Origin of the sequence: Neobacillus oceani (assembly GCF_046237595.1) — a bacterium.
GTDB classification, from domain to species: domain Bacteria; phylum Bacillota; class Bacilli; order Bacillales; family Cytobacillaceae; genus Bacillus_D; species Bacillus_D oceani.
Window position 1 is genome coordinate 2591067 of record NZ_CP143543.1, and the last position, 922746, is coordinate 3513812.

942 protein-coding genes, 26 tRNA genes, 3 rRNA genes, 3 other RNA genes, 11 pseudogenes, 9 riboswitches and 9 other annotated features (2 of these 1003 running past the window's edge) are annotated in these 922746 nt (G+C 46.5%); of the genes and pseudogenes, 191 read left to right on the forward strand and 794 right to left on the reverse strand.

Features of this window, described 5'->3' with window-relative positions:
* Positions 1–22: the start of a DUF6501 family protein gene (locus V1499_RS12935; RefSeq protein ID WP_409270324.1), read on the reverse strand. Its footprint begins 182 nt before the window's first position; only the first 22 of its 204 coding nucleotides appear in the window; it begins with the start codon at positions 20–22; its stop codon lies off the left edge, out of view.
* A 31-nt stretch (positions 23–53) separates the two neighbouring features.
* Complete coding sequence (locus V1499_RS12940; RefSeq protein WP_409270325.1) at positions 54–299, reverse strand: hypothetical protein; 246 nt, start codon at positions 297–299, stop codon at positions 54–56.
* A gap of 247 nt (positions 300–546) precedes the next feature.
* Here V1499_RS12940 and sda point away from each other — a divergent pair, with 247 nt between their 5' ends.
* The gene (gene sda, locus V1499_RS12945; RefSeq protein WP_048825127.1) at positions 547–678 is read left to right on the forward strand and encodes a sporulation histidine kinase inhibitor Sda; all 132 of its coding nucleotides are present in this window, start codon (positions 547–549) and stop codon (positions 676–678) included.
* 148 nt (positions 679–826) lie between these two features.
* Here the strand turns inward: sda and mnmH are convergent, their stop codons facing one another.
* Together mnmH and V1499_RS12955 are read right to left on the reverse strand one after the other, a co-directional pair.
* Entirely contained in the window at positions 827–1900 is a 1074-nt protein-coding gene (mnmH, locus tag V1499_RS12950) for a tRNA 2-selenouridine(34) synthase MnmH (protein ID WP_409270326.1), read from the reverse strand.
* A gap of 265 nt (positions 1901–2165) precedes the next feature.
* Positions 2166–2738 carry a hypothetical protein gene (locus tag V1499_RS12955; protein ID WP_409270327.1) on the reverse strand — a complete coding sequence of 191 codons (573 nt, stop codon included), beginning with the start codon at positions 2736–2738 and terminating at the stop codon, positions 2166–2168.
* A gap of 161 nt (positions 2739–2899) precedes the next feature.
* Between V1499_RS12955 and V1499_RS12960 the strand changes: the two genes are divergently transcribed.
* Positions 2900–3505 carry a class I SAM-dependent methyltransferase gene (locus V1499_RS12960; RefSeq protein ID WP_409270328.1) on the forward strand — a complete coding sequence of 202 codons (606 nt, stop codon included), beginning with the start codon at positions 2900–2902 and terminating at the stop codon, positions 3503–3505.
* Between the two features lie 39 nt (positions 3506–3544).
* On the opposite strand, the gene trpA is transcribed toward V1499_RS12960, so the two are convergent.
* From trpA to V1499_RS13000, 8 genes are all read right to left on the reverse strand, one after another.
* Complete coding sequence (gene trpA / locus V1499_RS12965) at positions 3545–4333, reverse strand: tryptophan synthase subunit alpha (protein ID WP_409270329.1); 789 nt, start codon at positions 4331–4333, stop codon at positions 3545–3547.
* A complete protein-coding gene (trpB, locus tag V1499_RS12970; protein ID WP_409276295.1) occupies positions 4326–5519 on the reverse strand; it encodes a tryptophan synthase subunit beta in 1194 nt (397 codons plus the stop codon). The genes trpA and trpB overlap by 8 nt, the downstream gene beginning before the upstream one ends.
* Before the next feature lie 29 nt (positions 5520–5548).
* Positions 5549–6151 carry a phosphoribosylanthranilate isomerase gene (locus V1499_RS12975; RefSeq protein WP_409270330.1) on the reverse strand — a complete coding sequence of 201 codons (603 nt, stop codon included), beginning with the start codon at positions 6149–6151 and terminating at the stop codon, positions 5549–5551.
* Positions 6148–6939 carry an indole-3-glycerol phosphate synthase TrpC gene (trpC, locus tag V1499_RS12980; protein WP_409270331.1) on the reverse strand — a complete coding sequence of 264 codons (792 nt, stop codon included), beginning with the start codon at positions 6937–6939 and terminating at the stop codon, positions 6148–6150. The genes V1499_RS12975 and trpC overlap by 4 nt, the downstream gene beginning before the upstream one ends.
* On the reverse strand, positions 6940–7965 hold the full coding sequence (gene trpD, locus V1499_RS12985; RefSeq protein ID WP_409270332.1) for an anthranilate phosphoribosyltransferase: 1026 nt from the start codon (positions 7963–7965) through the stop codon (positions 6940–6942).
* Positions 7937–8548 (reverse strand): anthranilate synthase component II, encoded by a 612-nt coding sequence (locus V1499_RS12990; RefSeq protein WP_409270333.1) that lies wholly within the window; start codon positions 8546–8548, stop codon positions 7937–7939. Before V1499_RS12990 ends, trpD begins: the two co-directional genes overlap by 29 nt.
* A complete protein-coding gene (gene trpE, locus V1499_RS12995) occupies positions 8545–9948 on the reverse strand; it encodes an anthranilate synthase component I (protein ID WP_409270334.1) in 1404 nt (467 codons plus the stop codon). Before trpE ends, V1499_RS12990 begins: the two co-directional genes overlap by 4 nt.
* 64 nt (positions 9949–10012) lie before the next feature.
* Positions 10013–10256 (reverse strand) — a binding site (T-box leader).
* 88 nt (positions 10257–10344) lie between these two features.
* Positions 10345–10593, reverse strand: a binding site (T-box leader).
* A gap of 51 nt (positions 10594–10644) precedes the next feature.
* Positions 10645–11301 carry an MOSC domain-containing protein gene (locus V1499_RS13000; RefSeq protein WP_409270335.1) on the reverse strand — a complete coding sequence of 219 codons (657 nt, stop codon included), beginning with the start codon at positions 11299–11301 and terminating at the stop codon, positions 10645–10647.
* Between the two features lie 138 nt (positions 11302–11439).
* On the opposite strand from V1499_RS13000, the gene V1499_RS13005 reads away from it, so the two are divergent.
* From V1499_RS13005 to V1499_RS13015, 3 genes are all read left to right on the forward strand, one after another.
* The gene (locus V1499_RS13005; RefSeq protein ID WP_409270336.1) at positions 11440–12711 is read left to right on the forward strand and encodes an MFS transporter; all 1272 of its coding nucleotides are present in this window, start codon (positions 11440–11442) and stop codon (positions 12709–12711) included.
* A gap of 95 nt (positions 12712–12806) precedes the next feature.
* Positions 12807–12890 (forward strand) — tRNA-Leu (locus V1499_RS13010).
* A 132-nt stretch (positions 12891–13022) separates the two neighbouring features.
* Positions 13023–13490 (forward strand): cupin domain-containing protein, encoded by a 468-nt coding sequence (locus V1499_RS13015; protein ID WP_409270337.1) that lies wholly within the window; start codon positions 13023–13025, stop codon positions 13488–13490.
* A 146-nt stretch (positions 13491–13636) separates the two neighbouring features.
* On the opposite strand, the gene V1499_RS13020 is transcribed toward V1499_RS13015, so the two are convergent.
* Genes V1499_RS13020 through V1499_RS13030 form a run of 3 tightly spaced genes read right to left on the reverse strand, consistent with a single transcriptional unit; the run spans position 13637 to position 17263 of the window.
* The gene (locus tag V1499_RS13020) at positions 13637–14206 is read right to left on the reverse strand and encodes a DMSO/selenate family reductase complex B subunit (RefSeq protein ID WP_409270338.1); all 570 of its coding nucleotides are present in this window, start codon (positions 14204–14206) and stop codon (positions 13637–13639) included.
* Between the two features lie 17 nt (positions 14207–14223).
* Positions 14224–16614, reverse strand: a complete 2391-nt coding sequence (locus V1499_RS13025; RefSeq protein WP_409270339.1) for a DMSO/selenate family reductase complex A subunit — start codon at positions 16612–16614, stop codon at positions 14224–14226.
* Entirely contained in the window at positions 16604–17263 is a 660-nt protein-coding gene (locus V1499_RS13030) for a molecular chaperone (RefSeq protein ID WP_409270340.1), read from the reverse strand. The genes V1499_RS13025 and V1499_RS13030 overlap by 11 nt, the downstream gene beginning before the upstream one ends.
* Positions 17264–17536: 273 nt before the next feature.
* Here V1499_RS13030 and V1499_RS13035 point away from each other — a divergent pair, with 273 nt between their 5' ends.
* On the forward strand, positions 17537–17818 hold the full coding sequence (locus tag V1499_RS13035) for a DUF6509 family protein (protein WP_409270341.1): 282 nt from the start codon (positions 17537–17539) through the stop codon (positions 17816–17818).
* Between the two features lie 39 nt (positions 17819–17857).
* Here V1499_RS13035 and V1499_RS13040 read toward each other — a convergent pair whose 3' ends face one another.
* The 6 genes from V1499_RS13040 to V1499_RS13065 all read right to left on the reverse strand — a co-directional run bounded on the left by V1499_RS13040 (position 17858) and on the right by V1499_RS13065 (position 21251).
* Complete coding sequence (locus tag V1499_RS13040; protein ID WP_409270342.1) at positions 17858–18748, reverse strand: GNAT family N-acetyltransferase; 891 nt, start codon at positions 18746–18748, stop codon at positions 17858–17860.
* 18 nt (positions 18749–18766) lie between these two features.
* The gene (locus tag V1499_RS13045) at positions 18767–18970 is read right to left on the reverse strand and encodes a cold-shock protein (protein WP_409270343.1); all 204 of its coding nucleotides are present in this window, start codon (positions 18968–18970) and stop codon (positions 18767–18769) included.
* A 214-nt stretch (positions 18971–19184) separates the two neighbouring features.
* Complete coding sequence (locus V1499_RS13050; protein ID WP_409270344.1) at positions 19185–19502, reverse strand: metallophosphoesterase family protein; 318 nt, start codon at positions 19500–19502, stop codon at positions 19185–19187.
* On the reverse strand, positions 19492–19686 hold the full coding sequence (locus tag V1499_RS13055; protein ID WP_409270345.1) for a metallophosphoesterase family protein: 195 nt from the start codon (positions 19684–19686) through the stop codon (positions 19492–19494). The genes V1499_RS13050 and V1499_RS13055 overlap by 11 nt, the downstream gene beginning before the upstream one ends.
* Before the next feature lie 2 nt (positions 19687–19688).
* The gene (locus tag V1499_RS13060) at positions 19689–20360 is read right to left on the reverse strand and encodes a phosphatase PAP2 family protein (RefSeq protein WP_409270346.1); all 672 of its coding nucleotides are present in this window, start codon (positions 20358–20360) and stop codon (positions 19689–19691) included.
* A gap of 60 nt (positions 20361–20420) precedes the next feature.
* Positions 20421–21251 (reverse strand): Ku protein, encoded by an 831-nt coding sequence (locus V1499_RS13065; protein ID WP_409270347.1) that lies wholly within the window; start codon positions 21249–21251, stop codon positions 20421–20423.
* Between the two features lie 133 nt (positions 21252–21384).
* On the opposite strand from V1499_RS13065, the gene V1499_RS13070 reads away from it, so the two are divergent.
* Positions 21385–23226 (forward strand): DNA ligase D, encoded by a 1842-nt coding sequence (locus V1499_RS13070; RefSeq protein ID WP_409270348.1) that lies wholly within the window; start codon positions 21385–21387, stop codon positions 23224–23226.
* Between the two features lie 508 nt (positions 23227–23734).
* On the opposite strand, the gene dapF is transcribed toward V1499_RS13070, so the two are convergent.
* A complete protein-coding gene (gene dapF, locus V1499_RS13075; RefSeq protein WP_409270349.1) occupies positions 23735–24712 on the reverse strand; it encodes a diaminopimelate epimerase in 978 nt (325 codons plus the stop codon).
* A 63-nt stretch (positions 24713–24775) separates the two neighbouring features.
* Entirely contained in the window at positions 24776–25516 is a 741-nt protein-coding gene (locus tag V1499_RS13080; RefSeq protein WP_409270350.1) for a hypothetical protein, read from the reverse strand.
* Between the two features lie 214 nt (positions 25517–25730).
* Between V1499_RS13080 and V1499_RS13085 the strand changes: the two genes are divergently transcribed.
* Both V1499_RS13085 and V1499_RS13090 read left to right on the forward strand, forming a co-directional pair.
* Positions 25731–26852 carry an amidohydrolase gene (locus V1499_RS13085; protein ID WP_409270351.1) on the forward strand — a complete coding sequence of 374 codons (1122 nt, stop codon included), beginning with the start codon at positions 25731–25733 and terminating at the stop codon, positions 26850–26852.
* 301 nt (positions 26853–27153) lie between these two features.
* The gene (locus V1499_RS13090; RefSeq protein WP_409270352.1) at positions 27154–27714 is read left to right on the forward strand and encodes a GNAT family N-acetyltransferase; all 561 of its coding nucleotides are present in this window, start codon (positions 27154–27156) and stop codon (positions 27712–27714) included.
* Between the two features lie 137 nt (positions 27715–27851).
* On the opposite strand, the gene V1499_RS13095 is transcribed toward V1499_RS13090, so the two are convergent.
* Entirely contained in the window at positions 27852–28625 is a 774-nt protein-coding gene (locus V1499_RS13095; RefSeq protein ID WP_409270353.1) for an SDR family oxidoreductase, read from the reverse strand.
* A gap of 190 nt (positions 28626–28815) precedes the next feature.
* On the opposite strand from V1499_RS13095, the gene V1499_RS13100 reads away from it, so the two are divergent.
* Entirely contained in the window at positions 28816–29226 is a 411-nt protein-coding gene (locus tag V1499_RS13100) for an Hsp20/alpha crystallin family protein (RefSeq protein ID WP_409270354.1), read from the forward strand.
* 57 nt (positions 29227–29283) lie between these two features.
* Here V1499_RS13100 and V1499_RS13105 read toward each other — a convergent pair whose 3' ends face one another.
* Complete coding sequence (locus tag V1499_RS13105; RefSeq protein ID WP_409270355.1) at positions 29284–29556, reverse strand: hypothetical protein; 273 nt, start codon at positions 29554–29556, stop codon at positions 29284–29286.
* Positions 29557–29658: 102 nt separating this feature from the next.
* Here V1499_RS13105 and V1499_RS13110 point away from each other — a divergent pair, with 102 nt between their 5' ends.
* Positions 29659–29904 carry a DNA alkylation repair protein gene (locus tag V1499_RS13110; protein ID WP_409270356.1) on the forward strand — a complete coding sequence of 82 codons (246 nt, stop codon included), beginning with the start codon at positions 29659–29661 and terminating at the stop codon, positions 29902–29904.
* 51 nt (positions 29905–29955) lie between these two features.
* Here V1499_RS13110 and V1499_RS13115 read toward each other — a convergent pair whose 3' ends face one another.
* The 7 genes from V1499_RS13115 to deoD form a co-directional block, all read right to left on the reverse strand.
* Positions 29956–30795 (reverse strand): hypothetical protein, encoded by an 840-nt coding sequence (locus tag V1499_RS13115; RefSeq protein WP_409270357.1) that lies wholly within the window; start codon positions 30793–30795, stop codon positions 29956–29958.
* A gap of 97 nt (positions 30796–30892) precedes the next feature.
* A complete protein-coding gene (locus V1499_RS13120; RefSeq protein WP_409270358.1) occupies positions 30893–31072 on the reverse strand; it encodes a hypothetical protein in 180 nt (59 codons plus the stop codon).
* Positions 31073–31098: 26 nt separating this feature from the next.
* Complete coding sequence (locus V1499_RS13125; protein ID WP_409270359.1) at positions 31099–32052, reverse strand: CobW family GTP-binding protein; 954 nt, start codon at positions 32050–32052, stop codon at positions 31099–31101.
* Positions 32053–32063: 11 nt separating this feature from the next.
* Positions 32064–32450, reverse strand: coding sequence for a hypothetical protein (locus tag V1499_RS13130; protein WP_409270360.1), 387 nt, complete (start codon positions 32448–32450; stop codon positions 32064–32066).
* Positions 32451–32931: 481 nt separating this feature from the next.
* Positions 32932–34434 carry a S41 family peptidase gene (locus V1499_RS13135; protein ID WP_409270361.1) on the reverse strand — a complete coding sequence of 501 codons (1503 nt, stop codon included), beginning with the start codon at positions 34432–34434 and terminating at the stop codon, positions 32932–32934.
* Between the two features lie 340 nt (positions 34435–34774).
* On the reverse strand, positions 34775–35608 hold the full coding sequence (locus V1499_RS13140) for a D-alanyl-D-alanine carboxypeptidase family protein (RefSeq protein WP_409270362.1): 834 nt from the start codon (positions 35606–35608) through the stop codon (positions 34775–34777).
* Between the two features lie 249 nt (positions 35609–35857).
* Positions 35858–36562: a purine-nucleoside phosphorylase gene (gene deoD, locus V1499_RS13145; RefSeq protein ID WP_409270363.1), complete on the reverse strand. Its 705-nt coding sequence runs from the start codon at positions 36560–36562 to the stop codon at positions 35858–35860.
* A 182-nt stretch (positions 36563–36744) separates the two neighbouring features.
* Here deoD and V1499_RS13150 point away from each other — a divergent pair, with 182 nt between their 5' ends.
* Complete coding sequence (locus V1499_RS13150; RefSeq protein ID WP_409270364.1) at positions 36745–36873, forward strand: hypothetical protein; 129 nt, start codon at positions 36745–36747, stop codon at positions 36871–36873.
* Positions 36874–36909: 36 nt separating this feature from the next.
* On the opposite strand, the gene V1499_RS13155 is transcribed toward V1499_RS13150, so the two are convergent.
* From V1499_RS13155 to V1499_RS13190, 8 genes are all read right to left on the reverse strand, one after another.
* Positions 36910–37680, reverse strand: coding sequence for a sporulation protein (locus V1499_RS13155; protein ID WP_409270365.1), 771 nt, complete (start codon positions 37678–37680; stop codon positions 36910–36912).
* Positions 37667–38488, reverse strand: coding sequence for a serine/threonine-protein kinase (locus V1499_RS13160; RefSeq protein WP_409270366.1), 822 nt, complete (start codon positions 38486–38488; stop codon positions 37667–37669). Before V1499_RS13160 ends, V1499_RS13155 begins: the two co-directional genes overlap by 14 nt.
* Before the next feature lie 26 nt (positions 38489–38514).
* A complete protein-coding gene (locus V1499_RS13165; RefSeq protein ID WP_409270367.1) occupies positions 38515–38685 on the reverse strand; it encodes a hypothetical protein in 171 nt (56 codons plus the stop codon).
* Between the two features lie 124 nt (positions 38686–38809).
* On the reverse strand, positions 38810–38974 hold the full coding sequence (locus tag V1499_RS13170) for a YozD family protein (RefSeq protein ID WP_316569898.1): 165 nt from the start codon (positions 38972–38974) through the stop codon (positions 38810–38812).
* Positions 38975–39107: 133 nt separating this feature from the next.
* The gene (locus V1499_RS13175; RefSeq protein WP_409270368.1) at positions 39108–39803 is read right to left on the reverse strand and encodes a hypothetical protein; all 696 of its coding nucleotides are present in this window, start codon (positions 39801–39803) and stop codon (positions 39108–39110) included.
* Between the two features lie 112 nt (positions 39804–39915).
* A complete protein-coding gene (locus tag V1499_RS13180; RefSeq protein WP_409270369.1) occupies positions 39916–40140 on the reverse strand; it encodes a YozE family protein in 225 nt (74 codons plus the stop codon).
* A 15-nt stretch (positions 40141–40155) separates the two neighbouring features.
* On the reverse strand, positions 40156–41145 hold the full coding sequence (locus V1499_RS13185) for a S66 peptidase family protein (protein ID WP_409270370.1): 990 nt from the start codon (positions 41143–41145) through the stop codon (positions 40156–40158).
* A 222-nt stretch (positions 41146–41367) separates the two neighbouring features.
* Positions 41368–41517 carry a YjcZ family sporulation protein gene (locus V1499_RS13190; RefSeq protein ID WP_409270371.1) on the reverse strand — a complete coding sequence of 50 codons (150 nt, stop codon included), beginning with the start codon at positions 41515–41517 and terminating at the stop codon, positions 41368–41370.
* Between the two features lie 216 nt (positions 41518–41733).
* On the opposite strand from V1499_RS13190, the gene V1499_RS13195 reads away from it, so the two are divergent.
* Both V1499_RS13195 and V1499_RS13200 read left to right on the forward strand, forming a co-directional pair.
* Positions 41734–42837, forward strand: coding sequence for a GDSL-type esterase/lipase family protein (locus V1499_RS13195; protein ID WP_409270372.1), 1104 nt, complete (start codon positions 41734–41736; stop codon positions 42835–42837).
* A gap of 54 nt (positions 42838–42891) precedes the next feature.
* Entirely contained in the window at positions 42892–43491 is a 600-nt protein-coding gene (locus tag V1499_RS13200; protein ID WP_409270373.1) for a DUF502 domain-containing protein, read from the forward strand.
* A 22-nt stretch (positions 43492–43513) separates the two neighbouring features.
* Here V1499_RS13200 and V1499_RS13205 read toward each other — a convergent pair whose 3' ends face one another.
* Positions 43514–44008, reverse strand: a complete 495-nt coding sequence (locus V1499_RS13205; RefSeq protein ID WP_409270374.1) for a PTS glucose transporter subunit IIA — start codon at positions 44006–44008, stop codon at positions 43514–43516.
* Between the two features lie 333 nt (positions 44009–44341).
* Positions 44342–45400 carry a ribosome small subunit-dependent GTPase A gene (gene rsgA / locus V1499_RS13210; RefSeq protein ID WP_409270375.1) on the reverse strand — a complete coding sequence of 353 codons (1059 nt, stop codon included), beginning with the start codon at positions 45398–45400 and terminating at the stop codon, positions 44342–44344.
* 292 nt (positions 45401–45692) lie between these two features.
* Between rsgA and V1499_RS13215 the strand changes: the two genes are divergently transcribed.
* Positions 45693–46295, forward strand: a complete 603-nt coding sequence (locus V1499_RS13215; protein WP_409270376.1) for a DUF4397 domain-containing protein — start codon at positions 45693–45695, stop codon at positions 46293–46295.
* A gap of 25 nt (positions 46296–46320) precedes the next feature.
* Here the strand turns inward: V1499_RS13215 and V1499_RS13220 are convergent, their stop codons facing one another.
* From V1499_RS13220 to V1499_RS13280, 13 genes are all read right to left on the reverse strand, one after another.
* Positions 46321–46899 (reverse strand): YpmS family protein, encoded by a 579-nt coding sequence (locus V1499_RS13220; protein ID WP_409270377.1) that lies wholly within the window; start codon positions 46897–46899, stop codon positions 46321–46323.
* The gene (locus V1499_RS13225; RefSeq protein WP_409270378.1) at positions 46899–47726 is read right to left on the reverse strand and encodes an SGNH/GDSL hydrolase family protein; all 828 of its coding nucleotides are present in this window, start codon (positions 47724–47726) and stop codon (positions 46899–46901) included. Before V1499_RS13225 ends, V1499_RS13220 begins: the two co-directional genes overlap by 1 nt.
* Positions 47727–47813: 87 nt before the next feature.
* Positions 47814–48404, reverse strand: a complete 591-nt coding sequence (locus V1499_RS13230; protein WP_409276296.1) for an SCO family protein — start codon at positions 48402–48404, stop codon at positions 47814–47816.
* Between the two features lie 68 nt (positions 48405–48472).
* Positions 48473–49315, reverse strand: a complete 843-nt coding sequence (locus tag V1499_RS13235; protein WP_409270379.1) for a DegV family protein — start codon at positions 49313–49315, stop codon at positions 48473–48475.
* A 96-nt stretch (positions 49316–49411) separates the two neighbouring features.
* A complete protein-coding gene (locus tag V1499_RS13240; protein WP_409270380.1) occupies positions 49412–49663 on the reverse strand; it encodes a DUF2535 family protein in 252 nt (83 codons plus the stop codon).
* Between the two features lie 113 nt (positions 49664–49776).
* Entirely contained in the window at positions 49777–49983 is a 207-nt protein-coding gene (locus V1499_RS13245; RefSeq protein ID WP_409270381.1) for a hypothetical protein, read from the reverse strand.
* A 113-nt stretch (positions 49984–50096) separates the two neighbouring features.
* Complete coding sequence (locus V1499_RS13250) at positions 50097–50984, reverse strand: hypothetical protein (protein ID WP_409270382.1); 888 nt, start codon at positions 50982–50984, stop codon at positions 50097–50099.
* Positions 50985–51035: 51 nt separating this feature from the next.
* Positions 51036–51680 carry a TVP38/TMEM64 family protein gene (locus V1499_RS13255; protein ID WP_409270383.1) on the reverse strand — a complete coding sequence of 215 codons (645 nt, stop codon included), beginning with the start codon at positions 51678–51680 and terminating at the stop codon, positions 51036–51038.
* Positions 51681–51836: 156 nt separating this feature from the next.
* Positions 51837–54446 (reverse strand): hypothetical protein, encoded by a 2610-nt coding sequence (locus V1499_RS13260; RefSeq protein WP_409270384.1) that lies wholly within the window; start codon positions 54444–54446, stop codon positions 51837–51839.
* A gap of 94 nt (positions 54447–54540) precedes the next feature.
* Complete coding sequence (locus V1499_RS13265) at positions 54541–55428, reverse strand: TasA family protein (RefSeq protein ID WP_409270385.1); 888 nt, start codon at positions 55426–55428, stop codon at positions 54541–54543.
* Between the two features lie 72 nt (positions 55429–55500).
* Complete coding sequence (locus V1499_RS13270; protein WP_409270386.1) at positions 55501–56007, reverse strand: TasA family protein; 507 nt, start codon at positions 56005–56007, stop codon at positions 55501–55503.
* An 81-nt stretch (positions 56008–56088) separates the two neighbouring features.
* Positions 56089–56670: a signal peptidase I SipW gene (gene sipW, locus V1499_RS13275; protein ID WP_409270387.1), complete on the reverse strand. Its 582-nt coding sequence runs from the start codon at positions 56668–56670 to the stop codon at positions 56089–56091.
* Positions 56671–56782: 112 nt separating this feature from the next.
* The gene (locus V1499_RS13280; RefSeq protein WP_409270388.1) at positions 56783–57250 is read right to left on the reverse strand and encodes a hypothetical protein; all 468 of its coding nucleotides are present in this window, start codon (positions 57248–57250) and stop codon (positions 56783–56785) included.
* A 257-nt stretch (positions 57251–57507) separates the two neighbouring features.
* Here V1499_RS13280 and V1499_RS13285 point away from each other — a divergent pair, with 257 nt between their 5' ends.
* The gene (locus V1499_RS13285; RefSeq protein ID WP_409270389.1) at positions 57508–57873 is read left to right on the forward strand and encodes a helix-turn-helix domain-containing protein; all 366 of its coding nucleotides are present in this window, start codon (positions 57508–57510) and stop codon (positions 57871–57873) included.
* A 92-nt stretch (positions 57874–57965) separates the two neighbouring features.
* On the opposite strand, the gene tatC is transcribed toward V1499_RS13285, so the two are convergent.
* Entirely contained in the window at positions 57966–58709 is a 744-nt protein-coding gene (gene tatC, locus V1499_RS13290; RefSeq protein ID WP_409270390.1) for a twin-arginine translocase subunit TatC, read from the reverse strand.
* 173 nt (positions 58710–58882) lie between these two features.
* The gene (gene tatA, locus V1499_RS13295; protein ID WP_118919925.1) at positions 58883–59077 is read right to left on the reverse strand and encodes a twin-arginine translocase TatA/TatE family subunit; all 195 of its coding nucleotides are present in this window, start codon (positions 59075–59077) and stop codon (positions 58883–58885) included.
* A gap of 309 nt (positions 59078–59386) precedes the next feature.
* Between tatA and V1499_RS13300 the strand changes: the two genes are divergently transcribed.
* Positions 59387–59626, forward strand: a complete 240-nt coding sequence (locus V1499_RS13300; protein WP_409270391.1) for a hypothetical protein — start codon at positions 59387–59389, stop codon at positions 59624–59626.
* 63 nt (positions 59627–59689) lie between these two features.
* Here V1499_RS13300 and V1499_RS13305 read toward each other — a convergent pair whose 3' ends face one another.
* The 9 genes from V1499_RS13305 to V1499_RS13345 form a co-directional block, all read right to left on the reverse strand.
* Positions 59690–60190 carry a dihydrofolate reductase gene (locus V1499_RS13305; protein ID WP_409270392.1) on the reverse strand — a complete coding sequence of 167 codons (501 nt, stop codon included), beginning with the start codon at positions 60188–60190 and terminating at the stop codon, positions 59690–59692.
* Positions 60187–60981 (reverse strand): thymidylate synthase, encoded by a 795-nt coding sequence (locus V1499_RS13310; protein ID WP_409270393.1) that lies wholly within the window; start codon positions 60979–60981, stop codon positions 60187–60189. The genes V1499_RS13305 and V1499_RS13310 overlap by 4 nt, the downstream gene beginning before the upstream one ends.
* Positions 60982–61030: 49 nt before the next feature.
* Positions 61031–61735 (reverse strand): anthrax toxin lethal factor-related metalloendopeptidase, encoded by a 705-nt coding sequence (locus V1499_RS13315; RefSeq protein ID WP_409270394.1) that lies wholly within the window; start codon positions 61733–61735, stop codon positions 61031–61033.
* 485 nt (positions 61736–62220) lie between these two features.
* Positions 62221–62808, reverse strand: coding sequence for a YpjP family protein (locus V1499_RS13320; RefSeq protein WP_409270395.1), 588 nt, complete (start codon positions 62806–62808; stop codon positions 62221–62223).
* A 246-nt stretch (positions 62809–63054) separates the two neighbouring features.
* A complete protein-coding gene (locus tag V1499_RS13325; protein WP_409270396.1) occupies positions 63055–63831 on the reverse strand; it encodes a class I SAM-dependent methyltransferase in 777 nt (258 codons plus the stop codon).
* A 99-nt stretch (positions 63832–63930) separates the two neighbouring features.
* A complete protein-coding gene (locus V1499_RS13330) occupies positions 63931–64365 on the reverse strand; it encodes a BrxA/BrxB family bacilliredoxin (protein ID WP_409270397.1) in 435 nt (144 codons plus the stop codon).
* A 142-nt stretch (positions 64366–64507) separates the two neighbouring features.
* Positions 64508–65641 carry a conserved virulence factor C family protein gene (locus V1499_RS13335; RefSeq protein WP_409270398.1) on the reverse strand — a complete coding sequence of 378 codons (1134 nt, stop codon included), beginning with the start codon at positions 65639–65641 and terminating at the stop codon, positions 64508–64510.
* 190 nt (positions 65642–65831) lie between these two features.
* Entirely contained in the window at positions 65832–67709 is a 1878-nt protein-coding gene (locus tag V1499_RS13340) for an ABC-F family ATP-binding cassette domain-containing protein (protein ID WP_409270399.1), read from the reverse strand.
* Positions 67706–68368 carry an HD domain-containing protein gene (locus tag V1499_RS13345; protein WP_409270400.1) on the reverse strand — a complete coding sequence of 221 codons (663 nt, stop codon included), beginning with the start codon at positions 68366–68368 and terminating at the stop codon, positions 67706–67708. The genes V1499_RS13340 and V1499_RS13345 overlap by 4 nt, the downstream gene beginning before the upstream one ends.
* A 581-nt stretch (positions 68369–68949) precedes the next feature.
* Between V1499_RS13345 and V1499_RS13350 the strand changes: the two genes are divergently transcribed.
* The 4 genes from V1499_RS13350 to lepB all read left to right on the forward strand — a co-directional run bounded on the left by V1499_RS13350 (position 68950) and on the right by lepB (position 71276).
* Positions 68950–69366, forward strand: coding sequence for a hypothetical protein (locus V1499_RS13350; protein WP_409270401.1), 417 nt, complete (start codon positions 68950–68952; stop codon positions 69364–69366).
* 61 nt (positions 69367–69427) lie between these two features.
* Positions 69428–70198 (forward strand): hypothetical protein, encoded by a 771-nt coding sequence (locus V1499_RS13355; RefSeq protein ID WP_409270402.1) that lies wholly within the window; start codon positions 69428–69430, stop codon positions 70196–70198.
* Between the two features lie 64 nt (positions 70199–70262).
* Positions 70263–70715: a hypothetical protein gene (locus tag V1499_RS13360; protein ID WP_409270403.1), complete on the forward strand. Its 453-nt coding sequence runs from the start codon at positions 70263–70265 to the stop codon at positions 70713–70715.
* An 18-nt stretch (positions 70716–70733) separates the two neighbouring features.
* Positions 70734–71276, forward strand: a complete 543-nt coding sequence (lepB, locus tag V1499_RS13365) for a signal peptidase I (RefSeq protein WP_409270404.1) — start codon at positions 70734–70736, stop codon at positions 71274–71276.
* 116 nt (positions 71277–71392) lie between these two features.
* Here the strand turns inward: lepB and V1499_RS13370 are convergent, their stop codons facing one another.
* The 6 genes from V1499_RS13370 to V1499_RS13395 form a co-directional block, all read right to left on the reverse strand.
* Positions 71393–72241 carry a DegV family protein gene (locus tag V1499_RS13370; protein WP_409270405.1) on the reverse strand — a complete coding sequence of 283 codons (849 nt, stop codon included), beginning with the start codon at positions 72239–72241 and terminating at the stop codon, positions 71393–71395.
* 247 nt (positions 72242–72488) lie between these two features.
* Positions 72489–72965 (reverse strand): glutathione peroxidase, encoded by a 477-nt coding sequence (locus V1499_RS13375; RefSeq protein ID WP_409270406.1) that lies wholly within the window; start codon positions 72963–72965, stop codon positions 72489–72491.
* A gap of 26 nt (positions 72966–72991) precedes the next feature.
* Positions 72992–73522 (reverse strand): hypothetical protein, encoded by a 531-nt coding sequence (locus V1499_RS13380; protein ID WP_409270407.1) that lies wholly within the window; start codon positions 73520–73522, stop codon positions 72992–72994.
* A gap of 122 nt (positions 73523–73644) precedes the next feature.
* Positions 73645–75330, reverse strand: coding sequence for a formate--tetrahydrofolate ligase (locus V1499_RS13385; protein ID WP_409270408.1), 1686 nt, complete (start codon positions 75328–75330; stop codon positions 73645–73647).
* 148 nt (positions 75331–75478) lie between these two features.
* Complete coding sequence (locus V1499_RS13390) at positions 75479–77665, reverse strand: DNA topoisomerase (protein ID WP_409270409.1); 2187 nt, start codon at positions 77663–77665, stop codon at positions 75479–75481.
* 109 nt (positions 77666–77774) lie between these two features.
* Positions 77775–78140 (reverse strand): hypothetical protein, encoded by a 366-nt coding sequence (locus V1499_RS13395; protein WP_409270410.1) that lies wholly within the window; start codon positions 78138–78140, stop codon positions 77775–77777.
* 144 nt (positions 78141–78284) lie between these two features.
* Between V1499_RS13395 and cspD the strand changes: the two genes are divergently transcribed.
* Complete coding sequence (gene cspD / locus V1499_RS13400) at positions 78285–78485, forward strand: cold-shock protein CspD (RefSeq protein WP_043933662.1); 201 nt, start codon at positions 78285–78287, stop codon at positions 78483–78485.
* 3 nt (positions 78486–78488) lie between these two features.
* Here cspD and V1499_RS13405 read toward each other — a convergent pair whose 3' ends face one another.
* Together V1499_RS13405 and V1499_RS13410 are read right to left on the reverse strand one after the other, a co-directional pair.
* Positions 78489–78737 (reverse strand): zinc-finger domain-containing protein, encoded by a 249-nt coding sequence (locus V1499_RS13405; RefSeq protein WP_409270411.1) that lies wholly within the window; start codon positions 78735–78737, stop codon positions 78489–78491.
* 15 nt (positions 78738–78752) lie between these two features.
* On the reverse strand, positions 78753–79409 hold the full coding sequence (locus V1499_RS13410) for a reverse transcriptase-like protein (RefSeq protein ID WP_409270412.1): 657 nt from the start codon (positions 79407–79409) through the stop codon (positions 78753–78755).
* A 177-nt stretch (positions 79410–79586) separates the two neighbouring features.
* Here V1499_RS13410 and V1499_RS13415 point away from each other — a divergent pair, with 177 nt between their 5' ends.
* Positions 79587–79976, forward strand: a complete 390-nt coding sequence (locus V1499_RS13415; protein WP_409270413.1) for a reverse transcriptase-like protein — start codon at positions 79587–79589, stop codon at positions 79974–79976.
* Positions 79969–80904 (forward strand): DMT family transporter, encoded by a 936-nt coding sequence (locus V1499_RS13420; RefSeq protein ID WP_409270414.1) that lies wholly within the window; start codon positions 79969–79971, stop codon positions 80902–80904. The genes V1499_RS13415 and V1499_RS13420 overlap by 8 nt, the downstream gene beginning before the upstream one ends.
* Positions 80905–80920: 16 nt before the next feature.
* Here V1499_RS13420 and V1499_RS13425 read toward each other — a convergent pair whose 3' ends face one another.
* Both V1499_RS13425 and V1499_RS13430 read right to left on the reverse strand, forming a co-directional pair.
* The gene (locus tag V1499_RS13425) at positions 80921–81190 is read right to left on the reverse strand and encodes a DUF6123 family protein (RefSeq protein WP_409270415.1); all 270 of its coding nucleotides are present in this window, start codon (positions 81188–81190) and stop codon (positions 80921–80923) included.
* Positions 81191–81235: 45 nt separating this feature from the next.
* Entirely contained in the window at positions 81236–81727 is a 492-nt protein-coding gene (locus tag V1499_RS13430; protein WP_409270416.1) for a divergent PAP2 family protein, read from the reverse strand.
* An 80-nt stretch (positions 81728–81807) separates the two neighbouring features.
* Here V1499_RS13430 and sspL point away from each other — a divergent pair, with 80 nt between their 5' ends.
* The gene (sspL, locus tag V1499_RS13435; RefSeq protein ID WP_409270417.1) at positions 81808–81945 is read left to right on the forward strand and encodes a small, acid-soluble spore protein L; all 138 of its coding nucleotides are present in this window, start codon (positions 81808–81810) and stop codon (positions 81943–81945) included.
* 232 nt (positions 81946–82177) lie between these two features.
* Here the strand turns inward: sspL and V1499_RS13440 are convergent, their stop codons facing one another.
* The 6 genes from V1499_RS13440 to V1499_RS13465 all read right to left on the reverse strand — a co-directional run bounded on the left by V1499_RS13440 (position 82178) and on the right by V1499_RS13465 (position 90167).
* Positions 82178–83074 carry a 5'-3' exonuclease H3TH domain-containing protein gene (locus tag V1499_RS13440; RefSeq protein ID WP_409270418.1) on the reverse strand — a complete coding sequence of 299 codons (897 nt, stop codon included), beginning with the start codon at positions 83072–83074 and terminating at the stop codon, positions 82178–82180.
* A gap of 210 nt (positions 83075–83284) precedes the next feature.
* Positions 83285–86935 carry a dynamin family protein gene (locus V1499_RS13445; RefSeq protein ID WP_409270419.1) on the reverse strand — a complete coding sequence of 1217 codons (3651 nt, stop codon included), beginning with the start codon at positions 86933–86935 and terminating at the stop codon, positions 83285–83287.
* A gap of 319 nt (positions 86936–87254) precedes the next feature.
* Positions 87255–87827: an isoprenylcysteine carboxyl methyltransferase family protein gene (locus V1499_RS13450; protein ID WP_409270420.1), complete on the reverse strand. Its 573-nt coding sequence runs from the start codon at positions 87825–87827 to the stop codon at positions 87255–87257.
* A complete protein-coding gene (locus V1499_RS13455) occupies positions 87824–88906 on the reverse strand; it encodes a type III polyketide synthase (protein ID WP_409276297.1) in 1083 nt (360 codons plus the stop codon). The genes V1499_RS13450 and V1499_RS13455 overlap by 4 nt, the downstream gene beginning before the upstream one ends.
* A 239-nt stretch (positions 88907–89145) precedes the next feature.
* Entirely contained in the window at positions 89146–89919 is a 774-nt protein-coding gene (locus V1499_RS13460) for an SDR family NAD(P)-dependent oxidoreductase (RefSeq protein WP_409270421.1), read from the reverse strand.
* A 125-nt stretch (positions 89920–90044) separates the two neighbouring features.
* Complete coding sequence (locus V1499_RS13465; RefSeq protein ID WP_409270422.1) at positions 90045–90167, reverse strand: hypothetical protein; 123 nt, start codon at positions 90165–90167, stop codon at positions 90045–90047.
* Between the two features lie 324 nt (positions 90168–90491).
* Here V1499_RS13465 and V1499_RS13470 point away from each other — a divergent pair, with 324 nt between their 5' ends.
* The 3 genes from V1499_RS13470 to V1499_RS13480 are packed head-to-tail and all read left to right on the forward strand — an operon-like array spanning position 90492 to position 92816.
* Positions 90492–90653, forward strand: coding sequence for a cytochrome c oxidase subunit 2A (locus V1499_RS13470; protein ID WP_409270423.1), 162 nt, complete (start codon positions 90492–90494; stop codon positions 90651–90653).
* 22 nt (positions 90654–90675) lie between these two features.
* Positions 90676–91152 (forward strand): cytochrome c oxidase subunit II, encoded by a 477-nt coding sequence (locus V1499_RS13475; RefSeq protein ID WP_409270424.1) that lies wholly within the window; start codon positions 90676–90678, stop codon positions 91150–91152.
* Positions 91152–92816 carry a b(o/a)3-type cytochrome-c oxidase subunit 1 gene (locus V1499_RS13480; RefSeq protein ID WP_409270425.1) on the forward strand — a complete coding sequence of 555 codons (1665 nt, stop codon included), beginning with the start codon at positions 91152–91154 and terminating at the stop codon, positions 92814–92816. The genes V1499_RS13475 and V1499_RS13480 overlap by 1 nt, the downstream gene beginning before the upstream one ends.
* A 35-nt stretch (positions 92817–92851) precedes the next feature.
* Here V1499_RS13480 and V1499_RS13485 read toward each other — a convergent pair whose 3' ends face one another.
* From V1499_RS13485 to V1499_RS13495, 3 genes and pseudogenes are all read right to left on the reverse strand, one after another.
* Complete coding sequence (locus V1499_RS13485) at positions 92852–93760, reverse strand: DMT family transporter (protein ID WP_409270426.1); 909 nt, start codon at positions 93758–93760, stop codon at positions 92852–92854.
* 39 nt (positions 93761–93799) lie between these two features.
* A complete protein-coding gene (locus V1499_RS13490) occupies positions 93800–95317 on the reverse strand; it encodes a carboxypeptidase M32 (protein WP_409270427.1) in 1518 nt (505 codons plus the stop codon).
* Between the two features lie 466 nt (positions 95318–95783).
* Positions 95784–95927, reverse strand: a pseudogene (locus V1499_RS13495) (DUF2249 domain-containing protein); the annotation flags it as partial.
* A gap of 137 nt (positions 95928–96064) precedes the next feature.
* On the opposite strand from V1499_RS13495, the gene V1499_RS13500 reads away from it, so the two are divergent.
* A complete protein-coding gene (locus tag V1499_RS13500; RefSeq protein WP_409270428.1) occupies positions 96065–96364 on the forward strand; it encodes a metal-sulfur cluster assembly factor in 300 nt (99 codons plus the stop codon).
* Between the two features lie 65 nt (positions 96365–96429).
* On the opposite strand, the gene V1499_RS13505 is transcribed toward V1499_RS13500, so the two are convergent.
* From V1499_RS13505 to V1499_RS13545, 9 genes are all read right to left on the reverse strand, one after another.
* The gene (locus tag V1499_RS13505) at positions 96430–96591 is read right to left on the reverse strand and encodes a hypothetical protein (protein WP_409270429.1); all 162 of its coding nucleotides are present in this window, start codon (positions 96589–96591) and stop codon (positions 96430–96432) included.
* An 88-nt stretch (positions 96592–96679) separates the two neighbouring features.
* Complete coding sequence (locus V1499_RS13510) at positions 96680–97819, reverse strand: class I SAM-dependent RNA methyltransferase (RefSeq protein ID WP_409270430.1); 1140 nt, start codon at positions 97817–97819, stop codon at positions 96680–96682.
* A gap of 541 nt (positions 97820–98360) precedes the next feature.
* Complete coding sequence (locus V1499_RS13515; RefSeq protein WP_409270431.1) at positions 98361–98597, reverse strand: hypothetical protein; 237 nt, start codon at positions 98595–98597, stop codon at positions 98361–98363.
* A gap of 182 nt (positions 98598–98779) precedes the next feature.
* An RNA gene (gene rnpB, locus V1499_RS13520) (RNase P RNA component class B) lies at positions 98780–99158 on the reverse strand.
* Between the two features lie 78 nt (positions 99159–99236).
* Positions 99237–99545 (reverse strand): cell division regulator GpsB, encoded by a 309-nt coding sequence (gene gpsB / locus V1499_RS13525; protein ID WP_316569833.1) that lies wholly within the window; start codon positions 99543–99545, stop codon positions 99237–99239.
* A gap of 115 nt (positions 99546–99660) precedes the next feature.
* A complete protein-coding gene (locus V1499_RS13530; RefSeq protein WP_409276298.1) occupies positions 99661–100212 on the reverse strand; it encodes a DUF1273 domain-containing protein in 552 nt (183 codons plus the stop codon).
* Between the two features lie 113 nt (positions 100213–100325).
* The gene (locus V1499_RS13535) at positions 100326–100562 is read right to left on the reverse strand and encodes a CotD family spore coat protein (protein WP_409270432.1); all 237 of its coding nucleotides are present in this window, start codon (positions 100560–100562) and stop codon (positions 100326–100328) included.
* Positions 100563–100924: 362 nt separating this feature from the next.
* Entirely contained in the window at positions 100925–102199 is a 1275-nt protein-coding gene (locus tag V1499_RS13540) for a ribonuclease H-like domain-containing protein (RefSeq protein ID WP_409270433.1), read from the reverse strand.
* A gap of 4 nt (positions 102200–102203) precedes the next feature.
* Positions 102204–104492: a DEAD/DEAH box helicase gene (locus V1499_RS13545; RefSeq protein WP_409270434.1), complete on the reverse strand. Its 2289-nt coding sequence runs from the start codon at positions 104490–104492 to the stop codon at positions 102204–102206.
* Between the two features lie 183 nt (positions 104493–104675).
* Here V1499_RS13545 and V1499_RS13550 point away from each other — a divergent pair, with 183 nt between their 5' ends.
* Positions 104676–105368: a Crp/Fnr family transcriptional regulator gene (locus tag V1499_RS13550; protein ID WP_409270435.1), complete on the forward strand. Its 693-nt coding sequence runs from the start codon at positions 104676–104678 to the stop codon at positions 105366–105368.
* Positions 105369–105585: 217 nt separating this feature from the next.
* Here V1499_RS13550 and hcp read toward each other — a convergent pair whose 3' ends face one another.
* Positions 105586–106887, reverse strand: coding sequence for a hydroxylamine reductase (gene hcp, locus V1499_RS13555; RefSeq protein ID WP_409270436.1), 1302 nt, complete (start codon positions 106885–106887; stop codon positions 105586–105588).
* 187 nt (positions 106888–107074) lie between these two features.
* Between hcp and V1499_RS13560 the strand changes: the two genes are divergently transcribed.
* A complete protein-coding gene (locus V1499_RS13560) occupies positions 107075–107563 on the forward strand; it encodes an Hsp20/alpha crystallin family protein (protein WP_409270437.1) in 489 nt (162 codons plus the stop codon).
* 33 nt (positions 107564–107596) lie between these two features.
* Here the strand turns inward: V1499_RS13560 and V1499_RS13565 are convergent, their stop codons facing one another.
* The 3 genes from V1499_RS13565 to V1499_RS13575 form a co-directional block, all read right to left on the reverse strand.
* The gene (locus V1499_RS13565) at positions 107597–109999 is read right to left on the reverse strand and encodes an ABC transporter permease subunit (protein WP_409270438.1); all 2403 of its coding nucleotides are present in this window, start codon (positions 109997–109999) and stop codon (positions 107597–107599) included.
* Positions 109992–110855 (reverse strand): ABC transporter permease subunit, encoded by an 864-nt coding sequence (locus V1499_RS13570; RefSeq protein WP_409270439.1) that lies wholly within the window; start codon positions 110853–110855, stop codon positions 109992–109994. Before V1499_RS13570 ends, V1499_RS13565 begins: the two co-directional genes overlap by 8 nt.
* Before the next feature lie 149 nt (positions 110856–111004).
* On the reverse strand, positions 111005–111490 hold the full coding sequence (locus V1499_RS13575; RefSeq protein WP_409270440.1) for a YppG family protein: 486 nt from the start codon (positions 111488–111490) through the stop codon (positions 111005–111007).
* A gap of 180 nt (positions 111491–111670) precedes the next feature.
* On the opposite strand from V1499_RS13575, the gene yppF reads away from it, so the two are divergent.
* Positions 111671–111871, forward strand: coding sequence for a YppF family protein (gene yppF / locus V1499_RS13580; RefSeq protein ID WP_409270441.1), 201 nt, complete (start codon positions 111671–111673; stop codon positions 111869–111871).
* Here the strand turns inward: yppF and V1499_RS13585 are convergent.
* The 3 genes from V1499_RS13585 to V1499_RS13595 all read right to left on the reverse strand — a co-directional run bounded on the left by V1499_RS13585 (position 111863) and on the right by V1499_RS13595 (position 113948).
* Positions 111863–112264, reverse strand: coding sequence for a DUF1798 family protein (locus V1499_RS13585; protein WP_409270442.1), 402 nt, complete (start codon positions 112262–112264; stop codon positions 111863–111865). The genes yppF and V1499_RS13585 overlap by 9 nt on opposite strands.
* Before the next feature lie 65 nt (positions 112265–112329).
* Positions 112330–112578, reverse strand: coding sequence for a hypothetical protein (locus V1499_RS13590; protein WP_409270443.1), 249 nt, complete (start codon positions 112576–112578; stop codon positions 112330–112332).
* A 404-nt stretch (positions 112579–112982) separates the two neighbouring features.
* The gene (locus V1499_RS13595; protein ID WP_409270444.1) at positions 112983–113948 is read right to left on the reverse strand and encodes a DUF2515 domain-containing protein; all 966 of its coding nucleotides are present in this window, start codon (positions 113946–113948) and stop codon (positions 112983–112985) included.
* Positions 113949–114089: 141 nt separating this feature from the next.
* Here V1499_RS13595 and recU point away from each other — a divergent pair, with 141 nt between their 5' ends.
* On the forward strand, positions 114090–114704 hold the full coding sequence (gene recU, locus V1499_RS13600; RefSeq protein WP_409270445.1) for a Holliday junction resolvase RecU: 615 nt from the start codon (positions 114090–114092) through the stop codon (positions 114702–114704).
* Between the two features lie 30 nt (positions 114705–114734).
* A complete protein-coding gene (locus V1499_RS13605; RefSeq protein WP_409270446.1) occupies positions 114735–117470 on the forward strand; it encodes a PBP1A family penicillin-binding protein in 2736 nt (911 codons plus the stop codon).
* Positions 117471–117757: 287 nt separating this feature from the next.
* On the opposite strand, the gene V1499_RS13610 is transcribed toward V1499_RS13605, so the two are convergent.
* The 18 genes from V1499_RS13610 to V1499_RS13695 form a co-directional block, all read right to left on the reverse strand.
* The gene (locus tag V1499_RS13610; RefSeq protein ID WP_409270447.1) at positions 117758–118249 is read right to left on the reverse strand and encodes a YpoC family protein; all 492 of its coding nucleotides are present in this window, start codon (positions 118247–118249) and stop codon (positions 117758–117760) included.
* Positions 118250–118900, reverse strand: coding sequence for an endonuclease III (nth, locus tag V1499_RS13615; RefSeq protein ID WP_409270448.1), 651 nt, complete (start codon positions 118898–118900; stop codon positions 118250–118252).
* Between the two features lie 93 nt (positions 118901–118993).
* Positions 118994–119698 carry a DnaD domain-containing protein gene (locus tag V1499_RS13620; RefSeq protein WP_409270449.1) on the reverse strand — a complete coding sequence of 235 codons (705 nt, stop codon included), beginning with the start codon at positions 119696–119698 and terminating at the stop codon, positions 118994–118996.
* Positions 119699–119898: 200 nt separating this feature from the next.
* A complete protein-coding gene (gene asnS / locus V1499_RS13625) occupies positions 119899–121191 on the reverse strand; it encodes an asparagine--tRNA ligase (protein ID WP_409276299.1) in 1293 nt (430 codons plus the stop codon).
* Positions 121192–121299: 108 nt separating this feature from the next.
* Positions 121300–122493, reverse strand: a complete 1194-nt coding sequence (locus tag V1499_RS13630) for a pyridoxal phosphate-dependent aminotransferase (RefSeq protein ID WP_409270450.1) — start codon at positions 122491–122493, stop codon at positions 121300–121302.
* 19 nt (positions 122494–122512) lie between these two features.
* Positions 122513–122995: a DUF5590 domain-containing protein gene (locus tag V1499_RS13635; protein ID WP_409270451.1), complete on the reverse strand. Its 483-nt coding sequence runs from the start codon at positions 122993–122995 to the stop codon at positions 122513–122515.
* Between the two features lie 12 nt (positions 122996–123007).
* Positions 123008–123178: a YpmA family protein gene (locus V1499_RS13640; protein ID WP_115452367.1), complete on the reverse strand. Its 171-nt coding sequence runs from the start codon at positions 123176–123178 to the stop codon at positions 123008–123010.
* Between the two features lie 130 nt (positions 123179–123308).
* Complete coding sequence (gene dinG, locus V1499_RS13645) at positions 123309–126086, reverse strand: ATP-dependent DNA helicase DinG (RefSeq protein WP_409270452.1); 2778 nt, start codon at positions 126084–126086, stop codon at positions 123309–123311.
* 219 nt (positions 126087–126305) lie between these two features.
* A complete protein-coding gene (gene panD, locus V1499_RS13650) occupies positions 126306–126689 on the reverse strand; it encodes an aspartate 1-decarboxylase (RefSeq protein ID WP_409270453.1) in 384 nt (127 codons plus the stop codon).
* Positions 126690–126740: 51 nt separating this feature from the next.
* The gene (gene panC, locus V1499_RS13655) at positions 126741–127586 is read right to left on the reverse strand and encodes a pantoate--beta-alanine ligase (RefSeq protein ID WP_409270454.1); all 846 of its coding nucleotides are present in this window, start codon (positions 127584–127586) and stop codon (positions 126741–126743) included.
* Positions 127583–128419 (reverse strand): 3-methyl-2-oxobutanoate hydroxymethyltransferase, encoded by an 837-nt coding sequence (gene panB / locus V1499_RS13660; RefSeq protein WP_409270455.1) that lies wholly within the window; start codon positions 128417–128419, stop codon positions 127583–127585. Before panB ends, panC begins: the two co-directional genes overlap by 4 nt.
* 236 nt (positions 128420–128655) lie before the next feature.
* A complete protein-coding gene (locus V1499_RS13665; protein WP_409270456.1) occupies positions 128656–129654 on the reverse strand; it encodes a biotin--[acetyl-CoA-carboxylase] ligase in 999 nt (332 codons plus the stop codon).
* A complete protein-coding gene (locus tag V1499_RS13670; protein ID WP_409270457.1) occupies positions 129627–130826 on the reverse strand; it encodes a CCA tRNA nucleotidyltransferase in 1200 nt (399 codons plus the stop codon). Before V1499_RS13670 ends, V1499_RS13665 begins: the two co-directional genes overlap by 28 nt.
* Before the next feature lie 10 nt (positions 130827–130836).
* Complete coding sequence (gene bshA, locus V1499_RS13675; RefSeq protein WP_409270458.1) at positions 130837–131964, reverse strand: N-acetyl-alpha-D-glucosaminyl L-malate synthase BshA; 1128 nt, start codon at positions 131962–131964, stop codon at positions 130837–130839.
* A 2-nt stretch (positions 131965–131966) separates the two neighbouring features.
* Positions 131967–132683, reverse strand: a complete 717-nt coding sequence (gene bshB1, locus V1499_RS13680; RefSeq protein WP_409270459.1) for a bacillithiol biosynthesis deacetylase BshB1 — start codon at positions 132681–132683, stop codon at positions 131967–131969.
* Complete coding sequence (gene mgsA, locus V1499_RS13685) at positions 132667–133086, reverse strand: methylglyoxal synthase (RefSeq protein WP_409270460.1); 420 nt, start codon at positions 133084–133086, stop codon at positions 132667–132669. The genes bshB1 and mgsA overlap by 17 nt, the downstream gene beginning before the upstream one ends.
* A gap of 11 nt (positions 133087–133097) precedes the next feature.
* Positions 133098–133898: a 4-hydroxy-tetrahydrodipicolinate reductase gene (gene dapB / locus V1499_RS13690; protein ID WP_409270461.1), complete on the reverse strand. Its 801-nt coding sequence runs from the start codon at positions 133896–133898 to the stop codon at positions 133098–133100.
* 3 nt (positions 133899–133901) lie between these two features.
* On the reverse strand, positions 133902–134243 hold the full coding sequence (locus tag V1499_RS13695; RefSeq protein ID WP_316569803.1) for a nucleotide pyrophosphohydrolase: 342 nt from the start codon (positions 134241–134243) through the stop codon (positions 133902–133904).
* 198 nt (positions 134244–134441) lie between these two features.
* Here V1499_RS13695 and V1499_RS13700 point away from each other — a divergent pair, with 198 nt between their 5' ends.
* Positions 134442–135314: a YitT family protein gene (locus V1499_RS13700; RefSeq protein WP_409270462.1), complete on the forward strand. Its 873-nt coding sequence runs from the start codon at positions 134442–134444 to the stop codon at positions 135312–135314.
* Between the two features lie 55 nt (positions 135315–135369).
* Here the strand turns inward: V1499_RS13700 and V1499_RS13705 are convergent, their stop codons facing one another.
* The 30 genes and pseudogenes from V1499_RS13705 to V1499_RS13850 all read right to left on the reverse strand — a co-directional run bounded on the left by V1499_RS13705 (position 135370) and on the right by V1499_RS13850 (position 162665).
* Positions 135370–136434: an IS3 family transposase gene (locus V1499_RS13705; protein ID WP_409276251.1), complete on the reverse strand. Its 1065-nt coding sequence runs from the start codon at positions 136432–136434 to the stop codon at positions 135370–135372.
* Positions 136435–136478: 44 nt separating this feature from the next.
* Positions 136479–136772 (reverse strand): annotated as a pseudogene (locus V1499_RS13710) (helix-turn-helix domain-containing protein); the annotation flags it as partial.
* A gap of 81 nt (positions 136773–136853) precedes the next feature.
* A complete protein-coding gene (locus tag V1499_RS13715; protein WP_409270463.1) occupies positions 136854–137528 on the reverse strand; it encodes a zinc metallopeptidase in 675 nt (224 codons plus the stop codon).
* 58 nt (positions 137529–137586) lie between these two features.
* Positions 137587–138381: a sporulation protein YpjB gene (gene ypjB, locus V1499_RS13720; protein WP_409270464.1), complete on the reverse strand. Its 795-nt coding sequence runs from the start codon at positions 138379–138381 to the stop codon at positions 137587–137589.
* A gap of 112 nt (positions 138382–138493) precedes the next feature.
* Positions 138494–139084, reverse strand: a complete 591-nt coding sequence (locus V1499_RS13725) for a DUF1405 domain-containing protein (protein ID WP_409276300.1) — start codon at positions 139082–139084, stop codon at positions 138494–138496.
* Positions 139085–139179: 95 nt separating this feature from the next.
* Entirely contained in the window at positions 139180–139947 is a 768-nt protein-coding gene (locus V1499_RS13730; RefSeq protein ID WP_409270465.1) for a c-type cytochrome, read from the reverse strand.
* 564 nt (positions 139948–140511) lie between these two features.
* Positions 140512–141186, reverse strand: a complete 675-nt coding sequence (qcrB, locus tag V1499_RS13735) for a menaquinol-cytochrome c reductase cytochrome b subunit (protein WP_316569798.1) — start codon at positions 141184–141186, stop codon at positions 140512–140514.
* Between the two features lie 16 nt (positions 141187–141202).
* Positions 141203–141706, reverse strand: a complete 504-nt coding sequence (locus V1499_RS13740) for a ubiquinol-cytochrome c reductase iron-sulfur subunit (RefSeq protein ID WP_409270466.1) — start codon at positions 141704–141706, stop codon at positions 141203–141205.
* A 146-nt stretch (positions 141707–141852) separates the two neighbouring features.
* On the reverse strand, positions 141853–142314 hold the full coding sequence (locus V1499_RS13745; RefSeq protein WP_409270467.1) for a YpiF family protein: 462 nt from the start codon (positions 142312–142314) through the stop codon (positions 141853–141855).
* Positions 142315–142423: 109 nt separating this feature from the next.
* Positions 142424–142990, reverse strand: coding sequence for a ReoY family proteolytic degradation factor (locus tag V1499_RS13750; protein WP_409270468.1), 567 nt, complete (start codon positions 142988–142990; stop codon positions 142424–142426).
* Between the two features lie 33 nt (positions 142991–143023).
* Entirely contained in the window at positions 143024–144283 is a 1260-nt protein-coding gene (locus V1499_RS13755; RefSeq protein ID WP_409270469.1) for a tetratricopeptide repeat protein, read from the reverse strand.
* A 21-nt stretch (positions 144284–144304) separates the two neighbouring features.
* Positions 144305–145201, reverse strand: a complete 897-nt coding sequence (locus V1499_RS13760; RefSeq protein ID WP_409270470.1) for a hypothetical protein — start codon at positions 145199–145201, stop codon at positions 144305–144307.
* A 175-nt stretch (positions 145202–145376) separates the two neighbouring features.
* Complete coding sequence (gene aroA, locus V1499_RS13765) at positions 145377–146648, reverse strand: 3-phosphoshikimate 1-carboxyvinyltransferase (RefSeq protein ID WP_409276301.1); 1272 nt, start codon at positions 146646–146648, stop codon at positions 145377–145379.
* Positions 146649–146689: 41 nt separating this feature from the next.
* Complete coding sequence (locus tag V1499_RS13770; RefSeq protein WP_409270471.1) at positions 146690–147796, reverse strand: prephenate dehydrogenase; 1107 nt, start codon at positions 147794–147796, stop codon at positions 146690–146692.
* Between the two features lie 13 nt (positions 147797–147809).
* Complete coding sequence (hisC, locus tag V1499_RS13775) at positions 147810–148913, reverse strand: histidinol-phosphate transaminase (RefSeq protein WP_409270472.1); 1104 nt, start codon at positions 148911–148913, stop codon at positions 147810–147812.
* Between the two features lie 106 nt (positions 148914–149019).
* A complete protein-coding gene (gene aroB / locus V1499_RS13780; RefSeq protein WP_409270473.1) occupies positions 149020–150105 on the reverse strand; it encodes a 3-dehydroquinate synthase in 1086 nt (361 codons plus the stop codon).
* Entirely contained in the window at positions 150105–151274 is a 1170-nt protein-coding gene (gene aroC, locus V1499_RS13785) for a chorismate synthase (protein ID WP_409270474.1), read from the reverse strand. Before aroC ends, aroB begins: the two co-directional genes overlap by 1 nt.
* Before the next feature lie 179 nt (positions 151275–151453).
* Positions 151454–151900, reverse strand: coding sequence for a nucleoside-diphosphate kinase (gene ndk / locus V1499_RS13790; protein ID WP_409270475.1), 447 nt, complete (start codon positions 151898–151900; stop codon positions 151454–151456).
* Positions 151901–152019: 119 nt separating this feature from the next.
* Positions 152020–152982 (reverse strand): heptaprenyl diphosphate synthase component II, encoded by a 963-nt coding sequence (hepT, locus tag V1499_RS13795; protein WP_409270476.1) that lies wholly within the window; start codon positions 152980–152982, stop codon positions 152020–152022.
* A gap of 41 nt (positions 152983–153023) precedes the next feature.
* A complete protein-coding gene (locus V1499_RS13800) occupies positions 153024–153728 on the reverse strand; it encodes a demethylmenaquinone methyltransferase (RefSeq protein ID WP_409270477.1) in 705 nt (234 codons plus the stop codon).
* 5 nt (positions 153729–153733) lie between these two features.
* Complete coding sequence (locus tag V1499_RS13805; protein ID WP_409276302.1) at positions 153734–154519, reverse strand: heptaprenyl diphosphate synthase component 1; 786 nt, start codon at positions 154517–154519, stop codon at positions 153734–153736.
* A 226-nt stretch (positions 154520–154745) separates the two neighbouring features.
* On the reverse strand, positions 154746–154982 hold the full coding sequence (gene mtrB / locus V1499_RS13810) for a trp RNA-binding attenuation protein MtrB (RefSeq protein ID WP_409270478.1): 237 nt from the start codon (positions 154980–154982) through the stop codon (positions 154746–154748).
* A gap of 31 nt (positions 154983–155013) precedes the next feature.
* The gene (gene folE, locus V1499_RS13815; RefSeq protein ID WP_409270479.1) at positions 155014–155580 is read right to left on the reverse strand and encodes a GTP cyclohydrolase I FolE; all 567 of its coding nucleotides are present in this window, start codon (positions 155578–155580) and stop codon (positions 155014–155016) included.
* A gap of 254 nt (positions 155581–155834) precedes the next feature.
* Positions 155835–156107, reverse strand: a complete 273-nt coding sequence (locus V1499_RS13820; RefSeq protein WP_316569784.1) for an HU family DNA-binding protein — start codon at positions 156105–156107, stop codon at positions 155835–155837.
* Between the two features lie 471 nt (positions 156108–156578).
* Positions 156579–158057, reverse strand: a complete 1479-nt coding sequence (gene spoIVA / locus V1499_RS13825) for a stage IV sporulation protein A (protein ID WP_409270480.1) — start codon at positions 158055–158057, stop codon at positions 156579–156581.
* A gap of 266 nt (positions 158058–158323) precedes the next feature.
* Entirely contained in the window at positions 158324–159055 is a 732-nt protein-coding gene (locus tag V1499_RS13830; RefSeq protein ID WP_409270481.1) for a hypothetical protein, read from the reverse strand.
* A gap of 5 nt (positions 159056–159060) precedes the next feature.
* Complete coding sequence (locus V1499_RS13835) at positions 159061–159261, reverse strand: DUF2768 domain-containing protein (protein ID WP_409270482.1); 201 nt, start codon at positions 159259–159261, stop codon at positions 159061–159063.
* Between the two features lie 212 nt (positions 159262–159473).
* The gene (locus V1499_RS13840; protein WP_409270483.1) at positions 159474–160517 is read right to left on the reverse strand and encodes an NAD(P)H-dependent glycerol-3-phosphate dehydrogenase; all 1044 of its coding nucleotides are present in this window, start codon (positions 160515–160517) and stop codon (positions 159474–159476) included.
* 19 nt (positions 160518–160536) lie between these two features.
* The gene (gene der, locus V1499_RS13845; RefSeq protein ID WP_409270484.1) at positions 160537–161847 is read right to left on the reverse strand and encodes a ribosome biogenesis GTPase Der; all 1311 of its coding nucleotides are present in this window, start codon (positions 161845–161847) and stop codon (positions 160537–160539) included.
* A gap of 206 nt (positions 161848–162053) precedes the next feature.
* Positions 162054–162665, reverse strand: coding sequence for a hypothetical protein (locus V1499_RS13850; RefSeq protein ID WP_409270485.1), 612 nt, complete (start codon positions 162663–162665; stop codon positions 162054–162056).
* Positions 162666–162768: 103 nt separating this feature from the next.
* Here V1499_RS13850 and V1499_RS13855 point away from each other — a divergent pair, with 103 nt between their 5' ends.
* A complete protein-coding gene (locus tag V1499_RS13855; RefSeq protein ID WP_409270486.1) occupies positions 162769–162912 on the forward strand; it encodes a YpzI family protein in 144 nt (47 codons plus the stop codon).
* A gap of 65 nt (positions 162913–162977) precedes the next feature.
* On the opposite strand, the gene rpsA is transcribed toward V1499_RS13855, so the two are convergent.
* From rpsA to V1499_RS13955, 20 genes are all read right to left on the reverse strand, one after another.
* Complete coding sequence (gene rpsA / locus V1499_RS13860; RefSeq protein ID WP_409270487.1) at positions 162978–164117, reverse strand: 30S ribosomal protein S1; 1140 nt, start codon at positions 164115–164117, stop codon at positions 162978–162980.
* A 152-nt stretch (positions 164118–164269) separates the two neighbouring features.
* Positions 164270–164863, reverse strand: a complete 594-nt coding sequence (locus tag V1499_RS13865) for a lysophospholipid acyltransferase family protein (protein ID WP_409270488.1) — start codon at positions 164861–164863, stop codon at positions 164270–164272.
* Positions 164860–165540: a (d)CMP kinase gene (gene cmk / locus V1499_RS13870; RefSeq protein WP_409270489.1), complete on the reverse strand. Its 681-nt coding sequence runs from the start codon at positions 165538–165540 to the stop codon at positions 164860–164862. The genes V1499_RS13865 and cmk overlap by 4 nt, the downstream gene beginning before the upstream one ends.
* Positions 165541–165955: 415 nt before the next feature.
* Positions 165956–166135 (reverse strand): YpfB family protein, encoded by a 180-nt coding sequence (locus tag V1499_RS13875; RefSeq protein WP_409270490.1) that lies wholly within the window; start codon positions 166133–166135, stop codon positions 165956–165958.
* A gap of 49 nt (positions 166136–166184) precedes the next feature.
* Positions 166185–167534, reverse strand: coding sequence for a germination protein YpeB (gene ypeB / locus V1499_RS13880; RefSeq protein WP_409270491.1), 1350 nt, complete (start codon positions 167532–167534; stop codon positions 166185–166187).
* A 14-nt stretch (positions 167535–167548) separates the two neighbouring features.
* Complete coding sequence (gene sleB / locus V1499_RS13885) at positions 167549–168250, reverse strand: spore cortex-lytic enzyme (RefSeq protein WP_409276303.1); 702 nt, start codon at positions 168248–168250, stop codon at positions 167549–167551.
* 195 nt (positions 168251–168445) lie between these two features.
* A complete protein-coding gene (gene prsW / locus V1499_RS13890) occupies positions 168446–169138 on the reverse strand; it encodes a glutamic-type intramembrane protease PrsW (RefSeq protein WP_409270492.1) in 693 nt (230 codons plus the stop codon).
* A gap of 109 nt (positions 169139–169247) precedes the next feature.
* Entirely contained in the window at positions 169248–170204 is a 957-nt protein-coding gene (locus V1499_RS13895; RefSeq protein ID WP_409270493.1) for an asparaginase, read from the reverse strand.
* Between the two features lie 50 nt (positions 170205–170254).
* Complete coding sequence (locus V1499_RS13900) at positions 170255–171223, reverse strand: YpdA family putative bacillithiol disulfide reductase (protein ID WP_409270494.1); 969 nt, start codon at positions 171221–171223, stop codon at positions 170255–170257.
* A 107-nt stretch (positions 171224–171330) separates the two neighbouring features.
* The gene (locus V1499_RS13905; RefSeq protein WP_409270495.1) at positions 171331–172605 is read right to left on the reverse strand and encodes a Glu/Leu/Phe/Val family dehydrogenase; all 1275 of its coding nucleotides are present in this window, start codon (positions 172603–172605) and stop codon (positions 171331–171333) included.
* Between the two features lie 311 nt (positions 172606–172916).
* Positions 172917–173495 (reverse strand): adaptor protein MecA, encoded by a 579-nt coding sequence (locus tag V1499_RS13910; protein WP_409270496.1) that lies wholly within the window; start codon positions 173493–173495, stop codon positions 172917–172919.
* Positions 173496–173596: 101 nt separating this feature from the next.
* Positions 173597–174523, reverse strand: a complete 927-nt coding sequence (locus V1499_RS13915; RefSeq protein ID WP_409270497.1) for a MerR family transcriptional regulator — start codon at positions 174521–174523, stop codon at positions 173597–173599.
* Between the two features lie 61 nt (positions 174524–174584).
* Complete coding sequence (locus V1499_RS13920) at positions 174585–175316, reverse strand: metallophosphoesterase (protein ID WP_409276304.1); 732 nt, start codon at positions 175314–175316, stop codon at positions 174585–174587.
* Positions 175317–175398: 82 nt separating this feature from the next.
* Entirely contained in the window at positions 175399–175764 is a 366-nt protein-coding gene (locus V1499_RS13925; RefSeq protein WP_409270498.1) for a hypothetical protein, read from the reverse strand.
* A gap of 53 nt (positions 175765–175817) precedes the next feature.
* On the reverse strand, positions 175818–176453 hold the full coding sequence (locus V1499_RS13930; protein WP_409270499.1) for a CBS domain-containing protein: 636 nt from the start codon (positions 176451–176453) through the stop codon (positions 175818–175820).
* A gap of 263 nt (positions 176454–176716) precedes the next feature.
* Positions 176717–177175: a YpbF family protein gene (locus tag V1499_RS13935; RefSeq protein ID WP_409270500.1), complete on the reverse strand. Its 459-nt coding sequence runs from the start codon at positions 177173–177175 to the stop codon at positions 176717–176719.
* Positions 177176–177361: 186 nt separating this feature from the next.
* Positions 177362–178072: a LysM peptidoglycan-binding domain-containing protein gene (locus V1499_RS13940; RefSeq protein WP_409270501.1), complete on the reverse strand. Its 711-nt coding sequence runs from the start codon at positions 178070–178072 to the stop codon at positions 177362–177364.
* Position 178073: 1 nt separating this feature from the next.
* Positions 178074–178658, reverse strand: a complete 585-nt coding sequence (locus tag V1499_RS13945) for a lysostaphin resistance A-like protein (RefSeq protein ID WP_409270502.1) — start codon at positions 178656–178658, stop codon at positions 178074–178076.
* A complete protein-coding gene (locus V1499_RS13950) occupies positions 178648–180147 on the reverse strand; it encodes a RecQ family ATP-dependent DNA helicase (protein WP_409270503.1) in 1500 nt (499 codons plus the stop codon). The genes V1499_RS13945 and V1499_RS13950 overlap by 11 nt, the downstream gene beginning before the upstream one ends.
* Positions 180144–181226 carry a helix-turn-helix domain-containing protein gene (locus V1499_RS13955; protein ID WP_409270504.1) on the reverse strand — a complete coding sequence of 361 codons (1083 nt, stop codon included), beginning with the start codon at positions 181224–181226 and terminating at the stop codon, positions 180144–180146. Before V1499_RS13955 ends, V1499_RS13950 begins: the two co-directional genes overlap by 4 nt.
* Positions 181227–181470: 244 nt before the next feature.
* Here V1499_RS13955 and V1499_RS13960 point away from each other — a divergent pair, with 244 nt between their 5' ends.
* On the forward strand, positions 181471–181719 hold the full coding sequence (locus V1499_RS13960; protein ID WP_053366992.1) for a ferredoxin: 249 nt from the start codon (positions 181471–181473) through the stop codon (positions 181717–181719).
* Positions 181720–181825: 106 nt separating this feature from the next.
* Here the strand turns inward: V1499_RS13960 and V1499_RS13965 are convergent, their stop codons facing one another.
* From V1499_RS13965 to V1499_RS14040, 16 genes are all read right to left on the reverse strand, one after another.
* Positions 181826–182398: an ECF transporter S component gene (locus V1499_RS13965; protein ID WP_409270505.1), complete on the reverse strand. Its 573-nt coding sequence runs from the start codon at positions 182396–182398 to the stop codon at positions 181826–181828.
* A gap of 157 nt (positions 182399–182555) precedes the next feature.
* Positions 182556–182690, reverse strand: a riboswitch (FMN riboswitch).
* A gap of 138 nt (positions 182691–182828) precedes the next feature.
* Positions 182829–183617: a peptidoglycan DD-metalloendopeptidase family protein gene (locus V1499_RS13970; RefSeq protein ID WP_409270506.1), complete on the reverse strand. Its 789-nt coding sequence runs from the start codon at positions 183615–183617 to the stop codon at positions 182829–182831.
* Between the two features lie 273 nt (positions 183618–183890).
* A complete protein-coding gene (locus tag V1499_RS13975; protein ID WP_409270507.1) occupies positions 183891–185084 on the reverse strand; it encodes a GerMN domain-containing protein in 1194 nt (397 codons plus the stop codon).
* A complete protein-coding gene (gene sigX, locus V1499_RS13980) occupies positions 185059–185610 on the reverse strand; it encodes an RNA polymerase sigma factor SigX (RefSeq protein WP_409270508.1) in 552 nt (183 codons plus the stop codon). The genes V1499_RS13975 and sigX overlap by 26 nt, the downstream gene beginning before the upstream one ends.
* 239 nt (positions 185611–185849) lie before the next feature.
* Positions 185850–187631 (reverse strand): ATP-binding protein, encoded by a 1782-nt coding sequence (locus tag V1499_RS13985; protein ID WP_409270509.1) that lies wholly within the window; start codon positions 187629–187631, stop codon positions 185850–185852.
* Complete coding sequence (locus V1499_RS13990; protein WP_409270510.1) at positions 187628–188344, reverse strand: response regulator transcription factor; 717 nt, start codon at positions 188342–188344, stop codon at positions 187628–187630. The genes V1499_RS13985 and V1499_RS13990 overlap by 4 nt, the downstream gene beginning before the upstream one ends.
* A 189-nt stretch (positions 188345–188533) precedes the next feature.
* Positions 188534–189700 carry a c-type cytochrome biogenesis protein CcsB gene (ccsB, locus tag V1499_RS13995; protein ID WP_409270511.1) on the reverse strand — a complete coding sequence of 389 codons (1167 nt, stop codon included), beginning with the start codon at positions 189698–189700 and terminating at the stop codon, positions 188534–188536.
* Positions 189681–191336, reverse strand: a complete 1656-nt coding sequence (locus V1499_RS14000; RefSeq protein ID WP_409270512.1) for a cytochrome c biogenesis protein ResB — start codon at positions 191334–191336, stop codon at positions 189681–189683. Before V1499_RS14000 ends, ccsB begins: the two co-directional genes overlap by 20 nt.
* 21 nt (positions 191337–191357) lie before the next feature.
* Positions 191358–191882 carry a thiol-disulfide oxidoreductase ResA gene (resA, locus tag V1499_RS14005; RefSeq protein ID WP_409270513.1) on the reverse strand — a complete coding sequence of 175 codons (525 nt, stop codon included), beginning with the start codon at positions 191880–191882 and terminating at the stop codon, positions 191358–191360.
* An 89-nt stretch (positions 191883–191971) separates the two neighbouring features.
* Positions 191972–192709, reverse strand: a complete 738-nt coding sequence (rluB, locus tag V1499_RS14010; RefSeq protein WP_409270514.1) for a 23S rRNA pseudouridine(2605) synthase RluB — start codon at positions 192707–192709, stop codon at positions 191972–191974.
* 201 nt (positions 192710–192910) lie between these two features.
* Positions 192911–193438: a spore maturation protein gene (locus V1499_RS14015; RefSeq protein WP_409270515.1), complete on the reverse strand. Its 528-nt coding sequence runs from the start codon at positions 193436–193438 to the stop codon at positions 192911–192913.
* Position 193439: 1 nt separating this feature from the next.
* Positions 193440–194030 (reverse strand): nucleoside recognition domain-containing protein, encoded by a 591-nt coding sequence (locus V1499_RS14020; protein WP_409270516.1) that lies wholly within the window; start codon positions 194028–194030, stop codon positions 193440–193442.
* Positions 194023–195174 carry a D-alanyl-D-alanine carboxypeptidase family protein gene (locus V1499_RS14025; protein WP_409270517.1) on the reverse strand — a complete coding sequence of 384 codons (1152 nt, stop codon included), beginning with the start codon at positions 195172–195174 and terminating at the stop codon, positions 194023–194025. Before V1499_RS14025 ends, V1499_RS14020 begins: the two co-directional genes overlap by 8 nt.
* Positions 195175–195590: 416 nt before the next feature.
* Positions 195591–196010 (reverse strand): hypothetical protein, encoded by a 420-nt coding sequence (locus V1499_RS14030; RefSeq protein WP_409270518.1) that lies wholly within the window; start codon positions 196008–196010, stop codon positions 195591–195593.
* Between the two features lie 118 nt (positions 196011–196128).
* A complete protein-coding gene (scpB, locus tag V1499_RS14035) occupies positions 196129–196710 on the reverse strand; it encodes an SMC-Scp complex subunit ScpB (protein ID WP_409270519.1) in 582 nt (193 codons plus the stop codon).
* The gene (locus tag V1499_RS14040; RefSeq protein WP_409270520.1) at positions 196697–197470 is read right to left on the reverse strand and encodes a segregation/condensation protein A; all 774 of its coding nucleotides are present in this window, start codon (positions 197468–197470) and stop codon (positions 196697–196699) included. The genes scpB and V1499_RS14040 overlap by 14 nt, the downstream gene beginning before the upstream one ends.
* A gap of 218 nt (positions 197471–197688) precedes the next feature.
* On the opposite strand from V1499_RS14040, the gene V1499_RS14045 reads away from it, so the two are divergent.
* Entirely contained in the window at positions 197689–197784 is a 96-nt protein-coding gene (locus V1499_RS14045) for a YjcZ family sporulation protein (protein WP_409270521.1), read from the forward strand.
* Positions 197785–197891: 107 nt separating this feature from the next.
* Complete coding sequence (locus tag V1499_RS14050) at positions 197892–198422, forward strand: DUF309 domain-containing protein (protein WP_409270522.1); 531 nt, start codon at positions 197892–197894, stop codon at positions 198420–198422.
* Here the strand turns inward: V1499_RS14050 and V1499_RS14055 are convergent.
* Positions 198419–198787 (reverse strand): GNAT family N-acetyltransferase, encoded by a 369-nt coding sequence (locus V1499_RS14055; RefSeq protein ID WP_409270523.1) that lies wholly within the window; start codon positions 198785–198787, stop codon positions 198419–198421. The genes V1499_RS14050 and V1499_RS14055 overlap by 4 nt on opposite strands.
* Before the next feature lie 433 nt (positions 198788–199220).
* Here V1499_RS14055 and V1499_RS14060 point away from each other — a divergent pair, with 433 nt between their 5' ends.
* Positions 199221–200084, forward strand: a complete 864-nt coding sequence (locus tag V1499_RS14060; protein ID WP_409270524.1) for a DUF1002 domain-containing protein — start codon at positions 199221–199223, stop codon at positions 200082–200084.
* 114 nt (positions 200085–200198) lie between these two features.
* On the opposite strand, the gene lysA is transcribed toward V1499_RS14060, so the two are convergent.
* From lysA to V1499_RS14145, 17 genes are all read right to left on the reverse strand, one after another.
* Complete coding sequence (lysA, locus tag V1499_RS14065) at positions 200199–201533, reverse strand: diaminopimelate decarboxylase (RefSeq protein WP_409270525.1); 1335 nt, start codon at positions 201531–201533, stop codon at positions 200199–200201.
* Between the two features lie 163 nt (positions 201534–201696).
* Complete coding sequence (locus tag V1499_RS14070) at positions 201697–203175, reverse strand: spore germination protein (protein ID WP_409270526.1); 1479 nt, start codon at positions 203173–203175, stop codon at positions 201697–201699.
* Positions 203159–203731, reverse strand: coding sequence for a stage V sporulation protein AE (locus V1499_RS14075; RefSeq protein WP_409270527.1), 573 nt, complete (start codon positions 203729–203731; stop codon positions 203159–203161). The genes V1499_RS14070 and V1499_RS14075 overlap by 17 nt, the downstream gene beginning before the upstream one ends.
* Before the next feature lie 27 nt (positions 203732–203758).
* On the reverse strand, positions 203759–204184 hold the full coding sequence (locus tag V1499_RS14080) for a stage V sporulation protein AB (protein ID WP_409270528.1): 426 nt from the start codon (positions 204182–204184) through the stop codon (positions 203759–203761).
* On the reverse strand, positions 204171–204803 hold the full coding sequence (locus V1499_RS14085; RefSeq protein ID WP_409270529.1) for a stage V sporulation protein AA: 633 nt from the start codon (positions 204801–204803) through the stop codon (positions 204171–204173). The genes V1499_RS14080 and V1499_RS14085 overlap by 14 nt, the downstream gene beginning before the upstream one ends.
* 120 nt (positions 204804–204923) lie before the next feature.
* Positions 204924–205682, reverse strand: a complete 759-nt coding sequence (gene sigF / locus V1499_RS14090) for an RNA polymerase sporulation sigma factor SigF (RefSeq protein WP_409270530.1) — start codon at positions 205680–205682, stop codon at positions 204924–204926.
* Positions 205683–205693: 11 nt separating this feature from the next.
* On the reverse strand, positions 205694–206134 hold the full coding sequence (gene spoIIAB / locus V1499_RS14095) for an anti-sigma F factor (RefSeq protein ID WP_409270531.1): 441 nt from the start codon (positions 206132–206134) through the stop codon (positions 205694–205696).
* On the reverse strand, positions 206134–206484 hold the full coding sequence (gene spoIIAA / locus V1499_RS14100; RefSeq protein WP_409270532.1) for an anti-sigma F factor antagonist: 351 nt from the start codon (positions 206482–206484) through the stop codon (positions 206134–206136). The genes spoIIAB and spoIIAA overlap by 1 nt, the downstream gene beginning before the upstream one ends.
* 190 nt (positions 206485–206674) lie before the next feature.
* Positions 206675–207844 (reverse strand): D-alanyl-D-alanine carboxypeptidase family protein, encoded by a 1170-nt coding sequence (locus tag V1499_RS14105; protein WP_409270533.1) that lies wholly within the window; start codon positions 207842–207844, stop codon positions 206675–206677.
* A gap of 187 nt (positions 207845–208031) precedes the next feature.
* Entirely contained in the window at positions 208032–209336 is a 1305-nt protein-coding gene (locus V1499_RS14110; RefSeq protein WP_409270534.1) for a pyrimidine-nucleoside phosphorylase, read from the reverse strand.
* A gap of 98 nt (positions 209337–209434) precedes the next feature.
* On the reverse strand, positions 209435–210622 hold the full coding sequence (deoB, locus tag V1499_RS14115; RefSeq protein ID WP_409270535.1) for a phosphopentomutase: 1188 nt from the start codon (positions 210620–210622) through the stop codon (positions 209435–209437).
* Positions 210623–210827: 205 nt separating this feature from the next.
* Complete coding sequence (gene xerD, locus V1499_RS14120; RefSeq protein ID WP_409276305.1) at positions 210828–211721, reverse strand: site-specific tyrosine recombinase XerD; 894 nt, start codon at positions 211719–211721, stop codon at positions 210828–210830.
* 9 nt (positions 211722–211730) lie between these two features.
* Positions 211731–211958, reverse strand: a complete 228-nt coding sequence (locus tag V1499_RS14125; RefSeq protein WP_409270536.1) for a YqzK family protein — start codon at positions 211956–211958, stop codon at positions 211731–211733.
* A 610-nt stretch (positions 211959–212568) separates the two neighbouring features.
* Positions 212569–213027, reverse strand: coding sequence for a Fur family transcriptional regulator (locus V1499_RS14130; RefSeq protein ID WP_409270537.1), 459 nt, complete (start codon positions 213025–213027; stop codon positions 212569–212571).
* A gap of 118 nt (positions 213028–213145) precedes the next feature.
* Positions 213146–213781 carry a stage II sporulation protein M gene (spoIIM, locus tag V1499_RS14135; RefSeq protein WP_409270538.1) on the reverse strand — a complete coding sequence of 212 codons (636 nt, stop codon included), beginning with the start codon at positions 213779–213781 and terminating at the stop codon, positions 213146–213148.
* An 85-nt stretch (positions 213782–213866) separates the two neighbouring features.
* Positions 213867–215030 (reverse strand): endonuclease Q family protein, encoded by a 1164-nt coding sequence (locus V1499_RS14140; RefSeq protein WP_409270539.1) that lies wholly within the window; start codon positions 215028–215030, stop codon positions 213867–213869.
* Entirely contained in the window at positions 215030–215581 is a 552-nt protein-coding gene (locus V1499_RS14145) for an NUDIX hydrolase (RefSeq protein WP_409270540.1), read from the reverse strand. Before V1499_RS14145 ends, V1499_RS14140 begins: the two co-directional genes overlap by 1 nt.
* A gap of 73 nt (positions 215582–215654) precedes the next feature.
* Here V1499_RS14145 and mciZ point away from each other — a divergent pair, with 73 nt between their 5' ends.
* Together mciZ and V1499_RS14155 are read left to right on the forward strand one after the other, a co-directional pair.
* Positions 215655–215804 (forward strand): Z-ring formation inhibitor MciZ, encoded by a 150-nt coding sequence (mciZ, locus tag V1499_RS14150; protein WP_409270541.1) that lies wholly within the window; start codon positions 215655–215657, stop codon positions 215802–215804.
* 168 nt (positions 215805–215972) lie between these two features.
* Positions 215973–216881, forward strand: coding sequence for an aldo/keto reductase (locus V1499_RS14155; protein ID WP_409270542.1), 909 nt, complete (start codon positions 215973–215975; stop codon positions 216879–216881).
* 162 nt (positions 216882–217043) lie between these two features.
* Here V1499_RS14155 and V1499_RS14160 read toward each other — a convergent pair whose 3' ends face one another.
* The 5 genes from V1499_RS14160 to V1499_RS14180 all read right to left on the reverse strand — a co-directional run bounded on the left by V1499_RS14160 (position 217044) and on the right by V1499_RS14180 (position 220511).
* Positions 217044–217577 (reverse strand): GrpB family protein, encoded by a 534-nt coding sequence (locus V1499_RS14160; RefSeq protein WP_409270543.1) that lies wholly within the window; start codon positions 217575–217577, stop codon positions 217044–217046.
* On the reverse strand, positions 217577–217828 hold the full coding sequence (locus V1499_RS14165) for a YqkE family protein (RefSeq protein ID WP_409270544.1): 252 nt from the start codon (positions 217826–217828) through the stop codon (positions 217577–217579). Before V1499_RS14165 ends, V1499_RS14160 begins: the two co-directional genes overlap by 1 nt.
* Positions 217829–217919: 91 nt before the next feature.
* Entirely contained in the window at positions 217920–218588 is a 669-nt protein-coding gene (locus V1499_RS14170) for a CoA transferase subunit B (RefSeq protein WP_409270545.1), read from the reverse strand.
* Between the two features lie 18 nt (positions 218589–218606).
* On the reverse strand, positions 218607–219296 hold the full coding sequence (locus V1499_RS14175) for a CoA transferase subunit A (RefSeq protein ID WP_409270546.1): 690 nt from the start codon (positions 219294–219296) through the stop codon (positions 218607–218609).
* 27 nt (positions 219297–219323) lie between these two features.
* Positions 219324–220511, reverse strand: a complete 1188-nt coding sequence (locus V1499_RS14180; RefSeq protein ID WP_409270547.1) for an acetyl-CoA C-acetyltransferase — start codon at positions 220509–220511, stop codon at positions 219324–219326.
* Between the two features lie 141 nt (positions 220512–220652).
* Between V1499_RS14180 and V1499_RS14185 the strand changes: the two genes are divergently transcribed.
* The 5 genes from V1499_RS14185 to V1499_RS14205 all read left to right on the forward strand — a co-directional run bounded on the left by V1499_RS14185 (position 220653) and on the right by V1499_RS14205 (position 223699).
* The gene (locus V1499_RS14185; protein WP_409270548.1) at positions 220653–221561 is read left to right on the forward strand and encodes a hydroxymethylglutaryl-CoA lyase; all 909 of its coding nucleotides are present in this window, start codon (positions 220653–220655) and stop codon (positions 221559–221561) included.
* 54 nt (positions 221562–221615) lie between these two features.
* The gene (locus V1499_RS14190) at positions 221616–221747 is read left to right on the forward strand and encodes a hypothetical protein (RefSeq protein ID WP_409270549.1); all 132 of its coding nucleotides are present in this window, start codon (positions 221616–221618) and stop codon (positions 221745–221747) included.
* 108 nt (positions 221748–221855) lie between these two features.
* The gene (locus V1499_RS14195; protein WP_409270550.1) at positions 221856–222794 is read left to right on the forward strand and encodes an alpha/beta hydrolase; all 939 of its coding nucleotides are present in this window, start codon (positions 221856–221858) and stop codon (positions 222792–222794) included.
* A gap of 83 nt (positions 222795–222877) precedes the next feature.
* Positions 222878–223093 (forward strand): CDGSH iron-sulfur domain-containing protein, encoded by a 216-nt coding sequence (locus tag V1499_RS14200; protein WP_409270551.1) that lies wholly within the window; start codon positions 222878–222880, stop codon positions 223091–223093.
* 126 nt (positions 223094–223219) lie between these two features.
* A complete protein-coding gene (locus V1499_RS14205; protein WP_409270552.1) occupies positions 223220–223699 on the forward strand; it encodes a hypothetical protein in 480 nt (159 codons plus the stop codon).
* Between the two features lie 108 nt (positions 223700–223807).
* Here the strand turns inward: V1499_RS14205 and V1499_RS14210 are convergent, their stop codons facing one another.
* From V1499_RS14210 to V1499_RS14240, 7 genes are all read right to left on the reverse strand, one after another.
* On the reverse strand, positions 223808–224065 hold the full coding sequence (locus V1499_RS14210) for a hypothetical protein (protein ID WP_409270553.1): 258 nt from the start codon (positions 224063–224065) through the stop codon (positions 223808–223810).
* 14 nt (positions 224066–224079) lie between these two features.
* Entirely contained in the window at positions 224080–224538 is a 459-nt protein-coding gene (locus tag V1499_RS14215) for a GNAT family N-acetyltransferase (RefSeq protein WP_409270554.1), read from the reverse strand.
* A 13-nt stretch (positions 224539–224551) separates the two neighbouring features.
* Entirely contained in the window at positions 224552–225145 is a 594-nt protein-coding gene (locus tag V1499_RS14220; RefSeq protein WP_409270555.1) for a GNAT family N-acetyltransferase, read from the reverse strand.
* 101 nt (positions 225146–225246) lie between these two features.
* The gene (locus V1499_RS14225; protein WP_409270556.1) at positions 225247–225657 is read right to left on the reverse strand and encodes a hypothetical protein; all 411 of its coding nucleotides are present in this window, start codon (positions 225655–225657) and stop codon (positions 225247–225249) included.
* Positions 225658–225704: 47 nt separating this feature from the next.
* A complete protein-coding gene (locus tag V1499_RS14230; RefSeq protein ID WP_409270557.1) occupies positions 225705–226406 on the reverse strand; it encodes a hypothetical protein in 702 nt (233 codons plus the stop codon).
* Positions 226407–226569: 163 nt separating this feature from the next.
* Complete coding sequence (locus tag V1499_RS14235; RefSeq protein WP_409270558.1) at positions 226570–226905, reverse strand: YolD-like family protein; 336 nt, start codon at positions 226903–226905, stop codon at positions 226570–226572.
* Positions 226906–226925: 20 nt separating this feature from the next.
* Positions 226926–228185: a DNA polymerase thumb domain-containing protein gene (locus tag V1499_RS14240; RefSeq protein WP_409270559.1), complete on the reverse strand. Its 1260-nt coding sequence runs from the start codon at positions 228183–228185 to the stop codon at positions 226926–226928.
* 181 nt (positions 228186–228366) lie between these two features.
* On the opposite strand from V1499_RS14240, the gene V1499_RS14245 reads away from it, so the two are divergent.
* The 3 genes from V1499_RS14245 (at position 228367) to V1499_RS14255 (ending at position 230613) form a co-directional block, all read left to right on the forward strand.
* Complete coding sequence (locus V1499_RS14245; RefSeq protein ID WP_409270560.1) at positions 228367–228558, forward strand: YqzH family protein; 192 nt, start codon at positions 228367–228369, stop codon at positions 228556–228558.
* A gap of 47 nt (positions 228559–228605) precedes the next feature.
* Positions 228606–229493, forward strand: a complete 888-nt coding sequence (locus tag V1499_RS14250) for a proline iminopeptidase-family hydrolase (RefSeq protein ID WP_409270561.1) — start codon at positions 228606–228608, stop codon at positions 229491–229493.
* Between the two features lie 64 nt (positions 229494–229557).
* The gene (locus V1499_RS14255; RefSeq protein ID WP_409270562.1) at positions 229558–230613 is read left to right on the forward strand and encodes a DUF2332 domain-containing protein; all 1056 of its coding nucleotides are present in this window, start codon (positions 229558–229560) and stop codon (positions 230611–230613) included.
* Positions 230614–230697: 84 nt separating this feature from the next.
* On the opposite strand, the gene V1499_RS14260 is transcribed toward V1499_RS14255, so the two are convergent.
* Together V1499_RS14260 and V1499_RS14265 are read right to left on the reverse strand one after the other, a co-directional pair.
* The gene (locus V1499_RS14260; RefSeq protein WP_409270563.1) at positions 230698–231489 is read right to left on the reverse strand and encodes an SDR family NAD(P)-dependent oxidoreductase; all 792 of its coding nucleotides are present in this window, start codon (positions 231487–231489) and stop codon (positions 230698–230700) included.
* A gap of 11 nt (positions 231490–231500) precedes the next feature.
* Positions 231501–232463, reverse strand: a complete 963-nt coding sequence (locus V1499_RS14265; protein WP_409270564.1) for an MBL fold metallo-hydrolase — start codon at positions 232461–232463, stop codon at positions 231501–231503.
* A 305-nt stretch (positions 232464–232768) separates the two neighbouring features.
* Between V1499_RS14265 and V1499_RS14270 the strand changes: the two genes are divergently transcribed.
* Positions 232769–233905 (forward strand): glycosyltransferase, encoded by a 1137-nt coding sequence (locus tag V1499_RS14270; RefSeq protein WP_409270565.1) that lies wholly within the window; start codon positions 232769–232771, stop codon positions 233903–233905.
* A 119-nt stretch (positions 233906–234024) separates the two neighbouring features.
* On the forward strand, positions 234025–235044 hold the full coding sequence (gene namA, locus V1499_RS14275) for an NADPH dehydrogenase NamA (RefSeq protein WP_409270566.1): 1020 nt from the start codon (positions 234025–234027) through the stop codon (positions 235042–235044).
* Between the two features lie 51 nt (positions 235045–235095).
* Here the strand turns inward: namA and V1499_RS14280 are convergent, their stop codons facing one another.
* Positions 235096–235383, reverse strand: a complete 288-nt coding sequence (locus V1499_RS14280; RefSeq protein ID WP_409270567.1) for a hypothetical protein — start codon at positions 235381–235383, stop codon at positions 235096–235098.
* 188 nt (positions 235384–235571) lie between these two features.
* Between V1499_RS14280 and V1499_RS14285 the strand changes: the two genes are divergently transcribed.
* Positions 235572–235847, forward strand: coding sequence for a hypothetical protein (locus V1499_RS14285; RefSeq protein ID WP_409270568.1), 276 nt, complete (start codon positions 235572–235574; stop codon positions 235845–235847).
* Positions 235848–235925: 78 nt separating this feature from the next.
* Here the strand turns inward: V1499_RS14285 and rnz are convergent, their stop codons facing one another.
* A complete protein-coding gene (gene rnz, locus V1499_RS14290; RefSeq protein WP_409270569.1) occupies positions 235926–236855 on the reverse strand; it encodes a ribonuclease Z in 930 nt (309 codons plus the stop codon).
* Positions 236856–237094: 239 nt separating this feature from the next.
* Between rnz and zwf the strand changes: the two genes are divergently transcribed.
* The gene (gene zwf / locus V1499_RS14295; protein WP_409270570.1) at positions 237095–238597 is read left to right on the forward strand and encodes a glucose-6-phosphate dehydrogenase; all 1503 of its coding nucleotides are present in this window, start codon (positions 237095–237097) and stop codon (positions 238595–238597) included.
* A gap of 16 nt (positions 238598–238613) precedes the next feature.
* Positions 238614–239231: a cyclase family protein gene (locus tag V1499_RS14300; RefSeq protein WP_409270571.1), complete on the forward strand. Its 618-nt coding sequence runs from the start codon at positions 238614–238616 to the stop codon at positions 239229–239231.
* A 434-nt stretch (positions 239232–239665) separates the two neighbouring features.
* Here V1499_RS14300 and V1499_RS14305 read toward each other — a convergent pair whose 3' ends face one another.
* Positions 239666–240949, reverse strand: coding sequence for a DNA polymerase IV (locus tag V1499_RS14305; protein WP_409270572.1), 1284 nt, complete (start codon positions 240947–240949; stop codon positions 239666–239668).
* A gap of 189 nt (positions 240950–241138) precedes the next feature.
* On the opposite strand from V1499_RS14305, the gene V1499_RS14310 reads away from it, so the two are divergent.
* The gene (locus V1499_RS14310) at positions 241139–241894 is read left to right on the forward strand and encodes a hypothetical protein (protein ID WP_409270573.1); all 756 of its coding nucleotides are present in this window, start codon (positions 241139–241141) and stop codon (positions 241892–241894) included.
* A gap of 132 nt (positions 241895–242026) precedes the next feature.
* On the opposite strand, the gene V1499_RS14315 is transcribed toward V1499_RS14310, so the two are convergent.
* The 3 genes from V1499_RS14315 to mce form a co-directional block, all read right to left on the reverse strand.
* Positions 242027–243148, reverse strand: a complete 1122-nt coding sequence (locus V1499_RS14315; RefSeq protein WP_409270574.1) for a M20/M25/M40 family metallo-hydrolase — start codon at positions 243146–243148, stop codon at positions 242027–242029.
* 79 nt (positions 243149–243227) lie between these two features.
* Positions 243228–244781, reverse strand: coding sequence for an acyl-CoA carboxylase subunit beta (locus tag V1499_RS14320; protein WP_409270575.1), 1554 nt, complete (start codon positions 244779–244781; stop codon positions 243228–243230).
* Positions 244782–245195 carry a methylmalonyl-CoA epimerase gene (mce, locus tag V1499_RS14325; RefSeq protein WP_409270576.1) on the reverse strand — a complete coding sequence of 138 codons (414 nt, stop codon included), beginning with the start codon at positions 245193–245195 and terminating at the stop codon, positions 244782–244784. It lies immediately after the preceding gene.
* A gap of 188 nt (positions 245196–245383) precedes the next feature.
* On the opposite strand from mce, the gene prli42 reads away from it, so the two are divergent.
* Positions 245384–245479 carry a stressosome-associated protein Prli42 gene (gene prli42, locus V1499_RS14330; RefSeq protein ID WP_409270577.1) on the forward strand — a complete coding sequence of 32 codons (96 nt, stop codon included), beginning with the start codon at positions 245384–245386 and terminating at the stop codon, positions 245477–245479.
* Between the two features lie 121 nt (positions 245480–245600).
* Here prli42 and V1499_RS14335 read toward each other — a convergent pair whose 3' ends face one another.
* The 19 genes and pseudogenes from V1499_RS14335 to V1499_RS14425 all read right to left on the reverse strand — a co-directional run bounded on the left by V1499_RS14335 (position 245601) and on the right by V1499_RS14425 (position 268043).
* Complete coding sequence (locus V1499_RS14335; protein WP_409270578.1) at positions 245601–246113, reverse strand: L,D-transpeptidase; 513 nt, start codon at positions 246111–246113, stop codon at positions 245601–245603.
* Between the two features lie 24 nt (positions 246114–246137).
* The gene (locus tag V1499_RS14340) at positions 246138–247133 is read right to left on the reverse strand and encodes an aromatic acid exporter family protein (RefSeq protein ID WP_409270579.1); all 996 of its coding nucleotides are present in this window, start codon (positions 247131–247133) and stop codon (positions 246138–246140) included.
* Between the two features lie 75 nt (positions 247134–247208).
* Entirely contained in the window at positions 247209–247931 is a 723-nt protein-coding gene (locus tag V1499_RS14345; protein WP_409270580.1) for an amino acid ABC transporter ATP-binding protein, read from the reverse strand.
* On the reverse strand, positions 247924–248583 hold the full coding sequence (locus tag V1499_RS14350) for an amino acid ABC transporter permease (RefSeq protein WP_409270581.1): 660 nt from the start codon (positions 248581–248583) through the stop codon (positions 247924–247926). The genes V1499_RS14345 and V1499_RS14350 overlap by 8 nt, the downstream gene beginning before the upstream one ends.
* Positions 248584–248663: 80 nt before the next feature.
* Positions 248664–249455, reverse strand: a complete 792-nt coding sequence (locus tag V1499_RS14355) for a transporter substrate-binding domain-containing protein (protein WP_409270582.1) — start codon at positions 249453–249455, stop codon at positions 248664–248666.
* 534 nt (positions 249456–249989) lie between these two features.
* Positions 249990–250427, reverse strand: coding sequence for a BrxA/BrxB family bacilliredoxin (locus V1499_RS14360; protein ID WP_409270583.1), 438 nt, complete (start codon positions 250425–250427; stop codon positions 249990–249992).
* A gap of 824 nt (positions 250428–251251) precedes the next feature.
* Positions 251252–252019, reverse strand: a complete 768-nt coding sequence (locus V1499_RS14365; protein ID WP_409270584.1) for a nuclease-related domain-containing protein — start codon at positions 252017–252019, stop codon at positions 251252–251254.
* A 248-nt stretch (positions 252020–252267) separates the two neighbouring features.
* Positions 252268–253311, reverse strand: coding sequence for a methylmalonyl Co-A mutase-associated GTPase MeaB (gene meaB, locus V1499_RS14370; protein WP_409276306.1), 1044 nt, complete (start codon positions 253309–253311; stop codon positions 252268–252270).
* Positions 253311–255506, reverse strand: coding sequence for a methylmalonyl-CoA mutase (gene scpA / locus V1499_RS14375; protein WP_409270585.1), 2196 nt, complete (start codon positions 255504–255506; stop codon positions 253311–253313). The genes meaB and scpA overlap by 1 nt, the downstream gene beginning before the upstream one ends.
* The gene (locus V1499_RS14380) at positions 255499–257304 is read right to left on the reverse strand and encodes a methylmalonyl-CoA mutase family protein (RefSeq protein WP_409270586.1); all 1806 of its coding nucleotides are present in this window, start codon (positions 257302–257304) and stop codon (positions 255499–255501) included. The genes scpA and V1499_RS14380 overlap by 8 nt, the downstream gene beginning before the upstream one ends.
* 248 nt (positions 257305–257552) lie before the next feature.
* Positions 257553–258518, reverse strand: a pseudogene (locus V1499_RS14385) (dihydrolipoamide acetyltransferase family protein); the annotation flags it as partial.
* A gap of 177 nt (positions 258519–258695) precedes the next feature.
* Positions 258696–258845 (reverse strand): annotated as a pseudogene (locus tag V1499_RS14390) (biotin/lipoyl-containing protein); the annotation flags it as partial.
* A 58-nt stretch (positions 258846–258903) separates the two neighbouring features.
* Entirely contained in the window at positions 258904–259887 is a 984-nt protein-coding gene (locus V1499_RS14395) for an alpha-ketoacid dehydrogenase subunit beta (RefSeq protein ID WP_409270587.1), read from the reverse strand.
* Positions 259888–260895: a thiamine pyrophosphate-dependent dehydrogenase E1 component subunit alpha gene (locus V1499_RS14400; protein WP_409270588.1), complete on the reverse strand. Its 1008-nt coding sequence runs from the start codon at positions 260893–260895 to the stop codon at positions 259888–259890.
* 69 nt (positions 260896–260964) lie between these two features.
* Positions 260965–262386: a dihydrolipoyl dehydrogenase gene (gene lpdA, locus V1499_RS14405; RefSeq protein ID WP_409270589.1), complete on the reverse strand. Its 1422-nt coding sequence runs from the start codon at positions 262384–262386 to the stop codon at positions 260965–260967.
* Positions 262387–262400: 14 nt separating this feature from the next.
* Entirely contained in the window at positions 262401–263513 is a 1113-nt protein-coding gene (gene buk / locus V1499_RS14410) for a butyrate kinase (RefSeq protein WP_409270590.1), read from the reverse strand.
* Positions 263514–263736: 223 nt separating this feature from the next.
* Positions 263737–264831, reverse strand: coding sequence for a branched-chain amino acid dehydrogenase (gene bcd, locus V1499_RS14415; RefSeq protein WP_409270591.1), 1095 nt, complete (start codon positions 264829–264831; stop codon positions 263737–263739).
* A gap of 20 nt (positions 264832–264851) precedes the next feature.
* Positions 264852–265748, reverse strand: coding sequence for a phosphate butyryltransferase (gene yqiS, locus V1499_RS14420; protein ID WP_409270592.1), 897 nt, complete (start codon positions 265746–265748; stop codon positions 264852–264854).
* A 213-nt stretch (positions 265749–265961) separates the two neighbouring features.
* On the reverse strand, positions 265962–268043 hold the full coding sequence (locus V1499_RS14425; protein WP_409270593.1) for a sigma 54-interacting transcriptional regulator: 2082 nt from the start codon (positions 268041–268043) through the stop codon (positions 265962–265964).
* 180 nt (positions 268044–268223) lie between these two features.
* Here V1499_RS14425 and V1499_RS14430 point away from each other — a divergent pair, with 180 nt between their 5' ends.
* Positions 268224–268460, forward strand: coding sequence for a DUF2627 domain-containing protein (locus V1499_RS14430; RefSeq protein WP_409270594.1), 237 nt, complete (start codon positions 268224–268226; stop codon positions 268458–268460).
* 98 nt (positions 268461–268558) lie between these two features.
* On the opposite strand, the gene spo0A is transcribed toward V1499_RS14430, so the two are convergent.
* From spo0A to spoIIIAA, 22 genes are all read right to left on the reverse strand, one after another.
* Positions 268559–269347, reverse strand: coding sequence for a sporulation transcription factor Spo0A (gene spo0A, locus V1499_RS14435; protein ID WP_409270595.1), 789 nt, complete (start codon positions 269345–269347; stop codon positions 268559–268561).
* 269 nt (positions 269348–269616) lie between these two features.
* Entirely contained in the window at positions 269617–270894 is a 1278-nt protein-coding gene (spoIVB, locus tag V1499_RS14440) for a SpoIVB peptidase (protein ID WP_409276307.1), read from the reverse strand.
* 135 nt (positions 270895–271029) lie between these two features.
* Positions 271030–272718 (reverse strand): DNA repair protein RecN, encoded by a 1689-nt coding sequence (gene recN / locus V1499_RS14445; RefSeq protein WP_409270596.1) that lies wholly within the window; start codon positions 272716–272718, stop codon positions 271030–271032.
* A gap of 15 nt (positions 272719–272733) precedes the next feature.
* Positions 272734–273183, reverse strand: a complete 450-nt coding sequence (ahrC, locus tag V1499_RS14450) for a transcriptional regulator AhrC/ArgR (RefSeq protein WP_316569673.1) — start codon at positions 273181–273183, stop codon at positions 272734–272736.
* Between the two features lie 154 nt (positions 273184–273337).
* Positions 273338–274183 carry a TlyA family RNA methyltransferase gene (locus tag V1499_RS14455; RefSeq protein ID WP_409270597.1) on the reverse strand — a complete coding sequence of 282 codons (846 nt, stop codon included), beginning with the start codon at positions 274181–274183 and terminating at the stop codon, positions 273338–273340.
* 3 nt (positions 274184–274186) lie between these two features.
* Positions 274187–276079 (reverse strand): 1-deoxy-D-xylulose-5-phosphate synthase, encoded by a 1893-nt coding sequence (dxs, locus tag V1499_RS14460; protein ID WP_409270598.1) that lies wholly within the window; start codon positions 276077–276079, stop codon positions 274187–274189.
* Positions 276080–276384: 305 nt separating this feature from the next.
* Complete coding sequence (locus V1499_RS14465) at positions 276385–277269, reverse strand: polyprenyl synthetase family protein (RefSeq protein WP_409270599.1); 885 nt, start codon at positions 277267–277269, stop codon at positions 276385–276387.
* A gap of 2 nt (positions 277270–277271) precedes the next feature.
* Complete coding sequence (locus V1499_RS14470; protein WP_316569669.1) at positions 277272–277505, reverse strand: exodeoxyribonuclease VII small subunit; 234 nt, start codon at positions 277503–277505, stop codon at positions 277272–277274.
* Entirely contained in the window at positions 277498–278856 is a 1359-nt protein-coding gene (xseA, locus tag V1499_RS14475; RefSeq protein WP_409270600.1) for an exodeoxyribonuclease VII large subunit, read from the reverse strand. The genes V1499_RS14470 and xseA overlap by 8 nt, the downstream gene beginning before the upstream one ends.
* A gap of 591 nt (positions 278857–279447) precedes the next feature.
* A complete protein-coding gene (folD, locus tag V1499_RS14480) occupies positions 279448–280308 on the reverse strand; it encodes a bifunctional methylenetetrahydrofolate dehydrogenase/methenyltetrahydrofolate cyclohydrolase FolD (RefSeq protein ID WP_409270601.1) in 861 nt (286 codons plus the stop codon).
* Between the two features lie 44 nt (positions 280309–280352).
* Positions 280353–280745 carry a transcription antitermination factor NusB gene (nusB, locus tag V1499_RS14485; protein WP_409270602.1) on the reverse strand — a complete coding sequence of 131 codons (393 nt, stop codon included), beginning with the start codon at positions 280743–280745 and terminating at the stop codon, positions 280353–280355.
* Between the two features lie 228 nt (positions 280746–280973).
* A complete protein-coding gene (locus V1499_RS14490; RefSeq protein ID WP_316569665.1) occupies positions 280974–281384 on the reverse strand; it encodes an Asp23/Gls24 family envelope stress response protein in 411 nt (136 codons plus the stop codon).
* Between the two features lie 21 nt (positions 281385–281405).
* Positions 281406–282758 carry an acetyl-CoA carboxylase biotin carboxylase subunit gene (accC, locus tag V1499_RS14495; RefSeq protein ID WP_409270603.1) on the reverse strand — a complete coding sequence of 451 codons (1353 nt, stop codon included), beginning with the start codon at positions 282756–282758 and terminating at the stop codon, positions 281406–281408.
* A gap of 5 nt (positions 282759–282763) precedes the next feature.
* Entirely contained in the window at positions 282764–283285 is a 522-nt protein-coding gene (gene accB / locus V1499_RS14500; RefSeq protein ID WP_409270604.1) for an acetyl-CoA carboxylase biotin carboxyl carrier protein, read from the reverse strand.
* Between the two features lie 282 nt (positions 283286–283567).
* Positions 283568–284128: a SpoIIIAH-like family protein gene (locus V1499_RS14505; RefSeq protein WP_409270605.1), complete on the reverse strand. Its 561-nt coding sequence runs from the start codon at positions 284126–284128 to the stop codon at positions 283568–283570.
* 15 nt (positions 284129–284143) lie between these two features.
* A complete protein-coding gene (gene spoIIIAG / locus V1499_RS14510) occupies positions 284144–284803 on the reverse strand; it encodes a stage III sporulation protein AG (RefSeq protein ID WP_409270606.1) in 660 nt (219 codons plus the stop codon).
* Positions 284800–285414, reverse strand: a complete 615-nt coding sequence (gene spoIIIAF, locus V1499_RS14515) for a stage III sporulation protein AF (RefSeq protein WP_409270607.1) — start codon at positions 285412–285414, stop codon at positions 284800–284802. Before spoIIIAF ends, spoIIIAG begins: the two co-directional genes overlap by 4 nt.
* 14 nt (positions 285415–285428) lie before the next feature.
* Positions 285429–286616, reverse strand: a complete 1188-nt coding sequence (gene spoIIIAE / locus V1499_RS14520) for a stage III sporulation protein AE (protein ID WP_409270608.1) — start codon at positions 286614–286616, stop codon at positions 285429–285431.
* 30 nt (positions 286617–286646) lie between these two features.
* On the reverse strand, positions 286647–287036 hold the full coding sequence (spoIIIAD, locus tag V1499_RS14525) for a stage III sporulation protein AD (protein ID WP_409276308.1): 390 nt from the start codon (positions 287034–287036) through the stop codon (positions 286647–286649).
* 17 nt (positions 287037–287053) lie between these two features.
* Positions 287054–287257 (reverse strand): stage III sporulation protein AC, encoded by a 204-nt coding sequence (spoIIIAC, locus tag V1499_RS14530; RefSeq protein WP_053367087.1) that lies wholly within the window; start codon positions 287255–287257, stop codon positions 287054–287056.
* A gap of 11 nt (positions 287258–287268) precedes the next feature.
* Entirely contained in the window at positions 287269–287784 is a 516-nt protein-coding gene (gene spoIIIAB, locus V1499_RS14535; RefSeq protein ID WP_409270609.1) for a stage III sporulation protein SpoIIIAB, read from the reverse strand.
* On the reverse strand, positions 287785–288711 hold the full coding sequence (gene spoIIIAA / locus V1499_RS14540; protein ID WP_409270610.1) for a stage III sporulation protein AA: 927 nt from the start codon (positions 288709–288711) through the stop codon (positions 287785–287787).
* A gap of 159 nt (positions 288712–288870) precedes the next feature.
* Here spoIIIAA and V1499_RS14545 point away from each other — a divergent pair, with 159 nt between their 5' ends.
* A complete protein-coding gene (locus V1499_RS14545; RefSeq protein WP_409270611.1) occupies positions 288871–289521 on the forward strand; it encodes an SIMPL domain-containing protein in 651 nt (216 codons plus the stop codon).
* 42 nt (positions 289522–289563) lie between these two features.
* On the opposite strand, the gene V1499_RS14550 is transcribed toward V1499_RS14545, so the two are convergent.
* From V1499_RS14550 to V1499_RS14600, 11 genes are all read right to left on the reverse strand, one after another.
* Positions 289564–290142 (reverse strand): TlpA family protein disulfide reductase, encoded by a 579-nt coding sequence (locus V1499_RS14550; protein WP_409270612.1) that lies wholly within the window; start codon positions 290140–290142, stop codon positions 289564–289566.
* A 92-nt stretch (positions 290143–290234) separates the two neighbouring features.
* Positions 290235–290360: a CcmD family protein gene (locus V1499_RS14555; RefSeq protein WP_409270613.1), complete on the reverse strand. Its 126-nt coding sequence runs from the start codon at positions 290358–290360 to the stop codon at positions 290235–290237.
* 12 nt (positions 290361–290372) lie between these two features.
* Positions 290373–291134: a cytochrome c biogenesis protein gene (locus V1499_RS14560; protein WP_409270614.1), complete on the reverse strand. Its 762-nt coding sequence runs from the start codon at positions 291132–291134 to the stop codon at positions 290373–290375.
* Positions 291135–291137: 3 nt separating this feature from the next.
* On the reverse strand, positions 291138–291818 hold the full coding sequence (locus tag V1499_RS14565) for a heme exporter protein CcmB (RefSeq protein ID WP_409270615.1): 681 nt from the start codon (positions 291816–291818) through the stop codon (positions 291138–291140).
* Complete coding sequence (ccmA, locus tag V1499_RS14570) at positions 291815–292519, reverse strand: heme ABC exporter ATP-binding protein CcmA (protein ID WP_409270616.1); 705 nt, start codon at positions 292517–292519, stop codon at positions 291815–291817. The genes V1499_RS14565 and ccmA overlap by 4 nt, the downstream gene beginning before the upstream one ends.
* Positions 292520–292542: 23 nt before the next feature.
* Complete coding sequence (locus V1499_RS14575) at positions 292543–293532, reverse strand: hypothetical protein (RefSeq protein ID WP_409270617.1); 990 nt, start codon at positions 293530–293532, stop codon at positions 292543–292545.
* Positions 293529–293900 (reverse strand): hypothetical protein, encoded by a 372-nt coding sequence (locus tag V1499_RS14580; RefSeq protein WP_409270618.1) that lies wholly within the window; start codon positions 293898–293900, stop codon positions 293529–293531. The genes V1499_RS14575 and V1499_RS14580 overlap by 4 nt, the downstream gene beginning before the upstream one ends.
* A 12-nt stretch (positions 293901–293912) precedes the next feature.
* Entirely contained in the window at positions 293913–294416 is a 504-nt protein-coding gene (locus V1499_RS14585) for a cytochrome c-type biogenesis protein (RefSeq protein WP_409270619.1), read from the reverse strand.
* Positions 294417–296399: a heme lyase CcmF/NrfE family subunit gene (locus V1499_RS14590; RefSeq protein WP_409270620.1), complete on the reverse strand. Its 1983-nt coding sequence runs from the start codon at positions 296397–296399 to the stop codon at positions 294417–294419. It lies immediately after the preceding gene.
* Positions 296400–296427: 28 nt separating this feature from the next.
* The gene (locus V1499_RS14595; RefSeq protein ID WP_409270621.1) at positions 296428–296883 is read right to left on the reverse strand and encodes a cytochrome c maturation protein CcmE; all 456 of its coding nucleotides are present in this window, start codon (positions 296881–296883) and stop codon (positions 296428–296430) included.
* 13 nt (positions 296884–296896) lie between these two features.
* A complete protein-coding gene (locus V1499_RS14600; RefSeq protein ID WP_409270622.1) occupies positions 296897–297943 on the reverse strand; it encodes a hypothetical protein in 1047 nt (348 codons plus the stop codon).
* A 494-nt stretch (positions 297944–298437) separates the two neighbouring features.
* Here V1499_RS14600 and V1499_RS14605 point away from each other — a divergent pair, with 494 nt between their 5' ends.
* On the forward strand, positions 298438–298794 hold the full coding sequence (locus V1499_RS14605) for a rhodanese-like domain-containing protein (protein WP_409270623.1): 357 nt from the start codon (positions 298438–298440) through the stop codon (positions 298792–298794).
* Positions 298795–298832: 38 nt separating this feature from the next.
* Here the strand turns inward: V1499_RS14605 and V1499_RS14610 are convergent, their stop codons facing one another.
* From V1499_RS14610 to V1499_RS14635, 6 genes are all read right to left on the reverse strand, one after another.
* Positions 298833–299495, reverse strand: coding sequence for a c-type cytochrome (locus tag V1499_RS14610; RefSeq protein ID WP_409270624.1), 663 nt, complete (start codon positions 299493–299495; stop codon positions 298833–298835).
* A 102-nt stretch (positions 299496–299597) separates the two neighbouring features.
* Entirely contained in the window at positions 299598–300266 is a 669-nt protein-coding gene (locus V1499_RS14615) for a LuxR C-terminal-related transcriptional regulator (protein ID WP_409270625.1), read from the reverse strand.
* A 295-nt stretch (positions 300267–300561) separates the two neighbouring features.
* On the reverse strand, positions 300562–301119 hold the full coding sequence (efp, locus tag V1499_RS14620; protein ID WP_409270626.1) for an elongation factor P: 558 nt from the start codon (positions 301117–301119) through the stop codon (positions 300562–300564).
* A gap of 19 nt (positions 301120–301138) precedes the next feature.
* On the reverse strand, positions 301139–302200 hold the full coding sequence (locus tag V1499_RS14625; RefSeq protein ID WP_409270627.1) for a M24 family metallopeptidase: 1062 nt from the start codon (positions 302198–302200) through the stop codon (positions 301139–301141).
* Positions 302200–302649, reverse strand: a complete 450-nt coding sequence (aroQ, locus tag V1499_RS14630; protein WP_409270628.1) for a type II 3-dehydroquinate dehydratase — start codon at positions 302647–302649, stop codon at positions 302200–302202. Before aroQ ends, V1499_RS14625 begins: the two co-directional genes overlap by 1 nt.
* 100 nt (positions 302650–302749) lie before the next feature.
* Positions 302750–303235: a YqhR family membrane protein gene (locus V1499_RS14635; RefSeq protein WP_409270629.1), complete on the reverse strand. Its 486-nt coding sequence runs from the start codon at positions 303233–303235 to the stop codon at positions 302750–302752.
* A gap of 195 nt (positions 303236–303430) precedes the next feature.
* On the opposite strand from V1499_RS14635, the gene V1499_RS14640 reads away from it, so the two are divergent.
* Both V1499_RS14640 and V1499_RS14645 read left to right on the forward strand, forming a co-directional pair.
* Positions 303431–304375 carry a DUF1385 domain-containing protein gene (locus tag V1499_RS14640; RefSeq protein WP_409270630.1) on the forward strand — a complete coding sequence of 315 codons (945 nt, stop codon included), beginning with the start codon at positions 303431–303433 and terminating at the stop codon, positions 304373–304375.
* A 57-nt stretch (positions 304376–304432) separates the two neighbouring features.
* On the forward strand, positions 304433–304819 hold the full coding sequence (locus tag V1499_RS14645) for an SA1362 family protein (RefSeq protein ID WP_409270631.1): 387 nt from the start codon (positions 304433–304435) through the stop codon (positions 304817–304819).
* Between the two features lie 25 nt (positions 304820–304844).
* Here the strand turns inward: V1499_RS14645 and V1499_RS14650 are convergent, their stop codons facing one another.
* From V1499_RS14650 to V1499_RS14670, 5 genes and pseudogenes are all read right to left on the reverse strand, one after another.
* Complete coding sequence (locus tag V1499_RS14650; protein WP_409270632.1) at positions 304845–305729, reverse strand: patatin-like phospholipase family protein; 885 nt, start codon at positions 305727–305729, stop codon at positions 304845–304847.
* A gap of 109 nt (positions 305730–305838) precedes the next feature.
* A complete protein-coding gene (splB, locus tag V1499_RS14655) occupies positions 305839–306864 on the reverse strand; it encodes a spore photoproduct lyase (protein WP_409270633.1) in 1026 nt (341 codons plus the stop codon).
* A 109-nt stretch (positions 306865–306973) separates the two neighbouring features.
* A pseudogene (locus V1499_RS14660) lies at positions 306974–308737 on the reverse strand (vitamin B12-dependent ribonucleotide reductase); the annotation flags it as partial.
* A 323-nt stretch (positions 308738–309060) separates the two neighbouring features.
* Positions 309061–309855: pseudogene (locus V1499_RS14665) on the reverse strand (ribonucleotide reductase N-terminal alpha domain-containing protein); the annotation flags it as partial.
* Positions 309856–310210: 355 nt separating this feature from the next.
* Entirely contained in the window at positions 310211–311044 is an 834-nt protein-coding gene (locus V1499_RS14670) for a biotin/lipoate A/B protein ligase family protein (RefSeq protein WP_409270634.1), read from the reverse strand.
* Between the two features lie 196 nt (positions 311045–311240).
* Between V1499_RS14670 and V1499_RS14675 the strand changes: the two genes are divergently transcribed.
* A complete protein-coding gene (locus tag V1499_RS14675) occupies positions 311241–311624 on the forward strand; it encodes a rhodanese-like domain-containing protein (protein WP_316569631.1) in 384 nt (127 codons plus the stop codon).
* A 189-nt stretch (positions 311625–311813) separates the two neighbouring features.
* On the opposite strand, the gene gcvPB is transcribed toward V1499_RS14675, so the two are convergent.
* Genes gcvPB through gcvT form a run of 3 tightly spaced genes read right to left on the reverse strand, consistent with a single transcriptional unit; the run spans position 311814 to position 315736 of the window.
* A complete protein-coding gene (gene gcvPB, locus V1499_RS14680; protein ID WP_409270635.1) occupies positions 311814–313274 on the reverse strand; it encodes an aminomethyl-transferring glycine dehydrogenase subunit GcvPB in 1461 nt (486 codons plus the stop codon).
* Complete coding sequence (gcvPA, locus tag V1499_RS14685) at positions 313267–314613, reverse strand: aminomethyl-transferring glycine dehydrogenase subunit GcvPA (RefSeq protein ID WP_409270636.1); 1347 nt, start codon at positions 314611–314613, stop codon at positions 313267–313269. Before gcvPA ends, gcvPB begins: the two co-directional genes overlap by 8 nt.
* A 16-nt stretch (positions 314614–314629) precedes the next feature.
* On the reverse strand, positions 314630–315736 hold the full coding sequence (gene gcvT, locus V1499_RS14690) for a glycine cleavage system aminomethyltransferase GcvT (RefSeq protein ID WP_409270637.1): 1107 nt from the start codon (positions 315734–315736) through the stop codon (positions 314630–314632).
* 245 nt (positions 315737–315981) lie between these two features.
* Positions 315982–316069: riboswitch (glycine riboswitch) on the reverse strand.
* Between the two features lie 331 nt (positions 316070–316400).
* Here gcvT and V1499_RS14695 point away from each other — a divergent pair.
* Positions 316401–318089, forward strand: coding sequence for a DEAD/DEAH box helicase (locus V1499_RS14695; RefSeq protein ID WP_409270638.1), 1689 nt, complete (start codon positions 316401–316403; stop codon positions 318087–318089).
* On the forward strand, positions 318067–318858 hold the full coding sequence (locus tag V1499_RS14700) for a YqhG family protein (RefSeq protein ID WP_409270639.1): 792 nt from the start codon (positions 318067–318069) through the stop codon (positions 318856–318858). The genes V1499_RS14695 and V1499_RS14700 overlap by 23 nt, the downstream gene beginning before the upstream one ends.
* A gap of 42 nt (positions 318859–318900) precedes the next feature.
* Here the strand turns inward: V1499_RS14700 and V1499_RS14705 are convergent, their stop codons facing one another.
* From V1499_RS14705 to comGA, 9 genes are read right to left on the reverse strand one after another with little or no spacing between them, the layout of a single operon-like run.
* Positions 318901–319083 (reverse strand): YqzE family protein, encoded by a 183-nt coding sequence (locus V1499_RS14705; RefSeq protein ID WP_316569625.1) that lies wholly within the window; start codon positions 319081–319083, stop codon positions 318901–318903.
* Positions 319084–319109: 26 nt separating this feature from the next.
* Positions 319110–319631: a shikimate kinase gene (locus V1499_RS14710; protein ID WP_409270640.1), complete on the reverse strand. Its 522-nt coding sequence runs from the start codon at positions 319629–319631 to the stop codon at positions 319110–319112.
* A gap of 11 nt (positions 319632–319642) precedes the next feature.
* Entirely contained in the window at positions 319643–320026 is a 384-nt protein-coding gene (comGG, locus tag V1499_RS14715) for a competence type IV pilus minor pilin ComGG (protein WP_409270641.1), read from the reverse strand.
* Positions 320026–320499, reverse strand: coding sequence for a competence type IV pilus minor pilin ComGF (comGF, locus tag V1499_RS14720; protein WP_409270642.1), 474 nt, complete (start codon positions 320497–320499; stop codon positions 320026–320028). The genes comGG and comGF overlap by 1 nt, the downstream gene beginning before the upstream one ends.
* Positions 320450–320782 carry a type II secretion system protein gene (locus tag V1499_RS14725; RefSeq protein WP_409270643.1) on the reverse strand — a complete coding sequence of 111 codons (333 nt, stop codon included), beginning with the start codon at positions 320780–320782 and terminating at the stop codon, positions 320450–320452. Before V1499_RS14725 ends, comGF begins: the two co-directional genes overlap by 50 nt.
* Positions 320766–321203: a competence type IV pilus minor pilin ComGD gene (gene comGD / locus V1499_RS14730; RefSeq protein WP_409270644.1), complete on the reverse strand. Its 438-nt coding sequence runs from the start codon at positions 321201–321203 to the stop codon at positions 320766–320768. Before comGD ends, V1499_RS14725 begins: the two co-directional genes overlap by 17 nt.
* Complete coding sequence (gene comGC, locus V1499_RS14735) at positions 321203–321541, reverse strand: competence type IV pilus major pilin ComGC (RefSeq protein WP_409270645.1); 339 nt, start codon at positions 321539–321541, stop codon at positions 321203–321205. Before comGC ends, comGD begins: the two co-directional genes overlap by 1 nt.
* Before the next feature lie 13 nt (positions 321542–321554).
* Positions 321555–322586 carry a competence type IV pilus assembly protein ComGB gene (gene comGB / locus V1499_RS14740; protein WP_409270646.1) on the reverse strand — a complete coding sequence of 344 codons (1032 nt, stop codon included), beginning with the start codon at positions 322584–322586 and terminating at the stop codon, positions 321555–321557.
* On the reverse strand, positions 322573–323658 hold the full coding sequence (gene comGA / locus V1499_RS14745; protein ID WP_409270647.1) for a competence type IV pilus ATPase ComGA: 1086 nt from the start codon (positions 323656–323658) through the stop codon (positions 322573–322575). Before comGA ends, comGB begins: the two co-directional genes overlap by 14 nt.
* 344 nt (positions 323659–324002) lie before the next feature.
* Between comGA and V1499_RS14750 the strand changes: the two genes are divergently transcribed.
* Positions 324003–324704: a helix-turn-helix transcriptional regulator gene (locus tag V1499_RS14750; protein WP_409270648.1), complete on the forward strand. Its 702-nt coding sequence runs from the start codon at positions 324003–324005 to the stop codon at positions 324702–324704.
* 85 nt (positions 324705–324789) lie between these two features.
* Positions 324790–325032, forward strand: coding sequence for a DUF2626 domain-containing protein (locus tag V1499_RS14755; protein WP_316572034.1), 243 nt, complete (start codon positions 324790–324792; stop codon positions 325030–325032).
* 568 nt (positions 325033–325600) lie between these two features.
* Here the strand turns inward: V1499_RS14755 and V1499_RS14760 are convergent.
* Complete coding sequence (locus V1499_RS14760; protein ID WP_409270649.1) at positions 325601–326689, reverse strand: class I SAM-dependent methyltransferase; 1089 nt, start codon at positions 326687–326689, stop codon at positions 325601–325603.
* A gap of 36 nt (positions 326690–326725) precedes the next feature.
* Positions 326726–327367, reverse strand: a complete 642-nt coding sequence (locus tag V1499_RS14765) for an MBL fold metallo-hydrolase (protein ID WP_409270650.1) — start codon at positions 327365–327367, stop codon at positions 326726–326728.
* A gap of 160 nt (positions 327368–327527) precedes the next feature.
* Between V1499_RS14765 and V1499_RS14770 the strand changes: the two genes are divergently transcribed.
* Positions 327528–327710, forward strand: a complete 183-nt coding sequence (locus V1499_RS14770; protein ID WP_316572031.1) for a DUF2759 domain-containing protein — start codon at positions 327528–327530, stop codon at positions 327708–327710.
* Positions 327711–327774: 64 nt separating this feature from the next.
* On the opposite strand, the gene V1499_RS14775 is transcribed toward V1499_RS14770, so the two are convergent.
* The 21 genes and pseudogenes from V1499_RS14775 to V1499_RS14875 form a co-directional block, all read right to left on the reverse strand.
* Positions 327775–328839 (reverse strand): IS3 family transposase, encoded by a 1065-nt coding sequence (locus V1499_RS14775; protein ID WP_409276251.1) that lies wholly within the window; start codon positions 328837–328839, stop codon positions 327775–327777.
* Positions 328840–328883: 44 nt separating this feature from the next.
* Positions 328884–329177 (reverse strand): annotated as a pseudogene (locus V1499_RS14780) (helix-turn-helix domain-containing protein); the annotation flags it as partial.
* Between the two features lie 70 nt (positions 329178–329247).
* A complete protein-coding gene (locus V1499_RS14785; RefSeq protein WP_409270651.1) occupies positions 329248–330399 on the reverse strand; it encodes a hypothetical protein in 1152 nt (383 codons plus the stop codon).
* An 81-nt stretch (positions 330400–330480) separates the two neighbouring features.
* Complete coding sequence (locus tag V1499_RS14790) at positions 330481–331662, reverse strand: M14 family metallocarboxypeptidase (RefSeq protein ID WP_409270652.1); 1182 nt, start codon at positions 331660–331662, stop codon at positions 330481–330483.
* A gap of 125 nt (positions 331663–331787) precedes the next feature.
* Positions 331788–332756 (reverse strand): ROK family glucokinase, encoded by a 969-nt coding sequence (locus tag V1499_RS14795; protein WP_409270653.1) that lies wholly within the window; start codon positions 332754–332756, stop codon positions 331788–331790.
* Between the two features lie 2 nt (positions 332757–332758).
* A complete protein-coding gene (locus V1499_RS14800; RefSeq protein WP_409270654.1) occupies positions 332759–332977 on the reverse strand; it encodes a YqgQ family protein in 219 nt (72 codons plus the stop codon).
* Between the two features lie 51 nt (positions 332978–333028).
* Complete coding sequence (locus V1499_RS14805; RefSeq protein ID WP_409270655.1) at positions 333029–334591, reverse strand: rhomboid family intramembrane serine protease; 1563 nt, start codon at positions 334589–334591, stop codon at positions 333029–333031.
* A 288-nt stretch (positions 334592–334879) separates the two neighbouring features.
* Complete coding sequence (locus tag V1499_RS14810; protein ID WP_316572025.1) at positions 334880–335074, reverse strand: hypothetical protein; 195 nt, start codon at positions 335072–335074, stop codon at positions 334880–334882.
* 62 nt (positions 335075–335136) lie between these two features.
* Complete coding sequence (locus V1499_RS14815) at positions 335137–336087, reverse strand: L-lactate dehydrogenase (protein WP_409270656.1); 951 nt, start codon at positions 336085–336087, stop codon at positions 335137–335139.
* Between the two features lie 63 nt (positions 336088–336150).
* Positions 336151–336894: a DUF92 domain-containing protein gene (locus tag V1499_RS14820; protein WP_409270657.1), complete on the reverse strand. Its 744-nt coding sequence runs from the start codon at positions 336892–336894 to the stop codon at positions 336151–336153.
* Between the two features lie 35 nt (positions 336895–336929).
* Positions 336930–337493: a 5-formyltetrahydrofolate cyclo-ligase gene (locus V1499_RS14825; protein WP_409270658.1), complete on the reverse strand. Its 564-nt coding sequence runs from the start codon at positions 337491–337493 to the stop codon at positions 336930–336932.
* Between the two features lie 61 nt (positions 337494–337554).
* Complete coding sequence (gene rpmG / locus V1499_RS14830) at positions 337555–337704, reverse strand: 50S ribosomal protein L33 (RefSeq protein ID WP_082306913.1); 150 nt, start codon at positions 337702–337704, stop codon at positions 337555–337557.
* Between the two features lie 53 nt (positions 337705–337757).
* Positions 337758–338438 (reverse strand): hypothetical protein, encoded by a 681-nt coding sequence (locus tag V1499_RS14835; protein WP_409270659.1) that lies wholly within the window; start codon positions 338436–338438, stop codon positions 337758–337760.
* Positions 338439–338671: 233 nt separating this feature from the next.
* On the reverse strand, positions 338672–339331 hold the full coding sequence (gene phoU, locus V1499_RS14840) for a phosphate signaling complex protein PhoU (protein WP_409270660.1): 660 nt from the start codon (positions 339329–339331) through the stop codon (positions 338672–338674).
* Between the two features lie 35 nt (positions 339332–339366).
* Positions 339367–340176, reverse strand: coding sequence for a phosphate ABC transporter ATP-binding protein PstB (gene pstB, locus V1499_RS14845; RefSeq protein ID WP_409270661.1), 810 nt, complete (start codon positions 340174–340176; stop codon positions 339367–339369).
* Positions 340177–340194: 18 nt separating this feature from the next.
* Complete coding sequence (gene pstA / locus V1499_RS14850; protein WP_409270662.1) at positions 340195–341079, reverse strand: phosphate ABC transporter permease PstA; 885 nt, start codon at positions 341077–341079, stop codon at positions 340195–340197.
* 1 nt (position 341080) lies between these two features.
* Positions 341081–342028, reverse strand: coding sequence for a phosphate ABC transporter permease subunit PstC (gene pstC / locus V1499_RS14855; RefSeq protein ID WP_409270663.1), 948 nt, complete (start codon positions 342026–342028; stop codon positions 341081–341083).
* Between the two features lie 110 nt (positions 342029–342138).
* Positions 342139–343086 (reverse strand): PstS family phosphate ABC transporter substrate-binding protein, encoded by a 948-nt coding sequence (locus V1499_RS14860; RefSeq protein WP_409270664.1) that lies wholly within the window; start codon positions 343084–343086, stop codon positions 342139–342141.
* Positions 343087–343324: 238 nt separating this feature from the next.
* Positions 343325–345484 carry a peptidoglycan D,D-transpeptidase FtsI family protein gene (locus tag V1499_RS14865; protein WP_409270665.1) on the reverse strand — a complete coding sequence of 720 codons (2160 nt, stop codon included), beginning with the start codon at positions 345482–345484 and terminating at the stop codon, positions 343325–343327.
* Between the two features lie 140 nt (positions 345485–345624).
* Positions 345625–346842, reverse strand: coding sequence for an MFS transporter (locus V1499_RS14870; RefSeq protein ID WP_409270666.1), 1218 nt, complete (start codon positions 346840–346842; stop codon positions 345625–345627).
* A gap of 120 nt (positions 346843–346962) precedes the next feature.
* A complete protein-coding gene (locus V1499_RS14875) occupies positions 346963–347571 on the reverse strand; it encodes a superoxide dismutase (protein ID WP_409270667.1) in 609 nt (202 codons plus the stop codon).
* Positions 347572–347889: 318 nt separating this feature from the next.
* Between V1499_RS14875 and V1499_RS14880 the strand changes: the two genes are divergently transcribed.
* On the forward strand, positions 347890–348585 hold the full coding sequence (locus V1499_RS14880; RefSeq protein ID WP_409270668.1) for a Crp/Fnr family transcriptional regulator: 696 nt from the start codon (positions 347890–347892) through the stop codon (positions 348583–348585).
* Positions 348586–348949: 364 nt separating this feature from the next.
* Here V1499_RS14880 and V1499_RS14885 read toward each other — a convergent pair whose 3' ends face one another.
* Positions 348950–349432, reverse strand: a complete 483-nt coding sequence (locus tag V1499_RS14885) for a DUF456 domain-containing protein (protein WP_409270669.1) — start codon at positions 349430–349432, stop codon at positions 348950–348952.
* A gap of 144 nt (positions 349433–349576) precedes the next feature.
* On the opposite strand from V1499_RS14885, the gene V1499_RS14890 reads away from it, so the two are divergent.
* The 3 genes from V1499_RS14890 (at position 349577) to ispG (ending at position 352006) form a co-directional block, all read left to right on the forward strand.
* On the forward strand, positions 349577–350347 hold the full coding sequence (locus V1499_RS14890) for a DUF1189 domain-containing protein (protein WP_409270670.1): 771 nt from the start codon (positions 349577–349579) through the stop codon (positions 350345–350347).
* A gap of 115 nt (positions 350348–350462) precedes the next feature.
* Positions 350463–350783, forward strand: coding sequence for a hypothetical protein (locus tag V1499_RS14895; protein ID WP_409270671.1), 321 nt, complete (start codon positions 350463–350465; stop codon positions 350781–350783).
* 125 nt (positions 350784–350908) lie between these two features.
* Positions 350909–352006: a flavodoxin-dependent (E)-4-hydroxy-3-methylbut-2-enyl-diphosphate synthase gene (gene ispG / locus V1499_RS14900; protein ID WP_409276309.1), complete on the forward strand. Its 1098-nt coding sequence runs from the start codon at positions 350909–350911 to the stop codon at positions 352004–352006.
* A gap of 57 nt (positions 352007–352063) precedes the next feature.
* On the opposite strand, the gene V1499_RS14905 is transcribed toward ispG, so the two are convergent.
* Positions 352064–352525: a DUF308 domain-containing protein gene (locus V1499_RS14905; protein WP_409270672.1), complete on the reverse strand. Its 462-nt coding sequence runs from the start codon at positions 352523–352525 to the stop codon at positions 352064–352066.
* 164 nt (positions 352526–352689) lie between these two features.
* Here V1499_RS14905 and V1499_RS14910 point away from each other — a divergent pair, with 164 nt between their 5' ends.
* Positions 352690–353247, forward strand: a complete 558-nt coding sequence (locus V1499_RS14910) for a 5' nucleotidase, NT5C type (protein WP_409270673.1) — start codon at positions 352690–352692, stop codon at positions 353245–353247.
* A gap of 32 nt (positions 353248–353279) precedes the next feature.
* Here V1499_RS14910 and V1499_RS14915 read toward each other — a convergent pair whose 3' ends face one another.
* The 3 genes from V1499_RS14915 to V1499_RS14925 are packed head-to-tail and all read right to left on the reverse strand — an operon-like array spanning position 353280 to position 355317.
* On the reverse strand, positions 353280–353690 hold the full coding sequence (locus V1499_RS14915; protein ID WP_409270674.1) for a Fur family transcriptional regulator: 411 nt from the start codon (positions 353688–353690) through the stop codon (positions 353280–353282).
* Positions 353691–353695: 5 nt separating this feature from the next.
* Entirely contained in the window at positions 353696–354547 is an 852-nt protein-coding gene (locus tag V1499_RS14920; protein ID WP_409270675.1) for a metal ABC transporter permease, read from the reverse strand.
* Complete coding sequence (locus V1499_RS14925) at positions 354544–355317, reverse strand: metal ABC transporter ATP-binding protein (RefSeq protein ID WP_409270676.1); 774 nt, start codon at positions 355315–355317, stop codon at positions 354544–354546. The genes V1499_RS14920 and V1499_RS14925 overlap by 4 nt, the downstream gene beginning before the upstream one ends.
* A gap of 147 nt (positions 355318–355464) precedes the next feature.
* On the opposite strand from V1499_RS14925, the gene V1499_RS14930 reads away from it, so the two are divergent.
* Positions 355465–355719 (forward strand): DUF2624 domain-containing protein, encoded by a 255-nt coding sequence (locus V1499_RS14930; RefSeq protein ID WP_409270677.1) that lies wholly within the window; start codon positions 355465–355467, stop codon positions 355717–355719.
* A 115-nt stretch (positions 355720–355834) separates the two neighbouring features.
* Here V1499_RS14930 and V1499_RS14935 read toward each other — a convergent pair whose 3' ends face one another.
* The gene (locus V1499_RS14935) at positions 355835–356728 is read right to left on the reverse strand and encodes a deoxyribonuclease IV (RefSeq protein ID WP_409270678.1); all 894 of its coding nucleotides are present in this window, start codon (positions 356726–356728) and stop codon (positions 355835–355837) included.
* A 34-nt stretch (positions 356729–356762) separates the two neighbouring features.
* On the reverse strand, positions 356763–358076 hold the full coding sequence (locus V1499_RS14940; RefSeq protein WP_409270679.1) for a DEAD/DEAH box helicase: 1314 nt from the start codon (positions 358074–358076) through the stop codon (positions 356763–356765).
* A gap of 212 nt (positions 358077–358288) precedes the next feature.
* Between V1499_RS14940 and vrrA the strand changes: the two genes are divergently transcribed.
* Positions 358289–358909 (forward strand): VrrA/YqfQ family protein, encoded by a 621-nt coding sequence (vrrA, locus tag V1499_RS14945; protein WP_409270680.1) that lies wholly within the window; start codon positions 358289–358291, stop codon positions 358907–358909.
* Positions 358910–359121: 212 nt separating this feature from the next.
* Entirely contained in the window at positions 359122–360078 is a 957-nt protein-coding gene (locus V1499_RS14950) for a 4-hydroxy-3-methylbut-2-enyl diphosphate reductase (protein ID WP_409270681.1), read from the forward strand.
* A 38-nt stretch (positions 360079–360116) separates the two neighbouring features.
* On the opposite strand, the gene V1499_RS14955 is transcribed toward V1499_RS14950, so the two are convergent.
* From V1499_RS14955 to rpsU, 24 genes are all read right to left on the reverse strand, one after another.
* Positions 360117–361232 carry a Nif3-like dinuclear metal center hexameric protein gene (locus V1499_RS14955; RefSeq protein WP_409270682.1) on the reverse strand — a complete coding sequence of 372 codons (1116 nt, stop codon included), beginning with the start codon at positions 361230–361232 and terminating at the stop codon, positions 360117–360119.
* The gene (locus tag V1499_RS14960) at positions 361210–361938 is read right to left on the reverse strand and encodes a tRNA (adenine(22)-N(1))-methyltransferase (RefSeq protein ID WP_409270683.1); all 729 of its coding nucleotides are present in this window, start codon (positions 361936–361938) and stop codon (positions 361210–361212) included. The genes V1499_RS14955 and V1499_RS14960 overlap by 23 nt, the downstream gene beginning before the upstream one ends.
* Positions 361939–362065: 127 nt before the next feature.
* Positions 362066–362428, reverse strand: a complete 363-nt coding sequence (gene cccA / locus V1499_RS14965) for a cytochrome c550 (RefSeq protein WP_409270684.1) — start codon at positions 362426–362428, stop codon at positions 362066–362068.
* 248 nt (positions 362429–362676) lie between these two features.
* A complete protein-coding gene (locus V1499_RS14970) occupies positions 362677–363819 on the reverse strand; it encodes an acyl-CoA dehydrogenase (RefSeq protein WP_409270685.1) in 1143 nt (380 codons plus the stop codon).
* Between the two features lie 220 nt (positions 363820–364039).
* Positions 364040–365167, reverse strand: coding sequence for an RNA polymerase sigma factor RpoD (rpoD, locus tag V1499_RS14975; RefSeq protein WP_409270686.1), 1128 nt, complete (start codon positions 365165–365167; stop codon positions 364040–364042).
* A gap of 39 nt (positions 365168–365206) precedes the next feature.
* On the reverse strand, positions 365207–367012 hold the full coding sequence (gene dnaG, locus V1499_RS14980; protein ID WP_409270687.1) for a DNA primase: 1806 nt from the start codon (positions 367010–367012) through the stop codon (positions 365207–365209).
* A 14-nt stretch (positions 367013–367026) separates the two neighbouring features.
* The gene (locus V1499_RS14985) at positions 367027–367518 is read right to left on the reverse strand and encodes a DUF188 domain-containing protein (protein WP_409270688.1); all 492 of its coding nucleotides are present in this window, start codon (positions 367516–367518) and stop codon (positions 367027–367029) included.
* Between the two features lie 474 nt (positions 367519–367992).
* Positions 367993–368796, reverse strand: coding sequence for a pyruvate, water dikinase regulatory protein (locus tag V1499_RS14990; RefSeq protein WP_409270689.1), 804 nt, complete (start codon positions 368794–368796; stop codon positions 367993–367995).
* A 33-nt stretch (positions 368797–368829) separates the two neighbouring features.
* Positions 368830–369462, reverse strand: coding sequence for a helix-turn-helix transcriptional regulator (locus V1499_RS14995; protein ID WP_409270690.1), 633 nt, complete (start codon positions 369460–369462; stop codon positions 368830–368832).
* 30 nt (positions 369463–369492) lie between these two features.
* The gene (locus tag V1499_RS15000) at positions 369493–370875 is read right to left on the reverse strand and encodes a glycine--tRNA ligase (protein WP_409270691.1); all 1383 of its coding nucleotides are present in this window, start codon (positions 370873–370875) and stop codon (positions 369493–369495) included.
* 301 nt (positions 370876–371176) lie between these two features.
* Entirely contained in the window at positions 371177–371929 is a 753-nt protein-coding gene (gene recO / locus V1499_RS15005) for a DNA repair protein RecO (protein ID WP_409270692.1), read from the reverse strand.
* A 30-nt stretch (positions 371930–371959) separates the two neighbouring features.
* Positions 371960–372103: a YqzL family protein gene (locus V1499_RS15010; RefSeq protein ID WP_409270693.1), complete on the reverse strand. Its 144-nt coding sequence runs from the start codon at positions 372101–372103 to the stop codon at positions 371960–371962.
* A gap of 138 nt (positions 372104–372241) precedes the next feature.
* Positions 372242–373165 carry a GTPase Era gene (gene era / locus V1499_RS15015; RefSeq protein WP_409270694.1) on the reverse strand — a complete coding sequence of 308 codons (924 nt, stop codon included), beginning with the start codon at positions 373163–373165 and terminating at the stop codon, positions 372242–372244.
* Between the two features lie 326 nt (positions 373166–373491).
* A complete protein-coding gene (locus V1499_RS15020; RefSeq protein WP_409270695.1) occupies positions 373492–373890 on the reverse strand; it encodes a diacylglycerol kinase family protein in 399 nt (132 codons plus the stop codon).
* A complete protein-coding gene (gene ybeY, locus V1499_RS15025; protein ID WP_409270696.1) occupies positions 373868–374338 on the reverse strand; it encodes an rRNA maturation RNase YbeY in 471 nt (156 codons plus the stop codon). Before ybeY ends, V1499_RS15020 begins: the two co-directional genes overlap by 23 nt.
* A complete protein-coding gene (locus tag V1499_RS15030) occupies positions 374335–376521 on the reverse strand; it encodes an HD family phosphohydrolase (protein ID WP_409270697.1) in 2187 nt (728 codons plus the stop codon). The genes ybeY and V1499_RS15030 overlap by 4 nt, the downstream gene beginning before the upstream one ends.
* A 224-nt stretch (positions 376522–376745) precedes the next feature.
* Positions 376746–377705 carry a PhoH family protein gene (locus V1499_RS15035; protein WP_409270698.1) on the reverse strand — a complete coding sequence of 320 codons (960 nt, stop codon included), beginning with the start codon at positions 377703–377705 and terminating at the stop codon, positions 376746–376748.
* Entirely contained in the window at positions 377706–378896 is a 1191-nt protein-coding gene (gene yqfD / locus V1499_RS15040; RefSeq protein ID WP_409270699.1) for a sporulation protein YqfD, read from the reverse strand.
* Positions 378893–379195, reverse strand: coding sequence for a sporulation protein YqfC (yqfC, locus tag V1499_RS15045; protein WP_409270700.1), 303 nt, complete (start codon positions 379193–379195; stop codon positions 378893–378895). The genes yqfD and yqfC overlap by 4 nt, the downstream gene beginning before the upstream one ends.
* 96 nt (positions 379196–379291) lie before the next feature.
* Entirely contained in the window at positions 379292–379750 is a 459-nt protein-coding gene (locus V1499_RS15050; RefSeq protein WP_409270701.1) for a hypothetical protein, read from the reverse strand.
* 38 nt (positions 379751–379788) lie between these two features.
* Positions 379789–380775 (reverse strand): flotillin-like protein FloA, encoded by a 987-nt coding sequence (gene floA / locus V1499_RS15055; RefSeq protein WP_409270702.1) that lies wholly within the window; start codon positions 380773–380775, stop codon positions 379789–379791.
* Between the two features lie 78 nt (positions 380776–380853).
* Positions 380854–381489, reverse strand: coding sequence for an NfeD family protein (locus V1499_RS15060; protein ID WP_409270703.1), 636 nt, complete (start codon positions 381487–381489; stop codon positions 380854–380856).
* A 152-nt stretch (positions 381490–381641) separates the two neighbouring features.
* Complete coding sequence (locus V1499_RS15065; RefSeq protein WP_409270704.1) at positions 381642–382085, reverse strand: GatB/YqeY domain-containing protein; 444 nt, start codon at positions 382083–382085, stop codon at positions 381642–381644.
* Between the two features lie 14 nt (positions 382086–382099).
* A complete protein-coding gene (gene rpsU, locus V1499_RS15070) occupies positions 382100–382273 on the reverse strand; it encodes a 30S ribosomal protein S21 (protein WP_026692851.1) in 174 nt (57 codons plus the stop codon).
* Between the two features lie 236 nt (positions 382274–382509).
* Between rpsU and V1499_RS15075 the strand changes: the two genes are divergently transcribed.
* A complete protein-coding gene (locus V1499_RS15075; protein WP_409270705.1) occupies positions 382510–383430 on the forward strand; it encodes a Na/Pi symporter in 921 nt (306 codons plus the stop codon).
* A gap of 68 nt (positions 383431–383498) precedes the next feature.
* On the opposite strand, the gene mtaB is transcribed toward V1499_RS15075, so the two are convergent.
* From mtaB to gpr, 19 genes are all read right to left on the reverse strand, one after another.
* Positions 383499–384854 carry a tRNA (N(6)-L-threonylcarbamoyladenosine(37)-C(2))-methylthiotransferase MtaB gene (gene mtaB, locus V1499_RS15080; RefSeq protein ID WP_409270706.1) on the reverse strand — a complete coding sequence of 452 codons (1356 nt, stop codon included), beginning with the start codon at positions 384852–384854 and terminating at the stop codon, positions 383499–383501.
* A gap of 6 nt (positions 384855–384860) precedes the next feature.
* Positions 384861–385607 (reverse strand): 16S rRNA (uracil(1498)-N(3))-methyltransferase, encoded by a 747-nt coding sequence (locus tag V1499_RS15085; RefSeq protein WP_409270707.1) that lies wholly within the window; start codon positions 385605–385607, stop codon positions 384861–384863.
* A 430-nt stretch (positions 385608–386037) separates the two neighbouring features.
* The gene (gene prmA, locus V1499_RS15090; protein WP_409270708.1) at positions 386038–386979 is read right to left on the reverse strand and encodes a 50S ribosomal protein L11 methyltransferase; all 942 of its coding nucleotides are present in this window, start codon (positions 386977–386979) and stop codon (positions 386038–386040) included.
* Positions 386980–386995: 16 nt separating this feature from the next.
* Complete coding sequence (gene dnaJ / locus V1499_RS15095) at positions 386996–388132, reverse strand: molecular chaperone DnaJ (RefSeq protein WP_409270709.1); 1137 nt, start codon at positions 388130–388132, stop codon at positions 386996–386998.
* A 214-nt stretch (positions 388133–388346) separates the two neighbouring features.
* Positions 388347–390185, reverse strand: a complete 1839-nt coding sequence (gene dnaK, locus V1499_RS15100; RefSeq protein ID WP_409270710.1) for a molecular chaperone DnaK — start codon at positions 390183–390185, stop codon at positions 388347–388349.
* 40 nt (positions 390186–390225) lie between these two features.
* Positions 390226–390798 carry a nucleotide exchange factor GrpE gene (grpE, locus tag V1499_RS15105; protein ID WP_409270711.1) on the reverse strand — a complete coding sequence of 191 codons (573 nt, stop codon included), beginning with the start codon at positions 390796–390798 and terminating at the stop codon, positions 390226–390228.
* A gap of 153 nt (positions 390799–390951) precedes the next feature.
* Positions 390952–391983 carry a heat-inducible transcriptional repressor HrcA gene (gene hrcA / locus V1499_RS15110; RefSeq protein ID WP_409270712.1) on the reverse strand — a complete coding sequence of 344 codons (1032 nt, stop codon included), beginning with the start codon at positions 391981–391983 and terminating at the stop codon, positions 390952–390954.
* 108 nt (positions 391984–392091) lie between these two features.
* Positions 392092–393252, reverse strand: a complete 1161-nt coding sequence (gene hemW / locus V1499_RS15115) for a radical SAM family heme chaperone HemW (protein ID WP_409270713.1) — start codon at positions 393250–393252, stop codon at positions 392092–392094.
* Between the two features lie 99 nt (positions 393253–393351).
* Positions 393352–394611 (reverse strand): MFS transporter, encoded by a 1260-nt coding sequence (locus V1499_RS15120; RefSeq protein ID WP_409270714.1) that lies wholly within the window; start codon positions 394609–394611, stop codon positions 393352–393354.
* Between the two features lie 277 nt (positions 394612–394888).
* Complete coding sequence (locus V1499_RS15125) at positions 394889–395593, reverse strand: response regulator transcription factor (RefSeq protein ID WP_409270715.1); 705 nt, start codon at positions 395591–395593, stop codon at positions 394889–394891.
* Positions 395594–398236 (reverse strand): ATP-binding protein, encoded by a 2643-nt coding sequence (locus V1499_RS15130; protein ID WP_409270716.1) that lies wholly within the window; start codon positions 398234–398236, stop codon positions 395594–395596. It abuts the gene before it with no gap.
* Between the two features lie 95 nt (positions 398237–398331).
* Positions 398332–399270, reverse strand: coding sequence for a carbamate kinase (gene arcC / locus V1499_RS15135; protein ID WP_409270717.1), 939 nt, complete (start codon positions 399268–399270; stop codon positions 398332–398334).
* A 237-nt stretch (positions 399271–399507) separates the two neighbouring features.
* Positions 399508–400782, reverse strand: a complete 1275-nt coding sequence (locus tag V1499_RS15140; RefSeq protein ID WP_409270718.1) for a DUF1116 domain-containing protein — start codon at positions 400780–400782, stop codon at positions 399508–399510.
* Between the two features lie 110 nt (positions 400783–400892).
* A complete protein-coding gene (gene fdrA, locus V1499_RS15145; protein WP_409270719.1) occupies positions 400893–402653 on the reverse strand; it encodes an acyl-CoA synthetase FdrA in 1761 nt (586 codons plus the stop codon).
* A 287-nt stretch (positions 402654–402940) separates the two neighbouring features.
* A complete protein-coding gene (gene lepA / locus V1499_RS15150) occupies positions 402941–404770 on the reverse strand; it encodes a translation elongation factor 4 (RefSeq protein WP_409270720.1) in 1830 nt (609 codons plus the stop codon).
* A 226-nt stretch (positions 404771–404996) separates the two neighbouring features.
* Positions 404997–405320 carry a DUF3679 domain-containing protein gene (locus tag V1499_RS15155; protein WP_409270721.1) on the reverse strand — a complete coding sequence of 108 codons (324 nt, stop codon included), beginning with the start codon at positions 405318–405320 and terminating at the stop codon, positions 404997–404999.
* A 14-nt stretch (positions 405321–405334) separates the two neighbouring features.
* A complete protein-coding gene (spoIIP, locus tag V1499_RS15160) occupies positions 405335–406519 on the reverse strand; it encodes a stage II sporulation protein P (RefSeq protein WP_409270722.1) in 1185 nt (394 codons plus the stop codon).
* A gap of 171 nt (positions 406520–406690) precedes the next feature.
* Entirely contained in the window at positions 406691–406858 is a 168-nt protein-coding gene (locus tag V1499_RS15165) for a hypothetical protein (RefSeq protein ID WP_409270723.1), read from the reverse strand.
* 50 nt (positions 406859–406908) lie between these two features.
* A complete protein-coding gene (gene gpr / locus V1499_RS15170; RefSeq protein ID WP_409270724.1) occupies positions 406909–408033 on the reverse strand; it encodes a GPR endopeptidase in 1125 nt (374 codons plus the stop codon).
* Between the two features lie 235 nt (positions 408034–408268).
* On the opposite strand from gpr, the gene rpsT reads away from it, so the two are divergent.
* Positions 408269–408529, forward strand: coding sequence for a 30S ribosomal protein S20 (gene rpsT / locus V1499_RS15175; protein WP_316571951.1), 261 nt, complete (start codon positions 408269–408271; stop codon positions 408527–408529).
* A gap of 137 nt (positions 408530–408666) precedes the next feature.
* Here rpsT and holA read toward each other — a convergent pair whose 3' ends face one another.
* Complete coding sequence (gene holA, locus V1499_RS15180; RefSeq protein WP_409270725.1) at positions 408667–409686, reverse strand: DNA polymerase III subunit delta; 1020 nt, start codon at positions 409684–409686, stop codon at positions 408667–408669.
* A 298-nt stretch (positions 409687–409984) separates the two neighbouring features.
* On the opposite strand from holA, the gene V1499_RS15185 reads away from it, so the two are divergent.
* On the forward strand, positions 409985–410119 hold the full coding sequence (locus tag V1499_RS15185) for a YqzM family protein (protein ID WP_082686880.1): 135 nt from the start codon (positions 409985–409987) through the stop codon (positions 410117–410119).
* A gap of 34 nt (positions 410120–410153) precedes the next feature.
* On the opposite strand, the gene V1499_RS15190 is transcribed toward V1499_RS15185, so the two are convergent.
* From V1499_RS15190 to V1499_RS15200, 3 genes and pseudogenes are all read right to left on the reverse strand, one after another.
* Positions 410154–412523, reverse strand: a complete 2370-nt coding sequence (locus V1499_RS15190) for a DNA internalization-related competence protein ComEC/Rec2 (RefSeq protein ID WP_409270726.1) — start codon at positions 412521–412523, stop codon at positions 410154–410156.
* A gap of 116 nt (positions 412524–412639) precedes the next feature.
* Positions 412640–413113 (reverse strand): annotated as a pseudogene (locus tag V1499_RS15195) (ComE operon protein 2); the annotation flags it as partial.
* Between the two features lie 67 nt (positions 413114–413180).
* The gene (locus tag V1499_RS15200; RefSeq protein ID WP_409270727.1) at positions 413181–413786 is read right to left on the reverse strand and encodes a helix-hairpin-helix domain-containing protein; all 606 of its coding nucleotides are present in this window, start codon (positions 413784–413786) and stop codon (positions 413181–413183) included.
* An 85-nt stretch (positions 413787–413871) separates the two neighbouring features.
* Here V1499_RS15200 and comER point away from each other — a divergent pair, with 85 nt between their 5' ends.
* Positions 413872–414696 carry a late competence protein ComER gene (gene comER / locus V1499_RS15205; RefSeq protein ID WP_409270728.1) on the forward strand — a complete coding sequence of 275 codons (825 nt, stop codon included), beginning with the start codon at positions 413872–413874 and terminating at the stop codon, positions 414694–414696.
* 76 nt (positions 414697–414772) lie between these two features.
* Here the strand turns inward: comER and V1499_RS15210 are convergent, their stop codons facing one another.
* The 8 genes from V1499_RS15210 to V1499_RS15245 are packed head-to-tail and all read right to left on the reverse strand — an operon-like array spanning position 414773 to position 419791.
* Positions 414773–415522, reverse strand: a complete 750-nt coding sequence (locus tag V1499_RS15210; protein ID WP_409270729.1) for a class I SAM-dependent DNA methyltransferase — start codon at positions 415520–415522, stop codon at positions 414773–414775.
* On the reverse strand, positions 415519–415875 hold the full coding sequence (gene rsfS, locus V1499_RS15215; RefSeq protein WP_409270730.1) for a ribosome silencing factor: 357 nt from the start codon (positions 415873–415875) through the stop codon (positions 415519–415521). The genes V1499_RS15210 and rsfS overlap by 4 nt, the downstream gene beginning before the upstream one ends.
* A complete protein-coding gene (gene yqeK, locus V1499_RS15220) occupies positions 415872–416444 on the reverse strand; it encodes a bis(5'-nucleosyl)-tetraphosphatase (symmetrical) YqeK (RefSeq protein ID WP_409270731.1) in 573 nt (190 codons plus the stop codon). Before yqeK ends, rsfS begins: the two co-directional genes overlap by 4 nt.
* A complete protein-coding gene (locus tag V1499_RS15225) occupies positions 416434–417003 on the reverse strand; it encodes a nicotinate-nucleotide adenylyltransferase (RefSeq protein ID WP_409270732.1) in 570 nt (189 codons plus the stop codon). The genes yqeK and V1499_RS15225 overlap by 11 nt, the downstream gene beginning before the upstream one ends.
* A 22-nt stretch (positions 417004–417025) precedes the next feature.
* Positions 417026–417316 carry a ribosome assembly RNA-binding protein YhbY gene (gene yhbY / locus V1499_RS15230; protein WP_409270733.1) on the reverse strand — a complete coding sequence of 97 codons (291 nt, stop codon included), beginning with the start codon at positions 417314–417316 and terminating at the stop codon, positions 417026–417028.
* A complete protein-coding gene (aroE, locus tag V1499_RS15235; protein WP_409270734.1) occupies positions 417310–418149 on the reverse strand; it encodes a shikimate dehydrogenase in 840 nt (279 codons plus the stop codon). The genes yhbY and aroE overlap by 7 nt, the downstream gene beginning before the upstream one ends.
* A gap of 17 nt (positions 418150–418166) precedes the next feature.
* Positions 418167–419273, reverse strand: a complete 1107-nt coding sequence (gene yqeH / locus V1499_RS15240; RefSeq protein WP_409270735.1) for a ribosome biogenesis GTPase YqeH — start codon at positions 419271–419273, stop codon at positions 418167–418169.
* A 2-nt stretch (positions 419274–419275) separates the two neighbouring features.
* On the reverse strand, positions 419276–419791 hold the full coding sequence (locus tag V1499_RS15245; protein WP_409270736.1) for a YqeG family HAD IIIA-type phosphatase: 516 nt from the start codon (positions 419789–419791) through the stop codon (positions 419276–419278).
* A gap of 485 nt (positions 419792–420276) precedes the next feature.
* On the opposite strand from V1499_RS15245, the gene V1499_RS15250 reads away from it, so the two are divergent.
* Positions 420277–420417 carry a sporulation histidine kinase inhibitor Sda gene (locus V1499_RS15250; RefSeq protein ID WP_316571937.1) on the forward strand — a complete coding sequence of 47 codons (141 nt, stop codon included), beginning with the start codon at positions 420277–420279 and terminating at the stop codon, positions 420415–420417.
* Positions 420418–420474: 57 nt separating this feature from the next.
* Here the strand turns inward: V1499_RS15250 and V1499_RS15255 are convergent, their stop codons facing one another.
* A complete protein-coding gene (locus V1499_RS15255) occupies positions 420475–421263 on the reverse strand; it encodes a phosphatidylserine decarboxylase (protein ID WP_409270737.1) in 789 nt (262 codons plus the stop codon).
* Between the two features lie 197 nt (positions 421264–421460).
* Between V1499_RS15255 and pssA the strand changes: the two genes are divergently transcribed.
* On the forward strand, positions 421461–422000 hold the full coding sequence (gene pssA / locus V1499_RS15260) for a CDP-diacylglycerol--serine O-phosphatidyltransferase (RefSeq protein WP_409270738.1): 540 nt from the start codon (positions 421461–421463) through the stop codon (positions 421998–422000).
* Between the two features lie 108 nt (positions 422001–422108).
* Here pssA and V1499_RS15265 read toward each other — a convergent pair whose 3' ends face one another.
* Positions 422109–423908 carry a M3 family oligoendopeptidase gene (locus V1499_RS15265; protein ID WP_409270739.1) on the reverse strand — a complete coding sequence of 600 codons (1800 nt, stop codon included), beginning with the start codon at positions 423906–423908 and terminating at the stop codon, positions 422109–422111.
* A gap of 147 nt (positions 423909–424055) precedes the next feature.
* Complete coding sequence (locus tag V1499_RS15270; RefSeq protein ID WP_409270740.1) at positions 424056–424211, reverse strand: hypothetical protein; 156 nt, start codon at positions 424209–424211, stop codon at positions 424056–424058.
* Positions 424212–424345: 134 nt separating this feature from the next.
* On the opposite strand from V1499_RS15270, the gene V1499_RS15275 reads away from it, so the two are divergent.
* On the forward strand, positions 424346–425017 hold the full coding sequence (locus tag V1499_RS15275; protein ID WP_409270741.1) for a response regulator transcription factor: 672 nt from the start codon (positions 424346–424348) through the stop codon (positions 425015–425017).
* Positions 425018–425164: 147 nt separating this feature from the next.
* On the opposite strand, the gene sigK is transcribed toward V1499_RS15275, so the two are convergent.
* Complete coding sequence (sigK, locus tag V1499_RS15280; protein WP_409270742.1) at positions 425165–425890, reverse strand: RNA polymerase sporulation sigma factor SigK; 726 nt, start codon at positions 425888–425890, stop codon at positions 425165–425167.
* 211 nt (positions 425891–426101) lie between these two features.
* On the opposite strand from sigK, the gene V1499_RS15285 reads away from it, so the two are divergent.
* On the forward strand, positions 426102–426263 hold the full coding sequence (locus V1499_RS15285; protein ID WP_409270743.1) for a hypothetical protein: 162 nt from the start codon (positions 426102–426104) through the stop codon (positions 426261–426263).
* A gap of 802 nt (positions 426264–427065) precedes the next feature.
* Here the strand turns inward: V1499_RS15285 and V1499_RS15290 are convergent.
* The 7 genes from V1499_RS15290 to V1499_RS15320 form a co-directional block, all read right to left on the reverse strand.
* Complete coding sequence (locus V1499_RS15290; protein ID WP_409270744.1) at positions 427066–427206, reverse strand: YrzI family small protein; 141 nt, start codon at positions 427204–427206, stop codon at positions 427066–427068.
* Positions 427207–427225: 19 nt separating this feature from the next.
* A complete protein-coding gene (locus tag V1499_RS15295) occupies positions 427226–427366 on the reverse strand; it encodes a YrzI family small protein (RefSeq protein ID WP_409270745.1) in 141 nt (46 codons plus the stop codon).
* A 460-nt stretch (positions 427367–427826) separates the two neighbouring features.
* Positions 427827–428081: a YrhC family protein gene (locus tag V1499_RS15300; RefSeq protein ID WP_409270746.1), complete on the reverse strand. Its 255-nt coding sequence runs from the start codon at positions 428079–428081 to the stop codon at positions 427827–427829.
* Between the two features lie 260 nt (positions 428082–428341).
* Positions 428342–429475, reverse strand: coding sequence for a bifunctional cystathionine gamma-lyase/homocysteine desulfhydrase (locus V1499_RS15305; RefSeq protein ID WP_409270747.1), 1134 nt, complete (start codon positions 429473–429475; stop codon positions 428342–428344).
* 1 nt (position 429476) lies between these two features.
* Entirely contained in the window at positions 429477–430400 is a 924-nt protein-coding gene (locus V1499_RS15310; protein ID WP_409270748.1) for a PLP-dependent cysteine synthase family protein, read from the reverse strand.
* A gap of 23 nt (positions 430401–430423) precedes the next feature.
* Entirely contained in the window at positions 430424–431119 is a 696-nt protein-coding gene (gene mtnN, locus V1499_RS15315; RefSeq protein ID WP_409276310.1) for a 5'-methylthioadenosine/S-adenosylhomocysteine nucleosidase, read from the reverse strand.
* Between the two features lie 18 nt (positions 431120–431137).
* Complete coding sequence (locus tag V1499_RS15320) at positions 431138–431776, reverse strand: class I SAM-dependent DNA methyltransferase (protein ID WP_409270749.1); 639 nt, start codon at positions 431774–431776, stop codon at positions 431138–431140.
* Between the two features lie 178 nt (positions 431777–431954).
* Between V1499_RS15320 and V1499_RS15325 the strand changes: the two genes are divergently transcribed.
* A complete protein-coding gene (locus V1499_RS15325) occupies positions 431955–432161 on the forward strand; it encodes a DUF2536 family protein (protein WP_316571921.1) in 207 nt (68 codons plus the stop codon).
* Between the two features lie 28 nt (positions 432162–432189).
* On the opposite strand, the gene V1499_RS15330 is transcribed toward V1499_RS15325, so the two are convergent.
* The 22 genes from V1499_RS15330 to V1499_RS15435 form a co-directional block, all read right to left on the reverse strand.
* Positions 432190–432861 (reverse strand): YrrS family protein, encoded by a 672-nt coding sequence (locus V1499_RS15330; RefSeq protein ID WP_409270750.1) that lies wholly within the window; start codon positions 432859–432861, stop codon positions 432190–432192.
* A gap of 75 nt (positions 432862–432936) precedes the next feature.
* The gene (locus tag V1499_RS15335; RefSeq protein ID WP_409270751.1) at positions 432937–434694 is read right to left on the reverse strand and encodes a peptidoglycan D,D-transpeptidase FtsI family protein; all 1758 of its coding nucleotides are present in this window, start codon (positions 434692–434694) and stop codon (positions 432937–432939) included.
* A 61-nt stretch (positions 434695–434755) separates the two neighbouring features.
* A complete protein-coding gene (gene greA, locus V1499_RS15340; RefSeq protein ID WP_409270752.1) occupies positions 434756–435232 on the reverse strand; it encodes a transcription elongation factor GreA in 477 nt (158 codons plus the stop codon).
* A gap of 228 nt (positions 435233–435460) precedes the next feature.
* On the reverse strand, positions 435461–436096 hold the full coding sequence (gene udk / locus V1499_RS15345; protein ID WP_409270753.1) for a uridine kinase: 636 nt from the start codon (positions 436094–436096) through the stop codon (positions 435461–435463).
* A gap of 1 nt (position 436097) precedes the next feature.
* Positions 436098–437366 (reverse strand): peptidase U32 family protein, encoded by a 1269-nt coding sequence (locus V1499_RS15350; RefSeq protein ID WP_409270754.1) that lies wholly within the window; start codon positions 437364–437366, stop codon positions 436098–436100.
* Between the two features lie 16 nt (positions 437367–437382).
* Positions 437383–438312, reverse strand: coding sequence for a peptidase U32 family protein (locus V1499_RS15355; protein WP_409270755.1), 930 nt, complete (start codon positions 438310–438312; stop codon positions 437383–437385).
* Between the two features lie 5 nt (positions 438313–438317).
* Positions 438318–438959, reverse strand: coding sequence for an O-methyltransferase (locus V1499_RS15360; protein ID WP_409270756.1), 642 nt, complete (start codon positions 438957–438959; stop codon positions 438318–438320).
* A 258-nt stretch (positions 438960–439217) separates the two neighbouring features.
* Positions 439218–440354: an endolytic transglycosylase MltG gene (gene mltG / locus V1499_RS15365; RefSeq protein WP_409270757.1), complete on the reverse strand. Its 1137-nt coding sequence runs from the start codon at positions 440352–440354 to the stop codon at positions 439218–439220.
* A 253-nt stretch (positions 440355–440607) separates the two neighbouring features.
* Positions 440608–440901 (reverse strand): DUF1292 domain-containing protein, encoded by a 294-nt coding sequence (locus V1499_RS15370; protein ID WP_409270758.1) that lies wholly within the window; start codon positions 440899–440901, stop codon positions 440608–440610.
* Positions 440902–440913: 12 nt separating this feature from the next.
* Complete coding sequence (gene ruvX / locus V1499_RS15375; RefSeq protein ID WP_409270759.1) at positions 440914–441330, reverse strand: Holliday junction resolvase RuvX; 417 nt, start codon at positions 441328–441330, stop codon at positions 440914–440916.
* A 1-nt stretch (position 441331) separates the two neighbouring features.
* Complete coding sequence (locus V1499_RS15380; protein WP_048825694.1) at positions 441332–441598, reverse strand: IreB family regulatory phosphoprotein; 267 nt, start codon at positions 441596–441598, stop codon at positions 441332–441334.
* A 65-nt stretch (positions 441599–441663) separates the two neighbouring features.
* On the reverse strand, positions 441664–444297 hold the full coding sequence (gene alaS / locus V1499_RS15385; RefSeq protein WP_409270760.1) for an alanine--tRNA ligase: 2634 nt from the start codon (positions 444295–444297) through the stop codon (positions 441664–441666).
* 436 nt (positions 444298–444733) lie between these two features.
* Entirely contained in the window at positions 444734–445798 is a 1065-nt protein-coding gene (locus V1499_RS15390) for an AI-2E family transporter (protein WP_409276311.1), read from the reverse strand.
* A 127-nt stretch (positions 445799–445925) separates the two neighbouring features.
* The gene (locus tag V1499_RS15395; protein WP_409270761.1) at positions 445926–446291 is read right to left on the reverse strand and encodes a hypothetical protein; all 366 of its coding nucleotides are present in this window, start codon (positions 446289–446291) and stop codon (positions 445926–445928) included.
* A gap of 145 nt (positions 446292–446436) precedes the next feature.
* The gene (locus tag V1499_RS15400) at positions 446437–446628 is read right to left on the reverse strand and encodes a hypothetical protein (protein WP_409270762.1); all 192 of its coding nucleotides are present in this window, start codon (positions 446626–446628) and stop codon (positions 446437–446439) included.
* A 12-nt stretch (positions 446629–446640) separates the two neighbouring features.
* Complete coding sequence (locus V1499_RS15405; protein ID WP_409270763.1) at positions 446641–447117, reverse strand: PRC-barrel domain-containing protein; 477 nt, start codon at positions 447115–447117, stop codon at positions 446641–446643.
* A gap of 66 nt (positions 447118–447183) precedes the next feature.
* A complete protein-coding gene (locus tag V1499_RS15410; RefSeq protein WP_409270764.1) occupies positions 447184–449631 on the reverse strand; it encodes an ATP-dependent RecD-like DNA helicase in 2448 nt (815 codons plus the stop codon).
* A 39-nt stretch (positions 449632–449670) separates the two neighbouring features.
* A complete protein-coding gene (locus V1499_RS15415; RefSeq protein ID WP_409270765.1) occupies positions 449671–450336 on the reverse strand; it encodes a tetratricopeptide repeat protein in 666 nt (221 codons plus the stop codon).
* Between the two features lie 152 nt (positions 450337–450488).
* Positions 450489–451646, reverse strand: coding sequence for a tRNA 2-thiouridine(34) synthase MnmA (gene mnmA / locus V1499_RS15420; RefSeq protein WP_409270766.1), 1158 nt, complete (start codon positions 451644–451646; stop codon positions 450489–450491).
* A 108-nt stretch (positions 451647–451754) separates the two neighbouring features.
* Complete coding sequence (locus tag V1499_RS15425; protein WP_409276312.1) at positions 451755–452897, reverse strand: cysteine desulfurase family protein; 1143 nt, start codon at positions 452895–452897, stop codon at positions 451755–451757.
* 43 nt (positions 452898–452940) lie between these two features.
* On the reverse strand, positions 452941–453360 hold the full coding sequence (cymR, locus tag V1499_RS15430) for a cysteine metabolism transcriptional regulator CymR (protein ID WP_316571899.1): 420 nt from the start codon (positions 453358–453360) through the stop codon (positions 452941–452943).
* The gene (locus tag V1499_RS15435) at positions 453357–454037 is read right to left on the reverse strand and encodes a YczE/YyaS/YitT family protein (protein ID WP_409270767.1); all 681 of its coding nucleotides are present in this window, start codon (positions 454035–454037) and stop codon (positions 453357–453359) included. Before V1499_RS15435 ends, cymR begins: the two co-directional genes overlap by 4 nt.
* Before the next feature lie 188 nt (positions 454038–454225).
* Here V1499_RS15435 and V1499_RS15440 point away from each other — a divergent pair, with 188 nt between their 5' ends.
* Positions 454226–455497 carry a replication-associated recombination protein A gene (locus V1499_RS15440; protein ID WP_409276313.1) on the forward strand — a complete coding sequence of 424 codons (1272 nt, stop codon included), beginning with the start codon at positions 454226–454228 and terminating at the stop codon, positions 455495–455497.
* Between the two features lie 120 nt (positions 455498–455617).
* Here the strand turns inward: V1499_RS15440 and V1499_RS15445 are convergent, their stop codons facing one another.
* The 5 genes from V1499_RS15445 to V1499_RS15465 form a co-directional block, all read right to left on the reverse strand.
* Positions 455618–456391 carry a ThiF family adenylyltransferase gene (locus V1499_RS15445; protein ID WP_409270768.1) on the reverse strand — a complete coding sequence of 258 codons (774 nt, stop codon included), beginning with the start codon at positions 456389–456391 and terminating at the stop codon, positions 455618–455620.
* Positions 456392–456903: 512 nt separating this feature from the next.
* Positions 456904–457091: non-coding RNA, 6S RNA (gene ssrS, locus V1499_RS15450), on the reverse strand.
* 118 nt (positions 457092–457209) lie between these two features.
* Positions 457210–458985 (reverse strand): aspartate--tRNA ligase, encoded by a 1776-nt coding sequence (gene aspS, locus V1499_RS15455; RefSeq protein WP_409270769.1) that lies wholly within the window; start codon positions 458983–458985, stop codon positions 457210–457212.
* A 12-nt stretch (positions 458986–458997) separates the two neighbouring features.
* On the reverse strand, positions 458998–460269 hold the full coding sequence (gene hisS, locus V1499_RS15460) for a histidine--tRNA ligase (protein WP_409270770.1): 1272 nt from the start codon (positions 460267–460269) through the stop codon (positions 458998–459000).
* Positions 460270–460364: 95 nt separating this feature from the next.
* Positions 460365–460596, reverse strand: a binding site (T-box leader).
* Positions 460597–460677: 81 nt separating this feature from the next.
* Positions 460678–460854, reverse strand: a complete 177-nt coding sequence (locus V1499_RS15465) for a hypothetical protein (protein ID WP_409270771.1) — start codon at positions 460852–460854, stop codon at positions 460678–460680.
* A gap of 172 nt (positions 460855–461026) precedes the next feature.
* Here V1499_RS15465 and V1499_RS15470 point away from each other — a divergent pair, with 172 nt between their 5' ends.
* The gene (locus tag V1499_RS15470; protein ID WP_409270772.1) at positions 461027–462760 is read left to right on the forward strand and encodes an SH3 domain-containing protein; all 1734 of its coding nucleotides are present in this window, start codon (positions 461027–461029) and stop codon (positions 462758–462760) included.
* A gap of 308 nt (positions 462761–463068) precedes the next feature.
* Here the strand turns inward: V1499_RS15470 and dtd are convergent, their stop codons facing one another.
* The 7 genes from dtd to V1499_RS15505 form a co-directional block, all read right to left on the reverse strand.
* The gene (gene dtd / locus V1499_RS15475) at positions 463069–463512 is read right to left on the reverse strand and encodes a D-aminoacyl-tRNA deacylase (RefSeq protein WP_409270773.1); all 444 of its coding nucleotides are present in this window, start codon (positions 463510–463512) and stop codon (positions 463069–463071) included.
* A gap of 11 nt (positions 463513–463523) precedes the next feature.
* A complete protein-coding gene (locus tag V1499_RS15480) occupies positions 463524–465722 on the reverse strand; it encodes a RelA/SpoT family protein (RefSeq protein ID WP_409270774.1) in 2199 nt (732 codons plus the stop codon).
* 299 nt (positions 465723–466021) lie between these two features.
* Positions 466022–466534, reverse strand: coding sequence for an adenine phosphoribosyltransferase (locus tag V1499_RS15485; protein ID WP_409270775.1), 513 nt, complete (start codon positions 466532–466534; stop codon positions 466022–466024).
* A complete protein-coding gene (gene recJ, locus V1499_RS15490) occupies positions 466525–468891 on the reverse strand; it encodes a single-stranded-DNA-specific exonuclease RecJ (RefSeq protein WP_409270776.1) in 2367 nt (788 codons plus the stop codon). Before recJ ends, V1499_RS15485 begins: the two co-directional genes overlap by 10 nt.
* A gap of 690 nt (positions 468892–469581) precedes the next feature.
* Complete coding sequence (locus V1499_RS15495; RefSeq protein ID WP_409270777.1) at positions 469582–469890, reverse strand: hypothetical protein; 309 nt, start codon at positions 469888–469890, stop codon at positions 469582–469584.
* A 104-nt stretch (positions 469891–469994) separates the two neighbouring features.
* A complete protein-coding gene (secDF, locus tag V1499_RS15500; RefSeq protein ID WP_409270778.1) occupies positions 469995–472256 on the reverse strand; it encodes a protein translocase subunit SecDF in 2262 nt (753 codons plus the stop codon).
* Positions 472257–472444: 188 nt separating this feature from the next.
* Positions 472445–472780, reverse strand: a complete 336-nt coding sequence (locus V1499_RS15505; protein ID WP_409270779.1) for a post-transcriptional regulator — start codon at positions 472778–472780, stop codon at positions 472445–472447.
* Positions 472781–472858: 78 nt separating this feature from the next.
* Here V1499_RS15505 and spoVB point away from each other — a divergent pair, with 78 nt between their 5' ends.
* On the forward strand, positions 472859–474418 hold the full coding sequence (gene spoVB / locus V1499_RS15510) for a stage V sporulation protein B (protein ID WP_409270780.1): 1560 nt from the start codon (positions 472859–472861) through the stop codon (positions 474416–474418).
* A gap of 72 nt (positions 474419–474490) precedes the next feature.
* Here the strand turns inward: spoVB and V1499_RS15515 are convergent, their stop codons facing one another.
* Positions 474491–475156, reverse strand: a complete 666-nt coding sequence (locus tag V1499_RS15515; RefSeq protein ID WP_409270781.1) for a DUF421 domain-containing protein — start codon at positions 475154–475156, stop codon at positions 474491–474493.
* 165 nt (positions 475157–475321) lie between these two features.
* Here V1499_RS15515 and V1499_RS15520 point away from each other — a divergent pair, with 165 nt between their 5' ends.
* Positions 475322–475717, forward strand: coding sequence for a TIGR04086 family membrane protein (locus tag V1499_RS15520; RefSeq protein ID WP_409270782.1), 396 nt, complete (start codon positions 475322–475324; stop codon positions 475715–475717).
* A 58-nt stretch (positions 475718–475775) separates the two neighbouring features.
* Here V1499_RS15520 and yajC read toward each other — a convergent pair whose 3' ends face one another.
* The 6 genes from yajC to ruvA all read right to left on the reverse strand — a co-directional run bounded on the left by yajC (position 475776) and on the right by ruvA (position 480226).
* A complete protein-coding gene (gene yajC / locus V1499_RS15525) occupies positions 475776–476060 on the reverse strand; it encodes a preprotein translocase subunit YajC (protein ID WP_409270783.1) in 285 nt (94 codons plus the stop codon).
* A 30-nt stretch (positions 476061–476090) separates the two neighbouring features.
* Positions 476091–477230 carry a tRNA guanosine(34) transglycosylase Tgt gene (gene tgt, locus V1499_RS15530; protein WP_316571883.1) on the reverse strand — a complete coding sequence of 380 codons (1140 nt, stop codon included), beginning with the start codon at positions 477228–477230 and terminating at the stop codon, positions 476091–476093.
* A 100-nt stretch (positions 477231–477330) separates the two neighbouring features.
* Positions 477331–478359 (reverse strand): tRNA preQ1(34) S-adenosylmethionine ribosyltransferase-isomerase QueA, encoded by a 1029-nt coding sequence (queA, locus tag V1499_RS15535; RefSeq protein ID WP_409270784.1) that lies wholly within the window; start codon positions 478357–478359, stop codon positions 477331–477333.
* A gap of 40 nt (positions 478360–478399) precedes the next feature.
* The gene (locus V1499_RS15540; protein ID WP_316571881.1) at positions 478400–478606 is read right to left on the reverse strand and encodes a DUF2905 domain-containing protein; all 207 of its coding nucleotides are present in this window, start codon (positions 478604–478606) and stop codon (positions 478400–478402) included.
* Entirely contained in the window at positions 478603–479604 is a 1002-nt protein-coding gene (ruvB, locus tag V1499_RS15545; RefSeq protein ID WP_409270785.1) for a Holliday junction branch migration DNA helicase RuvB, read from the reverse strand. The genes V1499_RS15540 and ruvB overlap by 4 nt, the downstream gene beginning before the upstream one ends.
* Positions 479605–479614: 10 nt before the next feature.
* Entirely contained in the window at positions 479615–480226 is a 612-nt protein-coding gene (ruvA, locus tag V1499_RS15550) for a Holliday junction branch migration protein RuvA (protein WP_409270786.1), read from the reverse strand.
* A gap of 132 nt (positions 480227–480358) precedes the next feature.
* Here ruvA and V1499_RS15555 point away from each other — a divergent pair, with 132 nt between their 5' ends.
* Entirely contained in the window at positions 480359–480880 is a 522-nt protein-coding gene (locus V1499_RS15555) for an endonuclease (protein WP_409270787.1), read from the forward strand.
* Between the two features lie 101 nt (positions 480881–480981).
* On the opposite strand, the gene V1499_RS15560 is transcribed toward V1499_RS15555, so the two are convergent.
* The 3 genes and pseudogenes from V1499_RS15560 to safA form a co-directional block, all read right to left on the reverse strand.
* Positions 480982–481524 carry a BofC C-terminal domain-containing protein gene (locus tag V1499_RS15560; protein WP_409270788.1) on the reverse strand — a complete coding sequence of 181 codons (543 nt, stop codon included), beginning with the start codon at positions 481522–481524 and terminating at the stop codon, positions 480982–480984.
* Between the two features lie 248 nt (positions 481525–481772).
* A complete protein-coding gene (locus V1499_RS15565) occupies positions 481773–482762 on the reverse strand; it encodes a phosphotransferase (protein ID WP_409270789.1) in 990 nt (329 codons plus the stop codon).
* Positions 482763–484925: 2163 nt separating this feature from the next.
* Positions 484926–485076, reverse strand: a pseudogene (gene safA / locus V1499_RS15570) (SafA/ExsA family spore coat assembly protein); the annotation flags it as partial.
* A 187-nt stretch (positions 485077–485263) separates the two neighbouring features.
* Here safA and V1499_RS15575 point away from each other — a divergent pair.
* Positions 485264–485806 carry a transcription repressor NadR gene (locus V1499_RS15575; RefSeq protein ID WP_409270790.1) on the forward strand — a complete coding sequence of 181 codons (543 nt, stop codon included), beginning with the start codon at positions 485264–485266 and terminating at the stop codon, positions 485804–485806.
* Positions 485807–486127: 321 nt separating this feature from the next.
* On the opposite strand, the gene V1499_RS15580 is transcribed toward V1499_RS15575, so the two are convergent.
* From V1499_RS15580 to V1499_RS15710, 27 genes are all read right to left on the reverse strand, one after another.
* Complete coding sequence (locus V1499_RS15580; RefSeq protein WP_409270791.1) at positions 486128–486583, reverse strand: ACT domain-containing protein; 456 nt, start codon at positions 486581–486583, stop codon at positions 486128–486130.
* A 25-nt stretch (positions 486584–486608) separates the two neighbouring features.
* The gene (gene obgE / locus V1499_RS15585) at positions 486609–487901 is read right to left on the reverse strand and encodes a GTPase ObgE (RefSeq protein WP_409270792.1); all 1293 of its coding nucleotides are present in this window, start codon (positions 487899–487901) and stop codon (positions 486609–486611) included.
* Between the two features lie 45 nt (positions 487902–487946).
* The gene (locus tag V1499_RS15590; RefSeq protein ID WP_409270793.1) at positions 487947–488480 is read right to left on the reverse strand and encodes a Spo0B C-terminal domain-containing protein; all 534 of its coding nucleotides are present in this window, start codon (positions 488478–488480) and stop codon (positions 487947–487949) included.
* A gap of 170 nt (positions 488481–488650) precedes the next feature.
* On the reverse strand, positions 488651–488944 hold the full coding sequence (gene rpmA / locus V1499_RS15595; RefSeq protein ID WP_053367270.1) for a 50S ribosomal protein L27: 294 nt from the start codon (positions 488942–488944) through the stop codon (positions 488651–488653).
* Positions 488945–489286, reverse strand: coding sequence for a ribosomal-processing cysteine protease Prp (locus V1499_RS15600; RefSeq protein WP_409270794.1), 342 nt, complete (start codon positions 489284–489286; stop codon positions 488945–488947).
* 11 nt (positions 489287–489297) lie between these two features.
* Positions 489298–489606, reverse strand: a complete 309-nt coding sequence (gene rplU, locus V1499_RS15605) for a 50S ribosomal protein L21 (RefSeq protein ID WP_409270795.1) — start codon at positions 489604–489606, stop codon at positions 489298–489300.
* A 14-nt stretch (positions 489607–489620) separates the two neighbouring features.
* Positions 489621–489700 (reverse strand) — a sequence feature (ribosomal protein L21 leader region).
* A gap of 49 nt (positions 489701–489749) precedes the next feature.
* A complete protein-coding gene (locus tag V1499_RS15610) occupies positions 489750–491234 on the reverse strand; it encodes an Rne/Rng family ribonuclease (protein ID WP_409270796.1) in 1485 nt (494 codons plus the stop codon).
* A gap of 82 nt (positions 491235–491316) precedes the next feature.
* On the reverse strand, positions 491317–492186 hold the full coding sequence (locus V1499_RS15615; protein ID WP_409270797.1) for a M50 family metallopeptidase: 870 nt from the start codon (positions 492184–492186) through the stop codon (positions 491317–491319).
* Positions 492179–492943 carry a peptidoglycan DD-metalloendopeptidase family protein gene (locus tag V1499_RS15620; protein WP_409270798.1) on the reverse strand — a complete coding sequence of 255 codons (765 nt, stop codon included), beginning with the start codon at positions 492941–492943 and terminating at the stop codon, positions 492179–492181. The genes V1499_RS15615 and V1499_RS15620 overlap by 8 nt, the downstream gene beginning before the upstream one ends.
* A 321-nt stretch (positions 492944–493264) precedes the next feature.
* Positions 493265–494071 (reverse strand): septum site-determining protein MinD, encoded by an 807-nt coding sequence (gene minD, locus V1499_RS15625; RefSeq protein ID WP_409270799.1) that lies wholly within the window; start codon positions 494069–494071, stop codon positions 493265–493267.
* 1 nt (position 494072) lies between these two features.
* On the reverse strand, positions 494073–494753 hold the full coding sequence (gene minC, locus V1499_RS15630; protein ID WP_409270800.1) for a septum site-determining protein MinC: 681 nt from the start codon (positions 494751–494753) through the stop codon (positions 494073–494075).
* Positions 494754–494861: 108 nt separating this feature from the next.
* Positions 494862–495380, reverse strand: a complete 519-nt coding sequence (gene mreD, locus V1499_RS15635) for a rod shape-determining protein MreD (protein WP_409270801.1) — start codon at positions 495378–495380, stop codon at positions 494862–494864.
* A complete protein-coding gene (mreC, locus tag V1499_RS15640; protein WP_409270802.1) occupies positions 495377–496258 on the reverse strand; it encodes a rod shape-determining protein MreC in 882 nt (293 codons plus the stop codon). The genes mreD and mreC overlap by 4 nt, the downstream gene beginning before the upstream one ends.
* Before the next feature lie 26 nt (positions 496259–496284).
* A complete protein-coding gene (locus V1499_RS15645) occupies positions 496285–497307 on the reverse strand; it encodes a rod shape-determining protein (RefSeq protein WP_409270803.1) in 1023 nt (340 codons plus the stop codon).
* A gap of 159 nt (positions 497308–497466) precedes the next feature.
* Positions 497467–498138, reverse strand: a complete 672-nt coding sequence (gene radC / locus V1499_RS15650; protein ID WP_396954743.1) for a RadC family protein — start codon at positions 498136–498138, stop codon at positions 497467–497469.
* A gap of 136 nt (positions 498139–498274) precedes the next feature.
* Positions 498275–498847 carry a Maf family protein gene (locus V1499_RS15655; RefSeq protein WP_409270804.1) on the reverse strand — a complete coding sequence of 191 codons (573 nt, stop codon included), beginning with the start codon at positions 498845–498847 and terminating at the stop codon, positions 498275–498277.
* A gap of 205 nt (positions 498848–499052) precedes the next feature.
* Complete coding sequence (locus V1499_RS15660; RefSeq protein WP_409270805.1) at positions 499053–500099, reverse strand: SPOR domain-containing protein; 1047 nt, start codon at positions 500097–500099, stop codon at positions 499053–499055.
* A gap of 111 nt (positions 500100–500210) precedes the next feature.
* On the reverse strand, positions 500211–501032 hold the full coding sequence (locus V1499_RS15665; protein WP_409270806.1) for a hypothetical protein: 822 nt from the start codon (positions 501030–501032) through the stop codon (positions 500211–500213).
* On the reverse strand, positions 501029–501664 hold the full coding sequence (locus V1499_RS15670) for a PilN domain-containing protein (protein WP_409270807.1): 636 nt from the start codon (positions 501662–501664) through the stop codon (positions 501029–501031). Before V1499_RS15670 ends, V1499_RS15665 begins: the two co-directional genes overlap by 4 nt.
* On the reverse strand, positions 501664–502659 hold the full coding sequence (gene pilM / locus V1499_RS15675) for a type IV pilus biogenesis protein PilM (protein WP_409270808.1): 996 nt from the start codon (positions 502657–502659) through the stop codon (positions 501664–501666). Before pilM ends, V1499_RS15670 begins: the two co-directional genes overlap by 1 nt.
* A 77-nt stretch (positions 502660–502736) precedes the next feature.
* Positions 502737–503483 carry a prepilin peptidase gene (locus V1499_RS15680; RefSeq protein WP_409270809.1) on the reverse strand — a complete coding sequence of 249 codons (747 nt, stop codon included), beginning with the start codon at positions 503481–503483 and terminating at the stop codon, positions 502737–502739.
* A 4-nt stretch (positions 503484–503487) separates the two neighbouring features.
* Positions 503488–503982 carry a type II secretion system protein gene (locus V1499_RS15685; protein ID WP_409270810.1) on the reverse strand — a complete coding sequence of 165 codons (495 nt, stop codon included), beginning with the start codon at positions 503980–503982 and terminating at the stop codon, positions 503488–503490.
* A 113-nt stretch (positions 503983–504095) separates the two neighbouring features.
* The gene (locus V1499_RS15690; RefSeq protein WP_409270811.1) at positions 504096–505310 is read right to left on the reverse strand and encodes a type II secretion system F family protein; all 1215 of its coding nucleotides are present in this window, start codon (positions 505308–505310) and stop codon (positions 504096–504098) included.
* 2 nt (positions 505311–505312) lie between these two features.
* Positions 505313–506350, reverse strand: a complete 1038-nt coding sequence (locus V1499_RS15695; RefSeq protein WP_409270812.1) for a type IV pilus twitching motility protein PilT — start codon at positions 506348–506350, stop codon at positions 505313–505315.
* A 10-nt stretch (positions 506351–506360) separates the two neighbouring features.
* Positions 506361–508022 carry a GspE/PulE family protein gene (locus tag V1499_RS15700; protein ID WP_409270813.1) on the reverse strand — a complete coding sequence of 554 codons (1662 nt, stop codon included), beginning with the start codon at positions 508020–508022 and terminating at the stop codon, positions 506361–506363.
* A gap of 23 nt (positions 508023–508045) precedes the next feature.
* Positions 508046–509404, reverse strand: coding sequence for a VanW family protein (locus tag V1499_RS15705; protein ID WP_409270814.1), 1359 nt, complete (start codon positions 509402–509404; stop codon positions 508046–508048).
* A gap of 35 nt (positions 509405–509439) precedes the next feature.
* Entirely contained in the window at positions 509440–510246 is an 807-nt protein-coding gene (locus V1499_RS15710) for a hypothetical protein (protein WP_409270815.1), read from the reverse strand.
* Between the two features lie 146 nt (positions 510247–510392).
* On the opposite strand from V1499_RS15710, the gene V1499_RS15715 reads away from it, so the two are divergent.
* The 3 genes from V1499_RS15715 to V1499_RS15725 are packed head-to-tail and all read left to right on the forward strand — an operon-like array spanning position 510393 to position 512172.
* Positions 510393–510827, forward strand: coding sequence for a type II secretion system protein J (locus tag V1499_RS15715; RefSeq protein ID WP_409270816.1), 435 nt, complete (start codon positions 510393–510395; stop codon positions 510825–510827).
* A gap of 3 nt (positions 510828–510830) precedes the next feature.
* A complete protein-coding gene (locus tag V1499_RS15720; RefSeq protein WP_409270817.1) occupies positions 510831–511286 on the forward strand; it encodes a PilW family protein in 456 nt (151 codons plus the stop codon).
* Positions 511287–511299: 13 nt separating this feature from the next.
* Positions 511300–512172 (forward strand): hypothetical protein, encoded by an 873-nt coding sequence (locus V1499_RS15725; RefSeq protein ID WP_409270818.1) that lies wholly within the window; start codon positions 511300–511302, stop codon positions 512170–512172.
* An 85-nt stretch (positions 512173–512257) separates the two neighbouring features.
* On the opposite strand, the gene V1499_RS15730 is transcribed toward V1499_RS15725, so the two are convergent.
* From V1499_RS15730 to V1499_RS15740, 3 genes are all read right to left on the reverse strand, one after another.
* Positions 512258–513976 (reverse strand): diguanylate cyclase domain-containing protein, encoded by a 1719-nt coding sequence (locus tag V1499_RS15730; RefSeq protein WP_409270819.1) that lies wholly within the window; start codon positions 513974–513976, stop codon positions 512258–512260.
* Between the two features lie 85 nt (positions 513977–514061).
* Positions 514062–515366 (reverse strand): bifunctional folylpolyglutamate synthase/dihydrofolate synthase, encoded by a 1305-nt coding sequence (locus V1499_RS15735; RefSeq protein WP_409270820.1) that lies wholly within the window; start codon positions 515364–515366, stop codon positions 514062–514064.
* A gap of 273 nt (positions 515367–515639) precedes the next feature.
* Positions 515640–518282, reverse strand: a complete 2643-nt coding sequence (locus V1499_RS15740) for a valine--tRNA ligase (protein ID WP_409270821.1) — start codon at positions 518280–518282, stop codon at positions 515640–515642.
* Positions 518283–518602: 320 nt separating this feature from the next.
* Positions 518603–518836, reverse strand: a binding site (T-box leader).
* Between the two features lie 159 nt (positions 518837–518995).
* On the opposite strand from V1499_RS15740, the gene V1499_RS15745 reads away from it, so the two are divergent.
* Positions 518996–519184 (forward strand): hypothetical protein, encoded by a 189-nt coding sequence (locus V1499_RS15745; protein WP_409270822.1) that lies wholly within the window; start codon positions 518996–518998, stop codon positions 519182–519184.
* A 20-nt stretch (positions 519185–519204) separates the two neighbouring features.
* Here V1499_RS15745 and ysxE read toward each other — a convergent pair whose 3' ends face one another.
* The 11 genes from ysxE to hemA all read right to left on the reverse strand — a co-directional run bounded on the left by ysxE (position 519205) and on the right by hemA (position 532403).
* A complete protein-coding gene (gene ysxE, locus V1499_RS15750) occupies positions 519205–520236 on the reverse strand; it encodes a spore coat protein YsxE (protein WP_409270823.1) in 1032 nt (343 codons plus the stop codon).
* Positions 520237–520375: 139 nt separating this feature from the next.
* Entirely contained in the window at positions 520376–521494 is a 1119-nt protein-coding gene (spoVID, locus tag V1499_RS15755) for a stage VI sporulation protein D (RefSeq protein ID WP_409270824.1), read from the reverse strand.
* Between the two features lie 71 nt (positions 521495–521565).
* Positions 521566–522255: a hypothetical protein gene (locus V1499_RS15760; RefSeq protein WP_409270825.1), complete on the reverse strand. Its 690-nt coding sequence runs from the start codon at positions 522253–522255 to the stop codon at positions 521566–521568.
* A 272-nt stretch (positions 522256–522527) separates the two neighbouring features.
* A complete protein-coding gene (locus V1499_RS15765; RefSeq protein ID WP_409270826.1) occupies positions 522528–523919 on the reverse strand; it encodes a M48 family metallopeptidase in 1392 nt (463 codons plus the stop codon).
* 523 nt (positions 523920–524442) lie between these two features.
* The gene (gene hemL, locus V1499_RS15770; protein ID WP_409270827.1) at positions 524443–525729 is read right to left on the reverse strand and encodes a glutamate-1-semialdehyde 2,1-aminomutase; all 1287 of its coding nucleotides are present in this window, start codon (positions 525727–525729) and stop codon (positions 524443–524445) included.
* 84 nt (positions 525730–525813) lie between these two features.
* Entirely contained in the window at positions 525814–526794 is a 981-nt protein-coding gene (hemB, locus tag V1499_RS15775) for a porphobilinogen synthase (RefSeq protein WP_409270828.1), read from the reverse strand.
* Between the two features lie 47 nt (positions 526795–526841).
* Positions 526842–527639 carry a uroporphyrinogen-III synthase gene (locus tag V1499_RS15780; RefSeq protein ID WP_409270829.1) on the reverse strand — a complete coding sequence of 266 codons (798 nt, stop codon included), beginning with the start codon at positions 527637–527639 and terminating at the stop codon, positions 526842–526844.
* A complete protein-coding gene (gene hemC, locus V1499_RS15785) occupies positions 527636–528574 on the reverse strand; it encodes a hydroxymethylbilane synthase (protein WP_409270830.1) in 939 nt (312 codons plus the stop codon). The genes V1499_RS15780 and hemC overlap by 4 nt, the downstream gene beginning before the upstream one ends.
* Before the next feature lie 52 nt (positions 528575–528626).
* Positions 528627–529889 carry an RNA-guided endonuclease IscB gene (gene iscB, locus V1499_RS15790; RefSeq protein WP_409270831.1) on the reverse strand — a complete coding sequence of 421 codons (1263 nt, stop codon included), beginning with the start codon at positions 529887–529889 and terminating at the stop codon, positions 528627–528629.
* A 319-nt stretch (positions 529890–530208) separates the two neighbouring features.
* Positions 530209–531042 (reverse strand): cytochrome c biogenesis protein CcsA, encoded by an 834-nt coding sequence (ccsA, locus tag V1499_RS15795; protein ID WP_409270832.1) that lies wholly within the window; start codon positions 531040–531042, stop codon positions 530209–530211.
* 14 nt (positions 531043–531056) lie between these two features.
* Positions 531057–532403 carry a glutamyl-tRNA reductase gene (hemA, locus tag V1499_RS15800; protein WP_409270833.1) on the reverse strand — a complete coding sequence of 449 codons (1347 nt, stop codon included), beginning with the start codon at positions 532401–532403 and terminating at the stop codon, positions 531057–531059.
* A 259-nt stretch (positions 532404–532662) separates the two neighbouring features.
* Between hemA and V1499_RS15805 the strand changes: the two genes are divergently transcribed.
* Complete coding sequence (locus tag V1499_RS15805; protein ID WP_409270834.1) at positions 532663–533148, forward strand: LiaI-LiaF-like domain-containing protein; 486 nt, start codon at positions 532663–532665, stop codon at positions 533146–533148.
* Positions 533149–533272: 124 nt separating this feature from the next.
* On the opposite strand, the gene yihA is transcribed toward V1499_RS15805, so the two are convergent.
* The 20 genes from yihA to V1499_RS15905 form a co-directional block, all read right to left on the reverse strand.
* Positions 533273–533857, reverse strand: a complete 585-nt coding sequence (yihA, locus tag V1499_RS15810; RefSeq protein WP_409270835.1) for a ribosome biogenesis GTP-binding protein YihA/YsxC — start codon at positions 533855–533857, stop codon at positions 533273–533275.
* Positions 533854–536181: an endopeptidase La gene (gene lon / locus V1499_RS15815; RefSeq protein ID WP_409270836.1), complete on the reverse strand. Its 2328-nt coding sequence runs from the start codon at positions 536179–536181 to the stop codon at positions 533854–533856. The genes yihA and lon overlap by 4 nt, the downstream gene beginning before the upstream one ends.
* Positions 536182–536466: 285 nt before the next feature.
* A complete protein-coding gene (gene lonB, locus V1499_RS15820) occupies positions 536467–538185 on the reverse strand; it encodes an ATP-dependent protease LonB (protein ID WP_409270837.1) in 1719 nt (572 codons plus the stop codon).
* A 205-nt stretch (positions 538186–538390) separates the two neighbouring features.
* Positions 538391–539653 carry an ATP-dependent protease ATP-binding subunit ClpX gene (gene clpX, locus V1499_RS15825; RefSeq protein ID WP_409270838.1) on the reverse strand — a complete coding sequence of 421 codons (1263 nt, stop codon included), beginning with the start codon at positions 539651–539653 and terminating at the stop codon, positions 538391–538393.
* A 46-nt stretch (positions 539654–539699) separates the two neighbouring features.
* The gene (locus tag V1499_RS15830; RefSeq protein ID WP_409270839.1) at positions 539700–540020 is read right to left on the reverse strand and encodes a hypothetical protein; all 321 of its coding nucleotides are present in this window, start codon (positions 540018–540020) and stop codon (positions 539700–539702) included.
* 114 nt (positions 540021–540134) lie between these two features.
* On the reverse strand, positions 540135–541430 hold the full coding sequence (gene tig, locus V1499_RS15835; protein ID WP_409270840.1) for a trigger factor: 1296 nt from the start codon (positions 541428–541430) through the stop codon (positions 540135–540137).
* 132 nt (positions 541431–541562) lie between these two features.
* Complete coding sequence (locus V1499_RS15840; RefSeq protein WP_409270841.1) at positions 541563–542603, reverse strand: tetratricopeptide repeat protein; 1041 nt, start codon at positions 542601–542603, stop codon at positions 541563–541565.
* A complete protein-coding gene (locus V1499_RS15845) occupies positions 542530–542970 on the reverse strand; it encodes a hypothetical protein (RefSeq protein WP_409270842.1) in 441 nt (146 codons plus the stop codon). Before V1499_RS15845 ends, V1499_RS15840 begins: the two co-directional genes overlap by 74 nt.
* A 915-nt stretch (positions 542971–543885) precedes the next feature.
* Complete coding sequence (locus V1499_RS15850; RefSeq protein WP_409270843.1) at positions 543886–544401, reverse strand: metallophosphoesterase; 516 nt, start codon at positions 544399–544401, stop codon at positions 543886–543888.
* On the reverse strand, positions 544401–545006 hold the full coding sequence (locus tag V1499_RS15855) for an XTP/dITP diphosphatase (protein WP_409270844.1): 606 nt from the start codon (positions 545004–545006) through the stop codon (positions 544401–544403). The genes V1499_RS15850 and V1499_RS15855 overlap by 1 nt, the downstream gene beginning before the upstream one ends.
* Positions 545007–545023: 17 nt before the next feature.
* The gene (gene rph / locus V1499_RS15860) at positions 545024–545779 is read right to left on the reverse strand and encodes a ribonuclease PH (RefSeq protein WP_409276314.1); all 756 of its coding nucleotides are present in this window, start codon (positions 545777–545779) and stop codon (positions 545024–545026) included.
* Positions 545780–545884: 105 nt separating this feature from the next.
* Positions 545885–546937 (reverse strand): GerMN domain-containing protein, encoded by a 1053-nt coding sequence (locus V1499_RS15865; protein ID WP_409270845.1) that lies wholly within the window; start codon positions 546935–546937, stop codon positions 545885–545887.
* Between the two features lie 342 nt (positions 546938–547279).
* Positions 547280–548077 (reverse strand): glutamate racemase, encoded by a 798-nt coding sequence (racE, locus tag V1499_RS15870; protein ID WP_409270846.1) that lies wholly within the window; start codon positions 548075–548077, stop codon positions 547280–547282.
* Between the two features lie 10 nt (positions 548078–548087).
* Positions 548088–548543: a MarR family winged helix-turn-helix transcriptional regulator gene (locus V1499_RS15875; protein ID WP_409276315.1), complete on the reverse strand. Its 456-nt coding sequence runs from the start codon at positions 548541–548543 to the stop codon at positions 548088–548090.
* Between the two features lie 152 nt (positions 548544–548695).
* Positions 548696–548920 (reverse strand): helix-turn-helix domain-containing protein, encoded by a 225-nt coding sequence (locus V1499_RS15880; RefSeq protein WP_048825928.1) that lies wholly within the window; start codon positions 548918–548920, stop codon positions 548696–548698.
* Between the two features lie 111 nt (positions 548921–549031).
* Positions 549032–549496: an acyl-CoA thioesterase gene (locus V1499_RS15885; RefSeq protein WP_409270847.1), complete on the reverse strand. Its 465-nt coding sequence runs from the start codon at positions 549494–549496 to the stop codon at positions 549032–549034.
* Between the two features lie 103 nt (positions 549497–549599).
* Positions 549600–550205, reverse strand: coding sequence for a class D sortase (locus V1499_RS15890; RefSeq protein ID WP_409270848.1), 606 nt, complete (start codon positions 550203–550205; stop codon positions 549600–549602).
* Between the two features lie 158 nt (positions 550206–550363).
* Positions 550364–551155 (reverse strand): succinate dehydrogenase iron-sulfur subunit, encoded by a 792-nt coding sequence (gene sdhB / locus V1499_RS15895; RefSeq protein WP_409270849.1) that lies wholly within the window; start codon positions 551153–551155, stop codon positions 550364–550366.
* A gap of 6 nt (positions 551156–551161) precedes the next feature.
* Positions 551162–552919, reverse strand: coding sequence for a succinate dehydrogenase flavoprotein subunit (gene sdhA, locus V1499_RS15900; RefSeq protein WP_409270850.1), 1758 nt, complete (start codon positions 552917–552919; stop codon positions 551162–551164).
* Positions 552920–552966: 47 nt separating this feature from the next.
* Positions 552967–553575 carry a succinate dehydrogenase cytochrome b558 subunit gene (locus V1499_RS15905; RefSeq protein ID WP_409270851.1) on the reverse strand — a complete coding sequence of 203 codons (609 nt, stop codon included), beginning with the start codon at positions 553573–553575 and terminating at the stop codon, positions 552967–552969.
* Positions 553576–553924: 349 nt separating this feature from the next.
* Here V1499_RS15905 and V1499_RS15910 point away from each other — a divergent pair, with 349 nt between their 5' ends.
* A complete protein-coding gene (locus V1499_RS15910) occupies positions 553925–554365 on the forward strand; it encodes a YslB family protein (protein WP_409270852.1) in 441 nt (146 codons plus the stop codon).
* A gap of 323 nt (positions 554366–554688) precedes the next feature.
* Here V1499_RS15910 and V1499_RS15915 read toward each other — a convergent pair whose 3' ends face one another.
* The 13 genes from V1499_RS15915 to zapA all read right to left on the reverse strand — a co-directional run bounded on the left by V1499_RS15915 (position 554689) and on the right by zapA (position 570107).
* Entirely contained in the window at positions 554689–555918 is a 1230-nt protein-coding gene (locus V1499_RS15915) for an aspartate kinase (RefSeq protein WP_409270853.1), read from the reverse strand.
* Between the two features lie 113 nt (positions 555919–556031).
* A riboswitch (Lysine riboswitch) is annotated at positions 556032–556211 on the reverse strand.
* A gap of 69 nt (positions 556212–556280) precedes the next feature.
* On the reverse strand, positions 556281–558053 hold the full coding sequence (gene uvrC, locus V1499_RS15920; protein WP_409270854.1) for an excinuclease ABC subunit UvrC: 1773 nt from the start codon (positions 558051–558053) through the stop codon (positions 556281–556283).
* Between the two features lie 321 nt (positions 558054–558374).
* Positions 558375–558689, reverse strand: a complete 315-nt coding sequence (trxA, locus tag V1499_RS15925; RefSeq protein ID WP_316570900.1) for a thioredoxin — start codon at positions 558687–558689, stop codon at positions 558375–558377.
* A gap of 178 nt (positions 558690–558867) precedes the next feature.
* The gene (locus V1499_RS15930) at positions 558868–559845 is read right to left on the reverse strand and encodes an electron transfer flavoprotein subunit alpha/FixB family protein (protein WP_409270855.1); all 978 of its coding nucleotides are present in this window, start codon (positions 559843–559845) and stop codon (positions 558868–558870) included.
* A gap of 87 nt (positions 559846–559932) precedes the next feature.
* Entirely contained in the window at positions 559933–560706 is a 774-nt protein-coding gene (locus V1499_RS15935) for an electron transfer flavoprotein subunit beta/FixA family protein (RefSeq protein WP_409270856.1), read from the reverse strand.
* Between the two features lie 126 nt (positions 560707–560832).
* A complete protein-coding gene (locus tag V1499_RS15940; protein ID WP_409270857.1) occupies positions 560833–561606 on the reverse strand; it encodes an enoyl-CoA hydratase in 774 nt (257 codons plus the stop codon).
* A 12-nt stretch (positions 561607–561618) separates the two neighbouring features.
* Complete coding sequence (locus V1499_RS15945) at positions 561619–562233, reverse strand: TetR/AcrR family transcriptional regulator (RefSeq protein WP_409270858.1); 615 nt, start codon at positions 562231–562233, stop codon at positions 561619–561621.
* Between the two features lie 199 nt (positions 562234–562432).
* Complete coding sequence (locus V1499_RS15950; RefSeq protein ID WP_409270859.1) at positions 562433–564136, reverse strand: AMP-binding protein; 1704 nt, start codon at positions 564134–564136, stop codon at positions 562433–562435.
* Positions 564137–564400: 264 nt separating this feature from the next.
* On the reverse strand, positions 564401–564805 hold the full coding sequence (locus tag V1499_RS15955; RefSeq protein WP_409270860.1) for a DUF350 domain-containing protein: 405 nt from the start codon (positions 564803–564805) through the stop codon (positions 564401–564403).
* Between the two features lie 20 nt (positions 564806–564825).
* Positions 564826–567183: an endonuclease MutS2 gene (locus V1499_RS15960; protein WP_409270861.1), complete on the reverse strand. Its 2358-nt coding sequence runs from the start codon at positions 567181–567183 to the stop codon at positions 564826–564828.
* 33 nt (positions 567184–567216) lie between these two features.
* Positions 567217–568929, reverse strand: coding sequence for a DNA polymerase/3'-5' exonuclease PolX (polX, locus tag V1499_RS15965; protein WP_409270862.1), 1713 nt, complete (start codon positions 568927–568929; stop codon positions 567217–567219).
* Between the two features lie 372 nt (positions 568930–569301).
* Positions 569302–569844: a CvpA family protein gene (locus V1499_RS15970; RefSeq protein WP_409270863.1), complete on the reverse strand. Its 543-nt coding sequence runs from the start codon at positions 569842–569844 to the stop codon at positions 569302–569304.
* A gap of 2 nt (positions 569845–569846) precedes the next feature.
* Positions 569847–570107 carry a cell division protein ZapA gene (zapA, locus tag V1499_RS15975; RefSeq protein WP_316570910.1) on the reverse strand — a complete coding sequence of 87 codons (261 nt, stop codon included), beginning with the start codon at positions 570105–570107 and terminating at the stop codon, positions 569847–569849.
* Positions 570108–570296: 189 nt separating this feature from the next.
* Here zapA and rnhC point away from each other — a divergent pair, with 189 nt between their 5' ends.
* Entirely contained in the window at positions 570297–571256 is a 960-nt protein-coding gene (gene rnhC, locus V1499_RS15980; protein WP_409270864.1) for a ribonuclease HIII, read from the forward strand.
* 83 nt (positions 571257–571339) lie between these two features.
* Here the strand turns inward: rnhC and pheT are convergent, their stop codons facing one another.
* The 3 genes from pheT to V1499_RS15995 all read right to left on the reverse strand — a co-directional run bounded on the left by pheT (position 571340) and on the right by V1499_RS15995 (position 576001).
* The gene (pheT, locus tag V1499_RS15985; protein WP_409270865.1) at positions 571340–573751 is read right to left on the reverse strand and encodes a phenylalanine--tRNA ligase subunit beta; all 2412 of its coding nucleotides are present in this window, start codon (positions 573749–573751) and stop codon (positions 571340–571342) included.
* Between the two features lie 31 nt (positions 573752–573782).
* Positions 573783–574820, reverse strand: a complete 1038-nt coding sequence (gene pheS / locus V1499_RS15990; protein ID WP_409270866.1) for a phenylalanine--tRNA ligase subunit alpha — start codon at positions 574818–574820, stop codon at positions 573783–573785.
* A gap of 73 nt (positions 574821–574893) precedes the next feature.
* Positions 574894–575133 (reverse strand) — a binding site (T-box leader).
* A 100-nt stretch (positions 575134–575233) separates the two neighbouring features.
* Positions 575234–576001, reverse strand: coding sequence for a TrmH family RNA methyltransferase (locus V1499_RS15995; protein ID WP_409270867.1), 768 nt, complete (start codon positions 575999–576001; stop codon positions 575234–575236).
* Between the two features lie 116 nt (positions 576002–576117).
* Here V1499_RS15995 and sspI point away from each other — a divergent pair, with 116 nt between their 5' ends.
* Positions 576118–576330: a small acid-soluble spore protein SspI gene (gene sspI / locus V1499_RS16000; protein WP_409270868.1), complete on the forward strand. Its 213-nt coding sequence runs from the start codon at positions 576118–576120 to the stop codon at positions 576328–576330.
* 41 nt (positions 576331–576371) lie between these two features.
* Here sspI and V1499_RS16005 read toward each other — a convergent pair whose 3' ends face one another.
* Positions 576372–577457 (reverse strand): M42 family metallopeptidase, encoded by a 1086-nt coding sequence (locus tag V1499_RS16005; RefSeq protein ID WP_409270870.1) that lies wholly within the window; start codon positions 577455–577457, stop codon positions 576372–576374.
* A 74-nt stretch (positions 577458–577531) separates the two neighbouring features.
* Positions 577532–578017, reverse strand: a complete 486-nt coding sequence (locus tag V1499_RS16010; protein WP_409270871.1) for a dUTP diphosphatase — start codon at positions 578015–578017, stop codon at positions 577532–577534.
* 386 nt (positions 578018–578403) lie between these two features.
* Here V1499_RS16010 and V1499_RS16015 point away from each other — a divergent pair, with 386 nt between their 5' ends.
* The gene (locus V1499_RS16015) at positions 578404–578802 is read left to right on the forward strand and encodes a sigma-w pathway protein ysdB (protein ID WP_409270872.1); all 399 of its coding nucleotides are present in this window, start codon (positions 578404–578406) and stop codon (positions 578800–578802) included.
* On the opposite strand, the gene V1499_RS16020 is transcribed toward V1499_RS16015, so the two are convergent.
* From V1499_RS16020 to infC, 4 genes are all read right to left on the reverse strand, one after another.
* On the reverse strand, positions 578796–579062 hold the full coding sequence (locus tag V1499_RS16020; protein WP_409270873.1) for a DUF1294 domain-containing protein: 267 nt from the start codon (positions 579060–579062) through the stop codon (positions 578796–578798). The genes V1499_RS16015 and V1499_RS16020 overlap by 7 nt on opposite strands.
* Before the next feature lie 102 nt (positions 579063–579164).
* Positions 579165–579524, reverse strand: coding sequence for a 50S ribosomal protein L20 (gene rplT / locus V1499_RS16025; RefSeq protein ID WP_316570921.1), 360 nt, complete (start codon positions 579522–579524; stop codon positions 579165–579167).
* A 35-nt stretch (positions 579525–579559) separates the two neighbouring features.
* Positions 579560–579760: a 50S ribosomal protein L35 gene (gene rpmI / locus V1499_RS16030; protein WP_316570922.1), complete on the reverse strand. Its 201-nt coding sequence runs from the start codon at positions 579758–579760 to the stop codon at positions 579560–579562.
* Between the two features lie 16 nt (positions 579761–579776).
* The gene (gene infC / locus V1499_RS16035) at positions 579777–580280 is read right to left on the reverse strand and encodes a translation initiation factor IF-3 (RefSeq protein ID WP_409270874.1); all 504 of its coding nucleotides are present in this window, start codon (positions 580278–580280) and stop codon (positions 579777–579779) included.
* Positions 580281–580376: 96 nt separating this feature from the next.
* Positions 580377–580510 (reverse strand) — a sequence feature (ribosomal protein L20 leader region).
* Positions 580511–580773: 263 nt separating this feature from the next.
* Here infC and V1499_RS16040 point away from each other — a divergent pair.
* Entirely contained in the window at positions 580774–581649 is an 876-nt protein-coding gene (locus tag V1499_RS16040) for a YsnF/AvaK domain-containing protein (protein WP_409270875.1), read from the forward strand.
* A 42-nt stretch (positions 581650–581691) separates the two neighbouring features.
* Here V1499_RS16040 and thrS read toward each other — a convergent pair whose 3' ends face one another.
* From thrS to citZ, 18 genes are all read right to left on the reverse strand, one after another.
* A complete protein-coding gene (gene thrS / locus V1499_RS16045) occupies positions 581692–583620 on the reverse strand; it encodes a threonine--tRNA ligase (RefSeq protein WP_409270876.1) in 1929 nt (642 codons plus the stop codon).
* A 400-nt stretch (positions 583621–584020) separates the two neighbouring features.
* The gene (locus tag V1499_RS16050) at positions 584021–584860 is read right to left on the reverse strand and encodes a putative sporulation protein YtxC (protein WP_409270877.1); all 840 of its coding nucleotides are present in this window, start codon (positions 584858–584860) and stop codon (positions 584021–584023) included.
* Between the two features lie 129 nt (positions 584861–584989).
* Positions 584990–585928 (reverse strand): primosomal protein DnaI, encoded by a 939-nt coding sequence (dnaI, locus tag V1499_RS16055; protein ID WP_409270878.1) that lies wholly within the window; start codon positions 585926–585928, stop codon positions 584990–584992.
* Positions 585929–587347, reverse strand: a complete 1419-nt coding sequence (locus V1499_RS16060) for a replication initiation and membrane attachment family protein (protein ID WP_409270879.1) — start codon at positions 587345–587347, stop codon at positions 585929–585931.
* 531 nt (positions 587348–587878) lie between these two features.
* A complete protein-coding gene (gene nrdR / locus V1499_RS16065; protein WP_316570929.1) occupies positions 587879–588340 on the reverse strand; it encodes a transcriptional regulator NrdR in 462 nt (153 codons plus the stop codon).
* A gap of 103 nt (positions 588341–588443) precedes the next feature.
* Positions 588444–588839 carry a cytosolic protein gene (locus V1499_RS16070; protein ID WP_409270880.1) on the reverse strand — a complete coding sequence of 132 codons (396 nt, stop codon included), beginning with the start codon at positions 588837–588839 and terminating at the stop codon, positions 588444–588446.
* Positions 588840–589046: 207 nt separating this feature from the next.
* Positions 589047–589421, reverse strand: a complete 375-nt coding sequence (gene speD / locus V1499_RS16075) for an adenosylmethionine decarboxylase (RefSeq protein WP_316570931.1) — start codon at positions 589419–589421, stop codon at positions 589047–589049.
* 511 nt (positions 589422–589932) lie between these two features.
* Positions 589933–590064, reverse strand: a complete 132-nt coding sequence (locus V1499_RS16080) for a hypothetical protein (RefSeq protein ID WP_409270881.1) — start codon at positions 590062–590064, stop codon at positions 589933–589935.
* Between the two features lie 837 nt (positions 590065–590901).
* Positions 590902–591933: a glyceraldehyde-3-phosphate dehydrogenase gene (locus V1499_RS16085; RefSeq protein ID WP_409270882.1), complete on the reverse strand. Its 1032-nt coding sequence runs from the start codon at positions 591931–591933 to the stop codon at positions 590902–590904.
* A 187-nt stretch (positions 591934–592120) separates the two neighbouring features.
* On the reverse strand, positions 592121–592729 hold the full coding sequence (gene coaE / locus V1499_RS16090; protein ID WP_409270883.1) for a dephospho-CoA kinase: 609 nt from the start codon (positions 592727–592729) through the stop codon (positions 592121–592123).
* Positions 592730–592789: 60 nt separating this feature from the next.
* A complete protein-coding gene (gene mutM / locus V1499_RS16095) occupies positions 592790–593617 on the reverse strand; it encodes a DNA-formamidopyrimidine glycosylase (RefSeq protein WP_316570934.1) in 828 nt (275 codons plus the stop codon).
* Between the two features lie 33 nt (positions 593618–593650).
* Positions 593651–596290 (reverse strand): DNA polymerase I, encoded by a 2640-nt coding sequence (gene polA, locus V1499_RS16100; RefSeq protein ID WP_409270884.1) that lies wholly within the window; start codon positions 596288–596290, stop codon positions 593651–593653.
* A gap of 82 nt (positions 596291–596372) precedes the next feature.
* On the reverse strand, positions 596373–598133 hold the full coding sequence (gene pnpS / locus V1499_RS16105; RefSeq protein WP_409270885.1) for a two-component system histidine kinase PnpS: 1761 nt from the start codon (positions 598131–598133) through the stop codon (positions 596373–596375).
* On the reverse strand, positions 598130–598846 hold the full coding sequence (locus tag V1499_RS16110; protein WP_409270886.1) for a response regulator transcription factor: 717 nt from the start codon (positions 598844–598846) through the stop codon (positions 598130–598132). Before V1499_RS16110 ends, pnpS begins: the two co-directional genes overlap by 4 nt.
* Positions 598847–598959: 113 nt before the next feature.
* Positions 598960–599436 carry a MaoC/PaaZ C-terminal domain-containing protein gene (locus V1499_RS16115; protein ID WP_409276316.1) on the reverse strand — a complete coding sequence of 159 codons (477 nt, stop codon included), beginning with the start codon at positions 599434–599436 and terminating at the stop codon, positions 598960–598962.
* A gap of 136 nt (positions 599437–599572) precedes the next feature.
* On the reverse strand, positions 599573–600511 hold the full coding sequence (gene mdh / locus V1499_RS16120; RefSeq protein WP_409270888.1) for a malate dehydrogenase: 939 nt from the start codon (positions 600509–600511) through the stop codon (positions 599573–599575).
* Positions 600512–600614: 103 nt separating this feature from the next.
* On the reverse strand, positions 600615–601883 hold the full coding sequence (gene icd / locus V1499_RS16125; RefSeq protein WP_409276317.1) for an NADP-dependent isocitrate dehydrogenase: 1269 nt from the start codon (positions 601881–601883) through the stop codon (positions 600615–600617).
* A 172-nt stretch (positions 601884–602055) separates the two neighbouring features.
* Positions 602056–603171, reverse strand: a complete 1116-nt coding sequence (gene citZ / locus V1499_RS16130; protein ID WP_409270889.1) for a citrate synthase — start codon at positions 603169–603171, stop codon at positions 602056–602058.
* A 495-nt stretch (positions 603172–603666) separates the two neighbouring features.
* Here citZ and ytvI point away from each other — a divergent pair, with 495 nt between their 5' ends.
* Positions 603667–604788 (forward strand): sporulation integral membrane protein YtvI, encoded by a 1122-nt coding sequence (gene ytvI, locus V1499_RS16135; RefSeq protein ID WP_409270890.1) that lies wholly within the window; start codon positions 603667–603669, stop codon positions 604786–604788.
* Between the two features lie 34 nt (positions 604789–604822).
* On the opposite strand, the gene V1499_RS16140 is transcribed toward ytvI, so the two are convergent.
* The 8 genes from V1499_RS16140 to dnaE all read right to left on the reverse strand — a co-directional run bounded on the left by V1499_RS16140 (position 604823) and on the right by dnaE (position 615875).
* The gene (locus V1499_RS16140) at positions 604823–605215 is read right to left on the reverse strand and encodes an FxsA family protein (RefSeq protein ID WP_409270891.1); all 393 of its coding nucleotides are present in this window, start codon (positions 605213–605215) and stop codon (positions 604823–604825) included.
* Between the two features lie 145 nt (positions 605216–605360).
* Positions 605361–607121, reverse strand: coding sequence for a pyruvate kinase (pyk, locus tag V1499_RS16145; protein ID WP_409270892.1), 1761 nt, complete (start codon positions 607119–607121; stop codon positions 605361–605363).
* A 21-nt stretch (positions 607122–607142) separates the two neighbouring features.
* Positions 607143–608105, reverse strand: a complete 963-nt coding sequence (pfkA, locus tag V1499_RS16150; protein WP_409270893.1) for a 6-phosphofructokinase — start codon at positions 608103–608105, stop codon at positions 607143–607145.
* A 314-nt stretch (positions 608106–608419) separates the two neighbouring features.
* The gene (gene accA, locus V1499_RS16155; RefSeq protein WP_409270894.1) at positions 608420–609397 is read right to left on the reverse strand and encodes an acetyl-CoA carboxylase carboxyl transferase subunit alpha; all 978 of its coding nucleotides are present in this window, start codon (positions 609395–609397) and stop codon (positions 608420–608422) included.
* Complete coding sequence (gene accD, locus V1499_RS16160) at positions 609391–610263, reverse strand: acetyl-CoA carboxylase, carboxyltransferase subunit beta (RefSeq protein ID WP_409270895.1); 873 nt, start codon at positions 610261–610263, stop codon at positions 609391–609393. Before accD ends, accA begins: the two co-directional genes overlap by 7 nt.
* A 277-nt stretch (positions 610264–610540) precedes the next feature.
* Positions 610541–611104, reverse strand: a complete 564-nt coding sequence (locus V1499_RS16165) for a FadR/GntR family transcriptional regulator (RefSeq protein ID WP_409276318.1) — start codon at positions 611102–611104, stop codon at positions 610541–610543.
* A 68-nt stretch (positions 611105–611172) separates the two neighbouring features.
* Positions 611173–612411, reverse strand: coding sequence for an NADP-dependent malic enzyme (locus tag V1499_RS16170; protein WP_409270896.1), 1239 nt, complete (start codon positions 612409–612411; stop codon positions 611173–611175).
* Positions 612412–612524: 113 nt separating this feature from the next.
* Positions 612525–615875 carry a DNA polymerase III subunit alpha gene (gene dnaE, locus V1499_RS16175; protein WP_409270897.1) on the reverse strand — a complete coding sequence of 1117 codons (3351 nt, stop codon included), beginning with the start codon at positions 615873–615875 and terminating at the stop codon, positions 612525–612527.
* 179 nt (positions 615876–616054) lie between these two features.
* Between dnaE and V1499_RS16180 the strand changes: the two genes are divergently transcribed.
* Together V1499_RS16180 and ytrI are read left to right on the forward strand one after the other, a co-directional pair.
* Positions 616055–616411 (forward strand): YtrH family sporulation protein, encoded by a 357-nt coding sequence (locus tag V1499_RS16180; RefSeq protein WP_409270898.1) that lies wholly within the window; start codon positions 616055–616057, stop codon positions 616409–616411.
* The gene (gene ytrI / locus V1499_RS16185) at positions 616408–616911 is read left to right on the forward strand and encodes a sporulation membrane protein YtrI (protein ID WP_409270899.1); all 504 of its coding nucleotides are present in this window, start codon (positions 616408–616410) and stop codon (positions 616909–616911) included. Before V1499_RS16180 ends, ytrI begins: the two co-directional genes overlap by 4 nt.
* A gap of 69 nt (positions 616912–616980) precedes the next feature.
* Here ytrI and V1499_RS16190 read toward each other — a convergent pair whose 3' ends face one another.
* Entirely contained in the window at positions 616981–617928 is a 948-nt protein-coding gene (locus tag V1499_RS16190) for a DHH family phosphoesterase (RefSeq protein ID WP_409270900.1), read from the reverse strand.
* Positions 617929–618037: 109 nt separating this feature from the next.
* On the opposite strand from V1499_RS16190, the gene V1499_RS16195 reads away from it, so the two are divergent.
* Positions 618038–618337 (forward strand): YtpI family protein, encoded by a 300-nt coding sequence (locus V1499_RS16195; RefSeq protein ID WP_409270901.1) that lies wholly within the window; start codon positions 618038–618040, stop codon positions 618335–618337.
* A 300-nt stretch (positions 618338–618637) separates the two neighbouring features.
* On the opposite strand, the gene V1499_RS16200 is transcribed toward V1499_RS16195, so the two are convergent.
* The 3 genes from V1499_RS16200 to V1499_RS16210 form a co-directional block, all read right to left on the reverse strand.
* The gene (locus V1499_RS16200; RefSeq protein ID WP_409270903.1) at positions 618638–619957 is read right to left on the reverse strand and encodes a DRTGG domain-containing protein; all 1320 of its coding nucleotides are present in this window, start codon (positions 619955–619957) and stop codon (positions 618638–618640) included.
* A 184-nt stretch (positions 619958–620141) separates the two neighbouring features.
* Complete coding sequence (locus tag V1499_RS16205) at positions 620142–620381, reverse strand: hypothetical protein (protein WP_409270904.1); 240 nt, start codon at positions 620379–620381, stop codon at positions 620142–620144.
* Positions 620382–620459: 78 nt separating this feature from the next.
* A complete protein-coding gene (locus V1499_RS16210) occupies positions 620460–621140 on the reverse strand; it encodes a metal-dependent hydrolase (protein WP_409270905.1) in 681 nt (226 codons plus the stop codon).
* Between the two features lie 166 nt (positions 621141–621306).
* On the opposite strand from V1499_RS16210, the gene V1499_RS16215 reads away from it, so the two are divergent.
* Positions 621307–622407, forward strand: a complete 1101-nt coding sequence (locus tag V1499_RS16215; RefSeq protein ID WP_409270906.1) for a M24 family metallopeptidase — start codon at positions 621307–621309, stop codon at positions 622405–622407.
* 56 nt (positions 622408–622463) lie between these two features.
* Here the strand turns inward: V1499_RS16215 and ald are convergent, their stop codons facing one another.
* The 3 genes from ald to V1499_RS16230 form a co-directional block, all read right to left on the reverse strand.
* Positions 622464–623585: an alanine dehydrogenase gene (gene ald, locus V1499_RS16220; RefSeq protein ID WP_409270908.1), complete on the reverse strand. Its 1122-nt coding sequence runs from the start codon at positions 623583–623585 to the stop codon at positions 622464–622466.
* A gap of 255 nt (positions 623586–623840) precedes the next feature.
* Positions 623841–624068, reverse strand: coding sequence for a hypothetical protein (locus tag V1499_RS16225; RefSeq protein ID WP_409276371.1), 228 nt, complete (start codon positions 624066–624068; stop codon positions 623841–623843).
* A gap of 355 nt (positions 624069–624423) precedes the next feature.
* Positions 624424–624591 carry a hypothetical protein gene (locus tag V1499_RS16230; protein WP_409270909.1) on the reverse strand — a complete coding sequence of 56 codons (168 nt, stop codon included), beginning with the start codon at positions 624589–624591 and terminating at the stop codon, positions 624424–624426.
* A gap of 164 nt (positions 624592–624755) precedes the next feature.
* Between V1499_RS16230 and V1499_RS16235 the strand changes: the two genes are divergently transcribed.
* Complete coding sequence (locus tag V1499_RS16235; RefSeq protein ID WP_409270910.1) at positions 624756–625208, forward strand: universal stress protein; 453 nt, start codon at positions 624756–624758, stop codon at positions 625206–625208.
* A gap of 23 nt (positions 625209–625231) precedes the next feature.
* Positions 625232–625549, forward strand: coding sequence for a hypothetical protein (locus V1499_RS16240; protein ID WP_409270911.1), 318 nt, complete (start codon positions 625232–625234; stop codon positions 625547–625549).
* A gap of 105 nt (positions 625550–625654) precedes the next feature.
* On the opposite strand, the gene V1499_RS16245 is transcribed toward V1499_RS16240, so the two are convergent.
* The 6 genes from V1499_RS16245 to tpx form a co-directional block, all read right to left on the reverse strand.
* Complete coding sequence (locus V1499_RS16245; protein ID WP_409270912.1) at positions 625655–626170, reverse strand: molybdenum cofactor biosynthesis protein B; 516 nt, start codon at positions 626168–626170, stop codon at positions 625655–625657.
* Positions 626167–627006: an EcsC family protein gene (locus V1499_RS16250; RefSeq protein WP_409270913.1), complete on the reverse strand. Its 840-nt coding sequence runs from the start codon at positions 627004–627006 to the stop codon at positions 626167–626169. The genes V1499_RS16245 and V1499_RS16250 overlap by 4 nt, the downstream gene beginning before the upstream one ends.
* Positions 627007–627223: 217 nt before the next feature.
* Positions 627224–627394, reverse strand: coding sequence for a hypothetical protein (locus tag V1499_RS16255; RefSeq protein WP_409270914.1), 171 nt, complete (start codon positions 627392–627394; stop codon positions 627224–627226).
* A gap of 234 nt (positions 627395–627628) precedes the next feature.
* On the reverse strand, positions 627629–628822 hold the full coding sequence (locus V1499_RS16260; protein ID WP_409270915.1) for an acetate kinase: 1194 nt from the start codon (positions 628820–628822) through the stop codon (positions 627629–627631).
* A gap of 264 nt (positions 628823–629086) precedes the next feature.
* The gene (locus V1499_RS16265) at positions 629087–630070 is read right to left on the reverse strand and encodes a class I SAM-dependent methyltransferase (RefSeq protein WP_409270916.1); all 984 of its coding nucleotides are present in this window, start codon (positions 630068–630070) and stop codon (positions 629087–629089) included.
* Between the two features lie 137 nt (positions 630071–630207).
* A complete protein-coding gene (gene tpx, locus V1499_RS16270; protein ID WP_409270917.1) occupies positions 630208–630708 on the reverse strand; it encodes a thiol peroxidase in 501 nt (166 codons plus the stop codon).
* Positions 630709–630884: 176 nt separating this feature from the next.
* On the opposite strand from tpx, the gene V1499_RS16275 reads away from it, so the two are divergent.
* Positions 630885–631655 (forward strand): VOC family protein, encoded by a 771-nt coding sequence (locus V1499_RS16275; RefSeq protein WP_409270918.1) that lies wholly within the window; start codon positions 630885–630887, stop codon positions 631653–631655.
* Between the two features lie 40 nt (positions 631656–631695).
* Here the strand turns inward: V1499_RS16275 and ytfJ are convergent, their stop codons facing one another.
* The 4 genes from ytfJ to sppA form a co-directional block, all read right to left on the reverse strand.
* The gene (ytfJ, locus tag V1499_RS16280; protein WP_409270919.1) at positions 631696–632259 is read right to left on the reverse strand and encodes a GerW family sporulation protein; all 564 of its coding nucleotides are present in this window, start codon (positions 632257–632259) and stop codon (positions 631696–631698) included.
* Positions 632260–632294: 35 nt separating this feature from the next.
* Complete coding sequence (locus tag V1499_RS16285; protein WP_409270920.1) at positions 632295–632960, reverse strand: DUF2953 domain-containing protein; 666 nt, start codon at positions 632958–632960, stop codon at positions 632295–632297.
* A gap of 122 nt (positions 632961–633082) precedes the next feature.
* Positions 633083–633541, reverse strand: a complete 459-nt coding sequence (locus V1499_RS16290) for an RDD family protein (protein ID WP_409276319.1) — start codon at positions 633539–633541, stop codon at positions 633083–633085.
* Positions 633542–633613: 72 nt separating this feature from the next.
* Positions 633614–634624 carry a signal peptide peptidase SppA gene (gene sppA, locus V1499_RS16295; RefSeq protein ID WP_409270921.1) on the reverse strand — a complete coding sequence of 337 codons (1011 nt, stop codon included), beginning with the start codon at positions 634622–634624 and terminating at the stop codon, positions 633614–633616.
* Positions 634625–634774: 150 nt separating this feature from the next.
* Here sppA and V1499_RS16300 point away from each other — a divergent pair, with 150 nt between their 5' ends.
* Entirely contained in the window at positions 634775–635575 is an 801-nt protein-coding gene (locus V1499_RS16300; RefSeq protein ID WP_409270922.1) for an NAD kinase, read from the forward strand.
* A 42-nt stretch (positions 635576–635617) separates the two neighbouring features.
* Here V1499_RS16300 and rarD read toward each other — a convergent pair whose 3' ends face one another.
* The 8 genes from rarD to refZ all read right to left on the reverse strand — a co-directional run bounded on the left by rarD (position 635618) and on the right by refZ (position 645766).
* A complete protein-coding gene (gene rarD, locus V1499_RS16305) occupies positions 635618–636538 on the reverse strand; it encodes an EamA family transporter RarD (protein ID WP_409270923.1) in 921 nt (306 codons plus the stop codon).
* A gap of 108 nt (positions 636539–636646) precedes the next feature.
* Positions 636647–638239, reverse strand: coding sequence for an amidohydrolase (locus tag V1499_RS16310; RefSeq protein WP_409270924.1), 1593 nt, complete (start codon positions 638237–638239; stop codon positions 636647–636649).
* A gap of 64 nt (positions 638240–638303) precedes the next feature.
* Positions 638304–639887 (reverse strand): acyl-CoA synthetase MbcS, encoded by a 1584-nt coding sequence (gene mbcS / locus V1499_RS16315; protein WP_409276320.1) that lies wholly within the window; start codon positions 639885–639887, stop codon positions 638304–638306.
* A gap of 312 nt (positions 639888–640199) precedes the next feature.
* Positions 640200–640403: a small, acid-soluble spore protein, alpha/beta type gene (locus V1499_RS16320; RefSeq protein WP_409270925.1), complete on the reverse strand. Its 204-nt coding sequence runs from the start codon at positions 640401–640403 to the stop codon at positions 640200–640202.
* Positions 640404–640506: 103 nt separating this feature from the next.
* The gene (thiI, locus tag V1499_RS16325; protein ID WP_409270926.1) at positions 640507–641715 is read right to left on the reverse strand and encodes a tRNA uracil 4-sulfurtransferase ThiI; all 1209 of its coding nucleotides are present in this window, start codon (positions 641713–641715) and stop codon (positions 640507–640509) included.
* Positions 641716–642858 (reverse strand): cysteine desulfurase family protein, encoded by a 1143-nt coding sequence (locus tag V1499_RS16330; protein WP_409270927.1) that lies wholly within the window; start codon positions 642856–642858, stop codon positions 641716–641718.
* Between the two features lie 258 nt (positions 642859–643116).
* On the reverse strand, positions 643117–644805 hold the full coding sequence (gene ezrA / locus V1499_RS16335; protein WP_409270928.1) for a septation ring formation regulator EzrA: 1689 nt from the start codon (positions 644803–644805) through the stop codon (positions 643117–643119).
* Between the two features lie 340 nt (positions 644806–645145).
* Positions 645146–645766 (reverse strand): forespore capture DNA-binding protein RefZ, encoded by a 621-nt coding sequence (gene refZ / locus V1499_RS16340; RefSeq protein ID WP_409270929.1) that lies wholly within the window; start codon positions 645764–645766, stop codon positions 645146–645148.
* A gap of 166 nt (positions 645767–645932) precedes the next feature.
* On the opposite strand from refZ, the gene V1499_RS16345 reads away from it, so the two are divergent.
* Positions 645933–646415, forward strand: a complete 483-nt coding sequence (locus V1499_RS16345) for a GAF domain-containing protein (RefSeq protein ID WP_409270930.1) — start codon at positions 645933–645935, stop codon at positions 646413–646415.
* A gap of 133 nt (positions 646416–646548) precedes the next feature.
* Here the strand turns inward: V1499_RS16345 and megL are convergent, their stop codons facing one another.
* Complete coding sequence (gene megL / locus V1499_RS16350) at positions 646549–647733, reverse strand: methionine gamma-lyase (protein ID WP_409270931.1); 1185 nt, start codon at positions 647731–647733, stop codon at positions 646549–646551.
* A gap of 523 nt (positions 647734–648256) precedes the next feature.
* Between megL and rpsD the strand changes: the two genes are divergently transcribed.
* Complete coding sequence (rpsD, locus tag V1499_RS16355) at positions 648257–648859, forward strand: 30S ribosomal protein S4 (RefSeq protein WP_409270932.1); 603 nt, start codon at positions 648257–648259, stop codon at positions 648857–648859.
* Between the two features lie 26 nt (positions 648860–648885).
* On the opposite strand, the gene V1499_RS16360 is transcribed toward rpsD, so the two are convergent.
* Positions 648886–649083 carry a DUF6954 family protein gene (locus V1499_RS16360; protein ID WP_409270933.1) on the reverse strand — a complete coding sequence of 66 codons (198 nt, stop codon included), beginning with the start codon at positions 649081–649083 and terminating at the stop codon, positions 648886–648888.
* A 142-nt stretch (positions 649084–649225) separates the two neighbouring features.
* The gene (gene tyrS / locus V1499_RS16365) at positions 649226–650473 is read right to left on the reverse strand and encodes a tyrosine--tRNA ligase (RefSeq protein WP_409276321.1); all 1248 of its coding nucleotides are present in this window, start codon (positions 650471–650473) and stop codon (positions 649226–649228) included.
* Between the two features lie 46 nt (positions 650474–650519).
* Positions 650520–650733 (reverse strand) — a binding site (T-box leader).
* 143 nt (positions 650734–650876) lie between these two features.
* Here tyrS and V1499_RS16370 point away from each other — a divergent pair.
* The gene (locus tag V1499_RS16370) at positions 650877–653606 is read left to right on the forward strand and encodes a transglycosylase domain-containing protein (RefSeq protein WP_409270934.1); all 2730 of its coding nucleotides are present in this window, start codon (positions 650877–650879) and stop codon (positions 653604–653606) included.
* A gap of 138 nt (positions 653607–653744) precedes the next feature.
* Here V1499_RS16370 and acsA read toward each other — a convergent pair whose 3' ends face one another.
* Complete coding sequence (gene acsA, locus V1499_RS16375) at positions 653745–655460, reverse strand: acetate--CoA ligase (protein ID WP_409270935.1); 1716 nt, start codon at positions 655458–655460, stop codon at positions 653745–653747.
* A 179-nt stretch (positions 655461–655639) separates the two neighbouring features.
* Between acsA and V1499_RS16380 the strand changes: the two genes are divergently transcribed.
* From V1499_RS16380 to V1499_RS16390, 3 genes are read left to right on the forward strand one after another with little or no spacing between them, the layout of a single operon-like run.
* A complete protein-coding gene (locus V1499_RS16380) occupies positions 655640–656272 on the forward strand; it encodes an N-acetyltransferase (protein WP_409270936.1) in 633 nt (210 codons plus the stop codon).
* A 13-nt stretch (positions 656273–656285) separates the two neighbouring features.
* Positions 656286–656933: an acetoin utilization AcuB family protein gene (locus tag V1499_RS16385; protein WP_409270937.1), complete on the forward strand. Its 648-nt coding sequence runs from the start codon at positions 656286–656288 to the stop codon at positions 656931–656933.
* On the forward strand, positions 656930–658099 hold the full coding sequence (locus V1499_RS16390) for an acetoin utilization protein AcuC (protein WP_409270939.1): 1170 nt from the start codon (positions 656930–656932) through the stop codon (positions 658097–658099). The genes V1499_RS16385 and V1499_RS16390 overlap by 4 nt, the downstream gene beginning before the upstream one ends.
* Positions 658100–658222: 123 nt before the next feature.
* Here V1499_RS16390 and ccpA read toward each other — a convergent pair whose 3' ends face one another.
* The 5 genes from ccpA to V1499_RS16415 form a co-directional block, all read right to left on the reverse strand.
* The gene (gene ccpA / locus V1499_RS16395) at positions 658223–659221 is read right to left on the reverse strand and encodes a catabolite control protein A (RefSeq protein ID WP_409270940.1); all 999 of its coding nucleotides are present in this window, start codon (positions 659219–659221) and stop codon (positions 658223–658225) included.
* Between the two features lie 225 nt (positions 659222–659446).
* Entirely contained in the window at positions 659447–660523 is a 1077-nt protein-coding gene (locus tag V1499_RS16400) for a bifunctional 3-deoxy-7-phosphoheptulonate synthase/chorismate mutase (RefSeq protein WP_409276322.1), read from the reverse strand.
* A 257-nt stretch (positions 660524–660780) separates the two neighbouring features.
* Complete coding sequence (gene ytxJ / locus V1499_RS16405) at positions 660781–661110, reverse strand: bacillithiol system redox-active protein YtxJ (RefSeq protein WP_409270941.1); 330 nt, start codon at positions 661108–661110, stop codon at positions 660781–660783.
* 107 nt (positions 661111–661217) lie between these two features.
* On the reverse strand, positions 661218–661703 hold the full coding sequence (locus V1499_RS16410) for a YtxH domain-containing protein (RefSeq protein ID WP_409270942.1): 486 nt from the start codon (positions 661701–661703) through the stop codon (positions 661218–661220).
* Between the two features lie 16 nt (positions 661704–661719).
* Positions 661720–662196, reverse strand: a complete 477-nt coding sequence (locus V1499_RS16415) for a DUF948 domain-containing protein (RefSeq protein ID WP_409270943.1) — start codon at positions 662194–662196, stop codon at positions 661720–661722.
* A 206-nt stretch (positions 662197–662402) separates the two neighbouring features.
* Here V1499_RS16415 and V1499_RS16420 point away from each other — a divergent pair, with 206 nt between their 5' ends.
* Positions 662403–663518, forward strand: a complete 1116-nt coding sequence (locus V1499_RS16420; protein ID WP_409270945.1) for an aminopeptidase — start codon at positions 662403–662405, stop codon at positions 663516–663518.
* A 380-nt stretch (positions 663519–663898) separates the two neighbouring features.
* Here the strand turns inward: V1499_RS16420 and murC are convergent, their stop codons facing one another.
* The 7 genes from murC to V1499_RS16455 all read right to left on the reverse strand — a co-directional run bounded on the left by murC (position 663899) and on the right by V1499_RS16455 (position 672282).
* Positions 663899–665200, reverse strand: a complete 1302-nt coding sequence (gene murC, locus V1499_RS16425) for a UDP-N-acetylmuramate--L-alanine ligase (RefSeq protein ID WP_409270946.1) — start codon at positions 665198–665200, stop codon at positions 663899–663901.
* Positions 665201–665383: 183 nt separating this feature from the next.
* Positions 665384–668071: a DNA translocase FtsK gene (locus V1499_RS16430; protein ID WP_409270947.1), complete on the reverse strand. Its 2688-nt coding sequence runs from the start codon at positions 668069–668071 to the stop codon at positions 665384–665386.
* A 170-nt stretch (positions 668072–668241) separates the two neighbouring features.
* Positions 668242–669057 (reverse strand): DUF1444 domain-containing protein, encoded by an 816-nt coding sequence (locus tag V1499_RS16435; protein ID WP_409270948.1) that lies wholly within the window; start codon positions 669055–669057, stop codon positions 668242–668244.
* A gap of 218 nt (positions 669058–669275) precedes the next feature.
* Positions 669276–669590, reverse strand: coding sequence for a thioredoxin family protein (locus V1499_RS16440; RefSeq protein ID WP_409270949.1), 315 nt, complete (start codon positions 669588–669590; stop codon positions 669276–669278).
* A gap of 211 nt (positions 669591–669801) precedes the next feature.
* Positions 669802–670317 (reverse strand): hypothetical protein, encoded by a 516-nt coding sequence (locus V1499_RS16445; RefSeq protein ID WP_409270950.1) that lies wholly within the window; start codon positions 670315–670317, stop codon positions 669802–669804.
* A 170-nt stretch (positions 670318–670487) separates the two neighbouring features.
* Positions 670488–671012 carry a DUF84 family protein gene (locus V1499_RS16450; RefSeq protein ID WP_409270951.1) on the reverse strand — a complete coding sequence of 175 codons (525 nt, stop codon included), beginning with the start codon at positions 671010–671012 and terminating at the stop codon, positions 670488–670490.
* Positions 671013–671208: 196 nt separating this feature from the next.
* The gene (locus V1499_RS16455; protein ID WP_409270952.1) at positions 671209–672282 is read right to left on the reverse strand and encodes a M42 family metallopeptidase; all 1074 of its coding nucleotides are present in this window, start codon (positions 672280–672282) and stop codon (positions 671209–671211) included.
* Positions 672283–672459: 177 nt separating this feature from the next.
* Between V1499_RS16455 and V1499_RS16460 the strand changes: the two genes are divergently transcribed.
* A complete protein-coding gene (locus V1499_RS16460; protein WP_409270953.1) occupies positions 672460–672780 on the forward strand; it encodes a PepSY domain-containing protein in 321 nt (106 codons plus the stop codon).
* A gap of 89 nt (positions 672781–672869) precedes the next feature.
* Here the strand turns inward: V1499_RS16460 and V1499_RS16465 are convergent, their stop codons facing one another.
* Both V1499_RS16465 and trmB read right to left on the reverse strand, forming a co-directional pair.
* On the reverse strand, positions 672870–673715 hold the full coding sequence (locus V1499_RS16465; protein WP_409270954.1) for a YtnP family quorum-quenching lactonase: 846 nt from the start codon (positions 673713–673715) through the stop codon (positions 672870–672872).
* A gap of 152 nt (positions 673716–673867) precedes the next feature.
* The gene (gene trmB / locus V1499_RS16470) at positions 673868–674509 is read right to left on the reverse strand and encodes a tRNA (guanosine(46)-N7)-methyltransferase TrmB (protein WP_409270955.1); all 642 of its coding nucleotides are present in this window, start codon (positions 674507–674509) and stop codon (positions 673868–673870) included.
* Between the two features lie 273 nt (positions 674510–674782).
* On the opposite strand from trmB, the gene V1499_RS16475 reads away from it, so the two are divergent.
* Positions 674783–675070, forward strand: coding sequence for a YtzH-like family protein (locus V1499_RS16475; protein ID WP_316571005.1), 288 nt, complete (start codon positions 674783–674785; stop codon positions 675068–675070).
* Here the strand turns inward: V1499_RS16475 and V1499_RS16480 are convergent.
* The 6 genes from V1499_RS16480 to pepV form a co-directional block, all read right to left on the reverse strand.
* On the reverse strand, positions 675065–675838 hold the full coding sequence (locus V1499_RS16480; RefSeq protein WP_409270956.1) for a phosphotransferase: 774 nt from the start codon (positions 675836–675838) through the stop codon (positions 675065–675067). The two genes, V1499_RS16475 and V1499_RS16480, sit on opposite strands and share 6 nt — an antisense overlap.
* Before the next feature lie 287 nt (positions 675839–676125).
* The gene (gene pulA, locus V1499_RS16485; protein WP_409270957.1) at positions 676126–678267 is read right to left on the reverse strand and encodes a type I pullulanase; all 2142 of its coding nucleotides are present in this window, start codon (positions 678265–678267) and stop codon (positions 676126–676128) included.
* Complete coding sequence (locus V1499_RS16490) at positions 678254–679237, reverse strand: diacylglycerol/lipid kinase family protein (RefSeq protein ID WP_409270959.1); 984 nt, start codon at positions 679235–679237, stop codon at positions 678254–678256. The genes pulA and V1499_RS16490 overlap by 14 nt, the downstream gene beginning before the upstream one ends.
* A gap of 39 nt (positions 679238–679276) precedes the next feature.
* On the reverse strand, positions 679277–679837 hold the full coding sequence (gene thpR, locus V1499_RS16495) for an RNA 2',3'-cyclic phosphodiesterase (protein ID WP_409270960.1): 561 nt from the start codon (positions 679835–679837) through the stop codon (positions 679277–679279).
* Between the two features lie 198 nt (positions 679838–680035).
* Positions 680036–680902: a D-amino-acid transaminase gene (gene dat, locus V1499_RS16500; RefSeq protein ID WP_409270961.1), complete on the reverse strand. Its 867-nt coding sequence runs from the start codon at positions 680900–680902 to the stop codon at positions 680036–680038.
* A 14-nt stretch (positions 680903–680916) separates the two neighbouring features.
* On the reverse strand, positions 680917–682341 hold the full coding sequence (pepV, locus tag V1499_RS16505) for a dipeptidase PepV (protein ID WP_409270962.1): 1425 nt from the start codon (positions 682339–682341) through the stop codon (positions 680917–680919).
* A 428-nt stretch (positions 682342–682769) separates the two neighbouring features.
* On the opposite strand from pepV, the gene V1499_RS16510 reads away from it, so the two are divergent.
* Complete coding sequence (locus V1499_RS16510) at positions 682770–682991, forward strand: DeoR family transcriptional regulator (protein WP_409270964.1); 222 nt, start codon at positions 682770–682772, stop codon at positions 682989–682991.
* 156 nt (positions 682992–683147) lie between these two features.
* Here the strand turns inward: V1499_RS16510 and V1499_RS16515 are convergent, their stop codons facing one another.
* Complete coding sequence (locus V1499_RS16515) at positions 683148–684017, reverse strand: hypothetical protein (RefSeq protein WP_409270966.1); 870 nt, start codon at positions 684015–684017, stop codon at positions 683148–683150.
* A gap of 108 nt (positions 684018–684125) precedes the next feature.
* On the opposite strand from V1499_RS16515, the gene V1499_RS16520 reads away from it, so the two are divergent.
* Positions 684126–684341 (forward strand): hypothetical protein, encoded by a 216-nt coding sequence (locus tag V1499_RS16520; protein WP_316571014.1) that lies wholly within the window; start codon positions 684126–684128, stop codon positions 684339–684341.
* A gap of 589 nt (positions 684342–684930) precedes the next feature.
* On the opposite strand, the gene V1499_RS16525 is transcribed toward V1499_RS16520, so the two are convergent.
* Positions 684931–685647: a pseudouridine synthase gene (locus V1499_RS16525; RefSeq protein ID WP_409270967.1), complete on the reverse strand. Its 717-nt coding sequence runs from the start codon at positions 685645–685647 to the stop codon at positions 684931–684933.
* A 71-nt stretch (positions 685648–685718) separates the two neighbouring features.
* Positions 685719–687323 (reverse strand): oligosaccharide flippase family protein, encoded by a 1605-nt coding sequence (locus tag V1499_RS16530; RefSeq protein WP_409270968.1) that lies wholly within the window; start codon positions 687321–687323, stop codon positions 685719–685721.
* A gap of 256 nt (positions 687324–687579) precedes the next feature.
* Between V1499_RS16530 and V1499_RS16535 the strand changes: the two genes are divergently transcribed.
* The gene (locus V1499_RS16535) at positions 687580–688851 is read left to right on the forward strand and encodes an NAD(P)/FAD-dependent oxidoreductase (protein ID WP_409270969.1); all 1272 of its coding nucleotides are present in this window, start codon (positions 687580–687582) and stop codon (positions 688849–688851) included.
* Between the two features lie 153 nt (positions 688852–689004).
* Here the strand turns inward: V1499_RS16535 and V1499_RS16540 are convergent, their stop codons facing one another.
* Positions 689005–689187: a sporulation protein Cse60 gene (locus V1499_RS16540; protein ID WP_316571019.1), complete on the reverse strand. Its 183-nt coding sequence runs from the start codon at positions 689185–689187 to the stop codon at positions 689005–689007.
* A 115-nt stretch (positions 689188–689302) separates the two neighbouring features.
* Between V1499_RS16540 and V1499_RS16545 the strand changes: the two genes are divergently transcribed.
* Positions 689303–689554, forward strand: a complete 252-nt coding sequence (locus V1499_RS16545) for an alpha/beta-type small acid-soluble spore protein (protein ID WP_115452636.1) — start codon at positions 689303–689305, stop codon at positions 689552–689554.
* Between the two features lie 269 nt (positions 689555–689823).
* Here the strand turns inward: V1499_RS16545 and V1499_RS16550 are convergent, their stop codons facing one another.
* The 11 genes from V1499_RS16550 to V1499_RS16600 form a co-directional block, all read right to left on the reverse strand.
* Positions 689824–690138 carry a rhodanese-like domain-containing protein gene (locus V1499_RS16550; protein ID WP_316571020.1) on the reverse strand — a complete coding sequence of 105 codons (315 nt, stop codon included), beginning with the start codon at positions 690136–690138 and terminating at the stop codon, positions 689824–689826.
* 128 nt (positions 690139–690266) lie between these two features.
* Positions 690267–692678 (reverse strand): leucine--tRNA ligase, encoded by a 2412-nt coding sequence (gene leuS, locus V1499_RS16555; RefSeq protein WP_409276323.1) that lies wholly within the window; start codon positions 692676–692678, stop codon positions 690267–690269.
* 53 nt (positions 692679–692731) lie between these two features.
* Positions 692732–692950 (reverse strand) — a binding site (T-box leader).
* A gap of 190 nt (positions 692951–693140) precedes the next feature.
* The gene (locus V1499_RS16560) at positions 693141–694322 is read right to left on the reverse strand and encodes an MDR family MFS transporter (RefSeq protein ID WP_409270971.1); all 1182 of its coding nucleotides are present in this window, start codon (positions 694320–694322) and stop codon (positions 693141–693143) included.
* Between the two features lie 318 nt (positions 694323–694640).
* Entirely contained in the window at positions 694641–696083 is a 1443-nt protein-coding gene (locus tag V1499_RS16565) for an ammonia-forming cytochrome c nitrite reductase subunit c552 (protein ID WP_409270972.1), read from the reverse strand.
* A 2-nt stretch (positions 696084–696085) separates the two neighbouring features.
* A complete protein-coding gene (locus tag V1499_RS16570; protein ID WP_409270973.1) occupies positions 696086–696598 on the reverse strand; it encodes a NapC/NirT family cytochrome c in 513 nt (170 codons plus the stop codon).
* 97 nt (positions 696599–696695) lie between these two features.
* Positions 696696–697022 (reverse strand): hypothetical protein, encoded by a 327-nt coding sequence (locus tag V1499_RS16575; protein ID WP_409270974.1) that lies wholly within the window; start codon positions 697020–697022, stop codon positions 696696–696698.
* A gap of 16 nt (positions 697023–697038) precedes the next feature.
* On the reverse strand, positions 697039–697515 hold the full coding sequence (locus V1499_RS16580) for a cytochrome c-type biogenesis protein CcmH (RefSeq protein WP_409270975.1): 477 nt from the start codon (positions 697513–697515) through the stop codon (positions 697039–697041).
* Positions 697512–699491: a heme lyase CcmF/NrfE family subunit gene (locus V1499_RS16585; protein WP_409270976.1), complete on the reverse strand. Its 1980-nt coding sequence runs from the start codon at positions 699489–699491 to the stop codon at positions 697512–697514. The genes V1499_RS16580 and V1499_RS16585 overlap by 4 nt, the downstream gene beginning before the upstream one ends.
* A 21-nt stretch (positions 699492–699512) precedes the next feature.
* The gene (locus tag V1499_RS16590; RefSeq protein ID WP_409270977.1) at positions 699513–700466 is read right to left on the reverse strand and encodes a hypothetical protein; all 954 of its coding nucleotides are present in this window, start codon (positions 700464–700466) and stop codon (positions 699513–699515) included.
* Positions 700467–700829: 363 nt separating this feature from the next.
* Entirely contained in the window at positions 700830–701006 is a 177-nt protein-coding gene (locus V1499_RS16595; protein ID WP_115452627.1) for a glycogen biosynthesis protein GlgD, read from the reverse strand.
* Between the two features lie 14 nt (positions 701007–701020).
* Positions 701021–701284: a YtzC family protein gene (locus V1499_RS16600; protein WP_409270978.1), complete on the reverse strand. Its 264-nt coding sequence runs from the start codon at positions 701282–701284 to the stop codon at positions 701021–701023.
* Positions 701285–701545: 261 nt separating this feature from the next.
* On the opposite strand from V1499_RS16600, the gene V1499_RS16605 reads away from it, so the two are divergent.
* Both V1499_RS16605 and V1499_RS16610 read left to right on the forward strand, forming a co-directional pair.
* Positions 701546–702532, forward strand: a complete 987-nt coding sequence (locus V1499_RS16605) for a TIGR01212 family radical SAM protein (RefSeq protein WP_409270979.1) — start codon at positions 701546–701548, stop codon at positions 702530–702532.
* A gap of 1 nt (position 702533) precedes the next feature.
* Complete coding sequence (locus V1499_RS16610) at positions 702534–703106, forward strand: class I SAM-dependent methyltransferase (protein WP_409270980.1); 573 nt, start codon at positions 702534–702536, stop codon at positions 703104–703106.
* 44 nt (positions 703107–703150) lie between these two features.
* Here the strand turns inward: V1499_RS16610 and V1499_RS16615 are convergent, their stop codons facing one another.
* Complete coding sequence (locus V1499_RS16615) at positions 703151–704221, reverse strand: tetraprenyl-beta-curcumene synthase family protein (RefSeq protein ID WP_409270981.1); 1071 nt, start codon at positions 704219–704221, stop codon at positions 703151–703153.
* Between the two features lie 123 nt (positions 704222–704344).
* Positions 704345–705151 carry a lysophospholipase gene (locus V1499_RS16620; protein WP_409270982.1) on the reverse strand — a complete coding sequence of 269 codons (807 nt, stop codon included), beginning with the start codon at positions 705149–705151 and terminating at the stop codon, positions 704345–704347.
* A 143-nt stretch (positions 705152–705294) separates the two neighbouring features.
* Between V1499_RS16620 and V1499_RS16625 the strand changes: the two genes are divergently transcribed.
* Positions 705295–705819, forward strand: coding sequence for a gamma carbonic anhydrase family protein (locus V1499_RS16625; RefSeq protein ID WP_409270983.1), 525 nt, complete (start codon positions 705295–705297; stop codon positions 705817–705819).
* 92 nt (positions 705820–705911) lie between these two features.
* On the opposite strand, the gene asnB is transcribed toward V1499_RS16625, so the two are convergent.
* The 3 genes from asnB to V1499_RS16640 form a co-directional block, all read right to left on the reverse strand.
* Positions 705912–707801, reverse strand: coding sequence for an asparagine synthase (glutamine-hydrolyzing) (asnB, locus tag V1499_RS16630; protein WP_409270984.1), 1890 nt, complete (start codon positions 707799–707801; stop codon positions 705912–705914).
* Between the two features lie 341 nt (positions 707802–708142).
* Positions 708143–709342, reverse strand: coding sequence for a methionine adenosyltransferase (metK, locus tag V1499_RS16635; protein ID WP_409270985.1), 1200 nt, complete (start codon positions 709340–709342; stop codon positions 708143–708145).
* A 222-nt stretch (positions 709343–709564) separates the two neighbouring features.
* A riboswitch (SAM riboswitch) is annotated at positions 709565–709681 on the reverse strand.
* A gap of 116 nt (positions 709682–709797) precedes the next feature.
* Entirely contained in the window at positions 709798–710172 is a 375-nt protein-coding gene (locus tag V1499_RS16640) for a thiol-disulfide oxidoreductase DCC family protein (protein ID WP_409270986.1), read from the reverse strand.
* A 127-nt stretch (positions 710173–710299) separates the two neighbouring features.
* On the opposite strand from V1499_RS16640, the gene pckA reads away from it, so the two are divergent.
* Complete coding sequence (gene pckA / locus V1499_RS16645; protein ID WP_409270988.1) at positions 710300–711886, forward strand: phosphoenolpyruvate carboxykinase (ATP); 1587 nt, start codon at positions 710300–710302, stop codon at positions 711884–711886.
* Between the two features lie 251 nt (positions 711887–712137).
* Here pckA and V1499_RS16650 read toward each other — a convergent pair whose 3' ends face one another.
* Together V1499_RS16650 and V1499_RS16655 are read right to left on the reverse strand one after the other, a co-directional pair.
* On the reverse strand, positions 712138–712380 hold the full coding sequence (locus V1499_RS16650) for a DUF2584 domain-containing protein (protein WP_316571038.1): 243 nt from the start codon (positions 712378–712380) through the stop codon (positions 712138–712140).
* A gap of 37 nt (positions 712381–712417) precedes the next feature.
* Positions 712418–713209, reverse strand: coding sequence for an alpha/beta hydrolase family protein (locus V1499_RS16655; protein ID WP_409270989.1), 792 nt, complete (start codon positions 713207–713209; stop codon positions 712418–712420).
* Positions 713210–713368: 159 nt separating this feature from the next.
* On the opposite strand from V1499_RS16655, the gene V1499_RS16660 reads away from it, so the two are divergent.
* The 3 genes from V1499_RS16660 to V1499_RS16670 are packed head-to-tail and all read left to right on the forward strand — an operon-like array spanning position 713369 to position 715905.
* Positions 713369–714322 (forward strand): ABC transporter substrate-binding protein, encoded by a 954-nt coding sequence (locus tag V1499_RS16660; RefSeq protein ID WP_409276324.1) that lies wholly within the window; start codon positions 713369–713371, stop codon positions 714320–714322.
* Positions 714323–714344: 22 nt separating this feature from the next.
* The gene (locus V1499_RS16665; RefSeq protein ID WP_409270990.1) at positions 714345–715112 is read left to right on the forward strand and encodes an ABC transporter ATP-binding protein; all 768 of its coding nucleotides are present in this window, start codon (positions 714345–714347) and stop codon (positions 715110–715112) included.
* The gene (locus tag V1499_RS16670; RefSeq protein ID WP_409270991.1) at positions 715102–715905 is read left to right on the forward strand and encodes an ABC transporter permease; all 804 of its coding nucleotides are present in this window, start codon (positions 715102–715104) and stop codon (positions 715903–715905) included. Before V1499_RS16665 ends, V1499_RS16670 begins: the two co-directional genes overlap by 11 nt.
* 55 nt (positions 715906–715960) lie before the next feature.
* Here the strand turns inward: V1499_RS16670 and ytkD are convergent, their stop codons facing one another.
* Positions 715961–716440 carry an RNA deprotection pyrophosphohydrolase gene (ytkD, locus tag V1499_RS16675; protein WP_409270992.1) on the reverse strand — a complete coding sequence of 160 codons (480 nt, stop codon included), beginning with the start codon at positions 716438–716440 and terminating at the stop codon, positions 715961–715963.
* A 168-nt stretch (positions 716441–716608) separates the two neighbouring features.
* Between ytkD and V1499_RS16680 the strand changes: the two genes are divergently transcribed.
* Positions 716609–717427 carry a DUF6612 family protein gene (locus V1499_RS16680; protein WP_409270993.1) on the forward strand — a complete coding sequence of 273 codons (819 nt, stop codon included), beginning with the start codon at positions 716609–716611 and terminating at the stop codon, positions 717425–717427.
* 4 nt (positions 717428–717431) lie between these two features.
* On the opposite strand, the gene V1499_RS16685 is transcribed toward V1499_RS16680, so the two are convergent.
* The gene (locus V1499_RS16685; protein ID WP_409270994.1) at positions 717432–717761 is read right to left on the reverse strand and encodes a hydrolase; all 330 of its coding nucleotides are present in this window, start codon (positions 717759–717761) and stop codon (positions 717432–717434) included.
* Positions 717762–717913: 152 nt separating this feature from the next.
* On the opposite strand from V1499_RS16685, the gene V1499_RS16690 reads away from it, so the two are divergent.
* A complete protein-coding gene (locus V1499_RS16690; RefSeq protein WP_053367469.1) occupies positions 717914–718168 on the forward strand; it encodes a DUF6154 family protein in 255 nt (84 codons plus the stop codon).
* Positions 718169–718348: 180 nt separating this feature from the next.
* A complete protein-coding gene (gene ytzI, locus V1499_RS16695; protein ID WP_409270995.1) occupies positions 718349–718519 on the forward strand; it encodes a YtzI protein in 171 nt (56 codons plus the stop codon).
* Positions 718520–718596: 77 nt separating this feature from the next.
* On the opposite strand, the gene V1499_RS16700 is transcribed toward ytzI, so the two are convergent.
* The gene (locus V1499_RS16700; protein WP_316571046.1) at positions 718597–719070 is read right to left on the reverse strand and encodes an S-ribosylhomocysteine lyase; all 474 of its coding nucleotides are present in this window, start codon (positions 719068–719070) and stop codon (positions 718597–718599) included.
* 295 nt (positions 719071–719365) lie between these two features.
* Between V1499_RS16700 and yidD the strand changes: the two genes are divergently transcribed.
* On the forward strand, positions 719366–719608 hold the full coding sequence (gene yidD / locus V1499_RS16705; protein WP_409270996.1) for a membrane protein insertion efficiency factor YidD: 243 nt from the start codon (positions 719366–719368) through the stop codon (positions 719606–719608).
* A gap of 23 nt (positions 719609–719631) precedes the next feature.
* Here the strand turns inward: yidD and V1499_RS16710 are convergent, their stop codons facing one another.
* Positions 719632–720189, reverse strand: coding sequence for a beta-class carbonic anhydrase (locus tag V1499_RS16710; protein WP_409270997.1), 558 nt, complete (start codon positions 720187–720189; stop codon positions 719632–719634).
* Positions 720190–720408: 219 nt separating this feature from the next.
* On the opposite strand from V1499_RS16710, the gene V1499_RS16715 reads away from it, so the two are divergent.
* The 4 genes from V1499_RS16715 (at position 720409) to V1499_RS16730 (ending at position 724205) form a co-directional block, all read left to right on the forward strand.
* Positions 720409–721380, forward strand: a complete 972-nt coding sequence (locus V1499_RS16715) for a metal ABC transporter solute-binding protein, Zn/Mn family (protein WP_409270998.1) — start codon at positions 720409–720411, stop codon at positions 721378–721380.
* A gap of 145 nt (positions 721381–721525) precedes the next feature.
* Positions 721526–722887, forward strand: coding sequence for a cytochrome ubiquinol oxidase subunit I (locus tag V1499_RS16720; protein ID WP_409270999.1), 1362 nt, complete (start codon positions 721526–721528; stop codon positions 722885–722887).
* An 11-nt stretch (positions 722888–722898) separates the two neighbouring features.
* Entirely contained in the window at positions 722899–723954 is a 1056-nt protein-coding gene (locus V1499_RS16725; RefSeq protein WP_409271000.1) for a cytochrome d ubiquinol oxidase subunit II, read from the forward strand.
* 92 nt (positions 723955–724046) lie between these two features.
* Positions 724047–724205 carry a DUF1540 domain-containing protein gene (locus V1499_RS16730; RefSeq protein WP_409271001.1) on the forward strand — a complete coding sequence of 53 codons (159 nt, stop codon included), beginning with the start codon at positions 724047–724049 and terminating at the stop codon, positions 724203–724205.
* Between the two features lie 77 nt (positions 724206–724282).
* On the opposite strand, the gene abc-f is transcribed toward V1499_RS16730, so the two are convergent.
* From abc-f to V1499_RS16770, 8 genes are all read right to left on the reverse strand, one after another.
* Positions 724283–726178, reverse strand: a complete 1896-nt coding sequence (gene abc-f / locus V1499_RS16735) for a ribosomal protection-like ABC-F family protein (protein ID WP_409271002.1) — start codon at positions 726176–726178, stop codon at positions 724283–724285.
* A gap of 266 nt (positions 726179–726444) precedes the next feature.
* The gene (locus V1499_RS16740; protein ID WP_281272315.1) at positions 726445–726558 is read right to left on the reverse strand and encodes an RAxF-45 family protein; all 114 of its coding nucleotides are present in this window, start codon (positions 726556–726558) and stop codon (positions 726445–726447) included.
* A gap of 280 nt (positions 726559–726838) precedes the next feature.
* A complete protein-coding gene (menC, locus tag V1499_RS16745) occupies positions 726839–727945 on the reverse strand; it encodes an o-succinylbenzoate synthase (protein WP_409271003.1) in 1107 nt (368 codons plus the stop codon).
* A complete protein-coding gene (locus V1499_RS16750; RefSeq protein ID WP_409271004.1) occupies positions 727942–729432 on the reverse strand; it encodes an o-succinylbenzoate--CoA ligase in 1491 nt (496 codons plus the stop codon). Before V1499_RS16750 ends, menC begins: the two co-directional genes overlap by 4 nt.
* A gap of 97 nt (positions 729433–729529) precedes the next feature.
* Complete coding sequence (gene menB, locus V1499_RS16755) at positions 729530–730348, reverse strand: 1,4-dihydroxy-2-naphthoyl-CoA synthase (RefSeq protein ID WP_409271005.1); 819 nt, start codon at positions 730346–730348, stop codon at positions 729530–729532.
* 14 nt (positions 730349–730362) lie between these two features.
* A complete protein-coding gene (menH, locus tag V1499_RS16760) occupies positions 730363–731172 on the reverse strand; it encodes a 2-succinyl-6-hydroxy-2,4-cyclohexadiene-1-carboxylate synthase (protein ID WP_409271006.1) in 810 nt (269 codons plus the stop codon).
* Positions 731169–732920, reverse strand: coding sequence for a 2-succinyl-5-enolpyruvyl-6-hydroxy-3-cyclohexene-1-carboxylic-acid synthase (menD, locus tag V1499_RS16765; protein ID WP_409271007.1), 1752 nt, complete (start codon positions 732918–732920; stop codon positions 731169–731171). Before menD ends, menH begins: the two co-directional genes overlap by 4 nt.
* Complete coding sequence (locus tag V1499_RS16770) at positions 732917–734323, reverse strand: isochorismate synthase MenF (protein ID WP_409271008.1); 1407 nt, start codon at positions 734321–734323, stop codon at positions 732917–732919. Before V1499_RS16770 ends, menD begins: the two co-directional genes overlap by 4 nt.
* A gap of 420 nt (positions 734324–734743) precedes the next feature.
* On the opposite strand from V1499_RS16770, the gene V1499_RS16775 reads away from it, so the two are divergent.
* The gene (locus V1499_RS16775) at positions 734744–735679 is read left to right on the forward strand and encodes a 1,4-dihydroxy-2-naphthoate polyprenyltransferase (protein ID WP_409271009.1); all 936 of its coding nucleotides are present in this window, start codon (positions 734744–734746) and stop codon (positions 735677–735679) included.
* 75 nt (positions 735680–735754) lie between these two features.
* Here V1499_RS16775 and V1499_RS16780 read toward each other — a convergent pair whose 3' ends face one another.
* On the reverse strand, positions 735755–736300 hold the full coding sequence (locus V1499_RS16780) for a GNAT family N-acetyltransferase (protein WP_409276325.1): 546 nt from the start codon (positions 736298–736300) through the stop codon (positions 735755–735757).
* Positions 736301–736545: 245 nt separating this feature from the next.
* On the opposite strand from V1499_RS16780, the gene V1499_RS16785 reads away from it, so the two are divergent.
* A complete protein-coding gene (locus V1499_RS16785) occupies positions 736546–737304 on the forward strand; it encodes a TraR/DksA C4-type zinc finger protein (RefSeq protein ID WP_409271010.1) in 759 nt (252 codons plus the stop codon).
* Positions 737305–737385: 81 nt separating this feature from the next.
* On the opposite strand, the gene V1499_RS16790 is transcribed toward V1499_RS16785, so the two are convergent.
* The 27 genes from V1499_RS16790 to V1499_RS16920 form a co-directional block, all read right to left on the reverse strand.
* A complete protein-coding gene (locus V1499_RS16790; protein ID WP_409271011.1) occupies positions 737386–738438 on the reverse strand; it encodes a sugar phosphate nucleotidyltransferase in 1053 nt (350 codons plus the stop codon).
* 21 nt (positions 738439–738459) lie between these two features.
* Positions 738460–739605: a glucose-1-phosphate adenylyltransferase gene (locus tag V1499_RS16795; RefSeq protein WP_409271012.1), complete on the reverse strand. Its 1146-nt coding sequence runs from the start codon at positions 739603–739605 to the stop codon at positions 738460–738462.
* Between the two features lie 818 nt (positions 739606–740423).
* Positions 740424–740495 (reverse strand) — tRNA-Glu (locus tag V1499_RS16800).
* 5 nt (positions 740496–740500) lie between these two features.
* Positions 740501–740591 (reverse strand) — tRNA-Ser (locus tag V1499_RS16805).
* A 4-nt stretch (positions 740592–740595) separates the two neighbouring features.
* Positions 740596–740670 (reverse strand) — tRNA-Asn (locus tag V1499_RS16810).
* Between the two features lie 159 nt (positions 740671–740829).
* Positions 740830–740906: transfer RNA gene (locus V1499_RS16815), tRNA-Ile, on the reverse strand.
* A 5-nt stretch (positions 740907–740911) separates the two neighbouring features.
* Positions 740912–740985 (reverse strand) — tRNA-Gly (locus V1499_RS16820).
* A gap of 13 nt (positions 740986–740998) precedes the next feature.
* Positions 740999–741074: transfer RNA gene (locus tag V1499_RS16825), tRNA-His, on the reverse strand.
* A 20-nt stretch (positions 741075–741094) separates the two neighbouring features.
* Positions 741095–741170, reverse strand: a tRNA-Phe gene (locus tag V1499_RS16830).
* Between the two features lie 9 nt (positions 741171–741179).
* Positions 741180–741256: transfer RNA gene (locus tag V1499_RS16835), tRNA-Asp, on the reverse strand.
* Between the two features lie 3 nt (positions 741257–741259).
* A tRNA-Met gene (locus tag V1499_RS16840) sits at positions 741260–741333 on the reverse strand.
* A gap of 98 nt (positions 741334–741431) precedes the next feature.
* Positions 741432–741524, reverse strand: a tRNA-Ser gene (locus V1499_RS16845).
* Positions 741525–741545: 21 nt separating this feature from the next.
* Positions 741546–741619: transfer RNA gene (locus V1499_RS16850), tRNA-Ile, on the reverse strand.
* A gap of 58 nt (positions 741620–741677) precedes the next feature.
* A tRNA-Met gene (locus V1499_RS16855) sits at positions 741678–741754 on the reverse strand.
* Positions 741755–741778: 24 nt separating this feature from the next.
* Positions 741779–741854, reverse strand: a tRNA-Ala gene (locus V1499_RS16860).
* 11 nt (positions 741855–741865) lie between these two features.
* Positions 741866–741942, reverse strand: a tRNA-Pro gene (locus tag V1499_RS16865).
* A gap of 9 nt (positions 741943–741951) precedes the next feature.
* A tRNA-Arg gene (locus tag V1499_RS16870) sits at positions 741952–742028 on the reverse strand.
* 11 nt (positions 742029–742039) lie between these two features.
* A tRNA-Leu gene (locus V1499_RS16875) sits at positions 742040–742128 on the reverse strand.
* A gap of 6 nt (positions 742129–742134) precedes the next feature.
* Positions 742135–742209 (reverse strand) — tRNA-Gly (locus V1499_RS16880).
* Positions 742210–742219: 10 nt separating this feature from the next.
* Positions 742220–742301 (reverse strand) — tRNA-Leu (locus tag V1499_RS16885).
* Positions 742302–742310: 9 nt separating this feature from the next.
* Positions 742311–742386 (reverse strand) — tRNA-Lys (locus tag V1499_RS16890).
* Positions 742387–742520: 134 nt separating this feature from the next.
* Positions 742521–742596: transfer RNA gene (locus V1499_RS16895), tRNA-Thr, on the reverse strand.
* 23 nt (positions 742597–742619) lie between these two features.
* Positions 742620–742695, reverse strand: a tRNA-Val gene (locus V1499_RS16900).
* Positions 742696–742704: 9 nt separating this feature from the next.
* Positions 742705–742820 (reverse strand): 5S ribosomal RNA (rrf, locus tag V1499_RS16905).
* A 239-nt stretch (positions 742821–743059) separates the two neighbouring features.
* A 23S ribosomal RNA gene (locus tag V1499_RS16910) occupies positions 743060–745992 on the reverse strand.
* A 232-nt stretch (positions 745993–746224) separates the two neighbouring features.
* A 16S ribosomal RNA gene (locus tag V1499_RS16915) occupies positions 746225–747776 on the reverse strand.
* The 16S, 23S and 5S rRNA genes sit together here with 21 tRNA genes alongside, the layout of an rRNA operon.
* Before the next feature lie 401 nt (positions 747777–748177).
* Positions 748178–749077 carry a DMT family transporter gene (locus tag V1499_RS16920; RefSeq protein WP_409271013.1) on the reverse strand — a complete coding sequence of 300 codons (900 nt, stop codon included), beginning with the start codon at positions 749075–749077 and terminating at the stop codon, positions 748178–748180.
* 119 nt (positions 749078–749196) lie between these two features.
* Between V1499_RS16920 and V1499_RS16925 the strand changes: the two genes are divergently transcribed.
* Entirely contained in the window at positions 749197–749889 is a 693-nt protein-coding gene (locus tag V1499_RS16925) for an MgtC/SapB family protein (protein ID WP_409271014.1), read from the forward strand.
* Positions 749890–749924: 35 nt separating this feature from the next.
* On the opposite strand, the gene V1499_RS16930 is transcribed toward V1499_RS16925, so the two are convergent.
* The gene (locus tag V1499_RS16930) at positions 749925–750146 is read right to left on the reverse strand and encodes a hypothetical protein (protein ID WP_409271015.1); all 222 of its coding nucleotides are present in this window, start codon (positions 750144–750146) and stop codon (positions 749925–749927) included.
* A gap of 178 nt (positions 750147–750324) precedes the next feature.
* On the opposite strand from V1499_RS16930, the gene V1499_RS16935 reads away from it, so the two are divergent.
* The 3 genes from V1499_RS16935 (at position 750325) to V1499_RS16945 (ending at position 751851) form a co-directional block, all read left to right on the forward strand.
* Positions 750325–750397, forward strand: a tRNA-Ala gene (locus V1499_RS16935).
* Positions 750398–750507: 110 nt separating this feature from the next.
* Positions 750508–750837, forward strand: coding sequence for a lipopolysaccharide assembly LapA domain-containing protein (locus tag V1499_RS16940; protein WP_409271016.1), 330 nt, complete (start codon positions 750508–750510; stop codon positions 750835–750837).
* A gap of 453 nt (positions 750838–751290) precedes the next feature.
* On the forward strand, positions 751291–751851 hold the full coding sequence (locus tag V1499_RS16945; protein ID WP_409271017.1) for an isochorismatase family protein: 561 nt from the start codon (positions 751291–751293) through the stop codon (positions 751849–751851).
* A gap of 42 nt (positions 751852–751893) precedes the next feature.
* On the opposite strand, the gene V1499_RS16950 is transcribed toward V1499_RS16945, so the two are convergent.
* The 4 genes from V1499_RS16950 to V1499_RS16965 all read right to left on the reverse strand — a co-directional run bounded on the left by V1499_RS16950 (position 751894) and on the right by V1499_RS16965 (position 755435).
* The gene (locus V1499_RS16950; protein ID WP_409271018.1) at positions 751894–752496 is read right to left on the reverse strand and encodes a DedA family protein; all 603 of its coding nucleotides are present in this window, start codon (positions 752494–752496) and stop codon (positions 751894–751896) included.
* A gap of 77 nt (positions 752497–752573) precedes the next feature.
* A complete protein-coding gene (locus V1499_RS16955) occupies positions 752574–753986 on the reverse strand; it encodes a DEAD/DEAH box helicase (protein ID WP_409271019.1) in 1413 nt (470 codons plus the stop codon).
* 201 nt (positions 753987–754187) lie between these two features.
* Complete coding sequence (locus V1499_RS16960; RefSeq protein ID WP_409271020.1) at positions 754188–754616, reverse strand: ferritin-like domain-containing protein; 429 nt, start codon at positions 754614–754616, stop codon at positions 754188–754190.
* A 45-nt stretch (positions 754617–754661) separates the two neighbouring features.
* Positions 754662–755435 (reverse strand): 2-phosphosulfolactate phosphatase, encoded by a 774-nt coding sequence (locus V1499_RS16965; RefSeq protein WP_409271021.1) that lies wholly within the window; start codon positions 755433–755435, stop codon positions 754662–754664.
* 178 nt (positions 755436–755613) lie between these two features.
* On the opposite strand from V1499_RS16965, the gene V1499_RS16970 reads away from it, so the two are divergent.
* The 3 genes from V1499_RS16970 to V1499_RS16980 all read left to right on the forward strand — a co-directional run bounded on the left by V1499_RS16970 (position 755614) and on the right by V1499_RS16980 (position 759198).
* Positions 755614–757299 (forward strand): hypothetical protein, encoded by a 1686-nt coding sequence (locus V1499_RS16970; protein ID WP_409271022.1) that lies wholly within the window; start codon positions 755614–755616, stop codon positions 757297–757299.
* Between the two features lie 128 nt (positions 757300–757427).
* A complete protein-coding gene (locus V1499_RS16975) occupies positions 757428–758336 on the forward strand; it encodes a selenium metabolism-associated LysR family transcriptional regulator (protein WP_409271023.1) in 909 nt (302 codons plus the stop codon).
* A gap of 37 nt (positions 758337–758373) precedes the next feature.
* Positions 758374–759198 (forward strand): GNAT family N-acetyltransferase, encoded by an 825-nt coding sequence (locus V1499_RS16980; protein WP_409271024.1) that lies wholly within the window; start codon positions 758374–758376, stop codon positions 759196–759198.
* A 75-nt stretch (positions 759199–759273) separates the two neighbouring features.
* On the opposite strand, the gene V1499_RS16985 is transcribed toward V1499_RS16980, so the two are convergent.
* Positions 759274–759732: an SAM-dependent methyltransferase gene (locus V1499_RS16985; RefSeq protein ID WP_409271025.1), complete on the reverse strand. Its 459-nt coding sequence runs from the start codon at positions 759730–759732 to the stop codon at positions 759274–759276.
* A 73-nt stretch (positions 759733–759805) separates the two neighbouring features.
* Entirely contained in the window at positions 759806–760417 is a 612-nt protein-coding gene (locus tag V1499_RS16990) for a hypothetical protein (protein ID WP_409271026.1), read from the reverse strand.
* 164 nt (positions 760418–760581) lie between these two features.
* Between V1499_RS16990 and V1499_RS16995 the strand changes: the two genes are divergently transcribed.
* From V1499_RS16995 to V1499_RS17005, 3 genes are all read left to right on the forward strand, one after another.
* Positions 760582–760665 (forward strand) — tRNA-Leu (locus V1499_RS16995).
* 106 nt (positions 760666–760771) lie between these two features.
* Positions 760772–760845: transfer RNA gene (locus V1499_RS17000), tRNA-Gly, on the forward strand.
* Positions 760846–760855: 10 nt separating this feature from the next.
* Positions 760856–760943 (forward strand) — tRNA-Ser (locus tag V1499_RS17005).
* An 89-nt stretch (positions 760944–761032) separates the two neighbouring features.
* Here the strand turns inward: V1499_RS17005 and V1499_RS17010 are convergent.
* Positions 761033–761473 (reverse strand): Dps family protein, encoded by a 441-nt coding sequence (locus V1499_RS17010; protein WP_409271027.1) that lies wholly within the window; start codon positions 761471–761473, stop codon positions 761033–761035.
* Positions 761474–761725: 252 nt separating this feature from the next.
* On the opposite strand from V1499_RS17010, the gene V1499_RS17015 reads away from it, so the two are divergent.
* From V1499_RS17015 to katA, 3 genes are all read left to right on the forward strand, one after another.
* Complete coding sequence (locus tag V1499_RS17015; RefSeq protein WP_409271028.1) at positions 761726–762256, forward strand: YceI family protein; 531 nt, start codon at positions 761726–761728, stop codon at positions 762254–762256.
* Between the two features lie 172 nt (positions 762257–762428).
* Positions 762429–763235: a C39 family peptidase gene (locus tag V1499_RS17020; protein ID WP_409271029.1), complete on the forward strand. Its 807-nt coding sequence runs from the start codon at positions 762429–762431 to the stop codon at positions 763233–763235.
* 228 nt (positions 763236–763463) lie between these two features.
* Positions 763464–764918 carry a catalase KatA gene (gene katA / locus V1499_RS17025; RefSeq protein WP_409271030.1) on the forward strand — a complete coding sequence of 485 codons (1455 nt, stop codon included), beginning with the start codon at positions 763464–763466 and terminating at the stop codon, positions 764916–764918.
* A 48-nt stretch (positions 764919–764966) separates the two neighbouring features.
* Here the strand turns inward: katA and V1499_RS17030 are convergent, their stop codons facing one another.
* The 4 genes from V1499_RS17030 to V1499_RS17045 form a co-directional block, all read right to left on the reverse strand.
* A complete protein-coding gene (locus V1499_RS17030) occupies positions 764967–766193 on the reverse strand; it encodes a S1C family serine protease (RefSeq protein WP_409271031.1) in 1227 nt (408 codons plus the stop codon).
* A 311-nt stretch (positions 766194–766504) separates the two neighbouring features.
* Complete coding sequence (locus tag V1499_RS17035) at positions 766505–767938, reverse strand: sensor histidine kinase (RefSeq protein WP_409271032.1); 1434 nt, start codon at positions 767936–767938, stop codon at positions 766505–766507.
* A complete protein-coding gene (locus V1499_RS17040) occupies positions 767928–768635 on the reverse strand; it encodes a winged helix-turn-helix domain-containing protein (RefSeq protein ID WP_409271033.1) in 708 nt (235 codons plus the stop codon). Before V1499_RS17040 ends, V1499_RS17035 begins: the two co-directional genes overlap by 11 nt.
* A 312-nt stretch (positions 768636–768947) precedes the next feature.
* Positions 768948–770105: a hypothetical protein gene (locus tag V1499_RS17045; RefSeq protein WP_409271034.1), complete on the reverse strand. Its 1158-nt coding sequence runs from the start codon at positions 770103–770105 to the stop codon at positions 768948–768950.
* Positions 770106–770173: 68 nt separating this feature from the next.
* On the opposite strand from V1499_RS17045, the gene V1499_RS17050 reads away from it, so the two are divergent.
* The 3 genes from V1499_RS17050 (at position 770174) to ssrS (V1499_RS17060) (ending at position 771559) form a co-directional block, all read left to right on the forward strand.
* Positions 770174–770497: a hypothetical protein gene (locus V1499_RS17050; protein WP_409271035.1), complete on the forward strand. Its 324-nt coding sequence runs from the start codon at positions 770174–770176 to the stop codon at positions 770495–770497.
* A 32-nt stretch (positions 770498–770529) separates the two neighbouring features.
* Positions 770530–771306 carry a GDSL-type esterase/lipase family protein gene (locus V1499_RS17055; RefSeq protein ID WP_409271036.1) on the forward strand — a complete coding sequence of 259 codons (777 nt, stop codon included), beginning with the start codon at positions 770530–770532 and terminating at the stop codon, positions 771304–771306.
* A gap of 57 nt (positions 771307–771363) precedes the next feature.
* A non-coding RNA gene (ssrS, locus tag V1499_RS17060) (6S RNA) lies at positions 771364–771559 on the forward strand.
* 314 nt (positions 771560–771873) lie between these two features.
* On the opposite strand, the gene V1499_RS17065 is transcribed toward ssrS (V1499_RS17060), so the two are convergent.
* Both V1499_RS17065 and V1499_RS17070 read right to left on the reverse strand, forming a co-directional pair.
* The gene (locus V1499_RS17065; RefSeq protein ID WP_409271037.1) at positions 771874–773550 is read right to left on the reverse strand and encodes an ABC1 kinase family protein; all 1677 of its coding nucleotides are present in this window, start codon (positions 773548–773550) and stop codon (positions 771874–771876) included.
* A gap of 14 nt (positions 773551–773564) precedes the next feature.
* On the reverse strand, positions 773565–774092 hold the full coding sequence (locus tag V1499_RS17070) for a phasin family protein (protein ID WP_409271038.1): 528 nt from the start codon (positions 774090–774092) through the stop codon (positions 773565–773567).
* A 405-nt stretch (positions 774093–774497) separates the two neighbouring features.
* Between V1499_RS17070 and V1499_RS17075 the strand changes: the two genes are divergently transcribed.
* Positions 774498–775118 (forward strand): LysE family translocator, encoded by a 621-nt coding sequence (locus V1499_RS17075; RefSeq protein ID WP_409271039.1) that lies wholly within the window; start codon positions 774498–774500, stop codon positions 775116–775118.
* Between the two features lie 105 nt (positions 775119–775223).
* Here the strand turns inward: V1499_RS17075 and V1499_RS17080 are convergent.
* The 8 genes and pseudogenes from V1499_RS17080 to V1499_RS17115 form a co-directional block, all read right to left on the reverse strand.
* Positions 775224–776042, reverse strand: a pseudogene (locus V1499_RS17080) (formate/nitrite transporter family protein).
* A gap of 263 nt (positions 776043–776305) precedes the next feature.
* Complete coding sequence (locus V1499_RS17085; protein WP_409271040.1) at positions 776306–777010, reverse strand: ECF transporter S component; 705 nt, start codon at positions 777008–777010, stop codon at positions 776306–776308.
* Between the two features lie 29 nt (positions 777011–777039).
* On the reverse strand, positions 777040–778638 hold the full coding sequence (locus V1499_RS17090) for an ABC transporter ATP-binding protein (protein ID WP_409271041.1): 1599 nt from the start codon (positions 778636–778638) through the stop codon (positions 777040–777042).
* Positions 778620–779519, reverse strand: a complete 900-nt coding sequence (locus tag V1499_RS17095) for an energy-coupling factor transporter transmembrane component T (protein WP_409271042.1) — start codon at positions 779517–779519, stop codon at positions 778620–778622. Before V1499_RS17095 ends, V1499_RS17090 begins: the two co-directional genes overlap by 19 nt.
* Positions 779483–780379, reverse strand: coding sequence for a DUF4430 domain-containing protein (locus tag V1499_RS17100; protein ID WP_409271043.1), 897 nt, complete (start codon positions 780377–780379; stop codon positions 779483–779485). Before V1499_RS17100 ends, V1499_RS17095 begins: the two co-directional genes overlap by 37 nt.
* Positions 780380–780460: 81 nt before the next feature.
* Complete coding sequence (locus V1499_RS17105; protein WP_409271044.1) at positions 780461–782215, reverse strand: DUF4430 domain-containing protein; 1755 nt, start codon at positions 782213–782215, stop codon at positions 780461–780463.
* Positions 782216–782335: 120 nt separating this feature from the next.
* A riboswitch (cobalamin riboswitch) is annotated at positions 782336–782523 on the reverse strand.
* Between the two features lie 81 nt (positions 782524–782604).
* Positions 782605–783681: an AbrB family transcriptional regulator gene (locus tag V1499_RS17110; protein ID WP_409271045.1), complete on the reverse strand. Its 1077-nt coding sequence runs from the start codon at positions 783679–783681 to the stop codon at positions 782605–782607.
* Positions 783682–783733: 52 nt separating this feature from the next.
* Positions 783734–784936, reverse strand: coding sequence for an MFS transporter (locus tag V1499_RS17115; protein WP_409271046.1), 1203 nt, complete (start codon positions 784934–784936; stop codon positions 783734–783736).
* A gap of 264 nt (positions 784937–785200) precedes the next feature.
* Between V1499_RS17115 and V1499_RS17120 the strand changes: the two genes are divergently transcribed.
* From V1499_RS17120 to V1499_RS17130, 3 genes are all read left to right on the forward strand, one after another.
* A complete protein-coding gene (locus V1499_RS17120; RefSeq protein ID WP_409271047.1) occupies positions 785201–785431 on the forward strand; it encodes an excisionase family DNA-binding protein in 231 nt (76 codons plus the stop codon).
* Between the two features lie 90 nt (positions 785432–785521).
* Positions 785522–786016: a CotD family spore coat protein gene (locus tag V1499_RS17125; RefSeq protein ID WP_409271048.1), complete on the forward strand. Its 495-nt coding sequence runs from the start codon at positions 785522–785524 to the stop codon at positions 786014–786016.
* Between the two features lie 210 nt (positions 786017–786226).
* Positions 786227–786463, forward strand: coding sequence for a hypothetical protein (locus tag V1499_RS17130; RefSeq protein ID WP_409271049.1), 237 nt, complete (start codon positions 786227–786229; stop codon positions 786461–786463).
* A gap of 171 nt (positions 786464–786634) precedes the next feature.
* On the opposite strand, the gene V1499_RS17135 is transcribed toward V1499_RS17130, so the two are convergent.
* The 8 genes from V1499_RS17135 to rbsK form a co-directional block, all read right to left on the reverse strand.
* Complete coding sequence (locus tag V1499_RS17135; protein ID WP_409271050.1) at positions 786635–787177, reverse strand: DUF1641 domain-containing protein; 543 nt, start codon at positions 787175–787177, stop codon at positions 786635–786637.
* On the reverse strand, positions 787170–790127 hold the full coding sequence (gene fdhF, locus V1499_RS17140; RefSeq protein ID WP_409271051.1) for a formate dehydrogenase subunit alpha: 2958 nt from the start codon (positions 790125–790127) through the stop codon (positions 787170–787172). Before fdhF ends, V1499_RS17135 begins: the two co-directional genes overlap by 8 nt.
* Before the next feature lie 573 nt (positions 790128–790700).
* Positions 790701–791303, reverse strand: a complete 603-nt coding sequence (locus V1499_RS17145) for a histidine phosphatase family protein (RefSeq protein ID WP_409271052.1) — start codon at positions 791301–791303, stop codon at positions 790701–790703.
* Between the two features lie 382 nt (positions 791304–791685).
* Positions 791686–792183 carry a spore coat protein gene (locus tag V1499_RS17150; RefSeq protein ID WP_409271053.1) on the reverse strand — a complete coding sequence of 166 codons (498 nt, stop codon included), beginning with the start codon at positions 792181–792183 and terminating at the stop codon, positions 791686–791688.
* Between the two features lie 148 nt (positions 792184–792331).
* Positions 792332–793465: a trans-sulfuration enzyme family protein gene (locus V1499_RS17155; RefSeq protein WP_409276326.1), complete on the reverse strand. Its 1134-nt coding sequence runs from the start codon at positions 793463–793465 to the stop codon at positions 792332–792334.
* A complete protein-coding gene (locus V1499_RS17160; RefSeq protein ID WP_409271054.1) occupies positions 793348–794070 on the reverse strand; it encodes a hypothetical protein in 723 nt (240 codons plus the stop codon). Before V1499_RS17160 ends, V1499_RS17155 begins: the two co-directional genes overlap by 118 nt.
* Before the next feature lie 302 nt (positions 794071–794372).
* Complete coding sequence (locus V1499_RS17165; RefSeq protein ID WP_043932249.1) at positions 794373–794573, reverse strand: cold-shock protein; 201 nt, start codon at positions 794571–794573, stop codon at positions 794373–794375.
* A gap of 218 nt (positions 794574–794791) precedes the next feature.
* Entirely contained in the window at positions 794792–795673 is an 882-nt protein-coding gene (rbsK, locus tag V1499_RS17170) for a ribokinase (RefSeq protein WP_409271055.1), read from the reverse strand.
* 405 nt (positions 795674–796078) lie between these two features.
* On the opposite strand from rbsK, the gene V1499_RS17175 reads away from it, so the two are divergent.
* Positions 796079–797242: an FtsW/RodA/SpoVE family cell cycle protein gene (locus tag V1499_RS17175; protein ID WP_409271056.1), complete on the forward strand. Its 1164-nt coding sequence runs from the start codon at positions 796079–796081 to the stop codon at positions 797240–797242.
* An 84-nt stretch (positions 797243–797326) separates the two neighbouring features.
* Here the strand turns inward: V1499_RS17175 and V1499_RS17180 are convergent, their stop codons facing one another.
* The 3 genes from V1499_RS17180 to V1499_RS17190 all read right to left on the reverse strand — a co-directional run bounded on the left by V1499_RS17180 (position 797327) and on the right by V1499_RS17190 (position 800244).
* Positions 797327–797599 carry a hypothetical protein gene (locus V1499_RS17180; RefSeq protein ID WP_409271057.1) on the reverse strand — a complete coding sequence of 91 codons (273 nt, stop codon included), beginning with the start codon at positions 797597–797599 and terminating at the stop codon, positions 797327–797329.
* A 13-nt stretch (positions 797600–797612) separates the two neighbouring features.
* Positions 797613–798842, reverse strand: a complete 1230-nt coding sequence (locus V1499_RS17185; RefSeq protein WP_409271058.1) for a helix-turn-helix domain-containing protein — start codon at positions 798840–798842, stop codon at positions 797613–797615.
* Positions 798843–798981: 139 nt separating this feature from the next.
* Positions 798982–800244, reverse strand: a complete 1263-nt coding sequence (locus V1499_RS17190; RefSeq protein ID WP_409271059.1) for a S8 family peptidase — start codon at positions 800242–800244, stop codon at positions 798982–798984.
* Positions 800245–800489: 245 nt separating this feature from the next.
* On the opposite strand from V1499_RS17190, the gene V1499_RS17195 reads away from it, so the two are divergent.
* Positions 800490–800750, forward strand: a complete 261-nt coding sequence (locus tag V1499_RS17195) for a hypothetical protein (RefSeq protein ID WP_409271060.1) — start codon at positions 800490–800492, stop codon at positions 800748–800750.
* Positions 800751–800887: 137 nt separating this feature from the next.
* Here the strand turns inward: V1499_RS17195 and V1499_RS17200 are convergent, their stop codons facing one another.
* Positions 800888–801412: a GrpB family protein gene (locus V1499_RS17200; protein WP_409271062.1), complete on the reverse strand. Its 525-nt coding sequence runs from the start codon at positions 801410–801412 to the stop codon at positions 800888–800890.
* A 359-nt stretch (positions 801413–801771) separates the two neighbouring features.
* Between V1499_RS17200 and V1499_RS17205 the strand changes: the two genes are divergently transcribed.
* Both V1499_RS17205 and V1499_RS17210 read left to right on the forward strand, forming a co-directional pair.
* Positions 801772–802341 (forward strand): sigma-70 family RNA polymerase sigma factor, encoded by a 570-nt coding sequence (locus tag V1499_RS17205; RefSeq protein WP_409271063.1) that lies wholly within the window; start codon positions 801772–801774, stop codon positions 802339–802341.
* Positions 802328–803467, forward strand: a complete 1140-nt coding sequence (locus V1499_RS17210; RefSeq protein WP_409271065.1) for a hypothetical protein — start codon at positions 802328–802330, stop codon at positions 803465–803467. Before V1499_RS17205 ends, V1499_RS17210 begins: the two co-directional genes overlap by 14 nt.
* Positions 803468–803527: 60 nt before the next feature.
* Here V1499_RS17210 and V1499_RS17215 read toward each other — a convergent pair whose 3' ends face one another.
* Entirely contained in the window at positions 803528–803689 is a 162-nt protein-coding gene (locus V1499_RS17215; RefSeq protein WP_409271067.1) for a hypothetical protein, read from the reverse strand.
* A gap of 90 nt (positions 803690–803779) precedes the next feature.
* Here V1499_RS17215 and V1499_RS17220 point away from each other — a divergent pair, with 90 nt between their 5' ends.
* Positions 803780–803962, forward strand: coding sequence for a YozQ family protein (locus V1499_RS17220; protein ID WP_409271069.1), 183 nt, complete (start codon positions 803780–803782; stop codon positions 803960–803962).
* Positions 803963–804243: 281 nt separating this feature from the next.
* On the opposite strand, the gene V1499_RS17225 is transcribed toward V1499_RS17220, so the two are convergent.
* The gene (locus V1499_RS17225) at positions 804244–805050 is read right to left on the reverse strand and encodes a TraR/DksA C4-type zinc finger protein (RefSeq protein ID WP_409271071.1); all 807 of its coding nucleotides are present in this window, start codon (positions 805048–805050) and stop codon (positions 804244–804246) included.
* Between the two features lie 343 nt (positions 805051–805393).
* On the opposite strand from V1499_RS17225, the gene V1499_RS17230 reads away from it, so the two are divergent.
* Entirely contained in the window at positions 805394–805555 is a 162-nt protein-coding gene (locus tag V1499_RS17230; RefSeq protein ID WP_409271072.1) for a hypothetical protein, read from the forward strand.
* A gap of 91 nt (positions 805556–805646) precedes the next feature.
* Here V1499_RS17230 and V1499_RS17235 read toward each other — a convergent pair whose 3' ends face one another.
* The 4 genes from V1499_RS17235 to V1499_RS17250 form a co-directional block, all read right to left on the reverse strand.
* A complete protein-coding gene (locus tag V1499_RS17235; RefSeq protein ID WP_409271073.1) occupies positions 805647–806273 on the reverse strand; it encodes a LysE family transporter in 627 nt (208 codons plus the stop codon).
* A gap of 124 nt (positions 806274–806397) precedes the next feature.
* Entirely contained in the window at positions 806398–806829 is a 432-nt protein-coding gene (locus V1499_RS17240) for a GtrA family protein (protein ID WP_409271074.1), read from the reverse strand.
* Positions 806798–807829, reverse strand: a complete 1032-nt coding sequence (locus V1499_RS17245; protein WP_409271076.1) for a glycosyltransferase family 2 protein — start codon at positions 807827–807829, stop codon at positions 806798–806800. The genes V1499_RS17240 and V1499_RS17245 overlap by 32 nt, the downstream gene beginning before the upstream one ends.
* Before the next feature lie 59 nt (positions 807830–807888).
* Positions 807889–809559, reverse strand: coding sequence for a DUF6044 family protein (locus tag V1499_RS17250; protein WP_409271078.1), 1671 nt, complete (start codon positions 809557–809559; stop codon positions 807889–807891).
* A gap of 292 nt (positions 809560–809851) precedes the next feature.
* Between V1499_RS17250 and V1499_RS17255 the strand changes: the two genes are divergently transcribed.
* On the forward strand, positions 809852–810508 hold the full coding sequence (locus V1499_RS17255; RefSeq protein WP_409271080.1) for a transglutaminase domain-containing protein: 657 nt from the start codon (positions 809852–809854) through the stop codon (positions 810506–810508).
* 226 nt (positions 810509–810734) lie between these two features.
* Positions 810735–811721 (forward strand): potassium channel family protein, encoded by a 987-nt coding sequence (locus V1499_RS17260; RefSeq protein WP_409271082.1) that lies wholly within the window; start codon positions 810735–810737, stop codon positions 811719–811721.
* Positions 811722–812210: 489 nt separating this feature from the next.
* Here the strand turns inward: V1499_RS17260 and V1499_RS17265 are convergent, their stop codons facing one another.
* The 3 genes from V1499_RS17265 to V1499_RS17275 form a co-directional block, all read right to left on the reverse strand.
* On the reverse strand, positions 812211–812612 hold the full coding sequence (locus tag V1499_RS17265; protein WP_409271084.1) for a YugN-like family protein: 402 nt from the start codon (positions 812610–812612) through the stop codon (positions 812211–812213).
* A 101-nt stretch (positions 812613–812713) separates the two neighbouring features.
* Positions 812714–814063: a glucose-6-phosphate isomerase gene (locus tag V1499_RS17270; protein ID WP_409271086.1), complete on the reverse strand. Its 1350-nt coding sequence runs from the start codon at positions 814061–814063 to the stop codon at positions 812714–812716.
* A 192-nt stretch (positions 814064–814255) separates the two neighbouring features.
* The gene (locus tag V1499_RS17275; RefSeq protein ID WP_409271088.1) at positions 814256–815422 is read right to left on the reverse strand and encodes an iron-containing alcohol dehydrogenase; all 1167 of its coding nucleotides are present in this window, start codon (positions 815420–815422) and stop codon (positions 814256–814258) included.
* Positions 815423–815564: 142 nt separating this feature from the next.
* Between V1499_RS17275 and V1499_RS17280 the strand changes: the two genes are divergently transcribed.
* A complete protein-coding gene (locus V1499_RS17280) occupies positions 815565–815798 on the forward strand; it encodes a DUF378 domain-containing protein (RefSeq protein ID WP_409271089.1) in 234 nt (77 codons plus the stop codon).
* A gap of 102 nt (positions 815799–815900) precedes the next feature.
* On the opposite strand, the gene V1499_RS17285 is transcribed toward V1499_RS17280, so the two are convergent.
* The 3 genes from V1499_RS17285 to yugI form a co-directional block, all read right to left on the reverse strand.
* The gene (locus tag V1499_RS17285; protein ID WP_409271091.1) at positions 815901–817127 is read right to left on the reverse strand and encodes a Glu/Leu/Phe/Val family dehydrogenase; all 1227 of its coding nucleotides are present in this window, start codon (positions 817125–817127) and stop codon (positions 815901–815903) included.
* 115 nt (positions 817128–817242) lie between these two features.
* Positions 817243–818439 (reverse strand): ornithine--oxo-acid transaminase, encoded by a 1197-nt coding sequence (locus V1499_RS17290; protein ID WP_409276327.1) that lies wholly within the window; start codon positions 818437–818439, stop codon positions 817243–817245.
* Positions 818440–818676: 237 nt separating this feature from the next.
* Entirely contained in the window at positions 818677–819075 is a 399-nt protein-coding gene (gene yugI / locus V1499_RS17295; RefSeq protein WP_409271093.1) for a S1 domain-containing post-transcriptional regulator GSP13, read from the reverse strand.
* Positions 819076–819359: 284 nt separating this feature from the next.
* Here yugI and V1499_RS17300 point away from each other — a divergent pair, with 284 nt between their 5' ends.
* The gene (locus V1499_RS17300; RefSeq protein WP_409271095.1) at positions 819360–820196 is read left to right on the forward strand and encodes an alpha/beta fold hydrolase; all 837 of its coding nucleotides are present in this window, start codon (positions 819360–819362) and stop codon (positions 820194–820196) included.
* A gap of 198 nt (positions 820197–820394) precedes the next feature.
* Here the strand turns inward: V1499_RS17300 and V1499_RS17305 are convergent, their stop codons facing one another.
* Positions 820395–820655 carry a DUF1871 family protein gene (locus V1499_RS17305; RefSeq protein WP_409271097.1) on the reverse strand — a complete coding sequence of 87 codons (261 nt, stop codon included), beginning with the start codon at positions 820653–820655 and terminating at the stop codon, positions 820395–820397.
* A gap of 82 nt (positions 820656–820737) precedes the next feature.
* Here V1499_RS17305 and V1499_RS17310 point away from each other — a divergent pair, with 82 nt between their 5' ends.
* Complete coding sequence (locus V1499_RS17310; protein ID WP_409271099.1) at positions 820738–821898, forward strand: MalY/PatB family protein; 1161 nt, start codon at positions 820738–820740, stop codon at positions 821896–821898.
* A gap of 113 nt (positions 821899–822011) precedes the next feature.
* Here V1499_RS17310 and V1499_RS17315 read toward each other — a convergent pair whose 3' ends face one another.
* On the reverse strand, positions 822012–822950 hold the full coding sequence (locus V1499_RS17315) for a manganese-dependent inorganic pyrophosphatase (protein ID WP_409271101.1): 939 nt from the start codon (positions 822948–822950) through the stop codon (positions 822012–822014).
* Between the two features lie 254 nt (positions 822951–823204).
* On the opposite strand from V1499_RS17315, the gene V1499_RS17320 reads away from it, so the two are divergent.
* Entirely contained in the window at positions 823205–823357 is a 153-nt protein-coding gene (locus tag V1499_RS17320; RefSeq protein ID WP_409271102.1) for a hypothetical protein, read from the forward strand.
* A 239-nt stretch (positions 823358–823596) separates the two neighbouring features.
* On the opposite strand, the gene V1499_RS17325 is transcribed toward V1499_RS17320, so the two are convergent.
* Both V1499_RS17325 and V1499_RS17330 read right to left on the reverse strand, forming a co-directional pair.
* A complete protein-coding gene (locus V1499_RS17325; RefSeq protein ID WP_409271103.1) occupies positions 823597–823806 on the reverse strand; it encodes a hypothetical protein in 210 nt (69 codons plus the stop codon).
* Positions 823807–823895: 89 nt separating this feature from the next.
* Positions 823896–824645, reverse strand: a complete 750-nt coding sequence (locus V1499_RS17330) for a peptidylprolyl isomerase (protein WP_409271105.1) — start codon at positions 824643–824645, stop codon at positions 823896–823898.
* 121 nt (positions 824646–824766) lie between these two features.
* On the opposite strand from V1499_RS17330, the gene V1499_RS17335 reads away from it, so the two are divergent.
* Positions 824767–825150 (forward strand): kinase-associated lipoprotein B, encoded by a 384-nt coding sequence (locus V1499_RS17335; RefSeq protein ID WP_415926409.1) that lies wholly within the window; start codon positions 824767–824769, stop codon positions 825148–825150.
* A 39-nt stretch (positions 825151–825189) separates the two neighbouring features.
* Here V1499_RS17335 and kapD read toward each other — a convergent pair whose 3' ends face one another.
* Positions 825190–825810 (reverse strand): 3'-5' exonuclease KapD, encoded by a 621-nt coding sequence (gene kapD, locus V1499_RS17340; RefSeq protein WP_316571568.1) that lies wholly within the window; start codon positions 825808–825810, stop codon positions 825190–825192.
* Positions 825811–826123: 313 nt separating this feature from the next.
* Entirely contained in the window at positions 826124–826510 is a 387-nt protein-coding gene (locus V1499_RS17345; protein ID WP_409271109.1) for a hotdog fold thioesterase, read from the reverse strand.
* A 112-nt stretch (positions 826511–826622) separates the two neighbouring features.
* Between V1499_RS17345 and V1499_RS17350 the strand changes: the two genes are divergently transcribed.
* Positions 826623–826805: an asparagine synthase gene (locus V1499_RS17350; protein WP_409271110.1), complete on the forward strand. Its 183-nt coding sequence runs from the start codon at positions 826623–826625 to the stop codon at positions 826803–826805.
* A 27-nt stretch (positions 826806–826832) separates the two neighbouring features.
* Here V1499_RS17350 and V1499_RS17355 read toward each other — a convergent pair whose 3' ends face one another.
* A complete protein-coding gene (locus tag V1499_RS17355; RefSeq protein WP_409271112.1) occupies positions 826833–827480 on the reverse strand; it encodes a DedA family protein in 648 nt (215 codons plus the stop codon).
* Positions 827481–827656: 176 nt separating this feature from the next.
* On the opposite strand from V1499_RS17355, the gene V1499_RS17360 reads away from it, so the two are divergent.
* On the forward strand, positions 827657–828001 hold the full coding sequence (locus V1499_RS17360; protein ID WP_409271114.1) for a hypothetical protein: 345 nt from the start codon (positions 827657–827659) through the stop codon (positions 827999–828001).
* Between the two features lie 183 nt (positions 828002–828184).
* Here V1499_RS17360 and V1499_RS17365 read toward each other — a convergent pair whose 3' ends face one another.
* The 8 genes from V1499_RS17365 to V1499_RS17400 form a co-directional block, all read right to left on the reverse strand.
* Positions 828185–828385: a hypothetical protein gene (locus V1499_RS17365; protein WP_409271116.1), complete on the reverse strand. Its 201-nt coding sequence runs from the start codon at positions 828383–828385 to the stop codon at positions 828185–828187.
* A 157-nt stretch (positions 828386–828542) separates the two neighbouring features.
* Positions 828543–830051 (reverse strand): leucyl aminopeptidase, encoded by a 1509-nt coding sequence (locus tag V1499_RS17370; RefSeq protein ID WP_409271117.1) that lies wholly within the window; start codon positions 830049–830051, stop codon positions 828543–828545.
* A gap of 72 nt (positions 830052–830123) precedes the next feature.
* The gene (locus V1499_RS17375) at positions 830124–830501 is read right to left on the reverse strand and encodes a DUF309 domain-containing protein (RefSeq protein ID WP_409271119.1); all 378 of its coding nucleotides are present in this window, start codon (positions 830499–830501) and stop codon (positions 830124–830126) included.
* Between the two features lie 151 nt (positions 830502–830652).
* A complete protein-coding gene (locus V1499_RS17380; protein ID WP_409271121.1) occupies positions 830653–831372 on the reverse strand; it encodes a 3D domain-containing protein in 720 nt (239 codons plus the stop codon).
* 131 nt (positions 831373–831503) lie between these two features.
* Positions 831504–831821, reverse strand: a complete 318-nt coding sequence (locus V1499_RS17385) for a YuiB family protein (protein ID WP_409271123.1) — start codon at positions 831819–831821, stop codon at positions 831504–831506.
* Between the two features lie 102 nt (positions 831822–831923).
* A complete protein-coding gene (locus V1499_RS17390; RefSeq protein ID WP_409271125.1) occupies positions 831924–832049 on the reverse strand; it encodes a YuiA family protein in 126 nt (41 codons plus the stop codon).
* 231 nt (positions 832050–832280) lie between these two features.
* Positions 832281–832763: an NUDIX domain-containing protein gene (locus V1499_RS17395; protein WP_409276328.1), complete on the reverse strand. Its 483-nt coding sequence runs from the start codon at positions 832761–832763 to the stop codon at positions 832281–832283.
* 185 nt (positions 832764–832948) lie between these two features.
* The gene (locus tag V1499_RS17400; protein ID WP_409271127.1) at positions 832949–834166 is read right to left on the reverse strand and encodes an NAD(P)/FAD-dependent oxidoreductase; all 1218 of its coding nucleotides are present in this window, start codon (positions 834164–834166) and stop codon (positions 832949–832951) included.
* 453 nt (positions 834167–834619) lie between these two features.
* Here V1499_RS17400 and V1499_RS17405 point away from each other — a divergent pair, with 453 nt between their 5' ends.
* Positions 834620–835615, forward strand: a complete 996-nt coding sequence (locus tag V1499_RS17405) for an NAD(P)/FAD-dependent oxidoreductase (protein ID WP_409271129.1) — start codon at positions 834620–834622, stop codon at positions 835613–835615.
* A 475-nt stretch (positions 835616–836090) separates the two neighbouring features.
* Here V1499_RS17405 and V1499_RS17410 read toward each other — a convergent pair whose 3' ends face one another.
* Positions 836091–836453, reverse strand: coding sequence for a HesB/IscA family protein (locus V1499_RS17410; RefSeq protein ID WP_409271130.1), 363 nt, complete (start codon positions 836451–836453; stop codon positions 836091–836093).
* An 85-nt stretch (positions 836454–836538) separates the two neighbouring features.
* Positions 836539–836778 (reverse strand): YuzB family protein, encoded by a 240-nt coding sequence (locus V1499_RS17415; protein WP_409271132.1) that lies wholly within the window; start codon positions 836776–836778, stop codon positions 836539–836541.
* A 222-nt stretch (positions 836779–837000) separates the two neighbouring features.
* On the opposite strand from V1499_RS17415, the gene V1499_RS17420 reads away from it, so the two are divergent.
* On the forward strand, positions 837001–838068 hold the full coding sequence (locus V1499_RS17420) for an NAD(P)/FAD-dependent oxidoreductase (RefSeq protein WP_409271134.1): 1068 nt from the start codon (positions 837001–837003) through the stop codon (positions 838066–838068).
* Between the two features lie 226 nt (positions 838069–838294).
* On the opposite strand, the gene V1499_RS17425 is transcribed toward V1499_RS17420, so the two are convergent.
* Positions 838295–838621, reverse strand: a complete 327-nt coding sequence (locus tag V1499_RS17425) for a YuzD family protein (RefSeq protein ID WP_409271136.1) — start codon at positions 838619–838621, stop codon at positions 838295–838297.
* 144 nt (positions 838622–838765) lie between these two features.
* Here V1499_RS17425 and V1499_RS17430 point away from each other — a divergent pair, with 144 nt between their 5' ends.
* Positions 838766–839002 (forward strand): NifU family protein, encoded by a 237-nt coding sequence (locus tag V1499_RS17430; protein ID WP_059173595.1) that lies wholly within the window; start codon positions 838766–838768, stop codon positions 839000–839002.
* A gap of 63 nt (positions 839003–839065) precedes the next feature.
* Here the strand turns inward: V1499_RS17430 and V1499_RS17435 are convergent, their stop codons facing one another.
* Positions 839066–840043, reverse strand: coding sequence for a 2-hydroxyacid dehydrogenase (locus V1499_RS17435; RefSeq protein WP_409271139.1), 978 nt, complete (start codon positions 840041–840043; stop codon positions 839066–839068).
* Between the two features lie 180 nt (positions 840044–840223).
* Positions 840224–841231, reverse strand: a complete 1008-nt coding sequence (yutH, locus tag V1499_RS17440) for a spore coat putative kinase YutH (RefSeq protein WP_409271141.1) — start codon at positions 841229–841231, stop codon at positions 840224–840226.
* 212 nt (positions 841232–841443) lie between these two features.
* On the opposite strand from yutH, the gene V1499_RS17445 reads away from it, so the two are divergent.
* Positions 841444–841944 (forward strand): phosphatidylglycerophosphatase A, encoded by a 501-nt coding sequence (locus V1499_RS17445; RefSeq protein ID WP_316571550.1) that lies wholly within the window; start codon positions 841444–841446, stop codon positions 841942–841944.
* A 55-nt stretch (positions 841945–841999) separates the two neighbouring features.
* Here the strand turns inward: V1499_RS17445 and V1499_RS17450 are convergent, their stop codons facing one another.
* The 3 genes from V1499_RS17450 to V1499_RS17460 form a co-directional block, all read right to left on the reverse strand.
* On the reverse strand, positions 842000–842764 hold the full coding sequence (locus V1499_RS17450) for a TIGR01457 family HAD-type hydrolase (RefSeq protein ID WP_409271143.1): 765 nt from the start codon (positions 842762–842764) through the stop codon (positions 842000–842002).
* Positions 842765–842839: 75 nt separating this feature from the next.
* Complete coding sequence (locus V1499_RS17455; protein ID WP_409271145.1) at positions 842840–843277, reverse strand: DUF86 domain-containing protein; 438 nt, start codon at positions 843275–843277, stop codon at positions 842840–842842.
* Positions 843278–843289: 12 nt separating this feature from the next.
* The gene (locus V1499_RS17460; protein WP_409271147.1) at positions 843290–844591 is read right to left on the reverse strand and encodes an EAL domain-containing protein; all 1302 of its coding nucleotides are present in this window, start codon (positions 844589–844591) and stop codon (positions 843290–843292) included.
* A gap of 229 nt (positions 844592–844820) precedes the next feature.
* Between V1499_RS17460 and V1499_RS17465 the strand changes: the two genes are divergently transcribed.
* Complete coding sequence (locus V1499_RS17465) at positions 844821–845087, forward strand: DUF3055 domain-containing protein (RefSeq protein ID WP_409271149.1); 267 nt, start codon at positions 844821–844823, stop codon at positions 845085–845087.
* Positions 845088–845180: 93 nt separating this feature from the next.
* On the opposite strand, the gene V1499_RS17470 is transcribed toward V1499_RS17465, so the two are convergent.
* Positions 845181–845456: a YutD family protein gene (locus V1499_RS17470; protein WP_115452050.1), complete on the reverse strand. Its 276-nt coding sequence runs from the start codon at positions 845454–845456 to the stop codon at positions 845181–845183.
* A gap of 113 nt (positions 845457–845569) precedes the next feature.
* Between V1499_RS17470 and V1499_RS17475 the strand changes: the two genes are divergently transcribed.
* On the forward strand, positions 845570–846211 hold the full coding sequence (locus V1499_RS17475) for a YhcN/YlaJ family sporulation lipoprotein (protein ID WP_409271151.1): 642 nt from the start codon (positions 845570–845572) through the stop codon (positions 846209–846211).
* A gap of 156 nt (positions 846212–846367) precedes the next feature.
* Here V1499_RS17475 and lipA read toward each other — a convergent pair whose 3' ends face one another.
* Positions 846368–847294, reverse strand: coding sequence for a lipoyl synthase (lipA, locus tag V1499_RS17480; protein WP_409271152.1), 927 nt, complete (start codon positions 847292–847294; stop codon positions 846368–846370).
* A gap of 123 nt (positions 847295–847417) precedes the next feature.
* On the opposite strand from lipA, the gene V1499_RS17485 reads away from it, so the two are divergent.
* The gene (locus V1499_RS17485; RefSeq protein WP_409271154.1) at positions 847418–848452 is read left to right on the forward strand and encodes a M23 family metallopeptidase; all 1035 of its coding nucleotides are present in this window, start codon (positions 847418–847420) and stop codon (positions 848450–848452) included.
* A 279-nt stretch (positions 848453–848731) separates the two neighbouring features.
* Here the strand turns inward: V1499_RS17485 and V1499_RS17490 are convergent, their stop codons facing one another.
* From V1499_RS17490 to V1499_RS17620, 27 genes are all read right to left on the reverse strand, one after another.
* Positions 848732–849019, reverse strand: coding sequence for a hypothetical protein (locus V1499_RS17490; protein ID WP_409271155.1), 288 nt, complete (start codon positions 849017–849019; stop codon positions 848732–848734).
* Between the two features lie 565 nt (positions 849020–849584).
* Positions 849585–849692, reverse strand: coding sequence for a methionine/alanine import family NSS transporter small subunit (locus V1499_RS17495; protein WP_409271157.1), 108 nt, complete (start codon positions 849690–849692; stop codon positions 849585–849587).
* A gap of 4 nt (positions 849693–849696) precedes the next feature.
* Positions 849697–851202 carry a sodium-dependent transporter gene (locus V1499_RS17500; protein ID WP_409271159.1) on the reverse strand — a complete coding sequence of 502 codons (1506 nt, stop codon included), beginning with the start codon at positions 851200–851202 and terminating at the stop codon, positions 849697–849699.
* A 450-nt stretch (positions 851203–851652) separates the two neighbouring features.
* On the reverse strand, positions 851653–851955 hold the full coding sequence (locus V1499_RS17505; protein ID WP_409271160.1) for a YunC family protein: 303 nt from the start codon (positions 851953–851955) through the stop codon (positions 851653–851655).
* Positions 851956–852100: 145 nt separating this feature from the next.
* Positions 852101–853450 carry a bifunctional metallophosphatase/5'-nucleotidase gene (locus V1499_RS17510; protein ID WP_409271162.1) on the reverse strand — a complete coding sequence of 450 codons (1350 nt, stop codon included), beginning with the start codon at positions 853448–853450 and terminating at the stop codon, positions 852101–852103.
* Between the two features lie 63 nt (positions 853451–853513).
* On the reverse strand, positions 853514–853915 hold the full coding sequence (locus V1499_RS17515; RefSeq protein WP_409271164.1) for a DUF6157 family protein: 402 nt from the start codon (positions 853913–853915) through the stop codon (positions 853514–853516).
* A 27-nt stretch (positions 853916–853942) separates the two neighbouring features.
* Positions 853943–854764 (reverse strand): sulfite exporter TauE/SafE family protein, encoded by an 822-nt coding sequence (locus V1499_RS17520; RefSeq protein ID WP_409271166.1) that lies wholly within the window; start codon positions 854762–854764, stop codon positions 853943–853945.
* A 121-nt stretch (positions 854765–854885) separates the two neighbouring features.
* Positions 854886–855731, reverse strand: a complete 846-nt coding sequence (locus V1499_RS17525; protein WP_409271167.1) for a DUF72 domain-containing protein — start codon at positions 855729–855731, stop codon at positions 854886–854888.
* Positions 855732–856084: 353 nt separating this feature from the next.
* Positions 856085–856498, reverse strand: coding sequence for a hypothetical protein (locus V1499_RS17530; RefSeq protein WP_409271169.1), 414 nt, complete (start codon positions 856496–856498; stop codon positions 856085–856087).
* A 222-nt stretch (positions 856499–856720) separates the two neighbouring features.
* Entirely contained in the window at positions 856721–858118 is a 1398-nt protein-coding gene (gene sufB / locus V1499_RS17535) for a Fe-S cluster assembly protein SufB (protein WP_409271171.1), read from the reverse strand.
* Between the two features lie 126 nt (positions 858119–858244).
* Positions 858245–858685, reverse strand: a complete 441-nt coding sequence (gene sufU / locus V1499_RS17540) for a Fe-S cluster assembly sulfur transfer protein SufU (RefSeq protein ID WP_409271173.1) — start codon at positions 858683–858685, stop codon at positions 858245–858247.
* Positions 858675–859904, reverse strand: coding sequence for a cysteine desulfurase (locus V1499_RS17545; RefSeq protein ID WP_409276329.1), 1230 nt, complete (start codon positions 859902–859904; stop codon positions 858675–858677). Before V1499_RS17545 ends, sufU begins: the two co-directional genes overlap by 11 nt.
* Positions 859904–861208, reverse strand: a complete 1305-nt coding sequence (gene sufD, locus V1499_RS17550; protein WP_409271174.1) for a Fe-S cluster assembly protein SufD — start codon at positions 861206–861208, stop codon at positions 859904–859906. The genes V1499_RS17545 and sufD overlap by 1 nt, the downstream gene beginning before the upstream one ends.
* A gap of 18 nt (positions 861209–861226) precedes the next feature.
* Positions 861227–862012: a Fe-S cluster assembly ATPase SufC gene (gene sufC / locus V1499_RS17555; protein ID WP_409271176.1), complete on the reverse strand. Its 786-nt coding sequence runs from the start codon at positions 862010–862012 to the stop codon at positions 861227–861229.
* A gap of 366 nt (positions 862013–862378) precedes the next feature.
* On the reverse strand, positions 862379–862627 hold the full coding sequence (locus V1499_RS17560) for a hypothetical protein (protein WP_409271178.1): 249 nt from the start codon (positions 862625–862627) through the stop codon (positions 862379–862381).
* A gap of 206 nt (positions 862628–862833) precedes the next feature.
* Positions 862834–863205 carry a carboxymuconolactone decarboxylase family protein gene (locus V1499_RS17565; protein WP_409271180.1) on the reverse strand — a complete coding sequence of 124 codons (372 nt, stop codon included), beginning with the start codon at positions 863203–863205 and terminating at the stop codon, positions 862834–862836.
* A 177-nt stretch (positions 863206–863382) separates the two neighbouring features.
* On the reverse strand, positions 863383–864222 hold the full coding sequence (locus V1499_RS17570; protein ID WP_409271182.1) for a MetQ/NlpA family ABC transporter substrate-binding protein: 840 nt from the start codon (positions 864220–864222) through the stop codon (positions 863383–863385).
* Positions 864223–864274: 52 nt separating this feature from the next.
* Positions 864275–864943, reverse strand: a complete 669-nt coding sequence (locus V1499_RS17575) for a methionine ABC transporter permease (RefSeq protein WP_316571529.1) — start codon at positions 864941–864943, stop codon at positions 864275–864277.
* Entirely contained in the window at positions 864936–865961 is a 1026-nt protein-coding gene (locus V1499_RS17580; protein WP_409271185.1) for a methionine ABC transporter ATP-binding protein, read from the reverse strand. The genes V1499_RS17575 and V1499_RS17580 overlap by 8 nt, the downstream gene beginning before the upstream one ends.
* 160 nt (positions 865962–866121) lie before the next feature.
* A riboswitch (SAM riboswitch) is annotated at positions 866122–866234 on the reverse strand.
* Positions 866235–866405: 171 nt separating this feature from the next.
* A riboswitch (SAM riboswitch) is annotated at positions 866406–866505 on the reverse strand.
* Positions 866506–866568: 63 nt separating this feature from the next.
* The gene (locus tag V1499_RS17585; RefSeq protein ID WP_409271187.1) at positions 866569–866916 is read right to left on the reverse strand and encodes a hypothetical protein; all 348 of its coding nucleotides are present in this window, start codon (positions 866914–866916) and stop codon (positions 866569–866571) included.
* A 152-nt stretch (positions 866917–867068) separates the two neighbouring features.
* Entirely contained in the window at positions 867069–868343 is a 1275-nt protein-coding gene (locus tag V1499_RS17590) for an MFS transporter (RefSeq protein WP_409271189.1), read from the reverse strand.
* 547 nt (positions 868344–868890) lie between these two features.
* Positions 868891–869202 (reverse strand): thioredoxin family protein, encoded by a 312-nt coding sequence (locus V1499_RS17595; RefSeq protein WP_409271190.1) that lies wholly within the window; start codon positions 869200–869202, stop codon positions 868891–868893.
* Positions 869199–869567, reverse strand: a complete 369-nt coding sequence (locus V1499_RS17600) for a toprim domain-containing protein (protein WP_316571524.1) — start codon at positions 869565–869567, stop codon at positions 869199–869201. The genes V1499_RS17595 and V1499_RS17600 overlap by 4 nt, the downstream gene beginning before the upstream one ends.
* Before the next feature lie 209 nt (positions 869568–869776).
* A complete protein-coding gene (locus V1499_RS17605; protein ID WP_409271192.1) occupies positions 869777–870016 on the reverse strand; it encodes a YusG family protein in 240 nt (79 codons plus the stop codon).
* Between the two features lie 126 nt (positions 870017–870142).
* On the reverse strand, positions 870143–870523 hold the full coding sequence (gene gcvH, locus V1499_RS17610; RefSeq protein WP_409271194.1) for a glycine cleavage system protein GcvH: 381 nt from the start codon (positions 870521–870523) through the stop codon (positions 870143–870145).
* Between the two features lie 81 nt (positions 870524–870604).
* Positions 870605–870961, reverse strand: a complete 357-nt coding sequence (locus V1499_RS17615) for an arsenate reductase family protein (protein WP_409271196.1) — start codon at positions 870959–870961, stop codon at positions 870605–870607.
* Positions 870962–871265: 304 nt separating this feature from the next.
* A complete protein-coding gene (locus V1499_RS17620; protein ID WP_409271198.1) occupies positions 871266–872042 on the reverse strand; it encodes a Cof-type HAD-IIB family hydrolase in 777 nt (258 codons plus the stop codon).
* A gap of 163 nt (positions 872043–872205) precedes the next feature.
* Here V1499_RS17620 and V1499_RS17625 point away from each other — a divergent pair, with 163 nt between their 5' ends.
* Positions 872206–872499: a transporter suffix domain-containing protein gene (locus V1499_RS17625; protein ID WP_409271200.1), complete on the forward strand. Its 294-nt coding sequence runs from the start codon at positions 872206–872208 to the stop codon at positions 872497–872499.
* Positions 872500–872724: 225 nt separating this feature from the next.
* Here the strand turns inward: V1499_RS17625 and V1499_RS17630 are convergent, their stop codons facing one another.
* Positions 872725–873168: a DUF5946 family protein gene (locus tag V1499_RS17630; RefSeq protein ID WP_409271202.1), complete on the reverse strand. Its 444-nt coding sequence runs from the start codon at positions 873166–873168 to the stop codon at positions 872725–872727.
* A 392-nt stretch (positions 873169–873560) separates the two neighbouring features.
* On the opposite strand from V1499_RS17630, the gene V1499_RS17635 reads away from it, so the two are divergent.
* Positions 873561–874871: a polysaccharide deacetylase family protein gene (locus V1499_RS17635; protein WP_409271204.1), complete on the forward strand. Its 1311-nt coding sequence runs from the start codon at positions 873561–873563 to the stop codon at positions 874869–874871.
* 175 nt (positions 874872–875046) lie between these two features.
* On the opposite strand, the gene galT is transcribed toward V1499_RS17635, so the two are convergent.
* The 17 genes from galT to V1499_RS17720 all read right to left on the reverse strand — a co-directional run bounded on the left by galT (position 875047) and on the right by V1499_RS17720 (position 895346).
* Positions 875047–876540, reverse strand: a complete 1494-nt coding sequence (gene galT / locus V1499_RS17640) for a UDP-glucose--hexose-1-phosphate uridylyltransferase (RefSeq protein WP_409271206.1) — start codon at positions 876538–876540, stop codon at positions 875047–875049.
* A gap of 416 nt (positions 876541–876956) precedes the next feature.
* Positions 876957–877250, reverse strand: a complete 294-nt coding sequence (locus V1499_RS17645; RefSeq protein ID WP_409271208.1) for an HNH endonuclease — start codon at positions 877248–877250, stop codon at positions 876957–876959.
* Entirely contained in the window at positions 877187–877846 is a 660-nt protein-coding gene (gene iscB / locus V1499_RS17650) for an RNA-guided endonuclease IscB (RefSeq protein ID WP_409271210.1), read from the reverse strand. The genes V1499_RS17645 and iscB (V1499_RS17650) overlap by 64 nt, the downstream gene beginning before the upstream one ends.
* Positions 877847–878163: 317 nt before the next feature.
* A complete protein-coding gene (gene galE / locus V1499_RS17655; protein ID WP_409271212.1) occupies positions 878164–879153 on the reverse strand; it encodes a UDP-glucose 4-epimerase GalE in 990 nt (329 codons plus the stop codon).
* Complete coding sequence (locus V1499_RS17660; RefSeq protein ID WP_409271214.1) at positions 879153–880340, reverse strand: galactokinase; 1188 nt, start codon at positions 880338–880340, stop codon at positions 879153–879155. Before V1499_RS17660 ends, galE begins: the two co-directional genes overlap by 1 nt.
* Positions 880341–880400: 60 nt before the next feature.
* Positions 880401–881390, reverse strand: coding sequence for a LacI family DNA-binding transcriptional regulator (locus V1499_RS17665; RefSeq protein WP_409276330.1), 990 nt, complete (start codon positions 881388–881390; stop codon positions 880401–880403).
* A 114-nt stretch (positions 881391–881504) separates the two neighbouring features.
* Entirely contained in the window at positions 881505–883307 is a 1803-nt protein-coding gene (locus V1499_RS17670) for a glycoside hydrolase family 2 protein (protein WP_409271216.1), read from the reverse strand.
* A 139-nt stretch (positions 883308–883446) separates the two neighbouring features.
* Positions 883447–883872, reverse strand: coding sequence for a hypothetical protein (locus V1499_RS17675; protein WP_409271218.1), 426 nt, complete (start codon positions 883870–883872; stop codon positions 883447–883449).
* A 27-nt stretch (positions 883873–883899) separates the two neighbouring features.
* A complete protein-coding gene (locus V1499_RS17680; RefSeq protein ID WP_409271220.1) occupies positions 883900–884736 on the reverse strand; it encodes a carbohydrate ABC transporter permease in 837 nt (278 codons plus the stop codon).
* Between the two features lie 10 nt (positions 884737–884746).
* On the reverse strand, positions 884747–885667 hold the full coding sequence (locus V1499_RS17685; protein ID WP_409271222.1) for a carbohydrate ABC transporter permease: 921 nt from the start codon (positions 885665–885667) through the stop codon (positions 884747–884749).
* 172 nt (positions 885668–885839) lie between these two features.
* Positions 885840–887090, reverse strand: coding sequence for an ABC transporter substrate-binding protein (locus tag V1499_RS17690; RefSeq protein ID WP_409271224.1), 1251 nt, complete (start codon positions 887088–887090; stop codon positions 885840–885842).
* Entirely contained in the window at positions 887090–888139 is a 1050-nt protein-coding gene (locus V1499_RS17695; RefSeq protein ID WP_409271226.1) for a glycoside hydrolase family 43 protein, read from the reverse strand. The genes V1499_RS17690 and V1499_RS17695 overlap by 1 nt, the downstream gene beginning before the upstream one ends.
* 406 nt (positions 888140–888545) lie before the next feature.
* Positions 888546–889775: a hypothetical protein gene (locus V1499_RS17700; protein ID WP_409271227.1), complete on the reverse strand. Its 1230-nt coding sequence runs from the start codon at positions 889773–889775 to the stop codon at positions 888546–888548.
* Positions 889757–892579 (reverse strand): DEAD/DEAH box helicase, encoded by a 2823-nt coding sequence (locus V1499_RS17705; protein ID WP_409271229.1) that lies wholly within the window; start codon positions 892577–892579, stop codon positions 889757–889759. Before V1499_RS17705 ends, V1499_RS17700 begins: the two co-directional genes overlap by 19 nt.
* Positions 892576–893406: a serine/threonine protein kinase gene (locus tag V1499_RS17710; protein WP_409271231.1), complete on the reverse strand. Its 831-nt coding sequence runs from the start codon at positions 893404–893406 to the stop codon at positions 892576–892578. The genes V1499_RS17705 and V1499_RS17710 overlap by 4 nt, the downstream gene beginning before the upstream one ends.
* Complete coding sequence (locus tag V1499_RS17715) at positions 893406–894776, reverse strand: NERD domain-containing protein kinase family protein (RefSeq protein WP_409271232.1); 1371 nt, start codon at positions 894774–894776, stop codon at positions 893406–893408. The genes V1499_RS17710 and V1499_RS17715 overlap by 1 nt, the downstream gene beginning before the upstream one ends.
* Before the next feature lie 336 nt (positions 894777–895112).
* A complete protein-coding gene (locus V1499_RS17720; protein WP_409271234.1) occupies positions 895113–895346 on the reverse strand; it encodes a hypothetical protein in 234 nt (77 codons plus the stop codon).
* 515 nt (positions 895347–895861) lie between these two features.
* A riboswitch (SAM riboswitch) is annotated at positions 895862–895959 on the forward strand.
* Between the two features lie 80 nt (positions 895960–896039).
* Positions 896040–896144: riboswitch (SAM riboswitch) on the forward strand.
* Between the two features lie 166 nt (positions 896145–896310).
* Between V1499_RS17720 and V1499_RS17725 the strand changes: the two genes are divergently transcribed.
* The 5 genes from V1499_RS17725 (at position 896311) to V1499_RS17745 (ending at position 901309) form a co-directional block, all read left to right on the forward strand.
* Positions 896311–897345, forward strand: a complete 1035-nt coding sequence (locus V1499_RS17725) for a methionine ABC transporter ATP-binding protein (RefSeq protein ID WP_409271236.1) — start codon at positions 896311–896313, stop codon at positions 897343–897345.
* On the forward strand, positions 897335–897985 hold the full coding sequence (locus V1499_RS17730; protein WP_409271238.1) for a methionine ABC transporter permease: 651 nt from the start codon (positions 897335–897337) through the stop codon (positions 897983–897985). The genes V1499_RS17725 and V1499_RS17730 overlap by 11 nt, the downstream gene beginning before the upstream one ends.
* A gap of 17 nt (positions 897986–898002) precedes the next feature.
* Positions 898003–898836 carry a MetQ/NlpA family ABC transporter substrate-binding protein gene (locus V1499_RS17735; protein WP_409271239.1) on the forward strand — a complete coding sequence of 278 codons (834 nt, stop codon included), beginning with the start codon at positions 898003–898005 and terminating at the stop codon, positions 898834–898836.
* Positions 898837–898922: 86 nt separating this feature from the next.
* Positions 898923–900137, forward strand: coding sequence for a M20 family metallopeptidase (locus tag V1499_RS17740; RefSeq protein WP_409271241.1), 1215 nt, complete (start codon positions 898923–898925; stop codon positions 900135–900137).
* 389 nt (positions 900138–900526) lie between these two features.
* Positions 900527–901309, forward strand: a complete 783-nt coding sequence (locus tag V1499_RS17745; protein ID WP_409271242.1) for an alpha/beta fold hydrolase — start codon at positions 900527–900529, stop codon at positions 901307–901309.
* Positions 901310–901370: 61 nt separating this feature from the next.
* Here the strand turns inward: V1499_RS17745 and V1499_RS17750 are convergent, their stop codons facing one another.
* The gene (locus tag V1499_RS17750) at positions 901371–902228 is read right to left on the reverse strand and encodes a DUF6544 family protein (RefSeq protein WP_409271244.1); all 858 of its coding nucleotides are present in this window, start codon (positions 902226–902228) and stop codon (positions 901371–901373) included.
* 307 nt (positions 902229–902535) lie between these two features.
* Between V1499_RS17750 and V1499_RS17755 the strand changes: the two genes are divergently transcribed.
* Positions 902536–902691, forward strand: a complete 156-nt coding sequence (locus V1499_RS17755; RefSeq protein ID WP_409271246.1) for a hypothetical protein — start codon at positions 902536–902538, stop codon at positions 902689–902691.
* 109 nt (positions 902692–902800) lie between these two features.
* Here the strand turns inward: V1499_RS17755 and V1499_RS17760 are convergent, their stop codons facing one another.
* From V1499_RS17760 to V1499_RS17810, 11 genes are all read right to left on the reverse strand, one after another.
* Positions 902801–903520: a hypothetical protein gene (locus V1499_RS17760; RefSeq protein ID WP_409271247.1), complete on the reverse strand. Its 720-nt coding sequence runs from the start codon at positions 903518–903520 to the stop codon at positions 902801–902803.
* Positions 903521–903695: 175 nt separating this feature from the next.
* Positions 903696–904310: a nucleotidyltransferase family protein gene (locus V1499_RS17765; protein ID WP_409271249.1), complete on the reverse strand. Its 615-nt coding sequence runs from the start codon at positions 904308–904310 to the stop codon at positions 903696–903698.
* 57 nt (positions 904311–904367) lie between these two features.
* A complete protein-coding gene (locus V1499_RS17770) occupies positions 904368–904742 on the reverse strand; it encodes a hypothetical protein (RefSeq protein ID WP_409271251.1) in 375 nt (124 codons plus the stop codon).
* Positions 904743–904888: 146 nt separating this feature from the next.
* Positions 904889–906133 carry a GTPase family protein gene (locus V1499_RS17775; RefSeq protein ID WP_409271253.1) on the reverse strand — a complete coding sequence of 415 codons (1245 nt, stop codon included), beginning with the start codon at positions 906131–906133 and terminating at the stop codon, positions 904889–904891.
* Positions 906134–906534: 401 nt separating this feature from the next.
* Positions 906535–907092 (reverse strand): hypothetical protein, encoded by a 558-nt coding sequence (locus V1499_RS17780; RefSeq protein WP_409271255.1) that lies wholly within the window; start codon positions 907090–907092, stop codon positions 906535–906537.
* Positions 907089–907721 (reverse strand): SCO family protein, encoded by a 633-nt coding sequence (locus V1499_RS17785; protein ID WP_409276331.1) that lies wholly within the window; start codon positions 907719–907721, stop codon positions 907089–907091. Before V1499_RS17785 ends, V1499_RS17780 begins: the two co-directional genes overlap by 4 nt.
* Positions 907722–908098: 377 nt before the next feature.
* Positions 908099–909778, reverse strand: coding sequence for a cbb3-type cytochrome c oxidase subunit I (locus tag V1499_RS17790; RefSeq protein WP_409271257.1), 1680 nt, complete (start codon positions 909776–909778; stop codon positions 908099–908101).
* A gap of 15 nt (positions 909779–909793) precedes the next feature.
* Positions 909794–910255: a cytochrome c oxidase subunit II gene (locus tag V1499_RS17795; protein ID WP_409271259.1), complete on the reverse strand. Its 462-nt coding sequence runs from the start codon at positions 910253–910255 to the stop codon at positions 909794–909796.
* Positions 910256–910270: 15 nt separating this feature from the next.
* A complete protein-coding gene (locus V1499_RS17800) occupies positions 910271–910411 on the reverse strand; it encodes a cytochrome c oxidase subunit 2A (RefSeq protein WP_409271260.1) in 141 nt (46 codons plus the stop codon).
* Between the two features lie 466 nt (positions 910412–910877).
* Complete coding sequence (gene cyoE / locus V1499_RS17805; protein WP_409271262.1) at positions 910878–911774, reverse strand: heme o synthase; 897 nt, start codon at positions 911772–911774, stop codon at positions 910878–910880.
* Between the two features lie 167 nt (positions 911775–911941).
* Positions 911942–912118: a hypothetical protein gene (locus tag V1499_RS17810; RefSeq protein WP_409271264.1), complete on the reverse strand. Its 177-nt coding sequence runs from the start codon at positions 912116–912118 to the stop codon at positions 911942–911944.
* A 6-nt stretch (positions 912119–912124) separates the two neighbouring features.
* Here V1499_RS17810 and V1499_RS17815 point away from each other — a divergent pair, with 6 nt between their 5' ends.
* Positions 912125–912490: a hypothetical protein gene (locus V1499_RS17815; protein ID WP_409271266.1), complete on the forward strand. Its 366-nt coding sequence runs from the start codon at positions 912125–912127 to the stop codon at positions 912488–912490.
* A gap of 563 nt (positions 912491–913053) precedes the next feature.
* Here V1499_RS17815 and V1499_RS17820 read toward each other — a convergent pair.
* From V1499_RS17820 to V1499_RS17855, 8 genes and pseudogenes are all read right to left on the reverse strand, one after another.
* Entirely contained in the window at positions 913054–916749 is a 3696-nt protein-coding gene (locus V1499_RS17820) for a S8 family serine peptidase (RefSeq protein WP_409271267.1), read from the reverse strand.
* A gap of 661 nt (positions 916750–917410) precedes the next feature.
* Complete coding sequence (locus tag V1499_RS17825) at positions 917411–918085, reverse strand: hypothetical protein (RefSeq protein ID WP_409271269.1); 675 nt, start codon at positions 918083–918085, stop codon at positions 917411–917413.
* Positions 918086–918543: 458 nt separating this feature from the next.
* Positions 918544–919182, reverse strand: a complete 639-nt coding sequence (locus tag V1499_RS17830; protein WP_409271271.1) for a hypothetical protein — start codon at positions 919180–919182, stop codon at positions 918544–918546.
* Positions 919183–919503: 321 nt separating this feature from the next.
* Positions 919504–920373, reverse strand: coding sequence for a serine/threonine protein kinase (locus V1499_RS17835; RefSeq protein WP_409271273.1), 870 nt, complete (start codon positions 920371–920373; stop codon positions 919504–919506).
* Positions 920374–920478: 105 nt separating this feature from the next.
* Positions 920479–921024 carry a GNAT family N-acetyltransferase gene (locus V1499_RS17840; RefSeq protein WP_409271274.1) on the reverse strand — a complete coding sequence of 182 codons (546 nt, stop codon included), beginning with the start codon at positions 921022–921024 and terminating at the stop codon, positions 920479–920481.
* A gap of 51 nt (positions 921025–921075) precedes the next feature.
* Positions 921076–921345, reverse strand: coding sequence for a DUF4190 domain-containing protein (locus tag V1499_RS17845; protein WP_409271276.1), 270 nt, complete (start codon positions 921343–921345; stop codon positions 921076–921078).
* A 22-nt stretch (positions 921346–921367) separates the two neighbouring features.
* Positions 921368–921850, reverse strand: a pseudogene (locus tag V1499_RS17850) (GyrI-like domain-containing protein); the annotation flags it as partial.
* A 331-nt stretch (positions 921851–922181) separates the two neighbouring features.
* On the reverse strand, positions 922182–922746 hold the 3' end of the coding sequence (locus tag V1499_RS17855) for a phosphopentomutase (protein ID WP_409271278.1). The gene runs 626 nt beyond the window's last position; 565 of the gene's 1191 nt are visible here — the last part of the coding sequence; its start codon lies beyond the right edge, outside the window — the gene reads right to left on this strand; it ends in the stop codon at positions 922182–922184.

Sequence of the window (922746 nt, forward strand, 5' to 3'; positions counted from 1 at the left end):
CGTGCCAATTCAAATGAAGCATTTCATAGGACCCCCTTAAAAAGTATCTGACATCAGTATAATGAATGCGAGGCGTTATCCGCAAGGGGGGCTGTATACGTTGCCATCGGAATATCCAGTATCCGAGTAAATCGAAGCTCCCTAATCTTATCTGTCTCAAACGTGAAAACTTCCCCGTTAAGTGTATCCTTGAACGTCATATAGGAAGTATCGCAAATGTGGTCTTTTCGGATAAATTGCAAATTTGTATAATAGTCGTTACCGTAGCTGAGCCTATAAAACCCATTATTTTTTTTCATCTCTCTCTACCTCTTTCTTAAAGGGTGGCAATCTTTCTTTACCACGGGTAAGATTTGTCCGAAACATCTCAGAATATTTTTGGAATAAGATAAGTTAGCAACCTTTTAGTAATTAAGTTGGATTGCCCGTCCTTTTGTACTGTTTTTAATTATTTTTCAAAAAAGCCTTCCCAAAATCCGGTTAAAGCTTTACAATGTTAGAAACTGAATATTCAATCTACGTTTCCAAGGAGGGCATTACAAACCAATGAAAATTATGAGCAATGAGCAGCTTGTCGTTTCGTATCGTGATGCAATGAAGTCTGGAACGGAGAAAGAATGGATTAAAATCCTGAAGGATGAAATTCAGCGCAGGGGGCTCAGGCCTTTCAAAAAGTAAAGTAATTAAACCTTAACAACGCCAAGTGAACTCAGCCGCCGGCTCCATGCCGGCGGCTGTTTAAATTTCAAAGGATTGAATCAGGTTACATACCTTTTGCTTATTCGGGCAACAAAAAAGCATCCCTTAATTATGGATGCTTTATACCTTAGATTTGAACCGGTGTTACCGGGCCTAATGACAATTCCTTTAAATATTCTTCGATTTTTGCCGCGGCTTCCTCGAAGGTTTCTGCGTGAATGTCCTTGAAATCACCAGAGTATTCAAGCTGTTTATGCTCATACATCGGATCATAGTACGATTCTAGCAGTATTCTGATCATCCCGGAATAATTCTTTTCGGCTAGGCACTCTTCAAGCCTTGCTTTCGCTTCCTGGGACTTGATTCGCTTCATGATGCGAACCAACGCTTCTTTTACTTTTTCATAATACCATGGCTCGTCCTTGTACTGGGTAATGTATTCTTGTTCAATATGGCTGATCCGGACTTCAATCGGCAAATGGATTTGGATATGGATACCGTTCGTTTTTACATCCATCAATTCATCAGGCTGTACAATCCTCCCAATCCGTTTGCTTTCGGCTTCCATGATTGTATAAGGAGGTTTGTTCAATTCGGCAAGCCTCTCATATAATAGCGCGTCAAACATTTTTTGGGTATTCCCTTCCCCTAGCCCGATGGCGCCGAATATTGATCCCCTGTGGCCGGCCATGTGTTCAAGGTCAACAACGGGATAACCTTTTTGCGCGAGGATATGCAGCACTTCGGTCTTCCCGGTGCCAGTCATACCGTGGATCACAACTGACTTATCAGGGAGCAGCTCGGGAATTCTTTTCAAAATGTATTGCCTGTAAGCCTTATAGCCCCCTTGGAGCCTTCTTGCTGTAATGCCGGAAAATTCAAGGAAGGATGTAACCGCCTTACTCCGCATCCCTCCGCGCCAGCATTGGACGACAGGCATACCGGTTGGGCCTGCGTATTCACGGATTGACCGAAGCAATTGCGGGATTTTCGGAGATACGATCTCCATAGCGAGCCACTTGGCAGCATCGGATCCCTCTTTTTTGTAAAGGGTCCCGATTTTGGCCCTCTCCTCATCCGTGAACAATGGTACGTTCACAGCCCCGGGTATGGCCCCTTCTTGAAATTCTATTGGTGAACGGACATCGATTAAGACTGGATTTTTGGCTGAAGATAGTTCTTCTATTGTAATTTCTCTCAAAATTGGATTGGCACCTCTGTGTTTTATTCTTATTTTCTTATTTTAAAGGATTCAAGCGTAATTGCAAATGCCCTGGTTTTTGCAACTGATTTTTTATCTGTTTTGGCGCACCTTTTTCGGTCATATATACCTGAAAATATTACAATTACGGATATCCGGGTAAAATCCCAGATACATTTTTTAAAAATTGTTGAATCGATCCCCAATGATTTTCCAAAAGATTCGGTTAATCGAATCGATTCGCATATCCCTCAAACAAGACAGGCTACCCAAAAGGATAGCCCGTCAGCTCGCGGATTCCCCTGCTAAGGATTTTCCACTTAACCGGAAATTTATTGATGCCGCACTTTTCATAAACAGTGGTCGTCGTTTTGAGCTTAACCGACCAGCTTAAGCCATCGAGGATAATCCCATCTTCAGGATAATAGGTTTTATCCCAATTCCAAATTGCCGATTTGTATATCTTTGTTTTGAAAATCAAGATATCCCCGGGGTTCTTTGGTTCTGAAATACCAGGGAACCGCGGACAATCCCTGTCACGCCATTCAATGAATGTGAAATACCCTTTTGTAAAATCAACCTTTACCTGATAGGACCCCATACCGGGAAGCTCGGTATTAACGGTCAAACATAGAGGCTGTTTGCCTGGCTGTATGGAAACCATGCCGCCCTGAAGCGAGAACAGCTCTTTTTTTCTATTAAGAACCTTGTAGATATCTGACGGATCATGTGTGAAACCATCATTTTCAAAAAGCGTATTCGCTTCATTGCAAAGTTCTGCGAGCGGTAGCGGCCCTTTTTCATCAAGAATTATTAAAATTCCTTCATCCAGCCGCATAAAATTCCACCCTTTCATCCTTCTTATCTATTTCATGCCAACCTTCTTTCAGTATAGTAAATATTCTGTCAATCCTCTGTAACAATTCGCACGTTTTGATTGGACCATTTTGAATTGATTTGCTAGTTTCAGGGTAAAAGGCCACAAAGGGGGCATGGACGTTGAAGAAATTAGCCAAGCAATTCAGGTTGCCAAGGGGATTTCTGGGGAAAATTGCCGGTAAAGTCATGTATTTCGAAAATAAGAAAATCAATGATTGGACAATCAGCCAGCTCTCCATTTTAAATGGGCAACGGGTTCTTGAAATTGGCTTTGGTCCTGGATACGCAATCGGAACCATAGCCGAACGTTTTCCGGATTGTTTGATTGAAGGAATTGATTTTTCATTGAAAATGAAACAAGAAACGGAAAAGAAACACGACCATTTATTAAAAGCAGGAAAATTAAAGCTGTGGCGGGACGAAATTTCAAGCTTCGAATTTTCAAAAGAAAAATATGACCGGATTTTTTCGGTTAACAATTTTCCACTTTGGAAAAATCCACAGGAAACAATAAGCAAGATAGCCACTTCCCTCAAACCAGGGGGCAGAATTGCCATTACCGTACAGCCGAGGGAGAAGGGTGACACTGATGATACAGCGAGGGATTTGGAAAAAAAGCTTAAGAATGATTTAAAATCGGCGGGACTCCAAAGCATCAGCATATCCTATAAAAAAGTTCACCCAATTCTTTCCGTTTGCGCAACAGCCGAAAAACCACACCGTTGACGATGTGGTTTTTCTTTCGTTTGCTACACGGTGAATCCCTTAAAAGGCAGACTCTTTTTCTTTTTTAAAACAGGAAACTAACTCCTCTAACTCCGCCATTTTTCCCTCATGAAGAAGCTGAACAATCTTGCTTCCGGCAATGACTCCATCACAATAGTTGGCAAGTTCCCTCGCCTGTTCTCCGCTAGTAACACCAAATCCAGCGAAAACGGGAAGCCGGCTGGCGCTCTTCACCTCGGCGAGAAAAGTTGGGAGCCCTTCCTCGAAGCTGTCTCTCCCCCCAGTTACCCCTTTTACTGTGACAGCATAGACGAAACCGTTCCCTTTTTCAGAGATTGCCCTAATCCTTTCAACCGGGGTTGTCAGGGTGACTAGGCGAATCAATTCGATACCCGAATCTGTTAGGAATGGCTCAATCAATCCTTCTTCATCTAATGGGAGATCCGGAACGATAAGGCCGTCAATGCCAGCTTCCTTGCTGTCATGGAAAAAATCCGATAATCCGTATGCGAGGATAGGATTTAAATACGTCATGACAATAATTGGAATTGAAATCGAAGCCCGGGCGCCTGCTAAATGTTCAATGGTTCCCTTTAGTGTCGTTCCGCTTGCAAGCGACCTTACCCCTGCTTCCTGGATGACTGGGCCGTCCGCTACCGGATCGGAAAATGGGATGCCGACCTCGATTACGGAAGCACCCAGCCTTTCGAGCAGGTCAAGCCTTTCCGCCAGGCAACCGAGCCCTCCATCACCGGCCATAATATACGGTACAAAAGCCTTTTCATTGCTATCCTTTAATCGCTTAAGGCTTTCCGCCATTCTACTCATGTGCCTCCGCTCCTTTCATTTTCGATTTTACCGTTTCGACATCCTTATCCCCTCTCCCTGACAAGCAGACAACGACCGATTCCTCAGGATCCATTTTTGCGGCAAGCTTTAACGCAAAGGCAACGGCATGCGCGCTTTCAAGGGCCGGGATAATTCCCTCCTTGATAGCCAGCAGCTTGAATGAGGACAGCGCTTCTTCGTCCGTAATCGAATCATATTCTACCCTTCCGCTATCCTTCAGGTAGCTGTGCTCCGGACCTACGCCAGGATAGTCAAGTCCGGCCGAAATTGATTGTGCCTCCTGAATCTGGCCGTCTCTGTCCTGGAGAAGATACATGAAAGCTCCATGGAGAACACCGGGTTTTCCTTTTGTTAATGAAGTTGCATGGAATGGAGTGCCGATACCGCTCCCCGCAGCTTCAACGCCGAAAAGCTTCACCTCGTAATCTTCAATAAAATCGTAAAACATTCCCATCGCATTGCTCCCGCCGCCTATGCAGGCCACAACGGCATCAGGTAGTCCGCCTTCTTTATCGGCAAATTGCCTCTTCGTTTCCCTGCCGATCACACTCTGGAAATCGCGGACAACCATCGGAAATGGGTGCGGTCCCATAACCGATCCCAGCAAATAGTGAGTATCATCTACATTGGCAACCCAATACCGCAGGGCCTCATTCACTGCGTCCTTCAAAGTAGAGCTTCCTGAATGAACGCTCACAACTTTTGCTCCCAAAAGCTCCATCCTGAAAACGTTCAATGCTTGCCTTTTGACATCCTCCGCCCCCATAAAGACAATGCATTCGAGATTCAGCAAAGCGCAAACCGTCGCTGTTGCAACCCCATGCTGCCCCGCTCCAGTTTCCGCAACAATTTTCCGCTTTCCCATCCTCAACGCGAGCAAAGCTTGGCCAATCGTATTGTTGATTTTATGGGCGCCGGTATGGTTCAAATCCTCCCGCTTCAAATAAATTTTTGCACCACCCGCATGGCTTGTCAGATTTTCAGCAAAATAAAGCGGGGTTTCCCTGCCAACATACTCCTTTAAAAGCCTGTCCAGCTCGAGTTGAAATAACGGTTCGTTTTTCGCCTCTTTGTATGCTTCTTCCATTTGCAGAATGGCCTGCATCAATGTTTCCGGAACGTATCTTCCTCCAAATGTTCCGAAATGGCCCATTTCGTCTGGCATCGTGTATGTTTGCACTGCGCTTCTCCTCCTTATTGCTTTGCAGCAAAAATGAAATCTTTCATTTTATCCAAGTCCTTCATTCCGTCCGTTTCAACCCCGCTGCTGACGTCGACCATAAATGGATTTGCGGTACGTATGGCTATACCGACATTTTCACTGTTCAACCCGCCGGCAAGAATAATTCTTTTGCCGTCCAATATGGCACTTTGAAGGATTGTCCAGTCAAAAGATATTCCTGTTCCTCCCCTATAAGCTCCTTTTGGGCTGTCGAGTAAAAAGCCCTCGCATGCATATTCGGTAACCAGCTCTAGATCGGAATGGCTGCCAATATTGAATGCCTTTATGACTGGAAGGGTAAATTCTTTGCAAAAATTTGGCGATTCCTCCCCATGAAGCTGAATATGGGTGAGGCCGCAGTAGTCAGCAATTTCCTGGATTCTTTGTTTTGATTCGTTTACAAAAACGCCGAACTTGTGAATATCCTCAGGCAGTTGAGCAATAATTTCCCTTGCAAGCCTCGGCGAGACTTTTCTTCTGCTTTCGGCAAAAACGAAGCCAAGAGCGTCTGCTCCGAATTCTACTGCTTTCCTTGCTGTTTCTCCATTCATAATCCCGCATATTTTCACCTTCATCGTTGCGCCACCTCCATCTTTGGTACGATGAATTCCCGAAGGCTTGCCTCAAGGCTTCCGCTCTCCATCAGCGTCTGGCCAATCAGCAGCCCTTGTGCCCCAGCACCCGCTGCCAGCCTAGCATCCGCAGCCGTTTTCATGCCGCTCTCACTGATCAGGCAGGCTCCGGAAGCAGAGACCCTTGGCCCCAATTCTGTGGTTGTATTCAATGAAACTTCGAAAGTCCGTAAATCACGGTTATTGATCCCGATTAATTTTGCCCCGGCTTTCTTCGCTATCGACAGCTCCTCTTCATTATGGATCTCTACCAGAACCTCCAGCCCAAGCGATTCCGCATAAGTTTTAAGAGAATGTAATCTGGTTTCCGCGAGTGCCGCCACGATTAAAAGGATGATGTCGGCTCCAGCCTGATAGGCATGGTCGATTTGCAATTCATCAATGATGAAATCCTTGCAAAGGAGCGGCAAATCCACCGCACTCCGTACCTCCTTGAGGTCATCGAATGATCCATTAAAAAATTTCTGGTCGGTTAGGACAGAAATTGCCGTGGCCCCGGCCAGCTCATACAATTTCGCCTGCTCACCAGGCCGAATATTGCCGTTGATCAATCCTCTCGATGGGGATGCTCGTTTGTATTCAGCAATAATGGCAATGTCCTTGTCCTGCTTCAACTTTTGGATGAATGGCTTTCTTTTCGGCAGGCTCTCGTAAATGTTCACGCCTTTTTCCTTTAAAAGGGCAACTTCCTTTTCTTTTTCCGCTAGAATTTTATGTAAAATTGTCTCCACTTAAATTGCCTCCTTTTGCATCTTGGTAGAAAAGTCCCTTAATCCTTCAAGTTTTTTGTAGGCTGCTCCCGAATCAATACTTTTCCTAGCCATGTCAATTCCTTCGATGAGGCTTTCGGAATGCCTAGCCGCATAAATCCCCAGCCCTGCGTTCAGCAGCACTGTCTCCCTGAACGGCCCTTTTTTTCCAAGCAATACGTCCAAAAGGATTTTTGCGTTTTCCCCTGCGGAACCTCCTTTTATTTCGGAATTGTTGATCTGCTGTAGCCCGAGTTCTTCGGGGATAAACTTGAAATAGTTGATTTCTCCATACTCGATAATTGCTAGATTGTTTTCTCCTTCAAGGGAAGCCTCATCCAAGGAACCTTTCCCGTTGATGACAATTGCCCGCTTTCGGCCAAGAACTTTAAGCGTTTTTGCGAATAAAGGTATGAACTCTGGCTTATAGACCCCAACAAGCTGGTAATCCAAATCGATCGGATTTGATAGGGGGCCAATCAGGTTGAATGCTGTAGGGATCTTCAGCTGCCTCCGAACCGCCATAATTTTTTTCAATTTTGGATGGACATGCGGTGCAAACAGGAAGGAGATTCCCATCTCCTTAAGGATTTCCTCGGAAGCGGCGGCGGGTATATTAAGGTGAATGCCTAGGTGCTCCAGAACATCTGCGCTCCCGGTTTTACTGGAGACGCTTCTGTTTCCGTGCTTGGCTACCTTGACACCCGCACCCGCGATTACAAAGGCTGAGGTAGTACTCACATTGAATGTAGAAGCGCCATCTCCGCCTGTCCCACAGTTATCCATAGCATTGCGCAGGTTTTTCCCAAATCCTGACGCGTTTTCTTTTAACGCTTTCGCCATGCCCGCCAGTTCTTCTGGTTCTTCGCCTTTCATTTTCAAAGCCATCAGGAAGGCGGCGATTTCTGTTTCCTCTGCTTCCTCGTTCAGCATCTTACCTATTGCATCCTTCATTTCATCTTCGGTAAGGGAAATCCTTTCAGACAGTTGGAGTAAGTATTCTTTCATCTCTATCCTTCCTTTCAATCCTGTTTAGGAAATTTTCAATAATTCGTTTGCCAGACGAAGTCCCGATTGACTCTGGATGAAACTGGATTCCATATACCGGAAAGTCCCTGTGATGGACCGCCATGACCTCTCCGTCATCATCCGCAACCGCATCAAGGACCAAGGGCTGAGGAAGATTGGTTTTATCGGCTGCAAGTGAATGATAGCGCATCACGTCAATCTTCCCTGGCAGGTTCTTAAAAAGGGCGCCGCCGTTATGGGTAACCTGAGAAATCTTTCCGTGCCGGATTGACAGTGATTTTCTAACGGTCCCTCCAAACGCTTTTACGATTACCTGATGTCCGAGACATATGCCGAGGATGGGAATACTCCTATGTAATTCATGCACGATTTCCATACAAATCCCTGATTCCTCCGGCTTTCCTGGCCCTGGGGAGAGGACGATTGCCGTTGGGTTTACTTTCCGAATGTCCTGAATGGTAATTTTGTCATTTCTCAAGACCAGGATGGTTTCCCCAAGCTCGCCTAAATACTGATAAAGATTAAAGGTAAAAGAATCATAGTTATCGATAAGCAGGATCATTCCAACCCTCCCAAGAAAGCTTTCAGTTTATAGATTGTTTCCTCGTATTCAAGCTCTGGTATCGAATCATGGACGATTCCGGCACCCGCCTGGATAAAAGCTGTATCATCCTTAATGACCATTGTCCGGATTGCAAGCGCAAAATCCATTTGCCCTCCAGCAGAAATGTAGCCTATGGCTCCTGAATAGAGGCCTCGTTTCATCCCTTCAATCTCATTGATAATTTGCATAGCCCTAATTTTCGGTGCCCCCGAAACAGTTCCTGCTGGGAGGCAAGCCGCCAAAGCGTCGAGGGGTGAGAATTCAGGCCGAAGCTTTCCCTCCAATTCAGAAACGAGATGCATCACATGTCGGTATTTCTCAATTTGAAGGTATTTGCTAACCTGAACAGTTCCAAATTGGCAAATCCTTCCCAAATCATTTCTCCCCAGGTCGACCAGCATCCGATGTTCAGCAAGCTCCTTCTCGTCACGCTTCAACTCGTCAGAAAGTGCCAAATCCTCCTCCCGGCTTTTCCCCCTTGGCCTTGTGCCTGCAATTGGATTAGAGTAAACCATCCTTCCGCACATTTTTACCAGGCTCTCCGGGGAAACGCCCATCACGCTGTATGCCCCGAAGTCGAAATAAAACATGTACGGCGACGGATTATGCGTCCTAAGCCTACGGTAGCAGGAAAAAGAATCACCGCTGAACTTGGAGCTCATCCTCTGTGAAAGGACAGCCTGGAAAATATCTCCCTCTTCAATATGCCGTTTGACAGTGTTCACCTTATCAATGAATGTCTGTTTCGTTATCTCCGCGGTGAAAGTTCCGAGTAAAAATGACGCCGGATCAATTTCAAAATGTGGCTTTGCCAGTTCAATCCGCCTCTTTTCAAGTCTCGCAGCTAGGCTCTCATCTGACGTCACAGCGAGAAGTGGCACTCCAGCGATGTAAACCTTTTGTTCGAGATGGTCATAAACGATGACTTCTTCAAAGAACATGAAATGGCAATCCGGCAATCCAAGACTTGCGTCAGGTACGTGACCTATATCCTCGTACAGCCTGATCACATCGTAGCCCGCATACCCCGCCGCTCCCCCGAAGAAAGGGAATGGCACATCGGCTTCAATCTGTGGCAGCAGATTTTCTACAATCTTGAGCGGATTCCCTTCGATTGCCGTTTCCTCCGACCCGGCCATTATCAAGCGGTTATTAGTTCCCTCAGAAACCAATTCGAAAGCGGGACAAGCACCAATGAAGGAATAGCGGCCGACATCCGAATGCTTTAACGAACTCTCCAGGAGGAACTTTTTGGTCCCTTGCAGTTTTTGAAAAATGGATACCGGTGTCAGGGTGTCTCCTTGCATTTCAATGTACTGGACCTTTACTGCAGTCCGGGTTGCCTCTACCACTGCCATCACTCCTTGCTTTTCAAGTTTTTTAAAAACAAAAAAGTCCCCTATACACATAGGAATAATGTGTATAGAGGACGATTCTGCGACCGCGGTGCCACCTCAATTGGAACACCAAAACTGGCATTCCCTCTTTCAGGTACAGGAAATTATCCGATACCCTATCCTTTTAACGGTGGAATCCGTGCAGCCCTACTGTCATTCAGGCAGCCTCTCGCAAGCCCATTCAACCTTCCTGCCTGTACCGGTTCGCACCCTTCCCGGCTCTCTGTGACAGGCAATGAAAGCCTACTCCCCTTGCTCAACGATTTGCTCTATTCAATTTGATGGATCATAGTATTTTTGATGGTTAAGCTTAATAGCGTTACAATGTTCCTGAAAAACAAAAAGGGTCCCTGTCCAAAAAAGGACGGGAGACCCGTGGTGCCACCTTCATTGGCTGTATAAACAGCCCACTTCGACCGTATCAAGCCAGATTTGCTAATACGCGCCTATTGTAACGATTAGGCAATTCGCCTGAGCCTACACCTGATAAAAGGTTCGGTCAGGAAGCTCGGAAGTCCATTCGCCTACGCATCCACACTGATTCGCACCACCCATCAGCTCTCTTAAGTTTCCGCCTAAGCTACTACTCTTCGTCAATGCTTTTATGTATTGTTTATTATGATAATCACGAATTTTCAGAATGTCAACAAGAAAACATTATTTTTTCGCCAATTTTTCTTCTGAAATTTTGCGTGCCTTGTTCCGCCATTCTGTCGCAAGTTCAGAATGCGCCGCCAATTTTTCAAAAATGTCCGTGTCACCGCTCTTATGAAGAATAGCCATCGCCGCGGAAAAAACAGTGATTTCTTGATTGCTTCGCTGCTGGAGTACGATTTCCGAATCAGGGGTAATTGAACCTTCCTCAAGGACCCTGAAAAAATAACCTGTTAAACAAGTTTCGTATACCCTTTTTAAAAAAGGGTCGATTGAATTGAATTTAGAAATAATCGAACACGGTACCCTGCCTTGTGTAACCTGGACGACCGCTCCGCCGATTTTAAAAATGTCCCCAACAAAAACCTCGGATTCCCTCATGCCCGTTACGGTAATATTTTCTCCAAATACCGGCGGGCAGAGCTTAGTCCCAAACTCTTCCTCCCATTTCGGGTAATGCTCAAACGGGTAAAGGCATAGCGCCCTGTCAGGTCCTCCATGGAATTCCGGGTTGGCGATCCCGTCCCCGGCCAGCCCATCCCTGGAGAGAAATGCTTCCCTTACTGATTCTTTACCGATAGCCGATATGTATTCCTTCCCATTTCTTTCAAAGCTTTTTGGCTTCCCGACAGCCAGTTGAATGATTTTTGGTTTGTTCAATTTCTTCGCCTACTTTTCAAATAAAAGGTTATATTCTTTTTACTACAATATCGGCGATTGGTAAATAGTAAAGATACAGCGGGCTATTCTGTCCGTTTCCTGTTATGCTATTATGTCGCAAAGGCGGTTCAGCTTATCATGGATTACAGCGAAAAGCTATGCCAGCAAACAAGTACCGATAAACCCGGCAAGTCAGGGGAAGTGGCAAAGCAGAAGTGGGCGATCCTTTCCCTTTCGTCCATTCCTCTTGTGATGACACTTGGAAATTCCATGCTCATCCCCGTCCTTCCCGCCATGGAAGAGGAATTGTCAATCACGTCTTTCCAGACAAGCATGATTATTACCGTTTATTCAATCGTCGCGATTTTTTTAATTCCGGTTGCGGGGTATCTTTCAGACCATATCGGCCGAAAAAAAGTCATCATACCGAGCTTAATCATCACTGCCCTTGGCGGGGCCATTTCTGCGTGGGCTTCATGGAAAGTGGATGATGCTTACTGGATAATCCTTGTGGGCAGGGCTTTGCAGGGTGTCGGAGCTGCAGGGGCTGCTCCCATTGTCCTTCCGCTTGTTGGCGATATGTTCAAGCGCGATCATGATGTAAGCAGTACCCTGGGAGTAATTGAAACTTCAAATACGTTCGGAAAAGTTCTGAGCCCAGTCTTGGGCGCGTTCCTCGCTGGAATTGTCTGGTTCTTGCCATTCTTTTTAATTCCGGTCTTTTGCGCTATATCGATTTTAATGATGGCTTTTCTTGTAAAATGCCCAAAAACCAAGGAAAAGCCAATTCCGTTTAAAACTTTTTTTGCAAATGTCAAAGATACATTTACAAAGAAAGGACGCTGGCTAAATGCTATTTTTTTCATCGGTGGCATTTTGATGTTTGTCCTCTTCGGAATCTTGTTTTATTTATCAGAGGTTTTTGAAAAAGAGCTCGGAATCAAGGACCTAAAAAAGGGGCTGTTCCTCGCTTTGCCGCTAGGAGCTCTTTGCCTGTCCTCCTACATCACCGGAAAAGTGATAAAAAAGAATAAAGTGTTAATGAAATGGCTAATCCTCGCAGGGATATTAATGGCGGGGACCTCGATAGCAGTCCTTTATTTTTCAGTCAAGCTATGGTTTCTTCTTTCAATGTTTACGATTTGCGGTATTGGAATTGGCGTTTGCCTTCCGTCCCTTGATGCACTCATTACCGAGGGAATCGAAAAAGAGGAACGGGGCACTATCACCTCGATTTACAGTTCAATGCGATTTATCGGGGTAGCAGCCGGGCCACCTCTAGTTGCCCTTCTTTTGAAAAAATCGGATATTTGGATCTTCGTCCTTCTAAGCGGCGCATGTGTTTTATCCGCACTGGTCGCCTTCCTAAAGATCCGCCCTGGGAGAAAGGAAGAACCTGCTGGCGGCTAGGGCAGCCTGATTGTGGGCTGCCCTTTCATTTTGGCAGGGAAAAAATATCGTGCGGCATATTAAAAAATATGCTATAGTATAAAAGTATTTGTTTCGCGGGTGTGGCGGAATCGGCAGACGCGCTAGATTCAGGTTCTAGTGGGGGCAACCCCGTGGAGGTTCAAGTCCTCTCATCCGCATAGTTTAGTACGCGTAGAGCGTGAAACCGAAATGGTTTTTACGCTTTTTTTGATGTTTTTGTCGAAGGACTCCTGTTCAATTAACCCTGGATATACGGTAATATTAAGGTAAATGTGAACAGGAGGTTAGCGATGATAACCGCAAATCTTAACTCACTGCAATTGCTTGAAGGATGGTTTCGGAGCGATCCAGCAACAAGGCAAAAGACGGCTTTTCCGCTTTATAAGAGCACTGGGACCGAAAGCATGTCTGTCGTTTATTTTGAAATAGAGCCAGGAAACAGTCTGGGAACGCATTCAGACAGCGCTGAAGAAATCATTCTCATCCTGGAAGGCGAAGCCGAAGCATCGATTGAAGAAGAAATCGCGCTATTAAACAAAGGAGAAATGGCAGTCATTCCTAAAATGAAACTCCACAACATAAGAAATATTGGTTCAGGCCCCTTAAAAGTGGCCGGTTTTTTTGCAAGCGCTCTCGTAGAATCTACCTTTACCGAGCCTCTGATGCCAATCGTCCAACAAACAGTTGGCACTCCCCCCGTTAATAGCCCAAGCCCAATGGCCTGGAATGAAATTTTTAAAATAATAACAGGTTCTTGAACGTTTAAAATAGGGAATCGCAAATTTTTTTATAAAATGCACCTGAAAACTAGTATAGATTATAAATACACTTTCAATTAGCATTGAAAAATGCCTCGATATGAACGAGCCATTTTTTGCTTATTAGCTTAACGAATAACTATTTTTCACGCATCCCTATGAGGCGTAATTACCAGGTTAGGATTGGTGATTGCCGCGCTTGGCATTCCTTTCACTTCATCTATAGTTCCGTATTTTTGCCGTAGTTCCTCAATTGGCCCGCATTCAATCGCCCTCATGATGCAGGTCGAGACACAAACCGGATCCTCACCTTTCGCCTGAAGATCGAGGCAAAAATCGCATTTGTTCGTTTTAAATGTTTTTTCGTTGTATTGGGGAGCGCCATACGGGCAGGCGGATACGCAAAATTTGGTTCCGGCGCATTTATCCTGATCGATGACAGTAATCCCGTCTTCCTTCCTCTTGACAATTGCTCCAGTCGGGCAAATTGGTACACACGCCGGCTTCGTACAGTGGTTGCATGAAACCGAAAAGTAAAACGCTTTTATTTGTTGTACGATAGCGGCTCCCTTTTGGATGTATGCCCCTTCTTCATGGGCGTATACCCGACGGAAGTTCAATCCCACCTCTAAATCCTTTTTGTCCTTGCAGGCTACCGTGCATGCTTTACATCCCGAGCAAAGGCTTTGATTGATATAAAAACCCATTTGTGCCATCGTGGGCCACTCCCCCTCTATGCTTTCTTTACCTCGACGAGATTCGTTTGCTGCGGGTTTGATTTTGCTAGAGGAGTCGGCCTTTGGGCGGTCAGCACGTTTATGGAGCCCCTTTGGTCGATTCCATCCTTATCCGGCGTATACCAGGCACCCTGTGGAATCGCGGCGACCCCCGGCATGATGCGGCTTGTTACTTTCACTGGGATAATTAAAGCTCCCCTGGCATTGAATACCCTGGCCCGGTCACCATCCTTTAACCCCCTTGCCCCGGCATCCACTGGGTTCAGCCACATTTCCTGGGGAAAAGCTTCTTCAAGCCATGGATGGTTGTCATGGGTTGAATGGCAGCGTCTTTTATAATGCCAGCTAATCAACTGCAACGGATATGTTTCCTTCAGCGGGTCGGCCGGCCCTTCCCAAGCCGGTACATATTTCGCGAAAGGCGGTATGACATCATGCTTGTTCATATCCCACAGTGCCTTGGAAAATAGCTCGATTTTCCCTGAGGGCGTCTCAAATGGATTGTTTTCCGGGTCATCAATCTGTTTTTTGAAACCAATCAGCGGCTCGTCAAAAGTAAAATGGTGGATACCCTTTTTCCTGAACTCTTCGAATGTTGGGAATCCCGGGTCGATCTCGGCCCTTGTCCGTTCCACGCTAACCTTAACCCAGTCAAGCATCGTTTTTCCTTCGGTAAAGGCTTCCCTCAAACCGAAATGTTCGGCAATATCGGTAAACACATCATACTCATTCCGGCATTCATACAGAGGATCGATTGCTTTCTCTCCTAAAATGACATAATCTCCGAAGCACCATGGCACCCCAATATCCCACCGTTCAAAAAAGGATGTCCCCGGCAAAAGGATGTCTGCATATTTGGCGCTCGGCGTCATAAAAAGGTCGCCAACCACAATGAATTCCACCTTGCTTTCATCCTCTAGCAGCTTTGTCGTTTTATTAATGTCGGAGTGCTGGTTGACGAGCATATTTCCGCCAATATTGAAAATCAGTTTAATATTGCTTTTTAGTTTGTCCGTTCCCTGTAAGCCATCTTCGGCGGTAAGCTCCGTCCCTCGTTCAACCGCATCGGCCCAAAGGAAGCAAGGGATTGTGGCTTTCACCGGATTCTCGAATGTAATCGGATAGGCAATGCCTGACCTTGACCAGTAGCCTGTTCCAGCGGCCCATCCTCCGAGCTTGCCGACGTTCCCGGTCAGGCAGGCGAGCTGTGCCCCTCCGCGCATGATTTGCTCCCCATATGCATGGCGCTGTGGCCCCCAGCCCTGAAGTAGCGCGGCTGGTTTGATGGTGGCATAATCCCGCGCGATTTCCCTTATCTTAGAAGCAGGAACCTTGCAAATCTGTTCTGCCCATTCAGGTGTTTTCGGTATGCCGTCCGTTTTTCCAAGTAGGTAATTCCGCAAGTTTTCTTCCTTAGGTACCCCTTCCGGCATGTGCGCTTCATCAAACCCGATGCAGTATTTATCGACAAACTCTTTGTCATAAAGATTTTCGGTAACCATCACATACGCCATTGCATCCATCATCGCATTGTCGGTTGTTGGCAAAATCGGAATCCATTCGTCAGCGAAGGCGATGGCTGTATCCGTATACCGCGGATCAATGACAATAATTTTCGCTCCGTTTTTTTTCGCTTCTCGCAAATAGGTTGTATACGGAGTTGAGAAAATATTTTCCGATGGGTTATGTCCCCATAGAATAATATACTTTGAATGGAGGAATGAATCGAAACTTGATCCCGAGTTATTTGTCCCATACGTATACGGTGTCGCAACATTCCCGGCACCTGAACTGTAATCATTCCTGAACCCAAGGTAGCCGCCAGTCATTGCAAGCAACTTCCTGGCCATATACTCTCCGCCGAACAAGCCCCATGACTGTCCGGAAGCATAATTCACGTACCTTGATTCCGGTCCGTATGTTTCGCCGATTCTCTTCATCTCGTTCGCGATCGTTTCAACGGCTTCGGCCCAGGTGATCCGCTCGAATTTTCCTTCACCCCGTTTACCGACGCGTTTCATTGGATATTTGAGCCGGTCGGGATGGTAAAGCATTTTTTTATAGCCCCGCCCGCGGATGCAGGCCCGCATTTGCGGAGAAAGAATATCGTCCTCATTTGTGTCCGTACTGATTCGGACGACCTGGCCTTCCTTTACATGCGCTTTAATGACGCAACGGCCGCCGCAATTGTTTATGCTGCAAGTTGAAATGATTTTTTCCGGGATTTCTTCTTTTATGACATTTTCCGGCTCTTTCCTGCCGATCAGCTGATTTGCCCCGAATCCGCCGAACACGAGAGGGATTCCAATTCCTCCTGACCATTTTAAAAACGTACGCCTTTTCATTTGTTTTTCCAACAGCCCTTTTTCCATTTCCTTATTCTGCACGGGACGATCCCTCCACTAGTTCTTTAAGGAAATCCATATCATCGGCAATAAAATCCTTAGCCAATAATGCGGCACCTCTGTATAGTTTGCTGGTTGTGCTTTGAGCCAGCCTTTTTCCAAAATCGCCTATCCACTGTCCAAGGTGCTCATTCAAGAAGGCGCGCTGTTTCTTAAGAATATTGAAAAACTCGAGTTCTTCTTTTGCATGTATTCCTTTCAAAATGAGATGAAGCATAAATTCCAGTTCGAGGGTTATGTGGTCATCGGGCTCATTGTTTTCTTTTACAAATCGAAGGTCTTCATTATGGAATTGCTCCCTGACCTCATACATTACATCATCAAAAAGCATTTGCTCCCTGCTTCTATAAAACGATTCCCACGGAGGCGCAGGCAATGTCCCCGGTCCAATGAATAGCCTCGAAAACTCCACTGCTTCCCTATTTAAGCAAGGTTTACCTTTTAAAAAATCCTTCAGCTCCACACCGCCCAAGCCAAGTTCTCCAAGGCCGCAAACATCTCCTTGCTCCCTAAAAGCATCTATCCACACCTGATCAAGCGGAGAATGGAACACTCTGAGCAAAAAATGATATATATTGCCCCTCGCTTTCATTAGCGTAATCATTTGTGCTGTATCCTGCTGAGCCAACATTCGTTCCACCTCTTTATTTGTGAAAATATTCACATAAAATTGAACGTAAATTTCATCCGTTGCTTTTCCTTCCCGCAACTATACAAATCATTCTATCCAACTTTATTTTAGCAATTTTATCCTCCCCGTAAGTTATTTTGTTCAATTATTCACATATTGTTCGGAAATGGTCCGCTATGCCCTCCCCTCTCTCTCCTTTTAAAAAAAATACGTTTATGGTATTTTAAATGAAGGTAAAGTACCTGTCAGATGTTATTAGGAGGAAAAATCACGATGGAAATTACAGGCCACACAGTAGAATTTCTTGAAGATCCGTTTGGATTATTGGCAGGAGAGCGCTATGAATTTCTGCTTGATATAGCTGTTGATGAAGACGATGAATTGTATTCCGAATTAGGAACGGGCCTTAAGGTTATTTTTTCAGTTGAAGGCGACGAACATAAAATTGCCCAGTACAACTTTTTCGAGAAAGATTCAGGAAAAGTTTTTGATTTTGCTTTGGAAGACGATGAAGAAGAAATGGTCCTAAAGTACTGTATTGAACATTTTGAATAAAGAAAAAGGTATCCCGGCTGGCCGCCAAAGGATACCTTTTTAAATTTTATATTGATAGGAGATAAAGCATTCATCCGTTTCGAAGCCTTCGCTTGTATAAAGATGGACAGCTTGCTCGTTTTCAGCGTTTACGCTCAGGATTGCCTTGCCAAGGCCAAATTTTCTTCCAACCTGTAGCCCTGCCCGAAGCAACTTGCGTCCGAGCCCATTTTTTTGATGGGACGGCAGGAGCGCAATTGGTCCAATCAAAGCATAATAAATCCTATTATAGTATTCCCTTGCGACACGGACAAGGCCAACAGGCCTGCCCTCCTTGCACAGGAACAATATACCTCCCGGCAGGTAATCAGTCCGGGCGGCGATTTTTCCTGCTTCCTCTTCTGTGAGTGGAGTTTCCGATCCCGCCAGACCTGAAAAGGCTATATTCCGTATATGGCAGTAGTCCTTTTCGTCACGGCCTGGCACGAACTCCTTTAACGAATAGCCTTCTGGGAGAGAAACTTCGCCTGGAGGAAGGTCTTTTCTGGTTAAAAGATACGCATACCTTTCAATGGTAAAGCCCAGTCCAGCGATTTGCTCCCTTGCTTCCACTGCCGTTTCAGGGAGGAACAAGAATACTTTTTCCACTTTATCCATCTCCGGCCGAATCGCTGTAAAGAGGCGGTTATAGACGTCTGGTGCTGCTGGATTGGAATGAAATATCCGGAATCTAGCCCGGTTTCCCCTCAGAAGATAAGGATCCAGTTTCATAGAAACCGCGCCGATGACCTTCCCTCCTTCTAAAGCTATGAACGAAGGGTCTTCATCATCAGGCTTCATTTTTTCCAATTCCTCATCAACCAGAAAAGTGTCGTCAAGGCTTTTCCTATTTGCTATGCAATAATCGATAAACGCACCGATATTGCTTTTGTCCACCCGGATAATCTCCACACTTCCCCATCCTTGTCGTTAAATGTATCGTTTGCTTGTATTCGCTACAACCTGAAGCTCCCTGGTTGTCTTATGCATCGCGCTGCTGCAAATAGGGCATTCGGGCACATCCTCGCTCTTAAAATTGTCCCTTATCCACGCCTTGCATCCTTCCGCCGTGCATTCCCATATATCCGTCTCTTCCATAACTACTTCTTCCGTATTCCTTCGCCCAAACGCCATTCCAGGCACCTCCATGTTTTTTATTCAATCGGCCATGCTCCAACCCGCTTCAGGGCTTCAATCTGACCCGTCCGGATGTCCCTGAACTAAAAATCACCGATGCAAAAATGACTTGCAAGCCACTCTTTACATGCGGTGAAGTGAATCATTTAAAGTTTGTAACTAGTATTAGTATACCTTATTTTCGGGGTTTGGTCTAATGAATGGCTGAGCTTTAATTCGCCCCAAAAAAGACATGTTTTGCGGACAGTTCCTCACCCACCTCAAGAATGCCGTACGAAAATTGTTTCTGCCTGCGTTTGTCGGTAGCGGAACCAGGATTAAAAAGGAGGATTCCCTCTGTAAATTTGTGTACGGGAATATGGGAATGCCCATAAATGATGCAATCGACCTTTTCGCCAATGAAGGCTTCGATCGCCCGCTTTTCCGTCGTTTTTCCGATTCCGTGGCCATGGACAAGACCGATTCTGAATTTTCCTGCCTGAATGATTTTTTTATCCGGAAAAAGGCTCTTCACGTCGTTACCATCCACATTCCACATTCCCATGGACGCCATCAACTTTCGAAAAAGCCGACAGCATCGAATAAACTTCCGGAACCTGCCAATCCCCGGCATGGAGAATTAAGTCAGCAGATTCCAAATCAGGGATAATAGCCTTTGGCAAAGCTTTTGCCTTTTTTGGAATGTGGGTATCTGACAGGACAACAATTTTCATTGCTATTCCCTCCCTTCCTTCACTCTTCCCCTCTTTCCAAAATATAGGAAAAGGATGATGTAGACTGTCAGCCATGCACCTCCCGCTGTAAACCCGCCAATGATGTCACTTGGGTAATGCACGCCAAGATATATCCTGCTGATGCCGATCATGAAAATCATAAATAAGAAGATTCCACACCCGATTACCTTTGTGCTTGCGTTTTTTGCATAATGAAAAACCAGGAAAGCTGCAGCTCCATAGAAAATCATCGACCCCATGGAATGGCCGCTGGGAAAGCTGAAGCCCTGTTCAACAATTAAAGGCTCGATATCAGGACGCTGCCTTTTGAATAACTCCTTTAGGAATATGTTAAAGAGGGAGCCAACGCCCGAAGACAACCCGATATATAAGCCAACCCTCCACTTTCTTTTATAAAAAGAAACAACCATAACAACAATAACAGCGGCGATAATCCAAACGACCGAGCCTGCCATGGTAATAAATAGCATAAATTTAGTTAGGTAAGGAGAAACAGTTCCCTGGACAAAACCAATAATCATTCTATCAAACTTCTCTAATTCATGTTCTTTCATTTCTCCGGGAACCTCGACAAAAGCCATCAGGAAGCCAAAGAGAAAAATCATTGCTAAACCAATATACGAAAATGCTAATTTTATTAATCTGTTTACCATGAAATCCACCTTAATTTACATTGACCGGAAGGCCGACCCTAAAAGAATCGGCCTTTAGATTTACGCCTGCTTTTTTGTCCGTGTTCCGGTTTTTTTGCGTGGCGCGGCCTTTGTTTTCGGTTTCGTCCGGTCGATTGAAGCCTGTAACGCCGCCATTAAATCCGTAACATTGGATGGAGCCTCTTTCGCAGCCGGGGCGACAACTTCCCTGCCCGCGCGTTTTGCTTCTATTAACTCGAGCAACGCGGTCCGGTAATCATCGGTATACTTTTCCGGTACGAAATCTGTCGTCAACTGGTCGATTAGCAATATGGCGGTTGCCAATTCCTTATCTGTAACCTTATCGGCGTCAGGGACATTCGGTACATCGTTTGCCTTTCGGACTTCATCAGGGTAATGGATTGTTTCCATCACAAGCGTATTTTCATAAACCCGGAGGACGGCCAATTGCTCCTTGGAGCGGATTGCGATTTTTGCAATGCCAACCTTTCCTGAGTCCTGAAGCGCCCTTCTTAACAAGGAATACGCCTTGCTTCCCCCTTCATGCGGCGACATGAAATAACTCCGATCGTAATAGATGGGATCAATTTCTTCCATTTTGACAAAATCGATTATTTCTACCGCTTTTTCTTCATTTTCCCTTTTCAACTTTTCAAGATCCTCGTTATCCAATACCACAAACTTGCCCTTTGTATACTCATATGCCCGGACAATTTCCTCACTTTTTACTTCCCTGTCGCACACCGGGCACACTTTTTCGTATTTGATTGGCGAATTGCACTCCTTATGCAAGGTCCTTAGTTTCACGTCCCTGTCCTCCGTTGCCGCATGGAGTTTGATTGGAATATTGACAAGGCCGAAACTGATGCTGCCCTTCCAGATTGTATGCATAGTCACTTCTCCATTCTTTTTTGAGGTTAGTTTGTGTAGATTTTTACAGCAGCAATCAATAAAAGATTTGGAAAACATGATAGCCTGAGCAAATATATCATACACTAACCAAAAAACGATGGGATGAACACGTATGAAGCCGATGCTGCCTGTTTTGCAATTCGAGCCTCCTGAATTTCCGGGATGGTCTTATGAGGTAAAATACGATGGATTCCGGGCCATTCTTGACTGGGACGGTAACGGGCCAAGGCTCACGAGCCGTAACGATAAGCCCCTTTTGCCATTATTCCCGGAAATTGAGGATTTTCTTAAAGCGTACCTTGATCATTTCCGATTCTTCCTGCCTCTTAGGCTCGATTGCGAGCTTGTCATTCTTGAAAATGAGTATAAAGCAAATTTTTCAGCAATCCAGAAAAGGGGGCGGATGAAAGCGATAGGGAGGATTGCCGAAGCCGCAGAAAAACAGCCTGCCCGGCTCATGGCCTTTGACCTGCTCGTTGAACATGGCGAGAACATACACTCGTTGCCCTATCTGGAGAGAAAGCGCCGGCTTGCCTCATTATTTTCAAAAACTGGCATGGCAATGGAACCAAAAACGACTGGCGTTGAGCTTCTACAGCTGGTTCCCCCACATACCAAGTTCTCCGAGCTGTGGGAAGAAGTAGTCCTTCATGACGGTGAGGGAATCGTGGCCAAAGCCCCCGAAAGCCAATGGGAGGAAGGAAAACGGTCCACAAAATGGGTTAAATATAAAAATTGGAAACTGGTTGATTGCTTTATTACCGCGTATGAAAAGTCAAATGGTTATTATTACTGTGGGGTTTATAAGGATGGAGGAGTGTTTCAGATAGGCCATATCCTCTTTGGCCTTAAGCCCGATGAAAAGCAGGCATTGTTTACGGTTATTAAACAAAATAGCAAGTCGGAGGACAGCAGGTTTATCTATGTCGAGCCCGCCATCTGCTTTGAGGTGAAATACCTTGAATTATATGATAATGAACTTCGTGAACCGCACTTCAGCCGCTTTAGGTTGGATTTACGGCCAGAAGACTGCACGTTTGATAATTTTCTGTTTAACCAGAAAAATGTTACTGGCGATATTGAGTTGACTCACCCTGATAAACCGGTATGGGAAAGCCCTTCTATCCGTAAAATTGATCTTGTCCATTATCTAATGGAAGTGGCGCCCTCCATACTGCCTTTTTTACGAAAACGGTCATTGACCGTCATCCGGTATCCACATGGTATGTTTGGCGAAGCCTTTTATCAGAAAAACTGCCCGGATTACGCTCCGGACTTTATAGAAACTCATCTGGACGAAGGAATTAACTATATTGTATGCAATGACCTGAAATCACTTGTCTGGCTGGGGAACCAGCTTGCGATTGAGTATCACATTCCCTTTCATACGATTGAGTCGGCCAAAGCGTCTGAAATTGTCCTTGACCTCGATCCTCCGTCTCCTGCCGACTTTGGCCTTGCAGTAAAGGCCGCAGTTTATATAAAAGAGGTGATTGACGGGCTTGGGCTCATCGGGTTCGTAAAAACAAGCGGAAACAAAGGCCTTCAGGTGTACCTCCCTTTGCCTTATGATACATACACATTCGATGATACACGCCTGTTCACCGAATTCATCGCCAATTATCTTGTATCAAAGGAGCCAGGGCTTTTTACAATAGAACGGATGAAAAAAAACCGCGGCGGCCGGCTCTATGTTGATTATGTCCAGCATGCACCGGGAAAAACAATTATTGCCCCTTATTCACCAAGGGGGAACAAGCATGCGGGAGTGGCTGCTCCGTTATTTTGGGATGAAGTTGAGGAAGGGCTTGACCCGAAGGACTTCAATTTGCCAAGTGTTCTCCAACGGTACAGAAACTCCGGCGACCCGTTCAAGGACTACTTCAAAGCCGGGGAAAAACAGCCGTTTGGGCCTGTCCTTGAGTTTTTAAGATCAGGAGGGAACAAAAAATAATCGGGGTGGCGCTATCCGGTTAACCGGAGCGAGGAATGGCCTGTCAGACGGGTGGGGTTAATTTAAAACTAATTAGGTTTTTGGACATTTGTTGGTACAATAATGGAGTCTATCTTACAAGTAAACACGGGGTTGGTTCTCGGTTGTCAGAATAACGAGGTTTATCTGACAACCAAAAGAGATTTCGGCTCCTGGTTGTCATAATAACGAGGTTTATCTGACAACCAAACGAGATTTCAGCTATATGTTGTCACACAGCAACTTTTACAACCCCGAGCAACGAAAATACCACAGCCTAAATGACCGTGGTAGAACCAAAATTTAATTCTTTCTCACTAAAGGGAGCAGCACGACTGGCTCCTTGGTTAATTAGTTTCCTTCATCCAACAGCACAGGAATCGCAGGTCTAGGTGTTAAGCCACTCAACTAACGATCATCAGAAAAACGCCGCTATGCTCCCCAACTGGGCCTTAAATCTATCTGCTTAAAAACGCAAGCTAGCCTATCCTTATTTATGTGCAGCAATGAATTCCTTTGCCTTTTCCTGAAGACTGGCATACAGTTCTTGTTCACCAAAATCACGGACCTCGGTAAACGCGTTGGTTCCCAGGGAAAAATCCACTTTCCCTGTTGCCCTGTAAAGGAATGTTGCATTTCCAATCAGTTCAATTTTAAAGCTTCCATCCAAGTTCCTGACGATGCACTGAACCATCCCGCCATCATTGTAAACCGAGATAGGTTGATTAATATCATTCAATCCATTAAGGCAGGTTACAAGCGACGAAGCAGACATCGCGGTCCCGCACGCGTTTGTAAAGCCAACCCCGCGTTCAAACGTCCTTACATAAATATGGCCGTCCGCCAAAAGCTTTACGAAACTTACATTCACACCGTCCGGGAAAAGATTGTTTGGCTTGTTTACTTTTTCGCTTAACTCCTTTTGTAGGGTTCCTTGTAATTCGTTCTCCCCCACAATGGCGATTAAATGCGGATTGGGAACAGCGACTGCTGTAAATAGAAGATCATCCGACAACTCGGGAATTTTCCCATTCATTAGCGTTTCGTGTGGCAAATTCAGCGGCAAATCCCCAAGATTGAATAAAACGGGGGAAATTTCCACATTGTACGTCTTAATCCCTTCCCTAATGTCAGGATATTTTTGAACAAGAAGGTCTGCCTTCATTGTTTCAATTACGGCGCTATCTTTATCAAGTTTTTCACAAACATATCTTCCCGCGCAGCGTAGGCCATTTCCGCACATGGAAGCTTCCGACCCATCCGCGTTGAATACCCTCATAACCGCATCGGCATGTTGGCTACCAAGAATGAACAGGATTCCGTCAGCGCCTGGCCCATTATCCCTGTCGCATAAAAGGCGGGCCATTTTCGCTCTTTCCACTTCCGTAAACAATTCCGTTCCGGAAAGTTCGTCAATCAGCAAAAAATCGTTCCCTGAACCATGTACTTTAATAAATTCAAATTCCAAATTTGCTACCTCCCGGATCTTTCGTCAGTTAAAGAATCGCACAGTAGCAAAAAAATTACAATATTAGCGTTCAACAAAAAATTCCTTGATCAATACGGCCAAGAAGAGAAGCCTTTCCTCGTCAGCCAGCCGGGGGTCAAGGGTGAAAACCGGAGCATTGGGATCAGCTGAGAAAGCCGTCCACCCCAACGGCATCATTCCCCTTCTCAGCCTGCCCGCCTGCCCAAATTTTTCACCAACAATTTTCAAATCCATGAAAAGCCTTGACGAATCAATTGACGCGATGTTAGTCCCTTCCGCAGTGAATGTCCAGCCTTCACGGCTTTTACATAAGCCGCCTAAAGACAGGCCCACCGAATCATAAACATGGATACCTTTTTGAGTGAGGAAATACCTTGCGACCAGGCTGGACTGCCCATCCGTTAATTCGAGTTTTTTCCGAAAGAAAAAGATGCCCGGCGAAATCCTCCTCAGGTCTGCAATTTTTGTACCATTAGCGGAAAAAAGGATCAGGCCAGGGTTTAATTTCGCTTCGTAAAATACAAGAATATGATTTGCCTTCAGTATATGCTCCGGGTACCCTCCAAAATCGCGTGCGGAACTAACGGCTCTCTTTTGGTTCACCAAATGGATATTAAAGTAAACCATGCTCCCAATAATGAACGGGAGGATAAGCAGCATAGCCTGTTTGTTGTTCATAAAAAGGATATTGTAAGCGATCAGGAGAATTGCCGGAAAAAGAAACACAATGCTGGAATTTAAGGATGCCTTCGAAGTTTGGAAGTAATAGTCCGTAATTTTCATTGTAGCCCTCTTACACTCTTTTCTAATATTCTATTGCCAGCCTGTCCAAATCATTCCGCAACACTCCCCATGTGTTAAAAGCCCATTAAGTGTTGCCTTAAAAGAAATCAAAAAAGGGCTCTGGCATATACTTGTTTATGAAGAGATTGTTTAACGTAAAGGCAAGCTTAAATTGAGGACCAACCTTTTTAAATATGGACAACGAGGTAGGAAAATGGAGAAAATTTTACTAAAAAATGCGATGGTAATTCCGGTAACTCAACAACCGTTCGCACATGGCGATGTCCTGGTTGAGGACGGAAAAATAAAAAAAGTCGGCAGAAATCTGCCAGCGGACCCGGAAACGAAGCAAATCGAATGCAACAACTTGTTTCTGCTGCCAGGATTTATCGATGTCCATACCCATCTGGGCCTCTATGATGAAGGGACAGGCTGGGCGGGTAATGATGCGAACGATACGATTGAACCGATTACCCCCCACATCCGTGCGATGGATGGGGTATATCCTCTTGATTCTTCGTTCAAGGATGCCAGGGAAGCCGGCATTACCGCCGTCCATATTATGCCCGGCAGCGCGAATGTAATCGGGGGGACGACCTCGGTCATTAAAACGGCCGGCAGAAATGTCATCGATATGATTATAAAGCAGACCGCCGGGCTTAAAATAGCACTGGGAGAAAATCCGAAACGCGTCCACAGCAACGGGAAGAACCATTCTCTTACCCGGATGGGAATTATGGGGATGCTGCGGGAAGCATTCAATCATGCCGCCGGAACAAATACGGACGACTTGCGCACCCTGCCTTTGCGAAAAGCTTTAAATAGAGAGATTCCCATCCGAGTTCATGCCCACCGCGCGGATGATATTATGGCGGCTTTGCGTTTTGCGGATGAATTTGGCCTCGATGTCCGGATTGAGCATTGCACGGAAGGCCACCTGATTGCAAGCGAACTTACCGGCTTGGGGCTGAAGGTTTCGGTAGGCCCTACTTTAACAAGGCGCTCGAAGGTTGAATTAAAAAACAAAAGCTGGACTACGTATCAGGAACTTTCAAAGCATGGGATAGAGGTTTCCATTACGACAGACCACCCTTACACTCCCATTCAATATTTGAATGTTTGCGCCGCCATTGCTGTAAGGGAGGGCCTGTCCGAACAAAAGGCACTTGAAGGGATTACCATCCTCCCTGCCAGAAACCTCGGAGTCGACCATCGGATTGGAAGTATAGAGGAAGGGAAGGATGCCGATCTAGTGCTTTGGAACTTCCATCCCTTCCATTTTCTATCCAAACCACTATGGACAATGATAGACGGAATATTTGTTTTTCAAAAATAATGTAGAAATTTATCGGAAAAACAATTGATTTTTCCGCCAAAAAACCTATTTATTTTTTATTTATTTTTGTGTATTATACTCTAGTAAAAACTCTTTTACTTATGTTAAACTGAATTTCCCTGTCATCATGGCAGCCAACATTATATATATTGTGCATTGGGAAGGCAAATGGTGCGCCACCAGTCAAACTGGTCCTAGTGGGTTCGATTCCCACCCCGAAATTTTTTTCGCAACTTAAAAAAATTTCGAGGGTGGAGGTCCGGATCCATGGGACCCGTCTGCCCTGATTGGAGGGCTTCCTATGTTGAAAAAACGCGATCTCAACGATTGCCACGCACTATACGACCTGATTACCCATCCAGATGTGTTTCCATATGTACGCCATAAAGCGAATTCCTATGATGAGTTCCTATTTTTAACCAAACAAACAATAGAGGCGGAAGAGCGGGGGGAAATCATCTCCCGTACAATTCTTGACGAATGGGGAACGCCAATCGGGACAATTTCCCTATTCGATATCGAATCGAACGCAGGTTTCCTTGGAACCTGGCTCGGCAAGCCTTTTCACGGACTTGGCTACAACTCTCTTGCAAAGGAAGCCTTCTTTCAGGAAGTTTTCTATGAGCTCGGGATTGAAACGGTCTTTATGAGAATAAGAAAAGCGAATGTCAGGTCCATTAAAGCGGCTGAAAAACTCCCCTATTCGGTTAAAGCGAACGAAACAAGGCCGGCCTTGTACCGCGAATTGAATTCCGAAGGGAATATTTTCGATTTATATGAAGTCCCAAAAGACCAGTACACTTTCCATTTACTTCGAAACAATATTGCTTCCCAGGAGGAAAGCAAGCTTCTTGAAGCCTAAAAATACATTTCCAACAGTAGATCTCTATTTCTACCTGACCGTTATATAAGCCAATAGAAAAAAACCAAACCTCCTTTCCATGGCGGTTTGGTTTTTCGATTGCTGTTTACATAATAATATTATTGTATAAACAAGAATCATTGCCTATAAATTTTCCCTAGTACATCTAATCCGCCTGTTACAGGAATAATGCTGCCGGTGATAAAATCGGATTTTTCATCCGCGAGGAATCCAATCACCCTTGCGATATCTCCGCCAGTGCCTGGCCGGCCAACCGGAGCATTTTCAGCCTCATTGCCAGTAACGTCCCCTACGTCTTTTTCCTTCCACCCTGGGATGATATCCCCTGGGCACACCATATTGGCCGTAATTCCGTTTTCAGCTTCTTCAAGCGCGATTGTCCTAGTCAGGGATGCTAGGCCGGTTTTCGCGGCGGCGAACGCAGATCGGTATATCCACCCAGGAGCTGTTTCAACCCGGTCAAACCCTAAAGTGATGATTCTTCCCCATCCCTTTTCCCTCATCTGCGGGAGTAGAAGTTTCGCTAAATAGAAAGCTGATGAAAGGTTACCTGATACAATTGAATTCCATTCATCGAATGTGTAATCGGTCAAGCTTTTTCTGTCATGTATGTAAGGACCGGCGTTATGGATGAAAATATCGATTGAAGGAACTTCGGCAAGAGCCTTAGAGACGGCATTTTCACACTCTTCCCTGACTGAAACGTCTCCCTGTACGAGTACACATGTTGTTTTGAAGGTATTGGTTATATAATCCGCCAGTGCCTCTGCCTTTCTTCTGCTTGACCGGTAATTGATGACCAAATCATAGCCTTTTTCCGCGAGAAGGATGGCAGTCATTTTTCCTATGCCGGAAGCAGCCCCAGTAATGAATACAGTCCTTTTTACCATCCGAATCCCCCCTCTTATCTCTTAATTTCCATTATGAAGCGCCCATAGGGAAGTAAAGCATTCTGAACCTTTGGGCGTTTTTTTCATATTATGTTAGTGCAGAGATGCATCCGCTAAGCCCGTTTAGCAAGAAAGGATGGTTTGCATGTTCCCCTGGAGCTCGTTTCCATTCAATAAAGAGATGTCGACTATGATGAAGGGCATGAAACCTGACGCCATAGAAAAATATGTACGGGAGGCAATTGAAGCTTATTTGCCAAAAGGGACAGAAAATGCCTTTCATTTTTCCGATGAAGCACCTACCAGACAATCTCAGGCTACGGCCGCTTCAGCGAAAAGCCAGGCTTCCATTTTTTTAACCCACGATTATGTTTATGCAAGGCTACCGATTTCAGAAGACACGCAGGAAAATATTCGCCTCTATCATACATCGAACCAACTAATTATAGAAAACTTCCCGGTTCAGGGAGAAAAACAGGCCTTTGACCTCCCCGCCGTAGTCAAGAAAAAAGGAGCCACAGCAAGTGTGCAGGATGGCATACTTGAAATCAGGCTTATTCGGGCGATTGATGTCCAGCTGTCAGAAATCAATTTTATATAAGTTTATTTAGGCAGACATTCCGTACACCTTTTTCCGCTGTACGGATTTTGCATCTTTTCAAGACATTTTTTCCGCTAAAACTGTATGTAGTTCAATAAGTTCCAGCTTTGCTTCATTTGAAAGATCCGTTTCTAGAATCCTTTTTACGGCGCTATAATACTTTGAATGGATCGGCTTTCTTACCCTTGGATGGGAATTTTCATCCCTTAGTTCCCTGGCAATGGCTTCTTTCAGGATCGCTTCATTGCTTTCCCCTTCTTTTTCAAGAAGCCGGTTGTTCCAGATTTTACGATATTCGCCAAGCAGTCTGGCAAAATCCATTTCTTTCATGATATCGTTCAACTCCCAGCATCAAACCTTTATCACTAGAATTGTACATATTAACCGAATTGATTGCAAAAAATAGGAGAACAACTTCACAAGGAGGTTTCCATGGTGCATCCATACCGATGTCCAAATTGCAAAACGAATAGAAGCCGTTTTAATATCATTGAACAGGTGGCCCATTCTGTTAAAATGGACCCATTAACCGGTGAAATCACGAGCGAGTACGAAAAAAACAGCCCAGAACCATTCCATATTCCATATACAGGCCCGGATTGCCGTATCCAATGCGGTGTTTGCGGTCTAATTGAGGATGAAAAAACATTCATCAAATTCGGGCAGCTGCCTGTTTAGCAAACAACTTTGTAAGGGCCCAGGCAATTCCTTATCGGGCCCTTAAACCACCTAATCTGATTGATCATTTGCCAGTAAACCATTCTCTTTTAAAAATTGCATGGAATCAATTTTCCATGGGGAAAAAGGGGAAGGACGAAAACAAATGATCTCTACCTTTGCCACATGTCTTCCCATTCCTTTTAGATGCCATTCGATTTCCACCGGTACAACCGCAATCAAGTCTTCTTCCAAATCTTCCGGCGGCAGCATAGGAAGCCGGATAATTTTCACGCCTTCAACATTTTCAACAATCTTCCCCCAGTTCATGTTTTTCGTAGACAACATGCCGACAATGCGGCTATCCTGCTCTTTGAAGCCAGCAACATAATAACGGACAGCTTCGTAAGGATTGTCCGTAGCCAGCAGTGCACCAAGGCTCCCCGCGGCTTTATGGACCATCATCATATGGGAGAGATCCATTTCCTTTCTTCTATGCGTCGTACTTTTATAAAAATGGATGCAGAAATGGCCAGGAAAATTGTTTTTAAGCGCTCCGGCCCCATGAGGCATCCCGTTCATCGAAGCCGCTATCTTTTGATTGCCGTGAATCGCATAAATCGCTCTTCTTTTCCAGCTCCATTCCCCGTTGTAAATTTTTTTCATAATCGCGGTATCCTTTGGGGTCAAGGGCTGGACATCGGCATGCTTGCTTCCAGCTCGTCTTTGGACACGGAACTTCTTGCCTGTTTCCACATCAACCACGGTGAAGATCGCATACTTCGGGAAAAGCTTGTCCGCTTCTTGCCAGGGAGCCATCTTTGCGTCTTGTAGTTTGGCGAATGCCGGGAAGGAGGACAGGAAAAGAAGCGATAAAGCCAATATTAAAACAGGAATTCTCTTGTTCCCCAATTAAGCCACCCTTTCCTCATGTTGCATGTAAGGAAAGTTTCCCTCTTGGCATGATAATTCATGCAATGAAAAAGCCTCCATCAAATAATGGAGACCCTCATGAATCTTTTCCATGGTTATGGATATATTCCCTTGCCTTATCAATTCCAATTGCGATTGATTTTCCTTCATCATTACCATCTTCGAGAAGGGCATTTGCTATTTCAATTGCTTTTTCCCTGACATCCGGGTCAAGATTCTTCATTGAGGCCGGATAATCATCTTTAGACCAAGGCATGAACCGACCACTCCTTTTTGTAAACGTTACGGTTCAATACCCTTTTCATAAGAAGCAAAACCTGCTTCCAGGCTTCGAAGCTGCCCGGCAATTTTTCCCCAATCAATATTTTCGCCAATCATGACAATATTCAGCGGCATATTCATATCTTCTTTTATATACGAAGGCATACCATATGAAAACTGAAACAAATCAGGGTAGGAGGAGCCTTCAAATTTAACATATCCTTTTATACGGTAAACCGTATCTGGCATTCCCCTTAGGAACTCATCGAAACGTTCCCTCTTGACGGGGTTCTTGAACGTATGGACAAACGATGAAAGCCCAAGGTCCTTCGTTTGCAAACGCGTAACGTGTGAGTTTTCTTTCTCCCCCGCGTGCGACAGGCCCCGCAAATCCCGAAGTGGGACTTTTGAAAAATTGGTCAGTACACATTTCGCATGAGGATTCAATCCTTGAAGGCTAATCGAAACATCTGCCTGCTCCCTGTCGGACAAGTCGCCAGCTTTGTTTACAATCAAGTAATCAGCGTGCCGAACTTGTTCAATCAATAGCTGCTGCAATTGCGGCCCCATCGCCCCCTTATCAAGCCACCTTCTCCCGTCGACAGTGGAGATAATGCCTTTTACATGAAGCATGTTGGCGAAAAGCGGCGACAGGACCGAATCGAGTACCTCGACAGGGTGCGCGGCGCCGGTCGTTTCAATATAAATCGCATCCGGCTTTTCCAGTTGAAGCAAACCTTGAAGTTGGGCCTCCACCTGTCCGCTCATCGTGCAGCAAATACATCCGCCCAATAATTCCTTTAAGGCAACATCGTCCCCTACTTCATCGGAATCGATCGAAACATTACCGAGTTCATTCATCATGACAGCCACTTTCCTGCCACTGTCCCGCTCATCCTCCAGAAGCCTTTTTAAAAGTGTCGTCTTTCCGCTACCAAGGAAACCTGCAAGGATATAAACCTCTGTCCTTTTCATATTAATCCCCTTCATACACTCATCTCTTCAAGCATTTCTTTGACCATCTCTTCCAGAATGGCGCGGATTTGCGCATCATCCTTTTCGGTCAAAAAGCCTGTTTTCTGGAACCATTCTTCTTTGCATTTCCATATAGGGAAATATCCATTTGGAAAATAGTCATCATCTTGTTCTATCCCAATTTCAATGAACGATTCATAATCATCCTCAAAGCATAAACCTTTTGGCTGCTTTTTTCCTTTTTTGGACCGGATCAGTTCGAGGATCAATCTTTGGTCATGTACCTCAAATTCCGGCTGATATTTCTCCTGAAGCGAATGGCATATGTTTACGCACGCATCCTCCAGCTTCAAAATTTCTTCCTTGAGCTGCTCATCAAAATGGATGATTTGCTTCAACAATTCTCACCCCGTTTTTGAACTCTTGGTTCGCCTGTACGGCTTATGGGCCGGCAGTTTCCCCTCTTAGCAGATGAGGAACTATCTAAGCACACATTCTAAAGCATTTCAACGGTACTTACAAACCTTTAGGCTTTAGGTGCCATTTATAAAACTTTGCTGTTGATTTCCACTCCACAAGGATAGCTTCCGGGAATAATCATCGCAGGGACATGCTGCCTTTTGCATGGCCCGAGGCACACGCTTTCCGCGGGGCGTCAGTGGAGCCTCCTCGGCGCAAGCGCCTGTGGAGTCTCCACCTTGCCTCTACATCCCGCAGGACACTGAATGTCATCATCGAATTTGCCCACGCACGAGAAAATGCGTAGTATTTTCGAGGAGTCAGTGCCCTTCGCTACAATCAACGCCCTAAAAGCCAACTCGTCCTTTAAAATAACCTTTACAAAAGGAAAACCCGGCTGACGGATGCCGGGTCCATTCATTATTTGATTTCTTTTTTAACAACTTCAATGGCTTTCTTCAGTTGAGGGTCATCCTTGACGATTTTCTCTTGAAGAAGCTCTATGATTTTTTCTGTTGTTCTGCCCGTAACGATTCCGTTTTCCGGAAGTTTATTTGCCTTTTGTAGAGCTTTTACGGCATTTTCTGTTTTTTCGTCGTAAAAGCCATCCTTCCTGCCTGGATAAAATCCAAGCACGGATAGCATTTGCTGAGCAGTCTTTACATCATTTGAAGAACTTCCGAGTTTCAACTCGAGTTTAGGATCGAGATAAGGCAGATTATAATAGTCAGGTACAGCTACCTTATAATCCGGCTCAATTCCTTTTTTATGAATCCAGTTTCCGTTTGGTGTCAGCCACTTCGCAGTCGTAAATTTGACATTTGAACCATCCGGGAAATCCTGGACTGTCTGCACAGTTCCTTTCCCAAATGTTTTTTCACCAACAAGTGGCACACCGGCAGATTCCTTTACCGCCCCTGCAAGAATTTCTGAAGCGCTGGCGCTTCCGCTGTCAATCAGGACAACCAATGGAAAATCAGGATTTCCTTCGTTTTTCGATTTGTATTCCTTGACCATTCCGTTTCGTTCTTCAACCTTGAATAACAGCTTTCCTTCAGGAACGAACATGCTGGAAATGGCAACCGCCTGTTCCAATAGCCCGCCTGGATTCTGCCGCAGGTCAAGAACAAGGCCTTTCATTCCTTCTTTCTGTAGTCCGTTCAATGTATCCACAAGCTCTTTGGATGTATGGGTCGAAAAAGTTGTAATCTGGACTTTGGCAATCCCATCGCCAACCATTTCTCCATGGACTGTTTCAATTGGAATTTCATCCCTGATGATTGGAACTTTAATTGTCCCTTCAACGCCAGGCCTTTGGATTGTCAATTCTACCTTTGTACCCTTTTCACCTCTAATCAGCATGACCGCCTGGGTTGATGACATCCCCTGTATGCTTTTTCCGTCTACCATAAGGACAATATCCTTAGGTTTAAGGCCTGCTTTTTCGGCGGGTGAACCCTTTAATGGGGAAACAATCATAATATACCCGTCTTTTTCCTGGATTTCAGCACCAATCCCCTCAAATGAGGACGACACACTGTGCTGGAATTCCTTCGCGTCCTTTTCATCCATATAAGTGGAGTATGGATCATCCAATGCCTGAACCATTCCGTTGATTGCCCCGCTGATGACTTTATCCTCATCAATGTCCTCATAATAGCCTTTTTTCAAGGTATCATAGGCACGATAAAGCTTCTCAAATTCCTCCCGTTCGGAATTTCCACCGATTACGATCGGTTGAGTTTCTTTCCCGAACGATAGCGCAAAAGCTGTAATTCCTGATGCCAAAACGACAACGAGTACCAGAAGCAAAATAAAAACTGGCCTCTTCATCCGGATCACCGCCGATTTATCCCGCTGTCCGGCATTCTGCTCCTGTTCCTGCAGTTGATTCTGTTCGTCCACAGCCTTCACCACTTCCATTTTCCGTAAAAATTATACTAGCCTTATCATCTAGAATACCATTTTTTCTCCATAATGGACAAAAAATTATTCTTGAACAAAATGTGCAAGCGCCTTCGTGACAGGCAAAGACCGCCTGTCCCTGCGATGATTACTCTCAGGAGCTTTCCTTAGTGGTAAGCCCCGACCTGCATAAGACGGGGCCCGCAGGACGGGCCTGCCCTCCGGAGGGAACCGGCTTATGACCTCGAGGGGCTAGGCGCTGGAGCTGGATTACAATAGCTTGTTTCGGGTTGTCCACAAGGTTAAATTTTATAAATTCCTAACCGAACAAAAAGAAGAACCCCAAATAAGGGGCCCATTAAATTCTCTTCACTTGCTGGAAAAATTCCTCAAGTGTCCAGTCATTTTCATACATGGTTGTGGCTGCTTCAACTCCAACATACCGGAAATGCCATGGTTCGTATTGATACTGAGTTATTGACTCTTTCCCTTTAGGATAACGCAGGATAAAACCAAATTTATGAGCATTCGCGGCCAGCCATTTTCCTTCTATCGTTTCTCCGAATTCCTCGGTCAAGTTAAGATCGGTCGATTTAGCGGCTATGTCCATCGTAAGCCCGGTCTGGTGCTCACTTTGGCCTGGCAGGGCAACGGCTTGCGTGGCAATATCCTCCCCGACCTTCTTCACTTCGGCATCGAACAAATCATTTTGCCTATCGTAGGACCGGAAACCCGAGACTGCATAAATTTCAATATTTTCTTCTTTCGCTTGCCTGAACATCTCTTCAATTGCCCGTGCTGCTACCTGCCTGATCAGGCTTTTCTCAATGTCCTGTTCGCCAAAGGAAAACGGGATATCAGGTTTTACTAAATCATCGGGCCGATACCCCACCGGCAAGGAAAACTCTTTATTCACGAGGACAAGGGTATTGTCCGGATTCTGGATTTCCTTCCTGCCGCTTTCTATGGCAATCTCATTGAAATAGGCGGCTTCAAGCACTGGGCCATCGTTTGTTTGGGATGCCGGTTCTGCCGGATCTTTGCTGCCTGTCACTTGATTGTCCTGTTGCTGCGGACGGCTTTCCGAGTTGATTTTATCTTTTAAGATAGGAATTTTTTTTACGAGAGCATCCATTTCGCTGCACCCCGATAGAAGTATGCAGCTGCTGATAATCAGCAATGTCCTTTTCATTTTTACCACCCAATGTCGACTTTTAGAATATTTTGTTCCTGATTAGTAGTATAAAGCTCCTTTTAGGCAAGGGCAAGGAAAGGTGGACAAATTATCACCTCATGGGCAAGGAACAATATGGATATCGTGTTGTTAACAGGAAACATGAATGATGGTTGCAGGCACTACTTTTTCTGCCGTAGCCCTTCACCTCATTAAAAAAATAACGGCCCTTCCCAAATGGAAGAGCCTTTGTTTCCTCGTGTTGGATTATTCTTTAATCGCGGCTTCCAAAGCAACTTCGATCATTTCGTTGAACGTTGTCTGCCGTTCTTCTGCAGTTGTCACTTCGCCTGTAAGGATATGGTCGCTTACAGTCAGGATGGAAAGTGCCTTCCTGCCGTATTTTGCAGCAAGGGTATACAATGCCGTTGTTTCCATTTCCAGGGCAAGGATTTGATATTGGGCAAGCTTTTCATGGTCGGCATTGTCATTGTAGAACAAGTCCGCTGTGAATACACTTCCTACTCTTAAATTCAGGCCCTTTTGAACTCCCGCATCATAGGCATTTTTCAGCAATTCAAAGTTTGCCGCTGGAGCGTAGTCAATGCCTCCAAAGTTCAGCCTGTTCATCTGGGAATCAGTAGAAGATGTCATCGCCAGGATCACATCGCGGACTTTTACATCCTTTTGGATGGCGCCGCATGTACCGACCCTAATCAAGTTTTTCACATTGTAACTCTCAATCAGCTCATTAACATAAATGGAGATGGACGGCACGCCCATTCCTGTACCTTGTACAGAAATCCTTTTCCCTTTATACGTTCCAGTGTACCCGAACATATTCCTTACTTCATTATAGCATTTCGCATCTTCAAGAAATGTTTCGGCAATATATTTTGCGCGGAGTGGGTCTCCAGGCAATAAAACCGTTTCGGCTATTTCATTTTCTTTCGCACCAATATGAATGCTCATACATATCCTCCTAAACCAAATGTTAGATGTCTAACCTCAGCACTCATCATATCATAATCATGGTGAATGATAAAATGTTAGCACAGGAATGGACTTAAAAAATTGAGGGATAGTATTAAAAGGCCCGGCTGTACTTAACAATCGGGCATACTTCTGAAACCCAATGTCCAGGAGGGATAAACATGGGAAAGAAGCACCGCAACCGAATTAACGCACCGAAAAAAAACAATCATATACCAGCTGAACAAATCATCGCGGAGCATGAAGCACATGCCAAAGAATATTCCGCGAAAAAACGCAAGAACACATAGAAACGGAGCAGCCCCCGCTGCTCCGTCTTCTACCTATTAAGAATATCGTTCAATAACCGCCTTGATTTTGTCCCGGACCACCGGTAAATCCGATTGGGTTACCACTAACCTGACATTTGATTCATCCATGGAAAGCGCTTCAGAAAGAAATCCGCCGAGGCCACGGGCACGCCTGTCGACCTGCATAAGCACTTCAATTTCTCCGCCCTCACCCGGAAACATGACTACCTCAAGTTCATCGAGACGGCCACGGAGTCTGCCGGAAACAGGTACGTATTCAAACTCCTGCACGAATGGGAGACGGCGCCTAAGCCGGTACGAAGCTTGTTCGCAATCTGCCTCCCTGAGCCGGAAACCCAAGTCCTCGACAGCTGAAAGAATGGCGGACATCCCCTTGTTCGGCAGCACCCTTACATAATCCGTATCCGTCGGGTCAACCGCGTTTTTAATATCCAGTCCGGTTGATAGCCAAACCTTTGTCCGCCCAATTGTTACAGGTGTATCAAGTGGAAGCCTGAAAGAAAATGGAATTTCCTTTTTCTCATTGGGCTTGATTATGAACGGATCCGAAATTTTGAAACGGTCAATAGCGGTGGTGTCGCTGTATTTCTTGTCATTAGATTCCTTCATATATACAGTATTCAGAGACAAATAGATCGAATCAATCGTTTGTTCAGTGCTCCCTCCGGTAATTTCGACTATCCCCCTTACCGTTTCGCCAGGGACAAGTGTATCTTGTTCAAGCCTCGTATCCACCTTTGTACCGCCTATCCCCACACTTGCGAGTACCTTATTAAAAAATGACATTCGCTATTGCCCCTTTACAAATTATTTTTTCAATATCTCTCCTGATTTCACCGCAATCATTATATTCGCTGTCAATGAGCAAAAGCCTTCTTAGAATCGTTTTTGCTTCCTGTGAAATGTGCAGCTCTTCCTCCCAGCTTTTTTCCGGCTGCCCTTCTTTTGGGGTGTAGGATGAGTAGAGCAAAAAGAGCAGGAAATGGCCCAATCCGTAGAAATCGGATTGGCGATTCTTCGCTTTTCTCAAAAGCTTGCTTGATTGAGGAAACCTACCAGTTTCTTTTTCGGCTTTTCGGGCAAGCCCGAGGTCAATCAAGTAAACTTCTTCGCCGTGTAAAAGGATATTCGGAATCCTGATATCCCTGTGGATAATATTGTTGGAATGCAAATAATCCATTATCAAAAGGAGTTTCATGGCAATTCCGAAAGCTTCTCTTTCAGTGTAAGAGTTCCCTTCCTCGAAAATAAGCTGTTCAACTGTTTTACCGTATTTATACTCCATGGCAAAAAAAGGGATTCCCTCATGAGTGCCATTCCGGAAATAAGCAGGCAGGCCCGGATCGTTTGTTTGTTGCATCATAACCTGCTCAATACGGAAACTTTTCCTACCCGAAAAAGACAGCCTTTTATGAAGACGAAGTGTTTTTACTACTACAAGACGCCCTTCAGCCATGTCAAAAGCAAGATAGGAATGGCCATAGCCCCCGGAACCAAGAAGCTTTTCGATCCTGTATCTCCCATCGATACCCATGCCCTTTGGGAATGGCTTTTCAATTGCATCGGAAATGGTTAGCATGAGGCTTTTAAACAAAAGGAAGCATCTCCTTACCGGCTTCGTCAGCTGCTAAAAAAGCTTGAAAAGCTTTTGCCTTTAAATTTTTTCTTATAATGGGAATGGCCATAGTGCGAATGCTTTTTGTGTTTCATATATTTCCAGGCATCGCTTGAACTCATGTATTTTTTTGGTTTTTTATAGCCTAATAGCAGCTTTAGGATTTTTTTCAGCATCGTTTTTCCTCCCCGGTTTTGATAGATTATTTACGCACCTAAGCAAAAAAAGGTTTCGTTCTATTTCCAAAAAATCCGCATAAAAATACGGCCCTTTTGCCGGCAGGCCGTATGATGCATACTATTATTTTTCTTCATCAATAATCGACTTTTCAAGGAGGTATTCAAATGTAATATCCGCCAGTTCTTCCAATTCGGCTTCAGTTGGTACGAAGCCCCGCCTAATAAGCTCCTGAAAGAAAAATTCAGCTATTTCTTCCGTATCGATAATCACTTCAACTTCTTTCATTCGCACCGCCTCCTTTTTACAAAATGTATGAATCATAAAAGCTTTTCATGCTTGCGGCTGAAATAAAGGCCATTCTTAGGAAGTTGCGCGGGAATGCGCGGAGTAGTTGTTGAAGGGGTGCGGGCAAACACAACTAAACGTGTTTTTTTCCGTCATTTTTATGGAGGTCTTGCAGCTTTTTCAAAATAACTTCCATTACCTGGGAATACTCATTATCACCGAAAAGCTGATGCAAAATCCGATAATCGTTGTAAATGTCAAGAAGACGGTCGATATACTGCTTACGTTCCTTTTTCCTTTGAAGTTCCTCTGCTTCGGATTTCTTGCCATGTCCTTCTGTGGGTTTGTTTTTTCGGGACTTATCCTGCTTGCCGACGATCGATAAAAAACCAAGCTTGCTAATGAACGTATCGGCGTGTTCAGCATCCGCAAGCAATGTTAGTTCTTCTTCGCCAGCCTCGAGCCATTCGCCGTCTTTCACCCTGGCAAGTTCGTAAATAACATCCTCCCAAGCATCCTCTTTATACCGCCAAATTTCTGTCCGTACGCCTACGACCTTGAAAAGGTCATTTCCATATCCTTTTACCTGGACTAGGTCGCCGAAGAAAAACTTGTATTCAATACCCAAATGCTCCTCCTCAACTGGGATGCCATCATATTCCGATAGCAGCTGGAGCGAGGCTTCCTTATAAAGGCCTTCACTGTTGTTGACCTCATACATAAAATGGCTGTCTACCAACTTGATATCGGTCACTTTCCCAACAGTTCCATAAATAATGATAACGACAGTATCGCCTAGTTTATACTTCGGAGTTTTCCTCTTCTCCATCACGCTCACCTCCCAATCCGGTCGCCGAATAATTACAATAGTATATGCGCATGATGTTTAATCGCACACGGTGGGCAAAATAAAAACGCCCTCCAAATTTTGGAGAGCGGATTCATTTTTGTTCCGTTGCCATATATTCCTGCCATGCCTCATCAAAAACAACCATCGTTTCTAGGTAGCCGCCATTTAGCTCCAGATAGGCGCTTAACTCCCCGTAGTCTTCCGAATGTTTTGGGAAGCTGTGGTCCATGTAGGCGGAATTGGCGAACTTGCTGATTTCGTCCTTCGGTTTTGGATGCCTGTATTTCATTAAAAAATGATAGAAAGATTTCCGCATCGGGCACCTCCTCGGCTATTGGTTTTTAAAAGATTGGTCAATTTCAATTTTTATACCGTCCCCACTGGCGGAAATGCTCGCAATTGCCCCAACGGGTATGGTCGCAATCGGTTGGGTATGGCCAAAGTTGACATTTCCGATGACAGGGATTCCCTTTAATTCCTTTTTGGATTGAATGATTCTGATTATAGCTTCCTCGGTTATATGAGAATCCTTCTGGAAACGCCCGATTAATATCCCTTTAATCCCTTCCGCTCCAGGCTGGTGAAGGAGCGACTGTAAATCACGGTCAAACGTAAGGGCATGGGATTCCAAATCATCCTCAATGAAAAGGATGGAGTTGGCAAGAGGCGGCATGAATTCAGTCCCCTGCAGAAGGTTCATCGTACAAAGGTTTCCCCCTATCAACGTTCCTTGCGCGCTTCCTTCCTGGATTTGAAGGAAACCATTCTGCTTGATAAATGTCCTGTTTTCCTGGTCACGATACCATGGATCATCGCTCCACACGTCGGATGGCTCAATTTCATATGGGGCATCGTTGGTCGCCGCATCGAGAAAGGAAGACAATGTATATTCAAGGCCATGCTTTACCCCAAAGCTTGAGAAATGCGGGCCAGTATACGTAATCAGACCGGTTTTCTTATAAATGGCCAGGCTCAACGCGGTTATATCACTAAACCCGCAAAAGAATTTAGGATTTTCTTTTATTAAGTCCCAATCAATATACTTGAGAAGCTGATTTGAATTATATCCCCCGATGACGGTAAGAATACCAGCTACTGAAGGATCCGCAAAAGCGTCATGCAAGTCTTCGATCCGCTGCTCGATCGATGAACTGAAAAATTCATCATGGCCATGGACATTCTTTCCGAATGTTACCCGGAATCCCAGCCCTTCAAGCCTTCCGACCGCAAGTTTCACCTGTTCTTCCTTTATTAAATCCATGCTTCTTGCCGGGGCGATAATCCGTATTTGATCCCCCGGAGCCAGCCTTTTTGAAAGCATCCCCTTACCCCCTTGCTAAAATAACATTATCATACCAAAACGTGGGCAATGGTCAAATAGTTTCTTTAGGGATAAGCGGATTTAAGTTTGATTTTTGTCTTACGCCTGAATGGTTGCGGTTTAGATAAACTCATTATTTTACTTAAGCTTTTTCCCATCGATGCGAATAGTTTTTTTACAAAAAAAAAAAACACCCCCTTCATTGGAAAGAGGTGTTCTCGGCTAGGCGAACCAACAGGCGGTTCCTATTATTATTAGCAGGATAAACAAGACAACTATCAAGACAAAGCCATTTCCAAAAAATCCTCCTACAGGCGCGCAACCTGCTGCAACAGGCTGGGCATAACCACAATAGCCTCCATATCCATACATGAGCATTCCCCCAAATATCCTTTCTCACAACACTGTATGAATCGGGCGCCCACTTTGTATGGGCATCCGCCCAAAAAAGGCTTGGCCCAGCCCAAATTTTAAGAGGCATCTCTTTTCTATACAGTTTTCTTGCAAAAATAGGTACTTCCACTTATTTTATTTCAAAATGATTAAGTTAAAATGACAGTATGATTACAACCAAACGAGGGCTGAAACATGAAAACAACAACTATCAGGAAGCTCATTATTCCGGCAGTGCTCCTCTCTATATTTTTGGGGGTATTTAACCCATTTACCTCCGCTAAGGAAGCCCCCGCCAACACTGGCGGATTTTACAAAAAAATCTCCTCTGGCAGCGACTTCAGCTATATGATTATTGGAGACAGCATTGGAAGAGGGTCTGGTGTAAGCCATCGGGATGAAACATGGTTCGCCATTTTTGAAAAACAAATCAAAAAGGATTTCGGATCCGCTGGCAACAGGCACTCAATCGTACAAAGCGGCGCAACCGCGTTTGAAGGAATTATTAAATACGAAAGGGAAAAACCGGAAACCCCTGTTGACCTTGTGTTCATCGTTTTTGGCGAAAATGACCGGAAATACATGGATGCCAGGCAATTCGCCTTCTTTTATGAACAGCTTATAAGAAAGGTAAAAACCGATCAGCCTTATGCGGAAATCATTACGTTCACGGAGAGCTGCCTTCAATATGAAGAGTTCGCGGAAACAATCAGCTCAATTTCGGCACATTACGGCGCGGTCAATCTCGATATGCGGGTGCCCTTTAGAAAATCCGGCCTCGATACGAAAAAGCTTACCCGCGACCTTGTACACCCGAACAAGCTGGGTTATCAACTTTACGCCAGCGAAATCTCAAGATCTGTTAAAGCTTCTATCCAATCCGATAAAAATGCTGTCTCGTTGCCTACTCCAATCCATACCGGCTTGTCAAAGCAATACATCTCAATTGAAGAACCTTCTAGCAAATCAGGTTTTGTGAAATCAGGAAATGGTTTTTTTAGCAGGGAGAAAGGGAGTTTTATCGAATTTGAATTCAGTGGGGAAATGGTGGGCTATACGGTCGAGCGAGGTCCTGAAGGCGGTGAAGTGGAAGTCTTCATTGATGGGAAATCATTCGGGACCGTTTCAACCTGGTGGCCGTTCAAGAGGGAAAGGAATATTTATTTGGCTGGCTCGCTTGGAAAAGGTCCACACCAAATCCGTTTTGTCCATACAGGTAAAATGTCCAACAACGGCAGCCAGACGGCCAAGCCATCTGCCCATATCAAGGCCATCATTGCTGAAAAAGACACACCATAGTTTCAATCCGGGGTTTCCAGGGCTATAATAGAGGAAAAAACGCCGGAGAGAAGCATGAAGACATTACTGAAGAATTTTATAAATGGAATTATCACGATAGTCCCAATCATTATTGTTGTCTACGTAATTTACAAGACATTCGTATTCCTGGACAGCCTCCTCGGGAATTTCCTGAGACCGTATATGAAAAACGATTATATTCCTGGGATAGGACTTCTGCTGACAGTTGTACTCATTACGTTTCTTGGGTTCCTGTCGACAAGGTATGTGGCTGGAAAGCTGATTCGTTTGATTGACCGGCTCCTTGAACGGATTCCAGTAGTCAAAACGCTTTATTCTGTTATCAAGGACACGGTCCAATCGTTCCTTGGCGAAAAGAAGTCTTTTTCAAAGGTTGCGCTTGTAACAATACCGGGCACAGAAATGAAGTCCCTTGGCTTTATTACATCTGAAAACCTGGAGAGCTTCTATAGCCCTCTTGGAGACCATGTTGCCGTGTACGTCCCACAGACCTTCCAGGTGGCCGGCTTTACGTTCCTGATTCCAAAGGAGCAAGTTGAAATCATTGACGTAAAACCGGAGGAAGCGATGAAATTCATCCTGTCCGGCGGCATGGCCAATAAAGGATCTCAAACCGCCTCCGAGCAAAAATAAAAACCGCTCGAGGGCGGTTTTTTTACTTGGCTGTCAATTTAATAAAAGGAGTCGTCCCGCGTTCCACTTGGCCGGAAGCGAGGATTTCGATATCCATCGAATCGCTGTTCGTAATAACTAGAGGCGTTACTGTGCTTTTGGCTTTTTCTGATACGATCGCCATATCGAACGTTACAAGCTTGTCACCGGCTCTTACCTTGTCGCCTTCACTGACATGCGCCGTAAAGCCCTCCCCTTTCATTGAAACGGTCTCCAAGCCGATATGCAAAAGGATTTCCGCTCCGTTCGCTGCCTTGATGCCAACTGCATGCTTAGTCGGGAATACTTGAATGATTTCTCCATCCACTGGCGAGACAACAACGCCTTCAGTTGGTTCAACTGCAAGGCCGTCCCCCATCATTTTTTGTGAAAAAACGGGATCATCGACATTGTCCAATACAGTTGCCATCCCGGATAACGGGGCAACCAAAACGACTTCCTTAGTTTCTTCTTTTTTACCGAATAATTTTTTGAACATTACAATCATCCTTTCGAATGTAGTCTGCCCTTATTCTATTCCCTGTATTTTAAGAGCTTAACTAAGGATGATTATACCCAAGTAGCTCCAGGAAACAAAACAAGTAGCCTTTTGGTTTTCTTAAAAGGGGTTGGGCATCCTTTGCGAGGAAAGTTTACCTGCCAAGAATTTTTCAAAAATTTAGATAAAGGCGAATGTCTCCTAAAATGGGGTGAATCTTTCGGAAATTGGGGTGAATCCCTTCTCAAATGAGGCAAACCAAATCCCAAAATAGATTTTTATGATCATTTTTTACAAAAACAGGAAAAGAGGCCTGAACAAAGGCCTCTTTCCCTACTTTTTCTTCGTTTTGATTTGCTTATTGATCGCCTTCCAGCGCTTCTTTTCCTCAATCTGGGCGCGTTTGTCCGCCTTCCGCTCAATAAAGGCTAGTTCTTTTTGAAGCTTGTTGTAGCTTGACAGCCTTTCTTCCGTAAGAATGCCGCTCCGAATTGCTTCCTGTACAGCGCAACCTGGTTCATCCGTATGTCGGCAATCCCTGAACCTGCACGATCCGCCCAATTTTTCAATATCGGAAAACGCGCCGGCCAATCCTTCCTGGCTCTCCCACAATTGCAGCTCCCTCATCCCCGGGGTGTCGATCAGGACTGCGCCGCCCGGTAAAAGAACGAGTTCGCGGTGGGTTGTCGTATGGCGTCCTTTGTCATCGTCTTCCCTGATTTCTTTGACCGCCTGCTTTTTTTCGCCGAGCAGGCTATTGGTCAAAGTAGATTTTCCGACCCCCGAGGAACCGAGCAGGGCGACAGTTTTCCCTTCTTCAAGGTACGGTTTCAGCTTGTCGAGCCCTTGGTTCATTTCGGCGCTGACCGGGATAATTGGGACCCCGAGTGCGACAGCTTCGACCTCTGCGACCATAGAGGCCACGTCTGAGCAAAGGTCCGTTTTGGTTAGGACAATCACCGGATTCGCACCGCTTTCCCAAGCAAGAAGCAAATAGCGTTCGATCCGCCGTACATTCAAATCATCATTCAGGCTGTTTACAAGAAAAACGGTATCAACATTAGCGGCTACGATTTGTTCTTCGGCTGTATTGCCGGCCGCCTTCCTCGAAAATTTGCTAAACCTCGGCAGGATTGCATGGATTGTACCAGTTCCTTCTTCTTTCCTAGATGAAAGGATGACCCAGTCGCCTACAGCCGGAAAATCCTCCCTTGAGGCAGCCTCAAACGAAAACTTCCCGGATACTTCGCAAAGGAGTTCGCCTTCTTCCGTCCACACCCTGTACATCCGCTTATGTTCGAGAGCCACTCTTCCTAGGATGCATTCATTTTTTGGAAAATTGGCCAATTCCATTTTCATATCTTCTTTTAAACCACTCATAAATAAATTCACTATGTTTCCCCCTAAAAATAAATAAACCGCAGGCATACACAGCCGCGGTTTGCTTTTAGGGGAATTGGACAAACTTGTCCCTTTGCCTAAATAACCGTACGGGCTGTGCAAGAGTCGACAACAATGGATACAATGCTCATTTTTCTCATTACACTTCACCCGCCTTTTCATAAGATGGTTTTAGTATATTCAATTCTTTTTAAAAAGTAAACAAAATTGTTTCCTGTTTCTGCATATTTGCGTTCCTCTATCCATAGTTTTAGTCGAAAAGCTAAAAATGGGGTGGAAAGAGATGGGGGAATCAAACAAAGCAATATGGAATTTTACGAAACAGGAACCGATTGGAAGGGGCGTAGGCTCAGCATTTCACGTAAACCCTTCAATCGGGATGATTGATGTGTTAATAAATGGCCTCAGGCTTGTTAAAGACTTGTCTTTTAAAAAAAGGAGCCTTCCGTTTGCCCTCCCGGAAGGTAGTTGCCAAATTGACGTTTTTTCCAATGGCGTCTGGGTCGCCACAAATGAGCTGATTGCTGAAAAAGACAAGGAATACTTTATTGCAATTACCGGTACAATCGATGAGGTTGACGTTTTCATCTGCCCAAGTGGAGCAGGAATTCCGCATGGTGAAGCGGCCGCGAGATTCGTCCATCTCGATCCCCTTCTTGGAAAATTGGATGTGTCGGTCAATAAGGGAGATGTCGTTTTCCCAACCCTGTCCTATCTTAACGTGACGGACAGCCTGGCACTCACGCCTTTTTCAGTGAACCTGGAAGCAAGGGCAGCGGGCACTAAAGAAATCCTAATCTCTATGCGGGATGCCCACTTCGAACGGGATACAGCCTACCTCGTCTGCTTCATTGGAAAGGAAGCCGTATTCCTAAAAGAAAAGTGAGTGCCCCATGTTAACGGGGCACTCACTATTTTACCGGGACAAGCAGCGTGAATGAAATATCATCCTTTTCCAGGTCAAATGAATTCGCCTTGAGTTTCACATCGCTCTTTAGCTTCAACTGCTGCATATGGACTACTACCTGGCGTTCATTGGGCCAGATTTCGACGCCTTTTGGAAGTTTGTAGCTTTTCCGGATAAAATCAAGAACATATGGAACCGGAAGGCGCAATTGACCGACAGAGATGGACTTTTGCTTCAGGAGCAAATCGCCATTGTCTAAGGCTTCCGGCACAAATGTCAACTTCATGTTCAACTCCTGGCTAAAAAATGGCACCGTTCCATAAAGCTCAACCTCATCACCTACCCGGACCTGGTAGTTGACCGGGGAATCGGCCACTTCTTTCTCAAGGTAGTGGTTAATAAGCTTGTTCACATCCTCCCTGTTCGTCCGGATGAGAAAGCTGACCATATCGCCATCCTTTACCTTCGTCTGTTCCTGTTTCTTGCCATCAGGCGGAATCATAGCTAGAATCAAAAGGGTCACAACCGCTGCCAATACAACCCCCAATAAAATAAAAAACGCTATTTTCCATTTATTTCTCATCAATATTCTCCCTTATCGTCCTCGCTGGCGGATTTTCTCGCAAAAGCAGGTATCGCATCCTCCTCCAGCGTCTCGTACACTCGCTCCGCAATTAATTCATACCCCTTATCGTTCGGATGAAACTGGTCATTAAACAGCAGGTTCTCTTCTGATGTACCAAACAAATCACTTATTTCAACAAAATACGTATCTGGGTAGCGTTCCAAAAGTGCTTTCCCGCCATCATTCCAGTCCGAAACGATTTGGTCAAGTTCTTTCACGTCGGGAAACCACTGCAGAAATGGATTGTAAATGCCTATAAGGACGATCATCGCATCCGGGTTGAACGACCTAACTTTTTGAATAATTTGGTCAAGGCGCTTAAGATAGGGACGCTCCTCTTTTTCAAAGCTTTCGATCTGCAAATTCAAAATATTATTCCGGGCAACTTTCATGACATCGTTTCCGCCAATCGTGATGACGACCATATCGGCTTCCTTGATTCCAGCCATTACTTTTTTTTGGCTGAGGCGATTAAGAAGCTGTTCACTCCTCGTTCCCTTAATTCCGAAATTTTCGAAACGCGCTTCTTTTATGCCTTTTTCTTTTTCAAGAAACGCCTTTAAATAAGGAAGGTATCCCCCTGTTCGGGTACTGTCGCCAACCCCCTCGGTCAGAGAGTCGCCAATTGCCGCGATAGAAAGCACACGGGGGACGAAATCATCCGGAATGGACCGATTTGTGTCAATCTTCACTTTTTTAACAGGATGGCTGCCTGCAACATTTTCCTGCTGGCAGGAAACAAGTATCAAAACAGCCAGGAATAGTGCAGTAAACTGTCTCCACATGGTGCTCCCTCCCCCAATCAACTCAATTATAATACACCTTTTCATAAATGCCCCATTCCCAAGGAAAGAAAAAAGCCCTAAGTGGGCTTATTGTAAAACTTTAATATCTTCAATAATTTGGTCATATGGAACATCGCTGACCCCGGAATAATACTTTTTCACAAGGCCGTCTTTGCCAACAAGGTAAAAGGTTGTTCCATGAATAACCTGGTCCCCTTCCCTCGGCTTTTTAACAATCGTTTTGAAGTTTTTAAGGGCATATTGTTCAATCTCTTCCTGGCCAAAGCCAGTCAGGAAATCCCAATTTTTATAATCAACTTCGAACTGTTCACCATATTCCTTCAGTACTTCCGGCCTATCAATTTCCGGGTCGACACTGAATGACACAAAGTGTATATTCTCTATTCCCTCTTGTTCCGCCTTTTCCTGTATTTCCACCATATTCGCCGTCATCGGCGGGCAGACCGTGTCACATTCGGTAAAAATGAAGTTGGCCATCCAGACTTTCCCCTTCAGATCTTCAAGTCCGAGCTGTTTTCCACCCTGGGTTGTATACGTAAAATCCTCGAGCGGCCAATTCTGGGCGTTTTCCAGTTCTTTTTTGCCACAGGCTGTCAACAGCAATGCAGCAATGGCGATGCTTAGAAAAATAATTCTTACTTTCAATGATTTCACCATCACTTTTCGATGTATTCGTGAACAGTTTAACAAACGAGTGATGAAGTTGGGAAGGTATTTGCTTACCTTTACTCAAAATAATACATAAGGGCAATCGCACCCGGCCCTGTGTGCGTGCTTACCGTTGAATTCGTATAATCCGTCTCGACACCTTCGTAGCCGGTAAGCTCGTGAATGTTTTCTTTTATCTTTTCTGCAAGCCCGGCCGCGCCAGCATGAGCGATTCCGACACCTTTGACAGTTTTCCCTTTTACATCCTCGGCAAATTGTTTTGCGAGATATTTCACGACCTGCGCATGGCTTCTTACTTTTGCCACTGGCGTGTATTCGGCTCCTTCGAGCGAAGCAATCGGCTTTATGTTCAGGAGTGAACCAAGGAGTGCTTTCCCTTTTCCAATCCTTCCACCCTTTACAAGGTTCTCAAGCGTATCTACCATGATATACAGCTTTGTATTTTCCCTGATTGCTTCAAGCCTCGCAAGGATTTCATCCATTGACTTTCCTTCAGAAGCCATTTCCGCAGCTTCCTTAACCTGAAAGCCGAGCGCTTTCGAAATAAATTTCGAGTCGACAACAGTGACCTTCGCTTCAGACATCGAAGCCGCGCTTTCCGCGGAGCGTACAGTCCCGCTCATTTTTCCGGTCATATGTATCGAAAGGACTTCAAACCCCTCCCTGCCAAGCCGGTCATAGACTTCAAGGAAAGACCCGGTTGAAGGCTGTGAGCTCTTTGGCAGCTCTGACGAATGCTTCATTTTTCCCAAAAAAGCTTCCGGGTCGATATCGACTCCATCGAGGTAAGTCTCCCCGCCCACAGTGATCGCAAGCGGAACCACCTCAATCCCATAACGGGATACTGTCTCCCTGGGTAAATCCATTGTTGAATCGGTTACAATTTTTATTTTAGCCAACTGTTTCACTTCCCTGCTTATGCACTTAGTTCCTATTATACCTGTTCCCAAGAGATGGAGAAATAAAAAGGGACCGGAAATCCCGGTCCCAAGCCATTATGCGTTGTTCTTTAGTTCAACAGACTTGAAAAGCTGCTCATAATCAGGCCATCTCATCGCGCGTTTCAAATAATCCCTAAAGGAATAACACTTTCTAGGATGCTTTTCGCGATAAAGCGAAGTTATGAATGTTTGCAAACGGAATCGGATCATTAAACTATAAGGGTTACCTTCCTCCAATACAGGAATCTCCACAATTTTAACCTTCTGTCCAACAGCATTTTTGAACTCCAGGCTTTTCAATAACAAAATATCAATCCTCTTTTTCTCCCGTTTGATTATATTATACCTTACTTTACGCTCGAAATGTGTCTGATTATGCTCAGATTTCCTAAAATATTTTGTGCTCTCAAAGCAAATTGTTACACTAGCTCCCGCTCTGTGGAAAGGCTTGCCACTTTTGGAAATCCAGCAGCCATATATTCGAGCCGGCCCGGTATACCCCTCGTTTCCGGCGCCTGCAAATTCACCCGCGAAATATCCGTGCCGCACACAGGACAAAGCCACGTCCCGGTCTCACAGCTGCTATATGATGGCTTGCTGCATTCTGTGCATACTTTTTTGTACATCCCCCAACTCTCCCTTACACTTCAATAAAATCTCAATAGCTTTTACTGCCAAGGATATTCAGTCACATATAAAAACAGACCTTGATTTTTCCTATATCCTAATCAAGGTCCCATTAAACATTTTTAGTTATTTTTTTTCGTCTTTGGAAATAAAACTGGAGACTAAAACCTAAACCAATAAGCCCGGCGCCAATTATAATCAAATTGTAAATTGAAGTCGACGTAAACGGCAGCGGACCTCCTGGACCAGTGGGTACAGTTTCATCGGGTATATCAATCACTGGTGTCCCATTGTCCCCGCCAGGTGTTTCATTATCCGGTAATTCTACAGCAGGGGGTTCCTCACTATCCACATCCCCTGGATCTACGGGTTTTTCACCAATCTCATCATCGCCCCCATCTCCAGGACCCTCACCTTCACGAGGGTCATCATCACCTGGAGGTTGCGTTGAAGGTGGTTCTTGTTTTGGAGGATCTTGTTTAGGCGGGTCTTGTTTTGGTGGGTCTTGTTTTGGAGGATCAGGTTCCGGTACCCAAATTGGCGGAATAGTGCCACCGAAAGTGCCTTCTGCATAGAATTTGAATTCGATTTCACTACTTAGTGTTTGATATTCATTGCCCAAAGTTAAAGGTACTTTTATAACAAATAATAATTCTTCGATTTTTCCCTTTTCTATAAATCTTGGAATTAATTTTTCAAAATCCTTTATCTTCCCATCGTATATAACTTGATTTTCACCTATAATTTTTAAGAGCAACTGATTGTAAAAAAGTTCAGAACCACTTGTCAATTTACTAGAGGCGAGATAATTAAAATTTTGTTTTCCGTTATTAACGATTTTAATTGTACCTTCAACTTCATCTCCTGGTGCTAGGTTATTAAGATTAAATAATGCTTTTTCTGGAGATACGGAAATATCAATCTCTTGAGTTGATTCTGCTGATATTGTAAGAGGAATAAAAATAATACGAAAAATAATAGTAAAGGCAGCAATTTTCAAGAATATATGAATTACTTTCCTTATTATACGAATCGCCTCCCTGACAAATTATTATTTGATATTAATGTTTTGGTTTTCAATCGTAAAGGTTTCTTTATTTTGTAACTTTTTCATAACGAGAATACCTACGATAAGGAAATATATCAAATATATTGAGATTGATAAAAAATTATTACGAAAGAATAAGCTTCCCGCAAAAGTAAAAGTAATTATCGAAGGTATTTTCCCCAACAGGGACGCAGAAATAAAAATATGCCAAGGAATCCTACTTAATCCACCAAGTATATTTACTATCGGCGAAGGAATAAAAGGAATTAACCGTACTAACAATATGCTAATAAAGGCATTTTTTTCGAAATAACCTTCGTATTCGTGTATACGTGGGTATTTTTTTATGTAGGATTGTGTCCATTCCTGGAACCCATATCGAGTAAGAAGGAACATCAACATCGTCCCTAAACCTATTCCAATGAGCGAAATTGTTACCCCGAGCCATATTCCGAAAAAGGACCCTAGCATACCTGCAAACAATGAAAAAGGCATAACCGGAAAAAAAACAAGGATAGCAACGAAGATAATACTTAACGGAATAGCTAATGCTTCTCCCTCTTTGATCTTTTCAATAATTGGTTCTTTGTATAAAATTGCCGATGCAATAATAAAACCGGCTATCATAACACTAAATACTTTATTCATTTTCGTGTTCCCCTTATTTTTGATCAAACAAAAGTGGCAAGAAATAAAATTATTAAGGTTCCAGAAAAAATATATTGTTCAGAAAAACGGAAAAAATTCAAAACTCCCCCCAAAGCAAGTATATTTAGATGCTTTGGGGGAAATTATTAATGGCAGTTATTCTTTTTCATTCTCAAAAGTAATTAAGTTTCCTTTGATGAACTTCAAAGAAGCCAGTGAAGAACTATTTGCACTTTGTGCTTCTTTTAACCTTCCTTTAAATTTTGAAGCATCTCCATTTGCCAAGAATTCTATTGTTTTTTCTAACTTAGTGTTAACCGTTGATGCTTGGATTTCTGCAGCTACGGCTTGGGTTTTAAGAACTTCTTGCAAAAACAGCGGCATTTTTTTGAATTCGTATGAGCCAAGTAATGCCTTTAATACAGTGATTTTTTCTTTAGCTTGGGAATTAGCATCTTTTGCTATATTTATATGTCCTTGAACTTCTGCTTTTGTCGCATTTGTATTAAAGCGATCTAATGCAGCTTGCATATCAGTTTTAGCTAACTCACTCTTTTCAATAGCTGCATTAATTACCGCCATAATCGACACTGGTTCTTCATCATTATCATTTATGGTAAAATTTATTTCTTTCGTTGCTATATTACCTGCATAATCAACAGCACTAATTATAACCTTATGGCTGCCTGGGCTTTCTATTTTTGGAAGATTCGCATTGTCACTGTTGATGGTAACAGCATCATTATCATCTATTTTATATGTGACATTACGAACCCCTGCTTCATCATCAGTTGTAGTGAAACCTATAGACACTCCTTCCGTATAGGCACCCCCTTCTTCCACTCCAGAAGAAACAAGTGAAGGTGCCTGCCGGTCGGTCGGTATCATACCAACATGAAGATCGGTTACCTCAGGCGGTACAGTGACGACACGGCTGATTGCATTCTCGAAACCAGGACGGCTAACCAAAACCCTGTAATCCCCTGCGGCTGTATCCCATGCGTATCTGCCATCCGCCCCTGTGACTTGAGGGTTTGTAATCGGGGACAGTCTTCCTGGGTAAGCCTCATCAGTCATATAAACCCAGGTTTCCAGTAACGGATCGTAATATTGAAGTGTTACAGTCGCTCCTGGAAGTCTCCATTCTTCACCCTTCTCAGAATTGTAAATATAGCCGCTTGGATCTATTAATACAATCTGGAAATTCAGTGGAGTTCCAGTGGAATTATCTTGATACCTAGGAACTACCGTAATTGTCATAGGAGAACCCCATAACCCCTTTTCATATGGGACAAATGTGTGGGTCCAATTAATCTTGTTTCCAGAACTCATTTCGGCGGAATACTCTTTACCGTCAGCATCAACAGCAGTTAAAGTGACACCGACTGCCTGCGGATCATTAAATGCAGCATTGACTGTCAAAGGGCTCATCCGGCCGCTTACTGGAATCCCATCCGTAGTTACCCCGTTGCTGCCACCAAGTGTAATATTTGTTGGAACGACAGGCTCTAGTGCTTCTACCTCATATGTTGCTGTTGCAATAGGCTCATTTTTCCCTTCTGCAAAAGCTTTTACAGTGATTTGGTGGTTTCCAGCTACAGTCGGCTGGATTTTCCAGGTTGATTGTTTAGTCATCCCACTTCCAACACTACCCAGAATAACTTCTGGATCAGAATCAACTAAACGAATTCCAGGACCAGATGTTAATTCAAGTCTTACATTATTGAGATTAGACTGAGTTGTGTTCGTAAAATAGGAAATTAGGTTAAATGGTGAGGAAGACCATTCCTCAAAAGTCAAACGCTTTTTGCCGCTTAATACAAGGGTCTCCTTGCCTCCAACTCCTGGCCTTCCAAAATAAGTCGTAATTATTTTTTGCTCACCTGGCGCGAGGGTTTTGGGATTCCACCACATACCAACCCCACTGTCCCCAGTATAACTATTGTCAGAAACAATATAATCCCATTTTGATCCACTTAATCCGCCCCAATTTGCAATTGCAAACCTATCAGGTACAGTAGCATTTCCTCCACGCATTGTATATTGCGCACTTATATCAGGATTATTGAAATCATTAAATACTTGCCAAAAATCTGGAACATTAGTTCCTACATAATCTTTTTCATAGTCAATGGATTCTATTCCATCATTGCTCGGAACTTTAAACGGCGCACTGTCATTTCTATTGACCATTGTATCAAGCATAATGCGAAGCCCTACATCGTGTGGAGCGTCGCCTGTATTCGTAATGATATATCTAATCTGCAATGCATCAGGCTGACCTGTTGCAGGATTCACAGCAGGCTGCAACACTTGTTTAACTGAGATATCGTTCGCTTTCCAAACGGATTCATTTGCTGTGTTGTCATTATTATTTGATGGCGGCTGCATAAACTGACCGTCCGGATTGTTACCATAAACTAAATCTTCTCCATCCACTTTAACCGTAGTATAAGAACTCCACGGTTCGGAAGGCCAGCTGTAAATAATATTGTACCAATTCTCAGAATTTAGCTCTTTTAAGCCAGCGTTAAACCTGCCGTCAGCTCCTACCAAAGCTTGAACAGATTCATTGCCAAAATTACCGTTATTTAAAGCAAGGTTATTAAGACTCAAGCGTGAATTAGACTGAGACGGAAATGGCTTCTCCTTCTTCGATTGGGAAGACTCTGCTCCAAAGGCAACACTCGATAGCAGAGAAAAACACGCCATTAAAACAACCAGGGTAATTGATAAACTCTTTCTAACTTTAGAACTAGATGTCATTTTTCCAATTCCCTCCTAATTTATGAAACATTATTTGAATAATGTTAATCGATAGATAGACCACGGGAAGGCCGTGGTCTATCAAAAAATTAAGTTAGTTGTTGTTTTTTGTTTGTACCCAATCTGTTCCAAAATTGAAGTAAACTTCTTTACCCTGCAGGGCATTTTTATCTACACCAGCTCTTGGGTTTTTCCTGAACTCAAGTGTAAAACCAAGCAACGCAGATTCACCTGGTTTCAAAACAACGTTATGCCTATCAGAGTTGGAATTCTGATTTAGATGATAAGAGTCATTTACAAGTTGATCTAAACGTTTATCATACATTTTCACTACTTTAAATAGGTTATTATTTGTATTTCCATTTCTTTCATTTAATTGATTTAGCATGTATTCATTCACAGCATTAAGTAGCATAGCTACACCTACTTCAGTAGATAAATCTGCATCTGGATTATTGTCCTGCCAAAGTTTATACCCATCATTAACAATTTGCATAACCAAATCCATCTCATCTGGATTCATTCTAGTGATTGGTCGTGCACCTCGATTTTGATCCCATTCCTGTATTTCCCAAATCTTTACTTCTGCTTGACCTGCAAATAACATATCATCTTGATATTGTTGACCAGACGTTATTGGATTTCCATTTGAATCCGCTGTTTTTGCTGTAATAGTTGTTAATTTCGCTTCTAAAGAACCAGTATTTTTAAGAAATAAACCACGGGTGTGCTTATCTCCTGGAGCCCAATATCCGGTTGCCATCGCCCCAAAATTGTTTTCCTTGTTTACAGAATAAAACATCGGACCTTCATTAGGAACATCATCACGTTTAGCTGTAATCTTCAAAGTACCGGCAGTTACCGTATTGGCACCGTTTGTTACAGAATCCTTAAAAAGCGCGTATGTAGCGCCTCCAACAGCAAGTGAAGTGGCTAGTAGACCGGAAATACCCATCAAAGCTATTTTATTTTTCTTTTTCATCATTATCCTCCAATCATTCTTTTGATTTACAAAAGGGATGGTATTGCTACCATCCCTTTAAATTGACTTATCTTAGTTCCAAGAAGATGGGCCGTTGCCAGATCCATTGGTATTATTTTTAGCCTGGACAGATTGGACTTTAACATCCACCGTTCCGTTCACTCCTTGATATTCATTTCCTGCAGCTAGTGGTAGGCTATAAGTAATGGAGAAAGTCTTTGATTGACCTGGTTCCAATTTAACAACATCGGCAGATCCAGTAACAGTTGCTTTGTTTGCCCCTGTAAACAAAGGACCAGAACCAGTAACACTTTCAATTTTCACCCACTCATCTAGGGTGCCATCGTTCCTTACTGTGATTGAACCTGTTCCAGTGTCACCAGGTGCAATATTATTAACCGAGATAGACTTGAAAACGCTACCACCTGTATCATCTACAAGACTTACCGTACCAGTTGCAATCGTATTCCCTGTATTAGTGGCATTCGCTGTGAATAGTGCAAACGTTCCCCCACTAATTGCTGCAATGCCGATCCCTGCTGCCAAGACTGTTCCTGCTAATTGTTTTTTGATACCCATTTGTTTCTTCCTCCTCTTTCTTCCTTAAAATTTTTTTATTGAACTCCTGCAAAGTTACAAAGTATGTATGCTACAGGAGAATCAAACGGATTTAGGCTTTTCTAGGGTTTGCTTTCCCTGGTCATCATCAATAGAAGCGATTATTTTCCACATTTTAATGAGCGAGTATCCTAGCAAAAGTATTCCTGGGATAATTAACAGGACAATTTTCCCTGTTTTTGTGTGAAAGAAATCAAACAAGTATCCGATATAGGGAATAGTGAAACCACTGTATTTTGCAACTACATTACTCGAGGGGATTGGTTTTGTATCATTACCGTCGTTATTATCGCCTTTAGTGATATAGTTAATTTGCGAATCAGCTTTTTCAACTTTTACGATTCTATGAGTTATCAATACATTCGGATTATCAAGTGACTTAAAAGTTATGACATCTCCCTTTTTTAGGGAATCTACTTGTGTTACAGGTTTTACCGCTATTAGTGACCCTGTTTTTATCCCAGGTTCCATCGAACCAGAGAGTACAGTCAATATTTGATGCCCGAGAATTTGAGGAGTTCCACCTTGAATTTTTGAATAAACAACCAGAATAATAATGCAAAGTAAAATGCCGTATAAAGCAACTGATGTTATTCTCCCTAGCCATTTCATTACAATTTTCATAATTGTTTAAGCCCCTTTATTTAAGGTGAGAAATTTTACTCATGAATTTTAAGATTCTTATAATAAATTGTTCATTTGAGGTAGGTTCAATATCTACAGCTATTTTTATGGTTTAGGTATTATCGCTTTTTTCGCTTGTTTCTGTCTTTAGGGTCCCACTACTATTGTTTGGCTCTTCCTCCTGTAGTGGATCCTTTAATTCATGTTGATTGTTCTCACTTTCAGTTTTCACCTGATTATCACTTAAGTCGCTCTTCTCATTCGAATTTTGTTTTCCGTTTTCACCACAAGATTTTTCATCTTTATCTCCAGTTGAATCTTTTTTGTTCCCTTTACATTTGCACTCTTTTTTATGTGCCGCCGCATATTCAGGAACATCACAAAAATCTGCTTTGGCTGACAAAACATTACTGTTTACAGTACTATCTGAAAGAAATGAATATGTATCGTTTACTAGAAACATTGATCCCAGTAAAATAAAATACATGGCCCATGCTTTCCTAAAGAAAGAAGACTTATTTTTAATCTTTTTAATCAGCTGCCTTCTTGATCGTACTTTTCTCGATGGATATTGGGTCATATTATACTTTCCTCCATCCATTTTTTTTAAATAAGGTCTATCTCGAAACCTCTTTGTTCTTTTAAAAGAACATCTAACTGTAGTTTATTATATTATTACGAACTTGAAAAATCCCAAAAACGACCATATATTCTTTAAAAAGCACGTTTTTTACCCCTTTTCTCAATTTTTCTACTGTTTCCTCATTATTTTGTATTTTATAAAGAATAAATCGTTCTGTATAATGTATTTTAAGTCGTACATAAAAGGTGATAAGTATGGTTGGGACAAGGATCAAGGAACTGAGGGTGCAAAAGGGGTATTCAATTTGTGAGCTGGCTAGACTTGCTAATGTCTCAAAATCTTATTTAAGCCAGATTGAAAGAGGGCTGCATAAGAACCCATCGATTCAAGTCCTTAGTAAGGTAGGCAAAACACTTGGAACTTCTGTTGAAGGACTCCTTAAGGAAGAACATTCTGCTGGCAAGGATGAAATTGTTCTGGATAGTGAATGGAGAGAAATGTTAGTAACGGCTATAAAAGAGGGATTGAGAAAGGAGGACTTCGTGGAGTACAGGAAGTTTATGAAATACGAAACCTGGAGAAAGGAGCACAAATCCATTCATGAAGACCTACAAAAATAATTCAGGAATACCGTAAAACCCCCGCTGCTTGCCGCAGGCGGGGGTTAATTTTTGCACCAAAAAACCCCGGGAAAGTTGCCCGGGGCAAAACCTTATTCAGAAACAAATTCCGCTTCTTCTTGTTCCATTCTTTTGAGCCTCTTTTTGTAAACGAATTTAGAAAGGTTGACCGAAATTTCGTATAGCAGTAGCAAAGGAATGATTACCAGGAAATCGGAAACGGGATCCGGCGGCGTAATGATAATCGCAATGACGATCAGGATGAAATACGCATACTTGCGAATCTTTGTTAATACATATGGATTCAAAATGCCGAGCGAAGTCAGGAACATGACAACAGCCGGAAGTTCAAACAGGACTCCGAACGGGAGTGTCATATTTATGACAAAGCGGAAATATTTTTCAGCCGTGAAGTTTGTGACAAGCATGTCCCCGCTGAGTTCGACGAGGAAGGAGAGCACATTCGGAAAAATGACGAAATAGCCGAACGCAAGACCGGCAATAAAAAGAAGGAATAAAGCCGGAATATAGGAAAGCGATACTTTTCTTTCAACCGGCTTTAAGGCAGGTTTTACAAACAGCCATATTTGCGTGGCAAGAACAGGAATCGTCCCGGCAATCGCGATTAAAGATGCAAGGGTAAAATAGATCCAGACGATGTCACTCGGGCCAAGGACGATCAGCTTGACGTCAAGGTCGCGGACAAACCAATTGTAAATGTCCTCCACGTACACAAAGCCTATAATGAAAAAGGCCACAAATGCGACAGCGGAAATGATGATCCTTTTTCTCAGTTCATCAAGATGGTCAACTACATTTAATTCTTTATCTTCCATAAGATTCTCCCTGTCCTAAGTTGTGAACAACATAGGGCCTGCATCATCATGGGCAGGCACAATACTATTAGAAAAGGGTTCCTCCCGTTGCTCAGCATACTAGGAGCAAGACCGTGAACCCTCAATTGTCTGGATATAATTTGTCAGGCAATGGTTTTAGAACCAATGCCGTTTTACTTTGTAGCTTTTTTCTTCTCTTCCTCAAAATCTTCCATTACATCGCTTGTCAGTTCGCGGGTGGACTTTTTGAATTCACGCAGCGTCTGGCCGAAAGCACGGCCGATTTCCGGAAGCTTTTTAGGGCCGAAGATTATTAACGCAAGGACAAGGATAAGGATTAATCCAGGAACTCCGATATTGTTTAACATGTAGGAAACATTCCTTTCGGTATAGTAATTCTACTATGATTATATTACTTTATCTAAGCTTATGGGCTTTTTTCGGTTAAAATTCATTAGAAATTCACAAATGGGTAAATGAGCCCTTCGATATTTTAAGCTTTGCCTTGCATGTTCAATTTAACAATTACCGGTAAGATAGTCAATCGAATTACCCAGATAATAATTTTTAGAAAATTTTTGGATATTCACGATTCTTGTTTAATTTCATTGAACGCTTTTACATATACTATTTAAAACCATGCGCCAAATTAATCCTAAAGGAAGGGAGTGTACAGCATGGAATTTTCGCTTGATAGCTATGAATGCGTCCTGCCAGTGGAAGTGACCATCGACGATGACAATGGACGATACATGGTCCGGAAGAGTGACACAAGCGGGGTCTTTTTCAACACCCCTTTTGAACTGATCAGGTGGATCAGGGCGCATCTTCAGGAAGAGGAATTCCTTAAGCCCGAAGATTTTCGAAGCATGATGGGAAAGCTTGCGGAATACGAGCAGGCGGGCTACCTGGGATAAGAACGAAAAACATCAGCTCTGTTTGCTGATGTTTTTTACTTATTTGGCTTTGCAAAAAGAGTATTAAAGCAGCTGTTGTCCTTTCCTTGCATAAATCCTAAATTCATAATCATAAGGATTTTTCTCATCCCTTGGGCCTTTTTCAAAAGAAACTAATTCCCATTCATCTAGGTCAAATTCCGGAAAAAAGGTGTCGCCAGGAAATTCATCATGAATTTGTGTTATGTAAAGCTTGTCCGCGAAAGGAAACATTTCTTTGAAAATTTCCGCCCCGCCGATAACGAAGTATTCATCCTGCTTCTTGCTGCTGTACTCGACAAACTCCTCGATAGAATGAAGGACGGTACAGCCTTCCTGGGTATATTCACGGTTTCTAGTGATAATAATGTTTTCCCTGCCAGGGAGCGGCCGGCCAATTGATTCAAACGTTTTTCTGCCCATCGCAATCGGATGGCCCATTGTTGACCTTTTGAAAAACTTCAAATCCTCCGGCAAGTGCCATGGGAGTTTGTTGTTGTTGCCAATTACCCTGTTTTTGTCCATCGCCCAAATAAATGAGATCATACGCTGACAACCCCTTTAATGTGAGGATGCGGATCGTATCCTTCGAGGACGAAATCTTCATATTTAAACGAAAAAATGTCCTTCACTTCTGGATTGATGGCCATTTTCGGAAGCTTCCTCGGCTCGCGGCCAAGCTGCTCCTTAACCTGTTGGATATGATTTTTGTAAATATGTACATCCCCGAATGTATGGACGAATTCACCTGGCTCCAAATCGCAAACCTGGGCTATCATTAATGTCAAAAGCGCGTAAGAGGCAATGTTGAACGGAACGCCAAGGAACAAATCCGCGGAACGCTGGTACAGCTGGCACGACAATTTGCCGTCCGCAACATAAAATTGGAACATGCAGTGGCACGGGGCGAGCGCCATTTTGTCAATCTCCGCGACATTCCAAGCATTGACGATAAGCCGCCTAGAATCCGGGTTCGTTTTAATTTGCTCGATGAGCTCGCTGATTTGGTCAACAACCTTTCCATCCGCTCCTTGCCAGGAACGCCATTGCTTTCCGTAAACTGGCCCGAGTTCGCCGTTCTCATCCGCCCACTCGTTCCAAATCCTCACGCCATTTTCCTGTAGGTAGCGTACATTCGTATCCCCGTTTAAAAACCAAAGCAACTCATGGATAATCGATCTTACATGCAGCTTTTTCGTAGTGATAAGCGGAAACCCTTCACTCAAATCAAATCTCATTTGATATCCAAATGTGCTAATCGTGCCAGTCCCGGTCCTGTCGCCTTTTTCAGTGCCATTTTCAAGGACATGGCGGCACAGCTCCAAATATTGTTTCATCAGAACCCCTCCATCTTTCATAGATTGTAACAGAAAAGGCCTGGAATCATCAATCCAGGCCTTTTATTATATCGTATGTTAATGGAGCTTTTTCTTTTAATAGGATGTTTGTATCATCGCTGTAGTAGTATAATGCAAAAGCTTCGGCAAAGTATTCTTCGGAGTATGTGAGGAAATAGTCCTTGCCCGGAAACAGGCTTCCCCTCTCCTTTTCCCAAACCGACTTGAAAGGTTCACGTTTTGATTGATTATTAAATACAAGTTTGTCAACGGAATGCGCCAGCTCATGGAGTTCAAGATTGATTGAACCATGGCCGTTTCCCCTGTCGCTCGCGCCAATTTTAACGAGCACGACCTTCGACCCGCCGATTCCCGGAACATCATCCCATGTGAGTCCGTTTGTGTAGCCCCTTGGAGTAACACCCTTTAGGTGACGGGCGCTCGGATTGTCTGTCAGCTTCCTGTTAAAAAGCCTCACAACAATTCCTGCCCGATGAATTTTTTTCAGAAGCGATTCTGGCAAATTGGTGATCGTGTTAATGATTTCAACAGACTGTTCGATGTTAAAAGGCTCCCTAGGAAAAAGGATTGTCTCCCCGATGAGGCTATTCGCCTCCTTGTTATCTAATGCCTGCATCAACTGATGATTATTCTGTAAATCATTGAATGCAACCCCATCCGGCGCCGCCTTGGACGTTGTGAGGAACGACAGGAAAAAGAAAAACGATAACGACGCATACAACAATTTTTTCAAAAGAGCATCTTCCCCACATTGGATTCTGGTCATCTATCAAAATTATAGCATGGCTGCGGATAGGGCGACGGTGGTTTTTATTGGCAATTAAAGGTGGTGACATGGTTCTATAGACCGGCTGAACGGATTTCCTAGGGATTTTTGTGGTTAGTTCCCCGTTATTGATAGATTCCAAGGACTTTTACTCATTCGTTTTATCCTTTTTCATTTTATAATAGATGAAAACTTTGCTAGCACTCTGCTAGCGATTCCCGGAAGTTTTTCTGTTTTATCCGGAGTTTTTCTGTTATATCCGGAGTTTTTCTGTTTTATCCGTAAAGACAGTTTATTTTCCAATCCGGTTAATTTGACTTTTCTTACTTGGGAAGCCGTCTATAGTAGTCTGCTATTAACCAAGTTTCAACTTCATCGCAGCAAAAATCGGTCTTAATAAAAGCAAAAAGCCCGGCATTCTGCCAGGCTTTCCAACATATCGTTAGTATAAACTATGCCATCCATTTCGGAGGGGTGTTTTTGTCCCAGTAAATGCTGCCGAGGTTATGGTGCTCCTGGAAGTTGTCATTGAAGGTATGGTAATGGAAGTTGAACCAGTAGCCTGACTGAGGCGGGTTGTCCCGTCTGACATGGAAGCGGATGACGTCCTTCCCGGTCTGGCTGTTTTTGATGTTAAATATCTTTTCAGAGTGGCCTGCTCCCGGCTGCTCTGAGATGGCAAGGCTGGCCAAATTTTCATCCGGAAATTGGGTCGCTGTTTCTGCAATCGCTTTTTCGATATTAGGAAGGATGATTTCCCTGAATTCATTTTCAATGACCGGCTTTATTTTCGAACCGAATTTCTCATAGGAACGTTCTTCCGCAAGCTTGACCATGTTTTCTATGAATTGGTCCCTGTCCGCGACTTCTTCGGATTGCGCGCTCTCCGCGACAATCGGTTCTGTCTTGGCTGGCTCCCGTTCTGAAGCTTCGTTGTCGGCCTTGACGCGGTCCAATACACCAGGCTGGGCTGGCGTAATAAGGCCGAACGTCAGCAAGGACACCATGACGACGAACGACTTCCTAAGCCATTTATTCATATTCCCAACCCCCTTTCGAAAACGTTTTATCTATGTTAAATCTATTATACTCTTTTTTGGTGATGAATGGCTAACCTGGTTTTAAAGTTTTTTGTTGGGAAAAATAGAATATAGTATGGAAAATTAAAAGTAGGGATGTGATGGGATGGAATGGGTAGTTGGAGCTGGCTGCCTGATCATGCTCGGCTATTTCGTTTACTTGGCAATCGCGGATTAATGGCAGAAGCCGGCTTTCTGGGCCGGCTTTTAATTTTTCTCGATATAGCCAAAATGGAACTTAGCGGTTTTTCTCCTGATAGCAGTAAAACTGAATTCTTCAAATCTTGCGCTTAGGTAATGATCTTTTAAAACAACCCGTTTCCTCGCAACTCTTAGCGCTTCCGTGATTTCCTCGCCGCCAATTCCCCCATGCAGCGCGAAATAGCGAAGTGCCTTGATTCCTTCCGATTCGTCGATGCTTACTTCGAACATCGGGTCGAAATAGACGCAATCAACAGATTCATCTGGCTGTGATTTTAAATAGGCTAGTGCGTCACTGTGAATCGCGCGAACCCTTTTCATGGCGGCATTCAGCTCGTCTACATCGGAATGCCAAGTGTGCAAGCCTTTTTTTACAATATACCCGAGATATTTATTCCCTTCTGTCCCCGTCACCATGCCGCTCTCCCCAACAACAAGGCTGGCCACAATGGAGTCCGAGGCAAGGCCAAGCGTGCAGTCAAGGAAAGAATCCCCTTCCCGTAAGGCAGCCGCCTCAACTAATGGGTCATGTCCGCCATCGATCAGCCGCTTCACCCTGAACATCGCGGACGAAGGATGGAAAAAGAAAGGCTCTTCCTCGCCATACGCAAAAAGTTTAATGCTCTCGTTCCCGGCAACAATGCAGCCGCTGCCCCTTTCTTTTCGCAATTGGGAAATGGACTTCTTTTTACGTGGGATAAACGGAATGGCGAGATCTTCAGCGACAGCCCTTGCTCTGCTTATCATTGTTTCAGTCACCCTGCCGGCAGTTGTTACAAACATATACTGATTCCTTTCTTTGTGGAAAAAAGTAGCCTCTACTTACTTTGGGAAATTTTTTAAAAGTGCCTCAGATAAAAAAGGACGCCCTTGGGCATCCTTTTAGCAGTTTGCTTCGAAAGCGGACAATAGGTTTTCCATAACGCCTTCCATCGTTCCCCCTTCAATGTCATGCCTTGGGATAAAGTGGACGACTTCCCCATCCTTCAACAATGCGATCGATGGCGATGACGGCTCTATTCCGCCAAAGTATTCACGCATCTTTGCGGTTGCATCCTTATCCTGGCCGGCAAAAACGGTCACAAGATGGTCAGGCTTCTTTTCGCTGTTCAAAATTGACTGAGTTACGGCTGGGCGCGCAAGTCCCGCGGCACATCCACAAACGGAGTTGACGACAACGAGGGATGTGCCTTTCGAATCCTTCATGAACGCATCAACTTCTTCAGGGGTATTAAGTTCTTTAAAACCGGCATTGGTTAACTCTTGACGCATCGGCTGGACCATTTGCCTCATATATTCTTCATATGCCATTGACATAATAAAATCCCTCCAATTCTAATTCTAATCGTAAGCATACTACATTTTTATTCTAATTCCAAAATCCTTGCTTTCAAAATCTGATAGGCGAGTATTGTTTTTTTGGCTATGCTTTCCTTGATTCCTTCATCACGTATTTATGCTACAAATTGGCTTTTCGGGCCTCGGTCATTTGCTTCCAGACAGAGCCCTTCGCTTCTTCGCCGCCTTCAATCCTTGCGATGGCCATTTTCGCCTGCATGGCAACCTCGAATTCGGGATCGTCCGATGCTTCCTTTAAGGCTTCGAGGGCGGATTCATCTCCGACCTCATAAAGGAACATCGCCGCGCGCCAGCGAACGAGCTTGCTCGTATCCTTTAGCGCTTCCGCCATGGCGGGCGTCGCTTCGGCAAATCCCAGGTCTGATAAACAGTCGCCGGCGGTTCTTCTGACCGTTACCGTTTTATCCTTCAATGCTTTATAAAGTAGAGGAAGTACGGCTTTGTCTTCAATCATCCCAAGATAGACGGTCGCAAGTCTCCTGATCGAAGGTTTCTCATCCTGCAGTGCTTTTTCCAGCAGCGGTAAGTCCTCAAGTTCCGGGTCAGGCATTTGTTCAAGCTTCTGATAACGGACCCGCCAATCGGGATTCTCAAGGTCTTCAGCGGTAATTTTATGGCGTTGCCGCGGTTGCCTTGCCTGGATGGATGAAGCGCCTGCTTGGGCCACTTTAACAAGATCCTCAAGCCGCGACTCCGGATAAGCTGCGGTAAGTTCCTCTACAACTTCATTTCCAATCTGGTCAAAATCACCGTAACGGACCCCAAAATCCTGCCATTTACGAAGCAGTATGTAATTTTCGCCATCAAGTTGCGCTTTTTCCCTGGCAGCGAGGAAGTTTGCTGGCATACCAAACCGCCTTTCCTCGTTTCCATCCGTCAATTTTACCTGGAGAGGGATATCCTTGAACATTTGCACCTGGACGCTGATTTCCCCGAAATTAGCGGTCTCAGGGCTTGCCTCATCTTCATTTTGGGCGGATTCACCAAACGCTTCCCGTACTTTGGCGAGGAGGTCCTTCCAATCGTACTTTGCGTTCCGTTCAACGGCAATGAAGTTGGCGACATGGTAGACGCCTTTAATCCCTTCAATTTCAAGTACTTTCCTTATTACCGGAGGGGCTCCCTCCTGATTTTCTTTTTTATAATTATGGCTCTTGCCCATCGGCAATTCCTGGTCAAGATTGATCTTCATAGTATTTGGGCTCGGGGTTGGTTCAATGGACATAATTCTCACTTTGTTCACCTCACCTTTACTGTAACATAATGGCTTTTTCATTTCATTCAATGTAACTACTTTTTGTATAGTAAAAACGGTACTTGCGCGCTCTAGGTAAAGATGGCGAGGGGTAGCGATGAAGACAGTTTCGACTGGCTTTCACTCTCCAACTGTCTTTATCACCATGGATGGCTTACGTGTTATTAAACTATCCCTCCACAATTTCCGAAAGATAAGACCAGCGCTCAATCAGCCGCTCGAGTTCTTCGTTCAGCTCCGTTTCTTCCTTCATGAGGTCGTGGGCGAGTTCGAAGTTACTTCCTGTGGATGCCATTTCCGCCGCAATCTCTTCAAGCCTCGTTTCAATGCTGCCGATTTTATCGTCAATCGTTTCACATTCCTTCTGTTCCTGGTAGGTCATCTTTTTCTTCTTTTCCTTCACCCTGGACGGCTGTTCGGCAATTGGCTTTGAGGCAGCATCTGCTCTTTCCGTTTCCTGCTCGAGATACTCGGAATAATTGCCATAATAGGAGTCTACTTTCCCTCCACCCTGCAAAATGAGAAGCTGTTCGGCTATTTTATCAAGAAAATACCTATCGTGGGAAACGGTAATGACGACTCCCGGAAAATCATCCAGATAGTCTTCAAGAACTGTCAGCGTCTGCGTGTCCAAATCGTTTGTCGGTTCATCCAGCAACAAGACGTTCGGTGCATCCATCAGGATTTTCAGTAAATACAAGCGACGCTTTTCCCCGCCGGAAAGCTTTCGGATTGGCGTTCCATGCGATGCCGGGGGAAACAGGAACCGTTCAAGCATCTGGGAAGCCGAAATCGTTTTGCCATCAGTCGTTTCAATGACCTGGGCCGTTTCCTTGATGTATTCAATCATCCTTAAGCTGTCATCCATGTCTTCGTTTTCCTGGGTGTAGTAGCCGATTTTCACCGTTTGGCCCATTTCATATTCCCCGTTGTCCAAGGGGATTCTTTTAGCCAAAATATTCAATAATGTTGATTTCCCTGTTCCGTTTCGCCCGATGATGCCAAGTCTGTCGCCCGGTTTTACAAGCAAGTTGAAACGATCGAGAATTACTGTGCCGCCAAATGCTTTGCTCGCATCCTTCAACTCGAACACTTGCTTCCCGAGCCGGCTTCCACTCAAAGAAATATCAACTTTTTCACCGCTCCGTTTGCCGGAAATTTGATCCTCAAGTTTTTCAAACCGGTCAATTCGGGCTTTTTGCTTCGTTGACCTGGCCTGCGCCCCTCGCCGAATCCATTCAAGTTCTCGCCTGAAAAGGTTTTTCTTTTTATCAAGGGTAGCCGCCTCGTTTTCCTCGCGAATGGCTTTCGCCTCAAGAAAACTAGCATAGTTGCCTTTGTATGAGTACAAATTGCCGCCGTCCAGCTCCATAATCCGGTTTGTGACCCGGTCAAGGAAATACCGGTCGTGGGTCACGAGCAGGACAGAACCGTTGTAGCTTTTCAAGTAATCCTCAAGCCATTTTACCGAGTTGAAATCAAGATGGTTTGTAGGCTCATCAAGAATCAGCAAATCCGGGGCTTCAATCAGGACGCCGGCAAGGGCGACCCTCTTTTTTTGGCCGCCTGACAGTTCGCCAATTTTTTTCGAAAACCCTTCTACCCCTAGCTTTGTTAAAATCGTTTTCGCGGTTGTACTCGCATCCCAGCCGTTAACAGTGTCCATTTCCTTTTGTATCGCGAACAGCTCCTCCTGAATCCGAGCGTCCTCGGGAGAAGCTTCAAGCCTGGCCAGACATTCTTCGTATTTCCTCATTGTCCTGACCACCTGTGCATCCCCATGGTATACCTGTTCCAGGACAGTCAGTTCAGGGTCAAGATCTGGCTGCTGGTCAAGATAGGCAATTCTGTAGTCCTTGGCCGCCGTTATTTCCCCAGAATCCGAATCATCCACCCCAGCGATGATTTTCAACAAGGACGATTTTCCTGTTCCATTAATGCCAATCAGGCCAATTTTCTCTTTTTCCCCAATGGTAAAAGAAATATATTTAAATAATTTCTTTTCCCCATATGTTTTCGAGAGGTTTTCTACAGTCAACATTTTCATAACAAGCAATCCCACTCTCTTTCAAATTGGGTGAGGAAGGCCTCCATAAAAAGCTGCCGTTCCTCAGCCATCTTTATAGCCGTTTCTGTATTCATCAAGCCTTTTAATTTTAAAAGCTTTTCGTAAAAATGGTTTATGCTTGACGATTTTCCATTTCTGTATTCATCAAGCGTCATATTCTCCCGGATTCCAAGATTCGGCGCATGGATTTGCTGGCCCTTTTTTCCGCCATACGCAAAAGCGCGAGCAATGCCGATGGCGCCAATCGCATCGAGGCGGTCCGCATCCTGTACAATTTTTGCTTCAATGGACGGAAGCTCTGCTCCATTTCCGCCTTTAAAAGAAATCGAGTAGACGATTTCATTGATTTTTTGTTTAGTTGTATGTTCCAGCCCAAGCCGGTCGAGAAATTCGTCAAGCTTTTTCCGTCCAGCTTCCGCAGATTTATTCAGTTTTTCGTCCGGAATATCGTGAAGAAGCGCGGCCATTTCGATGATGTTCCGGTCACCTGCCGCTTCCCCATCGGCGAATAACAGAGCATTCTTCCTGACCCGGTCCACATGGTGCCAATCGTGGCCGGTCGGGTCTTCGCCCATCTCCTTTTTCACATACCGTTCTATTTCAGCTATTACTTTTTCCACAACCGCACTCCCCTTCATCCTGCTATTTTACCATGAAAAGAATATCCGGGTGAACCTTCCTTCCTAACATCCAGGCTGCGATTCGTCCATCCCTTCATGATCGCCGAACTGTATTCGACAAATTTAGGGTGGTGCCTGGCACTGTTCGTACTTTTAGATAGATAGGATGACTCGACCTCATCATTAACACCAATACTGGAAACAATCGATACCTTTATAGGTACGTTAGTTTCTTGACAGTTGTTTATTTACAAATTGAAAAAATGCAGCAAGGGCCGCTTTAAATATCCTGCCCTTCTATATATATGTGGAACTCATTTGTAAAACAAACTCAGAACTGTTCACACTTTCCTCCAGTAGAATGTTCTTTATTAGATATCATTTGTTTTTAATAATGAACGAAAAAGTGAGAAAAAGCGAGCAAAACGCCAAATACCTAACCTTTTATTACAATTTCCCCAATATTTGGATGTTTTTCAGGTTTTATTTATTGAATCTGTCAATCTATAATAAATTTATCAGTTCAATATAAAGAACGAAAAGAGAATGAAAAAGAACAGGAGGGATGAAGCATTAAGCGATTACTAGCAGGCTTTCTATTGATTACCTTGTTGTTTGGAACTGGAACTGCCTATGCTTATCCAGCTTACGGCGATGCCCTATCGGACTGGTATAGCCGGGCATTGGAAAAAAACCGTCTACAAATGAAAGAAACCACGGAAACCGAATTGAAGAAATCCCTTGAAGAAATGCCAACCTTTATCCGGGATACCGGCGATCAAGCAAAAGCGCAGTTAATAGAGTTCCAGACCAAACAAACCGCTGCCACTGTCCAGGCAATCGAGGACCACAAAAACCATTACCTCCAAGACCTTCAAGCCGCTAAAGAACACCTCATGAAAGAAAATAAAACAACCATGGAGACGTATAAACAGCAAAAGATCGCAAATGAAGCCGTACAAGTAGATGCAGAAGCAAAAAACATTCTTAGGGAATTGTTAGAAAACCTTGATTAATAGAACCCGCAAGACATGGGTTCTTTTAATAAAAACACTAATTGAGAGGATGAAAGAAAACATGAAATCAATCAAATCAAAAATCGTAACAGGTGCAGTAGCAGTAGGTTTACTATCGGGGGTTGGGGCAGCGTTCGCGAACACGGATGCAGGTGAGCAACTTCAAACATGGTACAACAAACAATTCAACGGCTCGCAATTTGCCATTGCACAAGACTCCGCTGCTTATTCTGCCGAAAAGTCAGAAGCTTTTCAAACAGAATACAACGGGATAAAGGCAAAAGTTACGACAGACATCAACGAGAAAAGGAATTCCGCAACAACGGCTAGTACTGGAGCCATTAATACAACAAAAGATAACTACATAACTAAAGTTAACAACAAGAAGACTGAAATCTCCAATGCAATGGCAGCACAATTTGACGGAATCTTTAATTTGGCTAACCTTGCAATCAATGCTGCAGGCGTCACTACAAGGGAAATTGCTTATTTCGAACTAAAGAACCAGGCTAGAAACGATGGCAAAGCTGCATTGTTACAGGTTGAAAATGACATTAATGCTGCCCAGGCCGCCGCAAAATCAGACCTTGAAGCAGCTATCAAAAATGCCAAAGATGAACTGACATTACAATTAAATGGAGAAACACAAGCTACAAAACAAGAAATCAAAGATGCAATCGACACCAAAATTAACGAGCTGCGCACTTTGATTACTGCCAGGGCAAATGCTTTGGTACAAGAACAGCAAAATGCCATCCAAAACAAAGCCAACGATCTTGAAGCTAAAGCGAAACAAGAACTTGAAAATATTGTAAGTGGCATCAAAAACTAAAACTCTACCTCTATCAGAGCCATTATCCGGCTCTGATAGATTTTTAAAAACGGAGGTTGCCCCAATGACCAGAAAAGAAAAGTACAAAAGGAAATCCACTCGTCCGCTTAAAATTCTAATTGGAGTTCTGTTTTTAAGTGCCATGATTGCAGGAAACATCGGGGTAGCTTTCGCCGACCAGGATATCAGCGGCCTGTTATCAAACTGGTTCAATAAAAAGCAACAGGAATCCATCAGCACAATTGAGTCAGCGATATCCGCGGAAAAGGAAGCCCAAAAGTTGCGTTTAAAAGAAGAACTGCAATCGGAATTAGCCAATGCCTCTGAGCGTCTTACTCAATTTGCAGAGGAAGAGAAGCAAAAACGCATCCAGGCACTCACGGTATACGCCGACCAGCTGATTGCCGGAATGAAAATTGATAATTCCTTAGAAGAAAAAAGGATTATCGCCGAAATGGATAAAGAGATAGAAAAAGCAATAAAGGCTATGGACAAAATTAAGCCAAAAAGCAAATAAAGGTGGAATGTAACCATAATGAGAGCTTTAGCGATAAACGATGCCGCCAGCGAGAAAACAATACTCCAAAAAAAAAGAACCTCTATTATTAGCTGGATTCAATTTGCAGTCCTTATTGGCCTAATCCTTTTCACATTTCGCTTTGCAACCGGCCTTGAAGTCATTAATGGAAACTCCATGAATCCAACAATCAGCCATAACAGTATACTATTTATAAATAAGATTTTCTTCACCCCGCAAAGAGGTGACATCGTTGTTCTGGAAAGTCCCCATGGTTACCAAATCATCAAACGGATCATCGGGATGCCGGGCGACATCATTTCTATTAAAAACGGTACCCTCTATCATAATGGGAATCCCGTTGTGGAAACTTACACTAACGGCCAATCCATAGATATAATGGAAACAACTGTACCCGAGGGAGAGATATTTGTCATTGGGGACAACCGCCCTCCCGGAGAAAGCCTGGATAGCCGCGACCCGAATATAGGCACTTTCCCTTTACGAAATATTGTTGGCAAAGCTATGTTTTCAATTTTCCCGTTAAATAATATTAAATAAAAAATACCCCTTTTCGAATTCGAAAAGGAGTATTTTTATCACATGTGCAACACTCCGTGAAAAACAAGAACTTTCGGGGCACTGTTCGCATTTCCCCAAAAGAAAAAAGCGCCACTTTAATCGATGTTGTGATACCAGCTAATTCCGAGGGTGTTTTCGCCGGCGTGGACGCCTATTGTGGCTCCCAATGGGCAGCGCCTGAATACGAGGCCTGGGAACTTTGGTTCTAGTTCCTTTTGCCATTCAAGTGCCTTGTCCTCGTGAAATCCATAGAGGATATAAACCTCTTTAAATTGATGCTTTTCATAGGCGGCTTTCAAGTAGCCTTCAATTTTTTCCTTTGCCTTTTTTGTATTGCGGACCTTTTCTTTTGTTTCTAGTCCGCCGTTCTCGATGGAAATGATAGGCGTGATGCTGAGCATGCTACCGAGGAAAAATTGGAGTCCGCTCATGCGGCCGCTCCTGTGCAGCTGTTCAAGGCTGCCAATCAGCACGTACGTTTCATTCTCATCGCGGTGCTTCTCCAGCTCCAGTTTGATCTCCTCGACGGTCTTACCGGCACGTTCAAGCTCAATCCCTTTTCTAATAAGAGCGGATAATGGATAAGCAAGTATTTTTGAATCAATGGTAGTGACAGGTATTTCGACCAGTTGGGTCGCCTGCTCGCTTGAGGAAACGGTGCCGCTCAGCTTTGAAGACAGAAGCACGGCAATGATTTGGTCGTAATTCTCCGCCAGCTTGTCGTAAAGTTCCTTGAACGCCCCGACAGATGGCTGGGAAGTTTTTGGCGGTGTTTTCAGTTCGCGCAGTTTCGCGTAAAGCTCTTCGGCTGTAAGATCGATTCCGTCCGCGTATTCCTCGCCATCAAGAATGACGGACAATGGGATCGTGTACAGGTCCGAATGGTTCTTTAATTCCTCATCCAGGAAAGCTGTACTGTCTGTTACCCAGGCAGTCTTTTTCAAAATAAATCCCCCTTTTCCTTGTGGAAAGCAACTTTTTTATCTGTATCCCACTCTTAACGGGCAGTAAGCCTCCCACTTCTTGATATCGGGAAAGCGAAGAGGCGGCTGGGAGTCAACTGCCCGTAAAGGTCCGATTGGCTCACCTAACCATCAGCGGAAAAACAACCACTGATGGAAGGTTCACTGTATGTATTGGTTTTTCCTTATGCCCTTATTATAGTATTTATTTCCCTCAAAATCACCGTCTCTATAGGAGATTTTCAATATCTTTTGCGAGTTCCCCTGGCTTGTCATTTGGAGCAAAGCGTTTTACAGGCTTGCCGTCCCTGCCGATAAGGAACTTTGTGAAATTCCATTTGATTCGTTTGCTCCCCATGATGCCGGGAGCCTCCTTTGCAAGATAGGAAAAGAGCGGATGGGCTTCGTCACCGTTTACATCGACCTTCCCGAACATCGGAAACGTCACTCCGTAATTCTGCTTGCAGAACGATTCGATTTCCTCCTCGCTTCCCGGCTCCTGGTTCATGAATTGGTTGCACGGAAAACCAAGCACGGTAAACCCGCGTTCCTTGTATGTTTCATACAGTTCCTGTAATTCGGCGTATTGCGGTGTAAAGCCGCATTTGCTGGCGGTATTTACGATCAGTACGACTTTTCCTTCAAAACGGCTCAACGAAATTTCTTCCCCGTTAATTAAACGGGCATTGAATTCGTAAATGGACATACACTTTCATCCTCCCCCGGAAAAAATTATTTCTCACTAAAAATAATCGAAAACAACCCTTTCGCAGTTTCCACCATGTAAGTCGGGATTTCCCTGAGGTCCTCAAGCTGAGCTTCAGTGACAAGTCTATTGAAATCAACGGAAATTTCATTTCTTACTTCTTTGTTTTCCAAAAGCGGATCCCGGCTGGCCATTTGGGAAATCTTTCGCTCAGGCCCCCAAACCGAACTTGCATACGCATCGATCATTCTGTATAACGACGGAGTGTCTTTATGGTTCGCCCTGAAAAACAAGAAAAGCTCACACCCGTCAAGCCCTCTTCCGGCTGATGGCAGCAGTTCCGAAGCAAGGTTTTCAAGCCCGGCAGAAAGCCTTAGTTCTGCCTCAATTCCCGGTGCACCCTCTACTTCAAACGATATGGAGAACATTCTTGAAAGCCTGGCGAGATCAATAAAATCCTTCCTGTCCGTTACCTTGATTTCCCCCGCAAAGTCCAGGTCATAAATGGCTCCTTCGATGATTACTTTCATATTATCAAACGCTGTTGGATCGAACAATTCTCGTACCTCCCTTTTTCAAAAGCATTACCCATTCCCGGCATTTGAAATCCACATTTTCAATTCAAACTGAAAAGGAGGCCCTATAAAGGAGCCTCCCTTGGACAAAAGCTATCGAACAGTTAGAATAGGCCAACCGCGTTCCCTTTATCATCAACGTCCATGTTCATGGCGGCAGGTTTTTTAGGAAGGCCAGGCATGGTCATGACTTCGCCCGTAAGTGCCACGATAAAACCGGCGCCAATTGAAGGCTTAAATTCCCTGACCGTGACCGTAAACCCGGATGGCTTTCCAATGAGTGCCGGGTTATCGGACAAGGAATACTGTGTTTTCGCCATGCAGACAGGCAAGTTCGACCAGCCAAGTTTTTCAAATTCCTCAAGCTGCTTTTTCGCTTTGGATGAAAACTCGACATCTTTTCCGCCATATACTTTCTGGACAATTGTCCTGACCTTCTCGTCAATTGAATCGGAAAGATCGTAAAGCGGCTGGAAATTGTTTTCGTTTTCCTCAATAGCCTTAAGAACTTTGTTGGCAAGGTCGATTCCGCCCTCTCCGCCTTTTTCCCATACTTCGGTCAGAGCGGCCGGGACGTCTTCCTTCGCGCACCATTCAAGCAATGTTTTTACTTCTTCTTCTGAATCGGTCACAAAGCGGTTGATCGCGATGACAGGCGGCAAGCCAAATTCTTTGATTGTGTCGATATGTTTCTTCAGGTTCGCGAATCCGAGTGTGAGCGCCGCGATGTTTTCTTTCCCTAACTCGGTCTTCGGTACTCCACCGTGCATCTTAAGCGCACGGATTGTGGCCACGATGACAACCGCTTCCGGGCGGATTTCAGCGCTGCGGCATTTAATATGCAGGAATTTCTCCGCTCCGAGGTCTGCACCAAATCCGGCCTCGGTAATAACGTAATCAGCCAGCTTTGACGCGGCTGTCGTGGCAATGACGGAGTTACATCCGTGTGCGATATTGGCAAATGGGCCGCCATGGACCATTGCCGGCGTGTGCTCGATTGTCTGGACAAGGTTTGGCCTGATCGCATCTTTCAAAAGCAGTGCTAGCGCGCCCTCAACGCCTAGGTCTCCAGCTGTCACCGGCTCTTTTTTATCATTGTACGCGACAACCATCCGAGAAAGCCTTCTCTTCAGGTCGGCCATATCTGTCGCTAGGCAAAGGACGGCCATGATTTCGGAGGCTACTGTAATATCGAACCCGTCTTCACGCGGTACACCCTGCACAGGTCCACCAAGCCCGATAATCACTTTTCTTAAAGCACGGTCATTCAAATCAACCGCGCGTTTCCAAACAATCCTTCTCTGGTCAATCCGCAGCTCATTCCCCTGCTGGAGGTGGTTGTCTATTAAAGCCGCCAGGGCGTTGTTTGCTGTCGTAATCGCATGTAGGTCCCCAGTGAAATGAAGATTGATGTCTTCCATAGGCAATACTTGGGCATAGCCGCCACCCGCTGCTCCGCCTTTGATCCCCATTGTCGGTCCAAGGGATGGTTCGCGCATTGCGATCATCGCCTTTTTTCCAATTCGGTTAAATGCATCGCCAAGGCCAACGGTAACTGTTGACTTCCCTTCCCCGGCAGGAGTTGGATTGATAGCGGTTACAAGGATGATTTTACCGCTTTCCTTCGTTTTCAGTTTTTTCAATGCATCAGTGGAAAGCTTTGCCTTGTACTTTCCGTACATTTCGAGGTCGTCCCCAGAAAGCCCGATTTTGGCGGCAACTTCCGTAATGGGCATCATTTTTGATTCCTGTGCAATTTCAATATCGGATTTGTGCTTCGTCTTTTCCAAAAGTATCCCCCGCATTCACTGATTGAATTTATCAACTGCCACTCTATTGTAACAAATACAACGCCGAAAGTGAGTGATTTTTATCCGTTTTACCTTATTCTTAACCATTACAACAAAAAAGGAGCAAGTAAGCCCTGCCCCCTAAAATTTATTTTGCTTTCCTTGCGTTTTTTGGCTTGTTATCGAATTCCATTTTCCAAGAATAATAACCCTTTTCATCGTCTTTTTCATAACGGAGAATCGCATCGAATTTCGAGCCTTTTTTGCTTGTCATCCCTTTCACATTTGCCGAGCCTTTTTTCAAGAGGCTTTTCACCATCGTGGCGGTTGGCTTCTTTTTAAAAGTGGCCAGGAACTTATCATTCTTCCAGACAACGAACTTGCAGCCGCTCTTCCAGTTGCTGCAGCCAAAGCCTTTCTGTCCTTCGACGATGGCTCCGGTTCCGCATTCGGGACATTTCCCAAGCACTTCGACCGTTTTCCTCTCCCTTGTAACCTCTTGGAGGATTTCAGTCGTCGCTGATTTAATTTTTTCAACCGATTCGGACGTAAACCCAAAAATCATCCCAAGGAAGTCTTCTTTTCTCACTTTCTTCTTTTCAATATCGGACAGCGTTTTTTCAAGCCGGCCGGTGAATTCCAGGTCAAAAAGCTCCCGCACTGGAAAGGTTTCAACAAGACGCCTTCCAAGGCTTGTACAAAGCAGGTTTTTACTTTGTGCCTCGATGTAGCCGATGTCCTTCAGCTTCTTGATTGTTTCCGCCCTTGTTGCCGGAGTCCCGATGCTGTATCCTGCGAGGATGGCTTCCATCATCTCCTCGCTATCTTCCTCTTCGTGGCCTTTTCCGCACGTCTCCATGACCCTTAGCAGTGTTTTTTCGGTATGGCGCTTTGGCGGCTTCGTTACATGGGAAGATAAATCGGTTTCCGCGATTTGCACTTGCTCGTTCAGCTGGACATTCGGCAGAATTGTTTCCTTCGATTCAATCTTTTCGACCTTTTTCCACCCCTCGACGAGCTCGATCCTACCTTTGGACACAAACTCTCCCTTAAGGCCAGCACCAGGCACGGAAGTGGTGATTCTCGTCTCCTCGTATTCTGCCGCGGGCATGAATTGCATAATGAAGCGGTTTTTGACAGCATTATAAACGATCGCTTCATCTGCTGTCAGTGATTTTGGAACCATATATGTCGGCATGATGGCGCTATGGCTCTCAACCCGTGAGGAATCGAACACCCGCCGTGATTTTGTAAAAACAACCTCGTCCTTATACGGGAGATTCTCTTTTAAGATATCCAATACTTTTGCGGCTTTGCCAGCCAGTGTTTCCTCGAGGACCGAGCTTGCGGTACGCGGGTAGGTGATGTATTTCTTTTCATAAAGCGACTGGGCCACCTTCAAAACCTTATCGGACGTCCAGCCCTTATATTTACTAGTTATATAGCCTTGCAAGTTTGATAGATTGAAAAGGAACGGCGGAAGCTCGCGCTTTTTCTCAACCTTCTTGTCGGCGATGATTCCCGTATGGCCTTCAAGGGCCGCGAGGACGGCTTCAAGTTCAGCCTGGTCCTTGAACTTCTCTTCCCCATTCGCCTGGTAAGTCCCCTCGTATTGTTCATCACCCGCTGTTTTAAAAAGCGCGGTCAGTTTGAAATACGTTTCCGGGACAAAACGTTCAATTTCCATATCTCGGTCATAAATGATTTTCAAAGTAGGCAGCAATACCCTGCCAATGTTCAATGCTTTACCGGAACCTTTTTGATATTTGAGCGTAGCCGCGGATGTCAGGTTGATTCCGATCGCCCAGTCTGCCCACTGTCGGCTCACGCCGGCATCCTGGAGCGGCTTCAGTTGGGAATTCTCCTTTAGAGACTTTAGGCCGGCCAGAACCTCCGCAGGCGTCCATTCATTCAATAACAGCCTGTAAACCTGTTTTCCTGTCCTGCTGTTGTAAATGATGCTATCGCCGATCAACTGGCCTTCCCGGTCGTAGTCGCACGCGGAAACGATCCCGTCCACGTCACTTCTGCGGATGAGGCTGTAAATCGTCTTCAACTGCTTTTTAGCGCCAAAATCTTCTTTATCCCTGTTCTTCGGGTCACTCTTTACTTTGTATTTAAACTGTTCGGGAATGAATGGAAAATTGTCCATGTTCCACTTTGCCATTTTCGCATCATAATCCTTTGCGTCATAAAGCTGGAGAAGGTGGCCGAATGCCCATGTGATGATATAATTTTCTCCTTCATAATAACCATCTTGTTTGCCCTTTATCTTTAATGCATCTGCTATATTTTTCGCCACGGATGGCTTCTCGGATATAATGACTTTCTTCACTTTTTTTTACCACCAATCTATAAACCGGAGATACATCCATTTTATCCTATCGCAGGCTTTCGCTCAATCAGCTGTGATGATGGAGGAATCCCAATGAACCTGCAATTTTTTAATTATGGAACCAGGCATGTTTTGGGATGACGGACCGGACAGTCAATAGAAGGGATGGAAACGGCTCTGCTTCAATGACCACTGCCCCGAGTCGTTCATGGAATAAAATACCGCACCCAATCCCGGTGATTTTTCTTATATCCACAGCACTTTCCAAGAGCATCCGGCAAATTTCCTCGCAATCCGCTTCCGAGCAGACCGCCTTTCGGGAAAACCGAAGTATCATACCCTTGTTCCCTTTTTCCAGCCTATACATGCCCTCACCCTTTTTCTTTTTGGATAGTAAAGGGTATGGCATAGATCGTTCTTTTATGAACAGGGCTGTTTGGAAAAATGGCATTTTTGGCATTAATAGCGCTTTCATTCCTTGACTGTCCTCTGTTTTTCGTGTATATTAAATGCATCATGGTTCAGACTAATACAGGAAATACCTGCCGCATCTGCTTCATGATAATATTCAACTCGGGCATCAAGGGATGCCTGCAAGGTTTTAGGAGGAAAAGGTAATATGCAAAACGGCAAAGTTAAATGGTTTAACAACGAAAAGGGCTATGGATTCATCGAAGTAGAAGGTGGCGAAGACGTATTCGTCCATTTCTCAGCAATCCAGGGCGATGGCTTTAAATCTCTTGAAGAGGGCCAGGAAGTTTCTTTTGAAATCGTTGAAGGAAACCGTGGGCCACAAGCTGCTAACGTAGTAAAACTTTAATTCCTATTCATAAAGCGATTTTTCAGGCTGGCATTGCGCCAGCCTTTTATTTTTCTTCAACCGGATTTCCTTGAAGCCTAATTCCCTTATCTGCCCGCCAACCGTACACTCGCTTATACAAAACTTATGGGATTTTCGTTTCCCCGAATCAAGAACATTTTGCCTGTACAAAAAGCAGCCATCGCAATAGCATTGTATGAGGTTATTTATTTTCTCAAGAAGCTGCTTCCTGACTATCGCTTCCCTTTCCATCAGCAGCCCCCTTTCCTAAAGCAACTGTGTTTTCGCATGTATTCTTTTCCCGTCAAGCGCCTGAGTGGCGAGCTTGTCGGCCTCTTTGTTTTCCGAGCGTGAAATCACCTTAAAGGACGGCTTGATGCCGTTGCTTTCCAATTTCTTCTCGATCCGGTCAAGCCAACCGTTCAGCACTTCCTCATAGCATGGCCATTCCCCTTCAAGCTGTTTCAGCACCCCCTGCGAGTCACCACGAATTTCGCATGGCATATTTTTAATCCCATATTCTTCGAGGAGAGTAGCTGCGAAGTAAAGGGCTGCATATTCCGCCTCATTGTTCGTTTCCATCTCGCCGATTCGTTCATTTGCCCTCACCCGAAATTTTTTCTTGCCCTGCCTGAAAAACAGGACAACGCCAAGCCCGGCTTCATTCGTTTCTTTCATGAAGCCTCCATCGAAATAGACAATGACATCATGTGGCTCCTCTTCCGTTTCCTCAAGCAGCCTCCTCATTTCCTTCATTGTCCATTCTGTCCCGATTTCATCTTCAAACGCCAGTTCGTGCGCCTTCCCTGTTTTTTCAAGTTCTTCACCGGTTGCGAGCGCATGGTCCCCTTCAAGCCAGTCAGAATAAAACCTGATCTTCCCGCCTCCCTTTATTGTAAAAACCCACTCCAGTTTGTATTTCATAAAAAGCCCTCCGTATTTCCTTTGTATCCTATATCTTTGCCATTCATATTAAAAAACCATTCTTTTCATGATACACAAATCAATCTTACTTAAACCATTCTTATTAAGAAATTTTAATCTGTTTCGCCTAACGTTTTATGTTAAAATCACTTTAGCACAATAATGGAGGAATGGATATTGATAGAAGTATACATCGATGGCGCCAGCGCGGGAAATCCGGGCCCAAGCGGCGCGGGCATTTTCATCAAAGGCCATGGCTCTGCGGAAAAGTACTCCCTGCCGCTTGGCAGCATGTCCAATCATGAAGCGGAATACCATGCGCTAATCAAGGCGTTGGAAATCTGCCTGGAAAAAGGATACAGGACGGTTTCATTCAGGACCGATTCGGAATTGGTGAACAATGCCGTTGAAAAAGAATTCGCCAAAAACAAACACTATGCGCCTCTCCTGGAAAGGGTGCTTGACCTTACAAGGCAATTGGATTTGTTTTTTATAAAATGGATACCCGGGAGCGAAAACAAGGTAGCGGATGAATTAGCAAGATTGGGGATTAGGAAAAATGAATAGAAACCGGCACTTTCTCGCGGACGTGGTTTTGTTGCTCGTTACGTTCATCTGGGGGATTACCTTTGTGATGGTCCAAAACGCCATCAGCTTCCTCGAACCATTATCATTCAACGGTGTCCGTTTCTTGATGGCGGCCCTATTGCTAAGCCTCTGGCTCCTAATTTTTGAACGGAAACAGCTTTCCCTTTTGACGCCCCGGCTTTTTTTGTCCGGAGCTTTTCTCGGACTGTTCCTTTTCGTCGGCTATGCTACCCAAACCGCTGGGCTTCTGTATACAACATCATCCAAAGCTGGATTTATCACCGGTCTTAGCGTGGTCCTTGTTCCGCTCTTTTCGTTCCTGCTCATGAAGCAGCAGGCCGGAAGGAATGCGGTTATTGGCGTACTGGTCGCGACAGTCGGGTTGTTTCTATTGACCATGACGGGAGTTTCACCGCTTAATAAGGGCGATGGACTCGTTTTCATTTGCGCTATAGGCTTTGCCTTCCATATATTATTTACTGGAAAATACAGTGGCCTTTACCCTTTCCTCCCGCTTACGATTGTCCAAATTGCAACGGTCGGAATTCTTTCTTCCATCTCAGCATTATTTTTCGAAGACTGGCAAAAAGCATTCCAACCTGATGTTATTTTTTCACGGGAGGTAATCCTTGCGCTCGTTGTAACGTCACTCTTTGCCACCGCACTTGCCTTTTTGATCCAGACTGCGTTCCAGAAACATACCTCGCCAACCAGGGTCGCACTCATTTTTGCGATGGAACCAGTTTTTGCGGCAGTCGCGGGATACTTTTGGGCAGGTGACATCCTTACTATTTCGGCCCTGGCAGGATGCCTGTTCATTTTCACCGGAATGATTATTTCGGAACTGCCAGCCCGCCAGAAGCCAATTGCGAAAATCCAACTGAATGTTGAAAAGCCGGGCGCGTAGCCCGGCTTTTTGCCGCTTAAAGGGAGAGAAGCTGCCGGTCTTTCACAAAGTCTAGAGCAGCCTGCCTCGAGTTGATTTTATTGGCAATAAGCGTTTCCAAAAGTGAGACATAAAAGCTTCCTTCAAACCCGATCTGCGCTTTAAGCGTCAGCTCGATTGCGGCAATCGCCACCTCATCGGGGGCGTTCGTATAATGCTTGCCGAAGTAAATGAATCCAATGGCATCTTCCTGCAAATGAAAGCCTCTCGCCTTCAAGTCCTGCAGGTAAAGGTCGACCGTTTGCACCTTTGTGACCCATCCTTCCTGATTTTACAAACATATATTCTGTTTTTAGTGTACTGTAAAATCAGACTTTTTGCTATCATTTTTTGTCAAAACATGTCCAATGTAGCCCGCTATAAGTCCCAAAAGCGCTCCTCCAAGAACCTCCTCGGGCCTGTGCCCAAGCATCTCCTTCAGTTTTTTTGGCGTCTTCTCCTCAAACTCAACCGTTGAGTCTTCAGTATGAATTTTATCAATCAGCTCATCCAGCGAATTTACTTTCAGCGTAAGCTCCCCGGTCTGCCTCCTGATTCCCTGGGCATCATACATGACAATTAGGCCATATACGAGGGATAGCGCGAAATCGACAGTCGGCACTCCTCTTTTTAGCGCAATGAAAGTGGTCAGGGATGAAACCCCGGCCGAATGTGAACTTGGCATGCCTCCAGTCTGAAAGAAGAGATCCGGGCGCCACTCCTTCTTTTTTACATAATGGATCGGAATTTTTAAACCTTGCGCAAGCCCAATACTCAATAGTGATACAATTACTCCTTTGTTCATTTCCTTCACCTCGCCACTAAAGTTACAACATGTGTTTTATTATTCCCTGAGGGGATACTAAGAAAACAGGAGGTGACAAAATGAGCAAAAATGATGGCAACAGGGGGACAAAAGACCCAGGCGTGAATCCGCAAGGGTTTGGCCAGGATGGCACAAGGACACCGGACCCAAAAAGCAAGCTGGAGGAAAGAGCAAAAAAGAGCAATACACGCAGGTAATAAGAAAAGCGCAAGCGCCCGTTTAGAGCCGTATGGACTGGAGAGCCCCGATGGAGATAAAGGAAACACGATGAGCGTAAGCGAATCGATGTTGACTTATCGTAGCGAGGGGATCGAAGTACACTAGGCGCTGGGCGCTGGAGCTAGACAAAGAAAAGCGCAAGCGCCCGTTGAGGCTGGACAAAAAAACGCCCGCTCCTTACCGGAAACGGGCAATCTTCCTTATTGAATATCAGGAATTAAAAACAACTTCTGGCTGATAAGGAACCATTCTTCCGATTCCCCTTAGTCCGGTATCCGCTAGCATTGCTTCAACTTTTTCTCTGTCAGGTGAAAAAGCGGCGGCTTCCATATCACACTCAATCGGCACGCTGCAATTGATTTCAGCAAGCTTCCTGGATAAGTGAAGCATTTCAAGATCCTGTTCAATTTTCGATTTGTGGGACTTGGACAGCTTTTCAAGGTTCTCAAGAATACCTTCAATATGGCCGTGCTCCTTCAAAAGCTTCAAAGCGGTTTTTTCACCGATTCCCCTGACTCCCGGGTAATTATCGCTCGGGTCGCCCATTAGCGCCTTCAAATCGATCATTTGCCTTGGAATTAGCCCGCATTCATCATAAAAGGAAGCCGGGGTGTGGACCAAGTAATTACCATACCCTTTCTTCAGCAGGATTACCGTTACTTTGTCTTCAAGCAATTGGAGGATGTCCCGGTCGCCTGTCACGATTGAAACGGGCATTGAACCACCTACTTGCCTTGCGATCGTACCAATGCAATCATCGGCTTCAAACCCTGCAAGGCCGATGTTTGGTATGTCAAACGCGCTAACTACTTCCTTCGCCAAATCGAATTGAGGAATCAACTCGACAGGCGCTTCTCCCCTGTTCGCCTTGTAGCTGTCCAACAGTTCGTTACGAAATGTTTTGCTTCCCATATCCCAGCAAACGGCAAGGTGGGATGGTGAAAACTCCGAAACAGCTGTGAGCATATGTTTAAGAAAACCATGGACGGCATTCGTCGGCATCCCTTTTGCGTTAATCATGTACTGTCCTGTCACTGCCGTTGCATAAAAAGCCCTGAACAAAAGTGCCATCCCGTCAATGAGCATTAATGAGTCCTTTTTATTCATCCTGTCCTCCTGCAGAAAAGCGCAAGCGCCGTGATCTTGGCGCTTGGCTAGTCAATTTTTTTCTTTTAAAAAAGGCGCTGGTATGCGCCTTGAAATTTTTGCGATTAAGCTTAAGTATAGAACGATTAAACTTGGCTGTTGATGTTAACATAGTTTATTAATAAAAGCTTCACAATCCATTATACCATAAACCCTATGAAAATAGTGGGTCTATTCGTTGATTCGTCGGAGCTTTCGCAGGGAGTCCTCCAGCAGGGCCACGTCGATGCCGCCGTCCAAGACTTCAAGCATACCGGTAAAGTAATTTTCCACTTGCATATCCAGGTTCGCCGCCATTAAGGCAAAAAACTGTTCTGCAAGGGAGCGGCCGTATTCCTCAAGCCTATCGGATTGTGCGTGAAGATAGCTGTCCGCCTCGGGATTAATTGCTGCCTCGAGCTGTTCTTGCATCCTTTTTTTACCGTTTTTTTCAAAGAAATCTTTTGGGTTTTTAAACAACGCCAGCTGCTTTGAAAATATGGACTTATCTGTATCTCCGAATGCCGCCGGGATGTCGATTCCCCTGGGGTTAGGAAAATCGAAACGGGAGAAACCGATACCTTCGCATATATCCGAGAGGTCGTTCAAGAGTGCTTCACGGCTTTCGGATACTATCCGGGCGGCGAACTTTTCAATCCGGAGCGCAGTCGCCCTCAATTCCTGCGCCAAATCGTGGCCAAGGCTTTCCAGGAGGTCGCCAAGGGCGGTATCAAGCGATTTCTTCATGTTGCCGCTTCCGCTACTCAGCAAAGAAGGATTGAATGATTCCCTAAAAAACTCCCCAAACCTGAAGAATACTCGTTGCTTGCAATAATAGGCCAGTTCCTGGACTTCCTGGGCAAGCCTTTGTTCAAGCGATCCTGTTTTTTGCGATGAAATGAACGACATAGCAGCGGCTTTACGTTCTTTGAGCTCACGGCTCCTTTCTTTCGCGTTCGAAATGTCAGCCTTCGCGGAAGCAACGAGCGCGGCAACCCTTTTGACAGCATGCTCAAGATCCTTTTTCGCAGAAGCGAGTGCCATGCTTGCCAAGCCATCATTGATAAAGCTGAAAAACGTTTCTTCGAAGCTTAATATGCCTGAAGCCGTACCGCCGTTGCGTTCCGTTTTTTCCTTCAACGCTAAAAGAGATGATACCGGATGCATGGATGGATTCCTAATTCCATACGTTCCAAGCTGCCCTTTCACATAGTTGAGGACCAGTTCCTTTTCTTCTTCATCTTTAGCAAGGTCGATGGCATTGACAATAAAGAACATTTTATCAAGCTCGAAAACTTCCTTAACCCTTCCAAGCTGGATCAGGAACTCTCGGTCGGCCCTTGAAAATGCGTGATTGTAGTACGTGACAAATAGAATTGCGTCGGCATTTTTTATATAATCGAAAGCGACTCCTGTGTGCCTTGCGTTGATTGAATCTGCTCCTGGCGTATCGACAAGAGTGATTCCCATTCGGGTTAGAGGGCAATCGTAATACAGATCGATCCACTCGGCAAAACATGATTTGTCCTCTTTAGCCACATAATCCTCAAAGTCCGCCATCCCGGCGATCACTTTTTTTCCAAGGCTCTCCCTTGCGGCTGAATACCCCGATTCAAACGCATTGAGGAATGATAGGTTCGCTTTTTCGGCAGTATTCCCGTGGAACGGCGTTTTTGATAGTTCCTTGATTTTATCCAAAGCTTCTTCAAGGCTCTCAGCAGTTCCCGTAAAGAACTTCAGTGCCTTGTTCACATCGTCGAGCAGGCTGTCCCGCTCCTTCATTTTCACAACGACAGAGCCGTGCGAATGTTCGTTGTCAACCGGCTTGATCCTGCATATCGCAGCTGTGGTCGGATTCGGGGAAACAGGCAGCACCCGCTCTCCGATCAAGGCATTTGCAAAAGATGATTTTCCTGCGCTGAATGCTCCAAAAAGGGCAACGGTGTAGGAGCTGTTTTCAATCTTTATGGCTCTATCAAGAAGCTCGCCGGCCAAATAGGCAAAACCGGGCAACCCTTTAATAATGGCCGCTGCATCCCTTAGCCTGGAGGACATCGCTTCGAAGCTTTCAAACTGTGTTTCCGGTTTTGATACTGTTTCTTGTATATTATCCTTAACTAAATTTATGGCTGGAGCAGCTTTTGCATAATCTTCTTCATGGATAATTCTTACGTTTTCGTTCTGGCGTGAGAAAAGCCATTCCGGTAAGCTTCCTTCCGCCTCAGGACTTTTTTCAATGATTGTGTCTATTTCTTTTTTGGCTGCAGCAAGCTCCTCATCAAGCTGCGCCAGCCTCTCCCTTGCGTTTCTGGCCTTCGCAAGTATTTCAAGTTCGCGTTTTTCACCCGTGGCCAACGTTTCTGCCTTGCTGCTTAGAGCATTTACGTATTCCTTTTTAAATTCGGAAATCCTGTCCCTCGTCACCTTCTTAATTTCGGATGCAAGCTCGTCCGTATAATTCAACAGGTAGTCCCCTGAGAGAAGTGCGCCTTTTTTCAGGGGTTTTTTAAGTAAATCAACGGTTACAGGAACCGAAAAGTTCCTCGCCTTCTCTTCAAGATGTTGGTCTCTGATTCCGTTTTCCTTCAAAACGTTTAGTAAAAGCTCACGAATATGCCATTCAACCTGCAGTTTCGTTTTTTCGATCACCGCTTCGAGAAAGGCTTCCTTTCGCACTTTTTTTTCGGCAAGTGTCTTCCCCGCTGAGAATAGAAAGCCCACCTTAAAGCCGGGCTGCTCTGATTCGAGATATGCTTTTGCAAGCTCCCTCGTCTCAAATGGCATTAAATAGGCATTGTTAAGAATATGGCCCGCCATTTCATCAAGCTCCCTGGAAGATGCTTCAACCCCATTTTTAATTAGGGTCAAGGAATCGTTTATCGCATTGATTTTTTCGTCGAGCGAAACGTCTCCGCCATATGGATTATCGGCAAGGATTTCATTGAGAATCTCCCTTTCGGCTTCCTGATCTGTCGAAAGATTATTCAAATATTCTTGTGCAATTTTAGCCAAAGAGGCGAACGTCGAGTTTTCCAGCCATTCTCCCTCAAGACTCAGTTTCGCCTGAACTAATTTTTCTAACTGGGGGTACTGGTTTTCCGGATGGTCTGGTGCTTTAAGCGATGTGAAAAAAATGCCCGCGGGCTTCACTCCCCACGAGTTGAACGAAGTGGAAACGCTTTCCTTAAAGCGGTCAAAGCTTAGTTCTTCTTCCCTGTGTTTGTCGATCTGGTTTACAACAAGGAATACTTCCTTGCCTGCATCTTGCAGTTCTTTCGTAAAAAGGAAATTGACTTCGGATTGGACATGGTTATAATCCATCACATAAAAAACGAGATCCGCGAGATGAATGGCGGATTCGGTCGCGATCCTGTGCGCATCGTCGGCTGAATCAATTCCTGGTGTATCGAGGATGACAGCGCTTTTCGGCAGGGCCGAATCCTTCTGGCTGATTTCAATCTCCTCGATTTCGTCGCCATCAAGGCAATGGCTTTTCACCACCCCATAATCATATGGCGGCAAATAAAGCCATGGCATGCCCTTTTTGAAAAAAACCTTCGCATATTCTTCGCCGGTTTTCACTCTAACAAGATTGGCGCTTGTCGGAATCGGGCTTGAAGGCAGGATGTCTTTCCCTGCGATGCGGTTGATCAATGAAGATTTTCCAGCCGAGAAGTGCCCGCAAAAAGCGATTGCCTTCTCCCTCGCGGCGTATTTCCAGCCAAGCTGTTTCACTTTATAGGCGGACGCCGAATCCCCATGCTGTTCTAAGTAAAAATAAAGCCCTGATATGGCTCCTTTTAGCTTATTACCTAATTGTCGTTCCATTTTTGACTGAACCATGAAAAGAAAATCCCCTTCAAAAAATAATATCCTTTTTATTTTATACGAAAATTCGCGCGTTTCCCATAAGAAGTTCCTATTTCCATCTTAAATAAACAGCAAAAAACCAGGGAGAGCCCTGGTTTTAGAGTAAATAAGGATTATCATTATCTAGTTGGCCTGGCAACATGGCTTAATACATGCTTCATAACTGCGGCATAGACCAAAACGGTTCCTCCGACAAAAACGAGCGCCATATGTAACACCTTCCCTGATGAGAATGATTTTCATTTCCAAGGAAAGTGTATCATGTTCGATAATCATTTTCAATACGATAGGCCTATTTGTCAATTTTCTTTAACATTTGTGGTACAAATCTCTTCGGCCGTTCTTTCATTTTATCGTATTCCGCCAGCTTTCTTAGTGCTTCTTCCTCGGCTGGAATTCGGACGGAGAGAATAATGGCATTCAATACAGCAAAGACGGCAGCTGTTATAAAGGCTCCGAACAGCAAAGGGATCACAAGAAGCTCGATGGTTACAATTGCATAATTGGGATGCCGGATAAATCTGTAAGGACCCTTTCTTACTATATTCGCGCCTGGAAGAACAATAATTTTTGTGTTCCAGTACTTTCCTAGTGAGGAAAGCGCCCAAATTCGCCCAACCTGCGCAAGAATGAATACCGCGAGCAGAATCGGCCACAAAGGGGAAAGGCCCTTTGTGAGCGCCCATACTTCCAGAATGAGAGACAAAAAGAAACTTGTATGCATCAAGACCATCCACGGATAATGCGCCTGCCCGAATTCAAGCGCCCCCTCCCGTTTCATTCTTCTTTCATTTTTCCGCGCAATGATTAATTCGGCAATCCGCTGAAAAATGACGAACCCAATAAATGTGGTGAACAGCTTCATTCCTTCCACCTCATTAACAATAGTTCCGAACTAAAACCAGGCCCTAGAGCGCCAGCGAGGCCATATTCGCCAGCCAATGGAGTCAATTCCATGTGGCGCTTCAACACATAAAGGATGGTTGCGGATGACATATTCCCGAATTTGCTTAGAACATCCCTTGATATATCCATCATTTGCATATTGATTCCAAGGGAGTTGGCATACGCGTCAAGAACCTTCTTCCCGCCAGGATGGGCAATGAAATAGCGGAGGTCCCCGATTTCGATGCCCTCCCTCTCCAGGAAAGCGCTGACATTCGGCTGCAGCCAACTTTCTATTATTGTCGGAATATCGCGGGAGAAGATGACATAAAGCCCTTCGTTTTTAATATCCCATCCCATGACGTCCAGTGATTCAGGCATGAGCGTCGATTGGGTCGCGGTGATTTCCGGCACCCTAACTACATGAAGATCGTTTACTGCATCACCACAAACAAGCGCGCAGCTAATCCCGTCCGCGAACAGGGAAGTCCCGACAAGGTTACTCTTTGAACGGTCGTTTTTTTGAAAGGTCAGGCTGCATAACTCAACGCTAAGAACAAGTACTTTCGCTTCCGGGAATGCAAGACAGTATTCGTATGCCCTTGATAGCCCTGCGGCTCCCCCGGCACAGCCTAGCCCCCAAATCGGAATCCGTTTGGCATGCGGCGAAAAAGCAAGTTTATTCATGATTCTTGCATCGATGCTTGGCGTTGCCAAACCCGTCGTCGATATAAAAAACATCGCTTCAATTTCCTGGCATTCAACCTGTCTTTTTAAAAAAGCCCCGTTTGACAGGCATTTGACAATGGCCTCGGTCCCAAGCTCAACGGCCGCTTCAATATAGGCATCGTTCTTTTCCTTGAAAGAGCGTTCCTCCCTGAACCAATCAATATCCTTGACGAACCTCCTGCTCTCGATTTGGCCATTCTCGAAAACCTTCAATAACCGTGCGATATCTTGATGAGATTCGGAAAACATCTCCCTGGCAAATTCGACCGCCTGGCCCTGTTCGACCTTATATGGAGGCAGAGCTTCCGCTATTGAAATGACTGCTGGCATCATCCATTCTCCTTCAACTCTTGTAAGGGTATTTTTACCCGGCTGCGGTAAATTATTCCGAGTGGCTACTAGCCTATTCCCTATTTGAGCGAAATTATCCAGGAATGTGAATTGCAAAAACACAAAAAAAGCCCCCTCTTATAAAAAGAGGGAGCAATTTGTTTTGAAGGGTTGTTGTGCAACTCTATTATACCAAAATCATAAACTTCCATCATCGACCAATCATTTCCAAAAAATAATTAGAATCCCTGAATCGTCATTCCGCCATCGACAAACAAAGTCTGCCCATGGACGTAGCTGCCGGCGTCAGAAGCCAGGAATACAGTCGGACCTGCCAATTCAGGGAGCTCGCCAATTCGCTTCAAGGGCGTTACATCGAGTATATCCTTCACATAGGAAGGGTCTGCGAGGAGTTTTTCCGTTAAAGGTGTTTTAAAATACCACGGCCCGATTGCATTGACATTGATGTTGTATTTTCCCCATTCAAGCGCTAGGACCTTTGTCATCTGGATGAGCGCCGCCTTGCTTGCCGCGTACACTACTCCTGTCCTGAGCGCGACATGGCCGGCAACGGATGAAATAGATATGATTCTTCCCCCTGTTTCCTGATCCTTCATCACCTTTCCGGTTTCCTGAGCCATCATAAAAGCAGATTTCAGATTCGTATTCATAATCGTTTCCCATTCATCGTCGGTCACATCGAGCGCCTTTGAGCGAATATTCATCCCTGCATTGTTAATGAGAATATCGATGGATCCCCATTCTTCCTTTACAGTTGTTACCGCGCGCAACGCATCTTCCCTTCTTGTCACGTCCGCGGGAATGACAAGGCTCTTCCTGCCATGGCTATGTATGATTGCTCCTGTTTCTTCAAGATCGGAAACAGTACGTGAAAGGATTGCCACATCTGCGCCGGCTTCAGCAAGGGCCGACGCCAACGCCCTTCCGATTCCCCTTCCCGCGCCCGTCACGATAGCTTTTTTTCCATCCAGCCGAAACGAAGGTAAATACATCTTGCTCATCCTCCCTTTGTTTTGCTTATCATTACGATTATTTCTGTCTACGCTTCCCTGGTAGACTTGACTCTCTCATTATAATGAATGAAAAAGGAAAAAGCACCGAATATCGGTGCCAAGGCTTAATCCTTATCCTGTTTTTGGACCTCAATCCAAATTTTTTTGGAGGCAAGCGATCCGCAAATCCTGCAGGCTGTTTTTTCGTTATAAAGCAGCCTGCATTTTTCACAGTAGTATTTCTCCATTTCCCCCAGTCCTTCCTTTGTTTGCTTACAGTTTATTTGCTCCCCTCCTGTTTTGTTCTTGAAATCGTTTTTTGCGCCTCTCTAGGGCATTCAACAACTTTTCTCACCGTATTTGTTTCATGTTCAATTTTTAGACACAATTCCCTTATTAAAAAAGTGATTTAAATCACTGTTTTGACAGTTTTCTCCTATTACCATAGTGATTAAGCAGGTATGTATAATTTGTGAACATTCAGAAACCCATATTTTACTTTTTTTATAGTTTTGTATTATGAAATAAGTACTTATCGAATTTTTTAACTATTTGGAAGGGAGTGCTGGGGGATGGCAAAAACAGAATTGGCGAAGACAGGAAAGAAAGTAAAGCACAAAGTCCAGGATTCGGAACCAGTCCTGAAGGGGACCCTTATATCGGTTTTCCTGCTAGGGGCATTTTTAATTGTAACTTGGGCAGGGGTCTACTTCTTATTCCTTGACCGTTTTTAAAAAATAGAAAGGGGGAGCATTCATGCACATTCATAAGTTTGAAAAAATATGGCTTACATTTGGAATCGCCACACTCGTCATGTTCTTGTCAGTAGTCGGAGTCAGCGCTTTCTATATGGGGAACCAGCCGCCTAGCTGCAACTTGACGATTGATCCGGAAAAAGTGGACACCCAGGAACCATTCGACAAGCCGGGATTGACAAAGGTGGAAGGGAAGGAATGGGATTACCAGCTCGTTTACGTTGCATCGGCCTTTTCCTATAATCCAATGAAGGTACAAGTCCCTCTTGGGGCAAAAGTTAAAGTAATTGCAACAACCAAGGATGTCATCCATGGATTCCAGGTTGCCGGCACAAATATTAACATGATGCTTGAACCCGGGTATGTAAGCGAGTTCACGACTACCTTCGACAAACCTGGTGAATACCTTGTCGTCTGTAATGAATATTGCGGCACGGCTCATCACTTAATGCAATCCACAATCGAGGTGACTGAATAATGAAAGCTTCCACTACCCATACAAAGGTCGACCCGCGGGATGCAAAGCTTTCCATGGCCTACCTTTATGTTGCATTCACAGCGCTTGCGCTTGGCGGACTAATGGGCCTCTTGCAGGTTTTGGTTAGGTCCGGAAAATATGAGCTTCCGTTCGGAATCGATTACTATCAAGTATTGACAGTGCACGGGGTTTTGCTTGGCCTTGTTCTGACTACATTTTTTATCATGGGTTTCCAGACAGCGGCGGTAAGCCGTACGGCGGGAACAATGTCTAATGGAGCACGAATGGCAGGCTGGATTGGATTCTGGCTAATGACAATCGGAACAGCCATGGCGGCAACGATGATTCTGTTAAAAGAAGCTACCGTCCTGTTTACGTTTTACGCACCATTAAAGGCCCATCCGATATTCTACATTGGCCTTACCCTTGTCATCGTCGGAAGCTGGGTTACCGGGGGCGCTCTTCTAGGAACTTACGGCAAGTGGCGCAGGCAGAATCCTGGTAAAAACAGCCCGCTTTTAACTTTCATGGTCGTTGTCAATACAGTTATGTGGATTGTTGCTACTCTTGGAGTCGCCGCTACGGTTCTGTTGCAGCTTTTGCCATGGTCGCTTGGAATCGTCGACCGGGTCGATGTGCTCGTCAGCCGGACATTGTTCTGGTATTTCGGCCATCCACTCGTGTATTTCTGGCTTTTGCCCGCATACATGTGCTGGTATGCAATCATCCCTAAAATCATTGGCGGGAAAATATTCTCCGATTCATTGGCTAGGCTATCATTCCTATTATTCCTGCTCTTTTCGATTCCAGTTGGGTTCCATCACCAGCTTGTTGAACCGGGAATTGACCCTGCCTGGAAGTTCCTGCAGGTTGTATTGACATTCATGGTCATCATCCCATCCTTGATGACTGCCTTCTCAATGTTCGCGACATTTGAGAAAACCGGCCGTTCCAAAGGTGCAACAGGATTGTTTGGCTGGGCGAAAAAACTTCCGTGGGGAGACGCCAGATTCACGGTCCCGTTCATTGGAATGGCGGCATTTATCCCTGCTGGCGCGGGCGGTATCGTCAATGCATCCCATCAGTTGAACCAGGTTGTCCATAATACGATCTGGGTAACCGGGCATTTCCATTTGACACTTGCGACAACAGTTGTCCTGACTTTCTTCGGAATTTCGTATTGGCTCGTTCCTCATTTGACAGGCAGGAAACTGACGAAGGCAATGAATAAATTGGCTATTATCCAGGCTTGGGTCTGGGCCGTGGGCATGACGTTCATGTCGGGCGCCATGCATGCGGCGGGCCTTTTGGGGGCTCCGCGCCGGTCTGCCTTCTCTGAGTATGGCGGTTCTGCCCAGGCGGCGGAATGGATTCCCTACCAGGTTGCCCAGGCAATTGGAGGCTCCATTTTGTTCATCGGCATCATTCTCGTTATGGTCATTTTCATTAACCTTGCTTTCTTTGCCCCTAAAGGGGAGGAAGAATTCCCGGTAGGGGAAGCAGAAGCGGGAGAAGAAAAAGCTCCGGCTGTATTTGAAAACTGGAAGCTGTGGCTGGGCATCACAGCAGCGTTGATTCTTTTCGCCTATACGATACCGCTTATTGATATCATCCAGAATGCGCCAATCGGTTCGAAGGGCTGGCAAACGTGGAGCAAATGGTAGTTTAGATTTTAAAACTAGGACAGAAAAGGCTCCAGTCACATTGGCTGGAGCCCTTTCTTATTCGGACGGATGTTTTCAAAATTCAGATTGGCCACGGATACGGATAGGAGGATGAGAGCGGAACCGATGATTTGCAGGATGCCAATCCCCTCCCCATAGAGGAAAACCCCAAGCAATGTCGCCACGATCGGTTCAACAGTCGCGATAATTGCCGCTGTGCTGCTGTCTGTTTTTTCAAGTCCCTTCGTGTACATAAAATAGGCCAAAACAGTCGGGATAATCCCAAGGCCAGCGCCATAAAGGAGTGAGTCTCCAGATAGGACAACGTCAGCCTTTTCCCAAAGGCGTGTTAACGGGACGAGGAACAAGGCGGCTGTCAAAAACGTATAAAACGTAATCGTAAATGGCTTATACTTGTTTAACGCCGCTTTCCCAAAAATGCTGTAAAGGGCATAGCCCAACCCCGCCCCAAGGCCGATCAGAAGTCCAGTTGCGGAAACGGCGGCAGAATCGCCCCTGAACCCGGCAACAAGGACACATCCGACAAATGTTCCTGCGACAGCCAAAAATTTCGTCTTCGTGAATTTATCCCTAAAAACAAAATAGGATAATATCGAAACGAAAATCGGGGACGTATACAATAAGATAACCGCGAGCGACACGTCCATCAAGTTAAGCGCGGTAAAATAGCACCAATTAAAGAATACGATGCTGAAAATACCCGTTCCGATGAACATCCAACTGTCTTTGAGCCGAATCGCCATTTCATTCCTGTATAGTATGCCCCCAATCAGGGCAAGGAGGATTGCCGCAATAGCAACCCTGATTGTGACGATTTCCATCGGGCTAAAGCCAACCTGGGCCAGCCCCCTCACAAAAATCGCAATGCATCCCCACAAGGATGCACTGGCTGCGATTAGCAAAAGCGGAATCGACTTTTTCATCTTAAAGGCACCACCAATCAGCGAAACTATTCCATTTTCTTAATCATTTATATTCAGACCATAAACCGCGCTGTATTTTTCATAAAGGTATTCGATCAGATAATCCGGATTCAGCCCTTCCCCTGTCGCGTCATAAAGGATTTCAAGCGGTTTTTTCATTTTTCCAAAGGAATGGACATGCCTTGTAAACCATTCCTTGATAGGCAGAAACTCGCCTTTTTCCAACAGGCTATCGAAATCCGGAAGTTCTTTTTTGAGTGTATTCATGAACTGGGCGGCATACATGTATCCAAGGGCATACGAAGGGAAATACCCAAATGAACCGCCTGACCAGTGGACATCCTGAAGGACTCCTTCTTCATCATTCCGCGGTCTGATGCCCAAATACTCCTCGTATTTTCTATTCCAGACTTCCGGGAGATCCTTTACCTCGATTTCATTGTTGAAAAGACCCTTTTCTATCTCATAGCGGATAATGATATGAAGCGGATACGTTAATTCATCTGCTTCAATCCTGATAAAGGATGGCTTTGATTCATTGACCGCTCTGTAAAAATCGTCCACCGAAACCCCGTCAAACTGTCCGTCTGCGTATTTTTTCAACAAATCGAAGTTGCTCTTCCAGAACCCGAGGCTCCTGCCTATGAAATTTTCATAAAAAAGCGACTGCGATTCATGGATGCCCATGGATGTGCCTGAGCAAAGAGGTGTCCCAATGAGTTCCTTGGAAATATTCTGTTCGTACAGCGCATGGCCGCCTTCATGGATTGTCCCGAAAACCGCTGTGCGGAAATCGTGTTCATCATAATTTGTCGTTACCCGTACATCCCCAGGGTTCAAGCCTGTCGCAAATGGATGGACGGTTTCATCAAGCCTGCCTGCATTGAAGTTATAGCCAATCTCCTTGAGGACTTCAAGGCTGAAATCCTTTTGTGCTTCTTTCGGGAAATAGTGGGACAGGAATCCTGTTTCAGGCTTGTTGCCCGATTTGGCTATTTCGCTTACCAATGGAACGATTTTATCGCGGAGCCGGGCAAATACATTGTCGAGAACCTCAACGGTAATCCCAGGCTCATACATGTCAAGGAGCGAATTATATGGGTTGCCGCCGTGGCCCCAATACTCGATAAACTGCTTGGTGATGGCGACCAGTTTTTCCAAATAGGGCCTGAACATTTCAAAATCGGAAGCCTTTTTCGCTTCCTCCCATACCGATTCCGACCTCGCCTGGAGTACGACATATTCCCTGAACAGATCTTCGGGTATTTTCCTGTTTCGGTCGAAGTTCTTCTTGCACTCTTCAAGAACCTTATTTGTAACCGGATCCAGCACAAGGCCGGAGAGCTCATCTATGTATTTCTCCATTTCATCGGATACTGACATTTTAAAAACTTCACTTTGAAGCACGCCGATTACTTCGGCACGCTGAACATGCCCTTCCCTCGGAGCGCCAGTCCGTAAATCCCAGTAAATTAACCCGAGCGCTTCGTTATACGCCGCCATTTTCTTTACGTATTCCAAGAAATCCTTTTCCATTTCCGCAATCGTTATGTCCATGACTTTTCCCCTTTCAATTAATCAATCAATTTTATCATACTTTTGAAAAAATTAGATTTTATTAAAGAACAAAATGCGTAAGCGCCTTCGCGACAGGCAAAGTACGCCTGTCCCTGCGATGATTATTCTAGGGAGCTTTCCTAAGTGGTCAGCCCCGACAAGCATAAGACGGGGCCCGCAGGACACTGAATGGCATCCCTGAATTGGCCCACGCACGAAGGAAATGCGGGCATTTCCGAGGACGGGCCTGCCCTCCGGAGGGAACCGGCTTAGACCAGAGAGGGGCTACGCGCTCCTCGGAAAAGAAAAACACTTTTCCTTCGTGCGATGCTATGCTGCCGTAGCTTTCCTTGTGGTGCTGGATTACAATAGCTTGTTTCGAGTTATCCACAAGGATCAATTTTAAAGATTCCTTAAAAGCGAAAAACCGCTCCAGATGTTGGTATCTAGGGCGGTCTACAGGCAGCTATTGTTTCTTTTTGATGGCCACTTTCCATGTTTTTGGGCCTTCTTCGAGGTATTGCCATTCAAATTCTTCGGGCCGCTCCATCATGAACTGATAAAGCAGCGGCCTTGGATCATGGTCATTGATCATTTGCATGGATTCCCCCTCTAATTGTGTTTAGTTCCATGCTTACAAAAACAGCCGCCCTTTTTTTGCATCGGCCAGGCAGCCGTTTCGATTTCACATTTGGCAATGAGCGTGACAATTATTCTAGTGTTAAAAAAATAAAGGGGTGCTTCTAAATGGCATTTGTAGATAAAATTCGTGAAGAACTTAAATACGTACTCGATCCAGAGCTGAACATTAATATTGTGGATTTAGGCGTTATTTATGGCATTCAGATGGCCGCTAAAAGGGACCCGGAAATTACCATGACTCTGACGACTCCAGGCTGCCCTCTCCATGACAGCATCACAGCGAGTGTAAAACACAGAATCGAAGCGATGGATGAAATCGATACAGCTGTCATTCACCTTGTTTGGGAGCCGGCTTGGTCCCCTGAAAACATGTCGGAAGCCGCATTGAAACAGTTAGGTAGATAGGTAAATGCTATTGCTTTTTCTAAAAGCGAAGGCCGGGAGTCCCGGGTTTTCCCCTGTTCCCGGCCTTATCTTATCGCGGTATTTGCCGCTAGCGCCTGCTTCCAATTCCTGTCCGCTTCCTGCAGTTGAAGAATTGTTGTCGCTTTTGGATTGGTATCCTGGTTCAGCATTTGCTGTGTAGCCTCAATCGCCTTGGCAATTTTGGCAAAATCAAGCGGTTGAAACATACTCCCATTCCCTCCCGAAATATAATAGGATGTCTGTATTCTATTCGGTGGTAAATAGGAATATTCACAAATGCTTATAAAATTTTCGCTAAATGCCGCGGGGCGGCCTTGGACCCCAGTACTGATAATAGTCCGTTTTAATAAATCCGTTGAAAAGCTTGCGTTTTTTTGTTGCCGGCTTTCCGTAAAACTTTTCAAAGTCCTCATGAGCAGTCAGTATATACTTGCTCCATGTCTCAAGCTTGCCAAAAGCTTCGCCCATTTCACGATACATTTTTTCAACCGCGGGCCGGTCCCCCAGCCGCTCCCCGTACGGAGGGTTTGCGACAATGACGCCATATTGCTTGTCCGAAGTTAAATCGCGAACCTGCATTTGCTTGAAGGTAATCAATTCGCCAAGTCCAGCTTCAAAAGCATTTCCCTCGGCAATCTTGATCATCCTGTGGTCAATATCCGATCCCGAAATATCTAGCGGCTGGTCATAATTGGCCAGGTCTTCCGCTTCTGTCCTTGCTTCATCCCAGATTCTCTCCGGAATCCAGCCCCATTGTTCCGAAACAAATTCCCTATTAAACCCGGGAGCAATGTTTTGGCCAATCAGTGCAGCCTCTATTGGAATTGTTCCCGATCCACAGAACGGGTCTATGAATGGCTTATCAGCCGTCCAGTTCGTCAGCAGAACCAGTGATGCCGCAAGGGTTTCCTTTAGCGGCGCTTCTCCTTGTCCCGCCCGGTACCCCCTTTTATGGAGCCCCGCCCCGCTTGTATCAATCGTAAGCGTTGCGACGTCTTTCAGGAGTGATATTTCAATTTTAACCAATGGCCCGGTTTCTTCAAATCGGGTCGTTCTGCGATAAGCCTTCTTAAGCCTTTCGACGATCGCCTTTTTCACAATCGCCTGGCAGTCGGGCACGCTGAAAAGCTTGGATTTCACCGATTTTCCGCTTACAGGAAATTCAGCATCCTCTGAAATGAATTGTTCCCATGGGAGCGCTTTTGTTTTTTCAAATAACTCATCGAATGTATAAGCCTTGAATTCGCCTGCTTTTATTTTTACCCTGTCGGCTGTCCTAAGCCAAAGGTTGGCCTTCGCAATCGCGGCCTCATCACCCGTGAATGTAACCTTGCCGTTTTCCGTGCTTCCTTCATATCCTAAATCCTTCACTTCCTTGGCAACAAGCGCTTCGAGTCCCATTGCCGCGGTCGCGATTAGTTGATATTTGCCCATTTTCTCACCTTACCTTGGTATGTATGCTTAGTCTTAGTATGTTAACAGGATTGCATAAAAAACTTTAAAAGTCCACCTCAACAGAGGATGGGTCAGGGCAATTCCCTTGGAAAGAACCTGGGTAACTTTGGGATCTGTCGCTGTGATTTACCCTTGTGTGTCTTAAACATGGGGATGCCTTAGACTCTGACGCGTTGATTTAGCGAGATCCTGAAAAGGTATCGCTCATTGCCAGATAAATCACATAGGTTTGAACAGTGGGCGAAAAAGTGTCGCTCATATCCCGTTAAGTGACAAAGATTTGCCGAAAGCCCATAAAGGTGTCACTCAAATTCCGTTGAGTGACAAAGATTTGCAGAAAGCCTGAAAAGGTGTCGCTCAAATCCCGTTGAGTGACTAAGATTTGACGAAAGCCCATAAAGGTGTCACTCAAATTCCGTTGAGTGACAAAGATTTGCAGAAAGCCTGAAAAGGTGTCACTCAAATCCCGTTGAGTGACTAAGATTTGCCGAAAACCTGAAAAGGTGTCACTCAAATCCCGTTAAGTGACAAAGATTTGCGGAAAGCGTGAAAAGGTGTCGCTCAAATCCGATTGAGTGACAAAGATTTGCCTAATAGCAGACAAAGTGTCACTCAAATCCGGTTGAGTGACAAAGATTTGCAGAAAACCTGAAAAGGTGTCGCTCAAATCCCGTTGAGTGACAAAGATTTGCCGAAAGCCTGAAAAGGTGTCGCTCAAATCCCGTTGAGTGACAATGATTTGCCTAATAGCCGACAAAGTGTCACTCAAATTCCGAAGATCGATAAAGATTTAATAAATCTCTGTTCTGTGTCCAAACATGGGTAACTTCAATATTGGATAAACTAACTGAAGAATATTTTCTAAACTATGTAATCCCACAAAAAAAGCTCCCCATCTACGGAGAGCCTTCGTTTTCTATGGCAATTTCCACTAACGCGTTCTGTAAGCCATGTTCTGTACCATCGTACTGCAAACGACATTTGTCTCGTACTCCGGCGGTAATCATCTATCTACAGGCGTTCGCCTGTCCTTCTCCTTCGTTGAATTCCTTGGAGAAAGCGCCCCTACCATAATTTGGGTTTCTCGCTCGTGGGGTTTACCTCGTTCCACCCTTCGCATTTCTTTGAAGGCTACGTCACTGTGGCACTTTTACAGGTATTCATGCCATATCCAAAGGACTTAGGCATTTTCCCGGCCGTCAGCCCAAACAGGCTGCCCTGGCTTATTTTTTCGCCAGGCACGAACACTACAGGCGTCTCAGCCTGTGCGAGCATGGACTTTCCTCTGCAGCGGAAACTGCAGCGATTACCCGAACGCAATTAATGGACAATATCTATTATAGAAATATCCACTATGAAAAGCAATGGTTTTTAGAGGAAACGCTGGCAGCTTACTTTAATCATACAGTTTATTTCCAAAAACATGCTTTTCAAGGTTGGAAAGGCGTTTAAGTATATCGAAGTTGGTTGTACCGGCAGGCTGTACAGGCTGCTGCGAAGCCCTTCTGGATGTTTCCTCAAGCTGCTTTTTAAGGCGGAGGTTTTCCTGCTGGAGTTCTTCAATTTCCTGGTGGAAGGTTTCATAATCCTTAATAATCAAATCAAGGAATTTATCGACATCCTCCTGCTTATAACCGCGCATGGCCGTCTTAAATTCCTGTTCCAAAATATCTTTTGCCGTAAGTTTAATTTTATCAGATAACATTTCATTCACCTCAGGCTTCGCCAATCATTACATATTATTTTTTCAAAAATATCCCCTTTTGTCAATTCTTCTAGTGTTTGACCAATTAAAGCCATTGTAACCTAAGCAAATGGATTTAAAAATCGTACCGCCTCATTTGTTCTTCTTCAACAATCTCTTGCAGGTCGTAGAAGGTAATTAGCCGTATTGGATATCCCTCTTTTCGCTGGGCCATTTCGTAGATGAATTTGGGGCTCCCTTCCTTTTCTGGGTCGTACAATAGAAGAAGCGAATCGCTTTTTTCGATAAAAAACTGATTTTTAAGCCTGAATTGGACAGGGCTTTCGTAGTTCTTTCTTGTAACAGAGTCCACATATTCCGCCCGAAGAAGAACGGACTCGTACCATTCCTTGTTCGCTTCGTTCCATCTTTCCTCCTGATTGAGGAATGGCGTGATAACTGCGAGCTTCAGGTCCGGGTACTTCTCCTGGAGTTCAAAAACAGCCTCCGCCGCCCAAAGTTCCGCGCCAAGCTGGCCGCTGATCAAAACCCATTCGAGTCCAGATTCAGCCATTCCCTGCAATTCCTTCCTAAAGGCGGCACGGATAAATTCCGCTGAAGGGTCGTCCTTTTTAAAAATGCCCAGTTCAAAAGGCTTATAGCCTGAGATTGCCACTACCTTGGACAGACAATCCGCCTCCTTTTGTAAAGTATATTCTAATATGGATATAAAATAATCGGAAAGAACAATAAAAAGGGCGTTTTTTTCCGCCCTCTCAAGAATAAACCCTCTCCAAACCCCTAATAAGCATTCCATGGACCGCCTTCCCGCCGTGCTGGCCTGAAGCTGTGTACCGGCGGCATTTGCAAAGAACTGAATTGATGCGGGAAATAATGTTCATGTATAATCCGCTGATGGTTCACCGTAATTCCATGGACTGGATGGATATGGGGGATGACAATGGTTTGATATTCATGGTTTACATGCAATGGGGCAGCAGGAAATAACCCGCTTGCGATACCTGGCCTGCCATACATGGCACTCACTCCTTTTCCAAGGTGTTAATAGCCTATGGCAGTGATGAGTAAAACGCGCTAATGAATTGACCCATTTACATGAGAAATGCCAAGAAACTATCCTTCATATTCGTGAAAATGATTGCCGTCAGGCAGACTACGATAAAAAATAAACATAAGATTGCTTTATACATGAAACCAGCCCCATTTTTGTTGATTAATGTCGAAAATACCTTCCCAAATTTCAATTCTACAGCCGTTCGCGTTCATAAACAACTAATAAATAGGGAATATCACAATAAATTTCTGAAATTTTTATGACACGTTTTTTTAGCCTAGCGGTTTCTTGCTCCCAAACAAAAAGAGGCCGCTCATTCAGCCCCTTAAACATTGTTGCTCCCGTTGTCCCCGCCGTATTTTCCAACGAGCCTTGCTTCCCTGTGAAACAATTCCTCTATACTGGCCATGCCAGTTGATAACCTGATTTCGTCTACCTCCAAAAGGGAAATGGCCTTTCTGCAAAATTCCAGGCCCTTTTCAAAATTTTTATCGCGATGTTCGAGTATTTTTGCCGCCTCAATGCACCCTTCAATCGCAAGGCTTCTATCCGCGGATTTTGCCAGAGTGCTAAACAGCTCCAAAGCGCCCTCCCAATTCCGCTCCTTTTTTAGCGCATATGCGAGTGCAAGCCTTGAGCGGTCGGCTTCTTCACCCTCACCGTCAATCAGTTCAGTAAAAGCCTTCACCGCTTCACCGTGGTTACCGACCGATGAGAACCATTTTCCAACCTCGAATGCCTCACGGTTAGTTCGGTCCTCGTCCACCCCGCAAATCTGGAATGTGAGGTGTGAGTATAAAGTCACCAGGGAAAGAATATCTAGCTCATTATGCTTCAGAATGCCGAGCATTCCTTCAAGCCGGCCGCTCTCGACAAAATCAAAATAAATCATCGGCGCGAGAAATCCGGGTATATCGTCTACCCTCTCTACTCCCAGCACTTCCTTTTCCACAACAGAAAGCTTCATTCGGTCAAGACGATGTTTCCAAAGCCTCCTTGCGGCATGGTACAAATCAAAATGGCCGAATTGGGGGAGCTTCGGAACATGGTCCCTGACAAGTGTGTGCCTTGTCTTTACTTGTGGCCAATCAAAGGATTTTCCGTTATAGGTAACAAGCGTCCGGTAATTAATGTTTTCCAAAAAACTTTTATACAAAGGTACTTCCGCTCCGGGATTGGGCAGGATATGCTGCCTTAACCAAAGGGAATTTCCCTTAACATACGCATAGCCGAGCAGAAAGATTGTATTGCCCGTCCCGCCGCTGAGGCCTGTTGTTTCTGTGTCAAAAAAGAACAACTCTTCCGGGGAATGGCCGGCCGAAGATAGCGGGTGGTCAATCCCTGTTTTTTCCCAAATGGAAGCTGCCTCGATGAAATCGGAAAATCTGTATTTCCCATGCTGATGTGACAGGGGATAGGCAACCTCCCTTATTAGACAGTACTGGCCATCAAAATGATAGACCCTTACTCCGGCCTTTGCCCAATCGTCCTTAAAAGGAACTTCATGGGCCGGCCCCTTCTGCTCTTCAATTTGCCGCAAAGGCTCATTGCCAGTGGAAAGATGCGGTTTCAGCCGGTTCAATTTGTTTTTTAGTGACATCTTCCTAAATCCGTTCCTCCTTGGCCGAATCGAGATATACACTGATTATGTTCAATGCGTCCTTTTTGGCCGTCATAGCCGAGGTGTCCATGCCTATGCAGGATGGGCAGCCGCTTTCACATCGGCAATTGCTGATGAGTGAACGGGCTTCTTCGAGCACTGTCCCGATTCCAGAATAAATTTTATCGCTTAGGCCGATTCCTCCAGGGTAACGGTCATAAAAGAAAATCGTCGGCTTTTCATTGTGGTCAGCCTTCACCTGAGGTACAACATGAATATCCTGGGGGTCTGCCATTACGAACAAAGGCGCGATATGGGAAAGCGCATGGGCGGCGCCGATCAGCCCCTGCTCGAGCCTTTCCTGCCCCATCCCCTCAAGCGGCTCTTGAAGGGAAATCCAGGCTGCGTTTGAGTGCAATTCCGCCTCAGGAAGAAAAATCGGTCCGGAACCTATGTTATCATGTGTTTCAAACTTTATTTTCTTAAAAATGGTCGCCATCGCCCTGACACTGACATCGCCATAGCCAACCTCGGCCCCTTTCCGTTCCGAAAGCCTGTCCACTTCCAAAACCTTTAGCTGGACTGCCAGGTTCGCATCGGTAAAATAATCCACATCTACTTCCCTTACGAATGCCTTTTTCTCGTCCCAATCAAGCTTTTCCACCTGATATTGGATTCCCTGGTGCAAATAGATTGCTTCGTCATGAAGGAGTGTCATGGCTGAAAAGGTGTCCATTTCCCCAATTACTTTTACATTGGCGACATCGGACTGGTCAACGATAATGACATTTTCCTGGGATGCGGATCTCAGGCTGATATTATGAGCCGGGAATGAATCATTCATCCAATACCATTTGTCTCCGTTTCTGTAGAGCACCCGCTCTTCAGTTAAATATTCGAGCAGTTCTTCCGTTTCAAACTTGCCGAAAGATTCTTCTTTTTTAAAAGGAAGCTCGTAAGCCGCGCACTTTAGATGGTCAAGTAGGATGATCAGGTTATCCGGATTGATCCTTGCCGTTTCCGGGCTTTTATTGAAAAAATAATCTGGATGCTGGATTACATATTGGTCGAGCGGGCTGGAGCTGGCAACCATGATGACAAGCGATTCACCATGCCTCCTCCCAGCCCTTCCCGCCTGCTGCCAGGCGCTTGAAATGGTACCCGGGTAGCCTGTCATGATGCACACCTGGAGCTGCCCGATATCAACCCCGAGTTCTAGGGCGTTTGTGCTGACAACACCGTATATTTCCCCGGTACGCAGGCCTTTTTCAATACGGCGCCTTTCGGTCGGCAGATAGCCGCCCCTGTAGCCCATGATTGATTTCGGCCCAAGCTGGTTTTTAACGAGTTCTTGCAAATAGGTCAAGATGATTTCAACCCTCACCCTGCTCCTTGCAAACACAATCGTCTGGATTTTATTTTTTAAAAGCTCGCCCGCTATCCTCCTAACTTCAAGCGTGGCGCTCCTTCTTATGTTGAGCGGCTTATTGACGATCGGAGGATTGTAAAATACAAAATGCTTCCGGCCTGTCGGCGCCCCGTTATTGTCAATCAATTCCATCTTTGTTTCCGTCAGGGCCTCGGCAAGCTCAACGGGATTAGCAATCGTTGCAGACGTGCAAATAAAAACAGGGTCGCTCCCGTAATAATTGCAAATCCGTTTAAGCCTGCGGATTACATTCGCGACATGGCTGCCGAACACCCCCCTGTATGTATGGAGCTCATCAATGACGACAAACTTCAAATTCTCAAACAAAGAAACCCACTTTGTGTGATGGGGCAAAATGGCGCTATGAAGCATGTCCGGGTTTGTAATGACAATATGTCCCGCTTTCCTTACCCGCTGCCTGATGTTCGCCGGGGTATCGCCGTCATACGTATAGCTGTTAATATCCAACCCAGCCTCCTGGATAAGCTCGTTGATTTCGCTTTTCTGGTCCTGCGCAAGCGCTTTTGTTGGAAACATATAAAGGGCCCTGGTGTTTGGTTCGTTGATAATTGTGTCAAGGACGGGCAAATTATAACAAAGCGTCTTTCCCGATGCGGTGGGCGTTACGGCTACAATATTCTTGCCAGCCCTTGCTTTTTCAAAAGCTGCCCATTGGTGGGTATAAAGCTCCCCGATTCCCCTATTCTGCAGGGCATCCTTTAAATGCTTATTTATATTTTCCGGCAGCGGTACTGTCCTCGCCGGTTTTTCATCTATTGTATGCCAATGGACAATATTCTCTTTATACTCTCCGTCCAGTTTAAGTTTTTCGAGTATTTCCTGAAGGTTTTTCCTAAGTTTCATGTTCATCCCCCCATATTCCTATTCTAGCGAATGGACGTTCGTTTACAAAGCAAAATCTTTCTATTTCCGGAAGATTCCAACAGGAAAATAAAACCAGGTGAATGACTTTTTTCTCTCGAAGTAGCCAATTCCTTGCAATCTGGTAAAATATTGAATAGAAAGCAAATTCTTGAGGTGAAGAAGTTGAAAGCCGAAACAATTAAAAAGGTTTTGTCTTGGTTTCCTATTTTCCGGGAACTTGAAGAGCATGAATTGGATAAAATCGCCGAAATCTCCCTATCCAGGGAATTCAGCAAGGGAACTCACGTGTTCAGGCAGGACGATCCCCTGAAAAATGTCTATTTCGTTTCCAATGGTAAAATAAAAATTTATAAGAGCGATGTGAATGGAAAAGAACAAATCGTTTCCATTCAAAAAAAAGGGGATATGTTCCCGCATGTAGGGTTTTTCCGGAAGGGAGATTATCCTGCGTATGCGGAAGTACTTGAGCCGTCCACTCTTGTTGTCGTCCCTATCCCCGAATTTGAAAAGGTACTGATTGACAACCCCGAGCTTTGCATCAAATTGTTCCGGGTACTTGGAGAGAAAATAGTCGATTTGCAAAACAGGCTTGAAGAGCAGATTTTGAACAATACAAACGAGCAAATCATCAAATTGCTGGTCAGGCTAGGAAAAAATCATGGCACTGTACAGCCGGACGGCGCTATTTTTCTGAAGGCTGAATTCACGAACAGGGATTTAGCCAATATGATTGGCACGACCAGGGAAACCGTAAGCCGAACTTTGACAAAACTGAAGAAGGATAACATGATAAAAGTGGACAGCCGGGGAAATATGTACTTTAGTCCAGAGAGCCTCCTCGAGGAAATTTATTAATTAAGGAAATCCACTTGAGTGATACTTATCGGGTTAAATCCTGATACGATGCCACTCAACTCATTTAAAGTTAGACAACTCTTGCGGAGTTGGCTTAGACGAACGTTTTTCAAGTTGTCCACAAAGGTTAATCCTAAATAAGCACGAAAAACCGCAGGCATTATTGCCCTGCGGTTTTTTATACGGGGTAAAAAGCCCCCTTCTTGGACATTTCACCCTATTTCACTTCAGATAGTTGAAGCATTTCATTCATGTCTTCCTGGGCATTGCCAATCAGTTTAAGGTTGAATGCATTTTGAAGTACTTCAAGGACGCCAGGCGAAATGAATTCCGGCGGTTTCGGGCCGATGCGGATATCCTTGATTCCCAAGCTGAATAATCCAAGCAAAATGGCAACCGCTTTTTGTTCAAACCACGAAAGGACGATGCTGACCGGCAGTTCATTCACTTCACATCCAAACGCATCTGCAAGCGCGAGTGCAATCTTAACCGTCGAACCGGAATTATTGCACTGGCCGAGGTCGATATAACGTGGAATATCTGTGCCTGGCACTACTCCATAATCCACATCATTGAAGCGGAACTTGCCGCAAGATGTTGTCAGGATTACGGTTTCCGGCGGCAATGAAGTCGCAAGTTCACGGTAATATTCCCCGCCTTTGCCTGGCGCGTCGCATCCAGCGATTACAAAGAACCGTTTGATTTTACCTTCTTTAACCGCGGCAATCACTTCCGGTGCAAGGCCAAGGACAGTTTCATGGTGGAAGCCTGTCAGGAGGGTTTCATCTGATTCGATTGCAGCTTCCCGGAGTTCCAGCGCCCGTTCAATTAGTGGACTGAAATCGTCATTTTCGATTTTCCGGACATTTTCAAGGCCGGCCACTTCATAGGAAAACATCCTGTCCGCATAGCCTCCCTTGATTGGCATAACACAGTTCGTGGTGGCAAGGATCGCACCCGGGAACTTTTCGAACAGTCGGCGTTGGTCATACCAGGCCTTCCCGATATTGCCTTTCAACTGGCTGAATTTTTTCAAAGCAGGATATCCGTGGGCTGGCAGCATTTCCGAATGGGTATAGACGTTGATTCCTTTTCCTTCCGTCTGGCGCAAAAGTTCCTCAAGGGCAACAAGGTTGTGGCCAGTTACAACAATCGCTTTTCCCTCGACTTTGTTCTGGGTAATCCGGATTGGTTCAGGAATGCCAAGGCGCTTCGTATGGGCCTCATCGAGCATTTCCATGACACGTACTGCGGAACGGCCAACTTTCATGGCCATATCAATATGTTCCTCTACATTAAAGTTCGAATTTGTCAGCGTCATATAAAGTGCCTCATGGGTAACTGCATCAACGAATGGATCCGTATAGCCAAGCTGGTTGGCATGCGTCCGATAGGCTGCGATTCCCTTTAACGCGAATATGATGGTGTCCTGAAGGCTGGCAATCGTCTCATCCTTGCCGCATACGCCGATGACTTTACAGCCTCCACTCGGAGTTTGTTCACATTGATAACAAAACATACTAATTCCCTACTTTCTTCGATAACTACCATCCTAGAATAATACGATGCATACAAAGATTCCTGTGACAAACTTCACATATTTTTCGAATGTCAAAAATCGTTCATACTTCCCTTCGATCGTTTCACTTCTTTCTTGCAGCGTACATAGGATGTGGTAGAAAACCTGTGGAAGTGGGGGAACCAATATGCCTGGAGATGATTTGCAGAAAAAAAACAATGAAAGAAAACCGGCTAAGATGCCAACCGATCCTTTTGATACAGTTATCCGCTCATTCAATGACTTTTTTCATTACCCGCCTGTAAAAGGTTTTTTGCAGTCAATTGATGAGTTTTTCCAAATGCCGTTTTCAGCTGTCCCTTTTCATGTGGATGTGGAAGAAACGGCTCAAGAATACATCGTTACCGCCGAACTTCTCGGGGTTGACCGGGAACAAATACAAATTGGCATCTTCCGGGACCGTGTTGTGATTGCGGTGGAAAATCGCGAGGAGCTTACCAAGTCCGATGAAGCTGAAGGAAGCTTTAGGCGGAGGGTGACGAAAAAACTTGATTCAAGGTCAATTTCCTTTCCAAAAGCGGTTCTCGAACAAAAGGCAAAAGCAACCTTTCGGAATGGTTTATTGACGATTCGCCTTCCGATTGACAAAGGCAAACAGCTGCGGATTGAAGAATAAAAATAGGGTGCGGAAATGGCCGCACCCTTTTCATTATTCTGTTGAAGTATCAAGCCAATCATTGAAGTATCCCCGAGGTACTTTAAAGTAGTCTATTGTGAACCTCAGGAATTCCTGCGTATCGACTTCCTTATATTTGAAGTGGTCATAATAGTCGGATAAGTATTGCATGGCGGTTTTCTTCACTTCACCGTCATCCCTAACATAGTAATTATCCTCTACAAGCTTGAACAACTTTATGGCCGGCTGTCCGTAAACAAAGCCCGTGTGCTTGATTTGGTCCACCGGGGTATTTGAGTATTGGCGTACTATATTTGCCTGCTGTATGCTTCTCATTCTGTTATTGGACAGCTCTTGGGCAATTCCCAGCGGTTCATCCTCCTGTATATAGAAATACATATTGGCCGCAAACTCGGTAAACCCTTCATCAATCCATGGTTCATTAAATGAGTCGTTTGCGACAACCCCATAAAAATACTGGTGGGCGATTTCGTGTACGATGGCGATTTTGAAAAATTTATCAAAATCATGGTAAGGATTCACTGTAACGATTCCCGGATATTCCATGTTCTGCCCAAGATCGAGGACAATATCGAGCTGTTTATGTGGATACTCGCCGATATTTTCCTGATAAAAAGAGAGCGTATTCCTAGCGAGCTCAAGTGCCTCTTTCGGGTCCCGGTTATGGTCCTCTTTTGTAAATAGCCTGATTGACACTCCATTTGACTCAGTTTTGTAAACCTTCATGCCACTTGTGATAGCAATGAAGAAATCCCTCACTTTTTTTGCCTTGACCTCCCCTTTCCGGGTTTCGGTCAGAGGATCATCATCAGAAGAAGAAATAAACGAATAGCCTTTAGGAAGTTCATATTTAACAGTATAATCTGAAAAACCGGTATGGAATGTTTCAAGCCCGTTTGTAAATTCACCTTTATTCCATTGCCCGTCTTGGAAGGTTGCAAGCATTGGATACCATTGGGCGAGATAAAATTGATCCCCGACCCTTGACAGCCTGCTTCCTTCCTCCGGCAATTCAAGGGTATAGGAAAAGGCCGCTTCTGCTTTTCCTCTTTTGCCCAATTTCTTTGGCAGCTGGACTTTCAAAGTATCATTTTCAAGTGTATAAGAGACTTTTTTGCCATTAATTAAAACGGAAGTAAAATTGAAAGTGGAATGTCCTTTAACGGTTTCATATGGGTGGCCTTCGGTAAATGAATTCGGGATAAAGTAGAAAACAAGTTCGTCCCATACCTTCTCCGACATGTTTTTAACGTTTACTTTTGCTTGAATGGCAAACTGTCCAGATTCATCCATTTTTACGTTAAGGTCATATTTGGCCTGGCTATAATTCTTCACGCCTACGTCGTTATTCCGTGTCGCATATACAAATGTACCCGAGAAAACAAAAATGGCGGCGAGGATTGTATAAAAAAGCCTTTCCCCTTTTAGCGGCCATAATTTCAGACTCTTCCCGTATTCCTTCCGCTTAGGCTGAAGGACCGGTTCAAATCCCGTCTTTATCCATGGCATCCGCTGATAATTTGACTGCAATCGATTTTTCAAGCCATTTGCAAGCAGGCTGAAGGAAAGAGTTGTTGCCAAAAGGACTGCCAATGGAACAAGGAGGACGTGAAAGGTACCGTACACATTCACCCTCGCCTGGCCGACTAATCCCGCCAGTTCATTCGTAATCGAAAAATACATAACAGGATCCCTGGTCATAATCGTGCCGCCTACGAAAATATTGACGAGGGCGAGCTGTCCCATAATCGTTATGACATATACGATTTCCAGGATGAACATGATTGTGAGTGACTCCTTCATTTGCGGGAAAATATGCCTCCAAATAATCCTGTTCCTTCCTGCCCCAAGGCTTCTCGCAGCCTCGACAAAAATGGATTTGTTGATTTCTTCAGTTTTTTTCCTTACAGAAGAAATGATGCTCGGGGTACTGATCGCCGCGGCAACAATTATGAAATAAACGATTAATTTGATTGGCTTAAGTACAGGGTTAAAGCTGATGGGGATAAGGAAGAAATACAGGATAATGAATAACGGCACATAGCTCCACGCATTCTCAAATGCCTCCAACCAGCCGGGGACCCGTCTCATCGTACCGACGTAAAGACCAATTAGGGTTCCCATTGCCATTTTTAAAACGGTAACCGCGATTGAAATCAGAACAGTATACCGAATGCCATGAAGAATAAGGGTCAAAAGGTCATATCCCCACCTGTTCGTTCCTAGCGGGTATTCTTTCATGGTGAATGGTTCAATTGGCGGGGCAATGATGGTCCCGCCCACATACTTTGCTTCCAATTGTTCCGAAAGGCTGTAAGGAGCGAGAATTCCGCCAAATGCGGCTAAAAACAGAAGGATGGCGACGAATATCACGCCTATATAATATGAATAATTTATCCGGAAAAGCTTATTCATAGATAAAACCCCGTTTGAATAGATAGATGGCAATCCTGACTGCGGCATATGTAATCAGCGACATAAGCAGCATTGAAAAAAGTCCGATGGCAACCGGCTGTATCTCCCCGTTTTGAAAAATGAATTTCGTAATGCCCGGGACATTCATTAAGTACTCGATGATAAAAAGATTTCCGACTGCCAATGAAATGACTTTGGTTAATTCAGCTTTAATGAACGGTTCAATATTTTTGAAAACATGCTGGAAGTTAATGTAATTTACTCTCAGGCCTTTCGCAACCGCCGTTCTGACAAAGTCCTCCCCGCTCGTTTGGTAATATTTCACGGCCACTATCTTGAATAAATAGAGCGACGGCGCAATCGACGTCAGAAGCATTGGGAACCAAATATTAAGAGCGCTCGCGTTCGGGGTGAGGGATACAATCCTGATTCCCGTTGCTTTATAAAATTTAATGGCCAAAATGAGTGATACAATGATCAGAATAAAATCAGGAACAGCAGCAAGAAGATTGAGGATTGCATTTACCAGCCTTGTCAACCTGAAACGGCTTATGAAGATGCCGAAAATGAGGCTGAACAGAACCCCAATGCCAACACCCGCAAGGATGATTTTGAGGCTCGTCATAAAATTATCTCCGATGTCTTCCGAAATGGGCCGTTCCCTTCCTGCCAATTCGTATGTACCGAGGCCACCGCTAAGAATATGGCTGAAAAACGAGCCAAACAACTCGGGAGCTTGTTCAAAATTCCATTTTAGTGACTGCGTACTATAGTCTATTTGCAGGAATGAAGGAAAAGCCGCGAGAAATAGGATAAGGATGATTATGATAATCCCTTGCTGGAAAAACCGTATCATATTGAAATCCCCCTCCAAAATGGACGTATTTGTTAACAGAATGTTACAAATATCCTACAATTTTAACAATTGGCATATTCCAACGTAACATAACTGAAATTAAATGAAAAGATAAAAAAAAGAAAACAGCGGTTTGCTGTTTTCCGTTCTTACGCTTTAAAAACCCCGCCAAGGCCTTTTAGAAGTGCGGTTGCTTGGCTTACAGCATTGATTGCCTGGCCGGCCGTATTGACCATTTTTGTGATATCCAATGAACCATCCTGCGATTTGAATGAATTCAGGACCGACATCGCACCTGGCTGCTTGGGCTGCAAATTGTTTTTTGGATATGGATTCATCGGAAAATAAGGGTTAAAGCCTGTTTGGGGAGCCTGTACGTCACCGCCACCCGCTTCAAGGGGGTTTTGAAAAAGGAAATGACTGCCCTGTTCCCCGTAGTAACCATGTGGTTGGCCATATAAACCACCAGACGGGGAGGAGTTTCCTGGGTAAAAACCGCCCTGGTATAACGGTTGCCCCATACCGAGGTCCATAGGCTGCGGAGGGTAAAATCCGTATGGCTGTTGTTGGGGCATCATTGGCTGTTGCATTCCTTGTATCATATAGTTGCGTGAATGGTGCCGATTGAAACGCATCTCTTCCTCCTTCTCCTTACATGATTTATTTACTATACAATATGTAACGAACGAGACGTGGTGCATCGGTTTGTGGATGTCGGATTGTGGGGCTAGATGTCGGAAGTTTCAATTTTTGAAAAAAAGCGATTTGAACCGTAGCCATGTTAAAATGGGAAAAAGTTGAAGGGGGCGTTATGAATGGATACTGTAAAGTTGAAGGCCATTTTTTTGCAAAGCCACGGCAAAAGTGAAGCATGTGCCAATGACTTAAGGGACTATGCCAGGAAGCTCTATGTTGAAAACACGATTTCCGCAATCGAATTCAGGCAGCTAATCCGTGACCTTGAAGGAGAGGGAGCAACCGTACCCGATTGCGCCACTGATAAACTTTTAACGTAAGTGATCGCCCGCCCCGCCGGCGGGTTTGCCGGCTTGGCTGTGCCGCAATTTTTCTATTAAATCATGAAGTGTAAATTCGACTGTCCTGCTTGAATTGACAAACGTATACCGGCTTGTCTTTACAAAAAAAGCCTGAATCGAAAGCTTTTCAATATGCTCGGCAGCCATCTCAATTTGCCTTTGGGTAATGCCAATTCCTGAAAGGAACCCATCCTGTTTGGCAGCCTCCTCCCTCCATCTGTCACTTACCTTCTTCACCTCATCGGCAAAAGGTTTTACTTCCTGAAAAAAGTCCCCGTCGGCATTTTTTTCCCTCGTTTTCGTAAAAATCTCATTGGCTTTCCTGTTATAATCAATTAACTTTGCGGTTAGGGATTCCAGTGTTTCAGGCATTTCATTTCGTCCTCCAATAAGAAAGAAACAGCCATTTCTGGATGGCTGTGATTTTTAGTATTAGTTTATCTCCCGGAATAGCTTAAATCAAGCGTTTGGTGTTTTATCACCGGGGTTCTTTGCTTATCGGCCAATTGTTCCAAACGAAGCATTGCCGCATCGAGTGCCTCCAACTCCCTTGTTTTATTGACGATCAGTTCTTCCTTTATCTCCGAATATGCACTTTCCATCGCAGCCTCGAGTTTCTCCAGGCCGCTGCTGATTTCGGAAAGCTTTAGAAGCAGTAAATCCCTTTGCGCCATCATTCCCTCCACCCCGAACACCCCTTTTCAATTTGATACATAGGATATTCTTCGTTCAAATCAAGTTTCCTTTCTACCTTGCAAAACTAGAAGGAAAACGGCAAAGGTAGTGGAAATTCCTGTTTTTTCTCCCTGTTTTCCCGAAAAAATCGACAGATATCCGGCAAGGAATTTTAGCATGGGGGCATGATAGTAGTGGAGGTGTTTCAGCCATGAAAAAAAAGGGTAATGAAAAGAAAAACCAAAACGGACAAGAACCAAAAAAAGTTGGATATGGGGACAAAAAGCTGATTGGCGAGAACAGGCCTGCGGAATAGCGTGCTTGGCCCCTTCCCTCAAAAGGGAACAAACCTGCCGTTTTCATTTAAGCAAAAAAAAGCAAGGATTGGATTCCCTTGCTTTTTTTGCTTAAAAAATTACAATTTCCAATCGAGGTTAAGAGCTTTTTTAAGAGCAACCAATAAATATAGCTGGTCCCTTTTTGTAATATACCAATCTGTTAGATGGATCGTTCCTTTTTCTTTGGCTGGGAGGAATAATACGGGCGTTGGGAAAAGCCTTCCTTTGCTCCAATCAGAATACTCATGTCGGTGATGCTCAATCACAGGATAAGTCGCCCGAAGGAATGGCGTTTGCCTTGGAACCTTTTGTTTAAAGTACTGCTCAAAGTCATGTCTAGACCCAGTGTGCGCGGTTTTCTCCGCAAATTCGAGGAAATGCTGAAATAGCCTTGGATGGAACAAAATCTTGGCCAGCCTTTTTCCCAGTTCAATCCGGTTGGATACCTTCCTGAAACCGGACACGCTTGCGCCGTAAAGTTCACCTCCGCATGTTGGAAAAAGGACACAGCTAAAATGCATCCAATCCTGGAGGAAAAATCCCGGGGATAGAAACACCTTGTTTTTGTATAAAGGATGCTCGATGATTGGCTTTTGTATAACATTTTGTTCGTTGATAATCAATGCAGTCGTTAGTCTCTCGCTATCCTGTTTCTCCCAAAAGACCGGCCACTCCTTTTGCATAAAAGAAGATACCCGAAACTGCTTCAAAAGGTGAAACAAGGGCCGATTCATTTTCGTCGAATAGTGGTAGAGAAGGAGTTGAGGGAAAACATCATGGAAAATAAGCCAGTTTGCCCTTTCATATGTGAGGAAAAGCTGTTTTCTCGCAGCCGGTTTCAGCAGATGAGGGAAAATCGTCCCTTCAAGGTCGCACATATTCCACCCTCCATTTCTTGAAACCATGCTGGCTAAAAAGGACCAGCCAATATCCGGGTGCATTTTGAAAAACCGAAAATAGGCATTTGTCCTTGTGATATTATCGATATTCCACTTGGCGGTTTTGTGTTTGATTTCTTCAATCAGGACTGAATCTAGCATCATTATTTTTTCATCCTTCTTTGTGGGTACCCTATTGTCGGTGCGGTGAACCTCTATTCTATTGATTTGCCGTCCTGCTCATATTTATTCAGCAAAAATCAGCAGCTTTTGGTATGATAGGTATTAGTTTGTGAGGTGCTTATCATGGTGAATTATCCAAACGGCAGAAAATTTATCGCCGAAAAGGCTGTTTCGGTTTCCGCTGTTAAAAGGAAAACAAACGAATCATACGGGAACAGGGGAATGACCCTAGAAGACGACCTTAACGATTCCAATCTTTATTACTTGAGCAGAGGGATTGCGGTAATCCATAAAAAGCCGACTCCCATCCAGATTGTCCAAGTGGATTATCCAAAAAGGAGCGCCGCTGTTATAAAGGAAGCCTATTTCAAACAGGCGTCAACAACTGATTACAATGGCGTTTATAAAGGCAAATACATTGATTTCGAAGCAAAGGAAACGCGGAATCCATCATCCTTTCCATTGAAAAACTTTCACGAACATCAAATCCGCCATATGGAAGCGGTACTTGGGCAGGGGGGTATTTCATTTGTCATCCTCCGGTTTGCTAGTACAGATGAAGTATTTTTGCTCGAAGCCGCCCGTCTCCTCGATTATTGGGTAAGGATGGAAAAGGGTGGAAGGAAGTCGATTAGAAAAGAAGAGATTGCTGAGACCGGCAGGCAAATCCAAGTTGGATTTCAGCCCCGTATTGACTATCTTAAAATATTGGATGATCTCTACAATCTATCATCTTAGATTTGTTTAGGTACGAAAGGAAGGAAACTTATGGCAAATAACTATAAATCCAGGGAGGAACGCAGGCAGCAATTAAATAAGGCAAGCAAAAAAACGCCTTCCAAACATCCAGGCCTATTTAAGAAAATTTTCCTGATTCTTATCGCAATCGGGATTGCTGGCATGCTTACCGGTGTAGCCACCTTCGCCTATCTTGTGCAAGGTGCGCCAAAGCTGGAGAAAAAACTATTAAAGGATCCTATTCCGTCTAAAATCCTGGATATCAATAATAAACCGATTCGGGAAGTTGGTTCCATTAAACGGGATTACGTAGATTACAAGGATATCCCTAAACTGGTCGAAGATGCTTTCCTCGCTACAGAGGATGTCCGCTTCTATCAACACCATGGCATTGATTTGATTCGCCTTGGAGGAGCAGTCATTGCCAACGTGACTGATGGATTCGGGGCTCAAGGAGCGTCGACGATAACACAGCAGGTTGTCAAAAACTATCTATTGACAAACGATAAAACACTTAAGAGGAAGGTTCAGGAAGCCTGGCTATCCCATCAGCTTGAACAAAAGTATACAAAACAACAAATTTTCGAAATGTATGTAAACAAAATTTACTTCTCCCGTGGTGTTCACGGAGTCAAAACCGCTGCAAAGGAATACTTCGGAAAGGACCTGAACGATCTTGAACTGCACGAGGCTGCCCTTTTGGCGGGAATGCCGCAAAGCCCAAACAACTATAACCCTTTCGAACATCCGGAACGCGCGGAAAAAAGAAGGAATACCGTTCTGTCCCTAATGAACCAGCACGGTTTTATTTCAAAGGAGCAAATGAAGAAGGCTCAGAGCATTCCTTTGGAATCAAGCCTTATTCCAGAAGATAAAAGACAAAAGGACAGCAAGCCCTATGATTCCTTTGTTGACGCTGTCATTGAAGAGGTAAACAAGGCGGGCGATTTTGATATTTTTTCCGATGGGTTGACCATTTATACAACCATGGACCGCGATGCCCAGGACTTTGTTGATAAAATGATGTATTCCAACGACATTGTCCAATTTCCCGATGAAAAATTCCAAGCTGGAGTTGTCATGCTTGATACAAAAACTGGAGAGGTCCGGGCCATCGGAGGCGGAAGGAATAAAGATGTCCAGCGCGGATTCAACTATGCGACTGATATAAAACGGCAGCCCGGGTCAACAATTAAACCCATTCTCGATTATGGTCCTGCTATTGAATTCAAGCAATGGGGAACGTACCATATGCTCGAAGACAAGAAAATCAAATTTTCCGACGGCAAGGAATTCGGAAACTGGAACGACAAGTATGACGGATGGATGACGATCAGGCAGGCGCTGGCAAAATCTAAGAATACAATTGCCGTACAGGCGCTGCAGCAGGTTGGCACCGAAAAAGCAAAACAATTTGCAGTGGATCTTGGCATACCGTTAAAAGAAATATATGAATCGTATGCGATCGGCGGATTAAAATACGGCATTTCCCCAATGCAATTGGCTGGAGCATACAGCGCATTCGGGAATAACGGATTTTACACCAAACCTTTTACGGTTAAAAAAATTCAATTCAGGGATGGTACCGAAATCGATACGAACCCCGAAACGAAGGTCGTGATGAAGGATTATACCGCCTTCATGGTTACGGACATGCTGAAAAGTGTCTTGGAGCCAGGCGGGACCGGTACAATGGCGAAAATCCCCGGCCTTCCGGCAGCTGGGAAAACGGGCACGACCAACTATACAGACGATGAATTAAAGAAATTGAACATTAGCGAAAAATCGGTTCCGGATGCCTGGTTCGCGGGTTATACGACCGACTATACGATTGCAGTTTGGACCGGTTACGAGAGCAGGAACACTCCAATTAAGCCTGGGAAAGATCAAAAGATCGCACTGCAGCTCTATAAAAATTTAATGCAACAAGTATCTAAAGGAAAGAAAACGGCAGATTTCACAATGCCGAAAAGCGTGGAAAAAGTCCGGATTGAAAAAGGGTCCGTCCCTGCAAAACTTGCGAGTAAGTATACACCGGACAGCCATGTACTCTATGAATATGCAGTAAAAGGAAAGAAGCCTAAACAGGTATCTGAAAAATTCGACAAGCTCGAATCGCCAAAAGGCTTAAGCGCCCAATACAACAGCGGAACCAACTCAATATCAGCAAACTGGAGCTACAGTGAAAGCGGCGCAAGCTTCGCAATCAATGTTTCCGAAAATGGGAACCCTGTTTTGACTGACCAATCTAGCGGCACTTCGTTCGAATTAACAAATGTTAAGCCAGGAGCCATCTATACAATTTCCGTATCTGCTTTAAAGGATGGAAAAACAAGTGACCCTGCTTCCATATCGATTAAAGTCCCTGGAACCCAAAATTCCGGAAATGAAGAAGATAAGGATAATAAAGGAAATAAAAACGGGAATGACAAAGGAAAAGGAAACGGAACTGGCGGCGGGGAAGACAATGGTGGCGATGACGGAGATGATGGCGGTGATAACGGCGGCGATGACGGCGGTGATGATGGAGGCGATACCGGCGGTGGTGACGACGGTGGTACCGGCGGAGATACCGGCGGCGGTACCGGTGGAGGCACTGGCGGCGGCACCGGCGGCGGCACCGGCGGCGGCACTGGTGGAGGCACCGGCGGCGGCACTGGTGGAGGTACTGGCGGCGGCACTGGTGGAGGCACTGGTGGAGGCACCGGCGGCGGCACCGGTGGAGGCACTGGTGGAGGTACCGGCGGAGGTACCGGTGGAGGCTGATTCATTCATAACATAAGATGCGAAAGCGCCTTGGTCAGCCCCGACCAGCATAAGACGGGGCCCGCAGGACGGGCCAGCCCTCCGGAGGGATCCGGCTTATGACCTCGAGGGGCTAGGACGCTCCTCGAAAAAGCTATCGCTTTTTCTTCGTGCGAGGATTATGCTTCCGAAGCCTACTCTTGTGGAGCTGGATTACAATAACTTGTTTTGAATTTATCCACAAGGATCAATTTTTAAGTTTCCTTAAAAACAAAGGAAAGCGCCTGGCTCATTAGCCAGGCGCTTCTTTATCGATTTTTTTTCACTTTTGCGAGTTTTACCTGGAAATGTTTATATTGCTCATCCATAAGCTCGCACAACTGGATAAACGAATGGAACAAACCTGGGCGATCAATTAAAAATTGAATCCTGTCCCTACAATTCGCTGGTTTTACCGATAGGCTAAAAGGACCTGGCATGGATGCAAGCGATACAGGCTGTCCATTGCTCCAGAACAGAACATGCAAAAACAGCCCCACTCCCTTCCTCATTGCCGATAGGATTGATGCCTTTTCCCTTATTTTAAATGCAAGAGAGATATCCTCACGCAAACATTCCCACGCCGCAAAAAGCTTTGGAACGGATTCGTCCGGCACGTTCCATGGCCACTTTCCACTCTCTCCCGAAAAATAGGAAATTTCGTGTGCAAACAAGGTGACATCGGCTGTAATGGCAGTTGGATTCGTTATTATTCCTTTAAAGAATGGATGGTCCAATTCGGAAGGAATGTGTCCGCTCATTTAAACTATCCCTTTCATGCGCTTTTTTCCTTCCCTGCATAAGGTAAGCAAAGGGCACTCAGGGCATTGAGGATTTTGGGCCTTGCAATGATAACGCCCGAAAAAAATCATCCGGTGGTGGGTCACCGACCATTCATCTTTTGGCACCTTTTTCATAAGCGTCTTCTCAACTTCAAGAACCGAGTCTTTCCATCTACAAATCCCAAGCCGTTTGCTTACCCGTTCCACATGAGTATCAACCGCGATTGCCGGAACGCCGTAAGCCACGGAAACGACGACATTGGCCGTTTTCCGGCCCACCCCTGGCAACTTGGTTAATTCATCCCTATCGCGGGGAACCTCCCCTCCATAGCTTTCCAACAGCATCGTGCATAACTTCTGGATATTTTTCGCCTTGTTCCTGAATAAACCGATTGAACGGATGTCATTTTGCAATTCTTCAAGAGAGACGTTCAAATAGTCCTGTGGCGTCTTATATTTTTTAAAAAGCGAATCGGTCACTTTATTGACGAGCACATCGGTACATTGTGCTGACAAGGCCACCGCAATGACCAGTTCAAATGGGTTTGAATGGTTCAGTTCACAATGGGCTTCGGGGAACATCCTGCCCATTTCATCAAGGCAAAAACGAATTTGGTCTTTTTTCAGCAAAATGGTTCACCTGCTTTTCTTAGTCTTCGCGGATAATTACACGCATGCAAAGCAAAAACGAGAGAAGATGCTCTCTCGCCTGGAAAATCGGCATTACTGATCAAGCCAATTGTAAAATGGCACGGCTGCCGCGGGCTGGCTTTGGCGTTCGGAAAAGCCCTGCCTTGCCTGCTGGCGCTGCCTGAATTTTTGGCTTTGGGATCTTGCCTGCTCGATGGTTTTAATTCCGTTCTTTTTCCATTCAAACAGGATTCGGTCAATATAACGGAAATTAAGTTTTCCCGACATGACAGCTTCCCGTAAAGCAGCCTTAATAATTTGCGGAGCGTGCTTGTCATCATCCACCCACATAGCTAGCGTTTCGCATTCGAAAGGTGAAAGCGGCCGGCCGAATTCCTTCTCAAAAACGGTGTACAAGTCTGACTCTTCGGATTTTCTGCCTTGTTCCTTTTCATTTTTCTGGTTCAGCAGGAATTGGTCTACAAGCTTTTCCCAAAGGGGGTCCAATGAGTATTTTTCAGAACGGATGCCTTCCGGGGAACATTCATCGATGATTTCTATGTAGCCTCTTTGAATCAATCTCCTAAGCAAATCGGTACACTCATTGATGGAAATCGTCATCCGCGAGGAAAGCTCTTCGGGAGTGGGGAAATTATTCCCTTTTTGTGTAAAGGCAAGTATGTTCAAAACAATGGCCAGGTCATATTCAGTCAGCTTTAAATTCCTGTATTCGGAAAAAAGCAAGGAAGGTATTGTCACATTCCCCTCATGCATCCAAGCAAGGATACCCGTTTTCATAATTCGACACCTCCCTATCAGTATAACATGAACAAGTCCGCCAAGTAAGGTGTTCCACTACACTCTTTTTTTGGAAACCGGTTAGCCGCCGTATAATCCAGGACACTTTACTCGCCATTCAAACATCCTAAAAAATGGTGAGTCTTTATTGGCAATAAGAAACCCGCCAAAAAGAATAGGTTGGCGGGTTTTCCAAAGTATTATGGGTATAACCTGTTCAGCAGGCGCGGGAATGGAATGGTCTCCCTAACGTGTTCAACGCCGCTGATCCAAGCAACAGTTCTTTCAAGGCCGAGGCCAAAGCCTGAATGTGGAACAGAGCCGTATTTCCTAAGCTCCAGATACCAATTATATGTCTCCAATGGAAGGTTGTGCTCTTCAAGCCTCTTTTTAAGGAGGTCATAATCATGGATACGCTCAGAGCCGCCAATGATTTCGCCATAGCCCTCGGGAGCAATCATATCCGCGCATAAAACCACATCATCACGTTCTGGATGAGGCTGCATGTAGAATGGCTTCAGTCCGGTAGGGTAATGGATGATGAAAACAGGCTTGTCATAGCTCTCCGCAATGGCTGTTTCATGCGGGGCGCCAAAGTCATCCCCCCACTGGATATCGTCAAAGCCTTTTTCATGAAGCAGTTTGATTGCATCATCATACGTAATGCGTGGAAACGGTGCTTTGATTTGTTCAAGCTTCGATAAATCCCTGCCGAGGGTTTTTAGCTCGAGCTGGCAATTTTTCAGGACGGATTGAACGATATATGCCACGTACTCTTCCTGGACGACTAGGCTTTCTTCATGGTCCGTAAAGGCCATTTCCGGCTCCATCATCCAAAATTCAATCAAATGCCTTCTCGTTTTAGATTTTTCCGCGCGGAAGGTTGGCCCGAAAGAAAAGACCTTCCCAAGTGCCATGGCAGCCGCTTCCAAGTGAAGCTGCCCGCTTTGAGAAAGAAATGCTTCTTCTTCAAAATACTTTGTATGGAAAAGCTCTGTTGTTCCTTCCGGCGCGCTGCCAGTCAAAATTGGCGGGTCCACCTTTACAAACCCGTTATCATTAAAAAACTCATACGTTGAGCGGATGATTTCATTCCGGATTTTCATGACCGCATGCTGACGTTTCGAACGCAGCCAAAGATGGCGGTTGTCCATTAGGAATTCGGTTCCGTGTTCCTTTGGAGTTATCGGGTAATCCGAAGCCAGCTGAAGGATCTCGATTCCTTTTACGTTCAATTCATAGCCAAATTGAGAACGTTCATCCTTTTGGACAACGCCTGTTACATACAAGGATGATTCCTGTGTAACTGTTTTGGCAGCCTGGAATATCTCTTCAGCAACCTCGTTCTTGACTACCACTCCCTGTATGAATCCTGTACCATCCCTTAACTGAAGAAAGGCAATTTTCCCGCTGGAACGTTTGTTGGCAAGCCAGGCACCAATTTTCACTTCTTCCCCCACATATTTGTGGACCTCTGCAATCGTCGATTTAATCAATGTTATTCCCTCCAAAACTAGCAAGACAATTTCTATGTATCATCCTATTATACAATTGTAAAAATCCTCTAGCAAGGGAACTGGAAAGCAGTTCCCCGCTTTGATCTATTTTCGTATCTTTTCAGAGACGAATTCATGGATTCTGCTAATGGCTTCTTCAAGATTTTCAAGGGAAGTTGCATACGAAAGCCTGATGTTATCCGGTGCTCCGAATCCAGATCCTGGAACAACGGCCACTTTTGCTTCCACGAGGAGTGCTTCCGAGAATTCATCCGCATCCTTATAGCCGCATTCCTCCACAGCTTCTTTTACATTTGGGAAAAGATAAAACGCGCCCTGTGGCTTCAGGCAGTTGAAGCCCGGAATGGAAACAAGATTAGGGAATACCCTTTCAAGCCGGCTTTCGAATGCTTTTCGCATTTCCTCGACCGGGTCCTGCGTGCCCCTGTAGGCTTCAATCGTTGCGTACTGGGCAGTTGTTGTCGGGTTGGAAGTGCTATGGCTTGCCAGATTGGTCATTGCTTCAATAATCTGCTTATTGCCAGCGGCATAGCCAATCCTCCATCCTGTCATCGAATGCGATTTTGATACACCGTTAACAATAATGGTTTGTTCCTTTAATTGAGGTGAAATTTGCGCAATCGATATATGCTTAACCCCTCCGTAGACTAGCTTTTCGTATATTTCATCAGAAACGATAAGCACATTGTGTTTGAGGCAAATTTCACCGAGCGCATTAAGCTCGTCCTTTGAATAAACCATTCCGGTCGGATTTCCAGGCGAATTGATAATGACTGCTTTTGTTCGATCGGTAATGGCGTCTTCAAGTTGGCGGGCGCTTATTTTAAACTGGCTGTCTTCCTTGCATTCAACAATAACTGGCACCCCTCCGGCCAATTTCACCTGCTCAGGGTAGCTTACCCAGTATGGGGACGGGATAATGACCTCGTCACCATCGTCCAGTAAAACCTGAAAAAGTGTGTATAGGATATGCTTGGCACCATTCCCGACAATGATTTCATTCATCGCATAATTGATTCCCTGGTCTTTGGCAAATTTTTCAGAAATTACCTTCTTTAATTCCGGCAACCCTGCGGAAGGGGTATATTTAGTGTGCCCTTCATCCATTGATTTCTTGGCCGCCTCGAGAATATGTTCTGGCGTATTGTAATCGGGTTCGCCTGCTCCAAGCCCAATGATTCCATGCCCCTGGCTTTGCAGTTCCTTTGCCTTTGCAGTGATAGCCAGTGTCGGGGAGGGGGACAATGCGAGTACCCTGTGGGCCAATGTTGTTTTCATTTTTTTACCTCCAAATTGATTAAAGATCTCTAATTAATTTGTACATATCCCCCGTATCGAAATATACATAATAGTAATTTAACAAACCATCCTCAGAGGTATAGTAAACCTCCCAAAATGGAACGCCATTTTCCATTCCAGGCCTGACAGATATAATTTTTTTTGGTTTTTTTTCTTTTTGGACCTTGTTCTTTGCCTGGCTCTTAGTAACACCGTCTTCAATTTTCCGGACCACGGTCTCCCCGCCTTTTTCCGGTATCCAGGCGATAACTTCCTGGTCCTTCTTATTTGTGCCCATGACAACGTAAACTGTTTCGAAGTCATTATACAAATTATACAAATAGAAACGGTCTGTTTTTATTATTCCAGCCTCTTCCCTGGCAATCTGGACCGCCTTTTGTTCCGCGGCCCTGACCGGACTCATTGCATTTGAATAAATCCACCCGGTAATTCCCGTGGCCAATGCTAAAAATAGAATAGCGTATAGGACAATTTTTTTCACTTCTTCGCCCCTTTACGTCCGGTAAATCGTAAAAATAGCCTTTGAATGATCGTTGCTGTCAAGCGCCAGGCCAAACATGAGATCCCTGTCCTTCAAGCATCTGTTCAACGCATCCACTACCTTATAAAGGTCTGGGCTATTCTGGATTTTTACGGTTGAGAGAACTTCAATTTTACTTTCCATAAAAACAGCCTCCATCAAATCTCCCCGTCGATGGGCCGGGGCCAGATAAGTATTTACTAATTATATCAGGTATTAGTTTGCTTCGTAAAAAACAATTCACTTTTCAATCTAAATTTTTGAATCCGCCTTCTTACAGCCAATTTTCAATATCCTCAACCACTTGGTCAATGTCTGCCTTCCTGATTGCGACGGAAGGGATAGAATCGAGGAACGCTCTACCATAGGAGGATTCTCCGAGACGTTTGTCAAAAACAACGATTGCCCCCCTGTCGGTCCCTGTCCTAATCAGCCTTCCAAAACCCTGTTTAAACCTTAAGACAGCCTCGGGAAGTGAAAATTCCGAAAAAGGCCTGCCACCTCTTCTTTCAATCAACTCGCATTTCGCTTTCGTATATGGCTCGTCTGGCGGGCTGAACGGCAAACGGACGACAATGAGACAGGAAAGCCCTTCCCCTGGAATATCGATTCCTTCCCAAAAACTGTTTGTCCCGAAAAGGACTGCCTTTTCATACTTCTGAAAGCTTCGGGTTAGCCTTGACCTGCTTCCGCCTGTAATTCCCTGCGCAATAAGGGCATATTCCGAGAGAAGTCCGCTTTCCTTAACTAGTTCATATGTCTTCTTTAGCATGTCATGGGAAGTGAACAGGACAAGAAGCCTTCCTTTTGCGGCATCACAAATGGAAACGATTCTTCCTGCTATTTCGGCGATATATTCTTCCTGAGGAACGGAATTAATTTCGGGCAGGTCGGTCGTTATGAATAATTTCACATTCTCCTTGTAATCAAAAGGAGAAGGGATGGAAAGCAAGTTTACGTATTTAGGGTCAATACCCAGCCCTTCAAGGGAAAAACGGAACGATTTGTTCACAGTCAGGGTTGCCGATGTCAAAACGACAGATTTTTTCTCCATAAAGAAGTTTTCCGAAATTTCATTTGCTACCGAAACGGGCATCGCAATCAGCTCTGTTGTATTTTGCGGGGCCCTGAGGTCGGTTTCAATCCATTTTACAAAGCCTTCCCCGCTTGAAAAAAAAGCGCCAATACTGTTTCTAAGCATATCTATTTCCGAAAGAAAAGCTGCCAGGCTACTCGCTAAGCCAAATGAATCCTTGGAATTTAATCCTTTCACCAGACCCATCATTGCATTGGCGGCAGAGTGCAAATCCTTTAGGAAAAATGAAAATCTGCCGGCAGCATGTTTAAGCGCTTCCCATTCCTTTTTGTTCCTTGTTTCGCTTAACCCTGCCTTCAATCGTTTTAAAGAATTCCTATTCCGGCCTTTTTCCGTATAGGCTATAGCCAGCCGGAAGAATTCGTCCATTTCCACGATTGCCCCAGAAACAAGCTCGTTCAGCTTTGCCTGCGAAATCACCTTATCCCTATGAGGCAGATTTCTAATCGCTTTTTCGGCCTTATAGAAAAGCTGCCGCTGTTCAAAAAGACCAAACTGTCCGATTGCAAGCCTTGTACCCAAATAATCGAGCCTTACTCCAAAGTGTTTGCCAGCAGCTTTTTCGAAATGGTGGCCTTCATCTATGACGGCATAGCTGTATTCGGGTAAAACCGCGCCATCGGTTTCAAGGTCGGATAAAATGAGGGCATGGTTTGTAATCAAAAGGTCCGCGTCAGCGGCATTCCTTTTAGCCCTTTTATAAAAATCGTATTCGTCCCATGGGTTGCTTACAGAAAGGCTATCTTTTTCATTTCGGATTGTATTCCAATAGAGGCGTCCGCCGCTGGATAGGTTCAATTCATCCTTGTCGCCGTTTACCGTTCTCGTTAACCAGACAAGGATCTGCATTTTAGCAAGGGCCGTATCATAATTATCATTTTCCTCTTCTAGGCTTTTGGCAAACTTGCTTAATGATATGTAATTGTTCCTGCCTTTAAGGAGAGCCGTTTTAATCGGAAAAGGAACGATTTGTTCTAATAGGGGGATTTCCTTTACCAAAAGCTGTTCCTGAAGCTGGATTGTATGCGTACTAATGACTACCCTTGAGATGTGCCTTTTTGCGAAATACGCGGCCGGCAAAAGATAGCCGAGCGACTTCCCAATCCCGGTCCCCGCTTCGATTAACGCATGTGTCCCGTTCTCAAAAGAGTGGAAAACTTCGTCCATCATCTCAAATTGGCCAGCCCTGCTTTCAAGCTGGGGTTTTTCGATTAACGCAAGTTTTTCCTCAAGGCTATATGGATAGATATAATGATTTGAATATTCCTTATCAGTTTTCCTTGTTGCCTGCTGCTTCTTTAGGACAATGCCATTTACCGACACAAGCTCGTCCGGGAGATTGGTATCCGATTTGCTAAGGGCAATTTTGTTCAGGAGCAGGTGCAAGTCGCTTTTTAACCCCTCTGCAAGGGAAGCGAGCTTGGTGAGGACCTTTTCAGGAAGCCTCTGGATTCTATCCGTGTATAAAAGGAGCAACTCCGCAGTTACATAAGCATCGCTATCCGCTTGATGGGGCCGGTCGTGCGAAAGCCCCTCCTTTTCCGCAAGGTCCGCCAATTTATAGCTGTCTGCCTCCGGGTCCATGAATCTTGCCAGTTCGACTGTATCAAGGACTGGCCCCGAAAAAGCTTCTTCTCCTGCCATTATAAGCTCTTCCTGTAAAAAGCCAAGATCGAAAAGGACGTTATGGGCAACAAAATAGGCATCTTTAAGAAGGGAGGAAACTTTGCCGGCGATTTCCGGGAACAACGGGGCATCCTTTACATCCGAGTCCCTTAGCCCGGTCAGTTCTTCTATAAAGGCAGGGATGGGCTGCAATGGATTGACGAAGGAAGAAAACTCTTCGACAATTTTGCCGTTTTCAATAACCACTGCCGCAAATTGGATGATCCTATCCCCTTTTTTCGGCGAATTCCCTGTCGTTTCAAGGTCGACTACAACATATTTCTTGGCCATTCATTAACACCCCAACTATTCATTCAAACAAAACGGTAACATAAAAACAGAAAAATAAAAAGCAGGGGTATCGGAAAAGGTGCCGCTCAAATCCCGTTGAGCGACAAAGATTGGTAAAAAACCCTGTCGCTTTATACTTCAATCTTCGAAAAACATGGAAGAGGAATGAAGATACGCCGGAGCCAAAAAGAAAACTCCCCAAAGGAAGGGAGCTTTCTTCTACATAATCGTATTGGCCGGTTCGGCATGGATCAACTCGACAATTAGGTTATTCTCATCCATAATCGCCACTTTCGGCTCATGCGAAGCGACTTTTTCTTCTGGCACCAGGACATATGAAATGATGATGACAACATCACCCTCCTGCACTAGCCTGGCTGCGGCCCCGTTCAGACAGACGACACCACTGCCGCGTTCTCCGGGGATAATATACGTTTCAAGCCTTGCACCGTTGTTATTGTTAACGATTTGAACCTTTTCATTCGCTACCATCCCAACAGCATCAAGCAGGTTTTCATCGATTGTAATGCTGCCGACATAATTCAGGTTAGCTTCGGTCACCCTTGCCCGGTGAATTTTCCCGTTCATCATGGTGCGGAACATGCTCTTTCTCTCCTCCTATCCCGGCATTAGCGCAAAACAGCATTTCCGGGATTAAGCATTAAAAATCATATTGTCAATTAACCTTGCACCCGAAAAGCGGACAGCTAGCGCGATAATAAATCGGCCCTTAAGCGTGTCGACCGGTTTGAGTTCCGGGTAGCTGTAGATTTCGATATAATCAATCTTCCCGCTCGTCCGTGTTTCAATAATCGTTTTCATCAATTCAATAATGGTTGCCGGATTCTTTTGCCCATTCCCGATGGCCTCCCGGGCTGCCTGGAGGCTTTGGTAGAGTGCTGTGGCCTCCTGCCTTTCATCCTGGGTCAAAAAGATATTCCTTGAGCTTTTTGCCAACCCGTCATCTTCTCTTACCGTTTCCACCGGTACAAGCTTTACCGGAAAATTGAAATCTTTTATCAGCCCATCGACGACAGCCACTTGCTGTGCATCCTTTTGGCCAAAATAAGCTCTGTCGGGAAGCACGATGTTGAAAAGTTTAGTCAGGACAGTCGCAACTCCATCAAAATGGCCCGGCCTTGACTTTCCGCACAGCACATCGGTCCGATCCTTTACCGTGACCGATACTGAAGGAACAGCGGCATACATCTCCTGTACGGAAGGAGCGAATAAATAATCCGCTCCAGCCTCCCTTGCGAGCGATGTATCATGGCTTAAGTCCCTTGGATAGGAATCATAATCCTCCGAGGGGCCGAATTGCAACGGATTTACGAAAATGCTGATAACAACGATTTCGTTTTCCGCCCTCGCCTTTTTAATAAGGGAAAGGTGGCCTTCATGAAGGTAGCCCATTGTTGGTACGAATCCAACCGTCCGGCCATTCCTTTTATGCGTGTTTAGTTCTTCACGCAGTTCAGAGATGCGTTCAATCACGTTCATTCCTTTGCACCATAAAGGGCCTGCAGCTCTTCTTCCTTCATCGTAAATGAATGAATCTTTTCCGGGAACTGGCTAGCCTTCACATCGGAAATATATTGGCCAATCATATCTGTAATGTTTTCAGCTGCCTGTCCGTATTGTTTGACGAATTTAGGAACCCTTCCGAAACCATAACCTACAAGGTCATGATAGACAAGGACCTGGCCATCAACGCCCGAACCTGCCCCGATTCCAATGATCGGTATGGACACCTTTTTGGATACCTGTGCAGCAAGCTCTTGTGGGACGCATTCGAGCACAAGGGCAAATGCCCCGGCCTCTTCGCAAAGGCGCGCATCTTCAATCAGTTTGATCGCAGCTTCCGCGTCCTTTCCCTGCACCTTGTAGCCGCCAAGCACACCGACGGATTGCGGTGTAAGTCCAAGGTGGGCGACAACCGGAACACCCGCGGAAGTCAGCGCCTTGATTTTTTCAAGTACTTCATCAGCGCCTTCAAGCTTTACTGCATGCGCTCCTGTCTCCTGGATGATCCTTGCCGCATTAAGCAGGGTATCCCCAGTTGATACGTGGTAACTCATGAAAGGCATGTCCACGACAACAAATGTATCTGGAGCGCCCCTTCTCACAGCTTTTGCGTGGTGAATCATATCGTTGATTGTGACAGGTACCGTTGTTTCATAGCCGAGGACGACCATCCCCAACGAATCTCCGACCAGAATCATATCAATCCCAGCCTGTTCCGCCGTCGTTGCCGATGGATAGTCGTATGCCGTTAGCATGGCGATTTTTTCCCCGGCCTCTTTCATTTTTAAAAAATCAGTCGTTTTTTTCATTTAATATCCTCCTTCTTTGAGGAAGAGGGGTAAACGGATATGCCGGCAGCATGAAAAAAGATCCAGCTGAAGGCAGAGGATCCGTTCAAAAAAAATGTGCAATCCCTCTGTCCCGGTCCTTTACGGATCTAGGCAGAAACCGTTTTTTCATTTGTCCTTGCAAGAGGTGCAGTTCACCAGGATACCGCCCAAACGAATTATAGCAAAAAACCCCTTTCCTGCGCCACAGAAAAAAACTAGGAAAGGGGAAAGTCGATATCTGCGGAATAAATCAAATGAATCTTGCCGGTGGAATCCTCAAGCTCAAGGACCCCATCATCGGTTATCCCAAGCGCTCGGCCTTCGAGGATGCCATTGTATGTCCTGGCCCTTATCCTTCCGCCTATTCCTTTGGCATAGCTTTCCCAAAGTAGCTTGATCGGATAAAAACCCTTTTCCAAATATAAAAGGTAAAGCTTCTCGAAATGGGCGCAAAATTCACGGATCACCATTGGTCTGGACGCTTCATTCCCAGTCTCTTCCAGGATGGAGGTTGCAATTTCATTTAGGTCCTCCGGGAAATCGCCTCTCTTCTGGTTAACATTCATTCCTATCCCGATGATGACAGAGTGGATCCTGTCCGATTCGGCCTGAAGCTCGGTGAGGATTCCAGTAATTTTTTTACCATTTACCAGCAGGTCATTAGGCCATTTGATTTCAGGCGTTATCCCTGCGGCTTCCTCAATTGCCCTGGCGACTGCCACGGCTGCCAAAAGTGTTAGCTGGGGCGCCTGTTGTGGCGGGATTTCGGGACGGAGAAGGAGGCTCATCCAAATGCCGGTCCCTTTCGGGGAATGCCATTTTCGGTCCATTCTCCCTCGTCCTGCTGTCTGCTCGTCCGCCACGATAAGTGTCCCTTCTGGTGCTTTTTCCTGTGCAAGTGCAAGTGCGAGCTTTTGAGTTGAATCGACCGTTTCCCGGTAAAGAATCGATTGCCCGATAAACCGTGTTTTCAAGCCTAGCCTGATTTCATCTGCCGTCAAAGCCGATGGGGTTCCTGCAAGCCGGTATCCTCTCCTTTTAACCGATTCGACTACAAATCCATCACCCCGAAGTCCTTCGATATGCTTCCAGACAGCTGTACGGGAGCAGCCAATCAGATTTGCGAGAGCTTGTCCGGATAGAAAGCCTCCCTCTGCTTCAGCGAATGCATCCAAAAGCTTTTTCCTTATGTCTGATTGCACCTTGAGAGCCACTCCTTTATCATTAATTGATTATTTTCGACAGCTCCAAGAAGTACAGCCCGTTCAATCGCCGCCATTTTTTCTTTCACCCATGGGCCACCGTTTTTTCCTTCCCAGCGAATCAGATCGCCACCAGATACAGCAAGTTCCTTTTTGTCCTTTATTGGAAGATTCTCATATTCGGAAAGCCATTTTTCTATCGTTTCATTACTTGCGTTGCCTCCCGCCGCCTCGACAAGCCTTTCAACAGAAGCGATTGCCTTTTTGCCGGCTTCGAACAGCGAAGAAATATCCCAATCAGCCTCCATCCTTTCTTTCATGTATTGAAGCAGGCTGGTTAACAAGGCAATCTGCTTATTGGACATTTTCCACGAACGTAAAAACGATTCAGAACCTTGCTTATCAAATCCGAGGCAGTAGAGTAGCAGTACCCACATTTCATCTGTGTCGAGATTCTCTATATCCAGATTCAAACAGTTTTCCAAATCCCCTTCCCTTCCGCTTAATCCTGGCAAATACTCAACGATTCCTGTTCTACTCATGATTGACAGGCCCTCTTTCCTCCATTTGCCGCCGAGGAGTTTTTCAAATTCAGCTTTCTTCCGTTCCACCGCGATATGGCTAAGCAATGGAGCCATTTTTTTCATAGATGTGAACGTGGCCTCTTCTATTTTAAAACCCAATTGGCTTGCAAATCGGGCGGCCCGCATCATCCTAAGGGCGTCCTCGCCAAACCGGTCGGCAGGGTCACCGACCGTCCTAATTTCCCGCCTGGCTATATCCTCTTTGCCGCCAAAAGGATCAATGAGCCCCCCGGCACTGTCCATTGCCATTGCATTTATCGTAAAATCACGCCGTTTTAAATCTTCATTCAGCGATGTTACAAACTCTACCTTATCGGGTCGCCTGTAATCCGTATAGCCCGTCTCTGTCCGATAAGTGGTTACCTCGTATGAAGCTCCTTTAAAAAGGACAAGTATAGTTCCATGCTCAATGCCGATATCGACTGTTTTTAGGAATATTTCCTTGATTTGTTCAGGTCGTGCTGAGGTTGCTATGTCAATATCGCCAATGGGCCTTGACATGATCCTGTCCCTTACCGACCCGCCGACAAAATAGGCTTCCTCCCCTGCTCTATGAATTGCATCCAGAACTGGAAGCGCGTCTTTGAATGGCTTCTCCACTGCTCTCACCCTATTCCAGGAGTTTATAATAAAGCCTTTCGTACTGGCCGACAACCTTGTCCGCATTAAAACGTTCTTTTACCATAATCGAAGCCCGGCAAGAAAAATCTCTATGTAGGGCATGATCGGAAAGAAGGGAAATTGCCTTGTCCGCTATGGCCTCTATGTCTCCCAAAGGGCAAATATACCCGTTCTCCCCGTCGGTGATTACCTCGGGAATGCCGCCAATATCTGTCCCGATACAAGGCACTCCGCATGCCATGGCTTCGAGTGCCGCGAGCCCGAAACTTTCCTTTTCGGAAAGGAGGAGCATCAGGTCGCTTATTGAATATAATTCTTCCACATTGTCCTGTTTCCCAAGGAAAAGGACTTTTTCCTTTAAGCCAAGGTCCGTGACAAGCTTCAACACTTTCCTTATTTCGGGGCCATCTCCGACAAGCAGCAGTTTGGCAGGCATACTTGAAGCTATACGGGCAAATGCCTGGACGACATCGGGGACCCTTTTAACCCCCCGGAAGTTCGAAACATGGATGATGACCTTTTCCTCCTTGCGAATTCCGAGTTTGTCCTTCAATTCAGTTTCGCCGATCCTTAAATATGTCCTCTCATCTATAAAATTGTAAACAGTCTCGATTTCCTTATCAGGATTTAAAAGTTCCATTGTCTGGGAAACAAGTGAGTTGGAAACCGCTGTGACGATATCCGATTTTTCAATCCCAAATTTAATCGCATCGGAAAGCGAAGGGTCATTTCCAAGTACGGTAATATCCGTTCCGTGAAGTGTTGTAACAATTTTCAGGTCCCGCCCACTCATTTCCCTTGCCAATATCGCGCATACGGCATGAGGGATGGCATAATGGACATGCAGCAAATCCAGGCTTTCCTGGTTTGCCACCTCCGCCATCTTACTGGCAAGAGCTATGTCATAGGGGGGATACTGAAAAACCGAATATTGATTCACCTCAACTTGATGATAGTAGATGTTATGATACATCCGGGTCAGCCGGAAGGGCATGCTAGAGGTGATAAAATGAATCTCATGGCCCCTTTCGGCAAGGAGTTTTCCCAGTTCTGTTGCTATTACCCCGGAACCTCCGACAGAAGGATAGCATGTAATTCCTATTTTTAATTTTTTCATCGCTAATTTGCTCCAATCAAATCCAGGTCAATAAGCGGGGCAGAACCCGCTTTAAACCCTTCTGCAAATCGGACACCTGCCTGTTTTCCAAAAAGGCTTTCCCTCGCTTCGATGGATTCGATATATCCATTGACAAGCGGAGTGTCGAAACTGTCCGCACTTTTGACAAATTGGCTTTTATATGAATTCAGAGCGACCTTTTTCTTTTCCATATTACTGGAAATATCAACCAGAAAATCCGGGGCATGAAATCCATTGATCATGTAATAATGAAGGTAAGCAGCCTTGTGAGGCAGGAAACCCTCTTCGTCTTCAAATTTCTTGATTCCCGCCGAAAAACACGCCTCTTTGACAAGGCGCGCGCAATTCCCGTGGTCCGGGTGCCTATCTTCCATATACGGAGCAAAAATTACTTTTGGCCTATATTTCCTTATAACGGTAACAATCTTCTTTATGTATTCGTGGTTAATGAACAGGCCCCTATCGGGCAGATCAAGTGCCAACCGCTCTGCACCAAGGATGGCCGCTGCATTTTCAGCTTCTTTTTTTCGCGTTTCTGTATCTCCGTTTGAAGATAATTCCGCCCGCGTCAAATCACAAATGACTATTTTTTTCCCTCGGGCAGCAAATTTCGCTATCGTACCGCCCATCCCGATTTCCACATCGTCGGCATGGGCACCAAATGCGAGAATGTCGGTTCCACTAGATGGTTCCCTCATTTTGGTCCCCCCTGGCAATTGTTCTCCACTCCAAATGTCCCTCCTCAATTCCTATGATTAGGACTTCGGCAGTACCCATATTTGTAGCCAATGGAATGGAATACACATCGCAAAGACGCAACAGGGCGCTGACATCGGGTTCATGCGGTTGGGCAGTAAGCGGATCCCTAAAAAAGAAAATCGAATCCAGTTGGTTTTTTGCGACCATTGCTCCGATTTCCTGGTCGCCGCCAAGCGGCCCGGATTGAAATCGTGTCACTTCAAGTCCGGTAGCTTCGGATATCCGCTTGCCAGTTGTACCCGTCGCAAACAAGGTATGTTTCGCAAATATCTCCTTGTACGCTACAGTAAACTGGACCAGGTCATCTTTCTTTTTATCATGGGCGATTAATGCTATATTCACTGTCTCTTCACCTATTCCATTATATTTTCGAGTCCATATACGAATGAGTCGATTTTCATGACCGTTTCCACCGCTGTTTTTACCCCCGACATAAAGGAAGCCCTTGTATAGGAATCGTGGCGGATTTTAAGTGTCTGGCCATCAGATCCAAACAGCACTTCCTGATGGGCAATCAGTCCCGGCAGACGGACGGAATGGATTTTCATCCCCTCGATATCCGCTCCTCTCGCTCCTGGCAACGTTTCTTTTTCATCGGGATGGCCCTGTTTCCTTACCTCCCTTTCTTCCGAAATCAGTTGGGCTGTTTTAATTGCAGTTCCTGAAGGAGCATCGAGTTTTTTGTCATGGTGCATTTCAATAATTTCAACATTTTCAAAGTATCTAGCGGCCATTTTTGCAAATTTCATCATCAAGATGGCCCCTATCGCAAAGTTTGGGGCGATAATACACCCAATCCCCTTTTCGGCGGAAAGTTCCTTAAGCTCCTCGAGATCTTCCTTGCTAAAACCGGTTGTACCGATTACTGGCCTGACGTTATGTACCAATGCGGTCCTAGCATGGTGCATTCCCGCTTCTGGCACAGTCAGGTCGACAAGGACGTCAGCCTTAACCGATTGAAGGCATTCTTCAATATCCGAATATACCGGTACTTCCGGAAAAGGAAAATGTCCGATTTCCCCAAGTTTTCTGCCATCGTTCTTTCGGTCAAGTACCGCCACAAGTTCAAACCCGTTCGTTTCGGCGGCTAGCTTTACAGCTTCCGACCCCATCCTGCCACGCGGGCCGGCAATTACCATCCTGATTTTTTCCATCCCCTACACTCCATCCGTAAGCTCTTTTTTTGTCCAGCGGTCTTTATCCCTTGTCCTGAATTTCTCCATAACGATGTCATGGGCTTCCTGAAGGTCAATATTCAATGAATTGGCCAGACAGATTAGGACAAACAGCAAATCGCCGATTTCTTCTTCAACTGTTTTTTCTTTTTCCGTTTTTTTCTTGGGTTTTTCACCATAATAATGATTAATTTCACGGGCCAGCTCGCCAAGTTCTTCGGTAAGCCTCGCCATCATGGCCAGCGGGCTGAAATAGCCTTCCTTAAACTGACCAATATGCTCATCCACTTCTCTTTGCAGTTGCATCACGGTCTTTTCGGCCATATAAACCACCCCAATATGTAAGTCAATTATGTTTAGGAAAATTTCCCTAAGGCTATAGCTTTCATGTTAGCTAAATTATTTTCCGTTTACAATATTATTGCACAAGAAGGATTTTACCCGCAATTGCCCGAAACCTTTTTATCCGCTATAATTAAATCCGCTTTGGATTGGGCAAAATATGGCAAGGGAGGAAGCAACATGATATTTGGCCTTAAACTGAAAAATATCTTATTGATTTTGCTTGGCACGGCGATAATGTCGTTCGGAATCGTTAATTTCAATATTCAAAACAAGCTCGCGGAAGGCGGCGTAACCGGGATTACCCTCCTTCTTTACTTCTTGTTTAAATTCAATCCCGCCTATACGAACCTCCTTATAAACATCCCCCTCTTTTTTATGGGCTGGAAGCTGCTCGGCCGTAAAGCCTTCTTTTATACAGTCATTGGGACTGTGGGGGTTTCGGTGTTTTTATGGATATTCCAAAAGGTCCCCCTTAATATGTCCCTTAAAGACGACCTCCTGCTCGCGGCCTTATTTGCTGGCGTTTGCCTTGGTGTCGGCCTTGGGATTATCTTCAGGTTTGGCGGTACTTCCGGCGGAGTTGATATTATTGCTCGGGTCGCCCAAAAGTATTGGGGCATCAGCATGGGCCGGACAATGTTTATGTTCGACGCGCTCGTCATACTTGCTTCACTTCTGACTTACTTGAATTATAGGGAAGCGATGTATACACTAGTGGCGGTTTTTGTCGGTGCGAGGGTTATCGATGTGATGGCCGAAGGAGCCTATTCGGCAAGGGGAGCTATGATTATTTCCGATAAAAACACGGAAATAGCTGAAAAAATCATGAGCGACCTTGACCGCGGCGTTACGGTATTGAGAGGCTATGGATATTTCACAAAAAATGAGAGGGAAATCCTTTACTGCGTCGTCCCCAAAAATGAAATTATCAGGCTTAAAAATGTTGTGACGTCTGTAGATCCTCACGCCTTCGTTTCTGTTACAGCTGTCCATGACGTCCTTGGCGAGGGCTTTACACTTGATGCAAACAAAAACCCGTTTGAAATTTAAGAGATAATAAAAAGAGCGGAGCCTGTGCTGAACCCTAAAAGTTAGACCAAAATATTTAAGCAGCTAGTTGGCTGGTATGAAGACGGTATTCAACCGGGCTCATGCCAGTCAATTTTGCTTTTATTCGTTCATTGTTATAGTAAAAAATATAATCAGTCACTGCTTGCTTAAGCTCGTCAAATGAATGATAAACTTTACCGTAATACATTTCCTGCTTCATTATTCCGAAGAAGTTTTCCATTGGTGAATTATCCAGACAGTTTCCTTTCCGTGACATACTTTGAAAGACGCCATTATCTTTCAGTTTCTTAACGTACGTGTTCATTTGGTAACCCCAGCCTTGATCAGAGTGTATAGTAGTTCGATAGGGGCAATCTTTTGTTATTTCAATTGCTTCGTCTAGAGCATCCAATATTGCTTTTGCGTTGGGGCGTTCCGAGAACCGAAATGATAGAATTTCCCCATTAAATATATCTAGGAACGGATCTAAATAAGCCTTCTTGATAATCATCTTCCCATCAGAGTCGGTCATGTAGTATTTGAATTCAGATGTATCAGTTGTTAATTTTTGATGCGGGATGCTTGTATGGAATCTGCGGTTGACAAGGTTCTTAGAAATTTTACCTATGCTTCCTTTATAAGTGCTATATTTGCGAGATTTACGTGTGTATGAGGTACAAATAATACCCAGCTTATTGGTGATCCGAAGGATTTTTTTGTGATTTACGATATAACCTCTCTTACGTAATTCCATATCAATTCGACGATAACCATAATTTCCATTATGTTTATCTACAATATCCTGGATAATACTTTCAATCTCTTCATCTGGATTAGGTTCATTAAATCGCTTTTGCCAATACATATAGGTTGCCTTTGGAAAACCTGTAGCTTCAAGGATAACAGCTAATTTGAATTCTTTTCTGAGTTCATGGATGATCCTGGATTCTGTTTTAGCAGTCGGCTCGGAATATTTATCCCTGAAGCTCGGAGCTTTTTTAAATAGGCATTCTCCGCGCGCAGTAATTCTATTTCTTTTAAAAGTTGTTCTTCCTTCGTCATTTTCTTTTCGTTTTTCTTGTTCTTCGGCTTGTTGGACACGGATGGACGCCCCTTTAATTTAGAGAGCCCTTCAATACCTTCATTTTGCCATTTCCTCAACCAATTAAGAATCATAGGCGGTTCAGTAATGCCAAATTTTCTAGCAACCTCTTCAAGGGAATCTCCTGTTCTTACCTTATAGTTTAGGACATCTAATTTAAATTGAACAGGATAATTCGTAGATGCTTTTTTAGTAATTAAGCCCTGTTTCCCGAATTGATGGAACGCACTGACCCATTTTCTTATATTGGTTTTACTTCGAATTCCAAACCTAGTCGCCAAGGAAGCATATCCACCTTCACCGGCTAAATAAGCGTCTACTACCTTTTGCTTAAATCCCTCATCATATTTGACCATAAAAAACACCCCAAAAGTTAGAATTTGTTCGTCTAACTTTTGGGGTGCACATCAGCCAATTAAATTGGCCCGCTCCTTTTATTATTCTTCTCGATTCATTCCGGTATAGATGAGGATTAACCTAAGTAGTTCGAGCACTGCAACCGCGGCCGCCGCAACATACGTCAATGCCGCTGCGTCAAGTACTTTCTTCGTATTTCGTTCCTCTTCGTTTCGGATAATCCCGAGTGCGATGACCTGGTCCATCGCCCTTGAAGATGCGTTGAATTCAACAGGAAGAGTAATGACCTGGAACAAAACAGCTGCCGCCATGAAGGTGATTCCTAAAAGGAGCATACCTTGCAGTTGAGCCAGAATTCCAATTAAAATCAAAATCCATGAGAAATTGCTTCCCAGGTTGGCGACTGGAACAAGCGCGTGCCTGAAACGGAGGAAAGCATAATCCTGCTGGTCCTGGATAGCGTGGCCAACTTCATGTGCAGCTACTGCGGTAGCAGCGAGCGAATGGCCATGATAAATATCCGGGGACAGCCGGATCGCCTTTGCCCTTGGATCATAATGGTCGCTAAGAAATCCCCTGCCTTCTTCAATCCTTACATCGTAAATGCCATTTTCCTGAAGGATTTCCTTGGCTACTTCCGCACCCGTTTTCCTTGATGAAGATGCTACTTGCGAGTATTTTTTAAACGCTCCTTTTACCCTCATTTGAGCCCATAGGGGTATTAGGATAATCAATGCGAAATAAAGGATAAACATTCATTTGCCTCCCAAAATATCTTGTTGTATAAAATTTTATTTGCGGAAGGAGCCAATGTCAATCTTTTAGCTTAATCGATCGTTTTCGAGCAGCTTCCCTATCAGCTTTGTATTTTCTCCAGGCAACATACGACAAAGTCAGGATAATGATGCCTCCCGTCGAGATGATGACCCACCAAATCGAAGGGTCCGCTTCATCCTCCTCAATACCGGCAAATATGTTTTGAAGGCTTGCCTCCAGTTCATCAAGCTCTGCCCTTTCCGACTCGTTCGCGGGTTTGGAAGGACTAAATGCCGAGAGGAAATCAACTTTGGCATCAAGCTTTTTCATAGAATTCGCCTGAATATCGATTTTCATGCTTGGATAAATCAAATCATATAAGGATAAAAAGGAATTTACGTTTGCATGGAAGGCCATTGGTTCCCCATCAAACGCGGCTTTTTTTGCCCCTGAAAAAGCCCCCATGACCTGGTCTTCGAGCTCGGTCCAGAGCGGGTCCCGGGAAGTAGCAAGAGCATCCATGACCAGCCTGAAACGGGTCACTTTATTCACCTTTTCGCTGTATTCCAGCGTAGGGCTGGCTACTGCATCCAACGCTTCATCACGCGACATTGAGACAATTCTTGCCTCATCTGCGGAAAAAGGGATAAGGCCGGGACTCATACTTTGAAGTTGTTCAGAGAAATAATCCAACAATTTCTTGGCATCATCGTACCGCTGGTTCTTAACCATTTGAAAGGCATCATCAGATAGTGTATCAAGCTGTTCTATTCCCGCAGGCTGGCTGTCAGCCAAAACCTGGACCGGAAATATTACTATTAACAAGACAAATAGGAAGTATTTAAGCTTCATTTATAGCCACCCCTCTCATACTAATAGAATGTATGAAAAAAAGGACAAGTCTAGAACTTGTCCAGGATGGTAGCATTGAAATTCAATATGGATTACAACCTATTTAGCATGCCTAAAGATCATATTGTCTGCTTCCAGGCCTTACGCAAAAATACCAGGTAATGAAAATCGATGCTATGGACAGCCAAAATGTAAAATAGCCGATCTCTTGCATATACAAATTGAGAACTTCGTATCTCGGCATCATGAAAAACACATAATCGATGACATCATTATGCAGTGTCCAAACAGAGGCGGCGGCCAAATGCCACCACTTTATACGGTAGAAGGGAGCATAAAGAAGCCCCTGGACCGCCATCGCAAAATGGGAGCCAACGAGCATCCACCCGAGCCAGCCCAAGTCCCCGGTTACAGCCAAAACGAGCAAATTCATGACGACAGCCCATATCCCGTATTTTATTAAAGTAACAATTGCGAGAGCTTCAACCAATGGCCAGTTTTTCCCCCATAAAAAAGCAATTAGAACAAATACGAAAAACAGGCTTGCCGTCGGGCTATCCGGCACAAAAGCGAGAAAGATGGATGGGGTTTGTTCAAGTTGCCCGTCATACCAGTAGTAGCCATAGGCAGTACCCAAAATATTGACAATGAGCAGAAGCCATAAGAACGGCCGGTATGCAAGAAAAGGATATAACTGCTTTATCACAAAATTTCCGCCTTTTCAGTTTATGTTTAAAAATCGTATCATAAAACAATGATAGAAAAAAGCTGGCGAAATTCCTTCACCAGCTTTTCACTCTACTCGCTTTTTAGCGTAGAAATGTATTCAGACAGCTTTTTAAGCTCTTCATCGGTCCCTTTAAAGATCCCTGCAGGCATATTGCCAAAACCTTTTACGGCGACTTCCGCAACGTGGTCAGCTGGGAACTCCTCGTCGATTAGCTTTGGTCCCATAGCGGTTCCTTGGAGCTCTCCGCCATGGCAGCTAATACAGCCTTGGGCTTCATAGATTTTATATCCCTCAGCATCCTTGTCAATCCCCTGAATAATTTCACCCTGCCTTTTGGCTGCTTCCCAGTCATGGGTGGCTACAGACTGATAGGTCAGGAAAAAAATACTGGCTATTCCCAAAAGCATGAATGCCGTGGCGGCCGGGCGTTTTGATGGCCTGCGTTCAGGCCCGCGGTCGATAAATGGCGCAAGCAAAAGGGCGCCGAAAGCTAGGCCAGGAATGACCATTGCGCCTATGACTGTATATGGTCCGGCAGCATAGGAGTATTTAAGCAGTTGGTACAAAAACAGGAAATACCAGTCAGGCAACGGGAGATAGCCCGCGTCTGTTGGATCGGCTATCCTTTCAAGCGGCGGTTCATGTGCCACTGTCAAACTTAAAAAACCAACCAGGAAAACGGCTCCGACAAGCCATTCCTTCAAAAGGAAGTTCGGCCAAAAGGCTTCCGTTTTTCCGGGGTATTCAGAGTAGTCTTTAGGAATCATAGGTTTTCGCTCGGATGGCGCCAAGACACGTGAATCGCCTACGAACTTCATACCTTTACCGCGATGCATCGAACAATCCCCTCCTCTTTCGTAGCATAGAGCAGAACCAGACAGTCCAGTTCCTATTTAAAAAATTTTTCCCCTTTAGGTCCGATTGGTGAACTACTGTGAAACTTGCAGCTGCGCTATTCAGCGGCTTAGATGAACCAATCGGGTTAGTACTTCCGCTTAATTTCCGCCTTAGCGGAGATTTTAGCGGGAGTAGAACGGGGCTAAACCATCAGCGGGAGCCCGCCGCTGATGGAAGGTTCACTTTGCCCCACCGTTAAAGGACAGTAAGCCCTAAAGGGCAACTGTCCCTAAAGGTCCGATAAGTTCACCTAACCATCAGCGGGAAACCGCCGCTGATGGAAGGTTCACTTTGCCCCACCGTTAAGGGACAGTAAGCCTAAAGGGCAACTGTCCCTAAAGGTCCGATAAGTTCACCTAACCATCAGCGGGAAACCGCCGCTGATGGAAGGTTCACTTTGCCCCACCGTTAAGGGACAGTAAGCCTGAAGGGCAACTGTCCCTAAAGGTCCGATAAGTTCACCTAACCATCAGCGGGAACCCGCCACTGATGGAAGGTTCACTTTATAGTGGTCCCGAGATGCCCTGCTTGCGGATCATCAGGAAGTGGGCTCCCATTAGTCCAAGCAATGCGCCGGGCAGGAAGAATACATGGATTGCGAAGAACCGCGAGATTGTCTGTGCACCTACGATTTCTTGATGGCCAGCCATCAGCGCTTTTAGCTGAGGCCCGATTAGGGGGGTAGCTTCAACAATTTGAAGCGTTACCTTAGTCGCGAAAAGTGCTTTCATATCCCAAGGAAGCAGGTAGCCTGTAAGGCCAAGACCCAGCATGACAAAGAAAATAAGCACGCCGACAATCCAGTTCAATTCACGTGGTTTTTTGTATGCGCCCTGGAAAAATACGCGCAAAGTATGTAGGAACATCATGACTATGACAAGGCTCGCACCCCAGTGGTGCATGCCGCGAACGATCTGCCCGAAGGCAACTTCGTTTTGCAAGTAATAGACAGACTGCCAGGCATTCTTAATATCTGGCACATAATACATGGTCAGGAACATTCCGGACAGGATTTGAATTACTGTAACAAAGAACGTCAATCCGCCAAAACAGTAAACGAATGCGGAAAAATGATGGGCTGGATTAACATGCTCGGGGACTTCATGGTCTGCGATATCGCGCCACAGGGGCGTAATATCCAAACGTTCATCTACCCAATCGTAAATTCTGTTTAACATTGATTACGCCTCCTTTCTACGCTTTTCTAGGCTTGGCCTTTCCTAAATAAAGATAGCCGTCTACTTCCTTGTAAGGGTATACATCTAACGGCGCCATTGGCGGAGTGTTTGGAACGTTTATGCCGTTCTTGTAGTAACGGCCATCATGGCATGGACAAAAGAATTCATTTGGATGCTTTTCACTATTATTCCAGCCAACAGTACAACCTAGGTGCTTACATACAGGTGAAAGGGCGACAATTTTGCCATCATCATCCTTATACACCCATGCAGTGTTCGTTACATCAGATTCATACCAGGCATCTTTTTGCTTAAAAGTGAAATCAACCCGTACAGGTTCGCTTGTAATGTCCGCCATTTTTTGGGATGTCGGAATGAAATCGCCTTCTTCGTCAGCCCTTAAGACAGGATCAATAGCAAAACGGACCATTGGCATCAGCATTCCGGCGGCCATAAAACCACCCACGCCCGTCAATGTATAACTAAGGAACTGCCTTCTTGACACTCGATGCTTACTCATGGTTCTCCCCCCTCTGTTTACAAGTTAAGTCCATAGGACAATTAACATATATTAACTAGGACATTATCATGATATATCAATCTTATTGCAAGGTCAATATTATACTATTTTGTGAACTTTTATTAGTTGGCATCCCGATAGAGTACTCATTCAGCACGCCAGCGTGCGGTAAACAACTGCATTAGCTGCTTCACCTGATCGTTTATCAGGAGTACCTTTTGTTTATCTTCCATGGTTGCAAGCGGAAGGGCCGGCAGCCAGATTAGCGAACCTTTAAACTTTCCTTCCATCTCCCGCCATGACTGGTCTGATGTAAGGAGAAACACATGGCGCATTCCTTCTTCGGCAAGCCGTTCTTCCCAGCGTCCCAGGCGTTCGGCAGAAACTCCCGGATTTTCATCCTTTAAGTATGTAAAGGGAGGCATCAGCAAGAGCCTGCCAGTAAACTGCCTTTCCAGCTGCGCAGCGAGAAGGCCTATGTACTCCGCCATCGATGCCGATTGCGCTATCCCATCACCGAAATCCAGGCCAATTAGAGGGATAATGGCTGTATCGACATACTGTTTTGCTTCGGAATAGGATTTTATATCCTCTGTGGACCATTTCATTCTTCTTCTCCTCACTCTTATCAGCTTTGCTTCATTTATCATACCATGAAAATCAAGGTCCTATGGCAAATTTTGCACTTGATTTTTCTACTATAAAGAAAAAACCTGCTTAGAGCAGGCTTCCGTTCGGCTGGTCTTTTTTCAGTTTATTCAACTGCTCGGTAAAGGCAAGGAAAGCTTCCTTGTCCTGTTTATCGAGAGCCTCGTCGATCAGCAACAGAAGTTTTTCCTGGTTAAAGCGGTGAATGCTGTGCAGGAGGAATTTCTCCGCATCGGCCCGGTCCTTCTCATTGACCTGCAAATGCCTAGGAACATACGGATTATCCTCAAGAACCGCGGCATACTGATGGACTTTGTTGGATGCATTGAAATTCAGCTGGATATAAATTTCTTCGTCCCTGTTCAGCCGGATATCGTGGAAAGATTTTTCCGCATCGGTGGTCATGATATTTTCTTTATAAAACCGGAATGGAACTTTGTCTGTGCAATGGGCGGACATAATCAGGCCCCTCGGGCAATATTGGGCCTGTTCGACGAAATGCACCTTCTCCATCAACTGGTCATGGCTCATTAGATAATTCAGGATCCACACGCATTCTCTTCTCTTTAACTGGTAATGGTTCAAAAACCATCTGATAAAGTCCTTTTTCTCGTTGACAGATACAGGGGTTGCCATGATCGTTTCCCTCCTCTGCGAGTATAAACTTTACTAATTCTGGGACAGGCGTTCAACCAGGTCTGCATATTCTTCATTTACAGGATTCCGCCTTAATAACTCTTTAAAAATTTCGGCAGCCAGTGCGGTTTTTCCTTCTTCAATTAAAAAATATCCGTAATCATTCATAAAATTTTCATTATTTTTGAAATAAGGATACGCGGCTTCATAGTTTTTCCGCGCCTTCCCGTATTCCTCAAGATGTTCGAATGCCACAGCGGCATCCCAATGAAATTGTGGTTCAGCATGTTCCTCCATATCAACAGCCTGGATCAGGTCAATAACATCTTCATACCTTTCCTGGTGTATAAACAGCTTGTCGAGTATAAGGGCTGCTTCAGTAAAGCCGGGATCCAAGGCGAGTGCTTCTCTTAAAAATTGTTCTGCCTCCTCTTGCCTCCCAAGCTTCAAAGCAATCTTTCCGCCAAAATAGTGGAGATCCTTATTGAAATCATCCTTCCTAATTCCATCCATGACAGCCTGCAATGCATTGTCCAGCATCTCTTCCCTTTCATAGGCATGGGCAAGATGTAAATAAAGGGAATGATACTCCGAATCTAGATGCTTCAACTCCTCGAATCTCTCGATGGCTGTCCTGTTGTAACCGGCCTGGAGCGCTGTGAAGGCGCAGCCGAACAATGTGTTGATTTCAACCCTGTTTTCCAGCGCTTTTTCATAGTGCGGCATCGCTTCCTCAAAAGCCCCGGAAGCACTCAAGCATTCTGCAAGCCTTTGATGGATGCTGACGCCTGCAATTTCATCTTCCGACTTTAAAACTTCCTCATAAAAGTCAATTGCTTTTTTCATTTCCCCCATGGAACTGTATAATTCCGCGAGCGCGAAGTCCACCACCATCTCATCCGGCAATGCCTCCTTCGCGCTCCTTAGCTTTCTCTCGCTCACTTCATACAATCCCTGAAGCTGATATAAGTCGGCAAGGAGGATAAGGGCTTCGCCGTAGGAAGGGTCATCCGCTTCAATTTCCTCAAGCAACAGGATCGCCTTTTCTTCCTCCCCATTATCTACATAAGCCTCCGCGAGAAGGACGATAATCTCCCCCTCCCCTGGGTAATACAGAAGGAGGTTTTCAAACAGGGTAATGGCCTCTTGGAGGAACCCGTATTGCAAAAGCCTTTCAGCTAGAAGGAATTTTTCCTCGGGTAACCCGCTTTTTAATACTTCATTATATTCCTCGATAGCTTCCTTATGTTGGCCATTTTCAAGCAAATCAATAATTTTATTTGTTTTTTCCATCTTTTCTCGCTCCGAACCCTTTTATTTTACGGCGAAAAAGGAATGGGTTTTAACCTTAATATATTCCCCACTTCCTTCTGAAAAATCAGTTCTGTCCCCAATCCGGATTATTTTGCCTCTCTGGACTGTCATTGCAAGCTTATCACCAAGATAGAGGAATAATGACTTTTCATCCGCACCGTCCATTCCATGATTCCAATATAAATTATAGCTTAACTCTGCATTGTGCATCAGGCTGGACCTCCAAGGAAATATACCCATCTGGTTCAAGGCTTGGGAACCAATTGGCACACATTCCTCAAGTTCATCATGCAATGAAGGAATCCTTTCTGTTACCATGATCTTCTTCCATTTTGCCAAAAGCATTTTTTTCTGCCCTTCCTCCCGAAGCGGTATTACCGGAATAAGCGGGCAATTATAGGGAAAAAGCGCCTCCCTTATCCAGCTCCACGGAATTTGTTCAAGATGGCCGGCAGAGGTAAATTCAACAAAAACAGCAGGGAGCTTTCTCCTTTTGCACTCCCTCAATACAGATGGGCACAATAAGCCGATTGGAATTTTGATTCCAATCGCATAATCGGCCGGAATTCCCGACAGGTTTTCCGAAACAACTGCAAGCTTTTCGCCAACCTGCCTTTCATAGTCCGCCTTCGCATAGGTAAGTATTGTCGTACATCCGTTTTTTAAATATCTTTCTTCGATGTTTGCCTGTACTTCCCCCGTAGGAATGTCGGATAAACCTCCATCAAGGACTGTATATGCCGGAGTCATCAAAAACGCTTCAACATTCATTTTCATGTACGAATATGCCGGCAAATCCCTACGGACAGAGGACACTTTTCTCCCGTCTGTTAGGATGGATTGGCGCAGGCGGCCAGCTTCCCTTAAAATAGTGGCATTTTCAATAATGTAAGGCATCCCATCACCCCTTAGCAAGTCTTAAGACAAGCTATGCGAAATGGGAAAAAATATGCCGGTGCAAAAAGCTTAAAAAACTCGGATAGAATATTAAAAAAGGCGCCGTAAAGATACTGGCGCCACTTTCAAAAAGTCCCCGGACATAAGAACTAAGTATCCCATCAACGGGAGGGATTCATTTTTTCAAACTGTCCAGGTGAATGAAGAAGTCAGGGTAGGAGACGGCGATGGCCTCGGTATCGTGAAGTTCTATTCCGCTTTTGCATATAAGTCCAGCAACCGCAAGCATCATGCCAATCCGATGGTCACCATGGCTTGTTACGGTTCCGTTCCCAAGCTTCGTTCCACCGGTAATGATCATTCCGTCTGGAGTTGTCTCGATTTCCGCTCCAAGCTTTCTCAGTTCACCAGCGACAGTTTCGATCCTGTCGGTCTCTTTCACCCTCAGCTCGGATGCATCCCGGATAATTGTTTCCCCTTCTGCCTGTGTGGCAAGAAGGGCAATGATTGGTAATTCATCGATAAGTCTTGGAATCAGGTCACCGCCAATCGTTATACCTTTCAGGCGGGAATGCTTTACAACGATATCTCCCGATGGTTCATACGTATCGCCTGATGAGCGCATAACGGAAAAGTCGGCTCCCATCTTTTCTAGGACCTCAAGGATCCCTGTACGAGTCCAATTCAAACCAACATTTTTCAAAATGATTTCACTTCCCGGAACAAGTGACCCGGCAGCCAGGAAAAAAGCAGCTGATGAGATGTCGCCAGGAACATTCACACCCGTACCGTAAAGTTTTTGGCCGCCTTCAATCACGACTGTATTACTGGAAGTTTTAATTTTTCCTCCGAACAGGCGAATCATTTTCTCTGTATGGTCCCTTGTCGGAGCCGTTTCGGTAATGGACGTCTCCCCTTCCGCCTGCAGTCCGGCAAGGAGGATGGCCGATTTTACTTGAGCGCTCGCAACAGGAAGGGAATAAGAAATACCTTTCAGTCTGCCCCCGGTGATTGTAATCGGGATAAACTTGCCGTTTTCCCTGCCATCGATTGTCGCGCCCATTTCCTTTAGTGGGGCCGTAACCCGATTCATTGGCCTCTTGGCAATCGATTCATCCCCTGTAAGCCTGGTGACAAATGGAGTGCCGGATAGCAGCCCCATCATTAGCCTAATAGTCGTACCAGAATTGCCTACATCCAGTAGGCCGCTGTATTCCCGAAGGCCTTCAAGCCCGTTCCCGGAGATTTTCACATCAGTGCCGGCTGTTTCAATCGTTACTCCAAGTTTTTGGAAACAGGAAACTGTACTTAGGCAATCATCGCCGGGGAGGAAATTCCTCACGGTAGTCGTTCCATGGGCAATCGCACCGAACATGACAGCCCTATGGGAAATGGACTTATCACCGGGAACCCTGATTTCGCCGGAAAGGCCTGAACTCGCAGGCATTATGTTCACATGATTCAATTCGCGCACCTCCAGGATCATCTTTAAAGTTCATACGAGGTAGGAAAAGATGCGCATGCTTTAATGCACTTCTCCGCCCTCTCCCTATCCTTTTCAGTCTGAAAGCTAATGACAAGGACACCGTTTATATCTTCTCTCGTTTCGATAATCCGGATATTCGTAATACTGATCTTTTCTTCCGCAAGATAGCCAGTTATTTCGGAGATTACCCCTGGATAATCCGGAATGTCGACATACAAATCATAAAAAGCCGGAATCGCTCCCTTTTCTTTCACAGGAAGCCCGTCCCGGAACTTTTTGGCTTCCGAAAAATAGGCGGCCAGCGCCTCTTCATTGGATTCAAGGAGGAGGCCGCTTATCCGGTCCATTTCCTTTCGCCATAAATCGAGTAATTCAATGAGCACTTCTTTATTGTGGAGCAGGATATCACGCCACATTTCCGGGCTGCTCGATGCAATCCTTGTAATATCCCTGAATCCGCCAGCAGCAAGCCTTGGGAGCAATTCATTCTTCCCGGTCAGGCTTTTTGTCTGATGGACAATCGAAGCCGCTATGATATGTGGAAAATGGCTTATGACACCCGCCATATAATCATGGTCTTCAGGAGAAAGTTCCAGGAACCTTGCTTTGGTTCCTTTCAGCCATTCCATTAGCATAGCGGCACTTTCCCTTTCATGGGAATCTTCCGGAGTCAATATGTAAAAAGCATTTTCGAAAAGGATTTCTTTTGCTGCCGTAATTCCGCTTTTATGCGACCCAGCCATGGGATGCCCGCCGACAAACGAAATACCTTTTTGTTTTAAAGAGGACGCGAGACGGGTTATTTCCTTTTTTGTACTGCCGGTATCAGAAATAATGACCGATTCCTTCAGCGGGCACGATTCCAGTTCCTTTATAATTTTTGCAGTTTCCCTGACAGGCGCTGAAATAATGATTAAATCCGCATCCTCTGCCCCTTCGCTAATGGTTCCGGAAATGACATCGATGGCGCCAAGCATTTTTGCAAGTTCCGCCTGTCGCTTCCTAACGTCAAACCCGAATACCTTCGCATTCGGGTGTGCTTTCTTAATGCAAAGTGCCAATGACCCGCCAATAAGCCCTAATCCGATGATGAAAACATTGCCTTTCAATTTTCGCACTCCCTTATACAATCGCCCTGGATTGTTTTTCAAGGAATGCTTCAACTTCCTTCAATAACGTGTCAACCTGGCTTTGTGAGCCTACTGTTATCCTAACGCTTTCCGGGAAGCCAAGCAAGGCTCCGGACCGTACGATGAAGCCGCGTTCGAGCAAAGATTGGAAAACACGGTTTGCATCCATGCGGAAATTAATCAGGATAAAATTTCCCTGGGACGGGTAGTATGGAAGGCCATGCTTTTCACAAAACTTGTAGAACATTTCAAGGCCATTCCGGTTTATCTCTCTGCACCGCCCAACAAAATCCTGGTCTGAGAGCGCCGCTTTTGCCGCCTCCTGCCCTAGGGTGTTGGTATTGAACGGCTCCCTTGCAGGCTCTAGAACCTTGATAATCGACGGATTTGCAATGCCATAGCCAACCCTCAGGCTTGCAAGGCCATAGATTTTTGAAAAAGTCCGCAAGGCTATAACATTCGGAAACTTTTCAGTTAGCGAGATTGAATCATGGAAATCCGCTGCTGTGACATATTCATAATACGCCTCATCAATGACTACCAGTATGTCTTCAGGTACCTGTTGCAGGAACGAATCCAAGTCCTTATTCGGAATATAGGTACCAGTAGGGTTATTTGGGCTGCAAATCCAAATTACATTTGTATGTTCATCGATTGCGTCCAGCATCTTTGGCAAATCATGCTGTCCATCAACAAGAGGAACCTCTCTTACTTCAGCACCTTCCAGCACGGCATTATGCCGGTATTGGGGAAAGGTTGGCGACGCCATGACCGTATTTGCTCCCGGATATAACAAGGCTCTAGAAATAATACGAATCAGCTCATCCGATCCATTCCCGAAAATGAGCCTGTCTGTGGAAATCCCTAGCATAGCAGAAAGAGCTTCCCTCAAATTTCCCGCATGCCCGTCCGGATAAAGGGCAAGGCTTTCACTGAAGCTTTGAATACGCTCCATTGCTTTGGCCGAACAGCCAAACGGATTTTCATTTGAAGCCAATTTAACGATTGTTTCCAAACCGTATTGTTTTTTTACAGAATCAATGGATTTGCCTGGCTGATATGGAGTCAGGTTTAATAATTGCTTCTTCCAGCGCATTTCAAACACCTCGTAGTTGTTTTTGCCTCGCTGCTTTAACGCTTTAAAGTTAGTGCGAGTTTTTCTTTCCATTCTAACACAGGCAAATCGGGAAGTCAGTTTTTTTTTATTTTTTCGAACTGAAGAAATTATCCAACAATGATTCAATCCGTGAATCGCTTAATTCTTTCAAGGATGGTTTTCCTATTTCCTCGAGAAGGACAAACTTTACTGAACCGGCAACGGCCTTTTTATCCTGCTTCATCCTTTTGATTAAACCTTCTCGAGTAAGGCCTGGTGGAAGGGAGGCCAGATAGCCGAGCTTTTCAATCCAGGCACGGAATCCCTCCACGTCAATGGCGAGTCCTGCCTCTGACCTGCTTGCTTCCAGAGCGAATAGCATGCCAATCATGACCGCTTCCCCGTGGGTAATGTTCCCATAACCCATTTCTGCTTCAATTGCGTGGCCCAGTGTATGCCCAAAGTTGAGATAGGCACGGATGCCGTTTTCCTTAACATCCTTGTTAACTATCGAAGCTTTTATTTGAATCCCTTTCGCCAACATCGTTTCATATTGATGGGAAGAGATGCTTCCAAGATCTTGAATGGTGGTTTTCAGCCATTCGTATAGGGCTGAATCCCCAATTAGTCCATGCTTTACAACTTCGGCAAAGCCTGAACGGACTTCATTTGGAGGAAGGCTTTTTAAAAAAGACAAATCATAGAACACGGCATCAGGCTGATGAAAAGCGCCAATCATGTTTTTCCCCTGCCTATGGTTGATCCCTGTTTTTCCTCCCACTGAACTGTCATGTGCGAGTACAGTCGTCGAAATTTGGACGAACCGGATGCCTCTCATAAAAGTCGCCGCAACAAAACCTGCCAAGTCTCCGATTGCTCCACCCCCGAGGGCGATAATAATCGATTTCCTGTCCAGCCCTTCTTCCAGGGCGCATGTCAGAGCCTCGTAATACGCCTCGATTGTTTTTGCTTGTTCCCCGCTGGGTGCAGTAAACACGGATGGATGATAGGCTTTTAATTGTTCCAAAACATTTGGCAGATGGATTCTTGCAACGTTTTCGTCTGTAATGATAAGCAATTTCGTGAAACTTCCCGCCTGCTTTTCCAGATAGTTTCCCAGCATCAAAACTGCCGTTTCACCGATGAAAACCGGATATTTATTTAATCCGGCACTGATTTCCAGTGTCTTCATCAAAATGACCTCGTGCGATCCCTGTGGTTCTGGATTTCCTCAAGAAAGACATCGACCCGGTCTGAATTGAATTGTTCAACGAGGGCACGAGCGATTTCCCAAGCCACAACGCTTTCGGCCACTACCGCGGCCGCAGGGACGGCACAGCTGTCGGAGCGTTCAATGCTTGCGGAAAAAGGCTCTTTTGTTTCAATATCCACGCTTTGGAGCGGTTTGTATAAAGTAGGAATTGGTTTCATGACACCCCTGACAATAATCGGCATCCCATTGGTCATCCCGCCTTCAAAGCCTCCAAGGCGATTCGTTCTCCTGGAATAGCCGTTTTCTTCATCCCAAATAATTTCATCATGTACTTGTGAGCCTGGAATTTCGGCAGCTTTAAAGCCAATCCCGAATTCGACCCCTTTAAAAGCGTTAATGCTTACAATCGCGCCGGCAATCCGTGAATCCAGCTTCCTGTCATAATGGACATAGCTCCCGACTCCAATCGGCATCCCCGTTGCTGTCACTTCAACTACGCCGCCAATTGAATCGCCATTTTCTTTCGCATTGTCAATAGCTTCCATCATCTTCTGCTCCGCGCCCGGATCAAGGCAGCGAACCGGAGAGGCTTCACTTTTTTCCTTCATTTCTGCCATGGACAGTTCCGGAACCCTCGCTTTTACACCGCCGATTGCGGTTACATACGAAACAATTTCTATGCCTGCATGTTGTAGCAGTACACTCGCAACCGCGCCAGCCGCTACGCGTGCGGCCGTTTCCCTGGCGGATGAACGTTCAAGGACGTTTCTCATATCACGGTGGCCGTATTTAATTGCGCCATTCAAATCGGCATGGCCAGGGCGAGGCCGTGATATTCTTCTTTTTACTTCCGCCTCCGCCTCTTCATCAATTGCCTCCGGTCCCATTATATGGGTCCAGTGCTTCCAGTCATCATTTTTTATCACAAGAGCGATCGGAGAACCCAAAGTCTTTCCATGGCGGACTCCCCCCACAATTTCCACTACATCTTTTTCAATTTGCATCCGACGGCCTCTGCCATATCCTTTTTGTCTGCGGGCTAGATTCTCATTAATTTGTTCAGCTTGTATTGGTAATCCTGCTGGTACGCCTTCGATGATTACAGTCAACTGGGGACCGTGTGATTCACCTGCGGTAAGATATCTCATGTTTTGATTTCCCCTTTTAGAATTTATTAAAGCTATGTTACAAGTCATTGATCATTTTGTCACGAGGTAGTTTTCACCCATGCTGTGATTCCGGCTTTTAATTAGCCATTCAAATGCGAATCTAATTATAAGAAAACGTATACAAAAAGGGCACTCGTTTTGACAAGTGCCCTTTGGGATTAATATACCCAGTCGTTGATTAATTTTGAATACTCAACTAGCTCTTCCTGTTTGAAGAAGATGCCGATTTCGCGTTCTGCGCTTGCAGGAGAGTCAGAGCCGTGAATGATGTTCTTGCCAACGGCCAGGGCGAAATCTCCCCGGATCGTTCCAGGAGCCGCATCCTTTGGATTTGTGGCACCCATCATTTGGCGGGCTGTCGCGATAACGTTTTCACCCTGCCATACCATGGCGAAAACCGGGCCGGAAGTAATAAAGTCAACCAATTCACCGAAAAACGGCCGTTCTTTATGCTCCCCATAATGCTCCTCAGCCAATTCGCGGGGAATATTCATTAATTTAGCTCCAACAAGTTGGAAGCCCTTCTTTTCAAAACGGGCGACGATTTCGCCGATAACAGCTCTCTGTACTCCGTCCGGCTTAACCATTAAAAACGTTTTTTCCATTGTTTCCACTCCTAAAAAATATGTATCGAAATTTCCTGTATAGGCATTCCACGAAAATGTTATCATTGTTTAGTAAATTACGCAAGATTGAAGAGGCGGCGTATCTTTTTTCGTAAGAATCAAAATTTTCTTTTCCCAATAAAATTAGTGATATCCTTCAAAGTTTTTTTCGCCCGGTTCTGGGGCAGCTCGTCAAGGATGGCCAACGCCTTTTCCAAATAGCGGTCACTTAACTCACGCGACTTTTCAATGGCACCCGATTTTTTAATCGCTGCGATAACTTCATCGAGGCTTTCCCTGCAGGTATGTTCGTTAACTTTGACAATCATTTCCTTTACAAGCGGATCGGCCATTGCATAAAGGACAGGCGCTGTAATATTACCCTGGAGGAGGTCGCTTCCGGCAGGCTTTCCAAGTTCTTTCTCCGATGAGGTAAAGTCAAGGATATCATCGATTATTTGATAGGACATCCCGACATAGTAGCCGAACAAGTATAGCTTTCTGCTGATTTCCTCGCTCCCATCGGCGGCTATCGCCCCTAGCTGGCAGCTAACAGCAATAAGGAGGGCAGTCTTTCGTTTGATTCTCCTGAAATAATCCCTCATTGTTTGGTCGAACCTGTATTTATCCCTGATTTGCTGAATCTCGCCGACACAAACCTCGACAATCGTATTTGCTAGGATTTTATGGGCCTTTGGTTTATCGATTGAAGTCATTAATTCGAGGGAAAGGGCCAATATATAATCACCGGTATACATCGCGATCCGATTGCCCCACTTGGATTTAATCGTAGGCTTGCCTCTCCGCAGTTCAGCGTCATCGATTACATCATCATGGACCAGTGAAGCCATGTGTATCAATTCAAGTGAAACAGCGACGTTCTTTATGGCCTGGATATCATAGTTTCCGAATTTGGCAGCAAGCAAAACAAAAACAGGACGGATCCGTTTTCCGCCCGCCTGGAGGGTATGCAAAGAAGCCTTCCGCAACAGCAAGGATTCCGCCTGAATTGTTTCTTCAAGTGTATTCTCGATTAAGGTAAGATCGGAATTTAAAAATGAAGTCATCATTTTTAATTTCATAGAGGCATTCACCCTGCTTTTTTAGTTAAAACTTCTTGTATCTAATTTTTTTGCCCTAAATGTACGGCAGCCGCTCCACCGCTGTAAGGTTTAAACGAAACCTTATGGAAGCCCGCCTTCTCGAACATGCCGGCAAGCTCCTTCGCTCCCGGGAAATCACGGGCGGATTCCTGGAGCCAGGAGTATTCATTATAACTTTTCGCGAACATCTTTCCGAATAACGGCATGATGTGCTTGAAATAGAAGAAATACAGCTGCCTGTATACGGGCATCGTCGGCTGTGAAGTTTCCAGGCAGACTGCAAGGCCGCCCGGCTTAACAACCCTGTGCATTTCCTTTAGTACCTGCATATAATCGGGAACATTCCTGAGCCCAAAGCCAATCGTTACATAATCGAATGCATTATCGGGAAATGGCAGCTCCATTGCATTTCCGTGTATAAGGGTAGCCTGGGGGAGATTAAGGGAGTCGATTTTTTGCTGGCCAATCTTGAGCATATTCTTGCTGAAATCCAGGCCGATAACTTCCCCATCCTTCCCAACGGCTTCGGCTAGGGCAATCGTCCAGTCAGCCGTTCCGCAGCATAGATCAAGGGCTTTTGAGCCTGGGCGGACATTCATTCTTTTCATCGTGTCCTTCCGCCAGGCAATATGCTGCTTGAAGCTGATTACGGAATTCATTTTGTCATAATTGTCATAGATGCTTTCAAAGACCGAATGTACCCGTTCTTCTTTGGAACGTTCCATGCTCCTTAACCTTCTTCCACGAATATTTTAATTTCACCCAGCAATTCTTCGGCCCTGCTTCTTACTGCTTCATTGATGTTTTTCACGGCGTCCATCCTTGCTTTCAGTTCAATCCTCAAGGAGACGATTTCATGGTCAAGCAATTCGACAAGGGTACCTGAATTTCGATTTCCTCCATGCACATCCTCTAATTCAACGACTGCTTCCAGAGCATCAAAGAAGGGTGAAATCCCGTCACTTAAAAAATCATTTCTTTCCTTAAGAAGCCTTTTAATAAGAAGAAAGCTTTCGATAAAAGGTATCCAGGCATCCCTGCCGAAAAAGCCGAAAAATTTTGCAAGGACGGAAGACTCAATGCTTTTAATGCTATCGAGAAGCAGTCCTACCGACTTATATTCTTTTTGGTAAAGCAGGGTTTTATGCTCATTTACTATTTTAATCCCTTTTGAAAGGGAACGAATCATAAGGATATCATCCGATTCAGCCAAATGCTTATAATATAGCCCACTGTAATAATCTCCCGCAAGGACGGTCAACTGCCGTTCCTTCGTGCCTGCAAGGGACTGTGTATTCGTTACGTGCTCATGAATGTCCAGGGCGATTTGTACAAGCGTGGCTGTAAGGGCATAGTTTTCCCTTTCCCGATCGGTCAAGTCCAGCCCTTCCATCGCCGAAACAAGCAACAAAAGCTTGTCGGAATCTATTATGGGGACTTGTATGTATTTTAGCAGATAGGGATGAAGGACCTTTTTCTCAATCTTGCCCTTTATCTCTGCAATTTTGCTGTTCATTTCCTGCACATTAATCACCCCGGGGTATGCCTAAGCTGCGCCAGCACTTTTGAGCGGGAAGATTTAAATCCAACCGGAAAAGATCCTCCTCTCGTCCTAAACATAGCAGACATCATTATATCACAAATCTTTTTTCAATGGGGAAGTTTCCTAAAATAATAGTAGTCTCCTTGGGCAAAGCCAAAAAAACAACAGAACGGCTGAATGGAGCCGTTCTGGGTGGAGTTTATTTCCCGGGTCCGCTTTCCACTTCGCCTACACTTGTTAGGATGGTCGCTTTGCCCCTGATCTTCATTGCCGAGGTGTGTTCCGTAAATTGGGCAATCATGACTTCACCTTTGTCCAGTTTTTCGGAATGGTGGAACCTTGTGTCCGTTCCCCTCGTCAAGCCGATGACGCTAACGCCGTCCTCAATCGCCTTTATAACAATGAAGTCCCCTGTTTGCTGTTCCCGTTTTTCCATTTCCATCACCTCCGACGAGCGGGTTTACTTATCAGTTATTGATAAAGGATAAAACTTCCGATCTCGCAATTGCATTTTCAACAAAAATTCCGCGGACGGCGGACGTGACTGTTTTTGATCCCGGTTTTTTAACCCCGCGCATCGTCATGCACATATGCTCCGCTTCAACGACTACCATTACACCGTGTGGTTGAAGCTTATCCATTATACTGTTTGCTATATCGGAAGTAATTCTCTCTTGGAGCTGAGGGCGTTTCGCAACAGCCTCGACTGCCCTGGCCAATTTGCTCAGTCCGGTAACTCTTCCATTTCTCGGCAAGTAGGCAACATGCGCCTTTCCGAAAAAGGGGACAAGATGATGCTCACACATTGAGTAAAAAGGAATATCCTTTACCAGCACCAGCTCTTCGTGGTCCTCCCCGAAAATCGTCTCAAAATATTCACCGGGATTCTGGTTCATCCCGCTAAAAACCTCTTCATACATCTTCGCTACACGTTTTGGTGTATCCAATAGCCCTTCGCGGTTTGGATCCTCCCCGATCGCTTCCAGGATGGAACGGACCGCCTGCTCTATCTGGGCTTTATTTACGGTTCCCATTTACTTTACCCCCTACTGTTATCATGCAAGTCTACTCCATATTAGCATAACCATTTTATTGCAGGCAAAATGATATGCTTTTTGCGGTATTCTATCATTATCATCGCTTAGGCCAGCAGTTCGTAACTTGGCCAACAGGGCTTTGCGGGACATATACCGAGCCTCTGGATCTTTGAAGCTATGCATGGCTATAAAGATGAAAAAGCCATGGATTCCTCCATGGCTTTTTGCGCCCAAAGCACAATTCTATGTAATTATTTCACAGCGTCTTTGAGTTGTTTGCCCGGTTTGAATGCCGGCACCTTGCTTGCAGCGATTTCGATTTCGTCGCCAGTTTGCGGGTTGCGGCCCTTACGAGCGGAGCGTTCGCGAACCTCGAAGTTTCCGAATCCGATCAAAGAAACTTTGTCGCCTTTTTTAAGTGCTTCCAAAATGGAATCAAAAACAGCATCAACCGCTTTGGTAGCATCCTTCCTTGAAAGTTCGCTAGCCTCTGCTACTGCATTGATAAGTTCTGTCTTGTTCATGCCATTCACCTCCTCCCAAATAATTTGCCCAGTGAGTAGATACTATTACTTATCTACATTTCTAAACAAATTTCATCAATTCTATACGCGAAAGCGTATTTTAATTGACAAGGCTAATCATATAGCAAGCCTTGTGGGATTTCAATCGTTTTGATAAAAAAAACTAAATGAAAACCCAATGAAATAAAGGCTTTGTGCTTTGTAAGCTAATTCTGTTAAAAGATTATCACAATCACTTGTTCTAATCAAGAATATTCCTGTTAATAGTGGAAATCTTTTTACTTTTTAATTAGCTAGGGATGAAAAATGTCGAAGTATGTCTAATTTTCTTAGAATATTCCCATTTGAACTGTTATTAAAACATGATACGGTAAAAAATCAAAAAAAAGAGAGGCCTGATTAGACCGCTCCAAATCATGTTTCATTTATAAAGGCGGGAGGGAAAACCTGGAATTTCCTTGTTTGCCAGTACTACAGAATAATGGCAATCAATCCGCCTGATCCCTCGTTTATGATCCTCTCTAGCGTTTCTTTCAATTTATATCTTGCATTATCTGGCATAAGGGATATTTTTGCATGAATCCCTTCCCTTACGATTGAACTGAGGCTCCTGCCAAAAATATCGGAGTTCCAAATGGAAAGCGGGTCATCCTCAAAGTCCTGCATCAGATAGCGTACAAGCTCTTCACTTTGTTTTTCCGTGCCGATAATCGGTGCGAATTCGGATTCCACATCGACCTTGATCATATGAATGGAAGGGGCAACCGCTTTAAGCCTCACGCCGAAGCGGGCGCCCTGGCGGATGATTTCCGGTTCTTCAAGGCTCATATCCGAAAGAGTTGGGGAAGCGATTCCATACCCGGTCTGCTTTACCATTCTGAGCGCATCCGAAATATGGTCGTACTCCGCCTTGGCATGAGCGAATTCCTGCATAAGCTCAAGAAGATGGTCCTTACCGCGGATTTCGACGCCGACGATTTCTTTCAGGATTTCATCATACAGTTCGTCCGGCGCATAAAGGTCGATTTCTGCGACTCCCTGGCCCATCTCAATTCCCGCAAGCCCTGCCCTTTCGATAAAATCAAAGTCGCTGAATTGGTGTACAACCCTGTCGACATCCCTCAGCCTCTTTATGTCTTTCACCGTATCCCTGACCGCTTCCTGATAACTTTCGCGCAGCCAGTGATTCTCCCTCAAAACCATAACCCAGCTTGGAAGGTTTACATTCACCTCAAGTACCGGGAATTCATAAAGCGCTTCTCTTAGAACGTTCAGTACATCCGACTCACGCATTCCCTCCACGCTCATCGCAATGACGGGTATATCGTATTTCTCCGCGAGGCTGGACCGAAGCGCTTCAGTATTCGGATGATGCGGCTGGGCGCTGTTCACCACCATGATGAAAGGCTTGCCTACTTCCTTCAGTTCATTAATGACCCTTTCCTCCGCATCAAGGTAGGATGTCCGCGGGATTTCACCGATTGTCCCGTCTGTGGTAATAACCACGCCTATTGTGGAGTGTTCCTGGATAACCTTCCTTGTACCGATCTCTGCGGCTTCGTGGAAGGGAATCGGCTCCTCATACCACGGGGTTGTAATCATCCGCGGTCCGTTTTCATCCTCATACCCCTTGGCTCCCGGAACCGTATAGCCAACACAGTCTACCAGCCGGATATTAACTTCAAGTCCCTCATCTACGTACACAGCAGCAGCCTGATTAGGGACAAATTTTGGCTCGGTGGTCATGATTGTTTTTCCGGCAGCGCTTTGCGGCAGTTCATCCATTGTCCTTGCCTTGTCCGCCTCGTTGCTCATATTGGGCAGGACAACCAGTTCCATAAATTTTTTAATAAATGTGGATTTGCCGGTCCTTACAGCCCCGACAACCCCGAGATAAATATCGCCGCCTGTACGTTCGGCAATATCTTTAAAAATATCTACCCTTTCCAAGAGATCCCCTCCCGATCCTAGAATAAGTGGGATAATCGTATCCATTTTAGGTATTGTTGGACAGTATATGTTTATGATGTTGTCCTATTGTTTTATGCGTTAGTTTAGTATTTTTATTTTTTACCTCCTCGAATTGGCCTGTTTTTATAAGTGGCTCTGCAAATCAATGCAAATTGGAATCAAAAAAAACCCTTCTCCTGTAAATATATTAAACAGGTAAAGGGTTATGACTGTTAATCGCGGTAATCAGAAATTTTGCTATTTTACTAGCTTTCCATGAAAACAGGCTCCCCGTTTTCGGCATCGATTGTATAGGGAAGCGAGTAGGCTGGAACAAACATTGAATCATCGGTAAGGACGGATCGAATGTCATCGCCCGGCTTGTAATCGCGGGATGAATTTTGCAGGAACATGTATAGGTCACTGCTATAGTCAACATAAATTTCGCCCTTAGGACCAATGACGAACGAGAGATTATTCTGCGTGAACGGGCTTACCAAGTAAGGAGGTGTTTTATACCCCAACTTTTTAAAATCAAGGGAATACACATGTTTAGCGAGCGCTTCCTTGAATGGAGGATAGCGGTTTGCGCTGATTCTCATCTTTAATTCCCGGATTTGGTCAGCTATCCGCAAATCCAGAAGCTTTACTGTCGGTTTCGTTTCAACATCGATCAGGACATATTGGAAAATTCCGCCGTTCTCAAATGCATTCCCTGGCGGTTCCTGAATATAGCGCGGTGAAATTTTCGAAAAGTCAATGAGATACTTTTCATAAATCGGCGTATCGGCTTCCTTTGTTTTTATAGGTAGAATCCCGCCGTTATCCTTCTGGAAGCTTTCAACAGCAGCCTGGACCGATTCAAGTTGTTCTTTATAAGGAATTTGGTTCTTGGCAAGCTCATCGCTCGGATACATGCAGCCTCCCAGGAGCAGAATCATTAACGCCGGCAAAGCCAGTCTGGCAATTTTCATCTTTGACCAACCCTCTTTAACCATATTCGCTATTCTCCAGTAGGTCCGCTAACCACTACGAGGAATATGATAATACCTGATAATATCATTAGCCCATACGCAAATAGGGCCGAAACGAAGCGAAGAACGCCTTTTAATTTGTATCTGCTTAAATAGATTGTAATAATCGAAATAAACATGAACCCCATTGCGGCAAGAGATACCCACATTTTCATTAATGCCGGTGACAAAGCACATCCCCCCTTTTAACGAGAGTAATTATATCATAGCCCGCAACTGGGTGAAAGGGAACGGGCCCGGAGCAAAAAGAAAAGAGCAAGGGGGCGATTCCTTGCTCAAAGAATGACTAAATTACCCAAACACGTTCACACTACCAGTTTGATTCGTTGCATTGTATGCTGTAAAAAAAGCAAATGCATCACCAATCGCCCACGTTTCGGAATTAAATCGATTCGCTTCCATGTTCGTTCAGTATATTCGTCAAATCTTCCATCTCATGCGTTTTTCCCCGCGCCATCAACAATTCAGCGCCTTCTTTCGCGGGAAGGCCCTCGAATAAAACCTTATGCAAAGTCTCTGTAATCGGCATTTTTACCTCATATTTTGCGGCAAGCTGGTAGGCGGCCTTCGTTGTACGGACGCCCTCGACGACCATTCCCATATTATCAAGGACTTCCTCAAGCGTCTGTCCTTTCCCAAGGAGGTTTCCCGCCCTCCAGTTCCTTGAATGGACGCTTGTACACGTTACAATCAAATCTCCAATGCCCGCAAGCCCGGAAAACGTTAATGGATTTGCTCCCATCCTCACTCCAAGCCTTGCGATTTCTGCCAGCCCTCTTGTCATCAAGGCTGCTTTCGCATTATCTCCGAAACCAAGGCCATCCGTTATGCCTGCCGCAAGGGCTATAATGTTTTTCAATGCGCCCCCGATTTCCACCCCGATAATATCGGGATTGGTGTATACCCTGAAGTTTTGATTGATGAAAAGATCCTGGATCCTATCCGCCTCGACTATGTTTTCCGAGGAAACGGTCACAGTGGTAGGGTGCCGCAGGCTCACTTCCTCCGCATGGCTAGGACCTGAAAGGACAACGATGGCGGCAAGAAGTTCAGGAGGAACTTCCTCCTTAATCATTTCCGATATGCGAAGCAAAGAATCAGGCTCGATGCCTTTGCTGACATGGACAAGTGTAAGAGGCTGTTTCCGTGTTTCCCGAATTTTCCCTGATACCTCTCTAATCGCTTTTGTAGGTACGGCAAGGATAACTGTATCCACGCCTTCGAGAGCATCTTCAATCGATGCGGTAGCATGAATGGTTTCGGGAATTGTTATCCCTGGCAAGTATCGTTCATTGGAACGAATCGTATTAATTTCCTGAACCTGCTGCGGATTATGGCTCCAAAGCTTCACTTTGTGGGAATTATCTGCAAGGACAAGGGCAAGGGCTGTTCCCCAGCTGCCCGCTCCCAGGACTGCAATTTCCATTCAGATCACTACCTTTAATTTATTTTCTTTCCCTGGCATATATCCTGATTGGGGTCCCCTCAAAGCCAAATGCATCCCGTATCCTGTTCTCCAGGAACCGCTCATATGAAAAATGCATCATTTCCGGATCATTTACAAACACAACAAACGCAGGGGGCTTTACGGCCACCTGGGTAGTATAATAAATCTTCAGCCTTCGCCCTTTATCGGTTGGGGTTGGATTCATCGCCACGGCATCCATGATGATATCATTCAGGATTGTTGTCTGTACACGCATCGCATGATTTTCACTCACCATATTGATGACTGGGAGAAGCGTTTGAACCCGCTTTTTTGTCTTGGCCGAAAGGAACACAATGGGCGCGTAATCAAGGAATTGGAAATGTTCCCGGATTTTTTCTTCAAATTCTTTCATTGTCTTCTCGTCTTTTTCGATTGCGTCCCATTTATTCACGACTATGACAACTGCCCTTCCGGCTTCGTGGGCGTATCCGGCGATTTTTTTATCCTGTTCGATGATTCCCTCTTCAGCGTCCAACACGACAAGGACAACATCCGACCGTTCAATGGCCCTCAATGCTCGGAGGACGCTATATTTTTCCGTACTTTCATAAACTTTTCCTTTTTTCCTCATACCGGCAGTATCGATAATAACGTACTCCTGGCCTTCATGCTCGTACACCGAATCAATCGCATCGCGTGTCGTGCCTGCTATGTTGCTAACAATGACGCGTTCTTCACCAAGAAGCGCGTTTACGAGTGATGATTTTCCCACATTGGGCCTCCCAATGAGGCTGAATTTAATGGCGTCTTCCGGATACTCATCATTTTCGAATTTAGGAAAATGCTTCGCCGCCTCATCTAGAAGGTCTCCAAGTCCAAGCCCATGCGCGCCAGAAATAGGAAACGGCTCGCCGAACCCAAGTGTATAAAAATCGTAAATATCCGCCCGCATTTCCGGATTATCGATTTTATTCACTGCTAGTACAACAGGCTTCTTCGTTTTATAGAGAATTTTCGCCACTTCTTCATCAGCTGCGGTAACCCCCTCACGGCCATTCACTAGGAAGATTATGACATCGGCTTCTTCAATGGCTATTTCAGCCTGATGCCTGATTTGCTCCATGAAAGGTTCATCGCCAATGTCGATTCCCCCTGTATCAATAATATTAAAGTCATGTGTCAGCCATTCGGCCGAGCTGTAAATTCTATCCCGTGTAACTCCAGGAATGTCTTCTACAATTGAAATCCGTTCTCCGACAATCCTATTGAATATCGTTGATTTGCCAACGTTTGGGCGTCCGACAATCGCAACTGTTGGTTTTACCATTCAACTCACCCTTAACTTTACATTTTAAATTGGCAGTACTTGTTCGTGTTGGTGCCTGGTATGTTTATTCCTATTAAATAAACCCTTCTGGCATGTGGAAGGGCTTAACTTAATTATAGTATCAATGATAAGGCAATAGCGCAATGAAAACATCCCTGGCCTATACAGGGTACAAGTCGGCCAATAATCATCATAAGTGAATTCATTCATCTGGAAGATTTCCTGCCTTTTTCAATCGGTTTAATCGATGATCCGAGCCATACGGAAAATCTTTCGATCGCGCTCCAACTAACCGTAACTGCGGCCACAAGCGACAATGTATCCAAAAATGCGAATCCCCCCGCCTCAAATGGCAGAGTATTTTTCTGGAGGACGAGAGCATATAATATTTCTCCTTGAACCATCCCAATTACGGCCACGAGCAGCCTCCATTTCAGCTGCCGGTAGAGGATTGGCACGAGTAAAGCAAGAACGGATGCAAGGAACCATTCCTTTTTTATAATAAATACAACCGGATCGAACAGTTCAAAAAAGCTTATTGAACAATATAAAAGAGACAAGATAAAAGAACAAACAATGAAATATGCCTTTTCTTTCCCGTTTGCCCTGACAATATGGATAAGCGAGTATAGAAAAATGCTTATCCCACCCATAAACAACTTCGAATCCCCGGCCTGGACATGAAGCGGCGAAGCAATGATTGAAAGCAAAATTGCAGCCTGCAGACCCCTCATTGACCGTAAACGCCCGTCAGCTAAAAACAACAAATAAATCCACGACAGCCACGCTGCCATATAAAAAAAATACCCCTCCATCATGCCTACCTCCTATCTTTACCAGTATGGTAAATGGCATGCATTTTCATACAAGGATTAATATTCTTTGTTCGGCAAATAATTACCTTAGTGGAGGTGATAGGTGATGGGAAAAGACAGGCAGGAAAAAAAGCTGCGGGAAAGCGGCAGGGTTGAGTCGGATCGGGATCAGTCGCTTCATTACCCCGGGGCAACTGGACTTCAGACGCCGGAAGAAGCCAGGAAGATGAATGACGGGAAGAAATCGTAAACGGAATTCAGAAAGGGTTCCAAAGAAAAAAAGCTTCCGCGTTTTCGCGGAAGCTTTTTTAAAACTTATTTTTTTAAATCCTTTAGTTTATCGCCAAGCAATTCTCCGAGCTGGAAGCCTTTTGATTCCTCCGGCAGCTCATAATCCACGTTTTCTTCCGCATCACGTTCCAAAAGATCCTTGATGCTTAGGGATAACCGCTGTTCCTTTTCGTTCACATCAAGCACCTTGACCTGGACTTCCTGGCCTTCTTTCAGAACCTCATGTGGCGTACCGATATGTTTGTGGGCGATTTGCGAAATGTGGACAAGGCCTTCCACACCAGGGAATACTTCAACGAATGCCCCATATGATACTAATCTTCGGACGGTTCCAGTCAACACACTGCCCTTTGCCGCCTTTTCAGAAATATCAGCCCATGGCCCAGGGAGTGTTTCCTTGATGGAAAGGGAAATTCGTTCGTTGTCACGGTCTACATTCAGAACCTTGACCTGGACCTTCTGGCCTTCCTGGACAACGTCCCCAGGTTTTTCAATATGCTCATGGGACAGCTGGGAAATATGAACAAGGCCGTCAATTCCGCCGATGTCGACAAATGCCCCAAAGTCGGTAATTCTTTGGACTGTTCCTTCGATTACCTGCCCAGGCTGGATGGTTTCAAGAAGATCCTGTTTCTTTTTGCCTTTCTCTTCCTCGACAACCGCCCTGTGCGAGAGGATCAGCCTGTTCTTTTCCTTATCAAGCTCAACTATTTTAAAGGATAGTTCTTTTCCTTTATAATCCGAAAAATCCTCGACAAAATAAGCCTCGACCAGTGAAGCAGGAACAAAGCCGCGTACTCCGAGGTCAACAACCAGCCCGCCCTTGACTACATCCTTTACTTCAGCGTCGAAGACTTCCCCGCTCTGGAATTTTTGCTCAAGGACATCCCATGCCTTTTCGGCGTCAACCTTGCGTTTGGATAGGATCAGGGCTTCTTCCTCTACCTTCATAACTTCAAGTTCAAGGGAATCCCCTTCCGCCACTGCATCTGAAGCTTTCTCAATATGAATGCTCGACAATTCGCTAATTGGAATGATTCCATCTAATTTGCTGTTTTGAATATCGACAAGTACCTGTTTTTCTTCCACTTTGGTCACTTGCCCAGTCACCCTGTCTCCAACTTCAAAATTCCCGACTTCAATGTGATTCAAATCTTCCGACATATGTACTCCTCCTTAACCATTGGCTGCCCTTTGAAATATATAGATGCGGCGCATGCTGCACATGCATGCGGCGCCCATCTTAATGGCTGCGATTCCAAGAATATTCAAAAAAATATTCCTTTGTAATAACTTCTTACAAAAGGGCTTTTTTGTCAAGCGGAAACCCCTTTGTGTTCCTCAATAAGTTTACGTATTTCCGCCATGATTAATTCAGTCGCAGCTTCTGGGGACGCTTTTTCTCCCCGCAACCGTTCCATGTCGATTGGTTTTCCGTATATGACCTTAAGCCTTTTGAATGCTTTGTACGGACCAATGATCGCACAAGGTACGACATGGGCGTTGGACCTTAACGCAAAAAAGCCCGCGCCTGCCAAACCTTCGCCCAATTCCCCCGTCTTGCTTCTTGTTCCCTCAGGAAACAATCCTAAAACCTCTCCGGCTTTTAAAACTCCAAGCCCCTTCCTAAGAGCCTCTCGGTCGCTCATTCCCCGCTTCACGGGAAACGCGTTGCAGGCTTTGATAATATCCTTCAGGACTGGTACGGAAAAGAGTTCTTCCTTGGCCATGAAATGGACCGGCCGTGGAGCGGTGATGCCTACCACGGGCGGATCAAGGTTATTGATATGATTGGAGCAAAGCAGCACTCCGCCTTCTTTTGGGAAGTGTTCGAGGCCTTCCACTTCATACCTGTATATTGGTTTTAACGCTGTGTTTGCGACGAATCTGGCAAATGAATAAAAAGTCATCTTTTTCCCACTCTCTCTTCCACTAGCGCCATTATTCTTTCTACAACATCACTAATGGAAAGGGATGTTGTATCGATTTCAACCGCATCTTTAGCCTTAACTAGGGGAGCGACCTCCCTTTCGGAGTCAAGCTTGTCCCGCCTGGCAATATCTTTTTTCAGCGTTTCAAGGTCGGAATCGATCCCTTTCTGAACATTTTCAGTATGGCGGCGGATAGCCCTTTCTTCCACACTAGCGAGGAGGAAAACTTTAACCTCTGCACCAGGGAGGACATGGGTGCCGATATCGCGTCCATCCATGACGACGCCTCCAAATGAAGCCAACTTTTGCTGCCTGCTGACCATTTCTTCCCTAACTTTTCGGTGCATTGCTACGATGGAAACCGAGTTGGTTACATCGGAATATCGGATTTCGCTCGTAACATCTTTTCCATCCAGAAGAACGAGTTGTCCAGTATCCGATGGGAGAAGGTCTATATCGCTATTCAAAAGGATACCAAGCAGGATATCTTCCCTCTCGAGATCAGCCCCCTGTTTCAGTGCTTTATATGTAAGTGCCCTGTACATAGCGCCAGTGTCGATATAAATATAAGAGAGCTTTTCCGCAACAATTTTCGCTACTGTACTTTTTCCTGCGGCGGCAGGCCCGTCAATCGCAATTGAAATTTTCTTATCCATGTTTCCTCCTGTTACCGTTCTGAAGCTCATTTGTGCACGATTCCCGGTTTTCCTTTTTTGCCTTCAATAATCCATTCTACCATATAATGAATGAATGCTCTTTTAAAATGCGATATTTTTTCCGAGGCAATTCCCACCACCCGGAACAACCCTTTTTCGTAGTTAGATATCTTATGATAAGACATTCCGGACAGAATAATTAATGGGCAATGAACAAAATGCGCAAGCGCCTTGGTCAGCCCCGACCAGCATAAGACGGGGCCCGCAGGACGGGCCAGCCCTCCGGAGGGAACCGGCTTATGACCTCGAGGGGCTAGGCGCTGGAGCTGGATTACAATAACTTATTTTGAGTTATCCACAAGGATCAATTTAAAAGTTTCCTTAAAAAAGAAAAAAAGGCAGGAATCACCTGCCCTTACTTTTCACGGAAAACTTCAAGCATGTCTGAATGGTTCATTTTACCTGTTCCCTCGTATTTGGTGATTGCTTTTAACTCGGGCAGAATGCCAAATTGGTGGATAAAAATCTGGGCAAGCAAAAGAAAGATGAACTGCGCGACCGCTGCCTTGATAAGAATCCGTTCCGCAAACTTCATTAAACTCCACTCCTAATTCCACAAGGTTTTTACGCCGGCGAAATATCAGCTAGACTGCGTCATCAAACATTTCCTCCGCATTTTTCATCTTATCCACCCTTTCCTCTTCGCCAGTGGCGGCGTTGATGAAAACCCTGTACGTATCGTCACCCAGTGTTCCCAGGAATTCATAGCATAATACTTCACGGTTAAAGTCGTTCAATATGATTGCCTGCCTCTCTTCCATGATTTTTACTTTCGGATTTATTTTCTTTCTGGCTTCGTTGATTTCCATTGCAGGGCTCTTGAGTTCCCGGACAGTCCTGGTCTTTAAATAATCATCGGCAGCAAGCCCTACAGGCAAGCCATTATCGAGGGCCACCTTTATTTTTATTGATTCGGGATAAATTCTTACATTTTCCTGCTTTGTTACAAAGGTAAACACTCCGAGGTTATCGTATTGGGCACTCTCGGACAAAACGAGTGATTGGTAGTTATTTTCCTTTAGAAATTTAGATGCCCTGTTAGCGGCCTCGTTTAAGGAAATTTTTTGTTTGCCAACCGGGCGGTTGTTCAGGAACCAAACCGGATAGCCTCCTTTTTTGGTAATATCCATGCTTGCTTCCATTCCGGTTTCGGTGTTTTTGGCTGATACGGTGTAAAAACCATAACGAGAGCCCTTCCCACTTTCAGAAACTTTCGTCTTCGCCTTACCGTCAAATCCAATATACTTTCTAGCCGTCGCAACAGCCTGCGTTTTCGTGATTTTCTTCCCATGAAGGTTGCTGAAATTGGTGTCCTTTTCTTTCATGCTGACAAATTCGGGGCCAAAATCAGTTTCTTCGTACCCGGAAACTGTTTTTTCGACTACCTTGAACCCATCAATGATTGTATTGTCTGAGTTCTCTTTTCCTGAAGCAAGGGCAAGCTCGACATCCATCCAGCGTAAATTGTTTTTAAGTACCAGATGCTGTACTTCCCTTAGTTCACCCTGAATATCCGCAGATTGCTTATAAAGGGTTTGGAGCGCCTTGTATTCCTTGTCGTTCAAAGGTTTTTTGTCCAGGTCCCGAACGGCGGTCCTGTAACTGAATTCGCCCACATTTGAGAGAAATTCCTCCGTCTTGTTAAATGGCATAAGTGATAGCGGAAGCTGGCCAACATTTTGGCTTGCCTCCGAAGTGATTCGCCATACTTCGGCTAGGGAAGGGGAAAGCGATTTGCGTGAATTCATGGCAAGGGTAGTCCCCAGCTTGTCATTAAGCAAATCAACCCTGTATGATAATTCATGGAAAGCCTGCTGATAATTGTTTTCGGCGTTTATAAGGACTGCGTTTTTCTCTTTCCGTTCCTGGTAACCCCAATAGGCCGTACCAGCCAGGCCAATTGCCAGCAGCACGATAACGATGTTTCTAATCATTTCCGCTCACCCTCTTATTTACAGAATATATGCCTTCCGATCCGCTTGATTTGCGGCCTCGACCAGATCCATTTGCTTGTCGCAGTATCAGGATTGAAATAATACAGTGCATTGCCTGTTGGGTCCCAGCCGTTAATCGCGTCAAGGACCGCCTTTCGTGCAGTTTCATTGGGTGTAAGCCAGATTTGGCCATCAGCAACAGCTGTGAATGCGAGCGGCTCAAAGATTACCCCCGAGACAGTGTTTGGAAACGATGAGCTTTCAACCCTGTTCAAAATGACAGCCGCGACAGCAACCTGCCCTTCATACGGCTCTCCCCTCGCTTCCCCATAGACCGCGTTGGACATCAGTTTAATGTCGTTTTGCGAATAGCCATTCGGGACATTCGCCGCTTTCGGCTTTGCCGCTGCCTGTTTTTTCGCCCCTCCACTTGGCATATTCTTGGTTGCCTTAACAAGTTTCGCCTTTGTGGCACTCCCTGCAAGCCCATCTACGGGGAGGCCAAATTCGTATTGGAAATTCCTAAGCGCCCAATACGTGCTCCAGCCAAAAACCCCGTCAATCTCTTTCGTATAAAAACCGATAAATTTAAGACGCGATTGCAACTCTATTACATCCTGGCCCACTGCGCCGTGCTGGATTACCTGGGGGCTGAAGGCGTCCGCATTTTCGGTAGTCAATAGGAACACTGGAATGATAAGCGAACAAATAAACAGACGGGCAAGGAAAAATTTTCTTTTCTTCACGATTCATACCTCCAAATGCTTTTCATTTTCCATTAAGGCTATTTTCTGTTTAAAAGGGAGTTTTATTCAAAAAAAGGGCGTGTTTGGAAAATGGAAGAAAGATTCTATTTCCTATGTTCCAAAAATCATGCAAGCACCTTGTCAGGTAAACATAAAAAAGCCCCTTCATTGTGTATGAAGAGACTTTTGCGAATTGTATTGTTTTTTCATATGCACAGCGCTGGCTGCCCTTGCCTTTTTGACTTTTCGGAGGCCAAGCCACCATAAGAAAATCATGAAAGGCATGATGTAATAGAGCCAATCCTCCTTGGCCATCAGGATGTAATCATACGAGCCATGCAGAAAAACAGGGATGAAAAGTGAAAACCATATCCACTTCGAGGTTCGTTTTTCACTGAACTTGCTTTTACCCATATAATAGCCCATTATTACACCGAAAAGGGCATGGCTTGGAACAGGAAGAAGGGCTCGGCCGATCGCATACTCAACCCCATTTCCGACTAGGTAGAAAATATTCTCAACGGAAGCAAATCCAAGGGAAACAGCTGCCCCATAAACGATTCCATCGAATGGTTCATCAAAAGCAATGTGCTGGTATATCACATAATACAGTATAAACCATTTAAAAAACTCCTCGAATAATCCGGCGGAAACGTAGGCCTGTGTCCAGCCCTGAGTCAGGATATTTTCGGTTTGCAGGACGTGTTGCAGGAACATAATCGGAAAAACCAGCAGGGCCCCGAACATGAAAGCCCTGAATACAACCGGTATAGGTTCGGACTCAACTTCATCCTTTAAATAAAAGTAACTTAACAACGCCAGGCCGGGTGCAATCCCGGCAGAAAAGATCACCAGCATGCACTGCCCTCTTTTCTAAATGGACGGGGATAATTCCCCTTTTTCTTACATGGTACCACGGCGTAGCCGGAAAGAAAATGGAATTATTAGCAATGTCCATCCTCTTTTCCTAAAATACAATCCTGGTATCACCGCTCGCCAGTGCTACAGCCAGTTTAATCCGCGCTTTTTTCGAATCATTGTCGCTCCCAAGGATAGCCCCCTTGGTAACAAGGTCATAGGCGCTTCCCTTGTAATCATAAGTAGGATAAACGGCCCCCTCTTCCGCGCTTGTCGTAATGACAACGATAATGCCGGCATCAATTGCTTTTTCAATTTCATCCATCATAAGCGGGGCTACCTGGCCTCTTCCGACCCCTTCAAGGACAATCCCTTTAGCGCCGCTCTCTCTTGCAGCCCTGATAAATGTGCCGTCACCCCCAATATAACATTTAACGATGTCAATCCGGGGGATGCCGTCCAATAGTTTATAGACTTCCCTTTTTAACGGTTTCTGGTAGATGAATACCTCATCGTTATCAATGATTCCTAAATAGCCGAAACCGAATGAGTTGAAGCCTTGTATATTGGAAGCATGCTCTTTTTTTACATACCGTGCCGCGAATATCCTTTCATTGAATACGACGACTGTCCCGACACCTGACAAATCGGGCGAGCAGGCCGAATAGATGGCATGCCGTAAATTAATGAAGACATCGCTGCCCAAATCTTCCGGGGAACGCTGAGATCCGGTCACGACCACGGGGCGGCTGTCACCCACGGTCAAGTCAAGAAAATAAGCAGTTTCTTCAAGTGTATCCGTACCATGTGTAACGACTACCCCTGCAACTGATTCATCCTTAAAGTAATGCTCAATCTTATCCTTTAAATAAACGAGATCCCTAAAGGTAATATGCATGCTTGCCTTTTGGAAGACGGACTCCACAACCACCTCAATATCTTCCGGCAGGTTGCACATTTCCACGAGTTCTTCGCCGGTCAATTCCCCAGAAGCAAGCTTTCCGGATGTTTTATTCGGTTTGCTTGCAATCGTGCCACCTGTTGTTAACAAAACTACTTTTCTCATCCCATCACCCTGCGTTCCTAATTTTTTTTAAAAGAATGGCAGAAAAAATATTAGAGCTTATCTCTCCGGGAAATCTCCTCGGCAATAACTCCGCCGTGGAACCTTCCATTTTCAATGAATATTTCATTCGCATTGTTTCCAGCAGCAATAACGCCGGCAATAAATATTCCCCGAATATTTGTCTCCATTGTTTCTGGGTTAAAATGAGGCCTGCCGGTTTCAGGATCGATAGCGACGCCAATACTTCTCAAGAAGCCATGGTCCGGGCGGTAGCCGGTCATTGCAAAAACAAAATCATTGCGGATTGAATGGAGTTCATTCCCCTTCTCATACATGACCGAATCCTCCGTTATTTCCATAATGTGTGCGTCAAATTCCATTCGGATTGAACCATTGCGGACAAGTGAATCGAATTCGGGCAGAATCCATGGCTTAATGCTTTGCGAATAGGAACTCCCCCGATACAGGACTGTCACCCTTGCTCCGGCTTTATTTAGTTCGATCGCCGCGTCAACACTGGAGTTCTTGCCTCCAATCACACAAACATCCATATCAAAATAAGGATGCCCCTCTTTAAAATAATGGCGTACTTTAGGGAGATCCTCTCCCGGGATCCCCATCATATTCGGGTTGTCATAATAGCCTGTTGCGATTATGACATAAGGTGTTTCATAGGTTTTTTTGGTTGTTTCAACAATATAGTGATCCCCGGAAGGAACAATTTTTTCCGCTTTTTCAAAGGAATGGATCCTGAGCCCCTTCCTTTTAACAACTTCCCGGTAATACACAAGTGCCTGAAGGCGCACCGGTTTATAATTCTCTGTAATGAAAGGGACGTCCCCGATTTCAAGCTTCTCGCTTGTACTGAAGAAGGTTTGGTGGGTTGGGTAGTTATAAATGGAATTTACGATATTTCCTTTTTCTATAATTAAGGGGTTTTTTCCTTTTTCTTTTAACCATATTGCGGCTGCCAGACCACAGGGCCCTCCCCCGATGATAATTACGTCTTCTTTATTCATGGTGGTCACTCCAATCCATTATCACGAAATAAAAAATCTCCCATCATATTATGATAGGAGATTTCCATGCAAGTTTCAATGTTGACGAAATCAGCCAGTGGCAGGGATTAAATCCAACCCCTGAATCGGCTCGCTTCGGCCATTTTCCTTACACCGACCATATATGCCGCTAGGCGCATGTCCACCCTGCGGTTTTGGGAGGTCTCATAAATGTTTTCAAATGACTTGACCATTACCCGTTCCAATTTCTCTTCAATTTCTTCTTCAGACCAGTAATAACCTTGATTATTCTGGACCCACTCGAAGTAGGAAACAGTTACCCCACCCGCGGAAGCAAGGACGTCAGGTACGAGAAGAATCCCACGCTCTGTGAGGATTTCTGTAGCTTCCAGGGTGGTTGGGCCGTTTGCGGCCTCAACCACGATGCTTGCGCGGATATTGTGAGCGTTTTCCTCGGTAATCTGGTTCTCGATTGCTGCCGGAACCAAAATATCACAGTCAAGCTCAAGCAATTCCTTGTTCGTGATTGTATTATTGAAAAGCTTTGTAACGGTACCAAAGCTGTCGCGGCGATCAAGTAAATAATCGATGTCGAGACCATTTGGGTCGTAAAGGGCACCATAAGCATCCGAGATACCAATGATTTTTGCCCCGGCGTCATGCATGAACTTCGACAGAAAACTTCCTGCATTTCCGAATCCCTGGACAACAACCCTTGCGCCTACAAGGTCAATCCCTCTCTTTTTGGCCGCCTCGCGGATGCAGATTGTTACACCCTTTGCTGTCGCGGATTCCCGTCCGTGGGAGCCGCCAAGCACTATCGGCTTCCCGGTTATGAATCCTGGAGAGTTGAATTCGTCTATACGGCTATATTCATCCATCATCCAGGCCATGATTTGTGAGTTCGTAAATACATCCGGTGCAGGGATATCCTTTGTTGGGCCAACGATTTGGCTAATGGCTCTTACATAACCTCGGCTCAATCTTTCAAGTTCCCTGAACGACATAACACGGGGATCACAGATGATTCCACCCTTGCCCCCACCGTATGGAAGGTCGACAATTCCGCATTTAAGGCTCATCCAAATTGAAAGGGCTTTTACTTCTTTCTCTGTTACATTCGGATGGAAACGGATTCCTCCCTTAGTAGGGCCAACCGCGTCGTTATGCTGAGCCCTGTATCCAGTAAATATTTTAGTAGAGCCGTCATCCATGCGAACTGGAATCTTAACTGTCATCATTCTGATCGGCTCTTTTAAAAGCTCGAATACCTCTTCTGGGTAACCCAGTTTTTCCAACGCTCGGTGGATTACCGTTTGCGTCGATTTCAGTACATCATGCTTTTCAAGATTAATGCTTTCATTACCATTCCCCGCTGCCATTTGTAAACCTCCTAAGATATCACTGCTCGAAAGTTCTTGGCTTTCATGACATAGTATACACGTTTAGTCGATTATTGCAAGAACTAAAAAAGGTATTTCCGCCTTGTTTAACAGGAGGATTGAAAGCGCTATAAAAGCATATAAACAAGCAATCGCAGCAGTTTCGCGGAATAGATTCATAGTTCCGTGAACAGCCTATAGCACTCTCTTAAAAATGACTAATTTATGAATATTTATAGATGCCATTTTAAACCTATACTTCCTGAAGACAAAAGAACAAAAAAAATAGCCGGCCCAAAACGGGTTGCCGCCTATCGAAAATATTTAAGAATTGTTTCCACCGCATTTTCCTTCATAATCGGGTTTCCGTATTCCTCGAGAAAATGAGGGCTAAGGATAGAAGCGTTTCCATATTCGGCCATTATGGATGCGTGCCGTTCAGCGTCATTGGGAGACACGTCAAACAGCAAATAGTATTTACCCCTCATGGAATACAGACTGCCGCCTCCAGCGGATAGCAATGATAGCCGTCTCGCGAGTTGAATGACTTCTTCAATCCCTTCAAACTCAAACAGAAATTTCTCATATCCCTCTACTGTTACTTGCATTTCAATAAACCCGTCATATAGATATTCTTCTTCTTCCACATTTCCATTAACCGTAATGATCATAACCATACCCTGGGCCTGGAGCGAAAATACTTCGACGGCGACGGCGCCCTGGATGTCAAGATCCAATTCCAGGCTGGCTTCGTCAAGCAAATCCTGAAATAGCTGCCGCCATTTTAATGTATCCTTCAATATATCATCCTTGGACAAGCCTCTTTCAAAAAGGTCATCCGAAGTGATAAAAATCTTTATTTTATTCGATGTTAAACGTTCAAGACGCATGCTCCCGCCCCCTGCCATGAACTCTTATTTCAGTTTATGTCAGCGCAGGTGGTTGGTGAATGGTTTATCCGCAATTAACAATACCTGGGGATATAGAGCCTTCAGTTTTTGAAGTCCCACTTCAACAATTCCAGACGTTCGGTTAGCCATTCTTCCCATTCTCCCGGAGTTTCGCCAAGATAAAGCGGAAGGACGGAATCATCAGTATTTTGGTGCGCGGCATTTCGGAAACCATCCCCTATTGCGCCAATCACAATTCCTGGAACAAGTTCTTTCCAATCGGTTGACTGGTCTAAAATCCTTTCAGCGCCGCTTTCTGTCTCGCAAGAAAAAACCGCAAAGCGGGGGCCTGTTTCCGTTAAAGCTCCATCGATTTCATCCTCGGCAATGCCGGGGCCCAAATAGACCACCATAAACCCTTTTAATCTTAGAAAAGCGGCGAGCACCACTAACCATACGTCATTTTGCTCACCCGGCGCGCATAAAAGCAGTGCTTTCGGCATAAACCGGTTGCCGCTTGGCACCAGAGCCATTCTCTCGATCCTTGAACGAATAAGAGCCCTTCCGAAAAGGAAGCAAGCATTATTCATGCTACCCTTTCGCAAATCCCCTTCCAAATCCAATAAAAGCGGGTGAAAGATATTGGACAGGGCGGTTTCGAACGTATATTCGTTCAAGCAGGCGTCAATGGTCCGGTGGGCGCTCCCATTATCAAAAATGCGAAATGCATCCAATAAATTATTTCTGTATTCTTCCAACTGGCCGCCGGGACGTTTGGATATCCTTTGGGATACCGGCTGCCGCCCAAGCTGGGCCACAGCCTGGCCGACAGTAAATCCCTGGCCAATCATCGCTTTGATTTCCCGCAAAAGCTCAACCTGGCTTTCCGAATAGAGGCGGTGTCCCGATTCGCTTCTTCCTGGAGAAATCATCCCATATCGCCTTTCCCACGCTCTAAGTGTGCCAGGCTGAATCCCAAGAAGTTTTGAAACGGCTTTAATATTGTATTTCCCATCCCTTACTGGCAATTCATACTCCCCCGTTCACACCAAATCGCAAATCTTCACCGGCACTTTTGTGAAACCTTATTCAAGATTTCTTTTCCTCCCTGCCATGCTTTAAAGTGATAAGATGGGATTCTGGACGGACCCCCAGCCTTAGTGGGACGCCTGTTGTTCCATATCCGTTGCTTATAAGCCTTACAACACCACCAACTGTATCAATTCCGCCTTTTTTATAGGGGCCGAGCCCAAAAATCCGAATTTGTCCCCCATGGGTATGCCCGCTAAGCAAAAATGAAATGCCATCTTCCGGCTTTATTTTATCGATAATTTTTGGGTTATGGCTCGCTAGGATTGTAAAACATCCTCGTTCAGCGTCCATCAAGGCGAAATCAAGCCTGTCCTTTTTAAGGCCCGCGTCGTCCACCCCAAGCAGCGCCACCTTCTCACCTTCCGCGGATTCAAACTTCACGGCGGTGTTATCCAGGATTTTCACCTTCATGTCGAGCAACATCGCATCAAGGTCCCGATAGTTGCTTTCATAATCATTATTGCCCCATACAAAATAAACAGGGCCAATCGTCCGGAGCTTCTCAATGTTTGATTTGACCCTGTCAAGCGGAACCCCTTTTTCCATCAAGTCCCCACCAATAATGACGATATCGGCGTACCCTTTCGCCTCGGACACAATTGAATCCGCGATCCGCCTTCGATGGATATCTGAAATGAAAAAAATTTTCAATGTGCCAAACGATTTTGGAAAATCTCCAAATTCCAGTTCTTGTTTTGTAACATGATTGCCGAATGCCAGGCTAGCCATATACAGAAGGAGGAAGACTCCTGCAGCCGCGGTCGCCGCTAACGCGTAAAATGCCAATTCCTTTCAGCTCCCTCCACAAATTCTATGTGTACATTGAAATAATACCATAAACGAGGCTGCAGCCGAAGAGAACTACCGTATGCACTGGGGATAAAACAAACAGGACGGCAAAAACAAGAAAAATACCAAGTATGCCCGTAAAGGCAGGAAGGGAATATTCCCTCTTACCCCTATTCGATACATTTCTAGTCAAGAATGGCCTTAACAACAACCAATTTGCCGCAAGAACTGAAAAGAATGCGATTGCGGCCGCGAGAAATTCGACGGGGCTTAGGATTAGGCCCATTACGAAAACATGCGCGTAAAAAGGGTTACCTATCTCCACCCATTCGATGAAAAGGTACCCGCCAATAAACGATGTAGCCAACTGTAGGATTGCAGCAATCATAGAATAACCCCCCATACCAACGTATGAGGGGCCAGCCTGCAACTTGCATAGTGCTAAGCATCTTCGTAGATATTTAAAATCCTGAAACCGTGTTCCTCCAACTTTTTAATGAACTTGTCAATATTATCTTTTTTCTCAACCTTCATGACAATCCTTCTCACCAATTTATCGGTTTCGTCAAAGGTTACCAGTGAAATGATATGTTCATGGAATTGATGGGCGATTTCAGCCAATCTGGCTATCCTGCCTTCTGTCTCAACTGAAGTAAAAGCTATCCTGACTCCCGGCTGATTCATCCCGAATGCGCTTTGGAATTGTTCCAGAACATCATACCGTGTGACTGCGCCAAGAAATTTCATCCCTTTGTCGACAATGGCCAAGAGCGGAAAATTCCTTAGCTTCATAAGTGTATGTTCGAAAATCTCTCCACCTTCAAGAAACTCATCCTGATGTGTTGCGATTTCCGATATTCTAGTTTCCTCCAAAAATTCGTCCTTTTGCTTTCCTGATAGAAAAAATTGTTCATATATCCTGAATCGTGTAATGATTCCGGCATATTGGTCGCCATCCAAAACGGGCAAACCATCAATTTGTTGCTCCTCAAGTAGTTGAAGAGCCTCTTTTACACGATTGCCGGCTTGAATCGTTTGGCACTTAAACTTTGGAATCATAATGCTTTTGACAAACATCCAATTCACCCCACAATTAAATATCTTTACCTCTATATACTTCAACACCTCCTTCTTTAAACCCTTTTCCGCCCGATATTCATTCTCAGAAAATTGTTTCATGCATTGAAGGCTGACGATATGATTGTTGCGTGAACATACTCCGTAATCGTGAATCCGTCCATTTGGGACGGCTAGGTGAGGCTTTGGTGATCAATCTCATAGAGAACGGGAGTGATGAAGACGATAGTTTTGAAAAAAATAAAACAGCCAAGCGGCTGTTCCTACTTTTTTTCATGATAAAGGTTTATATCAAACTCTCTTTTCATCATTTCAAAGACAATATGCCTTGATTTCCATTCGTCTTCCTTTTTCCAAAGGTCTTTGCTTCGGTCGACAATTTCGCATCTAAGGTCATGATATTCTTTTTCTTTTTTATCACGTTGTTCTTTTAACATTATCATCAATCCGTAAAGTGAAACCGTCCCAACGAGAAAGTACACACTGGCGCTTTTTCGGACAAATGCGGAAAACATTGCATAGACCGAGTAGGAATATTCCTGGATGACCCCCGTATAAAGATAAGCCAAAAATGCCGATGCCATTACAAGGGTAGCGAAAATGGCCATGTGGTGCCTCGATTTCGCTTTTTCAAATTTCCTTTTCCTCTTCACAACATTTTCGAGCATTTGCCTGGTGGCATGATCAGTCCTATGGTCGAGCATTTTGATTGAGTTCTCCATCCTCCGCCTCCCATTTTATGGTTTTGGCCACTGCAATTTCGGTTCTTGTTACGGAAGAACCTACTACAATGTATGTGCCTGTCCCAGGCAGTATGCGTTCCAAAGAATCCCGATGCTAAAGGGTACCTATTATCAGTGGAGCCTCGCCAACTTTAAGAAGGAAAAAACAGCCGCTTGCACGGCTGTTTAGTTCAAGGGTATTTTCAAAGATTGGCCCACTTTGATTTCATTTTCGACGATTCCATTTGCTTCCCTGATTTTTACGATTCCATCCTTAGAGTTGTAGTACATCATTGCAATTCTGAATAACGTTTCTCCAGGCTTGACGGTATGGTATTTCACATTTCCTTCTGAATTTCCGATATTCTTGCTCTTTCCGTCCCCCGTACTTGGGCCTTCAGAAATGCTTGAATCCTTTCCAGGTACAGGTGTTTTTTCAGAAGAATCATTCTCTCCAGACGAGGTGTTGTTTTCCGGTCGAACCTGGCCATCCCCATCATCATCACTATCTTCGGGAGTTTCCAGTTGGCCGGATTTTTCACCCATGCCATCTTCCTTGTTAATCTCCCCTTCATCAGACGGGGGCCGCACTTTTTCGTGTTGGTCATTATCTTCTAAATTTACTGTTTCAATCCCGCCGTTTTCCGTTGAATTCGCTGTTTTGTTGCCTTCCAAATTGGATATGACAGCGAAAACAGTCAGGGGAAACAATACAAAAAACAGCACCAATAGGCGGATAACCGGATATTTAAGCTTGAGTTTCGTTTTCTTTTTCCTGTTTTGATGGACCCTTGACCTTGGCGGCAACTTGGCCGGCTCACTGGTTTCCGGCTTTACCCTATCTATTTTTTGTCGGTGCTTTTCAACCTGTTCAAGATATGGATCTCTCTTTTTCATACTATTTAACCTCCTTATCTTTCCGAGCCTTCAACACAATCCCCAGGAGGAAATCAATTGTAAAATGCATAGCGACTGTGACGGCCAGGTTTCCGGTCCAGCTATACAGGAACCCAATCAGAAAGCTGAGCGCCACAATATTTATAAACAGAAACCAGTTGAATAGGTAACGATAATGGATGATTGCAAAAATTATACTTGCAATAACTAGTCCTGTCTTTTCCTGAATGATTCCCCGGAACAGGATTTCTTCACTTATTGCGACGATGGCCGCGATAAAAGCAATATGAGGAATACTTCTTCCCTTGAAAATCTTTTCATTCAGACCGCCATCATCATAATACGATGCCGGAAGGATTTTCATCAAGAGAACGTCCAACATCACAACGGCAAGGCCGAAAGGAATCCCAACCTTCCAAACGGCCGGATCGTGCCAGTCAAACAAGCCCAAAATATGGCCTTTTTCAAAAAACAACCAACCGAGAACAGTGGATATAGCAAGGAGAAGCAATTGTGTCCCATATAAATGGAAAAGCAATTCACGATCGGTTAACTGCCTTATTAACTGCCTTTGTCTATCCATCATTTGCTTCACCAATTAAAAGTTCGGACAGCCTTTCCTTCCAGCCTTTCGTTTTTCCCTGAACAGGAATGCCTTCCTCTCCCTTTTTGTATATGTCCATGTCTAAGCCGCAATTATCACAGCAATTCGGCCGGCCAGGATTCAGTTCAGGTTCATGAAAATACTTTAGAAAGTAATTTCGAAGGCAGCCAGGCGAATCAACCCATTCACGCATACGGCGGATATGCTCCATTTTTGTAAAATTCCTTCCTGTAATATACTCGGCCAGTTCACCTTTAAGTTTTAGGAATGCCAGCTCATTCTTCTGGTCAAGGAAGCCGGCAAGCCAACGCCATTGAATATCGGATAATCCAGCTGTGAAGGCAGCCTGTTCCATTTCCTTTATACTGCTAAATTCTGGAGATAAACCGCCAAGGGACGAAAAGAATATATCCAATTGCCCTTTTGTGGGCAACTCGCCTTCAGCCAGATAGTATTGAAGCTGTTCATCACCTTCAGAATAAAGGAGGATCGCGGTGGAAGGATGTCCATCCCTTCCAGCCCTGCCGATTTCCTGAAGATAGGATTCAATTTGCATAGGCATATGATAGTGAATGACATAGCGAACATTTTCCTTGTCAATACCCATCCCGAATGCGCTGGTAGCGCAAATGACATCCAGCTGCCCATTAATGAACTGCTGCTGGATTAAGACTCGTTGTTCCATATCCATGCCGCCATGATAGGCCATCGCCTTTGCGAGGCCCATTTTCCTGAAATAGGCTGCCGTTTGTTCGGCGGCTTTTTTGCTGGAAAAGTATACGATGCCGGGCTGCTTTAATTCCTTTACCCAATATAGTGCCCTGTCGTTTTTTTCAGATGGGCTGGCCAGTTTTTCAATGTGGAAAGAAATATTGGGCCGATCGATGCTCGTTTCGATTCTAACCCCACCTTCAATCCCCAGCTTATTCGCTATATCATCCCTTACTTCCGGAGTGGCCGTCGCTGTTAAGGCAAGTGTCAAGGGATTGCCCATGCTTTCACGGAAGTATCCAATCCTTAGATAGTCCGGCCTGAAGTCATAGCCCCATTGCGAAATGCAGTGAGCTTCATCAATCGCGAGCAAGGAGACGGGAATCTCTTTGAATCTCTCAATTATATGAGGAAAACCAAGCATCTCCGGTGAAAGAAAGATAAATTTATAGCGATTGAGCGATGCGAGGGCCTGCCTTTTTTCAAGGGGAGATAGAAAGGAATTCAGCGCCAAGACTCGTTTTTCACCCCTTTTCATCATCTGTTCGACCTGGTCCTGCATAAGTGAGAGAAGCGGTGAAACGATAACGACTACTCCTTCAAAGAGGTAGCCCGGCAGCTGGAAACAGAGTGATTTCCCGGTTCCTGTCGGGAGCATGGCAAGTGTGTCAATGCCGTTCAACAGCGACATGACCACTTCCTTTTGTCCTGGACGGAATGAGGTATATCCAAAATAACGATAAAGGGTTTGTTCAATCATTTTGATTCACCAAGCTTTGCCAATACAAGCCGTATTTTAAAATAGGAGATTCCTCCCGATAAGTCCCGTAATTCCTTAAGCTGCCGTGTGGATGACTGTTTCGCCAAGTTGATAATCCTATCCTGTTCTTCAAGCGTCACGTATGGATCGATTGAAAAGCCGTCGACATTCAATGCAATCTCGACAATATGATCCTCGATCGTGCTTCTCTTTAATCCCCTTGCCGCCGCGATTGAATCGATTGGCAACCCCTTATTTAAGAGGTTTAAAGTTTGCCTGGATGTAAGCGTCAACGATGTGCCGGCTCCCTCAACCGATCGCAAATGGTATAGGAGAGGAAACTCACCTGTTTGCGAGCCTGCTTTTTTGCAAATGTAATGGAGGATCGCAAGGAATTCCAAGCGAAAACGGAACTCGTCCAACCCCAGCACCATTGCGGCTTGCTGCGGAATCAGGCCTGCCGAATGAAATCCTGTCAGCCTTAGGACAAGGATGTCAGGGTTTATATTTTTATTATCCTCGAGTACCATTGAGAGCTCCTTAAATAATACGCCGGGAAGCTCGGCTCTCTGTCCAGGCTGCATCCTTACAAGGAAGTTTTTTACCCATTGCTGGGTCCGGCGTTTTTTTTGGATAGGAACATAACGTGTTTCTTTCCTTGAAATATAGGAGCACACCTGGACGAGGAGCGAGAGCCTTTCCCACAAATACCCGGCTTCCAAATGATATTTCCAACCCTGCAAATCCTGGGGTAGCGGGCTCATTGCCAGTTCCGCTTCCAGGCATTCATTGCCTTTATCAGTAAGGATATAACGCTGTTCACTTACTTCATGTATAAGCCCTAGGCTGTTCAGTGTTTTAATCGATTCCTCAACAGTTTTCCTGGTAATGTTTTCATAGGCCATGAATAAGGAGGTTAGAGAAAACAAATGTGCATCCTGAATGGTTTGGGCAGATTTTTTACCTTTAAGCAAATGGTATATCGAATAAATCGTACGTTCGCCTCTCAATTGCCAAAGGCAATATAAAATGACCACATCGAAATATAGAATGCCAGTCTTTTCATCGACATTTCGCATGTTTCTCACCATTATCCCCGTTTATTTATTTTCCACCAATGGCAGGTTCACTTCATTTTACCATGAAAGCGTGTCGGACACCGGCTGAATTTAGGGAATACTATCGAAAGCTGGCGCTACTGAAAAACATTATCAATGTAATATCTATTGAAAAGTTTCCATTTCTTTTTTACAATAGATATGCAGTATGCGTTTCCAGTTTATGAATTAAATATTCGTCTAAACCAACGGGAGGGTTTTTTTCATGCCAAAGTATACGATTGTAGACAAAGAAACTTGCATTGCTTGCGGAGCCTGCGGCGCTGCGGCACCAGACATTTATGATTATGATGATGAGGGCATTGCGTATGTAACACTGGATGACAACGAAGGTATCGTCGAAATTCCGGATGTCCTGATTGATGACATGATGGACGCTTTTGAAGGCTGCCCGACTGATTCCATCAAGGTGGCAGATGAACCATTCGACGGTAATCCAACAAAGTTCGAATAATGTTCACATTTACATATCCCCGCCATTCAGGTGGGGATTTTTTATTTTTTCCATGCAAAAAGACAACGGCTTTCGCCGCTGCCTTAATAGACTGTGGTTATTTGTATTAAATGGATGCCTGCCTGTTGATCCACACATTCATCCTTACATACAACGGGACGAATAACAATGAAACAATGACACCCTTCAGGATATTAAAAGGCAATATTGCCATAACAATGAGCTTGCGCGCCTCTGAATCCGCCATCGCTGGCGCGTTCAAGAACATCGTGTACGCGGGTAGGATAATGTAATAATTCAGGAGGCTCATAAGAATGGCCATTGTTACCGTTCCCGCAACAAGAGCGATTGATAAACCCTTTTTTGTTTTGATTCGATTATAAACAAAATAGGTTGGCAGGATAAAAAGGATACCAGCGAGAAAGTTCGCAATGTGGCCAACAGGGACCCCTGTCTGGCTTCCTGTCATGAAATAGTCAAGCAAGTTTTTAATCAGTTCGACCAATATTCCCGCAACTGGCCCAAACGCCAATGCCGCGATCAATGCCGGGATGTCGCTGAAATCAATCAGCAGAAAATTCGGAAACAGAGGCAGCGGGAAATTCAACAGCATAAGGATATACGATACACTGCTTAGCATTCCGATTGCCACCATAGCCTTCAAAGTAAGTTTTTTCATTTTCCTCTCTCCTTGTGTGTCCATCACCAAAGAAGAAAGATTCAGCATGAGCAATCCATCGCAAAGAAAACCCCCAAGCCCGGCAGCTTGAGGGAGACTTTTACAGAGGCATGCTCAATAAACGTTCAAAGCATCATTTTTTGAACGCCTGCGGAACCTCCATCTTCTCCCATCCAGACTATACTGTCGGCTTTGGAATCTCACCAAATCCTGCCACAAAAAAACGGCTCGCGGGCTAAAGCATAAGCTCATCACCGCCGGTCGGGAATTTCACCCAGCCCCGAAGATAGACAATATTTAGTTTACAAATATATTATACTAAAAACCCCCTATTTTTGAAACATTATTGCCTGTGTTGAATTTGTGAACATCCAGTTTCTGTTTTTCCCTTTATCCAGATATTAAATAATTCAACCTTTCACATAGCTATTTAATTGAGCGCAGCGCTCCCATTTGGGAACGGATCTGGCTCCCATTTTTCAAGATTCAGTTCTTGGCCAGGAAAAATTGTTATCGTCTCAAGGCTATTCAGTTCCATCAGCTCATTAACTTCAATTCCTGAAGCCCTGGCAATGTCCCAAAGTGTGTCTCCTTTTTGTACGATATGAATCGATTTCGCCTTATCTTCAAGCGCTGCAACCCTTGTTTCGCGAGTTTGAATTACTTCCGTACTCATACCACTATTAAACCTTCCCGCAATAAAATCGCCCTCCTCAAATCGTCCGAGGATGTGGACGGGATTTATTGCATTTTCCTTCTTAAATGTCCATTCCGATTGATGTATTTCAAAATGGAGGTGGACACCTGTTGAAAAACCGGTAGTTCCCATTGTTCCAATTTTCTGGCCCTTTTTCACTTGCTCCCCTTCACCTGCCAACCTTTTGTCCAGGTGGGCGTAAACCGTCACATATCCATTAGGGTGCTTGATCAAAATGGCATTTCCATATGTAGATGACAAATATGATTTTATTACTTTCCCATCCAAAGCCGCGAATACTGCCGAACCCCTGCTTCCAGCAATATCAATTCCCTTATGTCGTCCGCGCCGGGTTCCGAATGTGTCAGAAATAATCCCTTCAGCGGGCCATGTCCATTCCACCTTTTCCTTCGCAACAGCACCAGGTTCTTCTGCATTAGCCTGCTTGCTCCCAAGGAACAGTAGGGAAATGCACACCGCCATGATTCCAGCTATTAAAAACCTGAATATATATTCCTTCATGCTCGTTATCCTCCTTATGCGTTTGCGTCCAAACCACAATATGCCTTTTTTTCCAAAGATAGAACTCCTAGGGCACATTTGTTATAATTTGGAGGATACACATGGGTTATTCATAAGTTGAGCATTTCCCAAAAATATACAATAAAGTTTGGGTGGATTGCATGTAGTTGATACATACGGATTGTCTAGCAATTTCACACGCCTAAAAGGGTTCACCACGGAACTTTTTTAAATCCCATAACAAAAAGCCTGCCAGGCCGGCAGGCTTTTCAATTATTGAATATGCATTTTGTTTGGGCCAATCGGCACTTTGTTTTCAGCAGCCAAATTGAATGGCCCCAGCTGCTGGATTGGCGCGTTCTCAATTTTTACTTCCTTAAATCCAAACTCCTTCGCAGCCATCAAAATGGCCTCGAAAGAATACTGGTTGTCTGGGCTGTTCTCAAGAACGGCATTATCTGCAAGTGTCAGTGAAAGCGTATCCCCATTTGGCGCTACATCCTTTATATCAAGTGAAGGTGGGATCGATGCCAAGAAAGGACCATTCTCGCTTCCAGTCTTCATAACATCGAGCGCTTTTGACACATCAGGGTATTGCTCGTTCGATGGGACCAGGTAAGGCTGCTCACGGCCCTCCTGGCGGGCGAAGAAATACGCTCTGTTTCTTTTCCTTTCAACCGGTTCAATAGTTCTAGGCCCCATATGTGAAAGTTCAATACCCAGATTTCCTTCTGTCATAAATTTTATTTTAGTAACCGTGCTGTTGGAGGTAAGGTTTTCTTTCAAGGAATCAATAAGATGTCCTTCTGTTGTTGTACTCATTCCAAACTGGTGTCCGGCTGGCACATTGACTACGAGTGTATCTTCCCCTTCAAGCGAAAACTCGACATCAAGCGGATAGTAGTCTTTAAGGCCCCATTCCGACTCTTTAAGGCCGGCCATAGCTGTTTTAAAGTGATCGAGCCAGTTCTTTCCGCTCTCCTTTGGAACAGTGACACTGACAGGAACAAGGTAGTTTACATCCTTGTCCGGAACCCAAACTGTTACAGCGGCCTGGTTTTCAGCTACCTCTTCCTCATATAGGGCTGAAGCTGACTCTTTTGAATCAGGCATGGCAAGAATCCCCGCGTTTTGATTGCCGGCGCCCACCTCAGGCCCCTTCTTGCTTGTAATGCCAGCTTGATCATTATTTCCGGCAATTTCTGCAGAATCCGGTCCCCTCTTTTCTTCCAGCGCTACTTCCTTGCCCGGATTCTTATCAAAAACTTCCGAGGAAAGAAGAAGGAATAGCAGCAAGGCGGCAGCCACCGCCGCAAAGCCCGGCAAAATTACCGCTTTCCTGCGTTTTTGCTTTATTTTCATGGACACATTTTGGTATATGTCCCGCGGGTCGCGATCGTCAGTTACTTTAGGCAAAAATCTTATGCAGTCTTCAACCTGCTTATCGCTCCACCCTCGCTTGTTCATCCATATATCCCTCCGTTTCAAAAAGCGATTCCATTTGGGCTTTCAATACCTTAATGGCTCGGTGCTGTGTTGTTTTCACCTTGCTCTCGGTCCAGCCCAATGCATTGGCTGTTTCTGTTATCGACATTTCGTGCAGGTATCTCAATATGATGACAGCCCGCTGGTCGACTGTGCATACATCCAGGCTTTTGAACATTCCCTGGACTTCTTCCCTTTGCATGGCAATTTCATCCGGCAACGGCTGATGGTCCTTTATCTGTGCGGTCGACCAATCGAATTTATCAAGCAGCTTTTGCTTCCAGCCTTTCTGCTTGCGAAAATGGTCGATGGCGACGTTTCTGGCTATCGAGAAAAGCCATGTTTTCTCACTGCTCTTCCCCTCGAAACGAGAATACGATTTTAAAACCCGGATATACACTTCCTGCACCAAATCTTCTGCTTGTTCTTTACTGCGTACCATATAAAAAAGAAACTGAAAAACATCCTGGTGGTATTTTTTATAAAGTTCAGTAAAAACGGAGTCCATTCACGATTCCTCCCCGTTCATTGTTTTAGACGACAATTTATAAATAAAGTTACACCTTTAACTATAGTCTTTTTGACAATAAAATGAAAGGGAAATATTACAAATATGTTTCATTTTATTCAAAACGTTGACAATTCATATTAGCTATGAAAATAAAAGAAATTGGCCTGCACGGCATGCGTGCAGGCCAATTGTTTCCCATGTAACAAGAATAAACGTCAAACTTCTTGCAATACTGCTTATTTTCGAGGAATGAAGAATGTAAATGTCGTTCCGTGGCCTAACTTGCTCTGAACGGATATGTGTCCTTTATGGGCTTCTATAATATTTTTTACGATGGCAAGGCCAAGACCTGTCCCCGCCCGTCCTCGTGTCCTCGCTTTATCAGCCTTATAAAATCGCTCAAAAACAAACGGCAGGTCTTCCTCGGGAATTCCCGAGCCCGAGTCGGCCACCTGAACCTGAAGGCCGCGGTCATCCCCATGGACGACCACATCGACGATACCGTCCTTTGGCGTATGCCGTATGGCGTTATCAATCAGATTTGTCAAGACCTGCTCAATCCTGTCGGCGTCTATCGGAAAATAATAATCGGGATTGTTCGTTCCAAAAGAAAGATGAATTTCATTTTCCTTTGCAAGTCCCTGGAATTTTCGAATTATCTTTCCAATATATGACGAGACATCGATTTCTTCAACATTTAGTTGAATGTTGCCTGCCTCAAGGCGTGAGAGATCGAGCAATTCATTGACGAGCCTTCCCATCCTTAATGATTCGTCATAAATTACCTTCGCCATTTCCTTTTTCTCTTCGTCCGTCCCGGCAATATCATCCACGATCGCTTCGCTATATCCTTGCAGCATGGAGATTGGCGTCCGCAATTCATGGGATACATTCGCGATGAAATCCTTGCGGAGCTTATCAAGCTTCCGTTCCTCGGTCATATCCCTTACCACGGCTACAGCACCCCGAATAAACTTCGAACTGTATAGCGGGGTGACGAGGATGACCCAGTGCCTCCCCATCATTGATAATTCACCTATCTGCTCTTCTTCCGTGTCAACAGCCTGCTGGAACAGCTCCATGACTTTTGAAGGAATTTCTTCAGAACCCGCTGCGGCGCTTGCCCCTTTGTCGTAATACCAGTTTTGAAGAAAGCGTTCAGCGGGTGGATTCGTAATCAAGATTGTCCCATCCCTATTGAATGTTATTACACCGTCCGCCATGGACCTAAGGATGCTGGCAAGCTGTTCCTTTTCCTGATTAAGGGCATTCATATTGAATTTCAGCTGCCGGCCCATCTGGTTGAATGCGGTTGCCAGCTCCCCAATTTCATCATTTGTCAATATCGGCACTTTTGTATCGAATTTTCCTCTCGCTACCTCGAAAGCCGCTTCCCTCATCTTCCTTAGAGGAGCAGTAATCCGAGTTGAAAGGAAGAAGGCGAAGATTGTTGTAAGGACAATTGCGACTCCTGCGACAAGGAGGATGAATTTTGTAGTTGACCTCGTCGCTTCCTTAACAACATCGAGGGATTGGTAAATAAAAACCGCACCGTTTTCCTTGTCCGAAATCCGCAAGGGAACTCCGATAATGGAATAGTCGGCTCCATCCCCCTTGTCAGCGGCAGAAAGGGCGGAAACCTTCCTTGCCGATTTTCCTTCTTTAATTACCTTTGAAAAATCCGGATCATTTACAATATCAGAAAGGCTGAGCTTATTGCCAGGATCCGTATTGGGTGAATAATACACTTCATCCTGGTTTTTAATAATAACCGCCTTTGTGTTTTTATCAAGAATTTCCCAGGATATTTCCAGGCCAACGCTTATGTCGTCATTCCGATGCTTGACAAGGACATTGGCTATTTTTTCGGCAGTATCATTCATTTTTGTTCTTGTTTCCATAATGCTGTAGTTTTCAAAGAACTCAAGCAGCATGACTGTCAATATAAACAGGACAAAGGAAACAAGCAAAAGGATGGTAAACCAAAGTTTACCCACTACACTTCTAAGAAGGATCATTCATTCACGACCTCGAACTTGTACCCCACACCCCAAACTGTCACGATCATTCTGGCGGCCTGCTCGGATACTTTGTTAAGTTTTTCCCGCAGGCGTTTAACATGGGTATCAACTGTTCGGAGGTCTCCAAAAAATTCATAATGCCAAACCTCTTTTAAAAGCTGTTCCCTATCAAAAACCTTATCCGGGGATTTTGCCAGGAAATAGAGCAGCTCATACTCTTTCGGAGTAAGGCTGACTTCCTTTCCATCCGCAGTGACTCGATGGGCATCATTATCAATTGTAAGATGCGGAAAAACAATTACGTCCTTTGTGACCGTGTCCGTTGCCAAATAGCTCGTCTGTGAAGAACGGCGAAGAAGAGCCTTGACCCTCAGAACCACTTCACGCGGGCTGAACGGTTTTACAATATAATCATCGGTGCCGACTTCAAAGCCCTGCACCCGGTTTACTTCTTCTCCTTTTGCCGTCAGCATAATGACTGGCGTTGATTTTTTCTCCCTGAGATCCCGGCATACCTCGATGCCATCTTTTCCAGGCATCATCAAATCAAGCAGGATTACGTCATAATCGTTGGCAAGCGCTTTTGCCAAAGCTTCATTGCCGTCCTCCGCCTCATCGATTATAAAGTCTTCACGCTCTAGATACATTTTCAATAGCCTGCGGATACGTTCCTCATCATCAACAACCAAAATTTTAACGTCTTTTTCCATAAATAATCCCCCCATGCAAATAGTTTACAAAATAGTTTGAATACTGCCAAATAGCACAAGCCTCAGCATTTGCATGCGGGGCTTATTATTTTGAATGGCTTCGAGGGCTAGGGGTTTGTAATTCTATAGGTTGGTTTGCGCCCCGGGCCAAATCAGATGATATCCTTTTGGTTTTACAGCTTTCGTAGCCTATGAACCGGCATAGGAATGGAGTCCTGCAATAACAAGGTTGACGGCGATCAGATTGAACATGATGATGGCAAACCCGATTACCGCAAGCCACGCGGATTTTTCCCCGTGCCAGCCTTTAGAAAGCCTTAAATGAAGGAAAGCCGCGTAAAATAGCCACGTAATCAAAGCCCATACTTCCTTTGGATCCCATCCCCAAAACCTTGTCCAGGCAATCTGCGCCCATATCATTGCAAAAACAAGGCCCCCGAGCGTAAACACGGGAAAACCGATCAGGACTGAACGGTAACTTATTTCGTCGATCAAATCCAGGTTTATGCCTCGTACAAGCGGCTGAAGCGCCGCTGAAATCCTCTTCCTAAGCAGAAGCCTGATGGCGCCATATAATACGGCTCCTCCCAAAAACGACCAGATAACCGTATTCAATTTCTTCGCGTTGATTATGGCAGGCATTTCTACAATCGGTTTTAACTTACCTTCTGTCAAAAGTTCGCCTTCATTTGGGCCAACAAGGGCAGGGAGGTGGTATTCCATAACGGACTGGTTACCTGACTTTTCCACCCAGTTGAACTTCGCTTCGTAGCCGGCTGAAGAAAAACCTGTTGAAACCGCAATAAAGCCTACTACACAAACAATGGAAAACATAACAAATTCGAGCCAGAATGTCCGTTTATTCGAAACAGTCTGGTCAATGGCCTTCAGAAGATAAATGAGGCCGGCGGCAAAGCTAACCGCAAGGATTGCTTCCCCTATGGCAACTGTGGTCACATGGATGTGGAGCCAATAACTTTTCAAAGCCGGGATAAGCGGGCTTATATCCTTAGGGAACATGCTCGCGTATGCAATGACCATAAGCGCAACAAACATTGTGAAAAGACCAAGTAAATTGGACTTATAAATAAAATAAATTAAAATGAAAGCGCCGACAAGAGCCATGCCAAAAAACGTCGTAAATTCAAACAGATTGCTGAGGGGCGGATGCCCCGCGGCAATCCATCTTGTTATGAAATAGCCCAGCTGGGCGAGGAACCCCGCAATCGCCGTTGTGATTGCAAACAGTCCCCATTTGCTGTTTTTTGCCGTTTTAATCGAGCCGCCGAACAGCACCGTTGCTATCAGGTATAAAATAAAAGCTATGAATAGCAAATTACTGCTTATTTCCGCCAAGTTCCGCCTCTCCTTCCGGTTTGCCCTCCTGAAGCTGATCTTCAGGAATCTTTATTGTTGTGTCTGCAAGGACTATATCTATTTCACGCTTTAGGCCATACCAGTTTTTATTTGTATGTGCGGACACCCAAATATCGCCATTCCTTTTCTGAATCCAAATCCTCCTGTGGTTCCAGTAGGATCCCTGGACTACGCCAATCATGAAAATAAGGCCCCCAAGCGCTATCAGCCAAAGAGTCCTGTCTTTCCTTACTGTCAGGGCAGTCACATTCTTCGTGTCAACTGCCTTGAATTGCATCTTATACTTATTGTTTCCTTCCGGCTCGATCGTTTGCCTGATTGCCGCAAAACTAACCTCGCCCTCCGGTTTATCCGGTGTAATCATTTTAAACACAAACGCCGGATTATTCGGAATCCTTGATTTCGTGTCCGGTTCCCCATCCTCCCCAAATTCGAAATCCGGGTAATAGCCTAGAAGGCGTACTTTATATCCATCCCCAAGCTCATAGGTGTTTTTCGGTTCATACAAATCTATTTTTATCTCACCAAAATCTTTTCCTGTTTCCTTTTCTGTTAGGGAGAAAGTCATCGAATTCAATTCATCCAGCTTATAGTCGACCTGGTATAGGGCAAACCCCTCGAATTTCAAAGGCTCATTGACTCGAATCTCATAGTCTTTGACTCTTATAAGCTTTGGCTTTTCACCAGGCAGGGATTCGGATGATTTTTTATACAGCACCACATTGGATTGGTACGTCTTCGCGACGGTACCCGCCCTTTCGAGTGCTTCCCTAAAAACTTCGTCATCTTTTTCCTTGTCGTATACTTCAAGAATGAATTTATCGTTTTGTAGGTAATATTCGTTTTCTGTACCCGGAATTGCCTTTGTCTCCCCTTCACGAATCCAAAGGACTTTATCGATGTACATTCCCGGGACAAAGCGGAGCATGCCGCCAATCAGGAAAATAATCAGGCCTACATGATTCACATACGGGCCCCATCTCGAAAAGCGGCCTTTTTCGGCAAGCAGGTTTCCTTGCTCTTCCCTGACCTTGTAATTTTTCGATTCGAGGTTTTTTTTCACTGTTTCAATAACTGTCTCATCCGCGGCATTTTCAGTAATCCCGAATATACGTTGCTTTTTTAAAAAACCGTCATTACGGATGACCTTTTGCGCCTTCAATGCCCTGTACAGCGGAACGACCCTGTCAAGGCTACATATGACTAGCGAGATGCCGATCATCGCGATCAGGATGAGGTACCACCATGAACTGTACATATTATGGAAGCCAAGTGCATAATAAATCTTCCCTGCCCATCCATATTGGTCCGCATAATATTCCGCCGCCGGCATAACAGGAGGTATGTACATTTCTTGCGGCAGGATTGTCCCGATTGCCGATGCGACCAGGGTGATGACAATGAGCCATACCCCTACTTTAACGGAAGAAAAAAAGTTCCAAACCTTATCAATGATTGTTTTATTGTAAGTCTGCGAGCGCCGGGAGCTTCCTTCATAACGCATGTCATGAAGCTTCCCGGCAGCGGCCGCTTCACTAAGAGCCTTTCCGCAAGCCTCGCACAGTACTGTACCATGAGGATTCACATGGCCGCACTCACACTTGACATCCTTCATTTTAAAAACTCCCTAATTTCTTTAAGGTTCGATGCTCTCCATATATTGTTTGACCATATGTTCTGTCAACTGGCCGGTATGATATTTGACAATCTTCCCTTCCTTATCGACAAGGAACGTCGCCGGAAGCGGACCGACTCCGTAAGCGTTCATAACCTGGCTGTCCTTATCTAAGGGAATCGGGAACGTAAGCCCATATTTTTCAGAAAAACTACTAACAGCTAGATTCGATTCGCCAATATTGACAGCAAGCACCTCTACCCCTCGGTCTTTAAACTGCTTGTATTGATTGTTGATATAGGGCATTTCTTTTTCACACGGCTTGCACCAAGTTCCCCAAAAATTCAGAAACACACCTTGGCCTTTATAGTCGGATAGCCTGTGTTGGTTGCCTTCTAAATCTGTTAGGACAAAATCCGGAGCGATTTCGCCGGTTTTGGCTCTCGTGCGCTCTTCTTTAGTAAAATTCGCATAGAGTGTATAGGCTACGGCCGCGACCAAAAGTACCAGAATGGCTGTCCTCATTGCCAACCGCCGTTTTTTCATTTTCTCTCCCCCAAAATATCGATGTTCTGATAAATTATAACACTTTTCAAGATAGCCACTGTGAAAACGTTCTAGTAATTGTGACAGATTTATGAATTCTTTTTGCCCACTTCCATAGCAAGAGCACGCAGCTGCTTTACCTCATGAGGCGTCAATTCCCGCATTTCACCCGCTTTCAGGCCTCCAAGCGTCAGGAATCCATAACGTTCACGCTTCAGCTTGGCAACGGGATGTCCAATTGCCTCGAACATCCGCCTTACCTGCCTGTTCCTGCCCTCATGAATGGCAATCTCAATGATGGCGGTTTGTTTCTTTTTATCGCTAGACAGCATTTTTACTTTGGCTGGCGCGGTTTTCCCATCCTCCAGTTTAATCCCTCTTTCCAGTTTCCTGAGGGCTTCCCTTTGAGGAATTCCTTCTATCTTAGCCACGTACACTTTATCAATTTCACTCCTGGGGTGCATGAGCAGATTCGCAAAATCACCGTCATTCGTCAGAAGCAGGAGACCCGAAGTATCATAGTCGAGACGTCCAACCGGAAAAATCCTTTCCTTTATATCGGGAAAGAAATCTGTTACTGCCTTCCTTCCCTTTTCATCCTTAACCGTCGAAATGACTCCACGCGGTTTATAAAATAGGAAATAAACAGGTTCCTCCCGTTCAATCTGGACTTCTTCCACTTCAACCCTGTCAGAAGGAGATACTTTTACCCCTAGCTCTGTAATGACCTTGCCATTAACCTTTACTTTCCCTTCCCTGATCAAGTCTTCCGCTTTCCTTCTTGAAGCAATTCCCGCTCGTGCGATAACTTTTTGCAACCGTTCCATCTATGCCACCTCAATAAATTCCCATTTAATTATAGTGAAATTGTTTTCTAATGAATTATGACACAATTCAGCCTGATTTCAAAGTATGAGACCTTTTTTTAACAAAGCGCAGCCACCCGTGCATGAAGGAAAAAACAAACCGTATGCAAAAACCCGCCATTAACGGCGGGCGGGCTTCGAATTCTTTATGGCTAAACAGTTTTAATAAACGAGCAGGGCGACAAAGATTGCAACTACAATGCCAACAACATCGGCAAGTAGCCCGACCTTCAGTGCATCGCCCATTTTCCTGATTCCAACCGACCCAAAATATACCGTAAGGACATAAAAGGTTGTATCCGTGCTTCCTTGGAGGATCGAGGCTAGGCGGCCCGGGAAAGAATCGGGGCCGTACGTGGCAATGAGGTCGCTCGTCATGCCGAGCGCCGCGGTCCCGGAAATCGGGCGAATAAGGGCGAGCGGGACAATTTCGGGAGGCAGGCCCATATCCGAGAGCCATGGCCTAATCCAGCCTGTAAGGGCATCGAGGGCCCCTGAAGCCCTGAAAATGGATACAGCGACCAACATTCCGACGAGAAAAGGAATAATGGAAACAGCGATTTTTATCCCCTCCTTCCCACCATCCACGAAGCTCTCATAAGTTGGCACTTGCTTTAATGTCCCGATTATCAGGATCGCTGCAATAGTCAAAGGGATAAACCAGAGTGAAATATTTGCAATTGCTCCCATCTTATCCCCCTTTACGGCTTCTTCGCCAATAAAAATACCGGTCTATCAGAATAGCGGCAATCGCCGATAGAATTGTCGTTATTAAAGTGGGAACGACGATTTCCGCCGGGGAAGCCGAATTGTAGTTTAAACGGATTGCGATTACGGTCGTTGGCAAAATAGTCACGCTAGCTGTATTAATCGCCAGGAATGTAACCATCGAGCGGCTCGCCGTATCTTTTTTATTGTTCAGGGTTTGCAATTGTTCCATGGCCTTTAACCCAAGTGGAGTAGCAGCGTTTCCAAGCCCGAACATGTTGGCAATGATATTGGAGAGGATATAACCCATGGCGGGATGGTTGGCCGGCACTTCCGGGAACAGGGGCCTGATAATCGGTTTGAATACTTTGGCGAGCCCTTTCAAAATACCTGCTTCCTCAGCGATTTTCATCATCCCAAGCCAAAAGACCAGGATACTTACGAGGCCAATGCAAAGGGTTACGGCATCTCTCGCCCCCTTGAAAATAGCCTGGTTCACCTCATGCATCGTTCCATTGATCATGGCAAACACAATTCCAATAAGGGTGAGAATGACCCAAATATAATTAACCATTGCTTTTTAAACCTATCACTTTAGCCATCAACCGCTTGAAGCCGAATAGATATCCGGTCTTTTTTTTCTCATTGGGCTTAAAAAAGATAGGTACAGATTTGACCGCCCTACCGTCCAAGTAGATGGTGGCTTTGCCTGCCGTGGCCCAGCCATTGACAACTTCTCCAGGGAATTTGCCTCTTTTCGGATGTTCCAGCTTGTAGTCTATTGAGAATTTATCAATTTCATTTTTCGTGGCGGGGTATAAAACAGGATTTGCAATATAGATGGATCCATTTTTGTATGGCTCTTTTTCCAACCGTACGGTTCCTTCCGGCAGCACTTCAGCCAGATCAAACGTCGCGAACCCGGATTCGAACATGCCAATATGGTCATTCCAGTCATCGGGGGCGTTCAGGGTTACGGCTATCAGCTCCATGTCCCCTTTTTTCGCGGTTGTCACAAGCGTCCTTTTTGCACGTTTCGTATACCCGGTCTTCCCGCCAGTGCAATATGTGTACATTGAAAGGAGGCGGTTCTTATTCCTCCACTCCCTGTCCCATGCTTCTTCCGGATTTGGCGCCCGGTGGATTTTAGTCCCGGAAATCTTCTTGTACACCTCATTGTTCATTGCATACCTGGTCAGAAGCGCCATATCGTATGCGGTTGAATAGTGGTTTTCTTTGTTGTCGAGCCCATGAGGGTTGGAAAAGACAGTATTGTACATGCCAATTTCCGCCGCTTTTTGATTCATTAAAAAGGCGAAACCTTCTTCACTTCCCCCAACAAATTCGGCAATGGAGGCGGCCGCGTCGTTTCCTGAGCGGAGCATAAGGCCATAAACAAGATCTTCGAGAGTAATCCTTTCCCCGGCCTTCAAATAAATTGACGATCCCTCTGTCCGTACCGCATGCTCACTAACCTTGACATAACGATCCATTTTCCCTGATTCTATCGCCAGGATCGCAGTCATGATTTTCGTTATGCTTGCTATCCTCATCGGTGTATGGGGCTGCTTTTCGAATAAAACACGCCCGGTTTTTTGCTCCATTAATACAGCAGCTTGTCCGCTAACCGAAAATGCCGCATAAGGACGCGAGGGAACAATGCCAAGCATTAAGGTAAAAAGAAGAATGATGACGGCTGTTCGTTTCACTATTTTCATTGCGATTTCGCACTCCTACTTGTATTTGTACAAGTTTATGCCGGACCATGCCCAATATGACCAACAACACCAGGAGGAGGGCAGTTTTAGTAAAACAGCCTGTAACAACCATTCGGGTCATTAAAATCTTCTTTTAACGCCCAAAGGAACGACTGAACACTGCTGTTCAGGCTTTAAATCCTCTTTAAACGCCCGAAGGAACCCTTGACCACTGCTGTACGGCCTTTAAATCCTCTTTTAACGCGGGATGATGGAGGGTTCAACACCACTCTCAACCGGTGGCCAATGTATCGATAAAACTAGCATAATTTTTTAGCTAGCATGTCTCCCGCGACAACAAAAAAACAGGGTTACCCCTGTTTTGTGTCTTAAAAGTTTCATATTTTTAAAATGCCCCCCAAAATGGCCGGCCTCCTTTAATTATGCTGGAGCACGAATTCTAGCGGGGAATTAAGGTCAAAATTGCCCTTCGATTCGATTGATTCAAAAACTCCCGGTAGCTTTGAGTAGTCGATGCCCTTGAAATAGGAAGCGAACTCTTTTTGGGTATGAAGGTATAACCTTTTGCGATTGCGCAGGCCTGGATTTTTGATCATACAGACAAGTGCCACCAAATCCTTGAAGAAAATATCTTTGCCGCCCGCCTTGAATAGGGGGTCGTGTTCGAACGGGACGAACTCGGCAAATCGTTCATCAAAATAACGAAGGTACAAAACATGAAGCGTTTTTTCTTTGCCTTCATCGATATATGTAAGTTCGCTTCTGTTAAAAAAGTCCTCGGATGTATTCGATTTTTCCTTTTCTAGTTCATATCCAATGCTTTTTTTAATAATCATGCGGCTTCCCTCTCCTTATTATCGAGCATATTTCCATTTTAGCATAATAATGGGTCTAAGGGTTTCGACCTAGGCACCTTTTCAAAAGGTGAGTGAAACATTCGTACTTTTCCTTGCTTTACTCTTGGTCCTGGAACCTTCCAAAAAACAGGTCGGCTTCTTCCTGGATGAATTCGTCCTCGTTTTTATCAGGAAGCGGCGGCAATTCATCGAGGTTTTTCAAGCCAAAGTAATCCAGAAACTCCTTCGTTGTTCCATACAGGTAGGGGCGCCCGGAACCCTCAGCCCGGCCAGCTTCCTTGATAAGAGCTTTCGACATCAGTGTCTGGAGCGGCCTTTCTGTTTTCACCCCACGTATTTCTTCTATTTCCGCCCTGGTGATCGGCTGTTTATAGGCGATGATGGCAAGAGTCTCCAACGCGGCCTGGGAAAGGCTTGCGGATCCGGGTACGTCCACCAGCTTTTTCAGGTAAGGCGCATTTTCTTTTTTTGTGCCAAGCTGCACTGTACCAGCCAATAGAATGATGATTAAGCCGCGCTCGGAATCGTTTTCGAGGTTCTCCTTCAGTTCATCGACTATTTGTGCGGCCCTGCCCTCGTCCACCTCAAGGACTTCGGCAATCTGCCTGATGGAAAGCCCTTCATCCCCCGCGGCGAATAATAGGCTCTCCAGTATGCTATGGTAATTAATAATATCCAACTGCCGCTGCTCCTTTCCGTGCTGGAATGATTTGAATTCCACCGAAGTTTTCAGCCTGTTCGGCGATGATTTCGTTCCGTTTCATAAGTTCTAGCACCGCAAGGAATGTCACCACGATATACTCCTTTTCCGGTGAAGGGAACAAATCATAGAAATCGATTGCTCCGGCCTTGCCACTTAACAAGGCAAGGATGTCATCCATCCTTTTTTCAATCGAAATTTCCTGCCGGGCGATTTTTGTTGCTAGCGGTTTTTGCAGGCGTTTTCTACGCATTAGCTTCTGAAAGGCAGCGAGCATGTCATAAAGGGAAACGGAGGGAGCAAGCGCACGCTGAGTGATTGCCTCCTTTTGGAACTCGGAAAGGTCGCTCGGCGCTTTCGTGTAAATCAGGCTCCGTTCTTCCTCGAACCCTTTTAAGTCCAGTGCTGCTTCCTTGAACTTTTTATATTCAATCAGCCTTTCGACGAGTTCGTTTCGCGGATCCTCCTCAAAACCGTTCTCAAGCCCCTCATCAAACAGCTCCTCTTCCTGTTTCGGAAGCAGCATCTTGCTTTTAATTGCCAATAGCGTCGCGGCCATAACAAGGTATTCGCTTGCGAGGTCCAGCTTTAGTTCTTTCATCGTGTGGATGTAAAGCAGGTATTGTTCTGTAATTTGTGCGACCGGGATGTCGTATATATCAATCTCAAGCGTGTTGATTAAATGGAGCAGCAAATCGAGCGGCCCCTCGAATGTATCGAGCTTCACATTATAATGCATATAATTTTTCACCAAAGTTCTGCAGTATATTTAATCTAAACTATTACTAGTATAGTAGATTGAAATGTGTTATTCCAACAAGAATTTAGCGGAATAACCCGAAGAGGAAGATTTTGGCGAATCAGGAAAGTCAATAAACGGGTAATGTGCCCATACACAATTATCCTCTCCTACATAGCATGTATGGATAAGATACGAAACCAATAGGAGGTTATAGTATGGGAGATGGAGTACGCTGTGGTTTTGGAGCAGGTTTTGCTTTAATTGTTGTCCTTTTCATCCTGCTGATCATCGTTGGTGCCTCCTGGTACTAGACAATGGCCAAATCTTTCGCTAAAGAGCCCGCAATTGCCTTGCGGGCTCTTTGCCGTCCCTTTGTGATAAACTGTGGGTAGACCAACCAAACTTCGGGAGGAATGGCATGTATCCGGAAGCATTTATCAACTATTTGTCGCATTTCCATGGCGACCGTGATTACTTTGAATGTCATGAAATATTAGAGGAATATTGGAAAGAGGAAGATAAAGGGAACAAGGATTCCGTTTGGGTCGGCTTTATCCAGCTCGCGGTGGGCTGTTACCATTATCGAAGGAGAAATACGGCGGGTGCGATGAGGACACTTCAAAAAGCAAAAGTCATTTTAAGCGGCAAGGAACCGGCACTTGCTTCACTTGGCATCGATGGCAAAAAATTAATTTTGCGATTAGATGAGCTGATTGTGAGGGTAAAGGATGGAAAAGAGTACAAAGAGTTCATTATTCCAATCAGTGACGCTAAGCTGGAGGAGTTGTGCATCGAGGCTTGCCGCTTAATGGGGGCTGAATGGTGCAAGGAAGGCGGTTTGCCTCCGAAGATCATTATTGACCGCCACAAGGTCCGCGACCGGTCCACAGTCATCCTGGAAAGGGAAAAGGCGCTTGAGCGGAAAAAACAAAACGCAGGAAGTGATTAACCTTCACTTCCCGCGCCTTCATTTTGTGAACACTTCTCCAAAAATGGAGCCGTTATTTCATTCGCCTCGATTGTTTTTTCCGGAAACATTTCCCGGATGCCCTCGATCATAGCACGCCCAATTCCTTGGCCGCGATGGGACGGGTTAACGGAGATATGCTGGATTTCGGCTGTTTCATCACTTGTATGGAGAATACCGATTAAACCGGTGATGTCTTCCTCCTTCCAGAGGAAAAGCTGCCAGCCTTCAGCTGTTTCGTATTGTTTCATTGATTGCTGCAATTTCTTAATATCTTTTTCGCCAGGCATAAAAGATATTAATCCCATTGCTATCTTTTCAAACTGTTTTTTATAGCGTATTAACATTTTGATCCCTCATTATAGTTATAGGCCCATTCCTGTAACCATGTTATTTGGATTGGATGGTTTTTGATTAGTATATGTTCATTGTCCCCCGAAGTTACGCTATCGTTAATCATACAAAATTTCACTGGCCGGGGCAACCGCGGACAAGGAAAGATCGCGGCCAGGCATTATTTTTTCCTACGAAGGGTCATGCAATAAAGACCCAATAAATGATCCCCCAGACCATGGCGAATGCTAAAAGCCCGACCAGGAGCACCAGGTTGTTTTTATTCGGCATTGGTCCCACCTCCATTAAAATGGATGCCAATGCCAACCATTCTACACTATTATATGAATTTTATCCATACCCCTAGACTGCCGGAAGCTGCCGGCTTGGTTAAATACCATTATTACCCTGGTTGATGGATAAAATAATAAACATCTGGAGGACTGTATGAAAAAGTTTATTTGTTTCCTGGCGTCTGTTTGCATTTTTGCAATGCCTTTAACTGTTTCCGCGGATTTGGCGGAAGGAGATATGATTGTGACATTGGGAGAAAACCTGTCTGATGGGCAAAAGGATGCGCTTTTAAAAGAAATGGGCGCTCCCGGGGACGTACAGATAGTTACGGTTTCAAATAAGGAAGAACATCAATATCTGGGAAAATACGTGCCAAAGTCAATGATTGGCACAAGGGCGATTTCCTCTTCGGCCATCACGATGAATAAGAAGGATACAGGTCTTACGGTTAAAACAAAAAATATTACGTGGGTCACGGATGAAATGTACCTGAATGCCCTCATGACAGCTGGGGTAAAGGATGCCAGCATTTATATCACCGCCCCGGTTGCCGTTTCCGGAACAGCGGCCCTTACAGGGATTATAAAGGCCTATGAGATTTCCGCGGATGAAACAATCCCGGAGGATATAAAACAGGCGGCTAATCAGGAAATGGTAGAAACCGCTAAGCTCGGTGATTCTATCGGCAAAGAAAATGCTTCAGCCCTGATCGCGAAAGTTAAGGAAGAAATTTCAAAAGATAAACCAAGAAACGAGGCGGAACTTAAAGCGTTGATTGAACAACAGGCCCAGGAACTTAAAGTGGATTTAACAAATGAAGAGCTTCAGTCATTGACCGCCCTTTTTAAAAAGCTGCAAGATCTGGATATCGACTGGGGCCAGGTCGGGGACCAACTGAACAAAGCGAAGGACCAATTTTCAAAATTCCTTGACTCTGAAGAAGGGAAAGGGATTTTGGCAACCCTGAAGAAGTTTTTTAAAAGCATCGCGGATGCCATCCGCTCCTTTTTTGAATAAATACAAGAATACTATTTAGGTAGAATCAAAGATGTGTTATTTAAATGGATCATAGCCGTTGATTTCCTCTCAACCGGAAAGTTTCCGTTTACCCGCTTATTGAAAAAAACTGCCCTATTTACGGGCAGTTTCTTTATTTACTGAAGATACAAACGGCAGGTCATACTGAAGGAGGTCCTCGTAGGTTTCCCTTTTCACAACGAGTGAGGCTTCCCCATTTTCAACAAACACAACCGCAGGCCGCGGTATTCTGTTATAGTTATTTGCCATTGAATAGCCGTAGGCGCCAGTGCAGAAAACAGCGAGAATTTCCTCCTGCCCGGATTCCGGGAGTGGCAAATCCCAAATAAGCATATCGCCGGACTCGCAGCATTTACCCGCGATCGATACGGTTTCATTCGGCTCTGCCAACGGCCTCGATGCCAGGACAGCCTCATACTTCGCTTGATAGAGGGCCGGCCTAATGTTATCGCTCATCCCTCCGTCGACAGCGAGATATTTCCTGACCCCGGGGACTTCCTTGCTTGAGCCCGTCCTGTACAGTGTGATACCCGCATCCCCCACAAGAGAGCGGCCCGGTTCAATCCAAATTTCCGGCATTTCCATTAAATTGGATGCTGCCAGGCGTTTTACTTCCGAGATGATTTCGCTCACATAAGCCGATGGCGGGAGCGGACTGTCCTCGTCCGTATACCTGATTCCAAAACCGCCTCCAAGATTGAGGACCCTTGTTTTAAAAGAATAGGCGTCTCTCCAAGCGGCAAGTTTTTCAACAATTTTTCTCGCTGCCAGAATAAAACCAGTTGTTTCAAAGATTTGTGACCCAATATGGCAATGGACGCCAAGCAAGTCAAAACAGGAGTCCTCCAAGGCAGCTTTTAAAGCAAGTTCCGCTTCTCCATTGTTCAAGTCGAAACCAAACTTCGAATCCTCCTGGCCTGTAAGGATGTAGTCATGTGTGTGCGCTTCAATCCCCGGGGTAACGCGCAGAAGGATTTTAGCTTTTGCATTCCTTTGTACGCATATATCCTGCAGCATGGAGAGTTCATGGAAATTATCGACAACGATGCAGCCAATTCCAAGGTCAATTGCCATTTCCAATTCTTCCCTGCTTTTGTTATTACCGTGAAAATGAATCTTTTCAATCGGAAATCCGGCTACCTGAGCCGTATACAGTTCTCCACCCGATACAACATCAAGTGAGAGGCCTTCCTCGGCCGCAAGCTGGATCATGGCGATTGTCGAGAATGCCTTGCTTGCATAGGCAACTTGGGCCTTGACACCCTGTTTTTCAAACTCCCGTTTAAATCCTCTGGCCCGTTCCCGGATCAATGCGACATCATATACATAAAGCGGTGTTCCATACTGGTTCGCCAATTCGATGGCGTCGACTCCGCCGATTTCCAGATTCCCCGCCTGGTTTACTCCAATTGTCCCATGAAAATGCATGTATTTCCTCTCCCTGCTAAAATGGCGTCAAATCGTGATTGCAGCGGGCATTCGGGTAAGGAAAAGGACAGGCCGCTGCTAGGACTGTCCACAAACGAATATGCCCGTCCTTTTTTAATTAATTACTTTAGCATATCTGACCCTAAACCGCAATGCATTTCAGTTACCTGGAGGATTGGCGGGAACGATTCCCAGCGTGCATGATTTTCGGGCGGAGGATGGCTCCGGGAACAGCCCTTCGAATCAATATTTGGATGGAGGCTTTCGGATCAAACGGGAGAAACGGCCATAAATAAGGAATTCCAAATGATTTTATACGGACTAAAAACAGCAGGTAGACGGTAGTCGCGATAATAAATCCAGGCGTATGGAAAAATGCTACGACGATGAGCAGCATGAACCTGCCAATTTTATTGGCGACGCTTAACTCATAGCTCGGAGTTGAGAATGTGCCTATCCCCGAGACTGCTACATAAAGGATTACCTCTGGTACAAAAAGTCCGACATCAACCGCAATTTGCCCGATTAGTACAGCCGCAATCAAACCCATCGCTGTGGATAACGGAGTAGGGGTATGGATGGCGGCTATACGGAGAAATTCGATACCAAGGTCCGCAAGAAGCAACTGGATGATGATTGGGATGCTGCTTGTATCGTTTGGTCCGATATACGATAATTTTTCGGGAAGCAAACCCGGTTCGACGATAAATAAATACCACAATGGGAGAAGCAAGATGGAAGATAGGATACCTAAAAACCTTGTCCAACGTACAAAGGTCCCTACCGCTGGGGATTGCCTGTATTCCTCGGCATGTTGAACATGGTGGAAATAGGTTGCCGGTGCAATGATAACACTTGGTGAAGTATCCACATAAATTAGCACATGGCCCTCAAGCAAATGGACAGAAGCGACATCCGCCCTTTCTGTGTATCTGACCAATGGATACGGATTAAACCCCTGATTTACGATAAATTCTTCAACCGTCTTATCTGCCATTGGAAGGCCATCCACTACGATAGCTTGCAGCTCTTTCCTTACTTTCTCAACTAAACTAGGACTGGCCACATTTTCAATATAGCCGATCGCAATATCCGTTTTTGACCTTAATCCTACGTGAATCATTTCAAACCGGAGCCTCTCATCTCGAATTCGCCTTCTCGTAAGCGCTGTGTTCAGAATGATGTTTTCTACAAATCCGTCCCTTGATCCCCTGACAACTTTCTCAGTATCGGGCTCCTGCGGCTGCCTGCCAGGGTAACCTCTCGTATCGACAGACAGGCCCACTCCTTCGCCTTCCATTACGAACACAATCAGGCCAGATAGGACCGCTGTTACAAAATCCTCAATAGAATAAACCCTTGTAACTGATTGATGAACGATATTTTGTTCGAGATATTGGACAATTCCCGTCACCATTTTTTTACTATTATTAAGTTCATCCAAGGATTCAATTATCTCGATAATAAATGAAGTATCACAAAGGCCGTTCACGTAGTAAAAATGGACGTCCTTCCTTAGCACCTTCAGTTTCCGGACCCCCAGATCGAAGCTTTTGCCCAGGCCGGCGTGCTCCTTCATATAGGTTTCGATTTCCGTAAGGGATTTAGGAAGCAGCTTTTTCTCCTCATTCTTGCTGATCATAGTAACCGCTCCTTTCGAGAATAATCTCAACCGCTTTTTTCGTAATTGGGGCACCCAAAGTGTAGTGGTCCCTGCGCGCCATTTTCCCGATATCTCCAATCCCCACAATGACCGGCACATACAGGCTGTCAAGGCAATAGACAGTGTCCCCATAAATTCTTCCGGTTTCCATTTCCTGAACACCGAACTTATCCACACCATTTGCCGTTAATTCCCCATACCGGTCTATACAGACGTCGACCCTTGTCCATTCCGCCTGGTGTGTGTTTGAAGCAACTGCCACAATGCCCAGCACCTCGATATCGGGATGGGAGGCAACATATTTCAAAGCTGCTTCGCCAGGCCCCTCCCCTATTAGTCCGCTATCATCAAACATGACAAGAACCGGGTCGTTTTCAGCTTTTTTGATGAGCCCGACAATATCTGGCCCGCCAAGTAAAGAAGGGTTTCCCGAAGATAGGGATATGCAGCGGCCGCCAATTTCAGCCGCTACATGTTCGACAGCCTTCCTCGCATACTCATCGCCATCGGTAACCAAAATTACCTTCCTGGGCATTCGGCAACGCCCCTCCTTTCTTGCAGTTTAGCGTTTTATGAAATAAAGCCATTGAAAGAGCGAACCAAAGATTTTTCCAAAAACAACAGCCATAAGCAATGTAATGATTTTCCCATCAATATTCAGCCTCTTTGCAAGGATGGGAATGACATTTAGAACTTCTGCAAGTGCCCCGGCTATCATGCCGACAAATAGTCCTCCGGCAAGGCCCATCGGAATAAGAAATAATTGGGATATTCCCAGCACCGGGTCCCTGAGGCCACCATAAATTCCCGCCATAGTACCGATAATAACAGCCGCCTCATACCAGACAGCCTTATTTGCAGTCTTGGATATTTGCGCCAGGCGGGGGATGATGCCAAGTACAGTCAAAAAAGCAACAAAGCCGGAACCCACTGCTAGCCCGCCGCTCACGGCAATAAATACCGTTAAAATGACCTCAATTGTCGTCAAGGCGCTTCATGCTCTCCCGATTTTCGTGAATCATAACGTAGTTATCCAAGGACTGCTGGTAATTGAACATTTCAACTTCCAGTGGACTGGGTTCCTCATTTATCCGTTTTTTGAAGATATGGTTGAAAAACAGGACCATCCCCATTCCAAGCCCAAAGGAATATGGGATTTGAAACAACAGTGGCGCTTCAGTAACTTCTCCGGTAATAATGGTGTATAACTTCGCATGGACGTCCTTCATGCTTACATCATCATGGAAGTTCATTATCGCCATCGCCGAACCGAAAAAGAGCAAGAGCCATATCAGGATGAAAAAAGGCAATGAGAGCATACGCCTTTTTTCAATATTCACTTCGACTAGAGTCTGCGCCGGCCCAATAGCCTGGATGTCGCAGCCGGGAAACAAACCCGTTATTTTCCTTATTACTTTCATAGCATCAATGACGACATAATTGCTGTCTCTCTTCGTGATTTGGTGAATCGACAATTCTTTAATCGCCCGCTCCATGCCTTCGGGGGCGAGAACCTGGGCGATATCGCCAATCATGATTACCTGGTCCTGATTGGCAATTATTCTGTTTCTCATGCGGATATAGACTGTTTTTTCCAAAACACTCACTTCCAGACATAGTTTTCCTTGTATTGCTAGTATGGTTGAAACCGCCTGCCTTAATGAAAGGCAATAATTGCCTCATAATGGAGGTGAAAGTTCTCTGCAAAATAGAAAAGCCATATGGATTTAAATATCCATATGGCTTTTCATCTGTTGCAATATTTTCTTTTCAAGGCGGGACACTTGAACCTGGGAAATTCCAAGGCGCTGGGCTACCTCTGATTGTGTCTGGTCCTTGTAATAACGCAAATAAACAATCAGTTTTTCCCTTTCATCAAGTTCCCGAATCGCTTCCTTCAAGGCTATCTTATCAAACCATTTTCCGTCATTTCCGTCATCGATCTGATCCAGGAGCGTAATTGGATCGCCATCGTTTTCATAAACCGTTTCATGAATCGAAGCCGGAGCGCGGGAAGCTTCCTGGGCAAGGATGATTTCCTCCGGCAAAAGCCCAAGATGGGCAGATAATTCATTGACAGTTGGAACCCGGCCAAGGGACTTGGATAATTCATCCTTGGCCCTGCGGATTTTATTTCCGGTCTCTTTCAGCGAACGGCTTACTTTTACTGTTCCATCATCCCTGATGAACCTTTGGATTTCGCCAATAATCATCGGCACCGCATACGTCGAGAATTTAACGTCATATGACAAATCGAATTTATCGACCGATTTTAACAGGCCAATGCAGCCAATTTGGAAAAGATCGTCAGGGTCATATCCCCGGTTTAAAAAACGCTGGACAACCGACCAGACAAGCCTCATGTTCTTTTCGACGATAATATCGCGGGCTTGTTCATCGCCCTCGTGGCTTCTTTTAATTAACTCCTTAACCTCATGATCTTTGAGAAACGGCTGGTTGCTATCTTTTTTGACCTCTACGTCCATAGGCGGTCTCCTTAATTGCAAAGCATCTTGCTTCGGGATAAATTCTTCCGTAACCTGATTTCCGTGCCTTTTCCACGCTCGGATTGGATCTCAACCTCATCCATGAAGTTTTCCATTATCGTGAACCCCATGCCTGAGCGTTCCAGCTCCGGCTTTGTTGTAAACAGCGGCTGGCGCGCCTCTTCGATATCCGCTATCCCATTCCCTTTATCTTTAATGGTGATTTCAACTGATTCAGCTTCAATCGCCACATCGATATAGACGATTCCATTCGGATCATTGTCGTAACCATGGATGATCGCATTCGTGACCGCTTCGGAAACGACCGTTTTAATTTCAGTCAGTTGATCCATGGTCGGATCGAGCTGGGCGGTAAACGCTGCTACCGTCACCCTGGCAAAAGACTCATTTTGGCTAAGCGCGCTGAATTGAAGGCTCATTTCGTTTCGCATTACGCAACCCCCAATCGCTGGAGCGCATATGCTTCCGTCGGTTCCATCCTGATAATTTTAAATAAGCCCGACATGTCAAGCAATCTTTCAACCGCTGGGGAGACAGAGCATACGACCAATTCCCCGTGGAGCTGCTTCAGCTGTTTATATCGTCCCAGGATGACGCCAAGGCCGGAACTATCCATGAATGTCAGCCCTTCAAGGTTCATGACAATATGGCGGATCCCTTGTGATTCAATGGCCTCCGTTGCCCGGGATCGCAGCCCGTCAGCGGTATGGTGGTCAAGTTCACCGCTTAACCGGATGCATAATACTTCGCTCATTACTTCCATTTCGATGTTAAGACTCACTGTATTCGGCCTCCTAATTTGTTTCTCCGGCAATTGTCCGCGTATCCGGCCCAATTAAGCCCGCCATAGCTAGACGGGGCGCCTTACAGTGAGTTCAATTCGATATCCGCAATGGCAAATCCTTCTACAAAGACAAAACTAGTGGCAATTCGCTAAAGGTAGTTGAAAAGTTTCGCGATTCGACAGAGCTTCATTTCCCTGCTTTCGTGAACATGCCCATTGACCTCTTGTACAATGTCCACCAGCCCGCTTCACCGACATTCCTGCTTGCGACCAAGTCCTGTTCCTGAAGCAGACGGCCATCTTTCATCAGCCTGATTGTCCCGACTTTATCTCCTTTTTCGATAGGGGCTTTCAGATTTTTGCTGATTTTGATGACCCTCTTGATGTCGTCAACTTTTTCTCCTTTTTTTGTCAGGATGGAAATAGGCTCGCTTGTGACTGCTTCGATTCTTTTGAAGTTGCCCTTGCTCACGGCCGCTTCTCCAACTGCGATATTCCTTTGGTAGAGAGGATGGGTTTCATAATGGCCGAAAGCATAATCAAGCATTTTTGACACTTGTGCGTTCCTTGCTTTAGAAGTTGGAGCTCCGAAAACGACGGCTATCACCCTCATTCCGTTCTTTTGGGCGGTAGCTGTTAGGCAGTATTTCGCTTCAGCCGTGAAACCAGTTTTCAGCCCATCCACGCCTGGATAAAAACGGACAAGCTTATTGGTGTTGACAAGCCAGAATTTTTTGTCTGTATTTTCCCGAAGATATGATTCATACATGCCCGTATACTTCGTAATATCCTCGTATTTTAATAGTTCCTTCGCCATGATTGCCATATCGGCCGCTGTACTGACGTGGCCCTCTTCAGGAAGTCCGGTCGTATTTTTAAATACGGTATTTTTAAGGCCAAGCTCCTTGCCTTTTTTGTTCATTCTATCGACAAATGCTTCCTCAGAACCCGCAATCCTTTCGGCCATGGCGACAGAGGCATCATTGCCGGATCCGATCGCAATTCCTTTAAGCAATTCCCGGGTTGTCATTTCTTCCCCTGCTTCGAGGAAAATCTGGGAACCACCCATTGAAGCGGCATACTCACTTGCCCGGACCTTTTCGTTTATGCTAAGTTTCCCCTCATCCAGCGCTTCCATAATCAGAAGCATAGTCATAACTTTTGTCATGCTGGCCGGCGGAAGAGGTTCATGGCTGTTTTTTTCATACAGGACAGTCCCTGTGTCCCTTTCGATTAGAATGGCCGATTTTACCTCCCGGGCAAGATCGGCGGTATTTGCTTCCTTTGCGGATGCCTCCGGCGAAACCAGTGTTATGGCTAACAGTCCAGCAAGTATCAGTGAACTTAATCGTTTCATTTGCATAACCCTCCATTCTTTATAGCCTCCATCTTTTCCATAAATGGTTTTTTTATACAAAATCAGAAGAACAAAATGCGCAAGCGCCTGGTTATTTCGAGTTATCCACAACGTTACATTTTAAAATTTCCTGACAAAAAAAAAAGAGGCGCCTTCGGTTTTATCCAAAGCGCCTCTACAACGATTTCTATTCGGTTATTTCCTCATAAATCAAGGTCGGCTTTTCTACCTCAGCGCCCGAAAGCTTGATGCTGCTGTAGAGCTTTTCCTTCACTTGTTCAATATTTTCGGAGTTGCTGTGGATGGCTGCCAGTGATTCTCCTTTATTGACCTTATCGCCGATCTTTTTCTTCAACACGATTCCTACAGCCAAATCGATTTCGGATTCCTTCGTCGCGCGGCCCGCCCCAAGCAGCATTGCGGCAGTCCCTACTTCATCGGCAACGATTTCCGAAACGAAACCATCTTCTTTCGCCTCAAGTTCAAAAATAAAGCTTGCCTGTGGAAGGCGGGCAGGATCATCGACCACGGAAGCATCTCCTCCCTGGGCGCTTAGGAATTCTTTCATTTTCTCGAGCGCGCTCCCATCTTGAATTGCTTTTTCAAGCAACCCGCGGGCTTCCGAAAGGGATTCGGCTTTCCCTGCAAGGTAAACCATATGGCTTCCAAGCGTCAAGCTCAATTCCGTCAAATCCGCCGGGCCTTCGCCTTTTAATGTATCAATTGCTTCCTTGACTTCAAGTGCATTCCCAATCGCATAGCCAAGCGGCTGGCTCATATCGGAAATGACGGCCATCGTTTTCCTGCCGACATTATTTCCGATTCGGACCATTGCCTTTGCAAGTTCCCTTGAGTCTTCAAGCGTTTTCATAAAAGCACCAGCGCCTGTTTTTACATCAAGGACAATGGCATCGGCGCCTGCAGCAATTTTTTTGCTCATAACCGAGCTGGCGATAAGAGGGATGCTATTGACAGTAGCGGTTACATCCCGGAGCGCGTACAACTTTTTGTCAGCAGGAGTCAAATTCCCACTTTGGCCGATTACGGCTAATTTATTTTTGTTTACAAGGTTGATAAATTCAGAATTCTCAATTTCGACGTGGAAACCAGCGACCGCTTCAAGTTTATCAACCGTTCCGCCAGTATGGCCAAGGCCGCGCCCGGACATTTTTGCGACAGGGACGCCAACCGCGGCAACAAGGGGGCCGAGAACAAGCGTCGTTGTATCGCCAACACCACCGGTTGAATGCTTATCGACTTTAACCCCTTCAATTTCAGACAAGTCGATTTGATCTCCGGACTCTACCATTGCCATCGTCAAATCGGCTCTTTCCTTTTCCGTCATCCCTTTGTAATAGATCGCCATTGTAAGCGCACTCATTTGATAGTCCGGTATAGAGCCATTTGTATAGCCCTCAATAATATAGTTGATTTCTTCCGCAGACAATTCCAGTCCGTCACGCTTTTTTTCGATTAAATCTACCATTCTCATTGATATCACCCACTAGTTAGTTATTTAGCCAAGCTTTCCATTATATTAGAGGGAAGCTTTCTGCCAGAAAGCTTTCCCTATATTTTTTTGCATAGAGGTTACTTCAACTCGCCAAGGAAGCTTTCGCCATGTTCAGGCATCGCTACACCAAAATTTTCCGCAACCGTGGCACCAATATCAGCAAACGTCTTCCTGACTGGCAATTCCTTCCCCTCATCCAACTTTTTCGAAAAAACAAGGAGCGGCACATATTCCCGAGTATGGTCTGTTCCCGGGTGGACCGGATCGTTGCCATGATCCGCGGTGATAATCAGCAAATCGTCTTCATTCAGTTTTTCAAACACTTTTGGCAGTCGGGAATCATATTCCTCAAGCGCTTTTCCATAGCCTTCCGGGTCACGGCGGTGGCCATAGAGCGCGTCAAAATCGACGAGGTTCAAAAAGCTTAGGCCAGTAAAGTCCATTTCCAGTGTGTCGACAAGCTTATCCATTCCATCCATATTCGAAACGGTGCGAAGGGATTTTGTTACGCCCTCCCCATCATATATATCGGAAATTTTCCCGATAGCCAGGACGTCAAAGCCCGAATCCTTCAGCTCGTTCATGACTGTCCGCCCAAATGGCTTCAATGCATAATCATGCCGGTTCGCGGTCCTCTTAAAATTGCCTGGTTCGCCAATGAACGGGCGCGCGATGATGCGTCCGACCATGTATGGATCATCAAGAGTAAGTTCCCTGGCGATTTCACAAATTTTGTACAGTTCATCAATAGGAACAATCTCTTCATGCGCCGCAATTTGCAAGACTGAGTCGGCAGAAGTGTATACGATTAGCGCGCCAGTTTCCATATGTTCCTTCCCGAGTTCATCAAGAATCGCTGTTCCGCTCGCGGGCTTGTTTCCGATTATTTTCCTTCCGGTCCTCGCTTCAAGCTCAGAAAGCAATTCATCAGGGAATCCTTCCGGGAACACACGGAACGGAGTCTGGATGTTGAGGCCCATGATTTCCCAATGGCCAGTCATCGTGTCCTTTCCATTCGACGCTTCCCGCATTTTTGTAAAATAGGCAAGTGGCTTTTGCTGTTTCTCAATTCCTTTAATTTCACGGATATTGCTGAGGCCAAGCTTCCCCATATTAGGCATATTCAGGCCATTCATTGCTTCGGCTATGTGTCCTAAAGTATCCGACCCTTTATCGCCGAATTTTTCAGCATCGGGTGCCTCGCCGATTCCGACTGAATCCATTACAATCAGAAAAATCCTTTTAAATTTAGGTTTCTTACTCATTTTCAAATTTCCTCCTTTTTCATGGAGACAACGACAGGGGTAGTTTACCCTATCAATAAATCGTTTAACCATAGTACAAACGTCAGAAGTCTGACATCTATATTTTACTAAATGGCTATGAAATTACAAGAAAAAGAATCAAACTATTTATGACAGAAATAGCAAGAACCGGACAAAATTTGACCGGCTCCACTCTCTTACTCTATTAAGCTCTTGGATGGAATTTGCTATATACATCCCTTAACCTAACTTTGGTTACATGGGTATAAATTTGGGTCGTCGAAATATCCGAATGGCCCAACATTTCCTGGACCGCCCTTAAGTCCGCCCCATTTTCGAGAAGATGGGTGGCAAACGAATGGCGGAGTGTATGCGGGGTAAGGTCTTTTTCTATCCCCGCATCAAAAGAAAGCTTTTTAAGGATTTTCCAAAATCCCTGGCGCGTTAGCCTCTTTCCCTGGTGATTAAGAAAAAGGGCATCTTCCCTCGACTTCTGCCGCAAAAATTTAGGCCGTCCGGTTTCCAAATAACGTTCAAGCGCTCCTGTCGCGGTGCGGCCGATGGGAATGATCCGCTCCTTATTTCCTTTTCCAATGCAGCGAACGAACCCCATGTTCAAGTGAAGGTCGTCCAAGTCAAGTCCAATCAGCTCGCTAACCCTTATTCCTGTCGCGTATAGGAGTTCAAGCATCGCTTTGTCCCTGAGCCCAAAATGGCCCGTTCCTTTCGGCGCTTCAAGAAGGGTTTCAACTTCCTCCATGCTGAGTACCTTTGGAAGGTTTCTTTCAAGCTTCGGGGTTTCGATATGGACGGTCGGGTCATGGCTCGCGGCCTTGTCCCTCAGCAAAAACTGATGGAAGGAACGAATCGACGCGACATGCCTGGCGATTGTTTTCGCCGACTTCCCCTCGTTTTTCAGTTCTCCAATAAACTGTAGAATATGGGTCCGCTGGATATCATCAATCGCCTTTATAGCCTGTACATCTTTCAAATGGCGCAAATAGGTTTTAAGGTCCCGCTCATAAGATATCATTGTGTTTTCCGAGAGGCCTTTTTCAACCAATAGAAAATGGATAAAATCTTTCAAATGATCTTCCAACATGCTTCATTACTCCCCGCTCTTATAGAACAATAACAACCGGTCGAACCATTCAGGGTTGCCTGTATCCAATGAGTTGGACACTTTGACCGCCGCCCCCTTCGGTTTATCGTACCGGTGGTAATTCTGGTATTCCTCATGTATCCACATCATACCATAATAAAAGAGGAACGTGCAGGCGATGAATAGGATCAGGACTTTCAGGGCATTGTACATGGCCCGGCAAAATACGATCATGGCGGTTCCCCCCGTAACTTCAGGTTTTTAGTACAGGGTATGCCCAAAACGGCCAATATTATACCTGAAAAACCTTACCCAGCAAAACTATACTTTTTTTAAAAAAACTGTGTTAAGAACAGTATTGATTTTTGCCTGCGTCTATTGGAGCGGAGAGGACACGGTGCCCGTAGGTCAAAGCAGCTGCTGGACTTTTTTTTGAATAAGTTTCCTGAAAAGCATCAAGCAGAGTTAATACGAGCTGAGCAACAACGAGAACTTCACTAGTTATTTGTAAAATTCACCAGTGAGCGTCTGACCCCTACTACTTTTTTGAAAGTTTTATAGCAATTATTCACTAGTCCCCGTCTGCCACCTCGGCAGAAAATTCACTAGTTATTCTCAAATTTAACTAGTGAGCGTCTGACACCTACTATTTTTTCGAAAATTATCTGGCAATTATTCACTAGTCACTGTCTACTACAGCGTCCCGCGGGGTAGGCGCTTTCGCCAAAATCCTTTTTCCAAAAATAAACATTGTATTCTATTATAGCCAAACAAAAAACCCTTCATTGGAGAAGGGTAGATTTTATGAATTCTTCATTTTTAACGGCATTCCTAGGAACCACTTTTATTCGTCTGCTGGTTCTTCTTTGTCCTGGCAGCGGTGGCAAATTCCATGGAACGTAAGCCTATGGTCTTTTATTTTAAAATTCCAGCGCCTTTCAACAATTTCCTCAACGTCCTCAAGAAGGTCTTCCTGTATTTCATCAACCGCCCCGCATTCAATGCAGACAAGATGGTGATGGAAATGGGCAGCTCCTTCCTGGCGCAGGTCATATCTGGAGACGCCGTCTCCAAAGTTAATTTTATCGACGATTTTCAATTCTGTCAGCAATTCCAAAGTCCGGTAAACAGTTGCCAATCCAATTTCCGGAGATTTTTCCTTTACAAGAAGATAGACATCTTCCGCACTCAAATGGTCTTCCTCATGTTCCAATAAAACCCGAACGGTAGCTTCTCGTTGAGGAGTAAGCTTGTAGCTTGATGAATGCAGCTGTTTTTTAATTCTTTCGATTCTTGTTTCCATCCGTTCGTCCTCCCTCGCAACTGTCCTTTCCCATTATATCAGATAGGGCACGAGAAGAAAACTAAAATAATTATAAATAACAAATTGTAATGATTATTAGGTGGGATTGATTATCAGTTCATTTGCCGGCAACGGCTTTCATAAATCCAGGCGACAAGTATGCTTCAATGCCCGAAGCCAAGGCCAAAAGTACAATCGCCCCGGCTAGTAGAAGAAAGTACCGCCCAAAAATAGGAAGGATTGGCTGGCTGAACTTTTTTGTAAATTGCCTGCCAACCATCTTTAGTGAAAATACAATCGACACCGCCGCCATCACGATAAAGACCGGAATGATGATCACATTTTGCGGAAGTATGGATACAAAGGCGAAGACGAACCCTTTCCAGCCCATTTGGCTGACAAGGAAGCCAACCGTGAATCCGACAACCATTCCTTTTATAAAAAGAAGGATGAGGATGACCGGCAATCCGATGATTGAGATACCGAGCACCCACATCAGTGCGATAAATTTGCTGTTGTGAAGGAGACTCTGCACGAATAGCTCTCCGGAAGCCGCTGTTTCACCATTGGCAATCTGGCTGAAAAACTGCGATAAATAATAGAACAGATCTTCTTTTTGCTCGAAGCTCATGCTGTTCACGATGACGGCCCCGAAGATGACCCCCATCATAAAAAGAATGGATACAAACAGGAATACTGAGGAGTGCTCGCCCAAATATGCTGCTTCGACGAAATGGTTCATACGTTTTTTCATGGCATTTCCCCCTGAAGGACGGTTTTATACCATTGTATGCCTGTCCATTTTCGATATGACATGAATAGAGATGGGCAAACTGTCTTCAGTACTCCACTTTCCCGTATTTTCCTCCCCCACCCGCTTTTAGTGAAAGCTTCCCTTCCCGCGCAAGGATAATTAGCTTCACTAGTTTTTCAGGGATGATTTTTTCCATCGCCTCCTGTGGAACTTCATGGAGGATTGCCATTTCGGTGCCGAAATGCCATAACAGTTTTTGGAGCAGCTTCGGGCCAAGGCCAGGAATGAACTCAAGGGGGACTTGATGGACATAAGGCGGCCTGCCTTCCGGGCCATCCTGAGCAGTCGAGAGCTCCGAAATCCGGTCGGCCACCCCCTTGACCGTTTTCCGCGAACCGCAATCCCCGCATGGCACCCCTTCAGTCACTAAAGGTGCAAGGCACTCGGCACAGACGGTTCCGTGGTATTTTCCAAGGAGGGGGTCAAGCCCGTAATTAGCCAAAATCCTTCGTCCGCCTTCTCCCCTCAACGCCATTGAAAACTCCATAAATGACGGCTGATTCATTTTAATCACTTGATATTCACGCGCAATTTTTGCGAGGGAATGAGCATCTGAGTTCGTTAAAAAAGGGTAACGATGCAGTTCCGCAAGACCGTCCGCCATTGTTGTGTCCGAGCTAAGCCCCAGTTCAATACCGTCGATCAGTTCAGGATTAAATACCTCAGCCAGCGATTGATTAACCCCTTTCCCGTAGAGGCTTTTGAAGGGAGTGAATACATGGGCCGGTATGAACAGTCCACCGAGCTGTTTCACTTTTTCCTGGAGGCCGCGCCCCGATGTATAAATTCGCTGGGAGCTCAAGTTGACGTTTTTCATCCTTTCCGACAGCCAGGCGGAGAATTCCTTCATCGATGCCAGGCTTGGCATAAAACAAAGAACATGGATTGGGCCCTTGCATTGTTCATCGTAAATTTCCAGTTCCGCCCCAGGGATGACCGCCATTCCTCCATACAAGAGGCCCCCTCCGGCCTGTTCGGCCATTTCCCCGGATTCGATCAGGCTTTCCATCTCCAAAATAACCTCAGGCGAGTGGCAGTCGATAATGCCAATCATATCAAGCCCTTTTTCATTTCGGGCATGGCTGATGATAGTTGAAAAAGTCAGTGATTTTGCTCCCGTTATCTTTACAGGCCTGCCGGTTCTTGTCCGGCCGATATGGATATGAAAATCCGCGAAGTAACGGCCCATTATTTCTTGAATGCCTCCTGCAGTTGAAGGTATTGGATGGCGTAGGCAGTCTTTGCGTCATAAATTTTCTTTTCTTTTACATAAGCGAGCGCTTCATCGAGGGTAAGTTCTTCTACGTTCACAAATTCATCTTCGTCAAGTTCCGCTGCCCCCTCCTTTTTCGACAGGCCTTTCGCGATGTAAAGATGGACGATTTCGTCAGCGAAGCCCGGCGAAGTATAGAAGGAAGTAAGCCATTCCATTTCCCTGCATTCATATCCTGTTTCCTCTTCAAGCTCACGGCGAGCGCATTCGGATGGGTCTTCGCCTTTCTCAAGCTTCCCGGCAGGTATTTCCACCATCGCCCTCTCCATCGCTTTTCGGTACTGCTCAACAAGGACAATCTTTTTTTCATCCGTCACGGCAATGACCGCAACCGCGCCTGGGTGCTTGACGATTTCCCGCTTGGACGTTTTCCCGTTCGGAAGCTCAACTTCTTCGACTCTTAAAGAAATAATCTTTCCGCTGAAAATTTCCTTGCTTCCGATTGTCTTTTCCTCAAGTCTGTCCATCTGTTCCACTCCTGTTCTAATCCAATTTTAGTGTTCATACATTTTATCATACTTTAATTGGGGGAGTTCACTCATGAAGGCTTACATACATGATAAAGGGTTTGTCCTGTCTGGAAAGGCGGAGGAAATCCGCTACATTCTTAGGGAGTGCGGCACGTTGTACATGACTGTGGCGGAGTTGGTTAAATCGGAAGCTGAAAAGCATAAAGCGCCACGCCGCTGATTAAGACGCTTTAGGGTTTTTTGAAGTTAATACGAGACCTCTCTCAGGACCGTTTTGAAAGGTATCTTCCTTCGAAACGGCCTTGACGGCGCTGCCCGGTCAGGTAAACAAACAGTTTGCCGCCCGTCCCGCACTTTGGTTAGAATAGGACCCAAGGAGTGGATGGTAGTGAAGAAAAAAAAGCTTGGCAATTCGGATTTAAATGTGAGTGTCCTCGGGCTTGGCTGCATGTCGCTTGGCACCGATTTGGACAAGGCACGTTCAATTATCGATGCGGCATTGGACGAAGGCATTAATTACTTTGACACCGCGGACCTGTATGACTTTGGAGAAAACGAAAAGATCGTCGGTGAATGCCTGAAAGGGCGCCGCGACAAAGTGATTATCGCGACAAAAGCGGGCAATCGCTGGAACGAAGATAAATCCGGGTGGAACTGGGACCCGTCCAAAAAACATATTAAAGAAGCTGTCAAAGGAAGCCTAAAGCGGCTGGGGACCGATTATATTGATTTGTACCAGCTCCACGGTGGAACGATTGACGATCCAATCGATGAAACAATTGAAGCTTTCGAGGAATTAAAAGCGGAAGGCCTGATCCGTTATTACGGCATCTCCTCCATTCGGCCAAATGTGGTTAGGGAGTATGCCGAAAAGTCGGGAATTGTCTCTGTCATGGTCCAATACAGCATGCTCGACAGGCGCCCGGAAGAAGAAATCCTGCCTGTCCTTGCAAGGAAAGGAATCAGCGCAGTCACAAGAGGGCCGGTCGCAAAGGGGATATTATCCGAAAGAATGCTCGAAAAGGCTTCAGGGAAAGGCTATCTTGATTATAGCCATGATGAGCTAGAAAGGCTTTTGCCTTTGTTAAAAGAAAAACTTGCTTCCCGTCCGCTTGAGGAGGCGGCATTGCACTATAATTTGGCGCACCCGGCAGTTGCCGCAGTCGTCGCCGGTGCAAGCAGCGTCGAACAGGTCAGGAAAAACGCCAGCGCCGTCCGCGGAGAATCGCTCTCAAGTGCAGAAATCAGCCTGATTAGGGAACTGACAAAAGCGAATGTGTATGCTGAGCATAGGTAATATGGGGAGGCCTTCCTTAAAAGGGAGGCCTCTTCCTATGGGTAGATTCCATGTCATGCAAGACAGCGCCATAGTTTGTAGTTACAGAGTAGCTACATTGAACAGTGAAATTGCCTGTTTTGTTACAAGGAAATGGTGGCCAGGACAATTAAAAGCCGGCATCTATTCCCGGATGCCGGCCCAAACCAATGCTTCCCTTTCGATTTCAAGCACTGTCTTTTCTTTATAAGCGATGTAAGAACTAATGTCACTTGGGAACAGCCCGGCTCCGGTTTCCTTCACATTCCCATAATGTGCCGCCCGTACAGGATGTACCCGTAAGTAGTCACGGAAAGCGAGGTGCCTCTTAATTTGCGGGCTGTTCTTTTCAAAGGCGTGGAGGTGGACACGCCTGTCCCCGTTCGAATCGTACTTAATGAAATACCGGCGGCCGGGGACGCCGTTTTCTCCTCGAGATTCATAGCCGGCCAAACGCAACGCATCCACGGCCTTGTCAAAAAGGCCAAGTGCATCCGCCTCCGCCAGAATATCAATGATTGGCTTTGCGCTCAAGCCGGGTACAGAGGTGCTTCCGATATGATGAAAAACCACATGATCCGGCTCCATTGCTTCTATTAAAATAGCTTCTTCCGTTGTAAAACTTTCCGGCCAGCCTTCCTGGTACGGTACAACTTCAACTTTACGGGGCGGCTTCATTATTTGAATTCCTTCCAGTTCATTCCGCTCTCATTTAAAAGCTCCTCGAAGCTTTTATTTTTCTCCTTCAGCCTGCGCTCCTCGCGCTTGCGTCTTTCTTCTTCCTCCGCCTTGCGCGCCTCTTCCGCTTTCAGTTCCTGCTGGCGGTTTTTCAACTGGTTTATCAAATCCTTGTTGAGCATATCCCCGAGGGTAAGCGGTTTGTCTTCTTTTTTCGGCTGCGCCTTTTGCGGCTGTCTTTTCTTTGCCATTGGTCATCTCTCCTCTAAGCAGATACACCCATTATACAACATTTTTTCACGCAAAAAGGCGGAAGCGCGCCTTGGCCTCCGCCTTTCATGATCAATATGCGTTAAGTGCGACATCGCCGCTTGTATCGAGGCTTGCTTCCGTGGAATTGACCACATCATCAATGCTGTAGCCCTCGGCCACTTCAACGAGCTTCAGGCCTGAATCGGTCACGTCCATGACAGCTCGTTCCGTAATGATTCTAGTAACGACTCCTTTGCCAGTCAGCGGGAGAGTACATTCCTTCAGAACTTTGGATTCGCCTTTTTTATTCGTGTGTTCCATGATAACGATGATTTTCCTTGCTCCGTGGACCAAGTCCATCGCGCCGCCCATTCCCTTGATCATTTTACCGGGAATCATCCAGTTGGCAAGGTCTCCATTCTCGGAAACCTCCATTCCGCCCAGGATGGCGATATCGACATGGCCACCTCGGATCATTGCGAATGACTCGGCGCTGTCAAAATAAGCCGCACCCGGAATTGCTGTTACCGTTTCCTTCCCCGCGTTAATCAAGTCGGCGTCCGCTTCCCCTTCAAGTGGATACGGCCCTATCCCCAGCAGTCCGTTTTCCGATTGCAGGACGACCTGCTTATTATCGGATATATAATTTGCCACAAGCGTCGGCATTCCAATTCCAAGATTCACATAATACCCATCCTGAATCTCGCGCTCTGCCCTTATTGCAATCTTTTCACGTACATTTGCTTTATCGTTGGACATACCTGTCTCTCCTTTCCCCTATTTCCTAACTGTCAGGCGCTCAATCCGCTTTTCCTGGTCACCCTGGATAATGGCCTGGACATAAATGCTCGGCGTATGAATGGAATTCGCGTCGAGTTCCCCGATTTCAACAAGGTTTTCCACTTCCGCGATTGTCACCTTTCCAGCCGCGGCAATCATCGGATTGAAGTTCCGCGCTGTTTTCCGGTACACAAGGTTCCCCATCTTATCGCCTTTCCATGCCCGGACAAGGCTGAAGTCGGCTACGAGTGCTTCTTCAAGCAAATACTCCTTGCCATTGAAAACCCGTACTTCCTTTCCATCCGCAATCGGGGTTCCGACCCCCGCAGGCGTATAAAACGCGGGAATCCCGGCTCCCCCTGCTCGGATTTTTTCCGCAAGTGACCCCTGCGGGAGCAATTCCACTTCCAGCTCGCCTGCCAGCACCTGCCGCTCAAATTCCTTGTTTTCACCAACATAGGAACCGACCATTTTTTTGATTTGCCTGTTTTGTAAAAGAAGGCCAAGGCCCCAATCATCAATTCCGCAGTTGTTGGAGATAACCGTTAAATCTTTTACACCCTTGTCTACGAGTGCAAGAATCAGGTTTTCGGGTATCCCGCACAGGCCAAAGCCGCCAACCATCAGCGTGGCTCCGTCATGGATATCCTTAACAGCCTCCTGAAATGAATTACAAATTCTTTTCATAAAAATTCTCCTTTCATCCGGCAAATATTAAACGAGTTCAACAACCGTCGCAACGCCTTGGCCGCCGCCAATGCAAAGCGTCGCCAAGCCTTGTTTCGCGCCCCGGCGTTTCATTTCGTGGATCAGTGTTACGAGAATCCGTGCCCCGCTCGCTCCAATCGGATGGCCGAGCGCAATCGCCCCGCCGTTCACATTGACCTTTGCGGAATCGAATTCCAAATCCCGGCTGACGGCGAGCGACTGGGCCGCGAACGCTTCATTTGCCTCAATCAGGTCGATTTCTTCCATGGAGGTTCCCGCTTTTCTCAGCGCCTTCCTGACCGCCTCGACCGGACCGATTCCCATCACGCTTGGATCGACGCCAGCGCTGCCGTTTCCTTTGATCGCAACGAGAGGCTTCACGCCAAGCTCCTCCGCTTTCGCTTTGCTCATCACGATTACGACCGCGGCTCCGTCATTGATTCCCGAAGCATTTCCGGCTGTTACACTGCCGTCTTTCTTAAACGCTGCCCTGAGTCCAGCCAATTTTTCAGCAGTCGTCCCCTTTTTCGGGTATTCATCCGTATCAAAAATAATCGGTTCACCCTTGCGTTGCGGGATATGTACCGGAACAATTTCATCCTTGAACTTTCCCTCTTCAATCGCGCGCGCCGCTTTTTCCTGGCTCGCCGCGGCGAAGGCATCCTGTTCTTCCCTGGTCAAGCCGTACCGGTCGCACAGGTTTTCGGCTGTGATCCCCATATGGTAATCATTGAATGCGCACCAGAGGCCATCGCTTATCATGCTGTCAACAAGCTTTTGGTCGCCCATTTTGAAGCCGTCCCTGGCATTTTTCAAAATGTATGGCGCCTGGCTCATATTTTCCATTCCGCCTGCCACAACGATTTCAGCATCTCCCGAGAAGATTGCCTGCGCGGCAAGTTGGACCGCCTTTAACCCGGATCCGCATACTTTATTAATCGTCATAGAGGAAGCGCTTTCAGGAATACCCGCCTTAATAGCCGCCTGGCGCGCCGGATTTTGCCCAAGCCCCGCCTGCAGGACATTGCCAAGGATGACTTCATCCACTTGCTCCGGCTTCAGTCCTGCCTGCTCGAGAGCGCCTTTAATGGCAACCGCCCCAAGTTCTGGAGCCGGAATCCCTTTTAAGGTTCCATTAAAGCTTCCAATTGCCGTCCTCGCGGCTGCAACGATAACTACTTCGGTTCGTTCCATTTCAAAACCCCTTCCATTTTGTTATCCTTACATAGTTTCTCGTTCGAGGTGCGAAATTCCTTTAAAATTGTCAAAATTAATCTGCTACTTGCATTTTTAAAAAAATTCCTCTTAAAATGAGTATGAATGGAGGGGAGTTTTATGGCAATTAAATTGCCTAAAAACGTAACAATTATTGAAGTTGGCCCGAGGGACGGGCTGCAGAACGAAAAAGGCTTTGTACCGACGGATGCCAAGGTTCAATTCATCCATGCGCTTCGGGATGCGGGAATTAGGGAAATTGAATTAACCTCGTTCGTTTCACCAAAATGGGTCCCGCAAATGGCGGATGCGGCGGAAATTGTAAACGCTTGCACGAGTGCGCCTGGGCGTTCCATCGTCCTCGCGCCGAACAAAAAAGGAATTGAACGCGTCCAGGAAACAAGCTGCAAAGCGGTAGCAGTCTTTGTCGGCGTCAGCAATACATTCAACAAAAAGAATATCAATAAGACAACGGCCGAAAGCATGGAGGAACTTCGGCCGCTTATCGCAGATTTAAAGGCAAATGGCTATTTTGTAAGGGCGTGCATTTCGACAGCTTGGCATTGCCCATATGAAGGGAAGATCCCGGAAGCCGATACGCTAAGGCTTTGCGCCGATTTTTCGGAGGCGGGCGTTAACGAACTGAGTGTCGCGGATACAATCGGCATGGCTGTGCCAACGGAGGCCTATTCCCTATTTTCAAAACTGAAAGCGGCCCTTCCAGGAATCTTACTTACTGGACACTTCCATGACACCCGGAAGCTTGCTCTTGCCAATATCCTTGCTTCGATGCAGGCCGGGATTGACCGTTTTGATGCTTCAGCAGGCGGTTTCGGCGGCTGTCCTTTCGCACCAGGGGCGACAGGAAACGTTGCCACTGAGGATGTGGTGTACATGCTTGAACGGATGGGCATCAAAACCGGCATTTCGCTTGAGCGCTTAATGGGCGCGGTTGAACTCGTCCGCCCTCACGTAAGCAGGCCCATTGAAAGTACCTATTACAAAATGCATGCATCGGCCGGTGCATAAGCAATCCTTCCCGTGTTCATCTTATTACTAATGAGATGAAGGGAGTTAGGAACGATGAGCCAAAAGCGCGACAAAAGATACAGCCAGAAAGGCCAGCCATCCGCGAAGGATGGAAGGCAAATGATTGCCCGCGAGGACTTGGAAAAAGAAATCCATCCAACCAACAGGCAAAATTCAAGACAATAGGCGGAAAGCCGTTCCGAGCGGGCGGCTTTTTTTCTATGCACCGGTGTTTTAAATATGTGCGGGTGGTAAAATAATGAAGGAAAGCAAATTTTCGCCGGAGGGATTTTTTTGCGCAAAGCATTTCGCTTATTTTTCTCGCTGCTTTCGATTGTTACCGCAGTCGGGATTTATTTTACTAATCGGCTTATGTATATGAAGAAAAAAGAGGACGAGTTCATCTTGAACCGCGAACGCGAAGCCGGCAGGATCATCGACACGGATTATGAGTCTCTGAAAAAAAGGGACGTGCTCATTCCATCCCCCTTTGGATACGAGCTTAAGGGCGTCCTTGCCGAGCCGCATGAGACAAACCGTTATGTAATCATCAGCCATGGGGTGACCGAAAACAAATTCAATTCGATTAAATATATGAATTTGTTTTTATCCCGAGGCTTCAATGTGCTGATTTTCGACCATCGCCGCCACGGGGAATCCGGCGGGAAGACGACCAGTTATGGCCACTATGAAAAATTCGACCTAAAAGCTGTCGTGGATTGGCTGAAAAAGGAAATTGGGCCGGGGCTTTTACTTGGGATCCACGGGGAATCGATGGGCGCCGCCACCATGCTTCTTTATGCCGGGATGCTTGAAGATGGCGCGGATTTTTATATTGCCGACTGCCCGTTTTCCGATTTCAAAGAGCAGCTTGCTTACCGGTTAAAAGAAGAGATGAATTTGCCGGGTGGCATGATTTTGCCGCTTGCAGATTTTTTCCTTCGTTTCCGGGACAACTATTCAATTCGCGAGGTTTCTCCGATTTCCGTGATTGATAATATTAGGAACCCAATCCTGTTCATTCATAGCGCCAAAGATGATTTCATTCTCCCGTCGATGACGGAAGCGCTGTACGACAAAAAAAACGGGCCAAAAATGCTGTTTATGGCTGAAAGCGGGCTTCACGCCCAATCATTCAATGAAAATCGGGAACAATATGAAAAAGCAATCGATGAATTTCTCGAAACCTTTGTCAGGCTGCGGAAAACGGAATTGCCGGGCCAATCGTTTTAAATGGAAAATTTTTTAAAAAAATTTGCGTTTTTCTTTCTTACCAACTACCATCAAAGTGAATACATACAAAGGGGGAATATTAAATGTCAAAAGTCCAAATTAAAGTAAATGACAATGGTTCGCTTAGGATTACAGGGGATGTTGAACTTCTTGACGGCCAGGGGAACGTCTATCCGTCAAAGCCCGCTTTCTCGCTTTGCCGCTGCGGCCTGTCCTCAAACAAGCCGTTCTGCGATGGCACGCATAAGGGTCAGTTCGAATCCCAGGTGCGTGTACCGGAAGAAACAGCCGGACAATAATATCTGCCCTTAAAAATTCAAGGCACCTTCCAAATCGGCGGGTGCCTTGTGTTTTGCTTGGCGGTAGCAGATATTGACACGTTTTAGCAGTTCCCCTCGAGGTAAAAGCCAAATAGAGGTGACAGCATGTTTTCCTGGAATGATATGATTACGTTTGTTTGGGCCTTCTTTATCGTTTTGCCTTTAACATCGTTCGTTCATGCCGCCGGACATACTTTCTTTGTCGTCCTTTTTGGGGGCAGGCCCGTATTAACTATGGGCAGGGGGAGAAAACTCTTTTCAGTTGGCACTTTACATGTTCACAGCCTGTACTTTGTCGATGCTTCCTGCCAATATACTAAAATAAAAAATGAATCCCGATGGAAATACGCGCTTATTTATGCGGGAGGCATCTTCTTTAATGCCACCTCCATTTTGGTTGTAAATTCGCTCATCCATCTCGGTATATGGCCGAAACATTTATTTTTTTATCAGTTTGTCTATTTCTCGATCTATTTTATTTTTTTTGCTTTGCTGCCAATCGATTATGGAAAGGACAACCCCAGTGATGGTAAAGCGCTGTACACCGTCCTGAAATATGGGGAAACAATAAGGGAAATTGACTGAGATGATTTAGCCACTAAAAATAACAAAAAGGCCGGGAACCTCTATTATTCTGAGTGGGGTTCCGGCTATTTTTCCTGAAGGTTACGGCTGCCTATAAGGTTAATCCCATCAACTTTGCCGCCCGGCTCCACTCGGCTTCCTTCCTAAAACAAAGATTGCCACGATGATTGCAATTGGTGCGAGCCCAACCAATTTCAATAAGTTATTCGCTCCGAAAAAGTAATAGGCGATTGGCAGGGAAGTGAAAAAACTTATTAAAAGATGGATTCTTGATCTGGCTAAAATGCCGTAAAAGAGGGTTACTATCGCCACTCCCATCGACAGCTGCCACAGGAAAACAATCCAGTTAAACGTTCCGATCTCCATCCCCCGCTTTCAGTCTATTCGGCTCGTCGCTTTTCAAAATGAGCAATGGCAAGGGTTCCGGCAATTATCTCTTCCCCTGTTTTCCGAAAGCCATTTTTCTCGTAAAAACGAACGGCCGGGGTATTCCTGGCGCCAGTTGATACAATTAATCTATTTTCCTGCAGGTTGTTTTGTTCAAGCCTGTGCAAAAGCTGCCGGGCAATCCCTTTCCGGAAATGATCCGGGTGGACCATCAGCCGGTGGAGATCAATCGTTCCGTTTTCTTTTTTAAACGAAATTACTCCGCACAGGCTTCCATTTTCAAAATAGCCATAGAATGTTTCTCCGGACTTCATCAATGTCTCTGCTGTGTCGCTCAAAGGAGGAATCTCGTAAAAGTCAATCAGCTCCGCCTCCACCTGATAGGACGGAATCTGGATTTGCAATACGTCGAGTGCTTCTTTTTCACTCGTAATTTCGATTGGCCTAATCATATCTTTTCCCTTTCTAAACAGCCTCTTCCATTTCCGTCTTTTGCAAATGCGCAAAGTCTTCCTTGAGGATGGCATACATTTTTAAATCCCGGTGTTTCCCTTTGATGAACGCGGCTTTTCTGTTAACCCCTTCAAAGGACATGCCCACTTTTTCCATTACCCTTGCTGAGCCAATGTTTTCGGTGAAGCATCGTGCCTGGATGCGAACAAGCTCCATATGTTCAAAGCCGAATTTAATGAGCGCCGTGGCGGCTTCCGTCGTAATTCCTTTTCCCCACTGCTCCCGGGCAAGGACATACCCGATTTCCGCGCTGTTGTGCCTTGGCTGCCATGATACAAAATCGATTGTTCCAATCATCCTTCCCGTTTCCTTGGACTCAATCGCCCATGGGGCAAGCTGTTTGCTTTCATATTTGCTAAGGACGAAATCGATGAAGGCTCGGGTATCCTCAATCGTGTTATGCCTATCCCATGTCACGTACCTTGCTACCTCTTCATCGGAGCCGTAGGCGAACATGTCCTCGGCATCCTTCATCGCCACTTTCCGCAAAATAAGCCTTTCCGTTTCCAATTTCGGCAAGTCCCCGTAAATCGTTTCAATGTCCATAAAGTACCCACCCTTTGCCTTTTGTTAGAATTATCCTAACAGAGTTTTGGTGGAATTCAAGATGATTTTTAAAAGTCGGGTCAGTCTTTAAAAGGAATTTTTCAGTGTAGTGGACATATCGGCTTGCTTTCGATTACGAATCTATATTTTTCAAGCGCTTCCTCAAAATACTGGAGGATTCTCTTTTCTTTGAATATCACTTTTTCTTCATCAAACAGCCCTCTTCCAAACCGGAATAGCCCTTCCTGTTCCTCATGATGGACTCTAATTATTTCTTTTGGATCGGGGAAAAATTCTCTCCCGATTGGAAATGGAGTATGAAAGCTGAAACGGGTATTTCCATTTTCGATAGTCAAATAATATAGTGAATAATAATCTTTATGGATTTCGTAATTACAGTTCTGGCAACGGTCGATTTCTTTTTTGTACATCCAAAAGTAATCCCATTTGCTTACATACTCAAACTCCCGTTCCGCACACCATTTTTCATAATGCAGCTCGCAATACTGCAATCTGGAAATCCTGTCCGGAAAATCAGGAACGTAAAAATAGAGTTTGCTTATCGGGGATTCCTGCAGTTGCACAATGGTTCATTTTTCAGCTGATAAAACTTTTCTTTCCTTTCCATGTATTCCACTTGCTTTTTACGGGCACGCTTCTCTTTAACTTGCATTTCCTTTGCATACCTGTTCACCCACATGGTCCAAAAGGCCAGCTGAAGGGTCGCCCCGATTACCGCATCTTCCTTATACCATTGAGCCAATAAGTTCCCCCAATGTTCTTCATAGAACTTCTTTGCTATACTCTCGTTGGCTTTTCTCGTTCCAACCGCCATTTTAGTGGCACGGCTCCTCTTTTCTTTCAGCTTTGCCATACGAGTGTTTCTCCATTTGGCGACATTTCCATCGCGTTTTAGCCGGAATGCCTCATAATAATCATACATTGGATAGTGAAGGGTTTTTCCCCACTTTGTAAACGATTCATAATACACTATTTTAAACTTCGATTCTTCGGTCCACCGCAGCCTTTCAGCCCGTGTTATTCCCAGGAACTCCTCCAATGTGGACGGATGGAGGGCAAATGCTTCAGGGTATTTTTTTAAAATCCTCCTTTCCGCCACCTCATTGGCCGCTATTGTCTCAAGAAACCTTTCAATGAGTTCTGGCTTCTTTAATTTTGAAAGAGAGGAATCTTTCGAATCAATTTCCTGGATTAACTGGTCCACCACTAACCTTTTGGCATTTTCTTCGTTAATCAGCATTTTCGCCACTCCTTGTTTTGGTTTTTGAGGAAATGAGTTTGGAAATTTTACAACAGTAAGAGATGGGCTGGTTAACAGTTTTACTTTTAGTGTGATAAGGGTAAGTTTCCAACAGCCAGGCAGGCTCTTGTTACGAACCTGCTTGTCTTTGCCCGGGCGGCGGCTATTTGTCAGCGAGCCGTATGTCGGCGATGTTTTCGATGGGGATGATGCGGGCTGTGCCCGAGGATTCGACAATGTGGAGCTTGTGGGCGAGTTCGTCCCAAAAGTGGATGGTACCGATGCAAATTTCATAGTTGTGGCGGCGGTAGTGGGTAATCGCCACCGCCTGGTTGAATTCCATCGCTTCAGCAAGTGTTTCGTTCATCAATTCGAGCTGCTGCTCGTCGAGTTCCGTTTTTTGTTCGTACGAATCCTCCTTCACCCAGTCTCGGAGCATTTTCACGTGCTCGGGAAGCATCATGGATGTCCATTTTATTCTGCCGCGGTCGCGAATCATCTTCTTCCCCTCTTTCCCGGTTACTTCTTATGGCCGCCGAGCAGTGATGCGCGGTGTTTGGCGGTGCCGGCCGCTGTATACGAAACGGCCCGGAGCAGCGCCCCCGACCCAAAGCGGCTGCGGATACGGTCGACCACATAGCCTAAATCCCTTCTTTTGCCTGCGCCCATGTCAAAAAGGCTCATCTGCAGTTCAACGTCATCGACGATATTTCCAAGCGAAATGGAAATCTGGCGGACGGTTTTTCCAGAATAATGCCGGTGGAACAGCTCCAGGCAGACCTGGTAAATATCCATCGTCACATTTGTCGGCTCGGCAATCGTCTTTGCGCGGTGGAAACCGCCCCCAAATTCATCCTGGCTGTAGCCGATGCCGAGCGTGACTGTCCTGCCTGCCTTCCGGTGCGTCCGTGCCCGGCGCGCCACCTCCTCGCACATTTCGAGGATAACGTGTTTAATTTCTTCCTCGTCCTTGTAATCCCTAAGGAGGATTTGGCTTTTTCCAAAACTGATCTGCCCTTCGATAATCGGCGCGCCCATTTCCGACAAATCGACGCCCCACGCATGGTAATAGAGCTGATTGCCCATGATGCCGAATTTCTTCTCAAGCGTCTCAAGGTCATAGCGGGCAAGCTGGCCAACCGTGAAAATCCCCATTCCATTTAGCGTTTTTTCAACCCGCCGGCCAATTCCCCACATTTCCCGGAGCGGCGAGACGTTCCAAAGCTTTGTTTGGACATCTTCATACGTCCATTCGGCGATTCCGTGCTTCTTGGCCTCAAGGTCAAGGCACAGCTTTGACAGAAGCATATTCGGCCCAATACCGATTGCGCATGGAAGCTGGAATTCCCGTTCAATGTCATCTTTTATTTTTTTCGCGATTGTTTTCGCATCTCCCCAAAGGTTTTCGGCTCCGTCCACTTTGATGAAGCTTTCATCGACACTGTATGTATGGATGGCTTCCTTCGGGACGTAGCGGTGAAAGACACGGCTGATTTCGGTCGATATCCTCAGGAACATGCCCATCTTCGGCTCGACGACCTTGATTTTCGGATCTTTTGGGATTTCAAATTTGCGCGATCCTGTTTTGATGCCAAATTCTTTTTTTAAAAGCGGCGAGGCGGCGAGAACGACGCTTCCTTCCCGCCCTTTGTCGCCGACTACAGCAAGATAGCAGCCAAGCGGATCAAGCCCTTCCATGACTGCCGCGCAGCTGGCGTAAAAGCTCTTCATATCGACGCAAAGAACTTTGTGCCGAGGCAATGTGCTGTAATCGACCATTGGATTCCCCTCCTTCTTTTCCCAAAATAAGAACATCTGTTCCGTATCATTATACCCATATCTTAAGCGAATATGCGTTCGTATTCAATGGAAATTTTACGACAGCCTTTGTAAAAAAAGGGTCCTTTTCCATTTCAGGATGCCATGGAAAAGAGATATAATAGGGCTTGAGGTGCTTTCCATGGACGAAAAACTGGTGAAAAAAATGATAAAAAACTGCCTAAAACAATATTACGGCGAGGAAAGCCAGCCGCTCGGCGAACGAGATGTAAATGACATTTGTGAACGGGTGTATAGGCTGAAAGAAGCAGAACCGGAGGCACATATGCGCGATATTGTAAACGATGTCGTCTATGAATTTTTAACTGGTTGATGAATTGGAAATCAAAAATTTGGTTTTTAATGAGGGGGAGAACGATTGTGAACATTGAAGAAGGTTTTGTGGACGTAACGGGCGGGAAGGTATGGTACCGGCGGGTAAACGGCGCCGCCAACGCCGCGCCATTATTGGTTTTGCACGGAGGGCCGGGTTCTTCCTGCTATGCCTTGCAGCGGCTGGACAAGCTTGCCGAAGATACGGGCAGGGCTGTCGTCTACTATGATCAGCTTGGTGCCGGGCGTTCAAAGGGCCCAACGGATAAAGCGCTATGGAACCTCGACCGCTATGTTCAAGAGCTTGGACAGGTGCGCGAACAATTGGGGCTGGATAAAGTACATATTCTCGGGCATTCATGGGGAACGACATTGCTCGCGGCTTACTTGCTGACAAAGCCGGATGGTGTGAAAAGCGCCATTTTCTCAAGTCCTTGCCTTGACGCACCCCGTTGGGCAAAGGACCAGGAACGCCTTTTAAAAGAGCTGCCGGAAGAAACCCAGGCAGTCATCGCCCGCTGTGAGGCCGAGGGCACGACCGATTCAGAGGAATACCAGCAGGCGATGCGGGTGTTTGCCAAAAACTTCGTCTGCCGAATCGAAATCAGCCCGGAGGAAAGAGAAATGACAACGAAGCTTGCCAACCTGGACGTTTACAACACCATGTGGGGGCCATCCGAATTTTGCGTAACCGGAAACCTGAAGGAATTCGACTGCACGCCAAGGCTCCATGAACTTAGGGTACCATCACTTTTCCTGTGCGGGCGTTATGACGAAGCGACCCCGGAGTCCACGAGTTATTTCAGCAGCCTTGTTCCGGGTGCACAGCTGCATATTTTTGAAAATAGCGCGCATTCGCCTTATCGGGAACAGCCCGAAGAGTATAGGGAAACAGTTGCCGAGTTCCTTGATCAGGCCAAGTTTGCGTCCAGCTAAAAGTAAGAAAATCCCTGTCTTTCTTAAAGGGGATTTCTCTAAAAATGACAAGTGAGGAGAAAAAATGGACCTTAAGTTTGTATCGAACCGTTTTATGGCGTTTGCCGAGAAGGAATGCAAAGGCTCAAGCGCGCTTTACGAACATCTCTCCCGGAAAATTGTCGGCGATCCTGAACTCCTTGAATTAAGTTCGCATGCCAAAAAAGGACAGCCGCTTCCAAATCTTTTGTTTGGTGCTGTTCATTATTTGCTGCTGCAGGGCGCGGACCATCCATTAAGAGGCTTCTATGCGAGCATTGAACAGACACCGCAGCCGGCCGAAGCCTCATTTCCGTATTTTAAAGACTTTTGCCTGGAGAACCGGATGCAAATAATCGAACTCCTCGAAACAAGGCTGGTCCAGACAAACGAAGTAAGGCGCTGCGCCTACCTCTTCCCCCTATTCAATCACATCCACGAACAGGCTGCCCGGCCGCTGGCTCTTATTGAAATTGGCACGAGCGCCGGATTCCAGCTGCTCTGGGACCATTACAGCTATACGTACGGGGATGGCTTCGTCTACGGCAGAGATGGCGCCGAAGTGAAAATCGACGCCGCGGTAAAAGGGGATGCACAGCCGGTTTTAAATAAGCCAATCGCCCCCGTATCCGCCCGCTACGGACTCGATTTGCATATTAATGATGTGACAAAGGACGAGGATTCCCTTTGGATGAAGGCGCTCATCTGGCCTGAGCACCATGACAGGAGGGAATTATTCGAGGGCGCCGTGCTATGCACGAAAGCCAATCGGGAAAAAATCAATTTTATTGAAGGCGATGGCGTGGAGCTCCTTCCGCGACTAGTCGAAAAGATTCCGGAAGACTCGACTATCGTGATATTCCATACGCATGTAGCCAATCAAATGCCGCCTGAAACAAAGCTGCAACTCCTTAAAAATATTGAACAAATCACAAAAAGCCGTGATGTATTCCATCTCTATAACAATATGGATGACGCGAATCTTCATTTGGATTCCTTCATCGGAGGGCAAAAACGCCATCAGCTCGCCGCCATAACCGACGGCCACGGCAGTTGGTTTGAGTGGAAGCTTGAATCAGCAGCTAAGGCCGGGAAAAGTTAAGCACTGCCTGCCGTTTTCTTCTGTGCACAAATTGTAAAAACGCCCATTTCCGGTCAGTGGAATGGGCGTCTTTTATTTAATGAATTATTTTTGGTTAAATGCTTTTTTTCCAAGCCGTTCGAACAGCCGTGGAAACAGCGCGTAAAAGACGCTGCCGGCATTCATCCAGCCGGGCAAATTGATTTCGCGGACCGGCTTGGTCATGCTGTCGACAACTTTTTGGGCAACATATTCCGGTTTCAGCATCCAGCGCTTTACATTTTTCACATAAGACCCGCTCTCATCGGCGATAGTGAAGAAATTGGTTTCAATCGGCCCTGGGTTGACCGAGGTGACATAAACATTGAAATCGGACAGCTCCATCCTCAAGCTGTTTGTATAGCCAAGGACTGCGTGTTTCGTTGCCGAATATACACTCGATTTAGGGGTGGCAATTTTCCCGGCCTGCGAAGCGATATTAATGATATGACCCGAACGGCGAGCCCTCATCTTTGGCAGAACGGCGCCGGTGCAAGCCATCAGGCCAACGACATTGACATCGAACATTGCCTTGATTTCCGCGATATCCGCATCATGCGCCATGCGGAAAATGCCAAAGCCGGCATTGTTGACAAGGATGTCGATGTCGCCCATTTCTTCATAAATATGAACGAATACCGCTTCAATTTCGTCTGTATTTGATACATCAAGTTTATGGACGAGCACCTTGCTGTTGTATGCGGACTCAAGCTCCCCTTTGAGCTTCTCTAGCTTATCAACGCTTCTCGCAAGCAGGGCGAGGTTTGCTCCCTTGGCAGCTGCCTGTCTGGCAATTTCAGCGCCGATTCCTCCCGAAGCGCCGGTAATGACGATCGTTTTTCCTGTCAAACTCCCCACGGCAGTTCACCTCACCTGATTTTAAAATACTTTATTTCCCCATCTTGAACCGGCTCGATTTCACCAAGGGATAGCAAATAATCGACCTGGCCGGCCGTTTCGGACAAGGTAAGGCCAAGTTCGCGTTCAAATGCGGCGGGGAACAGCTGCCGACATAAATCAAACACCGTTTTCGGCCCGTCCTCAAGCATTTTCTTCACATTTATTGCCCGTTCGTGCTGGCGAGTAAGCCTTCTTTCAATCAGTTCAGGTAGCCTCGAAACAGTTGCCCCATGTCCGGTATACACAAGCCCGACCGGATAATCGCGCAGTTTTGCGAGCGAACGGTTGTATTGAAGCTGTGGGCGCGGGCGCTCAATTCCTTTGGCAATTGGCGGTTCGAGCAAAGGGTTCGGTGAAATATGGGCGATTATATGGTCGCCTGCAAGAAGCACCCCATCCTTTTCCCTGTAGAGAGCGATATGGCTTTGCGCATGGCCCGGTGTCTCGATAACCTGCCAGTCCGGCAATCCAGGAGGATTATCCCCTTCGAAAAGTTCTTCGGTAAGAGACCGGTTGCAGGAATATTTAAGCGATTTCTTCAGCTGGCCAGCAAGCCTGTGATACGTTTCCGGGATTCCGAACTCATTGAACAGCCCCAGGTAAAAGCGGTCATGCATAGCCATGAATTCATCGGTACGGTTGATCCATCTTTCATTTAAAGGATGCCCATACACCTCCAGTGATTTTGGAAAATAATCAAGAAGCCCGGCATGATCTGGGTGATCATGGGTCAAGACAACCATTTCAATATCCTCCGGGGCGAGGCTGAGGTCGGAAAGCTGGAATTTCAATGAATCCCAGGCCTCATCCGTTTTCGGCCCCACGTCGACAAGTGCGAGCCTGTCGCCTTTTACTGCGTATACATTAACATCACCAACCGCAAACGGGGTTGGCAGCGTGATTTTCGCGATTGTTCCATTCCATTCAGCCATGTCTATTCCCTCACAACATTAGTTTCAAATAAAGACCCGCAAATTCGGCGGACACCTTTTCTTCAAGTTTACCGATTCAGGCACATATTGTCATTAGTTCCGCATAATTACACGATGCTTGGCGCTCCTCCGAATAGAACAACCTCCCTCGAGAGACGGTATACTCCAACAGTATTCCTTTTGGAACATGCCAAATTTTATACATTCTAAAAGGCGGCACGGGATATTGCCCAGCTTTACTCCTCTTCCTCTTTAGACGTCCCTAAAATGGTACAATGGAGGAAAAGCCCAACGGAGATTATGCGATGCTAATTTTTTTATTATCCCTTAGTTTGTTCATTTGGATTGTATTCCTAATCGATGCGGTAATAGGATTTAAAACGCTTGACCGGCTTGAGGACGAACCTCCTCTTCGGGACGGTCCCCTTCTATCTGTCGTTGTAGCGGCGAAAAATGAAGAAGTGCATATAAGAAAGAGCGTTCTCAGCCAATTGCGCCAAACTTACAGAAATGTTGAATGGATTCTTGTCAATGACCGTTCGACCGACGGGACCGGAGGGGTAATGGAAGAGTTAAAAACGGTTGACTCCAGGGTCCGGGTCTTACATATTACCGATTTGCCCGAAGGCTGGCTCGGAAAAAACCATGCGCTTTACAAAGGCTATCTTTCCGCTAAAGGCGACCGGATTTTGTTCACCGACGCCGATGTTGAGTACAAGGAAGAGGCTTTCGCCAAGGCGCTCGGTTATTTCGAAAGGAACAAACTTGACCATATGACCGCGGCGCCGAATATGAAAGCAAATGGCTTTTGGCTAAAATCATTCGTCGCCTTTTTCCTGTTCGGCTTTTCGTATTACAAACGGCCCTGGGCGGCAAACAATCCGAAGTCAAAAAACGGGATCGGCATCGGCGCCTTCAATCTCGTTTCGAAAGAAGGTTACGAATCGTTCGGAACCCATGAAACGATTAAAATGAGGCCAGATGATGACCTTCAGCTCGGCATGAAAATGAAGCAGGCCGGGAGGAAACAGCGAATTGTCAGCGCCCTGGACATAATGGAGGTTGAGTGGTACCCAACACTCGGCGAGGCATTGGAGGGGCTCGAGAAAAACACCTTTGCCGGCCTTCATTACCGCCTGTCGATGGTCGCCTTCGCGGTACTCGGCACGTTTGCCTCACAGGTACTGCCATTTTTCACGTTATTTGTCCCTGATAGGCAAATTTTCATGTTAAGCATTGGAAATATCGTTGGGATTGTCGCGCTTTATCTGCTTGTTTTGAAAAAAATGACCCGTTTCTCTCCCGTACTGTTCATTGCCTTTCCGCTGACGGCGTCCATCTTCATTTACAGCATCATCCGGGCAAGCTACCTGACTTTCAGGCGCGGCGGAATCATATGGCGGGGAACAAAGTACAGCCTGAAGGAATTGCGCAAGCCGTAAATTTTATAAATAAGGAAATGCTTTGCTATACTAAATGTGGCAACTAAAGATACTTCATTTCAAGTGAAGCACAGGATACGTCCCCTGCTTCATTCGTCTTACTAAGGAGGCTGGATTTGATGGGAGCAAAGTTGTTTACTCCTTTTACTGTTAAAGGGGTTACGTTGAAGAACAGGATTGTGATGTCGCCGATGTGCATGTATTCATGCCCGAATGAGGATGGCATGGTCGAGAACTGGCATCGGACTCATTATGCGAGCAGAGCTGTCGGACAGGCAGGCCTGATCATCATCGAGGCAACAGCGGTGACGCCGCAGGGCAGGATTTCCCCGAACGACCTTGGCATTTGGAACGATGACCATATCCAAGGCCTGAAGGAACTCGCCGGTCTCGTTAAGGAACACGGCTCGGCCATTGGGATCCAACTTGCCCATGCGGGGAGGAAAGCTGTCCTTGAAGGTGAAATCATTGCGCCATCCGCGCTTGCATTTAATGAAAAATCGAAAACTCCAAAAGAAATGACCAAACAGGAGATTGATGAAACAATCGAGGCCTTCAGGAAAGCGGCGGAGCGTTCCAAAAAGGCCGGCTTGGATGTGATTGAACTCCATGGGGCCCATGGCTACCTGATTAATGAATTCCTTTCTCCTCTTTCGAACAGGCGAACAGATGAGTATGGCGGATCTGCGGAAAACCGCTATCGATTCCTCCGTCAAATTATTGAAGCAGTCAACACGGTTTGGGACGGCCCGCTGTTTGTAAGGGTCTCCGCCCACGATTACGACGAGGATGGCCTGACTCCCGAGGATTATGTCCAGATTGCGAAATGGATGAAAGAGCAAGGCGTCGATTTGATTGACGTAAGTTCTGGCGCTGTTGTACCTGCCAGAATCAACGTCTACCCAGGGTACCAGGTGAAATATTCAGAGATGATCCGCGAGGGAGCCGGAATTGCTACCGGCGCAGTGGGCCTCATTACATCGGGCATACAGGCCGAAGAAATACTGCAAAATGAACGTGCGGACCTCATCCTGATCGGCCGAGAATTCCTGCGGGATCCATATTGGCCTCGAACCGCGGCAAAAGAGCTTGGAGTCGAAATCGAACCGCCAAAGCAATACGAACGCGGCTGGAAATAATCATATACAACAAACAGGGCGCCCTTCCGCAAAGGAAAGGCGCCCAGTCATTTAATTATATAATCTTTCAGCTTCAAAGTCGGTTTTTGATTTTAAATAGAGCCCGTATTTCGCAAGCCCGATGGCAATCGCTGACAGGAAAACATTGAAGGCTGCCACGAAAAACGCCAGCCCACCCAAGTCAAGGAAAAATCCAAAAACAATCCCGGCCAATGCGCTTATGCCCAATATGTATAAAAAATGGACTCTTGGAAAAAAGAAACTGATAATGCCGCTGACTAGTAAAACTAATGAACCCATAATAAAAATAAACGTTCCAATGAGGATAAATGCTTCCACGAAAGTCCCTCCCAGATGTAATCTTCCCTATCCTCTACCCCTTCCTTCCAAAAGTTAAGCAGGCATTTGTGAGTTTTTGAGGTTTTTCGTAAAAACAAGAGGTATATCATAAATTCAAACAACTTTGGTTGTTTCGTCCCCCAGAAGAGCAAACTAAGCGTTAGCTACTAGCCGGAAGGAGGATGGCCGTGGAATTTCCTGTCATACATACGAACGTTTGGGATACGGTTATCGCAGTCCCGACAATTATGGTAATCACCCAAATCCTTAAACTGTATTTTAGGATTCCGAAAGAATACGTTCCAGCAGTGGCGGTCATTGCCGGCATTCTGTTTTCCGTCCTAATCAGCCACCCTTTTAGCCTGCTTTCCGGATTGTTCATGGGCTGGTTTTACGGATATGCCGCGATAGGCAACTATGCAGCAATGAAAACAGCATGGAAGGCGTACAGGAAAAATAGCTAAGTTTTAATAAGAGCCTTTGCTGAGAGTGATAGGGATCATTTTTATAAAAAGAACCCGGCTCATTAATGGGCAGGCACTTTAAGGCTGATGCAAAGGTAAAACAATTTCCTTAAAATCTTCCGCCAAATCTGTACTTTCGAAGAACCCACGCGCCTCCTCGAGAAGCTCCCTTGATGCATGGCGATCGTAGCGGGAGCTTATATGGGTCAGGCAAAGCTTTTTAGCACCGGCTTTTATTGCCACTCCGGCAGCCTGGGCGGTCGTTGAATGGAAATATTCATGTGCCATTGCTTCTTCGCCAGCAGCGAACGTCGCTTCATGGACGAGAAGGTCGGCATCCTTTGCAAGGCGGATTGCATTTTCGCAATAGCGGGTATCGCCAAGGATGGCCACAATCCGTCCTTTTTGGCGGGGGCCAAGGTAGTCGGAAGGATCGAGGATTGAGCCATTCTCAAGCGTTACCTTTTCGCCGCTTTTAATCTTTTTATAAATCGGGCCGGGGGGAATCCCCGCTTCTTCAAGCTTGCCCGCGAGCAATGTGCCCGGCCGGTCGGCTTCTGTAATCCGATAGCCGTATGAGGTTATGCCGTGGTCAAGAAGAAGAGCTTCGACCCTGAATTGTCCATCATCAAAAACAACCCCTTCTTCTATTTCAGTGATCTTGAGCGGATATTTTAAATACGAACCGCTGATTGACAGGCTTGTTTTAAGATAAAGTTCAATCCCCTTTGGGCCGAAAACCTCAACCTCTGAATCCCCTCCCTGGAAAGAGCGGCTTGAAAGAAGCCCGGGAAGGCCATAAATATGGTCACCGTGCAGGTGGGTAATGAATATTTTTTCAATTCGGCGCGGCTTTAGGGATGTATGTAGGATTTGATGCTGGGTAGCCTCCCCGCAGTCAAACAACCAGACGCTTCCTCGCTCATCAAGTAGCTTCAGCGCCATGGATGTCACGTTCCGAAGCTTCGCGGGAATGCCTGCGCCTGTTCCAAGGAATAATAATTCCAATGTAAAAACCTCTTTCTTTCCGAAAAAATCTTTCCCCTGACCGCTATGATTGGCGCGGGTGAAGGCTTATAGACTGTTTTTTTATTACTATACCATACTTCACAGATGATGCCCCCCTTATACGATGTGGCTTCCAAATGGCAAATGGATTGCGAATCATTTGCTAAATATTGAAAAAACGGCTACACTTTTGTATTTGTATAGACATTAAGGATCTTTTCGTAAAGGAGTTATCTTCTTTGTCACAAAATGGAGAACAAAAATCATTGATTATCATATTCGGAGGGACGGGCGACCTTGCGAATCGAAAGCTTTATCCTTCCTTGTACAGGCTCTTCCGAAAAGGCCTTTTATCGGAACGGTTTGCGGTGATTGGGGTAGCCAGGAGATCGCTCACAATCGAGCAATTTCAGGAAAATGTGAAAAATTCCGTCCTTGAAGCCGGCGAAAACGGCCAAAGTATCGGCCAATTCGCTTCCCACTTCTATTACCATTCACACGATGTCACAGACCATGCTTCATACGCGACATTGAAACAGATGGCGGAAGATTTGGATCATCATTATGGGCTAGGCGGCAACAGAATTTTTTACCTGGCAATGGCGCCCGAATTTTTTGGCCCAATCGCCCTTCATCTTAAAAGTGATGGCCTGACGGACGTACCTGGTTTCAAACGGCTTGTTATTGAAAAGCCATTCGGCCATGACCTTGAGTCGGCCATGGAACTCAACGGGCAAATACGCACGGCCTTCAATGAGGATGAAATTTACCGGATTGACCATTATCTCGGAAAGCAGATGGTCCAGAATATAGAAGTCATCCGTTTTGCAAACGCGCTTTTTGAGCCGCTCTGGAACAACCGGTATATCTCAAACATTCAGATTACATCGAGCGAGACACTTGGTGTCGAGGAGCGCGGACGCTATTATGAAACAAGCGGCGCTCTAAGGGATATGGTCCAAAACCATATGCTGCAGATGGTGGCGCTGTTGGCAATGGAGCCACCGATCAAGCTGACCACAGATGAAATCCGCTCTGAAAAAATTAGGGTCTTCCGCTCCCTCCGTCCAATCGAAGGCGAGGAAGTATCCAAGTATTTCGTCCGCGGACAGTACGGTGCCGGTATGTTGGACGGCATAGAAGTGCCCGCCTACAGGGACGAATCGAATGTTGATAAGAACTCCAATACGGAAACCTATGTGGCGGGGAAAGTTATGATCGACAACCAGCGCTGGGCCGGAGTTCCATTCTATATCAGAACAGGGAAACGGCTTGGTGCCAAATCGACGAAGATCGTCGTTCAGTTCAAGGATATTCCAATGAACTTGTATTACCAGCCTGATAAACCACTGAATCCGAACCTGCTCGTCATCCACATTCAGCCTGAGGAAGGAGTCACGCTTCACTTGAACGCCAAAAAGGCGGGCCAGGGTATGGATGCGACAGAAGTGAAATTAAGCTACGCCAATAACTCGGTTAATGAAATGAACACACCGGAAGCGTATGAATTGCTTCTATACGACTGCATGCGTGGTGACGCGACAAATTTCGCTCACTGGGATGAGGTTGCCCTCTCGTGGAGATTTGTGGACAAGATTTCCGATATGTGGGAAAGTACGAAAGACGAAACCTTCCCGAACTACGAGCCGGGTACAAGGGGACCTGCCGCGGCAGAAGAGCTTCTAGCAAAGGACGGCTTTTTCTGGTGGCGCGTACGGGACCTGAAAGTGGAAAGATGCTAGGACCGGAGGGGAACATATGAAAATTCATGATATTACCGCACCGATATTTGAAGGAATGCCAGTTTATAAAAACAAGCCTGAAAAACAACCGAAGCTTGAAACAGTCACGAATGGCCATGTAACCGAATCAAGGCTTAGCCTTGACTTGCATACAGGTACGCATATTGATGCGCCGCTCCATATGATCAATAATGGGAAAACCTTTGAAACTATTTCGATTGAGGAGCTTGTGAGAAGTTGCAAGGTATTCGACATGACCCAGGTGGAGGACAGAATTACCGCTGGGGACCTAGAAGGGCTCAATATTGAAAAAGGAGATTTTGTCCTATTTAAAACAAAAAACTCCTTTGATGAAGAATTCAATTTTGACTTTATTTTTGTCGCCAGTGACGCTGCCGAACGGCTTGCAGAAATCGGGGTTGTCGGCGTCGGAGTTGATGCGCTTGGGATAGAACGCGCCCAGGAAGGCCATCCAACCCATAAAGCGTTGATGGGACAGGATATCATCATTATTGAAGGGCTCCGCCTGAAAGATGTTGAACAAGGGGAATATTTCATGGTGGCCGCGCCGCTCAAGCTGAAGGGCACGGATGCCGCCCCGGCTAGGATATTGTTATTAGAGGGCATTAATTGATCAGCCCGCATTGTTTTGAACAAAATGCGCAAGCGCCTTCGCGACAAGCAAAAGGCCGCTTGTCCCTGCGATGATTATTCTAAGGAGCTTTCCTTAGTGGTCAGCCCCGACAAGCTTAAGACGGGGCCCGCAGGACGGGCCTGCCCTCCGGAGGGAACCGGCTTAAGACCTCGAGGGGCTAGGACGCTCCTCGAAAATCCTCAATTATGCTAACGCATAATTTCGTGCGAGGATTATTCTTGGAAGCTTTCCTTGTGCTATCGCTTTTTCTTCGTGCGAGGATTATGCTTCCGAAGCTTACTCTTGTGGAGCTGGATTACAATAACTTATTTCGAGTTATCCAAAAGGTTCCATTTTAAAATTTCCTAGACAAAAATAAATGCCGCCCGGGTGTGGGCGGCATTTTTAATTGCTGATTTTCCAGCTCAAGTTATCTATTCAACTTTATTCTCTTCTTGGATTCCGGGTTTGAACCCGCGCAGAAAATCCTTGTTGAAGCTTGTTTCCGTTCCTTTATTAGGATCGGGTTCATTCAAAGAGCCCGCATTGGAAATGATGTTTTTCCCATATTTCTCTTTTAACACGGAAAGGGTTTTATAAAGCGGTTCCTTCTTTGCTTCCTTTTCATAGGAAAATAAATCGAGCTGTTTGACAGCCTCTTCCGCTCCTGCCAAATCCGCCCCAGTAATGCCGAGCAGCCTAACGGGATCACCGTTCCAGTTCGTTGCAAGGAGATGTTTGGCTAAATCCAGTATTTCTTCCTTTGTGGCTACTGGATTCGCAAGCTTCCTGCCGCGGTTAACCGTTTTCCTGTCCTTGTAGCGGATTGTGATGGAAAGTGAATTGGCAACAACCTGTTTCCTTTTCAGCCTCGATGCAACTTTATCCGCTAGGCCGTCAAGCACCTTAAAAAGCTCATGCTGATTTGCGATATCCCTCGGCAGAGTCGTGGAATTGCCGATGCTTTTGAAATCGGATACGGAATCAGGGTCCACATGCCGCGGGTCATTTCCATTCGCACGATCTTTCAGCCTTTGTCCGTTGATCCCAAGGAGCATCTTCAGCTGAATTTCATTGGCGGAAGCCAGCTCCCCGATTGTTTCGATTCCGATCCCTTTCAGCTTTTCGGCTGTTTTCGCTCCCACCCCGTGCATATCGCTGACTGGCCTTGGCCAAAGAATTGTGGGGACATCCCGTTTCCGGAGCACAGTGATTCCCATCGGCTTTTTCATGTCCGAAGCGGTTTTGGCGAGGAATTTGTTCGGCGCGATCCCAATGCTGCAAGGCAGGTCGAGCTGCGCCATAATCCGCTTCTGGATTGTCATCGCGATCTCAAGCGGGCTCCCAAGTTCATAGCTTTCTGTAATATCCATATATCCTTCGTCAATCGATACCGGTTCGACTAGCTGGGTAAATTGGGCAAGTATCTCAAACATCGCCTTTGAGGCTGCCCGGTAACGGTCAAAGTTCGGCCGCATGACAATCAGCTGCGGGCAAAGCTTTTTCGCCTCCCATAGGGGCATCGTCGTCCTGACTCCCATCTTTCTCGCTTCATAGCTGCATGTCACAATAATTCCGCGCCGTTCCTCTGGATTGCCGGCGATGGCCAGGGGTTTCCCCTTCAGGGATGAATCATGTGCTGCTTCCACCGATGCATAGAAACTGTTCATATCCACATGCAAAATAACCCTGCCCTTTTTCGGATACATCTCCTTCACGGCCATCACCCCCATCCCTTCATCTCTTAGTTTAACAAAAACAAGGTTTTGCCGCATCCCATCGGACAGCCGCTCAATTTTCTGATGAAGTTGTTTTTTGGCCGCCTATTTTGTACTATAAACGAAACGTACGAACATAGAATACGTCAAATGAATATAGCTGTATATTCCAGCAAGGAAGTGATCGTTATGAGAAAGTGGATCGCTGTAATTGCCGCGCTTTTCCTTTTGGGAGGCTGCGCGATTGGCGACAATACAAAACAGGACAAAGATACAAATCAATCCTTTGATGGCGATAAGGGACAAGATCGTTCAGATTCAGGGAAAACCCCGAATAAGGATGGGGCGGAATCCGGAGATGGAGGCAAATCCGGTTCGGGAACCGACAAAGAAGGAAACGATGATGGAACGGGAAATCCAATCCAAACAGCAGCCTACCTGCCCACTCCCAATCAAATAAAAATATTTAGAGGAACCGGTAATGAATATGCATCCGAAGTTGAAAGGGTATTTTCCAAGGAAGGAGAGTTCATTGCATCGGTAACTGAAAACGGAGGAACAAGTGTCCTCAGGATTTATCAGGTTAATAAAGAGGGAATATCGATTGTATATGAAGAGCCTGAATACTGTTCCGAAAATCCACCCGATATCGCAATGTTCAAACCGGCTTTTAAATCGAGGCTCATTTTGCCAGGGCAGCTTAGGCTCAATCAACAATTTGATGGATGGACCGTCAAGGATTTGAATGCCACCGTCACAGTGCCATACGGGAAAGTTTCCAAGGCAATCATCCTTGAAAAAATCGGCGAGGATGGAAGCATCGTCCAAAACAGCTGGGCCCCGGGGCTGGGGATTGTTAAGAAATCCTTTTATTTCAAAGACGCTTCTGGCAACGAAACGAGTGTAACGACGGAACTCGAAAGCATCGAACCGGGAAATTGGTAAGCTCCGCGCGCTATAGGTACATCATAAAGTCTAGGTTTAAGGATGCGAAAATGAACATCCAATTAAACAAATCCTAAATAAAATAATGGGGAGCCCGGCATGTAAGCCAGGCCCCCCCTTTTTGCATGGGAATTATTGATTTGCCACTTCTTCGACAATTGCAACCGTCATTTCAGCAAGCTTGCCTAGTTCTTCAATCGGCATCCGCTCATTTGTTGTATGGATTTCCTCATAGCCCACTGCAAGGTTGACAGTTGGGATTCCAAATCCGGCAATAACGTTCGCGTCACTGCCTCCACCGCTTTGCTGGAGCTCACAGCCTCGGCCTATCTTTGCCGCCGCCTTCCTTGCTACCTCGACAACATGATCGCCCGCTCCAAACTTGAAACCGGGATACATGACATTTATTTCAACTTCTGCCCTGCCACCCATCTGTTCGGCAACCGTTTCAAAGGCTTCCTTCATCTTCGCCGCCTGTGCTTCCATTTTTTCAGGAACGAGCGAACGTGCTTCCGCCAGGATATCTACCCGGTCAGCAACAATATTCGTTGCCTGGCCGCCGGCAAACCGGCCAATATTCGCAGTCGTTTCGCTGTCAATCCTGCCAAGCGGCATTTTTGCAATCGCCTTCGCTGCAATTGTAATCGCTGAAACGCCCTTTTCAGGTGCGACCCCAGCGTGCGCGGTTTTTCCGTAAATTACCGCGCTGATTTTTGCCTGCGTAGGGGCGGCAACGACCACGTTGCCAACCTTCCCGTCGCTATCAAGCGCATAGCCATATTTGGCGGTTATTTTCGATGGATCCAGCGCCTTTGCGCCCATTAGCCCAGACTCTTCCCCAACGGTGATAATAAACTGGATTTCTCCATGGGGAATGGATTGTTCCTTAAGGACTCGAATCAATTCAAACATGGCGGCAAGCCCTGCTTTGTCATCCGCGCCAAGGATTGTCGATCCGTCCGTCACAACATAGCCATCCTTGATTGAAGGCTTTACTCCATTTCCGGGAGTGACAGTGTCCATATGGCTCGTAAAATAAATCGGGTCCACCCCATCTTTTGTGGCCGGCAAGGTGCAAATCAGGTTCCCTGCCCCGTGCCCGGTAATGGAGGTGGTGTCATCTTCATAAACATCCAATCCAAGCGTGCTGAACTTGTCTTTCAGCACCTTTGCGATTACCGCCTCGAATTTTGTTTCGGAATCGATTTGGACAAGCTCTAGAAATTCATTCAACAACCGTTCGCTGTTAATCATCCATAAAACCTCCGTCAACTAAATATGTACTCGCTATATTAGTATACCTTTCCTGGTGTTCCATCATCAACATTCCGATTTACAGCGGGATGTTTCCATGTTTTTTCGCAGGGCGGGTTTCTTGCTTGTTTTTGAGCATTTCAAGAGCCTGTACGAGCTTGATCCTCGTTTCCCGAGGGTCGATGACATCGTCGACCATTCCCCTCGCGGCCGCCACGTATGGGTTTGCGAATTTTTCGCGGTATTCTTCAATTTTTTGCTGGCGGACCTTTTCCGGGTCAGGGCTGTTTTCGATTTCTTTTGCAAAAATAATGTTCGCGGCACCCTGCGGCCCCATGACGGCGATTTCCGCATTCGGCCATGCGAAAACGAGATCGGCGCCGATAGATTTACTGTTCAGCGCCACATACGCACCCCCATATGCCTTCCTTAAAATAACCGTCAGCTTAGGCACTGTCGCTTCTGAATAAGCGTACAAAATTTTTGCTCCGTGGCGGATGATTCCCCCGTGTTCCTGCTTTACTCCCGGGAAAAAGCCTGTAACGTCTTCAAACGTAATAATCGGGATATTGAAAGAATCACAGAACCGTATAAACCGGGAAGCCTTATCCGATGAGTCGATATCCAGCCCGCCGGCCATAACCTTTGGCTGATTGCAGACAAGGCCGACCGTATCCCCTTTGATTCTAGCCAGGCCGACGACAATGTTTTTCGCGAAATCACGGTGGATTTCCATGAAGCTGCCCTCATCAACAACATGATTGATGACAACCCGCACATCATACGGCCTGATCGGGTCGAACGGGATGCAGTCAACGAGGTCTGGCCGGTAGTCATCACCTGTTTTTCCCTCATCAACATGCGGAGGCTTTTCCTGTGAATTTTGCGGAAGATAGCTTAATAGCTTCCGCACGGATTCGAGAACCTCCTCCTCTGTTTTCCCCATAAAATGGGCGTTTCCCGATATCGAGTTATGTACTTTCGCACCACCTAGATCCTCTGGGGAAATTTTCTCGCCTGTAACGGTTTCGATTACCTTTGGGCCAGTAATGAACATTTGGCTTGTTCCTTCCACCATGAAAACGAAGTCCGTAATCGCCGGGGAATAGACCGCTCCACCCGCGCATGGGCCCATAATGACGGAAATTTGCGGGATTACTCCGGAATAAATCGCATTCCGGTAAAAAATATGCCCATAGCCGTCGAGTGAAACAACCCCCTCCTGGATTCTCGCTCCGCCCGAGTCGTTAAGCCCAATCACCGGGGCCCCCGTATTGGCTGCCAGGTCCATCACATGCGCGATTTTCTTTGCGTGCATTTCGCCGAGTGCGCCGCCAAAAACTGTGAAGTCCTGAGAAAATACATAAACAGGCCTGCCGTTGATTTTACCATAGCCTGTCACAACCCCGTCACCCGGGCCTTTCTGCCTGTCCATTCCAAAATCGGTCGTCCTGTGCTCGATGAATGGATTGAGTTCGACGAACGTTCCTTCATCAACGAGAATGTTAATCCTTTCCCTCGCTGTCAGCTTCCCTTTTGCATGCTGCCGGGCAATTTTTTCATCGCCGCCGCCCATTTCAATCTCACGGCGTTTATCATAAAGTTCATTAATTTTTTCAAAAATATCAGCCATCTATTTCCCCATCCCTTTCTTCTCGCAAAACTCGTATAAAACTCCGCCGGTTGATTTTGGATGCATGAAAGCAACCTGGGCACCGCCAGCGCCCGGCTTTGGTTCGTCCTGGAGCATCCGGATTCCGCTTTCTTTCATTTCATTAATCCTGTCTTTAATGGAAGAAACGCCGAAAGCAACATGATGGATGCCTTCTCCCCTTTTTTCAATATGCTTTGCAATCGCGCTTTCCGATGAGGAAGGTTCCAGAAGCTCGAGCTTTGTCCCTCCTGCATCAAGGAACGCAACAATAACCTTCTCGCTCTCCACTTCTTCAATCGCCAAAAGCTGGAGCTTCAGGACATCCGTATAAAAAGGAAGCGCTTCCTTAAGTGATTTGACCGCGATCCCGATATGGTCCACTTTCTTGATCATATGTTCATCCCCTTTGTATAACCTGGCAGTCCGCTTTAACAACAGCCAACGGTTTCCCCTAAAAATTCGACAATTATTGTATTCTCCTAAAAGTGTCATAAATCCTTCCCAATTTGCAAGGTTGTCCATCACCCTTTTTCCCGGTACAATAATAGTATCCCATAACTCATTAAGGGAGGAGAAATCATATGAATAACCGCAAGGCCAGAAAGTTAATCGTCTACCTGATGCTGTTCGCGATGCTCGCATCGACACTCCTAATCGGATTATCTTCATTCTTATAAAAAAGCGGTAATGCCCGTCAATAGCCGTTGCTGGCATGCTGCGGCAGGGTTTGTAGCTAGGCAACCATTTTTTAGTTTTGAAAAGGAAAGGGACCGCCCATTATTGGACGGTCCCTTTTGCCTATTGGATGGCCCCATATTCAATTCCCAATTCCGCAAAAGGCTGATTGGAGGTTGTGATCAAAATTTTCGTGCCGAGCGGAATGAAGGGATAGAGCGATTCAATTCCTTCATTTTGCAGCCTTATGCAGCCCTCTGACACATACTTTCCGATTGATGAGGGATCGTTTGTGCCATGGAGCCCGTATATCCTGCCATCCGTGCCTTTCGCGTCAAAGCCGATCCATCTCGTGCCGAGCGGATTTGCCGGGTTTGAACCAGGGATATCCTTCTTGCGGTAATACGGGTTTTCGGCCTTAACCGTAATGGTAAACAGCCCTTCCGGAGTCAGGCCGGCGCTTTTCCCCGTACCGACGGAAAGAACAGTCTGAATCCTGTTGTCGTCAATAAACGCCATTTCGTTTGTCTTTTTATTGACGATGATGAAAGTATCGCCCGGGAGCGGATTCGGCCCAAGCGGCCAAATTGGAGAAACAAATAGGACAGATAAAAGCACAGCAAGAAAATTTGCCATACAAACCACCCTTGCCATTTTTCTCTAGTTTGCGCCAACCGTCCCGCTTCGATTCCCCTTTTTCGTCCCCTTTATCCCTTTAAAAGAACTTTTTATAAGAAGGTAATCCTCAAGCTCATTGACCATTTGGACAACCGCGGCCCTAGCTACAAATTCCTCCCTCGTATCCGGAAGCTTCATCACTTCGTACTCTTTCTTCAATTTCCTCAATTTATCAAGATAAATGTACGCCGTATTGCCGGGGTTGATATTCATGTATAGCTCTTCAATAAAATCGGCCATCATCCTGCCTTGCTCAACCGAATGCGTAAGCGAAGCCGAGATAGGCAATAGCCTCTCAATGATTTCAAATTGTTTTTCCCTCATCGTAAAATAATGATAATAGTGGTTTTCTTCACGGAGCAGATGGTTCTCGACATCACGGAAAGAAAGCGATTTCGCTTCATTCAAAAGCCTCGCGGTTTCGGAAATTTCCTTTCCATCCCATGTGCTTTCATTCGTCCGCAGGTATTCGGCCATTTCCATAAAAATTTTCCTGAAGTTGTCTTCTATTTGATTAGCGTATTCATACAACTTTTTTTCAAGGCTTGGCATATACAGATTCATCAAAAGCGCCACCCCTATCCCGACCATAATGACGATAAGCTCATTCAAAACAATATCCTTTGAAATATGGCCCGCTGAATAAATATGAAGGATGATGACTGAACTTGTCACAACTCCATCCCGGGCTCTTAGCATTACAATAGTGGGAATAAAGAAAAATAGCATTAAACCTATGACGAGAGGATGGTAGGCAATCGCCTCGAAAAAAAGCGCGGAAAACGGCATTGCTACAATACAGGCGAGAAACCTGTCCCATGCGGCCCTAAGCGATTTTCTTTTCGTCGGTTTGATACAGAGGATGGTCAGGATTGCAGCAGAAGCAAAGTTATGAACCCCCAGCTGCTGTGCGATAATGATGGATGCTGCGGTTCCGATGGCGGTTTTGGCCGTCCTGTAGCCAATCCTGTAGTTCATAGGCTTATCCCTCCCTGCCACAAAAGCAAATGAAAAAGATGATCATAGCGACCATCTTTTCCTAGCATATCCTCATTAAAGCATTTTTTGCAAGAATTCCTGAGCCCTTTTACTTTTTGGGTTTGAAAAGAATTGCTCTGGTGCCGCATCCTCGACCAATACTCCACCATCGAGGAACAGCACCCGATCGGCAACCTCACGTGCAAAGCCCATTTCGTGGGTGACGATCGCCATGGTCATCCCGGTATGCGCCAACGACTTCATGACATCAAGAACTTCCTTAACCATTTCAGGGTCAAGTGCGGATGTCGGTTCGTCGAACAGCATGACATTCGGTTTCATCGCAAGCGCCCTTGCAATCGCGACCCTCTGCTTTTGCCCACCGGAAAGGCGGCCAGGGTACTCTCCCGCTTTTTCAAACAGGCCTACCCGCTCAAGAAGTTCATAGCCAATTTTTTCAGCTTCCGCTTTCGATAGTCCTTTTACCTTCATCGGCCCGTATGTTAAATTTTGCAAGACCGTCTTATGAGGGAACAAATGAAAATGCTGGAATACCATGCCGACATTTTCACGGACTTTATTAATATTTGTCTTCTTGTCTGTAATCTCGCTTGAACCAATCCAGATGCGCCCGCTTGTAGGAACCTCGAGCATATTCATGCAGCGCAGGAACGTCGACTTCCCGGAACCCGATGGCCCGATAATCGCGACAACCTCGCCTTCTTTAATGGAAGTCGTAATGCCTTTTAAAACCTCAAGCTTTCCAAAATTTTTGCGCAAATCCTCAACTTTAATCACCGCGCCTCATCCTCCTTTCAACCAGCTTGCCAAGGAAGGTCAAAATGATGACCATGAGATAATAGATTAAACCGGCAACGATAAGAGGTTCAAAGTAGGAATAATGCTGGGCCCCGACTTGGTAGGATCGGCGCATAATATCCATGACACCGATTGTTGTAACAATCGCTGATTCCTTGGTGAGGGTAATGAATTCATTCATAAGTGCAGGCAGAATATTTTTCAGCGCCTGCGGCAGGATGATATCCCACATCATTTGCCTGTATGGAACGCCAAGCGCCAGGGCAGCTTCCCTCTGTCCTTTATCGACCGCAAGGATCCCTGCCCTGATGATTTCTGAAATATACGCTGCGGAGTTAAGGGCGAATGAAATGATGGCCGCTGTATAAGGCTCAATCTGAAATCCGAGGATTTGAGGGGAGCCAAAATAGATGATCATCAACTGGAGGACGAGCGGCGTGCCCCTGAAAATACTTGTATAGGCATCCGCCAGCCAACCAAGCGGCTTAATTGAACTGATTTTAAAAAGCGATAAAACAATGCCGAATGCGAATCCGAGTATTCCCGCGAGTAAAACAATCCGCAGTGTAACAAAGATTCCTTCCAATATATACGGAATAGAGGGGACAATTTGCCCAAAATCCAATTCCATCCTAAAAACCATTCCTCTCTGCTTTAACTGGAAAAACGTTCAGAGAGGACATGCCTCCTGAACGTTCACATGCTTTCCCTTTATTCTTCCCCGCCAAACCATTTAACAACCAGTTTATCGAGTTCACCATTTTCTTTCATTTTTTGAAGTTCTTTGTTGAATTTCTCAGTCAACTCGCTGTCCTTAGGGAACGCGATTGCGGAGCCGGCTTCTTCCGGATCATCGGAAATGGTGAAGCCTTCCAGGTCTTTTTCATTTTTGAAGAAGCCCTTGGCAACTGTGTCTTCAATGATGGCAGCATCGAATCTGCCGGATTTGATTTCCTGGATTAGGTCAGGGATCCTGTTTCGGTTTTCGATTTTAATGTTCACTTCTTTTTGGATTTCTTCAGCTTTTCCTTCCTGAATCGATCCAAGCTGAACGCCAACTGTCTTGCCTTCTAGATCCTCAAGCGATTTAATGCCGCTGTCCTTTTTTGTAACAATCATATGAGAAGCGGTGTAGTAGATATCCGTAAAATCAACATTCTTCTTGCGGTCTTCCGTCGGGGTCATACCTGCAAGAACAAAGTCTGCCTGGCCGGATTTTAACGCCTGTACAAGTCCGTTGAAGTCCATGTCTTTAACTTGGACATCGTAGCCTAATTTACCGGCAAGAGCCTTCGCCAAGTCAACGTCAAAACCAATGATTTCATCACTCTTGTCAGTTTCAATGTATTCAAACGGCGGGTAGTCGGCGGATGTTGCCATGATAAGGGTCTTCTTATCTTCTCCTCCATCCCCGGTTTTCGCGTCGTCATCCTTCGTTCCGCAGGCAGCAAGAATGCCCGCTAGCAGGATTGTGGTTAAAAATAAAAGAATGTTTTTTTTCATTGAAATTGCCCTCCCTAATTAACTGAATATTTTCTATCTTCATTATTACTACCCATTTTAAACGGGAAAAATCCTTCTTTACAAGTAAAAACAAAGAGTAATAATTATTCACATTAATGAATTTTAACACGTTTAAATAATTATGCAATAGTATTTTTAAAAATAACATTGGCATTTTTTGAAAAGGCTGGATTGGCGAATCTTTGATGTGCTCGGGGGGTTGAATAATTGGTTGGCATCCTAGTGATTATGGGCGTTGGCAGGTGTGTTGAGTGATTGGAAGAGTGCGAGAAACGGTGTCGGTGGAAAGCACTTGCTGGGGATAGGTTGTATAATGAATGGGTCAATATACATATGATGATGATTTTAACGACACACGAACTTTGGGTGCGTGTTCATTTGGTGCATCTTGTCGGGGATAATAGGGGCCGTTTCGAGGAATCGTTGGTGTTTTGCATAAAACGGCCTGCCGTACCGAAGCACAACAGGCCGTTTTTTTATTTTTACTACAGGAAACTGTCTATCCTGGCGGAGTTACAGCTCTTCGCAATACTGGTCAAAGTTTTGCTGCAGCTTTTGGACAACATTCATTGGGTCAAACCCTTCAATATCATGGCGCTCAATCATTGTGCAAATTTTGCCGTCCTTCAGCAATGCAAACGAAGGAGAAGATGGCGGATAGCCGGTAAAATAGCTCCTCGCCTTTTCAGTGGCTTCCTTATCCTGTCCGGCAAACACCGTCACAAGGTAGTCGGGGCGTTTATCATAATGAATGGCATGCGCTGCAGCCGGCCTTGCGATGCCTCCCGCACATCCGCAAACCGAATTGATCATGACAAGAGTCGTGCCTTTTCGGCTAAGCGCCTCATCGACTTCTTCTCGTGTTTGTAGCTCCGTATATCCTGCAGCAGAGATTTCCTGGCGCGCCTGGCGAACCACATCATTCATAAACAAATTAAAATTCATATTCAATGGAATCACTCCCTGTTTACTTAAACTGTCTCTTTCTATCATACAGGGCAAACAAATTGTTTTCAATTAAATAGAAATTTACGGCAGACAGGTTTATTTCTTTCCAACACGGGGAAAGGTAGAACTACAGCTAGATCCATACCCCTAAACTCCCTAATTTTTTGGATAGCGCGTTTGTGCTATCCGCTTTTTTTTTCGAATGAGTACCGACTTAAATACGAAATTACAATCAGAAAGGCACTTTCTTCTGACTCGCCCCCCTTGAAAATGACTCCATTGTCCAAACGCTGGTAACTTTGGACACACAACCCTTGAAAATTCACTTTACTGTCCAGAGACCAGGTTTCTTTGGACACACAACCCTTGGGAATTCACTTTACTGTCCAGAGACCGGGCTTCTTTGGACACACAACCCTCGGAAATTCACTTTACTGTCCAGAGACCAGGCTTCTTTGGACACACAACCCTTGGGAATTCACTTTACTGTCCAGTGACCGGGCTTCTTTGGACACACAACCCTCGGAAATTCACTTTACTGTCCAGTGACCGGGCTTCTTTGGACACACAACCCTCGGAAATTCACTTTACTGTCCAGAGACCAGGTTTCTTTGGACACACAACCCTTGGAAATTCACTTTACTGTCCAAACAAGTGACAAACTAATTGTCTTAAAGGATCAGTGATTAAATAAAATGTGTACTACTTGAACTTCCTACTAAATTATAATTCTTTCTTAATGCTCTAGTGATTGTCCGTTTAGCCAAATCAATATTACACCATTCATGTATACCGCTGGTCGTAATCTTCCGCTCCGGAAACAGCAGCTAATATTCCTCCGTATGCCGCAATATTGCGGACTCGAACTTTTCGTGCTTTCTACATTTTCCACATACTAAGTCGAGATGGTCAATAATCGAAAATAGACATCCGCACTCCCCACAAAACATCCCTTTCCTTAGCTGCTCATACCGATAGTCTGGTAGCTTTTGATATCGGTTTTTTGGCTGGTGCAGGGAAAGCAGGGTTTGCGCGAGTTTTTTATCGCCTTCATTTAGCCGGGATGGCGTTTCGTTGAGTTCCCGGATAAAACGGTCATTCTGGGTTGGGAGAATGATGGGTTGATCGATAGGGGCCTGGTACAAGGTGAATTCAGGATTGATGAAGAAGACGTAGGGTTCGATGACGAAATTGAAGTTGTAGTAATTGAAAAGTTGTCGGAGGAGCAGCGCACTTCTTTTTAGCTGGTCAAGAGGGTTTTTGTATTCCTCCCCAGTTTTCATCGAGATAAATTTATCTCCGTCAATGTAAAAATCGCCATAGAAATTTTTCACATCCAACAGGTACGAAATGCCTTGCGAAATAATAAACGAATCAATTTGTAGTTCCGAATCGTTTACTTCCAGCCGCAAGTCATTGAGGATATACCGTTCTTCGATGATATTTTTTGCAAGGTGGTCAAACTGCACTTCCCCTTCATATCCCCGTTGCAAATTGGTAAGGCGCTTCCTGTCATTCGGGGTAAGTTCCATGCGCTTATTTAGATGCTTTAATATCAATAATTCCTCTGGTTCCGTTCTGTTTTTTAAAAACATATGCCACTTCCTTTCCTTGTCTTAAGCCCATTTTATTAAAAATAACATCCAAATACGGTGAACATTTTGTTAACATTTTCCTGCCACAAAAAATTCAAGCACAATAAAAAAATTTCCCGCTAACCAAAATCCATGCACAAAAGAAATTTCCTTAAAACCAAACAAATAGAAGCGGGGTACGACCCCCCGCTTCCTAATGAGGATTAAACAAATTGCGTGCACATGTTGACCAGATAGCTTTTTAGGTTCTACTCCCCCCGCCGATAAAACACTTCAAAAAGCTGTTCCGCGGCGCTTGCCGCAGTTTTTCTGCCAGCTAGGATGTCGTTCTCAAGACCCGGCAGCAGCTGCCTAACACCTTCATTTTGATAAAAGCTGTAGTGGAGTTGGTCGGAAATGACGGTGTGGAACCAGTCGCGCATTTGCGACCTCCGCCTTTCAAAAAACACGCCGGAGCGATCGACCGAATCCCTGAACTCTCCGATAACCGACCAAATTTCCGGTATGCCTTTCTGGGTCAAGGCCGAGCAGGTAAGCGCCCGTGTGTCCCAGCCTGGGGTTGCCTGCTGCAGGAAATGGAGAATCCGCTTGTATTCGATCCGAGTCTGCTCCGCGAGAGGCTCGTTCAATCCGTCCGCCTTGTTCACAACAATTGCATCGGCAAGCTCCATGATGCCTTTTTTCATTCCCTGCAGCTCGTCTCCCGCTCCGGTCAGGACAAGGAGGATGAAAAAGTCGACCATCCCCCTTACCGCCGTTTCACTTTGACCAACCCCGACCGTTTCAACAAGGATAACATCAAACCCGGCCGCCTCGCACAGAAGCATCGATTCCCTCGTTTTCCGGTGCACCCCGCCAAGCTTACCACCGGACGGAGAGGGACGAATAAATGCGTTTGGCTCTCGGGAAAGGTTCTCCATCCTCGTTTTGTCGCCAAGGATGCTGCCGCCGCTCACCGTTGAGCTTGGGTCAACGGCGAGGACGGCTACTTTATGCCCTAAACGGCAAAGGAATGAACCAAATGCTTCAATAAACGTGCTCTTGCCCGCGCCGGGGACACCGGTAATTCCGATTCGGATCGAGTTCCCGCTATACGGGAGTAATTTTTGCAATAGCGCCTGAGCTTCCTTGAAGTGATGACCAGCATTGCTTTCGACAAGCGTGATGCCGCGGGCCAAGGCGCTTCTTTCCCCGGCCAGGATGCCCTCGGCCAACTTATCGATTGAAATCTCGGAACCCGCTTTTTTACGGAAGCCTTTCCCGTTGCCCTTTTTACCAGAATCATTCACCATCAATGCTCTACTTCCTCGTACCCGAGTGCATCGTAAATCGACTTGATCACTTTCTGAGCGGCGACTGGAATGACGGTGCCCGGCCCGAAAATGGCGGCGGCGCCGTGGTCATATAAATACGCATAATCCTGGGCAGGGATGACTCCTCCGACAACGACGAGAATATCCGGACGGCCGAGTTTCCTCAGCTCCTCGACTAGCTGCGGCAAAAGGGTTTTATGGCCGGCGGCAAGGGAACTAAAGCCGACAACATGGACATCGTTTTCAACCGCCTGCATGGCCGTTTCGGCAGGGGTTTGGAACAGCGGACCGATGTCGACGTCAAAGCCAAGGTCGGCGAAAGCGGTCGAAATGACTTTAGCTCCACGGTCGTGGCCGTCCTGGCCCATTTTCGCAATCAAGATCCTCGGCCTTCTTCCCTCGTTCTCTAGGAATTCATCGGCCATTGCCTTGACTTTGGCAATCTCTTCGTCATTGGAGAACGCAGAGCTGTAAATCCCGCTTACGGAGCGGATGGCAGCGCGATGGCGGCCGGCGGCTTTTTCAATAGCATCCGAAATTTCACCTAGTGTGGCCCTTTCCCTTGCTGCTTCAACGGCGAATTCAAGCAGGTTGCCTTCGCCAGAGCGGGCAGCTTCCTCAAGGGCGGAAAGCGCGGCTTCAACAGCCCCTGCATCCCGTCCAGCTTTTAATTGATTCAATCTCTCAATCTGTTTGTTCCGGACGGCTGTATTGTCGATGTCGAGTATTTCCAACGGCTCTTCCTGCTCGAGCCTGTATTTGTTGACTCCGACGATTGTTTCTTTTCCAGAATCGATTTGTGCCTGCCTCCTGGCCGCGGCCTCTTCAATTTTCATTTTCGGCAATCCGGTCTCAATGGCCTTTGCCATGCCTCCGAGCGCTTCAACCTCATCAATATGGGCGGTTGCCCGTTTAATCAACTCAGCTGTCAGAGCCTCGACATAGTAGGAGCCGCCCCAAGGATCAATGACTTTTGTAATCCCAGTTTCCTCTTGGAGGAAAAGCTGAGTATTACGGGCAATACGCGCCGAAAAGTCTGTCGGCAAAGCAATCGCTTCATCAAGGGCGTTCGTATGCAGCGATTGGGTATGGCCCATTGCAGCGGCATGCGCCTCGAGGAGAGTCCGCATAACATTATTGAACGGATCCTGCTCGGTCAGGCTCCAACCAGACGTTTGCGAATGGGTCCTGAGCGCCAGCGATTTTTCATTCTTCGGATTGAATTCTTTCATCATTTTTGCCCAGATAAAGCGGGCTGCCCTCATCTTCGCGACTTCCATGAAATAGTTCATCCCAATTCCCCAGAAGAAGCTGAGCCTTGGAGCGAACGAGTCAATATCAATTCCGGACTTCAAACCAGTCCTGACGTATTCCAGGCCATCGGCGAGCGTATAAGCGAGTTCGATATCCGCCGGCGCCCCGGCTTCCTGCATATGGTAGCCGGAAATCGAAATCGAATTGAACTTCGGCATATACTTTGATGTATAGGCAAAGATATCGGCGATAATCTTCATCGACATCTCAGGTGGATATATATATGTGTTTCGGACCATGTATTCTTTTAAAATATCATTCTGGATTGTGCCCGAAAGCTGCTCCCTGCTTACCCCTTGTTCCTCGGCCGTTACGATGTAGAATGCTAGAACAGGCAGTACGGCTCCGTTCATTGTCATCGAGACGGACATTTGCTCAAGCGGAATGCCATCGAAAAGGATTTTCATATCGAGCACGGAATCAATCGCAACCCCGGCCTTGCCGACATCGCCGACAACCCTTGGATGGTCAGAATCGTAGCCACGGTGGGTCGCGAGGTCAAAGGCAACCGAAAGCCCTTTTTGCCCCATCGCCAAATTCCTTCTGTAAAAGGCATTGCTTTCTTCCGCCGTTGAAAAGCCGGCATACTGGCGCACAGTCCACGGCCTGTTCACATACATCGTCGGATAGGGGCCGCGGGTGAATGGCGGCAGCCCCGGCTTCCCATCGAGGTGCTCAAGGCCACCAAGATCTTCTTCTGAATAAACAGGCTTCAGGCCGATTCCTTCATTCGTCTCAAAAAGAAGGCTGTCAATTTGTTCTCCTGCAAGCTTTTCAAATTTGGCCTTCCATTCTTCTTTTCTGGAAACGCGGCTGGCACCGAATAGGTCCACCGTTTGAAAATTAGGCTTTTTAGTCATTTACCGCCGCCTCCATTTCAGCAATCATATTCGCCAAAAAGTCATGGCAATTGCTTCTTATATGAATAAAATCCTTCAGGCCTGCTTCCAGCCAGTCATTTTTTTCCTCAGGACCAGGCTGCCCAGCCAGGTAGAACACAACCCCCGGATGACGCCGTTTCAATTCGGATAAAATCGCGAGCCCCATTTCCGTGTACCGCTCATCCGTGGAGCAGAAGCAATAACGGGTCAGCCCAGTTTCGGCTATAAACGCATCTGCATCCGCCACAGAAAGGACAATCCCGCTCCGAATCGCGCTTATGCCGCCAGGACCCAGAAAGCTTTCAACAAAGTCCGCGCGCGGTTTGCTTTCTTTCAGGCTGCCCAGGCAAACGAGGCCTATTGAAGGCTTTTTTCCTGATTGTGCAAGAGCGGCCGCTTTCAGCCGCAGTTCCTCAAAAGGAATTGAAAGCCGCGTTCCCCCGATTCCGTGGTCCCAAACATCCCGATGCTCCGGTATAGCCTTCGCCGTTTCGGCGAGATTGGCATAAACATTCGTACCGACGATGCTTTGCTTTCTCGCTTTCACATCCGCCACCCTTTGAGCAAGCGTAGATGCAATTTCATTTTCGAGCCATCCCGATTCAAGGACTGCAGGCATGCCTCCGAGGGCATCTATTTTTCCAAAAAGCTCCCACGCCTTTTCAGCTAATTGCTCGGTCAGTTCTTCAATATACCAGGAACCGCCTGCTGGGTCGGCCACTTTATCCAAATGGGTTTCCTCCTGAAGAATGATCTGGATATTCCTCGCAATCCGTTCAGAAAGAGGAGTGGCGCCTTCAAGCGAATCAAATGGCTCGACGTGCACATACTGAACGCCTCCAATTACCGCGGCAAACGCCTCATTACCGGCGCGTAGCAGGTTCACATGCGGGTCGTAAAGCGTTTTGGTAAATCTTGATGTTTCCGCGGCAATGACCATACCTCGGACGGATTCCGTAGCGCCATATAGTTCCCCAATCTTATCCCATATAATTCGTGCAGCCCGAAGCTTGGCAATTTCCATAAAAAAATTGGCGCCGACTGAGAAGGTAAAAACAATTTTTGAAAAAACGGCATCAATGTCCATGCCCGCCTTCAAGAGCTGTTCAATATAAAACACACCTGATGCGGAACCCGCGGCGAGTTCCTGAACCGCATTAGCGCCTGCATTATGGTAGACGCCTACATTCACCAGAACCGTCCTCAAATTTGGGTGCTTCATTGCTGTTTCGCCAATCGTTTTCTCCCAGCCGCCCAGGTCCATAGTTGAGATACCAGCAAGTGGATCAAAACCGATGTATCCGGTTATAGCGCCGTCTTCACTTACTTCTCCCAAAGCGGCGATAAAGTCCGCCTGACCACTGCCGGCATCAACCGCGAACGGATAGGATGCGGAAAAACGGGATGCCGCAAGGGCCGCTTCCCGTTCGTTGCCCCTCTTCATTTTAAAAGAAATCGCAGTCTGCCCTTTTGCAAAAGCATCCGTTAGCTTGCTCGTTAACTCATCCGCTGATTGCCAGGAAATTTGCTGGGCGATATGCCATTTCGTGTCCCTGTATCCAAGCGGGTTGATTCCCCTCCTATAATCAGGGCTGCCCGGATAACCCGCTATTTTTCCATCCTCTCGGGTGTAAAGCGGTTTCAAAATAATTGATTCATATGTATGGCTATTCAATGTATCGATTGATTTCCCTTTTAAGGCTTGTTCGGCTTTATTTTTCCAATCATCCATTGTTGTTTCGGGAAAACGATAAGCCATGATTTTGTCCATCCCCATACTCGTTCGTCCCCAGGCGCGGAGACGGTCCCCCCTTTCTCTGCCGTTCCAAAAATTCTAAATAGTCGCTGCTTTTATTGTAGTATAGCGGCCTAGTTGAGGCAACGCAGAACCGGCACTGCTTTTTTGGAAAAATAGATACCTTAATGTCTCAAATTTAACGATAAGGTTGCTTATGGAAAAAGCCGGCCGGCAGTGTATCCGAGTTGAAAGCCCGCCTCCATCCGGAAGCGGGCTTTCAACTTTTATTAATACACGGACGTATTCGTCGAGGTGTTTTCGATTATTTCTTTGACCCGCTGCAGGAATCGGCCGCAAATAAGGCCATCCAGTACTCGGTGGTCGAGTGACATGCACAGGTTTACCATATCCCTTACGGCAATCATGCCGTTGTTCATGACTACAGGACGCTTGACAATCGATTCAACCTGAAGGATTGCCGCCTGTGGATAATTGATGATGCCCATCGACTGCACGGAGCCGAAAGAGCCGGTGTTATTGACCGTGAAGGTTCCGCCCTGCATTTCATCCATTGTCAGCTTGCCGTTGCGGGCTTTTCCTGCAAGTTCGGTAATTTCACGGGCAATGCCTTTGATTGTCTTTTCATCGGCGTGCTTGATTACAGGGACAAAAAGCGCATTTTCTGTCGCAACCGCGATGGAAATATTGATATCCTTCTTTTGGATGATCTTATCTCCGGCCCACATGGAATTGATTTGCGGGAATTCCTTCAGCGCCTGAGCGACTGCTTTGACGAAAAATGCAAAGAATGTCAGGTTGAAGCCTTCCTTCTTTTTAAAATCATCCTTGATGGAATTGCGGTATTCAACAAGTCCGGTCGCATCGACTTCGATCATCGTCCAGGCGTGCGGAGCTTCATGCTTGCTTCTCAGCATATTGGCCGCAATGGCCTTCCTTACACCTGTTACCGGTATTTCGATATCTCCAGGCATGGAAGGAACGTTTACCGGTGCGGCTGAAGCCGTAGGGGATTTTAGTTCCTGGACGGCCTCTTTGGAAACTTGCCCAACCGGTATGTCGCTGGCAACCGGTTCCGCTTTTTGTTCAGCCGCAGCTGGAATGTTACCCGATTCAATCAGTTTTAACAAATCTTTTCGGGTAATACGCCCGCCGGCTCCGGATCCCTTCACCTGGCCAAGGTCAATCCCGTGTTCCTGTGAAAGCTTCAGGACCGCGGGGGAATAACGCAATTTACTGCCGATTTGCTCTCTCGATCCTGCCTCCGATAATGGATCGGCTTGTTCGACGGTTTCCTTCGCTGAAGAAGCGGCTACCGTACCAGCTGAAGCGACCTCTTCGCCCCCAACTTCAATTGTACAGATTACTTCTCCTACAGCGAGGGTGTCACCTTCCCCGGCAATCAGTTCCTTGATTGTCCCTTCAAAAGAAGACGGGATTTCGGCATTTACTTTATCTGTCATGACCTCTGCAAGCGGATCATATTTATTGACTTTGTCGCCGGGGGATACAAGCCATTTGCTGATCGTGCCTTCCGTCACGCTTTCTCCCAGCTGCGGCATTTTAATTTGTTCAACTGCCAAGTGAGGTCACTCCTTCAAACATATTCAGGCGCTTGCCTTAGAATTCGGCGAGCTCCCGCATGGCTTTTTCAACTTTTTCAGGATTCATCATGAAAAACTTCTCCATTGTCGGTGCATAAGGCATCGCTGGGACATCCGGGCCGGCAAGCCTTTGGATTGGGGCATCAAGCTCGAAAAGGCAATGCTCGGCAATAATCGCCGATACTTCGCTCATGATGCTGCCTTCCTTGTTATCCTCGGTTACCAGCAGAACTTTACCTGTTTTAGATGCCGCTTCGATGATTGCCTCCTTATCAAGCGGATAAACCGTCCTCAAATCGAGGATATGGGTTGAGATGCCATCTTTTGCAAGCTTTTCGGCTGCTTGGAGGGCGAAATGGACACATAGGCCATATGTGATGACAGTAATGTCCTCCCCTTCCCTTTTTACATCGGCCTTGCCGATTGGAAGTGTGTAATCGTCCTGCGGAACCTCGCCTTTTATGAGGCGGTATGCCCGTTTATGCTCAAAGAACAAAACAGGATCCTCATCGCGGATGGCCGCCTTCAACAAACCTTTAACATCATATGGAGTTGAAGGCATGACGATTTTCAGTCCGGGCTGGTTTGCAAACACTGCTTCGACCGACTGCGAATGATACAATGCGCCGTGCACCCCTCCCCCATAAGGCGCCCTGATTACAATCGGGCAGCTCCAGTCATTATTGGAACGGTACCGAATTCGTGCGGCCTCTGAAATAATCTGGTTGACAGCAGGCATGATGAAATCCGCGAATTGCATTTCGGCAATCGGGCGCATCCCGTACATCGCCGCACCAATACCTACGCCTGCAATCGCAGATTCAGCTAAAGGAGTATCAATGACGCGCTCCTCGCCGAACTTTTCATACAATCCGTGGGTCGCCTTAAAGACGCCGCCTTTGCGTCCGACATCCTCGCCAAGGACGAAAACCCTCGAATCCCTTTCCATTTCTTCACGTATCGCCATTGTGACTGCATCAATATAAGAAATTACCGCCATTTATGCATCCCCCTGACTTTCCGCATAGACATATTTAAGCGCATCCTCCGGATTGGCATATGGCGCATTCTCGGCATAATCGGTCGCTTCGTTCACTTGCTTCATAATCCGGTCGTTGATTTTCTTTTCGAGTTCATCATCCATTACGCCGGTTTCTTTTAAATAGGCGCCGAAAGTAATGATCGGATCCTTTGATTTCGCTTCCGCCACTTCATCCGGAGCCCGGTAGACCCTGTCATCATCATCCGATGAATGGGCCGTGAGCCGGTATGTAATGGTTTCGACTAGCGTTGGCCCTTCGCCGCGGCGGGCGCGGTCGGCCGCTTGTTTTACAACGCTGTATACCTCGAGCGGGTCGTTTCCATCGACGGTAATCCCCGGCATGCCATAGCCAATCGCCCTGTCGGAGACATTTTCACAAGCAAGCTGCTTTTCAATCGGAACCGAAATGGCATATTTATTGTTTTCACACATAAAAATGACCGGCAGCTTATGGACGCCCGCAAAATTCGCCCCTTCGTGGAAATCCCCCTGGTTGGATGAACCTTCACCAAAAGTGACAAAGGTGATAAAATCCTTTTTTTCCATCTTCCCGGCGAGGGCGATTCCAACCGCGTGGGGTACCTGGGTGGTAACCGGGGATGAACCGGTCACGATGCGGTTTTTCTTTTGGCCGAAATGGCCCGGCATCTGGCGTCCGCCGGAATTCGGGTCTTCAGCTTTTGCAAATCCCGACAGCATTAGTTCCGTCGGCGTCATTCCAAACGTCAGGACTACTCCCATGTCCCTGTAATAAGGAAGGACGTAATCCTTATCCCTGTCCAGCGCAAAGGCTGCGCCAACCTGCGCGGCCTCCTGCCCTTGGCACGAAATGACAAATGGTATTTTCCCCGAACGGTTCAAAAGCCACATCCGTTCGTCAAGGCGCCTGGACATAAGCATTGTTTCGTACATTTCCAATACGGTTTCATCGCTTAGCCCCAATTCTTTGTGGCGATTTTCTGCCATTAACACTAACCTCCTAAAAATTCGTAGTAAGTGAAGGACATACGCGATCCCATCCTCCAATAAGGAGATTTAGGAATGGAGCGCCCTTCCGTCGACTGCCAGAGCAGCTTCCCCAATGGCCTCGGACAATGTTGGGTGCGGATGGATCGTATGGGCAATCTCCCACGGTGTCGCATCCAGTACCTTTGCAAGCCCGGCTTCGGAAATCATATCCGTTACATGCGGGCCGATCATATGGACGCCAAGCAGGTCGTTTGTTTCTTCATCGGCCACGATTTTGACGAACCCGTCCGACTCCCCGAATACAAGCGCCTTACCAATCGCCCTGAACGAAAATTTTCCAGTCTTTACTTTGTGGCCGAGTTCCTTCGCTTCCGCCTCGGTCAAGCCAACGCTGGCTGCTTCAGGATGGCTGTAAATACATTTTGAAACCAATGTGTAGTCAATTGGCTGCGGATCGTTTCCCGCAATATGCTCAACCGCGACGATTCCTTCGTGCGAAGCAACATGTGCCAGCTGGAGCCCCCCAATGACATCCCCTACAGCATAAATATGGGATTCCTTCGTTTGGAAAAATTCATTGGTCTTTATAAAGCCTTTTTCAATTTCAATATCGGTATTTTCCAGGCCGATTCCTTCTATATTCGCCTGCCGCCCTACGGAGACAAGAAGTTTATCCGCCTTGTACTCTTTTAGCTGATCCTTGACTTCCGCGGAAATCGAAACACCTTCACCTTTGGATAGTGTTTCTGGGAGCACCTTCGCGCCTGTAACGATCTTGACACCCCGTTTTTTCATCAGGCGCTGCATTTCCTTTGATACTTCATGGTCTTCGGTCGGAATGATGCGAGGCGCATACTCAAGTACGGTCACCTCTACTCCGAAATCGGAAAGCATTGAAGCCCACTCGATTCCGATAACCCCGCCGCCAACAATAATTATCGAAGCTGGAAGGGATTCCATCTTAAGCGCTTCGTCCGACGAGAGAACGAACTCCCCGTCGATATCGAGGCCAGGCAACGAACGGGGCCTTGAACCCGTCGCAAGCAGGACATTTTTTGGGATGAGCATTTCATTATCCGAGCCATCGTTCATTTCCACTGAAATCGTTCCCGGCATCGGCGAGAAGATGGATGGGCCGAGGATTCTGCCCATTCCTTCGTAAACATCGATTTTGCCTTGTTTCATTAGGTGCTGGACGCCTTTATGCAGCTGGGCTACAATCGATTCCTTCCGCTCCTGTACTTTGCCGAAATCAAATGTCACTTCAGATGCGAATACGCCAAATTGCTCGCTTTTTTTAGCCGTAGCATATACCTCAGCGCTCCTGAGCAGGGCTTTGGACGGAATGCAGCCGTTATGAAGGCACGTCCCCCCAAGTTTTCCTTTTTCAACAATTGCGGTTTTTAGCCCTAATTGAGATGCGCGGATAGCTGCCACATAGCCGCCGGTGCCCCCGCCTAAAATGACCAAATCGTATTCCTGTGCCATTGGTTTGCCCCCTGTTAAAAAGTTGATGTATGAATTTTTGCCTGGTTCGGGTAGATTTTGGCTTCCTCTTCGCCTTTTAGGACGCGCAGCGCTCCTTCGGCGAGGGCCTGGAGCTCATTTTCTCCAGGATGGACGATTACATCTGAAATCCAGTTGATCCGTTCGGTTATCAATTTAACGAATGATTTTCCGTATGCGAGCCCGCCGGTAAGGATGATGGCATCAACCCTGCCTGCAAGGACTGCACTGGCGGAGCCAATTTCCTTGGCAACCTGGTAAGCCATCGCTTCATAGACAAGCCTGGCTTTCCTGTTTCCTTTTTCAATCATCTTCTCAACCTGCACTGCGTCGCTCGTTCCTAGGTAACCAACGAGCCCCCCCTGGCCGACGAGTTTTTTCATGATTTCATCACGATAGTATTCACCTGAATAACAGAGGCTGACAAGGTCACCGGCAGGAACAGTTCCCGCGCGTTCCGGGCTGAATGGCCCATCGCCGTGCAGTCCGTTATTCACATCGATGACCCTACCGCCCTTATGTACGCCAACCGTAATGCCGCCCCCCATGTGGACAACGATCAAATTAAGGTCATAATAGCTTTTCCCCAATTCCCTAGATACTCTCCTGGCAACGGCTTTTTGGTTCAAAGCATGGAAGATACTTTTTCGCTCTATTAATGAGAACCCGGAAACTCGGGCGATTTCATCGAGTTCATCAACGACGACGGGATCGACGATAAAGGCCGGGATATTCAGCCCCTCCGCTATCTCGTAGGCAATGATTCCGCCAAGATTCGAGGCATGCTGGCCGGAATAGCCGTTTTTCAGGTCTTCCAGCATTGCGCTGTTAACCGAATATGTACCGCCTTCTATCGGGCGAAGCAATCCGCCGCGCCCGCAAACGGCGCTTAATTTCGATAAGTTGATTCCTTCATTATCAAGCGTTTCCAGGATCGTCTCTTTACGGAATGCGTATTGATCGATGATGCTCTCAAAGGAAGTAATTTTTTCAGAATCATGGCGAATTGTCTTTTCAAGTACCGATCGCTCATTGTCAAAGATGCCGATCTTCGTGGATGTAGAGCCCGGATTGATTACCAGGATCCGATAGTCTTTGTTTTGCACCATTCAAGACCTCCAGAAAGCTGATAAGTGGTGATTTCCCACTGATAAAAGCCTTGTTCTGCTGTGGCCGCATTCTCCGCCCGCGCGTAGTTATAACGGCAGAACGAAACCGATTGGTTCAGCTAATCCGCTAAACCGTTTCACTGTTCTTCTCCAATCGGACCCGGCCTCCCATATTGAAATGGATAACCCCTGAACAACGTGGGAAGGCCGGATTTTCCGATGCTTAACGCCTGCTTAGGATATGATGGCCGTTTTGCAGGAATTGGCTCCGGGAATTCCGCATCCTTTCGATACGCTCCTCCGCCATTCGGTCTGCGGCCTTATAAGTTGGAATGCCATCACGATTTGCGATTTCAATGACTTTTTCAATGTTGGAATAAATCGTTTCAATTTTTTTCATAGCCCGTTCATGGTTGTAGCCATACAATTCGTCCGCTACATTAATTACGCCTCCTGCATTGATGACATAATCCGGAGCATAAACAATGCCAAGTTCATGGATCATGTCCCCGTGGCGTGTATCCTTCAGCTGGTTATTCGCTGATCCCGCAATGACCTTTGCCTTTAATTGCGGAATTGTTTCATCATTTATAACAGCCCCCAGCGCACATGGAGCATAGATATCACAATCAACGCCGTATATTTCATCCGGATCCACTGCCTTCGCCCCAAACTCTTCTACAGCCCTTTGAACAGCCTCTTTATTAATATCGGTAACGATTAGCCTGGCACCTTCTTCGTGAAGGTGGCGGCAAAGATTGTAGGCTACGTTTCCCACTCCCTGAATGGCAACAGTTTTTCCTTCAAGGGAATCCGAGCCGTAAGCTTCCTTGGCGGCAGCCTTCATTCCCCTGTATACACCATAAGCAGTAGCCGGGGACGGATTACCCGAAGATCCGAATGCCGGGGAAATTCCTGTGACATAGTCAGTTTCCTCATGGATTATATCCATATCGGCAACAGTCGTGCCGACATCTTCCGCGGTTATGTAACGGCCGTTTAAGCCTTGGATGTATCTACCGAAAGCACGGAACATTTCTTCATTTTTGTCTTTGCGCGGATCGCCTATGATTACGGTTTTTCCGCCGCCAAGGTTCAATCCGGCCGCTGCATTTTTATATGTCATGCCTCGGGCAAGGCGGAGGGCGTCCTCAATCGCGGCTTCCTCAGAGTCATATGTCCACATCCGTGTTCCACCAAGTGCTGGCCCTAGAGTGGTATCATGAATCGCGATGATTGCCTTAAGCCCTGATTGCTTGTCCTGGCAAAAAACTACCTGTTCATAATCATACTGCTCCAAATATTTAAAGATTTCCATTTTCATTTCCTCCCTAATCTTCAATTTTGTCCATTCACAGAGCATATTGCGAGAGCGAGTGAGTAAAGCTTGCTTTCAGAAGAATCGGACCTGGAAGTCAGGATAATGGGTGCCTTTGCACCACAGATGACTGCGCCGACTTTTGCCTTTGCGAAATAAACGAGCGACTTATAAAGAACATTTCCTGTTTCGATTGATGGAACGAGCAGGATGTCCGCTTTCCCAGCGACTGCGCCGGAAATGCCTTTGTGTTCCGCGGCCGGCACTGATACAGCATTATCAAGCGCAAGCGGCCCATCCACGATACAGCCGCTGATTTGCCCGCGTTTATTCATTGCTGACAAGGAGGCTGCATCCAACGTAGCCTGCATCGCCGGGTTTATGGTTTCAACAGCACACAAGGGTGCCACCTTCGGGTTTTCCACCCCGATTGAATTCGCCAGCGCTACGGCATTCCTTATGATGTCGGCTTTTTGTTCCAAATCCGGTGCAATGTTCATGGCCGAGTCGGTAACAAAGATTAGCCTGTCGTATCCTTCAATTTCAAAGGCTGCCGTATGAGAAAGAATCTTTCCTGTCCGGAGGCCGAAATCCTTGTTCAATACTGCTTTAAGGATAACAGATGTCTGGACATTCCCTTTCATTAAAACATCCGCCCGCCCGCTGCTTACCGCCTTTACGGCATCTTCTGCGGCCGTTTTCGGGTCTGGGCTATGAATGATGCTTATTGAACGATCAGGTGAAGAGCCGTACATGGATTCAATCTGTTCCCGGTCACCGTACAAAAGAAAATTTGCAAAATTCTTTTGTACCGCGAGGTCAACCGCCTCAAGTACTTCGTGTTCTCCAGCGGCTGCAACAGCCACGGTTTTTTTGCCGTTCTCCGCTACTTTACCGATTAACGATTCAAGAAACATTATGTGCAATCATCCCCTTTGATGGGTAACTCCATCCCCGTAATCCTATAATGCAAGTTCTGTGCCAAAATAGCATTTCATTTATAAGAATTACAAAAACCCAAAGGAAACAGTTTAAATTTGCTCAAAATCAAGCGCGGGTAATAAAGTTCCGTTACTTACAACAATTGTAATAAGCCAAGTTCATTTGCAAAAAAATGCACAACTTGCAAATTATTGCATGCTTTTATTTTCAAGCTCGTATTTTTCAAGTTTATAATACAAATTCCTAATCGAGAGCCCAAGCATTTTTGCGGCTTTTGTTTTATTTCCATTTGCCCGTTGCATCGTCCGGCTAATTATTTCTGCTTCATAACGATCGAGCATCTCGGCAAGTGACAAGGATTCCCCTCGTCCCTCCTCAGACATCTCGATGTGGCCGTGCCGACCGGCTTCCTTGTTCTTTAGTTCAGGCAGATGTTTTCGGTCAATGACTGTTTCATTGTATGCCATGAAAATAATTGCCCTGCCAAGGACATTTTCCAGTTCCCGGACATTTCCCGGCCAGCCGTATTCCTGAAGCTGGAGAATGGCGGAATCAGTTATCCCTTCAACGTTCCTGCCATAATCCTGGTTGATCTTTTGAATTAGCCTTTCACACAAAAGCGGTATTTCTTCTTTTCGGTTCCTCAAAGGCGGAATATGGATTGGCAGCCGGTTAATCCTGTAGTAAAGGTCCTCCCTGAATGTCCCGGATGCAATCCCTTTCTCGAGATTTACATTCGTGGCTGCTATAATCCTTACATTGATTGGCAGTGGTTTAGTACCCCCGACCCGGATGATTTCCCTTTCCTGCAGGACCCTTAACAGCTTTGCCTGTGTATTCGCCGAAAGCTCCCCGATTTCATCCAGGAAAATGCTCCCGTTGTTTGCCTCTTCGAATAGCCCCGGCTTACCGCCTCTTTTCGCGCCGGAAAAAGCACCTTCTTCATAGCCAAACAGTTCGCTTTCCAGAAGTGTCTCCGACAATGCGGCACAATTAACCCTTACAAACTTATTGAAGCGCCGGTCGCTCGCATTATGGATGGCATGGGCAAATAATTCCTTGCCTGTGCCCGATTCTCCCCTTAGCAGGACGGTCGCTGGAGTTTTCGCCGCAAGCTTCGCCTGTTCAATAGCGAGTTGCATTTCTTCGGATTGCCCAATAATATCCTCAAAGGAATACTTGGCCTCAAGCGTCCGGATGATTTGCCGGGCCCTGGTCAATTCCCTGTTCAATGATTTAATTTCGGACATATCATGGATAACGCCAACGCTTCCCTTTAGCTTTCCCTCTACAATAATGGGAGCGACATTTACAATGACTTCCTTTTTGTTTGGGCCGACACGCATAGGGACGCCGCGGACTGGCCTGCGGGTTTTTAATACCTTCATGTGCATGCTTTCCCCTTCGGAAATGTCTGCTGTTGCTGGCTGGCCGATTACCTGTTCCCTGCTAAGCCCGGTGATGCGGTTATATGCGGGGTTAACTAAAATTCCGCGCCCAGCTTCATCGACAACCGATATTGCATCATCGCTTGATTGGATGATTGCTTCAAGCATAGTCTGGATTTCTTTCAAATTGGTGATTTCCTCCGCCAGGCGGACAACTTCCGAAATATCCTTGAACACGGCAAAAGCGCCGATTAACCCGCCGTTTTCATCAATAATCGGAATTCGCGTTGTGATGATTTTCTCGCCGTTTTCGAGGACCATTTCCTGATTTGCTTCAATCCTCCGGGTTTCCATCACAATGGGCAGCCTGCTCGAAGGAATGACTTCCCAAATATGGTTCCCTAATGCTTTTTTTCGGTCGTATTTGACCATTTCCGACGCTCGCCGGTTCAGAAGTGTTACAATCCCGTCCTTATTAATGACAACCATTCCATCGTCCGTGGAATTAAAAATCAAATCATACTTATACGATTCATTTTTAAGTCGTTCAATTAAGTCTTCTTTTTCTTCCATCAAGGTTGAAATTAAAAATGCGACGCTGCCAGGGATAAGTACCGACTTTTGCCCAGCGGCTTCCCTCAGCTCCGTAAAAACTTCCGGGTTCCCCGTAACCTCAAAAATAATATCAATTTTTCCGTCAAGGAACGCCTTCCAATCAGTTCCAGTTGGAATCCCCGCCTCTTGCGCAAGCACAATGCCCGGGGCGTCTTCGTTTCTATCGATGACAGCCTTAACATCAAGCACTTCTGTTTCCTTCAGCATTCTCAGGATTGCGGTACCGCCCTTGCCAGCACCGACGATCATTGCATTTGGCAACCCCATGCACCCCTTCATGAATGGTTTGCCGCTTTCCCGGCAAATAATTTCATGCTTTTTTTCAAGCGCCTGCAACCTTTTTCACACTAATTGTAGCTTTTATTATGGTTCTTGACAAATTTGGTTCTTGGACTATGATTTTGCTGAGGCACTAATCCTATAGAAGTGCGGGGAAGGAATGTTGGCATGAAGCGTATAGCAGCCCTCGTTGTAATGCTTATTCCGGGGTTTTTGGCGGCCTTTGGAATAAAATTAATGAGAGACATGGTTTTTGGGAAGTTGCAGCAGCCGTTTACACATCTTTGGCTCCAATTTCTTATCGGGTTTATTTTATTTATTCTCGGCCTTGGTTTCGTGGCGGGATTTATCCTCCACCGGGACAGGAAGCGGAACAAGGTACAGGACAGGTTCAAAAGGAAATAGGAAAGGAGCTAGCTGCTCTCTTCCTATTTTTTGGATGAAAAATCCCCCTGCACATTTCATGTAGGGGGATGAAAAAGTATTCCCTAAGAAGCTAGCTCTTAGGACGCCTTATGCTCAAGGCGCAATTTGTCAGCAACCATCGCAATAAATTCGGAGTTTGTAGGCTTTGCTTTTGACATGCTGACCGTATAGCCGAAAAGGGATGAAATAGAATCGATATTACCCCTGCTCCAAGCTACCTCGATCGCATGGCGTATGGCGCGCTCCACCCTGCTGGCGGTCGTGTTGTACTTTTTCGCAATATCCGGATACAGGACTTTGGTGATGGAACCAAGGAGTTCAATATCGTTGTATACCATAGAAATTGCCTCGCGGAGATAGAGATATCCTTTAATATGGGCTGGGACCCCGATTTCATGGATGATAGATGTTATGCTGGCATCAAGGTTTTTCGGTTTTTGCTCGGAATTGGAGCGGAATCCAGTGGAGTGGCCTTTTCGGGTTACACTTGTTTTTCCATTTACTGTACGAATATGGTTTCCGAGCATTTCCATATCGAATGGTTTAAGGATAAAATAGGAAGCCCCCAATTCAACTGCTTTTTTCGTAACATCTTCCTGGCCAAACGCGGTTAGCATAATAACGTTCGGCATAGGGCCGTTCTTCAATTCGCGTATCCTTTCCAAAACTGCAAGCCCGTCCAGATGAGGCATAATGATATCAAGAACCAGGACATCCGGGTTCACTTCCTCAAGCATTTCTAGGCATTCCTGGCCATTATGGGCAATGCCGGCAACCTCCATGTCTTCCTGTGAAGATATGTATTCCTCCAGCAGCCCTACCAGCTCCCTATTATCATCCACCACACAAACTTTAATTTTTTTCACTCCCAGTTACCTCCTTGGATTCCATAAAAGATTCATTTTGTATAACCTATTTTCTATTCTAAATGACATATTCGACAATGCAACAGGAAATCCTGCGAACAATTAAATTTTTCTTAAAAAACCCACGAAAAAAGGTAAATCCTCTATTTTTCTCCGTTTTTCGACCATTTTCGTTATTCTTTTCATTTTTGTCGAAAATTCTTTATTTTTTGTATATCCTTTTCTATTCCTTGCTAAACAAAAAGGCCCTCCGATAGGGGGCCAATTTTTCAGCTTGCTTTTAATTCAGGTTTTTCATATATATCAATTCCCGCTTCCGTCAGCATCCATTCAATATGGACGCCATACCCAGATGTAGGATCGTTAACAAAAACATGGGTGACAGCTCCGACTATCTTCCCCGACTGGATGATAGGGCTTCCGCTCATTCCCTGGACAATCCCACCTGTTTTTGCCAAAAGCCTTGGATCCGTTACCTTAATAACCATTCCCTTTGTTGCCGGAAACTTCTGCGGGATTGTGCTCACAATTTCAATATTGAACATTTCCACTTTATCGTTATCAACGACCGTCAAGATTTTTGCCGGCCCTTCTTTTACCTGATGGGATAAAGCGATAGGCATTGGTTTATCCAAAATGCCGTTTTCAATATCCCTGTTTAATTTACCGAATATCCCAAATGGGCTATTCCTGTTGATATTTCCTATTATTTCCCTATCATCTGAAAACCTGGCGAGCTTTTCGCCTGGATTCCCATTACTTCCTTTTTCAATGCTTGTTACAGTCGATCTGACAATCTGTCCATCCTCAACGACAATGGGCTTTTTTGTATCCATATCCGAAATGACATGGCCAAGCGCCCCGTATTTTTTGGAACCTGGCTGATAAAAGGTCATCGTGCCAATTCCTGCGGCCGAATCCCGGATATAAAGGCCAAGCTTATAGTTGGAGGCCCCTTTTTCTTTAAGAGGCATAAGCTCCGCTTTGAACCTTCCTTTTTCCCTTGAGATGAGCACTTTTAGGGGCTTGCCCGTTTGGCCTGCCTCCTGGACAAAAGGAGCGACATCGGACATTTTTTCAATTTTTTGGCCATTTATCTCTGTAATGATGTCCCCTACTTTTATTCCTGACATCTCACCAGGGGATTTTTTTCCATTTCCTGTGTCAACCTGATGATGGCCTACCACAAGGACGCCAACGGTATTTAATTTTACCCCAATCGATTGGCCCCCGGGATAAACCCTGAAGCCTTTTAATACATTTACATCGACCTTTTTAATTGGTATTCCCGCCAGGTCGAGGATTACTTCGCTTTTTCCCGATTCCTTTGCCGACACGGAGACAAGGTGCTCGGTTTGGTTAAGGACGATTGTCTCGGAGTTCGCCGCTACGGCCGCGCTAACTGCGGATGCCTTACCAAAAGAAACTTGATCGCCCTGAAAGACGGTAATCTGCTTTGGAATGTCAAGATACATCTGAAATGGCTTCCAGCTTACAAACATGATGATTGAAACAAGGAGAATTCCACCGATTATTTTTCTCAGCATTCTTTTATTCAAATACCTCACTCTCCTCGCTTCAGGTGCTGTCCTTAAAAAATGGCTACAGTTATAATTTTGCCGGGATAAGAAGCATTTATAACCCTCAGGCAAATAAAAAAGCTACCCATACTGGATAGCATTTCATGTGTTTTTAGTTTTGGAAGCGAGGAGCAGCAATTCCTTTGCATGTTCCTTTGTGAGGTCGGTTATCTCTACCCCGGAAATCATCCGGACGATTTCCGCTACTTTCTCCTCTTCATTTAACGGGACGACGGATGTTTTAGTCCTACCGCCTTTTGTTACTTTTGAAATAAGCAGATGGGTATCCGCCATCGCAGCTACTTGTGGAAGGTGTGAAATACAGAGAACTTGTGACCCTGTTGCAACCTTGAAAATCTTTTCGGCAATTGCCTGGGCCACTCTTCCGCTTACCCCCGTATCAACTTCATCAAATATAATGGATGTTACCCCTTGGTGTTTTGAGAAGATGCTCTTTAAAGCAAGCATAATACGCGACAATTCCCCGCCGGACGCCACTTTGGAAAGCGGCTTTAAAGGTTCGCCAGGATTTGTGGAAATGAAAAATTCAACCTTGTCCGCACCCATCCGTGTATACTGGGAACGTTCATTTAAAAACCGGATTTCAAAAACGGTTTTCGCCATGTAAAGGTCCTTCAGTTCTTTATGGATAAGCTTTTCGAGCTTTTCAGCCGATTTTTTCCTTATGGAAGTCAGGTTTGAGCCTTCACTTGATAAATGTTTTTTCAATTGGGCGAGTTCTTTTTCAAGATTCCCGATATGGGTTTCTTTATTCTGGAGTGCGTCAATTTCGGCACTGATTTTTTCCGCGTATGACAGGATTTCCGGAATGGTTTTTCCATATTTCCGTTTCAATTGATTGATTTCGGTCAGCCTTGCCTCGATTTCATTCAGCCTTTCTGGGTCATATTCCAGAAGCTCAAGCCTGTTACGAAGCGTGGAAGCTGCGTCTTCAAGCATATAATAGCTGTTTGAAATCGCTTCAAACGTGTCCTTGTAGGATGGGTCAAGGGCAGCGGCGCCTTCAAGAAGCCCCATTGCCTCCCCGGCCCAGTCAAGCGCGCGGGAATCACCTTTCAGTGCATTATAGCCTGATTGGACAGATTCAAATATTTTTTCGAAATTGACTAGCCGTTGCTTTTCTTCGGCGAGTTCTTCGTCTTCATCCGGCTTAAGGTTGGCAGTGGTGATTTCCTCGTATTGGAATTGAATCAGGTCGAGCCTGTGGGCCATTTGCTGTTCATTTTCACTTAGCTTGCGAAGCTTTCCAAGCGTTTCTTCATATTTTCCATAAACCCGCTGGTACGACTCAAGGACCGGAAATATGCCATGGTTTCCGAATTGATCGAGAAGTGACAGATGGAGTGCTTCATTCATCAACTCCTGATGTTCGTGCTGTCCATGGATGTCGACGAGCGTCCCGCCAATTTCCCTTAGAACCGTTAACGTTACGAGCTTCCCGTTTACCCTGCAAACACTTTTCCCATTTTGGGAAATATCCCGTCGCAGCACGATCATTGCGTCTTCAATTTCAATGCCATATTCCGAAGCTTTCTCGACACATGGATGTTTTTTATCGTCAAGAATGAAAAGGCCTTCAATCTCCGCCTTTTCCTCTCCGTGGCGGACAAATTCAGATGAACCCCTTCCGCCGACAAGGAGGTGGATGGCATCAATGATAATCGATTTGCCAGCGCCGGTTTCCCCGGTCAAAACAGTCAGGCCCTTTGAAAACGATACAGAAAGGGCCTCAATGATTGCGAAATTCTTAATGGATAGTTCCGTTAACAAGTAGCATTCCCCCACCTACAGCATTTCAAGGAACCTGTCGGTAATAACCCCGGTATCCTCGGGAGTCCTGCAGATAATCAAGAGTGTATCGTCCCCGCAGATGGTCCCGAGAATTTCTTCCCAATCGAGATTATCAATCAGAGCCCCTATTGCCATTGCATTTCCAGGAAGTGTTTTCATGACGAGCAAATGGCCGGCCGCATCAATCCTTACGAACGCATCCATAAGGGCTCGTTTCAATTTTTGCAGAGGATTGAAGCGTTGGTCGGCGGGAAGGCTGTATTTATACCTTCCATCCAAAAGCGGGACCTTCACAAGATGGAGTTCCTTAATATCCCGGGAAACCGTCGCCTGGGTAATGTTGAAACCCTGTCTTTTTAATTCATCTACAAGATCGTCCTGCGTTTCAATATCATTGTTTGCAATGATTTCCCTGATTTTAATATGGCGTTGGCCTTTATTCATTCATTATCACTCCATTAGGTGATTAAAACATTTCGTAGGCTATCAAAATTTGTCGGTTCTACACATATGTTAGCCGATTTGCGCATTCTTGTACAATGATTCTTTACAGAAAACACAAACTTGCCAAAACCGCAAGAAAAGGATAAGCATATGCCTATCCTTGTTCTTCGGTGTGTTTTGTTTTCAAGTCGTGGTGGGCGGCATTGACAATTTCCTCCGGGTTCACATCCAGAAGGTTTTTGCCTCCAATTCCTTCTCCTTCCCATCTTAAATGAAGAAGAAATTCGATATTTCCGTCTCCCCCAGTAATCGGTGACCAAGACAGGCCAATAGCATTGAAACCGGAATCAAGGGCGAATCGGATCGTTTTATCCAGGACAGCGATATGCACCTTTTCATCCCTTACTATCCCCTTCTTCCCAACTTGTTCACGCCCGGCCTCGAATTGGGGTTTAACGAGGGCAATCACGTCGCTGGAAGGCACCAGCAAGGTTGCCAATACCGGTAGGATAAGCGAAAGGGAAATGAATGAAACATCGATTGTTGCAAAATCGGGCATTCCTTTTTGCAGGTCCGCGGGGGTGACATAACGGAAATTCGTCCGTTCCATTACTACAACCCGTTCATCCTGGCGAAGTTTCCAGGCGAGTTGGTTATATCCCACATCGAGCGCATATGACATTTTGGCGCCATTTTGGAGCGCGCAATCTGTGAAGCCTCCGGTCGAAGAACCAATATCGAGCATTGTTTTCCCAGAAACATCAACATTAAAAACACGAAGCGCTTTTTCGAGCTTCAGCCCTCCCCTGCTGACATAAGGAAGGACATTGCCCTTTACCGCCAGGGGTAAATCGGTGCTGATTTTTTCACCTGGCTTATCGAGCCGTTGCTCATTTGTATAGACGAGGCCGGCCATAATAGCCCGCTTCGCTTTTTCACGTGTCTCCACCAGCCCTCTTTCAACAAGGAGGACATCAAGACGTTCTTTTTTCACTTTCATTCTTTACGCCCTCTGCTGTTTCTTAGCGGTGAGAATTGACAGGCGGCTGATGGCTGAATCAACGGTGAAGTCGATTTCGTCTAGGAGCTCATCAACGCTGCCATGCTCGATGAACTTATCCGGAATTCCCATTCGGTCAATAACACTTTTAAAATAGCCGTGGTCATGTGCGAATTCAATTACGCTGCTGCCAAATCCACCTTGAAGGACAGCTTCCTCAATCGTTAAGATCGGCATGCCGTCCTCTAGAATACCGGCAAGTATTTCTTCATCCAACGGTTTGATGAATCTGGCATTCACCACCTTAACGGAAACACCCCTTCTTTCCATTTCCGCCGCAGCGTCCAAGGCCATTTGAATTGTCGTGCCAAATGCGAGAATCGCGGCATCTTTGCCGTCCTTGAGAACTTCCCATGTTCCAATCGGAATGGCTTTGAACGTATCATCCAACGGGACCCCAATTCCATTGCCGCGCGGGAATCTCATAGCGATCGGACCGTCATCATAGGTCAACGCCGTATAAACCATGTGCTGGCCTTCATTTTCATCCTTCGGCATCATCAGCACTAGGTTCGGAACATGGCGAAGGAAAGCGATATCGAATACACCCTGATGTGTTTCCCCGTCGGCGCCGACAAGCCCGGCCCTGTCTATTCCGATGAATACATTCAGGTTTTGCCTGCAAATATCGTGAACGACTTGGTCATAGGCCCTCTGAAGGAAGGTGGAATAGATAGCAAGGAAAGGCTTCATGTTCTGGGTTGCCAATCCGGCAGCGACTGTAGCCGCGTGCTGTTCGGCAATGCCGACGTCAAACATCCTGTCCGGAAATTCCTTTGCGAACCCTTCCAACTTCGATCCAACAGGCATGGCCGGCGTGATTGCCACAACCCGCTCATCGGTTCTGGCGATCTTTCGGACGGTTTCACTGACAAGGCCGCTCCATGAAGGAGGGGAAAATGATGGCTTGACGAAAGCGCCGGTATCCATTTTATAAGGTCCGGTTCCGTGCCATGTGCCGATTTTATCCGACTCCGCTGGGTGGTAGCCCTTCCCTTTTTTCGTAATAACGTGGATGATGACCGGCCCTTCCGTTTTCTTCGCATAGGCGATATTTTCAAATAAATCTTCAAAATTATGGCCATCTACCGGCCCAAGGTAGGTAAAGCCCATTTCTTCGAAAAACATACCTGAAACGAGCATGTACTTCAGGCTGTCTTTTACCCGTTCGGCAGTAGCGGCCAGGACTCCGCCTACAGCAGGGATTTTTTTGATAAGAAGCTCGAGCTCATCTTTTACCCCATTGTATTTTCCGGAAGTCCTCAGCCTTCCAAGTACATTGTGAAGTGCACCGACGTTGGGGGCAATGGACATTTCATTATCATTGAGTATAACAATCATATTTTTCTTTTCATGCCCGATGTGATTGAGCGCTTCAAGAGCCATTCCCCCGGTCAAAGCGCCATCGCCAATAACCGGAAGGATAAAGCTATTTTCTTTTTTCAAATCCCTTGCAATAGCCATTCCCATCGCGGCGGATAGTGAAGTGGAGCTATGCCCGGTTTCCCATACATCATGCTCGCTTTCCGAACGTTTTGGAAAGCCGCAAAGCCCTTTGAATTGCCTTAAAGTGTCGAATTCGCACGCTCTTCCCGTAAGAATTTTATGCACATAGGACTGATGACCAACATCCCAAATGATTTTATCCTTAGGGCTGTTAAATGCTTTATGAAGGGCGATTGTCAATTCCACAACCCCAAGATTCGGGCCGATATGGCCGCCTGTAACCGATAGTTTTTCAATAAGGAACCGGCGGATATCCTTGCTTAGCTTTTCAAGTTCCTTGTTCGACATCCTTTTAAGAAAGGATGGATCTTTTATTGATGTAAGATCCAATTAGGACCACTCGCTTTCATTGCATATTCACCAACTAACATTAGCCCCTTTTATTATAAAGGAATGGGCGGAATCCTCAAGGAAATATCGAAATTTCACCTATTATTTCCCTAATTCGCCGTATTTCCTCCCTGGGTAAAAAATATGCCGCTAGCACAGTCGTGATAACGGCAACATAGTCAGTGTTTATTTACTCTAACTTGAACAGGTGCCTAACCATCAGCGGGGAAGATCACCCACTGATGGAAGGTTCACTGTATAGGCTCGATTGTACCATATTTAGGTCCGGCGCTCAAATGGGGGGGTTAATGGTTCCGTGTGGCGATAAGCTCCGTGATTTCGAGCAGCAGCCGGGTGTCAAGCCCGGTTTTATCCAGCTCTTCCCTTGCCTTCGTAATATGGGATTCCAAAGCGTTCTTAGCCCCTTCTAGTGTCAGGAGTTTCGGGTAGGTGCTTTTATGGTTTGCAGTGTCGCTTCCGACAGGCTTTCCAATGGTGCCCACATCTCCTTCAAGGTCAAGGATATCATCCCGTATCTGAAACGCCAGGCCGAGGTGGAACGCAAACTTGGAGAGCAATTCAAGCCTGTCCTTATCCGCGTCTGACAAAATCGCCCCTGCAAGGACACTAAAGGTAAGGAGCCTACCTGTTTTATTAATGTGGATGGCTTCGAGTTGTTCTAGGGTCAGCTCCTTATCCTCGCCCTCCATGTCTGCGGCCTGCCCTCCCACCATTCCAGAGGCTCCGGCCGCCTTTGCCAGTCCTGCCACAAGCCTGAGTTTTGTAGCAGCGCTTGCATTCATATCTCCAAGCAGTTCAAAACTGTAAGTTAACAAGGCATCACCAGCGAGGATGGCCATCGCTTCTCCAAACACTTTGTGGTTCGTCGGTTTTCCCCTTCTCAGGTCGTCATCATCCATGCTTGGGAGGTCATCGTGGATCAGCGAGTATGTATGGACCATTTCAATTGCCGCAGCCGCTGCGATCCCTTCCTCTGGATTCCGCCCGAAGGCATCCATTGCCGCGAAAACTAGCATAGGCCGGATTCTTTTTCCTCCTGCTTCAAGTGAATACAGCATTGCTTTCTTTAGTGATTCGGGCGCTTCCAGCCTTTGGACTGATGAACGGAGTTCTTCTTCCAATAGCTGCCTGTATTTAAATATTGCGTCGTCCAAAAGTCCTTTTCCCACTTTTATTCCTCCCCATCAATGGAGAAATTTTCTTTTCGTCCATCTTCAGTAATAATTTGGGCCAATTGTTCTTCGACGTTTTTCAGCTTATCATGGCATAATTTCGAAAGCTCCATTCCTTTCTTATAAAAGGATATGGCCTCCTCCAAGGGAACATCCCCTTCCTCAAGCCGTTCCACTATCTGTTCAAGCTGGTCCATCGCCTGTTCAAACGTCAGCTGTCTTTCCTCAGCCATCTTTTTCAACCTCCCGTTTTTCCTCTATCGTGCATAAAAGGCTCCCATCCGTCACCTGAATGGTCACCTTGTCATTTACTTCAACCTGTCCAACCTTTTTAATTAGCCGGTTGTCCTCCGTATAGGCAAGGCTGTAACCCCGTTCCATTATTTTCAGTGGATTCAAAGCTTCAAACGATGCAAGGGTCCGGCCGAACTCCGCTTGTTTCCCGCGAAGAATCTGATTCATCGCTCTTAAAAGTTCCTTTTCAGTACGGCCATGCCTTTCAGACGCCTGGCCAAGGAGTTGGACCGGACTGTTTCTTTCCAGCCTTCTTTCCATATTGCCAAATTGCTCTTTTTTAACTAGCGCCAGCCGCCCTGCCCCACGATACAAGTTTTCAGTGAGCCTGTCCAGCTGTTCAAGCTTCTGTTCGTAGAGACGGCGGGGATAGCGGAATGCGTAAGACCGCTGAATCCGCTCAAAACGGCCCTTTTGGAAGCTGAATTTCTCCTTCATGGCCCTCATCAGCCTGGTCTGCCGCTGCAGGACACGCTCCATCAGTTCCTCGATATGCGGAACGGCTAGCTCGGCAGCCCCGGTAGGAGTCGGCGCGCGCATATCCGCGACATAATCGGCAATCGTAAAATCCGTTTCATGGCCCACCGCGGAAATAACTGGAATCGTTGAATCGAAAATAGCCCTGGCTACTTGCTCTTCATTGAAGGCCCATAGTTCTTCGATGGAACCCCCGCCACGCCCAACAATGAGGACATCAATATTTCCGGCCATATTCGCTTTCCGGATTGCCCCAGCTACTGATTTCCCCGCATTTTCACCCTGAACGAGCGCCGGATACACAATGATTTTGCCAATCGGGTATCGCCTTTTAATCGTCGTAATGATGTCCCTAATCGCCGCCCCTGTTGGCGATGTGACGATTCCGATTGTCCTCGGGAATGGAGGTAGCGGCTTTTTCCTGTCGCGGCGGAAAAGGCCCTCCGCTTCAAGCTTCTTCTTTAGCTGCTCATAAGCAAGAAATAGCTCGCCTATCCCATCCGGTTTCATTTCTTTTATATAAACCTGGTATTGCCCGCTTGCTTCATAAACAGAAATCTCGCCCCTGACAATGACTTTCATTCCGTTTTCAGGGACAAATTTCATTGCCCGGGCGTTTCCGGCAAACATGACAGCAAGAATTCGGGAACGCTCATCCTTTAAGGTGAGATATATGTGTCCGCTCGAATGCTGCTTCAGGTTTGAAATTTCTCCTTTGATGAAAATATCCTGAAGATGCGGGTCAGCATCAAATTTACGTTTTATGTATTTTGTCAGTGCAGTAACAGTTACGAAACGGTTGGTTTCCTGCATGAATAAAACTCCCTGCCATACTTTCTTCTTGAAAATGGGTGTTGATTTCCGCTCCACCAAGGAAAGCTTCTGTGAGTCGGCTTCGCAGGGACAGGCGGCCTTTGCCTGTCACGAGGCACACGCTTTCCGCGGGGCGTCAGTGGAGCCTCCTCGGCGCAAGCGCCTGTTTGTCCAGCTACAGCGCCTAGCCCCTCGAGGTCGCTTCGGTCCTTCAGGTAAAGTCAAAGAGCGACTTTTCCTTCAGGCCCTCCAGCGCTTGTCGGGGCTGACCAAGGCGCTTTCGCTTTTCGTGGGTCTCCACCTTGCCGCTGCATCCCGCAGGACACTGAATGGCATCCTCGAATTTGCCCACGCACGAAGAAAATGCGTAGCATTTTCGAGGAGTCGGTGCCCTACGCTCCAATCAACGCAGATAAAATCTAAACTGCCACTTATACAGCTCTCTTCTTTAAAAAAGAAAAACTGCCCTATTCCATTATAAGTTTAGATTCCCCATCCGTCACGGGTAAGAAATCCAACTAAAATGGACTAGGGCAATTTAATGCATGAATGGATGTATATCTGGAAACTTGGCTGTCAAAAATGTCTGATTTACGCTTTGCTTAAGGTTTTGGACTGCCTTGCCGCCTTAAGCGTATTAAAAAGAAGCATCGTAATTGTCATAGGGCCTACGCCTCCCGGAACAGGGGTCAAATAGGCTGCTTTTTCGGAAACTTCCGGATGGACATCGCCGCAAAGCTTTTCGTGTTCATCCCTATTGATTCCTACGTCAATGACTGTCGCGCCTTCTTTAATGTGATTTAACCTGATAAAGTTTGGTTTGCCGAGTGCCGCGACAAGGATATCCGCCTGCTTCGTATGGTACTCAAGATCCTTTGTTCTTGAATGGCAATATGTAACAGTCGCATTTTTATTTAGAAAAAGCTGTCCCGCCGGCTTGCCAACAATATTGCTCCTACCGACGATAACAACATGCCTGCCGGAAATTTCTATTCCCGTTTCCTCGAGCATAACCATGACCCCGTACGGAGTGCAAGGGAGGAAAGAATCTTGGCCTGTCATCATCCTGCCAATATTCAAAGGATGAAAACCATCAACGTCCTTTTCGGGAGTAATGGCTTCGATGACTTTCTTTTCTTCAATATGCGCAGGCAAAGGCAGCTGGACGAGAATACCATGAACATCCTCACGGTTATTTAGCTCATCAATTTTCCTTAATAGCTCATCCTGGCTCGTTTCTTCTGGCAATGCAATCAGAAAGGATTCGATTCCAACTTCCCTGCACGCCTTCTCCTTATTGTTGACATACGTCCTGGAAGCATGGTTGTTTCCTACAAGGACTACCGCAAGCCCAGGCATAATATTGTCTTCTCTCAGCGCCTTGACTTCGCGGGCGATTTCTTCCCTTTTTTTCTTTGCGATTTCTTTCCCGTCAATGACCTTTGCTACCATCCCGATTCCTCCTCAGTTTTGGATATGATTATCAAGCATCAAAGTTAAACCAATTCCTGTTTTACCTTTGATAGGACGCCGTTAATGAATTTGCTTGATTGATCGTCTCCATAAAGCTTGGCTATTTCGATAGCTTCATCCAATACTACATTGGCAGGCACTTCATCATGACAATATTTCAATTCATACACACCCAGCCTAAGCAGGTTCCTGTCAACAGCGGCAAGCCTTTCCATCGACCATTTTTCCAGATTCTTGCTGATTAATTCGTCAATGTCAGGCTTTTGCTCCACCGCTCCATTCACTAGCCTGGATAGGTATGGATCAGGGGCTTCCCCTTCAAGCACATGCTCGATTGCCGACGCCGGGTCAGCTTCGCTTACATCAATTTGAAAAAGCGCCTGAAGTGCCTTTTCTCTTGCTGTCCTTCTCTTCATTATACAATTAGCTCCTTTTTGAAAATAAGTCTTTTTGGACAATTTTCGCACATTTCCCCATGTATCAATTTACTAGGATACCCACAAAGAAATAATAGCATAATCCTATCAGGTGTGCAGTGCGGACGGGCAAAAAAAGGAACCAGAAGCAAGGATGCCCCGGTTCCCCCTTTTATATGTTCTCTGTAAAAATCCGCTTCATTCAACCAAATCGTTGCTTTCGCCTTTTTACATTTCCTGTTCGATTTCAGGCATTTCCTGCTTTTGGTTCTCAAACTGGATTCCAACAATATGGATATTGACTTCTTCCGCTTCAAGCGCGGTCATATTCAGCAGCGTCTGGCGGATATTGTCCTGCACTTTTTGCGCTACTGAAGGGATTGAAACACCAAATTTCATCATACAGAATACATCAACCTTGATTCCGGAATCCGTCAATTCAACTTTGATTCCTTTACCATGGTTCTTTTTGCCAAGGCGCTCAACGACCCCAGTGGCAAAATTGCCTCTCATTGAGGCCACACCTTCAACCTCGGATGCTGCAATTCCGGCGATTACTTCAATTACCTCGGGCGCAATTTCCACCTTGCCATGGCCGCCCATTCCTTCATTCATTTCCAAAACACCGTTTTCGTACATTCCAGACACCTCCAGGTAGATCTAGGATTTCATCACATCATACAACTCAAGGAACTTTGTATTGAATTCCCCGCCAACAAATTTCTCGTGATCAAGAAGCCTTAGATGGAAAGGAATCGTAGTATGGATGCCCTCGATGACGAACTCGGACAAAGCCCTTTTCATTCGGGCAATCGCCTCTTCGCGGGTGCTTCCATACGTGATGACTTTTGCTATCATTGAATCATAATAAGGGGGAATTGTATACCCCGGATACGCAGCGGAATCAACCCTTACTCCAATTCCGCCCGGAGGAAGATACATTTTTATTTTTCCAGCGGACGGCATAAAATTCTTTTCAGGATTTTCGGCATTGATCCGGCATTCGATGGACCAGCCCGTAAAAGTGACTTCTTCCTGGCTTATGCCCAGCTTTTCACCGGAAGCAACCTTGATTTGCTCTTTTATGAGATCGACTCCCGTTACCATTTCAGTGACCGGATGTTCAACTTGGATCCGCGTATTCATTTCCATGAAGTAAAATTTCCGATCCCGGTAATCATAAATAAATTCTACCGTACCTGCGCCTGTATAATCAACCGCTTTTGCAGCTTTAACGGCCGCACTTCCCATCTCCTCACGCATTTCTGAGTCGAGCGCTGGAGAAGGTGTCTCTTCAAGCAGCTTTTGAAGGCGCCGTTGGATAGAGCAGTCCCTTTCGCCAAGATGGATCGTGTTCCCGTGTGAATCTCCGAGGACCTGTATTTCAACATGGCGGAAGTCTTCTATGAACTTTTCAAGATAGACTCCCGGGTTGCCAAACGCGGTCATTGCTTCCTGCTGGGTGATATTGATCCCTTTAATGAGATCCTGTTCATCACGAGCGATCCGGATGCCTTTACCGCCGCCACCCGCTGTTGCCTTAATGATGACCGGATAACCGATTTGCCCGGCAATTTCAATCGCGTCATCCATATCCTTAATTATTCCAGCAGAACCTGGAACGATTGGCACTCCGGCTTCACGCATCGTTTCGCGGGCAACATCCTTCGTACCCATCTTGTGGATTGCTTCCGGGCTTGGACCGATAAAAATGATATTGCATTCACGACACAATTCCGCGAAAGCGGCATTTTCGGCAAGGAAACCGTAACCAGGGTGGATGGCGTCGCAGCCCGTAAGCTTTGCGACTGAGATGATGTTCGTAAAATTCAAGTAGCTTTCCTTTGATGAAGTAGGCCCAATGCAGTACGCTTCGTCTGCAAGTTGTACATGCAGGGATTCGCGGTCCGCCTCGGAATAAACGGCAACTGATTCGATGCCCATATCCCGGCATGCGCGCACAATCCTGACCGCGATTTCCCCCCTGTTTGCTATCAATACTTTCTTTATCATTCCGCTTATCGCTCCCCGGCCGTTTTTACTAGGAATAACGGCTGGCCGTACTCGACTAGCTGCCCGTCTTTCACGAGGATTTCAACAATCTCCCCGCTTACTTCCGCTTCAATTTCATTGAAAAGCTTCATCGCTTCGACAATGCATACAATTGAGTCTGGGCTTACTTTAGTACCAGGTTTCACATATGGATCGGCATCAGGCGATGGGGATTGGTAGAACGTTCCAACCATCGGTGAAACGATTTTATGCAGATTTTCCTCGTTGTGCTCAGCAGGGGTTTCCGCCGGCTGGGCAGGCGCCTGAGGAGCTGGTGCAGCAGTTTGGGCTTGGGCTTGAACGGCCGGAGCCGCCTGAATAGGAGCAGGAGCCGCCTGGACTAGCTGTACAGGCTGCTGCTGTACAGAAACTTCCTGGGCATGCTTTTTCATTTTGATTTTGGATCCTTCTGTTTCATAAACGAATTCATCAATGCTTGATTGGTCTATTAGTTTAATTATTTCACGAATCTCCTGTACTTTTAACACAGTTTTCAGCACTCCTTAGTAATTATGACTAGATATTAATACTATACGATAACACCTTGTAAAAATTCAATAATGAATCAAGCTTCAATACCCATCACTTTATTTTAATCGTTTTGACGCGAAAAATAAAATTAAGCCCTCTCTCATGGAGATTGGATTGCTTTTCAAAGTATACTTTACCCCCCTGCTTTTACGCAGGCATAAAGAAAAAGCCGTGTGTAGCCCGGCTTTTCCTCGCTATCTTTTATAAAATTTTTTCATTCCAAATCTTTTGGCGCGATGCTATTTCGCTGGCTTGAATTCCACTGATGGGACGGCCATTGAACCGATTTCTTTCCGTACTAGCTGGATGATTTCATTTGCCGCCTGTGCGGTATGGCCATTTTTCGATTTCACTGTCACCCGGACATTTCCTCCATCCGCCATGACGAGTGCATCCTCGTAGCCCATTGTTGATTTAAGGAGCGTTTCGAGAACCTCTTCTTTAAAGCCTATTTCCTTTAATTCTTCGATCTTTTCAAAATACTCGTTCCGCTTGCTTTCCGGCAGGTTGGTTGTCCCGACGAGCGTTTCGAGCTCTTCCTTCATTTCATTCCGCTGATCCGTCAGCTTCAGGCGCAATGTTTCAAAACCATCATCCGCGGAAGCTTCAGTTATTACTGTTTTCCCATCCGTTTCTTTGGAAGCGGCTTGCTGTTTCGCAGTCTTGCTTTCTTTTGATTTTTCCCCGACAGCGGTGAGGTTATTTTCCCCCTGTGGTTCTGAAGTAATATAATAAACCGATAAAACGATAACGAGGCTCAGCATCGTCAAAAGCCAAACGGTCTGTTTTTTCAAAAGCATCCTTATTTTTCCCCCTTAATTTTTTTTTGCCATCACCGCAACCCTGTGGCTTGGTACTCCGAGAGCCCTGGTGACCGCTTCAATGATCTGCTTTTTTACTTCTATGTTATCCGCACCCCTGGCAACGACAAGCACTCCCCGTATTTCCGGTTTTTTTGTTTCAATGACGATAGGTTCTTCTTTATCGCCATTGCGGATGATGACAAGCTGTTCGTCGACTGATGCATCCTCAACTTCCCTAGTACCGCCATCACGGTCACGCTCATTCGTCATTTGCCTTTTTGTAACGGTATTTTTTTCAAGAACCTTCGACTCCGTGGAATCCAGGTTGACCATTACGGTGGCTTCTCCCACCCCTAGCATGTCTTCAAGGGCTTCCTTCAGCTGCCTCTCATAAGCTTGTTCGTAATCGTTTGATGCTGATTTCCTTGCTTGTTTTTTTTGTCCGAAAGCGGCAACCTCCCCGCCGCTTTGTCCAGTGGCCGCTTCCAAAACTGCTTCATCTTCTTTGCCGCCCGGCATAAACAAGTTGCCAATCAGCATGAAGGCTGCGCCGATACAGAGGACCAGGGCCATATACTGGTACTTCGTTTTTTTTCCTGGAGGCTGTCCGTCAAACAGCCTGCTTTTCAGCCAATCAATCGGGCTTTGTTTATTTTTCACCACCCTCGTCATCCCCCTTCAATGGCAACCTCTATGGCACTTTCAGGGATTTCCCATTTCTCAGCTAAAAATGAGGCTACCGATTTCTCCAGTTCTTCTTCCCCGTAATCCCTGGCCGGGGAAGATGCGTTGATGACGACGGCCTCCACAACCTTGATATTACCCTTATCTTCTTCCGATTCGGACAGCTTTACCGCCACCTTTTCAATGGACCCCGTCAGTTCCTGCCCGTCCTTATTTATGGCATCAATCTCTACCCCGGCAAACCGGAAACCAAAGCGTTCCATCAACTCCTCCTCTGTGTCCTTTTTTAATTGGACAGCCATTTGTTCTAAAATATATGCTTGCTGGGACGCTTGTATTTCTTTTTTCTTCATTTCTATTAAATTTTTGCTATTTTCCACTCCACTCGCCGCCTGCAGCGCCGGCAGCGAGAGCATCGCATCTTCAAAATCGCCTGAAACAACCTTCAGCACCGGTCCGAGAATGACAGCTATTAATAGGAGGCCGGTCACCATTTTTGTGTATCTTTGCAGGGACGAATTTGGCAAAAGCATATCAATGACCGTCGCCAACAGAATGAACACTATGATATTCGTAACCCACTCTATTAAAAATCCCACGCCTCTTCCTCCCTTTATCTCATCATCATCGTTATATTTCCGGCCGCCACTATTACGGTGATGCAAAGGAAGAACATGAGGGATACAATCCCCAGGGAAGCAAATACATAGATGATGCATTTGCCGACCGTATCGAGGCAGGAAATGATCGGTCCTCCACCGAGAGGCTGCAAGATTGCGGCGGCAAATTTAAAGATGAACGCGATCATAAGGATTTTTATCGCGGGGAATGCCACGATAATGAGCAAGATCGCAACACCGGCAAGACCGACTGTGTTTTTTAAAAGAACGGAAGCTCCAATGACTGTATCGGCCGCATCGGTAAACGCCCTGCCAATGACCGGCACAAAATTTCCGGTTACAAATTTCGCGGTCCTAATCGCGATCCCGTCTGAAACCGCGGTCGATACTCCCTGGACAGACAGTACGCCGAGAAAGACAGTGAGAAAAATTCCGAGAAGCCCAATACTCCAATTCCTTAATAGACTTGCAAGCTGGCTCACTTTATACTGTTCGGACATTGTGCTAACGATGCTGAGCAATACCGATAGAAACAATAGCGGCAGGACGATATGCTCAATAAGCACCCCGCTCGTATTCATTAGAAAAAGGACGACCGGATGGAAGAAGGCTGCCGAGACAACCCCCCCGGACGAAGCGATCAGGCCAAGCAGGAGGGGAATCAGGGCCAGGATGAAAGATGTCATCGTCCTGATTGTTTCATTGGCAAATTGAATGACAATATGGAAACTGTTCAAGGCGAGAATGACAAGAACCATAAAAACAATTGAATATGCCACCTTGCTGATGGTGCTTTTTTCGAAAGAGTTTTGCAGGGATTGCAAAAACATACTGAAAACGGTCAGCAGAATAAGGGAGCCAAGGAGCTTCCCATTTGCGATGAATTCATGGAACGCAAATTTCAAAAATCCCTTTCCCCACTCTTTTGGTGAAAACTGTTTGTCCCCTTTCAAAAAATCATAAAAGCTTCCTTTCTGGCTTTCAGGCAGGAAACCTCCATATTTTTGTGACAGGCTGTCCCAAAAAGACATCAATTCCGACATATCCAAAGATTTAAGCTGGGCATCGGCCAGTTCATCGGGAAGCGGCGATTGTGTTTTTGGAGATGCGTGTGCTTCAGGCAAAAAGAAGATAAAAATGAGTAGGAGCGCTACTATAACCTGGCAAGTAACCTGCTTCATGTTTCCACCTCGGCAATACAGGGTATCCGGCTAATTTGGTATTAGCTTTATGATTGTTTCGATCAGGACAGTCAAAATGGGAATCGCCATCGCAAGGATAATGATCTTCCCTCCTAGTTCAATTTTTGATGCGATTGCCCCCTGCCCGGCATCCTTCGTAACCTGAGCGGCAAATTCAGCTATATAGGCGATTCCGATAATCTTCAGGATCGTCTCGACATACACAAGATTTACCTTTGCGTTCGCGGCAATCCGTTCAATCATCGCGATAATTTCATAGATTTTATCGACAAGGAATAGAAAAATCATGCATCCGGAAAACAGGACAAGGAGAAACGCGAAATTCGGTTTTTGCTCCTTTAGGATCATTGCCAGGAAGGTGGCGGTAAGCGAAATGCCGACGATTTTTATGATTTCAATTGGAAAGCCCCTCCCCTCTATTGGAACAAAAAGACTGATTTGATTTTTTGAAACAGGCCATCGACAATGACGGCTACCTGGAACAGGATATAAATGAAGCCGAACAATGTGACCCATTGGGCATATTCCTTTTTCCCCACCTGGTCAAGGACAGTATGCAAAAAGGCAACAACAATGCCCACCCCGGCGATTTTAAAAATGATATCCACTTCCAATCCCATTCCAATCCCCCCTAAATCAATACGATGATGAGCAGCAGTCCGGAAAGAAAACCTAGGCTTTTCAGCATTTTTTCATACTTCGACTGCCGATCCCGGGCTTCCGATTCTTCCCTTTCCAAATGGGTAAGCGTGAGCTGGATTTGTTTTTGCTGGGAAAAGCGGTCATGTCTTCCAAGCGTTTCTCCGAATTGAAACATGATTTCAAGCTCCCCTTCCTTTAGAGCCGTCATCTTCCAAACTTCCAGAAGGCTTGATTCCCAGGCATCCTTTACCGTGGTTTCCGTTCGTGTCAACTTTGAGCCGAATGACTCAAACAAAAATGACAAAGGCTTTGGAATCTGAGCGGAAAGTCGCCTCGCTGCCTCATGTAAAGGGGTATGGCCATACATGATTTCGGCTTCAAGCGATTGCAGCGCCGCTTTAAGTTGGCGAAGCTGTTTTGGCCGCTCGCTAAGGTGGCGGGAGAATTCAAAGCCCGTCCAAGTTGTTGCAGCCAGAATAAAAAGGGCTCCCAACAGTTTCACCATTTACATCACCTTCACTTTTCCGGCAAGCGGCTTGCCCGAACCATCAAGAATTTTGTTGATTGTACCCGGTCCATCTATCCGGCCAAGAACAATATATCTCTCAAAAACGCTAGGCCCAATTATTCCCTCCAATGTAGGCCTGTTTTTTATTTCCTCGAGCGAGCGGCCGTGGACTGTCGTAATGATTTTTATCCCTGAGTGGACAGCCTCCTGGATTGCTTCCGAGTCTTCCCGCCGGCCGATTTCATCCGCAATGATGACCTCGGGGCTCATTGACCTGATCAGCATCATGATCCCTTCCGCTTTCGGGCAGGCGTCAAGGACATCCACCCTGGTGCCGAAAGTGAGCTGGGGAACTCCGTTAACACATCCGGCAATTTCGGACCGTTCATCAACGATGCCAACCTTTCGCGGAGGCACTCCAAAATCGCTATTTCCGCTTGAGACGAGCCTTGCGATATCCCTCAATAGAGTGGTCTTTCCTGTTTGGGGAGGGCCAATAATCAGCGTGTGGGCCCAGCTTTCGTTCCTGTATATAAAGGGAACCAACACATCAGCAATTCCAACTTTTTCCCTTGCGATCCGGATATTGAACGACGAGACATCCCTGATGGCCCTCACTTTTCCTCCTTCAAGCACAACTTTACCCGCCAACCCGACCCTGTGGCCGCCCGCAATTGTGATATAGCCCCTCATCAACTCTTCATCCATTGCATAAATGGAATGCTGGCTGATTTTTTGTAAAAGCAGATCGGCATCCCCCTGGTTTGTTCTATACGGAAGGAACAAAGGAGCACCCCTGACCGTCACTTCAACAGGCCTATTGATCCTTATCCTGATTTCCTCGACCTTCCCTCTATCCGCGGAAGGGATGCCTTCGATTGCATTCGCGACTGCTTGCGGCAAAAAAGGCTTGATCCTATCCACTGGCATACACCTCCCCAAAGCTTGCACCATTGTTAAAATGTATGCCTGTACAGACCCGATATGACTTGTTTCGCTGATTTCAGATACAATGGTGGTACACAGGAAAGTCATTTTTTCACAAAAAATTCCGTATGCTTCTATTGGAGGGGAGGAATCAAAATGTCACTTGATACGCAAAGGCCAGCCACCGGGAAAATGATTAGCGTCAAGGGGGAGGGAATGGTAACCACGAGGCCCGATCTCGCAACAGTTGTTATCGGTGTTTCAACTGAGCAAAAGGACGTTGCGGCTGGCCAACAGCAAAATGCGCGCGACTCATCACGGGTTGTGAACGCCTTGTTGGGCCTCGGGATTCCAGCCGGGAATATCCGGACTTTCGATTACAGGATAGAATCCATGTATGATTTCAAAGAGGGAATGCAAATTTTTCGCGGATATAAAATTACCCATCTCCTTCAAGTGAAGATAACCGATTTGGAAAAGGCGGGGACGGTTATCGATACGGCTGTGAGGAATGGGGCCAATTATGTTTCGGACATCCAATTTACAGCTAGCAAACAGGAGGCCTATTACAAGGAAGCTCTTACACTCGCGGTCCAAAACGCATACGAGAAGGCGATAACCATAGGCATGGCGCTGGGCGTAAAATTAAACGCGGTTCCCGTTTCGGTCATAGAAGGAACCGACTTCCCTCGGCCCATTACCGAATACCATACGCCTATGGTCAAAGGTATTTCGACCACCCAAATCCAGCCTGGGAAACTTACAATTGAAGCAACTGTTATCTCCCAATACCGTTTTGATAGCTAACTAGACAAAGAAAAAGGATTAAGCCCCGAAGAGCTTAATCCTTTAATCATATTTGCTGACAAGATTATATAGTTCCATTTTGTTTATGGGACCCTGAATGTATTCGCGGATAACGCCTTCTTTATCAATTACGAACGATTCAGGCTGCTTAAGCACGCCATACATTTTTGAAACCTTGGAATTATAATCGAATAAATAAGTTGATGATCCTGCATCGTGCTTTTCAATAAACTTTTTCACACGGTCGCGGGTTTCGCCCCTGTCGATGATGAGCAGATTATACTTATCCCCATATTCCCTTGAAAAAGCTTCGAGTTCTGGAGCTTCGTCGACACAAGGAACACACCAGGTTGCAAAATAATTCATAACGACAACAGTTCCCTTATAGTCAGACAGGCTTTCCAATTTCCCATCAAGGTTCTCAAGTTCGAAATTGGGAGCCGGATCGCCTTGGCGTGGGATGTCCGCCCCATTCGCCATAGAGTTGTAAAAATAGCCAAACATCCCGATTGCCAGCAAGAGAATGGCCAGTCTAATGATCCGGTTTCTGGCCGGAGTTGACCTGGTTAGATCCTCAAGCTGGGCCTCTTCCGTTCTTCCCTTGATTTCTTCCTGCATCATGGCATTTCCTCCAAATCCAAATTGCCTGTATCCCTAAAATCACGATGTAACCCTCGGCGGTTTCCAGCCTCGTATAATCACCGATCCAGAATCTATTTATCGTGCAGTTTCAAAAACTCAATTTCCTTCTTAAGCTTGCTTTGGCGTCTACCTAAAACCAACAGGTACGAAAAAATCACAATCCAGGCTACCGAATAGGCCGCATACATGTATTCCATTTTGGTTTCCTCCTAATTTTCAATAGATTCCCTTAATTTTTCTTTGTACTGTGAAACTTTTATTTTCATATTTTCAAGGGTTACACCTTTATTCAGCAAAAACGCGTAGAAGAAGGTCAGGGCAGTAATGGTCGCAAGCAAAGCAACGAGCATCGTATCATCAATGCCTCCGCCCTTTTGGGAAGGCCCTTCACCGAAAACAATTGGATGGAACTTCGAATTCCACCAGCGGATGGCAAACCAGACAATCGGAACATCCGCAAAACCGATAATTCCGAATACAGCAGCCAGGCGGGCTTTTTTCTCCCATACACCATCCATTTGATGGATCATAATGTAAGCCATGTAAATGAACCAAAGAACGAGCGTCGTAGTTAGGCGCGGCTCCCAGGCCCACCACGTATTCCAAGATGATTTAGCCCAGATTGGACCAGTTGTCAGGACGATGGTTGTAAAAACAACCCCGATTTCCGCTGAGACGAATGCATACGTATCAAAAATTCGTTTCCTTTTAAACAAGTATAAAATGCTGAAAATAAACGTTACGAAAAAAGCGAGGAACCCTGTCCATGCAGATGCGACATGGAAGTAGAATATCTTTTGGACAGCTCCCATCGTAACTTCAATTTTGGCGTACATAAATATTAGATAGATTGAAGCGAGAACCGATGCGACGGTTGCACCGAACAGGATTTTGGGCATCACCGGATTTGCAATCGGGGCCACCCCTGATTGGGTGAGCGGCGGGTGTTGCTTTTCGAGATTTACGCTCATCTCCTATACCTCCAACACATAGTCTATTAACAAAAAGCAAAGGACAAAGAATATAACATCATAGGCTGCGATCAATTGGATCCACGCAATGGCAGTCGGCAGCTTTTCGATATTGGTAAGGATAATCTTTGTCGACTGGACCGCGCCGATAAGGATCGGGCTTGTTATCGGAAACAAGAGGAGCGGCAAAAGCATTTCGCTGCTCTTCGAATTCGCAGCCAACGCCGCAAGAAATGTCCCTATTGCTATAAAGCCAAAACTGCCTAAAAATAAGACAAGCATGAAATACGGGAAGCTTCCCATATATTTGAAATCAAAGAGAAGGAATAAAAACGGCAGTGAAACGAGTTCGACAATCAGGATCATTGCCAGATTGGCGAGCATTTTCCCAAGATAAATGCCTGATGCTTCAATCGGCGCGATGAGAAGCCCCTGCATCGTATCGTTTCTTTGTTCGGAGATAAACGATCTGTTAAGCCCGAGTATTCCGGAAAAAACGATGATGACCCAAATGGTCCCGGGAATGACCGCTTTTGTAAAATTGTTTTGCGGGTCGAAGGCTATGCTGAATATCAGGATGACAAGACCTGCAAAAATAAGCATCGTTGCAAGCACTTGCTTCGTTTTCAGTTCCGATTTCAATTCTTTTGCTGCTATTAAGAGGGCAGGCCTGAAAATATTCATGAAACTCCCTCCACTTGGTACAAATATTTCTCACTCAGTGTACCGAGATTTCGATCAAGCAGCTTAAAGTCCTCGGCTATTTTTCCGTTTTTGACGATGATAATTCTGTCGCAGAGTTCTGCCGCCTGCTTGAAATCGTGAGTGACCATTAGGGTGGTGGCACCTTTTTCTCTCATCTCAACAATGACATTGTTCAGAATGCCAATCGCGCCCTGGTCGAGTCCGGTGTGCGGCTCATCAAGCAAAAGGATGTCGGGTTCATGGATAATCGCGCGTGCAATCGCAATTCTTTGAATCATTCCCCTTGAAAAATTCTTGACCGGATCGTTCAGGAAGAATGATAATCCAACTTCCTTGACGAGCTGGATAGCCCTTTCTTCCACATTTTTCACCCCATAGATTTTCCCGAAAAAAACAAGGTTTTCAAGGGGGGAATAGTGTTCATAGAGCAGACTGGAGTGGGGGAGATACCCAAACAGCTTCTTGATTTCCCCCTGGTTCCTTTTCAGGTCGAGTCCGCCGACCTTTACTTCCCCTGATGACGGTTTAACAAGGGCCGCCAGCACTTTTAAAAGTGTGCTCTTTCCAGCACCGTTTGGACCGAGTATGCCAACTGTTTCCCCTTTACTTATAGAGAGGTCGATCCCCTTCAGGATCATCTTATTGTCTGCCTGCTTTGTCAGTTTTTTTATTTCTATCATACAGAGACCCTCCCTCTCCGCCGTTACTCTACGAACCTTCTAAGTCCCAGCTTCACTTTTACAAGATGCTGCTTGTAAGCATCAATTTTGGCATTGTATTCTTCTTCGGTGAGGAGCCCGTTCCCGTATGTCTCCTCAAGCTCAAGGATTTTATCCATTATTGTATTTTGCTTGGCGATAAGAAGTTTAAAGGCTTTTTCATCCGCGTCATTTTCCAGTTTTTCCGCTTCAGCCCTATTCCTTAGGCTAAAATAGGAAAAATAGGCAATTCCCGCTATAACGATTGCAGCGAGCACAATCATTAAAACATGGGGATTGAAGCTTTTTAATGGCGATTGATACCACATCCGTAAATGGCCTGGATTATGGAACGCAGGCGATTGCTTTGCCACAACGGTTCCACTTTCTGCATCCGCTCCCGCCTGCTTTGCTTCCCCGGCTTTCGGCTGAATGTCCTTGTTGTAAATCATGGTGAATGGCTTGTTGGCAGGTATTGCTTCCACGCTGTATCCTACATACCTCTGGTCCTCAAAATTGAATAATCCCTGGTTCGTGGCTTCCACGCCTTTGAATTCAATGCTCCCCATTCCTTCTGGCACTAGCACTTGCATCATCTGGACCGGGTAATCAAATGCGAGATTAATATCCCGTCCGGCTGGCATCCTGTAGCTATAGGGAAGGACAATCGTCTGGCTTCCCGGGATTGGATCGGTTGTAATAAACCCATTACCGGTCTGCTTCATGGCAATTTTTCCATCAAGGAAATTCAAGCCCGTACTTCCTTCAGGCAATGTCACCGTCAGGACAGCTTCACTTTTGCCGTCACCCTTATATTCCGAGGAATCCACATTGGTGTAATTTACCATGTTCATCATATTCGTAGATCCATCTTCCGCTGGGCTCACAACAAGATAATGCATATCTATCGTGATTTTCGGTTCGGCGGCCGCGCTAGCTCCCGCAGGCGCCAGCATTAGAAGGCCGAGGAGGAAAACCGTGATTTTCTTAATCACTTTCCTCCCCCCTTTTTACTTTTCTGCTGAATGGAAGCTTCAATTTCCCGCTCCACTTCAGCTAGTAAATCCCTGTCGATTGCCTTCTCAGGGGATGTTTCTTCATCCCTCATGAGCTTCGCAACCTGGCTCTCATACTGTTTCTTTAATTGCCTATAATCGCTTTCAGACAGTTTTTCCATTTTGTATTCGAACTCTATTTCATTCAATGTTGTAAGCAATGCTTCTTTGGTTGCCCCGTTGGATTGGCTTTTCCTCGTATGGTCAAGGAATGTTTCATCCTTGAAAAACGGTATGATCACCAGATAGAGGCAGCCGAGCACAAACACCGCGGTCAGGAGCATTGAGATGATTGAAATGTCTTCCATTCTGTTCACATCCTAAAGATACTTTTTTCGTTCCTCGTCAATGATCGAAGAAAGAATTTCACTTTCCACTTCATCCTGCCCGGTTGTTTCTTCAATTTGTCCGGCGGCTTGCCCTTTCCTTTTGACCCACTTTCGGATAACAAAGAACAAGGCAGTCCCCGCTCCTCCAAGTGCGACAAATGGAAGGACCCACGCTGTCAGGCTGAACCCCTCTTTTTCTGGGGCTGTCAGGATTTCCTCACCGTAAATTCCGATATAATATGCTCTGATTTCATCTTTATCCATGCCCTTGTTCATCATATCAACGAGGTCTTTCTTAAATTCAACAGTCAGGTTGCACGTATTCGGGTCGCATTCATAATGGTCCTGCCCGCAGCCGCACGTACAGGAGAATTGCGAGGCCACAGCCTTGAACTCTTTCGATTTGTAATCAAATTCCTTCGCGAATACAGGGAACGCTGCTGCCTGAACCAAAATCAAGACCAGTAGGATTGCCGTATAAACTTTCCTTGGCATTTAAGCCACCTCCCTGGAAGCGCCGGTGTACCTTGGTGTTACGCCTTGGAACCTGCCATTCCAGACTGCGAAAATCGACCCAATTACGATTAGGAATGAACCGAACCACATCCAGGTCATCATTGGGATGACTTTTACAATGAAGGTTGCCCTTCCGTCGTTCTCCCACGCGCTGAGAATGATATAAAGGTCTTCCTTCACACTAGAAATCAGGGCAACTTCCGAAGAAGGCTGATCCCAATTTCCATAGAATACCTTTTCTACTTCATAGCTTCCTAGGCGTTTCCCGTTTTTAAAAATGGTCAGGTCGGCATAAACGATATCATTGACGCCCTCTGACTTTTGATCAAGCTTGTCGTAATTGATCCGGTAATCGTCTATTTCCATTGACCCGCCAATCGGAATTGTTTTCATCGTTTCATGGTCATAGTTTTGCGAGCCGATGATTCCAAGTGCAATGAACGCTATCCCAAGATGGACAATATACCCGCCATAACGCCGCCTATTTTTTGTCATAAGCCTGTAAAGTGCAACAGGCACGTTTTCGCGGGTCATTTTCCTTCTCGCTTTTACGCCTCTATAGAATTCAAGATAATGTGTAATCAAGAGAAGAATGATGACCCCATATCCGATGACTGCCCAGGCTTTTTGAATGCCGAGGACAACCATAAGGACCATTGCGGCTACCGCAAGAATCGCCGGAATCAGAAAGTTTTTCTTCAAGTTTTTCAAAGACGACCTCTGCCAGGCAAGGAGCGGACAGACAGCCATCACAAACATCATTGATAACAGGATTGGTGCTTGGACCGCATTGAAGAACGGGATTCCAACCGTTACTTTTGTTCCCCGGACCGCTTCGGAAACGAGCGGGAAAATGGTTCCCCAGAATACTGCGAATGCGGATCCAACAAGCAACAGGTTATTGATTAGGAATGAGCTTTCCTTTGAAACGAATGAATTGAATTCGCCTGCGCTCCTCTTTATCAAATTGTAGCGGCTCATCAGGACATACATCGCGCCAATAACGGCAACCCCCATAAAGATCAGGAAATACAATCCGAGATTGGAATTGGCGAACGCATGGACTGAAGTAAGGACGCCGCTTCGTACTAAGAAGGTTCCAAAGAGAGTTAGAGCATAAGAGATTATGATTAAGCTAATATTCCAAACCTTCAACATGTTCTTGCGTTCCTGGATCATGACGGAATGCAGGAAGGCGGTTGCTGTCAGCCATGGCATGAAGGATGCGTTCTCAACCGGGTCCCACGCCCAGTAACCGCCCCATCCCAACTCTACATAAGCCCATTGGCCGCCGAAGATATTTCCAAGGCTCAGAAACAGCCACGCGATAATGGTCCATCTTCTAGTCATCTTAATCCAGAAATCATCCATATTTTTCAGAATCAACGCCGCCATAGCGAATGCGAATGGTACAGCCAGGCCTACATATCCCAAATAAAGCGTAACAGGATGGATGATCATTCCCGGGTTTTGCAGCATCGGATTCAAGCCTTTTCCTTCAATTGGCACCTCAGGCAAAATTGCAAAAGGTTTTGCGACAAAGCTGAGAATAAGGAAGAAGAATACAGCGTTCCCGAGCAGGATTGACATGATATAGGGAATCATCGGGTTTCCCTTCATTTTCCGCGAGAATACAACCATCACAATATAAAGAGTAAGGAAGAAAGTCCATAATAGGAGCGATCCGGAATTTCCCGCCCAAAGGGCTGTAAGCTTATAGATTACAGGAAGCTCGCTGCTCGTATAATCGTTGACATATTCAAATTGGAACTGTGATGTTGCAAGCAAATAGAATAATGAAGCCATTGCCAGGGCGGTGCTGATAAATAGTCCGATGACCGCCCCTTTTCCACTATTGACAAGCTTTTGATTTTTAACGGCAATTCCGTAGGTTGTCACAAGCAAAGCATACACAGCCAGTGCAAGGCCAACATAAATTGTTGCATTTGCGAATAAATACATATGTCTCCACCTTCTTTAGTTTTGGCCTCTATTCTTCGCTGGAAGGCTTTTTGTTTAACTTATCCTTGTGCTTATCCGGGTCATAGTTCTCCATGTCTTCGCCTTCATACTTGGACGGGCATCTCGTTTTGACCGTTTCGGCAACAAAAGTATTGTTGCCTGTGGGCGCTCCCTGGAGGATTGTAATGACGCCTTCCGAAAAATTGTCCGGCCTTACACCGTTGTGTACCACATGCATGACATTTCCATCGTTATCCTTCACATCGAATTTAAGTTCGATTTTATCTGCATCCCACTTAATTGACTCTTCAATAAGCAATCCTTCTACTGTGACAAAGTCATCTTTATGTTTTTCCTGGTTTGCGAGTAAATCTTTCATAGTCAACTCAACACCGCTCGAACCGGGAGTCGCTGCCATTAAGAGAAAGACGATTGCCCCCGCGATTATAAATCCGCCTAGCATAACGATTGTATTTTTTTTCATTACCTTCTCCCCCTTAAATTAATTTCTTTACTTGTTCATCGTAGGATTCTTGATCAATCTTCCCATTCAATAGCTTTTTGCGAAGCTCCTTGATTTCTTCATCGTTAGAAGGTTTCATCTTTGGCTTCTGTGGCGCCTTACTTCCCTTATCCTTTTTAGATGAGGGAGGGTTTTTCCTGTTTTCCTGTTTGTTTCTTAAGCCAAAGAAGACAAACATCCCGGCAATGATAATGGATACGCCTATGATGACTCCGCCAGCAGTACCAACAATTGGCCGGCTATTGTCCCCGCCGCTTCCACCATTGTTCGAAGCGAGCTGGTCTGTTGCTGAGGTGCCATTATGGTTTTCGTCATTCGGGGCTTTGTTTTTATTAATCATTGAGAGGGTTGAATCGTTTCCATCTTTTTTGTAGGAAACAATGTATTTATATTTACTTCCTTTTCCGGCCGCCTTCACTTGATAAAAAGCAATTTGTTCTCCATAATCACTTTTTTGCGTACTTGCAGGTTTTGGTTCAAGGGTGATATCGGTTGATTTCAAGGGGGCGTATACAATGACATCTAGGGTTTCAATAGCCGCCGGCGCGGTATATTCATAGGTAAAGCTTTTCTTTTCATTCACTTCTATTGGATTGGAATAATATTCGATAACAAACTTATAATCGGCATCTTTCTTTATTGGATTCTGCGGGGTAAAGGAAATGACGCCTCTTTCTTTATCCACTTCAAATGGCCGCTGAACTTCCGGCTTATCGTCACTTGGAAATTCCGCTACGAGATAAACCTCAAAGTTTTTCTCGTTTGCAGGAACAGGAACTTCAACCTTCCCGCTGAAATCCTGACCGGTTTTGTTTATTAGCGTTCCGTACTGTCCAACCAAAAGCGATGGTTCTTCCTTTGGCCAATTTTCCGGGTAATCGAACTCCGGCATTACCTGGATCTGCATTTCCTTGTATGGAAATTGCTCAGGCAAAAAGTTCCCTTCCGCCTTCGCTGCGAAAGCATCCGAATACAAACCGGACGAAACAATCAGTAAAAACGCCATCAATTTTTTCAGCATGGTAGTCCTCCTTGGCTAGTGAAAAACACATGACTAGAACGTACTATTTTTCACTATAGTCCTCTTTGGAATAAATATAATCGACCACAGAACCCATTTGTTGAAACACTCTTGAACATTTTGTTAAAGGGTGTAAAACGTTGCGGTTTGGACAAAAAAACAACATAAATTGTTCACAAATAACTCTCTTGCCGGGCAAAAACGGGTTAAATGATTGTAAGAAAACAATCTTTTTTGATGGATAAAGAACAGCCTTGTGAATGATTTAACAATCATATATCCCTGTGTGCCTAAGGGCATATCAGCCAATATACAACGCTTAAAACTTTTCCATTTTTTTCTTTCTTATAATAACTATAAAGCTTATTGTTTTTAGCATGTAATCATGATTTTGACTATTTTGTTAATCTTGGCATTCGCGTTTGTTTCTTCATGTTTATCCAATGTACCCGCTTCCGTTCGTGCCTTATAATCTAATCAAGAGGTGGTTTAGTATGAGGAAAATATTTAGCGTTCTAATTGCATTGCTGCTTGCAGGATGCGGTGTGACGAAGTATGAAACAGTTTCTGTTGAAGAAGCGATGGAATTGATCAAAAATAATGAGGTTAAAATCCTGGATGTACGGACTCCGGAAGAATACAATGGAGGCCATATTCCAGGCTCGGAGCTTATTCCCCTTCAAGTTCTTGACGGTATGGCCGAAAATCTCGATAAGGATGTGGACTATCTTATTGTTTGCAAAAGCGGGAACCGTTCCAAGCAAGCAAGCGAGCTGCTGGCCGCCAAGGGGTTCAGTGTTCTTAATTTGGATGGCGGAATGAATGCATGGACCGGGGAAGTCGAACAATAAAAAGGAGACCCCCGCCAGTCAGACTGCGGGGGTTACTCTTATTTTTGATTTTCAAGGGAGCGGATGTAAGAAACCACATCGGAAATATCCTTTTTGCTTAACTGGCGTACTCCTTCAAGTCCTTTCAACGATGGTGCCATCCTAGTATTTTCCCGTCCGTAGGCCGTGTCGATCCAGATTTGTTTGTCGGTGCTGTATTTTAGGTAATTCGGATGGGCAAGTGCAGTTCCCATCTTCGGCTTTCCTGCCCCTCCCTCCCCGTGGCATTGAATGCAGCTCATTTTGTAAATTTTTTCTCCATTTTCGGGATTTCCCACGACCGGATTCGGTACATCATCAAATTTCATCTCTTTTTTATGCCAATTTCGTATGAAAGCCACAACATTTTTCAACTCTTCTTCGCTCAGCCTCGGCCCATACGCAGGCATTGCGGCTTCCGGCCTGCCATATTTAATATAATTGGAAAGGTCTTCATCGCTTGCGGAGCTTAAAAATATTTGGCTGTTGATGGATGTACCCGCTTTGGCCCCTTCACCTTTCCCTGTCTCTCCATGGCAGATGGCGCAATTAAGCTTATAAACTTTTTCACCCGCCTGGACAGCTTCAGCATTCTTTCCGTTGAAGCCATTCGCGGTAATGAAAACGGCAACCCCGATTATAACGATTAAAATATAGAAGCCGATTAACAATTTCTTTTTCATGGCAGCACCCTATCTTTGGCCCAATGTGAAAGAGGCAAGGCCAAAGCCCTTCTTTGCATTCGGTCAATTTTTGGTTCAAATTAGGCAGAACTTCTTATCGGGCTATACAGTCTTCTGCAGCCAGCCCTCCTGCAATGCGAAAGCTGCCACCTGCCCGCGGCTATTCATATGGAGCTTCTCCATAATATTTCGGATATGATTCTTTACCGTGTTTTCAGAGATAAAGAGGGAACAGGCAATTTGGCGGTTTGTCATCCCTTTTACAACCTCAGAGAGGATTTCTTTTTCCCTTCTCGTTAGCAAATTGCTTTTCGGCAATGCATTTCGAGCAGCAAAATGGTCCTCGAGTTTTGCAAGATTATTGATGATCTCCTTGGCAATCGGCCCGGAAATAACATATTCACCCCGGCTCGCCATTTGGATGAAGGCCAGAAGTTCATTTGGCAGGAGGCTTTTCAGCACATAACCTTTTGCGCCGTTGCGTAGCGCTTCTATCATTCCTTCTTCATGAACGTCTACCGCAAGCACAAGGATGTTGGTCTCGGGCACTTCCTCGATAATCTTTTTCATTATCCCGATTCCGTCCTCGGAGGGCATATTTACATCCATTAAAATAATATCAGGCTTCAAGGTACCTGCCATGGATGCAGCCTCTGATCCAGTCCGCGCTTCTCCTACCAGTTCAATGGAAGGCTCCTCATTTAAAACCGTTTCAAGCCCTTTTAAGAACATAAAATTAACGTCGACGATTAATACTTTCATTTTTTCCATCAGGCAGGAGCCTCCCCTATTCTAGGTGTCACGGTACTACCGGATCAGGATGCCGATAGCTAATCCAATATCGCATTTCCCACTTAATTACTATCAATTGCTTTCATTGTAGTCCCCCTTGCCACTACTTACTAGTTACCTTCATCGCTTTTTGAAAATTGTTCATATTTACAAAAGGAAATCTTCACAATATCTTCATAAGTTTGTGCTTAAAAGAAGGCCGCTTAAGGAAAACAAATAACCCGGCTCCTGCTTGAATGCAGGGCCGGGCTTTTTAAAACATATTTAACGTCAATTAAGCACGTGATACATAGCTTCCGTCAGATGTATTGATGATTAGTCGGTCGCCTTGGTTAACGAAGAATGGCACTTGGACGACTAGGCCAGTTTCCAATGTAGCCGGTTTGGTACCGCCGGAAGCTGTATCTCCTTTGATTCCTGGTTCCGTTTCCGTCACTTCAAGTTCAACCGTATTCGGAAGTTCGATACCCAATGTTTCCCCGTGGTACATCATGATGAAAACTTCCATGTTTTCCTTAAGGAATTTTAATTCGTATTCAATCGCGCTTGCAGGCAGTTCGATTTGCTCATAGGATTCATTGTCCATAAAAATGTGCTGGTCGCCGCTGGCATAAAGATATTGCATCTTGCGGTTGTCAATTTGCGCCTTCGCTACTTTTTCTCCCGCACGGAATGTTTTTTCATTTACGTTGCCTGTGCGAAGATTACGAAGCTTGGAACGGACAAAAGCCGCGCCTTTTCCCGGTTTAACATGTTGAAAATCCATAACCCGCCAAATGCCGCCGTCTACTTCAATCGTAAGCCCTGTGCGGAAATCGTTAACTGAAATCATGTGTGTTCCTCCTAGTTCCTTAAAGAATGATCAGTTCCTTCGTTGAATGTGTAAGGGATTCATTGTGGTCAAGCGTTATTACAGTATCATCCTCGATACGGACGCCGCCCAGCCCTGGAATATAAATGCCTGGTTCTACAGTGACAACCATGCCCGGTTCAAGGATTGTTTCGGAAATCCTTGACAGCGACGGCCCTTCATGGACTTCAAGCCCAATGCCATGGCCCGTGGAATGCCCGAAATACTCACCGTATCCCTTTTCGGAAATCAGGTTTCGGGTAAGCGCGTCGGCTTCCTTCCCGGTCATCCCCGGTTTAATGCCGGCCATGCCGCGTAGTTGGGCTTCAAGCACGATATCATAAATTTCCCTTAGCTTTTGATCGGCTGTACCCACCGATACAGTCCTTGTAATATCAGATACATACCCTTTATAGTAGGCTCCAAAATCAAGAGTTACAAAATCTCCCGACTCGATCACTTTATCGCTTGCAACACCATGCGGTAATGCCGAACGATGGCCTGAAGCGACTATGATATCGAATGAAGAGGAAGAGGCACCAGCCTTCCGCATAAAGAATTCAAGCTCATTTGAAACTTCAAGTTCTGTTTTGCCCGGCCGGATAAACTCCAGGATATGGGTAAACGCAGCATCTGCAATGCCCGCTGCTTCCTTTAATATCTTAATCTCTGAATCCGTCTTAATCAAGCGCAACTTTTCAATGGCGCCATCTACCGGGACGAGATCCCCTTCATATACTTTTTCATACGACTTGTACATCGCATAAGTAACATGATTTTGCTCAAAGCCAAGTTTTGTTATTCCCAATCGCTTTGCCTGCGCGGCTACCTCTTCCTGCATGGTGCCGCCATGTTTTACAACCTCAAATCCCTGGCATTGTTCCGTTGCCTGCTCAACATACCTAAAATCAGTAATAAAGAGCGCTTTTTCACCGCTGATCAGCACAGCTCCGGCCGATCCCGTAAAATTGGAGATATAATGGCGGTTAAACCCACTCGTAATCAACATCCCGTCAATCCCCAATTTGCCAAATTCATTTCTCAGTTTCTCCAGTTTTGACATTACAGTTCCCTCTCCTTCTCCATTTCCATGAGGGCAAAAAATGCAAGTTCATATCCCTTTGTTCCAAGGCCGCTGATTTGCCCGCGGCAAACGGCGGCCGTAACAGAAGTATGCCTGAAATTTTCCCGTGCATGGATATTCGATATATGTACTTCGATAACAGGTAACCGAATTCCTGCAATCGCATCCCGAAGCGCGTAGCTATAATGCGTATACGCCCCCGGATTAAAAATAACCCCTGCAAAACCTGCTTCATCCGCTTCCTGAAGCCAGTCGACAAGGGTTCCTTCATGATTCGATTGCCTGCACTCCACCTCCGCACCATGGGCGGCCGCAAGATTGGCAACGGCGGCTTCGACATCCTGTAAAGTTCCCTGGCCATATACGCCGGGTTCCCGCTTTCCAAGCATATTCAAATTCGGACCATTCAACAACAAGATTTTCTTCATATCCAAATTTCCCCAAATATAATATTTTCCCTCAAAGGGGGCCTTATTTTTCCTAACTCATTCTACCACATTCCCTTCCATTCTCCTACTGGGATGCGTATTACGATTCTCCCCGATTGCGATAATCCCAGGAGATCGAGTAACCGATAAAAACGCCATATAGGATAAACAGGCAAATAGAGGTTGCCAAAGTATTTTTATCAAGCACCCCAAATGGCAAAATACCGGGAAACATCGGATTCAGCAGCATAAAGACCAGGAGGAACAATCCTGACCCATATAGGATACCGGATACCAGCCCGTCCCTTTTTTTAAACAAAGCTGAATAAATAAAGGCCACGCCAATCGATACAATCCCAATAAGTAAAATTGCAATAAGTGTCCCAATCCAGCCGTTTTTCCAGGATCCCAGCGCCCAAGGACCTAGAATTTCCCTAGGAGTAATTTTTGTGAAATGGAAATAATATCCTACCTGACCTATAAAACTCCAGAACAAACCTCCCCAGAAGCCTGTAAGCAAAACAAGCTTGGCAAACCCGCTATCACCCGCAAGACCCTTATTTTCTTTGCAATTGTTATTTTCCACGCAAACCATCCTTTTTAAAAAATTTAACTAGACAGGCTTAGTATGTACGTTTATCCTCTTTTCCTTCATAATAAGCATTTTTTAATTAGGATTAGGAACTCATACCTAGTTGTTTTAGCGTTTTTCTAGTAAAATAAAAGCAAGTACATCCAGCCTGAGCTGTGTGTGCAACTTCATGTTTAGGTTGGTGTAAGAATGGCAAATGAAAAAAAACCTATATACGGAGGCCAGGCAGTCGTTGAAGGGGTCATGTTTGGCGGAAAGTACAACTATGTTACGGCAGTAAGACGGAAGGATGGATCGGTCGATTATTTCCGGCTGCCCCGCAAAACACATCCGTTTGTCGCTTCTTTAAAGAGAATTCCTTTTCTGCGGGGAATCGCCGCAATCGTGGAGGCCAGTGCAAACGGCTCCAAACACTTGAATTTTTCAACTGAACGATTTGAGATAGACCCGAAGGACGATGAATTGATCGAAAAGCAGGAAACCTCCAAACTTTCCATGTACTTAGGCGTCGCGGCGGTGGGGGTTATCTCCTTTCTTTTCGGGAAGTTCCTTTTCACGCTCATTCCCGCCTTCCTGGCCCACCTGGCTTCACCGATATTCCCTGACCGTCCTGCCCAGGTCCTTATCGAAGGTCTTATCAAGCTGATCCTGCTCCTTGCATATATATATATTGTATCGCTTACTCCCCTTGTAAAAAGGGTATTCCAATACCACGGAGCAGAGCATAAGGTAATCAATTGCTTTGAAAACGGATTGGAGCTGACTGTAAAAAACGTCCAGTCAAGCTCCCGCCTTCATTACCGGTGCGGTTCAAGCTTTATTTTATTCACGGTCATTGTCGGCGTGTTCGTCTACATGCTGGTGCCGGCTGACCCATTGTGGGTGCGCCTTTTAAACCGTCTCGCCCTAATCCCTGTCGTGCTTGGGATTTCTTTTGAAGTCCTTCAACTGACAAATAAATTGCGTGATGTGCCTGTACTACGGTGGCTCGGGCTTCCTGGGCTATGGCTCCAGCTTTTAACAACAAAAGAACCGGATGATAGCCAGGCGGAAATTGCCATCCTCTCATTTAAAGAACTTCTAAATATGGAAAAGGAGAGTGAGGTTACAAAAAAGACGGAAGAAATTGTCTAAATTCCTTATTGCGTGTGTTTAAAATCGTGGGAATATGCTTAAGATGCTCTTAGGGAGGTGGCTATTTTGAAAAAACGGAAATCCGTTCTTTTTTTGGGCGCGCTTATACTTCTGGCGGCAATTGGCATGATCGGAAAGCTTGTCGAGAACCCTGCAGGCTTTATTCGGCAAATCGCACTCATTGCCTTGATCGGCTTTATTATATATTTAGTTTTCCGCCGATTTATGGGAGCCGGCCCCGGTCCCGCTAGAAAAGAGCAACGGCAATTCCTCAAAGCTGCCAGGGAATCAAGAAAACGGAACGGACATAAAAATGACTCTGCCGGGCGTAATGTGGTCCATGGTTCACTCGCATCATTAAGGAAGCCGAAAAAGAAAACAGCGGCACACCTGACCGTGATAGAAGGCAAAAAAGGCAAAAAGAAAAACCGGGCTTCCTTTTAGGAAATCCGGTTTTTCTTTTTCGAGATTAATAGCTCCATTTTTTAAAAAAGATTTCGGCGCATTGCCGGCCATGGCTGATCAGCTTCTCTTTTTTCTCTTCTGTCAGCCCAAATTCCGTGGAGGCAACCCCGGCCGTCGGAATGAAAATAATGTTTTTGGCATGTTTCCTTGAGATATACCTTGCATCGTGCGCATCCTTCATCGTTTCAAACAGCGCCTCAAAAAGCTGGATGGCATTTTTTATTTTGTGTTTCGGGCGGTTCTCGGGCTCATGGCTTAGCTGGATCCCGAGAACCGGCCTTACCTTTTTTACGTTTTCCGTGTCAAACAGCCACATTGGAAAATTGCTCAATACCCCACCGTCAACAACTATGTTCTTTCCTCCCACTCCTGCCAGCTTTACCGGTTCAAAAAAATACGGGATGCTGCAGCTCATCCTGACCGCTTTCGCAACCGGAAAAGCTTCGGGAGAAATTCCGTATTTCGGCAGGTCATCAGGAAGGATGATCATCTTTCCGTTAGTTAGATCAGAAGCGACAACGCGCAGCGCTTGATGGGGAAGGTCGGCGAATGTCCGCAAACCCTTTAAGGCGAGTTTCTCGGCTAACCACTGTTCGAGTGCCTCCCCCTTATATAAGCCTAACTTCCAATACAGGAGAATCCATTTTGTCACCGGGCCAGGGATAAGCAGTTTCCTGGAATCCAATAAATCGGAAAGGTCAAGTTCGTCAAGCAGGGCATGCATCTCCCCGCTAGTGTACCCCGCGGAAATCAGGCTCGCCACAATTGACCCGGCACTCGTACCCGCCACCCTACAAAACCTGAAGCCACGCCTCTCAATTGCTTCATAGGCACCAACCAGAGCAAAACCCTTTATTCCGCCGCCCGAAAAAACGCCGTCTATCAGCATGGAAGCCACTCCTGTCGATGTATTCCTCCTACATCTTTAAGCGGCTTCCTTCCAATATAGTACCGTGGACAAATTGAAAATTTTCATTTTTGCGTATCAGATCGGTGGATTACGTAAAATACTGCACTTCCGCTTCCGGGAAATATTCGTTAATATATCCGCGGATCGTCCTTTCAAGTTCTGCGGCTTGCTCTGTAGGGTAAACGTATTTGCCAATCCCGTACCGTCCCCATTTGTATTTCCTTTTTTCTTCATCCATCTCAAGCTTTGTTTTCGGATAGCGCTTCAGGATGACATTTTTAGCAGGCTTTGTGAACCGGTGCTGGATCATTTCAAAGGAAAGCTTGTTGATGAAAACCCCATCAAGCGACGCCCTTAGCCGTTCGAAAAGCTCTTTGTATCCTTCCTCCCAGCCTTCATGCCTATAAATCGGCGCGACGATAAATCCAAGCGGATAACCAGCATTTGCTACCTTCCTTGCTGCTTCCAGCCTCTCATCGAAAGAGGAGGTGCCCGGTTCAAAATTTTTGATGACAAAACGGGAGTTAACACTGAACCTGAAGCGGGTTTTTCCATTATGCTCCGCATCGAGCAAATGGTCGACATGCTGGTATTTTGTCACAAACCGCAATTGCCCGAATTCCGATTTTCCGATAAACTCGATTGCTTTCTTGAGTGAATGCGTTAAATGGTCGATCCCGACAATATCCGATGTACAGGCCGCTTCAAACCGGGTAATTTCCGGAGCGCGCTCATCCATGTATTTTTGTGCCTGTTCGAAAATTTCGTCAAGGTTCACATACGTCCGTATATATGGCTTTGAACCAAGCGTCGTCTGCAAATAGCAGTAATGGCAATGGCCCATGCACCCGGTCGCAAGGGGGATAGCGTATTCAGCCGACGGTTTCGAGGTGTCGAATTTCAGGGTTCTTCTGACTCCTACAACCAATGTCGATTTCGCGTTCCGGTACTGCTGCAGTTCATTGTTCCCTGGAATGCCCCGTACCTGGTTATGGGAGGTGGTTTCCCGAATTTCAATTCCCATTCCCTCGAATTTTTCCTTCAATTCACGGCCAAGCGGATATTCCAATGCTTGCGGCTCAATATAAACCAATTGTGGCATGAATGGTTTCATCTTAAGGCCCCTTTCTTTTGCAAAATGCATTTAAAATAGTATTGGCAAAAGAAAGGACGGAAACAAAAAAAGAGGACGGAAAAAATTTTCCATCCTCTTCTTCATCAATTTATAGGCCGCATTTCAGCTGCGCATTGCAGTTCGTGCATGTGTTGCAGCCGCCAATTTCCTTAACTTGCCCTTTACGGCAGACAGGGCATGTATTGCCGATTTCCGAGCCGATTGTGACATTGGTGGAGCGAAGATCGCTGATTGTGTCAACCAACACAACATGCTGCTTCTGTTTTGGTTTAACTCCAACTGAGTCCTCAACTGTATTTTCTTCTGCCTTCAGGGTAAGCACCTGGGAATCACGCGATCCATCAACATAGACCGTGCCGCCCTTGGCACCGCCTTTGTAAAGGCGCTCGTACACTTTTTCTACCTGTTCAACGCTGTAGCCCTTAGGCGCGTTGACCGTTTTGCTGATGGAGCTGTCAATCCAACGCTGGATGACACACTGCACATCGGCATGCGCTTCAGGAGCAAGCTCCATTGCGGTCACAAACCAGTGTGGAAGGTTTTCCGGATCTGCTTCCGGATTCTTCTCCAAATACTCGCTTACGATATCCGCTTTAACTTCGATGAACTTGCCAAGCCTTCCGCTACGGAAGTATGAGAAGGAGAAGTATGGCTCTAGTCCTGTTGAAACTCCGACCATGGTCCCAGTAGATCCCGTCGGTGCAACAGTCAGTAAATGCGAGTTTCGAATTCCATTTTCCAAAATCGCTTCCCTTACTTCTTCAGGCATTTTTTGCATAAAACCTGTTTCAGTGAATGCCTTCCTCAGGCGGTTCGTTTCTTCCTCTGTTTCACCTGTGAGGAATGGGAAGCTTCCTTTTTCCTTCGCCAATTCGACGGAAGTCTTATAGGCGGTTACCGCGATGGTTTCAAACACTTTATCAACCAGTTTGTTTCCTTCATCGGATCCGTATTCTGTTTCACAGTAAATTAATAAATCGTGAAGGCCCATTACTCCAAGTCCGACGCGGCGTTCGCCTAGAGCTTGTTTTTTGTTCGCTTCAAGGAAGTATGGAGTGGAATCGATAACGTTGTCCTGCATCCTTACGCCGGTTGCGACTGTCTTCTTCAGTTTTTCAAAATTTACTGTCTTCGTTTCTTTGTCCGCCATCGCTGCAAGGTTAACTGCAGCTAAGTTGCAGACGGAATATGGTGCGAGAGGCTGCTCTCCACACGGGTTGGTTGCAACCACCTTTTGCCCATACGCCTGGGCGTTAGTCATGTCATTGGCATTGTCGATAAAGAAGATTCCCGGCTCAGCCGAATAAGTGGCACATATGTTAATCAGATTCCAAAGTTCTTTTGCTTTGATCTTTTTATAAGTACGGACTTTGTAGCCCATTTTTTCCCACTCGCGGACATCGCCGACTTTATGCCATTCTTCGTTGTAAATTTTCATCGTTTCCTCGTCGTAGCTTTCGACTGCTGGGAAACGCAGTTCATATTCAGCGTCGTTTTCGACTGCTTCCATGAAGTCCTTTGTCAAGGTTACGGAAATGTTTGCTCCTGTTAAAAATTCAGGGTTGTGGACGGTGTAATTGCCGCCTTCCGCAAGCTTTTCTTCCGCATCGGCTATGATTCTTTCACTGAATCCGCCATAGCCTGGGATATGTTTATAATTGATAATTCCTTGATACATTGCCTTTTCCTGTTCTGTGAGCGGGGTGAACTTAAGCTTGTTTTTCGCCTGCTTCTGAATCCATTCATCGGTTGTGTTTTCAATCAGGAACCTTAGGATCCTTGGGTTTTGCATTTTTGAAATAATGAATTCGATAATATCAGGATGCCAGTCCGCTAGCATGATCATTTGGGCCAAGTATGTTGCGCTGAATCGCTACTTCAGCTCTCTAAGTCACCCTAGAGTTCAGACCATTTCTTACACTCAAACTGAGTGTCCTCGCACTTCGGGACCGCTTGATCCCTACTCTACTTCCTTCCGCGTAAAGCGTGGTTTCGATGGCCGTTGAACCTTCTCCATATTCCTTCTGAAATTAGGAGCTTGGCTGCTGATTGTCTTTATCCACTCGCTGTTTTCAAGCCTTCACGCTTACCGTTTCCAGTTACGTTGTAGCCAGCAAGCCATGTAAAGAGTTCCCAGCAATTCACGAGGTTTATTTATAGACGAGGCACTTATTTACCACGTCTTGACCCACCTTGCTCAACAAGATGTGTGAGCTTGGCGATGTCATCAAGCCAGGATACAGAACCGGAAGATTTTCCGTTTACCCCTCTCGCTAGTGTCGCACGAGGCCTAAGGGTTGAACCGTTCGTTCCGACTCCGCCTCCGCGGCTCATGATTTCCATGACTTGCTTCCTGTGATCGGAAATCCCTTCACGCGAATCCTGGACAAAAGGCATGACGTAACAATTGAAGAATGTTACATCCGTTCCGGCGCCTGCACCGTAAAGCACCCGGCCTGCAGGAATGAAGTTCATGTTCACGAGTTCTTCGTAGAACTTGTTGAACCACTCAAGCCTTTTTTCTTCTGTTTTTTCAACTGATGCCAGGCCTGTAGCGTTTCTTAGAGCAATCTGCTCATAAAAGATTTCAAGAGGCTTTTCAATTACATCGAGCGACCTTGTAATGACGCCGGTCGTGACTTCCTCAGGTGTGTCCAGAACCCCGCGGTACTCCTCATCCACCATCACCTGGGCAGTTTTCTTTTCCCAGTCGATCTCAAGGATGTAGCCTAGTCCCCTTGCCGGGAATTTTGGGTCCTCTTTCACAGTCAGAACAACGAAGTCACCCTTTGTCAGGGTAATCTTTTCGGTGTCCTTGAATGTGTACCTGTCGAGCATGACAAGTCGGGACACACCCTTATGGGTAATGTGCATATCCGGCGTAACAGGGTGAACCTGCGGAAATAGGCGGATATCCTCATTCAGCCTTTCAAAATCAATATTTAGTTTTTTTCTCAACGCAACAGACATGATCACATCTCCTTGTACAAATAGTATCTTTCCTCTTTTGTCGAAATCTAGGTTGTTATGTTATGTCCAGTTGTTCATTTGGAATACCCTAAACCTATCACATCGAAACCCCTAAAATCAATATATAGTACCTGAAATATTTTTATTACTACTACATATTGGGGATTAGGCAAAATAATAAAATTTTGTCAAAATCAAAATCCATTAAAAAACGGAGATAATGAGAGATTTAATAAGAATTTCTACATGAAATAATTAATTTTGACATATTTCGAAGGTTGCTCTTCACAGGAATAACCTAATAAAGAACAGGGGTTTTTACCAACATAACAAGAAAAGAGCGGCAGTCCGCTCCTTATCTTTTATAATTCCATTCATCGTTCTCATAAACGTCCGAAGCAAGTTTTTCTACTTCCAAACGCTGCTCCTCGGTTAGGCGATAAGGAACTAATTCAATCCCAAGCCCGGTTTCAAATCCATTTTTGAATGCAGCTTTCGCTTCTTCCAGGCTGATTGGCTTTTGGCTGACTTCATTAATCGTTACAGCTTTATTTTTGAAGGAAGCCATCATCCGGTCCTTCACTCTTTCACTAGGGTAGTGGAATAAGGAAAAAAGCTTCTCTTCATCAAGATCCAACAAAATGGAACCGTGCTGGAGAATAACCCCCTTCTGCCTTGTCTGCGCGCTCCCGGCAACCTTGCGCCCTTCTACTACAAGCTCATACCAGCTTGGCGCATCGAAGCAATTGGACGACCTAGGTTGTTTGAGCGAATCCTTCTCTTCTTCCGTTTTCGGGATGGAAAAATTGGCGTCGAGGCCCAAATTCCTGAACCCATGCAGGATACCTTCCGAAATGACACGGTACGCTTCGGTAACCGATACCGGCATTTTCGGATGGTTTTCCGATACAATCACACTGTATGTAAGCTCATTTTCGTGCAGTACGCCCCTGCCCCCTGTTGGCCTCCTGACAAAACCAAGTCCATGTTCACGGACAGCGTCCATATTTATTTCCTTTTCAGCTTTTTGAAAATAGCCGATCGATAGTGTTGCGGGACTCCAGCCGTAAAAACGGATCACAGGCGGCAATTCCCCCTTGCTATGCCACTCCAGCAACGCTTCATCGAGTGCCATGTTAAAGGAGGGAGAACCTGCTCCTGAATCTATGAAATACCACTTTTCCTTCATAACAGCCCTTCTTTACTGGTTAACTAGTTAATGCCGCGATTTTTAGTCTATCAGAATGGCACTCAAAATCATAGCAGTATGAATCGCCATTAAAAGCAACGGGAAAAGAATTTGGGGATTACCCTTTACTGTAGCAAGCTTTGGCTTATATAATAGTACTTGTTGTTGCAGCAAAGCTTGAAAGGGGTACTTTAACGTGAGTCCACTCTATTTTACGCTAGTATTGATTGCCGGTTTCATTGTTTACTCGGTGATCATGTGGCTTTATCAGCGGAAAATCGTCAAAACACTATCGGAGGACGAGTTCCGCGCTGGTTACCGGAAAGCGCAGCTTATTGATGTGCGCGAGCCGAATGAATTCAATGCAGGCCATATCCTTGGCGCAAGGAATATCCCGCTATCCCAATTGAAAACACGCATAAAGGAAATTCGACCTGACTTGCCTGTTTACTTATATTGTCAAAGCGGAATGCGCAGCGGCCGTGCGGCGCAATTCCTCTATAGGAAAGGCTATAAGGATTTAAGCCAGCTTGAAGGCGGATTCAAAAAATGGTCCGGAAAAATTAAAGCAAAGAAATAAGGCCGGGGCCCTTGCAGAAATGCAGGAGGCCTTTTGTTTTTGGAAAACATCGTAAAATGGCGAATGACGGTAATTAACTGTACGACTATCTTATACTTGATGCCATAGCAAAAGCCCGCACAATTGTCTGTGCGGGCTTTTTTAAAGGTAATAATTGTTTATTTTTTGTCTAGCGCCGGCGCTTTTCTTTTATTCAGGGCGGTAGCGAAGTACTGGCTTCCTTGCCGCGGCTGTTTCATCCAGCCTTCCAACAACAGTCGTGTGCGGTGCCTCCTGGACGATCTCAGGGTTCTCCTCTGCTTCCTTTGCAATCTGGATCATTGTATCAATGAATCCGTCGAGGGTTTCCTTCGACTCCGTTTCAGTCGGTTCAATCATAATGCACTCCTCGACATTAAGCGGGAAGTAGATGGTTGGCGGGTGGTAGCCAAAATCCAGGAGCCTCTTTGCGATATCCAGCGTACGGACCCCTAACTTCTTTTGCCTGCGGCCGCTCAATACGAATTCGTGCTTGCAGTGGCGGTCGAATGGAAGGTCAAAATGCGGCTGCAGCCTTCTCATCATATAGTTTGCATTCAACACGGCATACTCGGTTACGGCCTTTAATCCATCCGGCCCCATGGAGCGGATGTATGTGTAGGCACGGACATTGATGCCAAAATTCCCATAGAACGGCTTGACGCGGCCGATTGACTGCGGCCTGTCGTAATCGAATACGAACTTGTCGTCGCGTTTGGTCAATATCGGCTTTGGCAAGTACGGGATCAAATCAGCCTTAACACCGACAGGGCCTGAACCAGGACCGCCGCCTCCGTGTGGGCCGGTGAATGTCTTATGGAGATTCAGGTGGACAACGTCAAAGCCCATATCTCCAGGACGTGCCTTTGACATGACAGCATTCAGGTTCGCGCCATCGTAATAGAGCTTTCCTCCGGCACCATGGACAATATCCGCCATCTCAAGGATGTTTTCCTCAAAAAGCCCAAGCGTATTCGGATTGGTTAGCATTAGTGCGGCCGTATCCTCACCGACAACACTGCGCAGGTCATCCAAATCGACCAGGCCTTTTTCATCTGATTTAACCGTTACGGTTTCAAAACCGGCCACAGTCGCCGATGCGGGATTCGTGCCATGAGCGGAGTCAGGGACAATAACCTTCGTCCTCTTCAAATCATTGTTGGCTTCATGGAATGCGCGGATCATCATTAACCCGGTCCACTCCCCATGAGCCCCGGCAGCCGGCTGGAGTGTTACTTCGTCCATTCCGGTGATTTCGATTAAATGCTGCTGTAGGTCATACATCAAGCCAAGCGCACCCTGTACGGAGCTTTCGTCCTGGAGCGGGTGGATATGGGCGAAACCGCTGTACCTCGCAACATTTTCGTTAATTTTCGGATTGTATTTCATCGTGCATGATCCAAGCGGATAAAAGCCTGAATCGACACCGTGGTTGCGCTTCGAAAGCGCGGTATAGTGGCGCATAATATCGAGTTCGGATACTTCCGGAAGATTCGGTTCCTGCTCGCGTACATAGCCAACCGGGAGGAGTCCGTTCAAATCAAGCTCGGGAACATCCATTTCCGGCAGGCTGTAGCCGATACGGCCTGGTTTGCTTACCTCGAAAATTAGCTGCTGGTCCTGGTTATGCATGCAGATCCCCCAATTCCTTAGCAAATGTATCAATTTCTTCCTTGGTCCTCAGCTCTGTCACAGCGACTAGCATGTGGCCTGATAATTCCTTATAATCACGGCCAAGGTCATAGCCGCCTATAATCCCTTTTTGGAGAAGGGCCTGGTTGATTTCCTTAACTGGTTTATTGAGCTTGATGACGAATTCATTGAAGGATGGGCCATCCATGACGATTTCAAGGCCATTTTCCTTCAATGCTTTTTTCGCATAGTGCGCTTTCTGGATATTCGCAGCCGCCATTTCCCTGACGCCTTTTTTGCCAAGGGCTGTCATTGCGACGGACGCGGCCAGCGCGTTCAAAGCCTGATTCGAGCAAATATTGGAAGTCGCCTTGTCGCGGCGGATATGCTGCTCACGGGCTTGGAGTGTCAGTACAAAGCCGCGGCGCCCTTGCTCGTCATGGGTTTGGCCGACAAGCCTACCCGGAACCTTCCTCATCAATTTTTCAGTTACGGCAAAATACCCACAATGCGGGCCTCCGAAAGCAGCAGGAATGCCAAACGGCTGCGCGTCACCCACAACGATATCAGCCCCGAACTTGCCCGGAGGAGTAAGCACGCCCAATGCCAATGGGTTGCTAGAGACAACAAACATTGACTTATGCTCATGCGCGATTTCTTCGATTTCCTTCAACTGTTCGATTCTGCCAAAGAAGTTTGGATACTGGACGATAACAGCGGCAATATCTCCTCCCGCTAGCTCCTTCAAGGCATCCAGGTCGGTCAGTCCGTCCTTCGCTGGAATATCCACCACTTCAATGTATTGTCCCTTCGCGTAGGTTTTTACAACCTCGCGGGATTCTGGGTGGACAGCTTCCGATATTAGGATTTTCTTCCTGCGTGTCTGCCCGGCACTAAGCGTCGCCGCTTCCGCAAGGGCGGTGCCTCCGTCATACATAGACGAGTTCGCTACATCCATGCCTGTTAGCTCGCAAATCATTGTCTGGAACTCAAAAATCGCCTGGAGTTCCCCCTGGGAAATTTCCGGCTGGTAAGGAGTATAAGCCGTATAAAACTCAGAACGGGAAAGGACATGATCGACAATGACAGGCATGTAATGGTCATAGACCCCTGCGCCAAGGAAGGAAGCATGGCTTTTGAAGTCCGCGTTTTTGCCTGCAAGCTCGGCAAGTTCTTTCATTAGCTCCGTTTCGGATTTTGCGGGTTTAATCTTGTATTCACCCTGGAAACGAACCTTTTCAGGGATATCTTTAAAAAGCTCATCAACGGAATCGACGCCAATCGCTTCAAGCATGGCCGCTTTGTCTTGTTCCGTCATCGGTAAATAGCGGTGTTTCATCAGGATTCCCCCCTAATTATTTCTTTTCTCTTTTGTAAAAAGGTACTGGCACTATTTTCGCTTTCAGCTTTTTGCCGCGGATTTCAACTTCAGCTTCGTTATCCAATCCAGCAAATTCGGTATTGATCAGGACTAGGCCGACATTCTTCTTCAAAGTCGGGGATTGGGTTCCGGTCGTAACCTCGCCGACCCGTTCATCGCCTGAGTAAACCGGATACCCATGGCGCGGTATGCCTCTGTCGATCATTTCAATTCCGGCGATCTTCCTTTGAAGGCCATTTTCTTTTTGTTGCTTAAGCGCTTCCTTGCCGATAAAGTTATCTTCTTTATTAAGCTTTACGGCAAAGCCTACTCCTGCTTCAAGAGGAGAAATTTCCGGTGATAATTCCTGGCCGTATAGAACAAGGTTCGCTTCAAAACGAAGAGTATCACGGGCGCCAAGGCCGCATGGTTGCACTCCTTCTGCCTTACCTGCTTCGAGGATGGCATTCCACAGGTTTACTACATCGGCAGGGTCGCAATAAATTTCGAAGCCATCTTCCCCAGTGTATCCTGTCCTGGAGACAAGGGCTTTCGCGCCATTCAGGTCGACTCCATCCTTAAACTTGAAGAAACCAATATCGGATAGGTTGTCTTCCTTGGCAAGCTTTTGAAGGACACTCTCTGCAAGAGGGCCTTGGATGGCAAGCTGGGTGTATTTATCAGAAAGGTTTTCCACCGTAGCATCGCCTTCTAGATGTTCCTTTAGCCATTCATAATCTTTATCCGTGTTGGAAGCATTGACTACAAGCAGGAAATGGTCCGGCCCCATTTTGTAAATGAGCAAATCATCAACCGTGCCACCGTTTTCGTAGCACATCGCTGTATATTGCGCTGCCCCTTCCCGTACCTTAGAAACATCGTTTGTCATCATTTTTTGTAAAAATTTCAGGCTGTCTGGCCCTTTCACTTCGATTTCACCCATGTGGGAAACATCGAATAATCCAGCCTTCGTCCTTACAGCCTCATGTTCTTCCTTAATACCTGAAAATTGGACGGGCAATTCCCAGCCGCCAAAATCAATCGTTTTCCCGCCGTATTCCTTGTATACCTCGAAAAGCGGCGTCCGCTTGAGTTCTGCCATACTTTAATCCCCCTTCTTTGATGATTTCTCAACAAGTTTCAATTTTCCACAAAAAACCCCTTATTCACTGGCCCAGTTTGTCCATTTACTTCCTCTATTTGACGGAAAAATCTTTTCCTTGCAAAAAAGGACAGAGCCCTCCCCTAAACGTAAGAGAGGTCTCTGTCCTTTCACCTGAAAGTTTACCTGTTGGCAGGTTTTCCCCTTTGGTGGCTTCATCCTATGTAAAGCGCTCTCCAGAGCTGCGTCCAACAAGAGTTCTTTTGCCTGAGAGATTCGCATAATTGCTTGCTCCTTCGGCGCTACTGGCGTAGTCTCTCCCCTTGTTATCATCCGCTATTATAATATTTTTCAAACGGGCTATACTAACATTCAGCGAAACTTCAAGTTTGGGATTTCCCGGCTGTGCATGTAGATGCGGAGCCTGGTCCACCGCCTTCCCTTTACTGTACCGGTCTGGCGAAAGCCTTCCCGCAGTGCGGAAAACAAGTGAGAGCGGAGATTGTTGCAATAATTGAAACTTTTAAAACTACCTCCATCCTACCATTAAACCATTCGCAAGGGCAACGGTTTTATAGGTTATTGCCGGGGATTGCCCCAAAAAAAGAAAGCGTTTACAGTTTCTGGCGCATTCTTTCAACCTTTTGGAAAGGAGCATAACGTCATGCCTGTTCAAATTGACATCGATACTTCCTGGCACGACGATTTCCTGCAAAGGATTGGCCAGGACGGCCCATGGGGGAACTGGGAACTATTCAAGCTTGCTATTGCGGCTGAACAGCATTTGGCGATTCCTGAATTTGAAGGGCTGCAGGCGCCAAAATACCTTCCCGGGCTTACCCCTCTCCCGCACCAGCTCGAAGCCGCGAAGCAAGTGGTTGAAAACATGAATGGCAAAGCAATCCTTGCTGATGAAGTCGGCCTTGGCAAAACGATTGAGGCAGGTTTAATTTTGAAAGAATACATGATTAGGGGGCTGGTCAGAAAAGTGCTGATTTTAGTCCCGGCATCCCTCGTTACCCAATGGGCAATGGAGTTAAATTCCAAATTCCACATTCCGGCGGTTACCCAAAAAAAAGCATACGTGTGGGACCAAAGCGACGTGGTTGTTTCATCAATCGATACTGCCAAAAGGGCTCCCCACCGGGAACTTGTCTATAAACAGGACTATGATATGGTTATCATTGATGAAGCCCATAAATTGAAAAATAACAAAACGAAAAATTATGAATTTGTCCAAAATCTGAAAAAGAAATTCTGCCTCCTTCTGACTGCAACGCCGATTCAAAACAAAATCGAGGAGATTTTCAATCTAGTGTCGCTTCTGAAACCGGGGCACCTCGGGAACGAGTCATCCTTTTATGATAAATACAGGAAAGATTCACGTACCCTTGCCGATGATGCGAATTTAAAGGAACTTGTTAATAAAGTGATGATCCGGAACCGGCGTGGCGATACCGGTATCGAGTGGACAAAGCGGCATGTCCAAACCATCCCGATTGAATTTTCCGAGACGGAGCGAAGCCTTTATGATGCCATTACGGATTTGCGTTCATCCGGGGATTGGGCCCAAACAAGCGCGTTCTCCTTAATAACTTTGCAGCGCGAGGCTTGCAGCAGCAGGGAAGCGGTTTATTACACATTGAAAAATATGCTCCTCCGCACAGAAGGCCCTTCTGCCAGATTCGAAAGTAAAATCAATGAGCTGATTGAACTCGTTAACCGGGTGGACCGAAACTCGAAAGCCGAAAAAGCGCTTGAATTAATTAAAACGATCGGGGATAAGGTGATTATATTCACGGAATACCGCGCAACACAGTTCTATTTGCAATGGTACTTGAAGCAGCATGGCATCAGCTCGGTTCCCTTCCGCGGGGGCTTTAAAAGGGGAAAAAAGGACTGGATGAAGGAGTTGTTCCAAAAACACGCCCAAGTGTTAATTGCCACCGAGGCAGGCGGCGAAGGTATAAACCTGCAGTTTTGCAGCCATATCATCAATTTCGACCTTCCCTGGAACCCCATGAGGCTCGAGCAAAGAATTGGACGTGTCCATCGGCTTGGGCAGGAGAAAGATGTCATAATCTATAATTTTGCGGTAAAGGATACGATGGAAGAACACGTCCTCAAGCTTTTATATGAAAAAATCCATTTATTCGAAAAGGTCATTGGGGAGTTGGATGATATTCTCGCAAAATTGGAGCTCGGCAATATGGAGGACCACTTGGCAGATATCTTCGGCCATTCCTTAACAGAAGGCGAAATGAGGATTAAAATGGAAAACCTGGCATCGATGGTCGAATTCGCGAATCGTTACAGGGAGGGAACACAGCATGCTGCAGCAGGAAATCCATAAGTTTCTCGCGGATTATTTCCAGTCGAACGACTGTGAAGTAACCGAACATTCCCCTGGCCATCTAACAGTCCAGCTTACAGAACAAATTGATAAGGAACTTATGAACCGCCCCTTTTATTGGCACTACTTGGAAAAGACAGGCGGCGCTCCAAACCCAATATCAGTTACGTTTATAACAGATCAGGAAAAATGCCCTCCGGATTTAAAGGGCGAGCATATTCATCTTGGTTCTCCCCGCCTGCACCAAATCTTTCAATCGGCAAAGAAGCTTTCGCGGTTCACCCGGCAATACCACCTCCATCAAGAGGGAAGGCAGACTCCCCTTCTTCCATGGCTTGTACTTAACGTGAAAGTCTCATATAAATGTGATCGAAAGAGGGATGTTTTAAGGTCGGTTGGACTCCATTTGATTAACGGGAGAGTCGTTGAAGGGTTTCATGATAGACTGCTGTCCATTCCTTTAACACCGAAAATCCCTGATTATTCGTATACAATCTCCCCGCTAATCATGCCAAAGAGCGGCTTTATCAGGGTAGAGAATTATTTAAGGTCGGGTATTGAACTTGAAGATCATACATGGGCGGAAGCGGCGATTGAAAGATGGGAAAAGGACGAGCGCCTTCTTAATCATTTTTACGAAGGTTCATCAGACGAATATTCGGAAAGCTACCAAATTGAGAAAAAAGCCCTGCAGGAGCAGTATGAACCAAAGGTGATAATTTCGCTCATCAACGGGGGGCTTTTTTATCTGAAGGATAATGCCATATGAAGTTTTTGCGTTCAGAAAAATGAGAAACGGGTGGCCCGTTTCTCATTGTTTTTTTCTTTTCACACCTAGATAGACGATATAAGGCAGAATGCCAAACCACCGGTACCAAAAGGAGGCCCTTGCCTCTTTTTTGGCAGTGCGGAGCCTCTTTCGCTCATCTTTCGGCTGGTCAGCATATTTTACGAACGACTGGGCTATATAGTGGACAAAGTCATTGGTTTTCATTTAGCACACCTGCTTTCAATTCCCTGTTAGCAAGTATGCCCTTGCCCCCGTTTTTTCAAACTGGCGATAAGCTCTTCCGTAATTTTTTCGGGTGTTTTCCCGCTCGTATCAATCCGGATATCCGCTGTTTCCAGATAGATTGGCATCCTACTGATTAGCCGCTCGCGGATTTCCTTTTCCTTATTGCCTTTAAGGAGAGGGCGTGAGTGGTCGTCCCTGAGCCTTAAAAGGACTTCATCAGCGGGGGCGTCGAGGAAAATGACAATTCCTTTTTCTTTCATCACGAGCCGGTTCATTTCTTTAAGCGGGGCTCCCCCGCCTGTCGCCACTATTGTATCGTATTCAGGAAGTGCTTTTAGCACAGATGTTTCCAGTTCCCTGAAACGAGCTTCACCAAATTCAGCAAATATCTCGCTTATGCTTTTCCCTTCCTGCCTGACAATTTCCTTATCCGTATCGATGACCCTCTGGCCAAGCTTTTCCCCCAATAGCCTGCCGATTGTTGATTTGCCCGAACCCATGAATCCGATTAATATGATAGTTTCCATATCCAGCTCCGTTAGTTTTTTTCCATCCATTTTACCATCTTTTTAAGCGGAATGTCATAATATCCGTATCCTTCAACAGGAATTGCGCCGTCTACTTTAACGGAAATTGTGATCTTAAGGGTACCCGGCGATGCTGTGGAAACGGTGTATGCAACAAGGCCCCTCCGATACGCAAAACTCCCGCCTGTGGCAGTTCCGCTTCCTTCCTGAAAGGATTTTTCAATTTTCTTCAGGGAGCTAATCATGTAATATTCCTGGATTTGGATTGTTTCAATCTCCTTTGCCATCCTTGTTTCAATTAGCAAAAGTTCCGATGCCGCGGTGAGCGTGACAGAGATCGCCAAAAGCACCGCCAACGTCAATGGATAGGTGAATCCACCATTGCCTTTAGGCATTAGCCGCCCTCCCAATTTACGAAAGAATGGATGCTGCCTCTGTATTCCTTACCATTTAAATCTTTGAGGAAAATGGTGATGGTTTGCCCATCCCTTGAGAACGAGGCTGATGCAATCTTCTGGATCAGGACCTCATGGCCGCTAACATTAACCCTTCTCCTAAGCAGGTTTCCATACTTTTCATAAATGATTGTATCTTTCCCGTTTTTCATGATCAGCCTCCCAGACACCACTTCGGCAGAGCTTGACATCCTTACTTCCTTTTTCGCCTGATTGAAAAAAACATCCCATTCCATTTCCTGCAGCCTATGGCCTGCATGGCTCTTATTGCTTGCTATAACCAATATGGAAGGAAGGAGCAGATAGGCAATGATGCAAAAAGCCCCTAATGCGATGAGCATTTCGGCAAGGCTGAATCCTCTTTCATTCAACAAATCCGCAAACTGTTCCTGTCCCTGTGGCTGGATGTTCATAAGATACACAAACCTCCCTGCTCCCATTTCCAGACTGCTTGATGTAGATTGTATAGTTGGTAACGCCAATTTTCTCTATATGGGAAAAAGGCCCCGACCCTTCCGACACTGTTCGGATCAGCTCGGAATACATTAGCTGCCTGGCGTTCTTTTCAAGGCTGATTCGTTCACCTTTCTCCCAAAGAAATACTAGTGAGGGTATAAGGAACAAGGCGGCTATTCCAAGAGCGGTTAAAGACAAAAGCATCTCAACAAGGAAAAAACCATTATTCCGCCGCAACATAAAATCTTCCCCTGCCAATCTGGATCGTCATTTTGTATTTCTCTTCATCCACATAGATAAAGAATGAACCAAACATATTTACATTCCCGTCTACAAGGAATTTAAAAGATAACGGCATGGAACCTTTTGTAATATTGATTTCCTTCGGATACCAACGATTCGTGACGAGCGGCATATCGAATCTTTCGTGTGAATAATAATAATTTTTATCCCGTACGATGTTGAATGTCACTTCCCGCTGATGTGAAATCGCATAGAGCTGGGAATAGTAAAGATCCGCCTTTAGAACATTGAAGAATGCCTCCTTCTTGGCTGTTTCATAAAGGGGTATCGTGATAGCAAGGCTAGCTGTTGAAATCGCCAGAAATCCCGCCAATGCAATCAGGGCTTCGGCCATGCTGAAACCTTTTTCAGACGCCATCATTGGGCTGCTGTAACTTCCGTCGTTTCAATTACCTGCCCATTCGGGCCGATTGTCAGCTTTGTTTTACCGCCTGGGCAGCCGCCGGCATTTGGAGGCAAGTAATCACCAGCAATCAAATCGCCGATTGAGGAAGGATATATCCCTTTTTCCAACACAAATGCCTGTACTTGGGCCTCGACCATTTTTTTATACGCATCGCACCCTTTTGCATTGATATTCTCATTATGCTTTGCGATATTCGGGATGGTGATTACAAGCAGAACTGTAATCACAAGCATGACGACCATCATTTCCACCAATGTAAAACCTTGAGTGTTTTTTAGTATGCGCTTCATTTTTTCTCCTCCTTCAAATACCGTCAAGCATATGGAACATGGGCAGTAAAATCGCCATGTACATGCTAATGACGAGCAATGCAATTACCAGGAAGATAACCGGCTGGATTGTCCTGGTCATTTTTTCTACTTTCCCCTCAAGTTTAGAGAGGCAATGTTTGCTGTAAAATCGCAGTTCTTCCTCTAGCTTGCCGTTTTCCTGCCCGTGGCGGACGACCATTGGTAATTCATCCTCAAAGAAAGGCATAGATGCTAGGATTGCTTCGAGCCTTTCTCCGCCAGCAAGCTGTTCTTTAATGAGCCCCGCCGCTTCTCTGTAAAATTCCTGTTTCTTATTTTCCACGAAAAAAGAAAGTGCATCGAAAACGGAAAGTCCCCCTGAAAGCAAATAGCACAATTGAATTGAAAAGTAATGGGTATGAAGGATTCTGAGGATGCTTCCTGCGAATGGAAGTCGTAGGAGAAGCTTTCTTTGTGCCAAGACGGGAAGGGTTTTGAATCTGAAATGATAAAGTCCGGTGCCTATGAATATCGTCGATAAGACAATTCCTCCGAGAATAGGGAGCGCTTGTCCAATGGTAGAAATAAAGACAGTGAAAAAGTTGGCCTTCAGGCCCATGGAATCAAATAAAAGTGAAAAGCGAGGCAGGAGGGACCTTTGGACGAAAATAAGAAGAATACTTGTAAAGGCGAGCAGCAGTAGTGGATAATACATTAGCTTCATCAGTTTCCTGGCATCCCTGTCCCGATTGAGCAGGGCTTTGCTCCCTTCTAGTACTGCCTCCGCAAAGTTGCCATGCTGCTCCGCGAAAAAGACGTATCCGGATAACTCTCTATTAAACCCCATATCTTCAAGAGCCTTGTGGAAAGGGACGCCATTTTTAAGAAGGCTCAAACAGTGTTCCAGGTCCCGCTTCCGTGTTCCCGGAAGCTGATATGACAATGATTCAATTGCTTCCGACAGGTGGTATCCCCTTTGGAGCAGCTCCCCCGCCTTTTTCAGGAATTCCGCCTGATCCTTTAAAGGCCATTTACGCTTCCTCATGGGAAAATACCAGCCTTTCATATTCCGATTCTTTAATATAACCGAGTGCAATCCCCTTCAGGATTGCCTTGCCTAATGATTCGTATTCCACTTTTACCGTTTCTCCCCTCGAGGATAGAATGGCCGCTTCAAGGGCTTTTCCGGAAAGAAGCTCAAAGACGCTCGCCCTTTTCCTCACCCCGCTCGAATGGCAGAAAGGGGAACATTCCCCGCTGCAATAAGGACAGATCAATTCGACAATCCGCTGGGCGGTAACGGCGACAAGCGTTTGCTCAACCTCAAGCCAGTTCACCCCAAACTCATGAAGCCGATGGATTGCCCCCGGCGAGTCTCTTGTGTGCATTGTTGTAAGTACGAGATGCCCGGTCATTGCGGCCCTCACCGCCACCCTGGCTGTTTCAGCATCACGGATTTCCCCGACCATGATAATATCTGGATCATGCCTTAGAATCGCTTTCAGCCCAGCGGCATACGTTACTCCTGCTTTTTCATTCACTTGAACCTGCAGGACGGTACCGCATTCCTTTTCAATTGGATCCTCAAGGGTAATTACGCTTCGATGGAATTTACTCGCTGTTTCATTAAGAAGGGAATAAAGGGTGGTGGTTTTGCCGCTCCCCGTTGGCCCGGTGAAAATAATCATGCCATGGGAATGATTGAGCAGGTTCAGCAATTTTCTTGCCATACCCGGAAAGAGGGACAATCGGTCGAAGGAATATTTGTCATGTTGGGGCAGGAGCCTGATGACCATGCTTTCTCGGTTATTCGACGGAAGGGTTGACAGCCGCAGCCCGAATGAACGGCCATTGACTTCGGCGAAAACAGCGCCGCTCTGGGGCCTTCGCCGCTCACCAATATCCATATGGGCGGTAAATTTAAAATGGGAAATGAGCCTGTCGCATTCTTCCTTTGGAAGGGACATCCGAGGGCTTAGTTTGTTTGTAATACGGAATTGGATTAGCGTATCTTCTTTACGGGGGAGGATGTGGATATCTGTTGCATGATACTCGACAGCATTCGCGATAATTCTGTCTGCGAGGGTTTCTATGGCACTAGCAATGGAAAACACCACCTTTCAATTTCATTATACAGCTATCCAAAAAAAATACTAATTTCATCCAAATGAAATTTGTGAATTTTTTGTTAACAAACCCACACCCTTCGTTAGTAGCCTGCTAGCTGGTTTTTACTATTTCCCACAGAAAAAAAGTAGAATTTGAAGAAAATGTTCAGAAAACGAGTATTGACAGAAACATTGTATATAATTTGTATATTATTTGTATAGCTTTTGTATGATGACAATAGGTTAATTGTGAACACTTTCCAAACATAAAGTGTTAACATTGTTAACCTCATTCCAAAGGGATTAGTGCTGTATTATAATGGAATAAATTGAGGGGTCCGAGGTGAACCATAATGGAGCAAACTTTAAAAATAACTAACGTTTTATCCGATCCAACCAGGTATTACATCTATCAATACATCACTAAACGCCACCAGGAAGTAACAGTCCAAGAGGTAGCCGACAATTTCAATATCCATCCGAACGTCGCGCGCCTGCATCTTTCAAAGCTCGAGGATGTAAACATGCTTTCATCTGAAACGAAAAAGACCGGAAAAGGCGGCAGGCCGAGCAGGCTTTATAGGCTTTCCGATGATGTCATCCAACTCCACTTTCCCTACCGCGACTATATGCTTTTGTCAAAAGTTGCAATTCAAACCATGCTGGCACTAGGGGAAGAGGGAAAAAAAGCTTTATATTTAACTGGCAAGCGTTTCGGCGCGGAACTAATCGAACAGGAAATCACCAAAAGGATGCAGTCCGGAACAGAATTGGATTTTGAACAGAAGCTCTCCATCTTGAAAAGCGCTGCCACGCTTGCGGGCTTTTATCCCGAATTTGAAGTGAATGACGATAAGACAAAGATATTTTTCCAAATCTACAACTGCCCGTTCAAGGAAGTTGCCGTAGATCATTCAGAAGCAGTATGCAGCATGCACCATGAATTTTTGAAAGGCATGTTTGAAGCGTTATTCGAATCTGCCGAACTGATTGAGTATCAGAGTATCGCGAACGGCTGCGACACTTGCACCTATCAGGCACTGGTGTCCAACTAAGTTTTGGAGACGATAGTTTACTTTTCCATCTCTTTTATCTTATAATATGGTACGATGGTATCACGGGTAAAAGGGAGGGTTACATATGGAGCGAATGTACAGGGTGCTCGGGTTCTGGACCGGGATTTTCACGGTGATGTTTTACTTGGGGCATATGCCAAAAACGGCGCTGCTTTTCCTGGCACAGACCGGATTCTTTGTTCTTCTTAGCTATCTTAAATTATCAGAACGCATGTATATGTACATTTTTGGGGCTTATTTGACAATCTTCTTTGCTGGATTCACCTACTGGACTACCTTCATGATGCCGTTAGGCGGGGGCCATTAATTCCAGATTTGCTCAAAAAGACCGCCGGGGAGCCAACTTCCCCGGCGGTTTTTCTTGTTGTGTAGGAAATTTTAAAATGAAACTTAGAGGATAACTCGAAAAAAGTTATTGTAATCCAGCTCCACAAGGAAAGCTACGGCAGCATAGCATCGCACGAAGGAAAAGTGTTTTTCTTTTCCGAGGAGCGCCTAGCCAGTTTTCATCCCGAAAAGGCATCGTTGAGTATCTTGTAACAAATCATGGCTTGATAAAGTGATGATTTGTTACAGCTCGAGGTCATAAGCCGGTTCCCTCCGGAGGGCTGGCCCGTCCTCGGAAATCCTCAATTATGCTACCGCATAATTTGTGCGATGTAAGTTCGTTGAAGCCTTCCTTTGTGCTCGCATTTCCTTCGTGCGTGGGCGAATTCAGGATGCCATTCAGTGTCCTGCGGGCCCCGTCTTATGCTTGTCGGGGCTGACCACTAAGGAAAGCTCCTGAGAATAATCATCGCAGGGACAGGCGGTCTTTGCCTGTCACGAAGGCGCTTGCGCATTTTGTTCTAAACTAGATGTATCATAATCATACATTATGGAAAAATCTTATCAGCACCAAGCCTCAATCCCTTTTGCTGGAGGAGGACATGGAAGGATGCGCTCATCCCCGAAGGAAGCACAAGGCTTCGGATCGCCCGGTTCCGCCTGCTTCTTTCCGAAAAAGGGTTCGGGTCATAATGTTCTTCAAATTCTGCAAGAATCCCAGCGGAAATCAGGAATTCATCCTGCCTCAACTTCGTGAGCGCTTCAAGGCCCTGTTTTTCCCCTTCATTCACAAGGGCATCGAAATGGATATGCGTCGTAATATCCATCCTTCCCGGAAAGGCAAGTACATCATTTACCATCTGGTGGTTCATATATCCCCTCAGGCTTCCTTGTTTCCTTTCGGGTAACATCCACTCTTCAGCTGTATGCCCATAATCGACTGTGGCGACAATCCCTTCTTCAAGGGAACGGGAAATTTCCCGCACCATTTTTCCCATTGCCAATGGCACTTCAATCCGCTGTCCTTCGTTCAAGAAAAGCCGGTTTTCCTCCAGAAAAGAGGCGACTTCCTCATTTTTTAATGGCACAAGCTTTTCAAATAGCCGGCCATTGTCCATGCCAACCATGGCCTCCATGAGTATTCCGGATTTTTTTTCGACTACATGGACTGGCAAGGCATCGAATAACTCGTTTGAAAAGATGAGCCCTTTGAAATGGCGGACGCTTTGAATCCCACTCTCTTGCGAAAAGCCGGAAAAGCCACCAAGCGCCTCCCGCTGTAGCTTTCGGTGATACGGGCTTGTCTCTATGATCGTATAGGTAAGGCTGTCCCCAGAATGGTTAGCCCATTCTTCCATGAAGGCTTTTGCAAAGCGGCCGTTCCCGCCACCTATTTCGCAAACAGCCGGGGCAACGCCATTTATTTCGACATGCCCGGCAAACCACTTTGAAAAAATCCGGCCGAATATATCCGAAACATTGCTAGAGGTAATAAAGTCGCCTGACCGCCCAATTTTTTCGGATTCCCGCATATAATAGCCATTGACGGGATGGTACAGGGCCAGTCCTATATAGTCCGCATAGGAAATCAGCCCGTTTTTTGATTTCCCGATAACATCCTCGAGATGAGAAAGCATGCAGTTTCTCCCCTATCGTTTTTCTCTTTCGTAAAGCTATAGACCGAATCCATGAAGGAATGGATTCGTATCCATTTCATCGCCAATGGTTGTCGCAGGCCCATGGCCGGGCAAAACAATCGTCTCTTCAGGCAGGGCCAAAAGCTTTGAATGGATGCTCTTCATCAGTTCCTTCTCGTTTCCTCCTGGGAGATCCGTTCTCCCTATGCTTCCCATGAACAGAGCATCGCCTGAAACGACAATTCCTTTTTCGGAAAAATAAAAGGAGACGCTTCCCGGAGAATGCCCTGGCGTTTCAAAAACATTGAATGTGAAACCGTCTACTGTCATTTCTCCTTCATTCTTTATTAAATAATCCGCATCCCTGACCCTTATCGGTGGCCCGACTGGAAATAAGCCTGAACCATTCAAGGACGGATCGCTAAGCCATTTTGCCTCCCTGTTATGAAGATAAACAGGGAGGCCGTAACGATCCCTGATTGTGTCAACCGCTCCGATATGGTCAAAATGCGCATGAGTCAGCAGGATTGCCCTTGGCTCAAGCTTTTTTTCCGCCAGGATATTGATAAGTTTTTTCCCTTCTTCCCCCGGATCAAAAATAAGGCATGTTCGGTCTTCCCGGGATAGGATATAGCAATTCGTCTGCAAGCCGCCAAGCGGGACCGGAAACCAATTCATGTGAAAACCTCCTGTTGCACTATTTGATAGCCTTATTGTACACTAATGCTCGACAAATCCGATAAAAAAATATAGAATTGAATTCGAATGGAAATGATTTGCTACATAATGGGGCCGGGCATTGCGCCCGTAGACTATATGGTAAAGGGGGCTTTTAAATATGCTTAAAGTAGGGCTTGTTATTATTTTCGCACTTGTTACTTTGCTGGCGGGATATAGTTCATTTACCTCACTAAAAAATAAAAATTTCCTCGGACTATTTTTTGCCGTTGCGACATTCCTTGTTTTTGGCTGGTTCACATTCATGACAATCCTGAAAAGTGGTTACCCTACCGGAACATAAAATTAATAACAAAAAGGACTCCCGGATGATTGTGTGCTGAACCCTAAAAGTTAGACCAAAATATTTAAGCAGCTAGTTGGCTGGTATGAAGACGGTATTCAACCGGGCTCATGCCAGTCAATTTTGCTTTTATTCTTTCATTGTTATAGTAAAAAATATAATCAGTCACTGCTTGCTTAAGCTCGTCAAATGAATGATAAACTTTACCGTAATACATTTCCTGCTTCATTATTCCGAAGAAGTTTTCCATTGGTGAATTATCGAGACAGTTTCCTTTCCGTGACATACTTTGAAAGACGCCATTATCTTTCAGTTTCTTAACGTACGTGTTCATTTGGTAACCCCAGCCTTGATCAGAGTGTATAGTAGTTCGATAGGGGCAATCTTTTGTTATTTCAATTGCTTCGTCTAGAGCATCCAATATTGCTTTTGCGTTGGGGCGTTCCGAGAACCGAAATGATAGAATTTCCCCATTAAATATATCTAGGAACGGATCTAAATAAGCCTTCTTGATAATCATCTTCCCATCAGAGTCGGTCATGTAGTATTTGAATTCAGATGTATCAGTTGTTAATTTTTGATGCGGGATGCTTGTATGGAATCTGCGGTTGACAAGGTTCTTAGAAATTTTACCTATGCTTCCTTTATAAGTGCTATATTTGCGAGATTTACGTGTGTATGAGGTACAAATAATACCCAGCTTATTGGTGATCCGAAGGATTTTTTTGTGATTTACGATATAACCTCTCTTACGTAATTCCATATCAATTCGACGATAACCATAATTTCCATTATGTTTATCTACAATATCCTGGATAATACTTTCAATCTCTTCATCTGGATTAGGTTCATTAAATCGCTTTTGCCAATACATATAGGTTGCCTTTGGAAAACCTGTAGCTTCAAGGATAACAGCTAATTTGAATTCTTTTCTGAGTTCATGGATGATCCTGGATTCTGTTTTAGCAGTCGGCTCGGAATATTTATCCCTGAAGCTCGGAGCTTTTTTAAATAGGCATTCTCCGCGCGCAGTAATTCTATTTCTTTTAAAAGTTGTTCTTCCTTCGTCATTTTCTTTTCGTTTTTCTTGTTCTTCGGCTTGTTGGACACGGATGGACGCCCCTTTAATTTAGAGAGCCCTTCAATACCTTCATTTTGCCATTTCCTCAACCAATTAAGAATCATAGGCGGTTCAGTAATGCCAAATTTTCTAGCAACCTCTTCAAGGGAATCTCCTGTTCTTACCTTATAGTTTAGGACATCTAATTTAAATTGAACAGGATAATTCGTAGATGCTTTTTTAGTAATTAAGCCCTGTTTCCCGAATTGATGGAACGCACTGACCCATTTTCTTATATTGGTTTTACTTCGAATTCCAAACCTAGTCGCCAAGGAAGCATATCCACCTTCACCGGCTAAATAAGCGTCTACTACCTTTTGCTTAAATCCCTCATCATATTTGACCATAAAAAACACCCCAAAAGTTAGAATTTGTTCGTCTAACTTTTGGGGTGCACATCATTGGGCAGTCCTTTTTTTACTCCTGGATGAGGCTTATTACCCTTTTTCCCACAGAATCAATGATCTTCTCAAACCTGTAGCCATAGAGGAATGCTTCTCCGTTTGGAGACGATTCAATCGGCTGATTTTCCGCCCCCTCCAAAAGAACCTTCCTTCCTCCTCCGAGTGCATGGGATGCAAGAATGAATCCCTCTGTGTAGGCATCTGCATCCCCGCTTTTAATAGGCTCGAAAATAGTAAACTCCTGTTTGTTGTCGTTAAAATCCATAAAAGGAACGAGCCAGCCGGAGAACCTGCCCAACTGGGGAAGTTCGAAAGATAATAATTGGCTAAGCCCTGTATCGTAAAACGTAAAAATTGCTTTATCCAAGTCTTCCCCAGCCGCGCTAATACCTAGTATTAGGTTTTTATATGTTTCAAGGTGGTAAAGATTCCCGAATTGCGCCGTTGCTTTTTCGCCTTGGATGTCCTGCAGTACGAGAGGAGCGAAAAAGCTTGGATTATCTTCATCCCATTCAAGATATGCATACTTGTCTTTTCCAATCCATTTCACAAACGGATCGGCTATGCCGATTTCATCGACTTTCCTGTCGGCGGCATTCATACGGAAAGCCTTATACGTCCAATCCTCATAAAATGCTACAATCAGCAAATCATCTACTTCATAAGGATTCCATTCTGTATGTAGCTCAGATGATGGAAAGGACTGGTTTGCCAATTCGTTTCCATTTGTATCATATATTGTTACAACCGCTTCATAAGAAGATGGGGAAGTATGGACCATCAGCCTTGTTTTTTGGGGATTGATGGAGACAGTAACAATTGGATTTCGGGTCATTAGAATAAAATCGCTCTCTCCTGTTTCAAGGGAATAGCGATAAAGGTTGGAGCCTGAAGATAAATTTGATGCAAATACAATTTCGCTGTTACTAAGCCAGCCAAAAACCTTGAAAAACTCTCCTTCCGGCACTTTAAGCGGAAGTTTCCAGCCTTCCGATTGTTTCGCCGTCTGCCCACCATTGACGACCGGATCTCCGGATTGTCCAGTGGGCTGCGCCTTCTCTTTTGGTTGCGAACATGACGCCAGGGAAAAGAAAAGGAGGAAAATGAAAAGCAGCCTGGCAGGTGCTGAAAATTGATAGGATATGTTTCGCAGACTTTTGCCCATTTCCTTCCCCCTTATTAGCAGATATTAATTAGACGATTTATTGCGGCTAATAGTTTCATATTATTTTGTTTTTTTACCCGTTTAAAAAGATTTTCCTATTGCAAATAGAAAAATCCCCAATACATCCCGATAAGCCTTATTAAATTGAGAAAGCGGCAAAGGGTTTATTCCCTTTCCAAGCTCTATTGTAAACCCGGGCCGTCCATTTTCCTGAATATACCAGTCCTTGAATCCCGCGTGGCTGTCGATTGTGTGGACTGCCCTGTACCCGCTTAACCTGGAAAATTCACCTGCAATGGACGAGGAAACGGCGGGCTCTTTACCCCCATACCCCCAGTAAAACTCTTGGCCCTGGGTATGGAATGCCAAAACCATATCAAAACGGCTGTTTACTGAGAGATTGGCCATCGCAATTGCTTCCGGTTCGGATAGGGGAGAAGTTCCCGGAAAATCACGTGGTGCAGGAGACTTTGGTTCCTTTCTTTCTTTTTCGATTTCCCAATTGGCGGGAAACTGATTATTCAAATCCACCCCTCTGATGTTCGCTTTCCAGCCGGAAAAGTCGTTATTGCCACCATTTATTTCTGTTAGCTGTTCCCTCATCCCCGGAGGCGGCCCGTGCAGGACAAGGTCAACGCCATCAGGATTCACCATCGGAACGATTGAGAGCTCGGTTGATTCAAAAATCGATATTGCTTCTTCTCCCATTATTGTTCGATTATCACAAAGGGCGAGTAAATACATATTAACAAGTTCCATAAGAATTCCACTAGTAATCCATTCGTTTGCGTGAAATGAGGCATTAAAATGGACTTTCCGATGCCCGTTCCCAATTTTCAGCTCCCAAATCGGTTTCCCTAGAACGCTTCGGCCTATCACCGAAGTTTTTGCAAATGGATAGACTTCCGTCATTGCTGCCAAATCTCGTTCAAGAATATTGGAACAGTATTTTGTCCTTCCAATAAGAACCGGGGCTGTTGCCCTACAAGGAAGAAAGATGCACCTCTCGTTATTTATCCGGCTTCTTGCATTCAAAAGCTTTATGGCTTCGGTATCAAAACGCAAAAGGGAAGCAACCGAATCCAGCGTCTCCCCATTTTTCAGATTATAGCGCTTCCCGGTAAACCCTGGGACGCGAATCCTCCCCCTTTTTTTCTCTTTAATTATGTCCATGTCATTGGATGCCCGGATCAGCTCAGGCTGTAAACAAAACAAACGGCCATAGTCTGCTAGAGTCATTCCAGGCAGTTGGTCGATGAGCATGTATTCCCTCCTAACCCATAAAGACCTTCTTGCGTTAGTTCATTAAAGTGTATGAACAGATATGGGGGTTTCATGCAAGTAACAAAGAAGGCCCCCGGAAACGGGAGCCCTGCATGTGACATATTCTATAATGTAAGCCGATTCTTGGCGAGCCACGCGGCGCCGATAACTCCTGCATCATTTCCGAGTGTCGCCAAAGCAATCGTTGTTGTTTCACGCACCCGTGTGAAAGCAAAGCGGGCAAACTGATCCCTTACCTTTTTTAAAAGAATATCACCTGCGCGCGATACTCCTCCGCCAAGGACAATCTTCTCCGGGTTAAGTGTATTGGCAACATTCGCAAGGGCGAGACCAAGATGGAAGGCAACCTCGTCCACAATCTGTCCCGCAGCTGTATCGCCATCCCTCGCGCTATCAAAAACATCTTTCGCGGTGATAATTCCGTTGGCTGCGACAATTTCAGCCAGCCTTCCCTTCTCCCCCGCTTGGACTAATTCCATGGCAAGCCTTACGATCCCGGTAGCAGAGGCAATGGTTTCCAAGCAGCCCGTTTTTCCGCAATTGCACTGGGCACCACCAACGGGAATAGAGGTAATGTGGCCAATTTCACCCGCAGCACCACTTACGCCTTGAACAATATGCCCATTGGCAATCACTCCGGCGCCAACCCCCGTTCCCAATGTCACGCAGACGAGGTCTCTCGCTCCATCACCCGCACCCTTCCACATTTCTCCGATTGCGGCGCAATTTGCATCGTTATCAATTGCCGCCGGAAGGGACATTTCCAATTCAAGAGTCTCCTTCAATGGGTAATTCCCTTTAAAGCCAAGATTGACAGCATTATAGAGGACGCCTGTGGCATAATCTACCGGTCCCGGAGCCCCCATACCGACTCCCGCAAGTTTATCCCTGGCCTGTCCAATTACATTGAGCCGCTCATCGATGGATTTTATTATATTCAAGACGATATTTTTGCCTTCATTGGAATTATCTGTCACAATTTCCCATTTGTCCTTAATTTCGCCGTCGGAAGATATAAATGCAATCTTCGTTGTTGTTCCGCCCAAATCGATTCCTGCAAACCAATTTTCCATGTTTACTCACCTGTTTTTTTATTGTTTTTTTCTTTTTCCAGCTGGATTTCGTGCCTTAAGAGCATAATCGCATTTTGGAATTCCCTATCTTCAATTAACTGTGAATTGTACAATTCAATCAGTTCTTCTTCCATTAGTTCCAAGTCGGCAACCCTGTCGCCAACATAGATAATGGTACCGTACTTTTTCAGGAATTGCTGGATGTCATAAATGGTTTTCACGTAAATTCCCCTCGTTTTCCATATGCAAAGTGATATCCGGTATGATTCCAGTTAAGCTCCCTGCTGGGCAGAGAGCACTTTATCAATTTCATCCACCAATTTTTTATATTCGTTTTGTCCTTGTTTCAAGGACGCGGCCTTTTCGGCATGCTTTTTGGCGGAAACAAGATCCCGTTCCTCAAGGTAAATAAGCGCAAGATTGAAATGAGCTTCCGAAAAGCTGTTATCCAGGGCAATCGCTTTTAGCAAATGAGCCTTGGCATCCTGAAGTTTTTGCAGCTTGATTTCCGTATAAGATAGAAGAAAATAAGTCTTTTCAGATACTTTGTTCTCTTGTTCATAACGGCGAAGGATAGAGTAAGCTTCATTATACTCTTTTTGGTTCACTTTTTCTTCCGCGAGGAGGATAACGGAGTGTTCATCCTTTGGCCCGAGCCCTTCCTCGAAACCATGGTGTACCATTGCCACTGCAAGTAAAATAGATACCGCGGCAAACGCGAACTGGCTTGGCGATTTTTTCTTTTTTGGAAAATGCACAATGCCTGCTCCCAGGAATCCCGCTGCGAGACCGCCAAGATGGCCGGCGTTGTCAACCATTGAGACCGAAAATCCGAAAGCGAGATTGACAATGATGATCAAAAACACTGTATGGCCCATCGTCCTGAAAAAAAGACGCGGATAAACCATACCGAAATAGAGAAGCGCCCCGAGGCAGCCAAAAATCGCCCCACTCGCGCCAGCAGATACTTCATGGCTGAAAAGGAAGCTTGCCAGCGACCCGCCAAAGCCGGCAAACAAGTATACAAACAAAAATCGAACACTTCCAAACATCTTTTCCACTGCAGTCCCTACAAAATAAAGCCCAAGTGTATTCATCACCAGGTGTAGAAAGCCGATATGAAGAAAAACCGGCGTAATGAATCTCCACCATTCCCCTTCCAAAATTAAAGGGTTGAATTTCGCTCCAAATTTTATCAGAGTGTTAGGATTTGTGCTGCCCCCATAGAGTTCAAGCAATAAAAACACCAGTATCTGAAAGGCCATGAAAAAATATGTGAAAATAGGCCGTCCCGCTGTAAAAATGGCCTGTTCCCGCCTGGTCGCCTTTTCAGCATATTCCAATGTCCTCTTTCTAGCCTCCTCGGCACTCTCAGAATACTGGCCTTCCAAATTGCTTAAATGTATCGAACCGGCATCCACTATACCGGTTAAACTTTCCTCTGCTTGCCCATAGATTCCGTTTGCAAACAGGGTTGTATGGACCGAAATTTCGGAAAGTCTGTCCCGATAAACAAATGGCTCACTTAAAACCCGCTGGTAATCATCAACGGGGGGCTGCCCGCTTACATAAATATTTAAGATCCGTAGATTCCTTTGGCCCAATTGGCTCCTGATTTTCGCCCCTGTCGCAGCGGTCAGTTCAATATCCCTTAACATTTTGTTGGTCCAGTCAAAATCCTCACGGTATAGACGGACAATAGGGACCTCGGCAGACTCACTTTTTTCCAGCCAAAGTTCTTTTTCATCCGGAAATAATTTCACAATTCGGTAGCCCGAATGTACGATCAATAATTCCGCAAGCTTCCAAAATAGAGTTTGTTCCTGATTGTTCAAAAAGCTTCCCTGCTTTCCCAGGCTCCTTTTTGTAAAAGTAAGCCTTATATCAATACCATTATAAACGAAGTTTCCTTCAACTAGTAATATTAAAACAAAATGCGCAAGCGCCTTGGTCAGCCCCGACAAGCATAAGACGGGGCCCGCAGGACGGGCCTGCCCTCCGGAGGGAACCGGCTTATGACCTCGAGGGGCTAGGCGCTGGAGCTGGACTACAATAACTTATTTCGAGTTTTATACAAGGTTCAATTTTTAACTTCGTAGAAGACGAGAAAGAGCCGGCCCGGCTTATAGCCGGTTCGGCTCTCCAAATACAGAATCCATCATTCTTCTTTTTACACCCGGCATGCCCATGATTGTTCTGACAGCCGCTTTCCTGACCCATCCTGTGCCAAGCAGGATGTTCATTAGCCTGTACCTGTTCCTGTAAATCAGGTACCCCGCCGCGCCGAACATAACGGCGGATGAAATTGCCTTATTCATTTTACCAACCTCCCTTTTTATCGTTTCCAGATGGAGGTGGTTTATACGAAAGGTAATAGATGTCAGTAGGGTTTCATGGCTTTTTCAAGAATATCCTTTAAAATGCCCGCAGAATTGGCGAACCTCTCTCTTTCTTCCGGTGACAAATCAAGCTCCACAATTTCCTTTATCCCGCTCCGGTTTACGATTGCAGGGACCCCTATATAAAGGTCCTCCTGCCCATACTCCCCCTGGAGGAATGCTGAAACAGTCAAAACGGAATTTTCATTTCCAAGGACCGCCTTTGTCAGCCTGACAAGTCCCATGGCGATACCGTAGTAGGTGGCACCCTTCCTCTCAATAATATGATAGGCGGCGTCTCTGACATTAAGGAAAATGCCTTCGAGTTCTTCCAGTTTAAAGTCGTTCTTCTTTTTTGCCCATTCGCCTATTTTCATACCGGCAATATCCGCATGGCTCCAAACCGGAAGTTCAGTGTCACCATGCTCACCGATAATATAGGCATGGACATTCCTTGGATCAACATCGAAATATTCACCAAGCAGGAACCTGAATCTGGCAGTATCCAGAATTGTGCCGGACCCGATGACCCGTTCCTTTGGCAGTCCTGAAAATTTCCACACTGCATAAGAAAGGATATCGACCGGGTTGGTGGCGACAAGAAAAATCCCATCAAACCCGCTTCCCATGACACTGTCTACAATCTCTTTAAAAATACGGGTATTTTTATCAACAAGATCAAGCCGCGTTTCGCCAGGTTTTTGGTTGGCACCCGCACAAATGACGACAAGATCCGCATCTTTGCAGTCGGTGTATTCCCCAAACCAGATTTTCGTGCTTGAAGGAGCGAATGGCAGTCCGTGATTCAAATCCATCGCGTCTCCTTCGGCCTTTGCAGTATTCAGGTCTATCAAAACAATTTCTTCTGTGATCCCTTGGTTTAATAGCGCGAAGGCGTAGCTTGAACCGACCGAACCCATTCCAATGATCGCAACCCTGCTGACTCGCTTCATAAAACCGCCTCCCGTATTATTTCCTGGCTATTCTAGCCCCAATAGTATCCGAAATCCTATGAATTATAAAAGGACAAGGTAAGTTCCCATAACGGCCGCTGCCCCGGATAAAAAGTTGACGACATCATTATCGAGCAAGGAACTGCCTTTTATCTTTCCCGTAGCTGTCCCGCAATGGTGGGCTTTCTCGGTCTCAAGCCCGCAAACCCGGCACTTGTAAGATACCTGAAAATAGGCGCCTAGAAGAGTATCGATAACGTTTCCCAGAAATCCAAAGATGAAAATAATCCAACCGAACCAAAACGGCAGCCCGAAGAAGTATACGGCCAAAAGCGCGATAAACCCTGCTCCGGCCAAGGCAGCGCACGTACCAAGAAGACTAACTGCACCGGAGGTACCTCGCTCGGCCCGTTTAAACCCTTTGATGCTGATTGGATCCCTTTTACCAATGGGCCCGATTTCCGAAGCCCATGTATCCGAATTAGCGCTTGAAATTGCCGCCGCATAACAGGTAAGCCAAATGGGATTCCCTGTTACGAAAAACAATCCGCTGCAAATCGCTGCAGGGCCTCCATTTGCAACCACCTGCCTCCAGTCCCGCGTTGCCCCTTTTGCAAGCTTTTCATCCATGGCCGATTTGCTTTTCGCTTTAAATTTTGACCAAAGGCTGGACGAAGCGAAGAAAGCGCCAAGAAGCAAAAGGCCGTTGACCCCTGTACCCGCCAAGGTTATTATACCGATTCCAATTGAAGCTAACGCACCTGTCACCGTTAGCGCCTTAAGTTTCCAACCTGTCCACGCTGCCACAAAAATCAGAATCCCGCCGAGAAAAATTCCTGGAGTCATTTTTGAATGGCCGCGTCTTCCGTCAATATGAGCCCAACCGGAAGGTCATGCTTCTCGATTGGGAGATCTTCAACCATTTGGCTGTTAAAAGCAAGCGATACCGTTTCCCCTTTGTAATCAGCCAGAAAACGGTCATAATAGCCTCCTCCAAAACCAAGTCTGTAGCCACTTCGGGAAAAAGCCAATCCCGGAACGACAAGCAAGCTTATGTCATTTGGTTCTGCGGGTGCTGTCCTTTCTACCATTGGTTCAAGAAGGCCATAATAAACCTTCTCCAATTGAGAAAAATCAGTAAGATACCGGAACTGCATTTCCCTTGTAGCAGGTAAGCACTTTGGTACAGCGATGCGTTTTCCTTCCCGCCAGGCATTTTCGATAATCTTGTATGTATCAGCTTCAGGGGGCCGGGATATCGTTATGCCAATCACTTCGGTTTTTTCCCAAACGGGATTCCTGAATAAATTGGAAGCAATCCGTTCTGAACGCTCACGGTATTCCCCCTCGGCAATAGAATTTAGGCGATCCATCATGGCCTTTCGCAATTTCTGCTTGTCTTCCATATTCCATTCCCCCTATTTACCTATTTTAGGCAACAAAAAAAGCAGTAGGGAGCCCCACTGCTTATTTTGTTTCGCGATGTAATGTTGTACGCTTTTCCCTGGAGCAATATTTTTTCAGCTCAAGGCGATCTGGATTATTGCGTTTATTTTTTTTAGAAATATAGTTGCGCTCTCCACACTCAGTGCAAGCTAACGTAATATTCACGCGCATTGTTATCCCTCCAAACATTTAGAACATGTTCGTTATACGACTTTTCTATAATATCACTTTTCATTTTGAAATGCTAGTCTGTTTTTTAAAAGTACGTCTCTAAGAGAAACCACCTCAGTCTTGCCTTCCCCTGAAATGATCCATGACGACAACCGTACTGTTTTTCCCGGAGGAACGGCGATATCTGCTGAAAGGATGCTGGCGGGATTCCCTTTTGCCAAAGGAGAATATTTCAGGATGCCCCTCCCTATATCCCCCCAAATACTGTCGGAGCTTATATGCCATGACGGGATGACTGTTGCCTTCCATTTCAGACCTTCCTCGGGGAGGCCACCGACAAGGAACATCTTCTCTCCCGCGAGATGAAATATGGTTTGGTCAGCGGGGGAGATAAAGGAAAAGTGATTCATTACAAATGTTTTTGGCAAGTGCATAGCCAATAACTTTATTCTTTTTTCCTCATTGCCATGATTACAAATAAAGTAATTGAGGACAGCAATTTTTGAATGAGGGTTTTCCTCTGATATCTTTAGTGTGAGTTTCTCCTCGTAAAGAAGCGTTTCCCTAGCTTCAAATCGCCCATATACGTGTCCATTAATCCATAACCCGGTAGCTATGGCAAGCTTTTCCGCGGAATAGGCAACTCCCTCCGCTGCTTGATCCATTTTCCCCGTCCTAGTTTCCGATTTCGTTTTCAGCATGACCATTACCGCCCTTTTTAGATAACTAACCATCCTATTCCTCCGGCGGGACAATTAGAACCGCCGGCTCTCATAAATAATGGTAGCACCTGTCAATAAGGCTTACAATAAACGCAAATTGTCGGAAATCGCCTGCCCACGCACACACTTCTTTCCATGCGCAAAAAAAATTTCAGATGAGCTGTTGGTTAATTCTCCCCGCCTTTATTCGACAATAAAGCGGTTTGCTTTTTATAATCTGGAAGCAAATTTCGCCACATTAATTCTTAATGGTTCAATTCATACCGTTTTCCTGTTACCAAAAAGATTACCTGCTCCGCTATATTGGTGGAATGGTCTCCGATGCGCTCCAAATACCTGCAAGTAAACGACATTTGCGTAATTTGGTTCGTCGCTTCAGGATTTCCAGGGATATGCCCTAAGAGTTCATGGACAAGCTGGCCATACATTTCATCCACTTGGTCGTCGATTTCCGCGCATTTCCTTGCCAAAGCAACATCGTTTGTGTAAAAGGATTGAAGGGCGGTATCAAGCATTTCGATGACAAGGTCCTTCATTTTCGGAATATCCTCAATCTCTTTAATATGCTTTTCCTTGCCGATATGGAGGGCGGACTTAGCGATATTAACCGCGTTGTCGGCAATGCGCTCAACCTCCGAAGAGATTTTGAGGGCGGCAAGAATAGCCCTTAAATCGGTTGCGACAGGCGATTCAGTTGCGATCAGCAAAATGGCCTTTTCAGTAATTTGATATTCAAGACGGTTGATTTCCTCATCTTTTTCGATTATTTTCCTCGCATTGTCAAGATCCTGCGAAATGAACGTGTTGATTGAGTCTTCCACAGCATCTTTTGCCATTTTCACCATTTCCGTCAGCATTTCCTTCAACTGGTTCAAGTTGTTGTCAAAATTGGTCCTCGTGCTCATTGTATCCCACCCTTTACGTGCTGGAATGGCTTAAATCAGCCAAACCGCCCTGAAATATAATCTTCCGTCCGTTTGTCGGATGGATTGGAAAAGATTGTGCTAGTCTCGGCAAATTCAATGACTTCCCCATTCAGGAAGAACGCAGTCTTATCCGAGATCCGGGAAGCCTGCTGCATGTTGTGGGTGACAATAATTATACTATAATTTTGCTTCAATTCCTGTACAAGTTCTTCTACTTTTAACGTTGAGATCGGATCGAGCGCGGAAGTTGGTTCGTCCATTAAAATGACGTCGGGCTCGATTGCAAGGCAACGGGCAATGCAAAGGCGCTGCTGCTGCCCGCCGGAAAGTCCATATGCATTCTGATTGAGCCTGTCTTTTACTTCATCCCATATCGCCGCTCCGCGCAGGCTCTGTTCAACAATTTCATCAAGGATTTTCTTATTTTTTATTCCATGGATTTTAGGTCCGTACGCTATATTTTCATAGATTGATTTTGGGAACGGATTTGGTTTTTGGAAAACCATTCCGACCCTGGTTCGCAGATCCTCGACCTTGTAATCCTTGTCAAGAATGTTTCTTTCCCGGTAAAGAATTTCTCCGGAAATACGGACTGTCGGAACCAGTTCAACCATCCTGTTCAAGGTTTTAATATAGGTTGATTTGCCGCATCCAGATGGTCCAATGATGGCGGTAACTTCATTTTCGGCAATATCCAAATTAATACTTTTTAATGCGTGTCCTTCGCCATACCAGAGATTGAGATCCCGTGTACTATAGACTATATTCTTTTTGCCAATTTCCTGTGCTGATGTTCCATTTATATTTCCTGCTGTAATCCCCATAGGTAGCTCCCTCCAGCCCTAGTATCTTTTTTGGAATTTGTTTCGGATAATAATTGCTATCGAGTTCATCACAAACAGAACGATCAATAGGATGACAATCGTTGCCGCTGCCAGGTTCGCATACTCTGCTACGAGAGCCGAGTCCACTGTCCAATAGTAGATCTGTACAGGCAAGACCGTAAACTTATCAAAAATATCGTTCGGAAGCGGTATTAATAGCGCCGGTATGCCAATTACAACAAGTGGCGCCGTTTCGCCAATCGCCCTCGATAGCGCAAGAATCACACCGGTCAGGATGCCTGGGAGAGATGCTGGCAAGACGACATTTTTAATTGTTTGCCATTTTGTCGCTCCCATTCCGTAGGAAGCTTCCCGTAAAAATTGCGGAACAGCCCTGATGGCTTCCTGGCTCGCCACCACAACAACCGGCAGGACAAGAAGGGCCATTGTCAGCCCTCCGGCAAGAACGACAGAGCCTAAACCAAGTGCCCTGGCGAAAACAGTCAACCCCAATATTCCGAATACCACGGATGGGACTCCCGCAAGATTGGAAATATTCGTCTGGATAAATGCCTGAAACTTTCCTTTTTTCGCATATTCCTCAAGGTAAATCGCAGTGCCAACCCCAAGAACCATTGTTGCGGGAGCAACAACTGCCATTAGCCACAATGTCCCGTAAATTGCTCCAAGGATTCCTGCCCTTTCCGGGTTTGTTGATAGCTTATTCAGTAAAAAATCCTTGTCGATCCAGCCCATGCTGTCCGCGACGACCCTGTAGATAAGGACGGCCAGGACGGCGATGCCAAAAAGTGTTGCCAAGAGGAAAAACAATTTCGCGATATTGTTTATCAAAAGGCGCTTTCCCATTTTCCTCTCAACCTGTGTGTTATCAATATATTTCATCTTAATATTCCTCCCTGAACCGGCGTGAAACGTATTGGGCGATAAGGTTCATAATTAGAGTAAACACAAACAGAGTCATCGCCACGGCATAGAGGCTGTAATATAGAGTGGTTCCGGCTGCTGCTTCCCCACCGGTAACTTCGACAATATAAGCGGTCATTGTCTGCATCGATTGAGTCACATCAAACGTAAAGTTCTTGGAGCTTCCACTAGCGATAGCCACTATCATCGTTTCCCCGATTGCCCTCGAAATCCCGAGGACGAAGGAAGCAATGATTCCGGAAATCGCGGCCGGAACGACAACCTTCCAGGTCACCTCAAGCTTTGTCGCTCCCAAGGCGAGCGCCCCTTCCCTCATTGCATTGGGAACGGAGGTCATCGCATCTTCCGAAAGGGATGCAACCATCGGAATAATCATAATACCCATCACAATCCCCGGGCTGAGTATATTTGTAGGCTCAAGCCCCGGGATAAATGAACGCAATAGAGGAGTGACGAATGTAAATGCGAAGAACCCATAGACGATTGTAGGGATTCCCGCGAGTATTTCCAAAATCGGCTTAAGGATTTTCCGTAAGTTTTCAGAAGCATATTCACTCAGGAAGACAGCCGTCATAAGGCCAATCGGAATGGCAACTGCCATGGCTATCACTGTTGACAAGAGTGTGCCGGTCAAAAGCGGCAGTATGCCAAATACAGCGTCCTTCCCCAGTGGCTTCAACTTCGTTCCGGTAAAAAAGTCAAGAAAAGGAACCTCTTTGAAAAATAATATTGTTTCAGTCAGTAACGTTAATACAATTCCAATTGTTGTAAATACAGATATGGCTGCAATTCCAAATAATATCCCTGGAATCGCTTTTTCAGTAATGGTCCCGACACTGGCAGTTTTTTTCTTTTTTTCTATCAGGCCTGCAATGTTGAGTCTTTTTTCCCCTGTGGTTCTGTCCATAGTAATAACCCCTTTCACCCTAATACTAAACCGCCAGTTACTCCTATGCACGGCGAGAAGATGAGGAGATATTCTCCTCATCTTCCAAGTGCATCAGTGGATCAAATTTTTTATTTTTCCAATGCTTTCAAGGTGTCAAGAGCTGCTTCTTTATCTTCATCAGACAATGGTGCAAATCCTGTTTCCTTGGCAACATCCTGTGCATTTTCCATTGTGTAGATTGCATAATCAAGCACTTGAGGCTTTTCTTTCGCATGGTTTACGTTCAAGTATGTGAAAACTGGACGAGTGAATTCCGCATAATCGCCATCTTCCTTGATTGTATCTAGCGACGGTTCAACCGGTCCCTGGCCAAAATCGACATTTACAGCTGAAAGCTTGTCCTTATTGCTATCATAGTATCCAAAGCCAAAAAATCCGATTGCATTTTTGTCTTTTGAAACAAGATCGACTAGAGTCGAATAATCCTGCTGCAGGTTGATTTTTTCTGGTAGGGCCTGTTCTTCTAGAATTTTTTCGAAAAAGAATTCATATGTTCCATGGTTTTCATTCGGGCCATATGTCTTAATTGGTTCGTTTGGAAAGTCTGGGCGGACATCAGACCAGTTATTCTTACCTTTGCTTGCTGTAAAGATGTCCATGACTTCCTGCTTCGTCAGTTCTTTTGCCCAGTCATTATCTTTGTTGATGACAATGGTGATTCCATCGAGCGCGACTTTCAGTTCCTGAACGTCGATACCTTGTTTTTCTGCTTCAGCTATTTCTTCGTCTTTAATTGACCGTGAGGCATTATTGAAATCCGTTCCGTCTTTCACGAGGAATTTTTTAAAACCGGCAGACGTTCCTGCCCGGCTGACCTCGACAGATACATTTTCCTGTTCATTCATATAGTTTTCGCCCATTTTGGCCATGAATGGAAACACAGTCCCGGAACCGTCAATGACAACACTGCCTTCAAGGCCATCCGCATTGTTTTTGTTATCTGCTCCGCAAGCGGCTGCCACTACCATAACCGCAGCAAGCATTAATACCATTCCGAGCTTTTTGACAAGTTTCATTTCAATTTTACCCCCTGGTGTAATTGTTTTTTTTTCTTGCATTTTCAGAATAAAGGTTTTGTGTTAAAAGGGTTTTAATCGAATGTAAATAGTTTGTAAATTTGTTGAAAGAAATTCAAGCAAATTCTTGTAGAGGTTGATTACGATAACGTATCTTCGGGTTTCCATAAACTTCGATTTTATTATTCCCTGAAGAATAAAAAAAAAACCGTCTCATAGAAAAGACGGTTCCAATAGCCTATTGGCCAGAGGCGGCTTGCTGCTCATTTGCATTTTCATTTGTGTTTTCACTTGCTTCATTATTTTGTTGGACCCCGCCCGAGGCGCGTTCTTTCTTCATTTCAAAATAAGTGTCAAGGACCCTGCGGCCAATTTCATTGTTGTAAGAAGTCCCATTATTGCCTTGGTAGGCCCATGGAATCAACACCGACATCGCAATTTCGGGCTGATCGTAAGGGGCGTAACTTACAAGGCTCAGGTTCATGACTTGTGGTGGAATCTTCCCATACTTCTTCCGCTCAAATCCGTCATAAAATGCCTCGGCAGTCCCTGTTTTACCAGCCGGATTATACGGGGCATTTCCAAATTTCCGCACACCAGTACCGTCCCCTTGCATAACCATCCTAAAGCCAGTCTGGACCCGCTTGAGCCATTCCTCATTCCCATCGAGCCTGTTCAGAATTTTCGGCTGGATTTCCTGGATAATCGGGCCAAGCTCATTTGATTCCATTACCGGCTCCCGGATTTCCTTCACAATATGGGGCTGGATCCTCGTTCCACCGTTAGCAATCGTAGAAACATATTGAGCCAGTTGCATGGCGGTATATGTGTCATACTGCCCGATAGCAAGGTCAAGCTGCTTACCTGGATCAATTTTCCCTGGATAGCCGATCGCCTCATTTGGTAAGTCAATTCCCGTCCGGACGCCAAGCCCAAATTGACCGTATATTCCCCGCATAATATCGAACCCATCATTTCGAATTCGGAGCGGTTGGTTCGGAGTATAGGATCCGTTGCCGATTTTGATCGCGGTATGGAACATATAAACGTTTGATGAAATTTGGAGCGCACGGAGGTCATTAATAACACCAAATCCCGTCCTTCTCCATGAACCCTTTGGTTTTGTACCTTTAATGACCATGGGTACATCAAGGAATCTATCCCCAGGTTTAATCGCTCCGGTTTGGAAGCCTGCATATATGGTTGCTCCCTTAACAGTTGAGCCAACGTTATAGGAGGTGGTGAATGTTCCGTATGCGTAGTCGCTCATTTCGTATTTACCCGTTTTCGGGTTTTTCTCGATCTTTTTGCCCGCCATCGTAAGGATTTCGCCTGTATGCGGGTTCATCAGGACGACGAATGCCCGATCAAGGAGTTTGGAATTGCTGTTCTGTTTGGCTTTCCATAATTCCTCCTCAAGGATTTTTTCCACTTCCCGCTGAAGCTCCATATCAATTGTCAGGACAAGATCCTTTCCTCGTTTCCCTTCGGAAACAACGGTTGTTCCGAGGATTTTCCCTGACTTATCGGTTTTGTTTTTCACCTTGGCTTTTTGGCCTTGAAGCACTTCCTCGTATTGCTTTTCGATATAGCTAATCCCGACACGGTCGTTCCGGCTATAATCCCTCGATAAGTAATAATCCAATTGCTCCTTAGGTATTCCTTTGTCTGAACTTGTGACGTTCCCAAGGATTGTTTTCAGCGTGTCGCCGAATGCGTACCGGCGGGTCCAGTCAGTTGTCGTATCGACCCCCGGCAAATCCTCAAGATTTTCGCTGACTAAAGCGAATTCTTCCGGGGTGACGTTCTCATTTTTCACGATTTGTGGAGACTGGTAATAGCCGGAATTAAATTCCCGAAAAATCGCGGCGACTTCCAGCTCATCCTTTGAAAGGCTGTTGATATCTTCATCGGTTACCCTTTCGACCTGAAGTTTGTATATATCAGCATCCTTTAATTCTTTGTTGTCATACATTTCCCATTCTTTTTCCGTTATTTTCTTTTCCGCCTCTTCCTTGTGCGTCAAAAGCCAAAAATCGACTTTATCCCGTTTCTGAAGCTTTTTTGGATCCTTGTCAATCAGCTTGGCAAGTTTACGTGCCACTTCAAGCATTTCTTCCTGTGACGTTCCCTGGTATTTTGTGTAGGTGATTGCATTTAACGGGGAGTTGTCAACGATAATGGTTCCATTTCTGTCGAACATTTTCCCACGGGGAACAGGATTTTTAACCGTGATATCCTCGGTTCGCTCAATCTCACGCTTAAAGTCATCACCATAGACAATCTGTACAATGCCCAGCCGTAAAATCAACATTGAAAATAGGACAAACACTGCGAAGAACAGAATATTCAATCTGAACGGGACATGCGCCTTCTTCTTTTTTTTCTTCGTTACCATGTACTCACACTTTCCTTTGCATTTTCACTAACCCCTATTTTATCGGAAAGTGAGAACTTTTTCTATCTGGAATGCCTTTCCAACAGCTTGGTTATATCTGAAAAGTTGAAAATAGCTCCAAAGACCCAGGCGTATTTGCCTTATGGGGAAGAAAGGTGGACTTTACGGACGAAAAAGTAGATGAAGCTATGTCCAGCCCCCAGCACCAGCAGGATGACCGGGATGCTTTTATGCCAGTCAAAAAGGGTCACGGCCGTAAGAAACGCCGTGATTGAAAGGATCCTTCCAATATTTAAAAATACTTCCCGAACAACGATGTACTCGATTCGCATTTCGGCAGCCTTCCAGCTCCTGCCTATCACATCATATGTAATCGACATATATGGAACAAGAAGGAGTGGATAGGCGATTGCAATCGCTGAGCCATACACGAGCAATTTTGTGAACGAAACATCCTTAACAATAAGAAAAACGGCGCTGTACAAAATTAGGCCGCCAAGAAGGATGGCTTTTTTCCGCCTCCTCTTCTTAATCAACCTTGAAACTGTAAAATAAGCTATAAAAGAAACACCGGAGTTCAATAAACCGAATGTCCCGAGTGACAGTTCACTTCCTGTTGATAAAAATACATAAACTGAAATAACGAACACAAATGTGCCTTCCCTTAATCCCTGAAAAAGATGGGCGTTCGTAATCAGCCGCCAATTTTGATTCCTTTTCCGTTCGTTTAATACCTCCTTAAAGGCATATTTCCCTTTGGAAGGCCGCCTTTTCAAGAAGAAACTGAGAACAACCGCAAGCACGAAAAGCGTAAGGGATAAACCGAACACAACCATATAGCCTTTCATTCCGCCGATTAGTGTAATAATGAAGCCGGAAGTAATCGGACCAATCATCCCACCGGCTGAAGAAAGAATGCCCAGGAAGCCATTAAAAAAATCCCTTGTGTCCGGCTCGGTGATCTCAAATGTGAGGACATTGAAGGCGAGCCAGTAAAAGCCATAGCCAATTCCGAGCAATCCTCCGAGAAGCATGAGCATTCGGGATGCCCCTGTACCGGCGGCTAGTACGGATAAATAAAACAGGGCCAGAAAAATGACACCTGTACGCAGGACAATGATTCGGTCAACCTTTTTCGCCCATCTTCCAGCAAGAATGAATGTAAGCGGCTGAAGGACGACAATGGAGAGATTATATAAGCCAATTTCGGTAAAATTACCCGATTGCTTCCACAAATAAATATTCACGAACGAATTGGACAATGCGACACTTAGAGAATAAAGGCCGCCAAGGGCAAGCAATAGCGCAAGATCCCTCGTAATTGATAATTCCCCTAGAATCCGAAGTTTGTTTGCCATATGAAAACTCCCTTTTTTCTTAAAGGTAGTCTTCAACATCCGCCTGTTTTCTATTCCCCTAAAAAGCCCAAAAGAAAAAAGGCAGATATGCTCTGCCTTTTTTCTTTCCTCTTGCAATTCTTATTTCGCTTCGCTGTAGCGTTTCGCTACTTCATCCCAGTTAACGACATTCCAGAATGAATTGATGTATTCTGGACGGCGGTTTTGGTACTTAAGATAGTATGCGTGTTCCCAAACATCCAAGCCAAGGATTGGAGTTTTTCCTTCCATTAAAGGCGAGTCCTGGTTAGGTGTACTTGTAATCTCAAGCGCGCCGTTATTGACAACGAGCCAGGCCCATCCAGACCCAAAGCGGGTAGTCGCGGCTTTTGCAAACTCTTCCTTGAAGGATTCAAGGCTTCCGAATTTGCTGTTGATGGCATCCGCCAAATCTCCTGACGGCTCGCTGCCGCCATTCGGAGATAGGATTTGCCAGAAAAGGCTATGGTTCGCATGGCCTCCTCCGTTGTTCCGGACCGCGGTTCTTGCTGATTCCGGGACAGCTTCGAGATTGGAAATGACTTCTTCAACTGTTTTGGAAAGAAGCTCTTCATTTCCTTCAAGTGCGTTATTCAGATTGGTAACGTATGTGTTATGGTGCTTGGTGTGGTGGATATTCATTGTTTCCTTATCGATGTGCGGCTCAAGCGCATCATACGCATAAGGTAGCTGAGGCAATTCGAATGCCATTGACAACTCCTCCTATGTAATAGTTTCGTTTTTTGAAAATTCCCTAAGCTTAAGCAACTTTAGATTAGCAAAATTTTCTTTTCGATTCAAATGAAACGCTCGTGGACATTGATACCGTTCCCTTCCTGTATCTAATTCATTCATTCATTTTGCATTACTGAAAAAATTCGGTAATTTGTCAATTTCAGAAATATCCAGGGTTGTCAACGATTTAAGTCATATCTCCCTCAATCCCATTCCAATTATTGTAAAACCGATGTTGACATGCTGGAAATAATCTTTTTAAATCAAAGTGATGGCACAAAAGGAGTTGCGGACATGCAGGAAAACCATGTTTCTTTGTATAATTTGCTGAATCACTTTTTTGGGGGCAGGGAACTAATCCAGAAGGTTAAAGCCGGGACTGTCCTTTTCCACGAAAGGGACCGCGTCGAGCATATTTATCTCATTCAAAAGGGGAGCGCCGCAATTGGACGTGTCCACTTAAAAGGAAAGGAATTCATCCTCAAAATCCTTAACGAGAGAGAAATGATTGTCGAATATCAATTGTTCAAGCCACTTTCCCGCTACCATTTCTCCGCCAAGGCGCTTACCGACTGTGAAGTCCTGGTTATAAAGCGAGAGCAGTTCGAGGAATTCGTGACGAACGACCCCAATGCAATGTTTTCACTGGCCTCATGGCTGAGCACGTCTTACCTAAAGGCGCAGATGAAATGCCAGGATCTCATTATGAACGGAAAAAAAGGGGGGCTATACTCCATTTTAATCCGCCTGTGCAATTCCTATGGTGTCCCTAGCGAGGATGGCATCCTGATCGACCTTCCACTTACCCATCAGGAACTCGCCAACTTAACTTACGGGACAAGGGAAGTTATCCAAAGAAGCCTCAAGGAATTGAGGGATAACGGAATAATCAGCTATGATCAACAAAAGTTTACCGTAAAAAATCTTTCCTATTTAAGGCAGGAAGTTGACTGCCAAAATTGCGCCTATGAAATTTGTGGATTGAATTAGGCATGACAAAGACATCGATGTAGAATTTCTTATATTGTGAAATTAAATGGACGTAAAGATAGTGTCTGGCCCCGAACGTTTGCCGATATTAGCAGTCGGTATACTCATGTGGGGACAGGCATTTTTTTGATGCGTCCAGTCTTGCTAAAAAGCATTTTAGTGGCAGAATAGCTGGGGCGAAACGGTCATATAATTCGTTAATTTTTTCGGTTCTGCAACAAAAAAAGAAAATCCAAATCATCATCGTTTTGGTTAAGTAACTACAAAACCTTCGAAAAGATGATTTGGATGTTCACCATTCTAAATTCCGATTCCTTCACTGAAGCCCAGATATTTTTCTCATGCTGCGTTTAACTTAGAAAATCTATAGGACCAGGTAGAGGAAGTAGGCGACCATCCCCGCCTGAATAACGGTTTTTGCCGCAGCCCCTCCTATGAACCCAATAACTGAACCAAATCCAATTTTGGCGCTTTCAGCCAACCCTTTCCTGTGAATAAGCATTTCGGCTGCGATTGCACCGATGAAAGGGCCAAGAAGGATTCCCGCGAAAGGCAAAATGAACGGGCCGGTAATGAGGCCGATTGTGCTCCCCCAAACTGCGGCTTTCGAACCACCGTACTTTTTAATGCCAAAAACATTTGCGGCATAGTCGGCAGTAAACAGCAACACTGTAAACATCCCTTGGATTATCCAAAAAAACCAGTTGAACGGCTCAAATGACACAAAGAAACCGTACACGAGGAATCCCGCGAATATAAACAAGACACTCGGAATGATCGGGAAGAAAATGCCGACAAACGCAATAATGAATAATAAAATAACGATTCCCAAAATAATGCTTTCCATAACAAATGCTCCTTTTTCCAATATACTATCCTCTTACCCCTTTACCCCGGCCTGATATGCACTCCCTCCCTGCTTTTTGTGCTTGTGATTACAACTATATAGAGATAAAATGAAAGGGCTGAAACTTGTTAGGGGTGTGTTTTCATGAATGTTTTTAAACAAATGTACAAAAGTATGTATTCCCCAAGGGACATTGCCATTTACCGGTTTCAGGGGATTGGCAAAACGATTCTCTATGTGTTTCTATTGACATTGCTGTCGGTATTGCCTACCTTTTACCATTTTAGCATTGCAATCATGAATGGGATACAGGCAGCCGAGGAAATCATTAGGGAAGAAATGCCTGATTTTACAATAAAAAATGGGATATTGGAAACGGAAAGTAATCTGCCTGTCACGATAGAACGTAATGGATTTTCAATAACAGTGGATCCGACCGGTTCGGTCAGTGGCAAGGACTTGGCTGATACAGGAAATGCTTTTGGACTTTTGAAGGATGAGTTTGCCCTTTCGGCTGGCGGTAATTTCCAGACTTATCCCTATTCCATGATTGATGCAACGGAAGTGGGCAAACAGGATTTCGTCGACTTTTTTGCTTCAATGGATGGGGCTGCCTACATTATCCTGCCTATCGCGTTTATTTTCATCTATCTCATATCATCAGCAATGAAATTCATTGAAATCAGCGTCCTGGCGATGATGGGACTGATCCTGAAAAACATTGGCGGAAGACGCCTGAATTACGGCCACTTATGGAGGATGGCGGCTTATAGCGTGACGATTTCAACAGTTTTCTTTACGATCATGGAAGCCATTAAAACACCTGTCCCAAACGGCTTCCTAATTAACTGGCTCGTATCCGCAATTGTCCTTTACCTTGCAATCAACGAGACCCCTGCTCCGAAAAAAGCATAATCAGGGTTTTTCTAAAAATAGCAGCTCCCTCTGGGACTGCTATTTTTACTTTCGCCTGTACTATTTTTCCAAAAGCGGCATATAAATATGGAAAATCGCGTTGGAGGCTTGTCCGATGAGGAAAATGATTGCCGCCCTATTTTTTGCCGCCTTACTTGTCAGCATGTATGTAGATCTGACTGCCGGTACACTGGCCGTATCAAAAGCAGCACCTCCCCAAAAAAGCATCGGGACATCCACATCTGAAATAGCAAACTTTACCACAGTTGTCCAGCCCGGCCAAACTTTACTTTCGATTGTGGAAGATAGGCGGGGAAAAAGCCTGAATGTATCGATCGACAAATTGATTGCCGACTTTAAGATGCTTAATCCGGGGGTTTCGCCAGAACTGCTCCAAATCGGAAAGGAGTACCAATTCCCGGATTATGAACGTTAGGAAACTCGCTCAAAAAGCTGCCTGTCTTGTAAGATTGGCCGGCTACTGATAAAATAATGAAGTATTGCTTATATAAAAGTATTACTTCAAACGGTACTTAAAGGAGCGAACTGCACGTGAATGAAATTATACATCGAACCAAAACCCGTCCGATAAAGGTTGGAAACTTGACAATCGGCGGGAACAACGAGCTTATTATACAGAGCATGACCACGACCAAAACCCACGATGTCGAGGCTACGGTCGCTGAAATTAAAAGGCTTGAAGACGCCGGATGCCAGATCGTACGTGTGGCATGCCCGGATGAGCGGGCGGCGAACGCGATTGCCGAAATCAAAAAACGGATCAATATCCCCCTTGTCGTCGACATCCACTTCGACTACAAACTTGCATTAAAAGCGATTGAAGGCGGAGCGGATAAAATAAGGATCAATCCGGGAAATATCGGAAAGCGCGAAAAAGTGGAAGCCGTCGTAAAAGCGGCAAAAGAACGCGGCATTCCAATCAGGATTGGTGTTAATGCCGGTTCCCTGGAAAAGAGGATTCTTGAGAAATATGGCTATCCAACGGCGGATGGAATGGTTGAAAGTGCTCTTCACCATATCAAAATCCTTGAAGACCTCGATTTCCATGACATCATCGTTTCGATGAAAGCGTCGGACGTAAACCTTGCTATTGAAGCGTATGAGAAGGCTGCCAGGGCATTTGATTACCCGCTCCATCTCGGGATTACCGAATCAGGAACCCTTTTCTCGGGTACAGTCAAAAGTGCAGCTGGCCTTGGAGCGTTATTAAATATGGGGATTGGCAACACTCTGAGGATATCCCTAAGCGCTGATCCGGTACAGGAAGTGAAAGTCGCCCGGGAACTTCTTAAGGTATTTGGCCTTTCATCAAATGCCGCAACGCTTATTTCCTGCCCGACATGCGGCAGGATTGAAATCGACTTAATCAGCATTGCGAACGAAGTTGAAGAATATATCTCTAAAATCAAAGCACCTATTAAGATCGCTGTGCTCGGCTGCGCAGTTAACGGCCCTGGTGAAGCGCGCGAGGCGGATATCGGTATCGCCGGAGCCCGCGGTGAGGGACTGCTTTTCCGCCATGGCGAAATTATCCGCAAAGTACCGGAAGAAACAATGGTAGAGGAATTGAAAAAGGAAATTGACGTCCTCGCGGAGGAATACTTCAAAAAGAAGGCTCTTAAGGAACAAGGTGTATAATAGCCAAGAGGCCCGGCAAATGCCAGGCCTCTTTCTTTTCCATTGCCCCTATTACAGCTAGAAAAAGGGGGTAATAAAGATCCCGATGATAAGAGAAATCGCACCGATGCCAATTGCCCATCCGCCGGATTTAGTCGCACCTCTGCGCATCGCCAAGAATCCAACAATGATTCCAGCCGCGCCGAGAATGACCGGCATGAGGAACAAGGACAAAATCGATAGTGCAAGTGCGGCAAATCCAAGCATACCTCCTGCGGTTTCTTGGTCCATTCCACGCTGGCCAGCCCGCTCTTCTTTCCGATTTTGCCGGATTGGGACGGGAGCCGCTATCTCAGCCGCAGTTTCTTCCCGATTGCCGGCTGTTTGAGTAGCAGCGGTGGAATTCATACCGGGTGAACCGGTGGGTGCCGGAAGTAGTACGACTGATTCCGTGGAGGTTTCTTCGTTATAGTTGGAACGTTGCCCTTCCCGGCTGTAATTTTGCTGCATCGTGTTGTTATCCCTTGATTGATCGGCCACCTAAAATCCCTCGCTTTCAAAAGGTAGGAGCCTTCTTAGTGTTTACTTGCCCGCTTTTTTTACTATGTCAATCTTTGCATGGACTACAAAGCATAGGATTTTTGGTAAAATAAGATGATAACTGCCGGATTGCGAATTGATAGTGACAAAAGGAGTTTTCTTACATGAAAAGAATTGGAATTGATATTGATGGGACAGTAACATCGCCTTCAAGCATTTTGCCTTATATAAACAGAGCGTTTAAGCTTAATGTTACTCTCGATGATGTGAAGGAATACGATCTTTTGCATCTCGTGGACATTCCAAGGGAACAGTTTGCCGAATGGTTTAAAGGGGCGGAACCGGAAATTTACAAAGGCTCCCCGCTTGCTGAAGGTGCTAGGGAAGTCCTCAAAGAGTGGGCAAACAGCTATGAGCTTTATTTCATTAGCGCCAGGGCATCCCATTTGCTTGATTTGACGAGGCAGTGGTTCACGGAAAACGAACTGTCTTTTCATCATATTGAATTGATTGGAACACACAACAAAATCGCGACAGCCAAAAAATACAATGTTGATTTATTTTTGGAGGACAAGCATGACAATGCGGTTTCCATCCATGAGGAATGCGGGATTCCGGTTTTATTATTCGATACTCCGTATAACCGCGATCCCATTCCCGAGGGCGTCATACGAATTTCGAACTGGCATGAAGCGAACAAATGGATTAAAAAATGGAAATAAAAAACAGCCTCTTCATGGGGCTGTTTTTTGTTTTATAGGCATTCGGGGCATTTTCCATATATTTCAAACTTATGTCCTGATACATCATAGCCATTCAGGTCTTCACCAAGCCCATCCATCGGGCATGTCCCAAGCTCCTTGGTCTTCCCGCAATCCAGGCAAATAAAGTGGTGGTGGTGCGAAGTCCGTGAGCAAGTGAACCGGAAATGCTTTTCTCCCGAAAGGTCCGTTGTTTCAAGTATTCCTAACTCGGCAAATAAGGATAGATTTCTGTATATCGTATCGAAACTGAGGCCTGGGTACTCCCCCTTCAGCCTCTCAAGGACATCCTTCGCTGTTAAATATTTATCGCTATCTGAAAACAACTGGAGCATTTCTTCCCTTTTACCAGTATGCTTATATCCTTTTTCTTTTAAAAAATCAAGCGCTTCGTTAACATCCATTCCAATCACCCCTGTGCGAATCTTCTCTTTAAGCCCGCTTTTTTAAAAATAATCACGCCAGCCAAAATCGCAATCGCGAGAAGGACAATCGTTCCGCCTGGTGCCAAATCGAGATAATAAGCGGCAAAAAGGCCGCCAAAAACCGAAATTTCCCCAAACGCCACTGATAAAAAGATTGCCTGCTTAAAGCCCTTGGCTATTCTCATGCTAGCCGCGACCGGAAGAGTCATGAGCGACGAAACGAGGAGAATGCCGACAATCCTCATGGAGGCTGCGATAACAAGCGCGACCATTACAATAAAAACAAAATGGATTGCCTTTGAGGGAATGCCAGACGCCTTCGCATGTTCTTCGTCAAATGAAAGCAAAAACAATTCCTTATAGAGCAAGGCAACAACCGTAACTACAAAGACACTAATAGCCGCTATAGTCATAACATCCACCCGGCTGACAGCTGTAACACTTCCGAATAGATAGCCAAAAAGATCCGAATTGAATCCATCCGCGAGCGAGATGAAAATAATCCCTATCCCAATCCCGCCGGAGAGGATGATTGGAATGGCCAGCTCCTGGTAATGTTTATACACCCCGCGCAGTTTTTCAATGAACAGGGAACCCGCAACCGAAAATGCCATCCCCATATATAAAGGGTTGATGGCTCCTGAAAGGCCTAGCTTTTTCTCAATAAAAAGGCTTGCTGCGATTCCGGATAACGTGACGTGGCTTAATGCATCCGCGATGAGCGACAGGCGCCTGACCACGATGAATACTCCCAAAAGCGGCGCGATAATCCCTATGAGGGCGCCGGAAAGAAACGCATTCTGCAAAAATTCATAACGTAGGATCCCGCTTATCATCTTCCCGCCTCCTCATGATGATGATGGTCAAGAAGATGGATACCGTGTCCGTAAATCTCGGATAGCCCTTTTTCCGCAAGCTCATCAAATTCGCCCGCTTCCCCATGGAAATGAAGGTATTTATTCAGGCAGGCAACGTGTGAAACCGTTTCGGAGATAGTCCCGATATCATGTGTTACGAGCAAAAGGGTGATTCCCTGCTCTTTATTCAATGTTTCAAGCATGTCATAAAACACATCGACGCGCTTCGCATCGACGCCTACGGTTGGTTCATCCAGAATCAGCAGTTCCGGATCGCTTACGAGGGCCCTTGCGATGAACACCCTTTGCTGTTGGCCGCCTGAAAGCTCCCCAATATTTTTCCGGGAAAACTCGGCCATGCCGACGGATTCCAGCGCTTTTTGGACCTTTTCCCGATCACTGCCGCGCATAAAACGGAACAGGCCGATTTTCTTGGTCAGCCCGCTCAAGACAACTTCCTCAACCGTAGCGGGAAAGCCTGAATTAAACGAGTTTGCTTTTTGGGAAACATAGCCTATTTTATCCCATGCGGAAAAAGAGCCGATCGGTTTCCCAAAGAGGCAAATTTCCCCTTCCTGGGGATCGAGGAGACCAAGGATCAGTTTCAAAAGGGTTGACTTTCCGGATCCATTTGGTCCAACTATTCCGAGAAAAGCACCCTTTGGTACGGTTAAATTGATTTCTTCAAGGACTTTTTCCTTTTCGTAACGGTAAGAAAGCCCCCTTGTTTCTATAACTGGTACTGCCATATTATCACCTTAATTTTAAGAATCATTCCGATTTACGTATTGTAGTATAACCCAGTAAGGGCTTATTGTAAAGCCGCCCATCCCCGAAGGTATTTTTTTGCACTGTTTTTCCAAGATGAACATACATTAGGAAGGGGAGTGATAAGAATGAAGATTTTCGAAAATATTATCAACCATAAAATCAATACCATAACAACGGACGAACTGCTCAATTATGCAGCTCAGTTCGAGATAGCCATCAGTAGAAGCCAGGCAAGCAAGATTGCCACATACTTAAGAGGAAGCAACGTTAATATTTTTGATAACGCCCAAAGAACTGCAATTATAAAAGAAATCGCCAAAATTTCCGGCCCTGATACAGCTCGGGAGGTAAATAAACTTTTTCTAAAATTTACGAGTTAAAAAACGGAAACAAAAGAAGCCTTCTGCCCTGCGCCCTGGAGCGTGGACAGGAGGCTTCTTCCAAATATATTGGCGAATATTTTACAAACTGTTCCTATTAAGCGGAAGCAGATGCCTATACATGTGCCGGAACGCCTTTCAGACTTGAGTCGAAAATCTTGTTCCGAAGCATTTCGATTTCATGCTTATACGGAGGCTTTTGGTTTTTCTTGTCCTCCCCGACATATGGGGTTTCGAGGATTTTTGGAACATGAATCAATTGTGGATGATGGACAATGTAGCTTAATGCATCAAAGCCGATATGGCCGTATCCGATATTTTCGTGGCGGTCCTTCCTCATTCCGACAGCATTCTTGCTATCATTGATATGAAGGACTTTCAGCCTGTCAATCCCGATGATTTTATCAAACTCATTAAGGACACCATCGAAGTCGTTTACGATGTCATAGCCGGCATCGTGTGTATGGCATGTATCAAAGCAGACGGACAACTGATCATTATACGTAACCCCGTCCATAATCATTGCCAGCTCCTCGAAGTTTTTTCCGCATTCCGAACCTTTGCCGGCCATCGTTTCAAGAGCGACCTGAACTTTTTCATTACCTGTCAGCACCTCATTTAGCCCTTCAACAATCTTTCGGATGCCTTCTTCTGTACCCGCGCCAACATGGGCACCAGGATGGAGGACGATTTGGGTGGCTCCAATCGCTTCCGTTCGTTCGATTTCGGAGCGCAAAAAGTTTACGCCCAATTCAAAGGTAGCCGGGTTAGTGGTATTGCCGATATTGATAATGTATGGGGCATGGACGATAATTTCGTCAATCCCATTCTCCTCCATATGCCTTCTGCCCGCGTCAATATTAAGCTCTTCAATCTTTTTCCTTCTTGTATTTTGCGGGGCCCCAGTATAAATCATAAACGTGTTTGAACCGTAGGAAACAGCTTCCTTGCTGGCAGCAAGCAGCATATCCTTCCCACTCATCGATACATGAGAGCCAATTTTCAACATATTCCCTTCTCCTTCCGCCAGGTCCTTTCCCTGCCTATTTCTTTTTGTTCAGCCTGCTTTGCCTTTTCTTTATTTTGGCTATTTCGGCATTCATCTTTTTCTTATAGCCGGGTTTCACCTTGCTCGGCGTCTTGACCATCGATTTGGCAACCTTATCGGCTTCATTTTCCGTTTTCTTTCTTGTTTTTCGTTTGTTCCGTTCGCCAATTTCAACGAGGCCTTCCTTCCCGAAGTCAACATGCCTGAAGCTAATCCCCATCTTTTCCAGCCTATTAAGGGCGTCTTCATCCGATGTATCATATACGGTTAAAGCGATACCGGAATAACCGGCCCTTGCCGTCCTTCCAACCCTGTGGATATAAAAATCCAGATCAGTCGGCAACTCATAATTGATTACATGGCTGACCCCTTCAATGTCAATTCCGCGTGCAGCTAGGTCGGTCGCCACAATGTATTGATATTCCAAGTCCTGGATTTGCTTCATCATTTTTTTTCGTTCACGCGGATTGAGGTCGCCATGGACCCTGCCAACTTTAAGCCCTTGGCCGATCAGGTAGTCTGCTACTTCGTCAGCCATTTTCTTTGTATTTGTAAATACGATTGCCAAGTACGGATTGAAGGCACGGAGAACCTTCAATACGATTTCTTTTTTGTTTTTATGCCTTGAAGGCAAGAGCAAGTGCTCCAGGTTTTCCGCGGCTTTTTTTCTTGGCTCGATATGGATGTATTTTGGATTTTCCATATATTTTTTTAAAAAAGGCTTCAGTTTTTCAGGGATCGTTGCCGAGAAGACAAGCATCTGAAGCTTCTCAGGCATTCTCGAGGCAACCTTGTCTACATCTTCTAGAAAACCCATATCCAGCATTAGATCGGCCTCATCAATCACTAGCGTTCCTGCGGTATGAACGAATAAAGCCTGCTCCTGAATAAGGTCATTGATACGGGAAGGAGTCCCGACAACGATGTGCGGCTGGACTTTCAGCTTCTCGATTGTCTTTTGTTTATCGGTTCCGCCGATATAATTGCGGATCCTGATTTCTTCGGGACCGTCGTAATGTTCGGCCGCTTTTAAAAATTGGTGATAAATCTGGCTCGCCAATTCCCTTGTCGGAGCGGTGATGACCGCCTGTACCTCCTGGCGGCCCGGGTCAAGTTTATCTAGAATCGGCAGTAAGTATGAATGTGTTTTCCCTGTCCCTGTCCTTGACTGTCCAATCGCGCTTTCTCCTTTTAGGGCGGCAGGGATCATTTGTTCCTGAATTTCAGTCGGTTTTGTGAAGCCTAGCGACTCCACGGCTTCTATAAGAAACGGTTTAATCTTGAATCGTTCAAATTGGTTTCCACTCATTTTATTGCTCCTTATGTTCAATTAATGGAACATACTTATCCATCCTGTAATTATAGTAAAGTTTCGGCAAAATCTCCACCAGAAACGATGTTAGTTTCATCATTTGCAATTTACATGCTTTTCATTATGGTTTCCTTCCCATTAGGGGCCTTAACATTATTGAAAAAACTGCATAGTTTAAAAAGAGGATATTTTTTTGAAAGGAGACTGTCATGATGCCACCTATTCCGTATATGCGGAGGCAAGGAGGATTCGGACGGATGCCAATGGGAGGGCCGCCGTTCGGAAGGCAGCCGGGATTTCCAGGCTCGCAACGGCCACCCATTATGGGTCCGATGAACCCAATGCAAAGACAGCCGTCGAGAGGGGGAGGACTCCTTGCAAGGCTGTTTGGCAGGTCTGGCTCTGGCCCAACCCAGGCGGCCGCCGGGCGTGGAGGTACCGCCGCAGGCGAAGCAGGGGCCAGTTCTGTGCTGAAGACGCTTGGAAATCCGGATGCAATCAATACTTTTCTTGCGAATACCCAAAATGTACTTAACACCGCCCAGCAATTTGGCCCATTAATTGAACAGTACGGACCGCTCTTCAAAAATCTGCCTGCCATGTGGAAATTGTACCGCGGCCTTAAAGATGCAGATGGTGACAAAGCAACCCCTTCAGACAAAGCTTCCGTAAAAGAAACACAGGGAACCAGCCCGGCAAAGGCAGCAGCTTCAAACAAGCCCCAGGAAAGCCGCAAAAAATATAATCCCGTTCATTCCACAGGAAAACCGGCCGGGGAAACCAAGTCAGAACCTCCAAGGGGAAAATCGAGGCCAAAACTCTTTTTTTAATAACTTTGACACCGACGATGATACTTGGAAGCTTTCTTTACGGAGAGAAAATAATATTTATGGTTTAACACAGTTTCTAAATTAATCCTAGCGGGCGCCAATATGGTGCCCGCTTCCATTTGCCCTGTGATTTTTTACACTTTGAAGTATTTCTCCAACTCCTATATACTATATACATAGTATTGAGTCAGACCTGGACAGGAGGCACTGTTATGAAAGTCATTAAAATTTCTCCGCGCGGCTATTGCTATGGCGTTGTGGATGCCATGGTCATTGCCAGAAATGCGGCATTAGATAAATCGCTTCCCCGGCCAATCTATATCCTGGGAATGATTGTCCATAATAAACATGTTACCGATGCGTTTGCCGAAGAAGGTATTATCACCCTCGATGGTAACAACAGGAGGGAAATACTCGAGAAAGTCGATAAGGGAACGGTCATTTTCACTGCCCACGGAATCTCTCCGGAGGTACGGAACCTGGCGAAGGAAAAGGGGCTTGTCTCCCTTGACGCCACCTGCCCTGACGTCACCAAGACACATGAACTAATCCGCGAAAAAGAAGCGGAAGGTTATAAAGTTATTTATATCGGCAAAAAGGGCCATCCCGAGCCAGAAGGCGCTGTTGGCGTTGCGTCGCCAGGTACCGTCTTCCTTGTCGAAACCTCCGCTGATGTAGATGCCCTGGAAATCAAGCACGATAAAATCATCGTTACAAACCAGACGACGATGAGCCAATGGGATGTGGCCGATATCATGGAAAGGGTAAAGGAGAAATACCCTCATGCCGAAGTCCACAGGGAGATTTGCATGGCCACCCAGGTACGCCAGGAAGCTGTTGCCGAGCAGGCTGGCGAAGCGGATGTCCTGATTGTCGTAGGAGATCCAAAAAGCAATAACTCCAATAGGCTCGCCCAAGTTTCAGAAGAAATCGCGGGGACGAAGGCCTATCGGATCGCCGATATTACAGAGCTTGACCTTGAATGGCTGAAGGATGCTTCCACCGCGGCGGTTACAGCGGGAGCTTCGACTCCAACACCGATTACGAAAGAGGTCATTTCCTTCCTTGAACAGTATGATCCGGAAGATCCTGCAACGTGGGACAGAACAAAAAATGTCCCGCTTTCCAAAATTCTTCCAAAAGTAAAAAATCCTGAACTAAAACTTTAATATGAAGAACCGGCTAAGCCAGCCGGTTTTTTTCTTTTTTAAATAACTTTGAATGGATTGGTATCAATCTCCGACGGTAGGACTTCCGCGTCAAAGCCCGCCTCCACGCAAAGACCTGAAAGGACGGAAGCAAGACCCTTTTTCATTATTTTTTCAACATTGTGCCCTGGGTCGACGATATTCAGCCCAAGCATCAGGGCATCTTGGGCGACATGGTAGTAAATATCCCCAGTAACATACACATCCGCACCTTTAAATTTCGCATGGGAAAAATACTTATTCCCATCACCGCCAAGAACAGCCACTTTCTTCACCTTGGCATCAAGATTCCCAACAACCCGAACCGCTTCCACCCCAAGATCCGTTTTCACTTTTTCAGCAAACTCACGAAGGGTTATTTCTTTAATCGTTCCAATTCTGCCTAGGCCTAAAGTGGCCCCTTTATTTTCTAACGGGTAAATGTCATAGGCAGGCTCCTCATAGGGATGAGCCTTAGTCATGGCACTTACAACCTTTTTGGCCAGCCTTTCGGGCACAATGGTTTCTATCCGAACTTCTTCCACCTCTTCAACCTTGCCCTCACTTCCGATGAACGGATTGGTGCCCTCCCCCGGAAGAAACCTTCCCGTCCCTCCTGTGGAAAAAGAGCAATGGCTGTAATTGCCGATTGCGCCCGCACCGGCATTCCCCATCGCTTCCATTACCTGGCCAGCATGCTCGTGCGGTACAAAAACGACTATCTTTTTTAACTGTTCTTCATATGTAGGGACTAGCACTTCGGAATTTTCCAAGCCTAGGGCCTCAGAGAGCATGTCATTTACGCCGCCAGTGGCTACGTCTAGATTCGTATGGGCCGCATAGACGGAAATGTCATGCTTGATTAATTTTTCAAAAATCCGCCCTTGTGCCGTATCGGTTGCAAGTTTCGCCAATGGCCTATAAATTGGCGGATGGTGAGCGATAATGAGCTGTACACCTTTTTCAATCGCTTCGTCAACGACTTCCTCAACCAAATCGAGGGCAATCAAAACCTTGTCAACCGGCCTGTTCAGCTGTCCGATCTGCAGGCCGATCCGATCGCCCTCCATGGCGTATTCCTTTGGTGAAAAAGATTCCATTAGCCGAATCAATTCATGCCCGTTTATTTTTTTCATTTGTGAGTACCTCCTCCACCAACCTGATTTTCCGCAACAATTCTGCTTTCTTCGTATCTACTTCCGTCGACGGCTGAGCTTTATCTAGCTGGGACAGCACCCTCTGCCAGTTCTCTTTTTCAAGACTCCATTTTTTAACAAAGGCACTTTCTTTACGTTTTAGCAAAAACGGGCCAAATAAAAGCCCTCGTTCCATATCAGCCTTATATGGAGCTTCAGGATTCCCTTTATCCGCAGCCAGCACCTCATAAATTTTGCCGTCCTCCTCAAGAATCGCTTCGTCAATAAGCTCCCAACCGTTCCTGCAGAGCCACACACGGACGGAATTTGCGCCGACATTTGGTTGAAGGATCAACCTTTTTACACCTTGGAGCTTTTCTTTTCCTGCCTCAAGAATATCGGAAATCAGCGCGCCGCCCATTCCCGCTACCGTTATGCAATCGACTTCCCCGGGTTTCAGGACATTGAGGCCGTTTCCAAACCTCACCTGAATCATATCCTGAAGGCCTGTTGCTTCCACCTGCCTTTTCGCGGACTGGTAAGGCCCCTCAACCACTTCCCCCGCTATTGCCGAGGTAATATGCCCCTGTTTCGCCAGGTAGCATGGCAAATAGGCGTGATCAGAGCCAATATCTGCAACACTCGAGCCTTTCGGGATAAAAGAAGCAACTGTCCCAAGGCGTTTTGATAATTGTTCAACATTCAAATTAAGCACCACTTTTCCATTGACGTACTTCTACAAGTATAAAAAAAGTCCTTTACAGATGCAAAGGACACGGTCAATGATAAAGCTGCCGCCCGGATTTACTGGCGGCAGCTTTATCATTTGGATATTATTTCTTTTCAGCAAGCCATTTGGCGAGCGCGTCAGCTTCCTCTCCCTTAGCAAGACCGCCAGGCATAGAACCTTTACCATTAAGGATAACTTCTTTAATTCCGGCTTCATCGAGTCTTGAACCGACATCTGCCAATTTCGGGCCACTTGTCCCCTGTAGCTCGTTACCGTGGCATCCAATACAGCCCTTTTGCTGGTAAAGGTCCTCAGGCGTTGCGGCTACCTCAGACTTTTCGCCGCCCTTCTTATCGCCATCAGCTATTTCCTTCATGTCGCCAAGCCCTTTGAAGGAAAGCAAGAACATTAACCCGATTCCCATTGCCATGATTAGAATAAATGGAATTACTGGATTGCGATTCATGAAATACCCCTCCCTTATGTACGAACAAATGCGTGTAATATTCAAACAACTACTATTTTAGCCCATTATTGTCAGAAGGAAAAGCATTTAAGTTACTTTTGTCACATTTTATTCTGGCGATTATTGAATCTCGCCTATTCCCCATCCTGTAAAGAATGTAATCCTATTCTTGAGAGATTTTTTTAAAAAAAGAGGCTGGCTGTAAATTATCCCAGCCAGCCTTTTTTTATGATCCCATCGTGCCTGAATCAGCTGCAGCCGATTTCCCTTGCTATCACAATTCGCTGAATTTCCGATGTTCCTTCTCCAATTTCCAGCAGCTTCGCATCCCTCATATACCGCTCAACATGATAGTCCTTCATATAGCCATACCCACCATGGATTTGGACGGCCTGGTCGGTGACTTCCATGCAAATTTCCGATGCGTACAGCTTGCACATCGCTGCTTCCTTGGTAAATGGCTTACCTTTGTCTTTAAGCCAGGCAGCCTTATACACCATTGTCCTTGCCAATTCGATTTTCATCGCCATATCGGCCAGTTTGAACTGGATGGCCTGGAAGGAAGAAAGCGATTTGCCGAACTGCTTTCTTTCTTTGGCATACTGGCGTGCCTTATCATAGGCTGCCTGGGCGATTCCGACAGCCATCGCCCCAATTCCAATCCTGCCTCCGTCAAGCGTGATTAAGAACTGCTTGAACCCTTCTCCCCTTTTCCCAAGAAGGTTTTCGGCCGGAACCCTGACATCTTCAAGGACGAGTTCCGTTGTATTGGATGAATGCAAGCCCATTTTTTCATAGTTGTCGATAACTTTGAAGCCTTTTGCATCCGTTGGAACAATAATGGCGCTAATTTCCTTCCCTTCATCTGATTGGCCAGTTACAGCGGTCAAAGCCAGATGCTTTGCATAGCTCGCATTTGTAATAAAGCACTTACTCCCGTTGATAACCCATTCACCATTCTCTTCTTTTGCAGTTGTCCTTGTTCCGCCCGCGTCGGAACCAGCGTTCGGCTCTGTTAGGCCAAAAGCCCCGAAGGATTCGCCCGAACAGATAGGGGCAAGGTATTTCCGTTTTTGCTCCTCTGTACCGAACATATTGATTGGCGCGCCGCCAAGGGAAATATGGGCTGAATATGTGATTCCGGTGGAGCCGCATGCCCTGCTAAGCTCTTCAGTCACAATCGCGAAGCTTATTGTATCCGCTCCGCCACCGCCATACTCTTCAGGGAAAGGAAGCCCCATAATGCCCATTTCTCCAAGCTTTTTAAAAATTTCATGAGGGAACTGTTTCGTTCGGTCCCTTTCCAAGGCACCTGGCGCTACTACCTCATCGGCAAACTCCCTAATTGTCTTTTTTATCATTTCCTGCTCTGATGTTAAATTGAAATCCATGAGTACCCCTCCAAGTGCTATGTATGCGCTTTCTTATCCATTATATGGCGGGATATTTATTTTCTCAACATTTATAACTTTTTGAAAAGAGTATATAATTAAAAAAGCCTCACTTAGGCAATTTGCATTCCGATTCCAGTTTAAGTAAAATGAAGCAAGGAAAAAAAAGAGCCTGCCTTTCGGAAAAGGCAAGCTGCATATTCTTGGGGAGAAGCCCCTTTTATTCAAGAAAATCTTTCAGGCGTTTGCTTCGGCTTGGATGCCTCAATTTTCTGAGGGCTTTTGCTTCGATTTGCCTGATTCGCTCCCTTGTCACGCCAAAGACCTTCCCGACTTCTTCCAGCGTCCTAGTCCGGCCATCATCAAGCCCGAACCGGAGACGCAGTACATTTTCCTCGCGGTCGGTCAGCGTATCAAGGACATCCTCGAGCTGCTCCTTCAATAATTCGAAGGCAGCGTGTTCGGAAGGTGAAGTCGCATCCTGGTCTTCGATGAAATCGCCAAGATGGGAGTCGTCTTCCTCACCGATCGGTGTTTCTAATGATACAGGCTCCTGCGCGATCTTAAGAATTTCCCTTACTTTGTCCGGAGTAAGGTCCATGTCTTCGGCAATTTCTTCCGGAGTTGGTTCGCGTCCAAGATCCTGAAGCAGCTGCCTCTGTACCCTGATCAGCTTGTTGATTGTCTCAACCATATGGACAGGAATCCGGATGGTCCTGGCTTGGTCCGCGATTGCGCGGGTAATCGCCTGGCGGATCCACCATGTTGCGTATGTGCTGAATTTAAAGCCTTTGCGGTAGTCGAATTTTTCAACGGCCTTGATCAATCCCATATTTCCTTCCTGAATCAGGTCAAGGAAAAGCATGCCGCGGCCAACATATCGTTTGGCGATGCTGACAACCAGCCGGAGGTTTGCTTCCGCAAGACGGCGTTTCGCTTCTTCGTCCCCGGCCTCGATCCGGTTGGCAAGCTCGATTTCCTCCTCGGCGGAAAGCAAATCGACGCGTCCTATTTCCTTCAAATACATACGGACAGGATCATTGATTTTTACACCAGGAGGGACACTCAAGTCATTAAGGTCGAATTCCTCGTCATCATCTTTTGATATTTGCTGGACATTTGGATCCGCCTCTTCACTATCTCCGACCAGATCGATTCCCTGGTCGCCAAGATATTCGTAAAACTCATCCATTTGGTCGGAATCCAGGTCATAATTCGCCATTCTTTCAGCTATATCGTCATAGGCAAGGTGGCCAACTTTTTTACCCAGTGCTGTTAATTGGTCTTTCACTTGTTCAACGGTCAACTCATTCTCGACCTCGTTTGACCGTGCTGATTTTTCAGCCATAGGTCCCCCTCCTTCAAAATTCAGGCATATTGCAATGCATTACAATGATTTTTGTAATTCAATTATTTCTTTGCCCAGCTCCATCGCTTTTCGGTAATCCTTTTGGGCATCAGCTTCTCTTTGGAGATTGCGTTTTTCTTTTATTTTTAACAACTTTTGATATTTCAACACCTGATGGATATAATCATTAAGTTCCTGTTCGCCCAATTCTTCATTGAGCGTCATCATTTCGATATCGGCAACCATCCTCCTAAGCTTTTCATCCTTAATATAATTCAGGAACTCTCCCAAATCGAATTGTTCCTTTTCCTCATAATAACCGAAAAGATACGTGATGATTGCCTGATGCTCATCGTGGTTGAACGTATTGCCTTTAAGCATTTCTTGTATTTTATAGGCGTTTTCCCTGTCCCTTAGCATATGGGCAATCATCCTGCGCTCAGCATTGTAGTGTGCAGGCTTAAGCGCCGACGATACCGCTGCAATTGGCGGAAGTTCCCTTTTACGGGGCTTCCCTTCCTGCCTGATGCTTTTTGTCTGGGCGTTTTCCGCCATTTGCTGCTTCAACGCTTCCAGTGACAACGAGAATTCAGCCGCGAGCTGCCTTAAATAATGGTCTTTCTCAACCGCTTTTTGGAGGCTGCTTATTTCGCTTACTATCTTTTCGATATAGGCAAGCCTATCTCCTTCATTTTGAAGATTTTTTCCCCTGCGATAGTAATGAAATTTAAATGACATCAAGGTAAGGCTTGATCCTAAAATTTCGTTCCTAAACTTTTCGCCGCCGTATTTCCTTATATAATCATCGGGATCAAGGCCATCTGGCATCAATGCCACACGGATTTCGATTCCTGCTTCCGAAAGCATGCCTGCCGCCCGGAAAGCTGCTTCAATCCCGGCATTGTCCGAGTCATAGCAAATTGTCACAAATTGGGCGTTTCTCCGTATAAGGGAGATGTGTTCTTGGGTCAGCGAGGTCCCCATTGTTGCAAGTCCATTTTCCACCCCGGCCCTGTAGGCTGCGATTGTATCGGCAAATCCCTCGAAAAGGACGGCATGGTGCTGCCGGCGGATAACCGGTTTTGCCAAATGGAAATTATAAAGGACTTTGCTTTTGTTGAAAATTGGCGTTTCGGGGCTGTTTAGATACTTGACGTCCTCGCTACCCAGGGTTCTTCCAGAAAAAGCAATCGGCTTTCCGTTTTGGTCGAACAAAGGGAACATAATTCTGTTCCTGAAACGGTCAAAGTACGTGCCATCCTTTTCCCTTTTAATGATGAGGCCCGCTTTTTCCATTTCTTCGGCCTTAAAACCCCTTTTTTGAAGGAATCCTGTGACGAATTCCCAGGAATCCAGAGCATAGCCAATTTGGAAGGTATCAATTGTCTCCCTCGTAAATCCCCTTGACAGCAGGTATTCAAGGGCTTCCTGCCCCTCCTTTGTATTTACCAACAAATGGTGATAAAATTTTACAAGTAATTCATGGGCTTCGAAAAAAGGCTGAAAACCCGCCTGCCTGGCACTTTCCGCTTCTGTGGATACATGGGTGATCCCAAGATCTATCCCCGCCCGATCAGCCAGTTTAGCGGCGGCTTCAACAAATGGCATTCCTTCGAGGTCCATTAAAAAAGAAAAAACATTTCCTCCCGCCCCACACCCAAAGCAGTAATAAATCTGCTTATCGGGAGAAACGGAAAAGGAAGGTGAATTTTCTCCGTGAAACGGGCAAAGGCCAAAGTAATTGCGGCCCTGTTTCTTCAGCTGCACATATTCACCGACAAAATCCACTATATCAACAGATTGCCTAATCTGATTGACTTTTTCTTCGGGGATGCGCTCAGCCATGAAAACAACTCCAGTTAACGTTCTTGGCCGCCGGGATATCCGGGGCCTGCACTAACCGACAAAAGTTCTGCCAGTTCCTCCACAAACCGGTTCCGTTCCACATCGGTAAATGGAGGCGGACCCTTTCCATAAACGCCTCTGGCGCGGGCCTTTGTTTTGATATACCGGATGTCAAGGGCCGTCTGGATATCTTTTTCCTCAAATAAAATTCCCTTTGGCGATAGGACATAAACCCCTTTCAACAGGAGAGTGGAAGCAAGGCCAATATCCTGGGTGACGACAATGTCGCCTCTGGACGCATGATTCATAATGTAAAGGTCGGCCGCTTCCCGATCCGAATCGACATATTTCCACTCCCACCCCAAATAAAGCGGATTGGACGTGGCGTGGGCATAGGAAGCTACAAATATGGCCTCTACAGAAAAATCGGACGCCAATTGTGCGATCTCCTCTTTAACAGGGCACGAATCCGCATCCACATACACTGTTCGGTGTTTTTTATCCATAGTACTAATTCTACATCCCCCCGCATATTCCTTCTTTTCCGGCAAAGATTATCGGAGATTGTGTCGAATTTTTTCCTATCCGTTCCCTATCCGTTCCCTTGACTTCTGACAATAAATAGTTTATTCCTAGCCAAGCAAGTCTAAACCTGCAACGGCGGTTTTTTTATCACAATTTTTTATTATAGGTCATTTTATAATATTTTGCCATCCATATGTCTAGTTTTTTTAAGAAAATAAAATATGTAAATAAAAGGATAAACACATGCCCTATTCGGCCATGTGTTTATCCTTTTCCCTTTCTTAAGGGACAGTAAGCCCCTTTAGGGCAACTGTCCCTTAAGGTTTGATTGGTGAGCTACAGTGAAACTTGCCGCTAGCCTTTTAGCGGCTTAGATGAACCAATCGGGTTCGTACTACCGCTGAATCCACCTAAGGGGAGAATTAGCGGCAACTGAACAAACCGCCTCTGTTGGTTTATCCCCTGTGGACTTTGCTTAAAATGAGGTTCGCCGTTTCTTCAACCGCTTTGTTCGTTACGTCGATTACAGGACAGCCAATTTTTCCAATCACCTTGTCAAAGAATTCAAGCTCTTCCTTGATCCTGGTTATATTTGCATAGCTTGCGCTGTCATTCAGTCCAAGTGTTTTTAATCGTTCCCTACGAATGGAATTCAATTTTTCAGGGCTTATTTTGAGCCCGATGCATTTCTCGGCTGGAACACGGTACAGTTCCTCTGGAGGGTCGACCTCTGGGACAATCGGTATATTGGCGACCTTCAGGCGTTTATGGGCCAAATATTGTGAGAGTGGGGTTTTTGATGTACGCGAAACCCCTATCAGAATAATATCGGCCTTCATCAGTCCCCTGGGATCTCTTCCATCGTCGTACTTCACAGCGAACTCAATTGCTTCGACCTTTTTAAAATAATCCTCATCCAGCTTCCTGACAAGCCCTGGTTCGAAAAGCGGCGTTTTGCCGGAAAGCTGCTGGATTTGGTCCATTAGCGGCCCAATCAGGTCGACGGCGTAAATACCCGCTTCATTCGCTTTTTCATTCATATACGCACGCATCTGAGGCTTTACAAGTGTAAATGCAATCATCCCTTTATCAAACGCCGCCAGTGAAATAACCTCATCGATATTGTCGGTATCTTCAACATAAGGGAATCTCTTAAGCTTGATATCGTTTCCGTTGAATTGGGTAATTGCTGCTTTTGTTACGAGTTCCGCAGTTTCCCCAACCGAGTCGGACACTACATAGATTATTGGCTGGTCCATGGTCGTCTTTATTCCCCTCTTCCTAAACTAAGCTCATTCCGCGTTCCCAAGGGATACGAAAGCCCTCGTTATGCTAGTTTTTGTAATACGGCCTATCACTTCAAAGCCTGCTTCCGTTTCCTTAATAACAGGAATCGCGTCAATTTGCCTGTCAATCAATTTTTTCGCGACATCTGTGAGCAGGTCTTCCTTCCGGCACACAGTAATATTAGGCATCCTCGTCATGATAATATTGACTGGCAGGGCGGTTAACTCCTGTTTGCCAAGGCTTGCCCTGAGCAGGTCCTTCCGCGAAAGGACCCCGGCAAGAATTGATTTTTCATCAACCACAAAAAGGGTCCCTACATCCTCCAGAAACATCGTAACAATCGCATCGTATACGGAAACATTTTCATTTACAACTACCGGCCTTGATTGGTAATCGCTCACCATGATTTTTTGAAGCTTTTCGGATAAAAGCTGATCGCCGGATTTCCCTGTATAAAAGTAACCCACCCTTGGCCTGGCATCAAGGAATCCTGCCATTGTCAAAATCGCCAGGTCCGGCCTTAGCGTGGCGCGTGTCAAATTCAGCTTTTCTGCGATATTCTCGCCTGTAATCGGCCCGTTTTCCTTGACGATTTGCAAAATTTGATCCTGCCGCTTATTCAGTTCCAAGTCCCTCACCGCCTATTCACTGTGCTACTAACATCCATTCTAAAATTGTGTTTTCTCCCTCAGGAATCCCGTAAGCTCTTCAATCGGAATGCGTGTTTGTTCCATTGTATCCCGGTCCCTGACTGTTACCTTCCTGTCCTCGGCCGTTTCGAAATCAACCGTAATGCAGAATGGGGTGCCGATTTCATCATGGCGGCGGTACCGTTTTCCAATCGAGCCGGCCTCATCAAAATCAACTGGGAACTCTTTCGCGAGGCTGGCGAAAATTTCCCTTGCGGAGTCGGACAGCTTTTTCGATAACGGTAAAACAGCCGCCTTAAATGGCGCAAGTGCGGGATGAAGATGCATGACGGTCCTTGAAGTGCCGTCTTCCAGCTGTTCTTCTTCATAAGCATCGATCAAGTAGGCAAGGGTGACCCGGTCGGCCCCAAGTGAAGGTTCAATGCAATACGGAACATACTTTTCATTCGTTTCAGGGTCAAGATAATGGAAGTCTTCGCCCGAATACTGCATATGCTGCTTCAAATCATAATCGGTACGTGAGGCGACGCCCCAAAGTTCGCCCCATCCGAAAGGAAATTTGTATTCAAAGTCGGTAGTCGCGTTGCTGTAGTGTGACAATTCATCATCGGAATGGTCACGGAGCCTCAGGTTCTCCTTTCTCATCCCTAGTGAAAGCAGCCACTTCTCCGCGAACTCTTTCCAGTAAGCGAACCATTCAAGCTCTGTGCCGGGCTTGCAGAAAAATTCAAGCTCCATCTGCTCAAATTCCCTCGTACGGAAAGTAAAGTTCCCCGGGGTAATCTCATTTCGGAAGCTTTTGCCAATTTGGGCAATGCCAAACGGAAGCTTTTTCCTCATCGTCCTCTGGACATTTTTGAAATTGACGAAAATCCCTTGGGCTGTTTCCGGGCGAAGGAAAATTTCGTTCGCGCTTGACTCGGTAACACCTTGGAACGTCTTGAACATAAGGTTGAATTGCCTTATGCCGGTAAATTCCTTGCTGCCGCAATCAGGGCATGCGATATCGTATTCCTTAATCAGTTCTTCCATTTTTTCAAAAGGAAGTCCATCAACGATAAGTTCAATACCTTTCTCATCCAACGCATTTTCGATGATTTTATCGGCGCGGTGCCTTGATTTACACTTTTTGCAGTCAATCATTGGGTCATTGAAATTACCAATGTGGCCGGACGCTTCCCATGTCCTCGGGTTCATTAAAATAGCGGCATCAAGCCCGACATTGTAAGGGGATTCCTGCACGAACTTCTTCCACCATGCTTTTTTGATATTGTTTTTCAGTTCGACCCCGAGCGGGCCGTAATCCCATGTATTCGCGAGCCCCCCATATATTTCGGAACCGGGAAACACAAAGCCCCGGTGTTTTGCATGGGAGACAATTTGGTCCATTGAAACGCTCATTTTACATTTCTCCTTTGTGATAGTGTATGTATTCTGGCTCGAAACAAAAAACCCCCGCCTCTATGCCAGAAAGCATAGGGACGAGAGTTTACCCGCGGTTCCACCCTATTTGCTGCACGAATGCAGCCTCTTTAAAAAAATGTTGCTCCGGAACTCCATTCCCAGGTTTCCCGTCCTCCGGCTTCCACCATCCCGGATTCGCTTTTACAGGAGCAGCCAGGTACTCTTTTCCATCTTTGCAACTATGAAATTAAATACTTTATTAAGATAGTAGCGAAAAAGGAAACGGATGTCAACTCCATTAAACCATCCCCCTCAGGCTGTCCATTGAATCAAGGAACCTTTTGGATTTAAGGCTTAGGCCCGAGTATTCTTCATAATATGCCGAAATGATCCGCTTAAGCTCATCCTTCGTTTCCTTTTTTACCGAGATATTGCCAAGGCGAGAGAGGTCAAAGTAGTAAAACAACCGAAGAAGCCTAGCTCCAGCCTGGGAAAGCTTGAAATGGTACGGGTCCTTTTCTATGCAGCGATGGCAGATGAATCCGCCTTCCCTAATGGAAAAAGAAAAATGCCCGTCTGTGCTGCCACAAACGGCGCATTGATCGAGGATGGGATAAAGACCCATCACATTGAGCATTTTCATCTCATAAATGAACATGAGAATTTCGGGGTCGTACCCCTCATTCAAATAATTTAAGGTCTGGTAAAGCAGTTCAAATAAAAACGGGTTTGGTTTCCTGTCCTCTGCCGCCTTATCGGTTAGTTCGGCAATGTAGCTAGCATAGGCCGTAAGGAAAATATCTTCGCGAATCGACTTCATGGAAGAAATGATTTCTCCCTGTTGGAGGCTTCCCATCCCGCTCCCTTTATTGACCAAAAAATAACCATGTGTCAGGAGCTGGGTCGCCGCCGAAAGCCTGCTGCTTGGCTTCTTCGCCCCTCTCGCCATCGCTCCGATTTTGCCCCATTCACGGGTAAATAAAGTGACAACCTTGTTCGTTTCACCGTAATCGGTTGTCCTTATGATGATGCCTTCACATTTTTGAAGCATCCCGTTCACCATCCAGGTATTTTGACAAACTTATGAAACAGGATAATCTGCTTGCGCTAGCTCTTCGTCGAAATTGCCGGGTATTTCTGTGCTTTCCTTCTCCATTTCCTTAAAGAGAAGATATGTGTCAATATTACCTGTTTGACTGAACACCTTCCAGGTAAAATCCAACATTGAAAACCCCATCCTTTCCTTAATAGACTAGCTTGAAATCGTAATCCCTGGTTACATTTATCTTAGCCTGCCATTCGAAAATAATAATGCGAAAATATTGTTAATCGTGTCCATGAATAGATTTGAACTAACCCATATTTAATACTCATCCTCACGGAACCCAAATTCACGCAGCCTAGACATTTTGTTCCGCCAATCCTTTTGCACTTTTACCCAAAGTTCCAAATACACTTTTGTTCCAAGAAGCTGCTCAATGTCCATTCTTGCCCGCTTCCCGATTTCCTTTAGCATCCCGCCCTGTTTGCCTATAATGATTCCTTTTTGCGAGTCGCGTTCGACAATGATCGCGGCCATGACGTGAACCATATCCTTATTTTCATCGCGCTCCATCTTTTCGATAATGACCGCTAATGAATGGGGAACTTCTTCTCTCGTTAGGTGAAGGGCCTTCTCCCTAATTAATTCGGAAACAATAAACCGTTCTGGATGATCGGTAACCTGGTCGGCCGGGTAAAATTGCGGCCCTTCCGGCAAGTACTCCTTTATTTGTCCAAGAAGGCGGTCAACATTGTTCCCTTCCAGTGCGGAAATCGGTACAATCGCTTCAAACGCATGCCGATTCTTGTAATCATCAATAATTTCAAGCAATTTGTCCGGGTGGACTTTATCGATTTTATTAATGATCAGGAATACCGGCGTTTTTATAGATTGCAGTTTTTCAATAATGAATTCCTCGCCTTTACCAAAACCTTCTTCAGCGCTTACCATGAAAAGGACAAGGTCGACCCCTTTTAGAGTATTTTGGGCCACCTTCATCATGAAGTCGCCGAGTCTATGTTTGGGCTTGTGAATGCCCGGCGTGTCAATGAATATAAGCTGTGCATCTTCGAGGGTTAGCACCCCCTGCACCTTATTGCGGGTTGTTTGCGGCTTATCGCTCATAATGGCGATTTTTTGCCCGATCACCCTGTTTAGAAAAGTGGATTTGCCTACATTTGGGCGCCCAATAATTGAGATGAATCCCGATTTATGGCCTTTTTCCACACTTGCTCCATTTGCCATGCTTGCAATCCTCCGGAAGTTAGCTATGAAGGGAAAAAACCTTCTGCTGTAGTTTCTTTTATTGCCTCTTTGCAAATTGTTAAACCTTTTTTCCCCTTGGAATAATAGATCCCCAGGGATGAATTTCAATATTTTCTTCTTCCATCTTACCTTAAAATGAGGACCGTTTCATCCCTCCAAAGACATTTCCCAAAAATAATTTCGAATTTTCTTGAAATTATTTTAAATTCCTATGGCTTGTTTCGCCATTGTATCAATATACAATCCCGATTTCAAATCGGCCTGGATTTTTTCAAAAATAAAAAGGCAGGAACTGTGCCTGCCTTTTACCTTCCTATCATCGCCACTACTTTGGGCAAAAAAATGATGACGCCGATCAAAATAGACAAGCAGGCATAAACGAGCACAGCCCCCGCTGCGATATCCTTTGCCTGTTTCGCTACCGGGTGGAAATCTTTTGTTACAAGGTCGACCACCCTTTCCACCGCTGTATTCATCAGCTCAAGCGCTAGCATTCCCCCAATCGCCAAAAGGATAAAGAGCCATTCCATTTTGGAAATGGAGAAAAATATGGAAAGGCAAACCGCTGCAAAACCTGCGGCTATATGGATTTGCATGTTCCTTTCTTTTTGGGCCGCCGTCAAAATTCCCGTTATGGCGTAACCGAACGATTTCAAGAGGCGTCTTAGGAATGCCCCGTCCTTACCTGGTGAGCCCGTATCCATCGAGAATGTCCTTCTGAAGCGAAAACATTTCCTTTTCATCCGCTTCTGTTTCATGGTCATAGCCTAGGAGATGAAGGAAACCGTGAACGGCGAGAAACCCAAGTTCACGCATAAACGAATGCCCGTACTCCTCCGCTTGTTCTATTGTTTTCGGAATGGAAATGATAATGTCTCCTAATATCCTTGGCAAATCGCCACCGGAAACTTCAATCTCTCCTTCGCCCGGCTCTTCCATCGGGAACGACAGTACATCGGTGGGGGCATCCTTCTGCCTGTACTCATGGTTGATTTCCTGAATACGTTCATTTCCCACAAAGGTAACCGAGACTTCACTGCCCTCTTCAATATTCATTTGAAGTCCAGCGTAATTAAGCAGGCTTTCAAGCTGGGAAATATCTTCCTCTGCCACCGTTCCAGTTTCATCCAAAAAATCAATTATCATTTTCATGCATCCATCACCTTTTGTTTTGTCATATCTGTAGGGTATTCTATCCTTGAATGGAAAATCCCCTTCAGCGTTTCACAAAGTGTATGTTCCACCACTTTTATTTCCCTTTGCGTTAAATCACACTCATCCAGCTGGCCATCCTGTAGCTTGTCCGAAATAATTGAATGGACAAGGGCTTCAATTTGCTCCGGAGTCGGTTGCGCCATTGAGCGCACCGCCGCTTCTACACTGTCGGCAATCCCGATAATGGCCGCCTCCTTCGACTGGGCTTTCGGTCCTGGATAACGAAAATCGGCTTCGTTAATTTCATTCCCCGCCTGTTTTGCTTTATGGTAAAAGAATTTAATTAACGAGGTTCCGTGGTGCTGTTCGGCGATGTCGACGATTTCTTTAGGCATATGATGCTTTTTCAGCATGGCAGCCCCATCTGTGGCGTGCGCGATAATGATTTGCGCGCTTTTCCCCGGCGACAGCCGATCATGAGGGTTATCCCCGTTAATTTGGTTTTCGATAAAGAACAACGGGCGCTTTGTCTTTCCAATATCGTGATAATAGCATCCAACCCTGGCAAGGAGGCCATTTGCGCCAATTGCCTCACAAGCCGCTTCCGACATATTCGCAACCATCACACTGTGGTGATACGTTCCCGGTGCCTCTGTCAGGATTTTTTTTAGCAGCGGATGGTTCGGGTTGGACAACTCGATCAGCCTCATTGTGGACAGTATACCGAAGCTGGCCTCAAGGAATGGCAAAAGGCCCATTGCCAGGACCGCGGATGCTATCCCGGATACAGCGGAAAAAATAAAGATCAGGCCATATTCCATCCCAGAATACTGGGTGTTTCTGAGAAATAGCAAAGAAAATATGACGGAAAAATTCACGAAAGAAACGAAAAAACCAGCTGGAAGAATCTTTGACCTTGCACTATGATCCTTAAGGAAAAGGATTACAGCCAAGCCTGCGCACAGGATATAAATCCCTGCAGACATATTGAGAGCTCCAGTTGTCTCTTCATTGAAAATGATGCTTCCGCAAATCCCCTGGACCGCCGCAGTAAGCCAGGCAAGCCTTTCGTCAATCAAAATTTTAATCATCATGCCGGCCATCGCCGCAGGGAACAGGAAGCTGACACCCTCATATCCAAATTGCTGGAACTGGCTGACAATTTTCATGAGGATGATTGAAAAGCAGAAAACAATCCCAAAGAGAAGCAGATCCGTCTGGTTTTTATCAGGCTGGCTTTTTCGCTCCAAAAAATAATAATAAATGGCTGATAAAATAATTGTTATCAGGAAAAGCAGTCCAAGAAGCGGCTTCTTTGAATCCTGGCTATCCAGAAGGCCAGCCAATTTGAGCTGCCTGTAAATTTCATGGCTGATCAATTCGCCTTCTTCGACTATGACCTGCCCTTCAAGGATTTTGACTGGCTCCACGGTTTCGGCGGTCCGCCTCCGCGCTTCTTCGGTTGCCTGGGGATCATAAAACTCGTTCTGGATAACAGCGTACCGCCCCAAAACAATCGCGGCCCGTTTCAGGCTTGGTTTAAGCGCAGAAAATTTTAATTCCTCTTCAACCTTCTTTTTTGCATTTTCAACCTCATCAGCCGGGATGGGCTTGCTCATTACGTTATTGACAGCTGTTACTGTAAGATCTTTTGCAATCTCCAGTTGCGCTTTATCAGCAGAAACGAGCGTGATAAAAGTCTCTTCCGGCAGTTCCTCTATAACAGCGTGGGTAAGCTTCTCCTTCAGTTTTTTCACCTTGTCGGCAACCGGGATTTCCTCGGGAGTTTCGGACTTTGGCTCGCTGGCTTCTTCATCTTCGGCTGGTTTCTTCAAATCGTCCTGAATTTCCTGGTTCACCTTGATTGCCGTATCAAAAATCGAGGCCACCAAATCGACCTGGTTTTGGGTATACTCACTTTTTAGCCTATATACCCCTTGGACACGCTCTAGTTCCTGTTTGCGCTTTGCCTCCGTACTTTCTTTATCCTCGACCGTAATCGGGGATACAACTGTCTTTTCAGCAATTTCAAATTGACCCAGCTTCAATTTATCCGGTTTAACATTTCCGTACATTGCCAGAAACAGGATTACCCCGATGAAGGCAAAGAAAAGGATGCGAAAAAAAGGTATATCAAGCAGCCGTTTAATTTTCTGAAACTGGTACCGAAGCATAACCATACTGGTTCCCCTTTCCCGAAAGCGAGGCTCTTTCAAATATTCTCTCTATGTAATTACTGAATTTACTGGCATCGCTTCCCTTTTCAAAATCATAACAGGTTTTTCAGCAAGTTTCACTTATATTTCCAATATGAAAGGGAGAAACGTGAAGAAAGGAGAACACATAGATTACCGGGAAAAGTGATAAATTGGAAAAGCTGCCCCAAATGGAGCAGCCTGTCATGTCATTCAACTTTGCCATATGCCTCGATGATTCGCCCGACGAGAGGATGCCGGACAACATCGCTTTGTTCAAGGCGGACGAAAGCGATTCCCCTGACTCCATCAAGGATTTCCTCGGCCGAAAACAATCCGGATTTCGCGCCTTTTGGAAGGTCTACCTGGGTTTTGTCCCCGGTTATGACCATTTTCGATCCAAACCCAAGGCGGGTAAGGAACATTTTCATCTGGGCATGGGTTGTGTTTTGGGCTTCGTCCAGGATGACAAACGCCTCATCCAGTGTCCTTCCCCTCATATAGGCAAGCGGGGCAATTTCAATCGTTCCCCGCTCAATCAGCCTGACGGTATGTTCCATTCCAAGCACATCGTGAAGGGCATCGTAAAGGGGCCTCAAATACGGGTCAACCTTTTCCTTCAGGTCCCCCGGAAGGAAGCCGAGGCTTTCCCCCGCCTCGACAGCCGGCCTTGTCAAAATGATTTTGTTCACCGTTCCGTTTTTGAGGGCGGCCACCGCCATAACGACAGCAAGATATGTTTTTCCAGTACCGGCAGGGCCGATTCCGAATACCATATCATTCTTTTTCATGGCATTGATATAATATCCCTGCCCGATCGTTTTGACCCTTATCGCTTTACCCCGGGCGTTCCGGGCGATTTCCTCCTCGAATAAATTTTCGAAGTAATCCAGAGTCCCCTTCCTGGCAAGCTCAATCGCATAAAGTACGTCGCGCTGGCCGATGCCAATGCCTTTCCGGATGACATGTACGAGCTTGTCTAGCACCGAGGCGGCCAGCTCCGCGTTTTCCTCAGGTCCCGCCACATGGACAGCCTCGCCCCTGGAAATGACCGAAACCTGAAGCTCCTGTTCCAAAATTTTAAGGTTTGAATCCGAGTTTCCAAAAAGAGTAACTGCCTCATTTGGATTTTCAAGCTGTAGTTGAATCATTCTTGAATTTTCAGTCATTCATGAGTCTCCTTGGATAATGGGTTGTCCTATCGCAATATTTTCTACAACTGTATAAAGAATTGACAGCTTTACTTTACCATTCACAATCGAGCTGTGCAAAATTTTTTCACCTTTTATCATAGCATTTTCATCTATATGCTTTTTTATATCTGCCCTTGCCAGCTCGGAAGCCCTTTCAATCGCCTCTTTGCCAGAGTAGATCCTTCTTACTTCTTCTCGTTCCCGCACCGTCTTGTTCACATATGCAATAGGAAGCTCCCATTTGAATAGTTTCATTCGTACGGCGGAGGTGTCTGTTTCGTAATTCTTAAAGTTTATTTTCCCAAATCCCCAGATTGGAAACTCAAAGTTGCCAACACACAGAAAATGCTTTTGCTGCTCCTGGCCATTAAATACTTGGAACGTGGCGGCTAAGGGAAGTTCGATTTCCCCCCTGTACAATGTTTCACCCCAGATTTCACCCTTTGCGGCTACCGCTTCAAACGCTCCTTCCCTTCCAATGAGCCCGGATACAAGGAGCTGCCCGGGCACGACACGGTCACTTACCTCAAAAAGCTTTTGGCCCTTTTCGATAAAATAATTTGTAATCACCGCTTCCTTTTTTGCAATCAAGTGCCTCGGCCCAATGGATTCAGGAGCCTTGGGCTGTTTTTTCTCGACAACACGAAAATGGAAGGTGGTACCGCGGAGTTCAACCCCTACCCAAGTAATTGCCTCGACCCGATTCGTCAGCTCCTTCTGTATTGTTTCAACGCTATCGAGGAAAAACATCGCCTTCCCTCTTTTTACCCCAAGTTTGTCCAGTTCCTGGCGAATCTTATATTCGGTTGCGGGTTTTGCTCCTTTTATTTCTATACCCCAAACGATATTTGATAACAACATAATGACAGAGAAAAAAAAGACGGCGCCAATTAAAAACCCGCTATTCTTTAGGAGCCTTTTCAAAAGGAAAGGAGCTCCCTTCCTTCTAATGAAAGACACCTTGCATTCACTGCCCCTCGCAAACTTCCGGATTCTCAATGCGTCGCCAAGGCTCATCGTAAAATGGACTGCCTCGGGGGAAATTCTCCTGGCATTCCATATTTGAATTCCGTTCTTTGCCAGTACATTCAGGAAACGCTCGATTCCCCTGCCAGTAAGCTTCACCGTCACTTTGCCAGATAAAAACTCCACCCACTGATTTTTCATTTTGGCCCCCCGGCATCTTCCTGAATATAAATAACCTGGTCAATTTTCCCTTCAAGCAAAATTTCTTCAGGCAAGATGGTTTTAATAACAAATGCTTTTCCTTTTATTAAAAGCTGCCCCTTTTTCAGCAGCAGCCTTATTTCCCTGTCTGTGAAGGCAAGCAGCCCGCGATGGTTTTCGACATAAATATGGATTTGGCCAATCATTGTAATCCTCGGCAAATCCATCATGACGTCCTGGGGAAGATCCATCTTTGCTGCAACCCATTTTCGGAGGCGCTGGCCCCATTTTTTTGCCATAAAAAAAGAACCTCCTTTCACTCCATATATTTATGAAATGAAAGAAAGTTCTAGCACCTGTTTTTCTATCCAAGCTCTAAAAGCGGGGCAATCCGGCTATCTTTTATAATAAGGCTTTTTTGACCTGGGCGGGCCGAGGATTTCCGCCCACACAACGGCATCTGCGAGATTTTTCTCGGTTGCCAGCCCTATGGACATTTCCTTTGTGTCCCTGCCATTGTCCGTATCCTGAAGCACGGGCCTTTTGGATTGTTCACCTTTTTCGATTGCTGCCGCCAATACGGGAGCTGGGTTTACTGCCTCCCGGACAGCTTCAGCATTCCCGGTTCGCGTTTGTACCTGGGGCTTCTCGCGCCTTTCGGGTAGCCTGCTCGTTTCCCGTTGTTCGCCCCTGGCCACTTCCCCATACATTTCCTGCAGCTCTCGAGCCAGCTCTGGGAGCCTGCCGGGACGCTTGTTTTCGTTTTCAGGTTTCGTTTTGATTTTTGAAAACATGGAGGAAATTATTGCAATTAACACAAACAATAGGATTGGATTATCAAAAAGCCTTTCCATTAGGAGCCTCCTTCCCTGCCTTCAGCAGTTCCAGGATGTTACTGGCCATCTTTTTTATCCTTGCCCATTTTGCCGATCGAATCTCTCATATCGGTATCGGCGTTGATATTCTTGAAATTAAAGTAGTCCATGACGCCGATATTGCCAGTTTTCAGTGCTTCCGCCATCGCGAGCGGTACTTCAGCCTCCGCCTGGACAACCTTCGCCCTCATTTCCTCTACCCTTGCCCTCATTTCCTGCTCGCTCGCAACCGCCATCGCGCGGCGCTCCTCCGCCTTTGCCTGGGCAATTTTCTTGTCGGCCTCGGCTTGTTCAGTTTGAAGCTCAGCGCCGATATTTTTGCCGATGTCCACATCCGCGATATCGATGGACAGGATTTCAAATGCAGTTCCTGCATCAAGGCCTTTCGACAGAACCGTTTGGGAAATCAGGTCTGGATTTTCAAGTACCTTGCTATGGTTCTCGGAAGAACCAATCGTCGAGACAACACCTTCCCCGACACGGGCGACAACGGTTTCTTCACCGGCGCCACCAACAAGCCGGTCAATGTTCGCACGTACAGTAATCCTAGCTTTTGCCTTCACTTCAATACCGTTCATCGCAACCCCTGCAATGAATGGTGTTTCAATAACTTTTGGGTTAACACTCATTTGTACCGCTTCAAGCACGTCACGCCCGGCAAGATCAATCGCCGCGCTTCTTTCGAACGACAGCTCGATATTTGCCCTGTGGGCGGCAATAAGCGCGTTTACGACCCTGTCCACGTTCCCCCCGGCCAAATAGTGGCTCTCAAGCTGGTTCGTCGTAACATTTAGGCCCGCTTTATGCGCCTTAATGAGCGGGTTGATGACCCGGTGCGGCGTCACGCGGCGCAACCTCATCCCGATTAAGGTGAAAATGCTCACCCTGACACCCGCCGCAAGAGCGGAAATCCATAGCATGACCGGGACGAAAGATAGCAATATCCCGAATAAAATGATCGCGACCGCTACAATCGCAATAATAAAAACAGCTTCATTTGTCATGTTGTTTTATCCTCCTTCATTCTATATCCTAATAAGTGAAATACTGTGAAGCTAACTTTCCACTTTTTTTTGGCGGCTTCACTTTATCTCCCTTACTACAACACGTGGACCTTCAACTTCAATTACTTTAATCCTAGCATTTTTCGCAATGAAGGACCCTTCCGTCACTACATCGACACGTTCATTGCCGAAAATTGCGGTGCCGGCAGGACGCAGGACGGTCTGCGCAACCCCTTCCCTGCCCATCAGGTCGTTCCTGTTTTCGTTCGAAACATACCCATCTTCCTTACGGGCAGTGTCAAACAGGACCATTGAATTAAAAATGGTCATTTTTTTATGGAACACTTTTATTAACAAAATGAATAAGACAACTGAAAATAATAGCGAGATAAGCAGTGAAACCCCCATTTGAAATGTGTTTTCCCCCGCCATGAACAAACTACCCACCAGCGCCGCGATCCCAAGTGTACCGGCTACCGCGCCCGGAAGGAAAAACTCAAGGAATATCAGGATAATGCCAGCAATAAAAAGGGCGAGCGTACCAAACCCCGCCAACCCGGCCATAAAGTGGCCGTAAAAGAACAGCAGCAGTGCGGAGAGGCCGACAAGTCCCGGCAAGCCTATTCTTGGTGAAAACAATTCCAGGACCATCGCCATCCCTGCAATGCAAAGCAGCACAGTTACAACAATAGGATCTGTAATAAATTCGGTCATTTCTATCCCCCTCCCTAAATCTATGCTCTATTATGTACGTTACACGGGCCTGAAAGTTTCAATATTCTAATACAAAATTTGGAGGCGCCATCACTTTATCAACTCATAGTAAAACCGCAGGCTTTCGCCTGCGGCCATTGATGTCAGTTGAATTATGAAAGGTGTTGTTGCACAAGTTTATTAACAAGTGACCCGTCTGCCTTGCCTTTGACCTTTGGCATGATGGCAGCCATCACTTTTCCCATATCCGCTTTGGAACTAGCACCGGTTTCAGCGATTGTTTCCTTCACAATTTCTTCCAGTTCCTCTTCGGAAAGCTGCTGAGGCATGTAAAGTTCCACAATCGAAAGCTCCAGGCGCAATTTTTCAACAAGGTCAGGACGACCTGCTTTATCAAATTCGTGAAGGGAGTCTTTCCGTTGTTTCATTTCGCGTGAAAGGACAGTCAGCTCTTCTTCCCCGGTCAATTCGCGGCCATGCTTAATGGCTTCATTCTGCATGGAGGACTTGATCATCCGGATAACGGTAAGCTTGTCTTTGTCTTTTGATTTCATCGCTTGTTTCATATCATTATTCAAACGCTCGAGAAGACTCATAGGTCCACCCTCTCTTACCACTTACGTTTTCTGGCTGCTTCAGACTTCTTTTTACGCTTTACACTTGGTTTTTCGTAGAATTCGCGCTTTCTAGCTTCTTGCAATGTACCAGTTTTAGAAACTGTACGTTTGAAGCGACGAAGAGCATCTTCAAGCGATTCGTTTTTACGAACGACGGTTTTAGACATTCTCTTTCCCTCCCTCCGAACACAACACACTCACATCAAACACATGGAAATCCATGTACTTTGCCATTATAATACAACCTGTTATTGAGGTCAACTGAATTTACGTTCAGGATGAAGTTTAGTGTCCATCTTTTTTAAAATAATCCCGATTTAATATGCCCGAACGGTCACCATAAAGAAAAAAAGAATCATTCTATCCCCGGACAGGCCATAGACTGGTAAAGGGAGTGAATGCCGTGAAATACATTGTTTTATTTTGTTTATGCATTGGGCTGTTCATTTTGGGGATGACCATTATCAGGATCGGGATGTTCAATATTTCCGGGAACCGGCTGAAGCGGCTGCTCCAAAAATTAACGAGCACCCCATTCAAGGGAATGGCCACCGGCACATTGGTTACAGCTGTCCTCCAAAGCAGCTCGACTGTCATGGTTTTGGCGATAGGACTGATTTCCGCCAGAATTCTCACCTTTCCCCAATCAATCGGGATTATCTTGGGAACGAACATCGGGACAACGTTCAAAACGGAATTGATCACCTTTGATTTGGGAAAAATCCTTATTCCAATCGCAGTTGCTGGCGGCTTATTAGTTTTTGCAAGGAAGGTCGTTTGGAGAAGTACCGGGATGGTCCTCCTGGGCATTGCGTCCGTCTTTACAGCTATGAAAGGGTTCGAGGCATTATCGCTGCCCCTGACGTCTGTAGAGGCCGTCCATAAGCTCCTCTTGTCCTTAAACGAGCATATCCTCGTTGGCATAGCTGCCGGAGCCTTAATGACCGCTATTATCCAGTCCAGTACGGCAATGACAGGAATTGCGATGGGTTTCCTTACTTCCGGCGTTCTCGGACTCGAAGCGGGGATTGCCGTCATGCTTGGCGCAAATATCGGGACATGCATTACCGCGCTTATCGCGGCAATCGGAGGCGGCGAGGAAGCGAGGCTAGCAGCATTCGCCCATGTTTGGCTGAATGTCATTGGAGTCCTGTTATTTATACCGCTCATTCCCACGCTTGGTAATCTGGGACCGGCCATCGCCAAATCTCCTGATGTCCAGCTTGCCCATATCAGTGTCATCTTCAATGTTGCAACTTCTTTGCTTGCATTGCCTTTCGCGGAGAGATTCGGGAGGATGATTATGTATTTCCACGCTAAATAGCGTGGTGAAGACTCTTTTTTAAAACAAGGAAAAGGCTGCCCCATCATTCACGGGCAGCCTTTACTGATTTATCCGATTGCTTCCTTAACTGGGGCTTCTTCGTCTTCCATCACGCGGACAAACTGGCCTTCATTATAAGGATAGCCGGCTTTTGAAATTTTCACTTTCACAATCTTTCCGACCATTTCCTCGGTGGCCGGGAAAACAACCTTCAGGTAATTATCGGTATAGCCGACATACAGACCGGTTTGGCCGCCTTCCTTGAATTGCTCTTCCGGAATTACTTCAAGTACTTCCCCTTCAAATTGCGATGCATATTCTTTGGCAAGCTGATCCGAAAGGGCAATCAACCGGTGGACACGCTCATTTTTCACTTCTTCATCAACCTGGTCTTCCATCCTCGCGGCAGGGGTGCCTGTCCGCTTCGAGTACGGGAAGACATGAAGCTCGGAAAATTTATGTTCCTTGACAAAATTGTAGGTTTCCATGAACTCTTCTTCTGTTTCGCCAGGGAAACCAACAATAACGTCGGACGTGACGGCAAGGCCTGGAAGTGCTTCTTTTAGGCGGTCAAGCCGTTCTCCGAAAAATTCCATCGTATACTTCCGGCGCATTCGTTTCAAAACTGTATCAGATCCTGATTGCAGCGGAATATGCAGATGGCGGACCACAAGCTTCGAATCATTGATCACCTGGATGACTTCATCAGTAATCTGGCTCGCTTCAATCGATGAAATACGAAGGCGTTTTAATCCTTTAACCTCTGCTTCAAGATCCCTTAGCAGTGCGGCAAGGTTATAATCCTTCAGGTCTTCTCCGTAGCCGCCCGTATGGATGCCGGTCAGGACGATTTCCTTGTATCCGGCGTCGACAAGCTGCTGCGCCTGGCGTATAACTTCTTTCGGGTCACGTGACCTCATGAGGCCGCGGGCCCACGGAATGATGCAAAAGGTGCAGAAGTTGTTGCAGCCTTCCTGGATTTTCAGCGAAGCCCGTGTCCTGTCTGTAAACGCGGGAACATCCAGCTCCTCATAGACCCGGTTTTTCATAATATTGCGGACGCCGTTGATAGGCTGGCGCTCTTGCTTGTACTGGGTAATATAGTCCAGCATCTTCACGCGGTCCTGAGTTCCGACAACAATGTCCACCCCCGGGATCGCCATGATTTCAGCCGGTGATGTCTGGGCATAGCAGCCGGTAACGCAAATAACGGCATCCGGGTTCTTCCGGATCGCCCTGCGGATTACCTGGCGGCTTTTTTTATCACCTGTATTCGTGACCGTGCACGTATTGATTATATATACATCAGAAGAAGACTCGAATTCAACACGCTCATAGCCTTCCTGTTTGAACAATTGCCAAATTGCTTCAGTTTCATAGTGGTTCACCTTGCATCCAAGAGTATGAAACGCGACTGTAGGCATGTAAACTCACCTCATTAATTCTAAATGATAGGATATCGCCGCCAACGCATAGAGCGGGGCGGTTTCCGTCCTCAAAATTCGTGGTCCAAGACCGCAAAGCCGAAAACCATGATCCTTAAGAAGATTGACTTCCCCTTCGGAAAGCCCTCCCTCCGGCCCAAAAACAATTAACAGGGAATCACCGGGCTTTAATTTCGTGAGTGTTTCTGAGAACACGGAAGTTTCCCCAATCCTGCTTTCCTCTTCATATGCTACGAGCATTGCATCATAGTTTTGGGACTCAGTAAGCAGAGTGCGGAATTCAACCGGAGCAGAAACTTCAGGCAAAATGTTGCGGTGTGACTGTTCGGCCGCTTCCTTGGCAATTTTCTGCCAACGTTCCGTCTTCTTGCCCGATTTTTTTTCGTCCAGCTTTACGACGGAGCGCGCTGCGGCAAATGGGATGAACCTGTGGGCGCCCATTTCTGTTCCCTTTTGGATGATCCACTCAAGCTTGTCCCCTTTAGGAAGTCCGCTTGCAATCGCCACACGGATAGGCAGCTCAGTGGTTCCATCATTCCATTTTACAACGTCCGCGGCTACCATTTCACCGGTAATTTCTGCAATTTCGCATACAGCGCTCCTCCCGCTTGGGCTGACACAAATGATTCGATCGCCTTTCCCCATCCGCATCACCTTCACAATGTGGAAACGGTCATCCCCTTCCAGGATGAAACGGTCATCTTCCATTTTTTCAACAAAATAGCGCTGCACTTGAAGCACCCCTCTGTAAGCAATATTTCTATTTTACTAAAAGTTACTAATAAAGTCACTTTATTTTGCGTGATTACAGGAGTTTTAATTGTTCGAGAGTTTAGATAAGGGCGAATTCCGGTTTGGTTGTCAGAAAAAGCGTGGATATCTGACAAGCGAAGGTGAAAATCAGGTTTGGTTGTCATAGAAAGTCCTGATTCGTGACAACGAGGACTCAAAATCAGGTTTAGTTGTCAGAATTAGCACCGATATCTGACAAGCGAAGGAGAAACTCCCTTCGCTGTCCAAACATTGGGTAACTTTGGACTCACATCCCTGAAATATAAGTTTTGTGTCCAAAATTGAAGCAAACTTGCCATAGCCCTGAAAGTATTTTCTTTCAATAAAAAAAGCATCCGCCTGGAATAAGCGGACGCCTCGAGCTAAAAAATTATTTCTTTTGGGCGATGATCGCAACCCAGTCTTCCATTACAATTGTTTCCACAATTGTAAATCCTTCGTTTATTATCGCATCCTTGACCAAATCTTTTTTGGCCTGAATGATCCCTGAAGCGATAAAGGTGCCTCCCGGTTTCAGAACGCGGGCAACATCGTCTGTAAATCTCAAAATAACTTCGGCAAGAATATTGGCCACAACCACATCAGCTGAATGATCTTCTATCCCGTCAAGCAAATTGTTTTGGGCAACCAAAACTCTGTCCTGGACCTTATTCAGCTTAATATTCAATCTAGCTGATTTTACAGCCACTTCATCGAGATCATAAGCCTTGATATTGGAAGCGCCAAGCAATGCCGCAGCTATGCTTAGAACACCGGACCCTGTGCCGACATCGATCACTTCATCCCCTTGCTTTACAGTCCGTTCGAGAGCCTGGATGCACATTACGGTTGTTGGATGGGTCCCTGTACCGAAAGCCATGCCCGGATCAAGTTCAATAATCAATTCATCGCTATTTACCGGGGTATATTCTTCCCACGTCGGAACTACCGTGAACCGCTCTGAAATTTTCACAGGATTGTAGTACTTTTTCCAGGCGGTCGCCCATTCTTCCTCGTTCACTTCAGAAATCGTAACTTTGTTCAACCCGATATCGATATCGTGAATGATAAGATTATTGATTGATTCCTTAATAGCATCGACCGTTTCACCAAGGAAGCTGTTTACAGGAAGGTACGCCTTCACAATAACCCCTTCCTCAGGGTAATCATTCGGATCAAGCTGATAAATTTCCCCGAACTGGTCTTCCCTTTCTTTAATAAGCTCAAATGGGTCTTCAATGACAACCCCGCTTGCTCCAGCTTCATGGAGGATATGGGAAATCGGTTCAACTGCTTCATTCGCCGTATGGATGCTGATTTCAGACCATTTCATCTTGCCTGCCCCACTCTCAATCGCCTTTGAAGGCGCGTTTTACTTTTGAAAAAAAGCTTTCTTCATGATCACCTAGCGGCGCGTTCCCGCTTATTTCCGCAAATTCGCGAAGCAGCTGTTTTTGTTTGTCGGTCAATTTTGTAGGGGTGATAATCCTGACAATCACATGCTGGTCGCCTGTGCCATAGCCCCTGACATTCGGAATGCCTTTTCCGCGTAGACGGAATTTGGTTCCCGTTTGCGTTCCAGCCGGGATTTTTAGCTTAACTTTCCCGTGCAGAGTTGGAACTTCAATTTCATCTCCAAGCGATGCCTGGACAAATGTCAATGGCATTTCGCAGTAGACATCGTCGCCTTCCCGCTCGAAAAACTCATGTGGTCTGACATGGAAAACAACGTATAAATCCCCTGGAGGCCCCCCATTGACACCGGCTTCTCCCTGGCCCGCCATTCTCAGCTGTTGCCCATCATCGATTCCCGCAGGAATTTTCACATGGATTTTCTTGCGTTTTCTGACTTTTCCTTCTCCGCCACAGGTCGCGCACTTGTGCTTAATTTCTTTTCCTGTGCCATTGCAGTATGAACAAATCCTACGGTTAACTATACGGCCAAATGGTGTGTTTTGTTCGACATTCAGCTGTCCCGTCCCATGGCAGTGACCGCATGTTTCAGGGTGAGTACCCGGCTTCGCACCCGAGCCCTGGCATGTTCCACATGTTTCATCACGCGGTATTTCAATGTCTGCCTCTTTTCCGAAAGCGGCTTCCTCAAATGTCACAGTCATTGTATATTGAAGGTCCGCGCCCTGCCTTGGCGCATTTGGGTCACGCCTCCTGGCTGCCCCTCCGCCAAAAAAAGTGTTGAATATATCTTCAAAACCGCCAAAGCCGCCGCCAAAGTCAGCTCCACCTCCGAAACCGCCAAACCCCTGGTTCGGATCAGTATGCCCAAACTGGTCGTAATGGGCCCGCTTTTGGTCGTCATTGAGCGTTTCATATGCCTCTTTTACTTCCTTGAATTTCTCATCGGCATTAGGTTCCTTGTTAACATCAGGATGGAGCTGTTTGGAAAGCTTCCGGTATGCCTTTTTGATTTCATCCTTGGAGGCATCCTTCCCGACTCCAAGTACTTCATAATAGTCCCTTTTGCTCATCTAACCACTCCCGAAAATCTCACATAAAAATAATTGTAGCATTCGCATGGGTGTTAAACAATATAAAGATGCTTACTACTCCAGGCATTCCACAGAAAAAGCCAAAGCCGGATATCGTGACTTTGACTTTTTCAATGTAAAAAGGAAGCTCATGGCGAGACCCTTGCTTTTCTATTGTCTTGCGTACGGCGCTAAACGGCCGCCTCCGCATTTCTTATTTCTCGTCTTTGATTTCTTCGAATTCGGCATCGACGACGTTGTCGTCTTTCGGGCCGGCGTTTTCAGGACCCGCATCCTGTCCTTGCTGGGCCTGTGCCTGCTTTGCTGCTTCTTCGTATAGCTTTACGGAAAGGTTCTGGACGATTTCCTGCAATGCATCTTTCTTTGCGCGCATTTCTTCCAGATCATTCTTCTCGATCGCTGCCTTCAGGGCATCCTTCGCTTCATTGGCCTTTGCCACTTCGGAAGCGTCTACCTTTCCTTCCAGATCCTTTAGGGTCTTTTCGGTTGTGAAGACGAGCTGGTCAGCTTCGTTGCGTAGATCCGCTTCTTCCTTTGCTTTTTTATCAGCTTCGGCATTCATTTCCGCTTCTTTGACCATGCGTTGGATTTCTTCATCGCTCAAGCCGGTTGAGGACTTGATGGTGATCTGTTGCTCTTTGTTCGTTCCAAGGTCCTTCGCGCGGACATTTACAATACCGTTCTTGTCGATATCAAACGATACTTCAATTTGAGGGATTCCACGTGGAGCCGGCGGAATATCAGTCAATTGGAAACGCCCAAGCGTCTTGTTGTGCGCAGCCATTGGCCTTTCCCCTTGAAGGACATGAATATCGACAGCCGTCTGGTTGTCAGCTGCAGTAGAGAAAATTTGTGATTTGGAAGTAGGAATTGTTGTATTCCGTTCAATCAATTTCGTGAAGACGCCACCCATCGTTTCGATTCCAAGAGAAAGCGGGGTAACGTCGAGAAGAACGATATCCTTCACATCTCCAGAAATGACTCCTCCCTGAATCGCAGCGCCCATTGCAACTACTTCGTCAGGGTTGACGCCACGGTGAGGTTCTTTACCGGTCGCGCGTTTGATTGCTTCCTGGACGGCAGGAATCCTTGTCGAACCGCCAACGAGAATGACTTTGTCAATTTCGGATGCAGACATTCCGGCATCGCTTAATGCCTGGCGTGTAGGCCCCATCGTGCGTTCGACAAGATCTGCAGTCAATTCATCGAATTTCGCTCTTGTCAATGTAATATCAAGGTGAAGAGGTCCTGCTGCGCCAGCAGTAATAAATGGCAAGGAAATCTGAGTTGACGTAACACCCGAAAGGTCTTTTTTAGCTTTTTCGGCCGCATCCTTCAAGCGCTGAAGGGCCATTTTATCCTGAGAAAGATCAATTCCGTTTTCCTTTTTGAACTGTTCAACGAGATAATCAATTACAGCCTGGTCGAAATCATCGCCGCCAAGGCGGTTATCACCAGCGGTAGCTTTTACTTCAAAGACACCATCGCCAAGTTCAAGGATGGATACGTCAAACGTACCGCCTCCGAGGTCGTATACAAGGATAGTCTGGTCTTCATCTGTTTTATCTAGGCCATAAGCTAGCGCGGCAGCTGTCGGCTCGTTAATGATCCTTTCTACTTCAAGTCCTGCAATCCGGCCTGCGTCTTTTGTCGCCTGGCGCTCAGCATCGTTAAAGTAGGCAGGAACGGTGATGACAGCCTTCGTAACCTTTTCGCCAAGATAATCTTCCGCATAGGATTTCAAGTACTGAAGCAAAATTGCGGAAACCTCTTGAGGCGTATATTTTTTTCCTTCAATTTCCTCTGTATGAGTTGTACCCATATGCCTTTTAATTGACATGATTGTATTCGCATTCGTAACGGCCTGGCGCTTTGCCACTTCCCCAATCTGGCGTTCGCCATTTTTAAAGGCAACGACGGATGGTGTCGTGCGGTTACCTTCCGGATTAGGGATTACTTTAGGTTCTCCCCCTTCAAGGACGGCCACACAGGAGTTGGTCGTTCCAAGGTCGATTCCAATGATTTTTGTCATAATCCTTTTCCTCCAATTCCAAATATGTAGAAAGGCAATTTTATTGATTCACTTTTACCATTGAATAACGAATTACCCTATCCTTTAGCAAATACCCTTTTTGAAACTCTTCAACCACTGTATTTGACTCATAAGCATCGTCTTCCACTTGCATGACTGCCTGGTGAAAATTCGGATCAAACGGTTTGCCCGTTGCCTCGATAGGCTCGAGACCTTCCTTCTTCAGCGCATCCAGCAAGCCGCGGTAAACCAATTCCATCCCTTGCTTCAGTGATGCGGCATGTTCACCTTCAACTTCCACGCTCAATGCTCTTTCAAAATTGTCCAGGGTTGGAAGGATATCTGAAATCAGGCTCTGTGCCCTGTATTTTTCGGCCGCTTCGGTATCAATTTTAACCCGGCGCCGGTAATTATCAAAATCAGCCTGCAGCCTTAAGTAGCGGTTTTCAGCTTCCTCGAGCTTTTTTTCAAGCTCAGCACACCTTTCACTCGAAAGGCCATTCCCTTCTGCAGCTTCCGTGCGCTCGGCAGCAGTTTCTTCACTTCCAGCCTCATTCTCTCTCTGCTCCAAATCTTCCGGCTGGGTAAAATCAGTTTTCTTTTCTTCTGTCAATTTGCTCACCTCCCTTAAAGGAACTGTCTATTTCTACTCCAATTTTTCACTAAAACATAACTTGCTAAAGAAGCCAATAATGGTCAAAGACTCCGAAAAAGGCCATTAAAAAGGGCGGGATAAGGCATCCGCCCATACTCAATATTTCCAAGGCTATTTCGTTTGATACAGCTTTGTGAGTACTGTAGACAAATCGCGGCTGATGATTTTCAGCAGGCCTACCACCCGTGAATATTCCATTCGGGTAGGCCCAAGAATCCCAATGCTTCCGAGATTTTCATCGCCCATTGTATAAGTGGCTGTAATCAGGCTGCAATTTTCCATCGCCTGGTTATCATTTTCGCGGCCAATCCTTATTGTAATCCCAGCCGGGCTGTTTTTGATCAATTCATAAACAGGCTGCTCCTGCTCAATCATGGAAAGGAGGCTCCGTATCTTGGATATATCATTAAATTCCGGCTGGCTGAGGATATTGGTTTTGCCTCCGAAAAACAATTTTTCGCTGACAGGCATTTTGAACGCGTCCGAAATCAGGTGGAGCATCAGATCATAGTTGCTAATATGCTGCCGAAGCAAAACAGCCACTTCCTTATACAGTTTATCCCGTAAATCAAGGAGTGGAACACCCGCAAGCCTTTCGTTAAGGATATTGACCATTTTTTCAAGGTCCCCCGCATCGAGCGAAGCCGGAAGCTGAATCATTTTATTTTCTACATGCCCAGTATCTGTGACAATGATTGCAATCGCCGTTTCTTTGTTCAAAGGGACAATTTGAATTTTTCTCAGTCGGTTTTCCTCAACCGCAGGCCCGAGCATAATAGAAGTATAGCTTGTCATTTCTGACAGTATCATGGCGGAACGCTGGATGATTTTCTCAAATTCGAAAATCCGCTCGGCAAAAATCGACTTGATTTTGGTAAGGTCCCTCTGGTCGATTTTCTCAGGAGACAGCAGATGATCGACATAATAGCGGTATCCTTTTTCTGATGGGATCCTGCCGGATGACGTATGAGTCTTTTCGATATACCCAAGCTCCTCAAGATCCGCCATTTCATTCCGGATTGTCGCGGAACTGAATGAAATATCCCCTTTCTTTGACAAACTCCGAGAACCGACCGGCTGTGCGGACCGGATGAATTCATCAACAATGACCTGAAGAATAAGCAATTGGCGATCTGTTAACAAGTTCATCACCCCTGTTAGCACTCATTTATCCCGAGTGCTAATTCTACTAATAAAGTACCAAAACCGTCTGAACGTGTCAATGATTTCGATTCAAAATAGCATTGCCTATTACATTAAAAAAGATTGAAAAACCTCGTTCCCAAGAAGCTTTCCTTTTCGAGTAAGGAAGACGCTCTCCCCTGCTGCATCGATGAGGCCATTTTTCGACAATGTTTCAATTTGGGATTGGAAAACAGATTCAAGTGGTACACTGAATTTCTTTTCAAAATGATCTTTTTTGACTCCATCCGCCATTCTCAGACCAAGGAACATTTCTTCCTCCATTGCCTCTTCAATTGTTACCTCGTTTTCCTCGAAGACAGGAAGCCGCCCTTCATCAAGAGATGCCATGTACCTATTAAGCGGTCCGATGTTGGAACGGCGGACCTTGCCAACGTAACTGTGCGCGCCAGCCCCGAATCCATAGTATTCTTCATTTCTCCAATATGTTATATTGTGGAGGCTTTCAAAGCCTTTTTTCGCAAAATTACTTATCTCATATTGCCGATAGCCGTGCCTAGCCATTTCATCCATTAACAGCTCGTACATCGCCGCTTCCACGTCCTCGCCAGGCAGCGGCAGCTTTCCCTTTTTCATCAGATTATAAAAAATGGTTTTTGGTTCAATGATAAGCGAATAGCCGGAAAAATGGGGAAGGCCAAGGGATAATGCCTCGGTTAGCGTCTCCTTGAAATCGTCAAGCGTTTGACCAGGAAGCGCATAGATAAGGTCAACGGAAATATTTTCGAAACCCGCCCTTTTTGCATCCTCGACCGTTTTATATACATCTATCGCCTTGTGGCTGCGGCCAATTTTTTTAAGTAATTCATCGTTAAACGACTGAACCCCAAGGCTAAGCCTATTTACTCCACTATTTTTAAGAACGGCGAGCTTGTCATAGGAGAGATCGCCTGGATTTCCTTCAAAAGTGTATTCGATTTCCGGTGCCTTCCGAAAATGGGCGTTAATGCTTTCGCAAAGCTTTTCCAACTGGGCAACATTCAATGCGGTAGGCGTTCCTCCTCCGACAAATAGACTTTTCATAACCCCCGCCGGATATTGGCCAAGCGTGATAGCGATCTCCTTATCAAGGGAATCAAGGTATTCGTCTACCGGCTGGCCTTGAAGGAAAAATTTATTAAAATCGCAATAATGGCAAATATGCTGGCAAAAAGGAATATGGATATACGCCGCTTGCGGCGATTGTTTCTTCAAATGAAAACACCTCATTTTTGTAGAAAAGCTTAATACATAATACCCCATTATACTAAAAAAGAAAAAGCAGGAAACCTTTAAGGCCCCTGCTTCTAAATACATATTTTTGAAAGATTATTTTGCTGCCGCACCTTCAATGTTAGGCCGGTTGTCTTCTTTAATAAACATGACAGAAATTAAACCGATCACGAGTAGGATACCACCAAAGTAGAAGCCTGAATTCAATGAACCAGTAACATCCGTGAGCCATCCAGTGATATAAGGAGCGAGGATGGAACCGCACATACCGATAAAGTTATATAAACCAAAGGCCGTGCCTAAAGCATGCTTTGGCGCGTTATCGGCAACGACTGCCACCAGGACAGGGTTTGTGCTGATTTTACCGAAGATACCGTAACCAATTAGCGCTGCATATAAAACATACATACTGTCAAAAGCAACGATGGAAACAATAGCGATAATTGAAAGCGGAATCATAACTAGTAGGACTGGACGGCGTTTACCCATTCTGTCGGCAATCCAGCTGAAGAGAATCGAGCCTGGAATAGCTGCCCATGGTACTAGTGATGATACAACAGCAACTTCTGTTCCTTTGATTCCACGTGCGTGCTCGAGGTAATAAGGAATCCAAGTAACAACGACGAAGAAAGCGTAAATCGCACAGAAGATTGTAATATAAGCAAAGATAAGGTTTCTGCTGAAAAGATCTTTTACTCTTAACTTTTGGCCGCCATTTTCACTAGCTTTTGCCTCTTTTGTCTTCGGCTTATCTTTAATGACCCACCACATGGCAAGGCCGATGAGCACGACAGGGATTGCAATGACGTAGAATGGAGCTCTCCAGCTTAAGCCCAGTGTATCAACAGTATAGGTTGAAATAAAATAACCTGCTGAAAGACCAAATGCCATACCGCTATTGATGATTGCGCTACCTACAGTGATGTGCTTGGCAGGAATGGCTTCGGATGAAAGACCGTATTGCGGGCCGTAATAAAAACCTTGGAAAATACCAACCAATAGCCAGGCAACCATAAAGAATCCGAATGTTGGCATTGAACCAGCAACCGCAGCCATCAAACCAAACAAGATTACACCTGGGACCAACACTTTTTTCTTACCAATTTTATCACCGAGAATACCGGAAGGAACGTTCAACCCTGCATAGCCGATGAAGAAGATACTGCTAATTAAACCAAGTTGCGCGGCAGTTAAGCCGAATTCCACCTGCAAATCATCCATGATTGGGTTAAGAATCGCGCGTGTGGCATAGAGTGCAATCCATCCCAAGAAAAATACTGTGACGATTTTGACCCAGTATGGGATGCCTTTTTCTCGAATTTCAGGCATCTCATTAGGCTTTGATACTTTTTCCATTTACCTTCCTCCTAAATTAAGACGTGGCAAATGCCAGTTAAAATATTATTGTGTTGTTCATATTCAATATAGGATAAAGGCCATTGCAAACGAATAAAATTTGTAAGCCGTTACATTGCAAAAAGATTAAATTAGTTAAAAAGATTCAATCTATCGGAAATAGATTTTGTAAAAAGTAAAAGAATGTAAAGTAGGAGGAACTATGGTCCGAATTTGGATTAAAAAAGCCCGTACTGCAGCTGATGCGTGTACGGGCTTGCCTATCGCTAATACTTATTTAAATGCTCCTTAGCATATAGCCCAGGCCGGGATAAGTTACTATATATTCTTCTTTTGAGCCAAGGGCATCCTTTAACTTTTTTCGGATCCTGGCGATGCCAACACGCAAATAATCGATATCATCCCTATATTGGGGACCCCAAACCTCGGACAGCAATGTCTCATGCGGGACAACCTTGTCCAGGTTAAGGGCAAGGATTTCCATAACGGAATATTCAGTATGGGTCAGCTTAAATTCCTTTTCCCTGATCCAGCAGCGGCTGCTTCCCATGTCAATGGTCAGGTCACCAGTCCGAACGACAGAGGTTTGGTTCGTTTTCGTTTCCGGATTCGTCAGTTGGCTCCTCCGCAGGACAGCATTGACCCTAGCGAAAAGCTCATCGAGTGAAAATGGCTTTGTCAGGTAGTCATCAGCCCCGAAATTCAAGCCCTGCACCTTATCCTTCGGGTTGCTCCTCGCTGTCAGCATAATGACAGGCACGTCCGAAAACTTGCGTAGTTTCTCCAGGACGTAGAAACCATCCTGGCCAGGCATCATAATATCGAGCAGGATTAAATCGGGTGAGATAAGGTCGAATTTCTCGAACAACTCATCACCTGAGGTTACTGTTGAAACCTCGTATCCAATCGATTTCAAATTTGCGGAAACAAATCTAAGAATTTTCATTTCATCGTCTACGATGCAAATCCTTTGGTTTTTCACTTACTCTTCCCCTTCCTTTACAGGAAAATATAACGTAAAGACACTGCCGTTCCCAGGATTGCTTTCGACCTTTATTCTTCCTTCATGAGCATCCATGACACCCTTACATATAGCAAGCCCAAGGCCAGTCCCGCCAGTCCTTCTTGTAGCCGTTACATCTACCTGGTAAAAACGGTTAAAAATCTTTTCCAATTGATCCTCCGAAATCCCGATGCCATTATCAGCGACCGAAATAGTAATAAAGCCTTCTATTTCGTCAAGGGTAATGTCGATTTTCTTGGGGCTTGAATCATTGTAGCGCAGGGCATTTGTCATTAAATTAATAAGCACCTGTTGGACACGCATTTTATCCGCAAAAAAAGTCGCACCTTCTCCAAGCCGGTTCTTAAATGTAATGATAGCATCCTCCGTTAACTGCTCGGGAATCGATTCCATTGATAGTTCGATTATGTGGTCCGCGCGGATCGCATTCCTCTCTACGTACATTGTACCCGAGTCTATTTTTGAAATATCGAGCCAGTCATTCACAAGGTGTTCAATCCTCTTAATATCTTCATGTACCCCTTCCAAAAGCTCCTGCTTGAATTCCGGATCCCATTCCACCTCCGAGCGAAGCAGCGTTTCGACACTGCCTTTTATGGTCGTGATGGGCGTCTTGAATTCATGGGAAGTTAGTGAAATCAGGTTGTTTTTTAACAGGTCGATTTCCTCTTCCTTTGTTATGTCCCTAAGAACGAGGCCTTCGCCAATCCTCTCTTCATCGAGCATGACAGAAAAATTGTGCAGCAAATAATATTTCGGTTTTTTGGAATCCCGCTTATATTCAAGCTTCAGTTCCCCAATGCCATCGTCAAAAAAGGCCGCCAAGTCTTCTTTATCCACATCGAAAAGCTGAAGGAACCGCTTAAAAACATCATCGAAAGTGGCGAGTGGATTTTCTCCTCCTCCATCTTCACCTTCTTGTCCCCCACCTTCCTCAGGGGCAACGACCTTGATGAAGAATTCATTCACATATTCGACTTCCTTTTGGTTGTTCAAAAGCATCAGGCCTTCGGACATACTTTCAAGGACAGCCTTAAGTACGGCATGCTTGTTTCTTGTCAGTTCAAAAAGAAACTTGTTTTGGAGCATGACGGCGAGCGAGCCTGCAAATGTTCTGAGGAATTCCTGGTCACTCACTGAAATGCTTTGCCTTCCGGAAAGGTCAACAACAAGGAACCCCCGATTATTCTTTTCGATTTGGATTGGTTCCATGTACTGTTGCTCACCGGACATGTGATCATTCAGGTATTGCATTAAATTTTGGTTCGTGTAAATCGACCTGTTGGTCACCGCCAAATCGTTAAAGTAAACATGAATTGAATAGTCCATGAATTGTTCAATTTCCTGAAGGCAATATTGGATGAAATGAGCAAGGTCCTTATCCGTCGAAACCGACGTGATCAGCTTATTTACCGCTTTCAGCTCGGAATTCTTCTTTTCCAGATTGGCGGTCCGTTCCTGCACCCTCGCCTCAAGCCTTTTGTTCAGTTCAATCAAACCGCTTCTATTTTTTTCAACTTCATCAATCATATTATTAAAGTAATATAGCAGCTCTCGCATTTCCTTTGGGCCCTGAATTTTCTCAGGCTTCGCATGCTTCGCTTTAAAGCCTTTTGTATAATCCTTTATGTAATCCAGCAGCCTTTGGATTGATTTTTCAAGCCTGTTCGTCAGGATGAGGGATACCCCAACCATGACAAAGGCTGTGAGGAGGAGGAACACCATGATGGTGATAAGAGCATTTTTAAATGTTTTTGTAATCGCTTCGGAAGGTTTGGCAACCCATACTGTCCAGTTGAAGGGAGCAACCTTCTCATAGGTGATATAAATATTCTCACTAGGGTTCTTCAGTTGAAAAAAGCTGCTTCCCCGGTCTGCTTCCCGGGAATCTATATATCTCGCTATCTCGGATTCCGACAGGTTAACAAGTTCCCTCCTCGTATCGAAGCGGGGGTGTACAATGACATTCTTTTTCTGGTCAACGACGACCGCATATCCTTCTTCCCCAAAATTCCGCCTTTGGATATGTTCTCCCAATGCGTTCAGGTCTAGAGCGCCAAGTACATAGCCAATCATCTCCCCTTCTTCATCAAACATAGGGGAGACAATCGTGACCAACAGCTTGTCGGTTCCTCCCCTTCCATGAAAAACAGGGGTGACAACTGTTTTTTTCGTCTCCAATAACTCTTTATAATACGAACGGTCACTGAAATTAAGATTTTCCCCCTTTGCTCCATCCGTATAAACTTCAGGGTAAAAAACGAGGGATTGGCCCCTTTGGTCGCCGACATACATATTCACAAAACCTGGATAGTTCGCCTTAATATCCTTTAGCTGAGCTTGAATCTCAGCCATGTCCCTTTCTTGAAAAAGCCGGCTTGCATTCAACGCTTCTGTCTGGATTACATTCTTATGTTCTGACACGTAATTGGTAATATAATCCGTAAGGTATTTTGTTGTTAGCGACTGGCTTTTTTGATTCTCCTTTACAAGCGAAGATAATTGATAAATTTGAAAAGCCCCGAGAAAAGCAATGGAAAAAAAAGCGATCGTCAAAAAGGAATAAATAAGTTCTTTTTTAAACGAACGGGCTTCCCTCATATTCACCCCTCCTCCGTTATGGATATAAAAAAGCATCCGCCCAAGCTTAGTTTAAATTAAGCCCAGGCAGATACCATGTTCTTTAGGAAATGTACTTAGTTTGTAATATGCGTGCCGGCTTTCCCTTCCATTGCCAGGTCCGCCTGGTCAAGCGAACAAATGATTGCCCGGCCGCCTTGCTCGGCGAATTTGATGGCCGCTTCCATTTTGGGGCCCATGCTTCCCGCTGAAAACTGGCCCTCTTCAACATATTTTTTTGCTTCTTCCAACGTAACATGTGTTAATGCCTTTTGACTAGGCTTGCCATAATTTACATAGACATTTTGGACATCGGTCAAAATCATGAACACATCTGACTTGACTTCTTCAGCGAGCCTGAATGCACTCCGGTCCTTGTCAATAACCGCTTCAATACCGGAAAGGCTTCCATCTTCGTTCTTTACTACGGGAATGCCTCCGCCGCCTGCTGCAATGACGATGGCACGGTTATCTGCAAGTTTTTTAATAATATCCGAACCAAGAATTGATTTTGGCATTGGTGAAGCGACAACACGTCTCCAGCCACGTCCCGCGTCCTCTTTTACAACCCAATTCTTTTCTTCCGCCAAGTTCTTCGCTTCTTCTTCGGAGTAGAAGACTCCAATCGGTTTCGATGGATCATCAAATGCAGGGTCGTTTTTTGAAACTTCTGTCTGCGTCAGAATACTGACAACGTGGTTACCAAGGCCAAGCTTATGCAACTCGTTCTTTAACGTTTGGTCCATCATATAACCGATGAACCCTTGTGACTCGGCGCTGCATACATCCAGCGGGAATGGGGGGACGACGTCTTTGGCTTCCTCGTTCTGGCGGAGGATATTGCCGACTTGAGGTCCGTTGCCGTGCGTAACAATGACCGTGTGTCCGTTTTTTACAATACGGGCAATGATTTCGCTGCTCTTGCGTACGTTTTCAAGCTGGTTTTCATATGTTGCTTCCTGTTTAGGTTGTAAAATGGCGTTTCCGCCAAGAGCGATAACTACCTTTTGTGACATGTGAAGTATTCCTCCGTTTAATGATTGTTAATTGTCGGGCTGACATTTCAATTGCTGTATCCATTCCAAACGGGAAGCTTCCGTTTTTATCCGTCCCAATAAAATGAACCGGCCGCCTATCTGAAGGTTCAGCCCATTGGCAAACATGCTATGGACCTTGCAGGCAGGTCTTTCCCGAAGGAAAAGAGGAATATTCTGTTAATATTCCTCCGCATCCAATTGGATAGATTGCATTACTTAAGCTTCTTGTTCGATAAGGCCGAGCTTAATTGCATAAGCCTCAATTGCTTTTTCAAAGCATTCCTTAGGGGCGCGGACAGTACCTGCTCCAATTTGGCCCACACCCGCTTTTTTATGGGCTATCCCCGTGTTGATAATAGGCTCAATGCCTGTTTCGACAACCTTCCTCGCGTCGATTCCAAGACATGCTCCCTGGAAGTCCCAAGTAGGGATTGAGAAGTTGCTGTTTTGATCGATACAAATTTCCATCATTTCATTGCTGGTTGAAAGGGCATCATGGAAGCCTCCCGCGCCGACAAAACGTGTAACTCCAGGGGCTGCGATCATTGCCATGCCGCCAACGCCGAATGCTTCGGTAATCGCACTGTCGCCGATATCAGGGTTCGCATCATCCTGGGAGTATCCAGTAAAGAAAAGGCCTTGCGGTGTATTAACCGGAGCCGTGAACCACTCATCACCCATGCCGCTAATACGGATTCCAAACTCTTTTCCGTTACGGGTCATAGCTGTAACAACTGTTCCGTCCTGGATTTTTCTTGCACCATCCAGAACCGCCTTGCTCGTAGCCATGGCGATGTTCAGGAAAAATTGATCTGTATCGGCAAGGAATTTTATTACTTCATTCTTTTCCTTGTTATCAATATCCAGCTGTACGATGTAAGGGCTTATTTCTTTCAGGAAAATAAGAGACGCCGCAATATTACGCTGGTGAAATTCGTCCCCCATTGTAATTGCCTTGGCAATCATTACGTTGATGTTAAGGCCGTCATCGGTTAGCTTCAAAGCTTTTGAAATAGTCGGCGCTAAAACATCCTTCATCCATTTCAGGCGGTTGACCACCTCATCGGAATAGGCGCCGAAACGAAGGACCGCCCCAATTCCTTCATTCATCGTGCAATATGCTTCATTTCCTTCAGAACGATTTATAACGACTAGGACTGGCATATTTGCAGATGTGATGCCACCCATCGGGCCAACAGCATTTACATGGTGGCAGGGGATGAATATAACCTCGCCATTTTCGAGCGCGCTTCTCGCTTCTTCTTCTGTTTCAGCCCAGCCTTCGAAAAGAGAGGCACCAACGCAGGATCCCTGCATCGGTCCTGTCATGTCTTCCCACTTTATTGGCGGGCCAGCATGAAGCAGGACTTTCCCTTCGTTTAATTCTTTGATTTTTTCTTTTGCCGGAACAACATCGACAAGAAATGGCGCAGATCCAGTGATTTTTTCAATGACGGCTCTGTTTGCTTCATCAATTGTTTTGAATTGCATGAGTCTTCCTCCCAGTCTTTTTTATGGTGACTTCTAAACTTGCCCGCTGATTCCCGAACAAGGGACCAAGTGGGTAAGCACTTCAGGCAAAAAATCAATCGTACGCCTTCCTATCTGCGGTAATTATTTAGGAGGTTCAAAATCTTTCTCATTTTTTCGTTTCCGCCCGCGATGGGCCTCCAATCGAAGTGGACCGCACGGCCTCCAAAGGCCGTGATTGAATCTGTAAAGCTCTTTAGCCCTACGTTGATTACACTTGGTTTATTGTTAACAAGCGCTTCCATTTCCTTGGAAACTTCGAAATTGTACTCTTTTTCCGGTTTGGCGGCATCAACATGAACTTTTTCAACATCGTTGATTTTCAGGCCGACAATTGCTAGCGCGGTGCGAACTGCCTGGTTGTTGCTGTCTTTAATAATAACCCCTGCTTCAGCAAGCTTTTTCCTTTGTCCCTGAAAATCTTGCGGATCATTTTCTGTACCGCATACAGAAGCTACGACATAGAGTTTACGGCCATGCTCTTCGGCATAGGAAACAGATTTTTTAATAGAAGGAAGGAGCGCGTCCGCCATGTCATCGTGAGAACCGTAACCCAGTACGAAATCAAGAAGGATGACAGCTGTGTGCTCGTCTTTTGCTGCCTCTTCAATGAAGTTCGCCCGTGTTCCAGGGTCGATCATTGGGTGTGGTTTTCCTTGTGTATATTTATCGTCACCAAGGTCAACGACAACCTGGTGGCCAGTTTTCAGAACATAACCGTCTTCATTTGTTATCGTTGTTCCCAGGCCAAGGGCGTCGGAAATAAGCACAGCAGCCTCAGAAGCGAGTGTACCTCCTGAGTAGAGGCCTTTAATCGCTTTTTGTTCTGGTTTTAACTCAACATTGTAAACTTCATATGATCCTGTATTATAATCACGTTTCACTTCGTTTCCTTTTGCAAGGTCAACCGCAATCAGGGCTGTTTCTTCAAGAGTATAAGCCTGGTATACATTGCCTTCGTATTGTGTCGGTTTTTCGCCAAGGAAAATCGCGACAACCGGCTTGGAAACCGCCTGAAGCAGTTCAACAACTTCATCACGGACTTCTTTTGCTGGCGGCTTTGAAATAATACAAATGACTTCTGTCTGCCTATGGGCTTCCAAAGCACGGATTCCATCCATCATGGTGATTGCGCCAATTGAACTTTTCAGGTCACGCCCGCCTGTGCCGATTGCATGGCTGACGCCTTCTCCCAGTCGGTCGATAATGGCAGATACTTCCTGGATGCCTGTTCCGGATGCTCCGACAATCCCGATTTTCCCTTTTTTCACAACATTCGCAAAAGCCATCGGAATGCCATCAAGGATTCCTGTACCGCAATCCGGCCCCATGACAAGAAGACCTTTTTCATGTGCCTTTCTCTTTAGGCGTACTTCATCTTCAATTGATACGTTGTCACTGAAAATGAATGGGTGAAGGCCAAGGTCCAGCGCTTTTTCAGCTTCTTCCGCCGCGTATGTGCCAGGTACGGAAATCAATGCCACAGTCGCGTCTGGCATGGCTTTGATTGCCTTGTCCCAGGTCCGGACCGTCTCATATTCATCCCCCGTGCTTGAAGTTGCCTGGTTTTGCAAGTATTCATCCACTTTTACGAGGATTTCATCAATCAGCTTTTCATCTTCTGTGTCGACTACAATCGCCATATCGTTCGGCTGAGCTGCTTCAAGTTCCTCTGTATACAATCCCGCTCCTCTGAAAATATCTTTGTTTGAAGGAGTTCCCATCATGATTTGGGCTTTGTTAACACCTTCCGTTGCGGAGATTGCATTTGTTAAAAGCATTAGGTTGATCGAATCTTGATAGGAGTTCTTTTTGATAATCGTATAAATCATTTTACTATCCTCCCGTTTTTTTTTTGCTAATTGCCCTTTTGGCTTGCGGAATTTTGGCAAACCAAAGATTAGGCAAACCAAGTTCCCTACTGAAGTATAAGCCTTCTTGGATTGCAATCGAATAAAATTGTAAAGGGTTACATTGCAAAAATATTAAATCTTTGGCTTTTTCTCATCATTGTATGGAAATGTGCCAAGCGTTTCGCGGTCGCGGGGGAATAGTAGTATCTGTCAAAAAAAAAGCAGGCACCACCTAATTGGGCGGTTGCCTGCTATCTCGTTCACGATTACTTTTTGGTGTCATCCATTTTAAGGACGGCCATGAATGCTTCCTGTGGAACTTCAACTGAGCCGACTTGTTTCATCCGCTTTTTCCCTTCCTTTTGCTTTTCAAGAAGCTTCCGCTTTCGGGAAATGTCCCCGCCGTAACACTTGGCGAGAACGTTTTTGCGAATTGCTTTTATTGTGGAACGAGCAACAATTTTTTGTCCGATGGCTGCCTGGACAGGCACCTCGAACTGCTGCCTTGGTATGAGGTCCTTCAGCTTTTCGACGATTGCCTTTCCACGTTCAAAGGAAAAATCCTTATGGACGATGAAGCTTAAGGCATCCACCTTTTCCGCGTTCAGCAGAATGTCCATCTTGACCAGTTTGGATGGCTTATAGCCAATCAGTTCATAGTCAAAGGACGCATAACCCCTTGTATTCGACTTAAGCTGGTCGAAGAAGTCATAAACAATTTCGGCAAGCGGGATTTCATATACAATGCTGACACGGTTTTCATCCAAGTATTGCATGTCGATGAAAATGCCCCGTTTATGCTGGCAAAGTTCCATAATCGCACCGACATAATCGTTCGGGGACATCATCGTAGCTTTGACATATGGCTCTTCGACATGATCGATTTTTTGCGGGTCCGGCATATTGGATGGGTTATCCACTTTAAGCTCGGTTCCGTCCGTCATAACAACATGATAAATTACGCTCGGCGCCGTTGTAATCAGGTCGATTTTAAACTCGCGCTCAATCCGTTCCTGAATGATTTCCATGTGGAGCAGGCCGAGGAATCCGCAACGGAAACCGAATCCGAGCGCCTGGGATGTTTCAGGCTCGAACTGGAGAGCAGCATCATTTAGCTCAAGTTTTTCCAGGGCTTCGCGCAGATCGTTGAATTTTGCGGAATCGATTGGATACAGGCCACAGAAAACCATCGGGTTCAATTTCCGGTAGCCTGGGAGCGGCTCGGTTACCCCGCCTTTTGCGTTGGTAATCGTATCCCCGACTCTTGTATCGCTGACATTTTTAATCGAAGCGGTAAGGAAGCCTACATCGCCAACAGTCAGTTCATCGCGCGGCTGCGCTTTAGGCGAGAACACTCCGACTTCATTAACTTCAAATTCTTTGCCCGTTGCTATCATCTTAATTTTATCGCCAACCTTGACTGTGCCGTCTACGACCCTAATATAGGCAACAACGCCGCGGTACGCATCATAAAGGGAGTCGAAAATTAAGGCTTTTAATGGGGCTTCCGGATCTCCCGAAGGAGCTGGAACCTGTTTGACTACCTGCTCAAGAATGTCTTCAATTCCAATACCGGCTTTCGCGGAAGCAAGGACCGCTTCGGAAGCATCAAGGCCGATGACCTCCTCGATTTCATTGCGGACTCGCTCCGGGTCTGCGCTCGGCAAATCAATTTTATTGATAACCGGAAGGATTTCCAGATCATTATCAAGGGCAAGATATACGTTTGCTAGCGTTTGGGCTTCTATCCCCTGCGCCGCATCGACGACAAGGATAGCCCCTTCACATGCAGCGAGGCTTCGCGATACCTCGTATGTGAAATCGACGTGCCCTGGGGTGTCAATTAAATGGAAGATATAGTCTTCGCCGTCTTTTGCCTTATATTTTAACTGGACGGCGTTCAGCTTGATCGTTATTCCACGCTCACGTTCAAGGTCCATCGAGTCAAGCAACTGGTCCTTCATTTCACGAGAGGTTAAGGCATTCGTTTTTTCCAAGATTCGGTCGGCAAGTGTCGACTTGCCATGGTCAATATGGGCAATAATCGAAAAGTTCCTTATTTTCGACTGCCTTTTCAAACGTTCTTCTCTATTCAATAGGGATCACTCCTGTTTTACGCACATGTAGACTATTTTTGATTATATCAGCACAAAAATCAACTTTCAATGAAAAGTGAAGGTTGCTTCGAGGAGATAGAAAACGATTCTCTCTGAAAGTGGAGATGGGAGGAAAGGATGGCATCCCTTACCTCCTCCGCAGGAAAGCAATAAAAAAATATGCCCGTGCCATTCATGGCCGGACAAAAAAGATGGTCTATTACCTTCAAAAAAATTCGAGGATCCCTTTTACCACTCCCGACAAAACGCTTGTCAGCGCCTTGCCCATGGATGAAAACAAATTGAAGCCTTTCGATTCTTCTGATCCCTGGCCCCTTTTATCCAAACTGATTGTGGCGGCGTCTCCGCCCATAATGCTGACTTTCACTTCTTCTCGGCCATCTGTTTCAAGTGAAACCGGCTCCTTAAAACCCGAATCCCCGTATCCCTTTATGCGGTTGATTCCGCCATTTGCCGCCTGCATTCCCCCAAGTACTAGAGCGAACATGATGGCGGCAAGGCCAAGTGCTTTTACAGTAAACAGCTTCATGCCGCTCCCTCCTTCTACTTTTTCTCAGTCGGCTGTTCAAGCGGTTTTCCAACACTTTCAGCCTGCCAGAAATAATCCGCGAAAACATCGGCAAACGCCTCAGCGGACCGGTTCAATTCCTCGAATGTATTATCGACTCCGCCAAATTCAATGAGGATGGCATTTCCTGATAAGTCCTGGTTGTATTTACCGTTCGTTCCTTTTCCCGCTTTTACCCACACGCCTGTGCTCAACCCCTTATAGTTTTTTTCGAGTAGCACGTGAAGGTCTTTTGCGACTTGCAAATTCTTTTTGTAATTAGGATTATCACCGCCGATAATGAATGCCAGCTTTGCATAGGCCGCCCCGTTAATCATTTTGGTCGTGTCTTTTTTACGCTGGGAATCTCTATGGATGTCAATATAATAGGTAATTTCCTTGTTCGTGGCCATCGCTTCTTTAACTACATTCCTTGCTTCGGAATACGATTTTTCATATCCCAATTTCTTGGTAAGCAAATTTTTACTAATGTCAGTTTTATCAACAGTCGTGCCAATCCCCCTTGCTTCGAGGCTTTTCTTCAGCACATTTCCGATTTGGGTAACGTTGATTTTAGAGTGGTAGGCACGATTGGGATCTTTTTCTCCTTTTAAGTATGGTAAATACGACTCCCGGTTATGGGAGAAATAAATGAATACGCCCTCTTTCCATCTCGCAGGTGGGGGACGGTCATTTTTGCCAGTCAAGGGGATATCGCTGAGGTTCTGAAGCGAGGCCTCCCGTTCCGCCCTCATTATTTCAATAGGCGGGGCCGACTCAATAGGCATATTCGTATAATTGGTCCCTTCCCCTGCCACAGCAATCCGGCTGTCGAACAAATATAAGCCTGGCAATTCGCGGCCGAGCAGGCTCCTCGGGTCGTCAAGCTTGATATTGGCCGATACGGATAAAAAGAGATTTGCAAGCTTCGGACTCGCGCCTTTTCCATCTCGGCTCGCGAAATAATGGTTCTCCCAACCCGCGAATTGGTAAAGTAGTTCCGTATTGATTCGGCCTGGCGAATGTCCCAGGCCAAGGGAAGTTTGGGTATTTCCCGTATTAATAGATGCAAGAAGTCCGCTCGCGGTAAAACTGCTAAGAAGAAAGATGGCCAGCAGGGCGACTCCCTTTGCCAGGCCCGTCCCTGATAAGATTAGCGCATTGTTCGACCTCTGTTTCATCGTTCCACCATCCCCACCGATTGATTTACCAGCGGTTCCAAACATGGGATGCCTGAAACCGGATTTCTAGTAAATCATATGACGCCGATAGAGTTGGTAGAACCTGATCCTCTTTTAGTGTGGTTTTCCGTAGTGGTTTGGCTGTTGTTATCTGATTTGAGTGACATCTTTTCAGCTTTTGACCCAATCTTTGTCGCTCATCTCGATTTGAGTGTCACTTTTTCCGGTTTTGGCCAAATTTTTGTCGCTCATCTCGATTTGAGTGACACCTTTTTCGCTTTTGACAAAATCTTTGTCGCTCATTCCGATTTGTGCGACACCTTTTCTGAATTTCAACACAACTTTGTCACCTATCTCGATTTACAAGATGATACATAAAGTAACAACGCTTATCTTGTGTAATAACCCGCGTTCCCTTGATCAACTTCAGAGTGAAGCGCCGAATTCAATCCTGTCGCAATCAGGTTTGCCATATCCTCGATGAATACATCCACTTCCTTTGGCGTAACCATTAAGTTATGCCCTAGGGGAGCAAGTACCTCATGGATTAGCTGGCGCTTCTCATCTTCCTCAAGGGTGCCAACAATGCCAAGGAATGTTTTTCTATGCTCTTCTTCGGGAAGATCTTCATTTGTCAGCTTTGTTTTTTTCCCAAAAGTCATGCCGGCTGGTACGAGCGACCTTGACGGTTTGTTTCCTTCCCTCATCTCCTTGCCAAAATGCTTCAGGACAAAATCGATGGCGTCGCTTGTGATTGAAACAGCATCGACGACTGTGGGTACGCCAATTGCTATGACTGGAATGCCAAGCGTTTCCTTGCTCAGTTCCTTCCGTTTGTTGCCGACCCCAGACCCTGGATGAATTCCTGTATCTGAAATTTGGATTGTCGAATTGACCCTTTCTATCGACCTCGAAGCGAGTGAGTCAACCGCAATCACAAATCCCGGTTTGGTTTTCGCGACGACCCCGTGGATGATATCGCTTGTTTCTATTCCCGTTAGTCCCATGACGCCTGGAGCCAGTGCGCTGACGGACCGATAGCCTTCTTTTACATATTCGGGCTGCAGGTCGAATAGATGCCTTGTCACGAGAAGATTCTCGCAGACGATTGGCCCCAGTGCATCAGGCGTTACATTCCAATTTCCCAGGCCGACAACAAGGCACGAGTCTTCCTTCCTGATTCCCGCGCTTTCCAAAAAAGCGGCAAACTCATCCGAGAATAGTTTTTCGACCTTTTGTTGAAGCTCGGTATCCTGCTGCCGAATGCCCGCGACTTCGATCGTCAGGTAGCGGCCAGGCTTCTTGCCTACATGTTTTTGGCCTTCTTTTGTTATTTCTACTAGGGAGACCTTCATGCCATCAACTTCTTTTTCCTTAATGATGACCCCCTCGATTTCGGAAACATTCCGTTCCTGCCCAATTGTTCCCTGCTTGCCGGCGATTGCCATTTCCCTTGCTTCTACGGCCAGGTCTGTCCTAAGTCCATAGTTGCGAAAATCGAACTTCTCACTCATGCACTTATGCCCCCAAGTCTATTTTAAATTGCCATTCATGTTACTTATTATGTTTTCCTGTATCTGGGCAATTCATTCAAGCTGTCAAGGAAATTGGTTTTACACAATTTATTCCGTGAGTATTGCATTATTTGCATGCGTTTGATAAAATATCTTTTGTTCCTATTTATGTTTATGGAAGTGAAATGTCGAGTTCATAGAAGTGTCTCGGTTCTTTTTTTAGGAGGTGAATGGAATGCCAAACATTAAATCTGCAATCAAGCGCGTAAAAACAAACGAAGCAAACAACGCTCAAAATACAGCTGCAAAGTCTGCAATGCGTACTGCTGTTAAAAAAGCTGAATCCGCAATCGTACTGAACGATGCTGATGCAGCGAAGGAAGTTTTTGCAGGAGCGGTTAGCCAGCTTGACAAAGCTGTTACTAAAGGCCTTATCCATAAAAATGCTGCTGCCCGCAAAAAATCTCGCCTAGCAAAGAAAATCAACGCTCTATAAGAGTGCAAAAGCCTGCTTTCCATTAAGGAGCAGGCTGTTTTTTTTGATTAGGATGTATAAAATTTGTCCAGTTCAAGCGCCAGCGCCTAGTGTACTCCGGTCCAAACGGCGCTAAACGGGCGCTTTCACTTTTTTTATCACGATGGTTTTCCTAGCTTCATGAGGAACATTTCCACAAGGAGGGATTTATCGGCTCCTCCGGTTTTCATCTGATAATCCGCTTCCGCAAGCTGCCCAATCATCCCCGCGAGCTCTTCATCGGAAAACCTCCCCGCAAGCCCCGCCGCCATTTTGACCCTGTATGGATGGACTTTGAGCAAGCCGGCTATTTGCTGTTGGCCATATCCCTTCCTTGCCAGATCTTTTATTTGATAAATGAGACGGAATTGGCCGGCCAGCAGAGCAAGTATTTTAATTGGTTCTTCATTCTGCTTGATTAAATCATAGTAAATCCGGAGTGCATCAGCCGTTTTTCGCTGGACAACCTTATCGGTAAGGCTGAAAATATTTTGTTCAAGCGATTTCGGTATGAGCATTTCCGCAGTCTCCGCATCAATCCTTCCGCCGGGGCCGGCATACAGGGCAAGCTTGTCCAATTCGTTCGACAGCATGAACAGATTGGTTCCGGCAAGCCCGGCAACGATCTCCACTGCCTCCGGCTCGATAGTAAACCCCTTGCGTTTCGCCTGGCCGGCAATCCATTGCTTAAGTTCCTGATCGGAAAGTTTTTTCAGCTCAGCGGTAGCCGCGACCCGCTTTAATTCCTTTGTCACCTTTTTCCGCTCATCAAGCTTTTCATAAGGGGCAAAAAACACCAGAATTGTATACGGTGCGGGCTCCTTTAAGTAAGATTCCAGCCTAGATAGATTGTGTACGATTTTCTCCTTCTGTTTTTCCGAGGTCAGAAAGACTGGATTCTGAACAAAGACAATCTTTTTGTCACCCATAAATGGAAACGTTTCCGCATCTTCAAGCGCCACTTCTATAGGCGTCTCCTCCATGTCATAGGTTGAAAAATTAAAGTCCCGTTCATCTCCAAGCACTTGGTCGAGCAAAAGCTGGCCTGTTTCCTTCATTAAAAACGGCTCTGTCCCGTATAACAAATAAACAGGAGAGAATTGCTTCGCCCTTATTTGTTTCCATATTTCCATTACCATCCTGCAACTCTCCCCAAATGGATTACACCTTTTCTCTCTCTATCCTAAAGAAGCCCGTCCAATTTTACAAGCATCCAAAGGGAATCGGGAGCCAAACCCGATCCCCATTTTATATGAACGCCGGCCCGACAAGTCCCGGGCCTTATCTGCCGGCGGAACGCCTTATTGCTTTTATATTTCGCACCGGACGGGAAAACTATTTGTGTTAAGTACTGACAAAAAGCGGCCGGCGCATGCAGCGCTGGATTTTTTTTAATGGATGGCTTATACTATTATGGAAAATAGGGAGGGGTAGCTTGTGAACGAATTTGAACAAAACGTCCAGAGCAAACGAAACGATGCGATTGATTCAGGGGTTGGCTTCATTGTTTCCTTCGGTTTTTTTGCAACCATGTTCATAATCGCGACAGTCATCCATGCCATTGGTTCTTAATGGATGCCTTCCAAGGCCGCCCGCCGCGGCCTTTTTATTTTTGCCCGAAAGTATTATTTTTTTCCGGTGATGGTCCAGTGTATGGCAAAAAGGTAGAAAAGGTTCCTGAATTTCCTTTAAAACGATAGGAAACAGCTCCATGAATGTCAGTCCTGAATACGGCTGCGCCAATTTCTTCAATCCGTTTCAAGGTTTCCGTGTTCGGGTGGTCGAACCTGTTATTTACTCCAGCTGAAATCAGGACGATTTCGGGCCGGTACGTTTCAAGGAATTGTTCCGATGAAGACGTCCTGCTCCCATGATGGCCAGCCTTGAGTACGTCGATATTCATATTAGGAAACAAATCTGTAATTTCTTTTTCTGCCTGTTCATCCAGGTCTCCCGTAAAAAACCACCCCTTTCCTCCCAAAACGGAATGAATGGAAACTGAACCGCCATTCCGCTCCCCGTCATATCGTTTACCTGGTGAGAGAACATGGAAGTTGTAAGGACCCGCCTGCCAGTAATCTCCCCTTGTTACCTCCCGGATACGGATCCCCTTTTCGGTCGCCAGGCGGATAACCCTTTCTTCCACCTCGGATTTCTCCTTCATGCCCGGAATCATGATTTCGCCAATCTTTATTTCATCCACAATAGCCGCGGCGCCGCCAATATGGTCGATATCGCCATGTGTCAGGATTAACTTGTCTATTTTTGTGATTCCTTTTGCTTTCAAAAAGGGAATGACCGTGTCCCTGCCAGGATCAAATGTTTTTTTTCGCCGCTGCCATTCCTTCTTCCCAAAATCAACAATACCGCCTGTATCGATTAGATAGACCCCCTTTTGGTCGGGTAGCCTTATTAGAATGCTGTCACCCTGGCCAACATCAATCAACGTGATTTCCCCAAATGATGGGGACACCTGCTTGATTCCCACATGTACGGCCAGGAAAAATAGAGGAATACATAGTAAAGCCGTCGCCCTTTTTCCTGGCTGCGATTTTTCCCAAAGAATAAAGGAGCCTATAACAGCCACGGCATAAAATATGATCGCCGGCAAGCCCAAATGCCCAATGTTTAGCTGTAATGGTGCTTTCGCCAGGAATACCGCAAGCCGGTCTGATAAAATAATTCCCTTATTAACAAAAAAAGCTGCTGAATGTGACAAACTGCCAAAAAAGCTTAATGGATATAAAATATACACAGCCGGCATCATAAAGAACGAATAAAGAGGGATATAAATGAGGTTTGCAGCGGCTCCAATCAGCGGAATCCCGTAAAAATGAACTAACAGAATTGGCAGGGCGGCTATCTGGGATATCATAGTCCCAGTAAGAAGGAGGACGGCACCGCCAGTTTTCATCGCCTGTAACGCCCGTGCTGATAATAGTAGCGCAAAGGTAACCGCATAGGATAGCTGAAAACCGGGATCAAACAGGACGAATGGATTAGTGAGTACGTAGGCTCCAAAGGAAAGGGATAGAGCATCCAAAGCGCTGACAGGGAAAAAACGCGGACGAATATTCGCGAGAAGGAGAATTTCGGCCATAAGAACCGACCTGATTACGGATGGAGAGCCTCCTGCTAGAATGGCATAAAGAGGTAGAATGAATAAAAGAATGCCTGACATCCTTTCACGGGTGGCACCCAATCGGATGCCAGCAAATAAGGCTGCCCCCGCTAGAATGGTCACCTGCATGCCGGAAATCGCAAGCAAATGGGTGATGCCTAAATTTTTGTAGGCGCCGCTAACCTCTAGGGGGAATAGCGACTGATCGCCATATACGAGGGCGGCCGCAACCGGAACAGTTCCAGGGGGGAGCTGTCCGGCCATGCCTTTAATCCCCATCTCCCGTACCTTTCCGAGTCTTTCAACGATGCCGGCCGCTTCCATTCCGCACATCCCCAATGGGGCGGCGTCAAGTTTCAGCATCCAATGTACTTTGTTCCGGCTCAAATACTCTCTGTAATCGAAGGCGCCCGGATTCCTCGCACTGGAAGGGAAATCCAATTTCCCTGTCAGCCGGCATGTTCTTCCGACAAAACTTTCTTTTTCAAGGGCTACCTTTTCCATTTCACTTTTTATTTTGTATGTACCCATTACATGTTCACCGGTTCGGGCATCGACAGCTTCCGCAATGAAGAAGTCTCCATCGATTCTGGCGCCGGCCTTGAAACTTAGTGTGAACTCCCTTTCATTTCCGGAAAGAAGTGTTCTGTTTTCCTGGACGGCGTTGTATCCTGATTCGGAAAAAAGTGTAAACACCCCAACTACAAGGACAATAGTAATGAAATCGAACCGTTTTGCTTTTAGCAGGAAAAAAAGATAAAGAAGAAAGTTGAAGAGAATTGGGATCGGATTAAAGAACGCGGTCAAGGTCCCTAAAAGGGCTGCGGGGGCAAGGAGGATGAACTTCCTTTTCATAATTACCTCCAAATGATTTACACTCAAACTGTTCGTGCATGCTTTTTTAAAAAATCAATCCGCGCATCCGCCGCGAAACGGGGGATGCGCAAATTGCATTAGCTGCCAGTTTCCTGGGCAATGGATGGGATGGAGGCAATTTTACTGAAATCGATTATAGTCTCTTTCAATTCCACCTTTTCGGTTTTCACGTTCGCCTTTTCAAAAAGATCAACCGCATAAGGGTGGTTCTTATAATCCTTCGCGTAATAAACCGTTTTAATGCCGGCCTGGATAAGCGCCTTGGAGCATTGCAAACATGGGAAGTGGGTAACATAAATTTCTGCTCCATCGGTAGGAACGCCAAACTTCGCGCATTGCAGGAGCGCGTTCATCTCCGCGTGGATTGTTCGGACGCAATGATGGTCAATGACATAGCAGCCATGGTCCGTACAATGCTCACCGCCGGCAATTGAACCATTGTAGCCGCCGGCAATGATCCGTTTATCCCTTACAATCGTCGCTCCTACTGTCAGCCGGGTACATGTGCTCCTCAAGGCGAGCAAATGGCTTTGCGCCATAAAATATTGGTCCCACGAAATTCTTTCCATTTTTTATTCCCCCTTATGCTGTGTTGGCTGTTTGTCCTTTCAGTTTACCTTCCTTCATCCTATACGGTCAACGGACAGTAATGGAAGACTCGAGCTTTTCATACGTCTTCTCCCCGATTCCGCTTATTTCCTTTAATTGGGCAGTGTCTTTAAAAGGGCCGTTTTTTTCACGGTATTCGATGATGGCCGCCGCCTTGGCGGGACCAATTCCGGGTATTTCCTGAAGGCCCGCTGCATCCGCTTTATTAATGTTGATTTTCCCATCCTCTTTTGGACCGGGTGATTGGATAGCCTGGCTCCCTTCAATTCCCGCCGCCGGTATATAGATAACCATTTCATCCTCGAGCCTTTGGGCAAAATTGACCTGTGCCGCGTCCGCTTTTTCCGTAAGGCCTCCCGCGCGTTCAATCATATCAATGACCCTCTCGTCTTTTCCCGCGCGGTAGACCCCCGGCTTTTTCACTTCTCCTTTCACATCGACGAGAATTTGCTCGTTCTTCTCCTCGGCGTCCGTGTCCGGAAGTTCTGTCCGCTCCTCCAATACCGGGAAATGTTCCGCTTGCCCTACCATTTCCGGGACCGGTTCCCGAAAGAAGCTATAATACAAAAAGATTCCTAATGCGGCAATGGCCGCCACTAAATAGAGTTTATTGCTGCTCAGCCACTCTCTCATTGAAAAAACTCTCCTTAAGGTATAATTTGCTTGTACGATTCATATTGTTGTAGTGGAATTCGTTTGGCCAGGAGGGGATTGGAAGATGAATATCGGCATTATCGGGACAGGTAATATGGGGCGAATTCTTGCAGAAGCGTTTATTGATAGCGGGGCAATAAAAGCGGAGTCCCTTATGGTCGCCAACAGGACGATAGCGAAGGCATTGGAGTTGAAAAAAGTATATCCGGGCATCCAGGTTGCAGAAAAGGCTGAAGAAGTTGCCCGTCATTCGGATATGGTATTTATTTGTGTAAAACCATTGGAAATCCATGCGCTCCTTGGAACGATCGCTTCCTTTCTTACAAAAGAGAAATGCCTTATATCCATAACGAGCCCGATTAGTACAGGCCAGATTGAAACTTTAGTGAATTGCTCTGTCATCAGGGCAATCCCAAGCATTACCAACAGGGCGTTGGCCGGCGCTTGCCTTCTGACATTTGGGGATAAATGCAACCCGGAATGGAAAAACAGAGCGTATGATTTTTTTGCGAAAATATCATCCCCTATCGAGATAGAACAGGAACTTGTCCGTGTTTCATCCGATATCGTGAGTTGCGGCCCCGCGTTTTTCAGCTTTCTTCTGCAGGCATTCATTGAAGCCGCCGAAAAGAAAACAGGAATCGATAAAGAACGGGCCACCAAAATGGCCAGCGCCATGATCGTCGGAATGGGTGAATTGCTTAGCCAGGGGCATTATACATTGCCGACGCTTCAGGAAAAGGTATGTGTGAAAGGCGGTATTACAGGTGAGGGAATAAAGGTTCTTGAAAAAGGGCTTGGGGATTTATTTTATGAATTGCTCAATGCGACCCATACAAAGTTTGAAGAGGATTTACAAAAGGCGGGAGAACAGTATTCTACCAACTAATTCTCCATACGAAGAAATATTTCCTTCTTTTTTTCAAAAAAAATTGGCCAGTTCCATTAAAGAATTGGCCATTTTTTTATTCTTTTTTAGCGACAAAGAAGATCCGTTCTGAATCTGAAACTGGCGAGGAATTTTTAAAATCCGCAGTGATGGAAACAACCGTTAATCCTGCCTCCGTAAGCCAGCCTCGGTAATCTTCAACCTGATACGACCGCTGATAATGGACTTCATCGAAGCGGTCATAACGGCCGTCAGATTCATCGAGGACAAAAAAGCTGATTTCGTGTTCAACACTATATGGTTCATCCCCACTGAAGCTATCCCAAATATACGATACACGATCCCCGTTTAGCGAAAAGGACTTGTTGACGAACCCATTTTCAATCTTATCGGTAGAATGGACATCAAAGATTAGCAGGCCTCCATGCGAAAGATGGGATGCCGCGTGGAGGAACGTGCTTTTGACTTCCTCTTCCGTTCGTAAATAATTTAGCGAATCGCAAAAAATCCCGATAATTCCATAGTTTCCGGGCACTTCAAGCTGAGCCATGTCCTGTTCGTAAAACGGGATGGAGAAACCGGCATCTTCCGATTTTGCCCGGGCTACCGAAAGCATATCCGCGGATAAGTCCACCCCGGTGACGGAAAAGCCTTGCTGAGCAAACCGGAGTGATAGTTCACCTGTTCCACAGCCTAGGTCAAGGAGGGATTTCTCCCTGCCTAGACCGAATTTTTCCCAGGCATTGAGCACATAGGCCACCCATTCATCATACGGGGCATCTTCCATTAATTGATCATACAAATAGGCAAAACGTCCGTAACTCATGGATTCAGGACACTCGAAATGTTTTCGAGCGGAGCATCTCCCCAAAGGCGTTCAAGATTGTAATATGTCCGTTCATCGCGGTGGAAAACGTGGGTTACCACATCGCCAAGGTCGATTAAAATCCACTTCGCTTCATCAAAGCCTTCCATCCTACGGACGCTAAAGCCGTTCTCCTCGGCTTTTTCCTTGATTTCCCTTGCGATTGCCTGTACCTGCTTATCGGAGTTTCCGTGGCAAATGATAAAGTAATCGGCAATGAGCGAAATCCCTTTCATGTTCAGGGCCAGGATATCTTCTGCCCTTTTATCATCGGCGGCCTTTACCGCAATTTCCAACAGCTCTTGCTTGCTCATTCATCAATCCTCCTGTTTTTGACGAGGTCATTATAAGTTAAAAAGGTTTCCGGGTAAACCGGCTGGTTTTTTTTCATTAAAAATGAAATTGTATTCCTTACAGATTGGATAAGCGCGAGATCAAGGTTTTTTTCCGCTAGCTCACGCGTTTCCTCGACACCGGGAAAATTTCGGCCCGGCTCGATATAATCGGCTAGGTAAACGATTTTTTCCAAAAGCGTCATCCCTGGCCGTCCCGATGTATGGTAGCGGATCGCATCCAATATGTCAGGGGCGGTAATCCCAGCCTCCTTTTCAGTGAGAAAAGCGCCTGCGGGGGCATGCCATAATTCCGGACTATACTCGAGCAGGTCCTTGGGATAACCGTTTTCTAGGATGATCTTTCTCATTTCCTCTTTTGGCCGGAATTTCGCATAATCATGAAAAATTGCGGCTAGCTCCGCCTTTTTAGGGTCTGCGCCATACTTCCGGGCAAGGGCTATCGAGGTTTCAACAACACCGAGAGTATGGACATAGCGGTGTTCAGTCAATTGCCCTTTGACGATTCCTAAAGCTTTTTCACGTTCCATATAATTTATTCTCCCAAATATAACTGATGACACTCTCGGGCAAAAGGTATTGAACGGTTTTGCCTTCACGAAGCCTCTCCCGAATCATACTTGACGAAAGGTCGATGGCAGGGACTTCCACCGTTTCTATTGGATAAGTTGTTTCCATGGAGTAGCCCGGACGCTGGACGCCGACAAAGGTAACCAGTTTGAGAAGCTCGTCAATTTTATGCCACTTCGGCAAATATTCAACCATATCGGCCCCAATGATAAAATAAAAATCGTAATCAGTGTGCCTATCGGCAAGAAATTTCATCGTTTCAAACGTGTAGGATGGCCCCGGCCTTTCAAGCTCCGCCTTTTCCACCTTAAACAACCTATTCCCTTTTATCGCAGCTTCAAGCATCGCAAGACGGTCCTCATTTGAAGCGCCTCCCGCCTTTCTTTTATGGGGAGGTTCCTGGTTCGGCATAAACCATATTTCATCAAGGCCAAGGGAATGGCAAACCTCATTCGCAATGATTAAATGGCCTTGGTGCGGCGGATTGAACGTTCCCCCAAGAATGCCTACCTTTTTCATGAAACCTCCTCCTTATTATGCCCTAAGGGAGCTGGATTTGTTTATTCTCAACAGATTCTTTGTAAAGGACGATTGTGTTTCCGATTATCTGGACAAGTTCGGCTCCCGTCCCGCCGATGAGTTCCTCTGCGACCGTGTCCCTGTCTTCGTCACAGTTCTGAAGGACGCTAACTTTCAGCAATTCCCTCGCTTCAAGAGCATCGGCAATCTGCTTGACCATGTTGCTGTTCACTCCGCCTTTTCCCACCTGGAAAATTGGGGTAAGGTGATGGGCCTTGGAACGGAGAAACCTTTTTTGTTTTCCTGTTAACATTTTGTACCTCCCAGTTGTTTCAGTACGGTTTTACGCATCCTGTCCGTATCCGGCTTGATTCCCGTCCATAATTCGAAAGCAAGTGCCCCCTGATGGACAAACATCCCCAGGCCGTTCAGCGTCTTTGCTCCCCGCAGGCGGGCCTGTTTCATGAATTCCGTTTCAGAGGGATTGTAAATAATATCGGCAGCATGCGCCTGCTTATTCAGGCCATCAAGGCCAATCGGGCTCACGCCTGGTTGTGGGTGCATGCCGACAGATGTTGTCTGAATAATAATAGTATACTCATTGATTTTTTCCGCCGCTTCTTCAATCGAGAGCGCCCTCGACGGAACACCGGTTTGTGATTCGCCCACGAGCGACTCCGCTTTTGGAAGGCTTCGGTTGCAAATATCAATTACGGCCGGATTAGTTTTTTCAAGGGTGAAATAAATCGCCCTTGCAGCCCCGCCTGCGCCTATTACGAGAATGGCCGGATCCTCAAGCTTCGGAAAACCTTCCTCAAGGCTTTTAAGGAATCCGGGGCCGTCCGTATTATAACCGGCAAGCTTGCCATCCTTGTTGACGACTGTGTTGACCGCGCCTATTTCTTTTGCAAGCGGGTCAATCCAATCCAAAAGAGGCATAATTTCCGTTTTATAAGGAATCGTCACATTAAAGCCAGCCGCCCCGATCGCCTTTAATCCGGAAACAGCTTCCCGGAGCCGGCCTTGTTCGACAAGGAAAGGATGGTAATGGGCATCAATCCCATACAGGCTAAACAGATCATTGTGCATTTGGGGCGAAAGGGAGTGCCCAATCGGATTCCCGATAACACCAAAAAGCTTTTTCAATACTATTCCCCCCGTACCTAAATAAGCGACTTGCGAAGCATCGTCTGGACGCCCCTTGGCACAGACGCCGTTACTTTCGCCCCCGGTTCATTGACTGTTACCCAGCCAAGCCCGGAAAAGACGATATCAGTCTTTGGTTCCCGGATTGTATATTCCTGTTTAACGAGTTCGGGAAATGTATCGAGCTCATCGGCGTTTGGAGGGGTAAGCATTTCCCCGACATGCCGTGCATAAAGGTCATCCGCATTTTCCGTTTTGGTCCTGTGGATGCCCAGGTCGTTAGAAAAATGGCACACAAGCGCCCTTCTTCCCCCCGCTGTGTAATCAAGCCGGCCGAGGCCGCCGAAAAACAATGTCTGGCCCTCATTCAACTGATAGACCTTTGGCTTAATTTCCTTTTTCGGGGTGATGACCTTCAAGTCCTTTTTGCCGACATAGTGGGCCATCTGGTGATGATTGATGATTCCCGGGGTATCGATTAGCGATTTACCATCATCAAGCGGAATCTTTATTATGTCAAGGGTTGTGCCCGGGAAGTGCGATGTCGTAATCACATCCTGGCCGCCGGCGATATCACGGATAATCCTGTTGATGAACGTGGATTTGCCGACATTCGTACAGCCGACAACGTAAACGTCCCTGCCCTGCCTATAGGAATCAATCGCCTCAGCCGTCTCCCTGATATTTTGGCCGTTTGCCGCTGAAATCAGGAACACGTCTTCTGCCTGGAGGCCGAGTTGCTTCGATTCTTGCTTCATCCAATTAATCAGCTTATTGTGCTTCACCGACTTCGGAAGCAGGTCGACCTTGTTTCCTACAAGCAGGATTTTATTTCCTCCTGCAAACCGATGCATCCCGGGAATCCAACTCCCATTGAAATCGAAAATATCAACGATTTTTACAATCAACGCGTCCGTATGTCCGATTTGATTCAGTATTTCCAAAAAATCATCATCGGTCAGGCTGACATCCTGGACCTCATTGTAATGCTTTAGGCGGAAGCAGCGCTGGCAAATAATTTGCTCCTTCCCAAGAGAGGAAGCGGGGGCATAGCCAAGTTCACCCGGGGACTCCGTCTGGATGGCTACCCCGCATCCGATGCAAATGTCACGTTCCTCTTCCACTGTTAGACCTCCCAATCAATCATTCCTTTTTTGCGGAAAAAATTCAGGATTCGGCGCTCAATTTTCCGGTTGAATCGTGTGAAAAATCCATCGGTTGATGCGACCGGAACAACAAGAATTGTATGGAAGCCGCCCCTGTTTCCTCCAAAAACATCCGTTAAAAGCTGGTCGCCGATGACAACCGTTTCTTCCCGTTTCAGGCCCATCCGTTCGACGGCTTTACGGAAAGCACGTGTCATTGGCTTACGTGCCTGGAAGATGAAGGGTATCCCTAGCGGATCGGAAAAGGATTTTACCCGCTGCTCATTATTGTTTGAAACGATCGTAACAAGAATATCATTCTTCCGCATTTCATCGAACCACTCAATCAGTTTTGGAGTGGCTTGCGGCCTGTCCCATTCGACAAGGGTATTGTCAAGATCGGTAATTATCCCTTTGATGCCCTTTTTTTTCAACTGTTCAGGAGTAATTTCAAATACGTTCTTTACATGCTCTGTGGGCAGGAAAAGGTTTAACATCGTAACACCCCGTTTTTATTTCATAAGGTTGGCAATGTTATCATCATAACCAATTTTGCCATAGGTTTCAAAAACATTTTTCCCAAACTTGCTCATTTCCACTAAATCCGGGAATTGACATCATCCGGTGCTATCCGCCTCCACTATAAAATAATTGTCGAAAACTGAGGCTGAATCCCTTCCTTCCCCCTTGTTTATTTAGGAGAAAGTGTCAAAAAAAGAAAATAGCTAGAAAAACTTTTCGACAAATTTGGCGCGAACCGAGCATGTGGATAACTTTATCAACATTATACCACTTGCTACTATCACCTTTTTCCCAATTATAAACAACTTAATCACAGGTTATCCACTGGTCCCTGTGGACAATAAGAACGATTGTTCCGTCCGATTTTTTTTGTTAGATTAAGGTTAACAACGATGAACTTATCAATATATGATGCCAGCGTGTATTTAGACACAAATTTTAACAGGGGGTGATTTCTGGCATGCGCAAACTGTCGGATGATTTGTTGATCGAGTCCTATTTTAAGGCTAGAGAACTGAACCTAAGCCCTGATTTTATTCGTCTAATCGAAAAGGAAATACAGCGCCGCTCTTTATCACATAAAGTTAGGGTATCCTCCTGACCTCGCCTGGTCAGGCTTTTTTTATGAAAAAACGGCGCTCGGATGGCGCCGTTTTTCCTATGAGCCTGTCCGGAGAGTGCCTACCTTTTCCCCCATCCTGACGTCGAATGGGGTTGAAATTGATCGTTCCGGAGTAAAACTTCCTTTTTCAAACAAAAGGACAATCGTTGACCCGAAGCTGAAATAGGCTATTTCCTCCCCTTTTTTAAGTTCATTGCCTTCATGCGTCGTTTCAATGGAATTAACAAACATCGCGCCAACCTTGACCACGGCAACCATTCCGGAGGCTGTTTGGATTTCCGAGATCATCCGGTAATTTTTTGACAAGGTGTCCACACCATATTTCAGGCCCCACTTGTTAACAGGATATGATTTTGCCCCAAGCGACCACTGACGTTTCACTTCCCCGTCCACCGGGCTGTGGATCCGGTGGTAGTGGCTCGGGCTTAAATAAAAAATCATATAAGTTCCATCCATATATTTTTCAGCGGTTTCTCTGTCCCCGAGCATGTCGATGACGGAATAAATTTTCCCCTTCACTTCCATTTCACTGCTCGGTTTAACGGTGCCAATATCCTCAATAACAGCATCGACAGGGCTGACAACGGAATACTCCTCCTGGTTAACCGGACGGGAGCCAGGCTTAAGCTTTCTAATAAACAAGTCGTGCAAAGTCGGATATTCCCCGATCGGCGTTTCCATTTCAATAGTGTTGAGTCTGTAGACTTTGGCGAAGCGGGAGACAACTCTCCTGCTTCTTGGGGACCTTGCAAATTTCCTTAAAAGCAAGGATGACCATTTGCCATTTGTCAACTCGATGAAAAGCCTGTAGATGGGCTTAAACAATGTACTAACCTCCAAATAGTGTAAATATACTCTTTACGAACCGTCATAAAAGCCTTAAAATGAAAGTATGATAGGTTAATGATTACGACTAGCCGATGGACGTGTGCAAGAATTAGGAACCTTGGCCACTGCCTTTGTTTCTTTCTTATACCGGACCTTCCACACAGGAATCCGGATTGCAAAAAAGGAGTGAGGAAATGTTTTTATTGGATGTAGTAGACCAAACAGTCAAAAAACTCAAAACACAAACAGCCAATGTCCTGACATTGATGAATTTGTCGCTCGGTGGTTTTGCAATTATATTTACAATTCACGGAAATTTAAGGCTCAGCCTTCTGCTCATTTTCATAGCCGCCTTGGCGGACAGGTTCGACGGTATGGTTGCCAGGAAATTCAATATCGAATCAGAGTTGGGAAAGCAATTGGATTCCATGAGTGATATTATATCATTTGGCGTGGCACCAGCACTATTAATATATCAAGGAATTTTATCTGAATTTGGCGGCCCTGGATCATTTTTCACCATTTTCTTCATCGCCTGCGGAGCCTTCCGCCTGGCCCGGTTCAATATCACGGAAAGCAATGGCTATTTCACAGGTTTGCCAATCACTGCGGCCGGATGCCTGGTTACACTCAGTTTCCTTGCCATCCCTTATGCTCCTCCGCAAACATTCCTGTTCATTGTTATGGCACTATCATTCCTTATGGTCAGCCCGTTTAAACTTAGGAAGGTATAAGAAAGTGCCGTGTTAGCGCGGAAGCTAGACAATTGTATACATTCTTATGTTTTGAAGCCAAAAACACCCCGGCTATCTATAAGCTGCCGGGGTGTTTTTTCATGTAAATTAAAGATTCTTGGTCAATTCAAGGAATTCGTGGACATCATCCATGCAGAGCTTTATGGCGCTTGCCCAGAAATCCTGTTTCGTCAGGTCTGCCCCGAGATGCTTTTCGGCGAGCTCCTCGACTGTCATTGATGCAGTATCCTTCAGAAGCGCGATATACTTTTCCTCATAACCGCTTCCTTCCTCGAGCGCCCTTGCATAAATACCGAGCGAGAACAAGTAGCCGAACGTATAAGGGAAGTTATAGAACGGCACACCTGTAATGAAGAAGTGCAGCTTCGATGCCCAGAAGGTAGGATGGTATTCTTCCAAAGAATCAAGATAAGCTTCCCGTTGCGCTTTCTCCATCAATTCATTCAGGCGGGCAGCGCTGACAAAGCCCTTTTTCCGCTCTTCATAAAAGCTTGTCTCGAACAGGAACCGGGCATGGATATTCATAAGGAAAGCGACAGAACGCTGGACTTTATCGTCAAGGAGCGCCAGCTTTTCTTCTTCGGTCTTCGCGTTTTTGACAGCCGCATCCGCGACAATCATTTCCGCGAATGTCGAAGCGGTCTCCGCCACGTTCATCGCATAGCTTCGGTTAAGCAGATGAAGGTCCCTCATTGCAAAAGTATGGAATCCATGGCCTAATTCATGGGCCAGGGTCGATATATTCGAAGGCGTTCCGGAGTAGGTCATGAAAATCCTTGATTGCTTCGATTCAGGGAAATACGTATGGAACCCGCCCGGCGCTTTCCCCGGCCTGTCTTCTGCTTCAATCCAATTGTTTTCAAACGCGTGTTTACTAAAAGAAGTCATTTCCTCGCCAAATTTGGCAAACTGCTCAAGGATGAATTCCGCCCCTTCATGATAAGGCACCTTGGAATCGGCGCTGCCAAACGGAGCATCCTGGTCATACCAGCTTAGTTTTTCCGCGCCTATCAGTTCAGCCCTCCGCTTAAGATAGGCTTTCAATGGCTCCTTGTTGGCGGTTATTGCACCCCACATAGCATCCAGCGTATCTTTTTTCATGCGGTTGTAGTCAAGCGGTTCTTTAAGGAAATCATCCCATCCCCTTAATTTATATACATTAAGCCGGAATCCAGCCAGGTGATTAAGGATTTTCGCCAAATAATCTGCATTTCCTTCCCAAGCCTTTTCCCATTCTTTAAATACAGCTTTGCGGACTTCACGGTCTGGGTTGGAGAACAGGTTTGCGGCCTGGCCGACAGACAGTTCCTTTGTTTCCCCGTCTTTGGAAAAATGGACCTTTGTTTTGCCAACGACCATGTCGTACATTTGGCCCCATGCATGGTAACCGTCAATTCCAAGGGCGTTGATTGCTGCCTCCTCCGCGTCTGAAAGTTTTTCGGCGGCCCGTACCCTTCGCTCAGTCAGAACGAATTCCAATTCCTTCAGCCTGCTGTCTTCCATCAGAGCATTCCATTGATCGTCTTCAATTCTGGCAAGCTTTCCATCGAAAACTGTCAGAGCAGTCTGGAAAGAAGCGTTCAGGCCAGTCGCCTTGGCGAGGAGTTCATGCGCTTTTTTATCCTCTGTGTTCTGTGCCTTTAGGCAGCTAAGGAACGCCCCCGCCTGGCGAGTTTTCATCGCGGTTTTTTCAAAGAGGCCAATGAGGTTGTCCAAGGCATCGGCATCCCCGGCATCGCCTTTTAGCTCCCACTTTTCCACTTCGCTAAAAAACAGGTCGATTGATTCCTTGGTGTTTTCAAGGTGGCGCTGGAACTCTGGTGAAGAGCTGCCGCCCGGAAAAAACACATCCAAATTCCACACATCCGAATACGTTGCGTTGACCATAATGATCCCCCTTATCTTTTTGCTGCAGGCGCAATGCCCGGTGAAATATGTACCACTTTATTATAGATTATTTTCAGAAGATTACCAATTTAGGAGTTCCATATTTCTTAAAAAAGAGAGCCGCCATCATGGCAGCCCGTCATTACCCTAGCATGGCCGGCCGCAGAAATACCACCAGCCGCCGAAGAGCAGGATAATAATTAAGAGAATGATGAAAAGCGCGTATAGAAAACCATATCCTCCGACGCCAGGCCCATATGGGTATACATATGGGTATGGAGGGTATTGGGACCCACAATACATGGCATTCACCCCTTCCTATACTATAGAGTATGTACCGGGCAAAAACGTGCATGGGCGGGTAAAAAAATCAACCTTCCGGAAGGGTTTCCTATATAATGGAGATAACTACTTGCGTTTTGCCGGGAGAGGGTACCTTGAAGACGATTATCCTAATCGATGATGAACAGAGAATGCTCGACCTGCTTTCACTTTATCTTTCGCCACGCGGATTTCAGTGCCTTACATTCACTTCCGCTCTTCCTGCCATCGATTATTTGGAAAGCGGGAGAGCAAACCTCGTCCTACTCGATGTGATGATGCCAGAAATGGACGGCTGGGAAGCCTGCCGTGAAATCCGGAGACACTCGGATATCCCGGTTATCATGCTGACAGCCCGGACAGAAAAGCCTGATATTGTAAAAGGATTGAAGCTTGGGGCGGACGATTATATTTCAAAACCGTTTGATGAAGAGGAACTAATCGCGCGGATTGAGGCGGTCATGCGAAGGAGGAACCCAACCGACAAGATCCTTTCATTCAGGGGGCTTGTCCTAAACCAATCTTCCTTTGAACTTGCTTACGAGGGGCAACCCATTTCCCTCACACCAAAAGAATTTTCAATCCTCGTGATTTTGTTGCAAAACAAGAATAAGGTATTCACTCGTGAACATTTGCTCACCACCGTTTGGGGGTTTGCCGCAACAACGGAAGATCGGACAGTCGATTCGCATGTCCGCAACCTCAGGGACAAACTGCGAAAAGCGGGCTTCCCGGTGGACGACCATCTCTCGACCGTTTGGGGAGTTGGATACAAATGGGTAGACTAACATGGATATGCATGGTCTGGGACTTCCGCCATGTTTACAGACGAGTATCCGGCAATCGGTCTATGTTGTTAACCATTTAAGCTTCAATGGTATGTGGCAGGGGAATAGGCTGAATCCGTAACTTCAAACAAAAAAAGCAGCTAAGCTTTAGCTGCCTTTTCCTTTTTTCCGCCGATCTTTCTCGGCCCGGTAAAATTCATGGAACATCTTCATCAACGCCCGCTTTTCAATCCTCGAGACATAACTCCTGGATATCCCAAGCTCCTTGGCAATTTCCCTCTGTGTTTTTTCTTTTTGCAAATCAAGCCCGAACCTTCCGACAATCACTTCCTTTTCCCTTGCATCGAGCACCCCGATGTATTGCTTGATTTTCTCAAGCTCCATATTCAGCTGGATTGTATCAATGACATCTTCGGATTCTGACTTCAAAACGTCAATCAGGGAAATTTCGTTTCCTTCCTTATCCTGGCCAATCGGGTCATGAAGGGAAACATCTTTTTTTGTCTTTTTCAAAGCTCTTAAATGCATGAGTATTTCATTTTCAATACAACGAGCGGCATAGGTGGCCAGCTTCGTTCCTTTCCCTTCCGAATAGCTTTCGATTGCCTTGATGAGCCCGATAGTCCCGATTGATATGAGGTCTTCGGCGTCCTCTCCGGTATTTTCGAACTTTTTTACTATATGGGCGACGAGCCGGAGATTGTGTTCGATAAGGAGGTTGCGGGCATTCGCATCCCCCGTCGCCATTAGCTTAAGGTACTTTTTTTCATCGGCCGAAGACAGCGGCTGCGGGAAGGCATTGTTTTTCACATAGGAAACGAGAAATACGACTTCTTTTACCAAGTAACCGAGGGCAGCCAGAATACCGGACATAGTCTCTCCCCGCTTTCTGCTCAGCTTGTGTTTTACCTAACTCTATGTAAAAAAAACGGGAAAAGTGTCTGTCCGCCCAAAATTTCTATCACCTACCTGCATTGGAAAAATAAACCTAACGAGTAAAAAAACAAACGAAATTACTTGCTGTGGGCAAATGGACATAACATGAAGCGGATTGTAGAATAGAAGTGAAAGAGGGGGAAAAGAGTTGGCTGAAAAAATCGTTTTATTGCTTGTTCTTATTATTGTCATCCTAGCTACAGCCGCACAGCTAATGTTTGGAGATTTTTCGGCTAAAAGGGGTTTTGCAGCTGCTGGAGCAATCCTCCTGGTCGTATATCTATGGTTCAGGCCTAAACGGCGGAGTTAATAAGAAAAGCGCGAGCGTCCGTTTAGCGCCGTATGAACTGGAGGGAAGCAGCTGCCTGAGTTACTTCCCTGCAGCTTTGCGACGAGCTGAAGATAACTTCCCCGAATTTACTATGGCGCAGGAGCACCTTGCCCACAGTAAAAGAAACACGATGAGCGAAGCATCTGCCCGCAATACTTCATGGATAGCTCCATTGAGAACCTTCGTGGGCTTTGCGACGAGCTGAAGATAAGCTTCCCCGAATAGGCTATGGCGCAGGAGCAACTGCGAATCGATGTTGACTTATCGTAGCGAGGGGACCGAAGTACACTAGGCGTTGGGCGCTCCTCGGAAAAGAAGAACACTTTTCCTTCGTGCGATGCTATGCTGCCGTAGCGTTCCTTGTGGAGCTAGACAAATTTTAAACATTCTTATCTTTTTTTTAAAAAAAGCATTAACCCGAGGGCTAATGCTTTTTTCCTTTAATTAATCCTCTACGCTTACCTCGGCGGCAATAACGCAGCCAATTACCCCTGTGATAATCAATGATAACGCCATCAAGAACATAATCAGCACCCCTTGCTCAATCTGTTATCTATATCTTAATTATAGTATATATAGTAGTTACCGTACAGCTTTGTGGCATTTTTACCTTTAGCCTGGCCTACTCTCTTTAGCAGAAGTAATAAACTGAGTAAAAAACAATGGATCGGCATGCCTTTTCCTCCTTTCAGGAAAATCGATTAAGCCGTATCTTTCCAAATCCAATACCAACCTCTTCTGTTCTGCATTAAAAACATCATGTCATTTTTCCCCTTTCTTGTTAGAGTGGCCTGTAAAGATTGAGTGCGCGTGCTTTGTTTTCCTCATGGATTCTTCTGGAATGTTCCAAGGCAATCAATTCTTCCGGGCTGAAGGTCCTCTTTTTAATTGTAATTGTTAAGAAAAAAAGTTGAAGTGTCATCTAGTATCACCACCTTTACTTAAAACGGGCGGTACAATGAAAATTGGCGATTTTTGTTTTCCTCGGTAATTTTCTCAATACGCTCCCGTCTCATTATTTCCTCCGGATCCATTTGTCGCTTCACAATCGTGATTGTCATAAAGAAAATGTTTAACGTCATCTCACTCACCTCCTCGATTCCATATCATTTTAACCACACAAAAAAGCCGCAGAAAGAATCGTTTCCCTGCGGCATACCTCTTTTCTCGAGCCAACCTTTTTATCAAGTGGGCAGGCTTCGGCGTCTAAAGGTTATTTTGAGCATAAAAATGCCGCGGGCACAGTTCTCCCACGGCATGGATATGGCTAATTGAACAAACTTACTTGTTAGGCAATCCAATCCTTGAAGGCAGAACATGCATGAATTTCATATGAAGTTTTGTTTCCGTCGTAAAACTTAATCATGGTAATGCCTCCTTTCAAGAATTTTTTTACCAACCATTGCCATTATATACACTACATGAATATTTGTAAACCATTTTGATGAAAAAAATTCATCCGTTTCATATTTATGGTAATTATACGCTGTGTTTTAAGCAAAATGAGCAAAAAAAAGACGCCCAATTAAAGGGCGGTGCTGTTTATTGGAAATATTCTTCTCCATCTTCATGTTCCATTAGTTGTTCCCTATAATGCTTCGATTTCAAGAAAGCTAGAATCGAACCAGCGAGGAAAACTAAAGAAGCGACTGTCATGCCAGCAGCATCCTTCACGTTTGCGGACGCTGTAGGAAGAATGGCGCCTATATAGAAAAATGAGCCCGTTGCCAAAAGGACAATTCCAAACCATTTGGTATCGGTCATTTTTTCAAACAGTTCTTTTGCCTGTAAATGCATCTTGCTCACCTGCTTTTCTAAAAGAATACTAAACTAATTTAACATATTTTTACGCATTGTGAGCAATGTAATTTTTAACATTCTTGGAACATTGATTTACTGGAACGCCAATGGCGACAGTTGTCACGAATCAGGGCTTTATATGACAACCTAACTGGGTTTTGCCAATTGGTTGTCACTAAACGCTAATTTATTGTGAATCATCTTAGGTTTTGATAAACAAACCGCCGGCCCCAAGGCGAGGCCGGCGTTGCAATTTGCTATTCCAATGCGTTTTTAAGATCCTCGATGAGATCCTCGGCGTCCTCGATTCCGACGGAAATCCGGACGAGGCCATCCGTAATGCCCAGTTCGGCGCGTCTTTCAGCCGGGATTGATGCATGGGTCATCCGCGCGGGAACAGAAATGAGGCTTTCTACAGCACCAAGGCTTTCTGCAAGAGTAAAGTATTTAACCTTGCCAAGCAGTTCATCGGCCTTTTCCGCGCTGCCTACATCAAATGATACCATACCGCCGAAACCACGCGATTGCTTCTTGGCAATTGCATGATTTGGATGGGTTTCCAGTCCCGGATAAAAGACCTTTTTTACCCCCGGATGGTTGACTAGGAATTCAACGATTGCCTTTGTACTGGCTTCGCTTTGTTCCATCCGGATTCCGAGTGTTTTCATCCCGCGCATCATAAGCCACGAATCCTGAGGCCCAAGTACGCCTCCGGTTGAGTTTTGGACGAAATGAAGCTCTTGGGCCAGCTTTTCGCTGTTCACGACTGCAAGGCCCGCGACAACATCGCTATGGCCGCCAAGGTATTTCGTCGCGCTGTGGAGGACAATGTCCGCTCCAAGTTCGATTGGAGTTTGCCAATAAGGGGTCGAGAACGTATTATCGACAATAGTCAGGAGCCCATGTTCTTTCGCTAGCTTCGCAACTCCCTCGATATCTGTGATCTTCATAAGCGGATTTGTTGGCGTTTCAAGATGGATAGCTCTAGTATTCGGCTTGATTTCTTTTTCAATGTTTTCAAGATTGCTAGTGTCCACAAAAGTACTGTCAATGCCCAAACGGTTCAGAACCTTTGTCATGACCCGATAAGAGCCGCCGTAGACATCGTCTGTCAAGATAACATGATCGCCTGAATTGAAAAGCATCATGACAGCCGTCATCGCGGCCATCCCCGAACCGAAAGCAAAGCCCGCATGTCCGCCTTCAAGATCTTTAATCAGTTCTTCAAGGGCATGCCTTGTCGGGTTGCCGGTCCTGGAGTATTCAAAGCCTTTATGGCCCCCGACGCCCTCCTGCTTGTATGTGCTAACCTGGTAAATTGGTACGGAAACGGCTCCCGTGAATGGATCGATCGGTATGCCTCCGTGAATCATTTTCGTTTTTCTTTTCAACTTATATCCCGCCTTCATAGATTTTTTTGCTTAAGTAGCGCTCGCTTCCATCCGGAAAAATCACGAGGATATTTGTTCCCTGCGCGGCAGTTTTGGCTTCTTGAAGCGCAGCATGGAAAGCGGCCCCTGATGAACTTCCGACGAGCAGCCCTTCTTTGGCGGCTAGTTCCTTGACTAAGCCGAAAGCATCTACATCAAGAACAGTATGGATTGCATCAAAATAGTTTGTGTCCATAAAGCCGGGTAGCATTTCCATGCCAATGCCCTCTGTTTTATGCGGGCCGGACTCGCCTCCGTTCAGGATTGAACCCTCGGGCTCGACAATGACAGTTTTAATGTCTTTATTTTTTTCCTTCAGGTAACGGGCGGTCCCCATGAAGGTGCCGCCTGATCCCGCGCCCGCTACAAATACACCAATATCTCCATCCATCTGCTCCCAAAGTTCGGGGCCAAGTGTTTTGTAATATGTTTCCGGATTCGCAGGGTTCTCAAACTGTTGAGGGCAATAGGAGCCAGGAATCTCGTCGACCATTTCCTTCGCTTTTTTGATCGCGCCCTTCATTCCCTCTTCGGTGGGTGTGTGGACAACTTTCGCACCTAGCGCTTTCATGAGCTCCTGCTTTTCAAGGCTGAATTTCGCGGGGATGCAAAAAATCACCTTAATGCCTCTATTAATGGCTGCAAGGGCTAGCCCGATGCCTGTATTTCCTGCGGTCGGTTCAATGACCGTTCCGCCTTCCTTCAATTTTCCAGTTTCGAATGCTTCACGAAGCAATTCCATGCCGAGCCTGTCCTTGACGCTCCCGCCAGGATTCATAAACTCAAGCTTTGCAAAAATCCTGACCCCTTCCGGAAGCGAAAAGGATTTTATTTCCACAATAGGCGTATTCCCAATCAATTCATGGACGCTGCTATAAACCTGCATTTTTCTCCCCCATCCCGCTGCTTCTATTTAAGAGCCGATACCATTTTCATGACTAGCGTTGCCGAATGGAGGGCCGCTTTATGAAGGAACTGGTCAAAGGAGACATTCGATTCCTTGCCCGCGATATCAGAAAGGGAACGGATAATGACAAACGGCACATTGAATTGATGGGCAACCTGGGCAATCGCGGCTGCTTCCATTTCAACCGCCTGCAATCCCGTGAACTTTGTCCTTACAAATTCAACTCTTACCGGATCCTCCATAAAAGAATCACCTGTCGCAATCATCCCTTTGACGATCTGGATATCTTCAATTTCAGCCGCTGCGGCTTCAGCAATTGCAACAAGCTTTTCATCCGCTATAAATGCTGGAGGAAGCTCAGGAACCTGTCCATATTCATAGCCAAATGCAGTAACATCGACATCATGGTGGCGAACCTCGGTCGAAATAACTGCGTCGCCAACTTCAAGGGAAGGATCGAACCCTCCCGCCGAACCCGTGTTGATGACGCAGTCAGGTTTGAATCTTTCCAATAGGATGGCGGTCGACATCGCCGCATTCACCTTCCCAATGCCGGAACGAAGAAGGATGACGTCCACCCCATCCATTTTGCCTAAAGTAAATTCACAGCCTGCGATGACCTCGCGGGTTTTCCCTTCGATATTGTTCCTTAATAACGCGACTTCCTGCTCCATCGCTCCAATAATGGCAATTTTCATCATGAAACCTCTCTTTTTCTAAGTTTTTTCACCTTCCATCAACCAGACAAAGTCATTGCATCTGGAAAAGCTGGCCCGAAAGCCGTTCTCTTCCAGAATCGCCCTTAGGACAGGAATGGTTGTGTAATATTCCCGTTCAAGGTCTGCAGCCAGGTTATGGAAGCCATTTTCTTTCGCCTTATCGATAGCGCCTTTGTACGCCTCGGCAGATTCATACATTGTATCCGCAAATACTATTTTACCACCGTTCGGCAAAAGTTTTCCATAAAGGGCTACAGCCTCCCGTTTTTCCTCGTCGGTCAGATGGTGGAAGGCATAGGTGCTTACGAGAGTAAAGGGGTTTTCAACCTCGGGGAACGTCAGGAAATCTCCATCAAGGATTGTTGCTCTTCCAGAAAGTTTTGACTCCGCTATTTTCCTCATTGCAGGGGAGGGTTCGATTCCGGTTACCTTTAGCCCTCTATCCAGCAGCCTGCTCGTCAAATTCCCGGTGCCGACCCCGAATTCGATGACGTGCCCGATCGAACGGTCCGCCACTGTATCCAGGATCCTGCTGTAATGCCTGAATACTTCCTCATACTCCTTATCATGGCCTTCAACACTTTCGTCATAGGATTCCGCCCAAACCTCGAATAAATCAAGAAATTCCCTGCCCATTTATATGCACGCTCCATATGTTTTAAATTTTAAACACATAATTCCTATTGATATACTATGAATTAAAACGAACCTTGTTCCCAATTTACCATATCCTCTCCAATTCTTCAACAGCCGAATTGCGACTTTTCCATTGTAGGGCTAAAATAGAAGAGACTAAACAAGGGGAGGGATTCCGGTGAATCTGCAGTTTGACCTGATTGAGGATAAAATTGAATTTTTTGAGGCGGCTGATCTGAAAACCCTTGAAAAGAAGATAGCCTCGCAGATTGAAGTGAACAAGGCGATTATGCTGCGTGTCCATTCGGTTTCACACCAAATGCATGTGAATGAAGAAGGAAAATCGTATTTCTCTGCCGCGGTGCATTTTAAGCTAAAAAAATAGCAAGGGCATTCATCAGCCCCTGCTATTATTATTTTTTATCGTTTTCATACAATTCTTCGACTTTAACAGGCTTATAGCCTTCACCATCAACCCATTCGATATATACCCGGTAAGCCTGGTCGCTACCTTTCGCCGTTACCGTTCCAATTGCCCCGCCTTCTTTGCTCTTGTCCCTTTCAAGCCACCATGTTGTCATATTGTTCTTGTCCGTACCGATGGCATAGGCGAGCGCCGTGTGCATTTCATCCCAATCTGGGGAACTGCTGTCGACAACTACTTGATGGTCGCCGGTCTGGCTTGTGCCAACAGGCTTCCAATCCTGATTTTCAATCGTCCTTTTTACATTCGGGGAGCTTCCGCCCTCTGTTATGACGGGCTCACCCTCTTCATCGCCAGTATCCTCATCTGTTTCGCTTTCATCATCATCCTGGCTCTTATCATCCGTCCCATCGCCATGGGTGGAGTCCTGGCCCCCACTTTCCCCATTGTTCCCGCTGTTTTTATCCGGACTGCCCGCCTTTTGTCCAGCTTGCGTTTTGTCCGGATTCTTCGGCGCGGCATCATCATTTCCCGCAAAGATGGAAAATCCAACAACCAGAATAAGAAGAATAACAATTGCAATTAAGCTATTTAAAATGATATTGGTCTTTTTTCTTTTCTCTCGGTATCGCAAACGCGATCTATTTGAATATTCATCCATTGACTAGGCCTCCCTAAGAAAGATTGACATTATTCTATCATGAGATGCAGGAAAGATGAAAGATATAACCTTTTCCTAATCAAGCTGGTTCAGGCTATGCAAATAGTTTACCATATCGGCGAAAAGGGGATTTACGCCTCCTTCGTTTTCATTAACATCGAGGTTGACAGTAACGAGGGCATATTTCGGTTTCCCGTACGGAAAATACCCTGCAAACCATTTATTATGCAATTGGTCATTCCCGAAATACTTTCCGGTTTCCGCTGTTCCGGATTTCCCGGCGACCTCAAAAGGGAGGGATGAAAACCATCTGCCTGTCCCTTCGCGATTTACCACCACATTTCTCAGCAACTGCTGCAGCGTGCGGGCCGTTTCCGGTGACACCGTCTTCCCGCCTATCTCCGTTTGCGGAAATTCAAACATCGTTGTCCCGTTTTTGTATTCAATCGCCGAAACAGCCCGAACATGCTGTTTTTCACCGTTCCTGGCGATGGTCGCCATCATATTTGCCACTGCCAACGGTGTCGCCCTGACTTCTTTTTGGCCAATACCGGTAAGCGAAACGAAATTGTCGTCCTCCCGCTCGCTTTCTTTTAAAAAAACACGCCCGCTCTCCTCACCCTCCAGCTGTCGGAAATGTGAAAAATGAAATACATTCCCTTCCCATCCCGCTCCGCCTGTAAGGGAAAGCATGGATGCGTACTCCTCGATCAAGCCGGGGTTGATAGCCTTCAGCTCTCTTGCAAGTTTCGCAAATGTGTAATTGCAGCTAATCGCAAAGCTCTCTGAAAAATTCCTCATTCCATACTTATGATTCGGATCGGGCTGCCCATTCACTTTCCTGCTGCAATCGAAAAGCCTTGATGATTCGCCAAGACCATTTTCAATGGCGGCTGCGGCAATCACAGTTTTAAAAACAGATCCCATAATTTGTTCCTTCAGCATCACATTTTCAAGTCCGCCATTGCCAAAGGGGTTGCCGGGTTTTGCGGCGGGACGTGAGACAAGCGCGAGAATGCTGTTAGTCTCAATATCCAGCAGGGCAATGCCGCCTTTTTTTATACCATGGCTGTCAACAAGCTGTTCCGCCTTCTTTTGAATCTCAAGGTCAATGGTCGTACGAATATTGGCCGGATAAAATTGATTTCGCTCCGCTCTCATTTTAACATTCGCGCCAAACAAGGGATTTCCCTTGCCATCGACATGGTAGACAAGGCTTGCATCACCCTCACCTATTAAAAAGGGATCGAAACTCTTTTCAAGGCCGGATACGCCGATTGGAGTCCTGGGGGAAAGACGGTTGTCCGGATAGCGCTTCCTCGCTTCACGCTCATTTTCTCCCACGATGCCGAGCAGCTGTCTTCCCGGGATAAATTCATCCGGTATTTTCCGTTCGACGGCAAAAACCCCGGGTATTTTCAATGCATTGATTTCGATAACTTCGTTTGTCGATAATTGGATGGGGGTGGGAGTCCCAAATACGAACGGCTTTTTTGCCTGTTTAACGCTATCTAGCAAATCCTGCGCGGGTAACCCAACAATCTGGGCAACCTCCTCTGCTCCCCATTCCATGTTTTTTAAAAAAGGAAATAAAATTAGGACGGGAATTGTCTTTTGGCCAATGGGGTTGCCGTTCCGGTCAAGGATGTCCCCCCTCCCATTATCCAACGGGGCTATTTGGGCCCTTTGCCTGACACTTTCTTCAACCAGGTTGATATGCCGGTTCGAAAAACTCTCAGGCTGAACCAGTTGAATTTGAGCCAGGCGGCAAAGCAACAGAAAAATACTGAAAATAGACAGGATTCCGACTGCCAAAATACGTTTTCTCCTCATAAAAAAAACACCTCGTCAAAAGCTTTGACGAGATGCCTTTATTTCAAACACATATTCAATCCTATTTAATCGATGTAATTTTGACGGTCATTTCCCCGCCCGGTGTTTGGACGGATACAGTATCGCCAACTTTTTTGCCCATCAGGCTTTTGGCAATCGGCGAGTCATTGGAAATTTTCCCTTCAAACGGGTCGGCTTCCGCGCTGCCCACAATCGTATACGTTTCTTCGTCCCCATCAGGCAGCTCCACGAATGTAACGCTCCTGCCAAGTGTCACAGAATCGCCGGCGATATCACTTTCATCGATGATTTTAGCGTTCCTGATCATATTTTCAAGTGTGGTGATCCGCCCTTCTACAAATGCCTGCTCTTCCTTCGCGGAATCATATTCCGAGTTCTCGGACAAGTCGCCGAAACTGCGGGCAATTTTAATGCGTTCCACAACTTCTTTGCGCTTGACTGTTTTTAAGTGTTCAAGCTCCTGAATCAATTTATCTTTACCAGCCTGGGTCATTGGAAATACTTTCTCTGTTGCCAATGTGTTCACTCCTTCTATTCTGTGCAATCATACTTTTCTTTTTTCATATGTAAGGAGAGGATTCCCGCTCCTATAAAAGGAGGCCAGCCTGTACAAGGCCGCCTCTCCATTTGCCCGGGGAACAGAGCACGGCGGTGGAGTTTGGAAAAATCCATCCACACTCCCAAAGCCTGCCGGACCTGGTTACCCGGAAATAAATTTCCATTTAACTATTTCTATGCTATTGTTTCATAAAATAGACTTTTGTTCAAGAATAGTTTGAATTTTTGTTACCATTAAATCAATCGCAACATGATTGTGACCGCCTTCTGGTATAATGACGTCCGCATAGCGCTTTGTCGGCTCGATAAACTGATTATGCATCGGCCTTACAACGTTAACATATTGGTCGATTACCGATTCCACTGTTCTTCCCCGTTCCCTTATATCACGCTGCAGCCTCCTCAAAATCCGGATATCCGCATCAGTATCGACAAACAGCTTGATATCCATCAAGTTGCGGAGACGTTCATCCTCAAGGATGAGGATTCCTTCAAGAATAATGACATCCTTTGGCTCGACATGGATGACTTTTTTCGATCTTGTGTGCAGTGAATAATCATAGACCGGCTTTTCAATCGGCTCCCTGCGGAGGAGCATTTGTAAATGCTCAATCAACAAGTCATTGTCAAAAGCAAGCGGGTGGTCATAGTTTGTTTTAAGGCGTTCTTCAAATGGAATGTTGCTTTGGTCTTTGTAGTAATAGTCCTGTTCGATCATCAGAATTGAATGGCCCTTGAAGCTGTCAAAAATCGCTTTTGTAACGGACGTTTTGCCCGATCCGGACCCTCCGGCCACCCCGATGACAACTGGTTTGCGTTCCATGCTAGTTCTCCTTCCGCATCATGTTGTTCGGGTATACTTGCCTGTCCAGCTGGAATTTAACGATTTGCAATGGATGGCGGGCGGCGTCAAGCTCGTTCCCATTCTCATCCCAAATCTTTTCAATCACAGCGTTGAAATTTTCAATTTCGGGGCCGAAAAATTCAACTTCATCACCTGGCTTGAAAAAATTCCGCTGCTGCAGGGTCACAATTTTGGACTCGTTGTCATAATCAAGGACAAGGCCGGCAAAATCGAATCTTGTCTTTTTGCTATGATTGCCAAACATTTGCTCTTTATACCCTGGCACGCCTTCAAAGAATGCTGGAGCCGTCTCCCTGTTGGCGCACTTGTCCAGCTCCTCGATCCATTCCTGCTTAATCGAGAAGTTATCCGGATCGGCGCAGTACGCATCAATCACTTTACGGTATACACTTACGACAGTCGCAATATAATGGATTGATTTCATCCTGCCTTCTATTTTTAGGCTGTCAATACCAAGTTCAATCATTTTCGGGATGGATTCAAGAAGGTTTAAATCCTTTGGGCTCATGGCAAAAGGCGCATCTTCCGCGCCATATAGAGGCTTTTCCCCTTTTCCTTCGAGCCTATACAAATCATAATCCCACCGGCATGATTGGCAGCATCCACCCCTGTTCGAATCCCTGGCGGTCATATGGTTGCTAAGTGTGCAACGGCCTGAATACGCTATGCACATTGCCCCATGGATGAACGTTTCAATTTCAATATCCACTTTTTCCTTCATCTCGCGAATCTCTTCCGCGCTCGTTTCCCGGGCAAGGACAACGCGTTCAAGCCCTTCTTCCTTCCAAAACTGGACAGCCTTCCAGTTTGATAGGGATTGCTGGGTGCTGAGATGCACTTCAACGCCCGGTGCCACCCTGCGGCATGTTTCGATGATGAGGGGATCTGCCACGATAATGCCGGCTACGCCCGCCTCTTTAAGGCCCATGAGGTATTCTTCAAGGCCATCAATGTTTTCGTTATGGGCGAAGATATTCGTTGTTACATATATTTTCGCGCCATATTTTTTAGCGAATTCCACGCCTTCCTTCATTTCCTCAAAAGTGAAATTATCCGCATTGGAACGGAGGCCGTATTCCTGGCCGCCGATAAAGACTGCATCCGCTCCATAATGGACGGCGACTTTCAGCTTTTCAAGGTTCCCGGCTGGGGCAAGGAGCTCGGGTTTTTTGACAATTACGCGCTTGCCATCAATAATTTCTGATATTCTATCCTTCACCGCGCTCACGGCCAACTACCTCCTTTTAATAAACCGTTTCCTTAAAGAAGAATCCGGTATCAAGCGGCCTCGACGGTGGCTGGATTTCCTCGATTCTTTCCAGAAGTTCGCCTTTGGCGTCTTCATACTTATCCGGATCTTCAAAAAAGAGGTCTATCGCCTTCCTATAAAGGCGTGTCACCTCGACAATATAGTCGGGGGATTTCAAAATCCCATCTATTTTAAAAGAGTCAACTCCGGCATCCATCATGTCCTGCAGCTCATCAATGATGCAAATATCATTCGGGCTCATAATATGAGTCCCATTTGAGTCTTCAAAAATCGGATACTTGTTACCGCGCTCTTCGTCATGGAGGAACATGTCCTTTTCAAGCCTGCGATTTTCAATCTCCATCTCCTTGCCTTGATAAAGGAAATAATTGCCCAGCAATGACCGCTTTGATTGGAACATGCAGCTCATCCCATGTACTTGAACCTCGATTTCCACTTCAGCTTTTTCCTTTATTTCAACAATTGCATCCATATTGATTTCCCGTGCGAGAACAGCCCGTTTGGCGCCTTTCCTGCCCCAATAATTGCATGTGTACCAGTTCGTTGCAGTCGTTTCGGTATTCCAGTGGAGCTTCATAGTCGGCGCGGCTTCACGGGCAGCCATCAAAACAGCCGGATCCCCGAAAACCACCGCATCCGCCCCGGCATCTTTGGCAAAAGCAAGGTAATCCGTTAATTCTTCCACTTTGTCATTATGGAAAATGGCGTTCATCGACACATACACTTTCTTCCCTTTTGAATGGCCAAGCCTGATCGCTTCCTTGACATCTTCACGGCTGAACTCGCCCGCGAGCCTAAGGGCGTACCTTTCTTCGCCAACAATAAAGGCATCCGCCCCGGCATCCGCCAGCGGCACTATATCCTCGATGCTTGTCGGTGTTACAAGCAATTCCGGTTTCTTCATTTCCTTCACCTCTTTTTATAGCTGACCGCCACTCCGTCGCCAACAGGGAAAATCGTTGTCACATAGTCCTCAAGCCCTGTAAGCCAAACATTATAGCCATGTATTTTGCGTGCAAGTTTCCCAAGCCTTCCGTTCTCCGCTTCACTTTCGTATACAAGCCCTTTGAATAGAACATTATCCGTAATCATGATTCCTCCTGCCCGGAGAAACGGCTCATAAAGGGAAAAGAAATTTTGGTACTGTCCCTTGGCTGCATCTATGAAAATCGCATCAAATGGCGCGAAGGATTCCACTTCGCCGGCGGCTTCGAGGGCATCGCCAAATAGTAATTCGACCTGGCCGGATGCGCCGGCGGCCTCTACATTTTTCCGGGCAACACTGTACCGCTCCTCGTCCCGTTCAATCGTGATGATTGTCGCATCAGGAAGGGCATCCGCCATTCGGAGGGCCGAATAGCCGATGGCAGTCCCAATTTCAAGTATTCTTTTCGGGTTATGGACCCTCAATATTTGGAGGAGAGCTTCCATGCCCGCCGGCTCCATGATTGGAACATGGTGTTCCCTCGCATATTCCTCCATTTCAGCGAATAAACCTTTCCGACGAGGGAGCAGGCTTTCTAAATACATTTGCAGCTTTTCATCCAACACATTTACCACTCCGAAGTTTATGGCATGTACTTCTTTAAACATGAAAAAATAGCGTTCACAGCAAGAAGCATAACGGGTATGCATCCGGCGAGGCCGGCTTGCCGTATAGGACGCTATTGTTTATTTTCAAGGGGATCCGCCCCTCTTTCCTGTCACGTAATTCTTCTTGAAAGGGGCTTGGCCCCTTATATATATAAAACACTTGAACAATTTTACCACAAAAAACGGGGAAAATCCACGTTTTTTCCCCGTCTTGCCTTAATTGTTATTCGTAATATATTTGGCCTTTAATCGGTTATGTTCCTGAAGTGTTTTTGAAAAATGGACTTGCCCGTCTTTTGAAGCAAGGAAATAATAAAAATCTGTATCCTCAGGATTCAGAGCCGCCTCGATCGACATTTTACCCGCATTGGCGATTGGTCCTGGCGGCATTCCCGCATATTTATACGTGTTGTACGGAGAATCGACCTCGAGATCCTTATAAAGGACCCGATCCTTATGTTTTCCTTGCGCATACAGTACAGTCGGGTCAGTCTGCAGCGGCATTCCCGCCTCAATCCTGTTAAAGAAAACACTTGAAATTTTGTGGCGGTCCGCCTTTTCAGTTGCCTCTTCCTCAATAAGGGAAGCCATCGTCAAAAGCTTATGGGCTGTATATTCCTTTTCCTTCATAAGTTTCGAATAAGGGGACAGCATAGCTTTTGTCTTATCAAGCATTTCATAAACCAGCTCATCGACCGAGGTATTTTCCTTTGTAATTGGATATGTTGCCGGAAAAAGATAGCCTTCGAGCGGATATTTAATTTTTTCTCCAAGAATTTCATTCGTCAGCAAGTCGGGGTATTTTTTCATAAGGTTATTGACGAATTCACGGTCATTAAGCCTTTGGAGTACCTCTTCTTGGGTTTGTCCAGTTACCTTTGCCATCAAGCCCGCGATTTCAGCAAGCTGTTTCCCTTCCGGTACAGTCAGCCTGTGCTTTTCCTTTAAGACCACTTTGCCGGTTTTCAGGCTTTTGGTGATTTCGGGGATGGTCATTGATGGCGTCATTTTATAATCGCCGGCCATGAAACCCGACTCATTGTTAAACTTTACATAATACTTGAAAATTCGGGCATTTTTAATAATCCCATTCTTTTCAAGTGTCTCGGCAATCCCCGAAACCGAGGAACCAATGGGAATGGCAACTTCCTTGATTTCATTGCTGGACGGGTCTACAGGCTCGAGGGCCGACTTAACATACAAATAACCTCCGCCACCGATTAAGCCAACGAGTATAATGAATGCAAGCGAAATCGATAGGACAATTTTCCTGACAATTTTCGCTTCGCTCTGGTGCTCGATCATTTTTTTGCGGATTAAATCCTTTTTTGTATTTTTTGAATCAGCAGACATTCTGCTTCCCCCTCCTGTTTGCGACAGGACCTGCCTTCCACTATGAATTGGTCACTGCATTTTGCCTATTATACACTACTTTAATAAAAAACTACCGTCTCCATTTCAGCACAAGTTGTTTTTCTTGTCAATTTCACCCGCCAAGGTTGTATCCTGGAGGTGATTCCTGCAGATTTTCTTTCTGTTGATTTCCACGTGTCGTTTACCAAAAATCAAAAAAAAGAGGAGCCGGCAAGCCGGCCCCAACCTTTTATTAGTCTTCGTGATCTTCTTGCTCATCAAGGAATGTGTTCAATACTTCCTCAATCATGTCCCACTCTTCATCCGTTTCGATTGGCAACAGATCGCCGGCTTTTCCTTCGGCGCCCGGGATAAAAGAGGAAGCATGGATCTCTATTTCCTCATCGTCGCTGTCATCCGCCCCTGCAGCATAGTATAGCACGTAGGATTTTTCGAATTCCTCTGATTCAAATGTATAAAGGATTTCGTATAATTGTTCATTGCCGTTTTCGTCTACTACTACAATCTGGTTATCTCCGTGTTCCATGTTCTTCACCCTTCACTTTTTACTATCTAGATATCCTTGCAAGATCATCGTGGCAGCCATCTTATCAATGACTTTTTTACGCTTTTTCCGGCTCACATCCGCCTCGAGTAAAACGCGTTCCGCGGCCATCGTGCTAAGGCGCTCGTCCCAAAGGACGGTTGGCACGGAAAAGAGTCTTTCAACTTCTTCCGCATAGCGCTTGCTCGCTTCAGCCCGCGGGCCAATCGTTCCATTCATATTTTTCGGTAGGCCAATGACTACCTGCTCGACGCCATACTCTTTTAGTAATTGACCTAAACGCTCAAAACCAAACTCATTTTTTTCCTCATCGATCTTAATTGTTTCCAGACCTTGCGCGGTCCATCCGAATTCATCGCTGAGGGCGACGCCGACCGTTTTTGAGCCGACGTCCAGTCCCAAAATCCGCATATCAGCCTCCGCGCTTTTGCTTCAAATAAAATTTAACAAGCACTTCAATGATTTCATCCCGCTCAAGTTTCCTGATGATGTTGCGGGCATCCTTATGGCGCGGGATGTATGCAGGGTCGCCCGACAGAAGATAGCCGACTATCTGATTGATTGGGTTGTACCCTTTTTCCTGAAGCGCTTCGTGCACTTGGAAAAGGACTTCGTCTACATCATGTTCAAATGGCTCTTCAGGAAAATTGAATCTCATCGTCTTGTCCAATGAGCTCATATGCATGCACCTCGCCTTTGGAAATAGGATGTAATATGTTTATTCTACACTAATTGCCATGATTATCAAATTGATTTAACCCATTCCTCCGCATACTGGAGAGCGCCATCAAGTTTCGACGGATCTTTTCCTCCTGCCTGCGCCATGTCAGGGCGCCCGCCTCCGCTGCCTCCGCACCTTGAGGCAACTTCTTTTACAAGCTTGCCAGCATGGTAACCCTTGCCGATAAGATCTTCCGTCACAGCGGCGATGAGGTTGACCTTGCCTTCATTCGTGCTGCCAAGGACAATAATTGCCGAACCTAGCTTCTGCTTCAGGTCATCGGCCATACCGCGAAGCCCTGCCATATCCTGCCCCTGGACGCTCGCTGAAAGAAGTGTTACCCCGTTTACTTCCTTCGCCTTGGATGAAAGGTTGCCAGCTTCGATATTGGCCAACTTTGCGGACAGGGATTCATTTTCGCGCTGAAGGTGTTTCATTTCAGACAATAGGCCGTCAATCCTTGAAGAAATATCTTTCGGATTTGCTTTGAGCTTTTCAGCGGCTTCTTTTAAAAGATCAACCTGGCTGTTCAGCAGCGTGTAAGCTCCCTCGCCGGTAACGGCCTCAATCCTTCTGATCCCCGCGCCGATGCCGCTCTCCGCAGCTATTTTGAACAGTCCGATGACAGACGTATTCGGAACGTGGCAGCCGCCGCACAATTCAAGGCTATAGTCGCCCACTTTTACAACGCGGACAATGTCCCCGTATTTTTCACCGAACAGCGCCATCGCCCCCATTGCTTTTGCTTCAGCAATCGGCTTAAGCGAGATATCAACCGAAATGTTCTGCCAAATTTTTTCGTTGACGATTTTTTCAACTTGCTCGAGTTCCTCTGGCTTAACCTGGCCGAAATGTGAGAAGTCAAAACGTAGGCGGTCCGCTTCAACTAGTGAACCTGCCTGGTTGACGTGCGTTCCAAGAACATCCTTCAATGCCTGGTGCAGGAGGTGGGTGGCAGTGTGGTTTTTGATGATTTTCTCCCTGTTTTCCCTGTTCACCGCGGCAACTACACGTTGGCCCTTCTTCAGTTTGCCTTCTTCAACGATGGCACGGTGGAGGTTCTGGCCATTTGGCGCTTTCTTAACATCCTTTACGAATACCTTTACCCCATCGCCAATTACATATCCCTGGTCGGCAATCTGTCCGCCGCTCTCAGCATAGAATGGCGTTTTATCGAGAATAAATTGGACTTCTTCCCCGGCTGATGCCTCTTCAGTGAGTTCACCGTCTTTCACGATAGCCAAAACAGTAGACTGCGTTTCAAGCTCTTCATAGCCGACAAAGTCGCTTTCGTCTATAATTTCACCAAGAACCCCGCTCTGAACCTGCATCGACTCCACATCCTGCCTTGCTGAGCGCGCGCGTTCCCTCTGTGCTTCCATTTCTTGCTCAAAACCGTTATGGTCAACGGTCATTCCGCTCTCTTCCGCGTACTCTTCCGTCAGTTCAACCGGGAATCCGTATGTGTCATACAGCCTGAATACATCAGCTCCCGAAATGACCGAACTGCCTTTTTCTTTTTCTTTTTTCATAACGGATTCAAGGATGGCAAGGCCTTCATGAAGGGTTTCATGGAAGCGTTCCTCTTCATTTTTTATTACCTTTTGAATAAATTCCTGTTTATCCTTCACTTCAGGATAGAAATCGTGCATAATTTCCCCGACAACAGGAACGAGTTCATACATGAACGGCCGGTTGATGCCGATTTGCTTCGCGTACCTGACTGCGCGCCGGAGAAGCCGCCTAAGGACATAGCCACGACCTTCATTTGATGGGAGCGCGCCGTCGCCAACGGCAAACGAAACAGTCCGGATATGGTCTGCGATAACCTTGAATGCCACATCGGTTTCTTTGTTTTCGCCATATTTTGCTCCGGAAATTTCCTCGGTCGACCTGATGATCGGGATGAACAGGTCTGTATCGAAGTTGGTTGGAACATTTTGGACAACCGAAGCCATCCGCTCAAGCCCCATCCCGGTATCAATATTTTTCTTCGGAAGCGGAGTATACGTTCCATCGGGATTGTGGTTGAATTGCGAGAACACAAGGTTCCAAACTTCGAGATAACGGTCGTTTTCCCCGCCTGGGAATAGCTCCGGATCATTTGAGTCATCGCCGTACTCCGGTCCCCTGTCATAGAAGATTTCCGTATTTGGTCCGCTTGGGCCTTCGCCGATATCCCAGAAATTCCCCTCCAGGCGAATGATCCGCTCTTCAGGAATCCCAATCTTCTTATTCCAATACTCATACGCTTCATGGTCTTCCGGATGAACGGTTACAGACAATTTTTCCGGGTCAAAACCAATCCATTTTTCCGAAGTGAGGAACTCCCAGGCCCACTCGATCGCTTCTTCCTTAAAATACTCGCCAATTGAAAAGTTTCCGAGCATTTCAAAGAACGTGTGGTGGCGCGCCGTTTTTCCGACGTTCTCAATATCATTCGTTCGGATTGACTTCTGGGCATTTGTGATTCTTGGATTATCCGGTATGACACGCCCATCGAAGTATTTCTTCAGCGTCGCAACGCCGCTGTTGATCCATAGAAGCGATGGGTCGTCATGAGGAACAAGCGATGCGCTTGGCTCCACGTGATGGTTTTTTTCCTGGAAAAAGTCCAAAAACATTTTCCTAATTTGAGAACCTGTTAGTTGTTTCATTGCAATGCCTCCTTAAAATTTTTAAATGAACACAAAAAAGCCCTCATCCCTGGACAGGGACGAGAGCTTGCCTCGCGGTACCACCCTGATTATGGGCGCAAAATTCCACCCATCTCTCAATGCTGCCTTAACGCGGCATAACGGCAGTGGTTAGCTGCACTCAGGATTAGCCTTCTGCCATCGTTCACCCCGGGCCTCTTCCAGCCAAGGAAGCCCTCTCTGTCCGCGGAATGCGGTTGGATTGCAAATGACATACTCGATCCATCATCATGTTATCCGATACAAATTTCATCTATAGCAAGCATTATAGCGATGCCAAACACGTTTGTCAATTCAGTTAAAAAGGGTTTTTCAGGATAGCGTGGTCTGCTTGCTAAATTCATAATGATAAGCAGGACGGCGACTTTTAATATGGCCAGGATTGGCACTGCAAGAATCAGCCCGGACCACTTACGAAAATGGCGATCGCATGCAGGACAGCGACTTTTAATATGGCCAGGATTGGCACTGCAAGAATCAGCCCGGCGACTCCCCCTATTTCCCCTCCGGCAAGCAAAGCCATCATGATTAACAACGGATGCATATGGAGGCTTTTGCCGACGATATACGGCGATAAAATATTCCCTTCAATAAACTGCAGGGTAAACACAATTCCTAAGGTGATGAATATCAGTTTGACGGAAGAAGATGCAGCAATAACGACAGCCGGAATCGCCCCGATAATTGGCCCGAAATAAGGGATGACATTTGTCAGCGCGACGACCAGCCCCAGCAAGAGCGGGAAACGGAGCCCGAATAGCCAGAACAGAAGCGAGGAAATCACGCCCATGATTGTGCAGACCAATAGCTGGCCCCTGATGTAGCCCCCGAGCGATTCATCGACGTCGCGAAGAAAGCGGATTCCTTGCCGCCGCCATTTATTTGGCGTTAAATACCAAGCGGTTTTTTTCAAAAGAGTGTAGTCCTTTAGCATATAAAAAGCGATAAAAGGGATGACAGCGATTGTCAGGATTGAGTCGGTAAAGGACGCAAGCCCCCCGATAACGAAATCAAAAAGGCTGTTCACCTTTTCTTCCGCTCCCGTAATTCCCCTGTCGACCCTTTCCTGCATGCCTGTTGGCCAAGCTTTTGTTTTTTCCTCAAGGCTGGCGATCATTCCTCTGTAATGGTTGGCAAAATCCGGTGCGCTTGCGGAAAGTTCCTGTATTTGCGATACAAAGGCCGGAATACCCTTGTAAAGGGCAAGCCCAAGGCCCCCGAAAAAAATGATATAAATGAGCAAAACAGCGATGCCCCTGTGGACTCCGCGTACATGCAACTTCTCCACCACCGGATGGAGCAAATATGTAATAAATCCTGCTGTCAAAAATGGAACAAGCAAATGCCCCAATACCCGCGCGGCCGGTATCCAAAATGGTTTCAGCTTCATCAATACGAAAATAGTCGACAGCAGCAGGAGGAAAAAAACAATCCGGTAAACCCATTTCATTTGGATGTTCATCATTGCCAGCCTCCTTCCCCGCTAGTTTTTGAAGGAAGGGGCGTGTTTATGCCTTGTTAATTTTGGTGGTTTTTTGGGTAGGGTGAGTAGTGGATTTCGGGGGTTTATCAACGCATGGCAACTTTTTTCATTCAGGGGAGATTTGAGTGACTTCCATTTCCGATTTTGCCCCGAAAATGTCACTCAACGGGATTTGAGTGACTTCCTTTTCCGATTTTGCCCCGACAATGTCACTTATCGGGGTTTGAGTGACTTCCTTTTCCGATTTTACCCCGACAATGTCACTAAACGGGGTTTGAGTGACTTCCTTTTCCGAAATTGCCCCGACAATGTCACTAAACGGGGTTTGAGTGACTTCCTCTTCGAATTTTGCCCGAACAATGTCACTCAACGGGGTTTGAGTGACTTCCTTTTCGATTTTTGACACGACAATGTCACTCAACGGGGTTTGAGTGACTTCCTTTTCGAATTTTGCCCGAACAATGTCACTCAACGGGTTTGAGTGACTTCCTTTTCGATTTTTGACACGACAATGTCACTCAAACGAATTTGTGCGACTCCTTTTCGGCTTTACGGCAAATCTTTGTCACAAATCCAACATCCTAATTAATACAAAAAGCCGGGATTCGGCCCCGGCTTCAGCTTGAATAACGGCGTTCATTTTCATCAAAAAGGTCATCAAGCGAACTCAACGTTCCATCCTCTTCAACCTGGTGGGTATGGATGAACCCTTTTGCAAGGGACAGCTCGATAAAGCAGTTCCAGCAGTAATACTGATTGATGCCGATTTTACCAATATCCTTGCTTTGGCAGTTTGGACAGCTGAACATAGGAAAGGCACCTCACGTAGTGTCGGGATTTACGATGATGGCATCCTTTCCAATTGCCGGCGGGCCGCACGGTTTAATGACTTTTTTGCCTTCCTGCAGGTCCGAAAAGAATCCATCCGATAGTTCGTACCCTACGATTGTGCCCACTTCTTCCAAAAAATATACGTCATTCAAAAGCCCGAGTGAATCGCCGTCCTCCGACAGGACCATTTTACCCGCAAGCGGACTATGATGGGACAGTGTGTAGCCTTCTTTTTCTTTTCCATTCCGCTCAAGGCAGTCGTGAGATGGGATAATGATACCGTCCGGCCCAATCGATGTGATTGAACCAATTCCAAGAAACTGCGTCTGCTTCAGGAAGGTTCCCTTTTTTACAAGGACCCCTAGCACTTTATCCCCCTCGATAACCAAATCCAAAACAGCGCCGAGATGTTCCCCGCTTTTTTCCGAAATGACGGGGAGGCCTTTCATTAATCCAAATGTCCTCAAGGTTTCCCCCGCCTTTCAGAAGATCTTACCCAAGACGGGCTGCAAGTCCTTTATAGTTTCAGCAAATCACATGAAATCATAAGGGGTAACGTTTTCCATGCCGATAAGCGGATCAGTGTCCATCAGCACTTCTTCAAGTGACGCCCTGCCATAAGGGACACGCTCTTCAAAAACCTCATTTTCAGCGGCAAAATCTGTACCATCCCCAGCGCTGCTTTCCGGCGAATCCAATTCGATTGCTTCCGTTAGCTTTTCGGCAAGCGTTGTCTGCCTTGTTTGTTCATCATTCCGTTCTACTCCAAGCCGGAACGCATCTTCCTCGCCGCAGAGGATAAGGAACTGCCTGCTCCGGGTAATCGCTGTATAGATCAGGTTCCTGCGCAGCATCCGGTAGTAGCTGCGGGTAATCGGCAAGATGACAATCGGAAACTCGCTTCCTTGCGCTTTATGGACGGAACAGCAATATGCATGCGTGATTTGGTTCAAATCCTGCCGGGTATATGTGACTTCTATTCCGTCAAAGGAAATGATGGCCATATCCTGTTTTTCGGTATTTTCCTTCGCGTAAAAAATCGACACAATTTCACCGATATCGCCATTAAATACATTGCTTTCCGGCTGATTGACAAGCTGCAGAACCTTATCGCCGATTCTGTATTTCACATCGCCAAACGCAAGCTCTTTCCTCTTGCCATCAGGGTTCGGATTGAATAATTCCTGGAGGATGACATTGAGCCTGTCGATTCCAGCTGGCCCTTTATACATCGGGGCCAGCACTTGGATATCCCGGGCATGGTAGCCTTTTTTCCGGGCATTGGCAGCGACTTTTTCGACAACCTGGGCAAGCTGGTTTCCATTGCATTTGATGAACGACCTGTCCGGCTGCTGCGCGGAAAGGTCGGCTGGAAGGCTTCCGTTTTTAATTTCATGGGCGAGGCGGATGATGGATGAACCTTCCGCCTGCCTGTAAATATCCGTCAGCCTGACCGTCGGGATCCGTTCCGAACGGAGCAAGTCCTTCAGCACCTGGCCAGGGCCGACAGAAGGGAGCTGGTCTTCATCGCCAACAAGGATGACCTGGATTGATTCCGGAAGCGCCTTGAACAGCTGATTCGCTAGCCAAACATCGACCATGGATGTTTCATCGACGATTAGAAGCTTTCCTTCAAGCGACGACTCTTCATCATGGCTGAATCCTTCGCTGCCATTGAAACCAAGGAGCCTGTGGATGGTGACTGCCGGCAAGCCAGTCGATTCGCTCATCCGCTTCGCGGCCCTTCCAGTCGGCGCCGCGAGAAGTATCGGAAAAGCTTCATCTTTTTTCATGTAATCCTTAGGATCGAGCGAGCAGCCGTGTAGTTCGGCATAAAGCTCAACAATCCCTTTAATGACAGTCGTTTTCCCGGTTCCAGGCCCGCCTGTCAGAATCATCATTGGTGACTGGATCGCAGTCTGAATCGCTTCCTTTTGTGATGGGGCGTACTCAACTCCAAGACGTTCCTCAAGCTCGCCAAGAGCGAGCAGGAATTCGGACTCCGGAAACTGGGCGCTGTAATCTTTCTGTTCGAGAATCCGTTTTATATTTGTCACAAGGCCTTTTTCAGAAAAATAAAGGGATGGCAAATAGACGCGCTGGCCTTCACCAGCCACTTTTCCTTCTTCCTCTAGTTTGATCAGCTCGGTGGTTATATCGTTATAGCCGATGACATCCCGCTGATTTTCCTCTAGAAGCGCCTTTACTTTTTCCAACAAGTCACGGGCTTCCAAATAGACATGGCCAGCCTGCATGCTTTCGGTTTCAAGCGTATAGAGGCACGCGGCTTTGATCCTGTCTGGATGGTTTCCAGATATACCAAGCTGGTATCCAAGCTCATCCGCCCGGCCGAAGCCGATGCCCTCAATATCCTCAACAAGCTGGTAAGGATTCTTCTGGATAATGTCAATTGTCGCTTCTTTGTAAACCTGGTAGATTTTCATAGACAACTGCGGCCCGAACCCATATTGGTTGAGGGCTACCATAACCTGTTCAAGCCCCTGGTGCTCCATCAGCGTATCATAGAGCATTTTCGCCTTGTCCGGCGGCAGCCTTGGGATGGAGTCAAGAAGAGAGGGTTCGTTCAAAATCCGGGAAATTGCATTCTCGCCAAGGACTTCCACAATGCTTTCAGCCGTTTTTCGGCCGATTCCCTTGAATATTTCACTCGACAAATAGGCAATGACCCCTTGTTTGGACTGAGGGATATCCTTACGGAAATGGGTAGCCTGAAATTGAAGGCCAAATTTCGGATGGTCCTTGAATTCACCGTAGAAAAGATAGGTTTCCTGGTCATGTAGCTTCGGGAAATAACCGGTGACCACGGCTTCCCTGTCTTCATACGTGTCATTCGTATCATCAACCCTGATCCTTGCGACCGTATACAGGTTCGTTTCATTGTGAAAAATCGTTACGATCGGCCTTCCTTTTACAAACTTCCCCTGCTCTGAAAACAGGTCTAGAGAATTCTGTTGGTCCATAACCATCCCTCCTTCAAACAAAGTCGTCCAAACAGAAAGTTAATTTTCTTTATTCATTGCATCTTCAATGAAATTTTTCACACTTAGGGCCATCTCGTGCCCGGGGTCAATCCTGATTGCCTCATTCAACATTTCAAGCGCCCTGCCAGTCTGCTCCTGAAACGCGAACGCGACCCCAAGATTGTAGTAGCCATCTGCATGGTCAGGCACAAGTCTGATGCATTCTTCAAACTGCGGGATTGCCAGGTCGATCCTGCCTTCTTCCGCTAGGCAAAGGCCGTACTGGAATCGGGCATCCACATCGTCAGGTGCAAGCTCTGTGCTCCGCTGCAAGTAGGGAAGTGCAAGACGCTTATTTCCGAGCTGGGCGACTGACATCCCGAGCATAAAGTAATTGTCGCTGCTGTCGAGCCCTTTTTTCATGGCCGCCTCGAACATTCCTTTCGCCTGATCAAAACGGCTATTGTTATAATGGATCGCTCCTATGCTGTAGTAGGCTGCTGCCGCGTTCTCGTCCAGATCAAGCGCCTTTTGGAAAAATTTAAACGCCCGCTCTTCATCTCCCGTTACGGCGAGAAGGTTGCCGAAATTAATGTATGCGACCGGATCCCCCGGATTTTCCTCAATTGCTTCATTGAAGGCCATGGCTGCTTCTTCCCATTTCCCGGCCTGCATCAATTCAATTCCTTTTAGGTTTTTATCCATCAATATCACTCTCCGTCACGTGAAAGTATACCACACTATCCGGGGAATTTTCTTCGTATTTTAACAAGCGGGAAACGCAATTATAGCAAACAAAAACACCCGTCCCCCCTTAAAGGGAATCGGGTGTCTGTATAGTCGTAGAAGTAAGCGGCTCATCCTACATAATCAAGCTTTTGGCCGTTCCGGTAAACATCGCCAATCGTCCCGCCGCCGATGCATTCATCGCCGTTGTAAAATACGGCCGCCTGCCCCGGAGTGACAGCCCGGATTGGCTCATGGAACAGAACCTCCACCTTATTGCCTTCCATAAGGCGGACGGTAACTTTATTATCCTCTTGGCGGTAGCGGAATTTGGCTGTACATTCAAATTCCTGAGCCTTTGCCACATCGGAAACCCAGCTAACATTGTCCGCGATTATGGAATCGGAATAAAGGAGTTCATTGTGGAACCCTTGGCCGACATAAAGGACATTCCTCTTTAAATCCTTGCCGATGACGAACCACGGATCGCCCTGTCCGCCAATGCCAAGCCCATGGCGCTGGCCAATCGTGTAGTACATCAAGCCGTCATGCCTGCCTTTCACTTCGCCGTCCATCGTTTCCATATTGCCTGGCTGGGCGGGAAGATATTGGCCAAGGAATTCCTTAAAATTCCGTTCTCCGATAAAACAAATGCCCGTGCTGTCTTTCTTCGCCGCGGTCGCAAGGCCGGCCTCAGCCGCAAGCTTCCGGACATCGGACTTCTCAAGGCTGCCGATCGGGAACATGACTTTGCTCAGCTGTGCCTGTGTGAGCTGATTCAAAAAATAGGTCTGGTCCTTGTTTTCATCAAGGCCGCGAAGCATTTTGTATTCGCCGTCCCTGAATGCGACCTGAGCGTAATGCCCTGTCGCGAGATAATCCGCCCCAAGCTGCATCGCATGCTCAAGGAACGCCTTGAACTTTATTTCTTTGTTGCACATGACATCAGGGTTTGGCGTCCTGCCCGCCTTGTATTCATCAAGGAAGTAGGTAAACACCTTGTCCCAATATTGTTTTTCAAAATTGACGGCATAATACGGTATGCCGATTTGGTTGCAGACCCGGATGACATCTTCGTAATCCTCGGTTGCTGTGCAGACGCCATTTTCATCGGTATCGTCCCAGTTTTTCATGAAAATCCCGATGACATCGTAGCCCTGCTGTTTTAAAATCAGCGCCGCCACGGATGAGTCCACTCCACCCGACATGCCGACGACAACCCGTGTATTTTTAGGATCTTTCCTTTCCATCCTTTTCACCACACTTTTTATAAAGTGAACTCCTCTCATCGGGAGCTTGTTTATTCCACTCCGTTAAGAATGGGATAAAAAGGCCGGGAATCAGCCCAGCCTGAATGATTTTTTTAAAAGCAATCCCTAAACAAATACGATTTATAGCTAACCTCGCAACCGTTTGACGATCAGCGCCGTTTCGCGCGCTGCCTTCTCAACCATCTCTTCCGTCGTGCCAAGCCCGAAGCTGAACCGGATGGAATTCACAATCCGTTCCGAGTCTTTTCCGAACATGGCGACAAGTACGTGTGACGGTTCAATCGAGCCCGCCGTGCAGGCTGACCCGCTTGAAGCGGCTATACCGGCAAGGTCAAGGTTGACGAGCATCGCTTCCACATTTGTGCCGGGAAAACTCAAGTTTACTATATGGGGGACTGAATCGGCAAGAGAACCATTCAATTTGAACGTGACTGACTCTTCTTCAAGAATATCCATGAACATTTTTTTAAAGCGCACATACGCTTCCGCCTTTTCCTCCAAATTCTCGCGGTTAACCATCACAGCTTCCCTGAAACCCTCTATCGATACAAGGTTTTCGGTCCCGGCGCGGCGCTTCCGTTCCTGTTCGCCCCCGAATGATCGCGGAGCAAGCTTGATTCCTTCTTTTGCAAAAAGGAACCCAATCCCTTTTGGCCCATTCAGCTTATGCGCGGATACAGACAGCATATCCACTCCGGCAGTGTTGACATCGAGCTTCAAAAGCCCGAAAGCCTGAACTGCATCGGTATGGAACAGAGCCTGATGCCCGGCAAGAAGCCGTCCGATTTCTTCAATCGGCTGGATTGTCCCGACTTCATTGTTCGCATACATGATCGTCACAAGAATTGTATCATCACGTAAAGCCTTTTCAACATCGGTAACGGAAACCCGGCCTTCCTCATCGACAGGCAAATAGGTCACATCAAAGCCAAGCTTCTCAAGCCTCATGCAGGCGTGCAGAACGGCATGGTGCTCGATAGAAGACGTAATGATATGCCGGCCTTTATCGCTTGAGGCTTCCACGGCCCCAAGGATAGCCATATTGTCAGCTTCCGTTCCTCCGCTTGTAAAAATGATTTCGTTCGCCTTGGCCCCGATGCTGGACGCGATTGTCTGCCTCGCTTCATCAAGCTGGCGCCTTGCTTCCCTGCCGAAGGAGTGGATGCTCGATGGGTTTCCAAACAGCGTCCCCATTGTTTCTGACATCCTCTCGATCACCTTTGGGTGCATTGGAGAAGTGGCGGCATGGTCCAAATAAATCCGTTCCATCTTATCACCTTTCATCATTAAGGGTCTTTACCCTATTGTTCCATTAAATATAAAACATATAAGAATCCTGGTTACCGTCATCTGAATGGTTCGCCAGGTCTTCGAGTGTCGTACTGTCAAGAACGTCCTTGATGGCATCCCTGATTCTTGTCCAAAGTTCCCGTTTCGCAGGCTCTTCATCTTCAATTCCTTCTACTGGCGTAATCGGCCCTTCAAGGACACGGATGATATCGCCGGATGTAATTTCGCCCGGATCCCTTCCGAGCAAGTAACCGCCATATGCGCCCCTTATGCTTTTTACAAGGCCTGCATTCCTTAGGGGGGCAATCAATTGTTCCAGATAATGCTCGGACAAGTCATTGGCCTGGGCAATCGTCTTTAAGGAAACAGGCCCTTCCCCATGCTTTTTCGCAAGCTCAATCATGATTGTAAGTCCGTAACGCCCTTTAGTTGAAATCCTCAAAATCCCGCACTCCTATCTATTGGCACAGCATTTTTCGATTGCGTGCCTCTCAATTTTTCCAAAATCCCGTCAGTCAGCGCAAAGCATTGCGGCAAGGCAATGCCCGCAAGCGGGCCGATCGCGATACAAAAAGCGATTGTCCCCCAGCTTACCGGGCCGCCAAGCCTCCAGCCGATAATTAGAACAATCAATTCAATCGCGCCCCTGACATTCCTCACCTTCCAGCCGGTCTTGCCAATAATAGCGGCCATCAGGCTGTCCCTCGGGCCCGTTCCAAGGCTAGCTGAAATATAAATGCCCATTCCATACCCCATAAGAAGAAGTCCGCTGCTGAACATAACGACTTGGCCCAAAAAACCCGAAGGCTCCTGAAGGAATGGAAGTAACATATAAATATCGATAAATATCCCGACTAAGATCATATTCAAAAAAGCCCCGATATGGGGAAATTCACGAGAAATAAACGCAGCGGCCGCAAGTATGGCAACCCCCACTATAATTGACCAGGTTCCGACAGTCAGGCCGAAATGATAATATAGGCCAACATGAAAAACATCCCAGGGTGAAGCTCCCGAGCCGCTTTTTATGAGCAAAACCACCCCAAGGGACATAATCAGGAGCCCGACTGTATAAATCGCGAACCTGGGTCCCAATTGGCCCTTCCTTTTTTTGAACATCAAAGTACCCCTTTGTGTTGTTGAAAAATAATCACGATGTCATAATTCATAGTAAGTTTATAGGCTTTTCAAATTATAGCATACTGGCAGGCAATATGCATTAGCCCCACAAACATTCAGCCTTGGTGGCCCGGCCGCCCGCATGATACACTTATAGATAGACTTTCTAATTGGAGAGATGGACAATGATGCAGCAAAAACCGCTTGCTTACAGGATGCGGCCTAGGACATTGGAAGAAGTCTGCGGACAAGAGCACCTCGTTGGCGAGGGGAAAATTATATCAAGAATGGTAAAGGCGAAACAGTTATCCTCAATGATCCTGTATGGGCCTCCCGGTATTGGAAAAACATCGATCGCAAGCGCGATAGCCGGAAGTACCCGTTACGCATTCAGGACACTGAACGCCGTAACAAACAATAAAAAAGACATGGAAATCGTCGCAGCCGAAGCAAAAATGTCGGGGAAGGTCATCCTTCTCCTCGACGAGGTGCACCGCCTGGACAAGGCAAAGCAGGACTTCCTCCTCCCTTATTTGGAAAACGGGATGATCACGATGATTGGCGCGACGACGAGCAACCCATACCATAGCATCAACCCGGCCATCCGGAGCAGATGCCAAATTTTCGAATTGAAACCGCTCGATCCGGACGATATAAAAAAAGCGATTTTCATCGCATTGGAGGACGAAGAGCGCGGCCTCGGATCATTGAAGATCGAAATGGACAGCGATGCCCTTGAGCACTTTTCAAAAGGGTCGGGCGGGGATGTGCGCAGCTCCCTGAATGCGGTGGAGCTAGCTGCACTTTCGACAGAGCCGGACGCAAATGAAGTAATCCATATCGACCTGAAAACCGCCGAGGAATGCCTCCAGAAGAAGAGCTTCGTCCATGACAAAGACGGTGATGCCCATTACGATGTTTTATCCGGATTTCAAAAGTCAATCCGCGGCAGCGATGTGAACGCCGCCCTTCATTATCTAGGCAGGCTCATTGAAGCGGGCGACCTGCCAAGCATCGCGAGGCGCCTTCTTGTGATTGCCTATGAAGATGTCGGGCTCGCAAACCCGCAGGCAGGAGCTCGTACGCTTTCGGCAATTGAAACCGCCGAACGGATCGGCTTTCCAGAAGCGCGAATTCCCCTTGCCAATGCGGTCATCGAGCTTTGCCTGTCACCGAAATCGAATTCAGCCATCATGGCGATTGACTCGGCGCTCGCTGATATACGGAAAGGCATATCGGGGGAAGTGCCCGACCATCTGAAGGATGCCCATTACAAAGGCGCGAAAGAACTAGGCCGGGGCATCGATTACCTCTACCCGCATGATTATGAATCCGGCTGGGTCCGCCAGAAGTATTTGCCTGACCGGATAAAAAACAAAAAATATTACGTTCCGAAAAAGAACAGCAAATTTGAACAGGCTTTTGCATCTGTCTATGAAAAACTGAACGGAAATAAATAATTTTGCCGAAAAATTGCCCCAAAATGGGGGCGTACGGCGAAAATTTTCCCAACTTGAAAAATCCCCCGGAGCGGCCGGGGGATTTCTTTTTATTCATTTTTCACAACGCTGACCCGGCTGTCACTTTTCGCCGGCATCGGCAACCCGCTCGATTTTAATATCCTTCAAAAGCTCGCCGACTACATAGCTCGCCATGATCAGTCCCGCAACCGAAGGAACGAAAGCGTTTGATGACGGCGGCATTTGCGCTTTCCGGATTTCCGCCTTGTCATTTCCGACCACTTTCCGGACATCTTCGCGGATAACGATCGGGCTTTCATCGGAAAACACGACCGGGATCCCCTTTCGGATGCCTTCCTTCCTTAGCTTCGTCCTGATCACTTTCGCAATCGGGTCGGTATGTGTTTTGAAAATATCGGCGATTTTAAAGCGGGTCGGGTCCATTTTATTAGCCGCGCCCATGCTTGAGATCATCGGGATTCCGCGCTTTTGGCACTCTTTAATTAGATGGATTTTATACATAATCGTATCAGAGGCATCGATGACAAAATCCGGCTTGTACGCAAACACTTCCTCATACGTTTCTTCCGTGTAAAACATTTTGAGAGAAATAACTTCGCAATCCGGGTTAATGTCGGCAATCCGCTCCTTCATAAGGTCCGCTTTTGGTTTTCCGACTGTTGACAGAAGCGCGATCACCTGCCGGTTGACGTTTGTAATATCAACAACATCCTTATCAATAAGGATAAGGCGGCCAACTCCGGACCTTGCCAGCGCCTCCGCGGAGAATGACCCGACTCCCCCAATTCCAAGCACCATCACTGTACTATTTTTCAAAATATCCAAGCCTTCCTGGCCAATTGCAAGCTCATTTCGCGAAAATTGATGCAGCATTCTACTCACCCCAAAATTTAGGTTTAACTGTTTCGTATGTATCTTTTACCCGTAAAAATATATAACATACCTCATATAATAGCAAGCAAATATTTCGAGTACAAAGTTGACAAAGGCTTGGACAGGAAACCGGGTGGAAACAGTTTAGGTTGTCAGTAAAAGCCCGAATATCTGACAAGCGAAGGCTGAAATCGGGTTTGTTCCAGGCTATCAACGTGAATTCCGCACCCAATTCGGTGAGTTCATCCGGGATATCGAAAATTTCCCCAAACATATCCCCCACTTTTGGACGGATATCGAAAATTTCCCAAGCTATATCCCCCACTTTTCAGCGAATATCGAAAACTGTCAAATTTCCGACACATTTACTAGCCGTATTACGGTATATTACCAAAGTACGCTTTTGTAAAAATTGGCCCATGCCCCCGCATTGCAACCCATGGCGGACACACCAAAAAGCCCCCGGCATCCAAGCCGCGGGCGCAATAATCATACTCCTATAAACAGGGCAGAAGAGTCCCAAATTTGTGCCGTTGCCGATTTCCTTCGTTTTGGCCCGCTTAAAGCAGGTGGGTGTCCTGTTCACTGTCGTTGCAAGTCCCCGGGTATGGGGCATGTGCGCGGCAGGGAAACGCAGACTCCCGAAGAAAAAATGTTCGGTCAAAACATTTAGGCGATGCAACGTACACTTCAGGACTCTTCTTAATTGATTACATCTTACCAAAAATTCTGGTATTTTTCAAGAAACAAGCCACCGTCCATTTTCTTCCACCAACCCCTTTTTCAGGGAGGGTACGAAGAATTTTCCCAACTTCCGTCTACTCGTTTTTTGTTGTTTTTAAAGCTAAGTGAAGCTCATCAAGCTGGGCTGTGCTGACTTCTCCAGGCGCGTTCGTCAGCAGGTCGCTTGCTGAAGCTGTTTTCGGGAACGCAATCGTATCGCGAAGATTTGTGCTACCAGCAAGCAGCATGACAAGCCGGTCAAGCCCAAGAGCGATTCCGCCATGCGGAGGCGTTCCATACTCGAACGCTTCAAGCAGGAACCCGAATTGTTCCTTCGCTTCCTCTTGAGTAAAGCCAAGTACTTGGAACATTTTTTCCTGGATGTCCCTTTCAAAAATACGCAGCGATCCGCCACCGAGCTCATAGCCGTTCAATACGAGGTCGTACGCTTGTGCGCGGACTTTGGACGGGTCTTCATCAAGAAGGGCAAGGTCCTCCCTGAACGGCATCGTAAACGGATGGTGGGCTGCATAGTACCGGCCATCCTCTTCAGAATACTCGAGAAGCGGCCATTCGGTAATCCAAAGGAAATTAAATTTGCTTTGGTCGATCAAGTCAAGATCTTTCCCAAGTTTCAGCCTCAGCGCGCCTAGCGCATCGGCTACGACCGATTTTTTGTCTGCTACGAATAGGACAAGGTCACCTGTTTCTGCCTCCACCACAGCGCTGATTGCTTCGGCTTCTTCAGGAGAGAAGAATTTTGCGATTGGCCCTTTCAATCCGTCGGCTTCAACCTTCAGCCAGGCAAGCCCTTTGGCGCCGTAAACAGCGGCAAACTCGCCCAGTGCGTCGATATCCTTCCGCGAATACTTGTCGGCCGCGCCTTTTACATTTAGCGCCTTGACCTGGCCGCCATTTTCAACCGCAGCGGCGAACACTTTGAAGCCGCATCCGGCAACAACTTCGGAAAGGTCTTTCAGTTCCATTTCGAAGCGGGTATCCGGCTTGTCGGAACCAAAACGGGCCATCGCTTCCTCGTAGCGCATCCGCGGGAATTCCGCAGGAACGTCGATTCCTTTTACTTCCTTCATCAGCTTGGACATCATTCTTTCCATCATCGCGATGATGTCGTCCTGGCTCAGGAAGCTTGTTTCAATATCTATCTGCGTGAATTCTGGCTGCCGGTCCGCGCGAAGGTCTTCATCCCGGAAACAGCGGGCAATCTGGTAATACCGCTCGACCCCACCGACCATCAAAAGCTGCTTGAAAAGCTGTGGCGACTGCGGAAGCGCGTAAAACTCGCCTGGATGGACGCGGCTCGGGACAAGATAGTCACGCGCTCCTTCCGGGGTGCTCTTCGTTAAAATCGGTGTTTCAATATCAAGGAAGCCCTCTCCATCGAGGAAGCCACGGATCGCCTTCGTAACATTGTGGCGCATTTTCAGCGTTTCAAAGATTACCGGGCGGCGGAAATCCAAATACCGGTATTTCAGGCGTACATCCTCTGAAGCATCAGTCCGGTCGGAAATGATGAACGGAGGAGTTTTCGCTTCATTAATAATCGTCACACTCTCGGCCTGGATTTCAATTTTCCCTGTAGGAATATTTTCGTTGATCGTCCCTTCGCCCCTCGCAACAACCGTCCCGCGGATATCAAGGACATATTCATTACGGATTTTTTCGGCTGTGGCAAGCGCCTCCTGGGATAAATCCGGATTGAAAACAACCTGGACGATCCCTGTCCGGTCACGCAGGTCAATGAAGATCAGCCCTCCGAGGTCGCGCCTCTTCTGGACCCATCCTTTTAAAAATACCTTTTCACCAACTGCTGATTCAGGTACTTCACCGCAAAAATAACTTCTGCCATACATATTGTTTCCTCCTTAGCCCTGCTGTTCACGGAATTTTTCAACGAAGGAAGCAAGTTCGACTTCCTGTTGTTCACCAGTTCCCATATTCTTAAGATTGATTACGCCTTTATCAAGTTCGTCTTCGCCAAGGACAGCGACAAAACTGGCGTTCAGCCTGTCCGCTGCCTTGAACTGTGCCTTCAGCTTCCGGCCAAGATAATCGCGCTCCGCGGAAATTCCCTGGTTGCGAAGTTGCTGGAGCAGCCCGACCGTATAATCCTTCGCTCTGTCTCCAAGTGAAACGAGGTAGCAATCGATTTTCTTTTCAACCGGAAGGGCAACCTTCTCGGCTTCAAGCGCCGCGATAAATCGTTCAATGCTGAACGCAAATCCGATACCCGGGGTTTCCGGCCCGCCAATTTCTTCGGCCAGCCCGTTATAGCGGCCGCCACCGCACAATGTCGTGATCGAGCCAAAGCCCTCGGCTTCGCTCATAATCTCAAACGCTGTATGATTGTAGTAATCCAAGCCCCTTACAAGATTCGGGTCAATCTCAAACGGGATGCCAAGCTCGCTGAGATACTCCCGGACTTTTTCAAAATAATCCCTTGATCCCTCGTTTAGGTACTCAATAATGGAAGGCGCTGTTTTCATGAGTTCATGGTCGCGGTCCTTTTTGCAATCAAGAATCCTCAGAGGATTTTTCTCTAGCCTGGTCTGGCAGTCGCCACAAAATTCGCCAATCCTTGGCTTAAAATGGCTGACAAGCGCGTCCCTGTGCGCTTTCCGGCTTTCGGCATCACCAAGGCTGTTCAGGACAAGCTTCAGCTTTTTCAGGCCAAGCTCCCAATACAGATTCATCGCCAGGGAAATCACTTCCGCATCAATCGCGGGATCATTGCTTCCGAGCGCCTCGACGCCAAACTGGACAAACTGCCGGAAACGGCCCGCCTGTGGACGTTCATAGCGGAACATCGGCCCCATATAATAAAGCTTCACCGGCTGGTCCGGATTGCCGAACATCTTCTTTTCGACAAAGGCACGGACAACCGCCGCTGTCCCTTCAGGCCTGAGCGTAATGCTCCTCCCGCCCCTGTCTTCGAATGTATACATTTCCTTCTGGACGATGTCGGTTGAATCTCCCACCCCGCGGCTGAATAGTTCAGTATGCTCGAAAATCGGCGTCCTGATTTCCTCGTATTGATACAGCCTACAAAGCCTTTTTGCCGTTTCCTCAATCAACTGCCACGTTTCAACCTGTCCAGGCAAAATATCCTGTGTTCCCCTTGGGATATTGATCGACATAGGTTTTCCTCCTTTTGTGTGCCGTATAGTTTTCCTTCACTCGTGCGCCAAACCTGTAAAAATATAAAAAACTCCCCTCCCCTGTTTATTTCTAAACAAGGGACGAGAGTTTTGGATTCCCGTGGTGCCACCCTAATTGAAGCCCAAAATGCGGGGCTCCCTCTTTTACAGTTAACGCCTGCAACGTCCTCCCCTACTGTCAGTTCAGGGAGAAACCTACGGAGTGTTCATTCGTTAAACCGTCATGCGGAATTGCTTTCAGCCTGGGGCAATTCCTCTCTGGCCATGATCTATGGCTTAACTACTATGCTCCATCATCGGTTTTCAATTTATGTACATGCCTGCCGGGCTTTTTAGCCTGTGCTTCCTATTATAATAATGAGCCAATCATGAGATGTCAATACCGGATTAGGAACGTTCCAAATGTTTTTTCAACCTTCGGACATCCCTGATCGTCAGGCCGAATTCGCTGGCAAGTTCAATTGTGCCCGCATGCTGCTCTTTTTCAAGAAAGTCGTGAAAGTCGACCCCGAATATCGCCTTGCTTCCCGCATTTGCCTGCATCCCTTTTTCGCTGAACCTCATCGTATCCACCCTCCAGTCGAAATTGCTTTTACTAGTCTCCCCACTTTCGAAAAAATGTTTCAGTAAAAGGGACTATTATTTTCCCAACAGATAATTTTTCCAAAAAAGGAGAAACTGAATGAAATTGGCCAAACTTTCGGCTAAAATAGATTAATAGGATAGGAGGTTGCGAATGGAAAAGAGAATTTACATACTGCTTGCATGCTGCATACTGCTAATCGGGACCTTGTTCCCCTTAAAGGAAGCCGCTGCCGGCCAAACTGCCGCCGCAGCCGTCGACAGCCTCAATATCCGAAGCGGACCGGGCCTCAGTTATAAAGTGGTCGCCACGGCTAAAAAAGGAGACAGGTTTACGGTTTTAGGCGAGTCTGGCGAATGGGTCCAGCTTCAACTGCCTTCAGGAGGGACAGGCTGGGCCGCGAACTGGCTGTTAAAGATGAATAGCGTGGACACATCCGCTGTCTCGTCGGTGGATAATTTGAGGATTAGAAAAGGCCCTGGAACGGGCTACGGCATTGTCGGCTACCTTTCCAAAGGACAAGCAGCAGAAGTACTCGAAAAATCAGGCGAATGGACAAAGATTGCAAGCAAGTCCGGGGATGGCTGGGTTTCCACGCAGTTCCTTCAGGTGCCTGTAAAAGCTGAAAGCCCCGCCAAGGAGCAAACAAAGGAAGCCGTAAACGAGCTCTCTATGGAAAAAACGGTCAACGCCAACATTCTGAATGTCCGACAGGAACCTTCACTTACAAGCGGGCTGATTGGTAAATTGGCCAATGGCGCAAAAGTGGAAGTCATTTCGGAAGGGAACGGCTGGGCACTTATTTCTTTTTCAGGGAAAAAGGGCTGGGTCAGCTCCGAATTCCTTTCATCCAAATCAGGAGAAGCGCCTCCGGCCGACGAAAAGCCTTCAGGCGTCTTGGGAACTGTCACTGCTACAGCATTAAGTGTGCGAAGCGAAGGCTCGCTAAACGGCAGAATCATTTCTACGGTCAAAAAAGGGCAAACCTTCATCATCCTGGAGGAAGCGAATAACTGGGCAAAAATCGAGTATTCACCAGGCAAAATTGGCTGGGTTGCCGGCTGGTATCTTGAAAAGTCAGCAGAAGGAAACGAGCCAACGCCACAGGAGGTAAAAGAAAGCTGGGCGGCCATCCTTTATGATGGCACGAACATCCGCCAAAAGCCTTCCCTCGATTCAAAAGTTGTCGCCCGGACAAATAAAGGCGCGGAATTCAGGATCAAAAACATTTCAGGCACCTGGTATGAAATCGAGCTAAAAGGCGGACAGTCAGGTTATGTCGCCGGCTGGATCGTCGAGGTATCAGGCACCGCTCCGCAAATAAACAAATCAGGCGGAGAGGCATACCTGAAAAACAAGGTAATCGTCATTGATCCTGGCCATGGAGGCATAGACAATGGCACGACCGGTGTAAGAGGGACGTTCGAAAAAGGGCTTACTTTGAAAACCGCGGCTCTTGTTTCCAATAAACTTGCCGCAAAAGGTGCAAAGGTGATCATGACAAGGGACAGGGATACATATCTCTCGCTGCCATCAAGGGTGGGGTCGGCCCATTATCATGGAGCCGATGCATTTATCAGCATCCATTATGATTCCAACTATGACCGAAGCGTAAGGGGAATGACGACATACTATTACCATTCCTATCAAAAAGAACTTGCAGCCACTCTCCAGTCGTCAACTGCTAGCGCCACTAAGTCGCATAGCCGGGGAGCTAGATTTGGAGATTATCATGTTATCAGGGAAAACAAGCAAGCAGCCGCGCTGATTGAACTCGGCTACTTGAGTAATGCCGAAGAAGAAATGGCCGTCCTTACAAATCACTTCCAGGAAGCCGCTTCTACAGGCATTGTTGAAGGCCTTGCGAGATATTTTAAAGAGAAATAAGCGAAACATTTTAGTGGACGGTATCACCTTCCACAACTTGAGAGAGTTTATGATAATCCCCCTCTGCAAATGAGGGGGTTTTTTCTTTTTATCATAGATTGATCCACTTTTTCGGAAAAAAGAATTCCTTATTCGATAATCGGGGAAATGACTTTTTTAATGTGGGACAGTATGAAGGAGTTCAAGCTATATCGATTAATTTTATAAATATATCGATCAATTATTTCCGGGACGTAGGAGTAAAACGGTGTTCCTTCCCAGATCCACATAAAAACACCCGCCAATCAACATGGCGGGTGGTCCTATATTTATGCCTGGCTGTCCAGGATGAGGGTGACTGGGCCGTCATTGATGAGGCTGACATCCATCATCGCCCCAAAACGGCCAGTCTCAACTTTAATCCCTTTTTCGCGCAGGAAGGAATTGAACGCCTCATAGAGTGAGTTGGCGAGTTCAGGCTTTGCAGCAGCCATAAAATTTGGGCGGCGGCCTTTCCGGCAATCCCCGTAGAGGGTGAACTGGGAGACGGAAAGAATATCTCCGCCGACGTCCAGAAGGGAGAGGTTCATCTTACCGCTTTCATCCTCGTAAATCCTCAGATTGGCAATCTTGTCGGCCAAAAACGCCGCATCCTTTTCTGTATCGTCATGGGTCACACCCAGGAGGACGACTAGACCGCTGGAAATTTCGCCGACTGTCTCGCCGTCAACCATTACGCTTGCTTCCCTGCTTCGTTGCACAACTGCTCTCATTATAAAACTCCTTAGTTCATAATCCTCCGGACCGAGTAAATATCGGGGATTTGTTTGATTCTGTCGACGACTTTATGCAAATGGGCAACATTGTGGATTGCTATCGACATATTGATGGTCGCCATTTTATTCCGGTCGGATCTTCCCGACACGGCCGTAATGTTTGTCTTCGTTTCATTTACGGCCTGCAGCACCTCATTCAGGAGGCCGCGCCGGTCATAGCCATTGATTTCAATTTCAACATTGTATTCCTTCCGGTCGTTGAATGAAGACTCCCATTCTACCGGAATGAGCCGTGACTGGACTTCAGCCGCATCAATATTGGGGCAATCGGATCTGTGGACGGAAACCCCTCGGCCTTTCGTGATAAAGCCGATGATTTCATCACCCGGTACCGGATTGCAGCATTTTGACAGCCTGATCAGCAGGTTGTCTATCCCCGCAACCCTGACCCCGGAATCACGTTTTTTGACAACTTGCGGCTGGGTTTTCAGATCGGTCAACGCGGTGTCGATTGTCGCTTCCTGCTCCTGATCACGCTTTTTCCGCCATTTTTCCGTCAGCCGGTTTGCCACCTGGAGTGCTGTCACCCCGTTATAACCGACGGCGGCGAACATATCATCTTCATTCATGAAGTTGAATTTTTCGGCAACCTTTTTAATATTATCGGCTGTCAAGATTTCTTTGAGGTCGAAATTCATCGCCTTGATTTCTTTTTCAACCAGTTCCCGGCCTTTGTCGATATTTTCATCACGCCGCTGCTTTTTGAAAAATTGGCGGATTTTGTTTTTCGCCTGGGAAGTCTGCGCAAGCTTTAGCCAATCCTGGCTCGGGCCATAGGAATGCTTGGAGGTCAAAATTTCGATAATATCACCGGTCTTAAGCTTATAATCAAGCGTGACCATCTTGCCGTTCACTTTCGCGCCAATTGTTTTGTTTCCAATTTCGGAGTGGATCCGGTAGGCAAAATCAATCGGCACTGAACCGGATGGCAGTTCAATGACATCCCCTTTTGGAGTGAAAATAAAGACCATATCGGAAAACAAGTCAATTTTAAGCGACTCCATGAACTCCTCGGCATTGGCCGTGTCATTTTGGAACTCGAGGATATTGCGGAACCATGTCAGCTTCTGGTCAAAGGAAGAACTTTCTTTGAGGTTCGTCCCCTCCTTGTACGCCCAGTGGGCCGCAATCCCGAACTCCGCGATCCGGTGCATTTCTTTCGTCCTGATCTGAACTTCAAGCGGATCGCCTTTTGGGCCGATGACCGTTGTGTGAAGCGATTGGTACATATTCGGCTTCGGCATGGCAATGTAGTCTTTGAACCGGCCAGGCATCGGCTTCCAGCAAGTATGGATAATCCCGAGAACCGCATAGCAGTCCTTAATGCTATTGACGACAATCCGGACGGCAAGCAAATCATAAATTTCGCTGAATTGCTTGTTCTGCAACGCCATCTTGCGGTATATGCTGTATATGTGCTTCGGGCGGCCGGATATTTCCGCCTTGATAGAAACCTCGCGCACCCGCTCCTTTACTTCCTCGATGACATCATCAAGATATTGCTCCCGCTCGGCGCGCTTTTTCTTCATCAGGTTGACAATCCGGTAGTATTGCTGTGGATTAAGATACCTGAGCGCCGTATCCTCAAGCTCCCACTTAATCTTCGAAATTCCGAGCCTGTGGGCGAGCGGAGCGAATATTTCCAATGTTTCATTGGCTATCCGCTGCTGCTTTTCAAAAGGAAGATGTTTCAGCGTCCTCATATTGTGGAGGCGGTCCGCCAGTTTTATTAAAATGACCCGGATATCCTGGGCCATTGCAACAAACATTTTCCGGTGGTTCTCCGCCTGCTGTTCCTCATGAGATTTATATTTAATTTTACCCAGCTTTGTCACGCCATCAACAAGCATAGCAACTTCATCGTTGAACTCCGTTTCGATGTCCTTTAACGATACTACTGTATCCTCCACGACATCATGCAGGAAACCCGCCGCGACCGTAGCCGGATCCATTTCAAGGTCGGCAAGAATGCCAGCAACCTGAATTGGATGGATAATGTACGGCTCACCCGATTTCCTTACTTGGTCACGATGGGCCCAGGCGGCATACTCGTACGCTTTCCTTACAAGCGCGACATGCTCCTCGTTCAAATAGGCCTTCGTCTTGTCGATGACTTGTTCGGCGGTTAGCACCTGATCGTTCGCCATGAAATCACCTTTGTTTCTTATTGGAAAAAGATTTTATTTTTTTCAAGAATCCCCGGTACGGCGGGGCACCTTTGGAACAGTTCTATGAATAATTTCTAATGATTGTTACTATTATCAAGAAAAAATGCAGAGATGTAAAGGGATTGGACGGGTTTTTTCCTTTATAGCTAGAATTTGCCGGTAAACCCGTCCCATTCCACTGGGTAAAAGTGGATATTCATGTCAACTAATAAAGGCGGATATTTTTTCCATCTAAATCAATAAAATCAAGAGAGCACCCGCTTGAGTGCTCCCCTTCCTTAAAATTTCATCAATGTCAATAAGTCGTATCCTTCTAGCTTCTTGCGGCCTTCCAGGTATGTCAGTTCAATCAGGAATGCGATTCCCGCTACGACGCCGCCCAGTTCTTCAACCAGCTTGATCGTTGCTTCAATCGTACCGCCAGTGGCGAGCAGGTCGTCGGTAATCAGGACTCGCTGGCCTGGTTTGATGGCGTCCTTGTGGATTGTCAGTACGTCCTTCCCATACTCAAGGCCATAGCTCATTTTGATTGTCTCACGCGGGAGCTTGCCTTCTTTCCTTACAGGCGCGAACCCAACTTCAAGCGAATAGGCAACCGGGCATCCGATAATGAAGCCGCGTGCTTCCGGGCCGACAACAAGGTCAATCTTCTTTTCACGGGCATATTCAACAATCTGGTCTGTCGCATATTTATAAGCTTCCCCATTATCCATCAGGGTGGTGATGTCCTTAAAATTAATGCCGGGTTTTGGCCAATCGGGTACGATGGTGACAAATTGTTTTAAATCCATTCCTTTAGTGCCTCCTCATTTTCAACGGGCTCCGCCAGGATTTCGGAGAACCAACTCCTAAGCTGCTCATAGGATGAGTAGAGCAAATCCCTTTCAAGAGCGAAATGTGCATGCTTCTTTTGGTACGCAACCGACTCGGTCAGATCACGCTTTGATGTTGGCTTTAAAACGGAAATCAATCCATTTTTTATTGTAACAAACTCCAGCTCAAAAAACACCTCGGACATAAAATCAATCGTCTCTTTTGTCCAGCCTTTTTTCCTAGCAAGCTGGCTGCCATAACGGCCGATATCAAACGGGGAGTTTTTCAGCAGGAAGGCGTAGTACCATTTGAAATGATCCCTATTCGGCATTGTGCTGAAAAAATCGCTTGTTTCTTGGTAAAATACCGCGTAAATCCTTGCGGGCATTTTACCGTCCAGCAGGTCAGCGATAACCTCCTTCGAAGGCGGTAGGTCAACAAAGACGATGCTTTCACCGTTTATCCTGGCTGCGCTGGCTTCTTCAACTGTCCGGATATGGAGAATGTCGTTTCCTCCCAGCTGCTTTTCAACCTCCGCCAGATTTTCCTCATGAAAAACGATAAACGTTTTTTTACCATCCGGAAGCTTTCCGTTTATAGCGGAAATAGTCCTTGCACCCCTATAATCAAACAGTTGCCAGTTCCTGATGGCAAGGTCTTGAAGCATTAGCTGGGGCTTTCGGATATTGTTCCATTCATTAATGGACAGCTCCCCCGCGACGGCAATTTTTGAAGAAGGAGAAATGTGGTCCGCCAACGGCCCGAGCCCAAATCCGATGCCGTCAAGCGAAGCTTCCCCGTTCGACAATGTCATCTTTAAATGGCTACTGTCGCTCCCAATCCTTCGAAGTGTGGAGATAGATACGTCCTCAATCGAAATTTTTGGTTTAGGGTTGTCCATCCCAAACGGTGCGAGCAAAAGCACCTCCTCAAGGACTGAGAGATTCACCTCTGAAATTGAAATTTCCGCATCAAGCTGCATCACAGGGATGAAGTCTTCGTCTCTCATCTGTCCCGCCGCTAGTTCGTTTAGCCGAAAGCGCAAGCCATCGACGTCTTCAAGTTTCAATGTCATTCCGGCTGCCATCGGGTGTCCACCGAAATGAGGAAGGATATCCCTGCATTCCGACAAGTTTTTGAAGAGGTCAAAACCGGGAATGCTCCTTGCAGAACCTTTCGCAAGGCCTTTTTCTATATCATAACTAAGGACAATTACAGGCCTGTAATACTTTTCGACAAGCCTGGACGCGACAATTCCAATAACCCCCGCATTCCAGCCTTCCTTACCGACAACAAGCACTTTATTCTCATCAGGCGGAAAGTCACGATCGACCTGGAGGATTGCTTCTTCCGTAATTTCCTGGACAATTGCCTGCCGTTCCCGATTAAGCCCGTCCATTTCCTGAGCAAGCACATCCGCTTCCGTTCTATCTTCCGTCAACAGCAGTTTAACGGCCATGCTCGCATGCTCGAGCCTGCCGACAGCATTGATTCTTGGAGCAAGTGTAAAACCGATTGTTTCTTCGTTTATTGCCGACGGATTAACCCCGGCGCATTTTAAGATTGCCTTGATTCCGATGTTTTCGGTTACCTTGAGCCTGTCAATTCCCGCTTTGGCAATCAGCCTGTTTTCCCCTTTCAGGGAAACAAGGTCGGCAATGGTACCGATAGCGGCGATTTCAAGCAGATGATCCGGTACCTGGCCGTACAGGGCATGAGCGAGCTTGAAAGCAACGCCGACACCAGCAAGGTCCCTGAACGGGTAAATGCTGTCCGGTAGTTTTGGATGGATGATGGCAAGCGCATCCGGAAGAACGGGCCCTGGTTCGTGATGATCCGTAATAATTAAATCGACACCAAGTTCCCTGGCAACTTCCGCTTCATGGACGCCGGAAATACCAGTATCCACTGTGATAATTAGCTTAACTCCATTTTCCGCCGCTTTCCTGAAGGCAGCTTCATTCGGTCCGTATCCTTCTGTAAACCTGTCAGGTATGTAATAGCCGACGTTCGCGCCCAACTCTTGTAACGTAATCATTAAGACCGTGGTGCTGCTAACGCCATCGGCATCATAATCGCCATATATCAAAACCGGCTCCTGGCTGTCAATCGCCCTTTTGATTCGCGAGACCGCCAGATCCATTCCCTTCAGCAGGAACGGGTCATGAAATTTTTCCCCGCCAAATAAAAAAGGCCGCGCGGCTTCAACAGTATCCAGCCCCCGGTTAACAAGCATTGAGGAAACAAGGTGAGATATATTTAACTCCGCCGCTAATTTATTTGCAGTGCTTTCGTTGGATTCGCGGACAATCCATCTCGTTCTTGAATTCAGCAAAACGTTCACCCCTCAACTTTTCCATTATACAGGACCGGGAATATCTTCACAACAAGAAAAGATACAGCAATTGGCATTCTTCACCATGTAGACCGGATTATCCCCAAAGGCTTATCGGGTCTCTTTTTTTAATAAATTATGTAAGCGGACATATGTGTAGAGCTTTTCTTTTACCTGAAACTAGGGAACCTGGCCGATGACTTGGAAACTGTTATACATAAAAAACGGAACCGTTGCTAGCGCATCTTATGATTCGTTTTATTTAATAATCTTTACCTGTCAGAAGCCAGGGTATCTTCTGACTCGTTCTACCTGAAAATCTGGAAAGCTGTCAGAAACCTGGCTCCTTCCGGATTGTTTTATCAATGCTCCAATCCATCACTCACCCTTTATATAGGCTTTTGATGCGTAAAAGGACATGGCCAACCCGGATAATTTTTGGAGTAAAATTTTCACCAGCTGCCTACTTTATTAATTATCCTGTAGTAATCTCTGAAGTAATCTATGGTAATAGCAGGCCAATTTGATCCCTTACAATAGTTTATCCACGATAGGGTGGGCATCTCAATTTACGCTTGCGAAACAGCCAAATTGAATTTCTTCTAATTTGCTCGTGCTGAACTTTTTATTAAGTAACTTCCAAGCCTGTATATGACAATTTAATGTCACGCAAACAAACTTTTTGACAACTTAATTGGATTTTACCCTTACTATGTCACTCAACAGGATTTGAGTGACTTCCTTTCTCGAATTTCCCCTTACAATGTCACTCAACGGGATTTGAGTGACTTCCTTTTCGGATTTTACCCTTAAAATGTCACTCAACGGGATTTGAGTGACTTCCTTTCCGGATTTTCCCCAAACAATGTCACTCAACGGGATTTGAGTGACTTCCATTCCGGATTTTGCCCAAACAATGTCACTCAACGCGATTTGAGTGACTTCCTTTCCGGATTTCCCCCGGACAATGTCACTCAAGGGGATTTGAGTGACTTCCATTCGCGATTTCACCCTGACAATGTCACTCAAACGGTTTTATTCGAAAGCTAAACAACAATCCAGGACGTAAAAAGCCGCAGGTCCCCCTGCGGCTTCTAATACTATTATACCTGCGGCTGATCAGAATATTTTTTCTTTTCCTTGTACGTGATCAGGACGCCTTTTTTCTTCAGTTCTCTATTTTTCCACTCTACCCAAATCTGGGCGGCAATGAAAATCGACGAATAGGTTCCGACGATCAAACCTACCAGCAAGGCGAGGGAGAAGCTCCGGATTGATTCGCTTCCGAAAATCAGTAGCGCCACAACGGTCAGCGCGACCATCAAAACAGTATTGACTGAACGGCCGAGCGTCTGCCTAATGCTCGTATTGACGACGTCGGTAATTTCCTGGGATGTTTTCAGGCGGCGCCTCTTCTGCATATTCTCGCGCATCCGGTCAAAGGTAACAATCGTATCATTAATCGCGTAACCAACAACGGTAAGAACCGCGGCAATAAACGTAATATCCACTTCCCAGCGGATAATGCTAAAGAGCGGGAAGATGAAGAAGGCTGCAAAAAGTAAGCCGATAATCGCCGAAACACCCATCGGCAGTTCGAAACGAAAGGCAACGAACAGAATCAGACCCAAGCAAGCAATCAACAGGGCGTACATGGCATTTTTCGCCAGCTCCTTGCCGACAGTAGGCGAAACACTGTTTACAGTCGGGTCTTCACCAAACACCTTATGCATTTCCGTTTTCAGCTTTGTAACCTCATCTTTTGTGAAGTCCTTTTTAAACCGTGCTACACCAATATTCTTTTTGTCACCGGAAATAACGATATCATCAGTTTCAAATCCAGCTTTTTTCAGTTCGGAGGCCACTTTTTCCGTAGTAAGTGGTTTATCCGATAGAATGTCTACCCTGGTTCCGCTCGTAAAATCGATGCCAAGGTTAAGCCTAAAGATTAGGAGGATAATAATCCCAATCACAGTTATGGCACCCGATGCGATGAAAAAGGCCCTTCTGTTTTTTACGAAATCGAAACGGTCGAATTTCGTTGGAAGATCAAGCGTATCGACGTTTTGGTCAAGGCTGAAAATCTCGCTCTTTTTCACGCCGAACCAGCCCGGCTTTTTATTCAGGAAGCCGCTATTGACCCAAAGGCCGAGCAGCCATCTTGATAAATAAACGTTTGTGAAAAAGCTTCCCAGGATACCAATGATCAAGCCTGTCGCGAATCCTTTGACCGAGCTTGTCCCATAGAAGAACAAGACCGCGGCGGCAAGGAGGGTTGTCAGGTTTGCATCCGTAATGGCCGAGAACGAGTTTTCATTCCCCGCCTTGAAAGCAGCCTTGATTGATTTGCCGACCTTGATTTCTTCCTTGATCCGTTCATAGGTGATGATGTTCGCATCAACCGCCATCCCGACACCGAGGATGAGGGCTGCGACACCAGGAAGCGTCAGGACGACATTCAGCCAATCAAAGACAAGAACAGTCAAGTACATATAAATCGTAAGAGTAATGGTCGCGATAAACCCTGGAAAACGGTAATACGCGATCATGAACAGGAAGATGGCCAGTACGCCGATAACACCGGCGAATACGGTTTTATCCATAGCCTGCTCCCCGAATTTCGCGCCAACCGATGTCGAGTAAATTTCGTTCAGCTTAACTGGCAGCGCGCCCGCGTTCAACAGGCTTGCGAGAGTTTGAGCTTCTTCAGGCGTGAACTGGCCGACGATTGAAACTGTATTTTGATTAAAGATGTTCGAAACTGTAGGGGCCGAAATGAATTTTGGATCCGGCTTCCCCACTTCCTTCCTGAAGGAATCACCTTCTTCAAAATCAAGCCAAATAACGAGATAGTTATCCGGAGCCTTGTTGACAATCGACTCGGTTACTTTACGGAATTTGTCCGCGCTTTTTAGCTTCAGGGAAACGCTCGGCTTCCCGTTTTCATCAAATGTTTGCTTGGCGCCGCCTTCGGCAAGGTCGGAACCATCCATCATAATTTTGTCATCGGCATCCCTGAAGGTCAGGTTTGCTTCTGTTGATAGTAGTTCCCTAGCTTTTGCCTGGTCTGTTACACCAGCAAGCTGGACCCTGATCCGGTCTTGGCCTTCTATCTGAATATTCGGCTCGCTAACCCCAAGGGCATTGACACGCCTGTCCAAAGCTTCGGCTGTATCAGTAAGAGCCTTTTTATCAATCTTCTGCCCTTTCTTTGCAGGCTTAACCTCGTAAAGGATTTCAAATCCGCCCTGCAAATCGAGGCCGAGTTTAATATCTTTCAAGATGTTTAGTGATGTGGCGCCTATAAGACCCCCAACCAAGGCGATAACAAGTATAAAGGCCACAATCCTGTTGCGCTTAACCATTCAGTAGTTCCTCCTTCAATTCCATGCACAATACCATTTGCTACTTTTAACCAATATTCTCATTATGAATTATCGGCAATATCCTGTCAATTTGCTAAAATTGGCAAAATGCATAAATACCAGCTTAGGCGTTCGGCCAAAAAAAACGCATGAGGGCCCCGCAATGATAGCGAAGCCGCCGTCACAGGTTATTTCAGCAACTCTTTCCACTCTTCTTCATTATCAAGGGAAAAGGGCGATTCTTTATACGTTTCAATCGTTGCAAAACTGATGAAGTCACTCATTTTCACCGTAAGAATATCCTGGACAACCTGATGGAAAAGCTTTTCCCCCTTGTCCTTTTTCCATTTCTTCTTGACGAGATACCTCCAAAGCTCCTCTTCGCTGATTGAATCGTTCCCGAGCAACCGGAATTCATCCAGCTTGCTCTCAAGGACAGGAGCGAGTGTTACCCGGTAATGATCGTAAACATGCCCGTTTTCCATTTGGCCCTCCTGCAGCTGTTTGTCTTCTTTTTCATCCATCCACGTGTCTTCTTGTCCACCTCGTTGCATATAGTTAATTGTATATGATATCCACTATTTTGAGAAGGTGGGAAACGAATGTCTAAGTTTTTAAAAGGGACAGCCATCCTGCTTTTGGCAGGCTTTATAACGAGGGTGCTTGGCTTCATCAACAGGATTGCGATCGCCCGTTTTATCGGCGAGGAAGGAGTCGGGCTGTATATGATGGCCTATCCATCCCTTGTCCTGGTCATCACAATCACCCAATTCGGCCTTCCTGTTGCGATTTCGAAAAACATCGCAGAAGCCGAGGCCCGGGGGGAATATGGGAAAATAAAAAAAATACTCGTTGTCTCCCTTGCCACAACCCTTACGCTGTCCGTGATTTTCACTCCCGCCCTTATCCTGCTGGCTCCCTGGCTGTCCGAGACGCTGTTTACGGACAACAGGACGTACTACCCGCTCATTGCGATTGCCCCGGTCGTACCGGTCATTGCCGTTTCATCCGTTTTGCGCGGCTATTTTCAGGGGCGCCAAAACATGAAGCCTGCCGCCTACTCGCAAATCCTTGAGCAATTTTTCAGGATCGCGCTCATTGCAGTCATGACCAAGGCGTTCCTTCCATATGGGATTGAATATGCAGCAGCCGGAGCCATGCTTTCGGCAGTCATTGGCGAAGTTGTTTCGCTCCTTTATTTAATGGCGGCTTTTAAGCTGAAGAAGAAATTCCGCCTCCGAAAAGATTTCTTTAAATTTGTCCGTGAAGGAAAAAAGCCATTCAAGGAACTGATGAATGTTGCCGTCCCTACTACAGGAAGCAGGCTGATTGGTTCAGTTTCCTGGTTTTTCGAACCGATTGTTGTCTCTCACAGCCTTGGGCTTGCCGGAGTTGCCGCAACCTTGGCGACGAAACAGTATGGCGCGCTTACCGGTTTTGCGATGCCGTTGCTCCTTTTGCCATCGTTTATCACCTACTCGCTCGCGACCTCGCTCGTTCCGGCCATTAGCGAAGCCAATTCAAAGAACGACGGCAAATTGATTGAATATCGGCTCCAGCAGTCCCTCCGGTTTGCATTTTTAACAGGGGGCATATCGGTTGCCGTGCTGTATGTTTTGGCCGAGCCGCTTATGATGCTGATGTACGGATCGAAAAATGGCGCCCAGTTCATCAAGCTGATGGCACCATTCTTTTTATTTTATTATTATCAGGGACCGCTTCAGGCTGCCCTCCAGGCATTGAATTTGGCGAAAGCTGCAATGATTAACAGCCTAATCGGAGCGGTAGTCAAAACAGCCGTCATTTTCGTTCTCGCATCCCAGCCATCCTTTGGGATCAACGGAGCCGCACTAGGGATCATCAGCAGTTTTGTACTCGTCACCCTGCTCCATTTCGCGACCGTTTTAAAAAAGATTTCATTCTCTTTTTATTTATTGGACTATTTCAAGGGATTTTTGGCGATCGGGATTTCGGGATATGCCGGCCATTTCATTTATGTAAATCTTACAGCGGGCACGGCTCTTTTGTCCCGCGTATTCCTCTCGGCAGTATCCATGGGGGTACTTTATATCATCCTGGCCGTCTTACTGAAGCTGGTACGCCCAGCTGAACTGAAACGGATTCCGTACATCGGCCCGTTCCTTTCAAGGTTATCGTTCTAACCGAACCTTTGTGTATAGAGCGCCCAATTTCTTCAAAAAAAGGCTGGCGTCCAAATATCCCTGGCGCCAGCCCTAGCTTTTATCCTGCTTGTCTATATAAAATTCACCCTGGTCATAGCTGCAAAAGGATATTTTCCTGATTTCCGGAGCGCCCTGTTTTTTTAATTCCTGCCTGAGCCAAAAGCTCGTTTTGTTAATTCTTCGGAGGTTCTCCTCCTGAATTATCCCATCTATTATCAAAGGCATTGTAATATCACCCTGAGAACTTTTCTTTTTTTTCCCTGGCGACTCTTTTGTAAAAACAGAAAGCTTTCCGGACGGCTCAAGAATTGCGAATTCAACATCGGAAATATTCCTGATGTTCTTTTCCCTTAGCTGGACGAGCAGATCATCGAAATTATAACGTTGCTTTTTCATCGTTTTTTCATCAATTGTGCCCCTGTTGATGATAATCGATGGCCTTCCATCAAGTAAATCCCTGAATCTTTTACTTTTTAGGGATAGAAAAGAAAAAAGAATCTGCATGGAGACGATCGAAATAACTGGGATAAGTGTATGGATGAGGTGGTCACTTGTATTCTCTATTGCCATTGAAGACAGTTCGGCAAGCATGATGGTCACGACTAAATCAAAGACGCTAAGCTCCCCTACTTCCCTTTTGCCCATCAAGCGAAATGTGACAATAATAAGGAAATATATAAGGATAGTCCTGAACAGAATCTCCCAATGATGAGCCATTTAGACGCCTCCTGGTTTTCGATACTCTTATTCTTTTCACTATGGCAAAAAAAAGTACGGTACTTTTTACCACACGGGACAAATTTGGAGTCTAATTCTTTTCCGTTCTGAATATGCTTGTACTAGGCAAAGACTTGGCCCTTGCTGCTGGGGCGAAAGGGGAGGGTGAAAATCGAGAACAGGGGCATCGGAAGAGGAATCGTCTATGGGCTGATCTTCATTTTCGTGGTTGCGGTGGTCAGCTCGCTGATCTTTTCGTTAATCTTAAGGTTCACATCTGTTCGTGAACTGTCGCTCGAGTACATCATTACGGCTATGTCGTTTATAGGCCTGTTCGGCGGGGGGTTCCTCGCTGGAGGAAAAGCCGGCGAAAGAGGTTGGCTGCTGGGCGGGATGACAGGGCTCATTTATTCAGTAATTGTATTTTTGTTTCAGTATTTGGGATATGACAAGCTTTTTGACTGGGAACAAATTGTTTACCATGTTTGTTATATCCTGATTGCAATGATGGGCGGTATCCTCGGGGTGAACATTGCGTCCCCAAAAAGGACGGCTTCTTGATTGTTTCGCCAAAAAATGCAAAAAGGCATTCTCCCGAACCGGAGCATGCCTTTTTGTATTAGCTGTTTGATGTTTCCGAAGCGACAACATCACGGATTGCCGCCCGATCGTATGTAAGCCTGCTTCCATCCCCGCAACGGATGACAACCTTGTCCTCATCCAATGAATCAACAAACCCGTGAAGGCCGCCAATCGTTACGACGCGGTCCCCTTTTTTAAGTTCGCTTTGCATTTGCTGGACTGCCTTTTGGCGTTTTTGCTGTGGACGGATCAAGAGAAAATAAAATAGGACGAACATTAAAATCAATGGCCCTACTGTACCGAGTAATCCTCCTCCTGCCATATGTGTTTCCCTCCTTTCGATAACATCTATTTAGAAATTTTTCGCATCCGGTTTATTGAAGCCGTAACGCTCAAAATATTCTTCCCTGAAGTCCCCCAGACGGTCTTCCCTGATTGCCTGTCTGACTTGCTCCATTAATTCTATCAGAAAATGCAGGTTATGATAAGATGTAAGTCGAATTCCGAATGTTTCGTCACATCGGATCAAATGGCGGATATATGCCCTGCTGTAATTGCGGCATGTATAGCAGCTGCAATTCTCATCAATTGGCCCGAAATCGCGGGCAAATTTGGCGTTCTTGACGACAAGCCTTCCATTGCTTGTCATAAGTGTCCCGTTCCTGGCAATCCGTGTCGGAAGCACGCAGTCGAACATATCCACTCCCCTAATCGCCCCATCAATCAAGGAATCTGGGGAGCCGACTCCCATCAGGTACCTTGGTTTATTCGATGGAAGAAGCGGGGTTGTAAATTCCAGGACACGGTTCATGACATCCTTCGGTTCGCCGACGGACAGCCCGCCAATCGCGTAACCTGGAAAATCCATACTTACGAGGTCGCTCGCACTTTGCTTGCGGAGGTCTTCAAACTCTCCCCCTTGGACAATCCCGAACAATCCCTGGTCCTCAGGCCGCTTGTGCGCGTTCAGGCAGCGCTCGGCCCATCGTGAGGTCCGCTCAACCGATTTTTTCATGTATTCGTGGGTTGCCGGAAACGGCGGGCATTCATCAAAGGCCATCATAATGTCCGAGCCAAGAGCGTTTTGGATTTCCATCGCCTTTTCCGGAGATAGAAACAGTTTATCCCCATTTAAATGATTCCTGAAATGGACCCCTTCTTCCTCAATCTTCCGGAATTCACTTAAGGAGAACACCTGGAAGCCGCCGGAATCGGTCAGGATTGCCCTGTCCCAGTTCATGAATTTATGGAGGCCGCCCGCTTCACGGACAATCTCATGACCAGGGCGCAGCCAGAGATGGTACGTATTGCTCAGGATGATTTTTGCCCCCATTTCCTTCAATTCCTCGGGGGACATCGTTTTCACTGTCGCCAGCGTGCCCACTGGCATAAAAATAGGGGTTTCAAAGCTTCCGTGCGGAGTATGGACCCTTCCAAGCCTCGCGCCGGTTTGTTTGCATGTTTTTATTAACTCGTATGTAATTGCAGCCAAAGCAAACTTCTCCTTCCACAGGGAAATGCCCCATCACCACCGCCAACCCTCCGGAGGTTTGGATGATTTGAAAAGAAGGCAAAACTCTGAGACAAAATGGTTAAATAATCAGCATTGCGTCGCCAAAGCTGAAGAACCGGTAACGCTCCCTGACTGCCGTTTCATAGGCATGCAGGATGTTTTCCCTGCCGGCAAGCGCGCTTACAAGCATGATCAAGGTTGATTTCGGTAAGTGGAAGTTGGTGATCATTCCGTCAATCGCCTTGAACTCGTAGCCCGGATAGATAAAAATGTCCGTCCAACCGCTTGAGGCGGCAAATTGGCCATTGTGCGCGGACGCCACCGTTTCAAGCGTCCTTGTGGAGGTGGTTCCGACCGTAATAATCCTGCGGCCATTTTGCTTCGTTTCATTCAGGAGCTTTGCCGTGCCTTCGGATACGATGTAAAACTCCGAATGCATATCATGTTCCTGGACATCGTCCACACTGACCGGCCTGAATGTACCAAGTCCAACATGAAGGGTAATAAACGCGATATTGACCTCCATTCCCCTTATTTCATCAAGAAGTTCCTCGGTGAAATGGAGCCCGGCAGTCGGCGCGGCCGCTGACCCGCGCTCCTTCGCGAAAACGGTCTGGTAACGATCCTTGTCGTCAAGTTGTTCTTTGATATATGGAGGAAGCGGCATTTCACCTAGCTGCTCAAGCAGCTCGTAAAAGATTCCTTTGTACTTGAATTCAAGTACCCGGCCTCCATGCTCTGACTCCCCGGTGCAAACCGCCGTCAGCAGCCCGTCCCCAAAATCAATTTCGGTGCCGACTTTAATCCTTTTCGCAGGCTTTGCGAGCGTCTCCCACGCATCGCCATCAAGCTGCTTCAAAAGGAGGATTTCAATCTTTGCGCCTGTATCCTTTTTCGCTCCATACAACCTTGCCGGTAGCACTTTCGTATCATTAAGGACGAGGCAATCACCCTTACGCAAATATTCCTTAATGTTTTTGAAGATTTCATGTTTGATGCCGCCGTTTTTTTTATCAAGCACCATCAGCCTGCTATCCGACCTGCTTTCAAGAGGGGTTTGCGCGATAAGTTCCTCTGGCAGGTGAAAATCAAATATATCCACTTTCATTCATGACACCCTAACATCTTAAAATAACGGGCAGGCCAGCTTACCTGAACCTGCCGGCAATATAAAAAATGAGCGATAACACAATGCTGAGCACAATGGACGTGACAACCGGGAAATAAAAGGTAGTATTCCCCTTTTTAATCAAAATATCACCCGGCAGCCGCCCAAGCTTCAAAATCGGCATCAACAGGCCAATCACAAAAATAATCGCGCCAATTGCCATCAGCATTTTTGATAGTCCGGTCACTTTTTCGGCACATCCAAGTGGAAATGGCGATAAACAAGGTCCGTTACGACCCGGCCCCTCGGCGTCCGCTGAAGGAATCCAATTTGCAGCAGGTAAGGCTCGTAAACATCTTCAATCGTGTCAGACTCCTCGCCTATCGTCGCTGCGATCGTATCAAGGCCGACGGGCCCTCCCCGGAACTTTTCAATGATCCCGCTCAAAAGCTTATGGTCGATGTGGTCAAGGCCGAGCCTGTCAACCTGGAGCAGTTCGAGCGCCTCAACCGCCATAGGTAGGTCAATGTCCCCGTTACCCTTTACTTGCGCAAAATCACGTACCCGGCGGAGCAGCCTGTTGGCAATCCTTGGCGTCCCACGGGACCTTCTCGCGATTTCGGATGCAGCCGGTCCGGAAATGGACGTATTCAGGATTTCAGCGGTCCGTTCCACTATTTCTTTCAATTGTTCTTCCCTATAATACTCGAGACGCGCCAAAACACCAAATCGATCACGGAGCGGAGCCGAAATCGATCCGGCTTTCGTCGTCGCGCCAACAAGCGTAAATGGAGGCAAGTCAAGGCGGATCGACCGGGCTTCGGGCCCTTTTCCAATGACGATATCAAGGCAAAAATCCTCCATAGCAGGATAAAGAACTTCTTCGATCGCCCTTGGGAGCCTGTGAATCTCATCAATAAACAGAACATCTCCAGGTTCAAGCGCCGTAAGGATAGCTGCGAGGTCACCAGGCCGCTCAATCGCCGGCCCGGAGGTTGTTCTTAGGTTTACCCCCATTTCATTGGCAATAATCGCAGCTAAGGTCGTCTTTCCAAGTCCGGGAGGGCCGTACAGGAGGACGTGGTCGAGCGTTTCCCCTCGCATCCGTGCCGCGCGGATAAACACTTCAAGATTGGCCTTGACCTTATCCTGCCCAATATACTGGGATAGTCTTTGTGGCCTCAGGCTTGTTTCAAAGATAGTATCCTGGTTGTCGGCTTCGCTTGAAACAACTCTTTCATCCATATCGATCACCCTACTTCATAAGCCTTTGCAATGCTTTTTTAATGTATTGGTCTGTTGAAAGATTTTCTTTCTTCAATTCAGGTGATATCCTGTTTATTTCCCGTTCGCTATAGCCAAGCGCCTTAAGCGCGAGAACCGCTTCTTCAAACTCCCACGATCCAGAGCCAGGAACAGGTTTCCCCGCCTCCGGATTGAAAAGGTCTGGGAACAGGTTCGGCGTGATATGCTGAAGCTTTCCTTTTAAGTCAAGGATCATTTGCCTCGCTGTCTTTTTCCCTACGCCGGGAAATTTTACGAGAAATGCTTCATCCTCATTCTCAATCGCCTGGACTACCTGGACCGGTTCCCCAAAGGCCAGGATGGCTAGCGCGCCTTTTGGCCCGATTCCAGAAACGCTTAACAGCTTTGTAAAAAGGGTCTTTTCCTCCCGTGATGAAAAACCGAATAACCCCATTACATCCTGGCGTACATAGTGGTATACATAAACAGTCACGCTGGTACCTGTTTTGCCGGCATAGGCAAACGGATTCGGAGTGGCGATCTGCCAGCCTATCCCGGAATTTTCAATGACTATGTATTCAGGACCGACGTATTCCAACTTCCCGCTAATAAAATCAAACAATATTCTCTCTCCTCTTACTTGCTGTACTCCATTCTACCATACTCTTTTTAAGAAATTGAACAAAATGGTTGATTCAATTCGGGTTGTTCCTTATAATGAGAAAGGTTTAAATATCATCTTGGGGGTTACAAAATGAAAAAATTGTTGGCATTGCTGGCTGTTTTCACTCTGGCTTTCGTGATTGTGGGCTGTTCCGACAAGGATAGCTCGAAAGGCGCAGAGGATACAAACAAAGAAGAAAACAAGTCAGAGCTTACTGACCAGGTTAAAGCAAAAATGTACAATGCTGTCCGCTTGGCTGAAAACAAGGTTGACACTGTTTACGCACATGACACAGCTGAAGATGGAGAAACTCCAATCCTTAACGCTACATTTGCGGACGAAGCTGCTGCAGAGACTTTTTTGGCCAAGTATTATAGCGAAGATATCGCAAAACAAATCTCCGAACATTATGCGACAGGAGAAAAGACTGATAAAGACCAGATTATCGTAAAAGCAGACCCATTCTTTGCAAATTCGATTACTGGAACAACATTGGATGATGTAACAATTGAAGGCGATGCAAACAAAGGCACAGTTAAAACAAAAGAAGGCGTTACCTATACCGTTGAACTCAAAGACGGCCAATATGTAATCACAGGCATTGAACAGTAATTTACAAAACAGAAGGACCGGGCTGAACATTCCAGCCTGGTCCTTCTTTTATTTCTGAACGGTTGTACCTGTATGAATCTGCTCCTGAATGGCAATCCTCATTATTCATGCCCTGTTTCAGATGTCGAATAGGGCTTGAAGCTTTCAAGCACTTCCACATATCTATCCTTCGTCTTGATTGGGATGCCTTTTCTCAGTTCAGCCTGTTTCCTGCTCTCTAGCTTCTCAACATCAATTTGGAAAAAGGACTGGATGATTTGCGAATAAGGCGGCCTGCCGTTAAAGATGGCCAATACCCCTTCCCCGCTCAGCCCGAAATAGCCATTTGCCTTCAGCAAAGGGGAAATGTCCTCCACCTGGCTCCTTAACACGACGGAATCCTTGCCTACATCGACCACGGACCATCCTTTATACTTTTCCCAGAACTCTTCCCAGGATGCCGCTGTTTCTATGAATTGCTCCTGGCTTACTTCCCTGTCAACATACACTTTTTCAAGAGTAACCTTTAAGCGAAGAGGTTCATGCTGTTCGCCTGCATTCCTAATGGTCTCTTCAACCGCAAACGCTTTAATTTCCGGGCAAATGAGCCCCCCCAACAGAATGATGAAGAATACAGCCACCGTTAAAGCTGGTTTTCGCTTCATTTCGCCCACCTCTTCCTGGTCTTTAAATCTTAGTGGTAATTTCGTTTATAGCATTTCCCGATTTCGGCTGTTTATCCTTTCATAAAATGAAATCCTCAATCTGTGATTCTGCTGTTAGGAGAGTAGCTTTTAGCAAGGGGGAATGGCAAAAAGTAAATCACCGTTTTGTGTGCCTGCCTGTCCTCTTTTTCTCCCGGTTTGACCTCTTAAAATAGGGCAAAGCGAACGCCTTGCCCCGAAAGTTGGATTTACCTTTTTATCATAGCGCGGATTGTTTTTACAAAATTCCGCCTGTCGTAAAACCTGTGCATCGTCATTTCTTTTACATGGCTGACTTTCATGGAGTCGGGTAAACTTTCCCCTTTTATGATCCTATTCCATTCCCGTAAAATATCCGTCGGATACACAAGGGCATGCAGGAAAGCTTCCTCCTTTAAAAAGTCCTTGATTCCTTCATAAGCTGAAAGTGTACCGAATGACCATCCAATGAAAGGTAGGATCCGGTTCGCATACTGAAGGTAATCAAGGATTGGAGGGCCAATGGAAATCAAGTCAAAATCGATGAGATTCACCCTGCCATTCCGTGACCTAAGGAAATTATGATGGGCGACATCGCCGTGGAGGATTGCCTGGGGCCCTTCTGAAAATAACCCCTTTCTCCTCTTCATCCCTTTAAGCCCCCAATCCGCCCAACTGAGTATTTCATCGCAAATTTCTCCTCCGAGAACCCCCGATATAACCGGCGTGTTCGCGGCAAACCGGGCCAGGCGATCCTCCCATTTACTTATTTGTTTCGCAAGAGGGATTGATAAGCGGTAAGCCCCGGCTATTTGTTCGGTAACATTGTGAAATTTTTTCAAAACCTTCAAGCCTTCTGACCGGTCTTCCTCCGTTTGAAAAGTAAATGCCTTTGGATGAGGGCGAATGTAATCAATAAACCCAAAATACAGGCCATTCGCATAAAACGGGCCTTTTCTCCCTAGACGAAAATACGTATAAGTGTCACGGAAGCCATGCCTTTTCAATAATTCAGTGAAATTCTCCAACAGGATGAGGCGGTTGAATGAAGAGTAGCCTTTTACGATAAACTCGCCTGCCGAAGTGTGTACATAAAAGATGGTTGGCCGTAGTTGTATGATTTCTCTTACAGTCCCCGGAAAAGATTTTAAATAAGAGAGGAGACGATTTGTTAATTCATCGTCTCCCTGCGGTCCTCTCCCTCTAATCCTTGCTTTCATCGGCGAATCCAAATTGTCCCGGGCCCGATGGACCGATTCCATATGGGTTCATGAACGGCCGCTGGGCAAATGGCAGCGGCGGGGCGAAAATCCGCGGAATGGACGGATCGATTTCCCTTTCAGCCACTTCCCGCTCGTTTCGGTCCCTTTGCTGCGATTGGCCGGTTTGTGTTCCAGACTGTCCAGGCAGTTGGGTGCCCATCTGCTGTTCGCCATATGGCATCTGGCCGCCTAACATCGGAAGCTGCTGGCCATATGGCATCTGCCCGCCATACATTGGCTGGGTGCCGCCCATTGGGAGCTGTTGGCCAGGCATAAAGTGCTGTCCGCTGAAAGTCGGAATGTGCTGCTCCCCTCCTGGATAAGGTTGGCCGAACATTGGTTGGGTACCGCTCATTGGGAACTGCTGCCCGACTGGCATTTGTCCGCCCATAGGCACCTGCTCCCCGTACATTGGCTGGCCTCCACCCATCGGGAATTGCTGCCCGACTGGCATTTGTCCACCCATTGGCATCTGTCCGCCGAACATTGGCTGGGCGCCGCCCATCGGGAATTGCTGGCCGACTGGCTTTTGTCCGCCCATCGGCATTTGTCCGCCCATCGGCATTTGTCCGCCGTACATTGGCTGAGCGCCGCCCATCGGGAATTGCTGGCCAGGCATAAAGTGCTGCCCGCTAAATGTCGGGATGTGCTGCTCCCCTCCTGGAGAAGGCTGGCCAAACATTGGCTGCATGCCGCCCATCGGGAATTGCTGTCCGTATGGCATCTGTCCGTCCCCAGAAAGCTGCCCGCCGTACATTGGTTGGGCACCGCCCATAGGGAACTGCTGGCCGTATGGCATCTGTCCGCCCGTTGGAAGCTGGCCACCGTACATTGGCTGCATACCGTCCATTGGGAATTGCTGGCCTGCCAAAGGCGTTGTTTGCCCAAATGGCAGCTGTCCTCCATAAGGTGTCTGCTGGTATGGACCTCCGCTATAACCAATAGGCGATTCATCTTCCATGAAGCCCGCCCCCGGCATTTGCTGTGTATAAGGAAGTTGCTGGCTCCCTAAAGGGTTGAATTGCTGGCCCATTACAGGCTGCTCCATAAAGCCTGGCATTTGCTGGGCTCCATCAGGATTTCCTTGGCCGTATAACTGCCCCGCATACCCTGCGTACTGGCCATGCGGCTGCTGTCCGTGGCCCATCTGATACAGTAAAGGCACGGAGGAAGATGAAGATGAGGAAGATTCAGCCTCATAATGATGCGTATACATTGTACCTGCTACCCCCGCTACCATTGGAGGTTCATTTCCCATCATGAGCGGCTGTGCTTCATACATTGCGCCGTGAACGACTGGCTGTGGATAACACGGATCGGCCTGGTACATAACCCCTCCTACCTGAGGAACTGGATAACACGGATCATGCATTACTCCATGGACAACAGGATAAGGCGCGCAGTCAGCCTCCGGTAAAATTGCTTCAGGAAAGGGCGGGCATGGCACAGGGCATGGATAACAAACGCCAGGCATCACCGGCGTTACCGGGACACAATATTCCTCATACATTACTGGTTGCCCCTCGCTTACAGGCATTACCGGTGCGGGTGAGGGCGGAGGAGTCTTCATCGGCATTTCAACTTTTGGCGGTAGCGGAACTTCTTTTATCGGCGGAGGCATGGGAACTTCTTTTAAAGGAAGGACCGGCTGCTCTTTTACAGCCTGGATGGGAACTTCCTTTATGGGAGGAAGCGGAATTTCCTTTTTCGGCTGAATTGGCGCTTCCTTTTTTATTGGTACTTCTTTAAGCGGCATTTCTTTTTTGATCGGAACTGCTTTAATTGGCATTTCCTTTTTAATTGGAACTTGTTTAATCGGCATTTCCTTTTTAATTGGAACCTGTTTAATCGGCATTTCCTTTTTAATTGGAACCTCTTTTTTCGGCGCGGCTATGTTTAGTAAATAATTTTCCTGTATGATTTGCTGGGGCATTTTCGGGGTGTAAGGAGCGACGGGCGATTCCATGGCGATTGGCTGTGCAGGTAACGGAACATCGGGCGTTTCCTCAGGCTGCGGCGCTTTTATATTGGCGAACGGGTGCTCAGCAACAGGCACTTCCTTTTTTGTCCCGAATTTGATTGCCGCTCCTCCCTGGGAAGATTCTTTCTTTACCGTGCCTCCCCCTGACGGAACTTTTATTTTCATACCGGGCATAATCATATCAGGATTGCTGAGCTGTGAATTTAGTTTCTTCAGCTCTTCAAAATTCACGCCGTACTTCTTGGCGATCTTCCAAAGAGTATCCCCTTTCTGTACGATATGGATTTTCACTCTGATTTCCCTCCTATGGCATAAGTCCATATAGTGTATGTGCGTGTGGGCAAATTGCTAACAATCTACTTAAAAAGTTATGCCTTAGGCTCCTCGTTTATGACGTATGCCCTTGTGCTATCGCGGTCCGGCCCGTAAATATGATAAAATAATGGAAGCGAAATAAACAGTTACTGGAGTGGTACATATGGGAGAGGAAAAGAAACTCCTTGGGGACGAGCGGAGGCAAATGCTGCTTTCCCTCTTGAAAAATAGCAACGCGCCAATCACGGGAAGCGAACTGGCTTCAACTGCGAAGGTCAGCAGACAGATTATCGTAGGCGATATTACTCTCTTAAAGGCAAAAAACGAACCAATTATCGCGACAAGCCAGGGATATCTATATTTAAGGCAATCGTCGCTGTCACCCGTTTTTGAAAAAACAGTGCCCTGCCATCATCCGCCTGGCAGGACAGAGGAAGAACTAATGTTGATTGTGGATGAGGGGGTTACAGTCAGGGATGTAAGAATCGAACATCCTGTCTACGGTGACCTCACCGCCTCCATCATGGTCTCGAACCGCCATGAGGTAAAGCAATTTATTGAAAAAATCCGGACTACAAAAGCGGCTTTTTTGTCCGAACTAACAGGCGGGTATCATCTTCACACCCTGTCGGCGCCGTCGGAGCAGGCGCTTGAAAAGGCGGAAGCCGCCCTGAAGAAAGCAGGAATCCTTTTTGAAATCGGCTGATCCCTTCCTTATATTAAAAATCCCCATGCGTACGGCTCGATGGGGATTTTTGTTTTATCCTGTTATATTTGATTAATTATGTGTTCAATTTATAGATATTAAAATATTGAACGTTGAAAACGCCTTTACTGCTGTTCGGGCGTTAAATTTTCCTTTATTGACCGAAGGAACCACTGACCACTGCTGTTCGGGCATTAAGTTTCCTTAACAATTTATGCTATTTTCAGAATAGAGATGGCGGAATGAAGAAGGCGTCTGGTGTTTCCTAAAACCAAAAAGGCGCGCGGCAAAAATTGCCGCGCGCCTTCCTGTAACAGGAGGCTATACCCCCGTTCCAACGACCTCTACCTTTTCAACGTAATCGAGGCTTCGTATTTTTTCGAGCAGATGTTCAATTTCGCCCTTGATTTGCGAGATGTTCAGTGAGATGGTAATATTCGCCCTGCCTTGAAGCGGAATCGTTTGATGGATTGTCAAAACGTTGCAGTCCGCTTCCGCGACAAGCGTAAGTAGGCGCGAAAGGGCTCCAGAACGGTCCTCAAGATAAATAAAAAGCGTAATCAGCCTGTCCTTGACGACAGATGAAAAAGGGAAGACCGTATCGCGGTATTTGTAGTACGCGCTCCTGCTCAAATCAACAATCGCGGCTGCTTCTCCGACGGATTCCGCCTTTCCCCTGTCCAACAGTTCCTTTGCTTCCAGTGTCTTCTTCATGACATCTGGCAGGACATCTTCCCTGACCAAGTAAAATTTCTTATCAAAACGGTTGGATTTCATTGCAACACCTCTTTACCCCGGAGCATTACTCAACAAATTCAAATTCAAACTCAAGCAGCCTGACTGTATCGCCGTCCTTCGCGCCTCTTTCACGCAGCGCCTGGTCGATGCCCATGCCACGGAGCTGGCGGGCAAAACGCCGCACCGACTCGTCGCGGGAGAAATCCGTCATTTTGAAGAGGCGTTCTACGCTGTCGCCGGAAATGACATACGCGCCATCTGGATCCCTCGTAATTTTAAACTCCTGTTCTTCCTTCTCATGCTTATAGACGACCCTATTGACACTCGTATCATCAAGCGCTTCTTCATAAAGCGGGAATTCCGGAGTTTCCGCGATTTTATCCGCAATCGCGAACAACAAATCCCGCAGGCCCTGCCTCGTAATGGCCGAAATCGGGAATACGGGGAAGTCCTCCTTCAATTGTTCCTTGAAGCTCTTCAGGTTTTCTTCCGCATCCGGCATGTCCATTTTATTGGCAACGATGATTTGCGGCCGTTCTGTCAGCCTCAGGTTGTATTGCTTCAGTTCATCGTTAATTTTTTGATAATCATCAAATGGGTCTCGTCCCTCGCTTGCCGCCATATCAATGACATGGACAATGACCCGTGTCCTTTCAATATGCCTTAAAAACTGATGGCCAAGCCCAACTCCCTGATGGGCCCCTTCAATCAGTCCGGGAAGGTCCGCCATGACAAAGCTTCGGCCATCTTCCGTTTCAACCACCCCAAGGTTCGGGACGATTGTTGTAAAATGGTACTCGGCGATTTTCGGCTTCGCGGCTGACACGACCGAAAGAAGCGTAGATTTCCCAACGCTCGGGAAACCGACAAGCCCAACATCGGCAAGAAGCTTCAATTCTAGGATAACGTTCCGCTCCTGCCCCGGCTCCCCTTTTTCGGAAAGCTGTGGCGCCGGATTTGCAGGGGTCGCAAACCGAGAATTCCCGCGCCCGCCGCGCCCTCCCTTTGCGATTACCGCCGTTTGGCCGTGCTCGACAAGGTCAGCGATGATTGCATTCGTTTCTTCATCGTAAACAACTGTACCCGGAGGAACCTTTACCACCATGTCCTTCGCATTTTTACCATGCTGGTTCTTCGACATTCCATGTTCCCCTCGTGGCGCTTTAAAATGGCGCTGATAGCGGAAGTCCATCAATGTGCTGAGGCCTTCCTCTACCTGGAAAACAACATTTGCCCCAGAGCCGCCATCACCGCCGGCAGGCCCGCCCATCGGCACATATTTTTCACGGCGGAAGGCAACCATCCCATCGCCGCCGTCCCCGCCTTTCACATATACTTTCACCTGGTCAACAAACATAACTATTCCTCCCGTCCTGCTGCAAATCCTACAAATTCCCTTCCGCTAGCGAAACGGCATGAACACCTCTATGGAAAGTTCCGAATCCGAAAAGCTTTGAACTGTAACGGCGGCTTCCACTGATTGTTCCAGAAACTCTTTAAGCAGCGCAGTTTCCGTTATTATTCCGCTAAAATCGAAAAAGAAACGAATTCCTTCGGTCACCTGATCGATACAGATCGAGAGGCTGTTTTCCTGGAACGCTTCCAAGGAACGGTCCAATACCGCAAAAAACGCGGCAGTCCATTTTGTGATTTCATTTTCATTTACAGGCTTCGTTTCCGTTTCGTGAAGCACCTCATAATCAAGTAGAAAATGATGCTTTTCCCAATTCGCAGTCAACAAAAGCGTTGCGAACATGGGCATTTTCAAATTCGAAAGTTTCGATTCGTGCTGTGTTTCAATAATAATCTGGTCAACAATGGCTTTGGCGCGGTCTACCCGGTTCAAATCAAGATTCCCTTTTATAAGCTGAAGGCGATTAAGCCAATCATGGCGGGAATGCCTGAGGACTCCGACAACATCCCAATTTTTCTCCATATACTACTCCTTGTACCCGTTGCTGTTTGCCATTAGTATAACAAAAAAAGATTTCCGCGTATGCAAATATGGTCTATTCAGGGAATTCCCGCTATGTATCCCAATTTCCTTTTAAGAAAAAAAGAAAACTCCAACCGTGAAGGCTAGAGTTTCCCAATAATCTTTTAAACTTAAGCTTCTTGAGCTGCTGGATAAACACTTACTTTTTTGCGGTCACGGCCCATGCGTTCGAACTTCACAACGCCGTCAACTTTTGCGAAAAGAGTGTCGTCTCCACCGCGGCCTACGTTTTCACCTGGATAGATCTTAGTACCACGCTGGCGGTACAGGATTGATCCACCTGTAACGAACTGGCCATCCGCACGCTTCGCGCCAAGGCGCTTAGAGATGGAGTCACGGCCGTTCTTTGTAGAACCTACTCCCTTTTTGGAAGCAAACAATTGAAGATCCAATTTCAATAACATTTATTCCACCTCCTGGTTTTTGAAGGTAATCCGTATGTGCTTTCCGTATTCTTCCTCAATCGTCCTCAATGAGACAACCATTCCTTCTAGAAGGATTTGAATCGTCCCCTGCTCCTGCGCCGGAATGTTTTCCGGTAGTGCGCAGCGGAGCAGTCCGTCTCCATGTTCAAGTTCCGGGACTATCCCGGTCAGTTCATGGATGGCATTAATCGCGCCAACTGAAACAGCGGATACGCCCGCACAGACGATATCCTTGCCCTTGTTTGCAAAAAACGCGTGGCCGGAAATTGAAAACGACTGGATCAAGCCGGAGTCATTTCGGTAAATTACAGCATCTATCATCCAATCACGCCTTACGCGTTGATTTTGCCGATGACAACTTTAGTGTACGGCTGGCGATGACCTTGCTTTTTGCGATAGTTTTTCTTCGCCTTGTACTTGAAAACAATGATTTTCTTCGCGCGGCCCTGCTTTTCAACAGTACCTGTTACAGAAGCGCCTTCAACGACCGGGCTTCCAACTTTCACGTTTTCTCCGCCTACGAAAAGAACTTTATCAAAAGTAACTGTTTCGCCTGCTTCCGCGTTCAGCTTCTCGATGTAGATGGCTTGGCCTTCTTCTACACGGATTTGCTTACCGCCAGTTTCGATAATTGCGTACATGAACTTGCACCTCCTCATAGTCTAAGACTCGCCAGCACAGGCGTTTTGCGCGGTGCAAAAGCTTAAAACCTGTTTTGTGCGGTTGTAGCACGGGTGCGCTACAAACATAACATGAAAATACTATCATAATTATATGGATAGTGTCAATACGTATTGTCGGCTTTCTTCCTTAGTTCATCCTCAGACCCAAACTGCCTGATCGTGTAAAAATGGACAGCGGAATAGACCGGAACAATCATTATTTTAAAACCGAGCGAGTCCTCGAGCCGTTTCAGATGAGCTTTTCCTTCCCCTTCGAAAACAGCCTTCACTTCATGGGTAGTTTCCACCAACACAGCTTCGTCAAGTGCCCCCCTATGCTCCCAAAGCTCTCTTTCAAGTTTGAACGCTTCTGTTTCCGGGCTCGATATCCGTCCTGTCCCTTCACAGGAAGGGCATTTGGATGTCAGTGTCCCGGAAAGTGAGGGGCCAAGCCGCTTTCTAGTGATTTGAAGGATGCCAAGTGACGTGAATCCGACAACCTTCGTCCTCCGACCGTCCTTTCGCAAATCGGACTCCATTTTCGCGGCAACCCGTTGGCGGTTCTCGTCCGATTTCATGTCTATAAAATCAACAAGGATGATCCCTGCCAAATCCCTGAGCCTGATTTGCCGTGCGATTTCCCCGGCCGCAAGCAGGTTCGTTTTTAAAACTGTTTCCTCAAGATTGCTTTTTCCCGAGAACTTTCCTGTGTTCACGTCGATCGCGGTCAGCGTTTCTGTCTCCTCCACTAATAAATAGGCGCCATATTCCAGCCAGACCACCCTCTTCAAGAGCTTGCCGATTTCCTGGTCCGCCCCATGAAGAGCAAAAATGTTTTCCTTGCCGGAATAGTAACTGAACGATGGGCCGCCATCCCCTCTTGCGGTCCGTTTTTTTAGTTCGCTTAAAAGTTCCGGGTCATCAACAACTATATCCCCTGCGGCCATTTTTTCAATCAACGGGACAAGCTGTTCCAGGAACGGATCCCTTTCAGCCACTGGCCCCGGCTTTTTTAGAGAGGCGGATTCTTGGAAAAGCTCCCCGGCGGCCCTTCGCAGTTCCCCCAGTTCTTCAATCAGCTCCGAATCCGCAGCTTCCCCCGCAGACGTACGGAAGAGGACTCCTTCCGCACCCATCCTCATTTCCGTACCCAGCTGGCGGAGCTCTTCACGCCTTGCTGGATCTGAAATTTTTTTCGAAACAGCAATATAGTTTCCAGAAGGCATGTACACGAGGTGCGTGCCAGTTACCTCAATAATTCCCGTTACTTTCGCGCCTTTTGTTCCCGCTTCGTCCTTTTCGACCTGGACAAGGAGGCGCTCTCCCTGCCGGACGAAGGCAGATATACTTTTCTTGTCTTTGTCCGGAGCCTCCGACTGGATGTATTCGGGCAGTCCGTTCCTGTGAAGGTAAGCATTTTTGCCGGTTCCTATATCGACGAAGGCAGCATTCATGCCTGGAAGGACTTTCGTAACAATGCCAAAAAAGATGCTTCCTACAAGCGATTGGCCTCCAGTCCTCGCGATTTCGAGCTGCTCGATTTTACCATTATGAATGAACGCGGCCCGTTTTTCCCTTACGCCGCTATTTATAATCAGTTTGTCCACACGTATTCCCCGCTTCGTAATTTCCTTCCTCCATTATAGACACAAAAAAAAACGTTCGCCAGGAAATCCGGGGAACGCCTTTTTAATATGCGTAAAACAGGTCGCCAATTTTCCCGCCTGTCTTTTTTTCGGAAAAAAAGAAATGGAGAACTTCATTTTCATCAAGAATGCCTTTATCGCCGCCATCCCCTCCGACAACAATCGAATGTTTGCAGCCGCGGCGGAATTTTGAAAGAACCTGGAGGACGCCTTCCGTCTCCTCAACCTTGATTGGCCTAATCGCGGGAAAGCCAGACCCTGTTTTCCCATAATACCGCTCCAGCAGGAACCGGATGAAAACATAATGGCGCTGTTTCCATTCAAGGTAAAGGGAAAAATAAAGAAAACCCGCCACAAGCCATATATTCAGATGCAGCGGGACGGTCAGCAGGGTGCCTATTGAGAATAAGGTTAGGCAGACAGCTGAGCATGCAAGCGTCCATTGGTGCGCTTCCGGGAACGGCCGCCAAGTGGAAAGGAGGAGAAAGAGAAGCTTTCCCCCGTCAAGCGGCCAAACCGGGAAAAGATTAAACACGAGGATCATCAGATTGTATTTTATGAACAAGTCATACGTATGCGCAGGTATGAGGCCATTGGCATTTAGCAGAAACGCCGCCGCCATCATCCAAATGTGCTGGGCGGGCCCGGCAAGGATAACGATCGCCTCTTCCCGCAGCGGCCTGTTTCCATGTTCATCCATTTCGGCTACCCCACCGAACGGCAGGAGCGAAATCCTTTTTATCCGCCAGGAAAAACGCCAGGCGGCGAATGCGTGCCCGATTTCATGGAAGAAAATAATCACAAGAAGCAGGCAAAGCTCAAGGAAATGAGCAGTAAACGCCGCCGTTGCAGCCGCGAGCCACAAGAGGGGATGGATATGGATAAGTTTCAGAAGGGAAACCGCTTTATTCAAAACGGATCACCTGGATGGGATCAATGAAATCCCCGCCCTTTTTGATTGCAAAATAAAACTCACCCTTTAACTCATCCTCGCCAACGCCGACGGTTCCGATTACTTTTTCTTTATCAATGTACTCGTACAGTGCTACATCGATTGAATCGAGATTCCCGTACCATGATTCGGTTTTGTCTGCGTGCTGGATGACGACTGTTTTTCCAATTCCTTCTTTAAACCCGGCATACGTGACAAACCCTTCGTTAATGGCCTCGATTGGCGCCTCCTTTTCCGTTTCAATCATGATACCCTGGCCATTTTTTTCAAAATTCTCAAGGATTTTTCCTAAAGCAGGCACGGAAAAGTCGGGATGAGGCTCACTCTTTTCTTTCGGTTCCGGAAGAAGGGCGAGCGGCTTGCCGAATTTATCCTCATACCATTTGGTAGCCGCGGCGAATTGAAAGTCCTGGTTGAACCCTTTCACAACCAAATTTTTTATTGGTTCAAGGACGGGCGACTGGCTTTTGAAAACAATCGCAATCACTAGAAAGAGGACAGCCGAGCTCAGCAGCTTGAAAAAGAACACTTCTTTCCGAAAAAGCGGATGCCCTTCATCTCCCGGCCCTACTTCAAAGGAAACGAAGCCGTCCATTCCATATTTATCTTCATCCGCAAGCCAGGCAGCAGGTTTCCTTCCAGTGATCTTCCGGTTGTGCAAACCCCTTTCTTTTTTTCGCCTGGCAATCCGTTTCCGGATTTCCTCCCTGTTTGACATGTACCCCACCAGCCCTTTTATTCCTTTTTGTACAAGTCTATGAAGGAGTTGTCCCGGGTATGACTGGCGTAGATAGTTCACTAATCATTCTGTAGGGTAAGGGACAGCAAACCGGGTTTTCGTTCCCGGTTGTCACGAGCCGGGGATTTGCGTGACAACTAAACCGGATTTTCGCTCCACGTTGTCACGAATCCGGATCCGGGGGTTGCTTGACTGCTTGGAATCTACAACCTTGATACATCCGTGACACCAATAATCACCGGAAATCAAAAATCCCGTCCAGCTCTATGGCTGAACGGGAATGTCTCTTATTCTATGATTCTACGCACGGACTCCGAAGAATTTTTTGATTTTGGACAGCACGCCTTTGTTCTCTTCCTCAAGCTGCTGGAGCGGGATGGACTCGCCAAGAATCCTCCGCGCGATGTTGCGGTAGGCTATCGATGCCTTGCTGTTTGGGTTCATCGCAATCGGCTCGCCGTAATGGGAAGCCTTAATGACCTCATCATCGTCGGCTACGATTCCGAGCAATTCAATCGATAAATGCTCGGTAATATCATCAACGTCCATCGTTTCGCCGTTGCGCATCATGTGCGGGCGGATCCGGTTGATGATCAGTCTTGGCGGCTCGATGTTTTCTTCTTTTTCAAGGAGTCCGATAATCCTGTCAGCATCGCGTACCGCGGACTTTTCGGGAGTTGTGACAACGATGGCCTTGTCCGCGCCTGCAATCGCGTTTTTGTAACCGTGTTCAATTCCCGCGGGGCAATCGATGATAATATAGTCGAACTCCTGCTTTAATTTTTCGACAAGATCCTTCACCTGGTCTGGGGTGACTGCTGTCTTGTCTTCCGTCTGCGCGGCAGGCAGCAAATACAAAAGCCCGTCGAAGCGTTTATCCTTTACAAGGGCCTGGTGCATTTTGCAGCGACCGGCAGCCACATCGACAAGGTCGTAAATGATTCTGTTTTCAAGTCCCATGACAACATCAAGATTCCGGAGGCCGATATCCGTATCAACCAGGCATACCTTTTTCCCCAGCAACGCCAGGGCGGTACCCAAATTAGCAGAAGTCGTCGTTTTGCCGACGCCGCCCTTCCCGGATGTGATTACCATTGCTTCTCCCACGTTAACGCCCTCCTTCAAATCTGGTCAATCCAGGCCGAATGCCCGCTAGAGACTGCAGCCTGTCAAAAACGATCTCATTCATTTCATTTATGTATGCGCACTCCATCTCACGCTGGCTGTCATTCCCAGCGGTTTCCGGGACGCTCGTCAAATAATGGCTGATCCGCAGCTGGGATGGCTTCATGGCTGAAGCAGCGATCACCGCATCCCGGTTGCCGTAGCATCCCGCATGGGCAATTCCCTTCAGGATGCCCATGATGAAAATATTCCCCCCGGCCATCACCACTCCGCCCGGGTTGACGTCCCCGACAAGGAGCAGATCGCCGGGCACTTCAAGCACCTGGCCGGACCGAATCATTTTTGAAACCATGGTTACGGATTCCGCCTGCCTTCGTTCCTCTGCTTCTTCCTTTGTAAGAACGTTCGAGTCGACCGCATCTACAACCAGGTTTTTCTTTTGGCTGATAAGCTCAACAAGTTCATCCTTTTGAACCGCCGTCAGGTAGCGGTTGCCTGTATTTACTTTTACATGCAAAAGGGTTGATTCACCATTCCTCGGCTTCTGTGACGAAAGCTTTTCGACCAGTTCTCGCTTAAGGTCGTCATAGGAGCATAAATCATCAAGGAACAGTGTAATGCCGTCCTTTGTCCCCTTAATCATTACGTTTTGGACTTTGTTCATGGCCGTACTTCACCTCAATTGTAAAAACACGCAGATGGGCCTTTCGCCTGAAAGCCAGACCTATTGTGGCCTTCCATTAATTATTCGACATACCCTGCCAAAATTCCTTTAAGAAAGGATTTCCTGCTCTGCTAATTTTTCAAAGTATCGCTTGAGCGGGTAAAAGGCGGCTACGATGAATATGAGATTCAGGCACAAGGTCGGCAGGAGCCTCGTATTCGCAAATTCCTTCATGCTAATATCGGTAATATGGATGAAGCTGTTCATTTTATAGATTACAAGTTCCAGTAAGGCGATGCCAGCCAACATAACGATCGTAACGACCAGCGCGTTCGTCTGGAGAATCTTCATGGCCCTCATAACCAAATAGATTGTAAGAGGAAAAAGGAATAAATATATCCCGATGATTTCGGTATAAACAATATCAAAGAGCAGACCAAAAGCAAATCCGTACAGGATGGCGTATTTTTGCGAGCCGTACATGGCCAGCAGCAACAGGACGGCAATCAGGAACCTTGGCACGAGAATCCATTTTCCATAGAAGAATTCAGATGGCAGGAGCTGGACAAAAATACTTTCAACGGTAAAAAAAACGAACAACAAAAGAGGAAGGAAGAAACGCTTCACAATTCTTCCTCCTTATCGTCCACCATATCCGCTTTATTCGGCTCGGTCATCAGCCTTTTAACGACGATCACATCGCCAATGTCATAAAAGTTTGCACCCGGCTTCACAAGCGCGATCTGGTTCAAACCATATTGATCGGGCTCCACTTCGACAACTTCCCCGACAAGAAGGCCGGCCGGGAATACGCCGCCAAGGCCTGATGTTATGACGGTCTGTCCTTTTTCCACTTTTGCCTCATATGGGATTTTCTTAACCTTCAGCAGCTTTTTCTCTTCGTCATATCCTTCGACAAAACCGAAAACTTCAGATTTCCCTTGCGTGACAACGGAAATCCTGTTCTTTGGGTCCATCGCGCTTAAAAGTTGGACTGACGAGGTAAAATCGTTGGCGCTTTTAATTTTTCCAATTAGCCCTTCGGCGGTAATGACAGCCATGTTCTTGCCGACTTTGTCCGAAGTGCCTTTGTTGATGATGATGATTTCATTCCAACGGTCCGGATTACGTCCAATGACCGCAGCGTGGATTGTCTCTGAATCCCGGAGAGATTCTTTTTTTCCAAGGATCTTGCGTAGCTCCTCGTTCTCCTTTTTAAGCTTGTACACTTCGGATTCAAGACGGACCATGTCTTCCACGCGTGATTTAAGCTCTTTATTTTCGTTGTATGTATCCTGAAGGTCGCCTACATTTTCAAAAAAACCAGCCACATACTGGACCGGCCTCGAGATGAGGGACTGAGCCCAGCCGGTGCTGTCTTTCAAAAATTGCTCCGGCCAGGACAGTTTTTCCCGCTCCCTTAAAGAAAATCCAATCAATGCTACCAAGAGAATGATACTTACAAGTAAAATAATGAGGCGTTTATTCAAAAAAAGCTGGGGCATGATACGACACCTCTATTTACAAACATTTAGCGGGAATCCCTGGGCTTGTTCTTAAACAAATTGATATGGTCAAGCGCCTTCCCTGTCCCAATCGCGACGCAGTCAAGCGGATTTTCAGCTATAAGGACTGGCATATTCGTTTCCTCGCCAATGACCTTGTCGAGATTCCTGAGAAGCGCGCCGCCTCCGGTCAGGACGATTCCACGGTCCATAATATCGGCAGCAAGCTCCGGCGGGGTCTTTTCAAGGGTATTTTTCACGGCATCCACAATCGCATAAACGGTATCATGCAACGCGGTGGCGATTTCACCTGGCGTAATTTCAATCGTTTTCGGAAGGCCGGTAAGAAGGTCCCGCCCTCGGATTTCCATATTCTCAATGCCCTCAGGTTCACCGGCAGAACCGATTTCCACCTTGATGCTTTCGGCAGTCCGGTCCCCGATCATCAGGTTATACGTCTTGCGGATGTATTGGATGATCGCTTCATCCATTTCGTCACCTGCAATGCGGATCGACTGGCTCGTCACGATCCCGCCAAGCGAGATGATCGCCACTTCAGTCGTTCCGCCGCCGATATCGACGACCATGCTTCCGGTCGGTTCCCAAACAGGAAGGTTCGCACCAATCGCGGCCGCAAACGGTTCCTCGATCGGGAAGGCGTCCCTTGCGCCGGCCTGCTTTGTTGCATCGATGACCGCGCGCTGCTCGACAGCCGTGATCCCGGATGGAACACACACCATTATGTAAGGCTTCCCACCCCATAAGCTCTTGTTTTTCATCGCCATTTTAATATAATGCTTCATCATAGTCGCGGTAGTTTCGTAATCCGCGATGACACCGTCTTTCATCGGCCGTAGGGCCACGATGTTCCCTGGCGTCCGCCCAATCATATTTTTCGCGTCATTCCCGACAGCGACAATTTGCTTTGTATCCATTTGCAGGGCAACAACAGACGGTTCCCTCAGAACGATGCCCTTTCCTTTTACATATATGAGTGTGTTGGCAGTCCCCAAATCTATGCCAAGGTCTCTTGTCCCAATTCCAAACATGTTTGTATCTCCCTTTCCCATGCAAAAATGCAGTCAATTTCGAGCCGATTCATTTTATAAAAAATTGAAGTTATTTTTGTTATTCATCGATTTTTGTAAGTCTGCGCCCGCAAAAATCATAAACAATATTATATCGTAACGTCAAATAAAAACATAGTGTTACAAATACCCTTTTTCCTTCAGGCTGACGAATTTATTTTCGCCGATGATGAGATGGTCGAGCAAATCGATGCCAATAATCTTGCCGCACTCGGACAGCCTCTTTGTTACCTCGATGTCTTCCCGGCTCGGAGTCGGGTCCCCGGAAGGGTGGTTATGGAGGCAGATGATGGAGGCGGCGGAACGGCGGAAAGCTTCCTTGTAGACCTCACGCGGATGGACGATCGATGCATTCAGGCTGCCGATAAAAATCGTCTGTTTGTGGAGCACCTGGTTTTTCGTGTTGAGATAGAGGCATACGAAATGCTCCTGGCTCAAAAAACGCATTTCATTCATCACATAGTTCGCGCCGTCCTCGGGCGACCTGATAACATAACGATCGTTATTCGTCAGGTTTGCCACACGGCTTCCGAGTTCCAGGGCTGCCATGAGCAGAATCGCTTTCGCGGTCCCGATTCCTTTTATTGCGGTAATTTCCTCTAGTGATGCGGCTTTCAGAAGCCTCAACCCTTCAAAATGGGACAAAAGGCGGTTGGAGAGCTGAAGGACTGACTCGTCCTTTGTTCCGGTCCGGAGCAAAAGCGCAATCAGTTCATGATTTGAAAGGCTGGCCGGCCCGCCTGCGATAAAACGTTCCCGCGGCCTTTCTTCCTGGGGGTAGTCACGAATCATCAATGAATTTGCAGTCAATCTAATTCCTCCCTATGTTGTAGGGAGCATGGGAGCGGGAAAAAGCCGATAACGGAAAAGCCTTACTAAAAGGAAAGCTTTTCCCTCCCAATTCAAAGCTTTAATGGAACGAAGCAGTTTAATAGGGAAGCGGATAACCGGCCTTCTTCAGTTCACGGACCGTACGCGATACAGGAAGGCCCATGACGGCGAAGTAATCCCCATCAATCCTTTTGACAAGCATGCTGCCAAGCCCCTGAATTCCATAGCCGCCCGCCTTGTCGAAAGGTTCCCCGCTATCTGCATAGTACTCGATTTCCCTGTCCGACAGCTCCCAAAATTGGACTTCTGTCTTTTCGTAAAAACGGGTTATGCCTCCAGGGCTTGCAATGGCAACCCCGGTAAACACCTGGTGCGTCCTGCCGGATAATTGCTTCAGCATCCGGATTGCCTCCTCGCGGCCGGATGGCTTGCCTAAAATGGCGCCATCGCAGACGACAACTGTATCGGATCCTAGGACAAAGCCATCAGGATGCATGTCAAATACAGCCTTTGCCTTCCGCTCGGCAAGGCCCATGACGATTTCATCAGGGGACGTACCCGGTTCAAAGCTTTCGTCGACATCTGAGCTGTGAATTTCGAATTTCAATTGGAGATTTTCCAGAAGTTCTTTTCTTCGTGGAGATGAAGAGGCTAAAATGAGGTTCGGCATGCAATCACCTTTCTTTTTACTCGGTTTGGGGAGATACAGATTTATCGTATCAAACTTCCGCCCGGCAAACAATTTCTAATGTTTAAAGTGGCGAAACTTTTTGCTTCTTATTCATTCCCTGTCGGTTCGAATCGGATGATGGCGGATATAGCAATCAAAAAAACGCCGTGGCAAAAAGCCTGGCGTTTCTTTAAAAAAATAATAGTTAAAACGCTTGATACTTGGCGATGAAATTCAGGAGATGGGATTGAGCGGCGATGGCATTTTGCCGGTTCCCCGTTTTTTCATACGTTTCAAGATTCTTAGCAGCCTCCGCCAGCTCGCTGTATAGGGTTTTTATGTCCGGGTTTGAAAGCTTGCTGGCATCGATCGCATCCAGTTCTTTGATTATGGCGGCGGTTCCACCGGCCGTCTTCCCTTCCATTGCCAAACCCGCTGAAGAGCCCATTTTTTCGAAAAATTCCGGCACAATGGCCAAGAATTGTTTTTCCATTGAGGTTACGTTTTCTTTTTGGCGCGCCGAGAAAGTGACCTCCTTTGCATAGATGGCAATACCCTTCTCGGTTAATTGTTCACCAATGCCATTCGCGCTTTCGATGCTTCCCGCTATCCCGGCAAGAAGCATACCCTGTCCATCCTTATCAAGCACTGCCGCCGGAATCCCTTTTTCCTCAAGATTCTTCCTGGCGATTTCCGCGGATTCTTTTGAGGAGTAAATCCCCTCCTGGACAACAAAAGCCGAGAGAGGGGGCAGTTGTATCGTCGAAGCTGAAGGTTTCGTTTCCCCGGACGGCTTGGTTATCTCCACTTCCGGCTGGATGGCTGTAGCGGTTTCTTTTTCGCTAAAGACGAGCTTCCACATGCCCGCTCCGAGGCCCACTCCTACAATAATTGCGAAAACGATCGTAAGGATGGCCGGCTTGATTGGAGAACCATTTTTCCGTTTCGTTGAGGCGGATTGCTTCGGATAAATGGATGCTGAATCGGAGGCTTCATTAATAATGAATTTCCCATGTTCGACTGGTTCTTCCTCCGGAAGGATCCAATCAAAGGCCTCTTCACCTGCTTCAAGAGTGGCGGCCGTTTCTTCTAGAGGCGGTGGTTCACCTTCAATGTTTTGCGGGTCCATCATTTGGGGCCTGTCCAATTCTGGCCTGTCCAATTGGGCCTTTTCCAATTTGGGCTTATTAAGCACTGGGCTCGATTCATTATTTAATTTTATTTTTATTGTATTGTTTTTCCGCTTGTCCACAATCAGCTCCCCTTTTGCCGACGGCTGGTTTTTTTCATCCTATCACAGGGGCAAAAAAAAATAACAAGGTTTTTGTCGCCTTGTTATCAGATGCTTTCGCCAATAAGCGATTCAATTTTCATTTATCTTTTCTTCGGATTCTTCACCGCTAAAAGAAGAAAGCGGGTTCCTTTTTCCGGCCGGCTCTGGTGTACCGATATCCGGAAGTTGCTGGGCTAAATCCTCCAACTCAGGCATATAAAAGCCGGATACCGTGATGCTGAATTTAAGCGGTTCATCTTTTTGCTGAAGAGATGTGATTTCAGCCCCGCCGGTATAGGCAATCGATTCAACCACGGTGATTCGCTTCATGCTTTCAAGTGTGGAAACGAATTTTTCAAGCTCGGCATAGCCAGGGGATTCGACGGACAGCTGAACGGTGACTTTTTTGACGCCTTCAGGAACCTGGATGACTGATTTCGGCTGGGGTAAAGTCCCTTCGGCCTGGCCTTCCTGGTTTTCATCAGCATTGCCGGTTTCTGCGTTTTGGGCATCTCCCGTGGCGGTTTCCGTTGTTGTTTCTCCCCCGGCGGCTTCCGTTTCTTCCTGGACGGCCACTTCGCTATCTTTCGCGAAGGCCATTGAAAGGATTTTCGATCCCGAAACGACCTCGGCTTTTTCCAAGTCAAGGATCATCTGTTCGACAAGGGGATTGACTGGTATTTTGTACTGCATTTGCGTCGAGCTTTCTGGAGTAAAATTTTCTGTTTCCTTTTCTTTTCCCTGAATGATGGCAAGAAGCTGTTCCTCGGTTCTCAGGCTCTCCTGTTTCATCTTAAGCTCGTCTTTTAACGGCTGGATCGCTAAAAAGTATGCACCCGCACCGAACGTAATCAGCAAGAGAACGAGGAGGGCACTCACCCATTTTTGTTTATCGAATGAGTCGATCCTCATAAGCCATCCTCCCCTTCACTTTGGATTGCCGACTTTACGACATCCTTGTTGAGAGTAATTTGGAATTGGCCGGTATAGCGCGGAAGATATTCCTCTTTGGGGCTTGCGGCCGCATGAATGGCACCCTTCCCATCGGCGGCTTGATCCTTTTCGGTTTCTGAAGCGGAAAGGCTTGATAAATCAGCCTCTTTAACCCAACTTGATTCGTTTAGCCTGTTCAGGAAATAGGCTGCTTCACGGCTAGTGTCGAATTGGACTGTCAATGCCAGTTCCCCAGTTTCCTGATACGCAAATGTAAGGATGAATCCTCGCTCAGGCAGCAAGGATGTGAATTCTTTCATCACTGGAACAGACGGAATTGCGTATTGTTCAGCCCATTCTATTGACTGTTGAAGCTTTGTAACGGAATCCGCGGAAATTACTTCATTGGCCTTTTTTTCTTCCAGTTCGGCAATCTTTTTTGTTGTATCAATCTGGTTTTCGACGACTGCGATATCATTTTTAAGCGTTGTTGTCTGCCAGTAAAGGAAAACGCCCACAGCCAGGAACAATAAGGAAAAAGCCAATGCGGTGAAAATAATGCCCGAGCTTTTTCGCTCCTTTTTCGGGAGCAGGTTAATATCAATCAGCATTATTCTACCTCTTTCAAAGCCAGGCCAAGCGCCAATGTATGGCCTGGCGGCAAAATCCTATTCCGCCCATTCTGGACTGTCTCGGAAGGAAAGGTGACGATAGGCAGCCCAAATTGCTCGCCTAGTTCCTTGTGGATTTTGTTTAGCATAGGGTGGTCCCCGTCAAGGAGGATTTTCGTTACCCCTTTTGTTCCCCCGGAAACGGAATAACGGTAAAAGTCCATCAGTTTGCCCATTTCGCTGTAAATGGATAAAAACTGTTCTTCAAGCTCTGCCGGATCACCTTTGAACACGTATTCGCATTCGTCGGAACGGCCGCGCCGGACATCCCATTTGGCCACATTAAAGTCGAGCGGGAAATGCCGCATGAAGTATGGGATATGACCTTCAAAAATACACATGCTGACGCTTGTGAGATTGATGTGGGCCGTAAACAGGTTTTCTGCCCGATGAGCCTTGTCCATCATATAGTAAATACGGTAAAGGGCGAGCGGTGAAATATCCGCCGCTGCCGGCTGCAGCTTCAAACTGGACAAAAGATTCGCAAAATCCATAACAAATTTCTCGGGTGACGCGAACAGGAGGAGTTCTTTTTTTCCGTCCTTTTCACCGAGAGGGTAAACATCGAAAACCGGGTCCTCGAAGGGTAAATGGATGCTTGAACCAAGCTCCATATATAAATGGCTTTTCACCTCATCCTCCTGGATGTCAATAGGAATAGCGATCTTCCGAATGATGACTAGCGGGTCTGGGACGATAAAGTTCACCTGGCGCCTCTGAATCTTCCATTCTTCAATGCATTCGTCCAGAATGGTTGAGAGTGTTTCGTAGTCGGTTATTTTTCCATCAGAAATAACTCCTGGCGGAAGGAAGTGTTCCCCCCACTTTAAAGGAATGGGCGGGTGGACGCTTTTAAGCTCCAGGTAGCGGATGGAGTGATCGTTGAATATAAGGTTGACGTTCCGTTTGTTGCCGAAGGAAAGGGAAAAGGCCATTGATACTACCCCTTTATCTATAATGAACCCGGCTGCACTGTACCATCTCCGGGAAAACCGTCTTTCACCTAAAAACCTCAATAAAAAAAGTTAAAATACCAGTCAATTAGTTTTGAGCCGTAAAAGTACGCAACAAGCGTCCCCAGTCCAATAAACGGCCCGAACGGTATCGGCTGCTTACGCTTGACGAGCCTGAGCATAAGTCCAAGTGCGCCAAAAACAGCACCGAACAACGTCGCAAAAAAGAAAGAAAGCAAAACAAGCTTCGTTCCCACCACGAAACCAATAACTGCGAATAGCTTAATATCTCCTCCACCCATACCGCCCTTGCTTACTAGGGCAATTAGGAGCAGCAAAACAAAACCGACTGCCGCACCGAGCAGGGAATCCCACCATGGCGAAAGCGGCCAAAGCACCCGTTCAACTAAAAAAATCCCTGCAAACACAAGCAATATTTTATCAGGGATAATCATATAGTGGATATCCGAAACAAAAATAATCATAAAAAGGGAAATGAGCGTCCAGGCGACGACAAGCTCCCATGACCACCCGAGGACGACTGGAGCCAGCGAAAACAGGATACCTGTCAGCAGCTCGGTTATTGGGTAAATAGGGGAAATCCGCGTACCACAGCCACGGCATTTCCCCCGGAGAAATACATATGAAAATACCGGGACAATATCCGACGCCCGCAGCTGCTGCCTGCAATTTGGGCAGGCAGAGCGCGGCTTAACAATTGATTGGCCTTCCGGCACCCGCAGGCCGACGACGTTAAAGAAGGAGCCTAGGGTGATGCCGTATAGGAAAAGAAAATAAAAAGACATTTTTTTAGTTTCCAGAAGCCTTAGCTACTGCAGTAACACTTTCACGAGTTAGATTTTCCTCAGCTACGCCTTGTATTCCACGTTCTGAATTAACAAGATTTACTTCAGCAACTTTACCCTTTACTATTTTAATCCATGAACCCGTAGGATTAGCAGTTTGTTTTAAAGGCTCAACATTTGTACCACGAGTGTATCCATTATTAGTTTTATCAGGATCCTTAACAAAATCCATAAATTTCTTATCTTCTAAATATTCTAAGGTTAAAAAATATGTGTTTGAATCTTGTAGGGTTGTGTTAGTTGTTACCGCCAATTTTGCAGAATTAATCATTTGCTGAGCATTAGCCAAATGCGCATCCTTCTTTGTATTGTCAATCAACCCACCAATCGACGGTACCGCAATCGCCGAAATGATTCCCAAAATAACAATTACAGCAAGCAATTCAACCAAGGTCAAGCCGCGCTGGTCTTTCATTTTTTTCTTAATATTTTTGAACATTTTCCCCACTCCTTATATGTTTTGTTTTGTGAACCTATGATATTAGTTCTCTCCTATTATACAACAGAGAATGATGTCAAAAGTACAAATTTTTGGAAGGTTTACGTCTATTTTTAGTATTTTTTATCAAATTGATTGAACATTTCGAACATTGGCACCATTATGCTTGTGACGATGGTTCCTACAATTGTTGCGAGGACGACAATCATCAGCGGCTCGATTAATGACTTCAGCTTGTCTGTCCCGATATCGACCTCTTTCTCGTAAAATTCGGCGACCTTCGTAAGCATCGAATCAAGGGAACCGGTTTGCTCGCCGATGATGACCATTTGAGTCACAAGCGGCGGGAACGCCCAATGCTCCTGCATCGGAATTGTCATTGACTGCCCTTTTTCAAGTGAATCACGCGATTTGCGGATGACACGGGCAATTACTTCATTCTCAACAACATTTTCCACAATGGACATAGCCTGGAGAATTGGGACTGAGCTTGAGAACAAAGAGCTTAACGTCCTTGTCATCCTTGCGAGGACCGCTTTTTGCAAGAGCATTCCGAAAATCGGCATCCGCAGCAAGGCATAATCCAGGTAATACTTAGTCTCCTTTTTCCTGCGGATTGCGACTATCCCGCCAACGGTTGAAATCGCAATTAAAAGCATCAGCCACCAAAAGCCCTGGACGAACTCGCTCGCTGCAAGCACAAAACGGGTGATGGCCGGGAGTTCCCCTCCTAGGTCGGCAAACATCGTCACGAATGTCGGAACAATTGTTGTCAGTAGGAATATTACTACCCCTATGGCAAGGATGCCGATAACAGCGGGATATGTTAACGCCGAAACAATCTTTTGCCTTGTATGGTGCTGTTTTTCAAAATGGTCGGCAAGACGCTCAAGCGTTTCATCGAGATTTCCGCCGACTTCCCCGGCTCTAATCATATTGACAAACATTGGAACGAAAATCTTTTTATGCTGAGTTACAGCCTGTGAAAGCGGGTGACCTTCCCGAAGTTCCGATTCAACCTCGACCAGCGCCTTTTTTAATGGCTTGCTTTCCGTCTGTGAAGCAAGGATGGCCGTCGCGTCCACGACCGTTACCCCCGCTTTCAAAAGTGTCGCGAACTGCCTTATATAAATGACGAAGTGCTCAAGCTTAACGGGATTTCCGATTGTAATATCCTTCGTAAGGAGTGTTTCAGGCACTTCTATAATGTCGACAACCCGGACGCCGTCCTCTTTCAGCTTAAGGAGCGCGTCGCGTTTCGAAACCGCGTTAATGGTACCTTGGCGCGGGCCTTTCCTGTCGCGGCCCTCGTATTTAAATCTGGCCATCCCTACACCATCTCCTGAAAATATGGCTCCGCCACTTCTCTATGAATAAAGCCTTTTTCAATCAGTTCTTTTATGTTCGACTCAAGCGTGTGCATCCCGAGGGCGCGCGACGTTTGCATGACACTTGGTATCTGATGAACTTTTTCGTTGCGGATTAGGTTAGCGATTGCCGCGTTGTTAATCATAATTTCGGTCGCGGCCTTTCTCCCTCGTCTGTCGGTGGTCGGAAACAACCGCTGTGAAATAATCCCGACCAGAACGGATGCCAGCTGAATCCGAATCTGGGCCTGCTGCGCCGGCGGAAACACGTCCAAGATTCGGTTGATTGTGGCCGGTGCGCTTGATGTATGAAGCGTTCCAAGTACAAGGTGGCCGGTTTCCGCTGCGGTAATCGCCGTCTGAATCGTTTCAAGATCGCGCATCTCCCCGACAAGGATGACGTCCGGATCCTGTCGCAGAGCGGCGCGGAGGCCATTTGCGAAATTGCCGGTATCCATCCCGACTTCACGCTGGTCAATGATCGAATTCCCGTGTTTATGAAGGTACTCAATCGGATCTTCGAGTGTAATGATATGCTTACGCATCGCCATGTTCATGTAATGGATCATTGAAGCGAGTGTCGTCGATTTTCCGCTCCCGGTTGGGCCTGTAACGAGCACAAGCCCCTGTGGTTTTTCGGCAAGCTTGTGCAATGTTTCGGGCATGCCAAGCTCCTCAATCGTCGGAATCTTCGATGGAACCGTCCTAAGAGCCATCGCAATGCAGTTTCGCTGGTGGTACGTGTTAACACGGAACCGCGATAAACCGGAAATACTATACGAAAAATCCAATTCTCCGTGCTCTTTAAAGGCATTCCACTTATCAACCGGAACAATCGACCTTGCCATTCCCTCCGTGTCTGCTGGCATCAATGGTTCCTTTCCATACTTTTTCAGTTCCCCGTTAATCCGAAAAACAGGCGGGATGCCCACTGTCATGTGGATATCCGATGCTTTATGTTCAAACGCGGCCCTTAAAATCAGGTCAATTTTCTCCTTCATATGCGCTCCCCTATTCCAGAATGGCTACTCTGAGCACTTCTTCCGTTGTCGTCAATCCTTGTTTAATTTTTAGAAGGCCGTCATCAATAAGGAAAATCGTCCTGTTTTTAACAGCGATATCACGCAATACCTGGAATGTTTCTCCGTCCATAATCGCCCGCCTAAGTTCGTCATTGACGACTAGAACTTCATGGAGGGCAATCCTCCCTTTATAGCCCGTCATATTGCATGATGAGCAGCCACGCCCGCGTGGGACCTTTTCAATTTTAATTCCTCGCCTTTGAAAAATATCAATTTCCCGCTTTGAAGGCTCAACTGTTTCGGCACAGTCCCGGCACACTTTTCTGACAAGTCGCTGTGCAACAACCCCGCTTAGTGCTGAAGCCACCATGAACGGCTCGACTCCCATATCAACAAGGCGGGTAATTGTGCCAAGCGAGTCATTCGTGTGGAGCGTGCTTAGGACGAGGTGCCCGGTCAGTGATGCTCTGATTGCGACATCGACCGTTTCCTTGTCGCGGATTTCCCCCACCATGACAATATTCGGGTCCTGTCGGAGGATGGAACGCAATCCGGTCGCGAACGTCATCCCGACATTCTGGTTCACCTGGATTTGGTTGATGCCCTCAAGCTGGTACTCGACAGGATCCTCAATCGTAATAATATTTACTTCCTCGCTGTTCAGCCTGTTCAGAGCCGCATAGAGCGTCGATGATTTACCCGACCCGGTGGGGCCTGTAATCAGGACAATCCCGGTCGGTCTTTCAATCATATCGTTGAAGCGCTTGAAATTCAGCTGGTTGAAGCCAAGCTTCGCCAAATCGTTCAGCGTACTCCCCATATCCATGAGACGCATCACGATCTTTTCGCCGAACACGGTCGGCAAGGTCGACACCCTCAAATCGATTGGATGGAAATCTAGATTAACCTTGATCCTGCCATCTTGAGGGATTCGGTATTCGGTAATATCGAGGTTTGCCATAATCTTAATCCTTGCCGCCAATACGCTTTGCATGCTTTTTGGAAGGACCCGTTCAACCCTTAGGACCCCATCGATCCGGTACCGAATAACCACTTTCGTTTCCTGGGGGTCAATATGGATATCACTCGCTTTATGCGCCGCGGCGTTTGAAAGCAGCGTATTGACAAGCCGAACGATTGGCGAGTCAGCTTCTGTAACCTCAATTTCGCTGGCAACATCCTTTGTCGGAAGGTCGCCGAGGAATTCCTCAAGCACATCGTCACTGTTGTAATATTTATTAATAGCTCTGACAATATCATCTTTTGTCGCAATGGCAACCTCTATTTGAAATCCGGTGGACAGCCTTAAGTCATCAATGGCGAGGAAATCCAATGGATCCGACATCGCAATAAACAGCTTGTCCCCTTCTTTTTTAAGAGGAATGACAAGGTGCCTTCGAGCCATTTCCTTCGAGACAAGGTTGAAAAGGTTTTTGTCAAAAGGATAACTGAACAGGCTAATGTGCGGAATCCCAAGCTGAATCTCCAACACTTCAATTAGCTGCTGCTCCGTGATGGTGCCGCGCTGGACGAGCGCTTCCCCTAGCCGTTGCCGTGGAGCTTTTTCAGCAAGAGCGGCTTGAAGCTGCTCCTCAGTGATAAGACCTGCTTCAATGAGCAAATCACCTAGCCGTTTTTTCGTTCTTATCATAACTATCCCTGCTCATCTAGTTTTTATTTCGGAACTTCATTCGGTTTTCCCCATAGTGGTCCATCATCGGATGAGTCAAAATCCGGGTCCTGTTGGCTTGGAGCTTGTACCCGCTCAGTTTGCTCTGGAATCTCAAATTCAGGCTGGTTATTACCTTCAGCGGGAGGAGGTGATTCGATGTTTCCTGCCGGTGATTCAGCCGCTGTTCCTCCTTGTTGTTGAGTCACACCGTCTTGTAGTGCGTGCACTTCAACCCGATGAATCGGCGGATAATAATCTTCTCCCATGAATTGTGTATCAAGCAGATTTCCTTGGCTATAAATTTCCCTGTACATTTTAATAATCGAGCCCGGCTTTCCTTCCTTGGTAATCTTGACCTGGCCATCTTTTAAATATGGGCTGTATTGTTTGATCACCTTGGGCTGGAATTGTTCCTCCCCGTCGGCGACAGCTTTGTATTCATACAGGAATTTGCTTCCCTTAATTTCAGCCGTCAATTTGTTTCCGATATAAGAGAATGAAAGTTCAAATTTGTCCACATTCGGATTTTTAAAAATGAAATCCTTTCCCGACGTCTGGTCTACGGACGCCTCGGACCCAAGCTTCGCATACTCGGGAAGTTCCTTGCTGATGTTCCTTTCCAGTATGTCAAAATTCGTTTCCAGCACAGCGATATAAACGGATGTCGCCAGCATGCTTAACGCCATAGGGGACAGGCTGCTAAGTCCATTGCTATCTAAAGCACGTATAATGGAAAACTCGGAATTCCCTTCAATCTTCATTCCCGAGAGCTCGTTTACAGCCAGTTCAAGCTCGTAGGACGGCTCCTTGACATCGATTGTCCCTGAAGCGATAACTTCTTGGTCGCTTTGTATATTTGCCAGGAACCGATCAAGCCTGAAGGAAACCTCTCCGGTTTCAAGCTTCTTCGCAGGCTCAGTAAGACTGTTGCCCAAATTCTTTAGGTCAATTTCCTCTCCGATTAAAGATGGAGAAATCTTTTCAATCCATTCAATCAAGGCTCTTTCATCGAGACTTACCTGAACAGCATTTTGCCTGCCATCCACAATCGAAGAGACGGTGCCTTCCGGATCGAATGTAAATCTGTCAATCTCAAGTTCTATTGATTTTTCTTTAAAATGAAGTTTAAAGCTGTTATTTGCCTTCCAGTCCGCAATCGCATCCTGCAACAGAGAGAGGGCCTCTTTCGGAGTCTTCCCTTCAAGATTTATCGTTCCAACCGCCGTACCTGGAAGATAGCCTTTTTCAGACGCGAAAAGGGCACCTAACGCTCTCGGCCCGTAATGTGAAAAGCCGAAAACATATGACGTGCTAAGGATGAGGACGACAAAGATTTTTAATGTCTGCTGATTCTTGTTCATACTGTACCGCCCCTCCCTCTTAGGGAAAAATAAGCCTACCCATTCCGAGAACTCCGCGCTTTCACTTTTTCAGCACTTACGGCTGTTTCATGCAACGCGGTGAGGTAATCATCATTTTCATCGTATTGAATCGCATCCTTTTCCAATTTTCGGACTTCAAGGACTGGCAATTCCGCGTCATCACTTTGAATAAGAACTTCCAAATCACGTTCTTCAAATGATGCAGCCCCCTCGAGAAATGGGGATGCCGGCACCGATTTTTCCAAAAGCTCCTCTATGTCCCCAAACATATCAAGATCATCGAGGAAGCTTGTTTCTTGCTTTGCTTCTGAATGTTCAATTGGAATAAGAGGCTCGAGGTCATCACTTTCAAAAACCTGAGGAATTGCTTCAGCATTTTGTTGCAGTCCTAATTCTGCAATCTCTTCATGCTCCAGGTAAACAAGGGTTTCCGTGTCCTGAATTTCAGCTTGTATAGGTTCAGCCATAGTCTGGTCCTTTGTAACGACCTCTGTTTCCACTGGTCCCAATGGCTTATCTTTATGAAAAATATGTGAACTTTTTTCTTTTTCGTCCTGGAACAATGGTTTTTCATCAATTCTGGCCGGGATATTAAATAAGAAAGAGTCGAGTTTACGGGCAAAAATCAGGGATGTTCCACCGGCTATCGCTATTACAAGAAGGGCGCTTTGCCACGGTGGCAAGAGTTTTAAGAGATATATCCCTCCCAGAGCAAACAATGCCGCACTAAATGCAATAGCGAGCTTCCCTTTTCCAGTCATACCAAGGGGAAGGAAATATAAAAGCAGGATAAGCGAAGCCAGTCCGAACAACACTTGCATGAAAAAACCTCCAATTCCCTTCGAATTAGCCAATTTTTTTCAAAATATTTCAAATTCACTAGGAAAATTAGATAAAATGACAGTATTCTACTATTTTCTTATTGTATAATAAACGTAGGTTGTTAGAAAGAGGGTGGTTGTCCATAATGAAGAAAAATTGCCAAAAACAAGGAGGATTCACCTTACTTGAGGTACTCCTATCAATTGTGTTGCTCTCGATCATACTGACTTCCTTCCTGGGTTTTTTTACCCAGTCGGCCAGCTTCGCCAAAAAAAATCAATATAAGCTAGACACCCTTCAAACGGCACAACAAATTGTCAATTTAATAGAATTAAACGTTACAAAACAAGATTTGATGGAGAACAACATAATTGATGGCAACGGCTTAGTTCTAAATGGAACAAAAACACTTAACCAAATTGAAGTCGAGAAATTAATAGACCAATCAACCGGACCTCATTACAAAGTTAGCGCGACTGTCACTAATAGTGCTGAGAATTTGATTTTGTTTAAAGTCATTGTTCAGGATCCTGCCAATCCTGGTAACACATCTGAAACCTATACCTATATACGCAGGTGAGCCATGAGAGACGAAAAAGGTCTAACATTAATTGAACTTTTAGCTGGAATCTCCATATTACTCGTCATTTCTTCTGTTATTTTTGGGGTTCTACTTAACTCAAATAAAAATTACAAGAACATATCCAACTCGATTACGTTGAATCAAGAAGCAAATATCATACTGGCGACCTTAAAAAGCTATCATACAAAGCAAGAACTCCAGTCTATTAATTCAAACAATACAGAAACGTACATAATCAAACACGATCCGGTTTCCCAAAAAGCATACATCGGCAAATCCTCAACAAGTCTAACTCCATTGCAAAGCGAAGGAATAAGGATAGATCTTAAAATAGATGATTCCGAATTTACTGGTGAAAAAGCGATTTACCCTAAAGACCCTCTATTTGTTTATTTCAAATTAACCAATGAACAAGGCCAGTATTTTGAAATCAATACAATTATTAAGCAATATTAAGGGGTAGATTCGTTTGAGGAATGAAAGAGGATATACGTTAATTCTAGTGATGATCATCATAACCATTACGATGATTATTGCGCTTTCTTTAAGCGGCTTAACACTGTCTACAAGAGCACAGCTAAATAAAACTGAAAAGCTAACAAAAGCGACAGATCTTGCAGAAATGGGCATTACCTATTATCAAGGCATACTTACAAAACATATTTCGGCGTCAAATACCGAAGCCGCTAAAGAACCATTGCTTTATGATACAAAGTTTAATAATACGCTGCTCAGCAAATTGAATGTCAATTTACCGTCAATTGAAGTCGATACTAGTAAAAATACTTTCAAGATAAACTTCAAGGAACTGAAAATGGAATCCAATGTGATTACTGTCACTTTTGACAGCGTAGGACAGTCAGATACGGAAACCGCGAAGGTAACAGGCTATTTTACTATTAAGAAAAACAGCTCTACTAATAAAGATGGCCAGCCCAAACCGTTACCATCCTATTTTTCAAAAGTGGAAACCAATCCTGTAAATCATGATAACAGTAAAACATATAAAGCTAAGACGTTAACTTATCCTTCTTCTACCTATTTCAATAAACCTGTTATCATTGAAGGCAGCAGGAACCTGACTATAAACGGTGATGCATACTTTACCAAGCTGTCTTTACAGGGGTCAGCATCCATTACGATTGTAGGCGACGTGATTTTTGAAGAAGATATTGCTCTCACAGGAAACGCCTATACAATATGTGTTCATGGAAACTCGTACAAGCTTGATTCCACTAAAAGCAAATTAATTCCATATACCCTACCTAAAAACGACTGCGTGAAACCTGTTAATAATAACTGGATTTTTGACCCCAACAGTGGAACAAAAGTAAAGTACTAATAAGAACATTACATCCATTAACGCCACAAATAAGAAAGAAGCTGGCCCCTTATATATAGGGAACCAGCTTCTTTTTTATGTACTATTATTTCACATACGCGGCGACCCTGTTCCTGCCCGCCCTTTTCGCACCGACATACAGGGCGCGGTCCGCATGGCGGATGAGGGCCAATGGATCTTCCGCGTCTTCGGGTGCCGTCGCAACCCCAAATGATGCGGTTATTTTTATGGATAGCTTATGGCTATTTCCTTCAAGATGTTGGGCGAGAATGAATGGCCAGTTTGCGATTGATTCCCTGATCAATTCGGCAAGGTTATAGGCTTCCCGGCTCGTTACTTCAGGCAGGAGGATGACAAATTCTTCCCCTCCATACCGGGCAACGGTCCCTGAGTCTCCGACAATATTTTGAATCCTTGAAGCCAGCTCCTTCAATACTTCATTTCCGCTTTGATGGCCGTAAGTATCATTGACTGCCTTAAAGTGGTCGATATCCAATATGATTAACGCAAGCCTGTCGCGTACATTCTTTTCAAGCATCCCGAATTCCCTGTACAGGATTTTTTCGAAATAACGGTAATTATGCAGCTTTGTCAGGGAGCAGCGCTCGCTCTCTTCCTTAGCCTGCTCATAATGGCGTGCATTTTCAACAGCGATTGCATAATGGGAACAGAGGATGTCCACAATCATCAGCTGGGATTTTTCATATGCACGTTTCCTTCTCGATGCAAGGACGACAACCCCTACGATTTTTCCATTTTTCATCGTTGGAATACCTAGGATGCTTTCGGCGTCGCCAGGAATATTCGCGCTGACAATGTTGCCCCATTCCTTCCTTGAAGTGAAAAGGACAGGCTTTCCAGTTCCCCAAACGGTTCCGCTTATGCCTTGATGTTTTTTGATCCCCATATGGTTGTTTGGCATCACTACTCCATTTTCAACACGCCTCGCCAAATGGATGTCGTCATTTTCCTGAATTTCAAGGACATACGCATAGTCAATGGGCAGCATTTCGGACAGCTTTTGCAAAAACAGGTCGGTTACCTCATTCACATTGACCCGTTCGGCAAGCTGATGGCCGATTTCCGCCGCTTTCTGGAGATACTCATTCACATGCTGGGTGGAGTCATACATTTTCAGGATAAGCGAGACGCTTGCAAACGGGCCCCCAATGAAAAGCAGCGCAATAAGTCCAAGATCAAGATGGAGCATGTACAAAACAAATCCGAGCGGGAGGGTAATCACGCTTGAAACAGTTTCCCAAATGAAATCCTTGCCGAAAAATGATTCATTGATTCGGTAGACCAGCATTTGATGAAGCATGACAATCAACTGGTTGAGGATATAATATATGACGGCATATGCAAGGCCCAGCCAGATCGGCCCCATCCCTTCCTTAAAGTCTGGGGTAACCGTACCGCCGAGAAAGTAATAAAACATACCGCTCAAAAACGAAACCAGGAAGAACATCGCAGAATTCAAAGGAAGCCTGAACATTCCTTCCTTTGGAATCCGGAGTTTCACTAAGAGGATGAGGACCGACATCTGGATTGTGACCATTTCAATGAAAAGGCCATACCGGAGGAATATCGCAATCGATACCCATTGGATTAGAAAAATCGGTACACCGTTAATAACCATCGGCATCGATGCCACAATCGCCGAAAGAAACATGAAGCCAAGCACATCGATGGCATTCAGGTCGGCCGGAGGTGGAGAAACTATGTATGTAAAGACAAGGCCGGGAGGGACAAGCAATAGCCAATAGATCAATATCCATTTTTTCATGCGCGGGGATACAGTCAATGCTTTCCCTCCTATAGTAAAATAGTCACAATTTTAAATATATTTTACCAAATAAAAACATTCTTGTCACATGAAGGGAACCATTTTATAAAATATTTTCCAATATATGATGCCTTGCTTCGGAAATGAAGTACAGGGAACCTGTTATGACAAGAATCCACCCTTCTTGCATTCCATTTATTTCGCCTGTCAGGAAAGTTTTCCAATCATCCTCTTTCCGGCTTTCCGGGCTTTGACTTATTTCAAGAAGTTCTGATGCGCTTGCCGCCCGCGGAAAATCAAACGACACGAATGTCATCTTGTCGGACACCTCCTCGAGGCGGTGAATCATGCTGTCGAGCGGCTTATCCTTAAGCGCGGCAAAAACGATGTGGACTTTTTTCCCGGAAAAGCGGGTTGAAAGTTCAGCCGCAAGCGATTCAATTCCTTCCGTATTATGAGCCCCATCAAGAATGACAGTCGGATTTTCCGAAACAAATTCAAGCCGGCCTGGCCAAAAGGCTTCTTCCAGTCCCTTTCTGATCTCTGATTCTCCGGCACTTACCCAGCCGCTTTCAATTAAATACTGCGATGCCGCTACAGCTAATGACGCATTCGCGGTCTGGTGGACCCCAATCATTGAAACTTCCAGGTTAGCCAATTCCCCAAATGGGGTGGAAACCGTAAATTTTTCCCCCTTGCTTGTTTTCTCATGGGCGCTGATTCTGATTTCCTCTTCAAGCTTGTAGATCGGAGAATGCTTCCCTGCTGCCTGTTCCGCAATTACCGCGAGCGCTTCGGAATGTTGGGTTCCTGTAATAACCGGTATGCCTTCCTTAATAATCCCTGCTTTTTCAAAAGCAATTTCTTCATATGTATCCCCAAGGATTGCGATATGGTCCAAGCCGACATTGGTAATGACGGAAACAAGCGGAGTCAGGATATTCGTCGAGTCGAATCTGCCGCCAAGCCCCACCTCATAAACAGCGAAGTCTACTGGACTTATTTCGGCGAAATAGATAAACGACATCGCGGTAATAACCTCGAATTCTGTAGGGCCCCCAAGTTCGGAATGATCCAATTCGTCCGCCAGCGGCTTGATCCTGTTGGCGAGCTTAAGAATATCATCGTCTTTAACTTGCGTACCGTTTACACTAATCCGTTCATTAAAACTTTCAATATATGGAGAGGTAAACGTTCCGACGGAATAACCCGCCGCCTCGAGAATGGACCGCAAAAAGGTGACAGTTGACCCTTTCCCGTTCGTACCGCCGATATGGATCGTTTTTATTTTTCTCTCGGGGTTCCCGAGCCGCTCCATCATCCACTCCATCCGTTTCAATCCCGGCTTGATACCAAGTCTCAGCCTTGCATGTATCCAAGCAAGCGCTTCATCATATGTTTGAAACATCGTTCCTGCCTCCAATGGAAAAGCGGAGGCGCCCGTATGTTCTGGGCGCCGCTGCCAATCCGATTCAAAGATTATTTTCATTGGTCATTCAGGTCTTGCTGGTAAACAGTTGTTTATTTTTTAATTACCGTTTCAACTAGGGTGTTTCCTTAAAACGGTCTTGACGGCCTCCTATATGACCAATCCACGAAACAAAACCCATCCATTTTAACAACCGGAAGACGAACCACATTTGTGATTCGCCTTCCGTCCGCATATTTCAACCAAACAGGTTTAGCCCCTTAATTCCTTAATCCGCGCTTCAACAATCGCGCGTTTTTCGGAGTAGTCCCGTTCCTTGGCGCGTTCTTCTTCAATAACGTTAGCAGGCGCCTTTTTGACGAAACCTTCGTTGCTAAGCTTCTTCTGGACCCTTTCAACCTCTTTATCAAGGCGCGCCTTTTCTTTTTCAAGACGGGCAATTTCCTCTTCGATGTTGATAAGGCCTTCAAGCGGGAGAATGATTTCTACGCCAGTAATAACGGCCGTCATCGCTTTATCGGGAGTCGCAATATCTGTTCCAATCTGCAGCTCTTCAGGGTTGCAGAAGCGCTCGATGTACGCGCGATTCTTTTCAACCATTCCAAGAATCGTTTCATCCTTCACCTTAACAAGCATTTTGATCTTTTTGCTCAAAGGCGTGTTTACTTCTGCACGGATATTCCGTACTGAGCGAATCATCTCAACCAGCAACTTCATTTCCGCTGCGGCTTCCTCATCTGTCAGCGAGGCATCTGCCTTTGGCCATGCTGCGGTTGTTATCGATTCGCCTTCATGTGGGAGGTGCTGCCAAATTTCCTCTGTGATGAACGGCATGAATGGGTGCATCAGCCGCATCGTATTATCGAGGACGTATGCCAAAATTGAACGGGTCGTATTTTTAGCAGCCTCGTCTTCGCCATACAAAGGCAGCTTCGCCATTTCAATGTACCAGTCGCAGAAATCATCCCAGATAAAGTTGTACAATGCGCGGCCGACTTCGCCAAATTCATAGCGCTCAGACAGGCGGGTTACGGTTTCAATCGTTTCATTTAGCCTTGTCAAAATCCATTTATCCGCGGTCGACTTCTCGCCGGTCAGATCGATTTCCTCATATTTAAGGCCATTCATATTCATCAAGGCGAATCGGGACGCATTCCAAATCTTGTTCGCGAAGTTCCACGTCGCTTCAACCTTTTCGGTGCTGTAGCGCAAATCCTGGCCAGGCGAGCTTCCCGTTGAAAGGAAGTACCTTAAGGAATCGGCGCCATACTGGGCGATAACATCCATCGGGTCAACGCCGTTGCCGAGAGATTTACTCATCTTGCGGCCTTCCGCATCACGTACCAATCCGTGAATCAGGACATCCCTGAACGGACGCTCTCCAGTAAACTCAAGGCTTTGGAAAATCATCCGTGATACCCAGAAGCCGATAATGTCATAACCGGTAACGAGTACATCAGTCGGGAAGTAGCGCTTGAAATCAGCTGCTTCCTCATTCGGCCAGCCCATCGTCGAGAATGGCCAAAGCGCCGAACTGAACCATGTATCGAGAACGTCGTTGTCCTGCTTCCAATTTTCTTCGTCCGCAGGAGGATTTTCACCAACATAAACCTCGCCAGTTTCCTTATGGTACCACGCCGGAATCCGGTGGCCCCACCAAAGCTGACGTGAAATACACCAATCCCGTGTGTTTTCCATCCAACGTAAATAGTTCGTTTCAAAGCGTTCCGGAACAAAGTTTACTTTGTTTTCCTTTTCCTGAAGAGCAATTGCCTCATCAGCGAGCGGCTGCATTTTAACAAACCATTGAGTTGAAAGATACGGTTCAACAACAGCGCCGCTCCGCTCGGAATGGCCAACTGAATGCAGGTGGTCTTCAATTTTGAAAAGAACGCCCTGCTCCTGAAGGTCCTTTACAATCTGCTTGCGGCATTCGAAACGGTCCATGCCGTTATATTTGCCAGCGCGCTCGTTCATCGTACCATCCTCATTCATGACGAGGACGCGCTCGAGGTTATGGCGGTTGCCGATTTCAAAGTCGTTCGGGTCATGGGCAGGCGTAATTTTAACAGCACCAGAACCAAACTCCATGTCAACGTAATCGTCGCCTACAATCGGAATCTCGCGTCCGACGATCGGGAGAATCACGGCTTTCCCAATAAGATGCTTGTAACGGTCGTCTTCCGGATGGACGGCAACCGCTGTATCGCCGAGCATTGTCTCCGGGCGGGTCGTCGCGATTTCAATATGGCCGGAACCATCGGCCAATGGATACTTCATATGGTAAAACGCGCCCTGGACATCCTTGTGGATAACCTCGATATCGGAAAGGGCTGTCTTTGTGGCCGGATCCCAGTTAATAATGTATTCGCCTCGGTAAATCAGGTCTTTTTTATAAAGATCAACAAAAACCTTCTTCACCGCATCGGAAAGCCCTTCATCCAGTGTGAAACGTTCGCGGCTATAATCGAGTCCCAGGCCAAGCTTTGCCCACTGTTGGCGGATATGGCCTGCGTACTCTTCCTTCCAGCGCCACGTTTCCTCGACGAATTTTTCGCGGCCTAGGTCATAGCGGGTTTTCCCCTCGTTGCGAAGCTTTTCTTCAACCTTCGCCTGGGTCGCGATTCCGGCATGGTCCATCCCCGGCAGCCAGAGAACGTCAAAGCCCTGCATCCTCTTCATCCTGGTGATGATGTCCTGAAGCGTCGTATCCCACGCATGGCCAAGGTGCAGCTTTCCGGTTACGTTCGGCGGTGGGATAACAACCGTGTAAGGCTGTTTCGTTTCGTCATCCTTCGCTTCGAAAAATTTGCCATTCACCCACCAATCATAGCGTCCCTGCTCGATCGACTGCGGGTCATATTTCGTCGGCATGCTGATTTCGTTTTGATCCATCTTAACTCCTCCTTGATTTGCTCTTGAAAATGGGCTTTAGTGGTATCCAATGCCCTCCGTTTTTCCTTGTCTAGCTACAGCGAGCAACGCCTAGTGTACTTCGGCCCCCTCGCTACGATAAGTCAACATCGATTCACTACGTTCATCGTGTTTCCAGTACTGTGGGCAAGTTGCTCCTGCGCCACAGTAAATTCGGTGATGTTGTCTTCAGCTCGTCGCAAAGCTGCAAGGAAGTCGCTCAAAGCAGTTGCTTCCCTCCAGTCCATACGGCGCTAACCGCTCGCTTCCGCCTTTCAAATAAAAAAACTCCATTCATCCAATAAAAGGACGAATGGAGTGCGCTCGCGGTACCACCTTTTTTCCGGCAAGAAATAACATGCCGGCACTTGATTGAATAACGGAGTCGATCCGTCTTCCACTACTGGGCCCGAGGCCTTTGGCGGAAGAAGCTCAAGGGTGACATTCCAATGGGCTGCCTGGGAAACCTTTCAGCTAGTAAATTTCCCTCTCTGGAAAGCAACGGGCATTGTACTCTTCCCTGTCAGTGCTTTTTTGCTATTAATTTATACTCTATACTACCCAAAAAGATAGCGTGACGTCAATCAGGATGGCCAAAATTTTTACGTTTCAACCCCCTTTTTGGAAAAATGGGCCCACACATTCTGGGCTCTCCCCGCATATAATGATATACCATGCACCGGGAGGGATGTTCAATGAAAAGATTCAACCGTTTTATGTATCCTCCATGGCTGAGGACATGTCGAGCGATAGCCGCGCAATTCTGCATCCCGTTTTGCATTTTCCAGGGAATCAGGACGATTCTTTTGCCGACGACATTCGATGTGCTTTTGCTTGCCGTTCTCATTTTAATTGCTACTGCAATTTATCTAGAAATTATTTAAGGAGCCCTGGTGATTGCCACTCACTGGGCTCCTTCTTTTGCGGCCTGCTGCATGCGGTCGATTTCCGCGAGCCTCATGACCACATATTCGGTATTTTTAAGATGCCAATATTCTTTCAACAGTTTTCTAGAAAACCTGAACTCATTTTTAGGGCCACGCCGGTAAAAATACGCTTCCGCCACCCTTGTGATTTGAAGCGGGTGGGAAAGATAGCTGTAAAACAGCAGCTTTTCATCCGGTTTCAACGGAAAATATTTGAAGTAATGCGTTACCCATTCGACCGCCTCTTCGCTCCTCCGCGGCTGTGTTTCAAGCATACGCGACATGAATGGAAGCAAATCGTGTGTAGGCGAGCCATACCCGGCCTGTTCAAAATTGATGAAATAGCCCTGCCCCGTCTCATTGTATATGAAGTGTTCGGGAGACAATTTTCCATGGATGATGACCATCCGGGCCTTTTCCAGGTCCTTGCTCTCTTCCTTCCATGCTTCAAGCTTCTCCTTCGAAAACCTTAATGCCTGCGAAATTTCACCATAATACAGGCAAAATTGCAGTTCGACAGGTGACATATAGACTTTCTTTTCGCACTGCTCGATGAATCCGTCCAGGAACTCCTGGTTTTTTTCATACTGGGCAATCATTTTATCAAAATGGTCCTGCCGCATTTCCTTCCCGACTTTCACCTCGCGGGCCGACAACGTATGAAGCCTTGCGAGTTCGCGAACCATTTGCAAATTCCGATTGTCCAGCCCTTCCTTTATATCATTCGGAAGCCAGGGCATCAGGTAATACAGCTTTTGGCCTTCAAGGATTCCATATCGCCCGTCCATCGCCGGATAAATCGGTACAATCCGATTGTAGCCCCGCTGGTACAAATCATGGACATGCCGGATAAAACCGATCCCTTCACGGGCATCAATCCATTTCAGGGCAAACGTCCCTTTGTTGCTATAAACCTTCTTGATTCTGCCATAATCCTCCACATAGTAGGGATGAATACTGTATGGCTGCAGGATTTCGGCGAATTCCTTCAGGCGGTTCGTTTCATTCATTGGAATTCAGCTCGCTTTTTGGGGTTTCGAGTCCAATTGAAGCTTGGGATCCAAACAGAAAATATGAGTTTTCGTAGCAGTCTCCATTTTATAAACAAACAGAGAGCGAGTGTGTGCCCGCTCAACTGCTTGTAGTCGTCTATTTTTTTGCCAGGGCGACAGGGATATACAAAACCTGGCCTTCATACACATCCTGGTTCAGGTCAAGCCGGTTGTAGCGGAGAAGATTCTGAATGGACACGGAATACCTGTCGGAAATCCGATCAAGTGTATCGCCCTTCTGGACGATGCAAACTTTAAGCTTTGCCAGCTCCTCCCCCTCATCCTTCCGCGCGAAAAATTCAGTCAGCGACATGCTTTTTTTCTTGCCCTTTTTCTTTTTCACCGGTTCCTGAACCAAGGATGAAGATTCCTCTTGTGCGGTATGCTCCGCCTCGGCTACCGTTTGTTCTTCCACTGTCGCTTCTTGAGCAGTATACTCCTGATCTTGCTGTTCTGTTTGTTCAGGCTGCTGCTGGTGCGCAATAGGCACGGCATTCATATCCAGATGGACGTCTTCGCTTCGGGCCGGATTGAAAGGATGGACTCCATGGAACTGATTCCAATACGATGGGAAAGGGAATGTTGAAAAAGCGGCAGGGTTATCAGCCAAATCTTCCTCGGGGATCCGCCTGGCTTCCGCTTCAAAAATCAAATCTTCCTCAGGGATTTCCTCGGTGTATCCGGCATATTCTTCTTCCTCATCATCCATGTCGTATTCAAAAACCCGGTCCGTGAGCGCGATTTCTTCGGGCTCATCCCCTGCATCCTCTTCCACAAAAGAGCTCTGGCCGTCGTAAATCCCGCTAATGATCAAGTCCGCGGTCAACTTCATGCAGCTTCTTTCCGTAAAAGAATAATCAAACGAGTCCACGATTACATCAATATCATAAATGCTCGCGATTCGGTTTACAGGAATGGTAATGTCAACCGGAAAGCGGTGGGCAAATTCGCAAAGCCCCTCTTCCCTTTGCCCGACTGAATGGACATATCTCAAGCCAGGTGCTCCCTCGGAATCTTCCTCAAGGCCGCCCGATTGGCAAACATATTCCCCTGACAAATCCAGCGCGCCGCGGATGTTGACATACTGGTCATTTTCCTGGATCGTAATATCCGGGCTCAGAGAAATCGATACGAGCTCATCGACTTCCTGTCCTTTCCGAAACCACAAGGATTCCTCCAAAGAAAACCGTAAAGACGATTGTTTCTCCTGGGACAAAGCGACTCCTCCTTTCGTGTCCTTCTAAAAAATCACCATGTCACTTACACTTTATGAGTCCGCGAAAGGCTTTATGATAAAAAATCAGCTTTGAGCAGGGATGTTTGGGCATGTTCTGTTATTTTTAAAAAACCCAGCGTGGCTCTTAACTGGTTTTTGCATGACATCCTTTTTGGATTTAACTGGACAATGTCACTCATTTGGATTTGAGTGACTTCCCTTTCGAATTTTAGCCCGACAATGTCACTCATTTGGATTTGAGTGACTTCCCTTTCGAATTTTACCCCGACAATGTCACTTATTTGGGTTTGAGTGACTTCCTTTTCGAATTTTAGCCAGACGATGTCTCTCATTTGCGTTTGAGTGACTTCCTTTTCGGATTTTAGCCCGACAATGTCTCTCATTTGCGTTTGAGTGACTTCCTTTTCGAATTTTAGCCAGACAATGTCACTCATTTGCGTTTGAGTGACTTCCTTTTCGAATTTTAGCCAGACAATGTCACTCATTTGCGTTTGAGTGACTTCCTTTTCGGATTTTAGCCCGACAATGTCTCTCATTTGCGTTTGAGTGACTTCCTTTTCGAATTTTAGCCAGACAATGTCACTCATTTGCGTTTGAGTGACTTCCTTTTCGAATTTTAGCCAGAAAATGTCACTCATTTTGATTTGAGTGACATCCTTTTCGAATTTTAGCCCGACAACGTCACTCATTTTGGTTTGAGTGACATCCTTTTCGAATTTTAGCCCGACAATGTCACTCATTTGGATTTGAATGACTTCCTATCAGGTTTTCAGCAATTCCTTGTCACTCAAACCTATTTTACTTTCTCCTATCCGGCAAATCTTTGTCGCTCAACAGGATTTGTGCGACACCTCTTCGGCCACCGCTCAAATCTCTATCACTCAAACAGAATTTGCATGATAACCCACCCCGGCTTTTTGCTAATAGCTGTCACTCATAACAACCAACCCCTATCACAACCATCCAAAATCAAGCACAAAAAAACGCATGGAAGCCCATGCGTTCACATCAATTACGGTTTTAATAGACTAGCAATTTTTTCGATGCCGGTATCAATCGCGTACATATACGCGGTCATGTTTGAATAGTCCTTGATTGCTGGGTCGGCACCATATTCAAGCAACAGCTTGACTGTCTCCTCGTTATCTCCCATTGCCGCGTACATGAGGGCTGTCGTGCCTTCTACGGACTCCTGGTAATTCACGTCCGCTCCGGCCGCTTTGAGCAATCTGACCATTTCAGGATTGCCCTTTTCGGCTGCCGTCATAAGCGGCGTCATTGAATAGCCAGTTTCATAGTTCGGGTCGGCCCCTTCATCAAGGAGGAGTTTGACCATCTTCGTATTCCCGGATTTGATGGCCCAATCCATTGCCGTGTAGCTGTTGTAATCCTCGAATTCGAGGTCTGCGCCATCCTTGGCAAGCTTCTCTGCCTTTGCGAGGTCGCCTTCTATGACGACCTGAATGAGCGGCGAATTTTCATCCACGCTCCAAGAATCTTCTTCAGCTTCTGGGAAAGGATCTAGTGAACCAAAAGCACTCAAGCTGGACCAAACCGATGCAACAAATCCACCGAATAGGAGGACAATTACCAAAGCATAGCCAAAGTGCCGAAAGCTTCTTTTTCGAAAAATAACGGAAGATTCTACTCCACCAAAGAATAACTCGATTTCATGGATTCTCTTCGGGAGAGGTGGATGCGTCGACAAAATTTCGCTCAGCCAAACAAAAAAGCCTTTTTCCTGGTTTATTTGATTCATATATTCCTGCTGATTCACACGGTAAAACGTTTTTTTGCCTATCGCCAGCATCGCAAGGCTCGTTTTGGCAGCACTCGGATTGCCGCTATAATAGGCGGCATAACGGTCACACGTGTATTCACAGGCACGCAAATACATTTCCGCAAGTCCCGGAATCCACATTGACGGAAGAATGAACGCCATTTTCCCCAGGTGGTTACGCTTAATATGGGCAAGTTCATGCGCAAGAACAAACGTCAGTTCTTCCTCGCAGCCTTCCTCAATCAAATCAAAAATCTCCGAATAAACAACAACCATACTTTTTCGGAAAAAGCGAGTGGCGAACGCATTCAATGCTCCACCTGACTGCATTACATACACATCCGGCACCTTTTTGAGCCCCATTTTCGCGGATAGCTCTTCCACTTTCGTGTAGACTTCCGGAAACTGCGCAGGCGACAGTTTTACTGCATTCGTCCTGATTTGCCCCATCATAAGGCCATGAAGCAAAAATGAAAAAATAAACAGCCCTATTAGAATGGGCAGGCCAATGATTGTAATCGCCAAAAGGAAATATGAAAGAATGCTAAAGAAGAAGACAATCCAAAAGTAAATCTTTTCTTTCCGGTAGATTAAATTCATCGGCACTTGGACATGCTGGTTCAATTGTTTCTTTGTCCCCTTTAATGTCAGATAAGAGAAATTATAGGTGGTTTTTAAAAAAATGTCACTTGCCTCTTTTTGGTAAAAAGAGCATATGGCACCACATCAACTAGAGTTATCTCTTTAAAATTGGCTTTACCAGGTTATGAAGACACTTTGAAACCAATTCACACCACAATACTGTCTTCATCGAGATTATGAAGACACTTTGGAATCCATTCGCAACTCGAAATTGTCTTCATTGGTCTTATGAAGACAATTTGGAACCCATTCACACCACAAAACTGTCTTCATCGAGGTTATGAAGACACTTTGAAACAAATTCACACCACAAAACTGTCTTCATCGAGGTTATGAAGACACTTTGGAATCCATTCGCAACTTGAAACTGTCTTCATCGAGTTTATGAAGAAAGTTACAAGATCATCCTTACTCCGAAACCGTCTCACTCCAATCCCGCGGCCTACAAAACCCCAAAATAATAAAACCCCCGCCGAAAACATAATCCCGGCAGGGGCAGCAACCATTATTTAAGCTTTGAAAACGCATTTTCAGCGGCTTTGATTGTTTTTTCAATATCTTCATCCGTGTGGGCGGTGGACAGGAACAATCCCTCGAATTGGGATGGCGGAAGGAACACGCCCTGGTCGGCCATTTCACGGTAGTATTGGGCGAAGAATTCAAGATTGGATGTCTTGGCCCTTTCATAGTTAATGACCTCTTCGTTTGTGAAGAAGATGCCAATCATGGAGCCGGCGCGGTTGATTCGGTGCGGGATGCCGTGTTTTACAGCAGCTTCCGTCAAGCCTTTTTCGAGCAAATCGGCTTTCCGGCGGAACTCAACATAATGTTCCGGGGTCAGCTGCACCAAGGTTTCATAGCCCGCAGTCATCGCAAGCGGGTTTCCGGACAGGGTGCCAGCCTGGTAGATCGGTCCGCTTGGCGCGATTTGCTCCATGATTTCCGCGCGGCCGCCGTAAGCGCCAACAGGAAGGCCGCCGCCGATGACCTTGCCAAGGCAGGTTAAATCAGGCGTTACGCCGAAATAACCTTGCGCGCAGTTATAATCGACACGGAAGCCGGTCATGACTTCATCAAAAATCAGTAATGCGCCATATTCGGAAGTGATTTCACGCAATCCTTCCAGGAATCCAGGAACAGGAGGGACAACGCCCATGTTTCCAGCAACCGGCTCGACGATGACGCCGGCAATGTCCTCACCGAACTCTTTGAACGCATAGCGGACGCTATCCATGTCATTATAAGGCACGGTAATCGTGTTTTTGGCAATGCCTTCCGGAACGCCAGGGCTGTCCGGCAAACCGAGTGTCGCGACTCCGGATCCGGCTTTGATTAGCAAGGAATCGCCGTGGCCGTGGTAGCAGCCTTCGAACTTAAGGATTTTATTCCTTCCTGTATAGCCCCTCGCCAGTCGGAGCGCACTCATCGTGGCTTCAGTGCCTGAGGATACCATCCGGATGACTTCAATCGATGGGACACGTTCGATTACAAGCTTCGCCAATTCATTTTCCATCAAGGTTGGCGCGCCGTAGCTTGTACCCAGCTCGGCAACCTTTTTAATCGCTTCAACAACCCTGTCGTTCGTGTGGCCGAGAATCAGCGGGCCCCATGAAAGGACGTAGTCGATGTACTCATTGCCATCGATGTCGTAGATTTTCGACCCTTTCCCGCGGGCCATGAAAATCGGGTCCATATTGACCGATTTGAAGGCGCGCACAGGGCTGTTTACCCCACCTGGCATAAGCGTTTTTGCTTCTTTGAATGCTTCGATTGATTTATCGTATGAGCGCATGGCTTTCCCTCTTTCTTTTTTAGGATAGGCGTTGGCCTTTTAAAACCGTACATAAGCTCTGGCGGAAAAGTGATACTCCTCCGTTTACTTCTGCTCTTTCAGCCAGCGGGCGGCGTCTTTTGCGTGATAGGTGATGATCAAATCGGCGCCCGCGCGCTTCATTCCTGTCAGCATTTCAAGGACGACTGCCTTCTCGTCTATCCAGCCGTTTTGGGCTCCGCCTTTCACCATTGCATACTCGCCGCTGACATTGTAGATGACGACCGGCAGATTGAAGTTGTTTTTCACATCGCGGACAATATCAAGGTATGGAAGGCCTGGCTTGACAATCAAGAAGTCGGCTCCTTCAAGTACATCGGATTCCGCTTCACGCATCGCCTCGAGCCTGTTCGCTGGATCCATCTGGTACGTTTTCCTGTCCCCGAACTGCGGCGTACTGTCAGCAGCATCGCGGAACGGGCCGTAGAATGCGGATGAATATTTGACCGCATAGCTCATGATCGGTACTTCTTCAAAACCAGCCTCATCCAGGCCGGCTCGGATAGCCGCGACAAAACCATCCATCATGTTGGAAGGCGCGATTATATCCGCCCCCGCTTTCGCCTGGCTGACCGCCGTCTGCACCAATAGCTCGAGCGATGGATCGTTTAGGACGCGGTTTCCTTCCACAACGCCGCAGTGGCCATGGCTCGTATATTCGCAAAGGCATGTATCCGCGACAACAATCATCTCTGGATGGCGTTCCTTGATAAACCGGGTCGCTACCTGGACGATTCCGTGGTCGTGGTATGCGCCTGAACCGCATTCATCCTTCGTTGCCGGAACCCCGAACAGGATGACGGACTTAATGCCAAGCGAAACGATGTCATCGATTTCCTCTCCAAGCAAATCCATTGAAAACTGGAATACGCCTGGCATTGAAGGGACCTCGTTCTTGATGTTCTCCCCTTCAATGATGAAAAGAGGGTAAATAAAATCCGTAGCGTGAAGATGTGTTTCCCTTACCAAAGCCCTCATGTTCGCGCTTGTGCGCAAGCGGCGGTGACGTGAAAATTGAAGTTCCATTTTGCTAACCTCCGGACATTTCTGGCAAAAAGCCAAAATTCATTTCTCTATTCCATTTTATCTTGTTTATCAATGCTTTCCAAATAGTCGATGGTGCTGTTGACCATATCTTCCACTGTGTATTGGCCGGGGCTTGCATGGACTACAATTCCGAGTGACTTCAGCCGTTTTTCCGTAACCGGGCCGATGCACGCGACAACACAGCGGTTTGCCAGTTCCTTTAGCTCTTCCTCCCCCACGGCCTCGATGAAGTGGTTGACCGTAGACGGGCTCGTGAACATCAGGATATCAAGCTCCCTTTTAAACAGCATTTCTTTTAGCTTCATTTTGCTTTCTTCAGGCAAGTACGTTTCATAGACGACAATTTCATCCACTGTGTGCCCATGCTTCCTTAGCATGTTTGCAATATGTTCCCTTGCCAGGTTTCCTTTCGGGATGAGGACCCTGCACCCGCTGTTAATATGTGCGAGGAACTCCTCGGCGAATACCTCGGCTACGTATTTGCTTGGAATAAAGTCCGTGTCAAACCCTCTTTCTTTTAAAAAAAGGCCCGTCCTATCCCCGATTGCTGCAATCTTAGGCGGTTTTGCGAAACTTCCTTCCTGACAAAAGGAGAGGAAGGTATCGACGGTCACATTGCTTGTGAATACAATCCAGTCATACGAATCAATATTCGCGAGTATATGTTGCAGGGTTTCGTCCATCCCAACCGGCCTAAAGGAAATAAGAGGGATTTCGACTGGAATCCCTCCATGCTTTTCAATGAGCCGGGAAAACGATTTGGCATGGTCCGCTCCCCTTGGTACAAGCACTTTTTTATTGCTTAGGGGCAGCGGCGGATTCATTCACGGTCCAGCTCCTCTTTAACCCGGTCAATCAATTGCTTGGCGCCTCTTTCAATCAAAAGGTCGGCAGCTTTCTCACCCAGCGCTTCGGGATCGTTGCCTGTAACCGTATCCTTGTAAACTTCCTTTCCATCTGGTGAAGCGACAAGCACATTCAGCGTGATGTCACCATTCTCTTCTGCTGTTGCGAAACCACCGATTGGAACCTGGCAGCCCCCTTCCATTTTTTTCAGGAAGGAGCGCTCGGCCCTGACAGCAAGGGCGGTTTGTTTGCAGGTGAATTTTTCAAAAATAGCGAGCAACTCCTGATCATCCTCACGGCATTCAATCGCCAACGCTCCCTGCCCGATAGCCGGGATGCACAAATCCGCATCAATGAACTCCGTAACGACTTCTTTTGACCAACCGAGGCGGGAGAGGCCTGCGGCGGCTAGGATGATCGCATCGTATTCCCCATTGTTGAGCTTTTCAAGGCGGGTATCGACATTACCGCGAATCCACTTGATTTCAAGGTCCGGCCGGTTCAATAGAAGCTGTGAGCTCCGGCGCAGGCTGCTCGTTCCGACTACCGCACCAGGAGGCAGGTCGGCAAGCTTCACATGCCCTTTTGAAATAAGCGCGTCACGATGGTCCTCACGGAACGGAATGCAGCCGATTGTGAGGCCTTCCGGCAAAACAGCCGGCATATCCTTCATGCTGTGGACAGCCATATCGATCTCTTTATCCATCATCGCCTGTTCAATTTCTTTTACAAAAAGGCCTTTGCCGCCAACTTTTGATAGCGTCACATCAAGGATTCGGTCCCCTTTTGTCACGATTTCCTTCACTTCGAATTCAAAGGAAGGGCCGGCAATTTTTTTCAATTGTTCGATGACCCAATTCGTTTGTGTCAATGCCAATTTACTGCGTCTGGAACCTACTATTATTTTTCTCATAAAAAGCCTGGTAACAAAAAGTGTAACAAACTGTAACTCTTACCTTATAATGCTACCAGGATTCACCTCCTTCATTTGAATTTATTAACCAATAAATCTTGTTAAAACGCCATATTAAGGATAGTCTTGAAAGACCGTATCTTTTCAAGACCTTTCCATCAATGGTTGTCATGTTACATTGATTTCTTTCTGGATATAAAGCCGTGATATAAGCAATATAAGATTCCCCGTTACGTTTTGTATACCTTACAAAATCCCGGTGATAAATACCGTTTGCCGATTTTATTTTCTTGTTTGACCTTTTTTTCATGGGTTTTATGACCCAATCTTTCATCTCACATTGTTCTGGGTTTACCCTTAAATTACAAATTACAATGGAGTCATTTGCATGAGTCTTTTCAATATCCCAATCAATTCGCTTATTTGCTGTATCTCCACCGGTTGTAAGGTTTACTGGGGCTATTTCTTTCAAAGCTTTTTGCAGATAGGTTTTCCCCTGCATTACATGCATTGCATCGCTGAAAGAAATGCTTCTCCCCTTAATCTTTCGATAGAATCTTTGACTGTGGAGCAACTCTTCCCCTGCTATTTTTTCATGACAAGTTGAACAGAGTGTTATTAAATTATGAATGGAATTACTGCCGTTTAAACGCCTTGGTGTAATGTGATGCACTTCCATTCTGGTGTTTGTTGCACCGCAATCTTGACACGTATTTCGGTCCCGAAGAATGGCTGCCTTTCTTATATTTTCATCTAGGCGATTGCTTTGTTGGTATTCCCATCGATATGGTTTATAGCCTTTTTCCAGCGCACGAATATCGATTAAGACATCTTCTAAAAATATTTGATCGATACGCACCCATTTGGTTAGCTGCCTCACTACTCGCAAGATAGAATCTTTCTTCTGTCTGATGCTTGGAGGAATCCCCCCTTCTTTTCTTGAAGAAGAACGATTATCAAACCGAGCTGGACGATACTTTTTGTGTTGTCTCCTGTATCGCCGATGCCCGCGCCTTACTGCCAATTTTTCCTTTACATCTATTCGAAGTTCAATGGTTCCTTTGAATACAGGCTTATTTTCAGTCCCGCATCCTTGTACTAAAGCAATCCCAACTAACTTGGAACCATCGTCAATGCCTAGATGTATGGGTGTTGAATCAATCTCTTCCTCCGGCACTTCCCTTACAAGTTGAATCACCATAGGAAATTTGCATTTCAAAATAGCTTTCTGTTTCCGAATTAAATACCATGCTCGTTTTTCTTTTGTTGGAGATAATTTGCGGCCTTGCGCATCTAGCACAAAACAATGGGTCATTTCTGACCAACCTCCATTACGGGTATTTTCCTCCTTGCCAAAGTCAATGGATAGGACATGCTATTTCGGCGTTTAGTTTCCAAACCCTAGGAAACGGTCTTCCTCATAGCTAACAGAGCAGCAGACTGGTGGACACATCCGCAGGTGTTTCTTTACCTGATTCCACTAACGTAGTTCATCGTGCTATTTCCCTTTCAGGAAACTACACTCACTTAGGCTTGAGAGCACAGAACAGTCTCATCCAAAACGTTTGGGTTTCATTTTAGTATGGTTTGATGCATTTTTTATGGTTCTTCACTAACTGTTCCGAGCTCCTAGTCTACGAATACCAAAAGTGAAATGACGACAATTTTCCAAAAAGGAAGAAGTTAATCAAAACAAATAGGAAGGAAGCGATATTCCATAAAGCCAGCGATTTGCCGGCCATGCTTTTCGCAATCCGTAAATACAAATAAACGCTGTAGGTGGCCAACAGCAGGAAGGAGCCGATGACCTTCATATCGTACCATGGCATGTCAGGCACTTTAATGAACGCCCACTGCAAACCAAGGATCAGGCTTAACAAAAGCATTGGGACGCCAATGACCGCATGCAGGTAGGAAAAATGCTCAAGCCGTGAGAGGTCCGCAATCCGGACAAGCCTTGTCCCCCACTTTTTCCTTTTAAGCAAGTCATACTGGACCAGATACAGCAATGAAAATACAAATGACATTGAAAAAGCCCCGTAAGACAGGATCGCCATCGTAATATGGATCAAGAGGAGCTCCGAAATGAGCTGTTCACCTATGACATGCGACTCATACTGCATTGGTGCGAAGATATGGATCGCCATGACGATGAACCCAAGGATATTCGTGAAAAAAACGATGAAATCCATCTTCAGCAGCCGGTTGATCGCAAGCGACAAAGACACAAGCACCCATGCATAAAAATAAAGCCCTTCCATTATCGTGAGAACCGGGAACCGGCCCGTTTTCACCATATATAAAAATAAAAAAAGCGTCTGCAAAATCCATACAAATGCAAGTAACCAGAAGGCAATACGGTTCGCCTTCCGGTTATGGTGGATAAAATCAAAGAAATATAACAGCACGCTTATGGCATAAACAATAACCGTCAATTCGTGCAGTCGCGTCATATGGATGTCAAACATAGACATTACCTCTCTTATGACTGAAAGGAAGCCTGCGGTGCATGAACCATACCTTTATTGGTTTCGGCTGCTTTCGATTGTGGTTGCTCTTCGACAAGCTCTTTAATATCAAAGATTGTCATAAACAAGTCCAGTGCCTCTTCGGCATCAGGGCGTGCGGCGAGCTCTTTGGCCTGGAGGATCGGATCTTTAAGCAGCTGATTAATTATGCTCTTTGTATGCTTGTTCAATACCTTTTTATCCCTGTCGGAAAGGTTTGGAATCTTGCGTTCAATGCTTGTCATCGTTTCGGCCTGGATCGCAAGTGCTTTTTCCCTTAGCGCCGAGATGACTGGGATGACGCCTAGCATGCCAAGCCACTGTTTGAAATCGACAATTTCCTTTTCAATCATCATCATGATGACGGCGGCCGCTTTTTTGCGTTCCTGGATGTTCGCTTCGACGATGCCTTCAAGGTCGTCGATGTCATATAAAAAGACATTATTCAATTCGGAAATCCTCGGGTCAATGTCGCGGGGCACCGCGATGTCAACCATGAACAGCGGTTTGCCCTTGCGCAGCTTTTCGACCTGTTCCATTGTTTCCTTCGAAATAACGAAATTATCCGAACCGGTTGAACTAATGACAATATCCGCTTCGACAAGCGAGCATTGCAGTTCCGATAGCAGTTTCGCACTGCCTCCGAAACGGCCGGCAAGCTGCTGCGCCTTTTCAAATGTCCGGTTTATAACAGTGACACTGCCAACCCCGTTTCCATGCAGGTTCTGGGCGGCAAGCTCACCCATTTTCCCGGCACCGAAAATCAGGACATGCTTATTTTCAAGCGATCCAAATATTTTTTTTGCAAGTTCGACTGCCGCATAGCTGACGGAAACGGCGTTAGCACCGATATCAGTTTCAGCATGGCCGCGTTTTGCAACTGTAATAGCTTGTTTAAAGAGATGGTTGAATACCGTTCCAGTTGTTTCTTCTTCCTGGGAAAGGAGGAAGCTCGAACGGACTTGGCCAAGTATCTGTGTTTCGCCAAGAATCATCGAGTTGAGGCCGCAAGCGACATTGAACAAGTGTTCAACAGCCCCGTCCCCATCATAAATGAACAGAAACGGCGTAAACTCACTTTGTTCAAGCCCAAACCACTCGGAAAGAAATTCCTTTATATAGTACCTGCCAGTATGAATCTGATCGACGACAGCATAAATCTCAGTGCGGTTGCACGTCGACAGGATGACGTTCTCGAGAATCGCCTTTTTTCCCTTTAGTGTCCTGGCCGCCAACCGAAGTTCATCCTGTTTAAATGTAAGCCGCTCACGGATTTCAACTGGGGCGGTTTTATAATTGAGTCCTACCACTAAAATATGCATCTAGTTAATAACACCCCCAACTTAATCACGTAACTAACTACTCAGATTATATCACGGGCGATTTCTCTGTTTGCCCGAAAAATGTGAACAGAAACCGAAACTCTATGTTATGATAAAGGCGATGGGGCCACAGCCAGCCTTATTTTCTCTACGGCTGAACGTTCAGCCATCACCTTGAAAAATTTATCCATCCTTATGTACATTAGCAAATAAAACGCCATATATCAAGAGAACCTTACTGGAAGCGAGTGTAGGAACGATGAAGAACCAGCAATTATTCCCTGGAATTGTCCTGATCGGTTTCGGGGCATATTTTTTTCTCCAGCAATCGGGAGTTTCCTTCCTTCAAAACTATTATACCTGGCCGACACTGCTCATCATTGTCGGGGTTGCCTTCCTGTGCCAGGGCTATTTTACAAGGGACCATGATGCCATCCTTCCCGGTACGATCCTGGCCGGATTCGGCCTCCATTTTCATGTAGCCGGCAAGGTGCCGTTCTGGCCGGACCATATCGGCTCGTTCATCGCCATTATCGCCCTTGGCTTTTTGCTTCGCTATCAAAAGACGGGAATCGGACTGTTTCAAGGGCTCCTTTTCCTTTTGGTTACCATCCTTCTCCTGTTCACGGATAAAGTAGGGGCCTGGCTCGGTGTCGTCCAGAACAATATGTCGCTCGCCTGGAAATTCTGGCCCATCCTCTTGATCGCAATTGGGGCCTGGTTTGTATTCGCTAGAAGGAAATGATAGTCCGGTTTTGCAGCCGTGGCAAAAGATTAATAGGGTGGCCATCTTTTAAAAAAGGCCTGGCAAAAGGGTTGTTCTCCAATCCTTGCTGCCAGGCCTTTTCCTGTACTATTCTACAATCGAATCAGTCCATATATTCCTGGAAAAGCGCCCACATCTTGTCCTTTCCTTCCCCGGTTTCCGAGGAAAAAAGGACAATCGGGTCATCCTTCTCCACTTCGAGCGTTTCCTTGGTCACCTTCAAATGCTTCTGCCATTTTCCCCTTGGAATTTTATCTGCCTTCGTCGCGATAATGATGCAAGGGATACCGTGGTGCTTCAGGAAATCATACATCATCCGGTCGTCAGAAGTCGGCGGATGGCGCAGGTCCGTAATCAGGACGACCGCCTTCAGCTGCTCGCGTGTCGTGATATACGTCTCGATCATTTTACCCCACGCCTCGCGCTCCTTCTTCGACACCTTCGCGTACCCATAACCAGGCACATCCACAAAAAACAGCTCTTCATTAATAAGGTAGAAATTCAGCGTCTGCGTCTTCCCTGGCTTCGATGATGTCCTCGCCAGGCTCCTCCGGTTCAGCATTTTATTGATAAACGACGACTTGCCGACATTTGAACGGCCGGCAAGCGCGAACTCCGGCAAAGCGGAATCAGGATACTGATCCGGCTTCACCGCGCTTATTACAATTTCCGCGCTTGTTACTTTCATGCTCTTCCCCCATCCGACAGTGCGTGCTTCAGCACCTCATCCACATGGGAAACGAGCACGAATTGCATTTCATTGCGCACACTCTCTGGAATATCATCAATATCTTTTTCATTATCCTTTGGTAAAATCACTTTCGTGAGCCCCGCACGATGGGCGCTTAGCGTCTTCTCTTTCAATCCGCCAATTGGAAGCACCCTTCCCCGCAACGTAATTTCACCGGTCATTCCGACTTCGCGGCGGATTGGCCGCCCTGAAAGCGCCGAAACAAGAGCCGTAGCGATTGTAATCCCCGCAGATGGGCCGTCTTTTGGCACAGCACCCTCCGGTACGTGGATATGGATATCATGCTTTTCATGGAAGTCCGGTTCGATTCCAAGCTCCTCCGCCTTTGAACGGATGTAGCTGAAAGCCGCCTGGGCCGATTCCTTCATCACATCGCCAAGCTTTCCGGTCAAGACAAGCTTTCCTTTCCCCGGAGAAATGGAAACCTCGATTTGCAGAGTGTCACCGCCTACCGTCGTATAGGCGAGTCCTGTCGCGACGCCCACCTGATCCTCAAGCTCGGCCTGGCCGTAGCGGAACTTTGGCTTTCCGAGGAATTCCTCGAGATTCTTTTCCGTGACGACGACCTTCTTTTTCTCGCCGGCAACGATGATTTTCGCCGTTTTCCGGCAAATTGTCGCCATTTGCCGCTCAAGGCTCCGCACGCCTGCTTCCCTGGTGTAATAGCGGACGGTTTTCAGAATTGCGTCTTCCCTAACCTGCAAGGTGCCTTTTGAAAGGCCGTTTTCCTTGATTTGTTTTGGCAGCAAATGGTCCTTTGTAATATGGACCTTTTCGATTTCCGTATAGCCGGCAATCGTGATGATCTCCATCCGGTCACGGAGCGGCCCGGGAATGGTCGCAAGGTTGTTCGCCGTTGCGATGAACATCACCTTTGATAGGTCATAAGGTTCTTCAATATAATGATCGCTGAAATTGTAGTTTTGTTCGGGATCGAGCACCTCAAGCATCGCAGCAGATGGGTCACCGCGGAAATCGCTCGACATCTTATCGATTTCATCAAGGAGGAAAACAGGATTCGTTGTTCCCGCTTTTTTCATCCCTTGAATAATCCTGCCTGGCATCGCGCCGACATATGTCCTTCTGTGGCCGCGGATTTCCGATTCATCACGGACACCGCCGAGCGAGACTCGGATGAAATTGCGGTTCAGTGACCGTGCAATCGACCTCGCCAAACTTGTTTTTCCGACCCCCGGAGGGCCCGCGAGGCAAAGGATCGGACCTTTTAGGGAATTGGTCAGTTTTTGGACAGCTAGATACTCCAGCACCCGTTCCTTTACCTTTTCCAGGCCGTAATGGTCCTCGTTCAGGATTTTTTCAGCTCGGTCGATATCCAGGTCATCGTCTGTTTTCTTCGTCCACGGCAATGCCACAAGCCAATCGATATAATTGCGGATAACAGCGCTTTCCGCCGAGCTTGAAGGGACCTTTTCGTACCGGTCGAGTTCGCGGAACGCAGTTTCCTTGACATTTTCCGGCATGCCGGCAAGCTCGATTTTTTCTGTCAGTTCGGCGATTTCGCCTGTCTTGCCCTCTTTTTCACCCAGTTCCTTTTGGATGGCTTTCATTTGCTCGCGCAAATAATATTCCTTCTGGGTCCGTTCCATCGACCGTTTTACACGCTGGCCAATTTTCTTTTCAAGGTTCAGGACTTCCTTTTCGTTGTGAATGATGTCAACGACCTTGGACATACGTTTCTTTACATCGATGGTTTCAAGGATTTCCTGCTTATCCTTGAGCTTCAGCGGCAAGTGGGAAGAAATAATATCCGCCATCCTCCCAGGCTCTTCGATATCGGCGACAGATGAGTACGTTTCCGCCGAGATTTTTTTCGACATCTTTATGTATTGCTCGAAATAATCCAGCATCGTCCTCATCAAAGCCTGGTCTTCAACATCCTTCGTTTCCTTGTCCTCAAATAGTTTCACAGTCACAGAAAAGTGATCGTCCAAATCCTCGAACGTCACAATTTCCGCCCGGTTAAGCCCTTCCACCAACACACGGATTGTACCGTTTGGGAGCTTGAGCATCTGCTTAACCCTTGTCAGTGTCCCGATCGTATAAAGGTCATCCTCGGATGGCTCATCTATCGAAATATCCTTTTGAGTGGTTAAAAAAATCAGATGGTCATCAACCATCGCTTTTTCGAGTGCCTGAACGGATTTCTCCCGGCCTACATCCAAATGGAGTACCATTGTTGGATAAACCAGCAAACCCCGAAGCGGCAAAAGGGGGACGACTTTTTCATTCGTTTCCGCCATTACCCTTGCACCTCCAAAATGCATTCAATTATCCTAAAGTTAGGATTTGTCTTTGTACAATTCTATCTTATTTGGTAAACCGTGTCTAATATATCGTTACCGCTCCCGTTTGTTGGAAAAGGTCTGCCCATTGCTTAGTATTATTATGACCGGCCCGAAATATGTCCCTTCTTTTCCGAAAAAAGAAACTTCGGCCCTGCAATGCAACCGAAGTTTCTTTTTATGGTTTTCGTGTCTTAATGTTCTGTTGGTTTTTCCTCCTGAACACGCTTTCCCGCGGGGCGTTTAAACCGATTCTTTCTTGGATAGCTGATTGGACGCCGTTATGACGTTACTTTCACCGAGATCCGTAATCATATTGGCAACCCCTTTAGGAGCCCCTGCATTTTTTGGTGCATCTTTGGAGACCGCAATTTCAAGCACTTCGCTTAAATGGCTGACCGGCACAATTTTGATTCCATCAATTTCCTTCAGGATGGATTGCATATTTTCAGCTGGTATGATCGCCGTTTTGGCACCAGCTTTCTTTGCCGCCATCACTTTGGCAAAAACGCCGCCAATCGGCTTTACGTTCCCATGGATGGAGATTTCGCCTGTCATTGCCACCTTGTTATCCACCGGAACCTGATAAATGGCCGAATAAATTCCTGTTGCCATCGAAATACCCGCAGATGGCCCATCAATCGGGATTCCGCCCGGGAAGTTTACGTGGATATCGTATTCATCCGCTGGGACTCCCATTGTTCTCAGAACGGTAATAACATTTTCAATTGAACCGCGCGCCATCGATTTTCTGCGAATGGATTTTCCCTGGCCGCCGATGCTTTCTTCCTCAACGATGCCCGTAATGTTAATTGAACCCTTCTCTTTTGCGGGGATGACAGTCACCTCAATTTCAAGCAGCGCCCCGGAGTTAGGCCCATAAACAGCAAGGCCGTTCACAAGGCCAATCGCTGGAATATCATTGATTTTCCGTTCCATCCTCGGTGTCGCCTGGCTTGAATGGATAACCCATTCAATGTCTTCCTCTTTGATATCTTTCCGGTCTTCCGTTATCGCCAGCCCGGCCGCGGTCTGTACCATATTGACGGCCTCGCGCCCATTGCGCGCGTAATTCGAAAGGATTTCAAGCCCCGTTTCCGGAATGGACATCCCCACTTTATCGGCCGCCTTTTTGGCGACGATACTGATTTCTTCCTGGCTTAGCTCCCGGAAGAAAACTTCCATACAGCGCGACCTGATTGCCGGCGGAATTTCATTCGGCGTCCGGGTAGTTGCCCCAATCAGGCGGAAGTCCGCCGGAAGGCCATTTTTAAAAATATCATGAATGTGGGTTGGGATCGAGCCATTTTCCTCGTTATAGTATGCGCTTTCAAGAAACACCTTCCTGTCCTCAAGCACTTTCAGGAGCTTGTTCATTTGGATAGGGTGAAGCTCGCCAATTTCATCAATAAAAAGTACGCCTCCATGGGCATTCGTAACCGCGCCCTGCTTCGGCTGCGGAATACCGGCCTGGCCCATTGCCCCTGCACCCTGGTAAATCGGGTCATGGACAGATCCAATCAGGGGATCTGCTATACCGCGTTCGTCAAATCTTGCTGTTGTCGCATCCAATTCAACAAAGACGGAGGATGGTTCAAACGGGGATTTTGAATTCTTTTTGGCCTCTTCCAATACTAGTCTTGCCGCAGCCGTCTTTCCGACCCCTGGAGGCCCATAAATGATGACGTGCTGGGGGTTTGGGCCGCACAGCGCAGCCTTGAGAGCCTTGATGCCTTCCTTCTGGCCAACGATGTCGTCAAAGCTTGCCGGCCGAACCTTTTCGGCGAGCGGCTCGGTAAGCGAAATGGCCCTCATCTTCCTGAGCTGTTCCATTTCCTTGCGTGATTCTTTATCGATTGAGACTTTCTGGGTCCGTTGGTTTCGTAATAAATTCCAAAAATACAACCCGATTATAATCCCAAAGAAGAGTTGTATAAATAGGGCGATTCCGGTCCAACTCATCCTTTTCCCTCCTGAAAACGTAGTTCCGCTATTTGATAGTATTTCCGTTGAATGAAATCACTAAACAAAAAATTACAAGAAACTCGTCTTAAGGAATAGGTTAGGGAAGGTAAAAAACCGGTATTGATAACGTTTTTTCCGTAAATAAATAAAGCTGCCCGGATTAGTTTCCAGGCAGCTTGGCTAAGTTTCTATTCGTATCCACTTAGGCGGAATTGCGCTCTTCGTCGATGACGGTGCCATCTTCAAGAATGAGCTTTGGAATGCTGTTATCAGCAACCGTTTCCTTCGTAATGATGCATTTTGTAATATCATCACGGGACGGCAGGTCAAACATGACATCGAGCATGATGCCCTCGATGATGGAACGGAGTCCGCGCGCGCCTGTTTTACGCTCGATTGCCTTTTTGGCAATCTCGACAAGGGCCTCATCCTCGAATTCCAGTTCAACTTCATCAAGCTGAAGCATTTTTTGATACTGCTTCACAAGAGCATTCTTTGGTTTTGTTAAAATCTCAATCAACGCTGACTCATCGAGCTGTTCGAGGCTCGCAATGACCGGAAGTCGGCCGATGAATTCAGGGATAAGCCCGAACTTAAGAAGGTCTTCAGGAAGGACCTTTGAAAGAAGTTCTTTTTGGCTGATTTCCTGCTGTTTCACATCGGATCCAAAACCAATAACCTTTTGGCCAAGGCGGCGTTTAATGATTGGTTCAATTCCGTCAAATGCTCCACCGCAAATGAACAGGATATTGGTCGTGTCGATCTGGATAAACTCCTGATGCGGATGCTTCCTCCCGCCTTGTGGAGGAACGCTTGCTACAGTGCCTTCCAAAATTTTAAGAAGCGCCTGCTGGACGCCTTCACCGGAAACATCCCGTGTAATGGAAGGATTTTCAGATTTGCGGGCAATTTTATCGATTTCATCGATATAAATGATTCCCTTTTCAGCCTTTTCGACATCATAATCCGCGGCCTGGATCAATTTCAGGAGAATGTTCTCAACATCCTCACCAACATACCCCGCTTCAGTAAGAGAAGTCGCATCGGCAATCGCAAACGGCACGTTCAGAATGCGCGCAAGTGTCTGCGCAAGGAGGGTTTTCCCGCTCCCTGTCGGCCCAATCATACAAATATTGCTCTTTGACAGCTCCACATCATCGATTTTGCTGTTGGAGTTGATCCGCTTGTAATGGTTGTATACCGCTACAGACAGAGACTTTTTCGCTTTTTCCTGGCCAATGACATATTCGTCGAGGATTTCGAGGATTTCCTTTGGCTTTGGAACATCCTTAAATTCAACTTCTTCCTCGGTGCCGAGTTCTTCTTCGACGATTTCGGTACATAATTCGATGCATTCGTCACATATATATACACCAGGCCCGGCAACAAGTTTTCTTACCTGATCCTGTGTTTTTCCACAGAAGGAGCACTTTAATTGCCCTTTTTCATCATTAAATTTGAACAAACCTTTCACCCCTCAAAGAACGGATTAACATTATTAAAAGCTGCATCTACCGGCAAGCTTGTATGGAAAGTCCGAGAATTCCAAAAAGCAAAGTAGCGTTATGTATTGCATTGTACCACATTTTGTATGTTGACTGAAACAAATAACTCTCTGCAACCTCGTATTCAATCTCTCCATTTTTATCCAGCTGCCGTGTCTTCCGTAAAAATATGTACTCCTTTAAGCTTATCCAGTTTTCCCGCTGCTTAAGCCGGATATAAAGGACAAAAATGATTTTCTTTTTATGTATATGTTTATTATAGTATGTTTCCGTAAAATTGTATAAAACAAGGCACGAATACTCGCGCCTTGTTTTCTTTTGCGTCATGTCAATTCATGCCTCCACCCCGGGAGGAAGAATAAATATTTTACAGAAACTGCCCAGCAGGTTGTCCAGGTCATTGGCCCGGCAAACAAGCTGGAGCATGATTCTTATCTTTTATTATTCTGACTTGGACACAGTTTTGCTGTTTTCGATAAGGAAATCGACAGCTTTGTTCTTTTGAAGGTCGGATTTGATTCCTTCCGTTCCACCTAGTGCGTTAATGATGTTTTCCACAGTCATGTTGTACATGCCTGCCATTTTTTCAAGCTCGGCATTGATGTCTTCTTCAGTGACTTCAAGCTTTTCGGTTTCCGCAATCGCATCAAGGACAAGGCTTGCACGAACACGTTGCTCAGCATCGCCTTTCATTTGGTCGCGAAGAGCTTCTTCATCCTGGCCTGAGAACTGGAAGTACAGCTCAAGGTTCATGCCTTGCATTTGCAGTCGCTGTTCGAAATCCTGCATCATACGGTCAGTTTCATTGCGGACCATAACTTCAGGGATTTCAACTTCTGCGTTTGCAGCTGCTTTTTCTACTACAGCATCACGGACATGATGCTCTTTCTCGTGGTTCTTGTCATGCTCAAGGCGTTCCTTGATTTTAGCTTTTAGCTCATCAAGGGTTTCAACCTCGTCATCCACATCTTTTGCAAATTCATCATCAAGCTCAGGAAGTTCCTTCGCTTTGATTTCATGGACTGTAACCTTGAATGTTGCAGGCTTTCCAGCAAGCTCAGCCGCATGGTACTCTTCCGGGAAGGAAACTTCAACATCCTTGGATTCGCCAGTGGCAACTCCTACAAGCTGCTCTTCGAAACCAGGGATGAAGGAGCCTGAACCAAGTTCAAGGGAATAGTTTTCAGCTTCTCCGCCTTCGAAGGCTTCGCCATCAACAAATCCTTTGAAATCGATAACGACTGTATCGCCGTTTTCTGCCGTTCCTTCTTCTTTTACAACAAGCTCGGAGTGGCGAGTTTGAAGTGTTTCGATTTCCTTGTTTACATCTTCATCGGTAACGGTCGTGTCGAATTCTTCCACTTCGATGCCTTTATAGTCGCCAAGCTTCACTTCCGGCTTTACTTCAACAGTTGCTTTGAAAATAAAGCTGGATCCTTTTTCAAATTGCTCAACATCGATTTCAGGGCGGTCGATTGGCTCGATGCCAGTTTCGTCGATTGCATTTGTATATGCTTCAGGAAGAAGGTAGTCAATCGCATCCTGGTACAATGCTTCAACACCATACATTTTTTCAAAAATCGGGCGAGGCATTTTCCCTTTACGGAAACCAGGCGCATTCACTTTTGTTACAACCTTTTTAAAAGCGAAGTCCAATGCTTCTTTAACTTTTTCTTCGCCAACTTCTACAGTAAGAACCCCACGGTTCCCTTCTAATTTTTCCCATGTAGCAGACATATTGTTCCCTCCAGCTATCTATTTCCTATTTTATTAATGATAGAATCTTACTTTTTTATGTAAAACATTGTATGCTTACATATTGCAACCATTACATTATAGCACACGATTTTGTTCTTTCAACTCTGGCGCCTAAATTATCGGGTAAGAAATTTCCTCCACTTTTCGAATCCACTGAATCGCTCTCTCTACCTCCTCTTTCTTCACCTTATAAATCATGGCCATTCCTTCAAGATCATGCAAGGACCCAAGGTATGACAAGGCGATGGAATGGAAAGCCGCGGCCCACGCCGATGGGTTCTCCGACTCCAATTCAAATGGATAAGCAGCAAAGTAATAACGCTGAATCAGGCTGAGGACATTCTCGAGCAGGACAGGATCTCGATGTTCAAGCTCCTCGGCAAGGAGTTTCCCCGTTTCAAGCTCCTGGTGCAAACCGTGTAGGGCAGGCATAATTACCGGATTGACTTCCATGGCAAAACCGAACTTTTTCACTTTCATGTCGCTGTCGATATTCTGCTCTCGAAGCACATTGAGAAGAATTGTTTTGAAGAAGGGGTGCCCCTTTTCGTCATTCAGGAATCGGGTAATTTCCGGCAGGAACGGCTGGATGTTCTGCCCAGCCAAAATTCCCGCTATCCTCACTTGTTCCTTCAAATCGTGAATCTTAAAAAAATCAATTTCCCCGGGCCGGATTTGTTCCTCCAGGCTATCTTCCTCGAGGTCTTCGAGTTCGGAATCAGTACTTGGAAGTGGATCATTGTCGGCCAATCTTTTGGAAAATTGCAGGATTGTCATAAAGTGTTCCCGCTTTTCCGCTGGAACCTCCCTTTCATCAAATAACGCCTCAAGAACTTCCGTAATTTCCCGGTATTCATGCAACTGAATCAAGATCGTGATGTACATTTCCACAAGCTGAAAATAATCTCCAGACCCCTCCAGCAGCATTTCCTTGCAAAGCCACTTTGCTTTTCTCAATGCTCCCGCTTCAAAATACGCAAGCACCAAAGCGGCCGCGATATCGCTATTCGATTTGTCCAATTCACGTCCCTGCTCAAGGAGGGCAATCGCTTCATTAAATCGTTTTTCCTGTAAAGCCTCAATTCCTTTTTCTGCAAGCCGCCTTTCTACATCCGGAAAAAAGACAATATTCTCGCGGCCCTTCTTTTTCATAGCAGATCATCCTTAGTAGTTGTTGAAAAAAGTGTAGCACGGTGCCCCGCAAAAAACAATTTGGACGGTAGCACGCTTTTCTGGTGGCGTATGTATCGATTCCGGAAATCATCCTAGTTTGAGTGACTTCTTTTTGGGAATTTGCCCTAACAAAGTCACTCATCTGGATTTGAGTGACTTCCTTTCTGTGTTTTGCCCAAACAATGTCACTCATCTGGATTTGAGTGACTTCCTTACTGTGTTTTGCCCAAATAATGTCACTCATCCTGGTTTGAGTGACTTCCTTTCCGAGTTTTGCACAAACAAAGTCACTCATCTGGATTTGAGTGACTTCCTTTCCGGATTTTAGCCAAACAAAGTCACTCATCTGGGTTTGAGTGACTTCCTATCCGGATTTTGCACAAACAATGTCACTCATCCTGGTTTGAGTGACTTCCTTTGCGGATTTTAGCCAAACAAAGTCACTCATCTGGGTTTGAGTGACTTCCTTTCCGGATTATAGCCACACAAAATCACTCATCTGGATTTGAGTGACATCTTTTCCGGATTTTGCCCAAAAAATGTCACTCACCCGTTTTTGGGTGGCCAGCAAGGCCGATTAATCCGCTGTCTTATTTTTACAAAAAAATACCGGCCACCTCGAAATGAGATGGCCGGTTTTCCGGTTTATAGCGTCCCAGGAGAGATTCGAACTCCCGACCGACGGCTTAGCTTACCACTATGGCTTTCGCCACCAAACAATTTGTTTGTGGTCTGGACTATATCTTCACCATTTCAGGTGCGACACGTGTAGTCTCTACGGAACCTTGCAATAATCAAGTGATTATTTTTAAAAACCCCTACCCTTGAAAAGATCAATCCTTCAGGGTTTCATTGCCTTTTGATAAAGGCGCAAGTTTCCTCGGTATTACCATCAGCATGATCTGTTAAGGCTTCACCGATATAGTGTCGTCCACTCTATAGGTTTCTTTTTCCCTATAGAGGCTCCTAAATTGAAGGCCGTTGCTCTATCCTGCTGAGCTACTGGGACATGATAATATAATTATTTATTTTTGCCTATAAAAATGAATTCCATTTTCCCGCCCCTGCCTCAGGTAGAGTATGCAAGGTGCAGCTCGGCAGGTGCCCTGATGTTTTTCAATGAAGCATATTCAGCGTGCTGAGCTACTGGGACGTTTATCCGCACCATGTAAGTGCGACAACATTTATTATTATAGTAGGCAAGTAATTGATTGTCAATGAGATTTTAAAGGAAAAGGGGCATGATTTTTGCCCCTTCGCTTTACGGTTCGAGAGAGAATACCCGGTGAAGATCTGGCAGCTCCCCACGGTCGTAGTCATATACAGATAATTCGACATTGTGCCCGTCAATTCCAAGGATAAGATATGTCCGCTCTTTCCTTCCCCTAGGGAGCCTGATGCTTCCCGGATTCAGGAACAGCATCCCGCCTGACATCTCGGCTCCGAGCAGATGGGAGTGGCCGAAGCAGGCAACATTCGCGCCAAGCTCACGGGCACGGTACTGAATATTCATTAGCGTCGATTTTACCGAGTAAAGATGTCCGTGGGTGACAAAAATTTTGATGCTTCCCACATCAATCAGCTCTTCGTCCGGATATCCGGGATGAAAATCGCAATTTCCGCCAACGGTGATATAGCCTTCCAGCACGTCGTCATTTTTCGGCAGTTCCGAATCACCGCAATGGATGAATACGTCCACATCGGGGTGCCTCTTCTTGATGGCCGTAAGCGGATCCTTCAACCCGTGGCTGTCGCTTACAACAAGAACCTTCTTCATTACCCTTCCACTGCCTCCGCAGAATCAAGAACGCGTTCAAGAGCCTTCAATGCATTGGCGCGATGGCTTATCGCATTCTTTTCATCCTTTGACAGTTCGGCCATTGCACGGCCCAATTCAGTAACGTAAAAGACTGGGTCATAGCCGAATCCATTCGTGCCCCGGCGTTCTTCCAATATCCGTCCTTCACACGTCCCTTGGACGGTAATCGTTTCTTTTCCGGGTACCGCCATGGCAAGCGCGCAGAAGAATCTTGCGGTCCGCTTTTCTTCGGGAACTCCCTTTAGTTCGGAAAGCACCTTATCGATATTAGCGTCGTCGTTTTTCTGTTCTCCCGCATACCTTGCTGAAAAAATGCCGGGACGGCCATCAAGAGCATCGACAATCAGGCCGGAGTCATCCCCAATGACCGGCTTCCCTAGCTTTTTCGAGATGGTTTCCGCCTTCAGGGTCGCATTTTCCGCAAAGGTCGTTCCTGTTTCCTCTACATCCGGGGCATCAGGGAAGTCAAGCAGCGTCAGGACCTTTACCCCTCTCGCAGTAAAAATGGCTTCGAATTCCTTCGCCTTACCCGCATTTTTTGTCGCAATCAGTATTTCTTCCAATGTTCGTCTCCTCCTGCCTACTTCATCTTGTTACTGTCTATTTTACCTGAAATGGCCTCGCCAAGCGCAGCTCTTTGCATTTCGAACAGTTCAAGCATGCCAGTTTCCGCAGCCTCTAGCATTTGCGCAAGCTGGGCACGCGAGAAAGTCGCTTCTTCACCCGTACCCTGAAGTTCGACGAATTCCCCATTTCCTGTCATAACGACATTCATGTCCACCGAAGCGCTTGAGTCCTCGACATAATTCAAATCAAGAACAGGCTGGCCATCGGCAAGAATGCCGACACTTGTTGCAGCAAGAAAATCGGTAATTGGAAAACGGGCCAGCGCTCGTTTTTCGACCAAACCATTCAAGGCGATGGCCATGGCAACAAAGGCTCCTGTAATGGAAGCGGTCCTCGTTCCTCCGTCAGCCTGGATGACATCGCAATCGATCCAGACGGTCCTTTCGCCAATCGCATCGAGGTCGACAACCGCCCGCAGCGCCCTGCCAATCAGCCTCTGGATTTCCATCGTCCGCCCGGAAACCTTTCCCTTGGAAGATTCCCTGATGTTGCGCGTTTCAGTCGCCCGTGGCAGCATGGAATATTCGGCTGTGATCCAGCCCTTGCCTTCGCCCCTCATAAAGGGAGGAACCCTTTCTTCAATGCTGGCTGTGCAGATGACTCTCGTATCCCCAACCGAAATCATTACAGACCCTTCTGGGTGTTTTAAAAAATTCGTGTCAATATGTATCGGCCTTAATTGCAGCGGCTCTCTGCCATCAAAACGCATTCCATTTCCTCCCTGCATACCCGGTTTAGTTTCATCAATAAAGAAGAGGCGGCTTTTCGGGCCAACCTCTCTCATTTCATTATATAGTATAACAAATTTCATGATTTAAAAACTGCCAGTGTTCACTTTTTCAGGACGCGTAACCGGCTCGGCGAGTTTTTTGCCATCTTCCCTGACAAGCTCCGCCTTTCCGTTAACCTGTATCGCCACCTCTTTGATTCCTTCCTGTTCCGTCAGCGACAGGACCAGGGCATCGAGGAGGTGCTGGGAAATGATTTTCGTATCGAATCCGCCGTATACGGCATCATTGAAGTTCAGAGTAACCTTCCCGTTCTCGACTTTTGGTTTTTCGACAAGTTTGACATCGGTCATGAATAGGCTATTTAGGTTGGAGGAGGATGGGCCTTTCGCCAATTCCATCACCGCCGCTTCGATTGAATTGGCGACATTATTGCTGACGCGGCGTGTTACCGGTACATAATAGTATGAGCCCTCTTCCCCACCGATATAGTAAACAGTCACCGGACGTGTATTCATTAAATCCGATACGCCGGATGTGTCAATGTTAATTCCGGATTCACGTGAGAGAGTGTCAATGATTGGGGTCCCATTGACTGGCATTTCGGTCAATTCATGGCCGTTCATTTTTAATTTTACCTTTTTAACCGAGTCGAATTGCGTGAGAGTCCATGTCAGTGCCTGAAGGATTTTCCCCTCGTCTTCAGGTTGATAGTTTTTGAATTCCTTCGAGAGATCGACTGTCGCTACCCCATCCTTCGAAATGTCTACCGAAACTTCTGTATCGGCTGGAAGGACCGCCCTAAATCCATTTGGCAGCATTTCCGAAACCGGCCCGTTTTCGACGAGATATTTCACTGCCTGGGTAGCCACTGCTGTTGTTTTCGGAAGGTTTAGCGTTTGGGATACGACATAGCCATTTTTATCAATAAGATAAAGTTCCGTTTTTACTGTTTCCTCGGTTTCAGGAGCTGCATTGTCCTTAATCGAGCTAGCCAGTCCGCTATCCTTTGTGTACGCCGTACTTTTTGGCGGGTCAATTTTTTTCACCGTTTCCGCTCCAAACAGCCCGCACCCCGACAAAACAATTGAAGAAACGAGAACAGCCGATACCAGGACTGTTTTTTTATTATTGGACATGAGAATCCCTCCTGAGACAGTTTGTACTACATGTATACGAGCCCTTGCTAAAAATAGACCACGCCCGAAAAGAAAATCATGTCCCAGTAAAAAAACTCTGCGAATTGGAGATAAGTTACAGCTAATCGGGATTTCGGCGATTTACTTTCACTTATTCAGGGCATTTGGACGGCTGAACTCGTTATTGGCGAGTTGTCGAGCACCTTTCAGCAATCGTTAAATAAAAAGCAATTCTCGTTTTTGTCCCTTTAACTATAAGCAATTTCTCCCGATTTTTATCCTAAAATAGTTGCTGAAAGGCATATAAATAGAAAAAAGCCCCCATTCCTGGAGGCTTGTCCGCTAATCCAATCCAATTGTCCTGACATTTTTCACTTCATAACCAAGCCAATCGGATGCAATTCGTGCAAACATCAAATTTGAACCGGTTGTATAAAACTCATGATCGGGGTTTCCTTCACCTGTTTCAAGCATTCCCCGGTAATCGAGGATTGTGCTGACCTCGCGGGCTGTCTCATCCCCGGAACTGATTACCTTCACTCCGCTGCCCATTACTTCCTTAATGAGGGGCTCCAGCAAAGGATAATGGGTGCATCCTAAAATGAGTGTATCAAGCTTTTCACCAACCAAAGGCTGAAGCGTCTCGGATACAACCCTTCTGGCCAGTTCCCCGTCCACTTCGCCACTCTCGACAAGCGGTACGAATTTCGGGCAGGCAAGGCTTTGGACCGATACCCTGCTGACCAGCGCCTTTAGCGCTTTTTCATACGCCCCGCTTTTTACCGTGCCAACCGTCCCGATTACTCCGATATGGTAGTTATCAGTGTTCTTAATAGCCGCCCTGGCTCCCGGATAAATAACGCCAACAACAGGGATGTCGAGTTCCCGGCGGATATCATCCAGGACAGCAGCTGTTGCGGTATTGCAGGCGATGACCAGCATTTTTATATTTTTTTTTAGCAAAAAACGTGTCAATTGCCACGTGAATTTTTTTACCTCGTGGACCGGCCGGGGTCCATAGGGGCATCTTTTCGTATCTCCGAGGTATATGATTTTTTCTTTTGGAAGCTGGCGCATCACTTCCCTGGCGACTGTCAGGCCGCCTACCCCCGAATCAATGATCCCTATTGGCTGTTCCAATCCTCTCGCCTCATTTTCCTCGCATTTCATGATGCAATTTATTCATGTTGCCGTGTAAAAGCTGAATTTCTTCTGATGTAAAGTTCTTTAAAATATCCTGCAAGTACTCCTGGCGTTTTTTGATAACTTCATCAATGATCCTCTCGCCTTCTTCAAGAAGGTGGATCCTGACCACCCTGCGGTCCTTAGGATCTTTCACCCTCATCACGAGGCTGTTTTTCTCCATCCTGTCTACAAGGTCGGTTGTCGTGCTGAACGCTAGGTACATTTTGTTCGACAGCTCGCCGATTGTCATATCGCCATGTTCACGAAGCCATTGAAGCGCGACGAACTGTGGCGGGGTAATTGTGTAATTGCTGAGCATTTCCCGGCCCTTTTGCTTTATAATGCCAGCTATGTAACGAAGATCCTTCTCGATGCTTGCGACTATATCCATATCAAGCTTTTCCGTTTCAGCCTGTTTCATCTTTAACCACTCCCATCCTGGAACCTTGGGGAGGATGCGATACAGTTCCGCCCCCTGGTTGTTTTTATTTTCTACTTTTTCCGGCAAAATTTCAAGGGAAACTGCACTTTTCAAAATTGAGACCGGCCTCCAGGACGGATAGCCGGTCAAGATCACAGTTCAAGTTCTCCCATTCGTAGGAGCTCTACAACTGCCTGGGAACGCCCTTTTACACCAAGCTTTTGCATGGCGTTAGATATATGGTTCCGAACCGTTTTCTCGCTTATATATAAATCACCAGCGATTTCCTTTGTTGTTTTGTCTTGTACCAACAGTTCGAAAACTTCTCTTTCCCGTTTGGTGAGTAATGGTTTATGGCTGAATCCGTTATCCTTCAAGTATTGTAACCCTCCTTGCCTTCGCCAGTTGTGAACCGTGGGATGGGTATATATTTAGTCACGATATAGTATGTAATAACCACATTATAAGTGACTGATTTTACTTGAAGATTAGCGGTTTCCAGGATTGAAGAGAAGGTTCCTCATTTCGTCCGTCCACGGCGCGCTTTTGCCGGTTTCCCTCGATATCTGGACCATTGTCCCCCGGCCGGTGAAACATATTTGTCCGGACGCATTTTTCCCCATATAGTGGAGGTCGACGGAAGAAGTGCCAACTTTGGCCGCCTTCACGTAAATCCTTAATTCTTCGTCGAAAAAAACCTGTTTCAAAAAATCGCACTGCAGGTCGGCGACAACCGGAATGTAGGGGTTTCCGGGTTTCAGCCAGTCCCCCATGAAGCCGATTTCTTTAAAAAATTCAATCCTCGCCAATTCAAAATAAGTGAAAGGAACTGTGTTATTCAAATGCCCAAACATGTCTGTTTCCGAAAACCGAACCTTTACGGGATAATAAAAAATGAATTCCCGTTCCCATTCTGGCATGGAGGGAATATAACCAATTCTCGACACGTCCATCCCCCTTTTAAAATGAATGAATATACATTCATTTTATTATATCTTTCATGAAGGATTTTTGATAGATTAGCTTTTTCCATGGCACCTTCCCAGGCATTGTTCTTTACTCGCTCTTCACTGGTTTCGCATAGATGATATATCTTTCGGGCGCGTTTCCCACATAACTGAACGGATAGCACGTGGTGACGATCAATTCCTCCTTCTCCTTCTGAAGGGTAATAATGGACCGGTCTTCCGCGTCGACGATTTTCGTGTTAGTGATTTCATATTGTGTGTCCGTATTTGGCATCCGGATAGTTAATACATCCCCGGCCTTCAACTCGCCGAGGCGCCTGAATACCGTATCCCGATGTCCGGATAGGACAATCTGGCCACCTTCACCGGGAAAATAAGAGCCTTCATAATGGCCGACGCCTTTTTTCAGGTCATCAGGGTCGGTTCCTTCCACAATCGCCAATTCGGAATGAATAGCGGGTATTTCCAGGAGGCCGACAACTTCACCAAATTCCGGTTTATTGGATTGCTCAGCCGCCTCTTTTCCGGGTTCTTCGGCCGCGACTGCATCCGGTTCACTTTTAACGAGCCTTCTGGCTTCCTCCAGCGATTGCCCGCTTTTCACCTTCGTCTCTACAAGTTGAAAGCCCCCGGCCGTAAGAACCGCTATGCCTGTGAAAATAAAGATCAATGGCAAGATCGCCTTTCCTTTCAATGCTTCCCCTCCATTCCGCTTAAACTCCTTCCTACAATTATAGCAAAATCCTGCATAATCGGTATACCGCTTTTAAACCTGCGCGCCCCTCCCCACCACTTCCAAAATACAAAAAAGCTGCCCCAATTGTTGGGACAGCTTTTAAAAGTATAATACTGTTACGCATGGTCGCTTCCGAAGAAGTTGCGGAATGACTGGAATGTCGTTTCGCGGTTAAGTGCGGCAATCGAAGTCGTTAGCGGAATGCCTTTCGGGCAGGATTGGACGCAGTTCTGCGAGTTTCCGCAGCTGGCAAGCCCACCTTCACCCATAATGGCATTCAGCCTTTCCGCTTTGTTCATTTCGCCCGTTGGATGGGCATTGAACAGGCGAACCTGGGATAGCGGGGCAGGCCCGATGAAATCGGACTTGCTGTTTACATTCGGACAAGCCTCAAGGCAAACACCGCACGTCATGCACTTCGACAACTCATATGCCCACTGGCGTTTCGTTTCAGGCATGCGCGGGCCAGGGCCCAGATCATACGTTCCATCAATCGGAATCCACGCTTTTACTTTTTTAAGGGAATCAAACATTCTGCTCCGGTCAACCTGAAGGTCACGGACAACAGGGAATGTCTTCATCGGTGCAAGGCGGATTGGCTGTTCAAGCTTGTCAATCAGCGCTGTGCAGGATTGGCGCGGCTTCCCGTTGATAATCATTGAGCACGCTCCGCAAACCTCTTCCAGGCAGTTCATTTCCCAAGCGATCGGAGTAATCTTCTTCCCATCTACATTGACTGGGTTCCTGCGGATTTCCATCAATGCGGAAATAACATTCATATTTGGTCTGTAAGGCAGGACAAACGTTTCTTCATAAGGGGCGGAATTCGGTGTGTCCTGGCGTGTGATGATAAACTTGACTGTCCTGGCTGCAGTTGCAGTCTTTTCGGCTGCCATTGTTTCAGTCATCCGTTTCTACTCCCCTTTCTTTTTCGAATAATCGCGCTTACGCGGCTGGATCAATGAAGTATCGACATCTTCATAATGGAAAGCCGGAGCAGATTTCGGGCCAACAAACTTTGCCATTGTCGTTTTAAGGAAGTTGTCATCGTCACGTTCAGGGAAATCCGGCTTATAGTGCGCCCCCCTGCTCTCGTCACGGTTCAATGCTCCAATCGTGATAACACGCGCCAACTGGAGCATATTTTGAAGCTGGCGGGTAAACACTGCTCCCTGGTTGCTCCATTTTGCTGTATCGTTGATATCGATATTTTCATATCTTTCAAGAAGTTCCTTAATTTTCTCGTCCGTCTGGCGCAGCTTGTCGTTATGGCGTACAACCGTCACGTTGTCCGTCATCCACTCACCCAGCTCCTTATGGAGGACATAGGCGTTTTCCGTGCCGTTTAGCGACATGATGTGATTCCACTTCGCTTCTTCTTCACGGACATGGCTATCGAAGACAGAGCTTTCAACCGCTTCCGCGCTCTTTTCAAGGCCGTTAATGTAGCGTACCGCATTCGGGCCGGCAACCATCCCTCCAAAAACCGCGGAAAGGAGCGAGTTTGCGCCGAGGCGGTTCGCGCCGTGCTGGGAATAATCACATTCACCGGCCGCGAACAGGCCTGGAATGTTTGTCATTTGATCATAATCGACCCACAGGCCGCCCATTGAATAGTGGACCGCAGGGAAGATTTTCATAGGAACCTTGCGAGGGTCATCACCCATGAATTTCTCATAGATTTCAATGATTCCTCCAAGCTTGATGTCAAGTTCATGCGGATCTTTATGGGATAGGTCGAGGTAGACCATGTTTTCTCCGTTAATGCCGAGCTTTTGGTTTACGCACACATCAAAGATTTCACGTGTCGCGATATCCCTTGGAACTAGGTTTCCGTATGCCGGATACTTTTCTTCAAGGAAGTACCATGGCTTCCCATCCTTGTATGTCCAAATACGTCCGCCTTCACCGCGCGCGGATTCACTCATCAGGCGGAGCTTGTCATCGCCGGGAATTGCTGTCGGGTGAATCTGGATGAATTCGCCGTTCGCATAGTATGCACCCTGCTGGTACACAATCGCTGCGGCAGATCCGGTGTTGATGATCGAGTTTGTCGATTTTCCAAAAATGATCCCAGGCCCGCCGGTCGCCATGATGACGGCATCGGCCGGAAACGCTTTTATTTCCATCGAAGTAAGGTTTTGCGCCGTAATTCCGCGGCAAGTCCCTTCTTCATCAACAACCGCTCCGAGGAATTCCCATCCTTCATACTTTGTTACATGGCCGGACACTTCATAGCGGCGCACCTGTTCATCCAGCGCATAAAGAAGCTGCTGCCCGGTTGTGGCTCCGGCAAATGCGGTACGGTGATGCTGTGTTCCGCCAAAGCGGCGGAAATCAAGAAGGCCTTCTGGCGTCCTGTTGAACATAACGCCCATCCGGTCGAACAAATGGATAATACCAGGCGCAGCCTCACACATTGCCTTGACAGGAGGCTGGTTGGCGAGGAAGTCGCCACCGTATACCGTATCGTCAAAGTGCTCCCAAGGGGAGTCGCCTTCACCTTTTGTATTGACGGCGCCGTTAATGCCGCCCTGTGCACATACGGAGTGGGAACGCTTTACCGGTACAAGTGAAAACAGTTCAACCTGCGCCCCGGCTTCAGCTGCCTTGATGGTCGCCATCAATCCGGCAAGCCCGCCTCCGACAACAATAATCTTTCCTTTTGCCATTCAAAAGTCACTCCCTAATTAATTCCAAGTCTATCAGGCCCGTCAGATTACATAAACGCTAGTATGGCGCGAATCCCGACAAAGGAAAGGGCAAAAAAGAGGCCTATCGTAAAATAGGTGGAAATCCTTTGTGAGCGTGGTGTCACTGTAATCCCCCAGCTGACAAAGAACGACCAAAGCCCGTTCGCGAAATGAAAAATAGTAGAAATAACCCCTATAAAGTAGAAAACAACCATGAAAGGAGAGCTTAAAATGTCTGCCATCATGTTATAATTTACAGTGGCTCCAAACGCAGCGGCAACCCTTGTTTCCCAAACGTGCCAGCTGACAAAAATTAGCGTAATAATCCCCGTGACACGCTGCAGGGTAAACATCCAGTTCCGGAAATACCCATACCTGACAGGATTATTGTCAGCAGTAAAAGCGATATAAAGCCCGTAAATTGCATGGTAAAGCAGAGGAAGATAAATAATTACTGTTTCAAGGACAAGACGGAATGGAAGATTCCCCATGAAATCCGCTACCCTGTTGAATGACTCCGGCCCTCCTGTTGCAGAATAGTTCACGAACAGGTGCTGGATAAGGAAAACCCCGACCGGGATAACGCCCAGCAGTGAATGAAGCCTGCGGTTAAAAAACTCTCTGTTACCCGCCATAATCATACCCCCTAAGTTAGTGCGATGAAGGCTCCCCTCTGAGAATATAAACCTATCATCATTGTGAAAAAGTTATGAACCTTTAGTTACATCCCTGTGACATGTTCATTTTACCGCCACTGGAAGAGAGCGTCAAGGAAACGGATACATTATTTCTTCTATTTACGAAATGTTAGAAATATACTGATATAACGTTAAAAGATTGTGACAAAAACCCTTGCAGCGCGCCTTTGTTGGGTAAAATAAAACAGGCTTGGCCGCCCAAAAAATGTTGGATTGTTAATATTTTTACGCTTATAAACAGAAAAAATGTATATAATAATAGAGTGATAGAAAGAGAGGGAGTCTTTTGAAAGAACAAACCACTTCAGATTTGCAACCGACTGAAACTGTGACCAAATTTGGCTATGAATTGATCAGGGAAATCCTTTTGCCAGAACTTCTTGGCAAGCAAGCCCCGGAACTCCTTTATTGGGCAGGAAAACTGCTTGCCAGAAAATATCCGTTGAAGACAATTGATGAGGTTAAAACTTTTTTTGCCCGGGCATCATGGGGCCATTTGGACATCCGTAAAGAATCGAAAAATGAAATGGAATTCGTATTGGGCGCTGTCCTCCTTCCTTCCCGGGTATCCTCCAAAGCGGAGTCATATTTCCAGCTTGAGGCCGGATTCCTCGCCCAGCAAATTGAATTCCAAAAAGGCGTAACAGCCGAAGCCTTTGAGCATCCTGTCAAACAATCTAGAATCGCTGTCTTCACTGTCAAGTGGGATAGCAAGGACCCGGTGTAAGAAAAGCGTAATCGCCCGTTAAGCGCCGTATGGACTGGAGGGCCCCGATGGAGATAAAGTGAAACTTCCATCAGCGGTGTTTTTCCGCTGATGGTTAGTTGAACAAATCGGACCTTTAGGGACAGTTGCCCTCTAGGGCTTACTGTCCCTTAATGGTGGGATAAAGGAAACACGATGAGCGGATGCGAATCGATGTTGACTTATCGTAGCGAGGGGACCGAAGTACACTAGGCGCTGGGCGCTGGAGCTAGACAAATTTTCATACGTTCATATCTTTTAAAAGCCCCCTTCACGTATGAAAAGGGGGCTTTTTCCATTGAATTCTACGCATGGATTCCGGTGCCTGAAAGGGCAAACGCATCATGGAGCGCTTCAACCGCGGGAACCATGAATGTATCTTCAATTACAGCGGAAACCTTGATTTCCGATGTGCTGACCATTTTTATCCGGATGCCTTTATCCGCCAAAACTCCAAACATTTGCGCTGCGACGCCCGGATTCGATACCATCCCCGAGCCGACGATCGAAACTTTCGAGAGGCCTGTTTCCGTTTCAATTTTCCCATAGCCCAAAGCTTTTCGGCTTGCTTCAAGGACTTCAATCGTTTTCTCAAGATCTTCCGTTTTGATGGAGAAAGAAAGGTTGGCCGTTCCGTCACCAGTAATATTTTGAATGATGATATCTACGTTAATGCCATTTTTGGCTAGCGAAGCAAAGATTGCTGGCAGGCCGTTCAGCGATTCAGCCAGCCCCATTACCGAAACCCGTGTAATTTGATCTTCAAATGCGACTCCGCGAACAATTAAATTTTCTTCCATGGATACTTCCTCCTCGATCATTGTCCCTTCTTCTTTCACCATGCTAGACCGCACTACAAGCGGAATGCCGTAATTCTTTGCAAATTCGACCGCCCTTGGATGCAGGACGCCTGCGCCAAGATTGGCAAGCTCAAGCATCTCGTCATAGGAAATGGAGAGCAGCTTTCTCGCGCTTTTCACAATCCTAGGGTCTGTCGTGAATACTCCGGTAACATCCGTATAAATATCGCAGCGGCTTGCTTTAAGGGCCGCTGCAAGGGCAACGGCTGTCGTATCCGAACCGCCGCGTCCAAGTGTCGTAATTTCCCCTTGGCCCGTAATTCCCTGGAAACCAGCGACAATCGCCACTTTTCCTTCCTCAAGAACATTCAGCACCCGTTGTGGTTCGACATCCATAATTCGGGCGTTGCCGTGAACATCTTCAGTCTTTATCCCGGCCTGCCAGCCTGTAAAAGAAACGGCCTCCTTGCCGAGAGCGTTCAGGGCCATTGCAAGGAGCGAGATGGTTACCTGTTCGCCGGTTGTAAGGAGCATGTCCATTTCCCGTTTTGAAGGGGATGGGGTAATTTGCTTCGCAAGCCCCACAAGTTCATCCGTTGTTTTTCCCATCGCCGAAACGACGACCGTTACACTGTTACCTAGTTCGGATTCTTCGATTACACGCCTTGCTACATTCATGATCCGTTCCGGCGTCCCAACCGAGGTGCCGCCGAATTTCTGTACAATAATCGCCACTGTTTCCCCTACTTTCCTTTGCTGGTTTCCTTTTTAAGTAAGTATCTGCACAAACAAAAAGGGCAATGAGAGATATCTCATTGCCCGGATACGTGAAAATATTCTACGCATCTATGTGAGATAGCCCTCCAGGATTAGTAAACCCTGACAATCCTGCACTTATTCAATGCAGGACCAGCAAGCGTCCGGAATGGATCCATTCGCCGCTTCGGCGGTCTCCCCTTTCAAAATCCTTCACGGAATCCATTCTTCTCCGGATTTTTACTCTTGAAGCCCGCGCCTCTACCTTCACTTTAGAATTCAAAGTGATAGTATATGAAATTATCCATCATTATAGCACAGCCGTTTTTTATTCGCCAACCCTAAGAGTTCAATTTTTTCAAAAGTTCTTCGGCGATAGGCCCTGGTATACCGATGCGTGTGATTTCCTCCGGAGTAGCTTCCTTCACTTTTTTCACCGAACCAAAATTTTTAAGAAGGAGCTTCTTCCGCTTTTCACCAATCCCCGGAATTGAATCCAATATTGATTGGAAGGCGCTCTTTCCGCGAAGCTGCCTATGGAAGGTGATCGCAAACCTATGGACCTCATCCTGGATCCGCTGCAGCAGGTAAAACTCCTGGCTGTTGCGCGGCAATGGAACGATTTCAAGCGGATTACCGTACAGAAGCTGGGATGTTTTGTGCTTTTCATCCTTTACGAGGCCGGCAAGTGGAATATCTAGCCCGAGTTCGTTCTCAAGGACGTCTCTTACTGCCTCGACATGTCCCTTCCCGCCATCGATGATAATCATGTCCGGAAGCGGAAGGCCTTCCTTCAAGGCGCGGGAGTATCTTCTTCGCGCCACTTCCCGCATCGATTCATAATCATCCGGGCCTTTAACCGATTTGATTTTGTATTTTCGGTATTCCTTTTTATAGGGCTTTCCGTCCATGAACACGACCATCGCCGATACCGGGTCGGTTCCCTGAATGTTCGAGTTGTCGAACGCCTCGATCCGGTTCGGGGTATGGATGCCGAGCAGCGCGCCAAGATTGTCGACAGCCTTGATGGTTCGGTTTTCATCCCGTTCAATAAGCGAAAACTTTTCATTGAGGGCAATCTGTGCATTTTTTACGGCCAGTTTGACGAGGTCCTTTTTTGGTCCGCGCTGCGGCTGGAGCACCTTTACTTCCAGCAGCTGCTCCGCCGTCTGGCAGTCCACGCTGTCCTGGATAAGGACTTCCCGTGGCTTGATGTGGTTTGCCTTCGAGTAAAACTGTCCAAGGAAAGTCAGCATTTCTTCCTCTGGCTCGCCGTAAACAGGGAAAAGGGAAACATCGCGCTCAATGAGCTTTCCTTGCCGCACAAAAAACACCTGGACACACATCCAGCCCTTGTCGACAGCATACCCAAAAACGTCGCGATCGGTAAAATCGGTCGTCGTCATTTTCTGTTTTTCCATCGTCGCTTCGATATGAGCAATCTTGTCCCTGAACTCCTTCGCCCGCTCGAAATCAAGCTGCTCCGCGGCCTGCGTCATTTTCTCGGTAAGTTCTTTTTTGATTTCCTTGTAGCCGCCATTCAGGAACCTTGTAATCTCATCGGTCATCTGTTTGTACTCCGATTCCGGCACCTGCTTTACGCATGGTGCCAAGCACTGCCCGAGGTGATAATAAAGGCAGACGCGGTCGGGAAGCGTCGCGCACTTCCTGAGCGGGTAAATCCTATCAAGCAGCTTTTTCGTTTCATTCGCCGCCTGGACGTTTGGGTAGGGGCCGAAATACTTCCCTTTGTCACGCTTTACTTTCCTCGTAATGATCAGTTTCGGATGGCGCTCTGCTGTCAGCTTGATGAAAGGATACGTCTTGTCGTCCTTGAGCATGATATTGTATTTGGGATCGTGTTTCTTGATCAAATTCAGTTCAAGGATGAGCGCCTCAATATTCGAAGAGGTGACAATGTATTCAAAGTCTTCGATTTCCCCGACCAGCCGCTGTGTCTTCGCGTCATGCGACCCGGAGAAATAGGAACGAACCCTATTTTTCAACACCTTCGCCTTACCAACATAGATAATCGTCCCTTGCCTGTCCTTCATTAAATAACATCCAGGCTGGTCTGGCAGCAGGGCGAGTTTTTGCTTAATAATTTCATTCATAAAGTTGTCCACCCCCTTTTATTGCTTTTTCAATCTATATAAGGTGAAATCACTGTAAACCGGCTCAAACAGGGGTTTGAATGGTACTCCCCCACTTTTTCAATTTTACCATGGATGTCTACCCCCTGCTCAATGAATCCTCGGCCACTTTTACCGTCTACAGGATCGCTTCATCTTCATATATCCCTGAATCGTACAAAAATACATTGTGGGTGACTATTTTCCATGAAAGTTTGGAACTCGGAGATTCTAAATTCGAACCCGGTAAAGCTGTATTTTTTGCAAAAAAACCCCCGGCCATGATTGGCCAGGGGATGGATTTTACAGATGGTTTTCGAGAAGGCTTACAAGGTTTTCCTTTGGCTGGTAGCCAACAACTTTGTCAACCTGTTCGCCGTCTTTGAATACGAGCAAAGTTGGGATGCTCATTACGCCGTATTTTGCGGATGTTTCAGGGTTTTCGTCAACATCCAGCTTAACGATTTTCACTTTGTCGCCCATTTCGGAATCGACTTCCTCAAGAACTGGAGCAATCATTTTGCAAGGCCCGCACCAAGGCGCCCAAAAATCTACAAGAACAAGGCCTGAACCGATTTCACCAGCGAAATTCTGGTCTGTTACATTTGAAATTGCCATAAAAATAGCCTCCTAAATTGATACTGAAATCTAACGAAAGTATACCACCATTCAGGGGGGCACGCTAATAATATGTTTCTGCTTTATCCTGCCCTGGCCACGCCTAGGCTATTCCCGTGTCGTGTGGCTGTTTAAAGAAAAAAGAGCGGATTGGATCCGCCCTTTTTCAAGCCCACGCTTAGGAATGGATTTTCAGCTTTTTAAATTCCTCGGTCAAAAGAGGAACGACCTCGAACAAGTCGCCGACAATCCCATAATCGGCAATTTTGAAAATATTTGCTTCCGGGTCCTTGTTGATGGCCACAATTACCTTCGAGTTCGACATGCCGGCCAAATGCTGGATTGCCCCTGAAATGCCACAGGCAATATAAAGGTCCGGTGTGACGACCTTGCCTGTCTGGCCAATCTGGAGCGAATAGTCGCAATAGTCCGCGTCACATGCGCCCCGTGAAGCTCCAACCGCGCCGCCCAGGACATTCGCCAGCTCATTCAGCGGTTTAAATCCTTCAGCACTTTTTACGCCGCGTCCCCCAGCGATAACAACCTTCGCTTCAGAAAGGTCGACTCCCTCACTTGCCTTTCGGACAACTTCTTTTACGATAGTCCGCAAATCCTTGATTTCCACTGTGACAGCCGCCACTGTTCCGGTTGCCGCGTCATTCTTCTCAAGCGGAGCAATATTGTTCGGCCTTATTGTCGCAAAAATCAGCCCATCGGTAATGATTTTCTTTTCAAAAGCCTTACCTGAATAAATCGGCCTTGTGAACACAATGTTTCCGCCTGCGTCCTCGACTGCAGTCACATCGGAAATGAGCCCGCTCCCTAGCTTCGCGGCGATTTTTGGAGCCAGGTCCTTGCCCATGGCTGTATGGCCCAAGATAATGCCTTCCGGTTTTTCGGAATCCAGAACCGCCATGAGCGCCTGTGAAAAACCGTCCGGTGTATAGTTTTTCAGCTTTTCGTCTTCTACTGCCAGAACTTTGTCAGCTCCATATTGATAAAGCTCATTCCCTAAAGCGCTTACAGCATCGCCAATCAGAACGCCGACAACTTCTCCGCCCTCGGCTATCGTTTTCGCCGCGGCAATCGCTTCAAAAGAGACGTTCCTGAGCGAACCATCGCGTACTTCTCCCAAAACCAACACTTTTCTCGCCATATCCTCTACCTCCTACGCATTTTCAATCTTGCTTTCGTTGTCAATTTCATTTTCATGTTTTATTTACCCTGGGTGAAAGAAATGCGGTTAAATGACTTTTGCTTCCGTATGGAGCAGCTGGACAAGCTCTTTTACTTGCTCCTGCAAATCGCCCTGAAGGACCCTTCCCGCTTCTTTCTTTGGAGGCAAAAAGATTTCGATTGTTTTGGTTTTCGCTTCGACGTCATCTTCCTCAAGATCTAGGTCATCCAGTTCCAGTTCATCAAGCGGCTTCTTTTTAGCCTTCATAATTCCCGGAAGTGATGGATAACGGGGCTCGTTCAACCCTTGCTGGGCGGTGACGAGCAGCGGCAGTGAAGCTTCTACCACTTCCGAATCCCCTTCGATATCGCGGACGAGCTTTGCCGTCCCGCCTTCAATTTCAAGCTTGGTGATAGTCGTTACATACGGGATTCCGAGGAGCTCCGCAACCCGGGGGCCAACCTGGCCAGAGCCGCCATCAATTGCCACGTTTCCGGAAAGGACAAGGTCTGCTTCTTTGTCCTTTAAAAATTCAGCAAGAATTTTTGCTGTCGTAAATTGGTCGCCGTACTCGATATCATCCTCCGTGTTGATCAAAACGGCTTTATCAGCACCCATTGCCAATGCGGTCCGCAGCTGCTTTTCGGCCTCTTCTGTTCCAACTGTCACAACAGTTACTTCTCCGCCATGTGCGTCCCTTACCTGGATTGCTTCCTCGATGGCATATTCGTCATAAGGGTTAATAATGAATTCCGCGCCATCCTCATTGATTTTCCCGCCAGACAACGAAATTTTTTCTTCCGTATCAAATGTCCTTTTCATTAGCACAAAAATATTCATACTGCTTTCCCCTCCCAAAATTCAGTTCAACAAAAAACAAGTTTAATAGATTGGATAATTCCAAAAGTAAAACGCTTTCAAAAAGGACCAGTATAAAACCGGGTGAAAATCCCGATTTTTGGGGTTTTATTCCCCTTTGAATTCCGGTTCGCGTTTTTCGATGAACGCCCGGATACCTTCCTGGCCATCCTCCGACATGAAAACCTGGCCAAATAGCTCCGCTTCCCTGTCAACGCCTTTATAAAATTCTTCGGTCTTTGAAAAGTTCAATAGCTCAATGGCTGCTTTTAACGAGCCAGTGCTTTTTTTGGCAATCTTTTTGGCCATTGCAAAGGCATGGTCCATAAGCTCTTCTTCCTGATAGGCGTGGTTTGCCAGTCCATACTGAACTGCCTCCAACCCTGTAATCGGCTCGGAGGTGAACAGCATTTCAGCAGCCCTCGCCGTACCCACAAATTTCGGGAGCCTTTGGGAACCGGCAAAACCGGGAATAAGCCCCAGTTGAAGTTCGGGAAGCCCCAGCTTGGCTGTTTCAGTAACAAGGCGGAAATGGCAGGCCATTGCCAGCTCAAGCCCTCCACCGAGCGCGGCACCATGTATTGCAGCGATAATCGGCTTTGGAAATTTTTCCATCCTGTCAAACAAGTCTTGACCGAGACGCGCAAGACCCGAAAATTCCTCCGCGGACGTTATGGTCGTAAATTCTTTAATGTCCGCTCCTGCGGAAAAAAACCTTCCTTCGCCGCGAAGCAGGAGCACTTTAATTTCCCTATCCGTTTCTATTTCGTCCAGGATGGATGAAAGCTCCTTCAAAACTTGTGACGATAGTGCGTTTGCCGGCGGCCGCTGAATCACAATTTCCGCAATGCCGCCCTCATTTGACCATTTTAAAAATTCCAACCAAATCCCCCCTCATTCAACTTGTCTTTCTGAAGGCCCGGATGTGCCCGCTCCGCATCCATTCAGCAACAGTTCATGGACAGGAGCACTCAATGATTGCAAATCGTACTTTTGCTCATTCATAATCCATGTGGTGACCGTTTCATCAATCGTACCGAAAATCATCTGCCTCGCGAGGCGGATATCCAGCGACGAAGAAAATTCCCCATTTTGTTTGCCCTCAAGGAGGATTTCATCAATGAGCTTCAGGTACCCTTTAAGAACCTCATTGATTCTGTGCCGCAATTCCTTGTTCGACTGCCTCAGCTCCAGCTGTGTGACAATCGCCAGGCTCCTGTCCCCGGAAAGCATCCGGAAATGGGAATCGATCAACAGTAATAACTTCTCTGCCGCCGACACTTTTCCTGCAATAACAGGCTCGATTTTCTCAATAAAGGACCCCATCTTTTCTTCGAATAAAGAAATGAGGATATCGTCCTTATTTTTAAAATACAGGTAAATCGTTCCGTCCGCCACTCCCGCCTGCTTGGCAATACGCGAAACCTGTGCCTGGTGGTAGCCGTTTTCGGCGATGACTGATACGGCGGCATCTATGATTTGCATGTATTTTGGCCTGTTTTTCTTCACCTCTATACCCTCCCTCGATGAAAGCAACACACGAAATGAATGAACAATCATTCATAATTCAATAATAAAACTGCCCCGCTTTCCCTGTCAAGCGGGCGGTAAGCTCCGCAATTAGACGCAGTCACCTCTATCATATAATGAAGACCCGCAAAAGGGAAATTCCACTACAAAAAAAGAGAAGCCTATCCAGGCTCCCCTTCTATGCATGCTTTTGCTCTTCATCCTGGAGCTTTTTCCGTTCTTCATCTATGAGTACACGCCTGAGTATTTTTCCAACAGCGGTCTTCGGAAGCTCCTTCCTGAACTCATAAATCCTTGGAACCTTGTAGGAAGCAAGGTGCTTCCGGGCAAATTCGTCCAGTTCCTCCTCGGTCACATGGGCCCCTTCCTTAAGGACGACATACGCCTTGACGGTTTCACCCCTGTACGGGTCGGGCACTCCCGCGGCGACCATTTCCTGGATGGCGGGATGCTCATAAAGGACCTCTTCAATTTCCCTAGGATATATATTAAAACCACCCGCGATGATCATATCCTTTTTCCTGTCGACTACATAGAAGTAGCCTTCCTCATCCATGTAACCCAAATCGCCCGTCAAGAGCCAGCCGTCCCTTAGTGTCATCGCCGTATCCTCCGGCCGGTTCCAATATCCTTTCATTACCTGGGGGCCTTTAACGGCTATTTCGCCTATATCTCCGGGCGGCAAGCGTTCGCCATTTTCAAGCGAAAGAATTGCCGCATCCGTATCAGGCCATGGAACCCCGATACTTCCCTTTATCCTCGGCCGATCCCAGAGGAAATTTGAATGGGTAACCGGCGATGATTCCGTAAGGCCATATCCTTCAACTAGTTTTCCCCCGGTCACTTCCTCGAATTCCTGCTGCACTTCGACCGGGAGCGGAGCGGAGCCGCTGAGGCACGAATCAATGGATGACATATCATATTTATTCAAGTCAGGATGGTTCAGAAGGCCGATATAAATGGTCGGCGCTCCGGGAAATAAGGTTGGCTTCTGTTTTTGAATCGTCTTCAGGGTTGTTTCCGGATCGAATTTAGGCAGCAGGATCATTTTATACCCCTGCATGATTGAAAGGACCATCACTGCCATCATTCCATATACATGGAAAAATGGAAGAATGCCTAGGACCCGTTCTTCGCCGCGCCGGCATTTGTACACCCATTTGTTACACATCAACACATTAGCGGCAAGATTTTTATGGGTAATCATGACTCCTTTCGGAAAACCAGTCGTACCCCCGGTGTATTGGAGGAGTGCAAGGTCGTCCTCGAAATTAAGTGGATATTCTTGAATTGGACCTGCCGGCCTATTCAGTATCTCTGTCAGCAAATGGTTGCTTCCCTCATGCTTTACCTTAACAACTATCCCGTATTGTTTTTTCTGGATGAAAGGGTACACAAGGTTTTTCGGGAATGGGAGAAAGTCTTTGATAGCAGTTATAATAATGTGTTTCAAATCAGTGTTATGGGCAATTTTTGAAACACGCGGATACAATATATCGAGGGTAATGATTGCAAGTGCCCCGGAATCCTTCATTTGGTATTCCAGTTCGCGCTCCATGTAAAGAGGGTTTGTTGGGACAACCACCCCGCCCGCTAGCAAGATTCCATAGAACCCGATGACTGCCTGGGGAGTGTTCGGGAGCATGACAGCAACCCTATCGCCTTTTTTGATTCCGAGATCTTGCAAATAGGCAGCCAACTTTTCGGCGCTTTCCCTTACTTCCTGGAACGTAAGCTCTTTCCCCATAAAGTGGATGGCCGCTTTTTCGGGGAATTCTTCGGCGGATTTGACTAGGAAGCTCTGCAGAGATTCTGCAGGGTACTCGATGGTTGCGGGGATTTCTTCCGGATAATGCTTGAGCCAAGGCTTTATCTCATTCATAGGTAACCTCCTTGCGAAAGAAATTTTTGAAAATTCTATCTATTCATTCCATTATAATCCATTCGAGATAAATCCACAAACCAGATAACTTCTTTCATAAAATAAATGCGTTACTAATTGGGCTTCATAAAAAATAGGACCGCTGCGAATGCCAGCGGTCCCTTTGTCAGGCGATAAACGCCATATAAATGATGCCTATGAGAACAAACAAGCCGCAAAGGCCCAGTAATACTTTCGCAAGTGTTTCCACTTTGTTTCCTCCATTTAGATTCCAGCTCCGACTATATACGATAATCCGATTGAAATCACCATTGATATAAACCCGACGGCACGATTGTCTTTTTCAATTTCTTCATCGACATTGAATTTCGGGGTAAGGAATTCAAAAATGAAATAGCCGATAAGCAGGAGGGCGAAACCATATACGCCCCAGCCAATCATCGCAAGGACCGAAGTATGTTCCTCAATCGCGTGCCTAAAAATGTTTGCAATGCCGAATATTTTACCACCGGTTGCCATTGCTACGGCCATATTTCCGTTTTTGATTTCCTCCCAATTCTTATACTTCGTAACGAGCTCAAACGCAGCCAAAAAGAGGACAAGGCAAAGAATGACAAGGCTATAGTAGGCTGCAATCAGGATAAATTCATTTTGCCAAAAGCTTTCCATACCACTTAGCTCCCCAACCGTTATTTAAACTCGGCGATTGTAACTCCGGTCCCGCCTTCTCCCGCATCTCCAAACCGTATTTTCTTGACCGACCGGTGGTTCCGCAAATATTCCTGCACTCCCTGCCTCAAAGCACCGGTACCTTTCCCGTGGATGATGGACACCCGCGGATACCCTGCGAGTAGCGCGTCATCAATGTATTTTTCGACTTTGAAAAGCGCATCTTCATATCGCTCGCCGCGCAAATCCAACTCAAGCGGGACATGGGCGTCTCTGCCTCTGACGATAGCCATCGGCTTAACTTCCTTTTGTTTTGGCGTATTGATGTACTCAAGGTCCTTTTCGGCAACCTTCATTTTTAAAATACCGATTTGTACATTCCATTCATTATCGGATGTTTTTTCGAGAAGGGTTCCCTTTTGGTCAAAGGTGATGACTTTGACCTCGTCACCAGGTGAGAAGGAATGCCGGACGGCTTTTTTGGCCCCGGGCTTTTCTGTCTTTTTGACCTTTGGGGCAGCCCCGGCGAGCCGCTGCCTTGCTTCAATCAATTCATGCTCCTTGATCTCCGCGTTCTTCTCAAGCCTCATCCTTCTGAGGTCGCCAATAATTTCCTCCGCTTCTTCGGTGGCTTTTTCAACAAGCTTGCCGGCTTTTTCTGCGGCTTTTTCCATCATGGCATCCCGCTGTTCATAGAACTCGATAACCTGTTTCTGCAAATCTGCATGGAGCTTCTCAGCCTGTTTGAGCAAATCATGGGCTTCCGCAAGCTCGTTTTCGGCGTCCCGCCTGCTTGATTCAAGCTTAGAAATCATCGTATCGATTTGCGAGCTGTCTTCGCTAACCTGGGCTTTCGCATTTTCAATTACCCGCTCATCCAAACCAAGTCGGCGGGAAATCTCGAAAGCGTTGCTCCGCCCCGGAACGCCGAGCAGCAGCCTGTATGTCGGGCTTAGCGTCTCGATGTCAAATTCGACGCTTGCATTCATGACGCCTTCCCGGTTATATCCGTAAGCTTTCAATTCCGGGTAGTGGGTAGTGGCAATCACCCTTGCCCCCCGCTTGTAGACTTCATCCAAAATCGAAATCGCGAGCGCGGCCCCTTCCTGCGGGTCGGTTCCAGCGCCAAGTTCATCGAATAAGACGAAGCTGTTGTAGTCAGCTTTGTTGAGGATATCAACAATATTGACCATATGGGAAGAGAATGTACTCAAGCTCTGCTCGATCGATTGCTCATCGCCAATGTCCGCATAAACCGCGTTGAAAACGGCAAGATCCGATCCGTCCAGCGCAGGTATTTGAAGGCCAGACTGCGCCATCAGTGTGCAAAGTCCAACTGTTTTCAGCGTTACCGTCTTACCGCCTGTGTTAGGCCCTGTAATGACAATGGTCGTAAACTCTTTGCCAAGCATAATATCATTCGGAACGACTTCATCCATCGGAATCAAAGGATGGCGTGCTTTGTACAGCGCAATCCTGCCCTCATTGTTCATTGTTGGCTTCGACCCTTTAATCGTCCGGCCATAGCGGGCTTTGGCAAAAATGAAATCCAGTTCGCCAAGCACATCTGAAATGACCTTTAATTCTGCGCTGTATTCCGCGGCCTTTGCGGACAGTTCCGAAAGGATCCGCTCAATTTCAAGCTGCTCTTTTACCCGGATTTCCTGAACCTGGTTGTTTAGCTGGACAATCGATTGTGGTTCTATGAATAGAGTTTGGCCGGAGGAGCTTTGGTCATGGATGATTCCGCCGTAATGTCCCCTGTATTCCTGTTTAACTGGGATGACGAATCTGTCGTTCCGGATGGTGATGATGGCGTCCGACAGCATTTTCTGAGCATTCGATGAACGAATCATGCTTTCGAGTTTTTCACGGACCCTGGATTCATTCGATCTGAGCTGCTGGCGAAGCGCCCTTAATGTGTCACTCGCAGTATCGAGTACTTCCCCGCCTTCATCTATCGCGATTTTGATTGCCTGTTCAAGTTCCGTGAGCGGAATGATTCTGCTTGTGTAGTCCAGCAAATACGGGACATTGGTGTTGTCTTCATGGAGGTTTTCAATAAACCGTTTAATTTGCCGGCTCGCCGAAATCGTGCTTGCGATTTGGACGAGTTCTGCCGGGCTTAGCGTCCCGCCAATTTCCGCCCTTTTAATATGGGCGCGTATATCATGGATGCCAGATAGCGGCACATTGCCTTTCAGGCGGAGTGCCGTGGCAGCCTCATCTGTTTCCTCCTGGAGCCTTTGAACTTCTTCAAAATCCGATGACGGGACAAGCCTGGAGATTTTATCTCTGCCAAGCGGTGAAGACGCATGGCCCATCAGCTGCTCCCTGACTTTGAAAAACTCAAGGACTTTCAATGTTCTTTCCTGCATGGAGAAACCTCTCCTTTTTGCCTAAGTGTGTTGTCAGCTTCTGTGGTGCAAAAATTGGAGCAGATCGTCCAATTTATAAGTATTCAGTACAGAGCTGCTTTTGATCCAGCCTTTCCTGGCCGCCGCGACGCCGACGCCCATATGGCTCAACATCGCGGTTTTGTGCGCATCGGTATTGATGGCGATTTTTACCCCTGCCTCCTCCGCCTTTTTCAAATGGACGTAGGATAAGTCGAGCCGATGCGGATTCGCATTCAATTCCAGCGCGGTATTTGTTTCTTTTGCAAGGTTAATCAGCAAGTCGATATCCACATCATAACCGTCCCTGCGGCCGATCAGCCTGCCGGTTGGGTGGGCGATGATATCGACATTCGGATTTTCAAGAGCAGTTTTCAGCCTCATCATGATTTTTTCCCGTGGCTGTGAAAACGCTGAATGGATCGACGCAATGACAATATCAAGCTCTTTCAACAAGTCATCATCATAGTCAAGCGTCCCATCCGGAAGAATATCCATCTCGATCCCCGTCAGGATTTTAAAATCGGTATATTTTTCATTTAGGCGTTTAATTTCCTCGATTTGTTCACGGACGCGTTCCGGAGTCAGGCCATTAGCCACCCTCAAAAACTGGGAATGGTCCGTAATGGCCATATGTGAATAACCCATTGCCCTGCAGGCTTCCGCCATTTCCTCAATCGTATGTGCGCCATCGCTCCAAGTCGAGTGCATATGGAGGTCCGATTTTATGTCTAGTATGTCCACAAGTCCGATATCTGGTGAATAGATTTCAACCTCACGCCCGTCTTCCCTTATTTCCGGAGGGATGAAAGGAAGCCCGAAATGAGCGTAAAAGTCATTTTCCGAGGCAAAGGTTTTGATCCCGTCCTCCGTTTCGACCCCATACTCGCTGATTTTTTCCCCGCGCTCCTTTGCCAGCTGCCTCATCCGTACATTGTGATCTTTTGAACCAGTAAAGTGGTGGAGCGCGGTTGCGAACTCTTCGCTTCCGACCATGCGGAAATCCGCGGAAATATCATAATCGAAGCCGAATGTAACCGATACTTTTGTATCTCCAGCACCAATGACTTCCTTTATATCGGGAAGCGAGAGGATTTGTTCCCTGACCGATTCAGGGCTGCTTGTCGCGATAATGAAATCAAGGTCCTTGACCGTTTCCGACCAGCGTCTGATGCTGCCAGCTTTCGAATATTTCTCAATACCGTCCATTTCGGCCAATTGCGACTCGATTTTTGCCGCAATAGGAAGCATATAGGCGAGCGGAAGCCTTTCCGGGCGTTCACCGGCCTTTTCAATCGCGGCGAGAATCTTTTCTTCCGATTTTTTCCCGAAGCCAGGGAGTTCGGATATTTTATGCATCCGGCACGCTTCCTCTAAATCGGCGATATCTTCAATCCCAAGCATTTCATGCAGCTTGGCCAGCTTTTTGCCTCCGAGCCCAGGCAGCTTCAACAGAGGAACAAGCCCCGCGGGAACCTCTTCCTGCAATTCTTTTAAAACAGAGGAAGTGCCCTCCTGAATGTATTCCTCAATGACGGCGGCCGTTCCCTTCCCAATGCCGGAAATCGCGGTAAAGTCCGTAATGCCCGAAAGGCTCCTGTTATCCGTTTCAAGGGCAAAAGCAGCTTTCCGGAATGCCGAAACCTTGAACGGGTTTTCTCCCTTCAGCTCAAGGTAAATCGCGATTGTTTCAAGAAGCGCAATGACGTCTTTTTTATTTTTTTCCATTCCAATCAGCACCTGCCTTATCAGTTGTACGAAAATGCCAGGCTAAAGTTCCCAAGAAAAGCGGAAGCGCCCGTTCAGCGCCGTATGGACTGGAGGGCCCCGATGGAGATAAAGTGAAACTTCCATCAGCGGAGTTTTTCCGCTGATGGTTAGTTGAACGAATCGGACCTTTAGGGACAGTTGCCCTTTAGGGCTTACTGTCCCTTAACGGTGGGATAAAGGAAACACGATGAGCGTAAGCGAATCGATGTTGACTTATCGTAGCGAGGGGACCGAAGTACACTAGGCGCTGGGCGCTAGAGCTAGACAAATTTTATGAATTTCTTCGCTTTCTTTTTAAAGAATAAAGAACTCCCCTGCTGTCAGAGAAGTTCAAGCAGCTACATATTCTATCCATAATTCCTTCAATTGCTGCGAAATGATAGGCGTATTCTTAATAATCGCTTCCGCAATGGCGGATTCCTCTAGAGGTTTCTGGATCGCATCCATTGGAACCAGCGCAGCAATATACAGGAGCAACAGGACAATTAAATACACTTCCGCAACCCCAAGCAATCCTCCCGCCCAAACATTCAGCGTCCTCAGGATTGGAAGATGAGCGATGAAGTCTAACATTGAGCCAATGATTTGTACAAGCACCTTTACCGCAATGAAGATGGCGATAAAGGCAAACGCCCGATAATAGGCTTCTTCCATACCGATGGAAGAGGCGAAAAGTGAAAGAGGCGAAGAATCGCCGAGTGTCGGATAGGGAATCCACAGCTTCAGTTTCGGGGCAAGGCTGTCGTAGTACAAATAAGCGACGATGTAGGCGCCCACAAAACCCGCAAGGTGAAACAGCTGCAGGATAAAACCCCGTTTAAGGCCAATAAAAAACCCAAAAATAAAAATAATAATAAGTACTAAATCAAGCATTTCTATTCGTGTTCCCTTTCCAGTTCTGATTTCAGCCGTTCAAGCTGGTCTTTCAGCTTGATAAAATCATTAACGGCATTTACTGCGGTAAGGACAGCCAGTTTGTTCACGTCGAGAGAAGGATTCTTGGAACCGATTTCCCGCATTTTATCGTCCACGAGCGATGCGACAAGCCTGACATGGCTCGAGCTTTCCGGTCCAATTATGACATATTGCTGCCCATATATATCGACCGTTGTCCGGTTTTTATTCATATTCGACACGTATTTGCCTCCATTCAAAGAATCCTACTCCCTATCATACCATGAACAAGCTTTACTGGAAAAGCGAAATAGAAGCTTCCCGCTTGAAGGCATGACTGCGGGGAATGTCGATAATTGCCTCCCATTAACGCCCGCGAAAGTATGGTAAAATAAGCTGATAAAGGAATCTTCAAAAAGGGGTGCTTGTTTTTGGGCCACGCTGTAATTATCGCCACACAGGCTGACATAGCAAAATTGAAAGAACATTATTCGCAATTTTTACTGGATAAACTCCCCACCGGCAGCGTGTTTTCGGCAAAAACGCCGTCCTGTACAATCACAGCCTACAAATCCGGCAAGGTCCTTTTCCAGGGAGCCGCTGCTGAGAGTGAAGCGGCCCGATGGAATGGACTCCAGCCTTCTGAGTCGGCAGTGGGTAAAAAACCCATTGCAACGAAGCCGGCACCCGGTTCGCATTTGCCTCCCAATTTCGGCCATTTGTCTGTCATCGGTTCGGATGAAGTGGGAACAGGCGACTTCTTCGGCCCCATTACCGTGGTAGCGGCCTATGCGAGGCAACAGGACCTTCCCCTTCTGAAGGAGCTTGGGGTCCGGGATTCCAAAGATTTGAACGATGAGAAGATCATTTCCATCGCAAAGGACATAAAGAACGTCATTCCGTTCAGCCTGCTCACCCTCCACAACGAAAAGTACAACGAGCTGCAGCAATCGGGAATGACCCAGGGGAAAATGAAAGCTATCCTACATAATCAGGCACTGATCCATCTTCTTGGGAAAATTGCTCCCGAAAAACCGGAAGCAATCCTCGTCGACCAATTTGCCCAGCCTGAAATTTACTACGCTCACCTAAGAGGTCAGAAAAAGGTTGTCAGGGAAAATGTCTTTTTCAGCACAAAAGCGGAGGGGCTTCATCTTTCTGTAGCAGCGGCGTCGATTCTTGCGAGGTATGCGTTCATACGGCACTTTGAAAAGCTCGGCGAAGAGGCTGGGTTCACCATTCCAAAGGGAGCTGGAGCAAAAGTGGACGAAGCGGCCGCAAAACTCATTTTGGCCAAAGGGCAATCCACCCTGCCCCATTTCGTCAAACTGCATTTTGCAAATACACAAAAAGCCATGGCACTGGTTGCAAAGAGAAGGGGCAGCTTTTAATTAATGCCAGGTATAAAGAAAGAGCCGGACCCAAGCGGGTAACGGCTCTTTTTGTTCAAATATTTATCATTTACTTTTTAAAATTATCCCCTCAGGACGGCGCCAGCCTGCTCCTTTAGAGCTTCAAGCACCTTGTCATGCACCTTTGTTACCTCTTCATCTGTAAGCGTCCGTTCTGGGTTCGCGTACTTCAAAGAGAAGGCAATCGATTTCTTGCCGGCTTCCATATTCGCTCCTTCGTACAGGTCGAACACGGATGCTTCCTTCAAGAGCGGCTTGCCCGCCTCAAGGATGATGCTGCGCAGTTTTCCTGCCGGCGTTTCTTTATCCGCGACAAGCGCGATGTCCCTTGTGATGGACGGGAACCTTGGAATCGGCTCGTAATGCAGCGGCTCCGTTCCAGCTTCCAGCAATTCGCCTAGTTTCAATTCGAATACATACGTATCCTTCAAATCAAGCTCTTTTTGCATGGTAGGATGGATTTGGCCGATGAAGCCGATCCGTTTTCCATCGAGCAAAATGTCGGCAGTCCTTCCAGGGTGCATGCCGTCAAGCTGCGCCTGCGCAAACTCAACCCGGCCATCAAGGCCAAGCTTTTCGGAAAGCCCTTCAAGGATTCCTTTTAGGACATAGAAATCAACAGGCTTCTTTTCGCCCTGCCATGGGTTTGAAACCCATAGACCTGTTACAGCGGCCGCCAAGTGTTCTTCTTCGACCGGAAGTTCGCCGCCTTTCGAAAGGAACACGGCACCTGTTTCATAAACGGCGAGGCTATCCGCTTGGCGCGCGCCATTGTATTTCAATACTTCAAGCAGCTGTGGCACGATGCTTAGGCGCAACAGGCTGCGCTCTTCACTCATCGGCATCGCCAGCTTGATCGCCTCTGTTTTTTCAAGCGCGTATTGGGCAACCTTTTCTTCACTTGTTAAAGAATAGGTTACAGCTTGATATAGCCCAGCGCCCTCAAGATAGCGGCGGACCACACGGCGTTTCGCCTGGTAAGGAGTCAGTTTCCCGGCAGATTGCTCGCCCGCGGGAAGGGTTTTCGGTATGTTGTCGTAGCCGTAGAGGCGGGCTGCTTCCTCAATCAAGTCCTCTTCGATCGTAATATCGCCGCGGCGTGTCGGCACGATGACCGTGACGGTTTCATCTTCAACTGACACGTCAAACTTCAGCCTTGCGAAGATGTCTGTCACTTCATCGATTGAAAGCTGCATTCCAAGGACGGAGTTCAGTTTTTCCATCGTAATTGAAACGACCGCCGGTTCTACTTTAAGTGCATCCGCTACGACAGTGCCCTCGAGTACCTCGCCGCCAGCGTACTCGGCCATGAGTGCCGCGGCCCTTTCACCCGCTTCACGCACCCTGTTTGGATCCACTCCCTTTTCAAACCTGGCACTTGCTTCACTGCGAAGCCCGTGGTCCTTCGACGCCTTCCTGATTGTGCTTCCTGTAAAATAGGCCGACTCAAGCAGGACAGTCGTTGTAGATGGACTCACTTCCGAATTCGCTCCGCCCATCACGCCTGCAAGCGCGACCGGCTCTGTCCCATTCGTGATAACAAGATGGTCGGAAGTGAGCGTCCTCTTTGAATCGTCCAGCGTTACAATCGTTTCTCCCTCATGAGCGCGGCGGACGAGGATTTCCTTCGAGCCCAGCTTATCATAGTCGAATGCATGGAGCGGCTGGCCGTATTCAAGCAAAATATAGTTTGTTATATCGACAACATTGTTGTGCGGGCGAATCCCTGCCGCCATGAGGCGCGTCTGCATCCAAAGCGGTGACGGGCCGATTTTGACATTCTTGATTACTTTCGCCGCGTACAATGGATTGTCTTCTTTCGCTTCGACGGTTACTTTTATATAATCGGAAGCTTTTTCGCCGGCTTCGTCCAGCTTGATTTCAGGGAACTTTACTTCCCTTTCCAAAATCGCGCCGACTTCATAGGCAACCCCAAGCATGCTCAAGCAGTCGGCCCTGTTCGGTGTAAGTCCGAGTTCAAGAACCTTATCATCCCGGTTAAGCGAAGCGATGGCATCTTCTCCAGGCGTTACGCTTTCCGGGAAAACGAAGATACCTTCCGCGTATTCCTTTGGAACAATCTTGCCTTCCATGCCAAGTTCCTGCAGCGAGCAAATCATTCCGTTCGACTCTTCGCCACGGAGTTTTGCCCTTTTAATTTTGAAATTTCCTGGCAGTACCGCGCCCGTTTTTGCGACGGCTACCTTCTGCCCTTTCGCAACGTTCGGCGCGCCGCAAATGATTTGAACCGGGGATTCCTCACCGATATCAACAAGGCATTTGCTTAACTTATCCGCATTAGGATGCTGTTCGCGCTCAAGGACATGCCCGATTACAATCCCTGTGATGCCTTCGTTAAGAGTTTCGACACCCTCAACCTCTATTCCGCTCTTCGTAATTTTTTCCGCAAGCTCTTCACTCGTTATGCCGGATAAATCAACATAATCCTGGAGCCATTTATATGAAACAAACATGTTTAAAGCCTCCCTTTTTTAAAAATTGAGTCTATTCCTGCCTCGAAAACTGTTTCAGGAACCGGATATCGTTCGTATAGAAATGGCGGATATCGTCAATTCCGTACTTCAGCATCGCGATTCGCTCAGGCCCCATGCCGAAAGCAAACCCTGTATATTTTTTCGAGTCATATCCGGCCATTTCAAGGACGTTCGGATGAACCATACCGGCGCCGAGGATTTCAATCCACCCGGTTCCCTTGCAGACGCTGCAGCCATGGCCGCCGCAAATTTTGCAGGAAATGTCCATTTCAACAGATGGTTCGGTGAACGGGAAGAAGCTTGGACGAAGCCTGATTTCGCGGTCCTCGCCGAACATTTTTTTCGCAAACTCGGCAAGCGTCCCTTTCAAATCGCTCATCCGGATATTTTCACCGACAACAAGGCCCTCAATTTGCATGAATTGGTGTGAATGGGTCGCATCGTCATTGTCGCGCCTGTATACTTTCCCAGGGCAAATAATCCGGATTGGACCTTTGCCGCCCTGTTTTTCCATCGTCCTTGCCTGGACAGGTGAAGTATGGGTTCGAAGCAGTGTTTCTTCAGTAATATAGAAGGAATCCTGCATATCACGCGCTGGGTGGCCTTTTGGCAGGTTAAGGGCTTCAAAGTTGTAATAATCCTTTTCAACCTCCGGCCCTTCGGCGATCTGGTAGCCCATGCCGATGAACAGGTCTTCAATTTCTTCGATAATTTTCGTTAATGGATGATGGCTTCCGGTTCTGGCCGGCCTGCCGGGCAAAGTCACATCAATTGTTTCCGAAGCCAAACGCTCATTGACCGCCACTTCTTCAAGCTGCTGCTGCTTAGCCGAAATTTCCGCTTCAATCGCTTCACGCACCTCGTTGACAAGCGCCCCCATTTTCGGGCGTTCTTCCGCGGACAGCTTGCCCATTCCGCGCAACACCTCTGTGATTGGCCCTTTTTTGCCGAGATAGGCGACACGGACATCGTTCAATTCCTTCAGGCTTGACGCCTGGGCCACTTTTTCAATGGCTTCATTTTGCAATTCCGTCAATCTTTCCTGCATGGATATATTCCTCCTTTTATCAATCGGGCTAAGTACGGTGCTTTTTTGGAAAACAAAAAAAGCCCCATCCCAAATAAGGGACGAGGCTTGTGTTCGCGGTACCACCCTTGTAAACACGTATGTATAGAACATTCGTGTTCGCTTCATTGAGATAACGGCTTCTGCCGGCGCACCTTTACATCCATTCCGGATGGTCCCGGTGCCAACTCGGGAGGTGAACTTCGCTTGCTTTTGCCTAAAAGTGCTTTCAGTCCAGGGCACTTTTTCCCTAAAAGGCTACAGTCAAGGTACTTTTCTCCGTCATTGTTTTTCTTGTATAAATTTAGTTGCTATTATATCTTATTTCCGCTTTTGTTTCAAACTGTTTCGGTTGAATAATCTATGCTGCCAAAACTTTGCTGGTTACCCTTCTTTTATTGGTCCTTATGCAACCGCAAATAATATAACAGCACACCGGCCGCGACGGCGACGTTCAGCGACTCGCTTTTTCCGTAAATCGGGACATACAGGTTTTCGGTCGTTTTTTCCAAAAAATCTTTAGAAACGCCATTCCCTTCATTTCCGACAAGGAGCGCGAACCTTTCCGCTGGCATGGCTTCGGTATAATTCCTTGCCCCTTCAAGCGCGGTGCCATATACGGCGATGCCTTTTTCAATCAGCTTCGGTATCCATTCCTCAAGCCTTCCGGTCAGGACTGGCAGGTGAAAATGGCTTCCCTGGGCCGAACGGAGCACCTTTGGATTGTAAATATCAACACAGCCTGTTCCTGCAATGACAACATCAATTCCCGCGGCGTCCGCGGTCCTGATCATTGTCCCGAGATTGCCTGGGTCCTGGACGGCATCGAGCAAAAGGAACGTTTCCGCGGTTTCGATTTCATCTCGGCTGGACTGTTGCCTGCATACCGCCATAATCCCTTGAGGTGTTTCTGTTTCTGATAGGCTTTTAAAAATATCCTTCGTCACGACAGTTACGGGAATATCCTTATAATCAATCCGGGGAGGGATGTCGGTTCCCTCGGAGATAATCAACTCAGCAATTGTGCCCGGGCTTTTGATTGCTTCTTCAACAAGGTGGAACCCTTCAGCCAAAAACAGTCCGGACCGGTCCCGCTCTTTCTTCATGGACAGCTTCTTCCATTGCTTCACCTGAGGGTTTTGGGCGGATTGGCTATGTTTCACAGCTGCCCCCCCTTTCTTTATCACTCATTTTCCTATTATAGCTTAACGCTTGTACATATTAAAACCTGAAATAGAAAAAGATAGGGATGAATGAAAATTGAAAAGGAGGATAAACAATGGACCTTAATTTGCGCGCGGCTGTTATCCATAACATTGCCGACAATACCCAGCAGGAACTTGAGGACACAATTGTCGACGCCATCCAGAATGGCGAGGAAAAAATGCTTCCGGGGCTTGGCGTTTTATTTGAAATCATCTGGAACAATTCTTCGGAAAACGAGAAAAAAGAAATGCTGCAGGCTCTTGAAGGCGGACTGAAAAAATCTTAAAAAACAAGCTCCCCGTGACAGTTGTCAGGGGAGCTTTGCTTTTAGCCCAATTTAATTTTTTCGACTGTTTCCTTGTCGAGGCGTTTAATGACCTCGACAATAAGCTTAACTGCATTTTCGTAATCATCGCGGTGCAGCATCGCCGCATGCGAATGGATGTAGCGGGTCGCAATTGTGATCGCCAAAGATGGAACGCCATTATGTGACAAATGGATGGCGCCTGCATCGGTTCCGCCGCCTGGGACTGTATCAAATTGATAAGGAATATTTAGTTCGTCCGCTGTATCGGTGATGAAATCGCGTAATCCTTTATGGGAGACCATCGACGCGTCATAAAGAATGATTTGCGGACCATTGCCCATTTTTCCAAGCGCTTCTTTTTCAGTAACCCCTGGAGTATCGCCGGCAATCCCTACGTCGACGCCAAAGCCGATATCAGGCTGGATTTTGGCAGCGGCTGTCCTGGCGCCGCGCAGGCCGACTTCCTCCTGGATCGTGCCGACGCCATAAACGACGTTTGGATGGTCCGCATCCTTAAGCTGCTTCAGGACATCAATGGCAATCGCACACCCGATTCGGTTGTCCCATGCCTTTGCAAGCAGCATTTTCTCATTTTTCATGACTGTGAACTCAAAGTAAGGAACAATCATGTCACCTGGGCGGACCCCCCACTCGGAAGCTTCTTCCCTGCTCGTTGCACCGATATCGATGAACATATCCTTAATCTCGACCGGCTTTTTCCGTTGTTCGGCTGTCAAGATATGAGGTGGTTTCGATCCGATAACCCCAGTTACATCGCCTTTACGTGTAACGATCGTAACGCGCTGAGCGAGCATAACCTGGTTCCACCAGCCGCCAACAGGCTGAAAGCGGACGAACCCCTTTTCATCAATCTGGGTTACCATGAATCCGACTTCATCAAGGTGGCCTGCGACCATGATTTTCGGGCCGCCCTCCTTGCCGGTTTTCTTTGCAATTAGGCTGCCGAGGCCATCGGTTGTAACTTCGTCGGCATAAGGAGTAATATACTCTTTCATGACTTCGCGGACTTCCCGCTCATTTCCCGGAATTCCTTTTGCATCCGTGAGCGCTTTAAGCATTTGCAATGTTTCATCCAGTTGTGCCATACCTATGACTCCCTTTTTTATGTATTTGACCAGTTCATTATACAAAACGGCGGGATATTTGTAAAAATTTTCTGCTAATAGCCGTTTTGCTGTCTTTCATAATTTACTTCATTTTTCACGCGGTATGCTTCTTCAATTCTAGTTGCTGCAAAGCCAAGAAGATTTGCAAGACCCATAAACGAACGGAACAGGGTCCGATAATCGCTTTCCGACCTGCTTTTTTGAAAAGAAGAAATCGCCCTGAAAACATCGTTGAATTGTTCAGTTACATTCCGTTTAGGTTCGCCAGTAAATTCAATTTCCGAAGTGAATCCGGATTCGATTCCAAGCGATAGAATGAAATGGATGCCGTCAACAAATTCCTCCAGGACGGTTTCCCGGGGTGACGATGGCTTCTTGCTCCAGAACTTGAAACAGCGCGTCTCATTGGCCAATTCCCCGACTTCGACGAGCAAGGCCAAGACCTTCTTGTCAAACAAATCCTCGTTTTCCAGCCCGTTGTTTTTCTCTATGTAGGAATCAAGGGCTCTTTGCATATCAAATAATTTTTCGAGATTCATATCTATCCTCCCTGTTGTTTTAAGTGAACAAGAGTGTTAATTATTCAGAATCAAGACCGTTTTGAGAAATCTTTTCCGGCGAAACGGTCTTGAAGGACTTTTAAAATTCGCACTTCCATTCACGAAGGTCGTGCTAGTTAATAATCGATCCTCTCCGAAATGGGAACCTTTTTCCTTTTGCTTCGTATGTATAGGATACAACAATGGTTTCGAAACCAAAAATAGTGCCATGCGGGTGCTTTATCCGTGTGAATCCAGGGACGTTTCCTGCACCATCTAAGACATCACACCTTGTTTTCCAAAAAGGCTTCCCCAGACCTTAGAAGACGGGCTACGGATAAATATAAATTGGAACAAAAAGCTTCTAATGCCAGGAGGGCGTGAATTTGATTATGGTATTACGTGTAACAGTACTGGTTTTGTTAACCTCTATTGTTATAAGAATTGCACACATCATTTTCAGTAAAACGAGAAAGCTGGAATCCGCGAAAAAACAGAAACGTTTTTTCCTCCTTGACGATAAGGAAAATCCTAGAAAGAATTTTTTCCTTACATACAAAGGAGCTGTATTTGAAGGCGAAAAATACCTTGGAATTTCAGGCGATTCGTTTGCAGTTATCTCAATTTCCCTATGGCCAAAGGATGCGGATAAGCTTGAAGGCATGACGCATGATGATTTCCTGTTTATCAAAAGCGAATTGGCGAAATCGTATCCTCATGCTTCAATTGAATGGAATGGCTCCGTCAAGGATCATTTGCGCAAACTCATGTCCAGCTCTCATTGAAAAAACTCTAGGTACACAATTAGGCTGATTTCCAAAAGCGCCAAAAAAGGAAAGCCGTATCTAAAAGCGGCGTGCTTTGTTTTATGCCTAAAATAATTCATACCCAATGCTGCCCCCGCGGCACCCCCGGCAAGCGCCGCAAGCCAAAGGGTCCGCTCACTAATCCTGAATTCACCGTGCCTGGCTCTTTTTTTATCTATTCCCATCAAGAGAAAGGCGATTATATTTATAATTAAGAGATATCCGAATACCAAATCCATATCCTCCCCCAAAAGAAGGTAAATTGAAATTTACCAACACCACAACTAAATAATATAGCAGAAAAGCCATTCCCTTTTTAGGAAATGGCTTTACAGTTGTGCTTATTTTTCAAATTGCTTCTTAGCAGCGTTTGCAAGTTCTGCGAATGCCGCTGCGTCGCTGACAGCAAGCTCAGCAAGCATTTTGCGGTTTACTTCGATGCCCGCAAGCTTCAGGCCATGCATTAAACGGCTGTAGGAAAGGCCGTTGATGCGTGCAGCTGCGTTGATACGGGTAATCCAAAGTTTGCGGAAGTCGCGCTTCTTCTGGCGACGGTCGCGGTATGCGTACATCAGGGATTTCATAACCTGCTGGTTTGCAACTTTGTATAATGTATGTTTTGAACCGAAATAACCTTTTGCTAATTTAAGAACTTTTTTACGACGCTTGCGCGTAACAGTACCGCCTTTTACACGTGGCATGTATTTTCCCTCCTATATGAATCGATCGCTCGATATTACTTAAGATTGTCCAACAACTGGCGAATGCGCTTGAAGTCACCTTTAGAAACCATTGCTGATTTGCGAAGCTTACGCTTTGCTTTTGTGGACTTGTTCGCGAACAAGTGGCTTGTATAAGCGTGGCCACGCTTCAGTTTACCAGATCCGGTCTTTTTGAAACGCTTGGCAGCGCCGCGGTGAGTTTTCATTTTTGGCATTGGGAAGTCCTCCTTGTTACTTGTCGTTTTTAGGTGCTAAAACCAGGAACATGCTCCGGCCATCCATTTTTGGATGGGATTCGATCGTCGCAACGTCCTTGCACGCTTGGGCGAAACGGTCCAGCACGCGCTGGCCAATTTCCTTATGGGTGATTGCACGGCCCTTAAAGCGGATCGATGCTTTTACTTTATCGCCTTTTTCAAGGAATTTGATCGCATTACGAAGCTTTGTGTTAAAGTCGTGCTCATCAATGGTCGGGCTGAGGCGTACCTCTTTCGTTGTAATGATTTTCTGGTTCTTGCGCGCCTCTTTATCTTTCTTTTGCTGCTCGAATTTGAATTTGCCGTAATCCATGATCCGGGCTACCGGCGGTTTTGCATTTGGTGCTACCAGCACCAAATCAAGATTCACACGGCCTGCGATTTCAAGAGCTTCAAATTTCGTTTTGATTCCAAGCTGCTCCCCGTTCTGGTCAATCAGGCGAACCTCCCGGGCGCGAATGCCTTCGTTCAACAACATTTGGTCTTTGCTAATAGTTAGCCACCTCCAAGGTTTAATAACGAATACGTTGTCCGGGGCAAAGGGCTTCCAGCTCCAGGCCGGACAGGTTTTATTGCATTAAAAAAAGCGCGGATGCATACACCCACACTTTTACGAACAGAAAAGGTTTTGTAAAAAACCAGTCACGTAAAACCTGCCAACTGCCTAGGCGTCAGCCAGGTGAGAAGCGGGTGCTTCTTCTTTCCCTAAATTTCGTATTCACTTTCACCTTGTAAACTATACCATACCCCAATCAGGGTGTCAATCATGCTGTTTTATAAAAGGCAACGTTAGTTATTGTACCAGACCATTTAACAAAGTTCAATAATGAATTTTGGAAATGTCGAAAACTATTTCCAAAAAAATCCGCCATTGCCACCGTTTGTTTGTTTTCCATCGCGGTATAAAGGGAAAACGGCACATACGCCCTCTTTTGAGGGCCGTCCAAAAAATTTTTGGAGGGTGATCGAAAATGGCAAAACGAGTAGTTGGAGTTTACAACAGTGAAGAGGAACTCATAGAAGCAATTGACCGTTACCAAAAGGAAGGCAATACTCTAAGCAACCTGTCCGTATTCGGAAAAACAGACGGCACCATGGAACATCTCGGAAATTTGACGGGCTTACGGGAGGAAACATTGAACGAGGATGCGACGACGGACAACAGAGGATTTTTCAAAAGTCTGGCATCCGCTTTTGAAGGGCCTGACGACACCGGTGAAGCTTCCTATTACGACCGCCTTGTCGGATTCGGGCTTCGGGAAAGCGAAGCCCGTGAATATGCAGGAGATTTGGAAGCAGGCCGGATTGTCCTGTTCGAGGATACCGGAGTTTCCGGTCAGGTTGTAGACGAGGGAACACGGTTCGGGTATACGGGCCAAGACGTCTCTGGATTTTCCCGGAGCGGGGTGGATATCGACAGGCTTGATGCGGAGGATGAACGTACGTTAAAGCTTCGTGAAGAGCAGCTCGACGTCCAAAAGAATCGTGTCCAGACTGGCGAAGTGAAGGTTCACAAGGACATAGTCGAGGAACAGGAGTCTGTCAATGTCCCTGTAACCCGCGAAGAGTTCTACGTTGAGCGGCGCGAGGTTGACGGTTACAATGCCGACGCCGGGGAAATTGGTGACGATGAAACGATCCGCGTTCCGATCGTTGAAGAAAAAGTAGAAGTCACAAAAAGGCCTGTCGTAACGGAAGAACTCGTTATCGGCAAAAAGGAAGTCCAGTCGACCGAAAAGGTTGTCGAAAACGTCAAGCGTGAAGAGGCGCATATCGAATCGGAGGGCAACACCGACTTTGATAAGAAACGGGACGTGTTGGACAACGACCGCACCGATCGACTCTAACAAAAATAGCTGCCGGCATAAGGCCGGCAGCTGTTTTTGTGTTTATCGTTTTACATTCTCTTTCAAGATTGAAGCAAATTCATCAAATGGCATCGTTTCCGACTTTTGTTCGCCATACTTACGGACATTGACTGCGCCTTCCTCGACTTCTTTGTCGCCAACGACAAGCATGAAAGGAATTTTCTGCATTTGCGCTTCACGGATTTTATAGCCAATCTTTTCATCGCGGTTATCCATTTCAACCCGGAACCCTTCCATCTGAAGCTGCTCCTGAACCTTGCGCGCATACTCATAATGGGCGGACGGAGATACCGGAATGACCTGGACCTGGACAGGAGCGAGCCAAGCAGGGAATGCTCCCTTGTATTCCTCGATCAAGAACGCAACAAAACGTTCCATCGTCGATACAACGCCGCGGTGGATAACAACCGGGCGGTGCTGCTTGCCATCCTCGCCGACATAAGTAAGGTCGAATCGCTCCGGAAGCAGGAAGTCAAGCTGGACAGTCGACAAAGTTTCATCCTTGCCAAGCGCTGTCTTAACCTGTACATCTAGCTTAGGACCGTAGAAAGCCGCCTCGCCTTCTGCCTCGAAATACTCAAGGCCAAGCTCATCCATTGTCTCCTTCAGCATCGCCTGCGCTTTTTCCCACATTTCATCATCATCGAAATACTTTTCCGTATTTTCAGGGTCACGGTAGGAAAGCCTGAAGGAATAGTCATTGATGTCGAAATCCTTATAAACATCAAGAACCAAATTCACTACCCGCTTGAATTCCTCTTTAATCTGGTCGGGACGGACAAAGATATGGGCATCATTCAATGTCATCCCGCGGACCCTTTGCAAACCGGAAAGGGCTCCAGACATTTCATAGCGGTGCATCAGCCCGAGCTCCGCGATCCGGATTGGCAGTTCACGGTAGCTATGCATCGAATTTTTGTACACCATCATATGGTGCGGGCAATTCATCGGGCGGAGGACGAGCTGCTCATTGTCCATTTCCATTACCGGGAACATATCCTCCTGATAGTGATCCCAGTGCCCGGATGTCTTGTACAGGTCAACGCTTCCCATGACTGGAGTATATACATGGTCATAGCCAAGCTTTGTTTCCTTATCAACGATATAGCGCTCGATGATCCGGCGGATTGTCGCACCTTTTGGAAGCCAGATTGGAAGCCCTTGGCCAACTTTTTGCGAGTTTGTGAACAGGTTTAGCTCCTTCCCGATTTTCCTATGGTCACGCTCCTTCGCTTCTTCCAGCAAGCGAAGATGTTCGGCAAGATCCTCTTTTTTGAAAAATGCAGTACCGTAAATGCGCTGCAGCATTTTATTGTCGCTGTCTCCGCGCCAATAAGCGCCGGCAATGCTCAAAAGCTTGAATTCCTTGATTTTTCCTGTTGAAGGGACATGAACGCCGCGGCAAAGATCGGAAAATTCGCCCTGGTCGTAAATTGTTACAGTTTCATCGGCGGGAATGGCTTCGATTAGTTCAAGCTTATATTCATCTCCGATTTTCTTAAAGAAAGCAACCGCTTCATCACGGCTGACCTCTCTGCGGACAACTTGAACATTTTCATTAACAATTTTGGCCATCTCTTTTTCAATTGCCGGCAAGTCTTCCGGAGTTAATGATTCAGGAAGGTCTACGTCATAGTAGAATCCTCCCTCAATAACAGGACCGACGCCAAACTTCGCCTCAGGGTACAGGCGTTTGATTGCCTGGGCCATCAAGTGGGCTGTGCTATGGCGGAGCACCTCGAGCGCTTCCGGTGAATCCTGGGTGATGATTTCCACGGAAGCATCTTCTTCAATCGGCCTCCTCAAGTCGTACATTTTCCCGTTAACCTTACCCGCGATTGATTTTTTCTTCAATCCCGGGCTGATGGACGCGGCGATATCTTCTGTTGATGTGCCTTTCTCGAATTCTTTCACATTTCCGTCAGGGAACGTAATTTTCAAATCTGCCATGTCTTTTTCCTCCTTTTATTGATAACCCAGGCGATAACCCGCCTTATGATTGTTTTGAAAAAATAAAAAAGCCCGCCCCTGGAAAAGGGACGAGCTGTTATGCACGTGGTTCCACCCAATTTTTCATTTAAACAGGCACACCAGCCCATTTGAAAAAATGACTTTGAACAGATAACGGCTGCGGCCGCCAGCAATTACTCATTTCCATTTTCACGGCTGGAGTTTAAAGGGGGTAAGCATTCCATTCGTGCTGGGAAGTTTCCACCAATCCTTCCCTCTCTGCAAGCCGTAAAGAAACGCCCATGTCCTTATCATTACTTTTGCTTCGATAGTTGCTATGTACTTTATTATAAGTAGTTGCCGCAAAAAAATCAAGCCGGCAATGCCATTTCGTCCAGCCCTAAGCCTTGGCTGGAAAATCAGCCGGTTTATGGAGTTCGACCCTTTCTTCGAAGATGTTCATGATCGTCCGGATAAGGGGCATCTCCGGTTCCTCCGCGTATAAATGGATTGTCGAAGGGGCAATCGAGAGCAGCGGGGCAATTGAATAGGAATCCACATAAACCGGATGGTTGATTAATAGTTTCCTGTCAATCATTTTTGCAAGATCGGCCCTCTTCACTTCGGCCAATTTTTCATCGTAAAATGTAATTTCGTCCCCCGTAAGCACGTGAAGCAGATTCATCCGCGCGGGGCGCCCCTGGACGAACTCCCTTAATGACTCTATGAAAATCAAGTATTCCTGCTCCATTTTATATTCATCAATCGAAAGGGCCGCCACTTCCTCCATGTAGTCAAAAAATGGACGCAGCCTAAATTTCACAAAAGAATCGAAAGAAAAGCTTGTGCCTTCCTTTAACATCTCCCTAATCGATTCCTTGACATACCCCTCCGGCCCATTTTTTCCAAGGAAAATGAACAGCTCCCTCCTATCTCCTTCAAGGATGGAGTGCATGATGTCAATAATGTGCTGCTGCTCTGCCGGGTCGATGAAATAATACGCATCCTGCAAAATCCCTCTGAACCACTCGTCCCATTTGGCCCCGGTAAGGTATCCCCAGAAAGCCTGCACGAATTTATCAATTGAATCCCCATCAAGGGATCCAAATAGTATTTTAGTACAATGGCGGTCTTCGATAACCTGAATTTCGATTCCGCGCCCGGCGCCCTGCAAATGCTTTTGCACCTGAGTATAGAAGCAAATGGCGTCCGGCCCGTTCTCGAAGATGATTTCTCCCAACCATATCCCTCCCTGTCCCGCTGATTCCTATAATCATATATATGGGGGACAAAGGGGGATTAGAATCCCGCCGCTTTTTGAAAAAACAAAAGAAGCCTCCTTGTGAAGGGGGCTTCCTAAACGGGTTTTTTAATTTTTCTGGCGCCGATTAGGGCCAATTAACATCACTGGCTCACTTAAATATCGAATTCTCTCCATTATCCTGCGAGCCTTCATTTGTTCTTCTTCACCACGCTGGCTATATGTCAAATGATGCTCCAGTTGGTCAAAATTAAAGTTGGAAGTAAAAAAGGTTGGAAGTTTCTCAAGCATTCTGAACTGAAGGATTGGCCCAAGCACTTCATCCCTAGTCCAACTTGACATCGCTTCAGCACCAATGTCATCAAGCATCAAAATTGGTTCTTTTTTTAAGGCATCAATCTTTTCGTTAAGAGTATGATCTCCTATCGCACTTTTCATTTCCCTAAATAGCTCAGGGACATAAACAATCATTGACGAAATTTTTTCCTTCGCAAGTTCATTTGCTATGGCACCAAGCAAAAAGGATTTTCCTACTCCAAATTTACCATGTAAATAAAGTCCCTTTGGCTTTTTTCCCTCAAGGTAATCCGCCACAAAAAAAGTTGCTCTTTCAACGGCATCGAACCTTCCTTGAGATCCATCGTTAAATGAATCAAATGAAGCATTCAGAATATCACGGGGTACATGGAGACTCCTAATAAGCCTCTCATTCCTTCGTTTTTCATCCGCCATTACCTTACGGGGGCACCGCTCATATTCAACATCTATTGAATTCCTATGGACAACCAATTCCGGATGATATCCCTGCATAATGTTGATACACTTATCAAGGCTCTCACAGCCTTGGCATTGCTTGCTCTGATTTTTATATTCATAAAGTTTAACCATACTTCTTTCAATCATGTTATCTGTAACGATATTTCGATTTTCATTCAAAAATGACTGGATATTTGGGTCTGACATAATTTCAGATTTCATCTGTTCATAACGTTTCATAAAGTTTTCATTGGATGCAAGCCGTTTTAACGTTTGGTTAATTCGTTCCACCTATTTCCCTCCTCTCTTTTCACGTATTGATTTTAATTTTTCCTCAATTGCCTTTTTTCTTGCCTCTGCATCTTTTTGAGAGCCGTGTTCTACCTTTTCGGTTTTATCCACTTCATTAAACCAATCAGGCAGTATTTCCGTCCGGATTGGCTTTTGTTTTGACTGTTTTTTCCCGGCAGGCGATTTCGCGCTGCCCGAACTCCATTCAATATATTTAGCATGTTCCTGCCTTGACAGTTCCATCGCCTCTTTAACCGTCCGTATTTGTTTTCTCGCCCAGTGGCCCGCCAGCCGTTCAACATAGCCCTTCGTCAGCTTCATGTCGGTTTTCAGCATGGCGAACTGGATGAGCACATTGACAACCCCGGGAAGCAGCTGCTGATTCAGCATGACGCCTTCAATCACTTGCAAATCAGCACTAGAAGGTTCTGCCCCGCCCGATAAGTCTTTCATAACCTGAAGGGGGGAAGCTGTCTCCAAATACCTGATCAGTTTTTCTTCCTGGGTTTTCGGCTCCTCAAGCTGGACCCTATCGGCAATCGGATGGACTCGTTCGGTTAATGCGGGAAGCTTGTCGTAATTCTCGAACTGGTACCAGTCCCTGGCCGCCTTCCGCAGTTCTTCTATGTCTATTTCATCCTTTTCGTTTACGGCGCTAAGAACGATGTTTTTCATTTGTAGCGCATCGATATTGTACAGGAAGGCCAGGTTGCAGATTGCATCTTTCACCTTTGGGGTAAGCGACCTTTTTGGAACAAGGGAATCCCCCAAACCCGAAACAAGGAGATCGAAATTGAACGTTTCGTGCGGAAGCTGGATCGGGTTGGCAGATTGCCTGCCAATGAACTGCTGGCCTTTTTCGGCATCGAGCTCTTCCGAATGGTCCTGCAAATATTGAAGAGTGTTCGATGGAGCCGAAACAAATATATCCTGAAAGGGTTTTGTCACTTCCTCGTACCCCTCGTGCTCGGACATTGTGCGGTCACAAAAGAACCGCTTCAGCCGGAGGAAATGGTTTTTGCCGATTTTCCTATATAGGTAAACGTTGAGCATCCCATCCACAAAAAATTGCTCCGGGCTTAGCGGAGGCTGCAGTTCATAGATGAATGACCGGATGTCATCCTCGTTCTTGACATGCGTTTTCAACAAGCCGATTCCTTCCAGCTTGAGCCTGGCCTCATATATCCTTTTCAGGTTCAGGCCTGAGAGGTTCATTAAAAAATGATGGGAAGATGCCTCAGACCATAAACGGTTTTCCTCAACCTCGCTCCACAATGTCATATACACACTGAAGCAATCAGGCCCAATCAGGGGCTGATAAAGAAGAGAAAGTATTTTTCTATCATACTCATGGAGCAGCCCATTCGAGGCGACTATGTATCTATCAACCGGAACAAGTTCCTGCCAGTGCTGGGCCATAACCTTAACCCCTTTTCTCTTTTATAGAATTAGGCAAAAACCCTCGTAACTTCAGTCATGAGATGAATCGCCTTCGGATACGGTATAGTGCTAAAAAATCGAGGGATTTTGTATTAGATTAAGTTTCCGACACGCAAGACAATCATTCGTATCGTTCAATATAGATGGTATAATATAACTGGAAATTGTTCTTTGAAAACTGTACATATAGGGTTGATGCAGGAAAAGCTCTGCATCGTAAAATGTTCAAGCAACACGAACAAAAACGGTTGCATGTAGCGATAGCCAAGCACATGTGATAGATCAAAACGGGGTTTGCTTGGTTCCTCGTCAAACAGTTCACCTCTTACAGAAGGTGATTAAATCGGTATGCCAACAGGTGCATATTGGGCTGTTAAAACCAGAAGGCGATTTTTGCCTTTACAAGCTCGTGACTTCAGTCATGAGTTGTTGACAAAAATGAGGCATCCGCTCCCGTTTAGCGAATGCCTTAAGCTCGGGCATATGTAATGGAGTTCCATTCACTTGCCATTAACTCTTTTCCTTTTTTATTAATTCCTTCAGTTCCTCTATAAATACATTAATATCCTTAAACTGCCGGTAAACGGAAGCAAAACGGACATAGGCAACCTCATCGACCAACGCAAGCCTGTCCATCACCATTTCACCGATCACTTCACTGTTAATTTCGGAAGTTCCCTGGCTGCGTAATTCCTTTTCCACATCACTCGTAATTTCCTCAAGCTGCTTGAGGGCGACCGGACGCTTTTCGCATGCCTTAATCAGTCCGCGCAATATTTTATCACGGCTGAATTCTTCACGAGTACCTTCTTTTTTTACTACAATCAACGGAATTTCTTCCACTTTTTCAAATGTCGTAAAACGGTAGCTGCACTCCTCGCATTCCCGCCTTCTTCTTGTGGAACGCCCTTCATCGACGGGCCTTGAGTCAAGTACGCGTGTACCGCTATTTTGGCAAGCTGGGCATTTCATTTAATCAACTCCAATTGTTTCCGGGATTATGCACAATGCAACCGGGTTGAAATTGTATTCCGTCATCTTTAATCTTATAGAAAAGAGGGGTTTTTCACAAGGATTATTCGCTGTTTTTTCCAGAACCAATATATGTATGCGCCTTGTCCAAAGCCTTGTATAAATCAAGGGCGATTCCCCTTAGTTTCCCGTAATTGGCCATTATCGCGGGGCGTTCCGTTGACAGATGGAAATCCACCGCTGTTTCGAATGGCCTCACATTCACAATTGTCGCAATCAGGAAGCAAGGTAAAGGTTCGGATAGCTCACAGGCAATTTCCCCACGTTCTTTTGATGATTCCACAATCCTGCATCCCGGCTGTTTGCCAAGAATCCCTTCCAGGCTTGTGAACAACGGGTCTTTACCGGAACGGTAATAATGCGTCCGTAGTCCGCCATCGGGGTTGCCTTCGCTAGTTGCACAAACATTTGAAAAACGCTGCATTACATTCTTAAGCACGATTCCTTCCTCCACCGCATTTTTTCCTGCCTTAGGGTTGTTTACTGCAGGTTGGACCTTCTATACCAAGTGTACAACATTTCGGGGAATAACAAAATCAACAAACGCCTTGGATTATCCCCGAATAAATACGGGCGTCGTCCTAAATGGTCCGGGAAAATATAAAAAGAGGCGCAAGTACGCCTCTTTGGATTCGTCAGTATGAAATTACAGGGCTTTCGCCTGGTTTACCTGTACAGGGCCCATGCCGCGAGGAAGTTCAATATTCTCGCGTGTCTGTGCATTCAACGCTTCAGCGATATAATCCGCTGCGACATTTGGGTTCAAATCGCCGCACGTATAAACGTCGATGCTGGCATATCCATGTTCAGGAAAGCTGTGAATTGTCAGGTGGGATTCGGAAATAATGACTACTCCGCTAACTCCCTGTGGCGCAAATTTGTGAAATGCCACTTCCCGGATTTCGGCTCCTGATTTTAGAGCAGCTTCTACAAAAGTTCTTTCAATAAAATCCATGTCATTCAGCTTTTCAAAGTCGCATCCCCACAGTTCGGAGATCACGTGTCGTCCCATAGTTTCCATATTAAATTATCCCCCTCAAACATTTTTGCTTCATTCCTGAAACCATACAATTGACGGTAACTGGTAATTACCACGGGGGAAAGTTAGTCCAGAGAGGTCCTAACCCTTTAAGTAATTAATCGCTACCTAATTTCAAGAAGTTCACGATGACTAGTATACTTTGTTTATACCCTTTTTGCAACCTATGAAAATGAAAATTTTAAAAGGAAAGATATTGCTCTTTTTCTGGATGGTTTTGGTCGGTTCTATGGGTTTCCCCATGCTGTACCTGCGGGTTTTTAAGTGGGTGAAATGATTTAGTTGGTAAGAAAAAACTGCTGCCTATTAATCGGGTTTCGGCCGGACATTGTCACTCATTTGGATTTCGATGATTTCCTTTCTGTATCACCCTGATTTGAGTGACTTCCTTTAGGGAAAACACACAAACAATGTCACTCATCCTGATTTGAGTGACTTCCTTTCACGAAATCATGCAATCAATGTCACTAATCCTGATTTGAGCGACTTCCTTTCACGAAATCATGCAATCAATGTCACTCATCCTGATTTGAGTGACTTCCTTTACAAAAATTGCACTTACAATGTCACTCATTCTGATTTGAGTGACTTCCTTTACAAAAATTGCACTAACAATGTCACTCATTCTGTTTTGAGTGACTTCCTTTCACGAAATCACGCAATCAATGTCGCTCATCCTGATTTGAGCGACTTCCTTTCACGAAATCATGCAATCAATGTCACTCATCCTGATTTGAGTGACTTCAATTCAGGAATTAGGCACTTTGTTGTCACGATTCGGGGGCTTGCGTGACAACTAAACCGGATTCTCAGCTTTGGTTGTCACGATTCGGGGGCTTGCGTGACTACTAAACCGGATTCTGAGCTTTGGTTGTCACGATTCGGGGGCTTGCGTCACAACTAAACCGGATTTTGCTCTTTGGTTGTCACGATTCGGGGGCTTGCGTGACTACTAAACCGGATTCTGAGCTTTGATTGTCACGATTCGGAGGCTTGCGTGACAACTAAACCGGATTCTGAGCTTTGGTTGTCACGATTCAGGGGCTTGCGTGACAACTAAACCGGATTCTGAGCTTTGATTGTCACGATTCGGAGGCTTGCGTGACAACTAAACCGGATTCTGAGCTTTGGTTGTCACGATTCGGGGGCTTGAGTGACAACTAAACCCGATTCCGAGCTTTGGTTGTCACGATTCGGAGGCTTGCGTGACAACTAAACCCGATTCCGAGCTTTGGTTGTCACGATTCGGGGGCTTGCGTGACAACTAAGCCGGATTCTGAGCTTTGATTGTCACGAATCCTCATTTGAAGTGACATCCTTTCTACGATCTGGTCGATCTTTGTCACTCAGTAACCGGGCTTTGAATTCAAATCAACTTCCAAAAAAGCTGAACATTGCACCCCAAACAAGCAAAAAAAGCCGCCATCACGGCGGCTTTCACCATAACAGCGGCTTTTCTATATTATCCTACTTTTATTTCCGTTTTAGATGCAATTTGCTTGGCCACATACAGTATCAGATCGACGACACGGGATGAGTAACCCCATTCATTATCATACCAGGCGAGGACTTTTACTTTCCTGCCGCCCATGACCATTGTCGAAAGGCCATCAATAATTGCGGAATGGGAATTTGTATTGAAATCTACAGAAACAAGCGGCTCGTCGGTATAATCGAGTATGCCTTTCATTTCTCCCCTTGAGGCTTCAATAAACACTGAATTGACCTCTTCCACGGTTACATCCTTTTTCAAGTCAACAACCAGGTCGACAAGGGATACATTTGGGGTCGGAACCCTGAGTGACATCCCATGAAGCTTCCCCTTCAGTTGCGGCAGCACCAATCCGAGCGCTTTCGCCGCACCCGTCGTTGTCGGGATAATCGATTGTCCGCACGCCCTTGCACGCCTTAAATCCTTGTGTGGATTATCGATGTTCTTTTGGTCATTTGTGTAGGCATGTACAGTTGTCATCAGGCCGTTTTCAATCCCAAATTTCTCATCAATCAACTTCGCGACCGGAGCTAGGCAATTTGTCGTACAGGACGCGTTTGAAATGATATCATGCTCATCAATATTTAATGCGCTTTCATTTACGCCCATCACAATCGTAATGTCTTCATCTGTTCCGGGAGCCGTAATGATGACTTTCTTCGCTCCTGCATCAAGATGGAGGGCCGCCTTTTCGCGTGAGTTGAACTTCCCGGTTGCTTCGATTGCAATATCTATTTTCAATTCCTTCCAAGGCAACTGCTCAGGATTCCTGTTGCTTAGAAGCTGAACACGCTTTCCATTTACGATAAGTTCATTTTCAAGCGCAATCACTTCACCATTGAAAGGGCCATGCGTCGTATCATATTTAAGTAAATGCGCAAGTGTTTCAGCGGGATAGCTCGCATTGATAGCAACCACATCAATATTTTGTTCCACGATGGCTTTCCGGAAAACCATCCTTCCAATTCTCCCAAACCCATTGATCGCAATTCTCGCCTTCATTATTCGGCTCCTTCCACACTATGTTATACTTATGTCTGCTAATTCGCATAATTAGTATAACATAATTAAATCGAATTGTGATGATTAATGTGCTTATTTTTTCGCCTTTTTCAATTGTTTTTTTAAAATGGATGACATAAAAAATACAGGCTCCCTTCCAATGGGAAAGCCTGTATCCTTGAACTGGCTAGACGCCTTTTTCATTCCGCCAGCGCCCGAGTATTTCAAGGAGCTGCCGATTTGTTTCTCCAATATCTCCATTATTGTCAATCACAGCGTCCGCCATGTCCGCTTTTTCAGAAAGGGGCATTTGCGAGCGGATCCTGGCCTCAGCTTCTTCCTTTGAGAAAGAATTCCTTGCCATGAGCCGTGAAAGCTGTGTGTCCCTGTCAACATAAACGACGAGTGTTTTATCCGCCAAGTGGGCCAACTTGCTTTCGAAAAGGAGCGGGATATCGAGCATAATAACTGGAGCACCGGACATCTCAGCTTCTTTCCTCTTTTCGGCCATCCTCTTTCGTACTTCCGGATGGGCAATCCCGTTCAGCAAAAGCCTTTTTTGCTCATCATTGAAGATGAGCGCCCCAAGCGCCTGCCTGTCTATCCCTCCGTCCGGCAACAGGATTCCGGACCCAAACGATTCGACAATTTTCTTGTACGCCGGCTCACCGGGTTCGACAGCGAGCCGCGCCTCGATATCCGCATCAATGACCGGTATGCCCATTTCCCTGCACATGTTTGCCACGGTACTCTTTCCACTGGCGATTCCGCCGGTCAAGCCGATTGTCAATGCCATATGATTACCCCGATTTATAAATTTTGCGAGTCCAATAAGATAAGCCAACCCCGTAAACGGTTAAAGCTTTTGGCAATTCGGGCAGTAATGGGTTCCCCTGCCGCCGACAACACCTTTAGAAAGCGGTGTTCCGCAGTTTTTGCAAGCTTCCCCTTTTCGTCCGTAAACGAGAAGGTCAAGCTGGAACATTCCCATTTCTCCCTGGGAATTCACATAGGAACGGATTGTGCTGCCGCCCTTTTCGACCGCTTCTCCAAGCGTAGCGACAATCTCATCATACAACCTTATTATTTCCTCCCCATCGAGCGTGTTAGCAATCCTCTCCGGATGGATGCCCGCCCTGAAGAGCGCCTCATCCACATAAATATTCCCAAGGCCAACTAGAATCTTCTGGTCTAGCAGGGCGGTCTTTACTTTCCGGTTTGTTTTGCCGAGTTTGCCAGCCAAATGCTCTACCGTAAATTCCTCTGAAAAAGGCTCGGGCCCCAATCCGAAAAGAGGAGGCTGGTTGAATTCCGTTCCTTTCAGGAACAAGTGAAGTGTCCCGAATTTCCGTACGTCCCTATATCTTAGCTCAGTACCATCCTCAAAAAAGAAAATCGCATGGGTATGCTTATCGACCGGGTCCCCGGCTTTTTCCAATGAATATTTACCCTCCATCCGCAAGTGGGAAATAAGGGCATAGTCTTCGGTATAAAAAATTAGGAATTTCCCCCGCCTGCCGATTTCAAGAAAGCTCTGCCCCCTTAAAGCGTCGGTGAATTGGACTGTGTCCTCCGGGTTTTTGACCATTTTCGGCCAAAAAATCGATACATTGCTGATTGTTTTTCCGACCACAAGCTGTTCAAGTGTCTTCCTGACGGTTTCTACTTCCGGCAGTTCCGGCATTCACAGCCCTCCTATCCAAATAACTGTTCACGCCTATTTTGCATCGTACCAGGTAGCCCCGTACGAGTAATCCACTTTTAGAGGGACTTTCAGTTCAAGGGCGTTTTCCATGATCTCAGGAACAAGTTTCTCGAGCGTTTCAATTTCCTCACGCGGTGCTTCAAAAATCAATTCATCATGAACCTGAAGAAGAAGGCGAGCTTTAAGGCCCTTTTCCTTCAGCTCATCAGCCATGTCAATCATCGCTTTTTTGATAATATCGGCCGCGCTTCCCTGGATTGGCGTGTTCATGGCAGTCCTCTCTGCAAAGCTCCTTAGGTTAAAATTCCTGCTGGTGATTTCGGGAATGTATCTTCTCCTGTGCATTAAGGTTGTGACATATCCAGTTTGCTTGGCCACTTTTACAATATCCTCCATGTAATCATGGACTCCCGGATAGCTTTGAAGATACCGATCTATAAACTGGCCAGCTTCCTTCCTCGTAATGCCCAGGCTTTGGGAAAGGCCAAAATCGCTGATTCCGTAGACGATTCCGAAATTAACCGCCTTGGCGTGGCGGCGCATATTCGAAGTTACCTCATCCGCTTCGACATGGAATACCGCCATTGCCGTCTTCGTGTGAATGTCCTCTCCCTGTTGGAATGCCTCTATAAGCTTTTCATCATTCGCGATATGGGCGAGCACCCTTAATTCAATCTGGGAATAGTCCGCCGCGAAAATAACCCAATCTTCCTCGGATGGGATGAACGCCTGGCGGATTTTCCGGCCTTCTTCAAGGCGGATTGGGATGTTCTGCAGGTTCGGGTCCGTTGAGCTTAGCCTGCCTGTTGCCGTAAGAGCCTGATTGAATCGGGTGTGGACCTTATCCGTATCAGGGTCGACAACCTTCAGGAGCCCTTCAATGTAAGTGGACTGCAGTTTCCCTAGCTGCCGGTAATCAAGGATGAGCCTGATGATTTCATGGTCCTCCGCCAGCTTTTCAAGAACATCTGCGGAAGTCGAATATCCCGTTTTTGTTTTTTTGCCGGAAGGAAGGCCCAGCTTTTCAAATAAAATCGCTCCAAGCTGTTTAGGGGAATTGATATTGAATTTTTCGCCGGCCATCTCATGAATCTTTTCTTCGATGACCTCCAATTTATCATGTATTTCACTGCCCATTGCCTTAAGCCGGGCAAGATCCACCTTTATTCCAGTTGATTCCATATCAGCGAGGACAAGCGTCAACGGCATCTCAAGCTCATTGAACAATTCATACTGGCTGTTTTCACGCAGGCCTTTTTCCAAAAGTGGCTTTAGCTCCGCTATCGAAATTGCCTTTCTGACAAGATGCCCGGCCAATTCATCCTCAGCGGGAACCTTCCGTTTGGCTCCCCTTCCGTAAAAAGCATCATCCGCCTGGACATTCCTGAATCCAAATCTTTTTTCGATCGTGGAAAGGTCGTCAATATTCGCTGACGGGTCGATGATGTAGGAAGCAATAAATACATCGAATACAATTCCTTTAAGATGGATTCCGCGTCTTCGCAATGCCACCTCGGTCGCTTTCGCATCATACACAATTTTCTTTTTCGTTTCATCCTCAGCCCATTGCTTGAAGGCGGATGACTGAAGGGCTTTTTCCTCTGAAAAATAAAACCTGCCCTTTTCACTTGCTATGGCCATTCCAATGATTTCTGCAAAATGGTAATTATCTTCAAGGATTTCAATATAAAAGGCGGTTTCGTCGCCAAACAATTCTAGACTGATTTCAGCAGGTTTTTCGTAGTCGACTTCCGCCAAATCCGCCCCGCTCTCATCTTCTCCGGTACCTTCCCCAAGTTTATCCAGCAGCGAATTGAAGCCAAGTTCTTTAAAAATGGAAAAGACTTTCTCCCTGTCAAAGCCTTCATAGGAAATCTCGGAAAGCTTTACTTCTATTGGCGCCTCCCTCGTAATGGTCGCGAGCTCCTTGCTCATTTTTGCCTGTTCCTTGAATTCCTCAAGCTTTTCCCTCAGCTTCTGCCCACTCACCTTGTCTGTGGACTGAAGGAGATTTTCTAGAGTTTCATATTCCTTCAAAAGCTTGATTGCCGTTTTTTCACCGACTCCGGGAACCCCCGGGATGTTGTCCGAGGAATCCCCCATCAAACCTTTCATATCAATGATTTGCCATGGTTCAAGGCCATATTTTTCTTTTATATGTTCCGGAGTATATTCCTCAATATCTGTAATGCCCTTCCTTGTAATGCCGACGGTCGTTTTATCGGATGACAGCTGTGTAAGGTCCTTATCCCCCGATATGACCCTTACTTCAAAGCCTTCTTTTTCGGCCTCGAGGGACAGGGTGCCAATAATGTCATCTGCCTCATAATTTTCGAGCTCATATCTTGGTATCTGATAAGCATCCAATAATTCGCGGATAAACGGAAATTGCTCGGACAGCTCAGGCGGAGTCTTTTGCCTTCCGCCTTTGTACTCGCTGAATGTAGCGTGCCGGAATGTCGTTTTTCCGGCATCGAATGCAACGAGCATATGTGTTGGTTTTTCATCCTCGAGAATCCTCATCAGCATCATCGTGAAACCATAGACGGCATTCGTATGGATACCCTTGTCATTATTGAGGAGAGGCAAGGCAAAGAAAGCACGGTAGGCAATGCTGTTTCCATCAATTAAAACAAGCTTCTTCTTTTCCACATTTTTTCCTCCTGTTCCTTTGCAAAACCGGCCCTAAATTGTAAAAACTTCCTTTTGCATTTAGGAGCCGTTTTTTCCTTGATTATCTTCCCCGGGCCAGCTTGCGGAATTCAAGGATAAATTCGCTCCCTTTTCCCGGTTTGCTTTTTACTGAAATCCTTCCTTTGTGGGCTTCAACGATATGCTTTACAATGGCGAGCCCAAGGCCTGTTCCTCCTGAATTTCTGCTTCTCGCCCTGTCTACCCTGTAAAAGCGTTCAAAAATCCGGGGTATCTCTTTTTTCTCTATCCCTAGGCCCGTATCCTTGACAGAAATCACGATATCATTTCCGGATTCGCGGATGGTAAGTTCAACCTTCCCTCCAGCCGGAGTATAATTGATTGCATTCGAGATGAGGTTGATTAATACCTGCTTCATCCTGAAAGGATCGCCTTCCATTTGAATTTCGGCAGGAACAGGATGGACAACGAGATTGATATTTTTTTCATTTGCTTTCCCCTCAAGGATCGCCACAATATCCTTAACCATTGTATCGAGGCTAAATACGGAGATATCAAGCCTGAAATTATGCTGTTCCAATTTTGAAAGTTCAAGAAGTTCCTCGATCAGCCTTTGGAGCCGGTCACCCTCCTTTAGGATAATTGATAGGAACTCCTGGAGCGCCTTTTCATCCTTCATCGCCCCATCAAGCAGTGTCTCGGCAAAGCCCTTGATAGAAGTAACGGGCGTCTTTAACTCATGCGAGACATTCGCGACAAAGTCCTTTCTCATTTGCTCCAACTTTTTCAGTTCCGTTATATCGTGAAATACAAGCAGGACACCTTTCCAGACATTGTTCGTTCCGATGATGGGCAAAGCGGATACGTCGAAATACTTCCGTTCAATCAAAACTGGCAAAATAAACTGCCTTCGCTGTTTTTGTTCTGTTATGAAAATGTCTTCAATCATTTCACGAATTTCCCTAAAAGGGATGGCTTCGTAGTATGGCCTATATAATAAATCGGCAGGCTCCACCTCAAATAATTCCCTGTAACCCCGGTTAATGAGATTGATTGTTCCCCTGCTGTCGATTAGGACAAGGCCGCTGCCGATATTTTCGATCAGGGTCATCAGCCTCTCCTGCTGCATGTCCCGGGTTTTGGCCATATCCTCAAGGTTTCGTGCTAGGACGTTAATGGAAGAACTCAACAGCCCGGTCTCATCGGTTCTGTCCTCTACATAGGTCCTTGCCCTGTAATTCCCCTTTGCAAGCTCCATTGCCACATTTGCGGCCGATTCTATTGGCCTCGCGTATTTACGTGTAATCCTCATCCCCAAAAGCACGATAATTGCAAGGGCAAGGCTAAGGCTAATGGAGATGAACCACCAAATATGCTTATACGCATTCTTTAGCTCGCTCGAAGCCAGGCTCAAAAACAAGTATCCTTCCGTTTCCTGCCCCTTTTTCAGTTCCGTCCAATGGTAATGGACTTCCTGGTTGTCCTTTAATTTGAAGAATCGTGTTTTTTTGTTTTCACGCAAAACAATATCCGAAATTAAATCACGGGGAGCAGCGACGTTTTCCTGGCTGTTGTAAAGGATGATCCCTTCCTTGTCCACCAAAAGGATGCCTGCGCCAAGCTTGTCTCCGAATTTTTCTAATTCAGTCCTATCGGCGCCGAGAATTCCTCCGTAATCCTCGATGTACATTCGGAGCATACTGCTTTCCTTTTCAAGCCTCTCGTAAAATGAATCAAGATAATAATTTTTAAGAAGCTGGCCCAAGAGGGTGCCAAGCCCTAAAAGGACCGCGACTGTCAGGAGGACCATTGCGGTTAAAAGCCTCGTCCTATATTTTGTCATTCGCCCTTCGGTTCCTCCATTTTATAGCCCAGTCCCCTGATTGTTTTGATATAGTCGGGCTTTTTAGAATCAACCTCAATTTTTTCCCGCAGATGGGAAATATGTACATCCACAATTCTTGTATCCCCGGCGAAATCATAATTCCATACCGTGCTTAGCAGCTGGTCCCTTGTCAGGACTTTGTTTTTATTTTGCGCCAGGCAATTCAAAAGCTCAAATTCCTTTAAGGTCAGGGAAAGAAGCTCCTCTTTGAAAAAAGCTTCGAACCTTTCCGGGAAAATTTTCAGGTCCCCAATTAGAATGGCCTCTTCCTCTTCAGGTTCTTCCTGCTGTTTTTCCTGGTATTGCTCTGTCCTACGGAGAATCGCTTTTACCCGTGCCAAAACTTCACGCGGGCTGAAAGGCTTAACCATATAATCATCCGCGCCAAGCTCAAGGCCAAGTATTTTATCCAGTTCGTCATCTTTAGCCGTTAGCATGAGGATAGGAATCATCACCTTTTGCTGGCGGAGCTGCTTACAAACTTCAATGCCATCAATCCGGGGGAGCATAAGGTCAAGGATAATCATGTCGGGGCGTTCATTTATCGCCCGCTCCCTGCCTTCCTCTCCATCCATCGCCGTGATGACTTCGTATCCCCCTTGCTCCAGATTGTATTTAAGCAGCGTTACAATCGATTGTTCATCGTCGACAACTAGTACTTTTTTCTTCATAATGACCTCCGGTAATAAAAAATCCCCTGTATATCTATAACTTCCCCTAACACTATACTATAGTAAATAATTTTAGCCTTCAAGAATGGCGGAAGGGCAGCCATTGGCTGCCCTTAAAAGTTATCAAGCGCGCTGCCATCCATACGTGAGAGGCGATGTGGAGGACAGACCTTTATTTTGCCACGGACTACGTTTTCTTTGGTTTCATTCTTTCCTCCTGCAGAAATTGTTATTGTATGTGATTTTGGATCCACTTCAATTACCTCGAGTAAAAAATCGACGGTCCCATAGTGGTAAACGGGTTTAGGAAAATCCAGTTCCTGAGCGAGGATATGGCTTCCCGGACCGGGCAGATATTTTGAAATGGCCGATGTAATAATACCAGTCAGCATGATGGCCGGAACAACCGGTTTACCAAAAGGGGTTTGTGAAGCATAATCATGCTGTATGTATAATGGATTTGCGTCATTTGTCAGGCCTAGATAAAGAAGCAAGTCTTTGTCTTCAATTTTTTCGGTCAGTGCAAGTTTCTCCCCAACAGATATTTCTTCTATCCTTCTGCCGAGCTTTCTCTTTTTTCCTAAAATCATCATTCTGCCCTCCTTAGTGCCTGCCTTTCAAAAAGGCGGATATCCCAAATCAGTTTTACCTATACTGAAAACCGTGAAGGCTTTTTCCATGGCAGCCAAAAAATTCGGGGGAAACTCCCCCGAATTCGGTCACCACTTATGCAAGTACAGCCATGACATTACGCACTGATTCCGCGGACTTGTCAAGCGCGGATTTCTCGTCTTCTGTCAGTTCAAGCTCGATTACCTTCTCGATGCCGTTAGTTCCGAGAATGGTTGGAACGCCAAGATAAATGCCTTCGTAACCGTACTCGCCCTCAAGATAGGCGATTGATGGAAGGACTCGGCGCTGATCCTTCAGGATAGCTTCACACATTTCAACCAGGGAGGCTGCGGGCGCGTAATAAGCACTTCCGTTGCCAAGAAGGTTGACGATTTCGCCTCCTCCTTTACGTGTACGCTCAACAATTGCTTCAAGGCGTTCTTTTGGAATAAGGGTTTCCAGCGGGATGCCTCCAGCATAGGAATAACGGACGAGCGGTACCATATCGTCACCGTGGCCGCCAAGGACGAAACCAGTAATGTCTTTTACAGACAAGTTGAGTTCCTGGGCGATAAATGTCCGGAACCGGGCCGTGTCCAGAACGCCGGATTGCCCGATGACGCGGTTTTTAGGGAAGCCAGTTTCCTTGAAAACTGTATAGGTCATCGCATCGACAGGGTTTGTCAAAACTACGATGAAGCAATCAGGAGAATAGTTCACGATTTCCTGTGCCACGCTTTTCATGATCTTTTGGTTAGTCTGGACAAGGTCATCCCTGCTCATTCCTGGCTTTCGGGCAATCCCCGCGGTTATGACCACAATATCAGAATCCCTAGTGTCTTCGTAGCTGGATGTTCCTGTAATATTAGCATCAAACCCCTGAACCGGGCTTGCCTGCAGCATATCAAGAGCTTTCCCTTTTGTCGGGTTTTCCATTTGCGGTATATCGACAAGAACTACATCGCCAAGCTCTTTCTGGGCCAATAGGAATGCAGTGGTTGCCCCTGTGAAGCCCCCTCCGATGACTGAAATCTTTTTGCGTTTCATTGACATGTCGTTTCCTCCCTGGTTATGGTTTTACACTGGGATGCCGGCGGGAAGGCAATGCTGCCCGCCGCCGTGAAATGCAAAATGGTGCAATGGCAACCAGCCCTGCTTATTCCATATTTTTAATAAGCTCGTCACCGAATTGAGATGTTTTCACTTCAGTCGCGCCTTCCATCAGGCGGGCAAAATCATACGTAACAACCTTGGATGCGATTGTCTTTTCCATCGACTTCACAATCATATTCGCAGCTTCGTTCCAGCCAAGGTGCTCAAGCATTAGTACACCGGACAAAATGACGGAAGAAGGGTTTACCTTGTCAAGGCCGGCATATTTAGGCGCCGTGCCGTGTGTCGCTTCAAAAATGGCGTGGCCTGTTTCATAGTTGATGTTGGCGCCTGGCGCGATGCCGATTCCGCCTACCTGAGCCGCAAGGGCGTCGGAGATATAGTCACCATTCAGGTTCATTGTCGCAACGACATCAAATTCTTTCGGGCGTGTCAGGATTTGCTGGAGGAAGATATCCGCGATGGCATCCTTCACGATGATTTTGCCGGCTGCTTCCGCGTCGGCCTGTGCCTTATTCGCAGCTTCAACACCTTCTTCTTCCTTGATCCTGTCATATTGGGCCCACGTGAAGACCTTGTCGCCGAATTCCTTTTCAGCAAGCTCATAGCCCCAATTTTTAAACGCGCCCTCTGTATATTTCATAATGTTCCCTTTATGTACAAGGGTCAGGGATTTACGGCCTTCCTTGATTGCATAATTAAGCGCCGCGCGGACAAGGCGAGTTGTTCCCTCTTCGGAAACCGGTTTGATTCCGATACCTGAAGTCTCAGGGAAGCGGATTTTGTTCACGCCCATTTCGTTTTGCAGGAATTCGACCAGTTTCCTAACCTCATCCGATCCTTTTGCATACTCAATACCCGCATAAATGTCTTCCGTGTTCTCCCGGAAAATGACCATGTCGGTATCCTGCGGGCGCTTGACCGGCGATGGAACGCCTTCAAACCATCTTACAGGGCGCAGGCAAACGAACAAATCAAGTTCTTGGCGAAGCGCAACGTTCAGGGATCGGATACCGCCGCCAACCGGAGTTGTAAGAGGCCCTTTGATGGCGATTAGGTATTCGTTGATTACATCCAATGTTTCCTGCGGCAGCCATTCACCAGTCTGGTTGTACGCCTTTTCTCCGGCGAACACTTCCTTCCAGACAATTTTCTTTTCACCTTGATAGGCCTTTTCCACAGCAGCATCGAGAACCCTTACTGAAGCCGCCCAAATATCCGGGCCGGTGCCGTCTCCTTCGATAAATGGGACAACGGGATTATTAGGAACATTCAATACTCCATTTTGGACTGTAATTTTTTCACCTTGCATTGTCATTTCTCCCTCCACTGATGAATCCTATTTGGATAAAACTACGTTTTTAAAAGGTTAGAAGGCGCCTCCTAACCTTTGAAAGCGGGGGACTTGCCATACTTGGGCGTTCCCCCGCTCTATTCATTACATCAATTTTCCCCGGGAAAGTAAACCAATCCGGCAGGCGATTTTAGCGCATAGCAATCGGGATGTATTTTTGCATCCCCGGGCCAATGTAATCGGCGCGCGGGCGAATCAGCCTGTTATTGTCATATTGCTCGAGGATATGAGCAAGCCATCCGGACACACGGCTGATAGCAAAGATTGGCGTGAACAAGTCATGGTCGATGCCAAGGCTGTGGTAAACCGAAGCGGAATAAAAATCGACATTCGGCGGAAGGTTTTTCTCACCAGTAACGATTTCCTCAATTTTGACCGACATATCGTACCAGTGTGGTTCCCCTGTCAATCTTGTAAGTTTCCGTGACATTTCCCTCAGGTGCTTCGCGCGCGGGTCTCCCTTCCGGTAAACACGATGTCCAAAGCCCATGATCTTTTCCTTATTATCAAGCTTGCCTCTTACGTACGCTTCAACATTCTCTGGTGATCCGATTTCTGTCAGCATCTTCATGACAGCTTCATTCGCACCGCCATGGAGCGGCCCTTTAAGGGCGCCAAGCGCGGCAGTAATTCCGGAATACACATCGGAAAGCGTGGCTACACATACCCTTGCGGTGAAGGTTGAAGCATTCAATTCGTGGTCCGCGTGCAGGACAAGTGCCTTGTCAAAAGCCTCGACCGCAATCGCATCCGGCTCATTTCCAGTCAGCATGTACAGGAAGTTGGCGGCAAAACCAAGGTCCTTCCTTGGGGCAATTGGCTCAAGCCCTTTCCTGATTCTTGCGAAAGCCGTTACGAGCGCAGGCATTTTGGCCTGGAGGCGGACAGCTTTTCTGTAGTTGGATTCTTGGCTCATCACATCTGCCTCATCATCATATAGGCCGAGCGATGAAATTGCCGTTCTTAATGCAGCCATCGGATGGACGGACTTGATAGGGTACATTTTGAAATGATCAAGTACTTCCTGTGGCAGCCCCGCTTCGGCTGAAAGCTGTCCCCTTAATTCCTCAAGCTCCGCCTCTGTCGGCAATTTCCGGTGCCATAACAAATAAATGACTTCTTCAAAACTAGCATTCTCTGCAAGATCATCAATGTCATAGCCGACATATGTCAATGTATCGTCGATGATCGAGCTGATTGAGGAGGTTGTTGCAACAACCCCTTCTAGTCCACGTGTAACTGACATGCCAAACCTCTCCTTTCAAACTGTGTAATTTCCCCGTTCCCTTTTCCTATAGTGTAGTTGGAAGTCCGGTTTGCCCGGCTGAATTGCATGAGCGCTTGCTCGGAATTATTCCAAAAAATGAGCATCTGCCAATAAAATAAAGCAAATGCCGCTCACCCGCCATTCATTTAAAGCTTTTAAAGCTGATAAAAGATTCCTTCACTTTACACTATACACAATTATTTAATCATAATAATAAAACCTATGTAAAAAAGATTGCGCTTACATGTACTATTATAACCAATTGTCAGATTTTTGTGAATGAAAAGGAATTGAAAAATTTAAAAATATTATACTGATAGAAAAATTGAATTGTAGATAGTGGAAATTTGTTTCGGTTTTGCGAGCGCTGATAATAAATCGCTTTTTTAAATTATAGCCGTAATGCATATTCATTGGCAAAATGTTAAACTTAGTCTATATTATCCATTTTTAGCCAAAGGAGGTGTCCTGCGATTGAATCCAGTTTATATAGCCCGTACAATGAGGCTGCTTATTGTGGTAGGGCTGGTGATTGGGGGATTTATCGCGTTTTATTACATATCGGCGGTAACGTACCCATTCCTGATTGCATTTGCCATCGCCTTCTTGATAAATCCCATTGTTAATTATTTTGAAAAAAAAGGCCGAATGCCGCGATCGCTTGCGGTCCTCATCACATTGGTCATTATTTTCGCTTTATTTGCGGGGCTTGTAACTCTGTTGGTAGCCGAGATCGTTAGTGGAGCCACCTACCTTGCCGAAGTCCTGCCAAAGCATCTGAATACAATGATCCGCTATAGTGAGGACATGTTCGCTTCCCAAATCATCCCTCTTTACAACCAGCTCACCGGCTTATTCAATAACCTGGACGCAGGACAACAGGAAACGATCATGAAAAATATTCAGAATGTCGGCCAGAGGGTCGGTACGACAGTTGGACAATTCCTGAATGGATTTTTCGGGAATATTCCCATGATTTTATCCTGGTTTCCTAATGCCGCGACAGTGTTGATTTTTTCGTTATTGGCAACCTTTTTTATCAGCAAGGACTGGTATCGGCTTTCTTCCATGGCGGGAAGGCTCATCCCTGTGAAAGCAAGGGCAAGCGGCCGGACCGTATTCGCTGACCTTAAAAAAGCTCTCTTTGGCTTTATCAAGGCCCAACTGACCCTTATCTCCATCACGACAGTCATCATCTTGATAGGCCTCCTTATCCTGCGTGTCGATTACGCTATTACAATCGCGCTTGTAGCCGGGGTTGTCGATATTATTCCTTATCTTGGCACTGGAACGGTGTTTGTACCCTGGATCCTGTACGAGGCGATTGCGGGGGATATGAGGCTTGGAATAGGCCTGGGCGTGTTGTATATCATCGTACTCGTCCAAAGGCAGATAATGGAACCGAAAATCCTCTCCTCAAGCATCGGCCTTGACCCACTTGCCACCCTGGTCGCTCTTTTCGTCGGCTTTAAGCTTCTCGGGTTTCTTGGCCTTATAGCAGGCCCGGTCGTCCTCGTCATTTTTAACACGCTTAAGCGCGCGCACGTCTTTGAAGACCTTTGGGCTTTCATCAAGGGAAATGAAAGTAAGCATTAACAAAACGCCGGCTTGCAAGCCGGCGTTTCATTTGTCACCTAATTATTCTAATTGTTCCCTTGTTCATCCATTTTCTGAAGGAAGCTGCCAGCAGCCGTTTGAAAAACTTCCTGGTTGTCGGAATTAGCAGGAAAAGCCCAAACAAATCCGTTACAAAGCCAGGAGCGAGGAGGAGCGTTCCCCCGACAAGGACGCTTATGCCGTCGAGAATTGCTTCCCCGGGCATTTGGCCGTACGCCATTTGCTGCTGCGCCTGGCGGATGACTTTTAAACCCTGGCTCTTCGCCAAATAGGTTCCGAGCACCCCTGTCAATAAAATAAGGAAAACGGTAGGAAGCACACCTATTGTTTTACCCGACCAGAGCAATATCCCAATTTCGGCTGCTGGAACAAGAATGATGAGCAGAAAAAAATAAGTGCGGAACATGGTTCGACAACTCCCCGTAGAAAAGCGTAAGCGGCCGTTTCCGGCGCTGGATCTAGACAAATTTCTAACATTCACTTCTTTTTGGAAAAGCGTAAGCGGCCATTAAACAAAAAGAAGGGACGGCCCTCCCTTCTTTTTGCAGGATTTACAGCACGCTTGCATGCCCGTTGTAAATTACGCCCCTTGTTGCGTCAACCGTTATTTCCTGTCCATCCTTTAAAATTTCGGTTGCGTTTTCCACGCCGACAATAACCGGGATTCCGATATTCAGGCCTACAACCGCCGCATGGCTTGTCAACCCACCCTCTTCTGTAATCAGTGCGCTGCACTTCTCAATCGCGGGTACCATTTCCCTGTCGGAGCCGATTGTAATCAGGATGTCCCCGGGAGCAATTTTCGCGAGCGCTTCTTCAGCATTCCGTGCGACAACGGCTTTTCCGTATGCCGATTTTTTGCCGATGCCCTGGCCTTTGGCAACAATGTCACCAACGATGTGAATTTTCATTAAATTCGTTGTTCCCGCTTCCGCGACAGGAACACCCGCAGTAATGATGACAAGGTCTCCATGCTCCACAATCCCGCTGTTCAAGCTTTCGCCGACAGCAATATCCATCATTTCATCAGTTGTCTTTACCATCTTGCCAATCTGAGGATATACTCCCCAGACAAGGCACAAACGCCTTTGTACCCTCTTATCGGACGTAACTGCCACGATAGGCGCCTTCGTCCGGTATTTCGAAACCATCTTTGCCGAATGGCCGCTGACAGTAGGAGTGATGATTGCGCTAACCTGGAGATTGAGGGCAGTGTAGGCGACCGATTGTCCAATCGCTTCAGTCGTATTCGTATCCGTATCCCTGCTCCTTTTCTGGAGAATTTCTTTATGGTTCAATGCCTCTTCGGCCCTGGATGCAATATTGTGCATCGTTTGGACGGCCTCAACAGGATAAAGTCCGGCAGCTGTTTCACCTGAAAGCATAATCGCATCCGTACCGTCAAAAATCGCGTTTGCAACGTCACTTGCTTCCGCCCTTGTCGGCCTCGGGTTGCGCTGCATCGAGTCGAGCATTTGGGTCGCAGTGATGACTGGCTTACCTTCAGAGTTGCATTTCTTAATCAGCATTTTTTGCACAAGAGGGACTTCCTCAGCCGGTATTTCCACCCCTAAATCACCACGGGCAACCATAAGGCCATCCGAAACCTCGAGGATTTCATCGATGTTATCGACACCTTCCTGATTCTCGATTTTAGGAATAATATGAATATGCGTCGCATTATTTTCCTCAAGAAGCTGGCGGATTTCAAGAACATCCTTCCCCCTTCTGACAAAGGAAGCCGCAATGAAATCGATATCCTGTTCTATACCAAAGAGAATATCCTTTCTGTCCTTTTCCGTAATTCCTGGCAAGTTGACAGAAACACCAGGCACATTGACACCCTTTTTATTCTTTAACGTCCCTGAATTCAAAATCTTTGTATGAATTAATTGTTGATCCTTATCGATTTCTGTTACTTCAAGCCCAATCAGCCCGTCATCCAGAAGAATTTTTGATCCAATGTGAACGTCATCAATAAGGCCTGGATATGTAATGGAGAACATATCGGGCGTTCCTTCGACTTCTTTCATGGAAACTGTAACTTCACTTCCAGCTATCAGCTCAATCGCGCCATCCCTCATATTGTGGGTGCGGATTTCCGGTCCTTTCGTATCAAGGAGAATCCCGACAGTCTTTCCGGTCATTTCAGCTGCTTTCCTGATGTTCGCGATCCTTGCCCCATGCTCCTCAAAATCGCCATGCGAGAAGTTAAGGCGGGCTACATTCATCCCTGCAACCATTAAGTCTTTCAGTTTTTCAATACTTTCACTTGCAGGTCCTATTGTACAAACGATCTTTGTCTTACGCATGCTTTATCCTCCTGTCAGCCATTAAATAGATAGTTCCTGGGACAATTTATACAAATTGAGATCAAGAACATGTTTTTTCTCTTCAAGGGCCTCTATAATGTCATAATCGACCAGCCGGTTTTGCTCAATTCCCACCGCTCTTCCGCCACGGCCTTCGATTAAAAGCTCAACAGCCCTCGCTCCCAGCCTGCTCGCAAGAACACGGTCAGCGGCGGTTGGCGATCCACCCCTTTGCATATGCCCCAGAACGGAAATCCGCGTATCAATATTTGTTGCTTCTTTCAAGGTGCGGGCAAACTCCCCCCCGCTGCATACTCCCTCGGCTACAACAATGATACTGTGTTTTTTCCCCCGCTCATTACCGCGGCGAAGCTTTTCTGCAATATCGGCCATGTCGTAATTTTCTTCCGGAATGAGGATGGTTTCAGCCCCGCCGGCCAAACCTGCCCATAGGGCGATATCCCCGGCATCGCGGCCCATTACTTCAATAATGAAAGTACGTTCGTGAGAGCTGGCTGTATCACGGATTTTATCGATTGCATCAATAACGGTATTTAGCGCCGTATCGAACCCGATTGTAAATTCAGTGCCCGGTATATCATTATCAATTGTCCCCGGGACGCCGACACAAGGGAAGCCAAGTTCGGTCAGCGCTTTGGCGCCGCGGTAGGAGCCGTCTCCGCCAATTACAACAAGGCCTTCAATCCCATGCTTCTTTAACTGCTCGATCCCTTTCGTTTGTCCTTCCCTCGTCTTAAATTCAATGCAACGTGCTGATTGGAGCATTGTGCCTCCCCTATGGATAATATCCCCGACCGAACCCAATCCAAGCCTTTGGATATTTCCATTAATCAAACCCGCAAAACCTCCATACACTCCGTAAACCTCTATATCATGGTAAATTCCCTTCCTGACGACTGCCCTGATGGCAGCGTTCATACCAGGGGAGTCCCCGCCGCTAGTCAATACTCCGATTTTTCTCATTGAACTATTCACCCCATATTTTTAATCGTCCATCAGGCAAAGGTTTTCGTAAACCCCTTACATTGTTATAAAGGTAATAAACTGTCATTAATAAAATACCATTAAGTAAGAGGTCTAACAACTTAATCGCAACGAAACAAGCAAAACAACGTTTATCGGTCAAGTGTAAGCGTTTAATAAGAAAACCCTCGGACTTTTTAACGAATTGGGAGGTATTCCCGCACCCTGGCGCTACTTCAATACTCTTTCTTAGAGAGTTTAAAAGTATTATTCCTTTCCTGGTGCAAAAGAAAACGTGCTTCGAAAAGCACGCTTCAGTTTACCCCTATATAGTCATTTAAAAACGAGTACTCGCCGATTGTCTTGTATTTTTCATACCGCTGGTCCTTTAGTTCAGCTCCGGAAAGCCGGGACAATTCTTTCAGCGATCGGAAAAGCGCCTTTTCAATTTCATGGGCCTGCGCTTCGACGTTCCGATGGGCTCCGCCTCGGACCTCAGGAATGATATGATCAATGATTCCCAGTTTTTTTAGATCTGGCGCGGTAATTTTCATCGACTCTGCGGCTCGTTTTGCCAAGGATGCATCCTTCCAAAGCAATGCAGCCGCCCCTTCCGGCGAAATAACCGAATAAGTGGAGTTTTCGAGCATTAGAATATGGTTTCCTACGCCAAGTGCCAAGGCGCCGCCGCTGCCGCCCTCACCAATTACGATGCAAACAACCGGAACACTCAGGCTTGCCATTTCAAAGAGATTGCGCGCAATCGCCTCGCTTTGGCCCCGCTCTTCCGCTGCTTTGCCCGGATAGGCACCTTTTGTATCGATAAAACAAATAATCGGGCGGCTGAACTTGTCGGCCTGTTTCATCAGCCTTAAAGCTTTTCGATAACCTTCGGGGTGAGGCATCCCGAAATTCCGCCTGATATTTTCTTTCGTATCTTTTCCTCGCTGATGCCCAATGACCGTTATCGGAACGCCTTTGAATTTTGCGATTCCCCCTACGATGGCTTCATCATCCCCATACAACCTGTCTCCATGGCATTCAATAAAACTGTCGAATAAATACCCGATATAGTCAAGGGTTGTCGGCCTGTTTGGATGGCGGGCGATTTGCACGCGGTCCCACGGCTTTATGTTGGAGTAGATATCTTCCTCGAGTTTCTCCAGCCGGGCCGAAAGCTTTTCGATTTCAGACGAAAGGTCTACATCCGTTTTATTTGTATATTCCTTTAATTCACTAATCTTCTTTCTCAGCTCAATAATTGGTTTTTCAAATTCAAGTTCACCTACCAAACAAGCTCACCTCCACGCTGATGCAATTCAAGAATAGTGCCAATTTGGCCTTTCAGCTCATGTCGATCAATTACCGCATCGAGCTGGCCATGCTTTAGTAAAAACTCTGAAGTCTGGAAATCTTCCGGCAGTTCTTCCCTGATTGTTTGCTCAATAATCCGTCTTCCCGCGAAACCAATCAACGCGCCTGGCTCGGCGATATTGTAATCCCCCAGGGATGCGAAACTAGCGGAAACCCCGCCTGTTGTCGGATGAGTCATGATCGAAATAATCAGCCCTCCATTATCGCTAAACCGCTTCAGGGCCACACTCGTTTTTGCCATTTGCATAAGGCTTAAAACGCCTTCCTGCATCCTTGCACCCCCGGAAGCAGTAAAAATGATAAAAGGCACGCCAAGCTCCCCAGCTTTTTCTACGGCGCGGGTAATTTTTTCACCAACAACAGATCCCATGCTTCCCATACGGAAGGTTGAATCCATAATCGCGATTGACACCTTGATGCCGTTCACCGTTCCGGTCCCGGTAACGACTGCTTCGTTGATTTTTGTTTTAATTCTGTCTTTTTCAAGCTTTTCAAGATATTCCGGGAACCCCAATGGGTTTTCGGAAATCATGCCCGCATCCATTTCCTCAAAGCTCCCTTCATCAAGGAAACTCTGGATTCTTTCACGGGCATTCATTGGATAATGGCGGCCGCAGTGAAAACAAACTTTCAGGTTTTTCGCAAGCTCCCGTGTATAAATAATTTTCTTGCAACCAGGGCATTTTGTCATGATGCCTTCAGGGACGTCCTGCTTTGCTGCTTCAGAGGGAATTGCGGCATATTTTTTCTTCTTCGGTTTTTTATTAAATAGCTCTTTTAGCAAGTTAGTACCTCCCTAGTTTTAAGATTGGGATTAAAGCCGGGAACTGCAATGCTTAAAGTATTCATTGGCTGTCTTCCGGCAGGCCGAGATCCTGGCATTCCACTATCGTGGTAAGTACCGGCATTTTCGTCATACTATAGTATAGCGAAAAACTTTTCGGATGCGTAGCGGCAACAGTGGCCAGACCACTTGAAGATTAAAAATGGCCCGTGATTGCCAAGGCTTGCCTGTCCATACTATAGGGCACTTTTTTAAAAAAAGATGCCGCTTTCTGTCGCTAGGATTTAGACATTTTTCTTAATTCTTTATATTTTTCTATTGCCATTTCCTCATTTCCAGCCGCAATGGCGTCGAGGAGAGCCCTGTACTCTTCAGGCCGGGCAATTTCTTTTTCAAAGTCCTGGGAATGGTAATAGTCCTTTAAAATCACCCATATGCGCAAAATCAAATGGTTGTCAGCCAGCTGGATTAGATGGTGGAAAAACTCATCATCATTCATTTCCGCTTTTTCGGCCATTTTGTATATTTGTTCGAGATATGGACGAGGAGCTTTTTGGAGGATGAGCCGCAGGCAGTCCATTTCGATGCAGTATTTTGTTTCTTTCACATCCCGCCTTGCTTTTTCGTCCTGGAGGATGAATGTGCTTAGCAGTTGAACGAGCTGGTTACCCTGGAAGTCGCGGATAAAAGTGCCCTCTCCCCTTCTCGTCTCGATAAGGCCCAATAATTCTAGTGCCCGGAGAGCCTCCCTAACAGAGGAGCGCCCCACAATGAGGCGCTCGGACAATTCCCGCTCGGAAGGTATTTTGTCCCCGGTTTTCAGGCCATCGGCAGCAATCATTTCCCGAAGCTGCTTGACAATTTCAATATATACCTTTGAGTTTTGGGACTTGCTCTTTATAGAATCGTTCACTTATTTCTACCTATCAATGAAAGGCGTTTTGTCTTTTCCTTTACCTCTTCTGGATCGACACGCAGGCGGGCAACCCCTGTTTCGATCGCTGCCTTGGCTACCGCGGATGCGACCTCTGGCGCGACCCTTTCATCGAATGGGGCCGGGATGACATAATCCTCATTCAGCTCATCAGCGCTAATCAGGCTGGCAATCGCTTCAACCGCGGCGACTTTCATTTCCTCGTTTATATGGGTTGCCCGTGCATCAAGGGCTCCCCTGAAAATGCCTGGGAAGGCAAGGACATTGTTGACCTGATTCGGGAAGTCCGAACGGCCCGTCCCAATCACACGCGCTCCGGCTTCTTTGGCTTCCTCCGGCATAATTTCCGGAATCGGATTGGCCATTGCGAAGATGATCGGCCCTTCATTCATCGTGGCAACCATTTCTTTTGTCAAGGAGCCGGCAACGGAAACACCGATGAACACATCCGCGCCTTTAATAACGTCCTCAAGGTTCCCGTGAATCCTGTCCCTATTCGTAAACCGGGCAACCTCATCCTTTATGGCATTCATGCCGCTAGGGCGCCCTTCATAGATTGCCCCTTTTGTATCACACATTATAATGTCACGGACACCGTAGCTGTAAAGAAGCTTAATAATCGCGATTCCCGCTGCGCCCGCACCGTTTGCGACCACCTTGATTTCGGTCATTTTTTTACCGGTAATCTTAAGGGCATTGACTAGCCCAGCAACTGTAACAATAGCTGTACCGTGTTGGTCATCATGGAAAATAGGTATATTCGTTTCTTTTTTAAGCCTTTCCTCTATTTCGAAACACTTAGGCGCGGCGATATCCTCAAGATTTACCCCGCCAAATGTCGGCTCAAGAAGCTTGACTGTTTCAATAATTTTGTCGACATCTGTGGTGTTAAGGCAAATTGGAAATGCATCCACTCCCGCAAAGCTCTTGAACAGGACAGCTTTTCCCTCCATAACGGGAAGTGCTGCTTCCGGCCCGATATTTCCCAGCCCCAGCACGGCTGTTCCATCTGAAACCACCGCTACCATATTGCCCTTCATTGTATAGTCATATACCGTTTCAGGCTTATCATAAATTTCCTTGCAAGGTTCAGCTACCCCTGGAGAATAAGCAAGGCTTAAATCCCTGGCGTTCCTTACCTCTACTTTTGATTTTGATTCCAACTTCCCTTGGTTTACTCGGTGCATATGCAGTGCTTCTTCACGCAATGTCAAGGTATTCACTCCTTTAGGATATGGAAGGACATGGTTATCGGTGGTCAGACCACACTATCCTTTACAACTATAACACATCTTGTATTGATGTAAAGCAAGAAATTATACGCTGTTTATTTTAAAATAACATTCGTTTTCCCTAGGAATTCTGCCAGGGACCCGAGAAGGGCTTCTGTCGGGTTGACCCCGTAACCTGGACCAAGCCCCACCGTCTTGTTTCCTTCATAGTGAAGGACGACTTCAGCATCTCCCTTGCTTGAAGCAAGAATTTTTTTCAGTTCCTTGAGACGTGCCGGGTCTTGGTGTTCCTCGGTGAGCCTAAGATACAGGCGCGGCCTTGACATCTCACTAAGCCAGTTGTCAAGATCCACGGCCTTTCGGATGATGAATTGAACTTTTCCATCCCTCTTTTCGGCCTTACCCTCAATGGCGGCCAATCCTCCCTGGCTTAGAAGGTGGGAATGCCTTTTATATACATCGGGAAACGCAACCGCCTCCATTTCCCCGCTTTGGTCGCTTATTGTAAGGAAAGCCATCGGTTCACCTTTTTTTGTCCGGATCTTTTTAACAGAGTTTATATACACGCCCGCATACCTGAAATTCGGGCCTGGCTCCAATTCCGCGAGCGGACAAGCCCCTGCCCCAAGCAGCTTTGTTTCATGCATGGACAAGGGATGGCTGGAAAGGTAAAAGCCCAGCACTTCCCTCTCAAAAGCAAGTTTGTTCTCGAGGCTTATTGGATCGACTTCCATGTATTTGGGCGCCGGCATAAGCGAATGATCCGAAAACAATCCGGTTTGCCCGTCCTCCCCTGGACTCATCAGCTGCGCATGTTCGATTGCTATATCGATGCTCGCAAGGAGGGTTGCCCTGTCTTTTTCAAACTCATCGAAGCAGCCGGAATGGACCAATGCTTCAAGCGTCTTTCGGTTGGCAGTTTTTTGCGGCAGGCGGATGCAGAAGTCAAACAAGTCGGCAAAAGGCTTCCGTTTCCTTTCCTGTATAATTTCCCTTGCCACCGTCCCCCCAATGCCTTTAATCCCTCCAAACCCAAACCGGACTCCACCGTTTTCAGCTTTAAAAGAGAACAGGCTTTTGTTTACGGACGGCGGGAAGACAGGTATACCCATTGCCTTTAAATCCCGTATATACTGCGCTATTTTCACATCGTTCCCGGTTACGGAACTAAGCAGCGCAGCCATGAAATAGGCGGGGAAATGCGCCTTCAGATAAGCGAGCTGACAAGAAATGATGCTATATGCGACTGAATGGCTTTTGTTGAAACCGTAGTTTGCGAACCTGACAATCAAATCGTAAACTTCATTCGCAACGAGTCTGTCATACCCCTTTTTAACCGAACCGGCAACGAAATGCTCCCTTTCCCTGTCCAGTACTTCCTTCTCTTTCTTACCGACGGCCCGCCTCAGCAAATCCGCTTCCCCTAGCGTAAATCCCGCCATTTTCGAAGCGATTTGGATGATTTGCTCTTGATAAACGATAACCCCGTATGTATTTTCCAAAATGGGTTCAAGGTCCTTATGCGGATAGCCGATTTCTTCGCCGCCATGCTTCCTTGAAATGAACAGCGGGATATTTTCCATCGGTCCCGGCCGGTAAAGGGCATTTACGGCTACTATGTCATCGAACCTCGTTGGCCTTAAACGGGTAAGGACCTTTCTCATCCCTTCCGATTCAAGCTGGAAAATTCCCGCAGTATCCCCTTTGGCGAGCAGTTCATACGTTTTTTCATCTTCTAGGGGAATCGACCTTGGATCAATTTTTCTTTTTCCTTCCCGGTTAATCGCCGAAACAATACCCTCGAGAAGTGAAAGGTTCCTAAGGCCCAGGAAATCCATTTTTAAAAGCCCGACTTCCTCCAGATGTTCCATTGAATACTGGGTCAGGAATACGTTGCTGTGCCCACTTTGGATTGGAACCAGTTCAACGAGCTGCTGCTCGCTGATGACAACGCCGGCCGCATGGGTGGATGTATGCCTTGGAAGGCCCTCAATCTTAAGCGCTGTGTCGAAAAGCTTTTGGTTTAAAGGGCTTTCAGAAACAAACTCTCGCAGCCTTGCCGATTCGCGGTATGCCTCCGCAAGTGTAATCCCGTTCCTGGAAGGGATTGCTTTTGATAGCGCATCCACTTCCTTCACATTAAGGCCGAACGCCCTCCCGACGTCGCGTATCGCCGCTTTCGCCGCAAGTGTCCCGAATGTCGCGATTTGGGCGACATGGAGCTCCCCGTATTTCCCGGCGACATATTCAATCACTTCGTCGCGCCGGTTGTCCGGGAAATCGATGTCGATATCGGGCATGGTGATCCGCTCAGGGTTAAGGAACCGCTCAAAAAGCAGTCCATGTTCCAAAGGGTCGACGTCCGTAATATAGAGGGAATACGCCACCAGGGAGCCTGCGGCGGAACCGCGGCCGGGACCTGTCAGGATCCCCCTTTCACGCGCATATTTCATAAAATCCCAAACAATCAGGAAGTAATCATTGAAATTCATTTTGTTGATGACGCTAAGCTCGTACCGGAGCCTTTCCAAATAGTCGTCCCCAAAATCGGGACGCCTCTTTTTTAGGCCGGCAAAACAAAGCTGCCCAAGCATTTGTTCAGGCGTTTCTTCAGGCTCAAGCGGGTATTTGGGCATGTGGAACCGCCCGAATTCAATTGAAACCGAGCATCGTCCCGCTATGTCCAGCGTATTTTCAAGCGCATCCGGGAAATCTCCAAAGAGGACGGCCATTTCCTCCGCCGTTTTCAGATAATATTCCTCTCCGGACAGCTTGCTCCGCCCTTCGTCCTGCAGCCTTGCTCCATCCCTTATTGCCAGAAGACATTCATGCGCTAATGCGTCACCCCTGTCTAGGTAATGGACCGCATTCGTTGCGGCCAACCCTATCCCAAGCTTAGTAGCCAGTTCGGGAAGTACGCCAAGAAGCACCCTCTCTTCCTCAAGGCCATGGTCCTGAACGGAAAAATAAAAGTCCCCATCAAAAATAGTTTTATACAGTTGCGCGAGGGCGCCTGCCTCCTCTCCCTTTCCTTCAAGCAGCAAATGTTCAACTTCCCCTTCGATACCGGGAGTAATGGCGATTAGGCCCGTTGCATAATGCCTCAACCATTTTAGCGGTATGCCATCAGGGGACTTCGTTTGAATAGCGCTTGTTATTTTCAGGAGGTTCCGGAATCCAGTCTTATTTTTTGCAAGAAGGACGAGTGGAAACGCTTCCGTCTCCTTCTGATCGGACAGGACATCAGCAGTCAGGCCAAGGATAGGGGCAATGCCGTGTTTTTTGCATTCCTTGTAAAATTCAATCGCTCCATACAATACATTTCGGTCTGTTAGGGCGAGGGCCTTGAACCCTTTCTTTTCCGCATCCGATACTAATGAAGGAATCGAAGCGGTGCTGCTAAGCAGGCTGTACGCACTATAGGTTTGAAGGTGGATAAAAGACATTTTCTCACTCCCCCCTGTTACGTCCTTCACATACCATTATAGTGCCTCAGGGAGTAAAAGAAAATATGTTCTCCTTTTTCATAGCCTCCATGTTGGAAACCACACAGAATTGAGCCTTGTTTCTCCTGAATCATAAAACGGAATGTCTGTCCATATGATGGAAGTAGGAAGGCAATGACATGAAAAGGGTTGATGCCATGAACCAGGCCGGCTTCATTTCTTCTTTTATTGAAAGCTATTTTATCGCACTTGGGGTGCTCCTCGGAGGAGCCATAATCGGGGGAGTCGCCGCCTTCCTTACCGGACAGCCCGCGCTTACCGCCATTGCCCGGCTCTCGTCCTCTTTATGGATTTGGGCAATCGTCGCTGCGATTGGCGGTACATTCGATCCCATCTATGAATTTGAAAAGGGGATTTTCGATGGGCAGACGAAAGACATTATCAAACAAATCCTTTTGATTTTATCCGCTCTCGGGGGAGCACAAACCGGAGCGCTCCTAATTGAATGGTTTACCCAGGAGTTTATTTCTTCATGAGGGTCCCCACCTTTTACAACGACCAGTCGTGGCAGCGTTTTTTCGCAGGGATGGCCATCGGAGGCGTAATCAGCTGGCTCCTATTGATCTATATGTATGGAGTTCAACAGGATAAACAGACATTGACTATCCAGGAGCAAAAGGATACGATCAAGGAGCTCAAGGATGATATCGCAATCTGGCAGGAGGAGTTCGAAAACCTAAACAAAGAAAATATCGAACAACTTCTTGTCCAACAAATTACTGTAAAAATCACAAACCATCAAAAATACGGCCTCGACCTCCTCAGCGTCCACGAGATAGAGGAAGCGGTACTGGACGATTTGAAGACACTTAAAGCGAAGGATATTGAAACGGTTTATAAAAATAGGGATTTGATAAGGAGGGTGATCGAAAACAGGTCGGTATCACTCAACGGAAAAAAGTACAGGCTTGAGGTGAAGGAACTGATCTTTTTTACAAACGTCAGCATCGTTCTCCAAATCACCCTTGACGCATGACTTTGACTGTAATCAAAACAAGGGCCCATCCGGCAGTCCAAGCCGGTGGCCCTTTAAATTGACAATTACTTATTTGAAATTTTCCTCATCGCATGCTTTGTTCAATTCACTGATAACATTGTCCATCTCAGGCCACGAAAAAATCGATGCCCCGGCCGCAAGCGGATGCCCGCCGCCGTTGAACATCCTAGCAACACCGTTGATGACCGGCCCTTTCGACCTGAGCCTTACCCTGATTTGGTCATCCTCTTCAATGAAAAATACCCAAGCCTTAATCCCCTTTACATTCCCGAGCGTACTGACTAGAAGCGAAGCCTCGGATGGGGGCGCGTCATACTGCTGGAGGAGTTCTTTTGTCAAGATGACCGACGCAACCCCATTTTCCCGCATTTCAAAGTTTTGCAGGATATATCCGTTCAATTTTATGATATTTGGGCGCAACTCGTACATCCTGTCATACAAATCCGTCCTGGAAAAATTGTAATGAATCAATTCACCCGCGTAGGCAAAGGTTTTGTCGGTCGTACTTGGATATAGGAACCTTCCCGTATCCCCGACAATCCCCGCATACAAAAGCCTCGCAGCTTCATCATTCAGGACAAGGCCGCGTTCCTTGCCGGAAAGATACATTTCATAAATCATTTCACTCGTTGAACTTGCGGTTGTGTCCACCCATCTTATATCCCCGTAAGGGTCTTCATTTGGGTGGTGATCGATTTTAATCAATGTTTTTCCAAGCCTGTACCTCTCATCACATATCCTTTCCGTGTTTGCGGTATCACAGACGATGACGAGGGCACCATCGTAGGCGCTGTCTGGAACTTTGTCCATTTCACAGAGATATGCGAGGGTTTCCTCATCCTTGCCGGCTGAATAAATAAGCTTATCCGGATAGGAGGCACGCAATATTTCTGCCAGCCCACATTGTGAACCGTATGCATCCGGATCGGGGCGGACATGCCTATGGATGATGATGGTTTCATGCTGTTCAATAGCATCAAAAATTTTGTTTTCCATGAACTGTCTCCTTCAAGTCAATTGTTAATCCCATAAACCGGCTGCGGTTGTGGCATTTGGCCCCGTTTCCGGCTACAATGGAATGGTAGTAGAAAAAGGGGGATTACCAATGCCAATACTTGTTATTCTTATCGTATTTTCCTTAGCCTTTTACGTGTTTTATAAAATAAAATATGTAAGGAGCACCAAACTCATTGAGCGTAAATGGATTTCCTCAAAGTCCGGAATTGCGCTTGGTTTGTTTGTGCTCACGTTCGGCCTCAATCAGCTGTACTTAAACCATTCCATGGTGTCCTATATCGTTGCCGCCGTGTTTGTCGTGCTTGGCGGGATCAATATTTGGTCGGGAATAAAGGCTTATAAATATTATTTGCCATTTGCCATTGAGGAAGCGGAAGGAAAAAACTGATTTCCTTGCCAATTTTTTAAAACTGTGCCATAAAAGAGGCGCAGTTTTTTTAATCCAGCTCCTCAAGAGTAAGCTTCGGAAGCATAATCCTCGCACGAAGAAAAAGCGTTAGCACAAGGAAAGCTTCCAAGAATAATCCTCGTACAAAATTATTCGTTAGCATAATTGAGGATTTTCGAGGAGCGCCTAGCCAGTTTTCATCCTGAAAAGGCATCATTGAGTATCTTGTAACAAATCATGGCTTGATAAAGCGATGATTTGTTACAGCTCGAGGTCAAGGCGCTTGCGCATTCTTTTCACCTATTGCCGGTCAATAAGCTGGCACATCATCATCGCTTTCCCGACCATAGCCCCATCGCTGAACGCTTCGACATCCACTTTTCCAAACTTCCGGCCGACTTCAAGCACCTTCGGGTAAATTTCCAGGATACTATCAATCTGTACGGGTTTTAGGAAATAAATGGTCATATTCTCCACAACAAGGTCACCCTTTTTATACCCTCTGAGAATCCGGCTTGCGGCTTCTGCGACAATCGTCGTGAACACGCCATAGGATATCGCCCCAAGGTGGTTGGTCATCTGCGGGGAAACTTCAACCTTGTAAAAGTCCTCTCCTTTAGTCTTCCCTTGGGAAAGCAGCATTTGGCTAGTCACAATATCATCAAGCGTTTCCCCTACCTGCGGCTGCCGCTGAATCATTTGGAGGGCTTTTAGGACATCCTGGCGGCTGATGATTCCTTCAAGGCGGTTTGAGTCATCGACTACCGGCAAAAGCTCGATCCCTTCCCAAACCATCATATGCGAGGCGGACGCAACGCTCGTTTTGCCGCCGACAGTCATTGGATGCTTTGTCATCACCCTGTCGATTTGCGTATCCATTTCCTGGCCCAAAATATCCTTTGAAGTAACGATTCCCTGTACTTTCATGCTCTGGTCGACTACCGGATAGCGGCCGTGTTTTGTCTCGCGGTTGTAGGAGTGCCACTGGCGCACTGTATCTGATGTCCTGAGATACACCGTCTTTTCCAAAGGGGTCAGGATGTCCTCGACAAGGATGATTTCTTTTTTAATAAGCTGGTCGTAAATCGCCCTGTTGATCATTGTAGCTACAGTAAAGGTATCATAGCTTGTCGAAATGATTGGCAGCTGTAGTTTATCAGCGAGCCTTTTTACATGCTCCTCCGTATCAAAACCGCCTGTTATCAAGACGGCGGCACCGGCTTTCAGTGCGTATTCGTGCGCCTTCGTCCGGTTACCGATAATAAGGAGGTTTCCCGCGCCTGTATACCGCATCATGGCTTCTAGCTTCATTGCGCCAATCAGGAATTTATTCAACGTTTTATGGAGGCCTGCCTTCCCTCCAATTACTTGGCCTTCGACGATATTGACAATTTCGGCGTAGGTCAGCTTCTCAATATTTTCTTTTTTCTTCCGTTCAATCCGGATTGTCCCGACCCTTTCAATGGTACTGACATACCCCTTGTTTTCTGCATCTTTAATGGCCCTATACGCGGTTCCTTCACTTACATTCATCGCCTTGGCGATCTGGCGCACGGAAATTTTTTCCCCAATAGTAAGCTCATCTATATACTGCAGAATCTGTTCGTGCTTTGTTGCCAAGACCTTCACCCTTTATTCTATTTCCGCTATCCACGCGGACATAGTTATATTTTTTTCAATTTTTTAACTATCGGCTAACCATCAGCGGAAACCCCTCGCTGATGGAAGTTTTACTTTATTTATTATAAGGTTTAAAAAAGTCTGATTCAATGCGGGATAGCTGAAAACTCGCGGGAAAAGGCGGTTAATGGCGTGAACGGATCCTCCTTCTTTGCTCTTTTGTTCTTACGGTACCTCCCCCTGCGGCCCCTTTTACCTTCAGGGCGCCCGCCAGATTGCCACCAACCACCAGGAGAGCCAGTACCGTCCACGAGACAGTGAAAATACCATCCGTACTTACAAAATCAAGCGGAAGCCTTGGTCCGCCGTAATAGATGAGGAAGATTGCTAGCAAGAAGCATAGCATGTACCGATTTTTTGCCATTGTTTTTCCCCCTTACATAAGTTTGTTCCATTTTATGCGCAAATGAGGGGAAAATGTCATGAAGCGAGATAGCCGATTTTACAATTCAATTGACTCGCCCGGCTCCAATACCTTCCCGTTCCTGGCTTCAAGCATTTCGATAAACGCGTATGGGTCCTGTTTAATTGGCGGGAATGTATTATAATGCATCGGTATGACGGTTTTCGCATTCAGGAGTTTCGCCGCGTAAGCCGCATCCTCTGGGCCCATTGTAAAATTATCTCCGATTGGCAGAAATGCGACATCAATAGGATGGCGTTCTCCTATTAATTTCATATCTGAAAACAATCCGGTATCCCCTGCGTGATAGACCGTTTTACCCTCGGCCATGAACAGGATACCCGCCGGCATGCCGCAATAAATCAATTGTTTGTCCGGTGTTTCATAACTTGAACCATGAAACGCCTGGGTCAGCTTTACTCTTCCAAAGTCAAATTGATATGAGCCGCCAATGTGCATCGCATGGGTCCTGACGCCCTGCCAGCCAAGGAAATCTGAAATTTCGGCATTGGCTATTACTAGTGAATCATTTCTTTTCGCGATGCTGACGGTATCCCCGACATGGTCATTATGCCCATGCGAAACGATGATTACGTCCGGGCTTTCATTTTCTTCCTTTAAATCGGTAAGTCCGTTCCCATTAATAAACGGGTCGATCAGAATGGTTTTCCCCCCTGTATTGATTTTGACGACAGAATGGCCATGATACGAAATTTTCATTTTTCATTCCCCTTCCACAAAAGTATTTACTTATACGTTCCATTCTTTTTAATAAAATCCTGCCATACTTTACTTTTAACATCATTTTAATGCGAATATCCAATATCCTGATTCCATTATTGATATAATAAGACTGTTTCCAAATACATTGTAGAAGGGGATACATATGAACGAAAGATTGCAAAAACTATCGGCCTGGATGAAGGAAAATGGCATAGACGTATGTTTTTTAACATCTCCGGATAACGTCTTTTATTTGAGCGGCTATTTTACGGACCCTCATGAGCGGCTTTTGGGCCTCGCCGTATTCCAGAATGAAGAGCCATTCCTAGTGTTGCCGGCGATGGAAAAGAATGATGCCCTACAATCCGGATGGGGTCATGAAATAATCGGTTTCACGGATACCGAGAATCCTTGGGAAATGGTACATAATTCAGTTTCAAAACGGCTTACGAATGCGGCAAAAATTGCAATAGAAAAAGAGCATTTGAATGTTGAACGCTATGAAGAGTTAATGAAGCTTTTCCCTGAAGCGAAGCAGTTTGTATCCGCTGAGGAAAAAATGCGTTCATTAAGGCTTATAAAGGATGAGCGGGAACTGAAGGCCATTAGGGAAGCGGCCGCATTGGCAGATTATGCGATTGAAGTCGGAGCAAGCGAAATTAAGGAAGGGAAAACCGAACTTGAGGTGCTGGCCGCGATTGAATTCGAGCTTAAGAAAAAAGGCGTCAGCCAAATGTCATTCAGCACGATGGTCCTTACCGGCCAAAACGCCGCTTCACCACATGGAAACCCCGGGCAAACAAAAATCAAAAAGGGTGATTTCGTCCTGTTTGATCTTGGAGTCGTCGTTGACAGGTACTGCTCGGATATTACCCGTACACTTGCTTATGGAGATATTAGCGACAAGCAAAAAGAAATTTATGACACAGTCCTGAAAGCCGAACTGGCAGCGATTGAAGCCGTGAAACCAGGAACGCCTTGTTCGACAGTCGACCTCGCGGCACGAAGCGTAATTACCGCGGCAGGATACGGGGAATATTTCCCACACCGACTCGGGCACGGGCTAGGCATCAATGTTCACGAATACCCATCTGTAACTGAAACAAACCCACTGAAACTTGAAGAAGGCATGGTCTTCACGATTGAACCAGGCATTTATGTTCCGGGCGTCGCGGGCGTCAGGATTGAGGACGATGTCCATGTAACAGCATCCGGGCTTGAAATCCTCACAAAGTATCCGAAGGAACTTCAAATCATTAAATAAGAGCCTCATAGCGAAAAAGCAGGGTACCGGGCAACGGTACACCTGCTTTTTTTGAATTACTCCTGCTCCAGCAATTCCTTTGCGGCAATGTATTCAAGTCCTTGGGCTTCGGCCACCGCTTTATAGGTCACATGCCCACCCAGGGTATTAATTCCTTTTAGCAGAGCCTCATTATCAAGGCAGGCCTGCCTGTAGCCTTTGTTAGCGATTTGAATCGCATATGGGACGGTTCCATTCGTAAGCGCGATTGTCGATGTCCTTGGGACTGCTCCCGGCATATTGGCAACTGCGTAATGGACGACCCCATGCTTAATGTATGTCGGATTGTCATGGGTGGTGATACGGTCGGTCGTTTCAAAAATGCCTCCTTGGTCAATTGCGATATCGACTACTACGCTGCCCGGTATCATGGATTGGATCATTTCTTCCGTGACAAGTTTTGGAGCCTTTGCACCAGGGATAAGGACAGCCCCGATAACAAGGTCGGACTCCTTGACGGCTTCCGCGATATTGTAAGGATTGGACATAAGGGTCGTGATGTCGGAGCCGAAAATATCATCAAGCTGGCGAAGCCTTTCTGGATTTAAATCAATGACAGTTACCTTCGCGCCAAGGCCGATTGCCATCTTGGCTGCATTCGTTCCGGCTACACCGCCTCCAATGACCGTTACCTTACCTCTTTGGACCCCTGGAACACCTGATAGCAGGATTCCTTTTCCGCCATGGACTTTTTCGAGGAACTGAGCGCCGATTTGTGCGGCCATCCTTCCAGCGACCTCACTCATTGGCGTAAGGAGCGGCAAGGCACCATTTGGAAGCTGAACGGTTTCATATGCTATTCCAACAACCTTTTTCTCCATCATCGCCTTTGTCAATTCCGCCTCGGGGGCAAGGTGAAGATAGGTAAACAGGATCAAGCCTTCGTGGAAATATTGATATTCTTCCGGTAGAGGCTCCTTCACCTTCATAACCATATCCTTGTCCCATGCTTCGGCAGCTGTCTCCACAATGCTTGCCCCAGCTGACTTGTAATCTTTGTCCGTGAAACCCGATCCGAGCCCTGCTCCTGCCTGGATATAAACCTCATGGCCGAAGTTGACCAAGTTTACAACACCGGCGGGCGTCATCGCAACACGGTTTTCATTGTTCTTTATTTCCGCTGGTACCCCTATCCTCATCGCTCAATGCCTCCTACAAAATATGTACTATTCTGCAAACACTTTCATTTTACCAAACTAGCCTTTCAACGAGAAACATTTTATACAGTTCTAAATAGACACGAGGATCGTTTATCCCGTTCTAAATTGACAGGAAGATTTTCACGGTAGGATTATCGGGATTGGCAAGTAGACACTAAGAGGGTTTTGCAGGTATGTGAGCGACAAAATAGGGCGCACGCCAAACCCTCGCGCCCCAGGTGATTTGCTGTACTTTTACCAGAAATAAGGGTAGCCAAATCCAAAGCCATAAGGATATCCGTATCCGTACAGATATGGACTTAATAGCGCCCCCACTGCCAGTCCTCCAAGTAGGCCGCCTACAAATGGACCGCCAAAACCCCAGCCCCACGGCCTTCCAAATCGCTGGTCATTAGGGTCAATCATATCGTGGTGGGCAAAATGGACAGGCTGTGCCGCCGCATAGTGAAGATCATAGTTCAAAGTAATTTCTCCTCATTAATTTTTAATTACACTAAAGAATATGCTTTCCGTAGGCGAGGGTAATGGGTTAATGTCCCGTTTCATTAAATTCCTTAGGGTAAGAGGCCAGACATGCAATCGCTTTATCAAGCCATGATTTGTTACAAGATACTCAACGATGCCTTTTCGGGATGAAAACTGGCTAGGCGCTCCTCGGAAAAGAAAAACACTTTTCCTTCGTGCGATGCTATGCTGCCGTAGCTTTCCTTGTGGAGCTGGATTACAATAACTTATTCCGAGTTATCCACAAGGTTCAATTTAATAATTTTTTAGAAGCCAAAAAAAGGCTGCCAATAAGTCGGCAGCCTCCCCTCCTTCATTCCAGTTTTTCTCTCATAACCGGATATTCTTCCGTTCGTTCCCGCGCTTCTTCTTCACCCATAATTCCGCTGTTGTAGGCATTCATGATTTGCGCGCTTACTTCCTCTACCCCTTTTTCGTCATAGGTATGAGAGGAGCGCCGTCCACGATCTTTCTTTTGCATTCCGAACCATCCCCATTCAATTGTTATTGAGTCAAACTCATATCTGGGTGCCCATTATTATTTTTTCAATCTGCTGCACGTCTATGCGGCGGTTTTTCATGTATAATTTGGATGAGAGGCGAAATGGCAGATTGTTTATATTCCTTTTGATAGGGGGAAATGCAATGGGAGCCAAGTATCAAAAGATTTTGGCCGCGGTTGACGGCTCAAAGGAAGCGGATCTGGCGTTTAGGAAAGCAATCGGCATAGCCGCCAGGAACCAGTCGTCACTTCTTCTTGTCCATGTAATTGATACAAGGACGTTTGCTATTGTTGAAGCGTACGACCAGGCAATTGCGGATCGTGCTGACCAATACGCCCTTGAATTACTTGAAAAGTATAAACAACAGGCATTGGACAGCGGGTTGGCGGATGTGGCCTATATTGTTGAATTTGGGTCCCCGAAACTGCTAATCCCAAAAGAAATCGCAAAGAAGCACAACATCGATTTAATTATTTGCGGGGCCACTGGTCTCAGTGCGGTTGAAAGGTTTTTAATCGGCAGCGTTTCCGAACATATTACCCGGCACGCCCCTTGTGATGTGCTTGTTGTAAGATCTGAAAAAGAGTTTACTTGATATGGAATTGGAGGATAAAGAACATGGAACAATTTTTTACATATGATAGCCGCCTAGGCATCCCGATTCCCACTTTGGAAAAGAATCTTGCGCAATACAGTCCGGATATTCAAGAAAAAATCCTCTTTTCATGGGAGCAGATTCGAGGAGCGATTCCTGACCGGATCAAGGAACTCGAACACTCCATCAATGAAAAACAGGCTGCCCTTTCCAATGAAAGCAATTTTGAGAAATCATGTGAATTGAACACCGAAATTGCCGGCCTTGCCTCGATTATCAACGATCTTTGGCTATGGTACAGGGCTTCCGATGCAATCGCCGAAGAGAAAATGCATAGCTAAAGAAAAGCTCCCTCTATACGGGAGCTTCTCATTTATTTCCAGGCGTGAGGATTTAAAGCATTCGCGTCCCCTGAACGGGATGTTGGCGATATCATCATTCTTGCATTAAGCAAGGTCTTTTTTAAGTTCCCTGACGACATGCCCGATTTCAGGAATGATCAACTTGTTCATGGCAAGCTTTACCGCGCCTGAAGAACCGGGAATGGCAAAGACCGCCCGGTTGTTTACTACTCCCGCGGCAGCCCGGGATAGGATTGCGGCCGAGCCGATATCCTCTTGGTAACTTAGCATCCGGAACAGTTCCCCGAAACCCGTAATCTCCTTGTCAAAAAGCTTTGTGACCGTCTCAATCGTAACATCCCGTAAAGCGATTCCAGTCCCCCCGTTGGTCACGACAACATCAACTTCCGGGTCCGCACAGCCCCTAAGTACTTCCTGCTCAATTAGCTCGGCTTCATCTTTTACAATCGTATATGCCAACACTTTGTGTCCGTTTGATTCGAGCAAGGACATAATTAATTGGCCGCTCTTGTCTGTTTCCTTATCCCTTGTATCACTTACTGTTATTACCTTGCAGGAAACCGAATTTGGCGCTTCCTTTTTATGTTCCTGGACACTCATGAACGTCCCTCCCTGTCCATAAGATAGCGGAGCCTGTAATAATTATGTGAAAACTCAGTCACCCTTCTTGTAAGCTGATAATTTGAGACCGCCCCGATAGCCATGCTTACAAGCGGAAGGCCCTGGACCATTCTTTTTCTAAAAAGCGCAATGACCGCTCCCTTAAGGAGCTGTCTCATGGGCATTTCCAGCCAGGTCGAGTCGGTTAATTGATCATTTCCCTCATAAAAATACTTGTCCCTTTCACCCTTCAATTCTTCCAAAAGCTGTTCCCAACTTTCACCCTGCAGCCTTGGAGGGAGTGTTGCCGTATGGAACACTTTTAGTGAAGTCATCATCTCAAATGGAGTGTTCACTTCGTATCCATACGTCATCGCCAATAGCTGGACAGCGCGGAGATTGATGACCGCCATCGCCGGTATGTCGGCTCCAAGCAGCAGCGCACCGCCCGTACCTGACATTCCTCCCTGGGCAAAAGAATATAGCCTGTGCCTCGCAATCTGCTGCTGGGCAATATAATTCAACTGGTCTATTTCCAAACGCTTTAGGTCTTCAATCCTCTCAACCCCGCTGTCGAATGCCCTTGCAGTAGCAAGAATCCTCTCCTTGGCGTCAAGCTGGAATTGGGCTCCCTGAATGATTGCATTCAGATGGAATAGCCAATTATCAACAAGCGAAAAAAACTGGCTGCGCACTTCTTCCGGAAGCATTGAAAAACCGGTTTCCAAATACCTTTCATACGTAATCCGAAGGTCATTCGGTTCGTAGTCTAGAAGCTTTTTTTCCCAGTCCTTAATCTCGGCAAGGACAGTCATTTCCCTGTCTGTCAGCGGCATGGATGGCCCTCCTATCGAAAACTTTCCTACAGTATAGCACAACTTGGGAATTTAAAAGATATCGGAAACTCCCTGAAGGAAATCTCTGTTTTTTCTCTAATCCGGGTTTGATTGGCACCTTTTTGGCGTTTAAATGGATTTGAGTGACACCTTTTAAGGATTCCGGTTAATCTTTGTCGCTCAAACGAATTTGAATGACACCTTTTCGGGATTTCGGCTAATCTTTGTCGCTCAAACGAATTTGAGTGACACCTTTGCCGGATTTCGCCAAATCTTTGTCGCTCAAACGCATTTGTGTGACACCTTTCCCGGATTTCACCAAATCTTTGTCGCTCAAACGAATTTGAGTGACACCTTTGCCGGATTTCGCCAAATCTTTGTCGCTCAACGGGATTTGTGCGACACCTTTTTGGAGTTTCGGCTAATCTTTGTCGCTCAAACGATTTTGTCCGGCACCTTTTAAGAAATTTCTCCAAATTTTTGTCGCTCAAACGGAAATTTGCGACAGCTTTTAATCAATCTTTGCCCTTCATCAATTTTGCAGTCACACATAACGCTATTTAGAAGCGCCAGCAAAAAAGCTGCACCCCTTTAGAGGTACAGCTTAGCTTTTGCCTGTCATTTAGTGAATGTTACCGAGGCGCATTACATCCCTGGCAATCATTACTTCTTCATTCGTTGGAATGACCAATACTTTAACTGGTGAATACGGGTAGTTAATGAAAGCCTCCTGGCCCCTGATTTTGTTCAGCGCTGGATCCCAATATACTCCCATAAACTCAAGACCTTTTAGGACCCTCGCCCTTATTGTCTCACTGTTTTCACCGATACCCGCGGTAAAGATGATTGCATCGACGCCGGACATGCGGGCAGCATAGGAGCCGATATACTTATGGATTCTGCCAGCGAATACCTCTAAGGCTAGCTCCGCCCTTGGGTTTCCTTCCGCCGCCTCATTCTCAATATCACGAAGGTCACTCGAAAACCCTGATACGCCGAGCATTCCGCTTTTTTTATTTAGGATTTCAAGAACTTCGTCCGCCGTCATCTCCGTTTTCTCCATGATAAATGGAATCAAAGCGGGGTCAATATTTCCCGAACGGGTTCCCATGGTGACACCGGCTAGCGGCGTAAAGCCCATTGAAGTATCCAAGGATTTGCCCTTGTCTATAGCCGCGATACTCGCCCCGTTGCCAAGGTGGCACGAAAGCAGCCTCAGCTGTTCCACCGGGCGTCCAAGCAATTCGGCGGCCCTTCTTGAGACGTATTTATGTGAAGTTCCGTGAAACCCATACTTCCGGATGCCGTACTTTTTGTAATACTCATATGGAAGGCTGTACAAAAAAGAGCTTTCTGGCATTGTTTGATGGAAAGCTGTATCAAATACCGCAACCGCCGGAACCTCGGGCAGAACCCGTTGGAAAGCAAGGATGCCTGTAATGTTGGCCGGGTTGTGAAGAGGGGCCAGTTCGGACAGTTCCTGAATTTTCTCAAGCACTTCCCCATCAATCAGGGCAGAATCATTAAATTCTTCTCCGCCATGGACAACACGGTGCCCTATCCCGGAAATTTCATCCAGGGAAGCAATTGCACCTTTTGAAGTTAGCCTGTCCAACAATAATTTTACCGCTTCTTCATGATCTGGAATGTTTGTTGTTTCCTTCATTTTTTCATTGGAAACTTCCATGCTGAAAAGAGAATCGCTAAGGCCGATTCTTTCAATTATTCCTTTTGTAATAACTTCTTCACCTGGCATGTCAAGCAACTGAAACTTCAATGATGAGCTTCCCGCATTGATCGCTAAAATTTTCGGCATTTCTAACCTCTCCTTTGATGTCAGTCATTGCCTTGCAGGGATTCCGGATGAATTCGATGGCCAGGTTGTCGTTCGGCTTTTTGCCGGGTTGATAGCCTGCAATTAGGCAACTAAAAAACATTCTCGATTTCAGTTTACCCACTACCCAAGTGACATTTCAAGGATTATAGGTGAATTGTCAAGTTTAAAGAAAAAGTTCCTCAATTCAGTCAGTTTGCACTATTCGCACTAAATGGCAAATTCCTCCTTGTCCAAAACTCCTGCTCATTTGTTTTCGGCAATCCATTGGTTGATTTTCGCCAGGATTTTCTCTGTTCCGGCTTGATTTGAAAGGGACGGAAGTTCGGCAAGCAGCGCTTGTTTTGGCGGAACTGTCCCGTCGCCAACCTTCTGCAGGATTAATATGCTTTTAGCCGCCTGGCTGGATTTGAACATGGAAAGAGGCAGTTGAAGGATCCCCTGGATGTGCGCATTTTTTTTTAAGTACTCACGGAGTTTCGGTGCCTCCGCGCTTTCAAACAACCCGTTCGGGATGATAAAAAAGTGGTATCCCCCCGGTTTTGTAAGTTTCATACTTTGTTCGATGAATAAATGATGCGAATACGAATGTCCTTCCGACGCTGCCAATTCATAGTCGGCCGCCCTAATATCGTCCGGATAATAGCCTACAGGCAGATCGGAAACGACTACATCGACAGGATCGATAAAAACCTGTTGCAGGCTGTCCTGGTTGAAAAGCTGGATCGAATGCTCCTGCAGATTTGCATTTACATAGGCAAGCTTGATTAGGATATCATCGATTTCTAGGCCAGCCGCTTCTATTTGCTTCTGCACTTGCTGGTTGATTACGGTCGCGAGCAAGTTTCCCGTTCCGACGGCAGGGTCAAGTATCCGGAACGATTGTTTCCGGACAAACTTTAGGACAAGATATCCGATCAGCATTCCAACAGAATCGGGAGTCATTTGATGATGGGGCTGGATGTTTTCCTTCATTCCTTTTAAAATGGCAAGCTGGAAGGCTTTCCTTATCTCTTCCTTTGAAAAAGCCTCTAGTCTGATTGCCTCGTAACTTTTCTTAAGCCGCTTTGTACTCAATTCGCTTATTTCATCCTGCAAAACGGTACCATGGAAGAGGTTCTCCCCCGTTTCGGCAAGGGCTTCCAAATAAGTACAGGAAAGTTCATCCTGGATAATGGAAGAGGTTTCGTTAAAAACGGTAAACAAACGTTCTACCGGAGATGGTTTCATATCTTCTTTCCTCCGTCAGGTCAATTCTCTTTTCCAATTCTATCTTCTTTTGAACCACGCCACAAGTGTGGTGAATGGCTGCCTTTTTTATTTTCCCAAAAAGCAAAGCCCCGGAATTTCCGGGGCCGCATTTCTCACTATTCCGCTTTTTTGGCAGCTTCGAGCGCCGCTTCATAATCCGGGTGGTTCGTTGCTTCGCTTACATACTCCGCATAGGTTACTGTGCCATTTGAGTCAACCACGAATACTGCCCTTGCAAGAAGCCTTAATTCCTTAATAGCAACCCCAAAAGCTTCACCGAATGAAAGGTCTCGGTGGTCGGATAGCGTCTGGACATTCTCTATTCCATTCGCTCCGCACCAGCGTTTCTGTGCGAATGGAAGGTCAACGCTGATTGTGAGTACCTTTACGTTTCCAAGGCCTGACGCCTCTTCATTAAAGCGCCGGGTCTGGGCGTCGCAAACTCCTGTATCCAGTGAAGGAACAACAGAAATGAGCCTTACTTGCCCTTTTGAATCTTCAAGCGTTACTTCTGACAAATCATTTGCAAGGACCGTGAATGAAGGTGCCTTATCTCCTACTTTGACCTCACTGCCAAGCAGGGTTACCTGATTGCCTTTAAATGTAATTGATGCCATCCCCAATTTCCTCCTTTGTCCAACTATGTACAGAGTTAATATAACTTTTCACATGCTCTTTTGCAAAAGATATACATTGCAAAGAGTCCCCTGAAAACATTTATGCAATTCATTTTTTTCCACTTTTCGAAAAATAGATGTATGATTTGTCTAAAATGAAAGCCGGAGGGAGAATAATGGCAAATCTAAAACTGGACCACATTGTCCATTATGTCAATGATCTGGATGCCAGCATCCAACTTTTTAATAAAACCGGGCTGGCCGCGTCCCGGGGAGGTTCCCATACGAAATGGGGGACCCATAATGCCCTTTGTTATTTTGGGCTTTTTTATGTTGAATTTTTAGGAATTGAAAGGCCTGAATATGCGAAGAATCCTGACGAACCAAACCTTCTCGTCGAGGATGCTTTAAAATTGCTGCCTGGCCGCGAGATTTTCGGACGGATGGCCTTGCGGACCGACAACCTCGATGAAGTGGCCGCTTCCCTTTCTTCAAAAGGCGCGGCATTATCTCCTATTAAAGACGGTAAACGCCTGAATGCGCAAGGCCAATTGATAGAATGGCGCATGATGATGATTGAAGGGAATTTCAATGGTCTGGTATATCCATTCATTATCGAATGGAAAGGAAGGGATGAGGACCGGTTCCGGGAAATGTCCGAAGCGGGGATCATCAAGCCCCATCCTGCAGGGGAAGTCGATTTCGGAAGTGCCGTATTTGAGGTTTCCGACCCATTGGCAACAGCGGACCGATGGCGAGAGTTGTTAGGCATTCCATACGAAATAACGGATAACGGTGATTCAACGGTTTTGATACTCGATGGCAACCCCCTCATTTTTATGAAGGGGGATAAAAATAATCTCTCGCGTGTCGTTTTTCATTCAAGCTCCGCCTTATTAAAGGGGACATCCGTGTTGGTTGGCGAAGGTGAATATGTATTTAAGTAAGAAAAAGGACAAGTAGTTTCCTGCTTGTCCTTTTTCACAGTTATATATCAAAATCCGCGCTGTCCTGCTTGCCTTTTTGTTTACTGTCCTGTTTGCCATCGCCATTATCATTGTCATTGTCATCGTCATTATTATTGTTCTTATCTTTATTGCCCTTTTTATTATTGCTGTTTCCCTTATTATTGTCCTGGTTCTTTTTTTCCTGTCCGCCTCCGGATTGGGCCATTTTGGAAATCATTTGCTGAACCTTGTCGACCGCCTGTGGGGCTGTTTCAAGAATCCGTTCAAGCAGATGGGTGCTCTCATCCAAATGGAGCATTTTCACACCTTGCGAATTGACAATCAAAAAGGCGATTGGGGTAATGGATACTCCTCCCCCGCTCCCTCCGCCAAAGGGGTGTTTGCCACCTGAGTCTTGGCCGCCTCCATCACTTTTAAATTCAGTCCCACCGGCCGCAAAGCCAAAACCTACTTTTGAAACAGTAAGAATGACACTGCCATCGGGAGTTTCAACCGGATCGCCAATTATTGTGTTCACGTCAATCATTTCCTTCAGGCTCTCCATCGCCGTCGTCATCAATCCCTGAATTGGATGGTCAGACATACATACGTTCCTCCTTATCTCAAACAGCTAAAGTGCTAATCAAATTCAAGCGGAAGACCATTTGGAATCTTCCCACGCCTGGCTTTCTTCACATATTTATAAATCTTTATTCCTGCCGAAATAGCTTTCCCTGCCCTGAAAGTAAACATACATGTGAGCATGGTTGCGGATATCCTATACTGGAAATATGGCGTTACACTAATGGCAGGGCTTGCTTTCAGATTCACTGTTTCAGATAGCAATCCAATGATTATTCCTTTTGCGGCCCAAATTGCTCCAGAGACGATCCCTGTTAGCGCGGCGTCGCCTGCTCCGGCGGCGGTCGACCATTCAAACTGCCTGACCGTCACCGCTTTTAAAAATCCCTTTAGCCCTTTATACGTATGGAGGAACTTCTCCACAGCTTGCGTTCCTTCTCTCATGCCATTCAACAGGCTTTCCGCGGTTTGCCTCTCTCTTGGCTTCCCATTCCCGGCCCCTTTCTCCAGGTTTTTCGAATCTTCCGGTTGTTCCGCGAAGAGCTCTGTAAAATCGGAAAATGTCTTTTTGTATTTTATAAGTCCGAAAAATGTTTTGCATTCTATCGCCAGTTCTTTCGCTCCCCCATACGACCTGAAGCTGGCTGTAACGGTAATGTTCATGAATAGCAGAATGGACGCAACCAGAATAACACCGGAGATAATGGCGACAATCCAAACCAACTTGCCCACTTCCTTTCGGGATTTGAATATCCACTAAGCGTTTCCATTTAAGGGTTTACTTCTATCGTTACCAAAAAAAGAAAAAACCTGCGCGCAATTCCACGCAGGTTCAATTCGTCTGTTTATCTTCTTGTATGGACTACGACCGTATCGGCGAATAGATCGTGAAGGGCCTGTTTTTTTGGATGGAAGGCCGGGATGAGGTAAAGAACGATGATGGTGGAGGAAATGAACCTGCCAATCCACTCCCTGAACAGGATGTCCATCCAGGTAAGCCTGCCTCCATTTATGCCGATGACGGCCAGGCCAAATACCATTTTCCCGAGCGTTTGCCGGAAGTATTTTGTCATAAGGACGAAATACAAATAAAAGATCGCTGCCGAAACAATCGTTCCTGCAGAGAATAGCCCTCCCGACACTTCGATATCCAATAGCCGCAATACTGGCTTGGCCAAAAGCCGGAACAGGCTTCCAATAACGATTAAATCGAGCAAATAAGCCCAAAACCTCATCCAGAAACCCGCAAAGCGGAGGGGCGGATGATTGGTTGCTACCACGTTTTCCCTTATTTCCGGCTTCATATTCTCATCTTTAGCTCCGGGGTGAATGCTCTGATTATCCAATGTATCATTGTGCTCCATGCTGCATCCCCCTTACTCGGTATATAGGTACATCAGGCGCGGGGAATTTGTCTTTGAAATGAACTGGAGAAGGCCCTGCAGTTCAGAGTCACCGCTTAAAAGGCTTTTTGCCTTCATACTGAACAAGGATCCGAAGCCAATCCCGTCTGTAAACCTGACAACCTTCGCGCCATTTAGGTTTTTGTCTTTCTTCAATTGGGCTATCGTATCATCGAGATAGCCGAATCCATCGATCAACCCGAGTTCTTTTGCCTGGCGCCCATCGTAAACTCGGCCGTCAGCAATCTTTTTGACCTGCTCGATCGGCATGTTCCGCCCCTCGGAAATTACTTTTATAAATCCTTCATAGGAATTATTGATCATGCTTTGGAGGATTTTCTTTTCTTCCTCCGTCATATCCCGCACAGGGCTCATAATGTCTTTGTATGGGCCGCTTTTGATTGTCATGAATTCGACCCCGTATTTCTTCGCGAGGCCTTCATAATTGATTCCCTGCATAATAACCCCAAGCGAACCGGTTAAAGTTTCCGGGCTTGCAAAAATTTTGTCAGCCGGCGCCGATATATAGTAGCCCCCCGAGGCGGCCATGGATGCCATTGATATGTATACAGGTTTCTTTTTTTTCTTTTGAATTGAAACAATCTTATCATGAATTTCAGCACTCTCGACAACCCCTCCACCCGGAGAGTTGACCCTGATGATGATTCCTTTTACGTTCGGGTCGTCACCGGCATCTTCAAGCTTTTTCATAAAAGTATGATGGTTGTAGCCCTGGCTTCCCCAAAGCGGCGTTGACTCGCCTGTATCCTGTATTGTACCGTTCACATCGAGGACAACGATTTTTTTAAATTCATTGCCTTCCTCAAGCACTTCTTCCGCATAGCTTTTTTGGGCAGGGGCGAAAATGTCCCCTAAGTCATTTTCGACGCCTTTAATGGCAAAACCCGACAAAAAATTGACTAACACCGATATGATAAATAGGCCGGCTGCAATCCCAAGAGCCGCCCACCTTTTTCCACTCATTCAATCATCTCCCTTTTCCACCGCTTCTGTCGCTGACTATTTGAAAATACACCAAGAAATGCTAAACTTGATAAGAAACAATATTAGTTTACCAAATGATTGGCCTAAAGGATACCATTTAACTAATGGCTGTACGGAGGAGGACTAGGGATGGCTAACCGAAAAAATTTATTTTTTTACCATAAGCGGGATTCGGATATACTTAAAAAGGCTGCACCGCTTTATGATTTGGCCGAAGAATACGGTTTTACGCTAGTCAAGGATTACAGGGATGCAAACATCATTACGAGCATTGGCGGAGAAGGGACTTTTCTCCAGGCTGTCAGGAAAACAGGATTCCGTGATGATTGCCTGTATGCCGGCATCACGACATCCGATAGTTTGAGCATGTATTGCGATTTCCACATTGACGACATTGAAAAAATGACTGAGGCTGTCTCAAATGAGCAGATAGAGGTAAGGCGTTACCCAACCATAGATGTAACGGTAGATGGGGAAACAACCTTCCAGTGCCTGAATGAATTCAGTATCAGGTCGGCAATCGTAAAAACCTTTGTCCTTGATGTGTTCGTGGATGACCTCCACTTTGAAACCTTCATGGGAGACGGTATGATTGTCGCCACTCCTACAGGCAGCACAGCCTATAACAAATCCATTAATGGCGCTGTTGTCGATCCGTTACTGCCATGCATCCAGGTAAGCGAGCTGGCATCCGTCAACAACAACCGATTCAGGACATTGGGCTCCTCGTTCATCCTGGGCGGAGATCGCACATTAACCCTTAAGGTAGGCAAAAACGGGAACGACTACCCAACAATGGGAATGGATAATGAAGCTTTAAGCATCCAGCATGTAGAACAAGTCGAAATTAAACTAAGCAATAAAATCATCAAAACGGTTAAGCTAAAGGACAATTCGTTCTGGGAAAAAGTAAAACGTACGTTCCTATAAGAACTAACAAGCATCCGCCTATACCAACGGCGGATGCTTTTTTCATGAATGTTTGCGGATCTTCATCCCCAAGGAAGAAAAAAGCTTTGTCCTCGATAGGGAGTAAAGGGTGAGCGCCGACCAAATGAAAATGAAGGACAACAATTGAAGCCCGTTGAAATTCTCCCCATATACAAAAATCCCAAGCATAAGTGAAATTGTAGGCGCGATGTACTGAAGGAAACCGAGCATGGAAAGCGGAATCTTCTGGACCCCTCCCGCAAACAACAGAAGCGGAAGCGCGGTTGCCGCCCCCGTGCAGGCAAGGAGCAAGTGTGTTCCAATGCCAAAGTGAAGAAAAGCGGACGTCCCATCTTCCAAAATGAATAGAAGATAGGCAGCAGCAATGGGTGTAGCCACCATTGTTTCCAATGTCAGCCCAACGGCAGAGTCAACTTTAATGAGCTTTTTTGCCAATCCGTACAGCCCGAATGAAAATGCAAGCGCCAATGCAATCCATGGAATCCTCCCATAGGAAACGGAAATAATCGCCACCCCTATAAGTGCAAGCGCAAATGAAGCATATTGCGCGCCATTAAGCCTTTCTTTCAGGACAACCAGGCCGAGGACAACACTCACAAGGGGATTGATGTAATACCCGAGGCTCGCTTCAATCATTTGGCCGCTGTTAACCGCCCAAATGTAGACAAACCAGTTGATGCTGATCAATATCGAAGCAATAGCCAACGCATAGAGTTGTTTTCTTTCCGATTTAAAGCTTTTCAGTATGTCCAAAAAGGGGGAAAGCTTTTTTGTAACCCTTAAAACAAAAAGCATAAATATGAACGACCAGAAAACCCGGTTTGCAAGGATTTCAATCGCACCAACATTCCCAAGAAGTTTCCAGTAAATCGGCAGCAGGCCCCAAAGCAAATAGGAAAATCCCGCCTGATATACGCCAGTCCTGATAGTTTTGTCCCCCATATCTTTCGCGCCTCTATTCTTTCTAGTATCGAAATATTACACAATATACATACTATACGTGTAAATGGGGGATATTTTCAACTCAACTTTTTTAATATGCCGTTACATCTATGGCCGGTCGCGTTTATAAACAATTTCTTCTCCAATTACTGTCGTGACTGCTTTTGTTTCATGGATGGATTCCCTTGGGGTGGCAAAAATATCTCTGTCTAGGATTGTAAAGTCAGCCAGCATCCCTTCCTTGATCATTCCCCTGTCGTTTTCATGCGATGCGGCAAACGCGCTCCCTCTTGTAAAGAGGCTGACTGCTTCGTACACGGATAAGGCTTCTCCCGATCCATAAACCTTTCCGTTCACAGTCCGATTGACCGCTGCGGCAATTCCCAAGAAAGGGTTCGGGTACTCTATAGGGGCATCCGATCCTCCCGAGCATGGAATCCCGTTATCGATAAGCGTTTTCCATGCATAAGAATATCGCATTCGTTCCTCGCCGACCCTATCGATCACCCACGGGTAATCAGACAGCATGAATACCGGCTGCAAATCAAGGACGAGAGGCAGTTTTTTTGCCCGTACGATAAGGTCTTCCCGAAGGATCTGGGCATGGATAAGCCGATCACGTCCATCTCCCTTTAATGGATTGGCCTCCAGTGCATCAAGGCAATATTCAAACGCCAGGTCCCCGATTGCATGAATGGCCACAGGCATTTGATGCTCCCGCGCCTTACCAACAAGCGCGGAAAGCTCTTCCCTGCTAAAGATCGCCACTCCGGACGTTTCAGGGGCATCGCTGTATGGTTGGCTTAAAAGCGCGGTCCTGCCGCCAAGGGCTCCGTCGGAAAAAATTTTCATCGCCCCGAATTCAATCCATTCATTTCCGTCCAAATACGTATGGCCGTTCGAAATAAAGTCATCCAGCACGCCATGATGGACAAGCAAATGAGCCCTAAGCTTCAGGCCATCTTCTTCTATCGCACGTTTGAAGACACCGTATGTTTTTTCGAAGCCGCCATAATAATTCAAATCTTCCGTGTGTACACCGGTTATTCCAAGGCTGTGCAAATCTTTTATGGATGCTTTGATAGACCGGATCAAATACGATTCAGTTGCTTCCGGCATAATAGAGTAGACAAGCTCCTGGGCACTGTCCTTTAATATTCCGGTAAGCCGCCCGGAAGGACTTTTTTCAATCAGCCCGCCCGGAGGGGACAAGGTTTCTTCGTCCACCCCAGCTGCCTTAAGGGCAACGGAATTCGCCACACACGCATGTCGGCAGGTCCGCTTCAGAAGCACTGGCCTGTCTGGGACGAACTGATCCAGTTCATCTTTGTTCAATGGTTCACCCGTCTCCCAAAGATTCTCATTCCATCCTTCCCCGATGACCCACTCCCCCGGCTTAAGCCCCAAGGAATATTCCTTAACGGCATCAAGTGTTTCTTTCCTGCTCCTGCACTTGGAAAGGTCAAGCCTGATGAGGCGTTCCCCGTGGCCAATCAGGTGGATATGGCTGTCAACCAGCCCGGGAATCATCGTGCATCCCCTTAAATCAATCCGATTATCTATTTTAGCATTTGTCGAGCCCTCTAGTTCGGCAAGCTTTCCCGTACTAATGATTCTGCCTTTTTCGGTCAGTACTGCTTCAACTTTTTCCCCTTCTTCGGCCAATGTATAAATCGGCCCTCCAAACCAAAGTGTCGCCATTCGAATAGCTCCTTTACCCTCTCAATTATGAAGCAGGCGGCTGGCCGCCTGCTTCCACGGATCTTTATTTGTTTCCTGCCGCAGCCAGTTCCTTCTGCCGTAATTCAACCCGGCGGATTTTCCCTGAAGTCGTCTTTGGAAGTTCTTCGAGAAATTCAATTTTCCTCGGGTATTTATATGGGGCTGTGAGAGCCTTTGCGTGTTCCTGGAGTTCCTTGATTAATGCCTCTTTCTCAATCGGCGCCCCATCTTTTAGGACGACAAAAGCTTTTACTATATTCCCTCGGATTTCATCGGGGCTGGCAACCACGGCGCATTCCCTTACAAGCGGATGCTTGATAAGCGCGTCTTCCACCTCGAAAGGGCCAATGGTATAACCTGAACTAATGATGATATCATCGCCGCGGCCCTCGAACCAAAAGTAGCCGTCTTCATCTTTTTTCGCCTTATCGCCAGTAATATAATATTCGCCGCGGAACTGCATGGACGTCCTTTCCGGGTCCTTATAGTATTTTTTGAACAAGGCGGGGGAATCAATATGGACCGCAATGTCGCCAACCTCTCCCGGCTTGCATATTTCCCCATCCTCATTGATAATCTCAACCTTGTTCCCCGGGGTAGGTTTGCCCATTGATCCCGGCCTTAGCTCCATTTCTTTCGTAATGCCAACAAGGAGCGTATTTTCTGTCTGCCCGTACCCATCACGGACATTGATATTGAAATAGTTCCTAAAAATATCAATGACCTCCCTATTGAGGGGTTCCCCAGCGGATACTGCGCTATGAAGTTTCGGAAGGCTATAGTCCGCTAGATTTTCCGCTTTCGCCATTAGCCTGTATTCCGTTGGTGTGCAGCAGAGCACGTTTACTTCATACTTTTCAAGAAGCTGTAGGTATTTTTTCGGTTCAAACTTGCCCTGATAAACAAACCCGGCCGCTCCAGACCCCAGAACGGAAAGGAACGGGCTCCAAATCCATTTTTGCCATCCCGGGCCGGCCGTGGCCCAAACGATATCCGTCTCGTTTATGCATAGCCAATGCTGCGCGGCCGTCCTCAAATGGGCATATGCCCAGCCATGTGTATGGACAACGCCTTTGGGATTTCCAGTTGTTCCGGACGTATACGACAAAAACGCCATATCATCCCGTGTTGTTTTTGCCATGGCCATCTCGGATGATGCAGATTCCATTCGCCCACCAAGATTCTCCCAGCCATCCACCTGTTTACCAACCGAGAACTTTATCAGGCCAGGCTGTACTACGTTTGCGAATTCTCCTATGAATGGGTAATAACCGACCACGGCTTTTACATCACCATGGGTAATCCGGTACTGCAGATCTTTTTCCCGCAGCATTTCCGAACTCGGGATAACCGCAAGCCCCGCTTTCAGTGCCGCGAGGTAAACGACATATGCCTCAATCAAGCGGGGGATGACGACGAGGACTGTATCTCCCTTTTGCAAGCCGGATTCAAGGAAAACATTTCCGGCTTTATTTACTTTTTCGATTAACTCTCTGTATGTAACCTTCCTGGTATCGCCTTCTTCGTTTTCCCATATTAAGGCCGTTTTGTCGCCGGTCCCTGAAAAACGCTCAACTTCCGAAACAAGATTGTACTGCTGTGGAGCAATCAAGTCCTCTCGGTTCATCATTGTCCCCTCCTATTTTTTTGTATCGCCTCTATTATATAAAATTTTTTAAATATTTTAAATTTCCAACCATTCTCTCTAAATGAACAAAATGCGCAAGCGCCTTGGTCAGCTCCGACAAGCATAAGACGGGGCCCGCAGGACGGGCCTGCCCTCCGGAGGGAACCGGCTTATGACCTCGAGGGGCTAGGCGCTGGAGTTGGATTACAATAACTTATTTAGAGTTTTCCACAAGGTTTCATTTTAAAATTTCCTAAAGAATAAAAAAGGAGCGGTTTTACCCGCTCCTTGTAGCCATGTTATTAAATTTTGTTACCTGGCAAAGCCTCCGCCAAGTTGTTGCTGAGCCATAGAAACGAGGCGCTTAGTGATTTCACCACCGACAGATCCGTTAGCGCGAGAAGTAGTTTCTGCACCAAGGTTTACGCCGAATTCTTGAGCGATTTCTACCTTCATTTGGTTAAGAGCTTGCTCAGCTCCTGGTACTAGAAGGTTGTTGCTGTTGTTGTTAGCCATGTGATTTCACCTCCTTGTGAGTATATAATGTGTAATCTCACAAGGGTTCATTCAATGCACGTTATGGTAATTGTTCACAAAATGTTAGAAATTTTGGTAGAACCTAAAACAGGTCGTCCAGCCCTTGGTTCCTGTCTCCGAATCCAGGCGTCACCCTGATTGTTTCAGTGCCTTCAATAGCCCGTTCAACAATCGGTTCGAAATCGACAAAGCTTTCATAATGGATCACTTTATCTTTTTTTGGTTTCGTTTTAGGTGATGATGGAACAAAGATTGTACAGCAATCCTCGTATGGAAGGATTGAAGTTTCGAATGTTCCAATTTCCTCGGCCATTTTGATGATCTCTGTTTTATCCATCGTAAGCAGCGGCCTTAGGACAGGCGTATTTGTGACCTCATTGATCGCGTACATGCTTTCCAGAGTCTGGCTTGCCACCTGGCCAAGGTTTTCACCAGTGACAATGGCCAGCCCGCCATGCTTTTCGCGAATTGCATCTGTAATCCTAAGCATGAACCTTCTCGTCGCAGTCATCGAATAGTTTTCCGGGATTTGATTCTTGATCGTTTGCTGGAGCTCCGTAAATGGAACGATATGAAGGAGGATTTCCCCACTGACTTCAGATAGCTTCTCGACAAGGTCAATCACTTTCTGTTTTGCCCGTTCACTTGTGAACGGCGGGCTATGGAAATGGACTGCTTCAAGTTCGACCCCTCGCTTCATCATCATGAACCCGGCCACAGGGCTGTCAATCCCTCCCGAAATCATCAGCATTGCCTTCCCTCCGGTGCCAAGCGGCAGCCCGCCTGCTCCAGGTATCGTTACACACGAAAGGTAAACTGCCTCTTTTCTTACTTCAATCAGGAGGTTAATGTCCGGGTTCTTTACGTTTACCTTTAACCCAGGGAAATTTTTAAGGATAAAGGCGCCAAACATTTGGTTGATGCCATCCGTATCAAGCTCAAATGTTTTATCCGACCGTTTGGCTGTAATCTTGAACGTTTTTCCTTCCTCATACACCGATTCCATTAGTGAATGGGCAGCCGATTTAATGGAATCGATATCCCGTTCTGACCTAATCGCCGGGCTTAGTGACTGCACGCCGAACACATTCTTCAATTTGCCTGTTACCACTTTGCTGTCTTCCCCGTTCAACAAAATTTGCATCCTGTCCCTGCCAGCTTCAATTTTAATGGCACGGTGTCCGGAAAGGGCGTGCTTGATTGCCCTTTTCAGCCTATCTACAAATTTACCCCTGTTCCTCCCTTTTGTTGATATCTCGCCATATCGTATAATAATCAAATCATATTTCATTTAACTCAGAACCCTTCCCAGTCTCGAAACTGTTTTTTCAATTTCTTTTAAAACTTCCACTGCCTCTTCCATCGTATTTTCAAACGACAGGCTAATCCTGACCGCGCTGCCTGCGACAGCCTCCGTTACGCCCATGGCTAGCAATGTTTTGCTTGCCGATTTTTTCTTCGAAGAACATGCGCTTGTCGTTGATAAATAGATGTCCTGTTCTTCAAGGGCATGTACGAACGTTTCGGATTTAATCCCCGGTACAGAAAAATTGATGATATGCGGAGCCGCACCTTCCGCGGGTGTGTTGACAATAATACAATCGAGTTCACGAAGGCCTTCGATCAGGAATTTCCGAATATCGAGCAGAACCGGAAACCTTTGTGCCTGTTTATCGAGTGACATCCGGAGAGCCTTGGCCATGGCTACCGCACCCGCGGGGTTTTCAGTTCCCCCGCGCTGGCCCCTCTCCTGGCTTCCCCCGGATAAAACGGGCTTCAGCTTGACGCCTTTTTTCACATAAAGCCCGCCACTGCCTTTAAGCCCATGGAATTTATGAGCGGAAAAAGTATACATGTCCACTCCTGCCTTCTTCAAATCGAGTGGAATCTTTCCGGCCCCCTGTACTCCATCAACATGGAACAGTACCTTTGGATAGCTGCGTACTATTTCTCCGATTTCCACAATCGGCTGAATGGTGCCTACTTCATTGTTCACATGCATGACAGAAACAAGAATCGTTTCATCCGTTATTGATTTCCTGATATCTTCCGGGTTAACTCTTCCTTCCCTGTCCACAGGAACAAATGTTACTGAAAAACCATGTTTTTCAAGCTGGAGCATTGATTCCCTTACGGAGGCGTGCTCCGATGCTGTGGTAATCAAATGCCTTCCTCTGTTTTTATAGGCGAAGGCCGTACCCTTTATCGCGAGGTTATTGCTTTCTGTCCCCCCAGAGGTAAACGTTATTTCCTCAGGGTCCACCCCGAGCAAGCCGGCGATTTGCGCCCTGGCCTGGGAAAGCAGGCGTTCTGTTTTCGCGCCTATCCCATGGAGCGAAGAGGGATTTCCGAAAAACTCCTCTGAAACCTTTATAAATGATTCAAGTACTTCTTTGTATGGTTTTGTTGTAGCGCTATTGTCAAAATAAATCATGGCTTACCTCCGTTTCCAGTAACGGAAATTCAACTTTTATTTATAATGTAATCCCAAAAAAGGCGATTATCCAGTGAAACCTTTCTTAGCATATCCCACAATGGCCGAACTTCCAACCCTGTTTTAAAAAGCTTTATTTTTGCTTCTACTATTGCAGTTGAGTTTTTCCACTTTATAGCGACTAAAAAATAGTACCGCCATCCCATAAAGCATAAAAAAGGACCGGGCGGTACTTGCCGCGCAACGGTCCCAATGATATTAGTCATTAGAAATGAACATTTCAATTTTTTTGATGGCACCAGGGTCGATTTCTTCGATGGACGTTGCCGCCTGTTCAAGCGCGGCTTGGTACTCGTAATTACGGAACAGCTTTTCCGCTTCCGAAAGCCCTTTCGCAACCGAAGGATATTTGCTCCGGTACCTATTGCCGTATTGAATAACCCTTTCGGCAAGGATTACATTTTCCACCATTTCCTTCGTCGTCTCGGCAAGCTTTTCGATCGTCAATTCGGCGATTTCAAGATACTGTTTCACAGCATCCATATCGAGCGGTTTTTCTTCCAGCTTGAGTTGAACATTTTTAATGCTTTCGTTCCCGTCCTCAAGTAGGTACGTATACGTTTCCGGAAGGCCCGGAATGTTGCTGCGGGCGACCATTCTCGAGGTTTCGCCAATCTTCCTGATCAATTCCCTAACTGTCTCCCTTGCGTCCATTTCGTCTTTACGCAAAGCACTTAGCTTTGTAGAGAAGACCTTTTGATCCTCCTCGAGGGCTTCAAGCTCCTTCCTGATTTCTTCAAGGTCGGCGGATAAGGAAGTTTGGGCTGTCTCATTCAATTTTATTTTCTCATTCAAAATCTCGAACCGTTTGGCAAGTTCCGATAACTTCTTATCAAATTTCCGCTGGCCAGCGAGATCCTTTTCCGATAAATGATACGTTTCCTGGACGTGCGCAACTTCGGATTTCAGGATGTTGTTTGTTTCAAGGACCGATTCGAGAACATCTATAGAGCTTTCCTGACTTTGCTTGATGAATTGCCTTGCGTTTACCTCCTGTTCAAGCAGGTCCATAAGGGCGTCAATTCGGTTCCGGATTCCTTTAATCCCTTGCTCGACTTTTTCGATTTGGACTTCCTCGACCATGGAAAGGTAAACGGCAAGCTCTTGCTCCAGTTTTTCCGCTTCGCCTTCAAATTCGAGATGGGCAAGATAATAGCCCGTGGAAGCCATCTCCCTGTATCCGCCGATCATTTCTGCTATTAGCGATGGTACGAGCGACTGGCATTCAATCAATAGCTCAGGAATGCGGTTCATTTGCATCTCAGCGTCCTCAAGTTGCTGACGAAGTAGGATGACCGTTTCCCTAGCCTGGAGGTAATCGCCATTAGCGGTCCTCTCCTCGAATTCCTTAAATCTGGCCGCCGCCTCATCAAGGATTTCCTCGAGCCGTTTTTCCGCTTTACCAAAACTGTGCCTGTGGGCAAGGAGGGTTTTCTTCAATTTCCGGTACATTTCCCTCAGACCTTCAATTTCGGTCCTGTTTTTTTCCTCACTGCCTACCAATTCATTCAGTTCGGACAAAATCCGTTTGATAAACTCTTCCGTCTCTTCCAGTTTCGCCTGGATGGCGAGCCGGACCTCTTTCGCTTTGCCAAAACGGTACTTATCTATGTATTCCTCCCCATCGAACAGCATTTCTTCCACCTGGGGCAGCATGACTGTCACGACTTCATCCCACTCGCTCCGCCAGCGTTCGAACAGCTCTTCCGTCTGGCCGGTCATGTTCAGCTGTTTGACACGGGACATTTCCGCGAGGACAGGCCTGTCCATAATATCAAGCTTCCATGCTTCAAGCTTGTCGATCTCCTTGTAATGCTTCCGTTTTATAAAATACCCCGCAATAAACAATGCGATTGCCAGGAAAATAAATCCGATTATGAACTCCATAGTATCCCCCTGCGTCATATATGAACGAAAAAAACGTCAATTATGATAAAAAAATGCCTATTTTACCCGTTTTATTGCCTCTATGATACCATGTAAACGACAATTTTTGACTATTAATTTGATAATTTTTAAAAAAATCCTTTTCCGGGGGCTAACAAGCACCTTCTTCCCCCAAAAAAGGATATATTCATTCAACTACAATGCGGGCGGAATTGCAAATAATATCCCGTCTTTTTGCACCAAAAATATCCCTCTATTCGAGGGGTTTTGTCAAGTTTGCCCGTCATGGACGGACTTGGTTTGCAATTTCCAAAAAACGGATGAACCTCCACTTGATATGTTAGGATATAGCCACTTGCTTATTTTCCAAAACAGCCGCGTCAATCCATGAAAGGATATGCTCGAGGTATTTTTCCGCGAAATAGCGTTCTTGAGGGAATACATGAAGCACTTCCGTAATATAGTGCGGATTAAGGAACGGCATTGAGAGCTGGCCCTTTAACTGGATCATCGCATAGGCGGGAGAAAGCTTCCGGAACTCCCCTCTTTCCATGCCATTTTCAAAGATGACATGGAAGTAATATTTCTCCTTTTGGTAATAAGTCGACATGATTTCCCGTACTGTCTGGGAATCAAGGGACATTTCCCTGACAATGAACCTCGACATGTGAATGTCGGAAAATTGATAATAGAGGATACTTTCGATCACCCTCTTTAAGCAGGCTGAAGGGCTTTCCTCAAGGAGAGGAAGAGCTGATTCAATTTGTTCGAGATAGTGTTCGAAATAGGTTGTCAGGCAATGCTCAAGCAGCCCGAGCTTATTGTCAAAATAATAGCCGATATTAGAGGGATTGATGTTTGCTTTTGCCGCAATATCCCTAATGGATGTCCCTGCAAACCCCTTTGTATTAAAAAGTAAAACCGCAGCGGTGATGATCGTTTCCTTTGAATTTTTCCGCATTTCACAGACCTCCCGGATAATGGGCTCCTCAATTCGCAGACTTCCCTGATTGTTTCATTCTTTGTCCCCCCGCTGCTTTCCTTTAAGAGTTTGTCGACATTTTCACCCATAGCGGCGCGTTTTTTGTTAAAATAAGTGGAAAACTACCGAAGGCCAGGTGAGGAAAATGTTTAATGTTCAAATGTATAACGGAACACGCCAAGAGAATTACACTCTTGTCATAAAACAGCTAAACGCCGTTCTTGAAGGCGAGAAAAACACGATTGCCAATTTGGCCAATGCCTCTGCGCTATTGAACCAGTTTCTTGACAGGATCAATTGGGTCGGGTTTTATCTCGTGGAGGGAGAAAATGAACTTGTGCTTGGACCGTTCCAGGGTCTTCCGGCCTGCGTGCGGATTCCATTCGGCAAAGGCGTATGCGGTACTTCCGCGGTGAAAAGAGAAACCATAAGGGTCGAGGATGTCCACCAGTTCCCGGGCCATATTGCCTGTGATGCAGCCTCCCAATCCGAAATCGTCATCCCTCTTATCAAGGATGGTCGCCTTCTTGGAGTCCTTGATATCGACTCCCCCGAAAAGGACCGTTTTGATGAACTTGACCAGGAGATGCTCGAGAAATTTACCGCGGCGCTTGTCACCCATCTTTAATCAGGCTGACGGTTCCTAAAGCATGATTCAAAGAATATGGGCATCAAAAAAGGCAGGGAAACCGGATTGGCCGGCCCTGCCTATTTTGTCCGTTTTTATCATACACCGGGTGTTGCGCAAATCAGTTCGCCAGCTAAATTTTAGCAAAAGCTTGGTCGAGGTCATCCCGGATATCTTCCCATGCTTCAAGCCCAACCGATAGCCTGATAAGTGTATCAGTTATCCCCATTTTATCGCGATCCTCCGGCGAGACGCCAGAGTGGGTCATTGTCGCGGGATGCTGGACGAGCGTTTCCGCATCCCCAAGGCTTACCGCTATCTGAATTAACCGGAGTTCGTCCATGAATGCCTGGGCGGTTTCCTTCGTGCCCTCCACAGTAAAGGAAATGAGTCCGCCGGGCTTCTTCATTTGCTTTTCGCAAATGTGGAAATCAGGATGGGCGGGGTCGCCGGGGTAGTGTATGGACGATACTTTCGGATGCTCATTTAAATAGGAAAAAATTTGTTTGGCGTTTTCACAGTGGCGGTCCATCCTGACAGCCAATGTTTTAATTCCCCTCAATAAAAGCCAGGCATCGAATGGAGAAATGACCCCGCCAATATCCTTTTGCGCAGACATTGCCACTTTATTCATAAACTCCGCCTTGCCGGCGGCGACTCCGGCGATAACATCCCCGTGCCCACAGATATATTTCGTTGCGCTGTGGAGTGAAACATCACAGCCAAGGGCGAGAGGATTTTGAAGATAAGGAGACGAAAACGTATTATCGACAACGACCGGAATGCCCTTTTCTTTTGCGATATCCGCTACCATTTTCAAATCAACCAGTTTCATTGTCGGATTGATCGGCGTTTCAATAAAAACACAACACGTCGTATCCCTGATGCTTTCTTTTACCTGTTCCGGTGTCTCCATGGGTGAAAAGCTGTGGGCAATTCCGAAGTTTTCTTCCATTAACTTCAACAGGCCGTACGTACAGCCATAAACTCCCTGTGAACAAAGAATGTGGCCGCCTGATTTTGCAAGTGTGAACAGAATCGCAGACACGGCCGCCATCCCTGAAGAAAAAGCCAGGGCAGCCTCTCCGCCTTCCAGCTCGGCAATCCGATCTTCAAGCGCCTTAATAGTCGGGTTTCCAAGACGCGTATAAATATAGCCATCCTCTTCCCCTGCAAACCGTCTTCCACCCTGCGCCGCGTTATCGAATACAAACGTAGACGTTTGAAAAAGGGGTGGTACCAGGCTTCCTTTGTGCTCTTTGGGCGAATAGCCCGAATGGATCATCCGTGTTTCCAAGTGAAGGTCTTTTTCCGCCATAAATGACTCCTCCTTATGTAAACGCTTACAAACTACCTATCTACAGAATATGTGAAAGAGAGGAAATATGGAAGCAAAAGTTTGCGTACAAATGTTAGCCTTGACTTATCATAGAGAAAAATTATATAATACTCTTTGTGTAAAATAGTGCAGCCTATGTGAACCCATTATGGCTCTCATTTTGTTCCTCACACTAGAAAAGCGCAAGTGACCGTTTAGCGGCGTATGGACTGGAGGGCTCCGAACGAGATAAAGGAAACACGATGAACGTAGTGAATCGATGTTGACTTATCGTAAGGAGGAGACCGAAGTACACTAGACGCTGGTCGCTGGAGCTAGACAACAAGAAAAGCGCAAGTGACCGTTTCAGTCGCTGAAGCTAGACAACACGATATACAAATGTGATGGTGCATCTTGTAACCCTATGCTGCTGGGGCGAGGGTGCATGAAAACAAAATGGCCCATATTGATGATTCATACGGTTTTTATTTTACCAAAATAAAAACACAAGGAGGAGTCTTTCATGGCTCGATACACCGGCCCAAGCTGGAAAATTTCCCGCCGTCTTGGAATTTCCCTGACTGGTACAGGAAAAGAATTAGAAAAGCGTCCATACGCACCAGGACAACATGGTCCTAACCAACGCAAGAAGCTTTCCGAATACGGATTGCAGCTTCAGGAAAAACAAAAGCTTCGTCATATGTACGGAGTGAACGAGCGCCAATTCCGCACTTTGTTTGACAGAGCCGGAAAAATGGCTGGCGTTCACGGCGAAAACTTCATGGCTCTTCTTGAATCACGCCTTGACAACGTTGTTTACCGTTTAGGCCTTGCGCGCACACGCCGCGCTGCCCGCCAGCTGGTAAACCACGGCCACATCCTTGTTGATGGATCCCGCGTTGACATTCCGTCATACCGCGTAGCGCCAGGCCAAACAATCAGCCTTCGCGAAAAGTCCCGCAACCTTGATGTTGTAAAAGAATCTTTGTCTGTGAACAACTTTGTTCCTGACTACTTGACTTTCGATGCTGACAAGCTTGAAGGCACATTCACACGTGTTCCTGAGCGTTCCGAGCTTCCAGCCGAAATCAACGAAACTCTTATCGTCGAATTCTACAGCCGTTAATTGGCCTTTAAAAAACCCCGTTCCTCTCAGGACCGGGGTTTTTTCTTGTCCAAAACAATTTTCCGATACAGATAGCTTAAATAAATATAGACAGCGAGGACGATAATCGCGGGCAAAACCCTCTCAATCCAAACCCCGTCAGCCAGCAGCAATGGCCCCACGCCAAAAAAGGTTACAATGGCAAAAAGGATAAGAAAAATAAGATTCCAAACCCACTTCTTCATTCGCCAACCCTCCCCTTCTTTCCATTATAGGGCCGAAAGAAGGAAAGGTTCCGGTTTTGGCAATACCGTTATTAATATTCTGCTGTTTCCTAAAGGGTTAATTAAAACAGCCGCAGGCATGAGCGTTGCGGCTGTTTCGAACTTAATAGTGAATCAGGAAGTACTTCTTTTTCCCTCTCCTTATAATCGTGAATCGGCCATCGATCCTATCGGTTTCAGCCAGCACATAGGCGGAATCAGTAACTTTTTCACCATTAAGCGAAACCGCCCCGGTTGTGATATCTTCGCGCGCCTGCCGCTTCGATGGCGAAATTTTCGCCGCCACTAGCAGGTCGACAAGGTTCTCTTCACCCGCGAATTTATAGGAAGGGACATCCTTGAAACCTTGCTCGATTTCCGAAGCGTTCAGGTTCCTTACATCGCCGCTGAACAATGCGGCAGAAATCCGTATTGCCTGATCTAGCGACTCCTGCCCGTGAATGAGGCGGGTCATCTCTTCAGCAAGAGTCTTTTGCGCCTTGCGGAGATGCGGCTCTTCCTGGACCGATTTTTCAAGCTCCTCAATTTCTCCGTGTGATAGGAAAGTGAAATATTTCAGATATTTTACGACATCCGCATCCGCTGTATTGATCCAGAACTGGTAAAACTCATAAGGCGTTGTCTTTTCAGGGTCAAGCCAGACCGATCCGCCCTCGGTCTTCCCAAACTTAGTGCCATCCGCCTTCGTCACAAGCGGAATCGTCAGCCCAAATGCTTTCGCGTCCGGAACCATTTTCCGAATCAATTCAAGCCCCGTTGTAATATTGCCCCATTGGTCGCTGCCGCCAATTTGCAGCCTGCAATGATGGTTTTCATACAAGTGCTTAAAGTCCATCCCCTGGAGGATTGTGTAAGTAAATTCCGTAAAGGATATGCCGGATTCCAGCCGGCTCGCGATGGTGTCCTTGGAAAGCAAGTAATTGATGCCGATATGCTTCCCGTAATCCCGCAAGAATGTGATAACATCCAGCGATTTTGTCCATTCGTAGTTATTGACCATGACGGCGCCATTTTCGCCTTCAAAATCGAAAATGGCTTTGAGCTGCTCCGTCAAACACTCAACGTTATGCTGGACCGTTTCGATGCTTTGAAGCGTCCTTTCTGTGTTTGGCTTCGGATCGCCGATTAGGCCTGTTGCCCCGCCGACAAGGACAATCGGGCGATGGCCTGCCTGCTGGAATCTCCTCAGCGTCAAAAATGGCATAAGGTGCCCGATGTGCATGCTATCTCCAGTTGGGTCCATTCCGCAGTACAAGGATATTTGCTCGCTGCCAAGGGTCTCCCTTAGCCCTTCCTCATCTGTCTGCTGGTAAATGATGCCCCTCCACTGCAAATCCTCCAATAAATTCATCATTCTTCCTCCTGTTTTTTCAAAATAAAAACGCCCCTGCATTAAATGCAGGGACGCTAATATCGCGCGGTACCACCCGGCTTGGGGAAAAATTCCCCCACCTCAAGGATAACGGACCATGTCCGTCGCCTGACGCCTAATAGGCATCGGCAAAAGCTCCGGGGTGTAATTCATTTTTCCATGTGGGCTGCCTTTCACCTGCCGGCAGCTCTCTAAGAGCCAGGGATGGAAAAACTACTAAATCCTTTCACAGCCTTTTCATTATAAACGAAAGCTATAGTACTGTTTTTACCATAGCGCCGCCTGTATTGTCAAATGGTCCTTCCAATTTTTCGATTATTCCAAGCATGGCATATTCCTCGTTTGTTTTATGCTATAATGTATGTGATTTTGGAGGGATTCTATGAATGATAATAAGCGGCAATCGTTTAGAAAAGCTAAGTCGATGCTCACAAATAAAACAACTGTTAAACGCGCTAGGATTGCTTACGGCGTCGTCTGGAACCTTTTTCTTCTGTTCCTGATAATCGGCATCGCCGGCGGGGTATTCGCCGCCGGTGCGGGAGCGGGATATTTCGCCTCCCTCGTCAAGGACGAACCGATTCGAAGTTTCGAGAGCATGAAAAAAGACATCTACAATTATACCGAAACGTCGGATGTGTATTTTGCCGATGATGTATACCTCGGAAAACTTCGAAGTGACCTTGATCGGGATATTGTCAAGCTTTCGGATGTCTCAAAGGACCTGGTCAACGCTATTATCGCGACGGAGGACCAATATTTTTACGAGCATGATGGAGTCGTCCCGAAAGCGATTATGAGAGCTGTGCTCCAGGAAGTAACGAATTCCGCTAATCAGACGGGCGGCAGTACGCTAACCCAGCAGCTGATTAAAAACCAGATCTTAACGAACGAAGTCTCATTTGAACGGAAGGCAAAGGAAATCCTGCTTGCCCTCCGGCTCGAACGCTTTTTTGAAAAAGAAGAAATCCTTGAAGCCTACCTGAACATGGCGACCTTTGGGAGGAATGCATCAGGCCGGAACATTGCCGGGGTCCAATCGGCCGCAAAAGGGATTTTCGGCGTCGACGCGAAGGTTCTGAACCTTCCGCAATCCGCCTACATTGCCGGGCTTCCGCAAAGCCCATTCGGCTACACCCCTTTTACAAGGGATAAGCAAATTAAGAAGAACCTTGAGCCCGGGCTGAACCGTATGAAGGTTGTTCTGAAAAGGATGTATAATGGCGGGTTTATTACCGAGCAACAATACAAGGACGCCCTTGCGTATGATGTGACGAAGGATTTCGCGAAACCATCGGCAGACCCGCTGGAAAAATATCCATGGGTAATGGTCGAAGCGGAACAGAGGGCTGTTGACATCCTGGCAAAAATACTCGCCGAAAAAGCGGGCATTTCTAAAAAGGAATTAGCCGAAAATAATGAGCTTTACAATAAGTACTATATGCTTGCCCAACGAGATTTAAAGCAGAACGGCTACAGCATTCATACAACCATTGACAAAAAAATGTACGATGCGATGGAAGCAACGAAAAACAAATACCCGAACTTCGGGCCAGATAAACCGCAGGTGAAGGAAGACCCGGATACTAAGGAAAAGGTAACGGTAATGGAACCAGTGGAAGTTGGCGCCATCCTGATTGAGAACAAAACCGGGAAAATTCTTAGCTTCGTCGGCGGAAGGGATTTCAAGAAACAGGAGTTGAACCACGCGACACGGGCAATCCGCCAAAACGGTTCGACGATGAAGCCCCTGCTTGGCTATGCGCCCGCATTTGAGCTCGGTAAGGCTTCACCGGGAACAATTCTCCCGGATGTGCCTTTACGCCTTGACCCGAGTGAACCGGACAAGGTTTGGCCGAAAAACTACGGAGGCGGGTACAGCGGCCTTGCTACTGCCAGGTACGCACTTGCAAAATCGTATAATGTGCCTGCGGTCAAGCTGTACACAGACATCCTAAAACACCGCCCCGCTCAATATCTTGAAAAAATGGGATTCACTACCCTTCTCAAAGACGATTTTGTAAACCCGTCGACCGTGCTCGGTTCCATGGCGAACGGAGTTACCGTTGAAGAAAATACGAATGCTTTTACCACTTTTGCCAATGGCGGAAAATTCATCGATGCTTACATGATCGAAAAAATAACCGACAAGAATGGAAAAATAGTGTACGAGCATAAAACAAAGCCTGTAACGGTATTCACCCCGCAGACTGCGTATTTGACCGTTGACATTATGCGCGATGTGTTCAAATACGGAACTGCCGCCTCAATCCCTGGAAAACTGAAATTCAAAACTGATTGGGCGGGTAAAACAGGAACAGGTGTCGACTACCATGACTCCTGGATCGTTGGCTCCAACCCGAATGTGACATTCGGAATCTGGACAGGCTATGATACGCCGAAGTCGCTTCAGGCGAAAGGCAACCTAACGTACAGCCAGCGGACGAATTATCTTTGGGCCTCGCTTCTTAATGCCGCTTACGATGTTCAGCCGTCGGTGATCGCGCCAAAGAGCCAATTCAAAATGCCAGGCGGGATAGTGTCAAAAACTTTCTGTGCGATTTCAGGCATGCTCCCATCGGAAACGTGTATAAAAGCAGGGCTTGTGGAAACGGATTTATTTAACATAAAATACGTTCCGACCGAGGTGGATAACAGTTTCGGATCAGGAAAATATGTAAGGATTGGGGACCGCAATTACCTGGCGGACAATTCGACTCCTGGCGATTTTGCAAAATCAGGCCTGATTTTGAATCCTGATTATGCTTCAAGCCTTGCGGGTACAAATTTCAAGGATGCCGCTGCGCTCATACCAAAGCTGCAAAGGTGGTCCAATGTCATTGTTCCCAATGCCAGGCTGCCCGAAAACGGGAAAATTCCCGCATCCGTCTCCCTTACAGCTTCGGACGGCACACTCACCTGGCAGGCAGTTAATGAAAGTGATATTATCGGCTACCGGGTATACTTGGCAGGCGGAATAAAGGCAGCCAGCATCCGCGCGGGAACAGGCCTCTCCTACCCAGCTGCACCAGGCACCTATTATGTAACCGCAGTTGATATTGCCGGAAACGAATCAGCCCCATCCAACTATGTCACCGTTGGCGGGGAATAGGAAAAGCGTAAGCGCACGTTTAGCGCTGTAGCTGGACAAAGAAAAGCGTAAGCGCCCTGCGCTGGAGCTAGGCAAAACCCCTGCATTAAAAAAACCGCACCGGAACTGATCCGGTGCGGTTTTATGTTATTGGAGGTATTAATCTTCCATAGTGGACAAGTCGCCGGTAGGAAGGTCCAGTTCCCATGCCTTCAGGACACGGCGCATGATTTTACCGCTCCGTGTTTTCGGAAGCTTGTCGCGAAAGTCGATTTCCCTTGGTGCCGCATGGGCAGCCAGCCCTTTTTTGACAAACTGCCTGATTTCTTCTTTCAGTTCATCCGTTGGGTCATAACCATCCCTTAAAGCAATAAAGGCCTTGATGATTTCCCCGCGTACAGGGTCCGGTTTTCCAATAACACCCGCTTCCGCAACGGCGGGGTGCTCAACAAGCTTGCTTTCCACCTCGAATGGGCCTACCCTTTCACCGGAAGTCATGATGACATCATCAATCCTGCCTTGGAACCAGAAGTATCCATCCTCATCCATATAAGCAGAGTCACCGCTTACATACCAGCCGTTTGGCATGAAATAGGATTCATACTTTTCAGGATTGTTCCAGATTTTGTTCATCATTGACGGCCACCCTTTTTTGATGGCAAGGTTCCCCATCCGGTATGGTGGAAGAACTTCTCCCCTGTCATCCACAATCGCCGCTTCAATCCCAGGGAAAGGCTTGCCCATCGATCCTGGTTTGATTGGCATACAAGCGTAATTGGAAATCAGCTGCGCCCCTGTTTCCGTCATCCACCAGTTATCGTGGATTCGCTTATTGAATACCTTCATCCCCCATTTGACAACTTCCGGGTTCAGGGGTTCACCGACACTCAGGACATGGCGAAGGCTGCTCAAGTCGTACTTTTTCACAAGCTCATCACCGGCTCCCATCAGCATCCGGAACGCAGTCGGCGCACTGTACCAAACAGTAACACCGAACTCCTCGATCATGCTGTACCATGTATCAGGAGAGAATCTGCCCCCAACGATAAGGTTGGATACTCCCGAGAGCCATGGCCCGAAAATACCGTATGAAGTCCCTGTTACCCAACCAGGGTCGGCGGTGCACCAAAATAGATCTTCCTCTTTCAAATCAAGGACCCATTTGGCTGTTTGGTAATGCTGAATCATCGCATTATGAACGTGCAGGACGCCTTTTGGCTTCCCGGTCGAACCCGATGTGTAATGTAGGATAAGGCCGTCCTGCCTGTCGACCCATTCTATTTTCAGTTTTTTGTCCGCCTCTGCAAACCTCTTTTTAAAATCAATAATATTTCCTGTTTCTTCTACACCGTCACCGACAAGGAATATGTATTTCAAATCTGGCAAATCAGTCGGAACCCTTTCAAGCAATTCAGGCGTCGTGACGATCACCTTTGCTCCGCTATCCTGAAGGCGGTCCCTAACAGCGCCTTCCATGAAGGCTTCAAAAAGCGGCCCGACAATAGCGCCTAGCTTAATAGCGCCAAGTACGGCAAAATAAAGTTCAGGCGAGCGTGGCATGAAGATAAACACTCTGTCTCCCTTTTCGACATCCCCGTAACTTTTAAGCACGTTTGCCGCTTTGTTGGACAAGTCTTTCATTTCCTTGAAGGTGTACTTTTCATTTCGCTTCTGGTCCCTGTAATACAGCGCAACTTTATTCCTGCGGAAGGTTTCGGCATGGCGGTCGATCGCTTCATACGCCAGGTTGACGAGGCCTGTCGTATGCCAGGAAAACTCCTTTTCTACTTCCTTCCAATCAAAGCTGCTATATGTTTCGGGATAGTTTTTTAGATTGTAATCACCCTCGATGACTGGCAATACTTCCATTTTCACGCTTTGTCTCCCCCTTATCTTAAAGTTTATATTATTATAGTATAAACATTGCCTATTCACAATTTTTAAAATATTCTTTGGCGTAACGACTTTACAGAAGATTTGGTGAAATTACCTCATTCCATTAGATTTTATGTATAATAGAAGTAATTATGAAAGCACTTTCAGGTGGTGACCCAGTGGAACATAAAAAAACGTATAACGCGAAGGAGCTAAAAACTCCAAACGGAAATCTCATTATTGAAGGGCCCATTTCGCCGGAAAAACTGGCCGGTTATGAATTCCACGAGCATTTAACGGCTTTCCGCCAGCCCCGGCAGCAGCACAAGGCTTTAATTGAAATTGCTTCACTGCCGGAAGGCCGTATCATTATTGCCCGGCGGCTCCATATGATTGTAGGGTATGTAACCTATTTGTACCCCGATCCCCTTGAACGCTGGTCGGAAGGAAATATGGAAGAACTAATTGAGCTTGGCGCAATCGAAGTCATCCCGGAATTCAGGGGATTTTCCGTTGGGAAAAACCTATTAAGAGTTTCTATGATGGATGATGCGATGGAAGATTATATCACTATAACAACCGAATACTATTGGCACTGGGACTTAAAAGGAACAGGCCTAAACGTTTGGGAATATAGAAAAGTGATGGAAAAAATGATGCACGCCGGCGGCCTAGAATGGTATGCGACCGACGACCCGGAAATCTGCTCGCATCCGGCCAATTGCCTTATGGCCCGCATCGGCAAGCGGGTTTCGAGCGAATCGATCCAGAAGTTTGATCGGCTCCGGTTTATGAACCGATTCATGTATTGAGGGGGATTAAATCATGATTGTCGAAGAAATCATGAAAACGAATGTCGAAACACTAAAGCCTTCGGATACGATTGAAGATGCCGTCCGGCTGATGGAATCGAAAAGGATCCGCCATATACCCATCATCAATGATGGCAGAAAGGTGATTGGGCTTGTTACCGACAGGGATATCAAGGAAGCCACACCGTCCATTTTCCGCAGAGAGGAACACTTGGAAGACCTTCAAAAACCATTGGAAGCAATTATGAAAAAAAACGTCATTACCGGACATCCGCTTGACTTTGTTGAAGAAACGGCCGCATTGTTCTATGAACAAAAAATCAGCTGCCTCCCCGTCGTCCAGGACGGCAGGCTGGTCGGAATCGTAACCGAAACGGATCTTCTCTATACGCTCGTCGAATTGACCGGTGCCCATCAGCCCGGTTCCCAAATTGAAATAAAAGTTCCGAATAGGACCGGCACCCTTTATGAAATCGCTCAAGTCATCCGGAACCGAAAGGCAAACATTCAAAGCATCCTCGTTTATCCCGACAAAAAGGACGATAGCTACAAAATCCTTGTCATCAGGGTACAGACGATGAACCCGGTTGGCCTAATACATGACTTGAAAGCCGAGGGCCATCATGTGCTGTGGCCAAATATACCAGGTATGCCCATATGAATGATTCATGCGCATTCGTTTATTCAGATGAACTGCTGAAATATAATTTCGGCAGCCATCATCCTTTTAACCAGTTCCGGATAAAACTTACCATCGACCTTTTAAAAGAAGCAGGGGCCCTCGATGACTCGGAGATTGCTCCTCCAAGGGAAGCGACGGATGACGAATTATGTCTGATCCACGATCCGTCCTATGTCCAGGCGGTAAAACAAGCGGGAAAAGGGCAGCTTCGCAGTGAAGTTGCCGAAAATTACGGGCTCGGGACCGAAGACACCCCCATTTTCGAAGGGATGCATGTAGCAAGCTCCTTTCTTGTCGGCGGTACCCTCACCGCGGTAGACCTTGTTATGTCGGGAAAATCGATGCATGCCCTCCATCTTGGCGGAGGGTTGCACCATGGCTTTAGGGGAAAAGCTTCGGGATTTTGTATTTACAACGACAGTTCCGTTGCTATTAAATATTTGCAGGAAAAATACAAGGCAAGGGTACTTTACGTTGATACAGACGCGCATCATGGTGATGGTGTCCAATGGTCTTTCTATGATGACCCAGGGGTGTGCACGCTATCGATACATGAAACGGGCAGGTACCTCTTTCCTGGCACCGGGAATATCAACGAGAGGGGACAGGGAAAAGGGTATGGCTACTCGTTTAATATCCCCCTTGATGCGTTCACCGAAGATGAATCCTGGCTAAACGCTTATTCGGCGGCCATCACAGAAGTCGCGGACTTTTTCAAACCGGACGTTATCCTTACACAAAACGGGGCGGACGCCCATTATTATGACCCGCTTACTCATTTATATGGAACGATGAATATTTACCGTGAAATACCAAGGCTTGCCCATGAAGTTGCCCACAAGTATTGCGATGGTCGCTGGATTGCGGTTGGAGGCGGAGGGTACGATATTTGGAGGGTCGTCCCCCGTGCCTGGGCCCTTATTTGGATGGAGATGACAGGTAAAGGGAACAGCAGCGGAAAACTTCCAGAGAAATGGCTGGAACGGTGGCAACCGAAGGCACCGGTTGAACTTCCCGTTACATGGGAGGATCAAGACGGCATGTACAAGCCCATTCCCCGGAAAGCCGAAATCACCGAGAAAAACCAGCTTACTCTCGAAAAGGCACTATATCCCATCCGTTCCAATCCGTCTCCTTTACCTTGACGTATTGGCCACGCCTATTCGGTTATCTAGGCTTTTTAACACGGATTTTCACATCTGTTATCTCACATTTGAATATTGCTAAAGGCCCGGATCAATTTATGCCCGGGCCTTTCTATTGAATCATTAATTTGTTGATTTCCTATAGTCAATTCTATGGGGAAGCACAACGGTATGTTCTTCTACCGTTTCCTTGTTCATATACTTTGTCAGCAGCCTCATGGCAACCGCGCCAATATCGTACAATGGCTGTACAATCGTCGTCAATTGCGGCCGAACCATCATCGAGAGCCTTGTATTATCCGAAGTAATGACTTCATAGTCCTCCGGGACGGAGTATCCCATATCCAGTCCCCCATGGACAACGCCAAGAGCCATTTCGTCCGAACCGACCAGGATGGCGGTAGGGCGTTTCTCCGCGCCCATCAGCTTTTGAATTGACTCGATTCCCGAATCGTATGTATAATCGCCCTCAACGACATATTCCTCATTGAAGATGAGGCCAGCCTCTTCAAGCGCACGCTTGTATCCCCTTAGCTTCTTCACGCTGTTTTTCGGTTCATGAAGCGGGCCGATTACAAAAGCAATTTCCTTATGGCCCCTATCAACAAAATCCTTTACACTATCAAATACAGCTTGTTCATAATCAATGTTGACGGATGGGATTTCCTCTGACTGTTCAATTGAACCTGCTAGGACAATCGGAACAGGAGACTTTTTAAACTCTTCAACATGTTCTGGGGTGATGTTCCCACTCATGAAAACAAGGCCGTCCACTTGCTTGCCGAGCATGGTGTTTAAAAGGTGCAGTTCCTTATCCTTGTTTTGATCGGAGTTGCTCAGGATAATGTTGTATTTATACATTGTGGCAATATCCTCAATTCCGCGGGCAAGCTCGGCAAAGAAAATGTTCGAGATGTCAGGGATAATAACCCCCACGGTGGTTGTCCTCTTACTGGCTAGGCCTCTTGCGACCGCGTTCGGGCGATATCCGAGCCTGTCGATTACTTCCATTACCTTTTTTCTTGTTGCGGGCTTAACATTTGGGTTGCCATTCACAACCCTTGAAACCGTCGCCATTGAAACGTTCGCTTCCCTGGCAACATCATAAATAGTGATATTCATTTTTCATTACACTCCTTAAAGCAAGCCATATAGTTTATTTTACATCAAAATGAACGTTGCTAATCATTCTGTTTGTGAGGAAATATACATATTAATTGATTTTAATAATACGACAAGTGGCAAATTGCTGCAATCCGAAAGGCATGCCTTATAAAATATTAATGCCCTTTTCTGCAATAGTAAAAACAAATGCCTTCTGCCAATGGACAGAAGGCAATGTTTATATTACGAACGGACTAGATTTGATGCCAGAATTTCGTTCAGGAAATTGTCGAACTGGTCAAGATTCATTTGCTGTGCTGAATCAGACAACGCGACGGCCGGGTCTGGATGGACTTCCGCCATTACACCGTCAGCTCCGATTGCAAGAGCCGCCTTGGCCGCAGGGAGGAGGAGATCCCTTCTGCCTGTCGAGTGAGTGACATCAACCATAACAGGGAGATGTGTTTCCTGCTTAAGGATAGGAACAGCTGTGATATCAAGTGTATTCCTTGTCGCTTTTTCATATGTCCTGATACCGCGTTCACAAAGGATGATGTTTCCATTGCCTTGGGACATGATGTATTCGGCTGCGTTGATGAACTCTTCAATTGTTGCCGCGATTCCGCGCTTAAGCAGGATTGGCTTGGTGGCAGCGCCTGCAGCCTTAAGCAATTCAAAGTTCTGCATATTCCGCGCGCCAATCTGGATAACATCCAAATACTCCTCAGCCATTTCAATGTCGGAAGGATTAACAATTTCACTAATGACTGCCATATTGTATTCCCTGGCGACCCTTTTCAATATTTTAAGGCCTTCAACCCCAAGCCCTTGGAAATCATACGGGGAAGTCCTCGGTTTGAAAGCCCCGCCGCGGAGAAGCCTCAAGCCTTTTTTCTGCATATGGGCGGCTACCTGGGCCACTTGTTCATACGATTCAACTGCGCAAGGCCCAAATACAAAGTGCGGTGAGCCATCGCCAATCTTTTCACCATTGATTTCAATAATCGTATTTTCCGGATGCTTTTTCCTCGAGACGAGTAATGCCTTGCGGTGATCATCCTCTTGCAATTCAAGGCTTGCCTTAAAAATTTGCTTAAAAATATGTTCAATCGTCGAATTTTCGAAAGGGCCGTCATTTTTTTGTTTGATGACGTCAAGCATTTTCCGTTCGCGAACCGGATCAAAGCGGTAAACTCCCTGGTTTTCCTTTACCCGTCCGATTTCCTGCGCCAGCCTACCCCGCTCATTGATGATTTCCAAAAGATCCATATTCAGTTCATCAATGCGTGCTCTTAACTTATCCAATTCGTTCATGCTGATTCCATCCTTTCCGTGCCTGGCTCCACAACCGGGCATCTGACAATCTAATGTTGTTATTTATTTAATAAATGGCCGGCTAAAAGCCCTGCCGTAGTACAAACTTTTGTAATAGGATTTATTATACTTCATTGTTTTCGCTTTGTCACCTTAATTTCTTTATTAATTAAACGCTTTTAAGCGCTAAAGTTTAATTGATTATTCCAAATTCTCGTTAGACAAAAATGAAAGATACAAAAAAAGGCATCATGGATGCCTTTTTATGCATTTGCATTTGCCGCTTCAGCGAGGGAACGCTTTGTAATCTTCCAATGGGAAGCATTCCAAACAGGCTTTCCCTCCTGAAAAAGAATAACCTGCGGCGATTCATGCTTGATGCCATACGTTTCTGCAATATAATTTGAAAGCGGCCGTGATTCCTGGATAATCAGCATCCAGGCCGGCATGTCGTCCTGTCCTGCAAAATCCCCGTATTCCTCAAATGCCGCGTGTGAAATCGGGCAAGTGCTGCTATGCTTCAATACCATAACCTTTGGTTCTTTTTGTAAAATTTCCTCAAGCTGTTCAATCGATTCAAGCGTGTTAATCATTGGCCTGTTTCCCTCACTTTATCCTTTTTTTACTATCCAAACGATAGAAACGGTGAAGCAATCGTATCACTTCACCGCCTCTTCGGGCAAATAATTGGTTTGTAAAATCAGCTGTACTTTGTTTCCTCTTCATCCAACGCTTCTTTAACCTCTTCCAGCTTCTCCATTACTTCCGCATCATCGGAAAGGGTCAGTTCCTCGAATGGTTTATTGGACGTTTCCAAAGGAATGTACTCCGTTTCATTTCCTTCCTGTCCCGCTTCCTGCTGGCCATCCCCATTGCCTTTAACCTTGTCCATCAGGTTTGCCGACTGCTGGCTGACTGCCTGCGTCAAAGCAGATGTTTTTTCCTTGGTCATGCTCGTAATTTCATTTGTCTTTTCCATTACCGAGTCCCTCATCTGGGCCGTTCTTTCTTTAAATGCCACAGCCTGGCCAGAAACTGTTTCACGCAGTTCTCGCCCGGATTTCGGGGCCAGGAATAATGCGGCGGCCGCACCGATAAGCCCGCCAATTACTGCGCCTGTAAGAAAATCCTTTGAGGTAACATTTTTGTCTTCATAATCCCGGTATTCATTCTCTCTTCCTGCCATTGAAACTGCCTCCTTATTAGTAATTCCCCCGTTGTGATTGGGGTTTTCTTGGTTCGCTTTTTAACGCTGAAGCGGCTGCTGCCTGTTTTCTGGCATTCCATTTGTCCTTCAATTCAAGCAAGACATTGCTCCATTGGACAATTTGGGAGATTTTTTCCTTGTTTTGATCAATTTGCCTGTCCACTGATCCGACAATTGTCTGAACGGATTGATTGAATTTATTGACGGATATTCCGACACCTTTAACAGCGTCGACAACAGTGTTCAAGCTCTCGGATTTCCTGTGTATATCATCCGCAAGAGCATTGGTTTTATGCAAAAGCACTGCTGTTTCCTTCGTTACTCCGTCAAGCTGGCTCTCAAGGCCTACAAGAGTCTTAGAGACACTCTCCAAGGTGCCCTGCAGCGATTTTAGTGTCTTTGCCAAATAAATGACAAGGACCAAAAATGCAATGGCGATTAGCGCCACACTTAAGTAAAGGATGATTTCCATAAACACTGCACCTCCGTTAATCTTCACTTACTTTTACCCATACGCCATTCCAATAAACAAGGGTATTAATATTATTTCCATAAAACTATTTTTTTTCCTTCCCCTTTTTAAAATGTTATTTGAATGATGCTAATTGGTCAACTTTGCCGCATCTTTCGGTTAGACTAATTAATGAAGTGTATTTTGTAAATATTGGAGGCTGAAACATGAAAGATCCACGGATTGAAAAACTGGCCAGAAATCTCATCAATTACTCTGTCCAGCTTCAAAAGGGTGAGAAAGTGCTGATTGAAAATTTTGGGCTGCAGCGTGAGCTTGTAATCGCCCTTGTCAAGGAAGCGTATGCGGCGGGAGGTTACCCGTTCGTATCGCTGAAGGACCACCAGGTAGACCGTGCTCTCCTTATGGACGCTCAAAAGGAGAATTTTTCAATGATGGCTGATTTCGAAGCGGCAGTCATGAAGGAAATGGACGCTTACATAGGGCTCAGGTCAGGAGATAACATTAGTGAACATGCGGATGTCCCGGATGAAAAAATGAAAATCCATGGAAGCACAATCGGGAAAAAAGTCCACAGGGATATCAGGGTACCAAAAACAAAATGGGTTGTACTCCGCTACCCCACTTCATCAATGGCCCAGCTCGCAAAAATGAGCACCGAAGCATTTGAAGACTTTTACTTTAATGTCTGCAATTTGGATTACAGCAAAATGGCTAAAGCGATGGACAGCCTCGTGGAATTGATGGACAGGACGGATAAGGTGCGTATTACCGGGCCTGGGACGGATTTGACCTTCTCAATCAAGGACATACCCGCTATCAAATGCGCCGGCAACATGAATATTCCGGATGGCGAGGTTTATACCGCTCCTGTTCGTGATTCTGTAAATGGAACAATTACGTACAATACACCTTCGCCATACCAGGGATTCACCTTTGAAAACGTCAAACTTACGTTTAAGGACGGAAAAATCGTCAAAGCCGAGTCCAATGACACTGAGCGCATTAACAAAATTTTTGATACGGACGAAGGAGCCCGCTATGTAGGGGAATTCGCGATAGGAGTTAACCCGTATATCCAAACGCCGATGCAGGATATTCTGTTCGATGAAAAAATTGACGGTAGCTTCCATTTTACGCCCGGCCAATGTTACGATGACGCGTATAACGGAAACCATTCCAACATCCACTGGGATATGGTCAACATCCAGAGACCTGAATACGGCGGCGGTGAAATGTATTTCGATGATGTGTTAATCAGGAAGGATGGCCGATTCGTCCATCCCGAGCTTGAAAAGCTGAATCCCGAGAATCTGAAGTAACGGAGTTTTCGGAACTCATCTTGCACCTATTTCCGTGTCTCGGTCCCGATTCTGGGGTTTTCGGGACTCATGAGCTCCTAACACCGAATCTGGGTCCCGATTCTAGGCTTTTCGGGACTCATGATGCTCCTATTACCAAGGCTGTGTCCCGATTCTCTGCTTTTCGGGACTCATAATGCTCCTAACACTGAATCTGTGTCCCGATTCGGGGCTTTTCAGGACTCACTACGCTCCTAAGTCTCGGTCCCGATTCCGGGGTTTCTTGGGAATCTCTCGTTAGTATAATCCAACCTGGGTGGACTAGGGTACTTAATATTAGAAAAGGATGCAGGCACGCCTGCATCCTCTTTTTTGCATATTCTATTATTAAAATTCGGCTTCTAGGCCGTATAGGCTTTTTCATAGGCTTCCTGGAACTTCTGGATATCCCCGGCTCCCATGAAAATGATGACACTGCCTTCATGCTCCCGGAGAATATTCGTGCTTTCCTCTGACAGGATTTCCGCGCCGCCAATCTTTTCCTCGAGATCTTTAATTGAAAGTTTACCCTGTTTTTCCCTTGCAGACCCGAATATGTCACAAAGGTACACTTTATCCGCTTTGCTAAGGCTGTCAGCGAACTCCTGGAGGAACGTCTGGGTCCTAGTGAAGGTGTGGGGCTGGAATACAGCTACAATTTCTCTTTCCGGATATTTCTGCCTTGCAGCATCAAGCGTCGCCCTAATTTCCGTTGGATGGTGGGCATAATCGTCAATGACGGTCTGGCTGCCCAACTGCTTTTCGGAAAACCTTCTTTTTACGCCTTCAAATGTTTTCAACTGCTCTTTTACCAAATTCACGTCAATTCCTTCATAATGGCAAAGTGCGATGACGGACAAGGAATTCAGTATATTATGGTCCCCATACGCTGGTATGGAGAACGTATCAAAAAATGTGTTGCGGACAAAAACGTCAAAGGTTGTCCCCTCGGGACTTTTGATGACATTCCGTGCCTGGAAGTCGTTATCTTCGCCAAATCCATAGAATAAAACTGGCACTTGGGCCTGGATTTTTTGAAGCTGTTCGTCATCCCCGCATGCAATAATTCCTCTTTTAACTTGCAGGGCCATCTCCTGGAATGCCGAAAAAACATCCTCTATATTAGCAAAATAATCGGGATGGTCAAAGTCTATGTTTGTCATGATCGCATAGTCAGGGAAATAAGACAGGAAATGCCGCCTGTACTCACAGGCTTCAAACACGAAATAATGGGCATCGAGCTCTCCCTTGCCTGTCCCGTCCCCAATCAGGTAGGAAGTAGGCTTTGCCCCTTTCATTACATGGGCAAGCAGCCCGGTTGTCGATGTCTTTCCATGAGCCCCGGTTATACCGACACTCACAAATTTTTGCATGAATTCACCGAGGAAACGGTGGTACCTGACCACCTCAAGTCCAAGCCTCATTGCTTCCTGTATTTCCTCGTGTGTGTCAGGGAACGCGTTCCCCGCGATGACAACCATTCCGGGCTGGATATTTTCTTTTTGAAACGGAAGGATCTTTATTCCAGATTGCTCAAGAGCCTGTTGGGTAAAAAACCGCTTTTCCACATCGGAGCCTTGCACCTCATACTGCATATCGTGAAGAATTTGTGCAAGTGCACTCATTCCGGACCCCTTGATACCTACTAAATGGTAAATAGTCATATAAAGAACCTCCAACAAACGTCTTTCTGTACAACAGTATATGACACGCAATGGCATTTGCTAATTGGAAAGATGTGCCACACTTTTCGCCAGGTTTAATATTATTGAATTATAGCATGTTTGTAGCCCAAACACTAAATTCCATTATTTTCAGTATTCTCCCTTATACCCGCGCCATACATCTCAATAATGGACAGGGCTTGCTTCTTGAATTGATTCCAAATCGGCCTCGGTAATGAGGACGTCCCGGGGCTTGCTCCCTCGGGCTCCCGAAATGAATCCGGCTTCCTCCATCATATCAATCAGCCTTGCCGCGCGGTTATAGCCTACCTTGAAGCGCCTTTGAAGGCTTGATGTCGAGGCTCCGCCTTGTTCGACGACAAACTCGCACGCTTCATAGAAAAGTTCGTCTTCCTCCTCGGTAACCTGTGCTTTTTTAAGCAATTCGTCCTGTTCAAACAAATACTCCGGGCTCCTTTGTTTCCTTGCGAAGGAAACTACCTTGTCAATTTCGGAGTCGGAAACGAATGTCCCTTGGAGCCTGACCGGTTTTGAAGAACCATTTTCCAAAAACAGCATATCCCCTCGCCCAAGAAGCCGCTCGGCACCGCCGATATCGATAATGGTACGAGAATCGATTTGCGAAGAGACCGAGAATGCAATCCGGGTCGGAACATTCGCCTTGATTAAGCCGGTAATAACATCGACCGATGGGCGCTGGGTCGCAATAATCAGATGGATTCCGCACGCCCTTGCCTTCTGGGCTATCCGGCAAATCGCCTCCTCGACATCCGCGGGAGACATCATCATCAAATCGGCAAGCTCATCGATAATGATGACGATAAACGGCAGTTTTTCCGAATACCGCTTCGTTTCCAACGCAAGTTCGTTGAAACGGTTAATATCACGGACACCGGCATGCGCAAATAGTTCGTAACGCCTCTCCATCTCTTCGACCGCCCACTTCAGGGATGCGGTAGCAGCTTTGACGTCCGTGATGACCGGACTGACCAAATGTGGAATCCGGTTATATGGCGCGAGTTCAACCATTTTTGGATCGATGAGCAAAAGCTTCAGATCATCCGGGCTAGCCTTGTAAAGTAAGCTAACAAGAATAGAGTTGATGCAAACACTCTTGCCTGATCCCGTCGCGCCGGCGATAAGGCCATGAGGCATCTTCTTTAAGTCTGTGACAATCGGGTTGCCGGAAATATCAAGGCCAAGAACAGCGGTCAGCGGAGAAGGGTTCTCCCTGAACACGCGGCTTTCGATAATTTCACTAATTAGGACAGGGCGGGACGTTGGATTGGGAACCTCAATTCCAATCGTGTGCTTCCCTGGGATTGGGGCTTCAATCCGTATATCCCTTGCTGCCAGGCTCAATTTAATATCGTCCGCGAGATTTGTTACCTTGTTCACCTTTACCCCAGGTTCTGGATGAACTTCAAAACGCGTGACGGACGGGCCCTGGGTCACATTGACAACCTTCGCGCCGACGTTGAAATTGAACAACGTTTCGTCAAGCATTTTTCTCCTCGCTTCAAGCCACCCCGGATCGCCTTCAACCTTTACTGGGGGGGTAAGGAGGTCCATGCCAGGAAAATTGTATTCGAGGCCGGGACCGGAATCGCCGTTTTTTTGTCCAGAATCAGTATGCTTCTTATCTGAAAGGGAAATGGAATGGACCTCCTGGTTTTTCTCCCGCCTGCTTTCCTCGAGCTTTCTTTTATCCTGCTTAAGCATTAAGACGTTAAACGGCAAATGGGAGCGCCCCGCCGTTCGATTTTTTTCAATCGCAGGTTTTGTATCAGGTGACGCCGTTTGGGTGGCGCTTAGAACAGCCGCTGGCTCGGAATCCCCTTCTACCTTTTCCCCAGCTGATGGTTTGAAAATCACATCAGTTTTATCCCCATCTGCTGGTCCGGAAATCATTTCTGCTTTAATTTCAGCAGGAGCGGAAATCATTTCTTCACCAGCCTCGGCTACCGGTGCAGGAAGATCTCTACTATTGGTAGTCGGATTTGATAAGTCTTCAACGTTGTCCGCAGGAATGGCTTGGATTGGCTCATTCTGAATCACGCGCTTGTTTTCGCTATTCAATTCAACCTGCTCTTCCTTTAGCAATATATGAAGGACTTCTTTTTCCATTAAATGCTGTTCATTTGAGGACAAGGGACCCTGTTCATTTTTATCAAAGGAAGGTATGCGATCATCCTGAAGTTGAGCCTGTTCATTTTTTGGAAAGGCATATTGTTCATCTTCCTCCGGTATTTTCGGCTCACCTACGATAGGCTCCGAAATTTCTTTAGCAGTTGACGGTTCACTGGGTATGTATGCGTCATTTTCTTCCCAAGTACGTTGCAGAACTTCTGCCCCCTGTGGAAGCACCCGTTCGCTTTCCCCGTCCATGGGCTGGGCCGCGTCGGACACAATTTCCTTTTTGTTAAGGGTATTATCCAAACTATCTTCTTCGATCGCCAGGAAACCGCTCAGTTCGTATTCCACTTCTTCTTTCTTGGCGGGTTTTGAATAGCCATAAATAGGAGAAGGAACTTCGGTAGGTGTAAATGGCCTCACCTTTTTTTGTGGCATTTCCCGCTTTTTTACCGGCTGTTCCGTCCGTTGGTTAACCTTTGTATTCCTTGCCTTTTCCTGGAGAGGGGGTTTCCTTTCCACTGGCCTTTTATCATCCGGAATTAGTGGAAACCGAAAGTTGCCCTTCGGATAATCATAGATGATTTTTGGTTCAAGTTCTTTATTTATACGATTTTGCACCGGTGCTTGAGCCTGGACTTCCACCTCTTCCACGGGAGGCTCACCGGGATTGTTCAACAGCCTTCTATATAAGTTTTTAATAAATCTCAAATCCATCACTCTTTCCTGAAAAAAACTTCTTCACTCTATTTTATCAGGATTTCGCAAAACTTCGACAGGATTCAGCGAATTTTAGCGAAAATGCGAATGATTAGGCATATGGTCGCGCTTCAGGGAAAACATTGCAAATTCCTGTAAAAGAAAGATAGGAGGAAAGTCCCGCGCGATTATTTCCCGGTCTTTTTCCGGGGCTTATTTTTCCCAAGAATAAAAATTGGCTCGAGCTCCCCATTTTCAAACAGAAAAGACAGAGCGGTTACCGGAACTTTGCCCGCCGCAAAGAAACTCATCGCCATTTGGGCAAGCACATCGTAGCCTGTATCGTTTCGAATATCGGCGATTATGAGGACATCCGTATGGGGGATCGAAATCGCCATCGTGCCGGTTATCCTTGTGCTCATCTCGACAAGGAAGCCTTTATTAAGGATTCTGCTCGCGTCGTACCCATCGTTCGTATTTAGGAAATAAAACGTGTTTCCGGCGACAGTGTCCTCTTTTAGCGGGGCAGGAAGCGACCTTACATTGAACATAGCCATTTCCCTGATTTGCCCGGGTTCCCATCCTTCCTTCTTCACTAGGCGAGAATCAATCAGCCTGTAGGAGTTTCCCATGTCGTACGCATAGTACACTCTCGTTTCCGCTGTATGCTCATCATAAAGGAACGGATTTCCTTCTTCGGCTTCAACCGGAAAAGATGCGGATCGGATAACCGGAAAGATTTTTTTCTCTCCTCCAGTTATCGTTGCTTTGCTATCCATTGCCTGTAAGCCTTCTTCTATATAATAAACAACTTCATCGATTGCCTTTTCTTTTTTCTCATGCCATTTGGCGACAATACCCGCCAAGGAGACGGTGATTCCTTTTCCACTCTCCTCATTTTCCACCCTCAGTTCATCCTTGTCCCTGTTGTATGTAAACACCCGTCCGGGCTTTGAAAGCCTCTCCTCAAGGGTTCCCCTCATTTTCCTGCTATCCATTTTCATATATAAATCCTCCGATACTATATTTACAATGTAATCTCTTTGCCAATGCCCCATAACTTAAATCTGGCTTTTTTTAAAAAACAAAAAACATTAGCCTTAGAAAAATGTAAGCGCCCGTTGAGCGGACTGAAGAGGAGCAGCAGGCTTAACAAATTTTATATTTTCTTATGTTTTCACAAAAATCTCCATCCCAAAATGAGGGATGGAGGTTCAGCCGATTAGCGCAGGCCTGTTATAAATCCTGTAATTTCCTCTGGTGTTTTCCTGTCCTTGCTAACAAAACGGCCGAGTTCCTTTCCGCCTTCAAAGCCAATGAAACTTGGGATTCCGTATACATCGAGCTCCTGGCACAGGTCTATGAATTTGTCCCGATCCACATAGACAAATGTGAAATCCTTGAATTTCTCTTCGATGTCCGGCATGACAGGCTCAATTACTCTGCAGTCCGGACACCAATCCGCGGAAAACATGAAAACATGCTTTCTCCCATTTTTTAACTCTTCGAACTGTTCCATTGACTCCAATTGTTTCATTTGAATTCCTCCTGTTTCACCATTTGGCAAAAACCTTTGTTCCCATCATATCAAGCTGTTTCATTCAGGTCTAATCATTCGTCCCGGCATGGAACCCAGGAGATAAATCCCGGCTCGCAACAGCGGGAGGCTCAAAAGTTTCACCTTATTTTTCCCCAACTATTCCATTAACAAACAAAATAGCGGAGGCATGGGCCTACCGCTGGATTTCCTATTTTTTAATTTTGGCTGAATTGGCAATTTTCATCATGGCTGTTGCATCTTCCGCAAGATTTCCGGTCTTTGTTTCAGTAGTAATTTTAACCCCGCCAACTCCAGCGGTCAGAATATTCATGTCACTGTCCAGCCGTTCCACAAGCAAAAAGCCTAGTTTGTCTTTTCCATTAAACTGCTTGTTCGTTTCGAGCTTTTCATACTGGGCAACAGATGCGTTATAGACTACTTTGCTATTTATATCTTCGTTTGAATTGTAAAACAGGATATATGTTTTTGAACCGTTTTTCAGGATAATATTGTTCGGGGATTCATCTTTTATCTCGAATCCGAACGGCAAATAAAAATCTATGCCTTCAGTTTTGTTGTTCGGTTTTTTTCTTTTTTCGTTAAAAGTAGTTTTAGCAGCTTCTTCGGCTTTCCCGCTTTCTTCCTTATAGGATGCCTTTCCGCAAGCCGTAAGTAAAAAGGCTGATAGCAATAGAAACGCGGCTGCGCGAATGAATCTTTTCATTTTTATTCCCTCCTGGCAGGCCGGTTCATCCGAGCAGGCCATTTGTGTGGAGCATAAAAGAGGATGCCGAAAATATAATGCCTTTCCGACAATATTCTCCTTTATCCTCTATCATACTCCCACTGGGAACAGGTGACAACCCTCTCCCAGTAACTTGCCAGTCTTGGAAATTATAAGTTTTTCCCGTTTCCTTTACGATATTCGTATTGCCCCACCAAAAGCTTTGTCAAATGTGTGAACATTTCCGATCGGTCGATTTGGCCATTTGAAAAAATACCGATTGCCCCTTCGTTTTTTCGGATATTTTTCTTCTTCGTATACTCGTCCATTACCGGGCCGAGTTCCCGGCCTGCCAGGAGCTTTCCTGCTATTTCATCAGGAAGGGGGATCCTCGCCCCGCCAGCAATCAATGGGGGATATCCTGGCTCTGCCAGCGCTCCCCAGTTGCATAGGAAAAGACCGTGCTTTGTCATATGCACGCCGCCTTCCAGGCCGATTCCGATTTCCCCATCTCCCTGTTCCAAGGCAGCAGTGGCACGATTGATTGCCCCTTCAATCGTTTCTTCATCCGAAAACGGCTGTGCTGAAACATTGGATGGAACATCAATTGCCAATAATTCCACGCCGGTCATGTTAAATGCGTTTTTGACCGCAGCAACCTTAGCCGGGTTCTCTGAACCTATAATTACTTTCATTTCGCTATACCTCCGTGATGCCGAAAATGCCTAAAAGCTCGTTCCAAAAAAGATGCCTTCGCCACTATCTTCCGCGAAGGCACCATTCACTATTCCAGTTTGTTTGACTATACCTTCCGTCCTCTCTTCGCAATAAAACCGAATCGGAAGGCTAATAGAATTTTTCTCGCTACTGGTGCCTGATTTCGTGTTGTTGTCAGCTTTGCGATTTAATTGTTTCCACTGTTGTTTTATCAAACGCCTTAACAAGCCTTACGAGCAATTCCTTGGCAGCCGCATAGTCATCCACGTGCATAATCGAAGCATGTGTATGGATGTAACGGGCGCAAATACCGATAACAGCGCTCGGGATCCCCTCCAGGGAAGTATGGACCCGTCCCGCATCAGTTCCGCCGGCGGATACAAAATATTGATACGGAATTTTGTGTGTTTCGGCCGTATCAAGCACAAATTCCCTCATGCCGCGATGGGTCACCATGGACCGGTCGAGAATCCTTAACAATGTCCCTTTACCCAACTGCCCGAATTCCTCCTTATTCCCAGCCGCATCGTTAGCAGGGCTAGCGTCAAGCGCAAGGAACAAGTCGGGTTTAATCAAGTTGGCAGCTGTCTGGGCACCGCGAAGGCCGACTTCCTCCTGTACAGTAGCGCCGGAATACAGGGTATTCGGAAGTTCAACGCCATCGACTTCTTCAAGCAACTCGACAGCAAGTCCGCAGCCATATCGATTATCCCAAGCTTTGGCGAGAATCTTTTTTGGATTGGCCATCGGTGTGAATGGGCATATTGGCAAAATTTGCTGTCCTGGCCTGATGCCTAATCGCTCCGCATCTTCCTTGTCATCAGCTCCGATATCGATGAGCATATTTTTCATTTCCATCGGCTTGTTCCTCTTTGCTTCATCGAGGAGATGGGGAGGAATCGAACTTATTACCCCGATTACCGGGCCGTTATCCGTAATTATTTGAACCCTTTGCGCAAGCAGGACCTGGCTCCACCAGCCCCCAAGCGGCTGAAATCGAATCATGCCATTCGACGTGATTGCTGTTACCATGAAGCCAACTTCGTCCATATGTCCTGCAACCATTATCCTCGGGCTGTCTTCTTTGCCTTTTTTTACCCCAAAAATACTGCCGAGGTTATCCTGGATGATTTCATCCGAATAAGGCGCAAGACGTTCCCTCATATAGTTCCTAACAGCCGGCTCGTTTCCGGGTGCCCCCGGCAATTCAGTCAATGTTTTGAAAAGCTCCAACGTTCTCTCGTTCATGGCGCACTCCCTAATTGTTTTTTCAGCCAATGGCTGCTTTTTTATGTACAGAATTAATTTTACAGAACTTTCACGCTTGTTTCCATACCCACTGGAATAAATCTATAGGAACCGGCTGCCAATCTGGGATATACTAAAAGAGATGGAGCGGTTGATTGAAATTGAAGGGGTGGTAGTATGAATTGGAAGGCTTTCCTGTTCGGGGCAGTTGCAGGGGCTGCCGGAGCATACGCGGTCAATGCCGCGATTTCGCATAATATGGATGTACCGGCCCAAAAGGTTCTAAGCCATGCAAGGAGCCAATTCAAGCTCTCCGGACAAGTGAGCGGCTCGTGGATCCATATGGAAGCGGTCCCTTTTGAAAAGAATGGCATCCAATATAAGGTGTACAGGGGCGGTATTACGAGAACCTCCCCCGATCTTGAAGATGGAACCGAACAATTCGAATTCGTTGCCGATGCCACGACCGGAACAATCCTTGATGTGTACAGGCTATAGGTAAAAAGCCAGGAGACCGCAATCAGGTCTCCTTTGCTATTTTAATAGGCTGTTTCGTTGCAGGAACTGTCCCAACTACCTTTTAGGAATTATTCCCTTACCCTTTTGACACTATCAGCAATTTGCCCTTCGCCGTCCCATTTTACGGCCCGGAAAAACGCGTCATGGTAAAATGTGAACCAGGCCCCCTTTTCCTGCCCTTGTCCAATCCATTTTTGCTTTGCATTGATTGAATCCATTGGATAATCGTCGTAGGCAAGGACCCATAGCGGGTTAATATGGGCGTGTGTCGGCATTAAATCAGCCATATGGACAGCCAATTCACCGCCATCCTCAATGAGGATGATGGAGTGCCCCTCGCTATGCCCTCCTGTATGCACCATTGTAAAGGGTCCGTGCTCCCATGTGTCTTCAAATGGCTCAACCTGGCCTGCTATGGCCTGCCAATTTTCTTTCCAGTATGTATTTCTGGACCTGATGTTCGGATTCCTCATTTCATCCCATTCAACATTTGATGCGATAATTTTCGCATTCGGAAAAACGGACGAATGCGATCCATCCTGATTCGGCTTCGTCAGTCCGCATGCATGGTCAAAATGAAGATGGGTCATCAGGACATAATCAATATGTTCAGGCTTCAGCCCTACTTTTTCGAGCTCGGTTTCCAGTTCCGATTCCTCGGTCGCCCCGTAATTCCTCTTTTGCTTTTCCGTCAGCTTTTCATTTCCCATTCCGGATTCGATTAAATAATTCTTTCCTTCATGCCGGATTAAAATTGGATCCGAACGGAGTTCTATCTGGTTTTTTTCATTGCATGGATATTTCTTTTCCCATAACGGTTTTGGGACGACCCCGAACATAGCCCCGCCATCCATATGGGTAACCCCGCCCTTAAGCCATACAAGCTCGAGTCCGCCTACTTTCAAGCGCTCCATTGACTATCCCCTCCTCGTACTTTTTCCATTTTACCATGATTGGAACCGCTTTTCCGGTTTGGTACTTTTACATGGATTTTTTAAGGAGTTGATCTCACTATGAACCGAAAAGTTTAAAAAAACGTCCACCCGATATGGATGGACGTGTTTAATTATGATCGGTATTTTACTTCGCATCTGTAAATGCGGTTGCCTTTTTCAGAAAACTTTTCTTCATATTCCGTCATGATATTCCATTCGAATCCGCTGTTATGGAGGTCAAGGCTGACATCTCTCAGCAGCATCCCATATTCTGAAAAGCTGACAAGCGAATATTCAAAAAGCCCCTGATTATCTGTTTTAAAATGGATTTCCCCGCCATCGATCAAAATTTGTTCATACAGTGCCAAAAAGCTTTTATAAGTAAGGCGCCTTTTTTCATGCCTTGTTTTTGGCCAAGGGTCCGAAAAGTTCAGGTAGAGGCGGCTTACGTCGTTTTTCGCGAAATAACTAAGCAGTTCGGCTGCATTAACATTCAGCAATTTTACATTTGGCAGTTCAGTTTCAATGAGACGGTCAAGAGCGGATGCCAGGACGCCTTGGTGCAGTTCGATACCAAGATAGTTTATATCAGGGTTCGCTGCAGCCATGCCGGTGATGAACTTCCCTTTGCCTGTGCCAACTTCAATATGGAGAGGGTTGTTATTGCCAAATACTTCATGCCACTTTCCTTTATGTGTTTCAGGCGCGGAAATGACATATTGCGGATATTGCCGGATTTTTTCACCGGCCCACGGTTTATTGCGAAATCTCATACGTACACTCCCATTTTCTCATCCAGCTTCAAAGCCTCGCCCGCATTTACGTATGGCGGTACAAGCTGGTTATTTCTTAGCGTTTAATTGATGACATACCTTCTTATTTTTAACATGAAGCCTTTAAGCATGCAAGCGGGTTTGGCAAGTTTCCCCTGGCCCTAACTGTATAAACAAACGAAGGAATCCATAAGCTAGTCATGGATTCCTCTTATTCGCACATCAAAAGGGATTATAGCTTGATCGATATTTTGGAAAGGATGATGGATGCACATGCCATTGAACAACCAGGACAAAGCCACCGTTCTAAGGGATATCCTAAGCAGCCACCAAACCGATTGCTGTGGCTCGGTCGCCGAATGCGAACAGGTCGAACGGCTTGTTAAATCCCTTATGGCAAAGACAGGCATCAACCAGAATGTAAAAGGCATTCTCCAAGAAATTTACGAGTATGGCCAGCACGGCGCCCAAAGCGCGGACCTTGATGCACATATCGAAATGAATCAGGGCCGGCTCCAAAATTGGGTGGATGATATCGATCAATTTTCCGGACAATTATAACAGCCCTGAAAGGAAGTCCGCCCATTTGTTCATTTCCTCAAAACGGCTTCTGTCTTTATGCCATTGGATGGAATCGATTGCCTGGGCGGCTGCATACCATTTCATCCGCAGCTTCAATTCCGGCGAAAGCACTGTACCATAGCGTCTCAGCCAATCTTCCCAGTCCTGCTCGGGAATGTACCAGTAGAGGAGCATCCCCAGGTCAATCGCGGGATCCCCGACCATCGCACCGTCCCAGTCAATTAAATACAGGCGGCTGTCTTCACCAAGAAGCCAGTTATTATGGTTAACATCACCATGGCACACGACCTGTTCAGACATAACGACATTTCCAACCTCTTTTTGCAAAAAAATCTTTGCCTCCCGAACTGCCGGCATTGCCGCTATGTCAGGGTCAAGGCTGCCTTCTAGTTTCCCAAGGATTCTCGCGGGATAGGCAGGAGCTTTCCCGAGCCTGCGGAGCATTCCCAGCAGCGGCTCGGAATCATGGATTTTCTTTAATAGCTTCGCAACCCGTTCCTGACCCATTTCATGGGATTCCAGTTCACGTCCGCTTTTCCATTGCTGGGCGGTAATGACGTCTCCATTTTCGAGCCTTTTTGTCCACACCAGTTTCGGAACAATTCCTTCAGCGGACAACACCGCGAGGAAGGGTGAGGAATTGCGCTTCAAAAAAAGCCGTTGTTCATGGTGCTTTGCAAAATAAGCTTTCCCCGTGGCTCCCCCGGCCGGGGTTATTTCCCAGTCTTCCCCTAATAGATAATCCAAAATTAGTCACCTACATTGTGTCCGGCAGCCATCGGTTTTTGTTCCCGGAACGATTTTGCCAAAGTCTATAGTTAAAATAAACGCGAATTTTAAGTAGAAAGAAAAAGACAGCTATTGCCAATTCAATAGCTATCCTTTAAATTTTATCCCGTTTCGCCATTTTTCGTCAAGGGGCAGGATGAAAAAATACTCGAATGCACGATTTATTTCATGCTGGTTATGGCAAGAAGCGGTTAAAATGAAGCCCGGGATCCACCACTTACTTCACAGAAAGAAGCTTCTCCCGCTTAACTTTTTACCAACACCATGACACTGACTGGTTCGATGGACGTATTTGCATGGGGGGGAATTGTCCTTAGCGGGGTGATTCCCGCATGGAGGTCATCGGCAAGGACGTGCCATTCACCTTCTGGAAGCGATAGGTGGTGGATGAATACTGTCGGGTTCACAAGAAGGATTGCCTCCCCTTGCCCACGGTCATCCTTGTAATGAAGGCCGATCAACGGATGCGGTAGCCTGAAATCAGAAATGAAGTTCCGAATTTGTTCGCTGCTTCTCATCCGAAAAAAGGGCAGCGATTTTCGGATTCCTATCATTCCTTTGATGTAGCGGGCGTTATCCGGGAAGGCTGCTCTCCTTTCCCAATCGAGCCAGTTGATGTTTTCAGGCGACTTGTAGCTGTTGCCGTCGCCATACTTCGTCCGGAAAAACTCCTGTCCGCTATGAAGGAACGGGATCCCTTGGGAAACCAGGACGAGGCTTGTGGCCAGGCGATGGCATTTCCTTCTCAGGAGATCCCCTGAATCGCCGAGGCATGCCTCGAGCTTATCCCAAAGAGTATGATTGTCATGGGATTCGACATAATTGACCGATTGGCCGGGTTCGCTAAAAAGTGGATGTCCGGAAAAAAGCCCAATGCTTCCGGCAATCGCTTCCTTCGCCTGTTCAGTGTATGTTCCGTTGCCAAGGGCGTACCCGCGTTCATAAAGATTGAATGTACTTCCTTTGATCACATCCCTGAAGCGGTCATTGAATTGCCCGATTGAAGGAAGCTTGCGCTGGTTTCGGATCGTTGCTTTTTCCCCCTGTAGGAGGGGCGTGTTTAGGTCCCAGCCTTCGCCGATTATCACCATACCTTGTTTCAGGCTATCGCATTCCTTACGGATATCATTCATGGTTTTGATATCAAGGATGCCCATCAAGTCAAAACGGAACCCGTCAATATTGTATTCCCTAATCCAATAACGGATGGAATCCAGGATGAATTTCCTCGCCATCAAGCGCTCAGAGGCAAAATCGTTGCCCACCCCGGTTCCATTCGAAGGCAACCCGTATTCGTTATAACGGAAAAAGTAACCCGGGACTAGAAGTTCAAAAGATGATTTTTCCCGGATGTAGACGTGATTGTAAACCACGTCCATAATCACTCTTATGCCTGCCGCATGGATGGATTCAATCATTTCCTTCAATTCCCGGATTCTCGTATAAGGATCATCCGGATTGCTAGAATAACTTCCCTCCGGAACATTGAAATGCAAGGGGTTGTACCCCCAATTGTACTCCGCCCAGGGATTCGTTTCATCCACTCCGGCAAAATCGTTGAATGGCAAAAATTCTATATGGGTCGCGCCTAGATTCTGAACATGCGACAACCCGGTTGGTTTCCCGTCGGGCCCGATTGTCCCCGTTTCCGCGGCACCTTTGTACAACCCTTTGTTTACGGCCCCGCCCTCAGGGTGGATAGTAAAATCGCGAATTTGTGTTTCATAAATAACCGCATCGGCTGGATGGCTGAATGGGGGCATTTGAACTTTTAGAACAGCCGTTTTTTCAAGGCGGGCTACCACCCCATAGGTCCCGTTCACAGTTACGGCTACCGCATAAGGGTCGACTGCCTCTCTCCACTCCTGGTTAATGAACACCATATAAGTATACCTGGCTAGCTCAAGATCCCGATTGAGATTTACTGTCCATACGCCTTTTTCTTCCCTTGCCATTTTGACCAATTCAAAATGGTTTTGGCCTTGCGGATAAATCTTTAGTTTTACATTTGTGGCAGTCGGCGCCCACACCTTAAAGGTCGTACAACCGTTTTGGCAAAAGGAACCAAGGTCATCCCCTTCGTAAAAGAATTCCCGGTCAAACTCTTTGCTCCTTGTAACCGCGCCGATTTGGACGTCCGTCTTGATGCCATTGCCAGCCAATACCCAATGTTCCATCTCGAAAGCATAAGTTCCTGAAAATGTACAAATAAACTTAAGATATCCGTCAATTTCAAGGCGTTCTTTTATGGAAAGCCCGCACCCGCCAAGCCGGTTCTCAAGTGTGAAGCAAGCTGGCTCGGGTTCCTTAAGAGGCAGCGGAAACAAAACCGTGATTGTATTCATGGCATCTAGATACGCAAAAAATGGACGTTTAACGGAATCCATTCGCCTCACCCCTTTGTGTTAAGTCTATTTCCTGGCCTCCCATAACGGAAAGCCTGACCGCCTGTGGGATAGCTTTTAATTCTCCCGAATTTGCCATGCCGATATATTCTCCATCCGCATGGATGTGAATGGGAGAGGATGACTGGATCGAGATTTCTTTTCCCCGAAACATATGTACTTCCTTGAAAGAAGTATGTTTACCCCAAAAAACACTCAAAAATACGAGCAACAGCTTCACTTTTGACAGACTGTGGACTACCGTGACATTAAGCTCTCCATCATCCGGCAAAGCCCCGGGTGAAATGATCATACCGCCGCCATAAAAGGGCTGGTTCGAAATGGTAACAAACCAAGTATCCTTAAAGTCATGGGCATTCCCATCAATCGTTACCTGGACTGCTGTCCGATGATATAAAGCGAGTTCCTTCAGCAAAACATATACATAAACCAATTTCCCGAGCGACAGCCGGTTAAATAGAACCTTCATACGGGATTCATTCGCTTTTTTCGATACGAGCGCATCGAACCCCGCTCCGGAACTATTGATAAAAAGATGCTTCTCTCCATTTAGGGTGAGCGAACCGCAATCGGTATTTGATAAGTTTTTATCAGGGATGCCCAGCAGAAGATCAAGTGCCCCCATCGGATCCGCAGGAATTTGGAAGCCACGTGAAAAATCATTCCCTGATCCCGCGGGAATGAAACCAAAGCCGGAAGTTGCATATGCTCCCAGTCCGTTCAGCACCTCATGTGCTGTTCCATCTCCGCCCACAGCAACTACCACCGCCTGCTTCCCATCCGCGAGCCTCGTTGCGATCCGGGCCAATTCAATCCCGTGGCCCGGATATTCAGTAAAAAAAGCATGATAGGGAATGTGAAGGCTTTTGAGCTTTTGCTCGACTTTTTCCCAAACCGCCCTGCATTTGCCGTTTCCCGCCTCCGGGTTCACAATAAAATAAAACGCTTTCATATACCGGTTCCTGCCCCTCTTGCATTCTATTCTCTCTATTTATTGCTGGTTCAGGGCTGTTAGCCTGAATCGCTGTACCGGCTCGTATTTCGGGGTGCTCTCGATGTTTGTTCTGTATAGTACAACTTCTTCGAGCATAAATCCGAGATTGAGCGGTTGTTCATCCAGTTTTCCGGGATTGAATGGGAATTCGCCTTCCCAATTTCTTGCAAGTGTTACATGTGGAGAGAACGGCCTTGTTTCCAATTGAAACCCTGCCTCTTCACATGCAGTAAATACACTGGCTCTTAGATTGGTTAGTTCCTCACTTTTGGAGAGCGATGCCCAAAATACCCGCGGGCTGTCTTTTCGTCCAAATATCCCCAAACCGTTAATAGCGAGCGAGAATGAATCGGCTTTTACGAGTGTTCCCCCGACTAGCGAACATGCCCTTTCCAATTTATCTTCCGGGGCCGCCCCAAGGAAAGCGAGGGTAATATGCAAATCCTCATGATGGACCCAGCGCCTGAAAGGAAACTGTTTCTTCAACTCAATGATATTGTTTTTCATGGCAAGTTTCGTTTCGCTCGGAATCTTGCCCGCAAAAAAATAATGGCTCATAACATCCATCCTTCAAGTCTATTTTAGCAAACCATCTCTAAATTAGGTTAAACATTCCTGATCACCAGGAAAAGAGAAAATATCCTGCGTTGGAGTTAGATAGAGAGTGTACACTTTCTTATGTTTTTATAAAACAGGGCCGCCCATTCACACCGGGCAGCCCTTTCATTTACGGCTCCAATTTTAGAGGATCCGCGCTCAGCTATTAACGGCAAGCGTTCCGCATTGCCTTTCAATTTCCTGTTGGAACAAGGTTTGCAATTTTCTCGTTACAGGTCCAGGTTCCCCGTTGCCGACTGGCTGTCCGTCTACCTCAACGGCAGGCGTAATTTCCGATGTCGTACTGCCAATGGCGATTTCATCGGCGGCCAGCAAGTCTGCTGTAGTAAACTCTTTTTCTACAAACGGAACTCCGTTTGCCTTGCATAATTTTTCAAGCGTCTGCCTTGTAATTCCGTTCAAAATAAAATTGTTGGCCGGGTGGGTATAGACTGTGCCATCCTTGATGATAAAAATATTTGAGGAACTGCCCTCCGTAATAGTTTCCCCTCTGTGGAGGAAGGCTTCATAGCAGCCAGCTTCGGCGGCTTTTTGTTTTGCCAGGATATTGCCGAGCAAATTCAGGCTTTTTATATCGCAGCGGAGCCAGCGGATGTCTTCAGCCAGAATCGTTTTCACACCGTTTGCTAGATTGTTCATCGGACGCTGCATATCCCTTGTATAAGCGACCAGGGTTTGAGAGACTCCCGCTGGTGGGAATGCATGGTTCCTAGGGGATGTGCCCCTTGTTACCTGCATGTACACAATCCCGGTGCCAATCCCATTTTTCTTAATTAATGTGTTAAATAAGCTTTCGAGTTCCTCAATCGTCCATCCTAGCTTCATGCCGATTTTTTCCGCGCTAGATACAAGCCGTTCGAGGTGCTCGCGGCCGGTGAACATTATTCCATTATAGACGCGGATGACCTCGTAAACGCCATCCCCGAATTGATAGCCGCGGTCTTCAACATCGATTTTCGCCTGGTATCGTTCAATGATTTCCCCATTTAAAACCACATATTCCATATAATTTCCTCCATTTATTCTTCCTTGGCCAGTTCATAGATGGCCTGGGCATAAATTGCCGCGGATTTAAGAAGATCATCGATAAACATGTATTCATCCTTTTGATGGGCAACGTCCGGCCTTCCAGGGAAAAGCGGCCCAAACGCCACACCGGACTTTAGCGACCTCGCATACGTCCCGCCGCCGATTGCGATCAGTTCAGCAGGATCCCCGGTCTGTTCCTCATACACCCTCTTGAGGACCTGGATTAGGAAATCACTTTCCTCTACATAATGGGGATTTGAATTTGTGAACCGGCCGATATGGAAGCCGTGTTGGGGCAAAACAAGTTCGATTTTTTCCTTGATATCCCCCATTTTGGCGGTTACCGGATAGCGCAAATTCAGGCCGATCATACCGCCATCTTCATTTGTATAGGCAAGCTTTCCGGCGTTAATCGTCAGCTCTCCGGAAATATCGTCCTGGTAAGCAACCCCCAGCCTGCTGCCCCTTGAATCTTTGAAAAAGAAGCCGGAAACAAATTCGAAATATTGTTTTGCATTTGAATCCACGTCAAGCGATGAGATGAATTCAGCCAAATACAGGCCGGCATTTTTACCATTCTCAGGCTCCATTCCGTGGGCCGATATTCCTTTTACTTCGAGGATTGTGTCACCTGCATCGACATGAAAATGTTTTTCAAGGCCATGCTGGTCCATAAATTCAATAAATTTTTGCATGATTTCTGTTTCGCCATTTCGTATGAGAACCGCCGCTTTTGCATAATCAGGCACCATATTGTATCTGCGGCCGGCTTCAAACCGGAGCACTTCAACCTGAGCCTTTCCTTCTTCCCCGGCATCCTTTGTCTCCTGAACGAGGTCGAAGTCCGAAATGCCTTTTTCCGCGTAGATAATTGGAAAATCTGCATCTGGCGCAAAACCGAGGCCCGGCATTTCCTCCGTTTTAAAATAGCGCTCGACACAACGCCAATCGCTCTCTTCATCCGTGCCAATAATCATCCGGACCCGTTTTTTCAGAGGCAGCCCGAGTTCTTTTACAATTTTCATTCCGTAGTATGCGGCCATTGTCGGCCCCTTGTCATCCAAGGCGCCTCGCGCGAATATTTTTCCGTCCCTAATTTCAGCGGCAAACGGATCGCTTGTCCAGCCGTCGCCTTCAGGAACGACATCCACATGGCAAAGAATGCCGACAAGCTCCTTCCCATCGCCCATTTCAATATGCCCGGCAAGATTGTCGGTATTTTTCAAAGCAAAGCCGTCTCTTTCACCAAGATTCAGCATAAAGTCGAGCGCTTCCTTAATCCCCTTGCCAAGCGGGGCTTCCGTGGAAACAGCTTCCTCATCCAGCACGCTTTTGATTTGCAAAAGCTTCCGTGTATCCTCAAGAAGGCTGTCCTTCCTTTTTTCAACTTCTTCCATCCAATTGACCTTACCCACTTAGAAAACCTCCCATGAAAGTTTATGGGAAACGCCCATAAGATAAGACTTTCCGTATGGCAATAATCTTACCAATAATTTTTTGGAAAAAGAAGCATTTAACAAGGGCACCATTTGAAAAACTGCGTGTAATGTTTACGAAATATTCAAACAAATGTCCTTTAAACTATAAGTTTATTGAAAACAGAACAAAAAAATGAATTTTTTATGTTATTTCCGAATATTAGAGATGAAATTTTTATTAATATTTTGTAAATTTTCTAATTTAGGTAGAATTCCTTATAAAAGAGGGATACAATATAGACAGATGGTTTATATTATGTTTTGGAAGGGAGTGGCTGCCAGGAAAGGATTTCTTAACTGGGTCTTAGCCTGTCGCCGTCAGAAGAATATGCCAAGGGTTTGAAAAATGGATAGGGAGTGGTTTTTTGAAACCTTCGACTAACCGTATGCTAAACCGCATCAAGTGCATCTACATGTTTATCTCGAAGAACGGGACTGTGACAACACAGGACCTTGTAGAGGAATTCGGTATCACTCCTCGTACCATTCAGAGGGATTTAAACGTTCTGGCCTATAATGACCTCGTCCAAAGCACAAGTAGAGGAAAATGGACCACCACAAAAAGACGAGTAAAAATGTCTTCATAAAGTAAGCCCGAAAATATGGGCTAATCAAACGGAAACCGCCTGGTGATGGCGGTTTCTTTTTTAATTGGTGAAACGGTGGACGGCCTTCTGTTCATTATTTCCCGCGAATCAAGGGAGGACTATTCTGCCAAGTTCAAAGTTTAAGCAGAGCGGGAATCAGCGTTGAAAAACTTGCTGATCAATTGAATCTATTGAGGAAATGACTGTGTAGAAGTTTTCAATTTTCATTTTTTCTTCGGTTTCCGGCTCATTATAATTTTTGTCTATATAAGAAAGCCACTCTTCCTCCAATTCGTACACGTTTTTACCATACACTTCAACAAACTTTTCACCAAGGTTTGGCTGATCATAGATTTTTTGAAATTCTTCAAGCCCATATGTATCGATCAAATAGGTTACGAAGGAAGCGGCATGGTAATAACTCATCTCTTGGACAGCAAAGCCATCCGGACCTTCTATCGCTGGGCGGAAAAGGTTGTCATCATTGTCCAAATCTATAAGCTTATTTAACGGAATTGCCTTCTCCATACTTAAAAACAACTTCATAACCTTGTGGATTGGGTATTTCTGCTTTCCGAATCTATTTTCCATATAAACTGCAAAACCTTCCTGAGACAGATACCCCCGGCTTGAATCAGAGTTATCTCCGTAACCCAATAAGGTATGGGTAAGCTCATGGACAAGGGGATGCGTCCCGTTCCGGACGCCGTATAATTTTATATCAGCCCTTAAGCCCTTAGAGAATTCCCTCCCTTCCAGAAGATGAATATTGATTTTTTTAGAGGGAGTATAATCAGTTTGAATTGTTTGCTTAATATCATCGTAAGCCTCTAAAAGTTCCTTTTTCACGGCATCTACTCTTTCCGCCGGCACATTTGCTGTATTAAAAATTTTAAACGTCACTTCCCCATCATCCGTAACAACTGTATCTTGCTGAAGGCCTTTTGCCTCTTTTATTGGTGGATTATTTGAACAGCCAGCCAAGAATAGCAATAAAAATGAAACTGCGATTAACCTATTTGCCATTGCCTTCCCTCCGTTTTTTGAGTAACATCCTTCCTTATTACATTTTATTACAATTTTATTGTATAATATAGGAAAATTCCGAAAAATTGTAATATAGGGGGATAGCTAATGGAGAAAAAGAAAGAAAAAGTTATGAACATATTGCTGATGTTCCTTATTGTCAGCCTGGTTGGTGGATTTGCATTGTTTTTTATTGGATTATATAAATGGTCATTAATCATAATGGGCGTATCTCTGTTTTGTGCCATGTTCATTAGCAAATGGACATACACAAAAAATGCCGATTATGTTTACCGGGAATACCTGAAAAATAATCAAAAATGAACAAAGGGAAAAATAGGTTTAAATGAGTAAGGCGAGGGGGCGGAAATCACGCTTCATTAGTTACAAGGAGGACAATATGTAGATTTCCTGTTTTATCGAAAATATATTGACCCCCTCTGAGTAAATAACAGGGACACTTTTTGCCTAAATCTTTGTATCCAGATTTGAGTAACACCATTTCGGCTTTTGCCCCAATCTTTGTCGCTCAAACAAATTTGTGCGACACCTTTTGGCTTTTCGGCGAATCTTTGTCGTTCAAACAAATTTGTGCGACACCTTTTCGGCTTTTCCTCGAATCTTTGTCGCTCAAACGAATTTGTGCGACACTTTTTCGGCTTTTCCTCGAATCTTTGTCGCTCAAACGAATTTGTGCGAAACCTTTTTGGTTTTTCGGCGAATCTTTGTCGCTCAAACAAATTTGTGCGACACCTTTTCGGATTTTGCCTCAATCTTTGTCGCTTATCCATTCTTTCCGTGGAACCGATCTAATTTCGTGCTTACTCCCAACCCATTTAAGTTGTTTGCAGCCATCCACCAAACCCAAAAGAGCAAAAAAGCCGGTGGAAGTCTCCCTCCCCCGGCCGTTCCTTCATGACTGATACTCCATCAGCATCTCAATCTCTTCATCTGTCAGTTCCCGGTACTCGCCGAGCTCCAGCGTTTCATCAAGCTTCAACGGCCCCATCGTCAGCCGCTTCAAGTACACAACCCGCTTTCCGACAGCCTGGAACATCCTCTTCACCTGATGGAACTTCCCTTCCGTAATCGTCAGCTCGATATCCGACATCAACCCAGACTTCAATATTTTCAACTCGCCTGGCTTCGTATGATACCCATCCTCAAGAGTAACGCCCTTTCGGAACTCCTCCGCATCCGCTTCCGTAACCTCGCCCTCAATGACAGCGAAATACGTTTTCGGTACATGCTTCTTAGGAGACAGCAACCTGTGCGCTAGCTGCCCGTCGTTCGTAATCAGCAGCAGGCCCTCTGTATCCTTATCAAGCCTGCCGACCGGAAACGGCTCGTACACCTGGTCCTCCAATTCGAGCAAATCAATCACCGTCTCATCCCGCGTGTCTTCCGTCGCCGACAGGACCCCAGGCGGCTTGTTCATCATTAAATACACAAACTCCTTATATTCAATGACAGACCCGTTCAGCATAACAACATCTTTCTCCGGATCCACATGCTGCTTCGGATCCTTCACCGCCTTGTCATTCACCGTCACGGCTCCATCCTTCAAAAGCTTCTTAACTTCCTTCCGGCTCCCGAAGCCAAGATTGGCAAGCATTTTATCAATTCTCAAATTGTCCCCTCCTTTTTATGGCGCATTTTTTCTTAAAAAAACGCCCACCCACCAGGCAGGCGTCTCATACACTAGGCCCTCAGTTTAAGCTTGCCCAGTAGCCTGTCCACCTTGTCCCCGAACAGGAAATAGATAAGCCGTGTCTTAAACGAAAGGTAGAAGTATACAATCCCGCCGGCAAGCGCGCTGACAAGGATTAGAATCAATGACTGCAACTCGGAAGCGGGCGACAGGAACCCAGTTAAAAGCTTGTACACTCCTGCCGCGGCGGCAAGCATCAATCCGCCAAATATAACAATCAATAGGCTGCGTCGCACCACAAGCCTGAATTTGTACTTGGAGAATATTTTAATGACAACCAGGTTAATCGCGATGGCAGCGACATAGCCCAGAGTCGTCGCCAAAATGGCTCCGTCCGTTTCAAAAAGCTTAATTAGCGGAATATTGAGGGCTAATTTTACAAGCAGGCCTGTCAGCAGGCTAAGGACAGTCCATTTCTGTTCATTAATCCCCTGTAGGATTGCCGCGGTAACGGAATAAAGGGCAAAAAGAATGGCGACAGGCGCATACATCCGCAGTACTTCCGTCCCAAGGTCCAAATGACCGTAAAAAACCGTATAGAAGGGCTCGGCAAGCAGAGATAAACCCGCCGCTGCCGGCAATGTCAAGAACAGAAGCACCTGGAATGTCTGGTTCAACTGACTGTTCAGGCTCTTCCGGTCATTCTCCACAAACGCTTTGGTGATACTAGGAACGAGCGTTAGTGAAAAAGCTGTCGCAAGCGCAACGGGAATAATGACCAACTTGTGCGATTGGAAATTCAGGATTGAAAACGCATCTCCCGCGTCACCCTTGCTAAATCCGATTGAAACCATCGCGCGCTCAAAGGTGATTTGATCAATGAACTGGAAAAGCGGATTGGCAATCCCGACCAGGACAAAAGGCGCTGCGTAAATCAAAATTTCCTTATACATTTCCTTTAGGGAAATATCAACAGTCCCTTTATCCTTCTCAAGAAGTTCATCAAGCCCCGGCTTCCTTTTCACCCAGTACCAGCCGAGGACGATAAGCCCGCCGACCGCGCCGATAAATGCGGCAAACGTCGCCGCGCGTACAGCATCAACCGTATTTCCGTCAAGGAATTTCAGGATGATATACGCGCCTGCAATAACGAAAACAATCCTGACAATTTGCTCAACAACCTGGGAAACCGCGGATGGCCCCATCGATTGGTGTCCCTGGAAAAAACCTCTGATCATGCTCATAAACGGGACAATAATCAATGCAAAGGAAACAGCCCTGATAACCGATGTGATATCCTCAGCAGGCAAATCTCTCCCCGTTGAAAGCAGTGGTGCAGTAAAGTAAAGAATAAGGAAGGCAACGATACCCGAACACATCATGACAACTAGTCCTGATTTGAAAAGCTTCCGGCCAACCGCGTATTCTTCCATTGCATTATACTTAGCAATAAATTTAGAAACTGCGAGCGGGATGCCCGCTGTGGCTATGCTGATGAAAATTGTATAAGGGATATAGGAATACTGGTAAAGCAGTGTTCCCTGATATCCCACTATTCTGGTAAAAGGAATGACATAGAAAAGTCCTAGCATCTTGGAAATGATAGTTCCAAGCGTTAATATAAATGTTCCCCTGATTAATTTGGATGACGACATATAATCCCTTCTCACATAAGAAATACATAGATCTTTCTAATAGCAGGTTCGCAGTCACATTAACTTGTAATTTTTGCGCTTCCTGCGCCAATTATATAGGCACGCTAATTAGTAGTGTACCTTTCTTTTCCCCAATGCGCCACTGCCACTCATTATATTTCAATGCATGGGCCTGCCTTTTCATTGGAGCCCTTCAATGTATATAATAAGAAAACAAGTTTACCACATATCATGACTAAAAAAGTTGGTGTTTTTTATGAAATATGATGTGATCGTGATTGGCGGAGGCCCATCCGGATTGATGGCTGCGGCCGCCGCCGGAGAGAAAGGTGCGCGTGTCCTGTTGATTGACAAGGGCGACAAGCTTGGCCGAAAGCTTGCCATTTCCGGCGGTGGCCGTTGCAATGTAACAAATCGGCTCCCTGTTGACGAGATCATTAAACATATTCCCGGCAACGGCCGGTTTTTGTACAGCGGATTTTCAATTTTCAGCAATGAGGATATCATCGCCTTTTTTGAAAAGCTAGGAATCCAGCTAAAGGAAGAGGACCATGGGCGCATGTTTCCGGTTACCGACAAAGCCCAGTCCGTTGTCGACGCCCTCCTTGGAAAACTGGAAGAGTTGCACGTAAAAACGTATACAAACACGCCGGTTAAAGACCTGAAATATAAAGACGGCCGTGTGAAGGGAGTACTGCTTGCAAACGGCTCCGAAGTGGAGGCAGATGCGATAGTTGTCGCTGTCGGCGGGAAATCGGTCCCCCATACCGGATCGACGGGTGACGGGTATGCCTGGGCTGAAAAGGCTGGCCACACGATTGCCGAGCTTTTTCCGACCGAAGTGCCGGTAACGTCCAAAGAGTCTTTTATTAAAAATAAAATCCTTCAAGGGCTGTCGCTGCGCGGCGTTGCCGTAAGCGTGCTCAATCCGAAAGGGAAATCGCTCATTACCCACCGGATGGACATGCTATTTACCCATTTTGGGGTAAGCGGCCCCGCGGTCCTGCGCTGTAGCCAATTCGTTGTTAAAGCGATGAAGAAATGGAACTTAAAAGAAGTGGCGATGCAAATCGATGCTCTGCCGGATCAAAACGGCGAAGCACTTTTCCAGGAAATCGCGAAGCTTGTTAAGGCAGAACCGAAAAAAAGCATGAAAAATTTACTGAAAGGCTTTTTGCCGGAACGGTATTTGCTCTTTTTGCTTGAAAGATCGGGGATAGATGCTGGTGCGCAAGGTACGGAGGTTTCGCACGAGAAAATCCGGACGTTCTGCGGGCTGTGCAAGCAGTTTACGTTCAATGTGAACGGCACGCTTCCGCTTGAAAAAGCATTCGTTACCGGAGGAGGCGTTTCCGTAAAGGAAATCGAGCCGCAGACAATGGCATCGAAAAAAATGGCTGGGCTCTATTTTTGCGGGGAAATTCTTGATATTCATGGATATACAGGAGGCTACAATATTACCGCCGCTTTTGTGACCGGCAGGCTTGCCGGACGCAGCGCCGCCGAATTCGCAGTTGGCAGCCAATAATTTTTTAAAAAAGGAGCTCCCAAGCCATACCTGTATGCCGTGAGAGCTCCTTTACATTTATTTCGCCAATCCTAATAGGACTAAATCGATAACTATCGAGATCATAAGCATAAAGCCAGTCCTGCCTTCCTTTTGATTATGAAAAGGAATGGGTCAAGCCCTATAGATTACCATGGCCGAGAAGCAGTAAATTTGTTCATCCTCGTCTTCCTGGAGGGCTGCGACATTGTATTTAATATCAAGCAGTTTTTTTTCGTCGAGCCCTTTCAGGAAATTATTCATATCAGTTTCAAGATCGGCTTCATGCTCTTTATCAAAAAGTTTCACCTGTATCATTGTGCTTCCTCCCTCTTTTTTCACCAGTTTTGCCAAAATTCCAACTTTTTAACAAATGGCGATGGATAAGGTTTGTTTTTTGCGGAAAAATAAGCTTAAAAAGGAGGCTGGCATAATGGCTAGACGAAACAAAATCCTTGTCCCCGAAGCAAGAAAGGGACTCGATGAATTGAAAGCAAAAGTGGTGGGCGCCAACCGTCCAGAAGACGCCAAATATGAAGCAGCGAAAGAGGTCGGCGTCCCGCTTCAACATGGCTATAACGGCAGGCTTGCTGCTGAGGACGCTGGGAAAGTTGGCGGAAGGCTTGGCGGGAGCATGGTCAAGGAACTCGTCCGCATGGCGCAGGAGAATTTGAAAAAGAAATAGAAGTTGGGGCACCCGGGAACTTGTCCAAACATCAGGAAGCTTTGGACATACATCCCTTGAAAATTCACTTTGCTGTCCAAACTTCGGGCAGCTTTGGACACACATCCCTTGAAAATTCACTTTGCTGTCCAAACATGAAGTAACTTTGGCCTCATACCCATCGGAATTCCGAAAAGTTACCTGAACGCCAAATAAAAAATGCTTTTCTTCATCAACTGAGAAAAGCATTTTTTAATAGAAACATCTAATGCACCTAAAAGATTATTCAATTACCCATTCACTTCAACGTCGCCTTCCCACTCGAGCATGCCGCCTTCCATGTTGATGACCTTGTAGCCCTGCTGCTGCAAGTAGTGGCAAACGTTCATGCTTCGGCCGCCTGATCGGCAAATGACGATATATTCCTTGTTTTTGTCCAGTTCCTCGAGGCGCGCAGGAATTTCCCCCATTTTGATATGCTTCGCGCCGGGGACCATACCGTATACAACTTCCTCGTCTTCCCTGACATCGATTAGTTCAAGCTTCTCTCCAACCTCAATCTTCTTCTTCAGCTCTTCCGTCGAGATTGTTTTAATTGGTTCCATGATTGCACCCCTTTGTCAAAAACATCCCCCGGATTCCGGGGGATGCTATGAATGGTTTTCATACTATAGTTTCCCATAAACCTGTTTTTTCAGCCACCATTACGGCTGCCAGGCAAATTGGAATATTGTTAGTTCGCGACAACGTTGACAAGCTTGCCTGGTACGGCGATTACCTTACGGACGGTTTTACCCTCGAGCTCAGCGCTGATTTCCTTCATCGCAAGCTCTTCCATCACTTCTCTCGTAGCATCGGATGGAACCATCAGCTTTTTCTTCATCTTGCCATTGATTTGGACAACGATTTCCACTTCGTCTTCAACAAGCTTAGTCTCATCAAATGTTGGCCATGGCCCATACGAAACCGTATCTGTATGGCCAAGCTTTTCCCATAGTTCCTCACAGACGTGCGGCGCAACTGGGGAAAGAAGTTTTACGAAGCCCTCCATGTATTCCTTTGGAAGAACATCGGATTTATAGGCTTCATTAATAAACACCATCAATTGGGAAATAGCGACATTGAAGCGAAGCCCTTCATAGTCCTCGGTAACCTTCTTAACTGTCTGGTGGTAGACCCTCTCAAGGTTTTCCGCCTTCGCGCCTTCCCGAATTTTCGAGGAAACCTCTCCATCCGACTCGATGAACAGACGCCATACACGGTCAAGGAACCTGCGCGCGCCGTCAAGGCCGTTCGTCGACCACGCAACGGAAGCATCAAGCGGCCCCATGAACATTTCGTAGAGCCTCAATGTGTCTGCCCCGTGGCTTTCAACGATATGGTCCGGGTTAACGACATTCCCTTTAGATTTGCTCATTTTCTCATTGTTTTCGCCAAGGATCATTCCCTGATTGAATAGCTTCTGGAACGGTTCTTTCGTAGGCACGACGCCAATATCGTATAGGAACTTGTGCCAGAATCGGGCGTAGAGCAGGTGTAATACCGCATGCTCAGCGCCACCGATATAAATGTCGACAGGGAGCCATTCTTTCAGTTTTTCAGGGTCCGCGAGATGATTATCATTCCTCGGATCGATATAGCGGAGATAGTACCAGCAGCTTCCGCCCCATTGCGGCATTGTGTTCGTTTCGCGGCGGCCCTTCTTGCCTGTTTCAGGATCGAAAACGTTTACCCAGTCCTCGATATTGGCAAGCGGTGATTCGCCTGTTCCGGATGGTTTAATGTCGGTTGTTTTTGGCAAAACAAGCGGCAGCTGGTCTTCTGGAACAGCCGTGCTTGTGCCATCCTCCCAATGGATGATCGGAATTGGCTCTCCCCAGTATCTCTGGCGGCTGAATAGCCAGTCACGAAGGCGATAGGTAATCTTTCTTGTCCCGATGCCTTTTTCTTCAAGCCAGGCGATCATGTCCCGTATCGCATCTTCCTTATTTAAACCATCAAGGAAGCCGGAATTTACATGCGTGCCATCGCCTGTATACGCTTCTTTTTCAATATCCCCGCCAGCTACGACTTCAACGATCGGCAAGCCGAATTGCTTCGCGAATTCATAGTCACGCTCGTCATGCGCAGGTACCGCCATGATTGCGCCGGTTCCGTAGCTCGCAAGCACGTAATCCGCAATCCAGATCGGCATCTCTTCGCCGTTCGCCGGATTGATTGCATAGGCGCCGGTGAAGACACCAGTCTTTTCTTTTGCAAGGTCGGTCCGTTCGAGGTCGCTCTTGCTCTTGATTTTTTCAAGATACGCTTCAACCGCTTCCTTCTGGTCCGCAGTGGTGATCTTTTCAACAAGCGCGTGCTCTGGCGCAAGGACCGCATAAGTCGCACCAAAAAGCGTGTCAGGACGCGTTGTGAACACCGTAAATGTGCCGTCATGCCCTTTAATGTTAAAAGTGACTTCAGCACCTTCAGAGCGGCCAATCCAATTGCGCTGCATATCCTTCAGGCTTTCAGGCCAATCAAGCTCTTCAAGGTCCTCCAAGAGCCGGTCTGCATAAGCGGTAATCTTCAGCACCCACTGCTTCATTGGGCGGCGTTCGACCGGATGGCCCCCGCGCTCGCTCTTGCCGTCGATGACTTCTTCATTCGCAAGGACAGTCCCAAGCGCCGGGCACCAGTTAACCGATACTTCGTCGATATAGGCAAGGCCATGTTCGTACAACTTGAGGAAAATCCATTGTGTCCATTTGTAATAATCGGGATCCGTTGTATTGATTTCCCGGTCCCAATCGTATGAAAAACCAAGTTCTTTGATTTGGCGGCGGAACGTGTTTATGTTCCTCTCCGTGAATTCCGCCGGGTCATTCCCTGTATCAAGTGCGTACTGCTCGGCAGGGAGTCCGAATGCGTCCCAGCCCATCGGATGTAGTACATTGTAGCCCTGCATCCGTTTCATACGGGAAAGGATGTCAGTCGCCGTATAGCCTTCCGGGTGGCCAACGTGGAGACCCGCACCCGAAGGATAAGGGAACATGTCAAGGGCGTAAAATTTCGGCTTGCCCTTCTCCTCGCCCGTTTTAAATGTTTTTTCTGTCTCCCACTTCGTTTGCCACTTCTTTTCAATTTGTCTGTGGTTGAAGCTCATCTCAATTTCCTCCCTCAAACTTTTTTCCAAAAATAAAAAACTCCCATCCCATAAACAGGGACGAGAGGATATGTATCTTCCCGCGGTACCACCCACATTAGTGTGAAAAACACTCGCTTCATTCATCCTTAACGCGGAAAACGGCAGGCATTACTGGCACTTCACGCCTGCGACTCTAAGGCGAGTTCATGATGGTCCCGGCCGGCTTGCACCAACCGCCAGCTCTCTAATGGCGGGACGGAATCATTACTATTCCTTTTCACAGTCATTAAACTATTTTACATAGTGCTATTTTATTAAAATTTGCCCCGGGATGCAAGCCACCCGGTTGAAAATGTGCGTTAGCGGAGATTTCCACCATAATCTGGCGTATGGACCGCTCTCTTTCCGGACTTTGTAAACGGATGAAAACATAATAGGCAAACGAAGAAACCCGCCCCCAAAAAAGGCGCGGGATTCACTTTATGCGCGAACCGGCTGCTTTTTTCCCTTAATGCCACGGTCATAGACGACAGTCGTTCCAATTGAAACGATAAACAGGACTATTAGGATCATGAACAACATGGACATGCCGTACAAGTCGACGAGCATTCCGCCTAGAACCGGTCCAATCATTCTGCCGCCGGTGGCCGTGCTGTTGACAATTCCCTGGTAAAAGCCTTCCCGGCCCCGAGGCGCAAGTTCACTGGCAATTGTCGGAACCGCTGGCCAAATGAGCATTTCACCAGCTGTTAAAATTATCATCCCAGCCATAAATCCCGAAAAGCTCCCCGAATTGGCAGCTACGATGAATGCCACAACAAATATGAGCATGCCGAGCACCATCTGTGTTTTAAGCGATCGGCCAAAGCGTTTCAAAAAACCGTTCAGTACTGGCTGGCCGAGCACAATCATCGCACCATTCACTGTCCAGAGCAAACTGTATTGGGTAAGAGTTATATTGATTTCCTGTGTATAGGAAGCGATTGTTGTCTGCCATTGGACATATCCAACCCAGCAAAGGAGGTAGCCAATACAGAGGATGAGCAACGCTTTTAGTTTTTTATTCATACCAGCAGAGGGATTTTCCTGCAAAATAGAAGTCTGGGCGCCTTCCCGGTCGGTTATGTTTTTATAGCCAAAAAAAGCAATCGCCATAAAGACGATATACATGAACAGGTTTGCAACAAAAATCAACTGGAAGGAAAAATCGGCAACAAGTCCTCCTAATGCCGCACCAATCGCTACACCAAGGTTCTGCGCAACATAAATCGCATTGAATGCGCGCCTTCCCCCTTCCTTCCAGACAGCTCCCGACATTGCGTACATTGCCGGAAAAATAATTCCCGCGCCAAAGCCCGAAATTGTAAGGAAAATCACATAAGGGGTAAAGTCGTTCCAAAAAGTCAATCCAAGCAATGCAAGCAAAGCAATGCCAATCCCTAGCAAAATCGTTTTATAACCGCCAAGCCTGTCAAACAAGCTTCCTCCCGCCAGGTTTCCCGCAACGCTCGCAGCGGAGTTCAGCATAAGGACTATGCCAGCGGTGGTTAAAGATTTGCCGAGATGGTCATGGATATAGATTGCATTCAAAGGCCAGAGAAAGGATGAACCTGTAACGTTGACGACCATTCCGATGATTAAAAGCCATAATGAACGCGGCATCTTGATTCTCCTATCTCATAAGAAATGCGCAAGCGCCCCGTTTAGCGCCGTATGGACCGTAGTACACTAGGCGCTGGGCGCTCCTCGGAAAAGAAGTGCACTTTTCCTTCGTGCGATGCTAAGCTGCCGAAGCCTTCCTTGTGGAGCTAGACATAATTCTATAAAAATTTTCTTTCCTATTCTCAAACACAAAGGATATTCTATTCCTTTTCCCAAAACTGTGCAATGGTTTTTATTCCAAATGAGAGAAAAGCACTGCAACCAAAAGGCTACAGTGCTTTTTAACAGCTATTGGCGTTCGGAAATCCCTGTCCGAACTTACTTTTTTGGTGGTGCCGGAACGGCCGGCTGCTGTGCCGGGAACTCCCCATTGATTGCATGGGTTTTCTTCTTGAAGTTATCCTTCTCACCAGTTACAGCTTTTTTCGCCTTTTCGATTTCCTCTTTCAATTTATCGATGTCGACGCCTTTTTTAACAAGCTCTTCGGTTGCAATGTGGATAGCCTGGTTTGATTCTTCAATTGAAACAGCGAGGGAATCCATTGAGCCTTGCGGGTTATGGAAGCCTGCGGAGCTCTCTGCTGCGACGATATCCCAGAACCATTGGGCTTTCCTCACATGTTCCTGTGCGGCTTTTACCTTTTCCGACTTAACTCCAATTGTGATCATTTTGTTTACGTAGTAATGGGCGTTAATGGAAACATCCTCCGCTTTATGCAATTGCTTCATGTGGGTGTCCTGAATCTCGATCACCCTTGCTTCGAGCTTATCGATATCCCTATCGCCGTGGCATGTTCCGCACGATGATTTCATTGTCTTAAGCGGCGAAGTCCACCAGTGTGACGAAATCTTTCGCTTGCCGTCAACACGCTCATATGGCATATGGCAGTCCGCGCATGCTACGCCTGCCTTTCCGTGAGTCCCTTCCACGAATGTTTCAAAGTCCGGGTGTTGAGCCTTCAGCATCGGTGTTCCGGAAACATTGTGGATCCAATCCTTCTCAAACCCTTTTTCCTTGGCAATTGTAGAATAGTACTCATACATTTCTTCAGGCTTGAAGCCCTTGTCCCACGGGAAAGTTACCTCGCTGTTTGTCGCATCAAAGTAATATTCGACGTGGCACTGGCCGCATACATAACTGCGCATATCATTTTTCGTCGCTTTTGATACATCGATTCCCTTCCGCTCCATTGCTTTTACAAAGCTTGGGCGTGTGACACGAAGGTCCATTGTCTGTGGGTCATGGCAGTCGGAACAGCCGATTGGGGAATGGCCCATTTTTTCTCCCATAGGGAAGATCTCTGTTTTAAAATTGGCGCTCCAATACTTCTCGCCCATTTCTTCAATCATTTTCGGAACAGCTGTCGATTTACATGTATAGCAGGAACCAACCGATTTATCGGTAATCCTCGCGACATTCTTCACATCCTCGAGTGCGTAGACGTGGCCGCGGTCTTCGTTATACTCGGTCGCAAAACCATACCCATTGAAAAGGATTGGCAGGTAAGGCTCTTTGTCCGGATCGTACTTGGAGCGTTTGACGGAACCGCTGTATTTCGTATCCGCCATTTTTTCGTTTTTCATGTAGCTGTTGTATTGAAGCGGGAACATATCCTTGAATGCTTCGTTTGAGATTTCATCTTTTGATAGGCCTGATGTTTTCGGTTTGGCGGCTGCCTGTTCACTGGAGGAACTGCAGCCCGTTATGATCAGAATGAATGCCAATACCATCAGGTAGGCTCCAAATCGGAACTTCGACATCCTTAAAATCCTCCCTTATGTTCAAGCAGCTCACCGGATTTAGGCGGCTTATTGAATTCTTTTGTTTTAAAATTCTTTCCGTGCGGCACAGTACGGTGGCACGTCGTGCAGCTTTCCTTCGCATCGTGTTCGATATTCGTCAGGGTGCTTTCATGGCATGTGATACAGTTTTGCTCAACAACCCTCTCTGTCTTTTCGGTTGCATGAAGCACGTTCGGGATTTTATCCTTCCCAAGCGTATTAAAGTACATATGCCCCATTCCGGCCTTGCCCTTGAAAACCAGCTTCTTCGCCACATTATCATGCGGCAGGTGGCAGTCATTGCAGGATAAAGTCGAATGTGTTGAATCCGTAAAGGATCCGTACGCAGAGTCCATGATGTGGCAGCTCTGGCAGAAATTTGGCGAGTCCGTGTAGGCCAACGTTTTCATCGTTACCGCCGACAGGACAATCCCCGCGAAGAGCGCGGCGAAAATCAGTATTTTTTTATCAATCGCCAAAAGTTTCTTAAACATTCTTTCACCTCCCCAGGTAAATGTTTATCTATTAAAACACCTTTGTGTTCTAATTAGGTTCATGTTTTTCTTCCAGCGTTCCTGGCCTAATTCATTCTCATTGTCCGGTGTCAGCGGTACCAGCTTTTGAGCGGATTAAGTTAAGCGCATCCCGGATATCGTCATCCACCTCGTGCTTTTCCTTGATGGTTTCTGCTGCAAGGCGGTAGTATGACTCTTTCAAGCTATGAAAATCGTCAGCTGAAATCTTGTTCATAAGAGCATCCATTTCAAGTTCATTGACGGATTCGTACACATGTTTCAACTCAAGGCCTGTTTCAGTTTCAGCTATTGCCGCAAGCCCGCCTCTCCCAAAAAAGGGTACGAGGACAAGATAAAGGCAGGCCGCAACAAGCAGCGAACATGCGATTATGATGTACAGCAAGCTTGCCACCACCTTTTTAAAAATACTTCTTCCGCTCATTGTCGAGCGTTTCTTCGAGGCTTGCATATTCCCCGCCGCTTAGCGAATTCCGGGTTTCGAGTATGGAGTCCCTTTTCGTTTTCCTGTTTGTTATCCTTTTAATGGCCGCCATCGCTATTGCTCCCCCGGTCGCCAGTCCTGCAACCGGCATGAGCCAGGCGAGCAGCCCGTTTCCTTCCTTTTTGGGAATCTTGAGTGCACCCGGCCCGAGTTCGTCTGTGTAGTAGCGGATGATATCCTCAGGCGCCATGCCCTTGTTCAGCATGTCAATGACTTCACTGTTATAGGCTTTCCGTACTTTGCATGTTGAAAGTTCATGGTCAGAGTGGCCATCCATATGAAGCTGGCTTGTCACTTCCCTGAATTCCGGGGAATTTTCCGAATAGGAAGCAAACACCGCCGCGGGGAGCGCCGCCAGGAATACCGCCAGTAGAGTAATCACTTTCCTCATCATCGGGCCGCCTCCCTATTTATGACATGCTGCACAATAACAGTGTCAGCTGCCCGTCTTCCGCCCGATAAGGCTATGAGGATACCAGCGAGCATTATATATCCCCCTGTCCAAATCCAGCTGATGAACGGATTCACTCTCGCAAGGACAGTAATCTTGTTTTTCGTTTCCCACGAACTGAGGACAACATACAAATCTTCATTCCAGCGGGACTTTACAGCCACTTCGGTCGACGGCTCCGCCCAGTTGTCATAATAGATTTTCTCAGGGTGGACCGGGCTTAGCCTTTCCCCTTTATACACGACTCCCATTTCCGTAAAAATAACGTCCCTGTCAGTTTTTTTCACTTTGTTAAAGCTATTGAAGGTTAGCTCATAACTCCCGATTGTGAAGCTTTCCCCCTTGTTTAGCGTTTTGATAAGTTCGAGCGGGTAGGCCTGGGAGCTAATGATGCCGACAGCAAGGACGCCGATACCGATATGGACGATATAGCCGCCGTACCTGCGCCTATTTTTAGAAAATAGCTTCAACAAGGCTACTGCAACGTTTTCGGCAGTCGCCCTTCGCCGTGCCCTGACTGCCCGGATGATTTCAATCGCATGTGTAGCAAGCATGAACATGCATGCAGATATCCCGATAACAGGGAACAAACCATTGACTCCGCTTGCCGCTAGAAAGCCGGAGAAAAGGACGGATAGCCCCAGAGGCAAGCGGATTTGTTTCAAGAAACGGGACAGGCTTGCTTTTTCCCAAGGGATAACCGGACAGACTGCCATAAGTAAAATGAGCGCCAACAGGATCGGGGCCATGACCTTGTTGAAATAAGGTGCGCCAGTATTGATTTTCGAGCCTAAAAATGTTTCCGAAACAAGCGGGAAGATGGTTCCCCAAAAGACCGCGAAAGCCGACCCAAGCAAAATGTAGTTGTTTAAAAGGAAACTGTTTTCCTTCGAAAAGTAAGACGTGACCGGCACACTCCTGTTATTGATAAGCCGGTTCCGTGAGACAACCATGTAGGCCGCGAACAGGACCATGAACGAGAGGAAGATAAAAAAGTATCTCCCCATGCTGCTATCGGCAAAGGCATGGACACTCGTCAGGATGCCGCTCCTGACGAGGAACGTTCCGAACAAGGTCAGTCCGTACGAGAGGATGACTAGGAACAGATTCCACTTTATGAGCATATTTTTCCGTTCCTGGATCATCACCGAATGAAGCAGCGCAGATACGGTAAGCCATGGCATAAACGATGCATTTTCAACCGGGTCCCATGCCCAGTAACCTCCCCAGCCAAGTTCGACGTATGCCCACCAAGCCCCGATCAGGTTGCCCGCGGTTAAAAACATCCATGCCGCCAGGGTCCATTTCCTCGTAAGCCTCAGCCATGCCGAATCCATTCTTTTTATCATCAGGGAAGCCATCGCAAACGCGAACGGAACGGCCAGCCCGACATAGCCAAGGTAGAGTGTGACCGGATGGACGACCATCCCTGGATTTTGCAGCATTGGATTCAACCCGTTTCCATCCGCAGGGATCGTATCCGATTGTTCAAACGGATTGGCCAACGCCAGCAGGACGACGAAGAAAAAGAGCAGGTTCATCGCGAGTACCGCAAGGACATATGGCGTATAGTTGTTTTTTTTCGAAAAGGCGATTATGCCTGTGTATAAACTTAGCAATAAAGTCCAAAACAAGAGCGACCCGGCATTCCCAGCCCAAAAGGCGGAAAGCTTATAAATAAGTGGGAGGCTTTCGTTCGTATAGGAAGCCACATATGTATATTCGTACTGGCCGGATGCCAGGAAATAAAGAAGGAGGCCGGATGCGGACAAGGAGACAAGGAAAACCCCGAAAATTCCGCCCCTTGCGCTGCCGATCCACTGCAGGCTCTGTGACCTGATGCCTTTGACAGTTGCGGCAATTGTATAGGCTGACAGCACGATTCCAAGGATTAATGATAAATTTCCAACGATATACATGCTGCCGGCCCTCTTTCATTTTTACAGGTTTAGTTTTTTATGAAGTTCTTCGTATTCAGCTTCGGTAATCGTCCCATCGACGAGCATTTTCCGAAGCTGGGCCTTTTTGGAGTTTCCGGCTATTGGCTCAAAAGATGCTGTTCCGGCTTGAGCATGCCTCTTTTTCAAAAAAAGGAGGAGCAACCCGCTGGCGAGCAGGCTTGCCGCGCTAATTCCGGCAATTGTCAGGCCGAGCGGAACTTTTTCCGTTTGTGCAGCCGTGGGGGAAGCGGCCGTTTTTCCTGCAGCTTCAAGCAGTTCATTCGTGGTCCTAGTTTCTTTGCGGTCATAGGAAAGTGTGAATTCCTTCTCCTCGCCCGCCTTCATACCTTTAATTTGGTACGTATGCATCTTCAGCCCGTACGGATTTTCATGCGGGGCTTCAGTTGCCGCTGGGTCGAGATTCACGTTCGCGACATTCATTGGCTCGAGTACGGTCAGGTTGACAAGCGTGATGTCGGCGAAGCTTTTAAAGGAATAATCGAGCAACTTTTCAGTGTCCTTGGTTTTGATTGCATCGGTATAAAATTCGATCACAAATTTATATTGGTCATTTGGCTCGATTGCCCTGCTTGTTTCCCAGGCAATGGTCCCTTTTTTCAAGTCAAGCTCGTAGTTGATTTCAAACATTTGAGACAAGTCGCTGGAATAATCGGCAACAAACCCAATTCGGAAGTTATCCTTGTTCCCAGGCAGTGGAATTTCAATTTTCCCTTTTTGCGCCTTGCCGGAATCGTTAATCAGGCTGCCCTGATAGCCAATTAGTAGGGGCGGCTTCTTCGTTTCTTTGTCATTCGGATGCTTTGCAAATTCAGGCATAACCTGGATGGAGAGCTCCTCCAATTTCAAAATCCCCGTTTCCTTTTCTTCTCCAAGTACCCCAGCGGGCAGCATAAGAACCATCAATAGAAAACAGGTAAGAACTTTTTTGGCCATCGTCCATTCTTCCTTTCAAGGGAAAACCGATCAATCGCCTTGCAGACTAGGCTATTACAAAGGATTTTCCGCTGATTTGCTACCTTATTTAAACCACGGAACAACCCCTCATTCTGTGACCAACATCACAAAAATAAAACGACTCGTTTCCAAATTGTGAACGGCATTTTTCAATGGTTTGCCTTTTAGGAATAATCACCGTTCGGGAAAGGATTTTTGGCAGTTTATTTGGTTTGGAAATTATGGAGATTTTATGAACATCCGAAAATAGTGACAGCAATGGGGATGTGCCTATGGGGTATTTATTTAAAAAGGCAGCACCCATCCGGGCACTGCCTTGGGAGGAAGTTCCATCAATCCTGGCTAATACTTGTTGTTTTCAACGTGCATTTTGGATTTCACCGGCTGTCCGCCAGTCTTTTCATACGCCCTTTTTGCGCGGTCAATCAAATCCAGGTCTGTTCCAACTTCTACATCCTGGCTGTTGTAGCCATTGCGTGTTTTTTGTTCAGGATTATTCTTTTTCGATCTTTTTTTCATATAATCGCGCCCTCCTAATGCCTTTGAAGAATCAGGTCATTCTGGATGCCTTGGAGCTGAAGCCTCATCCTGTTCAGTCGTTCTCGCTGCTGGGAGTTGGCGCTCAAGGCGAGAACAGTCATTTCATTGTATGCATCTTCGAGGGCCTGAAGCGCTTCAGTATACCCTTCGGCATTGTAATGCTCCTGCCTGGCCGTATGATTGTATTGCTCCTGGGCAAATTCGATTGTCTGCTGGCATTTGCCAATGAAATCCTCGATTGATTGCCGGGTTGCCAATGAAGTCCCCCCTAACATTGGTGATGCGGCCGTTATCATACCCAGCCGGAACCTGCAAAAAGCAGCTTCATACTTAGTTTGTTCACCCCTACGCTGGCTATCACGGCTCCCAGCTGATAATTAGTGGGAAGAAATGAAATAGCCTGAAGAAGCTGTTCATGTTAAAATTCAGGTTGTGTATCAATTTCAGTCCGGGCCGAAAAATCCGAAAACAAAAATAGCAAAAATGTTGCTGCAAATAATAAAAATGAGGTGTGCGATTTGGCGCAAACCAGCCCTTTTCCATATGCAATGGACAATAAACGATATCATACGTGGAATTACCACCTTCGAGGCCAATTTGGGCACAAAGTATTCAAGGTGGCGCTAGATGGAGGCTTTGACTGCCCCAACCGGGATGGAACAGTCGCGCATGGCGGCTGCACATTTTGCAGCGCTGCGGGGTCGGGGGATTTCGCCGGAAAGAGGGCCGATGAACTCGAAACCCAATTCAATGAAATCAAGGCAAAAATGCATACGAAATGGAAGGATGGCAAGTATATGGCCTACTTCCAGGCTTTTACGAATACACACGCCCCTGTTGCCGAGCTCCGCGAAAAATTCGAGACTGTCCTTAATCAGGAAGGAGTTGTCGGGCTGTCGATTGCGACGCGTCCCGATTGCCTTCCCGATGATGTTGTCGATTACCTTGCCGAACTGAACGAGCGAACCTATCTTTGGGTCGAACTTGGGCTTCAGACAGTCCATGAAAGGACAGCCCAGCTCGTCAACCGCGCGCACGATTACAACTGCTATAAAGAAGGCGTCGCAAAGCTCCGCAAACACAATATCCGAATTTGCACGCATATTATTAACGGCTTGCCGCTTGAATCGAAAGAAATGATGCTTGAAACAGCACGTGAAGTGGCAATGCTTGATGTACAGGGAATCAAAATCCACCTGCTCCATCTCCTGAAAGGAACGCCTATGGTTAAGCAGTATGAAAAAGGGCTTCTAGAATTCCTAAAGTTTGATGAGTATGTGAAGCTTGTCTGTGACCAGCTTGAGCTTTTGCCGCCTGAAATGATCGTCCACCGGATAACCGGTGACGGGCCAATTAATTTGATGATTGGGCCAATGTGGAGTGTCAACAAATGGGAAGTGCTGAACGCAATCGATGCGGAAATGAATCGGCGGGACAGCTGGCAGGGGAAGTTTTACGAAAACCGCGAAAATCGCATTGGTTCAAGAGAAATTGGGGGTATTTGAAATGAAGCTTGATGGCGTCCTTCCTTTTGCAAGGATTTTGTTGGAAAAAGCGGTCATGGAAGGCGGCGCCGCCGTCGATGCGACGATGGGAAACGGTCATGATACACTTTTCCTTACCCTCCTCACAGGCGAAAATGGGATGGTTTTTGCATTCGACATCCAAGCCGAGGCGTTGGAAGCGACAAAGAGAAAGCTTGCCGAAAATGGCACAGGAAGCAGGGCCACACTTTTCCATGCCGGCCATGAACGGGCAGCGGAGCTAATTCCCAGCCAGTATCACGGGCAACTGCAAGGAGCAATTTTTAATCTCGGCTATCTGCCGGGAAGTGATAAAAGCATTGTCACAAAACCAGCAACAACGATTTCGGCCATTGAACAGCTGCTCGGCATGATGGCTCCCGGCGGAATCATTGTCCTCGTTATCTACCACGGCCATGAAGGCGGTGCGGAAGAACGCGACAGCCTGCTGTCATTCGTACACGGGCTTGATCAGAAAGAGGCACATGTCCTCCAATACGAGTTCATCAACCAAAAAAACAACCCGCCTTTCATAATCGCAATCGAGAAACGGTGAAAGAAAAGAGGCATCCGCATGAAACAATTCGCGGATGCCTCTTGTTAATTTGGCATGAGTCTTTGGAAAAAACGGTAAGCAATGCCGTTTACGTAGAAAAACTGGCTAACGGGGCCGCCATACTTGATGATTTTTTTAGCCAGTTTCCGGACCCCTTCCTGCCTGCGGACCTTTTCGTCGGAAAGGTAAATGCCAAGCAGTCCCCGGTTGATTAGCTTGTGGAATCGCTGGTTCGGCAGGCCGTCCGTATGCCGGTCGGCCTCTTCCATAAAGTGCATGAGCCTGTTGAACAGCGTTTCCTGGTTTTTGTAATAAAAACAAAAGTTCAAATCACCGCCAGCGCGGTCCTCCTCCTGGTCGATAAAATAATCAAGCAGAATATGGAGCCCCTGGATATAAGGAAAATAGCCATTCATAACCTTTTCAGCTTCCTGTTTGCCAAAATCGTTCCCGAGTGCATAGGACACTAAGCAGTAAATACCAAGCGTCGAGCCGGAGCAAGCGGAAAATTCGTACCATTCCATCTCTGGCATCCGGGTTTTATGCCGTTCGAACCATTCTTGCAGGCGGGGTTCCCTCTCTTCGGGGGTAACATGCTTATGTACCTGGAGTTCGCAATAAAAGCCGCACAATTCAAGAAGGTAATCCCTGATAACGGGATACTTCTTCATTGAAGCAAGGACTGAATTGCATTTTGCGACAAGCTCTGCAAGGTAGCCGCCATCATCCCTGTCCTCACGCTTGCTGTAGTAATCCCCGTGAGGCTCCCCCAAGATGAGCGCATCGAACATCGCATCGTGGAGGCTCGCGAAATCATCCGGGTCGAGCGACGTGCTCCTGTCGCAGAGATTATCGAGATAGTCGCTTATTGTTTGGTAAGCGACGATGAACGAAATTGCCTGTTTATACTCCTCTTTTGCGATGAGCGCGAGAATGGCACCGCCTTCGCAATGGAATGCCTTAGTTTCTATGCTTGCCAGTGCCTGTTTGCGTAACTCCTGATTGGGAATGGCTTCGGCCCTTTTTTTCCAATATGACATTTCTTCTTTAACTGCCGGAAAAATCTTCCGATATGATTTAGCCATTAAGCTGGCTGGTTTCAATGGGATTGCCATACGTATCACCTACTATTCAAAAAAGCGCAGGCGCCTGAAAGAGGCTGGGGCGGAAGTTTTTGCCTTTTACGGCAATCTTCCGATCCGTTATCCCTCTTGGCGCCCTTACTAGCATTGTGTATTTTATTCAATTACATAGCCGATTTCCCGCAGCTGGCCGTGGACAAAGTCGCGGGCGTATTCAAATACCTTGTCTCGCTCTGGTTCATTGAAGATTTCATGGTAGAAGCCCGGCCATTCCTTGAACCGTTTTTCTGAAAGCGGCGCCTGGTTGAACCAACTCCTGACCGCTTTTTTGTTGACAATCAAATCATCCCCCGCCTGCATGACGAGCTTAGGTACGTCCTGGATATGCCCAAGGTCATGGAAGGCTGCTTTCATCGCATCCTGAAGTTCTCGGTACCATCTTACCGAAACCTTGGTTACATAAAGAGTGTCATTTAAATCAAATTCCTGGACTTCCTTATTCTGTGTAGCCATCTTAACGGTAATTCCCGAATTCATCCTGAGCGAAGGGAACACAACGTTCAAGCCATAAGAAAGCAAATTAATAAACTTTGGCGGCTCATGCACAAGCCCAAGGCATGGAGATGAAAGAATCGCTCCGGCAATTGTTAGTTTTTCTTCCTGCAGAAGCCTTATCGCAATCAACCCACCCATGCTATGGCCGAGCAGGAAAACCGGCAAGCCGTATGTATAGGCTGCCTCAAGCCATTCCTTCACTTCAGTTAAATATTCATCAAACGAATCAATATGGCCACGGTATGCGCGGGTAGTCATCCCCTGGCCGGGAAGGTCGCCCATGATTACATGGAACCCGGACGAACGCCACATTTCAATCAGCCACCCGTAGCGGCGGTGATGCTCCATGGCTCCGTGCACCATCACGATGACGGCCTTTGCTTCACCGTCTGCTTCCCATTTCCACATAAAACCTTCCTCCCAGCAACCGAAAACTAGCGTTAAAAGTACTATAACATAGAAATGTTTACGAGATACCCATTTTGCTTTGCAAGTTTGGAACAAAATCCGGTACACTTTCAGTGAATGATAAACATAAAGGGGAGTATTCAATGATTTATCCGTATAAGGGCAAGTATCCGCAAATCGATGATACCGCATTCATCGCCGATTTTGTCACGATTTCGGGAGACGTGGAAATCGGGCCGGAATCAAGTGTCTGGTACAACACGGTCATCCGGGGCGATATCGCGCCTACCATCATAGGTAAAAAAGTCAATATCCAGGACAATTCCGTTCTTCATCAAAGCCCTGGCAACCCACTCATACTCGAGGATGAAGTGACAATTGGCCATCAGTGCACCTTACATAGCTGCATCCTCAGGAAAAACGCACTCATCGGAATGGGTTCCATCGTCCTCGACAAAGCAGAAATAGGTGAAGGCGCCTTTATTGGAGCGGGAAGCCTCGTACCGCCCGGCAAAAAAATCCCTCCCCGTACACTGGCGCTCGGAAGGCCCGCCAAAGTAGTCCGAGAACTAAACGCAGAAGACATTAAGGAGATGGAAAGGATTACGAAGGAATACGCCGAGAAAGCCCAGTATTACAAGAGCCTTACTCCTTTGAACCAGAAGTAGATGCCAACCGCATGACCGGTTTTTTCCGAGAATAAACAGAAAAGGAACTCCCCTGACGAAGCGGGAGTTCCTTTTTTAAAAATAAGTTAATGCTAATTCATCGCTTGATACGATTTCTCCGCACCAAAGGAATACTTATCTTCAACGTACACCTGATGCCATACCATGAACATGAGAACTGTCCAGATTTTCCGGCTGTTATCGACTTTTCCGAGGCAGTGGTCATCCAGAAGCTTAAGCAGGTATTGTTTGTTGAACAAGTGATCCGTGTTGCTTTCGCGGATGAGATCCTTTGCCCACGTATTCATTTCGTCCTTCAGCCAGTGGCGGATTGGTACTGGGAAACCAAGCTTCTTCCGATTGAGTACATGCTCGGGAACAACGGTTTCAGCCGCTTTCCTTAAAATATATTTCGTTGTGCCATTGGCGGTTTTCAAATCGGCTGGAATTCTTGAAGCGACAGCAAACACTTCCTTATCCAGGAACGGCACCCGGAGCTCAAGTGAATGAGCCATCGTCATTTTATCGGCCTTCAACAAAATGTCGCCGCGCATCCACGTATGAATGTCTATATACTGCATCCTGTCGACAGGATTATAGCCTTCGCTTTCCGAGTAAAGTTTTTTCGTGATATCGGTAAAATCAAGCCCTTCTCGGTACACGTTCAGTAACTCGCGCTTTTCTTCCTCGGTGAAAATTTTCGCGTTCCCGATATAACGCTCTTCCATGGGGGTTACCCCACGCTCGATAAAGCTCTTGCCTCTTGTTCCTTCAGGCATCATCCCAGCAATTCCTTTTAGAATGACTTTTCCGACCCGCGGAATCTTGTTAAACACCTGAAGGTCACCTGGCTCGCGGTATATATTATACCCGCCGAACAACTCGTCCGCGCCTTCACCTGACAGGACAACGGTTACATGCTTCCTGGCCTCGCGGGCGACGAAGTACAACGGAATACAGGCTGGATCGGCAAGCGGATCGTCCATATGCCACATGATTTTCGGAACCTCGGCCATATATTCCTCAGGGGTGATGACGTAACTTATATTTTCGACCCCGAGTTTGTCGGCGGTTTCTTTGGCCACATCAATCTCACTGAACCCGTCCCGCTCAAAACCGACCGAAAACGTCTTGATGGCGGGATGGTATTCCTTCGCGATTGAGGCGATGATCGACGAATCGATGCCCCCGGACAGGAATGAGCCAACAGGGACATCACTTCGCATATGCATTTTAACTGAATCAAACAGAACGTCCCTAATTTCCTGGACGAACTCATCTTCGGCTTTCAGCACTGGCGTGAAATTAGCCTTCCAATACCGTTTGATGTCCATTTTCCCGCCAGCTTTTTTTGTAAAATAATGGCCCGGCTCGAGCTTATGGATTCCATCCGTCATCGTCTCTGGCTCCGGGACGAATTGGTACGTCAGATAATGCTGAAGCGAATCATAATTAAGCTCTTGGTTATCAAGCGCGAGCAGGATGCTCTTTTTCTCTGAAGCAAAAAACGTCCTGCCTCCATCTTCATAATAAAAGAAAGGCTTTATCCCGAAATGGTCGCGTGCGCCGAACAGCGTCTTCTCCTGTTTGTCCCAAATGACGAACGCGAACATCCCACGCAACTTTTGAACTGCTTTTTCCTTTAGATGGCTGTACAGGGCGATGATGACTTCCGTATCCGATTCCGTCGCGAATTCCAAACCTTCCTTTAAAAGCTCATCACGAAGCTCGAGATAGTTGTATACCTCACCATTGAAAATAATCCAATAACGCTCGTTTTCATATGTGAGTGGCTGGGCGCCGCACTCGATATCAATGATGCTCAATCGCCTGAAGCCAAACTGCACATGTTCGTCAAAATAGTATCCGTCATCATCCGGCCCGCGGTGGGTGATGATATCATTCATGCTTTTAAAAATCTTCTTTTCTTCGTCCTTGAAATTCTGTGCCTGCTCATGAACACATCCGATAAAACCGCACATATGTAGTTCACCTACTCCGATCATTGCATTTTTTTGACTGTGATAATTCGTTTAGTTGAGGTTTCCCTCGGCACCATTTACTTCCACTAAACGAGCGTAAGCCCTAAAGGGTAACTGTCCCTAAAGGTCCGATAAGTTGACCTGACCATCAGCGCGAAAACCACCTGTGATGGAAGGTTCACTCTATACTACCATTTTTCAAAAAAAATTTGCACTTACAGCTAGAGGAAAAATGAGGCAAATCCTTGATATTACACCAAAAACAGCGCCAGTAACACTATTTCACGGCGCAAAAGAAAAACGGGAGTTACATATTATAATGCAATTCCCGTTTTGTCCAATTATTTGGATGCCTGTTCCTTCAAAGCGGCAGCCTTATCTGTCCGCTCCCAAGGGAGGTCGACATCATTGCGGCCAAAGTGGCCATAAGCGGCTGTTTGTTTGTAAATTGGCTTACGAAGATCAAGCATGTTGATGATTCCGGCAGGGCGCAGGTCGAAGTTGTTTTCAATCAATTCAACAAGGACATCTTCGCTTACAGTGCCTGTTCCAAATGTATCAACCGCAATGGATACAGGGCGGGCAACACCAATCGCGTAGGCAAGCTGGACTTCAACCTTGTCGGCCATGCCTGCGGCGACGAGGTTTTTCGCAACATAGCGCGCTGCATAAGCCGCGGAACGGTCAACCTTTGTCGGATCTTTTCCGGAGAAAGCGCCGCCGCCATGGCGCGCATAGCCGCCATACGTATCAACGATAATCTTGCGGCCAGTAAGCCCGGCATCGCCTTGAGGGCCGCCGATAACGAAGCGTCCAGTCGGGTTGATGAAGTATTTTGTCTTTTCGTCAATTAGGTCTTGTGGAACTACAGGGCCGATGACATGCTCTTTTAGGTCTTTCTGGATTTGTTCCAGAGTCGCCTCGGGACCATGCTGCGTTGAAATAACAATTGTATCAATCCGGACTGGATTGTTGTTTTCATCATATTCAACCGTTACCTGCGTTTTTCCATCCGGGCGCAAGTATGGAAGTGTTTCATCCTTGCGCACTTCCGTCAGCCTACGGGAAAGCTTGTGTGCAAGCGAGATTGGAAGCGGCATTAGCTCTTCTGTTTCATTGCAGGCAAACCCGAACATAAGTCCCTGGTCCCCCGCACCGATTGCTTCAATTTCCGCATCGGACATGCTGCCTTCACGGGCTTCAAGCGCCTGGTCCACGCCCATGGCGATATCGGCTGATTGCTCGTCAATGGATGTTAATACGGCGCACGTATCGGCATCGAAGCCATATTTCGCGCGTGTATAACCGATTTCACGGATTGTGTCACGGACAATTTTCGGGATATCAACATAAGTTGACGTTGTAATTTCACCCGCTACGAGGACAAGGCCTGTTGTAACGGAAGTTTCTGCAGCGACGCGGGCGTTTGCGTCTTGTGCCAGGATCGCATCTAAAATCGAATCCGAAATCTGGTCGCAGATCTTGTCTGGATGGCCTTCAGTCACTGATTCAGACGTGAACAAACGGCGTTTTGATGGCATCTGGATTCCTCCTGTATCTTCTTTATAATGAGGTCAGCTGCATGGATTTTTTCCGGCCTGCCTAGCAACCTCGGTTTCACGGTACTCATTTCCCTAAGTAGTATGAAGTAAACCTGGGGGTTTTATGAATCCCCCGCTCCTAAAGATGCTGATTCGTAAGGCTGCAAATAAAAAACCTTCCCGTTTGAGGAAAGGTTGCCATTGAGTGGTTTGCGCCTTTCACTCTTATCGTTCAAGGCAATCGCCTTGCATCAGGTTTGGCACCTTTTCCGGGAAAAATACCTCGGGCAGGTTGCCGGGCTTCATAGGGCCTGTCCCTCCACCGGCTCAGGATAAGAGAGTATCCGTTCAAGGTAAAATCATACCACACAGTTGAAGCATGTCAATGATTTTTATGTTAAAAAATTATCTTCTAGAACCATTTAATTTTAATGGGAATTTTCATAATAAAACCATTAAATTGAACAGCTTCCATCCGCACACCTTTCGCCCATCCATTTATACCTGTTCCTGGCTATCCAATTGTAGATTGGAATACCGGCCTTTGCGGCAAACGGCAGGTAAAGGAGCAGTGCCGGCATGAAAGTAACAGGGAATTGGAGCAGCATTTTCCGGGCTGCAAAAAATCCTTTGTAAATCCTGCCGTTCCCATCAATTACGTGAAGCTCCCTGCGAAGGTCGATCGTGCGGAAAGCAGGCTTACGGCCCTCTTTTTCATATTCCTGAAGAGAAAGCCATTGGACACGGCCAAGCCAATCCAGTTTTTCTGATTTCGCCTTCGACTTATTGCACAGGACACAGTTCCCGTCATACAGCGCCAGCAGCTCCATCGTTCATCCCTCCAAAATTAATTATAAAAAAATAGGTTATTAGTATAGACCAATTATCCGAATGTGCTATACTATTCGTGAGATAAAAAAGCTCTTAACAAACAATAGGCAAAGGGGAAATTATTAAATGTTTGGTGTGCATAATCCAGAAACTCCATTCAAGCTGCTGAATGAAGAAAACCTTCTAGTCCAGCTTTCCGTTCCGGAACTGGTTGAAAAAGTGTTGAGCCGTGGAGAAGGGCTGCTGACATCAACCGGGGCAATCAGTGTTTCGACCGGCAAATATACAGGCCGTTCTCCAGAAGATAAGTTTATTGTCGAAGAAAAGTCCAGCAGGAGCAAAATTGATTGGGGCACGATTAATAAGCCCATTTCGGAAAAAGCCTTCTCCAACCTCTATAATAAAGTAATTGATTATTTAAAACAAAAAAATGAAATTTTTGTGTTTAATGGATTTGCTGGAGCGGATAAAAAATACAGGCTGCCAATTCAGGTGATCAACGAATACGCCTGGCACAACCTTTTTGCACACCAGCTGTTCATTCGTCCCGAGGAATCCGAGCTGACCGGCCATAACCCGGAATTCTCGATTATCTCCGCCCCTGGCTTCAAGGCAGACCCGGAAGTGGATGGAACCAATTCGGAAACGTTCATTATCATTTCTTTTGAAAAGCGGATCGTCCTAATTGGCGGAACGGAATATGCGGGGGAAATGAAGAAATCGATTTTTTCAGTCATGAACTATCTATTGCCCGAGGCCGGAATCATGCCTATGCACTGCTCGGCCAACGTTGGGATTGAAGGCGATGTAGCCTTGTTCTTCGGCTTGTCGGGCACGGGCAAAACAACCCTGTCCGCAGATGCGAACCGCCGCCTGATTGGTGACGACGAGCATGGCTGGTCTCCGAACGGCGTCTTCAATATCGAGGGCGGCTGCTATGCGAAAACAATCAACCTCAGCCGTGAAAAAGAACCGCAAATCTTTGATGCAATCTGCTTTGGGGCAGTTCTTGAAAACGTTGTGGTACAATCGGACACCCGCGTCGCCGACTATGATGATGGGTCGCTGACTGAAAATACGCGGGCCGCCTATCCGCTAGAGGCGATTAAGAACATCGTTTCGCCTAGCGTCGCCGGCCATCCGAACACAATCGTATTCCTGACAGCCGATGCTTTCGGTGTCTTGCCGCCAATTTCAAAGCTCACAAAGGAACAGGCCATGTACCATTTCCTTAGCGGATATACGTCCAAGTTGGCTGGCACCGAGCGCGGAATCACTTCGCCGCAAGCAACGTTCTCCACTTGCTTTGGCGCGCCATTCCTGCCACTTCCGGCAAACCGCTATGCGGAGATGCTCGGGGAAAAAATCCTTGAGCACAATGCGCAGGTATTCCTTGTCAACACTGGCTGGACCGGTGGTGAATACGGAACGGGCAACCGGATGAAGCTGGCATATACCCGCGCGATGGTCCAGGCGGCCCTTGAAGGGGAGCTAAGCAACATTGAAACGGTCCAGGACGAAATTTTCGGCCTGCATGTTCCGCTCCATGTCCCAGGAGTTCCTGACGAAGTCCTGCAGCCTGAAAAAACTTGGGCCGATCCTGAAGCCTATCGTGTAAAGGCGATAGAACTTGCCGAAAAATTCCGCAGCAACTTCAAAAAGTTTTCCAAAGTTTCTTCGGAAATCGCCGAAAAAGGCGGACCGATTATTTAATCAGGCAGTTTGTTAATAAGTTTAGATAAATAAAGCACGTGAGGGGAACGAGTGGTTTCCTCCACGTGCTTTTTCGTTTTTGTGACTACTAAACAGGATTATGACCGCTTGTTGTCACGAATCAGAGGCTTTCGTGACAGCTTAACTCAAATTTGCCCCTCGGTTGTCACGAATCGCGGGTTTTTGTGACATCTAAGCCAGTCATTCTCCTCATGTTGGTCTTCAACACATTCAAAGCTTGTACCTACAAATCAATTCGGTGAACTAAGGGAAATGAGCTCATATGTAATCCGGGTCTTTCCGCCTTCGAGCTCGACCTTCTTGATTTTTGCAGTACCGCTCGAATCCGCTTCGATAGTGCGCCGGATATCAACCGGTACATCGATTGGATAGAGGCGGTAGCCTTCTTTTTCCAAAAGGAATAGATTTTCTTCGAGCCTTTGCTCCCTGCCCTTTGTAATGATCATCGTATTCAACTCAAGTGGCATTCCCATTCACTGACCCTCCTCGTATGACTTTTTTATTATCATATCATTTGCCGCTATGGCTTTTCATCCACTTCGCTAAGTCCTCGACAACTTTCCTGTTGACCCCTGGCGGGAAGAAATGGTTGAATTCACCAAAGTACCAGCTATCGACCGGTTTGCCCAGCTCCTTCAGCCTTTTTTCCAAACGGTAGGCGTGCTCGGCGGACACGTTGCCATCCTGTACACCGTGGATAATCATGACCGGCACCTCAAGATGTTCCAGTCTATAAAGCGGTGTCCTGTATTGGTATCTCTCCGGATATTTCAAAGGCGTGCCCCCGATTACCCGCTTCATCATCCGCCGCAAATCCTTCCGTTCCACATAGGTAAGCGACATATCGCTTACCCCTCCCCATGTCGCCAATGAAGCGGCTTCCGGGAATTCGAGCGCTGTTAAAAGGGCCATAACCCCTCCCCGTGAAAACCCGAAAATATGGATGTCACGTACAGAAGGCAGCGACTTCAAAAGCTTATACGCGGAGAACGCATCCTGCCTGTCCTCTCCCGCAAAATCCTCATCTCCCTCGCCGCCTTGGTTACCACGGTAAAACGGCGCGAAAACCGTAAATCCTTCAGAAGCGAATTGGGCGATCCTTGCCGGGCGTACCTTTCCGACATTTTTGATGCCGCCTCTTAAATAGAGGAAACCATCCTCCGGCTCGTAGCCCAATGGCTTAGCTAGCATCCCTTTTACTTTCAGGCCACCGGAATAATAAGTGACAAGTGACAGGGCGACATCCGGATTGGGTGAAGGGAACCGCTGCTCCGTAATGATTTTTCCATCCTCTATTTCCATCCGAATCACTCCATCCAATTATTTTTCCAATATGGGCATTCACACAATCACGCCCGTTTCATACGATATCACAAGAGCAAACAGCCCAATTATTTTTACCCAGGAGGTATTTGCATGAGAAAAACGTTCAGGGCCGCCCTGATGATGCTGGCATGCGCAATGCTGATTCTTTCCGCGTGTCAGGAAAAGCCACAGGAAAAGAAGCTAGAAAAAGTTCGCGTCGCAGAGGTGACAAGATCCATTTTCTACACGCCGGAATATGTAGCCCTTGCGAAGGGTTTCTTTAAGGACGAAGGGCTCGATGTTAACTTGACCACAACGTGGGGCGGCGATAAAACGATGACAACGCTTCTATCCGGCGGTGCCGACATCGCCCTTGTCGGATCCGAGACATCGATTTACGTTCATGCGCAAGGCTCAAACGACCCTGTCATCAATTTTGCCCAACTGACCCAGACAGACGGCACCTTCCTCGTCTCCCGTGAAAAAATTGATAACTTTACCTGGGATATGCTGAAAGGCAAAACATTCCTCGGCCAGCGAAAAGGCGGGATGCCACAAATGGCAGGCGAATTCGTCCTGAAAAAGCATGGGATTGATCCTCACAAGGATTTAAAGCTCATCCAAAACATCGACTTCGCGAACATTCCCAACGCTTTTGCCGGTGGGACTGGCGAATTCGTCCAGTTATTCGAACCGACGGCAAGCATTTTTGAAAAAGAAGGAAAAGGGTATATTATCGCTTCGTTTGGAACTGAATCCGGACACCTACCCTATACCACATTCATGGCAAAAGAAAGCTATATGAAAAAAAATCCGGCGATCATCAATAAATTCACGAAAGCAATTTATAAAGCTCAGCAATGGGTGGCTGAAACAGATTCAAAGGAAATCGCCAAAGCGATTGAGCCCTATTTTGAAGATACCGATCCTGGCATCATCGAAACCGTTGTCGAGCGGTACAAGAGCCAGGGATCATTCGCAACCGACCCGATCCTGGATGAAGACGAATGGAACAATCTCCAGAATATTATGGATGAAGCGGGCGAACTTCCACAACGGATTGAACATAAAATACTTGTAAATACGGAAATTGCTGAAAAAGTAAAATGATTGCCGCAAAGGAGGCCATTTCATGAGTTTCCTAACGATTGAAGGGATATACCACACTTATTTCACGCAAGATACGGCAGTAACGGCCCTCTCCGGTATCGGGCTTTCCGTTGAGGAAGGGGAATTCATTTCCTTCCTCGGCCCGAGCGGCTGCGGCAAAACGACACTCCTTTCTATCATCGCCGGATTGGTCGAACCAACGGGCGGGCGGGTGCTGATAGGAGGCGGGCCGGTATCAGCGGCAAAACGCGAAATTGGCTATATGCTCCAACAAGACTATTTGTTCCCATGGAAAACAATCGAGGAAAATGTCCTGATCGGTTTGAAACTTGCTAATGCCCTTACGCCGGAACGTCGGGATGCGGCAATCAGGCTGCTTGAAGAAATAGGGCTGCCCGGAGTGGAAAGGAAGCTTCCAAAACAGCTTTCCGGTGGAATGAGGCAGCGGGCTGCCCTCGCCAGGACACTCGCCGCTGAGCCAAAGGTGCTTCTGCTTGACGAGCCATTTTCGGCCCTTGACTACCAAACGAAGCTGAAGCTTGAAGACCTTGTATCCTCAACATTAAAAGGACTTGGAAAAACAGCCATTCTCGTTACCCATGATATCGGTGAAGCTATCGCGATGAGTGACAGGATTTATCTCTTATCCCCAAGCCCCGGCAGGATTCATAAAATTTTCGTTATGCCTGAAAGCATAAGGCGGCTGACGCCTTTTGACTCAAGGAACCATGAGAGTTATAGCAAGCTTTTCAAAGAAATATGGAAGGAGCTGGAGTCCCTTGAACAATGAACCATCCATCAGCTCCCAACACGCTCTTTACCTGCTTTCCCTGAAAAAAGAAAGGCGGAAGGTGCGTTTTTTCCAGGCATTGATTTTTTTTGTCTTTTTTTCAGGCTGGGAACTTTGTAGCCGACAACAGTGGGTGGATCCACTCATTTTCAGCTCTCCATCGAAAATTTGGCACTTGATGCTCGAAAAACTGCAGGATGGGAGCCTTCTAACCAACCTTGGTATTACCCTGACCGAAACCATTGCCGGGTTTATCCTCGGGACTTTACTTGGAACAATGATTGCGGCGCTCCTCTGGTGGTCGCCCATTTTGTCAAAAATCCTTGACCCGTATTTGGTGGTCCTGAATGCAATGCCGAAAGTCGCCTTGGGCCCAATCCTAATCGTTGCTTTGGGGCCCGGCTATACATCGATTATTTCGATGGGAGCGATCATTTCGATTATCATCACAACGATTGTAGTCTATACTTCCTTCCGCGAAGTCGACCCGAATTACTTGAAAGTTCTTCAGACCTTCGGAGCGACGAGGTATCAGTGTTTCAGGGAAGCCATACTTCCGGCATCCTTCCCGACGATTATCTCCACGTTAAAAGTGAATGTCGGGCTTTCCTGGGTGGGCGTCATAGTCGGCGAATTCCTTGTTTCATCGAAAGGGCTTGGCTATATGATTATTTACGGCTTCCAGGTATTCAATTTTACCCTTGTCCTTTTGTCGCTGCTCATCATTGCTATCTTTGCAACGCTTATGTACCAGCTTGTGGCCCTATTGGAGAAAAAAATCGTAAAAAATTGATGGCAATCATGAACATTACCAAAAATGTACCGGCTGGCCAATCACGCCAGCCTTCCTATTCATTCCCAAGCTTTAATTCCTTTACCCTTTTTAGGCAATCACCCACGACATTGTCCTTCATAATAAAACTGTATTCTTCCCCAAACCGGAGTTCCTCAAGATTGCCGCCGACCATTTGGGGCCCGGAGGTTTCAAAATACGTTTCCAGGACTTTCACATCGCCTACTACCCCAAAGAAAACAGCTTTAACAAAAGAACCGCCGGGACTGGTTACCCGGTATTCGGCAATCCAATGCAGTTCGTCAAGTACCGCACCCGTTTCCTCAAGAACTTCGCGGCGGGCCGCCTCCTCCAGCGTTTCGCCTTTTTCTACCTTGCCCCCGGGAAATTCAAGGCCGCGCTGTCCGTGTTTCGTCAACAGCCACTTCCCCTTATGTACGCAAATGGCCAACACATGGCCCTGCTTTTCCTGAAAGGCATCACGGCAAAAAGATAGTACGACTTTGTTCCCGTTTATATCAAAAAATTCCTTCATACACTACCTCTCTAAAATGGGATGCTCCCATGATAATTACATTTTAATAGTAGCCCTCCTTCACCTTACTTTCAAATGAATGGCGAAAATTTTCGAATTATGGTTTTAGCGACGAAGATAAGGCTAAATGAAAGGAAGGGAAAGGATTGGAAGGAGGAGTATCATTTTTTGCGAAAAATACTTGTCATTGGCAGCATTACCCTTCTCTTTTTGCTGGCCGCCTGCAGCAGGGACAATGATGGGCAGGAAAAAGCAAAGTCCGATTCTTATAGCGTGGAACAGGTTATTACCAAAGCCGACGCAGCATTTGAAGGCCTGAAAAGCCTTTCCGTCGATCTTGCAATCACCCAGTATCTTGAGGAAAATGGAACCGGAACAAAGGGAAAGCTTTTCTCTGAAATCCACACGGATATGCTGACAGCTCCTGCAGCGTTTCACCAGACCTCTCACACCGAGAATTCCATTTCCGGCCTTTCCCAAATGTCGGAAGCTTATTATACGAAGGAAGGTATGTTCCTGAATGATGGGAGCGAAGCCGGATGGATAAAGGTTTCACCGGAGCAGGCAGCCCGGGCCATAGCAGCATCCAAGCAAATGAATCCCGCGGAAGAACTTCATAAGGCGGAAGGATTGCACGCCATCCTCTCAATGGTGGAAAACAGCGAGGAATATGTCGTCACTTTAAAGGCGGCGGGGGACAAACATAGGGAGGATCTGAAAAAATTCATAACGGCAAGCATGCCCGCGGAATTTCAGCGAAATACATCGTTGCTAGAAAACCTGGACATTAAAGATTTCAATTATGAACTTGTTGTTAACAGAAAAACCTTTTTCCCCTCCCGTTTTAGTGCAAAGGCCGAAATAGAGCTTTTCATCGCCGGCAGTTCTGTTACAATGGAACAGGAGATGAAAGGAAACTATTCCAACTTTAATAAAATAAGGGACATTACGATCCCGGAATCAATCCGTCAGCTTGCTGGAGAATGAAAATTCAAGCCAATGGATTTTCGGACAGTATCCCCATTTCCTCTATATGTTTCTTTGCCTGCTCATCCCCCAAATCATGGATGGCCTGATAGATTTGTTTCAGCTTTTCATCTATAGCGTTGTTTTCCTTGTCATGGTGATACTCAATGAACGGAATGTGCGCCCTGATAAAGTTCTTCCATTCATTCGCATAATTGTCATTGAATAGGGAGCGCAGTTCAGTAATTTCTTCATCCGTTGCCTTTATTTTAAAGCTCCAGGTTGAACTCGTTTCACCCCTGGATATTTCACCGCTCTCAACAGCGATATAATATATTTTCTTGTCCTTGTCCAATTTATGGGACCTCCTTCAACCGTAGTATGATTTGTTTCCCTCAAACTAGCTGCAATTATTCAACGGTGAGAAGATAGAACAGGAATACTTTTTTTAACAAAGGGTATTAAAATAATAGGGAAAAACTTTCTTCTTGTCTGGAGGTGAATGTTGTGAAATTGGTTGATGAGCTATATGAATTATACCGCAACAAGCTTACCGGGGATGAGGAAGATATAGATATGCTTGCATTCGCCTTTCTGGAGGAAATGACGCATGAAGACCTGCTGGCACTGATTCAGGATATGGACAAGCAGGAGCTGTATGACCTTATGGGGATTTATCTCATTGAAAGCCTTAAAGGGAAATTTGCCAAGGATGATTACGGGCAGCGCCCCGTAACCTTCTATCCTAGAAATATACATTAAAAAATACATAGGGGTTGGGAAAAGGGGAGCCTTCACACAAAGAAGTGGGCTCTTTTTTTCGCATAATAAAAGGCTAGTATAGCAACTTTCTGGCAATCCCTTTGGCCTTTCCACTGCCCCTATGCTACAATGTAAGCGAAAGAAACAGCCTGCAGGCTATAATGGGAACGGGGGACGGAAATGATCATTGTCATGATTTTCAGCATCATCATTTGTATTGCCGTTATTTGGCTGACTGTCATTGTGACAAATAAAGCCTATGCATTTAAACACTCAATTGATACGACGGATTCCCTGTCGAAAGAAAAGAAGGATGCAAATAACCACACCAGGAACGTTGCCAACAGCTAAAAGGCTTCCCGGAACCTATGCCGGGAAGCCTTTTTTATTTAAGATTTTGTTGGGAAGTTCCTCAAACTCTTTTAAAATCATGCAAATACTTGCTTCAATTCTTCTTTGCTCTGTCCAAGCCAGAAGCGCATCAGCTTCTTCGCTCCTTCAAGGTCATGGAGTTTCGCCTGGCCGCATTGCTTCTCATTCGCAGCCGGTATTTCGGTAATTTCGACCGCATCCTTCATCGTATCATCAAGCAGGTCGATAATCTCCTCCACCGTCGGTTCACCGCTAACGACAAGATAGTAGCCTGTCTGGCAGCCCATCGGGGAAATGTCAATAATATCAAAATGATCATATTTATCGGCATGTTTACGGATGTTGAACGCGAGCAGATGTTCAAGTGTATGAATGGAGTCAGGCTTCATCGCCTGTTTATTCGGCTGGCAAAAACGGATATCATATTTATTCACAACTCCGTCGCTGCCGACTTTATGGACGCCGCAGTGGCGGACATAAGGGGCTTTAACGGCGTTATGGTCAAGTTCAAAGCTCTCAACTGAAGGCATTTACTTCACTCCTTTAAACATTCTTCCTATATCCTACCATAAATTCCGACTAATTTCATCTACTTTAACGAAATTCACGTTTTAGACGCATTTCCTCATTTATGGTACAGTGATGAGAAAAGCGCAAGCGCCCGTTTAGCGCCGAATGGACTGGAGGGCCCCGATGGAGATAAAGGAAACACGATGAGCAAAAGCGAATCGATGTTGACTTATCGTAGCGAGGGGACTGAAGTACACTAGGCGCTGGGCGTTGGAGCTAGACAGAAAAAAGCACCAAAAGGAGAAATCAATCATTATGCTGCAGAAGCTTTTCATTGGGATAATCCGTTTTTACCAAATAGCTATTTCTCCTTTAAAACCGCCAACGTGCAGGTTTTATCCGACCTGCTCCACATACGGGCTGGAAGCGGTCCGCCGTTTCGGAGCGCTCAAGGGCGGATGGCTTGCGGCAAAAAGGATTGCCAAATGCCACCCACTCCACCATGGAGGAATCGACCCTGTGCCGGAAGAATGGCCGGGAAGGAAAAAAACGCCCTAAAACTCCATTTCAGGACCCGCCAATCAATAGCCGTTAACCACGAGGTCCAGCTTTCCTGTTTCCGGGTTGATGACAAGGCCGTGTACCGGGACATCATTCGGCATAAGCGGATGGTTTTTGATCATATCCACACTGTGTTTTACGCTATCGGTTACATTATCAAAGCCGTGCAGCCACTGGTTGATGTTGATGCCGGAATAATTGAGTTGATCGAGCGTCTCTTGTGCCACGCCCCTTTCCTTCATGGACTCAATGACCGGTTCCGGTTTCATCCCGCTCATACCGCAATCATGATGGCCAATCACCATCACTTCCTCGGCTTGAAGCTGATAAACCGCGACAAGGATGCTTCGCATAATACTTCCAAAAGGATGGGCAATTAAAGCACCGGCATTTTTAATTAATTTTACATCGCCATTGCTGAGATTCATCGCTTTTGGCAAAAGTTCCAAAAGCCTCGTGTCCATGCATGTTAAAATAACCATCTTCTTATTTGGGAATTTAGTCGTCTGGTATTTTTCATATTCCCTTTTGTCTACGAAGGTTTTATTGTATTCCAAAATTTCATTTAGCATTTCCATTATATTCACGCCTTTTTACTTTAGATTTACAGCGGCTTGCTTGCCGCAAAAAGTTCCTTTTTATAGAATAACGGAATTTATTAAGAAAAAACAATTTTTAATGCTTGCGTTCCGTTTTGATTTTGTGTATGATAAATCAGTCAACAAATCGGAATCATTACGTATTATTTTTTTGGGATTTAAATCGGAATGAATACGATTTAAGAGGAGGAACAATTGATGAAGAAAAAGACAATAGCGTTCGTTATCCTACTTGCCGGTATGCTCCTCTCTGCATGCGGCGGCAATGCCGCGCAGACGCCGGAACAAAAGGATAAAAAAGAAACGCTTACCGTATACACAACCGTTTACCCCCTTCAATATTTTACAGAAAGAATTGGCGGAAAGCATGTGGAGGTTCATTCCATTTACCCTCCAGGTGCGGATGAACATTCCTTTGAGCCGTCCCAAAAGGATATGATTTCTCTCGCTGAATCCGACCTGTTTATTTATATTGGCCTTGGCCTTGAAGGCTTTGTGGAAAAAGCAAAAGAGAGCGTGAAAAACGAGCAAGTCAAGATTGTGGCTGCCGCTAATAATATCGAGCCTAAAGACAGCCATGATACGGAAGAAGAACACGGCGATGAAGGCCATGAGGAAGAAGCCGGAGACCTTGACCATGCCCATGGAGGAATTGACCCGCATGTCTGGCTTGACCCTGTTTATGCAAAATCATTAGCGGCCGAAATTAAAAACGCATTGTCTGAAGAGCAGCCGGAAAACAAGGCTGAATTCGAAAAAAACTATCATGAACTCGTTACTGACCTTGAGGAGCTGGACCAGAAATTCAAGGACACCGCTGCTAACGCGAAACATAAAGAAATCATTGTCTCTCATGCTGCATTTGGCTACTGGGAATCCAGGTATGGGATAAAACAAGTTTCAATCGCGGGCATGTCAACGACAAGCGAGCCTACCCAAAAAGATATGGAGAGGATTATCTCAACTGTAAAGAAGGCTGGCATCAAATACATTCTTGTTGAGCAGAACATATCTTCCAAGCTTGCAAAAGCAGTCCAGGCCGAGACAGGCGCGAAAATCACACAGGTCCATAACCTGGCAACAAGAACAGAGAAAAACATCAAAGACAAAGAAACGTATTTTTCATTAATGGAAAAAAACATCGAAACGCTGAATAAAGCGATGAATTAGGCTTTGTTCCCCCAGAAAGCATCCGTTGCCCCATAGGCAAGCGGATGTTTTTTTATAAAAATCCGCTCAATTCCGAACAAATGCAGTCTAAAACATGGCCGCCTCGTCAACACTGTTGCTATGTATTTTTGAAAGGAAGAGTGGAATGAGCGATTTACTAATAGCCAGGTCCCTGTTCGGAACGACAATGGGCTTTCATATTATCCACGCGACAATCGGTGTCGGCCTGCCGCTGATGATTCTCGCCGCGGAGCTGCTGTATCAGAAAACGAAGAATATAGAATGGGTGGTCATGGCAAAGCGCTGGACAAAAGCCTTTGCCGTCCTGTTGGGGGTGGGAATCCCGACCGGAACAATCGCCGGGATGCAGCTTTCTCTTTTGTGGCCGGGCTTTATGGAAGTAATTGGCCGTGTCATGGCGCTTCCTTTTCAAATCGAGATTTATGCCTTTTTCATTGAAGCCTTGTTCATGTCCATTTATGTATACGCTGCGGAAAGGATCAAACCTTGGATGAGAATAGTCAGCCTCATACTTGTCGCGCTCGGGGGATTGGCTTCCGCGGTACTGATTACGAACGTCCATGCTTTCCAGGGAACGCCCGCGGGCTTTGATATTGTCAACGGTGAAATTGTCAATGTAAACCCATGGGAAGCTTTCTTCAATCCGAGCTTTTTTGTCACCGCAACGCACGTTGCTGTCTCTGCGTATGTCGTCGGCGCTTTCGTTGTTGCGATGGTCGCCGCCTATAAAATGCTTCGTACGGAACGCGGGACAAGGATTTACCGTTTCCACCAAAAGGCGTTAACTTTATCGCTTGTGATTGGCGGCATCTTTTCGCTGCTCACAGCCGTAAACGGGCATGAATCAGCCCAAATGCTCCACAAATACCAGCCCGAGAAACTGGCAGCCGCTGAAGGGTTGTTTGAGACACAATCGTACGCTCCGCTTGCGATTGGCGGGATAACCGACCGGGAAAGCGAGTCTGTAAAGTACGGCATCGAAATTCCTTGGGCGCTAAGCTTTCTGGCAGGGAATCGTTTTGATACGGTCGTAAAGGGATTGAATGAGTGGCCCGAAAGCGAGTGGCCGCCTCTTTTCACCCATACCCTCTTTAACGGAATGGTCTTTATTGGCACCTTCCTCATTCTCGCCTCCGCTTTGGGGCTTTTTTGGAGATTTTTTTTAAAAAAGAGGAATTACCCGAAATGGCAGTTGTGGTTTTTTGTCGCTTCAGGGCCGCTTTCCATCCTGGCAATTGAGTTCGGCTGGATATTCGCCTGTACAGGCCGGCAGCCCTGGAATATTTACCGCATGCTTTCAACCGCTGAATCTGTCACAACGCAGACAAACCTCGGGCCGATTTTCATTTCTTTTATCATTGTGTATATCATCCTCGCGGCGGCGGCAATTTTTGTCCTTCTTCACTATTTTAAAAAGAATCCTGTCCAGAAGGATCTCGACCGCGCTACAGGCGGGAACGGACAGCTCTTTAGTTCGAATACATAGGAGGTGCCAAGTTGGTTGATGCCTATATCGCAATCGCGATTTTATGGGGTTTTGTCTTCATTTATGCCGTAATGGCCACCATGGACTTTGGTGCGGGCTTTTGGTCGATGGTTTATATTAACAGGAAAAATACGTCCGCCACGACTATTGCCAATCGTTATCTATCTCCGACCTGGGAGGTTACGAATACATTCATTGTGGCACTCGTAATAGCTGTTTACAGCCTTTTTCCGAGGGGCGCCTATACATTGGGGACCGTTTTGCTGATTCCCGGAAGCATAATCCTAATCCTGCTCACTCTAAGGAGCGCATTCCTTGTCTTTTCGAATATTGCAGAGGAATACAGGAAACCTCTGACATATGTTTCGGGCATTTGCGGTTTTTTAATACCGGGGCTATTAATAAGCGTTCTCCCGATTACCCACGGCCAATATATTGACACCATTGACGGGCGGCAGACGCTGAATCTCGCCAGACTATTTACGAGCCCGAATGAATATGCCTTTTTTGGTTTCGCAATCAGTTCCACGCTGTTTCTTTCTTCGCTGCTGCTTGCGGATTATTCCAAGGTTTCGCACGAACACCATGCCTTTCGGATATACAGGCGGGACGCCCTTATTCTCGGACCTGTTTCGATGGTAATGGCCCTTGCAATCATGATTACGTTAAAAAGGGAAGTGGGCTGGCTATATGACAGGATGATGGACAACCTTCCGCTGCTCTATTTGTCTTTGGGGCTTTTCCTACTCGGCGGCCTCGCCCTTTTCCTTCCGTCCAAACGGGATGGCCGGCGGATGGTCGGCATGCCCCGCCTTGCGGTGATTGCGATAACGGCGCAGTACCTCGTGGCGAGCTATGTTTATGGGAGAGCACACCTCCCCTATCTTGTTTATCCTGATGTTACCATCCATTCCGCATTTACCGATCCCAATTCATTCAGGGCGGTTTTTGCAACATATATCGTCGGCTTTGCCATTCTCTTCCCTGGGTTTGCCTATTTTTGGAGCCTGTTCATGCATGACAAAAAATATCTTCGCCAGCAACATCAAAAAAATAACTCGGATTAATGGAAATGGCCGCTTTTTTTGCCATGGATGTTTTGTCAGAGCATTTCAGAAACTATACTCGTATCCCATCCCACTTCCAAGGAGTGATACGAATGGCAAAAGATGTCTTGTGCGAAGTAAACAATTGCACGTTTTGGGAAAATGGCAATAAATGCGGCGCCGATCAGATTTATGTTGTAAGCAATACCGGCGAAACAGCGGATACTAGCCATGAAACCGACTGCAAGACTTTCCAGCCACATGGCCATTAGATTTTTTAGCATTCAAAAAGCCGGTTCCTTTTGGAGCCGGCTTTTACCTGTTTATCTTTAAGTGAGGAATTCCATTTTTACCCATCTATCATTTCGGCTAGCAGTTCATACATGGAATCGCGGTCCTTTTCTAGCTTTTCCTTTAAGATGAACAGTTCCTGCAACCTCTCAAGTTCAGTCTCTGTTTCCAATTCAGATTCAAGGATTGACAGCTCTAGTTCCGCTTTCTCCAAACTAGCTTCTATTTCTTCTATTTGTTTCGCGTTGCTTTTCATCACCTGCTTATTTTCTGCTGGCTTTGCCGGTTTGGGTGCCACGATTTCCTTCTGGGGTTCCACCCGTTCTTTAAGTTCTTCCAGCTTCATTTTCGCCCATGTATAGCCGCCTTCAAAAGAGCAAAGCCTCCTTTCATGAATCCAGTATGTCTTATTGAAAAGCTTATTTAGAAAGTAACGGTCATGAGATACGGCAAGAATGGTGCCTTTGAAGTCTTCAAGGGCATCCTCCAGCACTTCCCTCGAGTCGATGTCGAGGTGATTAGTCGGCTCATCCAGTACAAGGAAATTGATATCCTGATGCATTAATTGAGCAAGGCGGAGCCTCATTTTTTCGCCGCCGCTCAGCTGGCCGACCGGACGAAATACAGCCGGTCCATAAAATAAAAATTTCGCTAGTATATGCCTCGCTTCCCCTTCAGGAACATGAACCTCATTCCGGAAAGCATCAATCAGCCTCTGATTCGGCTCTGGGGGCAAATAATGCTGTGACAGGTAGCCAATTTTCACATTGCTCCCTACCTTCAACTTACCCGAATCCGCCTCGACCTCGTTCAACAACATCCTGATAATGGTCGATTTTCCGGTGCCATTCGGCCCAACTATGGCTGTCCGGTCAAGGTATTGGACAAGCAAGTCCGCCTCGTCGAATAACGTCTTGCCTCCAAATGATTTCGAGACCGCCTCCATGGAAAAAACGTCTTTCCCGCTCCTGTCGGTTTTCTCGAATTCAAGGTCCATTTGCTTACGCTCAAGTATAGGGCGCTTTACTTTTTCCATCCTTTCGAGGGCCCGTTCCATATTCCTGGCCCTTTTATGCAGCCCTTCGTTCGGAGGGTTTGCCTGGTTTGCCCATTCCCTTAGCCGTTTAATTGCTTCTTTCATTTTCTTTATTTTCTTTTGTTGTTCTTGATACGCCTGGAATTCCTGCAATAGCCTTTCCTCTTTTTCTTTTACAAAACCTGAGTAATTCGTGTGATAAATCGTCAGCTCCCCGTCCTCAAGATCAAAAACTTTGGAAACAACGTTATCAAGGAAGTACCGGTCATGCGATATGCAGACAATGGTGCCGTCATATTCAGCTAGATAGCCCTCAAGCCACTCAACGGCCAGGATATCAAGATGGTTTGTGGGTTCATCCAACAATAGTAAATCCGGCTTTAGGAGGAGTACAAGTCCAAGGCAAATTTTCGTCTGTTCGCCGCCGCTCAATTGCATAAACGGCTCGTTTAAAAGCCCTTCTATCCCGAGCCCTTTTGCTACCTTGGAAATATCCGCGTCCATTTCATAACCGCCGGAGAGGGTAAATTCATCCTGCAGGCGGCCATACTCAGCCAGATCACTTGCAAGAGTCGCTTCATCCACGGCCACGGCCATTTTCGATTCAAGCTCCCTGAGCAGGGAAGCTATATTAATTAGACCAGAAAAAGCGGTTTGAAGAACATCGAGTCCAGTTGTTCCTGAAGGGTAGCGCGGAATTTGCGCCAAATACCCAATCCTTGCCCCTTTTTTAAAATGAATCTGTCCATTATCGATTGTTTCTTCGTTTGCAAGCAGCTTGAAAATCGTCGTCTTCCCGCATCCATTCCGCCCTACCAGGCCAATCCTGTCCTTTTCCTTTATTTCAAAAGATAGATTTTCAAAAATACTATTTCCGCCAAACATTTTCGAAATTTGCTGGGCACTGCATATAATCATTTTTCCTCTTCCTCTCATACATAAGGTTGCGGCAAGAGGCAATACAAAAAAGCCATGAAGGGAATCATCCTCCATGGCTTATCGATAGTTAAACCCATTACCAGCCAACATCTTTCCCGCACCGTTTGAATTACACCAATCGCGGGTAGTTTGCCTGGCAGGCTAAATCGTGGATTTTTTCAACACCAAAAAAAGAGCATTCCGCTCTCTTTTGCCGCCGAATATATCGAACTGGAATTGAGACCTCTTACCGTTCTGTTTCATATTCAATTGCTAAATGAGGGCACACCTGTCCCGTCAAAAGCAATTTCATGAAAAATTGCACGGCAAATATAAATAAATCCTAAAAATCCGCCTTGCAATCCTACAGAACGTTCCATCTCAATTCCACCTCCTTTAGTAATAAGTCCTTATATTATATGATGCTAAAACAAAATGCGCAAGCGCCTTGTTCAGCCCCGACAAGCTTAAGACGGGGCCCGCAGGACGGGCCTGCCCTCCGGAGGGAACCGGCTTAAGACCTCGAGGGGCTAGGCGCTGGAGCTGGATTACAATAACTAATTTCGAGTTATACACTCTGTTCTATTTTTTAGTTTCATTAGCAATAAAAAAATCCGCAACTTTTAAGTTGGCAATTTTCTGAATCGTCATTGCATGGAATCAAAAACGGAATGCCACGCTCCTGATTGTTGTTTGCGCGAGGCGGCTTCGATTTACTTCAAAACCTATCCCCGGACCCTTGGGAACGGTGATCCAGCCGTTCTCCACTGAAACTTCCGGCGCAATGATATCCTCTTCCCAAAATCGCGACGACGATGAAATATCGCCTGGAATTGTAAACCCTGGCAGCGATGCAAGTGCGATATTATGCACCCGTGACACCCCAAATTCAATCATGCCCCCGCACCACACCGGGATTCCTCTATCCCTGCAGAAATCATGGATTCGGATCGCTTCCCAAAACCCGCCCACCCTTCCAGCTTTAATGGATATAATTCTGCAGCTCCCAAGCTCCGCAGCCAGCATTGCATCTTCATAGGAGTTGATACTTTCATCAAGGCATAAGGGGGTGGCAAGCTTCTTCTGCAGCTTTGCATGCTCTAGGAAATCATTATGAGCAAGGGGCTGCTCAATCATCAGCAGGTTGAGCTCATCCAGCGATTTCAGCCTGTCCGCATCGTTCAGCGTATAGGCAGAATTGGCATCTGCCATAATCGGTAAATCTGGAAACGCGTTGCGAATCCTTGATAGGAGCCTATAATCATTGGCAGGGCTAATCTTCACCTTAATCCGCTGATAGCCTTCCTCCACATACATAGCTGTTTGCTCAAGCGCCTCAGCTTCATCTTTTGAGGCAACGACGACGCCTGATGGAATCTTGTCCGCCATACCGCCGATTAGCCTTGAAAGAGATACTTGTTTTTGTTTCGCATACAAATCCCAAAGTGCCAGCTCAATTGCGGATTTAGCCATATGATTCCGGCGGATGCTTCGAAATAAAGTTGATACATCCTTAGGATGGGAAACCGGATTCTTTTTTAAAAGAGGAATGAGAAATTCCGTCATCACATGCCAGCTTGTGCCTATTGTTTCCTCTGTATACCAAGGGGACGAGAATGCCACACCTTCCCCAAAGCCGCTAATGCCATCCTTATCAACCGCTTCGACTATCAAGCCTTCTCTTTCCGTCACTGTCCCAAGGTGAGTGTGGAAGGGCTTCTTCAAAGGCATGGAAATAATACTCGCGTTTATTGAAGTAAGATTCATTGTCCCTGCTCTCCAATCAAATCCGGAAGTTTCCTGCGTAAAAGTTTGTTTGATGCATTCCGCGGGAGCTCGGAAGCAAAGTAGAAATCCCTTGGCACCTTATACTTCGCGAGCCGTTCAAGGCAAAACTGGCGAAGTTCCTCTACGGATGGCGTTTGTTCCCGTTTTGGAACGATAAACGCGGCCGGTGCCTGTCCCCATTTGCTGTCAGGTACTCCCGCAACGCCAGCGTCCTTGACTTCTGAATGGGATAGGAGGACGCTTTCAATTTCCGCGGGGTAGATGTTTTCCCCTCCGGAGATGATCAGATCGGTGCGCCGGTCAAGGACATAAAGGAATCCTTGTTCGTCGAGGCGTCCGATGTCTCCTGTATGCAGCCAGCCATCGATGATTTTTTCAGCTGTTTCATTCGACTTGTTCAGATAGCCTGGCGTGACATTCGGGCCTTTTAAAAGAATTTCTCCCGCTTCACCGTTTTCGGCCTCATTTCCATCCGGCAATTGAATTTTTAACGAAACTGGAAATAGCGGTTTGCCCGCGGACCCCAATTTAGCTAGGCTATATTCAGGCGAAAGGGTTACGGATTGCGAAGCGGTTTCGGTCATTCCGTACGTTTGGTAGACCGGAATACTTTTTTCCCGACATGCTTCCAGTAACGGAAGTGGGGCTGGCCCTCCTCCCAATAGCATGCAGCGAAAGGTTTCAGGAAGCCTCCCTTCCCCGAGCTCATCCACAATTCTTGCCAGTGTAGTCCCGACTACCGACATGATGGTAACTTTTTTATCTACAATATCTTCAATTGATTTTTTCGCATCGAAATGGCTGTGTAAAACGATGTGCATTCCATAAATGGCGCTTCTCATTAAAATTGAATAGCCGCTGATATGGAAAACCGGAACTGAGCAAAGCCAAGTGTCGTCCAGTGACAGCCCAAGGTTCAAGGCCGATCCAGCCGCACTCCAAAAGTGGTTTCCATACGTTTGCAATACGCCTTTCGGATTTCCGGTCGTTCCCGAGGTATACATGACTGTACAGATTGCATCCAAGGTTAGTTCCTCTTCAATTGCAAATTCAGCCCCCTCAATGCGATCCAGTTCCTCTAGTGGAAACATTTTTATTTGTGGAATAGTCGAACAAGCGTCAGAGGCAAGCTCTTTAAACGATGCTTCATATATGAGGAAATCCGCTTTTGCATCGTTCAGCTGATAGGAAAGCTCTGCCCCGGATAAACGGTTGTTCAACATGACAGCTGTGGCTCCCAGGAGCTGTAGGGCATAGAGGAAAACAACAGAATTCAGGCTGTTTTTTACGAGTACCCCTGTAAAACTGCCCTTCTTCACCCCGATGGCCGCCAGTTCACCCGCTGTCTTATAGCTTCTTTCGTAAAGCTCTTTAAAGGTAAGCTGCTCATCAAGATAACTGATAGCTGGCCGGTCGGGTGTTAGGAATGCCCGTTTTTGCAAAAAATTCGGCATTGTTTGCGCCATGATTTCACCTACTATAGTAAAACAGCCTGATGGGATTCCCATCAAGCTGCAGATTGTGTTCATTTACATTGAAATATAAGTCCGGCATGTCTCCGGTTTATGGGAACCTCGGGAACTGGCCGAAGTCAGGCTTGCGCTTCTCTTTAAAGGAATCGCGGCCTTCTTTCGCTTCGTCGGTTGTGTAATAAAGAAGTGTTGCATCCCCTGCGAATTGCTGGAGGCCTGCAAGACCGTCTGTATCCGCGTTCATCGCGGCTTTCAGAAAGCGAATCGCCGTCGGGCTCTTTTCAAGGATTTCTTCACACCATTTAATGGTTTCTTCCTCAACTTTATCAAGCGGCACGACAGTGTTTACAAGTCCCATGTCAAGAGCTTCCTGGGCATTGTACTGGCGGCATAGATACCAAATTTCGCGGGCTTTCTTATGGCCGACAATCCTCGCAAGATAACCGGAACCATAGCCAGCGTCAAAGCTGCCGACTTTCGGGCCAGTCTGTCCAAAAATAGAGTTGTCCGCTGCAATTGTCAGGTCACAAACAACCTGGAGTACATTTCCGCCTCCGATTGAATAGCCTTTTACCATTGCGATAACTGGTTTTGGAATAACTCGAATCAATCGCTGAAGGTCAAGGACATTCAGGCGCGGAATTTCATCCTCTCCCACATAACCGCCGTGGCCGCGTACCTTCTGATCCCCACCGGAACAGAATGCCTTATCTCCAGCACCTGTCAGGATAATGACCCCAATATTTGAATCATCCCTTGCATAAGCAAAAGCATCGATCATTTCCATAACCGTTCTAGGAGTAAATGCATTGTGCACTTCGGGACGATTAATGGTGATTTTGGCAATGCCATTATAAGTTTCATATAGAATTTCTTCGTATTTGCGTTCTGCAACCCATTCTACTGTCAAAAATAAAACCTCCTTTATGTATGTGTCAAAAACCCACTAACTATTGTACCAAACTTTTCCGGATTCTCCACATGAATTGCATGTCCCGCACCTTCGACGATAACAACTTTTGACGATTTGATGGACTTCGACATCCTGCCCGCAATCCCGCAGAACTTTTCGTCAAGCTCCCCTGCCAAAAGGAGTACCTCAGCTTCAAGTTCACATAGCCTTTCCCAATAGGATGGCTGGGCCCCGGTTCCCATTCCGATCAAAGAATTGGAGAGACCATCAGGTGAATTTTCCAAACGCTGCTTACGTACCGCTTCTTTTACCGGGCCGGGCATAGCCTGAAGCGATTTGAAAAGAGGGATGCTCTCCCAATAATCGACAAAAGGCCCAATCCCCCGCTCTTTTATAAAATTGGCCAGTTCATGGTCTTTCATGCGCCGGGCTTGCCGCTCCTCTTCGCTTTTGAGTCCCGGCGATGCGCTTTCAAGAATGAGCTTACCAACCCGGTTCGGATAGGTTAACGCAAAAGACAGGGCAAGGCGCCCTCCCATCGAATAGCCAAGCACATCTGCCTTTTCAATTTCAAGGACGTCAAGAATTTCCTTTAGGGCGCGAGCTGCCGACTCGATGCTGAAAGAGCCGGGACCGCCTTCCACAACTGTTTTTCCGTGTCCGGGCAGATCAGGGCAAATCAAGAAGGAATGGCGTCCAAACGTCTCGCAAAAAGGCAGCCATGTTCTGCTGTTTCCTGTAAAGCCGTGGAGGAGCAAAAGCGGTGCACCCTTCCCGCACGTTTCCACATGAAAAGTTGCGCCTTCAAGTTTTATGTTCATTCTTCCCCTGCTCCAAGCCTTGCTATTTCCCGGGAAACCGCTGCCCATAATCTTCTATGGTCCGCGGCGTTTTCTGCCCTATCAGTCACAACCTCAATAACCTTTAAGCCTGGCGTGTTATTCGCTGATAAAATTGCATCCCTGTAGGATGTCCAGTCATGTACGCGGGTAAAGTTTCCTCCATACATGTTAACAACATGGGAAAAATCAAGGTCCAGCGGGGTACCGAAGAGGCGCTCAAAATTCCTCGCCTGCCCTGCCTGAGGAAGGAACGAGAAGATTCCGCCTCCATTGTTGTTAATCACTATGACAGTCATATCAAGGTTGTACAATTTGGCTGGCAAAAGGCCGTTCAAATCATGGAAAAACGTTAAGTCGCCCAGCACCAGATACATTTGGCCTCCATAAAGCGATGCCCCGAGAGCAGTGGACACAACCCCATCGATTCCATTCGCTCCCCTGTTTGCCATTACATTGATTTTTTTATCATTCAGCCAGAAAAAGCTGTCGAGGTCGCGGATCGGCATGCTGTTTCCGACAAAAAGCGATGAACCTTCAGGAAGCAGTTCTGGAAGCTCCCGGTAAATAAGGCTCTCATTCATCTCTTCCCTGTCCATGCCTGCATCCATTGCTTCTTTTGCGATAGAATTCAGCCTTAGCCACTTGCCGGCAAAATTGGCCGTCTGCTTCTTTTTTATAAAAGAAAGGAGTCCCTCGCAGAACAGGGCTTCGTCACAATAAACCATTTCTGTGGAAAGGGCATGCGGATCGAGCCATCCTCCTCCGCCGTCAACAACAAATTGCCTGGCGCCACGGTTTTCTTTTAGAAAAACCGTCAGTGCCTTTGAAACCGGCATTGCGCCAAAACGAATCACCACTTCCGGCTTGAGCTGCTGTTTCACATCCTCGAAACGAAGGAATGAATCATAGGCGTCAACAATCCACTTTCCTGAATTGCTCCCGCTCCTAAGCTGGGAGAGCGGGTCGGCAAGGACAGGATAGCCAAGCGCTTCCGCAAGCTGTTCAACCTTTTCAGAAAAAGCAATATTGTCCATCTGGCCGCACACAATTATCCCTTTTTCATACATGCCCAGCTCCGCGGCAATCCTTTTCAACCCTTCCTGATCCAATGAGCGTTGTCCCTGGGTGACGGAAACAAATCCTTCCGCCCTTTCGGCAAGTTCAAAAAGCCGTTCATTTTCAAGGTCAGGGATTAACGGTTCACGGAAAGGGAAATTCAGGTGGACCGGGCCAGCCGGCGCTTGAAGCGCGACAGCCGCCGCACGCCCGCACACCATTCGCGCATAGCGCAGCATATCCGCCGACTCCTCGGGCAATGCCATTTCAGTAAACCATTTTACATGCTTCCCATACAAATCGATTTGGTCGATTGCCTGCGGCGCGCCGACGTCCCTCAGTTCATGGGGCCTGTCCGCCGTCAGTACAAGAAGAGGCACGCGTGAATAACGGGCCTCTACAATCGCAGGGAAATAGTTGGCTGCGGCTGTACCGGACGTACATAACAGCACCGCGGGCCTTCCACTCGACTTGGCAATCCCGAGCGCGAAAAAAGCCGCCGAGCGTTCATCAACATGGACATGCAAATTCAATCCCGGGTGCTCCGCCATGACCATCGCCATTGGCGTGGAGCGGGATCCCGGGCTTACTACCACATCTTTTATTCCGGTATGGACAAGCTCCGCCACAAAAGCGGCGATATAAGCTGTCAATGCACTTTGATGGCTCATTCCTTTATTCCTCCAAGAGCTGAAAGCATCGGCCTGAATTTCAGCCTGGTTTCAAGATATTCACTCTCCGCGTCTGAATTCGCGACTACTCCGCAGCCGGCAAATAGTGACGCTTCCTTTCCCTGGATGAGGCCCGAGCGGATTGCAACCGCAAATTCCCCGTTGCCTGCGTAATCCATCCAGCCAATCGGCGCCGCGTAAAAACCCCGGTCCAATGTTTCCAATTCACGGATTTTCTCAACCGCCGCTTCTTTTGGAAGTCCCCCGAGCGCCGGCGTTGGATGAAGCTTTTCAACTATATCAAGAAGGCTTGCCGAATCCTTGGCAATTCCTTCAACGGGTGTATACAAATGCTGGATATCACGGACCTTCATCAATTGTGGCCGTTCCGGAATATCTACCCGTTCACACGTCTCTTCCATTGCATCCCGAATCATGTCGACCACATATTGATGTTCCTTGAGGTTTTTTTCATCCGACAACAACAAGTTGCCAAGAATTGTATCTTCTTCCGCGTTTTTTCCGCGCGGTATCGACCCCGCAAGGCAGGCGGACCTTACCGTATGGCCACGCTTCTTTATAAGCCGCTCGGGTGAGGCCCCTATGAAGCTGTCCCCGCTGGATTCAAACGAAAAAATAAAGCTTGTCTTTTGTTCCTGCTCCAGCTTCCTTAGGATAGGGCCGCTTTCAACCTCTTTATCGAAATGAAGGCGCAGCTCCCTTGCAAGGACAACTTTCTTAAGAGGGCCTTCCTGTAGCTGTTTTACTGCTTCCGTAACAGTCTCTTTCCACTCGCTTGCCCCGATTTCCTCAATTTCATAGAGATGCGGTACCTCCACGTTTGTCCGGGCAGCAAAATTCCTGAGCAAAGATTCCCTTTCGCGAGCTACCTTGTTGAACAGCGAGACGCCGTCATGCTTCGTACAAACGACATTCGTTGTCAAAAACGCTTCCCCGCCGGCGAAGGTCACCATAAACCGTGGAATGTGAAAAAGGGCGTCAGGGTATTTGGACCAAAGCGCCGTTTTGTGCTTTAGCGGATCGAAGGAAAAGCCGCCAAACATGACAGGGCCAAGGCCAGCCTGTTTAAAAGGATTTACGACGATCCCGCCCTGGATAAGCTCGTTCCAGCTGCGTCCAATATATGAAAACCGGCCATTGCCAAGATCGGAGCTTAATTGCGCGGCAATGCCCAGCCCGGCAATGGAAAACCCGCCATCCGGGTCCCTCCAGTAAAATCGCTCGCCAAAAAAATCCGTTCTGCCGCTATCAAAAAAAGAAAGGGCTTCAAGCGTGCCAACCTTTTGCACTTCGCTTACAAGGAATGGCCTGCCTTGCTCCCTTGCTTTTTCAATACCAAGAAGGATTGCTTCTTTCAGTTCCGTTTCATGAATGGTAACCACAAAATTCCCTCCAACACAGCATCCAAAGCTGTTATCCATTCAACTTAAACCCCATTTAGGATATACTCTGTCCGCTGGAGTGTCAATAACACTTGTCACAACCAACCGGTTCCATTCCTTATTATAACGCATTCTGCGTCAAAGCTCGACAAGCGCCACCTGCAAACCATTGGAAATTTCCATTCCCCGCCAAAAGTAAGCCATTTCCCTTTTTATCCCGCTCTCAACAGGCCAAAACTTCACCTTTAAATTACAAAAACATGTATTTTCATGGCAGCAGGAACCCCCACCTGAATGTTTCCATTTGCCAGGAAAAAGTGATTGACAGGCTCCTGGCAATTCCATACACTAAAGATTGGTGGTTTTTTGAATAAGTTTAATAGAATACAAATTTGAATAAAGCATAAGGGAGTGTTCTTCATGCAGCCACACGTACAGACCGGCACCCCCCATATTCCCGAATCGAACCAAGGATTCCGTGCCTGGTGGCAATTGACAAGGCCGCATACATTGACAGCGGCATTCGTACCGGTATTCCTCGGTACCGCGCTTGCGCTCCAAGAAGGAAAAATTCATTTCGGTCTCTTTTTTGCCATGCTGATCGCCTGCCTGCTCATCCAGGCGGCTACAAATATGTTCAACGAATACTATGATTTCAAACGCGGCCTCGACAACGAGCATTCCGTCGGCATAGGAGGCGCCATCGTCCGTGATGGGATCAAGCCAAGGACTGTCATGCAGCTTGCCCTTGTCCTTTACGGCATATCCGTCCTGCTTGGCATCTATATTTGCATGGAAACAAGCTGGTGGATCGCCGTCATCGGAAGCGTGTCCATGCTCGCGGGCTACCTGTATACAGGAGGCCCATATCCGATTGCATACACCCCGTTTGGCGAACTCTTTGCCGGCTTCTTCATGGGCTGCCTAATCATCCTGATCTCATTCTTTATCCAAACAGGATATGTAACGGCGACAAGCGTCTATGTTTCCATTCCGGTCTCCATCCTGGTCGGCGCCATCCTGCTTGCCAACAACATCAGGGACCATGATGGCGACAAGGAATTCGGCAGGAAAACACTCGCAATCCTGCTTGGCAGGGAAAACGCGATTCATTTCCTCGCAGCGATGTTCATCGCCGCTTACGTTCTCGTCATAATTATGATTGGGCTTGGCATCGCATCGCCATGGGCGGCAATCGTCATCCTGAGCGCCCCGAAAGCCATAAATGCAATCAAAGGCTTCAAGGCTGGCAAAGTCCCAATCCAGATGATGCCCGCAATGAAATCGACTGCCCAGACGAACACCATATTCGGATTCCTTCTATCCATTGGCCTCTTCATCGGCCATTTCATCTAGCTTCCGCTTCGGCGGGAGCTTTTTTATATTTTAAGAACGGATAATATTTGTGCAGCTCCACAGGTCCATACGGCGCTAAACGGGCGCTTGCGCTTTTCTATATTCAATCAGCCAGCAATCTCGGTGTACCCCTTCATGCAGCTCGTGTTTTGGCAAAAGCCTGACCTTTTTAAACCCGCATTTTTCGTAGCACCTTAGCGCCCGGGCATTTCCGGCCTGGGGATCCATCACGACCCGATCCGCATTTTTCTCGCGGGTCAAATAATCCGCCATCGCAGAAACGAGGACCGTGCCAATGCCCCGATTCCAATACGAACTTTCCCCAATGAATTGATCCATTCCAAAAATATTCTCGTCCCCATATCCATAAACTCTTCTTGTCTCCACACCAAGCCCGTAATACTGAATATACCCGATCGCCTTTCCTTCATACTCCACAATGCATTTCATTTCAACATCATCCGGCTGGTAAAATACGTCTAGCACCTTTGCCAAATCGAACGGGTTATCCCGGCCTTCATAATACTCCAGGACAGCCGGGTCGGAAAGCCATTTTGCCAATAGGCTAGCATCCCCTTTTTGCAGCTTCCGTATCACAAGCGCTCCATTTGTAACCAATATTCCCATACCGCGCCTCTCCCTTTCCCTTTGCCTTCTATGGTTTCAAGTCTAACATACGCATGAATCCCTCGATACACCTGTTGGCATTCATACAAGGCCGCTTTCTTTTTTTAAAAAAAATTGGCCCACAAACCATACTATCCTTCTCATCCCCCATCCTTTGCACAATGTTTCGCCTCATGGCGTAAGGGGAAGGAATTTAGTACAGAAAGGATAATTCGCAAGGAAACGGATGTGAATAAACTATGTTAACCACTAGTCAATTAAACTCATTGAAATATTTATTGAAGGACGAAGAAAAGGCCCTGGAGCAGCAGCTGGAAATGAAGGACGGCTACGGAGATCGGGACAAGGGCGAAACCGAAACGGTCGGGGAACTGTCTTCCTATGACAATCATCCCGCCGACCTTGGAACCGAGCTTTTTGAAAGGGAAAAGAACTTCGCCCTGGACGGCCACGCCGACTCACAGCTCGGAAAGGTTAAAGAAGCCCTCGCGGCAATAGAAGATGGCTCCTACGGCGTCTGCCGGGAATGCGGGAAAGACATCCCATACGAGCGTTTGGAGGCCGTACCTTCCACCCTCTACTGCGTCGAGCATACTCCTGAGCGGACCGTCGCCAATGACAGGCCTGTTGAAGAGGATATCCTCGACCCATCGTTGCCGAATTCCTTCAGAGGAAGAAGTGAAGGCGGAGTCATCGATACAAACGACTCCTTTGAAGAAGTAGCACGCTACGGGACATCCGAGGGGCCCTCGGATCTTGTCGGCGATTACGACAGCTATGAGGAGCTATACAGAAACGGCATCAATGAAGAAGCTCCACCCGAGGACATTGAGGAATTTGTTTCAAACGATATGGAAGGCGGAAACCGGAAGTACAATTCGAACAATGAAAAGTTGAAGGATTTGGAGAATTTACTGGACAGGAAAGGCCTTGACTCGCAGATGGGGGACGTCCATTTCCACCGGAAGGACAGTTATGTAGACGATAAAAAGAAATAAACAATACAAACCAAAAAGCCAGCTCCTAGAAATTATGGAGCTGGCTATTTTTATAAAATCTGTGGCCGATTCACGGATTTCTTATAAAATCATAAGTGACTTCGCCGGCAAGTTCGCATTTTCCACGTAAGAGCCCTTGCCAATGACAATTGGATTCGCGGGAGTCCCAATCAGGACAGTACCAGATTCAACCGAAACATCTTTATCAAGGATTACGCAATCCAGGACGCAACTTTCGCCAATCTGGCACTTTTGCATAATTACACTGTTCCGGATAATCGAGCCTTTCCCGATTGTCCCTCCCCTTGAAATGATGCTATTTTCAATTTTCCCTTTCAGCTGGCAGCCATTGGCGATAAGGCTCCTTTTCACCGACGACTCCGGATAATAACGGGATGGCGGCTCATCCTTCACTTTTGTAAAGATCGGCTGTGACCTTTTGAACAATGTACTCCACACACGTGCATCGAGCAGTTCCATGCTCGTTTTATAATACCCCTGGATCGTTTCCACCCTTTTCGCATAGCCTTCATATTCATATCTGCACACGCTATAAGGGCTGGACAAATCTTCAAAAACATCTTTGATGCATGTATACCCGGTTTCGGCCCGATTCTCGACCAAATCAATAAGAAGCGAAGTTTTAAGAAGATAAATATCAAGGGGCCGTCCGTTCTTATATACCTCTGTCAAATCGCATCCGCACTCAATATGCTTATCCAATAGGCTGGTGAAGTCCGTATTGATGACGGTGAATGAATTAGAAATCAAGGTGTACTCCTGAGAGCTCCTATAAAAGAAATCAAGATTTTCGGCATAGTGCGAAAAGCAGCCGATTCCGGACTCTCTATCCGCATCTGATGGAGAAGCCGGGAAAAGGAACAAACCGTCCCTCTTCCTGTTTAAGTCCCAATTCTTTCCCGAACCAAGATGGTCCATTAATGATCTATAACCAGACTTCGGAAATATTGCAACACTGCTGATTCCTGAATTCACCATGCTGGAAAGGACAAAGTCAATCAGGCGGTATCTACCTGCAAAAGGCAGAGCGGCAACCGGCCTGTGTGGCAGCAGTTCTTGCAGGTCTTCATGATAAGTGGCTGCATCGATTACTCCTAATAATTGTTTTTTCATTTCTGCCCCTCCTTCGATAAATTAAGTAGCTAAATCTCTCTGTTTAATCATTTCATCATTAACGAGTACAACTTCCCCGTTTTCCGGGCGAATAACCGTACCCTCAGGAATTTCCATATCACAAGGGACAATCGCCCTTTCAATGAACGTGTTTTTGCCGATTATGGAATCCGGCATGATGACAGAATCCTTGACGACGGCCCCTTTTTCAATTGTTACCCCCTGGAAAACAACGGAGCGTTCAATATCCCCCTCAACGGTACACCCTTCGTTGACCAGTGAATGCACAACCATTGCATCACTTGAAATGAACTGTGGTGGATGATTTGGATTTACTGAATAAATCCGCCAATCGTTATCGAATAAATCAAGCCCGCAAGTATCATCGAGCAAATCCATATTGGCCTCCCAAAAGCTTTCGAGCGTCCCAACATCCTTCCAGTACCCGGAAAAAGGATAGGCGACAAGCCTCTTCCCCTCCTCAACGAGCCGAGGAATGACATCTTTACCAAAATCATGGCTCGAGCCAGCATTTACGTAATCAGCTTCAAGGCTTTCTTTCAGCACATCCCAGCTGAATATATAAATCCCCATTGAGGCGAGATTGCTTTTGGGAACGTCCGGCTTTTCCTCGAATTCTATGATTCTCATATCCGAGCCGGTATTCATAATGCCAAAACGGCTGGCATCCCCCCAAGGCACCTCAATAACCGAAATCGTGGCATCGGCGCCTTTTTCAATGTGGTACTGGAGCATATGTTCATAATTCATCTTGTAAATATGGTCGCCAGATAAAATAAGGACATACTTCGGATCATACTGCTTAAGGTAATTCAGGTTCTGGTAAACGGCGCAGGCGGTTCCCGTATACCATTTCACTTCGGAGGATTCGCTGAAAGGCGGCAGGACCGTTACCCCTCCGTCCTTCCTGTCCAAATCCCACGCGCTTCCGATTCCAATGTATGAATTCAACACCATCGGCTGGTATTGGGTCAGAACCCCGACAGTATCGATACCTGAATTCGCGCAATTGCTTAAGGTGAAATCGATAATCCTGTATTTCCCGCCAAACGGAACTGCGGGCTTAGCGATACTCCGTGTCAACATTTTCAGCCTGCTGCCCTGCCCCCCCGCCAACAGCATTGCCACACATCTTTTCTTTGCCATTTTGGCTGCTCCTCTCTTTTCTGGGCAAAAACAAAAGCCCTAGCGAAGAATGAAAACCATCCTGTCGAGGCCTTGTCTGAATTGCCCGGCATTTTACTGGAAAGATTGGAACCCCTTTGCTCTCCCATTAAAGCCCTTATTTAGGTAAAAACAAATAGCTTTTACTGCCTTTGTCCATACTTTCAAAAGGAGTAGCATGCCCACTGCATGCTGTTGAACATTGAAATCCCTTTGAAATGGATATTCTTTTTTTTAACAATAATTCTCTTTATCGGCCTCAATACCTTGACAAAAATTCTTCGCTTTATTGACAAAAAATTAGTGAATCTCCCATTAATCCCGGAAATTCCACCCTATCCTTCCGTACCGGACAATTTTTCCTTCATAAAAAGATAAAAACCCGCCCGTCAACTCGAAAAAATTATGGCAGGGAAGTGTATAATCGCCAAAGGCAAAAGTTATGTAAAGTTGCCAACTATAGAGGAAAAAAGGAGAGCAACTCAGGGAAACAAGAGAAGAATGAAGAAATTTTTCAGTTTATTTTAAAGTATTCTTTCTTATACCCTATTTTTTCAAAAGAATAACCTGTTTTCTCAAAAAGTTTTAAAACTTTTCTGAAACTTTTAAAGAGGAGAATTTGCATCAAAAATCCACTTTTTGAAATAGGGAAAAGATATATAGGAATTGATTGGAGCTAGTAAGGGATCACACACCATGAAGATCTCAATACATCACTGTACAATGGGATATATATAGGAAGTAGAAGAACATGCGAAAAAGAGCAGCTGGCAAAATGCCTGCTGCTCTTTCTAGTTTTATGACCCCTACGGGATTCGAACCCGTGTTACCGCCGTGAAAGGGCGGTGTCTTAACCGCTTGACCAAGGGGCCATATATGGCGGAGAAGGAGGGATTTGAACCCTCGCGCCGGTCACCCGACCTACGCCCTTAGCAGGGGCGCCTCTTCAGCCTCTTGAGTACTTCCCCATAATGGCTCCGCAGGTAGGACTCGAACCTACGACCGATCGGTTAACAGCCGATTGCTCTACCACTGAGCTACTGCGGAATAATAAGTATATCCATACGCCTATATAGTATTTTGTGTCCCCGCCTCAGAAAGATCCGCAAGAAGCGGCTCGGCGTGTACAACTCGCAGCTTATTCATAGGTGTGATGCTCGTCTCTACCACTGAGCTACTGCGGAATAATAATTCTAAATAAAAATATGGTGGGCCTAAATGGACTCGAACCATCGACCTCACGCTTATCAGGCGTGCGCTCTAACCAGCTGAGCTATAGGCCCATATATGGAGCGGGTGATGGGAATCGAACCCACGACATCAGCTTGGAAGGCTGGAGTTTTACCATTAAACTACACCCGCGTATTAAAATAAATGGGGCGATTGAGGGGAATCGAACCCCCGAGTGCCAGAGCCACAATCTGGTGCGTTAACCACTTCGCCACAACCGCCATTACCAAAAGGTTGATAATGGTGGCTCAGGACGGAATCGAACCGCCGACACAAGGATTTTCAGTCCTTTGCTCTACCGACTGAGCTACTGAGCCATAAAAAAATGGCGGTCTGGACGGGACTCGAACCCGCGACCTCCTGCGTGACAGGCAGGCATTCTAACCAACTGAACTACCAGACCATATTGCGGGGGCAGGATTTGAACCTGCGACCTTCGGGTTATGAGCCCGACGAGCTACCGAACTGCTCCACCCCGCGACGATAAAAAGATATTAAGTTGCGCCATGCTCTAAGTGAGCTGACTCTCCTACAACTCGCAGCTTGATCGATGCCACCCCGTGAGGATAAAAAATAAATGGCGGAGGAAGAGGGATTCGAACCCCCGCGCGGTTTAACCCGCCTGTCGGTTTTCAAGACCGATCCCTTCAGCCAGACTTGGGTATTCCTCCATTTATTATAAAAATATCTGATGGACCTTGTAGGACTCGAACCTACGACCGGACGGTTATGAGCCGTCTGCTCTAACCAGCTGAGCTAAAGGTCCATATTATACAATCACTATAAGAATCCGGCTCTGAACTGTCTGGTCAAGCACAAAATTTTGGTAGCGGCGGAGGGGATCGAACCCCCGACCTTACGGGTATGAACCGTACGCTCTAGCCAGCTGAGCTACACCGCCAAAATATATAAGTGATTTTATGAATGGTGGAGCCTAGCGGGATCGAACCGCTGACCTCCTGCGTGCAAAGCAGGCGCTCTCCCAGCTGAGCTAAGGCCCCTTTTTCAAAAATGGTCGGGAAGACAGGATTCGAACCTGCGACCCCTTGGTCCCAAACCAAGTGCTCTACCAAGCTGAGCTACTTCCCGAAATCTATATGGCGCGCCCGAAAGGAGTCGAACCCATAACCTTCTGATCCGTAGTCAGACGCTCTATCCAATTGAGCTACGGGCGCATAATTTTAAATGGTGCCGAGGACCGGAATCGAACCGGTACGGTAGTCACCTACCGCAGGATTTTAAGTCCTGTGCGTCTGCCAGTTCCGCCACCCCGGCTAAATCTGGAGCGGAAGACGGGATTCGAACCCGCGACCCCCACCTTGGCAAGGTGGTGTTCTACCACTGAACTACTTCCGCAAGATAATAATGCGGGTGAAGGGAGTCGAACCCCCACGCCTCGCGGCGCTAGATCCTAAGTCTAGTGCGTCTGCCAATTCCGCCACACCCGCATATGAAAATGGTGAGCCATGAAGGACTCGAACCTTCGACCCTCTGATTAAAAGTCAGATGCTCTACCAACTGAGCTAATGGCTCGTACAGGGAATGCTCCCTAAATATATATTAACTTCAGTCAGATGCTCCGCAGAACTTTCGTTCTACTCCACAACTCGCAGCTTAAGCATGAAGCTTTGCTCGTTGCTCTACCGACTGAGCTAATGGCTCAAAAATGGTGCCGGCTAGAGGACTTGAACCCCCAACCTACTGATTACAAGTCAGTTGCTCTACCAATTGAGCTAAACCGGCATAATGAATGATATTTAAATATATGGTGGAGGATGACGGGATCGAACCGCCGACCCTCTGCTTGTAAGGCAGATGCTCTCCCAGCTGAGCTAATCCTCCATCATTTATGCCCGGCAGCGTCCTACTCTCACAGGGGCGAGGCCCCAACTACCATCGGCGCTGAGAAGCTTAACTTCCGTGTTCGGTATGGGAACGGGTGTGGCCTTCTCGCCATAACTGCCAGACATTGAATCAGACATACTTTATTATAATACCTTTTCAGGTTTTTTCAAGTGGAAATTTCATTCCCTCAAAACTGGATAATTTTCAGAAGAAGTTCAGAAGAACACGGTAATCTTATTGTCCAGCTGCGGCTCCTAGCCTCTCGAGGTCGCTTCAGTCCGTCCATCGAAGTCAAAGAACGACTTCAATTACCGGCCTTCCAGCGCTTGTCGAGGCTGACCAGTCGCCTCCGCTTTTCTATTTGGTTAAGTCCTCGATCGATTAGTATCAGTCAGCTCCACACGTCGCCGTGCTTCCACCTCTGACCTATCAACCTGATCATCTTTCAGGGATCTTACTTCTTACGAATGGGAAATCTCATCTTGAGGGGGGCTTCATGCTTAGATGCTTTCAGCACTTATCCCGTCCGCACATAGCTACCCAGCGATGCCTTTGGCAAGACAACTGGTACACCAGCGGTGCGTCCATCCCGGTCCTCTCGTACTAAGGACAGCTCCTCTCAAATTTCCTGCGCCCACGACGGATAGGGACCGAACTGTCTCACGACGTTCTGAACCCAGCTCGCGTACCGCTTTAATGGGCGAACAGCCCAACCCTTGGGACCGACTACAGCCCCAGGATGCGATGAGCCGACATCGAGGTGCCAAACCTCCCCGTCGATGTGGACTCTTGGGGGAGATAAGCCTGTTATCCCCGGGGTAGCTTTTATCCGTTGAGCGATGGCCCTTCCATGCGGAACCACCGGATCACTAAGCCCGACTTTCGTCCCTGCTCGACTTGTAGGTCTCGCAGTCAAGCTCCCTTGTGCCTTTACACTCTGCGAATGATTTCCAACCATTCTGAGGGAACCTTTGGGCGCCTCCGTTACATTTTGGGAGGCGACCGCCCCAGTCAAACTGCCCGCCTGACACTGTCTCCCACCCAGATCATGGGTGCGGGTTAGAATTTCAATACAGCCAGGGTAGTATCCCACCGACGCCTCCACCGAAGCTGGCGCTCCGGCTTCACAGGCTCCTACCTATCCTGTACAAGCTGTACCAAAATTCAATATCAGGCTGCAGTAAAGCTCCACGGGGTCTTTCCGTCCTGTCGCGGGTAACCTGCATCTTCACAGGTACTATAATTTCACCGAGTCTCTCGTTGAGACAGTGCCCAGATCGTTACGCCTTTCGTGCGGGTCGGAACTTACCCGACAAGGAATTTCGCTACCTTAGGACCGTTATAGTTACGGCCGCCGTTTACTGGGGCTTCGATTCAGAGCTTCGCTTGCGCTAACCCCTCCTCTTAACCTTCCAGCACCGGGCAGGCGTCAGCCCCTATACTTCGCCTTGCGGCTTCGCAGAGACCTGTGTTTTTGCTAAACAGTCGCCTGGGCCTATTCACTGCGGCTCTTCAGGGCTATGAACCCTAAAGAGCACCCCTTCTCCCGAAGTTACGGGGTCATTTTGCCGAGTTCCTTAACGAGAGTTCTCTCGCTCACCTTAGGATTCTCTCCTCGCCTACCTGTGTCGGTTTGCGGTACGGGCACCTTTCATCTCGCTAGAGGCTTTTCTTGGCAGTGTGGAATCAGGAACTTCGGTACTAAATTTCCCTCGCTGTCACAGCTCAGCCGTCACGGAAAGCGGATTTGCCTGCTTTCCAGCCTAACTGCTTAGACGCACATATCCGACAGTGCGCTTACCCTATCCTCCTGCGTCCCCCCATTGCTCAAACGATGAAGAGGTGGTACAGGAATATCAACCTGTTGTCCATCGCCTACGCCTTTCGGCCTCGGCTTAGGTCCCGACTAACCCTGAGCGGACGAGCCTTCCTCAGGAAACCTTAGGCATTCGGTGGATGGGATTCTCACCCATCTTTCGCTACTCATACCGGCATTCTCACTTCCAAGCGCTCCACAGGTCCTTCCGGTCCTGCTTCAACGCCCTTGGAACGCTCTCCTACCACTGACATCGAAGATGTCAATCCACAGCTTCGGTGATACGTTTAGCCCCGGTACATTTTCGGCGCAGAGTCACTCGACCAGTGAGCTATTACGCACTCTTTAAATGGTGGCTGCTTCTAAGCCAACATCCTGGTTGTCTAAGCAACTCCACATCCTTTTCCACTTAACGTATACTTTGGGACCTTAGCTGGTGGTCTGGGCTGTTTCCCTCTTGACTACGGATCTTATCACTCGCAGTCTGACTCCCACGGATAAGTCTTTGGCATTCGGAGTTTGTCTGAATTCGGTAACCCGATGGGGGCCCCTAGTCCAAACAGTGCTCTACCTCCAAGACTCTTACAACGTGAGGCTAGCCCTAAAGCTATTTCGGAGAGAACCAGCTATCTCCAGGTTCGATTGGAATTTCACCGCTACCCACACCTCATCCCCGCACTTTTCAACGTACGTGGGTTCGGTCCTCCATCCAGTGTTACCTGGACTTCAACCTGGACATGGGTAGATCACCTGGTTTCGGGTCTACGGCCACATACTCATTCGCCCTATTCAGACTCGCTTTCGCTGCGGCTCCGCCTCTTCGGCTTAACCTTGCATGGGACCGTAACTCGCCGGTTCATTCTACAAAAGGCACGCCATCACCCATGAACGGGCTCTGACTACTTGTAGGCACACGGTTTCAGGATCTCTTTCACTCCCCTTCCGGGGTGCTTTTCACCTTTCCCTCACGGTACTGGTTCACTATCGGTCACTAGGGAGTATTTAGCCTTGGGAGATGGTCCTCCCGGATTCCGACCGGATTTCACGTGTCCGGCCGTACTCAGGATCCACTCAGGAGGGAACGAAGTTTCAGCTACAGGGCTTTTACCTTCTCCGGCAGGCCTTTCCAGGCCTCTTCGCCTACCCCGTTCCTTTGTAACTCCATGTAGAGTGTCCTACAACCCCGGAAGGCAAGCCTTCCGGTTTGGGCTATGTCCCGTTTCGCTCGCCGCTACTTGGGGAATCGCGTTTGCTTTCTCTTCCTCCGGGTACTTAGATGTTTCAGTTCCCCGGGTCTGCCTTCAATACCCTATGGATTCAGGTAAAGATGCCACCCCATTACGGATGGCGGGTTTCCCCATTCGGAAATCTCCGGATCAAAGCTCACTTACAGCTCCCCGGAGCATATCGGTGTTAGTCCCGTCCTTCATCGGCTCCTAGTGCCAAGGCATCCACCGTGCGCCCTTTCTAACTTAACCTAAAAGGTCATTCCACTCTGTTTACCAGAGAGAAAACTAAAATGGCGATCACTCGGTTCTTCTTGGTTACTTCTTCTTAACATTATCCAGTTTTCAAGGAACAAACTTTGCCCGAAAGGGCAGAGTCAAAAAAAGCTTTGAAGGATTGCTCCCTCAAAACTAAACAAACAAGCGGCCAACATCACAGTCCCGAAGGACTGAGTTCCGATTGCCTTAAAGGCAATATCCTTAGAAAGGAGGTGATCCAGCCGCACCTTCCGATACGGCTACCTTGTTACGACTTCACCCCAGTCATCTGTCCCACCTTAGGCGGCTGGCTCCTTACGGTTACCCCACCGACTTCGGGTGTTACAAACTCCCGTGGTGTGACGGGCGGTGTGTACAAGGCCCGGGAACGTATTCACCGCGGCATGCTGATCCGCGATTACTAGCGATTCCGGCTTCATGCAGGCGAGTTGCAGCCTGCAATCCGAACTGAGAATGGTTTTATGGGATTGGCTCCACCTCGCGGCTTCGCTGCCCTTTGTACCATCCATTGTAGCACGTGTGTAGCCCAGGTCATAAGGGGCATGATGATTTGACGTCATCCCCACCTTCCTCCGGTTTGTCACCGGCAGTCACCTTAGAGTGCCCAACTGAATGCTGGCAACTAAGATCAAGGGTTGCGCTCGTTGCGGGACTTAACCCAACATCTCACGACACGAGCTGACGACAACCATGCACCACCTGTCACTCTGTCCCCCGAAGGGGAACGTCCTGTCTCCAGGAGTGTCAGAGGATGTCAAGACCTGGTAAGGTTCTTCGCGTTGCTTCGAATTAAACCACATGCTCCACCGCTTGTGCGGGCCCCCGTCAATTCCTTTGAGTTTCAGCCTTGCGGCCGTACTCCCCAGGCGGAGTGCTTAATGCGTTTGCTGCAGCACTAAAGGGCGGAAACCCTCTAACACTTAGCACTCATCGTTTACGGCGTGGACTACCAGGGTATCTAATCCTGTTCGCTCCCCACGCTTTCGCGCCTCAGCGTCAGTTACAGACCAGAGAGCCGCCTTCGCCACTGGTGTTCCTCCACATCTCTACGCATTTCACCGCTACACGTGGAATTCCGCTCTCCTCTTCTGCACTCAAGCCCCCCAGTTTCCAATGACCCTCCACGGTTGAGCCGTGGGCTTTCACATCAGACTTAAGAGGCCGCCTGCGCGCGCTTTACGCCCAATAATTCCGGACAACGCTTGCCACCTACGTATTACCGCGGCTGCTGGCACGTAGTTAGCCGTGGCTTTCTGGTCAGGTACCGTCAAGGTACCGGCAGTTACTCCGGTACTTGTTCTTCCCTGACAACAGAGCTTTACGACCCGAAGGCCTTCTTCGCTCACGCGGCGTTGCTCCGTCAGACTTTCGTCCATTGCGGAAGATTCCCTACTGCTGCCTCCCGTAGGAGTCTGGGCCGTGTCTCAGTCCCAGTGTGGCCGATCACCCTCTCAGGTCGGCTACGCATCGTCGCCTTGGTGGGCCATTACCCCACCAACTAGCTAATGCGCCGCGGGCCCATCTGTAAGTGACAGCCGAAACCGTCTTTCAGCTTCCCAACATGAGTTGGAAAGGATTATCCGGTATTAGCTCCGGTTTCCCGAAGTTATCCCAGTCTTACAGGCAGGTTGCCCACGTGTTACTCACCCGTCCGCCGCTAAAGTTCCAAAAGCAAGCTTTTGAAACTTCCGCTCGACTTGCATGTATTAGGCACGCCGCCAGCGTTCGTCCTGAGCCAGGATCAAACTCTCCAAAAAAGAGTATGAGTTTAGCTCATAAAGTTACGTTGGCTAGTGATCCGAAGATCACTATATTATTGTTTGTTGACGCTTGTTTGTTTAGTTTTCAAGGAACAATTTTCCTATTGCCACGATAGCGACTCAGTTAATATATCATATCCTTTTCGCTCGTGTCAACCGGTTTATTTTACCGCCGGAAGCTTATTAACCAATGGCCCGAAGAGGACGATACTTAATATAACACGGACTAAAAATGTTTGCAATATAATTTTTAAATCTTTTTTACCCAAATGAAAAACATATGGACGGGAAGTATGAGGTACGCAGTTCATTTACTTATGACCTCGAAACTTCCGTCCATACTTTTTACCAAAAGACCTCAGAGGACGTTTTCCACATTTGATTATGGATCCTCTCCTCTACCGCTGGGCCTGAGGCTCTCCCATTTTTAATCTTCTCTCACTGATAATAAATAAACCGATACCAGCGATTACAACTCCGCCACCAACAACCTGTGACCACATGACGGATTCACCAAGAAGGAAATAGGCAAGGATAGCCGCCCCTATCGGTTCGAACAAAATCGCCATCGAAATCACCGAGGTGCTTATCCATTTTACAACCCAGTTAAACAAGCTGTGGCCGAGAAGAGTAGGAAGCAGCGCGAGCAGAATGAAATGGACCCAGTCACTATCCTGCTTTGGTATGAATGATTCACCCGTTCCCAATACATAAAAGAATAACGTAATGGAACTTACCAGATAAACCAAAAATGTATATGTTATTAATGAGACCCTTTGCCTGACTGTTTGTCCGAATAGGAGATAGCCCGTTATGAAGGCACAGGCGATGAGGGCAAGAATATCGCCAAACAAAGCAGAGCCGCTAACCCGGAAGTCTCCCCAACTAATGATGAAGCTTCCCGCAATCGCGATGATTCCGCTCGTGATTGCGGCGATTGTTACTTTTTCTTTAAAAAATAAATAAGTGCCCAAAAATGCGAAAAGCGGCTGGAGAGTAACGAGCACAGTAGAGCTGGCTACTGATGTGTAGTTTAAAGATTCAAACCAGAGGATAAAGTGAAAAGCAAGCAATACGCCTGCTACTATTGTAAAGATCCAATCCCTTTTCGTTATGTTTTTTAGTTCGGGCGTAAATTTTGCAAGGAAAAGCGGCAGCATAAAGATAACGGAAAAGAAAAGCCGGTAAAATGCTATTACTCCAGCGGATGACGCGCTAAACTTTACAAAGATTGCTGAAGCGGAAACGGTGATAACGCCGACCGCCAAAGCCAGGTAGGGGTTGATTAGTGGTTTCATAAAGACTCCTTCGATGTGTTTAAATTATGTACAATGTAATGTATTTTACATGGATTCTGTGCATAATTCTATTATATTATTACTGGCAATTGAATGTTTTAATGGACGGGGGAGAGGATATGGCAGCGTTTGAGACAGAGATCTTTTTGAAATTGGGGATATCGGCTGTCCTAGGATTGGTTATCGGGCTCGAGCGTGAGTTGAAACGGAAGCCGGTTGGCCTAAAGACAAGCTTGGTAATCTGCATTGTCAGCTGTCTATTGACCATTGTTTCCGTTGAATCAGCCTACAAAGCCCATCCTGGCATGGTAAATATTACAATGGATCCCCTTCGCCTCGCAGCCCAGATTGTATCCGGAATCGGTTTCCTTGGAGCTGGGGTAATTTTGCGGAGAGGAAATGACAGTATTTCTGGGCTAACGACTGCCGCGATGATATGGGGAGCGGCCGGTATAGGGATTGCGGTAGGTGCGGGATTTTATCTTGAGTCATTTGCTGGGGTCGCGCTCATTATATTCAGTGTCGAGTTCGTGCCTTTTATTATGAAGCTGATCGGCCCGAAGCAATTGAGGGAAAAGGAAATCCTCCTGCAACTCCATGTCGCGGACCGGGAACAGGTTGATTCTGTCGTTGATTATATTAATGAGCAAAAGTATATATTGAGGAAACTGCGGATCAAGGACCTAAGTGATGGGAACCATCACATTTTTTTGCACATAGCTGTTAATTCAAAATTAAAGACTACAGATGTTTATAATTTGATTTCCAAATATGAGGGAGTACAGAGGGTTGAGATTGAAAGCATTAGCTAAATGGAACAGACGGGCGGCAAATTGCCGCCCGTTTCCTATTCCTTTTCCTTTGTCTTTTGTCTGCGCTGGACATAATCGTCATGCCAGTATTGGTGTGTGTATTTCCGGTTTTTGACGGAGTAGACCAGGCCTACCGACATGGAAAACCCGGCAAAAATGAAGCCAACCAAATAGCCGGCGTTATGATAACCGAGTACAAAACAGCCGATTGTCGTTAGCATAAGGATAATCAGGATATAAAACAGGATGTTATTCAAAAGGAAGCCTCCTTAAAATACGATATAAATACATGCCCGGTATGAGGTTGCCTACCCATCCAAACAGGCTCCAAAAAATTATATCACAAAAAAGTAATTTTTCTCTTGCAAACTTTTGCGAAGGTGGCTATAATCTTTGTTGTAGCTGTTTTTCAAACAAAACACAGACTTACAACACGGGGGCTTAGCTCAGCTGGGAGAGCGCTTGCATGGCATGCAAGAGGTCGTCGGTTCGATCCCGATAGTCTCCATAAAAAAGAACCTTTGCTTTTCGGGCAAAGGTTCTTTTTTATTTTGTTTTTTGCCTTTTCCTTTTGGGTATCTTTAAGGTAATGGATTCGAAACCTGGGAGGTTGCTGTTTTGAAAACGCAATGGAGTTTGCTGCTGGCTATTCTTTTCGCCGTGGTCATCGCCGTTTTTGCAGTCATGAATGTTGAGCCCGTAGAAGTGGATTATTTCTTTGGAATCGCACACTGGCCGTTGATCCTTGTCATACTGGGTTCAGTGCTCGCGGGAGTGGTCATTATGGGTGCAGTTGGAACACGTCGGATAATGGCTTTAAAAAAGGAACTGAGGAAAGTACGCAAAGAACGGGATGAACTCTCGGTCAGGTCACATCTTGCCGAAAAAGATGCCGCCGAGCCTGATGAGCGGAAAAATTTATACAACAGTGTAGAAAGAACGAATTAAAACCCTTGCCGGCGCAAGGGTTTGATTTTTTATTATGAACATCGAATGTCATCCGAATACATTTGACCACAAAAATTTAGCGGCTTCCCGTTTCATTCCTCAAAAAGTTCCTTTACCCTTTTATATTTTTCTGGTTCCAGGTTCTTCTCGGAAAATTAAGTTGGCTTGTTTTGGTAAGTTCCTACATTATAACTGAACCTTTCATCTCGGCCTCATGCTTTTTTGTTTTTTTTCGAGTACACTCCCTCTTGATCGCGCTATTTCTTTTAAGCCAAAGTTACCGCTGATAGATGAAGCTGGAATCAGATCTTGAGGATCTAGGGTATTCCGATTGGGGACAGCTTAAATTTTGACGGGGAAAAATGTTTACAATCTAGCGTGAAAGGAAACAAACTATTGTCGGGTTTTATCCGGCAATAGTTTGTTTTTTCAAAAAAGAGGGGGGACGGTAGAGTGGGAAATACGGCCCTGCTTGTAATAGACGCGCAGGTTGGCATTATTGAAGGCCCGAAGTTTGGGCCTGTATTTGAAAAAGAGAACCTTCTCGATACAATGAAGAAGGTGGTCGACAAAGCGCGTTCCGAAGGCGTTCCGATCATTTTCATGATGGATACGGAAGTCGCATCGCCGATTTCAATTGAATCCCAGGTCCATCCCCATATTTCTCCTACAAGGGATGATATCACCATTACGAAAAAAGCTGCGGATGCGTTTCATCTCACGACGCTTCATGATTACTTGCAAACACTTGATATCCGGCATCTCGTGATTATGGGCTGCAAAACCGAATATGGGGTGGATACAACTTGCCGACGCGCGACGACACTCGGCTACGACGTGACTCTTGTGGCAGATGGACATTCGACGACGGCGAACAAGGTGCTTGGCGCAAAGGAGATTATCGCCCACCACAATGGCACGCTTCACGGATTGGACAATATCGAAACTTTCATCCTCGTCCGCTATTCAGATGAGGATATTTTTACCCACCGCCACGCGGAGTTTAAAAAGTAAAGGGTTCCTGCCGTTGAAACGGCAGGAACCCTTTTATTTGAATTACGCGCGCTTTTTAATAAACTTCGCTCCGACGTACAGGGCCGCGCCTGCGAGCAGTACATATACCACTTTCGAGAAATTATCCATAAACGCAGCGACATTTTCCCAGGAAGCGCCGAGTAAAGCGCCTGCGTTTACGAGAATCGTATTCCAAATCAATGTTCCGGCTGTTGTCAAAAGGAGGAACAAAGGGAATTTCATCCTCGCCATTCCGGCGGGAATTGAGATCAGGCTCCTGACGAGCGGGACAAGCCTGCAGAAGAACACCGTCCATACTCCATGGCGGCGGAACCAGTCGTCCGCCTTGTGAAGGTCTTTTCTCGATAGGCGGAGGATTTTCCCCCAGCGGTCGACAATTCGTTCCAGCCTTTCCACGTCAAGCAGCCTGCCGACACCGTAAAGGACTGCGGCACCCGCGACAGAGCCGAGGGTTGAAACCACCACTGCTCCTGTGACTGTCAGGCTTGAGGTTGTCGTCATAAAGCCCGCGAAAGTGAGAATCACCTCGGATGGTATCGGAGGAAATATATTTTCGAGGGCTATTAAAAGAAAAATCCCTATGTAGCCATATTCATTCATAAAAGATATAATCCAGTTTTCCATTTTGCACTCCCAAGATGTTTTGTATTGTATTCACCCTGCAAGTACGATTTTGCAGGGTATTCAGAGCTTCCTTCTCTCTATTTTCTTTTTCCGCGAGTTTGGGTTCGGGTTTGGCGGCTTGATGTTTGCTTTGCCCCTGCCATTCTGCCCCGATCGGTTTTACCAGAGGCCGCTTTTTGTTTTCCGCGGTTGGACGGCTGCTTTTTACTATCGGAAGTAGCCATTTTCCGTTCTTGGCCAGTTTTATGAACGCGCCCTGATGTACCGTGAGGTTTGGATTCCTTTGTCCTTTGACTGGTTCTCTGATTGCCCTTACCAGTAGACTTTTTACCATTACCGTGCCTTGGAGCAGTTTTATCAGTAGGTGATTTATCTTTAGGGCCTTCCATGTTTTCCTTCTTGATCCGGATGTTCAATTCCTTTTCGATTTCGTTCAGCTTTGGCCGGTCAGCGGCAGTGAACAAGGTAATTGCAAGCCCTTTTGTCCCGGCGCGTCCGGTCCTGCCAATCCGGTGGACATAGCTTTCGGAGTCCTCGGGGATGTCATAATTGAAAACATGCGTCACGCCCTCTACATCAAGGCCCCTTGCGGCGACATCCGTGGCGATGAGCAGCTGGTATTCAGCATCGCGGAACCGTTTCATCACTTGTTCCCGCTTGGACTGGGAGAGGTCGCCATGCAGTTCCTCGCATGAAAAGCCATTCGCTTTCAGCACTTCATGCAGCCTGCCGACCCGCCGTTTTGTCCGGCAAAAAATAACCGCCATGAACGGCCGGTGTGTCCGGACGAGTTCCATTATCGCCCCCTGCTTGCCGCGGTCAGTCGTTTCGACAGCCAGCTGGTTGACAGTTTCAGCAGGACCTTGTGTTTTTTCAACCTGGATATACTCAGGCTCCCTCATATGTTTTTTCGCCAGCTTCCGTACATCTTCCGGCATCGTTGCCGAAAAAAGCATCGTCTGCCTGTTGGCTGGCGTTTCCCTGATGATGGCCTCCACCTCGTTAAGAAACCCGATATGGAGCATCTGGTCTGCTTCATCGAGGACAAGAAACGAAATTTCACCAAGGCGGACCGTTTCCCTGCGAATATGGTCGAGCAGCCTTCCAGGCGTCCCAACGACAATATGTACCCGCTTTTGGAGCTTTTTAAGCTGTTTGTCTACATCCTGGCCGCCGTAAACAGCCAGAACACTTACATCCATCGATGCGACAAGCTTTTCAAGTTCAGCGGTAATTTGCAGCGCGAGCTCCCTTGTCGGCGTAACAATGAGCGCCTGGATGCGGTCTGCATCCGTGTCGATTTTTCCGATAATGGGCAAGACGAAGGCAAGGGTCTTCCCCGTTCCGGTCTGCGCCTGGGCGATGATGTCTCTCTCATCCAGCACGACCGGGATCGCCTGCTTCTGGATTGGGGTGGGTACGGCGATTCCGTTCTCCTTCAAAATCCCCGCCATTTCTATAGATATTCCAAGCTCTATAAAATCAGGCAATAAAATCCCTGCTTTCTTTCAAAATCATATAGTTTTGATTTTCCTTGTTTTCCGGTAAAAAAGCAAATAAAAATCCGCCTTTAGCGTAGGAGATCCCAAAAAAACCGGGCACTGTGGAAAGGTGAGCGCCCGTCTAGAGTCGTCTGGATTGCAAAGTAAAAAAAGCCGCTTCCCTTATACGAGAAAAAGCGGCTTTCGGTGTTAGTGGACAAGTGTATCGAGGATGGCTGCATGTTTCCGGTCAGTATCGATTATACCTTCAACCATTTTTTTGCTTTCTGGGTCGAGGTCCCCTTTGACGATCTCCTCTGAAAGCTTGATTCCGTACACATCTTCGCCTTTTAAAGCGAGTTTGACGATTCCTTCGGTGTCTTTGGGCATCATCATTTCACTCATGAAACCCTGGATTTTTCCGGCAAGTCCCTCGTTGTTTTCCGGAACTCCGCCGAGGTCCTGGATGCGCTCAGCAATAATTGCCGCGTGCAGCCGATGGTCCTGTTGAAAGCCTTGAAAAACCTTTTTAATTTCCGGGTCCTCGAGCCTTTCGATTAGGTGCTCATACGCTCGGATGCCCATATACTGCCCTTTTAAAAAAGCGTTCAATTCCTTGATGACCGTTTCTTTTTCCATGGTGCGGCCTCCTTTTTCCAATAGGGTTCGGAATAGGTGGGGATCTTATTCATTGAGAAAATTGTATTTTTCATGAGCATGGATAAAGTTATGCCCGGCTAGGAGCGGGACAGTTGAAAACGCGTTAAGCCGGCTGCAATAGATGACATCCGCTTCGAAGCCTTTTGCGCGCAGCTCCCTTCCGCTACCGCAGTCCCATATAAGATCGCTTAATCTGTCCTTTGCTGATTGAAACGCACCAATGCAGACTTCTGCTTCAGGTGATTTTTCCCCTTCAAGCAGTGACAGGATTGCCCCGGCACCAAGGTAATCCTCGATTGAGGGCCGGAGGGTGTCTTCGTTTTCTTCTGGCGCATTCCACTGCTCTCCGCATGGGATGACGGTGATATCCGCTTTGATTTGCTCCCGGATTTTATTTGCGGCCATGGCTGCTGCATCGGCATTGAGGAGTGAGCCAATAAGCAAAGCAGGTACCATGTCCGCAATCCAAGTGCAGAATGCCCCGTTCAAGGAAGTGAGAACGAATTTCTTCCCTTTATGCGAAGGAGTAAAGGAAATCGGTGACAGTGTCGCCTTTCCAAGCTTGGCTGCTTCCGACCTGCCAAGTATGTATTCCCCGCCAATTTGCACAGCGTATGCCTTACCATCGAGATGGGGAGGGTACGGGTAAATGTCGCACCCTGCGCGCAATGCGGTTGCAACTGTTGATGAGAAGCTAAGGACATCGACAACAATGACGATATCACCACGCTGTGCCGCTTCCCTGGCTCCCCTTCTCCCCCATTCAACCTTGACCGGATATGACGCCTGGGTAAACATATCCCCACTTCCTTTCTTTTTCCGGATTTCAGTTTATGAACGTTTTTGAAGTAATAGAAGATACGTCCTCCGCTTCATTTTTTCCACGTAATGGGATTGATGATACTATTAATTTAAAATAGAATAATAGGAATAGATAGTTAAATATTGGAGAATTTTTGAACGGGTGGGGGAGAACTTGTACGAATTAAAATTGCGGTCAATTATGAGGATGGTTAAGAGTGACAATCCGCAAAAAAGGTTTGAAGGGCTTGACCAGCTCTATGAATACAGGCAGATGGAAAACCTTGAAGTACAGGTAGATGTGCTGCGCGACATGATCATCACGGCAGCCGGGACATTCCCAGAGCCGGTTGACAAGTGGGACAACCCTTCCTATTACTTAACGGATTTTGTCTGCAATTTTTCCATCGAGGAGGTTGTTATCTGCCTGATCAAACACTTTGACGGTCTGAGCCTCCCTGCAAAGGAAAGGGCAATTGAATACTTGCTCGGAACCGAAGACGAGAAAGTGTTCAATTTTCTCGAAGACAAGATTGTTGGGCTCATAAATGGAACAGAGGACTTTATGATTCCAATTGGCGAAATTTCAACGTTTCCGGTCCTGGCAAGGGATATTCTCGGCCGAACACTTGATAAGCTCGGTTCGGAGCATTATAAATTCATGCTGTATGATCTGCTACTTGCCGTCAATGCATCGGAAGTGGAAAAAGGCTTTAAAAAGCAAACAGTCCTGCCGCTCCTACTAGAAGATTACCAGGCCGCAAAAGAAATTTACATGAATTTCGACAAAGATTACTCACCGAAATTCGTGTATACAGCCTGGAAGGACAATTATTTTTACATCAGGAGCCGGATGAGGCTTTTCCTCAAACTGATGAACTATTATTTCTCCGAGGACTCCGAGAAGGCGCTCCTCGAAGCATTGTCCTTTCGTGATCCGTTTATTAAAACTGAAGCGCTGCTTGTTTGCCTTGCCAAAAGTCTTCCGGTCGACAAATCCGTCATTGCCGAGTGCGCGGAAAATATAGAAAGCGCGGAGATGGCCTATTGGGAGCTCAAGGAAATGGATTTGGAGCACCTCTATCCAATTAAAGAAGGAAAACAGCAGCATTTGGCGAAAACAAGGCTGTTTACGACCATTGTCAATCTGCCCGAGGATGAAGATGGAGTGGCCCATTTTCCGGAGAATATTCGAATCCTTGACAAGGTGGAAACGGAAAATTACTATGGCCAGCCAATCCGTTTTTACTTGATGGCCTTTACCGAGCTCGACAGGGAGTTTGTTGGCTGGGCTGGCGCCTACGCGCTTGAGGATGGCGAAGATACCGCCCATCTTTGGGACGGCACGTTTACAGACTTCATAGATTTGGATTCCTTGCCGATTGAAGGGCATAAAGAAGTATTTTTCAAAAAGCGTGAAGAAGTGCAGTCAGAGGTCGAGAACAGTATTTATTATGATAGCAAACCAGGCATCAGCAAAGGAATGTGGTTTTTCTACGGGCTCTTGATTATGCATTGGATCCGGCAATTGCTAAACGGATTCGAGGGCCCAATCGTGCCATCGCTCTTGTTCACGCTCGCAGGCGTCGCCCTGACTATATCCCAGCTGAAAAGGAATAAAACAAAAGGCATTTCGATTGTCGGGCATGAGCTCATCCTCAAGGATGGGAAGAAACGCGAGGGCATTCTGCTCCATGAAATCAGGCGGGTTGAAAAGACAAAAAGGCATGTCCTTGTTTACGGCAATGAAGGGAAGCCGGCCATGAAGTTTCCGCTTTCCTGGGTTCACTATGAAGTATTCTCCTACCGTATGAAGGAACTTACCGGGCATTTGAAACATGCACCATTTATCCAGTCATAGCCAACATCCGCCGGAAGACTCCCGGCGGATTTTCTTTCCCCTTTTTTCGGAAAAAAGAACATGGTACTCTATTAGTATCGAAAATACCGATTCAACAAATCGTTTTCTTGAATAAAGGAGGCCAGCTCGTGGATTTTCATCAATTGTTTGTTTTTACAAAAGTGGTCGAACACAATAGCTTTTCAAAAGCGGCGGAAGAAATTTTCCTAAGCCAGTCAACCGTCTCTTCCCATATCCAATCTCTTGAAAAAATGCTGGACGTCAAACTGTTCGACAGGGTTGGCCGGGAGAACATCCTGACTCCACATGGGGAGCGCCTGTATAAATGGGCACAAAAGCTCCTTGTTTTAAAAGACGAAGCGCTCCTTGACCTTAATAAAGGTATGGCTGAATTTCGCGGCACCATCAGGATGGCGGCAAGCTCCGTCCCGGGACAATTTCTCCTCCCGAAAATGATCAAGGAGTTCCGCGCAGAATACCCGGCCGCAACCTTCAATATTTCGGAATACCCATCAAAAGCCGTAGCGGACAAAGTCCTGAACGGCTCCGTCGATGTTGGCATGCTTGGAGAAAAATATGAGAATGAAAAGTTGAGGTACGTCCCCTTATTACGTGAGAAACTTGTTCTTGTTACCTCGACAGACATTGAGTTTTCCGGAGCGGTGAGGATTGATGATATCAAAAGCCATCCTTTTGTGATGCGGCATTCCGACTCAGGAACGAACTCGATTTTGGAACGTTTTTTCAAAAAAGCGGGTATCCCAAAAGACCAGTTGAATGTCATTGCATATACCGATTCCGGACAAAGCCTTATTCAATTTGTGAGACAAGGAATCGGCATCGCGATTATGTCGGAAATAGCGGCGCGTGACTATGCCGGGCACAACTTGGTCAACATGTATGAAATTGAAGGTTTTCACGATGAACGCTATTTTTATCTCGTCTATAACATCAACAAAACCTTGCCCCTCATATCGAAGCTTTTTGTCGACTATGCCGGAAAGTTGGCAGGACTAAACAGCAGCGGCAACGAATAAAGATAAGTGCTTTTTTAAAAAGGCAAGGGGGATTGTGATGCTGAGTGGGGAGCAAATGAACGAAATTAAAGAATTGCAAGCTGTATGTGAAGGGGATGGCGGGTTCGAACTGAAATTAAATTGGGATATGCTTGCCGCAAGAAAAGAAGGCAATAAGGATGATTTTTTCCATTATGAAAACGGTCAGCTGGTTGGATTCCTGGGCCTTTACGGGTTCGGCACAAAGGTTGAATTGTGTGGAATGGTCCACCCCAACTGGCGCAGGAAAGGAATTTTCACCGGGCTTTTAAAGGAAGCTATTGAAGAAGCGAAAAAACGCGGCACAAGGCAGATTCTCCTGAACGCTCCCGCTGGCTCGGAATCGGCGAAGGGCTTCCTGGAAACTGTCCCGAACCATTACGTTGTGACGGAATACCAGATGAAGTGGGACGGAACCGCTCCTCCTTCCAGTGAAGGGGTTATTTTGAGGCATTCAACCCAGAAGGACAATTCTCTCGAAATTCGCCTTGAAGTAGAGTGTTTCGGGTTTCTTGAACAGGAAGCGGCTGCGTATCATCAGGAACTGAAGGAAAGCAGCAGTGAAAATTTCTATATTGTTGAAGCGGATGGTGAGCCGGTCGGGAAAATGCGTGTCGACCATCCGAATGGTGAGGCGTGGATCTATGGTTTTGCCATTTTGCCTGAATACCAAGGAAAAGGGATTGGCAGAAAGGCGCTTTCGTCGATCATTGTTGAGGAAGACAGGGCAGGCAGGCCGCTTTTTTTGGAAGTCGAAGCGAAAAACGCCCATGCGCTGAGGCTGTATGAATCGTGCGGATTTAAATCCTATCATGCGCAGGATTATTATGAGTATTTGCTATAAGTAGGAAAGGCGGCTTTTTTGTGGCCGCCTTTTCTAATATTTCGTTGACCAGATTGCAATCTTTAATTAGCCTTGTTATTTCCAATAATCCTCCATCAGTTCAGATGCCCAGCGCGGCTGCCTGACTTCTTCCTTCGGCAAAAACTCCTTCATGACAGGCTTGATATCGATAACCGGCGTACCATCGATGGCGTCCAGCCCCTCCACTGTAAGCTTATTTCCTTCCCTTTTTAGGAGTCGGACAATCGTTGATCCAATCCGGTTTGGCCGGTTCTTGCCCCGTTGCGCAAATATCCCGGTCACTGGCCAATCCGGATTATTACGCGGCCTTCTTGCACAGTACTCGATTTTATCCTCCGGGAGGAGATGGAACAGGAATAAAATCTCCAGATGGGAAAATTCCTCGATTCCCTCAAGGCACTTGCCATCCAGAATCTCGTTCATCTCAATTTCTGAAATGACATCTCCCCAATAATCGTCCTTTACTTCTTTGCGATTGTTGTAAACCCTGCCCACTGGTTTGACCGTAAACATGCCTTCTCCTCCAAACAGAAGTTTTTCAAATAAGTTTATCCAATTCTTGAGTACTAATAAACAGGTTGACTACCTATTTGGCGCGTATTTTTTTCATTCCAAAAAGTATGATGGCGCCGGCAAGCACGAATAAAGTTATCGGAATAAAATACCGCTTCAAGCCAGGTGTATCTTTTAAATTCCGCTCTGAAACAGATTTAGTGGTAATCGCACTCTCCTTTTTTGAGATTGCCTTTTCCCGTTCTGTTACATACTTCTCAAAAAACTTTCTTCTATCTTGATCCTCAATATGAACTTTTCCATTTTTCAATTGAACCATTCCATTGGGCCCGCCAACTGGAAACAAAAACTTGTCTCCGGAATCCTCTAGGAACAGCAGGAAGGTCCCTCCTTGCTGCTGAAATTCCTTGACCCATCCAAAGTCATACATATCTATGCCAACCTTCAAAGGTGAGGTGATGTTCGGACCTTTATAGATCTTATGTACATCAAAGTCATACCCTTGAAAAATTTGGGGCTCCCCTATAACCCTCTCACTTGAAAAATCATATTTGCCAACAACAACACGTTCCGCCCTGCCTACAACTTCCTCAGGCTTGAGCATTACCCAGCTTGTTGCTTTAACTACAAATCCAAACCCAAAAACCAGAAGGAATAGAAGGAACACCGTCTTATATTGCCGCATCGCTAATTCCCACCTTTCATGTACAACCCTTCTATTCCATTTTATTACTTTTTTGTAATTCTGGAAAAGATTAATGTCACAAGAAATTAATTGCCAAGGAGAAATTTCCTCTTTAAAAAAAGGTATTATTATGATATATTATTTATGCTGTTTTTCTTAAAAACGCGGGTGTGGCGGAATCGGCAGACGCGCTAGATTCAGGTTCTAGTGGGGGCAACCCCGTGGAGGTTCAAGTCCTCTCATCCGCACTTTTAAAAAATCGCAGACTGCAACACAGCCAAGAGTTCACTCGGTACAGCATTGCGTTCGGGACATTGTGGGTCCTGTTTTATCGACCATAACAATTTTCTGCCTGCGGGTGTAGTTTAATGGCAGAACTCCAGCTTCCCAAGCTGACAGCGGGGGTTCGATTCCCCTCACCCGCTCCAACAACTTTATGGAGAAGTACCCAAGTGGTTCAAGGGGGCGCACTCGAAATGCGCTAGGGCGGGCGACCGTCGCGTGAGTTCGAATCTCATCTTCTCCTCTAGCCGGCGCCTGTATTCGCAGGCGCTTTTTATTTTTTCAAAACTAAAACAGGACTAGCCAAAATGGCAGTCCTGTTTTTCTTTTTGATTATTTTCCAAGGAACGAGTTCAGCATCCAAACATGCTTTTCAAGGCTTGCATGGATGGCCAGAAGCATGTCGCCGGTTGTTTCGTCACCTGTTTCCGACGCAAGATCCATCCCTTCCTTTAATTCACCGATCAACGTTGTAAAATCGTCCGCAATCGAACGAACCATTTCTTTTGCACTTTCCCCGCCCTCCGCTTCGTTGACGGATGACAGTTCAAGGCAATCCTTCATTGTTGCGACAGGTTTTTCTCCTAGCGCCAGCAGCCTCTCCGCCAGCTCATCGATATGGACAGCGGCTTCGTTATAAAGCTCCTCGAATTTTGCATGGAGCGTGAAAAACTCCGGTCCGGTCACGTACCAATGGTAATTGTGAAGCTTGATGAACAATACACTCCAGTTCGCTACCTGTTTATTTACGATGTTTGTTAACTCTTTACTCATAAGAATTCCTCCTGCCTTATATACATATTCTATCTTGCCCGCTTCTTCTTATCTCTTGATAAAATAAAAAGCGCGGACAAAGCCCATTTCAGTTTACCCTCCTTTCATAATTTCAATCATGTTGGAAAAAATCTCCCGTACTTGAAAAAATTATTTGACAAAACAAGCGGTATCTTTATATAATAAAGCTTGAAATTAGTTATCTCAAATTAAAAATACTTTACATTATCACAATTTTAGGAGGAAGAGAAAATGGCAAAAACAAAATGGGCAATTGACCCGGCGCACAGCAGCGTGGACTTTTCTGTAAGGCATATGATGATTGCAAATGTTAAGGGCACTTTCCAAGCATTTGATGCTTCTGTTGAAGCGGATCCAGCTGATTTGACAACTGCGGACATTTCTTTCTCGATTGATACGGCAAGCATTAATACCCGCAACGAAGACCGCGACAACCACCTTCGTTCCGCTGATTTCTTCGATGTGGAAAACAACCCGAAAATTACGTTCACAGCCACAAACGTTGTGAAAACCGATGAAGGCGAATATGATGTGACAGGCGACCTTACAATCCGTGGAGTGACACGCCCTGAAACGTTCGCAGTTGTTTTCGAGGGTTCCGGAAAAGATCCTTGGGGCAACGAAAAAGTCGGCTTCAGCGGTTCTGGAAGCATCAACCGAGCTGACTATGGCCTTACTTGGAATGCCGCACTTGAAACTGGCGGTGTCCTTGTAGGCGATAAAATCAAAATCACATTTGAAATCCAAGCATCAAGAGCATAATAATTCGAACGTACGGGCAATTGTCCGTGCGTTTTTTATTTTTTCCTGATGGGTCTTTATGAGGGTTTTCGTTCAACGGGGCTGGATTATTCTCTATATTTTGCTAAACTTTGGAGTATGGGTAGTAATAGAGATATAGAGCAAAATAAAGGGAGTCGGTTGGAGGATTGTCATGAGAAAACTGATTGGTTACGGAATTGGGGCGGCCGTGATTGTCTTGCTGACGGGATTTTTTGTTCTTCCGGACCAGGAGAAAACTTCATTCCTGTTAAAGACAGAGAAGGTTATATCTTATTTTAAAAATGATTACACCACGAGGGCAAATGCAGATGCCGCCAAGGCGGAACGGAATCTTAAAAAGAAGGAAATTCCCGAACAGCCAAAGCCTGTTGAAAAAATCAACCTGGATGTACCGCTGTTAAACCAAATGGCTGCACCAAGGCTGTACAATGGGTGTGAAGTTACCAGCCTTGCAATGGTCTTGAATTACGAGGGGATCGATGTTTCAAAAGGAGATTTGGCGAAGAAAGTAAAACGGGTTCCTTTGCGATATGAAAATGGGCAATATGGAAATCCTTATTCAGGGTTTGTCGGAAATATGGAAGTGGGGCCAGGCCTGGGCGTGTACCATGGCCCGATTTTTGAACTGGCCAGGGAGTACGCTGGTTCGCGGGCTGAGGACCTGACAGGGAAGCCGTTCGATGCAGTAATTGAAAAACTTGCCGCCGGCTCACCCGTCTGGGTCATTATCAACACGCTTTACGCGCCGCTTGGGGAAGCCAATTTTAAAACATGGGACACACCCGAAGGACAGGTAAAGATTACGTTTAAAATGCACAGTGTGGCGTTGACGGGTTTTGACGAGAATTATATTTATTTCAATGATCCGTACGGTACGAAGGACAGGAAGGCTGACAGGAACAATTTTATAAAGGCTTGGGAACAGATGGGAAGCCAGGCCGTCGTGATTAATGATTAAGATTAGAATACTTTAAAAATGGAAAGCAGCTGGCTGAATTGGCCTGCTGCTTTTTGCCATTCCACTGCAAAAATAGTCATATCCTACAATGCCTGGCCATATACCTTTTTATAGAGTTTGCAAAAGTTTGACTTTTCACTCCGCATTAAATTATAATTATTATAAAGTAATAATTAATATCATTTAATACCTTATGCACTATGCTTATAAGGTAAAGGAGGATGAATCATGGAAAACGAAAAAAAGCTGACGACGAGCTGGGGCGCGCCTGTCGGCGACAACCAAAACTCCATCACCGCCGGGCAGCGCGGCCCGACTCTCATCCAGGATGTCCATTTGCTTGAAAAATTGGCGCATTTTAACCGGGAGCGTATCCCTGAACGGGTCGTCCATGCAAAAGGCGCGGGTGCCCATGGCTATTTTGAAGTAACAAAAGATGTGAGCATTTTTACAAAAGCGAAGTTTCTTTCAGAAGTTGGCAAACGGACGCCAATGTTCATCCGATTCTCAACGGTTGCCGGCGAGCTCGGGTCATCCGACACTGTTCGCGATCCGCGCGGGTTCGCGGTAAAATTCTATACCGAGGATGGAAACTACGACCTCGTAGGAAACAATACTCCCGTGTTTTTCATCAGGGACGCGATTAAATTCCCTGACTTCATCCATACGCAGAAGCGGGACCCGAAAACACATCTTAAGAACCCGAATGCAGTGTGGGATTTCTGGTCACTCTCGCCTGAGTCTCTCCATCAAGTAACGATTCTGTTTTCCGACCGCGGCATTCCGGCGACTTTCCGCCATATGCACGGTTTTGGCAGCCATACGTTCAAATGGGTGAACGCAGCCGGGGAAGCCTTTTGGGTGAAATACCACTTTAAGACCGAACAGGGAATCGCAAACCTCGCGCCGGAAACAGCCGCTGAAATTGCGGGAACCAATCCTGATTACCATATTGAAGATTTGCATAATGCGATTGAAAATGGGGATTATCCGGCATGGAGGCTCTATGTGCAAATCATGCCGCTGGCTGATGCGGATACATACCGTTGGGATCCATTTGACGTAACAAAGGTTTGGTCCCAGAAGGATTATCCTCTTCAGGAAGTCGGCCGGATGGTTCTGAACAAAAACCCGGAAAACTATTTTGCGGAAGTTGAACAGGCAACTTTCTCCCCTGGGAACTTTGTCCCGGGAATCGAAGCATCGCCTGATAAAATGTTGCAAGGGCGCCTGTTCGCCTATTCGGACGCTCACCGCTACCGCGTCGGTACAAACCACAACCTGCTGCCAATCAACCGTCCGCGCTCCGAAGTGAACCATTATCAGCGCGATGGGCAAATGAGATTCGATAACAATGGCGGCGGGTCGGTCTATTATGAACCGAACAGCTTTAGCGGTCCAAAAGAAACGCCAGAGAATAAGATTGCTCCATATGAGGTTTCAGGCACCGCATCGAGCACATCCTACGACCATGATGACCATTATACACAGGCGGGCGACCTGTACCGGCTCATGAGCGAGGAAGAAAGAGCACGGCTTGTCGCGAACATTGTCGGGGCGATGAAGCCGGTTGAGCGCGATGACATCAAACTGCGCCAGATCGGGCATTTCCTGAAAGCAGACAGGGAGTATGGAACTCGTGTCGCCGAAGGTCTTGGACTGCCGCTTCCGGTAAACGCCTAAAGAAGAACAAAAAGGAAACGAGCCTAAAAAGCCCGTTTCCTTTTTTGATTAGCTTGTTACGCTGTTTCCTGTCAGCGTCACTTCGATTGTACGCTCTTTGCCATTACGGTAAATTTTCAGCTTCACTTTGTCTCCGGCTTTGGCACTGGAGTACATGTAGCGCCTTAAATCGGCTGAATTCTCAACCTTTTCCCCATTAATGGCTACAATAAGATCCTGCTTTTGGACGCCGGCTTTATCCGCGCCGGAACCAGGCTGGACGAATGTAACCATTGTCCCTGAATCGACCCCTTTAGGCAGGTCCTGCAAGAATGCCGGATGGATTTGATCATAATCAGCAAGACTTACGCCGAGATACGGCCGTTCGACTTTGCCGTTTTTAATCATTTCGTTAACGATTGGGACAACATTATTGCTTGGGATTGCGAATCCAAGGCCTTCCACGCCTCTATCTGAGATTTTCAAAGAATTAATGCCGACTAGCTGCCCCGCTGTGTTAATCAACGCGCCTCCCGAGTTTCCAGGATTTATAGCCGCGTCTGTCTGAATGACGTCAAGCTTCCATTCCCCAGCCGATGTGTTTACATCAATGCTGCGGTTAATTGCGCTGACAATTCCCCGAGTAACGGTGCGCGATAGGTCCTGTCCGAGAGGGTTCCCGATGGCAAACACTTCATCTCCCGGACGCAGGGTGGAAGAGTCCGCGAAATCAAGGGTTTGATCAACATACTTGGCATCGACTTTTATAACAGCGAGGTCTGTCAGGGCATCAGCGCCAACAACCTCAGCTGGGGCATTCTTGCCATCATAGAATGAAACTTCGAGTTTTTCAGCATTTTCGATTACGTGATTATTTGTCACGATATAAGCTTTGTTTCCATCCTTTTTAAAAATGACGCCCGAACCAGACCCACGCTCCACAATTCCCTGTGTATCACCGAATGGATTGTTTTGCTGCTGTAAATTGACAATGCCGACAATCGCCTTGGATGCTTTTTCAACCATATCGGCGACCGTTCCTTTTTCGGTACTGGAGACGGTTGACGCGGGAACGAGATTGGCAGTTGGGCTGCCGGAGCTTTCCTGTGTCGGAGCTTGTTTATCGATACTTGAACCAATATCTGTATAATTGACTGCGGCTAGGGTAAGGGCCGAACCGATGACCCCCGCGCTGATGGTAGAGAGGAAGCTTTTCATTTTTCCCGATTTGGCCGGCTTTTTCTCAGGCTCCGGCTGTGGCGGGAGTTGTGGATAGTTGTGGTAAAAATCATTCAATATGATTACCTCCTAATATAATCCTTTTCCGATCTATTACTATCTTATCCGGAAAATATGAACAAATTATTAACAAACTGAGGCGAGGCTTTTAAAAATAAGGAAATATACAGGAATTTAACTATTTGGAGGAGTTTTCTACTGGGGGGCTTCTTGATGTGGGACTGCTTTTCGAATAAGCGCCAAGCAGTGTCCGAATCCCATTATGATTCTGACAGCTTCTAGCCCACTTTATGTTAGCCCCAGCGAAGCCTACCTTCTTTAGGTTTCCCAGCGAGCATGATTAAAAGCCGCGGAACCCTACCCGCGGCTTACTTTTCTTTCTTATATGGAATCTTGATCGTAAATTTCGTTCCTTTCCCTTTTTCGCTGGCAACACTGATTTCGCCGTCGTGGAGCTGGACGAGCTGTTTTACGATTGACAGCCCGAGGCCGAACGCGCCGTACGGATTGCTTGTCCGGGAAAGATCGGCTTTGTAAAAGCGCCGCCAAATCTTTTCGACTTCATCCGGGTCGATGCCGATTCCGGTATCGGAAATTTCGATAACCGTTCTGCCATCTTTCATATAGCCGGCCAGATTTATCAAGCCACCCTCAGTAAATTGGATGCTGTTTTTCGTAATGTTGATCAGGATTTGCAAGAGCCGATCATAATCCGCCCAAATCATGGTCTCGTCACTTACGTGGACAACGATTTCATTCCCTCGTTCCTCAGCCTGCAGGTCAAGCTGTTCCTTGATGATTTCAAACACCTCGGACAGCTCAATATCTTCCTTTGAAAGGACGACCTGGTTGGAACGAATTTTTTCGTAATCGAGATTTTCGTTCACAAGCCGGATCAGGCGCTTCGACTCTTTGCTGACGAGGTCGATGCCCTTTTCCTTTTCGGCCTCGGGTATCATGTCATTCCGAAGGCCTTCGATAATGCCGCTGATCGTTGTAAGCGGCGTGCGCAATTCATGCGATACATCCGCCATAAACTGCCGCCGCCTGTTTTCAAGGCTTTCAATTTCCTCCATCGACTCGTTGATTTTATCGACCATCTGGTTGAAATCGGTCGACAGCTCGCCAATCTCGTCAAAATTGGATGAATGCACACGGACGGAATAATCTCCAGCCGCAACCGCGGATGCAGCCTTCTGGATGCGTTTGATTCGGATAACATGGATTCTTGAAAGGATCCAGCTCAGTAAAAAAGATACAGCGAGGGCAATCAGGACTGTATAGAGCAGGTACTCATTGATGACGCTGATCATCTCCCTCGGCCCTTTTACCGGGGAAATCAGCAGGACACCGCCAACGAATTCCCCGCCAACATTGTACGGTATCGTAACAATTGAAACGTTCTGATTATAGCGCTCCAAATCCGACTTAATGACAACCGGCTCGCCGGCCCGCAGCTTCATCCAGTCCGACCGCGTCAATTCAATGGCCGGGCCCCTCCATGCGATCGGGTTCAGCAGCGTGACCGTCGTTCCATCGACACGGAAAACACTGAATTGGATATCGCGGCCAAACAGGACCCTTGCATATTGGTTGATGACCGACTCCGCCTCCCTCGGGTTGCGGCTGCTCCACTCAAGGTCTGTTAAAATATTTTCCCCGTATTCGAGCAGTTCGTCGGTCTTGCTCTGATAAACAAGGTTCTCGACGTAATGGGTAAACAGCAGGCTCAGAACAAGGAACGCGACCACCAACACCCCGATATGGCTGAACAGCTGCTGGTAAAAATACTTAATCCTCATGGGCCTCCACCGTCTCATCAAACTTATAGCCTACCCCCCATACTGTATGGAAAAACGGCTGTGCGGCAGTCCCGACTTTTTTCCGCAGCCGTTTAATATGGACATCGACCGTCCGCTCATCCCCGTAAAACTGATAGCCCCAAACCCGTTCAAGCAGCTGTTCCCTCGTAAATACCTGCTTTGGGTTGGACGCGAGATAAGACAAGAGATCAAATTCCTTTGGCGTCAAGTTTGTAATCGCCGTCCCGTCAAGCAACACTTCCCTCGTGTCCTTGTTGATCCGGAAATGCATTGTCGAGATCATATGCCTCGGCTGATCCTCCGTGTCCCCGGCCCTCTGATATCTGCGTGCAACCGCCTTGATCCTCGCCATAAGGGCGAGCGGGCTGAACGGTTTCGTCACATAGTCGTCAGCACCCATTTCAAGCCCAAGAACCTGATCGGATTCGCTGTCCTTCGCGGTCAGCATGATAATCGGGATTTTGCTCTTTTCCTGGCGGATTTTCCGGCAAAGGGTTACACCATCCATGCCAGGAAGCATCCAGTCGACAATCAGCAAGTCCCATCCGCCCTCTTTATAGCGGTTGTAGCCATCGAGCCCATTGTGGATGAACTCCCCTTCAATGCCTTCTTTTAAAAAAAACATCCCAATCATTTCACAAACGCTTTCATTGTCTTCTATTACAAGTATCCTCATTCTCATTAACCTCCAAAAAGGGCCATTCCGTTAGTACAAAAGTAAATCTTCTTGGGCGCGGAATCAACTTGTTTGCGCAATTTTACATAAATCTTAATGGTTTGGAAACAGTTTGTTCACACTGTTGAGGTATTGCACCCTTGTTATTTTAAGCGGTTTTTCGATAAATGCCGTATCATTCCGAGAAGAGTTTCCGCAACAAGTATCGTATCATTCCTCGGAGGGAATTCCCCAAAGAGAATCACGAAATGCAAGTCGGACGTTCAAAAATCAAAAGCACCCAGGCATATGTATCCTGGATGCTTCTTATAATTACCACATATTCGCGTATAGCTTTTCCCCTTCTTTGTAAACACGGATGAAATCGTTCGTGTCCTCAAAAGTCGTGCCTGAATCCACGACACCCTTTATCGTTTCGTACGAGATTTTGTATCCCTTCGCCACTAGCAAATCGGCAAGGAGCTTCGCCTGGCCGGTTGTCGTTCCGATTGAGCCAGTGCTCATTGACAGGATCGCCGTTTTATCTTTGACGATGATTCCCACGTCGGAATTCGGCATGTAGTAAACCTTTCCTCCATGTTTTTTTGCCACAGATGCTTCCGGCTCGAAATTAGGCCCTTCCCCGAGTTCAAAGACGGTCCCATCCCCGGCGGTAAACGTTTTTGCTTCTTCCTCAGCCTTTTTTCTGGCCAGTTCTTCTCGCTCCACAGCCGCTGTATAGAAAGCCGTCGTCGCTTTTTCTAGTTCATCTGTCAATTCTTCCCGTGCGGCTTCATTCGTGAGGTCTTCAATCATTTTTTTCGCTTCTTCAGCTTTTTTTTCAAACACTTCCCTGCTAGTCTTTTCATCGACAGACATATCGATGACCGCCTGGACAGTCTGTTCGGCTGTCGCGAACATATTGATGATTCCCTCAAGCTTTTCGACTCTCAGGATGTATCTGTCGGCGAATAGAGTGGAATATGGCGCCTCAAGGCTTTTGAATTTGCTGCTTTCCTCAATTGTGTCTTCTTTCAGCTGCGGCAATCCAGCAAGCAGCTCGGGCGTTAACGGATTTTCCGCGGCCAGCTTTTCCGCCTCTTTGATCCGTCCAAATAAAGTCGTCGCGATTGCAGCGCCTTTATTGTATTCCTGTATTTCTTTAATTTTTGGTTCCACCGTTTCTTTCAAAACTTTTCCAAGCTTCTTTTTTGCGTTTTCCGAAGCGTGTTCAAGGTCAGCTTTTGCAATGGCTATCTTTGCTTCTACGGTTAAAATTTTGTCGCCATCAATTTCTTTAAACTCGCTGGTCTCTTCACCGGAGTTTATGTATTTTTTCAATTCCTTATATAAGTCGGCGGCGGAGGCTTTGGCCTCTTCTACCGAATCTTCAGCTCTTTTGTCTTTATTCGCTCCATATACCGCATAACCACCGGCTGTTATCGCCAAAGCAAACACTGCGATCATAACCAAAATTATCTTTCTGTTCAAAATTCCCCCTCCTTACTCTGTTATTGTTGCACAGAATCGGTTTGAATTCTAGATAAAAATTATCTATCTTGCCATTCATAGGGGCTTTTATTCGACAAAAATTGCTCCTTTTTTCACAAAAACGAGCCAATTCTCCCCAACAAGCAGACAAAAAAATTTTTCTTTTGCAGATTGATCCTGATGCAAAATTGGATGGCGGCGTAAAGAAAAAGCCTTCCGAAACAAATGGCCCGGGTGGCCAATTTTTCAAAAAACAGGCTCTAAAAAAAGAGGTTTATGGCTGGCTGGGAAAGGGAATTACCAGTGATTACCTAATTATTCCCTATACATATTTTGGTATAATGGTTGTAAGAAAATTTAAGAGAATAATGGAAGGGGAGCATAATCAATAGCTAAGTACATCCTCCTGGTTGCCGTCATCATTGTGGGAAGTATTGCCGGCTGGCTTTATTATCCCCAGTATCAGATTAGCCAATTGAAAAAACAGTCGCTGGAAGCATCCGGCCAGGAAAGCTCTCCGACATATATTGATTATTATTCGAAGTATCCGAAGAATTCGCTGTACCATCTTGCCCTTGGGGATTCGATTATCCGTGGGATTGGAGCGGACCAGGACCAAAATCTTGTCCGGCATTTTTCCGAAGAGCTTGGGAGGCTGACTGCTAAGGAAGTCGATTTCCAGAATGAAGGGGTCAGCGGGATGACGAGCGGCGAGTTGAAGCAGCTCGTTGATTCAAGCAAGTATGACGAGGAAATTAAGCGGGCCGATATTATTACGGTGAATATCGGTGGAAATGATGTCCTTCGGGCAGCGAAGAAGACGGATTTCCAGTCCGCCTTCAAGGCGTTCGATTCGATTCAAGAGTCTTTTTCGCAAAATTTGGCCGATATCGCAGCAAGGATTACGGAGATGAATCCAAAGGCGACGATTGTGTTCCTGGAATTGTATAATCCCCTTAATCCCGAAGCGGCGTATTATGGAATGGCCGACAAGCTTTTGCCAAAATGGAATTTGAACATTTACAGGACGGCCAAGGACATCCCGACTGCCATTGTCGTGGAAACGTCGAAGGTCATAAACGGGGATAATTTGCAGAACCTTGCCCCGGACGGCGTCCATCCGAATTCCCTTGGCTATAAGGCGATTGCTTCGCAAATCATTTTCCAATTGAAGACGAGTATGATAAAAGCCGCTGCTTAACGCGATTTGGAATTGATTTACATTGAATATTCAAGGCAATTATTGTATCATACTACTATCAAGCTGCGTTGTTCGTACTCATAATAAAGTTTTAACCTTTAAGCTGTTATAGGGAGTTTTTGAACGAAGCCGGAATGACATGCCTTCGCCTACACGGCAAGGGGGACAGGCAGGAACGCTTCTGGAGACACCCACTTTGAGGAGTGGTGGTTTAAAACTTTCTTATATTACCTACGGCAAATGCGGCTTTTCCCTTTTAATATTATGACCGGTTCCCGGATGGGGCCGGTTTTTTGGTGTCTCCTTTGAAGGCAGGCAAGCGAAAAAAGACCCGGCACTTTCAAACCGGGATTTCACTATAAAGAGTTGTTTTCTTAAATTTTTTGATTTGCGCTCCAGGCGCTTCAATCGTAATACTTCACTCCGATTCCATCCAGATGCAGCGGCATGTGGAGACTCCAACAAAATGCCAAAGTTCCTTCGTGACAGGCAAAGACTCACTGGCCCTGCAATGATTAATCTTAGAAGTTTTCCTCAGTGGTGAGTCCCGCTAACCGTGCATTGTTTTTAAAACCTGCCTGACCTTAAGATTGAATAAATGATCCAGAGGAACATGAGGAACGCGACGGCGAAGCCGATTTCAAGCGCGTGGATGCTTGTCAGGAATGTATCCGTCCCAAAGGTCGCTCCAATTATAAGCCCCAGGACGACGATGCTGAAGGCGAGTAGTGTCAGGCTGAAGGATACTTGGTTTGAGATCCGATCGATTTTGTTGAAAATGGAATCGATTTGTGAGAGGCTGATTTTCAGTTTCAGCTCGCCATCCGCAGTCTGTTCAAGGACTTCATCAACACGGCGGGGGAGCTTCGCAATGGTTTCCGACATTTCCTCCGCGTCTTTCAGGAGCCGTTTTCCTATATGAAATGGGTTGTAGCGCTCCATGACCAGTTCCTCTGCGTATGGCCTGGCCAGCTGGATCAGGTTCAGCTCAGGGTCGATTGCTGAAATGATTCCTTCGACAGTGATCAATGTTTTCCCTAGCATCGTCAACTCGGTCGGCACGATAATCCGGTGTTCCTGCGCGGTGGAAAGCAAATCCTTGACCGTCATTCCGAGGTCCATTTCCCCGAGTGGAACCCTGCTCACCGTCTTGCTGATCCGGTCGACATCATCGTAAAATTCCTTTTCATCCACATCCGATGGTACATCCGACAGCCGATAAAGCGCTTTGACGATCATGTCTGTGTCCTCTCGCATTAGGCCGATCATCATCGAAGCCGTTTCATAACGCATCCTGCCCGAAAGCCTGCCAACCTGGCCAAAGTCAATGAATGCAAGCTGCCCGGTCCTTTCCGTATAGAGCATATTCCCCGGATGCGGATCGCCATGGAAAAAACCTTCTCGTAAAATTTGTGTGACAAATGACTGGACAAGCAGATCAGCTAGCTCTCGCCGTTTTTTCTTGTCCGCCACATTCACATTTACGTCGGTTATCTTGATACCATCGATTTTTTCCATTGTTAAAATATTTGAAGTCGTGTAATCCCAGAAGATTTCCGGGACTTTGATCTTTTCGTTTTTTTCAAACTGAAGTGCGATCGTTTCGGTATTGCGGGCTTCTTCTATATAATCTAGTTCTTTTCTGATTGAATTGCTAAGTTCTTCGGTGATTTCCGATACGTTGTATTGCTCGGCCCAATCATAATGCTGTTCTAGCAGCTTTGACAAATCACGGAGGATTTCTAAGTCGGTATGGACCGTTTTCTGTATGCCGGGCCGCTGTACTTTCACCATGACTTTTTCGCCTGTCCACAATACAGCTTCATGGACCTGGCCAATGGATGCGGCCGCCACGTAGTCTTCATTAAAGGAATGGAAGATTTCTTCTGGAGGCTTGCCCAGTTCGCTTGTAAGCTTTTCCATTATTCGTTCGATCGGAACGGGCGGAACATCGTCCTGAAGCGTCTCCAGTTCCCTAATGACATCGTCAGGCAATAGGTCGCTCCTGATACTTAGGAGCTGGCCGAGCTTAATGAATGTGGGGCCGAGCTCTTCCAGCAGGCCCTTGATTCGGACGCCCATCTCCTGGGAGTTTTCCTTTTTAAAATCGGCCTTAATCCGATCCTTAAATGAAAGGAGCTGGCTAAGGCCGACCTCTTCTATCAAATATCCGAATCCGTATTTCCCTAGAAGGGAAAGGATTTCTTTGTATCTGTTTAATCGCCGCAGCTTATCTGTCAACATTCCATCACCAACTGTCAGTCATGAACGCGGTCTGTATCGGGAGAGATTTTTTTGCTGGCAGTATCGGCCAGGTTTCCGGTGAAACCCGTTTGTTCATCAGCGCCAGTCAATTGCATATCTTCCGGTACACCTTGAATACCCGCCCCCGGGAGAGTTTCGCCGAACCCCGAACCGGCAGAGCTCAGCCCGCTTCCGTTATCCGCATAGCCGGAAGATTTTTCGGACTGCTGGCTATCCTTCGTTCGGAGTGAGGCAAGCTCTTTTTGCAAAAGGACGATTTGGGCCTGAAGCGTCTCGAATTCGTCCTTTGTTACAAATCCTAACTCTTTCAGCTGGCTTGTGATTGAGTTCCGGATATCCTGGTTCCAGCTCTCGCTTTTTTGCGCGCCTTTCCTGACAAGGTCATTGAACAGTGATTCCGCTTCGTTTTTGCTCATCGTGCCCTGTTCGGCCATTTTCATAATCGTTTCTTCAAGTTTTTCCTTGCCTGCGATTGCCGCTCCAAGGCCAAGCAAAATTCCTCTGCTGAATAAATCGCTCATATCTCGTTTCAGCCTCCTCTTCACTATGTCATTTCCTAATACCCTAAAAGGACAAATTTTACCCATGCAATGGAAGAAAAATCTTTTTCATGGCAGGTACAAGAGTTTGACTTCGGTTCCTTGGCCAGGCAACTTGAATATTTTGCTGGAGTCCGATACCTTGGCAGCAATTTTCAAATAAGCTTTCCAGATAGGAATTGCCTATTCCAAGTTATTGGCGTTTTAACCCGACAAGAAGGTTTGAATAGAGGAGCAGCATTTTTTTCAAAAAACGGCTTTGCTCTTTTTAAAAAGAAGTTTATTATTTCAGAATAGTAGTTTCTATTCCCATTTTAAAGTGTTAAAATAGCTAATACGTTTGTCGAATAGATAACTATTATTCTCTGTAAAAGGGGGGAATGAAAAGTGCTGACGTTCATTTTGGTTGTCCTCATGTTGTTCCTGGTTCCGGGCCCTGCGGTTTTTATAACAATATCGCAGACAGTTAAAGGGGGAATAAAGACCGGGATTGTTACCGGATTGGGGCTTGCCGCCGGGGACCTGATTCATACGGTCGCTGCCGTTGCGGGGTTGTCGGCAATCTTGATGACTTCCTCACTTGCGTTTGAGGTCGTTAAATACATGGGTTCGGCGTATTTGATTTATTTAGGCATCATGGCTTTTTTGGAAAGGTCAAAAAAGGAACCGAAGCCGGCAAAAAAGCCCTTGCTTCCAACTGGAATCCCGTCGTTCCGCCAGGCGCTGCTGATTGAACTGCTGAATCCGAAAACATCTTTGTTCTTCCTTGCGTTTTTGCCGCAATTTGTGCGGTCTGACGGCCCGCCGGTTACAATCCAGCTTCTGATACTTGGCCTGACCTTTGTTGTAATGGGGATTCTGTACACAACCTCCCTCGTGTTCCTGACGAGCTCCATTGGCAGCAAATTCTTCGCCAAACCTGGACCGGCATCAAAGTGGATGGGGAAAGCTGTAGGGCTTGTCTATATTGGCCTGGGGCTTAAGCTGGCGCTCCAGACGCAGGATTAGGCGCGGGATATATTTTTATGTAAAAAGATTCTCTTCTTATCAATGGATTTTGTTTTATCGTTCAATGCAATGTTTAAGCCGCCAGCTTATGCCGACGGCTTCTTTTCAACCTTTTACTTTTAAATAAATGACAGGGGTATTGGACTTTACTTTGGGCTTACGGAAGGCGATCCAGTAAGCCATCGCAATAAACACGGCGCCGCCCACGGCATTTCCCAAAAATACCGGGATAAAATTGGCAACGTATTGCCCCCATGTAAAATGCCCCTCGAAGATCGCTGCCGGAATGACAAACATGTTGGCAACGACATGCTGGAATCCGATGGCTACAAACGTCATTGTCGGGAACCAAATGCCGGCAATTTTTCCGATAATGTCCTTCGCGCCGTAGGAGAGCCAGACAGCCGCCGCGACTAGCCAGTTGCAGCCAATCCCCGAGACAAACGCTTCAAGGAACGTCGCCTCAAGCTTGTGCCCCGCAATACTGACTGTTTTTTCGAGGAATATTCCAGATGAAGTGAGTCCGGCTATATGCCCGAAAGCGTAGGCGACAAACAGGGCGCCGATAAAGTTTTATAGTGTGATAATCACCCAATTTTGCATGATAGCGCGGACGGAAATCTTACGCGCGAACGCCGCAAGCGGGACAGCCATCATATTTCCTGTCAGCAGCTCACCGCCGGCAATAAGCGTGAGAATCAAGCCGATTGGAAAAACGGCTGCTCCGAGGAACGTGCCGATTCCGGCTATATCGCCGGTAAGCGGTGCTGTGATCCGGATTGACAACAAATAGCCGAGCGCGATGAACGCCCCGGCCTGGAAACCAAGAATCATTGAGGTTTTAAAGGAATAGCCTGTTTTTTTGACGCCGTTTTGAACAGTGATGTCCATGATTTCTTCAGGCTTGGAATAGGAGGAAGACATATGACCGCGACCCTTCAAGTATTAATTGTGATTGGTTTCACAATTCTTCTTCCTCCATTTTACACTATTATTCACATCAGGCCTGTGAACATTTTTCAAAAAAAGCTTAGTTAAATGTGGCTGTTGGTTTTCAATCCAAGAGGAAAGCTTCCGAGACTAATCATCACAGGGAAGGCTGCCTTTTGCCTTTCCCGGGGTACATGTCCTCGTGGTGTTAAACGTCCACCCTGTCATTTAACATAAAAAATGCCAGCCTGATTCCTTCACCCTTCATTCCTTTCAAGGAGACCATATTTCCGCTTGAACCGGCTCAGGCTTTTCAGCCACACATCGGCAAACAGCAACAGGAAAAATACATTCGAGCATGCATGCAAGAAATCAAAAAGCGCGCTTGCGGCAAAATACGTTGCGATTGAAGCTGGGCTAACTTCGCCTCCGGATTGGGCAAACGCCAGCAATCCCCAAATATTCATAATCCACCCGAACAAAAAGCCCCATGCGAATCCGAAAGCTATTCTGCCCCATCGGTTATCCATCAAGTGGGTTTTCCGAAATAAGCCTGCCGTCAGCCCAACAAGTCCCCATGCGGCCATCTGCCACGGCGTCCACGGCCCCTGGCCAAGGATCATGTTCGAGGCAAGAGCGGCCACCGCCCCAACCAAAAAGCCGCTTTCGGCACCGAATACAAGGCCGGTCATGATAATCACAAACGTAGTTGGCTGGACCCCCGGTATGCTTGCGAACGGAATCCTTCCGACTGCCGCGATTGCAGCGAGTACCGCAAGGAGGACCAATTCCCTCGCTTCAATTTTCCTCCGTTCAAACCGGACGAGGAGGTAAATGAACGCCAAAGCGGCAAAGCCGACACTTGCCCACATAAACGCCTCCGCCTTTGCCGCGGCATAGAAAAGGAGGGCCAGCATGATTGCCGGGACCATGGCTATAACTGCTTTTTTCCATCGAACCATGCCCTGCCTCCCCTCCCAATGTGCCATGTTCATCTCTCTGCCTTTTTCCCAGGCTTATCCAAGCTCCTGAACAGGCGCCTGGCCATTGTCGTGTAAAAGAAATTTCCTTTAAAAAAGCTTTCAGGCAAATCTTCCGAAGTTATATTCCCCTGAAACAGCATGCCACACCGGGTTGCGTATTTTGCGGCGAATTCGATATCATGCGTCGCCATAAGAATTGCCGAACCGCTTTCCCTTACTCTTTGCAAAATTGAACCGAGGTTCTTTTTCGAAATCGGGTCGAGTCCTTTTGTCGGTTCATCCAACAGGAAAACATCCGGTTTCCTGAGAAACAGGCAAAGAAAGGCGGCCTTTTGGAGCTCTCCGCCACTCAGGTCATACGGATGGCGGTTAAGAAGGCTTTCTAGACCGAATTCATGTACGAGCCGGTCCGCTTCCGCACGGTCCACACCCCATTTTAGGCAAGCTGCGTCAATTTCGCCCGCTACACTGTCATGAAGGAAAAACAGCCGGGGGTTTTGCGGCAAATAGGCAATCTTTCCTGCAAGATCCTGTGGATTCAACTTTTTGAACGGCCTGTCTTTAAAAGAGATCTTCCCTTCAAAGGGCATTAGTACATTGGACAGCAATTTAAGCAAGGTTGACTTCCCGGAGCCATTACCACCTAATAGTGCATAAAGCTCACCTCTTTTAAGCTCAAGCTTGAAATCTTCAATTACAGGGCCATTTTTCTTTTCATAACGGAAGCCAAGGTTTTTCGCGGATAGAAGAACCTCCCCTATTTGAAGGGGTTTCCCCTCTTCAAGGCCTGTTTCTACAGCCCGCGGCCCAAGCAAGTCAAGCCTGCTCCGCCCTTCCTTTATGGAAAGGGGCAGCATGTCCAGCGGGGTTTCTTTTTCCTCCCGCAAAAACAACGCGGGAATGCTGGGGATAAAGGCTTCGGAATTCGTACCCCATAGCCTACGCATGATGAGCCGCGGCGGCCCGTCCTGGACAACCCGGCCCCCTTCAAGCATCACAACCCTGTCGGCAAGCGCAATCGCGTCATCCAGGCGGTGCTCGGCAAGGATGATGGTCATCCCGAATTCCTCGTTCAGCCGTTTCAGCATGTCAAACAATTCACGCGTGCTAACCGGATCAAGCTGGGAAGCAGGCTCGTCAAGTAGCAGGATATCCGGCTGCATCAACAAGACGGAAGCAAGGTTCATTTGCTGCTTCCGTCCCCCTGACAGCTCATGCATTTTTTTATGTAAAATCGTTTCTGCCCCAAAAAAGCTGACGATTTCGGCAACCCGGCTCCGCATTTCATTGGTCGGGAGGCCGCGGTTTTCTAGTCCGAAAACCATCTCATGGAGCGGGTCGTCTGCGACAATCTGGTTTTCCGGGTCCTGAAAGACGAAACCTGTTTCGGCCGGACCAGACCCCCCTGTAGTTATCGTCCCATCAAGTTTTCCATGAGGGCGAATTTCTTCTTTTAAAAGCCTAAGCAGCGTGCTTTTACCGGAACCGGACGGGCCGAACAGGACGACGAACTCCCCCATGCCGATTGAAAGGCTAGCCGAGGAAAGCGCGGGTCCGGGGGCTTCCGGGTACGTAAATGTAACGTTGTTCAGTTCGATGTATACCAACGGAAAGCCCCTTTCAGTTCAATAATTGCCGGAAAGCCAACAAAACAAATCATGGCTATCAGCAAGCCTGTTTCCGCGCCCGGCAGGCCCACGCCCTCCATGATTGGATAAACGGCAAGCGTTCCCCACCCTTTTATTCGTCCATAAACAGCAAAAACAAAAGCGGGGACAAGTAAACAGAACGCCAGCCAATCCAGTTCCCTGAAGCGGAAGTGGTGGTAGGCTGACCTTCGCCCGGTCCCATATGCACGTGCCTTCATTGAGTCCGCGGTCTGGATTGCCTCCTCAAGTGAAAAGACAAGCAGTGTCTGAATGTAAAGCATGCCGTTTTTGGCGCGCTCCCTTATCGTTCCCGACGTAACCGTTATTCCCTTGCTTGCCTGGACGGCGGCTATTTCCCCGAGCCTAATCCTCATCAGCGGGATGAAGCGGAGTGTTAGCATAAGAAGGACCGCGAATTGCGGCATGATTTTTGAAAAAAGGAACAGCAGCTTGTTCGGAGTCATAATCTCATTGTAGGAAACGAACAAGGCGATAATACCCATGACCGATAGCGCCGCCATTCCGCCGAGCAAAACCGCCTCCAGCGTGACTCGGTGGCTAGCCCATTCAAAAAGGACATGGCGTCCCCTTTCATTGAAAAGGGGATTTACAACGAATAAGAGAGCCCCGCTTATCAGCATAAAAAAAAGCCATCGCCGCAGGCTTCTGCAGCGATCTTGGACAAAATTCACAAACACGATGATAGAAAAGCCCGCGAAAAGAAATACGGGATGCTGAAAAATAAGCAGAATTGCCAGTGCTCCGGCATAGTAGCTAAACGCGGTTAAAGGATGGAGCCTGTTCATTCTTTTTTCAGGAAGTCTTCGGTGTAGACCCACTCAATCCTGTCGCCATTTGAAACTTTCACAATGCCGGCGCCTTTTTCAAGGTTCTTGCCATTCTTTTTGGAAACCCAGCCGCTCCTCGAGCCATAATCACGTTCATAGTAATTGGCGATCCCCGCAACATACGCTGTCGGGCCGCTTCCTGTGTAATCGACGTCTATCCCCTTTTTCCCAGCGGCCCTTAAGAGTACATCAAGCACGGTATCCCCATCCTTAATGTCAACTGTTGTTACTCCAAGAATCATACCAGCGTCATCTGGGCCTTTAATCGAAATGGACGCCGAAGCGGCGGGCTCAGCTTTTTGGACTGGCTTTGATGGCTGGCTACCGCCATTTGTTCCAGAAGATCCCGTTCCGCCGGTGGAAGCTGTACTTCCTGACGATGGCGTACTTCCCGGGGAAGCCGTACTGCCTGAGGAGGCTGTGCTGCTTGAAGAACCGGAACCGCCTTTGGAGGAGGTCGTCCCGGAAGAAGCTGAATTACCTGAGCCAGCCTTTCCTGAGGTAGTTGTGGAGTTTCCACTCCCGGCTGTATTGCTGGATGATCCATTGCCCTCTGATGCTTTACCGGAGCTTCCCGGATCCGAAGATGCCGCGGAAGTGCTGCCTTTGGAAACATTAGCTTCATTTCCGTCCTTTCCGGCTGCGACAGTTGCAGCATCTGCGGGCTGGGCGGCGGACGAGGTTTCATCCGCCTTTTCCCCTGCCTTCTCCTCAGTCGTTAAAACCGTTTCAGGTTGGCCGTTCTTTTGTTTCGATTCCGAAGGCTCAGGGTTTGTACCGCATCCTCCTAGCACAAGGGCGGCTAGCAATGAAAAAGCAAGCAGCCGCCTTATGATGAATTTACGTCTCATTGCCATTCCTCCTGTCCTCTATTTAATCTTGCCACGTGGCCGGCAGCCATTTTAAGGCTGCCCGGTGTTTTGAGCAACGCTTTAGGCGCGTTTCCTCCTCGCCACGGCCAACAGCATTCCTCCCGAAGCCAGTAAGAACATGCCGATTGCAATCATGGTGTATCCATTTGTAGCCGTATCCGGCAAGCGGTGTCCATCTTCTTTTCCAGCGCCTTCCTTACCGGTTTCATTAACGTTTTGTTCAATAGCGGGATTTTCGCCAGCTGATGGGTCAACCGCGAATGTGTAAAGGGAACCCTTGCCATCCTTGTAAAGCTGGTAGGCAACCAGTGCCTGAACCCCTTGAGCTGTCGAAAGGGGATCCGCTTCGTCTCCCGCTTTCCAGGCGAATCCGCCCTCTGGTTGCCTGAACGACGCCAGATAGCCGAGCAACGTCTTTCCGTCCGCTGTGATGATGCCGGTATTGGCATCGAGCCCCAAAGCTGAAAGGGCAATGACTGCCTGTGCGGTGGCGGGACTGCTGTCAACCTTGCCAGCGGCAAATAGCTGTTTCAAATAGGCAAGCCCTTTTTCGATTGCCGGTTTTACTGCTTCTTCATCTTTGTACGGGCTTAATGCCGTTAGCACCATTGCCGTCGTATCCGGATCGCTTCCTGCCTCCAAGTCAAGGCCCCAGCCGCCATCGCCGCCCTGGTTCGCGATAAGATGAGCCTTCAGCTTTTCCTGATTCCATTTAGCATCCACGGGAATGGAAAAGCCTGCGCTATTGAGGGCAATAAGGCCGTATGCAGCCCCGTTTAAACCCTGCCTTGTAAAATCGCCATTGTAGATGCCCTCCACCAGGTTGTATCCCGCAAAATTTTCGGGATTGCCCCCTGCCGCGAGGATGCCGAGGGTGTACCGCTCATAATCTGTTATATTTCTAAACTGGCCTTTCCTGTCCGCTACCTTTTTCGCGACTTCCTTCAGGTAATCTGCGGGGATTGGCTTTCCTGCTTGTTTCAGGGCGATGGCTTCCCATTCCCCGAGCTGGTTATTTTTTAAAACATGCTCAAGCGTCCCATTCAAATCGCCAGCAAACTTGTCCGCCGGATAAACATCGACATCTTTTTCAGTCTCGCTCTTTCCAGGCTCTTCGGCTGGAGGAGTAAAGGTGTCATAGTTAAATGCTATCGTCTCGCCGTTTTTCAACGGGTAGCTTTCCGCACCGACCATCTGGGACTCTCCATTGACGTAAAAGCCCCAAAAGCTTGTGTTTGTCGCCTCAAGGCCATAAATGGAAGAAATCATTTTTCCGAAGTCGTATTGCACATAAGAGACATTTTCCTGCCCGGCAACAGTCTGAAGGAGCTGGAATGCATTTGGCTTATCAATGAAAGCAATATCTTTGAATTCCTTCGGCTCATTGTCTTTTCCCTTTATAACAAGATTTACTTTTCCCGCTGGAGGTTCCGACTCATACCGGAACGTCAGGGTATCGCCAGCCTGTGGCTTATACGAGTCGGCGCCGGTCATCGCTGAAATGCCATTTATGTAAAATCCCCAGTAAACTGTATCTGTCGCGGCCAATCCGCTTATCTCTGTAATCATTTTCCCAAAGCTGTATTGCTCGAACTTGACCGCGTCAGTACCGGCAGCCTTGGCTAAGGCGTCGAACGCTGTGTCTGTTTCCCCAATCTCTGCCTGCTTTTCGGAAAGGACCGCCCCCTTTTCTCCCAGAACCTTCACCGTTACGGTAACGGCCGCCGCAGCCGCCTTCTGCCCAAGTCCCCCGGCAAACATAGTAAACACGAGCATCCATGCAAGCACGAGCTTCACATACTGATTTCTAACCATTCTCTTTCTCTCCCTATTCTTTTTTACGCATAAAAAAATCCCCCTGTGAAGGAGGAGGTTCATCGTTAAGCAGGCAAAAGTATAAAAAGCCAGGCTTAACACCCTCCTATCCGCGTAGGCTAAAGGTGCGTGTAAACAGGCAGGTCTCCTGGCTCATGGTCATCGCTCCCTATGCCTTCCCGCCCCTTGGGCAGTGGCAAAGTATAGGTTGCTCGCATTTACAGTGGCGGGACCGCGTTGGCTTTTCACCAAACTTCCCTTTTAAGCTGACAAACAGAATTGCCAGCACCTGTTTTAAAGGTATTTTTTATGTCCATTCCATTATACAAATAGTCTTCGTGATTTGTATAGATATTTAACCTGCTCTTCTTTCCCACCCCTTTGGTAAGTTAGCGCTGCCTGTTCATTTCCCTCCTGCCCATTAAGCCGAACAATCCCTTGAGCAAATAAGGCATCGCGAAGAAGATGAAGAAAACCCTGAACAGCTGGTACCCGGCGACAATCGATAAATCCGCCCCAGTCTCGTGGGCGATGATGCCCATTTGGTCCATTCCGCCCGGCGCCATACTTAGATAGCTGGTCGTAAACGTCAGCCCGTATGAGTTTTTCAAAAGAAGGGCCAATCCAGCCGATCCCGCGAGGAGAACGACGCTCGACCCTACGGCGAATGGAAGGAGTTTTCCGTTCCTTGCAATGCTTCCTGGCTTGAACATGAGCCCGATATACGTCCCGATCATCAGCTGTGATACGTCCATGACTGCTCCCGGAAGCACTGGCCCATCGACTCCGGAAACGGTTAAAACGGCCGTGATGATGATTGGCCCAGTCAGGAACGCGGTCGGCATCCCAAGCTTTTTCCCCAAGACCGCAAAAACAACCGCCAGCGGGGCGAAGATCAGGATTCCGGGAAACAGGTTTGCATAGGAGGCTGTCTGAATAACAGAATCCGCCGTGCTTCCGGAAAACGGATAAAGAACTGTGAAAGGAACGAGAAAAATGATCATGAGCACGCGGAACACCTGGAAGATTATTACCGCCGAGCTGTCCGTCCCCTTGATTTCCTCTGAAAGGGCAATCATTTGTGAAAGCCCTCCCGGTATGCTTCCAAGCAAAGCCGTCCGGTAATCGAGCCCGGAAAGCCTGGCCACTGCCATGGCCATAACGGCGCAGTACCCGATCAAAATGAATGTCATCAGCATAATTGACGGGAAATGCGCGATAATTTGCAATAAGGCAGGTTTCGTAAAAGAAAGGCCGATTGAATACCCGACGATGATAAGCGCCGCATCGCGAATTTTCACCGGCCATTCCAAGGACGCCTTCCCGGAAATGGAAGCTGCAAGGGAAGCAGCCATCGGTCCAAGCAGCCAGGGCACGGGCAAGCCCAGAAATTCAAAAAGGGCACCGCCAAATAAGGCGAGGAATAAAGTGAATAAAAAAGCTTTCAAATCCGATACCTTCACCATTTTTTATCTATCCTCATAACGGCGGCCTCCTGTCGGAATGGCTTTTTCAGGTTTAAGCCATTCGCTCCCTGCCTTCATTTTTTAAAAGAACGAGGTAATAAAGAATTGAAATAAATACTGATATCCCGGAGGCAAGATAAATGCTCCCGTACCCAAAGATATGGCCGATTTGGCCAAACAGCAGCGCGCCAACACCAACACCGAGGTCAAAAAAGGAAAAGAAGGTTGCGGTGGCCATCCCCCTCCGGTTCTTCGGCGACTTCTCGATTGCCCACGCCTGAAGCCCTGGCTGGATTGTACCAAAGCCAAAGCCATACAGCGCCGCCGCCAAAAATAAACTTTCCTTGTTTGGAAGCCAGAATAAAAGCAGCATCGCGAAAAAAATCAGTAAGGCCCCCGGAATAAAAATCGCCCTATGGCCTTTTTTGTCATAAATCTGTCCGGCAAATGCCCGTGTCACCAAAAGGGCCAAAGCATAAATCAGAAAGTACCATTGAATGCCAGGAATCTCCTTTTGGGTGGTGTAAAGCGGAAGGAAAGACGCGGTTCCCCCGAATGTAACAGTCATGAAAAAGAGCAGGATGGACGGCTGCAATGCGCTCTTTTCATAAAAGTCCCATTTAAGTGCGGTAGCTTTCTGGACCGCTTCCACCTTTTTGTATCGAATAACAGAAGATAGCATCAAGGCGGCAAGGCCAAGGCCGGCGCAAATTAAAAAGAGCTGCTGGAAGTTCAATATACCGGCAAGGATTAGGCCAAGCGACGGCCCGACCGCCAATGCGATATTCCCCGACAAGCCATAGTAGCCCATTCCTTCACCCCTCCGTTCAGGAGGAATCAAATCGGTAGCGATTGTTCCGGAAGCTGTTGTCGAAAAGCCCCATCCAACTCCCTGGATAAATCGTAACAGGAACAGAAACGCAATTCCCCCCACAAAGCCGAACGAACCGACCGAAAGGACAAAAATAGCCAATCCGGTCAAATAAACGAACTTTCTGCCTTTTGACTCAAGCGCCCTGCCTGCGTAGGGGCGGATTAGAAGCGCTGAAAGGGTGAATGCCCCAACAACGAATCCAATCATCTGGTCATTCCCGCCGAGGTGTTCGACAAATAGGGGAATCGTGGGCAAAGTCATTTGAAATCCAATAAAAATAAACATATTGGCAAAGCAGACCAGGATGAAATCCCTCGTCCAAATTTTGCCCTTCTTGCCCGATTCTTCACGGGCAGCTATTCTTTCCTGTCCCAATCCCATTCCAGCTCCCCTCTCTTTTATGTATACTGTTTTTATAACTTTCTTTCGTTTTTACCGAATCGCTTTTTACCCTTCCTATTTTAACTCATTACCTGTAAAAGGAAGAACAAAAAGTTCGGGTGCCGGAGTATTTTTTCGCCAGCGGTTATCAGCCCGGGGACCGGCTTAACAAAATATTCATGCTATCAACCATGTAAAAAGGTTTCACAAAAAACCGGAAAACAACATCCTTCTTCAACAAGCTAAATTTAAGGAGAATATGCCATGTATTTGACGATAAAGGAAACCGCCGAGTATTTATCTCTCCCGGAACATTATATTAGGGAAATGGTTGCCCAAAAACGAATCCGCGCCGTATTTGACGGCGAGCAATATGTGATAAACAGGGAGCAATTCAAAAACCATTTCGACCATGTCGAGCTAGCCAAAAAGCTAATCGAGGAATGGAGAAACGAACCGATTCCGGAAGACCCGGATGTTAAGGATGAGGATTAACAGGCAAAATTAGGTACCTGCCTCAGTACAAGAGTACAGTTTCCTTCATACTCTGATAATGTACCAATACTACAAGAGAGGGGAATATAAATGTATTGTCCGCGACCAACACAGGTTTTGCCTGCAATTGTCCATCCAACGCAGTGCTGCGTGACGAATTCTTTTGAGAATGTGATCCAGCCGCATGTCCATCCATCGCACACAACCAACGTACACCACACGAATATCGAAAATACGCACCACTTTACGCACACCGAATCCTTTGTAAATGAGGCTTCCGTTACCGATCTTGGACCGGTGCCGGGTCCTCCGCCCGCTCCGACTGTCGCTGGCGCTTTTGCGCCAGGCATGATGGGACCAGGCATGGGTGCTCCAGGTATGATGGGGCCAGGGATGATGGGACCAGGCATGATGGGACCAGGCATGATGGGACCGGCACCTAGCGTCGCAGGCGCTTTCGCTTCGCCAAACATGATGGCAGCTCCAAACATCATGGCAGGGCCAAACGTGATGGGAGCGCCGGGAGTTGCCGGTGCTTATTCCGGAATGCCAATGGGCGGCTATAAGAAAGGCTGCGGCAGGTAATTGCCTATGCGGTTTGGGGGACAGGAATTCCTGTCCCCTGCTTTATTTACAAAATGTCTATGTATGGGATAGTGTCGATTTTTACCAGGATAGATTGGACGGTGCAAACCTGCAAGTTTCAAGTAAGTCTGCCAGCGTAAAGTATAGCCAAAACCATCCGGTTTATCTTTTCCGCGAGGGGGAATATTGAACAAAGGAAGGAGATTGGCCATGAAATTTTCCATCTATAAAGCATCCGGCGAAAGAAAACATGTTAAGCTAGGCACGCTTGAGGCATCCAGCATGGAAATTGCTGGAGACTTGCTGTACAAAGTGCTCCGCCGAAGCTCCGGCTGGAAAAATGGGGACATCTTCGTCATTGTTCCGGACACGGATGGACCTGCGGCTGATAGCCTTCTTGAAGAGGGATCTTTTTTTCATATTGTTCAATACCGTGAAATCGACTAAATCCCATCCAGTCAGCCGGATGGGATTTTATCATGTAGCGGTTTTTGTTCACCGGACTATCCTTTATGCGGTCACACGCTCCGGATTGGTGTAGACATTGATAGAGCTATTGCGGATAAATCCGATTGGCTCCATCCTCGGTGACTCCTTTCCTAGCAAATACTATGACTATCAGCCGCTATGATGCGGTACTTTATGCAAAGCCTGATCTTCAGGCAATTGGGTATTCCGCTCAAGATCGGAAGTATCCTCTCCCATTCCTTTAAGGAATTCAAACAAAAGGCCAATTGCATTGTTGACTTCAGGATCCTTCAGGGATCGGAACAGGTCAAAATAACCGATTTCGTCCTGATTATCCCGGTATTTTGCGACCCGGGCGATGCCAGAATTCAATTTTAGGAGCATGGGTTCAAGCTGGCTGACATTCAGCGTGCCAAGAACCCCGACTAGCAATAGAAGGTTTTTCAGTGTATTCGTAGCTTCAGGCTTATCGGCGGCTTTGACAAGGGTGTGCAAGACTTTGTCTCCCTGGCCAAACAGGGCGGAGGCAAGGCTTAATACCCCCCGCTCCTTCATGTGGCCGAGTACTTCAAGCGTTTCAAGGATGGCGTCTTTGTTTTTTAAAAGAGCTTCCTCTACCTCAAGGAGATCCTTTTTCCGCTTTTGCTCCTCGGTTATTTCAATCCTTTTGATTTGTTTAATTGCTTTAGCCATGCTGCTTCTGCCCCTTTCTCACAGCGTCGCCAGGAAATACATAATCCTTGCGGGCCCATTTCTTCTGGACCTCCACGCCCATTTGTGGTTGCGGGTTTCCATACCTGTGGTTGATGGATGGCAGCGGGTTGATTCCTTCATATTGGAGGATTTCAAGCTTTGCCTTCGTTTCTTTGTAGGCTGGCGTGTCAGTGTCCTTATCGGCATAGCTGCTCGTAAGCAGGTTGATTGCGGCATCCCCGGAGTCGTTCATCGGCAAGTATACCTCCTTGCCCTGTACCCTGTCGGTCACAACACAGCGGACTTTCACGTTTCCGTACGGAGATGTCAGGCGGACAAGCGTGCCGTCCATGATGCCTCGCTCTTTGGCAAGTTCAGGTGATACTTCCAAGAAGACGCCCGGTGTTTTCGAAGAAATCCCCTTCGACTTATAAGTGAGGTTCCCCTCATGGAAATGTTCAAGCAGGCGGCCATTGTTGACTTGTATGTCGTATTCCTCGCCGAATTCAGTCGGCACGGACCATGTGACCGGATGGAGACGCGCTTTGCCGTCCGGGAACGGGAACCTTTCCGTGTATAGGAGCGGCATGTCGGTGCCATCAGGTGCGACAGGCCATAGGAGGCTTTTGAAGCCCTCCAGTCTTTCGTACGTGACGCCGGAATAAATGGGCGTAAGCATCGCGATTTCATCCATAATTTCGGATGGGTGGCTGTAATTCCATCCTGCCCCGAGGCGGATCGCGATTTCCTGGATGATCTCCCAATCAGGCTTCGACTCTCCAAGCGGCTCTAATACCTTATAGAGGCGCTGAATTCTCCGTTCCGTATTTGTAAACGTTCCTTCTTTTTCAAAGCTTGGGCATGCAGGCAGGACGACATCCGCGAATTGCGCCGTCCTTGAGAAGAAAACATCCTGGACGACAAAAAAGTCAAGTTTTTCAAATGCGGCGTGCACGTGGTTGATGTTGGAGTCGACAAGGCCCATCTCTTCACCCTTGATGTAAAGCGAGCGGAGTTGCTTATGGTGGATTGCCTCAATCATGTCATGGTTGTTGATGCCTGGTTCTGGCTTAAGGTTTACGCCCCAAGCCCGCTCGAATTTCCTTCGTGCTTCTTCATCCTCGACATGCTGATATCCGGGAAGATAATTAGGCGCGCTGCCCATGTCGCTCGCTCCCTGGACGTTGTTATGCCCCCTGAGAGGATACGCTCCTGCCCCAGGCTTCCCGTAGTTCCCTGTTACAAGAAGTAGGTTGGAAATCGCCGTACTTGTATCGCTTCCGCCGATATGCTGGGTAACGCCCATCGCCCAAAGAACGCAAGCGCTTTTTGCTTCGGCGATCATTGTTGCCACCTGAATGAGGCTTTCCTTCGGGATGCCGGTTGCTTCCTCCGCATAGCCGAGCGTGAATGGCTTCAGGCTCTCAATGTATTCCGGTACATTGTTCACGCGGCTTGCAAGGAATTCTTCATCCGCCCAACCCATATCAATGATGTATTTAGTCACAGCGGACAGCCAGACAAGGTCCGATCCCGCTTTTGGCCTGATAAAAAGATCCGCCCTTTCAGCCATTTCATCCTTGCGCAAATCGGCGACAATCAATTTCTGCCCTTTCAGCTTGTGGGCCCTTTTCACACGGGTGGCTAGGACCGGATGGGCTTCCGATGTATTGGAGCCGACAATCAGGACGAGGCCTGCTGATCCGATATCCTCAATTGAGCCCGCATCGCCGCCATACCCGACTGTTCGGAACAAGCCGACTGTCGCCGGCGTCTGGCAATAGCGCGAACAGTTGTCGACGTTGTTCGTTCCAATTATCTGTCTAGCCAATTTTTGCATCAGGAATGATTCTTCATTCGTACATTTCGATGAAGTAATGAATCCCATTGACTCCGGACCGTATGTGTTTTTGATTTCAGTGAATTTATTCGCAACAAGGGCTAGTGCTTCGTCCCAGCTCGCCTCACGGAAGGTATCGCCTTCGCGGATCAGCGGCTTTGTCAGACGCTCTTCGCTGTTTACGAAGTCCCAGCCAAATTTCCCTTTTACGCAAGTGGAAATTCCATTGGCAGGTGCTTCCACTTTTGGCTCAACCTTAAGTATTTTCCGATCTTTCGTCCAAACCTCAAAGCTGCAGCCGACACCACAGTACGTACAGACTGTTTTCGTCTTTTTAATCCGTTCATCCCGTATCGCGGATTCCATATCGGAAATGGCGAGGATGGAACCATAGCCTGTTTCGACGCCTTTCGTTATGTCAATCATCGGACGGAGGGTTTCCTTAGCAATGCCTGTCAGGAAGCCCGCCTCGCCAACCATTCCTTTTTCCATCATCGCATTGCATGGGCAAACGGTTGAACAATGCCCGCAGGAAACGCACGATGATTCATTGATTGGGACATCATCATCCCAGATGACCCGTGGCCGTTCCCGTTCCCAGTCAATTCTGAGCGTCTCCGTGACCTGGACGTTCTGGCACGCTTCTACACATCGGCCGCACAGGATGCACTGGTCAGGGTCATACCGGTAAAAAGGATGCGAATTATCCTCCTCATACGGTTTGTGGTCGAACGGAATGCTTTGATGGTTAATCTTCATTGCCTTAACGGTGTTATGAACTTCGCACGTCCCATTGTTGTAATCACAGACCGTACAGTAGAGCTCGTGGTTATAAAGGATTTTATCCATCGCCATCGTCTGCGCTTTTTTCACATCAGGGGAAACTGTATTAATGACATCCCCATCCTTCAGGTCCGTTGAACAGGAGCGGACTAGTTCCCCGTTGACTTCGACAATGCATGTATCGCATGTCTCAATCGGCCCAAGGCTCGGATGGTAGCATACTTGAGGGATTTCAATTGAACGATCCGATAAGTACTGAAGGACGGATTGGCTGCCCTCGGCTTCGGCAACTACCCCATTGATTGTGACGTTGATCTTCCCAGGCAAAACACCCACCCTTTCCAACTTGAAATTTACTTTGTTAAAAACCCACTCCTATTCCCCTACCCTTAATACCTTAAAACTAAAACACTAGTAGGGAGGTTTTCATTTTGGGAAGATGGTGATTTGTATATATGGGGAACTTGCTATTTTACATTTCATAGGTCGATAAGTTGGTAAAAAAGTTCATAGTTTGGGGTTAGTCATTATTTTGGGGTGGTTTTTAATTTGGGGTGGTCATTTAAATTGGTGCGTGGTTCATATATTCGGTAAATCGGTTCATAAATTTCAGTAACTGGTTCATAAATCTATGGAACCGGTTCATACATTCGGGAAGCCGTTTTTCTACATGGGATTAGTTCATAATTTGGAGGTGGTTCATAAATCCGGTAAATTGGTTCATAAATTTCGGTAACCGGTTCACAAATCTTTAAAACCAGTTCATAAATCCGATAAATTGGTTCATAAAACTACGAAACTGGTTCATACACTCATGTGGCGACTGACGGATCCGGTGCCGTTAAGCTGGAGTTTGATAAAAAAGAGCCGCCTTTTGAGGCAGCCCTATAGTTACTTTTATTATTCAAGTTGCCCGTTTTTCCGCAAATCAATACTTTGCCAATCCCTGTTCCAGAGTCTTTGCACCCCGGCCAGCTTAAGTCCATCAAAGGTGAGTTTAAAAATGTCCGGCATATCAAGATTGTTCCAGAACTCGAAGCCATAGTCATTATTGAAGTGGTTCATGATTAAAACCATTATATTGCCATGTGTGCCGACAGCGATGTTTTCCCCGCTATAGGTGTCAAGGACGTGAATAAGGGCATCGACACCTCTTTTTTGGGCATCTTTGTTCGATTCGCCGCCTTCCAGTGAAAAGGTATGGTCCTCCCAAACCTTTTTAATAGCGGCGGAAAAATCGGTAACTGGCTGAACTGATAGAAGCCTTTCCCTAAAGCCATCAATGGGTATGACTTCTGTTCCAAGTGCCCCGGCAATGCCGGCAACCGTTTCAATGGCTCGCTTGTATGGGCTTGAAAGGACCACACTGATATTTTCCTGTTTTAATAGTTCTTCAGTAACCCGTTCAGCTTCTTGGATACCCCGCTTTGATAGCGGCCTCCCTAGTTCATCCGGCGTATACTCGGAGTGTGCATGGCGCACAAAGTAAACATTCGTCCGCAATCAAACTCTCCCCTTTTTAAAAAAACTTCATTCCCGTTTGCCAGGCACCTGCGGCCGCAGCCAGTCCAACATGTATGGCTCTCGTTTCCAAGGTCCCGGTCCATTACAACGGTCCCGACCTAGTCCTCGAGCGCGGCCATGAACCTGCTGATCCGCTTGTGAATATCCGTGGTGATCCGGTCGCCGAAAGAGACTGTCAGCGCCCTGTCCCCAAGCGGCTTTAGTTCATAGTGCATCGTTTTCTCCCTTTCGTGCATCACATACTTCCAATTTAGCAAAAAAACGTCAGTTGTGCGATGAAAAGCGAAAGCGCCCTGGTTTGGGCGCTTGAATTAGGCATTTTCCTTTTTAAACTACCTCGGAATGCGCTAGTTTATTTGAGTTATTCGTCGCGTATGCTGATCGCTCTACGGGCAAGGTTTACGTCATTTTGAAGCATTTTCCCAAGGTCGTATGCTGGATACAGTCCTCTGCTGTACATATAGTTAAAAATCCGCTCATGCCCCCTAACCGCCTTGGTCATATGATTGAGGAACGTCCGCCGGAGCTGAGGAGTAGCGGCTTCGGTTACCGCAATCCCATAGTTGCGGACGAGTGTCTTTGACATCGCCAACAGGTCTCCGGCATAAAAAGGATTATCTTCCCTCATCTCGTCCTCATCACGTTGAGCCTGGCCAGCTGCGGAAGGATAGAATTGGAGCAGCTCCGTAAGATTTTCCTCGAGGTCGCGGATGGTCCGCTGATAAATCCCACGCAACTCCGTATCAGTAATTCGTTTCATTCCGATTTTCAGTTTCATTAAACCAATTGATTGAAAAGCCGTCAGTTCATGCAGTTCAAGCGTTTCATGCCAGGCAAGTGTCCTTCTTTCTTCATTCATTTCGGATACCTCCATTTTTTCTGCAATATCACTCTAACGTATTCTGGAGGCAGGAAATTGGTTATTCGTCCCAGAAAAAAATACAGCTTTCCTAGGACTGTAGGCAGCTGTATTCTTTTTTGGGGAGAGGGTCATTTTCGCTGCGACTTCAGGCAAGAGCCTGTTCCAAATCGGCAATGATTTCTCCACTGTCGCCAAGCCCTACCGCAAGCCGAATGGTCCCGGGATCGATGTTTTCCGAAATGAGCTGTGCTTCATTGTTTCCTGTGTTCGGCGACATCGCAAGGGTCTCGAACGATCCCCAAGACACGCCAATTTTTATGTGTTGGAGGCGGTCGAGTACACTTCTTGCGGCCCGGTATCCGCCATCGACGGCAAACCCCATCACCCCGCTATAGCCTGATAGGAGAGTTTTGCCAAGTTCATATTCGGGATGTGAAGGGAGCCCGGGATACAGTACTTGCTTAACCTTTGGATGCTGTTCAAGAAATTCAGCGACTTTGAGCGCGTTTTCTTGATGGGCTTTTAGCCTGAACGGCAGCGAACGCATACCCCTAAGCAGCAACGTCGCTTCATACGGGGAAAAGTTCCCTCCCATTAGCAGCAATTCTTTTGTAAAAAGATTGTCGATAATTTTCTTTTTGGAAATGACCGCCCCACCCACAAGGTCACTATGTCCACCGAGATATTTTGAGAGAGAGTGGACGACGATATCGACGCCTTTTAAAAGCGGCTTTTGGAAAAGAGGGGTTGCCCAAGTATTGTCGATGATTGTCCTGATGCCATGTTTTTTTGCGAGTGATGACATCGCCCGGGGGTCAGTCAACCGGAATGTCATGTAGGACGGGCTTTCCATGAAAATGACTCGGGTATTCGGCTTGATCTGTTTTTCAACTGCTTCGCCTCCTGTTTCATAGCAAACAGAATGGCTAACGCCGAATTTCTTGAGGTATCTTAGGAGTTCCATTGTTGAAAAATAAAGATTGCTGATACATAGGACATGATCGCCGCTTTGCAAGGAGTTCATCAGGGCTGCGGCAATGGCTGCCATCCCCGAGGAAAAGCAGCGGCATGCCTCGCCACGTTCAAGGGCGGCAAGCTTCATCTCGGCAGTTTCGATGGTCGGGTTGGTGCCGCGGGTGTATACATAATGCCCCTGCTCATTCATGACCGCCTTTGTGAGGCTGTCCATTGAATCGTATACAAAAAGCGAATTACCGTAAGTGGGCGGCACAACCGCTCCGCCAAACTGTTCACGCCTGTCGCCGAGTTCCAGGCAGATTTCAAGATCCTTTTTCCAATGATTGTCCATATTCGCCGCCTGCACCTTTCCTGGTTTATCGCTTTAGTTTTGGCAAAGGAAGGAAGGAATATGAGGAGGGCTGTCCGGTGAAGGGCAGGAATTACTTCATTGTACCGATGATTGGAGTGGGTTGTGAGGGTTTTGTTGTCACGAGTTTGTGTAGAGTGACATCTTGATGCGATTTGAGTGACTTTCTTTTCGGATTTTGGTAGTCCAATGTCACTCATTTGGGTTTGAGTGACTTCCTTTTCGAATTTTGGGCCATCAATGTCACTCATTTGGGTTTGAGTGACTTCCTTTTTGGATTTTGCCCAAACAATGTCACTCATTTGGGTTTCAGTGACTTCCTTTTTGGATTTTGCCCAATCAATGTCACTTATTTGGGTTTGAGTGACTTCCTTTTTGGATTTTGCCCAATCAATGTCACCCATTTGGGCTTGAGTGACTTCCTTTTTGGATTTTGCCCAATCAATGTCACTCATTTGGGTTTGAGTGACTTCCTTTTTGGATTTTGCCCAATCAATGTCACTCATTTGGGTTTGAGTGACACCCTTATTGGATTTTGCCAAATCAATGTCACTCATTTGGGTTTCAGTGACTTCCTTTTTGGATTTTGGCAGGACAATGTCACTAATCGGGGGTTTTCTAAACCGGTTTTCGTCGCTTGGTTGTCACGAATCGGGGCTTTTCGTGACAACTAAACCGGATTTCGCCGCATTGTTGTCACTCAAGTGGTATAAGCAATACAATTGATCCGCTTTTCACTCTTTACTGTGACCGTTTCAGACGACCCAAAAGGGATTGATTGGAAAAGGCTTTTATTTTTCCAAAAAAAATAAAAACAGGTCCCTTTGCAGGAACCTGTTTTCTATGGAGCAAAAACCAATTAGTTTTTGCGAACGTTAGCAGCTTGTGGTCCGCGAGCGCCTTGCTCAACGTCAAAAGTTACTTCTTGGCCTTCTTCAAGAGTTTTGAAGCCTTCGCCTTGGATAGCTGAGAAATGAACGAATACGTCGTCTCCGCCTTCGCGCTCGATGAATCCGAAACCTTTTTCTGCATTAAACCATTTAACTTTACCGTTTTCCATGTTTGTTGCCTCCTCGTGTGGTTCGCACACAATTGTATTACTATTCTTGCTCAAACGTATCCAGGCGATGTCGCATGTTACCGAACAAAAATAATTCTTGATTAGAATAACATGAATAGAAATAAAAGGCAAGCGGAGTGGGTAAAAGTTGTAATCCTTTTTTTACCAAAAACCGACAGCGTTCGCCAAATAGGGATTTAGGCCCTCGTTTTTCCTGCCTATTTTATGAGCTCCTCGACCTCATCCCTTGTTGGCATGCCTCCCTGAGCGCCGGGTTTTGTAACCGAAAGCGCCGCGGCCGCGTTAGCGAACTGGCAGGCTTCCTTAAGCCCCATCCCCTCGCTTAATGCAAAGGCAAGCGCTCCATTAAACGTATCTCCCGCACCAGTTGTGTCAATCGCTTCAACTCGGTAACCAGGGATTTCTCCAACGCCATCCTTGTAAATGGCGACGCCTTTTGGTCCTTGGGTGACAATGCATTTTTTCAGGATTTCTTCTTTTCGTTCACTATTAAGGGATAATATTAGCTGCTTTTGTTCGTGTTCATTCGGGGTCAGATAGTCGACATCATTAAGCAGCTGCTCCGGAAGTACCTGAAATGGAGCGGGATTCAAAATGACCTTTACTCCGTGCTTTTTTGCAATCGATGCGGCCAGTTTCACTGTTTCCAACGGTATTTCGAGCTGAAGGATGATATAGTCACTTTCCGAGATTGCTTTTTCGTGGCTCAAAAGGAATTCTGGTGTTACATGGTTGTTTGCCCCTGGAGTGACGATGATGCTGTTATCCCCTCCGGATAGTGTAATCGAAGCGATTCCTGTCGAACTACCGGAAACAACCCCGACTTTTGAAGTGTCAATCAATTGGCTTTCCAGGTTTGAAATGAGCTCCCTGCCGAAAGAATCGTCCCCCACACAGCCAATCATTGAAACCTGTGCGCCCAGTCTGGCTGCGGCAACAGCCTGGTTCGCCCCTTTTCCGCCCGGAGCTGTGTAAAAAGACTCTCCGATTACTGTTTCACCAACAAGAGGTACACGGGAAACTTTTGTTACGAGATCCATATTGATGCTGCCGATAACCGTTATTTTCTTTTTTTCCAACTTAGATTCCGCCCTTTCTAAGCAGCTCCATATTTGAGAATTGACTCATTGGTTGCTTTTTCGTTCCTCCCGCTCCTTTTTAAAGAGCAGGACACTATTTAAAGGATAGTCCATTTTACTATAGAAGCAAACAGTGGCAACGTCCAACAAATGACTTTTTTCCAACATGCTGGCATATTATTAAAAAATCAGTAACAAAAGTATGGTTGATTTCGTCTATCTATTCGACGTGTAACGCGTTACAGATTCTAGAGATTCCTCTTTTATCGGAAAAGATTTTTTCCTATTCTTGCCGGAAAGACTACCCGCGTTTGGAAAATAAGGTACACTAATAGAGTGGGAATTTTTGAAATGAGATTCATCTTTTCTTGTTCTGAAATACAATAAATGCGGAGATGCACGTTTATGGATAAATCACAACGGAATTATTTCGATTTTACGCTTTTGCTGCTTATTTTCCTGTTTATGATTGTAAGCTGCATCGCAATATACAGCGCCCAAAAATATTCACCGTATAACGTCAATTTCGTATTGCTGCAAGCTCGCTGGTATGTAATTGGACTGGGTGCGTCTGCCTTCGTGTATTTTTTTGATTTTGACCAGATTAAGAGAATATCGCCGTATGCCTACATTTTTGGAGTCTTGGTCCTTATTATCCTGTTCCTTTCGCCTGAGACCATTGCCCCGGTTAGGAAAGGCGCAAAGGCCTGGTTTGAAATCCCGATGATCGGCTCGATTCAGCCATCCGAATTCATGAAGCTTTTCCTCATTATATTTCTCGCCAGGGTGATTTCAAACCATAATGAGAAATACATGGACCGGACCTTGCAGACAGATTTCATGCTGCTTGGGAAAATTTCGGTTGTTTCCGCATTGCCACTCGCCTTTATCCTGCTTCAGCCAGATGCCGGTACAGCGATGGCGGTTACGGCGATTGTAATTGGAATGACGTTTATTTCCGGAATCAATTGGCGGATTATTGCTACGTTGGGTGGAGTGGCAACCTTGGGACTGGCCAGCCTTGTGTACATTTATCTTAAAGCTCCTGATCTATTGCTGCTCGTTCTTGATCAATATCAGCTGAACCGGATTCATTCCTGGATTGACCCATTCGCAGACATGCAAAATAACTCCTACCAGCTGGCCTATTCTATCATGGCAATTGGTTCAGGCATGATGTACGGAAAGGGATTCAATGCATCCCAGGTGAATGTACCTGAAGCCCATTCGGATTTTATATTCACCGTCATAGGTGAGGAATTTGGGTTCTTTGGAGCTAGTCTCGTCATTTCACTTTACTTCATCCTAATTTACAGGATTATTGTTATTGCGCTAAGGAATAAAGGCCCTTATGAAAGCTTGATTGCAACGGGAGTCATCTCGGTTTTGACATTCCATATTTTTGAAAACATTGGCATGGTCATCGGCCTTGTCCCAATTACCGGAATACCCCTGCCGCTCATAAGCTATGGCGGAAGCTCGCTGTTGGGAACTCTCCTTTCGCTGTCGCTTGTCCTGAATATCTCGGCAAAAACGAAAAAATATATGTTTTCTGAAGACGATGATTGACGCTAAAAGGCGCATCCCGGAAATGGATGCGCCTTTTTCATGTTCGTTGTCCAGCCTATTTTGCAGCCGTCTGAAATGGCAGAATCATAGCGGCGGATAGATTGGCGTATCAAGTGCCAATGGCGGATAGATTGGCGTATCATCAATCGCCAATGGTGGATAGATTGGCGTATTATCAATCGCCAATGGTGGATAGATTGGCGTATTATCAATCGCCAATGGCGGATAGATTGGCGTACTATCAAGTGCCAATGGCGGATAGATTGGTGTTGATGCTGCGGCTGATGATGGCGCAGCACCTACTGCAAACAGGCTAAACGCGAAAACAGAGCAGAGAATGACAAAAACTTTTTTCATTAAAAAATCCTCCTCAAGTCATTTTATTTAAATAATAGACTGCCTGCTCGAATTTTTCTTCTCTGGTAAAATAGTCTGCAAGTAATTTATAAAAGTGTGCGAGATCATCTTTATGCTCTTTGCCTTCTTCGAGAAGAGGAATCACTTTAGATTCAAGATATTCAAACGAAGCTGGATCCCCATCATCAAGCATCAAATAGAATGTACTTAATAACAAATACTTTTTGCTGTCAAGCTGAGCAGCTAAGTCGAATACCTCCACAAAGCACTTCTTTGCACCGGCAGTGTCACCCTCCACAAACCTTGTTTCACCGAGAGTATTTAGAGTTACCAGATAGTTAAACCCTTTCTCCTGTTGCAACGAAAGACTTTTTTCAAAGAAATAAATTGCCTGTGCCGCATTCTTTCTTTTCTTTTGCAAAAGGCCCATATTATGGTAAACATATGGAAGTAGCTCTTTCTCATTCAAGAGCTCGGCATTTCGAATCAAATGCTCAAAGCATGCTGAAGCTTCCTCATAAATATTTGAATGTGTATAGTTTATTCCAAGTAACATTAATGTATGGAGAATACGCCTGAAATTGTGCTGCTCCATGAAATGCTGGAGCGCTTTTTTACCAAAATAGATGGCATAGCCGGATTGAAGGGTATATCCTTTGGCAAACGCCCTGTGATACAGGAATTCACCTAGGTTGATTCCGCCTGCCTGTTCCGCATCCAACTTTTCAAGAATCGCATCTGCTTCATGATATTTTGCATGCCGCATTAAATGGATGCTTGTAAAATAGTCGAACAGGTTCCGCTCCTGCCTTGAGAAATTCTTCAAATGCTTTTTAAGCAATTCCTGCTGGGCTTCTGCATCGCGATCGTCCCCTTTAAATAGAAGGTATCTGTATTTATACAGTTCGTATGTATAAATGTGTGATGAAAACGGGATTAGGTTGCCAAGCTCTGAGAGCCGGGAAAAGACGCGATCCGCCTCCGCCTTGATTTGGAATGTCATTTGATTATCGAACTCACCCAGCAGGGCTTTAATTTCTTCGTCCTTGCTGGCCACATCTTCAATTTCGATGCCAAGCCTTTGAAGAAGCAAGGCGACTGTTTCTCTATTGCCCTCTTTTGAAGTGTGTTCAATCTTGCTTAAATGCGGGATTGAGCAAATCCCCTCGGCAAGCTCCTTTTGCGTCATCCTCCTTTGCGTTCTGTAATACTTGATTAAAGGCCCAAAATCCACAATACTCACCAACCGTTTTCTACTACTCTATCACGAAATATGGAAAATTATAAACAATTATTCGAAATTATCGGATATTTCGTATAAATATGATACTAAACGCCCAAAACCATCCTGCATTTTCGCAGGATGGGTTGGGACTAATGAATTATTTTACTCGCGGGAAACCGAAGCCAGATGCATAGTCATCGCCTGTTCCTGCGCCTGTTCCGCCTTTGATGTCATACAGCTTCGCACGGTTTTGCAAATCGGCGCGAACCTGGACATTGCTAAGTGATTTGTTCGAAGACCAAATTTTTGCAGCAAGCCCTGAAACGTGTGGAGTTGCCATTGATGTTCCACTCATTGTCGTATAGCCGCCGCTAGCGGAAGTTGAATAAATTGATCCGCCTGGAGCAGAAACTTCAATATCACGTTCCTGGATGACATAATCGCCGGCAGTGGCAGGATTTCCTCTCGATGAGAAGTCGGATACTTTATATGTGCCATTAACAACAGTATTGTCAAGAGATGCAACCGCTACAGCATTCACAAGAGCGCCGGGATAGCCGATTGTGTTGGAGCTAGGGCCGCTGTTGCCCGCGGCGGCAACAACAAGTGCGCCTTTTCCATACGCATAATCAACAGCGCTTGCAATCAATGAATCTTTTGAACTTGATCCCAAAGACATGGAGACTACTGTTTTTACACCAAGTCGGGAAGCTTCATCGGCAGCATGGCGGATTGCCGCCGCGATGTCATCGGAATAGCCCGAACCGCGGTCATTCAGTACTTTGTACGCCCAAAGCTCAGCCTGTGGAGCAACTCCGTAAATACCTAGGCCATCATAGCCGCCGTTCGCTAGTACCGTGCCGGCAACGTGGGTGCCATGGCCGTTTCTATCGTTACATACGCCATTCACAAGTGGGGACCTAGTCTGTGTAAAGTCTTTACACTGCTCAACGTTGTCCCTCAAGTCAATATGGCTTGTATATACGCCAGTATCAAGGACCGCTACCTTTATGCCATCCCCTCCTGACGTTGTCCTAATAGTAGAATCATTATAAATTGCCTCAATACCCCAAGGTGTCTGGTCGGATGGAACGGCTTGAATGGATGCGCCTGGCTTTGCGGCTGCCTCGTTATCAAGCTGGACTTCATCAACAAGTTCAATCTTCAGGTTTTTGTTTTTCAACAAGGCCTGGTATTGTTTTTCATTTACGGTCGTCGTGAAGCCGTTAGCCCCGAAATCCCAGCGGGTTCCGAAACTCTGTTGTGCCTTGGCCTTTTCTCCTCCATTGCCGTTAATTAAAACCCGAAAGGAATCCTTTGCCGCCTGCTCAGGCATCTGGCCGAATGCAGCCGTTGCAAAAACCGATACTCCCAATGCTAAACTCATGAAAGCCGATCCAATTTTGGTTCTTTTCTTCATTTGCTTGCTCCTCTCGAGTATGGATATCAGCAGCACCCCCGCTGCATGATTTTAGTATATTTTAAATTTTCTGATACAGGCAACAAAAATCATGCGGTTTCCTGTTGGGAAAATTGCCGCGAGCTACTGGGCCTTTTGACTTATTCAAGAGGGAAAATGTCCATAATTTTTCATGAAAAGTGCAAAGATTATGCACAAACTTCCTATAAACTTAGGGTGACTTAATAATTAGGAGGTTTAAAGAAATGAAGAAAATCGCCGCAACAATTCTTGGGCTAGGTATGCTTTTAGGCGCCAATGCCGCCGGGGTCTTCGCTGAAGCGCCGTCTTTTGCTAAGGAAATCCTTAGTTTCGGGAAAATGAAGCCGCATATGCAGCAAATGCACCCGGATTTCAGTGAAAAAGAATTAAAGGATATGTACGAAAGCTGCCATGGAAACAATGGCGGAAGTGGTTCAAATAATGCACGGGAAACAAATTTTGAAGGGTCAGTGAACTCTTTTTAAGTTGGGAAAAAATTGTAGATGATGCATATTAATTGGAAAACAAAGGAATACGCTTCTTTATTAAGGCGGATTCCTTTGTTTTATTATAAATAGAAAAGTATGAATTTACATTTATTACCTGATTATTTTTACTAGTTTTAGCCGTTGTTTTTTCTATCATTGTTGTGCCACTCGAGAGCTCGCCGTTCCATATCCAGGACGAAGGATTTTTTCGCAGGGCTGTACTCGCTTGTCTTTGTAAATCGTATTGCTAGTCCTTCTTTAAAGATCGAATACCTCGCCGCTTCCTCTGGATGGGTACGCAAGTAGTCGCGAAATATAAGGTGCCTTTCAATATGCAGGTTGCCATTTTGGTAAAAATGGATATGATGGGTCCTGTTTTCCCCGCCTTTTCGAAAAAGCCTCCTGCCAGGGATTCCCCATTCACCTGCCACTCCGTAACCGATTGCGGCCATTTTTTCATTGAAGGAATCCACTTTTTCGATATCCTTTACAATCGTCATCATGTCAACAACCGGCTTAGCCTTTAATCCTGGTACCGAAGTGCTGCCAAAATGCTCAAAGTTGATGATCACATCTCCAAATACCGTTTTAAGGAATCGGGATTCCTCTTCAAACATCCGTACCCAGTTTTCGCTCCAATCGGACAAGCGAACATCCATGCCCTTCCCCCCATTTTTCTGTGTATTTCTCCTGGACTTTTCGGTAGTTAAGAGTTCCGTTATCAATTTTCCTCTAATTCTACTTCAAGTTTCACTCCCCTTCAAAGTATCCGTTGGATTTTCATCTTCTTATCCAGTCTTTTTTCCTGTACGATAAAAGCTGGGAATATTGGGAAGCGCATTTGTTTATAGCGTCTTTTGCTTCTCACGACCGTTTTGGGCGACATCGCTGGATGATACCGTCTTAATGCGAAAGCTTCTTTTATAAAAAAGGGATTCCAATAAAGTTTTTCAAAAAATGAATCTGTTTCCATTTGGGACTCGTCAAAAGGGAAACACGATTTTGAAGAGGTGAAGACATGCAGGGGGATTCGACAGAAAGGCATATTGCGCTCGCTAACGGTAACGAAGCCAAACTCGAAGAGATCATGGAAGCATATGGAGATCAGGTTAAACGCCTCGTATATTCCTATGTAAAGGATTGGGAAATTGCCGGTGACCTCACCCAGGAGGTTTTTGTCGCCGTGTACATGAAATTGGATCGTTTTGAAGGGCGTTCCTCGTATAAAACTTGGGTGTATACCATCGCGATCAATCTTTCAAAGGATTATTTGAAAAGCTGGCATTACCGCCATATGGCTGTTGCTGAGAAAGTATTCAGTTTTATGAAGGATACGAAACGGACTCCAGAAGAGGCAGCTGTCGAAAATGATGCAAGCAGGCAACTTTTGGAGGCGGTTTGGTCCCTGCCGCTAAAATACAGGGAGATTATTTTGCTTCATTTTTACCAGGACCTTGCCGTTGCCGAAATTAGTGAAACACTCGGGCTTCCGTTGGCAACCGTGAAAACAAGGCTGCACCGGGCAAAAGAGAAAGTGAGAAGTGCCTATATTCCTTTCGAAAGAGGTGGACGATATGAGTCAGTTTAATGAAGAGCTTAAAAGCGCCCTGCTTGGAAGCCTGCCGGAGGAAGCGATTTTATCTGAAGCTGAAAAACAGCAAATCAGGGATCGCATAAAAGCAGTGAAAGGAAAAAAGCCCCGGAAGCCACGTGACCTTTTGCCAAAAACATTGACTGCGATCGTTGCCGCGGGGGTATTGCTGGTTGGCGGCGGCCTTGTGGGCAATGAGCTTGGGCTGCTCTTCAGTGGAACAGGCTCACGTGCGACAACACCGGACTTTCCATTCTATGACGGGCTGAACGAGGGGGATTCCTTCAAGGGCTGGGAGCTCACGAAAAAAGGGCCGGGCAGTGGAAACGATATAGACAATACCAGCCTGATGGAAGCTAGGTTTAAGGGTAAGGCAATCCTGACAGGTACCCTTATTTACCATGGACAGGATATGGGTGAAAAGGCGAATAAAATCTTTTTCCTACCTGATAAAGAGGTTTTCGAAAGGCTTCCGGTCAATCTGGGATCCGGAGATGAATTTACTTTTAACCAGCAAGACAAAGAGGAACTGGCAATGGTTTTTGGGCTGGCACCCAACTCAATGACAGATGGTGTCGAGATTGAGGTAACAGGCTATACTGCCTATTCAAGAGCTGAAAAGAATGTCGCGGATGTTCTGAAGCTCGAACGGGTCATTATTCCTGAAGAGCCGGAAAGAACGTATTCAAACAGGCCAGTTCCCCTCGACGAAAAAGGGAACTTGGAGCTACCTGACACTTTAAAGGAAGCCTATACTGAATTTGCAAAGACACATAATGAGTCCATCCTGCACACTCTTGATTCGTTTTCCGTCTTTCTGTTTTATTTCTATGCCGAACAAATACGCGACTACGAGACACAATTCGCCTTGTACAACGATGATCCAGAAGTAACCCCGGTTTTTACATCCGAGGATGAATTTATCAAGGTCGCCCAGGACCCGGATATGGCTGCCAGCCATGAAAAAATGCTTAAGAAGGTTCTCGACAACCCAGTGAAGCAGGTAACATTCATTGGCGATGATGAAGCCGTCGTAACCATTTCGGAGGAAGATGGCCTTGGCTTCAGACTAGTCAAAAACCATAAGGGTATCTGGAAAGTCGGCTGGCTGCCGATTCAATAAGAAAATCAAAGATATTTCTTTAAAAAAGCCTCCGGCTGCAATGGCAACCGGGAGGCTTTTTTAATATAGTGGAGGAGCTTCCTCTTGATTTTGTTTTTCATCCAATTCCTGTTTGATCATTTCCTCTTCCTCTTCAACTGCTATCCGGATGATTTGATCATGCAGGTTGTGGAATGCTTCATCAAGATCCCTGCGTGAAAGCATTTGTTCTTTTTCTTTCATTGATCTCGCCTCCTTTACTTTACTCTTCTCCTAAACCCTTTGGATAAAACCCATCTGTTTGAGAAAAATATATTGGAAAGGATGATGGAGATGGGTAAACGTGAAAGAGGAATTGCCGGACGCATTTATGAACCGTCCGATTATAAAAAGAACGATGAAGTGTCAGCTGGCCTGGCGGAAACACATGAGCAGGTAAGCGACGCGTATATGGAAGGTGAAATTGGCGGCAAAATCGAGCGTCCGGATGGAAGCGCAGATGATTTGCCCCGGTAAAGTTTTACTGGCATTCTCCCGTTTACGGGGAATGCTTTTTTTAATGCCGCTTTCTGCCGAAATCATACGATGGAGACAGTTTTGTGTGGGTTGCTACCTTAAAAAAATTTTGGGCCTTGCTTGTCACCTATCCGGGTTTATTTTGACAAGCCAACCGGATTTTTGCCCTTGCTTGTCACATATCTGGGTTTATTCTGACAAGCCCATTTATTAAACTAACTTTGAGTTGACTACGGCGGTGCTAGTGCCTTCATGCTCCAAATGGAAAAGAACGGGCATTCTCACCCGTTCTTATTTTTCATAGGATGGCGGTCTTGGAGGCCGTCATCGGGGTCATCATCGACGTACGGGTCATGCTCGAACGCTGGAAGGTCGCCGAAAGCGGTCATGAGGCCTTCCTCATCGAGCTCGTCCTCGTATTTTCGGTGCTGGCCGTTCGGGTAAATGGTTACATTGTTGCCATACATATCGACCCCGACGAAGTTTTCGTAATCCTCGGCGTATCCGACAGGGTCCTCACTCTCAATATAATCGTCATTGTAGTGGTCCTTTTCATCGGTGAAGGCAAAGTCGGAAGGTGTTTCCGATGTTCCATAGGAGGCTACTTCCTGCCACGTATCTTCCGCATCATAGGAGACACTTTCATCCTCTTCGTCCTTATCGAATTTCCCGAATGGCGGCATGAGGACGCCTTCCTCGACCGGGCGGGTGTGCGAGGTTACCTTATCGGGACTGTGTTCCTTGCAATACGTCGTATCCGGAAGCGCCTCGAGGCGTTCGAACGGAATCTCTTTTCCGCACACCTGGCATTTTCCATATGTGCCGTTCGCGATTGCTTCAAGCGCCCTGTTTATATTATCAAGCTGGTTGTTGGTGTGTTCATTCAGGGCTATGTCCTTTTCGCGTTCGTACAGCTCGGTGGCGTCATCGGCGGGATGGTTGTCGTAGCTTGAGAGCTCGCCCATCGATTCGTGCCCGTGTCCCCGCTGCAGCCCGAATTCATCATTTTCCTCCAAATGCCCTTCAAGGTTTGCCTTTTCCTCTAGCAGCCGCGACCGCAGCTCCTCCAATTGCGCTGAAGTTAACATATGCAAGCCCCTTTCCTTAAAAAATCCGTGCGCCAAGGCCCGGTCCGTTCCTCTTTCTAGTTTCAAGTAAACCTCAGTTTATTATGCAACTCTTTATGGCGTAATTCACCCGGTTAAAGCCGCAAAACCGAATCTTCATAAAACAGATTTTTTTATATGTTTGATCCATGATACTTGTCGTAGCTCTCTCCCTGGTGAAGTTCACAATGAGGCTGGCGGCCTTTAAGGGTCTGAAAAATTAATCCCCCGCTTGTTTCCTGACTTCTCTTAAACCCGGGATGGACTTAAAGCGGGATAAAAAGACCCTTACAGCGCAACCTAACTTGAAAGGAGTGTGGTTAAAATGCCTAACTTGGATAAGAAGAAGTTTCATGAAATACAGGAGAAGCATCAGGCTGAGTATGTTGGCACCGACCGGAACCAGGTGCGTGGAGCCGGCAGGACGGATTATAATGGCCAAGGTAATACGGATAAGTCGCCTGGTGCTACTGGCCGCAAGGTTTGAGGGCTTGCCGGCCGGGGTTTTGATTGAGGGTAGATGGCGTGGGCCTGCCCGGCGGAAGCCGGGCTTTTTTCAAAAAGAGGGGTTGGCCTTATCAGGATAGCAGGGCTCCAATTCCTTGCCAGCCGAAGTAGAGTCCGAAGCCGATGAGTGATAGGCCGGAGATGACGGATATGGCTGTCAGGAACGCTGAGGTGAGGTAGCGTTTGGCGCCAGTTGCGAGGGTGGCCATTGAGATGTCCCAGATGAGTAGGCCGGAGAAGATGGCGGCGCTGTACAGGATGAGCTGTCCGTGGCCCGAGGTCGCGGCGGTTTTGGCGAGGACGGAGCCGTAGATGCCGAGCCAGAATAAGATAGTGAGCGGGTTGGACAGTGACATTAAAAAACCGGACATGAAGGATTTGATGAGCGGTTCTTTTTTCCTGTTGCCGCTGATGGTGAGCCCTTTGATGTTGATGAGGCTTTCCACGCCGGTGTAGAGCAGGACGAATGCGCCGAATAGCCAGAGGAATGTCTGAACGATTGGGGTGTCGATGAAGTTGACGACTCCGGCATAAACGATGATCATGTAGATGCCGTCCGCAGCGGCCGCTCCGACTCCAGTGAGCCAGGAGTGCCAGAATCCGTAGCGGATGCCGCGGTCGAGTTGGGCGGCGTTGATTGGCCCGATTGGAGCTGCGAGTGATAGGCCGAGCAATACATAGCTTAAATAGACGGTCATGACGTTCCACTCCCCTGCCTGAATAAAAGCTTGTCTCCACAATGTATTCAGGGAAGCGGGCTTGTACGACTGTTTTTAGATGATTTTTGAAGCGGGCGTTGTGGGTCTGGAGGAATATTTCCTCCTAACGTACAGCAGCCCCTCTGCGGAAGACCCATTTTTTTTGCCCAAAATAGTTGGTTACTGTGTAAAGGCCGCTGCCGGCGAGGACCGCTGCGTCATCACGATAAACGGGGGGCAGAAAATCAGCGGCTCCAGCGCCGATTAACTGCCCGCTTGTCCAGTAGGAAGCAAAGTAGCAAACAAGGATAACGGCAACAAACCTGGGTGCTCCTTTGGAAAAGCTGACTGAGCTTCTAAAGGTGAATGAACGGTTTAGAAAATAGCTGAGTGCCGCTCCAGCCGCGTTTCCAATGAATGTCGAGAGCCAATACGAGGCACCGGCAAGGTTCAAAAGCGTTAGCATGATAAGCAGGCCCACCGCGGTGTTGGCCATACCGACGAGCGCAAAGCGGACGAATGAATTAGTTTGTTTCAGGGAGTTTTCCGCTATCAAGGTGATATCGCTCCGTTCCCGGTTCGGTTTGGTTCATGAGGCCAAAAGGTAGGTTGAACATGTCGATGTCGATAATGAACTTTGGTCGCTGCTTCGATTCTTTGTAGATTTTTCCGATATATTCGCCGATCAGTCCGATGGCGACAAGCTGCAGGCCGCCGATCAGCCAGATCGTTATGATTAGCGTTGTCCACTCCGATGCCGTTTCGCCGAAGAATTTCAGGGAGAAGAAATACGTTCCTGAGAGGATGCTAACCAGGCAGGCCGCAACGCCCAATGTAAGGACGAGGCGGATTGGCGTTACCGAGAAGGATGTGATCCCGTCAAACGCAAAGCCAAGCATTTTGCGGAGCGGATATTTCGATTCCCCTGCCAGGCGCTCCTTCCTGTCGTAAAAGACTTCGGCCGATTTAAAGCCGATCAGGGGGATAACGCCCCTGAGGAACATATTGATTTCTCGGAACCGTTCAAGTTCGGTAACGGCGCGTTTGCCGAGTAGCCTGAAATCGGCGTGATTGTAGACGAGATTGACTCCCATTTTGGCCATTAATGTGTAGAAGCCTTGGGCGGTGCACCTCTTGAACCACGTATCCTTTTTCCGGCTCTTCCTTACTCCGTATACAACTTCGCAGCCATCTTTGTATTTTTCAATAAATTCGGGTATGGCGGTGATATCATCCTGAAGATCGGCATCGATTGTGACGATGCAATCGGAAGCTTCCTTTGCGGTAAAAATTCCCGCCAGAAGCGCGTTCTGGTGGCCGGCATTCCTGGCAAGCTTAAGCCCCTTTACGAGCTGGTTCGCAAGGCTTGCTTTGTAAATAAGCTCCCACGTCCTGTCCCTGCTACCATCGTCGACGAGCAAAAGCCGGCTTCGAGGCGACACGCGTCCATCGCCAATCATCCTGGATAACAGGCCCGAAAGCTCCTGTATCGTTACGGGCAACACTTCTTCCTCATTGTAGCAAGGGACTACAATTGTAAGGACTGGTTCACTCATGTTTCGGATCCTCCTGATGTGATTAGAGCGTTTGTTTTTAAAATTGTACGGCGGAGTAGTTAAAACGCCTTGTACAGGTAAATCTTCCAGGCGGACTCCTTTGAGATAAAGGTACGTTCCAGTTGAAGCCTGTTTTCCTCAGCATTCATAATCGGGACCGCGGAGAAAATGTATGTGCCGCCCATTTTTTTGAACTGGCTGGTGTCGAGCTCGAGGTTCTTTAAGGTTGCTTTCGAGTTCTTTTTAAACATATACCGCTTGCCGAGCTCTGCTGTGAAAAGGTAGCAGCGCCCTCCCCATTCGTCAAAGTACTCGCGGATAACGTTGTTTTTCTCGAGTTCTTTGGCGATGATTTTCCGAAATTCATGTTTATAGGAAAGCGGGTAGAAATTGTTGTATGTATCGAGCGTGTAAAATCCGTTGTACTGGGCAATTGCCGGATGGATCCCGATGCTCGCTACCCGGTATTCGTTTTTTGGCAACCCGATATGGCGTCCAATTTCCGCAAATTGCTTTTCCGCGTAAAATTGCCTGAATGTTGGCTTTTCGCGGTAAACGATTTCGTCGTTAAACATGAACAAGAGCACGATTTGCGCCGCGGCAAGGACGGCCGCCGCCTTCCTCCAGGCAACACCTGAATCCGCGATGATTTTCAAGGCAAGCGCGAAACCCGTATAAATGACAAGAGGCCTGAGAAAATGGAACCGCGCGAAATTGAATGTATCAAGAAAATGGAACCTCTCCGTTAGCGGTAGCCAGCCTCTGTAGAACCAGAAGGCATACCAGACGGAAAGGACAATGTTCAATACTAGAAGCTGCAGAAACATCTTTTCTTTACGCCAGCTTTTTTTTGTAAAAATAATACCAAGTGCCATCACGGTGGCTGCAATGATGAACAGCCCGTGGACCGTCATGACATGTGTATGGCCAAGGAAGAAATTTTTCAGGGAGAGCCTTACCGCATGCCAAAATGGTAGCCGCGCATGGAAATACTCATCCCTGCTGTTCGGCTCATCATCGAATAAAAATGAATAAACGAGCCGGTACTCAACAAGCAAAAACATCGCTGTCATCGCTGCTATCGCCAACAGAAAGCGGAGGTTCCACTTCCTGGTTTTGATGGCCTCGACAACCCAGAACAGTCCAGCTACGACGATGAAGAAAAAGAAACCGAGTACAAAGCTTGAGTACAGCGGCAAAAGCAGGAGAACAATCCAGTTAATCGGGCGTTTTTCCCCGGCCCGGATATTGAGAAGCGCCCAAAGCGCGAGGGGCATGCCGAGCGTGCTGAGCATCCCCGAAGGCCAAAATGGGGTCAGCGCGAAAGCAAGCGCGACCGCTGTGGCAACCCATTGATGGCGCGGCCCACTAATCGTATGTTTTTTTAGCAAAAGGTACATTCCAATAAAGGCCAGAATCCGTGTAATCGCCTGGCTAACAGCGTACGCGGCCATCGATGGGAGGAACGCGTGCAGCCAGACAATCCCACTCATTTCCGGCCCAAATGCGTTCCTCGAAAGCTCCCCATTGATAATTTGCGGAATGGATGCGTCCACCGGCCCGAAAATTTCCCCGCTTCCCGCGAGCACCTTGTACCAAGCAATATTCGAATCGAGGTTGTCATGGACGCGGATATGGGCATCTTCCCCAAGCAGGAACAGCGGCGCCACATAAACGGCAAGCGCCATTGAGGCTACAGTTATATGCCACCATTCTTTTCTCGCAAACATCCCTTCCCCTCACTTCAATGCTCGTTCACGGCATTTTTTTATCCCTTCAGACCCGTTTTAGTATTTGTCCAGCTTTAGGTGTTTATTCCTTATTTTCCAACGCGAGATTTCTTTTTGAAAAATAGCTTTGCCACTATCGTTGAATAATGATTGTTTTTTAAAATTCGAGCGGTTTCGGCAATAAAACTGAAAATTTGTTATTTTTCTCTTTACAAATACAGGTACTTTTTACTATATTTACTATAAATATTATATTTATATTTTATATATCTTTTACAGGGAGAGAAGCTTCATGAAAAAATTCGTTCTAATTGTGTTTTTCGGTTTCCTCGCCATCATCGTGGCCCAGCCAGGCCTCCCGTTTGCGATGGCAACCAGCCTGTCAAAGGACCTTGCATATGAAGCCAGCTCCCTCCGTACCAAAGATCACGGTCTTTTAACCACCCTGTCCTTTCATGTAACCAGAACAATGGAAGGGAATCCATTCCTGCTTCCAAGTGGAGTCGTCGAGAGCGGGAATTCGGAAATTATCCGGATCGCCGAAGAAGTTACATATGGAAAGAAAACGGCGAAAGAAAAGTCAATCGCAATCTATAAATGGGTAACTGAAAATCTAGAATATGATGCCGCAACATACTTTGACGCAATCGCGGGCAGGCCATTTGAGTTCAAATCCGCGCTAGAGGCGTTGAACTCAGGGAAAGCGATGTGCATGGGATTTTCCCATTTGAATGCAGCTATCCACAGGGCCGCCGGGATCGAAGCGAAGGTCGTATTTGGCAGTGACCATGCCTGGAATGAAATTATGATTGACGGCAAATGGGTTCCACAGGACACGACCCGGGGTGCCGGCTACATCGACAACCGCGCCCGCGAGTTTATCCATAAACCAAACCTAGACTACCTTTTCCATACGGATGAATTCAGGGAAGGAGAGTATCTTTGGTAGAGTAGAAACGGCAATTGGCTTAATAGGGAACACTTTCTCTTTGGGGGAAGTGTTTTTTTTGATGGCAGGTAAGTCGATTAGAAAAATTGATTGACGGCCCCCCTTATGGGAACGGGAGGTTTTGTCCATAATTGTAAAATATAGCTGGATTGTTTAGGAATCCATGTGGGGGAGTCCGGCAAGGCTGTTATTCCGATATGCCCTGTCTGCCGATAAGGAGGTTTCCATGCCAAACCGCTGGTACATTCATTTTTTGCGGCTGCCCGTCCAAATGAGGGTTTTGTTTATTACATTTTTCTTTTTCTTTGTGTTCGGGGTAGGCATCCGTTTTCTTGAACCCGATACTTTTCAAACTGTATACGATGGGATATGGTGGGCGTTTATTACAGCCACGACCGTGGGCTATGGCGATTTTGTTCCCCACTCCCTTTTGGGCAGGCTTGCCGCGGTGCTTCTGATCTTGTTTGGTGCGGGGCTTGTTTCGTATTATTTCGTTTCGCTTGCTACCGCGGCAGTAACAAAACAAAACGCTTTGTCTGAAGGAAAACTTGCGTACAAAGGCACAAGGCATATGGTGATTGTGGGCTGGAATGAGCGGTCAAGGGAAATTATCAGCAAGCTGAGTGATTCCGGCAGCCCAATAGAAATTGTCCTAATCGATGAAACACTTGATGAAAACCCGACCCAGTCACGCTATGTCCATTTCGTACAAGGCAAGCCCCACGTTGATGAAACGATTTTAAAAGGAAACGTCCCAAAAGCCGAAATGGTGCTCATCACATCAGACCATAGCCACGAGGAACTTCTCGCGGACATGAACTCGATTCTTACATTGCTTACCATTAAAGGGATTTGCCCCGAAGTAAAGTGCATCGTCGAAATCCTGACACCCGAGCAGGTTGTGAATGCCAAACGGGCCGGTGCTGACCAAGTCCTGCAATCGAACAAACTGACCAGCATCTTTATGCTTAGCAGCATCCACTCACGGGGAACTGGGCTTCTTCTGGATATCATCGGCGGGCTCCAGGAAAACCGCCTTGCATCTGAGGAGGTAGCTGAACATTTTGCGGGAAGGACATTTGCCGAGGCTAAGGAAGCATGGGCATCCAGGGAAAAACTGTTGATAGGCATAAAAAGAGGAGAAGAATTGGCCGTCAACCCGCCCCTTTCTTTTAAAATTGAACCTGGCGATGAATTTATTGCAATTAAATAAGCTGTGTATGCAAGGATAGACAATGAACCCCGATTTGCCGTCAAATAAGGAGAGGTTTCTGACACGGTATGCTCCGAAACCTGATCTACTGTCAGAATCAGGTGGGGTTTCTGACACCAAACACTCCAAAACATGATTTACTATCAGAATCAGGTGGGGTTTCTGACACCGAACGCTCTGAATCATGATTTGCTGTCAGAATCAGGGGGGTTTCTGACACCGAACGCTCCAAAGTCTGATTTGCTGTCAGAATCAGGTGGGGTTTCTGACACCGAACGCTCCAAAGCCTGATTTGCTGTCAGAATCTGAGGAGTATTTGGACATAAAACTACGGAAATCTAGGGATGCTGTCCAAACATAAATAACTGTGGATTCATAACTATGTTAAATAGGATTTTGTCCACACCCAATGATTCAAAAGAAATATTATTCTTTATAAAAATAGAAGCGCGGGAGCCTCAAGCCCCCGCGCTTTATAATGAATAAGGATTATAGAAGGGCCGCTTCCAGTTTTGCGACCAGGTCGTCTACGATTTTCAGGTATTCTGAGTCGATTGGGGCGTCCTTGTCTTCTGGAGACTGGAACTGGTTCAGGGAAGCGGACAAATTGCCGACGTTGCCTTCCTTATCGATTCCGTCCTCGTACTCATGGGCGAGAAGAAACGGTGTGCCAATCCTGACTCTCGGATTTCCTCCGTCAAGCTGGCCATCGATCGCCTGGAATGGCACCCTGAAAAAGTGGTATCCGCCATCGTCATCGATTTTGTAGTCAAAGAAACCCTTGTCGTAATCCCAGTTGCCCCCGACCGTATAGCCGAGCGGCTTTAGGGTATCTTCAAGGACCTTAAAGGAAAAATCTTTCCCTTCTACATTGCTTTTTACAGGAATCATAGCAGCCCCCTCTTTCCTTTTTCATTTTCGCTAAAACGATTAAAATTCAAGCCTGCGTTTTTCCGATTTTCTTTTCTTCGTAAAAACGTTAGAATTCAAACCTATTTCAGGCGTTTTTCCAATTCGGCTTTCTTCTCTTCGTAGCCAGGCTTGCCAAGGAGCGCGAACATGTTCACCTTGTATGCTTCAACGCCTGGCTGGTCGAATGGGTTGACGCCGAGCAGGTAGCCGCTCATCGCGCAAGCTTTTTCGAAAAAGTAGACCAAATAGCCGAATGTATACTCGTCCATTTGTGGAATGGAAACAATCAGGTTCGTGACGCCGCCGTCAGTGTGTGCGAGCATTGTCCCTTCGAAGGCTTTGTTGTTGACGAAATCGACCGTTTGCCCGGCAAGGTAGTTCAGGCCGTCGAGGTCATTCGCTTCCTCCTCGATTTTGAGCTCATATCGTGGTTTTTCCACTTTAATGATTGTTTCAAACATATCGCGGCGGCCTTCCTGGATATATTGCCCAAGCGAATGCAAATCAGTCGAGAAATTGGCCGAGGCGGGGAAGATGCCTTTTTGGTCCTTTCCTTCACTTTCACCGAAAAGCTGCTTCCACCATTCAGAGAAATATTGCAGGCCAGGCTCATAGTTGATTAACATTTCTATTGTCTTTCCCTTGTTGTACAAAACGTTCCGTACCGCGGCATATTGATAAGCAGGGTTGTCATCAAGCTCGGAGTGGCTGTAATCCTCCATCGCCTGGCGAGCGCCGTTCATCATTGCTTCAATATCCGCTCCGCACACAGCGATTGGCAGCAAGCCGACTGCTGTTAAAACCGAGTAGCGGCCGCCGACATCGTCCGGAATGACGAATGTTTCGTAGCCCTCTTCGTTGGCGAGCGTCTTCAGGGCTCCGCGCGACTTGTCCGTGGTGGCGTAGACCCGCTTCCGCGCCTCCTCTTCCCCGTATTTTTCCACAAGAAGCTTCCGGAACAGGCGGAAGGCGATGGCCGGTTCGGTCGTTGTGCCGGACTTCGAGATGACGTTGATGGAGAAGTCCTTGCCTTCAAGCAGACCGATGATGTCGTGCAAGTAGGTGGACGAGATGTTGTTTCCGGCAAAGATGATTTGCGGTGTGCCGCGCTCGTCGGACGGCATGGCATTATAGAAACTGTTGCCCAGGAATTCGATTGCCGCGCGGGCGCCCAGGTAAGAGCCGCCGATGCCAATGACGATGAGTACATCGGAATCGGATTTGATTTTTTCCGCGGCCTTCTGGATCCGGGAAAATTCTTCTTTGTCGTAGTTTTCAGGAAGGTCGATCCATCCGAGGTAGTCGCCGCCCGCTCCGGTTTTTTCGTGTAGAGAATGGTGGGCGACCTTTACGGCGTCACGCAGGTAGGTGAGTTCGTGCTCGCCGAAGAAGCCGAGCGCTTTTGTGTAGTCAAAACGGATATGTGTCATTTGGAAACCTCCGTATTATAGTGTTTATAATACCCACTTTACCCAATGGATATCGGTTAAGCAAGGAACAGCCTGCCGTAACAGCAGGATTCTTCCGGCAAATTTCGCACAACTGTTTTTGTTGAATTGTAAAAATAAAAATAAGCCCTCAACTTAAAAAGGCTGCCCTTCAAGAGGACAGCCGTTCCATTTTTATAGTGATGCACGCAGGATTGCCAGGACATCATCCTTATTGAGGGTGATGTATCCGCCGAATTCGCCGTTAGCCATGGCTTTGTCTGCCATGAGCTCGATTTTGCTGTCATCGATGCGGTAATCAGCTAGCCGGGCCGGAGCGCCGATGCTTGACCAGAAATCGCGTAGCTTTTCGATTCCTTCAAGGGCGGCTTCTTCATCGCTTTTGCCGGACGGATCCACGCCGAAGACACGGACCGCCAGTTGCTTGAACCTGGCCGGATCTTTTTTCAGGTTGTGCTTCATCCAGTTCGGGAACAGGATCGCGAGCCCCCCGCCGTGCGGAATATCGTAAACAGCCGAGACGGCGTGCTCGATATTGTGGGTCGCCCAGTCGCCGCGGAAGCCCATGTTAATCATGCCGTTCAATGCCATTGTGCCGCAGAAAAGCAGCGTTTCGCGGTACTCATAGTTTTCAAGGTCCTCCACAGCTTTTGGAGCTATTTCCATTACTGTTTGAAGGAGGGATTCACACATGCGGTCCTGGTATGGCGTATTTCCCGCTTTGTGGAAATAGTGCTCGAATGTGTGAGACATCATGTCGACAATCCCGTAAATCGTCTGGTCTTTTGGAACGGTGAATGTATAAACCGGGTCTAGGATGGAGAATTTCGGCATTGAGTATGGCGGCGCGCCCCATCCGTATTTCTCATTCGTTTCCCAATTGGTGATGACGGAGCCGGCGTTCATTTCCGAACCGGTCGCGGCAAGCGTCAATACCGTGCCGAATGGAAGGGCATCGTTCACCGGGGCTTTTTTCACAACAATATCCCATGCATCACCTTCATATTTTGCACCTGCTGCAATTAGCTTCGTGCAGTCGATGACCGAGCCCCCGCCAACAGCTAGCAGAAGTTCGATCCCTTCTGTTTTGCAAATCTCGATTCCTTTCCTGGCGGTGGAGACACGCGGGTTCGGTTCGACTCCGGCCAGTTCAAAAACCTCCGCTCCGGCTTCGTTCAGCAGCGAGGTAACCTGTTCGTATAGGCCACTCCGTTTAATGCTTCCTCCGCCATAGACGAGGAGTACTTTTTTCCCGTATTTTGGGACTTCATTTTTCAGTTCGGCCAGCTGGCCTTTTCCGAAAATCAATCGTACAGGATTGTAGAAAATAAAATTATCCATCGAAACTCCTCCTTTACACACACTATTATTTATTATCGCACAATGGATTGCAAAAAGTTCGCATGCTTTTTTGGTGCCATGCATGTATAAAATTCCTAATCATGTCCACATTAGTAGTGATAACGATTAAAGGAGGATCTAGATGAGCACGATTCAAAGGATTGCACTTGTCCTTACAATTATTGGCGCTATTAACTGGGGCCTTGTCGGTTTTTTTCAATTTGATCTCGTTGCTTCCCTTTTTGGCGGGCAGGATTCCGGGGTTTCCCGTATTATTTACGGCCTTGTTGGCATTGCCGGCCTCATTAACCTCGGCCTGCTCTTCGCCCCAAGCCACGAGCAGGAAGAAGCGGCCCAAACGAATCCGTCAAGGTAAACTAGTGGGCTTGGGAAAACTCCTACCCAAAAATGTATGTATGATGGTCCTTTTTAACCCAAGAAAATCCCCGCGGCCTATGCGGGGATTTTTGTTTTTCCACTATACCCAGCCCCGTTTAATGGAGGCTTCGGCCATTTTTTGCGCGCCAGCCATATAAGCGGCCAGGCGCATATTGATCCGCCTCGATTGTGCGGAGTCGAATATTGTATTGAATGCTTCGGTCATTTTTAACCTAAGTTTCTCCTCAATTTCTTCAAGCGGCCAATAAAGCCCTTGTTTGTTCTGGACCCATTCGAAATACGAAACGATAATCCCGCCTGAGCCTGCGAGGACATCCGGGACAACGAGGATGCCCATGCTATCGAGAGTTTTCTCGGCTTCAAGCGTCGTAGGGCCCCCCGCCGCCTCGACAATAATCGAAGCTTTGATATTATGGGCGTTTTCTTTCGTAATCTGCCCCGAAACAGCCGCAGGGACAAGGATGTCACACTCCTGCTCAAGCAGCTCGGCGTTCGTAATTGTTCCTTCGAATAGGGAGGTAACCGTTCCAAAGCTGTCGCGCCGGTTTAACAAATATTCAACGGGAAGGCCGTCCGGGTCATAAAGCGCGCCATAGGCATCCGATATTCCCACGATTATCGCACCTGCATCATGAAGGTATTTGGCAAGATAACTCCCGGCGTTGCCGAATCCTTGGATAATTACCCTGGACCCTTTTATCCTTAACCGATTCTTTTTGGCCGCTTCCTCTACGCAAATGGCAACACCAAGCGAACTCGCCCTCTCCCTGCCCTCGGAACCGCCAAGGGCAAGGGGCTTGCCTGAGATAAAACCGGGAGAATCGTATCTTTTCAGCCTGTTGTATTCATCAACCATCCAGGCCATGATTTGCGAGTTGGTGAACACATCGGGCCCAAGGATATCCTTTGCCGGGCCGACGATTTGCGAAACAGCGCGGACATAACCACGGCTCAGGCGTTCGAGTTCCCCAAGGCTCAGATGTCGCGGATCGCAGGCGATTCCACCTTTCCCGCCGCCAAAAGGAAGGTCGGCAATCCCGCATTTCAGCGCTGTCCAAATGGAAAGGGCTTTAATTGTTTCGGCATCCACATCGGGGTGGAACCGGATGCCGCCTTTTATTGGCCCCGCGGCATCATTGTGCTGCGCCCGATAACCCGTGAACACTTTTACGGATCGGTCGTCCATGCTGACCGGGATACGGACTTCAAGTAGCCTTGACGGTTCTTTTAACAATTCATATACATTATCTTTATAGCCCAGTTTCCAAAGCGCTTCCTTCATTACACTTTGCGTGGATTGTAGCATATGGGGATTCTCCTCAAAGGCGAATGCCTGAATATCAACCCTGTTGTTCGGTTAAAATATGGAATGATTTCCCGTCCCAAAAAATCCTTGTGGAAAAGTGGGTCTCAACCCGGCGTTATTCCTGCTCAAGCACCTTTTTGATCCGTTCAATCGACCAGTCAAGTTCGTCCTTAGTGATGACCAGCGGAGGCGCAAAACGGATGACCGTATCGTGTGTTTCCTTGCAAAGCAGGCCTTCTTCCTTCAGCAGTTCGCAATATTTCCTGGCGGGCTCTGTTAGTTCAACCCCAATGAACAAGCCCCGGCCCCGTATTTCTTTTATTCTATTATTGGGGATTTCCTTTAATTTTCCCATAAAGTATTCTCCCAGTTCCAGAGACCTTTCCGCTAGTTTTTCATCAATCAGGACATCCAATGCGGCGATGGATACCGCGCAGGCCATTGGGTTCCCCCCAAATGTTGAACCGTGGGAGCCCGGATTGAACACGCCAAGGATTTCTTTGTCCGCGACTACGCAGGAAATTGGGAAAACACCGCCTCCAAGTGCTTTTCCGAGGATATACATATCCGGTTCAAAGCCTTCCCATTCACATGCGAACATTTTACCTGAGCGCGCCAGCCCTGCCTGGATTTCGTCCGCGATGAAAAGGACATTGTTTTCCTTGCAGAGTTCGTATGCCTTTTTCAAATATCCTTCAGGCGGGATGATGATGCCAGCCTCACCCTGGATAGGCTCAATCAGGAAGGCTGCCGTATTTGGCGTAATCGCATCTTTCAATGAATCAAGGTTGCCGTACGGAACAAGCTTGATTCCTGGAAGCATCGGTCCGAATCCTTTCTTATACTCCTCTTCGGAAGAAAGTGAAACCGCTGTCATCGTCCGGCCATGGAAGTTTCCGACACAACCGATGATCTCCGCTCGGTTTTCTTCTACGCCTTTTTCAAAATAGGCCCACCTTCTCGCAGCTTTAACCGCTGTTTCGACGGCTTCGGCGCCAGTGTTCATTGGAAGGGCCATGTCTTTATTAGTAAGCTTGCAAATCTTTTCATACCAAGGGCCAAGCTGGTCATTGTGGAATGCACGGGATGTAAGGGTCACACGGTCTGCCTGGTCCTTCAGGGCCTGGATGATTTTTGGATGGCGGTGCCCTTGGTTGACAGCCGAATAGGCGCTCAGCATATCCATGTATTTATTTCCTTCCGGGTCTTCAACCCAAACGCCCTCTGCTTTTGAGATGACAATTGGCAGTGGATGATAGTTGCGCGCGCCGTATTTTTCCGTTTGTTCAATTACATCCTTGGTTTTTGCCATATGTACCATTGAAATCCCTCCATTTTTTTTTAAAAAACACCGTCCCTCTTTCAAAAAAAACGCTGATAGACAGTTATCTTCATTGTACATAACAACCGGCTATTATTGAAACAATTATATGGCGTAACTAGTATTTATTTCCGTAGGAACTGCAGGTCAAACACGTTTGGTTTGCTGTTAGGAGGAGCCTTTTCAAAAAGAATGGCCCGTTCCACTACGGGAACGGGCCTTGTTCTCTTACTTATTGATTTCTTCCTGCTGGGATTGGTCAATCCATTCCTGCAGCTTTTCCTTTAATGTGTTGAAGCCCTGCTGCTGTTCAGCTTCGGGAATAATTACCGCTGGCTGGCGTTTTTGGCGCGGCTTCCTTGCTTTCGCCTGCTGCGCCGGCGCTTCTTCAGTTGCGCGGATTGAAAGACTGACTTTTCCCGCCTCCTCGTCAACGGACAGGACTTTCACCTTAACCTCGTCGCCAACTTTTAAAAATTCATTGATATCCTTAACGTATCCGTGCGTGATTTCAGAAATGTGGACAAGTCCCTGTGTATTCCCGTCAAGCGCGACAAATGCTCCATAGGGCTGGATTCCCGTCACCTTTCCAGTCAGGACGCTGCCCTCTTCAATTTTCTCCGACATAAAAACACTCCTAAGTTTTGTAAATTTTTTATCCCAATTATACGCAATAAAAAATTATAACATAACGAGCCGATTAAATCAAAAGGCGATTGAAGCCTACTCCATTACACGTATTCCACTCGCCCCTTGTGGATAAACGCCTTTCCCCGCCTTGTTTAATGTTTCCGGAGTTTGATATCTGGCAATGTATTATCTGTTTTTTATTTTTGGCGATGCTTCACGAAAGTAAGTGGGTATGGTATTACATATAAGTGAAAAGATAATTTCCGTTGAGGGAGGGCCAAATGAGCCAAACAGCAGAAGCAACAATGTTAAAGTTAAATGGAATCAACGTTTATTATGAATGGCACCCGTCCAGTCCACAGGCCGAAACTATTGTCCTCCTGCACGGCTTTCTGTCATCCTCTTTCAGTTTCAGAAAGCTCGTACCGCTTCTAAACAGGGATTATAACGTGCTGAACGTCGATGTGCCTCCCTTTGGCAAAAGCGGCAAGTCAACAAAGTTTTTATATTCTTATAAAAATATCGCCGCAACCATGATCGCCCTTCTGGATAAGCTAGGAATTAAAAAACCTGTTCTGGCTGGCCATTCGATGGGAGGGCAATATGTCCTCAACATGATTGCGCTCCAGCCGGATTTGGCCAGAAAGGCGGTTCTTTTCTGCAGTTCGAGTTATCTCGAGCCTCCGGGAAGGTTATTGTCCTTTGGCAGCAGGCTGCCGTTTTTCCATCTGGCTGTCAAGCGCTGGCTTGTCAAGTCGGGCGGGGTAAAAAAGAATTTAAAGCTTGTCGTCCATGACCAGTCGCTTATTGATGAGGATATGCTGAGAGGCTACATGCAGCCCTTCCTGGACAAGCAAATGTTCCGTGGCCTGGGCCGTCTAATACATGACCGTGAAGGCGAGCTGCCGCCTGAAGCTCTCCGGCGAATCAAGACCCCCTGTCTTTTGATTTGGGGAGTGCATGACCGGGTAGTCCCCGTTGCTGTCGGTAAAAGGCTGCATGGCGACCTACAAAATTCGGAGCTTATCGTTCTGGATAATACAGGCCATCTCGTTCCTGAAGAACGTCCCAAGGAAGTATATCAACATATGAAAGAGTTTATTGAGAGGCTTGAGTAATGAACGAAGCAGGATTTGGTTTTGGCGGTGGGGCCTGGCCGAAACGCTTATTAGCGGAGATGCTTCCATCCAAATGTTTAAAGCTGTGGCTGGCAATGTGGCCGAACAAAAAACAGCGGCTGTCACCCATTCGAGTTAGCCGCAGTTTCATCTGCGATTGCTTTTTGCCGTTTGATAAAAGGTCGGCCCGGAATATTTCTATAGCGAGCAGGAGCTATCATTTTTAATGATAAGAAGCTTTTTCGCCACTTTGAGACAATTTTCGAAAGGAATTACTTCCTCGAAGGAGAATTCATATATGGACTGTAGCCGTTCCGCAAGCTCCTTCTCATCATTCAGCGCGTAAACCGCCTGAATGGCGTCGGCTATTTCCGTGTCATAGGAGCCGCCTCCAATATGAAACGGATCCCATTCATTCAATTCATCCGCCAGAAGAAGGTTCATCAACGCTGTTTCCATCCAATCACCTGCAATTCGATTAACTTATTGTATTTTACCATACAGTGAAGTCGGAATAAATTTTGCCACATGGGGGTTTATTATGAATTTCAATGAAGTAATCAACAGGTTAAACACTGGGTCAATCAAGTGGGAGATGAATAAAGAAATTTACGGAACGGATGATGTTTTGCCGATGTGGATCGCGGACATGGAGTTCCGCCCGCCGCAGGAATTGATTGATGCGGTACAGGAAAGGGTGGAACATGGAATCTTTGGCTATACGTTTGTCCCGCCCTCAGTCAATGAAGCGATCAAGAGCTGGCTAACGGCCCGGCACGGTTGGACAATCGACAAATCCTGGCTAGCATACGCGAGCGGCGTTGTACCTGCGATTGCCGCGGCAGTTCAGGCGTATACGGAGCCGGGAGATAAAGTACTTGTCCAGCCGCCAGTCTACAATCCTTTTTTTGAAATGATCGAAGCGAATGGCCGAATGGTTGAAACATCGCCTCTCGTTTTAAAAAATGGACGCTATGAAATTGACTTTGCGGATTTTGAGGATGCCCTAAAGAAAGGATGCAAACTGTTCCTGCTTTGCAGCCCGCACAACCCAGGCGGCCGTGTGTGGACAAAAGATGAGCTCGAACGGCTCGCGAACCTTTGCGGCAAGTATGATTGTATAATCGTTTCCGATGAAATCCATTCGGATATTATTTTCAACGGGCGGAGCCATGTTCCAATCGCAAGCATCAGTGAGAATATCGCCGATAGAACGGTCACGTTCATTGCCCCGAGCAAAACGTTTAACCTCGGCGGCATTCAGGCAGCAGCAGCAATTATCCCGAATGAAAGCCTTCGTAAAAAATTCAAAGAAGCACAGAATATGCAAGGGTTCAAAACATTGAACACGTTCGCGGCCGTGACGACTGAAGCCGCATACCTGTACGGTGCGGCCTGGCTCGAAGCTCTATTGGAATACATAGAAGGAAATGTTTCGTTTGTCAGGGATTTTTTGAAAAATAATCTGCCGACCGTCAAGCTGATTGAACCGGACGCCACGTACCTTTTGTGGCTCGATTGCAGGGAATTGCTCCTTTCGGATGAGGAAATACAGCGAAGGCTTATTGAAAAAGGCAAACTTGCCCTGGAGCCAGGTAAAAAATACGGCGAATGCGGGGAAGGGTTTGTCAGGATGAACATTGCCTGTCCAAGGGATGTCCTTAAAGACGGGCTTGGTCGCCTCAAAATAGCTTTTGATTAAAGCAGCCCTCTCTTCGTCCAAGTGATGGATTTAAAAGGCAGGCTTGTCAACTTAGCACGCACCTTACAAACTTAAAAAGGCCACCCCCGAGGGATGGCCTTTTTGATTTTAGATTATTGATTCCGTTTCTGGAAAGTTTCCGTGAGGACAGGGACGATTTGTTTTTTCCTTGAAACAACACCCTTTAGTACGGCGGTGTTATTTTCAAGGGCAACGTTATAAGCCTGCTCGACAGCGGAAGCCTCGCGCCCAACAGCAAGCCCGATTGAATCATTCGTCAGGATGTCGGTTACAACGAACAGGAACAAATCGAGTCCTTTTTCATTGATAACTGCCTCGATTGCTTGTTCAAGTTCATCCTTCCTGGCCATCACGTCGTTCGTATCAACCGCATTCACCTGGGCGATTTCAACTTTGGACGAACCCATCTGGAATTCTTTCGCATCAAGCGAAATCAATTGGGCAATCGTTTTGTCACTCAGGTCCGCACCTGCCTTCAGCATGGCAAGTCCATAGCTCTCTGCATCAACGCCAGCAATTTCGGCAAGCTCTGCAGCCGCATCGATATCTTCCTGCGTGCAAGTCGGGGATTTGAAAAGCAGCGAATCCGAAATGATTGCTGATAGCATCAGGCCTGCAGTCGCCTTGTCAATCGCGACTCCTTTTTCTTTGTAAATTTTGTTTAAAATTGTAGCCGTGCAGCCAACTGGCTCCGCGCGGTAATAAAGTGGGTCGCTCGTTTCAAAGTTTGCGATTCTGTGGTGGTCGATAACTTCCAGAATCCCAACTTCCGCTATATCGTCGGCACTTTGCTGCCTTTCATTATGGTCAACAAGAATGACTCCGGCAGCTTCTCCGGAAACCTTGTCCACGAGGCGGGGGGCTTCAACGCCGAACGTTTCCAGCGCGTGCGCAGTCTCGCCGTTAATCTCCCCAAGGCGGACAGCCTCCGCATCCACGCCGAGTTTTTTCTTCAGTTCCGCATATGCGATAGCCGAACAAATCGAATCTGTATCGGGATTTTTATGTCCAAAAACAAGAACCTTATTCATCTGAACATTCGCTCCTTATATGTGTAAAAAATTTTTCGCCTTATCTATTTTATCAGTTCTTAGCCAACTTTTCTAATCTGCCCGGTAAGTTTTTTTGCTAAGGTAATAATCTGTGTGAAATGCACCGTTTCTTTGCATCAGCGAAAGGAATTTCGTACAAAGTAGGGATATCGGTGAAACGGGATTCATAGGGGCCAACTAATTGGCTGAAGATAAATTGATCATTTTTTTAAAAAAGAAAGGGGTTTAGCACAATGGTCTATAGGAATCTTTCCCAGTATCGTGTCAAAAAGGGGAAAAAAGCGAAGTATTCGGGTGTCGAGGCATCGTACGAATACACAACGGGAAATGAAATCGGTATAGAAGAAAAATCAACAAAACAAGAACAGGATCCCAAGGGCGAATAGCTGGGAATTGTGTATTGAGCAGTCGGCTGTCAGGCAATTGGGATTGCGTTACAATCTGCTCGGTTAGGCGCAATTTTGTCACTCATCCAGGTTTGAGTGACTTCCTTTTCGAATTTAGGCCGAACTATGTCACTCATTTCGGTTTAAAAGACACCTTTTCAGAGTCTCAACGAATCTTCGTTGCTCAACGTGATTTTAGGCATATTTAAATTCTCCTAAAATTTAAAAAGGAAACAGCCTCAACTGTTTCCTTCTTGTCCGCCTCTGTTTCGGAGCTTCTCTTCTAGTTCCTTTGCTTTCCGCGCTTCCTTTTTTGAAATACGGAAAAACAGCCACATCGCAGCAATGGCACCCAGGAAGAAAAAGAGAAACCACATTACGGCGGGAATGTATTCTGTTTTATCCTCCGGAAAATAGAGGGGTAGTAGTGCCAATACCAAGGAGTCCATATCGATTCTTCCCCTTTAAGCCTGATTTCATCGTAAGTATACCATACCAGCAGTATCCGAGCTTAAAATAGTTTCCCGACTGGGAGGCCTTATTTCAGGATTTTGATATCCTTGATGATGACATCCTCTTCAGGCCGCTTGTCCGGTTCGCCAACCTTTACCTCTGCGATTTTATCCACAACATCCATACCCTCGATGACCTGGCCGAAGACTGTATGCTTAAAATCGAGCCAAGGGGTTCCACCTTTTTCGTATCCCAGTATTGCTTCATGCGGATAGCCCGCTTCTTCCATCTGGCTTTTCAGTCCAGGGTCGAGGTTTTTGTTCTGGACGATGAAAAATTGGCTTCCGTTCGTATTAGGTCCAGAATTCGCCATGGACAGTGCACCACGGAAATTTAGGAGTTGCTGCGAAAATTCATCCTCGAATGGCTTGCCGTAGATGCTTTCTCCTCCGCGTCCCGTACCCTCTGGGTCGCCGCCCTGGATCATGAAGTCATTGATGACCCGGTGGAAAGTTACGCCATCATAGTAGTCTTTTTCGCTAAGCTTAATAAAGTTTTCGACCGTTTTTGGTGCGAGTTCCGGGAACAGCTTGATTTGAATCGTCCCCATCGAAGTCACCATTTCAACGAGCCTTTCATTTTCCGCCACTTCGCTCGATAGCTGCGGATAGGATTTTACTTCCGGTGCCTGCTTGCTATCATTTTTTTGAGTTTGTTCCGTCGTGTTTTGCCCCGAACCTGTCGTCTTTTTGTCGTCCGCCTTTTCGCCTGAGGACCCACAGGCCGATAAAATCAGCATTGCACCGGCCAAAAAAGCCGTAATTTTCAGTTTCACAAATCATCCCTCCATTTTATTACTGTAACCGATATCGTAATCTTTTGCACTTTGTTTTTCAATCAAATTCATCCATAATAAAGACAAGTATGAACTCTATTTCCCGAAAGGAGTGGTCCGCTTGTCCGAATTTCAAAAGGGCGATATTGTAACCGCCATTTATAAAACTGGAAAATACATTGCCGAATATGCTGAGGAGCGCCCGAATGGGATCCTGGTCCGGATCCTCGCTGTCTTGAAGCACCCGATGCAGGGTGATCTTCATCATCCAAAAGATGCCGAAGTGGGCTTTTTTCATGAACGCAAGGCGCTATCGTACCGGGAAGGGGCAATGATTCCGAAGCAGATGGTGAAAAAATATGACGGTGCCGTCCCGGATTATAAAGATTCTCTTAAGGAATCGCTGGAAAAAATGAAAGAAGAACTCCAAAAGGATACGGGAGCGTGGGCGGAAATGAGCCTGCGCAATCTTGAAATTTTAGAGAAAGAATACTTCCAGCTTTGAAACACAAAGGCCAAATCACATAAATTGTGATTTGGCCTTTTAAACAAATTCATTGAGAAGCTTTGAAAAATCAATCCTATCGCCAATCGTCGTCGGCTTGGGTTTTTCAAGATACCGTTTGTCCTTCTCGACAAGCTTGAAAATATTGTACGTGGTCAAGGCATCGTCAAGGGCCCGATGATGCTTCCCTGTCCCTTCCTTGCCATATTCCTGTACGGCCTTCCACAGCCCCGTCTGGTTCTGGTCCCCGAAAAACCGCTTATATTCCATTGAAAGGTCGATTTCTTTGCCCCTTAGCGGAAAAGGCAGCCCCGCAGCCTCACAATTATGGCGAAGCACTTTCATATCCATGTTCCCCCAGGTAACAATCGTGTTATCCTGGTTTCGGCCAAGCTCCTCAAAGTACTTGACCAAGTCGGCAAATGGCATTCCCGCATCGATCATCTCCTGGGTAATATGTAGGAATGATTTGCAACGGTCTGAAAGTACCGGAAACCTTGCCGGCCTAACATATGCCGAGAACTGGGATTGAATCTTGTTGTCGATTACGGAAACGATACCCGCCTCAATGATTTCCGGAAAAAACTCTCTTGTCCTGACGTTTTTTTCCGGCATGGTAAATTCAAAGTCAATAAACAAATATTGTTTTTTCGCTGACAAGCTATTCACTCCTCCCCCTGCGCCTGTACTATAGTATATTTGGAACATGTACAATTACTTGTGCGCGTGCTCTATTTTTTAATATTTCTTTGCTTCCATTCTAAAATTGGCATTAAGGCCCCTGCCTCATGAATCAGTGGAACCGAGACAGATTGGGCTATTTGCCTTAAGAGATCTAACCATCAGCTAAAAACCAGCTGTTGGAAGGTTCACCTTATTATATCATGTAGGCGGGGGAATTTTTTAAATTTTTTAACAACATTTTAAGTTATTTGCAACAGTGGGAACGAAATAAGGCAGCGTTATCGCTGCCTTATTTTTTCAACTTGAGCACGGCCATCGTACATCTGGAAATGCAAACAGGTTTTCCTTGTTCATCTGTTATCCTTATGTCCCAGACCTGGGTTGTTTTTCCCTGGTGAAGAACTGTGGCGACTGCCTTCACCTTTCCTTCTCTGATGCCCCTCACATGGTTTGCATTAATCTCAAGCCCGGCCACCGACTCGGTTTCAGGGTCGACAAGCTCATACGCACCCACACTCGCTACTGTCTCGGCAAGTGCGACCGATGCGCCACCATGCAACAGGCCAAATGGCTGCCTCGTTCTTTCATCGACAGGCATTGTCGCCTCCACCCTGCCTTTTTCAAGCAAGGTAATTTCAATGCCAAGGGCTTCAATCAGCGTATTTTTTGTTTGCATTGTTCTCCCACTTTCTATGTAAAATGTTCTATCTATACAAATCCATTTCCTGCTAATACTATGTATGTCCAGCAATGGACCTACGGAAATTATTCGAATGAGGTGAGCGCTGTTGAATAGATTCAGGGAAGGGCTGATTCCGACAATCCTCGGATCGGCTGTCACCGCTGCTGACTATGCAATGTCACGGAACAACGGAGTCAATAAAACGGTTGCCAACACTGTTCTTGGATTTGGCCTTGCCCATGTTGTTCTTGGAACAATCGACCTATTCGAACACCGAAGGGAAATGTAACTGGACAGTTGGAGCGGCGGCCCGGAATTAATCCGGGCTGCCTTTGTGTATGGCGGACAGGCAGCCCTGAGGAATCGGCTCCTGATCTTTGTCATCGATTCCCCGCTTTTTGCGGTACAGTTTCATTAATCCATAAATGAGTACAGGAACAATAATTAACCCTAGGAAAAACTCCCCCACATATCCCCCGACATGCTCACCAAACAAATACCCGGCAAAAAACATGATCAAAAGCCAGGCAGTGGCGCCGCTGTACGCGAAAAGCATGAATGTTTTAAAAGAAAGCCGGCTAAACCCATAAAGGAATGGGACAACCGCCCTGGCACCCGGCACAAAATAGCTGAGTGAAAGGGAGAAAGCATGGTATTTGTCCATCAGCCTGAGGGAAACGCCAATCTTCTTGGCAAACCGCTCCTTTTTGGACAAAAAATTCAGCAATGGCCAACCGATGAATCTGCCGAAACAATAGCTGGCCGTCAATGCAGTCAAAACTCCTCCGAGTGTGGTAAAGAATATGGGAAGTGTTTCCGCAGCGCTCCTGGACGCGGCAGCCCCTATAGTCATTATGATAATTTCATTAGGTACCGGAAGGGTCGAGGAACCAAGCAGAATCCATAAAAACAAACCGGCATAGCCGCTTTCTTCAAGGATATTCAAGAGAAAATCGAGATCCATCCATAGTTCCCCCCTGCCAGTTGGTTTCCTTTCCTATCCATTCCCCCTTTTTGTCAAGGGCAATCCTTTTCCAAACCGTATAGGCCAGCACCGATTTTCATATACATTAATGAATTGAAGTGTCCAAGAGACGCCATTTTTTACAAATAAATACCATCTCAGAAGGAAGTGATGCAATGCACTATTACGGTTATCCTTATACAATATATTCTAGGTATCCCGAGCATTTTGGCAGAATCTTTCCACCGGCCGTTCCCGACATGTTCATGGCCTCGGCGCGAAAGGTAAGGCCCGCCCTAACGGAGGCAGGCATTTTAGCAAATAAAATAGCAGGCTCCCGGGATTTCTCCAAACGGATTATGGAAGCGGCGCAGGCATCAAAAACGGAAACTGTCAGAAACCTGATTGCCTCATCCGGAATCAGGAAAGATGTCAAAATCATCTACGATCCTGATGGGATTACAATTGTTTTCGCCGATCCCGGCTGCTGCGGTGTTTCACTTACGTTAAGGTGGAAATAGACTTTTTCAACCCCTGTCCTTTTTCCCTTGTTTTACTTTCTTTAATTTTATCACAGGAGGAAGGGCTTTCCAAAGGATGCAATCAGGAAAAAAGGGCTGAGCCCTTAATGGGCAGCCCCTCCTTTTCATTCCCACAGCTGTTTTTCCGGGAGGAAGCGGTCAGCCATGCTGAAAACGAATTATTCAATAATACGGAAATCCATAGCCGCCGAACCCGTATCCGTATCCTGGAAATCCGAATCCAGGATAGCCACCGAATGGGACGAAGGGACGCGGGAAAAACAATGCGCTCCCCAATATTCCACCTAGCAGGCCGCCTAGAAATGGCCCTGCAAAAAACCGCTGATCCCCGCCATAGTAATATTGATTTCTCATGTCATACATATGGGAACCTCCTTTTCTGTGCTATAGCCTTCCCTATTTCATATGCAGGAAAGGAGGTGTTTGAGTGGGCGGGCTTTTGCGGGTGGTGATTGACGGCAAAAAGCCCTCCGGTCCCGGAGGGCTAGTTTGTTAGAGCAATCGTGATTTGGAATGCCTGTTATTTTTCAAATGGCTCGAATCGTTCAACAAACAGCGCGAGCGTTCTAGACATGACGCCTGTAGCACCCGATGGCCCAAGATCCGTGTCCTGCCTCGATGTAGCCGTACCCGCAATGTCAAGGTGCACCCACGGAGTCCCTTCGGCAAACTCCCCTACAAACGCGCCTCCCATTACAGCATGGCCCTCAGAGCCTGGTGAATTGTTTAAATCGGCGATTTTGCTGCCGCGGACCCTCTCAAGATCCTTTTCGAAGATTGGAAGGCGCCACATTTGTTCGCCTGCTTCATACGATGCTTCAAGCACTTGTTCAAACAGCTCTTCATTGTTCGTCATCGCGCCGGTAGTATGAAGGCCGAGCGCAGTGATTACCCCGCCTGTCAACGTTGCCACATCGACAAGGTATTGGGCTCCGTGGTGCTTGGCATACGTCATGGCATCCGCAAGGACCAAACGGCCTTCCGCATCTGTATTTAACACTTCAATCGTTTTCCCGCTCATCGACGTGATCACATCATCCGGCTTGAAAGCGCCGCCTCCAATCATATTGTCTGTCGACGGGATAACGGCGACGACATTCTGTTCAGGCTTTAATTCGCCGATGATTTCCATCGCACCCAAAACCGCCGCTGCGCCGCCCATGTCAGTCTTCATTCCAACAATGCCCGTTTTTGTCTTAATGGAATAGCCGCCTGTATCAAATGTAATGCCCTTGCCGACAAGGCCGATCGCATCCTCCCATGTTTCCTTGCCCTGGTATTTAAGGACAATCATCCTTGGCTCTTCGACAGACCCCTGGTTAACAGCAAGAAGAGCACCCATGCCAAGCTTCCTGATTTCCTCGAGTCCAAGGATTTCTGTTTCAAAGCCGTACTTTTCCCCAAGCTTACGGGCATACTCAGCCAAATCCGTTGCCTTTAGCATATTTCCAGGCGTGTTGACGAGTGTCCTCGCTGAATTTGTTCCCCGACCGTATGCATACCCGACCGTAAGCGAAGCGTTGATTTCCTGCTCATCCGCTGCTTCCGAATAGATAGTAATCTCTTCAAGCTTTTTCTCCGGTTCGTTTGGCTTTTGCTTATAGCCTTCGAAAATGTAGGTGGAGAGAGCGAATGCTTCGCTGACCGCATATGCCGCATCCTCCGCGTCGATATCGCCGGCCAGGAAAGAATCAAGGTAAAGAGCCACTTCTTCCTGCTTCGCATTTTTAAGCGACTTAAAAGCGCGGCCTAGCGCTTCCCGCAATTTATCAAATGTAAATTCTTTTTCCCTGCCGAGGCCGACAAACCAGATTTTTTTCGCACCGGCCTTGCCCAGGGTATGTAATTTGCCAACTTCCTTCAGCTTTCCTGAAATGTCGCCACTCTTGGCAAGTTCATTCAACTGGCCGCCAAACATTTCATCAAGCGCGGCCAGTCCGCCTTCAAACTTAACTGGCCTGTCAAAAAGGCCAACGACAAGGTTTTCATGGCTTGCCGAAAAATTCACTTCCGCCTTAACCTTAAACATCTCACAACCTCCCTTTTTATACACTTCAATTATATCGAAAAGGCAGAAAAATTCATATATAGCCGTTTCGCCCTAATCCTCGAGATACAAAAAGAGTACTGGAAGGGCCGGTAGGATATCGATTTGATCAAACGGGACCCTGTCGATGCTGTCGGGAATAAGCAGCCGACACTCATTAATGTAAGCAATCACCTTCTCAAGGTCCAACCCCCAATGCCTCGGCCTGTACCCCTGCAAATAGTCATGTGCGGCGTTCATCATCGCCCTGGCTCCTTTCACATTACCATAGCCATAATGGTAAAGGGCGACACTCATTTGCAAAAGGCCTTTGAAAAACAGGTTTCCCTTCTCTTCCATCCACATTTCTTCAAGAAGATCATGGCATGTATAATAATCACCTTCATTAAAATGAACAAAGAATTCATAGTACTGATCCGGATAAAGTTCCATTTGGCCACCCTCCCCCTTTGTTGGAAGCCTTTGTTCCATCATACTTCCGGATCTGGTTTTCCTCAAAGAATCAGTACAAATAGCGTATAAAAAATTATTGGTTTCCCTAAATAAAAAAAGCCGGCAACATAGTGCCAGCCCACTTTCCATTTTATTTTTTTTCGGATTTTATGTATTGTTGCCGGAAAACCTGCAGGGATTCCGTTTCATTCATGACAGTCAGTTCCTTTTCGGTCAGCTTCCCATTGCCCATTTTAACAATGAATACATCAACCGACTTTTTGCCCCATTCATTGAAAACGTCATCTACTGTTTCGAAATAAAGATCCAGCTTATGTCCTTTGATGGCGCTTCCAGTATCGGCTACCACTCCGTATCCATAACCCGGGATGAAAAGCACAGTCCCGATTGGGAATATCGTCGGGTCGGCGGCGACTGTTGAAAAGAGATCCCGTTTTACCTTGACCCCTGAGTATGTAATACCATATGCCGGGTGGTTTTCGTCCTTTCCGGTCGACTCAACCCCTGCCGTGTAGCCAGTGGCAATGACCGTTTTTTTCCTGTATTTACTCCAGTCAATCGCTTCCTCGAGCTTTGGCGGGGACGCCGCGACTGCTTCGCTTGATGATATTAAGCTTTGTGGCCTAATTGCTTGCCTGATTTTTTTAAGCTTCAAACCAACCGATTTCAATTTATGGGCAAAAAATGTGTGAACGCTTTTCTCGTGTTGTGGGGCTTCTTGTCCAATTCCAGAGTAGGAGATAAGCATTTTTGCCTCGACTCCAGAAATGGATTGAAAGGTAGTTGTAAGTGCCATAACAAATAAGAGTACCATGGCAAAACGCCTAGCCCAAACTTTTTTATGGTTCATATTTTCACTCCTCCCATGACAATCTTCCCCAAGAATCAGGAAAATATTCATAAAAGGAGCAAAAAAATGATTTTCAACGGGTAAATTTGCCTATACGGACATAAAAATAGCCTTTTTCACGAATGAAAAGGCTAGAACATTTGGTATCCATTTTTCCGTAAAAGCTTAATGGCGGCACCCGCGGCGATTGCACCGGCTAAACCGCTGGAAAGAATAATAACATCGGCCGACCCTAACGAAACAAGCTGGGTCCCTAGTTGGCCAAAAGCCGTTTTAGTATTTGTAAAATACTCAATAAACCTGACCTTGTCAACAATCAATAGAACAATGACCGGGTAAATGACAGCCATAATCCAAGACATCCTCAAAAGCATATTCAAAAGGAACCCAATTCCAAAAAATAGTACAAAGAATAAAAGCATCGATAAGACCAGTTCAACAATACTCATCATTCATCCCCCTCAGGCACTCAAGTTATAGTTTACTCAAGCCCGTTGGGTCAGTCAACAGCCCTGCCTAAAATCCAGGCGGCTGGTGTGAGGCCATTTTGGCTAATCCTTCTTTTTGCCGGAACCTCCACAGCATGTGCACGTTTCCGAACCGCCAAGAAGGAGCTGAAAATAGCCAAATCCTCCGCAGTACATACACTTTTTCGCATCTGTCTTAGTTGTTTTCATACGTTTCTCTCCTTTTGTTTTATTAACTTAATTTTCTGATAATATAACAGGAATATATGAAAACGAAAAGCGGAATATTCTCCAATTTCAGGCAATGAAAACGCATACATGCATGTCATGCTTTCATTATCTCGCTCTTTCTTAAAATTATTGAAAATTTAAATAATTCAATAAATAAAGACACGCTTTTACCACATATTTAGGGATTTTCGCCAAAACCTTCTCGGCTTTTTAAAAAAAGAGCTTGTACGATGTATAACCGAACTCTTTGCCAGGGTTAAGCTCGTCTTTGCCAGGAAGATGGGCAAGATTTCCGAGTCCGATTAAATAGTGGATGAGGATGGAAGCGTCCTTTTCCAACATCAATTCTTCAGGTGACATGTAGGCAACCTCGATGATTTCATTTTCCTGTCGGCGAATGATGCCTCCTTCCTTCGCATCAAGTAAAAACAGCAAAAGGTTGTCACTAAAATCGGACTCAATGACGCCGGTACGAAGGCCAATCAATCCTTTTACCGTGCACTCAATCCCGGTTTCTTCCATTACTTCCCTTACAGCCGCCTCATCCGCGGTTTCTCCCTCATCCACAAATCCTGCCGGGAGAGACCATTTACCCTTAAGGCCACCGTAGCTTTTTTTTACAACAAGCCATTTCCCCTGTTCGGATACAACAAGGCCAGCCGCGGCCAGCCAAACTTTCCCGCGCTTGTTCACCGCCATTCTCCCCACCCTTTCAAAAAATTATATTCCACATATGTATGTTTTGTTGAATCCATGTCTAAAATCTATGAAAAAAGACACCTTTTGTGATTGCTGGAATGTTGTTCTTTTACCGGAAAAAAGCTTGCCCAAACTTTCCGGGCAAAGCAAAAAGAGGCAGATCGCTCTGCCTCTCCCAATTATAGCACGTTGAACTTTCCTTTTTTCAATACAAGCCCGGCCCCGCCAACCATAAAGAGCGCACGGTTATCGATGACTTTTTTCATGAAGGAAGCTTTTCCGCCGGAAAGTTTCTTGCCGTATACCACGCCGATCGCATCGTCTTCTCCAAGCGAGCAAACGGTACCTTTGATATCCGGAACAAACGATTCCAGCTCTTCCTTGTCGCGCACAAGTGCGACAATATTCCTTGCTGCAACTTCGCCCTGCTGCATTGCGATTTGCGCTGTCGGCGGATACGGGCGATTGATTTCTTCATTGATGATCAATGAGCAGTCGCCAATAATGAAAATATCATTTAAGCCTGGGACGCGAAGGTCAGGCTGGACTTTCACACGGCCCCTCATCGCTTCAAAACCTGATTTCTCAATCACGGAATGTCCGCGTACGCCCGCTGCCCAAACCACGGTGCCAGCTTTAATTTCCATTAATTCATTTTCGCCCTTGGCAACGATGATACCCTCAGGCGTACATTCTTTAATCGCTGTTCCGATCATGAATTCTACGCCCCTGCGTTCAAGGGTTGCCATAGCGTAGTTAACTAGCTCGGGGTCAAATCCTGGAAGGACGGTTGGAGCAGCTTCAACACAAATCAAACGCACTTTGTTGAAATCAACATCGTACTCCTTGCAAAGTTCCGGAATCCGGTTCGACAATTCGCCAAGAAATTCAATGCCGGTAAAGCCCGCGCCGCCGACGACGATTGTCAGGCGCTCGTCTTTCTTTTCTTCTTCAAAATTGTAAGTCGCGAATTGGTACTCGATATGTTCACGAAGCTGTCGAGCCGAATTAACATTCGTAATCCCGAAGGCAAATTCCTTCAGACCTTTAATGCCAAATGTTTCTGGCTCGGCGCCCAAAGCAATTACAAGGTAATCGAAGGCAATTTCTCCTGTATCAAGGATGACCTTCTTTTCTTCCTTATTAACTTCTACGACCGTACCCTGAACGAATTCAACCTTTTGCCTGTCGATAACTGTATCGATGTCGTAACGGACACGGTCATGGTGCAGGGTCCCAGCGGAGGCTTCGTGCAGCCACGTTGTTTCGTAGTGATAATCATTTTTGTTGACCAGGACGATTTCCGCTTCATTTACCCCAACCATTTTCTGAAGTCGGACCGCGGTAATGAGCCCGCCATAGCCGGCCCCAAGAATGACGATTTTAGGGATTCTCAACGCAATCACTTCCACCTTTACATTATATTTTATACAAGTGTTTTTAGCTTCTGCCGCTGTTCTCCTGTTTAGTTAACCAATAATTTTTTGATTTCCCTAAATCTGGATAAAAAGCTGACCGAAAGAAAGATTGTGATTTTTTTCACTAGGGTGTTCAAAAAAAGTTTCTGATTTCGTCACAATTTAGTAACAATATTTCATATCCCATCTTATTCTTTTTCTTACGTATTTTCAAGCGAATTCTTTAACCAAAACGCTCCTTTTAAAATGTTCAACAATTCCGTTTATTTATTTTTCCCTTTATTGGCAAGGGATTTACTTAAAAAGGAATTAATTGGAATAGAAGTAAATGAAAGCACTTTCCTAAATTTTGCAGCATATGGCTTGTATCGGCACAGTTGTGGTATGATTATCTCTGGACTACCTTTACTACTTTGTTGGGGGGATACACACGTGCAAGAAGAGCAAAAAGTTTTTGATATTACCATTATTGGAGGAGGGCCAGTTGGCCTGTTTACCGCTTTTTATGGGGGTATGAGACAGGCTTCGGTAAAAATCATCGAGAGCCTTCCACAACTAGGCGGCCAGCTGTCAGCCCTTTATCCTGAAAAATATATATACGATGTTGCCGGCTTCCCGAAGGTTCGCGCCCAAGAACTGGTCAACAACCTGAAGGAGCAAATGGCCAAGTTCGAACCGGTGGTCGAGCTTGAGCAGTCGGTGGAAAAAGTCGAAAAGCAGGCTGACGGTGTTTTCAAGCTTACGACAAATAAGGAAACGCATTTTTCAAAAACAATCATTATCACCGCTGGAAACGGCGCATTCCAGCCACGCAGGCTAGAACTGGAAAGCGCTTCCCAGTATGAAGGAAAAAACCTTCACTATTTCATTGATGACTTGAACCATTTCGCCGGTAAAAAGGTTGTCGTGTTTGGCGGAGGAGATTCAGCGGTCGACTGGGCGCTAATGCTTGAGCCAATCGCTGAAAAAGTATCAATCATCCATCGCCGCGACAAGTTCCGTGCCCATGAGCATAGTGTTGAGAACCTTCACAATTCGAAGGTCGAAATCAAAACTCCGTATGTTCCAGATGAGTTGATTGGTGACGACGATATCAAACAGGTTGTCATCGCCAGCGTTGATGGCACTACAAAGGAAGCGATTGATGTCGATGCAGTCATCGTCAACTATGGTTTCGTTTCATCACTTGGCCCAATCAAGGAATGGGGTCTGCAAATCGAAAAGAACTCCATTTTAGTTAATTCAAAAATGGAGACAAATGTGCCTGGCATCTATGCCGCCGGGGATATCTGCACTTACGACGGTAAAGTCAAGCTGATCGCGTGCGGTTTCGGTGAAGCGCCGACAGCGGTTAACAACGCCAAAGCTTACATCGATCCAAAAGCAAAAATCCAGCCGCTCCATAGCTCGTCAATGTTTGGTGAATAAAATGAGACTTCCCGGTTTTCTGGGAAGCTTTTTTGTTTGAGGCTGTGCAGCTTCCCGGTTGTTTCCAGAAGGCTTTTATGAGGAAGTATGATAATCGGGACTAACCTTGCTTCTAATACCTTATTTGTGTTCTGATTCCATAACTTTTGGGACTTACCTTGCACATATAACCGGATCTGTGTCCCGATTCCTTTATTATCGGGATTCATTTTGCTCTTATAACCGGATCTGTGTCCCAATTCCTCGTTCAATGCGACTCAGTTTGCTTCTAATACCTCATCTGTGTCCCAATTCCATAACTTTCGGGACTCACCTTGCTTCTAATACCTCATCTGTGTCCCAATTCAACGTTTTACAAATCCCACTCTGATTTCACGAGTGCACTTTTATTTTTCCAAAAGAAAAAACCTTCCCATCCATTATGGTTGCCCAAAATGGCCAGGAAGGGAATAGCTTTATTTTTCAAAAAAGCGCTTTAGCAATCTTCCGGGGTGCCGGCGGCTGTAGCTGTGCGGAACGATGAGCCGCATCCACATGAAGCGATGGCGTTCGGGTTATCGATGGTGAAGCCTCCGCCCATCAAGGATTCTTTATAATCAATCTTTGTCCCGTTCAGGATCGGGCCGCTTTCCTTGTCGACCAAAATTTGAATCCCGAACTGTTCGAGTTGGATATCATCTTCACCAATTTCATGGTCAATTCCCATGCCATATGAAAGGCCGCTGCAACCGCCGCCTTTTACACTAACGCGAAGGTATCCTTCCTCTTCATTTTGCTTCATCATATCCTTAATTTGCAGGGCTGCCGCTTCTGTAAGATTTACAATTTGGTTTTCCATCCAAAGCCCTCCTTTTCCTAGCCTTAATTACAGTATATTTCAGTTGAGTGTAAGTTCTCAACATGTCTGCCCATCTTTGGCAAAATTAGAACATTGGATTTTCATCCAGGTATTGGTAGATGTTTTCCACAAGTTCCTCCGGCGTGCCACCCGTGACAGGTTCCCCATTGACGAGGGCATACATGGAGGAAGCACATTTTCCGCAATAGCCTAGGCACCCGTATTCCACGATATCAAGGTTCGGGTCCCTTTCGAGTTTTTCAAGGGCAGCCTGGGCGCCGCTCGCAAGGTTGCTGATACAGAACTCTATTAACGGTTTAATCATTCACTCACCTCATCTTGTACACCCTATTATCCTACCCCTTTTGCCCTTTCCAGTCAATTACCATACACTCTTAGGTAAGGTCAATATGTCAAGTGAATTTGTTGAGAAATTGACACAATTTAGCTATACTCAAACTGAGTGAATGTGCGTATTTAAAAACTATGCCGCGAAAATTTTACCCGTTTACTAAAATCATTTGCGCATACAAAAGGGGATTATTTTATGACGAATTTAGTTATCCTTGGGGGAGGATATGGCGGGATGAGGCTACTAAACGAGCTTCTCCCGGACCACTTGCCTTCTGGAGTTTCGGTAACGCTTGTGGACAAAAATCCTTATCATTCCCTTAAAACGGAATATTATGCGCTTGCCGCAGGAACAGTTTCGGATAGAGAGCTCCGTGTCGACTTTCCGGAACATCCGCGCCTAACCATTAAATACGGCGATGTGACTGGAATAAATCTTGGCGAGCAGTCCGTCGATTTGAACAGCTCCGAAAAAATCGGCTATGACATTCTCGTGATTGGCCTTGGCTGCGAGGATAAATACCATAACGTTCCGGGTGCAGACCGATACACCCTGAGTATCCAAAGCATCGAAAAGTCCCGCCAGACGTATCAAACGTTAAGCAACCTTGCTCCCGGCGGAACTGTTGGCATTGTCGGTGCTGGCCTGAGCGGTGTTGAACTGGCGAGCGAGCTGAGTGAAAGCCGTCCTGATCTTCAGGTTAAGCTTTTTGACAGGGGCAACCATATCCTGCCTGCTTTCCCCGACCGCCTCAGTGAATACGTGGAAAATTGGTTCGTCCGCCACGGCGTCGAGGTCATCAATAATTCCAATATTACGAGAGTAGAAGAAAACGTACTTTATAACCATGACGAACCGGTTCAGTGCGACGCGGTTGTTTGGACCGCCGGCATCCAGGCAAACAGGATTGTCCGCGAACTCGATGTGGAGAAGGATTCATCAGGAAGGTTAACGGTGACTCCACATCATCACCTTCCCGGCTATGAGAATGTATTTGTTGTCGGGGATTGCGCGAGCCTTACACATGCGCCAAGCGCGCAGCTTGCCGAGGGGCAGGCCGAACAAATCGCCGAAATCCTCAAAAAAAGATGGAGCGGCGAAGAGATTCCCGAAACACTGCCGCCAATTAAATTGAAGGGCGTCCTCGGGTCGCTGGGAAAAAAACAAGGTTTTGGCATGATGGCGGAACGCGCGATTACTGGCCGTGTCGCACGACTGCTTAAATCCGGGGTGCTATGGTTGTATAAATATCATAAGGGATGATGGCGAAACCAGGTATTGCGCCTGGTTTTTTATATGGTACGCGGCCGCGGCTAGGCAGTTTTTTGTTGCCGCCTTTTTTAAAAAAACGAAAGGCACCCAATGGTTTTTTGGGATGCCTCTGGTACCTGGCAACGGCTATTTCCTTGTTCGTTTTTTTAATTTAGCTAAAACTTCCAGTTGGATGGAGTTGGATGGCATTGCGAACCCATCCGCCACCGACACTTTGTTATTCCGCCCGGTAGCCGTGGTTTTCGAGCTCGGCGAATACCGTTTTAAGCCGGGGGTTCCCTTCACCGACGATTTTGTCGCCGATGAGGACGACAGGATAAAACATGTCTTCTTCAATGACGCGTTCGGCAAAGGACCTTTTTTCTTCCGCTTCAGGTGGGTTATAAATATCGACATAGGTTATATCTAACGGCTGGTCCGGAAATTTCCGGCTTACCGCCGCTTCGAGCCATTCATAGGTTTCTTTGGACGACGGCAGATTTACACAGCTTGGACAAAGTTGATCCGCCCCATAAACAATTATTTCCACTTTCTTTTCTCCCATACTGAATCACCCCTTGACCAAATTTTACAACATTTTGACGATATTAAAATAAAAAAGCTCTTTAATCAAAGTTTTCCTGTTCCGAAGAATGGATTTTTAACCTCTATCAGATTATAATAGATAGTATGAAAGGAGTCGATTTTCATGACAGAACAGGAAATGATTGCACAGGTTCAAGAAGTTCTAGATAAATTGCGCCCGTTTCTCCTTCGCGATGGCGGCGATTGTGAATTAGTCGATGTCGAGGATGGCATTGTTAAACTCCGTTTGCTTGGTGCATGCGGCAGCTGCCCGAGCTCGACAATCACACTTAAAGCCGGGATTGAACGCGCGCTTCTTGAAGAAGTCCCTGGCGTTGTCGAAGTTGAACAAGTATTCTAAATTATGTATAGCAAAGCGATTGCCCCAACCAGGCAATCGCTTTTTTTAGTCTCCGGACCAGGATTAGTTTTTCCAGTCTTTATTCACAATTGTTTTCGGTTCTTTGCCTGACAGAACAAGGCTGATATTATCCGCGCACAGCTTCATCATCGTCATTCTCGTTTCGATGCTCGAGCTTCCGATATGTGGAATCGCCGTCACATTTTTAAGCTTCAAAAGCGGATGACTGGCACTGATTGGCTCTTTGTCAAATACATCCAGCCCAGCTCCGGCAATTTCCCCTTCAGCAAGCGCGTCATACAGCGCTTCTTCATCAACAACCGGGCCGCGGGCGGCGTTTACAAAAATGGCGGTTTTCTTCATTTTCCTGAACACATCCCGGGTAAACATCCCTCTTGTTTGCTCTGTTAGCGGCGTCATGCACACGACGAAATCGGATTCCGCTATAAGTTCATCGAAGGATACGTATTGGGCACCGATTGCTTCCTCGACCTCCATATTCCGTGACCGATTATGGTAAAGGATGGCCATATCAAAACCGGTTGCGCGCTTTGCCACGGCGGCACCGATTTTGCCCATCCCGACAATGCCAATCGTTTTATGGTGAATGTCCTGCCCTGCCAAAAGGAGCGGGCTCCAGCTTTTCCATTTGTCTTCTTTGATAAGATCAGCCGCTTCGACAATTCTGCGGGCCGCAGCCATTAGGAGAGCAAACGTCAGGTCGGCTGTCGTATCCGTCAGGACATCGGGCGTATTGCAGACCGCAATTCCCCTTCTCGCCGCAGCGGGAACATCAATGTTGTCAAAACCCACCGCAAGATTGGCGACTACCTTCAGATTCTTCCCCACGTTGAAAACTTCCTCGTCAATTCGGTCGGAAAGCATTGTCAAAAGGGCATCCGCTTTGGTCGCCTCTTCCAGGAGCCTCTCCCTCGGAACCGGCATCTCCTCCTTGACCCACATGGATACTTCATAGTTTCCGCGTAATCCCTCCACTGCTTCATCAGGCAATTTACGTGTAATAAATATGTATGGCTTCATTTTTCATCCCTCCAGATAAAAGGGCAAGCCTCGTTCAGTCCCGATGCTTGTCCTCTTTGTAAAAAACCCGTCATACCTTTATAGTATCACAATATGACGGGTTTAAAGCATTCAGCGGTTCGCCTGCCAGGAGGAAGTAAATTTGGTCATACAGCAATCAACATGACGGGGAAAAAGTAACTATCGGTTTGCCTGCCACTCAGGTTTTGGCAGCGCTGAGGCAAATGGCGAACCGGCTGTGGCAAAAAATGAAGCGGTAAATTGCTCGTAGTCCGATGTCTGCTTTAAGATGGCGATTAGCCGGTCCTCAAGTGCCTTCTGGATCGACTCCCGATTGGAGCTGTAATACGTTTCAATGGTTTCAAGATAATGTAGAGGAAACAAAAGCCTCGCATACAGGAGCCTCCACGAAAACTTTGATAAAGGCGCGATGCTTCGGTAGTCCGAGAAGAACTGCGCGATTTCCGGGCCGCATGTTCTGCTGTTATGAAAAAACCTTCCTCTCGCCCATTCCGCCAAATCGCGGCTGCGATGATCAAAAACCCAATCCATCGGATTCTTTAAAACATATTGCCTCCCCCAGGATCCTTCCGAAAACCTTTCATGGCAGACTGTTCCGCCATCAATCATTTCCGCATCCTCATCTAGCTCGGTATCGACGAGATATTGGATGGCATTTTCCGAAAGCCCCACAAAATACGGGAACGATTCAATGAATATCCGTTCAAATTCATCAGATGCGGGTTGGAAAATCCGTTCCGACCACACCCGCTCCATTTGGTCGAGCCTTGTTTCCCACATGTTTTTCCATTGGCCGATCCTGGCCGTTTTTTCGACCTGAAAGGGAACCATCCTCCCCCGCTCGTGAAATTTTGCGAGCTTCCGCCCAAGCCGCATTTGCCCTTGGCGCGCTGGAGGACCCAAAGCAAGCAGGCAATACTTCCCCCCTTCCCAATCGGCAATGATACTCCCGCTTTTCGTCGGTAGGATTGCGGGAACATTCCGGTCCCCATATGCCGTTAAATGGGCGGCTATTTTTTGAAGTTCGGCCGCCTCTTCCTCTTCTTTTCCCCGGGAGTTGGCCACAATATAGTAAAAGCCATTCCCCCTGAAAGCATCGTAGGATTCAATCCTCATATATTCTCCAGCAGTAATCCCGTACACTTTTTCAAGCATTTGCCCGAGCATGATACCACCTGCCTTCCCGGATTCCCTACTATGTATATGCCTATGCGCGGCAAACTTGTTGCGCCCGTTTTTTTAAAAATCGGAATGAACCGGCGGCAATTGCAAACAATATGGAAGAATCCCCAAATTTGTTCCTTTTGGGGAGGTCAGGCATAATGTAAAGAAATAGGGTTATATATATAGTGAAAATTACGGGGAAAGGTGACTACCACATGTCTGAGAAGAAGAACGAAAACTTAACGGAAACTACCGCCCGCAGATGGCTGAAGGAGCGGGGGGTCGAGGTCCAGGATATCGCCGACCTCGTCTATTTCTTGCAGCAAAAGTACCATGAAGACTTGAAAATTGAAGACTGCCTCCACAATGTCGAGCGCGTCCTCTCAAAAAGGGAAGTCCAAAATGCGATCATTACCGGTATCCAGCTTGATATGCTTGCCGAGAAAGGCCTTCTGGAGGAGCCGCTCCAGTCCATCATAAAAACAGATGAAAGCCTGTATGGCGTGGATGAAATCCTTGCTTTCTCGATCGTGAATGTATATGGTTCGATCGGATTCACAAATTATGGATACATCGATAAGCAGAAACCGGGGATCCTGAGGCGCTTGAATGATAAATCGACCGGAGAAGTGCACACCTTCCTGGATGATATCGTCGGAGCGGTTGCCGCTGCAGCATCGAGCCGCCTCGCACATCGCGCCGAAAACGCGGAATAACAAAGTGTATAAAATTTTTAAAAGTCCAGCCATGAGACGGCTGGACTTTTTGCATTTATGCGTCCCATTCATCAAGGGAGTCAATTGAGTACGTGGGCTTTTTTTCGTAATTTACCAATAGTTCGCGGCTTGTCACGCCGGTATGGACAAGGAGGGTGTCAAGGCCGGCATTCATCCCGGCGAGAATATCGGTATCATAATAGTCGCCGACCATAATCGTTTCCTCCTTGTTTGTTCCAAGAACTTTTAAAGCCTGCTCCATGATAATCGATTCGGGCTTCCCGATGAATGTCGGCTGTACCCCTGTCGATGCGGTAATCGCCGCCGTAATTGCTCCATTTGCCGGCAGCATTCCCCGCTCCGTCGGGACTGCCAAATCGCTGTTGGTTGACATAAATCGAGCACCGTTGCGGACAGCGAGGCAGGCTACAGCGAGCTTTTCATACGTCAAAGCCGTATCAAGCCCTACGACGACATAATCGGCATGCTCCGCTCCGGGAACGAGCCCCTTTTCATGAAGAGCGTGGCGAAGCCCCTCTTCCCCAATCATAAACACAGAAGCTCCTTGCTTCTCGCCGGCGATGAAGCTTGCTGTTGCCAAGCTTGAAGTGAATACGTGTTCTGCGGTGGCGGGTATGTCAAAACGGCGCAGCTTTTCGGCGACTTGGGCTGGCGTTCGGGTCGAGTTGTTCGTGACGAACAAGTACGGAATTCCTTTACTTTCAAGCCTCTTCACAAAATCGGAAGCCGCCTCAATCCGTTCCGTACCTCTATACATCGTTCCATCAAGATCAATCATGTAGCCTTTATATTTTTTCACTATTATCACTCCCGGTCTGCAGTTTATCTTTCCTGGAATAAAAAAAGGCCGCTTGCACGCGGCCAGGTCGATGGGTTATTTTTTAAAAGCCGATACAGGCCCGAGCTCGTTGATTAGGTATGCCCTGACCATTCCTGGGAAGGTCTCGACTCCATCCAGGATTTCCGCAATATCAGCAACAAGCTTATTATGGTCGATGGCTGTATAGTACTGGACAAGTTGTTTCCGGTGGGAAACGAGCACCTTCAGGTTGGCGGATACTTGCTCATCGATCACCTTCTCATCGAGGAGAATGTCAATAATATCTTCATAGCTTCCTGGATCACGCATGATGAAGCCATCAATCATTGCGTTGCCGACATCAAGCATCGCTTCGGCCAGCATATGGACAATCCTTTCAAGCGCGGCTTTTTCAAGCGGGGACTCCCACTTCCCATGCGCCCTAAACAGCCCGGCCAACTGCTCAATGTAGAGGAGTCTTTCCTCCATCTGATCCCGGTTGACAAAGTACATACGTCCACATCCCTATGTTGCAATTTTTTTCGCCAGCATTCTTGGCCTTGCATAGAAATAACCTTGTGCAAGGTCTACGTTGTTACGAGTAAGTACGGAAGCCTCTTCCTCATTTTCAATGCCTTCTGCGACAACAAGTGAGCCTGCCTCTTTGGCGACAAGCAAAAGCCCCTTCAGCATCGATTCCTTCACTGAATTTTTGTCGATGTTTTCAATGACGGAGCGGTCGATTTTGATGATGTCGGGCATCACCTCGTTAATTGTGTTCAGGCTTGCATAGCCGGAGCCTGTATCGTCAACCGCAATCCGGAATCCCATCAGGCGGAGGACTTTAATGTTGTAGATGAAGTCCCGCATCTCTTCCATTGAATCTCGTTCCGTAATTTCGAAAGTGATTCGCTTCGGGGAAATAATCTTGTATTTTTGCATCAGTCTTTTCACATCGCGGATAAACCGTTCATTTCCAAGCGTCAGCGGCGTGAAATTAATAAAGATATCCTGCGTGCATTCAATCTGCCCAATTTCCTCAAGCGCCTTCTCTAGCACGACGAGTTCCAATTCGTATAGCTTCCCCGTCTGCCTGGCGACGGAGAAAAGCGTTAATGGGTTTTCAAGCATCGTGCCTGCCGGGCCCCGAGTCAGCATTTCAAATGCGCGGGCTTCCTTTGTCGCCACATCGAAAATCGGCTGGGCGAGCAGGAAAATTTCCTTTTGGGAAATGATTTTGCTCATGATAAAGAGCATTTCATTAAACTCGGATTCAATTCGCTTTTCAGCCATTGCCACGGCCTGTTGATGGGCTTTTAAGATGGCTTCCTGGACTGAATAATGCTTCTTTTCAACAAACATATAGCCTGTTTCAAGAACCATTTGCGCTGTTGGGAACTCTTCATGCAACTCCCTTCGTCCCGTGCCAGCCACTTTCCTCATGATTGAATCAATCACGGACAGCCCGTTCCGGTCATGCCCGACACGTACGTAAAGCGACAACCCATCTCCATAAAAATCATGAAGTGAAATGATGTCCACTTCTTCCACTTCGGTTTCAACGGCCTCGCGAAAAACTTCCCTGAACCGCCCCATGAATTTTGGAAATTCGGCTGGGCCAAGGAAATCGGCGAGTTCCTTCAAATTTTTCAGGTTAAATACAATAACGGCAGCCTCGTAGCCTTCCCGGAAAGCATTTTTTACTCCCTGGGCAACCGGGTTCCTGAGGACGAATTGCGGAGGGAAAAACTTTATGGATGACAGGGGAAGAACAATCTTGCCCCATTGCAAGAGTTGAGTTGCCTTTGTCACATACTGACGGACCATTCGTTTCATTCCTCTCCGATGTGCCTGTAATCGTATTGTAACACAATTTGGCAGTTTTCGTCGTTTTTATATCCAATTTTCCAAAAAAGGTGTCGACATGCATTTGTTGGTGGAATTTTGGTATTATGGGATATGAAGAAATAGAATAGCGTAAGCGCCTTTTTCCTATGTAGGTTTGGCGCTTTGGACATTTTTTTCATTCTTATATTTTTCAAAAAGGAGCAGGAATATGGCAGAGCGTTTTTTCTTATATGATGATACGGAAGCTTCGAAAACAAGGTTCGTGAGCTTCGTTGGTGAAAACAATAGGTTCGACCTGGCCCTTATCCAGACTGGCCGGCATTACGGCAAAACGCTTGTCCTCGATATGCAGGGGAACAGATTCGCGATTATCGGCGAGGATGACCTGAAGGAGGAAGGGTATCTTGAGTACGCCTTCCAGCTTTCGGAAGAGGATGCGGAGGAGCTTCGTTCGTTTTTGGCAGAGATTGTGTAACTCGGTGTGTGCGGCTGCTTGATTTGGCCGCCGATTGATGGCATTGGCAAGGGGCAGCCGGGTTATGGCTGCCCCTTTTTTCCAAAAAAAAGATCATTTCTTGATTTTCTTAACGACGAAATAGGCGCACCCGAAGTTGCAGAATTCGTAAAGGTATTCGGTCAGGGTGCTGATTTTCGTGTCGAAGGTGGCTTTCTGGTTCTGGTCGTCGAAGAAGCCGCGGAGGCGGAGTTGCCCGTACCCCCAGTCGCCGACTATATAATCATACCTTGCTAGGATTTCGCTGTATCTGTCCTTGAAGGCATCTTCATTAAAACCGTTCCTGTAGTCCTCTATGACCTCGTAAGCAGTGTTGTTAACAATGATCATTCCTATCACCTCATTTGCAGGCAAATCTCTGTTTCCATTATAACCGATTCCCAACTAATTACTAACAGAAAATAACTTACGCATGGCAATACTTGTGGTAGGAGGTGTTGCGAATGAGGAAGGAGCTTTTGGCTGCGGGGCTGTGCGGGCTGCTGCTTGCGGGGTGCCAGGATAATCCGAAGGGGGACAATTATGGCGGCGTGAGCCATTTGCATCCCGATAACCGCCGGTCGGAGGTGTATGGGGACCGGGAAAATAAGAAGCGGCCAGACGAGTCTCAGAGATTTGGGTATTATCGGCACCAGAAGAGCCCTATTATGGGAGACCGGTCAAATGCGGAAAAGATGGCCGTCCTTAATAGGGAAAAAATCGCGAAGGACATCAGCCGGGTTAGTACAACACTGCCGAATGTGAATGATGCCGCGGTGCTTGTTACGGATGAAGAGGTGCTTATCGCTTATGATACGGATACAAATAACCGGGAACTGACGGCAGACCAAGTGAAGAGGACGGCATTGGCACGGGTCCCGCGATTTTTCCATGTGTATGTTTCGGACAACAAGAACTTGATGCGCGACGTTGAAACCCTTACAAGCTTGACCACGCAGGACGAGGATGCGGATGAGGCCATCGCCGCGGTGATTAAGGAGATGAAAAAATCCCCGCAGGGTGCAAGGGTCAATGCTTCGGAAAATGAAAATGGCGAGACTTCTGATGATATAAAGCGCGGGATGGATGGCGGAATGAGAAGGTGATAGGGCTTGAGGCGCTGCTGATGGATTGGTGGTTTATCTGTGAATCTCGCTGGACATGTGCCGAACGGCATTCAATGGAAGCGATAAAGGCATCCGCAGGTGCGGATGCCTTGTTTGGCTTGTGCTGTTTCGTTTGGTTTGTGGACTAAGCGGGAGTTACGCCTCGATGGCTTCGTTGCCCGCCGCTTCCGCCATCGCAGCCCGTGCTTTTGCAGCTGCGTTTACCTGCTCATCGGCATGGTATGAAGATCGGACAAGCGGGCCTGCTTCGCAATGACTGAATCCTTTGGAAAGGGCGATTTCCTTCAGTTCATTGAACTCGTCTGGCGTGTAGTATTTTTCGACTTTAAGGTGCTTTTTCGTCGGCTGCAAGTATTGGCCGATTGTCATAATGTCGACATTGTTGGCGCGAAGGTCGTCCATCACCTCAAGGATTTCTTCCCATGTTTCGCCTAAACCGATCATGAGGCTTGATTTTGTCGGGATGTCAGGCTGCATTTCGTTTGCCCTGCGCAAAAATTCGAGTGAACGGTCGTATGTAGCTCGTGCACGGACTCTCGGTGTGAGCCTCCTGACTGTTTCGATGTTGTGATTTAAAATATCCGGGCGGGCATCCATTAGCGTACGGAGGTTTTCTTCAACGCCGCCCATATCGGATGGAAGCACCTCGATGGTTGTGAACGGATTTTTACGGCGGATTGCACGGACTGTTTCCGCGAAAACCGCGGCTCCCCCGTCACGGAGGTCATCGCGGGCGACGGCTGTGATGACGGCATGCTTCAAATTCATCTGGAATACAGAGTCGGCTACGCGCTCCGGCTCCTGCAGATCTAGCTCGGTTGGCAGGCCTGTTTTGACGGCGCAAAAACGGCAGGCACGGGTACAGATGTCCCCAAGGATCATGAATGTGGCTGTCCGCCTGACCGCCCAGCACTCATGGATATTCGGGCAGCGCGCTTCCTCGCAAACCGTGTGGAGGTTTTTGCTGCGCATCATTTTCTTAAGCCCTGTGTAGTTTTCGTTTGTGTTCAATTTTATTTTCAGCCAATCAGGCTTTCGAAGAGGCCTGTTTCCTGTTGTCATGTCATCCACTCCATTGATTATGTACAGAATGCTATTCTCTTTTGAACTGTAACATACTCATGAAAGCCCTTCAAGATTAAGGCTTTCCATTGGCAATTATTGTACCTTATGAAGGGGAATTTAATGAGGCAAAATACAGAAAAAGCCGGGTCAAAAGGAGGGGACAATGTTTTGAGGATACTGTTATCGTCGCTGACGCTTTCACTGCTGCTGGCCATTTCGAGTATTGAAGGCGTTAGCGCCGCGGAAGTGGATTTGGATAAAATAAGGCTGCAGCTTTATAAAAAAACAGAGGCTGCAACCGGAATCCCTTGGTATTATATCGCTGCGGTTGACCGATACGAGCGAAATGTCCGACTTTCCCGAAAGGATTTGCCGGATCCGGAAGGGGCGATTTCGATTTATTTTTCGCCGGAAACATGGGCTGGAGCGGCGAACCCGAACCATGAGGACAAACATCCTGTTTCGATCGCGTTTTTTGGCGGAGCCGGAATTGACGGGAACGGGAACAGAAAAGCGAGCCGCTTTGAGGATGAGGACGTTCTACAAGCCTTTGCCAACCATGTCCTTAAGTACGGTTCCGATAACGAGAACTTCCGGATTGCACTCTGGGAGTATTACCACCGTGACAAAGCTGTCGGCATGATTATGGGCTTTGCAAAGGTATTCAATCATTATGGCCGGATTGACCTTGAAGGGAACGTATTCCCTGTCGCTGCCAGGAGCAGCCATGATTATAAAAACACATGGGGAGATGCGCGTGGCTGGGGTGGCCGCCGTATGCATGAAGGAACGGACATCTTTGCCGGCTACGGCGTTCCGGTCCGAGCGACAAGCTATGGAATCGTTGAAATGAAGGGCTGGAACCGGTTTGGCGGCTGGCGGATCGGAATTAGGGATTTGAACAATAATTATCACTATTACGCGCATATGAGCGGGTTTGCCAAAGATATTAAGGTTGGGGATGTTGTGGAACCGGGGAAGCTTATCGGAGGGGTCGGCAGTTCGGGATACGGGCCTCCTGGAACATCGGGAAAATTCCCTCCCCACCTGCACTACGGAATGTACAAGGACAATGGCTTTACGGAATGGGCATTTGATCCTTATCCGCACTTACGTAAGTGGGAGCGCTTGGACAAGAAGGCCAAACGAAGGTAGCGGGCGGCTTTCTTGTTTTTCTTTTGATGTTGGTTTTAGGGGTTAGTGTGGCCTCTTTTGGTTTTGAGTGACATCCTTTTTGGAGTTTTCACGATTGAAGTCACTCATTTGGATTTGAGTGACTACCTTTTTCGATTTTGGCCGGAATATGTCACTCATTCGGGTTTGAGTGACTTCCTTTTTCGATTTTGACCAAACAATGTCACTTATTTGAATTTGAGTGACTTCCTTTTTCGATTTTGGCCGGACTATGACTCTTATTTGGATTTGAGTGACTACCTATTTTGATTTTGACCAAACAATGTCACTCATTTGGATTTGAGTGACTTCCTTTTTGAATTTTTGCCGGACAATATCACTTATTTGGATTTGAGTGACTTCCTTTTTAGATTTTACCCAAACAATGTCACTCATTTGGGTTTGAGTGACTTCCTTTTTCGATTTTGACCAAACAATGTCACTCATTTGGATTTGAGTGACTTCCTTTTTCGATTTTGACCAAACAATGTCACTCATTTGGATTTGAGTGACTACCTTTTTCGATTTTGACCAAACAATGTCACTCATTTGGATTTGAGTGACTTCCTCAATGGATTTTCGCTCTTAGTTGTCACGAATCTGTGGCTTACATGACAACCAAACTGGATTTTGGCCAGCAGTTGTCACGAATCGAGGACTTACGTGACAACCAAACCGGATTTTAGCACTTGGTTGTCACGAATCGGACACTTGCGTGACAACTAAACCGGATTTAACCCTAGGTTGTCACGAATCGGGGACTTACGTGACAACCAAACCAAATTTTAACCCTAGGTTGTCACGAATCGGGGACTTACGTGACAACCAAACTGGATTTTGGCCTTCGGTTGTCACGAATCGAGAACTTGCATGACAACCAAACTGGATTTTGGCCTTCGGTTGTCACGAATCGGGGACTTACGTGACAACCAAACTGGATTTTAGCTCCTGGTTGTCACGAATCAAGGGTTTGTGTGACAACCAAACCGGATTTTTGCTCTTCGTTGTCACGAATCGGGGTCTGTGACAACTAAAGCGTATTATCCCTGTTGATGTCACGCACCCACATTCAAAAAAAGCCATTCCGGTCTGCCGGAATGGCTTTTCACTTATTTTAGTTTGCTTTTTTTGATTTTATTACCGCGTTCGCTATGCTTGCGACGAGGCCTCCCCATATGATGACCATACCAACGATCATCATTGCGATTGCATCTCCAGCCATAGTATTAAACCTCCCTTTCTTCAGGCACATTTAGGCTGTTCTTGCCCCAGCGCAGGGACATGAATACGAACCCTACCCCAACGGCTGCGATGGCAACTCCCCAGCCCGCGTATAAAAGGAACGATGTTGGGTAGCCTTCGTAATTTTCTTTTATATTTGTAATAAAGTTTTGCACCGCCATATAACCAAGGACAAGCGGGGTGATGATGGACAGGGAAATCTTCCACCAGTTCCCGATTCTCATATCGGAAATCGCGTTTGCGTGATCCTGCAAGTTCGTAAGCTTTCTGGCGACCCAGGCAACAAGGACGACTTCGACTAGGCCTGCGACTACAATACCAAAATGGTTGATGAAGTTGTCGACCGCATCAAGCAGATACAGGCCGCCACGTGTTGCATAAAGGATGGAAACCAGAGCGGAAAGTCCCCCGCCAATCATAACTGATTTTGTCCTTGATACGTTGAATTTGTCCTGGACCCCGGCGACGAACGTTTCAACTATTGAAATAAGCGATGTTAATCCCGCCAGGAAAAGGCAGGCAAAGAACAGAATCCCGAAAAACTGGTTGAACGCCGGGAACTCGTTGATGATTTGCGGGAATACGACAAATGCGAGGCCAATTCCCGAGTCAACGACCTCGTTAACGGCTATGCCTTGCTGCTGCGCCATGAAGCCGAGCGCGGCGAACACGCCAATACCAGCAAGCAATTCAAATCCGGAGTTTGCAAAGCCCGTAATGAATGCATTATTCGTCAGATCGGTTTTCTTTGGAAGATAGCTTGAGTACGTGACCATGATGGCAAAACCTATCGATAAGCTAAAGAAAATTTGTCCGTATGCGGCCACCCATACTTTAGGGTTCGAAATATCCTGCCAATTCGGTTTAAAGAAAGCATTTAGTCCTTCCACTGCCCCATCAAGGGAAATTGCGCGGACAACAATGATCAGGAATAGGATGACCAGGGTTGGAAGCATGAATTTGTTTGCTGCTTCAATCCCTTTTTTAACCCCTTTAAACATGATTCCAAGTGTCAATCCCCAAACGAGAAGCAATGGAATGATGACGCCAGGTACAAGGCCAATGAATTCCCCGGGATTCGGTGCGACCTTTAAGTACTCGTCCATAAGGAACGAGCCCGGATCCTTCCCCCATGAGAGGTTCACTGAAAACCAAGCATAGGACAGCGCCCATGCAATGATGATTGGATAGTACGTGGAAATGACAAACGAAATCGCGACCTGCCACCAGCCAAGCCATTCAAATTTTTTATTCAGCCTCGCGAATGTCAGCGGTGACGAACCTTTATACTTATGGCCAAGCGTAAATTCAAGAATGAGCAACGGAATCCCTGCAGTCAAGAGTGCGAACAGGTATGGGAGAAAGAACGCCCCTCCTCCATTTTCATACGCCACGGCCGGGAATCTCCAGATGTTCCCAAGTCCTACTGCAGAACCGATGGCAGCAAGGACGAATCCTGCGCGTGTTCCCCATTGCGGTCTATTTTCCATAAACAACTACCTCCATGCTTCTAAGATGAACAAATTAAAAATTTTTACTTTTCAGACTTTTAAAAATCATAAAGTTAGTATATGGATTCAGAGGTGGCTTGTCAACTAAAAAATTATTTTAGTATACTTTATTCCATGTATTTACATATTAAATGGATTTTACCAAAAAATTACCGGAATTAAGATAATAAAAGTAAAATAAAAGGGTTATTATAGGTAAAACGTCATGGTTCTTTTGGTTCTGAAAAAATAGGTTTAATAAATGATATTGCGTAATAGCAAAGGAACGGAAGAATATTATTTTATAAAAACATTCTTCGTTGGTTTACACCTTTGGAGGCGAAATGGTTGTGACCGGGAACGGTTGCCGCGCCGCCGAACGATTGTCATGGGCCCATTTTTCAAAAAAGAAAAGGCATTCATCCGTATTTGGATGGATGCCTTGATTAGTTAAATCATTCTTAGTAGCGCGTCCCGGCCGGACATGCCGGCGTGGATTCCCCGCTTTTCCGCTTCATGAGTGACGGATTCGAGCGGGGCGTTGAGCAGTTCGTCGATTGTCCTTACTCCTACCGCCCTTCCGGCAATGATTTTCCTGTCCCTTAGTTTCCGGTTTAACAGGCCAACGTCGAGCGCGCCGCACATGATGTAGCCGGAGTCGTTTGTGATAACGATGAGGGTCGTCTTGGGGAGTTTCACTGTGATTCCCAGGAACGTTTTTCCGGCTATTTCTAGTGGTGTTACGTCTATCATCCGCCCACTCCTTTCCCCTGTCCCTATTACTGTATGCGCGGGCAATGGGGGAGTGAACTTGTCCCGGAGCTGGTAAACTATCTTTCGGCGGTGGAAAGAATAAAATGCGCAAGCGCCTTTCGCATGGGAAAAGGCGCTTGTTTGTTTATAGCCGGTTCAGCTTCCACTCGAGGACGTCACGGAGGAATTCCGGCATGTAGTAGTATTTGCTGTCCGACCTGACGATTTGCGGGAAGAATCGGCCGAATGTGAACATGTCGGGGATGGCGACGATGTACTGTCGTTCAGGTTCGATCGTTTTCCCATCTATGAGGAAGTCCCTTTCCTTTTTGAGGATTTCAATCCGGTCATACACAAATTTGCCCATGACCGTCCCGCGGAAACCGAGCCCCTTTACCTCGACGTGAGGCATGCTTTCGTCAAGCGTCATGCGAAGGATTTCCTTCAGTTCGTCCCCTTCGAGCGTAACGGTGCAAGGGTTAATTGGATGTGGGCATATGGAAAGCAAATCAAATTTCGTGACATCGCCTTCAAGCGGCCCGAGGATCAGGCCGGCGTTTAGAAACGCGCAGTCGGCGTCGCACCATTCCCTTAACGCTTCGCATAAAATCTGCGGCAAATCCGAGTCGATGAAGAAATCGGCCGTCAGCGGCTCGACTTCGGCAACTTTTTTTTCGAGGAGGCTCCGGCCCATCTCAAATAGCGCTTCGGTTTCATCGAGCTCCCACCGCTCTGGTGGAGTCCCTTCGATTTTGTAAAGCCGTGCTGATTTGCTGCTGATTTGGCCGTTTTCAATCCCCAAAGTGACGTGCCCTGCAAAATTCCCGTATTTACCGGCCGCCGCCAGGAGCGTTCTGTTCACCAGTTTGCCCTCATGGAGAACATGATGGGTATGCCCGCCGAGGATTACATCGATTTCGGGAAACTCCCCGGCAATCTTTTCATCTTCATACAAGCCGAGATGCGAAAGGAGGATGATAACATCAGACTGTTCCTTCAAGCTTGGAAGCTGGCGCCTGAGTTCCTCGAACGGGTCAGTTAAACGCCAGCCCAGCAGCTTGTAAAAGAGCGAAAAATAGGCGGTTAGGCCAATGACTCCGACTCTCGTACCCGCTGCTGTCGTATAGATGTTGAAAGGTTTTGCCCAATCGGGGCGACGTCCATTTTTGTTGTAAAAGTTTGCGATGAGGACGTCGAAGGAATTTTCCGGATAAAGGTTATCTAGCCCTTCGTACGGAAGGGTAATTCCTTCGTTGTTGCCAATCGTGACGGCGGTGTAGCCCGCCTCTTCCAACAGCCCCGCGTTTCCTTTCCCCATTGTTCCTTCGGTGTACGGATGCCAGCGGTCAACATGGTCGCCGATGTCAAAAACAAAAACCTCCTCCCCTGCTTCCCGGTGCTTTTTGACTCGCTCCCGGATGAGGCGGCTGATTTTCGGCCAATGCTCGAAATGGCTGTGTAGGTCGTTTGTATGGTAAATATGTATCGTTTCCATCTGTCTGTTCGCTTCCTTTGTTTTTGCAGAAGGTACAAGCATACTTTTCGTGCGGTAACGAATTTACTGTCTCTTTGAGCGTATCCCTTTAATGACTTTGACTGAATCCGAATGGAGAAAGTCCTTATATTCGGGGCTATCTATCCCGTAAATTGCCACTTTACCATCATTGTCATAATGGATACCCCATCCATATGTTTTGACGAGCGGCGATGCCCGGAAACACGCCTTCGGTTTTGCAAAAAACTGTTCCCTCAGGCCATCCAATTCCGTTGAGCCGGAATGGTTCCTTTTGATATGCGTCTCGAATTGGACATCGTCCTGGGTAAACCGATACGGGTTATTTTTAATTAAATGATATTCTATCGAGGCCACTGTTTGCTTGTTGTTTTTCACGGACGGCTCCATTGCTTCGGTTGCCTTGCAATCTTCAGAAACTGTTATAAACGTGTTCCGGTAGCTCAAGTTGGGTACCCCCATTCACTCATTTGATTAAGCGGTAACGCCTTCATAGATAAGGCGCAAGCCGATAATGACAAGGATGATGCGCAAAATCAGGACAATTGTTTTGCTTTGCAGTCGCCCGTTCAGGAAAACGCCGATTTGTGCGCCAATCCAGGCGCCGGGAACAAGGGCGGCAGCATAGTGCCAGTGGATGTTCCCCAGTGTGATATGGGCGACCGAGCTGATGATTGAGGACAAAAAGATCATGAACATCGAAGTTGCCACGGCAACATGCGGTGGGAAAAAGAAAAGCAGAATCATCGCCGGCACCATGAGCGAACCCCCGCCAACGCCGAATATTCCGGAGATGAAGCCAATCGCCAGGGAAATGGCTATGCCGAGGAACGGATTGAATCCGTACTCGTGGATTTTCCCTCTATTGTCCGTATACGCCATCGCATAGCCGGAATCCTTTTTATACGGAAGCGGCTTGATCCGGTTCCGGAGGATCATGACGGCGGATACAAATAGGACGAACATGCCGAAGTAAAGATTAAAGGTATGCACATCAAGGCTTTTGACCATCCAAGCACCAAAAATTCCTCCCGGGGCGCTTCCGATCAGGAAAATGAGGCCGCTTTTATAGTCTACTGTTTTATGTTTGATATAGCCGACGGTCGAGGAGGCGCCGGTGAAAATCATTGTAAAAAGCGATGTTCCTACGATTTGCTGTGGCGTGATGTCCGGAAAGATGCCGAGCGTGCCGAGGTAGAGAAGCGCCGGAACAATGATAATTCCACCGCCGAGGCCGATGAGTGACCCAAGAGCGCTTGCCGCTATCCCAAGCAAAATAATGAATATCCATTCCATTTGTACGTCAATCCCCTACTGTTGCGCGCACCTGCCTACTGTTTGCGTGGTGTTTGCTGATTCCATATAAATTATCGTGAAGGCTCGCATGGGCCATTTTTTTAAAAAAAGCCGAGTGTTTTTAAAAAAGGTCCAGCTGCCGTGGTGCGAGGATGTCGTATTCAATGCCGAGGATTTCAATCATTTCCTTTGCGTTGCCCGCGGCGTCCCCGCCCGAATTGTTGTTGAACAGTACGTAAAGGTCTTTGCTTTGTTGCTGGAGCTGTTTCAGGTAGTTTGCCCATTGGGCCAGCTCCTCGCGGTTGTATTTATATAAATAGCGCACCTCGCGCCAGTTTTTCGCGTTTTTCTTTTGCCAGCCGTGCACGTTCCTGCCGTGGAACCGGACGAGCGTCTTGTCCGGGTGGGTCGCTTCCAGGACAATCGGGATTGATCCTGAGCCTGCCTGCGGCTCATCGCACACGGAGTGAATCCATTTTTCATTCCTGAGGAACTCAAGTGTCTGTTGGCGGAAAGCCGGTGAGTACCAGGATTGGTGCCTGAATTCAACAGCGCACGGAATGTCGCCCATCTCTGCTTTACAGAAACGCAAATAGTCGACGTTTTCCTTTTTGCAGTCAAACCATGGCGGGAATTGGAACAGGGCCATGGCAAGCTTGCCATGATCCAAATATGGATTGAGCGATTCCTTGAACGCGGCGAACATGTCCGTTTCTGTCTCGAACGGGCTGTCGCCTCGCTGGTGGCCGGTCATTCCCTGATAGGCTTTGACGATGAACTGGAAGTCGGCGGGCACCTGCTCAACCCATCTCGTTGAGTTCTTTATAGGCTGAATGGCATAAAACGCGGCATCGACCTCAACAACCGGAAAATGGCCCGCATATTCGCTTAGCTTCTCGCGGCCAGGCATCCCCGGCCTATAAAGGCTGTCATGGTCCCCCCACCCCGTCACTCCAATATAAATCATACAATCCCTCCAGTACCCATCATAGCACAATAGACCCAAAAACCACCTTTTTCACGTCTTTTTCCCGGGGCGGAGGAAAGTAAACACTGGGCTTTGTTTGCGGTTGGGGTTGGGGCGGGTAAAAACGAGGTGGCGTTCTTACAGCTTTGGCGGGATTTGGTCTTTGTGCGACACCTTTTCGGATATTACGTCAATCTTTGTCGCTCAAGCGGATTTGAGTGACACCTTTTCTTCTTTCGGGCAAATCTTTGTCGCTCAAACGGATTTGTGCGACACCTTTTCTTCTTTCGGACAAATCTTTGTCGCTCAAACGGATTTGAGTGACACCTTTTCAGGATTTCTACGAATCTTTGTCACTCAACAGAATTTGAGTGACTTTCTTTTCGAATTTTCCCCACAATGTCACTCAACAGGATTTGAGTGACTTCCTTTTCGAATTTTCCCCCAACAATGTCACTCAACGCGATTTGAGTGACTTCCTTTTCGGATTTTATCCACACAATGTCACTTAACGCGATTTGAGTGACTTCCTTTCCGAATTTTACCCGGACAATGTCACTCAACGCGATTTGAGTGACTTCCTTTTCGGATTTTACCCACACAATGTCACTCAACGCGATTTGAGTGACTTCCTTTTCGGATTTTACCCGCACAATGTCACTCAACGCGATTTGAGTGACTTCCTTTCCGAATTTTTCCCGGACTATGTCACTCAACGCGATTTGAGTGACTTCCTTTCCGGATTTTACCCGCACAAAGTCACTCAACTTTATCTGAGTGACTTCCTTTTCAAATTTTGAATGTCACTGAACGGGATTTGAAAGACACCTTTTCTCGATTTTACAATTCTTTGTCCGAACCCACCCACCCCGTATACCCGCGGCAAGCCCCTTTGCTTATCCCGAATCGTTTCTGGCCCCAGAGAAGAACCCTCCGTTAACAACGAAAAACCGCCTGCCCAAAGGACAGACGGTTTTAAAACAAGTTTATTAACCAATGGAGCCTTCCATCTCGAACTTGATGAGGCGGTTCATTTCAACCGCGTATTCCATTGGAAGTTCTTTCGTGAATGGCTCGATGAAGCCCATAACGATCATTTCGGTCGCTTCTTCTTCGGAGATTCCGCGGCTCATCAAATAGAAGAGCTGCTCTTCGGAAACCTTGGAAACCTTCGCTTCGTGCTCGAGCGAAATGTTATCATTCAGGATTTCGTTATATGGGATCGTATCCGAAGTCGATTTGTTGTCCATGATCAACGTGTCGCACTCGATGTTGGAACGGGCGCCGTCCGCTTTGCGTCCAAAGTGGACAATCCCGCGGTACGTAACCTTTCCGCCCTGCTTCGAGATTGATTTTGACACGATTGTCGATGACGTGTTAGGCGCCAAGTGGAGCATTTTCGCGCCCGCGTCCTGGTGCTGGCCCTTCCCTGCCAATGCGATCGAAAGAGTCAAACCGCGAGCACCCTCGCCGCGCAGGATGACTGCCGGATACTTCATTGTCAGCTTCGAGCCGATGTTGCCGTCGATCCATTCCATCGTTGCGTTCGCGTCACAAACCGCGCGCTTCGTAACGAGGTTATAAACGTTGTTCGCCCAGTTCTGGATCGTCGTATAACGGCAGTAGGCATCTTTCTTGATAATGATTTCCACGACCGCGCTGTGCAGCGAATTCGTCGTGTAGACAGGCGCCGTACAGCCTTCAACATAGTGTACATGGGCCCCTTCATCCACAATAATCAGTGTCCGTTCGAACTGCCCCATGTTTTCGGAGTTGATGCGGAAGTACGCCTGGAGCGGAGTATCGACCTTCACGCCTGGCGGTACGTAGATAAACGAGCCGCCGGACCAAACCGCCGAGTTCAATGCAGCGAACTTGTTGTCGGTCGGAGGGATAACCGTCGCCCAGTGCTTGCGGAAAATCTCTTCGTTTTCCTTAAGCGCGGAGTCGGTATCCTTAAAGACGATCCCAAGCTTTTCAAGGTCTTCCTGCATATTATGGTAAACAACTTCCGATTCGTACTGGGCGGAAACCCCAGCCAAGTACTTCTGTTCCGCTTCCGGGATGCCGAGCTTATCGAACGTCGCCTTGATTTCCTCAGGCACCTCATCCCAAGAGCGTTCAGTCTTTTCGGATGGCTTGACATAATAAGTGATTTCGTCGAAGTTCAACGAATTCAGGTCCCCACCCCACTGAGGCATCGGCATCTTGTAGAAATGCTCAAGCGATTTCAGGCGGAAATCGAGCATCCATTGCGGTTCTTCCTTCATTTTCGAAATTTCCTCAACGATCTCGCGCGTCAGCCCGCGCTTCGACCGGAAGATGGAAACGTCCCTGTCGGCAAAGCCATATTTATAATCACCGATTTCTGGCGCTTTTTTAGCCATCACCGTTTTCCTCCATTCTTAGGTTTTTAAAGGCCTTTTTTTGAAAAGGTGCTTTGCGCCAACGCACAGTACCGGAGGCCCGATATTGTTGCCCTGCACGCACACCGCTTCCGAAGGCTTTCAAACCTATTCTTTAGTAGCATCCGCGAGTCCCTTTTCCATTGCTTTCCATGCCAGTGTCGCGCATTTGATCCGCGCCGGGAACTTCGAAACGCCGGAGAGGGCTTCGATGTCGCCGAGGTCTAGATCGTCGTCGTAGTCTTTTCCCTGCATCATATCGGAGAAAATTTTCGACAGCTTGAGGGCGTCGTCGATTTTTTTCCCTTTAATTGCCTGCGTCATCATCGAAGCGGAAGACATCGAAATCGAGCAGCCTTCCCCTTCGAACTTCGCATTCGTTACAATTCCGTCTTCAACGTTCATCGTCAGCTGGATCCGGTCGCCACAAGTTGGGTTATTCATATTGACAGTCAGGCTGCCATCCTCGATTACCCCTTTGTTGCGTGGGTTTTTGTAGTGGTCCATGATCACCTGGCGGTAAAGCTGATCCAAGTTATTAGAAGACATCGCTGAAATACTCCTTTGTTTTGACAAGTCCGTCAACGAGCCTGTCAACATCTTCTTCCGTGTTGTACAAATACATGCTTGCCCTTGCCGTGGCCGAAGCCTTCAGCCACCTCATCAGCACCTGGGCGCAGTGGTGGCCCGCACGGACGGCAACGCCTTCCGCGTCAAGGACAGTGGCGACATCGTGCGGGTGGACGTCATTGATATTGAAGGTCACGATGCCAGTGCGCTTGGCAGGATCCGTTGAGCCGTAAATCTTCATTCCTTCGATTCGGGACATCTTGTCAAGCGCGTAGGCGCCGAGCCTTCGGTCATGTGCGTCGATATTGTCCATACCGATTTCCTGCAAAAAGTCGATGGCAGCGCCAAGTCCGATGGCGCCCGCGATGATCGGGGTACCAGCCTCGAACTTCCACGGCAGCTCTTTCCAGGTCGACTCGAAATCATGGACGAAATCGATCATTTCGCCGCCAAATTCAATCGGCTCCATGTTTTCCAAAAGGTCCTTTTTCCCGTATAATACCCCAATTCCAGTCGGTCCGCACATTTTATGGCCGGAAAAAGCAAAGAAATCGCAATCCAAATCCTGGACATCCACCTTCATATGGGGTGCGCTCTGGGCGCCGTCGACGACCATGACCGCGCCATTTTCATGGGCGATTTTGGCGATTTCCTTGACCGGGTTCACTACACCGAGTACGTTGGAAATATGGACGACGGAAACGATTTTCGTGTTTTTCGTAATCGTCTTCCGCGCATCATCGAGGGAAATCGTGCCGTCTTCCTGAAGAGGCATGTATTTCAGTGTGGCGCCGGTCCGTTTTGCGGCCTGCTGCCACGGTATGATGTTGCTGTGGTGTTCCATCGGGGTAATGACGATTTCATCGCCTTCCCGTAAATTCGCCGTGCCAAAGCTGTGGGCAACAAGGTTTAGTGCTGTCGTCGTCCCGCGCATGAATATGATTTCCTGGGTCGATTTGGCATTGATGAACTTTCGCGCTTTTTCCCTGGCCCCTTCAAAGGCGTCAGTCGCCTTCGTGCCGAGCGTATGGACCCCGCGGTGGACGTTGGAATTATATTCGCGATAGTATTTGTCAAGCGCTTCAATGACCTGAACCGGCTTTTGGGAAGTCGCGCCGCTGTCAAGGTAGACGAGCGGCTTTCCGTTTACTTCCTGGTTCAAAATTGGAAACAGCTGGCGGATTTCGGCTGAATTCATCATCTTACTTTCCTCTCAATCACTTCGGTCAGCTGCTTTTTGACCCCTTCAATCGGCAGCTGGTTGACGACCGGCGCAAGGAAGCCGTGAATGACAAGGCGTTCTGCCTCCGATTTCGGAACTCCCCTGCTCATCAGGTAGTACAGCTGGATTGGGTCGACACGGCCGACAGAAGCTGCGTGGCCCGCGGTAACATCGTCTTCATCGATCAAGAGAATTGGGTTCGCGTCTCCGCGCGCTTTTTCGCTAAGCATCAGGACACGTGATTCCTGAACGGCATTCGATTTGGTCGCGCCATGCTCGATTTTGCCGATACCGTTGAAAATCGACGTTGCGCTGTCCTTCATGACGCCATGCTTCAGGATAAAACCTTCTGTATTTTTACCAAAATGGACAATCTGTGTTGTAAAGTTCTGAACTTGTTCCCCGCGCCCGACAACGACTGTTTTCAGGTCGCCGTGGGAACCGTCGCCGACAAGGTTCGTCACGTTGTCGGAAATCGTGTTGCCATCGTTCATCAGGCCAAGCGCCCAGTCGATCCTTGCATCCCTGCCAGTGACGCCGCGGCGGTTTACATAAGTCGTAATGCCTTTGGCCAGAGTGTCAACCGCCCCGTATTGGAGGCGTGCGTTCGTGCCAAGGACAGCTTCGCTGACGATATTGAACACGCCTTGTCCATCGACAGTTGAAATGTAGTTTTCAACATATGTCGCCGAGCTGTTGTCGTCAACAACGACAATGACATGGTTGAACAGGTTCGTTTCGGCATTATCATGGAGATAAACAGCCTGGATTGGCTCGCTTACTTCAAGGTTTTTAGGAATGTACAGGAACGCGCCTCCGTTCATCAATGCCGCATGCAGCGCTGTGAGGCGGTGCTCGTCAACCTGGACGGCCTGGTTCATGAAGTAACGGCGCAGCAGGTCGCCATGCTCCTTCGCTGCCGTGAAAATATCGGTAAACACAACGCCCTGATCCTTTAGATCCTGTGACAGGGAAAGATAGGCCGGCGTGTTGTTCCTCTGGATATATAGGTTCTTTTGGCCTTCGATATCGACAAGCGCCTTTACATCATCGGAAAGGTCATTCAGGGATGTGAAAGGTTCGCTTTCGACTGTGTGGCGTTCGAACTGCGTAAAGTTCCACTTATCAATCTTTGTTTTATCGGGCCTTGGCATTGGCAGAGAATCGAGGCTGGCAAAAGCCTTCAGACGCAATTCCTCAAGCCATGCCGGTTCGGCCTTATCTTTTGAAAAAGAGCTGATGAACTCTTTGTCAAAAGGCAAAATGGTTTCAGTAGTCATCTCTAGTCCCCCTAATGCTTATGCTTCTTGGCCGACAGTTTCATCTTCAATGCCAAGCTCTTGCTTGATCCACTCGTATCCTTCCGCCTCAAGGCGCTTCGCAAGTTCCGGTCCGCCCGATTTTACAATACGGCCCTGCATCATAACATGCACATGGTCCGGGGTAATGTAGTTTAGAAGGCGCTGATAGTGTGTAATAATTAAACAACCGAACTCTTCGCCACGCATTTGATTGATTCCTTTGGATACGACCTTCAACGCGTCGATATCCAGACCGGAGTCGATCTCGTCAAGAATGGCAATTTTCGGCTCAAGCATCATGAGCTGAAGGATTTCGTTCCGCTTCTTTTCACCGCCGGAGAAACCTTCATTCAGGTAGCGCTGGGCCATGTCCTGGTCCATTTCAAGGAAGTCCATTTGGGAGTCCATCTGGCGGATGAATTTCATTAATGAAATTTCATTGCCTTCGCCCCTGCGGCTGTTGATGGCTGAACGTAAAAAATCGGCATTGGTTACGCCGCTGATTTCGCTTGGATATTGCATCGCAAGGAAAAGCCCCGCACGCGCGCGCTCGTCAACTTCCATTTCAAGGACGTCATCGCCGTCAAGCGTAATGGAACCACTTGTTATTTCATATTTAGGATGTCCCATAATCGCGGAAGAGAGAGTCGATTTCCCTGTTCCGTTAGGGCCCATGATCGCATGGATTTCCCCGCCTTTTACTTCAAGGTTTACACCCTTCAAAATTTCTTTCCCTTCGATCGAGACATGAAGATCTTTGATCGTTAAAGTTGATCCACCCATATCAATACCTCCGCTACTAATGAGGAAGTCTGCCCGGCTAAATTGCGGAAACTTCCATTCTCATTTTATTCTCATTCCAATCTTATAACAAATCAAATGTGTTAGCAACCCTCTAAACCGAATGTTTCGGCGCTATCGGATTGTCACTGAACCAGGCAGAATGAGAATTTCCCTTTCGATTTTTCAAGGGTATTGTCCCCTTGCCCGGACAGCTTCATGTATACACGCTTTAACAATAGCTTAAAAAAAGCCGAAAAGCCAATGATACGGTCCACTGGCTCTCCGGCTTTCTTCCTATTATATAGTATGTCCATCCCGCAAGAAGGTGTTCCCATCCGGGAGCGCCTTCTTTCAGGGTTTTTTTTCCTAGAAAATTTTCCGCTCTATATCCGCAATCATCCGCTGGCTTTTCACATATTCCCTCTCGCGGCGCTGCTCAACCTCCATCCGCACGTCATGCTTTAGCTTGTACTCCTCGTACCCAACCCCATGAGATCCTTGCATCGCTTTCTCCATCTCGGATGTATACCTCATGTTAAGCTTTTCCACAAATAAAACGTCCTTTCGTTTACCCATTGCGTTTGGTTTTTGTAAAATGGCCATTGACTCTTGCATTGAATTTCTCCGACTTTAAGTGTATACCCTTGGACATTTTATAAAAACAAATTTCCGGACGGTAAAGGGAGGAACTTGTGGAAAAATGTTCCTGTTGGGGGTAGGAATGAAGATAGTATCAATCTCAAAACTCCTTCAAAACTGTCTTCATAGCTCCGATGTTGATTGAGGTCTCTTCCAATTGCCATTACGGAAGGATTATCTTTTTACTGCTTCAGCTGGTTGAGTTCGTCGATTGCTTCCTGGACGAGGGTGACGCCTTGGCTCATGGCAGCGCCGCCGCCGAATGCCGCAGTGACGCCGACTGTTTCAAGAATTTCATCCTCGGACGCCCCTTGGTCAAGGCAGCCTTTCAGGTGATAAATGATACAATATTCATCCTGCGCGTGAAGGGAAACGCCAAGCGCAATCAGGTGCTTGTCCTTTTGGGAGAGGGCGCCTTCCTTAAAGCATTCCTCTGTGAACGCGTTGTACAGGCGCGCTATTTCGGGCATTTTTTTCGTAAAGACGCCAAGGCCAGCTTTATATTCGTATAATGCTTCTTCAGTTGAATTTTTGGGCTCGTGAAAATGTTCCATTTCTTCCACTCCTAACGATTCATTGTCCTCGTTAGTATGAAGAAATGGCCGGGGAAGTATGCGTATTGACGGCAGGCTTCCATCCAAGGATAAACAAAAAACGGCCCCCATTTAGAATGGGGGCCACCAAATTAGAAGTATCACATTTTTCCTAAGGAAAGCCGGTCCGCAAGCCGATTATTCGGATACCGGAACGACTGAGCCTTTGTACTTTTCAAGAATGAAGTCCTGAATTTCCTTGGAGTGCAGGACTTCCAAAAGAGTTTTGATTTTGTCGCTGTTTTCATCGCCTTTGTTGACAGCGATGATGTTGACGTATGGTGAATCAGATTCTTCAATGGCAATTGAATCTTCAATTGGGTTCAGGCCTGTGTCAATTGCATAGTTCGAGTTGATGAGCACTGCATCGCCTTCACCTTGGTTGTAGATTTGCGGCAGAAGCTTTGCTTCGTATTTCGCATCGAATTTAAGGTTTTTAGGGTTTTCAACGATGTCTTCAACAGTCGCTTCAACTTTGTTAACGCCATCTTTCAGCTTGATTAGCCCTTTGCTTTCTAGCATGGAAAGGATGCGGCCATGGTCAGGAACAGAGCTGCTCACAATAATGTGCGCGCCATCTGGCAAATCATCAAGGCTCTTGTATTTCTTGGAATAAACGCCGATCGGCTCAATGTGGACTCCGCCAGCGTTGGCAAAATCATAGCCATTTTCCTTGATTTGAGCTTCAAAATATGGAATGTGCTGGAAGAAGTTAGCATCAAGTTCCTTTGCGTCCAATGCTTTGTTAGGAAGAACATAGTCCGTAAATGTTTTGATTTCAAGGTCGATGCCTTTTTCTTTTAAAATCGGCTTCGCTTCTTCAAGAATCTCAGCATGCGGTACGTTTGTAGCGCCAACAACGAGTTTGTTGTCGTCTTCCTTTTTGTCGCTTCCCGCTTTGTTGTCATCGGAGCTGCCGCAAGCAGCGAGTACGAGGACAAGGGCGAATGTTAAAAGTGTTCCAAGCCATTTTTTCATGTTCTCTTCTCCTTTGTTGTAAGTAAACTATCAGCCGCGCGGACTGAGGGATTTATCTTTTATCCAATTTACGGGTAATCGTATCCCCGATTAATTGAATGATAAAAACAATAATTAGGATGATGATAGTTGCCATAACTGTTACGTCATTGCGGCTTCTCTGGAAGCCTTCAAGGTAAGCAAGGTTTCCAAGTCCTCCAGCGCCAATCGCGCCGGCCATTGCCGTGTAGCTGACAAGGGCGATCGCTGTAACGGTAATTCCGGAAACAAGCGCCGGCATTGATTCGGGCAATAGCACTTTCCAAATAATCGTCCAGGTTGACGCGCCCATTGATTTGGCCGCTTCGATGACACCTTTATCAATTTCACGCAGCCCAATTTCAACCATCCTCGCGTAAAACGGCGCCGAACCGATAATGAGTGCCGGCAATGCGGCATTTTCCCCTATCATGGACCCGACTACGAAAACCGTGAACGGGATGAGCAGGACAATCAGGATGATGAAAGGAATTGAACGGAAGACATTCACAAAAGCTGCAATGATTTTATTAATGAATGCATTTTCCCAAAGGTTGCCCTTCCCAGTAAGGAAGAGAAGCAATCCAAGGATGATGCCGAGGACAAATGTAACTGCAACGGATATGCTCGTCATGTAAAGCGTTTCACGTGTTGCCGCCCACATATTTTCCCAGACGACATTCGGGAAATAGGTTTCAAGCATTCGCAATCACCTCCACGCCTACCTGCTGGGAATTAATATATTCCAGCGCCTTTCCGAGTTCGCTTTCCGGTCCATCAAGATGAAGGAACAGAGTACCGTAGGATCCGCTTTGCGTTTGTGAGATCTTTCCCTGCAAAATATTGGCCGTTATATCAAACTTCCTGATCAAGTTTGTGATAAGAGGCTGTTCAGTCGCCTCGCCGACAAATGTGAGCTGGATGACCTTTCCGGATGGAAGGCGTTCGAGTAGATGCTCTACCGCATCCTTTGTTTCCTCAGGCTCCGTTACCTGCTGGACGAATCGCTTCGTTATTGGCTGCTGTGGATTCTTAAAGACATCCAGCACCGGGCCGAGCTCAACGATTCTTCCGCTCTCCATAACGGCGACGCGGTGGCAGATTTTCCTGATAACATGCATTTCGTGGGTAATCAGGACAATCGTCAAACCGAGCCGCTTGTTAATGTCGACCAACAGGTCAAGAATCGAATCCGTCGTCTGCGGATCGAGAGCGGATGTCGCTTCGTCGCAAAGCAAGACCTTTGGGTTATTCGCAAGCGCCCTAGCAATGCCGACACGCTGCTTTTGCCCGCCGCTTAATTGTGACGGGTACGCATTTTCCCTGCCCTCAAGGCCGACAAGCTTAATTAGCTCATCGACACGCTTTTTGCGCTTCGGCCCCGAAATTCCGGCAATTTCAAGCGGAAACGCGATGTTTTCCCGGACTGTGCGTGACCAAAGAAGATTGAAATGCTGGAAAATCATTGAGATTTCCTGGCGTGCCTTCCTAAGCTCTCTTCCCGAAATTTTCGAGATTTCACGGCCTGCAATCGTTATGGATCCTTCGGTTGGGCTTTCTAGCCTGTTCAGCATCCGGATCAACGTACTTTTGCCGGCGCCGCTGTACCCGATAACGCCGAAGATTTCCCCTTCGCGTATATCGAGATTGACATTATCAACCGCTGTCAGTGTCCCATGTTTTGAAGGAAAGCTTTTTCTGACATTTTTTATCGAAATCATCGAATCACCTTCTTTACACCCATTTACCCATCATGCAGGGCAGCAATCATGCCTTGTTCTATCTAATCCTATCGTTTGAATATACAAAAGGATTCATTCCGAAAAAAGTAAAAAGCCTTTCTGCAACCGGGCAGAAAGGCATAATAAACATTTATCCTTTCTCCCATCTCCCAAAGCGAACGCTTTGTGTGAATTGGCACCATTTCACAGAAATCATCCTGTGACGGTTGCCGGGCTTCATCGGGCACATCCCTCCACCTCTCTTGATAAGAGTAGCTAAGCTATTCAATTAATCACGATTGCTATCGTATCATGGCGAAATTAAGGTGTCAATAAAGAAGTTTTTGAACTAGGGCCGGAAATATCAGGCAGGATTGCACAATGGAAAATCATCTACAATCCCCTAAAAATAAAAACCCGCTCCATAAGAAGAGGGGCTATCTCCTCTTATCTTTACAGGGAGTCTCCCTGCTGGAATTGGCACCGTGCTTTCACCGGTTGCCGGGCATCATTGGGCCATTCCCTCCGCCTCTCTTGATAAGAATTATAAAATTTTTAGAATCTTGCCAAAGATTTAATGAAAGTTTATCTTAATACATAATTCCCGTCAATAGGGAATTTTTTCAAACTCATTTTCCTTTGCCAAAAGAAAGATCGATTCAAGCTTCAGCACAGTGCGGAAAGACGCATCGATATTTATTGCCCGATGATTGAGCAGATCGCGTATTCTTTTCGTGCCGCAAAGCAGTTCGCTGATAGCTTCAGGGCTTCCCGTGATGTTTGCAAGCAAGGGTTTGCTTAGGATCTCACCGTTTGAAACAATCGCCTTACCGTCCCCAAACTCCACAAGAGAACCTCCAATTTGTATATAAACCGTCTGGCTGCTGCCAAATAAAGAATGGATATGCGGCTTTTTATTAAAATTGGCACAGAACCGATGAATCTGCTCAATCATTGTGAATCCCCCCTGCTTACTTAATTCATTTCCGGAAGTAGGAATCCTCCATTATTCGTTCGACAAAATCTTCATAAGCAGGCTTCTTTTGTGTTTTTTTCAAAAAAATCCGCCAAAGCTAAAAGGTAATGCAAAAATTCCGGGGAAATATGTCACATTCCGGCAGCTTTTGGAACCTGGGAAGCCTGGTTTTTTAAAACCTTCCTCCCGAAAACAAGATAGAAGTAAACAGAACTAATTAAGTAAAGGCTTGCGGTTATCGTGAAGACATATGCATAGCCCCAATAGTCGCCGTACCTGACTACGATTCCGGTTGAAACCGGCCCCATAAACGCCCACCCTAAATTGAAAACAGTCTGGTTGATCGAATTGGCCAATCCCTTCATAGAATCGTCAACACGTGACATGATGAGCGAACTTTGAATCGGGTTCCCGGCATTCATGAGCGCCTGCCTGAACAGGAAACCAATCGCGGCTAGCCACAAGTTTTCCGTGTAGGCGGTCAAAAGCAGGAATGGAAGCGACAACAACTGCAGGATAACGACAGCCCTAACCTCCCCGACGCGCTTGACGACCTTGGGCCCGATAATCATAGCAAAAGCGGTTGCCGCCTGGCCAAGTGAAATGATGAATCCGGTCGTCGATGTTGAAGCCGAAAACCGTCCCGCAAAATAAAGATTCAGGTACGGAATGACGAGCCCCGCCCCAAATCCAATCAGCATTTGCGCGATTGCAAAAAGGGCAATGATTTTGAAACCGCTCCAATTAAACGCGGCTTTTTTCCTTCCGGCGTCATCTGTTTGCGATTTTTCCATACGATTGGCGGGGGTCCTGAACTTAAAGGCCGGGATCGCTCCTCCCAAATAAATTGCGGCCCCGATCAACAGAGTGATCCTCAAGCTTTCAAGACTGGTGAAAAAAAGGCCGAAAAAATCGGTCAAAATTCCGCCCAGCATGTTCCCGATTACACTCGCCGCAGTCATCAAAGCGAAGTGGAGCGAAAACAGGTTGACCCGCTGGGATGGGTCAGAGTTTTCAGCCAGCCACGGTATTCCCGAAACTTGCAGGAATGCGCCCGAAAGGCCCGCAGCAAATGCCAAATACACAAGCATCGTTTCATCCGCTGCCAATGCTCTCATGATGAGCAAGGTTCCAGATACGAGAATGCCCGTGAAAATAACCCTTTTCCTGCCGAATTTGTCGCCAATGATTCCTGCGGGTACAAGGACCATCGCCGTAGCTAGTGATGCCATTGAAATAATCTGCCCGTTCACGGATTCCGAATAACCCAATTCGCGAACATAAAAATTATAAATAACAATGAAAATGCCAATTCCAATCTGGGTAATGATATTGGCAGCCATACTCAGTTTAATATTGTAGTTATAGGCGTTAAACTGTTGGGCCCACCCTTTGTAAAATGCCATCATGATCCGCCCTTTGCAGATGTACGGGCATAGCCCGAACCATAATTCCCTTCTTGGAAAGCGTATTTATTTCGCCTCCCTAAGTATCATAATCGGTCAGGAACATTTTGTAAACTAGGGAACTTACTGGTACATGCCTATTTTTTTGAAATTTGTTCGAATTTTGAGGGGGGTGGCGAAAGCAGTTGCCATAAGAGGGCTGGCAGGTTGGATATGGAGTGTTCTCAAGTTGCGTGCTCATTCGTAAGGTTAAGTGGGGATATGGCTGTTGATTTCTCCAAGAAAGTGCCGTTGTCGATGGCAGAAGGTGGTTGGGCTTTGGGGTTTTCGGGACTCATCTTGGACCTAAAACCTGATTTGTGTCCTAATTCCTTGGTTTTCGGGACTCATAGCGCTTCTAAAACCGGTTTTGTGTCCCGATTCCCTGGTTTTCGGGACTCTTAGCGCTTCTAAAACCTGGTCTGTGTCCCGATTACATAGTTTTCGGGACTCATCTCACTGCCTGTGGCCCTCGAAAATTTAAAAACGGATGCACTCCGGCATCCGCTTATCGTAAAACAGTTTGTATTTTTTCCAGCAGGTACGGTACAGATCGAAACGCATAAATGGAATCGATTGCTTGCCCTTCCTTGATAAACACAAGGCAAGGGACACTTTCTATCGCAAAAGTCTCCGCGAATTCGGGAGCATAATTGAGATTGATTTTGCCAATTTCCATCTGGCGATTCATTGCAGCGACAACTTCAAGCATTTTCGAAGCTACCTGGCAGGTTCCGCACAGAGGCGTATAAAAGTAGAGCAGCCCTGTTTTCGCGCCTTGAAGAAAGGCGGAAGCTTCTTCGCTTGTCCATTCCTTCATTGCGCGTTCCGGCCCATCTCCAAAAATTCGGCATGAACATCAATGTTTGCGGCCAAAAGCACCATGGCAAGGTGATGGTATGGTGCTGTCGCGACCTCTTTGTACATCTTGTCAATATAGAGATGCTCCGCCTCCGGATACTCCCTGCGGAATTGCCTCCTCAGCTTTTCACCCGCTTCATCAGCGTCCGCGAGTATAAACACCTGTCTGTCCCCGAACGAATCAATCAATTCATCAAGCCTGGAAAGTGAAATGGTCCCGTTCGTGCATATAACTTCTACACGGTCCTTAATCATTCCGAGAACCTTCTTCTTATCCGATCTGCCTTCAACAATAATAATTTTATCCGCGTATTCTTCGCTCATTGACATCACCTGCAGGAAAGTTGTTGGTAATAGCTTATTCAAACGCGCGTTTTGTGTGTAGTCTCCCGTCCTGCCTCAACTATACCACTGCCATACAAGAACATACAGGACTTTGCTCCCCGGGTGGTGCCGACTGGCATCTGTGTAACGTTTTTTCCTGGGATTGTGCCTGATTTAAGTTACGCTATCTTCGGATTAAGCCAGCGCCCTTAGCACCATCCACCATCTTGGCAGTCGGTATATTTTGCGTCGGGGTATTCGGTAAAGGTGATGTGCTGGAAAATCCTCTGTTGGTCTACGTCGAAACGTCTGTCCAGTTCGAAGTCGACCTCGCCTTCGAGCATGATGCGGCCGATTGGTTCGTTTTCCAGGTATAGTTTTATTTCCCCGTTTTTCAGTTTTCCAACCACCCTGTCGGTTATGTCGAGCTTCTTTACATTTAATGTCATGGTTGACCACCCTTTTTGTTTTTTCATTAGCATGCCCGGTGCGTTTGGAATGCATAGTTGGGAAAGTTAGGGCGTTGGCCAATTTTCACAAAAAAGAGGCCCTCCTAAAGGTGGCCTCCGGTTGTATTATTCGTTGGTCATTTCATCGTATTGCTCGGCTGTCATGAGTTTTTCGATTTCACTCATATCGGAAGGCTCGATAACGATCATCCATGCTTTTTCGTATGGGGATTCGTTGACGAATTCCGGGCTGTCGGAAAGGTCTTCGTTTACTTCGACTACTTTGCCGCTAATTGGAGCGTAAAGTTCAGAAACGGTTTTGACGGACTCGACGCTGCCGAATGGCTCGTCCGCTGTTATTTCATCGCCGACCTCAGGCAGTTCTACGAAAACGATGTCGCCAAGCTCGGATTGCGCGAAATGCGTGATGCCGATCCGCACTTTTTCCCCTTCAACTTTTACCCATTCATGCTCTTCTGAATACCGCAAATCTTTTGGTGTACTCATTGCAATCCCTCCAATATCCATTTTTGTCTATTATCGATTGTTAATCGATACTACCATGAATGCCGAGACCGGCACAGGCACCTAAAGCCACATTTCTTTGTAGTCCTCTTCCTTGAATCCGACGGTAACTTTTTTCCCATCAGTCAGTATCGGCCGTTTAAGGAGCATCCCGTCCGAAGCAAGGATATCGAGCAGCTCTTCTTCGGAAGCTGTCTTGACTTTATCCTTTAAGCCAAGTTCACGGTATTTTTGGCCGCTCACGTTGAAAAACTTCTTTAGCTCGAGCCCGCTTTTTTCGTAAAGGTCCTTTAGTTCGTCCCTTGACGGCGGCTGCTCGACGATATGTACCGCTTCATAGGAAATCCCGTGCTCATCCAGCCATTTTTTGGCGTTCCTGCATGTCCCGCACTTCGGGTACCAATAAAACGTTAAAGCCAACTGCATCACCCCTAAAGATTCTTCCCCTGAAATAGTATCATATCAGTGAGAAAAATCATAATTCTGCCCTTTGCTTATGAGGCGCAAATTACTTATTCGTCACGTTCCCGCAAATTCCTGCATGCATTTTCATTTTGCCACCAAATTGCCATATTCTTTTCGGCGTAAGAAAGCGGGGAACCCTAGTTTTGATTCCGTTCGGTTTTCTGCCTGAAACAGTGGAACGACATCAATTTGGATTTTCTACGTGATACGCAGACGGTCCGTGTGCTTGATTTTTCAGATTTGAATGCCCGCCCTCCCCTTAAAGCAGGCCTACGAGTTTCAATCCGTGCATAATGCCGCCGTCATTGACATGGATGGTTTCATACTTTGCGGCTTGTTTCACTTCCGGTACGGCATTTCCCATGGCAACGCTGTTCGGAACAAATGAAAGCATTTCGATGTCGTTCAGGCCATCGCCAAATGCATAGGCATTTTCAATGGACAATCCCATGGCGGAGACGAGTTTTTCAATCCCCTTCGCTTTCGAACCGCCAGCTGGAAGGACATCGACGGAGAGTGGGTGCCAGCGGATAAAATCAAATTCGCTAAATGCTTTTTCATAGCGAACCTCCTCTTCATGCTGGCAGAAAAGAAGTGTCTGATAAATTTCCCGGTTCCGGAAATAGTCAGGGCCATGCGAAGGTTTTTTCGAAAGCTTGAGGGTACCCATGCTTTCGTCGATCCAGTTATGCTCAGGAACGCTCGTTTTCATATCAAACGGATCCATATAAATTAGGGGATGATTGTCTTCTGCAGCTGTTAAGGTGATCTGCTCAAGGGCCCGCTCATTCATTGGGTTACGGTGAACCGGTTTGCCCCGGAGGACGACGTATTGCCCGTTAAAGGAAACATACGTATCAATGCCTAGTTCCTCGCGGAGGTCTTCGAACATGAACGGCCCGCGTCCGGTCGCAATCGCAACCTCGTGCCCCAGTTCCTTTAGCTTGAATACGGCTTCCTTTGTCGATGCTGGGAGACGTTTGTCATCATCAAGCAAAGTCCCGTCAATATCAAAGAAGATTATGCTTTTTTCCATGTCCAACACCTTTCTTTTTTTTAAAAAATCCCGCACACTTGCGTTCATTCTTCCCATTGTACAGAAGTACGCATAAATTATCCACCAAGCTGACGCACCAGTTTTCAATAGCCTGCAGGGCGGCAATGCTATATAATTTAGAAAAAAGAATCGGAGGTCATTCATGCTTGAGAATGAGGGAGCAACAGCCGCCCAGCAAAAGAGAAAAGCAACGCTCACCCGTTTAGGCGTCTTATTGATTATTGTATCGTGCGTTTTCTATGCGGCAATCCTGCTCGTCCCGCTTAGTTCGTTTTCAACTGGGACAAAGGTTGCGATCACCGGCGGCCTTGTAATTGCCGGAGAAGCCACCTTTTGGATCGGCGGCATTATCCTCGGCAAAGAAGCCGTAACACGTTACCGGAAAAACCTGAATCCGATGAATTGGTTTAAAAGTGGTGTTCAAAAAAAGGATTAGTAAAAACCATGGCGCCTCTCATGCATGAATGATGGGGATGCCATGGTTTTTTCTTTTTGACGGGGTGCTTTGGAAAACTTGGGGCATAAAGACAGTTTGGAGTTTCTTGATGAATGAAACGGTCCTGACGAGAGGTATCAGGACCGTTTGATACTTTTTTCCGAACGAAACGGTCTTGACGAGTAATTTAAACTTGTCTCTTTCTTTACCTTGAGGAAGTAGATTTTAGAGAAACTCCACGAGCTGTTTCCGGATGACCTTCGACCAGGCAAGGACTCGGTCGGCCGCTCCTTTTGGTTCACCCGCGAGGTAAACCTCCGAAATGGCCATCGCCCAATCCCGGACTATCGGGTCAGCAGGCACTTCCCTTCTGATCCTGACAGGGCCGTCCGACCACGTGGATACTTTACGGCGGATATCGAATACAGACAATTGATGGTCATATGCCTCGCAAAAAACGGTACAAAGCCCTGTCCAGGCTTCTTCCGTAAATGATGATGGATGCTGGATATTGAAGCACGCGACTGTCCAAAAATGCCGCCCGAGCAAATCAGGGTCGGACTGCTCCCAGGCGAGAATTTGTTCAAGCTGGCCGCGGCAATCAAGCCCATTTGCTTCCGGGGCGCCACATTCTGGACACCGGTTGTTATAATTGATTTCCTTGTTCATCCTATCACCCCCTGTTATTGTTTTTTTCCAAGGCATTTAAAGTCATTTATAGTAAATGAGCAGCTCCGAATAGGATTCATTTCATAAACAGCCCCGTTAAATCTGGCTTTTAATTTGTTTGTGAGGCGAAGCTTTCAACAGGTCTAATTGCTTTTTTTAAAAAAATACCCACTACCCATATTTTACCACCCAAACCTTCATGAAGCCAGGGACGGAATTCTCCCCACCAGCAAAATGTTACAAACTTCTTTAGAAAAATAGGACAAATTCATCTATCTTTCTCTCTCTAAAACTAGTAATTTGTAAAATATCAGAAATATTTGTAACGATATAGAAATATAATCGACTATATAGATGAGTGGCTAATTTTTACGAAACAGAGGGGAAAAAAGATGGGAAACCTGCTTGCCAACAAGAAGATACAGACATTATTGATTTGCCTAGCCTTTATTCCGCTTGTTTTTGGGATGTGTATGGCTGCCGGCGCCTATGCGTCTAAGGCCAGGACAGCAAAGACTGACAGCACCGCCGTTACAGGGTTAAAAAACGAACTCGCGGCGGAGTTTCGCAATTACGGAACAATGCTTCATCCTGTAAAACCAGTTTCTCCGCCACTTGACAGAAGCAAAAGTACCCAGGTATCCGCTGCTTCCAGAAACATTGGGGCATCGTCTGAGGAGCAGGCACAGCCAGCGAAGATTGCGCAGAACACTCAAGTACCTTCTAAGCAAGCCAGGCAACCGGGAACAAATCACACGAAGGCTTCGGATCCTGCACAACAATCGGCATCAAATTCGGCACAAACTTCAAAACCTGTACAGAATCATACTTTAAATCAGTCCGAGGCTGCAAAAACTGCCCAGAACCCGTCTCCAAATCAGGCGGAGGCTACAAAAACTGCCCAGAGCCCGGCTTCAAACCAGGATCAGGGTGCAAAAACCGCCCAGAGCCCAGCTTCCAACCAGGCGGAAAATGCAAAACCCGCTCAGCAACAGGCTCAAAATCCTGATCCGTCCCACCAGCCTGAACACGAAGAAACAAGCAAATCAACGCCAGCTCCCGCCCAAAGCAAACCTTCAGTTAAACCTCCCGCTCCATCTGGGAAACAACGAGAGCTTTACCTGACATTTGACGACGGCCCGCATCGCGTTTCAAACCAAATCCTCGACTTGCTCGACAAATACAATGCCAAGGCCACTTTCTTTCTGCTCGACGGGAACATGAAACAATATCCCGGCCCGGTCAAACGGATGGCGGCTTCCGGCCATAGCCTAGGAATGCACGGAGTCAGCCATAACAAGCAAAAGTTTTACCATTCGGCGCAAACCGTTGTAGCGGAAATGAACCAAGGAAAGGATACGATAAAAAGGATTACGGGAATTGATACGGCGTTAATCCGTACCCCTTTCGGCAGTTCTCCGTATATGACACCTGATTATAAGAGGGCTGTGGCCGAACACGGATACAAAATGTGGGACTGGAATGTCGACAGCCGGGACTGGTATTACCGCGATCGCCGCTTCGTCGACAGCACAATTGAACAAATCGAAAAACAAAAGGGGAAACCGGGGCCGATTGTCGTGCTTTTGCATGAACGGGAGGAGACGCTCGCCAACTTGCCAGCATTACTAGATTATTTTAAAAGCCAGAATTTCAAACTCGTGCCTCTTACTTCAAGCATGGTACCGGTTCAATTCAAGTAGAGTTCAAGCCTTTTAAAAAATATGAGATTAATAGAATAAAACGGGCGGAAATTAACAATCCGTCCGTTTTACTTTGAATAAAAATGAAGTTATTTGTCACGTAGATTCTACGTAGTAACCCTTTCAAATAAAAAAACCCGCACCAACAGCTCGTGCTGGTACAGGCTTTGCATTCTTATCGCAGTAAATCCGTGAATTTCCGGAAAGCGCGCTTGCCTTCCTCGGTTTGTTTGAAGACGCCAGCATCCTCGAGCACCCTGGCGAATTTCGCGCCGACGTTTTTCCGGACAATCGCTGAAACTGTATGAGGCGACAATTCGATGGTGTGCCTCTCCTTCATTTCACCCGCCCAGGCGAGGTGGTAATCCTTCACATCCGCCTCTTCACCGAGCAAGTACCTTTCGATTTCCTTTAGCTCGGATTCAAGCCTTGCCGGCAGAACGGCCAGCCCCATGACTTCAATGAGGCCGATGTTTTCTTTTTTAATATGCTGGACATCGCTGTGCGGATGGAAAATGCCTAGCGGATGATCGGCGCTCGTCCGGTTGTTGCGGAGGACAAGGTCCATCTCAAACTGGTGGCCGCGCTTCCTCGCAATCGGCGTGATCGTGTTATGCCTCGTCTGGCCGGTAAAAGCTTCGATTCCCACGTCCGGATCGCTGTAGCCTTTCCACGATTCATAAATCTTGTCTGCGGCGCCAACAAGCTCATTTGGGTCGTTCCCGCGCAGCCGGATGACGGACAGAGGCCATTTCAACGCTGCCGCTTCCACATTCGGGAATCCCCCGAGAGGAAACGAGTAGATTTCTCTAGCTCTCGCCATGGCGAATTCGTATTTTCCGCCCTGGTAATGATCATGGCTCAATATCGATCCACCGACAATCGGCAAATCGGCATTCGAACCGAGAAAATAAGCTGGGAACTTCCCAACGAATTCAAGCAGCCGCGTGAACGCCCCACGGCCGATTTTCATATCGCGGTGCTCGGCGCTGAGGACGATACAATGCTCGTTGTAGTACACATACGGCGAGTATTGGAGATACCAGGGCTCTCCCCCGAGCTCGAGCCCGATGATCCGATGGTTTGAGCGCGCCGGATAGCCAATCCTGCCCGCGTATCCTTCATTTTCGATACAAAGGAGGCATTTTGGATATGCCGTGGCGCGGCTTTTCATTTCCCGTTCAATGGCGATTTGCTTCGGGTCCTTCTCGGGCTTTGAAAGGTTGATTGTAATATCAAGCGTTCCGTAGTCCGATTCATACGTATAGCTGATGTTTTTGGCAATCTGTTTCGTCTGGATATAATTGCTGTTTTTGCTCAGCTCGTAAAAATAATCCGTCGCTAGGTTCGGATCCGTTTTATATTTTTCATAAAATAAGGCATTGACTTCCGAAGGCCTTGGAATGAGGACATTCATAATCTTACTGGCAAAAATCTCCCCCTCGAAATCCAGGCCGCCAATGATTCCCTCCCCGGCGGCATAATCAGCGAGCGCCTCGAGGAGATCCGGAATCCCCTTGCCGTCCGGACTCGCGCCCGGTTCGATAAATTCGTCCAGGGCTAGGAGGGCCATGATCTGGTTGCGCGCGTAAATTTCATCCTGTTGTTTGATCATTTCGCAGGCAAGGGCCCGGTCGAGAAGCTTCTTTATCGCCTGATAAACCTCCATGCCAAGCCCTGGTAACAAAAAGTGTAACAAACTGTAACACTTACCTTATAATGCTACCAGGATTCACCTCCTTCATTTGAATTTATTAACCAATAAATCTTGTTAAAACGCCATATTAAGGATAGTCTTGAAAGACCGTATCTTTTCAAGATCTTTCCATCAATGGTTGTCATGTTACATTGATTTCTTTCTGGATATAAAGCCGTGATATAAGCAATATAGGATTCCCCGTTACGTTTTGTATACCTTACAAAATCCCGGTGATAAATACCGTTTGCCGATTTTATTTTCTTGTTTGACCTTTTTATCATGGGTTTTATGACCCAATCTTTCATCTCACATTGTTCTGGGTTTACCCTTAAATTACAACTTACAATGGAGTCATTTGCATGAGTCTTTTCAATATCCCAATCAATTCATATATTTGCTGTATCTCCACCGGTTGTAAGGTTTAATGGGGCTATTTCTTTCAAAGCTTTTTGCAAATAGGTTTTCCCTTGCATTACATGCATTGCATCAATGAAAGAAATGCTTTTCCCTTTAATTTTTTGATAGAATCTTTGACTGTGGAGCAACTCTTCCCCTGCTATTTTTTCGTGACAAGTTGAACAGAGTGTTATTAAATTATGAATGGAATCACTGCCATTTAAACGCCTTGTGTAATGTGGTGCACTTCCATTCTGGTGTTTGTTGCACCACAATCCTGACATGTATTTCGGTCCCGAAGAATGGCTGCCTTTCTTATATTTTCATCTAGGCGATTGCTTTGTTGGTATTCCCATCGATATGGGTTATAGCGTTTTTCCAGCGCGCGAATATCGATTAAGACATCTTCTAAAAATATTTTATCGATACGCACCCATTTGGTTAGCTGTCTCACTACACGCAAGATAGCATCTTTCTTCTGTCTGATGCTTGGAGGAATCCTCCCTTCTTTTCTTGAAGAAGAACGATTATCAAACCGAGCTGGACGATACTTTTTGTGTTGTCTCCTGTACCGTCGATGCCCGCGCCTTACTGCCAATTTTTCTTTTACATCTATTCGAAGTTCAATGGTCCCTTTGAATACAGGCTTATTTTCTGCCCTGCATTCTTGTACTAAAGCAATCCCGGAGCCATCGTCAATGCCTAGATGAATGGGTGTTGAATCAATCTCTTCCTCCGGCACTTCCCTTACAAGTTGAATTACCATAGGAAATTTGCATTTCAAAATAGCTTTCTGTTTCCGAATTAAATACCATGCCCGTTTTTCTTTTGTTGGAGATAATTTGCGGCCTTGCGCATCTAACACAAAACAATGGGTCATTTCTGACCAACCTCCATTACGGGTATTTTCCTCCTTGCCAAAGTCAATGGATAGGACATGCTATTTCGGCGTTTGGTTTCCAAACCCTAGGAAACGGTCTTCCTCATAGCTAACAGAGCAGCAGACTGGTGGACACATCCGCAGGTGTTTCTTTACCTGATTCCACTAACGTAGTTCATCGTGCTATTTCCCTTTCAGGAAACTACACTCACTTAGGCTTGAGAGCACGGAACAGTCTCATCCAAAACGATTGGGTTTCATTTTAGTATGGTTTGATGTAATTTGTTATGGTTTTTCACTAACTGTTCCGAGCTCCCTTATCCTTTATAGCCTTCAGGGTGATTCCGGTGCCATTGCCAGGCATCCTCAAGGATTTGTTCAACTGAAGTCCGTTCCGGTTTCCAGCCCAGCACCTGTTTTGCTTTTTCGGAAGAGGCGATCAGCCTGCTCGGGTCACCGCTTCTTCGGGGAACTACTTTTGCCGGAATTTCATGTCCGGTGACGTTCCGGGCAGCTTCAATCATTTCTTTAACCGAGAATCCCTGGCCGCTGCCGAGATTGATGATTTCACTGCCGCCGCCATTTTGCAAATAACTGAGTGCAAGAATGTGGGCGTCGATCAAGTCTTCGACGTGAATATAATCGCGGATGCATGTTCCATCCTCTGTATCATAATCGTCGCCAAAAATGGAGATAGCCTCCCGTTGGCCAAGCGGAACCTGGAGGATGAGCGGAATCAGATGAGTTTCCGGCTGGTGGTCCTCGCCAATTTCGCCAGTTTGCCTTGCCCCGGCCACATTAAAATAACGGAGCGACACATAGCTCATCCCGTAGGCTATCTCGCACCATTTCATCATTTTTTCCATCGCCAGCTTCGTTTCGCCATATGCGTTTGTCGGGCTCGCAGGCATGTCTTCCGTAATGGGCATGACCGTTTGCTCCCCGTACGTCGCAGCGGTCGAGGAGAAGACGATGTTTTTTACACCGAATTCGACCATCGTTTCAAGCAAGACCTGGGTTCCGTATACATTGTTATTAAAATACTCAAGCGGTTTTTCCATTGATTCGCCGACTAGAGAGTTCGCGGCGAAATGCAGGACCCCTTCTATCTCCTCTTTTTCAAAGACTCCGCGTAAAAATTCCTTGTTACGGATGTCTCCTTCGTAAAACTTCACCTTTGGATGGACGGCCTCCGCATGGCCAGTCTGGAGATTGTCGACCACAATCGCGTCATATCCCTGGTCAATCAGCTGATAGACGGCATGGGAGCCAATATAGCCCGCGCCGCCAAGCACCAAGATGCCCATCATTTCACCTCCGCTGTAAGTTCCTTCGTGCCATCGCCAATATGGGCGACATAAAAGCTAGCATCATAACCGATTTTGCTCCTGTAGGCTTTGCCGACCGTTTCGATGAACGAATCAACCTCGCAAGCTTCGACAAGCGCTATCGCGCAGCCCCCGAATCCAGCGCCTGTCATCCTTGCGCCAAAAGTGCCATTTTGGTCCCAGGCAGCTTCAACGAGTGTATCAAGCTCGATTCCAGTAACCTCGTAATCTTCCTTCAAGGATTGGTGTGAGGCATTCATCAATTTTCCGAAGCCCTCCAGGTTTCCTTTCTTCAACTCGGCAAGGGCCTTGATTGTGCGTTCGTTTTCATATACCGCGTGCCTGGCTCTTTTTTGTAAAATTTCATCCGGTATAAGATGCATATGCGCATCGAATTGCTGCCCGGTCAGCGCGCCCAGCGACCGTATATTAAGAACCTTTTGCAAAAAGGCAAGGGCGCTTTCGCATTGGCTTCGCCTTTCATTGTACTTTGAATCGGCAAGCTCGCGCCGTTTGTTCGTATTCATAATGATAATTTTACAGCCGTTCAAGTTAAGCGGCGCGTACTCATACTCAAGCGTCTCACAATCGAGGAGGATGCCGCAATCTTTTTTTCCCATCCCGACAGCGAACTGGTCCATAATTCCGCTGTTAACGCCGATGAATTCATTTTCAACCTGTTTACCAAGCTTCACAAGCGAAATTCTTGGTATTTCAAGGCCAAACAGTTCGTTGGCGACGACGCCGATCAGCATTTCAAGGGATGCCGAAGAAGATAGCCCGGCTCCGTTCGGGATGTTCCCTTCAATCAGGATATCCATTCCGGCCGGGATGCCCCAACCCGCTTCGATTATGTAGCGGATCATTCCTTTAGGAAAGTTCCCCCACGTTTGGGCCGGAGCATAATTTAGTTCATCGAGGCTGAATTCAATCATTCCTGCTTCCGGGAAGTTTTTAGAAAAAAGGCGGATACGGCGGTCGGCGCGCCTTTTGGCAACGCCATACGTCCCATACGTGATTGCGCATGGAAAGACACGGCCGCCGTTATAATCGGTATGCTCGCCAATTAAATTGATCCTGCCCGGCGAGAAAAAACAACGGACTCCTTCCGTGTCCCCGTAAGAAAAAAGTTCTCGGAATTCTTTCGTTAATTGTTGTAGATCCATAATCTTCTTCCCCTTACTAATAGGATTTGCGAAAGGCGTCTCGATGTTGGCGGCACTCCCTTAGAAACTGCTGTTCCGGATCACCAATTCCGTACCGATGAAAATCTTCTTGGCGACCCTACGCCCATCAATCCGTTCTACCAGCAGTTCAAGGGCCGTTTCCCCCATCAGCTCTGTATGGACTTTCAAGGTTGACAATGCCGGGAATACATATTTTGATACGCTTATATCATTAAGTCCAATGATGTTCACACGCTCGGGAACAGGGATGTTTTCTTCATGGAGCGCGCGGAGGCAGCCAATCGCGATTGAATCGTTCCCCGCAAAAAAAGCCGTCGGCAGCCTTTCGCCGAGCTCGCTAATCGCCTGTTTCATAAGGCTGTACCCACTTGCGACCGAAAACGAGCCAATGTAAATCATTTCGTCCTGTAACAGCCCTTTTTCGGCCATATAGGAACGGAAACTCATTTCCCTTTGATCGGCAATCTCTACGGAGCTTCCTTTGTAAGTCTCGCGCCCGCCAATATAGCCGATCGAATCATGGCCCTTTTCATTCAGGTAATCGATGATTTTTTTCGATGCCTTATCAAAATCAATAATGACCGAGTCGTACACTTCATCATCCGGGTTGCAATCGGCAAAGACGATATTCCGGGTGACCCCGGCGATTTCGGCAACCTGCCCTGGGCTGAATTTGCCAATTGCGATGATTCCCTGCAGTTGGTCGTGCTTAACTTCCTTCAGTTCATCGTAAAAATAATGAGCAAATTGAATGTCTTGCTGTTGGCATCTCCGTTCAATGCCATGCCTGATGGACAGATAGTAAAGGTCTTCCAGCTCTTCCTTTTCGGTATACCAGTGGATAATCGCGATTTTTTTCGCGGCTGTTTTTTTGGCGGGCCGTTTTTTATAGGACAGCTCTTCCGCCGCTTCCATTATCCGCCTTCTCGTCTCATCTGTGACCGAAAGCGCCGGGTCATAATTCAAAACCCGTGATACCGTTGCGATTGAAACCCCTGCCAGTTCGGCGATGTCCTTAATCGTTGCCAGGGTGCATCCCTCCTTTCCCCGTCCACACTATGCCGGGGACGGACGTTTTCGCACTTCCGATTACTTCTATTTTATCTTGTTTAGTAAAATAATCAATTTATTTTACTAATAATTTTACTTGATGATTGTAGGATGCCACATTGTGTTGATTTCCTTAATTTTTGAAAGCTCGCACTTCGGTTTCCTGTCATACGTCAGCAGCCCGTTGATTTCCTGTTCAACGTCCGTTAACTGTGTATAGCAAAAGCCATGGAGCGCCTTCGAGGCAAAAACTGCCTCCATAACGCGGCGGTAATCCTCTACAAATTCAAATTCGTCTTTTACAGAGGTGTATCCCCAACCGCTATCCTCCCCCGCTTTGTAGGCGATGCCGCCGAATTCAGTTAAAAGTATCGGTTCCCCGTGGTACTCGAACCCGTCTGCATAGATACCCCTTAGCGCTGGCTTGGAATTCAGCAAGTTTTCCTTCGTCGACAGGGACTCCTTGAATTCTTCGTACTTGGACGTCTCTTCGTTGTTTCCATGGTTGTAGTTGTGGATCGCGCAAATATCCGTTTTTGTAAGCTCCCAGCCGTCATTTGATATTACTAGGCGGGTAGGGTCGACGGAATGAATCAGGTGGTACATCGCAAGCGAATGGTGCTGCTGCTGTTTATTATTTTTTATAAACGGAACTCCCCAGCTTTCATTGACCGGTACCCAGGCGACAATTGACGGATGGTTGTAATCCCGCTCAATGATTTCAATCCACTCCTTTGTCAGCCTTGCCGCCGCATCTTCGCTATAGGACGGGAACGCGGCGCATTCACCCCATACGAGGAAACCGAGCCGGTCAGCCCAGTACAGGAAACGCGGATCCTCCACCTTTTGATGCTTCCGGCAGCCGTTGAAGCCCATTTCCTTCGCCAGTTCAATATCCTTTTTAAACTCTTCATCGCTCGGTGCGGTAAGCAGGCCACCCGGCCAATAGCCCTGGTCAAGGACGAGCTTCTGGTAATACGGTTTATTGTTCAAATAAACCATCCTATTTTCGGTATGGATTTTCCTCATTCCGAAATACGACTCGACTTCGTCATAAATCGTACCGCCACCTGAATCCTTTAGAGTAAGTTTTACATCAAAAAGGTTCGGGCTTTCAGGCGACCAATTCCAGCCGATGTGGTGGAAGGACGTGCGGAAGATTTTTCGGTTATACAGGTTGATGGCCCGCTTCGTGTATGGTTCAGTGATGTCAATCGTATCTCTCGCAACCCTTTCGCCCTTGAAGCTTATATCAATTTCGACGCATTTTTGTGTAAAATCGCCATCAACCTCAAATTCAGCGATCACATCACCGTGGTCGATGTCAGGGGTTACGCGAAGCTTGGACAAGCTCGCTTTCCCAACCGGTTCAAGCCAGACTGTCTGCCAGATGCCGGTCGTTCTTGTATACCAGATCGCATCCGATTTCTCGACCCAAAATTGCTTTCCACGTGGAATCGTTTCATCTGTTGACGGGTCTTCCACCCTGACAACGATTGATTCCGCGCCCCAGGACAATAGATCGGTAATATCCAGTGAAAACGGGGTATGGCCGCCCTCGTGGAAGCGGGCAAACTGGCCGTTGACATAAATCCATGCCCGGTAGTCAACCGCTCCGAAATGGAGAAGAATCCTTTTCCCCTTCCAATCCGCCGGCACACTGCATTCGCGCCGGTACCAGACATGGTCATGAAATGTTGAGTCATGGATGCCGCTCAGCTTCGACTGGTAGGCGAACGGAACGTTAATCTTCCTGTTGAAGGCATCCCCATTGTTGAACCATTTTTCCCTGACGCCAACATTCTCATCGTCAAAGGCGAAATCCCATTCGCCATTCAAATTCAACCATTCTTTCCGCACAAACTGCGGCCTTGGATATTCAGGTCTGTAATTCATCTTGATCTCTCCTTGCAAAAGCTGTGATTGTATACCGGCTAACAATTGTAAAATCGGCTAAATAGATTGAATCAAAGATTTTTCATGTTAATGCTATTCAGGTATTCTTTTAAAAATAAATCGGAATCGGACTGCCCAACTAATGAGTTTGCTCAGCGGGAGCCTGGCCACCTTTCCTGATCGGCTTGTTTTTCGCAAGGGCAATGACTGCGGCGGCGAGGCAAAGCGCAAGGCTGATTAGATCGGATAAAAGGTAAAAGGCTGCAGCAAGCGTAATCCAAAAGGCAGGAAGCTTGTACTGGAGTGTTCCATCCTTCATTAGCTTTTTTGTGAAAAGGATGTTCAGGCTCCCAATTACCATAAAAAACAGTCCGTACGTCACTGCAAATCCATATAAACTATCAAACAAGGACTCTGTTCCATTCCGTTCGACAGCTTCGAGGCCAGGCAATCCCGCTCCCTGTTTTTTGATATACATTGAATAAACGAACATGGTAATAAACCCTGTCGTAATTTGCCACGCGCTAGCCGCATAGATGAGTTTCCGCTCAAAGGAACGGCTCATTCTCATTCACTCCTTACCTTGGGGAAATTATCCTTTTACGCCTGTAGAAAGTGCCATTGACTGCATGAAATAGCGCTGGGCGAATAAATAAAGCAGGAATGTTGGCACTAGCGCAATCAGGGCGCCGGCCGTGCCGATTCCTGGATACGTTAAATATTGTCCCTGGAGCAGCTGCAGGCCCGGCGTGATTGGAAGCTTTTCCACATCATGAAGGATAATGGACGGCCAGAGAAAATCATTCCATGCACCAGTGAAGCTGAACAGTGCGACAACCGTCAGGACAGGGCGGATCAGCGGCAATATGATGTGCCAGAATATCTGGAATTCATTGGCGCCGTCAATACGGGCCGATTCATCGAATGTTTTCGGGATGCCAAGGACGAACTGGCGGACGAGGAACACATTGAACACCCCCGCTGCTCCCGGAACGATGACGGCGAGCAGATTGTTTACCCAACCAAGCTGTTCCATAATGCCGTAAAGCGGAATAAGGTTCACGACGCTCGGAAACATCATGGATGCGAGCAGGACGCCGAACAGGAAATCGCGTCCCTTAAAATGCAGGCGCGTGTAGCCATAGGCTGCGAGCGACACGACCACAAGCACAAGCACTGTATGCGAAGTTGCGATGATGAGCGAATTCGTAAACCATTTAACAATCGGCGTCGAATCGTTATCAAACAACAACTCGACATAGTTGCTCATCGACCAGTGGATTGGCAGAAAACTGACTCCCGCGGCCGTGATTTCCTCTTCCGATTTAAAGGAAGTAAAGACGCCCCAGAGGATTGGGAAGGCCCAAACTATTGCCATGATCAATAAAAATAGAAACGCTGCTAGTTTCGATGCCCTGTAATGTTTCATCGTATCACCCCTAATCTCGGTCCCTTAACAGGTAAAATTGAATGGCTGACACAACCATAATACATAGGCCAAGCATGATGGCCATCGCCGCGGATATTCCAGCTACCGAAATACCGGATCCGAAAGCATTTCGCTGGATGTACATGAGGAGTACCCACGTCGAATCATTTGGCCCGCCCCCCGTCAGCATGAGCGGCTGTCCGTACACATTGAACTGGGCGATTGTCGTCATGACGGTTGTGAATAGAATCTGATATTTGATACTCGGCAGCGTCACCCTGAAAAATTTGCTGATGAGACCCGCACCATCAAGTTCCGCCGCTTCCAGTAAATCTTTTGGAACACCGTTCAGCGCTGCCAAATAGATGACCATATTCCCGCCAATTGTCCACCAAACCGTGACAATGACCAGGGAAATCCAGGCGTGTGGCTGGTTGTCGAGCATATTCGTCGAAATGTTGAGGTAATTCTTGAGCGGCCCGTACGTGACGCTTAATAGGAAATTCCAGACAATCATGACCGCTGAAATGGCAAAAAGAGAAGGCAAGTAAAACAATGACTGGAACAGCCTGTTCATCGCCGGTTTCGCCGAAAGGGCCGTAGCCATCAGCAGCGGGACAATTATACAAAACGGCACCGAAATAAGGACGAAAATAAACGTGTTTTTCATCCCGTTGTAAAACTGTCTATGGAAGCTGGATTCCTCGTTAAAGAGGATGGTCTGGAAGTTTGCGAACCCTACAAATTCGGGGGACTGAAAAAGATCCCACTTCGTAAACGCTATATAAATGCCGAATACCGAAGGGAAAAGAAAAAACAGTATAAACAACAGGAGGTGGGGCCCTACAAAGAAAACAGGCCAAAGATTGGGCTTCCTCCGCTTGTTCATGCCCTTATGATCGTTTATCGGCTTTTCAGCTATCGCTGCCATTCTTTCACCTCGTTTTTTGAAAGGGGTTGTCGGATTGCCTTTCGAAAGGATTTTGTTGAAGGTTTCGCGTTTGGCGCTGCCGCTATTGTAAGCAGCATTTCACCAAATGTATTTTCGTAGATAGAAAAAGGAGGAGGAATGGATCCCTCCTCCTTTTTACAACCACTTGCTTTTACTGGCCCATCTTATCGTTGACGGTCTGCTGGATTTTCTTCAGCTGTTCCTTAATATCGGCCTTGCCCTGGATCATGTCCCAGAGGGATGCATCAATTTCACCAAAGACATAGGAGCTGCCAGGATCGGTAATGATTGTAACCGCCTTGCGCGCTTCATCAGTTTTCAGCAGGAACGATTGTGGCATGTTCGTATATTCTTCGTTATCAAGCATTCCCAAGGATGTTGGATTCGCGCCTGACTTAATCCATTCAGTCTGGTTGCCCTGGAGCCATTCCAGGAATTTTACAATGCTTTTGATTTTTTCATCAGAACGTTCCTTGCTTTTGAACATCGCAAACTGGTCGGCGCCGCTTCCCTGGATAACACGCGCTGTATCCCACTGCGGAGTGAATGTCTGAGCCCATTCAAAATCGGTAATTTTATTCATTTGTGAAAGCATCCATGTTCCTTCTGGCAGGAAGATTACCTTCCCATTGTTGAACAGCTTGTTCATGTCCTCGCCCTTTTTATTCATGTAACCGAGGTCATGCATCTTCTTGAACTGCTCGACTGTTTTCACAGCGATTTCGTTATCGATTGTTGGCTTTTCACCATCGGAAAATTTTCCGCCCATTTGCAGGTAAAGGTTATTGAAGTTCTGCATTGGCCATGTAAAACCATATGCGTAGATGCCATCCGCCTTTGCTGCTTCGCCCGCTTTTTCAACTTCTTCATACGTAATGATGTTGTCATCGGCCGCGCCAGGTACATATTTATCAACAAGGTCCTTGTTGTAGTACATCAACCAGCTCCCCATTGTCGCAGGGACACCGAATTGGCTGCCATCAACCGTACCAACATTCCATGCTTCTTCAAGGTAGTTTTCAGCTTTTACTTCTGTGCCGTCGATAAACTCATCCCAAGGCTCAAGCATTCCCTGGGAGTGGTAGGTAGAGACGGCTTCAGATGCAATCAATGCGATATCAGGAACGCCTTTGCCGGAACGTGTTACACTGGCAAGCTTGTTGCCCAATACCCCGCCCTCCATTGCAACAATTTTCACTTTGTAGTCAGGATTTGTGGCATTGTAGCGGTCGATATCCTTCTTGATCAAATCCCCGTCCGGACCAGTCGTCCCGCTCCAGAGAAGGATTTCCTTCTTCTCCTTTTTGCTGTCCCCGGAAGACTTTTCACTATTCCCGCTGCAGGCGCTTAGCACCAATGCCGCGATAAGCATCAAAATCATAGCAAGTTTTGACTTTTTCATTATTTTCTTCCCCCTAGCTTAATTTTTTGCTCTGTATAGGTCGGGCCGTCGATTTTCAGCTTCCCATCCTCAAAGTAGAGACGGTCCATGTTCATTTGCCTGTCACCGCTTGGCGAATCCGGATCGGTGTGGGTATGGTAGACGGCGTATAGTGTCTTGCCATCCAGACCGACCGTCACGCTGTTGTGGCCCGGACCGGAAATCCCATGTTCAAGATCTTTTTTCAATATCGGGTTTTCCGGAGCTTTTTTAAAAGGCCCCATCGGACTATCCGAAACTGCGTAGCCTACACTATAATCAGGGCTAGCATAGTAATTCGAAGAATACATCAAATAATACTGGCCTTTGTTTTTCAACACGAACGGGCCTTCATTCCATTGATACTCATCGTTAAGGCCTTCCCATTCCTGGTCCGGGCCGATAAGGAATGTTGGTTCCCCGGTTAAAGCAGTCAGGTCCCTCGTCATTTTCTGGACATAAATCTGGCTGACATGATAACCATCAATGATATTTTCAGAACAATCTTTTACATAGTAAAAATAAGGAGTGCCATCATCATCAAAAAAGATATGCCCGTCAATATACGAACCTTCCTGTTTCACGATCTCGGTGCTTATGTCCTTGAACGGCCCGAGCGGATCCTTGCTTGAAGCGACAGAAATCTGTAGATGGCCGTCTTTATTCCGCGCGCTGTATGTCATGTAGTATTGGCCGTCATGCTTGATGACCTCCGGTGCCCAGAAATCGCCTGTCGCCCACTGGTTCTCCTGTTCCGTGATATCGTATGCCATGCCGATTTCATCCCAGTCTACAAGATTATCAGACTTCCAAACCCTGAAGCCGATTGATGCGGCTGATGTCGCATACATATAATACATATCCCCGTCCTTCATAACGAAAGGATCGCCAATATTCGTTATGCCTCCCACCGGATTCTTGTAGGCGAGGACCTCCTCTTTCTCGAACGTGCGCCAAAGCCCTATCAACCCCAGCACTAAAATCAACCCCGTAAATAAAATAAACCATTTTAATGTCTTTCGTTTTTGCATTTTTTCAGCCCCTGTTGTCGTTTTTGTTTTCAGGATCTCCTCCTTTAGATTAGTTTGAGTTTTGAAAAACAAAAATGTATGCGCTTTCACAGGGTGTTAAAAAAAATCTTTTGTAAAAAATTTAATAAAAGTTTACTACACTTTTAATCTACCTTTATTTAAATTGGATGTCAAATTCCAAAGATGGGAATTACAAGAAGGGTTATTGAGGAAAGGAGCGATTAAGGACTGAAAGTGCTTCCGCGATTGTGAAGCCCGAATTTGAAAAGGAATGAAACAAAAAGGCCCAAGGAAGGAATTTTCGAATACTTTTTTACTAAAGTTTTACCGGGATAGAAAAATGTAAAGAAAAGCCCCCTTGCCAGGACTAAATATATTCCACAAGAGGGCAAAAATCACAGCTTCTCTATCTTTCCCATGTAAAGGAAAAAACTTTTTGAAGGTGGTTGTTTTGGTTTTCGATATAGGTGTTACTATATTCGTTTTTGGTGTAATAGGCCTTGTTTTGTTTTTTGAGCAGGTTTAGAAGCTCGTTATACGTATTTTTGTCCGTGAGACGGAACGACAATATTGGGCCGAGCTGCTCATTTGCCTGCACTGGCAGATCCCTTAAGTAAGCGAGATGCCGGAGGATTCTAGTTTGAAATTCCGGCAATCCGCTCCACTTTTCGATGTCTTCCGGCCTTATGGCATAGTTCATATTTCCGGTTCGGCCGTTTTCGACCCTGCCCATGTCCAGGAAATCCCCAAGAGGAAGGCCCATTACAGAGAAGGGCAATTGCCCCCCCTTGTAAAGCTGCTGTTCGGACTGGATCATGGCCCAAACCCTGACTAGATTCCCTACGATTAAATGCTCAAAAAACGGGGAACGTTTTCCGGTTGTTCCAATATACACTTCGATATCGACCCCAGCCCAGTTGTTTGTCCTCGTGAACGTTAAAAAGTCCTCCTCTTCTCCGTAGAAACAAACGAACAATGGTATGAAAAGAATTTCACCTTTTAAGCCAAGTCCATCAGTTTGAAGTGATTCTCTGTTAATCTCAATTTCAATCATTTCCTGCGGCAAATTGAACGAAAACCGCTGGCTCCCGTCATAACGCAGCAATTGTTGGACCGTGTTGTCGGCAAGAGGGCTCCATAAATCGAACACGAAACTCCTATTCAGCATGTCTCTGTTGTCGGCTGGTAAAATAACATTTGCCGGGTCTTCGTAAAATTCGCGCGGGAGCGGCTTTAGAGCAAGTGCATCAAAATAAAGAAGCCTTCGGGACTCGGCATCATAAATCTTTTCCCGCTTTTCATACGACTCCTCTCCATTCTTCAACACCTTGTAATGGCCATCCACTCCCTTGATATGGCCAATTGATTCAAGATGGGTGAGCGTTTCCGAAAGAATCCGTGACCCTCCTGGAAGGCCAAGCCTAACAGACAGTTCATCCTGTGTCGCCACATTCCCCTCATGGAGAAAGCGGGTGATGAACCATTCGAGGCTCTCATAAGGCTCACTCATCCGTTCTTTCAAAATGACAGGGAGGTTATAGATGGGATAATCAAGCTGGATCAGCCTGCCGAGCGGCCTTTGATTTTCCCTGTTCCGCATCATGCCGAGCAGGGATTTTATACGAGCTGTCGCCACGGGGCTTCACCTTCTTTCAAAAGGAGCTTGGCATCTACATATTGTCCGTGCCTGCGGATATAGTTCCTGAGATTTTTAAATAAAACGGCTGACCGTTTGTCTTTCGCGTTCGCGAGTGTTTCCATGTCCCCTATCAAGACGAGCAGCGATTTGCAACGGGTCATCGTCACATTCAGGCGCCGGAGTTCCCTGAGAAAGCCGATTTCAAAATCAGGGCTGCTCCTCGTAAAACTGAAAAGGATGATTTCCTTTCCTCGTCCCTGGAAGCTGTCGACCGTATCAATTTCAACACCGGATACAATTTTCCTTGTATCCTCAGGGGAAAATCCCGCCTCCTTTAGCATGGAAGGCAAATGGCCCTCGATGATTATCTTCTGCTTTTTATAAGGTGTCACAATGCCGATTTCTTCCGGCTTTCGGCCATATTTCAAGATTTTTATCAATTCCTGCGCGGCCAGGTATGCCTCAAGCTGATTGAAATAAACGAGATGGTCCTCGTCCGGGATGCATTGCTGGAATCGCTCATCGCAGCGGGCCGTATCGATGAATACAAGCGGGGATGTGTACAGATTCCACCCAATCGTCCGTTGCTCCGGGCTAACCCCCGATTTGTATTCCCCGTTGTAAAATTCACCTGAAATGAACGACGCCACAATCGGATGCATCCTGAATTGTGTATCGAGCATAACCTTATGTGAATCGGGGGCATTGTAATAAAGCTCTTCAAACAGACTTTTTTCAATCCATTCGCTAGGCAGTTCCATTTCCCTGAATTCCTTCGCGAGATTTGAGTCGGAGACCGGCGGCAGCTGCATATGGTCGCCAATCAGTATGACCTTTTTCGCCCTCGCCATAGGCACGAGTACATCAAAAATCGTAATCTGGCCTGATTCATCAATAATGACCGTATCAAATTCGGTATCCCTGAATTCCGGGGACGTATCGATTCCGATGCATGTAGCCCCGAGGACCGGCACTGTCCTTAGGAGCAATGGATAAAGCGATTGCTGCCTCTCCTGCAGTTCATCTATCCAGTCGGCGGATATCGATGTTTGCTTTTGGAACGAGGACAAAGTGTTGGCGGCTTTTAGCTGAAGGCGGCGCCAGTTTTCTTCTTCCGCCAGCTCAAGGACTTTTTCCGGTTCAAGGTAACCTTCCAATTTCGCCCTTAGCATCAATAGATGTGTATTTTCCTGGCTTTCCTCCCCGGCAAGCCGACCAAGAAGCTCTTGATAAACATTATTTACCTGAAGGGCGGCTTTTAATTTCGTTTCGGCTTTTGATTCGATGCCTTCTAAGTTTAATTTTAAAAAAGGCAAGAGCTTATTCGTTTTCCTGAGTGCGGCTAATGGTCCGAATAAATGGAACAGCTTCCATTTCGCCTTTTTTTCCAGCTTCCCTAGGCTTTGCCGGAATCCGGCCGCTTGTCGGTGAATGACCTGAAAGCGGCTCACATCTTCTGACACTTCCCCAAGGAGTAGGTTAAACTTCTCCGCGCGAGTGCGTTCCGAATGAAGGTGTATCTGGTCCTCCGCGCAGCGTATGATCATGTTTTCCTGAAGCTTGACGGCAACGCGGTCGAGGAGGACCTCCTGTACCTTGGCTACCTTCACCTTTTCCTCGCGGCCAATCCTGACACAGTCGATGCCATCATCAATTAATTGTTCGAGGACATTGTCAACGGCGAGGTTGTTTTTCGAGCTGATGAGCACCCGCTCCCCTTTCCCAATCAGACGGCGGACCATCTCAACAATGATGGTCGTCTTTCCTGTTCCCGGGGGCCCCTGGACGAGGAGAAAATCATTTGTCGCGACTGCCTTTTCAACCGCCTCCTCTTGTTTCGGCAATAATGCGCCGCCTTTCGGTTGCCCAGTGCCTGTCGCATGGTAGCCTTCAAATTCTTTATGGACGAGATAGTTTAATAGTTTTTCATTTACACTCTGCCCATCTATGAGCTCCTGTACGGTCCTTTTCTGAACGCGGTACGTTGTATTGTTTGGCACAACCATCAAATAGCCCTGTTTCGGAATTTTCCCATAATCGACGCTGTGGGCAAAGGAGAGAATTGTTTCATGCTCATCCGAGCGGGTCACTTTTCCGACAATAAGCCCTTCATACGTTAATGGGAACGGGTCGGGGGAAATGGCCAGGTCATTGTAAGCATATTTTTCATCAATGGCTACCTTAAAGGAATAAGATACGCCTTTTACCTGGGAAGAAACGGCTTCCGTGAACCGGCTATAATAGAAATACTTCTTTTTCGTTTCCGCGAAATCGGTATCTTCCTGTTTATTAATCATCTGAATCAGCTGGGAGGCCCATTCCTGTTCAGCCTGTTTCCGCCGCCTTTGTTCGAAGCTGTCCTCGCGCAATTCCTGTTGTAGCTTGCCGAGTTTCAGCGATAGTTTATAAAGGTCGGCAAACACAAAAGCGGCAATCCGGTTCTTTTGCATGTTGAAATTTTCCCCGGAAAACACAAACGGTTGTTCATGCAAGATAAGCCGGAGCCCGTAACGGACCATTCGGGTGCGGTCGGCAGCATTCCGTTTTTTCACGCCATTGACCCTGAATGCGGCATTTCCATGGGCGGGGCTGTCGTACTTTTTGCATAACAGCTTGTAATCCTTTGTATGGAGTTGAACGTTCTCCTCGCCGCGGAATTCTGCCCACAGCCATTCGCTTTCTTTTATTTGCGCCAGAATCAGTGCCACATTCCCCGCTTCACTCGCGGAAACCTGGAAATTAAGCACCCCCGATGCCCGTATCGTCCTGCCTGACAATGCATCGCCAATGATGCCGCTCATATGTCAATCACCACTCTTTCAAGCCTTCGTCCGACCTCCATCATGGATTTCGGCCGTTTTTCCGGCAAAAATTGCATGCAATGGGCCATGAGTTCCTTCAGGCCAACCGGGATGGCTGGTGTTTCAGGAAAGTTAAGGGCGACTGCCCCTTTTTGTAAAATTTCCCCTTTTTCAAACGGGCGCTTCCGGTAAACCATTAAGTAAAGCAGGACGCCGAACGAAAAAATATCATAGGCTGGGGTCGGCCTGTGGTGAAGTGTTGCAGCTTCCGGAGGTGGAAAGACATCCGTTCCCGCCTTGATCAGGACGCCAACGCGCTGAAAGGAAAGGCCAAAGTCGATGATTTTGACGTTCCCGGCTTCATCCACAAAAATATTATTGTCCGACAAATCCCGATGGGTAATCCCGAGCCGGTGGATAGCACTGTACGCCTTGGCGATGTTCGCGGCAATTTTGATTCGTTGTCCTAGGGAGGCCTGATCCGAAAAGATGAGCTCGCTTACAGGAGAGCCGCCTGCTTTTTCCATTGCGAAAACGACTTCGAAATCGTCTATGAAAAATTCCCTGATTTTTGCCGTGCAATCGAGCTGGAGGAGATTCCGCATAATCCGGATTTCTTCCTGGAACATATTTTCAATGGCAATCTTTTTCTTGCTGTTTTTCATATCGGCTGGGTCGATCAGGAAAATCTGTTTGATGACGACTTCATCTCCTGTTTGGCGGTGAACTCCGAATGACAGGGACGACTCGTAAAACTCGGTTTCTTTTTCGGTGCCGGGAATCGGATCAAAAATGTCATAGCTGTCATAGAAGTTTGGATTGAACATTATAGCCCCCAAAGCTCCTCTAAATATTCCCATCCAAAATCCCGGTCTTTTTGGCTGATGCTGATGAGGCTTTCCACTCCAAAGGCAAATTCATCGGAGACACCTGGAACGATCTTGTCGAGCGTATCATGCTTCAAATCTATGTCGGATTTATACGGATACTTGCCTGCCAGGAATTCATAGGCGATGATGCCAAACGAATAATAGTCGGTATGGAAATCGATATCCGCCTTGCGCTCCTCAACATTCGTTTCCGGTGCTGCGTATGCATTTTTTTCATCAAAGGGAATTCCCGCACCGACGGTTGGCTCGCCCAAAATGCGTGAGTAATCGAAATTGATGATTTTCAGTTTTTGGTCATCCGTATAGAGGATGTTCCTTGGTGTTAAATCACGGTGGAAAACCCCTTGGCTGTGGATGGAACGGAGCGCTTTGAATAATTCCTTCAGCAGTGCCATTTTCTCATCGAGCGGCCGTGCTTTTTTTATCAGAGAAAAAAATGAGGTATGGCCGACCCACTGGGTTGTTGAGCAGATGTAATCGCCATACGTGAATGGACTTGCATGATAGTAAAGGACATAAGGGTTGTCCTTTAGCTTTGCCCGGACCTTCGTATCCCGTTTTGTAATCGTTAAAAACAGCTCCTGGTCTTCCTTCAGGAGCGCTGGATTGATTTCATGGACCTTAAGGAAATACTTTTGGTCAAATTCGTCAACGGCTTCATACACATGGTAATTGGATTGTTCAAACAGCAGCCGCTTCGTCACATAGCCGCCGACATCAATATTGATCGATTGCCCGGTAAACTTCACCTCGCGGATGCCAAACGACTCATACACGATCGTGATCTCATTCGGGGTCAATTCCACCTGGCCTTCCATCCACACTTTTGAAATTGTATCCATATGGTGGATCACTTCATTCGTCCCGCCCTGGTCTATTTCGTATGCCAGTTCGTTTCTTGGGCTTGTAAATAATATAACGGGACGGACCGACACCCGTTTTCCCAAGCGCCTTTGCGCCTTCCGATTGACATACGAATGGAGGGTTCGCGACTGCGATGCGGCCTGGATGATCGGATTATCGATCGTCTTCTGTTCACCTGTAATGGTCCTTGTCACAAGCTTTGTGCTCATATTGCTGATCGGGGTAACAATCGTTCCCCGATACGATTTCATTTCTATGTTAAAAATCCCTTTCGGACAAATCATGATGACATCCATTTCCTGGTCCTTTATGTATCCATCCTTTGGCACAAGGGCGCCGACAATGATAATATGGTTTTCCCGCGGCAGCTTTTTCTTTAACTCCTGGATGGCCCGTTTCTCATTCTCTTTTGGAACTCCGGCAAATACAACTTTGGATTCCACTCTCATCCCCCCAATCAACGAACTAGTATTTCTTTGATTCCACTCTCATTCTCACTAACTAGTATTTCCTATTTCGACAATAACTAGCAAATTTCCTTTATTTTCTTAAAAATCAGAAGGCTTTTTAATAAGGGGAATTGGCTTGAGGGGGGAATAAACCCAACCGTTCCCAATTATATTGTGGCGAAAAAAAAGCGATACTCTCATTAGAGCATCGCAATATTCAGCTAAAATATATCCACTTTAATTACAACTTTGTCGAATCTACTTTTGGATTAACATTAGTTTTCGGAAGGTTTTTGTACCTTAAATCAAACCAATTTATTAGGGGCTCCTTTAGATTTTTCGTTCATTACCCCTTTTGAAGTTTCCGGTTATTTTCGCCATTATTAATTGTTCTTGCGTTGTATTTTCAGCTGCGTTGATTTTCTTTAGAAATTTCTCTGCTTCTGTTCCTTTCAAGACTTTTACCTGACTGCCGTAATAATCCAAAAAGACTGTATTATCTTTTGTCACTCGGAAATTAAACGGTTCGTCATCTAAACGATTTCTTTTATCGATGTTATCCATTTTTCTTTATCATCCTTGTCCAATAGTAAGTTATTTTGATTTTCTAAAAAGAAGTGGTTTTTACTTAAAAACGTCTAAATAGAAAAAAGTGCAAAAAGCAAAATCGCCACCTGACCACTAGCGTTCGGGCTCTATTAGTGCCCGAAGGAGCGGCTAAACATTGGCGGTCGGGCGTTAAATCCTCTTTTAATGCCCGAAGGACCGGCTGACCACTGCTGTTCGGGCTCTAAGTCTACGTTTAGTCCGGAAGAATACCAGGAGGGTAATGCCTAACTTATTTAAGAACATGAGACGTTACTTTTTTCTGCTTTGCTGTCAAAGTAAAGCCTACACCCGCGAAACGCTAAAAACAACCCCGGGGCCCCTTTTAAAACGAGTAAAAAGTTTTTCCGGTATTGGACTATGTCTTTGAAAAGGTATTGCAGAAAAATGAATTTTTTTAAAAAGTGTTTGACTTTTTTGTTTTTAAGGGTTAGAGTAGGACACAGGAAATTTCGAAAAGCGAATATGTTACCTTCTTATCAAGAGAGGTTGAGGGACTGGCCCTATGACACCTCGGCAGCGGACTTTTTGTCTATGCCAATTCCAGCAAGCGATGCTTGATAGATGAGAAGAGGCGAACTTGATTAATTCTGTCCTCTTCTGTTTGAAGGGGGCTTTTTATTTTCCTAAATACATCACCCTATACGATCATTCTTATCGAGAGAGGTTGAGGGACTGGCCCTACGACGCCTCGGCAGCGGACTCCGTTTGGAGCTCTGTGCCAATTCCAGCAAGCGGGAGCTTGGGAGATAAGAAGAGACCTTGTTTGCCTATGCGCAAGTGTGCCCTCTTCTATTTCCATGGAAGAGGGCTTTTTCATTTTCGGAAAACGGGGTGCGTGGGAAGACTGGGTGGGAAGTCCGCTTGGTGCGTGGGCGCAAAGCATTTTTTCCCCAAAAATAAAGGACAAGGAGGCAGGCAGATGATTGAGTTTCAGCAGGTACGGAAGGTTTACGGCGAGGGCGGCGGGAATCAGGTTGCCGCGCTTGACGGAATTGATTTGAAGGTGAATACGGGGGAGATTTTCGGGGTGATTGGCTTCAGCGGTGCGGGTAAGAGTTCGCTGATCCGCTGTGTGAATTTGCTTGAGCGGCCGACTTCGGGGAAGGTGATTGTTGATGGGAACGACCTTACTTCGCTTTCGGCAAAAGAAGTGCGGGAGGTCAAACGGAATATCGGGATGGTCTTCCAGCATTTCAATCTCCTTAATTCGAAGACGGTGTTTGCGAATGTGGCGATGCCGCTTGTACTCGCGAATACGCCGAGTAATAAGATTAGGGAACGGGTTTATGAGCTGCTTGAGTTTGTTGGGCTTGCGGATAAGGCGGACAGTTATCCGGACCAGCTTTCCGGCGGGCAGAAGCAGCGGATTGGGATTGCGCGCGCTTTGGCGACGCAGCCGTCGATCCTGCTTTGCGACGAGGCGACTTCAGCACTTGATCCGCAGACGACGAGCTCGATCCTTCAGCTTTTGAAAAAAATAAACAAAGAGTATAACATCACGATCCTGATTATCACGCACGAGATGTCGGTCATCAGGGAAATTTGCGACCGTGTGGCGGTTATCGAGGCAGGAAAAATCATCGAACAGGGTTCCGTATTTGATGTGTTCTCGGCGCCAAAGACGGAGACAGCAAGGAATTTTGTGAGCTCGGTCATGAATGATCGCATTCCGGATTCAGTCAAGAAGCTGATTGAGCAAAACGCCGGGCTGCAAAAAGTGTACCGAATAAACTTTGTCGGCGAGTCGGCTGGCCAGCCGCTCCTGTCCCAGCTTTCGAAAAAGTTCGACCTTGATGTGAATGTGCTGTTTGGGAATATTACAGAGCTGCAGGGGACGCCGTTCGGCAACCTGATTGTCGAGTTCCAGGGAAGCGAGAAGGAAATCATCCGCGCCCTCAACTATATTCATCAGCAGAATGTCAACATAAAGGAAGTGAAAGCACATGCTAGTTAATTCGGACCAAATCATAGAGGCACTCATCGAAACGTTGCAGATGGTGGGATTTTCGCTTGTATTCTCGGCCTTACTTGGCATCCCGCTTGGAATCGCGCTCGTTGTAACAAGAAAAGGGCATTTGCTTGAGAATGGACCCGTCTTTAATGTTCTAAATGGCACGATCAACGTTTTGCGTTCGATTCCATTCATCATTTTGCTAGTTGCTATCATTCCAATTACAAGATTCATTGTCGGTACGTCAATCGGAACGGCTGCAGCGATTGTACCGCTCGTTTTCTACGCCGGTCCATATATTGCAAGGCTGGTAGAAAATTCGCTTCTTGAAGTCGACCCAGGCGTCATTGAAGCGGCGCAGGCAATGGGTGCTACGCCATGGCAAATCGTGTTCAGGTTTATTTTGCCGGAAGCATTAAGCTCCCTTATCCTTGCCTTCACGATTGCGACAATCGGTCTGATCGGAGCCTCGGCAATGGCGGGCGCGATTGGCGGCGGAGGCCTTGGCGACCTGGCCATTACATATGGCTACCAGCGGTTTGATACGAAAACAATGCTGATTACAGTAGGAATTTTGATTGTTATGGTCCAAGGCCTACAGTCAGCAGGAAATTTAGCAGCAAAGAAAATCAGAAGACGATAATCAGGAGGAATTCACCAATGAAAAAATTCGTATTAGCAATCCTTGTACTTGTACTAGCAGTGTTCACTGCGGCATGTTCAGATTCTTCATCCGCAAAGGGAGATAAAACGGTAAAAGTGAAACTTGGAGTAAGCGGCACGGATCACCGTGTATGGGATTTCGTGGCGGAAAAGGCGAAGAAGGAAGGCATCGAGGTTGAAATCGTCACGTTCTCGGATTATGTCCAGCCGAACCTGGCGCTTGCTGAAGGTGAGTTGGATGCGAACTCGTTCCAGACCGTTTCGTATTTCGATGCGTTCATCAAGGAACATAAGCTTGACCTTGTGCCAATCGCGACAACACAAATCGCTCCGATGGGGATTTATTCGAAAAAGTACAAAGATGTAAATGATATTCCAAAAGGCGGCAAAATTGCGCTTGCCAACGAAGCAACGAACATGGGACGGGGCCTTCTCCTTCTACAGGAAGCGGGATTGATCAAGCTTGAAGAAGGTTTTGACGGTATTGGCTCCCTTGATAAAATTGTTGAAAATCCAAAGAAACTTGAACTTGTTCCGATGGTTGCCGGGCAGACTCCTAGGGTTATGCCGGATGTGGCCGCTTCCATCATCAATAACGGGGTAGCCGTTGACGCAGGCCTGACACCAAGGGAAGATGCAATCTTCCTCGAAAGCGAAACAGCCACACCATATATCAACATCATCGCAGTCCGTGCAGAAGACAAAGACAACAAAACTTTGAAGCGTCTTGCAGAGCTTTACCAGCAGGACGACACGAAAGAATTCATAGAAAAAGAGTTTAAAGGCAACTCCATCCCAACCTTCGTCCCGCTTAGCAACATTGGGTGGTAAGTGACGGATTTCGCTAAAACGCGGACAGAGGGAAAGGCTCGCCCTTCCCCTCCCCCATATTTTAAAAAACAAAGGAGGAAGGCAAAATGGCAGCACCGGCACAATCCCTTACCGAATTGAAAAATGCAATTATTGAAAACATCGAGGAAAAGCGCGAACTATACATAGCGACTAGCCAGGCAATACATGCACGCCCGGAGATCGGCAACGAGGAGTTTTTCGCCTCCGCCCAGCATATCAAGCTTCTGGAGGACGAGGGCTTTGAAGTGGAAAAAGCGGTCGCTGGCCACGAAACCTCCTTTGTCGCCCGCAAAAAGTCGTTAAAGCCAGGGCCGTCGATTGCGTTCCTGGCCGAATACGACGCTTTGCCCGGGCTTGGCCACGCTTGCGGCCACAACATCATTGGAACTACAAGTGTCGCGGCGGCTATCGCCCTGAGCAAGGTGATCGAAGAAACGGGCGGGGAGGCGGTTGTGTTCGGTACTCCCGCCGAAGAAGGCGGCCCGAACGGTAGCGCGAAAGGCAGCTTTGTTAAGTACGGCCATGTCGAAGGCATCGATGCGGCGCTAATGATCCATCCATCAGGAGAAACGAGGCTCACCTCTTCTTCTCTGGCTGTCGACCCGCTGGATTTCGAGTTTTTTGGAAAACCCGCCCATGCCGCAGCGGCACCGCATGAAGGAATCAACGCGCTTGATGCTGTCATCCAGCTGTTCAATGGAATCAATGCCCTTCGCCAGCAGCTCACCGATGATGTCCGCATCCACGGCATTATCACCCACGGCGGCGAGGCGCCAAACATCATTCCCGAATACGCGAAAGCGCGCTTCTTTATCCGCGCCGCGACAAGGAGCGGCCTGAATGAAGTCACCCGCCGGGTAAAAGCTGTCGCGGAGGGCGCCGCGCTTGCAACTGGGGCAAGGCTGAATATCATCGCCTTCCAAAACGAAGTCGATAATCTTCTATTAAATAAGACATACGACGCAGTTTTCAAAGAAGTCATCGAGGAGCTTGGGGAAACAGTCGCTGAGGGCGACCGTCCTGGACTCGGATCAACCGACGCCGGCAATATCAGCCAAGTGGTACCGACAATCCATCCATATATTAAAATTGGTCCGGATGACCTCGTTGCCCACACTGTCCCATTCCGCGAGGCAGCCGCTTCGCCAAAAGGCGATGAAGCGTTGATCACGGGGGCCAAGGGGCTTGCCCTAACCGCATTGAGGCTTGTCACCGACGCGGAAGTGCTTGCTGCAATTAAGGAAGAGTTTGTTCAGAGGAAAGCGGCTGAAGCGAGATAGAATATTTAAAAAGCAGGGGAACTCTCCCCTGCTCTTTTTGGTGTTAATGGAGGAGGCCGGCTCTCTTCCGCCTCCTCCGAAAACTTGAATGAGCCGCAGAATTTGTCTGTCCCCACTTCGTCTTTTCTTATGGGCAAAATATAGTTATTTGATACTTGTCCGAACTCTTGGGATAATCAATGTAAGAACAAATATTTTGGGAGTTTGTCAAAGTGAGCAAAGCGTTTAGAACTTGTTAGAATATCGACGCAAAAAGAACAGGATTACCAAGGGGTTAAACGCTAAGTTGAACCTCCTTCCTCTTCTGGTGGGCGTTCATCAGTCTTTGTTCAACCAACGGATTAGGATATTTCTTTTGAACTATAAAAGATATGAAAAAGGTGAATGGTTTGAATTTAAGTTATCAAGAGTATGGGGATAAGAACGCTCCATTAATGGTGTTTTTACACGGAGGTGGAGTTAGTAGTTGGATGTGGGATAAACAAATTCAATACTTCAGCCACTTTCATTGCATCACAATAGATTTACCTGAACAAGGGGAAAGTAAAAATACCGAAAACTTTTCAATTCGATCAAGTGCTGAAAAAGTAAATGAATTGATCGAAAAAATAGCAGATGGCAAGAAGGTTATTGTTATTGGATTCTCTTTAGGTGCACAAGTAACCATTCAAATGTTAAGTATGAATCCGAATTTGATTCATTATGCAGTCATTAACAGTGCATTAGTTAGACCTAATTCATTTATTAGAAAAATGATAGGACCGTCTATAAAATTATTTTTTCCATTAGTTAAAAATAAATCCTTTTCAAAACTCCAAGCCAAGACACTTTATATTGATGATGAATACTTTGAAACCTATTACAAGGAAAGTTCTCAAATGAAATCTGATACTCTTGTTAGAATACTAGAGGAGAATATGTCATTTGAAATTCCTAGCGGTTTTAATAAAGCAGTTGGCAAGATATTAGTTACTGTTGGTGACAAGGAAAAAGCAGTAATGAAAAAATCAGCATTAGATATAGTTTCAAGTAATTCAAATTGTACCGGGATAATGATACCTAACGTTGGCCACGGGATATCATTCGTGAATCCTGATTTCTTTAACCAAATGGTAGAAAAGTGGATACAGGAAGGCTCGTTACCTGAAGAAGTGGTAGTGGTAAAAAAATAGAGGAAACCAGGTTTCGGTTTCTTCTATTTTTTTAAAAATATAAATGGTCTCGTTTCTTCACTTAATAGATTGCAGGATTGTTGTATTCAATCTCGCTTATACTAAACTCAAACCAATTAAATTCCCCATCTTCTTCGTACCAGATGACGGTCGATTTAAAGGGGATTCTCCAGCCATCAAACTCTTTAATTCCTTTGTATCGTCCCCCCCAATCGTTTAGTTGGTACTTGCCATTCATTTCCCTGTAGCGCTTCCCTTTAAAGCTCTCAATGTCCCCATTTTCATTGAAGGTAAATATTCCTGAAACGGATATTCCCTTGTAGCTAATCGTTGCTTTGGCGGATTGTTGATCCACTTCTTCCCATGTAATATTAGAACCCAATGCAGCGCTTGGAAACCACGGCATTTCAGCTAAATAGCGCATTAGGGTTCCCGAATCCAACTCTGCTGCATTCGCATTCACAACCGGAATGAGGGAAAAGAGTTTGATTTTCATACTTCCTTTACCAGACTTAAAAGTATCAATTCCAGACAGGTGAACGAGAGGAGCCATCCTGACCTCAGCTATCCAGACAAACCCGGGTTCATCCACGGTAAAGTACTGCTCCGCTTTGACCGGCATCCACGGCCCATCTTTTTTCGTCCTCATTTGGCCATCCTGCTTTAACCGGACGGTGTTAATTCGCTCCCTCCCTATTGCATTTGAATTTATCAGCCATTTCTGGACCGGAGATGGAAGGTCTTTTATGTCATTTTTATCAATGGGTGTGGAACTCTGTACATCACGATCCTTAAGTAAACTATTAGCGCTTGCTTCCGCCTGTTTGATAAAAAATACTTTAGCGATTCTAGGGAGCACGATTACGACTAAGAGGATAATTATAACAACAGCCAGCGAAATCAGTTTCCACTTTTGCATGTGATACCCCTCCTCCAAAGAACTATTCGGAATCATCATAACAAACGGAAAACTTTTCCTAAGCGACAAAAGTCATAGGAGTACCATTTTGGTAAAATGTTCAGTTGATGCAGGGGACGAACCATTGGAATTAAGTAGGATCCACTGCTTCGGCTGTGATATTTGGCATATGGCTTTTTCATGGGTTGTGCTACGGTTAGGGAAACAGTAGGGACAAGGAGTGTTGTGTAATGTGCTGTGGATGTTCGAGTATGGAAGATGGCAAAGCGGTTGTTGATCACGTAAAGGAAAAGCAGGGCAACCTCCTTTGATGGAGCATGAAATCCACTGTGAGTGCGGCGAGGTTTTCAAACTGAAAACAGTCGTCATGAATTGCCCGAAATGTGAAATGACCTATGCGGTTACCCCTTGCAGTTCAGGCGACATCAATAACGTCAAGTGCGCTGGCATCGCGTACGCATGATAAAAATCCCTCCTCGTCCGGAGGGATTTTTATTTTCATGGCTCTGTTCCATTTAGATGTTTATTTTAATGATAAATTCAAAGGGAACCTAATTTCTGATCCCCCCAAGTTACTGAATTATCCATTTTAACTTTTGCGAGTTTTTTGTCTTATTCCATTCTTTTAAACTTTCATATGAAGTGTCAGTTATATTGGCAACATTGGCAATTAAATTTCCATCATGCCACTCTATCATCGGAATCGGATATTCAAATGAACGTAATATTATTAAATCATCTGGAGGAAAAATTTCCCGAAACCTTTTCAAATCAACTATAACGACTTGATTTCTGAGGACATCTGAGCCTTCATTTTTACCAAAGAGAAAGGCTATATATTCATTATTTAGCTTTGAGTCTTGCATAAAACTTAATTCTGCCATCTCCAATGATTGTATTTTCCCTTCATTATGTTCTAATAAAAGGTGATTACAAAGTTTCGATCCACAACTGTAATTCAAGAGGATATAGTCCTTTTGATTGTATGTAAACAAATATTTACCTTGCATCCGATTTAATTCGTTCTCTTTATCCTCAAATTGCTCTAAGTACGAATTTAATACAGCAACCTTATCAACGGAAATGTTTAGAAGGTTTTCGTCTTGTAGTTCAATTTTTAGAAATAATTCTGTTTCCTGTTTTGATGTAAGACTATCATCTTTTGAGTTTTTTAGGTGGTTTGTGTCGTGATATTCTTCTTCTCCATCTCCAGGCATTGAGTTATTCACTATTGATTGGCAAGAAACTAATAATAACATTATTAAAAACATGATTGGCAAGTACTTCTTCATAACTTCCTCCGCCGTTTTTATAAGTTTTTGCCCCTTCCTTTTCTCCTAACATGCAAATAGGATCATATATCTTTAACAAAAATTTTTTATAAAAAAGAACTTCTAAGAATTGCCATCATTTAGGTTGCGAATAGCTGCTTTAATGTTTAAGTGATCGTGAATGATATGTATGCGTTCAGCCTTCCCACGGAATCACGGTTAATGTTGGCCATCTGCCTTTCCACTTTACCGCCTTTGCTTCATAAATTTCACTCGTAATTTGCACCTTATTCGCCCTGACAATCATCCTAAACAAATCGCCGAGTCCATAAGGTGCATAAACCGTGTAGGTACCTTTTTCATCTTTTCGAATGCCGATTGCGGTCGCCGTTGTCGGCCATGTGTCTATTGCCGCCTCTAGCGAAGTGTAGGGCTGGATTGCGTAACCGAACTTGTTTTCATACCACAAATGGACCCTTGCCTCGTTCTTGACGTCAATTTTAAAAGGAAAAGGGTGTAGCATGCTTTGTAGCCTTTTTTCGATTGCCTTTTCGCCTGCCTCGGTGAAATCGCCATCGTTAAAATAAACGATGTCCATATCGCCGATTCCGTGCTGTGGATGATAGCCGGAAATCTCGTTCCAGACTGCCTGGGTTACCGCTCCGGCGCCAATATAGTACTCTCCAAAAATACCATTGGCGGCCGAAAAAGCCTCCTGCAGCCATTTGTTACGTTCAACTATTTCGATTAGCTTTTGTTCCAATTCTTCTTCCGTGTGGGTTGCAAGCTTGTTGGCACCGCTCAATTGCATTCCACTCCTCTCCTCTGTCAACTTGAGTTTTACAGAAGATAGTGGATTTTTCAACGTTTACTGTTTATCGATTATCGGTTCCAGCAATTCATTAAGCTCTTTAGCCGATTTGGCCGTCAGGGTATAAATCGTGTGTGTATCTTTTAAATTCATGATTGACCCCGAATCTTCACGGAGCCACAAATCATAGGTTTCTTCGCCTGCAATCATTCGGAAATCTGCAAAAGTCACGTCCACAATGCCCGGGACCCGCTCAGCGCTCATGATAGCCTGCTTGACTGTTTGAATGGATGTTTTGTCTGTTAAAACAATTTTTTCGTCACCATTCAACGTCCGTACAGTAATTTCGCCGGAAACCCCATTCGCATTTGAGCAGGAAAGCAGCCCTAGTACCGCCAGAAAACAAATAACAGCTTTTAGCAGCTTTGCCATAGTTAACGCCTCCTAACAATTTGACGAAAGGGCCATAATTACGTTTCTCCCACTGACCTTAAAGCGAAACAAAAATCATAAAAAGCCGCCCACCATAACAAGTGAGCGGTTTGAAAGTTGACAGGTGCGGGTGGCTTGGACGACAGCTATTCCTTTTTCCTTTGCTCAAAAATAGTTTTGTAGATGTTTCGGACATTTTCAAGCGGGCTTTCATCAATGAAGTAGGCAATTGCCGCTTCGCAAAGAGCGTAAGTGCCGGCCGTTGCGACTGCCCCGGAGATGACGCTTCCGGCAACCGGGATGATTTTCAGGAGCTGACGGGCCACCTGCCGGAAAACGAGTCCAGCCGCGGCATTCACGCCAAGGGCGCTGACAAACTCAATGACGCCTTTCTTATCGATCCTCTTTCCGCCAATCAGCCCGATTGACGTCACCATCGCCATCTGTAGCCCTGTGATGATGGGGATATCAGGTCCCGGGATTGGGCTTGCCCCGATCGCGCCAGTTATTCCCGCGACGCTTTTCCCAATCCTCCTGGCCAGTTTTTTTTGGATCGATTTAATCTTCGACAATTTTGCGAGAATCATCTGCGCCTCATTGGGGAGCTGCTCAATCAGGTAATCGAGCAGTTCATCCACGTTCCAGCGAATGTCGTAGACAATCTCACCACCTTCGAATTCCATATAGGAGCTGACCGGAATCACCTTAACCGGCACCGAAACCCCTTCTTCAAGCTTTGTGGCCAATACTTCGACCGCTTCGGCAATGTTCTTCTGCTTTATTTCATTGTCAAAAGGAGGTTTATCCACCGACTTCGGGCTAAGCTCGTCCACCTGGGTAACGACGCCGATAACCGGAATGGAATACTGATGCTCCACCTCAATCATTTTTCGCAGTTCGGCAAGCTGTTTGATGTCCTCATCGATTCTTGAACTAACTTCCTTTGCTTTGCTTAAAAAAAGAATCGCGTCCGGGCATTTTTCCCGAATTGACGCTTGGACCTCTTCCATCGCGGTTGAGTATGAAAATTGTTCTTCTGGCCGGTCAGCCTCACCAAGTCCCCGTGTATCAAGGATTTCAAGGTTCCCTGCTTCCGATTCGTACGTATGCCATTTCCCAATCCCGGTTCTCGCTTTCACATCGCCGATTTCCGCCCGCATCTCACCGAAGATAGCGTTGATCAAGCTCGATTTTCCCGCACCCCTGCGCCCGACGATCGCAATCCTGGCCGGCCTCGCATCCAGTGTGAACAATTTCAACTGCTCAAGCTCCCCGCGGATTTTTTTCTTCAAAACCTCTGGAAGTTTAGATGCCACCAGGCCGTCGTATATCGACTTGATCAAATCATCTATTTGTTTAACCTGTTCATCCTTATCCTTCCCGTTGTCCATCAACAATCCCCTCCCGACTTTTACACTTATTATTAACGTTTTGATTTTAAAAATGTTTCAAAACGTTTTATTGCCGATAAACCCATAAACACCATACCCCATTACAAAATCCTCACACAACTTTAGTGGAGTGGCGTTTTGTTAGGACAACGGACATTAAGGACGGTACAGTGGTTCTAAAAGATTATCTGGTTTTATCAGAACCAAACTAAAAAGACTTCTGACTCGTGCGCATCGTTTTTCCGAAAATCTGTCAAAACCGGGGTGCATTGCGAACATTTTTTCTGCAACGAAAAAAAGTCCCGGTATAACCGCCAGGACCAAAAAGTATTGCACAGCCGCTCGTTACAAATCACCAAAACCGTCTGAATAAATCCGTAACCCCGTCCGGAACACATCCCCTATTCATAATCAGCCGGATTAATAAAGAAGGTATACGCCAAATACACGATGAATGCAACGGCGGTGGCGATATAACCCCAGCCAAGGATAACCTGGTCGATAACGAGGTAACTGTTGCACAGATTGTCAGGCGCCATGATATAAAGCCAGCCCATCCCAACAAACAACCCCGTAAAAAAACCAATAACCAAGTTCCTGCCGAACCCCGAAAGCTTTCCCCAGCTATCCCGGAGCGGAACCCCCGCTAATAATGGCAAACTAATAAACTTGAAAAGTTCGACCGCTGGGACCGTGAGCGCTTCATCCATCGCCCGCGGCAGCATCCAGTACCCAATCACCACCACAAATAATAGAATCCCCGGCACGCCATTCCCATTCCATTTTTCAAAAAAGCCCGGAAGCCTTTCCTGGAAAAAACGTCCCATAAAGAAGCCCGCCACCACGAGCATCGGCATCTGCATATGCATATGGACAATCATGATCGACTCCATGAAAATGGCGACCGGGGGAAGCACCAAAGCCACGAGCAACAACAAACCATAACTCGCCTGTTTCATCGCTTCTCCCCCTCCTCCAGAATCCGAAGAACCTTTCGCGTCGCGTCGCCCGTCTTCTTGTAGTCCATCACGTCAGCCAATTTGCCCTCTGGGTCGACTAGATAAAACGCCGAATTATGCGCGAAATTCCCTTCCCCATCAGGAATCACGATCACGCCAAACTCCTTTAACAGCGAATCGAGCTCCGCCTGGTCCGAAATCCTCGCCATCCGCCATGTCTCCCCATCGCTTCCGAACATGTCCTTGTACTTATCAAGCCGCTCAGGAGTATCCCGTTCAGGGTCGAAACTGATGCTCAAAAACACAATCTCCTTTCCCAAATAGCGCTCCGGCAGCTTCTTGTACACCTCACCCATGTTCATCTCCAGCTCAGGGCAAACCGTCCCGCAGCTTGTATAAAGGAACGTGATGAACACATACTTCCCTTTAAACTCCGAAACCGGATACGCCCGCCCCATGCTATCCTCTAGCGTCACCTGAGGAAACTTGGGCTTATCCGCCTTCAACCGCTCAACCCGCGCCGCCTCTGCAGTGAACGCCCGGAACCCGTCCGTCCCCACATAAAAAAGCACAACCCCGAACAGCAGCACCACGATACTCGCCCATGTATTTCTTCCAAGCTTCTTCATGAAAACCACTTCCATCCAGTGTAATCCCCTGGCAGAGACAGCCGATCGCCAAACCCTCTTTTTTTAAAAAAATCCTTTGGGCCCATGCACCACAGTACGCAAGCCACACACACGGCCCAGCGAAAAATCCCTGAGCCATGTGCATTAGCCGAAACCAAAACTGCTATTAGCAAACTGCGAAGCAAACCCAAACAGCTCTTCGCAATCTTCGAACCTGTGAAACCCCAAACTGCTTTTCACGCTATGCTAACCAAAGAAACTAATCTGGTCATCGCAAACTGCGAATCAGCGAAACCCCAAACTGCTTTTCACGTTATGCGAATCTGCAAAACCAATCGGCCTTCTGCCCCAAGCGGGCCGTCACACGATTTGCTCCCTTACCACGTCCTAAAGGGAGGAGATCCCGGAGGCGCGTCCACGATAAACTCCGTCAGCGGAATGACATAGGCCATGCCGACCACTACCAGCATTACAACAATCCAGACACCCCAGCGCTCTGTCCAATATGGCGTCTTTGAAGCATTCTCTTCCTCCTCGGCGATTGGGAATTCAGTGTCGCCTTTCGGAGCGAAGAACATCATATTAATTACGGCGTATACCTGGAGAACAACCCCGATAATGAGTAGCGTGCCGCCGATTGCAAGTAGTGCAAGATACGGATTCCAGCCAATTGCCGTCGCATGGTCGCCATACGTAGTGAAGGAAGTCCTCCTTGGCGAGCCCATCAATCCGAGATAGTGCATCGCGAACGCCATCGTTGTCATGCCGATTGTCCAAATCCATGTCTGGATCAAGCCAAGCTTATTCATCCCGCGGGTCAGCACCCTGCCGGAAAGGTACGGAACGAGCCAGTAGCTGATTCCGAAGAACGTCATCACAACCGTCATACCGAGCGTTAAATGAAAGTGTCCGACAACCCACATCGTATTGTGGACAACCTGGTTCAGCTGGTTCGTGCTTTGTACGATTCCGCCAGCCCCAGCCGGAATGAATGCAACCATCGCGATAAAAGGAGCAAGGAAGCGCACATCGCCCCAAGGCATTTTTTTATACCAGCCAAGAAGCCCTTTTCCACCGTTTCGGCGAGCCGTCCTTTCAAATACAGCGAACAGCGCATAGGCAGTCATCAATGACGGGAAACCAATCGCAAGGCTCATGAATACGTGCATGAATTTAACCGATTCAGAAATGCCAGGGTCGACGATCTGGTGGTGGAAGCCGCCAGTAATGTTCATTACCACAAGCGCAATGATAACTACCCGAGTAAGCGTATCGCTCCAGCGCCTGCCGCCCATTAATTTTGGAACAACCACGTACCAAGCAGATACGGCTGTCAAATACCAAATGTTCACGAGCGTATGTCCGAATGCCCAGAACAGCGTCCTTGCGAGCATGACATTGATTGTTTTTACCCAACCGAACGCCCAAGGAATGATCATGAACACTTCAATCGCAACCGGAATCGAGCTGAAGAACATAAGAATGAAAACTCCTGTCGCAAAGTAAGAGATAATCGGAACGTGCTGCCCTTTATGCTGCTTCCTCCAAGTCGCTACCTGTACAAAGCAGCCGAACGCGCACATCCAGACGCCGAGCACGATGAACACGAGACCGATGTAGAACCACGGAGACGCTGCCATCGGCGGATAGAACGTGAACATAACCGAAGCCTGGTTCAGCAAAATCGGAATGACCGCCATCACGAAACCGAAAATCTTCATCCCAAAGCCAATCCACGCCATCTTCCTAACTTTCGGAAGAAGCCCGCCCAATGTATGGGACATCGCCGCGTAAAAATAACCGATGGTGAAAAATGCCGTAAGGACTAGAATCAACAAGAGTCCGTGGGCCGTCAGCACTTGATAATAGTTGAACCATGTCGGCAATTCAAGAATTCCCGCCCGGTTCAGCCCCTGAAGTAATCCCAAAAATCCGCCGACAAGCAAGGCCATGAATGCGACAAAAATGTATGATTTCGATAAAACCGCGTCTTTTGGATTAAATCCTAGCGCCTTGTTCGTCTTTTCTTTAAACGTATGAGCCAATACTGTAGCCATTTTCGCTGCCCCCCTTTACTTCACCGTAATCGTCGTGGCCATCATCTGGTGGCCCGCGCCGCAATATTCGTTGCACAAAACAAGATAGTCGCCCGCTTTTTCAAAAACCTGCGTAATTCGTTGGATATGCCCCGGAACCACAATTGCATTGATATTCGTTTCCGCGACCTGAAACCCGTGAACAACATCCTTTGATGTCAAAATGAACGTCACCTTCGCCCCGGCCGGAACCTCGATTTTCGCAGGGTTAAAGCTGAACGCCTGCAACGTCATCACGACTTCATACTCGTTCTCGCCAACCTGCTTCACGCCCGGCTGATTGAATGGTGCGATTTCATCGACCCGCTGCGGATCAATGGTTTCCTTGGCGCTCGGCGGCCCCATCTCCAGTGCGAACGTCTGATATCCTGTCAAAATCATAAACCCCATAATCATCCCGAAACTCAATGCCAACCAAACCTTCTCCGAACGATGCATTTTTGTTCCCCCCCCCTAATACCTGGCCATAAACAAGCCGAATAGTACGAAATAAGTTAGCAAAATCACGCCGCCAACAACCCCAAGCGAAATGAACGTCCCCATCATCGAAGTCTCCTTGCCCTTGTCCGCCTTCTTCCCTTTTAGTGCAGCCACCGTAAACCAGCCCCTTTACTTTTTTTCTTACCTTCATCATAATTGCGAATGATTATCAGCAGAGTGAACTGCATCACACCCCCAACCCTCTTTTTGGAAAAACTGGCCGCCGCACCTGTCGAACAGTCATACTTTGATGCTTGGGAACCGGAAGGTATAGCGCTCAAACCCTTATCCTGACCGGTTTTTTGCGATTTACAGAGGGATACGAATCATCGCGAATGAGGAAGAAAATTGCCGAAAATGAATTCGTGACAAATTGGTGAACATCCCCAGACCAGTGGCTAATTGAGAATAGACTTTTTTATAAGTGCAGCGGAACAGAAAATTCGGGACAAAAAACGGAAAAAGGGATAGAGAAGGCAAATGGAGAATGGGGATGAAAAAATGTAGACGCAAAAAGGGAAACCGGCATCTTTAGGCGGTTTCCCAGATTTTTTTGAGGAGCATATTAGAGTACTTAATTTTACCCAAAAGCCGGTAATGTCACGGCGATCGGCAAAAGAAAAATAATTGTGATGTAGTTGACGGAATAAAGAAAAAGCACCCGTGCCCATTTCATATCATCTTTAGCGTAAAAGCCAAGGATCGCAACCGCCAAAAATCCGAGATTCGCAAGCATGGCAACAAGGACGAATATGCCGCCGAGCGATACTAAGTAAAGCGGCAACGGAAGCAGGCACAAGATGTAAACAAAGATTTGACGCTTAGTAGCTGGCAAACCGTACACGACCGGAAGCATTGCGACCCCAGCCGCCTTGTATTCGTCGTATTTCCGGATTGCGATTGCGAATGTATGCGGCATTTGCCATATAAAAAGGATCAGGAACAGGATTATTGGGACAAGCTGAAAGCCAGAGTCGATCGCGGTCCAACCAATCATCGGCGACACCGCGCCGGAAACGCTTCCGATGACCGTGTTCAGCGTATATCGCCGCTTTGACCACATCGTGTACAGGACGACATACGAGAACCAGCCGATGAAGCCATAAATCGCAGCTTCGTATGTTGTGAACAGCAGGAGGACCTGCCCGATAACCGACATGGCAATCCCCGTAATCAAGACCGATTTTAGCGAAAAATGCCCCGTCACTGTCGGGCGCTTCTTTGTCCGCTCCATAATTGTATCGATATCAACGTCGTACCAATTGTTAATGACAAGGGCCCCGCCCATTAGCAGCGTGCCACCAACCATCGCCAGCACAAACACATCCAAATGGTCCGCGAAAGAATAGCCATTGAAAAACAGCGCCAGCCAAAACCCCGTAAAAATCGGCAGGACATTCACCACCAGCACCGGGCCTTTAAACAACGACCGCACATCCCGCAAAAACTGAGACAAACCACCATTCCCAGCAACCATCACAGCAAAACTCCCAACACTAAGATTAACTACCCCTATTCTACCATTAAACAAATTTTTAGTGCCATTTAGGCGCCAGCAACGGTAACTGCAGGCGGTTGCTCGGTACTTAAAGATGGACGGTTTACGAGTGTCGCTCAACGGATTTGTGTGACTTCCTTTCCAGATTATCGCCGGACAATGTCACTCATCGGGATTTGAGCGACTTCCTTTTCGAATTTTACCCGGACAATGTCACTCAACGGGGTTTGAGTGACTTCCTTTCCGGATTTTCTCCGGACAATGTCACTCAATGGGATTTGAGTGACTTCCTTTTCGAATTTTGCCCAAACAAAGTCACTCAACGGGATTTGAGTGACTTCCTTTTCGAATTTTGCCTAAACAAAGTCACTCAACGGGATTTGAGTGACTTCCTTTTCGAATTTTACCCGAACAATGTCACTCAACGGGATTTGAGTGACTTCCTTTTCGAATTTTGCCCAAACAAAGTCACTCAACGGGATATGAGTGACTTTCTTTTCGAATTTTACCCGAACAATGTCACTCAACGGGATTTGAGTGACTTCCTTTTCGAATTTCGCCTAAACAAAGTCACTCAACAGGATTTGAGTGACTTCCTTTTCGAATTTTACCCGGACAATGTCACTCAACGGGATTTGAGTGACATCCTTTCTGGATTTTCGATCTTAGTTGTCACGAATCAGGCACTTGCGTGACAACCAAACTGGATTTTTGCCCTAGGTTGTCACGAATCAGGAACTTGCGTGACAACCAAACCGGATTTTAGCCCTTGGTTGTCACGAATCAGGCACTTGCGTGACAACTAAACTGGATTTTGGCCTTAGGTTGTCACTAATCGGGGACTTCCGTGACAACCAAACCGGATTTTAGCCCTTGGTTGTCACGAATCGGGACTTCCGTGACAACCAAACTGGATTTTAGCCTTAGGTTGTCACGAATCGGGAACTTGCGTGACAACCAAACTGGATTTTAGCCCTAGGTTGTCACTAATCAGGCACTTGCGTGACAACTAAACTGGATTTTGGCCTTCGGTTGTCACCAATCAGGTACTTGCGTGACAACAAAACTGGATTTTGGCCTTCGGTTGTCACGAATCAGGCACTTGCGTGACAACCAAACTGGATTTTGGCCTTTGGTTGTCACGAATCGGGAACTTGGGTGACAACCAACGGGATTTGAGTGACATTGATGGTGGGAATAAAGTACATGAAACAAATAAAACGGCAGCCAAATTGAATTGGCCGCCGTTTTTTTACTTTTATTTACCTGATTTGTTTTTTGGAACGATGACAGTGGTTGTTGCTTTTGTTGTATTGCCGGCTTTGTCGGTTGCGATGTAGGTAATGGTGTAGATTCTGCTGCTGTCGTCGCTATTTTTGGAAGCGCGCAGGCTGAAGTCTACATCTTCTGTTCCGTATGTTGCATCCTGGATTCCATCGTCCTTGTATTTTGGATCATTGACTTTAATGGATTCTAATACGACGGATTCAATACCGGAAACTGTATCGGAATGGGTCAATGTCACCTTAATTTTCTCAAACTTATTGTTCGGTGGGAACAATTCCGCCTTGTCGACTGTAGCCTTCAGGACAGGCGCGGTCTTATCAATTTTTATTACAACGGATTGAGATTCCTCCATATTTCCGGCATTGTCCGTGCTCCGGAATTGAATCTCGTGGATTCCTTCATTGCTAAGCTCGATCGCCTCATTATAGGCAGTCCACTCGCCTTCACCAATTTTGTATTCCGTTGCCTTAACCCCTGCTTCTTCGTCCTCGGCTGTGAATTGAACCTTGACATTGGACGTGTACCAGCCATTGGATCCTTCAGTCCCTGTTACGGCTACATTTGTTGCCGGTGCGGCGGTATCGATTCGTTCAAGGACAATTTCCTTTTCAACATGGTTCTTCGCTTCGTCGTCGACGGTGATTTTCAGCTTGTTTTCACCGAGTGTCAGCCCTTTCAAATCAAGACCGAATGCCCCGTCCTGTGAAAGTGTAATCGGTCCGCTGGAAACCAAATCGCCGTTGCTATTTGTCAATTCATAACTGGCGTGAAGATTCGCATTGACATCATAGTCGATGCCAAAAACCTCTTCAACTGTCGGCCCAAAATTCACATAGGAATCTTCGATAGCACTGTTAAACGAATAATCCGGACCGGAGAACGTATATCGGTCTTCCGCGATAATGTTAGAAGGCGTCGATTTTACGTAAATCGGCCCGATCCAGTTGAAGGTGGCGATAGCCGTACCTAGTGCGTTCAATGTTGTTAAATCAAGCGTATAAACCCCGTCCGGAGCCATAGCTTTTGTTCCGGTTCCCCATTGTGTAATCTGTCCATTGAAAGCTGCTGTTTTTGGGCCTGTGCTGGTCGATGACGCAGCCACAAGGTAGCCAAGGTAGCCGTCTCCATAAAAGCCAGCCTCCTGATTTGCCGCATCCCATAGTTCTAGATATGTTGTCCTTTGAGCATTATGAAACTCATAGCGGACTGTTGTGCTGTCGAGTTTCCCATCGCCATTCGGAGAAATGTGATAGCTGTCGATCGAGAAGCTTTTCAGTCCAGTAGGCGGTGCAAAACTTGCCGCGAACGGCAGAATCAGCTTTGTTGTCCCATTCGTAATGTGAATGTAGCCAAGCAATTCGTTCCCGGTTGAACCAGATCCTTTTGGCACGTTCAGGGTTGCCTTTAGCTTCGTTTCACCTGTAAGGGTAAAATTCATTTGGTCGATAGTTACATTTGCGCCAGCAATTGTACCTGTCGCAGCCTTTGTGACCTGGACCGTAACGGTGTACTCGCTTGCATTCCCCGTCAAATTTTTCACAACAATTTCTTTTGAAATAGTTGAAGCACTCACCGTACTGGTCGGCACATTCCCGAAAGTAACGGTTCCTTTAACATTGTCATAGGTTTTTCCGGAAAAAGAGGTAGTATCCTTCGCATAAGCCAGTGCTTCGGCGGTTACTGCCTTAAGTGGCTGCGCACGGCCAGGGCCCTGGGAAAATACATCGTACTTAGCTGTGTCCAGCTGCTTTGCCGTATTCGAAATGGCAACCTTCAGATCGAAAGGCGTCCATTCCGGATGCTGGGATTTCAGGAGCGCCGCGATGCCTGTTACGTGCGGGGTCGCCATGCTCGTACCGGTAAAACGTGCATAAGACTCCGAATAATTCGCATTCGGGTAATCCTTCTTGTAGGCAGGAACTGAAGACATAATGTTTGTTCCCGGTGCGGATACATCCGGCTTGATATCAAACGTTGGCGTTGACGGGCCACGGGAGCTTGAATTGTTAATATCGTCCCCAACAGTTTTTCCTGATTCAAAATTATTGAATGTGACGGTCGCCGTTTTCTCCAACAATGCGGTTCTCAAAGCGGTTCCGTCTGTTGTTGACATGTCAAATGCCGGAATGAAAGGGAAAGAGTCGCCGAGGAGAATTCCCGCCGGACCGTTTCCGTTGGCCCCACCGTTGTTGTGAATAATAACCGAGATGGCACCGGCTTTTTTCGCAGCGGCAATTTTATCAACAAAAGGAATGCCGCCGCCGCGGGACACAAGTGCTACTTTCCCATTCACATTCAAACCTGCGTAATCCGCATCGACACCGAAATTCGGTATAGCTATGACTTCATAGGTCCCGTTCAGGATTTGTTCTGGATTTGAGCCAAATTTCCAGCCCATCATGTTAAGGTTATAGCTGGTTTGCGGAGAACCGGCTACTGTAATATTGACATTCGCCTTTTTTGTCTCCTCAGGAATTGTCGAGTTCCCTACTGAAATTGCGAATGCGGCAGATGCCGGGTTCCCGATCGTACCCCTATTTGGCCCACTATTTCCTGTAGCAATAACAGCCGTTGTGCCGGCAAGCGCGGCATTGTTGACAGCAATTGCGTCAGAAGCGGTCTGGCTGTTGCTGCTTCCACCTAACGACAAATTGATAATATCCATTTTCTCCTGGGCAGCCTTATCAATCCCGGCAATGATTCCAGAAGTTGCCCCGCTTCCATAAGCACCAAGTACTCGGTATGCATACAACTCCACTTTAGGCGCGATCCCTTTTATGCTGTATGGATTTTTTCCTTGTGCAGCGATTGTACCTGCGACATGGGTACCATGATCTGTATAAAACGAATTTCCGTTTGCGTCGAATTCCGCTCTGTTGGCAGGTCGATCCATAGGTGATGTTTCATACGGGTCATTGGCATCTCTTTGTCGTGAATAACCTGTTGCATGGCTGACAAAATTGTAGCCGCCTTTGTAAACACCTTCAAACTCAGGATGATTGTAGTCAATACCTGTGTCCAGAACAGCAACCTTCACATTTTGTCCTTCAAAGCCCATATCCCATATCGATGGAACATCCAAGAAGTTATTGCTGTTCGTTGCTGTTGGAGAATATGATTCTTCTCCCGAGGGAGTTCCTAGAGCACGGACCTCAAGATCTGGTTCAACGAGTACGACATCTGGAATAGCCAGAAGCTTTTTTACCTGGTTCGCTTTTAGCTTCAGGGACATTCCGTTGTACGTATAGCTATATTCAAACCCCTTCTTTGCCTTAATCCCTTTTGAATTCATTGCATTCTCAAACTTTTTCTGCTGGCCGAAAACTTTTTGCTCTACACCTTTTTCATCGGCTTTTGTAAATGGCTTCCCTGTCACTTTTTTCATGCCTTTCACTAGCGCGACAGGAGGCTCCGACAGTTCTACAATTACTGAAACTTCATTATCGCCAGAAAGGTCTTCGAGATCCGGATGCAATACTGGCCCATTTTCGGCCTGGGCCTTCTGGGCTGCAATTATGCTCTTCATTTGCATAATGGCTTCATTACTCAGTTGATCCTTTTTAGGCTGGCCACTAGCAGCATGGCCGTAACTTGGCAACAACAATGATAAAATAAGAGCGAAAATTAGTAATTTGCTAGAATAATTTCGGTATCCTTTAAACCTCACTTATATTCCCCCCAATTTTAGATATTCCACAAACTCCATCTTCTTTTACAATGCAATGGATTCCCCCTTTATTAAATCACCATTTATCGAAATTATCTGACTATTAAACTATAGTTGATTACCCAACTTGTGGCAATAAACATTTTTCGGTAAATAGTGGCACGTTTTTTGGAGGCTATCAATTATTAAAACACTTTGATTCTGACGAAAAATTCGCATATTTTCCGATTTTATGGGGGTTTCTTCCTTTGTTTATGCGCAAGGCAATTCAAGTTTTTAAGAAAGGGTTTTTTAAAAAATATGTCAGAGAGATACGGGGTATGTGTCGAAAAGGGATGATAGATAAAGAGGCTTGTCAAATCTTTATAGTTTAAAAAATAGGAAAGTATTTTCATAAAAAGTGGCGAAGTGGTTATTAAAAGCACTAAAAAGCTTCATTTGGCAGGCCGACCTGCTTGAACGTAGATGGCTTTTTCCGCCAGCGGATGGTTTGCGAAATCCTTAACCACCAAAATGGTAAAAATCAAAAAGATGCCATGAACCTCCCTTGGACTTATTTTGTCCTAAGGTGAGGTTCCTGGCACCAGTGGTGAACACATATAGTGATAAGAGCCTATGTAAAGTGGCTCCGATAGTCGCGGCTCCTAAAGAGGACTTCTTACTATTCAGGCGTGATGAAGAAATAGACTTGCGGGTTTTCCGGATCGCTTATGTCGGTTGCTTCCGTATATGTGATTCCTTTATAAACGAACGTTGGCTCGTCTATTTTCTGTTGCTCGGTCTTAGTGAGGCCATCCTTAATCGCCTTCATGTCTTCGGCAGTTGCTTTCGGAGCAGTCGCCTTAATCAACGTCCATTTTAAAATTTCGTACTGGTCATTGATCGCTTTTTTCTTCTCGAGTTCATCCTTGTCTGTCACGTCCTCGGGAAAATGCTTCTTGACGAGGGTGACCATGTTCACCGTGTCGTCCTCATTCAGCATTCCTGTAAAATCAAGGCCTTCCATAATCTGAATCGTAAACATTTCGCCCATCGTTTCATAGTTTCCAATCAATACCCTGGGAATATCTTTCCCTGCAGCCATTTCTTCATAAACACGGTCATACACGCGATTGGTTACTAAAATGAAATCATCCAATATCAAGTTATTAAAAGTGGAATACGAGTCAAGTTTAATACTTGCAGGCAGGCCGGTTAACCCTGCATGATCTACACCTTCGTTTTCAGATTGGTTATCGTTCACATCCACAGAGGGCTCCTTGTTACCCGCTTCTTCTTTTTCGCTGCAACCCGCCAGCATCAACATGACCATTAAACAAGATAGTAGGATTCTCACGCACTTTTCTTCCTTCCTGTAAAAATAATAGAGTAATAAGTCCTGAAAGAGAATTGCGCCGCAAGTGAAAGTTTCTTTTAAAAAACAACTGGCGCTTCAATCCAGATAGCAATCTTTCAAATCTTGTATGTATTCTGGTTTTTAAAAAAACAACTCGGTGCTTCAACCTCTTTTATTGAAGCCCTCGAAAGCCAATTTCACCCCTTTTCGGCCAAACTGTAACTTTTCTTAATTTTATCATTTTCCTCTGAATATGACAGCGGAGTTTTCCATATTTTCAAAAAAATTCTTCAAAATTCTATATTTTAGTATAAATTGCAGAAAAATGTCGCGTTTCTTCTCTGCCTCCTTGTCTGGAATTACGTTTAGAAACTAATTCAGTTGAACTTTAACAGTAAAAAACCCTTTCCGATTTGGAAGGGGTCATTTTATAAGAAGCACTTTGCAAATAAATAAATCTAGTTGGGAGGTTCCCCCTCGAAGGTTATAAAGAAAAACTTTTTCTCTCCCGCCGGGTCACTTTTATCCAACATATAGGAATAAGCAATTTCTTTGTGGACAAAAAAGTCCTCTTCCTCTTCTATCATTTCGGATTTTTGGGCCAATCCTTCCTGGACTGTTTTCAAATCCTTTTTTGTTGCTCCAGGTGCTGTGGATGCGATCAATGCCTCCTCAAGGATTGAATATTGTGCAAAAATCTCCCTTTTTGCCTCTATCTCATCCTCAGTCTCCATTTCTTTGTACGGCATCAACTGCATGAGCACAACCATACTTAACGTGTCATCTTCATTCAGGACTGCCGATAACCCAAGGTGGCTATTAAACCAGATATCAGTGGTGCCATACTTCACCTCGTATTCGCCGATGTCGGCTTTCGGAACATTTCTCTCTTTATCCATTTTTTCATGGATTGCATCATACTTGCTTTCAAAGTCCTCTAGGAAGTCCTCCAGTGTGACCTTGTTGAATGCGGAATATGGGACACCGCTCGCTTTTGTAGTTGTTCCTGGGTTCTGCGCTCCATTGCCTTGGCCGGCCTCCTTACCTCCACAGCCAGCCAACATAAGCAAAAGCAGAACATAAGCAAATTTCTTCAAAACCTTCGTTTCCTCCCCAATGAAATCCCCTATCAATCCTCCGTTTGTATTCCTAATTTTACCATCCCAAAAAGTTATTTACATCAATTTTTTTGGTATTTTTTGATAATTTATGTACTCCAACAAAGTGCTTCATTGAAAATATCCCACTTATAATGAGTTCAGGCAAACGACTTATTTGTATGAGAGAGTTCTGGAAGACCTTTAACTTCATGTTCTAAGAAAAGTTCCAGAAAACTATTAATGAGAAAAATGAAATTGACTTCTAATGAAAAGGAGAAACAAGCCCCTTTAAAATAGGCCTGTTTCTGGAATATATTTTTATGTTTGTAAGTCATTTCCCCGGGCTTTTTTCCACGCATCGAAAAACTCTTCAACAGTTGAATACCGGGCAGCTCTTTCATTTTCAACCGCCTTCAGCGCTACCTCGTAGAGATTTGCACTCGCCTGCCATTTTGAAAATGAACGGTCTAATTCACCGCCAAGCAGCACGAACGCGGCCGCACCCATATTGAAAACGTTGGTCTGGGAGTCAATTGGCGCGCCAAGCTCGAATTCCTCTGGCGACATGAACCTAGATGACCCCCACATTCTGCCCATCGAGTTGAAAAAGGGCTTTTTCTGATAAAAATCGATATCACAAATTCGTGTTGAATTTGTTTTAAAATCATACAAAATACTTCCATCGTAAAAATCGACAGCCACATAGCCCTTCTTTTCGGCCAAGGCATGGAACTTAAAAATGCACTCCAGGGCATCAAGCCTCTTTTCGGCCGACAGCTGCCTGAACCGAAAAAATGGCGAGTTTGGATCAGTGTACTTTTTGGGTGGCGGGAACTCATCCGGCATGTGCAGGCACTCCCCGTCAAACCAGTCAAAAACGAGCGCATATCCCCCGTCAACCGCAAAGTGATCCTCGAGGCGTACCAAATGTGGATGGCTCAGTTCCACATAAAGAAGCGCAGCGTCCTTCAACCGCGCCACCGCATCCTCTGGCTTTCCGGAATATCTCAACGTTTTCGCCCCCGCGAATTTCACCAGCTTTTTCACCCCATCACGTTCAATCCCAAACGCGATATTGCCAGAATCCTGCCTATCAAAGACGCAAAACACTGTCCCGTAATCCCTTAGCCAGCCAAAATCATGCTTCTCCAATATTTCGTACGAAACGCCATCAATCTTAAAACGCAACGTTTTCCCTCCCTATTAAAAATGAAGAAGGGGGCGAATCCTTCGCCTCATAACTAGTAACTTCCGGAGCCTTTTTATAAGAACCTCCCGCCTTAAAGCTCCCCTTCAGCCACCCAGCCTTCCCATAATAATCGTATGATAATAGTTTCCATCAGAGAGAAGTTTGTCTTTCCGCAGCACGCCCTCCTCCTCAAAACCTGCCGCCTTGTAGAGCTTAATCGCATTTTCATTCGTTTCCAGGACATTCAATGCCATTTTCTTGATTCCGTTCGCGTCTGCCCAGCAAATCGATTCGTTCAACAAATTTTTCCCGATGCCAAATCCCCAAAATTCTTTTAACACACAAACACCGAATTCAACTTTATGGGCCGACCGCTTCAACGAGTTTCCTTCGCATCTTGAAAACCCTGCAATCCTGCCATCCGCTTCGGCAACCAAAAACAGATTAGTCGGCCGCTCCTCATCATTGTTTATAAGCTTTCTGAATCCCGTTTCATCTATGTATGCCTCGCCGGGTTCCCTGTCCAAGTTTTCCGTTTCACCGTCAATTTTCAACCTTAATTCCGAAAGGCTTTTCGCATCCTTTTCATCAGCCGGCCTGATACAATAATGCAAGCCTTTGACAATGAATTCCTTCCGCTCTACCCTCATCGCAGCGCCTCCCTTTGATCGGTTCTCTTAGCTATTTTATTTTTGATCACCTTAGCTGGTATAAGTCGATACCGAAAAATATGCAACATATCCCAGCACCATTAAAAGTTGAAGAATAACTCCTACAATACTACAAATTAACCCTGCGGTTGCCAATCCTTTCCCATTTTCATTTGTTTGATTAATTTGTTTTACAGCTTTTCTTGAAAAAACGATTCCAATTATCCCTAGGATTAAACCAATAAAAGGGATAAATAATGATAAAATACCGACTGTTAGAGAAATTACAGAACTATTGTTTGTTTGGTTATTTTCAGGCATTCCCTTCCCCCCTTTTGTAGTTTTAGCCCTTAGGTAAAACCGGAACCCAAAGTTCATGCTTCGGTTTTCGTTTTGGGCCGTAATAGCATTCGATGCAGGGTGCGTTGGCGAGTTCGTATTCCGATGTCGGTAGCCATTCAGAATAAAGGCGTTTCCAAGCTTCCGTTATATTTGGGAAAACCGCCCACGTGCCTGGCGGGATTACTAGCGATTCCATGTCCTCGGGGATTTCGCCGCCATAACGCACACCCATGAAATAAGTAAATTCGTCAGCCGTAATTGCGGCTTCCTCCCCGCAAATCCCGAGCAGGCCTTCCAGCGCACATTGCGGGTTTTCCCATGACATATCTATCAATTCCTGGATAAACCCTTCCTTTTTAGCAGCGCTCCAAAGCCCGGGAATCGTTTTAAACGCCCGGCTAGTCTTCACTGCCTTCCCCTTCCCAACAACCGTAACTTCGAAGTCAAGCCTTTCAATCCTATACTCCATCTCCCAAACCCCTTTACGATCGGATAAAAAACGAACGCGGCACTTTTTTCCCGCTTGGATGCTGGGGTACCAATTTTCCCCATCTTACATTCCACTTTATAGGATAGGTAGGCGGTTTGCCTAGTTCAAAATGTTTTTTTTCGAAATAGAAAAAAACCCATGCAGTTAGTCGCGTGGGTCTCTGGTTCATTATAATTAGGTTGCAACGCAAGCCCCTTTACCATGTATAAGGATGAAGCATTAAGATGCAAATGTCCATGCCGGTTTGCTGAAGATTTCGTTGCTCAAGACTTTGCAGTTTTCGGCAATATCCGATTTCGTTTCTAAACCAAGCCTTGCCTTCTAGCTACAGGATCATATTCAAGAAACTTTCCCCCTGCTCGGTTTTCGGCAAGCCAAAGAAGTCACTCATTGTTGCCCCTACATCCGCCATTGTCCCGCGGGTTCCAATATGTGCGGGCCGTACTTTTTTTCCAGCAATCATAATCGGAACATATTCCCGAGTGTGATTTGAATGGCCAATCGTAGGGTCATTTCCATGATCAGCCATGATAATGATCATATCCTCTTCATTCATGGAGGGAAGAAAGTCTTTCAGCCACAGGTCCGTTTTATTCAATATTTCCGCGTACCATTCCGGATCCTCGGAATGTCCCGCAAGATCGGTTTCCTGTATATTAACGAGGTAGGCGGCATTTTCCTTTTCCTGTTCGTATGTTTCTTTTAAAATCTGGAGGATTTTATCTGTATCGACGAGCGGGAAGGCTGGCCCTTTCCCGTGTAGGACATCAGCTGTTTTGCCAATGCGGTAAACCTTTAAGCCATGTTCCGCGGCAATCATCGGGAACTGCCCCTCTATATTGACTCCATATCCCATATGAAAAACTTCGTAGCCCTTCCCATAAACTCCC

Bases quoted from the DNA above. Each gene is read 5' to 3' on its own strand.
- V1499_RS12940 (WP_409270325.1), bottom strand. From the start codon at position 299: ATGAAAAAAAATAATGGGTTTTATAGGCTCAGCTACGGTAACGACTAT.
- sda (WP_048825127.1), top strand. From the start codon at position 547: ATGAAAATTATGAGCAATGAGCAGCTTGTCGTTTCGTATCGTGATGCA.
- V1499_RS12955 (WP_409270327.1), bottom strand. From the start codon at position 2,738: ATGCGGCTGGATGAAGGAATTTTAATAATTCTTGATGAAAAAGGGCCG.
- trpA (WP_409270329.1), bottom strand. From the start codon at position 4,333: ATGAGTAGAATGGCGGAAAGCCTTAAGCGATTAAAGGATAGCAATGAA.
- trpB (WP_409276295.1), bottom strand. From the start codon at position 5,519: ATGCCAGACGAAATGGGCCATTTCGGAACATTTGGAGGAAGATACGTT.
- V1499_RS12975 (WP_409270330.1), bottom strand. From the start codon at position 6,151: ATGAAGGTGAAAATATGCGGGATTATGAATGGAGAAACAGCAAGGAAA.
- trpD (WP_409270332.1), bottom strand. From the start codon at position 7,965: ATGAAAGAATACTTACTCCAACTGTCTGAAAGGATTTCCCTTACCGAA.
- V1499_RS12990 (WP_409270333.1), bottom strand. From the start codon at position 8,548: ATGATCCTGCTTATCGATAACTATGATTCTTTTACCTTTAATCTTTAT.
- trpE (WP_409270334.1), bottom strand. From the start codon at position 9,948: ATGGCAGTGGTAGAGGCAACCCGGACTGCAGTAAAGGTCCAGTACATT.
- V1499_RS13005 (WP_409270336.1), top strand. From the start codon at position 11,440: ATGGATTACAGCGAAAAGCTATGCCAGCAAACAAGTACCGATAAACCC.
- V1499_RS13015 (WP_409270337.1), top strand. From the start codon at position 13,023: ATGATAACCGCAAATCTTAACTCACTGCAATTGCTTGAAGGATGGTTT.
- V1499_RS13020 (WP_409270338.1), bottom strand. From the start codon at position 14,206: ATGGCACAAATGGGTTTTTATATCAATCAAAGCCTTTGCTCGGGATGT.
- V1499_RS13030 (WP_409270340.1), bottom strand. From the start codon at position 17,263: ATGTTGGCTCAGCAGGATACAGCACAAATGATTACGCTAATGAAAGCG.
- V1499_RS13035 (WP_409270341.1), top strand. From the start codon at position 17,537: ATGGAAATTACAGGCCACACAGTAGAATTTCTTGAAGATCCGTTTGGA.
- V1499_RS13045 (WP_409270343.1), bottom strand. From the start codon at position 18,970: ATGGCGTTTGGGCGAAGGAATACGGAAGAAGTAGTTATGGAAGAGACG.
- V1499_RS13055 (WP_409270345.1), bottom strand. From the start codon at position 19,686: ATGAAAATTGTTGTCCTGTCAGATACCCACATTCCAAAAAAGGCAAAA.
- V1499_RS13060 (WP_409270346.1), bottom strand. From the start codon at position 20,360: ATGGTAAACAGATTAATAAAATTAGCATTTTCGTATATTGGTTTAGCA.
- V1499_RS13065 (WP_409270347.1), bottom strand. From the start codon at position 21,251: ATGCATACAATCTGGAAGGGCAGCATCAGTTTCGGCCTTGTCAATATT.
- V1499_RS13070 (WP_409270348.1), top strand. From the start codon at position 21,385: ATGAAGCCGATGCTGCCTGTTTTGCAATTCGAGCCTCCTGAATTTCCG.
- V1499_RS13080 (WP_409270350.1), bottom strand. From the start codon at position 25,516: ATGAAAATTACGGACTATTACTTCCAAACTTCGAAGGCATCCTTAAAT.
- V1499_RS13085 (WP_409270351.1), top strand. From the start codon at position 25,731: ATGGAGAAAATTTTACTAAAAAATGCGATGGTAATTCCGGTAACTCAA.
- V1499_RS13090 (WP_409270352.1), top strand. From the start codon at position 27,154: ATGTTGAAAAAACGCGATCTCAACGATTGCCACGCACTATACGACCTG.
- V1499_RS13095 (WP_409270353.1), bottom strand. From the start codon at position 28,625: ATGGTAAAAAGGACTGTATTCATTACTGGGGCTGCTTCCGGCATAGGA.
- V1499_RS13100 (WP_409270354.1), top strand. From the start codon at position 28,816: ATGATGAAGGGCATGAAACCTGACGCCATAGAAAAATATGTACGGGAG.
- V1499_RS13105 (WP_409270355.1), bottom strand. From the start codon at position 29,556: ATGAAAGAAATGGATTTTGCCAGACTGCTTGGCGAATATCGTAAAATC.
- V1499_RS13110 (WP_409270356.1), top strand. From the start codon at position 29,659: ATGGTGCATCCATACCGATGTCCAAATTGCAAAACGAATAGAAGCCGT.
- V1499_RS13120 (WP_409270358.1), bottom strand. From the start codon at position 31,072: ATGCCTTGGTCTAAAGATGATTATCCGGCCTCAATGAAGAATCTTGAC.
- V1499_RS13125 (WP_409270359.1), bottom strand. From the start codon at position 32,052: ATGAAAAGGACAGAGGTTTATATCCTTGCAGGTTTCCTTGGTAGCGGA.
- V1499_RS13135 (WP_409270361.1), bottom strand. From the start codon at position 34,434: ATGGAAGTGGTGAAGGCTGTGGACGAACAGAATCAACTGCAGGAACAG.
- V1499_RS13140 (WP_409270362.1), bottom strand. From the start codon at position 35,608: ATGAAAAGGACATTGCTGATTATCAGCAGCTGCATACTTCTATCGGGG.
- deoD (WP_409270363.1), bottom strand. From the start codon at position 36,562: ATGAGCATTCATATTGGTGCGAAAGAAAATGAAATAGCCGAAACGGTT.
- V1499_RS13150 (WP_409270364.1), top strand. From the start codon at position 36,745: ATGGGAAAGAAGCACCGCAACCGAATTAACGCACCGAAAAAAAACAAT.
- V1499_RS13155 (WP_409270365.1), bottom strand. From the start codon at position 37,680: ATGTCATTTTTTAATAAGGTACTCGCAAGTGTGGGGATAGGCGGTACA.
- V1499_RS13165 (WP_409270367.1), bottom strand. From the start codon at position 38,685: ATGCTGAAAAAAATCCTAAAGCTGCTATTAGGCTATAAAAAACCAAAA.
- V1499_RS13170 (WP_316569898.1), bottom strand. From the start codon at position 38,974: ATGAAAGAAGTTGAAGTGATTATCGATACGGAAGAAATAGCTGAATTT.
- V1499_RS13175 (WP_409270368.1), bottom strand. From the start codon at position 39,803: ATGGAGAAGAGGAAAACTCCGAAGTATAAACTAGGCGATACTGTCGTT.
- V1499_RS13180 (WP_409270369.1), bottom strand. From the start codon at position 40,140: ATGCGGAAATCTTTCTATCATTTTTTAATGAAATACAGGCATCCAAAA.
- V1499_RS13185 (WP_409270370.1), bottom strand. From the start codon at position 41,145: ATGCTTTCAAAAAGGCTGGCTCCGGGGGATCAAATACGGATTATCGCC.
- V1499_RS13190 (WP_409270371.1), bottom strand. From the start codon at position 41,517: ATGTATGGATATGGAGGCTATTGTGGTTATGCCCAGCCTGTTGCAGCA.
- V1499_RS13195 (WP_409270372.1), top strand. From the start codon at position 41,734: ATGAAAACAACAACTATCAGGAAGCTCATTATTCCGGCAGTGCTCCTC.
- V1499_RS13200 (WP_409270373.1), top strand. From the start codon at position 42,892: ATGAAGACATTACTGAAGAATTTTATAAATGGAATTATCACGATAGTC.
- V1499_RS13205 (WP_409270374.1), bottom strand. From the start codon at position 44,008: ATGTTCAAAAAATTATTCGGTAAAAAAGAAGAAACTAAGGAAGTCGTT.
- V1499_RS13215 (WP_409270376.1), top strand. From the start codon at position 45,693: ATGGGGGAATCAAACAAAGCAATATGGAATTTTACGAAACAGGAACCG.
- V1499_RS13220 (WP_409270377.1), bottom strand. From the start codon at position 46,899: ATGAGAAATAAATGGAAAATAGCGTTTTTTATTTTATTGGGGGTTGTA.
- V1499_RS13225 (WP_409270378.1), bottom strand. From the start codon at position 47,726: ATGTGGAGACAGTTTACTGCACTATTCCTGGCTGTTTTGATACTTGTT.
- V1499_RS13230 (WP_409276296.1), bottom strand. From the start codon at position 48,404: ATGGTGAAATCATTGAAAGTAAGAATTATTTTTCTAAGCATCGCCATT.
- V1499_RS13245 (WP_409270381.1), bottom strand. From the start codon at position 49,983: ATGTACAAAAAAGTATGCACAGAATGCAGCAAGCCATCATATAGCAGC.
- V1499_RS13255 (WP_409270383.1), bottom strand. From the start codon at position 51,680: ATGAATAAAGTATTTAGTGTTATGATAGCCGGTTTTATTATTGCATCG.
- V1499_RS13260 (WP_409270384.1), bottom strand. From the start codon at position 54,446: ATGACATCTAGTTCTAAAGTTAGAAAGAGTTTATCAATTACCCTGGTT.
- V1499_RS13265 (WP_409270385.1), bottom strand. From the start codon at position 55,428: ATGAAAAAGAAAAATAAAATAGCTTTGATGGGTATTTCCGGTCTACTA.
- V1499_RS13270 (WP_409270386.1), bottom strand. From the start codon at position 56,007: ATGGGTATCAAAAAACAATTAGCAGGAACAGTCTTGGCAGCAGGGATC.
- sipW (WP_409270387.1), bottom strand. From the start codon at position 56,670: ATGAAAATTGTAATGAAATGGCTAGGGAGAATAACATCAGTTGCTTTA.
- V1499_RS13280 (WP_409270388.1), bottom strand. From the start codon at position 57,250: ATGACCCAATATCCATCGAGAAAAGTACGATCAAGAAGGCAGCTGATT.
- V1499_RS13285 (WP_409270389.1), top strand. From the start codon at position 57,508: ATGGTTGGGACAAGGATCAAGGAACTGAGGGTGCAAAAGGGGTATTCA.
- tatC (WP_409270390.1), bottom strand. From the start codon at position 58,709: ATGGAAGATAAAGAATTAAATGTAGTTGACCATCTTGATGAACTGAGA.
- tatA (WP_118919925.1), bottom strand. From the start codon at position 59,077: ATGTTAAACAATATCGGAGTTCCTGGATTAATCCTTATCCTTGTCCTT.
- V1499_RS13300 (WP_409270391.1), top strand. From the start codon at position 59,387: ATGGAATTTTCGCTTGATAGCTATGAATGCGTCCTGCCAGTGGAAGTG.
- V1499_RS13305 (WP_409270392.1), bottom strand. From the start codon at position 60,190: ATGATCTCATTTATTTGGGCGATGGACAAAAACAGGGTAATTGGCAAC.
- V1499_RS13310 (WP_409270393.1), bottom strand. From the start codon at position 60,981: ATGAAACAATATTTGGAGCTGTGCCGCCATGTCCTTGAAAATGGCACT.
- V1499_RS13320 (WP_409270395.1), bottom strand. From the start codon at position 62,808: ATGAATAAATGGCTTAGGAAGTCGTTCGTCGTCATGGTGTCCTTGCTG.
- V1499_RS13325 (WP_409270396.1), bottom strand. From the start codon at position 63,831: ATGTTTGTAACAACTGCCGGCAGGGTGACTGAAACAATGATAAGCAGA.
- V1499_RS13330 (WP_409270397.1), bottom strand. From the start codon at position 64,365: ATGTCAATGGCATATGAAGAATATATGAGGCAAATGGTCCAGCCGATG.
- V1499_RS13340 (WP_409270399.1), bottom strand. From the start codon at position 67,709: ATGAAAATGTTGACTGTAGAAAACCTCTCGAAAACATATGGGGAAAAG.
- V1499_RS13345 (WP_409270400.1), bottom strand. From the start codon at position 68,368: ATGAAGGGGAGTGCGGTTGTGGAAAAAGTAATAGCTGAAATAGAACGG.
- V1499_RS13355 (WP_409270402.1), top strand. From the start codon at position 69,428: ATGAAATCAATCAAATCAAAAATCGTAACAGGTGCAGTAGCAGTAGGT.
- V1499_RS13360 (WP_409270403.1), top strand. From the start codon at position 70,263: ATGACCAGAAAAGAAAAGTACAAAAGGAAATCCACTCGTCCGCTTAAA.
- lepB (WP_409270404.1), top strand. From the start codon at position 70,734: ATGAGAGCTTTAGCGATAAACGATGCCGCCAGCGAGAAAACAATACTC.
- V1499_RS13375 (WP_409270406.1), bottom strand. From the start codon at position 72,965: ATGTCCATTTACGAATTCAATGCCCGTTTAATTAACGGGGAAGAAATT.
- V1499_RS13395 (WP_409270410.1), bottom strand. From the start codon at position 78,140: ATGAAAGCGCTATTAATGCCAAAAATGCCATTTTTCCAAACAGCCCTG.
- cspD (WP_043933662.1), top strand. From the start codon at position 78,285: ATGCAAAACGGCAAAGTTAAATGGTTTAACAACGAAAAGGGCTATGGA.
- V1499_RS13405 (WP_409270411.1), bottom strand. From the start codon at position 78,737: ATGGAAAGGGAAGCGATAGTCAGGAAGCAGCTTCTTGAGAAAATAAAT.
- V1499_RS13410 (WP_409270412.1), bottom strand. From the start codon at position 79,409: ATGAAATACAAACTGGAGTGGGTTTTTACAATAAAGGGAGGCGGGAAG.
- V1499_RS13420 (WP_409270414.1), top strand. From the start codon at position 79,969: ATGAATAGAAACCGGCACTTTCTCGCGGACGTGGTTTTGTTGCTCGTT.
- V1499_RS13430 (WP_409270416.1), bottom strand. From the start codon at position 81,727: ATGAACAAAGGAGTAATTGTATCACTATTGAGTATTGGGCTTGCGCAA.
- sspL (WP_409270417.1), top strand. From the start codon at position 81,808: ATGAGCAAAAATGATGGCAACAGGGGGACAAAAGACCCAGGCGTGAAT.
- V1499_RS13440 (WP_409270418.1), bottom strand. From the start codon at position 83,074: ATGAATAAAAAGGACTCATTAATGCTCATTGACGGGATGGCACTTTTG.
- V1499_RS13445 (WP_409270419.1), bottom strand. From the start codon at position 86,935: ATGGTTCAGTCAAAAATGGAACGACAATTAGGTAATAAGCTAAAAGGA.
- V1499_RS13450 (WP_409270420.1), bottom strand. From the start codon at position 87,827: ATGAAGCTGTTCACCACATTTATTGGGTTCGTCATTTTTCAGCGGATT.
- V1499_RS13455 (WP_409276297.1), bottom strand. From the start codon at position 88,906: ATGCCAGCAGTCATTTCAATAGCGGAAGCTCTGCCTCCATATAAGGTC.
- V1499_RS13460 (WP_409270421.1), bottom strand. From the start codon at position 89,919: ATGTATTTACCTTCGTTTCGGCTGGATGGAAAAAAAGCTATCGTGACG.
- V1499_RS13465 (WP_409270422.1), bottom strand. From the start codon at position 90,167: ATGGAGAAATACTACTGTGAAAAATGCAGGCTGCTTTATAACGAAAAA.
- V1499_RS13470 (WP_409270423.1), top strand. From the start codon at position 90,492: ATGGCAAAAACAGAATTGGCGAAGACAGGAAAGAAAGTAAAGCACAAA.
- V1499_RS13475 (WP_409270424.1), top strand. From the start codon at position 90,676: ATGCACATTCATAAGTTTGAAAAAATATGGCTTACATTTGGAATCGCC.
- V1499_RS13480 (WP_409270425.1), top strand. From the start codon at position 91,152: ATGAAAGCTTCCACTACCCATACAAAGGTCGACCCGCGGGATGCAAAG.
- V1499_RS13485 (WP_409270426.1), bottom strand. From the start codon at position 93,760: ATGAAAAAGTCGATTCCGCTTTTGCTAATCGCAGCCAGTGCATCCTTG.
- V1499_RS13490 (WP_409270427.1), bottom strand. From the start codon at position 95,317: ATGGACATAACGATTGCGGAAATGGAAAAGGATTTCTTGGAATACGTA.
- V1499_RS13500 (WP_409270428.1), top strand. From the start codon at position 96,065: ATGGCATTTGTAGATAAAATTCGTGAAGAACTTAAATACGTACTCGAT.
- V1499_RS13505 (WP_409270429.1), bottom strand. From the start codon at position 96,591: ATGTTTCAACCGCTTGATTTTGCCAAAATTGCCAAGGCGATTGAGGCT.
- V1499_RS13510 (WP_409270430.1), bottom strand. From the start codon at position 97,819: ATGGGCAAATATCAACTAATCGCGACCGCGGCAATGGGACTCGAAGCG.
- gpsB (WP_316569833.1), bottom strand. From the start codon at position 99,545: ATGTTATCTGATAAAATTAAACTTACGGCAAAAGATATTTTGGAACAG.
- V1499_RS13535 (WP_409270432.1), bottom strand. From the start codon at position 100,562: ATGTATGGCAGGCCAGGTATCGCAAGCGGGTTATTTCCTGCTGCCCCA.
- V1499_RS13540 (WP_409270433.1), bottom strand. From the start codon at position 102,199: ATGTCACTAAAAAACAAATTGAACCGGCTGAAACCGCATCTTTCCACT.
- V1499_RS13545 (WP_409270434.1), bottom strand. From the start codon at position 104,492: ATGAAACTTAGGAAAAACCTTCAGGAAATACTCGAAAAACTTAAACTG.
- hcp (WP_409270436.1), bottom strand. From the start codon at position 106,887: ATGTTTTGTTATCAATGTGAACAAACTCCGAGTGGAGGCTGTAAAGTC.
- V1499_RS13560 (WP_409270437.1), top strand. From the start codon at position 107,075: ATGCCTGGAGATGATTTGCAGAAAAAAAACAATGAAAGAAAACCGGCT.
- V1499_RS13565 (WP_409270438.1), bottom strand. From the start codon at position 109,999: ATGAATAAGCTTTTCCGGATAAATTATTCATATTATATAGGCGTGATA.
- V1499_RS13570 (WP_409270439.1), bottom strand. From the start codon at position 110,855: ATGATACGGTTTTTCCAGCAAGGGATTATCATAATCATCCTTATCCTA.
- V1499_RS13575 (WP_409270440.1), bottom strand. From the start codon at position 111,490: ATGCGTTTCAATCGGCACCATTCACGCAACTATATGATACAAGGAATG.
- yppF (WP_409270441.1), top strand. From the start codon at position 111,671: ATGGATACTGTAAAGTTGAAGGCCATTTTTTTGCAAAGCCACGGCAAA.
- V1499_RS13585 (WP_409270442.1), bottom strand. From the start codon at position 112,264: ATGCCTGAAACACTGGAATCCCTAACCGCAAAGTTAATTGATTATAAC.
- V1499_RS13595 (WP_409270444.1), bottom strand. From the start codon at position 113,948: ATGATGCTAGATTCAGTCCTGATTGAAGAAATCAAACACAAAACCGCC.
- recU (WP_409270445.1), top strand. From the start codon at position 114,090: ATGGTGAATTATCCAAACGGCAGAAAATTTATCGCCGAAAAGGCTGTT.
- V1499_RS13605 (WP_409270446.1), top strand. From the start codon at position 114,735: ATGGCAAATAACTATAAATCCAGGGAGGAACGCAGGCAGCAATTAAAT.
- V1499_RS13610 (WP_409270447.1), bottom strand. From the start codon at position 118,249: ATGAGCGGACACATTCCTTCCGAATTGGACCATCCATTCTTTAAAGGA.
- V1499_RS13620 (WP_409270449.1), bottom strand. From the start codon at position 119,698: ATGAAAACGGGTATCCTTGCTTGGATGCATGAGGGGAATGTGACAATA.
- V1499_RS13630 (WP_409270450.1), bottom strand. From the start codon at position 122,493: ATGAAAACAACATTGGCCCACAGGGTACTCGCATTGTCCCCCTCCCCG.
- V1499_RS13640 (WP_115452367.1), bottom strand. From the start codon at position 123,178: ATGGAAAGTAAAATTGAAGTTCTCTCAACCGTAAAAATCCAGAATAGC.
- dinG (WP_409270452.1), bottom strand. From the start codon at position 126,086: ATGGCCAAGAAATATGTTGTAGTCGACCTTGAAACGACAGGGAATTCG.
- panD (WP_409270453.1), bottom strand. From the start codon at position 126,689: ATGTTCCGCACCATGATGAACGGGAAAATTCACCGGGCAAGGGTGACC.
- panC (WP_409270454.1), bottom strand. From the start codon at position 127,586: ATGAACGTGATTGAACGCATCTCTGAACTGCGTGAAGAACTAAACACG.
- panB (WP_409270455.1), bottom strand. From the start codon at position 128,419: ATGAAAAAAACGACTGATTTTTTAAAAATGAAAGAGGCCGGGGAAAAA.
- bshA (WP_409270458.1), bottom strand. From the start codon at position 131,964: ATGAAAAAATTAAAAATAGGAATTACATGCTATCCTTCTGTCGGAGGT.
- bshB1 (WP_409270459.1), bottom strand. From the start codon at position 132,683: ATGAGGGAACCATCTAGTGGAACCGACATTCTCGCATTTGGTGCCCAT.
- dapB (WP_409270461.1), bottom strand. From the start codon at position 133,898: ATGGAAAAAATCAGGATGGTAATTGCCGGCCCGCGTGGCAGGATGGGG.
- V1499_RS13695 (WP_316569803.1), bottom strand. From the start codon at position 134,243: ATGGCCGAAAAGACCGTGATGCAACTGCAAAGAGAAGTGGATGAGCAT.
- V1499_RS13700 (WP_409270462.1), top strand. From the start codon at position 134,442: ATGATATTTGGCCTTAAACTGAAAAATATCTTATTGATTTTGCTTGGC.
- V1499_RS13715 (WP_409270463.1), bottom strand. From the start codon at position 137,528: ATGTTTATCCTTTATTTCGCATTGATTATCCTAATACCCCTATGGGCT.
- ypjB (WP_409270464.1), bottom strand. From the start codon at position 138,381: ATGAAGCTTAAATACTTCCTATTTGTCTTGTTAATAGTAATATTTCCG.
- V1499_RS13730 (WP_409270465.1), bottom strand. From the start codon at position 139,947: ATGCATCGCGGTAAAGGTATGAAGTTCGTAGGCGATTCACGTGTCTTG.
- qcrB (WP_316569798.1), bottom strand. From the start codon at position 141,186: ATGTTAAACAGAATTTACGATTGGGTAGATGAACGTTTGGATATTACG.
- V1499_RS13740 (WP_409270466.1), bottom strand. From the start codon at position 141,706: ATGAGTAAGCATCGAGTGTCAAGAAGGCAGTTCCTTAGTTATACATTG.
- V1499_RS13745 (WP_409270467.1), bottom strand. From the start codon at position 142,314: ATGAAATGGTCCACAGAGGATATAAAATCCTATTCCGAAGCAAAACAG.
- V1499_RS13750 (WP_409270468.1), bottom strand. From the start codon at position 142,990: ATGGCAACCCCTGTATCTGTCAACGAGAAAAAGGACTTTATCAGATGG.
- V1499_RS13755 (WP_409270469.1), bottom strand. From the start codon at position 144,283: ATGGAAAAAACAAATAAAATTATTGATTTGCTTGAAAATGGCCAACAT.
- V1499_RS13760 (WP_409270470.1), bottom strand. From the start codon at position 145,201: ATGCCTTACATTATTGAAAATGCCACTATTTTAAGGGAAGCTGGCCGC.
- aroA (WP_409276301.1), bottom strand. From the start codon at position 146,648: ATGCCTGCGAGTTCAGGCCTTTCCGGCGAAATCAGGGTTCCCGGTGAT.
- hisC (WP_409270472.1), bottom strand. From the start codon at position 148,913: ATGCGCTGGAAGAAGCAATTATTAAACCTGACTCCATATCAGCCAGGC.
- aroB (WP_409270473.1), bottom strand. From the start codon at position 150,105: ATGAAGACACTGGAAATCAGTGCCGGATTAAATAAATATCCGGTTTTC.
- aroC (WP_409270474.1), bottom strand. From the start codon at position 151,274: ATGAGATATCTTACCGCAGGTGAATCACACGGTCCCCAGTTGACTGTA.
- ndk (WP_409270475.1), bottom strand. From the start codon at position 151,900: ATGGAAAAAACGTTTTTAATGGTTAAGCCGGACGGAGTACAGAGAGCT.
- hepT (WP_409270476.1), bottom strand. From the start codon at position 152,982: ATGAAATTAAAAATGATGACTTCATTTTTAAATTCCGATCTTACCTTA.
- V1499_RS13800 (WP_409270477.1), bottom strand. From the start codon at position 153,728: ATGGAACGTTCCAAAGAAGAACGGGTACATTCGGTCTTTGAAAGCATC.
- V1499_RS13805 (WP_409276302.1), bottom strand. From the start codon at position 154,519: ATGAACAGCAAAATTGCAGAGATAAAGGGCAAGATTGAGAAAAAGGTC.
- mtrB (WP_409270478.1), bottom strand. From the start codon at position 154,982: ATGGAAAAACGGGAACAGCAAACAGGGGACTTCATTGTTATAAAGGCG.
- folE (WP_409270479.1), bottom strand. From the start codon at position 155,580: ATGGGAACCGTAAATAAAGCCCAGATAGAGCAGGCGGTCCGTTCCATC.
- V1499_RS13820 (WP_316569784.1), bottom strand. From the start codon at position 156,107: ATGAACAAGACAGAACTTATCAATGCAGTAGCAGAGGCTAGCGAACTT.
- V1499_RS13830 (WP_409270481.1), bottom strand. From the start codon at position 159,055: ATGGTTAAAGAGGGTTGGTCAAAGATGAAAATTGCCAGACTGGCTTTG.
- V1499_RS13840 (WP_409270483.1), bottom strand. From the start codon at position 160,517: ATGGAAATTGCAGTCCTGGGAGCGGGCAGCTGGGGAACAGCCCTTGCC.
- der (WP_409270484.1), bottom strand. From the start codon at position 161,847: ATGGTAAAACCAACAGTTGCGATTGTCGGACGCCCAAACGTTGGCAAA.
- V1499_RS13850 (WP_409270485.1), bottom strand. From the start codon at position 162,665: ATGATGGAGGGGTATTTTTTTTATATGGCAGCGTGGCTGTCGTGGATT.
- V1499_RS13855 (WP_409270486.1), top strand. From the start codon at position 162,769: ATGGGAAAAGACAGGCAGGAAAAAAAGCTGCGGGAAAGCGGCAGGGTT.
- rpsA (WP_409270487.1), bottom strand. From the start codon at position 164,117: ATGTCGGAAGATTTGAATCACATTGAAGTCGGGAATTTTGAAGTTGGA.
- V1499_RS13865 (WP_409270488.1), bottom strand. From the start codon at position 164,863: ATGACTTTTTATTCATTTGCCAGATTCGTCGCAAACACAGCGTTAAAA.
- cmk (WP_409270489.1), bottom strand. From the start codon at position 165,540: ATGGATAAGAAAATTTCAATTGCGATTGACGGGCCTGCCGCCGCAGGA.
- V1499_RS13875 (WP_409270490.1), bottom strand. From the start codon at position 166,135: ATGAAGTTTGCGGAACGGATTCTTATCAAGGCAGCGGTCGCGCAGTTC.
- ypeB (WP_409270491.1), bottom strand. From the start codon at position 167,534: ATGATTAGAAACATCGTTATCGTGCTGCTGGCAATTGGCCTGGCTGGT.
- prsW (WP_409270492.1), bottom strand. From the start codon at position 169,138: ATGCTGGTGATCTTTTCTGCCGGGATTGCACCCGGCCTGGCGTTGTTA.
- V1499_RS13895 (WP_409270493.1), bottom strand. From the start codon at position 170,204: ATGAGAAAAGTAGTTTTGTTAACAACAGGTGGCACGATTGCAAGCAAA.
- V1499_RS13900 (WP_409270494.1), bottom strand. From the start codon at position 171,223: ATGAATAAAGAAGACGTAATTATCATCGGGGGAGGGCCCTGTGGTCTG.
- V1499_RS13905 (WP_409270495.1), bottom strand. From the start codon at position 172,605: ATGGCAGCGGGGAATGGTAATGAAAGCATTAATCTTGAAAAGCATGAT.
- V1499_RS13910 (WP_409270496.1), bottom strand. From the start codon at position 173,495: ATGCGTCTTGAACGTTTAACATCGAATAAAATAAAGATTTTTATCACT.
- V1499_RS13920 (WP_409276304.1), bottom strand. From the start codon at position 175,316: ATGGCTAGCCTGGCATTCGGCAATCATGTTACAAAACAAGAACTGGAA.
- V1499_RS13925 (WP_409270498.1), bottom strand. From the start codon at position 175,764: ATGATTGCTGCAATCCTACAGTTGGCTACATCGTTTATTGGCGGGTAC.
- V1499_RS13930 (WP_409270499.1), bottom strand. From the start codon at position 176,453: ATGTTTGTCAAAAGCATTATGATTCCAAAGTTTAAGTGCCAAACGATT.
- V1499_RS13935 (WP_409270500.1), bottom strand. From the start codon at position 177,175: ATGGAGAACTCAATCAAAATGCTCGACCATAGGACTGATCATGCCACC.
- V1499_RS13940 (WP_409270501.1), bottom strand. From the start codon at position 178,072: ATGAAAAAGAGAGATCCATATCTTGAACAGGTTGAAAAGCACCGACAA.
- V1499_RS13945 (WP_409270502.1), bottom strand. From the start codon at position 178,658: ATGATGGATAGACAAAGGCAGTTAATAAGGCAGTTAACCGATCGTGAA.
- V1499_RS13950 (WP_409270503.1), bottom strand. From the start codon at position 180,147: ATGATTGAACAAACCCTTTATCGTTATTTTGGATATACCTCATTCCGT.
- V1499_RS13955 (WP_409270504.1), bottom strand. From the start codon at position 181,226: ATGCGAAATGTCGATGAAAAGACTGGCATTCTATATTTCGATGTGGTC.
- V1499_RS13960 (WP_053366992.1), top strand. From the start codon at position 181,471: ATGCCAAAGTATACGATTGTAGACAAAGAAACTTGCATTGCTTGCGGA.
- V1499_RS13965 (WP_409270505.1), bottom strand. From the start codon at position 182,398: ATGAAAAAACTTACTTTGAAGGCTATGGTGGCAATCGGAATGCTAAGC.
- V1499_RS13970 (WP_409270506.1), bottom strand. From the start codon at position 183,617: ATGAAGGAATATATATTCAGGTTTTTAATAGCTGGAATCATGGCGGTG.
- V1499_RS13975 (WP_409270507.1), bottom strand. From the start codon at position 185,084: ATGAACAAGCGAGGGTGGAGCGATAAGCAGGTTGAAGACTGCATAAGA.
- sigX (WP_409270508.1), bottom strand. From the start codon at position 185,610: ATGGACTCCGTTTTTACTGAACTTTATAAAAAATACCACCAGGATGTT.
- V1499_RS13985 (WP_409270509.1), bottom strand. From the start codon at position 187,631: ATGATCCTTCTTAGAAGTGTAGTGGGTAAACTTTGGTTTACCATCCTT.
- V1499_RS13990 (WP_409270510.1), bottom strand. From the start codon at position 188,344: ATGGAAAAAGACGTTAAAATTTTGGTTGTTGATGATGAGGAACGTATC.
- V1499_RS14000 (WP_409270512.1), bottom strand. From the start codon at position 191,336: ATGAAGGATGTCAAGTGTGAGTGCGGCCATGTGAATCCTCATGGTACA.
- resA (WP_409270513.1), bottom strand. From the start codon at position 191,882: ATGAAAAAACGGCGGTTGGCAATGAGGACAGCCATTCTGGTACTTTTG.
- rluB (WP_409270514.1), bottom strand. From the start codon at position 192,709: ATGGAACGGTTGCAAAAAGTTATCGCACGAGCGGGAATTGCTTCAAGA.
- V1499_RS14015 (WP_409270515.1), bottom strand. From the start codon at position 193,438: ATGGGAGCAATTGCAAATATTTCACTCTGGTTTATCCCTTTGACTATT.
- V1499_RS14020 (WP_409270516.1), bottom strand. From the start codon at position 194,030: ATGGTTAATTATATTTGGGTCATTCTCACCCTTATTGGAATTGTGTTT.
- V1499_RS14025 (WP_409270517.1), bottom strand. From the start codon at position 195,174: ATGAAAATAGTGAAACGAACAGCCGTCATCATTCTTCTTTTTACCTTA.
- V1499_RS14030 (WP_409270518.1), bottom strand. From the start codon at position 196,010: ATGATTATTAAAAAAAGCATTGGATATGAACTAGAAAAGGAAAAATCG.
- V1499_RS14040 (WP_409270520.1), bottom strand. From the start codon at position 197,470: ATGCATTATAATGTGAAGCTCGATACATTCGAGGGGCCGCTCGATTTG.
- V1499_RS14045 (WP_409270521.1), top strand. From the start codon at position 197,689: ATGGGAGATGGAGTACGCTGTGGTTTTGGAGCAGGTTTTGCTTTAATT.
- V1499_RS14050 (WP_409270522.1), top strand. From the start codon at position 197,892: ATGTATCCGGAAGCATTTATCAACTATTTGTCGCATTTCCATGGCGAC.
- V1499_RS14055 (WP_409270523.1), bottom strand. From the start codon at position 198,787: ATGTTAATACGCTATAAAAAACAGTTTGAAAAGATAGCAATGGGATTA.
- V1499_RS14060 (WP_409270524.1), top strand. From the start codon at position 199,221: ATGAAAAAGTTTATTTGTTTCCTGGCGTCTGTTTGCATTTTTGCAATG.
- lysA (WP_409270525.1), bottom strand. From the start codon at position 201,533: ATGCATTTTCATGGGACAATTGGAGTAAACCAGGCGGGGAATCTGGAA.
- V1499_RS14070 (WP_409270526.1), bottom strand. From the start codon at position 203,175: ATGATCAGCAAGAATGAGGAGAAAAAGCTGCTTCCTAAATCCCTTACG.
- V1499_RS14075 (WP_409270527.1), bottom strand. From the start codon at position 203,731: ATGCCCAGGAAGGTAATTTTGGTTACCGATGGCGATGAGTATGCGAGG.
- sigF (WP_409270530.1), bottom strand. From the start codon at position 205,682: ATGGACGTAGAGGTCAAAAAAGATAGCAACCAGCCGTTTCTCAAAGAT.
- spoIIAB (WP_409270531.1), bottom strand. From the start codon at position 206,134: ATGCGAAACGAAATGAGCCTTCAATTCAGCGCGCTTAGCCAAAATGAG.
- V1499_RS14105 (WP_409270533.1), bottom strand. From the start codon at position 207,844: ATGAAACGATTAAGTTCACTGATACTTGCTGGACTGTTAGCCATAACA.
- V1499_RS14110 (WP_409270534.1), bottom strand. From the start codon at position 209,336: ATGAGAATGGTAGATTTAATCGAAAAAAAGCGTGACGGACTGGAATTG.
- deoB (WP_409270535.1), bottom strand. From the start codon at position 210,622: ATGAGTAAGAAACCTAAATTTAAAAGGATTTTTCTGATTGTAATGGAT.
- V1499_RS14125 (WP_409270536.1), bottom strand. From the start codon at position 211,958: ATGATCGTATTTTGCCGGGCCATGTACAATGCCCTGAAAGTCCTGATC.
- V1499_RS14130 (WP_409270537.1), bottom strand. From the start codon at position 213,027: ATGGAAACAAGAATCGAAAGAATTAAAAAACAGCTGCATTCATCAAGC.
- spoIIM (WP_409270538.1), bottom strand. From the start codon at position 213,781: ATGAAAAAACGTATGAACCATTTCGTCGAAGCAGCATATTTGGGCGAG.
- V1499_RS14140 (WP_409270539.1), bottom strand. From the start codon at position 215,030: ATGGGCCGTTACTTCGCGGATTTTCATATCCATATCGGCCGGACAAGA.
- V1499_RS14145 (WP_409270540.1), bottom strand. From the start codon at position 215,581: ATGGACAGACTTGAGGAAAAGACAATCGGAAGCAAGGAAATTTTCAGC.
- mciZ (WP_409270541.1), top strand. From the start codon at position 215,655: ATGAAGGCTTACATACATGATAAAGGGTTTGTCCTGTCTGGAAAGGCG.
- V1499_RS14160 (WP_409270543.1), bottom strand. From the start codon at position 217,577: ATGAAGCCGCCCCGTAAAGTTGAAGTTGTACCGTACCAGGAAGGCTGG.
- V1499_RS14165 (WP_409270544.1), bottom strand. From the start codon at position 217,828: ATGGCAAAGAAAAGACAGCCGCAAAAGGCGCAGCCGAAAAAAGAAGAC.
- V1499_RS14170 (WP_409270545.1), bottom strand. From the start codon at position 218,588: ATGTCCAACGATAAAGCAAATGTACGTGAAAAGATTGCAATAAGGGCA.
- V1499_RS14175 (WP_409270546.1), bottom strand. From the start codon at position 219,296: ATGAAAAGAATTTGTAATTCATTTCAGGAGGCTGTTAAGGATATCCAT.
- V1499_RS14180 (WP_409270547.1), bottom strand. From the start codon at position 220,511: ATGGAACGAACCGAAGTAGTTATCGTTGCAGCCGCGAGGACGGCAATT.
- V1499_RS14185 (WP_409270548.1), top strand. From the start codon at position 220,653: ATGGCAATTAAATTGCCTAAAAACGTAACAATTATTGAAGTTGGCCCG.
- V1499_RS14190 (WP_409270549.1), top strand. From the start codon at position 221,616: ATGAGCCAAAAGCGCGACAAAAGATACAGCCAGAAAGGCCAGCCATCC.
- V1499_RS14200 (WP_409270551.1), top strand. From the start codon at position 222,878: ATGTCAAAAGTCCAAATTAAAGTAAATGACAATGGTTCGCTTAGGATT.
- V1499_RS14205 (WP_409270552.1), top strand. From the start codon at position 223,220: ATGTTTTCCTGGAATGATATGATTACGTTTGTTTGGGCCTTCTTTATC.
- V1499_RS14210 (WP_409270553.1), bottom strand. From the start codon at position 224,065: ATGGAGATCGGAACGTTTAACTGGATTGTTTTCCTGTGGCAGCTGTCG.
- V1499_RS14215 (WP_409270554.1), bottom strand. From the start codon at position 224,538: ATGATTAGGCCAATCGAAATTACGAGTGAAAAAGAAGCACTCGACGTA.
- V1499_RS14220 (WP_409270555.1), bottom strand. From the start codon at position 225,145: ATGGACATTGAAACGATTTACGGGGACTTGCCGAAATTGGAAACGGAA.
- V1499_RS14230 (WP_409270557.1), bottom strand. From the start codon at position 226,406: ATGCTGATTAACGAAGAAAATGCCAAAAGGTTAGTGGTGGACCAGTTA.
- V1499_RS14235 (WP_409270558.1), bottom strand. From the start codon at position 226,905: ATGATTCGCGACCGCGGCAGAATAAAATGGACATCCATGATGCTTCCC.
- V1499_RS14240 (WP_409270559.1), bottom strand. From the start codon at position 228,185: ATGGTCGATTACAGCACATTGCCTCGGCACAAAGTTCTTTGCGTCGAT.
- V1499_RS14245 (WP_409270560.1), top strand. From the start codon at position 228,367: ATGGACGAAAAACTGGTGAAAAAAATGATAAAAAACTGCCTAAAACAA.
- V1499_RS14255 (WP_409270562.1), top strand. From the start codon at position 229,558: ATGGACCTTAAGTTTGTATCGAACCGTTTTATGGCGTTTGCCGAGAAG.
- V1499_RS14265 (WP_409270564.1), bottom strand. From the start codon at position 232,463: ATGGCTGAATGGAATGGAACAATCGCGAAAATCACGCTGCCAACCCCG.
- V1499_RS14270 (WP_409270565.1), top strand. From the start codon at position 232,769: ATGCTAATTTTTTTATTATCCCTTAGTTTGTTCATTTGGATTGTATTC.
- namA (WP_409270566.1), top strand. From the start codon at position 234,025: ATGGGAGCAAAGTTGTTTACTCCTTTTACTGTTAAAGGGGTTACGTTG.
- V1499_RS14300 (WP_409270571.1), top strand. From the start codon at position 238,614: ATGAAAATTCATGATATTACCGCACCGATATTTGAAGGAATGCCAGTT.
- V1499_RS14310 (WP_409270573.1), top strand. From the start codon at position 241,139: ATGAGAAAGTGGATCGCTGTAATTGCCGCGCTTTTCCTTTTGGGAGGC.
- V1499_RS14315 (WP_409270574.1), bottom strand. From the start codon at position 243,148: ATGATTAACAGCGAACGGTTGTTGAATGAATTTCTAGAGCTTGTCCAA.
- V1499_RS14320 (WP_409270575.1), bottom strand. From the start codon at position 244,781: ATGGCTGATATTTTTGAAAAAATTAATGAACTTTATGATAAACGCCGT.
- mce (WP_409270576.1), bottom strand. From the start codon at position 245,195: ATGATCAAGAAAGTGGACCATATCGGGATCGCGGTCAAATCACTTAAG.
- prli42 (WP_409270577.1), top strand. From the start codon at position 245,384: ATGAATAACCGCAAGGCCAGAAAGTTAATCGTCTACCTGATGCTGTTC.
- V1499_RS14335 (WP_409270578.1), bottom strand. From the start codon at position 246,113: ATGGCAAATTTTCTTGCTGTGCTTTTATCTGTCCTATTTGTTTCTCCA.
- V1499_RS14340 (WP_409270579.1), bottom strand. From the start codon at position 247,133: ATGAACTACAGGATTGGCTACAGGACGGCCAAAACCGCCATCGGAACC.
- V1499_RS14350 (WP_409270581.1), bottom strand. From the start codon at position 248,583: ATGGAATTGGATTTTGGGCAAATTGTCCCCTCTATTCCGTATATATTG.
- V1499_RS14355 (WP_409270582.1), bottom strand. From the start codon at position 249,455: ATGAAAAAAAACATTCTTTTATTTTTAACCACAATCCTGCTAGCGGGC.
- V1499_RS14365 (WP_409270584.1), bottom strand. From the start codon at position 252,019: ATGTTTTTAAAAAACAGAACGGAACCAGAGGAATTATTGATATTAAAG.
- meaB (WP_409276306.1), bottom strand. From the start codon at position 253,311: ATGGTGAATGATTCTGGTAAAAAGGGCAACGGGAAAGGCTTCCGTAAA.
- scpA (WP_409270585.1), bottom strand. From the start codon at position 255,506: ATGACTAAAAAGCCTAATTTTCAAACGGTGGACCTATTCGGTGCCAGC.
- V1499_RS14380 (WP_409270586.1), bottom strand. From the start codon at position 257,304: ATGGGGATGGACAAAATCATGGCTTATCGTTTTCCCGAAACAACAATG.
- V1499_RS14395 (WP_409270587.1), bottom strand. From the start codon at position 259,887: ATGGCGGTAATTTCTTATATTGATGCAGTCACAATGGCGATACGTGAA.
- V1499_RS14400 (WP_409270588.1), bottom strand. From the start codon at position 260,895: ATGGCAGAAAATCGCCACAAAGAATTGGGGCTAAGCGATGAAACCGTA.
- lpdA (WP_409270589.1), bottom strand. From the start codon at position 262,386: ATGGCACAGGAATACGATTTGGTCATTTTAGGCGGGGGCACCGGCGGC.
- buk (WP_409270590.1), bottom strand. From the start codon at position 263,513: ATGGTGCAAAACAAAGACTATCGGATCCTGGTAATCAATCCGGGCTCT.
- bcd (WP_409270591.1), bottom strand. From the start codon at position 264,831: ATGGAAATCTTTAAATATTTGGAGCAGTATGATTATGAACAGGTAGTT.
- yqiS (WP_409270592.1), bottom strand. From the start codon at position 265,748: ATGTTTCTTGAATCGTTAATCGGTAAAGTAGCGGAGAACGGCAAAAAA.
- V1499_RS14425 (WP_409270593.1), bottom strand. From the start codon at position 268,043: ATGGGGTTGCCAAATGCAATGATCGTCGGTGCTGGCAAGGGCGGTACC.
- V1499_RS14430 (WP_409270594.1), top strand. From the start codon at position 268,224: ATGAAGCGTATAGCAGCCCTCGTTGTAATGCTTATTCCGGGGTTTTTG.
- spoIVB (WP_409276307.1), bottom strand. From the start codon at position 270,894: ATGCTGAGAAAAATAATCGGTGGAATTCTCCTTGTTTCAATCATCATG.
- ahrC (WP_316569673.1), bottom strand. From the start codon at position 273,183: ATGAATAAAGGCCAACGCCATATTAAAATCAGGGAAATCATTGCAAAC.
- V1499_RS14455 (WP_409270597.1), bottom strand. From the start codon at position 274,183: ATGAAAGTGAAAAAAGAACGTCTTGATGTCCTCCTTGTTGAAAGAGGG.
- V1499_RS14470 (WP_316569669.1), bottom strand. From the start codon at position 277,505: ATGGCTGAGGAAAGACAGCTGACGTTTGAACAGGCGATGGACCAGCTT.
- xseA (WP_409270600.1), bottom strand. From the start codon at position 278,856: ATGCAGGAAACCAACCGTTTCGTAACTGTTACTGCACTGACAAAATAC.
- folD (WP_409270601.1), bottom strand. From the start codon at position 280,308: ATGGTAGCAAAGGTCATTGACGGGAAAGAAATCGCAAAGAAAAAAAGG.
- nusB (WP_409270602.1), bottom strand. From the start codon at position 280,745: ATGAAGAGAAGGACAGCAAGAGAAAAGGCACTTCAGGCGCTTTTTCAA.
- V1499_RS14490 (WP_316569665.1), bottom strand. From the start codon at position 281,384: ATGTACGAAAACGGTGTTTTGGAAATGAATGAAGGAATGGGCGGCCAT.
- accC (WP_409270603.1), bottom strand. From the start codon at position 282,758: ATGATAAAGAAAGTATTGATAGCAAACAGGGGGGAAATCGCGGTCAGG.
- V1499_RS14505 (WP_409270605.1), bottom strand. From the start codon at position 284,128: ATGCTTTTGAAAAAACAGACCGTTTGGCTTTTGACGATGCTGAGCCTC.
- spoIIIAG (WP_409270606.1), bottom strand. From the start codon at position 284,803: ATGACGAGGGTGGTGAAAAATAAACAAAGCCCGATTGATTGGCTGAAA.
- spoIIIAE (WP_409270608.1), bottom strand. From the start codon at position 286,616: ATGAAGCAGGTTACTTGCCAGGTTATAGTAGCGCTCCTACTCATTTTT.
- spoIIIAC (WP_053367087.1), bottom strand. From the start codon at position 287,257: ATGGGATTGGAAGTGGATATCATTTTTAAAATCGCCGGGGTGGGCATT.
- spoIIIAB (WP_409270609.1), bottom strand. From the start codon at position 287,784: ATGGTGAAACTGTTGGGAGCCCTTTTTATTCTGGCTGCAACAACTTGG.
- V1499_RS14545 (WP_409270611.1), top strand. From the start codon at position 288,871: ATGTCACTTGATACGCAAAGGCCAGCCACCGGGAAAATGATTAGCGTC.
- V1499_RS14550 (WP_409270612.1), bottom strand. From the start codon at position 290,142: ATGATGCAGGAAGAAATCAAGGGAAGAACGGAAGAGGCCCAGCTTGAG.
- V1499_RS14555 (WP_409270613.1), bottom strand. From the start codon at position 290,360: ATGGAATACATGTATGCGGCCTATTCGGTAGCCTGGATTGTGATTTTT.
- V1499_RS14560 (WP_409270614.1), bottom strand. From the start codon at position 291,134: ATGAGCGTAAATCTCGAAAAGCAACACCCGCCGCTCACCCAATCAGGG.
- V1499_RS14565 (WP_409270615.1), bottom strand. From the start codon at position 291,818: ATGAATATTTTCAGGCCTGCCCTCTTAATAGCAGCAAAAGAATTGAAA.
- ccmA (WP_409270616.1), bottom strand. From the start codon at position 292,519: ATGATAGAAATAAAAAAACTGACAAAGCAGGCAGACAATAAGATGATC.
- V1499_RS14580 (WP_409270618.1), bottom strand. From the start codon at position 293,900: ATGGAAGACATTTCAATCATCTCAATGCTCCTGACCGCGGTGTTTGTG.
- V1499_RS14585 (WP_409270619.1), bottom strand. From the start codon at position 294,416: ATGCCAAGGAAAGTTTATACGGCAATCCTACTGGTCTTGATTTTGGTT.
- V1499_RS14590 (WP_409270620.1), bottom strand. From the start codon at position 296,399: ATGTATTTATTCGCAAATGCAACAATTTATGTTGGCCTTGCACTGGCT.
- V1499_RS14595 (WP_409270621.1), bottom strand. From the start codon at position 296,883: ATGAAAAAAAATACAATCGTTATGCTAGGCGGATTTATAATCGCGGGG.
- V1499_RS14600 (WP_409270622.1), bottom strand. From the start codon at position 297,943: ATGCTGAAAAAATTGATGGCGTTTTTACTGATTGTTTCGTCCGGTTTG.
- V1499_RS14605 (WP_409270623.1), top strand. From the start codon at position 298,438: ATGAGGAAAATATTTAGCGTTCTAATTGCATTGCTGCTTGCAGGATGC.
- V1499_RS14610 (WP_409270624.1), bottom strand. From the start codon at position 299,495: ATGAAAAAGAAATTGTTAATCGGCTTCTATATTTTAATCGTTATAATC.
- V1499_RS14615 (WP_409270625.1), bottom strand. From the start codon at position 300,266: ATGGAAAAAATGAAAGTATTAATCGTCGACGTTAATTTTATGTTCTTA.
- efp (WP_409270626.1), bottom strand. From the start codon at position 301,119: ATGATTTCAGTTAACGATTTCCGCACAGGGCTTACGATTGAAGTAGAC.
- V1499_RS14625 (WP_409270627.1), bottom strand. From the start codon at position 302,200: ATGTCAAAACTGGAGAAACTGAGAAATGAATTTGGCAAATTGGGGATT.
- aroQ (WP_409270628.1), bottom strand. From the start codon at position 302,649: ATGAAGAAAATCTTGTTGTTGAATGGTCCGAATTTGAATATGCTTGGA.
- V1499_RS14640 (WP_409270630.1), top strand. From the start codon at position 303,431: ATGGCAAATGAAAAAAAACCTATATACGGAGGCCAGGCAGTCGTTGAA.
- V1499_RS14650 (WP_409270632.1), bottom strand. From the start codon at position 305,729: ATGCTGATAGACGGCGTTTTTTCGGGCGGCGGAATAAAGGGTTTTGCT.
- splB (WP_409270633.1), bottom strand. From the start codon at position 306,864: ATGAAACCATTCATGCCACAATTGGTTTATATTGAGCCGCAAGCATTG.
- V1499_RS14670 (WP_409270634.1), bottom strand. From the start codon at position 311,044: ATGAAGGAAAAGTGGTATTTCATAGATTCAGGAGCAGGTTCTCCCTCC.
- gcvPB (WP_409270635.1), bottom strand. From the start codon at position 313,274: ATGCATAACCAGGACCAGCAGCTAATTTTCGAGGTAAGCAAACCAGGC.
- gcvPA (WP_409270636.1), bottom strand. From the start codon at position 314,613: ATGAAACACCGCTATTTACCGATGACGGAACAAGACAAAGCGGCCATG.
- gcvT (WP_409270637.1), bottom strand. From the start codon at position 315,736: ATGGCAGAACTCAAGCGGACGCCGCTTTTCGAGGTATACAAGGAATAC.
- V1499_RS14695 (WP_409270638.1), top strand. From the start codon at position 316,401: ATGCCTGTTCAAATTGACATCGATACTTCCTGGCACGACGATTTCCTG.
- V1499_RS14700 (WP_409270639.1), top strand. From the start codon at position 318,067: ATGCTGCAGCAGGAAATCCATAAGTTTCTCGCGGATTATTTCCAGTCG.
- V1499_RS14705 (WP_316569625.1), bottom strand. From the start codon at position 319,083: ATGAAAACCAATGACTTTGTCCACTATATAGCCCAGTCGTTCGTAAAA.
- V1499_RS14710 (WP_409270640.1), bottom strand. From the start codon at position 319,631: ATGGAAACTATCATATTAATCGGATTCATGGGTTCGGGCAAATCAACA.
- comGG (WP_409270641.1), bottom strand. From the start codon at position 320,026: ATGCCTAAAGGCAATGGTGGATTCACCTATCCATTGACGTTGGCGGTG.
- comGF (WP_409270642.1), bottom strand. From the start codon at position 320,499: ATGAACATCCAGCCACAGGGACAGGAACAGTTTGCGGATTTGTTGAAT.
- V1499_RS14725 (WP_409270643.1), bottom strand. From the start codon at position 320,782: ATGTTGCGGCGGAATAATGGTTTTTTCCTTGTTGAGATGCTTTTGTCT.
- comGD (WP_409270644.1), bottom strand. From the start codon at position 321,203: ATGGCGTCTGAAAAAGGTTTCAGCATGGCCGAAGCCCTGATTGCATTG.
- comGC (WP_409270645.1), bottom strand. From the start codon at position 321,541: ATGAAGCGCATACTAAAAAACACTCAAGGTTTTACATTGGTGGAAATG.
- comGB (WP_409270646.1), bottom strand. From the start codon at position 322,586: ATGAGGAAGCGTAAATGGCCTTTAAAGGATCAGGCGGAATTCCTGAAA.
- V1499_RS14750 (WP_409270648.1), top strand. From the start codon at position 324,003: ATGGAGCAAACTTTAAAAATAACTAACGTTTTATCCGATCCAACCAGG.
- V1499_RS14755 (WP_316572034.1), top strand. From the start codon at position 324,790: ATGGAGCGAATGTACAGGGTGCTCGGGTTCTGGACCGGGATTTTCACG.
- V1499_RS14760 (WP_409270649.1), bottom strand. From the start codon at position 326,689: ATGCTTTCTCATCTCGAGGATGTTATCGGGAAATCAAAAAACGGGCTG.
- V1499_RS14765 (WP_409270650.1), bottom strand. From the start codon at position 327,367: ATGAATTGGTTTCCGGTCCCGCTTGGCGGCTTGCAGACGAATTGCTAT.
- V1499_RS14770 (WP_316572031.1), top strand. From the start codon at position 327,528: ATGCTTAAAGTAGGGCTTGTTATTATTTTCGCACTTGTTACTTTGCTG.
- V1499_RS14785 (WP_409270651.1), bottom strand. From the start codon at position 330,399: ATGGGCAAAAGTCTGCGAAACATATCCTATCAATTTTCAGCACCTGCC.
- V1499_RS14790 (WP_409270652.1), bottom strand. From the start codon at position 331,662: ATGCTCATCGACCAACTGCCTGGAATGACTCTAGCAGACTATGGCCGT.
- V1499_RS14795 (WP_409270653.1), bottom strand. From the start codon at position 332,756: ATGGAAAATTGGTTTGCAGGAATCGATTTGGGCGGAACAACAACGAAG.
- V1499_RS14810 (WP_316572025.1), bottom strand. From the start codon at position 335,074: ATGAATAAGGCAATTTCATCCGCCGTTATGTTCGGCGCGGCGGGGTAC.
- V1499_RS14815 (WP_409270656.1), bottom strand. From the start codon at position 336,087: ATGAAGCGAGTCAGCAGGGTTGCGATCATTGGAATGGGTTCGGTCGGT.
- V1499_RS14825 (WP_409270658.1), bottom strand. From the start codon at position 337,493: ATGGAAGACAAGCAGAAATTGCGAAAGGCCATGATGGATCGCCTAAAT.
- rpmG (WP_082306913.1), bottom strand. From the start codon at position 337,704: ATGCGCGTGAATATTACGTTAGCTTGCACTGAGTGTGGAGAGCGCAAC.
- V1499_RS14835 (WP_409270659.1), bottom strand. From the start codon at position 338,438: ATGGTTAGTTATCTAAAAAGGGCGGTAATGGTCATGCTGAAAACGAAA.
- phoU (WP_409270660.1), bottom strand. From the start codon at position 339,331: ATGAGCACGAGGACCAATTTTGACAACAACTTGAACCAGTTGAAGGAA.
- pstB (WP_409270661.1), bottom strand. From the start codon at position 340,176: ATGGGGATTACAGCAGGAAATATAAATGGAACATCAGCACAGGAAATT.
- pstA (WP_409270662.1), bottom strand. From the start codon at position 341,079: ATGAAATATATTGATAACACACAGGTTGAGAGGAAAATGGGAAAGCGC.
- pstC (WP_409270663.1), bottom strand. From the start codon at position 342,028: ATGGACAGAACCACAGGGGAAAAAAGACTCAACATTGCAGGCCTGATA.
- V1499_RS14860 (WP_409270664.1), bottom strand. From the start codon at position 343,086: ATGAAACTTGTCAAAAAGCTCGGAATGGTATTAATGCTTGCTGCGGTT.
- V1499_RS14865 (WP_409270665.1), bottom strand. From the start codon at position 345,484: ATGGTAACGAAGAAAAAAAAGAAGAAGGCGCATGTCCCGTTCAGATTG.
- V1499_RS14870 (WP_409270666.1), bottom strand. From the start codon at position 346,842: ATGGCAAACAAACTTCGGATTCTAGGGGAATTATCAATTACGAGGGAT.
- V1499_RS14875 (WP_409270667.1), bottom strand. From the start codon at position 347,571: ATGGCATTCGAATTGCCTCAGCTACCTTATGCGTATGATGCGCTTGAG.
- V1499_RS14880 (WP_409270668.1), top strand. From the start codon at position 347,890: ATGCAGGAAAACCATGTTTCTTTGTATAATTTGCTGAATCACTTTTTT.
- V1499_RS14885 (WP_409270669.1), bottom strand. From the start codon at position 349,432: ATGGAAAGCATTATTTTGGGAATCGTTATTTTATTATTCATTATTGCG.
- V1499_RS14890 (WP_409270670.1), top strand. From the start codon at position 349,577: ATGAATGTTTTTAAACAAATGTACAAAAGTATGTATTCCCCAAGGGAC.
- V1499_RS14895 (WP_409270671.1), top strand. From the start codon at position 350,463: ATGAGGAAAATGATTGCCGCCCTATTTTTTGCCGCCTTACTTGTCAGC.
- V1499_RS14910 (WP_409270673.1), top strand. From the start codon at position 352,690: ATGAAAAGAATTGGAATTGATATTGATGGGACAGTAACATCGCCTTCA.
- V1499_RS14915 (WP_409270674.1), bottom strand. From the start codon at position 353,690: ATGGATGTTAACGAAGCGCTTGATTTTTTAAAAGAAAAAGGATATAAG.
- V1499_RS14920 (WP_409270675.1), bottom strand. From the start codon at position 354,547: ATGATAAGCGGGATCCTACGTTATGAATTTTTGCAGAATGCGTTTCTT.
- V1499_RS14925 (WP_409270676.1), bottom strand. From the start codon at position 355,317: ATGGCAGTACCAGTTATAGAAACAAGGGGGCTTTCTTACCGTTACGAA.
- V1499_RS14930 (WP_409270677.1), top strand. From the start codon at position 355,465: ATGAAGATTTTCGAAAATATTATCAACCATAAAATCAATACCATAACA.
- V1499_RS14935 (WP_409270678.1), bottom strand. From the start codon at position 356,728: ATGTTGAAAATTGGCTCTCATGTATCGATGAGTGGGAAGGATATGCTG.
- V1499_RS14940 (WP_409270679.1), bottom strand. From the start codon at position 358,076: ATGAGTGGAAACCAATTTGAACGATTCAAGATTAAACCGTTTCTTATA.
- vrrA (WP_409270680.1), top strand. From the start codon at position 358,289: ATGATGCCACCTATTCCGTATATGCGGAGGCAAGGAGGATTCGGACGG.
- V1499_RS14950 (WP_409270681.1), top strand. From the start codon at position 359,122: ATGAAAGTCATTAAAATTTCTCCGCGCGGCTATTGCTATGGCGTTGTG.
- V1499_RS14955 (WP_409270682.1), bottom strand. From the start codon at position 361,232: ATGAAAAAAATAAACGGGCATGAATTGATTCGGCTAATGGAATCTTTT.
- cccA (WP_409270684.1), bottom strand. From the start codon at position 362,428: ATGAATCGCAATCCAGTAATTCCATTTATTCTAATCATGGCAATGGGA.
- V1499_RS14970 (WP_409270685.1), bottom strand. From the start codon at position 363,819: ATGGATTTCAATTTAACATCAGAGCAGGAAATGATAAAAAAGACAATT.
- rpoD (WP_409270686.1), bottom strand. From the start codon at position 365,167: ATGGCTGAAAAATCAGCACGGTCAAACGAGGTCGAGAATGAGTTGACC.
- dnaG (WP_409270687.1), bottom strand. From the start codon at position 367,012: ATGGCTGAGCGCATCCCCGAAGAAAAAGTCAATCAGATTAGGCAATCT.
- V1499_RS14985 (WP_409270688.1), bottom strand. From the start codon at position 367,518: ATGGATAAAAAACACCGAACAGTGTATGTGGATGCGGATTCGTGCCCT.
- V1499_RS14990 (WP_409270689.1), bottom strand. From the start codon at position 368,796: ATGGACCAGCCAATAATCTATGTAGTGTCCGACTCGGTTGGGGAAACT.
- V1499_RS15000 (WP_409270691.1), bottom strand. From the start codon at position 370,875: ATGAGCGTTTCAATGGACCAAATTGTCTCCCATGCAAAACACCGGGGC.
- recO (WP_409270692.1), bottom strand. From the start codon at position 371,929: ATGCTTCAAAAATGTGAAGGCATCATCATAAGGACAACCGATTACGGT.
- V1499_RS15010 (WP_409270693.1), bottom strand. From the start codon at position 372,103: ATGTTGGATTTTACCTGGAAGGTGTTCAGTCAAACAGGTAATATTGAC.
- era (WP_409270694.1), bottom strand. From the start codon at position 373,165: ATGGCAAATGGAGCAAGTGTGGAAAAAGGCCATAAATCGGGATTCATC.
- V1499_RS15020 (WP_409270695.1), bottom strand. From the start codon at position 373,890: ATGGATACGGGCTCACCAGGTAAGGACGGGGCATTCCTAAGACGCCTC.
- ybeY (WP_409270696.1), bottom strand. From the start codon at position 374,338: ATGAAAATGATAATTGATTTTTTGGATGAAACTGGAACGGTGGCAGAG.
- V1499_RS15030 (WP_409270697.1), bottom strand. From the start codon at position 376,521: ATGGTTATGCTTCGGTACCAGTTTCAGAAAATTAAACGGCTGCTTGAT.
- V1499_RS15035 (WP_409270698.1), bottom strand. From the start codon at position 377,705: ATGACTGAAAATTCAAGAATGATTCAACTACAGCTTGAAAATCCAAAT.
- yqfD (WP_409270699.1), bottom strand. From the start codon at position 378,896: ATGAAAAATCAGTGGGTGGAGTTTTTATCTGGCAAAGTGACGGTGAAG.
- yqfC (WP_409270700.1), bottom strand. From the start codon at position 379,195: ATGGCAAAAAAATGGGGCCAGCGCCTCCGAAAATGGGTTGCAGCAAAG.
- V1499_RS15050 (WP_409270701.1), bottom strand. From the start codon at position 379,750: ATGGAAAGGCTTTTTGATAATCCAATCCTATTGTTTGTGTTAATTGCA.
- floA (WP_409270702.1), bottom strand. From the start codon at position 380,775: ATGACAAATGAAGCTGTTTTTATTATTGCGATTGTAGCGGTCGCGATC.
- V1499_RS15060 (WP_409270703.1), bottom strand. From the start codon at position 381,489: ATGACCGAATTTATTACAGATCCTATTGTTGTAACTGTGCTGCTTTGC.
- V1499_RS15065 (WP_409270704.1), bottom strand. From the start codon at position 382,085: ATGAGTCTTCTCGAGCGTTTGAATAATGATATGAAACAAGCGATGAAA.
- rpsU (WP_026692851.1), bottom strand. From the start codon at position 382,273: ATGTCTAAAACCGTCGTTCGTAAAAACGAATCGCTTGAAGATGCTCTT.
- mtaB (WP_409270706.1), bottom strand. From the start codon at position 384,854: ATGCCTACAGTCGCGTTTCATACTCTTGGATGCAAGGTGAACCACTAT.
- prmA (WP_409270708.1), bottom strand. From the start codon at position 386,979: ATGAAATGGTCTGAAATCAGCATCCATACGGCGAATGAAGCAGTTGAA.
- dnaJ (WP_409270709.1), bottom strand. From the start codon at position 388,132: ATGAGCAAAAGGGACTATTATGAAGTACTTGGAGTCGGGAAGGATGCC.
- dnaK (WP_409270710.1), bottom strand. From the start codon at position 390,185: ATGACAAAAATCATTGGAATCGACCTTGGAACGACCAACTCCTGTGTG.
- hemW (WP_409270713.1), bottom strand. From the start codon at position 393,252: ATGAGGTGTTTTCATTTGAAGAAACAATCGCCGCAAGCGGCGTATATC.
- V1499_RS15120 (WP_409270714.1), bottom strand. From the start codon at position 394,611: ATGGAAAAAGTATCAAAGCCTAATGAGATGCCTGAAATTCGAGAAAAA.
- V1499_RS15130 (WP_409270716.1), bottom strand. From the start codon at position 398,236: ATGAGGGAAGCCCGTTCGTTTAAAAAAGAACTTATTTATTCCTTTTTG.
- arcC (WP_409270717.1), bottom strand. From the start codon at position 399,270: ATGTCACAAAAGGTAGTTATCGCTCTTGGCGGAAACGCCATTTTACAA.
- V1499_RS15140 (WP_409270718.1), bottom strand. From the start codon at position 400,782: ATGCAATTCAAAACAATTGATGAAGCAAACAGAGCCGTCATTGAAAAA.
- fdrA (WP_409270719.1), bottom strand. From the start codon at position 402,653: ATGATTTATACGATTATCAAAAAGAACTCCTATCAAGATTCGATCAAC.
- V1499_RS15155 (WP_409270721.1), bottom strand. From the start codon at position 405,320: ATGAAGCTGTTTACTGTAAAAGCACTTGGCCTTGCCGCCATCATGTTC.
- spoIIP (WP_409270722.1), bottom strand. From the start codon at position 406,519: ATGAAACAGAGGTCGAACAATGCGCTAATCTTATCAGGGACGGGCCTG.
- gpr (WP_409270724.1), bottom strand. From the start codon at position 408,033: ATGAGTGAGAAGTTCGATTTTCGCAACTATGGACTTAGGACAGACCTG.
- rpsT (WP_316571951.1), top strand. From the start codon at position 408,269: ATGCCAAACATTAAATCTGCAATCAAGCGCGTAAAAACAAACGAAGCA.
- holA (WP_409270725.1), bottom strand. From the start codon at position 409,686: ATGGTAATGGAAATATGGAAACAAATAAGGGCGAAGCAATTCTCTCCT.
- V1499_RS15190 (WP_409270726.1), bottom strand. From the start codon at position 412,523: ATGAAAAGGAAGTTCATCCTCCTTGCCCCCGCAGCCCTTTTAGGGACC.
- V1499_RS15200 (WP_409270727.1), bottom strand. From the start codon at position 413,786: ATGAGAGAGTGGCTGAGCAGCAATAAACTCTATTTAGTGGCGGCCATT.
- comER (WP_409270728.1), top strand. From the start codon at position 413,872: ATGAATATCGGCATTATCGGGACAGGTAATATGGGGCGAATTCTTGCA.
- V1499_RS15210 (WP_409270729.1), bottom strand. From the start codon at position 415,522: ATGAGTTACGGACGTTTTGCCTATTTGTATGATCAATTAATGGAAGAT.
- rsfS (WP_409270730.1), bottom strand. From the start codon at position 415,875: ATGAGCAAGCAAGAGCTGTTGGAAATTGCGGTAAAGGCCGCCGATGAT.
- yqeK (WP_409270731.1), bottom strand. From the start codon at position 416,444: ATGGAACGTGAAAAAGCTTTAGGAATCGTCAAAGGGCAATTGACTGAA.
- V1499_RS15225 (WP_409270732.1), bottom strand. From the start codon at position 417,003: ATGAAAAAGGTAGGCATTCTTGGGGGAACGTTCAATCCGCCGCACCAA.
- yhbY (WP_409270733.1), bottom strand. From the start codon at position 417,316: ATGTTAACAGGAAAACAAAAAAGGTTTCTCCGTTCCAAGGCCCATCAC.
- V1499_RS15245 (WP_409270736.1), bottom strand. From the start codon at position 419,791: ATGTTAAACCTTTTCCTGCCCACAGAGCATGTAAAGAACGTATTTGAA.
- V1499_RS15250 (WP_316571937.1), top strand. From the start codon at position 420,277: ATGCGCAAACTGTCGGATGATTTGTTGATCGAGTCCTATTTTAAGGCT.
- pssA (WP_409270738.1), top strand. From the start codon at position 421,461: ATGTTTTTATTGGATGTAGTAGACCAAACAGTCAAAAAACTCAAAACA.
- V1499_RS15265 (WP_409270739.1), bottom strand. From the start codon at position 423,908: ATGGTCAACGCAACGTATTCGGATGTGTGGAATTTGGATGTGTTTTTT.
- V1499_RS15270 (WP_409270740.1), bottom strand. From the start codon at position 424,211: ATGTATTGTGGGTCCCAATACCCTCCATACCCATATGTATACCCATAT.
- sigK (WP_409270742.1), bottom strand. From the start codon at position 425,890: ATGTCCGGTATTCTGGCTGCCCTCGGTTACTTGGTAAAAGAAGTCGTA.
- V1499_RS15290 (WP_409270744.1), bottom strand. From the start codon at position 427,206: ATGACACTTCAACTTTTTTTCTTAACAATTACAATTAAAAAGAGGACC.
- V1499_RS15295 (WP_409270745.1), bottom strand. From the start codon at position 427,366: ATGACGTTAAACATTTTCTTTATGACAATCACGATTGTGAAGCGACAA.
- V1499_RS15300 (WP_409270746.1), bottom strand. From the start codon at position 428,081: ATGCATTTACAGGCAAAAGAACTGTTTGAAAAAATGACCGATACCAAA.
- V1499_RS15310 (WP_409270748.1), bottom strand. From the start codon at position 430,400: ATGCAGGTTTATAGCAGCGTCCATGAATTGATTGGGAATACGCCTATT.
- mtnN (WP_409276310.1), bottom strand. From the start codon at position 431,119: ATGAAAATTGCCATTATTGGAGCGATGGAGCAGGAAGTCGCGTTATTA.
- V1499_RS15320 (WP_409270749.1), bottom strand. From the start codon at position 431,776: ATGGGCAGGGAATTTCTTGATTTATTCGAGGTTTGGGCGGAATCCTAT.
- V1499_RS15330 (WP_409270750.1), bottom strand. From the start codon at position 432,861: ATGGATGAATATTCAAATAGATCGCGTTTGCGATACCGAGAGAAAAGA.
- V1499_RS15335 (WP_409270751.1), bottom strand. From the start codon at position 434,694: ATGAGGAGAAAACGTATTTTGGCAGTCGGAATCCTGTCTATTTTCAGT.
- udk (WP_409270753.1), bottom strand. From the start codon at position 436,096: ATGGAACGCAAACCAGTTGTCATCGGGGTGGCCGGAGGGTCCGGATCG.
- V1499_RS15355 (WP_409270755.1), bottom strand. From the start codon at position 438,312: ATGAAGAAACCGGAATTGCTTGTAACACCGACAAGCATCGAGGATATA.
- mltG (WP_409270757.1), bottom strand. From the start codon at position 440,354: ATGTCTGCTGATTCAAAAAATACAAAAAAGGATTTAATCCGCAAAAAA.
- V1499_RS15370 (WP_409270758.1), bottom strand. From the start codon at position 440,901: ATGGAACACGGAGATAACCAGATTGTAGTAGTAGACGAAAACGGCAAT.
- ruvX (WP_409270759.1), bottom strand. From the start codon at position 441,330: ATGCGGATTTTGGGACTGGACGTCGGCTCAAAAACGGTCGGCGTCGCC.
- V1499_RS15380 (WP_048825694.1), bottom strand. From the start codon at position 441,598: ATGAGCTCATTGGACAAGACGATGAGATTCAATTTTCCTGAAGAGCCA.
- alaS (WP_409270760.1), bottom strand. From the start codon at position 444,297: ATGAAACAACTAACAGGTTCTCAAATTAGGAAAATGTTTTTGGACTTT.
- V1499_RS15390 (WP_409276311.1), bottom strand. From the start codon at position 445,798: ATGAACATCCAAATGAAATGGGTTTACCGGATTGTTTTTTTCCTCCTG.
- V1499_RS15400 (WP_409270762.1), bottom strand. From the start codon at position 446,628: ATGTTCAGCTGTCCAAACTGCCAAAGCAAGGATATTGGTAAAATCGGC.
- V1499_RS15410 (WP_409270764.1), bottom strand. From the start codon at position 449,631: ATGGACCAACAGAATTCTCTAGACCTGTTTTCAGAGCAGGGGAAGTTT.
- V1499_RS15415 (WP_409270765.1), bottom strand. From the start codon at position 450,336: ATGGATAAAAACCTAAAAGGAATTGAATTGATGCAGGCCGGGAAATGG.
- mnmA (WP_409270766.1), bottom strand. From the start codon at position 451,646: ATGAGAGGAGTTCACTTTATAAAAAGTGTGGTGAAAAGGATGGAAAGG.
- V1499_RS15425 (WP_409276312.1), bottom strand. From the start codon at position 452,897: ATGGAACGGATTTATTTGGACCATGCCGCCACTTCTCCAATGCACCCA.
- V1499_RS15435 (WP_409270767.1), bottom strand. From the start codon at position 454,037: ATGTTCAAAAAAAGGAAGGGCCAATTGGGACCCAGGTTCGCGATTTAT.
- V1499_RS15440 (WP_409276313.1), top strand. From the start codon at position 454,226: ATGCAGCAAAAACCGCTTGCTTACAGGATGCGGCCTAGGACATTGGAA.
- V1499_RS15445 (WP_409270768.1), bottom strand. From the start codon at position 456,391: ATGCTGCATCAATTTTCGCGAAATGAGCTTGCAATTGGCCAGGAAGGC.
- aspS (WP_409270769.1), bottom strand. From the start codon at position 458,985: ATGTATGGCAGAAGTTATTTTTGCGGTGAAGTACCTGAATCAGCAGTT.
- hisS (WP_409270770.1), bottom strand. From the start codon at position 460,269: ATGTCGATCAATATCCCAAGGGGAACACAGGATATTTTGCCTGGACAG.
- V1499_RS15465 (WP_409270771.1), bottom strand. From the start codon at position 460,854: ATGAGGTTCAGCGAAAAAGGGATGCAGGCAAATGCGGGAAGCAAGGCG.
- V1499_RS15470 (WP_409270772.1), top strand. From the start codon at position 461,027: ATGGAAAAGAGAATTTACATACTGCTTGCATGCTGCATACTGCTAATC.
- dtd (WP_409270773.1), bottom strand. From the start codon at position 463,512: ATGAGAGCAGTTGTGCAACGAAGCAGGGAAGCAAGCGTAATGGTTGAC.
- V1499_RS15480 (WP_409270774.1), bottom strand. From the start codon at position 465,722: ATGGCGAACGATCAGGTGCTAACCGCCGAACAAGTCATCGACAAGACG.
- V1499_RS15485 (WP_409270775.1), bottom strand. From the start codon at position 466,534: ATGGATTTAAAACAATTTGTCACCATCGTACCCGATTGGCCAAAACCC.
- V1499_RS15495 (WP_409270777.1), bottom strand. From the start codon at position 469,890: ATGGAAGTCACTCAAATCCCCTTGAGTGACATTGTCCGGGGGAAATCC.
- secDF (WP_409270778.1), bottom strand. From the start codon at position 472,256: ATGGTTAAGCGCAACAGGATTGTGGCCTTTATACTTGTTATCGCCTTG.
- V1499_RS15505 (WP_409270779.1), bottom strand. From the start codon at position 472,780: ATGGATGAAAAAGAAGACAAACAGCTGCAGGAGGGCCAAATGGAAAAC.
- spoVB (WP_409270780.1), top strand. From the start codon at position 472,859: ATGTCTAAGTTTTTAAAAGGGACAGCCATCCTGCTTTTGGCAGGCTTT.
- V1499_RS15515 (WP_409270781.1), bottom strand. From the start codon at position 475,156: ATGGCTCATCATTGGGAGATTCTGTTCAGGACTATCCTTATATATTTC.
- yajC (WP_409270783.1), bottom strand. From the start codon at position 476,060: ATGGCAGGAGGAGGATTACTCGGTACAGTAGGGCCATTGATTTTAATG.
- queA (WP_409270784.1), bottom strand. From the start codon at position 478,359: ATGAAAGTGGATATATTTGATTTTCACCTGCCAGAGGAACTTATCGCG.
- ruvB (WP_409270785.1), bottom strand. From the start codon at position 479,604: ATGGATGAAAGAGTTGTTTCAAGCGAAGCCGACAACCAGGATACTATC.
- V1499_RS15555 (WP_409270787.1), top strand. From the start codon at position 480,359: ATGAAAAAATTGTTGGCATTGCTGGCTGTTTTCACTCTGGCTTTCGTG.
- V1499_RS15560 (WP_409270788.1), bottom strand. From the start codon at position 481,524: ATGAAGCGAAAACCAGCTTTAACGGTGGCTGTATTCTTCATCATTCTG.
- V1499_RS15565 (WP_409270789.1), bottom strand. From the start codon at position 482,762: ATGAAAGCAAGGATTAGAGGGAGAGGACCGCAGGGAGACGATGAATTA.
- V1499_RS15575 (WP_409270790.1), top strand. From the start codon at position 485,264: ATGGGAGAGGAAAAGAAACTCCTTGGGGACGAGCGGAGGCAAATGCTG.
- V1499_RS15580 (WP_409270791.1), bottom strand. From the start codon at position 486,583: ATGAAATCCAACCGTTTTGATAAGAAATTTTACTTGGTCAGGGAAGAT.
- obgE (WP_409270792.1), bottom strand. From the start codon at position 487,901: ATGTTTGTTGACCAGGTGAAAGTATATGTGAAAGGCGGGGACGGCGGC.
- V1499_RS15590 (WP_409270793.1), bottom strand. From the start codon at position 488,480: ATGGAGAAAAATTGGGATGTTGTCGGAGTCCTCAGGCATTCCCGCCAT.
- rpmA (WP_053367270.1), bottom strand. From the start codon at position 488,944: ATGTTATTGAAATTGGATCTTCAATTGTTTGCTTCCAAAAAGGGAGTA.
- V1499_RS15600 (WP_409270794.1), bottom strand. From the start codon at position 489,286: ATGATAGATGCTGTAATTTACCGAAATGACTCCGGCTTGATCCAGTCG.
- rplU (WP_409270795.1), bottom strand. From the start codon at position 489,606: ATGTACGCAATTATCGAAACTGGCGGTAAGCAAATCCGTGTAGAAGAA.
- V1499_RS15620 (WP_409270798.1), bottom strand. From the start codon at position 492,943: ATGTCAAACAGGGAGGAAATCCGGAAACGGATTGCCAGGCGAAAAAAA.
- minC (WP_409270800.1), bottom strand. From the start codon at position 494,753: ATGAACAAAGTCCAAAACGTAATGATTAAGGGGACAAAGGACGGCATT.
- mreC (WP_409270802.1), bottom strand. From the start codon at position 496,258: ATGCCCCAGCTTTTTTTGAATAAACGCCTCATTATTTTACTTGTAAGT.
- V1499_RS15645 (WP_409270803.1), bottom strand. From the start codon at position 497,307: ATGTTTGGAATTGGGACAAGAGACCTTGGCATAGATTTGGGGACTGCC.
- radC (WP_396954743.1), bottom strand. From the start codon at position 498,138: ATGATTCGTGACTACCCCCAGGAAGAAAGGCCGCGGGAACGTTTTATC.
- V1499_RS15655 (WP_409270804.1), bottom strand. From the start codon at position 498,847: ATGCCGAACCTCATTTTAGCCTCTTCATCTCCACGAAGAAAAGAACTT.
- V1499_RS15665 (WP_409270806.1), bottom strand. From the start codon at position 501,032: ATGAGGATCGACTCATTCGATAAACAAAAATGGGTGAGTGCCCTCCTC.
- V1499_RS15670 (WP_409270807.1), bottom strand. From the start codon at position 501,664: ATGCTGATTGATATTAACCTGCTCCCGAAAAAGGAGCGAAAAAGCTCG.
- pilM (WP_409270808.1), bottom strand. From the start codon at position 502,659: ATGGCCTTTTCCCTTTCCTTCGGCAACAAACGGAACGTCAACCTTATA.
- V1499_RS15680 (WP_409270809.1), bottom strand. From the start codon at position 503,483: ATGTCTTTTTATTTTCTTTTCCTATACGGCATCACCCTAGGCTCCTTC.
- V1499_RS15685 (WP_409270810.1), bottom strand. From the start codon at position 503,982: ATGTTCAAAAATATTAAGAAAAAAATGAAAGACCAGCGCGGCTTGACC.
- V1499_RS15690 (WP_409270811.1), bottom strand. From the start codon at position 505,310: ATGGCCAGATTTAAATACGAGGGCCGCGACAGGAAAGGCCCGCGCCAA.
- V1499_RS15695 (WP_409270812.1), bottom strand. From the start codon at position 506,350: ATGAAGGAGAAAATTGACCTGATTTTAAGGGCCGCGTTTGAACATAAA.
- V1499_RS15700 (WP_409270813.1), bottom strand. From the start codon at position 508,022: ATGATAAGAACGAAAAAACGGCTAGGTGATTTGCTCATTGAAGCAGGT.
- V1499_RS15705 (WP_409270814.1), bottom strand. From the start codon at position 509,404: ATGAACAAGAATCAGCAGACATTAAAAATCTTTGTCGTCCTCATCCTT.
- V1499_RS15710 (WP_409270815.1), bottom strand. From the start codon at position 510,246: ATGCAAGTGTTGTTCGGACTGGCTTCGCTTATCCTGCTTTTATATTTC.
- V1499_RS15715 (WP_409270816.1), top strand. From the start codon at position 510,393: ATGAAGAAAAATTGCCAAAAACAAGGAGGATTCACCTTACTTGAGGTA.
- V1499_RS15720 (WP_409270817.1), top strand. From the start codon at position 510,831: ATGAGAGACGAAAAAGGTCTAACATTAATTGAACTTTTAGCTGGAATC.
- V1499_RS15735 (WP_409270820.1), bottom strand. From the start codon at position 515,366: ATGTTTCAAACATATGATGAAGCGCTTGCTTGGATACATGCAAGGCTG.
- V1499_RS15740 (WP_409270821.1), bottom strand. From the start codon at position 518,282: ATGGATCAAAACGAAATCAGCATGCCGACGAAATATGACCCGCAGTCG.
- V1499_RS15745 (WP_409270822.1), top strand. From the start codon at position 518,996: ATGAAAAGATTCAACCGTTTTATGTATCCTCCATGGCTGAGGACATGT.
- ysxE (WP_409270823.1), bottom strand. From the start codon at position 520,236: ATGAATGAAACGAACCGCCTGAAGGAATTCGCCGAAATCCTGCAGCCA.
- V1499_RS15760 (WP_409270825.1), bottom strand. From the start codon at position 522,255: ATGAGTGACATTGTCGGGCTAAAATTCGAAAAGGATGTCACTCAAACC.
- hemL (WP_409270827.1), bottom strand. From the start codon at position 525,729: ATGCGCTCATACGATAAATCAATCGAAGCATTCAAAGAAGCAAAAACG.
- hemB (WP_409270828.1), bottom strand. From the start codon at position 526,794: ATGGAACTTCAATTTTCACGTCACCGCCGCTTGCGCACAAGCGCGAAC.
- V1499_RS15780 (WP_409270829.1), bottom strand. From the start codon at position 527,639: ATGAATCCGCCGCTGCCCCTAAGCAATAAAAAAGTGCTTGTACCAAGG.
- hemC (WP_409270830.1), bottom strand. From the start codon at position 528,574: ATGAGAAAAATAATAGTAGGTTCCAGACGCAGTAAATTGGCATTGACA.
- iscB (WP_409270831.1), bottom strand. From the start codon at position 529,889: ATGACCCATTGTTTTGTGCTAGATGCGCAAGGCCGCAAATTATCTCCA.
- ccsA (WP_409270832.1), bottom strand. From the start codon at position 531,042: ATGTTTGACATCCATATGACGCGACTGCACGAATTGACGGTTATTGTT.
- hemA (WP_409270833.1), bottom strand. From the start codon at position 532,403: ATGCATATTTTAGTGGTAGGACTCAATTATAAAACCGCCCCAGTTGAA.
- V1499_RS15805 (WP_409270834.1), top strand. From the start codon at position 532,663: ATGAAGAACCAGCAATTATTCCCTGGAATTGTCCTGATCGGTTTCGGG.
- yihA (WP_409270835.1), bottom strand. From the start codon at position 533,857: ATGAAAGTAACAAGCGCGGAAATTGTAATAAGCGCGGTGAAGCCGGAT.
- lon (WP_409270836.1), bottom strand. From the start codon at position 536,181: ATGGCGGAAACGAATGAAAAAGTCGTCCCCCTTTTGCCGCTTCGGGGT.
- lonB (WP_409270837.1), bottom strand. From the start codon at position 538,185: ATGAGTTGGACCGGAATCGCCCTATTTATACAACTCTTCTTTGGGATT.
- V1499_RS15830 (WP_409270839.1), bottom strand. From the start codon at position 540,020: ATGACGCAAAAGAAAACAAGGCGCGAGTATTCGTGCCTTGTTTTATAC.
- tig (WP_409270840.1), bottom strand. From the start codon at position 541,430: ATGTCTGCTACATGGGAAAAATTAGAAGGGAACCGTGGGGTTCTTACT.
- V1499_RS15840 (WP_409270841.1), bottom strand. From the start codon at position 542,603: ATGAAAAAGAAGGGCCGCGAGAATATTGTCTTTTTTCCGGATGTAGAA.
- V1499_RS15845 (WP_409270842.1), bottom strand. From the start codon at position 542,970: ATGAGTGACTTTGTTTGGCTAAAATCCGGAAAGGAAGTCACTCAAATC.
- V1499_RS15850 (WP_409270843.1), bottom strand. From the start codon at position 544,401: ATGAAGAAGGTTCTTGTTGTAAGCGACAGCCACGGGTTGAAGGATCCG.
- rph (WP_409276314.1), bottom strand. From the start codon at position 545,779: ATGCGTTTTGATGGCAGAGAGCCGCTGCAATTAAGGCCGATACATATT.
- V1499_RS15865 (WP_409270845.1), bottom strand. From the start codon at position 546,937: ATGTCCAATAATAAAAAAACAGTCCTGGTATCGGCTGTTCTCGTTTCT.
- V1499_RS15875 (WP_409276315.1), bottom strand. From the start codon at position 548,543: ATGAAACAGGCTGAAACGGAAAAGCTTGATATGGATATAGTCGCAAGC.
- V1499_RS15885 (WP_409270847.1), bottom strand. From the start codon at position 549,496: ATGGACGTGTCGAGAATTGGTTATATTCCCTCCATGCCAGAATGGGAA.
- sdhB (WP_409270849.1), bottom strand. From the start codon at position 551,155: ATGACTGAAACAATGGCAGCCGAAAAGACTGCAACTGCAGCCAGGACA.
- sdhA (WP_409270850.1), bottom strand. From the start codon at position 552,919: ATGGCAAAAGGAAAGATTATTGTTGTCGGAGGCGGGCTTGCCGGATTG.
- V1499_RS15905 (WP_409270851.1), bottom strand. From the start codon at position 553,575: ATGGCGGGTAACAGAGAGTTTTTTAACCGCAGGCTTCATTCACTGCTG.
- uvrC (WP_409270854.1), bottom strand. From the start codon at position 558,053: ATGAATGAAATTATTAAGCAAAAACTCGCCCTGCTGCCAGACCAGCCT.
- trxA (WP_316570900.1), bottom strand. From the start codon at position 558,689: ATGGCAATTTCAAATGTAACAGACCAGAATTTCGCTGGTGAAATCGGT.
- V1499_RS15930 (WP_409270855.1), bottom strand. From the start codon at position 559,845: ATGGCGAGAAAAGTGTTGGTTTTGGGAGAAGTACGCGATGGTTCGCTC.
- V1499_RS15935 (WP_409270856.1), bottom strand. From the start codon at position 560,706: ATGAATATTTTTGTGCTAATGAAAAGGACATTTGATACGGAAGAAAAA.
- V1499_RS15950 (WP_409270859.1), bottom strand. From the start codon at position 564,136: ATGAATGAGATAAAGCCTTGGCTCAAGCATTATCCGGAAGAAATCCCC.
- V1499_RS15955 (WP_409270860.1), bottom strand. From the start codon at position 564,805: ATGGAAAGCTTTTGGCAAAATGAATTTATCCTGATTGCAGCCTACTAT.
- V1499_RS15960 (WP_409270861.1), bottom strand. From the start codon at position 567,183: ATGCAGGAAAGAACATTGAAAGTCCTTGAGTTTTTCAAAGTCAGGGAG.
- polX (WP_409270862.1), bottom strand. From the start codon at position 568,929: ATGGAAAAAAATAAAAAAGACGTCATTGCGCTTCTTGAAACAATCGCG.
- V1499_RS15970 (WP_409270863.1), bottom strand. From the start codon at position 569,844: ATGCTTGATTTAGTACTTATTATTATTTTTATTTTTGGGTTTTTTATT.
- pheT (WP_409270865.1), bottom strand. From the start codon at position 573,751: ATGTTTGTTTCATATAAATGGCTCCAGGATTATGTTGATTTATCCGGC.
- pheS (WP_409270866.1), bottom strand. From the start codon at position 574,820: ATGCAGGAAAGATTGACGGAATTGCAAAATGAAGCCATTGAAAAAGTG.
- sspI (WP_409270868.1), top strand. From the start codon at position 576,118: ATGGACCTTAATTTGCGCGCGGCTGTTATCCATAACATTGCCGACAAT.
- V1499_RS16005 (WP_409270870.1), bottom strand. From the start codon at position 577,457: ATGGCACAACTGGATGAAACATTGCAAATGCTTAAAGCGCTCACGGAT.
- V1499_RS16010 (WP_409270871.1), bottom strand. From the start codon at position 578,017: ATGAATCTCGAAAAATTATTTGATATGCAAAGAGCCCTTGATTCCTAC.
- V1499_RS16020 (WP_409270873.1), bottom strand. From the start codon at position 579,062: ATGGATTTGGTATTCGGATATCTCTTAATTATAAATATAATCGCCTTT.
- rplT (WP_316570921.1), bottom strand. From the start codon at position 579,524: ATGCCACGTGTAAAAGGCGGTACTGTTACGCGCAAGCGTCGTAAAAAA.
- rpmI (WP_316570922.1), bottom strand. From the start codon at position 579,760: ATGCCAAAAATGAAAACTCACCGCGGCGCTGCCAAGCGTTTCAAAAAG.
- infC (WP_409270874.1), bottom strand. From the start codon at position 580,280: ATGTTGTTGAACGAAGGCATTCGCGCCCGGGAGGTTCGCCTGATTGAC.
- V1499_RS16040 (WP_409270875.1), top strand. From the start codon at position 580,774: ATGGCAAAACGAGTAGTTGGAGTTTACAACAGTGAAGAGGAACTCATA.
- thrS (WP_409270876.1), bottom strand. From the start codon at position 583,620: ATGGCAGATTTGAAAATTACGTTCCCTGACGGAAATGTGAAAGAATTC.
- V1499_RS16060 (WP_409270879.1), bottom strand. From the start codon at position 587,347: ATGGCCCAGCACTGGCAGGAACTTGTTCCGGTTGATAGATACATAGTC.
- nrdR (WP_316570929.1), bottom strand. From the start codon at position 588,340: ATGAAATGCCCAGCTTGCCAAAATAGCGGTACACGCGTACTTGACTCA.
- speD (WP_316570931.1), bottom strand. From the start codon at position 589,421: ATGGAAACTATGGGACGACACGTGATCTCCGAACTGTGGGGATGCGAC.
- V1499_RS16080 (WP_409270881.1), bottom strand. From the start codon at position 590,064: ATGAGTGACATTGTTAGTGCAATTTTTGTAAAGGAAGTCACTCAAATC.
- V1499_RS16085 (WP_409270882.1), bottom strand. From the start codon at position 591,933: ATGAAGGCGAGAATTGCGATCAATGGGTTTGGGAGAATTGGAAGGATG.
- coaE (WP_409270883.1), bottom strand. From the start codon at position 592,729: ATGGCATTGACAATCGGCTTGACCGGCGGAATCGCCAGTGGAAAGAGT.
- mutM (WP_316570934.1), bottom strand. From the start codon at position 593,617: ATGCCGGAACTGCCGGAAGTAGAAACCGTCAGGAAGACACTTGAACAG.
- pnpS (WP_409270885.1), bottom strand. From the start codon at position 598,133: ATGACAAAATATAGGACGAGGCTTTTAACCGCAATGGTCCTCCTGACA.
- V1499_RS16110 (WP_409270886.1), bottom strand. From the start codon at position 598,846: ATGAAGAAAAAAGTACTAGTTGTCGACGATGAACAATCGATTGTAACG.
- V1499_RS16115 (WP_409276316.1), bottom strand. From the start codon at position 599,436: ATGATTTTAGGAAAAAAGAGAAAGCTCGGCAGAAGGATAGAAGAAATA.
- mdh (WP_409270888.1), bottom strand. From the start codon at position 600,511: ATGTCAATGAAACGCAAAAAGATTTCAGTCATCGGAGGGGGCTTCACA.
- icd (WP_409276317.1), bottom strand. From the start codon at position 601,883: ATGCAAGGTGAAAAAATTACAGTCCAAAATGGAGTATTGAATGTTCCT.
- citZ (WP_409270889.1), bottom strand. From the start codon at position 603,171: ATGTCAGTTACACGTGGACTAGAAGGGGTTGTTGCAACAACCTCCTCA.
- V1499_RS16140 (WP_409270891.1), bottom strand. From the start codon at position 605,215: ATGTTCCGCACTTATTTTTTTCTGCTCATCATTCTTGTTCCAGCAGCC.
- pyk (WP_409270892.1), bottom strand. From the start codon at position 607,121: ATGCGTAAGACAAAGATCGTTTGTACAATAGGACCTGCAAGTGAAAGT.
- pfkA (WP_409270893.1), bottom strand. From the start codon at position 608,105: ATGAGAAAAATCGGAGTATTGACTAGCGGCGGGGACTCCCCTGGTATG.
- V1499_RS16165 (WP_409276318.1), bottom strand. From the start codon at position 611,104: ATGATTGCTGCCGATGGCCTGAAAACCGGGGACAAAATACCTTCCGAG.
- dnaE (WP_409270897.1), bottom strand. From the start codon at position 615,875: ATGTCTTTTATCCACCTTCAAACCTATAGTGCGTACAGCCTGCTTAGC.
- V1499_RS16180 (WP_409270898.1), top strand. From the start codon at position 616,055: ATGAAAAGGGTTGATGCCATGAACCAGGCCGGCTTCATTTCTTCTTTT.
- ytrI (WP_409270899.1), top strand. From the start codon at position 616,408: ATGAGGGTCCCCACCTTTTACAACGACCAGTCGTGGCAGCGTTTTTTC.
- V1499_RS16190 (WP_409270900.1), bottom strand. From the start codon at position 617,928: ATGGAAAACAAAATTTTTGATGCTATTGAACAGCATGAAACCATCATC.
- V1499_RS16195 (WP_409270901.1), top strand. From the start codon at position 618,038: ATGCCAATACTTGTTATTCTTATCGTATTTTCCTTAGCCTTTTACGTG.
- V1499_RS16205 (WP_409270904.1), bottom strand. From the start codon at position 620,381: ATGGCAAAAAATCGGTACATGCTATGCTTCTTGCTAGCAATCTTCCTC.
- V1499_RS16210 (WP_409270905.1), bottom strand. From the start codon at position 621,140: ATGAAAATTTCGTATCATGGCCATTCTGTCGTCAAAATCAATACAGGG.
- V1499_RS16215 (WP_409270906.1), top strand. From the start codon at position 621,307: ATGAACGAAAGATTGCAAAAACTATCGGCCTGGATGAAGGAAAATGGC.
- ald (WP_409270908.1), bottom strand. From the start codon at position 623,585: ATGAGGATAGGGGTACCAGCGGAAATAAAGAACAATGAAAACCGTGTT.
- V1499_RS16230 (WP_409270909.1), bottom strand. From the start codon at position 624,591: ATGCAAAAGAAAGATCGTGGACGGCGCTCCTCTCATACCTATGACGAA.
- V1499_RS16235 (WP_409270910.1), top strand. From the start codon at position 624,756: ATGGGAGCCAAGTATCAAAAGATTTTGGCCGCGGTTGACGGCTCAAAG.
- V1499_RS16240 (WP_409270911.1), top strand. From the start codon at position 625,232: ATGGAACAATTTTTTACATATGATAGCCGCCTAGGCATCCCGATTCCC.
- V1499_RS16245 (WP_409270912.1), bottom strand. From the start codon at position 626,170: ATGAGTGTCCAGGAACATAAAAAGGAAGCGCCAAATTCGGTTTCCTGC.
- V1499_RS16250 (WP_409270913.1), bottom strand. From the start codon at position 627,006: ATGCCGCTGACAGACAGGGAAATGACTGTCCTTGCCGAGATTAAGGAC.
- V1499_RS16260 (WP_409270915.1), bottom strand. From the start codon at position 628,822: ATGCCGAAAATTTTAGCGATCAATGCGGGAAGCTCATCATTGAAGTTT.
- V1499_RS16265 (WP_409270916.1), bottom strand. From the start codon at position 630,070: ATGAAACCATCTCCGGTAGAACGTTTGTTTACCGTTTTTAACGAAACC.
- tpx (WP_409270917.1), bottom strand. From the start codon at position 630,708: ATGGCATCAATTACATTTAAAGGCAATCAGGTAACCCTGCTTGGCAGT.
- V1499_RS16275 (WP_409270918.1), top strand. From the start codon at position 630,885: ATGGCAAATCTAAAACTGGACCACATTGTCCATTATGTCAATGATCTG.
- ytfJ (WP_409270919.1), bottom strand. From the start codon at position 632,259: ATGTCTGACCATCCAATTCAGGGATTGATGACGACGGCGATGGAGAGC.
- V1499_RS16290 (WP_409276319.1), bottom strand. From the start codon at position 633,541: ATGAAGCCGGAAATAAGGGAAAACGTGGTAGCAACCAATCATCCGCCC.
- sppA (WP_409270921.1), bottom strand. From the start codon at position 634,624: ATGAGTGGAAAAAGGTGGGCGGCTCTTGGGATTGCAGCCGGCCTATTT.
- V1499_RS16300 (WP_409270922.1), top strand. From the start codon at position 634,775: ATGGCTAACCGAAAAAATTTATTTTTTTACCATAAGCGGGATTCGGAT.
- rarD (WP_409270923.1), bottom strand. From the start codon at position 636,538: ATGGGGGACAAAACTATCAGGACTGGCGTATATCAGGCGGGATTTTCC.
- V1499_RS16310 (WP_409270924.1), bottom strand. From the start codon at position 638,239: ATGGCGACACTTTGGTTTGGAGGGCCGATTTATACATTGGCCGAAGAA.
- mbcS (WP_409276320.1), bottom strand. From the start codon at position 639,887: ATGAACCGAGAGGACTTGATTGCTCCACAGCAGTACAATCTTGTTTCG.
- V1499_RS16320 (WP_409270925.1), bottom strand. From the start codon at position 640,403: ATGGCTAACAACAACAGCAACAACCTTCTAGTACCAGGAGCTGAGCAA.
- thiI (WP_409270926.1), bottom strand. From the start codon at position 641,715: ATGAAATATGATTTGATTATTATACGATATGGCGAGATATCAACAAAA.
- V1499_RS16330 (WP_409270927.1), bottom strand. From the start codon at position 642,858: ATGATTTATTTTGACAATAGCGCTACAACAAAACCATACAAAGAAGTA.
- ezrA (WP_409270928.1), bottom strand. From the start codon at position 644,805: ATGGAGTTCATAATCGGATTTATTTTCCTGGCAATCGCATTGTTTATT.
- refZ (WP_409270929.1), bottom strand. From the start codon at position 645,766: ATGCGGAAAAATTCAAAGGAAACGATCATCACCGCTGCGGTTTTACTT.
- V1499_RS16345 (WP_409270930.1), top strand. From the start codon at position 645,933: ATGTTTAATGTTCAAATGTATAACGGAACACGCCAAGAGAATTACACT.
- megL (WP_409270931.1), bottom strand. From the start codon at position 647,733: ATGGCGGAAAAAGACCTTCACTTGGAAACACGGATGATCCATTCGGGC.
- rpsD (WP_409270932.1), top strand. From the start codon at position 648,257: ATGGCTCGATACACCGGCCCAAGCTGGAAAATTTCCCGCCGTCTTGGA.
- V1499_RS16360 (WP_409270933.1), bottom strand. From the start codon at position 649,083: ATGAAGAAGTGGGTTTGGAATCTTATTTTTCTTATCCTTTTTGCCATT.
- tyrS (WP_409276321.1), bottom strand. From the start codon at position 650,473: ATGAATTTATTGGAGGATTTGCAGTGGAGGGGCATCATTTACCAGCAG.
- V1499_RS16370 (WP_409270934.1), top strand. From the start codon at position 650,877: ATGAATGATAATAAGCGGCAATCGTTTAGAAAAGCTAAGTCGATGCTC.
- V1499_RS16385 (WP_409270937.1), top strand. From the start codon at position 656,286: ATGATTGTCGAAGAAATCATGAAAACGAATGTCGAAACACTAAAGCCT.
- V1499_RS16390 (WP_409270939.1), top strand. From the start codon at position 656,930: ATGAATGATTCATGCGCATTCGTTTATTCAGATGAACTGCTGAAATAT.
- ccpA (WP_409270940.1), bottom strand. From the start codon at position 659,221: ATGAATATCACTATTTATGATGTTGCCAGGGAAGCGAACGTTTCAATG.
- ytxJ (WP_409270941.1), bottom strand. From the start codon at position 661,110: ATGATTAACACGCTTGAATCGATTGAACAGCTTGAGGAAATTTTACAA.
- V1499_RS16410 (WP_409270942.1), bottom strand. From the start codon at position 661,703: ATGGCAGGAAGAGAGAATGAATACCGGGATTATGAAGACAAAAATGTT.
- V1499_RS16415 (WP_409270943.1), bottom strand. From the start codon at position 662,196: ATGGAAATCATCCTTTACTTAAGTGTGGCGCTAATCGCCATTGCATTT.
- V1499_RS16420 (WP_409270945.1), top strand. From the start codon at position 662,403: ATGAAAGATCCACGGATTGAAAAACTGGCCAGAAATCTCATCAATTAC.
- murC (WP_409270946.1), bottom strand. From the start codon at position 665,200: ATGACTATTTACCATTTAGTAGGTATCAAGGGGTCCGGAATGAGTGCA.
- V1499_RS16430 (WP_409270947.1), bottom strand. From the start codon at position 668,071: ATGGATTTGAGATTTATTAAAAACTTATATAGAAGGCTGTTGAACAAT.
- V1499_RS16435 (WP_409270948.1), bottom strand. From the start codon at position 669,057: ATGAAAATGGATAGCAGGAAAATGAGGGGAACCCTTGAGGAGAGGCTT.
- V1499_RS16440 (WP_409270949.1), bottom strand. From the start codon at position 669,590: ATGAAACAATTGGAGTCAATGGAACAGTTCGAAGAGTTAAAAAATGGG.
- V1499_RS16445 (WP_409270950.1), bottom strand. From the start codon at position 670,317: ATGAAAAGATTCATTCGCGCAGCCGCGTTTCTATTGCTATCAGCCTTT.
- V1499_RS16450 (WP_409270951.1), bottom strand. From the start codon at position 671,012: ATGAAAGTAATTATAGGTTCAGAGAACCCGGCTAAGGTTGCTGCGGTC.
- V1499_RS16455 (WP_409270952.1), bottom strand. From the start codon at position 672,282: ATGAACGAGAGAACGTTGGAGCTTTTCAAAACATTGACTGAATTGCCG.
- V1499_RS16460 (WP_409270953.1), top strand. From the start codon at position 672,460: ATGAATTGGAAGGCTTTCCTGTTCGGGGCAGTTGCAGGGGCTGCCGGA.
- V1499_RS16465 (WP_409270954.1), bottom strand. From the start codon at position 673,715: ATGGAGCGCTTGAAAGTAGGCGGACTCGAGCTTGTATGGCTTAAGGGC.
- trmB (WP_409270955.1), bottom strand. From the start codon at position 674,509: ATGAGATTTCGCAATAAACCGTGGGCCGGTGAAAAAATCCGGCAATAT.
- V1499_RS16475 (WP_316571005.1), top strand. From the start codon at position 674,783: ATGCCATTGAACAACCAGGACAAAGCCACCGTTCTAAGGGATATCCTA.
- pulA (WP_409270957.1), bottom strand. From the start codon at position 678,267: ATGGATTCCGTTAAACGTCCATTTTTTGCGTATCTAGATGCCATGAAT.
- V1499_RS16490 (WP_409270959.1), bottom strand. From the start codon at position 679,237: ATGAAAGCGTTTTATTTTATTGTGAACCCGGAGGCGGGAAACGGCAAA.
- thpR (WP_409270960.1), bottom strand. From the start codon at position 679,837: ATGAGCCATTATTTTTTTGCGGGCAAGATTCCGAGCGAAACGAAACTT.
- dat (WP_409270961.1), bottom strand. From the start codon at position 680,902: ATGGAATATGTGGTTTTAAATGGGGAAATCATTGAACGATACCAGGCG.
- V1499_RS16515 (WP_409270966.1), bottom strand. From the start codon at position 684,017: ATGGCAAATAGGTTAATCGCAGTTTCATTTTTATTGCTATTCTTGGCT.
- V1499_RS16520 (WP_316571014.1), top strand. From the start codon at position 684,126: ATGGAGAAAAAGAAAGAAAAAGTTATGAACATATTGCTGATGTTCCTT.
- V1499_RS16530 (WP_409270968.1), bottom strand. From the start codon at position 687,323: ATGTCGTCATCCAAATTAATCAGGGGAACATTTATATTAACGCTTGGA.
- V1499_RS16535 (WP_409270969.1), top strand. From the start codon at position 687,580: ATGAAATATGATGTGATCGTGATTGGCGGAGGCCCATCCGGATTGATG.
- V1499_RS16540 (WP_316571019.1), bottom strand. From the start codon at position 689,187: ATGATACAGGTGAAACTTTTTGATAAAGAGCATGAAGCCGATCTTGAA.
- V1499_RS16545 (WP_115452636.1), top strand. From the start codon at position 689,303: ATGGCTAGACGAAACAAAATCCTTGTCCCCGAAGCAAGAAAGGGACTC.
- V1499_RS16550 (WP_316571020.1), bottom strand. From the start codon at position 690,138: ATGGAACCAATTAAAACAATCTCGACGGAAGAGCTGAAGAAGAAGATT.
- leuS (WP_409276323.1), bottom strand. From the start codon at position 692,678: ATGAGCTTCAACCACAGACAAATTGAAAAGAAGTGGCAAACGAAGTGG.
- V1499_RS16560 (WP_409270971.1), bottom strand. From the start codon at position 694,322: ATGCCGCGTTCATTATGGCTTTTAATCATCGGAATGGTCGTCAACGTT.
- V1499_RS16565 (WP_409270972.1), bottom strand. From the start codon at position 696,083: ATGTCGAAGTTCCGATTTGGAGCCTACCTGATGGTATTGGCATTCATT.
- V1499_RS16570 (WP_409270973.1), bottom strand. From the start codon at position 696,598: ATGTTTAAGAAACTTTTGGCGATTGATAAAAAAATACTGATTTTCGCC.
- V1499_RS16580 (WP_409270975.1), bottom strand. From the start codon at position 697,515: ATGATGAGGAAAGTGATTACTCTACTGGCGGTATTCCTGGCGGCGCTC.
- V1499_RS16585 (WP_409270976.1), bottom strand. From the start codon at position 699,491: ATGTATATCGTTGGAAATTTATCATTAATCCTTGGAATCGTGCTGTCA.
- V1499_RS16590 (WP_409270977.1), bottom strand. From the start codon at position 700,466: ATGGCCAAAAAAGTTCTTACCTGTTTTCTATTGATGGTTCTTATGCTG.
- V1499_RS16595 (WP_115452627.1), bottom strand. From the start codon at position 701,006: ATGAAAAAAAGATCGAAAAAGAATAATCCTGAACAAAAAACACGCAAT.
- V1499_RS16610 (WP_409270980.1), top strand. From the start codon at position 702,534: ATGAAGCTTGATGGCGTCCTTCCTTTTGCAAGGATTTTGTTGGAAAAA.
- V1499_RS16615 (WP_409270981.1), bottom strand. From the start codon at position 704,221: ATGGCAATCCCATTGAAACCAGCCAGCTTAATGGCTAAATCATATCGG.
- V1499_RS16620 (WP_409270982.1), bottom strand. From the start codon at position 705,151: ATGTGGAAATGGGAAGCAGACGGTGAAGCAAAGGCCGTCATCGTGATG.
- V1499_RS16625 (WP_409270983.1), top strand. From the start codon at position 705,295: ATGATTTATCCGTATAAGGGCAAGTATCCGCAAATCGATGATACCGCA.
- asnB (WP_409270984.1), bottom strand. From the start codon at position 707,801: ATGTGCGGTTTTATCGGATGTGTTCATGAGCAGGCACAGAATTTCAAG.
- metK (WP_409270985.1), bottom strand. From the start codon at position 709,342: ATGCCATCAAAACGCCGTTTGTTCACGTCTGAATCAGTGACTGAAGGC.
- V1499_RS16640 (WP_409270986.1), bottom strand. From the start codon at position 710,172: ATGGAGCTGCTGGCGCTGTATGACGGGAACTGTGTCCTGTGCAATAAG.
- pckA (WP_409270988.1), top strand. From the start codon at position 710,300: ATGTTTGGTGTGCATAATCCAGAAACTCCATTCAAGCTGCTGAATGAA.
- V1499_RS16650 (WP_316571038.1), bottom strand. From the start codon at position 712,380: ATGGGAATGCCACTTGAGTTGAATACGATGATCATTACAAAGGGCAGG.
- V1499_RS16655 (WP_409270989.1), bottom strand. From the start codon at position 713,209: ATGGAAATAGAGGATGGAAAAATCATTACGGAGCAGCGGTTCCCTTCA.
- V1499_RS16660 (WP_409276324.1), top strand. From the start codon at position 713,369: ATGCTGATTCTTTCCGCGTGTCAGGAAAAGCCACAGGAAAAGAAGCTA.
- V1499_RS16665 (WP_409270990.1), top strand. From the start codon at position 714,345: ATGAGTTTCCTAACGATTGAAGGGATATACCACACTTATTTCACGCAA.
- ytkD (WP_409270992.1), bottom strand. From the start codon at position 716,440: ATGAAGGAATTTTTTGATATAAACGGGAACAAAGTCGTACTATCTTTT.
- ytzI (WP_409270995.1), top strand. From the start codon at position 718,349: ATGATCATTGTCATGATTTTCAGCATCATCATTTGTATTGCCGTTATT.
- V1499_RS16700 (WP_316571046.1), bottom strand. From the start codon at position 719,070: ATGCCTTCAGTTGAGAGCTTTGAACTTGACCATAACGCCGTTAAAGCC.
- yidD (WP_409270996.1), top strand. From the start codon at position 719,366: ATGCTGCAGAAGCTTTTCATTGGGATAATCCGTTTTTACCAAATAGCT.
- V1499_RS16710 (WP_409270997.1), bottom strand. From the start codon at position 720,189: ATGGAAATGCTAAATGAAATTTTGGAATACAATAAAACCTTCGTAGAC.
- V1499_RS16715 (WP_409270998.1), top strand. From the start codon at position 720,409: ATGAAGAAAAAGACAATAGCGTTCGTTATCCTACTTGCCGGTATGCTC.
- V1499_RS16720 (WP_409270999.1), top strand. From the start codon at position 721,526: ATGAGCGATTTACTAATAGCCAGGTCCCTGTTCGGAACGACAATGGGC.
- V1499_RS16730 (WP_409271001.1), top strand. From the start codon at position 724,047: ATGGCAAAAGATGTCTTGTGCGAAGTAAACAATTGCACGTTTTGGGAA.
- abc-f (WP_409271002.1), bottom strand. From the start codon at position 726,178: ATGATTATATGCAGTGCCCAGCAAATTTCGAAAATGTTTGGCGGAAAT.
- V1499_RS16740 (WP_281272315.1), bottom strand. From the start codon at position 726,558: ATGGAACGTTCTGTAGGATTGCAAGGCGGATTTTTAGGATTTATTTAT.
- menC (WP_409271003.1), bottom strand. From the start codon at position 727,945: ATGAATCTTACTTCAATAAACGCGAGTATTATTTCCATGCCTTTGAAG.
- V1499_RS16750 (WP_409271004.1), bottom strand. From the start codon at position 729,432: ATGGCGCAAACAATGCCGAATTTTTTGCAAAAACGGGCATTCCTAACA.
- menH (WP_409271006.1), bottom strand. From the start codon at position 731,172: ATGAACATAAAACTTGAAGGCGCAACTTTTCATGTGGAAACGTGCGGG.
- menD (WP_409271007.1), bottom strand. From the start codon at position 732,920: ATGAGCCATCAAAGTGCATTGACAGCTTATATCGCCGCTTTTGTGGCG.
- V1499_RS16775 (WP_409271009.1), top strand. From the start codon at position 734,744: ATGCAGCCACACGTACAGACCGGCACCCCCCATATTCCCGAATCGAAC.
- V1499_RS16785 (WP_409271010.1), top strand. From the start codon at position 736,546: ATGTTAACCACTAGTCAATTAAACTCATTGAAATATTTATTGAAGGAC.
- V1499_RS16790 (WP_409271011.1), bottom strand. From the start codon at position 738,438: ATGAAAAAACAATTATTAGGAGTAATCGATGCAGCCACTTATCATGAA.
- V1499_RS16795 (WP_409271012.1), bottom strand. From the start codon at position 739,605: ATGGCAAAGAAAAGATGTGTGGCAATGCTGTTGGCGGGGGGGCAGGGC.
- V1499_RS16920 (WP_409271013.1), bottom strand. From the start codon at position 749,077: ATGAAACCACTAATCAACCCCTACCTGGCTTTGGCGGTCGGCGTTATC.
- V1499_RS16925 (WP_409271014.1), top strand. From the start codon at position 749,197: ATGGCAGCGTTTGAGACAGAGATCTTTTTGAAATTGGGGATATCGGCT.
- V1499_RS16950 (WP_409271018.1), bottom strand. From the start codon at position 752,496: ATGGAAAACTGGATTATATCTTTTATGAATGAATATGGCTACATAGGG.
- V1499_RS16960 (WP_409271020.1), bottom strand. From the start codon at position 754,616: ATGGAAAAAGAAACGGTCATCAAGGAATTGAACGCTTTTTTAAAAGGG.
- V1499_RS16965 (WP_409271021.1), bottom strand. From the start codon at position 755,435: ATGTTTACCCAGGCGTCATATCCGGTCAAGGTTGAATGGGGGAGAAGG.
- V1499_RS16980 (WP_409271024.1), top strand. From the start codon at position 758,374: ATGCTGAGTGGGGAGCAAATGAACGAAATTAAAGAATTGCAAGCTGTA.
- V1499_RS16985 (WP_409271025.1), bottom strand. From the start codon at position 759,732: ATGTTTACGGTCAAACCAGTGGGCAGGGTTTACAACAATCGCAAAGAA.
- V1499_RS16990 (WP_409271026.1), bottom strand. From the start codon at position 760,417: ATGCGGCAATATAAGACGGTGTTCCTTCTATTCCTTCTGGTTTTTGGG.
- V1499_RS17010 (WP_409271027.1), bottom strand. From the start codon at position 761,473: ATGAGTAAAGAGTTAACAAACATCGTAAATAAACAGGTAGCGAACTGG.
- V1499_RS17015 (WP_409271028.1), top strand. From the start codon at position 761,726: ATGGCAAAAACAAAATGGGCAATTGACCCGGCGCACAGCAGCGTGGAC.
- V1499_RS17020 (WP_409271029.1), top strand. From the start codon at position 762,429: ATGAGAAAACTGATTGGTTACGGAATTGGGGCGGCCGTGATTGTCTTG.
- katA (WP_409271030.1), top strand. From the start codon at position 763,464: ATGGAAAACGAAAAAAAGCTGACGACGAGCTGGGGCGCGCCTGTCGGC.
- V1499_RS17035 (WP_409271032.1), bottom strand. From the start codon at position 767,938: ATGAGGATTAAGTATTTTTACCAGCAGCTGTTCAGCCATATCGGGGTG.
- V1499_RS17040 (WP_409271033.1), bottom strand. From the start codon at position 768,635: ATGAGGATACTTGTAATAGAAGACAATGAAAGCGTTTGTGAAATGATT.
- V1499_RS17065 (WP_409271037.1), bottom strand. From the start codon at position 773,550: ATGTTGACAGATAAGCTGCGGCGATTAAACAGATACAAAGAAATCCTT.
- V1499_RS17070 (WP_409271038.1), bottom strand. From the start codon at position 774,092: ATGAGCGATTTATTCAGCAGAGGAATTTTGCTTGGCCTTGGAGCGGCA.
- V1499_RS17085 (WP_409271040.1), bottom strand. From the start codon at position 777,010: ATGGTTCGATGGAAAAAAGCAGTTATAGCCATGGTCCCGGCAATCATG.
- V1499_RS17100 (WP_409271043.1), bottom strand. From the start codon at position 780,379: ATGAGACGTAAATTCATCATAAGGCGGCTGCTTGCTTTTTCATTGCTA.
- V1499_RS17105 (WP_409271044.1), bottom strand. From the start codon at position 782,215: ATGGTTAGAAATCAGTATGTGAAGCTCGTGCTTGCATGGATGCTCGTG.
- V1499_RS17110 (WP_409271045.1), bottom strand. From the start codon at position 783,681: ATGGTGAAGGTATCGGATTTGAAAGCTTTTTTATTCACTTTATTCCTC.
- V1499_RS17115 (WP_409271046.1), bottom strand. From the start codon at position 784,936: ATGGGATTGGGACAGGAAAGAATAGCTGCCCGTGAAGAATCGGGCAAG.
- V1499_RS17120 (WP_409271047.1), top strand. From the start codon at position 785,201: ATGTATTTGACGATAAAGGAAACCGCCGAGTATTTATCTCTCCCGGAA.
- V1499_RS17125 (WP_409271048.1), top strand. From the start codon at position 785,522: ATGTATTGTCCGCGACCAACACAGGTTTTGCCTGCAATTGTCCATCCA.
- V1499_RS17130 (WP_409271049.1), top strand. From the start codon at position 786,227: ATGAAATTTTCCATCTATAAAGCATCCGGCGAAAGAAAACATGTTAAG.
- V1499_RS17135 (WP_409271050.1), bottom strand. From the start codon at position 787,177: ATGGCTAAAGCAATTAAACAAATCAAAAGGATTGAAATAACCGAGGAG.
- V1499_RS17150 (WP_409271053.1), bottom strand. From the start codon at position 792,183: ATGAATGAAGAAAGAAGGACACTTGCCTGGCATGAAACGCTTGAACTG.
- V1499_RS17160 (WP_409271054.1), bottom strand. From the start codon at position 794,070: ATGAGTGACATTGATTTGGCAAAATCCAATAAGGGTGTCACTCAAACC.
- V1499_RS17165 (WP_043932249.1), bottom strand. From the start codon at position 794,573: ATGGAAAACGGTAAAGTTAAATGGTTTAATGCAGAAAAAGGTTTCGGA.
- V1499_RS17175 (WP_409271056.1), top strand. From the start codon at position 796,079: ATGGATAAATCACAACGGAATTATTTCGATTTTACGCTTTTGCTGCTT.
- V1499_RS17180 (WP_409271057.1), bottom strand. From the start codon at position 797,599: ATGAAAAAAGTTTTTGTCATTCTCTGCTCTGTTTTCGCGTTTAGCCTG.
- V1499_RS17190 (WP_409271059.1), bottom strand. From the start codon at position 800,244: ATGAAGAAAAGAACCAAAATTGGATCGGCTTTCATGAGTTTAGCATTG.
- V1499_RS17195 (WP_409271060.1), top strand. From the start codon at position 800,490: ATGAAGAAAATCGCCGCAACAATTCTTGGGCTAGGTATGCTTTTAGGC.
- V1499_RS17200 (WP_409271062.1), bottom strand. From the start codon at position 801,412: ATGGATGTTCGCTTGTCCGATTGGAGCGAAAACTGGGTACGGATGTTT.
- V1499_RS17205 (WP_409271063.1), top strand. From the start codon at position 801,772: ATGCAGGGGGATTCGACAGAAAGGCATATTGCGCTCGCTAACGGTAAC.
- V1499_RS17210 (WP_409271065.1), top strand. From the start codon at position 802,328: ATGAGTCAGTTTAATGAAGAGCTTAAAAGCGCCCTGCTTGGAAGCCTG.
- V1499_RS17215 (WP_409271067.1), bottom strand. From the start codon at position 803,689: ATGAAAGAAAAAGAACAAATGCTTTCACGCAGGGATCTTGATGAAGCA.
- V1499_RS17220 (WP_409271069.1), top strand. From the start codon at position 803,780: ATGGGTAAACGTGAAAGAGGAATTGCCGGACGCATTTATGAACCGTCC.
- V1499_RS17225 (WP_409271071.1), bottom strand. From the start codon at position 805,050: ATGTTAACTTCAGCGCAATTGGAGGAGCTGCGGTCGCGGCTGCTAGAG.
- V1499_RS17230 (WP_409271072.1), top strand. From the start codon at position 805,394: ATGCCTAACTTGGATAAGAAGAAGTTTCATGAAATACAGGAGAAGCAT.
- V1499_RS17235 (WP_409271073.1), bottom strand. From the start codon at position 806,273: ATGACCGTCTATTTAAGCTATGTATTGCTCGGCCTATCACTCGCAGCT.
- V1499_RS17245 (WP_409271076.1), bottom strand. From the start codon at position 807,829: ATGAGTGAACCAGTCCTTACAATTGTAGTCCCTTGCTACAATGAGGAA.
- V1499_RS17250 (WP_409271078.1), bottom strand. From the start codon at position 809,559: ATGTTTGCGAGAAAAGAATGGTGGCATATAACTGTAGCCTCAATGGCG.
- V1499_RS17255 (WP_409271080.1), top strand. From the start codon at position 809,852: ATGAAAAAATTCGTTCTAATTGTGTTTTTCGGTTTCCTCGCCATCATC.
- V1499_RS17260 (WP_409271082.1), top strand. From the start codon at position 810,735: ATGCCAAACCGCTGGTACATTCATTTTTTGCGGCTGCCCGTCCAAATG.
- V1499_RS17265 (WP_409271084.1), bottom strand. From the start codon at position 812,612: ATGATTCCTGTAAAAAGCAATGTAGAAGGGAAAGATTTTTCCTTTAAG.
- V1499_RS17270 (WP_409271086.1), bottom strand. From the start codon at position 814,063: ATGACACATATCCGTTTTGACTACACAAAAGCGCTCGGCTTCTTCGGC.
- V1499_RS17275 (WP_409271088.1), bottom strand. From the start codon at position 815,422: ATGGATAATTTTATTTTCTACAATCCTGTACGATTGATTTTCGGAAAA.
- V1499_RS17280 (WP_409271089.1), top strand. From the start codon at position 815,565: ATGAGCACGATTCAAAGGATTGCACTTGTCCTTACAATTATTGGCGCT.
- V1499_RS17285 (WP_409271091.1), bottom strand. From the start codon at position 817,127: ATGCTACAATCCACGCAAAGTGTAATGAAGGAAGCGCTTTGGAAACTG.
- V1499_RS17290 (WP_409276327.1), bottom strand. From the start codon at position 818,439: ATGGCAAAAACCAAGGATGTAATTGAACAAACGGAAAAATACGGCGCG.
- yugI (WP_409271093.1), bottom strand. From the start codon at position 819,075: ATGTCGGAGAAAATTGAAGAGGGCAGCGTCCTGACTGGAAAGGTGACG.
- V1499_RS17300 (WP_409271095.1), top strand. From the start codon at position 819,360: ATGAGCCAAACAGCAGAAGCAACAATGTTAAAGTTAAATGGAATCAAC.
- V1499_RS17305 (WP_409271097.1), bottom strand. From the start codon at position 820,655: ATGGAAACAGCGTTGATGAACCTTCTTCTGGCGGATGAATTGAATGAA.
- V1499_RS17310 (WP_409271099.1), top strand. From the start codon at position 820,738: ATGAATTTCAATGAAGTAATCAACAGGTTAAACACTGGGTCAATCAAG.
- V1499_RS17315 (WP_409271101.1), bottom strand. From the start codon at position 822,950: ATGAATAAGGTTCTTGTTTTTGGACATAAAAATCCCGATACAGATTCG.
- V1499_RS17320 (WP_409271102.1), top strand. From the start codon at position 823,205: ATGGTCTATAGGAATCTTTCCCAGTATCGTGTCAAAAAGGGGAAAAAA.
- V1499_RS17325 (WP_409271103.1), bottom strand. From the start codon at position 823,806: ATGGACTCCTTGGTATTGGCACTACTACCCCTCTATTTTCCGGAGGAT.
- V1499_RS17345 (WP_409271109.1), bottom strand. From the start codon at position 826,510: ATGCAAACAAAAAATACGCTGATTGAAGCCCTTGGCATTGAAATTACC.
- V1499_RS17355 (WP_409271112.1), bottom strand. From the start codon at position 827,480: ATGGATCTCGATTTTCTCTTGAATATCCTTGAAGAAAGCGGCTATGCC.
- V1499_RS17360 (WP_409271114.1), top strand. From the start codon at position 827,657: ATGCACTATTACGGTTATCCTTATACAATATATTCTAGGTATCCCGAG.
- V1499_RS17365 (WP_409271116.1), bottom strand. From the start codon at position 828,385: ATGTATGACATGAGAAATCAATATTACTATGGCGGGGATCAGCGGTTT.
- V1499_RS17370 (WP_409271117.1), bottom strand. From the start codon at position 830,051: ATGTTTAAGGTTAAGGCGGAAGTGAATTTTTCGGCAAGCCATGAAAAC.
- V1499_RS17375 (WP_409271119.1), bottom strand. From the start codon at position 830,501: ATGGAACTTTATCCGGATCAGTACTATGAATTCTTTGTTCATTTTAAT.
- V1499_RS17380 (WP_409271121.1), bottom strand. From the start codon at position 831,372: ATGAACCATAAAAAAGTTTGGGCTAGGCGTTTTGCCATGGTACTCTTA.
- V1499_RS17385 (WP_409271123.1), bottom strand. From the start codon at position 831,821: ATGAGTATTGTTGAACTGGTCTTATCGATGCTTTTATTCTTTGTACTA.
- V1499_RS17390 (WP_409271125.1), bottom strand. From the start codon at position 832,049: ATGAAAACAACTAAGACAGATGCGAAAAAGTGTATGTACTGCGGAGGA.
- V1499_RS17410 (WP_409271130.1), bottom strand. From the start codon at position 836,453: ATGGAAAACCAAATTGTAAATCTTACAGAAGCGGCAGCCCTGCAAATT.
- V1499_RS17415 (WP_409271132.1), bottom strand. From the start codon at position 836,778: ATGATTAAACCGTTAATAGAGTTCTGTATCAGCAACCTTGCGAGCGGC.
- V1499_RS17420 (WP_409271134.1), top strand. From the start codon at position 837,001: ATGACGAATTTAGTTATCCTTGGGGGAGGATATGGCGGGATGAGGCTA.
- V1499_RS17425 (WP_409271136.1), bottom strand. From the start codon at position 838,621: ATGGGAGAAAAGAAAGTGGAAATAATTGTTTATGGGGCGGATCAACTT.
- V1499_RS17430 (WP_059173595.1), top strand. From the start codon at position 838,766: ATGACAGAACAGGAAATGATTGCACAGGTTCAAGAAGTTCTAGATAAA.
- V1499_RS17435 (WP_409271139.1), bottom strand. From the start codon at position 840,043: ATGAAGCCATACATATTTATTACACGTAAATTGCCTGATGAAGCAGTG.
- yutH (WP_409271141.1), bottom strand. From the start codon at position 841,231: ATGCTCGGGCAAATGCTTGAAAAAGTGTACGGGATTACTGCTGGAGAA.
- V1499_RS17445 (WP_316571550.1), top strand. From the start codon at position 841,444: ATGTCTGAGAAGAAGAACGAAAACTTAACGGAAACTACCGCCCGCAGA.
- V1499_RS17455 (WP_409271145.1), bottom strand. From the start codon at position 843,277: ATGTACTTTGTCAACCGGGATCAGATGGAGGAAAGACTCCTCTACATT.
- V1499_RS17460 (WP_409271147.1), bottom strand. From the start codon at position 844,591: ATGGTCCGTCAGTATGTGACAAAGGCAACTCAACTCTTGCAATGGGGC.
- V1499_RS17465 (WP_409271149.1), top strand. From the start codon at position 844,821: ATGGCAGAGCGTTTTTTCTTATATGATGATACGGAAGCTTCGAAAACA.
- V1499_RS17470 (WP_115452050.1), bottom strand. From the start codon at position 845,456: ATGATCATTGTTAACAACACTGCTTACGAGGTCATAGAGGACTACAGG.
- V1499_RS17475 (WP_409271151.1), top strand. From the start codon at position 845,570: ATGAGGAAGGAGCTTTTGGCTGCGGGGCTGTGCGGGCTGCTGCTTGCG.
- lipA (WP_409271152.1), bottom strand. From the start codon at position 847,294: ATGACAACAGGAAACAGGCCTCTTCGAAAGCCTGATTGGCTGAAAATA.
- V1499_RS17485 (WP_409271154.1), top strand. From the start codon at position 847,418: ATGAGGCAAAATACAGAAAAAGCCGGGTCAAAAGGAGGGGACAATGTT.
- V1499_RS17490 (WP_409271155.1), bottom strand. From the start codon at position 849,019: ATGAGTGACATTGTTTGGTCAAAATCGAAAAAGGTAGTCACTCAAATC.
- V1499_RS17495 (WP_409271157.1), bottom strand. From the start codon at position 849,692: ATGGCTGGAGATGCAATCGCAATGATGATCGTTGGTATGGTCATCATA.
- V1499_RS17500 (WP_409271159.1), bottom strand. From the start codon at position 851,202: ATGGAAAATAGACCGCAATGGGGAACACGCGCAGGATTCGTCCTTGCT.
- V1499_RS17505 (WP_409271160.1), bottom strand. From the start codon at position 851,955: ATGATAGACGTAACACCACTAGAAATAGCCGGAAAAACGTTCCTGGGA.
- V1499_RS17510 (WP_409271162.1), bottom strand. From the start codon at position 853,450: ATGGAAACGATACATATTTACCATACAAACGACCTACACAGCCATTTC.
- V1499_RS17520 (WP_409271166.1), bottom strand. From the start codon at position 854,764: ATGGAATGGATATTCATTATTTTGCTTGGGATAGCGGCAAGCGCTCTT.
- V1499_RS17525 (WP_409271167.1), bottom strand. From the start codon at position 855,731: ATGATTTATATTGGAGTGACGGGGTGGGGGGACCATGACAGCCTTTAT.
- sufB (WP_409271171.1), bottom strand. From the start codon at position 858,118: ATGGCTAAAAAAGCGCCAGAAATCGGTGATTATAAATATGGCTTTGCC.
- sufU (WP_409271173.1), bottom strand. From the start codon at position 858,685: ATGTCTTCTAATAACTTGGATCAGCTTTACCGCCAGGTGATCATGGAC.
- V1499_RS17545 (WP_409276329.1), bottom strand. From the start codon at position 859,904: ATGAATTCAGCCGAAATCCGCCAGCTGTTTCCAATTTTGAACCAGGAA.
- sufD (WP_409271174.1), bottom strand. From the start codon at position 861,208: ATGACTACTGAAACCATTTTGCCTTTTGACAAAGAGTTCATCAGCTCT.
- sufC (WP_409271176.1), bottom strand. From the start codon at position 862,012: ATGGGTGGATCAACTTTAACGATCAAAGATCTTCATGTCTCGATCGAA.
- V1499_RS17560 (WP_409271178.1), bottom strand. From the start codon at position 862,627: ATGCAAGAGTCAATGGCCATTTTACAAAAACCAAACGCAATGGGTAAA.
- V1499_RS17565 (WP_409271180.1), bottom strand. From the start codon at position 863,205: ATGGAACATTTTCACGAGCCCAAAAATTCAACTGAAGAAGCATTATAC.
- V1499_RS17570 (WP_409271182.1), bottom strand. From the start codon at position 864,222: ATGAAAAAATGGCTTGGAACACTTTTAACATTCGCCCTTGTCCTCGTA.
- V1499_RS17575 (WP_316571529.1), bottom strand. From the start codon at position 864,943: ATGCTTGAAACCTATTTCCCGAATGTCGTCTGGGAAAATATGTGGGCG.
- V1499_RS17580 (WP_409271185.1), bottom strand. From the start codon at position 865,961: ATGATTTCGATAAAAAATGTCAGAAAAAGCTTTCCTTCAAAACATGGG.
- V1499_RS17585 (WP_409271187.1), bottom strand. From the start codon at position 866,916: ATGATTGAGCAGATTCATCGGTTCTGTGCCAATTTTAATAAAAAGCCG.
- V1499_RS17590 (WP_409271189.1), bottom strand. From the start codon at position 868,343: ATGGCATTTTACAAAGGGTGGGCCCAACAGTTTAACGCCTATAACTAC.
- V1499_RS17595 (WP_409271190.1), bottom strand. From the start codon at position 869,202: ATGAAGGAATGGACAAGCGAAGAAGCTTCCGCCTTTCTTCAAGGCGCG.
- V1499_RS17600 (WP_316571524.1), bottom strand. From the start codon at position 869,567: ATGAGCGAAGAATACGCGGATAAAATTATTATTGTTGAAGGCAGATCG.
- V1499_RS17605 (WP_409271192.1), bottom strand. From the start codon at position 870,016: ATGACATTAAATGTAAAGAAGCTCGACATAACCGACAGGGTGGTTGGA.
- gcvH (WP_409271194.1), bottom strand. From the start codon at position 870,523: ATGAGTACACCAAAAGATTTGCGGTATTCAGAAGAGCATGAATGGGTA.
- V1499_RS17620 (WP_409271198.1), bottom strand. From the start codon at position 872,042: ATGGAAAAAAGCATAATCTTCTTTGATATTGACGGGACTTTGCTTGAT.
- V1499_RS17625 (WP_409271200.1), top strand. From the start codon at position 872,206: ATGCTTGAGAATGAGGGAGCAACAGCCGCCCAGCAAAAGAGAAAAGCA.
- V1499_RS17630 (WP_409271202.1), bottom strand. From the start codon at position 873,168: ATGAACAAGGAAATCAATTATAACAACCGGTGTCCAGAATGTGGCGCC.
- V1499_RS17635 (WP_409271204.1), top strand. From the start codon at position 873,561: ATGGGAAACCTGCTTGCCAACAAGAAGATACAGACATTATTGATTTGC.
- galT (WP_409271206.1), bottom strand. From the start codon at position 876,540: ATGGAGGTTTATCAGGCGATAAAGAAGCTTCTCGACCGGGCCCTTGCC.
- V1499_RS17645 (WP_409271208.1), bottom strand. From the start codon at position 877,250: ATGTCAGGATTGTGGTGCAACAAACACCAGAATGGAAGTGCACCACAT.
- iscB (WP_409271210.1), bottom strand. From the start codon at position 877,846: ATGACCCATTGTTTTGTGTTAGATGCGCAAGGCCGCAAATTATCTCCA.
- galE (WP_409271212.1), bottom strand. From the start codon at position 879,153: ATGGGCATCTTGGTGCTTGGCGGCGCGGGCTATATTGGCTCCCATGCC.
- V1499_RS17660 (WP_409271214.1), bottom strand. From the start codon at position 880,340: ATGGATCTACAACAATTAACGAAAGAATTCCGAGAACTTTTTTCTTAC.
- V1499_RS17670 (WP_409271216.1), bottom strand. From the start codon at position 883,307: ATGAATTACAGACCTGAATATCCAAGGCCGCAGTTTGTGCGGAAAGAA.
- V1499_RS17675 (WP_409271218.1), bottom strand. From the start codon at position 883,872: ATGAGCCGTTCCTTTGAGCGGAAACTCATCTATGCGGCTAGCGCGTGG.
- V1499_RS17680 (WP_409271220.1), bottom strand. From the start codon at position 884,736: ATGAAACATTACAGGGCATCGAAACTAGCAGCGTTTCTATTTTTATTG.
- V1499_RS17685 (WP_409271222.1), bottom strand. From the start codon at position 885,667: ATGGCAGCGATAGCTGAAAAGCCGATAAACGATCATAAGGGCATGAAC.
- V1499_RS17690 (WP_409271224.1), bottom strand. From the start codon at position 887,090: ATGAAAAAGTCAAAACTTGCTATGATTTTGATGCTTATCGCGGCATTG.
- V1499_RS17695 (WP_409271226.1), bottom strand. From the start codon at position 888,139: ATGCAAAAACGAAAGACATTAAAATGGTTTATTTTATTTACGGGGTTG.
- V1499_RS17705 (WP_409271229.1), bottom strand. From the start codon at position 892,579: ATGAGCGGCATCATTGGCGATGCATTGTCAGGCAGGACGATACGGGCA.
- V1499_RS17710 (WP_409271231.1), bottom strand. From the start codon at position 893,406: ATGTTCAATCCAAACTTCTATGACAGCTATGACATTTTTGATCCGATT.
- V1499_RS17720 (WP_409271234.1), bottom strand. From the start codon at position 895,346: ATGGATAACATCGATAAAAGAAATCGTTTAGATGACGAACCGTTTAAT.
- V1499_RS17725 (WP_409271236.1), top strand. From the start codon at position 896,311: ATGATTGAGTTTCAGCAGGTACGGAAGGTTTACGGCGAGGGCGGCGGG.
- V1499_RS17730 (WP_409271238.1), top strand. From the start codon at position 897,335: ATGCTAGTTAATTCGGACCAAATCATAGAGGCACTCATCGAAACGTTG.
- V1499_RS17735 (WP_409271239.1), top strand. From the start codon at position 898,003: ATGAAAAAATTCGTATTAGCAATCCTTGTACTTGTACTAGCAGTGTTC.
- V1499_RS17740 (WP_409271241.1), top strand. From the start codon at position 898,923: ATGGCAGCACCGGCACAATCCCTTACCGAATTGAAAAATGCAATTATT.
- V1499_RS17750 (WP_409271244.1), bottom strand. From the start codon at position 902,228: ATGCAAAAGTGGAAACTGATTTCGCTGGCTGTTGTTATAATTATCCTC.
- V1499_RS17760 (WP_409271247.1), bottom strand. From the start codon at position 903,520: ATGAAGAAGTACTTGCCAATCATGTTTTTAATAATGTTATTATTAGTT.
- V1499_RS17765 (WP_409271249.1), bottom strand. From the start codon at position 904,310: ATGCAATTGAGCGGTGCCAACAAGCTTGCAACCCACACGGAAGAAGAA.
- V1499_RS17770 (WP_409271251.1), bottom strand. From the start codon at position 904,742: ATGGCAAAGCTGCTAAAAGCTGTTATTTGTTTTCTGGCGGTACTAGGG.
- V1499_RS17775 (WP_409271253.1), bottom strand. From the start codon at position 906,133: ATGGACAACGGGAAGGATAAGGATGAACAGGTTAAACAAATAGATGAT.
- V1499_RS17780 (WP_409271255.1), bottom strand. From the start codon at position 907,092: ATGAAACAGGCGAGTTATGGTTTGTTGTTGCTCGTGGCTTTGGTGCTT.
- V1499_RS17785 (WP_409276331.1), bottom strand. From the start codon at position 907,721: ATGAAGAAGCTTGGAAGAAATACATGGGCGAGTATCGTGGTGCTGCTG.
- V1499_RS17790 (WP_409271257.1), bottom strand. From the start codon at position 909,778: ATGGCTACAGTATTGGCTCATACGTTTAAAGAAAAGACGAACAAGGCG.
- V1499_RS17795 (WP_409271259.1), bottom strand. From the start codon at position 910,255: ATGCATCGTTCGGAGAAGGTTTGGTTGGCATTGAGTTTCGGGATGATT.
- cyoE (WP_409271262.1), bottom strand. From the start codon at position 911,774: ATGGTTGCTGGGAATGGTGGTTTGTCTCAGTTTTTGCGGGATGTGCGG.
- V1499_RS17840 (WP_409271274.1), bottom strand. From the start codon at position 921,024: ATGAGGGTAGAGCGGAAGGAATTCATTGTCAAAGGCTTGCATTATTGT.
- V1499_RS17845 (WP_409271276.1), bottom strand. From the start codon at position 921,345: ATGCCTGAAAATAACCAAACAAACAATAGTTCTGTAATTTCTCTAACA.